The organism is Mesorhizobium sp. M2A.F.Ca.ET.046.03.2.1 (assembly GCF_003952425.1).
Taxonomy (GTDB): domain Bacteria; phylum Pseudomonadota; class Alphaproteobacteria; order Rhizobiales; family Rhizobiaceae; genus Mesorhizobium.
This window is the reverse complement of the sequence record NZ_CP034449.1, coordinates 5582556-6486362: the sequence shown is the minus strand read 5'-3', so window position 1 is coordinate 6486362 and position 903807 is coordinate 5582556. Positions and strand designations below refer to the sequence as shown.

The window sequence follows — 903807 nt, the reverse complement described above, 5'->3', positions numbered from 1 at the left end:
TCTTTCCGCTGGAATGATCTCGGGTCGTGGCAATCGTTGCTGGAGTCTAGCCCCGCCGACGGCAACGGCAATGTGGTGATGGGCGATGTCGTGGCCATGGACTGCAAAAATTCCTACCTCAGGAGCCAAGGTCGGCTGCTCACTGTGATCGGAATGAAGGATGTGGCGGTGGTTGCAACGCCGGACGCGATATTCGTCGCCCCGGTCAGCCACAGCCAGAATGTGAAGAAAGTCGTGGAACAACTCGAGAAAAGCGGGCGATTAGAGACGAAGTTCACGGCATCGGAAGACCGGGTCATTGTCAGCGGATCATGGCGCAAGCGCGTCGAGCACTGGCTTTTCAACGAGACTCTTCCGCTATGGTCGACCGCGGGGGTCGACACAGTTCATGGAGGCTTTCACGAAGCGCTCGGTTTCGATGCGAGGCCATTGGGCAAGCCCAAGCGGATGCGGACGATGGCCCGCCAGATCTATGCCTTCGCGGTAGCCAAGGAACGCGGCTGGACTGGCCCTGCCGACAAGCTCATCGATCACGGAATTGACTTCATCGCAAAATACGGCCGGACCGATCGAGGCGGCTGGGTGCGCACCCTCAATTCCAATGGAAGCGTGGCCGATCCGATGGAGGATGCCTACGACCATTCCTGCGTGCTTCTTGCCCTTGCCCACGCCTATAGATGCGGTCACCAGACGGCTTTGCAGCTCGCGCAGGAGACATTTCATTTTATCGATTCCCACCTTGAGGATGGCAGCCTGAATGGCTTCCTGGAGACACCCGGCTGGAACGGCGTCCGGTCCTCGAACCCGCACATGCACATGCTCGAATCGTTCCTTGCCTGGCATGACGCAACCGGCGACCGCACATATCTTCGTCGAGCGGCTCGCGTGATCGATCTCTTCCGGTGTCATTTTTTCGATCAGGAAAGTTGGACGCTTGGCGAATATTTTGACGCCGACTGGCTGCCGTTGCCCGGAGACAAAGGGCAATGGACCGAACCGGGGCATCATTTCGAATGGGCCTCCCTGCTCGCGGACTTCGCGCGGGCCAGCGGACAAAAGGATTTGGCTGCTTACGCCAGGAAACTCTATTCCTCAGCAGTTGCCAGCGGATTGAATCGAGCCACAGGGCTGGCATATGCGGCCGTGTCGCGACAAGGGATGCCTCTCGACAGACTCTCGCGCAGTTGGCCGCAATGCGAGGCTGTCAAGGCGGCGATCGCGCTGGACAATATTGGTGGGCCTGATCTGAAACCCGAAATCGAAGCCCGTGTCGCGCGCCTTTTCAGATGGCATATCGATCCCGCACCGCTTGGCCTGTGGGTGGACAGGATCGACGAGCGCGGTCGGTCGCTTGCGACTGAGGTCCCAGCCAGCATCTTCTACCATCTGGTGACGGCGCTGACGCAGTATCTCGACAAGACCGAGGGACAGGTCGAACCGTTTCCGCTGCCTTCCCAGAAAAAGGACAGCCCCTCATCGAAGCAGGTCTACGGCTGAAGAAGCGACTGAGCCTCGCTTCGCGACGGCGGCGGATCCTGGCGGGACGTCTTCATTGGTGATGCCGAAGAACACCAGCTACCGCTAATTCAGTATCCCCTTGCCTCTGGGTCACTGCTGCAAACTGGGTTACCGTCACCAATGGCTACACCTTAAAGAGAAGGGTCTAACCCTCAGTCTCTTGGACTGCGCACACTCGTCAAGATGTTGGAAATAAGAAGGTTTTTGTCCGGGTAGTTAAGACGACGATGGCAAAGAAGAAATCGAGAGCCAGGCGTAGTGGCGATCTCCTGAAGTTGCTGGCAACAAGGCCGCGGGCGGTCGCGCTCGCTGCGCTGCATGTGAGTGAATCGGTCCTTTTGGAACTCGAGGCCTCGGAAGTGTTGTCGCCGGCGGAAATCAGGGGGCTGCTGAGGGACGCGTCGCTGACTTTGCGCAATGCTGCCGACCAGGCGGACAACCGGAGCTGTCTGGTTGCCAGTGAGATAGTTGAGTCAATGAGAGAGAACTTTAAGAGAAGTAAGTCATAGATGATACCCGACCTCGCGGGATATCAACCGGACCATAACCGGTTTTGAGCCAGGTTAGCCCTCGGTTTGATGTCACAATGCCTTCCCGTTCCGGACTTCAAAAAGGTTGCTCATCACGTGAAATTTCATATACATGATGAGGTTGAGGGAGGTATACACGCAGCTGAGGGCGAGGGGTACGGATGACGTTTGCTTCACGTTCTTTTTCGAAAGGGGACGAGCACCGTTCGTCATTCGTTGGGCTTAACGATGACGACGCCGCGTTGATGAAGACGCTCGGGCTGGCTTCCAAGCGATATCCAGCCGACGCGGTAATCTTCAGCCAGGGCGACAGCAACGATCGTATATACATCGTTGAGTCAGGGTGGGGCTGCATTTCCCACGAGCTACCTGGGGGACAGCGGCAAATTTTAGATTTTGCCTTAACGGGTGATGTGGTTCTGCCTCAATCATATGGAGGCGGCACCGTCGAAACGTTCGCGAGCCTGACCGAACTGTCGTTGTTGGTGGCGCCTACCAAGACACTCACGCTGGCCGCTATGAAATCGCCTCATCTGTTCTCGTTCATCATGGACGCTCTGGTGCGCAACGGTGCTGTGATAGCTCAGCACCTCGCCAATGTAGGACGGCGTACCGCCTTGGAGCGAACGGCGCATTTGCTGCTTGAATTGACGGGGCGTCTGCGGCGTGTTGGCGCCGTTGACCGCAACGGCTTTGATTGCCCCCTCACGCAATACGATCTCGCTGACGCCCTTGGCCTTACCCCGATCCATGTAAATCGAATGTTGCGGGAACTCCGCGAGCGCAAGTTCCTCGAATTCCGCCAGGGTCATGTCCGCCTGCTCGATGCTGCGGGCCTGACAAAGTTTGTGGGATTTGATGGCGACTATGTGAAGGACTGAGCGCTCATCCAATGCTCCCGGCTCATCCGGGAACAGGGCGCCAAGTCGCGACTTCTACAAAGTACGGCCGCCTCTCCGTGCCTCGCACAGGCTTAGGCAAGGTCTTGGAGGTCGCTCCGCGCGCCATGTGACACGTGGCTTGAACGACGTCCTCCAGTTTGTCGCTGCCTGGCCGGCTTGCAGGTCCAACGGCCGTTCTAGTCAGGAGTGCCGCCGGGCGCCAACCATCCTGCGCCTTATACTTCTTTGTTATTCGTGTGGAAGAATTCCTCTTCGATAATCAACGGCATATATCGCTAAGTCGCCGGCGCGCAGAATTAGAGGACCCTTGCGGTCAGGCCCGGCGCCGCTAACCCCAACGCGCCACAGGCGCCGGGCCGCCTCACACCCGGGTCAAGGAAGTCTGCGCAAGCGGCCCGACAAGGTTGTGTGCGCCAAGTTCTGCAAAAAAGGGGCGGCCATAGTGGACGCAATCGAGAGGCAATTTCCCTCGTGGAGCAGGCCGCGAGCATGGAAGCCGCTGCGCGATATTCCTGCAGCCCGTCTGCCTCATACTGGTCGACGCTGAATTCTTGCCAGCCTTGGGCGCCCGCGCCGCCGAGCTGGCGCGGTGTTACCCAATGGCTCCGATCGTCCTGGCGCGCTTCAAGAGGCCTACGCCACCGGGCAAGTATCATGGATCAAGAGCGCCAAGGTTTTCGTCTGGGGCGCTTGCCATGAGTCGAACATGCACCCGCAATTTGGGATGAGGCGAGGCGCGGAAACTTCAACCCAGGCGATGCCTCACCGCGAGTTGCCCATCGACTGGGCCAATAAGGTCGACAATGAACTGTCCAGTCCCTCTAGCGAGCCATAGAGCCGCCGCCCGCGTGCACACGATTGCACACGCCAAACCTATGAACCCTGCTGGCGATTTTCGTCTGCATTAGACCTATTTCATTGCCAATGCAGGTGTCACAATCAAACCCCTTGATTTGATTGGCTGTATTCTCGTTTGATTTCAAATGGTTCGAGGGAGAGGGACAAAAGTCCCCTGCATGAAGGGACCATTTCCTGATTCACACCTTTTGTTAAAAGGCAACAGTCCGATTTGAACTTTCCACAAATAAGCGTAAAGTTTTCGTGCTCATGTTTTTGAGCGGGAGGCGTACAGGCAGTCAATGCCTGTTGAAGAGGGGCGGGGTTGAGTATGCCCTCATTGTCGATCCTTGGTGCCCGCCGTTGGTGGGTCACCGATGCGCATAGGACGCATCCGCCCAGAATTGCCTGACGGGGCATGGATGGAGGCGTAGCGACGGCCCCTCCCACACCCTCTACCCCGTGAGTCAATCCAGAACTCCAGTTTCCTTTTAACGATGGCGCGCAGCGCCGGCTCCGGCCGGCGGATGTGCGTCCGTGCGGCCGGTTGCCGGGCGTTGGGCCGATTACAGCGCCAGCCGCATTGAAACCAGGGAGAATCGCAATGGCACTGACCATCAATGTTTTCGGAAGCACGAAAATCGACGAAACGGCTAGCCCGCAGGATAGCGATATCGCGCTAGTCGACGTGCCGTCGAATGTCTCGACAGCGTTCAGCAACGCGGGAGCCAACCTCGCGAATGCGATTCAGGTCGCTGGCGGAGGGGGCGATGATCTGTCCGTCACGCCTGACTCTGGCTTTACCGTCAATGGCCTCGGCTTCGTCGATCCGACCAACGGTGCGCTCAACGGGGACGCCAGCGGGCTTTTCACCCTCGAGGGCAGAGAGATCTTCCTCTACGCCGACCCCAACAACGACAACGTCGTCCTCGGCCGGGAGGGCACCGTCGGAGGGGTGGCGGATCCGAGCGGCGCCATCGTATTTGCGATCTACGTCGAAGAGACCACGACCAATTCCCTAATCACTGGCGGCAAGTTCTGGATCGCACTCTTCGAGCCGCTGAAGCACCCGGACACTACCAACGATTTCGATTTCACTGTCAATCTCGACAATAAGCTCAAGGTCGCGGCAACCCAGCAAACGACCTTCTCCTTCGACAATGCGCCATCGGGCGCCAACGAGTTCATGATGTTCGGCAACAATCCCGCGGGCGTCAGCACCTCGGGCATCGTGGTGACCGGGCGTGCCCCCGACCCGAACACCGAGGACAATGACCATACTGGCGACACAGTCAGCAGCAGCCAGGCCGGACCCCACGCGACTGTTGGAGTGAACGGCCAGCATCTCGGGCCGGGCAATGGCCTAAGTTTCACTTTCGTCGACAATCCGGCCGAAGATTTCACGGTAGCCCCACAACAAGATCCGCACCCGCCCCAAGGTCTCGACTCAACGGAGGCCGACCACGAAAGCAACATCCAGTTTAGCGGCTATACCTCAGGCGTCACCGCGGCCTCGTTCACGGTCGCTCAGGTCAACCCGACCGGTAACACAGTCACAGTCAAGATTACCGCCTTCAATGATCCAAACGGCGCCGCGGGCGAAACAGGTACAGGTTTTGTCGAGGGATTTGCTGATGACGTCACGGTCAACATCACAGAGGTCAAGATCAATGGCGCTGTGGTCGCTGCAAATCTCAGCGGCGATACGGCGGTCATCTCGGGTGTCAAGAACGGGGATGTCGTCTCCTACACCACCACCAGCGCCCACACTCGGGTGCTGATCGAAAACGTTCAACCGACGAAGGGGCCGGGTTCGAACATCACCCTCGACATCGGCGGATTCACGATCTTGAGCAGCACGGGCGCGAGCGAGTTTGCCGGCACGCAACTCCAGTTCGACGATGACGGGCCGTCGATCACCGCGGTCGCGAGCACGGCATCGGTGCGCCACGACGAGACCGCCGGGGTGCAGTCCGACACCGACGTCGACGGCACGGCGTTCGCCTTCGGTTCGACGACGATCGCGTCGCTGTTCACCAACGTGCCGTCGCCTGGCGACGATCCGGATGTGGCAGGTACCGGCGCAATCGGCTTCGCCCGCAGCACCGCTTCGCTGCTGACCGTGACGGGCAGCGCCGGGGCCGATGGGCCGGCGGCGCAGGAACTCAGCTATGCGTTAAGCGTCAACAACGGCACCGACTCGGGGGTCGAGACAACCGCGGGCACTAAAATCTTCTTGTACAACGGCACTGGCAGCGCCGCAGGCCTGATTCTCGGCAGGGTCGGCACCGAGAACACGGGAGGTGACACCGCCGATCCCGCCGGTACGGTGGCTTTCGCGCTGGCGACGAACGCGACCACAGGCGAGGTCTTCCTCGCCCAGTATCTGTCGTTGAAGCATCCGACCGGCGGCGCCTCGTACGATGAGACAATCACGCTGGCGTCGGGCGCAGTGCAGATGAGCGTCACCCGTACCGACGGCGACGGCGACACCGCCACCGACTCCGGCAACGACATCGGCCTGCTCGTCAAGTTCGACGATGACGGGCCGACAATCACGGCCGTGACGAGCGGCACGGCATCGGTGCGCCACGACGAGACCGCCGGGGTGCAGTCCGACACCGACGTCGACGGCACGGCGTTCGCCTTCGGTTCGACGACGATCGCGTCGCTGTTCACCAACGTGCCGTCGCCTGGCGACGATCCGGATGTGGCAGGTACCGGCGCAATCGGCTTCGCCCGCAGCACCGCTTCGCTGCTGACCGTGACGGGCAGCGCCGGGGCCGATGGGCCGGCGGCGCAGGAACTCAGCTATGCGTTAAGCGTCAACAACGGCACCGACTCGGGGGTCGAGACAACCGCGGGCACTAAAATCTTCTTGTACAACGGCACTGGCAGCGCCGCAGGCCTGATTCTCGGCAGGGTCGGCACCGAGAACACGGGAGGTGACACCGCCGATCCCGCCGGCACGGTGGCTTTCGCGCTGGCGACGAACGCGACCACAGGCGAGGTCTTCCTCGCCCAGTATCTGTCGTTGAAGCATCCGACCGGCGGCGCCTCGTACGATGAGACAATCACGCTGGCGTCGGGCGCAGTGCAGATGAGCGTCACCCGTACCGACGGCGACGGCGACACCGCCACCGACTCCGGCAACGACATCGGCCTGCTCGTCAAGTTCGACGATGACGGGCCGACCGTCACGGTCAACGACATCGCGAACGGCACCTACGCCGCAGGCGGGAGCAGCACTTGGTCCGACGCTCCTGGCGCGGACGGGTTCAAGTCGCTGAACGTGACCTTCAACAACTACACAATCGACTCCCACTCCACTGTGACCGTCAACAGCTCGCTCGGGACGCTGACGACAACCGATGTGAACGGGAACTATGTCTTCAACGGGACGATCACCGACGACTTCACTAACGACGGCATCGTCAACCCTCAGCCGGTGGCGTTCAAGCTGACATTCGATGCGGTCGATCCGGGGTCCGGCAACTACAAGATCGAGCTGACAACCCCGCCCGGAACGATAACGACGGTTTCGTCCGCGAACGGAAGCCTCGATGCGGGCGGGCCGGATCCGGTGCGGACACTGACGATCGGAAACCGCGCGATCGTATTCTCCGCAGTTAATGCCACGACCAATCCGACCAGTATCAAGGGCTTCCTCGACGCGAGCGAGAGCCAAATCCAGACCAACGCCACGTATCTCAGCCCGGCGCAGATGAACGTCAGCACGTCGGGCATCGGGCTCGGCAACAACAACTTCGATGGCAACGCCAATGCCGGCGTCGACGGCGCGACGACACAGGGAGGTGCCTTCGATGAGAGCTTTGTGATTGACCCGACGGCTTTCCTGGTCAGCAGCATGAAGATCTTCATCGACAATTCGGTCGGCGGCTACGACCCCTCGACCGAGGGCATCTTCTACAGGACCTACACCCGCAACGCCGACAACTCGATCACCGTGGGCGCGATTACCAAGGTGGAGAGCGCGGATCTGCACCAAGAAGCCGGCGGGCAAGTGAGCTTCGTCATCCCCTCCATCGACCAAAAGAACGACTTGGACGCGGTCCAGCTCTTCATGGGTTCGGGCACCGTGAAGGTCCCGGTGATCGAGTTCAATATTTCCAACACGTTCAACCCGGAGGCGCTCGACATGAACTTCACGGCAACCATCGCCGATGGCGATAATGATACCAAGAGCGACCCGTTCGCGATCCACGTCGCGATTGCTTAACGCGCATGAGCAGCGGCCGGGCCGAAAGCCCGGCCGCTTTTTTGGGGTAGGTAAATGGACGTAGTACCCGAAACCTTTGTCGATGCGTTTGGCGAGATTTCGCTCAAGCACGGCATGATCCGCATTGATCTGGTCTCGCTGTCCGGCTCCGAGCCGCGCGTGACGCAGCGGCTGATCACCAGCCTGCAGGCCTTCTCTCAAATGCTGCAGACGCAGAACGGCATGCGCGAACAGCTAGAGAAGGCGGGCGTGCTGCGGTCGCAGCAGCCGTCGTCACCGGGAGCCGAGCCGGGCTCCCAGCCCACTTCTCCCCTGCCGGTCGGGGAGGAAACGGCAGATGCTGGAGCAACGGTGGTGCGGCTGATGCCGCAGGCGGCATTGCCTGCGGCGGCAACGCCCGCGGCGACCGCGCGGCGGCGGCCGAAATCGCCAAATTTCAGCGACGAGCAATAGCCCAAATGCGTCGGTGCTTCATGCCCAACACAGCCCCTCTCCGCCCGTCATGGCGCAGCGGAAGCGGGAGCACGCCGAGGCCCGTTTGCGTCACGGCGCTCGTCCACGCGCCGACCTGCCGACATGCCGCGGAGCGAGAGCCATGAACGATCTCTATGGCGAACTGAATCGCTGGTTGTCCGATGCGCTCGCCACCCTCGCCGCCGCCGGGCACGGGCCGGTCGAGTGGCTCCACAGGCCGAGTCCCCCGGTTCAGTTCCTGCTGTGCACGGTGCTCGTATGGCTCGTCCTCACCTGGATGACCCAAACGCGCTCCTCCACCCTTCGCGCCGCCAAGCCTGATAATCTGCGCGGTACCGTGGAAGGGTCTCCGGTCGAAACAGCACTGCAGTGCCTTGTCGCCATCGGGCGGCACTACGGCATCGATCTTTCCCCCGAGCGCATCAAGCACGACTTTGCGCTGAGGCCCGATGACGACATCACCCGGCTGCTGCCGAAGATCGCCCGCAGCAGCGGCATGCGCAGCCGCAAATTGAAGGTCGGCTGGAAGGACCTGCAACGCCTCGGCGACGCCTATCCGGTGATCGCCCGGCTGACAAATGGCAACAGCGTCATCCTGCTCGGATTCAACGAGAACAAGGTTGGAGTCCTCGACCCCCTCGCTGACTGCCTCGACGTATTACCCCTCGACCAGGCGACGTTCTGCAGGAAGTGGACCGGCGAGCTCCTGCTGCTGCGCCGCACATTCGCGCTGGCGGATGAGAGCCGGCCGTTCGGCTTTACTTGGTTCCTCCCGGAAGTCGTCCGCAACGGCGCGATGTTCCGCGACATCGCGGTGGCCGCGGTCGCGCTGCAGGTGCTGGCGCTTGCCCTGCCGATCTTCATCCAGATCACCGTCGACAAGGTGCTCGTGCACCAGGCCTATACGACTCTCGTTGTGCTCGCCATCGGGGTCAGCGCCGCAGTCCTGTTCGACGCGGTTTTCAACTATCTCAGGCGCATCCTGCTGGTCTACGCCTCGGCACGGATCGATGTGCGCACCTCGATCCGCACCTTCGCGCGTCTGCTGTCGTTGCCGATCGATTTCTTCGAGCGCGCCTCGGCCGGCGTCATCACCAAGCACATGCAGCAGGTCGAGAAGATCCGGGAGTTTCTGACCGGCCGCCTCTTTCTGACGTTGCTCGACGCCACCTCGCTGCTGGTCATCGTGCCGCTGCTGTTCCTCTACAGCGGTCGTCTCGCCACAATGGTGCTCGGCTTTTCCGCCGTCACCGCCTGTGTGATCGGCGGGCTGATCCCGCTCTACCGCCGCAAGTTGCGCGTCCTCTACGAGGCCGAAGGGCAGCGTCAGGCCTATCTCGTCGAGACCATCCACGGCATGGAAACGGTCAAAGGGTTGGCGACCGAGCCCTTGCGCCAGCGCGACTGGGACGCGCTCTGCGCCCAGGCCGCCGAGTCGCGGTTCGACGTCGGGCGGATTTCTACCTCGGCGCAGGCGGTGATCGGGCTTCTCGAAAAGCTGCTGACGGTTGCGGTCGTCGGCTTCGGCGCCCTGCTGGTCTTCGACAACCAGATGACGGTGGGCGCGCTGATCGCGTTCAACATGCTGTCGGGCCGGGTCACCACGCCGCTCTCACAGATCGTCGGTCTGGTGCAAGGCTACCAGGAGGCCGGGCTCTCGGTGCGAATGCTCGGCAACATCATGAACCGCAGTCCGGAGCGGCCACCGAATGTGCGCGGCCTGCGCCCGCCGATCGCGGGCACTGTCGAGTTCGAGCATGTGATCTTCCGCTACAGCGACAGCGCTCCGCCGGCCCTGAACGACGTGTCGCTGACCATCCCGGCCGGTTCGGTTTTCGGCATCGTCGGGCGCAGCGGCTCGGGCAAGTCGACATTGACGCGGCTGATGCGCGGCACGTACCCGATCCAGCACGGCTCGGTGCGGATCGACGGTCATGAAATTCGCGAGCTCGACCTCCCGCATCTGCGCAGCAATGTCGGCGTCGTGATGCAGCAGTGCTTTTTGTTTCGCGGCACCGTGCGCGAGAACATCGGCGCGACCAGGCCAGATGCAACCCTGGAGGAGATCGTCCACGCCGCGACGATGGCGGGTGCCGACGAGTTCATCAAACTACTGCCGCAGGGCTACGACACCTTGCTCGAGGAGGGCGGCACCAACCTGTCGGGCGGCCAGCAGCAGCGCCTGTCGATCGCCCGTGCCTTGCTGCGCCAACCGCGCATCCTCATCCTGGACGAGGCGACCTCCGCGCTTGATCCCGAGAGCGAGGCGATCGTCCAGGCAAACCTTGCCCGCATTGCCGAGGGGCGAACCGTGGTCATGGTTTCGCACCGTCTGTCCTCGCTCGTCGCAGCGGATGCCATTGTCGTGCTCGATCGCGGCCGGATCGTCGATCACGGGAAACATGGCGAACTTCTGTCCCGTTGCATGACTTACCGACAGCTTTGGAACCAGCAGAACAGGCACCTTGCCCGATGAGCACGCTCCTTCCAGCGGTGAGAGACTTTCAAAGCGATGCACGCAAGATTGACGAGCGGCGCCCGCCCTGGGTCGTGGGAGCCACGCTGTACGTACTTGTCGCGGTCATCATGGTCGCTGGCATTTGGGCTTCGGTAGCCAAGGTCGACCAGATCGTGGTCGCACCGGGCAAGCTGGTGACGACGGCCTCGACGATTGTGGTGCAGCCGCTCGAGATTTCGACCGTGCGCAGCATCGACGCCAAGGTGGGCGACATCGTGCGGAAAGGCGACGCATTGGCGACCCTCGACGCGACGTTCAGCGAAGCCGATGCCGATCAATTGCGGGGAAAGGTCGCGAGCCTCGCCGCGCAAATCGGGCGGCTCGAGTCCGAGCTCGACGACCGGCCATACAACCCCCAAAACCTGGATGACGAAGCGCGCCTGCAGTCGACGATATGGATCCGGAGGGTAGAGGAGAACAAGGCGAAGCTGGCTTCTTACGATCGGCAGATCCGCAATGTTCAAGCCCAGATGGCGACCAAGAGCGCCGATCGCGAGGCATTGGAGGTTCGCCTTGGCGTGGCGAAAGATCTTGAGACGATGCGGGACGTTCTGCTGAAGAGGGAGGTCGGCTCGAAGGTCGACTATCTGTCTGCCAAGGGTCAGCGGCTGCAGGTCGAGCAGGAAATGCTGCTTGCGGGCAATAACATGGCTGAGCTTGAGGAGAATGTGGAACGCTTGAAGGCCGAGGAAGCGGCTTACCTCGCAGAGTTCCGCCAGAAGACCGCCGAGGAACTAGTCCAAGCGCGCCGCGATCACGATGCCGCGGCCAGGGAACTCGACAAGGCGCTGCGGCGGAAGGCTGTCACGGTGTTAACCGCACCCGCCGACGCGATCGTGCTCGAAGTGGCGCAGCGCTCTGTTGGCTCGGTATTGAAAGAAGCAGAGCCGCTTTATACGCTCGTTCCTCTGGGTTCTCCATTGGAGGCAGAAGTCTCTGTCCAGGGGCTCGATGTCGGCCATGTCGAGGCCGGCAGTGAAGTTCGCCTGAAACTCGAGGCGTGGGCCTTCCAGAAGCACGGTACCCTGTCCGGTAAGGTTCGAACCGTCTCGGACGACACCTTCACACAGGATCCGAAGAATGGTGGGCAACAACGTCCTTATTACAAGGCACGGGTGGAATTGACCGCGACCGATCTGCGTGATGTGCCGAGCAGTTTCCGCTTGATTCCTGGCATGGCAGTGACCGCGGAGATCAAGGCCGGCGACCGCACGATCTTGTCATATTTCCTCTATCCGCTCCTGCGTGGTCTCGACGAAAGCATCCGCGAACCCTGAGTCGCGAAGCTAATGCGAACCGACGTCCGCCGGAGCGAGTGGTCACTTATGGGGCTTCATAGCACACGCATTTGACCCCTCGTTCTGACGCTGTTTACGTCGGACTGACAGGCCGAGCAGTTCTCCGGCCGATGCCCGCCAGAGGCCGCGGATTAAAGCGTCGTTCACCGCAGCCACACTATTCCCGCACACCGCCGCTCAATGAAAACCAAGCGGACGTTATTGACCTGTATACAGGAGTTCAGGTATGCCGATCGTTAACAGGAGGCGACCTGCAAATGACTTCATCCACCGAGACGGCGATGCGCCAGGAACTTGCGGCGGCTTACAGGCTAATTGCCCATTTCGGCATGGACGACCTGATCCACACTCATATTTCGGCGCGATTGCCCGAAGAGCCGAACCACCTGCTGATCAACCGTTATGGCGACCTGTTCGGGGAAGTCACCGCGGACTCGCTTGCGGTGATCGACCATCAAGGACGCCAGATGCGGGGCACGCAGGTTCCGATCAACACGGCAGGCATCGTCATCCACACGGCGGTCCATTCGGCACGGCCCGACGCTATCTGCGTCATGCACACGCACACCGCCGCGGGCGTCGCGGTCAGCTGCCTTGAAGAAGGCCTGCTGCCGCTTAACCAGACCGCCCTGCTCTTCTACGGCCGTGTCGGATATCACGCTTTCGAGGGGATCGCTCTCGACCGGGACGAGCAGCAGCGCCTCGTCGCCGATCTCGGCGACAATCGCGCCATGATCCTGCGCAACCATGGCCTGCTGACGGTTGGCCGTTCCGTCGGCGAGGCGTTTTCCCTGATGTACAACCTCGAGCAGGCGTGCCGCATCCAGCTTGCCGTGCTTGGCAGCGGCCGGCCCGTGCATCTTCCGTCCAGCAACGTGTGCGAACGCACCGCCGCGCAATATGAGGCCGATCCGGACGGCGCCGCCGAACTGGAGTGGCTGGCATTGCGTCGGCTCTCGGGCCTCGTCTTCGACGGCCGTTGACGCCGTGCGGGTCGTGCTTGCCGATCCTCTCGCTTATTCGGAGGCGTTCGATACCGCGTTGCGCTCGGCCTGTCCCGGCGTGGAATTCCGCCGCTGGACCGATTGCGCCCCGGACACCGACTACGACCTGCTGGTGACCTGGGCTTTTCCGCCGGACATGGCGAAGCTGCCTGCTTCGACGCGCGCTGTGCTCTGCCTGGGCGCCGGCACGGATCAATTGACCTCCGATCCGCGCCTGCCCGACGATATGCCTGTCGTGCGCCTGCGCGATCCCGCGCAAGCACAGCAAATTCTCGACTACGCCATGCACGCGGCATTCGCCCGCCAGCAGGACGATTTTTCCGTTCGCCGCAGCCAGCGCGCACGCAGGTGGCAGCGGGCTGTTTCCGAGATCCGCGACCGCGGCGCCTTGTCGGTCGCGGTGCTTGGCCTGGGCATGATCGGCGGCCATGTCGCGTCGGGCCTCGCGGGAGCGGGCTTCCGCGTCTCAGGCTGGTCGCGCACGCCCCGCGAACGTGTCGGCGTGACCGCCTTTCATGGCGAGGGCGGACTGGTTCCGGCCGTCACGGGGGCCGATCTCCTTGTCAACCTGCTGCCGTCCAACCAGCACACGCGCGGCATTCTCGACGGGCGGCTCTTCGGCCTGCTGGCGCCGGGTGCCTATGTGGTCAATCTGGGGCGTGGCGATCATCTCGACGAGACCGCGCTCAGGCAAGCGCTGGACAGCGGCCATGTCGCCGGCGCCTGGCTCGACGTTTTCCTCCAGGAGCCGCTGCCGGCCGATCATTGGGCCTGGGCGCATGAAAGCGTGCGCATCACACCCCATTGCGGCGGCCTGCCAACGCCCGAGGGGACCGCGGCCGCGATCGCGGAGGCGATCAAAGCGCTCGACGATCCACGAAATCCGCTGGTTTCCGGCAAACCGCTTCTTGACTCCCAAAACTCCTGAATGCCAGTATACAGATATGCTAAAGCTGAACGCGCCAATCCTGACCGAGCAGAACGAGCGACGGAACACGATTTCGGCCAAGGCCTATCAGGAACTGCGCGAGGCGATCATCACCGCGCGTGTCCTGCCGGGCGCGAGCCTTGCCGAGACTGACGTCGCGCAGGCGATGGGCATCAGCCGCACACCGGTGCGCGAGGCCTTCACCCGGCTCTTCGACGAGGGGTTGATCGAGATTTCGCCGCAAACCGGCACCCGCGTCTCGCTTATCGACATGACCCGGGTCCGCGAGGCCGTGTTCATCCGCTCGACCCTGGAAAGCGCGGTCATCGCCAACAGCGGCGTCCATCCGGATCCCGGCACGCTCGACGAAATCGAGCTGTCGTTGCGGGCACAGGAACGGCTGGTCGACAGCGACGACATGGGCGCCCTGCATCGCGCCGACATGGCCTTCCACTCGGGCCTGACGGCTGCCTTCGCGCATCCCCGCGCCTGGGCTGCCTGCCAGCATATATCGGCGGACATGATGCGCGTTCAGTTCCTGATCGGCATGAAGCCGGATCACATCCGTTCGATCATCGCGGAGCATCGCGCGATCCTCGATGAAGTCCGTGCCGGCAAGACTGGCGAGGCCGCGCGCCTCATGGCCGCGCACATTCGCAATGTCGACTTCGACCAGGCCACCCTCAAGCGCGAGCATCAGGAGTTCTTCCGTGCGGGAGACGTTCTGTGATCGCTCCCGTCCCTGCCCTCGCCTTGTCAGGTCCGGAGCCGGCGGCCCCTTTTTTTTGGGCGGTCTACGAAACCGGTTTACCAGCCAAGTTCAACATCATCCTGCCGGGAGCGTTGAAGCGTTTGTCGGATCGATTGAAGATCACCATCCGTGATGTCGCGCGGGCAGCGGGCGTCTCGGTAACCTCCGTGTCGCGCCATCTCAACGGCCGCATCAGCCTGCCCGACTCGACAGCGCTGAAGATCGAGCAGGCGGCTGCGCGCCTCGGTTATCGTCCCAACGCCATTGCCCGGCGGCTGACGCGCGGCAGCAGCGAGACGCTCGGCCTGATAACCTCGGACATCGCCTATCCGCTGTTTGCCGCCATCGCCTCCGCATCCGAAGCGGAGGCGGCGCGGCACGGCTACAACCTGCTGATGCTCAACAGCCGCAACCTGGTGGATCATGAGCTCGCCTTCCTGGCGCGTATCGAGGACCACCAGGTGGACGGCATCCTGCTTCTCACCAACCATTCGGACGACGGCCGGCTGGTCAAATGCATCAACCGGACCGGCGGCGTGGTCCTGCTCGACGAGGATGTGCCGGGCGCCCGGGCGCCGCGCCTGTTTGCCAGGAACGCCGACGGCGCCCGCATGGCAACCAGCCACCTGATCGAGAAGGGCCATCGCCGCATTGGCGCGATCGCCGGCCCGCATGGCCTGCTCAGCACGACCGAGCGGCTCTCCGGCTATGCCGAGGCGCTGGAAGCGGCGGGCATGGCGGTCGACAACCGGCTGGTGGTCCATTGCGACTATGATGAAAACCAGGCTGTCGGCGCTTTCAAGGAGCTGTTCGGCCAGCCGGATCCGCCGACCGCCGTCTTCACCTGCGGCGACATGCTGGCGCTTGGCGCCATGCGCGCGGCGCGCGGCATGGGCCTGCGCATTCCCGAGGATGTCTCGCTCATCGGCTTCGACGACATCAGCAATGCCGACCTTCTTTCGCCGGCGCTGACGACGGTGCGGCAGTCTCCGGCCGAATTCGGCCGGCGCGGCGTCGCCATGCTGCTGGACCTCATCACAGGCAGAAAAACAGAAGCGGTCACCGAACGCATCGGCGTCGAACTCGTCGTCCGTGCATCGGTCGCGCCGCCATCAGGCCGCCGGCTACGGCGGTCTGCAAGCAATACCGGTTCCGAGCCGCCAACCGGCGGCTTGGCGCCGGCCCGGGAGGAAGTCACCGAAAACTAGGACTCCAGACGGACATAAAAAGGGGAACAGCCATGTCCAGCAACCGCTTTGGTCAAGACGCAGCCTTAATAGCAATCGAGAAGTTCAAATCCGGTCGGATCGACCGTCGCTCCTTCATTACCGCCATGGCCGGCCTCGGCCTCGCTGTCGCGATGCGGCCCGGCGCGGCATCGGCGGAAGCCAATGAGATCGTCGTCTGCAATTGGGGCGGCGCCGCGCTCGACGCCTTCCAGAAGGCCTATGGCGAGCCCTTCACCAAGAAGTCGAGCATACCAGTCGTGATCGACGGCGCCGGCCCGGAGACGGGCGCGATCCACGCAATGGTCGATTCCAAGAATGTGACCTGGGACGCCACCGACGGCGGCATGACCGACGCGCTCGTGCTCGGCAAGGGTGGCTATGTCGAACCGATCGACTACTCGATCGTCGACAAGAGCCTGGTCGGCGACGGCCTCGCCGCCGAATTCGGCATCTGCAACTACACCTATTCCAACGTGCTCGCCTACGATTCCAAGAAGCTCTCGACCGCGCCAGCCAGTTGGGCCGACTTCTTCGATCTCGAGAAATTCCCAGGCAAGCGCACGATGTGCAAATGGATCCAGGGTCAGCTCGAGGCGGTGCTGCTCGCCGACGGCGTCAAGGCCGAGGATATCTACCCGCTCGACGTCGACCGCGCCTTCAAGAAGCTGGAGCCGCTTCTGCCGAACCTGATCTTCTGGGAGTCGGGTGCGCAGAGCCAGCAGCTCTTCCGCGACGGCGAGGTGGTGATGGGCAACATCTGGCACACCCGCGCCAACCTGCTGCGCAAGGAGAACCCCCAGTTCACCTGGACCTGGAACAACAATCTGATGTTTGCCAGCGCATGGTCCGTGCCGAAGGGCAACCCCGCCGGCAAGAAGGTGTTCGACTTCATCAACTCGTCGATGGAGCCGGAAGGCCAGATCACCCTGCTGCGCATCATGGGGAACGGCCCGTCCAATCCCAAGGCGCTCGCTCTCATGACCGAGGACGACAAGGCGGTCTATTCGCTGGCGCCGGAGAACGCCAAGACAGGCTTGAAGATCTCGGCCGCGTATTACGCCGACAACGAAGCCGCGCTGCAGAACAAGTTCCTCGATTTCATCTCTCGCTGATCAGGGACGGCCACCGGCTTCCAGGCCGGTGGCCGGATAGCCGCCATGTCGTCTTTCCAGCGTTGGGCCTTCGGCCTGACGGTGCCGGCCGCGCTATTGACGATCTGTCTCTACGTGGTCCCCATCCTTCAGGTGCTGGCGCTCTCATTCACCGAGCCGACCTTCGGCTTCGGCAATTATGTCGAGATGTTCGGCAGCGCCGCGATCGGGCGGGTGGTGCGCACCACGATGATCGTCTCGGCGGTGACGACGGTGCTGACGATCGTCGTGAGCTATGTGGTCGCCTTCGCGCTGGTCCACATGCGGCCGGCCGCGCGCCGCGTCGCGCTGTTCATGGTCATGGTGCCGTTCTGGGTCTCGGTGCTGGTGCGCGCCTTTGCCTGGATCACCATCCTGCGCCGCAACGGTGTGCTCAATTCGGCGCTGGTCGGCAGCGGCGCGATCGCCGAGCCGCTGGAACTCGTCTACAATCAGTTCGGCGTGATCGTCGGCATGGTCCACTACATGATGCCGTTCGCGATCCTGCTGCTCTACGCCAACCTTTCCGAAATCGACCCCCGCATCATCCAGGCGGCGCGGTCGCTTGGGGCGAGGCCCGTCACTATCTTCACCCGCGTCTGGCTGCCGCTCAGCCTGCCCGGCCTTGCGATCGCCAGCCTGTTCATCGTCATCTTCTCGCTCGGCTTCCTGGTGACGCCGGCCATCCTCGGCGCCGGTCGCGTGCTCATGGTCGCCGAATACATCTCGGTGCAGATCTCCTCGACCTTGCGCTGGGGGGTGGCGACTGCCCTCTCCACGACGCTGCTGCTTGTCGTCGGGCTGCTGGTCGCGGTCGCCGCGCGCAGTCCCGCGCTTCGCGCCGCCTTCGAAGGCGGACGCCGATGAGCCCGCGTTTGCGTCGCATAGGCGAGCGCTGGCTGCCCTGGACCTTGGCATGGCTGCTGCTTGCCTTCCTCTTCGTGCCCGTCCTGGTGGTCGTGCCGGTGGCGCTGACGGCGAAGGACTATTTGTCGTTGCCGACCAGTGGCATCTCATTCCAGCACTTTGCCTCGCTTGCGGACTGGCGCGCCGGCTGGCTGCCGAGCATCCTGACCAGCCTGGGCATAGCGCTCGCCTCCAGCATCGCCGCAACCGGCGTGTCGGCGGCCTTCGCCATCGGCGCCTGGGTCTATGCCGGGCGATGGCCCTCGACCCTGCGCATCATTCTGCTCTCGCCGCTTATCGTGCCGCCGATCATCTATGCTGTCGGCATGGTGCGGCTGTGGTCGAAGCTGTCGCTGCTCGACAGCTGGCTCGGCGTCACCATCGTTCATGCCATCCTGGCGATGCCGCTTGCCGTTCTGGCGATCGGCGCCTCGCTGTCGAACCTCGATCCACGCCTCGTCCAGGCCGCGCGATCGCTGGGCGCCCGCCCGCCCACCGTCTTTGGCAGGGTGATCCTGCCCAATATCCTGCCGGGCACGATCGCCGGCGCCATCCTGGCCTTCATCGTCTCCTGGGACGAGATCACGGTGACGCTCTTCATCACCAGCCGTCGGCTGGTGACGCTGCCGCGCAAGATATGGACAAGCATCGCCGACGCCGTCGACCCGGCGCTGGCCGCCATCGCCACCGTCATGCTCGTCGTCACCATCATCTGCCTGTTGCTGCGCTTGACCGTATGGGAGCGTCTTGCGCAGCGCCGGTCGTGAACCCCTCATCCAGTCCACAAGTTCAGAAAGGAAATCAAGGACATGTCAGCACACACCGCCGCAATGAGCGAACACGAATATCGCGAGGCGAAGTTCTTCCAGACATTCGGATCGGTGCCGACGCCGGCTTTCCACGATCCGGAGGAGCAGACGCGCGTCTGGGGACGCCCATGGGGCTGCACCAACGATGTCGGCAAGCTGCGCGCGGTGCTGATGCATCGCCCGGGCGAGGAGATCAACGTCGTCGACAAGAACAAGCCGATGCCTGAGATCGGCGGCTTCGGCGATCCGGAGAAGGGTTGGTACTTCATGGGTAAGACGCCGCCAGATCTCGCCGCCATGCAGGCGGCCCATGACGCGTTCACCGCGCTGCTTCGCTCGGAAGGCGTCGATGTGATCCTCACCGAGAAGGCAGCGCCCGGCGCGCTCAAGTCGACCTTCTGCCGCGACAGCGTCATCGGCGTCAAAGGCGGCGCCATCGTCACCCGCCTTGCCCGGCGCGCTCGCCGCGGCGAGGAACTGATGGTCACCCAGGCCCTGGCAAGGGCCGGCTGCCCGATCCTGGGAACGTTGCATGGCGAAGCGGTGTTCGAGGGTGGCGGCTTCGCGCTGATCGACGAAAAGACGGCGGTCTGCTCGCTCTCCGTCGCCTGCAACGAGGAAGGCATCCGCCAGGTCGAGATGATCCTGAACAGCCTCGGCGTCGAGCTGATCAAGGTGCCGATGCCGGGCTATCGAATCCACATCGACGGCAGCTTCATGATGATCGATCACGAGACCGCCATCATCAACATCAACGAGCTCCCTTACTTCTTCATCGACCGCCTCAAAAAGCGCGGCATGAATCTGATCGAGCTGCCGCCCGAGGATAATGCCTTCTCGTTGAACTGCCTGGCCATCGCGCCCGGCAGGGTCGTCATGCATGCCACCCGTACTCCCCGGCTCGCCGAGCGGCTGGACAAGGCCGACATCACCATCTTGACGCTCGACTATGAATGCATCGAACTGAACGGCGGCGGCATCCATTGCTCGACAGGGCCGCTCGCCCGGGACCCGAACTGAATGGCTTTCCTCGACATCCGCACGCTTCGCAAGGCCTACGGATCGGCAATCGCGCTCGACGGCGTCGACCTGTCGATCAACGAGGGCGAATTCGTGACCTTGCTCGGCCCATCCGGCTCGGGCAAGACGACCCTGCTGATGTCGATCGCCGGTTTTACCAGGCCGGACTCCGGAACGATCCTGCTCGACGGCGCCGACATCACCGGCGTCGATCCCGAGGACCGCAACTTCGGCCTGGTTTTCCAGGGTTATGCGCTGTTTCCCCATCTGTCGGTGGCAAACAACATCGCCTTCCCCTTGCGCGTGCGCAAATGGGACAACGCGCGCATCGCCGCGCGCGTTGACGAAGTCATGAAGCTGGTCGGCCTCGACCAGCTCGCCGCACGCAAGCCGCGCGAACTGTCCGGAGGCCAGCAGCAGCGCGTGGCCATCGGCCGCGCGCTTGCTTTCGGACCGAAGATCCTGCTGCTCGACGAGCCTCTCTCGGCGCTCGATCGCAAGCTGCGCGACGCCATGCAGCGTGAGTTGAAGCGTCTCCACCAGGAAACCGGCGTCACGTTCGTTTTCGTCACGCACGACCAGGAAGAGGCCTACGCCATGTCGGACCGCATTGCCGTCTTCCAGAACGGCAACATCGTTCAGATCGGCAGTCCGCGCGAAATATACCGGGCGCCGGCCTCGCGCTTCGTCGCCGGCTTCCTCGCCGGCAACAACATCTTGTCGGCTCAAACGGACGGCGCGCAACTCGATCTCTTCGGCATCCGCGTGCCGATGCCCGCCGCCTATGACCGGACGCGTCACGGCGACGGCGGGATCACGGTCTGGGTCCGCCCGGAAGACATCACCCTCGGCGATGTGGCGCCTGGCGCGGTCTCCTTCTCTGTCACGGTCGCCGACGTGTCCTTCGTCGGCACGTCGGAACGCGTCACCGTCATCACGGCCGACGGCCAGGAACTGAGCGTGCTCGCGCCCTCCGCAATAGCCCGCGAGTTGACCCCCGGCAGCACGGCAACCTGCGCTCTCCTGCCGTCGGCCATCGGATTTCTGGCGCGAGAATAGCGTGCCTGCCACCCAAGCCGGTCGTCCATCGCGGCGCCATCGGCATAGCATCAACGAGGACAGAAATGACCGTCACCCTGCGCAACGTGGATATCCCGGATTTCGGCCTTCCGGTCGAGCGCCCCGCCATCCCGGCCGCGACATATGAAACGCGCTGCGCCCGCGCCATCAACAAGTCCGGCGCCGACTGGCTGGTTGTCTATGCCGACCGCGAGCACGCCGCCAACATCGCCTTCCTGACCGGCTTCGAGCCCCGCTTCGAGGAGGCTCTGCTGCTTCTGGGCAAGGCAGGCCAGCGCATCATAGTCACCGGCAACGAGAACATCGGTTATACGCCGATCGCCGGCCTGCCCGACATCGTCACGATGCTTGCCCAATCACTGAGCCTGATGGGCCAGGATCGCAGCCAGAAGCCTGATCTTGTCGCGGTTCTGCGCGAAGCTGGGCTCGGGTCCGGCGACACGATCGGCATCGTCGGCTGGAAGTATCTCGAAGGCGAGGAGTGGGATTTGGCGAAGCCGACCTTCCTCGCCCCTTCTTTCATCGTCGATGCCATTGCCGCGATCGTCGGGCCGTCCGACATCGTGGACGCCACCCGCGTGCTGATGCACCCGGTCGAGGGCCTGCGGGCCGTGGTCGACGCAGACCAGATCGCCGAGGCCGAATGGGGAGCGTCGAGGGCATCGATGGCGGTCTGGCGGATCGTCACAGGCTTCACCTTGGTGATAGCGAGCTCGCGGCCGGTGATGGAGCCGCGCCGGTCCCGCATGGGCTATGCCGGCGAACCGATGAGCTGCCATCCGATGTTCGCCTCCAACGATGCGAGCGGCCCCGTCATCGGCCTGCGCAGCCCGACAGCCCGCGTGCCGCGGCCGGGCGCGGCGAGGGTGCAACCACCGCGGTCGGGTACTGGGGTGGCCTGACGGCCCGCGGCGGCCTCATCGCCGAGGCCGACACCGCTTTCCTGGAGGTGGCCAAGGCTTATTTCGACGGACTGATCGCCTGGTACGAGACGGCAGGAATCGGTGTCGAAGGTGGCGCGATACACGAAGCGGTGATCTCGACCCTGGCCCGTGGCAGGCTGCGGCCGGCCCTCAATCCCGGCCATCTTGTCGGCCTCGACGAGTGGATGCATTCGCCGATACGTCCGGGCTCGACGGAGCGCCTGGCCTCCGGCATGCCGTTCCAGGTCGACATCATTCCCGTGCCGATGCCCGACGGCGTGACGCTCAACTGCGAGGACGCCGTGACCTTCGCAGACGCGGGCCTGCGCGCGACGATCGCCGAGCGCTATCCGGCGCTCGCGGCCCGCTTCGCCGCGCGCCGACGCTTCGTCGCCGACGAGCTCGGCGTCGAGGTCAAGGACGAGATGCTTCTGCTGTCGGCTATTCCGCTTTGCCTGCCGCCATTCTGGCTTGCGCCCAAAAAACTATTGGCACGGAACTGACTTAGTCGGACCTTGTCGAGAAAGAGGCCTGCCGCGCCGACATCGGCGCGGGGCCCTCGACCAGCATCGTGGCTCAGCCTGGCGCCGCGCCTCAAGGCGTAGACATTGCCCATCAACGCGCCACGCGAGATGGGCCGGTGCGACCGGCCCATCCTCAATCATTCCTCCTCAACGGGTTCCGGGACCGCACCCGGCAGGTTTTGTCGTCCAACCCGGTCTGCGACGAGCATCGAAAGCATCATCTCGACGAGGCCGTTGGCGGCCCCCTTCTCGCCGCCATTGGCGCCGATCTGGATCTGCGGCACGAGCGGCAGCCTGCCATTCTCGATCGCCTCGGCGAAGCGCATGAGAACCTGCGAGTTGAGCTGATAGTCCGGTCCGCCGAAAGCCGCGACCTTCTTCTCGGTGGCCTCGGCCTCCGCCAGGCCGAGCGCGCGCACCTTCTCGGCCTCCGCGAAACCGGTCGCCTTGATGCGCTCGGCATCGGCAAGCGCGACAGCCTTGATCATATCGGCCTCGCCCTGGCCGGCGAGGCGCACCTTCTCCGCCTCCGCCTTGGCGGTGACCTGGATGGTTTCCGCCTCCTGACGGGTGCGGGCGAGTTGCGCCTTGCCCTCGTTCTCGCTGATCTCGATGGTAAGTGCCGAGGTCGTGATCTTGGCTTGCTGTTCGGCCAGCGCTTCTTTCTCACGTAAGGTACGTTCCTGAGTGGCCGCCCTCTCCTGCAATTTGTAGGTCTCGACCTTTTCGACCGCAATCTGGCGCTCGCGCAGCTGGATCAGGATCTGCTCTATGCTGTTCTGGCCATCGGCGGCACGCGGCGTGCCAATCAGCACTTCCTGCAGTTCGAGGCTGTAGGAATTGAATTTTTCGCGCATCTCCTCGCCTGACTTGCGCTGGATGTCGCTGCGCTCCTGCAAGAGCTGGATCAGCGTCTTTGTCTGGGCGATGTTCTTGAAATAGGCGGAAACCATCGGATCGAGCGTCTGTTCGACCAGCCGCTTGATGTCACCGAAACGCTGTACCACCAGCGGCGCCTTCATATAGTCGATGTGCACGACGACGGAGAGCGGCAGCACAGGCTCGAACGCATCCTTGGTGATCAACGATACTTCGGACAGGTTCTCGTCCAGCCTGTGATCGCCGAACTGCTCCTTCGTCCATTTGAGCACGAAGTTGGTGGTCGGCACGGTGATGATAGTGCCGGCAAAGGTGTTGAACGCATACTTGCCCGGCAGCAGCGGCGTCGACCAGACACCGCGCGCGCCGATTTCGACCAGCTCGCCGTGACGGTACGCCTGCCCGGATATGTCCGCGCCGTGGCGGCCGTTATAGGAGACGACGACACCCACCGTGCCGACGTCGATGATCGTCTTCTCGACCAGTTCGACGGTCGCGAAAATGCGATTGAGGAAGTAGCTGCCGTCGGCCAGCACCTGCAGCTGCCGGCCACGGTAGCCACCGGCATTGAGAAACTTCTCCGGGTCCTGGAAATTGTTGTGGAAGTTCGGGTCGTTCGGATCGTTGGCCACGGTCGGCGCGATGATCTCGCCGTCCGGCAGGGCCGGACCGTCATGGATGGTGACGATACCGATCATGTCCTCGGCATTGTGGATGACGACCGGCTCAAAGCCGCCCCGCTCCGAGATCATGCTGGACATGTTGGCAAAAAGGTTTTGTTCCGACGAGCTCAGATTGACGGCATAGATCGACTGGGCAGTGAGCACGATGAATTGCGCGAGATTGATGGCATAGGTGCCTTCACGCAAGATCTTGCGCTGCGGTCCTTTCTGTCCGCCTTTTTCGAGAAACCCGCGCACATCCTGGAAATCGTCGGCATCTGTGTTGGAAGCAAGTGTCTGCGTCGGCGGCAGCGGCTTGCCGTCACGCGCAAAGACATAGCCGATCTGGCCCTGCGGGATGGTGACGAGATCGGCGCGGTGCATCGAGTATTGGAAGGGCATGAAGAAATGCAGGCCGCCGCGCACGACTTCCGGCTGGTAGCCAGCCTCACGGTTGAGCGCTATGAAGCCATCACTGACGGAGCCGCGAAAGCTCCATAGTTTTTCCAGGATGCCGAGCCGGTCGTTCGGGATGTAGCGGACCATGCCGCTCCGCCAGAACAGGATCGCCAGCACGATAGCCGGCACGGCGATCTCGATCGCCGTCCATTTCATCGGGCCGAGATATTCTAGGGCTTCCATGTCTAGTCTCCTAAGGGCGCGCGGGTTCGTTCACCCGGCCGCCACCCGGCTGGTGTTGATTGACAAAGCGGGGAGATTTCGCGCCGAGACGCTCGACGCACCAAAGGCGCGTCGAACGGTCGGGCTGCTCATTGTTTGGAAAAGTGACCGCGCCTCCCGAGTCCCCCGTGAGAAAGGCGTGGCGTAAGAGAATGTTACATCGATGTTGCCCTGATAGACATAACAACGAGGACGTAGGGATAGCGCCAACAGGTTTAAAGATACTTCACGCCGAAATCGTATAAGTATTTTCAACGCTTTGTTGCTTCGAAGCGTCGACTTCTAGAAATTGGCAGAGAGCGAAACTGCGCTTTTGACGGGTCAAAACATCGGCTCCCAAAGCCGTCCTGGTGCGGAACCTGGGAACCACAAAAACCCAACGTGCTGCGTCGTTGCCGGCGCAGAACATTGATTTAAAGGATTTTTCGAGCCTAGCGCCGCAGCGCGTAGACATTGTCCATCGACGCGCCACCCAGTGGCAGCGCCATGTCGTCGTCGAGCAGCCGAGTGATGCGGGCGAAGCCGACAAAGGCTTTCCGCGCTTCCTCAGCCGACATCTTGCCCGACATAGCCGCCGTACAGCAATTCAGGGCGCATTGATAAACCGGGCCGCGTCTTCCCGTTGGCCATTTCCGCAGGAACACCATCGCCTCGGAGACGCTATCGACTTCCTCCACAGGGTATCCCTGCCCACGCGCAATTCGCACTGGGGTAAAGAAATGCAAGCGATCCATGATTATCCTCCCGGCCGACCGCAACGCAGTCGAACCCGCATAAACGCACGTCCGGCGGATTGGTTCCAAACAAATTTGGTTGCCGATGGAAAAACTTCGGAACCCGCCGGCCGACACCTGTGCGATCAAGAAAGCGCTCATGGCGACTCGACCGATGCAGGCTTCGAGGCGGCAGATAACGGCGATTCTCATTGAATGTCTTTAAGGCGAAAGCCGGCAAATGGATTACTTGCCGGTTCCCCAGCGTCAGGCTTAACCTCCGCGGTTAAACGCGTGAGGGCGCGTTTTGCAAGAAGGGGAACAACGACAATGACAATTCAAGGCGCATCGCCTGACCTCTATAACGAGGATCTGGCTCCGGCAACGGTCAGGAACTGGGGACCGTTTTCGATCTTCAATGTCTGGACTTCTGACGTCCATAGCCTCTGGGGCTACTATCTGGCGGCCAGCCTGTTTCTGTTCTGCGGCGGCTTCGTCAATTTCATCATCGCCATCGGCATCGGCTCGCTGATCATTTACGCGCTGATGAACATGGTCGGCTATGCCGGCGTGAAGACCGGCGTGCCCTACCCCGTGCTAGCCCGTGCCTCCTTCGGCATCTGGGGCGCCAACATTCCGGCGCTGGTGCGCGCCATCGTCGCCTGCTTCTGGTACGGCGCTCAGACGGCCGCGGCGTCGGGCGCCATCGTGGCGCTGCTGACGCGTCTCCAATGGTTCGACGAGTTCAACAAGAGCTCGCATCTTCTGGGGCATTCGACCCTGGAGGTGATCTGCTTCGTCATCATCTGGGCGCTGCAGCTGTTGATCATCCAGAAAGGCATGGAGACGGTGCGCCGCTTCCAGGACTGGGCCGGTCCCGCCGTGTGGGTGATGATGCTGCTTCTGGCCATTTATCTGTGCGTGAAGTCCGGAACTTTCGCGTTTACCAGCGACATCCCGATGGACGTGCTGCGCGAGAAAACCGCCGACGCCGGCATTCCAGGCGACCCGGGATCGTGGACCGCGCTCTTCGGTGCCGCGGCGATCTGGGTGACTTATTTCTCGGCGCTCTATCTGAATTTCTGCGACTTCGCCCGTTACGCGCCGGACAATGCGGCCCTTCGCAAGGGCAATATCTGGGGCCTGCCGGTCAACCTCATCCTGTTCTCGCTGGTCGCCGGCGTCACCACGATCGCCGCTTACGACGTCTACCATGAAGTGCTGCTGCACCCCGACCAGATCTCGGCCAAGTTCGACAGCTGGTTCCTGGCGGCCCTTGCAGCACTCACCTTCGCGGTGGCGACGCTGGGCATCAACGTGGTGGCGAATTTCGTTTCGCCGGCCTTTGACTTCTCCAATGTCTTCCCGCGTCAGATCGACTTCAAGAAAGGCGGCTACATCGCGGCGTTGATTGCGCTGGTGCTCTATCCCTTCGCGCCCTGGGAAGGCAGCGCCGCGCATTTCGTCGGCATCATCGGAGCGACGATGGGACCGATCTTCGGGGTGATGATGGTCGACTACTATCTGATCCGCAAAAGCGAGGTCGATGTTCAAGCGCTCTATCGCGAGGACGGCGAATTCCGCTTCCAGGGCGGCTGGCACGTCAACGCCTTCATCGCCGCCGGCATCGGCGCGATCTTCTCCTCGATCCTGCCCAATTTCACCAACCTGCTGCCCTCCTGGTGGGGCGTCTATGGCTGGTTCTTCGGTGTGGCCATCGCCGGCGCCGTCTACTACGTCCTGCGCACTATGGCGCTCGGCGCCGGGGCGAAGATGGCGAAGGCATAAGAATGGGGGAGTAAGGGAGTAGGTCAGTAAGGGAATAGGGAGACAATTATTCCCCTATTCCCCTAACCATCTCAGCCAGCCTGCGCACCGTATTCCAGTTTCGCGACGTGCCGACGCCGAAGCGCTTGTGATTGGCGGCTGCAAGCAGCCGCGAGTTCGGCCGCTCGCGCGAGAAGACGAGCCAGATATCGCCATTGACCAAAAGCACCTTCTCATCGTCGGCCGCGCGGGCCTGAAGTCCCGATAGCGCTTCGTCGGCGACAGGTTGGCGCATCACCCGAATCGCGATCTGGTCGCCGGCTTCCGCCGATTCGGCAGGGAACGGATTAGACGCCGCGAGCTTCAACCAATCCTCTGCGCAGCGCACGATAATATCGACATGGCGGCCGAAAGTTTTCTCGAAGGCCTTTTCCAGCGGACGCTCAAGTTTCGAAATTTCGCCAGCTCGCGCCTCGAAGACCAGGTTGCCGGTCGATACCAGCGTGCGGACATTGTTGAAGCCGAGACCTTCGGCCATCGCCTTGAAGTCCGACATAACAAGGCGCCGGCCTTCGCCGAGGCCTATGCTGTAGAGCAGCGCGACATAGGTTTGCATAGCTGGTTCGCCAGCCGATGGTTCAAACCAGGCGCGACTGGTCCACTGCCGCCGAGATGAAGCTCGCGAACAGCGGATGCGGCTCGAGCGGCCGGCTCTTCAGCTCGGGGTGGTACTGCACGCCGATGAACCAGGGATGGTCCGGATATTCGACCGTCTCCGGCAGCACGCCGTCGGGCGACATGCCGGCGAAGACCAGGCCGCACTCTTCCAGCCGTTGCTTGTAGTCGATGTTGACCTCGTAGCGGTGCCGGTGGCGCTCGGAAATCTGCGTGTCGCCGTAAATGTCCGCAATTTTCGAGCCCTTGGCGAGTTCGGCCTGGTAGGCGCCGAGCCGCATCGTGCCGCCGAGATCGCCGGTAGCCCGGCGCTTCTCAAGCATGTTGCCTTTCAGCCATTCGGTCATCAGGCCGACGACTGGCTCATCCGTCGGGCCGAACTCGGTCGACGAGGCGTGATCGACACCAGCCAGCGAGCGTGCCGCCTCGATGCAGGCCATCTGCATGCCGAAGCAGATGCCGAAGTAAGGCACTTTGCGCTCACGCGCGAACTTCGCCGCCAGGATCTTGCCCTCCGAGCCGCGCTCGCCAAAGCCGCCGGGAACGAGGATGCCATGCACCTTTTCCAGCCAGGGAGCGGGATCCTCCTTCTCGAAGATCTCGCTCTCGATCCAGTCGAGCTTGACCTTGACCCGGTTGGCGAGCCCGCCATGCGAGAGCGCCTCGATCAGCGATTTATAGGCGTCCTTGAGGCCGGTGTACTTGCCGACAACGGCGATGGTTACCTCGCCTTCCGGATTGTGGATGCGCTTGGACAGCGCCTGCCAGGGCTCCATGCGCGGTTTCGGCGCCGGGTCGATGCCGAAGGCGGCGAGCACTTCCGAATCGAGCCCCTCCTGGTGATAGGCCATCGGCACGTCGTAGATATGCGGCACGTCCAGCGCCTGGATGACGGCGCTTTCGCGCACGTTGCAGAACAGCGACAGCTTGCGCCGCTCCTCCTTCGGGATCGGCCGGTCGGCTCGCACCAGAAGGATGTCGGGCGCAATGCCGATGCCGCGCAGTTCCTTGACCGAATGCTGCGTCGGCTTGGTCTTCAGTTCGCCGGCGGTCGGGATATAGGGCATCAGCGTCAGATGCACATAGACCGCGTTGTTGCGCGGCAGGTCGTTGCCGAGCTGGCGGATCGCCTCCAGGAAAGGCATCGCCTCGATATCGCCGACCGTGCCGCCGATCTCGCACAGCACGAAATCGTAGTCGTCATTGCCGTCCAGCACGAAATGCTTGATCTCGTCGGTGACGTGCGGGATCACCTGCACGGTGGCGCCGAGATAATCGCCGCGCCGCTCGCGCTCGATGATGTTCTTGTAGATGCGGCCGGTGGTGATGTTGTCCTGCTGGTTCGCGGAACGCCCGGTGAAGCGCTCGTAATGGCCGAGATCGAGGTCGGTCTCGGCGCCGTCATCGGTCACGAACACTTCGCCATGCTGATATGGCGACATCGTTCCGGGATCGACATTGAGGTAAGGATCGAGCTTTTTGATCCGCGCGCGATAGCCTCGCGCCTGCAGGAGAGCCCCAAGAGCTGCTGCGGCGATGCCTTTTCCGAGTGAGGAAACCACGCCGCCTGTGATGAATACATATCGCGCCATGGGAGTCATCGCTTAACGCGGCCTGATTGATTCCGCCAGAGAAAAAACCGCCGCGAAGGCTTTTTCCAAAATGGCGCGGGTGCCTCTAGAGCATGATCCCGAAAAGTGGAAACCGGTTTTCGGGAAAGATCATGCTCCATAAGGAACAGCCTTGGATTCAGTCAAAACGAAAGGGCCGGCGGTGCCGGCCCTTTCGGCAGTATGATGGAAATCGTTAGATAATAACGACCTTCGTGCCGATCTTGACGCGGCTGTAGAGATCCATGACGTGCTCGTTGATCATGCGGAAGCAGCCGTTGGAGGCGCTGGTTCCGATCGAGTTCGGCGCGATCGTGCCGTGGATGCGCAGATGCGTGTCCTTCTTGCCGTCATAGAGGTAGATGGCGCGCGCGCCGAGCGGGTTCTCGCCGCCGCCGGGCATGCCGTCCTTGTACTGGCCGTAATGCTTCGGCTCGCGCTTCTGCATGTCGAGCGTCGGGATCCAGCGCGGCCATTCCTGCTTGTCGCCGACCGCGACGGTGCCCTTGAACTGCAGGCCTTCGCGGCCGACAGCGATGGCATAGCGGCGCGCAGTGGAAAACGACTCGACGAGGTAGAGGCGGCGAGCGCTGGTGTCGATGACGATGGTGCCCGGCTCATAGCCGGTGAACGTGACGTCCTGCGGCACGAATTCCGGCTTAACCTTGAAGGGCCGCTTGGCGTCCTTCTTGGCCAACGCCGAATCGAGCGCGCGTGTCTCCGGCAGATAGCTGATCGAGGACACCGAGGCGCCGCCGAACAGGCCTGCGAACAGCCCACCGCTGCTCGTCTGCTTCTGGCCGGGCTGCTCACTGCGCAATTCACCGTTGTTGCCGGTGGCGGTGATGTTCATGGCTTCCGCCGGGATCGGCTCCTCGGCCTTGACCGGAACGAGCGGCGCTATCGGCTCCAGCGGCGCAAGGATGTTGGTGATCTTCTTGGCCGGTTTGGCGTCGGCGACTTCAGATGCGGCCGCCCCGCCGCCCTTCTTGGCGAGCCATTCCTGGCGCGCCGCGTCTGCCTTGGCCTTTGCCGCCTCGCGCATCGCCAACTTGCGAGCCTCGAGCGCCTTTTGCTTGGCGGCTTCCTTGTCGGCCACGATCTTGGCCTCGAGCTTGCTGATCTGCGCAAGGTCGTCCGAAGTCGGGTTTTTCTTCTTCTTGAGAAGCCTCAGCTGCGATGCGTCGCTTTTGGCGGCGACGACTGGAATTGCGTCGGTCGTCTCTACCGACGGGGAAGTGGCCAGGTTTGCCGGTCCGGCAAAGGCCGCGGAACCCATGCCGAGGACGGCACAGACTCCCAGGAGGATGAAGCTGCGAAGCTGCATGGCGAAGATCCGATTGTCAAAAGCAAGTTGCCCACGGCATCGCCCGGCGCCCCCCAAGGACGCCGATAAAGTGCCGCGGGCAATCTATAATCGATTAGCCGTCATCGCCTCAAGCTGAGGCAGGCGCCACGCCCGGTTGAATCTTTGTGATCGGACGCGCATTTGCCGCGACTGTGTTCAAAGAACAACAGATCGCGGCCCGGTCCTTGGCTGGCTACTGGTTCGGAACCTGCGGCGTGACCGGCAAGGTGACGCCGTTGGCTGCCGGCGCTGGCGCAGCCGGAGCAGGCGTTGTCCCCGGAGCCGGCGCCATGGTGCCGTTGGCAAGAGGCGTCGTGGTCGTCGTACCGCCTGACGGAGCCGCGGGAGTCGTGCCGCTGGCCGGAGCCGCGGGCTTGGAGGTGCCCACCGGCCCATTGGAACCCGGCAGCTGGTTGAGCACGCCGCTGCCCTGGCTCGACGTCGCCGGACGGTCGAGAATGTCGATCGGCTTTTCGCCGTAGCGGGCAAGGATCGACAGCGCCAGCGAGGTCACGAAGAACGCAGCCGCCAGGATCGCGGTTGCGCGGGTCAGCGCATTGGCAGCGCCTCGCGCGGTCATGAAACCGGAGCCGCCGCCGATGCCCAGGCCGCCGCCTTCGGAGCGCTGCAGCAGCACCACGCCGACAAGGGCGAGCACGACCATGAGGTGGATGACGATCAGTACGGTTTCCATAATTTATCCTGGCGAGGCCAAGCGCTGCCGCGCATACGACCGGTGTTTTGGAGGCGGCTCCTTACAATGCTTTGACGGCATTTCCAAGCCCGTGGCCGGGAATATGGGAAGCAATGCGGCCGATACAACGATTTATGCCGCTGAAGCCGAGGTGACGTTCTCTAAGAGATGTTCATGTAGGCTTCCGCGATCGCCAGGAAGTCGGCCGCCTTCAGGCTGGCGCCGCCGACCAGCGCGCCGTCGACATTCTCGACGCCGAGCAGTTCCACCGCGTTGGACGGCTTGACCGAGCCGCCATAGAGAATGCGCATCCTGGCCGCGGCATCGCCGAGCAAACCGGTCAGCTTGCCGCGGATATGCGCATGCGCCTCGGCGACGTCGGCCGCCGTCGGGGTCAGGCCGGTGCCGATCGCCCACACCGGCTCGTAGGCAATGATGGTGTTCGCCGCGGTGGCGCTGGTCGGAACCGATCCTTCGAGTTGGCGCGACAGGACATCGAGCGTGGCGCCCGCCTCGCGTTCGGCGCGCGTCTCGCCGATGCAGATGATGGCCACCAGCCCTGCCCGCCAGGCAGCCGAAGCCTTGGCATGGACCGTCGCATCGTTGTCGCCGAACAGTTCGCGGCGCTCGGAATGGCCGACGATGACATGGCTCGCGCCGGCGTCCTTCAGCATCTCGGCGGAAATCTCGCCGGTGAAGGCGCCGCTCTCCTTGGGATGGCAATCCTCTCCGCCGGCCCGCACCGGCGTGCGCGACAGGATCTCGGCTGCGCGCTGGAGCAACGTCGCCGGCACGCACACCACCGCTTCGGTCTCGGCGTCGAGTCCGCTCATGAACCCGTTGCCGATCGACCGCAGCTCGTTGAGCGAGGCGCTGGTGCCGTTCATTTTCCAGTTGCCGGCGACAAGGGGGCGGATTCCAGGGGTCATGGGACGCGTTCTCCGAGCGACATTAAGCAGCGCCCTCACTACCAAAATCAGGTCACAAAGCAATCGACAGTGGACCGGAAGGGCGCTATTGCGCTTGTTTCAGACTCGGCGCACGCGAAAATGCGCAAAACTCGGAAGTATGCATGCTTGGTATATTGAGAAGCGCGGCGGGCACCTGGGTCGCGAAAGCGCTGCTGTTGTTGCTGGTCCTGAGCTTTGCCGCCTGGGGCATTACCACGCGCATGGTGGGCGGCGTTCTGGGCGGCCATCACGCGGTGATCACTGCCGGCGGCACCGAGGTCTCGATCAACGAATACCGCCTCGCCTACGATCGTCAGCTCTCGATGTTGTCGCAGCAATATGGCCAGCGCGTCACCCAGGAACAGGCCAAGCTGCTCGGTGTCGACAATCAGGTGCTGGCGCAGCTCGTGTCGGGCGCTGTGCTCGACGAACAGGCGCGCAAGCTCGGCCTCGGCCTTTCCAAGGACCGGCTGGCCGAACTGACGCGCGAGGATCCGGCTTTCAAGGGCCCCAGCGGCCAGTTCGATCGCCGGACGTTCGAATACCTCCTTCGCCAGCTCAACATGCGGCCCGAGGATTATCTCAAGAACCGCTCGCAGGTGGCCGTGCGCCAGCAAATCGTCGAGGCGATCTCCGACGGGCTGAAAGTGCCGCAGACCTTCCTCAAGGCGGTCTCGCTCTACCGCGGCGAGGACCGCACGATCGACTATCTGGTGCTGCCGAAAACGCTGGTGCAGCCGATCGAGGCGCCGTCCGCCAGCGCCCTCAACGCCTATTTCGACGCCAACAAGAAGAACTACGCCGCGCCGGAATACCGCAAGTTCTCCTATGTCCGGCTGGAACCGCAGGACATCGCGGATCCGTCCGCGGTGACCGACCAGCAGGTCAGCGACGACTATAAGAAGAATGTCGCGCGCTACACGACGCCCGAGATGCGCACCATCGAGCAGCTGGTGTTCAAGACGCCGGACGCGGCCAAGGCGGCTTTGGATTCGCTGAAGGCTGGCGCCACCTTCGACAAGCTCGTCACCGCCGAAGGCAAGACGCAGGCCGACACGCTGCTCGGCACGCTGTCCAGGGACAAGATCGCCGACAAGGCGGTTGCCGACGCGGCCTTCTCGCTCAATGCCAACGAGGTAAGCCAGGTCGTCCAGGGCGCCTTCGGTCCCGTGCTCCTGCGCGTCACGGAGATCAAGCCGCAGGTCGTGAAGCCGCTTTCGGAAGTGTCCGACCAGATCCGCAAGGACCTGGCGCTCGGCGAGGCAAGCCGCATCCTGCTCGACGTGCATGACAGCTACGAGGACACCCGCGCCTCGGGCGCCTCGCTTGCCCAGGCCGCCGACAAGCTGAAGCTCAAGGTCGTCACCATTGACGCTATCGACCGCACCGGCCAGCGGCCGGACGGCACCGTAGTCAACGACCTGCCGCAATCGGCCGATCTCATCAAGGCGGTGTTCGCGGCCGAGCCCAATACCGAGAATGAAGGCCTGACGACCGCCGACAACGGTTTCGTCTTCTACGAGGTGCAGTCGGTCACGCCGGCGCGCGACCGCACGCTGGATGAGGTCCGCAAGAAGGTCGTGGCCGACTGGACGGAAGCCGAGACCGACAAGCGGCTCAACGCGAAGGCGCAGGAGCTCGAGAAGCGCCTCAAGGCCGGCACCACGCTCGACGTCATCGCCGGCGAGCTCAAGCTCGACAAACAGACCAAGCGCGGCTTGAAGCGCGAAGCCGACGATGCCGATTTCGGCAAGGAGGGTGCCGCCGCCATGTTCGGAGTCGGCGAAGGCGGCACCGGCCTGATCCCCTCGCCCACCGGCGACGGCCAGATCCTGTTCAAGGTCGCCGAGGTCTTCGAGCCGGCTGGCGCCGACGGCAGCACGGTGCCGGACGAGGCGCAGAAATCCTTCGGCGCCGGCATGTCCGACGACCTGCTCGACCAGCTGGTGGCGCAACTGCAGTCGCAATATGACGTTCGCATCGATCCGAACGCCGTTTCGCAAGCACAGACACGATGAGCGCGCTGAAGACACATATCGCCAAGGTCGCCACCGGCACCGCGCTTTCCTTCGAGGAAGCCCGCGAGGCGTTCGACATCATCATGTCGGGCGACGCGACGCCCGGCCAGATCGGCGGCTTCCTGATGGCGCTGCGCGTGCGCGGCGAGACCGTGGGCGAGATATCCGGCGCGGTCGCCACGATGCGCGCCAAGATGCTGCGTGTCGAGGCGCCGCAGGGCGCCATCGACATCGTCGGCACCGGCGGCGACAATTCGCACTCGGTCAACATCTCGACCGCTTCGGCCTTCGTCATCGCCGCCGCCGGGGTGCCGGTCGCCAAGCACGGGAATCGCGGCCTGTCCTCGCTGACCGGCTCCGCCGATGTGCTGACGGCGCTGGGCGTCAGAATAGATATCTCGCCGGAAATGATCGGCCGCTGCATCCATGAGGCCGGCGTCGGCTTCATGTTCGCGCCGGCGCATCATCCGGCGATGAAGCATGTCGGGCCGACCCGGGTCGAGCTCGGTACGCGCACCATCTTCAATCTGCTCGGACCGCTGTCGAACCCCGCCGGCGTCAGCCGCCAGATGGTCGGCGTCTTCCTGCCGGAATGGATCATGCCGGTGGCCGAGACGCTGAAGGCGCTGGGCGCCGAGCACGCCTGGGTCGTCCATGGCGATGGCTATGACGAGATCACGACCACGGGCGAGACGCAGGTTGCGGAGCTTGCCGGCGGCGAGATCCGCACCTTCGCCCTGACGCCGGAAGCCGTCGGGCTGAAGCGGCACACCAAGGAAGAGCTACGCGGCGGCGACGCGGCCTACAACGCCAGGCAACTGCGCGATATGTTGGGTGGCGCCGCCGGCGCCTATCGCGACACGGTGCTGATGAACGCCGGCGCCGGTCTGGTTGTGGCCGGCAAGGCGACGACGCTTGCCGACGGCATCGCGGCGGCGGCGCAAGCGATCGACAGTGGCCGCGCCCTCGCGGTGCTGGACAAGCTCGTCGAGATTTCGAACGGATAAGGCCTTGTCGGACATCCTGCGCAAGATCGAAGCCTATAAGCGCGAAGAGATCGCGGCGGCGAAGGCGAAGATACCGCTGGCCGAGCTCAAGGCGCGCGCAAAGGATGCCGGTGGGACGCGCGGTTTTTTGGCGGCGCTCGAGGCGAAGCGAACAGCGGGGAGCTTCGCGCTGATCGCCGAAATCAAGAAGGCCAGCCCTTCCAAGGGGTTGATCCGTGCCGATTTCGACCCCCCGTCATTGGCGCAGGCCTATCAGCAAGGTGGCGCCGCGTGCCTTTCGGTGCTGACCGACGCACCGTCTTTCCAGGGCGCTCCGGAATTCCTGACGGCCGCGCGCGCAGCGGTGCGCCTGCCGGCCCTGCGCAAGGATTTTCTGTTCGATCCCTATCAGGTCCACGAAGCACGCGCCTGGGGCGCCGATGCGATCCTCATCATCATGGCGAGCGTCGACGACGCGCTGGCCAGCGAGCTTGAAGCGACCGCCTTCGAACTCGGCATGGACGCACTGATTGAGGTGCATGATGAGAATGAAATGCAGCGCGCGCTTACTTTGTCTTCGCGGCTGATCGGCATCAACAACCGTGATCTCAGAACCTTCCAGACCAGCCTCGACGTTTCGGAGCGCCTGGCCGCCATGGTGCCGGCGGATCGGCTGCTGGTCAGCGAGAGCGGCATCTTCACGCATCAGGATTGCCGCCGGTTGGAGAAGAGCAAGATCGGTACTTTCCTCGTCGGCGAGAGCCTGATGCGGCAGGCGGACGTAGCTGCCGCGACCAAGCTTCTGCTGACAGGCAAGGCAGCGGCCGAGGCGGTTTGAGAATGCCCGCCCTCACCCATCTCGGCGCCAAGGGCGAAGCCAACATGGTCGATGTCGGCGACAAGGCCGAGACGACCCGCACGGCAATCGCCGAGGGCTTTGTCTCGATGCGGCCCGAAACGCTGGAGATGATTCTGGCCGGCGACGCCAAGAAAGGCGATGTGCTGGGCACCGCCCGCATCGCCGGGATCATGTCAGCGAAGAAGACGCATGAGCTGATCCCGCTTTGCCATCCGCTGCTTCTGACCAAAGTGGCCGTCGAGATCGAGCCGGACCATTCGCTGCCCGGCCTCAAGGTGACAGCGCTCGCCCGCGTCACCGGCAAGACCGGCGTGGAGATGGAAGCGCTGACCGCCGCCTCGGTCGCCTGCCTCACCATCTACGACATGGCCAAGGCGGTGGATCGCGGCATGGTGATTTCCGGTGTCCGGCTGGTCGAGAAGACCGGCGGCAAATCCGGTGACTACAAGGCGGATGCCTGATGGCGCTGGTACCGGTCGCCGAAGCGCTCGCGCGCCTGCTCGACGGCGCAGCGCCTTTGCCGGGCGAAAGCATTCCGCTGGCGGACGCGGCCGGGCGGGTCCTGGCGGAACCGGTTGTGGCGCTGCGCACGCAGCCGCCCTTCAACGCCTCCGCGATGGATGGTTATGCCGCGCGTTCCGCCGACGTCGCTTCAGCGCCAGCGCAATTGGAAGTGATAGGCATGGCGCCTGCCGGGCGCGGTTTCTCCGGAACCGTCGGCAAAGGCCAGGCCGTGCGCATCTTCACCGGCGCGCCGCTGCCTGAAGGCGCCGACACCATCGTCATCCAGGAAAACGTCCGCGACCTCGGCAATGGCAGGATCGAGGTGACGGAGCCGACCGCGCAAGCACGCAATGTCCGGCGCCGCGGGCTCGACTTCAGCGAGGGCGACGTGCTGCTCGGAAATGGTCGCGTGCTCGACGCGGCGGCCCTTTCGCTGGCGGCTTCTGCCAACCACCCTGCCTTGAATGTCGTGCGCCAGCCGCTGGTCGCGATCATCGCCACCGGCGATGAATTGCTGCCGCCGGGCAGCACGCTCGGCCCCGATCAGATCATTTCGTCGAATGCCTATGGCGTTGCCGCCGCCGCCCAGTCGGTTGGCGCACGCGCACTCGATCTCGGCATCGCCGCCGACCGCAAGGAGGCGATCGCCGCGCTGGTCAGGAGAGCGGTCCAGGCGGGCCCGGATGTCATCGTCACGCTGGGCGGTGCCTCGGTCGGCGATCACGACCTGATCCATGACGTGCTGACCAGCGAGGGCATGCGGCTCGACTTCTGGAAGATCGCCATGCGCCCCGGCAAACCGTTGATGTTCGGCCGGCTTGGCAATGTCCGCTGCATCGGCCTGCCAGGCAATCCGGTGGCCAGCATCGTCTGCTCGCAGCTCTTCCTGAAGCCGCTGCTTGCCCGGCTCGGCGGCCGCAATTTCAGGCAGGACGTGCGAACGGCCAGGCTGGGCGCCGCGATGCCGGCTAACGATCTCAGGCAGGACTATGTTCGCGCCGTGGTGCGCGAGGACGCCGGCACCCTGGTCGCGACGCCGTTCGGCATCCAGGACTCCTCGATGCTCAGGATGCTCGCCGACGCCAACGGCCTGATCATGCGCGAGCCCTTTGCGCTGGCTGCGGAGGTTGGCGCCGAATGCAGCGTGCTTATGCTGCGCTAATGCGTCGATGCAATCGATCCGCTAACATGTCGACGCAGTCGATGTGATACGTCTCTATTCTTCGACCAGCGTTCGGGTCAGGGGATGGTCCGGATCTGCGAGACCATCGACGACGTTGAAATGATGCCGATCCGGCTCGACAACTGACTGGGTAGCGGCGCCAAGCCCCCTCCAGATGTTGGCGAGCAATACGCTCTGGCGCAGGAATTCCGAGCGCTCGCCGCCGCCGACCCAACAGGTGATGCGGGTTCCTTGCACGGGCCGCAGCAGCGCCGGGCTTTCGCTAAACGCTTCCCGTTCGTCGATGTTCAGCGTCTCGTTCAAAGCCGTGAACATCAACGACCGAAGGTCGTGCAGGCCTGAAATCGAAACGACCTTGCGTATGCGTTGCGCCACCATGGCGCCCAGCGGCGAAGTCGTCGTCGCCATCCGGCTGGCGAGATGTCCGCCGGCCGAATGTCCGGTCAGCATCAGCGGTCCCTCGACCATGGCCGCCGCTTTGCCGATCGCGGCCGCGACTTCATTGACGATGCCGCCGATCCTGGTTCGCGGGCACAGCGTATAGGAAGGCATGACGACGGCAAAGCCGCGGCCGACAGCGCCGGCGGCCAGATGCGACCAGGATGTCTTGTCCGATTCCATCCAGTAGCCGCCATGGATGAACACGACGAGCCCCTTCGGCGCGGCAGGCGGGAGGAAGAGATCGAACCGGCTGCGCGGCGCCTCGCCATAGACGATGTCGAGCCGCGCCCTGCCCTGCGCCAACAGCTTTTCGCGAAATGCCTGAGCTGGGCCGTCCCAGGCCGCCGGCCAGCGGTCGCCGCCAGCGATGTTCGCGCCGTTGGCGTAGGCGTCATCCCAGTCGACAATGCGGAGTCCCAGCACCGGCCCCTCCTGCGATCTGATCGATTTCGAGTTGTCTTTGTTCGGCATGCCATTCGAAGTCAGGTGACGGCCTCCTTGATCGCATAGCGCGCCTCCTGCCAGGCGCTCGTGCGCAGGATGTCTTCCAGCACCTCGACGGCGGCCCAGACATCCCGGTAGCCGACATAGAGTGGCGTGAAGCCGAAGCGAACGGTCGACGGCGCGCGGAAATCGCCGATCACGCCGCGCTCGATCAAGGCGCGCATCACCTGGTAGCCATGTGGATGGGCGAACGACACCTGGCTGCCGCGCTCGGCGCCGTTGCGCGGGCTTTCTAGCTCGAGACCGAACGCGCCGCATCGAGCTTCGACAAGGCGGATGAACAGATCCGTCAGCGCGACGCTCTTCTCGCGCACGGCAGTCATGTCGACTTCGTCCCAGAGATCCAGCGAACCTTTCAGCGCCCGCATCGACAGCATCGGCTGCGTTCCGCACAGGAATCGCCGGATGCCCGTGCCGGCGGCATAACCCTGCTCGAACGCGAACGGTCGGGCATGGCCCCACCAGCCGCTGAGCGGCTGGCTGATGTCGTGATGATGGCGGGTGGCGGCATAGATGAAGGCAGGCGCGCCCGGTCCGCCATTGAGATATTTGTAGGTGCAGCCGATCGCGAAATCGGCATTCGAGCCGTCGAGATCCACCGGCAGGGCGCCGGCCGTGTGGCAGAGGTCCCAGACGATCAGCGCGCCGGCGTCATGGGCCTTGCGGGTCAGGGCCGCCATATCGCGCAACCGGCCGGACTTGTAATTGACGTGGTTGACCAGGATGACCGCGACACGGTCGTCGATCAGTTCCTCGATCGTCGGCGCATCGACGCCCTCGAGCCGCAGCACCGCGCCGGGCCGCGTCGAGGACACCCCCTCCGCCATGTAGAGGTCGGTCGGAAAGCTGTCGCCTTCGGCAACGATCACCGAGCGGTCGGGTCGCATCGCGAGCGCCGCATGCAGGACCTTGTAGATGTTGATCGAGGTGGTGTCGCATACCACCGTCTGGCCAGGCGCGGCGCCGATCAGACGCCCGAGCCGGTCGCCCAGCTGGACAGGCATGTCGAACCAGCCGGCGGTGTTCCAGGCACGGATGATATCCTGCGCCCATTCCTGCTTCGCGGCCGTCTCGATCTCGTTGAAGACATTGATCGAAGCGGCGCCCAGTGAATTGCCATCAAGGTATATCACCCCTTCCGGCAGAACAAAGCGATCGCGCAAGGGGCGCAGCGGGTCCGCAGCGTCCATCGCCTCGACCTCGGCAAGATCGGGAATTCCCCTCATGTGCTACCGCCTCCATTTCGACCCAGGCCGCTACATCCCTCCGGCGACCAAGGCGGTTGTCCCATCACCGTCCGCAACCCGGCAAGAACCTTCTGTCCTATATTAGCTGGTCCATAGACGGCAAAGGCTGAGGATCGGAATCGTCGCCAAGGTTGGCATTTTGAGTTCGTTTCGTTCACGTTACGGTACATGGTTGGGTCAGCTGACTGGATCCCTTCAGCACCTCCGCGACGATGTCGCCTCTCAATTTCAGCATAAGGAGAATTGCAAAATCGAGCGGAATAAATGACACAGCCCAACCGGTGGCGGCCAGGCACCGTCGGATGCAACATTCTTTCGCCCGCCTTAAGAAATTCATTAAACTTTAAACGGTTGCGGAACACAACTGGAACAGATAGTGTTTGTTCTGGGTTTGTTTTTCTGATTCTGGTTTCGGAACCCGTGGGGGCCGCCAATGCTGACGCGCAAACAACATGAACTCCTGATGTTCATCCATGAACGCCTGAAGGAGAGCGGGATCCCTCCATCCTTCGACGAGATGAAGGAAGCGCTCGACCTCGCCTCAAAGTCCGGCATCCATCGGCTGATCACGGCGCTGGAAGAACGCGGCTTCATTCGCCGGCTACCGAACCGGGCGCGCGCGCTGGAGGTCTTGCGCCTGCCCGACTCGATCGCTCCCGGCCTGAATGCCGCGAAGAAATTTTCGCCAAGCGTCATCCAGGGCGGCCAGGGCAATCTAAGCCGACAGGTCAAGCCGGCAGCGCCCTCGCGTACGCCGACACCCAGCAATGATGACGACGCCGCTTCGGCCGTGTCCATTCCGGTGATGGGCCGCATCGCCGCCGGTGTGCCAATCGACGCCATCCAGCACCAGACGCATTCGATCTCGGTCCCGCCGGACATGATCATGGGCGGCGAGCACTATGCGCTGGAGGTCAAGGGCGACTCGATGATCGAGGCCGGCATCTTCGACGGCGACACCGTCATCATCCGTAACGCCAGCACGGCGAGCCCGGGCGAGATCGTGGTGGCGCTCGTCGACGATGAGGAAGCGACACTCAAGCGCTTCCGCCGCAAGGGCGCCTCGATCGCGTTGGAGGCCGCCAACCCGGCCTACGAAACCCGCATCTTCGGGCCGGATCGGGTCAAGGTGCAGGGCAAGCTCGTCGGGCTGATCAGGCGCTACTGATCCGGCTGCGAGGACTTGGCCCTCTCTGGCTTTTCGTAAGGCGCCAGTCCCCTCGCCTCGCGAGTGTACTTCCGCTGCTCGTGCCAGGGCCGGTAAGGCTGCTCGACGGCATATTGGATGGCTGCTCGCGCGGTTGCCGATTGCGGATCGAAGAAGACGGCGGCACTGCCGTCACGCGCCAGTTGGCGCTTGGTGACGACAAGCACGCGCTCATCCCAGCAGGGATTGTAGGCCGTCGCATCGTTGATGACGATGAGATCGGCAAAGCCGCAGGCGGGCCGTGCGCTGTCGCGGTTTTCGGCGAGCGCGACGATCGCGCCGGACGGATGCCGGCCAATGCAGAGGTCGCCGGTGCAATAGAAGGGCGAGCCGGGCGGCAGGTCGACCGGGTCGGCGATATCGAGCGCATCCTTGGCAAATGTCTCGGGCGGCACGATGGCCTCGGCCTTCAGCGCCCGCTTCCAGTTGTCGGTGGTGAACTCGTTGGAGCGTTCGCGGTTGACGGCAAGCTCGCCGCCACCGATCGGCATCGCCACGAGATGCGCGTCCTCCGAGATCAGCACATCCGGCGTGCGCACATGCGGGATCGCCAACAGCGCGGCGAGCGCGAAGGGCACAGCGGCGAGCCTCAGCCAGGTGGTGGCCATGGTCGCGATGACGAGCGCGATTGTCGCCAGCAGCACCGACTGGATCGAGATCAATCCCACTGCATCGACTGGCGAGCGGTCGGAAATCCATGCCGAAATGGCGATCATCGCTGTCAGGCCCTTGCCCATCACATAGAGGAAGGGACCGTCGAAGCCGAACGGCATGGCGAGCGCGCTCAACACGGCGAACGGCATGACAATCAGCGAGACGATCGGCATGACCGCCAGATTGGCGAGCAGGCTGAGCGGCGACACGCGCTGAAAATGCCAGATCGCAAACAGCAATGTCGCGCTGCCGGCGATGAGCGAGGTCACAGCGGCGCCGCCCACGCCAACCGCTAGTTTTCGCGACAGGAACTTCAGGAACGAACGCTTCACCGGCGGCGCGGTCGTTTTGCCGGCGCGATAATCGGCAAAGCCGGCATAGGCGCCGACCAGGGCCGCGGTGGCGGCGAAGGACATCTGGAAGCTCGGGCCGACCACTTCATGTGGCGAGACAAGGATGACGGCAATCGCCGAGATTGCCAGGTTGCGCATCGTCAAAGCCGCGCGGTCGAAGAGCACCGCTACAAGCATAACCGCAAGCATGATGAAGCTTCGCTCGGCCGCCACCACGATGCCGGAGATGACGAGGTAAGCGGCGATCGAGGCCAGCGCGATCGCCGCGGCGTATTTCTTCACCGGGCGGCGGGACGAGAAATCCGGAAACAACGCGAAGGCGCCGCGCAGCAGGAACATGATCGTGCCGGCCACCAGCGCCATGTGCAGGCCGGAGATCGATATGATGTGATAGATGCCGGTCCGTCGCATCGACTCGTTGATCGCTTCCGGAATGCCGGCGCGCACGCCGACGATCAGCGCCGCCGCGATCTCGCCTTCGGACCCGCCAATGCTGCTCCGGATGTGGTCGGCGATCCCTTCGCGCGCGTTTTCCACGGCCGACGCAATGCGCGCGCCGAAGGGTGCCCCCGTTGGCGCAGTCGAAGCCGGAGCCAACAGCTTTGGATCGCCCAGGAAAAAGCCGCTGCCGCCGATGCCGCTAAAGTAGCTGTCGAAGGAAAAGTCATAGCTGTCCGGGCGTACCGGACCGGTCGGCGGCAGCAGCTTGGCATAGCCGGTCAGCATCGACCCTGCCGTCATGCCGGACGGGATCCTGCGCGCCGACAGCCGAACGCGGTCCGGCGCGTAGCGCAGCGTCGGGTGCTCGGTGGACATGAGATCGATGGTCAGCCGCACACGGCCATTGGCCATCGCTTCGGCGGTGACCAGGCGGCCGGTCAGCCGGGTCTGGATTTCGGACCCCAGCATCGGGGTCGCCATCCGCCAGGTCTCCACCTTGGCCGAGAGGAAGCCGAGCGCGCAGAAAAGCGATGCCATGAAGACAAGGTGCGTTTTCTGCCAGGAGCGCGACACCGCCGCGCAGACAGCCATCAGCGCCACCGCCGCAAGCGGCCTGTAGAGATCAGGCTCGGTGCTCAGCGAGAAGTAATAGATGACGCCGGCGGCCAGGAACACCGGCACCAGCAGAAAGCCGACGCCCCGGTCGATCTCGGTGCTGGCAGCGACCGCAACGCTTCGCCGCAGCGCGGGAAGCGAAACGCTGCCGAGCTGTTTGCGGATCCGGCCGCCGCCGGCTGTTGGCGAGACCGGCAGTACTGCGCCGTGGCCATCAGGCAGATGCTCGGCTGGTGCGCGCGGCTGCGGAAGCTGAATCGGCGGCGCCTCTTGGGGCTCGGCATGGGCAAACATCAGGCGCTCGCTGACGCCAGCTGTCGTTTCCCCGCCCTCCTCCGTACCCCGGCCACGTCCAGCCATCGGGTCTGCCCCTTGCGCCCCAGACCGCCTATGCTACATGAACGCGCAAAGCGCGAAAGCCCGCGCGAAATATGCCGTCTCAGCGCGCTTCTTCGAGAGTTCCATGTCCGACAAGGTCGTCACCCGTTTTGCCCCCTCGCCCACAGGCTACCTGCATATTGGCGGGGCGCGCACGGCGCTGTTCAACTGGCTCTATGCCAAGCACACCGGCGGCACGATGCTTTTGCGTATCGAGGACACCGATCGCGAGCGCTCCACCGAAGCCGCCACGGCCGCCATTCTGGACGGATTGACCTGGCTTGGCCTTTCCTGGGATGGCGACGCCGTCTCCCAGTTCGAGCGCGCCCCGCGCCATCGCGAGGTGGCCGAGGAGCTCGTGCGCCTGGGCAAAGCCTATTACAGCTATGAGACGCCGGCGGAGCTGGAGGCGATGCGCGAGGCGGCGAGAGCCAAGGGCCTGCCGCCGCGTTATAACGGACAGTGGCGCGACCGCGATCCCTCCGAGGCGCCGGCAGGCGTCAAGGGCGCCATCCGCATCAAGGCGCCGACCGAGGGCGAGACGGTCGTCCATGACCGCGTGCAGGGAGAGGTGCGCTTTCCCAACAAGGATCTCGACGACTTCATCATCCTGCGCTCGGACGGCAACCCGACCTACATGCATGCCGTCGTCGTCGACGACCACGACATGGGCGTCACCCACATCATCCGCGGCGACGATCACCTGACCAACGCCGCGCGCCAGACCGTGATCTACAACGCCATGGGCTGGGCGGTGCCGTCGATGTCGCATATCCCGCTGATCCACGGCGCCGACGGCGCCAAGCTGTCGAAGCGGCACGGCGCGCTGGGCGTCGAGGCCTATCGCGCCATGGGCTATTTGCCGGAAGCCTTGCTCAACTATTTGGCGCGGCTCGGCTGGAGCCATGGCGACGACGAGGTGATGTCGATCGAGGACATGATCGCCTGGTTCGACATCGGCGACGTCAACAAGGGCGCTGCCCGCTTCGACTTCGCCAAGCTCGAGGCGCTGAACGGCGTGCATATGCGCAAGATGGACGATCGCGCGCTGTTCGATATCTTCGTCGCCACTCTGCCCTATCTTGAAGGGGGTCCGGCGCTCGCCGCAAAGCTCGATGACAAGCGCAAGGCGCAGCTGCTTGCCGCTATGCCCGGCCTCAAGGAGCGGGCCAAGACCCTGGTGGAGCTGGTGGACGGCGCGGCTTTCCTGTTTGCCGGGCGGCCACTGCTCCTGGACGAGAAGGCAGCGGGCTTGCTCAGCGCGGATGCGCGCGCGATTCTGCGCGGCGCGCATGGCGCGTTGTCTTCTGTCCAGGGCGAGTGGAGCGCCGCCTCGGCGGAGGCTTCGATCCGCGAGTTCGCGCAGGCTGGCGGATACAAGCTTGGCGCGGTGGCCCAACCACTTCGAGCCGCGCTGACCGGCCGCAGCACATCGCCCGGCGTGTTCGACGTGCTGGCCGTGCTGGGCCGCCAGGAAAGCCTGGCGCGCATTGGAGATCAAATCGATTAGGAGCGGACTGGCCCAAGAAGATTGGCATTGAAAGGTGTGTTTCGCAGTGCAACATTAGGCCTTGGCCCAATTGGCACGCACCTCCTAAAATGCGGTGGCGAGTTCGCGCATTCCGGTGACTTCGACGTGTCGTTTGCAGGAATTGCTTTGCCGGCATGAGGATACAAAGGGAGTTTGAGAATGAGCGAAGCTGCGACAAAACTGGAACCGGGCAGCAAGGCGCACGAGTCGACCGCCAGGCTCGAACTCGCCGGCAAGACCCATGAATTCAAGGTGCGAAGCGGGTCGACTGGGCCTGACGTCATCGACATCGGCGCGCTCTACAGCACCACCGGCGCCTTCACCTACGACCCCGGCTTCACCTCCACCGCAAGCTGCGAGTCGGCAATCACCTTCATCGACGGCGACGCCGGCATCCTCTTGCATCGCGGCTATCCGATCGACCAGCTTGCCGAACATGGCGACTTCCTCGAAGTCTGTTACCTCCTGCTCTACGGGGAACTCCCGACCAAGGCGCAGAAGGAGGATTTCGACTATCGCGTGACGCGTCACACCATGGTGCACGAGCAGATGTCGCGCTTCTTCACCGGCTTCCGCCGCGACGCGCACCCGATGGCCGTCATGTGCGGCGTGGTCGGCGCGCTGTCGGCCTTCTACCACGACTCGACCGACATCTCGGACCCGTATCAGCGCATGGTCGCCTCGATGCGCCTGATCGCCAAGATGCCGACCATCGCGGCGATGGCCTACAAATACCATATCGGCCAGCCCTTCATTTATCCGAAGAACGATCTCGGCTTCGCCGCCAATTTCCTGCACATGTGCTTTGCCGTGCCGTGCGAGGAGTACAAGATCAATCCGGTGCTTGCGCGCGCCATGGAGCGCATCTTCATCCTGCACGCCGACCACGAGCAGAACGCCTCGACCTCGACGGTTCGCCTCGCCGGCTCTTCCGGCGCCAATCCGTTCGCCTGCATTGCCGCTGGCATCGCCTGCCTGTGGGGCCCGGCGCATGGCGGCGCCAACGAAGCGGCGCTGAACATGCTGGGCGAGATCGGCCATGTCGACCACATCCCGGAGTTTATTGCCCGGGCCAAGGACAAGAACGATCCGTTCCGGCTGATGGGCTTCGGTCACCGCGTCTACAAGAACTACGATCCGCGCGCCAAGATCATGCAGAAGACCGCGCATGAGGTGTTGGGCGAGCTCGGCATCAAGGACGATCCGTTGCTCGACATCGCGATGGAGCTGGAGAAGATCGCGCTAACCGACGCTTACTTCATCGAAAAGAAGCTCTACCCGAACGTCGACTTCTATTCCGGCATCACGCTGAAGGCGCTGGGCTTCCCCACAACCATGTTCACCGTTCTGTTCGCGGTCGCGCGCACCGTCGGCTGGATCGCGCAGTGGAAGGAAATGATCGAGGATCCGCACCAGAAGATCGGCCGCCCGCGCCAGCTCTACACCGGCGCCACCGAGCGCGACTACGTGCCGATTGCGAAAAGGTAATTGAGCGAATAGCGAGATAGCGAGTAGCGAATAGGGGAAGAAGACAAACCGATAGCCCCCACTCGCTATTCGCTACTCCCTATTCGCTCTCTTGATACACCCCATCGCAACTTCCGCGGCGATATCGCCGGAGGGCCGTTCAGTCGCCATGCGGCGGGCAATTTCGGCAAAGCCCGCCTTTTGCCAGGCGCGCATGCCGGTGTCGGCAAACAGGGCCTCAAGTTGCCGGGCAAGGTTTTCCGGCCGTACATACTGGTCGTAGAATTCCGGAATCAGCGTGCGGTCGGAAATCAGGTTGGGCAGCAGGGCCGACCAGGTCGTCACCATATGCTGCAGCAACTGGCGCGCAATCGGGTCCAGCTTATAGCAGGAAACCATCGGAACGCCTGCAAGCGCCAACTCGAGCGACACCGTTCCAGACGCGATCAATGCCGCATCGGCCTTGCCGAAGGCCTGCCATTTGCGCTCCGGCTCGATGATGATTTCCGGCTTGTCGTCCCAACTGGCGACCGAGGCCTTCACCAGCTCGGTGACATGCGGCACCGTCGGCAACAGCAGGCGCAGGCGATGGCCGCGTTGGCGCAGCGCCGACATCGCCTTGCCGAACGGTTCCATCAGCCGGCGGACCTCGCCGCGGCGCGAGCCGGGCAGCACCAGCACCGTCTTGACACGGTCGTCGGAGAGGTCGCGCGGCTGGCTCTGCGCCTTGGCGGCGCTAAGCACGCCCGGATCCCGCGTCAGCCGGTGACCGACATAAGTGCCCGGTGGTCCGCCGAGACGGGCAAGCGCCTTCACCTCGAACGGCAGGATGCACAGGATATGGTCGACATAGGGCTTCATCGCCACCGCCCTGCCCGGCCGCCAGGCCCATACGCTCGGGCAGACATAGTGGACGATCGGGATGGCCGGCGCCGTTGCGCGGACCTTCTTCGCCACGCGCAGCGAAAAATCCGGACTGTCGATGGTGACGAGGCAGTCGGGCCGCTCTGCCGCGATCGTCGCCGCCGTCTGGCTGATGCGGCGCATCAGCCGCGGCAGGTCGCGCAACACCGCGCTGAAACCCATCAGCGCGATCTCGCTGCCGTCAAACAACGGCGTCAGCCCCAGCTGCTGCAGATGCCGGCCGCCGATGCCGACAAGCTGAACCTTGCGGCCGGCCGTACGCTCGAGCGCCCGCACGATGTCGGCGCCGAGCAGATCGCCGGATTCCTCGCCGGCGACGATCGCGAGCTTGATCGGCTTGTCAGCGGCCATCAGCCGGCTCCCCGTTTGGCAAGCTCCGTCGCGGGCAGGCCGATGATGAAAAGGCCAAAGGCGTTCGCGCGAGCAAGCGTGGTCGGGCCTTCAAGGATGAGCGAACGGCCGGCCTCGACGGCTATGCCGGCAAGGCCTGCCGCATGAGCGGCCTCAACCGTCTGCGGGCCAATGGTGGGCAAGTCGGCCCGCAATTCCTGACCCGGCTTGGCGCATTTGACCAGCACGCCGCGCGCCTTGCCGGCCAGCCTTCCATGACCGCGCAAATCCCGCATTCTGTCGAGCAGACCGGCTGTGCCCTCAATGCCTTCCAGCGCCACGGCGCGACCTCCGATCGCAATCGCCGCCTGGCCGATATCGAGCGCGCCGATGGCCTTGGCCGCCTTGCGAGCGGCCTCGATGTCGCGCCAGTCGGACTGGTTTGGTCCGGCCGCTGTCAATGTGCCCTCGCCCGCCGTCAGTTCCGGAACGACCTCGTGCGCGCCAACGACCTTGACGCCACGCGTTTCGAGGGTCTGGGTCAACATCTTCAGCAGGCCATCGTCTCCGCGTCGCAATGCCCTGACCACAGAGGGGATTATCGCCAGCAGCGCAAATGTCGGCTTTATCCTGCTCAGCCGCGGTCTGCGCTTGATCTCGCCGGCAAGGACAAGGTGCGTAATGCCCCGGCGCTTCAGCAACGGAAACAGCAGCCCGATGTCTTCCAGCGAGAGTTTTTCCTGATCGTAGGCCGCGAAGTCCGCCTCGCGGTCGACCTCACCAGCGGCAATGATGATGAAGGGCGCAAAACCGTGCTTGACCAGGCCATCGGCGACCTCGACGGGCAGGCTGCCGCCGCCGGCAATAATGCCGACCTTCGAGCCCGGCGCGAGTTGAAACCCTGATGCGGCGCGCTCAGGCCTCGTCATCGCCGCTGTCATCGTCGCCGCCACCCTTCAGCGGCGGGACCGCATAGTGCCGCTTGCCGCCGCTGGCGATGAAGTCGATCATCTTCGTGGCGGCAGGAGACGAGGAGCCGAATTCCGCCCTGGCGAGATCGATATTCTCCGCGACGCTGCGGGAACGGTCGAAAATCGACCGGTAAACCTTGCGCAGCAGGTAGATTTCCGAGCGCGGCAGGCCGGAGCGCTTGAGCCCGATGATGTTCAGGCCGCGCAGCTTGGCGCGATTGCCGGCGGCGATCGCATAGGGAATGATATCGCCGACAACCGCAGAGCAGCCGCCGATGAAGGCGTTGTCGCCAATGCGCACGAACTGGTGAACGGCGGTCAGCCCGCCGATATAGACGTTGTCGCCTATCTCGCAATGGCCGCCGAGCGTCGCGCCATTGGCGAAGGTGGCGTTCTTGCCGACGACGCAATCATGGGCGATGTGGGCATAGGCAAGGAAATTGCCGTTGTCGCCGACACTCGTCTCGCCGCGGCTGGAATCGGTGCCGACATGCATCGTGACGCCTTCGCGGAGGGTGCAGTTCTCACCGACAATCAGGGTGGTGCGTCCGCCCTTGTGCTTGGTGTTCTGCGGCGGCGCGCCGAGCGTCGCCATCGGATAGACCTTCGTTCCGGCTCCGATGGTTGTTGCGCCCATCACCGACACATGGCTGACCAACTCGACGCGGTCGCCGATGATTGAATCGGCGCTGATATGGCAAAAGGGTCCGATGCGGACACCTTGGCCGAGCCGGGCTCCTTCTTCGACGACCGAGGAAGGATGGATGAATGTCTCGACTTTCATGAGCATTTCGAACCGTCAGCCGGTGACCATCATGGCCGAAACCTCGGCCTCGGCGGCTTTCGCGCCGTCAACCATCGCCTCGCAGGCGAATTTCAGCAGGTTGCCGCGCTTTTTGATCTTCTTGACGTGGATCCTGAGCTGATCGCCCGGAACCACCGGTTTGCGGAATTTCGCATTGTCGATGGTCATGAAATAAACCAGTGAGGGCTTTTCCGTGTTGAGGCTGCGAATGCAGATCGCGCCGGCGGTCTGGGCCATCGCCTCGATGATCAGCACCCCGGGCATGACCGGCTGTTGCGGAAAATGGCCCTGGAAATGCGGCTCGTTGATGGTCACGTTCTTGATGCCGACCGCGGACTCGTCGCCGTCTATATCGACGATACGGTCGATCAGCAAGAACGGATAGCGGTGCGGCAGGAGCTTCATGAGCCCCATGATGTCAACCGCCTCGAGTGTCGTTGCCACCATGTCAGCCATTTCCGTCGCCTTGCTTGCGCGTCCTGGCCATCCTGCGCAGCATCGCTATCTCGCGCATGGCTTCCGCCATGGGCTGCGCCGGGTAGCCTCCCCAGACCTCGCCTGCCGGCACGTTGTTCATGAATCCACTTCTCGCAGCAAGCTTGGCTCCCGGCCCGATGGTCAGATGATCGGCGAGGCCGACACCGCCACCCATGGTGACGTTGTCGCCGACGACGACGGAACCGGAAATACCCGAAAGGCCCGCTATAATGCAATTGCGGCCGATGCGAACATTGTGGGCGATCTGCACCAGATTGTCGATCTTTGTGCCCTGGCCGATGATGGTATCGGACATCGCACCGCGGTCGACGGTCGAATTGGAGCCGATCTCGACGTCGTCCTGGATGATGACGCGGCCGATCTGCGGCACGCGTTCAGGTCCCTTGGCGCCGCCCACGAAGCCGAAACCGTCCTGGCCAATCCTTGCGCCGCCATGGATGATGACACGATTGCCGACAAGCGCATATTGGATGCTGGCGCCCGGACCGACGAACCCGTCGCGGCCGATCTGGCAGGAGCGGCCAACAACGGCGTGAGGTGCAATGACAGTGCCGCTGCCGATGGACACGCCGGGGCCGATCACTGCGCCCGCTTCGACGATCGCTCCTTCCTCGATATGGGCGGACGGATCGACAAAGGCATGCGCCGAGATGCCGGTTTCTCCGGTCATTGGCCCCGGAGTTGCGGCATGCGGAAACAAAAGGCGTCCGACCATGGCGAAAGCCTGTTGCGGACGAGGATGCATGAGCACCGCGATCCCTGGCGGCGCCTTGGTCGCAAAATCGGCGGGGCACAGGACCGCGGCAGCCCTCAGCGACTGCATCAGCGCGAAATTGCGCTTGCCGTCGACAAAGACGAGCGCGCCGTCACCGCCCTCATTGGCGGGAGCCAGCGCTTCGATGGCAATTTCAGCCTGCGCGGCATCAAGCAGGCTGGCGCCGGTCAGATTCGCGACCTCGCCAGCCGTATACCGGCGTGAAGGCGCGAAGAACACCGGATCGGTCATTCCAGAAGCAATATCCAGCTGGGTCGGCACAGTCCACTCCGGGCCGTCAACCGGCCCGGAACCATTGCAACCACGAAATTAGAAGCGGGTCGCGATACCGAAGTTGAATTCCTGCACATCGTCGGTCGACTCTTTCTTGACCGGGATCGCATAGTCGATGCGGATCGGGCCGAACGGCGAAGCCCACATCAGGCCGACACCCACCGAAGCACGGAGCTTCATGTCGGTCGATGCTTGAACGACACCAGGAGTGTCGACCTTGCTGCCGTACAGAGTTGCGGCATCAGCGAAAACGGCACCGCGCAAACCGAAACTCTCCGGGATCACCGGCAATGGGAATTGCGCTTCGGCCGAGGCATTGAAATAGGTAGTGCCACCAAGGTGGTCTCCAGTTGCGGTGTCAACGGGACCAATGCCACCATACTCAAAACCGCGGATCATGCGATCGTTGCTTTGGAACTGATCGAAAATGCGCAAACCATTATCGCCGTAGCCTGCAATGTAGCCGGCGCCGCCCGATACGAGACCGACAAGGTCAAGCTGCTCCGACAATGTCTGATAGACACTTGCCCGGCCAGTCACCTTCACCCATTTGGCATCGCCGCCAAGACCGGCGAACTCGGTCGTGCCGGTAACGAAGAGACCCTCATGCGGGTTCTTCATGTCGTCGATCGTGTTGTAGGTAAGACCCAAGCTGACCGAGGACTTCAGCCACGAGCCCTCATCGATGGCTTCTATGATGGCCTGCGAAAGATTGCAGTCGCCTTCGATGCCGTCATTGTTGTTGTCACAATCATTGAACTCGTACTTTTCCTGCGAGATGTTGTAGGCAAGCTGCGTCGAAATGTTGTCAGTGATCGGCAGACCAAACCGGACGGTCGCGCCGGTGGTGTCCGTATTGTAGTGATCGTACTCGCGGGTCGACTTGTAGATGTCGAAACCCGCCGCGATGCGCCGGCCGAGGAAGTAGGGCTCGGTGAAGGAAAGGGCGAAGTCGCGCGAATTCTTGCCGCCGCCGGCCGACAGCTTGATGTACTGACCACGGCCTAGGAAATTGCGCTCGGTGATCGACCCTTCGATGGATGGGCCGGGCGTGTCGCCGCCGGTCGAATAACCAGCGCCGACCGAGAATTCGCCGGTCGACTTCTCAACCACGGTGACCACGAGCACGACCTGGTCTGGCGCCGAGCCCGGAACCGTCGAGATATCGACGGACTGGAAGTAATCAAGGCCTTCCAGCCGCTTCTTCGCGCGCTGGATGAGGACCTGGTTGAAGGCGTCGCCCTCGCTGACATCGAATTCGCGACGGATGACATAGTCGCGCGTTCGGTCGTTGCCGCGGATTTCGATGCGCTCGATATAGGCCTTGGTGCCCTGGTCGATAGTGTAGACGACCGAAATGGTGTGGTTCTCGAAATTGCGGTCGCCGCGCGGCGTCACCTGGGCGAAGGCATAGCCTGAGCCCGCGACCTTCTCGGTCAAGGCGACGATCGAATCCTCGACGTCCTTGGCGTTGTAGACATCGCCCTTATGGGTTTCGACAGCCGATTCCAGCGCCTTGGAGTCGACCTCCGGAATGGTGCTTTCCACGCTGACGTCGCCGAACGTGTAGCGGTCGCCTTCCTGCACGGTGATGGTAACCGTGTATTTGTTGGTGGCGTCGTCAAGCTCGCCGACGGCCGAGACGACCTGGAAGTCGGCATAGCCGTGATTGTAGTAGAAGCGGCGCAGCAGTTCCTGGTCGGCGCGCAGCTTGTCCTCGTCATAGACGTCGTCGCGCAGCACGAAGGACAGCCAGGACGAACGCTTGGTGTTGATGACGTCGGACAGGCGGCGGCTGGAATAGGCGTGGTTGCCGACGAAATTGATCGCCGCGATCTGGGTGCGGCCGCCTTCGTTGATGTTGAAGACCACGTTCACGCGGTTGTCGCCGAGGTCCATGATCTGCGTGGTCACGGCGGCGTCGTCGCGGCCAATTCGCTTGTATGCCGACTTGATCGCCTCGACATCGGCGTCCAGCGCCTGCTGGGAGAAGGTCGCGCGCGGCTTCAGCTGGATACCCATCTGAAGCGCGTTGTCCTTGATCTTCTTGTTGCCCTGGAACAGTACCTGGTTGACGACCTTGTATTCGGAAACCTTGACCACCAGGCTCGAACCGACCTGGTTGATCTGGACGTCCGAGAACAGGCCGGTTCCGAACAGCGCCTTGACGGCGTCGTCAATATCGGAACTGGAGAAAGGCTTGCCCGGCTTGATCGTAATGTAATTGCGGATGGTCTCGGCATCGACGCGCTGGTTGCCGCTGACCTCGACACGCGAAACGACCGCTGCCTCGGCCACCGAGGTGGCAGCGAACTGCACTGCGAGCGCGCCTGGCAGGACCAGAGCGGCGGACAGAGCCGCCGCGGAAGCGGCGCTCAGAAACTTGGATGCTGCCTTCATCGGGCTTTTGTACCTTTTTCTCGTAGTCCCCACGGCGAGAAAACCGGACGTGCGGTATTTTCCCTTACCGTATTAACCGGATTTTCCCTACACGCAAGGCTCCCGGTTAATTTGTATTTACTTAACCGTACCGCGTGGCTTTCGCGTCACGCATATCCCCACGCATGGTAAACGGCATCTCAATATCACCGGCGCTGAAGCCAAATTTCTTCATGATTTCAGCACCCAAACAGATCATTCCAAAAAACGAAGCCCATGAAGCCGAGCACCAGGAACAGCCCGGTCCGATAGGCCATCTCCATCATTCGCTCCGAAACGGGCCGCCTTATGACGGCCTCCACGCCGTAGAACAACAGGTGGCCGCCGTCGAGAGGGGGAATCGGCAGGAGATTGAGAAATCCTATTCCGACTGACAGAAATGCAACAAGCTGCACCAGCCACTCGAAGCCGAGCTTGGCTGCCTGGCCCGACATCTTCGCAATCTTGATCGGGCCGCCCAATTGGCATTTGTCCTCGCGTCCAAGCGCAAAGCGCTGCAGGAACTGCCCGGTGCGCTCGATCACATGTCCGGTTTCCTCGACCGCCGCCACCACGGCGCCGGCCGGTGTATAGGAGATCAGGCGTGGCTGGCCGAGCTCGGCATTGTTGACGACGCCGATAACCGCAACCTTGACCTTGTTGCCCAGCGCATCCTGCTGCTCCATCGGCTCCGGTGTCGCCGTGACGGCGATTTCCTTGCCGTCGCGCAGCAGGGTGAAGGTGATGGCATCGCCTGCCCGGCCCGAGACCAGGCGCTGTACATCGGCGAAGGTCCCCACCTTGCTGCCGTCGACTTTGACGAATCGATCGCCAGGCTGGATTCCGGCTTTCTCCGCCGGACTGCCCGCGGTGACCTGGGCCACCGTAGGTTCCAGAACCGGACGGCCATAGAGGGAAAACAGCACCGCAAACACGGCGATCGTCAGCAGGAAGTTGAACAGCGGCCCCGCAACGACGGTCGCGGCACGCTTCCAGATGGGCTGCGTGTGGAAGGCGACCTCGCGCTCGGCCTCGGTCAGTGATTCGATCTCCTCGGCGCTCGGCTGGCTCGACGTCGCGTTCATGTCGCCGACAAATTTGACATACCCGCCAAGCGGAATGGCGCAAAGCTTCCAGCGCGTCCCGCGGCGATCGTTAAAGCCAACGAGCTCGGGGCCGAAACCGATGGAAAAGGCCTTCACGCCGATGCCGCACCAGCGGCCGATGAGATAGTGGCCCATCTCGTGGACGAACACGACCACGGTCAGCACGAACAGAAACGGCACGAGCGTGCCAAGGACGAAGCCTTGCGTGCTGAAGACCGCGTGAAAAATGTCGTTCAACTCATGCCCTCAAATTCGCCCGCACACGACACTCCGCCGCGACTGTGGCATCAATCCGGGCGAAACCGTGGCGCGCGCCGTTTTTCGCCTTGACCGTAGTGTCATTTAGTTCGGAAACAGCCCCAGTGCCGGATGCTCGGCGCCCGCCGCGACCCAACCAATGACGTACAGCGCCAGCGCGGCCGCGACAAGCCCGTCGACCCTGTCCATGACACCGCCATGGCCGGGAATGAGGTTGCTGGAATCCTTGGCACCATGCCGGCGCTTCACCCAGGATTCGAACAGGTCGCCGATCTGGGAAACGACCGACAGCGTCAGCGCGGCGAGTCCGAGCTGAACGAGATTGCCGGCGCCGGCTGCAATTGCCAGCAGCAGCCCGCCGGCAAGGCCGCCGACGGCGCCCCCAACCGCACCGCTCTGTGTCTTGCCGGGCGAGATCGACGGCGCAAGTTTCGGGCCGCCGACCGCGCGGCCAACGAAATAGGCCGCGATATCGGTTGCCCAGACCACAGCGAACAGGAAGAGAATCGCAATCAGCCCGGAATGATTGTCGTCACGGAGATAGGCGAGCGAGAAGCCGGATAGTGCCGCGTAGGCCACCCCGGAGGCTTCCCACCGCGCCGCACTCCTGATCCGGGCGGCGACGGCTGCGAGCGCCACCAGGATCGCGATCAACAGCAACAGCCACAAGGCCGGCACGCCGGCAATCAGCGCGACGATGAAGATCAGAATCAGCGCTTCCGGCAGGAAGCCGAGCGCAGCGCCGTTGCCGGCGCGCGCCATGCGCGTCCATTCATAGAAGATCAACGCCGCGATTGCCCCGCAGAACAGCCGGAACGGCAATCCCCCGAGCCAGGTGAGCGCAAGCGTCAGCGCTGCCATCACGATTGCCGAGATGACGCGCTGCTGGAGGTTGCTCATGCGTGGCGTCGCCTAAAGCGCGACATCGCGGGCGGCGAGCCCGCCGAAGCGCCGTTCGCGGCCGGCAAAGTCGCGCAAGGCATCGGCCAGATGTTCGCGGCTGAAATCCGGCCAATAGCAAGGCAGGAAGACAAGCTCGCTATAGGCAGCCTGCCACAGGAGAAAATTCGACAGCCTGAGCTCGCCGCTCGTCCGGATCACAAGTTCAGGATCAGGAATGCCCTGCGTGTCGAGCGAAGCAGCAAAGCTCTCCGCCGTGATCGCGTCGCTCGCGATGTCGCCGCGCGCGACGGCATCCGCCAGCTTGCGAGCGGTGCGCACGATCTCGTCGCGGCCGCCATAGTTGAAGGCGATCACCAGCGTCAGCGCCTCGTTGCCGGCGGTCAGCGATTCGGCCTCCTGCAGCAGGCCCCTGATGTCGGGCTGCAGCCCTTGCTTGTCGCCAATTATCCTCACCCGCACGCCGTTCTGATGCAGTTCGGCAAGGTCGCGGCGGATGAACAGCTTCAACAGACCCATGAGGTCGCTGACTTCGGATTTCGGCCGCGACCAGTTTTCCGAGGAAAAGGCGTAGACAGTCAGGTAGGAGATGCCGAGATCGGGCGCGGCGCGCACTGTCTTGCGCAGGGCCTCTACGCCCGCCCGGTGGCCGGCAAGGCGCGGCAGACCGCGCGCCTTGGCCCAGCGTCCGTTTCCATCCATGATGATCGCGACATGCGCGGGCGTTGCCATAATCTCGCTTTCGAGCCGGAAAACCCGACCCTAAACCTGCATGATTTCAGCTTCCTTATCGGAAAGCAGGTGATCGATCGTGCTGATCATCTCGTCGGTCAGCTTCTGCACCTGGTCGGAGCGCTTGCGCTGATCGTCCTCGCTGATGGTGCCGTCCTTCTCAGCCTTCTTGAGGAAATCCATGCCGTCGCGGCGGACATGGCGCACCGCGACGCGCGCGTTCTCGGCGTAGCCATGCGAGATCTTGACCAGCTCCTTGCGGCGCTGCTCGTTGAGCTCGGGCAGCGGAATCCGGAGCGTGGTGCCGTCGACGATCGGGTTGAAGCCCAGATTGGCCTCGCGGATGGCGCGGTCCACCGCGCTGACCATCGACTTGTCCCAGACCGACACCGAAATCATGCGCGGCTCCGGAACGGACACGTTGGCCACCTGGTTGATCGGCATCGCCGTGCCGTAGGCCTGCACCTGGACGGCGTCGAGCAGGTTGCTGGAGGCGCGGCCGGTGCGCAGCGAAGCCAGATCGTGCTTGAAAGCGGCGATCGCCCCATCCATGCGTCGCTTCAGGTCTTCGTACTCGCCACTCATGATCATCTCCTCGACCCGTTCGCCGGGTTCACTGTTTCTATCGTCATTCGGTTCGCGGTTCCGCAGTCGCCTAACGGATTCCGAGGCCTGTTACTTGTCCGTGACGACCGTGCAATGGCCGCCGCCCCTCAGAATATCGCCGAAACCACCTTTTTCGTGGATTGAATAGACGATTATCGGAATGTTGTTTTCGCGCGCAAGTGCAATCGCGGCGGTATCCATGATCGCAAGCCCGCGTTTGATGACTTCGGCGTGGCTGATGCGGTCGAAGCGGACAGCGTTGGAGTCCTTCTTGGGATCGGCCGAATAGACCCCGTCGACCTGCGTGCCCTTGAACAGCGCATCGGCGCCGATCTCGGCGGCGCGAAGGGCCGCGGCCGAATCGGTGGTGAAGAACGGATTGCCGGTGCCGCCGGCGAAGATCACCACCTTGCCCTGGTTCATATAGGCGGTCGCCTGGCGCTGGGAAAAGCTCTCGCAGAGTTCGGGCATGGCGATCGCCGACAGCACGACGGCGTCGACGCCGATCTTGTTCAGCGAGGTGCGCAGCGCCAGCGAGTTGATGACGGTGGCGAGCATGCCCATGTGGTCGCCGGTGACGCGGTCGCCGCCCTTCGAGGCGACGGCGACGCCGCGGAAGATGTTGCCGCCGCCGATGACGACGCCCACTTCGACGCCCAGCGCGCGCGCCTCGGCAATGTCGGCGGCGATGCGGTCGACCACCGAGACGTCGATGCCGAAATGCTGCTCGCCCATCAACGCTTCGCCGGAAGCCTTTAGCACGACACGTCGATAGAGGGGCTTATCCGTCATCTTGATCCTCGCAAATCTCGGCGCGGCAATTTTGGAGGCAAAACCGCCCCCGCTTCATCCGGCGATGCTGTCATGACGGGTTGACCCGATACACGAAGGGCGCGGCGATGTCACGCCGCGCCCTCGTGCAAAATTCCAGGCTTTTTCGGTCAGTTGCCGCCTTTCGAACAGTTGCCCTTTTTCGATCAGTCGCTTGAGATGCTGACCGCTTCGCCTTCGATGATGACGGGAGGGCAATAGCCTGCCGGCTTGTCGCCAGTCACCGCGCCACCGGTCACCCGCACCTGGATCTCGGAGCCGAAATAGGAATGCGGGAACGGCGTCGGCATGGCACTGACCTCTTCCAGCCGCTTGCGAAGCTCGGCGGGAATCGAAAAATCGAGCGCGCCAAGATTGTCCTCGAGCTGCTCGAGCCTCGTCGCTCCAAGGATTACGGAGGCCGATGCCTGGCTGGGTCGCCACCCAGTTGAGCGCGACCTGCGCCATGCTGCGGCTAAGCTCGGCCGCCACCTTCTCGAGCTCCGCCACGATCGCCCAGTTGCGGTCGCTGAACTTCTGGAAGCCGGGATGTGTGGTGTTGCGGAAGCCGTCGAGCCGGCCTGCATTCCCGGCTTGCGTCGGCCTGTATTTGCCGCTGAGCAGCCCGCTGGCCAAAGGGCTCCACACCATGATGCCCGCGCCATGACGGGTGGCGAAAGGCACATATTCATGTTCGATGGCGCGCTCGGCCAGCGAGTATTCGAGCTGCAGCGCCGAGACCGGCTCGTAGCCGCGCAATTCGGCGATCGCCTGGGCGCGGCCGGCATACCAGGCCGGCACGTCGGAGAGGCCGATATGGCGCACCTTGCCGGCGCGTACAAGATCGTCAAGCGTGCGCAGCACCTCCTCGGCCGGAGTGATGCGATCCCAGACATGCAGAAGGTAAAGGTCGATATAGTCGGTACCGAGCCGCTTCAGCGAGGCGTCCACAGCGCGCATGATGTTCTTGCGGCCATTGCCGCCGGCATTCGGATTGCCGGCTTCGGAATTCATGGTGAATTTTGTGGCGATCACAGCCTTGTCACGCAGGCCGCGCTCGGCGACGAATTCGCCGAGCCAGGTCTCGGGTGTGCCGCCGGTATAGAGATCGGCCGTATCGAAGAAGTTGCCCCCCGCTTCGACATAGGCGTCGAACATCGCGCGGGCGGCGTCCCTGTCCGCGCCCCAGCCCCATTCGGTGCCGAAGGTCATGGTGCCGAGCGCCAGCCGGCTGACGCGCAGCCCGCTGTTGCCAAGCGTGTAATAGGTCATGCTCATGGTGGTCTTCCGATTCTGAACTGACTTGCTGCCGGTCACTGGCCGGGGGTCGCCTTGACCCAGGGATTGCCGCGCTCATGCGTCATGCGGAAGGTAAAGCCGTCGACCTTCCAGCCGGCAGCCGAGCGGGTCAAATGATGCTCATAGGTGCCCCAGACCTCCCAGAGCGGGTCGCCATTGCCTTCCATCCGGTTCCAGGCATAGCCGTTGGAATGGACGGTCGCGGCATCGGCCTCGAGCACGACCTGATGGTTGGTGCGCAGATGCAGGCTGGTCTTGCTGCCCTTGAGATTGCCCGCCCAGGCGCCGATCAGGTCGTCGGAGGCGATGTTGGCCGCGGGCTGGCCGGAGAGGCTGCTGAAATCGGCGGTGACGCGGTCGGCAAAATAGCTGCGCGCCAGCTCCCAGTCCTGCGCATCCACCGCGCGGTCGATGGCGTCGGCGATGCGGATCACCGCGCGCTCGTCGGCAAGCGCCTGCCAACCGGTCGCCTCGGCTCCACCGGCATCGACCGGCGCCAATGCCATGCCAGCCGCAAAGGTTACATGTCTCAACGCATTCATTTCGTCTCTCCTTGAGGCATCAGCCCGCCGCCGATGTGTTGATGCCAATATGGGCTGGCTTGAGAGCACGATAAGATTGCATTGTTCGCAAAGACTATGCGATATCATTCATGAATGGATCGCGATCTGCTCACGCATCTGCCGGTCATCGTCGCCGTGGCGCGGCGCGGCGGCTTTGCGCTTGCCGCGGCCGAACTCGGGATGAGTCCATCCGCCGTGAGCCATGCGGTGCGGCTCGTGGAAGAGCGCGTCGGCCAGCCGCTCTTCGCCCGCACAACGCGCAGCGTCTCGCTGACCGAGGCCGGCAAGGCGCTGGTGGAGACGGCGGGCCCTGCCCTGCAGGACATCGCCGAACGGATGGACCGGATCCGCGGCGTGAAGGGAAGGCCGGCCGGCCTGCTCAGGATCAATGCCTCCAACATAGCGATCCCCCTGGCGGTGACGCCGGTGGTCGCGGCGATGGCCGAACGCTACCCCGATGTGACGGTCGAGATCGTTGCCGACCAAGGACTTATCGATATCGTCGGCGAAGGTTTTGATGCCGGCGTCCGGCTGGGCGAGATGATCGCGCAGGACATGGTCACCGTCAGGATGACGCCGCCGTTCAAAGCCGTCATCGTCGCCTCGCCCACCTATGTCGGAAAGCATGGCCGCCCGCGCGCCGTGGCCGATCTCGCCGATCACAACTGCATCGGCTACCGGCTGGTTCGGTCCGGCGCGCTGTACCGCTGGGACCTGAATGACAACGACAAGGATGTCGTTGTCGAGACACGCGGCACGGCCATCGTCACGGATTCGCTTGGCGCCATCGATCTGGCGCTGGCCGGCGTCGGGCTCGCCTACGTTTTCGAGCCGCTGGTGCGCGCCGACCTTGCAGCCGGCCGCCTCGTCCAGATCCTGCCGGATACGGCGATCGAGGAGCCGGGCCTCTTCCTCTATTTTCCGCGCCGCGCGTCGATGGCGCCGAAGCTCAGGGCCTTTATCGACATCGCACAAGAAATCGGCCGAGCATCCATGCGGACACCCGGCCGAGTTGCCTGAGCTCGTGAGCTCTTCACCTTAAGGGAAACGCGATGCGCTCCCCTTGGATCGGAGCTATTTCTTGACCGCTGCCGCGACTTCCGCCGCGAAATCGGTCGTTTCCTTCTCGATGCCCTCGCCCAGCGCGTAACGCAGATAGGCGGTGATCTTCGCCGGAGCGCCGATCTCCTTCTCGGCATCCTTCAGCGCCTTCTCGACGGTGATGTCGGGATTGAGCACGAAGGCCTGCTTCAAAAGCACGACCTCTTCATAGAACTTGCGCAGGCGACCCTCGACCATCTTCTCGATGATGGCTTCCGGCTTGCCCGACTGGCGCGCCTGATCGGAGAAGATCGCCTTCTCGCGCTCGACGAGCGCCGGGTCGACTTCCTCGGCGGTCAGCGCGACCGGGTTGCTGGCGGCGACATGCATCGCGACCTGGCGGGCAAAGGCGTTGGCGGCATGCTCGTTGCCGGTGGTCTCGATGGCCACCAGCACGCCGAGCTTGCCGAGACCGTCGGCAACCGCGTTATGGACATAGGTCGCCACCACGCCATGCGGTACGGTGAGCTTGGCCGAACGGCGGAAACCCATGTTCTCGCCGATGGTGCCGACAGCGTCCTTGATGGTGTCGGTGACCGACTTGTCGGAGCCCGGATACTTCGCGGCGGCGACCGCCTCCGTCGTGCCATAGGCGAGCGCGACCTTGGCGACGTTGGCGACGATCTCCTGGAAGGCAGCATTGCGGGCAACGAAGTCGGTCTCGGAATTGACCTCGACGACCGCAGCTTCACGCACGCCGGCATCGACACCGATCAGGCCCTCGGCGGCGGTGCGCCCGGCCTTCTTGTCGGCCTTCGAGATACCCTTCTTGCGCAGCCAGTCGACGGCCGCTTCCATATCGCCGTTGGTCTCGTTCAACGCCGCCTTGCAGTCCATCATGCCCGCGCCGGTCAAGTCGCGGAGTTCTTTGACCTGTGCAGCCGAAATCGTCATTGTCGCCTCTTTGTTTCAAATGCGCCGACGCACCAACCGGGACTCGGGTGATGCGCTCGGCAAAAGCGCTTTAGCGCGCCAACTTATTGGAAAGATGAAGGCCGGGTTCCGGCCTTCGATATCAAGCTTCCGGAGCTTCGCTGGCCGGAGCGTCAAGCGCCGGCTCGACCGGAGCCTCGGCCGAAGCGCCGATGTCGACGCCGAGCGCGCCCTGCTGGCGGGCGATGCCGTCGATGGCAGCCTTGGCGATCAGGTCGCAATAGAGCTGGATGGCGCGGGCCGCGTCGTCATTGCCGGGGATCGGGAAGTCGATCTTGTCCGGATCGCAGTTCGAATCGATGATGGCCACGACCGGAATGCCCAGGCGCTTGGCCTCGAGGATGGCGATCGCTTCCTTGTTGGTGTCGATGACGAACATCAGGTCCGGCGTCGAGCCCATGTCCTTGATGCCGCCGAGAGCCTTGTTGAGCTTCTCGCGTTCGCGGTCGAGGTTCAGTCGCTCCTTCTTGGTGAGGCCCTGGGCCTCGCCGGCCAGCGTCTCGTCGAGCTTGCGCAGGCGCTGGATCGAATTCGAGATCGTCTTCCAGTTGGTGAGCATGCCGCCCAGCCAGCGGGAGTTGACATAGTACTGGGCCGAACGCTGCGCGGCGTCGGCGACAATGTCGGAGGCCTGGCGCTTGGTGCCGACGAACAGCACGCGGCCGCCCTTGGCGACGGTGTCGGACACCTGCTTCAAGGCCTGGTTCAACAGCGGCACCGTCTGCGACAGGTCGATGATGTGGATATTGTTGCGGGCGCCATAGATGTAGGGCGCCATCTTCGGGTTCCAGCGATGGGTCTGGTGGCCGAAGTGAACACCAGCTTCCAAAAGCTGGCGCATGCTGAAATCTGGCAGAGCCATTCTTTAGTTCCTTTCCGGTTGGCCTCCACGGACACAGGCATTTCGGACGGAATGTCCTGATGCCACCGGAGGTTTCAGCCGGATTTCTCCCGGGCAGACACCAAAGTCCGTGTGTGGAATGAGCGCGGATATAGAGGGGAAGTCCCTTGAACGCAAGCCGTGCATCGCCGCGCGGCTCAACGTGCGGCAATCAGCGCACCGGTGCCGATCATCGCGCCGCCGGCGAACCTGTTCATCAGGCGCATGCGCCTCGGGGTGTCGAACCAACCGGCTGCCCGGCCGGCCATCGCGGCGTAGATGCCCATGGTGATGACATTGACGCTGATCACGACGAGCACCACCAGCAGGCCATCGGCGAAGGTCATGGTATCGAGGTTCAGGATCAGTGGCATGATGGAGGCGTGGAACAGGATCGCCTTCGGATTGCCGAGCGCAATGGAAGCGCCGAGAACGAAGGACCGCGACAGCCGCGCCTGCGACTGAGGAGATTCGTCCCGTTGTTTGGCGGCGGCTCGCCACATCCTGATCCCGAGAAAGACGAGGTAAGCGGCGCCCGCGTATTTCAGCAAAAGAAAAATCCATTCGAAGGTCTGGGCAATGGCCACCAGTCCGAGCAGCGCCAGGGTGACCAGCACGGCGTCGCCCGCGGCGACGCCCACGCCGGTGATGAACGCCCGGCCGAAGCCGCGCGACAAACCGTTAGTAATGACCGCGAACATCGCCGGCCCAGGCGTGGCGGCTGCCAATGTGATTGCGACGCAATATGCCAGGAACGCCGTCACCGTCATCGTCTCACCTTCCCATTCGGCACTCGCACACGGCGGAAGACCGCCACGATCTCCTCGCGGCTGCATTCGACGGCCCCGAGCCGCACCGCGCGGTCGCGCTCTAAGCCGGTTATATCGTAGTGCGGCGCCGACGTCTTGGGCGGCCCCTGGTAGGACGAGCGTTTGATGCCGAGTTCGGCAGCGAAGCGATGCAGTTCATCGACCTCATCGGCAAGGAGATGGCACCAGCGGTGGCCGGCCCATTTCCAGATCGCCGCATCGACATAGACAGCCATCAGCCTCGCCGCACTCCTTCAGCCCGACACATGGCGAGTTGAAGCCAGACGTGCAAGCGCGATCGCCTATCGTCGGGGCGCTGCTATTTCGAAGCCGGGCAGGGCTTGGTCTGGTCGAACAGCGACAGGTTCACCAGCTTGCCGGTCATCGAGAAGTCGCCATAGTCCATGACGAGGTCGCGGGTGATGCCGTTCTCGTGCAGCTTGAAGCTGATACGGTACTCCGGCACCTCTTCGCCGCTTTTGTCGGTATCGTCGAAATAGGCGATGTCGACCGGCCAGTATTTGTCCGAGGCGAGCTTGGCCAGCGCCGGCGCTTCCGGATCCGCCTTGTCGGATTCGGTCTTCTTGCCGACGATGACGGTGGTGCTCATCACCTTGTTGGCGTCCTCGGAGCCGTCGAACAGATTGGTCTGGTAGAAATTCTCGCCATTTTCAGCCTTGCCGATCAGCTCGACCAGATGCTGGGTCGGAAACTGTGTGGCCGCAAGCTCGAGGCTGCTCTTCTCGGGCTTGTCGATATCGACCTTGAGGCCCTTCGCTTCCCGCGTGGCCACCCCCTTCACCTCCTTGTCGAGGTTCTGGTCGACAAAGGATTTCGTCACGAAGGAAAAGGTCTTGCCTTCGGCATCCTCGAAAGTCGTCGTCTGCTGGTCGGTGAGCCTGGTGTTGTCGTTGGTGACGATCTGAGTGACGAAACGGAACTTGACCGTGTAACCCTCGCAGGCGGAGCCGTTGAACTCATAGACCATGCGGCCGGTGATGCCCGTGATGCCCGAACGATCGGAGGCCTTGTTGAGTGTCAGATCGTAGACCGCGCGATGCGCCTGCAGCGCGGGCACCGCAAGGGCCGGCGCCATTGGGAACGCTGCCGAAAGACAGGCGGCGGCGAGAAAAAGGCGCGTTGCGCGCATACGTTGCTCCGATCGTCGCGGCCGCGAGACAGGCCGCAGGGAAAGATGGTCCAGCTTAAAAAAAGTCGTGGCGGAAGCGAGGCAAAAATAGCAATTTCGGCCCGGCCAACGCGGCGCCTTCCAGCAATAGGGAAAACCAATGAGCGAAACAATCGAAAAGCGGCTAAGCGATCTTGGCGTGGCCATTCCGGCCGCCGCCGCGCCCGCCGCCAACTATGTGCCCTATTGCCGGACCGGCAACATGCTCTTCACCGCCGGCCAGCTGCCGCTGAAGGACGGCAAGCTGCAGGCAAGCGGGCTGCTCGGCCGCGACATCGACACCGCCGCCGGCAAGGAAGGCGCGAAATTCTGCGCCATCAACATCCTGGCGCAGGCCAAGGCGGCGCTCGGTGATCTCGAGAGGATCCGGCGCGTGGTCAAGATCACTGTCTTCGTCGCCTCCGCTCCTGATTTCGTCGAGCAGCATCTTGTTGCCAACGGCGCCTCCGACTTCCTGGTCGCGGCACTCGGCGAGCGTGGCAAGCACGCCCGATCCGCCGTCGGCACCGCCTCGCTGCCGCTCAACGCCGCGGTCGAAATCGAAGCGATCTTCGAAGTCGAGTGATGCCCAACATGACCGATCTCTCCTGGCTGATTGCCCGCCCCGTCGCGCATCGCGGCTTTCACGACATGAACAAGACCCGCTGGGAGAACACGCTGTCGGCCTTCGCCGCGGCGGCCGAACGCGGCTATGCCATCGAATGCGACGTGCATCTCTCGTCGGATGGCGTCCCGGTGATCATCCATGACGGCGACCTGAAGCGCCTGACTGGCGAGGACGGCTTCATCTGGCAACGCACCGCAGCCGAACTGGCGACGCTCAGGATCGGCGGCACCAAGGACCATGTGCCGACGCTGCAGGAAGCGCTCGACCTGATCGACGGCCGCGTGCCGCTGGTGGTCGAGCTGAAAGGCGTTCCCGGCCATGACGCGGGCCTGGTGGCAGCCGTCGGCCGGCTGCTCAAGCGCTACAAGGGCAAGGTGGCCATCATGTCGTTCGATCACTGGCTGATCCGCGACTTCGCCAGGGACGCGCCGGGCATCCCCGGTGGGCTGACCGCCTATGGCAAGGACAACCAGCTGATCGAGGCGCATTTCGCCATGCTCGCGCATGACCTCGCCTTCACCTCCTACGCCGCCGGCGACCTGCCGAACCCTTTCGTCAGCTTCGTGCGTGAAAAGCTGAAGATGCCCGTCATCACCTGGACCGTGCATGACCAGCCGGCGGTCGACCTCACCTTCAAATATGCCGACCAGATGACCTTCGAGGGTTTCGAACCCGGCCTGGTAAGAGTCGCTTGAGCCGGGTGCCTCAAACGTGACTTGTAGCTGCCCCGGCGAAGCTTAAATAAGCCCCATGGATCAAGGCGACGACGATGATGGACGGGCAGCGAACGCGGATTATGCGATCCGCGTCGCGGCAGGCATCGGCGCGTTCACATGCGAGGAATGGGACGGCTTTGCCGGGACCACGCGCGGCGATAAAGAAAACGGCTACAACCCGCTGGTTTCATTCGCTTTTCTGAGCGCCTTGGAAGATTCCGGCTGCGCTGTTCGGCGCACCGGCTGGCAAGGTCATCACCTTAGACTTGAAACCGCGCAAGGCGGGCTTCTCGGCGCTGTCCCTTGTTATCTCAAATCGCACAGCCAGGGGGAATATGTCTTCGACCATGGCTGGTCCGACGCCTTCGAGCGCGCCGGCGGCCGCTACTATCCCAAGCTGCAATGCTCGGTGCCGTTCACGCCGGTGACCGGCCCTCGCCTGCTCGTCAGCAGGGGCGAGGACGCAGGCGCCGTGAAGGCAGGCCTGGCGGAGGGGTTGAAACTCGTGACCGACAAGCTCGGCGTCTCTTCCGCGCATGTCACCTTCGCAAACGAGCCCGACGTGGCGACGCTGGAGGCGGCGGGGTTCCTGCATCGCACCGACCAGCAGTTCCATTTCTTCAATGAAGGCTTTTCGACCTATGACGACTTCCTCGCCACCCTTGCCTCGCGCAAGCGCAAGGCGATGAAGAAGGAGCGCCGCGAGGCGCTTGCCGAGGGCATCTCGATCGACTGGCTGACCGGCAAGGATATCACCGAAAGCACCTGGGATGACTTCTTCGCCTTCTACATGGATACCGGCGGCCGCAAATGGGGCAGGCCTTATCTCAACCGGCAGTTCTTCTCGCTGATCGGCGAGCGCATGGCCGAGGACATTCTTCTGGTGATGGCCAAGCGCAATGGCCGCTACATTGCCGGCGCCATCAACTTCATCGGTTCCGATGCGCTCTATGGCCGCAACTGGGGCTGCATCGAGGACCACCCTTTCCTGCATTTCGAGGTCTGCTACCACCAGGCCATCGACTTCGCCATCGAGCACAAGCTCAAGGTGGTGGAGGCAGGCGCGCAGGGCGAGCACAAGCTGGCGCGCGGCTACCGTCCGGTGACCATGCATTCGGCGCACTACATTTCGCATCCCGGCTTACGCAACGCCGTCGCCGATTATCTCAGGCGCGAGCGGCGCGAGGTCGAACGCATGGGCGAGTATCTCGAAGAGCACACGCCCTTCCGCAAGGATCTCGGCGAATAATCCTGGGCAGCGAAGGCAGCTTGGCGGTCGATCTCGCCTGAGCGCCTTGCCGCCCACCGGCGGCTTCGCTACACCGGACGGCGAACGCAATTGGGAGTGTCACCCCATGGCCGAAGCCTATGATCCCGGCAACATCTTCGCGAAAATCCTGCGCGGCGAGATCCCCTCGCACGGCGTCTATGAGGACGACGCGGTGGTCGCCTTCATGGATGTGATGCCGCAAGGCACGGGCCACACGCTGGTCGTGCCGAAGGCGCCGTCGCGCAACATCCTCGACGCCGATCCGGCAACGTTCGCCGCGCTGTTCGCGGTCGTGCAGAAGGTGGCGGTGGCGGTGAAAAAGGCCTTCAACGCCGACGGCGTCACCATCATGCAGTTCAACGAGCCGGCTTCCGGGCAGACCGTCTATCACCTTCATGTCCACGTCGTTCCGCGCTTCGAGGGCGTGCCGTTGAAGCCGCATCCCGGACAGATGGAAAAGCCGGAGGTGCTGGCCGAGAATGCCGGCAAGATCCGGGCGGCTCTGGCGGGCTGAGATGGGGCGAAATCAAAAGTTCAGATAAAGTCCCGCCAGAAGCAAAAACTCGGCTGTGGCGATGCCGACGACCATGCGCTTTCCCGACGCCAGATAGGCGACGAAACCCAGGGCCGCCGCCGCTATCCTCAAGCCAAGCGAAGTGTGCGCCAGCGCGCCGCCTGGAAAGACAATCAGGTTGCCGATGACGGCGGCAACAAGCGCCGTCGCCATGGTGCGAACCAGCACCAACAGGTCTGAATCTTCGGAAAGCTTGCCGCCAAGATAGACGCCGAGGAAGCGCCAGATATCCGTCGCGGCGAAACCGGCGACGAGAATGAACATGTATGGCCACCACCAGGCGCCGCTGGAAAAGTAACTCACGCTGCGCGCACCTTGCGCCGCCACAATTGCAAGCCACAGGCGACCGTGCCGCCGATCAGTCCGGCAACCAGCAAATCGATCTGCGGCAACACTATGTGGAAGACCGGTCCGAGGACGAGGCCCAGGACCATTGCGACATGCCCTGCCCGCTCGCGTGCGGACCCCCACAACGAGGTCAGGAAATACATCGGCGTCAACATCAGCAACGCCGCCGAAACGGCGGACGGCAGCGCATCCGCCACTGCATAAACGACGGTCACGACGATGACATTCGTCGTCACCAGCGTGCCGCCGAGGCCGGCATAGTAAGTCGTACGCATTTGAGGCGGGACGCGCTTGAGGCGCTCCATGGCCAGCACCCAGGAGGTCACGGCCACGAAATGCGCCAGGAGGTAGAGCACGCATTGCCGGGTTTTCCCGGTGCGCATCTCGGGTGCCAGCGCCATCACCATCGGCATCAGACGTATGGCGGACAACGTGACGGCGAACATCGCCGCCGGCAGCGCCGCTCCCGATGCGATCGCACTCACCAGCACGACCATGGATGGCAGCGCCCACACCGTTCCGGTCATGAAAGCGGCCTGTGCCACCGTGACCCCGGCGTCTTTCGCCAGGGCGGCAAAGCCAATGAACGAGCTGACGAGGATCAGGCCAGGCAGGGAAAAGGCCGCGCGGGCACCACGCAGGAACCAAGTGGAACGAGGCGCTGTGACGTTCGAGGTCCAAGTCGACATGTGCCGGCCATAGCATGCGCGGCCACAGGATGCGACCGCACCGACACGGGCGCATCGTCTTTCCATTGATCCAGGAAAATCCGTTGGCGGTTGGAGGACATCGGCCACGCGCACCGTTAAATTAAGGACAATCCGGCCGATTTCCACGTTTCCTTGCAACAAAAAAGCCCCGTCGCCGGGGCCTTTCTGCAATTCGGAATAAGGCCGATCAGCCCTTGCGCGGCAGTTGCGGCACAAGGCTGCGCTTGTTGCCGTCCTTGCCCTTCGGTTCCGGCTTCTGCGCCACCGCCTTCTTGGGCGCAGGCTTCTTGGCCACCGCCTTCTTCGGCTTCGGCGCGTCTTCCGGCTCTTCCTTCTTCGGCTGCACGGGCGACTCGTCGGCGAGCGATTCGAGCTTCAGGCCGGACTCTCCGGTTTCCTTCTTCTCGACGGTGACGCGCACCGTGCCGCCCTTCTTCAGCTTGCCAAACAGCACTTCATCGGCCAGCGGCTTCTTGATGTGCTCCTGGATGACCCGGCCGAGCGGACGCGCCCCCATGCGCTCGTCATAGCCCTTGTCGGCCAGCCAGGCGATCGCGTCCTGCGACAGATCGAAGGTGACGCCACGCTCGGAAAGCTGGGCCTCGAGCTGCATGACGAACTTCTGCACCACCTGATGGATCACCGGCACCGGCAGCGAGCCGAACGGGATGATCGCATCGAGACGGTTGCGGAACTCCGGCGTGAACAGCCGGTTGATCGCCTCGACGTCGTCGCCCTCGCGCTTGGTCGAGCCGAAGCCGATCGCCGCGCGCTGCGCATCCGACGCACCCGCATTGGTGGTCATGATGAGGATCACGTTGCGGAAGTCGATCTGCTTGCCGTTGTGGTCGGTGAGCTTGCCATGATCCATCACCTGCAACAGGATGTTGAACAGGTCCGGATGCGCCTTCTCGACCTCGTCGAGCAGCAGCACGCAATGCGGATGCTGGTCGACGCCGTCGGTGAGCAGGCCGCCCTGGTCGAAGCCGACATAGCCGGGAGGCGCGCCGATCAGCCGCGAGACGGTGTGGCGTTCCATGTATTCCGACATGTCGAAGCGGATCAGTTCGACGCCGAGCGAGGCGGCGAGTTGCTTGGCCACTTCCGTCTTGCCGACGCCGGTCGGGCCCGAGAACAGGTAGGAGCCGATCGGCTTCTCCGGTTCGCGCAGGCCGGCGCGCGCCAGCTTGATCGCCGAGGTCAGCGCGGTGATCGCGGTATCCTGGCCGTAGACGACGCGCTTCAGCTCGACGTCCAGACCCTGCAGCACCTTCTCGTCATCGGCCGAGACCGTCTTCGGCGGGATGCGCGCCATGGTGGCGATCGTCGCCTCGATCTCCTTGATGCCGATCGTCTTCTTGCGCTTGGCCTCCGGCACCAGCATCTGCGAGGCGCCGGTCTCGTCGATCACGTCGATCGCCTTGTCCGGCAGCTTGCGGTCGTTGATGTAGCGAGCCGAGAGCTCGACCGAGGCCTTGATCGCCTCGCTGGTGTAGCGGACCTTGTGGAACTCCTCGAAATAGGGCTTGAGGCCCTTCATGATCTCGATGGCGTCCTCGATGGTCGGCTCGTTGACGTCGATCTTCTGGAAGCGCCGCACAAGCGCGCGGTCCTTCTCGAAGAACTGGCGGAACTCCTTGTAGGTGGTCGAGCCGATGCAGCGGATCGCGCCGGACGACAGCGCCGGCTTCAGGAGGTTCGATGCATCCATCGCGCCGCCCGAAGTGGCGCCGGCGCCGATCACGGTGTGGATCTCGTCGATGAACAGCACCGCGCCCGGATAGTCCTCGAGCTCCTTCACGACCTGCTTCAGCCGCTCCTCGAAGTCGCCGCGATAGCGGGTGCCGGCCAACAGCGTGCCCATGTCGAGCGCGAAGATGGTGGCGTCCTGCAGCACTTCCGGCACATCGCCTTCGACGATGCGCTTGGCCAGGCCCTCGGCGATCGCCGTCTTGCCGACGCCGGGGTCGCCGACATAGAGCGGGTTGTTCTTGGAGCGGCGGCACAGCACCTGGATGGTGCGGTTGATCTCGCTGTCGCGGCCGATCAGCGGGTCGATCTTGCCGGCGCGGGCCTTGTTGTTGAGATTGACGCAGTAGGCCGTCAGCGCGTCCTGCTGCTTCTTCTTGCCGTTTTCCTCCTGCGGCTCGGCGCCGTTCTGGCCGCCCTGCTCGTCCTCGGCGCCGCGCGGTGTGCGCGATTCCGAAGCGCCCGGGCGCTTGGCGATGCCGTGCGAGATGTAGTTGACCGCGTCGTAGCGGGTCATCTGCTGTTCCTGCAGGAAATAGGCGGCGTGGCTCTCGCGCTCGGCGAAGATGGCGACGAGCACGTTGGCGCCGGACACTTCCTCGCGGCCGGACGACTGCACATGGATCACGGCGCGCTGGATGACGCGCTGGAAGCCTGCCGTCGGCTTGGAATCCTCGTCGTAGCCGGTGACGAGGTTGTCCAGCTCGGTGTCGATATAGGTGAGAACGGTGTGCTTGAGCTCGTCGAGATCGACGTTGCAGGCGCGCATGACGGCGGCCGCCTCTGTGTCGTCGATCAGGGCAAGCAGCAGATGTTCGAGCGTCGCATACTCATGATGCCGCTCGTTGGCGAATGTCAGCGCCTGATGTAGCGCCTTTTCCAGGCCTTGGGAGAAAGCCGGCATGTTACCTCACTTCTTCTCCATCACGCATTGCAGCGGATGCTGATTCTGTCGGGCGAAATCCATGACCTGGGACACTTTGGTCTCGGCCACCTCGAATGTGTAGATGCCGCACTCGCCCACTCCATGATTATGAACATGAAGCATGATGCGTGTGGCGGCCTCGCGGTCCTTTTGGAAAAAACGCTCAAGGACGTGAACGACGAACTCCATGGGAGTGTAGTCGTCGTTCAGAATGAGGACCCGGTAGAGGCTGGGCTTTTTGGTCTTGGTCTTGGTGCGCGTGATGACAGCGGTACCGCGACCGGGATCGTTGCGGTCCCCGTCACTTTGCATTCGCACCACGCCTGCCGTGGCAGTCAAACCGATCGTCACGTAGTCCAGCCTTTTCGAATCCTCATGCGAGTTCAACATGTAGGTTCTCGATGGACGATTTTAAGCCCTTCTGTTTAGCTGACAATATGGCTAGGTGGGCAAACCTAAGCGAATTTCTCAATCGTGAATGCGGCAATGTGCATCGGGTTGCGATCGGCCACGAAAAAACCCGGCCGCGCTACCGCGACCGGGTCCTTTTCACAGGCCGGCTGGCCGTATGGATATGATCCGGCGAAATTACTTCGCTTTGGCGACCACCGATTCGAACGGCTTGTAAGCCTCCTTGGCGAGCTCGGCATAGAGATTGCCGATCTTGCTGGCCTCGGCCACGAAGCTCTCATAGCTCTGCTTGGCGTAATCGGTCTGGATCTCGATGGCCTTCTCGATCGACTTGGCCGCGAACAGCTTCTCGAAGGCTGCGCTGCCGGCCTCGAAGCTCTTCTTGGTGTATTCGCCGGCTTCGGTGGCGATCGCCTGCGCGCCCTTGGTGAGCGAGGCAAAGCTCTTCAGCCCGGTGTCGGCAAACTCCTTGCCGTATTTCGTGAAGTCCTCATAGGTCTGGGTCATTTCATACTTCCCTTGGTTGAAACGCCCTTTCTGCCCCGGGCGCCCTTGTGCAATGCACCTTAATATATTGTGCAACGCACAAAAGTCAAGAATCCCTTGGTGCGCAGGGGCTCCAGCGCCGCCGGCCGGTAAAATTCGATTAAAGAGAAGCTCGATTTGCCGAAAAATGGTGAACGCGGCGGTTACCATAAACGGATTGGTAACGCTGACCGCGATAGCTTGGCCGGAAGTGAGGCAGGCACTCCCGTAGCCGCCTCCGGGGCAACGAAAATTTCAGGGTAGTAACGGTGCGTCAGGCGTTGTCGGGGCTGGTCTCCAAATCCTCATTCTCCTTCAAGGCAGTCATGGTCGCCGCGCTGGCGATGACGATTATCGCTGCCGATGTGGCGTCGGCCCTTGCCGCAAAGTCCGCGGCCATTGTGGTGGATGCCAAGACCGGCAAGGTGCTCTATTCGGCCGACGCCAATGGCCGGCGCTATCCGGCTTCGCTCACCAAGATGATGACGCTCTACCTCACCTTCGAGGCGCTGGCGAAGGGCCGGGTCAGCAAGAATACGCCGGTGCCCTACTCAGCGCATGCCGCGGCCCAGCCGCCGACCAAGCTCGGTGTGCGCGCCGGCGGCTCGGTTCCGGTCGAGACCGCGATCCTGTCCATGGTGACGAAATCGGCCAACGACTCCGCCACCGCGCTCGGCGAGTTGCTCGGCGGCAGCGAGGACAATTTCGCCCGTATGATGACCGCCAAGGCGCGCCAGCTCGGCATGAACGGCACCGTCTTCCGCAACGCCAACGGTCTGCCCGACCCCGGCCAGTTTACCACCGCGCACGACATGGCCATGCTTGGCATCGCGCTGCGCGAGCACTTCCCGCAATATTACGGCTATTTCTCGCAACGCTCGTTCCTGTATGGCCGCCAGCGCATCAACGGCCACAACCGTCTGCTCGGCCGTATCAAGGGCGTCGACGGCATCAAGACCGGCTACACCCGCGCCTCGGGCTACAATCTCGTCTCCTCCGTCGCAGACGGCGACCGCCGCCTCGTCGCGGTGGTGATGGGCGGCGCTTCCGGCCGCAGCCGCGACAACCAGATGGCCGCGCTGATCACCACCTATCTGCCGCGCGCCTCGACGCGCGGCGGCGGCGATCTCATCGCCAAGGGCAACGACAACCCGATCAAGACGCTGGCCAAGGTCTTTTTGCCCAAGCATGACGCACCGACTCCGGACGAAAAGCCGGCGACGGACGACACTGTCGTTGCCTCGGCCGACGACGTCCAGGACGACACCCAACAGGTCGCCGAAGAGACGAAGCCCGTGATCCAGGTCAGGAAGGTGAAGACGGTTGCCGTGGCCGCCGTGGCGCCGGCTGCCAAGCCGCAGGAGACCACATCGCAGGCGGTCACGGCCTATGCCGAACCGACACCCGCCGCGCCGGCGATCGATCCGGTGAAGACGTCGTCGGTGCCGTCAGGCTGGGTGGTTCAGGTCGCTTCCTCGCCCACCAAAACCGGAGCTCAGAGCCTTCTGGATCAAACCGCCAAGCAGGCGCCGAAGGTCCTCTCCGATGCTTCCGGCTTCACCGTCGCCTTCGACAAGGACGGCGTCACCTACTACCGCGCCCGCTTCGGCGGCTTCGGCTCGAAGAATGCCGCCTGGAAGGCCTGCGATGCCCTGAAGCGGAAGAAAATCTCGTGCTACGCCGTCGAGCAATAGGCGGCTGTTCAAATCTCCCGGAAGGTACCGGCGTCGAAGGAGACTAATCGTGATTGGAGAGCAGGACGTCCTTGGCTTCATTGATCCGCGCCGCCAGGACAGACGTGCCACCGACATCGGCGTTCAGGCGCTGCATCAGGCGGCGGTGCGCCTTGCGGATATCCGCCGCGGCGGCCCCCGCTTCAAGACCAAGGACCTTGTAGGCCTCCTCCTTAGTCATGGCGCCCGCACCTGGCGCAACACTCAGCCCTTCGCCACTGTGCGGCTGCGCGTCCTTGCGCCAGACGGGAAAACGGCCGTCAAGATACGTCTCTAGGAGCTGGCGGCTCTCCGGATCGGGGCTGAGCTCGCCATAAAGCTGGCGCAGATCCGTCAGCCCCATCGCGCCAAGCATCTTGCCTTCATAGCGCCCGGCCAGAACAAGCCCCTCGAGCCTGCCGCTGTCATGGTCGAGGTCCATTTCAAGCGCAGCGGTGCGCACCGTCGAATGCTTGGAAGCGGCAGCCCGCGCCGGAGGCCGTCTCGTGCGAATCCAGCCGACCCAGGCGAGCGCCGCGAGCAGAAGCAGTCCGCCGATGAGGCTGCGGCCGAAGACCAGCATGGGCGCGCCGACCAGCCCCAGCAAAGCCGGCCCGAGCGATCGCAGACCGTCGGCCATCCTCGCCGCATCAGCACGCACGAAGAGCAACGCGGCGCCAAAAAGCACCACAAGGATTGCCGCCAATGCGAGGATCACACCCATCGGTTTGCGCCGCCATACGGATGACTGAGCATAGGAAATAGGATGGGACCTAGGTCCGGCGCTTGCAAGCCCCCACGCTTGGCGAGCCGAAGGGCCAGCGCTTAGAGCAGGCCGAGTTCGGCGAGTTCGAGCCTCAGCTTCCGCGGCATCTCGGCGAGTGCCGCCATGCCCTTGCCGAGATCGGCCGGCGCATTGGCGGGCTTGAGGTAACGCCAGCCCTGGAAGGCGCGCCGCGGCTGCCAGTCGGTGCGCACGACCTCGGGATCGAGCACCAGGTGACAGCGGCCGATACCTTCAGCGTCGGTGAAGGGCCTGATCTCGGTGATCAGCTGCCGGCATTGCACGCTGCCCTTGATCACCCAATAGAGCGAGCCGCCGTCCGTGATCTCGCTGCCGCGCGTCGGCACCATGCGGGTGGTGTGCCAGTGCTCGACCGGCTCGCCGGCGCGCCGCCGCTCGTCGAGGCGGAAGGCGATCCACTCTTCGAGATCCTCGACGCTGTCGCAGCCGACGCACAGTTTTAGGAGATTGAGTGACATGCCCCAAGATTTAGCCGCGAGGGTTGACGCGTCAACGCCTTGAGCGACTTCTCCACAGGGCCAGCCTGGAGTGTCCGTAAGACTTCAGCACTCCACCACGTTCACCGCCAGACCGCCGAGGCTGGTTTCCTTGTACTTCTCGTTCATGTCGAGGCCGGTCTGGCGCATGGTCTCGATCGCGGCGTCGAGCGGCACGAAATGCGTGCCGTCGCCCTTGATGGCCAAGGAAGCGGCCGTCACGGCCTTTACCGCGCCAAGGGCATTGCGCTCGATGCAGGGCACCTGCACCAGGCCGCCGACAGGATCGCAGGTCATGCCGAGATGATGCTCGAGCGCAATCTCGGCGGCGTTCTCCACCTGCTCTGGCGTGCCACCCATCACGGCGCACAGGCCGGCGGCGGCCATGGCCGAGGCGGAGCCCACCTCGCCCTGGCAACCGACTTCGGCGCCCGAGATCGACGCGTTGGACTTGATGATGCCGCCGACGGCCGCGGCCGTCAGCAGGAAATCGCGGATGCTCGGCTGATCGGCTTCGGGATGGAAATGCAGCCAATAGCGCAGCACCGCCGGCAGCGTGCCGGCCGCGCCATTGGTCGGCGCCGTCACCACCCGCCCGCCGGCGGCGTTCTCCTCATTGACCGCCATGGCGTAGATGGACAGCCAGTCATTGGCGAGCAAGGGGTTGGGCCGGTTCTGCTGCCACTGTTCCTGTAATTTGTCGTGCAATTGCCGCGCACGGCGGCGCACCTTCAGTCCGCCCGGCATGATGCCGTCCTGCGACAGGCCGCGGTCAATGCAGCCTTTCATCGCGCCCCAGATCGCGTCGAGGCCCGCATCGAGCTCCTCGCGCGACATGTGCTTTTCCTCGTTGGCGCGTTTCATCTCGGCGATCGAAAGCCCGCTCTTTGTCGCCATCGCCAGCATCTCGACGGCATTCTTGAAGGGATACGGCACTCGTCTGCCCTCGGTCGTCACCGAGCCCTTGGCCTTCATGCGCTGCAATTCTTCCTCGGAAACGACGAAGCCGCCGCCGATCGAATAATAGATGCGCTTGAGCAGCAGCCGGTCGGACACATCATAGGCATAGAAGGCCATGCCGTTGGCGTGGCCGGTCAGCGGCGTCTTGCGGTCGAGCACGAGGTCCTTGGCGGGATCGAAACGGTATATCGGATGCCCCGGCGGCGAAATGCGCTTTTCCGCGCCGATGCGGGCGACGATGCCGTCGGCCTCGTCCGGATCGACCGTCTGCGGCGTCTGGCCGGCCAGGCCGAGCATGACGGCGCGGTCCGAGCCGTGGCCAATGCCGGTATAGGCAAGCGAGCCATGCAGGCTGGCGCCGATGCGGTCGACTTTGACGCCTGCCGGGCGCGGCCAATCGCCGGCCAGGATCTCGTCGAGGAAACGGCGCGCGGCTGTCATCGGCCCCATCGTGTGCGAGCTCGACGGCCCGATGCCGATCTTGAACAGGTCGAAAACCGAAAGGAACACGGGCCGTGGTCTCCTGAGCGCCGGTCAGAAACTTACATATAGGAATTCCCTGGATGTTTCCGCTGTTTTGCAAGTCGCGGCGCGGCGGCTGCCGACCTTGTTTGCTCCGCCAGCGACATCATCCTGCTGAGGCCTCCTGCCCCGTCGAAGCGCCGGCGTCGCCTGTGTTACAAGAACGCATGGGCGACTCACTCCATCTCTCATTGGCAGATCTGGCGGCTTTGACCTTCTTCCTGGTCGTCTGGGTGCTGCACACGCTCGCCTCCGACGGCAAGCTGATCAGCCGCGTCTCGCTGACGACCGCGATGAATGCCCAGCGCGAGGCCTGGATGCGCAATATGGCCGAGCGCGAGATACGCATTGTCGATACCGCCATCATGGGCGGCCTGCAGCAAGGCACCGCCTTCTTTGCCTCGTCTTCCCTGATCGCGCTCGGCGGCTGCTTTGCCCTGCTCGGCGCCTCCGACCGCGTGCTCCAGGTTCTGGCCGACCTGCCGTTCGGCGAGGCTTCGTCGCGCGAAACCTTCCAGACCAAGGTATTCGGCCTGGTGCTGATCCTGGCCTTCGCCTTCTTCAAATTCGGCTGGGCCTACCGGCTGTTCAACTATTGCTCGATCCTGATCGGCGCTGTGCCGACCCCGCATGGCCCTGCTTCGCGCAATCCCGTCAGCGAAACCGCGGTGTGGCGGGCGACGCGCATGAACGTGCTCGCCGGCAAGCACTTCAACGCCGGGCTGCGCGCCGTCTTCTTCTCGATCGGCTATCTAGGCTGGTTCGTCGACCCGGTCGTGTTCGTGATGTCGACGCTGGTGCTTCTGGCGGTGCTGGTGCGCCGCCAGTTCTTCTCGGCGGCGCGGCAGGCAGTGCTCGGTCAGCCGCCCGGTCCGGGAAAGAGCTGATCGATCCTGCCGGACAGCCGGTAGGCAAAAAGCCCGATCCATTCGCGCACCGCAATGGTGGTTGCCTGCACCGAATCAACGGGATTGTCGCGGTAGAAGCCGACGCCTTCCTTGCCCGAGGTGCGATAGTCGACGGGCCACGGAATGGTCGCAAAGCCCGCCTTGTCGAACAGCGCCTTGGCGCGCGGCATGTGGAAGGCCGAGGTGACCAGCAGCCACGTCTCGCCAGGCTTCGGCTCGACCAGTTTTCGCGAGAAGACCGCATTCTCATAGGTGTTGCGCGATTTGTCCTCGAGGATCAGGCGATCGGCGGAGACGCCAAGCGCGCCAAGCAGGCGCGGCGCCGTGTCGGCGTCGCCCTCGCCGTCGAGGAAAAGCGAGCCATTGCCGCCGGACACGACGATCTTCGCCTGGGGAAAGCGCCTGGCGAGGATCGCCGTCTCCACCATGCGGTCGCCGCCGCTGTTCAGCTCATAACCGCCGCGCGCCAGGTTGATTGCGCCCTCGAAGCCGCCGCCAAGCACGACGATGCCGTCGACCTTCTCAGGCAATGGCGGCTTCGGAAAACGTTCTTCCAGCGGGTTGAGCATCATCGCACCGACCGACGTCCAGGCCGAAAGGACCAGAATCGCGATGCCGAGCACACTTCCCGTCGCCGCCAGCCGGCGGCGCTGGAACAGCGCTGCGAACAGTCCGGCAAGCAGCAGGAAGATCGCCAGATTGATCGGCTGGCCGAAGAACCAGAAGACTTTCGACAAGTAGTAGAACATCCCTCACCCTCTGTCAGATGAGGTATGAGCCTACCACCACTTTTCCGGCTGAAATTTGCCCGCCGCCTGCTCGATGACATTGGCCGTCTGGAACAGCGTCTCCTCGTCGAACGGGCGGCCGATGAGCTGCAGGCCGAGCGGCAGGCCCTTGCCGTCGAGGCCGGCGGGCACCGAAATGCCGGGAAGGCCGGCCATGTTCACCGTCACGGTGAAGATGTCGTTGAGATACATCTTGACCGGATCGGAGGCCATGTCCTCGTCGGCGATGCCGAAAGCGGCCGATGGGGTCGCGGGCGTCAGGATGACGTCGACGCCGGCGGCAAAGACATTCTCGAAGTCGCGCTTGATCAGCGTGCGCACCTTCTGCGCCTGCAGATAGTAGGCGTCGTAGTAGCCGGCCGACAGCACATAGGTGCCGATCATGATGCGCCGCTTGACCTCGCGGCCGAAGCCGGCGGCGCGAGTCTTCTCATACATGTCGATGATGTCCTTGCCGGGCACGCGCAGGCCGTAGCGTACACCGTCGTAGCGGGCGAGGTTCGACGACGCCTCGGCGGGCGCTACGATATAATATGCCGGCAAGGCATATTTGGTGTGCGGCAGCGAGATGTCGACGATCTCGGCGCCGGCATCCTTCAGCCAGGCAATGCCTTTCTGCCAGAGCGCCTCGATGTCTTGCGGCATGCCGTCGACGCGGTATTCCTTCGGAATGCCGACCTTCATGCCCTTGATCGGCTTGCCGATCGCCGCTTCATAGTCCGGCACCGGGCGGTCGACCGAGGTCGTGTCCTTCGGATCGACGGAAGCCATGGACTTCAGCAGAATCGCGGCGTCGCGCACGTCGCGAGCGATCGGCCCGGCCTGGTCGAGCGACGAGGCGAAAGCAACGATGCCCCAGCGCGAGCAGCGCCCATAGGTCGGCTTGATGCCGACCGTACCGGTGAAGGCGGCGGGCTGGCGGATCGAGCCGCCGGTATCGGTGGCGGTTGCGCCGGCGCACAGGAACGCGGCCACAGACGACGCCGAGCCGCCGGACGAACCGCCTGGCACCAGCTGGGCGTTATCAAGCGTGCGCTGGGTCTTGGTGCCGCCGGCGGAGACGAAGCCGCCATCGCCCTGATGCGTCGTCGGCATCACCACCGTGTCGAGCCGCGAGCGCCGCCACGGATTGATCACCGGGCCGTAATAGGAGGTCTCGTTCGACGAGCCCATGGCGAACTCGTCCATGTTGAGCTTGCCGAGCATGACGGCGCCGTCGGCCCACAGATTGGACGTCACGGTGGACTCGTAGCGCGGCCTAAAACCGTCCAGCACGTGGCTGCAGGCCTGGGTGTGGATGCCTTCGGTGGCGAACAGGTCCTTGATGCCGAGCGGGATACCCTCCAGCGCGCCGCCCTCGCCCTTGGCAAGCTTGGCATCCGAGTTCTTTGCCATGTCGCGCGCCTTGTCGGCGGTGACGGCCACATAGGCGTTGAGCACCGGATTGGCGCGATCGATCGCCGCCAGATAGGCCTCGGTGATCTCGGCCGCGGTGATCTCCTTGCCGCGCAGCTGGGCGCGGGCCTCGGAAATGGTGAGATGTGTGAGATCGCTCATCAGGCAAGGCTCTTTTCGTAAAACACCGACCATTCGGAGTCGGGATAATCCAGCACCGGTCCGCAACGCGTGAATCCGGCGCGCTCATAGACGGTCCAGGCGGCGGGATGGCGATCGCCGGTTTCGAGTACCAGGCGCGTCAGCCCTTCCTGCCGGGCAAGCGCCTCGACCCGCCCGACGATCTCGGCGCCGATCTTCATGCCGCGATGCGAAGGCCGCGTGTACATGCGCTTGACCTCGCCGGTCGCCTCTTCGTGGCGCTTCAGCGCCCCGCAACCTACGGCAAGGCCGTTGTCGCGCGCGATGAACACCGTCGTGTCCGAGCAGGCCATCTGCTCGACCGTCAGGTGATAGCAATGCTCGGCCGGCGTCAGCTCGAGCAGCGCGGCGTTGAGTTCGGCGACCAGCGCGCGCACGTCGTCCTGCAGAGGCGTCTCGACGGCGATCTCGACAGCCACGGTCTACTCCACCACCTTCGGAACGAGGAAGAAATTCTCTTCCGTCGCCGGCGCGTTGGCGACGACGTCGGCGGGCTTGTTGCCGTCGGTAACGACATCCTGGCGCTTCTTCATCTCCATCGGCGTGACCGAGGTCATCGGCTCGACGCCCGAGACATCGACCTCGTTCAATTGCTCGACGAAGCCGAGAATGGCGTTCAATTCGCCGGTCATGCGCTCGGCGTCCTCCTCGCTCACCGCGATACGGGCAAGGCGCGCGACGCGCTTCACGGTCTGAAGATCAACGGACATGTTCTTTTCGCCTCGGGAAAACCAGTGCGGGCTATAGCGGCGCGGCGTCTGCCGCGCAACATGCATGATGCCGGAGCGATTGCGCCCGTTGCCCCCCAATGGTCGATGAGGCGACCTAGATCGTGATCGGCTTGCCGATCTCAGGCAGCGCCACGTTGACGCCCGAGCCTTCCATGCCGGCGACGAATTTGTCGGCGGTCTGGTCGATCATCGGGAAAGTCCTGAAATGGCAGGGAACGACGGTATCGAAGCCGAAGAACCGACGGCAGGCAAGGGCCGCCACCGCGCCGCCCATGGTGAAGCGGTCGCCGATCGGCACGATGCCGACCTTTGGCTCGTGCAGCTCGTTGATCAGCCCCATGTCGGAGAAGATGTCGGTGTCGCCCATGTGGTAGAGCGTCTTGTCTTCGGGAAAATGCAGGACGAGTCCACCCGGATTGCCGAGATAGGTGTTGGTGCTGCCTTCACCGCCGAAGGAGGACGAATGCAGCGCCTGGACGAACGTCGTGGTGAACGGCCCGCAATCGACGGTGCCGCCGATATTGCCCGGATTGATCTTGTCGCCGCTGACGCCCTGGCCGACGAGGTACATGCAGATCTCGAAATTGGCGACCAGCATGGCGCCGCTTTTCTTCAGCACCTCGACCGCGCCGCTGACATGGTCGTTATGGCCGTGGGTCAGGAGAACGTGAGTCACACCTTCCGCCGGCCCTTCCCAGCCGCCCGTCCAGGACGGATTGCCGACCAGATAGGGGTCGATGAGAATGGTGGCGTCCTTGGTCTCGACGCGGAATGCCGAATGCCCGTACCAGGTCAGTTTCATGAATGCTTTCCTCGATTTTCCCGTTGCCAAAGGATAGAACGCTGGCGGCAAATTTAAAGTGGCGCAGCGCTTCCTAACGTCAAAAGGATGTGTGACGCCCAAATGTCAGAGGAAGCCGTTGGGCATTATTTCAATCGAGGAACTGCCGGAGCGTCTCGCCGAGGGCAAGACGCTCGCCGGGCTCGATCTCGGCGATAAGACGATCGGCGTGGCCGTCTCCGACCGCGGGTTGTCCTTCGCCCATCCGCGCCCGGTCATCCTGCGCAAGAAATTTTCGCTCGATGCCGCCCAACTGCTCGCTCAGCTCGCGAAGGACAATGTCGGCGCCATCGTGCTTGGCCTTCCCGTGAACATGGACGGCTCGGAAGGGCCCCGTGCGCAAAAATCGCGCGCCTTCGTCCGCAACATGGCGCCGCTTTCCCACCTGCCCTTCTTGCTGTGGGACGAGCGGCTGTCGACGGTCGCTGCCGAGCGGACGCTGATCGAGATGGACTTCTCGCGTAAGAAGCGCGCCGGCAAGATCGATTCGGCGGCCGCCGCCTTTATTCTGCAGGGAGCGTTGGACCGGCTTCAGTCGCTTGGCCGAGCCGATCGGGGCTGATGTCGCCCTGCCGGCGCTGCCTTATCCATTCGGCGATGTTGCGCCGGCGGCGGAAGGCCCACAGCCCCATGAGCAGGAAGAAGTCGAAAACGCAGGTCCGCGCCACCATGCCCGGTATGATGGCCGGGTCGACGCCGAGCATCTGGCCATAGAGCTGGAAAGCGAAATCGTGCACCTGTCGGCTCAGCATCGCGTAGCCGAAATTCATGTCGTTGGCCGACAGGAAGAACCATCCCCAGAAGATGGCCATCGGAGCAGCCCAGAGTGTGAATATCGTGCGCATCAGCGCCTGCCTCCAGGCTTGCTTTCCGGGCGGCCGGATATGCGCGAAAGCAAGGAGCTGTGCGCGGCCCCCATCGCCATGCGCGAGGCGGCGCGAACATCGCCCTGGGGCAAATTCATTGCGGCGGCAAGGGCGGAGCGGCGCTCGGCCGTCACCGCAACATAGGAGGCAAGCAGTGCCGTCATCTGAACGCCGAGAATCACGAACAGGCCGTCAATGCCTTGCACCACGCCGCCGATGAGAATCAGCGAAAGCAGCGACGATGCGAAGATGAAAGCGACCCGCGCAACGCTTTCGCCTGCGTCGGGCCTTGCCGGGCCGTTGAGCAGCGTTTCGACAAAGGCCCAGCAGAACAGCACCGCGACAGTCAGGAGCGCGACCGAAAGCGGCGCGACCACGGCGACATTTTCAAGCTGCGGAAACCGGCCGCCCTGGATCGAGAGGCCAAGGACGCCAAGCGCCGCTGCTATGCCCCGGCTGCCGTCCATGCATACATAGGCAAGCAGGGCAAAGACCACCGCCCAATGCAAGGCCAGAACTGAGCTCAAGACGTGCCGCATACGAATCCTGCTTCGCGGAGCCCGGGCCATGGTCAACCCTTCCCTACTCCAGCAAGCAGAGATTGGGCTTTGCGAAGGTCCGCCGCAATGGAAACCATTTGTTAAGGTTAACGGCTATCCACAGATAGGCAATCGTTCTGGGAGCATGGCACCGAAGCGTGCGAAGCGGTTTTCGGATCGTACTCTTTGATTTAGAGCCGGATCAGGTCACCGGCGGATAGAGCGTGTCGATGATCATGCGCGCATCATGGCGCGAATCGAGCATGCCGTAGGTGGTGCGCCACTGGCCGCCGAGCCGGGTTTCGACGAAGGCGTCGGCGATCCGCCCTGCTCCCAGCCTGCGCAGCTCCGCCGCGGCGGCCGACAGCGCGAGCTGTTCAGTGAGCAGCCGAGCCGACCCTTGGTCGGTCGCGGCGACCTGCATGGCCGCCTTCAGCACGCCGATAGTGCCGCGTCCGCCGGTGCCGAGATCGCGGTCGATGCCCGCGAGCACCTCCTCGAACAGGCCAGGCGCGCGGCCAAGCACGCGCAGCACATCGAGCGCCATGACATTGCCCGAGCCCTCCCAGATCGCGTTGACCGGCGCCTCCCGGTAGTAGCGGGCTAGCGGCGCTTCCTCGACATAGCCATTGCCGCCAAGACATTCCATCGCCTCGTAGAGCAGCGCCGGCGCGATCTTGCAGACCCAGTATTTGACCACAGGCGTCATGGCCCGGGCAAAGGCCGCCTCGCCGCGATCGCTGGCCGCCTCGTCGAAGGAGCGCGCCAGCCGGAACGACAGCGCCGTGGCCGCGGCGACGTCGAGCGCCATATCGGCGAGAACCCGCTGCATCAGCGGCTGGTCGATCAGGTTCGAGCCGAACACCTGGCGATGGCGCGTGTGGTGCACGGCCTCGGCAAGGCCCGCCCGCATCAGCGCCGACGAAGCGACCGCGCAGTCCAGCCTCGTTAGCGTCACCATGTCCATGATGGTCTTCACGCCGGCGCCCGGATCGCCGACCATCTCGCCGATGGCATTGACGAACTCCACCTCCGACGAGGCGTTCGAGCGGTTGCCGAGCTTGTCCTTCAGCCGCTGGAAGCGGAAGCCATTGCCGGAGCCGTCGCCCAGGATGCGCGGCACGAGGAAGCAGGACAGCCCCTCCGGCGCCTGACCGAGCACCAGGAAGGCATCCGACATCGGCGCCGACATGAACCATTTGTGGCCGGTGAGCCGATAAAAACCGCTGCCCGTGCGCTCCGCCCTGGTGGTGTTGGCGCGCACGTCGGTGCCGCCCTGCTTCTCGGTCATGCCCATGCCGAGCGTCAGCCCGGTCTTCTGCACCGGCGGCTTCTGCGTCTGGTCGTATTTGCGCGTCGTCACGCGCGGCGCCCATTCGCGGAAAAGCTTCGGGCTCGCCATCAGCGCCGCCAGCGAGGCGCTGGTCATGGTGATGGGGCACAGATGCCCGGTCTCGAGCTCGGCGGTCAGATAGAAGCGCGCCGCCCTTACCTGATGGCGGCGGCCGATCTCGGCATCGCCGTTCTCCCAGACGGAAGAATGCAGGCCGCCGGCAACCGAGCGGCGCATCAAGGCGTGATAAGCCGGATGGTATTCGACCAGGTCGAGGCGCCGGCCTTGGCGGTCATGCGTGCGCAATTTCGGCGTGTCGGTGTTGGCGAGGCGGGCAAGCTCCTGCGCCTCCTGCGTCATCACGAACCGGCCAAGCCCGTCGAGATCCTTGCGCACGGGATCCGAAAAACGTTCGGCAAGCTGGATGAGCAACGGATCGCCCCGCCAAGCGTTGCCGCCCGTCAACGGCGGCGGCTGGTTGATCACCTCGTCGGTCACGCGTCTTCCTTACATCCCCAGGCCGCGATCACGAATCCGAGGCCATCCGGCCTTATAGCCCAAGCGTTGCGGCACGCGCGACGAAAATACCGGGGAGAAAGCCCGCAATCCAAAGCTGGCGCTTGCGGCGGGCCGGACCGCACCCTATAGCAGCGCCTTGAGATGACCGACGCTTCGTCCCTGCCGCTCTTTCCCCACCGCCATCTTCTGGGCATCCGCGATCTTTCCCCCGCCGATATAGAGCTGTTGCTCGATCGGGCGGACCAGGCCGTGGCGATCTCGCGGCAATCGGAAAAGAAGACCTCGACGCTGCGCGGCCGCACCCAGATCAACCTGTTCTACGAGGCATCGACCCGCACGCAGTCGTCCTTCGAGCTGGCCGGCAAGCGTCTCGGCGCCGACGTCATGAACATGTCGGTGGCGAGCTCCTCGGTGAAGAAGGGCGAGACGCTGATCGATACGGCGATGACGCTCAACGCCATGCGGCCCGACATCCTGATCATCCGCCACCAGTCGGCCGGCGCCGCCGCCCTGCTCGCCCAGAAGGTCGGCTGCTCGGTGGTCAATGCCGGCGACGGCGCGCACGAGCACCCGACGCAGGCGCTGCTCGACGCGCTGACCATCCGCCGCGCCAAGGGCCCGCTTTCGAAGCTGATCGTGGCGATTTGCGGCGACATCCTGCATTCGCGCGTCGCCCGCTCCAACATCATGCTGTTGAACGCGCTCGGCGCGCAGGTGCGCGTCGTGGCGCCCTCGACGCTGCTGCCTTCCGGCATTGATCGGATGGGCGTCATCGTCGCGCGCTCGATGGCCGAGGGCCTGAAGGATGCCGACGTCGTGATGATGCTGCGCCTGCAGCGCGAGCGCATGGAAGGCGCCTTCGTGCCGTCGATCCGCGAATATTTCCGCTATTTCGGCCTCGATGCCGAAAAGCTGAAAGCCGCCAAGGACGATGCGCTGGTCATGCATCCTGGTCCGATGAACCGCGGCGTCGAGATCGCCTCCGAAATCGCCGACGGGCCGCAAAGCGTCATCCAGGAACAGGTGGAGATGGGGGTCGCCGTGCGCATGGCGGTCATGGAAGCATTGCTCGACCCGCGCCGCAACCATGAGGGGCGCGGCGCATGAGCGTGACCGTCTTCAGCAAGGCGCACATTGTCGACCCGTCGCGCGGCATCGACGAGATCGGCAGCGTCATCGTCGACGGCCGCAAGATCGCCGCGGCCGGAAAGGCGGCATTGAACCAGGGGGCGCCCGAAGGCGCCACCGTCATCGACTGCGCCCGCAAGACGATCATTCCAGGCCTTGTCGACGCGCGCGTCTTCATCGGCGAACCCGGCGGCGAGCATCGCGAGACCATCGCCTCGGCAAGCGTGGCGGCGGCGGCCGGCGGCGTCACCTCCATCGTCATGATGCCTGACACCGACCCGGTGATCGACAATGTGGCGCTGGTCGAATTCGTGCTGCGCACCGCACGCGACACCGCAAGCGTCAACATCTTCCCGGCGGCCGCGATCACCAAGGGCCTCGACGGCCGCGAGATGACCGAATTCGGCCTGCTGCGCGAAGCCGGCGCCGTCGCCTACACCGACGGCCGCCACACCATCGCCAACGCGCTGGTCATGCGGCGCGCGCTGACCTATGCCCGCGATTTCGGCGGCGTCATCGCGCACGAAACGCAGGATGCCGACCTCGCCTCGTCCGGCGTGATGAACGAGGGGCTCTATGCGAGCTGGCTCGGCCTGTCGGGCATTCCGCGCGAGGCCGAGCTCATCCCGCTCGAACGCGACCTGGCGCTGGCCCGGCTGACCGGCGGCGCCTACCACGCCGCCAAGATTTCGTCAGCGATGGCGGCCGGCGCGGTGAACCGGGCCAAGACGGATGGCGCCAATGTCACGGCTGGGGTCGCCATCCACAATCTGTCGCTCAACGAGAACGATGTGGGCGAATACCGTACCTTCTTCCGGCTGACGCCGCCCCTGCGCGCCGAGGATGACAGGCTGGCGATGATCGAGGCGATCAAGGACGGCACGATCGACATCATCGTTTCCTCGCATGACCCGCAGGACGTCGACACCAAGCGCCTGCCCTTCGCCGACGCGGCCGCCGGCGCCATCGGGCTGGAGACGCTGCTTGGCGCAGCGCTTCGGCTCTACCACAATGGCGACGTGCCGCTGCTCAGGCTGATCGAGACGCTGTCCACGGCACCGGCGAGATTGTTCGGCCTGCCGGGCGGCACGCTGCAGCCGGGCGCGCCGGCCGATCTCGCGGTCGTCGATCTCGACGAGCCGTGGATCGTCAGCGAAGGCGGCCTGCGCTCGCGCTCGAAGAACACCTGTTTCGAAGGTGCGCGCGTTCAAGGCAAGGTCCTGCGGACGGTGGTCGCGGGCCGCACGGTTTTTTCCGCCTAGACCATCCGACGCATTGAGCGCTGCCAAGTCTGCCAGGCACGGAGTTGCTTGGCGAACCCTCTCGACTCTACCATTATGCTCGACTGATGCCCGCGCAGCGCCGGCTATTGCAAATCAGAGTTGCATAACGCAAATTGAATCAATCTTAAGGCGAGCGAGCCAAGGAAGGAATACGGGGGAAACAATGGGTTATGCGATCGCGCTCGTTTTCGGCTATCTGCTCGGCTCGATACCGTTCGGACTTTTGATCACTCGCGCGGCCGGTCTCGGCGACGTCCGCAACATCGGTTCCGGCAATATCGGCGCGACCAATGTGCTGAGGACAGGCAACAAAGGGCTCGCAGCTGCAACGCTGCTGCTCGACGCGCTGAAAGGCACCGCCGCCGCCCTCATAGCCGGGCATTTTTCGCCGGACTTCGGACTTTTGGCGGGCTGCGGCGCCTTCCTCGGCCATCTCTTCCCGGTCTGGCTCGGCTTCAAAGGCGGCAAGGGCGTCGCCACCTATCTCGGCGTGCTGCTCGGCCTTGCATGGCAGGGCATGCTCGTCTTCGCCGTCGTCTGGCTCGCCATGGCCTTTCTGTTTCGATACTCCTCTCTGGCCGCACTGGCGGCGGCGGTCATCGTGCCGATCGCGCTTTATTTCATCAGCACGCCGCAGATCGCCGGCCTGTTCGCCGTGATGAGCCTGATCGTGATCGCCAAGCACCATGCCAACATCTCGCGGCTGCTGGCCGGCACCGAAGGCAAGATCGGGGCGAAAGGATGAGCGCTCCAGCCGCCGGCCCGCGCCTCAGCGACCGGCAGCGGCTTGCCTGGCTTCGGCTGATCCGCACGCCCAATGTCGGCCCGGCTTCGTTTCGCGAGCTAATCAACCGCTTCGGCTCGGCCGAAGCAGCGCTTGAAATGCTGCCCGAATTGATGATCTCCGGCGGCGCCAATCGCATCGTCCGCATCCCCTCCCTCGCCGAGGCGGAAGCCGAGCTGGAGGCCGCCCGGCGCGCCGGCGCCCGCTTCGTCGGCATTGGCGAGGCCGATTATCCGCCCTTGCTGAAGACCTTGGACAATCCGCCGCCGCTGCTGGCGGTGAAAGGCGAAGGCGCGGTCTTCCGTATGCCGGCGGTGGCGATTGTCGGCGCCCGCAACGCGTCGCTGGCCGGCATCAAGATGGCGCGCATGCTGGCGGCCGACCTCGGCCGCGAAGGTTACGCCATCGTTTCCGGCCTGGCGCGCGGCATCGACACGGCCGCGCACAAAGGCAGCGTTTCGACCGGAACCATCGGCGTGCTGGCCGGCGGGCTCGATGTCCCCTACCCGCCCGAGAATGCCGGCCTGTGCGACGAGATCGCCGATCGCGGCGGCGCGATCGTTTCGGAAATGCCCTTCGCCTGGCAGCCGCGCGCCCAGGATTTCCCGCGCCGCAACCGCCTTGTCGCCGGCATGGCGCTCGGCCTGGTGGTGGTGGAAGCCGCGCAACGTTCCGGCTCGCTGATCAGCGCCCGCCTCGCCAATGACATGGGCCGGCTGGTCTTTGCCGTGCCGGGCTCGCCGCTCGACCCGCGCGCCGCCGGCTGCAACGCCCTGCTCAAGGACGGCGTCACGCTTGTCACCGAAGCCGCCGACGTGCTCGGCGCGCTGGCGCCGCTCGCCGGCACCCGCCCTCCAAGAACCGCGCCGCTTGCCGAGGCGCCCGACATCTCGGCCCTGCCGCCGCCCGGTGAAAACGACCGCGCCGATGTGCTGGAGGCGCTGGGACCCACGCCGATCGCGGTGGACGACATCATCCGCCACACGGGTATGAGTGCGGCGCAGATATCGATGGTGCTGCTGGAGCTCGACCTTGCCGGACGGCTGGAGCGTCATGCCGGCGGGAATGTGTCGCTCATCGCATGACTTGTCACACGGGGCAGAGCCAACTTCCTTATCGAAACAGATATTTCGACACTTCCGGATTGCCGCGGCGCCACATCACATTGTCGAGGAAATAGTGGTGCACGTTGATGAAGATCAGCACGATGAAGAAGAACAGCGACGAACCGAGCACCTGTTTGTCATAGGGGACCAGGGCGGTCAGCACGAACGGGATCAGCCAGAAGCCGAGATAGCCGAGCGCGCCGCCGCCGATGATGAAACCGAGGACCCGCAACCTGTAGCGAGGCCCGAGCACCGATAGGATTTTCGGCTCCGGGTCGCTCGTGGCATCCGAGACGGATCTCTCGACATTGGTCTGGTAGCGCCAGACCACGGCCAGATATTGCAGCGAGTGCAGCGCCGGCACCACCAGCAACCAGAGCGGGTTTATCCTCGCAATCAGGATCCAGAGATAGAGCGATGCGACATAGGCAACGATGCCGTTATACGGCAGGCCTCCATTCTTTCGCCAACGTCTGGCCAGCATCAGAAGCGTGGCCGCCGTCGATCCGACGGCCGCCAGCACCGCAATATCGGTAATCCAGGACGGCGCGGCAAAAGTGTAATACTGGAGTCCGTAATACTGCCCCTGCGTCACAGCCGTATTCGTCTGCAGCCAAGCCAGGATCCACACCGCGTAGCTGTTGACGAGCAGCACCTTCTTGTCCCGGTCATCGAAGAATTTGCGCTTCAAGACGGCGTCGACCATCAGCATGCCGTAGCCTTGCTTGACGTAGTGCCAGCCGACGAAGAAGAACATCGCATTGGCCGCGAAGCCGAGCAGCCGCGTGTTCGACGCCGCCGCGCCATAGGCGAAGAACAGGGCCATGATCACCGGAACGATGACGCCGGCGAAAATGTAGCGAAGTTGCAGGCTCCTGTCGTATCCCTCGCCCCGCGCCTTGCGGCCGAAATTGCGATAGAAGATCTGGTAGGAATGGGCGAAATGCGGGTAGTTCACCAGATAGGCGACGACGACCATCGTCGCGGCCAGCGGACCTTCATAATCGCGCGGCACGAAGAACAGCATCGGCAGGATCAAAAACGCGCTGCCGCCGAGCATGAGGAAATCGGCGACCGGGCCCAAGAGATATTTGCCGGGCGGCGTCGCCGCTTTACGGGCCGTGGTCTCTACCGAAAGGTCAAGTGCCATCCTGGAGCCTCCCTGGGAGGCCCGACTTTAACCATGACCCTGTCCAGGAACAAGGCAACGCGGCAGGATCTCCATTGTCTCAGGAAGTCACACCGTCAGGCTGAGGCGGTCGAAGCGATCTTCACCAGCCGTTTCCTGGCCTCCGCGACCCGCTGCTGTTCCGACCTTATGCGGTCGCACAGCACAAGATTGATCCCGACGCCGCATTCCTCGTCCAGCAGTTGTTTTGCGTGATTGAGCGAAATCTCCGCGCGCTTGACGCGCTGTCTGGCCCTGGCCAGTTCCAAGTTCAGTACGTCCACTGTATCCGCATCCCGATTTGCGGTCCCTTCGGCAAGGAAACAGCCGAGCATGGCTTTTTGTTCCTTATCAGCGACGTGGACAATGGCCCTGCTCCGATCGTCAATTATGAAGGATGAGGCAGGTCGATCTTGGACGGTCAAATTTGGTGAGCGCGATGGGATTCGAACCCATGACCTACTGAGGGGGACGACGACCCGGAAAAGGTGACGCCGATTCCACGTTGGACGTTACACGACTTGCGAAGGACGGCCGCCAGCGGGATTGCAAGGTTGGGCGTTTCTCTTCCCATCATCGAAAGATTCTAAATCATACCTCCGGATCATTCGGGGCAATCGTAGGCGTCTATCAGAAGCACTCTTTCGCGGACGAAAAGCGCGCCGCACTAGACGCTTGGGCCGCCCAGCTTCAACGTATCGAATCCGCCAAAGCCAGGGATCGGTGAAGGCTATTCCCATCTGCGGATAAGGCCTCGCGTACTACGGTTCCCAGTATCCTTCGTTTACCGTCCGACGGCGACTTCACTAGCTTAAGCTTGTTACACCTTGATAGCTTAGGAGTTGCCGCTCAAATGACTGCCACCAATTCCACCAGATTGCTTCCGGCGAATGAAATGAAAACCCGCGTCGGCGGCGTCAGCGACATGACCATTTGGCGTTGGTTGCGTAAGCCTGATCTTGGCTTTCCTCGCCCGATCAACATCAATGGCCGGAACTATTGGCCCGAAGCCGAGCTTACGGCCTTCATAGAGAGCCGACGCGTCCGCGCTTAACGCAAAAAGCCCGCCTGGCTGCAACCGGCGGGCTTTGCATTCTGACATTCAAGTGGATTGACCGTGAACCATTTTAATGAGTCGCCATCCGGCGAGCAAGAGCCCGTTGCCGAAGACGGCGCGTCAGCGCGGCGTTTGCAATTTGCAAACGTCCGGCAGCACGGCGATGAACAGAAAATCACTGAATTCCTCGACGCGATGCGCTCGGCGGGCGTCCATATGGACACCGCCAACTCGCGCGGCGCCTCTCACCCGATTGCCGATGGAAAGGTGCACCGCGCCAATGCCCAGGGCAAGAAAAAGGCCAGGAACCAACACGTTTGGTATGTGCTGCATCTGGACACCCCGGCCTCGGGCGCCTTCGGCGACCTGCAAACCGGAATTCAGGATACATGGACGGAAAAGCGCCCCTCCGCGATGACGGCGGCCGAACGCGCCGAACTGAAAAAACGCATGGCGGAAACGCAACGCCAGCGCGAGGAAGAGCGGGCCGCCCTTAATGCCGCCGCTGCCGCCGCTGCCGGGCTCATCATGGCGTCGACCGAGAAGGCGCCGGCCTCACACCCCTACCTCGCGAAAAAGGGTCTGCCGCCCTTCCCTGGCCTTCGGCGCCTGAAGCAAAACGTCAAATACGTGGTGGACCCCGAGGAAGACCCGCGCACCGCCCGCGCCGGTTCCCTTGTCGTGCCGCTGTACACGCCTGGCGCCGAACTGGCGAGCGTCCAGCTTATCGGCGACGATGGCACGAAACGGTTTCTCAAGGGCACTGCCAAAGATGGGAATTACCATCCGATCGGCAAGCGGCCCGAAGATCCTGGCGCCGGCTTCGTTATCACCATCGCCGAGGCTACAGCACCGCTGCCCGCGTTCATCAGGCTACCGGCTACCTCACTATTACGGCATTCGACGCCGGCAACCTCGGCCCGGTTTCGAAGGCGATACGGGCGAAGTATCCGAAGGCCCGCATTCTGTTCGCGGCGGACAACGACCGCCTTGTGAAGATGCCGGACGGTCGATTTAATCCGGGCGTCACCAAACAGAGGGGTAAATCATGCAGCGACCTCTCCACGGGTCACCGGCCACCGGCTTAGCGGTCGCTCGACGGTCTTACAGCAACATCCGCCTTGGATAGGACAGAGTTTGCCGACGTCTGCGATGGGCCGTAACCCGACGTCCGTTGCTGGAGGCCTTCGGCACAAAGCCGCCATGCTGTTCAGCTCGGCCAGCACAGTCTTGAACTGCTCGTGCGCCTTGATGCAAACTGTTTGCTCAGATTTGAGGGAACCCCATGAACGCCGAAATTGCACGCAGCGTTGGGAGATTCGTAGGTTTGGAGGAGCCGCGGACGCTATCAACACGTTTTCTCCAGGTGGCCGAGATCATCGGTACCCGAGTGAACTGGACACAGGTTGATCAGGGAACACCGGTACACATGGAAAGCAGTAACGGCTATCTGCTGTGCCTTCAGCGCCGCTACCTCCCAAGTTATCCTTACTGGGTCAATGGCAAGCCGGTTTCGTCGATGCCTCTGCACGGGGGACAATTCCTGTTCCTGGACCTCAATGAAGACCATGCCTCTGTAACCAAAGGCACCGTGGATTGCCTCTCCATGTACACCTCTGGCGAGGCACTGCAGCGCTTCCAGGACGAGCATGACTTGCGGCCGGTGGGGAAGCTTCGAACTGCCAACGGTGTGGCCTTGAGTGATCCCACGATAAGCAACTTGGGAGAGTGTCTGGTCCCCGCGTTTGAGCGGCCGGATACGATGGCCCGATTGTTTGCTGACCAGTTGGCCACGGCACTCATGACCCATCTCACCGCGTTTTATTCGGAGCAGCCTGCAGCCCTGCGGCCCGTGCGGGGCGGGTTAGCACGCAGGCATGAGCGTCGGGCGAAGGAGATGCTTCTGGCCAACATGGACGGACAGGTTGGCCTAGAGGAACTCGCGCGGGTATGCGGTTTATCTAGAAGCCACTTCGCCCGTGCTTTCAAAGCTACGGTAGGATTGTCGCCCTTTCAGTGGCTGGTTGCGCAACGCGTGGAACAGGCGAAAAGTATGCTTCTGAATTCGGATTTGCCCGTGGGCGAAATTGGCCATGCCTGTGGCTTCTCGGACCAAAGCCATTTTACCCGCATCTTTGTAAAGTACACAGGTATCGCGCCCGCTGCGTGGCGGCGGGTGCGGAGGTCCTAGGCGACCGCTAAGCCTTCACCTAAAGGCAGCACTCTCATACAAATCGCAGCACTTTTCTCACTGGCCGGCTGGAACGGATCCGGTAGCTTTCCATGCGCTCAAAATATTGATCCTCACACCGTGCGGAGCGAACATGACCAACCGAGACCTGAGTTCAGGCGAGGCAGGGAATTCAAAGGGTTCTCAACCTGGAGCCGCAGCGCTTTCACGGCGCGCAATCCTTCAAATCGCAAGCGGCGCGGCATCACTTGTTGCGGTTCCCGGCGCCGTGGCTCAGTCGGCGGTGCCGAATGCGACCGCGACCGTGGTCGATGGACCGATTCACTTTAGGGTGAACGGCGAGAGCAAGCAGCTCGAATTTGATACCCGCCAGTCGCTTCTAGACGTGCTGCGCGAAACCCTCGATCTGACTGGGACGAAGAAGGGCTGCAACACCGGCGCATGTGGCGCCTGCACCATCCTTGTTGACGGCAAGCGTATCGTCTCCTGCCTCACGCTCGCGGCAATGCACGAGGGCGCCGACATCCAGACGATCGAAGGCGTCGCAAAGGACGGCGAACTCAATCCGCTCCAAGAAGCTTTCATCGAGCATGATGGGCTTCAATGCGGGTTCTGCACGCCCGGGCAAATCATGTCGGGGCTTGGGTGTATTGCAGAAGGTCACGCCGGCTCTACCGACGAGATCCGCTTCTGGATGAGCGGCAACATCTGCCGGTGCGGCGCCTATCCCGGCATTGTCGCTGCGGTGTCGGATGCCGCAGGGAGGGCGTGACGATGGTCCCGTTCGTCCTGGAAAAAGCCAACGACATAGAGGCTGCAATCGCATCCGCTGTCGCGGGCGGCCGCTACATTGCGGGCGGCACGACGCTCGTCGACCTGATGCGAGAGGAAGTCGAGCGGCCCGAACGCTTAATCGACATCAATGCGCTTCCACTACGTGACATCCACGTCGATGGTGGCGATCTGGTCCTGGGGGCCCTCGCCACTATGGCTGACATCGCAGCTCATCCCGACGTGCAGCGCCTCCATCCCATGATTGCAGAAAGCCTCATCGAGGGAGCATCTCCGCAATTGCGGAACATGGCTTCGATCGGCGGAAATCTCCTGCAGCGCGTCCGCTGCCCCTACTTCCGTATGCTCGACGCGGCATGCAACAAGCGCAACCCCGGATCAGGCTGCGCCGCTCTGGAGGGTTTGAACGCGGGCCATGCCGTGCTGGGCACCAGCAGTCATTGCGTTTCTACGCACCCCTCAGATGTGGCCGTCGCGTTCGTTGCACTCGGGGCGATCATGCGCGTTCGCGGGCATCAAGGAGAACGAAGCTTTGCCGTGGAAGACCTATTCCGCCTACCCGGCGACACGCCGCACCGGGAGCATACGTTGTTGCCTGGCGAGCTAATCGTCGAGATACGCGTGCCGAGCGCGCCCTACGGCCGACGAGCTCGCTATCTCAAGGTCCGCGACCGCGCTTCTTACGAATTCGCGCTCGTCTCCGCGGCGGTCGCACTGGAGGTGGAGGATGGCGTAATACGCTCTGCGCGCGTCGCTTGCGGCGGGGTCGGCACCATGCCTTGGCGGATGCGCGGATGCGAGACCGCGCTCACCGGGCGGCCGGTGGACCGCGATGTCTTCGAGGAAGCGACGTCCCTTTCGACGCTGGGCGCGAAGGCGCTTCACCACAATCACGTAAAAATCGCACTTTTGCCGCGAACCATTGTCCGAGCGCTTGAAATAGCGGGAGAACTCGCATGACCATTGCCTCTATAGGGAAACCTTTCACGCGCGTGGATGGACGGGCAAAGGTCACTGGAGCAGCTCGCTACGCGGCAGACTTCAATCAGCCGGATCAGCTATATGCCGTCATAGTTAGCGCAAGCGTTGGTCTTGGTCGCATCACAGACATCATGGCGGCCGAGGTGGAAAGCATGCCGGGCGTCAAGGCGGTGATCACTCACCGCAATTCGCCTCAGCTTCCGTATCTGCCGCACAAGGCTGTCATCGATCCGGCGGCGGGCGAGCGGTTGCATGTGCTGCAGGACGAGATAGTGCGCTTCTATGGCCAGCCGGTAGCCGTCGTCGTCGCCGACACGCTTGATGACGCGGAACACGCTGCTGCAGCACTACGCATTCAATATGATTCCAGCCGGCCCTTGGTCGATCCCACGGATCAGCTGGCCGAAAGGATCGCTCCGAGTGCGGGCCGCGCGGACAGATCGCGCGGCGACGCCGACCGCGCGCTCACGGAAGCAGCCTACAAGATCGATGCCGTCTATGAGATTGCACGAGAGAACCATAACCCCATGGAGCCGCACGCGACTATCGCGGCATGGGAGGGCGAGCGGCTCATCCTCTGGAGCAAGACGCAATACATCGCCAATGAGCGGGCGGAGATTGCTGCCGTCTTCGGGCTGCCGGTAGAGAGCGTTCAGGTGAACTGTCCCTTTATTGGAGGTGCCTTCGGCACCAGTTTGCGGACATGGCCACATGTGACGCTCACCGCACTTGCGGCTCGGCATGTCCGACGCCCTGTGAAGCTGGTGCTTACGCGCAAGCAAATGTTTTTCACCACCGGGCATCGGCCGCGCACGCAACAGAGGGTTGCGGTGGGAGCGAACTCGGAGGGTAAGCTTGCAGGTATCCTTCACGAGGGTGTCGGTGAAACGAGCCGGTACGAGCAGTTCGAAGAGGCGCTGACAGCGGTCACCGAATACATGTATTCGTGTCCCAACTTGCGTACTCAGTACCGGCTGTCACCGCTTGATACGGGCACGCCTAACCACATGCGCGGCCCAGGAGAGGCGAGCGGCATCTTCGCTCTCGAAAGCGCCATGGACGAGCTCTCCTACGCGATGAGCATTGACCCCATAAAGCTTCGGCTGCGTAACGAGCCGTCCATTGACGAAGCCGAGGGCAAGCCTTTTTCCAGTCGCTCGTTGACGCAATGCTACCAGGTGGCGGCTCAACATTTCGGCTGGTCACGCCGAAATCCGGAGCCGCGATCGATGCGGGACGGTCGTCTTCTAATCGGAATGGGGGCAGCGTCGGCAACATACCCCGCGTTCCAGGCGCCGGCTAATGCCCTCGTCCGGCTGATGGCCGACGGTTCAGTGGAAGTCGAGGCCGCTGCCAGCGACATGGGGCCAGGCACCTACACGTCGATGACGCAGGTGGCTGCGGAATTCTTAGGTCTGCCCACGGACAGAATTCGGTTCCGACTGGGTCGGTCCGATTATCCCGAAACGCCTCCTCATGGTGGCTCCTGGACCATGGCCTCGGTGGGCTCGGCGATACGGGAGGCGTGCTTCGAGGCACAAGCGCAAGCTGCTGCACGAGCAACACAGCCCGGCTCGAAGCTTCACGGATTGCTAGCGCCGGATCTGGAGTGGGCCAACGGACGGCTACAGCGTCGGGGTGATCCTTCCCAGGGCCTATCCTACCAAGACATTGTCAACGGTTCAGGGTCCCCGATTGAGGCGAGAGGTTCTGCCCAGCGGGCGCAGGAATTGGCCGAGAAATACTCGATGCATTCGTTCGGCGCAGTCCTGGCGGAGGTCGCAATCGATCCGGACGTGGGAACGATCCGCATGCGCCGTCTCGTGGGTGCATACGGTATCGGCCGCGTCGTCAACCCGCTGCTCGCCAGGAGTCAGTGCACCGGCGGTATGATAGGAGGTATCGGCATGGCTCTAATGGAGCGCACCGTCCTGGATGCCCGCGACGGCCGGCCGGTTAACGCGCATATGGCCGATTACCTCATGCCAGTGAACCTCGACGTTCACCAACTCGAGGCGCATTTTGTTGAAGAAGTCGATCCCCATGTAAACCCGTTGGGAGTGAAGGGCCTTGGTGAAATCGCCCTAGTCGGAACCGCTCCAGCCATAGCCAACGCAGTTTTCCACGCCACGGGAAAACGAGTGCGCAAGCTGCCGATTTATATCGAGGATGTGCTTGGGAGTTGAGAGATCGGGGACCCGAGGCGCGTCCGCTATTGGCGCGGTGAAGTTTACCAAAACGTCCGCGTTGAGGCGCGTTGCCGACGGGCAGCATGGGGGCCGAAGGGGGAGCTGCCTGCTCGTTGCCGTTACGAGCATGGAACAGCTTAGACCAACCGGGTATCGCCAGGAAGCTGCCCCTCTTCCAACATCGCCAGGAATAAGCGGTGTTTGTCAGGCACACCTTTGAGCACGTGCTCTCCGTGATCTGCGAAACGTAGGCCTGAGCCCGCGACCAAGTCCCTCACGGTCTGAGAGGTCAAAACCGTTCCCCCCTCCGCTGAACTCATGATCCTGGCTCCTGTGTGGATAGCGAGGCCTGTTACGTTGGTCCCCACAATTGCACATTCCCCGACGTGGACACCCGCTCGAATGTCGATCTCAAGCTGCTTCACCGAGGCGGCAATGGTGAGGGCACACCGTACCGCGCGCGCTGGCCCGTCGAACAGTGCCAAGAAACCATCACCGGCAACCGAAAACTCCTCGCCGCGGTAGCGTGCGATTTCCTTGCGTACGACGTTGTAATAGGAGGTTAGCGTATTGCTCCATGCTTGATCCCCGTCCCTCGCTAGATGGTCCGTTGATGACACGATGTCGAGGAACAGTATCGCGGCTAGCTTTCGGTCAGGCGTAACCTCCGGCGTCACACCGGTCAAAAACGACTGAATGTCGGCCAGGATCGTATCCATGTCCCTGGCGACAAAGGTGTGTATGTCCCCGGGATACTCCCTCATTTCTGCTTGAGGTATGCGCCGCGCCATGTCGCGCGCGGCTTCAGCCGATGCAACCGGATCGTGGGAACGGATCATGACTAGCGTTGGCACTGAGATCGCAGGAAGGATATTCCGGATATCGATGTCCCGATTCATCGCTTCGTAGGCCGCATATGCGGACGGGCTCGCCGCGGCCCTCATAACACGCGCTTGGGCATCGACCACCGTTTGATCGACACTACGCCCGAGCCCGACCCCTGCTCCACGGATGTACTCGTCTGAGGGGCCGTTCTCAGCCACATCCTTGATGAGCTGATCATACGCCTCGGACGACAAACCCCATGGGTGGTCTTCCGAAGCGCACCAACGAGCTTGCGTGCCCCAGACGATTAGCGATCTCACGCGGTCCGGGTTCAAGGCAGCAAACAAACTTGTCATCGAGCCCCCCTCGGAAACACCGAAAAGACTGGCACGCTCAACCTTCTCGGCATCCATCACCGCCCGGATGTCGTCGGTCCGTTCCTCAAGAGTCGCCATTCGGATCGGGCGATCAGACAGCCCGGTTCCACGCTTGTCGAACTTGATGACCCGGCAGAACGCCCCAAGCTTCTCGAAAAACAGAGCGCGCAGTGGCATTTCCCATTCCAGATCGAGGTGGGATGCCGTTCCCGGTGCCCAAACAAGGTCTATTGGACCACTCCCCCAGACCTGATAGGCGATGGCCACTTCCCCGCTTCGCGCGTACTTGGTTCGGGGTGTCATCTCATCATTGCCCTATGCGGAAATGAACATGGATCAACGCTAACCTGCGGCCCTCTTGTCTGCAAACTCTCTTCACGCCTCAACCGGAAGATGCGCCATGGCACCGCGTCGCCAGTACCGATCGACGCGATTTAGCGTGTGCTTTCGATGGTGCTCTACGCCGCCGACGGGATGGTCTATAGTCGTCGGCAGCCTGGCCGGTCGGCGTCGGTAATTGCTGCGTGACGGTGGCCGCGCCCTATGAGGGAGCGATCGCATGATCGTCGAGCTGAACGACATCCGGGCGGCGGCCGAGCGGATCAGAGGCAATGTCCGCCGCACGCCGGTGGTCGAGGCGACCAATCTCCAGTCGGGAGCTGGCGAAGGCTATCGGCTTGCTTTGAAGCTTGAGCTGCTGCAGGTCACGGGCTCGTTCAAGGCGCGGGGCGCCACGAACCGGCTGCTGGCGCTCGATGCCCGCGACATCGCTCATGGCATCGTCACCGCATCAGGGGGAAATCACGGCATCGCCACGGCCCGCGCCGGCTTCATGGCACAGGTGCCGGCCACTATTTTCCTGCCGAGCAACGCCTCGCTCGAGAAGATCGAAAAGCTCCGGGCCTGGAAGGCCGACGTTCGGATCGTTGGCTCCGCCTGGCATGAATCCAACGTCGCCGCTCTGGCCTTCCACCGCGAGACAGGCGCGGCATATTTCCATCCCTTTGCCGACGCGGATGTTGTTGCCGGGCAGGGAACGGTCGGCCTCGAGCTGCTCGAGGAGCTGCCTGAGATGACCACCGTGCTCGTGGCGATGGGTGGCGGCGGCCTTATCACGGGGGTGTCCACTGCGCTCAAGGGGCTGAAGCCGGGTGTGCGAGTGGTCGGCATCGAAGCCGAAGGATCGCCGGTGCTGCTGCGTTCGCTGGAGGCGGGCCGCAACATCGCCCTCGACAAGGTGACCACCTGGGTAGCAACAATGTCGTGCGCGCGCTCCGACGATCGAATCTTCGAAGCCGTTCGCGATCGGGTCGATGAGATCGTGCTGGTCAGCGACGACGAAATGCGCGCCGCAGCCAAATGGCTCTGGTTCGAAATGGGCTTGGCGGCGGACCTCAGCGGCGCTGCCGCCCTCGCCGCCCTGCGCAAAGGTCGCATCTCGATAGAGAAGAATGAGCTGGTCTGCGCGATCGTTTGCGGCGCAGGCTCTGATGCAATTGCCACCTAAGCGCAGGCGCTTTGTATTCGCATCTGGCAATTGAAGCTTGGTAAAATGGCGACCGCTTCTAGCAACCACGACCTCTACAGTGGTCGCCGGCGATGTCCGCATTCCGGAAGTTGCAGGCTGATCTCTACGGCTGACTGTGGGCGCATAGCTGCCTTCCCGACATCGGGCCTTGCCCTAGCTACTCCCAAATACGAGCAACCGGTAACCGCACACAATAGAAACAAAAGGCTTGCCTTTAAAGCGCGCCATATCTCTCCTGAGGTGCACAAACTTGCTCGCTCTTCCGGTTCGCGCGGCTTCTCGGCGCGGTGATGCTCCCACCGGCGCGCAGCGACGATTGCGTGCGCTTTAAACGCAAAAAACCGCCCCGGTCAGACCGGGACGGTTATGATAGAATTGGTTGCGGGAACAGTGTTTGAACCTGGTAACCTCACTTTCGAAGCCCTATCGACAGACAAACCGGTTGCATCGCTGTATTGGCGGTACCCTACTCTGACTAGAACGCCATATCCTAGGCGGGTGGTATGTTCACGTTATGATGGAAGATGTTGTTCGGGTCATAGCGCGTTTTCAACTGCCGCAGCCTTGCGAGGTTTTGACCATAGGCGGCCAACGCTGCCGCGCCGGCGTCCTCGTCTGCCCCCAAATAATTTGCATAGCGACGCTTGCCAGCAAAGGGCTCAAGGGCATCGAAGCTGGCGCGCGCCCAAGCGGTGGTGCGATCCGCAGAGGCCTTGTCCATCCATTGGCCAAGCACGAGCGTGTTGAAGCCAATGTCACGGAGCGCGAAGGAGGTGGATTCTACCGGAACGCGCGACGCAAAGCCGTGGAAACCTTCCAGCAAGATCGAGCTTGTTGGAACCGGGCAGCGCTCATACGCGATCACGAGGGCCTCGACAGCATCGTCGTCAAGGCGCGGAAGGAACGTGGACTTCCAGTAGTTGAATGCGCCGGAAGGGAAGCCCGCGTCCAGCATTCCATTGAGGTCCACATAGGGTATCGGCCCTAACGCATCCACCGCTACGGTGCCAAAGCTCCGGATCTGGCTTCCAACGATCTCCGCATCTTCGGGTGAGCCGATATGACAGGAAACGATGGCAACGATCGGGGTGCCCGACCCGTCTGGCGCGGTAGTTAAGCCGGCGACGAGCATAAGGTCGTCCGAGGCATTTTCAGCGAGGTCCCGGAACCCGCGGAGGACTTGTCTCGCCTCATGGAATGGAAAGGCAACGATACCTCCGAACACGACAGGGCCGACGGAATGCAGGCGGAACTCGAAGGAAGCGGCAACGCCAAAATTGCCACCGCCGCCACGGAGCGCCCAGAAGAGATCGGGATTTGCGTCGGCGCTCGCTTTCACTACGGAACCGTCTGCGAGCACCAGATCGACGGAGATCAGATTGTCCAGCGCCATCCCGTATTTCGGCATAAGCCATCCAAGGCCGCCGCCGAGGGTAAGTCCAGCAACACCAGTACTTCCAATCACGCCTCCAGTGGTCGCAAGACCATGCAACTGGGTCTCTCTATTCAACTCCCTCCAAGTCACCCCACCCTCGACTATGGCCGTCCGGGCGGCAGCATTCACGTGAACTCCTTTCATCAAGGAGAGGTCGATCATAAGGCCATTGTCGACCACTGCACGCCCAGCGACGTTGTGGCCGCCGCCGCGTACGCAAATCTCCAGTCCGGTCGCCTGGGCGTAAAGGACAGCATCGACGATATCGGCAATACCTCGACAACGGGCAATGACTGCGGGGCGTCGGTCGACGAGGCCATTGTGTATCCTCCTTACCTCATCAAAAGTCGGCGCGCCGGGCTGGAGAATTGATCCGAGAAAGTTGCGAGCAAGTTCTGTTTGGACTCCCATGACGCTTCCCCTCCTGTCGGGCGACCGCACTGTCGCGGAAGCCACGGTGAAACCGGCGCAGAAAGCGAACGGTCCGAACGATTCTACGTCGGAATTTATTAGCCAAGGGGATCATGATCCCGGCGACGATCCGATGCAACAGCTGACGTTGCCGCTGGATCCCAGTGCCCGAACCGCGCGGGCCAGGTTCTTATGCGGCTTTAGCGGCAGGCTTGAACATTCTCTTTAATATCTAAGCGCGCTCGCAAAAAACCTCAGCCTTGACGCGATGGGCCCTTCGGATTCTACGTGCCTTCCGCGGCGCCCTCCATCGCCACTGAAAACCAAGCGACGTCTGCGGCCATGATGGCTGCGAGGCAGGCGCGTGGGTGTCATTCGGGTAGACCTGAGGCGCGCATTGCTTCGATAAGACTCCTGCGAGCACCGGCGCGCAACCGATGGCGGAGCACTGACCGGTGCTGCTGAAGTTGGGTTGCAGTTGTATCACGCGCTCGGCAGCCGCTTTCCCATTCAACGGATGGACACGGCGCTGGATCAGCGTTTTGAACCAACTTTGGCGAACCGCTCTGTAGCCCCTTGGCGAATAACGACTATGTTAGTCGCCAAGGGTGGTTGTTTTCTGCAGGAAATCAATACGTTACTGGCTGGTTCGCCAATCCGTTTCCTTCGTATTCTCTCGTATGGTCTGGCGAACCTGAGGATCACGAGGAGGGCTAATTCAATCCAATCGGGTCAGCCGTCACCTGCCAAGAAAGCGGCACTGATTGCTTTGTTGACCTGATATCAATGCGACTGGTTTGGGGCCGTTAGCGGAACTCCGGTTTAGCGATGATTGAGCTATGAAGCGGACCTTCCAGCCAGCATATTCTCGACGCTTCGCAAGCTGCAAACCTCACCTCAACGGCCTCAACGGCTGGGACATAACGGCGCGGAGCTATTCGCCATTGGTGCCATTTATCTTGGGGAATAGGAATTCGAGACTGCTGATCCGATGCGCAGAGCTGTTTAGCCGGCCACGTCCAGAATGCCTTGGTTCTTCCGTTTTGCCAGCAGTTGCGTCAGCCAATCCGGATCCATTGCCGGCACGGAAGAGAGAAGCCGTTCTGTGTAGGCAACCTGAGGTGATGTCAGGATCTCGGTTTTCGAACCGTGCTCCACCACCTTGCCTTGGTGCATGACGACGACCTCGTCCGCGATTGCCCTTACTGTCGCGATATCATGGGTGATAAAGATGTAGCTGACGCCGAGTTCGCTCTGTAGGCGTATCAGAAGCTTCAAGATTTCTTCTTGCACAACTTGATCCAGTGCCGAGGTGACCTCGTCACAGATGATGAGCTCGGGATTCGCAGCGAGCGCGCGCGCAATACAGATCCGCTGTTTCTGGCCTCCCGACAATTCACCGGGCAGCCTATCAAGGAAACTTTCGTCCATCTCGATCATATGCATGAGTTCGCCGATCCGGCGGTCGCGCTGCTCCCCTTTTAGGCCTAAATAGAACTCAAGCGGACGCGCGATTATGTCCTCTACAGTCTGGCGAGGGTTAAGCGCGCTGTCCGGCGACTGATAGATCATCTGAATACGCCGCAGCAGATCTTTCGAGCGTTGCTTTAAGGACAGGGGAAGCGGCTGGGCGTCAAATGAGATCGAGCCCGAAATAGCGGGCAGCAAACCGGTAACGACGCGGGCGAGCGTCGATTTCCCAGACCCTGATTCGCCCACCAACGCTACCGTTCGGCCACGCGGAACCTTGATGGACACGTCCACCAGCACCTTAACCCTTCCAGCATAAGCGGCGGTTACATTGTCGATGATCAGTAAATGGTCCCGGGCCTCAATCTCTGGCTTGGCGAGCTTTCGCACAGCCCAGAGCGTCCGAGTGTATTCCTGGGTGGGGGCTGCAAGCATCTGCCGTGTGCCCGCTTCCTCGACAGTTTGTCCGTGGCGCAGGACCATGATCCGGTCTGCCATCTGCGCCACTACGGCCAGATCGTGCGTCACGTATATCGCCGCAGTGTTGAAATCTTCAACAATACTGCGGATTGACGCTAGAACCTCGACTTGAGTCGTCACATCGAGCGCAGTTGTCGGCTCGTCGAACACAATCAAGTCGGGCCGGCACGCCATAGCCATGGCGGTCATGGCTCGCTGTAATTGGCCGCCGGATACCTGATGCGGATACCGGAAACCTATAGTCTCAGGCTCTGGAAGTTGGAGCCGTTTATAAAGCTCCACAGCATCACGGTTGGCCTCACCTCGGCTGGCGATCCCGTGCGCAACCGCCGTTTCAACGGTCTGATCGAGGAGCCGGTGAGCCGGGTTGAACCAGGCAGCTGCGCTTTGCGCCACATAGGCAATACGGGAGCCCCGGAGGCGCCGACGGCGTGCTTCGCTCATTGACAAAAGATCGGCGCCATCGAAGGCCACGGAGCCTTGGGTAATACGGCATCCTGGCTTGGCATATCCCATTGCAGCAAGGCCGATAGTCGACTTTCCGGCGCCGGATTCGCCGATTAGTCCAAGCACTTCTCCGCGTTTGAGTGAGAAATCAACGCCGCGCACGATCGGGTGCCAGCGCTCGCCGGAAAAGCCTTCAACGTGAAGATTGCGGACCGTGAGAAGATCTGTCCCCCTTTCGCGCGCGATAACATTGCTACTTTTCATCACGCAGTCCGCTCGTTGAATGCAAAAACCAGTCTACGACGAAGTTCACCGCTACTGTGAGGAGGGCAATGGCGCCCGCCGGCAGAAGCGGCGTGACATCGCCATAGGTAATCAGCGTCGCGTTTTCCCGCACCATCGATCCCCAATCGGCGGATGGCGGCTGTATGCCGACGCCCAGGAACGACAATGCTGCAATGGTTAGGAAAACAAAACAAAATCGCAGACCAAACTCCGCAATGAGCGGCGGCAGAACATTGGGCAGGATTTCCTTGCGGAGAATCCATGCGGGGCCTTCGCCCCGCAGCTGCGCGACCTCGACATATTCCATCACCACCACGTTCAGGCCAACTGCTCGCGCCAGACGGAACACGCGCGTCGAATCGAGCAGAGCTATGATCAAGATGAGGCTGGCCATTGAGGAGCCGAAAATCGAAAGCAGCATCAGTGCGAATATCAGGCTCGGAATCGACATCAACACGTCCACGGCGCGTGACAATAGCTGATCCAGCCAGCCCCGGTACATTGCAGCGAGAAGGCCGAGCGTCACACCCGCTGCGAAGGATAAAATAGTTGTGATGAAGGCGATGCCGATCGTGTTGCGGGCTCCGTAGATCAGTCGTGTAAGCATGTCGCGACCGAGTTGGTCGGTGCCGAACGTAAACTCGTGGCTCCAGGGCGCGAATGCCTCGCTAAAGACCTGCGTTTCTCGATATGGTGCGATCAGAGGCGCAAATAACGCGACGATAATGTAGCAGAGGATCACACCCATACCGAACCAGGCGCTGAGTGGGGCCTTTTTCAGCGCTATCCTCATGCGAGGATCGGCGCGTCCGCCTCACCCTACGCGCTCTGGTGGTCTGGATCACAGGCTCTGCACTTGTCATCGTGGGTGCAACAGTCTCGGGTTGGTTGCGATGGAGATGATATCGGCGATCAGGTTGAGCAGGATGTAGGCTGCGGCGAACACAAGCGCGCAGGCTTGAACGACCGGTACGTCTCTTGACCTCACGGCGTCGACCATCAGTTGCCCGACGCCGGGATAGACGAACACCACCTCGACAATCACGACGCCGACGATGAGATAGGCAAGATTGAAGGCCACTACCGTCACAATCGGGGCCCAGGCATTTGGCAAAGCGTGCCGGACGACGACAACCATTGGCCCCATTCCCTTCAATCGGGCCATGTCGATATAGGGGCTTGAAAGCATGTTGAGAATAGCCGCGCGCGTCATTCGCATCATGTGAGCAACGATGACAAGCGTGAGGGTGATGGACGGCAGAGCGGCACGCCAGACGTGGTCCCAGAAAGGGGTCTCGTCGTTGATATTGGCCAGCGTTGGGAACTTCGGTACGACGTTAAGGGTCCAGTTGATCGAAATCGCCAGCCAGGCTGGTAAAGACCGGGCGAATTCGGTGCCCGCAAACGTATCGCGCGAGATAACCAGGAAGGCGAGCATGTAGGCCACGAAAAATTCCGGGAACGAAATGGTCGTAAGTGTTACCGTGTTTACAACCCGATCGAACCAGCTGTTGCGATATAGGGCTGCGACAATCCCCAACCCCAACGCCAGCGGCACCGCGATGAGAGCGGTCATGACCGCCAGGAACATGGTGTTGTAGAGACGAGGCGCGATGATCTCCGCCACGGTGCGCCGGTAACCTGTTCGGCTGGCGAAGGAGGATCCAAAGTCGCCCTTTACCATCTTGCCAACCCAGCTGAAGTAACGCTCGACTGGCGGGCGATCGAGGCCGATCTCGTGTTGAAGGGCCGCGACTGTTTCCGGGGTGGCAGATTGACCGAGCGTTGCCTTGGCGAAGTCGCCGGGCAGCATTGCGACCGCCGAAAAGATGATGATCGAAACAATGAACAGGGTAATCAGGCCGAGACCTAACCGCTGTAGAACCGTTTTGGCGACCGAATTCAAACGCATGCGCGCATTCCCAAGATTGCGCCGTCCGCAGGGCGAGCGACGCAGTTGGCAAACACCCTACGCCTCCGCCATCCACCAGCGCTCAGCCATCTTCAGTCCGTCATTTTCCCAATTGGGCGCCACATCGCCATGTCCTAGTTTCTTGGATTTGGCGCTTACGAAGTTGTTAAATACCAGCACGATGCTCCCGCCATCGTCATGGGTCAGCTGCTGCATTTCGCCATACATGTCGGCCCGCTTGGCCTCATCCGTCTCGGCTCGCGCCTGAACAAGCAATTCGTTGAAACGAGGATTCTTCCAGAATGACTCGTTCCAGCTGGATTCCGCTGCGAAGGCTTGTGTGAACATCCAGTCGGCTGTCGCGCGACCACTCCAATAGGAAGCGCACCACGGCTTCTTGAGCCAGATATTGTCCCAATAGGCGTCCTCGGCCTCGCGTACCACATTCACGTCGATGCCGCACTGTGCGGCCGTCTCGCGAATGAGCGCCGCTGCGTCAACCGCACCTGCGAAAGCGGCATCGGCGACCGAGAGATCAACCTTCAGTTTTTCCATTCCCGCCTTCTTCAGATAGTGGCGGGCTTTTTCGGGATCGAAACGGTGTTGCGGCTCCGGGTTCTTGTAAAACTTGATCGCCGGCGCGATCGGATTGTCATTGGCAACGGTTGCGTGTCCGAGGAAAATCTTGTCGGCTATCTCTTGACGGTTGATCGCCCATTTCATTGCCATGCGCACATCCGGATTGTCGAAAGGCGCCATAGTGACGTTCATCGGCAAGGTATAGTGGCCGTAGCCGGTGACTTCGATGATCTCGATTTTTGGGTTGCGCTTCAACATGCCGAGTGTCTTCAGATCGGCGCGGCCAATGTAATCCACTTCCCCGGTTGAGAGGGCAGCCATGCGTGCGGCCAAATCCGTAATGGCGATGAATTCCACCTCATCCAGGTAAGGCTTGCCGTTCTTGAAATAGTTCGGGTTGCGCTTGAGCTTGGCCGAAACGCCGGGTTGGAAATTCTCGAGCACGAATGCGCCGGTTCGCGTTCCTGATCCCCAATCCGCTTTCCCATCCACGCTCGGCATGATGACGAAATGATAGTCGCTCATGATGTAAGGGAAATCGGCGTTGCCGCTGTTGAGCGTGAAGACAACCGTTTCTGGGCCATCCGCATTGATGTCGGAAACGGATTCAAGCAGAGACTTCGCCGCTGATTTGGTATCGGCACCCATGTGATAGCGCATCGAGGTCACGACATCTTCCGCCGTCACGTTCTTGCCGTTGTGGAAGGTGACCCCCTTGCGCAGCTTGAAAACCCACGTTTTGGCGGCGTTCGAAGATTCGAAGCTCTCGGCCAAGTCCGGCTGGATGTCGCCCTTGGCGTCAACCTCCGTGAGGCCGTTGGACATAGCGCCCGAGAAGGCCGTTTGCGTGAAAGTATCCGGATAGCCGGCCGGATCTATGGAATCTGTCGTCGCGCCATGCGCCATGCCAAGCTTGGCAAAGCCGCCTTGCTGTGGTTGTGCCCGTGCTACCGTGACGAAGATTTGATCCGAGGCAGCGACGGTAAGGCCCGCCGCTAGTCCCAAATGGATGAAGTCGCGGCGGGAAACCTTGCCGCGCCCGATCAGACTTTGCGCAATGCGAAGTTTGTACTCAGATTCAGACATTTTCGCTCTCCCATTTGCGGATTTTCCGCGTTTTTTTGAACACTCCTCAAGCAAGCTTGTCCGTAATTTATTATTTCATTGCTTGCCACTCCGTGCACTTGACTATTGATCGTTTTCTACCGTCACGCCGTTACATAGATGTTGCCGTCCTCAACTGTGACCGGGAATGTTCGCGCACGCACAGTTGGGTCGACGAGTGCCGAACCAGTTTTGATGTCGAACTCCCAGCCATGCCAGGCGCAGCGCACGATCTCGTTTTCTCTATGATAGATGAACCGCGCATCCTCGACAGGCGCGGTCGTCCCGCATTGCGGCCCTTCACATAGGGGCGCGCCTCGATGCGGACAGATGTTGAGCAGCGCATGGAAGGTTTCTCCGATGCGGAACACACCCACCGAAAGGCTACGGACTTTGGCAATGACAGGTGTGCCGGCTTCGATCTCGTCAACGCGGCAGATGAAGGTTTTCTCGCCCATATTCTGCTCCGTCAGGCGGCGTTCGCGGTCAGGATGGCAGGAATGCGCTTGTAGACGTCGAGCGCATTCTGACCCATCACCTTGACTTTCCAGGACGGCGGGATGTGGAGCGTGTTGGCGTCGTCATAGTCCCAGTGCGGATAGTCTGACGCGAACATCAGCGTGTTCTCGCCATCCATCGCTTCCAGAATGGACCACAGATGCTGGACGTTGGCTGGCTGTTCCAGCGGCTGTGTTGAGAAGCGGATGTTACGGCGGCAGTATTCCGACGGTAGCATTTTGAGCCATGGCGTTTCTTTACGCAGCGCCTTGTAGTCAGCATCGAGGCGCCATAGCACCGTCGGCACCCAGGCGACGCCGCATTCGATCACTACGAAATAGAGTTCTGGCCATTTCTCGAAAACGCCGTGAGCGATCATGCTGGCGACATGGCTGATCGCCGACATGTGCAGAATGGCGTGTGTTTCCCAGAAGAAAGTTGTGGGGGCAGGCGCGACGGCGTTCCAGTTGACGCCTCCGTGCCCGCCGAGGTGAATGGCGAACGGCAATCCCATTTCCGCGCAGGCTTCATAGATCGGGTGGTAGAAGGGATCACCATACGGCTTCACTGAGCCTTGGGAGGCTAGAACCTGGACCATGCGCGGATGACTGCCCAGCCGACGGATTTCAGCGGCCGCCAGCTTTGGATCCTGGGGCGCAATGACGATCGAGCCCATGAAGCGATTGTCCTTCGGCAACCACTCCGCGATCTGATAGTCATTGTAGGCACTGACCAGCGCACTAGCGTAATAGGGATTTGCCAGCGTTGAGGCTTCAATGGGCTCGTCGCCGGTCAGGATCGCCACGCCGACATTATATTTGTCGAGGTGTTTGTCTTTCATGATCCGGTAGTTGTCCGCTTCAGTCTCAGGCCGCACATCCTTTCGGGAGAAATCCTGCGGATGAAACCAGGGGCGATGGCCGTGCGGGAACGATCCTTTCGGGCCAGTCTTCTCGCCCTCGATGAACATGTCCTTCCAGATGCCAGAAAGATACGGCTCCAAAACCGTGGCGCTTGACCAATAGTTGTGACAATCGCAGTCGACGATAAACACTTTAGCTTTCGCTCCCTGTCTAGCCCGGCCGTGCTGGCCGTTTAGTGCCTCCACCTTCCGCCTTGACAATTGCCGGATCAAGCCAATGATCTCTGGGTAACGATCGGCTTTTTCGATTAAGGTACGACGCATGCAGCTGGACCACATCGAGACGTTCCTCGACATTATTGAATCGCGGAACTTCAACCGGACTGCCGACCGGCTGAACATTACTCAGTCTACGGTCAGTACTCGGATCAAGAGTCTCGAAAGCGCGGTAGGGTCAGAGCTTTTCCATCGTGGTCGGGCTGGCGCTGAGCCGACTGCGGCGGGGCGACGTTTCGAGGCCTACGCGCGAGCGATGCTTTCGACCTGGTCGCAGGCGCGCCATGACGTTCGCGCGTTCAACCGGTTCGAAGGGACGCTGCGTGTGGCCGCCCAGGTTGGCATGACACGATCGGTGCTGCCGGGGTGGGTGGAGGCGCTCTGCCAGGTGCTTCCCAAAGCCTCGATCCATGTGGAATCCGACTATTCCAATCAGATGGTGACCGATCTCAGCATGGGAAATCTCGACATAGCGGTGCTCTACGCACCCCGCTACCTTCCCGAAATTACTTATGAGCACCTCATGGTCGAGGAATATGTGATGGTCTCGACCTTTGCCAGGACGCTATCGGAGGTGAATCCCGACAGCTACATTCGCCCGGGCTACACCGTCGTGCTCGAGAAAACCCACTCGGAGCTGATCCCTGCCCTGGCAATTTCGCGTCTTTCCATGGGATCCGAAAGCTTGGCCGAAGCGATGCTGCGGCGAACCGGAGGCAGTTGTTACATGCGCAGCGACGATGCCCGCAGGTTCACGGCCGAGTGCCGGTCGTTCCTGGTCGAGGGCGCGCCGACGCTTTACCAGCCAGTCCATACGGCCATGCTCGCCCGACGTAAGCATGAGCCGATCATCCGCAAAGGGCTTCGCGCGCTGCATCTCGCGGTGATGTCGCTGGAGATCTAGATCGAAATTTCCGATTAAAAAGCAGGCTCAAGCCCCTGTTTCGCGAAGGCCTCGGCTGCCATGTTGGCGCGTCATTGAGAGCCAAACATGAACGCACACACTTCGTTTCCGGCTTCCATATTTGTTGCGCCTTTGCGGCAGCGCCAATGGGCCGACGCATCGCCGCAGGTAATGCTCTGCCGTCGCGTGATCGACGAGACGCACAACGTGAAAACGTTTGTCTTTTCGGCTGCGTCGGACCGCATGTTCTGCTTCAATGCGGGGCAATACGTGCTTCTTCGCCTCAGCATTGATGGGCTCGAGGTGACGCGACCCTATTCCGTTGCCTCTCCACCGACCCGTCCACTTGATTTGCAGATTACGGTAAAGCGGACACCTGGCGGGCTCGTTTCCAATTGGCTCCATGACAATCTGCGGTCCGGCGACGAGATCAGGATTGAAGGCCCACTGGGTTCGTTCAAACTCGATGGCTTTGCTAGCGCAAAGCTTCTCTTTCTTGCGGGCGGCAGCGGGATCACGCCTCTCATGTCGATGGTGCGAATGTTGACAGATCGAGCATTCGATTTGGACCTTCGTCTCATCTACAGCGTGCGCTCGCCACGCGATATCATTTTCAGATCGGAACTCGATGCACTCGCTGCCCGATTTCCCAACCTCGGCGTAACATTCCTTTGTTCGAAGGGAGGTCCCTCGGGGACGGGACCGAGCGGCCGGATAGACGGCTCCATGCTCCTGCGCCTTGTTCCCGATCTTGCAAAGCGCGCAGTCTACACGTGCGGCCCAGAACCTTACATGACGGCGCTGCGAGATGGTTTTGATGAGGTTGGCGTTAAACCGCTGGCCTATTACGAGGAGAGCTTCGGAGGGTACCCTAGCGGTGTTGCTCCGGATGACTTTGCCATTTCGTCCTTTGTCCATTTCGCCAAGTCTGGATTAGAGCATCGCTGCGCGCCCGGAGAGACCCTACTGGATGCAGCGCGCAAATGCGGTGTCTATGTTCCCACCGCATGCCAACAAGGAGTTTGCGGCACTTGCCGAATAGCCAAGCTCTCAGGTGAAGTCGCGATGTGTGATCTTGGCGGCCTGACGTCCGAAGAGAAATCTGCGGGTTATATCCTGGCCTGTTGCAGCCGCGCGCAAGGGACGGTCTCAGTCGATCTTTGAGTCGGTCGACATTCTAAACGGCGATATGGCCAATGGCCTTACATTTGGCGGCCTTGGCGGTGTGCCTGGTGCAGTGTCAAGGTCAAGCGCAGAAGAGCAGGTTCCAGGTTCCAGCGCGGCGCCAGCGGCATTTGCTTTCATGAGCAGCAAAGCTGACCTCTCAGGCATGTGCGGCGCAAAGCTGTCGTCCACGGTCAAAGAGACCGCTGACTGAGATGCGGCGCAAAGCTGCCGTCGAGCCGAACCCGCATAACGTTGCAACCCATGATCCGGCGGGTCAGCTCTGCTGATAGTGTGACCAATTAAACGAGCGACAAAGGACCGAAATGGATTTTGCGATCCCATTGTCATACCGGAGCGTGGGTTAGAGCGGCCCCGAAATCAATGAATTGTCGAGACAGCTACTCAGCAACAGCACGGAGAAGCAGGCGGCGATCATGACGGCGAAGATAGAGACTCAACCCCGAGCATTCGAGGACCGAGAGCATCGATGCAGTACTGCCATGTCCGCAATGTCCCAGCGAACGGACGTGGGGCGGATATTACGACGCGTATGACCCCTCTCGGAAATCGGGCCGGATAGACTCTAGGCCAAGGTACCAATACAATCCCAATTGCCCGGCTTTCTGAAAGTATTCAACCCACATGGCCGAGACTCGAACCCAACGCCGCCTTGCTGCAATTTTGGCAGCCGATGTTGTTGGCTATTCCGCCTGATGGAACGCGAAGAGGCTGGCACACTAGCCGCATTGAAATCACGTCGGCAGGCCGTGTTGTCTCCATTGGTCGTCCAGCACAATGGTCGCGTAGTCAAACTTATGGGCGACGGTGTGCTTGTCGAGTTCGCCAGTGCAGTTGATGCGGTACAATGCGCGGTTGAACTACAAAAGGGATTCATTGCAGCTAACGAAGGTATTCCCGAAGCCTCGCACCATGTCCGCGATCGCGTCGCCGATGCCCGGGATTCTGGTGAGGGCGCCCGCGGCAATGATCCGATCAAGCGGCTGCGACAACGCAGCCAAGCTATCGGCAGCGCGCAAGTAAGCTTTGGTGCGATAGGGATTGCCTCCGCGAAGCGATGTGCGATGTGCATATTCCCTCAAGAGGCTGGCGACGGTCCGTGGATCGGTTTTTGCCATGGTCGAGGCAAACGGGACCGATGTCCCCGGGTTCCAATCAGGCGAACGAGGCGAAGCCTTGACCAGTCTTTCTGTCGTCGAGGAATGGGCTACAGATTTGGCAATAATTGGTCGGCTCGACCCCATCCCGCCAGGGATTTGCTGGCTGCGCGTTTCTTCAATTCACGAGCATCGCCGACGTGGAAATGCGAGGGCGCATCAATCGTCTTCATTTCCGCCCAGGTGATGGGCGCGGCGACCGGAGCGCCCGGTCGGGACCTCGCGCTGTAGGGCATGATCGCGGTCGCCCCTCGCTGGTTGCGCAGATAGTCGACAAAGATCCGTCCCTTCCGCTTCGCCTTCGCCATCACGGCCGTAAAGTGAGAGGGATCGGTCTGGGCGACGGCTTGAGCGAGACGATGTGCGAAGTCTTTCACTTGCGGCCACTCGGCCTGTGGAGTGAGCGGGGCGATCACGTGCACGCCCTTGCCGCCGGTCAGCATCGGGAAGGTGGTTAGCCCAAGCGATTTCAGAATATCCCGGAACTGGAATGCGGCAGCGCGCACGGCCTCGAAATCGAGACCTTCATCAGGGTCGAGGTCGAAGACGAGACGGTCGGCCTTTTCGACGTCCTCGATCCGAGCGCCCCACCCGTGCAGCTCGATCGTTCCCATCTGCACGCAGGTCATCAGCCCATCGGCATCGTCGACATAAAGGTACGGCTCCTCGTGACCGTCCTTTTCGGTGATGCCGACGTGATGGACCTTGTCGCCGAAGCTGCCGGCGTCGTGCTTCTGGAAGAAACACTTCTTCGCGCGGCCCTGGGGACAGCGAACAAGGCTGATTGGCCTGCTGCCGACCCAAGGGAGCATGATCTCCGCGACGGCTGCGTAGTGGTCGGCGAGCTGGCCCTTGGTGATGTTGGACTCAGGGTAGATTACGCGGCCGCGGTTGCTGATGGCAATCGTGCTCGTCGCCGGGGCCGGCAGCGTCGCTGTGTGACGTTCCGTCTCAAGCGCAACGGCTTCCGGCTTTTTGTCCTCGCGCAAGCCGAGATAGCTTGGATGGCGCAGTGTCCCTTCGTTGGTCATTTCAGTATAGGCGATCTCGGCGACAAGCTTCGGACGTATCCAGTGCGCGCCGCGAACTTCCGCGCGCGGTGCTTCGACCGTGGCGGCGCTCTGCTCGAGCGGCGCCATGGTCTTCATCAGCCTGGCCATCTCTGCGGTATCGAAACCGGTCCCGACCTTGCCGGCAAAGCGTAGCTTTCCGCCGTCATGGATCCCAAGGATAAGCGATCGAAACGCGCGATCCTTGTCTGACGGCGTCCAGCCGACGAGTACGAATTCCTGACGCTTGATGCACTTGATCTTCAGCCAGCTTCCATCCCGGGCGCCAACATAGTCCGAATCCGCCAGCTTCGAGATAACCCCCTCGAGGCCGGCGTCGCAGAAGCGGTTCAGCAATTCTTCGCCCCGGCCCTGGATATGATCGCAGTAGCGAAGGATAGGGTTCTTCGCCGGCAGGATTCCCTCCAGTTTCGCCTTGCGCTCCAGGAGCGGAAGCCTCGTCAGGTCTTCGCCGTCGAGTTGGAGCAGGTCGAAGGCATAAAAATCGATGCTGGCGGGATCACCCTTCAAGGCGTTCTGGAGCGCCTGGAAACTCGATCGCCCCTGGGCGTCGATGACAACGGCCTCGCCATCGATGAGCGCGGATCGAACCTTGAGCTTGCCTGCCTCCGAAAGGATAGAGGGGAAGCGGCCGGACCAGTCCAGACCGGAGCGCGTATAAGCGCGCGCCTCTCCGCCGCCTACCGCGACGAGAATGCGGTAGCCGTCATATTTCATTTCGTGGATCCAGCGATCGCCAGCTGGAACCCTGTCCACCAGCTTTGCGAGCTGGACCGGCCGGAAAGCCGGTGGCGGCAGATGGGCCGCGCCGCGCGAGGCTGGCCTGGCAGGGCGAGTGGAAAACGCTTCGATTGTGGGCCGATGCGACGCTAACTTACTCACTTGACCTCACTCTGATGGAACTGAACTACCCAATGCGGTATTTGCAATCTGCAGCCTATTTCTTCAGTTTCTCCGAGGCCGCATTGGGCTTGTCGCAGTCGTTCCGACCCGCTTTATGAGGGCCTCGGCCTGGTCTCTGCTGATGCCCTGCTTGCGGGCAAAATAATTGACCTCGTACCTTTCACCGCCGGAGACCTGCCAACGGTCGCGCCGCCTCGCTTGGATTTGTCGTATGTCATTGTCGCCTCCCTTGTTGCCACAGCTGCGCCGGCACAACCGCTGGACCTGTAACGTTCTGGTTCGACTTGCGATCCTAGGCCGGGCAAGAAATTCCGCGTTTCCCCTGAAGTCGCGCGTGTCGACTTTGATGTTGTCCGTGTGAAGGTCGGGAATGAAGATGTCGCGGCTACGCAGCCTATTGCGCGGCCCCTCGCTGACCGGGTGCAGAACCGCCATTGCGGCGGTGGGAAACCGCTGTTCGTCGCCTAGTGTTTCGACGGCAATACCAGCTTTTCCAGAGCTTCCTACCGTGCTGGGAACCGCGGCCATCACATCGAACCCTTGAGATGCCGGACGTATGGGAACTTAGCACCGTCTCCCAAGTTGATCTGCGTTCAACTCCGGAGCACGAGCATGGCCGATCCCACGAGCACAAAACCCTAGGACGCCTCCCGCCCGCAACCCAGACCCGCAACACCCTCGCCGGCAACGGAGAAAGTGTCCGGTTCCGGCCCCGCGATCGCGGAGCATTCCAAAGATGCCAAGGCGCCCAAGGGCGGCCGTCAACCCGGCGCCTATGTCAAGCACCACCGATGAACGTCGCCAACCTGCAGCTTGAAGGGCTGATGATGGCGGTCGCGGCCATCAACAATGCGCTGGTGCACCATGGCGTGCTGTCGATTGACGCCATGACGACGCTCTACGCAGGGCCGAAGCGTCCGTCACCGCCGACGAGCGTGTGTACGAAGATATGTCGCCGGCCCACCGGGAGGCGATCTGCTTTCCGCTACGACTGCTGCAACTGGCCAACCTGTCGCAGGACGAGACCGGCGTGCCGCCCTTTGCCGAGCTCGCGCGCCAGGTCGGCCGGACCAAAGATGCCCCCGCTGACCCTGCCTAATTATGGAGGTGGGGCCTACCGCACTACGCTGCCCCGCGCTGGAACGCTTCTACATAGGAAAGGGGCGCCTGGAGCGCCCAGACCACCTGGTCAGCATCATAGGTCACCCCGCCAGTCCCGTTCAGCGCCGCCGGCGCCACCCGGTTGAGCACGACGGTACCGAATCCATCATGGGCGATAGCCTTGACCCGGGGCCCATCCTTCTCGGTCCACGTCAGTTGGAACGTGCGGTCGCCGTCCTCGTCAGTCACTTTCCAGTTCAGCGTGATCGAGCCCTTGCGGCCGGACAGCACCCCGTACTTGGCGGAGTTGGTGCACAGTTCATGAAAGGCGATCCCGAGATACTGTACAGCGTTGGGGGTTAGGACCAGGGCAGGGCCGTGCAGGCCGATGGCGTCCTCGCGTCCGAACGGCTTGGCCTGGGCCAGCAGAAGATCTGCCACCGTCGCACCCTTCCAGTCGGCGGATACAAGCAGGTCGTGAGATCTCGACAGCGCCATGATGCGCTCACGGACCTGCTTCTCGAAAACGTCAGGGCTCCCCGAGCGTTTGTTGGTCTCGCGGATCATCGACAGGATCACAGCGTACTGGTTTTTCACCCGGTGGTTGACTTCGCGCATCAGCATGCGGATGCGCTCCTCGCTTTCCTTCGCGGATGTGATGTCGCGGGCGATCTTGGAGGCGCCGACGATACGGCCGGCGCCGTCGCGCACGGGAGAGATCGTGAGGGAGACGGGAATGTCGGTGCCGTCCTTGCGGCGACGGATGGTTTCGAAACTCTCGACCCGGTCACCGTTGCGGATCCGCTCGATGATCATGGCCTCTTCGTCTCGATACTCGGGCGGGAACAGCATCGTAATGTGCTTGCCAACAGCCTCCTCTGCGGTGTAGCCGAAAAGCCGCTCAGCACCCTGGTTCCAGGTTTTGATGAAGCCGCCGAGGTTCTTGCTTATGATCGCATCGAACGAGGACTCAACAACCGCCGAGAGGTGCTGGGCAGCATCCTCGCCCCGCTTCCGGTCAGTGAGATCGAACAACATGTTGACCGCGCCGATCAGCTCGCCATGCTCGTTGAGCAAAGGTGTCGGGAACGGCATGAACGGGAAGAGCGACCCGTCCGGCCGCTGTGCGATAGCCTCGACGCCACGCACCGGCCGATTTTCGTTGAGTGCGATCGCCATCGGACATTGGTCGTGAGGCAGCGGCTCGCCGTCTGGGGTGAAGAGCCGAAACGTCACACACCATTCATCCTTGCCGATCTTTGGCTCGCGGCCAGCCAACTCGGCCGCCGCTCGATTGTAGTAGGTGATCTTCCCCTTAGCGTCCGTCGTGTAGATCGCCACCGGTAGCGCATCCAGGATCTGGTTGAATCGGGCCTCCTGTTGACCCAAAGCTCGCTCGGCCGTCTTCAGGGGCGTCACGTCGACGGTGAAGCAGCGGGTATGGACCAGTTGGCCGTCCTTGAAGTACCCACTCGAACTGACTTCCACGTGTTTGATCGACCCGTCCCGGGCCTTCAGCCGCGCGGGATAGCGGTGAACCTTCTCGCCGCGTTTGAGGCGATCCATGATGTCGTGGATGACAGCTTCCTCTTCGTAGAAGCCAGCGATCTCATGGCCGATGTAGTCGCCGGGTTCATAGCCCAACAGACTCAATTCGGCGGAATTCGCATGAACGATGAGGCCGTCCCCGTCGACGACGTGCAGGCCGACTGCAGCGTTTTCGAAGAAGTCTTCATAATTGACTGCTGAGGTCTCAAGGTCGTCTGCCAACCCGGCCGGGTTAACCTTTCCCATGTATGTCCTGCTACTACCGCGTTGAGCTGCGTAGGAACTCCGGACGCGCCGCATGGTTCCCTCAGCTGCGGGCGGTGTCTTGCTAGCTTGCTTCGGGAGGGCTCCGATGGAGCCCTCCTCAGGCTGATGTCAGGCGGCTTCCGCGACCGCCCGATCGTTGACGCCCCCTTCGCCGAGCGTCGTCAGGGCCTCGTCGGTCGCCTTTTCCTCATCGAGCGTGGCGTTCAGGAGCTGTACAACGTCTTCCTTGCCCAGCGACTTCGCCCACGCAATCAACGTGCCGTAGCGCGCGATTTCATAGTGTTCAACAGCTTGGGCCGCGCCTACAAGCCCGGCGTCGAGCGACGGGGAGCCCTTGTACTCCTCGAGGACTTCGGCCCCCTCCTCCAGGATGCCGTCGATCGCGGGGCAGGTTTTGCCGCGAGCAGGCTTGCCGAGGATCTCGAAGACTTGCTCGAGGCGATCGACCTGTCCCTCGGTCTCGGTGCGATGTTTTTCAAAGGCGGCGGCGACCTTCTCGTCTTCAGCGCCCTTCGCCATCTTGGGCAAGGTCTTGAGGATTTTCTTTTCGGCGTAATAGATGTCTTTCAGGCCGTCGAGGAACATATCTTCGAGGCTCTTCTCGGCGGCAGAGGCTTTCTTGCTTGTAGCCATCGGTGTTCTCCAGATGCAGCGTGTTGACCCGCCCGTTGACAGGCCATGGCTAACTCCGGGGTGCGCAACATGTTCCGGCCTTCGGGCACAAGGCAATGGAGCGCCCTAGCCGGGCCGGAACGAAAAACGGGCTTCTCCATTGTTGGAACGCTCCGCATTTCATCACCAGGACTTCCAATGGAAAAAACCTTCAATCGCGTTGCGACCGTCGTCGCACATGCTTCCGGCCGTCCGTGGGCCTTTGCCTTATGTTTGGCGTCGGTGCTGATCTGGGCCGTGACCGGGCCGGTCTTCCAGTATTCCGAAACTTGGCAACTGATCATCAATACCGGTACGACGATCGTCACATTCCTGATGGTCTTCCTGATCCAGAACACCCAAAACCGAGACGGCGCGGCTATCCAGGCCAAGCTTGATGAGCTGATCCGCTCCGGCGCCGCCAAGAACGCCTTCATCGGCATCGAGCATCTTACCGAGGCCGAGGTCGAAGAGTTCCGCGCGCTCTGCGCGCGGGCGAAAGAGAACAACGAACGAGCCCCCGGAAGTCGCCGCAAGGCAGTTGCATAAGCCTGGGCACTCGGCGGTGGCGCAAAATTGTATATGTAAGGGCTACGTGCAACAAAACACGCTCGTGTGAGTTGTGTAGGCAAGTGGTCGTCCTTCCGGGGTGTAGCCGCTCCCAATGGCAGAAAGCCCGTCGCGTACGCTTATTAGCTGCGGCGGGCTTTCCTCCTTTTGGGCGGCGTAAGCCTGGCCAGGTGCTCGCGACTTATCCCCACCATCTCCTCCAAGAAGTCTAGGAACGCCCTTGCCTTCTCCGTCGGGAGGCCGCCACCCTCCAATAGGGCGATGAGTTCGCGCTGGCGGGCTATATGGCCTTCACCATCGCGCACGAGCTGTTCAACCCGAGATATCTCATCGGCTGCCATGGCATGATGATGGGCGGAATGGGTGAAGAAACTGCGGCTGCTAATCCGCCAAGCTTCCTTCGCGGTGTTCCATCACTTCGAAGACGCTGTCGACTTCCTCGTTGATCTCGGCGGCCGGAATACCTTCGTGCTCTGCCATGCTCATCAGCTCGTCGGCCAGATCGCTCACGGCCACAGGGTCCTCTGTTATGACGTTGGGCAGGTGTTCTGCCATCCATCGGTCGACGAAGTTGATACCGCGTGTACTCATTGAGGGTGAATCGCGCAGACTCAACTATGTTCCCGAGCCAGCAGCACCCTCCGGTTCGACCACTAAGGCTTGATCCGCAGCCTGGGCGAGCAGCCGCGCCAGATGCCGTTCGTGAAGCTCTTGCATGCTTTCCAGAAGCGCGAAGAAAACGAGGGCGTCGGTAGTCGGCAATTCGTCACGCTCTAGTTGGGCTATGCGCTCGCGCTGCTGCGCGAGGTGATGTCTACCCAGCCGGACATGCCCTCGGACCATGCGGATATCGTCGGAGCGTCATTAGGGGCAACGGCCGCGCGTTTGAGACGTTCCGCGACCGCCGCTAAAGAGCGGGAACAAGCCGGCAACGGCGGTGTTTCTGTCACTCGAGGAGGAACCGACATGGCAGACGACAAGAGCAAGCGTGACTTCCGCGACCGCGACCGGGTTTCGGCCGACGAAGACTATGAGGTGGAGTATTTCGCCCAGAAAGTCTGGCTGACGCCGCAGCAGGTGCGCGAGCTGATCAAGCAGCACGGCAACGATCGCCAAACGCTCGAACGCGAGGCGAAGTCTCTCGGTCGGGGTGACAAGAATGCCTCGCTACCAGGTTGAAGAGCTTTGCGGCGAAGAGGTCGTCGCAGCTCAACCGGTGGACGTCGACGAGCCAATAAAGGCGGCCGAGCGCGTGGCTGGCGCGCCAATCTCACCGAGCGCTTTGCAGCAGCACTGGTTCCGGGTGGTCGACGAGGAAGAGAACACCGTGTTCGAGTTCAGTCTAGCCGAGCCCGTGGGGCCGAACTTTTCCAAATGACCGATAGCAGCATGACGACCCGGACTGCCGAGCCGCACTCCAGTTGAAATCGAACAGCTCCAGGACCAAAAGTTGACGTGCCGGAGGGGCAAGATACAGGAGGGATTGTCGATATTGCTTGCTGAGCTTTGGTTATCGCGCGCTTGGCACCGCGCCCTGAACGAACTTCCTTTCAACATCGTCATCTGCATTGTCGGCTGCGCGCTCGCGTTGCCGAAATTCAATATTGCTATGAGAGGGTTCATCATGACCACTGGCACAGTAAAATGGTTCAATTCGACCAAGGGCTTCGGGTTCATTCAGCCTGACAACGGCGGCGCTGACGCCTTCGTTCACATCTCTGCCGTCGAGCGCGCGGGAATGCGCGAAATCGTCGAGGGCCAGAAGATCGGCTACGAACTGGAGCGCGACAGCAAGTCGGGCAAGATGTCTGCCTGCAAGCTTCAGGCCGTCTGATCGGTTCAGCTTTCCACTGATCACAGACGTACTGGCAGTGTTGAAAGCATGAGACCAAGCGAGGTCAGGCAAAATTGCCTGACCTCTTTTATTTCCGGCCGACCCGCCATTTTGACGACCCCCGTATGGGTGTCTCTCGCCGACGGCCGGCCCAATCGAGGATATCTCGATGACCGAAAAACCCAACGAGCTCCAGACAATCAATACCGCCTGGCAAATCGCCATGCAGGAAATCCTGCGCATAGTCGCGCGGGATATCTATAAGACAGGCGACGAGGCCGTCTTCCTCTCGCATATCAAGCGCATCGAAGAAGCAGCGGTCGACAGCATCTACACGGACCTGAGGCTTCGGGGCACCGACGAATGGACCGAGGTTCTCGTCAAGGAGAAGGCGAGCAATTTCGTTACCAGTCTTCTGACGTCCTTCACCTTTGATAGGATCTGAGACAAGCGGGTCCCAGGTGATGGTCGGCCGTCGGCCTTGTAGTTGGCGGGCGATGTGGCCGCCGAAATTGGCGCACTCCACTTCGACATGGCCAGCAGGAAACCTTTCCGCATTGGCAGCGTTCACGTTGGCCAGATGGGAGAGTTGTATGCGGGGCCTAAAAGGGGACGGGATAGGTTGGGAAGACGCTTACGATCCGGCTGAGTTTGCCGGGAAGCACGGACTTACGCTAGCCCAGGCTAAAGTCATCATTGGTTCGAACGGACCATCAAGGCATAAATGCGATGTGAGCGCAGTTGCGTTCCGGCGCGCGTTGGAATTGCGAGAGTCTCGACAGACACGAGACAGGAGCAGCGCGATAACGGCCGGGTAATTCCTCCGTGGATCAGCAGGGTGGCAAGATCGAGCGCCGGTTCACCCGGTTCGCTGGTGGTGTTGCGAAGGCGACAGGCAGGCCATGGGCCTTCGCGTTGTGCGTTGCGACGGTTGTCGCATGGGCGCTGACGGTCCCGTGCTGCGGTTCTCCGAGACCTGGCAGTTAGTCATCAACACCGGCACGACCATCGTGACCTTCCTCATGGTGTTTCTGATCCAGAGCACCCTAAGGCAGTTCCCGTTACCCACATAGTTACCCTGCAGCCAATGATCGAACATCAACGCGATGATCGACCGTGTTAAACTATTGATTGTGTTTATTTTTTTTGGTGAGCGCGATGGGATTCGAACCCATGACCTACTGATTAAAAGTCAGTTGCTCTACCGGCTGAGCTACGCGCTCCCGCGGGCTCGAAACGCCGCCCTCGAAATTGCGCGGAACATAGGGAGAGTGCCGCGACCGGTCAACCGGAAAAAGACGGGCGTCCAAGGCGGATTTTTGAACGGTTTCGAACGGACGCCGAGAGGTTGTTTGCGAGCGGCTTTCGATGCCTGCGCCAATGATCCGGGTCCGCATTGCCTCAGGAAGCTCCACAACAACTGGTTGAGATTGAAAGGGGAACAATTTGCAACCCGGACCCGTTTCGCAGCAGGGACGTCGATCAACCTCGAGGAGAAGAGTAATGAACAAGATCGCATCGGGCCTGCTGGCAACCGCTCTCTCGGCGTCGTTCATCGCGGCGGAGATGGTGCCGGTCAACGCTCAGCCAGCTTATGTGCCGCAACCCCAGGCCCTGTTGGATGTCCAGACCGTGCAGTATCGGGATTGGAGAAGGCACCGCGGCTTCAACCGGGATTTCTCGCGTCGTGGTGACGCTGTCTACTGGAACGGCCATCGCGGCTATCGTGAATATCGCCACGGCTATCGCCGTCATGGCGACTATTGGTTTCCGCTTGCTGCTTTCGCCACCGGCGCGCTGATCACCGGCGCCATCGTCAACAGCGAGAACAACCGCGTCTACCGCGGCGATGCGCATGTGCAGTGGTGCTATGACCGCTACCGTTCGTATCGCGCCTCGGACAACACATTCCAGCCCAACAGCGGCCCGCGACGGCAGTGCGTGTCGCCCTACTGACGGCCTCCAGTCCGCACCAATACAATTCCAGGAAAAGTGCGTAGCGGCTTTCCGTCCGGAATTGCGAAAGCACATATTCTGGTGGTTGACAGAGCCCGCGCCTCGAGAGGCGCAGGCTCCCTCGCTGTGCTGTATCAGTTCGCCCATCGTATGGTCTTGAAGACCAGATAGAGAGCGCCGCCCTCCCCCCGCGAGGAGCGATAAGCTCCAAGCGCGTTGCAAACCCGAACCATCGCTGCCGTCAATTCCCAGCCGAGCGCATCCAAATCGCCGCTCGTATCGTCCACATAGGCCTGGGCCAGGTCGTCCACGCCCTTTTTCTCCCCGAACGCCCGCACCAGCTTCGCGTCGCCGAGAAGTTCGCCCGGTAAATTCGAATTGGCCCAAGCCCAGAGCCAATTGCCCGCCTTGGCGCTGGTAGAGCCCGCAATCTGGATTTCCGAGATAACGGTGGTGCCCGCTTTGTCAGAGAAAATCAGCTTTCCGGCCGCCAGGTCGTAGTTGTAGCGCGTCCAGTGGCCGAGGCGGAAGTCCTGCTCCAGGCGTGCGTTCTTGGCGGTGAGCTGTTCAAAGGCCTCATCGCGCCAAGCGGGATACCAATCCGGTTGCATTCTCCCCCCGGTCCAGTAATCGTTACTGCGTGCTCAGCGTCCTGCGCACCGCATCGCGCCATCCGGCGAGCTTCGCCCCGCGCGCAGCCGCATCCATCTCCGGCTTGAAGCGCCGTTCCAACGCCCAGCTCTTCGCGAATTCGTTTGCCTTCGGCCACACGCCTGCCTTCGACCCGGCAAGCCACGCCGCGCCCAGGGCGGTCGTCTCCAGGATCGTCGGACGGTCGACCGGCGCGTCGAGAATGTCGGCCAGCCGCTGCATGGTCCAGTCGGACGCCACCATGCCGCCGTCGACACGAAGCACCGTCTTGGCGGAAGCGCCTTTCCAGTCCTTGCGCATGGCATCGAGCAGGTCGCGCGTCTGGAACGCGACCGATTCGAGCGCGGCGCGCGCGAACTCTGCCGGGCCTGAATTGCGCGTCAGGCCGAAGATGGCGCCGCGCGCCTCCGCGTCCCAATGCGGCGCGCCAAGGCCGACAAAGGCCGGAACCAGATAGACTTGTTGCGCCGGATCGGCGGTCGCCGCGAGCGCACCGCTCTGCTCGGCCTTGCCGATCACCTTGATGCCGTCGCGCAGCCACTGCACGGCGGCGCCCGCGATGAAGATCGAACCTTCCAGCGCATAGGTGGTCTTGCCGTTCAACCGGTAGGCGATCGTGGTCAGAAGCCGGTTTCTGGAGCGCACAAGGTCGGCACCGGTGTTGAGCAGCGCGAAGCAGCCGGTGCCGTAGGTGGATTTCATCATGCCCGGCTCGAAACAGGCCTGGCCGATGGTCGCCGCGTGCTGGTCGCCGGCAACGCCGAGGATGCGCATCTCGGCGCCGAAAAGGCTCTTCTCGGTGAGGCCAAAGTCGTCGGCGCAGTCCTTCACGTCAGGCAGGATCTCTGCCGGTATGTTCAGGATCGAGAGCAGCTCTTCGTCCCAGGCATTCTTCTCGATGTTGTAGACCAGCGTGCGCGAGGCGTTTGTCGCGTCGGTCGCGTGCACCTTGCCGCCCGTCAGCCGCCAGATCAGGAAACTGTCGATCGTGCCGGCAAGCAATTCACCCTTCTCTGCGCGCTTCCTGGCTCCTTTCACCTTGTCCAGCATCCAGGCGATCTTGGTGCCGGAGAAATAGGGATCGAGCAGCAGCCCGGTCTTCTTCGAGAATTTTTTCTCAAGCCCCTGCTTCTTCAACTTCTGGCAGAGCGGCGCCGTGCGGCGGTCCTGCCAGACAATGGCATTGTGGATCGGCTCGCCGGTCGCCTTATCCCAGATCACGACCGTCTCGCGCTGGTCGGTGATGCCGATCGCGGCCACATCCGAAGCGGTACGTCCGGCGGACTTAAGCGCCGACTTCACCGTGGCGAGAACGCTTGCCCAGATATCTTCCGGATCATGCTCGACCCAGCCGGAGGCCGGATAATGCTGCGCGAATTCCTGCTGGCCGGTGCCTGCGACTTTCATCTTGTCGTCGAACAGGATCGCCCGGGTCGAGGTCGTTCCCTGGTCGATCGCCAGCACAAAACCGCTCATTCCATTCCCTCCACTACTCATGCAACAGGGGAGACGGCCAAGCCGCCTCCCCTGCATTTCTTACGCGGGCGAACGCGCCCACGTCATGCAGTTACTTCTGCCAGCTCTTCACCAGCTCGTCGTAGTTGATGGTGATCGGCTTTTCCTTCTCGTTCTCGATCTTCAACTGTGGCGCGAGATTGCCCTTCTTGACCGCATCCGCGTTCCAATAGGCGAGGTCGTGCTCTTCGGCCATCTTCGGGCCAATATCGCCCTGGACGCCCGACTTCTCGATGCGGCTCATGACCTTTTCCTGCTCGGCGCAGAGCGAGTCCATCGCTTCCTGCGCGGTCTTGGCGCCCGACGATGCATCGCCGATCGCCTGCCACCAGAGCTGCGCCAGCTTCGGATAGTCAGGCACGTTGGTACCGGTCGGCGACCACTGGACGCGGGCCGGCGAACGGTAGAACTCGATCAGGCCGCCGAGCTTCGGAGCGCGCTCCGTGAAGCTCTTGTCGTGAATCGTGCTCTCGCGGATGAAGGTCAGGCCGACATGGCTCTTCTTCACGTCGACGGTCTTCGAGGTGACGAACTGCGCATAAAGCCAGGCGGCCTTGGCGCGGTCGGTCGGCGTCGACTTCATCAGCGTCCAGGAACCCACGTCCTGGTAGCCGAGCTTCATGCCATCTTTCCAGTAGACGCCATGCGGCGACGGCGCCATGCGCCATTTCGGCGTGCCGTCGTCGTTCATCACCGCCTTGGCGCCGGCGTCGACCATCGAAGCGGTGAAGGCCGTGTACCAGAAGATCTGTTGGGCAACCGCGCCCTGGGCCGGAACCGGGCCGGATTCGGAGAAGGTCATGCCCTGCGCTTCGGCCGGAGCATAGGCCTTCAGCCAGTCGAGATATTTCTGGATCGAGTAGACCGCCGCCGGTCCATTCGTGTCGCCGCCGCGCGCGGTGCAGGAACCGACCGGGCGCGAATTCTCGTCGACCTTGATGCCCCATTCGTCGACCGGCAGGCCGTTCGGAATGCCCTTGTCGCCGTTGCCGGCCATGGAGAGCCAGGCATCGGTGAACCGCCAGCCGAGCGACGGGTCCTTCTTGCCGTAGTCCATGTGGCCATAGACCTTCTTGCCGTCGATCTCGCGGCCGGTGAAGAACTCGGCGATGTCCTCATAGGCCGACCAGTTGACCGGCACGCCGAGGTCGTAACCGTACTTGGCCTTGAAATCGGCCTTGTTCTTCTCGTCGTTGAACCAGTCGTAGCGGAACCAGTAGAGGTTCGCGAACTGCTGGTCGGGCAGCTGGTAGAGCTTCTTGTCGGGCGCCGTCGTGAACGACGTGCCGATGAAGTCCTTCAGGTCGAGGTTCGGGTTGGTAACATCCTTGCCGTCGCCTGCCATCCAGTCGGTCAGGTTGCGCACCTGCTGGTAGCGCCAGTGCGTGCCGATCAGATCGGAGTCGTTGACCCAGCCGTCATAGAGGTTCTGTCCCGTCTGCATCTGGGTCTGGATCTTCTCGACGACGTCGCCTTCCTGGATCGTGTCGTGCGTGACCTTGATGCCGGTGATGGCCGAGAAAGCGGGCGCCAGCACCTGTGATTCATAGGAATGGGTGGCGATGGTTTCCGACACCACCTTGATCTCCATGCCGGCAAACGGCTTGGCGGCGTCGATGAACCACTGCATTTCCTTTTCCTGATCGGCGCGCGAAAGCGTCGACAGGTCGCCTATCTCCTTGTCAAGAAAGCTTTTTGCCTCGTCCATCCCGGCATAGGCGTGGCCCGCCCCCAGCAATAGGACAAGGGCGGTCGTCGATGTAAGAAATTGCCGTCGCATGTGTCTCCTCCAGTCTTAGGTTTTGAAGTGTGATCCGGAGTGGCCGCCAGCACGCGGCCGCTCCGACTGTTTCCCCCTCTATACGTATCGGAACACGCCAATGGCGTAGACCACGGAGAGAGCGAGAGCCCACCACAGGTTGGGCCCAACCAGACCCAGCCAAGCGAGATGGATGAAGGCGCTGCCGAGCAGCGAAAGGAAGAGGCGATCGCCGCGCGTCGTCTCGAAGCGCAGGACGCCGATACGCGGATTGCCGCCCGGCGAGACGTATTCCCAGGCCGCCATGCCGCACAGCAGAAGCAGGATGGTTCCGAAGAAGGCCGCCGTCGGCCAGGTCCACGCCATCCAGGAGAAGTCGAGATTCATGGTCACACCCTCCCCAGGGCGAAGCCCTTGGCGATGTAGTTACGGACGAACCAGATAACGACCGCGCCGGGGATCAGCGTCAGCACACCGGCCGCGGCGAGCAGGCCCCAGTCCATGCCGGCGGCCGAGACTGTGCGGGTCATGGTTGCGGCGATCGGCTTGGCGTCAGTCGTGGTCAGCGTGCGGGCGATCAGAAGCTCCACCCACGAGAACATGAAGCAGAAGAAGCAGGCGACGCCGATGCCGCTGGCGATCAGCGGCATGAAGATCTTCACGAAGAAGCGCGGGAAGGAGTAGCCGTCGATATAGGCGGTCTCGTCGATCTCCTTCGGCACGCCGGACATGAAGCCCTCGAGAATCCACACCGCCAGCGGCACGTTGAACAGGCAGTGGGCGAGCGCCACGGCGATATAAGTGTCGATGAGCCCGAAGGCCGAATAGAGCTGGAAGAACGGCAGCGCGAACACCGCCGGCGGCGCCATGCGGTTGGTCAGCAGCCAGAAGAACAGATGCTTGTCGCCGAGGAAGCGGTAGCGCGAGAAGGCATAGGCTGCCGGCAGCGCCACCGCCACCGAGATCACCATGTTCATCACCACATAGGTGATCGAGTTGATGTAGCCCGAATACCAGGATGCGTCGGTGAAGATGGTGCGGTAATTCGCGAGCGTCGGGTTGTGCGGGAACAGCGTCAGCGACGACACGATCTCGGTATTGGTCTTGAAGCTCATATTGATGAGCCAGTAGATCGGCAGGAGCAGCACGACGATGTAGAGCGTCGGCACGATCCACCACCAGCGCGATTCCTCGCCGCGGCGGCGCATCAGCTTCGCCACCTCGTCCTGCGACAGCGTGCTGCCCACTTCGGTGATCGCTGTTTCGCTCACGCGTGTCGTCTCGTTGGCGCCTGTCATCTGTCAGCGCTCCGCGTCGTAGTTGGTCATCACGGTGTAGAACACCCACGACAACAACAGGATGATCAGGAAATAGACCAGCGACATCGCCGCCGCCGGTCCGAGGTCGAACTGGCCGAGCGCCGTCTTGACGAGGTCGATCGACAGGAAGGTCGTCGAATTGCCGGGACCGCCGCCGGTGACGACGAAGGGCTCGGTGTAGATCATGAACGAGTCCATGAAGCGCAACAGTACGGCGATCAGGAGCACGCGCTGCATCTTCGGCAGCTGGATGTAGCGGAACACCGCCCAGCGCGAGGCGCCGTCGATCTTGGCCGCCTGGTAGAAGGCATCCGGAATGGAGACCAGACCGGCATAGCAGAGCAGCACGACCAGGCTCGTCCAGTGCCAGACATCCATGATGATGACCGTGACCCAGGCGTCGAACGGGTCCTGCACATAATTGTAGTTGAAGCCCAGCGCATTGACGTAATAGCCGAGAAGGCCGATGTCGTTGCGGCCGAACACCTGCCAGATCGTGCCGACGACGTTCCACGGGATCAACAGCGGCAGCGCCATCAGCACCAGGCAGACCGGCACGCCCCAGCCCTTCTTCGGCATGTTGAGCGCGATGAAGATGCCGAGCGGCACTTCGATCGCCAGGATGATGAAGGAGAAGATCAGGTTGCGCACCATCGCTTCCCAGAACCGGTCGGAGTGCAGCAACTCCTCGAACCATTCGGTGCCGGCCCAGAAGAAGACGTTGTTGCCGAACGTGTCCTGCCCCGAATAATTGACCACGGTCATCAGCGGGATGACGGCCGAGAAGGCCACCAGCACCAGAACCGGCAGGACAAGGAACCAGGCCTTGTTGTTCCAGGTTTTGTCCATCTAGGCCCCCATCTCTACGCGCCAGGAATCGGCATAGATGTTGATGCCGGCCGGATCGAACCGGACTTTCGGGTCGGCAGGCACTTCGTCGTCCTCGCCGATCACAGCGGCGATCTCCCTACCTTCCAGATTGGCGCGCACGACCTTGTGGCGGCCGACGTCCTCGACCTTGGAGACCTGCACCGCCATGCCATCGCGGCCGAGCCGCACATATTCGGGACGGATGCCGAGCTCGACGGCGCCGGCTTCCGCCTTCCCGGTAGCAGTCTGGGGCACGCCCGGAAGCTCGATGCGCTGCGCGCCGAGCTTCGCCGTCCTGCCTTCCAGCGCGACCGGCAGCACGTTCATGCCCGGCGAGCCGATGAAATAACCGACGAAAGTGTGGCGCGGCCGCTCGAAGAGTTCGGCCGGCGTGCCGATCTGCACGATCTCGCCGTCATACATGACCACGACGCGGTCGGCGAAGGTCAGCGCTTCGGTCTGGTCATGCGTGACATAGACCATGGTGTAGCCGAAGCGGCGATGCAGTTGCTTCAATTGCGAACGCAGCACCCACTTCATGTGCGGGTCGATCACGGTCAGCGGCTCGTCGAACAGGATGGCGTTGACGTCCGAGCGAACCAGGCCTCGGCCGAGCGATATCTTCTGCTTCTGGTCGGCGGTGAGCCCGCGCGCCTTCTTCTTCGCCAGCGAAGCGAGATCGATCATGTCGAGCGTCTCGCGCACCTTGCGGTCGACGTCCGCCTCCGGCACGCGACGGTTGCGCAGCGGGAAGGCCAGATTGTCGTAGACGGTCATGGTGTCGTAGATGACCGGGAACTGGAACACCTGCGCGATGTTGCGCTCCTGCGTCGACAGATTGGTGATGTCCCTGCCATTGAACAAAAGCTGGCCGTGCGAGGGATGCAGCAATCCCGAAATGATGTTGAGCAAGGTGGTCTTGCCGCAGCCCGACGGCCCAAGCAGCGCATAGGCGCCGCTATCCTCGAAGGTGTGATGCACCTCCTTCAGCGCGAAATCCGAATCCTTCCGTGGGTTGGGCAGGTAGGAGTGGCGGATATGATTGACGTCGATGCGCGCCATCTGATCCTCCTCAGGCTGCCAGCTTCGACGCCGTCACGGCGCGGCCGTTGTGGTCGAACACCAGGATGTGGCGCGGGTCGATGAACACCTCGACCTCGTCGTCCGTCTCGAAGTCGAGAATGCCATGCGCAAGCATCACCCAGCGCGCATCGGCGAAGTCGAGATGGACGAAGCTTTCCGAGCCGGTGATCTCGGTGATGGTGACCTTGGCACGCACCGGTACCGCGCTGGCGTTCGGCCGCTCCAGCGACAAATGATGAGGTTGGAAGCCGATCGTGTAGCTGGCGTCCGCAATGCCGGCGAGTTCCGGCGGCACCGGCAGCTTGACGCCGCCTTCGAGCAGGAAGTCCGCGCCCTTTTTGGAGAGCACGATGGTGTTGAGCGGCGGGTCGGCGAAGGTCCTTGCCGTCACCAGGTCGACCGGCTTGCGGAAAACCTCGACGGTCGGTCCGAATTGCGTGACGCGGCCCTCCGAAAGTGTCGCCGTGTTGCCGCCCAGCAAAAGCGCCTCGTGCGGTTCGGTGGTGGCATAGACGAAGATCGTGCCCGCGGCGGCGAAAATCTTCGGCAATTCGGCGCGCAATTCCTCGCGCAGCTTGTAGTCGAGATTGGCGAGAGGCTCGTCGAGCAGCACCAGGCTGGCGTTCTTGACGATGGCGCGCGCAAGCGCCGTGCGCTGCTGCTGGCCGCCCGAGAGGTTGAGCGGGGTGCGGTCGAGGTAAGGCGTGAGCTTGAGAAGCGCGGCGGCATTGCGCACTTCCTTGTCGATCCTTGCCTGGTCCACGCCTGCAACCCTGAGCGGCGAAGCGATGTTCTCGTAAACCGTCATCGCCGGGTAGTTGATGAACTGCTGGTAGACCATGGCGACGTTGCGCTTCTGCACTGGCTGTCCGGTAACGTCCTTCCCGTCGAACCAGACCGAGCCGGACGTCGGCGCGTCGAGACCCGCCATCAGCCGCATCAGGCTGGTCTTGCCGGAAAGCGTCGGTCCCAGCAGAACATTCAGCGAGCCGTGCTGAAGCGTCAGCGACACGTCGCGGATATGCTCCTGCGCACCGATCGTCTTCGTCACGTTCCTCAGTTCCAGCATCACGCCTCCTCCCGGCCTTGCGCTTCAGCAGTCGATCGTCATTCCGCCGCCGCGACGTGACGGCTGCTCAGCCCTCGCATGAATTCTTCCAGTGCCGCCGTCTGCTCGCGGCTGAAATGCAGGCCGCGCTTGGTGCGGCGCCACAGCACGTCATCGGCGGTGACCGCCCATTCGTTCTCGGCGAGATAGCGAACCTCCACCTCGAAAAGATCGGCGCCGAAATTGCGGCCAAGATCGGCATTCGACTTGGCGAGCCCGAGCAGCTTCTCCGCGCGCGTGCCGTAGAGCCGCGTAAACCGGCGCGCCAGCCTCTGGTCAAGGAACGGATAGGTTTTTTTCAGCCTGGCGACCTGCGCGTCGAAACCGGTGGCGGGAAAATCACCACCCGGCAGCGGCGCGTCATGCGTCCAAGGCTTGCCGCGCTTGCCGAGAAAGCCTTCGATCTTCTCAAGCATCGATTCCGCAAGCCGACGGAAGGTCGTGATCTTGCCGCCGAAGGCGTTGACAAGCGGGGCAACGCCCTCCCCGCCATCGGCCTTCAGCACATAATCGCGCGTCGCTTCCTGCGCCTTGGAAGCGCCGTCGTCATAGAGCGGACGCACCGCCGAATAGGTCCAGACGATGTCGGAGCGCTTCACGGCTACCGCGAAATATTCGCTTGCCGCAGCGCACAGATAGTCGATCTCAGCGTCGGAGATCTTCACATCGTGCGGGTCGCCTGGATAGTCGCGGTCGGTTGTCCCGATCAGCGTGAATTCTTCCTCGTAGGGAATGGCGAAGATGATGCGGCCGTCCTTGTTCTGGAAGAAATAGGCGCGCGGATCGTCGAACTTCTTGGCGACGACGATGTGGCTGCCTTGGACAAGACGGACATTATGGACTTCGTTCTGGCCGACGGCTGTCTGCAGAACGTGATCGACCCACGGGCCGGCGGCGTTGACGAGAAGCCGCGCGCGAACCTCTTCGGTGTCGCCGGTCAGCACGTTCTGCACCTTGACGGTCCATATTGAGGCGTCGCGGCGCGCGCTGACGACCTTGGTGCGGGTGCGGATGATGGCGCCCCGGTCGGCGGCGTCACGAGCGTTCAGCGCCACCAGACGAGCGTCATTGACCCAACCATCCGAATATTCGAAAGCCTTGCGGAACAATGGCTTGAGCGGCTTGCCTGCCGGATCGCTCGCCATGTCCAGCGTCTTCGTCGCAGGCAGCAGCTTGCGCCCGCCGATGTGATCGTAGAGGAACAGCCCGAGCCGGATCAGCCAGGCGGGCCTCAGGCCCTTGGCATAAGGCAGGACGAAGCGCATCGGCCAGATGATGTGCGGCGCGTTCTTCCACAGAACCTCGCGCTCCATCAGCGCTTCGCGCACCAGCCGGAACTCGTAGAATTCAAGATAGCGAAGCCCGCCATGGATAAGCTTGGTCGAGCCGGAGGACGTCCCGCTCGCCAGATCGTTCATCTCGGCAAGGTAAACCGAAAATCCGCGGCCAACGGCGTCGCGGGCGATACCGCAGCCATTGATGCCGCCGCCGATGACGAAAATGTCATGGATCGGGGATGTGTCCAAAAGTTCCTCCAACGATTTCGCATTGCACCATTTTTGTGTTTTACGAAACCGTGACGGAATTATTTCGAACTCAAAGCGAATGTCAAACGAAATTTCATCGCTGCGTGAAACAGCCATGAAGCACCGCTATTCGAGCGCCGTCTCGATCAGCCGGACCTCGGTCTCCTCGCAAATCCGGCGAATCGAGGGGATGTCGCAACGATCGGTGATGAAGGTATTCACCTGCGAAAGGTGGCCGATCCGGACCGGCGCCGTGCGCTCGAACTTGGTCCGGTCGGAGACCAGGATGACGTGGCGCGCATTGGCTATGATCGCCTGCGCCACCTTCACCTCGCGGAAATCGAAGTCGAGCAGCGCGCCATCATGATCGATGGCCGAGGCGCCGATGACGGCATAATCGACTTTGAACTGGCGGATGAAATCGACGGCCGCTTCGCCGACGACACCACCGTCGGAACCGCGCACCACGCCGCCGGCGATCACCACCTCGATCGTAGGATAGATGCGCATCCTATTGGCAACATTGATGTTATTGGTGATGACCATCAGCCCGTTATGGTCGAGAAGCGCCTTGCTGACTGCCTCGGTGGTGGTGCCGATATTGATGAACAGCGAAGCATTGTCCGGGATCAACCGCGCCGCCGCGCCGCCGATCGCCTCCTTCTCGTCGGCCGCGATCTTGCGCCGCGCCTCGTATTCCATGTTCTCGATGCCGGACGGGAACAGCGCGCCGCCATGGATGCGGGTGAGCAGCCGCTGATCGCACAGATCGTTGAGGTCCTTGCGGATGGTCTGCGGCGTCACATTGAAATGCGTCGCCAGATCCTCGACCAGAACCCGGCCGTGGTCTTTCGCCATCTGGATGATTTCGGCGTGGCGTGGCGAAAGAAACATCCGGGCGTCCCTCCATTTTCGTTTTTCTCCTCTATATCGGAAAACGAAAGCGAAGAAAAGGTATAAGCCGGCTAACGAAAATCATCTGATTGCAAAAGGCAAACCAGCGCGGAACGCGTCCACCCGCCTCAGGACGGGCGGCGGGCAATCTCGGTTATGACGTCGAACGCGGCGGCAACATCGGCCGCCGTCGACTCGAACTGCCCCGCCTGAAAGCGGATCGCCACGCGCCCCTCCACCCGCGTTTGCGTCAGGTAAATGCGGCCGTCGGTGTTGATGGCGTTGACCAAGCGCAGATTGTGCTCGTCCGGATTGGTACCCGATGGCGCTTTGTGCCGGAATGAGAACAGCGACAGCATCGGCTCGCTGACGAGCTCGAAATCCACTTCCCTGGCGAGCCGCGCTGCCAGTCCTTCGCTCCAGGCGACATGATTGCGAATCATGGCGCGCAAGCCCTCGAGGCCATAGGCCCGCAGCAGGAACCAGAGTTTCAGCGCGCGGAAACGACGCCCGAGCGGCACCGACCATTCCGAATAGTTGATGATGCCGTCGTGCCCCAACGTCTTCAAAAACTCCGGCTTTATGGCCAGCGTGCGCACCAGGTCTTCCGGCTGGCGAATAAACTGGATCGAGCAGTCGAACTGCGCACCGAGCCACTTATGCGGATTGAAGACGATGGAATCGGCGCCTTCGACGCCTGCCCAGAAATGCCGGTATTCCGGGCAGATCATCGCCGATCCGGCCCAGGCGGCGTCGACATGCAGGTAAAGCCCGTGCCGCTCCGCGACCGCGGCCACCGCGGCTATGTCGTCGGTGCCGCCAATGCTGGTGCCGCCGACGCAAGCGATGATGCCTGCGGGCAGCAAGCCGGCCGCGCGATCGGCGACGATTGCGGCCTCAAGCGCGGCCGGATCCATGGCGCGAAAACGTCCTGAGACCGGGATGCGGACGAGGTTCTCCTCGCCGATGCCTGAGACCCAGATGGCGCGGTCGATCGAGGTATGGACCTGGTCGGAGGAATAGACGCGCAGCTTGCCCTGCCCGGCCAGCCCCTTTTTGTTGCCCTGCCAGTCGAGCGCCCGCTCGCGCATGGTGAGCACCGCCGCAAGCGTCGCCGACGAGGCTGAATCCTGGATGACGCCGGAAAGGCCCTCGGGTAGGCCAAGCGCTTGGCGCATCCAGTCGACGATGCGCGTCTCGAGCTCGGTCGCCGCCGGCGAGGTCTGCCACAGCATGCATTGCGCGGCCATCGCCGAGACCAGATACTCCGCCACGACCGAGACCGGCGCCGCATTGGCGGGGAAATAGGCGAAGAAGCGCGGATGCTGCCAATGCGTCATGCCCGGCACGATCTTTTCTTCGAAATCGGCGAAGATCCTTTCCATCGGTTCGGCCGTTTCGGGCGGCGAAGCCTCGATGCTCCGGAAGATCTCGCCCGGCGCGATTGCCGGCCGCACCGGACGGTCGCGCAGGCCGGCGCGGTAATCGACGCCCCAGTCGGCCACCCGCCTCGACCAGTCGCGGAATGTCTCGTTGTCCATCTATCCTCCCGACCCCAGCCGCAATGCAGCGGGTAAGCCAGCTAAATGCCCAACCGGCCGCGACGTGCGGACCCTAACCGGGAAAATCCGGCAGGCTGGCAAAGGCCGCCTTCAAGGCGTTCGACCAGCCGTCGGATATGGTGCGGTAATAGGGATCGTCCTGGCCGATGCGCCTATTGAGCCCGACCTTGAAGCTGTCGTTCTCCAGGAACAGCAGATCGAGCGGCAGCCCGACCGAAAGGTTCGATTTCAGCGTCGAGTCGAAGGACACCAGAAGCAGCTTCACCGTTTCGGCCAGGCCCATTGTCCGGTCATAGGCACGGATGATAATCGGCTTGCCGTATTTCGTCTCGCCGATCTGGAAGAAAGGCGTGTCATCGGTCGACTCGATGAAATTGCCTTCCGGGTAGATCATGAACAGCCTGGGCGGACTGCCCTTGATCTGGCCGCCCAGGATGAAGGAGGCGTTGAAGTAGGAATCCGCCTTGTCGCCGTTCGGCGAGGCATGTTCGATGACTTCCTTGACCGTATCGCCGACGAGCCGCACCGTCTGGTACATGGACGGCGTCTCGAGCAGCTTCGGATGACGGTCGCCAACGGCCTTGTTGCGCTCGTCGAGCAGGCTGACCACGGCTTGCGTCGTGGCCAGGTTGCCCGCCGACATCAGCACGATCACGCGCTCGCCAGGCTCTTCCCAGACGTGCATTTTCTTGAAGGTCGAGATCGAATCCATGCCGGCATTGGTGCGCGTGTCCGACATGAACACGAGCCCGCGATCGATCTTGAGGCCGACGCAATAGGTCATGATTCTTCTTTAACAGCGAATCTCGTCGGAAATTACTGCTCTACCGTGACGGTGACGGCAAGCTTCTCTTGCGCCTGCCCCAGCAGTATCCCCGAGACAGGCGAGGCGTCGCGATAGTCGCGCCCCGTCGCCACCCGCACATAGCGTTCGTCGGGAGAAATACCGTTGGCCGGATCAAAGGCAACCCATCCGAGCCCTACGACATAGGCCTCGGCCCAGGCATGGCTGGCGGCCTGCTCGACGTCGGCATCCATCATCAGATAGCCGCTTATATAGCGGGCCGGAAAGCCAAGCGCGACGGCCGCGGCGATGAAGATATGGCTGTGGTCCTGGCAGACGCCGGATTTGAGCGCCAGGGCCTCTTCGGCCGGCGTCACGACGCTGGTCGCGCCTGGCTTGTAGGCAACACGTTCGCGGATCGCGCCCATCAGCGCGTGGAGCCGCTCGATCTCCGTCCCCTGCCCGACCTTGCCGGCCAGTTCACGAATACCGTCGCCGGCGGCGGTGAGCGGCGTCTGCTGCGCGAACAGCCAGAGCGGCGCGTAGCCTTGATGCGGGCCCGTCACGCCCGCCGTGTCATGCGTCGTCACCTCTCCCCGCGCCTCGACGACGATGGCGGTGTGGCCGCTCTCAGCGCTCACCAGCCGCGTGTCGTTGCCGAAATGATCGGTAAAGCGCACCTCCTCGCGTGCGCCTTCGACCTTGATCGCCCAGGAGCCGACGGTCTGCGTACGCCCGCTCAGGGGCAGCAGGCGCAGCCGCTGCAGCAGATATTGCACCGGCGCATCGTAGCGGTACTCGGTGCGATGGGTGATCTTGAGCCGCATGACGCCCGCCCTCAGCCCCGCTCAATGGAACCGGTAATCCTGGGCGATCTCGTCGCCCAGCCTGGTGTTGTCGCGAATGAACTCGGCCAGGAACTCGTGCAAGCCGTGATCGAATATGTCCTTGATCGAGCCTCTATTGAGCAGCGCCTGAATCTTCTCGGCCGTGGCGTGGCAAGCATGGCGCTCGCCATAGTCGTCGGCGAGGAATTTCAGGTGCTCGCCGAGGAAGCGATAGCAGAAGGTCAGCGAGCGCGGCATGCGCACATTGAGGATCAGATAGTCCGCGATATTCGTCGGCTTGTAGTCGGCCTCATAAACCCAGCGATAGGAGCGATGCGCCGACACCGAGCGCAGGATCGACTCCCACTGGTAATTGTCCAGCGTCGAGCCGACCCAAGACAGCGAAGGCAACAGCACATAATACTTCACGTCGAGGATGCGCGCCGTGTTGTCGGCGCGCTCGACATAGGTGCCGAGCTGCGAGAAATCGAAGATTTCGTTGCGCAGCATCGTGCCGTAGAACGAGCCGCGGATCAGAGCCGTCTCGCGCTTGATGGCATCGAGCACCGTCGGCAGGTCGCGCTCGTCGATCGGCCTCGCCAGCATGCGCTTCAGCGACATCCAGGCTTCGTTGATGCTTTCCCAGGTCTCGCGCGTCAGCGCCGTTCGCACCATGCGGGCATTGTTGCGTGCCGTCTCGATCGACGACATCGTGCTCGACGGGTTCGAGGTGTCGCGCAGCAGGAAGTCGGAGACGTTGGCAGCGGTATAGTCCTGGTATTTCTGTGAGAACGCATAGTCGGAGCCGGCGCTGAGCAGCACCGAATTCCATTCCTCTGACGCGTTCTGCGTGCGCGTCAGCGCCATGCGCAGGCCGGCATCGACGAGGCGCGCCATGTTTTCGGCCCGCTCTATATAGCGGTTCATCCAGTAGAGACCGTTTGCGGTGCGGCCAAGAAGCATGTGGATTTGCCTAGTGAATGGTGAATAGTGAATGGTGAATAGTTAGTAGTACCCAGCAACACTTCGTCATTGCCATCCTCTCGTAACTAGGCATCTGACCATTCACCATTTTACCGTTCACCATTCACCGCTCTAGTCGTCGAGTACCCACGTATCCTTGGTGCCGCCGCCTTGTGAGGAATTGACCACCAGAGAACCCTCTTTGAGGGCAACACGCGTTAGCCCACCCGGCACGATCTGGATTCGGTCCGAAACCAGCACGTAAGGCCGAAGATCGACATGGCGCGGCGACAGGCCCTTTTCGGTCAGGATCGGACAGGTCGACAGCGCCAGCGTCGGCTGGGCGATGTAGTTCGAAGGCTTCGCCTGCAGCTTTTTGGCGAACTCCTGGCATTCCTTCTTGGTTGCGGCCGGGCCGACCAGCATGCCGTAGCCGCCAGAGCCGTGCACTTCCTTGATCACCAGCTCGCTGATGTGCTCGAGCACATATTTGAGGCTGTCCGGCTCCGAGCAGCGCCAGGTCGGGATGTTGCCGAGAATGGCCTTGCGGCCGGTGTAGAACTCGACGATCTCCGGCATGTAGGAATAGATCGCCTTGTCGTCGGCGATGCCGGTGCCGGGCGCGTTGGCGATGGTGATGTTGCCGGCGCGGTAGACATCCATGATGCCCGGCACGCCGAGCGCGGAGTCCGGGCGGAAAGTCAGCGGATCGAGGAAAGCGTCGTCGACGCGCCGATAGAGCACGTCGATCTGCTTGTAGCCTTCGGTCGTGCGCATCGCGACATGGCCGTCAACGACCCGCAGATCCTGCCCCTCCACCAGTTGCACGCCCATCTGGTCGGCGAGGAAGGCATGCTCGAAATATGCCGAGTTGTAGGAGCCTGGCGTCAGCACCGCGATGGTCGGCGCGCCCTTGGCGCTTTGCGGCCTGACCGCTGCGAGCGACTGGCGTAGGAGCTGCGGATAATTCTCGACCGGCCGCACCTTGATCTTCTGGAACAGCTCCGGAAAGAGCTGCATCATCGTCTCGCGGTTCTCCAGCATATAGGAGACGCCCGACGGCGTGCGGGCATTGTCCTCCAGCACGTAGAACTCGTTCTCCGATATGCGGACGATGTCGACGCCGATGATATGGGTGTAGACGCCGGCAGGCGGCTTCACCCCGATCATCTCGGGCAGAAAGGCTTCGTTCCTGGCAACGAGATCCCTCGGCACGCGCCCGGCCCGCAGAATCTCCTGGCGGTGATAGATGTCGTCGAGAAAGGCGTTCAGCGCCTGCACGCGTTGCTCGATGCCTTGCGTCAGCCGGCGCCATTCGTGGCCGGAGAGGATGCGCGGCACGATGTCGAAAGGGATCAGCCGCTCGGAAGCTTCCTGCTCGCCATAGACGGCAAAGGTGATACCGGTCTTGCGGAAGACACGCTCGGCGTCCTGCATTTTCTGGGTAAGCCTGGCCGGGTCCTGCTCCTTCAGCCAGCGATCGTAAGCCTCATAAGGTCTTCTCAATCCGGAAACTTCCGGAAGCATTTCATCGAAGGCTGCCAATCGAGTACTCCCCTCTGAGACCATTTCACTGGCCTCGCCGGAGAAAATCAAGCGCAATCGATGATTTAGGAAGCCGTGACGGCCACTCTATGCAAATTGCCTAAATTTAAGGCACAGGCGGCAAGGTCGGGTCAGCCCCTGCTTGTCGACGGGGCATCGCCTGACCGGTCAAAATGCCCGGAAGGTCACGATGGTGAAGGTGTCCTTGATTCCGGGCAGGATCTGTACCCGCTCGTTGACGAAGTGACCGACGTCTTCCTCGTCGTCGACGTAGAATTTGGCCAGCAGGTCGTAATTGCCGGCGGTCGAGTAGATCTCGGAGGCGATCTCGGCGTCGGCAAGCGCGCTAGCGACCTCATAGGCCTTACCGAGGTCGCACTTGATCTGCACGAAAAATGCCTTCATTGCCCGGTCCTGCCGCCTGCATCGTGAATAAGCGGCCCTTGTGGCAGACTGCCGCCCGGCTTTCAAGCTTCACGCGCCGCGCAGCTCAAAGAGTGGCCGATCCCGCCTCCCGGCGCTGAAATGGCGAAACCTTCGCAGCTCGGTGAAACCACGTCATGCCGCGACGCGTATGTTAGAGTCGTTCGCCAGGCGAATTCCGGGAGGCAGCCCATGCGCCGCGCACTGTTCGCGTTAGCTCTTTTTCCAATGCTGATGACCTCGCTTGCCTTCGCCGGCGATGCGGAGGTCAAGGCCGCGCAGACGGTCATCGATAGCCAGCTGAAGGCCTTCATCGCCAATGACGGCGCCGTCGCCTACAGTTTCGCCGCGCCCAATGTGAAGCAGATCTTTCCGACCGTCGACACCTTCATGAACATGGTGACCAACGGCTATGCGCCGGTGCGAAAGCCCCAATCCTATTCCTTCGGCAGGGCCGAGCAGACCGGGCCCGGCTCGATCGTCCAGCAGGTACTGATCGTCGGGCCCGACGGCAAGGATTACGAGGCGGTCTATACGCTGCAGCAGCAGGCGGACGGCAGTTTCAAGATCACCGGCTGCAGCTTGCGCGCCTCGGCCTCGGTCAGCACCTGAGCAATTCCGGGAAGGCGCGCGACGGCCGGAATTTGGCCGGGCCCACTCTCAATACCGGCGCTGATACAATGTCCAGGCCAGGCCCGAAAGTCCCCAGCTCGTCGAGGCGTCGACACGCTCATAGGCCGACCTGCAGGTCGGCACGGCCTCGACATATTGCGGCTGCCGGTCGATAGGCCCCTCGAGGATCAGCCAGGACGGACGCTCGTCGCATATTTTGTCTAGGGAGACAAACAATGCCTGGCGGCCCAAGGCGTTTGGCAAAATAATCGACGGTCATCACGGTCCGGAATTGCTGGTTGGTGGCGTAATTCGCCGGGCCGTCACGCGTCATTCTGTCCACCATCGCTGCGTAGGACCCCCGCGCGCCGGGCACCCGCAGAACGAGGCCGGCCACCCCGATGACCGCGACGGCCGCTCCAGTCCATTGTTGGACGGCGGCTGCAGGCTCGCGGGAGCCGCTAACACGGCTGGTTTGTGCCCCACCCGACACCGAGGCTTGTTCCGAGACGAGCAAGGTCTGCGCCTTTGCCTGAAATCATCCCGGCAATCTATACAATCGCAGTCGTTTCAAAATGGTTCGCGCCCTCAAGCGGAGGCTTGAGGGTCTCGGGTCGCCTCAGGACATAAACCGGTGTTCAGTAGCGAGCCCGGCCGCCGGACATGTCGAATACCGCGCCCGTGTTGAAGCTGACGGCATCGGAGCAAAGCCACAGCACCAGCGCCGCGACCTCGTCGACGGCGCCAAGGCGCTTGAGCGGACTTGCGCCGATCATGTCGCTGACGACTTGATTGCCAAGTCGCCTGATAAGGTCGGTATCGATCGGCCCCGGCGCGACGCAATTGACGCGAATATCGGTGTCATTAACTTCGCGCGACAAGGCTTTGGTGAAAGCGATGATACCTGCGCTCGCCGCCGAATAGGCTGCAAGATTGGGCAATCCCTCCTTGCCGGCCAGCGACCCCATATTGACGATGCGGCCGCTGCCGGTCTTGCGCATGAACGGCAGAACCTGATGTGTGACCTCAAACGTGCCGATGAGGTTGACTCCGATGATGCGCTGCCACTCGGCCGGCTCGAAAGCCTCGAAGCTGCGATAGGGCCCGAGATAGCCCGCATTGTTAACGAGAATATCGACCCGGCCGCTCTCGGCGATCACTTCGCTCAGGGCTTTTCCGATATCGCCTGCCTTGGTTACATCCACCGTTTGGCTGCGGGTTCCGTCGAGTGGCGCTGGATCGGCATCCCATATCCAGACGTCGCATCCCGATCGCGCCAGTTGCATGGCCACGGCCTTGCCGATGCCCCTCGACCCACCGGTCACGATCGCCGTCTTGCCGGCGAAATCGAACGTCACAGCCATGGCTGATCCCTCAAGACAAGATTCTGCTCCTAGGCAGAACGTCCGTCAATCGGCGGGACCAGCGGCTAGAGCATGTCTCCCGACAGTGGGAACCGGTCTCGGGATAAAGACATGCGTAAGTCAAAGACCTGAAGCGCATCGAGCGAATCCGAAGGACTGCGACGCGCTTTAGATCGCCTGGATGTCGCCCCTCGCCCAGCCTTCGGCGATCTCGGCGGCGCGCGCTTCAAAAGCCTGCGCCTCGATGGCTGCCCGGATGTCCTGCATCAGCTTCTGATAATAGGACAGGTTGTTCCAGGTCAGCAGCATCGCTCCGAGCGACTCTTGCGAGCGCACCAGGTGATGCAGATAGGCGCGCGAGTAATCGCGCGCCGCAGGGCAATCGCTTTCCTCGTCGAGCGGCCGCGGATCGTCGGCATGGCGGGCATTCCTGAGATTGACCTTGCCGCGGCGCGTATAGGCGAGGCCATGCCGGCCGGCCCGCGTCGGCATCACGCAGTCGAACATGTCGATGCCGCGGGCTACCGATTTCAATATATCGTCCGGCGTGCCGACGCCCATCAGATAGCGCGGTCTGTTGGCCGGCAATTCCGGGCAGGTGATGTCGAGCATCTCCAGCATCACCGACTGCGGCTCACCGACCGCCAGCCCGCCGACGGCATAGCCTTTCAGATCCATCGCCTTCAGCGCCTGCGCCGAACGCACGCGCATCGGCGCGCTGTCGCCGCCCTGGACGATGCCGAACATCGCCTTGCCCGGCTGATCGCCGAACGCAATCTTGCAGCGCTCGGCCCAGCGCAGCGACAATTCCATGGCGCGCTCGATCTCCTTAGGTTTGGCCGGAAGCGCTGTGCATTCGTCGAGCTGCATCTGGATGTCGGAATCGAGCAGTCCCTGGATCTCGATCGACCGCTCCGGCGACATTTCATAAGGTGCGCCATCGATATGCGAGCGGAAGGTGACGCCCTGTTCGGTCAGTTTACGGAGCTTCGACAGCGACATGACCTGGAAGCCGCCGCTGTCGGTCAGGATCGGATGCGGCCAGCGCGCGAACTCGTGCAGGCCGCCGAGCCTGGCTACGCGCTCGGCGCCTGGCCGCAGCATCAGATGGTAGGTGTTGCCCAAAATGATGTCGGCGCCGACGCCGCGCACCTGGTCCATATACATAGCTTTGACGGTGCCGCCGGTGCCGACCGGCATAAAGGCCGGCGTGCGGATTTCGCCGCGCGGCATCGAGACAAGACCGCGCCTGGCCTTGCCGTCGCTGGCAAGCACCTTGAAGGAAAAAGTCTCAGCCATTGAATTCCTTGTCGTGCACCGGCGCATCGGGCGCCTGCTCGTCGAGCGACTGCCGGTAGCGGATGCAGCCGCGCATGAATTTCGGCCATGGCGGCACGGCGATCGACGGCTCGGTCTTTTCCGGCAAAAGGTCCCAGAGGTCGGGATGATGCCAGCACAGATCATGCCCGGTCGTGTCGCGATGCGCGCGGATGCCGGCGCGCAGCTTCCTCACTTCCGCGATCAGCCTATTGCGGTCCATGCCGTTGAGATCATCGTCCATCGCTCGTCTCCGCTCGGTAAAGCAGGCTGGCATCGCCATAGGAATAGAACCTGTAGCGGTTCTCGATGGCATGCGCATAGGCCGAGCGCATCGTCTCCAGCCCACTGAAGGCTGAGACCAGCATGAACAGTGTCGAGCGCGGCAGATGGAAATTGGTCATCAGCATGTCGGCGGTGCGGAAGCGATAGCCGGGCGTGATGAAGATGTCGGTCGGTCCGGACCAGGGCTCGATCCTGCCGTCCGCGCGAGCCGCGCTCTCCAGAAGCCGCAGCGATGTCGTACCGACGCAGATGATCCGCCCTCCCCGCGCCTTGGCGGCGTTGAGCGCCGCCGCCGTCTCGGCACTTACCGAGCCGGTCTCCGCATGCATCTTGTGGTCGGCCGTGTCGTCGGCCTTCACCGGCAGGAAGGTGCCCGCGCCGACATGCAGCGTGACGAAGCGGCGCTCGATGCCCCGGGCGTCGAGCGCGGCAAACAGTTCCGGCGTGAAATGCAGCCCGGCGGTGGGGGCAGCGACCGCGCCCTCTTCCCTGGCATAGATGGTCTGGTAGTCGGCGCGGTCGCGCTCGTCATCGTCGCGCTTCGAGGCGATATAGGGCGGCAGCGGAATGTGGCCGACGGCATGCAGCGCCTCATCGAGGAACGGCCCGGAAAGGTCGAAACCGAGCAGCGCCTCGCCAGCCTCGCCCTTTTCGAGCACCGTCGCGTCAAGCTGGCCGAGGAAGCAGGAACTGCCGTCATGACCGAAATGGATGCGGTCGCCGGCGGCGATGCGCTTGCCCGGCCGCATGAAAGCCTGCCAGCGGTCCGGCGCCACGCGCATATGCAGCGTCGCCTCGACCTGCGCCACCGCCTCGCCGCGCTTGCGCATGCCTTTGAGCTGCGCCGGGATGACCTTGGTGTCGTTGAACACCAGCACGTCGCCTCGCCTTAGCAGCGAAGGCAGGTCGCAGACGACGCGATCCTGCAATGGTTCGCCCGGCTCGACGACCAGCAGTCTGGCGCTGTCGCGCGGTTCCACCGGACGAAGCGCGATGCGCTCCTCCGGCAGCTCGAAGTCGAACAGGTCGACACGCATCAGAAAAGCCGGATGAGCAGCGCCCGGGCGAGCAGCATTACCGCGCCGGCGACGCGGCCAAGCGAGATTTCGCGTACCGCCACGCCAAGGAAGCCGACGCGGTCGATCAGCATGCCGGCGAGCAACTGCCCGGCGACCAGGAAGGCCATGAGAGCCGCAGCGCCGATGCGCGGCGTGAGAATGGTGGAGAGCGTGACATAGAAGCCGCCGAGCATGCCGCCGGCGATGAACAGCCAGGGCGCAGGCGCCTTCCAGTCGAGCGAAATGCCCTGCAGCCTCACCACCGCGAGGGCAATGATGCCAAGGACGATGGCGCCCGACAGGAACGAGAACGCCGCGGCGGCCACGGGAAGGCCGAGGCCGCGCGCCAGTTGCGAATTGATCGGCGCCTGGATGGCGATGAAGGCGCCGGACAGGATGCCGAGCAGGGACCAGACTGCGCCCATCATCGTTATGCCCTTACTTGACGTCGGCCGCGACCTTCAGCGACACGATCTTGTCGGGATCCTGCACCGGCTCGCCGCGCTTGATCTTGTCGACATTTTCCATGCCCTCGATGACCTGGCCCCACACCGTGTACTGGCGGTTGAGGAAGGCGGCATCGTCGAAGCAGATGAAGAACTGCGAATTCGCTGAGTTCGGGTTCTGCGCCCGAGCCATCGAGCAGGCGCCGCGGCCATGATTGGCATTGGAGAACTCGGCCTTGAGGTCCGGCTTGTCGGACCCGCCCATGCCCGCGCGCGACGGCGCATAGGTCGGCTTCGAGGAGTTGCCGAACTTGACGTCGCCGGTCTGCGCCATGAAGCCGTCGATGACGCGGTGGAACACGACGCCGTCATAGGCGCCCTCACGCGCCAGTTCCTTGATGCGGGCGACGTGGCCGGGGGCCAGTTCGGGATACATTTCGATCACGACCTTGCCCTTGGTCGTTTCCATGATCAGCGCGTTCTCGCGATCCTTGATCTCAGCCATGTCAGAAATCCTTTTTGAAAATTGAGGGGTTTATTTGCCGTCGGCGGCGATGCGAACCTTGATCATGCGGTCGGGGTCGCTGACCGTGCCGTTGTCGGCCTCGTCGCCCTTCTTGATCTTGTCGACGAGGTCCATGCCGCCGACCACCTTGCCGACGATGGTGTACTGGCCGTCGAGGTTCGGCGCCGGCGCGAACATGATGAAGAATTGCGAGTTGGCCGAATTCGGGTCCTGCGATCGCGCCATGCCGACCACGCCGCGCGTGAATTGCTCGCTCTGCGAGAACTCGGCCGGCAGATCGGGAAGATCGGAACCGCCGGTGCCGACGGCTTGCGGGTCGAAACCCTTCTTCATGTTGCCGAATTTGACGTCGCCGGTCTGCGCCATGAAGCCGTCGATGACGCGGTGGAAGGCGACATTGTCATAGGCGCCGTCGCGCACCAGCTTCTTGATCTGCGCGACATGCTTGGGCGCCAGATCGGGGCGCAGCGCAATCGTCACGTCGCCATCCTTGAGCGTGATGATCATAGTGTTTTCCTTGTCGGCGGCGACGGCCGGCCCGGATGCCGAGAAAAGGGATGCTGCGAAAAGGCCGGCTAGCACGACAAGGAACGAAGCGAGCTTCTTCAGCTGCATAGGGATCTCCGGGAAAACCTATTTGGTGAACTTGGCGGTGAGCGCCCCGGCGACAGCCGCCGGCACGAATGGGCGGATGTCGCCGCCCATCGAGGCAATCTGGCGCACGAGTGTGGCGGTAATGGTGCGCACCGAGGGACTCGCCGGCAGAAAAACCGTCTGCAGTTCCGGCGCCATCGTCTCGTTCATGCCGGCCATCTGCATTTCGTAGTCTAGATCGGTGCCGTCGCGCAGGCCGCGGATCATGATCGAAGCGCCCCGCTTGCGGGCAGCGTCGATGACCAGCCCGTCGAAGGCAACGACCTTGATGCGGCCGGCGTCCTTGCCCAATTCGGCCTTGGCAGCGGCTTCGATCAGCTTCACGCGTTCCTCGAAGGAAAACAACGGTTTCTTGCCCGGATGGATGCCGATCGCCGCATAGACGGTGTCGGCCACCGCCAGCGACGCCTTGAGCACGTCAAGATGGCCGTTGGTCAGCGGGTCGAAGGAGCCAGCGTAAAGGGCGGTGCGTTCGGTCATGGCAGGCTTCTAGCGGGCGGGCGTACGGAAGGCAAATCCGATTAATTGCGGTCATCCGTGAACCATTCCGCGGACATGAACGACGGATGAACGCGGCAATCACGAACGTTTCACGCAGCGTTCACTAGGTTGCCGCTTCAAGGGACGAAACAAAATCTCCATCTCATCGTTGTAAGCTCAGGAGAACACGCAAATGCTGATCTACATGCTTGCCACAGCAATGACCATCGTGATGCTCATCGCGACCGCCTTCGGGTTGCATCAGGAAGCAGCGCGGGTGCGCGTCAAGGCCAACACCAAGCGCCTCGATGGTTTCGCCCACCGCAACGTCTACCGTCGCCACTGATCCCCGTCATGATCGAACCGGCCCAACGGGCCGGTTGAGCCGGACGAAATCTATTCGCTCCCGCCCGTATCGTCCGCACCAGCCTCGCTCGAAGCCACGTCTTCCGCTTCTTCGTCCGACTGCGGCTCCGAAATCCGCTCCACCGACACGACCTTCTCGCCTTCGGCCGTATTGAAGATCGTCACGCCCTTGGTGGCGCGACTGGCAAAGCGTATGCCGTTGACCGGCACCCGGATCACCGTGCCGCCGTCCGAAACCAGCATGATCTGATCGTCATTGCCGACCGGGAAGGTCGCGACCAGGCGGCCGATCTCGGCCGTCTTGGAAACGTCGGTGGCGCGAATGCCCTTGCCGCCGCGCCCCGTCAGGCGGAAGTCGTAGGACGACGAGCGCTTGCCGTAGCCGTATTCGGTCACCGTCAGCACAAGCTGCTCATGCGCCTTGAGGAACTCGTAACGCTCGTCGGAAAGCTCGGCTTCCTCGCCGACCTCCTCATTGGTGAGCGCGATCTCCTCTTCCTCGCCGGCGACAAGCCGGCGCTCGGCCGCCGCGCGCTTCAGATAGGCTGCACGCTCGGCGGGTGACGCATCGACGTGCTCGATGATCGACATCGAGATGATGCGGTCGGTCTCGGCCATGCTTATGCCGCGCACGCCGACGGAATTGCGGCTCTGGAAGACGCGCACGTCGGAGACCGGGAAACGGATGCACTGGCCGGAATTCGCCGTCAAAAGCACGTCGTCATTGTCGGTGCAGGTCTCGACGCCGAGGATCTCGTCGCCCTCTTCCTCCAGCTTCATGGCGATCTTGCCATTGCGGTTGACCTGGACGAAGTCGCTGAGCTTGTTGCGGCGCACGGTGCCGCGCGTGGTAGCGAACATCACGTCGAGATCGCCCCAACTGGTCTCGTCCTCCGGCAGAGGCATGATCGTGGTGATGCGCTCGCCCTGCTCGAGCGGCAGCATGTTGATCAGCGCCTTGCCGCGCGATTGCGGGTTGCCGATCGGCAGCCGCCAGACCTTTTCCTTGTAGACGATGCCGCGCGAGGAGAAGAACAGCACGGGCGTGTGCGTGTTGGCGACGAACAGCCGAGTGACGAAATCCTCTTCCTTGGTCGACATGCCGGAGCGGCCCTTGCCGCCCCGGCGCTGCGCCCGGTAGAGCGACAGCGGCACGCGCTTGATGTAGCCGGAATGGCTGACGGTGACGACCATGTCCTCGCGCTGGATCAGGTCCTCGTCTTCCATGTCCGCGCCGCCGTCGGAGAGCTCGGTGCGGCGCGGCGTGCCGAACTCGTCGCGGACCGCGATCAGCTCGTCCTTGACGATCTGCTGGATGCGCGCGCGAGACGACAAAATGTCAAGGAAATCAATGATCTCGGCGCCGATCTTGTTCAACTCGTCGGCGATCTCGTCGCGGCCGAGCGCGGTCAGGCGCTGCAGGCGCAGGTCGAGGATGGCGCGCGCCTGTTCCTCGGAGAGATTATATGTGCCGTCCTCGTTGATGCGGTGACGCGGGTCGTCGATCAGCTTGATCAGCGGCGCGACGTCGTGCGACGGCCAGCGCCGCTCCATCAACTGCTCGCGCGCCGTCTGCGGATCGGGCGCGGTGCGGATGAGCTTGATCACCTCGTCGATATTGGCGACCGCAATCGCAAGGCCGACAAGGACATGCGCGCGCTCGCGCGCCTTGCGCAGCAGGTATTTGGTGCGGCGGCTGATCACCTCTTCGCGGAAAGCGACGAAGGCTTTCAGCATGTCGATCAGCGTCATCACCTCCGGCTTGCCGCCGTTGAGCGCCACCATGTTGGCGCCGAACGACGTCTGCAGCGGCGTGAAGCGGTAAAGCTGGTTGAGGATAACGTCGGCGACGGCCTCGCGCTTCAGCTCGATGACGACCCGGTAGCCCTGGCGGTCGCTTTCGTCGCGAATGTCGGAAATGCCGTCGATGCGCTTTTCGCGCACCAGTTCCGCCATCTTCTCGATCATCGCCGCCTTGTTCACCTGATAGGGAATCTCGGTGACGACGATGGATTCGCGGTCGTTGCCGCGGGATTCGATATTGACGCGGCCGCGCATGACGATCGAACCGCGCCCGGTGGAATAGGCGCTGTAGATGCCGGAACGGCCAAGCACGATGCCACCAGTCGGGAAGTCCGGGCCGGGCACGATCTCCATCAGCGCCGGCAGGTCGATGGCCGGGTTGTCGATGAGGGCGATGGCGCCGTTGCAGACTTCGCTCAGATTGTGCGGCGGAATGTTGGTGGCCATGCCGACGGCGATACCGCCCGAGCCGTTGACCAGAAGGTTGGGAAAGCGCGCCGGCAGCACCTTCGGCTCTTGTTCGGCGCCGTCATAATTGTCCTGGAAATCGACCGTTTCCTTGTCGATATCCTCCAGGAGTTCATGCGCGACCTTGGTGAGCCGCGACTCGGTGTAGCGCATGGCCGCGGGCGGATCGGCGTCGATGGAGCCGAAGTTGCCCTGCCCGTCGATCAGAGGCACGCGCAGCGACCAGTCCTGCGCCATGCGAACCAGCGCGTCATAGATCGAGGCGTCGCCATGCGGATGGTATTTACCCATCACGTCGCCGACGATGCGCGACGATTTCACATGCTTGCGGTTCCAGTGGTAACCGCCTTCCTGCATGGCGTAGAGGATGCGGCGATGGACGGGCTTCAGGCCGTCGCGCACGTCTGGCAGCGCGCGGCTGACGATCACGCTCATGGCGTAATCGAGATAGGAGCGCTGCATCTCCTCGATGATCGAAATCGGCTCGATGCCGGTGGGGCCGCCGTCCGGCCCGCGCGGTGTCTTCTGGTCGGTCAAATCAGGTCACAATCCAGTCGGGAATCACTACATGCTTATATAGGAAGCCTTGCCGAAACTCCAATGTCGGCCGGACTTTTCCAGAGACAATTTTGATGGTAATTTCAAATGGATACCGCTGATTGCGACGATATGGCCACCGTCGTTTTCGCCGTCATGCGGCAAGGTCGGCGATGGATCGGGCAAAAACCGCAACTGCTGTGAAGCTGGCCTCATGGCTACCCATGCGGGCCCTCAGCGGCTGGAGCGTCAAGGACCTCAACGGCGATCTGGCGGCCGGCATCACGCTGGCCGCGATCGCCATACCCGAGCAGATGGCGACGGCGCGGCTCGGCGGCTTCGCGCCGCAGATCGGCTTTTTCACCTTCGTCGCCGGCTCTGTCGCCTTCGCGCTGCTCGGCGCCAACCGCCAGCTGTCGGCCGGCGCAGATTCGACGATCACGCCCTTGTTCGCCGGCGGTCTGGCGCTGATCGCCACCTCGGGCTCGCCGCATTACCTGGCGCTGGCGGCCATGCTGGCCCTGATGGTGGGGCTGCTGGTGGCGCTCAGCGGCGTCTTCCGTCTCGGCTGGATCGCCGATCTGCTGTCCGTGCCGGTCACGACGGGTTTCCTCGCCGGCATTTCGGTCCATATCATCGTCTCGCAACTGCCTTCCTTGCTCGGCCTGCCGGCCGAAAGAGGCGAGACCTTGCGGCGAGTCGGCGAGATAGCCGCCAATATCCACCTCACCAATCCCTGGAGCCTGGCAATCGGCCTCGGTGTCTTCGCCATCGTCTTCGCCGCCGGACAGGTCAGCGCGCGGATCCCGGCGGCGTTGATCGGCATGGTCCTGGCGACGCTTGGCGTCGTCTCCTTCGATTTGAGGAACCGTGGCGTCGAGGTGCTCGGCGCCTTGCCGAACGGGTTGCCTCCTCTCGGCATGCCGACCGTCCACTTCCACGACGCACAGGCTCTTGTCCCGCTGGCGTTGCTGATCGCCATCGTCGTCATGGTGCAGACAGCGGCCACGAGCCGCTCGTTTGCTTCCCAAAACGGCGAAGCGCCAGACGTCAATCGCGACTTTGTCGGCGTCGGCGCGGGCAGCATCGTGGCCGCCCTGTTCGGCGCCTTTGCCGTCAACGCCAGCCCGCCGCGCACGGCCATCGTCGCCCAGACCGGCGGCCGCTCGCAGCTGTCGGGCCTGATCGCGGCGGCTATCGTGCTGGGGCTCGGCGCTTTCGGCGGCAGCCTGCTGGCCAACGTGCCGCAAGCGGCCCTTGCCGGCGTGCTGATGTTCGTGGCCCAGCATATCCTGCGCTGGAGGATCGCCGTTAACGTATATCGCCAGGCGCTCGGCGAGTTCGCGCTGATCCTGATCACCATGATCGCCATCGTCGTCCTGCCTATCGAAACCGGGGTCGCGATCGGCATCGGTCTGTCGCTGCTGCACGGCATCTGGGGCTCGACGCGCACCGAGCCGATCGAGCTGGCGCAGGTACCGGGCACGTCGGTCTGGTGGCCGCCGAGCGGTTCCAGCCCGGGCGAGCGGCACCCCGGCGTGCTGGTGGTGGCGTTCCAGGCGCCGCTTTCCTTCGTCAATGCCGACCGTTTCAAGCGCGGTCTGAGCGACCTGATCGACGCCAGGAGCGAGGGCGTGAAGCTGGTGGTTCTGGAGGCCAGCAACATCGTCGAGATCGACTATACCGCCGCTCAGGCGCTGATCGACACCATCCGCCATTGTCGCGACAAAGGTGCGGTCTTTGCTATCGCGCGCATGGAATCGCTGCGCGCCCAAGCGGCGCTCAAGCGGTTCGGCATCGCCGACATCGTCGGCGCTGAGCGCATTTTCCACTGCGTCGACGCGGCGATCAAATCACTTGGTCCGGGGAAACCGCAGCTCAAGGAACAGGATAGCATGCCATGAACGACCCCCGACGGGCAGCGGCAGGCTTTTTCAGCCAACGCGCCGGGCGCGATAGGCGCGCGGCGCCTCTCCCATCTCGCGCCGAAACCGACGGTTGAAGCTCGACAGATCGTTGAAGCCTGTGTCGAAGGCGATTGTCGAGATCGTCGCGTCCGAGTTGCGCAGCCGCACGGCGGCCCGATGCAGCCTTGTCCTGAGCAGGAACTGATAGGGCGTCATGCCGGCCACATGCCGGAAGATGCGTAGGAAATGATACGGGCTCGTCGCCGTGGCGCCGGCGAGCTCGGCCAGCGAGAGCGGCCGCTCGGCATTGAGCTCGATCAGCCGCACCGCTTCGGCAACGCGTTTCTGATCGCGGCGGCTTGGTGTCCGCGCCGTTCTGAAAGAACCGGCGGCAGCCGCGACCACCGCGCCGGCAAGGCGTAGGCCGAGTTCCTCGAACGCCTCGTTGTCGCTCCTTTCGCGCGCAGCCTCCGCCTCGGCCAGCAAAGGCGCGAGCGCCGGCAAGGGCGGCAGGCGCGGATCGGCGAAGCCCAGCCGCTTCGCGCCCGGCAGTTCGGCCACGACGCGCTCCAGATAGGCTGGCGAAAAATGGAAGGAAAGGCAGCGGTCACCGGCGCCGTGCTCATGCCCGCATTCATAGCAGGCGCCGGGATTTCCGAGCAGGATGGCACCCGGCGCCAGCTTCGCCGTGCCCTGGCGCGTGCGGTAGCGGAACGTGCCGCTGGCCACCGCGGCGACGCAGAAGCCGCGATGTCCTTCCTCGAACGGCCTGTCGCCCGCGGCGGCGGTACACACCACGTCGGACACCTGCCAGCCTGATCCGGAAGCCAGAGTTCTCTGCGCTGTTGTCATGCCCGAACGATAGCAATTTTTCCCAAGCGGCGAACCCCGCCTGCCCCTATTGCTTGCCCTCTCCTGACAAACGAGGCAGCAACCATGACTAATCCCTTTGCCGAAGCCTTGCACAGCGACGACCCCATTCCGGATCTCGCCGAAAAGCTGAAGCTCTACGGCCGCTTCATCGGCGCCTGGACATTCGATGCCACGCGCATTCTAGAGGACGGCACAAAGCTCACCGGTCGCGGCGAGGTGCATTTCGGCTGGGTTCTGGAAGGCAGGGCCTTGCAGGACGTCTGGATACTGCCCGCCCGCGACGCGGGTCCCTCCCCGTCGCTCGGACCGTGGACCTTCTACGGCACGACATTGCGCGTCTACGATCCCGGCGCCGACGCCTGGCACATCTTCTGGAGCGACCCGCGCAATCAGTACTACAGCCGGCAGCTCGGCAGCGCCGAGGGCGACACGATCGTCCAGGTCGGCGCCGACGGAACCGGCGCGTCGGTACGCTGGAGCTTTTCGCGCATTACCGAAAACTCGTTCCGCTGGCTGGGCGAGCGCTCGCATGACGGCGGCGCGACCTGGCGCATGGAGGTGGAGTTTTTGGCCCGGCGGGTGGGTGAGAGCTGATGACTACCGAAGATCGCAGCGGCACAAAACAAGAGCCGTAGCCATCCTTTGCGCCGCCGGGCTTCACCAGGTTCGCGAAACCATCTTCCCGCCTGTTTCCAGCGCCTGGGCTTTGCTTTACCAATTGCAGAGGCTGGGCTTCGCCTGGCGGGAGGGGCCAGCGATGCCGAGTTTCGACAGCCTGTTCAACGCCTTCGTCACCATACTGGTGACCATCGACCCGCCGGGGCTGGCGCCGCTCTTCCTCGCCGTGACGCGCGGCATGAACCGAGAGGAGCGCCAACAGGTCTCGGTGCGCGCCTCGGTGATCGGCTTTCTGGTCATGGCGCTGTTCGCGGTTGCCGGCGCCTCGATCCTGTCGGTGTTCGGCATCACGCTGCCGGCCTTCCGCGTCGCCGGCGGCTTTCTCTTGTTCTTCATCGCCTTCGAAATGGTGTTCGAGCGCCGCCAGGACCGCAAGGAGAAGATCGGCGACGTCGCCATCACCAAGGACATGATCCACAACATCGCCGCCTTCCCGCTGGCGATCCCGCTGATCGCCGGCCCTGGCGCGATCTCGGCGACCGTGCTGTTGTCGGGACATTTCGAAGGCTTTGCCGCGCAGGCAGCCCTGGTCGGCATCATCTTCCTCTGCCTCGTCATCACCTATCTGGTGTTTGTGCTGTCGGAACGCATCGACCGCATCCTCGGCCAGACCGGCCGCTCGATTCTGACCAGGTTGCTCGGCGTGATCCTGGCGGCCTTGGCGGTCCAGTTCGTGGCCGACGGCGTCAGGGCGCTCATGGCAGCCTAAGAGGCTGCGAAGCAGCCCACCTACTGCCCTACTGCCCTACTGCCCTACTGCCCTACTGCCCTACTGCCCTACTGCGCCCCCGTCTCGACCACCTCGAAATCATGCGTGATCGTCGCCGTCTTCGCCATCATCGCGCTGGCCGAGCAGTATTTCTCGATCGACAGGTCGATCGCCCGTTTCACCTTGTCATGCGAGAGCGCGCGGCCCTTGACGATGAAATGCATATGGATGCGGGTGAACACTTTCGGGTCGGTCTCGGCCCGGTCGGCGTCGAGCTCCACCACGCAATCCTCGACCGCCTCGCGGCCTTTCTCCAGGATATGCACGACGTCATAGGCCGAGCAGCCGCCGGTGCCGATCAGCACCAGTTCCATCGGGCTCGGCCCAGGCGTCTTGCCATCCGGCCCATGCGCCGTGCCCAGCACGACCTTATGGCCGCTGCCGGATTCGCCGACAAAGGTGCGTTCCTCGACCCATTTGACGCGTGCTTTCACGGTGGTCTTCCTTGAGAAATTCCGGTCCGCGCTAAGGCCTGTTGAGATTCAGGTCAGGCCGCGCAGAAAATGGCGGGTTCCGAGAACCGGCCTACGCCGGCCGAAGCCCTCACAAGTGTCCCGCTCTATGAAGGTTACTGCCGGCGAAGGATGGATGGCTAAGCGGCAAAGGCCGCGAAGGCATGCCATGGGATTGGAGGCGGCGCCGACGGAAGCGGTCCGAGCGACATCGCCTTCCTCTAAACGACCATGTCGAGACGCTTAGAACGGGATCTCGTCATCCAGCTCCCGCGACGCGCCGCCGCCACCGCCGCCCCTGGAACCGCCGCCACCGCGGCTGAAACCTTCGTTCGGGCCCGACTGGCCGAAATCGGAACCACGGCTGCTGCCGCCTGAATAGTTACCGACCTGGCCGCTACCGCCCTCGCCGCGCGCGTCGAGCATCTGCAGCTCGCCACGGAATTTCTGCAGCACCACCTCGGTCGTGTAGCGGTCATTGCCGGTCTGGTCCTGCCATTTGCGGGTCTGCAGCTGGCCCTCGACATAGACCTTCATGCCCTTCTTCAGATACTGCTCGGCCACCTTGGCGAGCTGGTCGTTGAAGATGACGACATTATGCCACTCGGTCTTTTCCTTGCGCTCGCCCGAATTCTTGTCGCGCCAGCTTTCCGAGGTGGCGATGCGGATGTTGACGACCGGATCGCCGGAATTCAGGCGGCGGATTTCAGGGTCCGCCCCGAGATTGCCGACCAGAATGACCTTGTTGACGCTACCCGCCATCGTACTTCTCCGCGCTCATCCGAAACAAATTTTAAGTCGCTCACCTTACAGCCTCAGGGCCGCCCACGCCCGTAAAGGCTGGCTTTTCCCACAAGGTTTTTGTTCCTCTTTCGTTCTAGCATAACCGATGCTTCTGTCAAGGAATGTCAGCAAGAGGTAGTGTCCTGGTGTGGGAAACGAAAGGGGATATCTCCGAATGAACACCCTGACACATGAGGATCAGCCGCGCGAACTTTGGCGGACCGGAGTGGAGACGCGGATGCGTGTTGCCGCCGCCAACGGCGCGGCCGAGCTTTGCATATTCGAACAGTGGGTCGAACCGGCAACCGGGGCGCCGACCCATTCGCATTCGGTGGAGGAAGTGCTGACAGTGATTGCCGGCGAGGCCGAAATGTGGATCGAAGACAGGCGAGCAGTACTGACTGCGGGGCAGTCGCTGATCATCCCGGCGCATCGCAGGCATGGCTTTCGCAACATTGGGTCCGGCATGCTCCGCATCCATGCCGTGCTCGCATCGCCGATCTTCGAAGCAAGCTTCGACGGAGCCGCGAATCCGGTGAAGCGCTGGACATCATAAAAACAGCGCTTGCCAAATCTATAAGTATCGACTTATGCTTTCCGCATGATCGAAGCAGAGATTTTCCGGGCGCTCGCCGACCCCACCCGTCGCGCCGTCTATGAGCGGCTGACCGCCAGCGAGATGACAGTGACCGAGCTGCGCGCCGGCATGAGCGTGTCGCAGCCGGCGGTCTCGCAGCATCTCGCCATTCTGCGCGGCGCCGGCCTGGTGGTCGAGCGGCGCGCTGGCCGCAACGCCTACTACCGCGCCGATCCGCAGGGGCTCGACCCGCTGCTCGGCTGGATCGAACGCTACCGCGCCTTCTGGCCGGAAGGCATCGAGAAGTTGAAGACGGTTCTGAAGGGAATGGACCAATGACCAAGGCAGAGAATCCGACAGCGGCAGAGGCCCCGCTCAGCTTCGAATGCGAGCTTGCCGATCCGCCGGAAAAGGTCTGGCGGGCGCTGACCGAGCCGGAACTGCTGGCCGCCTGGATGATGCCGAACGACATCAAGGCGGAAGCTGGCAGCTGCTTCACCTTTGCCGGACCGGATGCGCCGATCGAATGCGAGGTGCTGGAAGCCGAGCCTGGCCGGCTGCTGCGCTATTCCTGGCGCGAGCGGCCGGCCGACAAGGATGCCGACCAGCTTCCCGCCTTTGACAGCATCGTCACCTTCACGCTGGCCCGGACAGCCTCCGGAGGCACGCATCTTCGGATCGTGCATGATGGCTTCGTGCCGGTGGCTGAGCCTGTTCTGGCCATTGCCGGCGCCGGCTGCGGGCTCTCGCTTTATGCGCGCAAGACCCCGACCGCGGCCAATGCGCCCTGCATGATGCTGCGCGCGGCCTGATAAGAGGAAACCCGTCATGAGCATTGCCAATCTGGTGCCGATGGTCATCGAGCAGTCGAGCCGCGGCGAACGTTCCTTCGATATCTTTTCGCGGTTGCTGCGCGAGCGCATCGTCTTCATCAATGGCGAGATCAACGACAATGTCTCGGCGCTGGTCTGTGCCCAGCTGCTGTCGCTGGAATCCGACAATCCCGACAAGGAGATCTCGCTCTACATCAACTCGCCCGGCGGCATGGTGACCAGCGGCTTCGCCATCTACGACACGATGCAATACATCTCCTGTCCGGTGTCGACGGTCTGCATGGGCTTCGCCGCCTCGATGGGCTCGTTTCTCCTGATGGCGGGCTCCCCGGGACGCCGCATCGCGCTGCCCAACACCAGGATCGTCCTGCATCAGCCGCTTGGCGGTTTCCAGGGCCAGGCTTCCGACATCCAGCGCCACGCCGAGGACATCGTGCGCACCAAGCAGCATATGACGGAGCTCTACGCCAGGCATTGCGGCCGCACCTACGAGGAAGTGGAGCGCACGCTCGACCGCGACTACTTCATGAGCGCCGCGGAAGCGAAGGACTGGGGCCTCGTCGACCACGTGTATGACACGCGCAAGAAAGCGGCCTGATATAGCGGAGTAGGCGCGCGGCAATTTGATCGCCGCGCGTCTGGCATCGCTTCAGCCGCGTCCCTATAGTCCGCGCATGATCAGGTCCGTTCAGTCCAGACATTTATGCGCCGCCCTCGCCGCTCTTGCCGGCGCCTTGATGGCCGGCACCGCACTGGCCGACGACAGCCAGTCGCAGAAACTGCCCGGCGTCAGCGGCGACTATCGCATCGCCAAACCGGCGCCGCAGCCGGAACCCGATGACGCGCAGCCCGCCGGCAGCGACGGCTCGTTCAAGATCGGCAACACCGATGTCAGGATCGGCGGCAGCATAACGATCGACATGGCAACGGGCGGCATGAAGCTACCGAACCACTGATCGCGGTCGCGGGTTGAGCGCCCCACAAAATGTAAGCCCCATCCCTGCTGTGCAGACGGATGGGGCTTCATGGATCTGAAATCCAACTTTGGCCGGGAGTGGACTGCCGGCGTTCTGTTTCGGATGCAACGCGGCGTTCAGCCGACGATCCGACTATGGTCTCTGATTGTAGGGAATCGGCAAGTCACGGTTTGTCGGGCCGGCGTTTCAAGTCTGCCCTGGCACTTATGCCCGCCGCGGCTCCATCTCCGTGTGGAGCCTCAAGGGACTGTCCGGTGGCGTCATGCTCCGCTCCTGGGTCCGTTGCGACAATGTCGTTCGAAGCGCTAATCGCTATCGCCTGCGGCGTCTCGCAGGCCGCCTGTTGGGCGGCGAGGCCATCGAAAGACAGCCGGCTTCGTTGACGCCTTTGAGACTGCCCCCGTGAGTCGCCGTCGTCAACCGTTGAATAGCCGGTTACCGAAAAATGTGATCGCCGGGAGGTTACGTGCGGGTAAGCAGAGTGGCTCGTGGATCGACGAGGCGGGCATCGGCGACACTTGTCTTCACGAGGCTTCGAGCAACTGTTTGCACAGCGCATGACGCGAATGTTTCCACAACGCTTTGTCAGGAGCGTGTTCGGCCTTTGTTCTTTCCGCTTGCCCGCTCGCGCGAAAGGCGGTTAAACCCATAATCGGCTTGTTCCGTCGAGATTGTGGCGTCTCTCGACGTGGCGGCAAAAATACCTACATAGGGGATGGCCGGGACAAACCCGCCCAATCCAGCAAATTCCAGATCTGAGGCGGCGACCGGCGATGGCCGACCATAAATATCTTTCCATTCGCGGGGCGCGCGAACACAATCTCAAGAACGTCGATCTCGACCTGCCGCGCGACAGCCTGATCGTCATGACTGGACTGTCGGGCTCCGGCAAGTCGTCGCTCGCTTTCGACACCATCTATGCCGAGGGCCAGCGCCGCTACGTCGAAAGCCTGTCGGCCTATGCCCGGCAGTTCCTAGAGATGATGCAGAAGCCGGATGTCGACCAGATCGACGGCCTGTCGCCCGCCATCTCGATCGAGCAGAAGACCACCTCGCGCAACCCGCGCTCGACGGTTGGCACCGTCACCGAGATCTACGACTATATGCGCCTGCTTTTCGCGCGCGTCGGCATCCCCTATTCGCCCGCCACCGGCCTGCCGATCGAGAGCCAGACGGTCAGCCAGATGGTCGACCGCGTGCTGGCGCTGGACGAAGGCACCCGCCTCTATCTGCTCGCGCCGATCGTGCGCGGCCGCAAGGGCGAATACCGCAAGGAACTGCTCGAGCTGCAGAAGAAGGGTTTCCAGCGCGTCAAGGTCGACGGCACCTTCTACGAGATCGCCGACGTGCCGGCGCTGGACAAGAAGTACAAGCACGACATCGACGTCGTCGTCGACCGCATCGTCGTGCGCGGGGACCTGGCCACCAGGCTCGCGGATTCGATGGAGACGGCGCTGAAGCTCGCCGACGGCCTTGCTGTGGCCGAGTTCGCCGACCGGCCGCTCGACTCCAGCCTGACCGGCGAGGACTCGGTCAACAAGTCGAAGAACGAGACGCATGAGCGCATCCTGTTCTCGGAAAAATTCGCCTGCCCGGTGTCCGGCTTCACCATTCCCGAGATCGAACCGAGGCTGTTCTCCTTCAACAACCCGTTCGGCGCCTGCCCGACCTGCGACGGCCTCGGCAGCCAGCGCGCCATCGATCCCAACCTCGTCGTGCCGGACGAGAACGTCTCGCTGCGCGACGGCGCCATCAGCCCGTGGGCGAAGTCGACCTCGCCCTATTACGCGCAGACGCTTGAAGCGCTGGGCAAGGCCTATGGCTTCAAGCTCGGCGACAAGTTCAAGGATCTGAGCGCCCAGGCAAAAGAAGCCGTGCTGCATGGCACCGGCGAGCGCGAGATCACCTTCCAGTATGATGACGGCCTGCGCTCCTACAAGACCACCAAGACCTTCGAGGGCGTGATCCCCAATCTCGACCGGCGCTGGAAGGAAACGGAATCGGCCTGGATGCGCGAGGAGATCGAGCGCTTCATGTCGGCCACGCCCTGCCCCGCCTGCAACGGCTACAGGCTGAAGCCGGAGGCGCTGGCGGTGAAGATCGGCGGCAAGCACATCGGCGAAGTGACCGAGCTGTCGATCCGCAAGGCCGACCAGTGGTTCACCGACCTGCCGGCGCAGCTCAACGACAAGCAGAACGAGATCGCGGTGCGCGTGCTCAAGGAGATCCGCGAGCGGCTGCGCTTCTTGAACGATGTCGGCCTCGACTATCTGACGCTGTCGCGCAACTCCGGCACGTTGTCCGGCGGCGAAAGCCAGCGCATCCGGCTGGCCTCGCAGATCGGCTCAGGCCTCACCGGCGTGCTCTATGTGCTGGACGAGCCGTCGATCGGCCTGCACCAGCGCGACAATGCGCGTCTGCTCGACACGCTGAAGCACCTGCGCGATATCGGCAACACGGTGATCGTCGTCGAGCATGACGAGGACGCCATCCTGCATGCCGACTATGTCGTCGACATCGGCCCGGCCGCCGGCATCCACGGCGGCCGCATCATCGCGCAAGGCACGCCGCAGCAGATCATGGCGACGCCCGCCTCGATCACCGGCAAGTACCTGTCCGGCGAGCTCGAAGTGGCGACGCCCGCGGTGCGCCGCGAAGCCAAGAAGAACCGGCGCATCAAGGTGGTCGGCGCGCGCGGCAACAATCTGAAGAACGTCACGGCCGAAATCCCGCTCGGCACCTTCACCGCGGTCACCGGCGTGTCGGGCGGCGGCAAGTCGACCTTCCTGATCGAGACGCTGTTCAAGGCGGCCTCGCGCCGCATCATGGGCTCGCGCGAGCATCCGGCCGAGCACGACCGCATCGAGGGGCTGGAATTCCTCGACAAGGTCATCGACATCGACCAGTCGCCGATCGGCCGCACGCCGCGCTCCAACCCGGCGACCTATACCGGCGCTTTCACGCCGATCCGCGACTGGTTCGCCGGACTCCCCGAAGCCAAGGCGCGCGGCTACCAGCCGGGGCGCTTCTCCTTCAACGTCAAGGGCGGCCGCTGCGAGGCCTGCCAGGGCGACGGCGTCATCAAGATCGAGATGCACTTCCTGCCCGACGTCTACGTCACCTGCGACGTCTGCCATGGCAAGCGCTATAACCGCGAGACGCTCGACGTGCTATTCAAGGGCAAGTCGATCGCCGACGTGCTCGACATGACCGTCGAGGAAGGCGTCGAGTTCTTCTCGGCGGTGCCAGGCGTGCGCGACAAGCTGGTGACGCTGAACCAGGTCGGCCTCGGCTACATTCATATCGGCCAGCAGGCGACGACGCTGTCGGGCGGCGAGGCGCAGCGCATCAAGCTCGCCAAGGAATTGTCGCGCAAGGCGACCGGCAAGACGCTCTACATCCTCGACGAGCCGACCACCGGCCTGCACTTCCACGACGTGGCCAAGCTGCTCGAAGTGCTGCACGAGCTGGTCGACCAGGGCAACACCGTGGTGGTCATCGAGCACAATCTCGAGGTGATCAAGACCGCCGACTGGGTGCTCGATCTCGGCCCCGAGGGCGGCGACGGCGGCGGCGAGCTTGTGGCATCAGGCACGCCCGAAGCGATCGTGCGCGAGAAGCGCAGCTATACCGGCCAGTTCCTGAAGGAGCTTCTGGAGCGGCGCCCCGGAGGCAAACGCGAAGCGGCCGAGTGATGGCAGGTAGCGGCCTGATCTCCATCGAAAGCCGCTTCGATACCGTCGCGGCCATAGCTGCCGGGATGCAGAAGGTTGTCGCGAGCGCTGCCGGAGTCGACCAATCATGAGGCTGGCCCGCCCCGACGATCTCGCCGGCATCGTCGCGCTGACCACCGAAGCCTATGCGCCCTACACGGCCATCTTCGACGCGCCCCCGATCCCGGTCACCGAGGATTATGGGCCGCGCATCGGGCGCGGCGAAGTCTGGCTGCTGCAAGAAGGCTCGGACCTCGCCGGATTGATCGTGCTCGAGCGTCATGCGGACCACGCCATGATCTTCAGCATCGCCGTTTCGCCGGCCTTCCAGGGCAGGAAGCTCGGCATCAGATTGCTCGACTTCGCCGACAAGCAGGCCCGGTCATGGGGAGTGCCGGAAGTGCGGCTCTACACCAATCCGCGCATGGCGCGGAACATCGCGCTCTATGCGGCGTACGGCTATCGTGAAACGGGTCGCCGCGTCAATCCATACAGACCAGGATGGACATTGGTCGACATGGTGAAGCCCGTCGACCGGGCAGCCTGATAGCAGGTTCAAACGGAGGAGGAAGACGATGACTGCCCAAGGAAAAATCCGCTCCGGCATGGGCGGCTGGACCTTCGAGCCGTGGGATACCTCCTTCTATCCGGAGAAGCTCGCCAAGGCCAAGCAACTGCACTACGCCAGCCGCCAAGTGCCGAGCATCGAGGTCAACGGCACCTATTATTCCAGCTTCAAGGAACCGACTTTCGTCAAATGGGCCGACGACGCGCCGGATGGCTTTGTCTTCTCGCTCAAGGGCAACCGCTTCGTCACCAATCGCCGCGTGCTCGGCGAGGCCGGTGAATCGATGATGCGCTTCCTCGGCTCCGGCGTTACCGCGCTCGGCGACAAGCTCGGCCCAATTCTGTGGCAGTTCGCGCCGACCAAGAAATTCGATGCCGACGATTTCGAAGCGTTCCTGAAGCTTCTGCCCGAGAAGCAGGATGGCGTGCCTTTGCGCCATGCGCTCGAAGTGCGCCACGACAGCTTCATCGTGCCGGAGTTCCCCGCATTGGCGCGCAAATACAACGCCGCGATCGTCTATGCCGACCACGCCAAATATCCGGCGATCGCCGACGTCACCGGCGACTTCGTCTATGCGCGATTGCAGACCGGCAGCGACGACAACCCCGACTGCTACACGCCGAAAGGCCTCGACGAATGGGCGGGACGTGTGAAGACCTGGGCCGAAGGTAAGCAACCCGCCGACCTGCCGCGCGCCGACCCGAAGACCGATGCGCCGGTCAAGCCGCGCGACGTGTTCGCCTACTTCATCAGCGAAGGCAAAGTGCGCGCGCCCTTCGGCGCCATGGCGCTGATGAAGCGGGTGACAGCCTAGAGCTGCGGACCTCCACAGCGGCCATAAATCAAACGCCAGAGTTTTGTTCGGCGCGCCATGCGACGCTGGTCGGCCGGTGGCTTGTCGGAACCTGCCGGCCGTCTTGACCGTTCTGTCTCAGCCGCCGACCGCAGGAGACCGCTGCGAAGTCGCAACAGCTGCCGAAGGTCGGAACGGGACGCAGCCATCTCGCGAATCGCTTGCGAAGTCCCGCAGCGTCGGAAAGGAGCGAGGAAAGATGATCGTCATCGTCGGTGCCTTGCTTACCGTTGCAGGCGTCGTGTACATGGCGGCCGCCACTCTGAGGCGCGGACGACTAAGTGATCCAGCACCCCGTCCGGCGCCGAACCTGGCAACATCGGGCCCGACATTGGAGCCGCGGCGCCGTCGGCTCGGTTTCCTCGGCCTGTCGCAGAATTGGCCGGGTCTGGCGATGATGGCAATTGGCTTTGTCCTGCTATTGTCGGTAATGATCCTGTAACGCAGGAATCCTCGCATCTTTGCGGCGATCGTAACGTAATCGATACTTCCTTGCTCCATTAATGGACCTACGTCAGGTTGGAGAAGCCTGGCGCCGGCAAGGACGCGCATGCTGCTCGACTACAACTCACTGCTTCTGGCCGTCGGCTTCTCCGCCGCTTGCCTCAGCCTCACCCTGTCGGAACCTGGATGGCCGCCCGTTCCGACAAATTCCTTTTGACATGGGCAGTCAGCGTTCTGGTCGTGGTGTGCGAAGTCTTTGCCTACGACGCCTATATCAAGGCGCCAGGAACGGCCCTTGGCGTGCTGACGCTGGCGGTGCTGCTGCTGGGCTTCTCGGTCATGCTCGGTGCTGCCCATCAGTTCAGGACCAGGCGCTCGCCCTTGCCGCTTATCGCGCTCGGCGTCGGCATTTCCTGTGCCCTGGCGCTGCCGCCCATGGCGCTCGGCTATGACGGCCTGGGCTTCATGCTGGAGAACGCTCTGGCCGCGCTGCTTCTGTTCGGCACGGCGTATGAATATTGGCGGGGCCGCGCGGAGGCGCCCGTCCATCTCATCGGCGTGTCGCTGCTCTATTCACTGACCGCGGCATCCTTCGTGCTGTGCGCGGCCGTGCTGGCGTGGGATGGCAAACTGGTTCTCGGTCACGCGCCAAGCAACTGGGCGGAGGACCTGAGCCTCGTCATCGTCATCGCTTCCATGACCGGCATCGGCGCATTGTCGCTGGCGCTCAACCAGGGTCGGCTCGCCCGCCACCATCAGCGCGAGGCGCAAACCGATGCCTTGACCGGCCTGCTCAACCGCCGCGCTCTGTTCGACCTGCACGGCAAGACGCCGGTCAACGCCTTCACCGCTGTGGTCGTGTTCGACCTCGATGGCTTCAAGGCGATCAACGACCAGTTCGGCCATGCCGCCGGCGACGAGGTGCTGAGGGTCTTTGCCGAAGTGCTTTGCGCCGATCTGCGCCCGAACGACTCCGTCGCCCGCATGGGCGGTGAGGAATTTGCCATGGTGTTGAGGCGCATTTTAACCGAGGTGGCTGGAGCAACGGCCGAACGTGTCAGGGCCGCGTTCGCCGTGCGCACGGTTGAGACCGAAACCGGCCCGCTGTGCTGCACGGTCAGCGCCGGCTTCGCCTTCGGCAGCACGGACGGCATGAGCTTCGACAAAGTGCTCAGCGCCGCCGACAAGGCGCTCTACGCCGCCAAGCGCGCCGGCCGCAATCGCGTCCTGGACTTCCGCCTCGCCGGATGACCTTTTCGGGGCCTCCTGCTCACTCTCAGTGGTGAGCAATCACGTCGTTGAAGGCGTCAAGGTCGACATAAAAAACCTTGGTCATTTCGCCGAGCAGATCATCCTCGTCATAGCCTTGCGACATCAGGATGTTGATCGCGGTCATGATATCGACGCGCTCCGTGAGGCGCCGCTTCTGATAGTCCTCGACAAAACGTTCCATCGCCATCCCCTGGCAAGAGTCTTTTTGGACGCATTGACCGACAATCACTGCGGGGAAAGCTAAGCAGACTTGCTTGCGTGGAACTTGCGGGCGGTGTCCGCGCCTTCCCCCCTCATTCGCGCGACTGGTACGGAAAGCGGCCGACTCACCAAGGCCAAGAAAAGACTAGCATGGAGTATTGAGCGCACCAGAGCCGTCGAACACTTAGTCATCTTTGGGCGTAGCGAGCGAAACGGAGCGAAGACCCGAGGATCCATGCCGTTACTTGGAAGCGTTACTGATGGTGCGGAATTTGGAATGGCGCTGCGCAAAGAACCCTATTCTGTAGAGCAGCACTCTTCGGCCAACTCACGGAATGGACCCTTGGGTCTGCGCCGCGTCGCTTCGCTCCTTGCTTCGCCCAAGGATGCGAGTTACACCGTGAGGAACTTCCGCACATCCGCCCGGTCGAGATCCTCGGCCGGACCCGTATGCACGATCTGCCCGCGATCCATGATGTTGACCTCGTCGGCTAGCTCGCGGCAGAAGTCGAGATATTGCTCGACCAGAAGCACGGCGATCCCCGCCTGGTCGCGCAGATAGCGGATGGCGCGGCCGATATCCTTGATGATCGACGGCTGGATGCCTTCGGTCGGCTCGTCGAGCACCAAAAGCTTCGGCCGCATCACCAGCGCTCGGCCGATGGCGAGCTGCTGCTGCTGCCCGCCGGAGAGATCGCCGCCGCGGCGGCCGAGCATCTGCTTCAGCACCGGAAACAGCTCGAAGACATGCGCCGGGATGTTGCGGTCCGCGCGCCGCAGCGGCGCGAAACCGGATTCCAGGTTCTCGCGCACCGTCAGCAGGGGAAAAACCTCCCTGCCCTGCGGCACGAATGCGATGCCCGACCGGGCGCGGTCATACGCCGCGCTCCGGTCGAGCGCCTTCCCCTCGAAGGCAACGCTTCCGCTCGTCAGCCGGTGGTGGCCGACGATCGATCTCATCAAACTGGTCTTGCCGACGCCATTGCGGCCGAGCACGCAAGTAATCTTGCCGGCGCCCGCCTTCAGCGAAACGCCGCGCAGCGCCTGGGCGGCGCCATAGTGAAGCGTGGCATTGGAGACTTCGAGCATGGTCAGCCCCTTCTCCAGCGCTTCAGGAAAGCGAAATCGAAACGGTAGAACGGAACCCGCCAGACCATGCTCAGCGCCCCAGATAGACTTCGACGACGCGCTCGTCCGCCGAAACGAAGTCGAGCGTGCCTTCCGAGAGCACCGAGCCCTCATGCAGGCAGGTGACCTTGACGCCGAGCTCGCGCACAAAATGCATGTCATGCTCGACGACCACCACTGAATGGTCGCGGGCGATGTCCTTGAGCAGGCGCGCGGTCTCCTCGGTTTCGGCATCGGTCATGCCGGCAACCGGCTCGTCGACGAGCAGCAGCTTCGGGTCCTGCGCCAACAGCATGCCGATCTCCAGCCACTGCTTCTGGCCGTGGCTCAGATTGGCTGCGAGCTCGTCGCGCTTGTCGCCGAGACGGATGATGCCGAGTATGTCGTCGATGCGCCGCGCCTCGGCCGCCGAGCGGCGATGGAACAGCGCCGGGAAGATCGAGCGCGGCCCCTTCAGCGCCAGCATCAGATTGTCCTCGACGCTGTGGCTCTCGAAAACGGTCGGCTTCTGGAATTTGCGGCCGATGCCCATCATGGCGATCTCGGCCTCGTCGTGGCGCGTGAGATCGACCTGGCCGTCGAAGAAGACTTCGCCCTCGTCCGGCCGCGTCTTGCCGGTGACGATATCCATCATCGTCGTCTTGCCGGCGCCGTTGGGCCCGATGATCGCCCGCATCTCGCCCTTGTCGAGCACCAGCGACAAATTGTTGATGGCGCGAAAACCGTCGAAGGAGACCGAGACGCCGTCGAGATAGAGGATGGTGTTCGAGTTGTTCATGTTCGCTCACTCCGCCGGCTGCGGCTCGGACCCGGTAGCCGACCAGGCGCCGGGCGTCCGTGCCGCAGAGCGAACGATCTTCGGCTGCGGCATCTCTGGATCGGCGCCGGCTTCTGCGGCAAGCGAGGCCGCGCGCAGCGCCTTGGCCTTGCCGCGCCAGCCGTCCCACATACCCACGATGCCCTTGGGCAGCAGCAGCGTGACGGCGACGAACAGCCCGCCCAGCGCGAACAGCCAGAATTCCGGCAGCACGCCGGTGAACCAGGATTTGCCGGCATTGACGAGCAGCGCACCGATGATCGGGCCGACGATGGTGCCGCGCCCGCCGACGGCGGTCCAGATCACCACCTCGATCGAGTTGGCCGGATCGAATTCGCCGGGATTGATGATGCCGACCTGCGGCACGTAGAGCGCGCCGGCTATGCCGGCCATGATTGCCGAGACGGTGAAGGCGAACAGTTTGACGTTCTCCGCCCGCCAGCCAAGGAAGCGGGTGCGGCTCTCGGCGTCGCGCACGGCCATCAGCAGCTTGCCGTATTTGGAACGCACGATGGCCGCGGTCACGAAGACGGCAAGCGCGAGCGTGACGGCGCTCGCCGCAAACAGCGCCGAGCGCGTCGCGTCCGCCTGCACGCTAAAGCCGAGAATGTCCTTGAAATCGGTCAGGCCGTTGTTGCCGCCGAACCCCATGTCGTTGCGGAAGAAGGCGAGCAGCAGCGCATAGGTCATCGCCTGCGTGATGATCGACAGATACACGCCGGCGACGCGGCTGCGGAAGGCGAACCAGCCGAAGACGAAGGCAAGCAGGCCGGGCACGGCCAACACCATCAGCGCCGCGAACCAGAAATGGTCGAAGCCGTACCAGAACCAGGGCAGCTCCTTGTAGTTCAGGAACACCATGAAGTCGGGCAGGATCGGATTGCCGTAGACGCCGCGCGAACCGATCTGGCGCATCAGATACATGCCCATCGCATAGCCGCCGAGCGCGAAAAAGGCGCCGTGGCCGAGCGAAAGGATGCCGCAATAGCCCCAGACCAGGTCGAGCGCGAGGGCCAGCAGCGCGTAGCAGAGATATTTGCCGACCAACGCTACGATGTAAGGCGGGATGTAGAAAGCGCTTTGCGGCGACACCGCGAGGTTGAGCAGCGGCACGATGATGGCTGCCGCGAGCAGCGCGAAGATCGTAACGCCAATCCGGCGATCGGCGGCAAAGAAGCGCTGCGCGATCATGCTTCCACCGCCCTGCCCTTCAGCGCGAACAGGCCGCGCGGGCGCTTCTGGATGAACAGGATGATCAGCACCAGGACGACGATCTTGCCGAGCACCGCGCCGGCATAGGGTTCGAGGAACTTGTTGACGATGCCGAGCGAGAAGGCGCCGACCAGCGTGCCCCACAGATTGCCGACGCCGCCGAACACCACGACCATGAAGCTGTCGATGATGTAGCCGCGGCCGAGATTGGGCGACACGTTGTCGATCTGGCTGAGCGCCACGCCGGCGATGCCCGCAATGCCGGAGCCCAGCGCGAAGGTCAGCGCGTCGACCCAAGGCGTCTTGATGCCCATGGAGGCCGCCATGCGCCGGTTGGCGGTCACGGCGCGCATCTGCAGCCCCCAGGGCGTGCGCTTCATGACGTAGAGCAGGACGCCGAACACCGCTAGCGCGAACACCAGGATCCACAGCCGGTTCCAGTTGATCGCGAGCTGGCCGATATCGAACGAGCCGGACATCCAGGACGGATTGCCCACCTCCTGGTTGGTCGGCCCGAAAATGGTGCGCACCGCCTGCTGCAGGATCAGCGAAACGCCCCAGGTGGCCAGCAGCGTCTCGAGCGGCCGGCCATAGAGGAAGCGGATGATGCCGCGCTCGATCGCGAGGCCGACAAGCGCCGCGACTAGGAAGGCGAGCGGCAGCGCGATCACCAGCGACCAGTCGAACAGGCCGGGAAACGAGGTGCGGATCACCTGCTGGACGACGAAGGTCGTATAGGCGCCAAGCATGACCATCTCGCCATGCGCCATGTTGATGACGCCCATGACGCCGAAGGTGATGGCGAGCCCGATCGCGGCCAGCAGAAGCACCGATCCGAGCGAGATGCCGTACCAGATGTTCTGCCCCGCATCCCAAAATGCCAGCGTCGAATTGATACTCGCGATTGTGGCCGTCGCCGCTTCCTTGACCGCTCCGGAGGCGTTGGCCTCGACGGAGGTGAGAAGCGAGACCGCGTCGCGGTCGCCGCGGGCGCCGATCAAGGCAATTGCGGCGAGCTTGTCCGTATCGGGCTTGTCCGAAACCAGTATGGAAGCGCCACGCGCCTGCTCCAGCAAAGCCTTGACGCTCGCCACGGTTTCACTGGCGATCGCCGCGTCGAGCGGCTCGATGTTGGCGGCATCAGGTGTCTTGAACATGGTGTCGGCGGCGGCGATGCGGACAGTCGGATCCTTGGAACCAAGCGTCAGCGTGCCCAACGCATCGCGGATAGTGCGGCGCAAGGTGTTGTTGATGCCGATCTGGGTCAAGTCATCTGCGGAAGCCTCGCCCGCTGCCTCGCCGCTCAGCGGGTCGAAAAGCTGGATGCTGTCGCTGCCTTCCGTGCCGACAAACACCATCGAGTCGGCGGCGCGAATGTAAAGATTGCCTTCCGCCAATGCAGCAAGCGGCCGTTCGACAGCCGGATCGCCCGTGGCTGTCAACTCGCGAACGATAACTCCAGTCTCGGAAAAGTCCGCAGCTGTCGCGAATTTGGCGATGATGGCACGCAGATCGGCTTCCGCAGCGCCCGAGGACGACAGCGTCGTCAGAAGGAACAAAAGCGTGAGGCCAATCGCACGGAAGATCTTCATCGGTATTTGGCGACCCTTGAGGGTTTAATGGGCGTCCGGACGGTGGAGGAAACCGTCCGGACGCGCGCAGTCTTGGGCATGAACCTGATGGTCCAGCCCGGGAGGATCAGTTGGTGCCCTTGCCGCCGCACTTGCCGGTTTTGACATTGAAGTTGCCGCAGCTGAGCGGCGCGCGCCAATCGGAAATCAGGTCCTTGGAATCGGGCAGGTAGTCGGACCATTCGTCGCCCATCACCAGGCCGGGCGTCTTCGAGACCGTCTGGAACTGGCCATTGGCCTGGATTTCACCGATCAGCACCGGCTTCGTGATGTGATGGTTCGGCATCATCGCCGAATAGCCGCCGGTCAGGTTCGGCACCGAAACGCCGACCATGGCGTCGATGACCTTGTCCGGATCGGTGGTGCCGGCCTTCTGGACCGCCTTCACCCACATGTTGAAGCCGATATAGTGAGCTTCCATCGGGTCGTTGGTGGTGCGCTTGTTGTTCTTGATGAACTTGTGCCAGTCGGCGATGAACTTCTTGTTGTCGGGCGTGTTGACGCTCTCGAAATAGTTCCAGGCGGCGAGATGGCCGACCAGCGGCTTGGTGTCGAGACCGGCGAGCTCTTCCTCGCCAACGGAGAAGGCCATGACCGGGATGTCCTCGGCCTTGATGCCCTGGTTGCCGAGTTCCTTGTAGAACGGCACGTTGGCATCGCCGTTGACGGTCGAGACCACCGCGGTCTTCTTGCCGGCCGAGCCGAACTTCTTGATCGCCGAGACCTCGGTCTGCCAGTCGGAGAAGCCGAACGGCGTGTAGTTGACCATGATGTCATCGGCCGGCACGCCCTTCGATTTCAGATAGGCTTCGAGGATCTTGTTGGTGGTGCGCGGATAGACATAGTCGGTGCCTTCGAGCACCCAGCGCTTCACGGAACCGCCATCGGCGCTCATCAGGTAGTCGACGGCCGGGATGGCCTGCTGGTTCGGCGCCGCGCCGGTGTAGAAGACGTTGCGCTCGCTCTCCTCGCCCTCATACTGGACGGGATAGAACAGGATGTTGTCGAGTTCCGAGAACACCGGCAGCACCGACTTGCGCGACACCGAGGTCCAGCAGCCGAACACGGCCGCGACCTTGTCCTTCGAGATCAGCTCGCGCGCCTTCTCCGCGAACAGCGGCCAGTTGGACGCCGGGTCGACGACCACGGCTTCCAGTTTCTTGCCGAGCAGGCCGCCCTTGGCGTTCTGCTCGTCGATCAGCATCAGCATGACGTCTTTCAGCGTCGTCTCCGAAATCGCCATGGTCCCCGACAGCGAATGGAGAATACCGACCTTGATCGTGTCTTCCGCCGCCTTCGCGGAAGCCGACGCCAGCAGGCCAGCCGCGACGACGCCCGCCGACAGGATCTTTGTTATTTTCGCGAAGTTACCCCTCATATGACACGCTCCCAAGCTTGGTTGTTTGCACCGCCACATAGACTGTGCAAGCGACGTGCCAGACGGGAATGCGTGCAACGGGATTGCGAGATAACGATGAGATTACAGCCGGTTATCCAGTAGCCGGGAAACTTTTAGATCCACTTCCACGCGACCAAGTTGAGAAAAGTTTACGCAGCACTGCCTAGATTCTGCCCAATTGGTAAAAATGCCTTAAATTTCATCATGCAGACAAAAGGCTGGCTGATCGGCCCTGTTGCAGGGCCATGGCGAAATGGGGCAAGGTCGCCGCGCAAACGAGCGACGTCATGACCCTGCGAACGATCCTGAGTTTCCTGCTTCTGCTGTCCGCCGCCGGAAGCGCGCATGCCGATTTTACCGACGGTAAGCTGCCCGACGGCGCCTATCACTGCGAGGTCTACCTGCTCGGCCTGTTCCTCGACCTCGGCGTGATCACCATCAAGAGCAACCTCTATAGCGGCCCGGTGACCTTCGGCGCCACGCCGCAAGCCTACGACTACCAGATGAACCCCAATGGCGAGATCACCTGGCTCGGGCCGCTCGGCGGCTACACCAGCGGCGGCAACTCGATCTCGATGACCCAGGCGACGCTCGACGACCCGAGCGGCCCCTCCTTCGACATCATCATGAAGCAGCAGGACGGCGCCTTCACCGCCTCGACCTGCACCAGAAGATAGCCGCCGGCTCCGCATAAAAAGGCGCGGAACCCTTTCGGGTCCCGCGCCAGCAGGCAGTCGGGAGGATGAACGCAATTCCAGGAAAGGTGCTTAGCGGTTTTCCGTCCGGAATTGCGTCAAACAAAAATAGCTGGAGCGGATCGGCGGTGACGCCGAACCGCTTCAGATGGTCTTGGCCGACATCTGCGCCGCGATGTAGTCGGCCTGGCGGATCGCCAGTGTCACGATGGTCAGCGTCGGGTTCTCCGCCGCCCCGCTGGTGAACTGGCTGCCGTCGGAGACGAACAGGTTCTTGATGTCGTGCGACTGGCCGTGCTTGTTGACGACGCCGTCCTCCGGCTTCTCGCTCATCCGGTTGGTGCCGAGATTGTGAGTCGATGGATAAGGCGGCGTCGGGAAGGTCCTGGTGGCGCCGACAGCGGCATAGAGCGCCTGGCCTTGGCTGTAGGCATGGTTGCGCATTGCCTCGTCGTTCGGATGATCGTCGAAATGGACGTCGGCGATCGGCATGCCGTGCTCGTCCTTTTCGTCCTTGTGCAGCGTGATGCGGTTCTCCTCGCGCGGCATGTCCTCGCCAACGATCCACAGGCCTGCCATATGGTCGTAATGGTCGAGCGCCGTGGTGAAGGAGCGGCCCCAGCCGCCGGGATTGAGGAAGGCCGCCATGAACGGCAGGCCAAGCGACAATGTCTCCATCTCGTAGCCGCCGACGAAGCCGCGCGACGGATCGTGGCGCGCCTCGTCGCGGATGATGCCGGCCATGGTGGTGCCGCGATACATGTGCACCGGCTTGTCGAAAATCGCGTAGACCGAGCCGGTGGTGTGGCGCATGTAGTTTTTGCCCACCTGCCCCGACGAGTTGGCGAGCCCGTGCGGGAACTTGCTCGATTCCGAATTGAGCAGCAGGCGCGGGCTCTCGATCGAATTGCCGGCGACGGCGACGATGCGGGCCTTCTGCTCCTGCAGCTTGCCGTCCTTGTCGGCATAGACGACGCCGGTCACCTTGCCGGAAGCGTCATGGTTGATCTTGATCACCATCGAGTTCGGCCGGACCTCCAGATGCCCAGTCGCTTCGCCCTTCGGGATTTCGGTGTAGAGCGTCGACCATTTGGCGCCCCATTTGCAGCCCTGGAAGCAGAAGCCGGTCTGCTGGCAGGAATTGCGGTCGTCGCGCTGCACCGAATTGATCGCCATGTTGCCGGTGTGGCATTCCTTGTAGCCGAGCTTGTCGGCGCCGGCCTTGAGCACCTTGAAGTTGTTGTTGCCCGGCAGCCGCGGCCAGTCATTGGTGCCCGTGACGCCCATCTTGGCCTCGGCCTTGGCGTAATACGGTTCCATTTCGGCCAGCGTCACCGGCCAGTCGAGGAGGTTCGCGCCCTTGACCTTGCCGTAGGTCGTGGCCGCCTTGAATTCATGCTCCTGGAAGCGCAGCGAGGCGCCCGCCCAGTGCGTCGTCGAACCGCCGACCGATTTGACGATCCAGGCCGGCAGGTTCGGGAAATCCTTGGCCACGCGCCAGTCGCCCGAGGTGGTGCGCTTGTCCTTCCAGGCGAGCTGGGCAAAGGAATCCCACTCGTCGTTGATGAAATCCTCATATTCGTGGCGTGCGCCCGCCTCGAGGATGACGACGTCGATGCCTTTCTGCGCCAGCTCGTTGCCGAGCGTACCGCCGCCGGCGCCGGAGCCGATGATGACGACCACGCCATCGTTCTTGAGATCAAATGATGCTGCCATGGTTTCCTCCCATGAAATCCGTAGAAATGCGGTTCAGGACAGAGCGGTCTACAGCCACTCGATGTCGTTGAAGCCGCGCGCGATGTAGCCGCCCTTGGAATAGGACTCGCCTTCGTAGCCAAAGATCGGCCACAGCTCCTTCTGGTTGTAGAGGCTGACGACGAGGCCGCCGCGTACCGCCTGGAAGAACGGCGTCTTCTCGATGCCGGTGAGCAGCGCGACCCGCTGCTCTTCCCAGCCGATCCCGCGATAACCGCCCTTGCCGGCCTTCTTGTCGAGCTCGGCGATGCCCTTCTCGATCAGTTCCTTATGGGCCGGGTCCTTGGCCGCCGTCTCGTCATGGCCCTTGACGGCAATGGCGTAGTATTTGTCGGGCACCTGGTCGTGCGGATAGATGTCGCGCGCCATCTGGATCAGCGTCGCCATCGTCTCGGGCTTCAGCGCCGAGGTTTCGAGACCCCAAGCGTGTTCGGGGCTGATGACGGCGCTGCCGGAGATGATGAGCAGCGCGCCGGCACCGCCGCGCTTGAGAAGCTCTCGCCGCGAAAGCCCGGCTTTCTTCTCATAAACTGTAACCATGATTTCCTCCCTGCTTGCTGTTCGCGCCCCTGAGGGCGCCGTTGCTGGCGCCGCGCCGGTCCGCGCGGCGGAATGTCCCCTATTGGAAGCGCCCTCCTCGCTGCAGGACCTCGATCTTGTAGCCGTCGGGATCCTCGATGAAGAAGAAGCGGGCAATCCGCACCCCGTGGTGATTGAACTCGACGATCTTCCTCGGATTGAACCCGAGCGCGCCGATCCGGTCATGCTCGCTGTCGAGATCGGCGACCGACACGGCGAAATGGCCGTAGCCGTCGCCCAGCGCATAGGGCTCGGTGCGCCCCTTGTTCACGGTCAGCTCCACCTCGAAAGGCGAGTCCGCATTGCTGAGATAAATCAGTGTGAAAGTCTCGAAATCGAGCCGCTGCGCCACCTCGAGGCCGAAGGCCTTGTTGTAGAAATCGACGGACCGTGCCTCGTCGAGAACCCTGATCATGGAATGGATCGCCTTCGCCAAATCGGACTCCGCAGCTTTCTTGATTTCGAAGCCGATTATGCGTGCTGGCGAAAAAAGGTGGTGGCAGCCGATTACCACGCATGCGGCTTGGAAATGGGTAGTCTCCCGGCGCGGGCGAGGATGGGCGCGCCTAAGGACGAAAGTCTGATTGCCGTTGCCGGCCATTGGATCGAAGATGACAAACGCAGGCAGTGTTCAAAAAGGCGCCGGCTCGCTCAATCGGCGCCCAAGACAAACAAAAACGGGAGGTACTGATGTGCAGAGTCTTCGCCGGGCAAAACCCGGAAGGCTACCGGCAGATCAACCGGTCGATTCGCATCGACGGTCATTCGACCAGCATCCAGCTCGAGGCGACATTCTGGGATCTGCTTGACGAGATCGCCGACAGCCAGGGACTGACGACACCGAAATTCATCTCGAAGCTTTATGACGAGGCGATCGAGATCAACGGCCAGATCCCGAACTTCGCCTCCATGCTGCGCACGACCTGCGCGCTCTATCTGCGCGGCCACCGGCCCAATGCCGAGGAACAGGCTGCGTTGAAGCGGGAAGCCGCCTAACTCTCTGCCGCGACTTCGAGCGCCAGCCGGGTCATGTCGGTGAAGAGGGCCTGACGCTCCGCATAGTCCGTCAGCTCGCCGGTGGCGATATGATCGACCACGGTGAGCAGCGACAGTGCCCGGGCGCCGAACTGCGCGGCAATCCGATAGAGCGCGCTGGTCTCCATATCGACTGCCAGCGCCCCAAGCGCCCTCGGCTCGTCGAACCGCGCGCGGCCGTCGGGATGGTGGAACACGTCGCTGCAGATCGTCAGCCCGGCGCTGCAGGCGATGCCGAGATCGGCCGCGCGTCGCAGCGCCAGCGCATGCAGCGCCGGATCCGGTCCCGCCGGCTGGTACAGCCCGAACACCTGTCCGCTAATCGCGCTCTCCGCCCGCACTTCGCTGGAGATGACGAGCCCGCGCAAGGGCACATCGTCTGCTAAGCCGCCACTGGTGCCGGTGCGTATCAGCGTCTTCACGCCATGATAGTCGAGCAATTCATGCGCGTAGATCAGGAAGGATGAAACGCCGATGCCGGTCGCCTGGATGCTGACCGGCTTGCCGCGGAACCGGCCGGTGAAGCCCAGCGCGCCCCTTCGGCGGTTGACGCAGCGAGGCGCCTCGAGAAAGGTCTCCGCCATCCATTGGGCGCGCTCGGGGTCGCCCGGCAACAGCACCGTTTCGGTATAATCGCCCCTGTCCGCCTCGATATGCGGCGTCACGCGCTACTACCCTCTGATAGATCCATCCGGCGACCATCATGGCAGGGCCGTCGCAATGTGCAAGCGATAGCTCATTTGGAAGCAATTCCAGCGAGCTGTAAGGCGGTCAGGCACCAGCGCCTTCGCCTTGCGTCGTCCGTCCGCAATTGCGTCAGCGCTCTAGGATTCCAGCACGTCCTTGACGATCGTCGCCAATTGCTTGAGCGAGAACGGCTTCGGCAGGAAGCCGAAATGGGCGTCGGCCGGCAGGTTCTTGGCAAAGGCGTCCTCGGCATAACCCGAAACGAACACGAACTTGATGTCCGGCTGACGCTTGCGCAGCTCGCCGAGCAATGTCGGCCCGTCCATCTCCGGCATCACCACGTCGGACACCACGATATCGACCTTGCCGCCAAGCGCCTCGAACACTTCCAGCGCCTCGACGCCGGACGACGCCTCATGCACGGTGTAGCCGCGCGACATCAGCGCCCGCACACCGCCCATGCGCACGGCGTCCTCGTCCTCGACCAGAAGCACTGTGGCCGAACCGGACAGATCCTTGGCCGTGTCGGCCGGCTTGGCCGGAGCCGCCGCCACGGCTGCCGGCGCCGCGCCGGGCTCGGCCTGCTTCTTCACCTCGGCGATGTGGCGCGGCAGGAAGATGCGGAACACCGTGCCCTTGCCGATCTCGGAATCGCAGAAGATGAAGCCGCCGGTCTGCTTGATGATGCCGTAGACCATCGACAGGCCGAGGCCGGTGCCCTTGCCCACTTCCTTGGTCGTGAAGAACGGCTCGAAGATTTTCTTGAGAACGTCGGGCGCAATGCCGCTGCCGGTGTCCTCGACATCGACGAGCACATAGTCGGCCGGCGTCAATTCGCGATAGGCGAAGGATTTGCATTCTTCCGTCGTGACGTTGCGGGTGCGCACGGTAAGATCACCGCCGCTCGGCATGGCGTCGCGCGCGTTGACGGCGAGGTTGACCACCACCTGCTCGAATTGGCCGATGTCGACCTTGACCGGCCACAGGTCGCGCCCGTGGTCGATCTTCAGCTTGATGTCGTTGCCGACAAGGCGGGCGAGCAGCATCCGGAGATCGGCCAGGACATCGGTCAGGTTGAGCACTTCCGGCCGCAGCGTCTGCTTGCGCGAGAAGGCCAGCAATTGCCGCACGAGCGAAGCCGCCCGATTGGCGTTCTGCTTGATGTTCATGATGTCGGGGAAGGACGGATCCGACGGACGGTGGTTGGTCAACAGAAGGTCGGACGCCATGATGATGGCGGTGAGCACGTTGTTGAAGTCGTGCGCGATACCGCCGGCAAGCTGACCGACCGCCTGCATCTTCTGACTCTGCGCCATCTGGCCCTCGAGCGCCTTCTGCTCGGTGGTCTCGACCGCATAGACGATGGCCGATTCCTCGGCGCCCTCGCCGCCCGCGCTGTCGGCGACGGCGTTGACGTAGAAGCGGATATGGCGCTCCTCATTGCCGGGCAGCACGGAGTCGATCGGCTCGATATTGGCCTGCCGCTGCCTGGCCTTCTCGAAGGCGGCGGCGAAGGCCGGACGGTCCCGTTCGTGGACGATGGTCTCGAACCGCACCCGCCGGTCGACGGCGTCCCGGTCGACCACGGATGAAAACAGCTGCAGGAATGGCGCGTTGGTGCGCAGGATGCGCCCGCTCGCATCGACGCCCGCGATAGCCATGGGAGTCGAGTTGAAGAAACGGGTGAAGCGGACCTCGGAAGCCCGCAGTTCCGCCGAAGCGTCCTCGCCCTGGGTACGGTTGAGCACGATGGTGCGGGTCGGACCGTTCACGCCCTCGCGGCTTGCCGAAACCCGGTGCATGAAGCGCACCGGCAGCGCCTGGCCGCTCATGGTGGTGAGGTCGAGGTCGATGACGGCATTGCGGGTCGTGCCGGGATCGGCCTTGACCGAGCGGACCAGCGCCATGCCGTCGCCGGCGATGATTTCCGGCAGCGTGATGGCGCCCGGCGTGAAGGAGGCAAGGTCGATACCCAGCCACTCGGCGAGAGTGGCGTTGATATAGGTGACGCGGCCTTCCTGGTCGGCCGAGAAGAACCCGGCCGGCGCATGGTCGAGATGGTCGATGGCCTTTTGCAGGTCGAGGAAGAAACGCTCCTGCTCCGCCCGTTCCTGCGAGATGTCGGCAAGCTGCCAGGCCAGCATCGGCAGCCTTTCCCCGGGCATGCTGAAGGCGCGGGCGCGGGCCCGGTACCAGCGCGCGCCGGGCTCGGCGCCGGGCTTGATCGACTGCGCCAGCCGGAACTCGCCGTCGCCCGCCTGGCCGTCGCGCAGGCCCGACGCCAGCCTGTAGATCGTCATCGAGGCCTCGGGAACATCAGACAAGAGACCTTCGACGGTCTTGAGATCGGCCGCCGAGGCGGCGCCCGTCATGTCGGCATAGGCGCGATTGGCATAGACGACGCGGCCCTTGGTGTCGGTCACCAGCAGGCCCTGCGACATCGAGTCGACAAAGGCTTTCGACAGTTCGTCGCCGGTCGACCGCGGCGCGATCTGCACGAAGCCGATCGCGGTCGCGAACAGGAAGCCGACGCCGATCATGGCGAGCACGCCGAGCATGCCGAGCAGGAAAGGATCGCCGAGCCGCTCGCGGAAAAGTCCGAAGACGATCGCGGCGCCGGTCAAGACGACGATGAAGACGATGAGCCTGGTGACGGCGCCCGGACGCGTGTTCTGGTCGACGATCGGTACCGGATAGAAATCGCCGCGCGTTTCCTTGGCCATGTTCCCCCTGCTCGTGATTCCGGTGTCCGACGGGCGCGGACGGCCGGTTGAATCACATTCTCCTGTAGCGGAAAAGGCCCCGGCGGCAAATGTCCGATAAAATCAATGATTCATGTTTCAAACTGTTCACGATGGGTGATGTGAACTTGCGGCGGGCCGCCACCGCGGTCTAGTGTCGCCTGACCTCAAGAGGCGATTGGGTGCACCGATGCTGCAGTGGCTGGATAGCGTGGCGGGTCCGGGTTATGTCGCCGCAATCCTGTGGACGTTTGCAGCACTCATTTTGCTCGTCGTCATCCTGCTCGTCATCAAGGTTGTGCGCAATCTTACCTTCGGCACTTTCGTGGCCGGCGGCAGGAACCGCAAGACGCGCCTCGCGGTCATGGACGCCACCGCCGTCGACAGCCATCGCAGGCTGGTGCTGGTGCGCCGTGACGACATCGAGCATCTGATCCTGATCGGCGGGCCGACCGATGTCGTGGTCGAGCGCGATATCAGGCTGGCAGCGCCGCGCCGGCCGGCGCTTACCGGCGACAGCGGCCAGCCACAGGCAACCGCCGCCGCGCGCCCGCGCGCGCCGCAACCGGCACCTCCGCCCGCCCCCGGCCCCGTCAGGCAACCGCCGCCTGCCGCCCAGCCAGTTGCCGCCGCACGCCCGCGCGCGCCGGCGGCACCGAGCCAGCCGACCGCCAAGGTCACGCCCCTGCCGAGCTACGGAACGACCAACGGCAGCGACAGATACACGCCGCCGCCCTCAAACGATTCCGTCGACGACACATTGATGCACGAGCTCGAGACCTCTCTCGACGAGACGCACTCCCAGCCGGCAGCGCCAAGCAAACCCGCACCCAAGCCCTCGCTCGATGATGAGATGGCCAAGCTGCTTGGCGAACTGGGCAATCACAAGCGCTGACCTAAAGCATGTCTCCCGAAAGTGGGAACCGGTTTCGGGATAAGACATGCGTAAATCAAAACCTAAAGCGCATGGAGCGAATCTGAAGATCGCGACCCGCTTTAGCGGCAGCTTGCCGGAACGCGCGAACTCTCCGCAGCTAGGAGCTGAAAACAAAAATGGCCGGAAAGCCGGCCATTTTTGACGTTTCTGCTTTCAGCTCGCGTCAGTCGTCGCGATACACCTTTTCGCGACGCTCGTGGCGTTCCTGCGCTTCGATCGACAGCGTCGCGATCGGACGCGCGTCGAGCCGCTTCAGCGCGATCGGCTCCCCGGTTTCCTCGCAATAGCCGTAGGTGCCTTCATCGATGCGCTGGAGCGCGGAGTCGATCTTCGAGATGAGCTTGCGTTGGCGGTCGCGGGCGCGCAATTCGATGGCGCGGTCGGTTTCGGAGGAGGCGCGATCGGCAAGATCTGGGTGGTTGGCGTTTTCCTGCTGCAGGATTTCTAGGGTTTCGCGCGCCTCGCGCAGAATGTCGTTCTTCCAGGTGATAAGCTTTTGGCGGAAGTACGATTTTTGCCGTTCGTTCATGAACGGCTCGTCTTCGGAGGGTACGTAATCGGCGGTAACGATGTCGTTCATTCGACTCACCCAACAACCCCAAATTTGGCGCCTATATATTCGGGGACAAGAGCCTGCACAAGCGGTATCGACGACAGTTTCACGCAATTGTTAGTCTCGCATCGGCAGCTCCGGCAACGACGTTGTTTCAACGGCATAAAACGAATTCGCATATGATTCGTTGCAGGTGCTCGCGCCGGCCATTGTGCATGACGTGGTTCTGGTGACTAATCGCGCTTTGCCTGTCAGGCAGCGCCATGGGGGAACGCATGAGCAGACTTTATCTGTTGCGGCATGCCAAGGCCGGCTGGGCGCTGCCCGGCGTGCGCGATTTCGACCGCCCGCTCGACGAATCGGGCAAGGCTGACGCCGAAGCGATGGGAGAGGCTATGCGGGCCCGCAACTACGTGCCGGACGTCACGCTTTGCTCCAATGCCAAACGGGCAAGACAGACGCTGGAAGGCCTGGCGGGGCGCACCGACACCGGCCGGGTGCTGTTCTTCGACACGCTCTACAGCGAGGATGCGGCCGGCTATCTCGACATCATCCGCAAGAACGCCGGCGCCGAACAGCTTCTGGTGATCGGCCACAATCCCATGACCGAGGATCTGGCCATGGCGGTGTCGGGCGACGGCGACGAGGCGGCGCGCGGCATGATGAAGCACGGTTTTCCGACCTCCGGTCTCGCCGTGGTGCGCTTTCCCGGCAATCTTGCCGAAGCGGCGCAGGGCAACGGCTACCTCGAAGCCTTTCTCACGCCCGCCGACCTCTGAGGCCATTTCAAACGCCAGGTCCAGCGCCTATATCGGGCGCGGACGCGCAACCAGAGGCCTGATTTGGCATCATCGCTGACGACTTTCACCGACGAGGCAAGGATTGCGCTCGACACGCTGTCGGGCCGGGCCGCCGGGCTCTTCTCCCCCTCATTGCGTCTTGGCGTCACCGGTCTTTCCCGCGCCGGCAAGACGGTGTTCATCTCCGCCCTCGTCCACAACCTCATCCATGGCGGACGCCTGCCGCTCTTCGAAGCGCAGAAATCCGGCCGCATCGCCCGCGCCTTCCTCGAGGAGCAGCCGGACGATGCCGTTCCGCGTTTCCAGTACGAGGACCATGTCGCGGCCTTGGTGAACGACCGCGTCTGGCCGGACTCCACACGCGCCATCTCGGAGCTGAGGCTCACCATCGAATACGAGTCGGCTTCCGGCTGGAACCGGCTGTTTTCAGCCGGGAAACTGTCGATCGACATCGTCGACTATCCCGGGGAATGGCTGCTCGACCTGCCGCTGCTCGGCAAATCCTTCGCCGATTTTTCGCGCGAGGCGGTCGAGTTGGCCGCCCTGCCCGTCCGCTCCGACCTGTCTCAGGCCTGGCGCGAGCTGGCTTCCACCGTCAATCCCGATGCCGACGCCGACGAGATGACGGCGCGGCGCTTGGCCGAGAGCTTTGCCGCCTATCTCAAGGGCTGCAAGCTCGACGAACGCGCCCTGTCGACGCTGCCGCCCGGCCGCTTCCTGATGCCGGGCGACCTCGAAGGCTCGCCGGCGCTCACCTTCGCGCCGTTGATGATATTGGCGGACGGCCGGCCGCGCTCCGGATCGCTGCAGGCGATGATGGAGCGCCGCTACGAGGCCTACAAGACGCATGTCGTCAAACCGTTCTTTCGCGAGCACATCACCCGCCTGGACCGGCAGATCGTGCTGATCGACGCCATGCAGGCGCTCAATGCCGGCCGGGCCGCGATGGCCGATCTGGAACGCGCCGTCACCGAGATCCTGTCCTGCTTCCGGCCCGGACGCGGCAACTTCCTCACCGATTTCTTCTCGCGCCGCATCGACCGCATCCTGGTCGCCGCGACCAAGGCGGACCATCTGCACCACGAAAGCCACGACCGGCTGCAGGCGATCGTGCGCCGGCTGACCGACCGAGCCGTGGCGCGGGCGAATTTCAGCGGCGCCGCCGTCGATGTCGTTGCCATGGCCGCGGTCCGCTCGACCCGCGAGGGCACGGTGAAGCAAGGCCGCGAGACGCTGCCGGTGATCATCGGCACGCCGCTGAAGGGCGAGACGATCAACGGCGAGACCTTCGACGGAAAGACCGAGACCGCCATATTCCCGGGCGATTTGCCGGAAAAGGTCGATGCCGTGTTCGACAGGTCCGCATCATCGCTCGACAGCGCCGAGCCGGCGATCCGCTTCGTGCGTTTCCGCCCACCGAAGCTCGAGCGTACCGCCGAAGGCGTCACGCTGTCCTTGCCGCATATCCGGCTCGACCGCGCGCTGCAGTTCCTGATCGGAGATCATCTGGCATGACCGCGCCCCGCAAACCGGCGGCCTTCCGCATCGAGCCCGAGACCGAGCCGAAGTCGCAAGTCAGCCGCGTCGCCGCGGAGCAGCCGGCGCGCAGGCCGCGCGCCGCGCGGGCCGACGTGGCGGTCGTGATCCCCTCGGAGGTCGACGTTTTCGACGAGCCGGATATCGAGGCCCCGCCCCCGCCACCGGCGACAGCGCCGCGAAAGCGTTCGCTGCTGGCGCGGCTGTTCTTCGGCGCACTCGGCGTGCTCGTCTCGCTGGCGGTCGGCCTGTGGGCGGACCAGCTGATCCGCGACCTGTTCGCGCGCGCCGAATGGCTGGGCTGGCTGGCGGCCGGCATGGCGACGATCGCGCTACTCTCGCTGCTCGTCATCCTTATCCGCGAATTCCTGGCCATTGCTCGCCTTGCCGAAGTCGAGAAGATGCAGAAGCGGGCCCTGGATGCCGTGGCGCGCGACGATCCCAAGGCCGCGCGCGCCCTCGTTGATGAGCTCTCGGCCTTCGTCGCCGCAAAACCCGAGACCGCCGCCGGACGCCGTTCGCTCGCCGAGTTGCGCGGCGAGATCATCGACGGCGCCAATCTGGTGCGGCTTGCCGAGACCGAGATCCTGTCGCCGCTCGATGCCCGCGCCAAGATCATGATCCTTGAGGCCGCCAAGCGCGTCTCCCTGATCACGGCGGTCAGCCCCCGCGCGCTGGTCGACATCGCCTATGTCGTGTTCGAGGCGGGCCGCCTGATCCGGCGCCTTTCCGAACTCTATGGCGGGCGCCCGGGCACGCTCGGCTTCTTCCGGCTGGCGCGTGGCGTGCTCGCGCATCTGGCGGTGACCGGCTCGATCGCAGTGGGCGACAGTTTCGTGCAGCAGATCGTCGGCCATGGGCTTGCCGCAAAACTCTCTGCGAAGCTCGGCGAAGGGGTCGTCAACGGAATGATGACGGCGCGCATCGGCATCGCGGCGATGGAAACCGCCCGCCCCTTGCCGTTCATTGCCGTGAAGCGCCCGGGCCTTGGCGATTTCCTCTCGGCGCTGACCTCGTTCGCGGCCAAAAAAGACGGTCAGGCGGAGTAACAGGGTAAACGCGAAAGCCACCTCCAGTGACGAAGCATTAACCAATCTTCGCCATGGTCGATCAGGTCCCAAGAATAGACTCTGTCGTGCCGGGTGTCGTCCATGAGAAGCGTAATCCTGTCCTGCGTGCTGCCTGCGACCGTTGCTATTGCCGCGCCGCTCGGATTGGTCGAAAAAGCCTTTGGCGCCGAGCCGGACAAGCAGTTCTTCCGGTCCGTCGAGGGCCGATGGGTAGGCCCTGGCGAGATCATCGCCGGCAAGTACAAGGGCACCAAATTCACCTGCGATTTCAACGGCTCGACGCCTGACGGCAAGGTCGGTATGACGTTGGACGGCAACTGCCGGGTCGGCGTCTTCACGCAGAAGATGTCCGCGACCGTCGAGCGCAAGGGTCGCGACGGCTACCGGGGCGCCTTCATGGGCGGCTCGACCGGCAACGGCATGGATATTGTCGGCGGCAACGTCGTCGACGCCCAGAAGGTCGTCTTCACCATCAACCGCAACCAGTTGAACGGCGTCATGCAGGCCCGCGTGCCCGACGACAATTCGATGACCGTGACGGTGGCTGTGCGTGTCGACAAACAGCTGGTGCCTGTGATCGGCATGAGCCTGAAGCGGGTCGACTCGGTCGAAGTCGGCGCCATCGCCAAGAACTGACCCGACGCGCCGACCTCCGCAAAAAGGCGGCGGCCGCTTGGCCACCGCTTTCGTGTTCATCGATAGCTGAGATCAACCCTTGATGGTGGCCGTCAGCTCGTCATAGGCCTTGCAGGCTTCGTCAAGCGTCGTCGCGCCCTGATACTTGGCGGTCACAGCCTGCACCTTGGCGGTCAGATCGGCCGCCTTGCTCGGATCCTTGGTGATGGCTTCCTGGAGGGCGGCAGCCATGTCCTGCGCCTTCTTGGCGGCTATTTCCTGCGTGCATTCCGGCCCCTTGGAGCAAGCCGATGCAGCCAACGCCGCAACACCTACGGCGACGAGCAAAAACTTTTTCATGTCAATCATCTCCTCAAAAAAGGCAGCCGCCCATCGCGACTGCCTCCGATGGCCGAAGCCGAACGTGCCATAACCGCTGATTGTGGCGGCGCGCAACAACCGGGCTGCGTAAACTTGTGTAACCACGATGCAATATCGCGGCGTTCCAGATTCAGGCCGCCCAATGCATGTAAAACAACAAGCTGAGGCGTGTCGCATCAGGCCGTTCAGCGCGACGCGCTTCAGAGCAGTTCCAAGAAAGTGTGAAGCGTTTAGGTTCGGCGACTTCGCCGTAACCTTCCGTCCCGAATTGCGTAAAAACAAAGAGATAGAGCGTCTCGCCGTTTCCCTGAAACGGTGAGACGCTCTGGGTCACTGGAACAAGTTCACCTGCGAGGCTGCAGCAGCGCCAGCACCACCGTTGCGACGGCAAGAATGGCGGTAAGGGTCAACGGCCCCGTTGCGCCATAGGTGTCCACGACATAGCCGCCGACAACCGCGCCGGTGGTGATGGCCACCTGGAAAGAGGCGACCATCAGGCTGCCCGCTGCTTCCAGCGCATCGGGTGCCGCACGCGACAGATTGGTTGGCAGCACCACCGGCCCCATGCCGAAGGCCAGGCCCCAAAGCGTGACAAACCCAAAGGCAGCGCCGATGTGCACGCCCCAAAGCACCAATGCCAGCGCCGCGAATGCCATCAACGCTGCAGTGACCACGAGAGCCACGTGGATGTTGGCGTCGGCCATGCGGCCGCCGGCAACATTGCCAATCACGGCTGCGATGCCAAATCCAAGCAGGGCCAGGGCAATTGGCCCGGTTGCAAGCAGGGTCACGTGTTCGAGGAAGGGGCGCACATAGACAGAGCCGGCGAAATGTCCGGTCATCAGCAAAAGAATGGCAAGCATGCCGAGTTGAACGCCACGCCGCCGTGTCAGCCGAAATACATCCGCGAGACTATTGCTGGCGGTTGCAGGCAGGGTCGGCAGGCTGAGCAACTGCGCCAGCATGGCCAACACGGCCAGCCCCGCCGCCATGGCCATGGCGCTGCGCCATCCCAACCAGTCGCTGATCAGCGCGCCCATCGACGGTGCGGCAATGGTGGCAAGCGAGACGCCGAGGGTGACGATGGCCATGCCACGCCCCGTCGCATTGGCGCCAACCAACCTCGCCACGACGGCAACCGAAAGTGCCCAGAAAGCGCTGAGAGCGATACCCAACCCGGCGCGGCCTAACAACAACAGCCAGAAATTAGGCGCCAAGGCCGCAAGAAGGTTGGAGGCGACCGCCAGGGCCATGAGGCCGACCAGCACGGTCTTGCGGTTCAATCTGCCGATGAGAACATTGCTTAACATGGCCGTCACGGCGCCGACGGAAGCGGTGGCGGTGACGACCTGTCCGGCCGTTCCCTCGCTGATGCCGAGATCGCGTGCCATCGGCGTCAACAGACCTGCGGGCAGGAATTCGGCTGACACCAGCGCAAAGCTGGTGGCCGCCAATGAAAGGACCGCAAACCAGGTGCCTGCGCTCCATGCGGCTGGCGCATCCTCATCAAGGCCAATCGCGGTGTCTTCAAGCTGTAATGTTGTGTCAGTCACGGAAGGAGTCTCCAAAGTTTGGAGATCTTAGATAGGCTAGTCCGCCCGGATTATATGTATCTTAAAATCCGAAGTTCATGTCCATTCGTCCGGAAATTGTGCGGCGCACAACGCCCGGCGAGACATTGGTGATGCGCTTGAACGCGCGCGCGAAGGATGCCTCGGAATCATAGCCCAGACGGGTAGCGACTTCGGCAACCGACATGCCGTTTTGCCCCAGCAACTCGCGGGCAAGCTGCATGCGCAGACGAGCGAGATAGCGTGCAGCGCCCTCGCCCAAGACAGCGCTGAAGCGCTCGGCAAAAATCGAGCGCGATTGGCCGGCCAGGGCGGCTAGGCTTTCCAGCGTCCAGTTATGGCCGGGATCTCGGTGCATGGCTGCGAGAGCGCGGCCGATATGGGGGTCGCGGATGGCGGCGAGCCAGCCGGTGGTCGAGGCTCCGGTGCAATTGACCCAGCAGCGGATGAGCCGGGCCGTCAGCAAATCCGCCATCCGCGACAGGATGGTGGCGCTGCCCATCTGCGGTTGCGCGGCCTCGGCCGTCATAGCCGCCAGCAAAGGACGCATGACCGGGTCATTTCCGGCCACGTCGCAGCCTTTGATGACAGGCGGCATCAACGTGATCAACGGGTTGAGCGCGCAGGAACCCAGTGCCATCGAGCCGCAGAAAAGGGTGCTTGTCGCGCCCGTTCCCTGCCTGACCACTTCGCAGACATTGCCGCCCAACTTGGTCACCTGGCACCCCTCGAGCGAGTCGCCGACGACGTCCGGCGCACTGGCCAGCCGATGAGCGATGCCTTGCGGCAGCAGCACCAGATCGCCATTGCGCAACTCCTGCCAGCCTTCCTCTTCGGTATGGATCCAGCATGGGCCCTGGCCGACAAAGTGAAAGCGAAGGAGCCTCTGTTGCGGAAAGGCGATGCTCCATGGATGTCGCAGCTCGCAGCGGCCATAGTTCACGCCACTCAAGCGAAAGTCCTGCAGGACTTCGCTGAGCGCATCCATCGGGATATCCGGAAGCGGGCGGGACGAATAGTCAGACATTTCGCCATTATAGATGCCGAACGTCCGACAGGCAAGCGAAGGTCCCTCCGACGGCGCCTACCCTTCCTGGCAGGCCTCCCGCCCTTGCCTCTCCCTCCCGGTGCATGCAAGGAGTGCTTCTAATGCATGTCGCCCAGAAGTGCGCAGCGGTTCTGGAATAACGACATGCATCAAGCAAAGACCTGAAGCGCGTCCACCTGAATGTTTTCCAGGCGAACGCGCTTTTCAGCAACAGGATGACAGCCATGGCAGCTGAAGCGTCGAGCAGCGATCTGGTGCAGGTGGTGGCGTTGCTCGCGGCCGGCGTCATCGCCGTGCCGATCTTCAAGCGCATGGGGCTGGGCTCGATCCTCGGCTACCTTGCCGCGGGCGTGGTCATCGGCCCGTTCGGCCTGCGCGTCTTTTCCGAATCGGGATCGATCCTCCACGTCGCCGAGCTCGGCGTCGTCATGTTCCTGTTCATCATCGGGCTGGAAATGCAGCCGTCGCGGCTCTGGGGCCTGCGTCGCGAGATCTTTGGATTGGGCGCCCTCCAGGTCGGCGTCTGCGCGGTCCTGCTCACCCTCGTCGGACTGGCCGGAGGCTTTCCGATCGCGCAGTCCTTCGTTGCCGGCGCCGGCTTCGTGCTGACCTCGACGGCGATCGTCATGCAGCTGCTGGAAGAGCGCGGCGAGATCGCCACGCCGAAAGGCCAGCGCATCGTCTCCATCCTCTTGCTTGAAGACCTGATGATCGTGCCGCTGCTGGCGCTGGTGGCCTTCCTCGCGCCCGGCGGCGCCGAAACCAGTATTTCGGAGCGGCTGACCGAAGTCGGCATGGGCATCGCCGCGATCGTCGGGCTGGTCGTGGCCGGCCGTTATCTGCTTAATCCGCTCTTTCGAATCCTGGCCGACGCGCGTGCCCGCGAGGTCATGACCGCCGCGGCCCTCCTGGTGGTGCTGGGATCGGCTCTCGCCATGCAGCTCTCCGGCCTTTCGATGGCGATGGGCGCCTTCCTCGCCGGCGTGCTCCTGTCGGAATCGACTTTCCGACACCAGCTCGAAGCCGATATCGAGCCGTTCCGCGGGATCCTGCTCGGCCTGTTCTTCCTCGCCGTCGGCATGTCGCTCGACCTTGGCGTCGTCGCCCATAACTGGCGGCTCGTCGCGATCTATGTCGTCGCCTACATGGTCATGAAGGCGCTCGGCATCTACATCGTCGCGCGCATCCTGAAGAGCGGCCATCGCGAGGCGCTCGAACGCGCCGTCTTCATGGCGCAGGGCGGCGAATTCGCCTTCGTGCTTTATTCGTCCGCGGCCGCGGTCGGCATCATCGACGGCCAGGCCAACGCAACGCTCACCGCCATCGTCATCATCTCGATGGTGCTGACGCCGCTCGCGATCCTGGCGCTGCGCTACCTCACCCCGCGCGACGAGCAGTCGCTCGACGGCGTCGACATCGCCGAGGGCCTCACCGGCAGCGTGCTGATCATCGGTTTCGGCCGCTTCGGCCAGATCGCAAGCCAGCCGCTGCTATTGCGGGGGCTGGACGTCTCGATCATCGACAACGAGGTGGAGATGATCCAGGCGGCGGCCAATTTCGGCTTCAAGGTCTATTATGGCGACGGCACGAGGCTCGATATCCTGCATGCGGCCGGCGCCGGGCGGGCCCACGCGGTGCTGATCTGCGTCGACAAGCCGGACGCCGCCGTGCGCATCGCGCAGCTGATCAAGGCCGAATTCCCGCTGGTCACCATCCTGGCGCGCGCCTACGACCGCGGCACGGCGCTGCAGCTCATTCGAGCCGGCGTCGACTACCAATTGCGCGAAACCTTCGAATCGGCGCTCGTCTTCGGCGGCTCGGCGCTGGAGGCATTGGGCGTCGATCCGGAGGAGGTTGCCGAGGTCATCGAGGACGTGCGCCGTCGCGATACCGCTCGCTTCGAAACGCAGCTTGCCGAGGGCATCCGCGCCGGCCAGCGTTTCCTCAAGGGCAACATCGGCACGCCGATCCCGACGCCGCTCACGCAACCGCGCCGGGCCGGCCGCGCGCTGAACCAAGAAACAGCCGTTGTGCTGAACGAGGCAGAGACCAACAACTGAGGGGCAAGGCATGGCAGAGCTCGACGCGCGGGCGCTTTCAGTCACCAAATTCTGGCGTGACGCCGGCGAGGACGCCTGGTTCGAGAAGAACGACGCCTTCGACACCGATTTCCGCAGCCGCTTCCTTGAGTTGCATTACGCAGCCGCGCGGCGCGAATGCGACGACTGGAACGCCCATGCTGAAGGATCGCTGGCGCTGATGATCCTGCTCGATCAGTTCCCGCGCAACTGCTTCCGCGGCACCGGCCACATGTACGTGACCGACCCGCTGGCAAGGCATTTTGCCGACCGGGCGATCGCCGCCGGACAGGATCTGGAACTCGACGAGGCTCTGCGCGTCTTCCTCTACCTTCCATTCGAGCATTCGGAATCGCTTGGCGATCAGAAGCGTTCAGTGGAACTCACCGCCGTGCGAGCCGCGAACGATCTTAAATATGCCGAGGAGCATCTGGAAATCATCGAGCGCTTCGGTCGCTTTCCGCATCGAAACAGGTTGCTCGGTCGAGAGACGACGCCCGAGGAACAGACATTTCTCGACGGCGGCGGTTTTTCCGGTTGATGCCGGTTAACCACAGATTGGGAATCGTATTGTGAGAAGCTTCGAAGCGCGAATGATTGGCAAGTCAATCCGCTCTGTCGAAAAGAACGAACCGGGGTTTGGGATCAGCGTTCTTTTCACCGACGGCACTGGGCTCGCTATCCATACGGAGGTGTCTCTGCGCATGAGCGATACAGCGGCAAGAATCGAGCGCGTTACATCGACCAAACAAGAGGTCATCTTGCATTTGGGCGAGTATGATTTCCTGGCGATATCGACTGACCGCCAAAAGTACGACGCTGTCGAATTGTTCGTCTACCAAGACGCCGGCGGCACTTTCGTTGTCGAGAACTAGGCGACGTTAAGCCAACCACCACTCCCGGCCGGACGGAAGCCGCTCGATCCCTGATGTGTCGACGGCGCCGAGCCGTTCCGAGACGCTCCTGCCGCCGATCGAAAGCCCCGGCGCGATCTCGGCCAGCGGCGCCAGCACGAAGGCGCGCTCCAGCATGCGCGGATGCGGCACTTCGAGCCCGGTCTCGTGAATAACCCGGTCGCCGAACACTAGGATGTCGATGTCGATCAGGCGCGGCCCCCAGCGCTCCTCGCGCACGCGCTTCAATCGCCTCTCGACGTCGAGGCAAAGGTCGAGCAGCGCGCGCGGCGAGAGCGCCGTCTCGATCGCCGCGGCGGCGTTGAGGAAATCGGGTTGGTCGAGCTTGCCCCAGGGCGGCGTGCGGTAGAGCGACGAGACCGCGGTGACGCGCGTCGCGTCGTCGCCATCCAGTATGCGCAATGCCGCGCCCATGGACCTCGCCGGATCGCCGAGATTGCCGCCGAGGCTGAGATAGACGACGCTATTCTGGCCAGACAACGGTCACCTCCACATAATCGAGCACGCCGGGCACCGGGGCGTTCGGCTTGCGCACGGTGATCGCGGCCTTCCTGATCTGCGAGAAGCGCGCTGTCAGCGCCTTTGCGACCTCCAGCGCCAGCGCCTCGATCAGGAAGCGGCGATGTCCGGTCACGATCTTCTCGATGACCGCGAAGGCGACGCCGTAATTGACGGTATCCTCGATGGAATCCTCCGTCAGCGGACGGCTGGGTTCGACGGTCAGCTCGGCATCGACATAGAAACGTTGGCCAAGCGTCTCCTCCTCGTCAAGCACGCCGTGGCGGGCGAAGAAGGCGCAATTCTTCATACGGATGACGTACATGATCAGGGTCCGGGGGGAGGCTCGGTTTCGCGGGCAAGCATAGCATCGGTCAGCGCCAGCGCGTCCACGTTGATTGCGACATCGTGGACGCGAAACAGGTCGGCCCCCTTCAAGCGCAGGATGACGCTCGTCGCCGCCGTGCCGGCGGCCCGATCGCCAGGCTCGCGCCCGGTCGCGGTGCCGATGAAGCGCTTGCGCGAGGTTCCCGCCATCAGCGGGTAGCCGAGCGCCTGAAGCTCCGAAAACCGCGCCATCAGGTCGAGGTTCTCCGCCGCCGTTTCCTTGGCGAAGCCGAAGCCTGCATCGAGCACGATCTGACTGTCGGCGACGTTGGCCGCACGCGCGATCTCGAGCGATTTGCGCAGGAACAGGAACTGGTCGTCGATCACATCAGGCAGTTTCTGCCGCTCGCGGCCGGTGTGCATGATGATGAGCCCGGCGCCGGTTTCGGCGGCGACGCGCGCGATGCCGGGCTCCCGCTGCAGCCCCCAGACATCGTTGACGATATGGGCGCCGGCGGCGACTGCGCGCCGCGCGGTGTCCTCGCGATAGGTGTCGACCGAGATCAGCGCCTCGCCGGAAGCGGCGAGCGCCGCGATGACCGGCAGCACGCGACCCTGCTCTTCTTCAGCCGTGATCGGAGCGAAACCCGGCCGCGTCGATTCCCCGCCGACATCGATCACGGCGGCGCCCTCTTTCACCATCCGGCGCGCCTGCTCCAGCGCCTTTCCCGGCGCGATGAACAAACTGCCGTCCGAAAAACTGTCAGGCGTCACGTTGAGGATGCCGACGACGACCGCCTTCGGACCGAGGTCGAGATAGCGCCCATGCGCCAACTGCCATCGCCTTGTCGTCATTGTCCATCAACCATGCGTGATCCGCTGGAAATCAATTCCGTTGCGCTGGCGACGGCCCTAAAGCAAGGTGCGTGAAGAGGCAATATGATGAAGCGTCCCCTGCTCTGCGCCCTGATGCTCGCGCTCGCCGCCACGCCGGCGGTCCCCGCGAATCTGGTGAAGACCTACAGCTATTTCAGCGTCGGCGGCCGCACGCTCGACGATATCCAGAACCAGCTGTCGAGAAACGGCCCCGAAGTGAAGAGCACCGGATCGCGACATCCAGGCGCCACGCAGATGGCCTTTACGACCCGTATCAGCTACGCCCAGAGCGCGCAGTCCTGCCGCATCGCCGATGCGGCCGTCACCGTGAAGGTCAAGGTGATCCTCCCCGAGTGGCGGCGCCCGCGCAAATCCGATCCCGACGTTAGGCTGTTCTGGGACACGCTCTCGGCCGACATCAAACGGCATGAGGAACGCCATGTCGAGATCGCCAAGAACCATGCGCGCTCGCTCGAGGACGCGCTGAAGGCCAGCCCCACGCAAAAGACGTGCGAACAGGCAAAAGCGGAGGCCGCGTCGATCCAGGCAGCCGAGCTCGCCAGGCACGATCAGGACCAGGTGCGCTTCGACCGGGTCGAGGGCGCCAATTTCGAAAGCCGCATCCTTCGGCTGATGCGCTATCGGATGCAGCGCATTGAAGCCGGCCAGCTGCCGCCGCCTTGACCCGAAGCAAGCCGCATCCGAGGCCAATTTCGCCCAAGCATGGTGCCCGACGGGGAAAACTTTCGAAGGACGGTCGAAAACGGCCTATATCGAACGACATATAGCGGGTTCGAAACACCCCCTATCCACGATGGGAAATGACAGGCGCGACCAGCCAAAGCCACCTTGGCGCGCCAAGCACCTGCCTTTGAAAGAAATGATGCATGGACCAGACCGTCGAGACGATGGCGCAGAAAGCCGCGCCGATGAGCGAGAGCGAGAAGAACGCCATCATCGGTGGCGTGCTGTTGTCGATGCTGCTGGCAGCCCTTGACCAGACAATCGTCGCCCCCGCGCTGCCGACGATCGCGCTCGCGCTTGGCCATGCCGAGTATCTGCCGTGGATTGTCACCGGTTATCTTTTGACCGCGACCGCGATGGCGCCGCTCTACGGCAGGATCTCGGATGTCTATGGTCGCCGTTCCGTCATCTACGCCGCCATCATGATCTTTCTGCTCGGGTCGCTGGTCAGCGCGCTCGCGCCCAACATGCTGGTGCTGGTCATCGGCCGGGCGATCCAGGGCGCCGGCGGCGGCGGTCTCTTCGCGCTGGCCCAGACGGTCATAGGCGATCTCGTGCCGCCGCGCGAGCGGGCCCGCTACTCGGCCTGGATCTCCGGCACATGGGCGGTCGCCAGCGTCGCCGGCCCGCTGCTCGGCGGCGTCTTTGCCGAGCATTTGCACTGGTCGCTGATCTTCTGGATCAACCTGCCGATCGGCTTCCTTGCCATGGCCCTCATCAACAACCCGCTGAAGAAGCTGCCGATCGCGGCCAAGAACCATCGCATCGACGGGCTGGGCGCCGCGCTGCTGGTCATCGCTACGTCGCTGCTGCTCCTGGCGCTGAACTGGGGCGGCAGCGCCTATCCCTGGTTATCAGGCGAAATCCTGGGGCTGGTGGCCTGCTCGGCCGTGTTCTGGGCTTTCTTCGCGCTGAGGCTGCTCAAGACGGCCGAGCCCTTGATCTCCCTCGACGTGCTGGGCAACCCGATCGTGCTCGCCGGCACGCTGTCGATGTTCCTGTTGCAGGCCGCGAACATCGGCGCTTCGGTTTACCTGCCGGTCTACCTGCAGTCGATCGTCGGGCTTTCGGTCAGCGAATCCGGCATGGCCATGCTGGGCCTGCTGCTCGGCACGGTCGCCGGCGCCACCCTCAGCGGCCGTTTGATCCCGCGTTTCGTCCATTACAAGCGCATCGCCATAATCGGCGTCAGCCTTGCCATCGTCTGCGTTGGCGTGCTCAGTGCCATTGCGGGACGCGCCTCGCTGCCCGAAGTCCTGATCCTGACCACGCTCACCGGCCTGGGCAGCGGAACGACCTTCCCGGTCGCCACCGTCTCGGTCCAGAACGCCGTCGACCGCGCTCACCTGGGCGTGGCGACCGGCGTGCTGACCTTCCTGCGCACGCTGGGCGGCGCGCTCGGCGTGGCGATCCTTGGCGCGGTGGCGCTGGGCTATGGCTTGCCGCTGTCGTCCGAAGGCGCCGCGACGCGTATCGAATTGTCATCGGCGCTGCCGTTCGTGATGATTTTCCTCACCACCGGGATCACGCTTGTCCTTGCGCTGATCGTGCTGGCGCTCATGCCGGAAAAGGAACTGCGCGGCCGCGACGAGCACGCCGCGCCGGTGCTTGCGGAGTAATCTCTCCGAGGTGTGTTGAGATTCAGGTCAGGCCGGCATCACCTGAATTCAACATACTCAGTCGTGGACGCCGAGCTTCTTCTGCAAGCTGGTCGATGAGGTCGTATATTGGAAGACGATGCGCTCGCCCGGGCTGACGATGCGCTTGGCGGCCTGTGCCATCAGCGCCACCTCGTGGAAGCCTGACAGGATCAGCTTGAGCTTGCCGGGATACCAGTTGATGTCGCCCACGGCAAAGATGCCCGGGATCGAGGTCTGGAACTTCTCGGTGTCCACCGGGATCAGGTTCTCGTTGAGGTTGAGGCCCCATTCGGCGATCGGTCCGAGCTTCATGGTGAGGCCGAAGAAGGGCAGCATGCGGGTGCATGGCACCTCAACGTCGCCGTCCGGACCGCCCTTGATGGTCGCCGATGACAACTGGCCGTCGGCCCCGGCCAGCCCGCTGACCTGACCGACCAGGAACTTGAGCTGCTTCATCTCCTGCAAGGCATACATCTTGTTGACGCTGTCGGGTGCCGCCCGGAATTCCGGGCGGCGATGCACCAGCGTCACGCTCTTGGCGATCGGTTGCAGGTTGAGCGTCCAGTCGAGCGCCGAATCGCCGCCGCCGACGATGACGAGATCGTGGCCGCGGAATTCCTCCATGCGCCGGACCGAATAAAAGACGCTCTTGCCTTCATAGGCCTCGATGCCCGGAATGGGCGGGCGCTTGGGCTGGAACGAGCCACCGCCGGCGGCGATCACCACCACCTTGGCCTCGAACAGCTCGCCCTCGTCGGTGGCGACGCGGAAGCTGCCGTCGTCGAGCTTTTCCAGGCTCGAGACCATGCGGTTGAAAGTGAACTCCGGCTTGAACGGATGGATCTGCTCCATCAGCTTGTCGACGAGGCCCTGAGCCGAGATGGTGGGCCAGCCGGGTATGTCGTAGATCGGTTTTTCCGGATAGAGCTCGGCACACTGGCCGCCGGGACGGTCGAGAATGTCGATGAGATGGCATTTCATGTCGAGCAGCCCGAGCTCGAACACGGCGAAAAGGCCGACCGGCCCGGCGCCGACAATGACAACGTCCGTCTTGATGGTATTGCTCATGCGCTGCGCCCCATTTGGGAATGGAGCGAGACTGCATGAGCGCCGGCCTGCTGCCAAGCAGCCAGCATGAAGAAAACTGGAAAGTCGGCCTTAGCCTTGGCGCTCGGGAACGCGCACGACCAGCCCGTCCAGCGCGTCGCGCACCTTGATCTGGCAGGAAAGGCGCGAGTTCGGCTGGACGTCATAGGCGAAGTCCAGCATGTCCTCTTCCATCGCCTCCGGCTCGCCGACCTCGGCCGTCCATGCCTCGTCGACATAGACATGGCAGGTCGCGCAGGCGCAGGCGCCGCCGCATTCGGCCTCGATACCGGGCACCGCGTTGCGGATGGCGTTTTCCATGACGGTCGAGCCGTTTTCGGCCTCCACGTCAAATCGGGTCCCGTCATGGGCGATGTAAGTCAGCTTGGTCATTAAGTCACCTGAGGAGTCGCGACGGAGATAATCACTCCACCGGACAAGTCAACTGCGGCGCGAAAGCGCCACGAAATGACGTTTTTCAAAAAGATAGTGCTAGCGGCTGATGCCCGCGATGAAGTCGCGCACTTCCTCGATCAGCATGCCGAGCCGCTTGAGCGCCCGGACGTCTTCCGGCTGCTTCTCGATGATTGCCGCGCATTCGGCGACCGCGAAGGCGCCGATGCCGCGCGCCGAGCCTTTCAAGCCGTGCGCCAGAAGTATCCTCTGCCTGGTGTCGGCGTCCGTGATCTGGTCACGAACGTTGAGCGACTGCTGCACGAACAGCGCCAGCACCTCCCGTTCGAGGTCGCGGTCGCCCATTGTCTGGCGCGCCAGATGGCCGAGATCCACAGGTCGGGCTCGAGCCGTTCCGGAGGGATCTCCCCCCGGCATGGAAAACGCAATACCACTTTCGCCACGCATACGCACTGCAACTCCATCAAGCGGGCAGACGAGGCCAAGAAAATAGGCGTTTCCGGTCGCCAACGGGTTAACGATTGGAGGGGAAAAATGTTGTCACGGAGGCGACCGGATCACGCTTGCGTTAACCTTATATTTAAAGTTTTACGTATCGCCCGGAATGCATGTTTTCTTTACCCCTGTGTGTCATTACGATACGAAGGTCCATTTTTCAGCCTCCTGCTCGGGATAGACAAGCTAGAATCGGGCCAGAATCCGGCCAAAATCATAAGTCCCGCGGCAGCTAGTACAGGGTAGCGAAGGCATGGCTAAGAAACCAACGACGACCAAGTCTCTCGAGAATGACGTAGCCGCGGAACTGGAAAAGGCGCTCGACCTTGACCTTGCCGGCGACGAAGGCGGGCTCGACATGGCGGCGTCGATGGAGGATCTCGAAGCGCAGATCTCGGCGGCGGCCGACGAGCTGGCGCGCGAAGGCCGCAGCCAGCGGACAGAGCCGGCGAACAACCCTCAGCCAGCCATCCCCCAGTCTCCAAGGGCGCCCGCGGCCAAGCCGGCCGAACTGCGCCCTGTCGAGCCGCGCAACGGACAGCCGTCCGGCTTCACGCCCCCGGCCGGCTTCACGCCCGCCAATGACGACCGCCAGAAGGACTACAAGACGCTGCTGCACAGCCTCAACCGGCGTGCATCGAGCACCGTCTACTGGGTGATCGCCTTTATCTCGCTGGCCTGGATCGCCGGCGCCGGCGGCTTGGCCAACCTCCTGTTCGGTCCTGGCATCTGGAAGATCCGTACCTTCGACCAGTTCTTCGCCCGTCCCGAGCTGATCGGCCTGGCGGTAGCCGCGATCGTTCCGGTCATCCTGTTCTGGGCGTTCGCCGCCATGATTCGGCGCGCGCAGGAAATGCGCATCGCCGCGCAGTCCATGACTGAGGTCGCCTTCCGCCTGGCGGAGCCTGAAAACCTCGCCCAGGATCGCGTCATGATGATCGGCCAGGCCGTTCGCCGCGAGGTGGCGGCCATGGGCGAAGGCATCGAGCGGACGCTCGCCCGCGCCGTCGAGCTGGAGACGCTCGTCCATGGCGAAGTCAGCCAGATCGAACGCTCCTATTCCGAAAACGAGGCCCGCATCCGTTCTCTGGTCGATGGCCTCGGCAGCGAGCGCGAGGCGGTCGTCACCCATGCCGAGCGCGTGCGCGCCTCCATTGCCAGCGCTCACGAGACGCTGCGCGACGAGATCGGCGCGGCCAGCGACATCATCCGCGATTCGATCCTCAACGCGTCGACCAAGCTGTCGATGACGATCAACAACTCCGGCGACACGCTGATCGATCGCATCAATGAAAGCTCGACGTCGATCTTCGATTCCGTCGAATCGCGCCTGGACAACATCACCGATCGGCTTTCCACCTCCGGCGAGGCCTTCGCCAGCCTGCTCGACACCCGAATCGCCAAGCTTACCGACACCACGGACGGCCTTACCCGCTCGCTGACCGACCTGCTCGACGACCGCACGAATGGCATGGTCTCGCTGCTTGGAGGCGCCGCCCGCACGCTTAACTCCGAATTCGAGGCGAGCCTCAGCGGCATCGAACGGACACTGGCCGAACGCGGCCAGGCGCTGATCAGCGAATTCCAGACCCGCGCCGAAGCGCTCGACACCGGCACGCAGAAGCTCAACGCCGCCCTCGAAGCGCGCGCCCGCCAGATCAACGAGACGATGGTGGAACGCGCGAAGGAAATCGCTCATGCCTTCGCCGAGAGCAAGGACACGCTGTCGGCGATGATCGATCAGGGCAAGACCCAGATCGGCGCCGATATGGCCGACATCATCTCGTCCACCTCCTCCATGCTCGAAGCCCGCGCCACCGACTTCGCCGGCCGCATGGAGGCCGCCCGGCATGTGGTGTCGCGCTCCTTCGATTCCGACATCCAGCGGCTCGCCGATGCCCGGGTCGGCATCGAGGAAGCCGTCGAGAACCACAGCCGCTCGCTTTCCGAGAGCCGCGAACGCATGGCTGCCGCCATGCAGGAGGACCTGGCCAAGTTCGCCGAGGGCCGCGCGGCGATCGATGCCGCCGTCACCAACCAAGTGCAGAAGCTGGCCGAAGGCCGCGGCTTGATCTCTCGCGCGCTGGAAGAAGATCTGCGCAAGGTGAACGAGTCGCGCGCCGCCATCGATGCATCGCTTGGCAGCCATCTGGAGCAGCTCGAAGAGGGTCGCAACCGCCTGTCCCAGGCTTTGAACGAAGACTCCGGCAGACTCGTCCAAGCCCGCACGATGATTGACGAAATGGTCGCCGGCCATGTCGGGAAGCTGGCCGAGGGCCGCAATATCCTGGCGCGCGCCCTGGAAGCCGATCTCGGCAAGCTGCAGGACAGCCGCGCCTCGATCGACGGCCTCGTCGCCAGTCAGGTCGAGAAGATCGCCGAGGGCCGCGCCGTGCTGGCCAAGGCGCTCGAGACCGACATCATCGGCATCAGGAACCTGGTCGAGACCCATTCGACCAAGCTCGCCGAGGACCGCGGTGAGCTCAGCCGCGCGCTTGAAAGCGATCTGAGCGGCATCCGCGGCCTGATCGACAGCCATGCCGGCAAGCTCGCCGAGGACCGCGGCCTGCTATCGCAGACGCTGGAAGCCGACCTCGCCAAGCTGGCTGAAAGCCGTGCCTCGATCGACGGCCTCGTTGCCGGCCAGGTCGAAAAGCTTGCCGAAGGCCGCGATATCCTCAAGCGCGCCCTGGAGGCCGACCTCAACACCATCAAGGGTGCCATTGCGGGACACTCGGACAAGGTGCTGGAGGATCGCTCGCAACTGTCGAAGGCCCTCGAAGCCGATCTGCAGGCCGTCAGCGGCGCCATTGCCGATCATCAGAACAAGCTGGCGCAAGACCGCTCGGCCCTATCGAGAGCCCTGGAGGATAACCTTCAGAATGTCAGCGGCGCCGTTGCCGAACATCAGAACCGGCTCGTTCAGGACCGTTCGGTGCTGTCCAAGTCGCTCGAAGACGATCTCGCCAAGCTGGCGGAGAGCCGCTCCAGCATCGACGGGCTGGTCGCCGGCCAGGTCGAGAAGCTGGCCGAAGGCCGCGACATTCTCAAGCGCGCGCTGGAAGCCGATCTCAACACGATTCAGGGCGCAATCGTCGATCATTCGCAGAAGATCACCGGCCATCGCGCCGAACTCTCGCGCGCGCTCGACGCCGATATGGCCAATGCCAGCGGGCTCATGCAGACCCATGCCGACCAGTTGTCGCAGAACCGCGCGACGCTGTCCAAGGCGCTGGAGGACGACCTCGCCAAGCTGGCCGAAAGCCGTTCCAGCATCGACGGGCTTGTCGCCGGCCAGGTCGAGAAGCTGGCGGAAGGCCGCGACATCCTCAAGCGCGCGCTCGAAGCCGACCTTGCCAAGCTCGCCGAAAGCCGCGCCTCGATCGACGGCCTTGTCGCCGGCCAGGTCGAAAAGCTCGCCGAAGGCCGCGATATCCTCACGCGCGCCCTTGAAGCGGACCTTGCCAAGCTGGCCGAAAGCCGTGCCGGCATCGACGGCCTCGTCGCTGGCCAGGTTGAGAAGCTCTCCGAAGGCCGCGATATCCTCACGCGCGCCCTTGAAGCCGATCTCGCCAAGCTGGCCGAAAGCCGGGCCGGCATCGACGGTCTTGTCGCCGGCCAGGTCGAGAAGCTCGCCGAGGGCCGCGATATCCTCAGGCGCGCCCTCGAAGCCGACCTCCAGAAGCTGACCGAAAGCCGATCCGAGATCGACGACGTCATCGCCGGCCATGTCGGCAAGCTGTCAGAAGGCCGCGACATGCTGGCCCGCGCCTTGGAGGACGATCTCGCCAAGCTCGCCGATACGCGCAAGGACGTCGACCGTTCGGTCTCCGGCCATATCGACCAGATCGCCGCGCGGAGCAGCGACATTTCGGCAGCGATCGCCGCCGATGTCGAGAAGATCGAGCAGGCCTTCAGCCGCCAGACCGGTGTCATCGAAGAACGCGCCAGCACCATGGAGCGAGCGCTGTCGACCGGTGTCGACAATGTGCGCGGCGTGCTGGAGAAGACCGCGGTGTTCGTGGCGGGCGCGTTGCGCGACAAGGTCATGGAAGTCACAAGCACCCTGCATGAGCAGGCCGGTGCGGCCTTCAGCGACGCCGATCGCAAGATCGCCGAACGCGCCGAGCAGACCTCCGCCGCGCTGCTTGCCAGGGCCGAGGACATCGCCCAGGCCTTCGAGGCGGCCGACCGTCGCCTGCACGAACGTGCCCAGGACACGTCCAACATGCTGATGGCGCGCGCCGACGACGCGTCGAACTCCCTCATGGCTCGCGCCGAGGAAACTGCCGACAAGCTGGCCACGCGCGCCGGTGAGATCGCCAACACCTTCGACGCGGCCGACCAGAAGCTGGTTGCCCGCGCCGTCGAGACGGCGCAGTCGCTGGCCTCGCGTGCCGGTGACATCCTGCGCAACTTCGAGGGCGCGGACGAGCGGCTGTCGATGCGCATCACCGAATCGGCCGAAGCGCTGGCCGCCCGCGCCTCCGATCTCGGCCGCATCTTCGACGGCGCCGACCAGCAGCTCATGGCGCGCATCGCCGAGGGCTCGGAAGCGCTTTCCGCCCGCGCCGGCGAGATCGGCCGCATCTTCGACGACGCCGACAACCGCCTGGTGTCGCGCATCGCTTCGACCAGCTCGACGATCGGCGAGCATGCCGACACGATCGTCGGCGCCTTCGCCGCCACCGAGCAGCGTGTCGCCGACCGCGCCCGCCAGACCGGCCAGGAGCTCGCCGTGCATGCCCGCGAGATCGAGCAGGCGCTGTCCGGCGCCGACGAGCGGATTGCCGCGAGCGCCGCGGCTGCCGCCGCGCGCGTCGAGGACCAGGTCGCGAGCGTGGAAAACCGCCTCGCCTACACCGCCGAGACGATGGGCCAGAAGCTCAGCGAGCAGGTCTCCAGCGCCGAGGCTCAGCTGATCTCGCGCGCCAACGTCATCGCCGAGACCTTCACGGCGGTCGGCCAGCATATCGGCCAGAGCACCAACGAGGCCGCGCGCACGATCGGCGCCAACACCCGCGAGCTCAACACCATGCTCGCGGCGCGTTCGGCCGAGATGGCGAAGATCCTCGACGAGACGGCCAAGCCGCTGGTCGAGCGCTTCGCCCAGGGCGGCTCCGAACTGCAGCGCAGCATGGAAGAGGTTACCGAACGCGCGGCCGAGAAGCTGCGCAGCGAGAACACGAACCTCGTCAATGCTCTCGCCAGCCGCACGGCCGAAACGCTGTCGGCCGTCGAAGGCGCGCGTTCCTCGCTTGCCGACAGCGTGGCCGACCTCATTGGCCGCATGACGACCTCCAGCGCGCAGCTCGGCCAGCTTATCGAGCAGGCTGCCGTCAATCTCGGCCAGGTCGAGGAGCGGCTTTCCGGCAGCACGCAGAGCTTCGCCTCGACCACGGAGAAGGCCGCCCAGACCTTCGCCAGCTCGGCGCGTCTGGTCGATTCCAACACGACGCGGCTCACCGACCTGTCATCGGCGACGCTGCGCGAGGTGGCCGCGATCGCGACCAAGTTCGACGAGCACAGCCGGCTGCTTTCCAGCGCCTCGAACCTGCTCAGCTCCGCGCAAAGCAATCTCGAGCACACGCTGGAGCGCCAGTCCTCGCTGGAGGACCTCGCCGTCGGCCTGGTCAAGAAGTCGGAAGACCTCGAGAAGGTGATGCGTTCCTTCGAGAGCCTCGTCGGCCAGACGATGCAGACCGCCGAGGGCCGCACGATGGAATCGGCGGAGAAGATCCGCACCGCGATCGCCGAGGTCGTCGATTCGGCAACCCGTCGCTTTGCCGACGCGACCGAGGAGATGCGCCGCACCGCAGGCTCGATCAAGAGCGAGCTGGATCTCACCCGCGCCGAGCTGAAGAAGGGCGTCATCGAGATGCCGGAAGAGGCCAAGGAATCGACCTCGGCCATTCGCCGCGCCGTCGCCGAGCAGATCAATGCGCTCAAGGAACTGTCGGATATCGTTGCGAAATCCGGCCGCAGCGGCTCAAGCGAACAGGGTGAACCGCGCGGTCTGCGCCCTGCTCCGCAGCAAGCGCCGACTCGTGCCGCCGAGCCGCCGCTGCGCCGCCCGCCGGCCCCGCAACCTCAGCCGCAGCCGCAACCGGCGGCTCGCGCCCCTCAGGCGCCGCTCGCCGAGACCACGCTGCGCGGCACGCTTGACCTGGAACGTCCCGCCGAGGCGCCGCGCCGTGAGAACGGCAAGACGCAGCAGGGCGGCTGGGTGCGCGATCTCCTGACCAACGCCTCGCGCGAGGAAGAGCTGAGGCCGGCGGCGCCGGCGGAAGCGCCGCGCGCGGCGCCTGCCCAGCGCTCGCCGCTGCATGTCATGGAGTCGCTCAACTCGCTCTCCGTCGACATCGCACGGGCCATCGACCACGACGCCTCGATCGAGCTCTGGAACCGCTATCGGCGCGGCGAGCGCGACGTCTTCACCCGTCGCCTCTACACGCTCAAGGGCCAGCAGACCTTTGACGAGATCCGCCGCAAGTATCAGGCCGAGGCGGAATTCCGCGCCGCGGTCGACCGTTACTGCGAGGATTTCGAGAAGCTGCTCAAGGATGTCTCGCGCAACGACCGCGACAACATCATGGCGCAGACCTATCTGACCTCCGACACTGGCAAGGTCTACACCATGCTGGCCCACGCCAGCGGCCGGTTGCACTGAGCCGGGCAGCTCCAGGAATCAAAAGGCGGGCCGAAAGCCCGCCTTTTTCGTCTCTGCAAAGTTCAGAACCCGCCGTCGGGATCCAAGTCGCGAATTGAATTAGCGATGGGCAATCCAAGACCACGCTGATCGAGCCACAACACTTGCCGTCCATGTCTTTCGCGTTCTGACAAAAGATCAGCATGGGCCATTTGCATGGCAAGCAATAGCGCCTGCACCGCATCGATCCCACGCGCTCTGAACGTGCGCGAGCCTTCGGGCCATCCTATTTCGTACCAACATAGGAAATCTCCCCCGTCCTCTGGTTCGGGCGAAAAGAAACGGCAGGTCACCTCATCACCATCAACCGAAAACGTCCGTTGAATAAAACTTACGGTCATCACGGCTCCGAAAAAACGTGGCTTGCCTGGAGCCTCGCTCAAATCGTCGAATCGGCCCAGCGGACGATGTCAGTCGCCGCCTGGCCGAAGGCATTGTCCAGCGCGCGGACGTAAGCCGCATTGCCGCTGCCGGAAACCGGCGCGCTCGCGGTGAAGTTCTTCGAGGCGCGCACCTCGCCGTTGCGGTCGTTCAGGATGCGCACGAACAGGTCGACGTCGGCATGCTCGCCGCCATTGACGCGCACCTCGAAGGAGCGCACCTCGACGATGATCTGGTAGTCGATGGCCAGCCCTTCGCCCGGCTTGCCTACGCCGGCAAAGCTGCCGGAGCGCTGGAAGGTCTCGGCCAGCCTCGCCTGCACGATCAGCGGCAGCCGGTCTGCCCATTGCGCGCCTTTCAGGAACTGGATCGAGCGGTCCGAACGCCTGATGACTATGTTCTGGCTGTCCAGCGCCTTGAGCGCCGAGGGCTGGGCGATCAGGATCTGGCGGCGGCTGTGGGCGCGCACATCGACCGAAGGCGCGGACAACTCGAACGTGTCGAGCGGCGCCGGCTTGCCGCCCAGGACCGCACAGCCGGCAAGCGTAAGCACCAGCAATGCCGCCGCGGACGATCTCAAACTACCCGCTACCACCCTGACCGACTTCACGCGCGATCCCCGTTGTCCCCGATCAACCCGCATTCGCGGTTCATTTTCTTGGCGGTCGCGGCGGCCGAAGTCAACGCCGTGCCCTTCCGTCGAACTGCCGGACCTCGCCCTCGCCGCCGGACAGGATGCGCTGCGGATTGCGGCTGAGGTCGGTCACCGCTTCCTCGATGCGGTTGATCGAGCGGCGGCTGTCCTGCACCAGCGCTTCCACATTCTGCAGCCCCTGGCCGGAGAAGCGTGACAGGTTGTCGACGATGGTGCCGAGGCGGGAGTTCAGGGTGTCGGCCACCTGCTTGAAGGATTTGAGCGTCGCCCTCGCATCGGCCATCACGCCGTCGGCCTCGCCGGAACCGAGGAGCTTGTCGACCTTGGCCAGGATGCCGTCGACGCGCACCGAGGCGTCGTTGAGGCGCTGCGCAAGCTGGCGGGCATTCTTGATCGTGTCATTGATGTCGTCGGAGCGGTTGGCGATCTTGTTGGTGACCTTGGCGATGTCAGAGGCCGCCTTGTCGGCGCTGGCGCTGGCTTTCTGGATGTTGGCCAAAGCCTCCTTGACGTCGGCCGGATCGATGCCGTCGAGCACGCCGTTGACCTTGGCCAGTGTCCCTTGCGTCTGCTTGGCGAAATCGTTGATCGAGCCGACCGCCGTGTTGACGTTGCCGATGACCGTATCGAACTGCTTGCTGGTCTCTTTCAGATTCGCCGTCACCGTATCGACATTGGCCACAATGCTCTTGATCTGGTCCTTGTCGACGGAATTGAGCAGGCCTTCGGCGGCCTTCAGCGTGCTGTCGAGCCGGCCGGAGACATTCTTCAACTGATCCGAAAGCGAACTCACCGCCGACAGGAACTTGTCGATGCCGTCGGAATTCTTGGCCAGCGCGTCCGAGAAGGTCTGGACGTTCTTGATCGTCTGCGTCAGCGGCTCACGAACGTCCTTGGTAAAACCTTCGAGCTCGCTAAGCACCTTGTCGGCGCGGGTAAAGATGTTCTGAGCCGTCTGCAAAAGGTTGGTGACCGCGGACGGGTTGGCGACGATCTCGGCGACCCTGCCTTCCTTCTCCGCCTCGTCGAGCAGCCTGGCTTCCTTGGGGTCGGCGCCCTTGAGCTCGATATTGGCCTGGCCGCTGAGGCCGGTCAGTCCGATGTCGGCCTGCGTCGACTTGGTGATAGGTGTCCAGCGGGCGATTTCGGCGTCGGCAATGGCGACGGTCGGATCGTCGCCATCGATATAGACGTTTTTCACATCGCCCACCCTGACGCCGTTGAACAGCACCAGGCTGCCGCGGCTGAGGCCGGAGGCCGAGCCTGGGATGCGCACGCGCAGCATCGCCGTTTCGCCCCTGTCGCCGATGGCGGCCGTCCAATAGACGAAGGCGAAGGCCGCCAGGATCGCGCCCAGCGTGAAGATGCCGACGATGACGTAGTTGGCTCTTGTTTCCATCGCCCCACTTATCGCTATGCGCGCGCCGCAAGATCAAGTTGCCGGGCGCGTTTTCCGCGGAAATAGGATTTCACCCACGGCTCATCGCTCTTCAGCATGTCGTCGATCGTGCCTTCCACCAGAACCCGCTTCTTGCCGAGCACCGCGACGTGGTCGCAAGCGGTGAACAGCGTGTCGAGGTCGTGCGTGACCATGTAGACGGTGAGATCCATTGTGTCGCGCAGCTTGACGACCAGTTCGTCGAACTCGGCTGCGCTGATCGGGTCGAGCCCGGAGGTCGGTTCGTCCAGAAAGACGATGTCGGGATCGAGCGCAAGCGCACGCGCGAGCGCCGCGCGCTTGATCATGCCGCCGGAAAGTTCGGACGGGAATTTCTGCGCGGCGTCGGTCGGCAGCCCGACCAGTTCGATCTTGAGCATGGCGAGCTCATCCATCAGCGCTTTGGGCAGGTCGAGATATTCGCGCATCGGCACCTGCACGTTCTCCAGCACCGTCAGCGCCGAAAACAGCGCCCCATGCTGGAAGAGGACGCCCAGCCGCATATCGATGCGCAGGCGATCGGCGTCGCTTGCCTTGTCGACATCGACGCCGAACAGGCTGATCGTCCCCGACTGCTTCGGCATCAGTCCCAGTATGGTGCGCAGCAGCACCGATTTGCCGGCGCCGGACGCGCCGACAAAGCCAAGGATTTCCCCGCGCTTGATGTCGAGCGAAAGCTTGTCGAGGATCAGCTTGTCGCCGATGGCGACGGTGACGTCGCGAACCGAAAGCACGATCTCGCCATCGTTCGTGTGCTCCGCTGCCGTGGCGCCGTTGCCGTTCGCCATCTCAGAAGCCGATCGCTGCGTAGAACATGGCGAAAAGCCCGTCGAGGATGATGACGATGAAGATCGACTTCACCACCGAAGCGGTGACGTGCAGGCCGAGCGATTCGGCGCTGCCGCCGACTTTCATGCCCTCGACAGACGCAATGATCCCGATGATCAGGGCCATGAACGGCGCCTTGATCAGGCCGGCGAAGATGGTGCTGAGATCGATGGCGACGCGCAGCCTGTCGATGAACGCGGCCGGCGGGATGTCGGAATAGAGCCAGGCGGCGACGATGCCGCCGGCAAGGGCGGCGAAATTGGCGATGATGGTGAGGCAAGGCAGCCCGATCACCAGCGCGACGAGCCGGGGAAACACCAGCACGCCGATCGGATTGAGGCCGATCACCTTGAGCGCGTCGACCTCCTCGCGCATCTTCATCGAGCCGATCTCGGCCGTGATGGCGCTGCCCGAACGTCCGGCGAGCATGATCGCCGTCATCAGCACGCCGAGCTCGCGCAGGATCAGCACGCCGACTAGGTCGACGACGAAGATATTGGCGCCGAAATAGCTGAGCTGATAGGCGCCCTGCTGGGCGACGATGGCGCCGACGATGGCCGACATCAGCACCACCACCGGGATTGCGCCGACGCCCATGCGATCGATCTGGTTGAAGATCGCGGCCGGATTGACTGCGTGACCGCGCCCGAGCTTCATCTGCGCGCCACGGATCGTGGCGCCGAGGATATTCATCGAGGCGAAGAAATCGTCGCGCATCTCGTAGACCCGCCGGCCAACCAGCTCCAGAGCGCGCAGGATGATGTTGGGCGGCCCGGACGGGCCCGATTCGGGCTCGCGGCGGACCGCGTCGCCGACGGCGCCGAGCAGGATCGAGGCGACCTCGCTTTGCCCCTGCAAATGGACCTCGACGCCTTTCTTCTCGAAGGCGCTGGCCAGCCGGTCGATCAGCCAGGCCCCGGCCGTGTCGATCTTTTCGATGTGGGAAAGATCGAGCATCAGCTGTTTCGCGCCGCTTCTCTGCTCGATCTTGCGCATGTCCGCATCGACCGCCGCCACGGTGCGCGTCGTCCACACGCCGGAAAACGCGCAGCCCAGCACCCCGCCCTCTTCGCCCACGGCGACGCGCGGTCGATGCTCGCCGTTCTCGGCGGCCTCGCCGCTTGCGTCGCGTTTGCGGATGGTCAACATGGCGTCCTGTTTAGCGTGACGGGACTGGCGTGTCGATTTGCCGGCAGACTGGTGTCGCACAGCCGGAGAAGAAAATTATGGCGCGTGTCATTTCGGTCGAAATGGAGCGATTCCCGATCGCCGGCACCTTCACCATCTCACGCGGATCCAAAACCGAGGCCGAAGTCATCACCGTAACGATCGCTGACGGGGGACGTTCCGGGCGCGGCGAGTGCGTGCCTTACAAGCGCTACGGCGAGACCATGCAGGGCGTATATGCCGCCATCGAGGTCATCCGCGACCAGATCGCTGGCGGCATCGACCGGACCGCACTGCTCGCTGCCATGCCCGCGGGCGCCGCGCGAAACGCCATAGATTGCGCGCTGTGGGATCTGGAAGCCAAGCTGACCGGCAAGCCCGTGGCGGCAGCGATCGGCGTCCTTCCGCCCAAGCCGCTGGAAACCGCCTACACGCTGTCGCTTGCCGAACCGGAAGCCATGGCCGCGCAGGCGCGCGCCAATGCCGCGCGGCCTTTGCTCAAGGTCAAGATCGGCGGCGACAACGACATGGCGCGGATTCGCGCGGTGACGGAGGCCGCCCCCGAAAGCCGCATCATCCTCGATGCCAATGAGGGCTGGACGGACCAAAATGTCGAGGCGAACCTGGCCTTCGCCGCTCAGCACGGCATCACGCTCATCGAGCAGCCGCTGCCGGCGGACAAGGACGACATCCTGCGCCGGATCGCGCATCCGGTGCCGATCTGCGCCGACGAAAGCGTGCATGCGGCAAAGGACCTCGACGCGCTGGTCGGTCTCTACGACGCCGTCAACATTAAGCTCGACAAATCCGGCGGCCTGACGGAGGCATTGAGATTGCGCGACCGAGCCCGCGATCTCGGCTTCGGCATCATGGTGGGCTGCATGGTCGGCACCTCGCTCGCCATGGCGCCGGCGGTGCTCCTGGCGCAGGATGCCGACTTCGTCGACCTCGATGGCCCGCTGCTTCTCGCACGCGATCGCGAGCCCGGCCTCGTCTACCAGGGATCGCTGGTTTCACCCCCCAACAGGGAGCTTTGGGGCTGAGCGCGCGGCGAGACCGATCAGCGCCATGCCGATGACCGCGATCGGGATCATCGCCCAGAAACCATCGACGCCCAAGCGGTCGTAAAGCGGGCCGGAAGCAAGCGTCACCGCCGCCATGAAGAAGCCGTTGAAGAAATAGGCAATGCCCTGCGCCGCGCCCGTGCGCTCCTCGGAAGCCGTCTCGCCGATCATCTTCTGCAGCCCGATCAACACCATCGCGACCGAGACCGAGTGCAGCGACTGGACCAGGAAGAAGCCGCCGACGCCAAGCCCGAGCGGCCAGACGAGCGGAAAGGCGATCCAGCGCACGATCGAGCCGATGCCGGCGATCACCATTACCTTGACCACCGAGACCGACGAAAAAATGCGGTTGAAAAACAGGAACATGCCGACCTCGGAGACCACGCCCCAGGCCCATAGCAGGCCGACGACGGAATCGCCGATGCCGATCGACTTCCAGTAGATCGAAACGAAGCCGTAGAGGAAGGCGTGGCTGGCGGTGATGACGCCGACACCGAGCGTGAAATAGAGGAAATAGGCGTTGAACAGGCTGGGGGCCTTATGCTGGATCTCGGTGGCCGACAGCGGCGAGGCCTTGCGCGGCCGCCCATGCGCGGTGCCGCCAACGCCGCCACCAGGGCCGCGCCGAGCGCCACAAAGATGATCACCGGAACCGCCTGCGGGCCGGTGGCCGCCAGGATGAATCCACCCGCGATATTGGCGCACAGATAGGCGATCGAACCCCATTTGCGCATCGTCGTGTAATTCGAGCCGAAGCGGCGCACGCCCGACAGTGCCAGCGAATCGGCCATCGGTGAGTGCGGCGTCCAAACGATGGTGAGCAGCAGCGACACGGCAAGCACGATCGCGTAGGCGGCCGGCAGGAAATAGCCGGCCGAGACAACCATCGAGGCCGCGACCAGCGCGATATAGACATTGGCGCGGTCCTTCGCCCGGTCGGCAAGCGCCGTCAGCATCGGCGTCGTCACCACGCGCAGGAACATCGGCGCCGCCAGGATGACGGCGATCTGCTCGGCATGAAACCCCTTCGCCTGCAGCCAGAGCGGAAAATAAGGCAGATGCGTGCCCTGTGACACGAACAAGGTGGCGAAGATCAGGCTGATGCGCAGTTCGAAATGGCTGGGCTTGATGCGTTGTTCGGGCGAGAGCGGCGGCAGCGACATGAATCGATCCAATTACGCTGCAATCGACGGCCTGCAACGCGTTTCGATCCCTAACATGCGGCAAGGCAGGGCGGAACTGCCTGGACTAATCGATCAAGGGCAAAGCTGTTGAAGACCGCGTCCGGCACGGGATATGCCGCGCTTCGGCTTCAATGAACAACGCGCGCAAAGAGGCTCCAACCGCGGCCGATCTCTGATCGGCAGGCGCGTTCAGGCCGCTCGCGCCGCCCTGCCCTTGAGGTCGATAATGTCGACCGGAACCAACACATCCTTCCCAGTTGAAGATTCCGGCAGCACATGCGCCCAGGTCAGGATCTCCAGGCGGCCGTCGAAGTGCTCGACCGCCGCCGTGCAGCTTTCCACCCAGTCGCCGGTGTTGATGTACTGTACGTCGCCATAGCTTTCGATCGCGGCGTGATGGATGTGGCCGCAAATCACGCCGTCGACATGCGAGCGCCGCGCTTCCTCGGAAAGCACGGTCTGGAACGAGCCGATGAAATTCACCGCGTTCTTCACCTTGACCTTGGCCCAGGACGAGAACGACCAGTAAGGCAGGCCGAGCAGATGGCGCAGCTTGGTCACGACGCGGTTGATCAGCATCGCCGTGTCATAGGCATAGTCGCCGAGATAAGCGAGCCAGCGCTGGTTGTGCACTACCGTGTCGAACTGGTCGCCGTGGATGACCAGCAGGCGCCGGCCGTCGGCGGTCTCGTGGATGGCGCGGTCGGCGACGACGATGCCGCCGAAATGCACGCCCTGGAACTGGCGGGCGAATTCGTCGTGATTGCCGGCGATATACGTGATCGAGGCGCCCTTGCGCGCCTTGCGCAGCAGTTTCTGCACGACGTCGTTGTGGCTCTGCGGCCAGTGCCAGCTGCGGCGCAGTCGCCAGCCGTCGACGATATCGCCGACCAGATAGATGATCTCGGCGTCGTGATAGCGCAGGAAGTCGATCAGGAAATCGGCCTTGGCCGCTTTCGAGCCGAGATGCACGTCGGAAATGAACAGGGCGCGGAAAGTGCGGGGCTCTGGGGCTGACATCGCGATTTTACCCTTTGCTTTCGCGTGCCTATGCCCCGATTCATGCAACAATCGTATGACGGTTGCGGTTGATCCAGCCCAGGCGCTAGCTTGGCGCGACCAAAGCACCAGGAGAAAATCACCATGGATCTCGGCATTCGCGGCAAAAAGGCCATCGTGTGCGCCTCGAGCAAGGGACTTGGAAAAGGTTGCGCCATGGCGCTGGCCGAAGCCGGTGCCGACCTCGTCGTCAACGGCCGCAACGCCGAGCTTCTGGGCAAGACCGCCGCCGAGCTTCGCGAAAATTCGGCGTCAAGGTAATCGAAGTGGCCGGCGACGTGTCCAAGCCCGAGGTCCAGAAGGCGATACTTGCCGCATGCCCCGATCCGGACATCCTGGTCAACAACAATGGCGGTCCGCCGCTGCGCGATTTCCGCGAGCTCGATCGCGCCAAGATCCTCGAGGGCGTGACGCAGAACATGGTGACGCCCATCGAGCTCATCCAGGCGGTCATCGACGGCATGGCCAAGCGCGGCTTCGGCCGCATCGTCAACATCACCTCGCTGTCGGTCTATGTGCCGATCCCAGGGCTCGACCTGTCTTCCGGCGCCCGCGCCGGCCTGACATCCTTCCTGGCCGGCGTGGCGCGTACGGTGATCGATCGCAACGTCACCATCAACAGCCTGCTGCCCGGCAAGCTCGACACCGACCGGCTGCGCGGCCCACATGAAGCCGGCACTAAGGAAGACCCGGCCGCGGCAACCGCGCGCAAGGCCCGCATCAGCGCCGACGTGCCGGCGAAACGTCTCGGCACGCCCGAGGAATTCGGCCAGATCTGCGCCTTCCTCTGTTCGATCCATGCCGGCTACCTCACCGGCCAGAACATCCCGGTCGACGGCGGCCTCTACGTCAGCGCCTTCTGAGCATGCCTGAAGCTCTCCAGCCAACCAGCTGGAATCGGTTGATTATTTCCGCTCTGGCATTGTGAAGCCGGAGCCTGCGATTTGCGGTCGCGAAAAATCGCGGGCGCATGCTAAAAGGCTCCAAACCAGTATCGCAGGGAGGGGCCGCAATGGACGGCGAGAACAAGAAACCGGCTCGGTCGGACCTCGACGAGGCCGCCCTGTTCTTCCACAAGCACCCGAAGCCAGGAAAGCTCGAGATCCAGGCGACGAAGCCGCTCGGCAACCAGCGCGACCTGGCGCTTGCCTATTCGCCGGGCGTGGCCGCGCCCTGCCTCGAGATCCGCGACGATCCCGCCACCGCCGCCGACTACACCGCGCGCGCCAATCTGGTCGGCGTCGTCTCCAACGGCTCCGCCGTGCTCGGGCTCGGCAATATTGGTCCGCTCGCCTCCAAGCCGGTGATGGAAGGCAAGGCGGTGCTGTTCAAGAAATTCGCCGGCATCGACGTCTTCGACATCGAGATCGACGCGCCGGAGATCGAGCGCATGGTCGAGACCGTGGCCGCGCTCGAGCCGACCTTCGGCGGCATCAATCTGGAGGACATCAAGGCGCCGGAATGCTTCGAGGTCGAGGAGCGGCTGAAGGCCCGCATGGGCATCCCGGTTTTCCATGACGACCAGCACGGCACGGCGATCATCGTCGCCGCCGCGGTGCTCAACGGGCTGGAGCTGGCCGGCAAGGCGATTTCCGACATCAAGATCGTCACTTCCGGCGCGGGCGCCGCAGCACTTGCCTGCCTCAACCTTCTGGTCTCGCTCGGCGCCCAGGTGGAAAACATCTGGGTCACCGACCGTTTCGGCGTCGCCTACAAGGGCCGCGTCGAGGAGATGGATCGCTGGAAGGACCCTTATGTGAAGGTCACCGAGGCGCGCACGCTGGCCGATGTCATTTCCGGCGCCGACGTCTTTCTCGGCCTCTCCGCCGCCGGCGTGTTGAAGCCGGAGCTCCTGCAGCATATGGCGCCGAAACCGCTCATCCTGGCTTTGGCCAACCCCAATCCCGAGATCATGCCGGAAGTGGCGCGGGCCGCCCGGCCGGACGCCATGATCTGCACCGGGCGCTCCGATTTCCCCAATCAAGTCAACAATGTGCTGTGCTTTCCTTACATCTTCCGCGGCGCCCTCGATTGCGGCGCCAGCGCCATCAATGAGGAGATGAAAATGGCGGCGGTGCGGGCGATCGCCGCCCTTGCCCGCGAGGAGCCTTCGGACGTCGCCGCCCGCGCCTATTCCGGCGAGACGCCGATGTTCGGCCCCGATTTTCTCATCCCCTCGCCCTTCGATCCGCGCCTTATCCTGCGCATCGCGCCGGCGGTGGCGAAGGCCGCCTGCGACACCGGCGTCGCGACGCGGCCGATTGCCGACTTCGCCGCCTATATCGACAAGCTCAACCGCTTCGTCTTCCGCTCCGGCCTGGTGATGAAGCCGGTGTTTTCCACCGCCAAGGCTTCAAGCTCCAAGCGCGTCATCTATGCCGACGGCGAGGACGAACGGGTGCTCCGCGCCGCCCAGGTGGTGTTGGAGGAAGGCATTGCCGAACCGACTTTGATCGGCCGCCCGCATGTGGTGGAGGTGCGCCTGAAGCGTTACGGCCTGCGCATCCGGCCGGGCGTTGATTTCGCGTTGATCAATCCGGAAGACGATCCGCGCTACCGCCATTATGTCGATCTTTTGATCGAACTCGCCGGCCGGCGCGGGGTGACGACGGAAGCCGCTCGCACCATGGTGCGCACCAACAATACGGTTATCGCGGCGCTCGCGCTGAAGCGTGGCGATGCGGATGCCATGATCTGCGGGCTCGAAGGTCGTTTCGAGCGGCACTTGCGCAACGTCTCGCTGATCATCGGGCCGCGCGCCGGCGTCAAGGACCGCGATCTGTCGGCGCTCTCCATGCTGATTTCGCAGCGGGGCATCATCTTTCTCACAGACACTTACGTCTCCATCGATCCCACAGCCGAGGAGATCGCGGAGATGACCGTTCTGGCGGCCGAGGAAATCAGGCGCTTCGGCATGGAACCCAAGGCCGCCCTGCTCTCCTTCTCGGATTTCGGTTCGCGTGACGCGCCGAGCGCATTCAAGATGCGGCAAGCCGCGGCGATCCTGGCGCGCATCGCGCCCGACCTTGAATGCGATGGCGAGATGCATGCCGATACGGCGCTTTCGGAACATCTGCGCCAGCGCGTCTATCCGCATTCCAGGCTGAAGGGCGAGGCCAATCTGCTGGTCTTCCCGAACCTCGATTCGGCCAACATCACGCTGACGGCGCTGGGCGCCATGATGGATGCGCTGCATGTCGGGCCGATCCTGCTCGGCACCGACAAGCCCGCGCATATATTGACGCCGTCGGTGACCTCGCGCGGCGTGGTCAACATGACCGCGCTGGCCGTCGTCGAAGCGGCGCACCAGGCGCAGGCGCTGGTCGACCTGAATTAAGGACGACTCTGACCTTAAATGCCGATGGCGCATCGTTGTAAGTTGGTGATGCCCATTGCGGCCTCACCGTCGCGTTTGGGTATTCAAGCGCGAAAGACGAATGGGCAAGTGCGAGGGTTCAATGAGATTCGAACTGACCATGCTGGCCGCAAGTTGTGTGCTCTGTTTCATTCACATAGTTCTCGCCTCGCATTCGGCGAGCTTTCAGCGGGGTTACCGCTGGACGGCCAGCGCCCGAGACGCCGAAGTCCCTCCGCTCACCGGGATGGCGGGACGGCTGGAAAAGGCGCTGCGGAACTTCGTCGAGACATTTCCAGTATTCGTGGCGGCGGTTTTTCTTGTCCACGCGGCCGGCCGTGAGACTTCGCTCAGCGAGTGGGGAGCCGGACTCTATTTTTCGGCCAGACTGGTCTATCTTCCGCTCTACGCATTCGGTGTTCCCCTGCTTCGCTCGCTCGTCTGGAACGTCGCGTTTGTTGGAATCGCCATGCTTCTGTCAGCTTCGGTGTGGCCCCTGCTAGGAAACAGTTAACCACGAGCACGCTAGCCTTCCGGCTACGGACAATCGGGGTGTCAGGCGGATGAAAGGATTGAAGCTGACGCATCTCGCGGCGCTGCTTTCGGCGTTCGCCGCGTCGGCCGTTGCCGTGACCGAGCCGCAGGCAGCTTCCCGCACGTGCCGTCAGCTTGAAGCCGAACTCGCCGCGACACGCGGTGGCGGCGGCGGCCCGGGCCTCGTCCGCAAATATGACGACGCGATCGCTCGCCAGCGCGAGCAGCTTGCCAAGGCCCGCGGCCGAGCAAGCGATGCCGGTTGCGGCTTCACGCTGTTTTCGCGCAATGTCAGCCAGTGCGCGGCGATCAACGCCTCGATAGAGCGCATGAACACCAATCTCGACACGTTGCAGGCTAAGCGCGAGCGGCTTGCCGCCGGTGGCACGCGGCGCGACCGCAGTCGTATCCTGCAGGCGCTCGATGCCAACAACTGCCGCGACGACGAGATCGCGCCGCGACGCGCGCCGCTTCAGGAGGCTTCCCGTGACAATGGCGGCGGCAATCTGTTCGAGCAGCTTTTCGGCCGCCAGGACGAGCAACTCGAAACGCCCGATGCCTCTGACATGCCGGACGCGGCGGACGTTCCGCTTGATGATCCGAGCGTGCGCAACATCCGCCGCATCATCAATCAGCCGGACGGCATGGACCTGCCAAGGCTGGGCGGCGAGTTCCGCACCATGTGCGTGCGTACCTGCGACGGCTATTTCTACCCGATGTCCAACGCCGCCTCGGTCGGCGATTTCGAGCGCGACCAGAAGAATTGCGAATCGAGCTGCCCCGGCACCGAAATGCAGGTCTTCTATTCGCGTGGAACGGACGACGACTCCGGGTCGATGACCTCCTCGGTCACCGGTCAGCCCTACAGCGAGCTGCCGACCGCCTATCTCTACAAGCAGGCCAACTATTCGCGGCCGCCCACTTGCGGATGCAACGCGCAGGCCGGCAATTTCACGATCATCGGCGGCAATCCGCCCAATCCCGAACAGTCGCAGCCGGAGAGCGGGATGGCGCCCTTCATTCCCATGCCGGCGGTGAAACCCGATCCCGGCGCCGATCCCGAAACACTCTCCAATGCAGAAGGCGGGCTCGACCAGGACGCGATCAAGCGGCTGACCGCCAAGGTACCGGTGTCGCCGGTCTCTATGCTGCCACCGGATCAGCGCAAGGTCAGGGTCGTCGGGCCAGCGTTCCTTCCCGACCCATCAGCGGCAATAGATCTGAAAGCTCCGGCCCCGAAGTCCGCCCGGTAAGCGCCAGCCGCAGCGGCATGAACAGCGGCTTGCCCTTGCGCCCAGTTGCTTCCTTGATCTTGCCGGTCCAGTCCTTCCAGACCGTGCCGTTCCACGGCTCCTCCGGCAGCAGCTCGAATGCCTGGTGAAGGAAATCGCGGTCGTCGCCGGAAAACTCGGCCGGCTCCTGCGGGCCTTCGCTCAGGATTCGCCACCAGCCGACCGCGTCCGATAGGCGGTCGAGATTGCCGCGTACCGCCAGCCAGAACGCCTCGGCCTTGTCACCGGAAATGCCCAGCACCATCAGCCGGTCGCGGGCTTCCTCGAACGACATGTGATGCATCAGCGTGCGGTTGAGCACGAGGAGCTCGTCTGGATCGAACTTGGAGGCGGACTTGGATGTCGCCGCCGGGTCGAAATGGCTGGCAAGCTCGTTGAGATCATGCGCGGCGGTGACATTCTCCGACGTGCCGACGAGCACCGCCAGCGACGCGACCGCCATCGGCTCAATCCCGTCCTGGCGCAGGCTCTCGATCGACAGTGCGCCGGTCCGCTTCGACAGCCCCTCGCCCGTGGTCGTGGTGAGCAGGTTGTGGTGGCCGAAGACCGGCGGCTCGGCGCCAAGCGCCTTGAAGATCGCGATCTGCACGCCGGTGTTGGTGACATGGTCGTCGCCGCGGATGACCTGGCTGACGCCCATCTCGATATCGTCGACCACCGAAGGCAGGGTGTAGAGATAGGTGCCGTCCTCACGCACCAGGACGGGGTCCGACAGCGAGGCGAGATCGACCGTCTCCTCGCCGCGCACCAGATCGTTCCAATGCACGTCCGTGCGCTCCGGCTGCAGCGGATCGCTGGTGAAATTGGGCAAAAGGAAGCGCCAATGGGGCTTGCGTCCGTCAGACTGATATTCCGCCACCTGCTCCGGCGTCAGCGTCAGCGCCTCGCGGCCATAGACCGGCGGCAGGCCGCGCGTGCGACGCACCTTGCGGCGCAGATCGAGCTCTTCCGGCGTTTCGTAGCAGGCATAGAGCACCCGCGCCGCCTTCAGCCGCTCGACCGCCGCGTCGTAGATATCGAAGCGGCGCGACTGGTACTCGGTGACATCCGGGAAGATGCCCAGCCAGTGCAGGTCGTAAAGGATGGAGTCGGCATATTCCTGCTTCGAGCGGGCAATGTCGGTGTCGTCGAAGCGCTGGATGAAACGGCCCTTGTTGTTCATGGCGAAAAGCCAGTTGAACAGCGCGGTGCGCGCATTGCCGATATGGATGCGGCCGGTCGGCGATGGGGCGAAACGGACGGTGACTGTCATGAGCGGGGCGTAGCGGATGCTTTTGGCGTTGACAAGGCGCGCCCCCGCACGAACGCAACAGATAGTGCAAGCCAGCTAAAATGAAAAGCCGCCGGCCAGGCTGGCTTCGCGGCAGCCTGATAAACCGCGTCAAGTGCCGGGGGACCTGGGCTTCGCATGTCCCCGTTATCCACATATGTGACACACAAGATGTTGGGGTCACAAAAGCTACAAAAACGAATCCTTGACGGGTCGGAACGAGTCGCTTTTTATAGGCCATGCGCTCCTGTTGCGGGCGTGACCGGAGAGTTCAGAGGCCGGTCTTTTTTCCCGGATTTTGTGCGTTTTGCCCGGATTTCCGCCTGTTCACGAGGCCGGCGGAAGCGTTGGGATCTTTGGGGTTTGGGTGGGCGAAAGGGAGAATTGTCGGCCTGGAAAAAATCATCTGTTAACACTATATTTAGTGTTTGCAGGCAGGCTAGACGCTAGATAATGTGAACCTCCCTCTACGGAGGGAATCGATCAAAGTTTCAGTTTAGGGACCCGCGAGGGTCGGCCTGCAGCCTGGGCAAATGCCTGGGAAAGCCTTCTGCTGCCTGCATGCCGGCGCCTGCGACGAGGAGAGTGCCGGCGTTGCTCGCAATGCCGGCAAACGGCGGACTGCGCTTTTCGCCATGTGGGGCAGAAATCCCCGGGGAAAGGCGCTATATATAGACACAAAGGGACCGGACCAATGCGCATCGAGCGTCGCTTCACCAAGCCAGAGCAATCAGCCTATGCGGAGATCGAATTCCGCAAGGCCCTGTCGGAGATCAAGAATCCCGACGGCTCGGTCGTGTTCCGCCTCGACAACATCGATGTGCCGGCGCAGTTCAGCCAGGTCGCCGCCGACATCCTGGCCCAGAAATATTTTCGCAAGGCCGGCGTGCCGGCTCGGCTGAAGAAGGTCGAGGAGAACGACGTCCCCTCCTTCCTGTGGCGCTCGATCGCCGACGAGGCTGAGCTCGCCAAGCTGCCCGAGGCCGAGCGCTACGGTTCGGAAACCGACGCCCGCCAGGTCTTCGATCGTCTCTCCGGCACCTGGACCTATTGGGGCTGGAAGGGCGGCTACTTCAAGTCGGAGGAAGACGCGCGCGCCTTCCGCGACGAGCTTGCCTATATGCTCGCCACCCAGCGCGTCGCGCCGAACTCGCCGCAATGGTTCAACACTGGCCTGCACTGGGCCTATGGCATCGACGGCCCGAGCCAGGGCCACTTCTATGTCGACCCCTTCACCGGCAAGCTGACCAAGTCGAAGTCGGCCTACGAGCATCCGCAGCCGCATGCCTGCTTCATCCAGAGCGTGCAGGACGACCTCGTCAACGAGGGCGGCATCATGGATCTGTGGGTGCGCGAGGCGCGCCTGTTCAAATACGGCTCCGGTACCGGTTCGAACTTCTCGATGCTGCGCGGCGAAGGCGAGAAGCTTTCCGGCGGCGGCCGCTCCTCCGGCCTGATGAGCTTCCTCAAGATCGGCGACCGCGCCGCGGGCGCCATCAAGTCGGGCGGCACGACGCGCCGCGCCGCCAAGATGGTCATCGTCGACGCCGACCACCCCGACATCGAGCAGTTCATCGACTGGAAGGTCAATGAAGAGCAGAAGGTCGCCTCGCTGGTGACCGGCTCCAAGATCGTCAAGAAGCACCTCGAAGCCATCATGAAGGCCTGCGTCAATTGCGAAGGCAATGGCGACGACTGCTTCGACCCGGCGCTGAACACCGCGCTGAAGCGCGAGATCAAGGCGGCCAAGAAGGACGCCGTGCCGGAGAACTACATCTACCGCGTCATCCAGTTCGCCAAGCAAGGCTACACCTCGATGGCGTTCAACACCTACGACACCGACTGGGATTCGGACGCCTATCTCACCGTCTCCGGCCAGAACTCCAACAACTCGGTGTCGCTGAAGGACAATTTCCTGCGCGCCGTCGAGGCCGATGGCGACTGGCAGCTCACCGCCCGCAAGGACGGCAAGGTGCTGAAGACGCTGAAGGCGCGCGACCTGTGGGAAAAGATCGGCTACGCCGCCTGGGCGTCGGCCGATCCGGGCCTGCACTTCAACACGACGATGAACGACTGGCACACCTGCGCCTCTGCCGGTGCGATCCGGGCCTCCAACCCGTGCTCGGAATACATGTTCCTCGACGACACGGCCTGCAATCTCGCTTCGATCAACCTGCTGCCCTACCGCAGGGAAGACGGCACGATCGACATCGCCGCTTACGAGCACACCGTTCGCCTGTGGACCGTCGTGCTCGAAATCTCGGTGATGATGGCGCAGTTTCCGTCCAAGGAGATCGCCAAGCTCTCCTACGACTACCGCACGCTCGGCCTCGGCTACGCAAATATCGGCGGCCTGCTGATGACCTCGGGCATTCCTTACGACTCCGACGAGGGCCGCGCGATCTGCGCCGCGCTCACCGCGATCATGACCGGCGTCGCCTACTCGACCTCGGCCGAGATGGCTTCCGAGCTCGGCGCCTTCCCGGACTATGACCGCAACGCCCAGAACATGCTGCGCGTCATGCGCAACCATCGCTGCGCTGCCTATGGCGACAAGGACGGCTACGAAAAACTCGCCGTCAACCCGGTGCCTCTCGTCGCCTCTGACCTGAAGCAGCCGGCTTTGGCGGAGCATGCCCGCGCTGCCTGGGACCGCGCCATCGAGCTCGGCGAGGAGCACGGCTACCGCAACGCGCAGGCGACGGTGATCGCGCCGACCGGCACGATCGGCCTGGTCATGGATTGCGACACCACAGGCATCGAGCCCGACTTCGCCCTGGTGAAGTTCAAGAAGCTCGCCGGCGGCGGCTACTTCAAGATCATTAACCGCGCCGTGCCGGAAGCGCTGAGGACGCTCGGCTATTCCGAAAGCCAGATCGCCGAGATCGAGGCCTACGCCGTCGGCCACGGCAACCTCAACCAGGCGCCGGGCATCAACCCGTCGACACTGAAGGCCAAGGGCTTCACCGACGAAAAGATCGCGGCGCTGAATGCGGCGCTGAAGTCGGCCTTCGACATCAAGTTCGTGTTCAACCAGTGGACGCTCGGCGCCGACTGGGTGAAGGAAACGCTCGGCTTCACCGACGAGCAGCTCGGCGACATCTCCTTCGAGATGCTGCCGGCCCTCGGCTTCTCGAAGAAGGACATCGACGCCGCCAACATCCATGTCTGCGGTGCGATGACCCTTGAGGGAGCACCATTTCTAAAAGACCAGCACCTGCCGGTGTTCGACTGCGCCAGCCCCTGCGGCAAGATCGGCAAGCGCTCGCTCTCGATCCAGAGCCACATCCTGATGATGGCGGCCGCCCAGCCCTTCATCTCGGGCGCCATCTCCAAGACCATCAACATGCCGAACGAGGCGACGGTCGAGGACGCGAAGAACGCCTACATGCTGTCCTGGAAGCTGGCGCTGAAGGCCAATGCGCTCTATCGCGACGGCTCGAAGCTGTCGCAGCCGCTCAACGCCTCGCTGCTCGCCGATGGCGAGGAGGACGAGGACGAGGCGGTCGAGCAGCTGATCGCGGCACCCGCCGCGCAGCGCGCCGTGCAGGTGACGGAAAAGATCGTCGAGCGCGTCATCGAGCGTCTCTACCGCGACCGCGAAAAACTGCCGAACCGCCGCAAGGGTTATACGCAGAAGGCCGTCGTCGGCGGCCACAAGGTGTATCTCCGCACCGGAGAATTCGATGACGGTCGTCTCGGCGAGATCTTCATCGACATGCACAAGGAGGGCGCTGCCTTCCGCGCGATGATGAATAACTTCGCCATCGCCATCTCGCTCGGCCTGCAATACGGCGTGCCGCTCGACGAATATGTCGAGGCCTTCACCTTCACCAAGTTCGAGCCGGCCGGCATGGTGCAGGGCAACGACGCGATCAAGAACGCGACGTCGATCCTCGACTACGTGTTCCGCGAGCTTGCCGTCTCCTATCTCGGCCGCCACGACCTCGCCCATGTCGACCAGTCGGATTTCGACAAGACGGCGCTCGGCCGCGGCATCACCGAAGGCAAGGCGACGCCCTTCTCCAAGGGCCTCTATCGCGGCGCCTCGCCGGTGAAGCTGGTGTCGGGCATCGGCAGCGAGCCCAAGGGCTTTGGCGGGTCAACGTCGACGCCTGCCCCTGCCCGCGCCGCGCCGACCGCCTTCGCCGGCTCCAACGTGCTGGCGCTGAAGCCGGCCAGCGACGAGGCGCTCGCCTACAAGCGCGACTATGAGGAGCGCGCCAGGGAACTGGCCGAAGACATGGTGGAAGAAGAAGCCGAGGCCGCCGGCGGCGCCGAAGCTCTCTTCACCGACGCCGCCGCCAACGAGGCGGCCGAGGCGAAAAAGCTCGCCGCGACCCGCCGCCAGCAGTCGCTGCTCCAGGGCTACACCGGTAACGAATGCTCCGAGTGCCACAACTTCACCATGGTGCGAAACGGCACCTGCGAGAAGTGCGATACGTGCGGTTCGACGAGCGGGTGCAGCTGAGAATCTAGATGCCGCCCCGGCTTACGGTCCGCGAAGTAATTCGCATGCTGGAGGCCGACGGTTGGTATCTGGTTGCAACCAAAGGCAGCCATCGCCAATATAAGCACAAAATCAAAGCCGGCCGCGTCACCGTGGCCGGCAAGCCGTCTGAAGAGGTTGCGCCAGGAACGCTGAACAGCATTCTCAAGCAGTCCGGCTTAAAGGAGTGATGGCATGCGCTACGCGGTGGTGATCGAAAAAGCCGGAAGCAACTTTTCCGCATATGTTCCTGACCTGCCAGGCTGCATCGCGACAGGTGCAACAGTGCCTGAAGTGGAGAACGAAATCCGCGACGCAATTCGTTTCCACATAGAGGGTCTGCGCGCCGATGGGCTGGAAGTTCCCAAGGCAGTCAGTCTCGCTGAGTATGTTGAAGCATAGCCGACTGACAGGCGCTGCGGCCCGGTAGCGGCGCTTTGCTATGATCGACCACATCACCATCGAAGTCAGCGACCTCGCCAAGAGCAAGCTCTTCTACGAACAGGCCTTCACGCCGTTGGGGTATCGCCTTTCCTTCGGCAAGCACGGCATTTTCTGGGCCTTCGATGTCGGCAATGGCTGCCTGTTCGAGATCCAGAGCACGGGCGAGAAGCCGCCGCTCACCCATCTGCATGTCGCGTTTCGGGTGAAGAGCAAGGCGGAGGTCGATGCGTTCCATCGCGCGGCGCTCGCGGCGGGCGCGACGGACAACGGCGCGCCGGGGCGGCGCCCGGATTATGCGGAAAATTACTACGCCTGCTTTGTGCTTGACCCCGATGGCTACAACATCGAGGCGATGATCAACGAGGGGTGACACGCGCGCGCTCCTTCTCCCCTTTTGGGAGAAGGTGGATCGGCGCGCAGCGCCGAGACGGATGAGGGGTGTTCCAGCGGAGTGAGACGCTGGCGATCCAGTCGTGGTGTCCAACGCCGGCAAAGGTCTTCGTCAAGCTGGAGCACCCCTCATCCGGCCGCTTCGCGGCCACCTTCTCCCACAAGGGAAGAAGGGGAACGCCGCGCTCAATTCTTGAGCGTACCTCCGCATTGTCCGGCCGGCATCACATCAAAGACGCGTCAGCACACCACCGGTTGATGCGCGTCAATGCTCGCCCTTCCCTGTCCCCTACCATGCCGCCGTCAGCAATGACTTTCGGAGGCGAAAATGGACCAGGAGATCAAAAACAAGATCCAGGCACTGCTGGATCAGCACCGGATCATGACGGTCGCAACGCTGAGGCCGGACGGCTGGCCGCAGGCGACGACTGTGGGCTACGTCAATGATGGCCTCACCCTTTACTTCCTCTGCGGCCTGGACAGCCAGAAGGCGGCAAATCTGGCGCGGGACGATCGCCTGTCGCTGACCATAGACCACGACGCGCCGCAGGTGATGGAGATCACCGGGCTTTCCATGGCGGCGCGGGCGCAGCCGGTGGAAGACCGCGCCGAGGCCGAGAAGGTTCTGCGCATGCTGCCGATGAAGTATCCGCCGCAAACCTCGATGCCCGGTCCGATGCCGACGCCGGATCAGGTCCGCATCTTCCGCGTGATGCCGACAGTGATCTCCGTGCTCGACTACTCGAAGGGTTTTGGCCACACGGATCTGGTCACCTGCTGAGCGCGGCATGGCGGCCAGGCGATCCAATTGATCGATCGCATGATCCAGATCAAGGCAAAGCCCATCGTTCCTGATGTTTCCTCGGCCGTTCTTTCCGAGGAGATGGAAATGCCTACAGAGAGCCTAATCGTCGTCACCGCCATTGTGGCCTATTTCGCGACCTTCATGGCCGTGCTCGCCTATGTGACGATGGCGGAGTCGCGACATCTGCCACGGAGATAGCCGAGGCGATCGGATGCGCCTCAGTCCGCGTCGGCCATCATCTGGCCGCCGCCGCCCAGCCAGGCGCGCCATTGCCGCTCATCGCCGTGGAAGACGTTGAGGTCGATGCGGCCTGTCACGCCATGCGACAGGCCGGAGCCCGAATACTGCCAGAACAGCCATTTGCGGCCCGGATAGACTTTTGACGGATGCGCCGCCACGGCGCGCAGCCAGAACGGATAATCCAGGAAGGCGCCGCGCAAATTGTCGCGATAGAAATCAGGGCTGGTGTAGATGATGGGACGCTGGCCGTAGTGGCGCTCCAGCTTGTCCATGAAGACCTGCATCTTCTCCAGCACCTTTTCGCGCGAAGGCTTGCGCCTGCAGGAGGATTCGCCGTTCCACTCGACGTCGATCACCGGCGGCAATGCGCCGTCCATCTTCGGCACGTTGCGGATGAACCAGTCGGCCTGCTCACCCGCCGTGCGGCACCAGTAGAAGAAATGATAGGCGCCGCGCTTCAGCCCGGCGGCGTCGGCGTTGCGCCAGTTCTTCATGAACATCGGGTCGAGATGGTCGCCGCCATCGGTCGCCTTGATATAGGCGAAGTTGGCGCCCTGGGCGCGCAGCTTGCTCCAATTGATGTTGCCCTGCCAGCGCGAGACGTCGACCCCATGCACGGCCAGATGGCGCGGCGAGGAGCGGCCGAAATTGATCGGCTTGGCATCGCGGAAGGCATAGCGCGTGACCGGGCCGGCAAGCATGGCGGGCGCGGCGCGCGACAGCCGCTTCGGCGGCGAGACGAGCGCCGCCTCCTGCACCGGCGGCTCGACGCTGTCCGGGAGATCGGTCGCCGGGAAGTTTACCGTCTCCTCCTCGGCGAGTCCGAACGGGCGCGGATTTTCGTCGCCGGGGCTCGCGTTACCCTCGTCGAGCAGCGGCGCCGGCGGCGTGATGCGCGCCATGCCCGACATCGATGCGGTCTCTACGGTTTTCTCCCGCTGGACCGTGCTCATGCCCTTCGAAACCGGCGCGCTCGGCCGCACGACCGAGCTCGTCGTCTCGTTGGACGGCAGTTGCAGGGCATCGGCGCCCGACGTGGACGAGCAGCCGGCAAGGCAAAGCGCTGCGAGCACGAAACTGACGACGCCAAAAATCCGCATCTTTGACCTGTACGCAAGACAAAACAGACCGAAGGCAGGAACAGCGCCGCCGGAAGCCCCATTCCTAACGAGAAATTACCAACAAAGTTTGAATCAAAATTTACCTTTGGCGCGACGGTCGTGGCCGATTCGGGGTGTGTCCCCGTCACCTCTCGCCCCGCGCGAAGGCACAGCCGCGAGCGAGCCTAGTATCAGGACGATCGTCGCCGGATCGGCAGCCGCATTGAAGCAGGGGCTAAACCTGGCTCGCCTGGCACCCCATATAAGGGGCTCGCGCAAAAGCGAAGCGTACCCAAGGACTGTGCTTAATGTCGAAGTCACGAACGATCAAAGTCGCGTCGATCCTCATGATCCTGCTGATGGCGCTCGGGACCGTCTCAATCGGCACCGCCGAGGCGCGCATGGGCGGCAGCTTCGGCAGCCGTGGCAGCCGCACCTATCAGGCGCCCGCGCCGACCAGGACGGCCCCTTATACGGCGCCTGTCACGCGCTCGATGACGCCACAACCCACCCAGTCCATCCCATCATCGCAGTCGTTTCCCGGCTCCGCGCGTCCCGGCTTCTGGCGTGGTTTCGGCGGCGGTTTTGTCGGCGGTCTTGTGGGAGGACTGTTCTTCCAGGGCCTGTTCGGCATGATGCTGGGCCATGGTTTCGGCGGCATTGGCGGCGGGCTGAGCTTCATCTTCCAGCTGCTCTTGATCGGCGGCCTCGTGATGCTGGCGATGCGCTTCCTCAATCGAGACAATGCCGCGCCTGCCAATATGCGAAACGCCGGCGGTCCGTTCGGACGGCAAGGCTGGGGCGGCGCGCCGCCCAGCTATTCGTCCAACGCCGCAAGCTTCGGCTCCGCTGACGCATCAGGAGCCGATGAAATCGGCATCACTGACGCTGATCGCGACGCGTTCGAACGAATCCTTGGCGAGGTGCAGGCTGCCTTCACTCGTGAGGATCACCAGGGATTGCGCCGGCTGACGACCCCCGAAATGGTTTCCTACCTTTCGGAGGAACTGGCCGACAACGCGACCCACGGCCTCAAGAACGAGGTTACAAACCTTAGGCTGCTGAAGGGCGAAGTGGCGGAGGCGTGGCGGGAAGGCTCGCGCGACTACGCCACCGTGGCGATGCGCTGGTCGGCGATCGATACCATGCAAAACCGCCAGACCGGCGCCGTCGAGAAGGGCGATCCCAACAATCCGGTCGAAGCGACCGAGCTGTGGACCTTCGCCCGTCAGGCCGGAGGACCATGGCTGCTGTCCGCGATCCAGGACGCGTCCGGTTAAGCTGGAAGCGCGCAGCAAGCGCTCTGACTACTTCCTGAACACCCCGATCATCGGCCCGAGATTCCAGAAATCGTCGTTTCGGCCGATGCCGGGCGCGTAGAGGCTCGAGATAGAACCGTCGAGGAAGAGCGCGTTCGGGCAGCCGAGCTGGTCGCGGAACAGCCGGGCGAATTCGTGGAAAGTCACGACATCGTCCGAGATCGCGAAGACCGCGACGCCGTCGGCGCGCACGCCCACGCCATCGCGGATTTTTCGCGAGGTGCCGTCCGCATGGAATTTCGGATGCAGCTTGCCGTCGATGACCAGCATCGGCCCGGACTGCGTGGCGTAGTCCACGCGCGGCGGACGCTTGAGATAATCCTTGGTCGCGCGAACCCCTGCCTTGCCGGCGCTGAGATAGAAGATGCCGTTGGGCTGCATGGAGAAATTGCCGGTTCCCGATCCGGTCTTCGCCGGCGTGACCTGCTCGCCGCGTTCGACATAAAGCCCGACCGGCGCGAGGTTCGGATGATACATGCCGGCATTGATGCCGAACAGCAGGTTGCGCCCCGCCGCTTGCTGCGCGCTGCGCAGATTGTGCAGCGATCGGTAGAAGTCGCCATCCTTGTTCTTCCAGAACAACTCGATGGAGAAATGCTTCGGATCGGCCTCGCAGACCAGATAGGTCGCGTTCTCGAAAGTCTGGTTGCGGCAAGGCGGCAGCGCCGCTAGCCATTGGCCGAGGCCGATGCCCGCGCCTACGGCGGCGGGCACCGCCGATTTCACCAGCGTGGCCAGCAAAGGAACCGAGTTCAGCAGGGTCCCAAGATCCATCAGCGCATCCCGCTCCTCAGCATCGGTATAGCGGATTCGGCCGAGGCCGCTGCGTGGATTTCCCGGGTTGCTTCAGGTCAACCAGCCGGCCGCGACGCTGACCAGCAGCACCACGCCAAGCAGGCCGCGATAGATAACGAACGGCCAGGCGGAGAAGCGCTCCAGCACCCGCATCAGCCCCCAGATCGCGAAAAAGGCCGAGATCGAGGCGACGACGAGGCCGACCGCCAGGATCGACCAGCCATGCGCGTCGAGATGCACCTTGTGCAGTTCGTAGAGCTCCTTGAGGCCGGCCAGCGCGATTGCCGGCAGGCCGAGCAGGAAGGACAGGCGTGCCGCCTCCGGCCGGGCGAAGCCCAGCCCCATCGCCGCCGTCAGCGTCGAGCCCGAGCGTGAGACACCGGGGATAAGCGCGCCGACCTGGGCGACGCCAACCAAGAGCGCATCGAGGATCGACGCCTGGCGCAGCATCAGCTTGTGCCTGGCGAAGATCTCGGCGAGCGCCAAAAGGATCGCCATGGCTATACAGGCCGAGCCGATGACGGCGAGCCCGCGCAGCGGCGAATTGCAGGCGTTGAGCACACCGGAAAGCGCAAGGCCGGCAATGATGATCGGGATAGTGGCAAGGATGATGCTGATCGCCAGGCGGAAATAGCGGTCGCCGAAATCGCGGCGCGAGATTGCCGCGATCGATCCGAAGAGCACGTCCCTGACATCGCTCCAGAAATAGCTGATCACCGCCGCCAGCGCCGCCAGCTGCATCGCGGCCGAGAACGCCGATCCGGGATCCTGCCAGCCGAGCACCGCCGGCACGATGCGCATATGCGCCGTGGACGAGATCGGCAGCAATTCGGTGATGCCCTGCACGATGCCCAGAAATGCCACTTTGGCATAACCCAGGCCGACAAAGCCGGTATCCAGTCCTTGAGTGCAGACGTCGGTCATCTCAACCCTTTTCCCTGCGCCCCGATCCCTGCCGAGGCAAAAGTGAATCGTCTTCGAAAAGCCCCTCTGGGAGAGGCTTAGCCTCACGATAGCGTGATTCCAACTCACGGATTTGTAAGGTGCCGCTAATCCTGCTTGACAACAGGCTGCAGCATATTATCCTCCGCTAATCTTACACTGTAAGGCATATCGGAGGAGCATGCCATGTCGACCGCCGCCCTCTCGGAACTCGAGCCAGTCGTGCCGCTGGAGACGCACCCCCCGGAAATCGCGATCGAGGAGGTGTCGCGTGACATCAGCCGCCCCATCGAGCGCGCCGAAGTCGCGGCCTGGCGCGACCTTTACGACGCGGCGCCCGCCGATTTCGCGGCACGGCATGGGCTGTCGATCGCGAGCGAGGGCGATCTGGTCTGGACCACCTGCACGACGATCCCGTTCATCCATTTCAACTGCGTGAAGAATATCGGCGTCGATGGTCCGGCGACCGAGGAACAGCTCGACGCGCTGCTCGCGCATTATCGCAATGCCGGCATCATGCGGCCGTGGTTCTACACCAGCCCGCACACCGAGCCGGCGCGGCTGAGATGCTGGCTGGAAGCGCGCGGCCTGCAGCATCAGGGCGGCTGGGAGCGCATCTATCGCGACGCGACGCCGCTGCCAGCCGAACCGCTCTTCCCGGGCGATCCGCTGATCCCGGTAGACGATCCCGTAATCGAGGAGGTGACCCCCAGGACGGCTTCGGAATGGGCTTCTTTCATCGATGCCAAATACAGGCTCCCCACCTCGCCCTGGCTCACCGCGCTTGTCGGCCGCAAGGGCTGGCGCCACTACATGCTGAAACGTGGCGGCGCGGTCGCCGCTGTGCGCTCGCTTTTCATCGGCCCCGACGGCGCCGCCTGGAGCGGCATCGACGCGCCGGTACCTGGCATCATGGCGCCGAGCTTCGATCTGGATGCCATGCTTGGGGAAAGGCTGGTTCGCGACGGCATCGCCGCCGGCGCGAAGCTGTTTGTCGCCGATATCGAGGCGCCGCTCCCCGACCGCGACGGGCCGGCCTATCGCAACTACGACCGGCTCGGCTTCAAGCTCGCCTATTTACGCAATCACTACGCTTACCTGCCGGCGTATTCGAGCTGACCATTTTCCTGGAGCTGCCTTAGCGATGCAGCCACTGCTTCAGGCAGCTTCTTGCCACCATATGGGCCGGCGGCACCGAAGCCTGGTCGATGCGGGAATAATCGCCGGCCTTGTCGCGCGCCTTTTCCAGGAGCAGGCGAAGCTCGGCCGGCCGCACGCGGTCGCGCGCCATCACGAGCTGGATCATCGGGTCGTTCAAAAGCTCGTCCAGGGTGTTGATGCTCTCGCTCATCCGTCGCCTCCTCGATGCCTGCCCGCATGGCGCTTAGATAGGCAGCCAAAGATGGCCCGCCAATGACGCTTTGCCGGCTATGTCGTGCAGCGGAGATGAAATTTTGTGCAGAGATGCGTCGCAATGACTCAGGCCGGCGGCGCGCCTTCATATTGCGGCAGGCCATCGTCGAGCATCAGCCAGGGCTGCTTCGAGGCAGTCCAGAAATGCATGTCCGGCTTGAACAGCGACGGATCGTCGAGCGAGCCGGAGGTGACGCCGAGAATGTTTCTGGAATCGCGGCGCGAAAACAGGGTTGTGCCGCAAGCCGGGCAGAAGCCGCGCTTGAGGTCAGGCGTGGAATTGATTGTCGCCACCGGCCCGTCGATGGTCACATCGTCGATGCGGAAGAGCAGGCGGGCGTTGAAGGCCGCGCCGATCGCCCTCTGGCAGATCCGGCAATGGCAGACGCGCTCGTTGATCGGCTCCGCCTCGGCCCTGTAACGCACCCCGCCGCACAGGCACCCGCCCTCATATTTCGCCATCACCGACACCCGTTTCGAGGAAATGCCGGCAAGGTAGCGGCCGGCATGAGAGGGTCAAACAAAAAACACTGATGGGATGCGATCGCCTGCGCTGATGTGGGTGGCTCAACGACGTGTCCGCGCCTGCGATTGACAATCGCCCGCCGCCGCGCCCTGCTTATGGCGTCCGACGGGAGGAAGACTGATGGCCGACATCGACACGATCGCGATCGCACCCTTGTTCGGTCCGCCCTCGCCCGCCCGCGACCAGACCGACTCGAGGATCATGGCCGCGGCCTCCGGCATCGGCTTCATGGCGATCCGCGACTTTCCCGGCGACGACTGGCTGACTCCGCAGAACCGGGCGTGGCTGCTGGCGATCTTTTCGCTACCGGAGGCTGAAAAGCAGAAGCTGCTGCGCTGGAATTTCGACCGCACGAAACAAAATGTCTATCGCGGCTGGTTTCCGCTGCAGCCTGGCGCCGTCTCCTATAAGGAAGGCATCGATATGGGGCCGGACATCGCCGACGCGCGGACCGAACCCTCCGGCCTCGATGCCGGCGATCCGCTCTGCGAGGCCACGCCGCTCCCGCCCGAAAGCACTCTGCCCGGCTGGCGCGAGGCTGCCGCCAACTACTACAAGGCGATGGCGACGGTCGGCAACGCGCTGCTGCGCTCGGTCGCGCGCGGCCTGGGGCTGACCGAGACCATTTTCGATAAGGATTTCGAGGGCGGCATCTCGACATTGCGCCTGATCCGCTACCCGTTGCGTGACCCGAACAGCGGCGTCGACCTCAGCGGTCCCGACTTCTCTGTACTCCACAAAGGCGAGATGCGGACCGTCATCGGCCGCGAGCATGCCGATTCCGGTTTCGTCACCTTGCTGGCGCAGGACGGCGTCGAAGGCCTGCAGGCAAAAAACCTTGCCGGCGAATGGATCGACGTGCCGCCCGCCGACAACACGCTCGCCGTCAATTTCGGCAAGCTGCTGGAGCGCTGGACCGCCGGCCGGGTGCGGGCGACCCGGCATCGGGTGATCGCGCCCAAACAGGCGCGCTTCTCGATTCCGTTCTTCTATGAGCCACGCGTCGACGCCGAGATCGCGCCGCTGCCGCTCGAGGGCGCCGAGCCCTTCGAGCCGTTCCTTTATGGCGACTATCTCTGGGACACGGCGACGAAATTCGTCGAAATGAGCGGAGTCAGGCATCTGCGCCAGCCGCGGCGGGCCAAGGCTTCGTAGATCGGCAATCCTTAGAGACCGCAGCCGGTTGAGGTGTGTTGAGATTCAGGTCAGGCCGAGTCGAAAATGGTGGATTCCGAGAACCGGAGCGGAGCGTACTTAAAGTACGTGAGCACCGGAAGCGCAGGAAGCCGCCGTTTGCAGGCCGGCATCACCTGAATATCGACACACCTTAGTGGCGCTTGGCCTGGACGAGATAGGCGTCGATCATGGTCTCGCCCAGCCATTTGGCGGCTTCGAGCCTGTGCAGTCCCTCGACCAGGATGTGGCGCTTGCCGTCGTGCCGCACCTGGATCGGCGTCTTCATGCCGTTCTCGAGAATATCCTCGGCGAGATGGCGCACGGTCTCGGGATGCAGCGTCTTGCGCCGCGCCGTCGGCACGTAGATGTCGTCGACCTTGACCTTTTGCACACGCAGCATGTCGGCTCCCTGGCACTGAACAACGCCCAATGAATAATCCGTTTGCCGGATATCGACAAACGCGGGTACCTGCTGGCCCGATGCTTTCCATTTGACGCTTGGCCGGCCGATGGTCTCAATGACGGCTTCGTGATCTCAGGTCCAGCTTGATGCAATTGCCCACCGAATTTCCCGATTTCGGGCTGACGCCCGAGCAGCGCCGCGAGGCGGTGCGCGGCCATTATTATGAATGGCCGGGGATGGACGGTGAGCGCGGTGAGATCTGGGGCTACAGCGACCGGTTTTCCTACTGCCCCGGCGAGACGGTGGCGCTCCATGTCAGCTCGACCGCGCCGCAATTCAGCATCGCCGTCATCCGCGACGGAGCCGCCGAGACCAAGGTCTTCGAGGGAGCAGGCCTGTCGGCGCGCTGGCAAGATACGCCCGACCAATGCTCGGTCGAAGGTTGCGGCTGGGAGGCGTCGTTCGAATTCCGCGTCGGCGACGACTGGCCGTCGGGCGCCTATCGCATCGCGCTTCTTGCCGAAGGCCGCGACGGCAATCCGATCCGCAGCCACCATCTCTTCATCGTCGCGCCCCAGCCCGGCCGCAAGCCGGGCCGCCTGCTGCAGGTCGCCGCGACCGGCACCTGGACCGCGTACAACACCTGGGGCGGCTCGAACCACTATCAGGGCATCACCGGTCCGAACCGCGACCAGTACGCAACGACGGTGTCGATTGAGCGCCCCTGGTGCCGCGGCTTCGTCGTGCTGCCAAAGGACGCGCCGCGCGTGCCGCTCGAAGTCGCCGTGCCGCCGAAGACCGTGCCGCGCTATCCACACATGGAGTGGGCTTTTGCCACCGGGCATTCGAAGAAATACGCATCGTCCGGCTGGGCAAGCTATGACAGCCATTTCTTCCGCTTCGCCGAACGCGCCGGCTACCTGGTCGATCTCGCCAGCCAGCACGAGCTGCATTTCTCGCCCGAAATCCTCGACGGCTATGACTGCGTCGTCTTCGTCGGCCATGACGAATACTGGACCTGGGAAATGCGCGACGCTGTCGACAACTATGTGACCGGCGGCGGGCACGCGGCGCGCTTTGCCGGCAATTTCATGTGGCAGACGAGGCTGGAAGACCAAGGCCGCCGCCAGGTCTGCTACAAGTACAAGGCGCGCGCGGAAGACCCGGCCTATCGCGGCGGCGATGTCACTCGCGCCACCAATTCCTGGGAAGCGCCCGAGATCGGCCGCCCCGGCAGCGCCACCTTCGGCCTCAACGCGACGCGAGGCGTCTACGCCGGGTGGGGCGGCTGCGCCCCGCGCGGCGTACGCGGCTTTCCGGTCTACCATCCCGAGCACTGGGCCTTCGCAGGCACCGGCATCTATTATGGCGACCTGCTCGGCGCCGACAGCCATGTCTATGGCTATGAGGTCGACGGCCTCGATTTCGAGATCCGCTGCGGCCTGCCCTACCCGACCGCGGATAGCGGCGCGCCCGACGGCCTGCAGGTGCTGGCGGTCGGCATGGCGAGCCAGGTCGAGGAAAGCGCCGACATCCCGATCGAGGACCAGTTCCTCACCGACGAGGATGGCCGCTTCACCGCCGAGACGCTTTTCGGCGAGGCGAGCGACGCCAATCTCGACAAGGTGAAGCGCGGCAACGGCATGATCGTCAATTTCCCGCGCGGCAAGGGCGAGGTGTTCCATGCCGGAAGCTGCGAATGGGTCGCCGGCCTGCTAAGGCAGGACGCGATGGTCGAACGCGTGACCAAGAATGTTCTCGACCGCTATCTTGGCCGAGACGAGAGGGGCGAATGAGCACTGCGCAGTCGATTGAAACCGTCAGCCGGCCGAACCTCTTCCACTTCACGCGACGGCCCCAGCCGATGGTGGATCGCGCCGATGGCATCTATCTGTGGGACAAGAGCGGCCGCCGCTACATCGATGGATCGAGCGGCGCGGTCAACGTCAATGTCGGTCACGGCAATCGCAACGTCATCGATGCGATGAAGCGGCAGCTTGACCGCGTCAGCTTCGCCTACATCTTCCAATTCGAGAACAAACAGGCCGTCGCGCTGGCGCGGGAGTTGGCCGAGCGGCTTCCGAACGGGCTCGAGCGCATTTATCTCGTTTCCGGCGGTTCCGAGGCGGTCGAGGCCTGCCTCAAGCTCGCGCGCCAATGGGCTGTCGCGACAGGCCAGGACAAGCGCTGGAAAATCATCGGTCGCATGCCCTCCTATCACGGCATCACGCTTGGCACGCTTGCCGTCACCGGCGACGATGTCCTGACCAAGACATTCGACCCGCTCGGACAGCCGATGCCGCTGGTGCCGGCCCCGTTTGTCCATCGCGACCAAGATAATCTGTCGCTGGAAGAGCGCGGCGTCCGCTACGCCGACATGCTTGAGGAAAAGATCCTGGAACAAGGCCCCGAAAGCGTGCTTGCCTTCATCATGGAGCCGATTGGCGGCGCGGCGACCGCGGCACTGGTCCCACCCGCAAGCTATTTTGCCCGGATCCGCGAAATCTGCGACCGCTACGGCATCCTGCTGATCCATGACGAGGTCATGACCGGCATCGGGCGCACCGGCAAGTTCCTGGGCGGCGACCATTGGAGCTGCCGGCCGGATATCGTCGCGCTGTCGAAAGGGCTGAGCTCCGGCTACGCGCCCTTGGGGGCACTTGCCGCGACGGAGAGGATCGTCGGGCCGGTCGTTGCGGCAGGCGGCTTCCTGCATGGCCATACCTATGGCGGTAACCCTGTCGCCTGCGCGGCCGGCGTTGCCGTTCTCGGCGAAGTCGACCGCCTTGGCTTGGTCGAGAATTCCGCCGTCATGGGCGAAGTGCTGAGGGGCGAACTCGAAGCGCTGTCGGGTCGCTTTCCTTTCATTGCCGACGTGCGAGGCAAGGGCCTGTTCATGGGTGCGGAGCTCTACGCCGACCCCTTGGCCAGGACGCCGTTGCCACAGAATCTCAACGCCAATTTGCGGCTCATCGATCTGGCCTTCGAGCGTGGACTCATCATCTACTCGCGGCGCGTGCGCGGCGGGCCGGTGAGTGATAATTTCATGGTCTGCCCGCCTTTGATCACAACCCGCGAACAGATCGGCGAGATCATCGCGGTGCTTGGCGACACGCTGGAGGCACTTGCCGCCGAACTTGACCTGCCGGTCAATCACTGAGCCCTCGCCAAGGGAGAGCCGATATGGAGAGAGTGCTTGTCTCGGCCTGCCTGCTCGGAAGCAAGGTGCGCTACAACGGCTCGTTTCGGCTCGATCACCATCCCGTACTGGCGCGGTGGCAGTCGGAAGGCCGGATCGTGCAGATCTGTCCAGAGGTAGCGGCAGGTTTTTCGACGCCGCGTCCGCCGGCGGAAATCCAGGGCGCGCGCGACGGCCATGCGGTCCTGCAGGGCCATGGCAGAGTGATCGAGCAAACCGGCAGCGATGTCACCCGCCTTTACCGCGAAGCCGGGCAACTGGCGCTCGACCTCGCCCGGGAAACCGGATGCCGCTATGCCGTATTGACGGACGGCAGCCCATCATGCGGCAGCAGTTTTATCTATGACGGGAGCTTTTCAAGGGCCCGCGTGGCTGGCCAAGGCACGACCACCGCGCTGCTCGAGGAAAACGGTATCCGTGTCTTTTCCGAAGACAGAATCGGCGAGCTTGACGATCTGTTGATCGGCTCCAGCGCCGCCGGACATGCGGACTGACCGATGCCGCAGCGGGCCACCGACATTCTGCTCCGTCCCGGTACCATCGACGACGTCGAAACAATCTACGCCGCGCTGCTGCGTCTCGGCACCCATATCGGCGCCAACCAGGATATCAAATCCACCGCTGACGACCTCCGCACTTACGGCTTCGGCGAAAAGCCCGCCTTCTCGACCCTGATCGTCGAGATCGGCGGCGAATTCGCCGGGCTCTGCCTGTATTTCCCGATCTTCTCGACCTGGATGGGTCGTCCGGGCGTCTATGTGCAGGATCTTTATGTCGAGGACCGCTTTCGCGGCCGCCGCATCGGCGAGAAACTGCTGCGGCGCGTCGCGAAAGAGTGCCGCGCGGCGGGCGGCGTTTATCTGAGGCTCTCCGTCGATACCGACAACGAGACCGCCAAGGCCTTCTATGAGAAACTGGGCATCGGCCGCTCGAGTTACGAACAGGTGCAGAAGATCGTCGGCGATGCCTTTTTCGCCTTTGCCGACGCTCCGGAGGAATGACGATGAAAGCCTTCTATGCCGAAGAGCAGAAGCGCCACGATCCCAAGGCTTTCCTTTCGAGCGGCGCGCCGCAGCCCAATCCGGAAAAGCCGGAGCGGGTGGAGAGACTGCTATCCGGCGCAAGATCGGCCGGTTTGACGGTCGAACGCCCGAAAAATCACGGGCTTGGCCCGGTCGCGGCGGTGCATACGCCTGAATATCTCGACTTCCTCGAAAACATCTTCACGCGCTGGCAGCGCATCGAAGGCGCTTCGGCGGAGGTGATCCCGAACATCCACCCGATCGCTCGCAACGGCTCCTATCCGGCCTCGGCGGTCGGCCAGGCCGGCTACCATATGGCCGACACCGCCTGCCCGATCTCGGCCGAGACCTGGAACAGCGCGCTGTGGAGCGCCTGGAGCGCGGTCGAAGCCGCTCAAGCCGTGATGGCCGGCGCGCCGTCGGCCTATGCGCTCTGCCGTCCGCCTGGACACCACGCTTTCGCCGATGTCGCCGGCGGCTTCTGCTTCATCAACAATTCGGCCTTGGCCGCGCAGGTTCTGCGCAAGAGTTCCGCCCGCGTCGCCATCCTCGATGTCGACCTGCATCACGGCAACGGCACGCAAGGCATCTTCTACGCCCGTCCCGATGTGCTGACCGTCTCGCTGCACGCCGATCCAGTGCGCTTCTATCCGTTCTTCTGGGGGCATGCCGACGAGCGCGGCGAAGGCCCCGGCCTCGGCTACAATCTCAACCTGCCGCTGCCGCGCAAATCCGGCGACACGGCCTTTCTCGAAGCGCTGGCGACGGCCTTCCAGCGCATCCGCGCCTTCGCGCCGGAAGCGCTTGTGGTGGCACTCGGCCTCGACGCTTTCGAAGGCGATCCATTCGGCGGCCTCTCGGTGACGACGCCAGGCTTCTCGCGAATGGGCGAAGCGATTGCCGGGCTCGGCCTGCCCACGGTCATCGTCCAGGAAGGCGGCTATCTCTGCGATGCGCTGGGCGACAACCTCACCGCTTTCCTGACCGGCCTCGGCGGCAAGAAAGACTAGCGCTGCTGCCGCAGCATCGCGATCACGCGGTGCACGCTCTCCAGCGTCTCCTCGATCTCGGCCGCCGTGTTGTAGTGGGCAATGCCGATGCGCACGACACCCTGCTCAGCTGGAATGCCGAGCTGGTGGACGATCTCCCACGCGTAATTATGGCCCGACCACAGAAAGATATTCTCGGCGTTCATCTGCCGCACGATCGTTTCCGGCGCGATGCCCTCGACCGTGAAGGAAACGGTCGGCACCCGCTCGGCGAGGCGCTCCGTATCGGTGATACCGCGGATAATCAGGCCCTCGATATCGGACAGGCCTTCGATCAGTTGCCGGGCCAGCGCATTCTCATAAGCGATCGAAACGTCGAAAGCCTTGGCGATCCGCTGCCGCCGCGATCCGCCCTCGCCGGCGGCAGCGCCTAGATCGGCGAAATAGTCGATCGCTGCCGTCAGCCCGGCCATCAGCTCGATCTGCGGCGTGCCGAGTTCGAACCGCTCCGGCAGCCCGTTCGACGAACAGCGGCATTTGTAGGGCTTGAGGCCGTCGATGACGTCACGCCGTCCCCACAATATGGCCACATGCGGCCCGAAGAATTTGTAGGCCGAGCAGATCAGGAAATCACAGCCGAGCGCCTGCACGTCGATGAGCCCATGCGGCGCGAACTGCACGGCATCGACGTAGACCAGCGCGCCGGCCTGCCTGGCGAGCGCCGTCAGCGCTTTCACCCGGTTGATCGAGCCGGTCAGGTTCGAGGCATAATTCAGCGCGACGAGCCGCGTCTTGTCCGAAAGCAGCGCGTTCAGCGCCGCCTCCTCCACCTGCCAGCTCCGCTCGTCGAACGGCAGGAAGCGAACGACCAGGCCGAGATCCTCGGCAAGCTGCAGCCAGGGCGAGACATTGCCTTCGTGGTCCATGCGCGTGACGATGATCTCGTCGCCCGGCTTCATTGTCCGGCCAAGCGTGCGCGACATGTGGTAGGTGAGCGTCGTCATGTTGGCGCCGATGACGATCTCCTCGACGCTCGATGCGTTGAGGAAATCGGCCATCGCGGCATGTGCCCCATCGACCACCTGCTGCGCAGCGACCGTTGTTTCGAAGATGCCGCCCAGATTGGCGTTGGTCGAGAGCAGGCAGCGCGACACCGCGTCCGCTACCGTCAGTGGCACCTGCGTGCCGGCGGGATTGTCGAGATAGATGCGCCGGCGCCCTTTATCGGTCAGCGAAAGCGCCGGAAATCTGCCGCGCACGGCCTCGATCGGAAACTCTGCCATCGTCTCCACCCCTTTGTTTTTTAAACGATTCCGATCAAGGACACGGATTGCCGACGCGCTGGTGAATGGCGTCGACCGCCTTCTGCATCTCTTCCGTCCAGGTGACGTCGACCGAGGACAGCGCCGTCTCGAGCTGCGCGATGGTGGTCGCACCGACGATGTTCGCCGTCACGAAGGGCCGGCTCGCCACATAGGCGTTGGCGAAGAGCGCCGGCTCCATGCCGAAGGAGCGCGCCAGCTCGTTGTATTGAAGCAGCACTTCCGCCGCATTCGGCGTCTCGTAGCGCTGGCCGCGGTTAAAAAGCTGCGAGCGCGAGCCCTGCGGCCGCGCGCCATGATCGTACTTGCCGGTGAGATAGCCCTGCGCCAGCGGCGAATAGGGAAGAAACCCGATCTCCTCGCGTTCGCAGACCTCGGCAAGGTTCACCTCGAAGGTGCGGTTGACGAGGTTGTAGGCGTTCTGCAGCGAGGCGACGCGCGGACCCACGGCCTTTTCGGCCTCGAAGACGAAGCGCATGACACCCCAGGAGCTTTCGTTCGAGAGACCCAGATGGCGGATCTTTCCGGCCTTCACCAGTTCGTCGAAGACGGCGAGCGTTTCGGCAACAGGCGTCTCGCCTCCCGGAGTGCCTGCCGCATCCGGGCGCCGCGCCACCGCTCCCACGCGCGTCGGATTCGAGCCCCAGGGAATGTCCCGGTCCGGCCAGTGGATCTGATAGAGGTCGATATAGTCCGTGCCGAGCTTGGCCAGCGACTTCTCGACCGCGTCGAAGATGTCGGCGCGCACCAGCTTCGAGGGACGATCGCCGCGGAACCAGGTGTTGGCCGTGCGGCCGACCACTTTCGAGGCAAGGATGACCTTGTCGCGGTTGCGATTGGCTTTCATCCAGCTGCCGATGGTCTTCTCGGTCCGCCCTTGCGTCTCGGCCTTGGGCGGGATCGGGTAAAGCTCGGCCGTGTCGATTAAATTCACCCCGCGCGAGAACGCCAGGTCCATCTGCGCGTGGCCCTCCGCTTCGGTGTTCTGCTGCCCCCAGGTCATCGAACCGAGGCAGATTTGCGAAACAAGGAGGTCGGTCCGACCGAGGCGGCGTTTATGCATGGGATCTCCGGCGGGAGTTTTGCGCGGACAGCGCGGGGAGGAAGTTCAAGCATAAAGCACAGGCCGGAGTTTCTCCAAGCCCGCAGTCTTCGACTTTTTGCGTAAACTGCGCGGCTAACGGCGTGCCCCAGCCAAGGCCCGTCGCTTCGCCTCGTCGATCAGCATGTTGGCCACCTGCATGCGGATCATGGCGCGCTGGCGCAGATGCGGCGCGACCCGGTCCGGGTGGTTGGCGAAAGCGAAATTGCGCCGGATGCGGCCGAAATCGGCATTCTTGGCTGGATGGTCGAGGCCGAGCTCGCCGGCAATGGCTTCGGGATCGATCGACGGCAGCTTTTCCTCGGGCCAATGCTCTTCGCCCGCAAGCGTCAGTTTCGCCCGGTCGAGAAGTGCTGCGAACTCCGCGGCAAGATCGGCGCCGGATTCGCGGTATTCGGCGGCGACGCTCTCACCGGCAACCTTGATGCGGCCGGAATGAAGTTCATCGGCAACGGACAGATAGTCGAACGGGATAGACGGCCGGGCGCCCTCTTCCTCGCCTTTCTCCGAGGCGACGATCAGGTCGTCGAGCAACGAAGCGAAATCGAGCTTGTTCCCGGTGCCGATCTCAGCCTCCCTCTCGTGACGGCATGCATTGACGCCATTTGAAGATAGGGCGCCCTCGTTAAAAATGACTTCTGGCGACGTTAACAATTGCAGGCATTTTGCCGACCGGAGCCATCAAGCAAAAAGCCGGACCGCATTTCGTGCAGTCCGGCAAGGTCGCCAGGAGTGGCGAGGAAAAAGCCGGCCAAGTGCCGGCACCAACGCCTACGATTGAGCCTGCCGAAAAGTTTCGCGGAAAATCGATTGTGGCGGAAAAAATCTGATGCGGCATGGCAGCCATGCAATTGCTGCACTGCACAATTTAAAAAAATCGCCTATACTTTGACGTTGGGAGGACCAATAGGGGCTATTGAGTCATGGGGTTCTTCACTGAAATGTTCGCTCGGCCACGGCCGCAAGAACACCAGCGTTACCGCGCGGCGCTCGCGCTTCTCAATGCGATGAGCAATGCCGACCGCGCCGATATCGGCATCAAGCCGGCGGACTTTCCGCGCATCGCGCGCGAAATGTCGGCCCGCTGAACAACGCTGAGCCAAACAGGTTTCCCGGGCTGCCGGGAAACCTTCAACCTGCTCAAAATTCAGCGATTTCCCAGGAAGGTCTGCTTGCCGAGCGGCACGCCATTGTGGCGCAGGATGTCGTAGGCCGTCGTGACGTGGAAATAGAAATTCGGCATCGCGACATGCAGCAGGTACTGCAGGCCGGGCAGCGTAGTTTCGCGCCCGCCAAGCCTTAATTCGACCGTCCTGTCCTCCGAACCTTCCAGATCGGCCGCCGAGAACGTCGCCAGGTGATCGAGCGTCTTGGCGATTCGGGCCTGCAGCTCGGCAAAGCTCGCTTCATTGTCCTCATATTTCGGCACCTCGCGGCCGGCGAGCCGCGACGGCGCGCCCTTGGCATGGTCGGTGGAGATCTGGACCTGCCTGGCCAGCGCAAACATGTCCGGCGCCAATCGCGCCGTGAGGAACACCTGCGGATCGATCTTGCGCTCAGCGGCATTCTGCTCCGCCGCCGTCAGCACGCTGGCCAGCGCCTTCAGCCGGGCGGAAAAGACGCCGACGGAAATATCGTACATGGAAATAGTCACGAGCACTCTCCCAAGGCGGCCCCAGCGCCGCGGGCCGTGACCTAACGCCTCCGGTCACGATTCTTCAAGCGGTCATGCTTCCACGTCACCGCGCCGCCGCAATCGCCATGGTAGTATTTTCGTTATCGAGCGGAGATTCCCGATGAGACATATCTTTCTCGCTGTGGCTGCCTTCTTTTCCCTGTCCAGTATCGGCCAGTCCGCGTTTGCGGCCGATGCGCCCTATATCGACGACAGGTCCAGCGCCGACGCCGTCATCCGCTCGCTTTACAGCGCCATCAATCGTCACGAATTCGCCCGCGCCTGGGGTTATTTCGGCGATACGAAGCCAGCCAAGGATTTCAACGCTTTCGTGAAAGGCTATGACGGCACCGATACCGTCGACGTCAAGACCGGCGCTGTATCGGACGAAGGTGCCGCCGGCAGCATCTATTACAGCGTCCCGGTCGCTATCCAGGCGACCGACAAGAAGGGCGAGGCCAAGGTTTTCGCGGGCTGCTACACGGTCCGCCAGGTCAATGCGCAAATTCAGGAGCCGCCTTTCCAGCCGATCTTCATCGACAAGGGTGCGCTGAAGCCATCGACGGAGGATTTCGACAGCGCCGTGCCGGCAAGCTGCGGCGACGGCCCGCCGCCGCCGAAGAAGGACGAGGCGCTGGAGCAGGCCAAGAAGGCGTTTCTCGCCACCTATGGCGGGCAGTGCGACAAACAGGATGCCGATGGCAAGCCAATCGGTGAGCCAGAGGCCCATTCGGTCCAATACAAGGACAAGGACGCTCAAGCCGCCGACCCGGAGCGCGAGACGCGGCTGTTCCGCTTCTTCTGCTCGATGGCCGCCTATAACGAAACCGCGGTCTACTACATCGCCGATGACGTCAACGGCGTGACCCAGCTGCAGTTCACCGAGCCGGATCTCGATATCCGCTACGAGAACAACAACAGCGAAGGCAAGGTCGAGTCGATCCACATCATCGGTTTCAAGACCAGCGGCTGGGCAACCAATTCGGACTATGACGAGAACACGAAAACCATCACCACATCCGCCAAATGGCGTGGCGTAGGGGACGCCTCGTCATCGGGGACCTATCTGTTCCGCAACGGTGACTTCTCGCTTGTCCAGTACGACGTCGATGCTTCCTATGACGGCGAGATCAATCCGCAGACGATCATCGATTACAACACTGCGCCTTGAGCCTCGACAGAAGGGTCACGGCGCTTTCGTCAGCATCCAGTTCAGCGTGCCGCGCCAGTCCACCATGCGGATCGGCGTGCCGTGCGTGCCGGTCTCGAAGCGCACGAAGCGTGTCGGATAGGATTTTTTGGCCAGGATCGATCGGAAGAAGGCTTCCTGCTTTTCCACCGAGAAGACCACGTCATGGCTGCCCTGGCCGAAGAACACCGGCACGCGGCGCTTGAAGGCAGGGCTGGTGAGAAAGCTGTCGTCCCACAGCGATCCGAGCAGCAGCAGCCCGTTGATACGGCCGCCCGTATCCTTGCGCGCGGCGAGCTTCCAGCAGACCATGCCGCCCATGGAGCCGCAGGCGACGAAGATTTTCGCGCCGGGCGATTGTTGGGCGTAGTGATCGATGAGCGCCGAGACCTGCGCCGCGCCCTTGTCGCCGAAATCGGGGAAATCCGGCGAAAGGTAGAGGCCGTTATTGGCGGCCATCAGATTCTTGATGCGGTTGAAGTTGCCGCCGAAAGTAAAATCGTCGACACCTTGCTTGCGGCTGCCGCCCTGCCCATGCAGGTAGAGCACGATGATGGAAGCGCCTTCCGTCCTGCCGACCGCGACATGCCTGACATCGCCGGCGTCGGTCTTCAACATCAGGTCCCGCTGCACCTTGCGCACGCCGGGGTCGGTATATTGCGCGCGCACCCGCTTTTCCGGCACCTCGTCGCGCTGGTTGATGTCGCGCATCTCATGATAGTCGAGCACCGTATAGGCGCCATTATCGCCGGTGGACAGCGCCGCCGGATAAGCAAAGAGGTCGTCCTTGAACGGTTTTAGCGAAAGCGTCTGGCTATGGGCAGCCTGGACGGCAAAACCGGTTGCAACGAGCAGGGCGAAGAGGAAGCGCAATGACATGCCGAGAGGCATGCGAAATTCGGCTTCGGTTTGTCAATCCTGCAGGACGCCGCCCGCCCCCTCCAGCGCCTCGCGCGTGTCGACGTCGATCGATGCACCCTGCCCGATCTCGACATCGATGACGTCGAGACCCTCGGCTTCGACCAGATGCCGGGCGCCGGTATCGCCCTCGAGCTGCGCAACCGCCGCGAAAAGCGATCGCGGCAAAAGCACCGGATTGCCGCGCTTGCCCTGGTGCGAGGCGCGCACGACCGCGTGGCCGCCGGAGCGGCGGAACGCATCGACCAGGCTGTCGAGGTCCTTCGACGAAACGCCGGGCATGTCGCCAAGAACGATCATCGCGCCGGCCGCGTCGGGCGCGACCTTCGCAATGCCCGCCTTCAAGGACGAGGCCAGGCCATCGGCGAAATCGGGATTGTCGGCGAGTTTCACCTCAAGGCCTCCAAGCGCTGAACGCACGCGTTCGCGCTGATGGCCGGTGACGACGATGGTGCTGGCGGCCTTTGAGCCCAGCGCGCGGGAAGCGGTGCGGCGCACCAGCGGCTCGCCGTCGAACAGCGCCAGAAGCTTGTTCGGCCCGCCCATGCGGCTCGAACGTCCAGCCGCCAGAAGCACGATATCGACCTTCAGCGCCGACCTGGCGGGGTGCGGCGTCGGCTCGCGCGGCTGCGGCCTGGTCGGAATTTCCATCAGAAGCCCGCCGACACCCATGCCGGCAATATCGCTCGCCGTCACATCGAGCCCGGCAATCAGGCGATCGAGCACCCAGTCGAAGCCGTTCTCCTTCGGGCTGCGCGCGCATCCGGGCGCGCCGACGACGCGCTTGCCGTCGAGTGTTCCGAGCACCAGCAGATTGCCGGGATCGACCGGCATGCCCGCGCGGATGACGGTGCCGCCGGCACGTTCGATCGCGGCCGGCACGACATCGGCGAAATCGCTCATCGCTGAGGCGCCGAAGATCACCACCATGTCATTGTCGCGCGCCAGCTGGGTCGCGGCCGCGGCGACCGGGGCAATCTCATGCGGCGTGCGCCGCTCGGCCGTCAGCCGGCCGCCGGAACGCGCCAACCGCGCCTCGGTGACGCGCAGCGTCTTGTCAAGCACGCTCGGCTTGACGCCCGGAAGCACCGTCTGGATGACGCCGACCGTGATGGGACGATAGGCGTTGACGGCAAAGATCTCGCGGCCGGCGCAAATCCTCACCACGCTGTCCACCAGGTTTGCGGCGACGGCAAAGGGGATGATCTTCACCGTCGCGACCATCTGGCCCTTCTCGACCGGCGCATGCTGCGCCAACGTCGCGACGGTGATGGCCGGATCGACGGCGTTGATGGCATCGATCATCCCGGCATTGACGGTAAACACGCCCGAGGCCCCTGCATGCAGGTTCACTCGCCCGGTGGCGGCCGGCTTGACCTCGATGTTGCGGTGGCTCATGGCGGCCGCGATCTTCGCGGCGGCGGCATCCTCACCGAGATCGCCCTCGCCAAGCACCGCCGCGACGACCTCGACTACACCCGCTGCCTTCAGTGCAGCGACATCCTCGCGGCTCAGCCGGTGCGCCTTGCGGAACCGCTTTTCGCCCGCGGCCGTCGCATGCGCCAGCACCGCCCCTTCCGCCTCGTCGATCGGAACCGGCCCGAATTTCACGCCACGGCGCCTTTTGCTTCCAGACCGCGCGAGCGGAAGGCGTGGATGGTCTGCGCGAGCACCGCAACGGCGATCTCGGCCGGACTTGCCGCCCCGATGTCGAGGCCGATCGGCGCGTGGATACGGGCGATCTGGTCGGCGCCGGCACCGAGCGCCAGCAGGCGCTCGACGCGCTTGGCATGGGTCTTGCGGCTGCCCAGCGCGCCTACATAGAAGCAGCGGGCGTCGAGCGCCGCCTTCAGCGCGAAATCGTCGATCTTCGGATCATGGGTGACTGCGGCGAGCGCCGTGTAGCTGTCGAGCGGCGCGCGCTTCAGCACATCCTCCGGCCATTCGGCATGCAGCGCGACGTCGGGAAAGCGCTCCGGGGTCGCGAAGGCGGTGCGCGGGTCGATGATCTCGACCGGGTAGCCGGCGATCCTGGCCATCGGCGCCAGCGCTTGGCTGATATGCACCGCGCCGATCACCACGAGGCGCGGGCGCGGCAGATGCGCGTTGAGAAAAAAGGTCCGCCCTTCCGCCTCCACTGACCGCGAATTGCCGGTACGAAACGCATTGGCGATTGCCGCCCCGAGATCGCCCGCGACAGGATCGCCCTCGCGCACGATGCGGTCGCGGCCGTCGCCAAGGTCGGTGACGACAATCACTGCCCGGCGGGCGCGGCGTTCCTCGTTCAAGGTCTTGAGAATGTATGGATCCACGGCGGTCAGCCCAGCCTTTCGACATAGACCTTGATACGGCCGCCGCAGGAAAGGCCCACCTGCCAGGCCGTTTCGTCGGCGACGCCGAACTCCAGCATCCTGGCCTTGCCCGAGCCGATGACGTCGATCGCCTCGGTCACCACGGCGCCCTCGACACAGCCGCCCGAGACAGAGCCATGGAAATTCCCTTCAGCGTCGATGACCAGATGGCTGCCGACCGGACGCGGCGCCGAACCCCAGTTCTCGACCACGGTCGCGATGGCGACATCCTTGCCGTCCTTCATCCAGCCCTCCGCGATGATCAGCGGATCACGGGCTTCATCGAGATATATGCTCTCATCCATTGTCGCTTCTCACACAGTCTGTTTTCCCGCCGGGACATTCCCAAGCAGAACATATGGCTATGCGGCCCGCCTGTCGCCAGTTCGCAGCCAGCGGCGCGGATCGACCGAGGCCGCGGGCCGCTGGTCGAGAGAGGCGCAAAGATCGGTCAGCGCGTCGAGATTATGCACTGCCCGGAACTCGTCGACATGCGGCAGCATCGCTTTGACGCCGCGGGCGCGCGCTTCGAACCCGTCGAAGCGCAACAGCGGATTGAGCCAGATCAGCCGCCGGCAGGACTTGTGCAGCCGCTCCATCTCCTGCGACAGGCCGGTGACGTCGTCGCGCTCCAGCCCGTCGGTGATGAGAAGCACCACGGCGCCCTGCCCCAGCACGCGCCGTGACCACAGCCGGTTGAATTCGGCCAACGTATCGCCGATGCGGGTGCCGCCCGACCAGTCCTTCACCGCCGCCGAGCATTCGGCCAGCGCCTCGTCCGGATCGCGATGGCGCATCTGCCGGGTCAGGTTAGTCAGCCGCGTGCCGAAGACGAAGGCGTGCACGCGCCGGCGCTTCTCCGTCAGGGCATGCAGGAAATGCAGGAAGATGCGGGTGTACTGGCTCATCGAGCCCGAAATATCGGCAAGCACGACCAGCGGCGGATGCACTTCGCGCGCCGATCGGAATTTCGGCAGGATAAGCGCGCCGCCGGTGCGCGCGGCCGAACGCATCATGGCGCGCGGATCGATGCGGCGCCCCTGCGCGTCGGCCCTGAAGCGCCGCGTGCGGACGAGGTCAAAGGGCAGCCGCAAGGCCATGATCGCCTTTTTGGCCTCGGCCATTTCGCCGGCGTCCATCTGGGCGAAATCCTTGCCGCGCAGCACTTCATTGCCGGAAAAGGTGAGCCGCGCATCGACCTCGATCTCCGGCACTTCCCGGGCCGGCTGGTTCTTCTGGTGGCCTTCGAACATCGCCTGGCTGACGCGGTTCTCGGCCGCCCGCGGCTTTTGCTTTTCGGTTGTATCCAGGGCGACCGGTGAAAACATCGCCAGCAGCTTCTCGATCAGCTCGCGCGATTTCCAGAACAGGCGGAAGGCCTCGTCGAAGACCGGATGATCCTCGTGCCGCGAAACCAGCACCGCATGCAGCGTCCAGTAGAAATCGTCGCGCGAGCCGATGCCGGCGGCAAGCACCGCCTCGATGGCGTCCTTCACCGAGGCCGGCCCGACGCGCATGCCGGCCTTGCGCAAGGCGCGAGCGAAATAGACGATATTATCGGCGATGCGCCCATCGGCGCGCGCCTCTTTGGGTTCCGGACGCGGCGACGGCATCGCCCCTACTCCGCCGCCGAAAGCTCGGCCTTCACCTCATTGAGGATGCGCCGGCCCTCGCCCTCACCGATGCGGGCAATATCATCCTGGTACTTCAAAAGCACGCCGATCGTGTCGGACACGGTCTCCGGGTCGAGCGCCACCTTGTCGAGCTCGGTGAGCGCGCCGGCCCAGTCGATGGTTTCGGCGACGCCTGGCGCCTTGAACAGCTCGACCTGTCGCAGCTTCTGGACAAAGGACACGACCTCTGCCGACAGCCGGCGGTTCGCCTGCGGCACCTTGCGGCGCACGATCTCCAGCTCGCGCTCGGCGTTCGGATAATCGACCCAGTGATAAAGGCAGCGCCGCTTCAGCGCGTCGTGGATCTCGCGCGTGCGGTTGGTGGTGATGATGACGATCGGCGGCTCTTCCGCCTTGATCGTGCCAAGCTCGGGAACCGTAACCTGGAAATCCGACAGGATTTCCAGCAGGAACGCTTCGAACGCTTCGTCGGTGCGGTCGAGCTCGTCGATCAGGAACACCGGCGCCGCGCCGGCCTTGCCGGTCAGCGCATCGAGCACCGGGCGGCGGATCAGGTATTTTTCGGAGAATACGTTACGCTCCATGTCGGAGCGCACGACCTTGCCGGCCGCCTCCTCCATGCGGATCTCGATCATCTGCGCGGCATAATTCCACTCATAGACGGCCGAAGAGACGTCGAGCCCCTCATAGCATTGCAACCGGATCAGCCGGCGGCCGAGGGTGTCGGCCAGCACCTTGGCGATCTCGGTCTTGCCGACGCCCGCCTCGCCTTCGAGGAACAAGGGCCGCTTCATGCGCAGTGAAAGAAACAGCACGGTCGCCAGCGAGCGGTCCGCGACATAGTCCGCAGCGGTCAAAAGATCGAGCGTTTCGTCGATCGATTTCGGCGCGGGGCGCGGCGCGGTCATCTTGTCTCCGTGGGTCCCGCTTGCACGTTTCAAAGAACGTGATAGTCGCGGTTATAGTAGATCAGCGGCCGCAAATTATCGCCGATGCGCAGGCCTGTCACCTTGCCAAAAAGCACACGGTGGGTGGCAAGATCCTTGGCGTCGATGATCTCGCAGTCGAACACGGCAAGGGCGCCCTTCAGAGTCGGCGCGCCGGTCGAGATCACATCCCACTCGGCCAGCGCAAAGCGTTCATCCGCCGGCAACCCGGTGACACCGGAAAAGCCCACCGAGACGGCTTCCTGGTCCGAGGCAAGCGTGTTGAGCGCGAACCTGCCGTTCTTGATGAAAGCCTCGTTCTTGGCGTTCTCGCGGTTGAGACAGACCAGAACCGTCGGCGGCGTGTCCGAAACCGAACAGGCGGCGATCACCGTCGCGCCGCGTTTGCCGCCGGGCCCGTCCGTGGTCACCACATGCACATGGCCGGCAAAATGCGCCATCGCATCGCGATAGTGCTGCGGCCCGATGTCATTGATCTTCAGCACGCGATAATCCACCTGTCGGAACAAGCCCGTTATATATGGCGGCATATTGCACGCCACAAGTTATCCATCACGGGCGAAGTGCTTGACCGCAATCCGCAAATTCGCGTGTTGCGCACCGCTTAGCCAGCCTTTAGGCATTTCCTGGAATAGTGCGGGATTGTATTCCCGGCATGGAGGATCTCTTAGCCCGAATGCGTCTTCTCACGACGACATCAGCCGTGCTGTTCTGGCTGTCGCTGGCAGCGAGCGCCGAGGCCGAGACGCTGGTCGGCGTTGCGGCACCGCTTTCCGGTCCGTCGGCGATCCTGGGCAAGCAGATTGAGAATGGTGCCGGCCTGGCGGCGGAGGCGAACGGCCTTGCGATCAAGACCGCAGACGATGCCTGCACCGCCGATGGCGGCGCCGCGGCGGCAAAGGAATTCGTCGACGCCAAGGTCGATATCGTGGTGGGCTTTCTCTGCACCGAGGCGATCGAGACGGCGCTGCCGATCCTGAAGGACGCCAACATTCCGGTCATCACGGTCGGCGTGCGCACCGAAAGCCTGACCGACCGGCGCGCCAAGACCGGCTGGCCGGTCTACCGGCTCGGCCCGCGCGGCGATGATGAGCGCAATGCGGTAGCCGCCAAGCTCACCCGGCTGTGGCGCGACGAGCTGTTCGCCATAATCGATGACGGCACCATCTATGGCCGCGAGATGGCCGAGACTTTTCGCGCCGCGGCCGAACAGGCAGCCTTGAAGCCGGTATTCACCGACACGTTCAGGCCGCAGCTCGACAACCAGATAGGGTTGGTCGGCCGGCTGAAGAAGGCAGGCGCGACAAAGGTGTTTGCCGGCGGCGACGGCGACGATGTCGCCATCATGGGCCGTGACGCCGCCTCCCTCGGGGCCGGCATCACCTTTGCCGGCGGCGAGAACCTGCGCACGCCGCCTGGCGATGTGCCTTACGCCGCCGGCACGCTGATGATCGCGCCGCCGGAATGGTCGGAAGTCGCCGACCCCAGGATCGTGCAGGCCCTCGGCGCAAAAAACATCGTGCCGGACGGCTACACGCTGCCGTCCTATGCGGCGGTCGAGATCGCCAAGGCCGCGACTGCCGATGCGGAAAGCTCGGGGAAACCGCTCGGCGAAGCGCTGACCGGCCATGATTTCACGACCGCGATCGGCACCATCCGCTTCGACGACACGGGCGACCTCAGCCAGAACCCGTTCCGCGTCTTCCGCTTCGACGGCACGCATTTCGTGCCGCTGGAGGATAACTGATGTTCCACACCGGACCGCGCAATCTGATCACCGACGTTGCGGGCCTCCGCGTGGGCAATGCCAGCGACGCAAGGCTGAAATCCGGCGTCACGGTGGTGCTGTGCGACGAACCTGCCGTGGCTGGCGTCCAGGTGCTGGGCGGCGCGCCGGGCACGCGCGAGACCGACCTGCTGGAGCCTCAGAATTCGATCGTGACGATCCATGCCGTCGTCCTGTCCGGGGGCTCGGCCTTCGGCCTCGACGCCGCCTCAGGCGTGCAGGCGGCGCTGCGCGAGAAGAACATCGGCGTCGAGGTCGGCGGCTTCCGCGTGCCGATCGTGCCGGCCGCGATCCTGTTCGACCTGCGCAATGGCGGCGACAAGGATTGGGGCCGTTATCCGCCCTATCGCGAGCTCGGCTATGAGGCCGTGCAGACGGCAATCGCCGATTTCGCCATCGGTACGGCCGGAGCCGGCACCGGCGCGTTGACCTCCTGGCTGAAGGGCGGTCTGGGCTCAGCCTCGACCGTGCTCGACAGCGGCGTCACCATCGGCGCACTTGCCGCCGTCAATCCCACCGGCTCGGTGACGGTTGGCGGCAGCCGCCATTTCTGGTCAGCGCCCTTCGAGATCGGCGACGAATTCGGCGGCCTGGGCTACCCCGATCCACTGCCAAAAGACGCCAGGAAGATCCTGCTGAAATACCGCGATCGGCGTGTCGGCGGACATGGGGAAGCCGGCAGCACCACCATCGCCGTTATCGCCACCGACGCCGTGTTGACCAAAGCCGCCGCCAAGCGGCTGGCGATTTCAGCGCATGACGGCTTCGCCCGCGCCATCTGGCCGACCCATACGCCGGCGGACGGCGATCTGGTGTTCGCCCTGGCGACCGGCAGGAGCGGCATCGAGCTCGGCGCCGATGCCGCGATCGACCTGTTCGCGGCGGCCGGCGCGACCATGGCGCGGGCTATCAGCCGCGGCGTCCATGCCGCGACGCCAGCCGACGGCGACCTATTCCCGGTATGGGCGTCGCGCTGATCGGGTTGGCGCCGATCAGGTCGGATCGGATTTCTCTTCCTCGAAGGTGACGGCGACATCGGAATTCGCGGAAAGCCAGACCTTCTCGCCGTCGATCTCCGCGACCAGGGCGAGCGAAATGTAATGATGATGGCCCTTGTGCGAGCCCATGCCGCTGTCGGCCTTGGTCAGCTTGATCCGGTCGCCCTCGACCTTGTCGACGGTGCCGATATGGACGCCATCGGCGCCGATCACTTCCATATGTCCGCGTATCTTGCTGATGTCGGTGCTCATGCTGGTTCTCCGCTGGATGTGCCCTTTCGGATGCGAGACGGCCGACAATAACAAATGAACGCCGGATTGGATGCATCGCACGGCGCGTCTCGTTCACCATGGCGTGATAGGCATGAATTCACCTTCACGCTGCCGACAGCGCTCCACCAGTTCCTCGCGCTTGGCGTTCGACTCTATTTTCCGCTGGGCTTTGCGGCACTTGTCGGGGTTAGCATCTGGTTTGCGCGGCAGCAGCGTTGAGCATTGGGCCCGCCTCTGTTAGGACGCGGCCGACGCTTCTCCCAGGCAGGACTGAAAACAGATGATCCCTCGCTATTCCCGGCCGGAAATGGTCGCCATCTGGTCGCCCGAAACCCGCTTCCGCATCTGGTTCGAGATCGAGGCGCATGCCTGCGATGCGCTGGCGGAGCTGGGCGTCATCCCGAAGGAAGCGGCAAGGACCATCTGGGAAAAAGGCGGCGCGGCCAAATTCGACGTCGCCAAGATCGACGAGATCGAGCGCGTCACCAAGCATGACGTCATCGCTTTCCTCACCCATCTCGCCGAATTCGTCGGACCGGATGCCCGCTTCATCCACCAGGGCATGACCTCGTCGGACGTGTTGGACACCTGCCTTGCGGTGCAATTGACGCGGGCCAGCGACATCCTGCTCGCCGACATCGACGCCCTGCTCGCCGCGCTGAAGCGCCGCGCCTTCGAGCACAAGGACACTGTCACCATCGGCCGCAGCCACGGCATCCACGCCGAGCCGACCACCTTCGGCATCAAGCTGGCGCAAGCCTATGCCGAGTTCTCGCGCTGCCGCGAGCGTCTGGTGCATGCGCGGGAGGATATCGCGACATGTGCCATCTCCGGCGCGGTCGGCACCTTCGCCAACATCGAGCCATATGTCGAAGAGCATGTGGCGGCAAAGCTCGGGCTGAAGCCGGAGCCGGTGTCGACGCAAGTCATCCCGCGCGACCGGCATGCCATGTTCTTTGCCACGCTGGGCGTGATCGCCTCGTCGGTCGAACGTCTGGCCGTCGAGATCCGCCATCTGCAGCGCACCGAAGTGCTGGAAGCGGAAGAGTATTTCTCGCCGGGCCAGAAGGGTTCGTCTGCCATGCCGCACAAGCGTAACCCGGTGCTGACCGAAAATCTCACCGGCCTCGCCCGCATGGTGCGGTCGATGGCCGTGCCCGCCATGGAAGACGTGGCGCTGTGGCATGAGCGCGACATTTCGCATTCCTCTGTCGAGCGCATGATCGGGCCGGACGCGACGGTGACGCTGGATTTCGCGCTGGCGCGCCTGACCGGCGTCGTCGACAAGCTGCTCGTCTATCCCGAGAACATGGAGAAGAACCTCAATAAGTTCAGAGGCTTGGTGCATTCGCAGCGTGTGCTGCTCGCGCTGACGCAGGCCGGCCTGTCACGCGAGGACGCCTATCGCCTGGTGCAGCGCAACGCCATGAAAGTCTGGGAGCAAGGCGCCGATTTCCTCGAGGAACTGCTCGCCGACAAGGATGTGACGGCGGCCCTCTCCGAAGCCGAGATCCGCGAGAAATTCGACCTCGGCTACCACACCAAGCATGTCGACACGATCTTCAAGCGGGTGTTTGGATAAGCTTGACCTTTCCTTCTCCCCGTTCACGGGGAGAAGGTGCCCGAAGGGCGGATGAGGGGCGGCGCTGCCCTAGGCGATCACTGCGCCTATAGGCCGTGCGGACGAAAAGACAATCTCAAGCCTCGGCCCTGCCCCTCATTGCCCTGCCGGTGTCCAGCGGATAGATGGGTAACACTTTGAACCGGATACATAGGTAACAGTTTTCTCTCCCTATGATGCGGTCGCCGCAGCGCCAAGCGGTCGGCTTGGCGCGGCGCTGCGGCGAACCAGTTTCATGTGCTTCTCATCGATGAAGCCGAGCGGATGGGTGTGGAAGCGCATCGTCCACTCGCCATCCTCGGTCTCTTCAATGGCAATCGGTTCGCCGGCCAACGTGGCCGAGACATAGATCTCGGTGCCCCGCCATTTGACCGCGCCGTTCTGGCGCACGCCGCGCACCGCTGCCTCGGTCGGATAATCGGGTTCAGGGGCTGTCTTCGGCATCGGTCGGGTCGAGGGGCGGTAATGCTGTGCCGGGGTGTCCATGCCCAGCGCCTCGTGCGGACGCTCCTCATTGTAGCTGCGCCGGAAGTTCTCGAAGGCCCTGGCTTGAGCCGCTTTGTCAGCCTTCGGTGCATCGGCCATCGGCAGCATGGTCAGATGGAAACGCTCATGGCGCCCGTTCTGCTGCGGCTTGCCTGGCTGGATGCGCTCCAGGGCGATGCCGAGCTTAATGAAGCGCACTGCCAGCGGCGTCAGCCCTGTGACGCCGGCCGACGCAAAGGGTGGGCCATTGTCGCTTCGAATGCGATCCGGCAGACCGTTTTCCTCAAACAATCGCTCAAACACCGGCCACGCCTCCTCGTCGGCCGTCGAGCCCGTCGCCTCGAGCCCCAGCAGGTAGCGGCTCAATGCATCCATCACCGTCAATGGCTCGCAGCGCCAGCCGTCACGGGTCCGGAACCAGCCCTTGTGGTCTACCGTCCACACCGCATTCGGCGCCGCAGGCTCCGGCCATGGCCCATTGCCCACAGCCCGCCAGCGCCGGCGCCGGCGTCCCACAAGACCATGCCGCTTCAGGATCTCGCCAGCTGTCGAGACTGCCGGCCAGCCACAACTGGGCTCCGCCCGCTTCAGCCGCGCCATGATCTTCTTCGGCCCCCACAGCGGATGCGCTTCCTTCTCCGCCACGATCCGCTCCACCAGCTCGGCTGCCGTTGCTCGGCCGTGATCGAGCGGCGCCCGCGGCCGGTCGTGCAGGCCTTCCGGCCCGGTCTCCCGGTAACGCCCAAGCCATTTGTAGCCGGTCTTGCGTGAGATCTCGAAGGCCGCGCAAAGCTGCGTCATCGTCTCCTCGCCAGCTAGGCATTCAACAACAAAACGAAGCCGCTCATCCATGATGCCAGTCTCTCGCCAAACCATCGCCGGTCCTCCCGGCTGGCAAGAAAACTGTCACCCATCTAATCGGTCCATTCTGTTACCTATCTATCCGGTTCGGACACCGGGCATTTCTCCCCGTATAGTGACGGGGAGAAAGACGCTGTCACCGACGCCGGCTCAAGCCTTGCCCGGCACCGTCCTGATCACCGTGCCCCACGGGTCTTCCCGCGAAGTCTCATCCTTCACATTATCCGAGCGCATCTCTACCCAGGCGAGGCCTGAGCGTGACGGATCGCGACGGCCGGCGCCGGCGCTTTGCCAGGCATTGGCGCCGATATGATGGTGGTAATGGCCGGACGACAGGAACACCGCCTGGCTGCCATATTTGGCGACGGTGTCGAAGCCGAACTGGTCGTGCCACCAGGCCTCCGCGTCCTCCGGCCGGCCGACGCGCAGATGCACATGGCCGACAATGGCGTTTTCCGGCGCGCCCTGCCAGCCGGCATCGCCCGCCGGCACGCTGCCCACCACCGCTGGCAGGTTCAGCCGCTCGGTCGCCATGGCGACCTTGTCGCCGTTCCACCAGTCCTGCGGACGGCGGTCGGCATAGATCTCGATGCCGTTGCCTTCCGGATCGGTCAGATAGAGCGCCTCGCTGACCAGATGGTCGGAAGCGCCCTCGATGCCGATACGGTTGGCGGCGGCGTGGCTGATCCAGCGGCCAAGGTCCGCTCGCGACGGCAACAGGAAAGCGGTGTGGAAAAGGCCGGCGCTGCGCGGATCGTCGGGCTTCGCCGAAGCATCCTGTTCAAGCACCAGCAATGGCCGGTTGGCGGCGCCAAGCGTGATCGCGCCATCGGCGCGGCGCAATTCCTGCAGGCCGACGACCGCGCGATAATAGGCGGCAAGGCTCTCGGCATCGCGCGCCTTCAACCCGACACGCGACACGCTGACCGGGGTGGTCGCGGCAAAAGGCAGTTCGCTCATCAAACTCTCCGTTTGGGCGGCGCCTATTCCCCAAATGGGGGTTCCAGGCCGCCAGCTCTTGTTCCCCCTCCAAATCGTCGATTGCGATCGTTCACACAAGAGAGCAAGAATCGAACAAGTTGTTCACAATTACGGCCATCCCGATGTTAGCGACAGGGTTGCAGCCGCCACAGCCGCTCGCTACATCGGCGTCATGAAAGTGAAAGACGCAGATATCCTGATCGTGCCGGGCTACACCAATTCCGGCCCCGAGCACTGGCAGACCCGCTGGCAGTCGAAACTGTCGACGGCGCGTCGGGTCGAGCAGGCGGAGTGGACCAAGCCCGTGCGCGAGGATTGGACGGCGAGCGTGGCGAACGCCGTCAACGAAGCTGAGCGGCCGGTGGTGCTCGTTGCCCATTCGCTTGGCGTCACGACGGCGGTGCAGGCCATCCCGCAATTCAGGAAGCCCATCGCCGGCGCCTTCTTCGTCGCGCCACCGGATGTGTCCAATCCGGAAATCAGGCCGAGGCACCTGATGACCTTCGGCCCTTATTCGCGCGATCCCCTGCCCTTCCCGTCGATCGTGATCGCCAGCCGCAACGACCCGTTCTGCGCTTTCGAGGTCGCCGAGGACATTGCCGCCGCCTGGGGATCGCTCTTCATCGACGCCGGCGAGGCCGGCCATCTCAACCACGACGCCGGTTTCGGCCCGTGGCCCGAGGGGTCGATGACCTTCGCCAAATTCCTGACGGAACTGAAGCAGCCCTGAGACGACCCAAGGTGTGTTGAGATTCAGGTCAGGCCGAGTCGGAGTCGAAGACGGGCGCGAAGCGGCCAAACTGGGCGGTTTCCGAGAACCGGAGCGGAGCGTACTTGATGTACGTGAGCACCGGAAGCGCAGGAAACCGCCATTTGCAGGCCGGCCTCACCCGAATATCAGCACGCCTTAGGCGCCGATGGAATCCCGCATGCTCTTCAAAAGGGTCTTCGCGCCGAGCGAGATCAGCGTGTGGTCCGAGCCCATGGCGAGCAGCCGATAGCCCATCGACACCACGCGGCCGGCCATTGCCGGCTCGATGACGTAGATCGCCGCATGCTTGCCGGCCTTGCGCGTCCGCTCGGCGATCGAAGCGACCGTCTCCATCATGCTTTCCAGCGTCGAATTGACGGTCGTTCCGTTCGACCAGGCGATCGAGAAATCCGACGGGCCGACGAAGATGCCGTCGATGCCGGGCGTATCGAGGATGCCGTCGAGCGCCTCGAATGCCGCCCGCGTCTCGACCATCGCGAAGGCCATTGTGCGCTGGTTCGAGTCGCGCAGCCATTCGGCGTGGTCGCCCTTGCCGTGGCGCGGGAATGCGTAAGTCGGCCCCCAGGATCGCTCGCCCATAGGCGGATATTTCATCGCGGCGGCGAACTGCCGTGCGTCGGCCACCGAGTTCACCATCGGCGCGATCACCGCCTCGGCGCCGAAATCGAGCGCGCGGCTCGCCATGTCGAAGCGCCCGACCGGAATGCGCACCAGCGCGGGCTTGTTGGCGGCCAGCACCGGCGCCAAGCCGCGCAGCACGCTGTCCTCGTGGTGGCCGCCATGCTGCATGTCGAGGGTGACGGCGTCGAAATCCTGCTTGGCGATGATTTCCACCGTCAGCGCGTCCGGCACCCCCGACCAGGCGGTGAACAGCGTTTCGTCGGCGACCAGGCGGGATTTGAGCGACATCGGACCTTCCTTGATGACAACCCGCAGTTCAGCCGGAAACGACGGCAAAGGCAAAGAAAAACCGCCCGGTTTGGCCGGGCGGTCGATTGGTCCAGCTAGACTCCGGCCTCAGGCATTCTTGATCTGCTCGATCGCCTGCGCCATCAACTCGTCCATGGTGCGGCGGATCTGATGGTCTGACTGGTTGACGCCGGCCGCATCGAAATCCTTGCGAATCTTGCGGAAGACGTCATGGTCGCCTGCCTCCTCGATATCGGAGACCACCACTTCCTTGGCATAGGCTTCGGCATCGGCGCCGGATTTGCCCAGCTTCTCGGCGGCCCAGAGGCCAAGCGCCTTGTTGCGCCGGGCTGCGGCCTTGAAGCGAAGTTCCTCGTCGAAGGCGAATTTGCGCTCAAAGCCCTCTTCGCGGTCTTTCATGCTGCTCATGACGTCCCTCCGATCAATCCGATTCGCGTTCGCGGTGAATATGTGTGATGGGCAAGCACAAATCAAAAGGCCGCGACCCGGTCAATATACTTCGTCGCATGCTGCGCTGCGGCATTTCAGTCCCGAAAGCGGTTGATTCGCCGGATTTGGCGATTGAGCAAACCAGGCGATTGCGATAACACCGGCATTGAACGCCGCCGTCGCCATACTAATTTAGGCAGACGGACAGGAACCGGTCATTTGCCGCCTGCCCGCAGACCCAGAGAAAAAATCAAATGAAAAATCGCCGCCGCATCTACGAAGGCAAGGCCAAGATCCTCTATGAGGGACCTGAGCCCGGGACGCTGATCCAGTTCTTCAAGGACGACGCCACCGCCTTCAACAAGAAGAAACATGAAGTGGTCGATGGCAAGGGCGTGCTCAACAACCGCATTTCCGAGCACATCTTCAACCACTTGAACCGCATGGGCATCCCGACCCACTTCATCCGCCGGCTCAACATGCGCGAGCAGTTGATCAAGGAAGTCGAGATTATCCCGCTCGAGGTCGTCGTGCGCAATGTCGCCGCCGGCTCTCTGTCCAAGCGCCTCGGCATCGAGGAAGGCACGGTGCTGCCGCGCTCGATCATCGAATTCTATTACAAGGCCGATGCGCTCGACGATCCGATGGTGTCGGAAGAGCACATCACTGCCTTCGGCTGGGCAAGCCCGCAGGAAATCGACGACATCATGGCGCTGGCCATTCGCGTCAACGACTTTCTTTCCGGCCTGTTCCTCGGCGTCGGCATCCAGCTCGTCGACTTCAAGATCGAATGCGGCCGCCTGTTCGAGGGCGACATGATGCGCATCGTCGTCGCCGACGAAATCTCGCCGGATTCCTGCCGGCTGTGGGATGTCGCCACCCAGGACAAGCTCGACAAGGACCGCTTCCGCCGCGACATGGGCGGCCTCGTCGAGGCGTATCAGGAAGTCGCCCGCCGTCTCGGCATCATCAACGAGAACGAGCCGCCGCGCCCGACGGGTCCGGTCCTCGTCGCCTCTTCCGATGCGCCCAAGGGCCTGAAGCACTAATACCGACCGGCCTGCTGGGCAATGGCAGGTCCACCGCCCGATCCATCACTTAGGAGTATCGATGAAAGCCCGCATCACCGTGACCCTCAAGAACGGCGTCCTCGACCCGCAGGGCAAGGCGATCGAGCATGCCCTCTCCGGATTGGGCTTCGACGGCGTCGGCCAGGTTCGCCAGGGCAAGGTGTTCGACATCGAACTCACCGGAACCGACAAGGCCAGGGCCGAAGCCGATCTCAAGGCTATGTGCGACAAGCTTCTGGCGAACACGGTGATTGAGAATTACGCGGTGGAGATCGCTTAATGCCGTTGCTGGCTGAGTACAGCAAAGCCGTCGATCAAATGCCATCGCTTTTCGAGCAATTACTCAGTTGCGACCTCAAACCGGCAAGCCCTCGTGCCGGGTTCCCCAAAAGACCGGGAGTGTACGCTCTCTATGAGGATACAACGCCAATCTATGTCGGTCGCGCCAAAAATATCTGGCAGCGGATCGGTAACCACATAGGTGGACGCCCCGAACAATCTTCTTTTGCATTCAAGATTGCTCGTGAAAAAACCGGCCGGCTAGCGACTTACAAACCGGAAGGTTCTCGAAAAGCTCTTATGCTCGATGAGATTTTCAGAACTGCGTTTACAGATTGTATGACGCGTATCCGCGCTCTGAAAGGTCGCTACGTTGTGATCGAAGATGATATTCTGCAACACCTTTTCGAAGTATATGCGGCTCTCGCACTGAAAACACCCTACAACGAATTTAGGACAAGCTAATGAAATCAGCCGTCGTCCTCCTGCCTGGCCTCAACCGCGACCGCGACATGATCGCGGCGCTGACCAAGATTTCCGGCCAGACGCCGGCGACCATCTGGCAGACCGACACAGAGATCCCCGATGTCGACCTGATCGCCATCCCCGGCGGCTTCTCCTTCGGCGACTATCTGCGCTGCGGCGCGATCGCGGCGCGCATGCCGGTGATGCGGGCGGTGGCCGAAAAGGCCGCCAAGGGCGTGACCGTCATCGGCGTCTGCAACGGCTTCCAGATCCTGGTCGAGGCGGGACTACTGCCCGGCGCCTTGATGCGCAACGCCTCGCTGAAATTCGTCTGCCGCCAGGTAAAGCTCGAGATCACCAACGCCAACACCATGTTCACCCGGCACTACAAGCCCGGACAGATCATCCGCTCACCCGTGGCGCATCATGACGGCAACTACTTCGCCGATGCCGAGACGCTCGCCCGGCTCGAAGGCGAAGGCCAGGTCGTGTTCCGCTACGCCGAAGGCACCAATCCCAACGGCTCGATCAACGACATTGCCGGCATCGTCAACGACAAGGGCAACGTGCTCGGTCTGATGCCGCATCCCGAAAACCTGATCGAGGCGGCGCATGGCGGCAATGATGGACGCGCGCTGTTCGAAAGCGCGCTCGGCCTCGCGGCTTGATCCTTTTCGGAACGCGGGGGCGGACTGACCATGAGACCGACGATCGCTCGCCTTGCTCTCCTGGCCGCCGCCGGGCTCGCCTTGGCTTCCTGCCAGTCCAGCCCCAAGACGACGCCGGTTCCCTCGGGCAAAAGCGCCTCGCTGCTTGCCATGGAACAGGTCGCCATCGCGGCGCATAAATGCTGGATCGCCAGCAAGGATCCGGCCTTCAAGGCCTACCAGATGGCCAATGAGCTCAATTCCTACAGCGGCACGCCGCGCTTCCTGCTGGTGCCCGCCAAGCACTATGGCGGCAAGCCGCTGCTGGTCGTGCAGGCGCAGGGCAATTCCAGCCGCGTCGATGTGTTCGGGCCGCTGATGAACGAGCCGCTCGGCGCGCGCATCGGTTCCGACATCGCCCGCTGGCAGGCCGGAAACCCGTCCTGCGCGGCTGCCGCGTAAACCTGCGATGAGCCGGTTCCTGCAGATGGCGGGACTGGTCATCGGGCTGATTGCGCTTGTCCTGCAGGCCGCAATCACCATTCCGGCGTCGATGGCGGCCGGGCGCAGCCTACTTGGCTCGATCGTCTTTCTTCTCAGCATCTTCACCATCTTGACCAACATCGCCGCCGTGATGGTGCATGCTTCGCTGCTATCGCCCACCGGCTATGCCTGGTTCCCGGCCTTCGCCGGGCAGCGCATGCGCGCCGGCGTCGCGGTCGCCATCACCCTGGTCTTCATCGTCTACGCGACCGTGCTGGCAGGACTTTGGCAACCACAGGGCCTGTTCCTGCTTTGCGACATCCTGCTCCACTACGTCACGCCGCTGATCTTCGTGCTGTGGTGGCTCACCGCGGGCGCGGATGGCTCGACGCGCTGGCGCGATATCTCCTGGTGGATGATCTATCCGCTGGCCTATCTCGCCTACGCGCTGATCCGCGCGCCCTTCGCCGGCGAAGTACCCTACCCGTTCCTCGACGTGGCCAAGAACGGCGCGGCCAGCGTCGCCGTTTCGGCTGCGGGCGTCACGGCGCTGTTCGTCGGATTGAGCGTGCTTGCCGTGCTGATCGACCACGGCATCGGCGGGTTGCGGGGAAAACCCGCAACCCGCGTCCAATCTGGCCGTCGATAGGTTGTCATTCGACGACGGGGCATCACTCCCAGAACGACCTGATTCCTTCGCGATGGGCATCGCAGCGCGAGATGCCGATGTCCTTGAGCTGCTCGTCCGTCATCTCAAGCAGTGCGAGGCGGCCGCGCCGACGCTCGAGCATGCGGCCGATCTGCGTAGCGATGGAACGGAGCACAACCACCATGCGGCCGACGAAGCTGCGATGGGCCAAGAGCTCGGCCTGCGCGCCCAAAGCCGGGCGAGCATAGCGAATTGTATCAATTGTATCCATTGTCGTTCTACCTTGTCTCGATTGTACCTTTCCAATCGCGGGCTCGATATGGATTGACTCATCGCGCTGTGCAATATAGAAAATTGTCACCATGACAAATTGGCTCCCTGACCTCTCCACTGGCTCCGGTCCGCTCTATCAGCGTCTTGCTGACAGCATTGAGTCAGATATCGACAAGGGCGTCATCGATGCCGGTGCAAAACTGCCGCCGCAGCGCGACCTCGCCTATGACATCGGCACGACCGTCGGCACCATCGGCAGGGCCTATCAGCTGCTGCGCGAACGCGGTCTGGTGAGCGGCGAGGTCGGGCGCGGCACCTATGTGCTCGGCCAGCGCGCCGAGGCGCCGAAACCCGACGTCGAACCTGGCTTGCAAGGCACGCGCCCCATCGACGCGCCGAGCGGCAAGCTGCGCTTCGACAGCACCGCCGCGCCCGATGTCGGCCAGGGCGCCGTGATCGCCGACATGCTGGCGCGCACCGCGCAGGAACATCCGTACGATATCTCGAGCTACACGCGTGATTTTCCCGAGCGCTGGTACGAGGCGGGCAGCCGCTGGTTGGCGCGGAATTCCTTCCGCCCCTCGCCCGATTCGATCGTGCCGACGCTGGGCACCCATGCCGCGGTCATGGCGGCGATCGCGGCGCTGACCATGCCCGGCGACTACGTTGTCTTCGAGCACCTCACCTATTCCCAGATCGCGCGCAGCGCCGGGCTGATTGGGCGACGCATCGCGCTGGTCTCGACTGACGACAACGGCATCGACCCGGATGATTTCGAGCGCGTCTGCGCACAGAAACATCCAAAGGTCATGTTCCTGATGCCGACCGCGAAGAACCCCACGCTGGTGACGCTGTCGGCGGAGCGGCGCCAGGCGATCGCGCGGATCGCGCGGGAGTACAATGTCGCGCTGGTCGAGGACGACCTTTACGGCGAGCTCACCGACGACCCGACGCCGTTGCTGGCCGAATATGCGCCCGAGCGCACCATCGTCGCCGGCGGCCTGTCGAAGTCGGTCGCCGCCGGCGTGCGCGGCGGCTGGCTTTCCTGCCCGCCGGCCTACCGCCACCGCATCCTTGTCGCCCACAAGATGATGACCGGCGGCCTGCCATTCCTGCTGGCCGAAGTCGGCACGAGGCTGGTGACGTCGGGGCAGGCAAGCGGTATCCGCAAGCGCTGCATTGCCGAAATCCAGGCGCGCCTTGCCATCGTGCGCGAGGTGCTGGCGGGCTTCGACTTCAAGGCGCGGGACAACGTGCCCTTCGTCTGGCTGACCTTGCCCGACCCGTGGCTGTCCGGCACCTTCAAGAACGCCTGCCTGGCACAGGGCGTGCTCATCGACGACGAGGACGAGTTCAAGGCCGGCCGCTCCGAGCAGGTTTTTCACGGCGTGCGCTTCGGCGTCTCGCAACCGCGGCAAAGCCAGGATGTCGCCGGCGGCGTCGCCGTCATCCGCCGCCTGCTCGACGAAGGCCGCGCCGGCTACGACAGTTTTTCCTGATCAAGCCTGAAAGCCCAGACCTAAGCACCGCCGGAGTGGCAGTTTTCCGGCGTTTTCCCTATCTGGTGGGGGTGTATCGCGCGAAAGCTTGCGATAAGAGGAGACTCGAAGAACCTCCCCTCTCCCACGGACAAAAATCGCCGCTCATGACCATTTCCAATTCCGTGCCGATCACCCCCGAGCTCGTCGCCGCGCATGGGCTGAAGCCCGACGAATACCAGCGCATCCTGGATCTGGTCGGCCGCGAGCCAAGCTTCACCGAGCTCGGCATCTTCTCGGCGATGTGGAACGAGCACTGCTCCTACAAGTCCTCGAAGAAATGGCTGCGCACCCTGCCGACCAGCGGTCCGCAGGTCATCCAGGGTCCGGGCGAGAATGCCGGCGTGGTCGACATCGGCGACGGCGACTGCGTCGTCTTCAAGATGGAGAGCCACAACCACCCCTCCTACATCGAGCCCTATCAGGGTGCCGCGACCGGCGTCGGCGGCATCCTGCGCGACGTCTTCACCATGGGCGCGCGGCCGGTCGCGGCGATGAACGCGCTGCGCTTCGGCGCGCCGGATCATCCCAAGACCCGGCATCTCGTCGCCGGCGTGGTTTCCGGCGTCGGCGGCTACGGCAATTCCTTCGGCGTGCCGACGGTCGGCGGCGAGGTCAACTTCGACGCCCGCTACAACGGCAACATCCTGGTCAACGCCTTTGCGGCGGGCCTTGCCAAGACCAATGCCATCTTCCTGTCGCAGGCCAAGGGCGTCGGCCTGCCGGTCGTCTATCTCGGCGCCAAGACCGGACGCGACGGCGTCGGCGGCGCCACCATGGCCTCGGCCGAGTTCGACGACAAGATCGAGGAGAAACGCCCGACCGTGCAGGTCGGCGATCCCTTCACCGAAAAATGCCTGCTGGAAGCCTGCCTCGAGTTGATGGCGTCGGGCGCCGTCATCGCCATCCAGGACATGGGTGCGGCCGGCCTCACCTGCTCGGCGGTCGAGATGGGCGCCAAGGGCGATCTCGGCATCGAGCTCGACCTCGACAAGGTGCCGGTGCGCGAGGAGCGCATGAGCGCCTATGAGATGATGCTGTCGGAAAGCCAGGAGCGCATGCTGATGGTGCTGCGCCCCGAGAAGGAAGAGGAAGCCGAGGCGATCTTCCGCAAATGGGGGCTCGACTTCGCCATCGTTGGCAAGACCACCGACGATCTGCGCTTCCGCGTCATCCATCAGGGCGATGAGGTCGCCAATTTGCCGATCAAGGAGCTGGGCGACCAGGCGCCGGAATATGACCGCCCCTGGGTCGAGGCGAAGAAGCCGGCGCCGTTGGCCGCCAACGATGCGCCCAAGGCCGATGTCGCCGACGCGCTGCTCAAGATGCTGGGTGGGCCGGATCTCTCCTCGCGGCGCTGGGTGTGGGAACAATACGACACGCTGATCCAGGGCAACTCGCTCCAGCTTCCGGGCGGCGACGCCGGCGTGGTGCGCGTCGAGGGCCATCCGACCAAGGCGCTCGCCTTCTCCTCCGACGTCACGCCCCGCTACTGCGAGGCCGACCCATACGAAGGCGGCAAGCAGGCGGTCGCCGAATGCTGGCGCAACCTGACCGCCACCGGCGCGCTGCCGCTCGCCGCCACCGACAACCTCAATTTCGGCAATCCGGAGCGGCCCGAGATCATGGGCCAGTTCGTCGGCGCCGTTAAAGGCATCGGCGATGCCTGCCGCGCGCTCGGCTTCCCGATCGTCTCCGGCAATGTCTCGCTCTACAACGAAACCAATGGCCGCGGCATCCTGCCGACGCCGACCATCGGCGGCGTCGGGCTGATCGCCGACTGGTCGAAGATGGCGCGCATCGGCTTTGCCGCCGAGGGCCAGATGATCGTGCTGGTCGGCGCGCCGCCGAGCTGGGGCAGCCATCTCGGCCAGTCCGTCTATATGCGCGACATCCACGGCCGCGCCGACGGTCCGCCGCCGCCGGTCGATCTCGCGCATGAAAAGCGCGTCGGCGACCATGTGCGCTCGCTGATTGCATCCGGCGTCGTCACCGCCGCGCACGACATCTCCGACGGCGGCCTGGCGATAGCGCTCGCCGAAATGGCGATGGCCTCCGGCATTGGCGCCGCCATTCCGGGGCTCACCGGCACCGATCCGATTCCGGTCTGGTTCGGCGAGGACCAGGGCCGCTACCTGCTGACGCTGTCGATCGACCCGCAGAGCGGCGAATGGGACAGGATCCGCCAGGAACAGGAGAAGCTCGGCATCTTCGCGCCCTGGATCGGCACCACCGGAGGGCGTGACTTGAAACTGGGTGACGCACGGCCGGTCCCGGTCAGCGAGCTGAAGGCTGCCCATGAAGGCTGGTTCCCGCGCTTCATGGACCAGGCCAGTTGACCAGGCTGACTGTGAAGGCGCTGATCGCAGTCGTCTTCTGGCCTTCGCTGTTCTTCTTCTGGTTCCTCGGCCCGTTCGTTTTCTTATTGCTGTCGACCACCTCGAGCGAGGAGTGCGCACGGCTGGAAACCCGCGACGAGTTCCTGGCCGCGGCCAATGCCGCTTTGCCGATGCTCGTCTTGCAGACCCTGATCTACGCGGTTCCGATCGTCTGCCTGGTGCTGTGGGACAGGCTCGCGCCGGAGCCGGCGCGAACACGGCATATCGCGACCTGCATCAAGCTCTTCATCGTTGCCGCGATCATCGGAGCGACTTGGGACTATGGCTCGTCCTTGATCTGCGACGGCTATGGCCAACCCTTCTTCTCGTCCGCCTGGCGAATGACGAGCTATCTTCCCATCGTCGGCCTGCTGATCAACATCCCGCTTTATATACTCACCTTCAGCCTTGGCCGGGCCTTCTCGACCCGCGATGACATCACCGAAGATGGCGTGATCCATTCGAAGCAGGACAATTCTTAGGCCGCTGTCGCGGACGGAACGGCTTCAATCCGGGTCGGAAAGGCTTTAGGCTCGCGAGTCAGATCATACCGGTGCTGCCTAGCTGCCCCGCTTGAAACAGGATTTTGCCATGGCAATGGATGCCCACGACATCGAAAAACTGATCAAGGAAGGCATTCCGGACGCCAAGGTGACGATCCGTGATCTCGCCGGCGACGGCGACCATTACGCGGCGGAGGTCGTTGCCGAAAGCTTCCGGGGCAAGAGCCGGGTCCAGCAGCACCAGATGGTCTATGACGCGCTGAAGGGCAATATGGGCGGCGTGCTGCACGCGCTGGCCCTGCAGACCAGCGTCCCGGACTGAACGCTGCCATCCTCTCAGGCTTGGCACAAAATCGCGTTATCCCTTGCGCCATTCAAGTAGCGTCGCGGCTAAAGTCTTGTTTCAGCCACCCTATGGGTCTATTTGAAGGACATGCTTCGAGCCTGACTCCCACAGGCGTGAAAGGATTGTCCATGACCGGCATCAGCGACTACATCGACAATGAAGTGAAGAGCAACGACGTCGTGCTCTTCATGAAGGGCACCCCGGGCTTCCCGCAATGCGGCTTTTCCGGCCAGGTAGTGCAGATCCTCGATTACATCGGGGCCGACTACAAAGGCGTGAACGTGCTCGACTCGGCCGAATTGCGCCAAGGCATCAAGGATTATTCCAACTGGCCGACCATCCCGCAGCTCTATGTGAAGGGTGAATTCGTCGGCGGTTGCGACATCGTCCGTGAAATGTTCCAGGCCGGCGAGTTGCAGGACTTCCTGGTCGAAAAGGGCGTCAGCGTCAAAGGCGCAGCCTGATTCAATCTTGCTCGCCGGCGGAGGCTAACTCTCCGGCCGGCAAGCATCGCCCGGGGCCGCCCCCACCTCGGCAATCATGAACCCGCATCTCGGGGATGAGACGAACCAGCGCGCCGGCCAGCCGGCGCTTGTTCGTTGAAAGATCGGACTTTGCCGTGGACAAGCAGGTAGAAGCGTCGCAACGGGCAAGCAGCTTGCCCATTCCGCGCTGGGAATTCATCGCGCTGTGCGCAGCGCTGATGGCGCTCAACTCCCTGGCCATCGACATCATGCTGCCAGCGCTGCAGCAGATCGGCGCCTCGCTTGGCGTCGAGAGCGAGAACCACCGCCAATATGTCATCACCGCCTATATGCTTGGCTTTGGCGGCGGACAGCTTTTGTTCGGGCCCATTTCGGATCGCTTTGGACGCCGCGCGCCGCTGGTCTTTGGCCTGGTGGTCTATGTCGTGGCCGCGGCTGCCGCCGCCATAGCGCCCAGTTTCGCTTTGTTGCTGACCTGGCGTCTCATCCAGGGCATCGGCGCGGCTGCGACCCGCGTCATCGCCGTCTCGATCGTGCGCGACACGTTCGAAGGCCGGCGTATGGCCGAAGTGATGTCGCTGATCTTCATGGTGTTCATGGCCATCCCCGTCATCGCGCCCGGCATCGGCCAGTTCGTCATGCTGTTCGCCACCTGGCACTGGATTTTCGTGACCATGGCCATCGGCGCGCTGATCGTTTCGACCTGGGCTCTGCTGCGCCTGCCGGAGACGCTGAATGCGGAATATCGCCGGCCACTCACGATAAGCTCGGTCGTCGGCGGCTTCCGCATCGTGCTCACCAACCGGCTCACGCTTTGCTATGCCTTCGCCAGCACCTTCATCTTCTCCGCCATGTTCGGCTTCATCAGCTCGGCGCAACAGATCTACATCGACATCTTCCATGTCGGCGAATTGTTCCCGCTGATTTTTGCCGGTGTTGCCGCCGTGCTTGCCTTCTCCAACTATCTGAATTCGCGGCTGGTCGGACAGATCGGAATGCGCCGTCTGTCGCAAGGCGCGCTGCTCATCTTCCTGTGCATCAGCCTTGCCTGGCTGGTCGTTTCGTTGGAGATGCAGATGCCGCTCTGGCTCTTCATCACCTTCTTTGCCGGCGCGATGCTGCCGTTCGGCGGTCTTGGCGCGAATTTCAACGCTCTCGCCATGGAGCCGCTCGGCGAGCTCGCCGGCACGGCGGCATCCATCCTTGGCTTCATGCAGACTTTTCTCGGCGCCCTGATCGGCGCGGCGATCGGCCAGGCCTACAACGGCACGGTCACGCCTCTGGCCGCAGGCTTCTGCAGCGTTTCTGTCGCGGCCCTGCTGATGATCCTGATCGCCGAGCGGGGCAGGATGTTCCAGCCGCACAATCCCCCTGTTTCGGGGCACGTCACCGATCTGCATTAGGTTGTCGTCTGGCTGGCGGTTGCCGGCCGGGGCGCGGTTTATTCCTATTCGGCCCAGAGCTCGCGGCGCAACTCGTCCCAGCTTTGCTTGTCCGGCGCGACCAGCAGGCCGCCGTCGACATGCGACGGCAGATAGGCGCTGCCGTCGACGCGCGCGACATGGCCGCCGGCTTCCTGATGGATCAGCGCGCCCGCGAGATGATCCCAGGGCATCAGCTTGTTGTAGAGCACGAAATGGGCGTGACCGCTCGCAAGCAGCCGATATTCATGCGCCGCGCAGCGATAGGCGAATTGCGACAGCGTCTTGGTCTGGTTGCGGGCGAGCCGCGAGCGCTCAGGCTCATCGAGGAACTGCCAGGAAACGGCGCCGGTCATCTGCGACATCGGCACCGGCGCCGCGACGCGGACCTTCTCCAGCGCGCCATGCGCGTGGCGGATATGGCTGCCCCCGCCCTTGGCGCCGATCAGCCAATCCTTGCCGACCGGATCGTGGATGATGCCGGCGACGGTCTCGCCATTGACGACGACGCCGGCCATGACGCCGAACAGCGGCACGCCGGAGGCGAAGTTGAAAGTGCCGTCGACCGGATCGATGACGAAGGCAAGCGCGGCATCGCCAAGGCCCGACAGCAACGCCGGATTGTCGGAGCAGGCCTCCTCGCCGACCACCATTGCGTCTGGAAATCGCTCGCGCAGCCGGGCGGTGATCAGCCTCTCGGCATTGACGTCCGCCTCGGTGACGAGGTCGGCGGCGGACGTCTTCTGGCGAACGTCGCCCTCGCCCAGCTTGCGGAAGCGCGGCATAATTTCCGCCCTGGCGGCCTCCGCGAGAAGTTCGGCCAGCCAGTCGATCGCGCGGTCGTCAAATGTCATCGGAAATGTCTTGCTCTGTGGTGAGGCGCGCGTCGAGCGCGGCGAAATCGAACAGTTTTCGGTCGAGCAGGTGCGAGGGCCTTACATTGGTCATGGCGCGGATCATCGTGTCCTTGCGGCCCGGCATGCGCTTCTCGATGTCGTCGAGCATCGCCTTCATGGCGTTGCGCTGCAGCCCTTCCTGGCTGCCGCAGAGGTCGCAGGGAATGATGGGGAATTTCATCGCGTTGGCGAATTTCTCGAGGTCGGCCTCGGCGCTATAGGCGAGCGGCCGCAGCACCATGACGTCGCCCTCGTCATTGAGAAGCTTGGGCGGCATGGCGGCGAGGCGCCCGCCATGGAACAGGTTCATGAAGAAGGTTTCGAGGATGTCCTCGCGGTGATGGCCAAGCACCAGCGCCGAACACCCCTCCTCGCGCGCGATGCGATAGAGATGGCCGCGCCGCAGCCGCGAACAGAGCGAGCAATAGGTGCTGCCCTCCGGCAGCTTGTCGGTCACCACCGAATAGGTGTCCTGGTATTCGATGCGGTGGGCGATGCCGTTGGCGTTGAGATAATCGGGCAGGATGTGTTTTGGGAAATTCGGCTGCCCCTGGTCGAGATTGCAGGCGAGCAGATCGACAGGCAGCAACCCGCGCCATTTGAGGTCGAGCAAAAGCGCCAGCAGGCCGTAGGAATCCTTGCCGCCCGAGAGCGCGACCAGCCAGCACTCGCCGGGCTTCACCATGGCGAAATCCTCGATCGCCTGGCGGGTGAGCCTCAACAGCCGCTTGCGCAGCTTGTTGAACTCGACCGAGGACGGCACGTCGCGAAACAGCGGATGGAAGCCGCCCTCGGCATCATCATCGATCGGCTCCAGGGATTTGAGGTCTGGCAGCATGTTCATGGCGCCGGCTCCGCGTTGTCAGCGCCCGGCTTAGCGGACCTGACCGCCAAAGAAAAGGCCGCCCCGAGAGGCGGCCTTGGATGCTGCGCTGATTGATATCGATCAGCGCGAGTAGAATTCGACGACCAGGTTCGGTTCCATCTGCACGGCGAACGGTACGTCCGACAGCCCCGGAACGCGTGCGAAGGTCGCGGTCATCTTGTTGTGGTCGGCTTCGATATAGTCCGGCACGTCGCGCTCGGCGAGAGCGACCGATTCCAGAACGATGACGAGCTGCTTCGACTTCTCGCGCACCTCGATGACGTCGCCCGGCTTGCAGCGGTACGAACCGATGTTGGTGCGCTTGCCGTTGACGTTGACATGGCCGTGGTTGACGAACTGACGGGCGGCGAAGATGGTCGGCACGAACTTGGCGCGATAGACGATCGCGTCGAGGCGCGACTCGAGCAGGCCGATCAGGTTCTCGGAGGTGTCGCCCTTGCGGCGGTTGGCCTCTTCATAGACCTTGCGGAACTGCTTTTCCGAAACGTCGCCGTAGTGACCCTTCAGCTTCTGCTTGGCGCGCAGCTGCAGGCCGAAGTCGGAAAGCTTGCCCTTGCGGCGCTGGCCGTGCTGGCCGGGGCCGTATTCACGCTTGTTGACCGGGGACTTCGGGCGGCCCCAGATGTTTTCGCCGAGACGGCGGTCGATCTTGTATTTCGCGGATTCGCGCTTGCTCATCGCATTCCCTTTCAAAACAATATACCCGAAGCCCCATGGCTCCGGGCGAAGGAAACGCGCCCTCCTCTGGCCTCCGTTTTCGAGACCTGACAGGGTTTTCCACGCAAAGCGACGGAAAACCCACGGGACACGTCAAAAGAAACCACCGGGCGTCGCCACCCGGTGTTGCTGGGCCTGTTAAACACAGATTTAACCGCTGTCAAGCTTGTGGCTGGCGACGCCGACTGCAACTCGATATCATCCCTGCGTTGCATGCGGCGCTGGCTGTGGCGGAAAGTTGCACGCTGGCGGCATAGGGCGGCGTCTTCGGATCCAAACGCCCTGCACATGATGAAGGGACTGGAGCAGAGGAGTGCGAATTCCCATGAAGAAATTCTTCCTTACCCTGACCGGAGCCGCCGTCCTGGCCGGGTCGATGGCGGTCATGACGCCTGAACCGGCCATGGCCAGGCATTGGCATGGCCACAAGCAGATCTGCCGCGTCGTGGTGAAGAAAAGAGTCGTCTGGCGCCACGGCCACCGCCATGTCGTCCGCTACAAGACGAAGCACTGCTGGTGGCGCTACTAACCTATTGCGCAGTAGGGGATATTGACGCAGGCCCGCGGCCAACGCCGCGGGCCTTTCATTTCGCCTTCGCGGTCTATGACTTCTTGCTGGGCAGGCCTTTGCGCTTGGTCTCGGCGAATTCCTCGAGCTGCTTCTCGCTCATCGAGTCGTACATCTCGCGCGACGCGCCTTTGAGCTCGCTCTTCTTGGTCTCGCCGCGCCTGGCGGAAAGCGCTGCGCCGGCTGCGGGCATGGCTGTCTCTCCTTTGCTGCGGGAAAAACGCGGAGGCTCTGCAGCAGTTCCAACACATCCTTGGCGTCGGTAGTCAGTCGGCCATCCCCGGGCGATTTTCCTTCGCAGCCTTCCCGCGTCCGGGACGCCAGTGTAGGACAACGGCATGAAATCGCTGACCGATCCCTCACAGGCCCTCTCCACCGGCCTGACAAAAATCCGCACCGAATTCCACGTGCCGGATGGATTTCCGCCGGAGGTGATGGCTGCGGCGCAGGCTGCGGCAAAGCGTGCGCCCGCGCAGCATGCCGACCGCACCGCGATGCCTTTCGTCACGCTCGATCCGGCGAGCTCCACCGATCTTGATCAGGCCTTTTCGATCGAGGCCAGCGGCGGCGACCTTCTCTTGCATTATGCCATTGCCGACGTGGCCTGGTTCGTCGAGGACGGCGACGCGATTGATCTCGAAGCCTGGAACCGAGGTGAGACGCTTTATTTGCCGGACGGCAAGGCCGGGCTCTACCCGCCGGTGCTTGCCGAGGCCGCGGCGAGCCTGTTGCCCGATGGACCCCGCCCGGCGGTCATCTTCACAATCAGGGTTGCCGGTGACGGTGCGGTGAAGCTGGACAGCGCTGAGCGGGCGATCATCCAAAGCCGCGCCAAGCTCGCCTATGACAGCGTCAAACCTTCGGATGTACCCGCCGGCTTCGCCGAACTGGCGCAGCGCATGGCGGCCAACGAAGAGCGCCGCGGCGCTTCGCGCGTCGACCCGCCCGAGCAGGAGGTGGAAAGGCTCGCCGACGGCACGTTCCGGCTTTCGTTCAGGCCGCTGCTGCAATCCGAACAGGACAATGCAGCACTTTCGCTGGCCGCCAATATGGCGATCGCCGACGCCATGCTGGCGCACAAGACCGGGTTGTTCCGGGTGATGTCGGGGCCTGATGCCTCGAAGGTGCAAAGGCTGCGCAGCGCGGCACGGGCGCTCGGCCTGTCCTGGCCGGCCTCCACCAGCCTGCGCGACTATCAGCGCGCGCTCGATCCAGCCGATCCGCAACAGGCGGCGCTGATGCTGGAAATCCGCCGCGCGGGCAACGGCGCGTCCTACCAGCCCTATCAGCAGGGCGTCGTCCCCTGGCATGAGGCGATGGCCGCAACCTACGCGCATGCCACGGCCCCGCTCAGGCGGCTGGCCGACCGCTACGTCGTGCGCTGCGTACTGGCAATCGCCAACGGTCAGCCCGTGCCGCAGGCGGTCAGCGACGCCTTCGCCAGATTGCCGAAGGTGATGGGGCGCGGCGATGCCCGAGCCTCGCAGATCAACCATGCGGCCATCGACCTTGCCGAGGCGGTGATGCTCAAAGGACACGAGGGTGAGACGTTCAAGGCCGTCGTCACCGACTTCATCGATCATGGCGTGCGCGCACAGCTTGCCGACATGCCTGTCGTTGCCAATGTGAAGGCCTCCGGCCTCAGGCAGGGCGACGATCTCAGGCTGAAACTGATCTCGGCCGATCCGGGTCAGCGCAGCATTGTCTTCGAGACTGCCGTCTAACGCGCGGTCAGTCCAAATCCCTGGGTCAGCCGTCGAGTGGCGAAATCCACCTTGCCGGAAGTGAAGACGGCAAGATCGGGCTCGCTGTCGCTGGATATTTCTGCGACCGGTTCGAGCAGCGACATGGCGCGCCGGGCGATCGCTTCGGCCGGATCGATCCAGTCGACCGGCCAGGGTGCCGTCTTTCGCATGCGATTGACGAGAAACGGATAATGCGTGCAGGCAAGCACGACGATATCGGTGCGGTTGCCCTCGCGCTCGATGAAACAAGGCGCGATTTCGGCGCGCACGGCTTCTTCATCGACAAAGCCCTGGCGCATATAGATTTCGGCCAACCCCGCCAGCCTATCGCTACCGACCAGGCGCACATGGCATTTCTGCGCCCATTTGCTGATCAGGTCGCGCGTGTACTGGCGTTTCACCGTGCCTGGCGTCGCCAGCACGGAGACGAGGCCGGATCGCGTGCGCTCCGCCGCCGGCTTGATTGCCGGCACGGTGCCGACAAAAGGATGGTCGGGGAATGTCTCGCGCAGCGCGTCGATCACCAGCGTCGAAGCGGTGTTGCAGGCGATCACCGAGATCGCCGGCTGCAGGCGGTCGAGCAATTTGCCGAACAGCGTGAGGATGTGATCCTTGAGCGCCGGCTCCTCCCAGGCGCCGTAAGGAAAAGCCGCGTCGTCTGCGACATAGACGAAGCGGCGATCGGGCATCAGCACGCGCGCCTCGCGCAGCACGGTCAGCCCGCCGACGCCGGAATCGAACATCAGGATCGGGCGCTGGCTTGATCGATCGCTCATTGTCATCCGGTCATAGAGCAATTCCAGGAAAAGTGTGAAACGGTTTTCCGTCCGGAATTGCGTCAAAACAAAGAGAGGCGGAAGGTCCGTGATTGGACCGCAGGCGCTTCTATCGCGAATGATCTTGGTCTTGAAGAGGCGAATGCGAGCAGCTTTTGCGCAGCTGTCTCGCAGGCTCGCTCATATGCCGCGCTTGCCGAAGCCGGCCGGGCGCGGCCGGCCGAAGGGCTGCGGTGCGGGCGGAACGCGGGGAGTTGCAGCGGCAGCCGCGGCGCGTGGTGCGGCCGGCACAGCGGCGCGTGCAGTGCGCGCCGGTGCCGGCAGCGGACCGTCGAAGTCGAAAACATCCGTCAATTCATCGATGTTGCTGCCCGCGACGGGTTTCGCCCAGAGGATCGTGCACCAAAGTCCGAATATCGAAAGTCCGAGCAGATTCAGCCCGCCCGGAATGCTCTCGGGATCGTCGAATTTGACGACCAGCAGCACGCCCGCCTGCAGAAGGGCATAGACGGCGGAAAGGGCAATATAAGCCCACATGATCCACCGGCGTCCATTCGCGTCGCGGGTGCGGCGCGCGGCGATGTTGCCGCGAAGCGCGACAAAGATGAGCGAGGCGATCAGGACCGCGCCTGCCATGCCCTGCCGCGCCGGGCCAGGTCCCGAATTGATCAGTCCTTCGAAACCGATCGTGCCGACAATGCAGACAACGATCACCACGGTTTCGGCGACGGCAAGACCGAGAGAGTAAAGGAAAAAGCGCAGTCGGCCAATATTGGACGTAAACATGTGCCAGCCCCACTATTGCAGCAAGGATGAGGCACAACCGAATAAAAATCGGTTACTTCAAATGCTCACAGCTTATCGATTTTAACTTTCTTCGTCTTTGGCGCGACTGCGAGCACCCGCCGGCAGCCGCCTCGGATCATCCCCAGGCGAGCCATCGCCGCGCGGCATGGCCGGCGAGAACCGGTCGAGCGAGGAGATGATGCCGCGCAGAACCTTCAGTTCCGGCTCGGCAAAGCCCGCGCGCGTCAATACGGCGCGCAGATTGTCGACCATCTTCGGCTTCTTTTCTTCCGGGCGGAAGTAGCCTCGGGCCTCCAGCGCGTTCTCCAGATAGGCGAACAGGCTGTGCAGCTGCTCCTTGTTCGCCGGCACCAGCTCCGGCCCGGAGAAATTGGTCTCAGTCTCGTCGGCGAGGCCGGATTTCATCCATTCATAGGACATCAGAAGCACCGCTTGCGCGATGTTGAGCGAGGAGAAGCCGGGATCGACCGGAAAAGTGACGATCTCGTCGGCAAGCCCGACCTCATCATTATAGAGACCGAAGCGCTCGCGCCCGAACAGGATGCCGGTGCGCTGGCCCGCCTCGACGCGTGCCCTCAGCGCCCTGCCCGCTTCTACCGGCCCACGCACAGGCTTGAAGCCGTCGCGCTCGCGCGCCGTTGTGGCGAAGACGAAGTTCAGGTCGGCAACCGCGGAGGCCAGATCATCGAAGACCCGGGTGGCGTCGATGACATGATCGGCACGGCTGGCAGCCGCGCGCGCCTTCTCGCTCGACCAGCCATCGCGCGGGTTGACCAAGCGCAGTTCCGACAAGCCGAAATTCGCCATGGCGCGGGCGACCATGCCGATATTCTCGCCGAGCTGCGGCTCGACCAGGATGATCGCCGGTCCGGCGGAGGCGGTCTTGGTTGTGACTTCGGTGGCTGGCATGGCTGTGGGTAACCGGGGTTTGCGGCGTTTCGGCGTCCCCTGCCACATTTGGCCGGGAAAATGAAGCATTCACAACAGCGGCACACGTCCATCCCGGCGCGGATCGTGGTTTGCGCGCTGAAAAAGCCTTTGATATACGCTCCGCATTCCCGGCCGAAACCATGCGGGCAAGGCCGTCCAGATCCCCCAGCAACGAGGCACTCTATCCATGGCGAAGATCAAGGTGGCGAACCCGGTCGTCGAGCTCGACGGCGACGAGATGACCCGCATCATCTGGCAGTTCATCAAGGACAAGCTGATCCACCCCTATCTCGATCTGAAGCTTGAATATTACGACCTCGGCATCGAGCACCGCGACGCCACCAACGATCAGGTGACGATCGACTCGGCCAACGCCATCAAGAAATGGGGCGTCGGCGTGAAATGCGCGACGATCACCCCCGACGAGGCGCGCGTCGAGGAATTCAAGCTGAAGAAGATGTGGAAGTCGCCCAACGGCACCATCCGCAACATCCTTGGCGGCACCATCTTCCGCGAGCCGATCATCATGAAGAACGTGCCGCGCCTGGTGCCGGGCTGGACCAAGCCGATCGTCGTCGGCCGTCATGCCTTCGGCGACCAGTACCGCGCCACCGACTTCCGCTTTCCCGGCAAGGGCAAGCTGACCATCAAGTTCGTTGGCGAGGACGGCCAGGTGATCGAGCACGAGGTCTATGACGCGCCTGGCGCCGGCGTGGCCATGGCCATGTACAATCTCGACGAGTCGATCCGCGAGTTCGCCCGCGCCTCGCTGAACTACGGCCTGCTGCGCAACTTCCCGGTCTATCTGTCGACCAAGAACACCATCCTCAAAGCCTATGACGGCCGCTTCAAGGACATCTTCCAGGAAGTCTACGAGAAGGAGTTCGAGGCCGAGTTCAAGGCGCGGAAACTCTGGTACGAGCACCGCCTGATCGACGACATGGTCGCTTCGAGCCTGAAATGGTCCGGCGGCTATGTCTGGGCCTGCAAGAACTATGACGGCGACGTGCAGTCCGACACCGTCGCGCAAGGTTTTGGCTCGCTCGGCCTGATGACCTCGGTGCTGATGACCCCCGACGGCAAGACGGTGGAAGCGGAAGCCGCGCACGGCACCGTGACCCGCCACTACCGCCAGCACCAGAAGGGCGAGGAAACCTCGACCAATTCGATCGCCTCGATCTTCGCCTGGACGCGCGGCCTTGCCCATCGCGCCAAGCTCGACGACAATGCCGAGCTGAAGCGCTTCGCCGAGACGCTGGAGAAGGTCTGCATCCAGACCGTCGAAAGCGGCTTCATGACCAAGGACCTGTCGCTGCTGATCGGCCCCGACCAGCCCTGGCTCTCCACCACCGGCTTCCTCGACAAGATCGACGAGAATTTGCAGAAGGCAATGGGGTGAGGAGCGGTGCGCGAAGCGCATGAAAAGCCCAAAAATGGGCTTTTCAAGCGACGAACGCCCGGAGCCATAGCGTGGGGCCGGGCCGTGTGACAAAGTGCCTTAATGTCGAATGCTCCGAAGGGAGCCTTCGTTTTTTGTGGGGTAAGCAAAAAGAGCGGAAGCGATGGCCAAGCCGATCCTCTATGGCGCCGACTACAGCGTTTATGTGCGCATCGCGCGGATGACGTTGGAAGAGAAAGGCATCGGCTACGAGCTGGCGCCGCTCGACATCTTCGCCGCCGACGGCATTCCCGCCTGGTATCTGGAACATCACCCGTTCGGCCGCATCCCGGCCTTCGAGCATGACGGCTTTCGCCTGTTCGAGACCGGCGCAATTGCGCGCTATGTCGACGAAGCCTTCGATGGTCCGGCCCTTCAGCCCACTGATCCGCGCCTTCGGGCGCGGATGAACCAGATCATCGGCATGCTCGACGCCTATGGCTACCGCGCCATGGTCTGGGATGTGGCGGTCGAGCGGCTGGAGAAAACGCCGCCGGATGAGGCGCTGGTCGCCGCCGGGCTCCGCCAGGCCGAGACCGTGCTCAAGGTCCTGACATCGCTCAAGGCAAAAGGGCCCTGGCTGCTCGGCGAGCAACTGACGCTGGCCGACCTGCACGCGGCGCCGATCATCGCCTATTTCCTGAAGGTCGAGGAAGGGCGCAGCCTGCTGGCGCGGTTTGCGGAAATCGATGAGTGGTATTCTCGCGTAGCCGCTCGTCTGAGCTTTACGCTGACTGAAAAGGTCGTTTAATTCGAGTGAACTTTCTCAGCGTCGGCACTGCCCCTCATTGCCCTGCCGGGCATTTCTCCCCGTAAAACGGGGAGAAAGAGGCTGGCCGCAACGCCGGCGCGTTCTGCAAGGCTGACTATTGGCGAAAGCCGCGATGACGGCCCCTTCTCCCCGTTCAACGGGGAGAAGATGCCGGCAGGCAGATGAGGGGCAGCACCAGCCTCACAGAATCGGGAACCGGCCCGCGCCAAGCGACCTACGCTGCCTCCAGCGCCGCCTTCACCGCCGCGATCGCATCATTTGCCTTGGAGGCATCCGGGCCGCCGGCTTGCGCCATGTCGGGACGGCCGCCGCCGCCCTGCCCGCCAAGCGCGGCGGACGCGACGCGAACGAGATCGACAGCGCTGAAGCGGCCGGTCAAATCGTCGGTGACGCCGACGACCACGCTTGCCTTATTGTCCTCGCCGGCGCCGACAAAGACGACCACGCCTGAGCCGAGCGTCTTCTTGCCGGCATCGGCAAGTGGCTTCAGGTCCTTCGGCGCCACGCCGGAAACTGCCTTGCCGAGGAAACCGACGCCGGCGACCGTCTCGTTTGCGGCCGGCGCGTCGGCAACGGCCGAGCCGCCGCCCAGAGCCAGTTTCTTGCGCGCCTCGGTCAGCTCCTTTTCGAGCTTCTTGCGCTCTTCGAGCAGCGCCTCGACACGCGACGGCACATCGGCCGGCGAAATCTTCAGGGTCGCCGCCGCGGCCTTCAGGCGCTTGTCCTGTTCGTCGAGATGCCTGCGTGCCGCCTCGCCGGTCAGCGCCTCGATGCGGCGCACGCCGGCCGCCACGGCACTGTCCGACAGGATGCGCACCAGGCCGATATCGCCGGTCGAGCGGACATGCGTGCCGCCGCAAAGCTCGACCGAATAGGGCCGATTGGCCTTGGCGCCATGCAGGCCGGTGCCCATCGACACGACGCGAACCTCGTCGCCATACTTCTCGCCGAACAGCGCCATGGCGCCCTCGGCGATGGCGTCGTCGACCGACATCAGCCGCGTCGTCACCGGGCTGTTCTGCACGACGATCTCGTTCGCCATGCGCTCTACCTCCTCGAGCTCATCGGCCGAGATCGGCTTGTTGTGCGAGATGTCGAAGCGCAGGCGATCGGGCGCGACCAGCGAGCCCTTCTGCGCGACATGGGTCCCCAGCACCTCGCGCAGTGCCTCATGGATGAGATGCGTCGCCGAATGGTTGGCGCGCAGCTTCGAGCGGCGGGCATGGTCGACCTTGAGCTCGACGGCGGCACCGGTCTTCACCGTGCCTTTGACCACTTTGCCTAGATGCACAAACAGACCGTCAGCCTTCTTCTGGGTATCGGAAACCTCGATCGAGAAGCCCTCGCCGGAGATGACGCCGGTATCGCCCATCTGGCCGCCGGATTCGCCGTAGAACGGCGTCTGGTTGACGACCACGGCGATCGCATCGCCCTGAGAGGCGCTGTCGATCGTCTTGCCATCCTTGACCAGCGCCTGGACGATGCCTTCCGCAGCTTCAGTCTCGTAGCCGAGGAATTCGGTCGCGCCGGTCTTTTCGCGCACCGAGAACCAGACCGTCTCGGTCGCGGCCTCGCCCGAGCCCGCCCAATGCGCGCGCGCCTCGGCCTTCTGCCGCTCCATCGCGTCGGTGAAGCCGGCGATGTCGACCGAGATGCTGCGCTGGCGCAACGCGTCCTGCGTCAGGTCGAGCGGAAAGCCATAGGTGTCGTAAAGCTTGAATGCCGTCTCGCCGTCCAGCATGTCGCCGGCCTTGAGGGTCTCGGTCGCGTCCGAAAGAAGGCCGAGGCCGCGCACCAGCGTCTTGCGGAAGCGCGTTTCCTCGAGCTTCAGCGTCTCGGTGATCAGCGCTTCTCCGCGCACCAACTCGGGATAGGCCTGGCCCATCTCGCGCACCAGCGCCGGCACCAGCTGCCACATCAGCGGTTCCTTGGCGCCGAGCAACTGCGCATGGCGCATGGCGCGACGCATGATGCGGCGCAGCACATAGCCGCGCCCCTCATTGGACGGCAGCACGCCATCGGCCGCCAGGAAGGAGGACGAGCGCAGGTGATCCGCAATCACGCGATAGGACGCCACATTCTCTTGGTTCGGCCCCTGGCCGAGCGCCGAGGACGCGGCATCGATCAGATGCTTGAACAGGTCGGTCTCGAAGACGCTTTCGACGCCTTGCAGGATGGAGGCCATGCGCTCCAGCCCCATGCCGGTGTCGATCGAGGGACGCGGCAGGTCGATGCGCTCTTCCTTCGTCACCTGCTCATACTGCATGAACACCAGGTTCCAGAATTCCAGGAACCGGTCGCCGTCCTCTTCCGGGCTGCCGGGCGGGCCGCCCCAGATATGCTCGCCGCGGTCGATGAAAATCTCCGAGCAGGGACCGCACGGGCCGGTGTCGCCCATCGCCCAGAAATTGTCGGAAGTCGGAATGCGGATGATGCGATCGTCCGAGAAGCCGGCGATCTTCTTCCAGTAAGCTGCCGCCTCATCGTCGGTGTGATAGACGGTGACGAGCAGCTTGTCCTTCTTTAGCCCAAAACCCTTGGTGATCAGGTTCCAGGCAAGCTCGATCGCGCGCTCCTTGAAGTAGTCGCCGAACGAGAAATTGCCGAGCATCTCGAAGAAGGTGAGATGGCGGGCGGTGTAGCCGACATTGTCGAGATCGTTATGCTTGCCACCGGCGCGCACGCTCTTCTGCGCGGTCGCGGCGCGCGAATAGGAGCGCTTCTCCAGGCCGGTGAAAACGTTCTTGAACTGCACCATGCCGGCGTTGGTGAACATCAGCGTCGGATCATTGCGCGGCACCAGCGGGCTGGAGGCGACGATCTCGTGGCCCTCCTTGCGGAAGTAGTCGAGGAATGTCGACCGGATGTCGTTCACGCCACTCATTGCACATTGCCTTTTTCGCAAGAACCACCGGCCCGGCCGGCGGCAAATGGGCTTTGGTATTTCAGAAGATAGATGGGCCTTTTAGCGATAGCTCTTGAGCCTGTCCAGAAACACGGAGTTGGACCAATCGGCAAGCGGGCAGCGGCTCAACACCGCCCGCGAAACGCAAAACCGCCGGCGCGAAGGCCGGCGGTTCGGGTACGCAGTACTCAAGAACGCGATTACATAAGCATAACCAAATAAACCAGCATTGTGGCCGAACTCCGGCTAAGCCGACGAATTGCCTGAGCCGAACAGGAACCGCTGCGCGATCTTCCTGGACCGGCCCTACATGGCGCCGGCTTCGTCCTCGAAACCGTCGTCGCCGCCTTCGGAGCCGCCATTCTCAAGGAATTTCTCGGCGATCAGCCCGGCATTCTGCCGAAGTGCCATCTCGATCTCGCGCGCCGTGTCGGGATTGTCGCGCAGGAACAGCTTGGCGTTCTCGCGACCCTGGCCGAGACGCTGCGAATTATAGGAGAACCAGGCGCCCGACTTCTCGACCACGCCGGCCTTGACGCCGAGATCGACAAGCTCGCCGGTCTTGGACACGCCCTCGCCATACATGATGTCGAACTCGACCACCTTGAAGGGCGGGGCCAGCTTGTTCTTGACCACCTTGACGCGGGTCTGGTTGCCGACGACCTCGTCGCGGTCCTTGACCGAGCCGATGCGGCGGATGTCGAGGCGCACCGATGCGTAGAATTTCAGCGCATTGCCGCCGGTCGTGGTCTCGGGCGAGCCGAACATGACGCCGATCTTCATGCGGATCTGGTTGATGAAGATGACCATGGTGTTGGAGCGCGAGATCGAGGCGGTCAGCTTGCGCAGCGCCTGGCTCATCAGGCGGGCCTGGAGACCGGGCAGCGCGTCGCCCATCTCGCCCTCGATTTCAGCGCGCGGCGTGAGCGCCGCGACCGAGTCGACGACCAGCACGTCGATGGCGCCCGAACGCACCAGCGTGTCGCAGATTTCCAGCGCCTGCTCACCGGTGTCGGGCTGCGAGATCAGGAGGTTCTCGAGGTCGACGCCGAGCTTGCGGGCATAGACCGGATCGAGCGCGTGCTCGGCATCGACGAAGGCGCAGATGCCGCCCTTCTTCTGCGCTTCCGCAACCGTGTGCAGCGCCAGCGTCGTCTTGCCCGAGCTTTCCGGCCCGTAGATCTCGACGATACGGCCACGCGGCAGCCCGCCGACGCCAAGCGCGATATCGAGGCCGAGCGAGCCGGTCGGTACGGTTTCGATCTCGACCGCCTGCTCGTTGGCGCCGAGCCGCATGATCGAGCCCTTGCCGAAAGCGCGCTCGATTTGCGACAGCGCCGCGTCCAGAGCCTTTGATTTGTCCACTGCCTTATCCTCTACAAGCCGCAAAGTATTCTGAGCCATGATACATCACCCCTTGGTCGTCAATGAAGGCCGGACAATCCGTGATCCCTGCTGTTTTGTACCTTTTTTGTTCTCATTTGGCAAGGGGCTACAAATATTTGAAAAACAATCAATATCTGGATTTGTTCTATTTATGTATCACCAGGGCTAGTGCGGAGCACAACCGCTGGTCCAGAAGAGATTTCGATGTCCGGCCATCCCGAATCGCGACCCCGATTGCAGGGCGACCCGGGGAAACCTAGTGTGCGCAGCCGCACGATCAATGAAAGTCAGCGACCCGAAATGCCGACATTCCCAACTATCCTGGCCCCAACGATCCTGGCCTTGGGCGGCGCCCATATCGACCGGCGCGGCCAGGTCTCGGGCACCTATGTGCCAGCCGCCTCCAACCCCGGCATGATGCGCGAGGATGTCGGCGGCGTCGTTTTCAACGCGCTGCGCAGCGTGGTGAAGCGCGGCGTGTCGGCCTCGCTGATCTCGGTGCGCGGCGGCGACGCGGCAGCGGACACGGTCGCCTCGGCGATCGACAGCGCCGGGATAACGGACCTCTCGGTGGTGTTCCTCGACCGCACGACGCCGAGCTACACGGCGCTGATCGACGCCGAGGGCGAATTGATCGTCGGACTGGCCGACATGGCGCTCTACGACCTCGCCTTCCCCAAGCAGATGAGGCGTTCCAAGGTGCGCGAGGCGATCGCCGCGGCCGACGCCATCCTGTGCGACGCCAACCTGCCGACCGCGGCGCTGGAGCGCCTGGTTGCGCTCGCCGGCGACCGGCCGGTCTTCGCCATCGCCGTCTCGCCAGCCAAGGTCGTCCGCCTGGCGCCTCTGCTCAGTGATCTGTCGCTGCTCTTCATGAACCGCCGCGAAGCCGCCGCGCTGGTTGGCGCCGAAATGTCAGGAGAAGCCCTTGTCGACGCACTCAGGCAGGTCGGCCTGAACGCCGGCGTGATCACGGCCGGCAGCGCTCCGGTGCTGGGCTTCGACGACGCCGGCATCTTCGAAATCGACCCGCCCGCGCCGCGCCGGGTCGCCGACGTGACCGGCGCCGGCGATGCGCTGACCGGCGCGACGGTCGCCGCCCTGCTGCGCGGGCTGCCGCTGCGTGCCGCGCTACGCGAGGGCGCCGCGGCGGCGATGCTCGCCATCGAGAGTCCAGAGGCCGTGCCGTCCCTCACGACCGCCAATTTCAGGCAGGCGCTTGCCCTTGTGCCGGAGGCACGGGAGGTGGCATAGGGCCATCGACAATCTACTTCCTCCTTGTCGGAGAACAGCCATGACGCCGGAAACCACCCGCCCCTTCGTCGATGTCCACCCGCCCGTGGCGGAGGCCCTTGCCGCCGGCCGGCCCGTGGTGGCGCTGGAATCCACCATCATCACCCACGGCATGCCCTACCCCGACAATGGCGCCATGGCGGCCAAGGTCGAGCAGATCATCGCCGATGCCGGCGCGGTGCCGGCGACGATCGCCGTGGTCGACGGCCGCATCAAGATCGGCCTCTCCGACGGCGAACGCGAATCGCTTGCCATGACGGGCGACGCCATGAAGCTGTCGCGCGCCGATCTCGGCTTCGCGGTCGCTCAAAAGCGCACCGGCGGCACCACGGTTGCGGCCACGATGATTGCCGCGCACATGGCCGGCATAAAAGTGTTCGCCACCGGCGGCATCGGCGGCGTCCACAAGGGCGCCGAAAAGAGTTTTGATATCTCGGCCGACCTCGACGAGCTGGCGCGCACGCCGGTCATCGTCGTCTCGGCCGGCGCCAAGGCGATCCTCGACATCGAAAAGACGCTGGAAGTGCTGGAGACACGCGGCGTGCCGGTCATCGGCCATGGCAGCGAGACGATGCCGGCCTTCTGGTCGAGGCAGTCGCCCTTCCGCGCGCCGCTGACGCTGCAGGCGCCTGGGGACATCGCCCATTTCTACCGCACGCGCCAGGCGCTGGGCTTGGGCGGCGGCATTCTGGTCGCCAATCCCGTGCCGCAGAATGACGAGATCCCGGCCGACGAAATGGCCGGCTATATCGACGCCGCGCAGAAGGCCGCCGAGGCGCAGAACGTCACCGGCAAGGCGGTGACGCCCTTCCTCTTGTCGAAGATCCTCGAACTCACCGGCGGCCGCAGCCTCAAGACCAACATCGCGCTGGTCGAGAACAATGCCCGGCTGGCGGCGGAGATCGCGAAGGCACTGTAAGGGCACACGTCGAAGGCCCCCTCACCCGGATTGCCAAGGCCGAATTGCGAAGAGCAATTCGGGGCAATCCGACCTCTCCCCGAGGGGAGAGGAGCTGCCAGCCCCTGCGCCAACCTCTTCTCCCCAGCTGGGGAGAAGGTGGCCGCGAAGCGGCCGGATGAGGGGGCGGCCTCGACGTGCCCTTCGTAGTGTTCAATAACGGATCAAATCACTTCCCCGCTCGTCTTCCCGCCTCATAAGCACGCCGCGCCCACACGGCCATCTCGTCCGGATCGTCGAACGCCTCGTCGGGCACGCTCCAATAGGGCATCGCCACGTCCTTGCCGTGGCGCGAGCCGGTATAGGTCCACTGGCTGCAGCCGGCGGCCTCGAAATCGGGAATGGTTTCCTCATCCGCCTTGAGCAGCAGTTCGCCGCGCACCTACCACCGCGACGATGACGCCGTCGCAATAGATGCCCTTACCGCCGAACAGTTTTCGGATGCTGATCGGGCCCAGGCTTTCGAACAGTTCTTCGAGGCGCGTATTATCCATGGCGCGATGATCTCATCCGCCATCGGCCTTGTCATCGCCGCAACCAAAGGCATGCTGACAGGTTGAGACCTGAAAACGGAGTTCCCGCCATGCCTGTCCTGCTCAAAGGCTCCTGCCGCTGCGGCGCCGTCCGGTTCGAGGTGGATAGCCACACGCCGGTGCCGTTCATGCTCTGCTACTGCTCGATCTGCCGCAAGCAGCAGGGCGGCGGCGGTTTCGCCATCAATCTCGGCGCCGACTACGACACCTTGAAAATCACGGGCAAGCGCAGCCTCGGCGTCTATCGCGCCGAAATCGAGGATGACGAGCATCCGCATTGCGAGGTCTCGACCGGCGAGCGCAATTTCTGCCGCAAATGCGGCTCGGCCCTCTGGCTCTACGACCCGACCTGGCCGGAGCTTGTCCATCCCTTCGCCTCGGCAATCGACACCGACCTGCCGAAGCCACCGGAAAAGGTGCATCTGATGCTGAAATACAAAGCGAACTGGGTCGAGCCGGTGATCGGCAAGAAGGACAAGGTCTTCGAGGTCTATCCAGAGGAATCGATCGCCGACTGGCATAAGCGCACGGGCATGTGGGTCGATTAGCTTTCTTCTCCCCGTTCTACGGGGAGGTGAGGTGTGGTCCGCGAAGCGGACGAAACGCCAATTGCTTGGCTTTTGGAATGACGAACGCCGGCAGGCTGCGCCAGCCTCTCAAAACTTCGCACCTACCCCTCATCCGGCCCTTCGGGCCACCTTCTCCCCGTAAACGGGGCGAAGGAAGATCAGGCCGACGCGCGCGCCTCTGCCAGCGCCTTGAGGTCGGCGGGCTTCAATTCGACGGATTCGCCGCAGCCGCACGCCGAACTCTGGTTCGGGTTCTTGAAGGTGAAGCCGGTGCGCAGCGTAGTCTGCTCGAAATCCATCTCGGTGCCGAACAGGAACAGCGCGGCTTCGGGCGCGACATAGACATGCGCACCGTCGCGCTCGATGTGGTCGTCCTTGGTGTTTGGCTCAGTCACCAGGTCGATCGTGTATTCCATGCCGGCGCAGCCGCCCTTCTTGATGCCGAGGCGGATGCCATGCGCGTTGTCGCGCGTGGCCACGATCTCGCGCACGCGATCGGCGGCCTTGTCGGTCATCGTTATGACGGCGAAGCGTCCCATGTCATTCTCCACTTTCGCGCGGGTTCAAGGCCCGCGGAATGAGTCTGCCCTTAAGATGGTGAAGTTTCACCTAGCGCGCAAGTCAGCCAATCTTTTCAAGCCGATCCCTAATACCATCCGACCGCGACTTGCGCCTCTTCCGACATGCGGTCGGGCGTCCATGGCGGGTCGAACACCATGGCGACCTCGACACCGGAAACGCCCTCGACGGCGCCGACGGCGTTCTCGACCCAGCCCGGCATTTCGCCGGCCACCGGGCAGCCCGGCGCGGTCAGCGTCATGTCGATCTTGACTGACCGGTCGTCCTCGATGTCGATCTTGTAGACCAGGCCGAGCTCATAGATGTCGGCCGGGATTTCCGGGTCGTAGACCGTCTTCAGCGCGGAAACGATGTCGTCGGTCAGCCGCGCCAGCTCGTCGGCGGGGATCGCCGAGGCCGAAACGACGCTGTCACCCACCGTTTCCGGCACAGTCTCTGCGGTCGCGCTCACATCGTCCATGATCATCACCCGAAGAACTTTCGCGCCTTTTCCAGCGCCTCGGCCAAAGCGTCCACTTCGGCCCTCGTATTATACATGCCGAACGATGCCCTGCATGTGGAGGTGACGCCGAAGCGTTTCAACAGCGGCTGGGCGCAATGCGTGCCCGCGCGGACGGCAACACCTTGCCGGTCGATCACCATAGACACGTCATGCGCATGGATACCCTGCAATTCGAACGAGATGATGGCGCCCTTGCCCGGCGCGTCGCCAAAGATGCGCAGCGAATTAATCGCCCGCAGCCGCTCGTGCGCGTAGGTCTTGAGGTCCGCCTCGTGCCCCGCGATGCGTTTGCGGCCGATTTTTTCCATGTAGTCGAGCGCAGCACCCAGGCCGATCGCCTGTACGATCGGCGGCGTGCCGGCCTCGAAACGGTGCGGCGGATCGTTGTAGGTGACGATATCCTCAGTCACTTCCTCGATCATCTCGCCGCCGCCCATGAAGGGCCGCATCTCTTCCAGCCTGTCCTTCTTGCCGTAGAGCACGCCGATGCCCGACGGGCCGTAGACCTTGTGTCCGGTGAAGACGAAGAAATCGCAGTCGAGGTCCTGCACGTCGATCGGCATATGGACGGCGCTCTGGCTGCCGTCCACGAGGACAGGAATGCCACGCGCATGCGCGATGCGCACGATCTCCTTGATCGGCGTCACCGTGCCCAGCGCGTTGGACATCTGCGTGATGGCGACCAGTTTCGTGCGCGAGGTCAGCCGCTTTTCGAATTCCTCGATGTGAAGCGCGCCGAGATCGTCGACCGGCACCCAGACCAGCTTCGCGCCCTGCCGCTCGCGGATGAAATGCCAGGGCACGATGTTGGAGTGGTGCTCCATGATCGACAGCACGATCTCGTCGCCCTCGCCAATCCGCGGCATGCCCCAGCCATAGGCGACCGTGTTGATCGCCGAGGTGGTGTTGGAGGTGAAGACGATATTGTCGGTGCTCGGCGCGTTCAAAAACCGCTGCACCGACTTGCGCGCATTCTCATAGGCGTCGGTCGCGGCATTTGACAGAAAATGCAGGCCGCGATGGACGTTGGCGTATTCCTGGGAATAGGCGTGCTGGATCGTGTCGAGCACCACCTGCGGCTTCTGCGCCGAGGCGCCGTTGTCGAGATAGATCAGCGGCTTGCCGTAGACCTGGCGCGACAGGATCGGGAAGTCGCGGCGGATCGCCTCGACATCATAGGGGGTGGTTTCGATCTTCTGGTCCACAGCAATCAACCTTCCAATGTGGCTCCCCCTCACCCGACCTCCGCTTCGCTCCGGCCACCCTCTCCCCGATGGGGAGAGGAGGTCACCAACGTCGCATCCGCCTCTTCTCCCCTCGGGGAGAAGGTGGCCGCGAAGCGGCCGGATGAGGGGGCCTGCGCCCTACGTCGCTAGCCGTGCGTCGAAAACCAGCCGTCGAGCCGCTCTTCGAGCGCTTCGACCAGCGCTTCGTCGTCCAGTTCCTCGATCACTTCGGCGACGAACGCCTTCACCAGAAGGCCCTGCGCCGACTTCTCGTCGATACCGCGCGCCATCAGGTAGAACAGATGGTTATGGTCGATCTCGGTGACCGTCGCGCCGTGGCCGCAGACCACATCGTCGGCGAAGATCTCCAGCTCCGGCTTGGTCGAGAACTCGCCGTCATCCGACAGAAGCAGCGTGTTGCAGGCCATCTTGGCATTGGTCTTCTGCGCATATTGATGCACGTTGATGCGGCCCTGGAAGACGCCGCGCGCCTTGCCGGTCACCACATTGCGGATCACTTCCGTAGACGTCGTGTGCGGCACGGCATGGTCGAGCACCATGGTGGTGTCGGTATGCGTGTCGCCGGCAAGAAGGTTGATGCCGCGCAGTTTGAAATCGGCGCCCTCGCCCGTCGTCCTGACGACGACCTCCTGGCGAACGAGCCTGCCGCCGGCATTCATCACGAACAGCGTCAGCTTGGCATCCGGGCCGATATGCGCCTTGAACTGGGCGAGATGCGTGGCTGTATCCGGCTGCTCCTGCACGATCAGCCAGGTCACTTCCGCGCCGTCGCCGACCACGAGCTGGCTGACCGACGAGACCAGCGCCTCGTCGCCCTCGCCCGTCTGGCGCTCGACGATGACCGCCTTGGCGCCGGCCCCGACACGCGCCAACAGCCGCACATGCGATTGGCCGCCGGCCTGCAAATTCTGCAATTCGATCGGCTTTTCCAGCTCGGCGCCGTCGGCGATATCGACGAAATAGCCGTCGGCAACAAAGGCCGTGTTCAGCGCGCCGATCGCGTCGTCGTCGCCATAGGGATCGAGTCCCGGCGCAACGCTTCCGTCGGTCAGCTTCTCCGACAAGCGCTGCACGGTGACGCCTTCGACCTCCGGCAGCTTCGTCTGTGAGACTCCGTTCAGCACAGGCAGCACGGCCGACCCTTCAAGAACCGGCGCAAGTGCCTTGGCCACGGCGTCGGTTTCGAAAGCCGGCACGTTGGTCAGCAACCGGCGCAGGTCCGTGTAATGCCAGGATTCGACGCGGCGCGTCGGCAGGCCGTGCTTGATCGCCTCGATCGCGTCGTCGCGCTTGACCATCACCGCGCCGTCGCCGGGCAGTTGCGACAGCCGCTCGCCAAAGGCGTCGATCAGCGCCGTCTCGGCCAAGGTCCGCTGGGGCTGTGCATGCATGTTCATGACTTTCGCCTCGACCGCTCCCATCTCACGCGGCTTCGCCTATCACACCGGCATAGCCGTTGGCCTCGAGATCGAGCGCCAGCGACTTGTCGCCCGACTTGATGACCTGGCCCTTGTAGAGCACGTGCACCGAATCCGGCACGATGTGCTCGAGCAGGCGCTGGTAGTGGGTGATGACGACGATGGCGCGCTCCGGCGAACGCAGCGCATTGACGCCATCGGACACGATCTTCAGCGCGTCGATGTCGAGGCCGGAATCGGTCTCGTCGAGCACGCAGAGTTTTGGCTCCAGCAGCTTCATCTGCAGGATCTCGGCGCGCTTCTTTTCCCCGCCGGAGAAGCCGACATTGAGCGGCCGCTTCAGCATGTTCATGTCCATGCTGAGCGAAGCCGCGGCTTCCTTCACGCGCTTGAGGAACTCCGGCACCTTGAGCGGCTCCTCGCCGCGCGCCTTGCGCTGCTCGTTCATCGCCACTTTCAGGAATTCCATGGTCGCCACGCCCGGTATTTCCATCGGATACTGGAAAGCGAGGAAGATGCCGGCGGTGGCGCGTTCGGCCGGATCCATTTCGAGGATCGACTGGCCATTATAGAGGATGTCGCCCTCGGTGACCTCATAGTCCTCGCGGCCGGCGAGGATATAGGACAACGTCGACTTGCCCGAACCGTTCGGACCCATGATGGCGGCGACCTCGCCGGCTTTCACCGTCAGGTTCAGGCCGCGGATGATCTCGGTGCCGTCATCGACGATGCGGGCATGCAAATTCTTGATCTCAAGCATAGTTTCTTCCTGAATAATTTTGCGGTCAGCCGACCGAACCCTCGAGGCTGATGCCGATCAGCTTCTGCGCCTCGACGGCGAACTCCATCGGCAGCTGCTGGATGACATCCTTGACGAAGCCGTTGACGATCAGCGCGATCGCTTCCTCTTCGGGGATGCCGCGCTGCATGACGTAGAACTTCTGGTCCTCGGAAATCTTCGACGTCGTCGCCTCGTGCTCGAACTTCGCCGTCGCGTTCTTGGCTTCCATGTAAGGCACGGTGTGCGCGCCGCACTGGTCGCCGATCAAAAGCGAGTCGCAATTGGTGAAGTTGCGCGCGTTGGCCGCCTTGCGGTGCGCCGAGACCTGGCCGCGATAGGTGTTCTGCGAGAAGCCGGCGGCGATGCCCTTGGAGATGATGCGGCTCGACGTGTTCTTGCCGAGATGGATCATCTTGGTGCCGCTATCGACCTGCTGATAGCCGTTCGACACCGCGATCGAATAGAACTCGCCCGAGGAATCGTCGCCGCGCAGGATGCAGCTCGGATATTTCCAGGTGATGGCCGAACCCGTCTCGACCTGCGTCCACGAGATCTTCGAGCGGTCGCCGCGGCAGTCGCCGCGCTTGGTGACGAAATTGTAGATGCCGCCCTTGCCCTCGGCGTCGCCGGGATACCAGTTCTGCACCGTTGAATATTTGATCTCGGCATCGTCGAGCGCGATCAACTCGACCACCGCCGCATGCAGCTGGTTCTCGTCGCGCTGCGGCGCCGTGCAGCCTTCGAGATAGGAGACGTAAGCCCCCTCCTCGGCGATGATCAGCGTGCGCTCGAACTGGCCGGTGTTCTTCTCGTTGATGCGGAAATAGGTCGACAATTCCATCGGGCAGCGCACGCCCTTCGGCACGAAGACGAAGGAACCGTCGGTGAACACGGCCGAGTTCAACGTCGCGTAAAAATTGTCCGAGGTCGGCACCACGGAGCCGAGATATTTCTTGACCAGTTCCGAATGCTCGCGGATCGCTTCCGAGATCGAGCAGAAGATGACGCCCGCCTTGGCGAGCTCTTCCTTGAAGGTGGTGACCACGGAAACCGAATCGAACACGGCGTCGACCGCGACGCGGCCGGACTTGTAGACGTTGTCGCCTATCTCCGCTTCCTCGTCCACCGCCGCGAGCTTCTGCACGCCGGCCAGGATTTCCTGCTCCTTGAGCGGAATGCCGAGCTTTTCATAGACCTTGAGCAGTTCAGGGTCGACTTCGCTCAGCGACTTCGGCCCCGGCGTGCTCTTCGGCGCGGCGTAGTAATAGATGTCCTGGAAGTCGATCTTCGGATAGTGGACGCGCGCCCAGGTCGGCTCTTCCAGCGTCAGCCAGCGGCGATAGGCCCCCAGACGCCATTCCAGCATCCAGTCCGGCTCATCCTTCTTGGCCGAGATGAAGCGAATGATGTCCTCGCTCAGGCCCTTCGGGGCCTTGTCCATCTCGATCTCTGTCTGGAATCCGTATTTATACTGGTCGACGTCGATCTTTCGGACTCGATCGATCGTCTCCTGCACAGCAGGCATAAGCGTTCTCCATCCACGCCGGGGTCAAGGCCCGGCAGTTTTCAAACTATGGCACCGCTGTGATCGCATCCCGGCAGGGGTGCGCAGCGGAGTAAGCTCCATATAGTGCGTATCCGCCGGAAATTCACCCGGCCAGGACAAAACGCACCACTCTACCAGGCCGCAGGGCCTGAATTCGTCTTCGCCGCCGTCAGGCGGCTTCTTCCTTACCCGCCCGGCGCACGACGATGCCCGCCAGCCCGGCCCGGAAGGCCTCGATATCCTCGGCGCCGGTCGCGCGGCCGATCGACACGCGCAAGGCGCCCAGGCTGTCGCCATGGCCCATGGCCTTCAGCACATGGCTTGGCCCGACCTTTCCCGATGAGCAGGCCGAACCCGCCGACAGCGCGACGCCGGCAAGATCGAAAGCGATCTGCGCCGTCTCGGCCTTGACGCCGGGAATAGCGAAGAATGTCGTGTTGGCAAGCCTCTGAGCGCCATTTCCGAAGATTTCCGCGTCCGGCGCCAGTTCGGTCACGATGGCTTCGACCTCGTCGCGCCGGCGCGCGATGGCGTCCATATTGCCGAGGCCGGCAAGCGCTGCCCGCGCGGCGGCGCCGAAACCGGCGATCCCGGCAACGTTTTCCGTCCCGGCGCGATGGCCCTTCTCCTGGCCGCCGCCATTGACCAGCGGCCGCGGCATCATCAGGTCGGACGCGGCGACGATCGCGCCGACGCCTTTGGGACCGCCGATCTTGTGCGAGGACAGGATCAGGTAATCGGCATAAGGGTCTGACATATCGAGCGGAATCCGCCCGGCGGCCTGCACGGCGTCGACAACCAGCACCCCGCCGGCGGCCTTGACGATGTCGGCGATGCGCCCCACCGGCTGGACGACACCAGTCTCGTTATTGGCGGCGTGGATCGCCACCAGCGGCAGGCCGGCTGTCTTGTCATGCTGGGCAAGCGCAGCGGCAAGCGCCTCGATATCGGCGATGCCGTTGCTGTCAACGCCGATCCTCGTCACCTGCGCCGGCGCGAAGCGCCCGCCATTGAGGACGCAGGGATGGTCGGCCTCAGAGACATAGAGATGGCTCATGCGGATGGCGCCGCGCCCCATCTGCCAGTCCGGCGTAAGCAGCGTCGAGGAGGCCTCGGTGGCGCCGGAGGTGAACACGACATGCTCGGGCCTGGCGTTGACCAGCCGCGCCACGTCGCGGCGCGCGTCCTCGACCAGCCGGCGCGCGGCGCGGCCCTCGGTGTGGACCGATGATGGGTTGGCGGCATCGAGCGCAGCGACCATCGCCGCCCGCGCTTCCGCAATGAGCGGCGCGCTGGCGTTGTAGTCGAGATAGGCGCGGGTTGCGGCCATTTTCGCTCAGTTCGTCCTTCCGCCAACTATCCCGCGAGGATAGCGCGTTATTTCCTTGAAATTGCAAGGCAAGCCGTCCTATTTACCCGGCTTGCGGCGCGGGCGGCCGGACCATCGGGTTTCGGCCTCCCAGTTTTGAACAATTCTAAACTAGCTTCTAGGAAGACGCTCGCCCGGCGTCAAGGCCACAGAAGGTTTGGGGCCGCAGGACAGTTAGGGCCGAAAGAGTTCCGGGCTAGCGCATTCATATGCCACGTGGAGTATTTTATGCCTGAGGTCATTTTCGCCGGTCCGGCTGGTCGCCTGGAGGGACGTTATCAGCCCTCGAAGGAAAAGAGCGCCCCGATCGCCATTGTGCTGCATCCGCACCCGCAATTCGGCGGCACGATGAACAACAAGATCGTCTACGACCTCTTCTACATGTTCCAAAAGCGCGATTTCACTGTGCTGCGCTTCAATTTCCGCGGCATCGGCCGCAGCCAGGGCGAGTTCGACCACGGCACCGGCGAATTGTCGGACGCGGCTGCGGCGCTCGACTGGGTGCAGTCGCTGCATCCAGATTCGAAAAGCTGCTGGGTCGCCGGCTATTCCTTCGGCTCGTGGATCGGCATGCAGCTTCTGATGCGCCGGCCGGAGATCGAGGGCTTCATCTCGGTGGCGCCGCAGCCCAACACCTATGATTTTTCGTTCCTGGCGCCCTGCCCTTCATCCGGCCTGATCATCCATGGCGATGCAGACAAGGTGGCGCCGCCCAAGGACGTGCAGGGGCTTGTCGACAAGCTGCACACGCAAAAGGGCATCACCATCACCCAGAAGACGCTGCCCGGCGCCAACCATTTCTTCGCCAATGACGCCGAGTTGCTGATCCACGAATGCGCTGACTATCTCGACCGGCGCCTCGCCGGCGAACTCGCGGATCCGCGGCCGAAGCGGCTGCGCTAAGCGGGAAAGCTGTACAGTCGAAGAGCTTTAATGGGTTGGCGTCCGGTCGGCGCCGATCTCGCCGCCTTCGACCGGGCCGGCCATCGAAGTCCTGCCTCTCGGCGCGCGGGAGGGTGCCAGCCGGAATGTCCGCTTGCGCACCGGCAGCTTCGCGCTTGTCTGGCCGAAGATGAAACCGAGCCGGGCGAAAACCAGCCCCGAGGCAACAGCAAACGCCAGCCCTAGGCCGAAGCCCGCAACCGTATCGCTTGGATAATGCGCGCCGACGAAGACGCGGGTCGAAGCGATGCAGGCGGTGACCGCCAGCGCGATATACCAGCGGCGCGGGAACAAAAGCAGCAGGATGCCGAACACCGCACCCATCGTCGTGGCATGGCCGGAGGGAAAGCCGGCGAAGCGCGCATCCATGGCGAAAGGATGCAGCGACAGGACGCCGAAGCTGTCGAAATAAAGCGGCCGGGCCCGGCCGATGCCGTATTTCAACAGGTTGACCGCGAGACCGGACAGGCCGACGGCGCAGAGCACCAGGAAGGCGAAGCACGTCCAGTTGTAGACCAGCATCCGGCCGTGCCGGGACAGGCCGCGCCAATCCGTCAGATTGGCGGCGACGAGGCAGAGCGCTGACGGAATGAGGTACCACCCGCCGAGGCCGAACTGCGTGAAGAAATCGGTGTAGCGCACGAAGCCGGGTGACCATTCGCCGCGCATTTCGCCTGCGCCAGCGTCGAGGCGCAGGAAGGTCGCAATGATGAGCAGCACCCAGGCTATGAGCCAGACGCTCCATAGGATTCGCGGATAGCGCGCCGGCCGCACGGCAAAGCGTCGCATCACGATCGACATCGTGTCGCGGAAATTGCCGAGCGAGCGGCGGTAAAGGGCAAAGGGCGCGGCGGACATGGCTTTGGCGCGAGTCTATAGGGGCATTCGATGCCCGAGGCTATTCATCACGGCGCCACCCGGTAAAGCCCGAGCGCAAGCTTGTCTCCTGACGAATAGTTGATGCCGTCGATCTCGGTCAGCCGCTTGGCCGACTTGCCCTGGGCGGTCAGCACATCGGCAAGCTTCTGCTCGTCCTTGATCGGCGCCAGGCCGAGCGCGCAGGACGGATCGTCGAGCAGATGCCGCGCCACGCCCTCGACCTCGGTGAGCACGGTCTTGGTGCCGACCAGGAAGACCAGGCTCGGCTCCTGGAATTTCGCCGAGGCGAGCACGGTGGTCTCGCAAAGGCGGTTGGCGTCGACCGCGGTCTTGATCGCGGGGCTAAGCCAGATCGGCTTCAGCGACGGCGCGATGACGCCGAACAGCAGGCTGAAGGTGATCCCGGCGCCGACCGCGATCGCGGCGATGCGGCCAAGCGGCACCTGCAACTGCCTGGGGAAAGCGAGATAGCCGGTGACAAGAGCGGCGATCGCCGCCGGTATGCTCCACCAGGAGAAGGTCTTGGCGAGATAGAGCGGCGCGCCAAGGCAGACCACCGCAAGACCGATCGCCACCACGGCAAGGCCGAAAGCCGTCGCCCACCACAGCCATGTCTGCCAGCGCTTCAGCGGCGCGTTGGCCTGGTCCGCCGGGAGCGTGAGCAGCCAGCCGATCAAGAGCGCCATGCCCGGATAGGCCGGCATCACATAATGCGGCAGCTTGGTCGGGATCGCCTCGAACACCAGCCAGAACGGGATGTACCAGGCCAGGCAGAAGCGCAGGCGCGGATCGTCCCAGAACCGGTTGATCGCCTGCAGCCCGGCGCCGACCGCGATCAGCCCGAACGGCCACATGAACAGCGAGTAGGTGAGCATATAGAAGCCGGGCGGCAGGCCGTGCGATTCCTCGCCCTGCGCCACCTTGTTCAGCATGTCCTTGCCGACCGCCTCCTGGAAGAAGGCGCCGCCGCTCTTCCAGGTGATGAGGATCAGCCATGGCAGCACGATCACGAGCACGATCGCGACGCCGCGCACCAGCTTCATCTTCGTGAGCCAGCGCCAGTCGCGGTCGAAGGCAATAAGCGCCGCGGCCGTGAGCAGCGACAAGAGTGGCGAAACCGGGCCCTTGATCAGGATGCCCAACCCTTGCGCGATCCAGAATATCCACGGCAGATGCCCGGGTACCGACTCGTTGCGCTTGGCCGCCATATAGACCTGGGCCAACGCGCCCTGCGCGATCACACAGCAGGCGAGAAGCATCGCGTCGGTCTTGGCGTCGCGTCCCTCGAAGGCGGTGGCGAAGATCGCCGCCATCATCAGGCCGGCAGCGAGCCCGGCATTGGCGCCGAAGAGCTTTGTCCCGGTCCAGCCGATGCCGACGACCGCGATCGCGATGCCCAGCATCGAGACCAGGCGATAGACCCAGATCGGCGCCGCCGCCCCCTCGCCGCTCAGCGCCACCGCCGCCGACTGCAGCCAATAGATGCCGATCGGCTTCTTGTAGCGCGTGACGTCCTGCAGGCGTATGTCGACATAGTCACCCGTCTCGACCATCTGCTTGGTCGCCTGGACGAAGCGGGATTCGTCGCGGTCCACCGGCGGCAGGCTGGCCAGCCCGCTGACGGTCATGACGATGCTGAACAGAAAGAGGAGAATGTAGTTCCTGTTCATCGCGGGAGCTCGTCCGATCTGAAACTGCGGGATGGCCCCGTCGCCGCATGGCGCCTGTATTTGCGCGGCGCTTCATTACGCCAGCAAAATGGGTGAGGCAAGGACAGCGGTGCCGCACGGGACCGGACGCAAAACCGGAACCACTTTTGCTGATCGCTGGATTGCCCAGTTGAACCGCGATCGGACGCAAAACCGGAAACCACTTTTGCTGATCGCGCTTGGATGCTAAACGCGCGCCTTCATATCAAGCATGGCCAAGTGCCCGGCGACCTCAGGAAGAACAAATGTCCGCCTTCAAATCCGATTTCCTGCGCATCATGAGCGAGCGCGGTTTCATCCACCAGATTTCGGACGAATCCGCCCTCGACCAGCTTTTCGCCAAGGAAACGGTAAGCGCCTATATCGGCTTCGACGCCACCGCCCGGAGTCTGCATGCGGGATCGCTGATCCAGATCATGATGCTGCATTGGCTGCAGCAGACCGGCCACCGTCCGATCGCGCTGATGGGCGGCGGCACCTCGATGATCGGCGACCCGTCCTTCAAGGACGAAGCGCGCAAGCTGCTCACCCCGCAGGACATCGAGGACAATCTCGTCGGCATCCGCCGCAATTTCGCGCCTTACCTGAAGTTCGGCAACGGCCCCGGCGACGCAGTCATGGTCAACAACGCCGACTGGCTGATGGAGATCAACTACGTCAACTTCCTGCGCGACGTCGGCCGGCACTTCTCCGTCAACCGCATGCTCGCCTTCGATAGCGTGAAGCTCAGGCTCGACCGCGAGCAGTCGCTGTCCTTCCTTGAGTTCAACTACATGATCCTGCAGGCCTACGACTTCGTCGAGCTCTACAAGCGCGTCGGCTGCCGGCTGCAGATGGGCGGCTCGGACCAGTGGGGCAACATCGTCAACGGCATCGACCTCGGCCACCGCATGGAGGGCGTACAGCTCTTCGCCATGACCACGCCGCTGCTCACCACCTCGTCCGGCGCCAAGATGGGCAAGTCGGCCTCGGGCGCAGTCTGGCTCGACGGCGACATGCTGAGCCCCTACGAATTCTGGCAGTACTGGCGCAACACCGAGGACGCCGATGTCGGCCGCTTCTTGAAGCTTTACACCACGCTGCCGCTGGACGAGGTGGCGCGGCTGGAAAAGCTCGGCGGCTCGGAAATCAATGAGGCGAAGAAAATCCTCGCCACCGAGATCACGGCCATGCTGCACGGCCGCGAGGCGGCCGAGATGGCAAGCGAGACAGCGCGCAAGACCTTCGAGGAAGGCACGCTCGCCGACACGCTGCCCAGCGTCGAAGTCGCCAAATCGGACCTCGAAGCCGGGATCGGCATCCTGGCGCTGTTCGTAACAGCTGGGCTGGCCGGCTCGAACGGCGAAGCGCGCCGGCATATCCAGGGCGGCGCGGTGCGCATCAACGATCAGCCCTTGACCGACGACCGGCGCATCGTCACGTCCCTGGACCTCGGCCCGGAAGGCGTGGTGAAGCTCTCGCTCGGCAAGAAGAAACACGTGCTGGTGCGGCCGATCTGATCGGCCGCGCCTTCTCGATCGCCGTCCTTCCCGATCGCCGTCCTTCCAGAAAACCGGAGGCCGCTTTTCGGGATCAAGGTTACCTATATTCGAAGATCGAGCGGAATATACCCGGCGCCACCACCGACAGCGGATTGACGTTGAGGGTCGGCTTGTTGGCATTGCCGCGCAGGCGGTAGGTGACGCCAATCAGGCCACGGTCGCGTCCGTTGCCAAGGAGCGGCCCGAACAGCGGCAATTCGCCGAAGATCCGGTTCAGCCCGTAGACCGGCATGAAGGTGCCGGTCATGTCCATGTTGTTGTTCGGATCATAGAGCGTTCCCTGGAAGGTCGTGCCGATACGTGGACCGCGCAGCAGGCCGTTCGCCAGCCTCAGATAGCCGGACCCCTTGTCGATCTCGGCGAAGCCGCGCTCGAACTGCACCCTGGACGTATCGATATTGCCCTTGACGGCCTCGTTCAGGCTGCGCGTATCGCCGGCCGGCGTGGTCGATACGATCGAGGCCAGCTTGGGCTCGTTGACGACATAGAAGTTGCGGGCATCCACCTGTCCCTTCATCGGCCCGTCGGCGGCGCCCGAGAGCGAGAGCGTGATCGCGCCGCCTTCCATATGCTCGTAGACGTTGAGGAAACGCAGGATCGCGCCGGCGTCGGCCGACTTCACCCTGAGCACCCGGCCGCCTTCGCTGGTGGTGTTGTTGATCGTGATCGGGGCGCCCGAGCTTGCCGCGGCGGTGACGTTGAGCCCGTTCAGGTGCGATCCGGCCGCGCTGTATTCGAGCTTCAGATTGGAAAGCACCTCGTCGTGGAAACCGGTCAGCGATGCCACATCGGCGCTCACCGAGATCGCGTCGCTGCCGGCACCCTTGGTGGCGGTGTCGACATCGGAGGTGAACTGCTTGATCAGCGAGCGGGCGTCGAGCGACGCGCCGCTGACGTCGACCGCGTAGCTCTTACCGGCGCGCTTGACCGAAACGGCAACGTCGTCGCCTCGGTTCAACGCAACCTTGCTGAAGCGGGCCGCGGACAACGCGCCATTGACCAGCGTCACATTGCCGTCGATCGAAAAGCTTTTTCCGTCGAGAGCGAAATCCGACAGCGTGGTTGTGCTGCCAGACTTCGCCATGTTGAATGCGACCTTGGCCGGAATGCCGGCGCCCTTGCTCCACCCCGCCCAAGGAATGTCGAGCCTGGCATTGGTCAGGTCCGCCGAGACCTGCTGGGCGTCTTCGCCGCTCTTGTCGATCGCCACCTTGATGGTTCCCGAAAGCAGGTCCGACAGCCCAGGCATGCTGGCGTTGCGCGTCTTGTCGTCGAGGATCAGCGTGACCTTGAGGCTGCGCGCCGGCCCGTCATCGGCGAGCGGTTCGACCAGATCGAGCTCAGCCGGAATGCCGTTGAGCTTGGCCTCCGCCGAAATCACCGCCTGCTTTGGCCCCACTGTTATCGAGCCGTCCGCCTCGGTAACGGTCTGGTCTTCGAACGACTTGGCGAGCGACAGGTCCTGATAGTCGAGGGAAACCAGCCAATCGAGCTTCGAGGTGTCCATGCCCCTCGTCAGCGGAATGTCTGCCCTGACGTGGCCGGTAACGGTGCCGGACAGGTCCTCGGGCGCTAGCCCGACATGGCGCATGGCGTTGATCGGCTCGTAGGAGGCAAGCTCGGCGATCGCCGGCGCCTCACCCGCGACGTCGATGTCGAGTCCGCCGACCACGATCGGTCGATTGGCGTTCTTGATCGTCAGCGTCCCGCCGCTTGCCGCCACGGTGCGCCCGCTCGGCATGTAGACGCTGCCCGATGAGAGCGCGATGTCGACATCGTTGCCGTGGAACGCGACGACACCGACGGCGTCGCGGACCGGCGGGATGCGCCCGGCGGTATCGAAGCGCGAGCCTTCGATCTGGAAACGGCCGAACACTTCGTCGCCGGTAAGCGGCACGCCGTTGCCCAGGCGGCCCGGCACCACCTGGAACTGCAGGTTGGCGTCGGTCACCGTACCGCCGAACAGGTTGCCCAGCACCCAAAGCCGCGCATTGCGGGCCGAAAACCATGGCCACAATTGCTTCACATGCGAGACCGGCATGTCGTGAACGTTGAGCGACAGCGACACGCCCGGAGGACCGTTGTCGACGAAGGCGACGGTGGCCGCGCCCAGCACTTCGCCCGATCCGCCGGACCGGACGCCGATCTGCTCGGCGACGAGCTTTCGGCTCTTCGGCTGATAGACGCCTGCGATACGGGCCAGGAACTGAAGCGCCGGTTCGGGCGATTCCGAGGGCGCCAGCGTCGAGCCGTCGCTGGTCAGGTCGTAGCGGTATGCGGGCTCCTCCCCGGCGGCTGCCGGCTTCGGCCCAATCGACCCGGCAAAGTCGAAGCTGGAGCGACCGTTCTTGATCAGCAGCCGGTCGACCGAGATCTTGTTCGAGCCGGCCATCAGCGTGGCATCGGCATCGACGTCGAGAGGCAGCAGCCCGCGTTCGTCCAGGTCGAGCACAGAACCGGTGAGCGAGAGCGAGGCCGCCAGCCGCGACGGGCTGTCGCCCGACGCTTCCGAGCCCGAAAGCTGCAGCGCGATCGAACCCAGTCTGGCGCCATCGGCCGCGGGGGCAGCCTCGGTCGAACCACCCTCGCCGGAGGTGCCCGCGCCTTCTATCTCGATGTTGGCATCCAGCGAGGCGATCCGCCTTGCCGTCGCATCGCGGGTCGCGGTTGCGGTCAAAGTCGCGTGCCGGCCGTCGACATCGGCATCGTAGGAGAACTGCATGCGCCCGGTACCGGTCTGCGCGACGGTTGCCGAGGTGACGGTCACGCGCTTGACGAGCCCTGTGTCCGGCAATTCGAACTCGACGTTGTGCAAGTCGATCTGGCGTATCGAGTCCTCGCGCACGGCATCCAGCGCGTCGTTGACGCTTGCGAACGCCGCCGCCGACACTTTCTCCGGGTCGACAAGCCCGTTTTCGTTGCGCAGCGCCGCCGTCCAGTCACCGCCGCCGGAAGGCATGGCCGCCACGACGATGTGGGCGTTGGAGAATCTGGCGCTGGTCAGCCGGACATCGCCGGAAAGCAGCGGCAGCAGGCGCATGCCGAAACGCACCCGCCCGATATCGGCCATCGGCTTGCCGTCAGCCGTCTTGAGGCTGACATCGTTCACCTGCAGGGCAATGAAGCTCGATCCGTCCAGCGTCAGCCGCGCCGCGCCGACGGTGACATTGACATCGACCCCTGCCAGCTTCTCGATGGCGGTCTCCGCCTCGGCCCGGAGCCGTTCCGTGCCGATGCCCGAGGCCCCCAGGACATAGACGCCCGCCGCCGCCAGAAGCACGAGTGCGCAAAGCCCGGCAAACACGCGGCCGAGGACGCGGAAGCGCCGCCGCACCACCGCGCGGCCAAGCGGCGGCACGCTGCAAGCGGACGGGAGCTTCGCCAGGTCGGTGATCTCGTCACGCCTGAACCTGATCTTCTCGTGCTGCGGGTCTTCCTGATCCAAGTAATCTTCCGTTGTGACGAACTCGTCATGGACGAATCCCCGCCTCACGTTATATCGATGCGTTCCCACGCGTAACCGCAAACAAGGGCATCGATATGGCTGATCTCGAGGTCGGCGACGCAGCGCCTCAATTCGATCTTCCGCGTGACGGCGGCGGCTCCCTCAGTCTCGCCGCGCTCCGGGGCAAACCCATTGTACTCTACTTCTACCCGCAGGACGACACCACAAGCTGCACCAGCGAGGCGATCGGCTTCTCGCAGTTGAAGCCGGAGTTCGAGAAGGCCGGCGCCGAAGTGATCGGGCTGTCCCCCGATAGCGTGAAGAAACACGACAAATTCAAGGCGAAGCACGATCTCACCGTCGATCTCGTCGCCGACGAGGAGCGCAAGGTGATCGAGGCCTATCATTTGTGGGTCGAGAAGACGATGTACGGGCGCAACTATATGGGTGTCGAACGCGCCACCTTCCTGATCGGCAAGGATGGGCGCATTGCCCGCGTCTGGCGCAAGGTTCGCGTCAAGGGCCATGCCGAAGAAGTGCTCGAGGCCGTGCGCGCGCTCTGAGCGTCGCCAACCCCCACCAAAGCAATCGACAATTATGGTCGTTACTCGTCAGGTGCCTCGGCCTTCGGCTGCCGCCACGTCCTCCAGGATTTCGAACGATGGCTCGCTTGATCGGCCAGCGCGGCGAGATGGCCACGCAAACCGCGCGCACCCATCATGGACGACAGCGTGACTGACTGCGTGGCGAAGCGCCGCTTGAAATCCTCGCCGCCGCAGAGAAAATCGACCGTGGCGAGGCCACGGTCGAACGACCATTGGATATAGTCCATCATCAGTACCATGCCCGGCGAGGCGCGCTCGTATTCGGGATCATAGGTGGTGACGAAAGCCATCATCGTGCCGTGCTGCTCGAAATTGATCGAGACGGCGACGATCGTGTCGTCGAGCTCCAGCACGAAGATGCGCAACAGCCCGAGGTCGGCCAGCACCGAAGTAAGCGCGGCAAGAACCGGCGAGCCCTTATCGAACAGATCCGAGGCGCGACCATGGCGAGCGAGCCAGAGCCGCTTCAACGTCGCGACGCGCTCGAGCACCGGCTCTCGCGGCTCCGCCGAGTCCAGCAGCCGGAAACGCAATGCACCGCTTTCTTCCATGAACTTGCGGCCACGACGATAGTTCTGCCGGCCCTTCTTGGACAACGTCTCGAACCATTCCGCCCCACGCTGCCAGGAGCCAGCGACACGATAGCTGATTTCGGTGCGGTGATTGGGCCGAAGCGCCTTGCCATGAGCCGGTTCCAGCAGGGCATGAACACCGGCATCCGGCAGCAGACGGTTGAGATAGATCAGGTCGAAGCCACCCTGGTCAAAAACATACTGCCAGAGGCGGGAGATCGCCCGCGGGTCGCTGTCGGGTGCAACCAGCGCGTCGCCATAGTCACTGTGATCCTTCGCCGCCCATTCGAGTATGCGGATGCCGGAACGCCTGAAGGTCGCGAGCGCTATCACGCCATCGAGCCGGTCGCCGTTCCAGGCAAGCCCAATCCTGAGCGCGCGCCGCTCCTGCTGCGGGGTGGTGCGCCACCAGGCCGCGATCCAGTCCGGGTGCTGGAAGACAAGCCCGCCAGCCCACTGCCAGAGCGCCCTCCAGGCCGGTGCGATCTCGGCCAGGCGCGCCGCCGACGTCACGACTTCGAAGGTGTGTGTCCGCGGGATTGCGAGCACAACGGGACCGTTCATGGCCGTGTCCCCTCCGACGCTCGCGAGGTGCGTGACCGTGGCTTTCCAGGCCGGATGCGCCTGGCGATATGTCCCCACATCCGCTTCAGCGGCATGACGTAGAGGCCTGCGAGCGACTGATAGTCGCGCACATCGCGGTCGACCAGCCCGAACGTGAAGTCCTCGTCAGGCCTCGGCACACACAATGTTCCGAAGAGCCGGTCCCAGAACGAGAAGAGCAGCCCGAAGTTCTTGTCGTAGTGGCGCGGATCGACGCTGTGATGCAACTGATGCCAGTGGGGACACAGGATCAAATGGTTGAGCGGGCCGAACGAGATCTTGAAGTGCGTGTGCCTGACGAAATCCATCATCAGGATGTTACGCATGACATAGACGTTGACGCCAAAAACGGTCAGTTCGACAAGGTTCAGCGAAATCAGCGACCAGATGCCGAAGCAGAACCCTACGATGATGCCATCCCAGGCTCGGTTCATCAACTCGTCGAGCGGATGGACCCGGTCCTTGGTGATCCCGACCATCACCTCGGCCGAGTGATGCACCTTGTGCAGTTCCCAGAGCAGCGGATAGCGATGCTGCGCGACGTGATAGAGATAATAGGAAATGTCGTAGGCGAGGAGCATGCTGACGGTGAAGATCAGAACCGTCACCGGCCCTGCCGGCCCCTCGGTCAGAGGCGGCTGGAAGTGGAGCAGTGTCGAAAACAGCCAGTTGGTCCCATACCCCACCGCTGTGACGAAGACGATTCCGGCGGGCAGCATCAGGAAAGGCATCAGGGCCTTCTTCGTGACCCAGAACAGAAGGTCGGCCTTCGCGGAGGGATGGGTGATGACCTCGTGCGGGATGACGAACTCGAAGAACTCCTTCCAGCTCTTCTCCTCGACCGTGCGCCAATAGGCTACAAGCGCGCTGACAAAGGCAGTCAGCAGCAAAAGCCCGGTCGCCAGCAGACTGGTGCCCGAAATCTTGTCGAGGATCTTGCCAACCAGATCGTCCAGCATTCCTACCGCCACGGTGAATCCCAAACACCAACACGCCTTTACTCGAAAAACGTCAACTAAACGCAATCGAACAGAGTTAAGAAACCCGAGCCTTACTCTGGGAGCTACAGGCCGCTCCTGGCAGAACATTGGAGTTCGTCGCCAACGATTTCGCGACATGGCGTCCGCGTCCAGGAGATTTACGCGCAACCCCGTGCCCGTGCTGCGTGCATTCGGCGCCGCGCGGTCGACCCGGCAAGCCTTTGTTAACCCTAATAATGTGTAATCAGGCTTGTCGTTGGTCCCGTAACGAAAGCCTGGTCCCCGTGAAACCAACCGGTCAGTCAGCTGTCTTCGGCAGGCGCAAGGAACCGCACACGGTCATCATCGCCCGCGGCAACGAGATAAGGCATTTCACCATCCGCCCCTGGCTCGCCGCCTTCCTCGGCTCGGCCCTGGCGGCGATCGCCATCGGCTATCTGCTTGCCACGTCCTATCTGGTGTTGCGCGACGACCTGATCGGCGCCACGACGGCCAGGCAGGCGCGCATGCAGCAGGCCTATGAGGACCGCATCTCGGCCCTTCGTGCCCAGGTCGACCGCATTACCAGCCGCCAGCTTCTCGACCAGCAGCTGATGGAAACCAAGGTCAGCGAACTCTTGGCCAGGCAGACCCAGCTCAGCGAGCGCCACGGGCGGCTCGGCCCGATCCTCGAGCGCGCCGAGAACGAGGTCGGCGACGCGCCCGCGGCAGGCGCCGCGGCGGCCAAACGCGATGAACCCGCAGAGGTCACCGGCAGCCTCTCTCAGGCGCCGACCTATTCCGTCGCATCCTTGAGCGCCGGTGACACCAGGCCCTTCTCGCTCTGGTCGACAAGATCCGATCCGCTCGATGCTGAAACGGCCGCCGATCGCGCCGACAAGCTGTTCGTCTCGATCAACGCTTCGCTGAAGGCCATCGAGAGCCAGCAGCTCTCGCGCATCACCACGCTTGCCGACAGCGCCTACAAGAATGCCGATGCCATAACCCAGGCGCTGGAAGCCGCGGGCCTGCCGGTCGACAGCGAGCTCAACAAGAGCGATGTCGGCGGCCCACTGGTGCCGCTCGATCCCTCGCTGGTTTTCGACAGCAGGGTCAAGGAACTGGACGAGGCGCTCGACGCGCTTGACGGAGTCAAGAAGGAGGCGCGCAAGCTGCCGCTCGCCAACCCCGCCCCTGGCCATCCAGTGACCAGCCCGTTTGGCGTACGCACGGACCCGATCCTGGGCAGCGCCGCCCTGCACACGGGCATGGATTTCAGGGCGCCGATCGGCATGCCGGCCAAGGTCACGGCCGCCGGCATCGTCACCAGGGCCGGCTGGGCCGGCGGCTACGGCCGCATGGTCGAGGTCGACCACGGCAACGGCTTCGCCACACGCTACGGACATCTGAGCGAGATCGACGTCACTGTCGGCCAGAAGCTCGCCGCCGGCGACATCATCGGCAAGACCGGCAGCAGCGGGCGCTCGACCGGCCCGCACCTCCATTACGAGGTGCGCCACGATGGCGAGGCGGTCGACCCGCTACGCTTCCTCACTGTCGGCAAGAAGGTCGCGCAATACCTTTGACCGGCTTATCCGACAAAGGCGCCTGCGGATCGGCTAAGCGCCGTAATTCTCCTGTCCAGCCAGGTACATCGTTGCCGCCGAAACCAGAGTAAGGACGCCGTTCTTCAACGCCGTCTCGTCGATGCGGAACCTGGAATGGTGGAGTGGGTAGACTGACCCTACCCCCTCGTTGCGGATGCCGAGCCGGAAATAGACCGACGGGCGTTTCTCGCTGTAGTAAGCGAAGTCGTCGGCAATGCTCCATCCAGGCATGTTGAGAGCATTATCCGCGCCAATGCTGGCTTTGGCGCCGGCCATGATCAGGGCCGCCATCTCGGCATCGTTGACGACGCCTGGTTCGCCTCGGTGGATGTCGATCTTTACGCTGGCGCCGTGGCTTGCCGCTGTTCGTTCAAGCATCTCGCGAAGCCGGCGCCAGGCCCGCTCGCGAGTGGCGTCGTTGCCGCTGCGGATGGTGCCTTTGAACGCGACCTTGCCCGCAGTGACGTTATAGGCATTGCCGCCATTGATGGCGGTCACCGAGATGACCAGCGGATCATAGGGATCGGTCTCACGCGAAACGATCTTCTGCAGCTCGCTAACCATGGAGCAGGCGACAGTCAGCGCGTCTATGCCTTCATAGGGCTTTGCCGCATGCGCCGCCGAGCCGGTGACCAGCACATCGAACGTGTCGCAGGCGAGAGTGTAGGGACCCGGGCCGACGGCCACCTTGCCGGACGGCGTATACGGATCGACATGGACGCAGATCGCGGCATCGACGTCGTCGAGAAGCCCCTCCTCGACCACCCGTCGCCCACCGGACGGTTCATCTTCCTCGGCCGGCTGGAAGATGAGGCGAACGGTTCCGCCGAAACTGTCGCGTGAGCGATTGAGATGCGCGGCGACCGCAAAGCCCATCGCGGCGTGGGCGTCATGGCCGCAGGCATGCATCACGCCCGGATTTTTGGACGCAAAGTCGACGCCGGACTCCTCCTCGATCGGCAGGGCGTCGATATCGGCGCGGATAGCCACCTTGCGGTTCGAAGGCCGGCCGGTGCCGACGATGTCGACGGCAAGCCCGTAGCCGGCCACATCACGGATTTCGGTGATCCCTTCCTTTGCAAGCATCTCGCGCAAATAGCGCTGCGTGCCCGCTTCCCGGTTCGACAGCTCGGGGTGGCAGTGCAGATGGCGCCGGATCTCGATCATCCGATCGAGAATTCCGGCATCGATGTCGGGCGCGGCATCGCTCGTCGAGGACGGCCGGTCAGGTTTTGACATGGATATCCCGCGGGAACTTCGTCAGCGTCTCGTTGCCGGTCTCAGTCACCAGGATGGTCTCGCTGACCTCGATGCCCCAGCCGTCCATCCACATGCCCAGGATGGAATGGACGACATTGCCGGGCTGCAGCACCGTCTTGTCGCCGGGCCGCAGGCTGATCGTGTGCTCGCCCCAATCCGGCGGATAGGCAACGCCGATGGAATAGCCGATGCGCGATTCCTTCTTCAGCCCGTAGCGCTCTATGACCTTGCGCCAGGCGGCTTCGACCGCTTCGGCGGTCGTGCCCGGCCGTACCGTGTCGAGCACCGCATCCATGCCCTCGATCACAGCCTTTGCCGTGTCCGCGACGCGGGTCGGCGTCTTGCCGAGCTGCATGGTCCTGGCAAGCCCTGCGGCATAGCGGCGGCAGACGCCGGCGAGTTCCAGCGCGATAGTTTCGTCCTTTCCGAAACGCCGGTCGCTCCACATGATGTGGGGGGCGGAAGCGTTTTCGCCGCCGAGGATCGTCGGCGGCAGCGCCGTGATGTCGCCGGCGAAATCCGGGCTGCCGGCGATCTGCGCCGCCTGGATGGAAGCAATCGCGTCGCATTCGCGCACACCCGGCGCAATGACGTCATAGGCCCGCGCGACCGCCGCTTCTGCCAGTTTCGAGGCCTTGCGCAGATAGTCGATTTCCGGCGCCGATTTGACCGCGCGGATCCAGTTCACGAGCAGGTCGGCGTCGTGCCATTTGGCGTTGGGCAGTCCGGCGACGAGCCGCGCATGCGCCTTTGGCGAAAAATAATAGGCTTCGAGCTCGATGCCGATGGGACGGTTGCCCCAGCCCTTGGCGACGATCCAGGCCGCGATCCAGTCCATCGGATGCCGGTCGGCGCGCTGGACATGGTCCTCCGGGAAGCCGACGACGTTTTCCGGCTTCATCCAGGCCGTCAGCAGCCCGCCAGCCGCATCCATGGCGCGGCCGATCCAGACTGGCTCGGCATCCTCGATGGGAACAAGCACGACCTGCGGCGTGTAGAACGACCAGCCGTCATAGCCGGTGATGTAGTGCTGGTTGGCGACGTCGTTGACGATCAGGAGTTCGATGCCTCGCCTGGCCATCTCGGCGCGGATTTTTCCGAGCCGCCGCTGGTACTCTGCGCGGGCAAAAGGCGGTTCAATCATCTTTTCTCCTCATCGGATCGATCTGGTCGGGGACGAAGCCCTATCGTCCTACCATTGCGGTGGTTTTGAGCGACGACAATCGGCCAGGACGGTGCATAGGCAGGGCCTACCGAGCAGTCTCGGCTTGCCAGCCGCCGTGGTCAGTTCCACCTGCCTTGAACGAGCCGATGACCTGTTCGCCGAACAAAAGAGCGATTGACTCGAATTAAGTTGTAGGATGATATGTATCACCTGATATCAAGACATAAATCTCCATGACCGTTGATCGCCTCTCGCCGGAAATACTCAGCGCCATGGAAGGCGCCGTCGGCCGAAACGGCATTGCCGCCGAGCCGGCTGGAATGGCGAAATATCTGGGCGACTGGGCGGGCGATTATCGCGGCGAAGCGCTTGCCGTGCTGCGGCCCGGCTCGGTCGGCGAAGTCCAGGCTCTGATGCGCTTGTGCAACGAGCTTGGGCTCGGCATCGTTCCGCAAGGCGGCAACACCGGGCTGGTATCAGGCGCGATCGACAGCAAAGGCGGCGGCCTGGTTGTCTTGAGCCTGGAGCGGCTGAACGCCATCCGGCAGATTGATGCCGGCAACTTCACCCTGCAAGCCGATGCCGGCTGCGTGCTGCAGACGATCAAGGACGCCTGCGAGGCGCAAGAATGCCTCTTCCCGCTCGCGCTCGGCGCGCAAGGCAGCTGCCAGATCGGCGGCAATGCGGCGACCAATGCCGGCGGCGTCAACGTGCTGCGCTATGGCATGGCACGCGACCTGATCCTCGGTCTCGAAGTCGTGCTGGCGGACGGCGAACTGTGGAACGGCTTCTCTGGTCTGCGCAAGAACAACAGCGGCTACGACCTGAAGCAGCTTTTCATCGGTTCCGAAGGCACGCTCGGCATCATCACCGGTGTCGAGGTCAAGCTGTTTCCGAAACCGGCGCGAACCGAGACCGCCTATCTCGGCCTTGCCTCGTTCGAGGCGGCCGTTGCGCTCTTCAACCAGGCGCGCCGCGATTGCTCGGACCTCGTCTCCGCTTTCGAGATCATCGGCGCCGAATGCATCGAGCTTGCCCGGCTGATCGACCCGGCGATGAGGGCGCCGGTCGGAGCGCCCGTCCACGTGCTGATCGAATTGTCATCCAGCGCGGCTATCGACCTCAACAGCTTGCTGGCCGGCGTCCTCGGCGATGCCATGGAAAATGGCCTGGTAACCGACGCGGTTCTCGCCGCGAGCACGACGCAGGCCAGGAGTTTTTGGGCGATCCGCGAAGGTCTGGTCGAAGGCCAGGCCAAGCGCGGCTATCATGTGCGCACCGACCTGTCGGTGAGGATTTCCGACATCCCCAGCCTCATCGAAAGAGCCCGCCGCTTCGTCGCGAATGACCATCCCGGCTGGATCCCGCTCGCCTACGGCCACGCCGGTGACGGCAACATCCACTTCAACGTGCTGCCGCCGCTCGAACTCGCCGAGGATGAAGCCCGTGCCCGGGGCGCCGAAGTCATCGCCGGGCTCTATGAAATCGCCGTCGGTCTCGGCGGCTCGATCAGCGCGGAGCACGGCATCGGCCGCAGCCGCCGCAAGGAATTCTGGGCCGGGCTTTCGCCGGCGCATCGCCGCATGGTCGCGGCGCTGAAGAGCGCACTCGACCCCAAGGGCCTGATGAATCCCGGTTGCCTGTTGCCCGCGACGGAGACTTTTCCATGAAGCAGAGACTGGCCGCCATCGGCACTGTCGAGACATTGCCGCACCGGGTCGCTGCCTTCCTCAGCCGCGAGATCGAATCCGGCGAATTGAACCCCGGCGCGCGCCTGCCGACCGAGCAGGAATTGTCCGAAAAATTCGGCGTCAGCCGAAATGTCGTGCGCGAGGCGATCGCCCAGCTTCGCGCCGACGGCATGATCGAGGCGCGCCAAGGCATCGGCGCCTTCGTGCTGGCGCCCGAGCAGCGAGCAGCGATCCGCATCGACCGCGAGGCGCTCAAGGACACGCACAACATGGAGCGGCTGTTCGAGCTGCGCTGCATCCTCGAGGCCGAATCGGCTGCGCTCGCCGCGGCGCGCCGCAATCAGGGCCATCTCGATTCGATCAAGGCTGCGCTCGACCGCATGGGCGGCGAGGAGCGTTGGGAAGAAGGCAGCATCGACGCCGACCTGCTCTTCCACCGCGAGATCGCGCGCGCTACCGGCAACAGCTACATCCACACCTTCATCTCGTTCGTCTGCGAGCAGATCCGCCACTCGATCCACTACGCGCGCATGACGAACCCGCTGCACGACCTCGTCGAGATCAATGTCGGCGAGCATGTGCGCATCTATGAGGCTCTGGTGGCGGGCGATCCGGCTGCGGCGGAGGCGGCGATGCGCACGCATATCGTCGGCGCCGCCAACCGCGTCGGCGTCAAGCTGCCGCTCTCGAAAGACACCGGAGCGAAATAGCCATGCCTGCGAGCGTCACCCGCATCTCCGACGTCTGCCTGCTGGTCGAAAATATCGAACGGACGGTCGATTTCTACGTCGACAAGCTCGGCTTCCTCTTGCGCCGCCGCGCCGAAGGATTTGCCGATTTCCATGGCGAGGGCGTGTCGCTCGCTGCCTGGGAGCTCGACCACATCAACCGGCACACCGGCGTGTCCAACCTGAGATCGCCGCGCCACGCGCATAAGGTTTGCGTCGCCGTGCAGCTCGACACGCCGGCCGACATCGACCGGCTGCACCGCGAATTGAGCGCCAAGGGCGTGCCCTTCTACGGCCCGCCCGAAGATTACGTCTGGAACGCGCGCTGCGCCTATTTCACCGACCCGGACGACACGCTTTGGGAGCTTTACGCCTGGCTCGACGGCGGCCCTGGCGATTACCACGACGAACAGCCGTAGACGACGCCGCGCTGAAGGGAGCGGCGCCTGAAGAAAAGACGAGAAAGTCTGCAACAGGAGCGAAAAATGAATGGGAACAGGGACTTTGAATTGAACCGCCGTGCATTCGTGAAAGGCGGCATGGCAGCGGTGGCGGCCGTATCTGCCGGCATGCAGCTGCTGCTGACGCCGGGCGCCAAGGCCGCGGGCAAGGTCGTCATCCAGTATGACTGGTTGCTATCCAACGGCCAGATCGGCGATATCGCGGCCGTCGCCAACGGCTATTTCAAGGACGCTGGGCTGGAGGTCGAGTTCAGCCCCGGCGGCCCCAACGCGTCGACCGTGCCGCCGGTCATTTCGGGCGCCGCCCAGCTTGGGCAGTTCTCGGAAACGCCGCAGCTATATTCTGCCCGCGCCAGCGGCGTGCCGATCAAAATCATCGCCTGCGGCTTCCGTACCGGTCCTTACGCATTGACCTCGAAACCGGCCAAGCCGATCCGCAGTGTCTCCGATCTCAAGGGAAAGAAGATCGGTATCCAGCCGACGGCGCGCTTCGTCATCGACGAGATCCTGGCCAAGAACGGCATCGACCCGTCGGAGGTGACCATCGTCAATGTCGGCTTCGACAAGGCGCCGCTGGTGCGCGGCGATGTCGACGCCATCGGCGGCTGGATCACCAACACCCAGGCGCTCAGCGTCGTCGGCGACGACCGCATCGACCTTCTGACGCGCGACCTCGGGCTAAGCTCCTACGCGGACGTCTATTTCGCTACCGACGCGGCAATCGAAAAGGATCCTGAGACGCTGGCGAAGTTCATCGGCGCCGTCGGCAAAGGCTGGGGCTGGGTGCATGCCAATCCGCAGGAAGCGGTCAAGAAGATGGTCGCCGCCTATCCGGAAATGGATCTTGGCTGGGAGGAAAAGACCGTCAATCTGGTGCTGAAACTCTCCTTTGACGGCGCCACCGCCAAGGACGGCTGGGGCACGTTCGACCCAGCCTCGATAGAGGAGCAATTGGCGCTGCTCGACAAGGTTGGCCAGTATCCAAACGGTCGCCCGGCGGCCGCCGATGTCTACACCACCAAGATACTCGAACTCTCGGCAGCCGACCGGCCCAAGCTCGACGCGCCCGCCGCGTAAAGCATGATCTCAAGAGGTGGGAACCGGCTTTTGGAAAAAGTCATGCTCCAACTAAGAGTTAGATCAGCATGACGGTCCAATCAGACGTTGTGCTGATCTAATGCCGCACGCGATCGAAGCGCGACGGCTGGATGTCGGCTATGGCGGCCGGCAGACGGCCGTCAAAGTGCTCGCCGGCCTCGACCTCACCGTCGAGGCCGGTTCCTTCCTGTCGATCCTGGGCCCGTCAGGCTGCGGCAAGTCGACCTTGCTCAGGGTGGTGGCCGACCTGCTCGATCCGCTCGGCGGCACGATCAGCGTGCTTGGCGAGACGCCGCATACGGTGCGCTCGCGGCGCGATGTCGGCTTCGTCTTCCAGGATTCGACCCTCCTTCCCTGGCGCACGGTGCGCGACAATGTGCGCTTGCCGCTTGGCGTCGGCCTGCGCAGCCTGACACGCAAGATCGAGGATCGCAGCACGGAACTGCTTGAATTGATGGGGCTCGGCGCCCTCAGTGAGCGCCTGCCGCACCAGCTCTCCGGCGGCCAGCGCCAGCGCGTGGCGATCGCGCGCGCCCTGCTCGGCGAACCGAAACTGCTTCTGATGGACGAACCCTTCGGCGCACTGGACGAGATCACGCGCGACCGATTGAACGATGAGCTGTTGGCGCTCTGGCGGCGCAGCGGCACGACCATCCTCTTCGTCACCCATTCGATCGCCGAAGCCGCCTATCTCGGTGAGCGCGTCATCGTGCTGGCCGCCAATCCGGGACGTGTCTTGAAGGACCTCGACATGCGGCCTCTCAAGCAGGAAGGCAATCGCTGCAAGCGCGAGGATGCGGCGATCGTCGCCGCCATGGCCGATCTGCGAACGGCGCTGGAGCGCGCATCGTGAGACAGGCGCCGCTCTCCCCGCACATGACGGCCGCGCTCCCCGTTCTCGGCGCGGCTTCGATCCTGCTCGCCTGGCAATATCTTTTGCCGTTGCTCGGCGTGCCCGCCTATATCGTGCCGACACCGACGGCGATTTTCGGCGTCTTCCAAAGGAATTTTGCGCTCCTCATCGACAATCTGCGGCCGACGCTGATCGAGGCGCTGGCCGGCTTCGTCATCGGCAATCTCGCTGCCGTGCTGCTGGCCGTGCTCTTCGTCCACAGCCGCGTCCTGCAGGCGGCCTATTTCCCGATCGTGCTCTTCTTCAACACCATCCCCATCCTGGCGCTGTCGCCGATCATCATCCTGATCTTCGGCCTCGGCATGACTCCGAAGATCGTCATCGCCGCGGTGATCTGCTTCTTCCCGACGCTGGTGAACATGATCCGCGGCCTCGATTCGGCCAGCGACAACGAACACGAGCTGTTCCGGGTGCTGTCGGCGACGCGCTCGGAGATCTTCTGGAGCCTGCGCCTGCACCGTGCTCTGCCGATGTTGTTCTCGTCACTCAGGATCGCGTCGGCCACCGCCGTGATCGGCGCCATCGTCGGCGAGTGGATCGGCTCGGACAAAGGGCTCGGCGCGCTGATCATCCAGGCGACCTTCAACTATCAGTCCGACCGGCTCTACGCCGCGATCGTTCTTTCGTCATCGCTGTCGATCGCGCTGTTCTGCCTGGTGGTCCTCGTTGAGCGGCGGATCATTAGATATTGAGCCCCGGCCGCCCGTAGGGCCGCCCGAGTTAACAATAGCCTCCGATCAGGCATTCATCGCGCATTTAATCCGCCTGCTGTAGGATGCCGCAGCACAACCAAACCGGGAGACAATTCGTGTTAAGAACTTTTCACGTCTCGATCCGAGCAACGCTGGCCTTCATCTGCCTCGTCAGCTTGGCCGCGGCCGCTACGGCCCTGTTCCCTGCCACCGCGTCGGCGCAGCAGCTGCGGCGATGCGCGAATGAGGGCGGTATTTGCCGCCTGCCCTACCCCACGCAAGTGGTCTACGGCGCGCGCGGTCGAATGACCTCCCGGTTTTTCGATCGTCGAGCCGTCCCTTGCTCGAATCGCGTTTTTGGCGACCCGGCCCCCGGTCGCGAAAAGGCCTGTTATTTCGTGGCGCGTGGCGGCGGCTATGGCGATGACAATGATTACGGGGACGATGACTACGGCTCGCGCCCGGACCGCGGCGAATGGATCGCCTGCGCCAGGGAGGGTGAGTTCTGCGATTTCCGCGGCCGCGCGATGGTCAGATACGGCGCACGTGGCCAATACACGCAGGACGTCTTCAGGAACGGCGTTCGCTGCAGCAACGACGCTTTCGGCGATGATCCCGCTCCAGGCGCTCACAAACGCTGCTACGTCAGGCAGTAGCGACCTGAGCCCTCGACAAGGTGGCGGCCCCGCAGGGGCCCCACTGCCGCTTAATACAGCCCCGCACGCGCGTTAAATGCGCCGGATAAGCCGATTTTCCGATTGATCCTGTCAAGGATGATGGCGCGAGTGACGGGGCTCGAACCCGCGACCTCCGGCGTGACAGGCCGGCACTCTAACCGACTGAGCTACACCCGCGCACTGACGAGCACGTGTCAGGCGTGTTCGTCGTTGGGGCGGTGGATAAGGGGTTCGTTTGCAGGTGTCAAGCGCGGCATTCAAGCATAACAACAAACAGGAGAAGGTTTTTTGACAACGGCGTCGAGGCTGGGGAAATCCGCCTGATGGCGGGCGCACCGGTCTGTTCATTTGGCCTTGCGAACGCGGCCCTAACTGCTTAAAGGTCCGCGCTCAAGCGGGCGATTAGCTCAGTTGGTAGAGCGCTTCGTTTACACCGAAGATGTCGGCGGTTCGAGCCCGTCATCGCCCACCAGTCCGCCGAACAGCCGATGCAGGACGGCGGAACCGTCGCCATATCAATCTCCCGACGTTACCCGTTCCAACTGACCACCCCCAGCAGCCTTTCGCCGAGCGGCGTCAGCTTTGCCGTCTCGGCATGCTTCTTCTCCCAGCTGCGCGGATCGCCGGCAAAGCCGGCGCGCTGCGGCGCCTCGCGTTCGCGCCAAGAGCGGATTCGCGCCTCGCGCTCGACAAGATTGCTCTCATCGGCGGGGAACATGGAGATATACTGGGCCATTCGCACCTTGTCGTCGGACGTGTTCGGCGCCACGCCATGCGCCAGAAGCGAGTTGAAGATCATCAGGTCGCCAGGGAAGAGCTCGAGCTTCTCGATCCTGTCCTCGATCCCTCTCATATCCGGATGATGCGGATCGCGGTCGGCGGGTTGAGTCTTCACCCATTCGTCGAAATGTTCGAACAGATAGGGCACGCATTGGAAGCCGCCGATATCGCCGCCGTCCTGATGGACCAGCGAAAGCACACCCTGCACCGAGATCGGCTTGGGCTCGAGCGAGGTGTCGGCGTCCCAATGGATGAAGCCGGGAGATGCGCGCCTGCCCTTGTTGGGCGTGTTGAGGTTGGCGCGGTCGATGGCGACCCACAGATCCTCCATATCCCAGATATCGACAAAGGCATCATAGACGCGCCGCGCCATGCGGTTATCCCACAGGAACTGATGATTGTAGATCTCGACCATGCCGGCATTGTTGATTTCCTTCAGCGCATAGTCGCGCCGCTGGGTGACGTCCCAGGTCGCCGGATAGTTGGGGTCCTTCTCCTCGAATTCCCAAAGCAGTGCCTTGAGACGCTCGACATTTTCCATTGGCACCGCATCGCGCACGATCACGAAGCCCCGCCTCTGCCAGTGCGCGAAATCGGCGTCCGAAAGCACGCGCAGCGGAAGCGCTTTCCTGATCTTGGACAGTTGGGTCGTCGCCCGGCTGGATGTTGGGTGATCGTCCTTAGTGATGTCTTTCGCGTGGGCCATCGATTTCCTCCTCGACGTTGTCCTGTCAAACACGAGGCTAACCGAACGGCGGACATGCATGTTGTCGCTAACAGGCACAGAATGATACTATTCTGGCGTCCATTATCATTCAAACGCCGTTCGAGGCGAATTCTCAGGGGCCGGCTGTGAAGCCATATCTGGAGAAAGTCACCGTCGCCGATGACGCCTCATGGTCGATGGTGCGGGTGCCGCGCGACCCGACCATTCCGTTGGAATGGCACCATCATCCGGAATATGAGCTGACGCTCACGCTCAACTCGCGCGGATGCCGCTTCGTCGGCGACCATGTCGGCGGCTATGACGATGGCGATCTCGTGCTGCTCGGTCCTAACCTGCCGCACACCTGGTCGTCGACGAGCAAGCTCGATGGCGGCAAGCCGCATCTGGTCATGGTCATCTGGTTCCGGCCCGAATGGGCGCGTGGATTGACCGGTCTTCTGACGGAACTGCGACCGGTAGCCGGCCTGCTGCAAAGATCGGCGCGCGGGCTGAAATTCTCGCAAGCTGCGACCGGGCGTGTCAGGGCGCGGATCGAAGCGATCTTCGACAAGCCGCCCGCGGACCGGCTGCTCGACCTGATTGCGGTGCTGCTGGCGCTGGCCGAGGACGACGCGGCCGAGCCGCTCACGGCGCCGTCCCGTTCGCCCCAGTCCACCCTCGCCTCGAGCGGCGCGCGCATAGACCGTGTTCTCGGCCACCTGCACACGCACTATACTGATGAGCTCAGGATCGACCGTGTCGCGCGCCTCGCCGCGCTCAGCCCGTCGGGCTTTCACCGGATGTTCACCCGACACACGCGGCTGACCGTGACTGAGTATGTGACACGGCTGCGCATCGGCAAGGCTTGCGCCCTCCTGACGGAGGGCGACAAGCAGATCGCCCACATCGCCGAGCAGGTCGGCTATCGGTCGCTGGCCAATTTCGGACGTCAATTCAAGGCTTTAAAAGGCCTGACGCCGCGCGAATATCGCGGCAGGTTTGCCAACTGAGGGCCTTCTCGGAACCATTTCAACCTTGTCCCGTTCAGCCCTCGGGTAAAACGGGAGAAGTCAGATGGCTGTGAGATGTCGGATTTCCATCGACGAGGAGAGGGATGTCGACGAGCTCGCTTTCCAGGAATTGCCGCGGGTCGGCGAAAGCGTGTCGATACCGGTCGAGGGAACGAACAGGGACCTCCGCGTCCTTCGCGTCGTGCATATGCCCGGCAGCGAGCAAGGCGCAACGACGATGCTGGAACTGACCAGCAGGATTCTGTAGCGCTATCCAAGCCCGATCAAGGAAATCATTCGCCCAGGACGACGCCGGAAGCGACAATCTGGGCCGTCCGTTCGGTGAGCTTCTGCCGCTTCACGAGCGTGGGTTTTTCGTAAGATTTCTTCATCCTGCCGTTCCGGCGTTGCAAACCAGGAGGATGAACGCGCTCGCTTCAGGAGCGTTCCCGGTCAAGGGGCCGCTAATAAACCGGCCGAACTACGAGTTCATGCCTTCGCGAGCAGCGCCTCGACCTCTTGCAATGTCGGCATAGACGGCGCGGTGCCGGGGCGGGTCACCGAAATGCCGGCGACCCCGCAGGCAAAGCGCACGGCCTCCAGCGGCTCGACGCCTTTTGCCAAAGCGGCGGCAAGACCGCCGTTGAAGGCATCGCCCGCCCCGGTGGTCTCGACCACCGGGCCGGCATTTACGGCGCCGACATGCTCGGATCGGTCCTTGCTGTGCAGAAGCGCGCCCTTTTCTCCCAGCGTCACGATGACGGCCCCGACACCCTTGGCCAGCAGAGCGTCGGCGGCGCGGCGGGCGTCGTCGACCGACGACACCTTGATGCCGGTCAGCCCTTCGGCCTCGGTCTCGTTGGGCGTGACATAGTCGCAGAGCATGTAGATACGGTCCGGCAGGCTCGCGGCCGGCGCGGGATTGAGAATGGTCGTCACCCCTGCCCCGCGCGCGATCTCAAGTGCCTTCAAGGCCGCGTCGATCGGCTGCTCGAGCTGCGTGACGAAGACGCCGGCGGAGCGGATCAGGCCGGCATGCGTCTCGATGTCTGCGGGGGAAATCAGCATCGCCGCGCCCGGGCTGACGATGATGGCATTGTTGCCCGTGCCTTCCTCGACGAAGATATAGGCAGCACCCGTATAGCTGTCCGGCGTGTCGATCACGGCGCTCTTGACGCCAGCATCCCTCCAGGTCTGCTTGGCCATGTCGGCAAAGGCATCGACGCCAAGCCTGGTCAGGAAAGTGATGTCGGCGCCAAGCTTGCCGGACGCCACCGCCTGGTTCGAGCCCTTGCCGCCCGGCCCGAGCTTGAAGGAATTGCCGAGGATCGTCTCGCCCATGCGCGGCTGGCGATCGGCGCGATAGGCGGTGTCGGCGACGAACACACCCAGGATGACGACAGGCTTGGCGGCGGCCATGTCCTTACTCCGCATCCGGCGGCACGACGCCTTTGCGGAAGGCAAAGCAGCCATAGAAACGGCGCTCGCCGGTCTGGATCACGCAATAGGCCTTCTTGGAGCGCTCGTAGAAAGCGTAGCGCTCGATCGAGATCATCGGCCAGGGTTTGCCCTCGGCCGCGTCGATCTCCTTCTGGACCTCCTTCTGCACCGGCGGGATTTCGTTCGGCTTGCCGACGATCTCCATGCGCGCCGCGGCATCGTTGACGAACGTATCCAGCGGATAGACCGACAGCACCGCCTTCACCGCGTCGGCCGCCGTCGCATCGATGCGCAAGAGCTTGCCGAGCACGGTTTGCCGCGCCACCGAATCGGATGGGAAATTGGTGTCGGCGATGATCAGGTCGTCGCCATGACCCATCGCCCGCAGCGCCTGGAGCACGTCGGCATTGAGCAGCGGATTGATCCCTTTGAGCATGGTTTCCTCCCGGAAGTCTGTGTGCGGTCTGGAGCAATTCCAGGAAAGGCGGTTTTCCGTCCGGAATTGCGTAAAGATCTAAAGTCGCTTGCCGGTTTCGGCGTCGAAGAGGTGGACCTGGTCGAGACGCGGCTTCAGCTTGAGCGTATCGCCCGGCTTGAAGTCGTGGCGCTCGCGAAACAGCGCCACCATCTCGCCCTCGCCGAAGCGCACGAACACCAGGGTTTCCGAGCCGGTCGGCTCGACAACCGAGATCTTGGCCTCGACGCCGTCGGGATGGATCTCCAGGTGCTCCGGGCGTACGCCGTAGACGACCGTCTGACCATCCTCGCCGGCACTGTTGGCGGGCATGGGAAACGCTGTGCCGGCAATGTCGACGACCGGTTTCTCGCCCTTCCTCACGGTGCCCTTGAGCAGGTTCATCGCCGGCGAGCCGATGAACCCGGCAACGAAGAGGTTCGCCGGACGGTCGAACAGTTCCAGCGGCGCGCCGACCTGCTCGATGCGGCCGTCGCGCATCACGACGATCTTGTCGGCCATGGTCATGGCCTCGATCTGGTCGTGGGTGACATAGATCGTCGTGGTCTTCAGCCGCTGGTGCAGTTCCTTGATCTCGGTGCGCATCTGCACGCGCAGCTTGGCGTCGAGGTTGGAGAGCGGCTCGTCGAACAGGAACACTTGCGGATTGCGCACGATGGCGCGGCCCATCGCGACACGCTGGCGCTGACCGCCCGAAAGCTGGCGCGGATAGCGCTTGAGATAGGGCGCGAGGTCGAGGATGTCGGCGGCGCGCTTGACACGTTCGGCGACGACAGCTGGATCCGTGCCGCGCAGCTTCAGCGCGAAGGCCATGTTCTGCTCCACCGTCTTGTGCGGATAGAGCGCGTAATTCTGGAACACCATGGCGATGTCGCGCTTGGCCGGCGGCAGGTTGTTGACGACGCGCTCGCCGATCGAGATCGTGCCGCCGGAAACGGTCTCCAGCCCGGCCACCATCCTGAGCAGCGTGGACTTGCCGCATCCTGAAGGGCCGACCAGCACGACGAACTGTCCGTCAGCGATATCGACGCTGACCTCATGCAGGACCTTGACGGTTCCGAACGCCTTGGCCACACTGCTGATCGCGACTTGAGCCATCGTCTCCCCTTTATCTTTTGATGTTTTGCGGTGAAGCTAGCCATTGCCAAGGGCAACGGCAAGTCGGTACCTTATAGATAAAAAGCCAATCTTGTTGACAAGGTAATCGATTACGCGAAATAGTGGCGAGTGCCAATCCGACGCAGGCCTGTTACCCTGAGATCGGAGCTTCGGCGACGCAGGGTGGGGTCCCACGTCCCCGTATGATCGAGGAGAACCGAGAGACGTTTCCACGTCCGAGAGATTGGCACTTCAATTCAATCGCTGTTGTTCTGGGAGGAACCTGTAGATGAGAGTCGACCTGTACGAAAAACTGATGCGCGCCGGCGCCAGCCGCCGCGATGTGCTGAAGGGCGCGGCCTCGATGGCCGCAATCGCCGCCGCCTCCGGCGCCGGGCTCGGCGCGCTGACGCGGCCTGCCGCGGCCGATGACAGCCTGCGGGCGAAGATCCTGCAGATTCCAGGCGTCGGCAAAGGCCAGCCGACCGACGCCGACTTCCAGAAGGTCGGCGAGCTCTGCCTCGAAGCGACCAAGGCCAACGTCAAGGAAGGCGAGTTCGCCGGTGTCGAGCTCACCTTCATGGGCCTCAACAACCAGAACCTGCACAACGTGCTGTTCCGCGGCTTCCTGAAGCCTTGGGAGGCCTATACGGGCGCCAAGATCAGCTGGATCGACCTTGCCCAGGCCGACTACAACGCCCGCCTGCAGCAGTCGATCGCCACCGGCACCGTTGACTTCGACGTCATCGAGATGGGCGCGCCCTTTGAAGGCGATGTCTGCGGCAAGGGCTTGACCTCGGAAATGCCCGACTGGGTCAAGAAGCAGATCGACTTCGACGACCTGGTCAACTATCTCAAGCCGCCGGTCGGCACCTGGAACGGCAAGCAGTATCGCGTGACCATCGACGGCGACGCGCACAATTTCAACTACCGCACCGACGTGTTCTCCGACTCCGAGCTGGCTGCAGCCTGGAAGGCGGACAGCGGCGACAAGGCAGGCCTTGCGGAGTGGGGCGTGCCGAAGACCTGGCAGCAGGTGCAGGCCGTCACCAAGTTCCTGAAGGGCAAGAAATTCAAGGGCCAGGACATCTATGGCTATCTCGACGCGCCCAAGCCCTGGGGCGGTTTCGGCTTCTATTTCCTCGGCAGCCGCGCCACCGCCTATGCCAAGCATCCCGATGACAAGGCCTGGCTGTTCGACGCCGACACGATGAAGCCGCGCGTCAACAATCCGGCCTGGGTGCGCGCCATCCAGGACGTCATCGATGCGTTGCCGTCCGAACCGGCCGATCAGATCAACGCCGATCCGAACACGACCGCCTTCCAGCAGTTCCTGGCCGGCACCGGCTCGATGATCCCCTGGTGGGGCGACGTTGGCTCGAACGTGAAGACCAATGACTCCTCGGTCATCGGCGACGTCACCGGCTTCTCAATCCTGCCGGGCTCCGACGACGTCTATAACTCCAAGACCGGCAAGTGGGACAAGCTCGCCAGCGGCCCGAACTATGCGCCGAACTGCGCTTATCTCGGCTGGGGCGTCTATGTCATGGCCCGCGTCGATTCCGACGAGAAGAAGAAGAAGGCCGCATGGTCGGCCGCCGCGCATCTCGGCGGCAAGGATCTGTCGCTGTGGTGCGCGGCCTATCCTTCCGGCTTCCAGCCCTATCGGAACAGCCATTTCAACATTCCGGAATGGGTGGCGGCCGGCTATGACGAGGCGTTCATCAGCTCGTACCTGAAGTCCGAAGCCGACAGCTACAACCATCCGAACGCGGCGATCGAGCCGCGCATCCCCGGCATCTTTCAGTATTACAGCGCCGCCGAGGACATCCTTGCCAACACCTTCGCCGGCAAGATGAAGGCACAGGAAGGCGCCGACGCCATCGCCGCTGCCTGGGAAAAGCTGACCGACCAGATCGGACGCGAAAACCAGGTCAAGCTCTACAAAGCCTCGCTCGGCATGTAGGCTGTCTCGACCAACTCGCGGCCCGGCGACACCTCGTCGCCGGGCCGCATATTTAGGCTGACTCGAAGAGGCGAGAAGCGTGGCTGAGCAGACTTCGACCGCGAATGCGTGGCCGGCGAATCCGGCCGACCTGATCCCGGCAGGCCGCAAGCGCCTCGGCTGGGGCCTGCTGGCCGCAGCCACGCTCGGCTTGCTGACGATCATCGTCGTGCAGATCCTCTACAAGACCGAGATGTCCACGGTCGGCTTCGACACTTGGCGGCCAGTGATCTATGCCTACATCCTGTGGGGTGCAGCACTCGGTGCCTGGCAGGTGCTGACGCGCGGCGAGGACGGGCAGCGCGCGCTGTTCCTTTTGCCGGCGCTGCTTTTCACCATCGCCATGGTGATCTTCCCGACCCTGTTCGGCTTCTACATCGCGCTGACCGACTGGAACCTCAGTTCGTTTACGGGACGCAGGTTCAACGGCCTCGACAATTTCTGGCAGATGCTGGCCGACCCCTATTACCGCAACGCGCTGCTCAACATGGTGCTCTATGTGCTTGCGGTGCTGGTCGAATATGTCGTCGCCTTCGGCCTGGCGCTGCTGCTCAACGCGCAGATCCGCGCCCGCAAATTCTTCCGTGTCGTCTTCCTTTTGCCGCTGATGCTGTCACCGGTCGCGGTGTCCTGGATGGTCGGCAAATCGCTGATGGAATACCGCTTCGGCCCGGCGGCGACGCTGGCGCGCCATCTCGGCTGGGACAATCCCGCCTTCTTCTCCGATCCGATCACAGCCCGCATCTCGATCATGATGCTCGACGCCTGGACCTTCATCCCGTTCATGATGATCATGCTGCTTGCCGGCCTGCAGGCGATGTCGCGCGAGGTGCTTGAAGCCGCCCGCGTCGACGGCGCGACCGCGTGGCAGACCTTCTGGCAGGTTACCTTTCCGCTCATGCTGCCAGTGTCGGTGACGGCCGTCATCCTGCGCATCATCTTCAAGCTGAAGCTCGCCGACATCATCATCACGCTGACCTCGGGCGGCCCCGGCGGCGCTACCGATTCCGTATCGAGCTTCATCTACCGCGAATATCGCGACCGGTCGAATGTCGGCTACGGCACAATGCTCGCCATGGCCTATCTGATCATCATCGTCGTGTTCGTGACCTGGCTGCTGAAAGTCGCCAGTCGCTTCGTGCGCAACGTCAACTGAGCGGCATCATGAGCGTCCAGACCACCGACTACACCGTTTCCGAAATCCGCTCGCCAGCGGCCTTCATCACCAGCCGCGTCTTCATCTATGGCGCGCTCGTCTTCTGGGCATTCGTGTGCCTGTTCCCGATCTACTGGACGATCACCACCTCGTTCAAATCGGCGGTCGACGTCACGCAAGGCCATCTCATTCCCTTCGTCGACTTCACGCCCGACTGGAAGGGCTGGCGCTCGCTCGGCCTGTCGCCGGATTCGATATTCCAGACGTCGACCGTGCGCGACGAATTCTTCAAGCGCTTCATGAACTCGGTCATCACCTCGGTCGGCGCGTCGGCTCTCGCCATCATCATCGGCAGCCTCGCCGCCTATGGCCTTGTCCGTTACCGCTACAAATTCGCCTGGTTCAGGAACGAGGACATCTCCTTCTTCTTCCTGTCGCAGCTGATCCTGCCGCCGGTCGTGCTGGCGCTCCCTTTCCTTGTGCTCTATCGCGAAGTCGCCCTCCTCGACACGCGCATCGGGCTCGTGCTGCTCTACACGCTGATGGTGCTGCCGATCGTGATCTGGATCATGCGCGACCAGTTCAACTCCATTCCCGTCGAATTGGAGGAAGCGGCTTTGGTTGACGGGCTGTCGATCTGGGGCGCCTTCTTCCGCATCGTCATGCCGATCGCCCTGCCCGGCATGGTCGCCGCCTTCATCCTGGCGATGGTGCTGTGCTGGAACGAGTATTTCTTCGCCGCGCTTTTGACCTCGACCGACGCCAAGACCATCCCCGTCATGGTGGCGAGCCAGACCGGCTCGCAAGGCATCAACTGGTGGTCGATGGCCGCACTTGCAACGGCGGCGATCGCGCCGCTGGCGATCATCGGCATCGCGCTCGAGCGCTACCTTATCATGGGCATGACGGCCGGCTCGGTGAAGTAGCTGGACCTTTCCTTCCCCCCTTGTGGGGGAAGGTGGCCGCGCAGCGGCCGGATGAGGGGTGTTCCAGGGAACGCCGACGTCTCACTCCGCTGGAACACCCCTCATCCGTCTCGGCGCTGCGCGCCCATCCACCTTCTCCCACAAGGGGAGAAGGAAGAACCGCACCTATCGCACCAGGATGGACCTCAAATGATCAAGGATCATGGCGACGCCGATCTTGCCGAGGCCTGCCGAGGCCTCCGCCGCGTCTTTCGTGTACCAGCCGGTGTTGTCGGCCAAATGCTTCTCGTCCACGGCCTCGGGGCATAGCGCCAGCATCAGCGAGGTTTCGCCTTTGCCGGCATGGTCGAACGGGTATTTGCCGTTCATCGCGGCCGGCATCAGCGGATGCACCTGCACCCAGTTGAAGACGTTCTCGCCTTGGGCATGGCCGGCATAGTAATCGGCCATGCTGTTCGACCCCCACCAGCCCTCGCCGCGCTCCTTTTCCAGGAAGCGGAAGATCGCCTGGCGGCCGGCAGTCTTGAAGGCGAGGTCGGTCGGCATGCCGGCCACGAAATTCTCGGTCTGGTGGTGGATGATGGCGTGGATGTTGCGGAAGCCGATGCGCAATAGCCCATAGAACAATTCCTCCGCGAAAGGCGAAAGCACCGGACCGCCGACCTGCACCGAGCCGCTGCCTTCCGGCGCCGCCACCGCATAGCTTGCCGCGCCGTAATAGAAGGGCGGCAGGATGACGAGGTCCCTCTCCTTCTCGATCAGCTCCACCGTCTTGATGACGGCCAGCGTGTCCATGCCGACCGCCATGTGCTCGCCGTGATATTCGAGCACGCCGAGCGGCAGCACGACCGGCCAATTCTCCTCGATCGCCTTGCGGATCTGGTGCGGCAGCATCAGCTCGTAGCGCATCTCCTACTCCATATTGGTGTGCCTGGCGCGCATGGCTTCCGGCGTCGCGTTGGTCAGCGCCTGGAGCTTCAGCACCATGATCTCGAACAACAGGAACAGCGCGCCTTCGAACAGCGAGCCCATCGGCAGCACCGAGCTTCTTGCCGCGCCCTGGTCGCTGGCCATGGTCTGGGCGGAAATGACCAGCGTGAAATCGGCGAGTTTCGCCGCGCTGCCCGCCGGTTCGGCCGTCAGAAGCAGCACCTTCGCGCCGGCATCGCGGGCAACCCGCATCAAGGTCAGCACCGTGGTGGTCTCGCCCGGCCCTGAACTCGCCAGGAAGAGGTCCTCCTGCCCGAGCGGCGGCGTGGTCATGTCGCCGACCACCGAAACCGGCAGGCCGAGATGATAGAGCCGCATGGCAAAACCCTTCACCTGCAGCGCCTCGCGGCCGCAACCATAGACGGCGATCCTGCGGGCGCCGGCCAGCATGGCGCAGGCTGCGTCGATCCTGGCTTCATCCGTGCGCGCCAGCACCGCGCCAAGCTCGTCCAGCGCTGTCGCGAACATGCCGGATCCGGCTTTGCTCATGGAATGGCTCACCTGTCTGCGCGATGTCGCGCGTCTCTATAGATTCGGCGGCTCGCTGGCCGCGAAAGGCTTGTTTTTGTTCATGCTACCATTGCGAAAATCGCTGTCCAACGAGCCTCGGCACTTTTGCTGGGCCACCGGCGTGATAGTGTCATGTCAGACAAATCGCTCCGGGACATCGTCAGACATGAAGACACGGCACTTCGACCGCATCGGCAATGGCGGCATCACCTTCACCGAACTTGGCTTCGGCACCGCGCCGCTCGGCAATCTCTACCGCGCCATCTCCGACGAGGACGCCAATGCCACCCTGGAGGCGGCATGGAAGGCTGGCTGCCGCTACTTCGATACGGCGCCGCTTTACGGCCTCGGCCTGTCGGAAACCCGCCTCAACCCGTTCCTGCGCGGCAGGAAGCGCGACGACTATGTGCTGTCGAGCAAGGTCGGCCGCCTCATGCGCGTCGCCCCGCCTGACCAGCGCACCGGCATCGGCAAGTTCTTCGAGACGCCGTCGCGCCGGGAAGTCTACGACTACTCCTATGACGGCGTCATGCGCTCCTTCGAGGCCTCGCTGGAGCGCCTTGGCGTCGACCGCATCGACATCCTCTTCGTCCACGACGTCGACATCTTCACCCATGGCAGCAAGGAAGCCTCGGATGCCCGCATCGCGGAGTTCATGTCGTCCGGCTATTACGGGTTGCTTTCGCTCCGCGACCAGGGTGTGATCAAGGCCTTCGGCGGCGGCATCAATGAGTGGCAGGTCGCGCAGACGCTGGCCGAGCGCGGCGATTTCGACCTGTTCCTGCTCGCCGGCCGCTATACGTTGCTCGAACAGGAAGCGCTGCAGTCCTTCCTGCCGCTTTGCCAGAAGCGCGGCATCGGCATCGTGCTGGGCGGCCCCTACAATTCCGGTGTACTGGCGACCGGGCCGAAGCCTGGCGCCTTCTACAACTACAGCGAGGCGCCGAAGGAGATCCTCGATCGCGTGGCGCGTATCGAGGCCGTCTGCAAGCGCCACAATGTGCGCCTGATCGAGGCGGCGCTGCAATTCCCGCTGCAGCATCCGTCGGTGATGTCGGTGATCCCCGGTGGCCAGCGGCCGTCGGAGGTCGAAAGCAACCGCGCGCTGCTCGACACCAAGATACCGGCCGCACTCTGGGCGGATTTGAAGCAGCAAGGCCTGATGCGCGCCGACGCGCCGACGGCCTGAGCCGGTTGCCTGTCACCTGAAAAAAGAAAAGCCGGGCAAGCCCGGCTTTTCTGCTCTTAAAGAAAAAGGTCTTAGTTGACCGCGTCCTTGAGGCCCTTGCCGGCCGAGAACTTCGGCACGGTGCGCGCCGGAATCTTCACTTCCGCGCCGGTCTGCGGGTTGCGGCCGGTCGAAGCAGCACGTTTTGACACGGTGAAATTTCCGAAGCCGACAAGCCGGACATCGCCGCCCTTCTTCAGTTCGCCAGTGATCACGGAGAACACCGCATCGACGGCCGACTGCGCATCAGCCTTCGAAATGCTTGCGGAGTCGGCGACAGCGGACACCAGTTCGTTCTTGTTCATCAAAATTCCCTTCCATGAGAAAACCGGAACTTACGACTCATCCGGCAGGAAACGGACTTTAGAAAGAAGCGATCCGGAACCCAAGCCCAAAAACCGCGGAATTCCGGGCTTTTTTCCATTTTTTCATGGCTTTTTCACATGAAAAAGCCGGGCTCAAGGCCCGGCTCTCTCTTTGTGCACTGCAACTTTAACTTTTGTTAGTGCGCGAGCGACTTTCCGGCATCGTCGCCGGTGTCGACCGGAGCCGGCGCATTAACCGGCTCGACCCACTCGATCGGCTCCGGCATCCGGGTGAGCGCGTGCGCGAGCACCTCGCCGACCCGCGAGACCGGAACGATCTCCATGCCGTTCTTCACATTGTCCGGAATATCCGCCAAATCCTTGACGTTCTCTTCCGGGATCAGGACCTTCTTGATGCCGCCGCGCAATGCCGCGAGCAGCTTCTCCTTGAGGCCTCCGATCGGCAGGATGCGGCCACGCAGCGTGATCTCGCCGGTCATCGCCACATCGGCCCGGACCGGGATACCCGTCAGCACTGACACGATGGCCGTGGCCATCGCGGCACCGGCGGACGGGCCGTCCTTCGGGGTAGCGCCTTCCGGCAAGTGGACATGGATGTCGCGCTTGTCGAACAGCGGTGGCTCGATGCCGAAATCGAGCGCCCTGGAGCGGACATAGGAAGCCGCCGCCGAGATCGATTCCTTCATCACGTCGCGCAGATTGCCCGTCACCGTCATGCGGCCCTTGCCGGGCATCATGACGCCTTCGATCGTCAACAACTCGCCGCCGACTTCCGTCCAGGCAAGACCCGTGACCACGCCGACCTGATCGTCGGCCTCGACCTGACCGAAGCGGAAGCGCGGAACGCCAAGATAATCGGCGAGGTTTTCCGCAGTGATCTTCACCGTCTTCTTCTTCGTCCGCAGGATCTCGGTCACCGCCTTGCGCCCGAGCTTCATCAGCTCGCGCTCCAGGCTGCGCACGCCGGCTTCCCGCGTGTAGGTCTGGATGATGCCGCGGATCGCATCCTCGCCGACCGAGAATTCGTTCGGCTGCAGGGCATGATCACGGATCACCTTTGGCATCAGGTGACGCTTGGCGATCTCGATCTTCTCGTCCTCGGTGTAACCGGCGATGCGGATGATCTCCATGCGGTCCATCAGGGGCGCAGGGATGTTCAGCGTGTTCGCCGTCGTCACGAACATCACGCTCGACAGGTCGTATTCGACCTCGAGGTAATGGTCCATGAACGTCGAGTTCTGCTCCGGATCGAGCACCTCGAGCAGGGCCGATGACGGATCGCCGCGGAAGTCCTGGCCCATCTTGTCGATCTCGTCGAGCAGGAAGAGCGGGTTGGACTTCTTGGCCTTCTTCATCGACTGGATGACCTTGCCGGGCATCGAGCCGATATAGGTCCGCCGGTGACCGCGGATCTCGGCCTCGTCACGCACGCCGCCGAGCGCCATGCGGATGAACTCGCGTCCCGTCGCCTTGGCGATCGACTTGCCGAGCGAGGTCTTGCCGACGCCGGGCGGTCCGACGAGGCACAGGATCGGCCCCTTCAGCTTCTTCTGCCGGCTCTGCACGGCAAGATACTCGACGATGCGCTCCTTGACCTTGTCGAGGCCGAAATGATCGGCGTCGAGCACGTCCTGCGCATAATTGAGGTCCTGCTTGACCTTGGAGTTCTTGCCCCACGGGATCGACAGCAGCCAGTCGAGATAATTGCGCACCACCGTCGATTCAGCCGACATCGGCGACATCGACCGCAGCTTCTTCAATTCAGCTTCCGCCTTCTCGCGGGCCTCCTTGGAGAGTTTGGTCTTCTTGATGCGCGCCTCGATCTCGGCGGCCTCGTCGCGGCCGTCCTCGCCCTCGCCGAGCTCCTTCTGGATCGCCTTCATCTGCTCGTTGAGGTAGTACTCGCGCTGCGTCTTCTCCATCTGGCGCTTGACGCGCGAGCGGATGCGCTTCTCCACCTGGAGCACGGATATCTCGGCTTCCATGAAGCCCATCGCCTTCTCCAGACGCTCCTTCACGGAAAGCGTCGCGAGCATCTCCTGCTTCTCAGGGATCTTGATGGCGAGATGCGAGGCGACCGTGTCGGCGAGCTTGGAATAGTCGTCGATCTGGCTGGCCGCACCCACCACTTCGGGCGAGATCTTCTTGTTCAGCTTGACGTAATTCTCGAAGTCGGTGACGACCGAGCGGGCAAGCGCCTCGATTTCGACCTCTTCCTCTTCCGGCTCGGCGAGCGCGGTGGCGCGGGCCTCATGGAAATCGGCGCGGTCGGTGAACGAGACGATCTTGGCGCGCGAGGCGCCCTCGACCAGAACCTTCACGGTGCCGTCGGGCAGCTTCAGGAGCTGCAGCACATTGGCGAGCGTGCCGATGTCGAAAATCGCATCGGGCTCAGGATCGTCGTCGGCTGCATTCATCTGGGTGGCGAGCAGGATCTGCTTCTCCTGACCCATCACCTCTTCCAGCGCCTTGATCGACTTTTCACGGCCCACGAAGAGCGGCACGATCATATGCGGGAACACGACGATATCGCGCAGTGGGAGGACTGCGAAAACGCCGTCGCCGGAAGCCTTGGATATCTTGGCCATTGTCCAACCTTTCATGTCGCGGCCGCTTATTTTAGCCAACCGCGAATCTCATATTAACGACCGAGTGTCGTTCCGCCTACCACCGTTTGTGACGGGAGTTTTACAGCACAGAATTCGGCGCCTCGGCCTTCTGCTGTTAGGTGGATGCAGCCGGGGCAAAGATCAAGGGTTAACACTGTCGCTCGACCCGTTCCATCGCATATCCGCGCCCCGTTGACAGCAAAACGGCGCCACGCGGGCGCCGTTCCATGAAAATGACGGGTCCAGTGCCATTTCAGGCGCTGACATTGCCCTTCTTTTCCTTCTGCTCGGAATATATGTAGAGCGGCCTTGCGTTGCCGGACACCACCTCTTCCGAAATCACCACTTCGCGCACGCCTTCCAGCGCCGGAAGCTCGAACATCGTATCGAGCAGGATCGCTTCCATGATGGAGCGCAGGCCGCGCGCGCCGGTCTTCCGCTCGATCGCGCGCTTGGCGATCGCCGACAGCGCGTTCTCGTGGAAGGTCAGATCGACATTCTCCATCTCGAACAGCCGCTGATACTGCTTGACCAGCGCGTTCTTCGGCTCCGTCAGGATCTGGATCAGCGCCGGCTCGTCGAGGTCTTCCAGCGTCGCCAGGACCGGCAGACGGCCGACGAATTCCGGGATCAGGCCGAATTTCAGCAGATCCTCGGGCTCGACCTGGCGGAACAGGTCGCCGGTGCGGCGATCCTCCGGCGAGGCCACGGTCGCGCCGAAGCCGATCGAGGTCTTGCGGCCGCGATCCGAGATGATCTTGTCGAGGCCCGCGAAGGCGCCGCCGCAGATGAACAGGATGTTGGCGGTGTCGACCTGCAGGAACTCCTGCTGCGGATGCTTGCGGCCACCCTGCGGCGGCACCGAGGCGACCGTGCCTTCCATGATCTTCAGAAGCGCCTGCTGAACGCCCTCGCCCGACACGTCGCGGGTGATCGAGGGATTGTCCGACTTGCGCGAGATCTTGTCGATTTCATCGATATAGACGATGCCGCGCTGGGCGCGCTCGACATTGTAGTCGGCCGACTGCAACAGCTTCAGGATGATGTTCTCGACGTCCTCGCCGACATAGCCTGCCTCGGTCAGCGTCGTGGCGTCGGCCATGGTGAAGGGCACGTCGATGATGCGGGCGAGCGTCTGCGCCAGCAGCGTCTTGCCGCAGCCGGTCGGGCCGATCAGCAGGATGTTCGACTTTGCCAGCTCGACGTCGTTGTTCTTGCCGGCATGCGCGAGGCGCTTGTAGTGGTTGTGCACCGCCACCGACAGCACGCGCTTGGCGTAGGGCTGGCCGATGACATAGTCGTCGAGGACCTTGAGGATCTCCTGCGGGGTCGGCACGCCCTCGCGCGACTTCACCATCGAGGTCTTGTTCTCCTCGCGGATGATGTCCATGCAGAGCTCGACGCACTCGTCGCAGATGAAGACGGTCGGTCCGGCGATCAGCTTGCGGACTTCGTGCTGGCTCTTGCCGCAAAACGAGCAGTAAAGCGTGTTCTTTGAATCACCGCCGCCGTTGCTGACCTTGCTCATTTTTCTGTCCTTTCACCAACGCCCGCCGATGGTCTGGCTTTCAGTGACGTCTCACCAATCTATCGCGGGAATCCGCCCCCGCCAGTGTCCCGGCTCACACAGCGCATTCTGTACGAAACACGAAATCAGAAAACGCGGCAATGATTCGCTGCAACCCCATTCAAAGCTAAGCCGTCGAAAATCAACATAGCCTTAACGTAGGCAATCCCAACGCCTGAGGGAACAGCCAAATGTGGCCGAAATGCCGCAAGCCGCGCCAAAACCGAGTTATGCTGTCGTTTGTTGCCGAAATCAGGCTGAAGCCGTGGCTGTCTCGGCGGCCTCGCGGCTCGAGATGACCTTGTCGATCAGACCGAAATCCCGGGCCTCGTCCGCGGTCATGAAGTGGTCGCGGTCGAGCGTCCGCTCGATCTCCTCATAGCTCTTGCCGGTATGCTTGACATAGACCTCGTTCAAGCGGCGCTTCAGCTTGATGATGTCCTGCGCATGACGTTCGATGTCCGACGCCTGACCCTGGAAGCCACCGGACGGCTGGTGGACCATGATCCGGGCGTTCGGCGTGGCGAAACGCATGTCCTTGTGGCCGGCGGTCAGAAGCAGCGACCCCATCGAGGCGGCCTGACCGATGCAGAGCGTCGACACGGCCGGTTTGATGAACTGCATGGTGTCGTAGATCGCCATGCCCGAGGTGACGACGCCGCCCGGCGAATTGATGTAGAGGTTGATTTCCTTCTTGGGGTTCTCCGCCTCGAGGAACAAAAGCTGTGCACAAACCAGCGTCGCCATCCCGTCCTCGACCGGACCGGTGATGAAGATGATGCGTTCCTTCAAGAGGCGCGAGAAAATGTCATAGGCGCGCTCGCCGCGATTGGTCTGCTCGACCACCATCGGAACGAGGTTCATGTAGGTTTCAACGGGGTTCTTCATGGACTACCCTTGTTGGAGATGGATTTCCGGCACCTTGTTATACGAGCAATGGCGCGGAATCGTTCTGGATCGGTTACGACCTAAATAGGATGCCGGCTCACCCTAGCGCAAGGCCGCCTCTCCTAGCCATCTGGTTAAGTCGAGTAAAGCGCGACCGGCCCGGGAAATACCGCCGATTTGATCGCGCGCGACGGCTTCGGTCCTGGTTGGCCGCACGAAGCCATCCGCAAGGTAGCAATTCCTTAACCGCGCCGCTTAACGAAAAGCCTTGAAATCACTGTCCGACCCCGGACCTTCCGCTACAGTCCTGCGTTGTGAAGGCGTCCTTTTTCAACGGGGGAATGTCATGATCCGCAAACACTCCGTATCGCTGGCGGCGGTCGCGATGCTTGCCAGCGTCTCAGGAACCGCCGCCGGCAGCCGCGCGCTCGAATGCTACGAGCCGATCCACAGGCCGGCCCTCTATGACACCGTCTACGAAGATGTGATGGTAAGCCCCGGCGGGCAGGTGGTCGATTACGACGCGCCGATCTTCGGTGCCTATCAAAGCGTGGACCAGATCGCGCCGCCGCGGGTCACCTATGAGACCGTCCCGGCTGTCACGCGCACGCTCTATCATACGGTCAAGGTCTACGACGGCGGCTATGCCTGGGAATGGCGCATCATCCATGGCCGCAAGGTGCTGTGCAAGGTATGGCGCAAGGCCCGCTATGCGCGCGTCGCCGAAACGGTCGTGGTCCAGCCGGAGCGCGTCCGGCGCGTCGTTCAGCCGGCGGAGTATGAAGCGGTTGCCCACGAAGTGCTGGTGCGGCCGCAGCAGGTCCGCATCCGGGAAATCCCGCCTTCATACGGGACGGTGGCGCGACGGGTGGTGGTGCGGGAAGGTTCCACCAGCTGGCGTCGGGTGCATATCCCACGACATTGCCAGGATTAGGCGCCGTCTCGCGCACGGGAAGCGGGTTTTTCGGCATTTCGCCCGGACGACGCTGTGGTAGCGTCGACATCGAAACGGCGCGGGCGCGCCAAGAAACTGCCGGGAATGCGAAGAATGCGGCCTTCAGACATCCCCGTTGTCGGCGTTCTGCTCGCCGGCGACCGCTCGTATCCGAGCTTCGGCTCTTTCTGCGGGGCGATCGGAGAGCTGGGCTACCGGGACGGTGAAACCATCCAGATCGAGCCTCGCTTTGCCGACGGCTATCTTGATCGCCTTCTAGCCCTTGCCGGCGAGCTTGTTCAGCGCGGAGCCGAGATCATCGTCGCCATTGGGGCCGTGAGCTACTGGGCTGCTCGCGAGGCGGCGCCCGATCTGCCGATCGTCTTTGCCGTCGTGCTCGATCCGGTATCGGCGAAAATCGTCCAGAACGTCGAGCGGCCCGGCGGCCGCACGACGGGATGCTCGAATTTCGACCCAGGCCAGATCCGCGAGCAAGTGCGAATGTTGAAGCAGGTGGCGCCGAACCTGAGGCGCCTGGCGATTTTGGGCGACGCGGGGGTTCCAGACATCCTGCCGAAACTCTCAAAAGCAGCAGCCGAAGCGGAAGGCCTCGACATTTGCGTTCACTTGCTTGGAAGCGAGGAAGACCTCGAGGCTGGTTTCGCCATCTTCGCGGCTGCCGAGGCGGACGGACTGCTGTGCCTGGAGGTCCCGCGAACCACGACTTACGGGGCCAGGATCGTCGGGATGGCGAACACTGCGGGGTTGCCGGCCGTTTTCGGCAGGGACCAGGCGAGGTACGGTCCGCTGCTGGCCTATGGCACGAGCCTCGCATTTGCCGCGCGCCGGTCGGCCAGCCAGGTCGCTATGATCCTCGAGGGAGCCGACGCCGGCGCGCTTGCAGTCGAATATGTCCGCCGGCCCGAGTTGATCGTCAATTTGAACGCTGCGCGCAAAATAGCAGCCATATTGCCCGACAGCTTGCTTCGGTTGGCCACCGAAATCGTCGGGTAGCTGTCGGGATGCTCCATTCGGCGGCAGTTCGCTAAGGCTGATTTAGGCCAGATCGATGTCGAGAATGGCCATCGAGAAATTATAGTCGCCGTCGTCCTCATCCTTGAAGACGATGCCGAGGAATTCGTCGCCGACATAGACCTCGGCCGAGTCTTCCTTGCGCGGGCGCGCCTTGACCTGCAGCTTGGGGTTCTGGAAGACGCGCTTGAAATAGGCGTCCAGCTTTCTGATTTCGTCAGGCTTCAAAAGTCTTCTCCGAAATGTCGGCCTTGTTCGTGGGAACGCGCTTCTGACACGCCAACGATGGCCATGTAAAGGCAAGCCGGCAGGATAACATGGGAGAACAGTCAAGCGGAACCGGCGGCCCGTTCGGCCGCCGCCGGTAAGCCTCGGTCAGATGTCGAAGCTGACCACGTGGTCCATGCTCTGCGACGGCAGGAGCTGGTCCATCTGCCGCGAAGGCTGGTCGCAGCCGGTCTCGCCGACGACGCGTGCGGGCACGCCGGCGACCGTCTTGTTGTGCGGCACGGGCGACAGCACGACCGAGCCCGCCGCGATCTTCGAGCAATGGCCGATCTCGATATTGCCGAGGATCTTGGCGCCGGCGCCGATCAGCACGCCCCGGCGGATCTTCGGATGGCGGTCGCCATTGGCCTTGCCGGTGCCGCCCAGCGTCACCCCATGCAGGATCGACACGTCATCCTCGATGACGGCCGTCTGGCCGACGACAAGGCCCGTGGCATGGTCGAGGAAGATGCCCTTGCCGATGCGGGCGGCTGGATTGATGTCGGTCTGGAACACCGAGGACGAGCGGCTCTGCAGATAGAGCGCGAAATCCCTGCGGCCATGGTTCCATAGCCAATGCGCCAGCCGGTGCGTCTGGATGGCGTGAAAACCCTTGAAATAGAGGACCGGCATGATGAAGCGGTCGCAGGCCGGGTCGCGGTCGTAATAGGCCTGGATGTCGACGCGAACCGTCGTGCTCCACTCCGGATCGTCGTCCAGCATCGCCTTGAAGGTCTGGCGGATGAGATCGGAGCCGATGTCCTGATGCGCCAGGCGCTCGGCAAGCCGGTGGATTACCGCTTCTTCCAGGCTCTCCTGGTTGAGGATGGTCGAATAGAGGAAGGCCGCAAGCAAGGGATCGCGGTTCACCGCCTCCATCGCCTCGTCGCGGATCGACCGCCATATCGGATCGACCGGCTGCACCATGCTGGGGCGGGCAATCGTAATGCTGTTCATCGACGGTCTCCGGCCTTGCTCATTCTCGGGCGGCACATATAAGCGAAATCATAGCACGGTTGAACTCAATTTTCCTTAGTGCTTTGTCAAATGGACCTGGTTCACGCAGATTCAAGCGACGATGGAAAACGAACCCTTGATCGACGAGGCGCTGAAAAGCGAGCTTGCGGCGCTCTATAGCGCCGAAGATCGCCACTATCACGACCTCTCCCACATCGAGGCGATGCTGGCGCTGGCTGACGAATACCGAGGCCTGCTCGATGATCCGCAGGCCGTCGAGGCCGCGATCTGGTTTCACGACGCCATCTATGACAGCCGCGCCAAGGACAATGAGGCAAAAAGCGCCCAACTGGCCGAGAAAAGGCTCGCCGGACGAGTCGATCCTGGTCGCATCGTCCGCATAGCGGCAATGATCAACGCCACCGCCAACCACCAGTTGCCGCCTTTGCGCGATGAGGACGCACTCAGCGATGCCGCTCTTCTGCTCGACATGGATCTGGCGATCCTCGGCGCCGACCCTGCTGTCTTCGACGCCTATGAGCAGGCGGTCCGGCTGGAATATGGCTGGGTGGAAGAGCCGATGTGGCGCGCTGGCCGAGCGGGCGTCCTGAAGAGCTTCCTCGCCCGGCCGCATATTTTCTACATGACCGAGTTCCGGCAGCGCTTCGAGGCCCAGGCGAGACAGAACATCGAGCGATCACTCGCGGCGCTGGAAAGCGGGACTGCCTAATCCGGAAAGGTTTCCATCCGTCGCGCATAGGCGCTGAATCCGGCGCGTCCATAGACCGATTGCGCGGCTGGATGATCATAAGTATCGGTGTGGAGCCAAAGCCGTTTCGGCCGATGCGACCACGCCGCGCGCAACGCCCGGTCGAGCAGGAACGGCCCAAGCCGCTTGCTTTGAAAAGCTGGAACCAACCCGAAGTGGACGAGCTCGATTGCCGCTTCGCCGACATTGTTGAACTCGCAGAATCCACCGGCTTCGCCATCGAAGCGCAGCACGTGGATATGTGTGGCATCGTCGGCGAGCAGCGTTTCGAGTTCCGCCCCGGGCATCCGCAGCCGCTGGTCCCATTGCACCGGTCCGCCAACCGCGCGGTAGAGATCGAGATAGCTGGAAGGATCGAGCCTTTCGCGCGCCACGATGGCGCCGGGCAAAGGTGACGTACGCGGCGCGCCCCGGGGCGGCGGGGACATCTCCATGTAGGTGACGAGAAGATCGACCATTGTCAGGCGGGGAGCGAGCGCGCTCAGAGCGGGTATTCGGCGTAGAATTCGAGCACGCGCTGCTTGAAGCTCTTGTCGCCGACGGCGAGCATATGGTCGCGTCCCTCGATGTGGAACGCCCTGGCATTGGGCATCAGGGCGGCGAGTTCGTCCGGCGAGCCGCCGATATCGTCCTGGGTGCCGACCGCGATCAGCGTCGGCTGGGCGATGCGCGCCATGTCGTCCTCGCTGAGCAGCTCGCGCGAAGTTGCGATGCACGCCGCGAGCGCGCGCCTGTCGCTGCGCGTCTGGTCTGCGAAGGCGCGGAAAGAGCGGCCGCGCGGATGCGTGTTTTGCGACGGGTCTTCCGCCAACAGCGCCGCCGCGATCGGGTCCCAGTCGCCGACGCCGTCGACCATGCCGATGCCGAGGCCACCGAACACCAGCGTCGCGACCTTCTGCGGGTCGGAAAGCGCCAGGAAGGCCGAAACCCGCGCGCCCATCGAATAACCCATGACATGGGCACGTTCGATGCCGAGGTGATCGAGCAGCGCGGCCGCATCGGAAGCCATCTTGGCCGGCGTGTAATCGGCCTCGTCGTAACTCTTTGACGACGAGCCATGGCCGCGATTGTCGAAGGCAATCGCCCGGTAGCCGGCGTCGTTCAGCGTCTTGAACCAGCCCGGCGAGACCCAATTGACATAGTGGCTGGAGGCAAAGCCATGGATCATCATAACGGGGTCGAACTGCCCCGACGCCGGCTGGCGATCGAGATAGGCGAGTTCAAAACCGTCATGCGAAAGGAATTGCATCGGCAGAAACTGCTTTTCAGTTGGATCCGGCGCCGATGGCCGGATGGCGCAAAAAATCGCCTTCCTTGATGCCGTCCCTGGCGGCGGTGCCTGCCTTCAACTCAAGCACGAAGCGCACGGGCTGTCCGGGTGAGATGATCGCCTCGGACTCGGGCTCGCCGCGCTTGATCGCCTTGATCCGGCCGTCCTCGCCGACAAACACGAGGTCGAGAGCCATCGGCGTGTTCTTCATCCAGAAATCCACCTCATCGGTTCTGTCGAAGACGAACAACATGCCGTGATCGTCGGCCATCGTCCGGCGGAACATCAGGCCCGCCTCCCGCTCCGCGGAAGTGTCGGCGATCTCGATGGAGAAGGAACGCTCGCCCGAACCGGTCGCCACCACCAGAGGCGTCCGGTCGATCGGCAGCAGCATCGCATCCGCCGAACTCGGCTTCGCGGCCATGAAACAGGCGGCGAAAACGATCGCGGCGCAGAGCGCGCCCGCAGTCAGCCAATTGCGATGAGCCATCAAGGTACCTCGTCCAGACGCTCGTCCTAAACCATGATCCGCGGAAGTGGAACCGGTTTTCGGAGAAGATAGTCGGTCCGCGGCAAAGGCGCTTTTGGACGGAGTCGAGAAGTCCTTAATGCGAGACCGACAAGGTACCCATATCGGGGTGGATTTCGGCGGCCATAAGGCCTTTGTCGCCACGTCCGAAGCGCACCAGCACGACCTGGCCGGGCCGGAGCTCGGTTATGCCGTAGCGCCGCAAGGTTTCCATGTGGACGAAGATATCTTCGGTTCCCTCGCCCCGCGTCAGGAAGCCAAAACCCTTGGTGCGGTTGAACCACTTGACCAGAGCCCGCTCGAGGCCGCTCTCCGGGCTGACGGTAACGTGGGTGCGCTGCTCCTGCTCCGCCGGATGAACGGCCGTCGAAGCATCCATGGACAGGACGCGGAAAGCCTGCAATCCGCGCTCGCCCTGTTTCACCAGGCAGACGACCCGCGCGCCCTCGAGCGCCGTCTGGAAGCCGTCCTTTCGAAGACATGTCACATGGAGGAGGATGTCACCCGAGACGCCGTCGTCCGGAAGGATGAAGCCGTAGCCCTTGGCCACGTCGAACCATTTGATAGCCCCGGCGATTTCGACAAGCTCGGCGGAGTCGCCGCCATTGTCCCGCTTCAAGGCGTCGTCAAGGCTTCCGTCCCGCCTCGTGAAAGAGGCTTTTTCCCCCATAAGAATGCCCCCTTTTTCAAATCGAACTGCAACTGATTCTTGCCGAGAGATTAACACTGCGGCTTCCGGGGTGTGCAAGGGCTGACGTGCCTTTTTTCACCGTTCAGCACCGGAAAGGCTGAAATGTTGTTTGCCGGCGCTTCCCGAAGACGACTGGCGGGCCCTAAAATCGACCTCGCCGCCGCTATTGTCGGACGATTGCCCTTTCGTCGGGTGGCCCCTATGGTGCCTCACAACCCCAACAAGCCGAGGAAGTCCCCATGCGCTATCTGCACACAATGGTTCGCGTCGCCGATATCGACCAGTCGCTCGATTTCTACTGCAACAAGCTCGGCCTGAAGGAGGTGCGCCGCTACGAAAACGAGCAGGGCCGCTACACGCTAATCTTCCTCGCCGCGCCCGAAGACGAGCAGAGCGGCATCAACGAGAAGGCGCCGCTGGTCGAGCTGACCTACAATTGGGACCCGGAGGACTACAGGGGCGGCCGCAGTTTCGGCCACCTCGCCTATGAGGTCGACGACATCTACGCCACCTGCCAGAAGCTGATGGACAGCGGCGTGACCATCAACCGTCCGCCGCGCGACGGCAACATGGCCTTCGTCCGCTCGCCGGACGGCATCTCGATCGAGCTCCTGCAGAAAGGCCCGGCCAAGGTAAAGGCCGAACCGTGGGCCTCGATGGCGAACACGGGCGTCTGGTAAAACTCGGCGAAGCGCGCCGATTTTACCGGCCGCCGCTGGCGTTTCCCCAGATGCTGCCTATCTACCGGAAATTGGCGCCAGCCCCGTCCAGGCTGGCGTTTCTTCATCCGCCAGGAGAATTTCATGCTGACCAGCCGCGCCGATGTCGCCACCGAACATGCCAGCCGCTACCTGCAGCAGCTCTGCAAGCACTGGTCGCACAAATTCCCGGTTGAGTTCGACCCACGGCATGGCGCTATCCAGCTCTCGATCGGCCGCACCGTCATGGACGCCGACGATCAGGCGCTGCACATCGCTCTGGCCGCCGACGATGAAGCTTCACTGGACCGGTTGGAGACGGTGGTCGCCGACCATATCAAGCGCTTCGCCTTCCGCGAGGAATTGAGCTTCGACTGGCAAAAGGCCGCCTGACAAATCGGCGATCAGCCGCCGGCTTTTCCGGCCATATCGAGCAACGCCAGCACGCTGCGCCAGTTTCGCGCCGTGCCAGGCACCTTCAAGGTGCGCGGAATCAGATTGGCGAACACCGATTTGCCGAGCCCGTCCGGCGCGTGAAGGTAAAGCACGTCGCCCTTGATCTCGAAGCGCTCGGGGCCGGTGCATTTGTCCGCGAGCCGCTGCGTCTCCTCAGCCGTCGGCTCGCGCTCCAGCGCATAGGCATGCAGCTTGGTCGGCTCCCCCGAGATCTCGGGATAGGGATTGTCCTTCACCAGCCGCTCGAACCAGCCGGCATCGCGCACCATGATGCGCGAATTGAAACCCCATTTCTTCTCGAAGGCCGCCTCGATCTCCTTGGTGAGCGCTGCTGCATCGCCTTTCTTCGCCCGGAACACGACATTGCCGCTCTGCACATAGGTCGCGACATCGGTGAAGCCGAGGCCCTCGAAGAAGGCTTTGAGCTCCGCCATCTTGACGATGCGGTTGCCGCCGACATTGATGCCGGAAAACAACGCGACGAAGACCGTGCCTTGTTTTTCGCTCATATGATGAAGCCCGCCAGGGTCTCGTTGTCGGTGATATCCTGATACTGCACGCCCTCGGCGTCGAAATTGGCCTTCAGCAGATAGAAATTGCGCCGGTCCTTGGTCTCGATGCCGATCAGCACCGAGCCGAAATTGCGCGCCGACTTCTTCAGATATTCGAAGCGGGCGATGTCGTCGTCTGGACCGAGCATTTCGAGGAAATCGCGCAGCGCGCCCGGCCGCTGCGGGAAGCGGATGATGAAATACTTCTTCAGCCCCTCGAAGCGCAGCGCCCGCTCCTTCACGTCGGGCAGCCGCTCGAAGTCGAAATTGCCGCCGGATACGACCGCGACGATGGTCTTGCCCCTGATCTCCTTGCGCGAAAAATCCTTGAGCGCGTCGATAGCCAGCGCGCCGGCCGGCTCCACCACGACGCCCTCGACATTGAGCATCTCGATCATCGTGGCGCAGAGCCGGTTCTCCGGAACCAGCCGGACGGCATCGGCGGCGAAGTCCTTGAGGTGGCGCAGCGGCTCGCGGCCGATCTCGGCCACCGCGGCGCCGTCGACGAAATTGTCGACCTTGGCGAGCTTCACCCGCTTGCCGCTGGCAAGGCTTTCACGCAGGCTCGGCGCGCCGGCAGGTTCGCAGAACACGAAACGCGGGTCGCGATGCTGGTCGGCGAAATAGTGGGTCACGCCGGCGGCAAGGCCGCCGCCGCCCACCGGCAGCATGACGATGTCGGGCGCGCGCGCGCCCGGCATCTGCGCCGCGATTTCGTAGGCCACGGTGGCCTGGCCCTCGATGATGTCCTTGTGGTCGAAGGGCGGCACCATATGCGCGCCGGCGCTTTCGGTGAATTCGAAGGCGGCGCGGTAGCAATCGTCGAAGAAGTCGCCGACCAGCCTGATCTCGACGAAATCGCCGCCGAACAGCCGCGTCTTGTCGATCTTCTGCTGCGGCGTCGTCACCGGCATGAACACGACGCCCTTCTTGCCGAAATGGCGGCAGACGAAGGCAAAGCCCTGCGCATGGTTGCCGGCCGAGGCGCAGACGAACAGCTCGGCATTGTTGCCGGCGGCAAGCGCCTTGCGGAAGAAATTGAAGGCGCCCCTGATCTTGTAGGAACGCACCGGCGTCAGGTCCTCGCGCTTCAACAGCACGCGGGCGCCGGTCTTCTTCGACAGATAGTCGTTCTCCTGGAGCGGCGTTTCCGGAAAGATTTCGCGGATCGCCTCGGCGGCCACGGCGACGCGGGCGGAAAAGCTGTTCACTACCAGTCCCTCATTTTCGATCTCGCCGGCACGCGCCAGCACCCCTGCCGGTGCCCGCAACCTTCCTGCCGCCCTTTTGGCTTTCGCGCAACACCACGGTGGTCCTCGCCCGGCGCTGAGCCAATTTCCACTAGACACGACTTACTTTAGCCGCACTTCGGCTGTCCGGGAGATTTCCGCGGAGGTGGACGGCCAATCGCGGCCAAAGTGGAATTGCAGCGGAAGTGTCGACGTGCGGTTGAAGACGATTTTCATCATTGCCCTTGCACTGCTGACGGCAGGCTGCGCGGGTCCCCAGACGCAGGAAATCCTGGGCAGCGTGGTCGTGCCGACCCAGGCGACCGAGATCGCGGGCAACCATTCGATCTTCATCGCCACCACGCGCAAGCGGTCCGACGATCCGAACAAGGTCTTCGACGGCGAACGCTCGGCGACGCTGAACTATGCCCGCGTCAACGTCACCGTTCCGCCGATTCACCAGGTCGGCCAGATCGAGCGCCGCTCGCGCGGCAAGTCGGACGATCCGACCAAGTATTTCATGGCCTCGGAAGTCGTCGGCTACGACACGCAGCCGAAATTCACCAGCGCCCTCAACGCCGACATCGACGCCCGCGGCGGACGTGTGATGGTCTTCGTCCACGGCTACAACACCGGCTTCGACGACGCCGTCTACCGGCTCACCCAGATCGTCCATGATTCCGGCTATCCGGGCACGCCGGTGCTGTTCTCCTGGGCATCCGGCGCCAAGACCACCGACTATGTCTATGACAAGGAAAGTGCCGCCGCCGCGCGCGACCAGCTGGAAGTGACGCTCAGGATGCTGGCGCAGACCGGTGCCCGGCGCATCGACATCGTCGCCCATTCGATGGGAACTTGGGTGACGATGGAAACGCTGCGCCAGCTCGCCATCACCGGCGATCGCGATCTGAGCGGCAAGCTGGGCGACGTGGTGCTCGCATCGCCCGATATCGATGTCGACGTCTTCAAGAGCCAGATGCGCCGTTACGGCAAGCCGGACAAGCCCTTCATCCTGCTTCTGTCGGATGACGACCGGGCGCTCAGGCTCTCCGGCCTGATCGCCGGCTCGCGGCCGCGCGTCGGCGACTATCGTGACGCCGCCGATCTTGCCTCCTATGGCGTCACGGTGGTCGACCTTTCCAATGAGAAGGGTGCCGACAGCTTCAATCATACGAAATTCGCCGACAACCCTGCGCTGGTGAAGATGATCGGACAGCGGCTGCGCGAGGACGACGGCTTTGCCAGCGACCGCGACGTGACCGACCGCATCCGCCAGCTGGCTGCGCAGTGACCCTGTCCACGTGGTTTCCGCATCACGTGACTTTGAACTGGACCCGGCCGCTCCCTGCCTTTATCGGAGTAAGGGAGAGGTTTGCCGCCCTTGGGGGGACCCCGGTTGACTGTGCATGTGAAGATCGTTGTCGGCCTTGCCTTCGCGCTCACCCTCGCCGGCTGCGCCGGCCCCACGCACGATCTGCTCAACCGCAAACCTGTCTCCGCGCCAGCCTCCGACATTGCCGCCAGGCATGAGATCTTCGTCGCCACCACCCGCCAGCAGGCGACCAAGGATCCCCGCCAGGTGTTCGACGGCGACCGTTCGCTGACCACCGGATACGCCCGCGTCCACGTCACCGTGCCCAAGATCCACCAGGTCGGCGCGATCGAGCGCGCCAAGGGCTCCGCCGACAGCAATCCGGCTAAGCAATTTACCGCCACCGAAGTCGTCCACTATGCGGATGCCTCGCAGTTCGCCAAGGCGGTCGGCTCCAATATTGCCATAGGCGGCGACCGCGCTCTGGTTTTCGTGCACGGCTTCAACAACGGCTTCGACGACGGCGTGTTCCGGCTGACGCAGATCGCGCACGACACGAAATACCCAGGGACGCCAGTGCTGTTTTCCTGGGCATCGAGCGGCAAGACCACCGGCTACATCTACGACAAGGACAGTTCGACCGCAGCGCGCGACGACCTCGAGGCGACGCTGCGGATGCTCGCCAAAACACGCGTCAAGAGCATCGACATCATCGCCCATTCGATGGGCACCTGGCTGACGATGGAAGCGCTGCGCCAGCTCGCCATCACCGGCGACCGCGATCTGAACGGCAAGCTCGGCTATGTCGTTCTGGCGTCGCCGGACATCGACGTCGACGTCTTCAAGAAGCAGATGATCCGCTACGGCAAGCCCGATAAGCCCTTCGCCATCCTGCTTTCAGGCGACGACCGAGCGCTGAAGCTGTCGAGCTTCATCTCCGGCGACAAGCCGCGCGTCGGCGACTACGGCAATGCGGCCGATCTCGCGAGTTACGGCGTGGTTGTTGCGGATCTGACCAACACCAAAGGCGGCGACCGTTTGAACCATGCCAAATTCGCCGATAACCCGATCCTGGTGCAATTGCTTGGCGACCGGCTGCGCACGCCGGCAGCCCTGCGAGCGGGCGAACCTCAGGGAGCCGGGTTGGACAATATCGGCCAAGGGCTCGGCAAAGCCGTGGGATCGGTCGCCGAAGTGGTCATCACCACGCCGTTCAAGGTGCTGACCATCGCGACGGGCGGATGACCTGCTTTAGATAAAAAGATCGACCTTCTGGAAGGTCGTCACGTCGACAAGACCGACATCCGATATCCTGAGCTCCGGGATAACCACCAGCGCCAGCAGCGAGTGCTGCATATAGGCGTTGTTAAGCGAGCAGCCGACCTTGCGCATGGCCTCTGTCAATTGCTCGGCTTTCGCCGCGACGATCTCGGCGCGTTCGTCAGACATCAGGCCGGCGATCGGCATCTCGACCAGCGCCAGTTCCTTGCCCTTGGAATAGAGCACCACGCCGCCGCCGACCTCGCCCAACCGGTTGACGGCCAAAGCCATGTCTTCCTTGTTGGTGCCGACGATGATGATGTGGTGCGCGTCATGCGCCACGCTCGACGCAATCGCGCAGTCTTCCACATAGCCAAAACCGGAGACGAAGGCATTGGTGACGCCGCCCGTGCCGCGATGGCGCTCGACCAGGGCGATCTGGCAGATGTCGTTGCGCCGATCCATGGCGACCAACCCGTCCTCGACGGGCAGGTCGGCCTCCAGCGCCCGCGTCGGCGCCTGGTTCTCGATCACGCCGATCACCCGCGCCCGCACCTCGTTGGCGCCCTGCGGCGCGGAAATGTCGAAATCCTTCGCCGCGAGCTTCTTGCCGAGCTTGACCGTGTTCTTCGCCGATTGCGGATAGTCATAGGCGGGGATGTCGATCTCGAGCTTGCCGGCCTTCGCAAGCCTGACGCCGCGGCCATAGACCTCGTCGATAGTCATCCGGGCAAGGTCCGAAACAATCAGAAGATCGGCCAGTCGCCCCGGCGCGATCGAGCCGATCTCGCGCTCCAGTCGGAAATGCTGCGCGGTGTTGAGCGTCGCCATCTGGATCGCCGTCACCGGCTTCAGGCCCTGTTGGATGGCATGCCGTACCACCCGGTCCATATGGCCTTCATGCACCAGCGTGCCGGAATGGCTGTCATCGGTGCACAGGATGAAGTTGCGCGGGTCGATGCCGCCTTCGGTCACCGCCTTGATCTGCGCCGCCACGTCGTACCAGGCCGACCCCAGCCGCAGCATCGCCTTCATGCCCTGGCGCACGCGAGCGATCGCGTCCTCGGCGCGCGTCCCTTCATGGTCGTCCTCCGCCCCGCCCGCGACATAGCCATGGAATGGCAGGCCGAGATCGGGCGATGCATAATGGCCGCCGACCGTCTTGCCGGCCTTGACCGTCTCGGCAATCTCGCCCGACATCACCGGATTGTTGGCGGCGACGCCGGGGAAATTCATCACCTCGCCAAGCCCGATGATGTTGTCCCATGTCATGGCCTCGGCCACGTCGGCCACCGTCAATTCGGCGCCGGCATGCTCCAGTCCCGGCGCCGACGGCACGCAGGACGGCATCTGCACATGCACATTGATCGGCATCGCCACCGCCTCGTCATGCATCAGCCTGACTCCCGGTAGTCCGAGCACATTGGCGATCTCGTGCGGATCGATGAACATCGAGGTGGTGCCATGCGGGATCACCGCGCGGCAGAACTCCGTCACCGTCACCATGCCGCTTTCGACATGCATATGCGCATCGCAAAGGCCGGGCACCAGATAGCGCCCGCCGGCATCGACGACCTTGGTCCCCGGCCCGATGGCATGGCTGGCATTCGGCCCACAATAGGCGAAGCGGCCGGCGGCGATCGCGATGTCCGCGCCGGGGATGATCTCGCCCGAATGGACATTCACCCAGCGCCCGTTGCGGATGACCAGATCCGCGGGCTTTCGGCCCATCGCGACATCGACCAGATGTGTCGCCACCTCCGTCCACGGCTTGGTTTTTACGGCGCTTGTCGGCTTGGCGTTCGTCATTGGCGAGTTCCTCTGCATGAGGCACTTTGGCAAATGCCGGTGCCTGGAGCCAGAGCATCAGGTCGTAAACCACTGTTGCAGAGATGCAATTCCGTTCAGCGGCGAAAGGGGCTAGTCTTTCCCAGGGAGTCTTTCGGAACCGCCATTTCGGAGTGCTCGATGCGTCGACTGACGCTCGCCAGTGCCGGCTTTCTTGCCCTGCTGTCCGGGTCTGCCTGGGCGGCGGATCTGGGCGCTGATCTGCCGATGACCGCGCCTGGCTTCGACTGGACCGGCTATTATGCCGGCATGCAGGCCGGCTACGGCTGGGGCCGGTCCGACATCACCGTCGACGGCGGTTCGGTCAAGCCCGACATCGACGGCGGTTTCGTCGGCGGCCATGTCGCGGGCCTTTGGCAGTTCGACCAGGCCGTGATCGGCGCCGAGGCCGACCTCAACTACGCCTCGATCGACGGCACCGCCGATGCCGCCCCGGCAAACACCTTCGGCACCGACGTCAAATGGTTCGGATCGGTCGATGCCAAGGCAGGCTACGCGATGGATCGCCTGCTGATCTATGGCATTGGCGGCGTCGCGTTCGCCGGCATCGAAACCTCGCAGACGGCAGGCACAAGCTTTGCCCGGACCCGTACCAGCACCGGCTGGACGCTCGGCGCCGGCGTCGACTATGCCTTGACCAACAATGTCGTCGTCGGCGCGCAATACCGCTACTACGATTTCGGCAAGGAGCATTTCGACGCTTCGGACACTTTCACCGACCGTGACCAGGACGTGAAGCTGCAGACGCTCGGCGTGAATTTCAGCTATAAATTCTGAGACTTGCCGCAGCAGCGCCAGTGCTGAGGCGCCATCCCGTATTGTCTCTTGGAAATCAGGTGGCCGGCGCCCGCAGGGGGCGGGGGAATGGGTAGGGGCCTGGTAGACGCCGGCCTCGGCGGATCGAACCGCCTTGTGGGCTAACCTAACGGCATCCCCGCAAACCGTAATTCCGCGATCGCGCCACTTCCCAATGCGCCCCTGCTCGGCAAGCGCAGGACCAATAATGGTTAAGCCTCGACGCAAGGTTGCAATCGGACCGATCAGGACCCGTCCGAAGCGATCTTTCCGGCCGGCATGGCTGCGAGGCATTCTTCCAATCGCTGGAGCCGGGCCTTCTGCCAGCGCAGCGTATGCGCGACGTCGTGCAGGTTGCATTTGGCTTTCGAATTGGCGGCTTTGATCAGATCGCGCTCGAGCCGATCGATCTCGCAGCGCAGCTGCCGCGCCTCCTCCTCCCGCAGCCCCCGGATCCAGCCTGGCCCACGCATGGTTCCACCATCAAAGCCGGCTCGATGCTGGCACAGAAAGGCTAACGAAACCGGTTTGGCGGACTTTGCATTTTACATATCGCTAATATTAAATTCGGACATCCATCGCATGCTGGCTGGCTGTGTAAGATCAGTCGGTCCGAAACATCGCTTGACGGCTCAAATCAGGCATCTGAAAAGGGCACGCCTGCGGACGTGGCGGAATTGGTAGACGCAAGGGACTTAAAATCCCTCGATCTCTGATCGTACGGGTTCGATTCCCGTCGTCCGCACCACCCTTTGCTCTTGAGCTTGGGGTGGCGGGCCACACTCTTCGCTCGAACTTCGGGTGGCGGCCCGCGAGCCGGGCAAAGGTTACGCGATCGAAAGCTTTTCCGTGCATCAAATGGTCGAGGCGCGTGGGGAAGAGCTTGGGATGTCGACGATCAAGGCGATTTTTCGCCACACCCCTGCCCCGGTCGTATTCGTCTGGCTGACGCTCAGTGCGGTTCTGAGCCTGCTCCTGTTGCTCGGCAACATGCCCAACGGCGACGTCGACGATCTCATGAAGCTGCATGAAATCAGGCATCTTCTGCACACAGGCAATCCGTTCGACAGAACGCTGACCGGTATCGCCCAGCCCGAGCCCATGATCTCGCACTGGCCCTGGATCGTCGATGCGCCCTATGCGTTGCTGGCCATCGCGCTGGCGCCTTTTGTCGGGATGGGAACTGCTTTATCCGCCGCCGCGTTCACCGTGCCGCTCCTGCTCCTCCTGGCCGCTTTAACCCTGCTTTTCCTCGTGATCAGGGAATTCGAGTTCGACCATCCAGGCGCGGTGCTGATCGTCGCCGCCTTCGCCGGGCTGCCCGCGCTTTCGGAATTCCAGCCCTGGCGCATCGACTACCACAACCTGCAGATGCTCATCCTCCTGGGGGCGGTGCTGCTGACGATCCGTGGCTCGCCGGTTGCCGCCGGATTGAACGGCGCCCTAATGGCTCTGTCCACCGCGATCAGCGCCGAAATGGCGCCGTTCCTTGCTCTTCCGGCCGGCTTCTACGCATTGGTATTCATCGCCGGAACGAAGGATGCAGGCAAGGACCTAGGGGCGTACGGTCTGGCGCTGGCGGCCGCCGGCATTGCCGCATTCTTTGTGGTCGTGGGACCCGACGCCTACAAAAGCGCCGCTTGCGACCGCTATTCGCTTTTGCACCTCACCGCGCTTGCGACTGCCGGCGCCGTGCTTGCAGGTGTCTCGCTGACCAGAGGAATTGGACGCTGGTACATACGCGCCCTGTGCCTTTTGGCCGGTGCTGGCGCGACCGCCGCGATACTTGTCTTCCTCTTCCCCCAATGCGCGGGCGGCCCGCTCGTCGGTCTCAGCGACTATGTTCGCGACAATTGGCTCTCCCGCATCGAGCAGGAACGCAGCATCTTCTTCAGCGCGGACTTTCTGGGCTCCGATCGTTTCGCACGGTTTTTCGTCGCCATTCTGGGCACGGCGGCGACATGCGTTTTGGCCATTTCCGCCTCGACAAGGAAGCGAGCCTGGTGGGTCTTGGCGGTCTTTTCGGCTGTCGGCCTCCTGTTGGGACTGCTTTATCTAAGATACCTGCGGTTTTTTCCGCTCTTCGTCGGCCCCGGGGTTGCCTTGCTCGTCCATCAGGGCATTCCAGCCAGCCTGCCGCTGAGGCGCTATTTCGCAGCCAGGTCGAGGGACGAGTTGCCGCGCGCCTGGCTTCTGGCCGCCCCGGGCGTGGCAGTCATTGCTGCTCTTCTTCTAACCTATCTGGTCTGGCCTCCCCGGGCTGCAAAGCTGCTTGGCGTCGACATCGCCAATGCCTGCGCGCAAGCCAGCAGCGGCCCGCATTTTATTTGGCCGAAAGGCGCGAGACTGTTCGCGCCTCCCGATATCGGGATCGCCGCTTTGGGGTCTCCTGAGGAACTCGACGTCGTGGCCGTCCCTTTTCACACATCGGCCAAGGGCATCGAGCGCGTCCTTAGATTTTTTGACCCGGCTACGTCCGACCCGACGCAGCTTCTCGATCAAACCAAGGCCACCCATGTCGCGGTCTGCCGTGTAGAGGAAACGGCCCTCCAGCCGGTCGAAGCCCGGTTTCCATTGGCCAGCCGGTTGGCCACGGGAAAGCCTCCGGAGTGGTTGACGGAATGCCCCTTTGCGGGGCCGCTGCGCATCTATCGATATCCAGCGTCGGGCGGCCCCGCCGGCCAGTGTCCTGCCATGGGCCAATGAGCCGTTGACGCGGTGATGCCCGTCAAGGCGCGATCGGGTTCAACTTCAAGTGCTGGATCAGGATGATCGTCTTGGCATCGACAATACGTCCATCGGCAATGGCGGCCAGCGCTTCGTCCAGTGGTATTTCCAGGACCTCGATGTCCTCGCCCTCCTCGGGCGCGCCGCCGCCGTCGGAAATACGGTCGGCCGGCGAATAGCGCGCGGTGAAGAACCAGAGCCGTTCCGTCACGCTGCCAGGGCTCATGAATGACGCGAACAGTCGCTCGATGTCCTTCAACCGGTAACCCAGTTCCTCCTCCGCTTCCTTGCGGATGGCGGTTTCGGGATCGTTTTCGTCGAGCAGCCCGGCGCAGGCCTCGATCAGCGGCTCGCGGTGACCCACGGCGTAAGCCGGGAAGCGGAATTGCCGCACCAGGAGCACGGTCGAGCGCTGCGGATCGAACGGCAGGATCACCGCGCCGTCGCCGCGATCATAGGTCTGGCGGATCTGCGTCTCCCACCGCCCGTCGCGGCGGCGGTAGTCGAGCACTGTCTTCTTCAGCACCGCCCAGTCGTCCGAAAGGACCTCTTCGGAACGGATGCGAATGCGATCTTCCATGACGATCTCCTTGATGGTGGCAAAGGGGTAGCGACGAAAGCGCCTCTACGCAATCCGGGAAACCGACTGGTCCAGCGGCAGTTTCACCGGCTCGTGTCTGGCGTGACGCGCCACGACTGCCTAGATAGCGGTATCTCTCCAGGAGCCCGCTTCATGACGTCATCGCTTTTCCAGCCGATCACCCTCGGCGACCTCACCTTCCCCAATCGCATCGCGGTCGCCCCCATGTGCCAGTATTCGGCCGAGGACGGCTCGGCCAGCGACTGGCATCTCCATCACTGGATGAACCTGGCAATGTCGGGCGCCGGCATGGTCACCGTCGAGATGACCGATGTCGAGCGGCGCGGGCGCATCACGCATGGCTGCCTCGGCCTCTATTCGGACGACAACGAGGCTGCCGCCAAGCGAACGCTCGACGCCGCCAGGCGCGTCGCCGCGCCCGGCACGAAGTTCGGCGTCCAGCTTGCCCATGCCGGCCGCAAGGCCTCCAACCGCAGACCCTGGGAAGGCGGCGGTCCGCTGCAGCCCGGCGAAGATCCCTGGCAGACCGTTTCTGCCTCCGCCATTGCCTATGACACGAGCTGGAATGTGCCGCACGCGTTGGAAGAGGACGAGATCCTGGAGCTCATCGCGCGTTTTGCGCAGTCGGCCGTGCGCGCCGAACGCGCCGGCTTCGATTTCGCCGAGCTGCACGCCGCGCACGGCTATCTGATCTTCCAATTCCTCTCGCCGCTCTCCAACCAGAGGACGGACCGTTGGGGCGGGTCGTTGGAGAACCGCATGCGCTTCGCGGTCGAAATCGCCAGGGCGGTGAGGAAGGCCGCCCCGTCCATGATGCTGGGCGCGCGCCTTTCGGTGAAGGAATGGGTCGACGGCGGTTTCGACGTCGAGGACGCGATCGAGGTGGCCAAGGCGCTGAAGGCCGAGGGCATCGCCTATATCTGCTGCTCCAGCGGCGGCAATTCGCCCCTGCAGCAGGTGCCGCCCGGCCCCGGCTACCAGGTGCATCTGGCGGAGGCCGTGCGCAAGGGCGCCGGCATTCCGACGCGCGCCGTGGGGCTGATCGACGATCCGAGCCAGGCCGAGGCGATCGTCGCCGGTGGTCGTGCCGACATGGTGGCGCTGGCCCGCGCCTTCCTCGCCGACCCGCGCTGGGGCTGGCGCGCGGCGGCTGCCTTCGGCGAGGAAATCCATCCGGCGCCCCAGCTGGCGCGTTCGGTGACGACCATGCGGCATTGGATGAAGGCCGCCGGCTAGGGCAATTCCAGGAAAAGTGCGACGCGGTTAGGCTCGGCGACTTCGCCGTAGCCTTCCGTCCGGAATTGCGTCAAAACGAAACCGGAAATCACAGGGGGGTCCTGAGACGTTTGGGCGCAGGATCCTCGCCACAACTGCAACCAATTTGGCCGCTTTACGTTGGCGGCCATGATAGACAGCAAACCTTTTGAGAAGCCGGTGGTGGTCGAGCTCGGCCATGTCGGCAAATATCGCCAGATCAGCAGCACCCGCGAGGCCGCCGAGTGCCTGATGACCGTTTGGCCGCTCAATCGCGGCGAGCGCCATCGTGACGCTCTCGACACTTGCCTCAAAGCGCTGGAAGGGTATCGTTCGCCAGCGGACGCACGTCGCGCCCTTATCGAGGCGGCCAGGGAATCGGAAGTGCTGGTTACCGAAGACAGGCTGCCAGACGGAAAGCTGCACTAAGCACTTCCAGGAAAACTGATCGGTTTTCCGTCTGGAATTGCGTAGAAACAAAGAGCGTTTCGCCGTTTCCGTGAAACGGTGAAACGTGCTAGCACGGTTCTTGACCGGAGGATTTCATGGCGAAGCTGACTTACAAGATCGTCGAGCATGATGGCGGCTGGGCCTACAAGGTCGGCTCGACGTTTTCCGAGACTTTCCGTACTCACCAGGAGGCGCTGCGCGCCGCAGAAATCGCCTCGTCCGAGCAGCAGGTCGCCGGAACCACGGACGGCATCCAGTATGAGGATGCCGAAGGAAAGTGGCACGATGAGCTTGCCGACGGCCGCGACCGGCCGCAGACCGAAGTATCGGACTAGACACTCCAGGAAAAGTGTGTGGTCAGGCTCGGCACCTTTCGGCGCAGCCTTCGTTCGGGATCGCGTAAAAAGCGCAGTATGGGGCGCCTCGCCGTTTCCGTGAAACGGTGAAACGCCCGGACTAAGAACTGAGGGGGCCTCCGCGACCACCAAAGCCCGAGGCTTCATACCGGCCGCCGGCTATGCGGCTCTATTTGCCGCAGTAATTGTCGTTGACGTTCTGTTGTGAGTTGGCGTCCGGCCCCGGCGTGATGTCCGCGCACGGTCCTATGGCTCCAGTGCTGTTGCCGGAGGTGCTCAGCCCTGAGCCCCCATTGATGCTGCCGGTCCTATAAGGGTCTACTTGCTCGCTCGCGGCGGGACGATGGTCGCGGTGCCACCACCACCAGTCATCTGATGACTGCGCCATGGCCGCGCCACCCATGGCCAGCACCAGCGCCGAAGCTGCGATAAGTCTTGTAAGCATCGGATTTCTCCATTCTGTCGATCGCAAAATATGTGGGGCCGAAGCCCCACAGCGATACGACCGAAACCCTGCGACGGGGCCTAAAGTTCCACCAGAAATTGCGGGTAGGACGGAATGTCCGACACTTTTATGTGACGTTTCGTGAACGGCCGTGGGCTGCAGCGCGGGGCGTTAGGGCGTTTCACCGTTCACGGAAACGGCGAAACGTCCTATCGCTTTGTTTTTTGACGCAATTCCGGACGGAAAACCGCTCACACTTTTCCTGGAATTGCTCTGGCCGAAATCATCTCGCGTTGGCGAAACCACGCGCGGCGACACGTTGGATAAAGGCCACGACCCGTTCGGGCTCTATGAATTGCGGCATGTGGCCGAGGCCTTCGACCCGTTCGAAGTCGAGGCCGCTGATCTCGTCCAGCATCGGTTCGCCATGGACGGCCTCGCCTATCACACGATCGCCGGTACCGAACAGAATGCCAGCCGGCATCGCTATGTCGCGGTAACGCCGTTCGATTTGGCCAAGGTCCCGTTCCACGGCCACGACATCGGTGGAGGTGGCGAAATAGTGGGACGGGCGCAACCCGAGCCATCCGCCGCCGGCGATCATGTAGTCCGCGGGAACCGCTTGTGGCGCGAAGATGAATCTCAGCGTCGGCTGCGCGTAACGCAGGCTAAGCGGTATCGCAGCCGTATAGGCCAGGATCCGGCGCAGCAGCGGCGATGGAACATAGAGCAGGTCGAACCGCCGACCTATCCTCGCTTCGAGATGCGTCAGCGGCGACAGCAGCGCGATGCCGGAAATCGAGGTCGGATGCTCGGTGGCGAGCGCAAGCGCGACGGCGCCGCCCAGCGAATGGCCGACGATCAAAGGTCGTTCCAACCGCAGTTCCTCGATGAAGCGCCGCACGATGTCCGCCTGTTCGGGCAGCCGGCCGGTCGCGCTCCTTGCCCGAACCGAATAGCCCGAGCCCGGCCGGTCGAGCGCGATCAGCCGATATCCGGGACCGAAGCGTCCGAACAGCGTATGGCGAAAATGGTGAAGTTGGGCGCCCAACCCATGCAGGAAAACGATCGGCCTGCCCTCGCCTTCTTCCACATAATGAATGCGGTTGCCGTCGATCTCGATGAACTTTCCGCAAGCCGGCACCAGCCTTTCAGCCTTCGCCGCGATCCGCCATGTCGCGAGCATCAGGGCAAGCAGGACAAGGGCGGCCGCGGCGAGCAAGCCCGCGAGCAGCCACAGGACAATCGATATCAGCATGGTTTCATCCGCTCTCGACCGACCGCACCATATCCGCAACGGCCGCCGCCACAAGCGCAGCCGGCTTTCGCATTGCGGCCGGCTTCAGGGCGCGTTATCTCAGGCGAGCTTTTGAGCCGGAGTCCGCCATGCCTGAAATCGTCACCGCCGCCATGCTCGTCATCGGCGACGAAATCCTCTCCGGCCGCACCAAGGACAAGAATATCGGCCATCTCGCCGACATCATGACGGCGATCGGCATCGACCTGAAGGAGGTGCGCATCGTTCCCGACGAGGAGGACGAGATCGTTGCGGCGGTGAATGCCGTGCGCGCCCGTTATACCTACGTCTTCACCACCGGCGGCATCGGCCCCACGCATGACGACATCACCGCCGACTCGATCGCCAAGGCTTTCGGCGTGCCCTGCGAGTACGACGCCAAGGCTTACGCCTTGCTCGAGGCGAGCTATGCCGGCCGCGGCATCGAATTCACCGAAGCGCGCAAGCGCATGGCGCGCATGCCGCGCGGCGCCGACCTTATCGACAACCCCGTCTCCGTCGCGCCGGGCTTCCGCATCGGCAACGTCCACGTCATGGCGGGCGTGCCGTCGATCTTCCAGGCCATGCTCGACAACGTCGTGCCGACGCTCAGGGCCGGCACCAAAATGCTGTCGGCCACGGTGCACTGCCCCTTCGGCGAGGGCCTGATCGGCGGGCCGCTGGCCGATGTCCAGAAGGCGCATCCCGACACCATCATCGGCTCCTATCCCAAATATGGCGACGGCAAGTTCTGGACCGAGCTCGTCGTGCGCGCCCGCAGCGAGGAAGCGCTCGAGGCCGCGCGCAAGGATGTCGAGGCGATGGTGGCGGGCTTCGCCAAGGCGGGCTGACCGGCGTTCGGCTGGAACCAGTCAACGCGCTGAGGCGTTCCCTTGCTGCCACGCGTAGCGCAAACAATTGAGGGACCGGCCATGCGCTTCAAGACAATCGTCGCCATTTTGCAGAACGAGCAGGACGCCGAGCGCGTTCTCGATTGCGCCCTTCCGCTTGCCGAAAGGTTCGAGAGCCATCTCGTCGGCATCCATGCCGAGGCGTTGCCCGTTCCCTACACGTCGGCCACCGGCTTCCCGGACACCGAGTTCCTGCAGGTCTCGGCCGAGATGAACAAGGAGCGCGCCGGCAAGCTGCAGGCCTATTTCCTGAAGCGGATCGAGGAATCCGGCCTGTCCTTCGAATGGCGAAGCCTGGAAAGCTTCTCCGGCGACAGCGCGCTGACCGGCATAACGAGCGTGCGCGCCGCCGATCTGATCATCGCCGCGCAGCGCGATACCGGCGGCGACCCGAGCGCCGATGTCGACACGCTGGTCTATGATGCCGGCCGGCCGGTGCTGGTCGTGCCCCATGACGGGCCACTGGTCACCACCTTCAGGCGCGTGCTGCTTGCCTGGAACGGCAGCAAGGAAGCGGCCCGCGCCGCGTTCGATGCCCTGCCCTTCATCGCCGAGGCCGACAAGACGGACATTCTCGTCATCGACCCGCCCGAGACGCTCGATGAATCTCCGGAAGCGGCCGGCGCCGAGATCGCCGCGGCCTTGTCACGCCATGGCGCCAATGTCAGCGTCTGCGTGCAGAAATCCGGCGGCACTTCGGTCGATGACATGATTCAGGCCAGGATCGCCGAATCCGGCGCCGATCTTCTGGTGCTCGGCGCCTACAGCCACTCCTGGCTGCGCCAGCTTCTGTTCGGCGGCGTCACCCGCACGGTGCTGCGCACGACGAATGTCGCAGCTTTCCTTTCGCGTTGAGCATCCCTCGGAAGCGGTAGCAAGATTCAGGGCAACGCCTGCGCAAGTCTGACGAGCGCCGCTTGAACCCGTTTCAGCGCGGCGCCTTAAGTCCACAGCCGTTGCCGGCCCCTGCTCTTGCCAAGCCTGGCGCTTTCCGGCTAATTCCGCCTGCATTCCAGTGTTTCTGCGCGCCAACGGCGCGCCTTGCGGAGTGCGTGAGCCATGTCCCTTCCCGAAAAAGCCTTTCCCGTCTCCTGGGACCAGTTCCATCGCGACGCGCGCGCACTTTCCTGGCGGCTTTCCGGCGCCAGCAAGGGCCAATGGAAAGCGATCGTTTGCATCACGCGCGGCGGCCTGGTGCCGGCGGCGATCATCGCGCGCGAGCTCGGCATCCGCATCATCGAGACGGTGTGCGTCGCCTCCTATCATGACTACACCAGCCAGGGTCAGCTTCAGGTTCTCAAGGAGATTTCGCCGCCGCTGCTTGCCGACGACGGCGCCGGCGTGCTGATCATCGACGACCTGACCGATACCGGCAAGACAGCCGGTATCGTGCGCGCCATGATGCCGAAGGCGCATTTCGCGACCGTCTATGCCAAGCCGAAGGGCCGCCCGCTGGTCGACACATTCGTCACCGAGGTCAGCCAGGACACCTGGATCTACTTTCCCTGGGACATGGGCTTCACATACCAGAAGCCGATCGCGGACGATCATGTCGGCTGAACGGCCGTCATATTTTCCAGAGAATCTGCCTCAAAGGAGCGGCGTGTAGTCGAACCAATGAGCATGTCTACTTTGTAAGATTGACCTTTTCTGGCGGCATTTTCCCACGGAGTGAAGTTTTTTACTTTTAAAGCCCATAATTCGCCGTAAGATTCGTAAGGTGGCAAACGATTCTGGAGGCTGGGGCAGCTTCTTCCGATGTTGACGAGGCCGGCAACACACACCCAGATGGCCGAAAGAGTCCGGCGGCTCTTCGGCAAGGCGCCCTGCCGCCTGCAGGTTGCCGCTCTGCCCTGGCGTGAAAGCGAAGCCGGCGTCGAGATCATGCTGATCACCAGCCGCGACACCGGGCGCTGGGTGTTGCCCAAGGGCTGGCCGGAGGCCAGGGAACCGCTTTGCAAGGCGGCCGCCCGTGAAGCAGGCGAGGAAGCCGGCTTGCGCGGCACCATCTCGCATCTTGAAGCCGGCCGTTATTTCTATGCCAAGGTCCTCGCCTCCGGCGAGGAAGTGCCCTGCGAAGTCCTGGTCTTTCCGCTGCATGTCGACCGCATTGCGGACCGCTGGAAAGAGAAGCGCGCCCGGACGCGCAAATGGGTTGGCGCCATCGAAGCAGTCCAAATGGTCCATGAACCGGACCTTTGCCAGATCATTGCCGGTTTTTGCGCCGCGCCGCACACTTTCATCTGATCGTCAGACGCGACCGAAATCATCGGAACTCAGCCGGGTCCAGCGATCGCCCGTCAATCCGCCGATAAAGATGTCGCCGGCGCGGACCGCTTCCGCGACCTCGGTGATGCGTGAGCGCACCATCGTGCCGCCGGCATAGCGGAAGAAGAGACGGTTGTAGCCGAAGAGGTGCGGCAGGAACCTGCTTTGTGTCTGTCCGGTTATGCCCACGCAGCCCATCTCCCGCGCAGCCGCGATAAGGCCGTCCAGCGTCGCGCCCCAGTGGGGTCCGGGCGCCTGGATCTGCAACAGGTTCGCGATGCCGCCAGCCTGCCCGTAGAAGGCATGGCAACCGACCATCTTGCCTGCTTCGTCGTAAGTCCCGCCGAAATGAAGTGGCCCGTCGGCCTGCTTTTCGGCCGCCAGCGCGAGCAGCCGCGGCAGTTCGCCATCCTTCCAGCTCGGTCGAAGAGCATAATCGGATATCAGTGCCGGCAGCCGCTCCGCAAACCGCGCGGCATCGATCCGCTCATGGTGGATCCGTCGCGACGATGAAGGCTGGACCGGCGGCTCGAGCCGTCTTCCTGCGAGAGCATCAAACGCCCGCCCGCAGGGGCCGAGCGCCAGCCGAGCCAGCCCGGGCCATTTACTCTGCAGCAAGGCGGCGGCCATGGCGCCCGGCTGAAAAACACAGGTCCATTCCAGACAATGCACCGGCAAGAGCTGATACTTCATCGGACGCGCGAAGGCCAAGGATGTCCGGTTGGCCGAATCGGTCAGATATAGATCGAACTCGCCCTGATGCAGGGCACGCAGCAATTGCGGCCCGGCCCAACCGTGATCGGTGCTGGAATCGGTCATGAAGGGACCGATGATCGCGGCGTTCAATGGCCTTCCATTGAGCTCATAGCGGGCTTTCAAAACGCCCATGAACCCGCCGAGGCCGCCCTGCGGGTTTATCTGGACAAGGGCCTTGTTCTCACCGCCGTCAAGATAAAGCTTTCTCATATAGTCCGCCGTCCGCGCGATCGCGTGATCGCGAAGGCGGCGACGGCGGAACTTCGTCAGGAAGAGTGCGGCGACGCGATCGAGATCCTCGGCGGCGAGCGGCCGTACCGAGCCATGGTCGGGCACCGACGGCGCCGGCGTCTTTCTCGAACCCCCATTTGCGGAGACCAAATCCATCATGAATGCCTATGCAAGGTCCTCTGTCGGCAGGTGAGATCCTAGAATTTACAAAGAAATCTTCTTCCGACCGGCATGCCTGTAGAAATCTCCAGGAGACCTGCGCATGCCACATCCGACTTGCCCTTCTGAAGGTATACGCCGAAAACTGTTTAAATAATGTAATATCGCATGGCGTTGCTGATGAAATGACTCAAACTTTAAGTATATGGAGACGAATTTAAACACCGCATTACCTCACTCAAGCCGCGTGACGAGAGCGCGGTTGCAGACCTTGGATTGATCTGCGCTGCTGCAGGGGAGCCAGAGGACCGACGGCCCAGCCGGAGCCGGGCCGTCCTTTCCTCAGGCGACGAGGCCTTTGGTCAGTTCGAGCGCCTGCCGCTCGAACAGCCGTCGGTAGATGCCGCCATTGAGGCGGATCAGATCGTCATGCGAACCCTCTTCGGCGATACGGCCTCGATCGAAGACCAGCAGGCGGTCGAGCGCCCGAACCGTCGAGAGCCGGTGCGCGATGACAAGGGTCGTGCGCCCCACCATCAGCCGCTCCATCGCCCTCTGGATCAGCACTTCCGATTCCGAATCCAGGCTCGATGTCGCCTCGTCCAGGATCAGGATGCGCGCATCCGCCAGGAAGGCTCGCGCGATCGCCACGCGCTGCCGCTCACCGCCAGAAAGCTTCACACCGCGCTCGCCGACCAGGGTTCCGTAGCCCTTGGGCAGGTTGGTGATGAAATCATGCGCGCTGGCGAGTTTCGCCGCATGCTCGATCTCGGCCTGGCTGGCGCCGGGCCTGGCATAGGCGATGTTCTCGGCAAGCGAGCGGTGGAACAGGATCGGCTCCTGCTGGACGATGGCGATCTGGCTGCGCAGCGACGCCTGCTCGACCTGCGAGATGTCCTGCCCGTCAATCAGGATCCGCCCGGCATTCACGTCATAGAGCCGCTGGATCAGCTTGACGAAGGTCGTCTTGCCCGAGCCCGAATGCCCGACCAGTCCAATGCGCTCGCCAGCCGCGATGTCGACCGAGAAATCGCGGTAGAGCGGCAGAAGATGGTTGCCGTAGTGGAACGTCACCTTGTCGAAGGCGACGCGCCCATCGGTGATCCGGATCGGCCGAGCTCCGGGCCGGTCCTCGATGCCGAGCGGTTCGGACTGGAAGTCGACCAGTTCCTCCATGTCGTTGACCGAGCGTTGCAGGTTGCGGATATGCGTGCCGATGTCGCGCAGATAGCCCTGCAGCACGAAGAACGAGGTCAGCACGAAGGCGACGTCGCCGGCGCTCGCCTGGCCCCAGGCCCATAAGATGAGGGCAAGGCCGATGACTGCCGCCCGCATGACCAGCAGCAGCGCCCCTTGCGTGGTGCCGTTGGCAGTGCCGCGCATCCAGGTGCGGCCGGTGCGCAGCCGCCATTTGGCGACCACGCGCGCCAGCCGCGCTTCCTCGCGGGCCTCCGCGCCAAAGCCTTTGACGACGGCATTGCAGCTCACCGCGTCCGCCAGCGCGCCGCCCAGCCGCGTGTCCCAGCTGTTGGCGAGCCGCGCGGCGGGCGCGACATAGCCGAGCGAGAGCATCGCCGTGACGGCGATGAACAGCACCGAGCCGGCCGCCACGACAGCCCCCATCAGCGGCCAGAACCAGCCGAGCAGCAGCGTCGATCCGACGAGCATGACGACCGATGGCAGGAGCGCGATCAGGATCGTGTCGTTGAGCAGGTCCAGCGCCCACATGCCGCGCGTTATCTTGCGCACCGTCGATCCGGCAAAGCTGTTGGCGTGCCAGTCCGTCGAGAACCGCTGCACCCGATGGAAGGCGTCGGCGGCAATGTCCGACATCATCTTCAGCGTCAGCTCGACGATCCACAGGAAGGCGACATTGCGCAGCACGACGCCCGCCAGCGCCAACGCCATCAGGATCGAGAACGCCGTCATCGCCGCGTTCCAGGCGACTTCATCGGTCCCGGCGCCGCTTGCGACCGCGTCGACCAGGCGGCCGGAATAGAAGGGCGTCAGCACATCGGCCAGCGTCGAGAGCAGGAATGCGCCCATGATGAGCGAAAGCCGCCACGGCTGGCGCCGCCAGTGGCTGAACGTGAAGCCGAGCACGCTGCGAAAGGCGCCGGCGCGCAGATCGATCTTGAAACGAGCCATGATGTCATCCGGGCGCAAACGAGCCCGGTCCCGGTAAAATCAAATTGGAAAACCCGCATCCGCGCCCTGCGGCGCCTCAAAAGAGCGGGAGGTTCAGTATGGTAGGCCGCCTGCCCTGAGGCGGCGACCGGCAGCGGCTAATGCCTGTGCTGCGCCCGGCTCTCCGAAAACCTTCGGAAAGCCCGAGCAGACCTAGGCTTCGCGGCCTCGCATAACGATGTCAAATTCTGCCATACGGTCCTCCCGGAAGGGAATCGCGGAGAGGTTCTTATAGGGAGGCATCGGCCGATCGCCAAGCCGGACCGTCGCCAAAACGACATCTGGTCCAAGCACTGAGACGAATTTGCAACAACGGCAGGTTGCGCGGCCTGGTGCATGCCGCACAGAAGCGGCTGAATTGGTTTCAGTCCGACGCGCTTTAAGCCGTCGGCTTGCCCGCTTTGCGATCCAGCCGCATGTAGCGTCCGTCGGTCGACGCCTTGAATCCGAACTTCTCGTAGAGGCTGTGGGCGTCGTCGGTCGACAGGCTCCAATGCGTCACCGTGCTGACTTCGGGATGATCGATCAGCGCCTGGACGAGCCGCTTGCCGATCCCCCGACCGCGATGCTGTGGCCAGATGATGACGTCGGCGACATAGGCAAAGACCGTGTAGTCGGTGATCGCGCGGGCGAAGCCGACCTGCTCGCCATCGAGATAGGCGCCGGCGCAGAGCGAGTTGTCGAAGGCCCGGCGGTGGGCCTCGTCGGTCCGCGACGCGCCCCAATAGCTTTGCATGAGCTGATCGGACGTTGCCCGGAAATCGATCCGCGACAGGTCGAAGCTGATTTCTATGTCTTGCATGCGCTGCGCTGCCGCAATCTCGCCGGGGATCAACCGCGATCCCGGAACCGGTTGGTGATTGGATAACGGCGGTCGCGGCCGAAATTCTTCCGCGTGATCTTCACGCCGGGCGCCGCCTGCCGGCGCTTGTATTCGGCGATGTAGAGCAGGTGCTCGACACGGGTCACCGTCGCCCGGTCATGGCCGCGCGCGACGATGTCGTCGACGCTCATCTCGTTCTCGACCAGGCATTCCAGGATGTCGTCCAGCACCGGATAGGGCGGCAGCGAATCCTGGTCGGTCTGGTTCTCGCGCAGTTCCGCCGATGGCGCCTTGTCGATGATGTTCTTCGGAATGACCTCGCCGGAAGGACCGAGCGCGCCCGGCGGCACATGCGAATTGCGCCAGCGCGACAGCGCGTAGACCTGCATCTTGTAGAGATCCTTGATCGGATTGAAGCCGCCATTCATGTCGCCGTAAAGCGTGGCGTAGCCGACGGACATCTCGCTCTTGTTGCCGGTGGTGACCACCATCGAACCGAATTTGTTCGAGATCGCCATCAGGATCGTGCCGCGCGCACGGCTCTGCAGGTTTTCCTCGGTGATGCCTTCCTGGGTGCCCTCGAAGAGCTGCGTCAGCGCATGCTTGAAGCCTTCGACCGGCTCGGAGATCGGCACGATGTCATAACGACAACCGAGCGCGCGCGCGCAGTCCTCGGCGTCCTTCAGCGAATCCTTCGACGTATAGCGGTAGGGCATCATCACGGTGCGCAGCCGCTCCTCGCCCAGCGCATCGACGGCCAAGGCCGCGCAGATCGCCGAATCGATGCCGCCGGAGAGGCCGAGCACGACGTTCTTGAAGCCGTTCTTGTTGACGTAGTCGCGCAGGCCGAGCATGCAGGCGCGATAGTCCGCCTCTTCCCGCTCGGGCACCTTCGACATCGGGCCTTCCGAGCAGACCCAGGTGTTCCCCTCTCTCTTCCAAGTGGTGACGTCGATCGCGTCCTCGAACTGGCTCATCTGGAAGGCAAGCGTCTTGTCGGCGCCGATCGCGAAGGAAGCCCCGTCGAAGATCAGCTCATCCTGGCCGCCAAGCTGGTTGGCGTAGACGATCGGCAAGCCGGTTTCGATGACCTGGCGGATGACGACCTGGTGGCGCACGTCGATCTTGGCGCGGTAATAGGGCGAGCCGTTCGGCACCAGCAGGATCTCGGCGCCGCTTTCGGCCAGCGTCTCACAGACCGCGATGTCGCCCCAGATATCCTCGCAGATCGGGACGCCGATGCGCACGCCGCGGAAGTTGACCGGCCCCTGCAGTTCAGGTCCGGCCTGGAAGACGCGCTTCTCATCGAACTCGCCGTAGTTGGGCAGATCGAGCTTGTAGCGCTCGGCGATGATCTTGCCACCGTCGGCGACGACGATGGAATTATGCGTGCCGGTCTTGCGCTTCAGCGGCGTGCCGATGATGACGCCGGGTCCGCCATCGGCGGTGTCCTTGGCGAAATCTTCGGCCGCCTTCTCGCAGGCCTTGAGGAAGGAAGGCTTCAGCACCAGATCTTCCGGCGGATAACCGGCGAGGAAGAGCTCGGTGTAGAGCACCAGGTCGGCGCCCTGTCGCGCCGCGTCCGCCCTCGCCTCGCGCGCTTTTGCCAGATTGCCGGCGACGTCGCCGACAGTCGGGTTGAGCTGGGCGACGGCGATGCGCAGGATATCAGGAGCGGTCTTGGTCATGGAATGGATGTAGCGTGGCAGAAATCGTCGGGCAATGGCGATCGCTTGTGCCAATTAGGATCGATCGGCAGAGCCGATCATGTTCATGATCGATCGACGGATGTCGATCGTATCCCTAATCGCCCATATATTCGCGCAGCGCCTCCGCCGAGCGGTTCTCGCCGATCGACATCGCCAGGATGCGCGAGATGTGGCGGCGCGGCAGGCCGGTCTCGGCCGACCATTGGTTGATCTGCGCCTGGATTTTTTCGAGGTCCCGCTTCGAGGTTGGGTTCTCGGCTATGTCGAGGCCGGCATCGCGCAAGGCCGCCGCCATGTCGGCGGAAACGACGAACGTGTCCCATTCCAGCCAGCGCAGGAAATACTGGCCCGTGTTGCCGCCGAGCCGGCTGCCATGCTTGGCCAGATAGGCGGTCAGGCCGATCTGATCGTCCGCCGGCCAGGCGGCAATGAATTTGCCGAAGCTGCCATGCTCCTTCGAGACGCGGTCGACGAAGGCGGCGTTGTCGCGCACCGACCTGATCTTCTGCGGGTTGCGCACGATGCGGCTGTCGGATGCCAACTCGTGCCAGAAGTCGTCCGGCTGGAACAGAAGCCGCTTCGGCTCGAAGCCGAGGAACGCCTCCTCGAAACCCGGCCATTTCTGCTCGATGACACGCCACACGAAGCCGGCGGCGAAAATGCGCTCGGCAATGGTGGAGAGAATGCGGTCGTCGGGGACTTTCGCCACCGCCTTGTTGTCGGGCGCAGGGCCAAGCAGCGGAGCGAGCACCGCCTCCCCGCCCTTGCGCTTTGCCGCCCGCGCGTGGATTTTCTGGAAATCGAGCATCGTTGTCCTTGCCTGTTCGCCGCAATCTAGCACTTCACGTCCGCCCCGGCAGCCTCTACGTCTATCGATGCCGGGCGAAGGAGAAGACAGATGAACAAGATCGTCGAGGACATGGCGAACCGCTTGCTCAAGCGAAAGCCGGACGGCTTTGGTCCGCTCGAGAGCCGCGTGCTTCAATCGACGCTCGAGCGCACCACCATCACACGCGACACCAACAAGGCCGTCGCCTTCCACGAGACCTATGGCGACCGCGTCGCCGACGCGATCGCCAGGATCGGCGGCTCCTGGTCCTTCATCCTCGGCTTCCTGGCGTTTCTCGCCCTCTGGACTGCCGGCAATGCCTGGCTGCTGACGCGCGACGCCTTCGACCCCTACCCCTTCATTTTCCTCAACCTTGTGCTGTCGATGCTGGCGGCGATCCAGGCGCCGGTGATCATGATGTCGCAGAACCGCCAGACCGAGCGCGACCGCATCGACGCGGCGCACGACTACGAGGTCAATCTGAAGGCCGAGATCGAGATCATGGCCCTGCATGAAAAGCTCGACGAGCTGCGCCACAGCGAGATCATCGGCATGCGAGACGAGATCCTGCGCATGGCCGAACAGATCAGGCGCATCGACGAGAAACTGTCCGCGCGGTCGGCAACCGAATGAACGAAACCATCCACCGCCTCATCGAGCAATATGGGCTGATCGCGGTCTTCCTGGGCTGCGTCGCCGAAGGCGAAAGTGCCGCGATCCTTGGCGGTTTCTTCGCTCATCAGCACGTCTTCGTGCTGTGGCAGACTTTTGTGGCCGCCTTCCTCGGCGCCTTCGCCGGCGACACGTTCTTCTTCACCCTCGGCCGCAGCTTCGCCGAGCATCGCTATGTGAGGAGGTTGCGCAGGCGGCCGGGCTTCAGCCGCGCCTACCGCCTGCTCAACACCCATCCCAACATCTTCGTGCTGACCAACCGCTACATCTACGGCATGCGGCTGGTCGGCGGTATCGCTGCAGGCCTGTCGACCGTGCCGATGCCGCGCTTCGTCATCCTGAATGCCATCTCTTCCGCCGTCTGGGCGGCCCTGTTCAGCGCCATCGGCTATGTCTTCGGCCTGGGCGCGGAGCGCATGGTGGACCAGGCGTTCGAGCGGCATGAGCGCCTGCTCATTGCCCTTGGCGTCGGCGTCGGCGTCGCAATCATTGCCTGGCTGGTCGGCCATCATTTTGCCGGACGCGAACGCGCCAAGGAAGATCGGGCAGGATCCTGATCCGCCAGGAGTCAGATCGGCGCGCCGGTGAGGCGCTCGATCAAGGCGATTCCCCAGACCCCGCCGGCGATCACGATCGAAATCAACACCGCCAGTGACCCGCAATCCTTGGCGAGCTGGATTTCGATGTGGAATTCGCGCGAGATCGCGTCGCAGGCCGCCTCGATGCCGGTGTTGAGCACTTCGACCATGATCAACAGCAGAACCGCGCCGATCAAAAGGGCATAACCGCGCCAGGAGACCGAGATGAACCAGCCGGCTGGCAGCGCCAGCGCAAGCAAAAGCAACTCCTGCTGGAATGCCTTTTCGTGAGCGGCCAACTTGCGGAAGGCCCGAACCGAATTGATGAAAGCGTCAACCAGCCGCTGCATGCCCAGCCTCGTTTCGAGTCACGGTGAGGGGATATCGCAACGGCGGGATCAAGGGAATAAGGCAGCCGCCGCAAAATTCATCCGTCGGCGACCTTTATCGACGGCGTCGATTTCTCGAACTGCGGCAGCCCGTCCTCGATCGAATAGTAATCGCCTTTGTCGCCCACGAAGATGTGGCTTTCCGCCGTGAGGCCGCTCGGCCTCTCGAAGGATCCGGCCATGATGGAAATCGTGTCCAGTTCATTGTGCTTCCAGAAGAGCAGCGAGCCGCAGGTCCGACAGAAGCCGCGTTTCGCCACATCGGAAGCACCGTACCAGCTGAGCGCGTCGGACCCTTCTATGACGATATCGGCATCCCTGGAGGCGGTAGCCGCGACGAAATGGCCGGTCTGCCGGCGACATTGCGAGCAATGGCAATAGACGACGCCGCGCAGCGGGCCACTCGTCCTGAAACGCACCGCCCCGCACAGGCACGATCCCCTGTGGTTGTCGTCCATTTCCGGCCTCCTTCGACCATCCTCCGATCCATTGCCGCCAGAATTTCAGGTTTGAAGTGGCTGGGCGCAGGCAAATGCGACACCGAAGCGACGCGTTTAAAAAGCTGCGCCTCACACGACTCTACATCCTGAGGTAGCAGAGACATCGAGGAAATGCAGGCCATTAAGGAAACTTTAGCGCAACTGCATCTATGTTTCCTGCAAGCGAAGGTCGTGTTGGGGACGCGCCGTCGCACCGCAATTCCGATTCAAATCCCCGAGTTAGCGACTCCCGGCGGTGGCAGGTCTCCGGTCGCACTGAAGGGGCAGTGAAACTGAACATGCAGCCGGCAGCCGTTCCCACCGACAGGAATACCGACATCGCCAGCACCGTCGTGGCGACGATGCGGCAGCTCGGCGTGCTTGGCATGCCCCGCAACTATGAAATCTTCTACGAGGCGCTCAGCGGCAGCAATCACGAACTCAGCCTTGCCGTCGTCTCGTTGAGCAACCGACCGACCCAGGAGGACCTCGACGGCATCGGGCGCATCTTCTTCCCCCAGCATCACGGACCGGCCATCGTCGAACATGCCCGCGAGATGGTCGCCAAGGAGCTCGAGGACATCGCCGCGCTGTTGCGCAGCGAGCGCTCGCATATCGAGAAATACGGCCGTCTGCTCGACGAGACCTCGAGCGGACTGAGCAACCGCAGTCTGCTTTCGCAGGAACTCCTGCAGAAGATCGCTGGCGCAATGTCGGCCGCCACCAGCTCGACGATCGACCATGGCCGCCAGATCGCCAGCACGCTCAGCGAAAAGACGGCCGAGCTTGAAAGCGTCAAGTCGAAACTCGAGGAATACAAACGGCTTGCCGACACCGATCCGCTCACGCAACTGTGGAACCGACGCGCCTTCGACAAGGAGATCACCCGGATCTACAACAGCAATCGCGGCATCCTGTTCAACGCCTTGATCCTTGCCGATATCGATCATTTCAAGGACATAAACGATCGCTACGGCCACCCGGTCGGCGACAGGATCCTGCAGATCATCGCCGAGATCTTCCAGTCCAGCGTGCGTGCCGACATGTTCGTCGCGCGCACCGGCGGCGAGGAGTTTGCGCTCATCGTCGAAGGCGCCAGCGAGGACGCCACATACGAGATCGCCGAGCGCATCCGGGCGCTGATCGAGCAGACCCCGTTCACCAGCAGCCAGACCGGCATGAACTACGGCACCGTCACCGTATCGCTGGGCATCTGTATGGCCTCGGAGGCGGAAAACCCCGAGGATCTCTACACCAAGGCGGACCGCGCGCTTTACCGCTCCAAGGTCGGCGGCCGCAACCGCGTGACAAGGCACTCGGCCACCGGCGGACGAGCTGGCAAAGGCTGGCTGCTTTACAAGAAAGACTGACATCACCCTTTCCAGAAGAATTTTTGTGGACTATATTTTCCACAGAAATGAAAGGGTGCGCTTATGCAACGTCCAGTCGCGGCCGCGACGGCGGCCGAAAACGCCGTCATCACCAAGGCCACACTGCGCGCGGCCGACCTGCTCGATATCACCGCCAGGACGCTCGCTTTGGTCATCGGTGTGTCGGAGGCAACGATCTCGCGCATGCGCAAACAGGAGTTCCTGCTCGAACGCGGCACCAAGCCCTTCGAGCTGGCGGTGCTGTTCGTCCGCCTGTTCCGCTCGCTCGACGCCATCGTCGGCGGCGACGAGACTGTGGCGCGGGCATGGCTGAGGAATCCCAACATCACGCTCGACGGCACGCCGCTCGAGAAAATCCTGACCATTGCCGGACTTGTCGATGTCATTGCCTACCTGGACTCCCGGCGCGCTCTCGTCTGAGGCCGTCAGGCTCGAAGGCAAATACTGGCGCATGGTGGAGGCGCAGCACCGCGTGTCGACCCTCAAGCTGGTCGACACGCTCGACGAGCAGTCGCTGCTCGAGGACCTCGTCGAGGACACCAAGCCCCATATCCCGCTGGAATGCCGCCACCTCCATTATCTGCTGGCGACGCCTTTCCGCTACGGCTCCGTCTATCCTTACGGCTCGCGCTTCCGTCGCGCGGGCAAGACGAAAGGCGTCTACTACGCGGCCGAGACAGTGCTGACGGCGGTGGCGGAGATGGCCTTCTACCGCTTGCTGTTCTTTGCGGAGTCGCCGGCGACGCCATGGCCGAACGATGCGGCGGAATACACTGCCTTCGCCGCCGCGATCAAATGCGAGAGCGCGATCGACCTGACGCGGCCGCCGCTCGATCGGAACGAGAAGGCCTGGGCGCTGCCCACCGATTACACCGCCTGTCAGGCGATCGCCGATGTCGCGCGCGAAGCCGAGATACAGGCGATCCGCTATCGCTCGGTACGCGATCCCAAGGGCGCCAACATCGCTTTGTTGACGTGCAAGGGCTTTGCCAAGGCCAGGCCGCTGGAGCCACAGACCTGGCGCATCCGGATCGGCTCTTTCGGCCTGCAGGCGATCTGCGAATTTCCCGATAAGCGGCTGGAATTCTCACGCACCGCTTTTGCCGATCCGCGACTGGCTGGAATGCGTTGGGAACGCGGCCATTGAGTTCGGAAAAACTGTATCGAGATTCGGGTCAGGGTGAGCCGAGAAGGGTGGATTCCGAGAACCGGAGCGGAGCGTACTTGCAGTACGTGAGCACCGGAAGCGCAGGAAGCCACCATTCGCAGGCCAGCCTCACCCGAATATCGATACAGTTTTAGGCCAGGATGTTGACCGCCCGCGCCGCCACCAGCGCGATCGTCAAGAGCGAGATCATCGCTTCGGCCATCATCAGGAGCTTTGCGCGCTGCGTGAGCGGCAAGGTGTCGGTCGGCGAGAAGGCGGTGGCGTTGGTGAAAGCCAGGAAGAAATAGTCCACAAAGCCCGGCAGCCAGCCTTGTATCTCGCTATCTGGCAGCGTCATTTGCGGGAACAGGAAGTCGGCCTGCGCGCGCTTGACCAGGCCACAGGTCGGCGGCCCGCCCCTGTCCGTGCTCCAGAACCACAGCGCAAAGACGATCACATTGGTGACCCAGATGTTGAGCGCATCGACGAGCAGCGTGGTGCCGGCGCCGGCATGCCCTTCCAGCAGCGCCCGCACCAGGAAAACCAGCGATCCGCAATTCATGATGCTGATGACGCCGGTCATCACCAATGCCGTGCGGCGGATGTAGAGGCGCAATCGGCCGATCGCGTACCAATGCTCGTGGTCGACAGCCGTGCGCGTCTGCATCTGCGTCCATGCCGTCGCGATCGACAGGGGCACCAGCAGTGCCGCCTCGACGGTCGGGGCTAGCCAGCGCGGACCGCAGGACAGGTTGTTGATGACCAAAAGCTGAAGACAGATGACGACGAGAACCGCCGCGCGCGCCGACCAGAAGTCGAGCCCGCGATGATGGATGACGGCGTGCTGGTGACGCATGGAGACACCCGTATGGCTAGAACCGCGGCGCCTTGGGAGGCCCGGCTCAACCAACATTCAGCCGGCCACGGTTCTGCCCGAAGCGCCGGCGACGGGTTCCATCGCAATCTTGGTTTTACAATGTTGCGGCAGCATACATTTTCGTAAGCTTTTGCTATCGGACTGTTCAGAAATTCACCGGTGTGGTTTTAGGCCCGCATGTCGAGAACCAGCGAATCCGTTCATCTTTGGCCGGTGGCAGCCACCGCGGAACGCAATCCGCCTTCGATCTGGAACGGACTGATCCGGCATCCATGGCGATTGCTGGCGCTTTTGTGCCTCACCCAGATCGCTTGCTGGACCGTCATGCCGGCGCTCGTCAATGTTGGGCCGCCATACGACGTCGTCGAGGGGTTCATGTGGGGCCGCGAATGGGTTCTGCTGACCTACAAACACCCGCAGTTACCCTGCTGGCTGCTTGAGATCAGCCATCTACTGACCGGCTCGTTCCGCTGGCCGCAATATATGCTTTCGCAACTGCTGATCTCGACGACTTTCATCCTGGTCTATCTTCTCGCACGCGACATCATGGGGTCGACCCGCGCTCTCGCCGCGGTGTTGCTGATGCCCTCGATCTATTTCTTCGGTTGGCCGACCCCGCAATTCAACCACGACTATGCACAGATGCCTTTCTGGGCCGGCATCTCATGGCTGTTGTGGCGCGCCGCGCGCGACGGACGGCCCGGCTGGTGGCTCGCCCTCGGCGTCGTCTCCGGCCTGGGACTCTACGCCAAGTTCTCGACGGCTTTGCTGCTGGTTTTCGGCGGCATCTGGCTCTTATACGATAGCCGTGCCCGGAACCGGCTCGCCACCCCATGGCCGTGGCTTGGCCTTGCGGTTTTCCTTGGCATCGCGGCACCGCTGGCGGTCGAGCTTTTCCGACTCGATTTCCTGCCGCTGACCTACGCCGCGCACCGCAACGAATGGGTCCTCGCCCACCGCGCCAGGCTTTACTATATCGGCGTTCAGCTTGCCGGGCTTTCCGCTGTTCCCGTCGTTCTTGCTCTGTCCGGCCTGCTGCGGCGGCGAACAAGCCCCGCGCAGGAGCCCTTGCAGCCCCAGCCGGCTCCCGAGCGGCGCGCTATTATCTATCTGGCGTGGATGGGTCTGGGGCCAGCGCTCCTCATCATGATCGCCTCGCTGTTCACAGGCACCGGCGAGTCCTGGGGCGCGACGATGTACAATCTCGTGGGCGCCCTGGCGATCGCGCTCCTGGGCCACCGGCTGGGAGCGACGGAATTGCGCCGGTTGACGGTGCTGGCCCTGCTATGCGTGGTCGCCGTATCGAGCGCCTACGCCGTCACCCGCTGGACCGGCTGCAACGTCCGCGGTCACCTGCAGCCGATGTGCTGGCCGGCGCAATCGATCTCGCGGACAGCCGAGGCGATCTGGCATGACGCGGTGCCCGGGCCGTTAGGCATTGTCGGCGGCGAAGACGGCGTGGCCCGGCTCGCCGGGCTGGAAGCCGCGGACCAGCCTTCCATCTTCACGGCTCTCGACAGGCGCCTCGCACCATGGATCACCGACCAGCGCCTGCGGGATCAGGGAATGCTGCTGGTGTGGCCGAAAGGCTGGCCACTCACGCCGCAGCAATTGGCCTGGACCGACGGCCTGCCGGTCAAGACGGTGTCCTTCGACTGGTCGCTCAGGGCGCCGCCCCTGGAGATCAACTTCGCTGTCATTCCACCCGGCAGATCGAGTTTCCCGGGAGACCCGCCCGGGCCGCCCGACCCGGAATGACCGGCTAAAGCATGTCTCCCGAAAGTGGGAACCGGTTTCGGGACAAAGACATGCATGAAATCAAAAACCTAAAGCGTATGGAGCGAATCTGAAAGATCGCGACGCGCTTTAGGCTTGATCCACCCGCCTGAATTGAAAAGGCGCCGGTTTCGCCGGCGCTTCCAATGAACAAGCGCCGGGCGCTACTCAGGCGTTGGCAACCTGCTTGTGCTGGATCGGATGGCTCTTCTTGAGCAGATCCGAGACCAGGAAGGCGAGCTCGATCGCCTGATCCGCGTTAAGGCGCGGATCGCAATGGGTATGATAGCGGTCGTGCAGGTCCTCGGCCGTGATGGCGCGGGCGCCGCCCGTGCATTCGGTGACGTTCTTGCCGGTCATCTCGACATGGATGCCGCCCGGATGCGTGCCTTCGGCGCGATGCACCTCGAAGAAGGTCTGCACTTCCTTGAGAATCCGGTCGAACGGCCGCGTCTTGTAGCCGGCCGCCTCGATGGTGTTGCCATGCATCGGATCGGACGACCACACGACGCTGCGGCCTTCCTTCTTCACCGCCCGCACCAGCTTCGGCAGGTGCTCGGCCACCTTGTCGGAGCCGAAGCGGGCAATCAGCGTCAACCGTCCAGGCTCATTCTCGGGATTGAGCAGGTCGATCAATTCCAGCAAACCATCCGGCGTCAGCGAAGGTCCGCATTTCAGGCCAAGCGGGTTCTTGATGCCGCGGCAATATTCGACATGCGCATGGTCGGGCTGGCGGGTGCGATCGCCGATCCAGATCATGTGGCCCGAGGTTGCGTACCAGTCGCCGGAGGTGGAATCGACGCGCGTCAGCGCTTCCTCGTAGCCGAGCAGCAGTGCCTCGTGACTGGTGTAGAAATCGGTCTCGCGCAGCGCGAAATTGGTTTCCGACGTGATGCCGACCGCGCGCATGAATTCCATCGTCTCGGTGATGCGGTTGGCAAGCGATTCGTACTTCTCACCCTGGGGGCTGTCGGCGACGAAGCCCAGCATCCAGCGATGCACGTTCTCCAGGCTGGCATAGCCGCCCTGCGCGAAGGCGCGCAGAAGGTTGAGCGTCGCGGCCGACTGGCGGTAGGCCATCTCCTGCCGGGCGGGATCCGGGATGCGCGACCTGGCGTCGAACTCGATGCCGTTGATGATGTCGCCGCGATAGCTCGGCAATGTCACCCCGCCCTTGGTCTCGTTGTCGGAGGAGCGCGGCTTGGCGAACTGGCCGGCGACGCGGCCGACCTTCACCACCGGCTGCGCGCCGGCGAAGGTGAGCACCACCGACATCTGCAGGAAGACGCGGAAGAAGTCGCGGATGTTGTCGGCGCCGTGCTCGGCAAAGCTCTCGGCGCAGTCGCCGCCCTGGAGCAGGAAGGCTTCGCCGGCGGCGACCGCCGCCAGTTGCTTCTTCAGCTTGCGCGCTTCACCGGCAAAGACCAGCGGCGGGAACGTGGCGAGCTGGGCTTCCGTCGCCTTCAGCGCGGCAAGGTCCGGATAGGCCGGAACCTGCTTGATCGGCTTCTCTCTCCACGAATTCGGCGACCATTTCGTCATCGCTGCACCCAATACTCTTCTCGGCGAGCGCCCTTGCCCGCTATTTTCGCCCCAACAGAGGTCGCGGCTCCTTACACGAAGCCGACTGCCTATTCTAGCCGGGTTTTTCAGCGGTGGCGAATGGACCCGATGCTGCTACGCGGCCTTGTCGACGAGCCGCGCCAGCTGCGTCATCACCACGGCCGAGCCTGCCAGCCGCTTCTCCGCATTCGGCCAGTCGCGGATGAAGACGACGCTGTGGTCGGCCCTGATCTTGGCCAGCGAGCCCTGCTCGCCGATGAACTTGACCAGCCCGACCGGATTGGGGAATTCGCGCTTGCGGAAATGGATGACGACGCCCTTGGGGCCGGCATCGAGCTTCTCGACATTGGCCTTGCGGCAGAGCGCCTTGATGAAGACGATCTTCAACAGATGCGTCACCTCTTCCGGCAGCGGCCCGAAACGGTCGATCAGCTCGGCGCCGAAACCGTCGATCTCCTCGGTCGTCTCGAGGTCGCCCAGCCGACGGTAAAGCGCCATGCGGAGCTGCAGGTCCGGCACATAGCTTTCCGGGATCATCACCGCGGTGCCGACCGCGATCAGCGGCGACCAGCCGCCGTCCTGTGCCTCGCCGGTATCCTTCACCTCGGCGACCGCCTCCTCCAGCATCTGCTGGTAGAGCTCGAAGCCGACCTCCTTGATATGCCCCGACTGCTCTTCGCCGAGAAGATTGCCGGCGCCGCGGATGTCGAGGTCGTGGCTGGCGAGCTGGAAGCCGGCGCCGAGCGTGTCGAGCGACTGCAGCACCTTCAGCCGGCGCTCGGCCGTGTCGGTCAGCTTCCGGTTGGCCGGCAGCGTGAACAGCGCGTAGGCGCGCACCTTCGAGCGGCCGACACGGCCGCGCAACTGGTAGAGCTGCGCCAGGCCGAACATGTCGGCGCGATGGATGATCAGCGTGTTGGCGGTCGGGATGTCGAGGCCGGATTCGACGATGGTGGTCGACAGGAGCACATCGTACTGCCCGTCGTAGAAGGCGTTCATGATGTCGTCGAGCTCGCCCGGTGGCATCTGGCCGTGCGCCACCGCCACCTTCAGCTCCGGCACGGATTCCTTCAGGAAATCATGGATTTCGGCCAGGTCGCTGATGCGCGGCACGACATAGAAGGAATGGCCGCCGCGATAGCGCTCGCGCAGCAGCGTCTCGCGGATGACCAGCGGGTCGAAGGGCGAGATGAAGGTGCGCACCGCCATGCGGTCAACCGGAGGCGTGGCGATCAGCGACAGCTCGCGCACGCCGGTCAGCGCCAGCTGCAGCGTGCGCGGGATCGGCGTCGCCGAAAGCGTGAGCACATGCACGTCGTTCTTGAGCTCCTTTAGCCGCTCCTTGTGCTTGACGCCGAAATGCTGCTCCTCGTCGATGATCAGAAGTCCGAGATTCTTGAATGAGATCGAGCTGCCGAGCAGCGCATGCGTGCCGACGACGATGTCGATCGTGCCCTCGGCAATGCCTTTCTTGGTTTCCGTCAGTTCCTTGGAGCCGACAAGGCGCGACGCCTGCGCGATGCGGATCGGCAGGCCCGAGAAGCGCTGCGAGAAGGTCTTGAAATGCTGGCGCGACAGAAGCGTCGTCGGCACCACGACCGCCACCTGGAAACCTTCCATGGCGGCGATGAAAGCGGCGCGCAGCGCCACTTCCGTCTTGCCGAAACCGACATCGCCGCAGACCAGCCGGTCCATCGGCTTGCCGGCACCGAGATCGTCCATGACGGAATCGATCGCCGTCTGCTGGTCGTCGGTCTCCTCATAGGGGAAGCGCGCGGCAAACTCGCCATAGAGCCCCTCGGCGGGAATCATGGTTGGCGCGGAGCGCATCTGCCGCTCGGCGGCAATGCGGATCAATTGCCCGGCCATATCGAGCAGGCGCCGCTTGAGCCGCGCCTTGCGCGCCTGCCAGGCGCCGCCGCCCAGTTTGTCGAGCGTCGCTTCGGCCGAATCCGAGCCGTAGCGCGATAGAAGCTCGATGTTTTCGACCGGCAGGAACAGGCGGTCGTCGGCCGCATAGTGGATTTCGAGACAGTCATGCGGCGCGCCGACCGCTTCGATGGTGCGCAGGCCGATAAAGCGGCCGATGCCATGATCGGCATGGACGACGATGTCGCCGGCGGACAGCGACGAGGCTTCGGCAATGAAATCGGAGGCCTTTTTCTTGCGCTTCGAACGCCGGATCAGCCTGTCGCCGAGGATGTCCTGCTCGGCGACGACGACCAGACCGTCGGTCTCGAAACCGGATTCGAGCGGCAGCACGGCAAGACCCGCCTGCCCCGGCTCGAGCTTTTCGACCTCGGCAAGCGTCGCGACGGTCTTCAGATTGCCAAGATGATGTTCAGCCAGGATCTGGCCGAGCCGGTCGAGCGAGCCTTCGGTCCAGCCAGCGACAATGACACGGCGACGCGCGGCGCGCTCATCGGCAATGTGCTTCACCACCACGTCGAACACGTTGATATTCGGGTCGGCGCGCTCCTCGGCGAAGCTGCGGCCGTGCCGCGAGCCGGCATGGAAGACCTTTTTGCCTCCGACATCGGGGGCATCGAAGACGGTGAAGTCTATGTCCTCGCGCTGACCGAGCGAGGATCTGAGATTCTCCGGCGACAGGTAAAGCAGGTCCGGCGCCACCGGCTTGTAGGGCACGGCATCCTTGAGCGCGCTGTCGGCCTGTTTCCGGCGCGCCTCGTAATGGTCGAGGATCAGCGTGTGCCGCTCGGCCAGCGCCTCATGCGCCAGATGGTCGAAAACCACGGGCGCATCCGGCATATAGTCGAACACGGTCTCCAGCCGCTCATAGAAGAAGGGCAGCCAGTGCTCCATGCCGGCAAAGCGCCGGCCTTCGCTGACCGCCGCATAGAGCGCGTCGTCGCGCGACGGCGCGCCGAAAGCTTCGATATAGGAACGGCGGAAGCGGCTGATCGTCTCCGGCGTCAGCGCCACCTCGCTCATCCCCTGTAGCGACATCGACTTGCGCTGCCCGGTGGTGCGCTGTGTTGCCACGTCGAAGACGCGGATCGATTCCAGCGTATCGCCGAAGAAGTCGAGCCTGAGCGCCTCGCTCCAGCCGGGTGCGAAGAGGTCGAGAATGCCGCCGCGAACCGCGAATTCGCCGAGCCCGCGCACCGTCGGCACGCGCTCGAAGCCGGAAATCTCCAGCCGCGCGATCAGCGCGTTCATGTCGATCTGGTTGCCGGGCCTGGCGTGAAAGGTCTGCGCCTCGATCAATTCGGCCGGCGGGATGCGCTGCAACAGCGCATTCGCGGTGGTGAGGATCACGGCGCGATGCGGCTTCTTCGCCAGCGCGATCATGGCGGAAAGCGCGTCGAGCCGCCGCGCCGCGGCATCGGCGCCGGGCGAAACGCGATCGTAGGGCAGGCAGTCCCAGGCCGGCAGTTCCAGCACCGGCAGGCCCGGCGCGGCAAAGGCGAGCGCCTCGATGATCGCCGGCAGCCGCTGGCCGTCGCGCGCGACGAACAGCACCGGCTTGTCCGGCGCGATCTCCTGCGCCGTCTGGACCAGGGCGAAGGCTTCGTAGCCGTCGGCGACGCCATCGACGATGAACTGGCCGGCGCGGCCCTTGGGCAGGCCAATGGAAGGAATGAGGCTCATGCGTTTTTCAAAATGTCATGGTCCGGCGCGACGCCATGATTTTCCGCAGCACCGCGCAATCGATATCGGGCGGAACCGGGTGCTCGCCGGTGACCATCGGCAGGAAATCGTTGTCGGGAATTTCGAGAAGCCTCTCATATTGGTCGATTTCATCGCCGGTCAAGGCGCCGATCTCGGCGTCGGCGAAGCAACCGAGGATCAGGTCCATCTCGCGCATGCCGCGATGCCAGGAGCGGAACAGCAGCTTGCGGCGGCGGGCATCCAACCCCTCGCTTGATCGCTGTGTTCCGGTCATGGCAGGCTATCCTTGTTCGAAGCGGCGCATATAGCGTGGATAGAGACTGGTGTCAGCCTTGCAAGGCAAAGTAAGACACCCGACAATCAACCTGAAATGATTGCATTCCTTCGCGCCCCCCTCTGTCCTGCCGGACATCTCCCCCACTTGGGGGGAGATCAGCCGACACCTCCGCTTTCGCCAATCTTCAACGTTGCAGAATGGGCGCAGCGCCGAAGCTGCCAATCTCCCCCCTCGTGGGGGAGATGTCCGGCAGGACAGAGGGGGGCGCGAAGGAACTCGGCCTATCCAGCTTCCAAACCGGCGCAGCGCTGATGCGCCCCACCATCCTCGATCCGTTGTTTGTCCCGATCACCTCGCTCGCCGGCGTCGGCCCGAAGGTTGGCTTGCTGATCGAGAGGGTGGTGCCGGCCGACCTCGGCGATCGCGCCGCTCGCGCCGCCGAACTTCTGTTCTTGCTGCCCAACAGCGTGATCGACCGCCGCAACCGGCCCGGCATCGCGCTGTCGGCTGAGGGCCAGATCGTCACGCTGGAAGTGCGGGTCGATCGCCATCAGCCGCCGCCGCGCGGCAACAGGTCGGTGCCGTACCGCGTCTACGCCCATGACGACACCGGCGAGGTCGCGCTGACCTTCTTCCATGCCCATGCCGCCTATCTGCAGAAGATGCTGCCCGAAGGCGAGCATGTGGTGATCTCCGGCCGCATGGAGTGGTTCAACGGCCGCCCGACCATGGTCCATCCGGACCACATCGCGCCAATCGACGAGGCCGAGGGCCTGCCGCTGGTCGAGCCGGTCTACCCCCTCACCGCCGGCCTGTCGGCCAAGGTGCTGCGCCGCGCCATCGGACAGGCGCTGGGGCGCCTGCCGGAACTGCCGGAATGGCAGGACGACGCCTTCATGCGTCGGCACACCTTTCCATCCTTCAGCGATGCGCTTTCCCGCATCCATCACCCGAATGTCCCGATCGACGTTGCCGTCGAGGGATCCGCCTGGCGCCGCCTTGCCTATGACGAGCTGTTGGCCGGCCAGGTGTCGCTGGCGTTGGTGCGGGCCAGAATCCGCCGCCTCTCGGGCCGGCCGCTCATCGGCGATGACCGCATCGTCGAGAAGCTGCGCTCGGCCCTGCCTTACAGACTGACCCCCAGCCAGGAATTCGCGCTTGGCGAGATCAATGCCGATCTCGCCGACCCCGAACGCATGCTGCGCCTGCTGCAGGGCGATGTCGGCTCCGGCAAAACCGTGGTGGCGCTGCTTGCCATGGCGCGCGCGGTGGAGGCCGGCGGCCAGGCGGCCCTGATGGCGCCGACCGAAATCCTGGCGCGCCAGCATCTGGCAACCATCGCGCCGCTGGCCGAGAAAGTCGGCTTGCGCCTCGCCATCCTCACCGGGCGCGAGAAGGGCCGCGAGCGCACCGAGACGCTTGCAGGCCTTGCCAACGGCGCGATCGACATCGTCGTCGGTACGCATGCGCTGTTCCAGGAAACGGTGACGTTCCACGATCTTGTGCTCGCTGTCATCGACGAGCAGCATCGGTTCGGCGTCCACCAGCGCCTGGCCATCACCGCCAAGGGCGATGCGCCCGACATGCTGGTGATGACGGCAACGCCGATCCCGCGCACGCTGGTGCTGACCGCCTTCGGCGACATGGACGTCTCGAAGCTCACCGAGAAGCCCGCCGGCCGCCAGCCGATCCGCACCGTGACCCTGCCGATGGAGCGGCTGGACGAATTGGTGGGTCGCATGCGCGATGCGGTTGCGGAGGGGCAAAAAATCTACTGGATCTGCCCGCTGGTGGAGGAATCCGAAGAGATCAAGCTAATGTCGGCGGAGGATCGCTTTGCTTCGCTGAAACCGCTGTTCGGCGACCGGATAGGCCTCGTGCACGGCCGCATGAAGGGCGCGGAGAAGGACGAGGCGATGCGCGCCTTCAAGGACGGCGAGACGCGCATCCTGATCGCCACCACCGTCATCGAGGTCGGCGTCGACGTGCCTGATGCCACCATCATGGTGATCGAGCATGCGGAGCGCTTCGGCCTTGCCCAGTTGCACCAGCTGCGCGGCCGCGTCGGACGCGGCGACAAGCCCTCCTCCTGCGTTCTGCTTTACAAGGACCCGCTCGGAGAGACCGCGAAGCGCCGGCTTTCGGTGATGCGCGAGACCGAGGACGGCTTCCGCATTGCCGAAGAGGACCTGAAACTGCGCGGCGAAGGCGAATTGCTCGGCACCCGCCAGTCCGGCACGCCCGGCTTCCAGGTCGCTCGGATCGAATTCCATGCCGACCTGCTGGAGGCAGCACGCGACGACGCGCGGCTGATCCTGTCGCGCGACCCGGAACTGCAGTCCGAACGCGGCGAGGCGCTGCGCCTGTTGCTTTACCTGTTCGGCCGCGACGAGGCGGTACGGCTGCTGCGCGCCGGCTGAGCGCCAAGCGGCGGGTTGGCGAGACCACCTTCGACGGGTTCGCCATTCAGCGTCACCAGCTTGGCCTTGACTTCAGGGGCCACCATGCCTGCCGAGACGATCAGCTTGGCGCCGTCCTCGATCGACATGTCGAGCAGCACGATCTCGGATTTGTGCACATACATCAGGAATCCGGTGGTCGGGTTCGGCGTGCACGGCATGAACACCGCAATCAGCGGATCGCCTTCCTGATCGAGCTTCTGGTTGATCTCGGTTTCCTTCTCGCTGGCGACGAAAACCAGCGACCAGACGCCTTTGCGCGGATATTCGACCAAGCCGACCTGGCGGAACATGTCGCCCTTGTTCGACAGCACGGTCTCGAAAATCTGCTTCAGCGAGCCATAGATGCCGCGCACCAGCGGCATGCGACCCAGCAGCCGCTCGCCGAAATTGACGATGGCGCGGCCGACGATGTTGGCGGTCAGGAAACCGATCAGCGTGATCAGCACCAGCGCCACAATCAGCCCGAAGCCCGGAACCGGGAACGGCAGATAGGTATCGGGATTGTAGCGGACGGGGATGTAGGGCTTCACCCAGGAATCCACCCAGCCGATCAGCGACCAGGCGATATAGGCCGTGATCGCCAGGGGCGCACAGACGACGAACCCCGTCAGGAAGTAATTCCTCAGCCGGGTCATGCCAGAGGTCTTCAGGGCGTCGGACATGGGGCTCACCGCGGCGCATGTTGCGGCGCAGAGATTAGTGAACCGCGAGCCGGTTTGGAACTGCGAAGTTTTTAGAATCTACGCCGGAGCGAACGCCGCATAACCCGCTATTCCACCGTCACCGATTTCGCCAGATTGCGCGGCTGGTCGACGTCGGTGCCCATGAACACGGCGGTGAAATAGGCGAGCATCTGGATCGGCAGCGCGTAGATGATCGGCGAAATGATCTCCGGCACCTCGGGCAGGATGATCGTCTCCATCGACTTGATGCCGGCCTGCGCCGCGCCCTTGGCGTCGGTGATCAGGATGATCTTGCCGCCGCGTGCCGCCACTTCCTGCATGTTCGACACGGTCTTTTCGAAGATGCGGTCATGCGGCGCGATGACGATCACCGGCATGTTCTCGTCGATCAGCGCGATCGGCCCGTGCTTCAGCTCGCCGCCAGCATAGCCTTCGGCGTGGATGTAGGAAATTTCCTTGAGCTTCAGCGCCCCTTCCATGGCCAGCGGAAAATTGGTGTCACGGCCGAGATAGAGCACGTCCTTGTAGCGCGACAGCTCGCGCGAGATGCGCTCGATCTGCTCGTCGAGCTTCAGCACCTGGGTGGCGAAACGCGGCGCTTCGGAAAGCTCGCGCACCAGCTGCTTTTCCTGATCGGGCGAGATCGTGCCGCGCGCCACGCCCGCGCGCACCGCAAGCGCAGCCAAGACGGACAGCTGACAGGTGAAAGCCTTGGTCGAGGCGACGCCGATCTCAGGGCCGGCTAGCGTCGGCAGCACGACGTCGGATTCGCGCGCCATGGTCGATTCGCGCACATTGACGACGGCGCCGATTTTCATGCCGGCCTGGCGGCAATAACGCAGCGAAGCGAGCGTATCGGCGGTCTCGCCCGACTGCGAGATGAAGAAGGCCGCGTCATTGGCCGAAAGCGGCATCTCGCGGTAGCGGAACTCCGAGGCGACATCGATATCGACGGGCAATCGCGCATAGCGCTCGAACCAGTATTTCGAGATCAGCCCGGCGAGATAGGCGGTGCCGCAGGCCGAAAGCGCCAGCCGGCCGATCCTGGCGAAGTCGAACGGCAGGTCGAGCGGCTTCGACTGGCCGGAAACGAAATCGACGTAGTGCGCCAGCGTGTGCGAGATCACCTCCGGCTGCTCATGGATCTCCTTTTCCATGAAATGCCGGCGATTGCCCTTGTCGACCATGAAGCTGGTCGAAAGCGACTGCTGCCGCTTGCGGTCGACCTTGTTGCCGTCGATGTCGTAGATGGTCACGCCTTCGCGGCGCACCACTGCCCAATCGCCGTCCTCGAGATAGGTGATCGAGTTGGTGAAGGGCGCCAGCGCGATCGCGTCGGAGCCCAAAAACATCTCGCCCTCGCCATGGCCGACGGCCAGAGGCGGACCGTTGCGGGCGCCGACGATCAGGTCCTCGTCGCCCTGGAACATGATCGCCAGCGCGAAGGCGCCGGACAGCCGCTTAAGCGCCGCATGCGCAGCCTCCACCGGCTTCAGCCCTTTGGCTAGCTCGCGCGCCACCAGATGCGCCACGACCTCGGTGTCGGTCTGCGAGGCGAAGCTGTAGCCGTCGCGGGTGAGCTCGTCGCGCAGCTCGGCGAAATTCTCGATGATGCCATTGTGGACGATGGCCACACCGTTGGAAAAATGCGGATGCGCGTTGGTCTCGTTGGGCACGCCATGCGTGGCCCAGCGCGTGTGGCCGATGCCGATCGTGCCGTCGAGCGGCTCGTCCTTCAGGCGGCGTTCGAGATTGATGAGCTTGCCTTCGGCGCGGCGGCGACCAAGTTCGCCCTTCTCGATGGTGGCGACACCGGCCGAGTCGTAGCCCCGATATTCAAGCCGCTTCAGCGCGTCGACGATGAGCGGCGCGACCTGCGAATGGCCGACGATTCCAACGATACCGCACATGGCGCTTACCCCCGATTCCCAGCGGAAAACCCGGCGTTATCTAGGGGTTGCCGGCCTGCCGCGAAAGTCACTTTGCGTTTCGTTCCATGTCAGCGGAACGGTCTTTTGCTCCATGCACCATGCCAGACGGCGCTTGCAATCCAGTTACCTGAACCGCTCGGGTTCAGGAAGCGCTGAAACGCTATTCCGCTGCCTTCTTCCTTGCCGCTGCGGCCGAGGCGAAGCGCTCGCGCAATTCCTTGCCCTTGCCGGGGATCGTCTTCTGGCGGGCACGGCCGAAAGCCAGCGCATCGTCGGGCACGCTTTCGGTGATCACGCTGCCCGAGGCGATATAGCCGCCCTTGCCGATCGTGACCGGCGCCACCAGCGAGGAATTGGAGCCGACGAAAGCGCCCTCGCCGATATCGGTGAAGAATTTCGAGTAGCCGTCGTAATTGCAGGTGATGGTGCCGGCGCCGATATTGGCCGCCGCCCCGACGCGCGCGTCGCCGATATAGGTCAGGTGGTTGACCTTCGCGCCTTCTTCCACTGTCGACTGCTTGACCTCGCAGAAATTGCCCACCTTGGCCTTTTTCCTGAGGTCGGCACCAGGCCGCAGCCGCGCAAACGGCCCAACCTCGCAATTCTCTGCGATGGTGGCGCCCGTCATATGGCTAAAAGCATGGATCGTGGCGCCGGTGGAAATCTTGACGCCCAGGCCAAACCACACATTCGGCTCGACAATCGTGTCGGCGCCGATCTCGGTGTCGTACGAGAAATAAACGGTTTCGGGCGCGATCAGCGTCACGCCGGACAGCATCGCCTCGCGCCGCCGGCGCGCCTGCCAGATCGCTTCCGCCTCGGCAAGTTCGGCGCGGTTGTTGATGCCGAGCGCGCTCTCGAAGCTCGCCTCCGTCGCCACGACGTCGAGCCCCTCGGCGCCGGCGATCTCGACGATGTCGGTGAGGTAGAATTCGCCCTTGGCATTCTTGTTGCCGACTTTGTCCAGCAGCCGCAGCGCATGGCTGCCCGCCACCGCCATCATGCCGGCGTTGCAGAAGCCGATCTTCTTTTCCTCCTCCGAGCAGTCCTTTTCCTCGCGGATGGCGACGAGCTTGCTGCCCTTCTCGACCAAACGGCCATAGCCGGCCGGGCTTGGCGGTCGAAAGCCGATGACCGCCACCGCGGCGCCCTCGGCGAGCTTCTGCCGCGCGGCGGCCAGCGCCTGCGAATCGATCAGAGGCGTATCGCCGAACATGACGAGGATGTCGTCGTAACCCTTTGATATCGCTTCGCGAGCAGCCAGAACAGCATGCGCGGTGCCGAGCCGCTTCTCCTGCACGAAAGTCTCCGCCTTGGGCGCGAATTTCTGTGCTGCCTTGCGCATCTCGTCGGCACCGTGCCCGATCACCAGCGCCAGGCCCGTCGCGCCGGCCGCCTCGGCCGCTTTCACGACATGCGCCACCATAGGCAGGCCGGCTATGGCATGCAGCACTTTTGGCATCGCGCTTTTCATGCGCGTGCCCTCGCCGGCGGCGAGGATGACGGACAGGCAGGATCTCTGGCTCATGGATGGCAACCGTATGAAAGGGCTTGAATCAATGCATGCTAGCAGCGGCGTAATGCTGCACCAATGCGGTTAAATTCCGGTGAGATGGCGGAGCGGAGGTCTCCAAGCGCGGATGTCCGGTGAGGTTCCAGATACAAAAGCACCGCCGCGGTGACGTCAGCCGGTTACATAGGTCAGGAAATATCCCCGGCCTGCTGGGAGTGCTGTGTCAGCATCGGCGGAGGCCGCGCGAGCGTGTCGTCGGTTCTCTGTTGGCGGGGGCGACTCGAACGCTCCACGCCTCGAAAGCGGGATAGCGAATTCTCGTGAAGGCAAGGTCAAACTGCGTTTCCGTTCCATATCGGCGGAGACTGGGAGAGAGATGGATACCATGCGCGCGGCGCGTCTGGAAGTTGGCAGGACATGGACGCGGGGCGGCCCGCGTGCAGGCGTATGGCCGAGCACGCAGCGCCACCTCGCAGCGATCCTGGCTTGCGACGTGGTCGGCTACTCGCGCCTGATGGAGCGCGACGAGCGTGGCACGCTCGAGCGGCTCAAGACCTACCGCAAGGATCTCCTCGAACCGCTGGTCTCCGAGCACCACGGTCGGGTCGTCAAGCTCACCGGCGACGGCATGCTTTGCGAGTTCGCGAGCGTCGTTAACGCGGTGACCTCGGCGATGGCGATCCAGCAGGCCTTGGCGGAACACGAGTCGGAGACGCCCGAGGAAGAGCGGATTCGCTTCCGCATCGGCGTCAATCTCGGGGACGTGGTCTGCGAGGAGGACGGTGACATCTACGGCGACGGGGTCAATATCGCCGCCCGCCTCGAAAGCGTCGCCGATCCAGGCACCGTGGTCGTCTCGGGTACCGCCTACGACCACCTTCAGGGCAAGCTCGACTGCGGCTTCACGCCGCTTGGCGACCTGCGCCTCAAGAACATCGAGCGGCCCGTGCGCGCTTACCGCGTCGAGGCCGACGCCAGCGCCGCACCGCCTCCCCTGCCCGAGAAACCCTCGATCGCGGTTCTGCCCTTCACCAACATGAGCGGCGACCCCGACCAGGAATACTTCGCCGACGGGCTGGTGGAAGACATCATCACGGGATTGAGCCGGGTGGACTCCTTCTTCGTGATCGCCCGAAACTCGTCCTTCACCTACAAGGGCCGGGCCGTGGACCTGCGCCAGGTCGGGCGCGAGCTGGGCGTCCGCTACGTGCTTGAAGGCAGCATCCGCCGAGCAGGTTCGCGGGTTCGCATCAGTGGGCAGTTGGTGGACGCGATCAGCGGGCACCATGTCTGGGCCGACCGCTTCGAGGGCGATATGTGCGACATCTTCGACCTGCAGGACAAGGTGACCGAGAGCGTCGTCGGCGCTGTCGAGCCGAGCATCCGGCTGGAGGAAATCAAGCAGGCGCGCATGAAGCCGACCGACTACATGAGCGCCTACGACCTCTACCTTCGCGCGCTGCCGTGCTTCTACAGCATGACCCGCGAAGGCTTTGCCGACGTGCGACGGCTCACCAACGAGGCGCTCAGCATCGATCCTGGCTTCAACTTGGCGAAGGCACTCGGCGCCCATATCCGCAGCATCTCCGTGAGCCAGTGCTGGCACGAGCCCGACGATACCAGAGTCGCCACGCGCATGGCGCGCGAGGTACTGCCGGAAGCGCGCGACGACCCCACGAGCCTGCGCTTCGCCGCGCAGGTCATTGCCTACAGCGCGAAGGACTACGAGATGGCGCTGGCCACTATCGAACGATCCCTGCGGCTCAATCCCAATTCGGCGCAGGGCCATACCAGCTGCGGCTGGGTCAACGCACATTCCGGCCGCCCGCTCGTCGCTATCGAGCATTTTCATAGGGCAATGCGGCTGAGCCCGGTCGATCCCGAGAAAGGCATCGCGCTCTCGGGCATCGGGATGAGCTACCTGATGCTCGAGCGCTACGAGGAAGCGCTGGCATGGGGTGAACGCGCGCTGCACGAGATGCCGAACTACGGCTCCTCGCACCGGGTGGTGATCATGGCGCTGGTCAAACTCAATCGGTTGGACGAGGCGCGGGCGGCGGCGCAGCGGCTGATGGAGGCGTTCCCGACCTACACGCTCACCCTGCAGAGACAGATCAACCCATGGCAGGACAAGGTGTTCGGCGAGCGTTACGTCGAGGCCTTGGGCGTCGCCGGCGTGCCGGAGTGATCGTCGCGCATAAAATGGCAGCCTACCCCAGTCGCCCCAGCACCGGGAAATTCTCCAGCAGCCAGTAGGACGCACTCTGCACGCCGCCCGTGAGGAAAAATACGCCGGCGACGACCAGCAGCGCGCCGATGCCCTTCTCGACGCGGCCGAGATGGACGCGGAATTTGCCGAGGAAGCGCATGAACGCACCGGAAAACAGCGCCGCGATCAGGAACGGGATGCCCAGCCCGAGCGAATAGGCGGCGAGCAGCAGCGCGCCCTCGCCGACCGTCTCGCGCCCGCCGGCCAAGGTCAGGATCGGCCCCAGCACCGGCCCGATGCAGGGCGTCCAGCCAAAGGCGAAGGCCAGACCCATGACATAGGCGGCGACCATGTTTGCGGGCTTGCCCTGCGACTGGAAGCGCGCCTCGCGCGACAGCAGCGGAATGCGCAATATGCCCAGAAAATTCAGTCCCATGATGATGATGAGTGCGCCAGCCGCCATCGCCAGCGGCTCCTGCCAGACCCGCAGCAGCCTGCCGATGGTCGAGGCGCCGGCGCCCAGCGCGACGAACACCGTGGAGAAGCCGAGCACGAAAGCAAGCGAGGCATAGAGCAGCGCGCCACGCGTGCCTTCCCGCGCCGTCATGGCATGATTGCCGCGGAAATCGTCGACCGACACGCCGGCCATGTAACAGAGATAGGGCGGCACCAGCGGCAGCACGCAAGGCGACAGGAACGAGATCGCTCCCGCCCCGACCGCGCTGACATAGCCGATGTCCAGTGCCATTCCATGAGTCCCGATTGTGCTGGCGTCGATATAGCGATGCGGGCGTGCGCCTGCCAATCACCATTGTGTGGCAAGTCGCCGCTTCGCCAAAGGAAGAAACGGGCTCCACAACGCGTTGACCGAATGAGCGCGCGACTGCCGCGCGCTTGTTCAGGGAGATTTATCATGAAAATGATCGCACTCGGGTTTGCCGCCCTTCTCGGCACCGCCGCGTCCCAGGCCGCCGAGGCCTGGAAGGAAGCCGAAGTGGGCGGCACCAAGATCTACACCGACGCCAAGGGCATGACCCTCTACACTTTCGACAAGGACGAGAAGGGCAAGTCCAACTGCTATGACAAATGCGCCGCCAACTGGCCGCCGCTGAAAGCCAAGGCGAGCACGAAGACCGAAGGCGAATGGTCTGTCGTCAAGCGCACCGACGGCACCCATATGTGGGCCTATGACGGCAAGCCGGTCTACACCTTCGTCAAGGACAAGAAGGCCGGCGACATGAACGGCGAAGGCGTCGCCGGAGCCTGGCACGTCGTGAAGGCAGATTGAGCTCGCCTCATTGAGCGATCCGGCTGCCGGGTTCCTTGATCCGGCAGCCAGTCATCTTTCCGCCGGTCGTCGCCGGTTCGGGGCGCGCACGCCTCCATCGCCAAAAAAGTGATCTTTGCCATACACTCTAAGAGTGTATCGTCGGCGGCCACTTTCCAAATTGGCCGCTTCCCCTTGACCGATTGCAAAAGCACGGCCATGTGAGCGACGAAAGAGTGGGATTTCGTCGTGCATCGCGGAGTTCTTCCGCCACCTCACAGCTGATTAAAGAGACCTCATGGACGTCGTCGTCGTCGAATCGCCGGCCAAGGCGAAGACAATCAACAAATATCTCGGCAAGAACTATAAGGTTCTGGCCTCGTTCGGCCATGTCCGCGATCTGCCGGCCAAGGACGGCTCGGTGCGCCCGGACGAGGACTTTGCCATGTCCTGGTCGGTCGACACGGCGTCCGGCAAGCGCCTCGCCGACATCGCCAAGGCGGTCAAGGATGCTGACGGCCTGATCCTCGCCACCGACCCGGATCGCGAGGGCGAGGCGATTTCATGGCATGTGCTGGAAGTCCTGAAGCAGAAGCGCGCGCTGAAGGACAAACCGGTCAGCCGCGTCGTCTTCAACGCCATCACCAAGGCCTCGGTGCTCGACGCGATGGCCAATCCGCGCCAGATCGATGCGCCGCTGGTCGACGCCTATCTGGCCCGCCGCGCGCTGGACTATCTGGTCGGCTTCACGCTGTCGCCGGTGCTGTGGCGCAAGCTGCCGGGCGCCCGTTCCGCCGGCCGCGTGCAGTCGGTGGCGCTTCGCCTGGTCTGCGACCGGGAATCCGAGATCGAGCGCTTCATCCGCGAGGAATACTGGCAGATCGCCGCCATCCTCAAAACGCCGCGCAACGACAGTTTCGAGGCGCGGCTCACCGCCTTTGCCGGCAAGAAGCTGCAAAAACTCGATATCGCCAACAAGGCGCAGGCCGACGACATCAAGGCGATGCTGGAAGGCGCGACCTTCAAGGCATTGTCGGTCGAAGCCAAGCCGACAAAGCGCAATCCCGGCCCGCCCTTCACCACCTCGACGCTGCAGCAGGCCGCCTCGTCCGGGCTCGGCTTCTCGGCGACGCGCACCATGCAAGTGGCGCAAAAGCTCTACGAAGGCATGGATATCGGCGGCGAGACCGCCGGCCTCATCACCTATATGCGAACCGACGGCGTGCAGATGGCGCCGGAGGCGATCGAGGCCGCCCGCAACGCCATCGTCAGCGAATTCGGTGCGAAATACCTGCCGGAGAAGCCGCGTTTCTACACCACCAAGGCCAAGAACGCCCAGGAAGCCCACGAGGCGATCCGCCCGACCGATTTCCGGCGCACGCCGGCTTCCGTTCGGCAATATCTCGACGCCGACCAGGCCCGCCTCTACGAGCTGATCTGGAAGCGCGCCATCGCCAGCCAGATGCAGCCGGCCGAGATCGAGCGCACCACGGCCGAGATCGAGGCCGTCAACGGCGCTCGCACCGCCGAGCTGCGCGCGATCGGTTCGGTCATCCGCTTCGATGGCTTCATCGCCGCCTATACCGACCAGAAGGACGAGGACGCGGAGGACGAGGAGAGCCGCCGCCTGCCCGAGATCCGCTCCGGCGAGCAACTTGCCCGCCAGGCGATCAACGCCACCCAGCACACCACCGAACCGCCGCCGCGCTATTCCGAGGCGTCGCTGATCAAGAAGCTGGAGGAGCTCGGCATCGGCCGGCCATCGACCTACACCGCGATCCTGAAGACGCTCGAGGATCGCGACTACGTCACCATCGACCGGCGCAAGCTGGTGCCGCAGGCCAAGGGCCGGCTGCTCTCGGCCTTCCTCGAAAGCTTCTTCGAGCGTTACGTCGAATATGATTTCACCGCTTCGCTCGAAGAGAAGCTCGACGAGATTTCCGACGGCAAGCTCGCCTGGAAGGACGTTCTGCGCGACTTCTGGAAGGATTTCTCCGGCGCCGTCGACGACATCAAGGAATTGCGTGTCACCGACGTGCTCGATGCGCTCAACGAAGAGCTCGCGCCGCTTGTCTTCCCGGAGCGCGAAGACGGCTCCAACCCGCGCATCTGCCCGAAATGCGGCACCGGAAATCTGTCGCTGAAGCTCGGCAAGTTCGGCGCTTTCGTCGGCTGCTCGAACTATCCGGAGTGCTCCTACACCCGCCAGCTCGGCGACGCCGCCAACCCCAATGGCGAGAACGGCAATGGCGAGGACGGCGTCAGGCTGCTCGGCAAGGATCCTTACACGGCCGAGGAAATCACGCTGAGGAGCGGCCGCTTCGGTCCCTATATCCAGCGCGGCGAAGGCAAGGACGCCAAGCGCTCGAGCCTGCCCAAGGGCTGGACGCCCGAGTCGATCGACCACGAGAAGGCGCTGGCCCTGCTGGCTCTGCCGCGCGACGTCGGAAAACATCCCGAAACCGGCAAGATGATCTCGGCCGGCCTCGGCCGCTACGGCCCGTTCGTGCTGCATGACGGCACCTACGCCAATCTGGAGAGCATCGAGGACGTGTTCTCGATCGGCCTGAACCGCGCCGTCTCGGTGATCGCCGAGAAGCAGCAGAAGGGCAAGGGCGGCCGCAACGGCGCCACGCCGGCGGCGCTGAAAGAGCTTGGCGACCATCCGGACGGCGGCGGCAAGATCACGGTACGCGACGGCCGCTACGGGCCCTATGTCAATTACGGCAAGGTCAATGCGACGCTGCCCAAGGGCAAGGACCCGCAATCGGTGACGATGGAAGAGGCGCTCGCCCTGATCGCCGAAAAGGAAGCCAAGGGCGGAGGTGGCAAAAAGCCCTTCCGCAGGGCGGCGAAGAAGGGGTAGCAGGACGTGGCGCGCAGGATCTCCGGAAGAAGCCACGGCGATCCGCGCCACGCCGACACGAGGGCCAAGGTCAAGGACGACTATCGGCCCTCGCGCGACGAGATCCTGCGCTACATCGCCGAAAATCCCGACCGCTCCGGCAAGCGCGAGATCGCCAAGGCCTTTGCGCTGCGCGGCGAGGATCGCGTCTGGCTGAAGGACATGTTGCGCGATCTCCAGGATGAAGGTCTGCTCAACAAGGAGCGCAAGCGCCTGACCCGCGCCGGCGCAGTGCCTCACGTCGCCGTGCTCGATATTTTCGGCCGAGACGAAGACGGCGTGCTCCTGGCCAATCCGAGCGAATATACCGGCGCCGGTTCTCCGCCCGTCATCGCCATCCGCATCTCGCGCGGCGCCGGCGGCCCGGCGCCCGGCATCGGCGACCGTGTGCTTGCCAAAACCTTCCCGACCGACGACCCGTCGGGCCCCGCCTATACCGGCCGGGTGATGAAGATCTTCGAGAAGCGCAGCGACGCGGTGCTCGGCGTCTTCCGCGTGCTGAAGGACGGCACGTTCCGCATCGAGCCCGTCGAACGCCGCCAGCCGGAGCTGATCGTCGACAAGGAATTCCAGAACGGCGCCCGGAACGGCGATCTCGTCGAGGTCGAGCCGGCGCGGGCATCACGTTACGGGCTGCCCAGGGCAAAAGTGCTGGCGGTGCTGGGATCCTTGAGCAGCGAAAAGGCGGTCTCGATGATCGCCATCCATGCCCACGACATCCCCCATGTCTTTCCGGCGGATGTGATTGCCGAGGCCGAAGCGGTGAAACCAGCGACGCTCGATCACCGCGAGGATTGGCGCGACCTGCCGTTGGTGACCATCGATCCGGCCGACGCCAAGGACCATGACGATGCTGTCTTCGCCACGCCCGACACGGACGAGAAGAATCCCGGCGGGGTCGTCGTCACCGTGGCGATCGCCGATGTCGCGGCCTATGTGCGCTATGGAAAGCCGCTCGACCGCGAAGCCTTGAAGCGCGGCAATTCGGTCTATTTCCCGGACCGGGTCGTGCCGATGCTGCCCGAACGCATCTCCAACGACCTCTGCTCGCTGCGCGAAGGCGAGGACCGGCCGGCCATCGCGGTGCGCATCACCTTCTCCTCGGAAGGCCGAAAGCTGCGCCATTCCTTCCACCGTGTGATGATGAAGTCGGCGGCCAAGCTCGCCTACCCGCAGGCGCAAGCCGCGATCGACGGCGTGCCCGACGACAAGACCCGGCCGCTCCTCGACAGCGTCCTGAAGCCGCTCTGGGATGCCTATGCCGTGCTGAAGCGCGGCCGCGACGCCCGCCAGCCGCTGGAGCTCGACCTGCCGGAACGCAAGATCCTGCTGAAGCCGGACGGCACCGTCGACCGGGTCGTCGTGCCGGAGCGTCTCGACGCGCATAAGCTCATCGAGGAGTTCATGATCCAGGCCAATGTCGCGGCCGCCGAGACCCTGGAGGGCAAGAAAGAGCCCCTCGTCTACCGCATCCATGACGCGCCGTCGCTCGCCAAGCAGGAATCGCTGCGTGAGTTCCTGCAAACGCTCAGCCTGTCTCTGGCGCGCGGCGCGCAGATGCGGCCCAGCCAGTTCAACGGCATTCTGGAGCGGGTGCGCGGTGCCGACAACGAGGCGCTGGTCAACGAAGTGGTGCTGCGCTCGCAGAGCCAGGCGGAGTACTCGCCGAAGAACATCGGCCATTTCGGCCTCAACCTCCGTCGCTACGCGCATTTCACCTCGCCGATCCGCCGCTATGCCGATCTGATCGTCCACCGGGGGCTTATCTCGGCGCTTGGACTTGGGCCTGGCGGGCTGACGCAGCAGGAGGCGGACCGGCTGGAAGAGGTCGCCGCGCTGATCTCGGCCACGGAACGCCGCGCCATGGCCGCCGAGCGCGATACGGTCGACCGGCTGATCGCCGCCTATCTCGCCGAGCGCGTCAACGACACGTTCGACGCGCGCATCTCCGGCGTCACCAAGGCGGGGCTGTTTGTCCAATTGCCGCAGTATGGCGCCGACGGCTTTATTCCGGTGTCAACTCTGGGCGGCGACTACTATATCTATGACGAAACCGCCCGATCGCTGTTCGGCGAACGCACCGGCAAAGGCTATCAGCTTGCCGACCGCGTCGAAGTTCGGCTGGTCGAAGTCGCGCCGATGGCCGGTGCGATGCGTTTCGAGATGCTGACCGACCCGAAGCCCCTGCCCGGCTCGAGGCGGTCGTTCCACAAGGCCAAGGGCCGCGCCCGCGCGTCGCAACCGCGCGTCGGTCCGCGCGGCAGGAGAAGATGATGCCAGGCGATTCGCATGTGGAAGAACAGGTTTTTGGTGGCGAGCATCACTCTGGCCGTGTCGCCCGTCCGCTGTGGACGGCGATCAAGCGCGGCCTTCTCGGCCGTTGCCCGCGTTGCGGCGAAGGCAAGCTGTTTTACGCCTTCACCAAGACCGTCGACACGTGCAGCGTCTGTGGCGAGGAGATCCATCACCATCGCGCGGACGACCTGCCTGCCTATCTGGTCATTGTCATTGTCGGCCACATCGTGGTTGGCTCGTTCATGGCAGTGGAGGCGACCACCACGCTGTCAAACTTACAGCACGCGCTGATCTGGGTGCCGCTGACCATCATTCTCGCGCTCGCACTTTTGCAACCGGTCAAGGGCGCCGTCATCGGCCTGCAATGGGCGCTTTATATGCACGGCTTCGGCGGCGAGAAGGATGAATTCGAGAGCCATTCGTAAGCCAGGTCGCACCGCTGTCCGCCCTGGTTCAAAAGCCGCGACGCGCAAGCCACTTTCACAGCAAGGAAGTTTCCGCTAGGTCGGGCGCATGGAAGGAATGACCAAGGCGGATGTCGACAAGCTCGATAAGGGCCTGGCCGTGCGCAGCGGCCGGGCGTTGCGTCCGCGTGATGCCGCGACGCTTATTCTGCTCGATCGCCAGGGCAAGGATGTCCTGGTGCTGATGGGCAGGCGCCACGCCAGGCATGCCTTCATGCCCGGAAAATACGTCTTTCCCGGCGGCCGCACCGATCCCGCGGACAGCCGCATTGCCGTCGGCGCGCCTCTGCGCGGCGAAGAAGAGAAAAAGCTGGTCGCCGGCCCCGGCCGCGCCAGCGCGGCGCGGGCGCAAGCAATCGCCCTGTCGGCGATTCGCGAGACCTATGAGGAAGCCGGCCTGCTGATCGGCCGCAAGGGCGCCTTCTCGACCGCGAAGCGCGACTGGCAGGGTTTCGCCGAACATGGCGTCATCCCGTCGCTGGACGTGCTCCGCTTCGTCGCCCGCGCCATCACCCCGCCCAATCGCGTGCGCCGTTTCGACACGCGCTTCTTCAGCGCCTGGCGCCACGACGTTGCCGTGGAATTGCCCGGCGGCGGCCCGACCAACGAGCTGGAGGAACTCGTCTGGCTGCCGCTTGCCGATGCCCGCAAGGCCGACATCCCGGACATCACCGGCATGATCCTGGAAGAACTGGAAGGTCGGCTTGCAGAGGATCCCTTGCTGCGGCCGGGCGGCGCCGTGCCGTTCTTCCGGCTCGTCCGCAACCGCTTCGTCCGCGAAGTCCTTTAGAAGCAGAGCATTTTGGTCCCATGACGGTCGATACCCAACAACAGGGCGACGAACGCGTACACTGGCTGCCGATGGTCGCGGCTATCTCCTCGATCAGCGTCGTCGGCATCGCCATCGGCCTCGGCATGCCGCTGCTCAGCGTCATTCTGGAAAGCCGCGGCCACTCCGCATCGATGATCGGCCTCAACACGGCCGTCGCCGGCCTCGCCTCGATCGCCGGCGCGCCTCTGGCCACGCCGCTTGCCATGCGGCTCGGCGTCGCCTGGACCATGCTGTTGATGATCGCCATCGGCGCGCTCGCGTTCGTCGGCTTTCACTTCGCGCCGGATTTCTGGATGTGGTTCCCGCTCCGCGTCGCCTTGCATATCTCGCTGACGGTGCTGTTCATCCTGTCGGAATTCTGGATCAGCACCTCCGCGCCGCCGAACCGCCGCGGCCTTGTGCTTGGCATCTACGCCACCGTTTTGTCGCTCGGCTTTGCCGCCGGACCCTGGCTGTTCGCCCATCTCGGCAGTTCGGGCTTCCTGCCATTCGGCGTCACCATAGCGCTGGTCACGCTTGCCGCGATTCCAGTGTTGGCGGCCCGCAACGAGAGCCCGACCATCGTCGCCGAGAGCGAGACCAGCCATTTCCTGCGCTACGTCTGGCTGGTGCCGACGGCGACCTTCGCTGTGCTTGTCTTCGGCGCGGTCGAGACCGGCGGTTTCTCGCTCTTCCCCGTCTATGGCAGCCGGATCGGCTATTCCGAGGCCGACGCTGCACTTCTGCTGACGATGATCGGGCTCGGCAACGTGCTTCTGCAGATCCCGATCGGCATGATCAGCGACCGTGTCTCGGACCGGCGCCATCTGCTTCTGGGCTGCGCCACCGTCGGCCTGATCGGCACCGTCTTCATGCCCTTCTTCGCGCAGAACTGGCATCTTATGGCCGCCCTTCTGTTTGTCTGGGGCGGTGTCGTCGCGGCCATGTACACGATCGGCCTTGCCCATCTCGGCTCGCAGCTTTCCGGCCATGAGCTGGCATCCGCCAACGCGGCCTTCGTGCTGTGCTATGGCGTCGGCATGGTGATCGGTCCGCAGGCGATCGGCATCGGCATGGACGCCTTCGGCCCCTCGGGCTTCGGCTGGTCGCTGGCGATCTTCTTCGCCGCCTACATGCTTCTGGTCCTGGTCAGGCTGGTGCGCAAGATTCTCTAGCGGCGGACGCCGCCGGCACCCGGCATCCTGACATCACCGTGTCAGCAGCACCCCTGCTATACCCTGCCTCCAACGCCAGGCAGGAGAATTGCGATGATCGACAGCGGCTTTGAAACCAAATCCCTCAGGATGGAACTGCTTCTGCTCGTCACATTCCAGGCGCCGGCCGCCGATGTCGAGCGCATCATGGAGGCGGTGGTGGCGATCACCCCACTGCCCATGGGCAAATATGACAGCAACGCCTATCAGTCGGCGCAGGGCATCGAGCGCTATCGGCCGCTCGACGGCGCCGCCGCCGGCGCCGAGAACGAACTGCGCCGGCGGCCGGGCACCGTCGAAGTGTCATTCGAGATCGCTGACGACCAGGCGCTCGCCGCCCGTGTCGTCGAGGCGATATTCCAGGCCCATTCCTACCAGGAGCCCGTCATCCGCATCCAGCCGCTGTTGGCCAGCCGCTCCAAGGGCCTGGACGACCGCGCCAATCCGAATCGCTGGTGGAACACGACGGGCGACTGGAAAAAGAAGGGACAGTTGGTCGAGCATAGCGCTTGAAGCGGTGAAATCGCCCATGCCGAAATTAGGCGAAGAAGGCGCCCGGGCTTGACTTTCCGGGCGCGTTCTTTATGTGTCGCGCCAAGTTTCCCGCGTCCGGGTGTTTTCCCCGTGCTCCAGCGGCCAAAACTCCACGAACATTAACGGACGAACATCATGGCCAAAGCCGCAAACATCAAGATCAAGCTTCTGTCGACCGCCGACACCGGGTTCTTCTACGTGACCAGCAAGAACAGCCGTACCAAGACGGACAAGCTCTCGTTCCGCAAGTACGATCCGGTCGCCAAGAAGCACGTCGAGTTCAAGGAAACCAAGATCAAGTAATCCGGTTTCCCGCCGTGTAAGCCAAAAGCGCCGCCCTTGGGGCGGCGTTTTTGTTTTCAGGAGGGATCGGCGGCAAGGTAGCCGCGCCGCTGTTCAGCGCTGGTTCCCGGTCGGTTCAAAGCATGTCTCCCGAAAGTGGACCGGTTTCGGGATAAAGACATGCGTAATCAAAAACCTGAAGCGCACGGAGCGAATCTGAGAGATCGCGACGCGCTTTAGTCTTTTGAAAAAAGGGGGCCGGTCGGCGTTTGGCAGCGGTACGAGGAGGCCACTATGTGCCAGCGCCGGCCGGCCGACCCCACGGACCCAGGAGATGCGGCGGACCTGAGCATCATGGGGTATTTTTCGGATCGAGCCGGCTAGTCTACCCTCGTGCCGGCCTTGCCTTCTGTCTATGCGCCGCAGATTTGCGCAAGACCTTATAAAAATCAACCATTTCTTAACCACCGCTCGCGAATCGCTTGGGTTAAGGTAAATTCCTAACCTTGTGGGGACGGCCGGGAATCGGCGCCTTTTGCAGGCATGCCGCTGAAGCGCGAACATGCGCGAAATCTAAATCTAAAGCATAAACAGCGGGTCGGGAAGATGGCGAGGCGCTTCAAGCCGCCTTGGCGACCACCCGGTTGCGGCCGCCGCTTTTGGCTTCATAGAGCGCAAGATCGGCGCGCTTCATCAGCGCCGCGACGCTGTCGGTTCCCTTCAGAAGCGAGGATACGCCGACGCTGACCGTCACCTCGATCGTCTTGCCGTCGCTCCCGATGGCAAAAGGCGCCTGGGCGATCTCGGCGCGGATACGCTCGGCCACTTTCTCTGCGACCGCGCCGTCGGTGTCGGGCATGACCACGACGAACTCCTCCCCGCCGAAGCGGCAGGCGAGATCGATGCCGCGCACATTCTTGCGCAGCCGTCTGGCGAATTCCCGCAGCACATCGTCGCCGCCGTCATGGCCATAGGTGTCGTTGATCGACTTGAAGCGGTCGAGATCGGTGATCATCACCGACAGCGGCCGCCGCCGCGCTGCGGCGCGATCGAACAGCGTCTGCAGGTGGCTGTCGAGGTAGCGCCGGTTGTGCAGCCCGGTCAGCCCGTCGATCACCGCCATCTCGATCGTCTGGGCGACGCTGGCGCGCAACTGATCGTTGTAGCGCTTGCGCCGCACCTGTGTGCGCAGCCGCGCCATCAGCTCGTGCTGGTCGATCGGCCGGATCAGGTAGTCGTTGATGCCGAGCTCCAGTCCGCGCAGGATGCGGCCCTCCTCGCCCTCGTCAGCGAGCAGCATGATCGGCAGGAAGCGGGTGCGGTCGAGCGAACGCAGTTGCGAGCAAAGCCTCAGCGCATCGAAGCCGGAGAATGCGGTCGAGATCAGCACGCATTCATACGGCATCTCCGCCGCCTGGAAGAACCCTGCATTTGGATCGGTCGCGACATCGAGCTCGGCGCTGTGGCGCAGCATCTTCTGGATGCGTTCGACCGAGGATCTGCGCTCGTCGATGAGAAGCACCTTCGGCTTGACGTCTTCGGTCGCGAAATCACGGCTCAGAAGTTCCTCGATCCCGATATTGCGCGTGGTCGAGGCGCGCAGCCTGAGCTCGTCGGTCAGCGACTTCAGCCTGACGAGGCTCTTCACGCGCGTCATCAGCTGCAGGTCGTTGACCGGCTTGGTCAGGAAATCGTCCGCGCCGGCCTCGAGGCCGCGCACCCGGTCCGAGACCTGGTCGAGCGCGGTGATCATGACCACCGGTATATGCGAGGTCGCCGGATCGCCCTTCAGGCGCTTGCAGACCTCGAACCCGTCCATGCCTGGCATCATCACGTCGAGCAGCACGACGTCGACCTTGCCGTTCTCGCAGTTCTCGATCGCATCCGGGCCGTTATTGGCCGTCAGCACCTCGAAATACTCGGCAAGCAGCCGAACCTCCAGCAGCCGCACATTGGCGGGGATATCGTCGACGACGAGGATCCGCGCGGTCATCAGAAAACTCCGGTTCTGCTGGTCTCGGGCATCAGGCATCGCCCAGATAGGATTTGATCGTCTCGATGAAGCGCGGCACCGAGATCGGCTTGGAGATATAGGCCTCGCAGCCGCCCTGGCGGATGCGCTCCTCATCGCCTTTCATCGCGAAGGCGGTGACGGCGATGACAGGGATCGAATGCAATTCGTCGTCTTCCTTCAGCCATTTGGTCACTTCCAGGCCGGAGACCTCGGGCAGCTGGATGTCCATCAAAATGAGGTCCGGCCGGTGCTGGCGCGCCAGATCCAACGCCTCCAACCCGTTGCGCGTGCGGACCGTCTCGTAACCGCTGGCTTCGATGAGGTCCCGAAAGAGCTTCATGTTGAGCTCGTTGTCCTCGACGATCATGACCTTCTTAGCCATCAATTTCCCGTCCCGACCGCCCTCGAAGTCGAAGACCGTCGTAATGCGTCTCCTCGGACCGCACCCAACCCTTTCCACCCTAGCCCAATATAATTGACGAAACGGAAACCGGAGGTTGGAAAGCTGCACCAATTCCACCTTCGGGCGTTTTGTGGGAGAGAGCGGAGGCTTGCCGCGAGCGACGCTTGCCGTTACTGCGTTAGCAGACTCAAAAATCCACCATTCCAAAAGTAATGATGGCGAACGCAGCGTCAATGCGCGAGGAAGCGGAAACCATTGCCGTCAAGGCGCTGGGCTTCGTCGCCGCCGATCCGGAACTTCTGCCCCGCTTCCTGGCGATCACCGGCATCGAGGCCAACTCGATCCGCAAGGCCGCTGCGGAGCCTGGCTTCCTTGCCGGCGTCCTGCAATTCATCCTCGCTCATGAGCCGACGCTGCTGCGCTTCGCCGAGGAGACCGGCACGCCGCCGGCCGCCATCGGCAAGGCATTGCGTGCCCTCCCGCTCGGCAACGACGATCACGAGCGCTCGACATGAGCGACGATCCCGAGACGGCGAGGCAGATCGAAGAGCTTGCCGACGACGACCGGCCGCTGCTGGTGCTCGATGTCGACGATGTCGTGCTGGAATTCGTCCGGCCCTTTCCGCATTTCCTCAAAACGCGCGGCTTCGGGCTGACGCTCTCGTCCTTCCGATTGACAGGCAACATCGCCGAAACGGCGACCGGCCGGCTGATCGAACAGCCGGAAGTGACGGCGCTGCTGGGCGATTTCTTCGACACCCAGGCGGATTGGCAAAGCATCACCGAGGGCGCGGCGGACGCCCTGGCGATGCTTGGCCAAGGCGCCGAGATCGTCCTGCTGACCGCCATGCCACACAAGCATCGCGCGGTGCGCCGCGCCCATCTCGATGCGCTGGGGCTCGACTACCCGCTGCTGACGACGGAGATGGCCAAGGGGCCGGCCATCGCCAAGCTGCGCGGCCTCAAAGGCCGGCCGGTCGCCTTTGTCGACGACCAGCCCTCCAACCTGGTCTCGGCGCGCAATTCCGTGGCCGACGCCCACCTCTTCCATCTGATGGCCGACAACTCGCTGCGCGCCTTCCTGCCGCCGACGCCGGAGGACATCGTCTCGGTCGAGGACTGGCGCGAGGCCGCGCCCAAGATCGCGCGCGCTCTTGGGCTTTAGCGTAACCCTGGGAGAACCGTGAGCGGTTGGCTCGGCGACCGCTGTAGGCAGGGCGCTTCGCCGTTTCCGTGAAACGGTGAAACGCCCTAGTTCCCCTGCACAGGGATTTTGACCGATCGGCTCTGTTTCTGTCGGCAGGTGGCATGCTTGGACATTGGCCGAAACGCCCATCGCGATCGTCATTCCAGGGCGGAGCAGGAGCGAAGCTCCGTCGCGAAGACCCTGGAATCCATGCCGTTACCTTCGCCAAGGCGTGCAACGGAGCAGAATTCTGCACCGCGGCTGCGCTTCCAAGTCACGGCATGGATTCTATGGTCTGCGCGCGTCGCTCCGCTCCTTGCTCCGCCATAGAATGACGACGTTGGAGTCGGCTTCAACCAATCCCAGGCGTTTGCGCTGAGTTCACGGAAATGAACGGAAAATCTTGCGCCGGAACAAACGGCAACCCTTCAAGATCCCTGTGTCTGGGAACTAGCTTAAACGCTCAGGGCTGCAGCTTTGCGCCCGCCCCGCCATTGTCGCCGCCGTCCGAATCGTCGCCTCCGGTGGAATCGTCCGTTCCGTTCGCGCCGTCATCGCCGCTCGAATTGTCGTCCTGTCCCGCGCTGTCGTCCTGGACCTCGTCCGGGCCCTTCAGCATAGCGCCATTGACCGCGACGGACCCATCGGCCTTGGTGTTGATCACCCACTCCAGGCGACCGTCCGGCAACGTCTTGCCGAAGCCCTTGACGGCCAGGGCAAAGGGAAAGGCCTGCGCCATCTGCTCATCGCTCTTGGCGCCTTCCTTCAGGGCATCGACGAGCTTGTCATAGCCGGCGACGTCGATGGTCACGCTCGCATCCGGTTTCTCGCCTGGAAATGTCATCTCGCCTTCCAGCGCGACCTCGATGTCGCCGTTTTTCACCGTGCTGTGCCCGATGACGACCTTGGGATTCTTGGCCTTGAAATCGGCGACCAGAGCCTTGCCGAATTCATCCGGAAGCGGTGGTTCCTTATTGAGATCAAAGGCTTCGATCGCCTTCTTCGCCATCGTATCGAGATCGATATTGGCGCCGCCGAAATTCAGGTCGACGTCGGTTGGCAGCAAGGGGGTGGTCCATTCGGGCAGGGTCTGATGCGGGATCGTCAGCCCCGATGCCTTGATCGTGTAATCGACCTTGCCGTTCTGGGAGACGCCGTCCATGCCGAATGCGGTGCTGAATTGCTTCGCCCCGAACTTGCCGACAGGGCTCTCCACCTCGAAATCCTTGAAGCCGTAATTGCCTTCGATCCTTTGCCAGATCGGCAGCGCGGCCAGCATCAGCGATTTGAGCTCTGCCTGGTTCGCCTTGAGTTTGGCTTCGTCCTCATTCGCCACGGCAAAGGCGAGCAGGTCGAGCAGCGGCTTGGTCCGGACGCCCTTGCCGTTTGCGTCAACGGAAAGTTCCGGCGTTTTCAAGGTAAGCGGAAAATTCATCCCGTTGTCGGCATCGTTGATCTTGATGGTCTCGACGAAGTCCGAGACCTTTTGAGTCGCCGTGAAGTCGACGCCGCCACTGGCGGATTTGGTCGCGACAACGGTGGCGGTGCCGGCGCCGGTCGAGGCATCGGCCTGCTGCTTGGCGTCCCGGGACGTCATTGTCATCCCGGCCAAGGAGCTGGTTGCATTGGTGAAGGCCGCAAGGGCCGGATCGTAGACGCTGGTCAGCTTGCCGTCCTTGATCGTGAATTCCATGCTCTGGCGGCCCTCCGGCCCTTCGAACTCGAATGAGGCGCCCTGCGAGAAATTCGACGAGACGTCCCACGACCCGTCGCTGCGCGGCTTCACCATCAGCGCGTACGGGGCCATGTCGAACTTCAGGAGCTTCTGCTCCGGCACCGCATTGACGAGCGCTTTGATGTCGAGCGCGATCTTGTAGGCGTCGCCCTCCACCGAAACCTTGAGCACGCCCTTGTCGAACGCCTGCTTGCCGAAATAGCGCGCCAGATCGTCGGAAAGCTGCTTGGCGCCTTGATTGTCCACGGTCTGGGCAAAGGCTGGCGCGCTGATTGCGAGGGCAAAGGCAAGTGGCAAAATACGCTTCACGTCGGTTCTCCGTGCTGTCGGAAGACGAAACAATGGTGCTTTTGGTAGGCAAGAAGCGTTACAGCCGCAAGACGTTGACTGTAGGCCAAAAGCGCATCCGGCTAAAGCACCAGCCGCATCAGCGGCCGGCCGGGCTTGCGCTCAACGAGCCTTTCGAAGCCGGCCTTCTCGAACACCCGCGACGAACCGACGAAAAGCCCGATCGAGCGCGAATCGCGCGACAGGTCGATCGGGCAGGCTTCCAGCAGCCTCGCGCCATTCTCCCGGGCGAAGGCGATGCCGCCCTCGACGAGCCGGTGCGAGACGCCGCGGCCCCTCGCTTTGACGCGGATGAAGAAGCAGGAGATCGCCCAGACATCCGGGTCGCCGGCGTCGGCCGGATCGACCGGCGCCGAGCCCCGGCCCTGATTGTTCCATTCGGGCACGTCGGCGCGCGGGCCGACCTGCATCCAGCCGACGGCCTTGCTGTCCTCGAACGCCAGGAGCCCCGGCGGGGGACCTGCCTCGATGCGCGCCTTGATGAGATCCTTATTGCGCTCCTTGTCGCTGGCGCGGCGCTCCGCCGGCGCCAGCCGGAAATGGGTGCACCAGCAGCCATAGCAGGCGCCCTGCTTGCCGAAGAGGTCCTCGAAATCGGCCCAGCGCTCGGGGGTCAGCGGTGCTATGGTCGTGCTCATGCGTTCTCCCCAGGCCAAGCTTGTTGCCGGCCTTGCGCTGTCGTACCATTGCGTTTGTTCTCTTTATGTTCGCAGCGATGGCGGCTCCTGTCAACAATCCCGAACACGGTTTTTGCCGTGACTGCCTGGCGCTCCAGCGCTCGGAGACGCGCCGCTGCGATCGCTGCGGCAGTCCGCGCCTTGTCCGGCACACGGAGCTCTACCGGCTCAAGATCGCGCATATCGATTGCGACGCCTTCTACGCGGCGATCGAAAAGCGCGACAATCCGGCGCTGAAGGACAAGCCGGTCATCATCGGCGGCGGCCGTCGCGGCGTCGTCTCCACCGCCTGCTATATCGCCCGGATTCAGGGCGTTCGCTCGGCCATGCCGATGTTCAAGGCGCTGGAACTCTGCCCGGAAGCGGCGGTGATTCCGCCCAACATGGAAAAATATGTCGGTGTCGGCCGCCAGGTGCGGGCGCTGATGCTGGCGCTGACGCCGCAGGTCGAGCCGCTGTCGATCGACGAGGCCTTTCTCGACCTCGCCGGCACCGAGCGGCTGCATGGCATGCCGCCGGCGCTGGTGCTGGCGCGCTTCGCGCAGACGGTGGAAAAGGAACTCGGCATCACCGTCTCGGCGGGCCTTTCCTACTGCAAGTTCCTGGCCAAGATCGCCTCGGATTTCCGCAAGCCGCGCGGCTTTTCCGTGATCGGCGAAGCGGAGGCGCCGAGCTTTCTCGCCGCACAGCCAGTGACGCTGATCTGGGGCGTGGGCAAGGCTTTGGCCGCGACGCTGGAGCGCGACGGCATCCGCATGATCGCGCAATTGCAGCGCATGGAGCGCGGCGACCTGATGCGCCGTTATGGCGTCATGGGCGACCGGCTCTACCGGCTCTCGCGCGGCGAGGACGACCGCCCGGTCGACCCCGGCGGCGACGCCAAGAGCGTGTCGGCCGAAACCACTTTCGATAATGATATCGGCGCCCTGTCGGAACTGGTGCCGGTGCTGCGCGGCCTGTCGGAAAAGGTCTCGGCCCGGCTGAAGAAATCCGGCATTGCGGGGCGCACCGTGGTGCTGAAGCTGAAGACGCAGGATTTCAAGCTTCGCACCCGCAACCGCCAGCTCGGCGATCCGACGCGCCTTGCCGACCGCATCTTCCAGACCGGCCTCGACCTGTTGCGCCGCGAAGCCGACGGCACGAAGTTCCGCCTGCTCGGCATCGGCGTCAGCGATCTCTCCAATGACGACAAGGCCGACCCGCCCGACCTGGTCGACATCCAGTCGCGCAAGCGCGCGCTGGCCGAAGGCGCGATGGACACGTTGCGCGACAAGTTCGGCAGGAAAGCCGTCGAGACCGGCTATACATTCGGCAAGGGCCGCGCCGCCAATCCGCCCGAGCCGCTGGAGGATTGAGGTTTCGAGCAATTCCAGGAAAAGTGTGAGCGGTTTTCCGTCCGGAATTGCGTCAAAGCAAAGGTCAGTTGCGCTTCAGATCGATCCGGCTGGTCACCACCATCTTGCCGGTGGCCGGATCCATGTCGGTCACCGTCATGCGCATATTGTCCGGCCCGATCTTTTCAACCGTCAGCTCCGCGTCGCGGTCGCCATTGACGACTTTCGCCCAATGGATGTCGAGGTCGATCGCATCGCCCTTGCGGCTTCCGTTGAGCCCGGCGGGTCCGCTGCGCGAGCCGATATAGGTGCCGGTGTAGCTCGCCCCGCTGACCTTCAGGTCGGCGCGGATCTCGCGCGACATGATCAGCAGTGCGCGGCAGGTGCCATCAAGCGACAGCGAGTCCGCCGTCGCGTCCGAGGTGAAGGTGCAGTTGATGTTCATCACCGGCGTGTTCGTCCTGATCCTGAGCGTTCCCTTGCCGGAAAACTCACCCTGCAGCGTACGCAGGAAGGCCGCCTCATCGGCATGCGCGCCGGTCGCGCACAAAAGACAGGCGGCGGCCAGCAAGGCGGCGGTCGATTTCATCAAGATGTTCCCCTCTCGCGATCACTAGTACCATTCCAGGAAGAGTTTGAAACGGTTTGGCCGGCTCCTGCCGACGGAAGGCATGGGCTTAACGGATGCCCAGGCGTCAGGTTCCGCCGCGGCGATGACTGTTTTTTGACACGAATCCCTGGCCCAGTGGAATGACGCCGCTAACGGTTGCAGCCCAGGTCTGGGCTTGCGAGATAGAGGCCCAAATGGCACCCGCTCCCTCGATCCCCAAAGCCGCATTCTGGATGGCGCTGTCAATCGCCTCCTTCCTGGCGATGACCGTCGCCGGCCGCGCCACGACCAGCGATCTCAACGTCTTCCAGGTGCTGGAGCTGCGCTCGGTGATCGGTTTCTTCATCCTGCTGCCGCTGGTGATGACAAGCGGCGGTTTCCCGGCGATGCTCACGCAACGCCCGTTCACGCATATCGCCCGCAATGTCATCCACTATACCGGCCAGGCGGCGTGGCTCTATGCGCTGACGCTGATACCGCTCGCCGTGCTGATTTCCATTGAATTCACCACACCGATCTGGACGGCGGTTTTCGCGGTCGGTTTTCTTGGCGAACGGCTCTCCAAGCCCAGGCTGACGGCTATCGTGCTCGGCCTGATCGGGGTGATCATCATCGTGCGTCCAGGCGTCAGCTCGGTCAACCCGGGGCAGCTCATCGTGCTGGGCGCCGCGGTCTGCTTCGGCTGTTCGGTGGTCATGGTGAAATCGCTGACGAGGACAGACAGCGTCGTGCGCATTATCTTCTGGATGCTGATCATCCAGTCGGTGCTCGGCCTGCTGCCCGCGCTCTACGAGTGGCGCAACCCGCCGCTCGCGCTTTGGCCATGGATCGTGGTGATCGCTTTCACAGGCATGTCGTCACACTTCTGCATGGCGCGCGCACTGGCCTATGCGGACGCCACCCTCATCTCGCCGATGGATTTCCTGCGCGTACCGCTGTCGGCGTTTGTCGGCTGGCTGCTCTATCACGAACAGATCGACATCTTCACCGCCGGCGGCGCGGCGCTGATTCTGGCCGGCAACCTGCTCAATTTGCAGCGTAAGACGCCGAAGGAGGCCGAAGTCGCCCCCCCTAATTGGCCAACGTCCGTCATACCGGCGTCGTCAGGCCGCCGATTGGATGACGCTCGGCTCAGTCATAGACGCCTTCAAACAGAAGATCGTTGTCGCTACCGGGTTTGAAACGTCCGGCATAGAAACCGGTAGGCAACAGCAAAGCCTCGCCTGCTGGGTCGTGCAAGGTCACGGTCTTTGGTCCGGGCGAAAGTTGAAGTGGCGGTGCAAGCACCTTGCCGTCGACGTCGACCTGCCCCGACAGCTGAGTGCCATCTTTGTTGTAAAGCGCATAGCTTCCAGCGATCGGAACGTCGAAAATCTTGCGCTCGCCGGGCTGAAGGCGGACGCCCGCTATCCTGAGATTCGGCGCGATCCTGACATAACCGTTCAAGATTAGAGGCGCGACCACCGGATAGATATAGTCCATCCTGTAAGACCAGAGGATCAGCTTCGGCGGGGACTTGCTCAAGACACTATACGCTTCGGAGCGGCCGCTTTCCCGCAAGGTCTTGAGCACATAATGCTTGTCGAGCCACAAGGTTGTCGGCTCCATCCGGTTGGGCAGCATTCCTATGCCGTCGAAATACCGTTCGTCCGATGCAAGCAATGACTCCGCGCGCGCCACCAGCTCGAGTTGGGCGGCATTGTCGATGCGAAGGTAGAGCAGGTTGACGACGAAGCTCATGGCAATGGCGGCGGCCAACGCCGCCCATGCGATGCGCAGGTAAAGCACACGGGTCGCGAGGCCGTCGAGCATTGTCAGCGACCAAAGCGACATGAACGGCAACGCCATGATGAAGACATAAGGCCACGGCTGGTCGTGCGCGAAGACCAGCACCGTGATGACGACGGAGAAGATCAGCGCAATGCGCCTTCGTTCGTCCAACTTCATGATCTGCGTTAGGGACAGAGCCATGCCGGCGAAGCAGAGGACGTAAAGAACATAATTGCGCGCAAGCGTCTGCAATACATAGCGCCTCAGCCCTCCATAGTCACCACCCCCGCGCCCCGCGATCTCGATCGGGCCGAATATGAGGTTCCTAGCAATCGGAATGGGGTCGGCGCCGCCAAAGATGAAGCAGTAGGCAATTATCGGAATAGTCCAACCTGAAACGAGCCATGCGCCGCGCACGACACCTGCCGTGTAGCGTCTCATCAAAGCCGCGTCGGCGACCAGACCGAGCCCGAGTGCCAGGTTGAAATAAATTGATTTCTGCGTCGCGAGGAATGCCAGGCCGCTGAGGACGCCAGCGGCGACGAGCTGCCATCCCTTCAATTCACGCGCCCGCAGGACGACCAGCAGCGCCGCCACGGCGAAGAACACCGCCAGCGGTTCGGCGATGGTGCGAAAAATGCGCTCCATGAAATTCGAGAAGCACAGGAGGATGAGGACGATGATCAAAGCCCGGTTCCGGTCCTCCCCGAGCGCGCGAGCGCAGGCATAGACCATGGCCACGGTCGCGCATGCCAGCAGGGCGGTTTGGATGCGGCCGACAAGCAGGATCGACGTGGCATCCCAGCCGATTAGGTGGGCGATCTCGTAGAAGATCGCATAACCGACCGCCTTGGGATGCCAGATCGTATCGAAAAGGCCGTCAGAGAAATATTTTGCCCATCCGAGCTGGACGAATTCGTCCATGACGAAGCGAGCGTTCCAAGCCAAGGTGAAAAGCAAAATGATCTTGAGCGCGATCAGGACGCCCAGAAAAATCATTGCCTTGCGCCGCCCGAGACCGAATAGCTCGGTTGATCTGTGTGTAAGTGCTTGCGTGTCCAAGATACCACCAAAACCCTGGCTCAGACAGGGCCACCCGCATACCGCCGACTGCGCCCCCCGATCGCTACCGCCCCGCCCGCGACCGGCGAATTTGAAGAGGGCAACTCCATCTCGGCGTTAAAGTGGTTACTTGCCCGAACACCGTGCCGAACCGCGTTGCGTTATCTTGGTCGCTCATGTGGATCGTGGGTTCTTACCGAGTCCGCCCGTTTAGCTTGTATCGACTTGACTTTAGCAACTGTTAGCCTTCGCCTGTTAAGAAATGCCTATATACATGCATGGTAACCTGCTCTCCCAAATAACGTGGAGACTTGAAAGGACAGCGCGTGCTGCAATCCAAATTCACGTCGGGCCTTGTCTGCCCAACCTGCTATGCAGAGCTCGCGGCCGGCCCAACTACCCTAACATGCAAGTCTTGCTCCACCATCTATCCCATACGACAGGGCATTCCGTTCTTTGTCGAGCCACCGGCGAGGCAAGGCTTCGACGCCAGCTTCCATGAAGAGGTGTATGCCGGCACCAGCACCCGCGCCCGCCTCTACAATTCGCTGAAACGACTCGTCACAAGCGAGTATTCACCGCATGACACACTGAACTCGTTTCTAGCGTCGGTGCCTGAACATGCCATGGTCATTGAGTTCGGCTCCGGCGCTCGGCGCATCCGCTCGGACGTGCTCAATATAGACTTGTTCCCCGCACCGAATGTCGATCTCGTCGCGAATATCGAGCACACCCCCCTTTCGAGCAACTCGGTCGACTACGTCATTCTGGATAGCGTGATCGAGCATGTTCCCAATCCCGCTGCGGTGGTCGATGAAGTGCTGCGCGTCCTGAGGCCAGGAGGCAAGCTGCTGTGCATCAATCCGTTCCTGTTTCCGTATCATGGCTACCCCGCTCATTACTGCAACTTCACGAAGGACGGGATCGAGCAGCTTCTTCGGCGGTTTGGAAGCATTGAGGTTCAGACGCATCAGGGACCGACGACCGCTATCGTCAACATCCTTTCCGAGTACGTTGGGGTGATTGTGGGTCGGGAGAGTCGGACCCGCTACATGTTGGCGAAAGGCGCTGTGTTGACGCTAACATTCCCGCTCAAGTTCATCGACAAATTGCTTGTCGATCGCCCGGAGAGTCATCGGATCGCTAGTATGCTCAGCACCATTGCGATCAAATAATTCGACTGGCGTGTAAGTCCGCACGCATCGCGTCTAACACCCGCGGCACAGGCCGAGAGGCGGTGGCATTGATCGCGGGGTAATCGGTTTAGAGACTACCAAGTCAACACTTCGCAATAGTTCGGCCAGTCCGGCAAAGCCGATACCCTCTGTGCTTTCGGAAAATACCGTCGCGCCATGACTGCAAAGTCCGAGCGTGAAAACAGCACGACATGCTTGTCTCCGGTTATGTGTCGGTCCGCAAGAAGCGACAACGAAGCGCGCACGCCACCCGGCTCAATGTCCTTCAATATGATCTTCCGGCAAGCCCAGCGTTCGCAGCTGTTGGCCAGCGACTTGAAGAACGCGCCGCGTTGATCGACTGGCACATGATGGATGACGTCGGAAATTGTCACGGCATCGTAAAGCCCGGTTACGGTGGCGAGATCAGTCGCAGGCAGAAGTTCAACCCTCGCCCGATTTACGTCGCTTAAGAATGTGCCGATTGAAGGAGCCAGATCGCACATCGTAACCGCCAGGTCAGGGCGTCGATTTAGGAGCCGCTCGATAAGCGCGCCATCGCCGCCGCCAATATCCAATATCTTCGCGCCGTTCGGCAATTCGCGATCAAGAAAATCGGCAATGAGGTTGAGATTGACGAACACACGACGATAGACATTGCCAAGCGGCTCAAAATGGCGACCAAGAACCTTACGTGCAACCTGACCTGGTGCCAGCATTCTTACTCCTCGTTTCTCAAGCGGACGGCTGATGTCAGCAGATAGAGACGCGGTAAGATGGCCCAGTGCGCAGCGGCAAAGTTCCAGACGAATAGGGCGATAGTGGCGATTGGAGTGGCAACCGCAACACTAAGACCGAAGCCGGAACACAGGACAACCATCATGGCCACCGAGATTGGATAAGCCGCCACTACGCCTCCTACGAAACGCGTGAATGCATTCAAGCGAAGTGGCTGGGCAAAGGTGAACCGGCTGTGCAATGCGTATCCGATCGGCGTTACAGTCACGAACGAAACCAGGATGCCCAGCAGGTAGTGTCCCCCCAAGCGATCGACCGCAATCATGATGGCGTTATGCGCAATGGCGCATATCAGCCCCACCAGCGTGTATCGCCACCCTCGTTCCACAAGCGGTCTTCTGCGGGGACCCGCGCCCTGCTCATCCTTGGGCATAGCTGGACCAGACATTGGCGTCAGAAAGCCCCTGTCAGTTTCGCCCGAAGCCGACAAATGACACGCTCCCACAAGCGCGAGTCACGCAAATAGCGCCTCATGCCGCCCGGTCCGAGCGAGAATACAACACGCGCCGCGCGCACCAGTGCCTTCAAGTCACCGCCCGATGCAGCGGCCAGCGAGACATTGACGCTGATCGATGCCCGGGCAGTAGGTTCAACCAGGCGCCGGCTGCTAGCCGGAAGCTGGGGAAGATGGCGTTCCATGACAATTTGCATTTGCGACCGGAACTCGCTGACGTCACGGGACCCGGTTACAGTAAGCGAACTGCCGTGAACCCGAAAGGCCGTCGTGACCTCGTCGTGATAAACGACTGGACCGGTACTGGCGAGTTTCGCCCAGATGTCCCAATCCGCCGTATACCAGAGTTTCTCATCCATGCCCCCGCACACCAGCCATGCGGTTCGGCGAAATATCGGAGCGGGCACAGAGACAAAGTTTTGCACAAGCAGCCGCTCCAACAAGAATTGAGCTCCGAGCACCTTGTCGGCCGGCAAAGGGCAGTTCCAGCGTCCAACTCGGTGTCCGTAGCGGTCAATGATGGCGGTCGGAGCCAAATGAAGCGCGACTTCGGGCGAGCCATCGAGCCAGCGGCGGGCGGCCTCGACGCGCCCGGGCAGCCACAGATCGTCTTGGTGAAGGATGCAGACGTGATCAGCGGTCGCTAGCTCGACGCCCAAGTTGGTCTTCGTCTGCCAGGGCGTGAGGTCTCGTCGCTGAAGCAGCCGGAGCGGTATTCGGTGGTCAAATCGCTCGACGATGGCAGCCGTAGCGCTCGTCGGGGTGCTGTCGATGACGATTATTTCCAGATTGCCGGCCGGCTCGGCAACCAGCGAGTCAAGTGTTGCTTCAATCCATGCCGCACCTTCGTGCACCGGCATGACCACCGACAGGAATGGCTTTTCGTCCACTGAGCCATCTGTTCGAGCCTCAGTTTGGGCGCCAGCCGAACCGTCAAATCGCACGCCTGTCACCCAGATTATCAAGCAGCAGCTTGAGCACGAAGCCGGACAGCACCATGGACATACCTGCCACGCAGACAGTGGTGGTGACAAAGGTCAGGTGCACCGACTGCTCCATCGGGCCACCGACAAATATCCAGTGCAGCGCCAGCAGCGCGTCTGCGACAAAGCCGACCACCGCCAGCGCACCGCCGGAAAAAACCAGCCATTCCAACGGGCTGCCACGCATCAGCCAGGGCACGACTCGGCCCCCGTGGACTGGCTGATAGATAGCGATTGCCACCTTGGCCAGCATACCGAACAAAATCGCCGAAAGGCCTATCAGCGTCGCCATGGAGGAAAGCGCGACGAAGTGAATTCCGAAATACCAGCCACCGATCCGCACAGGCCCGGCTGCGAGGACCGACAGCCCGGCAATACCGGCTACCAGCAAGGTCGCCCCCGGTATGAGGTACATGGTGTCGGGCGCATGGGCCACGATCAGCCGCAGGTGCCTCCAGCCGTCGCGGAACGAGCGCAGGTGAGGTGGGCGGCCGCGCTTGTCCGGATAAAGCTTGATCGGCACCTCGCGGATCACCAGGCCCGCGCGATGGGCGTTGATGACCATCTCCGAGGCGAATTCCATCCCGGGCGAGCGCGCGCCTATCCTGCGGAACGCTTCGCGGGTAAACCCGCGCATGCCGCAATGGAAATCATGTATCGGAGAGTGGTGGAGCCAGCGGGCAATCGTCGAAAGGACAGGATTGCCGAGATACCGGTGCAGCGGCGGCATGGCCCCAGGCTCGATACCGCCCGCAAAGCGATCGCCCATCACCAGATCAGCCCCCTCCTCCAAGGCGGCGATAAAATCGCCGAGGCTGCTCCAGTCGTAAGAGTCGTCGGCATCGGCCATGATGAGATACGCACCTTGAGCGGATTCAGCCGCCGCGCTGATCGCCGCACCATATCCCTTGACCCGTTGGTGCACGACACGCGCGCCGAGGGCCTCGGCGATCTCAACCGACCGGTCACTCGACCCGTTGTCCCCTACGACGACCTCGCCCTTGATGCCCCGCTTCGCAAAAACGTCGAAGGCCTTGCGGATGCAGATGCCAAGCGTACGCTCTTCGTTCAGGCAGGGGATAATAGCCGACACCAGAGGTGGCTCCGCCTCATCCGCGCGCTGCCCGTCGCGATCCGTCTGGATCGTCTGGAAATCCAACCTGTCGACCATGATCCCCGCCCCGGCCCAATCGTCAATCTTCCCGGCGACACAAACATGCGCCCCGCCGCCTGTTCGCAACACTAAAACAAGTTAGCTAACAATAATATACCAGTCGCGCCGCTGTCGTAGTTGAGGTAAATGCAGCGTATTGGCGGGAATTTGATCCCGCGCTACATGCGACGACTGTCGGCTAAACCAACTCCACCTCGACCACGCCCGGCACCGCGCGCATTGCCGACGCCACTTGCGGCGAGATGCGGTAGCGGTTGGGCAGTTCGATCTCGACCTCGCCCTGTCCTGCATCCTTGATCAGCACGAAGCTCACCTGCCCTTCGCCCTTGACCGAAAGCTGGTTGGCGAGCGTGCCGAGGGGTGCTGCGTCACGCACGAAGATGCGCAGCGCCTTCTGGATGCGGCTGGCTTCGTCCTCCAGCGACTGCACGGTCTGGATGCGCAGATTGATGCCCTCCGGCCGGTCCTCCGCCGAAACGGTGATCACCACCGAGCGGCCCGGCTCCAGCATGTCGCGATACTGCGCCAGCCCTTCGGAAAACAGCACCGCCTCATACTGGCCGGTCGTGTCGGAGAACTGCACGACGCCCATCTTGTTGCCGGTGCGGGTCTTGCGCTCCTGCTTGGTGGTGACGGTGCCGGCGAGCCGCCCGGCGGCCGCGCCCCGTTTGACCGCGGCCGAGAATTCTCCCCAGTTCTGCACGCGCATCTTCTGGAGCGCTGCCTTGTACTCGTCCAGCGGATGCGCGGAGAGATAGAAGCCCACCACCTGGAACTCGCGGTGCAGCCGGTCCGCGGCAAGCCACGGATCGGTCGCCGGCAGGTTGAGCGCCTGCGACTGGCTGCCGAGCGATGCGCCGAAAATGTCGGCCTGGCCGGAGATGGCGTTCTGCTGCGCCAGCGAGGCCAAGCCCATCATGCGCTCGACGCCGGCCATCATCTGGGCGCGGTCGTGGCCGAAGCAATCCAGCGCGCCGGCCATGATCAGGCTTTCGAAAACGCGCTTGCCGACGATCTTCGGATCGACCCGCTCGCAGAAATCGGCAAGGTTCTTGAACGGCTTCTCGCCGCGCACGGCGACGATATGCTCAACCGCCGCGTCGCCGACGCCCTTCAGCGCCGCCAGCGAATAGAAGATCTTGTTTTCACCCACTTCGAACGGGCGGAAGCTGGTCATCACCGACGGCGCCACCACCTCGATGCCGAGGCGCATGGCATCCTGGCGGAAGTCGGCCAGCTTGTCTGTGTTGCTCATGTCGAGCGTCATCGACGCCGCCAGGAACTCGACCGGATAATGCGCCTTGAGATAGGCGGTCTGGTAGGAGACGACAGCGTAGGCCGCCGCGTGCGACTTGTTGAAGCCGTAGTCGGCGAACTTCGCCAGGAGATCGAAGATGAAGTCGGCCTGCGGCTTGGAGACGCCGCGCTCGACCGCGCCGGACACGAAGCGCTCGCGCTGCTTGTCCATCTCGGCGCGGATCTTCTTGCCCATGGCGCGGCGCAGAAGGTCGGCTTCGCCGAGCGAATAGCCGGACAGTTCCTGCGCGATCTGCATCACCTGTTCCTGGTACACGATGACGCCTTGCGTCTCCTTCACCAGATGATCGATCTTGGGATGGATCGAGGCCATCTCCTCCTCGCCATGCTTTCTGGCATTGTAGGTCGGGATGTTCTCCATCGGGCCGGGACGGTAGAGCGCCACCAGCGCGATAATGTCCTCGATGCAGTCCGGTCGCATGCCGATCAGCGCCTTGCGCATGCCGGCACTTTCAACCTGGAACACGCCGACGACCTCGCCGCGCGACAGCATCGAGTAAGTCTCTTTGTCGTCGAGCGGAATGCGCGCAAGGTCTATGTCGACGCCGCGCCGGCGGATGAGCTTCACCGCCGTTTCCAGCACGGTCAGCGTCTTCAGGCCGAGGAAGTCGAACTTCACCAGACCCGCCTGCTCGACATATTTCATGTTGAACTGGGTGACCGGCATGTCCGAGCGCGGATCGCGGTACATCGGCACCAACTCGGACAACGGCCGGTCGCCGATGACGATGCCGGCGGCATGCGTCGAGGCATGGCGGTAGAGGCCTTCGAGCTTCTGCGCCGTATCGAGCAGCGTCTGCACGATCGGCTCCTTTTCCGCCTCCTCGGCGAAGCGCGGCTCGTTGGCGATGGCATCCGCCAGCTTGACCGGATTGGCCGGGTTTTGCGGCACCATCTTGGAGAGCTTGTCGACCTGGCCGTAAGGCATCTGCAGCACGCGGCCGACGTCGCGCAGCACCGCTCGCGCCTGCAGCGTTCCGAAGGTGATGATCTGGCCGACCTGGTCGCGGCCGTATTTCTGCTGGACGTAGCGGATGACCTCCTCGCGCCGGTCCTGGCAGAAATCGATGTCGAAGTCCGGCATCGAGACGCGGTCGGGGTTAAGGAAGCGCTCGAACAGCAGCGAGAAGCGCAGCGGATCGATATCGGTGATGGTGGTCGAATAGGCGACCAGCGAACCGGCGCCCGAACCGCGCCCCGGGCCGACGGGAATGCCTTGCGACTTGGCCCATTTGATGAAGTCGGCGACGATCAGGAAATAGCCCGGAAACTTCATCTTCTCGATGATGCCGAGCTCGAATTCGAGCCGCTCGCGATATTGCTCGACCGTGTAGCCCGGCGTCGGGCCGTGCGCGGCAAGCCGCGCCTCCAGCCCCTCGCGCGCCTGGCGGGCAAGCTCTGCGGCTTCCGCCTTTTCCGCCGCGTCCTTGTCGGCCGCGTCGGCGCCGGTGAAGCGCGGCAGGATCGGGCTGCGGTTCTTCGGATAGTAGGAGCAGCGCATCGCGATCTCGACCGTGTTGTCGATCGCTTCCGGCAGGTCCGAGAACAGCCGCGCCATCTCGGCCTGGCTGCGCAGGAAATTGTCCGGCGAAAGCCGCCGGCGATTGTCCGCGGCGACCACCGATCCCTCTGCGATGGCGATCAGCGCATCATGCGCCTCATAGTCCTCGCGTTTGGAGAAAAACGCCTCGTTGGTGGCGACCAGCGGCAGGTCGTGCGTGTAGGCTAGGTCGACCGTCGACTTTTCGACCATGCGGTCGTAGCCGGCGACCCGCTCCAGCTCGACATAGAGCCTGTCACCGAACAGGCCCTTGAGGAACAGCAGCCGCTGTTCGGCAAGGTCGCGCCGGTCCGCCTTGAGCGCGCTGCCGATCGGACCGCGCGGGCCGCCGGTCAGGCAAATCAGCCCATCGGACCGGCCTTCCAGCATGGCGCTGGTCAGGTGCACCGGCTCGCCGGGCGGCGTCTCTAGATAGACCTTGCTGATCAGCCGCACGAGATTGGCATAGCCAGCCTCGCTGGCGGCGATCAGCACGACCGGCGACATCTCCGGCCCATGCCGGCGACGGTCGCGCTGGCCGTCGCTCGCCTCGCCGGAAAAGGCGAGATCGACCTGGCAGCCGATGATCGGCTGGACGCCGTCCTTGACCGCCTTCTGGGCGAATTCCAGCGCGCCGAACAAATTGTTGGTGTCGGTGACCGCTATCGCCGGCGCCTCGTCCTTGACCGCATGGCCGACGATCGCGCCAAGCTGAAGCGCGCCTTCGAGCAGCGAATAGGCCGAGTGCACGCGCAAATGGATAAAGGTCCGCGCCGGCGCTTCCGGCCGCGCGGCCCTCACGGCTGCTTCGCGCTGCAACGGATCGCGTGGAAGTCGTTCATCCGCCATGTTTTTTCGCGCTGTCCCAAAGACTCAATCTGTTGAGATGTATTGTCCCGGACGCGGCCGTGCCAGTCCAGCACAAATGACCGACAGGGCACAGGCTTAGGCCGGCTGGCTACCGCCTCTTCTCAGGCGAACTCCATGATCACCGCATCGACCGCCAGGCTGTCGCCTGGCTTGGCGTTGAGCTTGGCTATCGTGAGGTCGCGCTCGGCACGCAGCACATTTTCCATCTTCATGGCCTCGACCACGGCAAGCGTCTCGCCGGCCTTGACCTCTTGGCCCTCGGCCACCGCGATCGAGACGACGAGGCCCGGCATCGGGCAGAGCAGCATCTTCGAAGTGTCCGGCGGCAGTTTCTCAGGCATCAGCCTTTCGAGCTCGGCAGTGCGTGGCAGCATCGCGCGCGCCGTCACCGACATGCCTTTCCAGGCAACGCGCAAGCCGTTCAGCATCGGACGGATCTGTGCGACGACCTTGTCGCCGCCGACCTTGCCCTGCCAGAGCCCGTCGCCCGGCCGCCAGTCGGAGGCAACGGTCAGCGGCTTGCCGCCGTCGATCAACAGATCGACCTCCATCGGGATCGAGACCATGCCGTCGACGATCGCGACCGGAAAATAGTCCGCGCCGATCTTCACCACCCAGTCGCGCTTGAGATGGCCGGAATGCGGCGCCAGGCGGCCGCTCAGCCGATCGAGCCGGTCGCGGCGCAAAAGTTCGATCGCTGTTGCGACGGCGGCGAAAACCGCCCTCTCCTCGCCATCCGGCGCGACCGGGGAAAAACCGTCCGGATATTCCTCGGCGATGAAGCCGGTCGACAGCCGCCCCTCACGCCAGCGCGGGTGCTGCATCAGCGCCGAAAGGAACGGGATGTTGTGCTCGATGCCGTCGACGACGAAGCTGTCGAGCGCCTCCGACATGGCGTCGATGGCCTCCAGCCTTGTCGGCGCCCAGGTGCAGAGCTTCGCCACCATCGGGTCATAGAACATCGAGATTTCGGAGCCTTCGGTGACGCCGGTATCGTTGCGGATGACGATGTCGCCGAACGTGCCCTCCTGCGGCGGCCTGTAGCGGGTCAGCCGGCCGATCGACGGGAGGAAGTTGCGGAAAGGATCCTCGGCATAGAGGCGGCTCTCCACCGCCCAGCCGTTGAGCTTCACGTCGCTCTGCTTGATGCCGAGCTTCTCGCCGGCGGCGACGCGGATCATCTGCTCGACCAGGTCGATGCTGGTGACCAGTTCGGTCACCGGGTGCTCGACCTGCAATCGCGTATTCATTTCAAGGAAATAGAAGTTCTTGTCCTTGTCGACGATGAACTCGACGGTGCCGGCGCTCTGGTAGTCGACGGCTTTCGCTAGCGCCACCGCCTGCTCGCCCATCGCCTTCCTGATCTTGGCGTCGAGGAATGGCGACGGCGCCTCCTCGACCACTTTCTGGTTGCGGCGCTGGATCGAGCACTCGCGCTCGCCGAGATAGAGCGCCGTGCCATGCGCGTCGGCCAGCACCTGGATCTCGATATGGCGCGGATCGACGACGAATTTCTCGATGAAGACGCGGTCGTCGCCGAAGGAGCTTTTCGCCTCCGAACGCGCCCGGTCGAAGCCGTCGCGCACCTCCGCCTCGCTCCAGGCGATGCGCATGCCCTTGCCGCCGCCGCCGGCCGAGGCCTTGATCATGACCGGATAGCCGATCTCGCCGGCGATCCGCTCGGCATGGTCGGCGTCTTCGATGACGCCCAGCCATCCAGGCACGGTCGAGACCTTGGCTTCGCTGGCGAACTTCTTCGATTCGATCTTGTCGCCCATCGCCTTGATGGCCTTGGGCTTCGGTCCGATGAAGACGATGCCTTCTTTCTCCAGCGCCTCGCAAAATGAGGCGCGCTCCGACAGGAAGCCGTAGCCCGGATGGACGGCCTCGGCGCCGGTTTCCTTGCAGGCGGCGATGATCTTCTCCGGAAGCAGATAGCTCTGTGCCGCCGGCGAAGGCCCGATATGCACCGCCTCGTCGGCCATTTCGACATGCACGGCATCGCGATCGGCATCCGAATAGACCGCGACGGTGGCAATGCCCATCTTGCGCGCCGTCTTGATGACGCGACAGGCGATCTCGCCGCGATTGGCGATCAGGATCTTCTTGAACATTCGGATGTCGTTCCTCCGGCGAAGCGGACCAGTTCTATGGATAATTCCGGCGCGCCTCAAGTGTCCGCAGGCCGGCGTCCCCCGGCGACGATTGCAGAAACCGCGCCGAAAAACGTCGCAAGAGACGTTGGCCGCCGGAGCGGAACTCGCTAAGCTTGCGATCAAAGGGATGGCAGGCTGGCATTCGCCACGGGCAGCCTGCCGTTAGCTAAAACTTACAGATCGCTTGGGAGGAATGCCTCATGAAAACGCGTGCCGCCGTTGCCGTCGCCGCCGGAAAGCCGCTGGAGATCATGGAGGTGGACCTTGAAGGCCCGCGCGATGGCGAGGTTCTGGTCGAGGTGAAGGCGACCGGCATCTGCCACACCGACGAATTCACCCTGTCGGGCGCCGATCCGGAAGGCATCTTTCCGGCGATCCTGGGCCATGAGGGCGCCGGCATCGTCGTCGATGTCGGCAAGGGCGTCACCTCGGTCAGGAAGGGCGACCACGTCATCCCGCTCTATACGCCCGAATGCCGGCAGTGCCCGTCCTGCCTGTCGCGCAAGACCAATCTGTGCACCGCCATCCGTGCCACTCAAGGACAAGGCCTGATGCCCGACGGCACCTCGCGCTTCTCGCTCGGCGGCGAAAAACTCTTCCATTACATGGGCTGCTCGACCTTCTCCAACTTCACCGTGCTGCCGGAGATCGCGGTCGCCAAGGTCAACCCAGACGCCCCCTTCGACAAGATCTGCTACATCGGCTGCGGGGTCACCACCGGCATCGGCGCCGTCATCAACACCGCCAAGGTCGAACAGGGCGCGACCGCCGTCGTCTTCGGTCTTGGCGGCATTGGCCTCAACGTCATCCAGGGGCTTCGCCTTGCCGGCGCCGACATGATCATCGGCGTCGATGTCAACAACGACAAGAAGGCCTGGGGCGAGAAATTCGGCATGACGCATTTCGTCAATCCGAAGGAGATCGATGGCGACATCGTGCCTTACCTGGTCAACATGACCAAGCGCGGCGCCGACCAGATCGGCGGCGCCGACTACACCTTCGACTGCACCGGCAACACTAAGGTGATGCGCCAGGCGCTGGAAGCCTCGCATCGCGGCTGGGGCAAGTCGGTCATCATCGGTGTCGCCGGCGCCGGCCAGGAGATCTCGACGCGGCCCTTCCAGCTGGTCACCGGCCGCACCTGGATGGGCACCGCCTTCGGCGGCGCGCGTGGCCGCACCGACGTACCGCGGATCGTCGACTGGTACATGGAAAAGAAGATCCAAATCGATCCGATGATCACTCATACGCTGAAGCTCGAGGACATCAATAAGGGTTTTGACCTCATGCATGAGGGCAAGTCGATCCGCAGCGTCGTGGTTTACTGAGGAAAGCCACCAGGCCGCAGGCCGGAACGCCGGCGACCTCTGTGGTAAAACATGGGAGGAATGGAATGGCCGAGAAACTGCATCCGAAGATTGACAATGGCTTGCCGAAGGAAAGCGCATCCTTCTCCGGCGGCACGCTGGTCTGCCTCTGCACGAGCAACCCTGTGAAGGTGAAGGTCAAGGGCCAGATCGCTCACGACCACGCCTGCGGCTGCACCAAATGCTGGAAGCCGGAAGGCGCCATATTCTCGGTCGTGGCCGTCGCCGGTACCGGCGACGTCACCGTCACCGAGAATGGAGACAAGCTGAAGGTGGTCGATCCTTCGGCGCTGATCCAGCGCCACGCCTGCACCGGCTGCGGCGTCCACATGCATGGCCCGGTCGAGCGCGACCATCCCTTCAAGGGCCTGTCCTTCATCCATCCGGAACGCTTCGAGGAGGACGGCTGGTCGCCGCCGGGCTTCGCCGCCTTCGTCTCCTCGATCATCGAATCCGGCGTCGACCCCAGCCGCATGGACGGTATCCGCGCGCAACTGAGATCGATTGGGCTCGAGCCCTATGACTGCCTCAACCCCGGCCTGATGGACTATATGGCCACCTGGACGGCGAAGAAGTCCGGCGCGCTGCCGGCCTGAGCCCAGTCGGTCCGGTGACGACCGGGCGCTCCTGCGTGAAATGCTTCATGGAAATTGCCAATGGGCGATCGAAAGATCGCCCATTGGTCGACGTTCGCCCGGAGGGACAAATGCTGGCAACAGCCATCGCAGCGGCCGTGCTCTTGATCGGGATAGTTCTCGCCTATGGCATCAAACGGTTTTCCCTTGGCGACAGTGTAACCCTGATCGCTCTCATGATCATTCCGTTGCTCGCTTATGGGGTAGTGTCCGGCGATATCAGCGAGTTCACCGGGCCGGGTGGCTGGGGCGCGAAATTCCGCGAGGAAGCCAAGAAGACAATCGACCCGATACCGATCAGTTCTTCCATTGTCGAAGGCGAGTTCGTCGCCAAGGGCGACTTCGTCCAGCTTGAGAATGTCGATCGCAATTTGGCGCCGGGAAAGCCGGTGAGCATGACTTTGCAGCTTGGCCGTGGCGACTATTATCAGGCGCCCGTCATTGCAGAGTATATCCGTGTCCTATCGCAACATGATCCCGACATGTCGGTAGTGGTCATCGACCCTGCCGGAAAGTATGTCGCCTCAGCCAAGGGCAGCGTCGTGCTGGCGCAGCTGACCGATAACAGGAACTCTGAGCAGATCAGCCGTCTGATGGCTGCCCTGCGGGGGTCCGATCCGGCGGCGATTCGGACGGTCGGCGGCTTCTCCGACAAATCCATCGCCGACACGGCCAGCAACGTCGACGCCTTGCAGAAAATGCAAAGCGAGAATACAGCCAGACTCGTGGCCATCACCGCCGCCGGGGTGCCGGAGGGCATCGTGCTGCGTGACATGATCGTCACTCGGTTGCTGGTGGAACTGGCGCCGGAAGACAAATAGCCGCCAGGAGTCGCCGATCGCTCGGGAAATCATGATCTACGTCGATGCCGACGCCTGCCCGGTCAAGGCCGAGGTCGAGAAGGTCGCCGAGCGTCATGGGGTTGTCGTCACCTATGTCTCCAATGGCGGCCTGCGCCCATCGCGCGATCCGATGATCCGCAATGTCGTCGTCTCCAAAGGCGCCGATGCCGCGGACGACTGGATCGTCGAGAACGCCAGGGAGAACGACATCGTGGTGACGGCCGACATTCCGCTTGCCGCGCGCACGGTGGCGCTCGGCGCGCATGTGCTGGGGCCGACCGGACGCCCGTTCACCCCGGAAACCATCGGCATGGCGGTGGCGATGCGCGATCTGAAGCAGCATCTGCGCGAGACCGGCGAAAGCCGCGGCTTCAATGCCTCCTTCACGCAAAAGGACAGGTCGCAGTTTCTAGGCGAGCTCGACCGCATCTTGCGGCGCGCGCTCAAATCCGTCACACCGGATTGATCCAACGTCTTCAGGGACCCGACCCATGGGTGAAGACCTCAAGACGCCGATGCATCGCCACATGCAGTTCGCACTGGCCTTTGCGATCGGCATCGTCGCCCTACTGGTGGCTCTTCTGCTCAAGGCACCGCTCCCCTACTCCATCGGCGCCAATGTGTTCTTCGTGAGCTATATCGCCATGGTGCTGGCGCTGATGCCGAGCCTCACCGGCCGCTATCTCAGCAGGAACGCGCGCGCGACGGACATGCCCGTGCTGCTTATCTTCGCCGTCACGTTCTTCGTCGTCGTTGCGGCCATCGTCTCGCTGTTTCTTTTGATCAATCAGAAAGATGCGGCGCACCCTTGGCAGCTTGCCTTCGCCATGCTGTCGATCCCGCTCGGCTGGTTCACCATCCACGCCATGGCGTCGCTTCACTATGCGCATGTCTATTGGAAGGATGGAGGCGAGATCGATCAGAAAACCCAGAAGAAAATGCCGGTCGGCGGCCTCGATTTTCCCGGCGGCAAAAGACCAGAAGGTTGGGACTTCCTCTATTTCGCGACGGTCATCGGCATGACGGCGCAGACGGCGGACACGGCCATAACCACCTCGCAAATGCGCCTTGTCGTGCTTGTCCACTCGATCCTGAGCTTTTTCTTCAACACGGTGATCGTTGCCGCGGCGGTCAATCTCGCGGTCACCCTGGGCTCTCCGTAATAAATCCGTGATCGCATGAAACATTGCCTTGTGCGGCGACGTATTGAGGGAAGACAAGGACCTGAGAAGCCGCCTGCCTGAGGCGGCCGGAGGCAAGATGGACGCTGTTGCCAACAACCAATCCACCCCCAAGGTGGACGAAGTGGACACCACCCTCATCTACCGGCAGTCGCGCTGGACGCGGTTGACCCATTGGCTGTGGGCTTTCTCGCTGTTCTTCATGCTGCTTTCCGGCCTGCAGATCTTCAACGCGCGGCCGCAGCTTTATCTCGGCAAGCAGTCCGGTTTCGAGTTCAACAACACCATTCTCGAGATCGGCGCCGAAAACACCGCCAACGGTCCGCGCGGTTTCACCGCGATCCTCGGCCACCGCTTCGACACTACCGGCGTGCTCGGCTGGTCGGGTCCGCCCGGACAGGAAACGCCCCGCGCCTTTCCGGCCTGGGCGACCATTCCCTCCTATTACGACCTTGGCACCGCCCGCGTCGTGCATTTCTTCTTCGCCTGGATCCTAACCACGACGCTGCTCGTCTGGCTGATCGCCGGCCTGGTCAACGGCCACATCCGCCGAGACCTCGCCCCTCGCCTCTCGGATATGCGCAAGCTGCCGCGCGACATCGTCGACCACGCGAAGCTGAAATTCCACCACACCCGTGAGTACAACACCCTGCAGAAGATGGCTTATGGCGGCGTGCTGTTCGTGGCTCTGCCGTTGATGATCGTGACCGGGCTCGCCATGTCGCCAAGCATGGATTCGGTGCTGCCATGGCTCAACGAAATCCTTGGCGGCCGACAGACGGCGCGCACCATCCATTTCGCCGTCATGGTGCTGCTCGTCCTCTTCTTCATCGTCCACATCCTGATGATCCTGGCCGCCGGCCCGATCAACGAGCTGCGCTCGATCATCACCGGCTGGTACCGCACCGACCCGCCCGCAAAGCACGACCAGCCGACCGAGAGGAGCGCCTGAGATGGCAAAATTCCAGATCAGCCGCCGTAAATTCTTGACCGCGAGCAGCCTCGGCCTGTCAGGCATCGCATTATCGGGCTGCGACGCCTTCGACAGCGGTCTCGGCATTGGTGGCGGCCTGCGCAGCTTCCTCGAAAACGCCAACGGTCTGACTTACCGCGCGCAGCGCTTTCTTGCAGGCCGCGACGCGCTGGCGCCGGAATTCACCGAGGCCGATATCCGTCAGCCGCAGCGGCCGAATGGCGTCACGGCGCCCGATGACGACACCTACAAGGGTCTGCTCGCCAACAATTTCGCCGACTGGCGCCTGGAGGTCACCGGGCTGGTCGAGAAGCCGCTGTCGCTGACCCGCGAGCAGCTCCAGAACATGCCGAGCCGCACCCAGATCACCCGCCATGACTGTGTCGAAGGCTGGAGCTGCATCGCCAAATGGACCGGCACGCCGCTGTCGCTGGTGCTCGACCAGGCGGTGGTCAAGCCGCAGGCGCGCTACGTCATGTTCCACTGCCTCGACACGATCGAGCAGAGCCTGTCCGGCGACATCAAATATTACGGCACCATCGACCTGATCGATGCCCGCCATCCGCAGACCATTTTGGCCTACGGTCTCAACGGCAAGCCGCTCCCGGTCGAGAACGGCGCGCCGCTGCGCGTCCGGGTCGAGCGCCAGCTCGGCTACAAGATGCCAAAATACATTTCTAAGATCGAGCTGGTCGACAGTTTCGCCACTATCGGCGGCGGCCGCGGCGGCTATTGGGAGGATAATGGCTACGACTGGTATGGCGGGATTTGATGATCCCTCGCCTGCGGGCCGAGCACGATCTGCCGTCCGCCGAGCTTGATGCCGTCGAGGAGCGTCTGCATGACGACAACCGACGGCTGACCGGTCGTGACGACGACCGTGCCCTCACCTTTGCCTTGCGGGATGAGCAAGGGCGCGTCGTCGGGATCGCCGCCGGTCATTCCTGGGCCGGCATCGCCGAGCTCACGCTGATGTGGGTCGACGAAACTTATCGCGGCCTTGGCCACGGCAGGAAGCTGCTTGATGCCTTTGTCGCGGAGGCCGCTGCGCGCGGCTCCCTGCGGATATGGGTTTCGACCCACGACTTCCAGGCGCCGGGCTTGTACGAAAAGGCCGGTTTCGAGCGCATCGCCGAACTCACCGGATGGCCCGAAGGCCATTCCAACATCATCCTTTGTAAGACGATTTAAGAGCGCCTAAGCGACTTTATCCAGCAGCGGCTTCAGCGCCGGATGGATTTCCGGCGAAGCGTGCCTGATCAGCGTCAGCAGCGCGCGCTCGTTGTCGCGCAGCGGCCGCTGGCCGCCGTCGATGCGCTCGGCCAGCCATTTGGCTTCGTCGGCAACGATGGTCTCGGCACGGCGGGCAAGCGCCTCGGCGGCCCGGTTCCTGGCTTCCCATTCGGCCTCGATATCGCCGGGAGAATGATAGGCTTCGAGGACCGCGGCGAATCCGCCCGACACCATCCGGCTGAAGAACCCACCGAGCGCCGGGCCTGCCTCGTCAAGGAAGTTTTCATGGCGCAGCGCCGCTTCGCGCGTCGGCGGCTCGTAGCCGGCCGAGCACATGACATAGTTGGCGATCGCCTTGACGAAGAGCTCGTTCCAGGACGGATCATTGTCTGCGGCCGCCGTTCGGTCATTGATCCTGAACAGCACCTCTGCCTCGGCCTTGGTAATGGCGATGTTGCCGTCGCCGCCAAAGGCATGGAGGATGCGGTGCAGGAGATCGACCTCGGCCTTGGCGATCAAGCCCGGAACCAGCTCGCCGCCGATCATCAACGGCCCCTTGCCGTCGATCACCGCATGCGCGACCTGCTCCAGCGCGTAGGCCGAAAGCTGGCCGGGCGAGGATTTGGCTTCCTCCAGCACATGCACCAGCAGCTCGAGTTCCGTGCGGCTGTCGACCATGCCGTCACGCGAGACGGTGCGGACCAGCCAGTCGGCATTCTCCTCCGAGATATAGCCTTCCGGCTTTTCCTGGTGGACGATGTAGTCGGTCACCGCCTCGACGAAGAACGGTGCCCATTCGCCGCATTTGTCACGCGCCGTCTGGTCGAGCGCGAACAGCGCCTCCGCCTCGCCCCGCGTCACCACGCCGTCGGCGAATACCTCGCGCCGCAGCATTGCCACGTCCTCGGCCGTGATCTTGTTCTTCGACGTCAGCCCCGCCACCGGACCGCTCATGATCAATTCGCCCATCTGCCGTCCCTGCCCGTCGCCTTTTGCCGGCGTTATCCCGTCAGGTTTATCAGCGGTGTCTTGAGAAACCGGCAAATGGTGTGGTTAGCGAAGCCTTGCCGGCCGCGCCTTGTTGAGATTCACGTCAGGCCGGCCTCACCTGAATATCGGCGCACCTTTGATGTCGCTGGGAGGTGACAAGGTGTCGCCAACGAGCTATGGATGGCGCGTCGGGGGCTCGGTTTGTGAGTCCCACCTGTTTGCGGGAGAGAGCAGCGCAAGCTGTCGCCGAAGGGGAAATCGCCCGAAATCTCTCAGGCAAAAGAACCGTTGACGGGAAAGACAACTCTGGAAAGTCGGGGCCTGGCCCCGCGCCGAAGGTGTAAGCGCTGCCGACAGAGTTACGGGGCGCGAGTCTCTCAGGCTTCAGACAGAGGGGCACGGAACAGGCCGCCAATGGCGGTCGATTGCGTGCGACTCTGGAGAAGACATGACAGGCGAAGACACCAGGCACCTACCCCTCGAGGATTTGCATCAGGCCGCGGGCGCGCGCTTCGGCGCTTTTGCCGGCTGGTCGATGCCGCTCACCTATCCGCCCGGCGTGATGAAGGAGCACCTGCACACGCGCGAGCATGCCGGGCTGTTCGACATCTCGCATATGAAGCTGTTCGAAGTCGACGGTCCGGGCGCCGCGGCGCTGTTGAACCGGGCCTGCCCGCTTGATGCCGGCGCGCTGGACATCTCGCAGTCCAAATACACCTTTTTCCTCAACGAGGCTGCCGGCATTATCGACGACCTGATCGTCACGCGCCTTGGCGACGACCGGTTCATGGTCGTGGCCAATGCCGGCAACGCCATCGAGGACGAGAAGCATCTGCGCACGCTCTCCGCCGATTTCGACGCCACGGTCGAGCCGCTCGACCGCGTCTTCCTGGCGATTCAGGGTCCGGATGCCTGGGTGGCTTTGGCACGGGCCGGCATCGAGACCGGCTCGCTGCTCTTCATGCATGGCATCGAGCCGCGCCAGAACTGGTTCATGAGCCGGTCCGGCTACACCGGCGAGGACGGTTTCGAGGTTGGCCTGCCGGAGAAGGACGCGCGGGATTTGGTCGCCAAACTCCTGGAAGACGAGCGCGTGCAATGGATCGGCCTTGCCGCCCGCGACAGCCTGCGCCTCGAGGCCGGGCTCTGCCTGCATGGCCAGGACCTGACGCCCGGGATCGACCCGGCAAGCGCCGGCCTGATGTGGGCGATCCCCAAGGAAGTCCGCGCCGCCCATTTCATCGGCGCCGACGCGCTGCGCTCGATCCTCGATCGCGGGCCGTCGCAGAAACGCGTCGGCCTGAAGCCCGACGGGCGCCAGCCGGTGCGCGCGGGCGCGACGCTCGTCGATGCCGGCGGCAATCCGGCCGGCCACGTCACATCAGGCGGCTTCGGCCCTTCGACCGGCCACCCGGTCGCCATGGGCTACGTCAACATCGCGCTGGCCAAGGCCGGCACGAAACTCTTCGCCGATGTCCGCGGGACGAAGATCCCGATCGACGTCACGTCCCTGCCCTTCACCCCACACCGCTACCGCAAAGGATGATCTCCAGATGGCAAAGACCTATTTCACTGAAGACCATGAATGGCTCCGCGTCGAAGGCGGCGTCGCCACTGTCGGCATCACCGACTATGCGCAGGAACAGCTCGGCGATCTCGTTTTCGTCGAGCTGCCGGAAATTGGCCGCAAGCTCGCCAAGGGCGATACCGCCGTCGTCGTCGAATCCGTGAAGGCGGCTTCGGACGTTTACGCGCCGGTCGACGGCGAGATTACCGAGGCCAACGGCTCACTGTCGGCCGACCCTTCGCTGGTCAATTCGGCGGCGACCGGCGACGGCTGGCTCTGGAAGATGAAGCTTTCCGACGAAGGTCAACTCGACAGCCTCATGGATGAGGCCGCCTACAAAGCCCATATCGGCTGACAACAGGATCTTGGAAATGACCGCAGCACCTGCTCCTTTCTCGGCCCGCCATATCGGTCCCTCCGTCAACGACGTCAGGGCGATGCTCGCCGCCATCGGCGTTCCATCCGTCGAAACGCTGATCAGCCAGGCCGTGCCGAAGTCGATCCGCCTCGATCGGCCACTCGACCTGCCCGCTCCGGCGAGCGAAGCCGAAGCGCTGGCCGAATTGTCGGCGATGATGGCGAAGAACACGGTGCTGAAGAGCTTCATAGGCGCCGGTTATCACGGCGTCTTCGTGCCGCCGGTCATCCAGCGCAACCTGTTCGAGAATCCGGCCTGGTACACGGCCTACACGCCCTACCAGGCCGAGATCAGCCAGGGCCGGTTGGAAATGCTGTTCAACTTCCAGACCCTGGTCACCGAGCTCACCGGCCTGCCGGTGGCGTCGGCTTCGCTGCTCGATGAAGCGACCGCCGTTGCCGAGGCCGTCGGCATCGCGCTGCGCCATCATCGCGACAAGCGCACCAAGGTGGCGCTTGCAGGCACCCCGCACCCGCAGACGCTGGACGTCGTGCGCACCCGCGCCGAGCCGCTCGGCATCGAGGTCGATGGCGAGACGATCGACGACAACACCGCCGCCCTGCTCGTCTCCTGGCCGGACACGTTGGGCGTCTATGGCGATCACAAGGCGGCGATCGAGAAGGCCCGCGCCGCCGGCGCGCTGGTCGTCTTCATCGCCGATCCGCTGGCGCTGACGCTGACGGATGCGCCGGCAAAGCTCGGCGCCGACATCGCGGTCGGTCCGATGCAGCGCTTCGGCGTGCCGATGGGTTTCGGCGGCCCGCATGCCGCTTATTGCGCCGTTTCCGACAAGCTGACCCGTCTGATGCCCGGCCGCCTCGTCGGCCAGTCGACCGACACCAAGGGCCGCCCCGGCTACCGGCTGGCGCTGCAGACGCGTGAGCAGCACATCCGCCGCGACAAGGCCACCTCCAACATCTGCACCGCGCAGGCGCTGCTGGCCAATATGGCCGCGGCCTATGCGATCTGGCATGGCCCTGCCGGCCTCCAGGCGATTGCCGGTCGCATCCACGGCCTTGCCGACCGCCTCGCCTCAGGTCTCAAAGCCGCCGGCGTATCGGTGCTCGGCGCAAGCCGCTTCGACACGGTGACGGCCGAGGTGAAGGGCAAGGCCGGCGCGATCGCCGCCGCCGCGGAGAAGACAGGGCGGCTGCTGCGCGTCATCGATGCGGACAAGATCAGCATCGCCTTCGACGAGACCTCGACGGAAGCCGATCTCGAGGCCATAGCCGGCCTTTTCGGCGCCAAGCCAGGCGCGGACGGCGGCTCGATGCCCGGCAAGCCGCGCGGCAAGGAGTTCCTGACGCAGCCGATCTTCCACGAGAACCGCTCCGAGACCGACATGATGCGCTTCCTGCGCCGGCTGGCCGACAAGGACCTGGCGCTCGACCGCGCCATGATCCCGCTCGGCTCCTGCACGATGAAGCTCAATGCCGCCGCTGAAATGATGCCGGTGAGCTGGCCCAGCGTCGCCAATCTGCATCCCTTCGCACCCGCCGGCCATTCGGGCGGCTACCGCGCCATGATCGCCGATCTCGAAGCCTGGTTGTCGGAGATCACCGGCTTCGACGCCGTGACCTTGCAGCCCAATGCCGGCAGCCAGGGCGAATATGCCGGCCTGCTCGCCATTCGCGGCTATCACCGCGCGCGCGGCGAAGGTCACCGCACCGTCTGCCTGATCCCGTCCTCCGCGCATGGCACCAATCCGGCGAGCGCCGCGATGGTCGGCATGAGTGTCGTCGTCGTGCGCTGCACCGAGGACGGCAACATCGATGTCGAGGACCTCAAGGCCAAGGCGGCCGAGCATTCGAAGGACCTCGCGGCGCTGATGTTCACCTACCCCTCGACGCACGGCGTCTACGAGGAAGGCGCACGCGACCTCTGCGCCATCGTCCATGAGCATGGCGGCCAGGTCTATTTCGACGGCGCCAACCTCAACGCGCTGGTCGGTCTCGCCCGTCCAGGCGATATCGGCGCCGACGTCTGCCACATGAACCTGCACAAGACCTTCTGCATCCCGCATGGCGGCGGTGGGCCGGGTGTCGGTCCGATCGGTGTCAAGGCCCATCTGAAGCACTACCTGCCCGGCCACGTGACGGAAGGCACGACCCATGCCGTGGCGGCGGCGCCGTTCGGCAGCGCCTCCATCCTGCCGATCACCTGGATGTACATCCGCATGATGGGCGCTTCAGGACTGAAGCAGGCGACGGAAACGGCGATCGTTTCCGCCAACTACATCGCGACCCGGCTCGCGCCGCACTTCCCGCTTCTCTACAAGGGCAGGCACGATCGCATCGCCCACGAGTGCATCCTCGACACTCGCGTGCTCAAGGAGAGCGCCGGCATCAGCGTCGACGATATCGCCAAGCGCCTGATCGACTATGGCTTCCACGCGCCGACCATGTCGTTCCCGGTCGCCGGCACGCTGATGGTCGAGCCGACCGAGTCCGAGCCCAAGCGCGAGCTCGACCGCTTCTGCGAGGCGATGGTAGCCATCGCCGGCGAGGCGGCGAAAGTGGCGAAGGGCGAGTGGCCGTCCAACGACAACCCACTGGTCAACGCCCCGCACACCGCGGCGGAAGCGCTTGCCGCTGAGTGGAAGCATCCCTACTCGCGGCTCGAAGCGGCCCACCCTGCGGGCGACGCCGACCTGGCGACGAAATACTGGCCCCCGGTGTCGCGCATCGACAATGTGGCCGGCGACCGCAACCTGGTCTGCTCGTGCCCGCCGCTGTCGGAATATCTCGGCGCCGCGGAGTAGTCGTTCAGGCGGTTTTCTGGGCCGGCCCGCTATCGGGCTGGCCCTGTTCTCGTTGGGCGATAACGCGGTTCCGCCCGGCGCGCTTGGCGGCATAGAGCGCGGCGTCCGCTTCGGCCAGCACCTCGTCCAGGGTCCGGCCACTAGCTGCGCCAAATCCCATGCCGCCGCTGACGCTGCTGCGCAGCGGACCGCGATGCGTCGCGACGATCTCGGTGCCGAAGGCGACGCCGATGCGGCTTGCCATGTCATGCGCCTTTTCAGGCGTGATCCGCGACATGACGATCGCGAACTCCTCGCCGCCGAGCCGGAAGGCGTCGACCCCTGTCCTGCCATATTTCTTGATCACCGCCGCGAAGCGGCAAAGGACCTTGTCGCCGACGGGATGGCCGAAGACATCGTTGGTCGTCTTGAAATGGTCAAGATCGAACATCGCGATCGCCATGAACGGACCAAAGCTGCGATCGCCGTAGAGTTCGTTGAGCGCCCTGCGGTTCATCAGGCCGGTCAACGGATCGGTCATGGTCTCGGCCTTGAGCTCGATCTGCGCTTGCAGATGATGCAGCGAAAGCGTCAGCGCCCCGAGGCCGGTCATGCAGGCAACCGCGACGACGGTGTTCAACCGCTCCGCCCAGTTGTCGGGCGCAGCACCGAGAACCCATTGCCCTTGCACCAGCAACACCAGGCCGCACAGCGCGAAGGACAAGCCGCAGGCTCCGCTCAGGAACGAGACGACGAGCAGGATCCTGCGGTCGTGATCGCCCTTCATCCAGAACATCGTTCCGATCGCCGCGAGCAGCGCCGTGACGGCCGAATAGGTGATGAGGAAACCGATGCCGTCGAATCCGAGATAGGTGAAGACGGCGCCGGCGGCCATGGCTGCCAATGTCGGCAGAACAACGCTACCATGGTTGCCGACGCCCAGATATTGCATCGCCGACAGGCAGATGATGAGGAAACCCAGGCTGAGCAGCACCAGCACTGCCTGGCAGAGCCAAGGGTTGGGCTCCTTGGTGTATTGCCAGAACAGAACGACATGCGCGACAAGCACAAGGATGCCGCACGCCACCGTCAGCACGAAGGGCGCCCGCGGAGCGGTGAGCCAGATCGCAAGCATGGTGATGCTGAGGCACGTACCCGACAACGCCGCCGCGAGCAGGAGCGAACTAAAATCCAACATTGTTGAGCCGCCGCCTCTTGGGAGTGGTCAGTGACGCTGCATTCTAGGTTAACGGCGGCCCACTGATACCGTTTTCAGCTAACCTTTCGACCCAACCTTCCGACAAGGTTTACAAAGCATCCACTACTGCATCCAGCAGAAGCGAAGACTAGAAATTGTTGGTTTATATTGAAACAGTTCTTTTTCACCAGCGCGAGGCGATCCCCGCGAAAAACGATATTCGCCCGACGTTGTACACCTGGTAAGCCGGTTGACAGGCGTGCGTCCGCCAGCCGGAAATTCAACCCTGTCGCTTTGATTTCGCCAATCGACAAACGAAAATTGTAACGGGTGGAACTTGTCGCGTTTCGCTGAAACGGCGTTCGGCCGGCGGCCGAGGAATTCGGGCGGAACCATTTAAGCCAAGCCCGATAAGGCTCTAGCTCTTGTTCAGAAGTGCCAGATTGGCGTTGACCACCGTCTGGTCGGCCATGCCGGCCTTGGCCTCGAGCAGCAGCGCGCGCGCCTTCTTCTTGTTGCCGCGCAGGAGCTGCGAATAACCCATATTGTTGACGATCTGCGGCTTGCGGCCGGCAACCTTCAGCAACTGCGCATAGGCGCGGTCGGCGAAGTCGAAACGGCCGAGCTCGTCATAGGAAGCGGCAAGCCCCATCCAGGCTTCGGCATTGTCGGATCTGAGCTCGACCGCCTTGCGGAAATGCTGTTCGGCCAGGCCGAAATTCGCCTCGCGGAACTGGGCCTTGCCTTCGACGAGGTCGTTGGCGCTGACATCCTTGGCCACCGGCTGGATCGCGGTGGTCTTGGTCGTGTCGACACTGTTGCTGGTGTTGCTCGTCGTGCAGCCGGTGATCATCAAGGCGGCCGTCAATGCCACCGCTGCCGTGGGAAGTCTCTGACGCATGCCCCTGCCCCATCGCCCGATTTGCCGGGTCGTTCTTCACGAAAAGACGATACAGGAGAGCGATTAAGCTTCGGTGCCGAAATGCAGCTAAATTTTGGTTCCCCGCCAAGGATGCGTTAACCAGCAGACCAGCGATGGTTGAGGTATGCTGAGATTCGGGTCAGGCCGTGTCGAGAATAATGGCTTTCGAGAACCGGAGCGGAGCGTACTTGAAGTACGTGAGCACCGGGAGCGCAGAAAGTCGCTATTCGCAGGCCGGCCTCACCCGAATATCAGCATACCTCAGTGATGCGCCGTCAGCTTCACAATGATCGGAATAATGGCGATCATCAGCACCACCGGCAGGATGCAGACCGTCACCGGCACCGACATCTTGGCCGGCAAGGCATGCGCCTTCTCCTCCGCCAGCGACATGCGCTTATGCCGCATTTCGTCGGAGAAGACGCGCAGCGAGCCCGATAGGCTGGTGCCGAGCTCCTTGGATTGCTGCAGCAGCGTCGCGAAGGAGCGCACCTCGTCCAGGCTGAGACGGTCGGCGAGCGCCTTCAGCGCGTCGTCGAGACTGCGCCCGGCCCGCAGCTCCAGCGACACCAGGATCAGGTTCTGGCTGAGCGACGGATAGGTCCTGGCAAGCTCCTTGGAGACCCGCTCGATGCCGGCCTCCATGCTCATGCCGGCATCGGAGCAGACGATCATCAGATCCATGAAATCGGGAAAGCCGTTGCGGTATTCGCGCATCTTCTCCCGAACCTTCTGCGTCAGCACCAGGCCCGGCAGGAAATAGCCGCCGGCGCCCGACAGGATGATGAAGGTCCAGCGGCTGGTCATGGTCGACTCGGCGCTGGCCGCCCAGTGGTTGATCAGGAACGCGCCCAACGCCGCGCCGATCATGGTGGCGAAGCGGATCAGGAAGAACATGCCGACGGCGCGCGGCTCCATATAGCCGGCCTGGATGAGCTTCATGCGCAGCCGCGCGACATTTTCCGGGTCGCTCTTGGCATAGAACTCCTGCGCCCGTTTCACCGCCTTCTCGCGCACGGCGCTGGTGCTCTTCTTGGGCGCAGCGTCCACCTGCTCGGCCGGCTGCACCACCTCGACCTTCAGCCGGCGCTTGACCTCGCCGCGATCGCCCTTGGCGAGCACAAGCGGCCAGGCAACGGCACCGCCGCCAAGCACCAGCAGCAGCACGGCAACCGGCATCAGCGACGTCGGCGCGAGCGAGGCGAGAAAGCGGATGACGTCTTCCATTTCAGAACCTGAAATTCGACATCTTGAACATGATGGCGTTGCCGAGCAGCAGCCAGAAGATCGCCCCGCTCAGCATGTACCAGGTCTTCGGCTCGCCCCAGACATCCTGGTAGAATTGCGGCATCAGCACCATGATGGCGGTGAACAGAAGCGCCGGCACTGCGGTCAGGATGTAGGCAGACATGCGGCCTTCGGTCGAAATGGCGCGCACCTTGCGGCGCAGCTTGCCGCGCTCGCGGATTGTCGCGGACAGGCCGTCGAGGATCTCGCGCAGATTGCCGCCCGAACTGCTCTGGATCGACACCGCCGTGACGAACAGCGGCAGGTCCTCGTGGCCTACCCGGTCGAATAGATTGTTCAGCGCCGACACAAGGTCCGAGCCGTAGGTGACCTCGTCGGCGACGACGCCGAACTCGGTGCCGATCGGATCGGCCATTTCGCGCGCCACCATGGCGATCGCCACCGGCACCGGATGGCCCGCCTTGAGGCCACGCGTGATCAGTTCCAGCGCCTCGGGCAACTGTATCCCGAACCGCTTGTGCCGGCGCTTGCGCATGAAGCGCATCGCCATCACCGGCAGCACCGGCAGCAGTATGAGAAACAGGATCAGGCCGAACAGAAGCGGCAAGCCCTTCCAGATCGTGAGAAGCGCCAGTGCGAAAGCGATCCCCGATGTGATCATCAGGAACTTCGGCAACGGCGTGGTCATGCCGGACTGCGTGCGCAGGACGCGGAAACGGTCGAGGGAAAAGACGGAACTGCGGCCGTCGATCCCGCGCTCCTTGCGCAGTTGGATCAGCACCTGCTCCTGGCTGATCTTGTTCTCGGCGAGCTTCATGCGGCGGTTGATTGCCGTGCGCTTGTCGCTGCGCCCGGCATAGAGCAGGTAAAGGCCCTCGGCGATCATGATGCCGGTGAGCGCCGCCGCGGCGTATACGACGTAGATCGGGCTGAATCCCTCGAACACCGGCCTAGTCCTGCGGCCGGCCGGGTTCAAAATACTTGCCCGGGAATTCGATGCCCATGTTGCGCAGGTCCTCGAGGAAGCGCGGGCGGATGCCGGTCGCCTCGAAGTGGCCGAGGATCTTGCCGTCCGCCTCCATGCCGGTGCGCACGAAGCGGAATATCTCCTGCATCTGGATGACATCGCCTTCCATGCCGGTTACCTCGGCGACGCTGGTCACCTTGCGCTTGCCGTCGGAAAGGCGCGTCAGCTGCACGATGATGTCGAGCGCGCTGGCGATCTGGCTGCGGATCGACTGCACCGTCATCGGCATGCCGGTCATGCCGAGCATCTGTTCCAGACGCGAGATCGCGTCGCGCGGCGTGTTGGCATGGATGGTCGCCATCGAGCCTTCATGACCGGTGTTCATCGCCTGCAGCATGTCGAAGGCTTCCTCGCCGCGGCACTCGCCGAGGATGACGCGGTCGGGGCGCATGCGCAGCGCGTTCTTGACCAGGTCGCGCTGCTTCAGTTCGCCATGGCCCTCGATGTTGGCCGGGCGCGTTTCCATGCGCGCGACATGCGGCTGCTGCAATTGCAGCTCGGCCGCGTCCTCGATGGTGATCAGGCGCTCGTCTTCCGGGATGAAGGCCGACAGCGCATTGAGCATCGTCGTCTTGCCGGTGCCGGTGCCGCCGGAGATGATCGTGGTCTTGCGGGCGTGCACCGCCGCCGCCAGCACTTCGGCCATGTTCTGGGTGATGGCGCCGAACTCGACCAGCTTGTGCAGGCCGAGCTTGTTCTTGGAAAATTTGCGGATCGACACCAGCGGGCCGTCGACGCCGACCGGGCGGATCGCCGCGTTGAAGCGCGAGCCGTCGAGCATGCGGGCGTCGACCATCGGCTGTGATTCATCGACGCGGCGGCCGACAGCCGCGACTATTTTGTTAATGATTCGAAGCAGATGCGCCTCATCCTTGAATGGGATGTGGACCTGCTGCAGCTTGCCGCGCTTTTCGACGAAGCAGTTCTGGTGGCCATTGATCAGGATATCGTTGATCTCAGGGTCCTTGAGCAACGGCTCCAGCGGGCCGAGGCCGACCATCTCGTCGACGATGTCGTCGACCAGCGCATCGAGCTCGGCGATGTTGATCGCCATCCGCTCCTCGCGCGTCTTTTCCGAGACGAATTCATGCACCTGCCGTCGCATTTCATCCTTGGGCAGCCGCTCGAGCGCCACGAGGTTGATCTCCTCGAGCAGCATGCGGTGGATGCGCACGCGCGCATCGAGCACCTTGTTGGCGCTTTTTGCCGGCGCGGCCTCCGGCTTCGGCGGTGCCGGCTTGCGGGTCGTCGGGATGATCACCGCATTGTGCACCATAGGCGCGGGCTCCGGCGCTCGCTGCGGACGAGTGTCGCGGTTCTGCAGGTTGGAAAAGCGAGTGTTCATCCGGCCTTCCTCTTCAGCAGGCCTTTGCCGAGGCCGAACAGCGATTTCGACTTGACCGTGGTCTGGACGGCCTCCTCCGGCAGGATGATCTTCTTCAGGTCGTTGACGACATTGGCGTTGGGGTCGATGGCGTGCAGCGGCACGCCGCGGTCGACGGCCTCGCGCACCAGCCGGTAATTGTTGGAGATGCCGCCGACGAAATGCTCGCCGAGTATCTCTTGGACATCGGCCTGCTTGATGCCGCTGTCGAACATCTTCTGTTCGAAGCGGTTGACGATGACGTTGGGCTTCACTTCCTTGCCTGCGGTCTCATAGACGGCCTGGATAAGGCGCTGCGTGTGGCGCAGGCAAGGCACCGTCATCTCGGCGACGATGTAGAGCTTGTTGGAACCCAAGAGCACCGTCTCGGTCCAGGGGAACCAGGTGCGCGGCATGTCGATGACGACATTGTCGAAGTAAGCCGCCACGAGATCGAGCATCCGAACCACCACATCGGTCTTGAAGGAGCGCATGTCCGAGGGACGTGTCGGCGCCGCGAGCACGCACAGGCCACTCGCATGTTTCGACAGCATCACATCGAGCAGTTGCCGGTCGAGGCGCTCCGGCTGGTTCTCGATTTCCGTGATGTCGAAGCGCGGCTCAAGGTCGAGATATTCGGCGCAGGCGCCCTGCTGGAAATTCAGATCGACCACGCATGTCGAAGCGCCGCGCGTCACCGAATGATGCAGCTGGAAAGCCGTCTGCAGCGCGAGCGTGGTGGTGCCGACGCCGCCGGCGGCCGGCATGAAGGTATAGATGTGCGATTCGGTGTTCTCTTCCCGCCCCGGCCCCTGCAACGCCCGGATGACCGAGCGCACCAGGTCTGCCGTGGTGATCGGCTTGACCAGGAAGTCGGCGACCTTGAGCTGCACGAGGATGCGCACCGCCGCCGCGTTGAATTCCTGGGTGACGACGACCACGGGAACGCTGCCTTCCAGCCGGCGCATGACGCGCTGCAGCGACTCGATCTCCTCGAGCTTGGCCGCGTCCATGTCGACGATGACGGTGCCGAAATCGGTTTCGAGGGCTTCGCCGCGCAGCTCGTTGATGCTCTTTTCCACCGTCAGGAGCTCGATGACCTCGGAGGTCGCAAAAGCCGTCCGAGTGTCCTGCACGAACGCCCTGTCGGTGGAAACGAGCAGGATCTTCTTGGTCTTGGTAGCAGATGCCATCGTTGTCGGCCGATCAATTCGATGTCGTTGATGATGTTGTCGGCGCGGACGCGGCGCCGGCTTTCGCGCCAACGGCGACAGTCTCGGAACCCGGACGTTGAGCCGGCACGAGAAGCCTTGTGTTCTGGACGCCGTACTTCCACGGATCGACCATCTGCATGGCGGTGTTGGATGCCTGCGCGTTGCCGACCCCCGGCGTCACCCCTTCGGTGCGCACATAGTCGTCGCTGGTGCAGCCGCCGGCGAGGCCAGTGAGCAAGAGAACAGTCCAAAGGGCGATGCGCATGGCCTTAGTCCTTCGGCAGGTCGAGGAAGTGGCCGGACGTGCCGGATACGGAGCGGGCGGTGCTGCCATCGGCCAGCGCCAGCGGACGCTTCGGCGCCGAGGCGTCGGCCTCCTCGGTGTTGTTGAGGAAATAGTCGGCGGCACTTGCCGGCCGGGTGCCGTCGGTCGGCTCGACCATCTTCTTCGAGGGATCGACCGGCTTGACCAGGTACGGCGTGACGATGATGACCAGATCGGTCTCGCGCCGCTGATAAGATTTCGAGGAGAACAGCGGACCGAGCACCGGCAGCTTGCCGATCCCCGGCACCCGCGATGTCGTGATGTCGTTCTGCGACTGCAGAAGGCCGGCGATCATGAAGCTCTGGCCGTTCTTGAGGTCGACCGACGTCCTGGCGCGGCGCACGATGAAGGCTGGAATGGAAATGCCGCTGCTGACCTGGATGGAAGCGGACGGGTCGATCGACGACACTTCCGGCGCGATGTCGAGGCTCAGGAGCCCGTCCTTCAGCACCGTCGGCGTGAAATCGAGGCCGACGCCGTACTTCTTGTAGGTGACGCTGATCTTGCCGTTGTCTTCGGAAACCGGGATCGGGAACTCGCCGCCGGCAAGGAAGCTCGCCGTCTGGCCAGAGCGGGCAATCAGATTCGGCTCCGCGAGCCGCCGCGCCAGGCCGCGTTCCTCCAGCGCCTTGATGGCGATGTCGATCGACAAGCCGTTCGACAGCAGGCTGCCGATGATCTCGCCCGTTCCGGCAGCCGGCACATCTCCCCCGTCCGGGTTAAGCACGACTTTGCGGTTGCCGATGCCATAAGCGAAATTGGCCGCGTATTTGGCGCCGAGATCCTGGCCGGCCTGGCGGTTGATCTCGACGAAGCGGACATTGAGCTGTACCTGCTGCGAGGACGAGATGTTGACCGAATTGATGACTTCCTCATTACCGGAAAAGCGCGAGGCGATCTTGCTGGCCTTGTCGGCGGCGACCGCATCCTCGGCCTCGCCCGACAACACGACGCGGCCGTTTGCCGAACCGACCTTGATCTTGGCGTCGGGCACGCTGGCGCGGATGGTGCTGGCCAGTTGGTCGGTGTCCAGCGTCACCTCGATGTCGATGGTGCCGACAAGCTGCTTGGTCTGGTCGAACAGGGCGATACCGGTGGTGCCGAGATTGTTGCCCAGCACATAGAAGGACTTGTCGGTCAGCGGGTTGACGTTGGCGATCTCCGGATCGCCGATGACGATCTGGTAGAAGGCCGCGCTCGTCATGATCGTCTTCGGCTTGCCCTTGGCGACCTTGATCGAGGCGTTCTGGTTCGCCGAGACATAGACGACGTCATTGTCCGCCCTTGCCGGCGCGGCGAAGCCTACCACAGCCAGCGACACCGCCAGCGCGATCGCGCCGAGAAGACGCCATCCCCCGGTCGTCCGAAATGCATCAAACCCGAACATCTTGCCCGTCCCCGCCGATCCCCACCGGCTATTGCTGCAGTTCCTGCGGCGGTTCCCGTGAAGGAACCTTGTATTCTTCGACTTTCTCGCCGCGCGTCACGATCACCGTCCTGAATTTCGGCTCGTCCTGGTCCTTCGTCACCGCATTGACGAGCGAGGCCGCACTTGCCTCGGCGTTTGCGGCAACCGAGCCGCCGAAGGAAGAGATCGTCGTAAGCCCGCCTTTGCTGGCACTGGCGTCAGCCGCGGACCGCAACGACAGCGACAAAGTGCCGACGGTGCGGGCGAGCGCCACTTTCTGCGCCCCTTCGTTGGTCACCTCGATGGTCACTGAATTGGCGACCTGCGGCTCGGTCTTGCGTTCGTCGGCGCCCTGCCCGACCGAAAGCACTTTGGCGTCGGAGACCACAATCTCGGAGGTGACCGTCGAGCCGGCCGCCCCTTGCGCGTTCTTGGATACTTCCTGGATGTCTCCCGCATCGCGCGTCAGGACGACGTCGACCCGGTCTCCCGGCGTGACGAAGCCGCCGACACCGGCAATTTCGTCGGTGCGGATGGTGACGGCCCGCATGCCCGGCGACAGTATGTTGGAAAGCGTGGCGCGACCGTTCGGTCCCGACAGTTTGGTGAGCAGCACCGGTTCGTTGACCTCGATCGGCGACAGCACCACGCGGCTGCCGTCGGCAAGCAACTTGTCGATCGTCGGGAAAGCGCCTTGCGGCAGCGAATCCTGCGGCCACGGGATCTCGGCGAGTTGTGGCCGTCCGAGCTCCATTCCATAGCGCAGCGGCGCTTGAGCCACCACGATGGTCTTGAATTCGACCTTGGGCTGCTGCGGAGCTTCGACCGTGACCACCTTGATCTCGGACTGAGCCTTTGCCTGGCTCTTGACCCAAAAATCCGCCGCAAAGATCGAGATCGCGCCGAAGACGGCTGCGATACCGATCATGGTTATGGCCCTGCCCCGCACAACGAAACCCCTGACGCCCGTGGTCTTTTGTTGGTTTGGGCCTCACGCTAGGCGTTAATGTTAAAGAATCAGGAATCCCGTGACCCGCCGATCGCCCTATTTCGGCCGGCTTGGTTATCGAATGGTTTTGGAATAAGAGACAGTTTGATCCCTGAACGGAACAGGAACTCGTTCGCCCGCCAAAAGCGTGGCAGTATCGAGCCGTGATTCGCATTACCGGACGCTAGGCCCAGCATGGACGACAGCAACGATCTCTTCGGCAAGATGGAAAAGCAGGCACAGCCGGTGCGCGCGCCCTCGCGCCCCGCCGATCCGCTGGTGCAGGCCGCGAAGCGCTCGACCGCCGCCCGCGACGGCAGCGAAAGCTACAGCGCCGCCGATATCGAGGTGCTGGAGGGTCTCGAGCCGGTGCGGCGCCGTCCGGGCATGTATATCGGCGGCACCGACGACAAGGCGATGCACCACCTGTTCGCCGAGGTCATCGACAATTCGATGGACGAGGCGGTGGCCGGCCACGCCACCTTCATCGACGTCGAGCTTTCCGCCGACGGCTTCCTGACCGTCACCGACAATGGCCGCGGCATCCCGGTCGATCCGCATCCGAAATTCAAGAAGCCGGCGCTCGAAGTCATCATGACGACGCTGCATTCGGGCGGCAAGTTCGACTCCAAGGTCTATGAGACCTCCGGCGGCCTGCACGGCGTCGGTGTTTCGGTCGTCAACGCGCTGTCCGACCACCTCGAGGTCGAGGTCGCGCGCGGCCGTCAGCTCTACCGTCAGCGTTTTTCCCGCGGCGTCCCGGTCAGCGGCCTCGAGCATCTGGGCGAGGTTCATAACCGCCGCGGCACGAGGACCCGCTTCCACCCCGACGAGCAGATCTTCGGCAAGGGCGCGGCCTTCGAGCCGGCGCGGCTTTATCGCATGGCGCGCTCGAAGGCCTATCTGTTCGGCGGCGTCGAGATCCGCTGGACCTGCGATCCGTCGCTGATCAAGGAGAAGGACCAGACGCCGGCCAAGGCCGAGTTTCATTTCCCCGGCGGCCTGAAGGACTATCTCAAGGCGACGCTGGGCGACGAGTTCCAGGTCACGCGCGAGGTTTTTGCCGGCAAGAGCGACAAGCAGGGTGGCCACGGTTCGCTGGAATGGGCGGTGACCTGGTTCGGCGGCGACGGGTTCCTCAACTCCTACTGCAATACGATTCCAACTCCCGAAGGCGGCACGCATGAGGCCGGCTTCCGCAATGTGCTGGCGCGCGGACTGCGCGCCTATGCCGACCTGATCGGCAACAAGCGCGCCTCTATCATCACCACCGAGGACGTGATGATCTCGGCCGCCGGCATGCTGTCGGTGTTCATCCGCGAGCCGGAATTCGTCGGCCAGACCAAGGACAGGCTGGCGACCATCGAGGCGATGCGCATCGTCGAAAACGCCATCCGCGACCCATTCGACCATTGGCTTGCCGACAATCCGCAGGAAGCCTCGAAGCTTCTCGAATGGGTCATCGCGCGCGCCGACGAGCGTGTGCGCCGCCGCCAGGAAAAGGAAGTCTCGCGCAAGAGCGCGGTGCGCAAGCTGCGCCTTCCGGGCAAGCTCGCCGATTGCACGCAAAATGCGGCCGCCGGCGCCGAGATCTTCATCGTCGAGGGCGACTCGGCCGGCGGCTCGGCCAAGCAGGCGCGCGACCGCGCCAGCCAGGCGGTGCTGCCGCTGCGCGGCAAGATCCTCAACGTCGCCAGCGCCGGCAACGACAAGCTTGCCGCCAACCAGCAGATCTCCGACCTCATCCAGGCGCTCGGCTGCGGCACGCGCTCGAAGTACCGCGACGAGGACCTGCGCTACGACCGCGTGATCATCATGACCGACGCCGACGTCGACGGCGCGCATATTGCTTCCCTGTTGATCACCTTCTTCTATCAGGAGATGCCGAACCTGATCCGCGGCGGCCATCTCTACATGGCCGTGCCGCCGCTCTATTCGATCCGGCAGGGCGGCAAGGTCGGCTACGCCCGCGACGACGCGCATAAGGACGAACTGCTGCGCACCGAATTCACCGGACGCGGCAAGGTCGAGATCGGCCGCTTCAAGGGCCTGGGCGAGATGATGGCCTCGCAGCTCAAGGAGACCACGATGGATCCGAAGAAGCGCACCCTTCTGCGGGTCGACGTGATCGACGCCGAGCAGGCCACCAAGGATGCCGTTGACGCGCTGATGGGCACCAAGCCCGAAGCGCGTTTCCGCTTCATCCAGGAGCGCGCCGAATTCGCCGAGACGGACGTGCTGGATATCTGATCGCGGAAGGGTCCATAAAGGCTCCTGTACGGAGACGAATGTGACCTGGACGCGTCTGAGAGAGCTTGTCGAGACATCGTTAAGCGGTCTGACGCGGCCGACCCGTTCGGACTGGATCTTTGCCTTGCGCACGGTTTCGGCCGGGCTGATCGCGCTGCTTGCCGCCTACGCGTTGAAGCTCGACCATCCGCAATGGGCGATGATGACTGTGTTCATCGTCGCCCAGCCGGTGGCTGGAATGGTGCTGGCGAAGGGCTTCTACCGGCTGCTCGGCACGCTGGCCGGCGGCCTGGCCGCTATCGGCATAACATCCCTGTGCGGTACCAATCCCTGGCTGCTGATCACTTTTCTGGCGCTCTGGGTCGGCATCTGCACGTTCGTATCATCGCTGTTGCGCAACCCGGAAGCCTATGGCGCGGCGCTTGCCGGCTACACGGTGATGATCATCAGCCTGCCGGCGCTCGGTCAACCGATTGTCGTTGTCGATCTCGCTATCGCACGCTGCGCCGAGATCGTGCTTGGCATCGTCTGCGCCGGCGTCACCAGCCGGCTGATCCTGCCCAAGCTCGCGGCCGACGCCATCATTTCCAGGCTGAAGCGCAGCATCCTCGACCTCGCCGAATATGCCGGCGGCGCCTTTTCCGACGGCGATCCGGCAAGCCTTGCCGCGCTCCAGCGCAAGTTGATCACCGACGCCCAGACGCTCGCAGAAATGCGCACCTACGCGCGGCTGGAAGCGCCGAGCTTCGCCCCCCGCGCCCACCCGGTGCGGCGCACCATCGGCCAGCTTCTGTGGGCCCTGTCGGCGGCGCGCACGCTGCACAGCCACCGCGCGCCGAAGAATGCGGCGCTCATCCCGATGCGACGCGACTTGAAAGCCTTTGTCGGCGAGCTGGGGGCGACACCCGGCGCCCTCGACGACACGGGCCCGTGGGTGGCGCGGCTCGATGCGATCGCGAGCAAGGCCAGAGAGGTGCCGGCCCTGCCCGACGATGCCGGTGCAAACACTGCCGCCGAGGACAAGGTGGGCACCATCACTCGCCTCACCATTGCCGGTGATTTTGCCGAAGCGCTGAAACAGGTGTTGGCCGGCCTCGATGCGCTTCGCTCGCCCGTCTCCCGGAAATCGAATGAGCGAAGCCAGCCGGCGCTGGTCGTCCACCGCGACTATCAGGCCGCGTGGCGCAACGCCGTGCGCGCCGCGCTCGCGACGCTGCTCGTTGCCGTCTTCTGGCTGACGACCAAATGGTCGGAAGCGGCCGGCACCGTCATCCTCGTCGCGGTGGTCTCTAGCCTGTTCGCGACGCGTCCCGATCCCGTGCAGTCGGCCTGGGGCTTCTTCACCGGCACCCTGATTGCGCTGCCCTTTGCCTTTCTGGTCGGGCAGGTCGCGCTGCCGGCGCTGCCCGGCTTCGGCTGGTTCACGCTCTTCGTCGTGCCGATCCTGGTGCCTGCGGCGCTCGGCATGGCCAATCCACGCCATGTCGGCGTCGCCACCGCTTTCGCCATCAACTTCCTCGCCTTCCTCAGCCCGCATCAGCAGATGACCTATGATGCCGGGCCGTTCTTTGCGGGCTCGGCCTCGATCCTGGTCGGCATCCTGATCGCCATCGGCGTCTTCATCGTCGTGCTGCCTGCCGACCCTTGGGTCACCGTGGAGCGTATCTCGCAAGCGATGCGCGAGGATCTGGCGCGGCTTTGCCTGCATGAGCGGATACCTCGGCGTTCGGCTTTCGAAAGCCTCGCCTATGACAGGATCAACCAGTTGATGCCGCAGGTGCAGCGAACGGGCCGCAGGGGCGACCCCATTCTCGGCGGCAGCATCGCCGCCGTCACCGTCGGGCTGGAGGTGCTGCGGCTACGCCATGCGCAACTGAATTCCGCCGTGCCGCGCGAGACAGTCGAATCCATCGGCAATTTTCTGCGCGGCCTGGCGCGCGAATTGTTGTTCCGTCGGCCGGGCGAGCCGCAGACCGCGACCATCGCGGTGGCAAGGCAATATGCGGCCAGCATTGGCGAACGCAGCGATCGGCTCGAAATGCTGCGGATCGCCGCCTCGCTGCGCATCATTGCCGCGGCGATGGAAGACTATCCGGATTTCTTTGCAAAGGGTCGTGCCTGAACAAAGGGACATGTCGCGTTTCAGGTCGGACCGGATCCGAAAGGTTCCTTATCAGACTGGTCGGTACTTAGGTGGACAGATGGCGCTCAAACGAATGGACAACATCGGTATCGTCGTCGAGGACCTCGATGCGACGGTTGATTTCTTTCGCGAGCTCGGCCTTGAACTCGAAGGGCGTGCCACGATCGATGGGGAATGGGCCGGACGTGTCACCGGACTGGGCGACCAGCATGTCGAGATCGCCATGATGCGAACGCCGGACGGCCACAGCCGGCTGGAACTGTCCCGCTTCCTCAGGCCGTCGATCGTGGCGGATCACCGCAATGCCCCGGTGAACGCCCTGGGCTATCTTCGCGTCATGTTCGCCGTGGACGACATCGACGACACGCTGGAGGGGCTCCGCAAGCACGGTGCCGAGCTCGTTGGCGAGGTGGTCCGCTACAAGGACATTTATCGGCTCTGCTACATCCGTGGGCCTGAAGGGCTTCTTGTCGGACTTGCCCAGGAGCTCAGCTGAGACCCGATAAGCGCTAGGCCGCGGCAATCGCCAGCGCGTGCCCGCGCGCGTTTTCGCGCAGCGCGTCGAGATGGATCGACTTCACCAGTCCGGCAAGATCGCCCTCGGCCGATTGGCCGCCGAGTTCCTTCAGCATCAGCCAGCTCACTTCCTGCACGCCGGCGACACGCCGGCCGTTGGCGACCTCGCGCCAGACTTTCAGCGCGCGCAGGATGGTGCCATGCGTCGCCGGCGCAAGTCCGGCGCTGCGGAACAGCGCCTGCAGCGCCACGTCGTGCCCGCCGGCCAGAAGCGCCGTCACCCGCTGCTCGGACTGTCGGGCAAGCGCTACCAGCGTCGAACCGAAGAAGTCGACCTTGCCATGCGCGATGGTACGGATGATGAAGCTGGCGGTGAGGTCGCCGCGCAGCCTTAGATGCTCGATCAGCGCGGCATGCTCTTCCATGCGCGTTCCCTCGATCAGCGTCACCGAGGCCTTCACGCAGGCATCGCGCATGACGCGATCGGCGCGCGCCGCCCCCATCATCGCCAGCACCAGCGGCGATCCTTTCAGGATCTCGCCGAGCTTGACCAGCAGCATATAGCGGCAGTCGGCCGGCAGGCGCCGATCTGCGATCAGCGTCTCGCGCACCAACGGCACGTGGCCATGCCGCTCAGCCATGCGGCGGAAGCTGAGCGAAGCGATCTCCGCGCCGCTGTTCCCGACCAGAGCCGCGCAGGCCTCCGGCTCGCCGATCTCGGCGATTGCGGCCGCCAGCGACATCGAGACCACCGGACGGTTGGCGATCAGCGTCTGCGTCGCCTTGTGGCCGCAGGCGACGCGCTCGACAAGATCGGCATCGGTAAGCAGCGGCGAACGCGCCAACACCAGCGCCGCCACTTCCGGCTGGTCGGCGGCCAGGGCGCTGATCACCTGCGGCGGCGCGTGATGGCTCATCGACAGCGCCTCGGCGAGCGCCAGGCGCACCTTGGCGGAAGCGTCGTCCAGAAGCAGCGTGAGCGCCGCCTCGGCGGCGCAGCGATCCTCGAACGGCAGATCGGAATTGATATAGGCTCGCGCCAGCGCGCTCGCGGCGGCGGCGCGCTCGGAAACCCTTGCCGTATCAATCCATTTTAGAAAGTGCGAAACAACCATGCCGACCAGCTACGCCCTTGCCGGAATGTCCCCGGCCCCGTTGTGAACGGTAGGCTGGAAATGGTTTACGAACGGTTCACCATATTTCTTAACCGGCTTGATGGAGACGCAGCCAACGCCTATCAAGCGATGGAATTGCGGGAGATCGATCATGGCCGGGCTTTATCTGGAAGAGTTTGTCGTCGGCCACGTCTTCCACCACACGCTGCGGAAAACTGTGACCGAGAGCGACAACATGTTGTTTTCGGTGATGACGCTCAACCCGCAGCCTTTGCACATTGATTTCGACTTCGCCGCGAAGACCGAGTGGGGCAAGCCGTTGGTCAACTCCCTGTTCACGCTGGGCCTGATGATCGGCATTTCGGTGAACGACATCACGGTCGGCACAACGGTCGCCAATCTCGGCATGAAGGAAACGGTGTTCCCGCACCCCGTCTTCCACGGCGACACCATCCGGGTCGAGACGACAGTCGTCTCCGTGCGCGATTCCAAGTCGAAACCCGATCGCGGCATCGTCGAGTTCGAGCATCGCGCCTACAACCAGAATGACGTTCTTGTCGCCAAATGCACAAGGCAGGCGATGATGCTGAAGAAGGCGGTCTGATGCGCTCGTTGCTGTTCGTGCCCGGCGATTCCGAGCGCAAGCTGGAAAAGGGATTCGAGGCCGGCGCCGACGTGGTTATCGTCGACCTCGAGGATTCCGTCGCCGGCGCGAACAAGGGGGCGGCGCGCGGGACCGCGGCCGGCTTCATCTCGAACCAAAGGCGCCGGACGGGTCCCGCCGTCTATGTGCGGGTCAACGACCTGTCCACCGGACTCACCGACGACGACCTCGCGGCCCTCGTGCCGGCAAAGCCTGACGGCATCATGCTGCCCAAGTCGAACAGCGGGCAGGATGTCCAGCAGCTCGCAGCAAAGCTTCGGGTGCATGAGGCTGAAAACGGGCTGCCGGATGGCGCCATAAGAATCCTGCCGATCATCACCGAAACCGCGTCCGGCGTGCTTGCGGCGGCAAGCTATGCCGAGGCAAGCGCGCGGCTCGCCGGCCTAACCTGGGGCGCGGAGGACTTGTCTGCCGCGATCGGCGCGCGGGCGGCCCGCGACGAGGACGGCCGCTACACCGACGTGTTCCGCCTGGCGCGCAGCATGACCATCCTGGCGGCGGGAGCGGCCGAAATCGCCGCCATCGACACCGTCTTTCCCGATTTCCGCGACATGGCCGCCTTCGAGAAGGAATGCCGCGGGGCCGAGCGCGACGGCTTCACCGGCAAGATGGCGATCCATCCGGCGCAGGTGCCGGTCATCAACGCGGCCTTCACGCCCTCCGCCGAAGCGGTCGCGCGATCGCAGGCGATCGTCGACGCCTTCGCGGCGGCGGGAAACCCGGGCGTCGTCGGCATCGACGGCAAGATGTATGACCGGCCGCATCTGCGCCTAGCCGAGCGTTTGCTGGCCCGCGCCAAGGCGTCGGGCGCCTGAGATTACCAGACCATCGGGATCAGCTTGTAGCGGACGCGCGCGGCGTAATCGTCGTATCCCCGCAGGCCGGTCCGCAACGTCTTTTCCTCGATGAAGGTGCGGATGGCGAGCAGGATGATGAAGACGAGCACCAATGCCAGGCCCCACCAGGAGCCAAGCACCAGCGCCGTGCCGGCGAAATAGAGGATAGCACCCGCATACATGGGGTGGCGTACATAGCCGTATGGACCAGTTGTGATCACCTTCTGCCCACGCTCGTCCTGGATCTTCACGACAGGCGCCGCGAAACTGTTTTCCAGCATCGTGAGATAGCAGATCCAGATGCCGACGAGCAGGACCAACATGCCGACCGCCTGCACCCAGACAGGAGCTGCCGACCAGCCGAAACGGAAGTCGAGCCCCATCAGGGCCAGCCATGCGAAAATGCCGATGAGCAATATGCTCAGCACTATCTTGTCGGCGGCTGCCTGGGTCTTCTGGATCGGCGGGCGGAGGCGTTCGTTCATCAGGCCTGGATCGCGCCGGGCGAGCGCCACGCCCATGGTAAGGCTCAGTCCGACCATCACGACTATGTACACCCAGGCTCCCCACCAGTGCAGCGTTCCTGCGGACACGAACATCAGCGCGCCCATCACACCGAACCATACGAATGTCTGCACAACCAATCTCGTGATCATGACCAACCTTCCATGACATGCCGCCCGTCGCGATTTACCGATTCCGACTGGTGGTCTATTATACCGACCGACGGTCTATAACTCAAGGCACACCCGGCACTCTGGACGAGAACGGCCGCCGCATGCACAAGGTTTCGCCATGCCTCGCATCATCAAGCATCCGGAAATCAGGCGCGAAGAACTGCTGGACCATGCCCAGGCCCTGTTCCTGACGCATGGCTACGACAAAGCGAGCCTCAACGACGTCATCGCGGCCGCCGGCGTCTCGAAAGGCGCCTTCTATCACTACTTCGCCTCCAAGGAGACGCTGCTGGAGGCATTGGCGGAGCGTTTCGCCAGGCAGGCGCTGGCCGGTGTCCAGAAGATCCTCGACGATCCGGGCCTCGATCCGCTCGGGCGCCTGAACGCGCTCCTCGCGCAGTCGCGCCAGGCCAAGGTTGAGACCGCGGCGGAAGCATGGGCGCTGTTCGAGACAATGTTCCGGCCGGAAAACCTGGTGCTGTTCCACCGCATCAACCTGGCGGCGAGCAAGTCCTTCTCGCCGATCCTGGTGGAGATCATCCGCCAAGGCGTCGAAGACGGAACATTCCGGACTTTCGATCCCGAGGGCGTTGCCGATATCGTCATGCAGTTCGGCATGGCCACGCACGACGTGATCGCCAAGGCGTTCGCCGGCGGCAGCGATGCCGACATGGACATCGCGATCGAGGCCCTGGAAAGGCGTGTCAGGCTCTACGAGATCGCGCTCGACCGCATCCTGGGACTGCCGGACGGCAGCATCCGGATCGGTGAGCCCGGCTATGTGCGCGCCGTCATGACAGCGCGTCGTTCCAATCCTGTCGTCGGCGGGCGCATCGAAGGACCGTGAACTGGCCCACGCTCCTTCGCGGCGGCCTTAGGCCGCTCACCCCGCCCAGGGACCGGTGTAGTCGTCATAGAGCTTGGCTGGATCTGGCCGCGGCCGCTCCGGCGCCGGCCCCTGATAGGAGCCGATATGGACGAAGCCGATAACGCGCTCCTGCGGCGAGAGCCCGAGGATCGCCCTGCCCTCCGGCACATCGGAGTACCAGTTGCTGATCATGTTGGTGCCGTAGCCCAGTGCGTTCGCCGCGATCATCAGGTTCATGGCCGCCATGCCGCCCGACAGGAACATCTCCCATTGCGGGATCTTCGGGTTCTCCTTCGGCACCGACACGACGCCGATCACCAGCGGCGCGCGCGAGAAGCGCGCCAGTTCCTGGTTGCGCCTGCCCTCCGGCAACGGCCCCTCGCGCTGCTCGGCAAGTGCAGCCAGCTTCTTGCCGATCTCGACACGCGCCTCGCCGCGGTAGAGGATGAAGCGCCAGGGCTCGAGCCGGCCATGATCGGGAACCCGCGAGGCAGCCGCCATCATCGTCGCGATCTCGGCATCGCTCGGCGCCGGCTCCTTGAGGTCCGGGATCGGCGCGGAATTGCGGGTGAGCAGGAAGTCGATGATCGGCGACGCCATGGGCGCAAGTCTCCTAAGCATTCTATAGTATTCAATTTTGAGCTGAAGCGCGCCATCGGGAGGTCGGGCGGCTCGGGCAGTGGCGTTTTGCGCCGGATAAAGAGCCGTCGGCGCAAGGCCTCGAACTCTTAAGCCTTGAAATTGCCACCGCCTTGGGCTTCAACGCAAGGCATGTTTGAGGGGACCCTGCGCCTTTTGGTGATCGCGCTCGTCGCTGCGTTGTTCGCGGTGCCGGTTTCCTTCGCGCTGGCCCAGAACGCCAACGATGTCGGCGACCTCAAGCTTCCGGGCATTTCGAGCTACGCGACGCCGAAGACAGGAGCACCGCTGGCGCTCGGCAATGGCGGCGCCATCACCCTGTCGGCGCAACTGACCGACAAGGGCGCCGACATCACCCGCGGCATTGTCTGGCGGGTGTTCAAGCCGCAGCCGTCAAGCGACGGCAAGCTTCCGATGGTGGCCTCAGCTCATGGCGGCACGGCCGTGTTCCAGCTCGACCCCGGCAGCTATCTGGTCCACGCCTCCTATGGACGCGCCGGCGCCACCAAGCGCATCACCGTCGGCAAGGCGGCCAGGCACGAAAGCCTGGTGCTCGACGCCGGCGGCCTCAAGCTCGACGCAGTGACATCGGGCGGCGCCCCAATCCAGTCGAAGAAACTGCGCTTCTCGATCTATGAAGACCATCCCGCCGCCAATGGCGACCGGGCGCTGATCGCCCCCGACGTGGCGCCGAACACTGTGGTGCGGCTGAACGCCGGCACCTACCACGTCGTCTCCACCTATGGCGCGGTCAACGCCGTGATCCGCTCCGATATCCGCGTCGAGGCCGGCAAGCTGACCGAGGCAACCGTCGAGCACCGGGCGGCCGAGATGACGATGAAGCTGGTGCGCGAGCCCGGCGGCGAAGCCATCGCCGACACGTCCTGGTCGCTGCTCAACGAGAGCGGCGACCCGATCAAGGAAGCCGTCGGAGCCTTCGCCTCGATGGTGCTGGCCGAAGGCCAGTACACCATCATCGCCAAGAACCGCGACCGCATCTACCAGAAGGATTTCACCGTCGTGGCCGGCCAGAACCAGGAGATCGAGGTCGTGGCCAACGAGTCGTCCGCCATCGATCCCGAGGAAGGCGCGGACTGATACATCTGAGCTGTCAGGCCGCCTTGCGCATCCGCCTCGGCAGGAAAGGCACGCGGGTGCGTTGCACGGAGGGCGTCGACAGGTCGAACACCGCGCGATAGAGCCGATCGAGCAGTGCCTTGCGGTCGCGCAGCGGCTCGAGGTCGCTCCATCTCAGCACATCACCGATGCGCACCTCGATCGCCTTGCCCGACAGCCGCGCGAACTCGCGGATGAGCAAGGAGGTGCGCAGCGTCAGCGACGCCTTGCCGATGAACTTCGCCACGCGGTTGTCGCGCTCGGCCATGTTCATCGGGCCGCTGACGAGATGGAACAGACGGCCGTTCTGGCCGGAAAAATGCATCGGGATAACCGAGGCCTTGGCGTCCTGGACGAGCTTGGCCGGGAACATCTTCCACGGCAGGTCGATGGCGCGGCCGAAACCCTTGGGCGCCGTGGCGACACCGCCGGCCGGGAAGACGACGATGGTGACGCCTTCCTTCAGCAGACGCACCGCCTCATGACGCACAGCCATGTTGTTCTTCAGCGCTTCCTTCGTTTCGGAAAAATCGATGGGCAGCGAATAGGGCTCCATCTCGCGGATCCTGAGCAGATCCTTGTGGATCATGACCCGGAAAGGCCGGCCGAGCTGCTCGACCAGCGAAAGCACGGCAATGCCGTCGCCGATGCCGAAGGGATGGTTGGCGACGATGACCAGCGGCGTGTCCGGCAGCGCCGCCGGCGGCCATTGCACGGCGTTGCGGACCTTGACGTCGATCAGTTCCAGCATACGGCTGAACACGCGGTCGCCGGTCGGCACCACTTGCCTGCGCCAGAAGTCATAAAGCGCGGCAAAACGGTCGCGGCCGGACAAACCCTCGACCGAATGGATGAACCAGCGCGTCAGCACCGGCTGATGCGGGTTGGCATAGGAGAGCTCGGGAAAACGTCTTTCCCGCGGTTTCAATTTGAGCATGGCGGCTCGTTACACGGCTGGCGTGACAGGCATATGAAAATAGCGGTGGACCGGCCACCGCCATTTTAGAAAGTGCTGGTGTATCAGGCCGCCGCGCGACGCTTGCGATCCGGCGAGACCGCCTCGTCGGCGAGAGCCTTGACCGCGTCCTCGAGCTTCAGCGATTCCTGGTCGCGGGAGCCCAGCCGGCGGACATTGACGGTTTCTTCTTCCGCCTCGCGCTTGCCGCAGACGAGGATGACCGGCACCTTGGCGAGCGAATGCTCGCGCACCTTGTAGTTGATCTTCTCGTTGCGAAGGTCGGCTTCGGCGAGCAGCCCTGCGGCCTTCAACCGGTCGACGACTTTCAAGGCATATTCGTCCGCATCCGAGGTGATCGTCGCCACCACCACCTGGAGCGGCGCGAACCATAGCGGGAAATGGCCGGAATAGTTCTCGATCAGGATGCCGAGGAACCGCTCCATCGAGCCGCAGACGGCGCGATGCACCATCACCGGCTGCTTCTTCTCCGAATCCGAGCCGATATAGAAGGCGCCGAAGCGTTCCGGCAGGTTGAAGTCGACCTGCGTGGTGCCGCATTGCCATTCGCGACCGATGGCGTCCTTCAGCACATATTCGAATTTCGGCCCGTAGAAGGCGCCCTCGCCCGGATTGATCGAGGTCTTGATGCGGTTTCCGGAGCGCGTGCGGATCGTCTCCAGCACATTGCTCATGATCGCCTCGGCATGGTCCCAGGCCTCGTCGGTGCCGACGCGCTTGTCCGGCCGCGTCGACAGCTTCACGCTGACCTCGTCGAAGCCGAAATCGGCATAGGTCGACAGGATCAGGTCGTTGATGCGCAGGCACTCGGCGGCCAGCTGCTCCTCCGTGCAGAAGATATGCGCGTCGTCCTGCGTGAAGCCGCGCACCCGCATCAGCCCATGCAGCGCGCCGGACGGCTCGTAGCGATGCACATTGCCGAACTCAGCAAGTTTCACGGGCAGTTCCCGGTAGGACTTCAACCCATGCTTGAAGATCTGCACATGTCCCGGACAGTTCATCGGCTTCAGCGCGAAGACGCGGTCGTCATCGGTGTCGTCGCCGGCGACGGTCACCTTGAACATCGCGTCGCGATACCAGCCCCAATGTCCCGACGTCTCCCACAGGCTCTTGTCGAGCACCTGCGGCGCGTTGACTTCCTGATAGCCGTGCTCGTCGAGGCGGCGGCGCATGTAGTTGATCAGGTTCTGCACCATCTTCCAGCCCTTGGCGTGCCAGAAGACGACGCCAGGCCCCTCTTCCTGGAAATGGAACAGGTCCATCTCGCGCCCGAGCTTGCGGTGATCGCGCTTCTCGGCCTCTTCCAACAGCGTCTGGTAGGCGTCGAGCTGCGCCTGGTCGGCCCAAGCGGTGCCGTAGATGCGCGTCAGCATCGGGTTGTTGGAATCGCCGCGCCAATATGCGCCAGCCACCTTCATCAGCTTGAAGGCGTTGCCGATCTGCCCGGTCGAAGCCATGTGCGGACCGCGGCAGAGGTCGAACCAGTCGCCCTGAGCGTAGATCTTGAGGTCCTGGTCCTCAGGGATGGCGTCGATCAGCTCGAGCTTGTAGCGCTCGCCCTTCTCGGCGAAGACCTTCTTCGCCTTTTCGCGCGACCACACCTCCCTGGTGAACGGCTTGTTGCGCTGGATGATCTCGCGCATCTTCTTCTCGATCGCCGGGAAATCGTCCGGCGTGAACGGCTCGTTGCGCGCGAAGTCGTAGTAGAACCCGTTCTCGATCACCGGCCCGATCGTCACCTGCGTTCCCGGCCACAGCTCCTGCACGGCCTCGGCCAGCACATGCGCCGCATCGTGTCGGATGAGTTCCAGCGCGCGCGGATCCTCGCGGGTGATGATCTCGACCTTGCCCGACGTGCCGAGCGGATCGGAAAGATCGCGCACGGTGCCGTCGAGGCTATAGGCGACAGCCTTCTTGGCCAGCGACTTTGAGATCGACTCGGCAAGGCCAGCGCCGGTCAGCGCCGCGTCATACTCGCGGATCGAACCATCGGGAAATGTCAGGGAAACGGAATTCGGCATCAGGATTCTCCTATCCAGTCCCGCAAACGAGCGCGGGTGGTGAAATGCATGTCGCAGGATGCGTTGCTGCATGCAGAGGGTTAGCCGGAGGCGTCCGGCAGCGGCGCGGTTTTAGAGGCAGTGCCGCGTCAGGTAAAGAGCGGCCCGTCAGGAAATGGCGCCAGTAGTGTCGCAGGCGCTTCGCGCGGGCTTGTGAACAGAGCGCGGCGCAGCTTGTATACGAACTATGGAAGACGCATCCCCCAGCCGAACCGCCCTGCGCGTCGCGCGCTTGCGTGCCCTTCATCAATTCTCACCGCAAGCGGCGCTGTTTCGCGATCCCTACGCGCTCCCGATTCTGGGCGAGGCTGCGCCAAACGCCGGGGAACTCTCGCGGGAAGACGAACATGGCCGCCGCATGCGCCTGTTCGTTGCCTCACGCGCCCGCCTTGCCGAGGACTGGCTGGCGGCGGCGGTGCGACGCGGCGTCGCCCAAGTCGTGGTGCTTGGCGCCGGCCTCGACATTTTTGCGCTGCGCAATCCATATCCCGACCTCGCGGTCTTCGAGGTCGATCACCCGGCGACACAGGCTTGGAAGCGCCAACGCATCGCCGAAGCCGGTCTTGCCGAGCCGGCCGGCGCCGCCTTCGTGCCGGTCGATTTCGAACGCCAGAGTCTGGCAGGCGAATTGGCGGCGGCAGTCTGAAAGCGAACGAGCCGAGCTTTTTCATCTGGCTGGGCGTCGTGCCCTACCTGACGCGCGAAGCGATTTTTGCCACGCTTGGCTACATTGCCGGCCTCGCCGGCTCGGAGGTCGCCTTCGACTACAGCGAGCCGGCCGGGAATCGTGGCGCCGCGGGCCGAGCGACGCTTGCCTTCTATGCGGCGCGCGTCGCGGCGGTCGTCGAGCCCTGGATCAGTTTCTTTGTTCCCGATGAATTGGCGAAGTCGCTCGCGGATCTCGGCTTCGACGATATCGAGGATCTCGACAACGGCGACATTGCCGCCCGTTTCGCCAAGCTGCCGAGCACCAAAAGCAATTCCGGCGGGCACATCCTGCGCGCCCGCCGCAGCATCTGAGAGAGGCTACTTCACCAGTTGCGGCAAATCTTCAGGAACGCCGCGCGCGTCGCGAGACCTTTCGGCTGGTCGGCACGCTTGGCATCGACGACCAGCCTTGCAAAGACGATGCGGCGCCCGCCCTTCTCGGCCCAGCCGACGAACCACCCAAGCGAGCGCCTGCCATCCTGGCCAAGCCGGGTGCTGCCGGTCTTGCCCTGCACCGTCCAGTCTGCTGCCGCGAAGGTCGGCAGGATTGCCCTGGTCATTTCATGCGCCTTCGCCGACACCGGCATCTTGCCGGCGAGCAGTTGGCGCAGGAACGCCGTCTGCTCGACCGGCGATATTTCGAGCGAGGAATTGATCCAGGATTGCGTCAGTCCGTTATCCTTGCCGGCATCGCCCGAGACGTCCTTGTTGCCATAGCCGAATCTCGACACGTAGCCGGCGAATTTTTCGGCGCCGAGCCGCCGCGTGATCTCGCGCGAGTACCAGACGATGGAATCGCGTTCCCAGATCGTTGGATCGACGGTCTTCTGGTCGCGCTTCGCCGCCTTGAATTCCGGCTTGTAGCCCCAGCTCGGCGTGTGCACTTCGCTTAAGATGCCTGCGTCATAGCCGATCAGCGCCAGGGGCACCTTGAACGTCGAGGCCGGACTGACGCGCTGATCGCAGACGCCGTCCTGGTAAAGCGTGGCGCCGCTTTGCGCATCCTGGATCAGCGTGCAGCGGATGTCGTTGAGCGGCGCCGATTGCGCCCGCACCGGCAAGCCGAGCATCCAGGCCAGAAGGAAAAGGACGATGGCAAAAATGAAGGGATAGCGGTCCATCTGGCGCATGGCGAAGTCACTCCGGTATGAGATTGCGGGAGCGGCTTAGCGAGGCGACTTGTCTCGATTTTGTCTCAAATTGGCAATGTTTGTGCAGCTTCGCGTTAACCCTACCGGACCGTTAAAATCCGGTCCGCATCACGGCGAAGCAATCAGATTTCGGGGTCGCCGCGCCTTTTGCCGATCCGCCAGTAGCGCCAGGGCATGAACCAGACATAGCGCGCCGCAAGCACCTCCGGCACGCGATCGATGCCATGCGTTCCGAACGGCCCGCAGCGTGAGATTCTGAACAGCCCCATCCAGCCGCCGGCCCACAGGCCATGGCGGGCGATCGCCTCATGCGCGTATTCGGAGCAGGTCGGCAGGTGCCGGCAGCTGTTGCCGACAAAGCCTGAAAGCGTCAATTGATAAAGGCGCACGAGCGACGTGCCGAGGATGCGCCCGGGCGTCTTGCGCCATGGCCCCGGCCAATTGCGTCCCTGCTGGATCGGCCGGTGCGTATTTCCGTGATGGTCGCCCATCGCTCCCCAGCCTGTTTCACTGCGCGATAGATGTGGGCTTCGACGCTGAAACGCAATGCTTTGCCCTCAAGGCCTGGAGCGCCGGATGGGATGGCTGCCGGTCCATGGGCGATGGTGAGCGGGAAGATCGCGGCGGTCATGGCGGCCGTCGCGCACGACTCCACCATGCCATTGGAAGGTCGCTATCCGTACCACGTCGCTGAAAATGGCCAGGAACTCGTTCATGGCAGGTCTCCTTTGACACGGATTAGACTGCCGCTGGCCTTCCTCCTCAAACGAGTATAATTTCCGCCTCGGATAACTTGAGGTTATGCGAATGAAGCGGAGCCGCCTGCCGCTGACGGCATTGAGAAGCTTCGAGACGGCCGGCCGGCATTTGAGCTTCAGCCGGGCGGCAGAGGAGCTTTATGTCTCACAGGCCGCGATCAGCCGGCAGATACGCGAGCTCGAGACCTTTCTGGGAAGACCGCTGTTCCTACGTCTCCATCGCCGTGTCGAACTGACGGATGCGGGCCATCGGCTGCTCGGCCGATTGGTGAGAAGCTTCGACGATATCCACCGCGTGCTTTCCGAGCTCACGGCCTCGCCAGCCCAAGCCGTCGTGCGCGTCAGCGTCGAACCGTCGCTCGCCGCCGTGTGGCTGGTGCCACGGCTCAATCGCTTTCGCCAGTTGCGGCCCGATATCGACGTTTCCCTCGAAGTCGATCCACGGCCGATCGAGTTCCGCAGCGATCAGCCCGAGCTCGCCTTGCGCTTCAGCGCGCACGCCACATCGTGGCCGCGCAGCGAGGCCGAGCGCCTGGCCTCAACCGTCGATTCACCGGTCCTGTCGCCGGCGCTGCTTGCCGCCGGCCCTCCCCTGGAAAAGCCGATCGACCTTCGCCATTACACGCTGCTGCACGAGGAAAACCGCCAGGGCTGGGCGCGCTGGTTCCAGGCGGCCGGCGTGCCCGCCGAGGCGGTCCCCGCGCGCGGCCCGATGCTGACCGACGTCTCGCTTTCCAAACAGGCCGCGCTGCTCGGCCATGGCGTGGCGCTCGGCGACCTCCTGCAGGTCGGCGAGGAGCTCGCTTCGGGGACTTTGATCAAGCCGTTCGATATCGATGTCGCTTCCGGCGCCTACTGGCTGGTGGCCAGGAACTTGTCGGATCTGGCCGAACCCGCCAAGGCGTTCGCCGACTGGATCCGAAGCGAATTCGCTGTAACCAGGGGAGCGGCCTAAGCCGTGTCCTCACGCCGCCTGTCCGGCGCGCTTCTTCTCGATCTGGCCGATCGCGTCGACCACCGCGTCGAAGGTCAGCATGGTGGACGCGTGGCGCGCCTTGTAGTCGCGCACCGGTTCCAGATATTTGAGGTCGGCGAAGCGGCCTTCCGGCGGCGCGCCATTCTCCTTCAGCATCTTCAGCATGGTTTCGCGCACGGCGCGCAATTCGCCGGCGTTGGCGCCGACCACATGCTGGGCCATGATCGAAGAAGAGGCCTGGCCGAGCGCGCAGGCCTTCACCTCATGGGCGAAATCGGTCACCACGTCGCCATCCATCTTGAGGTCGACGGTCACGGTCGAGCCGCACAATTTGGAATGCGCCCTGGCGGTCGCGTCGGGATGATCGAGCCGGCCGATACGCCCGATGTTTCCGGCGAAGCCGAGAATTTTCGCATTGTAGACGTCGTCGATCATATTTTTCCAATCCGTCGCCGCCCAGCGAACAGGGTTTGCCGCTCTCGCGTCTTCCTTTCGCTCCGCTCCAACCATATATAATGGTGGCAGTCGGGCATCGACAAGGCGGCCGGAAGCTGCCTTCGTTGCCCCGCTGTTCACGCCGCTTGCGGGATGGAAATGGGCGATTTTCACCCAAAAGGTCATGGTCCGTTCAACTCGTCCCACCTTTGAGTGGGACTACGGGAGACGCCTTTATGGATGCCGTCATCAAGAAAATCATGCCCCCTTCACAATATTTGGACAAGCCCGTCACCGACCGGCCGAGCGAAGCCGAGGTCGAGGCCGCCGTGCGCACATTGCTGCGCTGGACCGGCGACAATCCGGATCGCGAAGGCCTGGTCGATACGCCGAAGCGTGTCACCAAAGCCTTCCGCGAGATGTTCAACGGCTACGACATGTGCCCGGCCGACGAGCTTGGCCGTACCTTCGAGGAGGTTGCCGGCTATGACGACCTCGTCATCGTCAAGGACATAAAGTTCCATTCGCATTGCGAGCATCACATGGTGCCGATCATCGGCAAGGCGCATGTCGGCTATCTGCCGGACGGCAAGGTTGTCGGCCTGTCGAAGATCGCGCGCGTGGTCGACATCTTCGCCCACCGCCTGCAGACTCAGGAAGCGATGACCGCGCAGATCGCCGGCGTCATCCAGGACGTGCTCAACCCGCGCGGCGTCGCCGTCATGCTCGAGGCCGAGCACATGTGCATGGCCATGCGCGGCATCCGCAAGCAGGGCTCGACCACGCTGACCTCGACCTTCACCGGCGTCTTCAAGGATACGCCCGAGGAGCAGGTCCGCTTCGTCACCATGGTGCGCGCAGGCGGCTGATGATCGACCGTCGCCGGCCAAACATATAAGGACCGGCGATGTCGGCAGTCGAATTCCCGAAAGCTCCGTCAGACAAGAAAGCGCTGGAGGAAGGCTCCGTCTTTTCTCCGCGCTTCGACGCCGCGGGCCTCGTCACCGTCGTCGTCACCGACGCCGGTGACGGCATGCTGTTGATGGTCGCGCATATGAATGCCGAGGCGCTGGCGCTTACGCTGGAAACCGGCATTGCACACTACTGGTCGCGCTCGCGCAATGCGCTGTGGAAGAAGGGCGAGACCTCGGGCAACTTCCAGCAGGTCGTCGAGATGCGCACGGATTGTGACCAGGACGCGATATGGTTGCGCGTGAAAGTGTTGGGCCACGACGCAACCTGCCACACCGGACGGCGTTCTTGTTTTTATCGGACGGTGGGGCTGAATGACGGCAAAGCAACGCTTGCCGGCGACGGCAGCAGGCCGCTGTTCGATGCGGAAGAAACGTATCGGAAGCCGGTGTGAACCATTCAATATTCACAAACCACTCAGATTCACTATTCTCAAATATCCTTGCGGTACAAGGGATACGGGACAAGGGAGATCATGATGCTCGAATGGGCGTCATTGCGCAGCAAACCTGACCTTCGAGAGGCCAACGGCCCCGCATCGTCCGGCGGCTTGCCAGATCCTAAGTCCGGCAGGAAGACCGGCATCTCGCTGGCGCTCGGCGGCGGCTGCGCGCGCGGCTGGGCCCATATCGGCGTGCTGCGCGCGCTCGACGAAGCCGGCATCGAAGTGTCGATGATCGCCGGTACCTCGGTCGGTGCCCTGGTCGGTGGCTGTTATCTTGCCGGCAAGCTCGACGAGCTGGAGGAGTTCGCCAGAAGCCTGACCAAGCGGCGCATCTTCGGCCTGCTCGACCTCAATCTGCGCGGCAGCGGCCTGTTCGGCGGCATGAAGCTCGACCAGCGCCTACGCGAGCATCTCGACGGCGCCCGCTTCGACGATCTGTCGAAACCCTTTGTCGCCGTCGCTTCCGAAATCCGCACCGGCCACGAGATCTGGCTGTCGAGCGGCTCGCTCGTCACCGCCATGCGCGCTTCCTACGCGCTGCCCGGCGTCTTCGAGCCGGTGGCCTGCAACGGCCGCATGCTGGTCGACGGCGCGCTGGTCAATCCGGTGCCGGTCTCGGTCTGCCGCGCCTACGAGCAGCCGCTCGTCGTGGCGGTCAACCTGCATTATGACCTCTTCGGGCGCGCCGCCGTCATCAAGCACAGCGCCGGCGAACTGGTCGTCGAGAAAGACGCTCCGCGCCCCGGCCAGGTCAATCCCCAGTCGCACCAGAGCCGCCTCGGCATCACCGGCGTCATGGTCGAGGCCTTCAACATCATCCAGGACCGGATTTCGCGCGCCAGGCTGGCCGGCGATCCGCCGGATATGTCACTGCAGCCGAAACTCAGCCATATCGGCCTGACGGAATTCCATCGCGCCGACGAGGCGATCAGCCTCGGCTACCAGGCGACGATGTCCCAGATCAGCGAATTGACCCGCCTGCAGTCCGTTCTGGTCTGAATTCCGCTACTTCAGTGATTTGGAAAGATTCCAGGCTTGTCGGGCAAGGCTATCAACGTCCGTTGCCGTAGTCAGCGCAAACGCTGGCGATGAGCTGGAGGCTCCCGAACCTCGTCATTCCAGGGCGGAGCAGGGAGCGTAGCGACGCGCGCAGACCCTGGATGACGACTGCGATAGGCGTCTCGGCCAATCGCCAAGGCATGGGATCTGCCAACGCACACGAACCAACCGGTCAAAACGTCTGTGTTAAGGTAGGTCGTTAAGCAAGCGCCGCGTCGCTGATGCGAAACTGCACCGTGCGGTTGCCGTTCCAGTAATTGCCCGACAGCGAACCGGCGATATGCACGGTCCTGCCCCTGTTCTTGAACAGGAATTCGCCGAGCGCAGTGTCGACGGCGCGGAAGGCGATCGCCTGGATGTTGCCGCCGCTTTGGGACTGCAGGTCGACGCGAATGTGATTGGTTCCGATCGCGCGCGCGTCGGCCAGCCGGTGGCGCGGCAGCACGAAGACCGGCGCGATGTGCCCGGCGCCGAACGGGCCGGCTTTCTCCAGCGCGTCGAGCAGCGCGATCGTGGCGCCCTCGGCGGCCAGGGCGCCGTCGATCGCCAGGCTTTCCTCGTTCTGCAGCCGGAAGACATCGGCCGCGGCGCGTTCTTCGAAGAAGGCGCGCAACTCGCCGAGCTTGGCACGCTCGACGGTGATGCCGGCCGCCATCGCATGGCCGCCGCCCTTGACGATCAGCCCGGCAGCCGCCGCCTCGCGCACCAGCCGGCCAAGGTCGAAGCCGGTCACCGAACGGCCGGAGCCCGTGCCGATGCCGGTCGAATTGAAGGCGATGGCAAAGGCCGGCCGGCGCGCATAATCCTTGAGCCGCGAGGCGATCAGCCCGACGATGCCCGGATGCCAGCTGTTGCTGGCCGTGACGATGACCGCCGGCCCGTTGCCGCCGGCAAGCTCGGCATCGGCCTCGGCACGCGCCTGCGCCAGCATCTCCTGCTCCATCTGCTGCCGTTCCTGGTTCAGCCGGTCGAGCGTCTCGGCGATGCTTGCTGCCTCGACGGGATCGTCGGTGGCTAGAAGCCGGCTGCCGAGCGCGGCATCGCCGATGCGGCCGCCGGCATTGATGCGCGGGCCGATCAGGAAGGACAGATGGAAGGTGTTGATCGGCTCGCCGATGCGCGTGTCCCGCGCCAGCGCCGCCAACCCCTCATTCTTCTGCTGGCGCAACACCTGCAGCCCCTTGACGATGAAGGCCCGGTTGACGCCGGTGAGCGGCACCACGTCGCACACCGTCGCCAGCGCCACCAGATCGAGCATTGAAAGCAGATCGACGGGCGCGGCATCCGGCAGCCTTTCGCGCAGCAGCTTTGCCGTCTGAACCAGGCACAGGAAGACGACGCCCGCGGCGCACAGATGCCCCTGCCCCGACAAATCGTCCTCGCGATTGGGATTGACCACGGCCGCCGCCGGCGGCAGCGGGCCGCCGACCTGGTGGTGGTCGAGCACCACCACGTCGGCGCCGGCTTCCCTGGCCGCCTCGATCGAGGTCGCGCTGTTGGTGCCACAATCGACGGTGACGATCAGCTTGGCGCCGCGCGAGATCAGTTCCCGCATCGCTTCCGGATTGGGCCCGTAGCCTTCGAAGATGCGGTCCGGGATATAGATTTCCGACGGCACCGAAAAATGCGTGAGGAAGCGTTTCAGGAGCGCCGACGAGGCGGCACCGTCGACATCGTAGTCCCCGAAGATCGCCACTTTTTCGCGGGCGACGATCGCATCGGCGAGCCTCGACGCCGCTTTCTCCATGTCGGTCAGCGATGCCGGGTTCGGCAGAAGCTCGCGGATGGTCGGATCGAGGAAGCGGTCGGCCTGCTCAGCGCTGACGCCGCGCCCGGCAAGCACCCGCGCTACGATGTCGGGCACGCCGTGGCCCTGCGCGATCGCCAAGGCGGCCATGTCCTGCCGCTCGGTCAGCCGGTGTTGCCAGGAAACACCGGTCGCCGACTGCCTGACATCGAGGAAGAACCGTTTCTCGCCCGTCATGCGACGCGCCGTCTGCACATCATCTTGGGCAGATATCAATATGCGACGGCGGGAGCAATTCGGCGCAAGCGAGCAATCCGGGGAAAAGTGTGGAAGGTTTTTCCCCGGAACGCCGCGGTGGCGCTCAAATGGGCGAAATCAGAACTTATCCAGATCCTGGTGGCGCGCCTTGATCTCGCGGACCGTGCGCGAGGACGAGCGCAGCACGATGGTATGCGTGGTGATGAAGGTGCGGCCGAACTTCACCCCGTCGAGCAGATTGCCGTCGGTAACGCCGGTCGCCGCGAACAGCACGTCGCCGCGCGCCATGTCCTGGGCGCGATAGACCCGCTTCGGGTCGGAAATGCCCATCTTCTCAGCCCGTGCCACCTTTTCCGGCGTGTCGAGGATCAGCCGGCCCAGCATCTGCCCGCCGGTGCAGCGAAGCGCCGCCGCCGCCAGCACGCCTTCCGGCGCGCCACCCGTGCCGAGATAGATGTCGATCCCGGTCTCGTCCGGATCGGTGGTGTGGATGACGCCGGCGACATCGCCGTCGCCGATCAGCCGTATCGCCGCACCCGTGGCGCGCACGGCGTCGATCAGCTTGGCGTGACGCGGCCGGTCGAGGATGCAGGCCGTAATGTCGGAAATGGCCACGCCCTTGGCCTTGGCCAGATTGGCGAGGTTCTCGGCCGGCGAGGCGTCGATGTCGATCAGGCCTTCCGGATAGCCGGGGCCGATGGCGATCTTGTCCATATAGACGTCTGGTGCAAACAGCAGGCTGCCCTTTTCCGCGATGGCGATGACCGCAAGCGCGTTGGGCAGGTTCTTGGCGCAGATCGTGGTGCCTTCCAGCGGATCTAGCGCGATGTCGACGGCCGGGCCTTTGCCGGTGCCGACCTCTTCGCCGATATAGAGCATCGGCGCCTCGTCGCGCTCGCCCTCGCCGATCACCACCGTGCCCTTGATGGCCAGCCGGTTTAGCTCCTGACGCATCGCATCGACCGCCACCTGGTCGGCTGCCTTCTCATCGCCACGCCCGCGCAGCCTGGCGGCCGCGACGGCGGCGCGCTCGGTGACGCGCACCACTTCCATGGTGAGGATCCGGTCGAGGCCGGCAGTGATGTTCTGGGCGATGTTCATGGATGGGCGTTCCTCGTTGTCTGTTTGCGTCGAGCAATCCCAGAACGGTTGAGCGCCGGAATTGCTCCGCCTCCCGCCAGAGGCGGGCTTCTTCTGGCAAAGCTCCATGACAACGGCAAGACTTGCCACGTCAGTTTTTGAAATGGCAGCAAAATCAATCGATTGAAGACGGAATCGGACCTGGCTTATTCCGCCCGCTCGATGCGGATCACTTGCGGTTTGTCGGTCAGATGGCCGTCCTTGGTGATGCCTTCGACCGCCTTGCGCACCGCGGCTTCCGTCGTCTCGTGGGTGACGAGGATGACCGTTTTCTGCGCCTGGGTCTCCGCGCTGGCCGCCTGCTGGACGATCGATTCCAGCGAGATGTCGTTGTCGGCCATGCGCTTGGCGATGGCCGCGAAGACGCCGGTGCGGTCATGCACGGTCAAGCGAATGAAGTAGCCGCCGGCATGGCTGCGCATCTGCGCTTTCTTATAGGGCTTCAGTTCCTTCGCCGGCCAGCCGAACACCGGAGCGTGCTGGAACCCGGGCCGGCTCTTGGCGATGTCGGCAATGTCGCCGATCACCGCCGAGGCGGTGGCGTTGCCGCCGGCGCCTGGACCGGAAAGCAGAAGCTCGCCCAGAATGTCGGTCTCTATCGCCACGGCATTGGTGACGCCGTGTACCTGCGCGATGACGGACGCCGTCGGTACCATCGTCGGGTGCACCCGCTGCTCGATGCCGCTGTCGGTGCGTTGCGCGACGCCCAGCAGCTTGATGCGGTAGCCGAGATCGGCCGCCGCGCGGATGTCTGCCTGGCTGATGTTGGAGATGCCTTCCATATAGATGTCGTTGGCGGCGATCTTCGTGCCGAAGGCAAGGCTGGTCAGGATCGACAGCTTGTGGGCCGTGTCGTGGCCTTCGATGTCGAAGGTCGGGTCGGCCTCGGCGTAGCCCAGTCGCTGCGCGTCCTTCAGGCAGGCATCGAACGAGATGCCCTCGGCTTCCATGCGGGTCAGGATGTAGTTGCAGGTGCCGTTGAGGATGCCGAAGACACGCGTCACCGCATTGCCGGCCATTGCCTCGCGCATCGTCTTGATGACGGGGATGCCGCCGGCCACCGCCGCCTCGTAATTGAGCAGAACACCCTTCTTCTCGGCGATCTCGGCAAGCGCCACGCCATGCTTGGCAAGCAGCGCCTTGTTGGCGGTGACGACATGCCGGCCCGCCTCGAGCGCCGCCTTCACCGCCAGCCGCGCCGGCCCTTCGTCGCCGCCGATCAGCTCGACAAAGACGTCGATGTCGGCCTTTTCGGCCATTTGGACCGGATCGTCGAACCATGTCGCGGCGCTGAGATCGACGCCGCGGTCGCGTTTCCGGTCGCGGGCGGAAACCGCCGTCACGACGATGTCGCGTCCGCATTGGCGGGTGAGCTCCGCCGCCTTGTCGCGCAGCACGCGCGCCACCGAGGCGCCAACCGTGCCGAGGCCGGCAATTCCAACACGCAACGCTTCAGCCATGTCCGGCGACGCCCCTCAAAATCCAGAAATATTAGGCAGACTCAGCGCCGAGCGGCGAGCGGCACCACATTGTTGGGCTGCTTGGCGGTTGATGCCAGGAAGCGCTTGATGTTGCGCGCGGCCTGACGGATCCGGTGCTCGTTCTCGACCAGCGCCACGCGCACATAGTCGTCGCCATGCTCGCCGAAGCCGATGCCCGGCGCCACCGCGACATCCGCATGCTCGATGAGCAGCTTGGAGAATTCGAGCGAGCCGAGATGGCGGAACTGTTCCGGGATCGGCGCCCAGGCGAACATCGAGGCCGCGGGCGCGGGAATGGTCCAGCCGGCGCGGCCGAAGGAATCGACCATCACGTCGCGCCGCTTGTGGTAGACCTCGCGCACCTCCTCGATGTCGGCGCCGTCGCCGTTCAGCGCATGCGCCGCCGCCACCTGGATCGGCGTGAAGGCGCCATAGTCGAGATAGGACTTCACCCGCGTCAGCGCCGAGATCAGCCGCTCGTTGCCGACGGCGAATCCCATGCGCCAGCCCGGCATGGAGAAGGTCTTCGACATCGAGGTGAACTCGACGCAGATATCCATCGCGCCCGGCACCTGCAGCACCGAAGGCGGCGGATTGCCGTCGAAATAAATCTCGGAATAGGCAAGATCGGACAGGATGATGATGTCGTTCTTCTTCGCGAAGGCGACCACGTCCTTGTAGAAGTCGAGCGAGGCGACCAGCGCCGTCGGATTCGACGGATAGTTGAGGATCAGCGCCAGCGGCTTCGGGATCGAATGGCGGATACCGCGCTCGACCGCCGGGATGAAGCCGTCGTCGGGCTCGACCTGCAGCGAGCGGATGACGCCGCCCGACATGATGAAGCCGAAGGCGTGGATCGGATAGGTCGGATTGGGGCACAGGATGACGTCGCCCGGCGCGGTGATCGCCTGCGCCATGTTGGCGAAGCCTTCCTTCGAGCCGAGCGTGGCCACCACCTGGGTGTCGGGGTTGAGCTTCACGCCGAACCTGCGGGCATAGTAGTTGGCTTGGGCGCGGCGCAGGCCCGGAATGCCGCGCGAGGACGAATAGCGATGCGTGCGCGGATCGCGCACCACCTCGCACAATTTGTCGACGATGGCTTTCGGCGTCGGCAGGTCCGGATTGCCCATGCCAAGGTCGATGATGTCGGCGCCGCGCGAACGGGCGCTGGCCTTCAGCCGGTTGACCTGCTCGAACACGTAAGGCGGAAGCCGGCGGACCTTGTGAAATTCTTCCATTGGATTTCCAGACACGATCGAAGGGGGCGCTTTCGGCGCGCGATATAAACCTAATTGCAGTTAGGGTCGAGGGTCGGGTCGCATTTGCCCTCGATCTGTTTCAGCGTGTCGCCACCATGCGTCTTGGCAAGCGTCTTCAGCGCCGCGGAATTCGCCGGCGCCTTGACGCTGCCGCCCTTGGCGGCCTGCGCCTGCTGCTCGGCCTTGAGCCTTGCCAGGTTCGCCGCGGTCTCCACCTTGGTGAGTTGCTTGGCGGCCACCTGCGGCGGAATGTTGAGGTTCGGGTAGGAGCCGGTGTCCTTCGGGCCTTCGGTCACGGCCGTCGGCGCTGCATTGTTGGTGCTGGTGCTCGTGCAGCCGCCGGCGGGCAGCAGCACGCCGACCAGCGCGGCCAGGACCGCCTTGCGGGAGATCGAACCGAACCTGAGAAAAAAAGTCCCGCCAACATTTATCGTCATATTGTTTTCCTGGCAGCCGGGTTACTGCGAATTGGACCCGGTCAGATGTCCCATGGTAATATGTCAAGAAAACGCTCCGGGAGGAACCCCGCGGACCATGTCCAAAACTGACGATTCGGACAAAGCGGAAAATGGCGGACCTTCGGCCATCGAGCAATATCTGGTGAAGGATCCCGAGCGCTTCGCCTTGAATATGGCGCGCATGATCGAACAGGCCGGCAAGGCGGCGTCCGCCTGGACCGAACCGCGCGAGAAGGGTGAGGTGCGCGATCATGTCGCCGAACCGGTCGTCGACATGGTCAAGACATTCTCCAAGCTCTCGGAGTACTGGCTTGGCGATCCGCAGCGCGCGCTCGAAGCGCAGACGCGGCTGTTCGCCGGCTATATGACGGTCTGGGCCAACGCCATCCAGAAGGTCAATCCCAATGCCGAGGCGCCACAGGACGCGGTTCAGCCCGAGCGCGGCGACAAGCGCTTCCAGGACCCCGAATGGGGCCGCAACGCCTTCTTCGATTTCCTCAAGCAGGCCTATCTCGTCACCTCGCGCTGGGCGAACGAGCTGGTCGAGCACGCCGAGGGCCTGGACGACCACACCCGCCACAAGGCGAGCTTCTACGTCAAGCAGGTGTCGAACGCGATCGCGCCGTCGAACTTCATCCTGACCAATCCGGAGCTGTTCCGCGAGACGGTCGCCTCGAATGGCGAGAACCTGGTGCGCGGCATGAAGATGCTGGCCGAGGACATCGCCGCCGGGCGCGGCGACCTGAAGCTGCGCCAGGCCGACTACACGCCTTTCGAAATCGGCAAGAACATCGCCACCACGCCCGGCAAGGTCATCGGCCGCAGCGATGTCGCCGAGATCATCCAGTACGATCCGGTGACCGAAACGGTGCTGAAGCGCCCGCTGCTGATCTGCCCGCCATGGATCAACAAATTCTACATCCTCGACCTCAACCCGCAGAAATCCTTCATCCGCTGGGCGATCGAGCAGGGCCACACCGTCTTCGTCATCTCCTGGATCAACCCCGACGAGCGCCACGGCGCCAAGGGCTGGGAGGCCTATATCCGCGAAGGCCTGCAATACGGTCTCGACATGGTGGAGAAAGCGACCGGCGAGAAGGAAGTCAACGCCATCGGCTATTGCGTCGGCGGCACGCTGCTTGGCGCGGCTCTCGCGCTGCTGGCGCAGGAAGGCGACAACCGCATCAAATCGGCCACCTTCTTCACCACCCAGGTCGACTTCACCTATGCCGGCGACCTCAAGGTCTTCGTCGACGAGGACCAGGTTGCCGCTGTCGAGCGCTCGATGAGCGAGAAGGGCTATCTCGAAGGCACCAAGATGGCCACCGCCTTCAACATGCTGCGCTCGGGCGATCTGATCTGGCCCTATGTCATCAACAACTACATGCGCGGCAAGGAGCCCCTGCCCTTCGACCTGCTCTACTGGAATTCCGATTCCACGCGCATGGCGGCGGCCAACCACTCCTTCTATCTGCGCAACTGCTATCTGGAGAACAATCTCTCGCGCGGCACGATGGAGCTGGCCGGTCGCACGGTGTCGCTGGCCGACATCACCATCCCCGTCTACAACCTTGCCACGAAGGAAGACCACATCGCGCCGGCGCTCTCGGTGTTCCTGGGCTCGCGGTTTTTCGGCGGCGACGTGGAGTATGTGATGGCGGGTTCCGGCCATATCGCCGGCGTCGTCAACCCGCCTGCCGCCAGGAAATATCAGTACTGGACCGGCGGCAAGCCGATGGGCGATTTCAACGCCTGGCTCGCCGCGGCGCATGAGCATCCGGGGTCATGGTGGACGCACTGGCAGCATTGGATCGAGAACCAGGACAACATCCGCGTGCCCGCCCGCAAGCCCGGCAAGCGTATGAAAACCTTGGGAGATGCTCCGGGCACCTATGTCAAGGTGCGTGTGTAACGGACTGTAATGTCTGGTGAGTTGACGGGCCGCCAAAACAGGGCGAAATGGTGGCGTCAATCGTTTCACGGCCTCAAATCACCTTCCGACGCAGATTAATTCCGAGGCTTGCAGATTCGACACATGTCCCGTTTCCGGTTGGGAACAGGAGGGTTATCGCGGCGCGATGCTGGAGTGGCACGGCGATGACGAACCGACCGGATGCTGAGGGGGAATTTGTTTTGAAATCAGTAGGTTGGCGTCTCGGGCGAAGGGAAAGCCGCAGCATCGCGGCAGCGCTTTTCCCCGTGCTTCTGGCCTCCTGCACGTCGACCGGCGACCCGACGATGTCGGTCGTTTCGCCCGCCTACAATTCAACCGCCACCGAAATGAGCGCGACATCCGGCACCAAGACGGCAACAGCCGCCGATTCGTCGGCTCAGACGGCATCCGCGACCACCGATGCGGCAGCGACCGTGATGAGCGAAGGCGACACGCCTTTGCCCGAGAAGGTCGCCTATGTGCCGGAGACGCGACCGCAAGCCGCCTTCCCTGACGTCGCCGTGCCCGCGGGCGCCGCCGCGATTGCCGGCAACACACCGCAACCGCTGGTTCAGCCGGCGCAGACGGCGGAACAGACACAAGGCGTCTCCCAGCAGGTGGCCGCCGGCGATGCCGCCGCCATTGCGTCGAAGGCGCAGGCGACCACGCAGGCCATGAGCAACGGCGTCTATGTGACCGCGGGCGGGCCGGCGCAGCCGCAGGTCGCCGCGCCGAAGAAGGGCCTGTTTGCCTCGCTGTTCAGCACCACGCCGGCCTCGGCCGCGCCCGCGCCGCTGATCAATTCGCGCTCCAGCGACCAACCGGCGGCGCAGGCCAAGACCGCAACCGCCGCGGCCGCCCCCGCCAAGCCGATTGTTGAGCTGGCCTCCGCGACGCCCGCCGCGAAGCCGGTACAGCTCGCCTCGCTCGACGACCCGAGCTACCACATCACCGGCGCCGATGCCCTTCCCGGCGTGCGCCAGACCGCGCTGTTCGAGATCAAGCGCAAGTCCGGCATTGACGACGAGAGCGACGTCGACCTCAACGAGGATGAGGGCGGCGGCGGTTCCTACCAGGTGGCCTCGGCCGCCGGCATGGCAAGGCTCGCGCCCAACGGCCTTCTGAAGCAGAACGAAAGCGTCGACGTCGCCTGCCTCAAGCCGTCGCTGGTGCGGGTGCTGAAGACGATCGAGGGCCATTTCGGCCGCAAGATGGTCGTCACCTCCGGCTACCGCGATCCCTCGCGCAACCGCCGCGCCAACGGCGCCAAGAACTCGCTGCACATGTACTGCGCCGCCGCCGACATCCAGTTGCCCGGCGTCTCGAAGTGGGAACTGGCGAGCTACGTCCGCTCGATGCCCGGCCGCGGCGGCGTCGGCACCTACTGCCACACCGAATCCGTCCATATCGACGTCGGTCCCGAGCGCGACTGGAACTGGCGCTGCCGTCGCCGCAGCGGCGGCGGCGAGGACGGCTGATACTCGGCTTTGCCCAGTGCGCATAGCCGGGTTGACCGATTGAGAGCCGATCACCGCCGACGCCGTCGTTTGTTTCGACAAACCGTCAGCGACGTTCGCGATTGGCTGAAGCTTACTGAACTTCGTCATCCACGGGCGGGGCAGGAGCGAAGCGGACGCGCAGACCCGAGGATCCATGCCGTTACCTCAACCGTAGGGTAGAGCGGCGCAGATTCTGCACCGATGCGATACGTCAGCGTCACGGAATGGATTCTATGGTCTGCACGCGTCGCTTCGCTCCTTGCTCCGCCATGGAATGACGACCGCGACTGGCCTCCCAGCCAATCTCCAGAGGTGCGTGACCGAATGCGGCCGCAACCCTGCCCTGCCCCGAAAAGCCGGCTTTTGCAGCCTTTTGAAAAAAGTTGTCGCATGTGGCGGCAGATGGGTTGCCGGTTGGCGACAACGCAATTATAAGCCGCTTCGTCTGAGCGCGCCCATCGTCTAGCGGTTAGGACACCGCCCTTTCACGGCGGTAACAGGGGTTCGATTCCCCTTGGGCGTACCAGTCTTATCCTCCCTGAACGGCCGAATCCGGCACCTCGCGCTCACCGGGCCGAAACGCGTCATTAACGGCGTTGTTGGGTGACGCATGTTGGCAGCGATCAGACGGTGTAGAGTTCTGCCTCGCCATGGAGGCGCGGATGAACCTGCTTCGGACAGTTCTCTTATGCGCGGCAGTGACCGGCCTGACCGGACTGCAGCCCGTCCGCGCCGAGGATCAGCCCGCTCAGTCGAACGGCGACGCGGCGCAACAGCTGCCGCCCGTTCACTGCGAGGGACAGAACTGCCTGCCGCCGAGGAACGACCCCGCTTTGGAGTGCAAGGGGCAGGACTGCACGCCGGCTCCAGCGACCGACCAGCCGTCAGGCCCGGAGATCAAGAAGGTCAAGTGAGAGGCAGCGCGGGCTCTGTGGCGAACCGCATGCCGTTGCTCGAGCCCGCGCGGGTTGACGATCAGAAAAGGCAGCGGCCATCCCGCAGAGCGAAGCGGCAGCCTCCGATCAATCCGGAACCATCGGCGCCGGCTCTTCGCAGCGATAGACCATGCACTGCCCGTCACGGGTCGGAACATAGTCAACCATCGGCACGTAGGGAGCATCGCACTCATTGCCGAACTGGCGGACATAGCGCTCATAGGTGTTCGCCCCGGTGGTCAGCACCACCGCATGCCGGCTCTGGATCAGCGCCTGGGTCTGCGCGCAGGTCATGGTGCGCGTGTCGGGTCGTGCATCGGCGAAATTTGTAGCGGCAACGATCATCGCTGCCGCGCAAAACGCAATCTTGCCTATGGGCATGGTCGCATCCTCGCAAAACATCGTATCGCCAAATTCGCATCGTGCGATGCCGCTCCGCAACGGTGGCGCGGTCACGATGCAGCGAGCGAAGCCATGAAAGCAGTTGAAACCCCGCGCCCAATCCCTGGAATTGCCCGAGGACAAATGACGTCCGAGGTCAGGCTGTTGCAAAAACCACTGTCTGCAGCAGCCCTCCCCCCGGCCGGTTCTCCAGCGTGATCGAGCCGCCATAGCGCTCGATGATCTCCTTGGCGATGGCGAGACCCAGCCCCGCGCCCGGGATGAACTGCGTGCGCGCCGGATTGACCCGGAAGAACGGCTCGAAGGCCTTGTTCAACAGGTCCGGCGGGATGCCGGCGCCGCGGTCGGCGATGGTGAGAACCGCCTGGCCGCCTCGCCGCGCAAGCGCGATGGTGCAGCTCTTGCCATGCGTGGCGGCGTTGACGATCAGGTTGCGCAGCGCGCGGCGCAAGCCGAGCGCGCCGGCCTTGACGAACACATGGTCGAGATGGTCGATCGTCACCGCATGGCCGAGCGAGACCATCTCGACCTCGATATCGCGGACTATCCGGTCCAGTTCCACCGGCTCGACCGCGTCGTGGTTGACCTCTTCGCGCACCAGGCGGATGGCGCTGTCGGCGATACGGTCGAGCTCGTCGAGGTCGCTCAGCCATTTCTCGCGATCCTCCTCGAGGAATTCGGCGCGGAGCCGCATCCTGGTCATCGGGGTCCTGAGATCATGGCCGGCGGCGGCCACCAGCCGCATGCGGCTTTCCATCGCCGTCTTCAATCGAGCCGACAGCTCGTTGAGCGCATGGGCGGTGGCCCTCACCTCGGCCGAACCTTTCTCCGGTAAAGTCGCCAGCATGCCATCCGAGCCGATCTTGCTGACGGCGGATTCCAGCATTTCCAGCGGCCGAACCAGCACGCCGGTGAAATAGATCGACACCGGGGTCGCGCCGAGCACGATCAGCGCCATCCAGCCGGCGAACCCGTACCAGACATCGCGCGGCGGGCCCACGTCGGGAACATCGACGATCATCCAGCGATGGTCAGGCAAAGCGACCGAGGCGATCATCCCGGGTTGCTCGGCCCTGCGGCTGACGACCGCCGAAACATCGAGACCGTTCTGGCGCAGCATGTCGTTCAGCACGCGTGTGTGCTTGCGGTCCTCGAACCCGGACGCCGGACGATCGCTGATCGTCACCGGCGCATCGCCGCTGCTCGGCACGTGGCCTGGAACCAATTGCATCATATACTGGATCTGGTGCGCCAGCGGCCCCATCGTCAGCTCCGGCGACGGCCCGCCGAGCACCTTGACGGCGACAAAGGTGGCAAGCCCGACCACGCCCAGGATCGACGCGACCAAAAGGATGATCAGCCGCCGGCGCAGCGAAGTCACGCTTCGGTCTCCGCAGTCTCGACCCGTGCCGTCAGTTGATAGCCGCCATTGCGCACGGTCTTGAACAATGCCTCCTCGCCCGCTTCGGCGAATTTCCGCCGCAGCCGGCTCATCAGCACGTCGACGGACCGGTCGAGCGGCTCGCGCTCGCGCCCTTGCGTCAGATCGAGCAGCTGGTCGCGCGACAAAAGCCGTCCCGGCCGATCGAGAAAGACCTGCAGCAGATCGAACTCCGCGCCGGTCAGGTCGACCAGGGCGCCATCGGCATCCATCACCTTTCGCGTGTCCGGCTCCAGGCTGTAACCGGCGAAATGATAGACGCGGACCTTGGGCGGGGCGGCTTCTTCCGGCGCCGAGCGCCTGAGCACCGCGCGGATGCGGGCCGAAAGCTCGCGCGGGTTGAACGGCTTGCCGAGATAGTCGTCGGCGCCGAGCTCCAGGCCGATGATACGGTCGACATCTTCCTTCAGCGCCGTCAGCAGGATGACCGGAATGTGCGGCTTGCGATCGCGCAGGCTCCGGCAGATGTCGAGACCGGAGCCGTCCGGCAGCATGACGTCGAGCACGATCAGGTCGAACTGGCCGGAGCCGAGCTTCTGCTCGCATTCGCGCCGGTCCGCCGCCACCGACACGCGAAAGCCCTGCCCGTCGAGATAGCGCCCAAGCAGCGTCCTAATCTCGCGATCGTCGTCCACGACGAGGATGTGGGGTTGTGCCTGCATTCTTCGCCCGCTTGCCTTTTCGTTCCTGATTATAGGGAGCGACGCCGCCAAGCGGCATGGAAAATTGCAACGGAACGTTTCCAAGACCCCGCCGGAAACATTCGGAAACAAATCTCCTTTTTCTGGAAACCTTCGGCAATGCGCCGAAGCAATGCGGCAAAAGAGGCTTCCTATCCTCCCGGCATCCGAAGCACGCAGGAAAGGATCATGTCATGCGAAGCAGACTTCTGGCGCTCGGCCTGTTCTCGGTCGCGGCCGTCCACCCGGTGCTCGCTGCCCAGCCGGAGCCCGGCGCTGCACCCGCGGGCGAGCCGCCGGCAATCGGCCGGCAAGACGATGCTGGCCCCGGCCCGATGAAGCCGTGGCCCGGTCAGCGCTGGGCGATGCGTCAAGGCCCGGAAGACTTCGGCCCGCGTCACATGGGTCCGCCGCCCGAATTTCTCGCTGCCCGGCTCGCTGCGCTCGAGACCCGGATCGGCATCCGCTCCGAGCAGCTCGATGCCTGGCGCGACTATACCAGCGCGCTGCAGGCGGTGCTGGCGCCACCGCCGCGGCCCGATTTCGCCCCGCCCGGCCGCGGGCCTGACGCCGCCGCCGGTGGCGAGCCGGATCAGGCAAAGCGCGATCCCTTCGCCTTCCAGGAAAAGCTGGCCGACGAGGTGACCAAACGCGCCGCTTCCGCCGCCAAACTCAAGGACGCCATCGGGGTGCTGCGCGCCAAGCTGACGCCCGAACAGCTCGAAATCCTCGCTTCGGCGGACCGGCCGCATGGCCACCCCCCGTTCCATGGGGCAATCCGCCGGATGCAGCCGGTCCCGGAGGTCTGCCTGATCACGGACAGCTCCCTCCACCCCTACCCCGGAGTGGCGAGCAACTCTGACCGGCTGCGCCGGCCGGCCCTCTGACCCACCCGTTCAAGGGCCGGCCGGTTCTCTTCTTGCAACTGAGATGCCTCGCACCGCCGCTGGATGCGCGAGGCGAGGAGAGCACCATGTGGGAAGCGCTGATTATGCTGCGCCTGATCGTGTCTGTTGCCCCGGGCCTGCGGGTCGGCCGGCAGGCTTCGCAGCCAGCCGCGGCGCCCACGTCGATCGAGGATGCGATCCGGTTGAACTTCGCAGGCTATCGGCTGTCGCTTCCGATCGCCTCGTCCAATGTCAAAAACGATGACCGCAAAATTGCGTAAAAGACATCTTCTTCTGCTGGCATTGCTGGTCGCGCTGGCCGCCGTCGCAGCGCTCAAGGCTTATGGCCGCGCCACGCCCGAGCCGGCGACGCAGACGCCTGCGCCGGCAGCGACGCTCACCGTTTCGGTGGAGAAGGTGGTCGCCCAGACGGTGACATCGTCGGTCAGCGCGACCGGCACGGTGGCTGCATGGCAGGAAGCGACGATCGGCGCCGAAGAGAGCGGCCTGCGCCTGACCGAAGTCCTGATGGCCGAGGGCGATCATGTGAAGGCCGGCGATGTCGTCGCGAGGTTGGATGACTCGCTCCTCAAGGCCCAGCTCGCCGAGCAGAAGGCAGCCGTCGCTCAGGCGCAGGCGACGCTCGACTCTGCGTTGTCGGCCGCCGCGCGCGCCGACAGGCTGCTCGCCAGCAACGCCGTCAGCGCTGAAACCGCCGAGGACAAGGCGACCGCCGTCAAGACCGGCAAGGCCAGTGTCGACCAGGCAGAGGCCGCCGCTCAGCGGCTGCAGGCCCAGCTCGACAGGACGACCATCCGCGCCCCGTTCGACGGCATCGTCTCCAGCAAGCCGGCCGTGGCAGGCTCCATCGTCCAGGCCGGCACCGAGCTGATGAAGATCGTCCGTGACGGCAGGCTGGAGGTCGGTGTGCTTGTCCCTGAAAAGGACCTGGCGGCAATCTCGGCCGGTCAGCCGGCGAACATCGTCGACGCATCCGGCCGCGCCTTTTCCGGCAACATTTCCTCGATTGCGGAAACCGTCAATTCGACCACGCGCCTTGCCACCGTCTATGTCACCGTCGGCGAAGGCTCGGGCCTTAAGCCCGGCATGTTCGCCCGCGTCACGATCGAGACGGCGTCGTCCCGGCAACTGACCATCGCCGAAACGGCTTTGGTCTGGCATGACGGCAAGCCGGCCGTGTTCGTCGTCGACGATCAAGGCAAGGTCGGCGCGCATCCCGTTGCAACCGGCACGCGCCAGAACGGCCGGGTAGCCATCGAAAACGGCTTGTCGGAAAGCGACCGCGTCGTCGTCGCCGGCGCCGGCTTCCTGAACGACGGCAACCTCGTGCGCGTCGCCGCCGACGAGACGAAGGCTGCCGACGCCGCAAGCACGGCGGAGCCCGCACAATGAACGCCATCTCCTCGTGGTCGATCCGCAATCCGGTTCCGACCATCGTGCTGTTCCTGTCGCTCGGCATTGCCGGCGTCTACGGCTTCATGCAGCTGCGCACCAACAATATGCCCGACATCGACCTGCCGACCGTCACCGTCACGGTGGCGCAGCCGGGCGCGGCTCCGAGCGAAATGGAAGTCCAGGTCGCGCGCGTTATCGAGAACACGGTCGCGACCCTCGAAGGCGTCGACGACGTCTCGACCTCGATCAGCGAGGGCTCGTCCGTCACCGCCATCGAATTCACCCTCGGCACCGATCCCGAGACCGCCACCAACGATGTCCGCAACGCCGTCTCCGGCGTGCAGTCCAGCCTGCCGGCCGCGGCCCAGACGCCGGTCGTGGCCAAAGTCAACGCAACCGGCAATTCGGTGCTGACCTTCGTCGTCGAGGCGCCGACCATGTCGCCCGACGCGCTGAGCTGGTACATCGACAATGACGTCGCCAAGGTCCTGCTCGGTGTCGACGGCGTCTCCAAGATCACCCGTTCCGGCGGCGTCGACCGCGTCATCCGCGTCGAGCTCGACCCCGACCGGCTCGCCGCTCTCGGCATCAGCGCCGGCGACGTCAGCCAGACGCTGGCCTCCAACAACGTCAACCAGCCCGGCGGCCGCGCCAATATCGGCGGCCAGGAGCAGTCGGTGCGCACGCTCGCCAGCGCAACGACCGTCGAGGTGCTGGCCGATACCCGCATCGCGCTGAGCGGCGCCGGCGACGTCAAGCTGTCCGACCTCGGCACCGTCGTCGACAGCTGGGAAAAGCCGCGCCAGGCGGCCTATCTCGACGGCCGGCGGGTCGTCGCCTTCAATGTCTACAGATCGGTGGGCTCGAGCGAGATCGACGTGGTCAAGGCCGCCCGCGCCGCCATCGCCGACATGGGCGCCAAGACCACGGCGGCAAAATTCACAGAAGTAACCTCCTCGTCAGGCTTCGTCCAGGAAAGCTACGACGCCGCCTTCGAAGCCTTATGGCTCGGCGCCGTGCTCGCCATCGGCGTGGTCTGGCTGTTCCTGCGCGATATCAGGGCGACGCTGGTGTCGGCGGTGGCGATGCCGCTGTCGCTGATCCCGACCTTCGCGGTGATGGCGGCCTTCGACATCTCGCTCAACAACATCACTTTGCTGGCGCTGTCGCTGGTTGTCGGCATCCTGGTCGACGACGCCATCGTCGAGATCGAGAACATCGTGCGCCACATGCGCCAGACCGGCATCAGCGCCTACCAGGCGGCAATCGAAGCGGCGGACGAGATCGGTCTCGCCGTTGTGGCGACCACCGCCACCATCGTCGCCGTGTTCCTCCCCGTGGCCTTCATGCCCGGCGTTCCCGGCAAGTTCTTCTTCTCCTTCGCCGTCGCCGTTTGCGTCTCGGTGCTGTTCTCGCTCCTGGTGGCGCGCATGCTCACTCCGCTGATGGGCGCCTATCTGGTGCGCGCCGGTGGCCATGACGAGGACGATACGCCTGCCTGGGTGCCGACCTATCTGTGGCTGCTGCGCAAGGCGCTCGACCACCGTTGGATCACGCTTCTCGCCGGCATTGCCTTCTTCGCCGGCTCGATGATGCTGGCGACACATCTGCCGACCGAGTTCATGGCGGCGGCCGACCGCGGTCGCTCGATGATCTCGGTCGAGCTGCAGCCCGGCTCCACCATCGAGCAGACCACGGCGGTGGTGCAGGACATCACCAGACGGCTGGAGAAGGAGCCGGCCGTCGAAAGCGTGTTTGCCACGATCGGCACAGCTGCTTCTTCGGGCGGCGGACCCAGCCAAAGCTCGAGCTCGGCTGAAGTGCGGACGGCGACCGTCACGGTCAACCTGAAGCCGCGCGCCGAGCGGACGATGAGCCAGCAGCAATTCGAGGCCGAGGCCTCGCCGAAGCTAAACGGCATTCCCGGCGCCCGCATCCAGTTCGGCGCCGACGGCTTCTCCGGCGCCAAGGTGTCGATCACGCTAGTCGGCGACGATGGCGAAGCCCTCGAAAAGGCCAGCGATGCGCTGATCGACGCGATGAAATCGGTTCCCGGGCTGATCAATCCGACATCGACCGCGGCCACCACCAAGCCCGAGCTCATCGTGCGGCCCGACAGCGCCAAGGCAGCCGAGCTCGGCGTCACGCCGACCGAGATCGCCGCTACGGTCAAGATCGCCACCATCGGCGACACCGACACCAGCCTGGCGAAATTCAATCTCGGCGACCGTCAGGTCTCGATCATCGTCACCGTGCCGGACGGCGCCATCGATGATCCGGCAAAGCTCGCTATGCTGCCGCTGACCGGCACCAAGGGCGTGGTTCCGCTTGGCGCAGTCGCCGATATCGGCTTCAACGCCGGCCCAAACAGCATCACGCGTGTCGACAGAAGCCGCAGCGCCACGGTCGAGGCCGATCTTTCCGGCCTGACGCTCGGCCAAGCGGCCGAAGCCATCCGCGCCCTGCCCGCGATGAAAAGCCTGCCGCAGGGCGTGCATGAACTGGCGCGCGGCGATGCCCAACGCATGCAGGAGCTTTTTTCCGGCTTCGCCACCGCAATCGCCGCGGGCATCATCCTGATGTACCTGACGCTGGTGTTGCTCTTCCGCAGCTTCGTGCAGCCGGTGACCATCCTGGTCGTGTTGCCGCTCTCGGTCGGCGGCGCGCTGGGCTTCCTGCTCATTACCGGCAAGGCGCTTGGCATCTCGCCGTTGATCGGCATACTCATGCTGATGGGCATCACGGCCAAGAACTCGATCCTGCTTGTCGAATATGCCCTGGTCGCCGAGAAGGAGCACGGCATGAGCCGCTTCGAGGCACTGCTCGACGCCATCCGCAAGCGGGCCAGGCCCATCGTCATGACATCGATCGCCATGGGCGCCGGCATGCTGCCGATCGCGCTTGGCATCGGCGCCGACGCCGAGACGCGTGCGCCGATGGCGATCGCCGTGATCGGCGGGCTCATCTCCTCGACCGTACTCAGCCTCGTCTACGTGCCGGTCGTTTATACCTTCATGGACGACATCCAGCATTTCCTCGCCCGTCACCTGGGCAAGCTGTTGGTCGAACCGCCCGGCGCGGACGGCCGGGCGAGGACCACAACTCCAGGGAAAAATCCAGCCAATGCATACCCAACCTGATCGTTCTCCATCGCCGGCAAGGCTACGCCGCCTGTCTCCCTGGGCGGGATTCCTGTACGCCACGCTTCTGTTGGCAGCCTGCTCGCAGGAGAAGAGCCAGGTGCCGGCCGGCATGGGGGGTGCCGGCAGGCCCGAGGTCGGCGTCGTGACGCTGCATCCGCAATCGGTCGCGATCACCGCCGAGCTGCCGGGACGAACGGCCGCCTCGCTCATCGCCGAGGTGCGCCCGCAGGTCGACGGCATCATCCGACAGCGGCTGTTCCAGGAAGGCGCGGAGGTGGTGGCGGGGCAGCCGCTCTACCTCATCGACCCGGTGAGCTATCAGGCCGCCTATGACAGCGCCGTCGCGACGCAGCAGAAGGCTGAAGCCGCGGTGCCCACCGCCCAGGCCAAGTTCGACCGCTATGCCGGGCTGCTGAAGCAGAACGTCGTCTCGAAGCAGGATTACGATGATGCCGCCGCGACGCTGGCGCAGGCGCAGGCCGACGTCGCAGCGGCCAAGGCCAGCGTCGAAACCGCGAAGATCAGCCTCGACCGCACCTCGATCACCGCGCCGATCGCCGGCCGCATCGACAAATCGACATTGACGCCGGGAGCATTGGTCACCGCCAACCAGGAAACGGTGCTGACCACCATTCGCTCGCTCGATCAGATCAATGTCGACGTCACGCAGTCCAGCACCAACCTGCTCAATCTGCGCCAGGCGATCAACGAAGGCCGGCTGAAATTCAGCGGGACCAATGTCAGCGTCAAGCTGAAGCTCGACAACGGCACCATCTACGCGCAGAACGGCAAGCTGGAGTTCGCCGGCGCCAATGTCGACCAGTCGACCGGCACCTTTGCGCTCAGAGCCCAGTTCCCCAATCCCGACCGCCTGCTCTTGCCTGGCATGTATGTGCGCGCCATCGTCGAGGAAGGCGTCGCCCAAAACAGCTTCCTGGTGCCGCAGCGCGGCGTCACCCGCGACCCCAAGGGCCAGGCGACGGCCATGGTCGTCAACGCCCAGGGCAAGGTCGAGCAGCGCGTGCTCAGCGTGCGCAACAGCGTCGGCAACAATTGGCTGGTGGATTCCGGCGTCGGCGACGGCGACCGAGTCATCGTCGAGGGCCTGCAGCTGGTGCGCGCCGGAGGCGACGCGACAGCGGTCGAGGTGACGATCGACGAAACGACAGGCGAGATCAAGGACCGCGAGCAGAGCTCCGCCTCGGCGACCGCCGCCGGCGGCAACGCCGCCGGTGCCGCGAAGCAGCCGTCCTCTGGCGCAACCGGGAACTGAAGCGATGTCGGGATTCTTCATCAACCGGCCGATCTTCGCCTGGGTGATCGCCATCGTGATCATGCTGGGCGGCCTCTTGGCGCTGCAGTCGCTGCCGATCTCGCAATACCCGCAGATCGCTCCGACCACCGTGAACATCAGCGCCAGCTATCCCGGCGCCGATGCCCAGACCGTCGAGAACTCGGTGACCAAGGTCATCGAGCAGGGCATGACCGGCATCGACAACCTCGATTACATGACGGCGACGTCGACCTCGACCGGACAGGCCTCGATCACGCTGACCTTCACCAGCGGCGCCAACGCGGACACCGCCCAGGTGCAGACGCAGAACAAGCTGCAGCTCGTGCAGTCGCAGCTGCCGCAGGTCGTCCAGAACAACGGCATCACCGTCTCCAAATCCTCGACCGGCTTCCTGATGGTCATCGGCTTCGTCTCCAGCGACGGCAAGATGAACTCGACCGACCTCGCGGACTATGTCGACTCAACCATCAACGACACGCTGAAGCGCGTCGAAGGCGTCGGCTCGACACAGCTCTTCGGCTCTGGCTATGCCATGCGCATCTGGCTCGACCCGGACAAACTAGCGCAATATTCGCTGATGCCGAGCGATGTCGCCACGGCCGTCGAGGCGCAGAACACGCAGGTCTCGGCCGGCCAGCTCGGCGGGTTGCCGGCGCGCAAGGGCCAACAGCTCAACGCCACCGTAACGGCGAAGAGCCGGCTACAGACCGCCGAGCAGTTCCGCAACATCATCCTGAAGAGCAATACCGACGGCTCGCTGGTGCGGCTGAACGATGTCGCCAAGGTCGAGATCGGCGCCGAAAGCTACACCACCCAGGCCCATTATAACGGCAAGCCGGCCGCCGGCGTCGCCGTCAGCCTGGCGACCGGCGCCAATGCGATCAGCACCGCGGAAGCGGTGCGCACGACGATCAATCGCCTGAGCTCGACCTTTCCGCAAGGCGTCGAGGTCGTCTACCCGTACGACACCTCGCCCTTCGTGCGGCTGTCGATCGAGGAAGTGGTGAAGACGCTGGCCGAAGCGATCGTGCTGGTGTTTTTGGTGATGCTGCTTTTCCTGCAGAACCTGCGCGCCACCATCATCCCGACGATCGCCGTGCCGGTGGTGCTGCTCGGCACATTCGGCGTGCTCTCCTTCTTCGGCTATTCGATCAACACGCTCACCATGTTCGCCATGGTGCTCGCCATCGGCCTGTTGGTCGACGACGCCATCGTCGTGGTCGAGAATGTCGAGCGCGTCATGCAGGAGGAAGGCCTGCCGCCGAAGGAAGCGACGCGCAAATCGATGAACGAGATCACCGGCGCGCTGATCGGCATCGCCACCGTGCTGTCGGCAGTCTTCGTGCCGATGGCCTTCTTCGGCGGCTCCACCGGCATCATCTACCGGCAATTCTCCGTCACCATCGTCTCGGCAATGGTGCTCTCGGTGCTGGTGGCACTGGTGCTGACGCCGGCGCTCTGCGCCACCATCCTGCGCCCGGCCAAGGACCATGCGACGCAAAGGGGTCCGTTCGGCTGGTTCAACCGCATGTTCGATCGCGGCACTATCGCCTACCGCGCCGGCTCGCACGGCATCATCAACCGCTCCTGGCGCTTCCTCGCCGTGTTCCTGGCCATCGTCATCGCCATGGGCTGGATGTTCGCCCGGCTGCCGAGCTCGTTCCTGCCGGACGAGGACCAGGGCATTCTGATCACCAGCGCTTCACTGCCGGTCGGCGCGACGCAGGACCGCACGGAGCGCGTGCTGGCTGAGGTGACCAACCACTATCTCAACGAAGAGAAGGACGCGGTCGAAGGCGTGTTCACGGCTTCCGGTTTCGGCTTCGGCGGCGCCGGGCAGAATGTCGGCATCGCCTTCGTGCGGATGAAGGATTTCGACCAGCGCAAGACCTCGGCTCTGTCCGTGTCTGCGGTCGCCGGCCGCGCCATGGGCGCCTTCTCCAAGATCAGGGATGCCCAGGTCTTCGCGCTGGCCCCACCCGCCATCCAGGGTTTCGGCAACACCAACGGCTTCGATTTCTACCTCCAGGATGTCAACGGCGCCGGCCATGAGGCGCTGATCCAGACGCGCAACCAGCTTCTGGGTCTGGCTGCAAAGAGCAAGCTACTTGCCAACACGCGCCCCAACGGCCAGGAGGACCAGCCGCAATTCTCGATCGATATCGACCAGGAAAAGGCCAGCGCGCTCGGCATCAGCCTCGCCGACATCAACAACACGCTGTCGACCGCCTGGGGCAGCGATTACGTCAACGACTTCATCGAGCGCGGACGAGTGAAGCCGGTCTATCTGCAGTCGGGCGCGGATTTCCGTATGCAGCCGGAAGATCTCGACAAATGGCAGGTCCGCAATTCCGGCGGCGCCATGGTGCCGTTCTCGGCCTTCGCCTCCAGCCACTGGACCTACGGTTCGCCCCGCCTCGAACGCTACAACGGCTCGGCGGCGGTCGAGATCCAGGGCGCCGCGGCCGCAGGCCAAAGCTCCGGCGCGGCGATGGACGAGATCGACAAATTGGTCGCGCAACTACCCGCCGGATATTCGCATGAATGGACCGGCCTGTCGCACCAGGAGAGGCTTTCCGGCAACCAGGCGATGTCGCTCTACGCGATTTCGGCGCTGGTCGTGTTCCTGTGCCTTGCCGCGCTTTACGAAAGCTGGTCGATCCCGTTCGCGGTGATGCTGTCGGTGCCGATCGGCATCTTCGGCGCCCTGGCGGCGGCCACTCTCTTCGGCCAGACCAATGACGTCTATTTCAAGGTCGGCCTGCTCACCACGATCGGTCTGGCGGCCAAGAACGCCATCCTCATCGTCGAGTTCGCCATCGAGCGGCAGTCTGCCGGCATGGGGCTGGTCGAGGCAACGCTCGAAGCGGCGCGGCAACGCCTGCGGCCGATCCTGATGACATCGCTGGCCTTCATCCTCGGCGTCACGCCTCTGGCGATCGCCAGCGGCGCGGGCTCGGGCGCGCAGAACTCGGTCGGCATCGGTGTCATGGGCGGCATGATCGCGGCGACCGTGATCGGCGTCTTCATGGTGCCGCTTCTCTTCGTCACAGTGCGCCGCATCTTCAAGGGCAAGGCAGCCAACGAGAATTCAGGCGGGACCCCAGCCACAGCCACTCAAGAATAGAGGTTTTTTCCATGCCAGGTTTTGAACGCGGTCTCGCGACCGCGAAGGGGTTCTTTTTGCCCGCGTTTGCCGCGGCCCTGCTCTCGGGATGCGTTGTCGGTCCGGATTACCAGAAGCCACTGCTGGCGATGCCGGCAAGCTGGAGCGGGCAGAAGGCGGCAAGGCCGGCAAAGCCGGCGCAGCTGTCGCAATGGTGGCAGCGCCTGCGCGATCCCGAGTTGAACGCGCTCGTCGCGGAGGCGGTCGCCGGCAATCTCGACGTCGCCACCGCCAAGGCCAAGATCCGCGAGGCGCGGGCAAGCTACCGCCAGTCGGTAGGCACGTTGCTCCCATCCGCCAACGGTTCGGCCTCGGCCACCCGCAATAGGTCCACAGCAACCAGCTCGGGCACGGCAACCGGCACAACCTATGACCAGTATCAGGCAGGCTTCGATGCCAGCTGGGAACTCGACCTCTTCGGCGCCAACCGCCGCAGCGTCGAGGCCGCCAGCTACGGCTTGGACGCTTCCGAGGAAAGCCTGCGCTCGACCTTACTGACCTTGGTCGGCGATGTCGCCTCCAACTATGTCCAGGCACGCGGCTATCAGGCCCGCATAGCGCTTGCCCGGCGCTCTGCCGCATCGCAGCGGCAAACCGCCCAGCTCACCCGCACGATGGCCTTGGCCGGCTCGGCGACCGCGGCGGACGTAGCCAAGGCGGAAGGACAGGCCAGCGGCACGGAAGCCGGCGTTCCGAGCCTGGAGGCCAGCTATGCCGAGGCCGTGCATCGCCTTTCCGTGCTGACCGGGCGGCCGCCAGCGGCCCTCAACGAGCGCTTGAGGCACGCAACGCCGATCCCAGCGCCCCGCCTGCCGATCCCGACCGGCATCCCGGCCGACATCCTGCTCGCCCGTCCGGATGTGCGCATGGCCGAGCGGCAGTATGCACAGTCCACCGCCAAGATCGGCCAGGCCGAGGCGGCGCGCTATCCGGGCGTCAGCCTGACCGGCGACATCAGCACCACATCCCTCAAGCTCGGCGATCTCGGCAAGAACTCCACCATCGGCTGGTCCTTTGGCCCCACCCTCAGCGTGCCATTGTTCAATGGCGGCCAATTGCAGGCGGCCGTCGACGTCGCCAAGGCCCAGCGCGACCAGTATTTCGTCGCCTACAAGGCCGCCGTGCTGACGGCGCTGGAAGACGTTGAAAACGCCACCGTTTCGCTGTCGCAGGAGCGCATCAGGAACGGCAAGCTCGCCTCCTCCGCGAATCCTACGGCGATGCCGCGCGGCTTGAAAGAACGCTCTACAAGGCTGGCGAGACCAGCCTCCTCGACGTGCTCGATGCCGAACGCTCAGCCTATTCCGCCGACGATTCCGTCCTGCAAAGCCGCGTCTCGATCGCCACCGATTACATAGCCTTGAACAAGGCGCTTGGCGGTGGCTGGAACGGCGCGATCGACACGGCCAGACCCGAAATCATAGATGTCCGCACCGGTCCGCGGCTGGCATCAAAGACGCAATGACCGGCGAGCCGTGCGGTCTATCCGCCGGCCCGAACAAATCTCCGTGAGCGACGCCCGCAAATAATATCCCACTATATAACAGCCTCGTTGAGGTAATGAGATGACAGGCGCCTACGATCTCGGAACCAATCTGGTTCGCCGTATCTATGAAAAGCGCATAGATGCGCCGGCCATTCTTGATGCCGGCACGCATTTTCCCAATGCGGCTAAGTTCGCCGCCGCCTGGCAGGACATCCGCGATGAAGCGCTGGCGGCAAAGCTGAACAAGGCGCCGCGTTTCCACGACATCATGCCGGAGCAGGCCGATATCTCTGCCAATGACGGGCTCGACTGGCGTATGTTCGTGCTCAAGGCCTACGACATGACGGTGCCGGAGAATCTCGCGCGGATGCCGGTTCTGACCCGGCTGCTCACCGAATGCCCCGAGGTCAAGTCGGCGGCCGTCTCCTTCCTCGCCCCGCGCAAGCATATCCCGCCGCACCGCGGACCATTCCGCGGCATCATGCGCTTTCACCTCGGGCTCGCCATCCCCAAACAGCCGGACGGCCGCCCGGCAACGATCATGATGATCAACCATGAGGAAAGGCGCATCGCCGACGGCGAGTGCATGCTGTGGGACGACACGTTCGAGCACGAAGTCATGAACAACTCGGATCAGCCGCGCGTCGCTCTTCTGCTCGACGTGTGGCGTCCGCAAATGCCGCTGGATATGGAAATCCTGTCGCGCGTGATCGTGCGCGGCGTGCAGGTGGGAATGCGCTACCGAGGCGTGTCGTTCGGCGGCTGAACCAGCTGCGATCGACGCCTTATGCATGTCGCCCGACGACGCGATCTTCAGAGAAAGACCTGGATGAAATAGAGACTCAGGCGCGCGCCTCGCGATGCGTCCCTGCTCTGCGCTTGCCGGGAAACATCGCGTCCCTCGCCAGCAATCCGCTGACGCGGCAGAAGGTTGCGAACGCCCGGCAGGCTTCCTCGGTGCTGGCCACATCGACCGTCGCCCCGAAGCAGGCATTGAAGGCGGCTTCGTAGATCTTGCCCTGCCTGCGCTTCGGCCAGTCCTGCAGGAAATCGAGCGCCTGCTCGACACTGTAGATCTCCTCGACCGGCAGGCCGGGCGCGGGCGTGATGCGCACCGGCACCTCGAATTGCAGTCTGTCCATTCCCTGTCTCCCGAACGAGCGCAGCCCCAGCAACGCCGCTCGATGTGAAAAGTTGCTTTTGCGGCCTTCTGACTCAGGAATGTGACCTCAGTGCGATCAACAATCGGTTCACGGATGCGTCAGGCGGCGCGCCCGGCCAATCCGCGCAGGCTAGGTGACAGGGCGACACTACCCACACCGCCCTGCCCTTGCTCTTATTCCACATCGTCGGCGCTACTGATTGGCCGGATCGGTCTCCGCGTCATAGGCCATGCGGGTAACCACCGTCAGCAGATAAGCGGATGGCAGCGCGAAGATGGCGCCGAGCACGATGGCCGCCGTTCCTTCCATGCGAAGGATGGCGGCAACGGCCCAGTAGACCGTGCCGATGCAGATCACCGCCTGAACCGCCAGGAAGCAGGCCGCGGCGGTCGCGCGGGTGAGTGTCTTGAATGTCTTGATGCGTTGCATTGAAGAAAATCCGTATTGAAGCGCACGCAACCGGCGGACGGCCGGCGGCCGTCGCTGGATCGCGACGCGAAGACGTGTTTTGATTTGGATGCCGCGCTCGGCGGCCGGGGCTTATGCGGCGGGTGGCGCGCGTGGCTGGTTCGTACGCGACGGCGTTGCGGTTCCCGCCGCGGGCGTGACACCCATTTCGGGTGGCAACGCCTGGCCGATAACCAGAAAATCGGCTGCGGGCGCCAGCGCGCCGGGATTGCCGCTGACAAGCTTTACGGGCAGCGGCCGGCTAGCCCGAACCTCAAGCGCCTGCGTCTTGCCGGAGGTCCTGAGCAGCGCGATCGTGTCGCCCTGGCGAGCGGCGCTGATGCTGGAGCCACCCTGGAGCGAGACCGCCGATGCAGAGATTCCGGCCTGGGCGAAGCCCAGCAGCGCGAGCATCAGCAGCGCCATCAGGCCCGCAAAAGCGATCCTGACCGGCAGCAGCTTCGATCTTTCGCATTCAGGTGCCGTCAAGCCGATCTCCAGATACCAGAACCGGCCCTAACCCATGGAATGCCAGAAGGAAAGCCGCAATGGACGGCGCAATCGCACTTCGTCCTTGAACCTTGCGGCTTCCGGTGCCAAATCTGGGGCAGATTCTGGCACTCGGCTTCCTCTGAAGCCAACGCCGGCAAACGGTCAAAAATGGTTACCTATCTCGACGCCTCCACGGCCCCCCTTCGAAACACCGGCCAGATCCGCCTCTATGGCGAGGAAGGTTTTGCCGGCATGCGCAAGGCCTGTGATCTCACCGCGCGCTGCCTTGACGAGCTGGTGCCGATGGTCAAGCCCGGCGTGACGACGGAAACCATCGACCGCTTCGTCTTCGAATTCGGCATGGACCACGGCGCATTGCCGGCGACGCTCAATTATCGCGGCTACACCAAATCGTCCTGCACCTCGATCAATCATGTCGTCTGCCATGGCATTCCCGACAACAAGCCGCTGAAGGATGGCGACATCGTCAACATCGACGTCACCTATATCCTCGACGGCTGGCACGGCGATTCCTCGCGCATGTATCCGGTGGGCACCATTAAGCGCGCCGCCGAGCGCCTGCTCGAAGTGACCTATGAATGCCTGATGCGCGGCATCGCCGCGATCAAGCCCGGCGCCCGCACCGGCGCCATCGGCGCCGCGATCCAGACCTACGCCGAGGCCGAGCGCTGCTCGGTGGTGCGCGATTTCTGCGGCCACGGCGTCGGCCAGCTTTTCCACGACGCGCCGAACATCCTGCATTACGGCACCGTCAATGAAGGCGTCGAGATGCGGCCCGGCATGATCTTCACCGTCGAGCCGATGATCAATCTCGGCCGCCCGCATGTGAAGGTCCTGTCGGACGGCTGGACGGCGGTCACGCGCGACCGCTCGCTGTCGGCGCAATACGAGCACACGATCGGCGTCACCGACGCCGGCTGCGAGATCTTCACGCTGTCGCCGAAAAAGCTCGACCGTCCCGGCCTGCCGGCCTAGGTTTCTTGCCGCTGGCGCTTTAGGCGCTCGCTTGACGTTCGTCCCCGAGAACCGGACCCGTGACTCCTTGGAGTCGCGAAGGGCATCTGGCGCTCGAGGAAGAGCGGCCAGGGCGACTTGCCGCATCATAGCTCCCGCTAGGGCCCTTCCTTCGAGTCGTTCCGGACAGCGACCCGCCGTGATCGTCATGTAGCATTTTTGTTACAGGCGACGTCGAATTGAAGGCAGCTCCAATTACTTCATCCGACCATTGACCTGGATCAACCGAGCATCTCTCCCAGGCTGTCATTGCTGCAGCGCACCGCATTTGAATTCCATGGAGAGATATTATGGTGAGAAACTGGGTTGGGCAGTGGCGGGGGATCGCAGTTGCCGCAGCGCTTGTCGTGGCAGGGATGCAGCAGGCCACGGCGGCGGACATACAATCCGTGACACAGAACGAGCCGCCTGTAGCAGCATCGGGTCCCTGGCAGATTCGCCTGCGCGCCTTGGGCGTGATCACGGACGACAAGGGCAACGTCAACGGAATCCCCGGCTCCGATCTTTCCTATTCGGATACCGTGACGCCGGAATTGGACATTTCCTACTACTTCACCGACAACGTCGCCGCCGAACTCATTCTCGGCACCACCTACGCCAATATCCACGGCGAGGGGACGATCAGCGGGTTGGGCAAGGTCGGCAAGGTCTGGGTGCTCCCGCCGACACTCACGCTGCAATACCACTTTACCGATTTCGGCGCCTTCAAGCCCTATGTCGGCGCCGGCCTGAACTACACGATCTTCTACAATCAGGATGCCGGCAGCGCTGACGCCCTCCATGTCAAGAACACGTTCGGCGGCGCTCTGCAGGTCGGGTTCGATTACATGCTGGATCAGCATTGGGGCGTCAATTTCGACGTCAAGAAGCTCTTTCTGGAGCCGAAATTCGACGTCACGGTCGGCGGCACGAACTTGACGGGCAAGGCCAAGCTCAACCCCTGGCTGATTGGCACAGGCGTCACCTACCGCTTCTGACATGGCGGGACGAAAGCCGGTTGCCGACATTGACTGGCCATGAGGAGGATGCCGTGTTGCACCCTCCTCTCACCTGGGATGCTGGCCCCTCCAAACCATCGCCGTTGGAGCAGGCGCCCACTATGACGGGCCGATGCAGGGATTTCGCGCTCGCGCCGAAAAAACTCGACTGCGTCCGGTCCGTCGGCTTACAGTTTCCTTCTGCCGGGCCTTTCCGGCCAAGGGCGGGCGACCATGGGGGAAACCAGCGACGACGAGCGGGGATTTTTCGCCGAGCTGCCCGTCCGGCGGCCCACCAAGGCCGCACCGATCGAAAAGCCGCACTATCACGGCCATCGCGATCGTCTGCGCGAACGCTTCGCCGCCGGCGGGCCGGACGCCCTCCCTGACTACGAACTGCTCGAGCTGCTGCTGTTCCGGCTGATCCCGCGCGTCGACACCAAGCCGATCGCCAAGGCGCTGATCGCCCGCTTCGGCTCGCTGGCCGAAGTGCTCGGCGCGCCGGCATCGCTGCTCGAGGAAGTCAAAGGCATCGGGCCGACTGTCGCAATCGATCTAAAAGTCATCGCCGCAACCGCGCAACGCATGGCGCGTGGCGAGGTGCGCGGTCGCGAGGTGCTGTCCAACTGGACGCAACTGCTCGACTATTGCCGCTCCGCCATGGCCTTCGAAAGCCGCGAGCAGTTCCGCATTCTGTTCCTCGACAAGAAGAATGGGCTGATCGCCGACGAGGTGCAGCAGACCGGCACCGTCGACCACACGCCCGTCTATCCGCGCGAGGTGGTGAAGCGCGCGCTCGAGCTCTCCGCCAGCGCCGTCATCCTGGTGCACAATCACCCGTCCGGCGATCCGACGCCGTCGCGCGCCGATATCGAGATGACCAAGCAGATCATCGATACGGCGAAGCCCCTCGGCATCGCCGTGCACGACCACATCATCATCGGCCGCAAGGGCAACGCCTCGATGAAAGGCCTGCTGCTGATCTGATCGGCTGCCGGAGATTGCCACGGGCTTGGCCGGCTACCGCAGATCGGGCCATGCGCCTGCCACGACTGGCGCGGCCTGCGGGACAGCGCGCAAAAAGGCTGGATTTGAAAATCGTTCAATTGCGCAAAGACTGATCCCTGCGACGGCTCCGGCGTGGATCAATCTTCTATCCAGGGAAGAGCGCGGCAGCTTCTTTAGAAGATAATTCCGTTGAGGCTCCGCACATCCACTGCTAGCGTTTGAAACGCTTCAATTGGATCACGCCTTTGCAACGCAAACGCCCGACCATTGCCGATGTCGCGCGAGCCGCCGGTGTTTCCATCGGCACGGTCTCGAACTTCATCAATGGCACGGCCGGCCTCAAGGAAGGCACGCGAGAGCGCATAGAGAAGGCGATCGCCGCCCTGATGTACCGGCCGAGCTCGTTTGCGCGCTCCTTGCCCGGCCGTGCCCCGCAGCGGCCGAAGAATCTCGACCATCTGCCCAGGCTCCTGGTCGCCGGACGGGTGAGCGCCGACTTCCTCTGCCGCGTCGAGGTGCTGCCGCATCGCGACGACCGGATCACGGCCAGCCATATCGACAAGGCGCTCGGCGGCCCCGCCGCCAATCTCGCGGTTGCCGCGGCCGGCGTCGGGGCGCCCTACGCGCTCGACGTGGAACTGGCGACGGCGGTCGGCGAGGACGCGGAGAGCGACTGGGCGCTGGGCGAGCTTTCCAAGCTGGGGGTGCACGCCTTGCCCATCCGCAGCACGCCCAACAACCGGCTCTCCCAGGCGATCGTCATTATCGAGCGGAACGGCAGCCGCACCATCATCAGCGAGCCTTTCGAGCTGGGCGAAGTCGACCTCACCGCCAATCTCGACATCCAACCCGAAAAGCGACCCGCCTGCCTTCACATCGAAGGCTTCCATTACGAGACGATGACGGCATCCATCGCGCGCTTCCACCAGGCCGGCTGGAAGGTGAGCCTGCATTCTGCCGGCCTGCCCAGGAGCGCGCGCACGCCTGAAATCTTCGCGCAGATGGTCGGGCAGATCGACCTGACCTTCATCAACGATGTGATGATCAGGGAGATCTACGGATTTCGCACGCGCATGGCGACCATGATCGAAGAGGTTCGCCTCATGCTGTCGCGCATCAAGCCGCGCGGCACGGTCGTGCTCACCCTCGGCGAGTTCGGCGCGGTGGTCTTTCCGGCGACCGGCGGACCGCAGATCGAGGTGCCGGCACTGCCCGTCAACCGGGTGGACGCGACCGGCGCCGGCGACAGCTTCGCCGGCATCTTCCTCAGCTTCTGGCTACATGGCGCGTCGCTGGAAACCGCTGCCCGCTACGCCGCGGTCGGCGCCAGCCTGACGACGACGGTCGAGGGCGCGCAAGGCTACATCGCCGACTTCGCGACACTAAAGGCCACCGCCGCGGCGAGCGCCATGATGGCCAGCTAAATCAATGGCTTACCGGCCCAGGCGGCTGGCAGGCGACCAACAGGCAATATCGGGAGAACATGGGTCATGGCGAAAACGAAAGTCCTTCTGGTCGGCGAGAGCTGGATGAGTTCGGCCACCCACTACAAGGGCTTCGACCAGTTCGGCAGCGTCACCTTCCATCTCGGCGCCACGCCTTTGGTCAACGCCTTGAAAGACAGCGAGTTCGATCTTGCATACATGCCGGCCCAGGAGGCAGTCGAGAAGCTGCCTTTCACCATGGGGGGCCTGTGGCAATACAAGGCGATCGTGCTCTCCGATATCGGCGCCAACTCGCTTTTGCTGCATCCCGATGTCTGGCTGCTCGGCAAGACCGTGCCCAACCGGCTCAAGCTGCTGCGCGACTGGACGCGAGGCGGTGGCGGCCTGGTCATGATCGGCGGCTATTTCAGCTTCCAGGGCATCGACGGCAAGGCCCGCTGGCACCGCACGGCCGTCGAGGACGCGCTGCCGGTGACCTGCCTTCCCTATGACGACCGGCTCGAAATCCCCGAGGGCTTTCGACCTCAAATCACCGGCCCCAGGGATCACCCGATACTTGCCGGCATCGAGGGCGAATGGCCGATCCTGCTCGGCGCCAACGAGGTCGTTGCCCGCGACCGCGACGATGTCGAGATCCTGGCGCGGCTGCCGCAGGATCAGGGCGGCCATCCGCTGCTGGTTACCGGGCGCCATGGCGAGGGGCGCACCCTGGTCTGGACGTCCGACATCGGCCCGCACTGGCTGCCGAACAGCTTCGTCGAATGGCCAGGCTATGCGCGGCTTTGGACCAATGTGCTGCGCTGGGTCAGCAAGGCCGCCTAGCCTATCCACGAATGCCGGAGAAACCGCCATGACGGCACCTTTTCTCGTCGCCAGGAACATCGCCAAGCGCTTCGGGGCGCTGACTGCCCTTGCCGATGTCGACCTGGAAATCAGGCCCGGCGAAGTGCTGGCGCTGCTCGGCGACAACGGCGCTGGCAAGTCGACTTTCATCAAGATCTTGGCCGGCGCTCATCCGCCGAGCGACGGCGAGCTTCTCATCGAAGGCAAAGCGGTCGCGTTCGCCTCGCCCAAGGATGCCGCGGCGTCCGGAATCGCCACAATCTTCCAGGAACTGGCGCTTTCGGAGAACCTTTCGATCGCCGAGAACGTCTTCCTCGGCCGCGAATTGAAACGCTCCATTTTTGGCATCCCTTTTCTGAAACGAGCGGAGATGCGCCAGCGCGTCGACGGCCTTCTGCAGGAACTCGACGCCCATATCTCCGATCCCGGGGCTCCGGTCGGCAGCCTGTCGGGCGGCCAGCGCCAAGCCGTCGCCATCTGCCGGGCGCTCAATCTCAACGCCCGGCTGGTCATCATGGATGAACCGACGGCCGCCCTTGCCGTCGCCGAGACCCGCAAAGTGCTGGCGCTGACTCGGCGCCTTGCCGGTCGAGGCTGCGCCGTCGTGCTGATCAGCCACAACATTTCCGAAGTCTTCGAGGTTGCCGACCGGATCGTGGTGTTCCGGCGTGGCCGCAAGGTGGCCGAACGCCTGGCCGCAGACACCAATCACGAGGAAGTCGTTTCGCTCATAACAGGCGCCCATCCCGACGTGCGGGCGCTCGAAAAAACAAACTGACATGCACGTCATTCCAGAGAGGATCACACATAATGCTTTCACAACTCAGGAAAGTGCTCGCGGTCTCCGCGCTGTCGTTGGTCGCCGTGACGGCGGCGCATGCAGCAGACAAGCATAAGGTCGCCTTCGTCCCGCAGCTGATCGGCATCCCCTATTTCAACGCCATGGAGGCGGGGGGCAACCGTGCCGCCAAGGATCTCGGCGTCGATTTCGTCTATTCCGGCCCGGTCGACACCAACCCGGTCGACCAGCTGCAGATCGTGCAGAACCTGATCGACCAAGGCGTCGAAGCGGTCTCGGTCTCCGTTCTCGATGCTTCGAGCATCGCCCCGGTGGTGGAGAGCGCCAAGGCCAAGGGCATCAAATTGTTCACCAGCGACAGCGACGCGCCCGACAGCGGCCGCGCGGTCTATGTGGCGCAGGCGACCGACGAGGGCCTCGGCACCACGATCATCGACGAGCTGGTCAAGCGCGTCGGCGGGGACGCCACGATCGGCATCGTCTCCGGCGAGGCGACCGCGTCCAATCTCAACGCCTGGATCGGCTTCATGCAGAAGGAAGCCGCCGCCAAATATCCCAAGCTGAAGCTGCTCGCCCCGCAATTCGCCGGCGGCACGGCCGAGCGCGCCGCGCAGATCTCGGGCGACCCCATGGCCGCCAATCCCGATATCAAGGCCATCATCGCCGTCGCATCCTCGACCTGCCCGGGCGTTGCCCAGCGATCGAGACCGCCGGCAAGATCGGCTCGGTTATCGGGACCGGTTACTGCAGCCCGAACACCGCCCGCTCCTATCTGAAGAGCGGCGCCTTCGGCTTCACCGTGCTGTGGGATCCTGAACAGCTCGGCTACCTGACGGTCTGGGCCGGCAAGCAGCTTATCGACGGCAAGAGCTTCGAGGCCGAGAACAAGATTGCCGGCCTCGACAAGCCCGCCACCTATGATGCCGCCAAGGGCATTCTCCTGCTCGGGCCGCCGGCCGTCTTCACCACGGACAATGTCGACAAGTTCAACTTCTGAGCCTGACGTGAACGTAGTGCGGCAGTCTGGAACCGGTGTCTTCTCCATGAATGGGCGGGAGTGGTCTTTGCTTGTCGCCTGTTTGCTTGCGGTCGTCATCTTTTCTGTCGCATCGCCGCACTACGCGACCCCGGGCATCGCGGTCACCGTGCTGCGCAACAGCGTCGAACTGCTGCTGATCGGCCTCGGCATGACCCTGCTGCTCGCCATGGGCGGCATCGATGTCTCGATCGGCATCGTCATGGGCCTCGCGGCCATCGCCATCGGCCGCATACTTGGCGCCGATGGCAGCCCGTTCGTGGCGCTTGTCGCGGGCCCGCTCGTCGGGGCGCTGCTGGGCTGCGTGACGGCCGCCATCGTCGTCCTGGGCCGCGTTCCGGCCATCGTCGGAACGCTCGGCCTGTTTGGTGTCTACCGCACCGCCGTGTTGCGCTGCTTGGCGGGCAATGGCTTTCGGGCCTGCCCTCGAGCCTCACCGATCTGCTGGCAGCCACCGTGCTCGGCATCCCCGTGCCGGCCCTGGTGATCGCCGTTGCCTATCGGACTGTCTGGCTGGCACTGCGGCGCACGCCCTATGGTTTGCATCTGCTGGCGATCGGCAATTCGGAAGAAAAGGCGCGGCTTTCGGGAATTCCGGTGATCAAGGTCAGATTCCTGACTTTTGTCATCAGCGGCGTCCTGACCGGCATTGCCGCCACCTTCTATGTCGCAACCTACCGCAACGTCGAAATGTCGATCGGCAGCACCTCGGCGCTGGATGCCATCGCCGCGGTCATTCTCGGCGGCACAAGCATATTGGGCGGCCGCTGCAGCCTGCTCGGCACGGTGCTTGGCGTGCTCCTGCTCAGAATCCTCGAGAATGGCCTGCTTCTGATCGGTGTTCCCTCGCTTTGGCAGCCGGTCGTCACCGGCGTGCTGATCATCGGTGTGCTCGGCTTCGAAGCGGTCTCCAATCGCCTGCCTCTTACCCGGTTCCAGCGAGCCCGCGCATGAGAACGCTTCGGAACCTGCAGGGCCCGGCCCTGACCCTGGCTTTGCTGTGCGCGCTGTGGCTGATCGTGATTGTCGGCCTGCTGGCGCTCAAGCCTTCCGTCTTCAATCTCGGCACCGTAACCACCATTCTTCAGTTCTCGACCATCCTGGCGCTGGTCGGCCTCGGACAGGGGATGGTCATCCTGGCCGGCGGCACAGGCATAGACCTATCGGTCGGCGGCGCGGTTTCGCTCTCCGCCATCATCGCCATGCTGTCGCTCAAACTGGGCTTGCCGCCGGTCCTGCTGCCGGCCGTCTGCATCCTGGCCGGCGCGGCGCTCGGCGCCCTCAACGGATTGCTGGTGAACGGCCTGGCGCTGCTGCCCTTCATCGCGACGCTCGGTACCTTCTTCGTCTATTCCGGCGTGGCGCTTGCCGTCACCGGCGGCGCGGCCCAGTCGGGCGTGCCAGGATGGCTGCTTGGTTGGGGCGCGGTGTCGTCGCCGGCATTCCCGTGCCCTTCCTCACCCTGGCCATCCCCTGCTTCGCGCTGGCCGGCCTTGTGCTGATGGCGACGGCCTGGGGGCGCTGGATCTACGCGATGGGCTTCAACGAACGCTCGGCCAGGCTGGTCGGCATTCCTGTCGATCGCGTGCGCTTCATCCTCTACGCCCTGAGCGGCGCGCTCGCCGGCGCCGCCGGCCTGGTTTCGCTCGCCTGGCTCAGCAGCGGCAGGCCAAATATCGGCCAGAACCTCGAGCTGGAATCGCTGACCGCCGCGATGCTTGGCGGCATCGCCATCACTGGCGGGCGCGGCGGCGTCGGCGGCGTGTTCGCGGCCGTGCTGCTCCTGGTCACGCTCAAGACCGGCCTGCTGCAACTGAACATCAACACGGTCTGGCAAGTGGGGATCGTCGGCGCCCTTCTGGTGTTCGTCCTTCTTGCCGACCGGCTTTCCCTACGTTGGAGATCCTAATGCCTTCCATGGAAGAGACCATCGCCGCGCGCGTCGAGGCAGCGGCCGATCGCATCGTCGAGACGCTGAGCGATCTCGTCGCCTTCCCCTCGATCGTGAAATCCAATCCGAAAGAGGCCGGCCCGGGCGAGCGCGACTGCCAGCTCTATCTGCAGAAGCGCCTGGAGGCGCTCGGCTTCACCACCGATCTGTGGGACCCGGACGGCCCGGCGCTCTATGAAAAATACAAGGGACGCGCCGGCGCCAACAAGGGCAGGACTTTTGAAGGCCGGCCCAATCTGGGCGGCGTGCTGAAGGGCACGGGCGGCGGCCGCTCTATCATGCTGACCGGTCATATCGACGTCGTGCCGCCAGGCGCAGCCGGACACTGGGCAACCGATCCGTTCCAGCCCGTGCTGAAGGACGGTTTCCTGCATGGGCGCGGCACCGTCGACATGAAGGGCGGCGTCGCCTGCATGCTGATGGCGGTCGAAATCCTGAAGGGGCTCGGCGTCAGTCTTTCCGGAGACATCGTCTTCACCACCGTCGTCGACGAGGAGATCGGCGGCATGGGGTCGCTGGCCATGGTCGATCGCGGCTTTAGCGCCGATGCCGGCATCATGACCGAGCCGACGGCAAACAAGATCGCGCCGCTCTGCCACGGCATATTGTGGGGCAGGATCATCATCGACGGTATCGGCGGCCATGCGGAGTTGACGCCGAACGCCTGGTATTCGAGCGGCCCGGTCGATGCGGTTCAGCTCTGCCGGCAGATCCTCGACGGCATTGATATCCTAAACCGGCGCTGGATGTTCGACCCCAGGAAGAACCATCCGCTGATGGACCTGCCCAACCAGATCATCGTCACCCAGATCAATGCCGGGGAGCACCCCTCCTCCATGGCTGGTCGCGGCGAGATCATCATCGACGCGCAGTACCTGCCGAGCGAGCATGACGAATTCAGGCTGGGCGGCAACGTCAAGCGCGAGATCGAAGAGCATATCGCCAATATCTGCCAGGCGGACCCTTATCTGCGCCGGCACCCTGCCCGGGTCGAATGGATTCTTGATGCCGACTGCGCCGAAATCCCCTCCGACAGTCCGTTTGTGAGTGTCTTCCAGGAGGCCGTGAAGGACGCCAATCTGTCGCCGGCGCTGAGCGGCTTCGGCGCGCATAGCGACATCGGCCTGCCGACAGGCCTCGGCAGCACGCCGACCGTCAATTTCGGTCCCGGCGACCCGGCGCAGGCGCATCAGCCCAATGAGCGCGTTTCGGTGCGCGACCTCGTTGATTGCACGAAGGCAATTGCGATTGCCGTGGAGAAATGGTGCCGCTAGAGCAAGCTGGAGCATGATCCAGAGAAATAGCGATCGCGCTGGCATGGCGTTCCGGCCATCTGGCAGCCGCCGCCTTGCGCCTCGAAAACCGGGCGTAAAAAGCAACATTTTTCCAATCAGATAGTCGGCTCTGGAATTTCAACCGGAAATCGAGCATGATGCGCTTGGCATTTCGGGGCGCTTCGCGCGTTTGGAATGCCGGGAGGAACGGGACATGGCCGTTGTGCTTGTACTCGTTTTGATCGTCGTGGGCTCGGTGTTGTTCCACCTCCTGAGCCCATGGTGGTGGACGCCTATTGCCTCGAACTGGGACTATATCGACAACACCATCATCATCAGCTTCTGGATCACCGGCATCGTCTTTGCCGCTGTCGTCCTGTTCATGGCTTATTGCGTCTTCCGCTTCCGGCATCGGGAAGGCAATCGCGCGGCATACGAACCCGAGAACAAGCGCCTTGAATCGTGGCTGATGATCGTCACCGCGCTCGGCGTCACCGCTTTGCTGGTTCCCGGCCTGTTCGTCTGGAGCCGCTTCGTCACGGTGCCAGGCGATGCAACCGCAATCGAGGTCGTCGCCCAGCAATGGCAGTGGAGCTTCCGTTTGCCGGGCAAGGACGGCAAGCTCGGCACTTCCGACACCCGGGATGTCACCGCCGACAATCCGTTGGGCGTCGCCCCCAAGGACCCGAACGGGCAGGACGATGTCCTGGTCCAAGCCGCCGATCTTCATCTGCCGGTCGGCAAGCCGGTCAAGGTGCTGCTGCGTTCGATCGACGTGCTGCATGATTTCTATATCCCGGAATTCCGCGCCAAGATGGACATGATCCCGGGCTCAGTGACCTATTTCTGGTTCACCCCGACCAGAACCGGTACCTTCCAGGTCCTGTGCGCCGAGCTATGCGGCCAAGGGCACCCGCTTATGCATGGCGTGGTCGTGGTCGATACCGAACAGGAGTATCTGGCCTGGCTCGGCCAGCAGCAGACCTTCGCGCAACTATCGGCGCCCCAGCAATCGGGCTCGGCGAACCAGCCGCCGGGAAAGATAATGGCGTCCAATCTGGGCGTCGCGGCAAACTCGAAACTTTCGAGGTCCGCACAATAGGGCACGGAGGTGCTCCAATGGTCGACGTCACACCCGCAGATGCCGTTCCGCCCGCCGAAGTTGGGGAGGTCGAACTCTACCATCCGCACAGCTGGTGGACGAAATATGTCTTCTCGCAGGATGCGAAGGTCATAGCGGTCCAGTACTCGGCAACGGCAACCGCGATCGGCCTGGTGGCGCTGGTTCTGTCCTGGCTGATGCGCCTGCAGCTCGGCTTTCCCGGCACGTTCGACTTCATCACGCCGGAGGCCTACTACCAGTTCATCACCATGCACGGCATGATCATGGTGATCTACCTGCTCACCGCGCTCTTCCTCGGCGGCTTCGGCAACTACCTCATCCCGCTGATGGTCGGCGCCCGCGACATGGTCTTTCCCTATGTCAACATGCTGAGCTACTGGATCTATCTGCTCGCCGTGCTCGTTCTGGTATCGAGCTTCTTTGCGCCGGGCGGACCGACCGGCGCCGGCTGGACGCTCTACCCGCCGCAGGCGATCATGACCGGCACGCCGGGCGGCCAGGACTGGGGCATCATCCTGATGCTCTCCTCGCTCATCCTGTTCATCGTCGGCTTCACCATGGGCGGGCTGAACTATGTTGTGACAGTGCTGCAGGGCCGCACGCGCGGCATGACCTTGATGCGCCTGCCGCTCACCGTCTGGGGCATCTTCACCGCCACCGTCATGGCGCTGCTCGCCTTCCCGGCGCTGTTTGTCGCCTGCGTGATGATGCTGCTCGACCGTGCCCTCGGCACCTCATTCTTTATGCCGGCGATTGTCGAGATGGGCGAGCAGCTGCAGCACAATGGCGGCAGCCCGATCCTGTTCCAGCACCTGTTCTGGTTCTTCGGCCACCCGGAGGTCTACATCGTGGCCCTGCCGGCCTTCGGCATCGTGTCCGACCTGATCAGCACGCATGCGCGCAAGAACATCTTCGGCTACCGCATGATGGTTTGGGCGATCATCGCCATCGGCGCCCTGAGCTTCGTCGTCTGGGCGCACCACATGTATGTCAGCGGCATGAACCCCTATTTCGGTTTCTTCTTCGCGACCACGACCCTGATCATTGCCGTGCCGACGGCGATCAAGGTCTATAATTGGGTGCTGACGCTGTGGCGCGGCGATATCCATCTGACCACACCGATGCTTTTCGCGCTCGCCTTCATCGTCACCTTCGTCAATGGCGGCTTGACCGGACTGTTCCTCGGCAATGTCGTCGTCGACGTGCCGCTGTCGGACACGATGTTCGTCGTCGCCCATTTCCACATGGTCATGGGTGTCGCGCCGATCCTCGTCATCTTGGGTGCGATCTATCATTGGTATCCGAAGGTCACCGGGCGGATGCTCGACGAAACGCTCGGCAAGTTCCACTTCTGGGTAACCTTCCTCGGCGCCTACCTGATCTTCTTCCCTATGCATTATCTCGGCCTGATGGGCGTTCCGCGGCGTTACGCCGAGCTCACCGACATGACCATAATGACGGAATCGGCTCATCACCTGAACTCGTTCATCTCGATCATGGCCTTCATCGTCGGCTTCGCCCAGATGGTGTTCCTGTTCAACCTGATCTGGAGCATCCGGCATGGCCGCGAGGCCGGCGGCAACCCCTGGCGGGCGACGACACTGGAATGGCAGACGCCTGAGACGCCGCCGGCGCACGGCAATTTCGGCAAGGAGCTGCCCATAGTCTATCGCTGGGCCTATGACTACAGCGTGCCGGGAGCCAAGGAGGACTTCATCCCGCAAAACGTGCCGGGCGACTTCGCGCCCTCGAGGGAGCCGGCATGAGCGTCATCGTGGTCTTTCTGCTGGTGATCGCAGGCTTTGCCGGATGGTGGCTTTCGCACCAGCGGCTGACGGCCAAGCCCTGGCTGGAGCAAGGCCTGGCCGGGGATTTCGTCGGTTTCGACCGGTCGGCGCTGCCCACCGCCAAGATCGGCCTCGGCGTCTTCCTCGCCGTGGTCGGCTGCCTGTTTTCGCTGTTCACCAGCGCCTATTTCATGCGCATGGGCCTGCCCGACTGGCAGCCGCTGCCGCTGCCGCGCCTGCTCTGGCTCAACACCGGCTTGCTGGTGCTAAGCAGCGTCGCGCTGCAATGTGCCGTCGTCGCCGCGCGCAAAGGCCAGATCGACAACGTCCGGCTGGGCCTTGCCACGGCGGGGTTCACGACGCTTGCGTTTCTCGTCGGTCAATTGATGGCATGGCGGCAACTGACCGGGGACGGCTATCTGCTCGCATCCAACCCGGCCAACAGCTTCTTCTATCTGATCACCGGCATGCATGGCCTGCACATACTCGGCGGTCTGGTCGGACTTGGGAGGACGAGCATAGGCGCCTGGGATGGAGCGCGGCCGGAGCGGGTTCGCCTCAGCGTCGAGCTCTGCGGCATGTACTGGCATTTCCTGCTTTTCGTCTGGCTCTGCATTTTCGCCCTACTGGCGGGTTGGGCCGCGACCTTCATCGACATCTGCCAACGGCTGCTGACCTAGGAGACCGGCTATGGCTGAGACGACCATGACGCATGCCAGCCAGATGGAGCCCAGGCCCGCCGGTTGGCGCGGCATTGCCGCCGATTGGGCCTCGGATCAGCGGGCGTTCAAGAACGTGTCCTGGGGCAAGGCCATGATGTGGATCTTCCTGCTCAGCGATACCTTTATCTTCGGCTGCTTCCTGCTCTCCTACATGACCGCGCGCATGTCCACGCGCGTGCCGTGGCCGAATCCAAGTGAGGTCTTTGCCCTGCGTATCGGCGGCTCGGAGATCCCGCTGATCCTGATCGCCATCATGACCTTCGTGCTGATCTCGAGCAGCGGCACCATGGCGATGGCTGTCAATTTCGGCTACCGCCACGATCGCCGCAAAACCGCGATCCTGATGCTTTTGACCGCAGCACTTGGCGCGACATTCGTCGGCATGCAGGCCTTCGAATGGACCAAGCTGATCACCGAAGGGGTGCGGCCATGGGGCAATCCCTGGGGGGCCGCGCAATTCGGCTCATGCTTCTTCATGATCACCGGCTTTCACGGCACCCATGTCACGATCGGCGTGATCTTCCTGATCATCGTGGCGCGAAAAGTCTGGCGTGGCGATTTCGACATCGGACGGCCCGGCTTCTTCACCAGCCGCCGGGGCCGTTACGAGAATGTCGAGATCATGGGCCTCTACTGGCATTTCGTCGACCTGGTCTGGGTGTTCATCTTCGCCTTCTTCTATCTTTGGTGAGGCAGCTATGGCTGAAGCAACCGCAAACGGTCTCGGACAACACGCACTGCACGCCACCCATGCGCATGATGCGCCGGCCGTCGCCACCACCGACACCCACCAGGAGCACCCGATCAAGCTCTACCTGGTGGTCTGGGCGTGGCTGTTCATCCTCAGCACATGCTCCTACCTGGTCGACTATTTCGGCATCCACGGCTATCTCAGATGGTCGCTAATCCTGATCTTCATGATGCTCAAGGCGGGATTGATCGTCGCCGTCTTCATGCACATGGCCTGGGAGCGGCTGGCGATGATGTATGCGATCATCCTGCCGCCGATATTGGTGCTGGTCTTCGTGACCATGATGGTTTTCGAAGCCGACTACACGCTGCTGACCCGTATCGCGTTTTTCGGACCTGGCCCCTGATTGCGTAATCTCTTGCAGCGTCACGCGCTCTTTTTAGGCGCGCACAGGGCGCTGTACCGCTTTGATGGGACAATGATCCTTTTCGAAAATCGATCCCGATTTTCGGGTCATCCCGCCCGGTCGAAGGTGAACGTCATGGACACGCGAACGCTTGTCATACTCGGCCTTGGTATAGGTGTTCTGCTGCTGTTAGGATTCTTCGCGCTGCCGGCATAGCGGCGCGTGGGCGCGGCATTTCAACAGCGTAGCTGCAGGGCGACCAACGACAGTGGCCTATTTGGAGAACTGCTTCAGGTAAGCGATGACGTTGGCTATGTCCTTGTCATCCTTGAGGCCGGGAAATGTCATCTTCGTGCCCTTGACCATCGCCTGGGGGGCGTGAAGGTAGGTCGTCAGGGTGGACTCGTCCCATTTGAGGCCGGACTTTCCAGCCGCGATCATGGCCGCGGAATAAGTAAAGTTGGGGTGCGTTCCGGCAACGCGCCCGATGACCCCGTGCAGAGACGGACCGACCCTGTTCTGGTCCTGGTCGGCAACGTGGCAGGCCTTGCACTTGGTGAAGACCTTCTCGCCTACGGCGGCATCTTGCGCCTGCGATGGGCTTGCGAAGAAGGTCGTAGCGGACAAGACGATAAAAAGCGCTGTTGCACGCATCGCATTTCCTCCCTGATGGTCTCGTTTTTGCGTCGGAACGATCGGCACCTCGCCGGTCCCCGCCTGCGTGCGCTGCACGCTCGAGCGGAGGATCCGGGTTTCTTCAGTGGAATTGCGGCATCTACATACCACAGAATCGTGCAAATGGATAGAAAAAGGCGAGCTTTTGCCGAGGCTTAGGTCCGCACAATGCGATGCTCGATATCATCGGCAAGGTGTTTGGGCGCCCCATGACGACCGCCGAACTGGAAAGCCCGTTCTAAGGCATGTCTCCTGAAAGGGTGATCCGGTTCGGGAAAAGACAGCCGTAAAATCAAAAACCTAAAGCGCATGGAGCGAATCTGAAAGATCGCGACGCGCTTCAGGACGCGAGGTCAAGGTGGATCGGTTTTGCAGCTTGCGGCGATCTGGCCGATCGCTTTGGAGAGACCTGCAAGTTCGAAATCGGCCTCGCCGCGCCCCGACAGGAGGCCGAAGCGCCATGACAGCGTCAGCCGGCTCGCTGAAACCAGGCGCTTGATACCGTCGTCCCCATCCCTGACCAGCATTCTCCCGCGCGGGCCGACCGACCAGCTTTCATCGGTCTTGCCGCCGTCGACAATGACGGAGATGGTGATCTTGCGGCTGGCGGAGACCGGATCCTTGAGCTGCAGCCATTCGCTCCAGCGTGGTTCGCCATCGCGTCGGCAAGCCAAGGTCAGCACCGGGCTGTAGCCCAGCGCTCCGCCCCCTGTGATGAGCTTGTTGATGGCATGCAGCGAGGCCGTTATCTGGGCGTCGCTGCCGGTGTCGACGCGCCAATTGCCGAGATCCGGCTCGGTCCGGGCGCCTCCTTCAGCCGCCGCCAAGAGGAGGGCCGGGACATCCGGCTCGGCGCGGACGCTCCCGCCGATCGCCACCAACAAGAGCGTCGCGGCAACGACTAAGCCTCTTACCATGAACCCAGCCTCACAAACGCCTCCGACCCCGCGAACGCCATCGAAAACAGATAATCTTCAATGGTTGGTATCGCCAGCGGCAGACCATCAAGACAAGTTGCGTGTGTTGCCGCGCCGCCACAATGACACAGGCCGTAATGAAAAAGGCCGCCCGAAGGCGGCCTTTCGAAATTGCGGCGCTGAAACCGGTTATCTGGCTTCCTTGGCGGCCTTCTTCTTCGGCGCGGCCTTCTTCTTCGGCTCTTCCGCCTCGGCGGCGGCGTCGCCCGCCTCTGCCTTGGCTTCGGCCTTCTTCGAGGAGGCTTTCTTGGCCGGTTTCGCCTTGGTCGCGGTTTCGGCTTCCTCGTCGTCGGCCATCAGCTCGTCCTTGCCGACCTTGACGTCGTCGACCGAGATCTGGCCGAGCAGATAGTCGACGACCTTCTCCTCGAACATTGGCGCGCGCAGCGCGTTGATGGCTTCCGGATTGCTGCGATAGAACTCGAAGGCTTCCTGCTGCTGGTTGGCCGGGAAGCGGCGCACCTGCTCGAACAGGCCACGCTGCAGTTCCTCATCCGACACGGTGACGCCGGCCTTCTCGCCGATCTCGGCGAGCACCAGTCCGAGGCGCACGCGGCGCTCGGCAAGGCGCATATATTCGGCGCGCGCCTCTTCTTCCGTGGTCTCTTCGTCGGCGAAGGTGCGGCCGGCAGCTTCGAGATCGCGATTGACCTGAGCCCAGATGTTGTTGAACTCGGCCTCGACAAGCTTCGACGGCGCCTCGAAGGAGTAGGATGCGTCGAGCTGGTCGAGCAGCTGGCGCTTCACCTTCTGGCGGGTCATCGAGCCGAACTGGTTCTCGAGCTGGCCGCGCACGATCTCGCGCAGGCGTTCGAGCGATTCCAGGCCGAGATTCTTGGCCGTCTCGTCATTGACTTCGAGCTCGCCGGGCGCCGACACTTCCTTGACGGTGACGTCGAAGGTGGCTTCCTTGCCGGCCAGATGCGCAGCCTGGTAGTTTTCGGGAAAGGTGACGGTGACCTGCTTCTCGTCGCCGGCCTTGGTGCCGATCAGCTGGTCCTCGAAGCCCGGGATGAACTCCTTGGAGCCGAGCACAAGCGGCTGGTCGGTGCCGGCGCCGCCGGCGAAGGCCTCGCCGCCGATCTTGCCGACATAGTCGATGCTCACGCGGTCGCCCTCGGCGGCCTTGCCGCTCTTCGGCTCGTAGCTGCGCGCCGATTCGGCAACGCGCTTCACCTGATCGTCGACTTCCGATTCCGGCACGTCATAGACCTGACGCGTCACCTTGATGTCGGAGAAATCCTTGATCTCGATCGCCGGGATGACCTCGTAGTTGAGGCTGAATTCGAAGTCGGAGCCGCCGGCCAGGATCTTCTCGGCCTCCTTCTCGTCCTCCGTCATGATCACTTCGGGCTGCATGGCGGCCTTTTCGCCGCGGCCGGTGATGATCGAACGGGTCGAGTCGTTGAGGATTTCGTTGACGACCTCAGCCATGAACGACTTGCCGTACATCTTGCGCAGGTGCTGCACCGGCACCTTGCCCGGGCGGAAGCCGTTGATGCGCACCTTGTCGCGGGCATCGGTCAGCCGCGCCATCAGCTTGGCTTCCATGTCACCGGCCGGCACGGTGATCTTGATCTCGCGCTTGAGACCGGAGTTGAGCGTTTCGGTGACCTGCATCCTAGAACCTTTGTTTTCAACAATGAGACTGCCAAACGGTCCTAGCCGTTTACAGCCTGCCGGTATGATGTTGCCGGAAATGGCTTTTGGTACGGAACCTGGCGATTTGACCGCTAACGCGGTTCAAACTCTCCTGAACTACGCCTTGCCAGATGCGAAATAAGTTTCTGTTTTTACTATAACTTTTCACATCTTGCAGAAGCGGAAACTCACGTTCCGTCACATTCGACACGCCTTTTGTCACAGGCTAGGCCAATTTTCAACTATCTTCGCGTCTAGCCGGATAAGCATGATCTGAGCCTCGACATTGACAGAATGATGGCTACATGGGATTGCCGGGGAAAAGCGGATGTGGCGGAATTGGTAGACGCCCTGGATTTAGGTTCCAGTGCCGAAAGGCGTGGGGGTTCGAGTCCCTTCATCCGCACCATCCTTTGCTCTTCGAGCTTCGTATGGCAGGCCACCTAAAGCTCGAAGAGCCGACCTCCGAAGCCCTGGCGAAGGAGGACCGACGCCAGGCCTTCTGCTCTATGCAGTCATCAAACCGACATTGAGGCTCTGCTAGCAGGCGGGTTTGCAGTCGACCGGCCACCCGCATGCGCATCGCGATTCTGGACAGGACTATCGTTCGAACCCTGATCGTGCTTGCGATCGCCCAGCTCATGGGCTGGGGATCGGTCGGGCTGTTGGCTATCGTCGGCAGCCAGATAGCCGCCGACCTTCAAATCAGCATAGCGGCGGTGTTCGCCGGCAATTCGGTATTTTATGTGGTCATGGGCCTGTGGGCGCCGCCGCTGGCAAAGGCTTTCAATGCCTTCGGCGCCCGCAAGGTGATGATCATGGGCACGATCCTTGCCGCTCCGGGCTTCGTGGCGCTGGCGGCCGCGCACGGGCCGGTTCTCTATTTTACCGCATGGGTCATCCTTGGCACGGCTGGGAGCGCGATGCTGACGACGGCGGCCTACATCATGCTGAACGAGGTCGCCGGCAGCAGCGCCAAGAGCGCCATTGGCGTGCTTATGCTGATGACCGGCTTGTCGAGCAGCATCTTCTGGCCCGCCGCCGCCTTCCTGTCCGGGCTGATCGGCTGGCGCATGACTTGCCTCGTCTACGCGGCGGCCATGATCGTGGTCTGCCTGCCGCTCTATGCCTTCGGCTTGCCGCGCCGGCCGCCATCGCCGAAAGCCTCGTCAACGGTTCCGGCAACCCGGAAAACTCCAGCCGTGCCGGCAGGCATCTTCCGTCTGATCGTTTCGGCGATCACGCTCAATGCCTTCGTCACGTTCGGATTCAGCGCCATACTGATCGAACTGCTTAAGGCCGAGGGACTTCCCGCCGGAGAAGCCGTCGCCTTCGGCTCGATGCTGGGCATCCTTCAGGTCGGCGCCAGGGGCGTCGATTTTCTGGGCGCTGGACGCTGGGACGGGATGACCACCGCGCTTTTCGCCGGATTGGCGCTGCCGTTCGCCATGCTGCTTCTCATTCTGGGTCACGGCACGCACTGGTCGATTGCCGGCTTCATTCTCCTCTATGGCTTGGGCAGCGGCATTCTTGCCGTGTCGCGGGCAACGATACCTCTGGTGTTCTACGACCAGGCGGCCTACGCGCGGGCCGCATCCAACATCGCTCTCCCGCTCAACCTGATTTCCGCCATATCGCCGCCATTGCTGGCCGGACTGTTGGCGCATTTTGGCAGCGAAGCCGTGCTCGGCCTCGCGATGCTCTGCTCCTGCGGCGCGTTTGTGGCCTTGCTGCGCTTGAACCGACGCCGTCCGGCTAGGGCCACTGCTGGAACCGTGACTTAAGGTGGGTCGAATGTTGACACATCTCAGTAAAGCGGCTCCTGGAACAGCGCCTTGTCGCCGTCCATCAGCGCCTTGATCTGTGCCGTGCCGTCGGATGCGAGCGCAAGCTTGATGCCGAACGGCCGCACGCGCATGTCGTCCTGGATCGCCACGCCCTCGCCTTCCGGCAAATAGAAGCGGTCGATCCCATAGTCGGGCGCGATCGTCGCGTCCGTATCACGAAGGCCCCAGCCCTCAACGACATGGCCGGCAATGTCTGCTTCGCCCTCGCCTGCCGGCGCGGGCGCCTGGCCGAACCAGGCGGTCGTCGGCTGCCAATAACCGTCGGCGCCCTTCCTGAGCCGCACCACGATCGATGTGTCCTCGCTGGAGAACTTGCCTTCCGGAATGTTGGCGATCAATTTCACCGGAATGCGCGAAATGTTGTTGTTGAGAGAGATGTAGTCGCCGCGCAGGAGATCGCGCGGATCGACGGGCTGGACTTTCAACAGCACTTCCTTGCCGTTGCGCAGGATCGCCGCGCGGCTGGCGATGATCCAGCTGAGAAAGCCGATCTGGACAAGCGCCAGCACCAGCGCGGAGATGATCAGTTTCTTGCCGGTCATGCCGCTGCTCCTGTTCCGGCAGGCGCTTTCATGCGCTTTTCGATGCGGATGATGACCAGCGCCAGCATGCCGAGCAGCACCGCCGCCGCCAGGAAGAAGCCGGCCGTATCCAGCATCGACCTCAAGGTGACGCTGTAGATGATGGCGAGCTCGAAGGCGAAGCCGGTATAGGCCAGCCAGCGCAAGCCCCTGCTCTCGCGCCCCGCCAGCATGATTGCCGCCACGATACTGGCCAGCGCCACGATCGAAGCGACGGCAAACCCGCTGTTGTTTGTGCTTTCATCGGCCAGCTCGAACTGGATGATCGCCATGCCGGTGAGGAAGCCGAGCAAGGCATGCAAGGGCAGCCGGCCGCCGAGCTGCAGGATCCTGTCGATCGGATCGCCGGCAAAGACCAAAGCGGCAAAGAGCAGCACCGAGACGATGGCCAGCGACATGGCCACCGGCAGCGTCTCGCGGTCCGTCGCCAGCAGGACCAGATAGAGAATGACCGACAGAATGATGAGGTGGCGCGCGGCCTGGCTGCGCGTCCAGAACGAGATGGCGAACAAGACGATCGCCACGACGATGAAGAGATGCGGGGTTTCCGCGCGCCAGTAGAAGCCGAACCCCTTGAGAACCAGCCAGGCGTCGGCGATGCCGACCGCCGCGACCGTCAGCGGGCTTGAACGCAGCGCGACCGCCGCCAGCGCCGTGCCGGCGCACCACGTCACCAGCGCCGAGGCCTCGTCGCCCGAAAGATGGTACATCTGTCCGATCAGCGCGATCGATCCACCGAACGCCGCCGCGGCAACGATCCACAGCGCCTCGCCGATCGCGGCATGGTCACGCGTCTTCAGCACCGCGCCGCCGACATAGCCGGCAAGAATGACCGCAAACAGAGCCGCCACGCGCAAGAGGCGCGGGAAGGCCTCCCAATTGGCGGCGACGAAGATCAGTATCGCGGCGCCGAACAAAAGCGCTGCCATCATCGCCAGGATGGAGCCGAAGCTCAGCGACGCGCGCTCATTGGCGGCAACATCGCGCGTCAGCGCCTCCGCCGTGGCGGGATCGACCAGCCCGATCTCCCGCCAGCGCGCGATATCCGCCCTCACCCTTGTGGCATAGCCCGCCATGCATTTCCCCCAAGCCCGACCACTTCCTTAGTCGAAACAGCCAAACCGTTGACGCAGCGGCATTTTTCGATTCGGCCTTCTTTGTGACGCAGGCGTGAATGGCGGTTAATGTTGCATTGCACAATTTGCATTGCTGCCATGCGCCAACGGCACTTTTAAATCGATACGATCCCCCATATTTTCTGTTCGTACACAAACGGAATGATCCGAACTAAAGACGAAACGAGAACTACCATGAACCTGATCCGCAACTACCGCAACTGGCGCCGCTACCGGGAAACCGTTTCCGAGCTGAACCGCCTGTCGAACCGTGAACTGACCGACCTCGGCATCAGCCGCAGCGACATCCACTACGTCGCCCGCAAGGCGGTCTAATCCGCTTCGGACCGCAAATGGTCCGAACCAGTTTTGAAGAGAGTTAAGACAATGAACCTGATCCGTAGCTATCGTAACTGGCGCGTTTATCGCGAGACGGTTTCCGAGCTGGGTCGGCTTTCGAACCGTCAGCTCCATGATCTCGGCATCGTCCGCGACGAGATCAAGATGGTCGCCCGCAAGGCGATCTAAGCAAGGAATTTCGCCAGGGTCGACCTCCTCCCCGACCCTGACGAATGAGGTCAACCTTCACCTCCTCCCGAGGGTTGACCACCGAAACGGCGCCCGCCGGACCTCCTCCCCCGGCGGGCGTTGTTCAAGAAGCGAACGTAGTTCGTCGTCGAAGGTTTCGCCCCTTCTGAAAAAGGCGAAAGGAATTTCGTCAAAGCCGACCTCCTCCCCGGCGATGACGAATTAGGTCGATCTTCACCTCCTCCCGAGGATCGACCCCCAAAACGACACCCGCCGGACCTCCTCCCCCGGCGGGTGTTGTTGTTTTAGGCGCCAGTTTCTCGCCGTCGCCGCCTGGCAATTGCAATCGGGCCGCCAAGCGATTATTCCGGCGCTCATGAGCAAAAATCCCGTACACGTCGTCGGCGGCGGCCTCGCCGGCTCCGAAGCGGCATGGCAAATCGCCGAGGCCGGCGTTCCGGTCGTGCTGCACGAGATGCGCCCGGTGCGCGGCACCGACGCGCATAAGACCGATGGCCTGGCCGAGCTCGTCTGCTCGAACTCCTTCCGCTCCGACGACGCCGAAAACAACGCGGTCGGCCTGCTGCATGCCGAAATGCGGCTGGCCGGCTCGCTGATCATGAGCGCCGGCGATGCCAACCAGGTGCCGGCCGGCGGCGCGCTGGCCGTCGACCGCGACCGGTTTTCCGACGCGGTCACCGCGAAGATCGAAGCGCATCCGCTGATCACCATCCAACGTGAGGAAGTGCCTGGGCTGCCGCCGGCGGACTGGGACCAGGCGATCATCGCCACCGGTCCACTGACGGCGCCGTCGCTGGCACAGTCGATCGCCGAGGCGACCGGCGCCGACGCGCTGGCCTTCTTCGATGCCATCGCGCCGATCGTGCATTTCGACACGATCGACATGAACACCGCCTGGTTCCAGTCGCGCTACGACAAGGTCGGTCCCGGCGGCACCGGCAAGGACTACATCAACTGCCCGATGGACAAGGACCAGTATTTCGCCTTCGTCCAGGCGCTGCTGGAGGGCCAGAAAACCGAGTTCAAAGAGTGGGAAGGCACGCCCTATTTCGACGGCTGCCTGCCGATCGAGGTCATGGCCGAACGCGGCGTCGAGACGCTGCGCTACGGCCCGATGAAGCCGATGGGCCTGACCAACGCCCACAATCCCTCGGTCAAGGCCTATGCGGTGATGCAGCTCCGTCAGGACAATGCGCTGGGCACGCTCTACAACATGGTCGGTTTCCAGACGAAGCTGAAGCATGCCGAGCAGGTGCGCATCTTCCGCACCATTCCTGGGCTCGAAAATGCTGAGTTCGCGCGCCTCGGCGGCCTGCACCGCAACACCTACATCAACTCGCCGACGCTGCTCGATCCCTCGCTGCAGCTGAAATCGCGGCCGGGTCTGCGCTTTGCCGGCCAGATCACCGGCTGCGAAGGCTATGTGGAAAGCGCCGCGATCGGCCTGCTCGCCGGCCGCTTCGCCGCCGCCTCGCGGCTCGGCCACGCGCCCGCGCTGCCGCCGGCGACCACCGCCTTCGGCGCGCTGCTGAACCACATCACCGGCGGGCATATCGTGTCGGATGATGAGCCCGGCAAACGCTCCTTCCAGCCAATGAACGTCAATTTCGGCCTTTTCCCGCCGGTCGAAGCGCCGAAGGCCGACGGCAAGCGCCTGCGCGGCAAGGACAAGACCGTCGCCAAACGTCATGCGATCACGGCGAGAGCGCTGGCCGATTGCAGGGGGTGGCTCGGACTGCCGTCACAGGCGCAGGCTGCGGAATAAACGCCCCGATCAACGCGCCGTTCGTCGCCAGAAGCTGGCCGCGGCACGGCGCGCTGCTGAGATGAAGCGTCTCGCGGTACCGGACAAACCGTGCGCCGATACCAGAATCGGACCAATTTCCGTCAGGACATTCGACGTCGATTCGGATCTCAGCCGGTCAAGAGCGTCCATGCGCTTTGCCAGCCTTGGCAGCTCGGACGCCAGATCCTCTGACCGCATATAGCCAATGACGCCATTCACGTAGCGTTGCATTTGTTCGGCACCGGCGCCTGGTTCCGACTGCGCCAGGAAGGAACGCAACTTTTGCTCGATCTTGCTTTTTTGCCTCTGCGGAAGCACCTGCGTGCGCATGAATTTCGGCTCTTGCAGAGAGTGCATGTGGATCTCGGATGCCCTGGCCTCGCACTCGTGCCGCAAGGCATCCAGAAGCTCGACCAAAGTGCTGACGTTCAAAGCGGAAACGGTTATGCCGAACTCCAAGTCCACGCCCGGACATTCCCGTCGCAGCCGGATGATGTTGTCGACGAATAGCGGCCAGTCGAAACCGTGCCGAATAAGGGCACCGCGGGCACCAGTGTCGTCGACACTTGCTTGGACACTGACATTCTCAAATGCGTTCCACAGCTGGAATATCGATCTTCCGCCCAAGCCCGTGACGGACATGTTCGTATTATAGCGCAGGCTGACATGGGTTCGTCCTGCCTCGATCAGAGCATCCAGCAACCGATAGTGCTCTTCCGTCAAAAGCGGTTCGCCGCCAGCGAAGTAGATCGACTCGATATTGTCGATCCAGCCCGACATCTGGTCCATCATCTCGGTGGCCGAGGCGAAGCTCTTGATCTCGGCTTTGTCACCCGCGGTGACGCCGATGGCGCGGCCATCGGTGAACCACTTCGAACTGGCGCCGTGCCAGCAGCTTCGGCACTTGAAATTGCACAGGTTCGAGAACCTGACATCGAGCGCCGCCGGCGATGCCGGCGCGGCCGCGAAGGGTTCATCCGCGGACGCAAGCCGCCGGTGCCATGCGCTGAACTGGCGATTCATCTGCTGGCGCAGGCTGTCCCCCTCTCTTTCGTCACGGTCGAAACATTTCCAGCACTGCCCAACCGGTTCCTGCCGTGCAAACCGATGTCGTATCTGCTGCAGCGCCTCGCTGCTCCAGGCTCCCTTCAGGCCTTCTTTCCGCACGTGGCCTATTGATCCGTCGAACTCGCAGCAAGGCGAGATCGCGCCATCGGTCGCGACATGCAGATTAATCCACGGCATGACGCAGAAGCCGTCACCGCTCCCGGGGGAATGGCGGTCCTTTTCACGGTTCAGCTCTCTCATGCCGGCTCACGACCATGCGCGACGGCCGCTCGGCCGGGTGTGGAATTCCATTGAAGACTCCGCTTTTGCGCCACGGCGTTCCTCAGCCAATCTGCGAATTCAGTTGGGTTGCTTCGAATGAAGCGCTGCAAATCTTTGACCAAGGAACACTTCCCCCACGCGGCCCCTTGGTGTATCACCCCGCCATTTAGGGGCAAAGGGCGGAATGATGTTGGGCGTCGTCTTAGACGAAACAAATTTGTCGAGCGAGATCTTCGACGGTGAAGTCGTCGCGGTGAACTTTGCGACCGGCAAGTATTACGGCATGAAGGGGAGCGCGCAGCTCATCTGGGAGATGTTGCGTAAGCCTGTCGATCCCACCATGATCGAGACGGCGTTGAGGACGGGTTATCCCGACTTGGACGACGATGACATTGCCTCGGTGCGAGGCTTCCTCGACCTCCTCGCGGAGGAAGGCATACTTCTGCCGGCCTCGCCGATCGAATTGCCCAAGCTGCCCGACATTTCCAGCCGCGCATCCTTCATGAGGCCGGAGCTGGAGATTCACACGGACTTGCAGGAGCTGATTGTCCTCGACCCCATCCATGACGTGGATCCGGGCGGTGGATGGCCGCTGCGGCGGGAGCTGGGGGACAGCTGATCCGAATGGTCCGAGCCGCCGTCGATCCCCGTACGGCGCCTGCAGCATTCGTCCGCCGCGTCATTGCCGACGCGAGTTTCCGGTGGTACGAATCCGGCGCTGAGCATCGCTTTCGCCTTGGCGGGTTGACGCTGCGGCTGCGCACATGCGGAACCGCGCTCGATCCGGTCATCCTGCCGGTTCTGCGTCATGCGCAAACAACGGGAGCCACTGCGGAAGACCGCTCGATCACTGTCTATGCCGTCTCGCATGAGGACGACGGCTTTCCGGCTCCGCCCGCCGAATGGCCCTTTGAAGCCGACGAGGCCGATGCCGTCACCCGGACCGTATGGGACAGCGAGGCCGGCGTCGCAATCGTATCCGACGAGAGCCGCGGAATCTGGCATCTGCACGACCTGTCCGCCGGCACCGGCGTCTATTGGGTGGGAGCCGCTGCCCGGCTGCCGGTCTGGGAATACGGGTCTCCGCTGCGCCACCACATCCATTGGGGCGCGTTGGCCACGGGGCACGCGATGCTTCATTCCGCCGTTGTCGGCGAAGATGGCGTGGGCGTGATGCTCGCCGGTCCGGGAGGTTCCGGCAAATCGACGCTGACGGCTGCCGCAATTTCCGCGGGGATGCAGACCACGGGCGATGATATTGTGCTGGTGTCGCAGTCTGGGGCAGACTGGCGAAGCCACTCGCTCTTCGACACCATGAAACTCACCGGGATGGCGGAGATCCTCTTCAGCGGGCTTGCCGCGCAAGCAGTGAACCGGGACCGTCGCCCGGGGGAAAAGGCGCTCGTCCCGATCAGCACGACGATACCGGATGCGCTGGTCCCGCAAATCGCGGTGAAAGCTCTTGTCTCCTGCAAGCTCACCGGCGAGGATGCTTCGACAATCCGTTCCGCTTCACGGTTCGATATGATCCGTGCGCTCTCGCCAAGCACGTCGAAGATCTTGCGGACCGGCCATAACGAGATATTCCAGCAGGCCGCCAGCCTGTCGCGCTCGCTTCCATGCCACGAGTTCCTGATCGGCAACGATCCGATGGAGGCGGCAACCGTGCTGCGAGGGTTCGTGCGGGAACTCAGAGCATGAGCGACAGCCCAACGATCAGCGTCATCATGCCGGTGCGAAACGGCGAGAAATACATCGCCGACGCCCTGAAAACCATACTCGACCAAGCGTGGCCGGTGCAGGAAATCCTGGTTGTCGACGACGGCTCGACCGACCGCTCGCGCGAGATCGTCGAGACCCTGGCTTCGCGTTTCCCGGCGATCCGCGTCCTCGACGGGCCGCGGCGCGGCCCGGGACCCGCGCGAAATGTCGGCCTGAGGATCGCCGGCGGCGAGTTCATCGGCTTCCTGGATTGCGATGACCTCTGGCCGGCCGACAAGCTCTCGCTGCATCTCGCACGCTTTGCCCGAACGCCTCATATGGATGTCGTTTCCGGCTTCGTCAGCTATTTCAACCGGCAAATGACGGATGCCCCCGCACCCGATCCGGCGGCGATAACAGATGAACTTTTCCATGTTCATTTGGGTGCGACCCTCTATCGCCGGACAGTTTTCGACCGGGTCGGGATGTTCGACGAGAACTTCCTTTATTCCGAAGATGTCGACCTCATGCTCCGGATCCGCGAAGCCGAAATTCCGATGACGATCCTCAACGCGGTGACCCTGTGCTACCGTCGGCATGCAGAGTCGATGACAAGCACCTACACGGCAGAGGAGAAGCGCGACTTCAACCGCGCCCTGATGCAGTCGCTCATGCGTCGGCGCAAGAGCGGCAACGCAAGGCCGTTGCCTCCGTTCAAGCATCTGATGGAGGAGTGAGTGGAAACGCCGTTTTTCAGCGTCATCATTCCAGCGTGGAACGCGTCCGCCACGCTTCATGAGACGCTCGACAGCATCGCGGAGCAGAATGACCATTCGCCGCGGGAAGTCATCGTCGTCGATGACGGTTCGAGCGACCGCACGGTCGAGGTCGCTCAGGGCCACGCTTTGCATCCGCGCATAGTCAGGAAGGTCAACGGGGGAGCGCCGTCCGCATTCAATGTCGGCATAAAGGCCGCCCAGGGCGCGGTTCTTGCGTTCCTCGATGCCGACGACCTCTGGATGCCCGACAAGCTCGCGCTGCAGCGGGCCAGGCTCGACTCCGATCCCTCACTGGATGCAGTGTTCGGCCACAGCGAAACCTTCGAGAGCCCGGACTACCCCTCCGAAGCCTTTGTCTCTCTCCACTATAAGAAAGGCCGCTACCCGGGCTACCTCCTGAGTTCGCTTGCCGTTCGGCGAAGTGCTGTCGAACGGCTCGGCATCCCGTTCGACGAAAGCTTGCGCACGGGGTACTTTATAGATTGGTACCGCAGGGCCATCGCCGCGGGCATGAAAATGACCATGCTGGACGAGACGGTTCATCGACGTCGTATTCGACCAGGCACGTTGTCCAGAAGGGTAGCCGTCGCCGGCAGCGCACCGGCCGGCATGGCATCCGACTTTCTTGAAATCGCACGCCGGGCGCTCAGGGCCAAGAGGGGTGATGATGATGGAGAAAGAGGGGGGCAATGAATTGGCCTCTCTGGTACCCGTCTCTTGATCGCGCCTGGCCCGCTGGCGATCACGAGCGCCTCCTGCTGGCCGCCGTGCACGTCGATCCGGTGGCGGCCGAAAGGGAACTGCGCGCCTGGATCGGCACGCACGACCTGAACGACTGCACGTTCAGCGAGCAGCGGCTGATTCTCGCCGCCTGGAACAGGCTTGGGCCTGGTTTGAGGGATCTGCCGGATGCGCCGAGGCTTGCCGGGCTTCAACGGATGCTATGGACGCGAACCATGCTTCTGATGAGAGAATGCCAACCGGCATTCGCGGCGCTGGCTGTGGCGGACGTGCCGATGATGCTCATCAAGGGAGCCGCGCGTGCCGCTGATCCCGTTGGACGGGGTGGACGCTCGTTCCACGACCTCGATATCGTGGTCCCGCGGAACCGGCTGGGCGATGCCCTGGGCGTGTTCGTTGAACTGGGCTGGGAGCCGTCGAGCGGTTCCAGCGCCATGCGCATGCTGACGCAGGCAGCACGGCTGCGCAGCGTCAATCTTCACAAGGACCGCTACGGCGACATCGATCTTCATGGCTGCATCTTTCGTCCGGGCCAGGGCAGCCTCGCCGACGACGACCGGGTCTGGGCGCGGGCCAGATCGGTGGAGTTCAATTCCGTGGCCTGCGGACTGCCGGTCCGGGAAGACCTGGCGGTGATCGCCATCGCAAATGGCAGTCTCGACGCCCACGCCAACAGCGACTGGCTGGTCGATCTGTCCCGCCTCATCGTTGAACCCGGTTTCGATTGGAAGCTGTTTTCCAATGAGATTCTCGCCCGCGACATTGCGGTGGCGACATTGATCGCGCTTGGCTGGCTAAAAGTGCGGGCAGGCTATGCGGTCGATGCAGAGGCGATGGAACGCTTCGAGGCGGCTCTTCCCGGGCCGATGGCCGCGTGGATGGCTTTCGTTCAAGCAAGGCCCAGGCAAAGTGAGACTCCCGCCGGCGCCGCCCTTCGTTGGCTTGCAAAGACGCGTCGCAAATCGCTTGAGCTGGCCCAGTCCGAACCACGCGGCGAGCAGAAAACGAGACCGCGCCTGAAGACGAAATTCAGCAGGGGCTTGCCTGCTGGCCAAGGCGAGCTGCGCGCCGATCTGCCTCTCCCCGCTTCCGACCGCGCCGGCGTCTTGCGCTTGCACATCCGATTGCCGGCGTCGGTGAAGTGGCGGCGTCTCGCCTTCGAGATCAACAGCGACGCCGGGCATGTTGCCGCCTTTCATGTGCGCCCGAAGCTTCCGCGCGCGGGCACCGCATTGGAAATCTTATGCGAAATCCAGCTTGACACTCCCGCTGGCGCGACAAGGGTCTGGATTGAAAGCCGGCCGCTGCGATCTTCGCGAATGCTGACCGAGGAGAACGCCGCGCGCTACGCCGCCCCCCGGTTCTCGCTTACCAGTTCGGAATTCCGCCCCTTCGCACACCCGGGAGCGCTCATCGACGGCAGTTCACGCGAAGGTCCCGCGAAGGAAACGCAATGAAAGGTCTGCTAATCTTGTCGGAGGCGCGGAGCGGCTCGACTTGGGTGGCCTCGCTGACGAACAGCACCGGGAAATTGGGTAACGCCCGCGAATGGCTGAGGGATGAGACGAGTGAAGCACCCCAGACACTCGCAGCCGAACAGCACTATCAGAAAATAATCGATAGATCCTCGACAGATAATGGCGTCTTCTCGGTCAAGATATTTCCGCATCATCTGCGTGATGTTTACGACAAGCGAAAATACGACTTCATAGAGAGATGCCTTCGCGACCATGAGATTCTCGTAATATTGCTCGAGAGAATGGACCGTCTCGGTGCCGCGATATCCGCAACACGCGCATCTCAGTCAGGGCAATGGTCCAGGACAAGTGGCGGCGGCGACGAGAATAGTGCTGAGAGTTCGGTCGCATACGATCGCGCACAGATTCTCGAGAACATGATCTATATCGGCGAAGGCATGGCGTTCTGGAGAAATTACCTCGCGCTGAGGTCCATCCAATACGTTCCGGTCTTTTACGAGCAGATCATGAAGGGATGGCGCGAATATGTGATGGACGTCGCCGGCAAGATGGATGTCTCGATCGACGCAGAGCAGATCTCGAACGACCTCTGCGAAGTTCAGCGCGACGCGCTATCGATGGAATGGCGAAGGAAATTCGAGGCCGAAAACAAATCTCGTTCCCTCGAAAAACTATACGCCTATGGCCATACATACCCAAGAACCATTGGAAACCTTCTCAGGTTTCTTCTGAAAAAGGAAATCCGCTCGAGGATCAGGTTCAGGGATTACACATAAAGACCGCCGCGACGCTTCGTTTCGGCACCATGACGGTTCCAGTTACCGTTCGTTCTGCCGCTGTCGCCGAAGCTGCGTATCATCGACAGGAATTTTGCGGACACCGCCGCGATGGCAGCTGCTGCAAGCGGCCGCGCTCTCTCCTCACCATGACTATTCCGCCGGCTCGGCACGCGCTGGCGGCAATCCCGGCTTGCCTGCTTGGGAAGGATTTCGCCTGACATAGGCCGCCTTCAGCGTTTCCGACGTGTCGCGCGAGCCGTCATGGCTCCAGCCCGGCGGTTGGATGAGATAATTGAAGCGCTCGCCAGGCGTCAGCCCCGGCGCCAGCGCATCCTTGAACATGCCGATCCATTCGTGGAACGCGACCTTCAGCGGATTGAAGGTCCCGATATTCTTGACGATGCCGTAGCGCGGCCGGTCTTCCTCCAGTTCCTCGACGAAGGTGCCGAACATGCGGTCCCAGATGATCAGCGTGCCGGCATAATTGGCGTCGAGATAGCGCGGGTTGGTGGCGTGGTGGACGCGATGGTGCGAGGGCGTGTTGAAGATGAACTCGAACCAGCCCCACATCTTGCCGATCGTCTCGGTGTGGATCCAGAACTGCCAGACAAGGTTGAAGCCGAAGACGAAGGCGATCACCGCCGGATGGAAGCCGGCGAGCACCAGCGGCGCCTGCAGGATGAAGGTGAAGGTGAACAGGCCGGTCCAGCTCTGCCTCAGGGCCGTCGAGAGATTGTAATGCTGGCTGGAATGATGATTGACATGCTCGGCCCACACCCAGCGCACCCGGTGCGCGATGCGGTGATAGACATAGTAGCGCAAGTCATCGAGCAGGAAGGCGGCGACGAACACCCAGATGGACAGGCCGAGATTGAAGAAACGGAACTGCCAGAGCCACAGCAGCGCCCAGTAGGACACGACGCCGAGCAGCAGGCCGGCGACGACATTGCCGGTGCCCATCATCAGGCTGGTCAGCGTGTCGCGCGTCTCGAACGATCCCTTGGCGCGGCCGGTGCGCACCAGCCAGAGCTCGATCAGGATCGCTGCGACGAAGAAGGGGATCGCAAGCTGGGTGACCTGCGGGAAATTATACTCGTCCATCACGCCGCCTCCCGGATCCGATCGCTGTTCTGCAGGGTCGCTGCCACCGCTCGCGCATCGGCTTCGTTGGCAAAAGCAAACCGCCCACCTTTCCAGGTGAAATCCTTCAGCCGCAGCGACACCGCTTTCCCTTCCCTCGCCAGCGCCAGAATGTCGTGCGGCGTGACGATGCGCGTCAGAAAACAATCGCCGATGCTCTGGACGATGCCGCAGCGTTGCGGGCCGAGGTCGAGAAACGCGGCATGATTGTCGGCGGTCAGCCGCACGGCACCCGGCCTTTCGTCGGGAAAATCATCGGCAAAGCGTGCGAGCGCTTGAGCCGCGCCGGCAAGCGTCGCGGTTGTCGTGCCGCCGGTGAAATGCACGGCTGCGACCGACAACGCAATGCCGAACGCGACGAGGACGACCAGGACTGGCAGGCTCATGGGAACGCGGCTCCTCCGGCGGCCCGCATTTCTTTGACACGGGTCCGCGCGACAAACCCCTAGCACGATTGACGTTTACGTCAAAGGGGCATCCAGCCCCGCATCGCATAACGCAAGAGCAGCCAATGCCGGCGCAAGGTGGAGAGCGCTGCGGTCCTGCGGAGCGCCGAACTGCCAGCCTTTTCCATCTTGTCGAGATAGGCGTTGGTCAGCGCCAACGGCAGAAAGGCCGGCCGCAGCGAAACGGGAAGCGCCGGCGCACCTTTCTCGAAGGCGTTGAGATGCTCCCGCGCCAACGCGATCATCGCCACAACCGCGCGCTCGGCGGCAGCCCCACCCTCGCCCTTGACGAACTCTTCCGGCGTCGTGCCGGCTGCCGCGAGGATGTCTGAGGGCACAAAGCACTGTCCGCGCCGGCGGTGCAGCGGCAGCAGAAGCAGCAGGCCGGTGATGGCCTGGGCGCAACCGGCCCGGCCGGCGAGTTCGGCAAAGCCCGGCGCCGCCTCCGGATCGAGCACCATGGCCGCAAACTGGATAAGTGCTGCGGCCGTTTCGCCGCAATAGCCCTCGAGGTCGGTACGCGACGGCATCGGGTCGTCATAGAGATCGAAGATCCGCGCCTCGAGCATGTTCTCGAAAGCACTTTTCGGCAGCTTATTTGCGGCAATCGTACCGCGTAGCGCATCGGCGGTCGGGTGACCCGTCCCGGCATCCCCATCGGCCGAAATGACATCGCGCCACCATTGCAGCCTGACCTCGCCCGGCAGCGGCTCGTGGATGCGATCGCGCACGCCGGCGATTTCGGCGTTGAAGGCGTAGAGCGCCAGCAGCGCGCCGCGTTTGTCGGCCGGCGCGTAGAGCGCAGACAAATATCGGTCATGGTCGGCGGCGCGCACCGCGTCCATGACGATGTCGCCATTGTTGACGATGTCGGGCGTGCCGGCCATTCAGTCGACGGCGATCAGCGCGGCGGCCACGGCGCGGTCTTCGGCCAGCAGCACATTGTAGGTCCGCACCGCAGCGCCCGTCGACATCGGGTCGGCGGAGATGCCGGCTTCCTTGAGCGCGGCGCGCAGCGCCGCCGGCAGCGGCCGCAAATCCTTGCCCATGCCGACCAGCAGTATCTCCACGCGGTCGGCTTCGGCGAGCAACCTGTCGAAGTCCGAGGCCTTCAGCGCCTGCGGATCGGCAGGTTCCCAGCCATGGATGCCCGACGGCAGCACAAGCAGCGATCCGCGATGCGACATGTCGGCAAAGCGAAAGCCGCCATTGCCATAGGCTTCGATCGCCGCCTTGCCGGGGAAATGCGCCTCGCGGATGATGATGCCTTTGGCCATGGATCTAGAGCATGATGCCGAAAAATGTTGAGCAGTCTTCGGACGCCATCATGCGCTGTCTCTCTGATTAGAGCCGATGATTTCAGGTCGACCCGACCTGAAATCATACCGACGCTGATGGCGTCAGGTCGTCAGGGCCTTGCCGTTCACCGGCTTCTTCTCCTCTTCGGTCGCGGCTTGCGGCCGCAACCGGAACAGGATCAGCAGCGGCGCGGCGATGAAGATCGACGAGTAGGTGCCGAACACCACGCCGAACAGCATGGCCAGCGTGAAGGAGCGGATGACTTCGCCGCCGAACAGCACCAGCGCCAGCAGCGCCAGCGACGTCGTCACCGAGGTGAGCGTGGTTCTCGACAGCGTCTCGTTAATGGCGTTGTTCAGGAGCTGCGGCAGCGGCATCTTCTTGTATTTTCTGAGATCCTCGCGGACGCGGTCATAGACGACGATGGTGTCGTTCAGCGAGTAGCCTATGATGGTCAGGATCGCCGCCAGCGACGATTGGTTGAACTCCAGCCCAGTCAGGACGAAGAAGCCGATCGTCATCACCACATCGTGCACCGTGGCGACGATGGCTCCGACCGCGAACTGCCATTCGAACCGGAACCAGACATAGAGCAGGATGCCGACCAGCGCGATCAGCATGGCGATCGTGCCTTGCTTGGCGAGCTCGCCGGAAACCGTCGGTCCCACGACCTCGACGCGACGGAAATCATACTGGTCCTGCAGCTCACCCCGCACCTTGTCGATGACGGTTTGTTCGGCATTTTCGCCGGCGTCCTGCGTTCCGACGCGGATCAGCACATCGTTTGGCGCGCCGAATTGCTGCACCTGGATTTCACCGATGTTGAGGTCCGACAATCGCGAGCGGATGTCGCCAAGATTCGCGTCGCCCTGCTTGGATTGCACCTCGATCAGCGAACCGCCCCTGAAGTCGATGCCGTAGTTGATGCCGAGGGTCAGGAATCCGACAACCGAGAGGATGGACAACGTGCTTGAAAGCGCAAAGGTCCAGCGGCGGATGCCCATGAACGGGATCTTCGTGCCCGGCGGAATGAAGGTGACCGGCGCGCGCGGCAATTCCTTCGGACGAGCGCGGCGCAGCCAGATCGCCACCAGCATGCGGGTGAAGGTGAAGGCGGTGAAGACCGTGGTCAGGATGCCGATCGCATAGGTGACGGCAAAGCCTTTGACCGGACCGGTGCCGAGGAAAAACAGCACGACGGTCGCGATCAGCGAAGTGACGTTGGAATCGACGATGGTCGCCAGGGCCTTGGAGAAGCCGGTGTCGATCGCCTGAATGACTGAGCGGCCGTTTCGTCGCTCCTCGCGGATGCGCTCATAGATCAGGACGTTGGAGTCCACCGCCATGCCGATGGTGAGCACGATACCGGCGATACCCGGCAAGGTCAGCGTAGCGCCGAGCAGCGATAGCGCGCCCACGATCATCGCCACGTGGACCGCGAGCGCGACGTTGGCGATAAAGCCGAGGAAGCCATAGGCGACGAACATGAAGGCAACGACGAGGATCGAGCCGATCACGCCCGCCACCTTGCCGGCGTGGATCGAGTCCTGGCCGAGGCCCGGGCCGACTGTGCGCTCTTCGATGATGGTCAATTTCGCCGGCAAGGCGCCGGCGCGCAGCAGGACGGCGAGGTCGTTGGCGCTCTCGGCCGTAAAGTTCCCCGAAATCTGCCCCGTGCCGCCAAGGATAGGTTCACGGATGACCGGCGCCGAGATGACTTGATTGTCTAGCACGATCGCAAAAGGTTTGCCGACATTCTGCTGGGTCGCCTGGCCGAACCGCGTCGCCCCGCGGGAATTGAAGGTGAACGAAACGACCGGCTCGTTGGTCTGCGAGTTATAGGTCGGCGTCGCGTTCGACAGGTCTTCGCCCGACACGATGACGCGGTTTTCAACCAGATAAGGAACGGGAGGATCGTCCTGCGAGTAAAGGACGGAGTCGCCGGGCGGCGGTCGATTTTTCATCGCGTCCTGGACCGGCACCGACGTATCGACCATCTGGAAGGTCAGCTTGGCGGTCTGGCCGATGATGTCCTTGAGCCTTTGCGGATTTTGCAGTCCGGGCACCTGAACCAGAATGCGATCGTCACCCTGCCGCTGCACGATCGGTTCCGTGGTGCCGAGCGCGTTGACACGCCGCTCCACCACTTCGATCGCCTGCGACAATGCCGTTGATGTGCGATACTTGATGCCAGCATCCGTGACGGTGAACTTCAGCAACCCAGGCTCGGAATCATCCAGGGTCATCGACTGAACGGAACCACCGCTAAAGAGCCCGGCCGCGACCGGATTGGTTATCGGCTTCAGCGCCGTCTTGGCGGCTTCGACCTGGCTTGGATCGTTGATGCGCACCTGAACGGTCCGGCCGGTTCCGCCAAGGCCGGTGTATTGGATCTTGGCGTCGCGCAGCAGCGTCCTGATCTCGTCGCGCGTGGTCTCCAGTTGATCCTTGATCAGGTCGTTCTGATCCATCTGGAGCAGGATGTGCGAACCGCCCTGAAGATCGAGGCCGAGCGTCATCTGCCGCTTCGGCACCCAACTCGGCAATTGCGCCAGCGTGCTTGCCGGGAAGAGATTGGGCACGGCGAGGATCACTGTGATGGCCACGGCGAGCCAGATCAGGATCATCTTCAGGCGCGAGAAATAAAGCATTCGTTCTTATCCGTTCAGGCGTACAAGCGGCAGCGTTCCGCCATCGGCGAGGGTGTCAGCTATGGTTATCGTTCCGACCACGGCCGGCCCTATCGCGCTTCCTCGACGATTGTCAATCTCGCCGGCAGCGCGCCGGTGCGCAATAACACGGCGAACTCCTTGGCGCTCTCGGCCCTGAAATTCCCCGATATCTGTGCGGTGCCATTCTCAATGGGTTCCCGGATGATGGGCGCTGAAATCACCTGATCGTCCAGAATCACCGCAAACGGCTTGCCGATATTGCGCGTGGTCGCCCACTTGAAACGTTGCGTACCCTTGGAATCGAGCCGGAATGCGACGACAAACTCTTCTGTCGAACTGTCGTGGGTCGCTTTCGCGTCCAGCACGCTGTCGCCCGAGACAAGCACCCGGTCTTCGATCAGATAGGGAACTGGCGGATCGTCCGGCGTGTAAAGCACGGTTGAACCGGCAGGCGGCTGGCCATTGACCGCGTCGTCCACCGGCATCGAAGTATCGACCAACCGGAAGCGCAGTCGACCCTGCCGCGCAAGGGTTTGCGCCAGACCGTGCAAATCCGCGACGCTCGGCGCCTGAACCAGTATGCCGTCATCCGTCAACTGAACCGTGGCATCGGCCACGCCAAGTTCGTTCAGCCGGTTTTTGATGACTTCGATCGACTGTGTGAGCGCGGCAGAGGTCCGATACTTCGCTCCGGCATCCGTCATGGTGAACTTCAACAGGCCGGGCTCGCTATCGTCGAGCGCAAACTCCTGGACCGGACCTTCTTTGCCGGCAATGGGATCGACCACCGCCTTGAGCGCCGCCTTGGCGGCCTCGACCTGCGAGGCATCGCTAATGCGCAGCTGAACGGTCAGGCCCGATACGACAAGACCGTTATAGTTGATCTTCGGCTCGGCGTCGCGAAGCAGCGTCCTGATCTGATCCCGCGTTGCTTCCAGCCGGCGGCTTCTTACCTGCTCCCTATCCAGGTGAAGCAGAACATGTGCGCCCGGCACCGATGCAAAAACAGCCGACGCGCCAAAGACCATCGAGACCAGGGCAAGCCCGATCAAAACGATCTTCAGGCGCGAAAAATAGACCATATGTTGCCGTTCGTCGGAGCCCTGCCCGCGGCCATCGCCGCCGGGATTGCGCTTACTTCTTGGCGTTCTGGTTCGCCACCGGCTCGCCCTTGACGCGCACGTCCGAGATCGTCGAACGCAGCGCCGTCACCTTGGTTCCGCCGCCAAGGTCGATCTCCAGCTCATTGTCGTCGATCACCTTCGTCACCTTGCCGACGAAGCCGCCGCCGGTCACCACCGTATCGCCGCGGCGCACCGCCGAAAGCATTTCCTGGCGCTTCTTCAGCTGCGCGCGCTGCGGCCGGATGATCAGAAAATACATGATCACGAAAATCAGGACAAACGGCAAAATCGAGATGAACATGTCTGGCGAAGCGCCGACGCCCTGGGCGTATGCCGGTGTAACGAACATCAAGAAACTCCTGGATGGTGAAATTCCGCCGCGGCCGCCCCGCGAAAATTTGGCCGGAATATAGTCGGTAAACTTGCCAATGCAACTGCGCTGCGGGCCCAATCCGTTGCTTTTCCAGCCGTTTGCGGCGTGCTAGAGCGTCGCAGCGGAAGCGGCTTCGAGGCCCCCGAAAGATCATGCTCCAACAAAAGCTTGGACCTGGTTCTTGCAGCGATGTCATGGAAGCTGCTCCCACACGCTGAAGGACCTCAACAAAAAAGACCCAAAATGACCGACAGCCTGGACGCCTTGAACAAGAAACTGGATCGCCTGATCGAGGCGGTTTCCCGTCTCGCCCCGCCGCCGGTGCCACAGACCGATCTCGGCGTGGCGGACTGCTTCGTCTGGCAGGCTGATCCCGGTTTCCTGGAGCCGGTGCGCAAGGTGAACCGCGTCGATATCGGCCTGATCCGCGGCGTCGACCGCGTGCGCGACATCCTGCTCGACAACACCGAGCGCTTCGCGTCCGGCTATGCGGCCAACAACGTGCTGTTGTGGGGCGCGCGCGGCATGGGCAAGTCGTCTCTGGTGAAGGCCGTGCATGCCACCGTCAACGCCTCTGACAAGCTCGACCGGCCGCTGAAGCTGATCGAGATCCATCGCGAGGATATCGACACGCTGCCCAAGCTGATGGGTCTCCTGAAGGCGGCTCCCTATCGCTTCATCCTGTTTTGCGACGACCTCTCCTTCGACCATGACGACACCTCCTACAAGTCGCTGAAGGCGGCGCTGGAAGGCGGCGTCGAAGGCCGGCCGGGCAATGTCATTTTCTACGCCACGTCCAACCGCCGGCATCTGTTGCCGCGCGACATGATCGACAATGAGCGCTCGACCGCCATCAATCCTTCCGAAGCGGTCGAGGAAAAAGTCTCGCTTTCAGATCGTTTTGGCCTGTGGCTCGGCTTCCACAAATGCTCGCAGGACGAATATCTCGACATGATCGACGGCTATGTCCGCTATCACGACCTGGCCATCGATCCCGAGCAATTGCGCGCCGAAGCGCTGGAATGGGCAACGACGCGTGGCAGCCGTTCCGGCCGTGTCGCCTGGCAGTTCACGCAGGACCTCGCCGGACGGCTCGGCAAATCGCTGAAAGACTGACGAGCGGAAGTCACTTCTGCGCCCGTCGCAAGTCGCGCGGCGTCTGGCCGATCTCCCGGCGCATCCAATGCGCCAGATGCGACTGGTGCGCAAAGCCGGTCAACGCCGCGACCTCGCTCGTGCCGAGATCGCCGCGCCGCAGCAGGACGCACGCCCTTTCCACTCGGCGCCGCAACACGTAGCGATGCAAGGTGACACCCATCGCGGCCTTGAACCATGTGCGCAGATGCGAGCTGCTCGCGCCGGCCACCCGGCTCAGGCGATCGATCGAAAGCGGCTCGTGAAGAGCGGTCTCGATGTGGTCGAGGACACGCTTGAGCTGGGCGTCCGACAACCGGTTCACTCGACCCACGTCCGGGCCATCGAGGCCAAGCAGCCTCACCGCAAGCGCCGCGCCGATGCTGTCGGCAAACAAAGAGCCGCTTGGTGCGCCGCCGGCGAGATCGCTCTGCAGCGCTCGAGCGAGATGCTCGATCCGTTGGTCACGAAGCAGATGGCGGGTGTCAAGCCGTGATATCAGCGCTTTTCCGCCAAGCTCCGCGGCAACTCTTTCCATCAAGGCCGGCGGCAGGACGATCTCCATCGTGTCGAACGGCGTTTCGGCCTCGAAGCCGCCCTCCTCGCCGGCCGGCACAAGGTCGATGTCGCCGGCGCGCCTGACGAAATATCGCCTGGCCTGATGGCAGTAGGAGCGCGTCGCAGCACTCGCATGCACCATGACGCGATGATGCGTTGCCCGAGGCAGCCGATGGACGCCTGCCTCGACGTGCCGGGAAAGCATCGTGACGTCGGATGGGGCCGGAGCGAATTGCGGAAGCATGCTCTCTCGATTCATGGCAAAACCTGTTCAAGATTTGGCAATTCCGGCGCGATTTTCAACGCCGCAACCCTGTACTCCCGCCTCTCCTTCAAAACATGGAAGAGAGGTTGCCATGAGTTCATATGTTGTTGTCGGCGCGGGCCCGGTCGGACGCGAGACGGCTCGCCTTCTTGGCGAGGAAGGCCATGATGTCATCCTGACCAGCCGAAGCGTCGGTTCGAACCCGTTGCGCAATGTGCGGTCGATACAAGCCGACGCCACCGACGCCTCGGCGCTGTCGCGTGTCTGCCGAGGCGCCGACGCAGTGTTCATGTGCGCCATGGCCACTTATCATCGCTGGCCAACCGACTTTTTCCCCATACTCGACGGCACCGTGCGCGCGGCCGAAGCAGTCGGCGCCAGGCTCATCGTGCTCGGAAACCTCTACGGTTACGGCAAGAATGGCGAGAGCCCGCTGCGCTCCGACATGCCGCTGGATCCGAATTCGAAGAAGGGAACCGCCAGGACGATCATGTGGCAGCGGGCGGCCCGTGCCAGCGTGCCGGCGATCGAGATACGCTCCAGCGACTATCTCGGGCACGGCGCGATCAGCTACTTCTCGCTGATCGCCCTGCCCTCCATCATCGAGGACCAGCCCGTCGCCTTCATTGGCGACCTCGACGCCACCCATGCCTGGACCTTCACCAAGGACGTCGCCAGGACGCTCGTCGCGGCCTCCCGCTACACCGGCGAATGGGGACGGGCGTTTCATGTCCCCTCCCAACACGCCTCCCCCAACGAACTCATCCGCAAAACCGCGGCGATGCTCGGCCGGGATATTGCCGAGACGCACTCCTACTCCATCCCCGAGATGGAAGCGCTGGGCATGCATGAGCTGATCGAGATGACGTATCTCTTCGAGAGCCCCCTGCTGGTCGATTCCTCCGACGCGGAGACGCTTCTGGGCGTTAAGGCCAGCAGCCTCGAGGAGATGATCGCCGACACGCTACGTGATCACCTTTGAGCCCTGCATCCCGCGCAACTGAAAAAGCCCGCTCCTTGCGGAACGGGCTGAAGACGGCGGGCCGGACTGGAGGTCAGGCGGCCCGCAATTGTTCTTGTTCTATTCGAGATAGCCGGACGGATCGACCGGCGCCGAGTTCTTGCGCACTTCGAAGTGCAGCTTGGGCGAGTCGGTGGTGCCGCTCATACCGGACAGCGCGATCTCCTGGCCGCGCTTGACCTTCTGGCCGCGCTGCACCTCGATCGAGCTTGCATGGCCGTAGACGGTGACCAGGCCGTTCTCATGCCGCACCAGCACGGTGTTGCCGAACTCCTTGAGACCGTCGCCGGCATAGATGACGACGCCGTTCTCGGCTGCCTTGATCGGCGTTCCTTCCGGCACCGCGATGTCGACGCCGTCCTTGCCGGAGCCGAAGCTGGAGATCACGCGGCCGCGCACCGGCCAGCGCATCTTGCCGATGCCGGTCGCATCGGGCGCCTCGGCGTTGTCGTCCTCGGCCTGCTGGATGACCTTGGCATCCTTCTTAGGCGGCGTGTAGGAGGCGAGCGTCTCGGTGGTCTTCGCCGGCGGCGGCGTCGTCGCCGTCGTCACCGGATCGACCGCGGGCTTGGCGGTGGTGGCCGCCGGCTTGGCAGCCGCCACGACCGTGCCGCCGGCCGGAACCTTGAGCGTCTGTCCGATCTTGAGCAAACCGTCCTGCATGCCGTTGGCCTGCTTCAGCGTCATGACGCTGATGCCGGTCTTCCTGGCGATCGACGACAGCGAGTCGCCCTGCTGGACAGTATAGGTGCCTCCGGCGCCGGCAGGCTTTGCCTCGGCAACCTGCGGCGCGGGCTTGGGGTTCTTGGAGCCCGTGGCCGCAGCAGACGCATCGATCTGAGCGGCCGCCTTGCCGTCCTTGACCTTCGGCTGCTGCGGCAGCACCGCGACCTTTTCTGGCGCGGGCTGCTTCGGCGTGTTCGCCGGCTTGCCGTCCGCAACCTTCGGCTCCGCCTTGCTCGAATAGGCATAAGCGGGGATGACGATCTTCTGGCCGGACCGGATGCCCTTCTTCGGATCGATCCCGTTGACCTTGGCTATAGCATCGGCCGGCACGTGGTAGTGCGCGGCCAGGCCTGAAAGCGTCTCGCCGTCCCGGACAACGATTTCGGTCGCATGTGGCGCAGCACTTGCGTTGCGGACCGCGTCAGGCTCGGCGGTCTTGAACGGTTTTGCCGGCGTGACCGTGCCGGTGGCCGTCCTGTCGAGATGCGGTGCCGGCGCAAGCGCCGGAGCCGGCGCGAGGGCGGGAGCCGTAGCGGTACGCATCGGCTTTGCCGTAGCCGGCGCCGAGGGCGGCGGCAATTGCTGGGTCGTGACCGGCTCGAGGCTGGAGCGGCTAACCGACTGGGTGTGCGTGCCATCGACCGGCGCAGGCGCGACCGTGTCGCCCGGATAGGGCTGGTCGACATTCTGCTTGTTGATGATGGCGCGCTGATTGTTGGTGGATGACGTGAAGACATCATCGACACCGTTGAAGCGCATCGACTGGGAACTGCACCCGGCCGCCGCGCCGGCAATCATCAGCACGGCGCAACCGCGCGCCAGATTGCGTCTGTTTGCTTTCAAGTGATTGAATTGCATCGCACTAACCCGCACAGACCCGGTACAAACTGGCCCTGATTAAAGCGCGTTAATGTTACTGCCGGGTTAACCCCTTAGAATCCGACGAAAATTTTCTTAAAACATTTCGGGCCGCGGGCCGGGGCAGAGATTCAGGTCAGCCCGAGTCGAGAATGGTGGTGTCCGAGAACCGGAGCGGAGCGTACTAGCAGTACGTGAGCACCGGAAGCGCAGGAGACCACCGTTCGCAGACCGGGCTCACCTGAATATCGGCCCCGCCCCTAGATCACCGCCGCGACGCTACGCAGGATCGGCTGCAGCCTGACCATGCCGATGTCCTCGCGCTCGAAGCGGCTGCCAACCTTGGTGAGCTTGGCCAGCACCTGCTCGCCTTCTTCAGGGCCGATCGGCGCGATGACGATGCCGCCGCTCGACAATTGGTCGAGCAGGAAGCGCGGCAGGCTGTCGAAGGCCGCCCAAGCGACGATGCGGTCGAACGGCCCTTCATTGGGCAGGCCGTTGGAACCGTCGGTCTGGCGGACGATGACGTTGCTGATGGCAAGCGCCTCGAAGCGCTGCTTTGCCTGCTCGGTGAGGGTCTTATAGCGGTCGATGGTGATGACGCGCGCGGCAAGCCGCGACATGACCGCTGCCGTGTAGCCCGAGCCGGTGCCGATCTCGAGCACGCGGTTGCCCGGCTCGATGTGCAGCGCGGCAATCACGGCTGCCTGCAAATCGGCGCCCTCGATCGCCTCGCCGCATTCGATCGGCAGCATGCCGTCCGACCAGGCGAGCGCGTGGAACTGGGCCGACAGGAAGCCGCGCCGAGGCGTCGCCTCGAAGGCCGCGACCAGCGCCTTGGGCGCCGTGCCCCTGCCCCGCAGCCTGAGCAGGAAAGCGGCGAAATCCTCGCGGTCGTCGAGGCCTGTGTTCATGCCAAAACCACGTTCATGCCAAAACCGTGTTCATACCGATGCCATGTTCATGACAGCGCCTTGGTCAGTTGGTCGCGGAGCTCATGGGCGGTGAGGTCGAGCTGCAGCGGCGTCACCGACACCAGCCGGTTGCGCAGCGCGTAGAGGTCCGTGCCCTTCTTGCCTTCGACCGGCTCGCGGCCGAAGCGCAGCCAGTAGTAAGGCAGGCCGCGTCCGTCGCGCCGCTCATCGACCCAGAGGCTGTGCACCAGCTTGCCCTGCGAGGTGACGACGGTGCCCTCCACTTCGTCGGGAGCGCAGTTCGGAAAATTGACGTTGAGCAGCACGCCGTCCGGCAGCGGCGTTTCCACCAGTCGCTTCAACAGCGCCGGCGCCAGCGACTCGGTCGTCTCGTAAGGAACCACGCGATCCTCGCCGACATAGGAATAAGCCTGGCTGACCGCGATCGAGCGCACGCCGAGCAGCGCGCCTTCCATGGCGCCTGCAACGGTGCCGGAATAGGTGACATCATCAGCAATGTTGGCGCCGGAATTGACGCCGGACAGGATCAGGTCCGGCGGTCCGGGCAGGATCTTCTTCGTACCCATGATGACGCAGTCGGTCGGCGTGCCGCGCACCGCGTAATGTTTCTCGCCGATTTTGCGCAGCCGAAGCGGCTCCGAAATCGACAGCGAATGCGCGTAACCGGACTGGTCCTGCTCGGGCGCCACCACCCACACGTCGTCCGACAGCGTGCGGGCGATGCGTTCGAGCGACGCCAGCCCTTCGGCGTGGATGCCGTCATCGTTGGTCAGAAGAATGCGCATGCGTTCACTTCGCTTCGATCTTGGCGAGACCACCCATGTAAGGCCGCAGCACTTCAGGAATGGTTACGCTGCCATCCTCATTCTGGTAGTTTTCGATGACAGCTATGAGAGCGCGGCCGACGGCGGTACCCGAACCATTGAGCGTGTGAACGAAGCGGTTGCCCCTGCCGTCCTTGTCCTTGTAGCGGGCATCCATGCGCCTGGCCTGGAAATCGCCGCAGACCGAGCAGGACGAGATTTCGCGATAGGCGTTCTGCCCCGGCAGCCAGACCTCGATGTCGTAGGTCTTGCGCGCGCCAAAACCCATGTCGCCGGTGCAGAGCGTGACGGTGCGGAACGGCAGGCCGAGCTGCTTCAGCACCTCCTCGGCGCATCGCGTCATGCGCTCATGCTCGGCGATCGAGCTTTCCTGATCGGTGATCGAGACCAGCTCGACCTTGTAGAACTGATGCTGGCGCAGCATGCCGCGCGTGTCGCGGCCGGCCGAGCCCGCTTCCGAGCGGAAGCACGGCGTCAGCGCCGTGTAGCGCAGAGGCAGCTTTTCATGCGCGGTGATCTCCTCGCGCACGAGGTTGGTCAGCGGCACCTCGGCCGTGGGGATCAGGCCAAGCCGACCGTCGCCATGCGGCGTGAAGAACAGGTCTTCCTCGAATTTCGGCAGCTGGTTGGTGCCGAAAAGCACCTCATCCCGCACCATCAGTGGCGGGATGACCTCTTCATAGCCATGCTCGATCGTGTGCAGGTCGAGCATGAACTGGCCGATCGCGCGCTCCATGCGGGCCAACTGGCTTTTCAGCACGGTGAAGCGCGTGCCGGACAATTTCGCCGCCCGCTCGAAATCCATCATGCCGAGCGCTTCGCCGATCTCGAAATGCTCCTTCACCCAGTTCGGACGCGTCGGCACCTCGCCGACGATGCGCTTGACGACATTGTCGTGCTCGTCCTTGCCGACCGGCACGTCCTCCAGCGGCACGTTGGGCAGCACCGCAAGCGCGTCGTTCAGCGCCTTGTCGAGCTCGCGCTCGCGCGCCTCGCCGTTCTGGATGAACGCCTTGATATCGCTGACTTCGCCCTTGAGCTTCTCGGCAAGCGCTGCATCGCCCGAGCGCATGGCGTTGCCGATCTCCTTCGAGGCGGCGTTGCGGCGCTCCTGCTTGACCTGCAATTCGCTGAGATGCGAGCGCCGCGCCTCGTCCTTGGCAATCAGATCGTCGACCGTGGACTGCGCCTCGTCAGCCGACCACGAGCGCTTCACCAGCGCCTCGACAAGGGCCTTCGGGTTTTCGCGAATCCATTTGATATCAAGCATGGTCGATCCTCAAAAGTAAGGACCGAGGGGGTAAACCGCATCGGCTATCGATGCAAGACGGCGGATAAGCGCCGCCTCGATTTCCCTGCCTTGCCGCCGCTCAGGTGGACGGCGCGTCCGGCGTCTTGTCGCCGGCGACAGAGCTGTCCGCATTCGCCTGCTCGCGCGCCAGCCGGTCGCGCGCCTGGGCGCGCTCGATCATGCGCGATGACCAGATGGCGACCTCGTAGAGAATGATCGTCGGGATGGCGAGGCCGCACTGGCTCATCGGATCGGGCGGCGTCAGCACCGCGGCGACCACGAAGGAAAGCACGATCGCCCATTTGCGCTTCTCGGCCAGCGCCTGCGACGACAACAGCCCGACGCGCGTCAAAAGGCTGGTCACCACCGGCAGCTGGAACACCAGGCCGAAGGAGAAGATCAGCGTCATGATCAGGCTGAGATATTCCGAAACCTTGGGCAGCAGCGAAATCTGCACCTGGTCGTTGGTGCCGACCTGCTGCATGGCCAGGAAGAACCACATCACCATCGGGGTGAAGAAGAAATAGACCAGCGAGGCGCCCATCAGGAACAGGATGGGCGACGCGATCAGGAACGGCAGGAAAGCGCTGCGCTCATTCTTGTAGAGGCCCGGCGCGATGAACTTGTAGATCTGCGTGGCGATCAGCGGGAAGGCGATCACCATGCCGCCGAACATGGCAAGCTTCACCTGGGTGAAGAAGAACTCCTGCGGCGCGGTATAGATCAGCTCGACCTTGTGCGGGTCGAGGCCTGCCCATTGCGTTGCCCATTTGAAGGGGATGACCAACAGGTTGAACAGGCGCTTAGCGAAAAAGAAGCAGACGAGGAAGGCGACGAAGAAGCCGCCCAGCGACCAGATCAGGCGGCGGCGCAACTCGATGAGATGCTCGATCAGCGGCGCCGACGATTTCTCGATTTCTTCCCGCTCCTTGTCCGATACGCTCACTTGGCGGCTCCCGCCGTCTTCTTGGTGTCAGCCGTCTTCTTGGAGGCAGGCTTCCTGGCCGCGGCAGGCTTTGCCTCAGCCTTGGACGCGGCCTTTGCGGCAGCCGTTGCGGCTTTGGCCGGCGCCGAGGATTTGGCCGGCACCTTTGCAGCCGATGCCTTCGATGCCGCTGCCGTTTTCGCCACAGCGTCGGCCGTCTTGGCCTTAATCACCGCAGTCTTTTTCGCCGGTTTGGCCGCCACAGGCGCATCCGAAACCGTGGCGGTGACCGAGGCGTTCGTCATGGCCGGGAAGGTCGGAGCGGCCGGGGCGGGCTCGGTTGCGCCGACGCCGGGCATGTCCGTCGCGCCGTTCTTGAGCGGCTCAGCGGGTTGCGGCGTGTCTGCAGCCGGCGCCGCAGGATCGGCGGCCGGTTTGGGCTTCATCATCGTGTCGACGCCGGCCCGCACATCGGCCGCGGCCTGCTCGAACGGATTGAGCTGCTTACGCACCTCGTTCATCGGATTGAGGCTGCGGAGACTGTCGATCGAACTCTTCACATCATCGAGTTCGGCTTCCTTCAGCGCTTCGTTGAACTGCTTCTGGAAGTCGCCGGCCATGGCGCGCAGTTTCGCCGCGGTGCGGCCGAAGGTGCGCAGCATGTTGGGCAAATCCTTTGGCCCGACGACCACGATCATGACGACCGCGATCACCAGCAGTTCGCTCCAACCGACTTCGAACATGACAATCTATTCCGACGAGAACACGCCGCCCGCACATGCGAAGCGGTTTTGGTACAACGGCATGCTCAAACCAACAATCGGATCAGCTCTTGCTGACCTTTTCCTTGCCCGGCGAAACAGTCTCGTCGGCGCGGTGCTCGACGGTACGCTTGTCGTCAACGTCGTCGTCAGCCATGCCCTTCTTGAAGCTCTTGATGCCCTTGGCCATGTCGCCCATCAACTCGGGGATCTTGCCGCGGCCGAACACCAGAAGCACGATGACCAGCACGATCATCCAGTGCCAAATCGAAAACGAACCCATAACGATCTCTCTCGAATGTTTTCCCTCGGCGATGATCTATGCGTTTTCGCTCGGGGATTCAAACACAACTGCAATGAAGTTGATAAAATGGCTAGCGGATGTCACGCACTTTCGACGTGAGCGCCTTGCTACGAATCCGCGCAGGCCTTGCTATTAGACCAGTTGTGCCGGTTCCCTAAAAGCATGTCTCCCGAAAGTGGGAACCGGTTTCGGGATAAAGACATGCGTAAAATCAAAAACCTAAAGCGCGTGGAGCGAACCTGAAAAGAACCTGAAAGATCGCGACGCGCTTTAGGTCACTCTTCCGTGACGCGCGGCGTCAGCAGCCCGAGCTCCTCGAGGTCGATATCGGTCAGCTCATCCTCGTCCTCGGCGAGCGCGTCGGGATCGGCTGGCGGCACCGGCATCGAGAAATTGGCCGGCATGCGCGTCGAGAGCAGGCCGGCGCCCTTCAGCTCTTCCATACCGGGCAGATCGCGGATCTCCTCCAGCGCGAAATGATCGAGGAAGGCGTCGGTGGTGCCATAGGTCACCGGCCGTCCCGGCGTGCGGCGGCGGCCGCGCATCCTGACCCATTCCGTTTCGAGCAGCGTGTCGAGCGTGCCCTTGGAGGTCTCCACGCCCCGGATGTCTTCGATTTCGGCGCGCGTGACGGGCTGGTGATAGGCGATGATCGCCAGCACTTCGAGCGCCGCGCGCGACAGCTTTCTCTGCTGGACAGAGTCACGGCTCATCAGGAAAGCGAGGTCGCCTGCGGTGCGGAAGGCCCAGGCATCGCCGACCCGCACCAGGTTGACGCCGCGCTTGGCATAGATCTGCTGAAGATCGGCCATCGCGGCGGCGATGTTGACGCCTTCAGGCAGGCGCGCGGCAAGCTGCTTTTCGCTGACCGGCTCGGCGCTGGCGAAAACGATCGCCTCGGCCATGCGCACCGCTTCCGACAGCTGCAGCCGCTCGGCGGGGTTTTCGAGTGAACCCTGCTCGGCCATCTCGTCTTCCGGCTCATCCTCAACCCTGAACGGGATGACTGAGGCGTTTGCGCGTTCACTCATGATACCACCTCGACTGCCTTTGCACCTTGCGCGCGGCTGCGCAGATAGATCGGCGCGAACACCTGGTCCTGCCGCACTTCCAGTTTGCCCTCGCGCACCATTTCGAGGGTCGCCGCGAACGAACTGGCCATCGCCGTGCGCTTCTCTTCCGGCGCCGCCAGATACTCGATCAGGAAGCTGTCGAGCACCGTCCAGTCGCCGACCGCGCCGATCAGCCGCGCCAGCACCTCGCGCGCATCCTTCAGCGACCACACGGCGCGCCGGGCGATCGTCACATTGTTGATGGCCTGCCGCTGGCGCTGCTGCGCGTAGGCGGTGAGCAGATCGTAAAGCGAGGCCGAAAAGCTGTTGCGCTTCTCGATGATGACCATTTCCGGCATGCCGCGCGCGAAGACGTCGCGGCCGAGGCGATTGCGGTTGACCAGCCGCGCCGAGGCGTCGCGCATGGCTTCCAGCCGCTTCAGCCGGAATTGCAGCACCGCCGCCAGTTCCTCGCCGCTTTCGCCCTCCTCGCCCGGCTGTTTCGGGATCAGGAGCTTCGATTTCAGGAAGGCGAGCCACGCCGCCATCACCAGATAGTCGGCGGCAAGCTCCAACCTCAGCGCCCGCACCTTCTCGATGAAGGCCAGATACTGCTCGGCCAAAGCCAGGATCGAAATGCGTGCCAGATCGACCTTCTGGTTGCGGGCAAGGTGCAGGAGAAGATCGAGCGGACCTTCGAAACCGGCCACGTCGACGACCAGGGATGGGTCGCCGGTCAGGCGTGAATCGTCGTTCTCGGCCCACAGACGGTCCATCGGTGCGGCCTTCGCGGCCTTGCCTTCCAATGTCTCCGCCACTTGCCTTTCGTCCCTTCCGGTTCAGGCCACCGCTTCGAAATAGGTGGCAAATTCCGCGCGTATCGCCGTTTCGTCGGCGACGTCGCGATCCTTTATATAGGTCAGCGCCCGCTCCGCGCGTTGCAAGGACTTGCCCGACAGCCCCGTCGTGCGCGAGGCGATCCCCGACATCTCCTCGAAAACGCCGTTGCAGTGAAGGACGAGATCGCAGCCGGCCGCAAGGATCGAGGCCGCCTTTGTCGGGAAATCCCCAGAAAGTGCCTTCATCGAGGTGTCGTCGCTCATCAGCAGCCCGTCGAAGCCGATCTCGCCGCGGATCACCTGATCGACGACCTTGGCGGACGTCGTCGCAGGATTGTCGGGGTCGATGGCGCTGTAGACGACATGCGCCGTCATCGCCATCGGCAGCGCGTTCAACGCCTTGAACGGGGCAAAATCATGCCGCCTGAGCTCCTCGAGCGGCGTATCGACGGTCGGCAGCGCGAAATGCGTGTCGGCAAAGGCGCGGCCATGGCCGGGAATATGCTTCATCACCGGCAGCACGCCGCCCGACATCAAGCCCTCGGCCGAGGCCCGGCCAAGCTCGATCACGGCATTGGGCTCCTTGCCATAGGCGCGCGCGCCGATGACGTCGCTGGCGCCTTCGACCGGAACGTCAAGCACCGGCAGGCAGTCGGCGGTGATGCCCAGGCGGGAAAGATCGAAGGCGTGCAGCCGCGCCATCAGCCAGGCGGCGCGGCGGCCGGCTTCCTTGTCCTCGCGCCACAGCGCGCCAAGCGCGCCGCCGGCGGGATAGTTCGGCGCCAGCGGCGGACGCAGGCGCTGCACCCGGCCGCCTTCCTGGTCGATGAAGACGGGAGCTTCCGGGCGGCCGACGCAGTCGCGCATCGCGGCCACCAGGTCGCGGATCTGTGCCGCCTCGCCGATGTTGCGCGCAAACAGGATGAAGCCCCAGGGACGTTCGTCCCGATAGAAGCGGATTTCGTCTTCGGTGAGGGATTTCCCGGCGCAGCCCAGGATCATGGATTTTGATTCGCTCATAGACCGAAGCTTAAGGCTTTGAGCGAGCAAAGGGAATCACCCCTGCCCTGAGACTGGCCAAAGCTCACAACCGTCCACAACGAAAAGCCGGCGCGGCCTTGCGGCGGCGCCGGCGTTCGGTGTTGGGACGGATCAGCGCGATACGAAGCAGTTACCGCCCGCCGCCTTGTAGCTGGTGCAGAGCTCGATCGCATCGTTGCGCGAATGGGCCGGAACGCGGACGCGGTAGAAGGTGCCCTTGCCCGCGACCTCGGCCTTGACGATGTTGGCGGTGCGGCCGGAGAGCACGCTTCCGTAGCGGCGCTGCAGATCCTGATAGGTCGACTGCGCGCTTTGCACCGTCGGCTGCGAGGCGATCTGCATCGACCACGAGCCGCCGCCGGCTGCCGCCGCCGGATCGATGGAAGCGACCTGGTCCGGCTTGACCTCGCCGACGATATCGACCGGCTGATCGGACGGACGCGCCGGCGCCACCGGCACCACCGCGGGCGTGTTGCTCGACTGCGACTTGGCTTCAGCCTTCTTCGCGGGCTTCGCCGGCTTGACGGTCACCGCATCGGCCTGACCCGTATCGGCCTGCCCCGTATCTGAAGCCACCGTTCCCGTCTGCTGGCCGTCGGAGGCCGGCGCGACATGCTGTGGCGCCGGATCGCTCGGCTCGGCCGCCGCGACCTTCGGCGCGGCCGGAGCCGGATCCTCGCGCGGCACCAGCGAGCCGTCAGGCTTGACCATCATGGTCTTCACCTTGCGCGGCGCGACGGCGACGACATCGTTTTTGTTGGCGGTGTTGGCGGCATCCTGCTGCAGCACCTGTGCGATGCGGTCTTCCGACTTCGGCGCCGGCGCGGCCGGCTGCGCGCTTGCCGGTGCGGCAGGCTGGGCGCTTTCGGGCACAGCGGCTTGTTCGACGCCGGGCAACGCCGAGCTTGTATTGCCGGCAGCATCAGTGCCGGCCGCGGCGTCGTTGTCGTTGGGCGAAAGATCGACCACGCGGCTCGGCGGCGGTTCCTTCGAGGCCAGGTCGACGGGCTGTTCGGTGGTGTTCACCAGCTTCTGCTGCACCGGCTCGGCAGGCTTTGCCGCGCCGCCGCCCTTGGCGACCGCGTCATAAACCTTGTTGTCCTGGTTCGGCACCACCGCGCCACCCGGATTTTCGGGCTTCACCTTGATCGGCGAATTGTCGGCCTTGACGATCACCGGAGCCTCGCTGCCGCCCTTGCCTCCGAAGGAGAAGGCCAGCGCGCCAAGGCCGCCGAGAACCACCACGGCGCCGACCAGCCCCGCGATCATCATGCCGCGACGGCGCGGCTGCGCCGCCTCACGCTCGGCAAGCCCGGGGATCGCCATCGCCTCTTCAAGCTCAGGATCGTAATCGAGATCGTCGGTAGCGAATTCGTCCGCCTGTGAGACCGGCCGGCTGCCGGGCAATTCGTCGGCGTCGTAGTCGTTCGCGGCAGCGAAGGAAGCCTGAGCGGGCGGAGCCGCCGGAGCCTCGGCCCGCAAGTCGCGACGGTCATAGCCATTGAAGCCGGCGCTGTAGGTTTCGTCGTCATAGCCACGGTTCTGCACGGGCGCCGACGCGATCTCCGTCGCGTTCATGTCGGTGAGCAGGCTCGCGAATTCCGCGTCCAGATCGTCATAAGCAGCGGCGGCCGGCTGATCCTCCTCGAAGCTGAGCTCCGGAATGTCGAGGTCGTCGGCGAGCGCGACCACGCGCTCCGGCACATCGACCGTCTCGACATCCGGCACCTCGTCATGCTGGCGGGGCTGCGGCGCAGCCATCGGGGCCTGCGCCGGTTTGGCATGGGCGGAATAATCCGGGGCCGGCTCGTTGCGGTAAGCAGGCGCGGTCATCTGCAGCGGCGCTGAAGGCGCTGCCACCTGCACCGGCGCCGCTTGGGCCGGCTGTGCCGCAAATGAGGCTTGCACCGGCGGAGCGGCGGTCGGGGTCGAACGGCTCCAAGACCTTGTCTGCTCGACCGGCGTCGGATGCATCCATTCGGACGAATTTGCCGGAGACCTCGCGCTGGCGGCCGCCGCCTGCTCGGCCTCGATACTCCGGGCGAAAGCGGCGCCAAAGGCGTCGTCGTCGAAATCAATGTCCTGTTCGGCCGCCGAAGGTCCGGCGCTGGAGGGCTCGGCCTTGGCCGAGGCTGCAAAATCCTGGCGGTCGAGCTCGTTGGCGAGCAGGTCGTCCAGGTCGCTGTCGGCCGGCTGCGCGTCCTGCCGGTCCTGCGCCGGCTGGCGCTCGTCGAGATCCCAGTCGAGATCGTCGGCCGCCGTGTTCCCACCGGCGTGGCTCGCGGATTCCGCAACCAGCCGTGGCGCGGGAGCAGGCTCCTTGACCGTGGGCATAGGCCGTGCGGTCATGGCGCCGAGCAGCGCGTTGAGCTCGTCCTCCAGGCTGCGCTCGCTGGCGGCCGGCTTTGCCGGTTCCACTGCCGCGACCGGAGGGACCGGAGCAGCGGCAACTGGTGGGACTGGAGCAGCCACGACCGGAGCCGGCTCTGCCGGCTGCAATACGGCGGCGGGCTCGACGGCCGGAGCTTGCGGCTCTTCATTCAGCGCGTCGCGGAAGCTCAGCTCGAAATCGTCATCGAGGGTCAGCGCGGCGGAAGGTTCAGGCGCGGCGGATCCCGGCTCAGCGGCAAAGTGGGCGGCCTCCGCCTCGACCATCGGCGCCGGCTCGTCGGCGAGCGACAGCTCCGGCTCCTGAAGATCCTGATCCTGGCCGAGATTGATGTCATCGCCCGGCGTCTGGTCGAAATGGCCGGCGAAATCATCTTCGGAGATCAGCGGGGCGGCTGCATGAGCTTCGACCGACTCGACGGCCCGCGCATGCTGCTCGGGCTCATGGCTTTCAAACGACAGCTCGTCTTCAAGCGACATGTGGACCGCGCTGTCGAAATCGGCGTCGAACGCCTCTTCGCTCGCGGCCTGCATGGCTTCGACGGCATCCTGACGGGCGTCCGCCGGCTCGTGATGGTCGAGCTGGAAATCCTGGTCCAGCGAGGCCGCCATTTCATGATCGATCGAAAGGTCATCTTCGACCGGCGCGATATCGAGCGAACTGGCGACGGCCTTGTCGAAATCATCGTCGAAAGCGACTTCTGGCTCGGGAGCTGCCTGCGTCTCCGGCTCGAAACGCTCAGATGCGAAATGCGCCTCTGGCGCGACTTCCGGCTCCGCGGCGAAGTGCGGTTCTGGAGCGAACTCCGGCTCCGCTGCGCGCACCACGGCAAAGTCGGCGTGATCGGCCGCGTCATCAAAGACGAAATCCTGCTCGAAGGAAGCCGTCAGCTTGTCGTCATTCACGGCGGCGCTGGCGGACTCGAAGGCCGGCTCATGGCTGATCTGGTGGATGGCAGCCTGCTGCGCGACCGATGCGCTTTCCTCGACGGAATCGAACTCGCCCATCAACTCCTTCTCGAGGTCGATGTCGAAATCGTCAGCCTCCGCGGCGTGATTAGCCGGCGTGGCGTTCTCGGCCGCGGGGGCCGGCTGTCTCACCGGCTGGCGCGGGTCGAAACCCATGATCCGGGTCAGTTCCGCGAACGGATCGTCGTCGGCGATATCGTTGTGGTCGGCTACTTTCAGCGGGGTTCTGTCTGCCATTATTGTTCCCGAACTCGCACAAAGTCGGACGCCATGGACGTCGCGCAGGGTTGGCCCTTACCAGCGCAATGTGGGCAAAAGGTGACAGGTTTTTTAGTTAAACCTAACGCATTTCCGTGGGCGCGTCTGCCCCGATCAGCGTCAGGCCGGAGGTCAAGACATCCGAAACAGCCTGCACCAGCCCTAGTCTGGCATAGGTTGATTCTCGGTCGTTAACCTTAACAAAACGTAAGTCCTGATTGTCGTGGCCGCGATTCCACTGTGCATGGAAGCCTGAAGCCAGGTCATAAAGGTAGAAAGCGAGCCGGTGCGGCTCCAACGAAAGCGCTGCGGATTCGATCAATCTTGGATACTCAGCCAGCTTGCGGATCAACGCGATCTCGCCCTCGTCGGCCAGCGCAGCGACGGAAGCCGCGAGCCGGTTGCGGTCGAAATTCGCCTCGCCGAGCTGCTCGCTCGCCTGCCGGAAAACAGAGTGGCAGCGCGCCGACGCGTACTGGACGTAGAACACCGGATTGTCCTTCGACTGCTCGGTGACCTTGGCGAAGTCGAAATCGAGCGGCGCGTCGTTCTTGCGGTAAAGCATCATGAAGCGGATCGGGTCGCGGCCGACCTCCTCCACGACGTCGCGCAAGGTGACGAAATCGCCGGACCGTTTCGACATCCGGACCGGCTCGCCGTCGCGGAACAGTTTGACGAGCTGGCAAAGCAGCACGGTGAGCTTGACCGTATCGCCGGCGACCGCCCGCGCCAGCGCCTCGAGCCGCTTCACATAGCCGCCATGGTCGGCGCCAAGCACATAGATCAGGTCGACGAAGCCGCGCTCGACCTTGTCCTTGAGATAGGCGACGTCGGCGGCGAAATAGGTGAACGAGCCGTCCGACTTGACCAGCGCCCGGTCCATGTCGTCGCCGACCGCGGTCGACCGGAACAGCGTCTGCTCGCGGTCTTCCCAATCGTCCGGCTTCTCGCCCTTCGGCGGCGGCAGCTTGCCCTTGTAGATATGCCCCTTGAGCGTCAGGTCGGCGATTGCCGCCCGGATCTTCCTGGCGTTGTCGGCATGCAGCGTGCGCTCGGAGAAGAACACGTCGTGATGCACGTTGAGCAGCGCCAGGTCCTCGCGGATCATCGCCATCATCGCGTCGACGGTGCGATCCTTGACGATCGCCAGGGCCTCGTCTTCGGGCATCTCCAGCAGGCCGAGGCCGAATTCCTCGGCCAGCGCCTGGCCGACGGGGATCAGGTAGTCGCCCGGATAAAGCCCGGGCGGGATCTCGCCGATGGCTTCGCCAAGCGCCTCGCGGTAGCGCAGGAACGCCGAGCGGCCGAGCACGTCGATCTGGGAGCCGGCGTCGTTGATGACATATTCCTTGGTCACGTCGTAGCCGGCGAAGGCCATCAGATTGGCAAGCGTGTCGCCGACCACGGCGCCGCGGCAATGGCCGACATGCATCGGACCGGTCGGGTTGGCCGAGACATATTCGACATTGGCCTTGCGGCCGCCGCCGATGGTCGAGCGGCCATAATTGCGCCCCTCGCCGAGCAACGCGGTCAGATGCGCATGCCAGAACGCGTCCTTGAGCCTGAGATTGACGAAGCCAGGCCCGGCGATCTCGGCCGACGCGATATCGGCGTCGCCACGCAGCGCTTCGGCGAGTTTCTCGGCAAGCGCGCGCGGGTTCTGTCCAGTGGGCTTCGCCAGCACCATCGCCGCGTTGGTTGCGAGGTCGCCATGGCTGGCGTCGCGCGGCGGCTCGACCGCGATACGCGACAGGTCGAGCGTGCCCCCCTCCTTGTCCTTCAGGTCAAGGGCTTCGACGGCCTTTACGATCCGCGCGTTGAAATCGGCGAAGATATTCATTGGAAGTGCTCTGGGCTTTAAGAGGCGACCGGCCCAACGGCCGGCAAAATCGAGGCTCGCCCTAGCTCAAATCGGGCGTATGGTCAAACAGACGCCGATGTTCCTTCAAGGCATAGGTGTCAGTCATGCCAGCCAGGAAGTCGGCGACGCTGCGCGCCTTGATGCGATCCTCGGCCCGGTCGAGCCCCTCGCGCCAGCCATCGGGCATGGCGCGCGGATCGGCGAAATAGACGTCGAACAGCTCGCGCACGATCTGTTCGGCGTCGGCCCGCACCCGCATCACTTCCGGGTGCCGGTAGAGATGCTTGTAGAGGAAAGCCTTCAATTCCTTCTCGGCCGCGGCCATGCCGGCCGAAAAGGTCACCAGGGTCTCGCCCGCGGCGCGCACCGCATCGCCGCTGTCCGGTTTCAGACGCTCGATGTTGGCGGTGGTCGATGCGATGACATCCTCAACCATCAGTGTGATCTGACGGCGCATCAGCTCGTGGCCGGTACGCACATCGTCGAGCCGAGGATATTTGGCATGCACGCCCTTCAGGATGGAGCCCGGCAAGCCGACCTCCCCCAACATCTCCAGCGTCAGCAGGCCGGCGCGCAGGCCGTCGTCAATGTCATGGGTGTTGTAGGCGATATCGTCGGCGATCGCGGCGCATTGCGCCTCGATGCCGGCGAAGCGGTCGAGCTCAAGGTCGTGCAGCTCCGAATAATCGCGGATCGCCTGCGGCACCGGACCTTTGAGCCCTTTCCCGGTCGCATCGGTCAGCGGGCCATTATGCTTAACCAGCCCCTCCAGCGTTTCCCAGGTGAGGTTCAGCCCGTCAAATTCGGCGTAGCGCCGCTCGAGCCTTGTGACCACGCGCAACGACTGCGCGTTGTGATCGAAGCCGCCCCAGTCGGCCATCTTCTCGTTGAGCGCGTCCTCGCCGGTATGGCCAAACGGCGTGTGGCCGAAATCGTGGACAAGCGCCACGGCCTCGGCGAGATCCTCGTCGCCGCGCAGCGCCCGCGCCAGGGCGCGCGCGATCTGCGCCACCTCGATCGAATGCGTCAGCCGGGTCCGGTAATGGTCGCCCTCATGCGCGACGAAGACCTGTGTTTTGTGCTTCAGGCGGCGGAAAGCGGTGGAATGGATGATGCGGTCGCGGTCGCGCTGGAACGGCGTGCGCGTCGGGCTTTCGGCCTCCGGGAACAGGCGCCCGCGCGAACGCGCCGGATCGCTCGCATAGACGGCGCGCGGCCGATAGCCGAACCCGATGTCGCCGAGGGCATCCTTGCCCCGCTGCTCTTCCATTGACCCACCAGTTGACTCAGGCCTGCCCGCTTCATACCTATCATGTGAAACCGAAAGCAAGGTGACGCCGATGGGCGCGGATGCCAAGACTGCCATGAAGGTCGAAATGACCGACGCCGCGGCAAAGCGGATCGCCAGGATCGTTTCCGGAGAACCGGGCAAGACGGCTCTGCGCGTCTCCGTGGAAGGCGGCGGCTGCTCCGGCTTTTCCTATAAATTCGACCTCGTCGCAGGTGCGAATGATGACGATATCGCCATCGAGAAGGATGGCGCGACCATCCTCATCGACGACCTTTCGCTGGTCTATATGGGCGGCTCGGTGATCGACTTCGTCGACGACCTGATGGGCCAGTCCTTCCAGATCAGGAACCCGAACGCGGTCGCCTCCTGCGGCTGCGGCACCAGCTTCTCCATCTGATCGACCGGACTTCGCAAGCCTATGACCGGTGCGAGCCGGGTAGCGCGTGCCTGTCCCCTGGCTTTGGCAGGAATGCGGCCGGACGGCCTTTCTAAAGGTCCGCGCAGGCAATACGATCCGCTTCGTCGAACGCCTTCCGTCCGAACAGCATCGAGGCCTGCATGAAGATCGTCACCTGGAACATCAACGGCGTTCGCGCCCGCATCGGCAACCTCACCCATTGGCTGACCGAAAGCGCGCCGGACATCGTTTGCCTGCAGGAGATTAAGACAGTCGACGAGCAGTTCCCGCGCGCCGAGATCGAGGCGCTGGGCTACAATGTCGAGACCAATGGCCAGAAGAGCTTCAACGGCGTCGCCATCCTGTCGAAGCTGCCCTTCGACGAGGTCAATCGCGGCCTGCCTGGCGATGATGCGGACGACCATGCCCGCTTCATCGAAGGCGTCTTTTCCACCGACCAGGGCGCTCTGCGCGTCGCCTCGCTTTATTTGCCCAACGGCAATCCGGTCGAGGATGAACGGAAGTTTTCCTACAAGCTTGCCTGGATGGCGCGGCTGGAGCGCTGGGCGGAAGAACGGCTGCGGCTGGAGGAAGCGCTGGTGCTGGCCGGCGACTACAACGTCATTCCCGAACCCGCCGATGCACGGTTCCCGGAAAACTGGCTGGGCGATGCGCTGTTCCAGCCGCAGACGAGGCAGGCCTTTCGCCGGCTGAAGAATCTCGGCTTCACCGAGGCTGTGCGCTCGGTGACCGACTCGGCCGGCGTCTACACCTTCTGGGATTATCAGGCCGGCGCCTGGCAGAAGAACAACGGCATCCGCATCGACCACCTGCTGCTGTCGCCGGAAGCCGCCAACCGTTTCTCGTCGGCCTCGGTGGAAAAGCACGTCCGCGCCTGGGAGAAGCCCTCCGATCACGTGCCGGTCGCGATCGAGCTCAGCCTGGAACCGGCCTGAGAAGTTCCAGTCCTTAGCTCAGGGTCTGTTGAGATTCAGGTCAGGCCGAGCCGGAGTCGAAGACGGGCGCGAAGCGACCAGACAAGGTGGTTTCCGAGAACCGGAGCGGAGCGTACTTCAAAGTACGTGAGCACCGGGAGCGCAGGAAGCCGCCATTCGCAGGCCGGCATCACCTGAATCTCAACAGACACTGGACCCTGATATCGCCACAAATCCCCTCTTTGATAAGGGTTGCTGTGGGGGGGTGAATGGCGATCCGATTTCTTTTCAGGCCGGTCGGCCTTGCCTTGGCGCTTGCCGCGCCGACGCCCTCGCTGGCTGCACCGGCCTGTTTTGCCAACGGCAAGTCCTTCAATGTCGGCCAGACGGCATGCCTGACCATTGCCGGCGAAAGCCATCTCGCCCGCTGCGACATGGTCCTCAACAACACGTCCTGGACAAAGATCAAGGATGAATGTCCGGGAGACGCGCCAAAACCGCACCCGACCTCGATCTCGACGCCCGGCCCGACGCCGGCGGAGCCGACTGAAAACTAGATCGCCGCGGGCCTCCCCCCTCGAAGGGGGAGCATCCGACGCTTACTGATCGCCGTTGTTGCCCTTGGTTAGGATGTCGTCGGCGAGCGAGATCGCGGTCCGGCGATCGGCCTCGCCGGCCGCGGCGAACGCCTCTTCCTGCATGCTGCGGATCCAGGGCTGATCAGCTGCCGGAGCCCGCTGAAGCGCCGCCGTCATCATCGCCAGGCCGCGCACGATCTTGCCGCTCTGGAACAGGAGGTTGCCGAGCGTCGCCTGCGCGCCGGCATGGCCTTTCTCGGCTGCCAGTTGCAGCCAGCGGCCGGCCTGCTTGACGCTCGCCTTCACGCCGCCCTCGCCCTTGAGGAACATCCGGCCGATCTCGAACTGGGCGTTCGGATTGCGGTAGTTGGCGGCGGCGCGCATATAATATTCCTGCGCCGCGACTTCGTTCTCCTCGACCGGCGTGCCGGGAATGCCCTTGCGCAGATAGTCGCCGAGCGCCACCAGCGCGTCCGAAACGTAGCTTTCTTCCGGCGAGCCGGGCTCGACATCCTGGTCGACAATCTCCGAGAAGAACTTGAAGGCGGCATAGTCGTCGCGCGTCACGCCGTCGCCTTCGGCATACATGCGCGCGAGCTTCCAGGTGGCGCCGATCTGGCCGTTTTCGGCGGCGTATTTATAGGCCTCGACCGCCTGGTCCTTGTGGCCGCTCTTGTAGGCCGAGAAGCCGAATTGGAACACCGCCCACGGGCTCGACTGCGGCTTCACGCCGGTCTTGTCGTCGAACACCTTGTCGTCGAAGGCCATGGCCTGCCCGACGGCGCCCAAGGTCGCAAGCGCGACCAGTGCCGAAAAGACAGACGACCTCAACACCTCAGATGTCCGCATAGCAGTGCGTTTCTTTGGCCCCACCCGGATGAGTCACCGCGCCGTCGCGGGCCGGCCCTACCGTTTGCGCATATTTCCAGATCGCGCCGGACTGGTAGTCGGTCTTGCGCGGCTTCCATTTCTTTGCCCGGGCCGCCAGCTCGGCGTCCGACAGGGCTACTTCGATCGTGCCGTTCACGGCGTCGATCGAGATCACATCGCCATCCTTGATCAGCCCGATCGGACCGCCGACCGCCGCCTCCGGCCCGACATGGCCGATGCAGAAGCCGCGCGTGGCGCCCGAGAAGCGTCCGTCGGTGATCAGCGCCACCTTGCCGCCCATACCCTGGCCGTAGAGCGCAGCCGTCGTCGACAGCATCTCGCGCATGCCCGGACCGCCGCGCGGCCCCTCATAGCGGATGACGAGAACCTCGCCCTCCCGGTAGTTGCGTTGCGTGACAGCTTCGAAGCACTCCTCCTCAGAATCGAAGCAGCGCGCCGGCCCTGAAAATTTCAGTTCCGACATGCCCGCGACCTTCACGATCGCGCCTTCGGGGGCAAGGTTGCCCTTCAAGCCCACAACGCCGCCTGTCTTGGTGATCGGCCGATTGGCGGGACGCACAACATCCTGGCTCTCATTCCAGGCAACGTGCTCCATATTTTCGGCCAAAGTGCGGCCAGTGACCGTCATGCAGTCGCCGTGCAGATAGCCGTGATCGAGCAGCGTCTTCATCAAGAGCGGAATGCCGCCGGCCTCGAACATGTCCTTGGCGACATATTTGCCGCCCGGCTTGAGATCGGCGATATAGGGCGTCTTCTCGAAGATCGCGGCCACGTCGAAGAGGTCGAACTTGATGCCGGCCTCATGCGCGATTGCCGGCAAATGCAGCGCCGCGTTGGTCGAGCCGCCGGTGGCCGACACCACGGTCGCGGCATTTTCCAGCGCCTTGCGCGTGACGATGTCGCGCGGCCGGATGTTTTTCGCGATCAGTTCCATAACCTTTTCGCCCGAGGCGAAATTGAAGCGGTCGCGCATCTCGTAGGGCGCCGGCGCGCCGCAAGAGTAGGGCAGTGCCAGGCCGATCGCCTCGGCGACGGTGGCCATGGTGTTGGCGGTGAACTGGGCGCCGCAGGAACCGGCCGAAGGACAGGCAACCTGCTCGATCTCAAGCAGTTCGGCATCGCTGATCGTGCCCACCGAATGCTGGCCGACCGCCTCGAACACATCCTGCACGGTGATCTGCCGGCCGCGATAGCTGCCGGGCAGGATCGAGCCGCCATAGATGAAGATCGAGGGCACGTTGAGGCGCACCATCGCCATCATCATGCCGGGCAGCGACTTGTCGCAGCCGGCAAGCCCGACAAGGGCGTCATAGCAATGGCCGCGCATGGTGAGCTCGACCGAATCGGCGATCACCTCGCGCGACACCAGCGACGACTTCATGCCTTGGTGACCCATGGCGATGCCGTCGGTGACGGTGATGGTGCAGAACTCGCGCGGCGTGCCATTGGCGGCCGCCACACCCTTCTTGACCACCTGCGCCTGGCGCATCAGCGAGATGTTGCAGGGCGCAGCTTCATTCCAGCAGCTCGCGACGCCGACCAAAGGCTGCGCGATCTCGGCCGCCGACAGGCCCATGGCATAAAGATACGAGCGATGCGGCGCCCGCGCCGGACCTTCGGTCACGTAGCGGCTGGGCAGCTTGGCCTTCGAGATTACCTTGGCGTCCATACTCGTCCTTGCCGCACACCCCGCGGCCGGTCCCCTCGCCGCGCCAACCTGGCACGCATCCCGGGACATATCTCGGGTGCTCCGGGTTTATGGCGGGAAATGGGCAGTTCCCTCAGTCTGACTTCTACAGCAGGGCTTGTTCAGCAACTGTTGCCGAAACGTCACAATCGAATGGGGCGGCGATTGCGCGGCGAATCTGCAATAGCGCGCCGAGAGGCTATGCTGAGCCCTCGGCTAGACAACAAAAAAGGCCGAGCAATGCTCGGCCTTTTTCCCGAATTTTCAGAACTTAGAACTTGATCTTGAGACCACCCGAGATCGCCGTGACGAGATCGTTGCCGAAGTCGTAGCTGACTTCGGTGCCGGCCTGATATCCGTTCTCACCATTCACTATCCCGGAATGGCCGCTGGTCAACACACCAATCGCGCCGGCCAAGCGAAGTTCAATGTTCGGCCGCGGCGTATAGGCAACGCCACCGCCCAGCGTCCAGGTGTCGGTCTGCGAGCCGTAGCCATGCGAGGTGCCGCGATCCCAGCTCAGTTGGCCGGCGGCGCTCCACTGATCGTTGAACTTGTGGCCAATGCCGCCGGAAACGGTCCAGCCGTCACGATACATCAAGTCCAGCGACGTGATTTGGCCCGAATGCAGTGCATCACCGGTGACACATGCCGAAGAGGGAGTGCCTACGACGCAGATCGGAACACTTTGCAGCAGGCTCCAGTTGACCCACTTGACTGAACCGAAGGCGAGCCATCCCGGCGCTATACCCGACTGAAGCTTGAATTCGACGACATCCGGCATGTACTGCGTCGAGCCGTAGATCGGGAAAATCGGTGCGCCAACGTTCGACAAGTCCAATGTGCCCGAAATATTGTCGAGCTTGACCTTCGAGTTATAAACGAGGCTTGCGCGCAGCGCGATGTCCGGGATTTCGTAGGCAATGCCGGCGCGCCAGCCCCAGCCGCTGCTCGTCAGATCGACACGGCCGGTTCCCTGGAAGTTGGGAACCAGCGGCGACACCAAGTCTTCCTTGAAGCCGTAGACCTTCTGGTAGAAAACACCGCCGATGAAGCGAAGCTGACCTTTACCCGCGTCCATCTTATAGGAACAGGTCGCGCCGTAGCTGTCGCTCTTAATGTCGGTTTCCATGTTGGACTGGGCGCCGGCCCACAGACCGGGCGATGTATGGGCGCCCCACGGCTGTGAATAGTCGACCATGCAGTCGACGCCAGGGACAAGCTGGGCCTTTGCGCCGATGCGAGGTACCCAATAGTCCTCACTTTCGTTCGTTGAGCTGCCGAGGGCGGTGATGTTCCCGTCGAGCGGATTGGTGTCCACCCCGTTTTTGAGTTTGCGATCCGGCATCACATAGGTCGCTTCGGCTTCCGTCGCAAAAGGCGCCGGATCGAACAGCAGGTCGATATCATAGCCGCCGCGCTCGATGCCGCCGGCACGCGCGGGCTGCATCGCGGCTCCGACCATGGCAAGCGAAAAGCATCCTGCCCCCAGCAGTGCTTTGAGACGCAAAATGCTCATGGAAATCCCTCCCCGAAATACAAGTGGCTCAAGCTAGAACCAATTCGGGTTAACGACGCAACAACGTTTTCAGGAGCTGTACACGTACATCTTGACAGCACGTATTTTTGCCATGGTGAGGCGCGCCGGAATTGGCGCCCAAATCGCGCCAACCAGGGTCAAATGATCGAAAAAACCGCGAAAACCACCCAAAACGGGGCAAAAACAGCCGATTTCAGGTCCTTTCAGGCCGCATTGTTACATTATGGCAACAATTCGGCCCAAACTTTCCGTTTACGTCAAAATTAACGTAGCGGAACGCCTATTTTCGAGGCAGCTAACGTACCGGAAAGCAGCTCCGCGCCGAGGCGATTCTTGCCGCTCAGCCGGCGTCGCGAACCCTTGTCAAAGCCACCGATAGCTTCTCCTGCGCCTCGCGATATTCGGCGAGTTTTTCGCGCTCGGCCTCGACCACTTCTTCCGGCGCATTGGCGACGAACTTCTCGTTCGACAGCTTCTTGTGCAGGCGGGCGATCTCCTCGGTCACCTTGGCCAGTTCCTTCTGCAGCCGCGCAGCCTCGGCCTGGAGGTCGATCAGGCTGCCGAGCGGCAGGCTGATCGTCGCCTCATTGAGCACGATCTGTGCCGAGCCCTTTGGCGGCGCATCGACCAGAGCGATATCGCCGACGCGCGCCAGCCGCTTTATCGCCTGGGCGTGACGCTCCAGCCGCTCCTGCGTCAGCGTGTTAGCGCCGATCACCATCAGCGGCGCGATCGCTGCCGGCGGCACGTTCATCTCCGACCGCACTGACCTGATGCCCGAGACGAGGTCGACCAGCCAGTTGATGTCGGCGGCAGCCTCTTCGTCCTCGAAGTCGGGCGACGGCCAGGCGGCATGGCAAAGCAGCGAGGAGCGCTCCTTGCCTTCGCCAGCGGTCTGCGCCCACAGCTCCTCGGTCATGAACGGCATCATCGGATGCAGGAGCTTGTAGATCTCGTCGAGTACGAAGGCGACGCAGGCCCGGCTCTCAGCCTTGGCGGCCTCGTCCGTGCCCATGAACACCGGCTTCAACAGCTCCAGGTACCAGTCGCAGAACAGGTTCCAGACAAAGCGATAGGCCGCGCCCGCCGCGTCGTTGAAACGATAGCTGGTGATGCCTTCGGTGACCGCGCGCGCCGCTCGCGTCAGCTCGGTCAGGATCCAGCGATTGACCGGCAGCTTGGCGTCGTTCAGCCAGAACTCGTCGTTGCGCGCAACCTCGTTCATCTCGGCGAAGCGCGTCGCGTTCCACAGCTTGGTGCCAAAATTGCGATAGCCGGCGATGCGCGCCGGATCGAGCTTCACGTCGCGCCCCTGAGCCGCCATCACTGTCAACGTGAAGCGCAGCGCATCTGCGCCATATTCGTCGATCAGGTCGAGCGGATCGATGACGTTGCCCTTCGACTTCGACATCTTGGCGCCGTTCTTGTCGCGCACCAGCGCATGCACATAGACGGTGTGGAACGGCTCCTCGTCCATGAAGTGCAGGCCCATCATCATCATGCGGGCGACCCAGAAGAAGATGATGTCGAAGCCGGTCACCAGCACGTCGGTCTGGTAATAGGTCTTGAGCTCGGGCGTCTGGTCGGGCCAGCCGAGCGTCGAGAACGGCCACAGCGCCGACGAGAACCAGGTGTCGAGCACGTCCTCGTCGCGGGTCAGGATCTCGCCCGGCTGGAAATTCTCGAGCTTGTCCTCTACCCAGGCCTTCCACGGCCCTTCCAGCGCCAGGTAATATTCGACCGCCGCGGCCAAAGCCTCTTCCTCGGTCTTCTCGACGAAGACATGCCCGTCCGGCCCATACCAGGCCGGGATCTGGTGGCCCCACCAGAGCTGGCGCGAAATGCACCAGGGCTGGATGTTCTCCATCCAGTCGAAATAGGTCTTTTCCCAGTTCTTCGGCACGAAGTTCGTGCGGCCCTCGCGCACCGAGGCGATCGCCGGCTTGGCGAGCTCGGCGGCGTTGACATACCATTGGTCGGTCAGGAACGGCTCGATCGGCACGCCGCCGCGGTCGCCATGCGGCACGGTGTGCCGGTGCGGCTCGATCTTGTCGAGGAACCCGCCCGCTTCCATCAGCTCGACGACCTTCTTGCGGGCAGCGAAGCGGTCGAGTCCGTCGAGCTCGTCCCAGACGGCCTCGCGCTCCGGCGTCACCTCGAGACCGGCGAGGAAATCCTCGTTGTCCTTGAGCTTGATGGCGGCTTCGACTGTCAGGATGTTGATCGCCGGCAATTTGTGACGCTTGCCGACCTCGAAGTCGTTGAAATCATGCGCCGGCGTGATCTTGACCGCGCCGGAGCCCTTCTCCGGATCGGAATATTCGTCCGCCACGATCGGTATCTTGCGACCGACGATGGGCAGCACGACGTTGCGGCCGACCAGATCGGTGAAGCGCTCGTCACCCGGATGAACGGCAACCGCCGTATCGCCAAGCATCGTCTCGGGGCGCGTCGTGGCGACCGTGATGAAGGTCTTCGGGTTCTCCGGATCGAACGCTTCGCCTTCGATCGGGTAACGGAAGTGCCAGAGATTGCCGTTGACCTCGTGCTGCTCGACCTCGAGGTCGGAAATGGCCGTCAGCAGCTTGGGGTCCCAGTTCACAAGGCGCTTGTCCTTGTAGATGAGGCCTTCCTTGTAGAGCGTGACGAAGACTTCCAGCACCGCCTTGGACAGGCCTTCATCCATGGTGAAGCGTTCGCGCGACCAGTCGGCCGAGGCGCCGAGGCGCTTCAGCTGGTTGAAGATCGCGCCGCCGGATTCGGCCTTCCACTCCCAGACCTTCTCGATAAATTGCTCTCGCGTGAGATCGCGGCGATGGATCTGCCTTTCCATGAGCTGGCGCTCGACCACCATCTGCGTGGCGATGCCGGCGTGATCCATGCCGGGCTGCCAAAGCACGTTCTTGCCGCGCATGCGCTCGAAGCGCACCAAAATGTCTTGCAGCGTGTTGTTGAGCGCATGGCCCATATGCAGCGAGCCGGTGACGTTCGGCGGCGGGATGACGATGGTGAAGGCGTCCGCCCCTTCCTCCGCGCCGGCGCCGGCCCGGAAGGCGTCGGCCTCTTCCCAGATTTTGGCGATCTTCGGCTCGACGGTCTTGGCGTCGTAGGTCTTTTCAAGCATGGAGGAGGTCCGGACTGTCGGTAACAAGCGTCCGGTGTAAATCGGAAGGTCTTGGCCGAGTCAACCGCGAGAGCTGCGATCACCGTCACAGATAGGCCTGCCGCAGCCCGTGGCAATGTCGGCCGAGCAGGAGCAACGCGCGCTCACCTGAGAGCCTTGAACAAGGCGCCGCCCGAAGGCGGCGCTTTTCAGCTTGCGTGTTACGGCGGCTACTGCGCGCCGCGCGCCACGCGCTCGATCTCTTCGCGCACCAGCCTTTCGACCAGCGTCGGCAGGTTGTTGTCGAGCCAATCCTGCAGCATCGGCCGCAACATCTCTTCGGCCATTTCATCGAAGCTCTTCTTGCCGCGGCTGGCAAAGGCATCGGAAAGCTCGCCGAACGCGGCGGCAACCTGCCTGCCCGTGTGCTCGGAAAGGATCGCGGGACGGGACGGCTGAGCCTCAGGCGCGGAGGACTGGGGAGCGTCGGCATGCGCAACGGCTTCGACCGCGGGCTCCTCCTTGTCGATCTCGACCCGCGGCGCGGCTTCCGGAGCCCGGACAGCCGGCTTCGCCGTAACGGTGCTGCCTCCGGCCGCGGCGATTTCCCGCCGCCAATCGGCGACAATGGTCTCGGCGGTCTGCGGCGCATTTGCAGCGGCGGGCCTGTTGGCGGCTGCCGGCGCGCTCGGCTCGACCGCGTGTCTGACACCAGCCTCCGCCGGGGTCGCCGGCGCTGCCTTCACCGGCTCCGGGCGAGCCTCGGCGCGCGCAAGCACTGGATCGGTCGCGGCAAGCTGGGCCTGGACCTCCGCCAGCGTCGCCGGCCTGCGGGGACCGGCATCGGCATGCAGTTCGGAACGAAAGGCGTCGACCTCGACAGCGGGTATCGCAGCGGAGGGAGTGTTGACGGCGGCCGGTTCCAGGTCCTGGCGCAGGTCACCGGCCTCGGCCGGCTGCTTGCGACCGGTATCGCTGTCCTCGATGATCCTTCGGATGGAAGCCAGTATCTCTTCCATGGAAGGTTCGCGCTGCGCGCTGCTTGCCGTCGCCATCGTCACATCCGCCGCCCTTGTGACCACTACGCAATTCCGTTCCTGCCCGGGCCGGAATTCGAATCAGTGGAGACAGCGTAACCGACCGATCGCCATCCGAGAATCCCCAATCTGGGGACTCTTTGGATTTCAACAGATTAGGAGATTTCAACAGAAAGCATGTCTCTCGAAAGTGGGAACCGGTTTCGGGATAAAGACATGCATAAAATCAAAAACCTAAAGCGCATACGCGCTTCAGGCGATGCGCAGCCCGGTCAGTCATCCTGAAAAGACAAACGCCGCGCATCCATGGGACGCGCGGCGTTTATCGAAGCTTGGATCCGAAATCAGCGTCCGTCGGGCGTGCGCAATCCGATCCACTTGTCCTTGACGGCGTTGTAATGCTCTTCCGGCCTGTATTTGGTGACGGCCAGGCCCAGGCGATCGACCGACAGCCGTCCCATCGCCGACAGGATGGCGTAGCTCGCCACCACCACATCGCGCTCGGAGCTTGCCTGGTTGATCTTGGCGGTGATGACGGCGTTCTGCGCGTTCAACACGTCGAGCGTCGTGCGCTGGCCGACATTGCGCTCCTCGATGACACCGTTCAGCGCCAGCTGCGCGGCGTCGATGACCTGCCTGTTGGCATCCACGCTTTCGCGCGCTGCGACATATTGCGTCCAGGCCGAGACCACGGCCTGGCGCACCTGGTCGCGGCTGACATCGACCTGGATGCGCGCCTCGCTGAGCGATTCCTTGTTCTGCCGCACAATCGCCGAGGTCCGGCCGCCCGAATAGATCGGTATGGTCAGAGTTGCGCCGATATTGGCGGACGTCGAGCTACCGTTGGGACTGCTGGAGGAACCGGGAGAGGTGTGGCTGTAATTGTCCGAGATGCCGGCGGAGGCCGAAAGCTGGGGCAGCAGCGCACCTTCCGACGACTTCACCGAAAACGCCGCCGCATCGACGAGATGCTGCGTGGCAAGGATGGCCGGATGCTCGGCGGAAGCGACAGCCAGGGCGGAATCGAGATTGCCCGGCAACAGCTTGCCCAGCGGCGAGGCCGCCTTCAGCTTGCCCGGCTCGTCGCCGACGATCTGGTGGTAGGTGGCCGCGCTCGCCAGCGCCGTTGCGCGGGCGGCGCTCAACTGAGCCACGGCCGTGGCGCGCGAGGCGTCGGCCTGGGCGACGTCGGTACGGGTGCCCTCGCCGACCTCGAAGCGCGAGCGGGCGGCGCGCGCCTGCTCAGTCAGGAACTGCAGGTTCTGCTCGGTCAGCACCGCGACCTGGCGGTCGCGAATCACGTCCATATAGGCGCTCGCCGCGTTGAACAGGATGTTCTCTTCGGTGTTGCGCAGGCTTTCGACCGAAGCCTTCACCTGCGATTCGGCGGCAGCGACATTGTTCTTGGTCTGAAAGCCGTCGAACAGCGTCTGGTTGATCTGCACGCCGAAGCTGCCGGTCGTCAGTCTCCTGCTGGTGCCAAATCCGTGCGTGTTGGTGTAGTCGATGTTGGCCGAACCAGTGACGGTCGGGCGCCAGCCCGACTTGGCGATGGCAACACCCTCATCGGTGACGCGCACGCCGGCGCGCGCGGCGTTGAGCTGCGAATTGTACTGGTAGGCTTTGGCGAGGGCGCCCGTAATGGTCTCGGCGGAGGCGGCCAACGGCGAAAGCGCTGTCGCGGAAACGAGAATCGCTGCTAAAACTCTTTTGTGTCGGGGCGGCACTTTATTTCCCTCATTCGTTTACATGGGAACCACGCCACGTCAGCCTACCCTTACGGATCGACCGGCGCCGCGTTGTTTATCGTTCCCCCGCTGACGGCCTCCCGAAACGCCCGGTTAACCAAATCAGCAACGATTGTCAGGCGCAAGCGATCATGACAGCGCCTTCGCTGCAAGGCAAAAACGCTCAGAATTCAAACGCGTGAGCACGTTCGAAGCCCGGTAGTGGCTTAATTGCCGCATTAAAGGCTCGTCTTCCGGTTACAACCCCCCGGCTTTAAAAAACAGCCGGGCCACGCCAGAGTTGCCTTGTCCCTCGACCGCAACCAGGCGTCCATCTTCCGCAAGCTGGTCGAGCAGCGCCGGCGCCACTTCCTCGACGCTGCCGCCGACGAAGATGACGTTGTAGGGCGCTTTAGCGGCATGCCCCTGCGGCAGCGGCCCGGTGACCACAGTAACATTCTCGCAGCCAAGGCTGGACAGCGTGGATTTCGCGGTCTCCGCCAGCGCGGGATCGCTTTCCAGCGCCACCACGGACCGGGCAAGCCTGGACAGCAATGCGGCGGAATAGCCGCTGCCGCAGCCGACATCGAGCACCGAATCACTCGCGTCGATCTCGGCCAGTTGCAAAAGCTTGGCGAGCGGCGACGGCTCCATCAGGTAGCGTGGGCCGCTGCCATTGGCGCCGTTCGAAATGCGGATGTCTTCGTCGATATAGGCCAGATCCCGCTGCCCGGCGTCGACAAAGGCCTCGCGCGGAACGCTCAGCATCGCTTCGATGAGAGGCGCGCTGGTGACATCGGTGGTGCGGACCTGGCCGTCGACCATCTTCACGCGGCGTTCGGAAAAATCAGCGCTCATGTCCCAACAATCCGCTCTCCGCGCCAAACGCGCGGCTAAAACTTCGACTGGAACCCCGCTCCGGCGCGATTGCGCTGGAGCCCGCAAGCATCTGGAGGCCTCGCCCGGAATCGAACCGGGGTGCAAGGATTTGCAGTCCTCTGCGTAACCACTCCGCCACGAGGCCTCGCAATGCTCCCGGCGTTCCGAGCGAACTCATTATGTTGACGCTCAAAGGTCGTCAAGCGGCGGCGCGTCATTCCCGATGCTTTCGCATGGAGCGGCCAAAGTGGTGATTACCAATCGGTTGTCGCGACTCCGGTATCGCCGTGGTGCAGCCGTCCCTGCCTCTCAGTCGGGTCGACGCCGACGTTCCCACCAGACGATGAAACGCCGCCGGTGGCGTCGGATCATGGCGAATTCATAGGACAGAACCAGGAGACCGAGCGGAATCATCCAGAAGCCGAGAATCGGCAGAAAGCCCAGAAGCCCGCCAAGGGTAAGCAGCATGCCGATGGCGATTCGCCAGCCGCGCGAGCGCGGCATCGTGAACTCGCGGCCTAAGATCGAAATCTTCCGTGCCGGGGCGTTGTCATCGTCCGCTGCGGTCATTCAAACCAATCCCATCCGCTGCCTGAGCCATGTCAAGGCGATGACCGGCCGCTTTGTTCCATGCCGGTGTGAAGCCCTTCATATGTGGGCGCGCCGAACGATGGCACAAATAGCCGCATCAAAAACTGGAGAAAAATTGCGAAATGCTGCTTTGCAAAGCCGAAAGGTGTTTGCTATAGGCTGCGCCACTCACGTCAGAGCCTCCGTTCCCCGGTAGCTCAGTGGTAGAGCAACCGGCTGTTAACCGGTTGGTCGCTGGTTCGAATCCGGCCCGGGGAGCCAACAATTCCAAGATCTTCAGAGTTTTTCAGAGCAGCCAAAATCGGCTGATCTGCGGCATATCTATACAACTCGACTTCGCTGGGTGCCGATCTACACCGGAACCGCTCGAAGGGAGAGTTGGCACCATGGATCGCGTTTTTGATGAGCGGATCGGCCTGCAGAGGGCACATCGGCGATGGAATTTTCGTGCCCCCAGTCCAGACTTGGGCGATTCGCCCAGCCGGCAACCTGGCGACCAGTCCTAGTTCCCGGTCATAGGTAGCTGTCGCGCCAAGTCACTATATATTAGCAATAGCTTGTATTTATGAGTCCCTGGCAGAAAATATCGGTCGGGCATCTGAGGGACTGTCCGATGCGTTGGCCCCTGTTCGTCATCGCGCTCATTATCGGCTTCATTCTCTGGGACCGTTTCGAGAACGACGGCACCTATACCGCTGAAGTCGAGCGAAGTTTCCGTAGCGCTGCGTTGGATATGCCTGGAGGCTTCGGGTGGAAGCCATCACCGTCAATCGCGACGCGTTGAAACCCTGAACGCCGCGCAGAGTTGATGACAATCTTGATAACCAATTGCAAGATCACAGTGACAGCGCACCTTCCTTTTGCATTCAGCCACGGGCTGCTGAAATTCAGGAGCACTAGCTTGCTGGTTAGCCAACGACGTTAGGCCCAACGCAATGGGCATTCAGTCCAAATTGCTGGTTTTTACGACGCCAAATAACCTCGCGAAGGAAAGGCAGGGGGACATGGCGTGGAAACGGGCGATTGCAGTCAAGGATTGGTCTTGCGCCATGAGTGACGAGATTGGCCGAGTGGTCTTGGCCATAAACTCGACCGAAGGTGAAACGACCTACGTCCTTATGACGATCTTCCAGGCGGCAAAAATGGCCCAGGAACTGCGGTCGCCGAAGATGGTCCCCCGATACGACATGTAGCCATCTCTGGCGAAAACACCGAGCAGCACAAAGCTGGCTGGCCCGCCTGGTTGAGGGAACGGAGCCAGGACCGGCGCCACCCACCCCGCATGGGCCAAATTCCCTTACCCATTGCACCGCCGAATTTTGCTTTGCGGCTCGGCCACCCTGCCTTAGCCTCCGCTCAAACACCTTGCCGACAAGCCGATCGCCGGACCATGCCGTGCCCCTGAAAGCCACCGCCCATATCGAGGCCATGTCCGCTTTCGCGCTGGCGAATTTCGGCGGCTATGGCCGCCCGACATTGGCGCAGAACGAGAGCGCCTTCCCGCCCAGCCCCAAGGCGATCGAGGCCGGCCGCGATGCCGTGGCGCGCAGCCATCTTTATCCGGACCCAGACTGGACCTTGCTGCGCGAGGCCATCGCAAAAACCTATGGCGTCGAGCGTGACCTTGTCCTGTGCGGTGCCGGTTCGATGGAGCTGATCGCCTGCACGATTGCGGCCTTCGCCGGTCCCGGCGCGGACGTGCTTGGCACGGACTATGCCTATAATTTTGCTGCCTCGGCGGCAGCCCGTGTCGGGGCGACCTATGTCAAGGCGCAGGAGCGCGGCTATGAAGTCTCGATCGACGCCATCCTGGCGGCGCTCACGCCGCAGACGCGCATCGTCTTCGTCTGCAATCCGGGCAACCCGACCGGCACGCGCATCAAGAACGCCGAGCTGCTGCGCCTGCGCGCGGCGCTTCCCGGCGACGTTCTCCTGATGATCGACCAGGCCTATGGCGAATTCGACGATCAGGATCCGCAGGCAATCTTCGCGCTGGCCGGACGCGGCGACACCGTCGTCCTGCGCAGTCTGTCCAAGGCATACGGGCTGGCGGGCGCGCGCGTCGGCTGGGGGTTGTTCGCGCCCCAGCTCGCCGCCGAAGTGCGCAAGATGCAAAACTCGAACCAAGTCTCGACGGTCAGCCTTGCCATGGCCGTCGCGGCCGTTGAGGACCGGGCTTATACGCGTGCCATCGTGGCGCGCACCGCCGACACCCGCGATCGCTTCGCGCAAGGCCTGCGGGCGGCTGGCTACGAGGTCCCGGAAAGCCGGACGAATTTCGTGCTGGTGCGCTTTGCCGACGCCGCGGCAGCGACGGCGGCCGACAATGCCCTGCGCGGCGCCGACATCATCGTGCGCGGCCTCACCGGTTACGGCCTGACCGATTGTCTGCGCATCACGATCGGGCCGCAGGACGTCATGGATCGCACGCTGCGCGTGCTCACCGTCCTGCGCGGCCGGCAATGCTGGTAAGGGCTTCATCCGAGGGGATTTCAAGACGTGACGTCAGACATGCCGTATCTGCCCGCCCGCGATTTCATCGGTTATGGCGAGCGGCCTCCGCAGGCTGAGTGGCCGGGTGGCGCGAAACTGGCGCTCAACATTGTCGTCAATTACGAGGAAGGTGCCGAATACTCGATCGGCGAAGGTGACGGTGTTTCCGAAACGATCCTGTCCGACCTTGCCGTCGCGCCCGCCGTGCCCGGCCTGCGCAACCGCAACATGGAATCGCTTTACGAATACGGCTCGCGCGTCGGCGTCTGGCGGCTGATCTCGCTGTTCCGGGACAAGGGTGTCATTCCCACCTTCTACATCGTCGGACGCGCGCTGGAGCTAAACCCGGCCGCGGGCAAGGCGATCGCGGCACTCGGCAGCGACATCGTCTGCCATGGCTGGCGCTGGATCGACTACGCGCCGCTCAGCGAAGAGGAAGAGCGCCAGCACATCGCCATGACGGTGGACGCGGTCCGCACGATCACCGGCATCGATCCGCTCGGATGGTACACCGGCCGGCCAAGCCTCAACACCAGAAGGCTGGTCGTCGAGCATGGCGGCTTCCTGTTCGACTGCGACGACTACAATGACGACCTGCCCTATTTCGTCGATGTCGGCGGCAAGCGGCATCTGGTCGTGCCGCACAGCTTCGACAACAACGACAGCCGCTTTTCGCGCGGCTCCGGTCTGGAGACCGGCAGCCAGTTCTTCGACTATGTCAGCGACGGCGTCGACTGGCTGCTGAAAGAAGGCCAGAAGACACCGCGCATGATGACGGTGTCGCTGCATTGCCGGCTGGCTGCGCGTCCCGGCCGCATGATCGGCCTGGAGCGCTTCCTCGACAAGATCACCGCCAATCCCGATATCTGGGTCTGCCGCCGCTCCGACATCGCCCGCCATTGGCTGAGCCGCTTCGGCGACTGAGGCGGCCGGCGGCAATCGCCGCCTGGCGGTCTCAGGCGACGGCTGCCCCTACGACCGCAGCCGCTTGCCCTCCGGGTCGAAGGGCGGATGCGCCAGCAGCACCGCGTCATGCGGCCGGCCCAGAATGGCGACGGTCACCTTGTCGCCGGCCTTGGCGGTTCCGGCCTTGACGTAGCCCATCGCCAGCGACTGGTCGACGAAATAGCCATAGGCCCCCGACGACACCTGGCCGATCGGCGTGCCGTCCGGCAGGAAGATCGGCTCGCCGCCGGTGGCGTCGGCATCCTTGGCCGAGACGGAAAGCATGATAAGCTCGTCCCGCGCCGGCTTCTCGGCGACGGCGAGATAGGCGTCGCGATTGAGAAAGTCCTTGTCCGTCTTGATCAGGCGATCGAGCTTGACTTCCTGCGGCCAGTATTCCGGCGAGTACTCGCGGCTCCAGCTGCCGTAGCCCTTCTCGACGCGCAGCGACATCAGCGCCCGCGAGCCGACCGGCCCGGCGCCGACTTCCGCGCCCGCCTTGAGCAGCGCGCTGTAGAGCTCGACCTGGTCGGCAGCCTTGCAGTGCAGCTCCCAGCCGAGATCGCCGGTGAAGGAGACCCTGAGCGCCACGACATCGACGCCGGCCACGGTGATCTGACGCGAGCGCATGAAGGGGAAGGCCTCGTTCGACAGGTCGTCATTGGTGAGCCGCTGCAGCAATTCGCGCGATTTCGGTCCGGCGACATTGAAGCCGCCGAGCTCCTCGGTGCGCGAGCGGAAGGTTGTGCCTTCGGGCAGCGGCACCGATTTGAAGAAGCGCTGATGAAAACGCTCGGCCATGCCCGAGCCGATCACCATGAACTCGTCCTCCGCCAGTCTGGTCACGGTGAAGTCGCCGGCGATGCCGCCGCGCTTGCCGATCAGCGGCGTGAGGCAGGAGTTGCCGACCTTAGCCGGCATCCGGTTGGCGAAGAGCGCATTCAGCCAGGCTTCCGCGCCCGGGCCCTTCACTTCGTATTTGGCGAAATTGGAGATGTCGATGATGCCGGCATGCTCGCGCAGCATGCGCGCCTCGCGGCCGACCGGCCCCCACCAGTTCTGGCGCGTGAAGCCGACCGTCTCCTCGCGCGGCTCGCCTGCCGCGGCGAACCACAACGGATGCTCCCAGCCGAAATTGAGGCCGAACACGGCGCCCATTTCCTTCTGCATCTCATAGACCGGCCGGGTGCGCACCGGACGTCCGGCGGCGCGCTCCTCGTTCGGGAAATGGATCTTGAAGCGGTGGCTGTACTGGTCCTGCACCCGGGCTTTGGTGAAGGTCTTGCCCGCCCAGTGGCCGAAGCGCGCCATGTCCCAGCCGAACATGTCGAGCGTGGGCTCGCCCTCGATCATCCATTCGGCCGCGAGCTTGCCCATGCCGCCCGATTGCGAGAAGCCCGGGATGATGCCGTTGCAGCAGAAATAGTTGCTGAGCTCCGGAGCCGGCCCGAACAGAACCGCACTGTCCGGCGACCAGATCATCGGACCGTTGATCACCTTCTTGACGCCGGCGGTGGCCGCCGCGGGAACCCGCTGGACGGCGCGCATCATGTTTTCTTCGATGCGGTCGAGATCGTCGGGAAACAGCTCGTGGCCGAAATCCAGCGGCGTGCCTTCCTCGGCCCAGAACTTCATGTTGCGCTCATATGCGCCGATCAGCAGCCCCAGGCCCTCCTGGCGCAGATAATATTCGCCGTCGCGGTCGGCGACCGAAGGCAGGCGCCGGCCCATGGAGGCGATTTCGGGAATGGTCTCGGTGACGAAATACTGGTGCTCGGTCGGGATCAGCGGCAGTTGCAGCCCGGCCATGGCGGCGACCTCCCTGCCCCACAGGCCGGCGGCGTTGACCACCCATTGCGTGCGGATGTCGCCCTTCGGCGTGCGCACGATCCAGCTGCCGTCCGCTTGCGCCTCCGTCGCCGTGACCGGCGTGAAGCGATGGATTTCGGCGCCGCGCTGGCGCGCGCCCGCGGCATAGGCCGCCGTCACGCCGGACGGATCGACATTGCCGCCCTCCGGCTCGTACATGATGCAGCGAATGCCGCCGAAATCGACCAGCGGATGCAGCCGCTCCGCCTCGTCGCGGCCGACCTCGTAAAAATTCATCTTGTAGCGACGCGCCTTGGCTTCCTGGAGCCGCAACTGATGCTCGCGCGCCTCGGTCTGGGCGAGATAGAGCGAGCCCGGCTGGAAGATGCCGCAGCCCTGGTCGGTCTCGGCTTCCAGCTCCTTGTAGAGCGCCATCGTGTAGTGCTGCAGGCGGCTGATGTTGGTGGAATCATGCAGCCCGTGGATGTTGGCCGCCGCGTGCCAGGTCGAACCGGAGGTCAGCTCGCTGCGCTCCAGAAGCACGACATCCGTCCAGCCGAACTTGGCCAGATGATAAAGGATCGAGCAGCCGATCAGGCCGCCGCCAATGACAACGGCTTGTGCATGAGTACGCATAGTTGAGCTTTCTTCCCTTTGTTCGGCGACTTGCTTCGCGCTCTTTGGCAGCGCTTTGGGATTTCATTTAGCTGACTGATCGATCGCAGTCGCCGGTGAATTCAGGGGCGCGGATGCGCCCCTGAATATTGCATCGATCCGCCCGATCTAGGCCTTGTCCAGCCAGACCTTGTCCAGTTGCAGCTCGAAGGTCTGGTGCATGCCGAGGTTCTTCACATAGGTGGCATGGTGGCGGTAGAGCGAGCGCCAGAACGCCTGAACCAGAATGCCGGAGTCCTGCAGGATGAACTCCACCTCCTTCATCAGTTCCTTGCGCTTGGCCGGATCGGCGACGGCCATCGCCTCGTTGAGCTTCTTGTCGAACTCTGGATTGGCATAGCCGGACTCGTTCCACGCCTCGCCGCTGCGATAGGCGATCGCCAACACCTGCACGCCCAGCGGCCGCATGCCCCAGTCGGTGGTCGACCACGGATATTTCGTCCAGTCGTTCCAGAACGAAGAGCCCGGGATGATGGTGCGCTTGACCTTGAAGCCGGCGTCGCGCATCTGCGCGGCAACGACGTCGGCCGGGTCCTTCACATAATCCGCATCGTAGGAGATGAGCTCGAACTCGTGGTCCGTCTGGCCGGCCTCGGCCATCAGGGCCTTGGCCTTGGCCAGGTCGCGCGGAACCTTCGGCAGCTCGTAATATTCCGGATGGATCGGGCAGACATGGTGGTTTTCGGCGATCTGACCGAGACCGCTATAGCCGAGCTTCAGCACGGTCTCATTGTCGACCGCCAGTTGGATGGCGTTGCGGACGCGCTTGTCGTCGTAGGGCTTGTTGGTCACGTTGGTGCGCAGCACGATGGTGCCTGCGGTGACCACCTGCTCCTTGACCAGTCCCATGCTGTCATAGAGGTCGACGGTGCCGCCGACCGTCTGGTAGTTGCAGTCGATCTCGCCGGCCTCGAAGGCGCTGCCGATGGCGGGGTTCGAGGCGTCCGATCCGTAGTCGACCCAGTCGACACCGTCGAGATAGGGCTCGCCGCCGAACCAGGTGAAGTCCTTGCGCCGCCGCACCGAAGCGGATTCACCGACCTTGTAGGAGATCAGCTCATACGGACCGGTGCCGGGCGTCTTCAGCATGTCGGCGCCGTTCTTGTCGAAGTCGCGATGGACGATGACGGCCGGATAGTCGGAAAAGCCGGGGATGATGGTGACGTCAGACTGGCGGCATTTCAGCTTCACCGTATGGTCGTCGACCTTGGTGATCGCGCCGGCGGCGGCCTTCTTGGTGGCGGGATCGATCAGCGAGCTCATGCGGCCGGCCATCGAATTGCCTTCGGCCGTCTTATCGCACCAGCGTTCGATGTTGTAGACGATGTCGTCGGCATTGAAGTCGTCGCCGTTCGACCATTTCACCCCCTTGCGCAGATGCAGCGTGTATTCGGTGGCGTCGTCGCTTACCTCCCAGCTCTCGACCAGATGGCCCTCGAAGGTGAAGTCGGTGGTGTAGCGGATCATGTAGTCGTTGCACTGGCGCATGACATTGGCGATTTCCGACCAGTCCCAGGCGCGCGGATCCTTCATGTCCTTGATGATCATCTGCATCTTCAGGATGCCGCCCTTCTTGCCGGGCAACGGAGCGGCGGCCTTGGCCGGCTCGATCCCCGCCATCGAATAGGCGAGCGCCGTGGAAGCGCCCATCACGCTTGCCATGGCCAGGAACTCGCGGCGGTCCATCCCGCCCTTTTTGACTTCGGCTGCATAGCTTTCGATGACCGCCGGGACGCGGTCACCGTTGCTCTTGAACATTGTCATCGTTGTTCTCCGGTTCAGGGCTTTTTGCCCGTTGCATTCCCCTTGCGGCACGCATGTTAGGGGCGATGCAAAAATCCCGGAAGGGCTCGGCCCTTCACAAACCGCAGAAAACCGGCCGTTAAGGCCTAAAAAAACCACGCCATTGGCGCGCCAATTTTTTGAGGCTGAAACCGGTGCTGGAGCAATTCCAGGAAAAGTGTGTAACGGTTTTCCGTCCGGAATTGCGTCAATCTCTAAGGTCGGGCGGCGTCCTCCCTGGCCCTGGACAGGATCCATTCCCTGACCGTGCGGGCGATGTTTCCCTTCGAGAGCTGGCTCTCGGTCAGATAGTAATTCCAGGGGCTTGGCGGCCGCACCGGAAACGGCTCGACCAGCAGCCCGCGATGCATATAGGCGTGAGATAGAGAGCGTTGCGTGGCGACTAGGCCGGCGCCCATGGCAGCCAGTTCGAGCGCGATGTTGGAGGCGTTGGTCGACAGGCCCTTGTCGTGGTCCTCCATGTCGACGCCGAGCGCCTCGGTCACCACCTGCCAGTATTCCTGCCGGCCATGCACGAAGATCCAGTCCACCTTGAGCATGTCCTGCGGCGTCTTCAGCGCATGCTCGCCCTCGAGCATGCTCGGGGCACAGAGCAGGACCAGCTCGTCGTTCCAGAGCGGGATCGCCGAAGGCGGCCGGTCGTCGAAGCGCCGCGTCGAGATGGTGATGTCGGCGATCTGTTCGCTCAAGTCTTCCCAGATCGTGCCGTGCAGCACGATCTCGATCTCGGGATGCTTCTTGCGGAACGCGGCCATGCAGCCCGCCAGCCAGTTTTCCGCAAGGCTCATCGGACAGGAGACGACCACGGTTTTGTTTCGCGAGGACGCCACGATCGCTTCGGTCGCCTGGTCGATCTGGTCGAGCGCCTGGCGCAAGGTCGGCAGGAACGCCTCCCCCATCTCGGTCAGCTTCAGGCTGCGCGGATAGCGGATGAACAGCTGCCGGCCGATATAGTGTTCGAGCGCGCGCACATGCGTGCTGACCGCGGCTTGCGTATAACCCAGTTCCTTGGCAGCCGTGGTGAAGCTCAAATGGCGGGCAGAACTCTCGAACGAGCGGATATAGTTCAAGGGGGGTGGCGGCTTCATCCCGGTCTCCAGCTGCGTAATGTCCATAGCTATCGCATGGGCGACCGGCCGTTCAATCGCGAACAAGCGACATGGCATCAATATTTTTGGCCAAAGCCGCCAAACTAATCGCGTGCCTGCGCGATGAACCCAATTTAATGATGTTGTGAGAAGACAGGGGAGATAAGCGCGTGGCTGTGCCGTCGTACCGGCGTGAGGGGCCTGTCGTCAGTTCCGATACGTTCACGCGCCTTGCCGATTTCGTGCTGCGCCGTCCCGCTTGCGTCTTCCCCACAGCGGTGCTGGAACAGGCGCGTTACCTGCTGCTCGACACGCTCGGCATCGCCATCGCGGCAGGACCGATGGAAGCAGGCCGGATCGCCCGCGATGCCGCCGTGCTGCTCTACGGTTCCAACGATCCGCAATACTCGGCCCGCATGCTGTTCGATGGGCGGCGCGCCAGCATTGCCGGCGCGGCCTACGCAGTCGCCACGCAGACGGACAACCTTGACGGCCATGACGGCTACAGCCCCACCAAGGGCCATATCGGCGTCGCGGTCGTGCCGGCGCTTGCCGCGCTCGCGGAAGCAAGGCCCGACCTCACCGGGCCGGAGGCGCTGGCGTCGCTGGTCATCGGCTATGAAGTCGCCGGCCGGGCCGGCATCGCCCTGCATGCGACGGTGAGCGACTATCACACCTCCGGCGCCTGGAACGCCTTGGGCGTGGCGGCGGTCGCGGCGCGTCTGCGGCGGCTGGACGAAGCGCAATTGCGCGAGGCGCTCGGCATTGCCGAGTATCATGGCCCGCGCAGCCAGATGATGCGCGAGATCGCCACGCCGACCATGCTGCATGACGGCTCCGGCCCCGGCGCCCTCATCGGCCTTTCGGCGGCGGTGCTGGCCGAACGCGGCTTCACCGGAGCGCCGGCGATCACCGTCGAGGCGCCGGAGGTTGCGAGGCATTGGCAGGACCTCGGCGTGTTCTGGCAGTCATTGCATCAGTATGTGAAGCCTTATCCGATCTGCCGCTGGGCGCATGCGGCGATCGACGCGGTGCGTGGGCTCTGCCTGGCGCACAATCTCGGCGCCTCCGACATCGCCCATGTCCAGATCAACAGCTTCCATTATGCCGCCACCCTGTTCGACGGCATGCCGGACACGACCTCGAAGGCGCAGTACAGCCTGCGCTTCGCCGTCGCGACCTTCATCATCCACCGGCGCATCGGGCTCGAGCATATTTCCGGCGCCGGGCTCGCCGATCCGGCTGTCGCCGACATGCTCACCCGCATCAGCGTGACCGAGACAGAGCGCCACAGCGCCCGCTTCCCGGCCGGCCGCTGGGCCGACGTCATCATCACGACCAATGATGGACGCGTGCTGATGTCTGGCGACGTGCACGCGCGCGGCGGCCCCGAAGCGCCGATGTCGAAGCAGGACGTCGAGGCCAAATATATGGAGTTCGCCGCGCCCGTGCTCGGATCCGGCCGCGCCGCGGCGATCCGCGACGCGGTGCTTTCGCTCGACGACCGCGACAGCCGCTTCTCCGATCTCTCGGCGCTGCTCTACGATCCTCCCGAGGCCTCGAGCTGAGCCCGCAATGCCTCTTAGACTTCTGAAATATGGTCTCAGCAGGGACTATCCGGTCAGCGGCGACATCCCGGCAACGCCGGAGCTGAAGCCGGCCTACGACGTCGTCATCATCGGCGGCGGCGGACATGGACTGTCCTGCGCGCATCATCTTGCCAAATATCACGGCATAAAGAGCGTGGCGGTCCTGGAGAAGGGCTACCTCGCCGGCGGCAACACGGCGCGCAACACCACCACCATCCGCTCCAACTACATCACCCCGGAAGGCATCGCCTTCTACAAGGAGGGCGTCGAGCTGTTCGAGCGGCTGTCGCAAGAGCTCGACTTCAACGTCATGTTCTCGCAGCGCGGCCAGCTGACGCTTGCGCATACAGAGGCGACGATGCGCAGCTTCCATATGCGCGCCGAGATGGGCAAGCACATGGGCACGCGCACCGAGGTCGTCGACCAGAAGGGCGTCGAGGAGCTCTGTCCGCTGCTGAACATGGACTATGGCGGCCCGCTCGAAATCCTCGGCGGGCTCTGGCACGCCGACGGCGGAACGGCGCGCCACGACGCAGTCGCCTGGGGCTATGCCGCCCAGGCATCGCGGCGCGGAGTCGAGATCCATCAGCGCACCGAAGTGCAAGGCTTCGAGGTCATCGGCGACCGCGTCCAGGCCGTCAAGACGAACCGAGGCCGCGTCGCCTGCGGCCAGGTGCTGATCGCCACCGGCGGCATGAACTACGACGTGGCGCTGATGGCCGGCGTCGAGCTTCCGATCCGCTGCTACCCGCTACAGGCCATGGTGACCCAGCCGTTGAAACCCTGGCTGGACACGCTTGTCTCCTCGGTCTCGCTGCACACCTATCTGGTGCAATCCTCGCGCGGCGAGGTCGTCATCGGCGGCGGCTCCGACCCCTACCAGCTCTATTCGACGCGCTCGACGCTCGACATGAAGGAGCACCTCGCCGAAGGCGCCGTCCACCTCTTTCCTTTCCTGCAGGGCGTGCGGCTGCTGAGGCAATGGGCCGGCATCACCGACATGACGCCGGACTACAGCCCGATCATGGGGGCGAGTCCGCTCACCAATCTCTGGCTTGACTGCGGCTGGGGCACCTGGGGCTTCAAGGCGACTCCCGTCGCCGGCAAGCGCATGGCGCAGACGATCGCTGAGGGCCGCATGCCCGACATCCTGAAGCCATTTGCATTGGAGCGGTTCGAAACCTTCCGGCTGCTCAATGAAATGGGCGCGACCGCCGCGAGCCATTGATCCATGAAACTGCTCACCTGCCCCATGAACGGCCCGCGCAACATCGACGAGTTCCAGTCCTTCGGACCGATGCGCGCGCGACCCGATCCGAACGCAACCGCCGACAGGGACTGGTCGCGGCACCTGTTCCGGGCCGAAAACCGCAAGGGCATCGTGGTCGAATGGTGGCGGCACGTGCCGAGCAACTATTTCTTCCTGGCCGAGCGCGACCTGGTCAGCAACGAGATCATCCGCACCTTCGACGCCTCCGACCTGCGGGACCACGCATGAACCGGCTGCCCGCCCCCTTCGGAAGCCGGATCGACCGAAGCCGCCGCATCCGCTTCAGCTTCGAGGGCAAGCCTTTTGAAGGCTATGAAGGCGACAGCATCGCCAGCGCGCTCGCCGCGTCCGGCCAATGGGTGCTGTCGCGCTCGTTCAAATACCACCGTCCGCGCGGCATCCTGTCGATGACCGGAGCCGACGCCAACGCGCTGGTGCAACTCCCGTCCGAACCGAACGCCGCCGCCGAGCGCACGCCGATCAGCGAAGGGCTGCGGGTCAGCGCCCAGAACGTCAACGGCTCGCTCGAGCGCGACCGCGACGCCGTCATGGACAGGTTCGGCCGCTTCCTGCCGGTCGGCTTCTACTACCGCACCTTCATGGGCCCGCGCCGCGACAGCTGGCTGAAATTCTGGGAGCCGATGATCCGCCGCAAGGCGGGCCTCGGCGTGGTCGACACCAAGGCTCCGCACCGGCATTTCGACAAGACGCATCTGCATTGCGACGTGCTCGTCGTCGGCGCCGGCCCGACGGGACTGAGTGCCGCGATCGCCGCCGCCGAGGCCGGCGCCGACGTTGTGCTGTGCGACGAGAATCCCGAGGTCGGCGGCGTGCTGAGCTATGGCCGCTATGATCCGGCCGTCCTCTCCGGCCTGTCGTCACGGCTCGCATCGCTGCCCAATCTCAAGCTGCTGACCGGCACCGTCTGCAATGGCTGGTACGAGGACAATTGGCTGCCGCTGATCGAGGGCGATCGCCTCCATCGGACACGCGCCCGGGAGGTGATCCTCGCGACTGGAGCCATCGAGCAGCCGGCCGTCTTCCGAAACAACGACCTGCCGGGGATCATGCTCGGCGGAGCCGCGCAGCGCCTGATCCGCCACTATGGCGTGCGGCCTGGCGACAGTGCCGTGGTGCTGGCCGCCCATGACGACGGCTACCGGACGGCGCTCGATCTGCTGGACGCCAGCGTATCGGTCGTCGAGCTAGTCGATCCGAGACCTGCCGGCGCTACCAGTCCGCTGGAAGCTGAGCTCCGGGGCAAGGGCGTCGCCATCCGCAAAGGCGTAACCGTGGAGGCGGCGGAAGGCACGGCCGGCAACCGTCACCTCGCCCGCGTCCGTATCGGCGGAAGCTGGATCGCGTGCGACCTGCTGACGGTTTCGATCGGCAGCGCGCCGGCATGGCAATTGCCCTGCCAGGCTGGCGGCAAGGTCGGCTACGACGCCGCCACGCACATGATGACGATCACGCTTCCTCAAGGTCCCGTCCATCTCGCCGGCGCCGTTGCCGAGGAGGACGCCATCGCCAGCGGCCGGCGCGCGGCGGCTGCCGCGCTCTCGCGCCTCGGTCATGCGGTCACCGAAGAGCTTCCGGTAGCCAATCCAAAGAGCGCCCGGCCACGCTATGTGCAGCCGATCCTCGCCGATCCCAAGGGACGCGATTTTGTCGATTTCGACGAGGACCTGCAGGTCAAGGACCTCCAGAACGCCACCAAGGACGGCTATCGCGAGATCGAGCTGGTCAAGCGCTTCACCACTGTCGGCATGGGCCCGAGCCAGGGACGCCATTCGGCGCTGGCGACCGCCCGGATCGTCGCGGAGGCAACCGGCCGGACGGTCGGCGAGATCGGCATCACCACGGCGCGTCCTCCCGTGGGGCCGGAAACGCTCGGCGTGCTTGCCGGCCATCACGAAACGCTGGAGCGCCGCACGGCGCTGCATGCGCGGCACCTCGCGCTGAACGCCGCGATGAAGCCGGTCGGCGCATGGTGGCGGCCCTATTACTATGGTGACGCCAGCAGTGCTGACGAAGCCGTCCGCGAAGAAATCCTGGCGGTGCGCGAAGGCGTCGGCCTGCTCGACGTCTCGACGCTCGGCAAGCTGGAGATCCGCGGGCCGGACGCCGGCGAGTTCCTCGATCGCCTCTACACGATGGCGCATGCCAGCCAGCCTGTCGGCCGCGTGCGCTACTGCCTGATGCTCAACGAGATGGGCTCGGTGGTCGACGATGGCGTCGCCTACCGGATGGCGCAGGACCAGTTCTATGTGACGGCAACCACCGGCGCGGTGGCGCGCGTCTATGCCGACATGCTGTTCTGGAATGCCGAGTGGCGACTGAAGGTCGACGTGCTCAACCTCACCGGCGCCTTCTCAGGCCTCAACGTCACCGGACCCAAGGCGCGCCAGGTGCTCGAAACGCTGGAGAGCGACATCGATTTCAGCCGCGACGCCTTCCCCTATCTGAGCGGCCGCGAAGGCACGGTCGCCGGCGTGCCGGTGCGGGTGATGCGCATCGGCTTCACCGGCGAGCTCAGCTACGAATTGCATTGCCCCTCAAGCCTGGCGCCCAGCCTGTGGGACGCGGTGATGGCCGCGGGCAAGCCGCACGGCTTGCGCCCCTACGGCCTGGAGGCGTCGCGCATATTGCGCCTGGAGAAGGGCCACATCCTGATCGGCCAGGACACGGATGCGATCACCACGCCCGACGAATTAGGCTTCGGCTGGGCGGTTTCGAAGAAGAAGCCGTTCTTCGTCGGCAAGCGCTCCATCGAGATGCGCGCAAGGCTCGGCCAGACCCGCAAGCTGGTCGGGCTGCAATTCCCCGCCGGCGCCAGCAACATCCCCGGCGAAAGCTGCCTGGTGCTGCGCAATGGCGCTCCCGTCGGCCAGATCACCTCGGTCGGATATTCGCCATCGCTCGAGCGCCACATCGCGCTCGCCTATGTTCATGTCGACGACCAGGCGGAAGGCAGCCGCGTGACGGTGAAGTGCCGCAATGGCGAGCTGGTGGAGGCGCCGGTCGTCGACCACGCCTTCTTCGACCCGACCAATGCGCGGCAGGAGATGTAGATGGCCGCTAGCGTAGCAACTCGCATTTATCCTTTCATGCCCAGCGGCGCGGCGGACGGCACGACGCAGCTGATTTCCGGTGCGGTCGCGCTGAACGACCTTACCGCCAGCCCGCGCTTCGGCCTGAAAGGCGGCGGCAGCGCCGACTGGCTCGGCCAGCACGGCATTCCCATCCCCGGAGTCAACCGCATCGGCGAGCATCGCGGTATGAGGGTCCTTCGGCTCGGCAATGAGGACATCCTGCTCCTCGCGGAGGACGCCGCGGAAACTCTCGCCGATGTTAAAGCTATCTGGCAGGCCGCCCCGGCGCCGAAAGGCTACTCGTCATGGCGCGAGGAAGGCTGGGCATGGATGCGGCTTTCCGGCCCCCGCCTCGCCGAAGCGATGTGCAGTCTTTGCGCGCTGGACCTGAGATCGCAAAAATTCGGCGCCGATGATATCGCCCAGACCCGCGTCGGCCATATCGAGGCCGTGACGTTCCGTTCGCCGGCAGGTTTCGACATACTCTTCGACATCACGGCTTCGGCCTACTTCGCCCGCGCCGTTGCGGCGGTGGCCGGCCACACAGCATAGAGGATAGTCATGACCCGCCCGCAAGGAACCATCGCCCCCATCCTGACGCCGTTCGAAGACGACGGCCGCATCGCGCGCGATCTCTGGATCTCCCACGCCAAATGGGTGCTCGGCCGGGGCGCGCATTTCCTCTCGCCCTTCGGCACTACCGGCGAAGCGCTCTCGGTTTCGCTGCGCGAACGCATGCAAGCGCTGGAATGGCTGCTCGAGGCTGGTATCGCGCCCGACCGGCTGATGCCCGGCACTGGTGTGACCGCGCTTCCCGAAACAGTCGAATTGTCGGCGCATGCCGTCGGCCTCGGCTGCGCCGCGGTCATGGTGCTGCCGTCCTTCTTCTACACCGGCGCAGGCGACAATGGTCAGGCGCGCTATTACAGCGAGCTGATCGAAAAGGTGGCAAAACCTTCGATGCGGGTGATCCTCTACCATATCCCGCAAAATTCCGGCGTGCCGGTCAGCCCGGCGCTGACAGCCAGACTGAGCAAGGCCTTTCCGGACACGGTCGTCGCCTACAAGGATAGCGCCGGCGACTGGAACAACACCGCCGCCGTCATCGCCGCCGCGCCCGATATCTCCGTGTTCCCAAGCTCGGAGGCGCAACTCACCAAGGGTCTTGCCAGCGGCGCGGCCGGCTGCATCTCGGCCACGGTCAATCTGAACGCCGCCGCCATCCGCCGCCTCTACGATGCGGCAAGGAAGGGCGAAGACGTCATGGAGGCGGATGCAGCCGTCAAGGCGTTCCGAAAGGTGATCCAGGACGCCGGGCTGATCCCGGCGATGAAGGCGGTGCTTGCGGTCAAGTCCGGCGACCGGCGCTGGCTAAACCTGCGCGCGCCGCATGAGAATGCGACGTTGGAAAACGGCAGGGCTTTGCTTGTCGAGCTCGGCAGTGCTGCCGACCATATCGGCGGCAATTGAGGTCGCGATGTCGGCGCGCCCAACAATCATCCTGCACACCGACAAGCTGGCGGGTGCGCTTGCCGTGCTCGCCGAGACGCATCCGGACCTCGAAGTCCATGCCTGCGATACCTATGCCGGCCTCCCAGCCCTGATCGAACAGATCAGCGCCGAGGTGGTCTATTCGATCCGTTTCGACGGCACGCCGCGCTATCCGCGCCAGGCGCTGACCGAGAGCCCGACGGTGAAATGGGTGTCGATCGGCGGCTCCGGCACCGATCATCTCGGGCGCTGGGATCCGGCGCATGTTATGGTCACGAATTCGGCCGGCGTCGCCGCAGGCATGCTGGCCGAATATGCGTTGGGCGCGATGCTCTCCTTCTCCCTCGACCTGCGCGGTTTCGAACGCCGGCAGCAGGCCCGCCAATGGGGCGGCGGCCGCGTCGAGCCGATCGAGGGCAAGACCCTCCTCATCATCGGCCTCGGCAAGACCGGCGAGGCCGTCGCGCGCCGCGCCCAGGCGATGGGCATGCGCACGCTGGGCGTCCGCGCACGGCCGAAACCAATGCCCTCGCTCGACGAGGTTCATGGTCCCGACGCGCTGCTGGCACTGATCGGCCGCGCCGATTTCATCGTCTGCTGCGTGCCTCTGCTGCCGACCACGCGCGGTCTGTTTGGCGAGGCCGCCTTCGCCGCGATGAAGCCGTCCGCCGTGCTCATCGACATTTCGCGCGGCGGCGTCGTCGAGGAGGCCGCGTTGTTGAGCGCGCTCGACAACAAGCGGATCAAGGGCGCGGCGCTCGACGTTTTCGCGACCGAACCGCTGCCGGCCGAGCACCCGCTCTGGGGTTACGAAAACGTCGTCATCACGCCGCATTGCGCGGCGGTCTATGACGGCTGGGACATCAAGTCGTTGCACATGTTCGCCGACAATCTGGCGCGCTACCGCAAAGGTGAGCCGCTGGAGAATGTGGTCAATCCGGAACGCGGCTATTGAAAGCAATTCCAGGAAAAGTGTGAACGGTTTTCCGTCCGGAATTGCGAAGAAAGAGGATCGGGAGGAAATAATCCGATGTCACAGGACAGGCGCGGCGGCGGTCGCCGATCGAAGCTCGGACGCAGCGGCGGCGGCATCGCGCAACTGCCGTGGCAGAGCGTGAAAAATCCCTACCCGCCCATGCAGCTTCTCGACGAGGAGCGCATGGAGCAGTTGCACAAGACATCGATGCGCATCCTGTCGGAACTCGGCATCCGCGTCATGAGCGAAAAGGTGATGGACCTGTTCTCCAAGGCTGGCGCCACCGTCGATCGCGAGAGCAACACCATCCGCATCGACGAGAGCATCGTCGCCGAGGCGCTGCGCAACGTTCCCTCCTCCTTCACGCTGACCAGCCGCAATCCCGAAAAGCAGCTCCATTTCGGCGGCAATTCACTGGTCTTCGGTCTAGTCGCCGGTCCGCCCAATGTGCATGACCGCATTAACGGCCGGCGTCCAGGCAACCTGCCCGACTATCAGAACTTCATCCGGCTGGCGCACCACTTCAACGCCATCCACATCATCGGCAACCAAGTGGTGGCGCCGATCGAGCTGCCGGCGAATTCGCGCCATCTCGACACCTATCACGCCAATCTGACGCTGAGCGACCTCTCCTTCCATTGCACCGCGATTGGCCGCGCCAGGGCGATGGACGGCATCAACATGATGGCGATCGCGCGCGGCATCTCGGTCGAGGAGATGCGCGCTTCGCCGGGCGTGACCACGATCATCTCGATCAACTCGCCACGCCTGTTCGACGACGCGATGGCCGAAGGCCTGATCGCCATGGCCGAGCATGGCCAGCCGGTGACGGTCACCCCCTTCACGCTGATGGGCGCGATGACGCCGGTGACGCTTGCCGCCGCGCTCTGCCAGCAGAATGCCGAGGCGCTGTTCGGCGTGACGCTGACGCAGCTCGTCAACCCCGGCACGCCGGTGATGTACGGCGCTTTCACCTCCAATGTCGACATGAAGTCGGGCGCGCCGGCCTTCGGCACGCCGGAAAACGCCAAGGCCAACATCATCGCCGGGCAGTTGGCGCGCCGCTACAATTTGCCCTACCGCACCTCCAACGCGAATGCCTCCAACGTCGTCGACCTGCAGGCGGCCTACGAAACTGAAATGGCGACCTGGGGCGCGGTGCTTGGCGGGGCCAATCTGATCTATCACGCCGTCGGCTGGCTGGAGGGCGGGCTGACAGCGTCCTACGAAAAGCTCGTGCTGGACGTCGAGATCCTGCAGAACATGATGGAGTTTCTGCGGCCGCTGCCGTTCCAGGAGGACGACCTCGGCTTCGAGGCGATCAAGTCGGTGCCGGCCGGCGGCCATTTCTTCGGCGCCGAGCACACCATGTCGCGCTACACCACCGCCTTCTACCAACCGATGCTCTCCAACTGGCAGAATTACGGCGCCTGGCAGGAAGCCGGCGGCAAGGACGCGCTGGAGCGGGCGACCGAGCTCTGGCAGCAGACCTTGCACGATTACGAGGAGCCGGTGATGGACGCCGCGATCCGCGAGGAGCTCGACGCCTATGTCGCGCATCGCCGCGAGGAGATCGCGGCTAATCCGGAAGCTTAGGAAATTTATGCAATGCCTTATGATCTTGTCATCCGCCACGCGACGCTGATCGCCGGCGACGGCTCGAAACCCTTCGGGGCCGACATTGCCGTCACTGGCGACAGGATCACGGCGGTCGGTCGGCTGGACGATGCGCAGGGCGTCGAGGAGATCGACGCGAAGGGCAAGGTGGTCGCGCCAGGCTTCATCGACGTGCACACCCATGACGACGGCGCGCTGCTAGCCCCGCGCGGCATGGACCCGAAGATCAGCCAGGGCGTCACCACGGTGATTGCCGGCAATTGCGGTGTCAGCCTGGCGCCGCTGCTGCTCGACAAGACCCCACCGCCGCCCTTCACGCTGGTCGGCGGCCGCGAGAATTTCCGCTTCGACCGTTTTGCCGACTATGTCGCCGAGCTGAAGCGCCGCGGCATCGCCACCAACGCCGCCCTGCTTGTCGGCCACACCACCTTGCGCCAGCGTTGCATGCCGGTGACCGATCGTCCGGCCACCGAAGCCGAAACGGCGGCGATGCAGGAAGCGGTTGCCGAAGCGATGGCCGAAGGCGCGTTCGGCCTCAGCACCGGCCTCGACTATCCACCGGCCGTCAACTCCTCGACCGACGAGGTCAAGGCTCTGGCCGCCACGGCGGCAGGCCTGGGTGGTCCCTATGTCACCCACACGCGCAACTATTTCGAGACGATGGACGGAGCCATCGAGGAAGCGATCGACATTGCCGATCACGCCGGCGGCAAGCTCTTCATCTCGCACCACCAGTGCACCGGCCGCGCCAATTTCGGCAAGAGCCGGCCCTCGCTGGAGCGCATCGACCGGGCGCGCGAGGCGATGGATATCGGCATGGACGTCTATCCCTATGCCGCGAGTTCCACGGTGCTGCGCCTGGAGCGCTGCGACACCGGGCTGAAGATCCTCATCACCTGGTCCGACCCGCATCCGGAGATGGCGAGGCGCGAGATCGCCGACATCGCGCGCGAATGGAACTGCACCGAGCGCGAGGCCGGCGAGCGTCTGCTGCCGGCCGGCGCCGTCTATTTCCAGCTGGACGAGGACGATGTGCGCAACATCATCGCGCATCCGCGCACCATGATCGGCTCGGACGGCCTGCCGCACGACATCCATCCGCATCCGCGCCTGTGGGGCACATTTCCGCGCGTGCTCGGGCACTACGCGCGTGATGTCGGCCTGTTCAGCCTGGAGGAGGCCGTATTCCGCATGACCGGGCTGCCCGCGAAGGAATTCGGCATCGCGCAACGCGGCCTGCTGGCCGAAGGCAACTTCGCCGATCTCGTCGTCTTCGATCCCGAGACGATCATCGACACCGCCACCTTCGAGGAACCGCGCCGGCCCGCCGCCGGTATCGAGCATGTCTTTGTGAACGGCGTATCGGTGTGGCGAAAAGGGAGAGCCACTGGAGCGCTGCCTGGCGCGGTTCTCAAGCCTTCGGCCTCAAAGCCGATCGTCAGAGGCGCATGCAACTGCGGCGCCGATCACAGCGCCTCGTAAATTCCATCGACCGTTTCCAGCGTGTAGGCAAATTCCACCGGCCGCGTGCAGCGCCAGCCGTCGAAGGGGTGGTCGGCCAGCGCCTTCAGCGCCTCGGGATGGCGAAGAATGCCGCCGCCATAAAGCCGGTTCGCCATGTCGAGCATGCCGGTGCGGTGCATGGCCTCCGTCATGCTGCCGCAGGCGTCCTTGACCAGCCAGACGCGAAACCCCTCGTAAACCGCGTCGAAGACGCTCGCGGTCACGCAGCTGTCGGTGAGCACGCCGGTGACGATCAGGGTCTCGATGCCAAGGGCGGCGAGCCGCTGCGAAAGATCGGTCCGCCGAAAGGCGCTTGGCCAATGCTTGTGGATGACGATGTCGCCGGGCAGCGCTGCCACCTCGGCGCAGATTTCGGCGCCGTTGCTGCCCGCCACCGCGGAGCGGAATTCCTCGGTCAGGATCTCTTCCTGCCGCGCATAGCCGTCGCGTTCCTCCGGCTTCACCCAGGCCTGCGCATGGATGACGGGCACGCCCGCCGCACGGGCGGCTCCGATCAGCGCGGCGGTGTTGGCGAGCACCGCGTCATAGCCGACGACCGGCCAAGCCGCGCCGGGGCGGTATTCGTTCTGCAGGTCGATGACGAGCAAGGCGGTCTTGGCGAGGTTCATGGCTGATCCAAGGGATTGTCGAAGTCTGTGACGAAGCGGAAGAGCAGACGGATCGCCTCATCGAGGTCGGCGATCTCCATCGCTTCATGCGGGTTGTGGCTGCCGTTCTCGTTGCGCACGAAGACCATGGCGGTTGGAATACCGGCGCCGGCAAAAGTCGCCGCGTCGTGTCCCGCCCCGCTCGGCACATGCGGTGCCCGCATCTGCAATTCGGTAGCGGCGCGATCCAGCTTGGCGGCCAAATCTGCCGACATCGTCGCCGGCTCCCAAGTGAAACGCTGCCCGAGTTCGAACGCTACGCCCCGCCTGGCGCTAACTTCAGCCAGAATAGTCCGAAGCCGCGCCTCGACACGTTCGAGAACCGTCGCTTCGGCGCTGCGCACATCCAGCGTGAAGCCGAGCTCGCCCAGAACCCGGCTGCCGCCATGCTGTGTCGGATCGGATTGCACACGGCCGAAGGTGATTGTCGCCTCATGGTCTTCGCGCTCCAGCGCATCCCATTCGATCTCAAGCGCGGCGACCAGATCGGCAAAGCCAAGCACGGCGTCATGCCGGGCGAAGCGCGGCTCGGCGCCGGAATGGGCATAGGCGCCAAGGCATTTGGCGTCGACATAGCGGAACCCGCCGGCAATCCCGGTGACGATGCCGACCGGCGCGCCAGCGGCGACAAGCCGCGGTCCCTGCTCGATGTGCACCTCGACGAAGGCCGCGATCCGCGCGGCATAGATCCCCGGAACCCCGCGCCGCACCGCATCGGGGTCGAACCCTTCCTCTCGCATGTGTTCGGCCAGCGTGCGGCCGCTGTCGGATCGTTTTGCTTCAAGCGCCTCCGGATCGAGCAAGCCAAGAGCCGCCTGGCTGCCCGGATAGGACAGCGGAAACCAGACGGCTTCCTCGGCGCGCGTGGCCAGCACGATGAGATCGCGCGGCAATTGGACGGCTTTCGCGACCAACTCGGCCATCACCGCCAAGCCCGCCACAACGCCGGCGGCGCCGTCGAAATTGCCGCCATGCGCCACACTGTCGAGATGCGAACCGACGACCAAAGCCGGCAGGTCCGGATCGCGGCCACTGAGCGTCAAATAGAGATTGCCGGCGGCATCGGTGCGCGCAACCGCGCCGAGCTTCTGCGCCTCCTCACGCACGAGGTTGTGGGCGAAGCGCTCGCCGGGTCCGTAGGCGATGCGCGTGATGCCCGGCGCATCGGTCGTGGCTTCAGCGAGTGTCTCCAGGATGCGCCCGGCCAGGTGACCTCCGGCCGTCAGGATGGCGCTGTTCATGAAGCAACCTTGCTGGCTTCGGGCGTGACATTGCGCAGACGGTGCGGTGTGAGATCGTCCAGCGACACGCCTTGCCTCGCGACATCGTCCGGCAGGCCGCCGCCGGCGATCAGGCTGGCGCAGACGCGCGACAGCGCCGGCGAGGTCTTGATACCGTAGCCGCCCTGCCCGACCAGCCAGACGAAATCCGGAAACTCGTCGTCAGGCCCGACCACCGGGGAGCCGTCGGCGACGAAGGTCCGCAAGCCTGCCCAGGAACGCGACACACGCTGCACCTCGATCGTCGTTGCCCGTTCGAGGCGCTCGGCGCCGATCGCCACATCGATGTCTTCGGCAAAGGCGTCCATCGGCTCCGACGGCGTGGCATCGGCCGGCGACACGAACAGCTGTCCGGCATCCGGCTTGAAATAGAACTCCGCGCCGACATCGTTGACCAGCGGCCAGTCGGCAATGTCGACACCTGAAGGTGCGGGGATGTTGAAAGCGGTGCGGCGCTTCGGCTGCAAGCCGACCGGGCGGACGCCCGCCATCGCCGCGATCTCGTCACCCCAGGCGCCGGCCGCATTGACGATCAGCGGCGCAAGGAATGCGCCCGCTTCCGTTTCGACCCGCCATTGTCCGCCTTGCCGACCGATGCCTTTGACCCCGGCCTTGGTGACGATACGCGCGCCCCGCGCCCGCGCGCCGCGCAGAAAACCCTGGTGCAAGCCGTTGACGTCAATATCCATCGAATGCGGTTCGATGTAAGCGCCGGCAAGATAATCCCGGCGCAGCACCGGAACGTGCGCGATCGCCTCATCCGGCCTCATCGCAACGATCGAGGGCACCAGCGCCTGCGCGGCCGCCAGATCCTCGCGCAACAGGTCGAGCTGGTCGGCGCGTGCCACTGTGATCATGCCGCGCTTGCTGAGCAGCGGATAATCGCAGAAGCCGGCAGGCGGCTCGGTGAGAAACGCCCGGCTGGCGAGCACGATGCGGCGGATGACGCCGTTGCCGTAATTCTCGGTGAAGCTAGCCGCCGAACGCCCCGTGGTGTGGTAACCGCAATGGCTCTCCCGCTCGAACAGCACGACCTTCCTGTCGCGCGAAATCTCGTACGCGGCGCCGGCCCCGGTCATGCCGCCGCCGATGATGATGACTTCGGTCTGCTCGCTCATCGATCCCCCCTAAACTGTTGCGCGCGCCACGGCAGGCGGCTCGCCCAGACGGCCGCGTCGGGCGCGATCGCGGGCGCCCCGCCCCTCGGCCAGATTCTCGGCAGGCGAATTCTGCGCGGCGCAATCCCGCAATGCGAGGTCGCTGACAAAAGGCACCGGCTTGCCGGCGATTGCCATGCCCTTCAGCCGCGCCCAGACGGCGCGCCGCTTGCGCACCTGATGCGACTGCAATTCGCTGATCTCGGCAATGTTGCTCTCGCGCTTGATCTCCAGCGCGCCAGCCTCGACGGCCGCGTCGAACAGCTCCAGCCCGCGCTTTGTCCGAACTATGATGCCGTTGAGCGGTTCATCCTCGACGGCTGGTCCGCCGTTCAGCCAGGCATCCGACACCGCGATATCCGCCACCTGGCCGATCGCATCGGGACAGATCTTGCAGCGCGGCTGGATCATCCATTTGTCCTCGTCTTCCCAGAGCTGCCGGTAGCTGATCTCGAAAGCGTGGCCGTCCTTGGTTTCGATGCGGTTCGGGCCGGGATTGCCATGACCCCGGTAGCGGAATAGGGCCAGCTCGTCCTCGCCGAGGCCAAAACGCTGCAGCACCTGTTCCGACTTGGTGAGGTCCGAGGCGCCGCCGCAGACGAAGGCGAGCGCATAGCGCATGTGCTCGTCAACGCGCGGATCGAGCCGCGCCAGGTTGCGCACGGCGGTGATGTCGCAAGGCTTGGCGATCAGCGCGAACGGCTCGCCGCGATCGAGGATGTCGTTGAAATCCACCAGCGTGGCCGCCGGCCCGTAGCGCGAGCCGGCGCCGTCGAGCACCGAAGCGCCGTCGAAGCTCAGCTTGCGTTCCGTGCGCATCGGCATGGAGCGCGACGCCGCGACATGCAGCACGAATTTTACGCGTCCCGAGCTGAGCAGGAATTGGCCAAGCGCCGTCAGTGTCCCACCGCCGGAGCCAATAAACCGGACCGTGGGATCGCCGGCGGAACCGAGCACGAGCCGCTCGACCGGTCCCCAGACCGTGTCCGTCAACGTGGCGTCATTCATCTGCGCGGGTGGCGGACCGGCGATGCGTGTTCCTGGGCAAACCGCGTTGATCTTCGCCAATGTCGGCTTGTCCAATGCCTTTCGTGCCACCGGCCGCTCGCGCCCTTCCGGTGTCATCACCATCTCGATGTCGCGCCCGGCCATCGACCGGCAGAGGCCGCAGCCGATGCAAAGACCGTTCTCGACGATCTCGCCAAGCGACAGTGGGTCGGCCGCGAGCGGTGCCTGGCTGCAACTGGTCTTGATCAGGCCCATCGCTGTCTCAGACCGGATCCGCGATGCGTTTGTACTGGTCGGGGCGGCGATAGAGCGCGAAGTTGAAGTTCACTTTGCGACACGTCTCGATGAGGTCGAGATCGGCGCGGTGAACGATGACTTCGTCGTCGAGCGACATCGCCTGCGCGGCAATCTCGCCGGTCGGCGCGATGATGCAGGAGCCGCCGATCAGTGCCTGGCCGTCTTCCAGCCCGGCCTTGGCGGCGGCGCCGATCCAGAGCGTGTTCTGATAGGCGCCGGCCTGCATCGGCAGGTGATTGTGGAACATGCGTAGATGTGCCAGCGCCGGCGCCTCGTCGAGCAGGAGCGGCGTGTTGTAGCCGAGCAGTGCCACCTCGGCGCCGTTGAGGCACAGCATGCGATAGGTCTCCGGCCAGCGGCGATCGTTGCAAATGGCGAGGCCGACGCGAACACCGCGAAAGTCATAGACCGGGAAGCCGAGATTGCCGGGTTCAAAGTAACGCCGTTCGAGATGCGTGGTCGTGCCCGCTTCCGGCTCGCTCGACCCCGGCACGTGCATCTTGCGATAGCGGCCGATGAAGGCGCCGTCCGGCCCGACAAGATCCATGGTGTTGAAATGGCGCGTGCGGTCCTCTTCCTGCGTCAGCTCGCAATAACCCAGCGCGAAACCGACCTTCAGGCGCGCGGCGGCATCGTAGAGTCGCTGCGTTTCCGGCCCCGGCATCGAGGCTTCGAAGAAAGCGTCGATTTCGGCCTGGTCGTCGATGCGCCAGCGCGGGAAGAAAGTGGTCAGCGCCATTTCGGGAAACACCGCGATCTCGGCGCCGGCGGAAGCGGCCTTTTCAAGCAGATGTACCAGGCGCCCGACCGTCTCGGCGCGCGTGGCGCTGCGCTGGATCGGTCCGGTCTGGCAAACGGCGATGGTCAGGCATCGAGCCATGGTGTCCAATCCTCGACTGGTTTTCCCGAGAGCTCGGGATCTGCGGCGTTGCGTGCCACGAAACGTCCGAACCCTGGCTCGGCCTGCAATTCGCCGTCAGCGACCACCGGCACGCCGCGCACCAGAACGGTGGTCGGCTTGCCGGTAACGCTCCTGCCCTCATAGGGCGTGAAATCGACGCGCGAATGCAGCGCCTCGTGCCCGAGCGTCCAGCGCATGGTTGGATCCCACAGCGCCAGATCCGCATCGACCCCGATCGCGATGCGGCCCTTGCGATTGGCGAAACCGTAGATCGAGGCGGCATTGCGCGAGGTGAGATCCAGATAGCGTTCGAGTGTCAGCCGGCCGGTGAGCAGCCCTTCGGAAAATAGCAGCGGCAAGCGTGTTTCGATGCCAGGGATGCCGCTCAGCGTCGTGGTGAAGCCTGGCGTCTCGGAGCGGCCGATCTTGTCGGCGAAGTAATAGGGGGAATGGTCCGACGACCAGAGATCGATGCCGCCCTCGATCAGTTCGCGCCACAGATGCTCATGGCTGCGCGGCGAGCGCGGCGGCGGTGAGAAGACGAAGCGCGCCGCGTCGACCGCCGGGCGATCGAGATCGGCGGCCCCGAGGAACAGATATTGCGGACAGGTCTCGGCGATCGCGTCGACACCACGCGCCTTCGCCCGTGCCACCTCTTCCGCCGACTGCCAGGACGACACGTGCACGATGGTCATGCGCGCGCCGGTCATCTCGGCGAAGGCCAAAGCGCGGTGCGTCGCCTCGCGCTCCATCGTCTCGCTGTGGGCGACGACATGGTAGCGGATATCGGTGCGGCCGAGATCGATGAGCCGCTGTCGCGTGCGGCGGATCGCGGCGTCGTTCTCGGCATGGACCATGACGATCCAGCCCAGCCGCCGCGCCGTATCGAGAACCTTGAAGAACAAATCGTCGTCGACGGCGAAACCCTGATAGGTCATGAACAGCTTGACCGAGGCGATGCCGCGCCCGGCAAGCGCCTCAAGCTGCGCCTCGACATCGGCGCCGGTGCCCATGGTCACCACGGCATGCAGCCCGTAGTCGATCACGGCGCGTCCCGCCGCGCGCTCCAGCGCGCGGTCGATGGCGCCGATCGTCGTCATGTCCTGTCCGGGCATGCCGAATGGCACGATGCAGGTGGTGCCGCCGAACGCCGCGGAGATCGTGCCCGACTCGAAATCGTCGGCATTGCCGGCGCCGCCCCAGACGGGCTGGTCGAGATGGCAATGCGTATCGATGCCGCCGGGCATCACCCAGCGGCCGCCGGCGTCGATCGACTTCTGGCCGGATAGGCCCTTGTCAATCGCGGCGATGCGGCCGTCGTCAACGCCGATGTCGCACTCGGCCCAGCCATCGTCGAGCGCCACGCGCCCACCTTTGATCACCAGCTCATGCATTGGCGCACCCTCACCGGTCCGCTCAGCCGACGGCCGCCGTCACCATGATCTCGACGCGGTATTGGTCGCCGGCAAGCCGCGCTTCCACTGTGGCGCGCACCGGCATGGCGCTCCTGTCGATCCAGGCGTCCCAGGCGGCATTCATCAACTCGAAATCGGCAATGTCGCAGAGCCAAATCTGCGCGCTCAAGAGCTTCGACTTGTCACTGCCGGCCTTGGCCAGAAGCGCATCGATCTTGGCGAGAATCTGCTTGGTCTGGCTTGTGGTATCGCCGGACAGATCATCCGCCGTCAGGCCAGCCACATAGACGGTGCCGTTGTAGCGCAGCACCCGGCAGAAGCGCTGTCCGTTCTCCAGGCGTTCGATCGTCATATCGTTCCCTTCCGCTGTTTCTCGGATTCTGGCCTTTGCCTATGGTAAGGAGGGTGCAAAACCACTGTAAAGCCCGCAGCAAAGCCGAGATGCCGCTTTCCTTCACAGCGATGGCCAAAAAATTTAAGCCATAGCCGCGTCAATCTTCGTTTGTGGCAACCACGGCAAAGTGTAGCTTCTGCTCGGGCTGCCGTCGGTCAACGGTCACGCCAGGGGAGCCGCCGCAGCCGCATCCATGAGGTCGATCGCTCAATCCGCGATGAGGCTTTGGCACAATGCAGAGCGCTCCCGCGCCATGCTGCCGATCATGGTCGGCGTCTGCCTGGCCTGCATCGGCAGCGCCATGTTGACCACCGCCGTGTCGCTGCATCTCGGCAAGCCCGGCATTTCTCCTCAGGTCGTGCAGATCGTGCTGACCGCGTATCCCGTGGGCTTCCTCGTCGGATGCCTGGTCACCCGCCCGGCGGTCGCGCAATACGGCCATGAGCGCACTTTTGTGGTGATCCTGGTGCTGGCGCTGCTGGCGGCGTCCGGCTTCGTGTTCACCGATTTCCTGCCGAGCTGGATCTGTTTCCGCCTGCTCGGTGGCATGGCGATGGCGTCGCTCTTCGTCGTCTGCGAAAGCTGGATCAACCTCTACGCCGAGCAGCACAATCGCGGCGCCTTGTTCTCGCTCTACATGCTGACGACGGCGATCGCGGTGCTGCTCGGGCAGTTCCTTGTCGGCTTGGTCGGCCCGCAATCGCCGCATCTTTTTCCGGTCGCGGCCGTAACGGTGCTTCTGGCGCTGGTCTCCAAATTCGTTGGCGGACGTTGGCCGGCGCTGCCTGCAACCGATCCGGGGCATGCGGGTTCAGCGAGACCGGTCAAGCGGCTTGGCCCGCTGGCGCTGTTCCGGCTGGCGCCGGTGACGGTCGTGGCCATCTTCCAGGGCGGCATCACCAACATGAACATCTTCGTGCTGACGCCGATCTACGGCACCCAGATCGGCCTGTCGGCGGCGACGACGGTCGGGCTGGTCACAACCATCAGCATCGCTGGCATGTTGGCGCAAACCCCCGTCGGCTGGCTGTCGGACCGGTTCGAACGGCGCATCATATTGCTTGTACAAGGCATCCTATCGGTAACGCTCTGCGCCGCGATCGCTTGGCTCGGCAACTCTTCGGTGCCGCTGCTCTTCGTCCTGTTCTTCGTCTATGGCTGCACGGCGCTCACCGTATATCCCGTGGCGATGGCGTTCGGCGCCTCGCAATTGCACAGCCGGCACATGGTCGGCGCTTCCGGCACGCTGCTCCTGCTCTATTCGATCGGCAATGTCGCGACGCCCGGCATTTCCGCCGGCCTGATGCAGCATATGGGCGCGCCGGCGATGTTCCTGCTGCTCGGCGGCGGCGCCGTGCTGGTGACGCTCGCCGCCTGCTACAATCTGTTGCGCCGTCCAGTCACCATGGCGACCATGCAGGCCATAGAGGAGCAGGTCTGATGACGGATCCAGTCAAGAACCGCCTGCAAGACAATGTCATCCTGATCGCCGGCGCTGCCAGCGGCATCGGCGCGGCAATTGCCCGGCGCTGTGTTGCCGAAGGCGCAAAGGTCGTCTGCGCCGACTATGATCTGGAGCCGGCGACAAAACTTACCGAAGTGCTCGGGCCTTCCGCGCTCGCTTGCCAGTGCGATGTAACGAACATCGACTCCGCCAGATCGGCCGTCGACTTTGCCGCGAAAAAATTCGGCCGGCTCGACGGGCTGGTGCACAACGCCGCGGCGCCTTCGACCAGCGCCACCGTCGTCGATCTCGACGAAAGCGCCTGGCGGCACGAGATCGATGTCGGCCTGACCGGCGCCTTCCTGATGAGCAAGTTCGCCGTGCCGCTGATCGCGGCCAGCGGCGGCGGCTCGGTCGTCTTCATCGGCTCGCAATTCGGGCGCGTCGCCACCACCAGGGCGGTCGCCTATTGCGCCGCCAAGGCCGGGCTGATCCATCTCGCCAAGGCGATGGCCGTCGACCACGCGCCCGACAAGATCCGCGTCAACAGCCTGTCGCCGGGTGCCGTGGCGACGACCCGCCTGCTGCGCCGGTTTGCCGACTTCGAAGCCGCCAATGTCGGCCTCGGCCCTGCCCATCTGCTCGGCCGCATCGCCGAGCCCGACGAGATCGCCGCGGCGGCGGCCTTCCTGCTTTCCTCCGACGCATCCTTCGTCACCGGATCCGACATGCTCGTGGACGGCGGCTATGCGACGCGCTGAACCCGTATTTTCAAAGGAGTTCCCATGACCTTGCTCGTCACCGGCGGCACCGGCTTCGTCATGAGCGTGGTCGCGCGCGCCTGGCTGGATCGCGATCCCAAAGCCAAGGCCGTAATCCTCGACCGATCCGGCCTCGACGCGGCCGCCGAACAGCATTTCGCGCCGGTACGCGATCGGCTGACGGTGATTTCCGCCGACATCCTTGACCCGAAAGCCTGGTCAGCGACGCTCGACAAGCAAGGCATCACGGCGATCGTCCACGGCGCGACGATCACGCCGATCTCGCGCGGCAGCGCCTCGGAAGCAAAACGCCAGCCGGAGGCCGAGGACCCGGCCCGCATCGTCGATGTCAATCTCATGGGCACCGTGCGCATGCTGGACTGGGCGCGCACGAATCCCGACCTGAAGCGCTTCATCTATGTCAGCTCCGGTTCCGTCTACCGCCACAACGGCCCCGACTGGAGCGGGGAACCGCTGCCGGAAGACGGCTATGTCGCGCCGCTGACGCTTTACGGCATCTCGAAATTCGCCTCCGAGATGGTCACCAACCGCTATGCCGACCTGTTCGGCCTCTCGGCGGTGTCTGTGCGGCTTGCTTCCGTCTACGGCCCGATGGACCGCGCCACCGAGAGCCGCAACTTTCGCCATGTTCCGAACCGCGTCGCGCATATGGCCCTTGCAGGCGAAACGATCAGGCCAAACAGCCTCGAACCCGTCGGCGATTACGTGACCTCGACCGACGTCGCCGCCGCGATCCTGGCGCTGATCGATGCACCAGGCCTCAATTACCGCCACTATAACATCGGCTCCGGCTCCAGCCAGACCATCGGCGAGATCATCGGCTGGGCAAGGGAGCGCGTGCCGGGACTGAAGGCCGAGGTGACGCCGGGCGAAGACGCCAATATCGTCCAGGATGTGACGCTGAAAGGCGGGATGTGGGGCGCCTATGACATCGCCCGCATCATGCGCGACACGGAATGGCGGCCGCGCCCCGGCAAGGAAGCCTTTCACGCCTACATGGATTGGATTGCTGCCAACGAGAATTGAGCCAACGAGATCAGAGGAGACCAGCCGATGCCGACCGATCCGCAGCAAGCGCAGCAGCCGCGCGACTTTGTCGGCTACGGCCCTCACCCGCCCTTCGTCACCTGGCCGGGCGGCGCCAAGCTCGCCGTCAACCTCGTGCTCAACTACGAGGAAGGGTCGGAGTACAACTGGCTGGAAGACGGCCGCAACGACAATTGGGGCGAATACAATCTCACCGGCAGCATGCCGGTGCGCGACCTCGGCACCGAGACGCATTACGAATATGGCAGCCGTGCCGGCGTCTGGCGCCTGGCCAGGCTCTTCGACCGCTACGACATTCCGGTCACCTTTTCCGCCTGCGCCGTGGCGCTAGAGCGCAATCCGCCTCTGGTCGAGTGGATGAAAGCGCGAAGGCACGACCTGATGGGGCATGGCCTGCGCTGGATCGACTACACGGTGATGGAGCGAGATGAGGAAGAACGCCATCTGCACGAGGCGATTGCTCTCTACGAAAGGCTGCTTGGGAAGCGCCCATTGGGTTGGAACTGCCGCTCGCTGCCCAGCGTCAACACCCGCGACCTGCTGGTCGAGGAAGGCGGCTTCCTCTACCACTCCGATCCCTGCAATGACGACCTGCCCTATTTCCTTGACCACCGGGACACGGAAATCCTGGTCGTCCCTTACTCAAAGGCGCTCAACGACAGCCGCTACCTTGTGGCGCCCGGCTACAGCAATCCGCGCGACTTCGCCGAGGATTGCCGCTCGGCCATCGACTATATGCTCTCCGAAGCCGACGACACCGGCGGCCGCATGCTGACCATCGGCATCCACGCCCGGTGGACGGGCCAGCCGAACCGCGCCTCGGGCCTGCGCGAGGTCATCGAGCATGTCAAGCAAAGCGACGGCGCCGCCTTCATGCGCCGCGAGGATATTGCGCGCTTCTGGCATGCCAATCATGCTCGCTTCGAGCAGCGCGGCTGAGGGAGCGCAACGACTTGTTCGAGACGCTGATCCGCAGCGCAATGGCGGTCAACGCCGAGGGATTGAGCCGCTGCGATGTCGGTATCGCCGCGGGCAAGGTCGTAGCGCTGATTGCACCCGGGGAAGCCGCTGAAGCCAGAACCGTCATCGACGCTTCCGGCTGTTTCCTGTTGCCCGGTCTCGTGGATGCGCACGCGCATTTGCGCGAGCCTGGGCTGACGCATAAGGAGGACTTTTCCTCGGGCACCCATGCGGCGGCGCTCGGTGGCGTGACCACCGTGCTCGACATGCCGACCGACGAGCCTTGGACGGCCACGGCCGAGCAACTCGCCGACAAAATGGCGATCGCAGAAGGCCGCATCCATGCCGATGTCGGCCTGCAGGCCGTGGTCAGCCGCGATCTGTTGCTCATCCCTCGCCTCCTCGACCACGCGCCGGTCTCGTTCGAGCTCTTTACCGCCGACGTGCCGGACGGATTCCTGTTTGCAACGCTCGACAGCGTCGCCCAGGCGCTGAAAGCGTTCGCCGGCGCCGATACGCTGGTCGGCATCTCGCCCGGCGACCAGTCGATCCTGGCCGGCAGCTCCGCGCGCGACCGCTCGCGCAGCATCGCCGCCTTCCTGGACAGCCGGCCGCCGCTCGCGGAGGCCAACGGCATCGCTCGCGCCCTTGTCGCCGCAGCATCGGCTGAGGCGAAGGTCCATGTCCGGCAGATCAACTCCGAACTCGGCGTCGAGACCTGGAGCCGGCTGCGCGGCATGGCCGACGCAAGCGTCGAGACCACGCCACAGAATCTGTTCTTCACGGCGCAGGATTACGAGGTGCAAGGCCCCAATCTGAAGGCTTCACCACCCTTGCGCTCGCCGCACGATGTCGATGCGCTGCGCGCCGCGCTGGGTGCCGGGCTGATCGACGTCGTCGCCACCGATCATGCCCCGCACGCTCCTGCCGAGAAGGCGGCGCCCTATGCGGCTTTCGCTGACATCCCGGGCGGCATGCCGGGACTGCAGACGCTGCTTCCCACCATGCTGAGGCTGGTGGACGAAGGGCTTATCGCCTTGCCCGACCTGGTGCGCATGTGCGCCCGCAACCCGGCCGAGCGCTTCGGCCTCGGCCGGCGCAAGGGACGCATTGCCGCCGGATACGACGCCGATCTGCTCATCCTCGATCCGCGCCGATCCAGCACCGTCGCCAATGGCGATCAGGTGTCGCGGGCGGGCTACACGCCTTTCGACGGCTGGACCGTCAAAGCGCGACTGATCAACGTCTTCCTGCGCGGCCGCGAGATCGTGCGCGACGGGCGGCTGGTCGGTCCGGCGCAAGGCAAGATCGTCACGAGGGAGAGCTGAACACCATGGCCCTGCTTGCCAACAAAACGGCCATCGTTACCGGGGCGAGTTCCGGCATCGGCCGCGCTATCGCGCTCAAATTCGCCGCCGAGGGCGCCAACGTCGTAATTGCCGATACGGTGGAGCAGCCGATCGAGGGCGGAGAGAGCACAGTCGAGTTGATCCGCTCCGCCGGCGGCAATGCCGTCTACATGAAGACCGACATCTCGGACTGGAATGCCGTCGACGCGCTTGTCGGCGCAACCGTCGATCGCTTCGGTCGGCTCGACGTGATGGTCAACAATGCCGCGATCTACACCAGCACCAACCTGGTCGAGACCACGCCGGAACAATGGAACCGCGTCATCGGCGTCAATCTGACGGGTTCTTTCTACTGCAACAAACGCGCCGTCACGCAGATGCTCACCCAGGCGCCGGTCAACGAGGTGCGCGGCCGCATCATCAACATCTCCTCGCAGCACGGCATGGTCGCCTGTCCCGGCGACCTTGCCTATTCGGTAAGCAAGGGCGGCATCGTGCAGATGACGCGGCAGATCGCCGTCGACCATGCCGACGACCTGATCGTCTGCAACGCCATCGCGCCGGGCAAGATCATCACCGGCAAGCCGGGCGTCGCCAACGACCCCGATGCGCTCGACTATTCGCGCCGCCGTACGCCCTGGCCACGGCTCGGGCATCCGCACGACGTGGCGGGCGCGGCGCTATTTCTCGCCAGCGACATGGCGAGCTACGTCACCGGCATCAACCTGATGGTGGACGGCGGCTGGATGGCGGGCTGACAAGCGGGCCCCGGCGCGAAATCCCTTGACAGGAACCTTTGCGGAAAACGCTCGTTGACCCTGCTGCGAGGGGGTCAACGATATCTGGGACCCGTTGCCTTGGACGCCAAAACTGAAAGAAAAGAGCGCGAAACCGCTCCCGCCGAGAAAACGCGGGCTCGGCCCCGGGCCGAGCGACGCCCGCCGGACGACGAAAAACGCGTGGAAAACAAGCGCGCGGACGATACGCGCACACAAGACGCGCAGGGGAATGACAGTCCGTCCGACAGCAACAAGCTCGGCCCCATCAGACGCCATCCCTACATAGCGGCGATCATCGCCATCCTCATCCTGCTGGTGATCGCGGCGGTGGTCATCTGGTGGCTCAACGCGCGCCACTATGAATGGACCGACGACGCCTTCATCGACGCCCGCACGGTGACGGTCGGCGCGGAAATTGCCGGGCGCATCACCGATGTCGCCGTCACCGACAACCAGCCGGTCGAGGCCGGCGCGGTGCTTCTGCGCATCGACGACAGCGACTATCAGGCCTCGCTCAAACAGGCGGAAGCCGGCGTGGCGGCGGCGCGGGCCGACATCGCCAACGTCGAGGCGCAGACCCAGGCGCAGAACGCCAAGATCGACGCGGCCGGCAAGCAGGTGGCGCAGGCGCAGGCGGCGCTCGAATTCGCCAAGTCCGAGGACCAGCGCAACCGCGAGCTCCTGGCCAAGGGCACGGCGACGCAGCAGCAGGCACAGCAGGCCGCTTCGACCTTGCGCCAGGACCAGGCGGCGCTGGACGCCGCCAACGCCAATGTCGAGGCAGCGAAAAGTCAGCTGGCGGTTCTGCAGGCTCAAGGCAAGAGCGCCGAGGCCAAGCTTCGGCAGGCGGAGGCGGCCGAGAACCAGGCCAAGACCACCCTCACCCGCACGACCATCACGGCGCCCGTCGCCGGCCGTGCCACCAGCATCACTGCGGCGAAAGGCACCTATGCGCAGCCCGGCCAGGTGCTGATGATGTTCGTGCCCAACGACGTCTGGGTGAAGGCCAATTTCAAGGAAACACAGCTCGACCTGATGCGGCCGGGCCAACCCGTCGACATCGCCATCGACGCCTATCCCGAAAAGACCTTCCATGGCCGGGTCGACAGCGTCCAGGCCGGCAGCGGCACGGCGTTCAGCCTGCTGCCTGCCGAAAACGCCACCGGCAATTTCGTCAAGGTGGTGCAGCGCGTGCCGGTCAAGATCGTGTTCGACCAGCCGCCCGGCGTCTATCTCGGCCCCGGCATGTCGGTGGTTCCGACGGTCAAGGTCAGATGAGCGATGCCGCGACAGTTCAGGGCAACGAAAGCCGTTCCGCCGCCGGCGGGCGCAACCCCTGGCTGATCGCGATCGTCGTCTCGATCGCGACCTTCATGCTGGTGCTCGACACCTCGATCGCCAATGTCGCGCTGCGCAACATCGCCGGCAGCCTGGCCGCCGGCATGGACGAGAGCACATGGGTGATCACCACCTATCTCGTCGCCAACTCCGTCATCATCCCGGTCAGCGGCTGGCTGACCAGCGTCGTCGGCCGCAAGCGCTACTACATGATCTGCGTCGCGACCTTCACATTTGCATCGCTGCTCTGCGGGCTGGCCCCCAACCTGCCGACGCTGATCGCCTTCCGTATCCTGCAGGGGCTGGGCGGCGGCGGCATGGCGCCGAGCGAGCAATCGATCCTCGCCGATACTTTTCCGCCGGAGAAGCGGTCCCAGGCCTTTGCGCTCTACGGCATCGCGGTGATCGTCGCGCCGACGGTCGGACCGACAATCGGCGGCTGGCTGACCGACAATTTCTCCTGGCACTGGATCTTCTTCATCAACGTGCCGTTCGGCATCATGTCGCTGGCGCTCGTGCAATGGCTGGTGATCGAGCCCGACATCCTCGAACGCGAGCGCCGGGAGCGGTTGAGCAAGGGGCTGAGGGTCGACTGGATCGGCTTCATCCTGGTGGCGATGGCGCTCGGCTGCCTCGAAGTCTTTCTCGACGAAGGCCAGCGCAACGACTGGTTCGCCTCGACCTTCATCACGACCTTCGCTGTGATCTCGACCGTGTCGTTCGTGCTGCTGGTCCCGTGGGAGTGGACAAGGCGCGATCCGATCGTCGACGTCCGCCTGCTGTTCAGCCGGCAGTTCGGCATGTCCTTTCTGGTCATGATGGCGGTGGGCGCGGTGCTCTTCAGCACCACGCAGCTTTTGCCGCAGTTGCAGCAGACGACCTTCGATTACACCGCCACGCTCTCCGGCCTCTCGATGATGCCAGGGGCATTGCCATGCTCATGCTGATGCCGATCTCGGGCTTTGCCGCCGGCATCGTTCAGCCGCGCTATCTCATCATGTTGGGCATGTCGGTGGTCGCGGTCGCGCTCTGGCACACGACCTCGCTGACGCCCGACGCCAGCTTCAGCTTCTTCGCCTATGCCCGCGTCTATATGATGATCGGCCTGCCGTTCCTGTTTATCCCGATCTCCACCGCCGCCTATGTCGGCCTGCCGCCGCAGAAGACCGACCAGGCATCGTCGCTGATCAATGTCGCGCGCAACATCGGCGGCAGCATCGGCGTGTCGCTGTCCAACACGGTGATTGTTCAGAACGCCCAGATGCACCAATCGGTGCTGGTCAGCCACACCGCGCAATCGAGCGACACCTATCAGCAGACGCTTCGCCAGGTGACGGATCATTTCGTCGCCGAGGGTTCGCCATTGGTCGAAGCCAGACAGCAGGCCGTCGGCTGGATCGGCCAGGAGATCGGCCGCCAGGCTTCGCTGCTCGCCTATGTCGATGTGTTCTTCTACTGCGCGATAGCCACAGCGGTGCTGGTGCCGTTTGCTTTGCTGCTCAGACCGCCCAAATCGGCACCGGCGAAACGTTAAAGCATGTCTCCCGAAAGTGGGAACCGGTTTCGGATAAAGACATGCGTAAAATCAAAAACCGGACGGAAAACCGCTAGTTTTCCCGGAATTGCTCTAGAAGCCGAACTGATCCTTGCGCAAAGCGTCCTCGTATTTCTTCTTCAATTCCAGAACCCTGTCGCGCACCTCATCCTCCTTGAAGTGGGCCGCCTCCCATTTGTCGATCTCGGCTATCGAGTGGTTGACGGATGCGAGTTCCTCTTCCTCCCTGATCGCCGCTATCCAATCCTCCACCGCGGCCTTGTAGGCGCTCTGAAGCTGGTCGAGATCCGACACATCGGTTTGCATGGCATACTCCGTTGGATGAGCGCGCCACTTGTAACCCGGCCGGATGAACAAACTAAGACAGGCGAGCTTCGTCCTCGGTCTGCGTCCCCTCGGCAGGCTTGCGGATTCCCCTTGTTTCACCGGACTTCCGCCTTCGGCGACATAGTGGCCGAACTCAGCTCGCATTCGACGATGCTGACGCGGATAGGGTGATCTCCTCAGGCACTTGCGCCAGATCAAAGAGGCGTTTTGGAAGAACGCGCTAGGATTGAATGCGTGAGGTAGGGACCAATGACCAAGCGGATCGCGATCATACAGGGTCATCCAGACCCCGGTGGGCATCGCTTGCTGCATGCGATGGCAGACGCTTATGCCGAAGCTGCGAAAGCAGCCGGGCACGAGGTTCGTCGCGTCGAAGTGGGAACGCTCGAGTTCTCGCTCATGCGTACACAAGCGGAATTCGAGACCGGGGCATTACCGCCGGCCCTCGTGCAACCGCGGGACGATATGCGCTGGGCCGAACACTGGGTTTTTCTGTTTCCACTTTGGCATGGAACCATGCCGGCACTGTTCAAAGGTTTCCTTGAACATATCTTCAGGCCCGGCTTTGCCATGGAATATGGAAAAGAAGGTTTTCCGAAACAACTGCTCGCCGGCCGTTCGGCTCGCATCGTCGTCACCATGGGCATGCCGGTCTTGCTCTATCGTTGGTACTTTGGCGCCTACGGATTGCGCGGTTTCGAGCGAAGCATGCTGAGCTTCGCGGGAATCAAACCTATTCGTGAGAGCCTGTATGGCCTCACCTTCGCCGACGAAAAGAAGCGAGTTCGCTGGATCGACGATATGCGCAAGCACGGGCAACGGGGCGACTGACAAAATCATCCCGAGGTTCAAGCCACGTCCCAGGTGGCTCGGGCGAGCTATCATTCGGCAATGGCGAATGCCCCGCAGGTTACGTGAAGCGTCCTGAGCCAGCGTTTTCCAATAGCATGTCAACGACTGGCAGCCTCGCCACCACTGATAATCGGCCCCGGCACGCTTGCGCACGCAAGATCGCGGCGCGATGCTGGCCGCAACTGGAGGAGACCATGCGAAACATCACGGCATCGGCACTGCTTTTGGCGGTGGCATTCTTCACGACCAGCGCGAACGCGCTGGACAGTTCGAACACGCCCGTTGTGGTGACACCGCTGGTGTCGAAGACAACGACCGCGTCGGGCCAGCCGATCACGCTGCCGCAAAAGAACGTCGAGGTGCAGGTCTCGTCCTACCAGATCGCGCCGGGCGCAACGCTCCCGGTCCACAAGCATCCCTTCCCGCGCTACGCCTATGTCGAGCAGGGAACGCTCAAGGTCACCAATGTCGAGACCGGCGCTGCCAACACCTTCAAATCAGGTGACTTCATCGTCGAGATGGTCGGCCAATGGCACCAGGCCACCAATATCGGCACCGATCCGGTGAAGCTTCTGGTGATCGACCAGGTCGAGCAAGGCGCCAAGAACACGATCCTGAAATAGTAGCCGGCAGAGCGTCCGCTCCGAAGCGGTCGCCCGTTGTTGCTCAGCCCCAGGCGCCCACAGGTTGCCTTGTGGTGGCGTTCAGGCGGTTGAAGGCGTTGATCAGCGCGATCTGGATCACCAAAGCGGCGAGCGCCTTGTCGTCAAAGTGACGCGCCGCCTCGTCCCAGACGTGGTCGGGCACCGCGTCGGACCGATCGGCCAGGCGCGTCGCGGCTTCCGTCAGCGCAAGCGCCGCGCGTTCGGCGTCTGTGAAGTAAGGCGTCTCGCGCCATGCCGACACGGCGAAGATCCGCTCGTCCTTCTCGCCTGCCTTCTTCAGCTCGCGCGCGTGCATATCGACGCAGACGGCGCAAGCATTGATCTGGCTGGCGCGCAGATGAACGAGCTTGCGCGTGACATACGGCACGTCGCCGGCCTCGGTCGACTTGTCGAGCGCGAGCAGCGCCTGCAGCGCGCCGGGAATGAGCATCACCGGGTTCTTCAATCTTGCTTCCATCATCCGTCTCCTCGGGTTTCGTGCTGCCGGCAGGCCCGTACCAATCAATAACTTTCCAGTTATGAGTTATCCATAACTTTGCAGTTATGCGTTGTCAAGCGCCTTCCCTGGCTGGACCGATGGTTGCGGCTTTCGCGGCGGCGCGACCGGTGCTAGGGCTGCCCAACTTCTAGAAAGCATGGATGGAAGCTGGTGGCGGACACGCAAAAACCCCTGATCGAAATCTGCGTCGAAGGCATTGACGGGTTGCTCGCCGCGCAGGCCGCCGGGGCCGACCGGGTCGAGCTCTGCGCCAGCCTGATCGAAGGCGGCATCACACCGAGCCTCGGCACGGTGCGCGCCGCGCTCGAAAGCGCGACCATTCCCTTCCATGTCATCGTTCGGCCGCGCGGTGGCGATTTCCTCTACAGCGAGGCCGAATACCGCTCGATGCTGGCCGATGTCGAAGCGCTTCGCGAGCTCGGCGTTGCCGGTGTCGTCGTCGGCTGCCTGACCGCCGACGGCGCCATCGACGAGACGCGCACGAGCGCGCTGGTTGAGGCCGCCGGCCCGCTCAACGTCACCTGCCACCGCGCCTTCGACATGACGCGTGATCCGGCTGAGGCGCTCGAGGCGCTCATCCGCTGCAAGGTCGGCCGCGTGCTGACCAGCGGACAGCGCGATACCGCGCTCGAAGGCGTCGAGCTTCTGGCCGAGCTCGTGCGTCTGGCGGACGATCGCATCATCATCCTCGGCTGCGGCGCGCTGGCGCCCGATACGATCGGCGAGGTGCGCAAGCGGACCGGGCTGACCGAGATGCATTTTGCAGCGCTTGCGGACGTGCCCAGCGCCATGCGCTACCGCAATCCCAATGTCGGCATGGGCGGCACCGACCTCTACCGCGAATACCGCAACACGGTGACCGACCAGGACAAGGTGGCGGCGACGATCGCGGCCGCGAGAGCCTGACAGCCAAGATGGTGACCCAGGAGTTGCTGCCGATCGAACGCGTCTCGCCCGCCGACGAGCCCGCCATCCTCGCGCTCAACAACGAGCATGCGGCGGAACTGTCCTGGCTCGAGCCGGAACGGCTTTCCTTCCTGCTCGGTGAGGCTTTCTACACGCGCCGCATCGGCGCGCTCGGGGCCTTCATCCTGTGCTTCGACCAGGACGCAAATTACGACAGCCCGAACTTCTTTTGGTTTCGCGAGCGCTATCCGCGCTTCGTCTATGTCGACCGAGTGGTGGTCGCCGCGGCGGCGCGCGGCCGCGGCCACGCCCGCCGCCTTTATGAGGATCTGTTCGAGCAGGCCCGGTGCGCCGGCCACACGATGGTAACCTGCGAGGTCAATGCCGATCCGCCCAACCCGGCTTCCGATGCCTTCCACGCCGCGCTCGGTTTCGCCGAGGTCGGCGACGCGGTAATCCACGGCGGCAAGAAGTCGGTGCGCTATTGGGCAAAACCGATCGCCGCCTGAACACGCTTCGAACGCTGCTGGCCAGAAGAACAAGCCAAAGCTAATATAACCGCTCGGCTGGCTGGGGCGCGACATCATGGCGAGCAATGTCTTCCGCTTCGACGAAAGCTGGGACATCCCTGAAGGCACACTCCAGGAAGTGTGGGATGTGCTGTCGGACGCCCAGTTGCTGCCGCTCTGGTGGGGCGATGCCTATAAGGAGGTGGAGCCGCTCGACAAGAAGGGCAAGGGCGTCGTCGGCGCCCGCGCCAGGGCACGAGCGCGCGGCGCCCTGCCCTAGGAGCTGAACTTCATCATCGAGGCCGCCGAGCTCATACCCGGCCGGCTGGTGGTGGTAAAAACCTTCGACGATTTCGACGGGCTGTGGCGGGCCGAGCTGTCGCCGTCAGGGGCCGGCACGCATGTCGATCTGGTCTGGCAGGTCACGGTCGAGAGGCCGATCCTCAAATTCCTGGCGCCGCTGCTCAGGCCCGCCTTCGCCTGGAACCATGGCTGGACGACGCCGCGCGGAGAAACCGGGCTTCGCCGCTACCTCGCCGCCCGAAAGAACGGCAGGGCCTGACCTCACCAGTTGCGGTTGAGCCAGCCGCGAGCCGGTTTCTCGACGATGTAATAACTGGCCAGCGCAGTGCGGGATAACTTTGTGCAAGTGCGAAGCTGCGACTTGACCGGTGCTTCCGGTCAAGCCTTTGTTATGGCCAAGAAAAAGGGGCCGAGGTGGCCCCTTCTTTCATCCGCGGCGGGGCTGTTCAAGCGTTGGCGGCAGCCACCGCGCGCTTGGCCATCACCGCGATGAGATTGGCGCGGTACTCGGCGGAGGCATGAAGGTCGCTCATCAGCCCTTTCGCCGGCACTTTGAGGCCGTCGAGCGCGGCGGCGTCGAAGCTCTTCGCCAGGGCGGCCTCGACCTCCTTCAAGCGGAAGACGCCGTCCTCGCCGGCGCCGGTGACGGCGGCTCTCACCCCGTCCTTGCCCTTGCTCACGAACACGCCGACGATGGCGTAGCGCGAAGCCGGGTTGCGGAACTTCTGGTAGGCCGCCTTGGCCGGCGCGGTGAAGCTCACCGCGGTGACGATCTCGCCTTCCTTCAGCGCCGTCTCGAACAGGCCCTTGAAGAATTTGTCCGCCGCGATCTCGCGCTTGTTGGTGATGATCGTCGCGCCCAGCGCCAGCAAAGCCGCCGGATAGTCGGCCGCCGGGTCGTTGTTGGCGATCGAGCCGCCGATCGTGCCTTTGTAGCGCACCGCCGGATCGCCGATCAGCGATGCCATATGCGCAAGCGCCGGGCACACCTTCTTCAGCTTCTCGTCGGTTGAGACGTCGTAATGCGTCGTCGCGGCCCCGATGGTGACCGTCTTGCCGGACAACTTGACGCCCTGCAGGTCCTTCAGCCGCGAGACATCGACAAGGTCGGAAGGCGCCGCGAGCCGCGTCTTCATGGCCGGGATCAGCGTCATGCCGCCGGAGAGCAGCTTGGCGTCGCCGTTCTTCAGCAGCTTGGCGGCGTCAGCGACGGAAGAAGCGCGATGGTAATTGACCGAATACATGCTCGTTCCTCCTCAGTGCTTCGTCGCGCGGATGGTAGCCCACACCGTCGCGGGCGATGCCGGCATGGGAATGTCGTCGACGCCCAGCGCATCGGTGATGGCGTTGATGACCGCCGGCGGAGAGCCGATGGCGCCGGCCTCGCCACAGCCCTTGACGCCGAGCGGATTGCCCGGGCATGGCGTGTTCGAGGTGGAGACCTTGAAGGACGGCAGGTCGTCCGCTCGCGGCATGGTGTAATCCATGTAGCTTGCCGTCAGAAGCTGCCCGCTGCCGTCGTAATGTGCGCCCTCCAGCAACGCCTGGCCGACGCCTTGCGCGATGCCGCCATGCACCTGCCCTTCGACGATCATCGGATTGATGATGTTGCCGAAATCGTCGGCCGCGACGAACTGGATGATTTCGGTCAACCCGGTCTCCGGATCGATCTCAACCTCGCAGATGTAGCAGCCGGCCGGGAAGGTGAAGTTGGACGGATCGTAGAAGGCCGTTTCCTTCAAGCCCGGCTCCATGCCCGCCGGCAAATTATGGGCGGTGTAGGAGGCAAGCGCCACCTGGAACCAGGGCAGGCTCTTGTCGGTGCCAGCGACCTTGACCTCGCCATTCTCGATGACGATGTCGCCCTCGTCCGCTTCCAGCAGGTGCGCGGCGATCTTCTTGGCCTTGGCCTCGACCTTGTCGAGCGCCTTGACGATGGCCGACATGCCGACGGCGCCGGAACGCGAGCCGTAAGTGCCCATGCCCATCTGCACCTTGTCGGTGTCGCCATGCACGATCGAGACCGAGTCGATCGGCACGCCGAAGCGCTGGGTGACCAGTTGCGCGAAGGTCGTTTCATGGCCCTGGCCGTGGCTGTGCGAGCCGGTGAGCACCTCGATCGTGCCGACGGCATTGACCCGTACCTCCGCCGATTCCCAGAGGCCGACGCCGGCGCCGAGCGAGCCGACCGCCGATGATGGCGCCAGGCCGCAGGCCTCGATGTAGCAGCTCATGCCGATGCCGCGCAGCTTGCCCTGCTTGGCCGCATCCGCCTTGCGCCTGGTGAAGCCGGCATAGTCGGCGGCCTTCATCGCCGCATCGAGCGATGCGTTATAATCGCCCGCGTCATAGGCCATGATCACCGGCGTCTGATGCGGGAAGGACGTGATGAAGTTCCGGCGCCTGAGTTCCGCCGGCGACACACCAAGCTCGCGCGCGGCGGTTTCCATCATCCGCTCGAGCACGTAGGTGGCCTCCGGCCGCCCTGCCCCGCGATAGGCATCGACGGGCGCGGTATTGGTGTAGACAGCACGCACATTGGCGTGGATCGCCGGGATGTTGTACTGGCCCGACAAGAGCGTGGCATAGAGATAGGTCGGCACGCAGGACGAGAACAGCGACATGTAGGCGCCGAGATTGGCTATCGTGTCGACCTTCAGGGCGGTGATGCGGTTGTCCTTGTCGAAGGCCATCTCCACCGTCGAGACATGGTCGCGGCCATGCGCGTCCGCCAGGAAGCTCTCGGTGCGGTCGGCCACCCATTTGACCGGGACGCCGGTCTTCTTCGATGCCCACAGGCAAACGATCTCTTCCGGATAGATGTAGATCTTGGAGCCGAAGCCGCCGCCGACATCGGGTGCGATCACCCGCAGCTTGTTTTCCGGCGCGACGTTGTAGAAGGCGCTCATCACCAGCCGCGCGACATGCGGGTTCTGCGACGTCGTCCAGCAGGTATAGTGGTCCTCCGCCTTGTCGTAATGCCCGAGGGCCGCGCGCGGCTCCATCGCATTCGGCACCAGCCTGTTGTTCACGATTTTCATGCGCGTGACATGGGCCGCCGACTTGATCGCCGCGTCGGTCGCCTTGCCGTCGCCGAGCTCCCAGTCGAAGATCAGGTTGTTCTCCGCTTCGGCATGGACCTGCGGTGCGCCGGGCTGGATGGCCTTGGTCGCCTCGACCACCGCCTTCAGTTCCTTGTAGGTGATCTCGACCGCTTCCGCCGCGTCGCGCGCCTGGCCCTTGGTGTCGGCGACGACGATGACGACGGCGTCACCGACATAGCGCACCTTATCGACCGCAAGCGGCGACCAGGCGCCCATCTTCATCGGCGTGCCGTCCTTGGAGTGGATCATCCAGCCGCAGATCAGATTGCCGATGCCGTCGGCCTTGAGCTCCTTGCCGGTGAGCACGCCGACGACGCCTGGCATCGCTTGCGCCTTCTTCACGTCGATCTTCTTGATCTGCGCATGCGCGTGCGGGCTGCGCACGAACACGGCATGCTTCATGCCGGGAACCACCATGTCGTCGACATAGCGGCCGCCGCCGGTGATGAACCTCTTGTCTTCCTTGCGCGCCACGCGGGCGCCGACGCCTTCGATACCCATTAGGAAATTCCTCCCGAAAATAGCGAGTAGTGAGTAGCGAATAGCGAGTAGTGAATTGGTGGAGCGCAGAGCGGCCGAAAAAATACCGACTATTCGCTACTCACTATTCGCTACTCGCTCGATCCTCACGCTGCCTGCTTCGCCTTGCCCTTGGCGCCCTTCGCCATCGCTTGCGATGCGGCGAGGATCGCCTTCACGATGTTGTGGTAGCCCGTGCAGCGGCAGATGTTGCCTTCGAGCTCGGCGCGCACCGTCGCCTCGTCCAGACCCTCCGGATGGCGCGCGATCATGTCGGTCGCCGTCATGATCATGCCTGGCGTGCAGAAGCCGCATTGTAGGCCGTGATGCTCCTTGAACGCGGCCTGGACCGGATGCAACTCGGCGCCGTCGGCCAGCCCTTCGATGGTGACAATGGTCGAGCCTGAGGCCTGAACGGCCAGCATTGTGCAGGATTTCACCGCCCGGCCGTCGACATGCACCACGCAGGCGCCGCATTGCGACGTATCGCAACCGACATGCGTTCCGGTGAGACCCAGATGCTCCCGCAGGAAATGCACCAGCAACGTTCGGTCTTCGGCGCTCCCGCTGACCCGTTTCCCATTCACAGTCAAGGACACGTCCGACATGCAACCTCCCTGGGTATTAACCTTGGTCCTCACCCTGCCGATGCCGTGCTGTGCTTCGGCAGTACCATTCGCGCACCGTACAACGCGCAAAACAGCGCTGCCAGCGCCGGTTCCATTGTACTTTCGATCATGGCAAAAGTTATGTGCAGCGCAGCAACCGGCCCCATTGCCAAATCAGGGATTGAGGGCAAAGATGCCCTCGATGCGGAGCGTGCCTGGCACGCATAGAAAAGACACCCATAAACCGCGTCGCAAGAATTGCGGAGAAGGCAGCTGGCCAGTTCGAGCACACGCTATGCATCGGGCCTATCGGCGCTCACCACGGATGAGCCCGACCCGAATGCCTTTGCCCGGGCCATCGCGGCCGAAGCGGCGATCGTCGACGCCGGTTTCGCGCTTCTGTTCTTCTCCCAAGGCCTTGTCGACGCGGCGGCGCTGGCGCAGGCGCTGAAAGCATACGCGCCCTCGCTCGCCTATGCCGGCTGCTCGACCGCCGGCGAGATCACGCCGCAGGGACTGGAGGAAGGGCATATCCTTGCCCTGCTTTTGCCTTCGGCGTCGTTTTCAACCGTCTCCGTCATGGTCGAAAACCTCTCTTCGTCCAGCATGGACAGTATCACCGGCGAGGTCGCGGCGTTGCGGCGCCTGCTGCGCGAGCGCATCGGCCACGACCGCTCGAACCAGTTTTTCGCGCTCTGTTTCATCGACGGGCTGTCCTATGCCGAGGAAGCGGTGACCTCGGCCATCCACTGGGGACTGGACGACGTCCCGCTGATCGGCGGCTCGGCCGGCGACGACCTCAAATTCGAGACGACCAGGCTGATGGCCAATGGCAGGGTCGCCTCCGATAGCGCCGTCATCGTGCTGGTTGCGACCGAAATTCCTTTCCACGTCTTCAAGACCGACAATTTCATCCCGACCGACGAGAAGCTGGTGGTGACGGCGTCCGACCCCGACCATCGCATAGTGCGCGAATTCAACGCCGCCAACGCGGCCGAGGAATACGCAACCTCCGTCGGCATCCTGCCGCAGACGCTGACGCCGCTGAGCTTTGCCTCGCACCCCGTCGTGGTGAAGGTCGGCGGCGAATATTATTGCCGATCGATCCAGCGCATGCATCCTGACGGCTCACTGTCCTTCTTCTGCGCCATCGACGACGGTATCGTGCTTTCCATCGCCCAGCCGAAGAACATGGTGGAATCGACACGCACCGCTTTCGAGGATGTCGAGCACAAGCTCGGCGGGATAGATATGATCCTGGGCTTCGACTGCGTGCTGCGCCGGCTCGATGCGCGCAACCGCCAGGTCTTCCGCGACATTTCCGAGCTCTACCGGACCAACAAGGTCATCGGGTTCGGCACCTATGGCGAGCAGTACCGCTCGATGCATCTCAACCAGACCTTCACCGGCATCGCCTTCGGCGAGCGCCAGGCGGCCGAGTGAACGGCATGCCGCTGCGCGACATCGACGACGTCGACAGGCTGAAGAAGATCAACGCGGCGCTTGTCAGCCGCGTCGAGCGCTCGATGGACCAGCAGGGCAACGCCTTCTCGCTGTTCCAGACCGCCATCTCGCTGGAAAACCGGGTGCGCAACCGCACCGAGGAATTGCACGCGACGCTACGCCGGCTCGAGCAATCGAACATCGAGCTCAGCGCGGCGAAGGAAAACGCCGAACTGGCGAACCTCTCCAAGACCAGGTTCCTCGCCGCCGCCAGCCACGACGTGCTGCAGCCGCTCAACGCCGCGCATCTGTCGGTCTCGGCGCTGGCCGAGGTCCAGACCAGCGAGGAAGGCAGGAAGCTGGTGCGCCAGGTCGAGCGCTCGCTGGAGACGATGGAAGACCTGCTGCGCACGCTGCTCGACATCTCCAAGCTCGACGCCGGCGTGGTGCAGCCTGAGATCGGCGACGTCAGCCTGGAGACGCTGTTTTCCTCGCTGCGCTCGGATTTCCAGCCCGAGGCTGAGAAGAAAGGCCTGTCGCTGAAGTTCCGGCCGGTCAATGTCGTGGTGCGCTCCGACCGCACCCTGCTCAGGCGCATCCTGCAGAACATCCTCTCCAACGCGCTGCGCTACACCCGCTCCGGCGGCGTGCTGGTCGGAACCAGGCATCGCGGCGACACCATCCGCATCGACGTCGCCGACACCGGCTGCGGCATTGCCGAGGACCAGCGCGAAGCGGTGTTCGAGGAGTTCCACCGCGGCACCTCGACACTTGCCGACGGCGGATTGGCCGGCGGGCTGGGGCTGGGCCTCGCCATCGTGCGCCGCATGGCGGCTGCCCTTGGCCACCCCGTCACCTTTTCCTCGAGGGTCGGGCGCGGTACCATCTTCCACATCGACGTGCCGATCGGCATGGCGGCCGCCGAACCGGCGACAGGCATCGCCGACATGGACCGTCCGCGCGGCTACGGCCTCTTCGGCACCAAGGTCCTGCTGGTCGAGAACGACGCCGACGTGCTCTCCGCCATGACCTCGCTGCTCGAACGCTGGCAGTGCCTGGTGCGCGCCGCGACCTCGACCGACGACGCGCTCGATCTTCTGGGCGACACCGATTGGGTGCCCGACATCATCATCGCCGACCAGCATCTCGACGGCGGCGACCTCGGCACCGCCACCATAGCCGAAGTCCGCGACTATCTCGGCCGTTCGGTGCCGGCGCTGATCGTCACCGCCGATGGGTCAGAGCACGTCGCCAAGGCGACCCGCGCCGCCGGCATCGAGCTGATGCGCAAGCCGCTGAAGCCTGCGCAGCTAAGAGCGCTGCTGGCGCATTTGCTGGCTTAGAACTGCCCCTCAAAACCCCGCCTGATCCCGAAACAACTCCGCATTATCCAGCTTCGACACCTCGATCACCGCCTGCGTGCGGCTGTAGACATTGAGCTTGCGCAAGATCTCCGAGACATGCGCCTTCACCGTCGTCTCGCCCACCTGCAGCTCGTAGGCGATCTGCTTGTTGAGCATGCCCTGGCGCAGCATCTGCAGCACCCTGAGCTGCTGCGGCGTCAGCCTCGCCAGGCGCTGCACCATATCGGCGCGGTCGGTGCTGTCGGGGTCGGGCGGCTGGCCCTCGTAATTTTCCGGCACATAGACGGCGCCGTCCATCACCGAGCGGATGGCGGCGGCGAGATCGCTCTTCCTGGCCGATTTCGGGATGAAGCCGGCCGCGCCGTAGGACAACGCCTCCGAAATGATCTTCGGTTCCTCATAGCCTGAGACAATCACCACCGGCAGCCGCGGGTAGCGGGTCCTCAGCTGCAACAGCCCCTCGAAGCCATGCACGTCGGGCATGCTCAAATCGAGCATCGCAAGATCGAACGGCTTGGCGTCGGCGAGGAGTTCGATGGCCTCCGTGATCGAGCGCGCCTCGACCGTGTCGACGTCCGGATAGGCCATCTGCACAGCGCTGTGCAGCGCCTCGCGAAACAGCGGGTGGTCGTCGATGATCAGGAAGCGGGCGCGGTCGCTGACGGAGCTCATTGCACGGGTTCAGGCATCGGTTCGGTTTCGGCCGGTACAGGATAGTCCGGTGACCATGGCCAGATTATTGGCAAATAGTATATCGCCCAATGGTACAGGGCCCCAATGGCACAGGGCACTGCCATTGGAACGACAGGCCGATGTGCGCGGGAGCGTCCTCAGTCTTGCCCGGCCGTCGAAATCGGCCGAAGGTGCGCACGATTCATGCCAACACAGAGACAGCCCATGCCAGAATTCATCCTTCCGCCGCCAGCAACCGCCTCGGTCGCTATTGCCGGCTCCGTGGAACGGTTTGCCGTGCGCCGCATCTTCTGCGTCGGCCGCAACTATGCGGCGCATGCGCGTGAGCTCGGCAACGACGAGCGCGATCCGCCCTTCTTCTTCACCAAGCCGGCCGATGCGGTTGTCGACAGCGGCGCCGAGATCTCCTACCCGCCGCTGACCGCGAATCTGCATCACGAGATCGAGCTGGTCGTCGCCATCGGCAAGGCCGGCTTCCGCATTCCGCGCGCCGATGCGCTCGCTCATGTCTGGGGCTACGGCGTCGGCGTCGACCTGACCCGCCGCGACCTGCAGGATCAGGCGAAGAAAGCGGCACGTCCGTGGGACTGGTCGAAGGCCTTCGACCAGTCCGCGCCTTGCGGTCCGCTGGTTCCGGCCGCGACATCAGGACATCCGGACAAAGGCCGCATCTGGCTTGCCGTCAACGGCGCGGTGAAACAGGACGGCGATCTTGCCGAGCTTATCTGGCCGATCGCCGACATCGTCTCGATCTGCAGCGAGGCGGTCGAGCTTCGCCCGGGCGACCTGATCTTCACCGGCACGCCGGCCGGCGTCGGTCCGGTTCAGGCCGGAGACAGGATCACCGGCGGGGTCGACGGCATCGGCACGGTCGAGGTGGCCATCGGACAACCGAGGCGATGAGCGACCTCGTCCTCCACAATTACTACCGCTCCTCCACCTCCTACCGGGTGCGGATCGCGCTGGCGATGAAGGGGCTGGACTATACCTATGTGCCGCATCATCTGCGGCACGGCGAGCATCTCGAGCCCGCCTATCTCGCGATCAACCCGCAAGGGCTGGTGCCGGCGCTGGTGCTGGATAACGGCCGGCTTTTGACGCAGTCGCTGGCGATCATCGAATATCTCGACGAGATTGAGCCCGAGCCACCGCTGCTGCCGAAGGATGCGTTGGGTCGGGCTCGCGTCAGGATGCTGGCGCAGATGATCGCCTGCGACATCCACCCGGTGAACAATCTGCGCGTGCTGACCTCGCTGCGCACCTTGTTCGGCGCCGGCGACGAGGACGTCGTCAACTGGTTTCGGCACTGGGTGAACGAAGGCTTCCAGTCGCTTGAAAAGATTCTCGCCTCCTCGCCCGAGACCGGCGCCTTCTGCCATGGCGACACGCCGGGCATGGCCGATATCTGCCTTGCCGCGCAGGTCACCAACAATGCCCGCTTCGGTGTCGACATGGCGCCCTACCCGGTAATCGCGCGCATCAACGCCGCCTGCATGGCGCTGCCGGCGTTCCAGCAGGCAGCGCCGCAGAACCAGATCGATGCCGAGTAGGGAAGCCAAAGACGCCGAGGAGGCCAAGGCACTGGCCGACATCGACGAGTTCGGGTGTCATATCCTCTATGTGCTGGAGGAGGACGAGAATCCGCCATTCGCATACTCGGTCGGGATAGAGCACAATTTTGGCGTCCCTGATTGGTCGTCATCGGGCTCAAGCCGGAGCTTTCGATGACCATCGTCAATGAGTACTGCAGACGCGTGCGCGGCGGCGAGAGGTTCCGCATCGGAGAGCGGGCGTCGGGTTTCCTGGGAGGTGGCTTCGACTGTCAGTTCGGTGCGGTCCACCCGGACCACTATCCCGAATATTTCGGTTGGAATATCTGGTTCTACGACGGGCCGGATTTCCGGATCATGCAGCTAATTTTTCCAACAACCTCCGGCGTTTGGCCATGGGATGCCGAGGCCGATGAATGGGTTCGCAAGCGGCAGCCCCTTCTAGACCGACCACCGTTGCCACCTTAGTTCGGATCGTCGTCCAGCCACCTGCCATTGAACTGACATATATGGAAGCAATCCTATGAAAGCCGTTGTCTTCGAAAAATTCGGTGAGACGCCGACCATCCAGACCGTGCCGGATCCAAAGCCCGCCCCGGACGGCGTCGTCATGAAAGTAGAGGCGACCGGGCTTTGCCGCAGCGACTGGCATGGTTGGATGGGCCATGACGACGGCATCACCTTGCCGCATGTTCCCGGACACGAGCTTGCCGGCGTCGTCGTCGCCGCCGGCAAGCAGGTCAGCCGCTGGAAGGCCGGCGACCGCGTCACGGTCCCCTTCGCCGTCGGTTGCGGCCGCTGCTTCGAATGCACCTCCGGCAACCATCAGGTCTGCGAGCACCAGACGCAGCCGGGCTTCACCGGCTGGGGCTCGTTCGCCGAATATGTCGGCATCGAGCATGCCGACACCAATCTCGTGCGCCTGCCCGACGCGATGGAATACGCTACCGCGGCAAGCCTCGGCTGCCGCTTCGTCACCTCGTTTCGCGCCATCGTCGACCAGGGCCGGGTGACCCCCGGCGAATGGGTGGCCGTGCATGGCTGCGGCGGCGTCGGCCTGTCGGCGATCATGATCGCCAGCGCCATTGGCGCTAACGTCATTGCCATCGACCTCACGGACGAGAAGCTGGAATTCGCCAAGAAGATCGGCGCGGTGGCGACCATCAACGCCTCGACGACGCCGCACGTGGTCAAGGCCGTCAAGCAGATCACCAATGGCGGCGCGCATATGTCGATGGACGCGCTGGGACACCCGACCACCTCGTTCAACTCGATCTCGAACCTGCGCCGGCGCGGCCGCCATGTTCAGGTCGGGCTGATGCTGGGCGAACATGCCCGCCCGCAAGTGCCGATGGACAAGGTGATAGCCTTCGAGCTCGAGATCCTCGGCAGCCACGGCATGCAGGCCTATCGCTATTCCGCGATGATGGAGATGATCCGCACCGGCAAGCTCAAGCCCGAACTGCTGGTCGGCAAGAAGATCAGCCTCGAGGAAGCGCCCGCGGCCCTGATGGCGATGGGTGGCTTCGAGGGCATTGGCATCGGGGTCGTGACGAAGTTCTGAGCAATTCCAGGAAAAGTGTGAAACGGTTTTCCGTCCGGAATTGCGTCAAAGCAAATCAGTAGGCGTCTACCGTGCAAACCTCTTCGCCCCGAACACGCATGCCACGACGCCGAGCGTGACGACCACCATCATCGGGCTGACCTGTTCGTGCAGCAGGCTCGCCGCCAGCGCCAGGCCGAAGAAGGGCTGCAGCAATTGCAGTTGCCCGACGGCGGCTATGCCGCCTTGCGCCAGGCCGCGATACCAGAACACGAAGCCGATCAGCATGCTGAACAGCGAGACATAGCCGAGCCCGATCCAGGCGCTCGAACCGACGGCCGCGAAGGATGGCGGCAGCGTCGCGAAGCTCAACGCCAGCATGACCGGCAGCGACAGCGCCAGCGCCCAGCAGATCACCTGCCAGCCGCCGAGCTTGCGCGACAGCTTGGCCCCTTCGGCGTAGCCCAGCCCGCAGACGATGATGGCGCCGAGCATCAGGCCGTCGCCGACCGGTGAGGCAGTCACGCCTTGCGCCAGGGCAAAGCTGGCGACCAAAGCGCTGCCAAAGCACGAGAACAGCCAGAAAGCCGGGCGCGGACGGTCGCCGCCGCGCAGCACGCCGAAGATCGCGGTCGCCAGCGGCAGCAGGCCGACAAAGATGATCGAATGCGCCGAGGTGACATGCTTCAACGCCAGCGCCGTCAGCAACGGGAAGCCGACCACGACACCCAGCGCGACGACGGCCAGCGAGACCAGATCCCCTCGCTCCGGACGTTTCTCGCGGAACAGCAGCAGCATCGCGATCCCCAGAAGGCCGGCGATCGCCGCCCGTGCCGCCGTCAGGAAGGTCGGGTCGAAATCCATCACCGCCAGCCGCGTCGCCGGCAGCGATCCGCTGAAGATCAGCACGCCGATGAAGCCGCTGAGCCAGCCGTCGAAACTCTTTTCCATGATCTGCTCCGTTTGCGCTTCCCTACCGGCGCAGGCCATGGTGTCGCCAGAGACAATGGAGTACAATTCCACAAAACTGTAATGGTCGGCAGGGAAGTACAGATGGACACATCAGGCCCAAATGCCAGCGGCGCCACCCTCGTCGAAACCGTCATGGCGGCGATCCGCCAGCGTATCGCGGCGCGCACGCTGACGCCCGGAGCCCGCCTGCCGTCGATACGGGCCATGGCCAAATCCATGCAGGTTTCGAAGTCGACCGTGGTCGAAGCCTATGAGCGCCTCACCGCGGAAGGCACGATCCGTTCGCGCCCGGGTTCGGGTTTCTACGCCGCCGGCCAGCTTGCGCCATTGTCACTCGCCAAGATCGGCCCTCGGCTTGACCGCGCCGTCGACCCCCTCTGGGTGTCGCGGCAATCGCTCGAAGCCGGCGAGGAGATGCTGAAGCCCGGCTGCGGCTGGCTGCCGGCGTCCTGGATGCCGCAGGCTGCCTTGCGCCGGGCGCTGCGCAGCGCGGCGCGCGCTGACGACGTGGCGCTAGCGGACTATGGCACGCCGCTTGGCCTAGCGCCGCTGCGCCAATTGCTGGCAAGGCGCATGACCGAGCATGGCGTCGAGGTCTCGCCGGACCAGATCATGCTAACCGACTGCGGCACCCAGGCCATCGACATTTTGTGCCGCTTCCTGATCGAGCCCGGCGATGCCGTGCTGGTCGACGATCCCTGCTACTTCAACTTTCATGCTCTGATGCGCGCCCATCAGGCCAAAGTGGTCGGCGTGCCTTACACGCCTTCGGGACCGGATATCGAGCTTTTCGCCGCGGCGCTCGCCGAGCATCGGCCGCGCCTCTACATCACCAATTCCGGCATCCACAACCCGACCGGCGCGATCCTGTCGCCGGTCGCCGCGCATCGGTTGCTGAAGCTCGCCGACCAGGCGGATCTCACCATCGTCGAGGACGATATTTTCGCAGACTTCGAGCACAGCGCTGCCCCAAGGCTCGCGGCGTTCGACGGGCTGCAGCGCGTTGTCCAGATCGGCTCCTTCTCCAAGACGCTGTCGGCCTCGGTGCGCTGCGGCTTCATCGCGGCGCCACCCGATTGGATGGAAGGCCTGACCGATCTCAAGATCGCCACGACATTCGGCGGTGCGCGGCTGTCGGCCCACCTGGTGCTGACCTTGTTGAAGGACGGCAGCTACCGCAAGCATATCGAGCAGTTGCGCACGCGCCTGTCGCGCGCCATGGCCGAGACCGCCGGCAGGCTGAAGGCGATGGGCATCACGCCCTGGATCGACCAGCCTGCCGGCATGTTCCTCTGGTGCCGCTTGCCCGACGGCATCGACGCGGCGGAAGTCGCGCGCAATGCGCTGTCGGACAATGTCGTGCTGGCGCCAGGCAACGCCTTCAGCCTGTCGCACACCGCCGGCCGCTTCATGCGCTTCAACGTGGCGCAATGCGAAGATCAGCGCATTTTCAGGGCCCTAAATAACGCGATGGCGGCTCCGCCGCAAAGCCGCGTAGGTGCGACCGGGCTCGAAGCCGGAGGCCCGTCGCGCTTGCCTCCCGCCTCCGGTCCAACCGGCAATTGACAGGCCTCGTCGCGCAGGCGTAGATAGACAGACCTGTCTCATCACCGCCACTATCATGACCGAACCGGCCAGAACCGACAAGCGCCAGCATATCGTTGAAACCGCCTATGGCCTGTTCAAGCGCGTGGGCTTCCACGCCACCGGCATCGACCGCATCATCGCCGAAGCCGACGTGGCCAAGATGACCATGTACCGGCACTTTCCCAGCAAGGACGATTTGATGGTCGAGGTCCTGGCCTACCGTGCGGGGCGCTTCGAACGTCAACTCGACCGTCTCGCCGAACAGGCGGCCACGCCCGAACGGAAAATCGGCATAATCTTCGACTGGTACGGTCGCTGGTTCCACAGCGCCGACTTCCACGGCTGTCTATTCGCGCATGCCCTGGCCGAGTTCGGCGATCCGGCGCACCCGGTGTTTCAGGCCGCCGCCAGGCAGAAGAACGACCTCAAGCGCCGGATGCGGCTGATCCTCGAAGAGACGATGCCCACCGACGAAGCCGACAGCACTTCCGCCGCCCTGCTAATGCTGATCGAGGGCGCGACGCTGATGGCCCGGATGGGGCAGCCAGACTCCGCCATTCGCGACGCCCGCAAGGCGGCAATGGCCATCCTCGCCGCGCCGGGGAGACCGCGATGAGCGCGACGGTCATTGGCCTGGCACTGTTCGCCGCGATCCTGCACGCCAGCTGGAATGCCTTCCTGCGAACCGGCAGCGACAGACTGTGGACCGTCACGGTCATGAGCTTCTCGGCAACGATCGCCGCCATTCCGCTGGCGATCTTCCATCCCCTTCCAGTGTCATCGGCCTGGCCCTATATCGTTCTCTCGGGCTGCCTTCAGGTCGGCTACAGCCTCTTTCTCGTGGCGGCCTATCGCTACGGTGAATTGGGACAGGTCTACCCGATCGTTCGCGGCTCTGTGCCGCTCCTGGTGACGGTTGGTGGTTTCGTTCTGGCCGGCGAGCGCCTGAGCACGCTTCAGACCCTTGGCGTCGTCCTCGCCGCGCTCGGCATCATGAGCCTTTCCCTTGGCAAAGGGCGCGCGGCGACCAAATCAATCCTGTATGCCTTGGCGACCGGCGTGATCATCGCGGCCTATGCGACGGTCGATGCCATCGGTGTCCGCTCGGTGGGAAGCTCGGGCGCCTACACGGCCTGGGTGCTGTTGACCTACGGCGTGCTGCTCCCGGTCACGTTCATCATCTGCCGCGGCAAGCTCACGGTGGACTTTCGTTCACCGGACGCGCTGAAGGCGCTTGGCGGCGGGATTTTCGCCCTGATTGCCTACGGCGCCGTGGTTGCGGCCTTCGCGCTCGGGCCGGCCGGTCCGATCACGGCCATCCGCGAGACGAGCGTGGTTTTCGCGGTGCTGATCGGACGGCTTTTCCTGGGCGAGACGCTGACGCCGAAGCGCATTGCGGCCTGTGGCGTTGTCGCGCTAGGCGCTATCTGCCTTGGCTATCATGGTTGACTACGGCCGAGAGGCTGTTTCGAAATTCGCTCTGGCGAGTCATTGGTGCGGTTTCGAGAACCGGAGCGGAGCGGACTCTGCGTCCGTGAGCACCGGAAGCGCAGAAACGCCCCCAGATGGCTGCCGGAGTAGAATTTCCAAACGGCCTCTAAGCGCCTGCCCGCTTGCGGCGCTCATACATCATCACCAGCGTCTCGGCGGTCAGCGCCGGCTTCTGCTCGCCTTCGATCTCTACGGTGTTGGCGGCCTTCATAAGATACTGGCCGGGGCCGCGATCCTCCATGGAAAGCAGCGTCGTGCGCAGCCTGATGCGCGCCCCGGCCTTGACCGGCGCCAGGAAGCGCACCTTGTCGAAGCCGTAGTTGAAGGCGGCTTGCGTGTTTTCCGGCACGATGCCCATCTCCAGCGCCAGCGCGCCGATGATCGACAGGGTCAGATAGCCATGCGCGATCGTGGTGCGGAACGGGCTCTGCCGCTTTGCCCGCTCGGGATCGACATGGATCCACTGATGGTCGCCCGTGCACTCGGCGAACTGGTCGATGCGTCGCTGGTCGACCGTCGTCCAATCGGACACGCCGAGCTCCTGCCCGGACATTGTGCGCAACTGTTCAAAAGTCGGCGGCGTTCTCCGCCGTGGTTCGGTCATTCCGGCTTTCCCGTCACTTTTGCCTATCTCCCGACCATGAAGCGGCAGCCTCTGTCAATTCGCCGCCCCGCGATTTTCGCCGGTAGAGTTGATGCTTTTAGGGCAGGCCAGAACGCTCGAGCGCCTGCGCCGGTTGCACCGCATGTCGGTCTATGATGGGCTCGAAACCGCCGGACAGCCTATTTCTTTTCGTAACCGGCGCGGATTTCCGCCATCGCATCCCTGATCCGGTCGCGCAGAATCTCGACCGATTCGGTGCTGGATTTCCGTACAAGGTCAGCCACTTCGCTGGCGTTCTTCAGCGTCGTCTCGAACGACTTACGGGCAAATTCAGCCTGCTTGCTCATCAGGTCCTGCGGGTTGCCGGGCGCCTGGTAGTTCTGCGCCATCCGCGTAACCTCGTTGATGGCATTCTGCACCATCTCATGCTGCCTCGCCAGCACCGAGGAGGCGCCGGCCGCACTTGCCTTCGCCGACTTCTCGAGAGCTTCGAGGTTCTTGCGATGATGATCGAGGATCGCCTGGACATCGACATTCGGCAGTTTCAGGTCGCGGCCGAACCTGCTGAACATGTCGAAGAACGAGTCGGATTCCGGTTGTTTTGCCATGCCCTGCCTCCCGTTTTGCTGCCCTTGCGGCGTGCCAGCAGGAGAATAGTGCCAGTTAGGCCCGCGTCAATTGACCAGAAACAGCCGCTCCGCCGTATAGAGCGCCAAGCCGGCCAGCCCGCCGATGATCATGCCGTTGAAGCGGATATATTGCAGATCCTTGCCGATATTCGTCTCGATCAGCCGAGTCAGCTGCGCCAGGTCCCAGCGCTTGACCTGGTCGGCGATGAATGTCGATACCCCGCTTTTCTGGCTCTCGACAAACGAGGCCAGCGCCACGACAAAGCCCTGGTTCATGTCAGCCCTGATCTGCGCGTCGTCGGCCAGATGCCGGCCGACTTCGACGAACATGTTCGCGAGGTGCTCGCGTATCGTCGAACTCGGCGCATTGACGTCCTGCTCGATGAACAGGCGCAGGCTCGCCCACGCATCGCCGGCGAGCGTCCTCACCTCCGGGCGGCCGAGAAAATCGCGCTTCAGCTTCTCGGCGCGCCTTGCATATTGCTTCGAGGTCCTGAGCCGCTCGATGAAGCCCAGCGCGAAACGATCGAATTCGGCGCGCATCGGATGATCGGGATCGGCCCTGACCTCATCCAGCAGCGAGCCCGCCGAGGCGACGATCTTCTTCAACAGATAGGTATCGGCACGAAACAGGTTGAACAGCGACGGCAATTCCTCGCGGATCTTCTCGCGCATCGTCGCCAGCGCCTGCTCGTCCTTGAGGAAACGGCCGACCACCCGCGTGAACTCATCGAACAGCTTTTGATGGCGGCGGTCGTCGGTCAGCGCCGACAGAAGGTCGGCGGCCAAAGGCGCCAGCGGCACCTTTTCGATCTGCTCCAGCATGCGGCTGGTGACGAAGCCGCGCAGCCCGGATTGCTCCACCGCGGTCAATGTCTGCGGCACCAGCCGCGCGACGAACCGCGACAGGCCGGCGGCGCGCTCGGCGTCGGCCAGCCAGTCGGCGACCAGGGCGGCGAAGTCGACCTCGGCGAGCTTTTCGCGCACCGGCTCCGGCGCCAGGAAATTGGCCTCGATGAAGCGGCCGAGATTGTCGGCGATGCGGTGCTGGTTCTCCGGGATGATGGCGGTGTGCGGGATCGGCAGCCCGAGCGGCCGCCTGAACAGCGCCACCACGGCATACCAGTCGGCGATGCCGCCGATCGTCGCCGCCTCGGCGAAGGCCGCGACGAAGCCGAGCCACGGATAGGCAGCCTGGAAGGACTTCGCCAGCGCGAAGACAAGGATGCACAGCGCGAGCGCGGCCGCGGCGATGAATTTGGTCCGCCGCAGCGCCGAGAGCTTTGCCTGCGCGTCTGCGTCGAATCGAACCGGCGCGAGAGCCGGAGCTGATTTAGACATGAAAAGGCCGTTTCCTGTTTGCACCCGCCTCTATCTAGTGCATGTCGCCCAAAAGTGCGCAGCGGTTCTGGGAAAACGACATGCATAAAAACAAAGACTTAAAGCGCGTCGCCTGAATCCGCTTCAGCGCGACGCGCTTTATGCCTGCGCCCGCGAAACGCTCGCCCGAAGCACAGGAGGGCAAATCGGGCCGCCATCCGCCCGGCCCGCACAAAAAGTTGACACGATTATTCAGCTATGTGCCAGTCCAGTCTGGAATTGTTCCAAACTATGGGCCATATTCGGCTTAAGCTAATATTTCGCGAGGATACCATGCGGCTCACGCGCCAGACCAATTATGCGATGCGCATCCTGATGTATTGCGCCGCAAATACCGACAGGCTGAGCCGCATCCCCGAGATCGCCGCCGCCTATTCGGTGTCGGAACTCTTCCTGTTCAAGATCCTGCAGCCGCTGGTCGAGGCCGGCCTTGTCGAAACCGTGCGCGGCAGGAACGGCGGTGTCAGGCTCGGCCGCCCGGCCGAGCAGATCAGCCTGTTCGATGTCGTGCGCGTCACCGAAGAGAGCTTCGCCATGGCCGAGTGCTTCGAGAACGACGCCGCCGAATGCCCGCTGGTCGACAGCTGCGCCCTGAATTCGGCGCTGCGCGAGGCGCTCAACGCCTTCTTCGCCGTGCTTTCCCGCTACACGATCGCCGACCTGATCGCCGCGCGCCCGAATGTGCGCCACCTGCTGGGCATCGACCTGCTGGAGCAGCGCGCCCCTGCAGCCTAGGCGGCGGACTGCGGCAACACGAACGGCATGCTTCCTTCGGGTAGCGCGCCGACCTTCAGCCTGCAGTCGAACACCTTCTCGATCAGTTCATCGTTCAGCACATCCGCCGGTGCACCGGCGGCCGCCAGTTTGCCACGAGAGAGCACGAAAATCCGGTCGGCATACATCGCCGTCAGATTGAGGTCGTGCAGGATCGCCACCACGCCGCCGCCGCGCCGGGCGAAATCGCGGGCGATGTTCATGATGATGAGCTGGTGCTTCACGTCGAGGCTGGAGACCGGCTCGTCGAGGAAGAGATAGCGCGGCCGCCCTTCGAGCACCGGCGCCCAGACCTGGCAGAGCACGCGGGCAAGCTGCACGCGCTGCTGCTCGCCGCCTGAAAGCTCCTGGTAGAAGCGGCCGGCAAAGCCGTCGAGGTCGACGCGCGCCAGCGCCCGCTCGGGCAAACGCGCATCCTCGCCAGGCAGCACGCCCGAGCGCCCGCCGATCAGGCCGAGGCGCACGATCTCGCGCACCGTGAATGGGAAGGACAGCGCCGTGGCCTGCGGCAGCACCGCGCGCAGCGTCGCCGCCTCGACCGGCTTCATGGCGGACAGGTCGCGGCCGTTGAGCGTGGCGGTGCCGGTATAAGCGAGCTCGCCGGTCAGCGCCTTGAGCAAGGTCGTCTTGCCGGACCCGTTCGGCCCCACGATCGCCGAGACCTCGCCGGGCCGCGCCGCGAAATCGACATGCGAGACGATGCGCTTGCCGCCGATCGTCACGGAGATGTCGCGCGCTTCGATCATGGCAAGCTCACAGATCAATGACGCCGCGCTTGCGCAGCAGTATCCACAGGAAGAACGGCGCGCCGGCGACCGCCGTGACGATCCCGATCGGCAGCTCGGCCGGCGCGACGATGGTGCGGGCGACCGCGTCGGCAATAAGCAGCAGCGATGCGCCGAGCAGCGCCGAGGCCGGCAGCAAATAGCGGTTGTCCGGTCCGATCGCCAACCGCAGGACATGCGGCACGACGATGCCGATGAAACCGATGCCGCCGCTGACGGCGACCGAAGCGCCGACCGCCGCCGACACCCCGACTATCGCGATGTATTTCAACCGCTGCACCGGGATGCCGAGATGGCCTGCGGTCGCCTCGCCCAACGCCAGCGCGTTGAGGCCGCGCGACAGGAATGGCATCGCGGCCAGCGCCAGGATGATCACCGGCCCGACGGTGCCGATCTTCGGCCATGTCGCGCCGGCCAGCGAGCCGAGCTGCCAGAAGGTCACGTCGCGCAGCTGCCGGTCGTCGGCCATGAAGATGAGGACACCTGTCAGCGCCATGGCAAGGGCGCTGATGGCGATGCCGGCAAGCAGCATCGTGGCGACTGAGGTCCGTCCCTGGCGCGTGGCGATGGCATAAAGCAGCAACGTCACCGCGAGCCCGCCAAAGAACGCCGCGAGCGGCAGCGCAAGCGTGCCGAATGCGAGCGTGAAGGGCGCAAGCCATGTGGTGCCGAGCACGATGATCGCCACAGCGCCGAGGCTGGAGCCGGCGGAAACGCCGACCAAACCGGGATCGGCAAGCGGATTGCGGAACAGGCCCTGCATCACCGCGCCGCAGACGGCGAGCGCGGCGCCGATCAGCACGCCGAGCAGCACGCGCGGCATGCGGATGTCATAGACGATCAGCTGGTCGCGCGCGGCAAGCGCCGCATCCCCCGGAGCGGCCCCGGTGAACCAGTCGCGAATGACGCGAACGGCGGACGCATCCGAAGCGCCCGACGTCAGTGACAGGAACACCGAAAGGGTCAGCGCCAGGCACAGGAGCGCGATGACGACCCTTGCCCGCGCCGAGCGATCGCCCTCGGCCGCCATCACCCTGCCCACACCTGCTATGGACTGTTCGGCCACCGCCGCTCAGTCCGTGACCTGGTTGCCATAGATCGAAACAGCGAGATCGTGGATCGCCTCCGCCGTGCGCGGGCCGAAGCCGAGCAGATAGCCGCCGTCCATGTTGATCATCTTGCGGTTCGTGCCAGCCGGTGTCGAGGCGACGGCAGGATTGGCGAACAGCTCGTCTTCCGAGATCGGCGGCCCGCCGCCTTTCATCGTCAGGATGACATCCGGCTTGGCGCTGACGATCGCCTCATCCGTCATCCCCTTGTAACCGGAAAAACCCTCGACCGCGTTGACCGCACCGGCAAGCTTGATGATGCCGTCGGCCGCGGTGTCGCTGCCGGCTGCAAGGATCTTGCCGCCTTGGGTCGACAGCACGAACAGCACGCGCTTGCGGTCCTTGATCGAGGCCGTCTGCCTTTCGGCGGCCGTCAGCTTCGCGTCCGTCTCAGCGGCGAGCTTCTCGGCCTTGGCCTCGACGCCCAGCGCCTTGCCGACGATGCGGATATTTTCGAGGATGCCCTCATGGTTGAAGTGATCCGGCACCTCGATGAAAGGCACGCTTGATTTCTTCAGCACGTCGACCGCTTCTTTCGGGCCGCTGCCCTGCAGCGCCAGGATTCCGGTCGGATTGACCGACAGGACACCCTCGGGCGACAGCGCGCGCATGTAACCGACATCCGGCAGCTTCGCCGCCGCCTCGGGATAGGTGCTGGTCGAATCGCGGGCCACGAGACGGCCCTCCTCGCCGAGCGCGTAGAGGATCTCGGTGATCGAGCCGCCTATGGAGGCGATCCGCGAGGTGTCCGAAAAGACGGTCGTGCCTTCTTCCGCCTTGGCAGGCTGCATAGCGAGGGCAAGCAGGACACCGAGCATCGGCGTAAGGGCCGCGCGGAAACTGAGAACAAAGCGCATTGGGTCCTACCTTATGCAGCGGTGGGGCTGGGAATGCGCGGTAGGTTCTCGGCCAGGAAACGCCAGTCTTCCCGCTCGCGTTCGCCTTCATGGCGCTTGCCGAAGAACTGGATGATCATGCTGCCATTGGCATCGTAGGCCTCCAGCGAGGTGACATGGCCGTCCTTGGTCGGCTTGCGCACCGCCCAGACTTCGTGGATGTGGTCGGTCCTCAGATGCAGGTGGAAGGTCTCGTCGAGCACATTGATCCATGGTCCCATCGGCTTGACCGACTTGATCGGGCCGGAATGGATCTGGATGCAGCCGCGGTTGCCCACGAAGCACATGATCGGCATCCCGCCTGCAGCGGCGTGATGGAACATGGCGCTTACCGCATCATTGTCGAGCAGCCAGGCATAGTCCTGCCCCACCATACGCACCGCTCGCGACGGCTGAGCTTCAGCGTCTTCAGCATGCCGAAGAACTGATGCACATCTGTCAACCGGCTCCAGCGGTCGCGTAGGTCGCCGATCGAGGCGACCGAACCCTGCGCCTCGCCCTCCCCTTCCGCGGCGCTTGGGAGGATCGCGACGGTCGGCTCCTGGTTCGACGATTCGAGGCTCGCCACCAGCTTCTGGTAGGCATAGAGGCTGGATGCGGGCTTCAGATGCACCTTGTGCACCGCCTCGCCCGCTGCGTCGAAGAACTGCAGGCTGCGGCGGATTTCGTCACCCTCGCGCTTCTCGACGGCAAAGCCATGCGCCCAGACCTTCGGGAAGATGCGTAGGTCGATGTTTTCGCCAAGCACCATGGCGTTGTGGTTGCCGGTGACGACCTTGTCGTACACGCCGATCTTCTCGTGCACGGCGCTTTCGTTGCGGGTCAGCGCCATCACCTCGCCGACCGCCTCGAGGCCGGTCAGAAGGTCGTTGACGCGCGGCTCGACTCGCACCGCGCCGATGCCGCAATGCGCCGCGACCAGTTCCGCTTCCGAAATGCCCAATTGCGCCGAGAGATCGCGCTCCCGCATTTTCGGATTTTCTTCTCGCGCCCGCCGGATTTCCTCCGGCGACGGCTTAACGCGCTGGTCCATATCGTCCACCTGTATTGCCTGATGTGCGTCTATCGCCCGCCGACGGCGGTCACTTGTTGAGGATCAGCTTGCCCTGGCGGGTGATCTTCAGGCGGTAGAGCGCGCCGTGATGCTCGATGCCGATCTCATGCTCGCCCTGGAACAGCGTGTTGCTGGAGAGCGTCCTCACCGCCAGCGGCACGCGTTCGTAACGCATCTGCGTCTCTTCCGGGCGGCGGACGCGATAGCGGAAATCGTTGGGATTGTGCGTGTTCATCGGGTAGGTCCCTTTCCTCTGACGGCCACCGTGGCCGCAGCCTCATAAAATGCCGATTCAATTCTTGACTCGAATAATCATGTTTACTAGTCAGTGCATTACCGGACTAAATGAGTCAACATTTAAGACGCCGGACGTGATCAAAAATGCGAGCGAGCCATTGGCCAGCCAGCTACGAGCCTGAAAATCTGGAGTTGGGGCATGGGGTTGGTGACTTGGGGACGAACGGGCCTGGCGGGCGAGAACGTGGGTCCGAGCTTCCGATCGATGGCGAGCGGCATTGCCATCTTGATGGCCGGAGCGGCGGCGATCGCGCTCAGCGTATCGGCGGCAAAAGCGCAACAGGCCACGCAGCCGGCGACCAGCCAGCAGGCCGATCAGAAAAAGAAGGCTGACGAGAAGGCCGCCGCCGAAGGAACCTTGCTCGACAAGATCCTCGTCATCAGCCGCACCAGCGAGACGGCAATTCAGTCGCTGGCCTCGGCCAGCCATGTCGACCAGGAACAGCTCGACCGCCGCATGGCGACGACGCCGAACGAAATGCTGCTCGGCGTGCCCGGCGTCGCCGTGCAGGCCGACGCGCGCCGCGTCTCCTCCAGCATCAACATCCGCGGCCTGCAGGATTTCGGCCGCGTCGCGGTCATCGTCGATGGCGCAAGGCAGGATTTCCAGCGCTCCGACCACGGCACGCAGTCGACCTTCTATGTCGATCCTGAGCTCATCAAGTCGGTCGACGTCATCCGTGGCCCGGTCGCCAACACCTACGGCTCCGGCGCCATCGGCGGCGTCGTCTTCTTCGACACCAAGGACGCCACCGATTTCCTCAAGCCGGAAGAGACCTGGGCCGGCTCGCTGACCGGGCGCTATGAGAGCAACGGCAAGGGCTGGACCACCAGCGCCACCGGCGCCTACAAGATCAACGACAACTGGGACGTTCTCGGCAACATCGTCTATCGCGACTATGGCGACTACAAGAACGGCGGCGGCGACACCGTTGCCGGCACCGGTTTCGACGCGCTGAGCGGCCTGCTCAAGACCACCATACGCCCGACCGAAAACAGCGACTTGAAGCTTGGCTGGGTCGGCTCCAAGGACGGCTGGACCGAGACCAGCGGCGGCGTGCCCGCCAACGACGTCGACCTCAAGTCGAACACCTTTACCGCCCGCTACAACATCACCGACGATGCCAAGAGCTGGCTCGACCTCCACATCAACGCTTCCTACAACAAGACAGTTCTCGACCTGACGACGCTCACCGCGCAGAACCGCTTCGATCCGACCACCGGCCTGCCCGTGGTGCTGCCGCCCGGCTCGCTGTCGACCTTCGATGTCGGCACGACCGGCATCGACATCTGGAACACCTCGCGCTTCGAGACGGCGAGCGTCGCGCATGAGCTGACCTATGGCGGCGACTGGGTTGGCGACGATGTCGATACCGGCGGCAGCGCCGGCGGCGACAGTTTTTATACACCGTCGGGCAAGCGCAACGTCTCCGGCGCCTACATCCAGGACAAGCTGACCTGGGAATGGCTCGAGGTCATTGGCGGCCTGCGCTACGACAACTACAGCCTGAAGGACGATACGAACGAGACCTCCGGCGACAGGGTTTCGCCGCGCATCACCGTCGGCGTCTCGCCCTTCGAAAGCGCCGGCCTGGCAGGCCTGCAGTTCTACGGCACCTATGCGGAAGGTTACCGCTCACCCTCACTGACCGAGACGTTGATCAGCGGCAACCATCCGGCCGGCGTCAGCTTCCCGTTCCTGCCCAACCCGAACCTGAAGCCCGAGACCGGCAAGACCGTCGAGTTCGGCGTCAACTACAAGCAGAACGACATCATCGAGGGCGGCGACGCGCTGCGGCTCAAGGCCGCCTATTTCAACAACAATGTCGACGACTACATCGACGGCGTGACGCTCTCGCCCTTCGACCCGACCAGCGGCTGCCCGTTCGGCCCGGGCATTCCGATCTGCTTCCAGTACCAGAACTTCGCCAAGGCCAAGATCAACGGCTTCGAGCTGGAAAGCGTCTACGACGCCGGCTGGGGCTATGCCGGCCTGTCGGCCTCCATCATCAACGGCCACACCATCTCCTATGAGGGCGAGCGCGCCGACCTCGCCACCATCCCCTCCTCGCAGGTGACGGCGCAGCTCGGCTTGCGCTTCCTCGAGGACAAGCTGACCGTCGGCGGCGAAGTGCAGTATAACGGCAAGCCCAAGGGCAATCCGGTGGCTAAGGACTTCACACTGGTCAATGCCTTCGCCAGCTACCAGGCGACGGACAATCTCAAGCTCGACTTCCGCGCCGACAATCTGTTCGACGTCAAATACACCAACCCGCTCAACGGCAGCACCACCGCGGTCCTCTACGAACCCGGCGTCACGCTGAAGCTCGCGGCAACCATGCGCTTCGGAGGCTGAGCGAGACATGAAACGCTTGATGACATCGTTTCGTCTGCTGACCTCGACGTTCGCGATGTCGCTTGCGATGGCGCCGGCGTGGGCCCAGTCCGCGCCGGCTCCGGCCGCAGCTCCGGCATTGAGCCTCGAGCTCAATGCCGCGCAGCCCTCGGAAAAAGGCTGCCGGCTGACCTTCGTCGTCAACAACGCGCTCGGCGCCGACCTGTCCAAGGCGGCTTTCGAGATCGCGCTGTTCAACGAGGCGGGCGTCGTCGACCGCCTCACCGTGCTCGATTTCAAGGACCTGCCGGCCGGCAAGACCAAGGTCACCCGCTTCGACCTTGCCGGCGCCGACTGCGGTAAGCTCAGCCGCGTGCTGATCAACAGCGCGACCGAATGCGCCGGTACCGGCGTCGAGCCGGCGGCCTGCATGCGCGCCTTGAAGACATCGACCAGGACCGCCATCGCTTTCGGAGTCTGACAAGCTGTGGGCTTCGAACCGGCACGCAACGCCTTTGCACAAGCGCCGGCCGGCATAGGCCTGGCGCTGCTTGCGGTAACCGATCTTGATTTGACCGATCTTGATTTGACAAGGACGCGTCGCTTGCCGCAGGTCTCCTCGCGAGCCATGCAGGACATCGACCCCCTCCCCGACGCCGACAGCGAACCGGCGATCCCGCCGGCCGAGTCGCTCGCGCAGCGACGTCAGTCGGCGCAAGACCGCAAATGGCCGGTGGCGATTGTCGTCTCCGGCTTGCTCCATGCCGCCGCCGCGGCGGCGTTTTTCATCGCGCCCGCCGGAACCTTCGACCCCCTGGACGCGATTCAGGCCGAGGGCAGCAGCCAGTCAGGCGCCGACGCCCAGGGCAGCGCCCTCAATGACGCGATGTCCGGCGCGGTGGATGTAACCTTGGTGGCGGACCTGCAGCCGGTTAAGCGCCAAGCAGTCCAGCCCACTCCGCCGACCGAAGCGCCGCAACCGGCCAGCCAACCTGTAACGCCTCAGCCTGCGGCTGAAGCCGCCCAGGAGCCTGCATCCACGCCCGATATGCTGACGGCCGCCACAGTGCGCCAAGACGATCAGAGCGTGCCCATGGCCGGCGAACAGGCGCCCGCGATCGAGCCGCAAAGCCCCGATGCGTCGCCTGCCGAACCCGAGCACCCACCGGCCGCGGCCGCAACGTCGAGCGCACCGGCAGGATCAGGCCAACCCGTTGAGACGCGCGGCACGGAAACAGCGGATGGCGACGCACGCGATGCGCCGACCATCGCCAGCAAGGGTAAGATGAAGGCCGCCGCCGGCAATGCCCTGGAATCCCGCTACAGCGGCGAAATTCAAAAGAGGCTCGCCCGCGCCAACCGCCGCGTTTCAAAATCGGTCCAGGCAAAGGCCCGCAACAACGCCAGGGTGGTGTTTGTCGTCATGGCCGACGGCAGCATCAGCGACCTGCAGCTCGCCGAAAGTTCCGGCTCCGCCGAGCTCGATCAATTCGCTTTGACGCTGGTGCGCAAGCAGGCACCGTTCCCTCCCATTCCACCCGAGACGGGAAGATCAAGTTGGGTGTTCAAAGCGCGGATCGGTCCCTTTTGAGACCCGGTTGAAGCCATCCTGAACGCCACAATTCATGCAATTCGAAAGGAAACCAATGTACATCGCCATGAACCGCTTCAAGGTCCAGAACGGCTCTGAGGAAGCCTTCGAGGACGTCTGGAAGAACCGCGATTCCAGCCTCTCCGAAATGAAGGGTTTCAGGGAATTCCACCTGCTTCGCGGGCCGGTCAACGAGAGCGAGGGCTATACGCTGTTTGCCTCGCACACGGTCTGGGCAAGCCAGGAGGATTTCGTCGCCTGGACGAAGTCGGAAAACTTCCGCGCCGCCCATCGCAACGCCGGCGGCTCGAAGGTGCACTATCTCGGCCACCCGCAATTCGAAGGCTTTTCGGTCGTCGAAGGCGCTTGAACGCACCTGCGCCTAACTCGTCTCGAACCGACTATGCGGCGGCAAGCAGGCTGGCGTTCCCACCTGCCGCTGTCGTGTCGACGCAGACCGCGCGCTCATGCGCGTAGGCGGCCGGGTTGAGCACTTCGCTGACCAGCGGCACGATCGGCCCGGCGCGGTCGGCGATCACCTTGCGCACGATGCGCGCCGCTTCCGGCGTGCCGGAGAAGGCGACGACATCGACGCGCAGTGAGCGCGCCTCGACCGGGTCCGGCCGGCCGTCGATGGCTGCCAGCGGCAGGCCCTTGCCGGTCAGTGCCGAGAGTGCTGCCGGCGCGCCCGGCGCCACGGCAAGCACCGCGTTGCCGGCGGCGAGCGCCTGGATCGTCTGGGCAAGCAGCGTCTCGGTGTCCGGGCCGAGGCAAAGCACCCGGCCGCGCGGCGCCAGCGACAGCGTGTTGGCTTCGCCGGTCGGTCCAGGCAGGTCGACCTGGCCGAAATCGAGGCTGGCGGCCGCGGCGATCGCCGCCGCGCCCTTGCCGCGCAGATGCTTCCTCAGGATCGCGACGCGGTCCGGCCGCGTCGACCAGCCGCCCAGCGTCGGATCGGGCAGATTGTCGGCAAGCTCGGTCGCGGTCACCTTGTGACCATCGGCAACCTCGGTTCCGGCCTCAGGCCCCTTGCGGAAGCGGCGCAGGTAATGCGGTCCGCCGGCCTTCGGGCCGGTGCCCGAAAGCCCCTCGCCGCCGAAGGGCTGCGAGCCGACCACGGCGCCGATCTGGTTGCGGTTGACATAGATGTTGCCGGCATGGATGCCGTCGACGAAATGCTGGACCCGGCCCTCGATGCGCGTATGCAGGCCGAAGGTGAGGCCATAGCCCTTGCGGTTGATGGCGGCGATGACCTGGTCGATCTCGTCGGCGTCGAAAGTCGCGACGTGCAGCACCGGGCCGAACACCTCGCGCTCCATCTCCTCGATGCCCTTGACGCGGAAGACATGCGGGGCGACGAAGCGGCCGGTGGCCGGAGCTTCGATCCTGGCGATCAGCCGGCCTTCCAGCCCCTTCTTCTTGCAATAGTCGCTGATCGAAGCCTGCGCCTCGTCGTCGATGACCGGGCCGACATCGGTCGAGATGGCCCAGGGATTGCCGACGTTGAGCGCTTCCATCGCGCCCTTCAGCATCTCCAGCATCTTTTTCTCGACGTCCTTCTGGACGTAGAGCACGCGCAGCGCCGAGCAGCGCTGGCCGGCGCTCTGGAAGGCCGACGCGAGGATGTCGCGCACCGCCTGCTCCGGCAGCGCGGTGGAATCGACGATCATCGCATTCAAGCCGCCGGTCTCGGCGATCAGCATGGCATCGGGCGCCGCGGTCTCGGCCAGTTGCTTCTCGATCAGCTTGGCGACCTCGGTCGAGCCGGTGAAGCAGACGCCGGCGATGCGCGGATCGGCGGTCAGCGGCGCGCCGACCGTGGGGCCGTCGCCCGGCAGAAGCTGGATGACATCCTCCGGCACGCCGGCCTCGCGCAGCATCTCGACGGCGCGGAAGGCAATGAGCGGCGTCTGCTCCGCCGGCTTGGCGATGACCGAATTGCCGGTGACCAAAGCCGCCGCGATCTGGCCGGTGAAGATCGCCAGCGGGAAATTCCACGGCGAGATGCAGACGATCGCGCCGCGCGCTTCGGTGCCTGCCTCGGCATTCACCGCCTCGGCCGCGTAATAGCGCAGGAAGTCGACCGCTTCCCGCACCTCGGCGACACCGTCGGCCAGCGACTTGCCGGCTTCGCGGGTGGCGAGAGCGAAGAACTCGGCGGCGTTGGCCTCGTAGAGGTCGGCGGCGCGATTGAGGATCGCCGCGCGCTCGGCAACCGGGCGCTTCCCCCAGGTGGGCTGCGCGTCGACGGCGATGCGCACGGCGGTCGCCACCTGCTTGGCCGCAGCTTCATGCACCGTGCCGACCACCTCGTCCGGCTTGGCCGGATTGACGATCTGGCGCTGCTTGCCGTAGCCGGCGGCGCGCGTGATCGGCTTGGCATGCCAGCGGTCCGCTCCGGCAAATTCCGCCCTCGCCTTGTCGATGGCTGCCAGCGTCACCGGATCGGTGATGTCGAAGCCTCTCGAGTTGCGGCGCCCGGCGCCGAAGATCGCGGCGGGGCGCGCGATCGCCGGATTGGCGGCGGGGCCCTGCATCTCGACAACCGTGAGCGGATCGCGCGCAATCTCCTCCGGCTCGACTTCCTCGTCGGTCAACTGGTGGACGAAGGAGGAGTTGGCGCCGTTTTCCAGCAAACGCCGCACCAGATAGGCAAGCAGGTCCGAATGCGCGCCGACCGGCGCATAGATGCGGCAGCGCGTGCCTTCGGCTTGGCGCACGGTTTCGTGCAGCGCCTCGCCCATGCCGTGCAGGCGCTGGAACTCGAAGCTCTCGCGGTCCTTCGCCATCGAAAGGATGGCGGCGACCGTGTGCGCGTTATGGGTGGCGAACTGCGGATAGATGCGGTCGGTCATCGACAAAAGCTTCTTCGCGCAGGCCAGATACGAAACGTCGGTGTTGGCCTTGCGGGTGAAGACCGGATAGCCGGTAAGACCCAGCGTCTGCGCCCGCTTGATCTCGGTGTCCCAATAGGCACCCTTGACCAGCCGCACCATGATCCGGCGGTCGTATTTCTTCGCCAGCGCATAGAGCCAGTCGATGGCGAAAGCCGCGCGCGGGCCGTAGGCCTGGACGACGACGCCGAAGCCGTCCCAGCCGGCAAGTTCCGGCTCGGCCAGCACGCGTTCGATGACATCGAGCGACAGGTCGAGGCGGTCGGCCTCCTCGGCATCGATGTTGAGGCCCATGCGCGAGTGCCGGGCGGCAAGCGCCAGCGACAGAAGCCGTTCGGCCATCACCGGCAGCATGGTCTCGCGCTGCGCCACCTCGTAGCGCGGGTGCAGCGCCGACAGCTTGACCGAAATGCCGTGGTTGTAGCGGATGTCAGGGCCGTTCGACCCCGCATCGAGCGACGAGATCGCATCCGCATAGGCGCGGTGGTAGCGCAGCGCGTCGGCCTCGGTGCGGGCCGCCTCGCCCAGCATGTCGAAGGAATAGAGATAGCCCTTCTGCGTCATCGGCCGGCCGCGCTTGACGGCCTCGGCGATGGTGCGGCCGAGCACGAACTGCTCGCCCATCTCGCGCATCGCCGCAGCGACCGCCTTGCGGATCACCGGCTCGCCCAGCCGGCGCACCATGGCGCGCAGCGTGCCTTCGATGCCGCCCTCGCCTTCGTCGAGCACGCGGCCGGTGAGCATCAGCGCCCAGGTCGAGGCGTTGACGAAGATCGAGCTGGAACCGCCCGAATGCGCCGACCAGTCATGCGGCGCGATCTTGTCGGCGATCAGATCGTCCATCGTCTCGGTGTCGGGCACGCGCAGCAGCGCTTCGGCCAGGCACATCAGCGCCACGCCTTCCTTGGTCGACAGGCCGTACGCCGAGAGGAACACCTCCATCAGCCTGGGATCGGTCGAGCCGCGCACCGCGCGCACCAGATCGGCCGCGCGCGCCGAGATCCCCTTGCGCTCCTCGGCCGACAACCCCGCCGTCGCCGACAGGCGCTTCACCGCCTCGTCTTCGTCGGGCAAATAATTGGCGCGGATCTGCTGGCGGATGGCGTCGAGCGGCATATCGGGTCCATGAAAGCGAGCGTGAGCGAACGTTCCGGCGGTCGCCGGACCGAATGGCGCAAGCTAGCACAGCTTCGGATTCCAGTCGGTCCAAAGAAATCGACTAGGCAGGCCAATTGAACTATCATAGAAGCCGAATTCCCATCGTTTCGGCTGCCATTTCGATGACCGAAGACCAATTGGACCGCATCGACCGTAACATCCTGACGGCGCTCGGGCGCGACGGCAGGCTTTCGATGTCCGAACTGGCTTTGAAGGTCGGCCTGTCGAAGACGCCGGTGCAGGCGCGCGTGAAACGATTGGAGAAGGACGGCTACATCAGAGGCTACCGCGCCATCATCGATCGCGAACGCATGGGCGAAGGCCATGTCGCCTTCGTCCAGGTAAAGCTGTCGGATACGCGCTCGGCGGCGCTCGACGCTTTCAACCGAGCTGTCCAGGGCGTGCCCGAGATCGAGCAGTGCCACATGATGGCCTCGAGCTTCGACTATCTGCTGAAGGTCCGCACCACCGACATCGCCGCCTATCGCCGCGTGCTCGGCGAGCGCATCTCGGCCCTGCCCCACGTCGCCCAAACCTCGACCTTCGTGGCGATGGAGACGGTCAAGGATCGCTAATCAGAAAGCGTCTTGAGGAACGCCACCAGCGCCGCGCGCTCGCGATCGGACAGGTCGAGCGGATGCACTTCCGATACGCCTTCAACGCCTGGCGGCGCCTTCGAATAATGCGCCACCACTTCATCGAGTGTCGAGAACTGGCCGGCATGCATGTAAGGCGGGCGATCCGCCGCGCCCCTGAGCGACGGCGTCTTGTAGGCGTGCGTGATTTGCGGACCGTCCTTGACCATGAAGCGCAGCTCGCGGCAGGCGCTCTCGTCGCCGTCGCGGAATTTGCCGAGGCAGTTGAACGGGTCGGCCTCGACCTGTGCCACGGCATCGACGCGCCCGCGGTCCGGCGGCAGGCCGTCGACCGGCGGCACGCCGGTGTTGTGGAACGCATTGTCGGTGAGGCGCGGACCATTGTGGCAGGTCACGCAATTGGCCTTGCCGATGAACAGTTTCAGCCCGAGGATTTCTTCCGGCGAGAAAGCCGCGTCCCCTTCCGGCTTGGCGCCGGTCGCCAGATCGATGGCGAAACGGTCGAAGCGCGTCTCCTCGGGCTCGATCGATCGCTCGAAGGCGGCGATCGCCTTGCCGATATTGGCATAGACGCGGTTGACGTCGTCCTGCTGAGAGGCGGGCATCGCGTTCCACACCGCCTTCTCGGCGTCGCTGCCGAGCGGACTGGCATTGGCCGGCACGGTGGAAAGGTCCGGCAGCGGCCCAAAAATGCGCTCGTAGCGCTCGCCGAACCGCTTCTTGATGTAATGCGCGAAGGCTGCCCGGTTGCCGGCCTGCTCCAGCGGGTTTTCAAGCGGCGTCAGCGCCTGGGCCCACAGGCTGTCGCGCCTGCCGTCCCAGAAGTACCAAGGATTGTGCGCCACGCCCGCCAGCGGCATGGTGCGGCGGTTGGTATGGCCGACGCCGACCGCCTGCGGCAGGTCGTCCTGGAACTGGCGGTCGATCTTGTGGCAGGTCGAGCACGACACCGTGCCGTCACGGCTCATGCCGGCATCGAAGAACAGCGTCGAGCCGAGCGCGGCAGCCGCCGGCACATCCGCATACTGGTTGGTGGTATCCGCCTTGAGCGAAGGCAGCGTGTTCAGCGCCAAAGACGCGATGGTGTTCTTCTCGGCGTCGCTGAATTGCGGCTCGCCGCAGCCACCCAGCAAGGCGAGAGCGGCCAAAGCCAGCAGGCATGCAACGCTTGTCAGACGCCTCATCGCCCGCTCACAACACGACGTTGAAGACGACGGAATCGGAACCCGCCGCCGCCGAGATACCGAAGTGCACCTGCCACCAGCCGCTCATCGTGAATTTCACGCCGTCGATGCGGTAGCGCCCCTCGCCAAGATAATCGGTCGCCTGCGGACTGGTCGGCAGGCCGTGATTGTGCTGCGGCATCCCGCCGGAAACGGTGATGGCCGCCCCCTCCACCGGCGCGCCGGCGGCGGTCTTCAGCGTCAGCAGCCAGGATTGCAGCTCGCCCTGCCGGATGACGCCGCGCTCCGGCTCGAAGCTCGCGACGAACAGCCCGTTCGCCGTCTTCTTGGAGCGCGACAGGTCCGGACCGGACGCCGAATGCGGCAGCGTCTGATAGACGACGGCCACGATGCCGACCAGCAACGCGGCCAGGCCGAGCCCCGCAAGGATGTAACGCCATATCGATGCCAAGCCCGTTCCTCTTCGGCTGCTAACGTCGAGGGCCGCTCGCCGCGTCCCGCCCTGCCTGTGGGAAATCGTTTCTGGCGCAAAATTCGCCGGCAGCCAAGCATGGCGCTGCCGGCCGCAAAAAGCTACAGCAACAAGACTTTAAGAAGGATAGAACCCACATGGCCGCCAAGGGTATTGCGTCGATCGGCGAATGCATGATCGAATTGTCGGGACAGACCGGCGACAGCTGGCGCATGGGCTTTGCCGGCGACACCTTCAACACGCTGTGGGCATTGCACGCGCTGAGCCCGGAGCACCCCGCGACTTATGTCTCGGCCTTCGGCGACGATCCCTTCTCGCGCGACCAGATCGCCTTCTTCGGCCAGAGCGGCATCGGCATAGGCAACAGTCCGGTCATTGCCGGCGCGCGCCCCGGCCTTTACGCCATCACGCTCACCGGAGCCGAGCGCGCCTTTACCTACTGGCGAAGCGACGCGGCAGCGCGTCAGCTCGCCTCCGATCCGGTGGCGCTCGCGAAAAGCCTTGAAAACCAGGCGCTTGTCTATTTTTCTGGAATCACCCTGGCAATTCTGGACGAGGCCGCGCGGACAACTTTGCTGACCGCCATAGTTGCGGCCGGGGCCGCCGGCTCGCTCGTCGCCTTCGACCCGAATTACCGGCCGCGTCTGTGGCCGAGCCGCGAGGCAGCCCAGGCCGCGATCCTGGAAGCGCTTGCCGTGGCCGACATCGCGCTGCCGACCTTTCCGGACGAGCAGATGCTGTTCGGGGATCCGACACCGCAGGCGACGGCGGAACGCCTCGGCAAGCTGACTGGCGAGGTCGTGGTCAAGAATGGCGAGCAGCCGGCCTTGATCGCGCTGAACGAAGCTTCGCAAACCGTGGATGCGGCGCATGTGGCCGCCCCAGTCGACACCACGGGGGCCGGCGATTCTTTCAACGGCGGCTATCTCGCCGCGCGGCTTGCCGGCCACGCGCCTGCCGACGCGGTGCGCCGCGCGCATAAAGTGGCGGCCGCGGTCGTGCAGGTTCGCGGCGCGCTTGCTCCATTCGCGACGTTGAGGGCAGCATTCGACAGTTAAGCGCCGTCGAAGCTTTAGCGCACATTACTTCAATACCGAAAAACCTTAAGGCAAACGGAAGCGGTATTCCGTCACCTGATGATAGATCTGCCCTGGCCACAGCGTCGCCTGCGGGAAATAGGGCCGGTTCGGCGCGTCCGGCCAGGTCTGCGCTTCGAGGCAGAGGCCTGAAAACGCCTTGTAGTGGCGGCCGTCGAGCCCCGGCGATGCCGGCGCGACGAACTGGCCGCTATAGAGCTGCAGTCCAGGCTCGGTGGTCCAGACTTCCATCTCGACGCCGGAATTGGCGCCTTGCACCCAGGCAGCCTGGTGCAGCGGCCCGCGGCTGGAGGCGAGGCAGTAATTCAGGTCGTATTGAAGCTGCTCGCCCTCCATTTCCATGCGCAGCGCCCGCGCCTGCCGGAAATCGAAAGGCGTGCCGTCGACCGGCTTCACGACACCGGTCGGGATCATCTCGTCATCGACGGGCGTGTAGGCGCTGGCGTTGAGCATCAGCCGATGGTCGAGGATGTCGCCGACGCCGCCATCGTCGAGGTTGAAATAGGAGTGCTGCGCCAGATTGCAGAGCGTCGGCTGCTCGCAAGTCGCGGTCAGTTCCATGCTGAGCGTGCCGGGAATCTTCAGCCGGTAGGTGCAGGTGACGTCGAGCGCGCCGGGAAAACCCATCGCGCCGTCCGGATCGTGCAGTGTCAGCGTCACGAAATCGCGGCCGTGCAGCGAGACGGTCCATGGCCGGTGGAAAAAGCCTTCCGAGCCGCCATGCAGCGTGTGCTTGCCGAGAAAATTCTGCTCGGTCTGGTAGCGCTGGCCGGCAATGGTGAAACGGCCGCCGCCAATGCGGTTGGCGAAGCGGCCGACGACCGCCCCGAAAAAGGCGCGGTCGGTCTCGTAGGGTTCGAAGCGGTCGTAGCCCAGCACCAGCGGCGCGTCGTGGCCGTTCAGTCGAAGATCCTGGACGATCGCGCCCAGTCCGATGATGTTGGCGGTCAAGCCGCCGCCCCGGATCGTGAACCGGCGTACGGCCTCGCCCGCCTGCGTCGTGCCGAAGACCTCGCCGTCCTTCATCGCCATGCCCGAAAATGTAAGTTGTCGATCAATGGATTTAGGCCGGCTATGGATGATCCGGCAAGGGCAGGCTCAGGCAATTCCAGATGTCTGACTGTTTTTCGACCGGGATTTCGCTGAACCAAACAGATAGAGCCGCCCATCGTTTCAGTGAAACGACGGACGGCTCTTCAAAACCTATCCAGTACGGCCGGTCGATATCAGAGCCCCAGGCCACCGAAGCAGGCATATTTGGTGTCGAGATAGTCCTCGATGCCCTGATGCCCGCCTTCGCGGCCGAGACCCGATTCCTTGACGCCGCCGAACGGCGCCTCGGGCGTGGTGATCAGGCCTTCATTGACACCGACCATGCCATATTTCAGACCTTCCATGACCCGGAAGGCTCGGCCGAGATTGCCGGTGTAGAAATAAGCGGCGAGGCCGAACTCGGTGTCGTTGGCCAAGGCCACCGCCTCTTCCTCGGTCTCGAACTTGAACACGGGCGCGATCGGCCCAAAAATCTCTTCCTTCATGAATCGCATGTTCGGCGTGGCGCCGGAGATCACCGTCGGCTGGAAGAACGAGCCGCCAAGCGCATGGCGCTTGCCGCCGGCGACGACCTGGCCGCCCTTGGACGTGGCATCAGCGATGAATTCCTCGACTTTCTCGACCGCCTTCTCGTCGATCAGCGGTCCCTGCTGCACGCCTTCCTCCAGGCCCGAGCCGACCTTGAGGTTGTTGCTGGCGGCGGCGAGCTTCTCGACGAACTGGTCATAGATGCCTGCCTGGACGAGGAAGCGGTTGGTGCACACGCAGGTCTGGCCGGAATTGCGGTATTTCGCGGTGACGGCGCCGGCCACCGCGCGGTCGACATCAGCGTCGTCGAAGACCAGGAACGGCGCGTTGCCGCCGAGCTCCATCGACACTTTCTTGACCGTCGAGGCGGACTTCTGGATCAGCAGCTTGCCGATCTCGGTCGAGCCGGTGAAGGTGATCTTCTTGACCAGCGGATTGGTGCAGAGTTCGTCGCCGATCTCGCCGGCTGAGCCGGTCACGACGTTGACGACGCCCTTCGGGAAACCGACTTCCTCGACCAGCGCGCCCCAGGCGAGGCCGGAATAAGGCGTCTGCGAGGCGGGCTTCACCACAGCGGTGCAGCCGGCGGCCAAGGCCGGACCGATCTTGCGGGCGAGCATCGAGGACGGAAAATTCCATGGCGTGATGGCGGCGATGACGCCGACCGGCTCCTTGGTCACAAGGATGCGGCGGTCGCCCCATGGCGACGGCACGATGTCGCCATAGACGCGGCGGCCTTCCTCGGCGAACCACAGGATGTAGGCCGCGGACGAGCCGATCTCGCCCTTGGATTCGGCGAGCGACTTGCCCTGCTCGATGGTCAGCAGCTCGGCCAGCACGTCCTGATTGTCCATCATCGCGTCATGCAGCTTGCGTAACAGCTTCGAGCGCTCGAGCGCGGTGGTCTTGCGCCAGCTCTTGAACGCTTCCTCGGCCGCCTCGATGGCGCGGCGGGTTTCAGCCTTGCCGGCCTTTGGCACGGTGCCGATCTTCAGGCCCGTCGCCGGATTGTTGACGTCGATGGTCTGGCCGCTGTCGGCCTGCACCCATTCACCATTGATGAGATTGGCCTGGCGCATGAAATGGCTGGTTTTCTGAAGCATGGTCTGGCCTCCGTTCGGCGCGCTGATCGGCCGTTTTTCTGGATATCCGTTGAAGCGTGCTTCAAGAGCCGCACGCCGGCGCATTGCTCTTACCTAGGGAAAGGCAGGCAAGCAATCACAAGATGGCATATAGGGGTTGGGCCAGCAAAGGCGAGCCGCGCATACGCTTGCTGACGCTTATCCGAAGATGTGCACGACCACCGTCAGCCAGAACGACGTGGTTAGCACCGCGCTTGCCGTGGCAAGCGTCATCTGGTTCGAGGCCAGCGCCTGGCCGGTGTTGAACTGGACGGCGATCAGGTAGGAATTGATGCCCGACGGCAGCGCCGCAACGACGACCGCGACCTTGGAGGTCAGCGGCGGCAGGCCGAGTAGCCACACGAAGGCCAGCACCAGCGCCGGCATCAGGAACAGCTTCAGCACCGACAGCGCCAGCGCCGGCCTGATATTGCCGGAGATGCCGAAGCGGCGCAGGCTGAGCCCCATGGCGAACAGCGCCACCGGGCCGGCCGTGTCGGCGAGCGTATCGACCAGCCGCTCGACAAGGTCGGGCAGCGGCGCGCCGGTAAGGCGCCAGGCGAGCCCGGCCAGGATGCCGATGATCAGCGGATTGATGAACAGGCGCCTGAGGAAGCTTTTGACGACACGCAGCGGGTGGACCGTCTCGCCGCTGCCGCGCCCGAACATCTCGAACAGCACGATCGACGTCATCATCATGATCGGCAGGTGGACCGAAACCAGCAGCGACAGGACCTCGAAGCCGCTGGCGCCGAATATGCCGAGGATGAAGGGGGCGCCGAGCAGCACGACATTGGAATAGGCCGAGGACACGCCGCCGACGATCCCCGCGCGTGCGTCCCGACCGAACAGCCGCGTCGTGACCAGATGGCCTGCGGCCCAGGTGATGGCGACGGCAGCGAAATAGGCGCCCCACAGCGACCATGGCGCCACACCGTGGAAATCCGACTTGACCATGGTTTGGAACAGAAGCAGCGGCATCGCCACATTGACGGCGAATTCGGAAATGCCCTCCCCGCTCGCCGGCTTCAGATAACCGGTCAGCCCGGCCAGATAGCCGAGCGCCACGAGGCTGAAGACGAAGAGGACGGTTTCAGTGAGCGGAGTCATTTTGCGGGCGGAGACATTTTTCCCGTGATAGGCGAGCCCCGGCCGCTGTGCAATTGGCGCCGCACGCCTATCTCCGGCGCCTCTGCTTGTTTTCCGGACGGCTTTGCGATCCCTATATGCCGATCACGGCCTCGGCCCGCCCGGGCCGCCAAAGGACTTCCGATGCTGCGACTTGTTCTGGCGCTTTTCCTCCTTGCCGCTCCCACTCTTGCCCACGCGACCGATGCCGGCTGGGCGCTGCTGCGCGACGGCGGCCATGTCGTGCTGCTTCGCCATGCCTTCGTCACCGGAGCGACCGACCCGGCGAATTTCGACATCGGCAATTGCGCCACGCAGCTCAATCTGTCCGAGCGCGGCAAGCAGCAGGCAAGCCGCATCGGCGCGCTGTTCGCGGCGCGCGCAGCACCCATCGATCACGTGCTCTCCAGCCGCTACTGCCGCTGCCTCGACACCGCCCGCATCGCTTTCGAATCCGAGCCGCAGCCCTTCGCGCCGCTCGACCTGCTCAAGACCGACCCGGCCGAGAAGGCCGCGCAAATGGAAGCGGTGATGAAGGAGATCCGCGGCTATTCCGGCTCCGACAATCTGGTGCTGGTCACGCATCTCGAAAACATCGAAGCGCTCACCGGCGTGGCGCCGCGCGAAGGCGAGGCCGTGGTGGTGGCGCCGGACGGCGACGGCCTCAAGGTGCTGGGGCGCGTGACTTTCTAAGGCATCGCGCCGGCCGGTGTTGCTGAAATACAACTCCCGGAAGAAGCCGCAAATTTGCCGCCACAATGCCGCTTGCGACAACCCGTCGCAGGGTCTATAGGCGCGCTCCCGGTCACGAAAACCGAAGCGAGCACAACGGTTGGAGCTTTCGTCTCCGCCCGCGCAGGCGGCTTTGCCGCGCTGTGTACGGCGCCGTTTCGGGTGTTGGGATCGCCGATGTAGCTCAGAGGTTAGAGCGCCGGATTTGGGTCCGGAGGTCGAGGGTTCGAGTCCCTTCATCAGCACCACGGATAGCTCAGTTTGGTTAGAGCATCAGATTGTTAATCTGACTGTCGAAGGTTCGATTCCTTCTCCAACGGCCTGATAAGCCGACACCTTCAGGTGGTGTTATCCAAAACGGTCCGGGGACCGGAATGCGAGGACTTCACGGACGGCAAGGTTTCGGCCTCGCCGGGCGGCGACGTCCTGCGCCATCGGCGCGCGGCCAGGCCCGCGATGACGGTCAAGGCGCGGCGCGGCCGGCAAGGGAAGCTCGGGCTTCCGGCGCCCGCTTCGCCGCCCCGCGATCCGCTCCCGAAGGCCCGCTTCGCGCGGATGCCACCGGTCTCCGGATCATTCGTGCCCAGGAACATGAAGTACGACGACGTGAAACGAAAAACGAAAAGGATGATCGACGCATGACGTGACGCCTCGGATGGGGCCATGCCCGACAGGAGTAAGACAATGAAGACCATTCTCGAAAAGGCTCTTGGACGCCAGCGCGTCCTCGTGAAGGAAAATGAACGTGCCGTCGCCCTCTACAAGGGCGAGATCCAGGCGGTCCTGATGCCGGGCGAACATTGGCTCGCCAACCGGCGCGGCAACCTGGAAATCTCCAGGCACGACCTGAAGAACCCGGAATTCGTTTCGGCTTACGAGAAGGCATTGTTCGACAAGCTCCCGGACGTGGCCGCGCGTCACTTCACCGTCGTCCGCACCGGACGCATGGAGGTCGCCGTGGTCGAGCGCGACGGCGCGCTGCATTCTGTGCTGTCGCCGGACCGCAAGCTGGTGCTGTGGGCGGATGCCGGTCCGTGGAAGGTTACGACCGTCGACACGGCGGCCGATCTCGCCATCGATCCGGCGCTGATGCGCCGGCTCGGCCAGGCCCGGAAGACGGAACACATGTTCCTGCATCCGGTCGTGGACGGCCAGGTCGGGCTGCTCTTCGTGGATGGCGTGCTCGTTCGCACGCTTGAAGCGGGCGTGCATGCCTTCTGGAATGTCGGCCGCATGGTCCAGCTGAAGGTCGTCGACATCAAGCGCCAGTCGCTCGATGTCGCCGGGCAGGAAGTGCTGACCAGGGATCGCGTGACGATCCGCGTCAACATCGCCGCCGAGTACCGGGTCGTCGACCCGGTCCAGGCGGTGAGCACGGTGAAGGACTTCTCGGAAGCCCTCTACCGCGCCCTGCAGTACGCCTTCCGCAAGACGCTTGGCGCGCTCACGCTCGACCAGATCCTCGACAAGAAGGTCACGGTCGACGAGGACGCGGCGGCCAAGGTGCGCGAAGACATGGCCGCGATCGGCGTCGAGGTCAGCGACATCGCTCTCAAGGATGTGATCCTGCCGGGCGACATGCGCGAGATCCTCAACCAGGTGGTTTCGGCCGAGAAGCAGGCTGAGGCCAACGTCATCCGCCGCCGCGAGGAGACGAACGCCACGGGTTCGCTGCTCAACACGGCCAAGGTGATGGCCGAGAACCCGGTGATGCTGCGGCTGAAGGAGCTCGAGGCTCTGGAGGCCATCGCCGGCAAGGTCGAGCGGCTCACCGTCCACAACGGGACGGGCGGGCTGCTCAACGATCTGGTCAAGCTCCGCGACTGATGCATGTCGCTCAGCTGACGCAGCGTAAGATGGGAAGGACCGCCGGTTCGAACGGCGGCCCTTCTTGCGTTCCCAAAGCCGGCGTCCCATCTGCTCCCGGCGCATCAGGCCTTTTCCTGCCGGGAAAAACCGATTAGACAGCGCGCAAAGCAAGATGCGGACAGATTCCGCCCGCAACCCGAAGGAAGAGCCCTTGTCCACCACATTCGAGAAAGTCGCCAAGATCATTGCCGATACCAGCGAGATCGATATCGACACCATCACGCCCGAGAGCCACACCATCGACGACCTCGGCATCGACAGCCTCGATTTCCTCGACATCGTCTTCGCCATCGACAAGGAATTCGGCATCAAGGTGCCGCTGGAAAAGTGGACGCAGGAGGTCAATGACGGCAAGGCCTCGACCGACGACTATTTCGTCATGAAGAACCTGTGCGCCAAGATCGACGCGCTGGTCGCGGCCAAGAGCGCCTGATGTCTACGGCGAGCGCGAACTTGACGCGCTCCGCGCATGACCCCGAAATCGGCATCGATTTTCGGAAAGGATCATGCGCAAAATCAAAAAGTCGCCTGACCCACAACAGCCGCCCATGAGTTCCCACGACGTCGTCATCACCGGCATCGGCCTTGTCTCCTCGCTGGGAGAGGGTCCGGATGCCCATTGGCAAAAGCTTACGCAGCCTGGGTTCCAGCCGGTGCTCGATGCCGAGCGCTTCGCCCCCTATACCATTCATCCTCTGCCCGAGATCGACTGGAACCTGCAGATCGCCAAACGTGGCGACCAGCGCCAGATGGAAACCTGGCAGCGCCTCGGCACCTATGCCGCCGGCCTTGCGCTGGACGATGCGGGAGTCAAGGGCAATGACGAGCTTTGCACGACCATGGACATGGTGGTGGCGGCCGGTGGCGGCGAGCGCGACGAGGCCGTCGACGCCGCAATCCTTGCTGCTTCCGAAAGCCGCAACGACCGCGACGTGCTGCTCAACGAGAAGCTGACGACGGAACTGCGGCCGACTTTGTTCCTGGCCCAGCTCTCCAACCTGCTCGCCGGCAACATATCGATCGTCCACAAGGTCACCGGTTCCTCCCGCACCTTCATGGGCGAGGAAGGCGCCGGCGTCTCGGCCGTCGAGACGGCAGCCGCGCGCATCCGCTCGGGACAGTCGACCCATGTTCTGGTCGGCGGCGCCTTCCAGACGGAGCATTCCGACATGCTGCTGGGCTACGAGCTCGCCGGCTACCTGCATCGCGGCCCCTGGAAGCCGGTCTGGCAGCGTCAGGGCTCCGAGGGCGGCGGCGTGGTCACCGGTTCGGGCGGCGCTTTCCTGGTGCTGGAGCAGCGCGAGCACGCGAAAAGCCGCGGCCGAAGGATCTATGCCGAGCTCGGCCCCATCGTGTCCGGCCGCGCCAGACGCCGCCTGGGTGAGTTGGATGCCGAGATCGTGGCCCTACTGAAGCAGGCCGAATTGCCCGCCGGCGAACTGCTGACGATATCCGGCGCTTCGGGCGCTCATGCAGCCACCGCCGCGGAGAAAGCGGCGCTCGACGCCAATCCGGCGCTCGCCGTGCGCGGCTTCTCGACGCTGACCGGCCATATGAAGGAGGCGCAGTTCCCCTTCGCCGTGGCGCTCGCGGCCATGGCGATCGACCGCAAGGCCGGTTACCCCGTTTTCGATGCCGCAGCCGAGAAGCCGTTTGACGGTGCGCCGAAGGCAGTCCTTGCAACGGCGATCGGCTATCACCAATTCGAGGGCATGGGGCTGATCAAAGCGGCCTGAGGTACGATCGAGGCTGTCAGGACAAAACATGGCCAATCTCAAAGACCACATGGGCAGGCCGGTCGTGGCCGTCACCGGCATCGGCGTCGTGACGTCGCTGGGCGTCGGCAAGACCGACAACTGGGCGGCGCTGACGTCCGGTAAATCCGGCATCCATCCGATCACCCGCTTTCCGGTCGATCACCTCAACACCCGCATTTCCGGCATGGTCGACTTCCTGCCGTCGAGCTCGAAGGGCGCAAGCCACCTCACTTACGAACTGGCGGAGACCGCGGCCCAAGAAGCCGTGTCGGAAGCACGGCTCGATTCCGGCGATTTCGGCGGCCCGCTGTTCCTCGCCTCGCCGCCGGTCGAGCTCGACTGGGCCGACCGTTTCTCGCTCTATAATTCCGACAAGAAGGATGGCGGTTCCGAGAGATTGCTGCGCGTCGCCCGCGCGTTGAAGGAGCTCGACATCTTCGAAACCACCCAGTTCGGCTCGATCGCCGACCGACTGGCCGACCGCTTCGGCACGCGCGGCCTGCCGATAACGCTCTCGACCGCATGCGCTTCAGGCGCCACCGCCATCCAGCTCGGCGTCGAGGCGATCCGGCGCGGCGAATGCGACAAGGCGCTGTCGATCGGCGCCGACGGCTCGGCGACGGCCGAGGCGCTGATCCGCTTCTCGCTGCTTTCTGCCCTTTCCACCCATAACGACATCCCGGAAAAGGCGTCGAAACCCTTCTCCAAGGATCGCGATGGCTTCGTGCTCGCCGAAGGATCTGGCGCTCTGGTGCTGGAATCGCTGGAAGCAGCCCTGGCCCGCGGCGCGACGATCCTCGGCATCATGCGCGGCTGCGGCGAAAAGGCGGACGATTTCCACCGCACTCGCTCCAAGCCCGATGCGTCGCCGGCTATCGCGGCGGTGCGCGCCGTCCTTGCCGATGCGGGCATGAGCGAGGACGAGATCGAGTATGTCAACGCGCACGGCACCTCGACGCCGGAAAACGACAAGATGGAGCATCTGTCGCTGTCCACCGTGTTCGGCGAGCGTATCGGCTCGATGCCGGTCTCGTCGAACAAGTCGATGATCGGCCACACGCTGTCGGCGGCAGGCGCGGTCGAGGCCGCCTTCTCGCTGATGACCATGCGCGAAAGCGTCATCCCGCCGACCATCAATTACGACAATCCCGATCCGGCCATTGTCCTCGACGTCGTCCCGAACAAGAAGCGCAACGCCGAGGTCGGCACGGTTTTGTCGAACTCTTTCGGCTTCGGCGGCCAGAACACCTGCCTTGTCATGGCGCGGGAACCGGTCTAAGCGGACATTTTTCCGCCAATGCATGTCGCGCCGAAGTGAAATCGGTCTTGCGACAACGACATGCATGACAAAGAACCTGAAGCGCAACGCGCTTTAGAACCGACTGACAGGCCCTATGCGCGCATTGCAACTTATCGAGGATCGCCGTCTCGAAACGGTGGACCTGCCGCCTCCCCCGCCGCCTTCGCTGGGCGAAGTGACGCTCCGCATCAAGGCGGTGGCGCTCAACCATATCGACGTCTGGGGCTGGCGCGGCATGGCTTTCGCCAAGCGCAAGCTGCCGCTGGTCGTCGGCGCCGAAGCTTCCGGCGAGGTCGAGGCGGTCGGTCCAGGAGTCTCCAACCTGCTGCCGGGGCAGTTGGTGTCGATCTACGGCGCGCGTACCTGCGGCCTGTGCCGCGCCTGCCGCGAAGGCCGTGACAATCTGTGCGAGCATGTTTCCGGCGTCCATGGCTTCCATCTGGATGGCTTCGCCCAGGAGAAGATCAACCTGCCGGCGCGCCTGCTGGTGCCCGCTCCTCCCGGCGTCACCGAGATCGGCGCGGCGGTCGCGCCCGTAACCTTCGGCACGGTCGAGCACATGCTGTTCGACAACGCGAAGCTGGAGCCCGGCGAGACCATTCTCGTCCATGCCGGCGGCTCCGGCATCGGCACCGCCGCCATCCAGTTGGCCAAGAAGATGGGCTGCACGGTCATCACCACGGTCGGCTCGAACGACAAGATCGACAAGGCCAAGGCGCTCGGCGCCGATCATGTCATCAACTACCGTGAGGACCGCTTCGAGGGCGTCGTGCGCAAGCTGACGAAGAAGAAAGGCGTCGACGTCGTCTTCGAACATGTCGGCGCCGACACGTTCGCCGGCTCGATGCTGTGCTTGAAGCGCGGCGGGCGCCTCGTCACCTGCGGTTCGACCTCGGGCGTGTCGACGCAGGTCAATTTGATGCAGCTCTTCCAGCAGCAGCTGAAGCTGCTCGGCTCCTTCGGCTGCCGCATGGAGAACATGGCCAACGCCATGCAGAAGATGGCCTCTGGCCTCGTTGCCCCGGTAATCGACACCGAGGTGGGTTTCGACGACATCGATGCCGCGCTGAAGCGCATGGAAGGCCGCGACGTCTTCGGCAAGATCATCCTGCGCGTTTCCTAAAACAGTTCCAGGAAAGGCGGATGGTCGGCAACGCGCTCAGGAAAGCCCGCCGGGACTTCATGTTCCGCTACGGCCTGCGGCTGCGCCAGATGGAGCACTGGCTGGTCGCCCGGCTCGCCATGGTGTTGCTGTCGCTGCTGCGCCTGTTGCCGCCGGACAGCGCGCTCAACTTCGCCGACCGCGCCGCCCGCCGGGTCGGTCCGCTGGTCGGGCGCCACCGGGTCGCGGTCAACAATCTGCGCCTTGCCTATCCGCAGAAGAGCGACGCCGAAATCGAGGCCATCGCGCGCGACATGTGGGGCAACATGGCCCGTCTCGCGGCCGAATACATCTTCCTCGATGCATTGTTCGACTTCGACCCGGACGCTGCGAAGCCGGGCCGGGTCGAGGTTCGCGGCATCGATCATTTCGTCGCGATCGCCGGCGAGGAGAAGCCTCACATCCTCTTCACCGGCCATCTCGGCAATTTCGAGCTGCTGCCGGTGGCCGCGGCCACGTTCGGCATGAACATCACGGCGCTGTTTCGCCCGCCGAACAATCCTTACCTCGCCGACTACATCCATTCGACGCGCCGCTCCTCGATGGGCGCCCTGCTGCCCTCCGCCGCCGGTGCCTCCTTCGCCCTTGCCGCCATCCTGGAAAAGGGCGGCAATATCGGCGTGTTGGTCGATCAGAAATTCTCGGGCGGCGTGGAGACGACCTTCTTCGGCCGTCCATGCCAGACCAACCCGATGCTTGGCATGCTTGCCCGCCACTATGACTGCGATGTCTACCCCGCCCGCTGCGTCAGGCTGCCGGGCAACCGCTTTCGTCTTGAGATCGAGGACAAGCTGGACTTCCCGCGCACCGAAGAGGGCAGCGTCGATGTCGACGCCACCACCCAGCTGCTCACCGATGTGGTCGAGCGCTGGGTGCGCGAGGATCCAGGACAATGGATGTGGTTCCACAAGCGTTGGGAAATCAGCGGCCGCCGCCGCAAGCGCCGACAGGCGAAGGCGGCAGCTGACCAATAACTGGGCGGCCTTATCGCAATCAGTTGGTCACAACGATCCGCGTGTTGCCGAAGCCCACTTCCTTGACCATCGTGTAGAAGGTCGCGGCGTTGGCCGGATGCAGGCGTACGCAGCCATGCGACGCCGGGCGCCCGAGATGTCTCACCGCTCCGGTGCCATGAATGGCGTAGCCGCCATGGAAGAACACCGAATAGGGCATTGGCGAGTTGTCATACTTGCGCGAATACCACATCCGAGCAGTCCATTGCGGCCGGTAGCTGCCGCGCGGCGTGAAATAGCCAGGCCGCGCCGTCGACACGCTCCAGCGGTAGAGCACCTGGCCATACTTGCTGACGGTCATGGTCTGCGACGAGACGTCGATATTGGCGACCAGATTGGCTGCCCGGCTTGCGACGGACACGCCGAACAACGCTGTCGCCAGCACGGTTACCATGAGAACGAACTTTTTCATGCGATCAAACCCCTTTGATTGCCCCTGCCATTGACGCGGTTTTTCCATCTTTTTGCCGGCAGATGCGTTAAGTACCACACACTCCTTGACGAATCCGCCAATCCAATCCGATGAATTTGAACGATTTTCCCGGCATAGTTGCCGCCTCGACACGCACCCTCTGAAGTTTAAGCGCGAGCGTTGGGCCATTCCCCGATCGTCGTGTGGCAATGTGCGACTGGTTGCTTGCAAAAGTGCTGCGTTCCTTCTTCAATCCACCGAATGAGTGAACGACTTCGCATGAATGAGCGACTTCTCGGGGCGGTCGAGGACCGGACAGACGACTTGGTTGCGCTGACCGCGGACCTGATCCGCTTCCCGACCGTCAATCCGCCGGGCGAAGCCTACCGGCCATGCGCCGAGTTCCTGGGCGAGCGCCTGAAGAAACTCGGCTTCGAAACCGAGTTCATCCGTGCCGAGGGCGCGCCTGGCGACAGCGACCGCTATCCACGCGTCAACGTGGTCGCCCGCCTCGACGGCCGCTCGCCCGGCCCCTGCGTGCATTTCAACTCGCATATCGACGTCGTCGAGGCCGGCGACGGCTGGACCGTCGATCCCTTTGCCGGCGTGGTGAAGGACGGCAGGGTCTATGGCCGCGGTGCCTGCGACATGAAGGGCGGCCTGGCGGCCTCGGTCATCGCCGTCGAAGCCTTCATGGAAGCCTATCCCGGCTTTCCCGGCGCCATCGAGATCTCGGGCACGGCAGACGAGGAATCCGGCGGTTTCGGCGGCGTCGCCCATCTGGCCAGGCTCGGCTATTTCTCCAAGCCGAAGGTCGACCACGTCATCATCCCGGAGCCCTTGAACAAGGACCGCATCTGCCTCGGCCATCGCGGCGTCTGGTGGGCCGAGATCGAGACCAAGGGCGAGATCGCGCATGGCTCGATGCCGTTCCTCGGCGACAATGCGGTGCGCCATATGGGCGCCCTCCTGCAGGCTTTCGAGCAAGAACTGTTCCCGGCGCTCGACCGCAAGATGACGCGCATGCCGGTGGTGCCGGAAGGCGCCCGGCGCTCGACCATGAACATCAATTCCATCCATGGCGGCCAGACCGAGGATTTCCGGCCGGGGCTTCCCTCGCCCAACGTGCCGGATTGGTGCCGGCTCACCATAGACCGGCGCTTCCTGCTCGAAGAGGATATCGCCACCGTCAAAGGCGAGGTCACCGGCATCCTGGAGCGGTTGAAACGCGAGCGCAAGAAATTCGACTACGAGATCCGCGACCTGATGGAGGTGCTGCCGCTGATGACCGAGCGCGACGCGCCAGTGGTGAAGGCCGTCGCGAAGGGCATCATGGAGGTGTTCGACCGCGAACCCGACTATGTGATCTCGCCCGGCACCTACGACCAGAAGCACGTCGCGCGCCTCGGCCACCTCTACGACTGCATCGCCTATGGCCCGGGCATTCTCGACCTCGCGCATAGGCCGGACGAATGGGTGGGCATCGCCGACATGGTGGAATCGGCCAAGGTGATGGCGATCGGCCTCAATGTGCTCTTGCGCGGCACGACCGGCTAATGGGCAAAAACATTCCGCCTTGCGCCGCCCGGCAGCACGAAACGCAATTTACTCGCGCGCCAAATCACGCTTCTATCCGCCAGCTTGAGCATGTTTGAGCAATGGGAGTTCAGCGATGAGACTGTGGAAGACCATCCTGGCCGCGGCTGTGCTGTCGCTTGCCCCCGCCACCTCGGCCTTTGCCGCGCGCACCGACCTCACGCTCGGCATCGTGCTCGAGCCGCCACATCTCGATCCAACCGCCGGCGCGGCCGCGGCCATCGGCGAAGTCACCTATGCCAATGTCTTTGAAGGGCTGACGCGGATCGACGACAACGGCCAGGTTCAGCCAGCTCTCGCCGAGAGCTGGGCAGTCTCCGACGACGGCAAGGCCTACACGTTCAAGCTGCATTCCGGCGTGAAGTTCCACGATGGCTCGGCCTTCAGCGCCGACGACGTGAAATTCTCGCTGGATCGTGCGCGTGCCAAGGATTCGCTCAATCCGCAAAAGCCGCTCTTTGCCCACATCACCGATGTCACGGTGGTCGATCCGGCGACCGTCAAGGTCACTCTCGACGGGCCGCAGGGCAGCTTCCTTTACGACATGGGCCAGGTTGCGGCGGTGATCGTGGCGAAGGGGTCGGCCGACGGCAACAAGGACAAGCCGATCGGCACCGGTCCCTTCAAGCTCGATCACTGGGCCAAGGGTTCCGAGATCACGCTCGTCAAGAACCCGGACTACTGGGGTACAGCCGCCGCGCTCGACAAGGCGACATTCCGTATCGTCCCCGACGTGGCCGCGGCCGTCCCCGCCTTGCTCTCGGGCGACATCCAGGCTTTCGCCAACATGCCCGCACAGGACGCGCTCGGGCAGATCCAGTCCGATCCGCGCTTCAGTGTCGTGATCGGTTCGACCGAGGGCGAGACGATCCTGTCGATCAACAACAAGAAGCCGCCCTTCGACAAGCTGGCCGTGCGGCAGGCCCTTGCCTCGGCGATCGATCGCGATGCCATCATCGCAGCCGCCTCGAACGGTCTTGGAAAGCCGATCGGCTCTCATTTTTCGCCAGGCGACGCGGGCTATGTCGATCTCACCGGCGTCTATCCGCACGACACCGCCAAGGCCAAGGCGTATCTGAAGGAAGCGGGGCTGGAGAACGGCTTCTCGGCCACGATCAAGCTGCCGCCCGTGCCCTACGCACGCGACGGCGGCCAGGTGATTCAGTCCCAGCTGAAGGAGATCGGGGTCGATTTGCAGATCATTCCCGTCGAATGGGCGGAGTGGCTGAGCCAGGTCTTCACCAACAAGGACTACGACCTGACGATCGTTTCCCACGTCGAGCCCAACGACATCGATATCTATTCGCGGCCCGGCTACTATTTCCAGTATGACAACCCGAAGTTCAACGATGTGATCAAGGCGCTTGGCACCACGGTCGACAAGAACAAGAGGCTGGAGCTGCTGGGCGAGGCGCAGAAGTTTCTCGCGCACGACGTGCCCGCCGTCTACCTGTTCGAGCTGCCCAAGATCGGTGTGTGGGACGCCAAGCTGCAGGGCATGTGGACGAACTGGCCGATCGAGGCGGATGATCTCACCAAGGTGAAGTGGACGGATTGAGCCCGGCGCGATCGCCCGATCGCTTCCCATGACCGCCTACCTCGTAAAGCGCCTCATCATCGCGGCCCTCACGCTGGTGCTGGCCTCGATGGTGGTGTTCGCGGTCATGGAGGTCCTGCCCGGTGACCCGGCGCGCCTGATGCTGGGCCTCAATGCCAGCGCCGACCAGGTGGAGTTGCTGCGCAACCAGATGGGGCTGAACGCGCCGCTGCTGCTGCGCTACCTGCACTGGGCAGGCGGCCTGCTCAGCCTCGATTTCGGCCGTTCCTACACCTATTCGGTGCCCGTCATCGACCTGGTGCGTGAACGCATCGCCGTCTCCCTGCCGCTGGCGCTGATTGCGCTGGCACTGTCGACCATCATCGCCATTCCGGTCGGCGTGTTCTCGGCCAGCCGCCAGGGCCGCGCGGGCGATACGCTGGCCATGGGCGCGGCCCAGATCGGCGTCGCGGTGCCGAATTTCTGGTTCGCGCTGATGTTGATCTACCTGTTTGCCGTCTGGCTGCGGCTCGTGCCGGCCGGCGGCTTCCCGGGTTGGGGTGCCGGTGTCTGGACGGCGTTGAAATCCCTGATCCTGCCGGCCGTGGCCCTCGCCTTGCCGCAGGCGGCGATCCTGGGGCGCGTCGCCCGCTCGGCGCTGATCGAGGTGCTCAACGAGGACTATATCCGCACCGCGCGCGCCAAGGGCCTGCCCTACCGCGCCGTGCTGTGGCGCCACGCGTTGCGCAACGCCATGATCCCGGTGCTCACCATCCTCGGCCTGCAATTCGCCTTCCTGCTTGCCGGCACCATAATCATCGAGAATGTCTTCTACCTGCCTGGCCTCGGCCGGCTGATCTTCCAGGCCATCACCCAGCGCGACCTGATCGTGGTCGAGAGCATTGTCATGCTTCTGGTCGCCGCCGTGATCCTGATCAACCTCCTCGTCGATTTCTCCTACGCCATCGTCGACCCGCGCCTCAGAGGCCGGCAATGACCATGCGCGTCGACCTCCCCGAGGAAACCCTTGCCGGCGTGCTAGCCAAGGCCTTCGGCAACCGCTCTTTCCTGATCGGTCTGGTCATCACGCTGCTGATCGTGGCTGTCGCGCTCGTCTCCTTCGTCTGGACGCCTTACGACGTCACCAGGCTGGTGATTGCCGACAAGACGCAGGCGCCCTCTTGGGCCCACTGGTTCGGCACCGACCATTTCGGTCGCGACATCCTGTCGATGGTCATGGTCGGCGCCCGCAATTCGATCGCGGTCGCGCTGGTCGCAGTCGGCATCGGCATGGGCATCGGCCTGCCGCTCGGCGCTCTGGCCGCCGCGCGGGGCGGATTGGCCGACGAGGCGCTGATGCGCGTCAACGACGTCGTCTTCGCCTTCCCTGCCCTGCTTTCGGCGATCATGATCACCGCGATCTTCGGCCCCGGCGCCGTCAACGCCATCATCGCCATCGGCATCTTCAACATACCTGTCTTCGCGCGCGTCGCCCGGGCCGGCGCGCTGGCGATCTGGCCGCGCGAATTCATCCTCGCCGCGCGCGCCGCCGGCAAGGGCATGACGCACATCACCATCGAGCACATCCTGCCCAACATCGCGACGCTGCTGCTCGTCCAGGGCACCATCCAGTTCGCGCTCGGCATCCTCGCCGAAGCCGGGCTTTCCTATGTCGGCCTCGGCGCCCAACCGCCGATGCCGAGCTGGGGCCGCATGCTGTTCGACGCGCAGACGCGCATGGTGACCGCGCCCTGGATGGCGATCTTTCCCGGCATGGCGATCGTCATCACCGTGCTTGGGCTGAACCTGCTCGGCGACGGCATCGCCGACATCCTCGATCCGAAATCGCGGCGGCGCCGATGAGCCTGCTCGAGATCGAGAACCTATCGCTTACGATCGGCGCCACGCCGATCCTCAAAGGCGTCGAGCTGACGGTCGCGCCCGGCGAAGTCGTCGGCCTTGTCGGCGAATCCGGCTCCGGCAAGTCGATGACGGCGCTGACAATCATGCAGCTCCTCCCTCATCTGGCGCGCGCCGAGGGTCGCGTGACCTTCGACGGCATCGACATCCTCCGCGCCACCGAAGACCAGATGTGCGCCTTGCGCGGCGACGATATCGGCATGGTCTTCCAGGAGCCGATGACGTCGCTCAATCCTGTCAAGACGATCGGCGAACAGGTCGCCGAAGGCATCCGCTGGCACGCCAAGGCGAGCCGCGCCGAGGCCGAGGACCGCGCGCGAAAAATCCTGGACCGCGTCGGGCTGCCGGAGGCCAAATTCCCGCTGTCGCGTTATCCGCACGAACTGTCCGGCGGCCAGCGGCAGCGCGTCGTCATCGCCATTGCCTGCGCGCTGAAGCCGAAGCTGCTGATCGCCGACGAGCCGACGACGGCGCTCGACGTCGTCCTGCAGGCGCAGATCCTCGACCTGTTGCGCGATCTGGTCCGCGAGAACCGCATGGGCCTGCTGCTGATCTCGCACGACCTCGCGGTGGTGACCGAGATGGCCGATCGCCTGACCATCCTGCGCCATGGCGAGGTGACGGAAGCCGGCGACACCGCGCGCACGCTGTCCGAGCAGCAGCATCCCTACACGCGCGAGTTGGCGCTGGCTTCCATGCACCTGCCGGCGCGGCCGAAACCGCATCTTGCCGGGTCGGCAAAGCCCTTGCTCGAAGTCGAAGGTGTCGGCCGTGACTATCCGGGCCGGCGCAAATCCCTGCTCCGGCCGGCGCAACCGATCCGCGCCGTCGACGATGTCTCGCTCACCATCGAGCCCGCGCAATCCGTGGCGCTCGTCGGCCGCTCCGGTTGCGGCAAGTCCACGCTTGCCCGCATGATCCTCGCCCTGGACAAGCCGACGGCGGGCACGATCCGCTTTCGCGGCGAAGCCATCACGGGTAAAGCGGAGGCCGAGCTGAAGCCGGCGCGGCGCGACATGCAGGTCGTGTTCCAGGATCCCTACGGCTCCTTCGATCCGCGTCAGAAGGTGGAGAAGCTGGTGGCCGAGCCGCTGCATCTTCTGGAAAAGCAGCCGACGCAGGCCGAGCGGCGCGAGATGGTCGCGCATGCGCTCGATGAAGTCGGGCTCGGTCCGCGCGACATGGACAAATATCCGCATGAATTCTCGGGCGGCCAGCGCCAGCGCCTATCGATCGCCCGCGCCATCATCACCCGCCCAAAGCTGGTGGTGGCCGACGAGCCGGTCTCGGCGCTCGATGTCTCGATCCGCGCCCAGATCCTCGACCTTTTCGCCGAGCTCAACCAGAAGCTCGGCATCGCCTATCTCTTCATCACCCATGACCTGACGGTCGCCCGCGCCATGGCGGACGAGGTGCTCGTCATGCATGAAGGCAGGATCGTCGAGCGCGGCAAGACCGCCGACGTGCTCGACCATCCCAGCTCGGAAGCGGCGCGAGCGCTGGTCGCGGCGGCGCCCGATCTTCACCGAGCCATCGCGCGACGCATGCAGGAACAGGGCTAAGCAGCCGGCCGGGCCGGCTATTCCTCCCGCTTCACCAGATCGACCGGGCTGATATCGAGCAAGTCGAGCGTGCGGCGCAGCAGCTTCACCTCACTCTCCGCCAATTTGGAATCGGCCTTGGCGATCTCGGCCATATGGCGCGCAAGCAGTTTCCGGCGCTCGACATCGAGATCGCGGAACAGCGCGATCGCCTGCGAGCCGTTGGTCTCGTAGCCATAATCGTTGAGATATTCGATGACGCTGTCGATCGAGGCCTCGGGAATGCCGAAGGCTTCCCTGCAGATGCGGCGGAGGACGACCATCTCGCTCTCCGAAACCGAACCGTCGGCCAGGATCATGCGAAACAGCATCAAGAGTTCCGCCGACAGCACCGGGTCGTCCGCCACCTTGCGAACGCCCGGGTCACCGTCGAAGATCGAACGTATCTGGTCGAGCAGCGCCATCGCCATCAAGCTCCCCTTTCCGATTCCACCTGATTGTTAGAGCAATTCCAGGAAAAGTGTGAAGCGGTTTTCCGTCCGGAATTGCGGCAAAGCAACGGACAGAGCGGTTCGGCGTGTAACGGCGAGCCGCTCTGGCTTGGAATCGCCCTTGCGCAAACGGGGCGAGCGTGGTGGAAGCTGCGGTTTCCTTCCTGGCATCCCTCCCCGATGATCGATCTTACCCTGCAGACCGTCCTCATCCTGATTGCTGCCGCCTTTGCTGCCGGCTTCGTCGACTCAATCGCCGGCGGCGGCGGGCTGATCACCATCCCGGCGCTGCTGCTCGCCGGCTTTTCGCCGGTCGCAGCCCTCGGCACCAACAAATTGCAAGGCATGTTCGGTTCCGGTTCGGCCACCATCCATTATGCTGCCAACGGTCAGGTTGACCTGCGCCGCCAGCTGCCGTCGGCGCTGCTGGCGCTTGCCGGCGGCGCGGTCGGCGCTCTTTTGGCAACGGTCGTGCCCGGCGATTTCCTGCGCGCCCTGCTCCCGCTGCTCCTGATCGCCATCGCGCTCTACTTCGCGCTGAAGCCGAACATGGACGACGTCGACCGCGCCGAACGGCTGTCGCCCTTCCTGTTCGGGCTGATCATCCCGCCGCTGGTCGGCTTCTACGACGGCGTCTTCGGCCCCGGCGCCGGCTCCTTCTACATGCTCGCCTTCGTCACGCTTGCCGGCTATGGCGTGCTCAAGGCGACGGCGCACACCAAGCTGCTCAATTTCGCCTCCAACATCGGCGGCTTCGTCGTCTTCGCCGCCGTCGGCGTCATCGACTGGAAAATCGGCCTGATGATGGGCGCAGCACAATTCATCGGCGCCCGCGTCGGCGCGAGCCTTGCCATCCGCATCGGTGCCCGGCTGATCAAGCCGCTGCTCGTCGTGGTCTGCCTGGCCCTAGCGGTCAAGTTGTTAGCCGATCCCGCCAATCCGCTGCGCCAGCTCATTGGTGTATGAAGCGCCTGCTGATAGACTCCAGGCGTTGCGAATCATGTTGGAGGGACCAGACATGAATCTCAGTGCACCCACCCAGATCGTGTTCATTATTTCGTTGGTCATCGCCGTCATCGGCCTTCTTGCCGCTCTTGGCGTTCTTGCATTCATTCCGCTTGCGTCCGTTTGGATCATGCTCATCGCCTACATCGTGCTCGCCGCCGGCTGTTTGATGCGCGGGGCTTGAAATTCTGAGATCTCAGGCAACTCGGAGCGCCCGGCCCTGCCGGGCGCTTTTGATTTGAGGACGCGGTCTGCCTAGCTTGCGCCTTGTCCGACGAGCCAGCGCGCCATCCCAGGATAATTTCCAGCGTCGTCGCTTGAGGTTAGCGAGAGCATCCCAACTTCGTCATCCACGGGCGGAGCGGGAGCGAAGCGGACGCGTAGACCCGAGGATCCATTCCGTTACTTTCGCCGCGGAATGCAGCGGAGCAGAATTCTGCACGGCTGCAACGCCTCGACGTCACGGAATGGATTCTATGGTCTGCGCGCGTCGCTCCGCTCCTTGCTCCGCCATAGAATGACGACCGCATAAATGGCTCGGCTAACCGCCACGACACCGATGCGCAGGGCACATGCGGCTGGTCCGGCCGCTGTGCGGTGGAACGGACCTATCGCGCCAGGCCAAAGATCGCGTCACAGTCGAGATGTCGTTCCAGCTCGGCTGCGACCTCGTCCAGCGCCTTCTCGACCTCGGCGCGATAGTCGATGCCGCCGCCTTTGACGCCAAGACTCTCCAGATAGGCGGCGCGAAAGGCGTCGGCGGAAAACAGCCCGTGCAGATAGGTGCCGATCACCTTGCCGTCGGCGGAGACCGCGCCGTCCTCGGCGCCGTTGAGGATCGTCGACGGCCGCGCCGTGTCCGGGCCGGTGGTGCGGCCGAGATGGATTTCATAGCCCTCGAGCGGCAGGCCGAACTGCACCGACTGGGCGCTTGAATTGCGCACGGTCTTTTCCGGTTCCATCACCGTTTCGATGTTGAGCAGGCCGAGGCCCTCCGCCTCGGTCACGCTGCCTTCGATACCTTCGGGATCGCGCACCATGCGACCGAGCATCTGATAGCCGCCGCAGATGCCGACGACATGGCCGCCGCGCTTGCGGTGGGCGAGAAGGTCGCGATCCCAGCCATTTTCTCGGAATTTGATGAGATCGCCGATGGTCGATTTGGAGCCGGGAATGACGACCAGCCCGGCATCCTCCGGCAGCCTTTTGCCGGGTGGCACGAACACCACCTCGACCTGCGGCTCGGCCTTCAGCGGATCGAGATCGTCGAAATTGGCGATGCGCGCCAGCATCGGCACGGCCACCTTCAGCGCCCGCTTCCCGCCGGACGCGAGGCGCTCGAGCACCACGGAATCCTCGGAGGGCAATCGGCCGGCTGCCTTCAGCCAGGGCACGACGCCGAAGCAGCGCCAGCCGGTGAATTTCTCGATCGCCTTGATGCCGTCGTCGAACAGCGAGACATCGCCGCGGAACTTGTTGATGAGATAGCCGGCGATCATGCGCCGGTCTTCCTCCGGCAGGATGAGATGCGTGCCGGCGACCGAGGCGATGACGCCGCCACGATCGATGTCGCCGACCAGGATCACCGGCACATTGGCGCGAGTCGCAAAACCCATATTGGCGATGTCGCGACTGCGGAGATTGATCTCGGCCGGCGAGCCCGCGCCCTCGACAATGACCAGGTCGGCGCCCTCGCCGACCTTGGCCCAGGAATCCAGCACCGCGTCCATCAGTCCGGCTTTCATCGCCTGGTAGTCGCGCGCCCGCGCCTCGCCAAAAACCTTGCCCTGCACCACCACCTGCGAGCCGATATCGCTCTGCGGCTTGATCAGCACAGGGTTCATGTGCACGGTCGGCCTCACCCCGCAGGCCAGCGCCTGCAACCATTGCCCGCGGCCGATCTCACCTTCGCCGACCTCGCCGGGAATGTCGGCCACGGCGGCATTGTTCGACATGTTCTGCGGCTTGAACGGCCGGACCTTCAGGCCGCGATTCTTCGCGGCCCGGCAAAGCCCCGCTACTAGCACGGTCTTGCCGACATCGGAGCCGGTGCCCTGCAGCATGATCGCTTTTGCCATCAGCCCCTGCTCCCCGAACCGATGGTCGACTTCTGCGCCAACGGCCCGCCGCGCCAGAGATAGAGCGCCATCAGCGGTTCCTTGCCGGTGCGCATGGCATGGCTGACATTCGATGCGTGGTGGATCATCTCGCCGGCGCCGCGAATATGAAAATCCCCCTCGCCCATTCGCCACTCGGTGCCGCCGGTCAGTGGAATGTAGATTTCTTCCGCGATGTGGTGGTGGTCGGGATAGACGATGTCCGGCCCGAGGATCAGCAGACCGGCCGCGGCCGCATCATTGACGAAATGCCCTCGCGTGCCGAACACTTCCAGCCAGCCGTAATTGTCGACGAAACCCTGCCCGAAATCGGCGGCGCTATAGGTCTGCCCCCAGCGCAATGCATCCCGATGGTCGGCGACGAACCGCGCCAGCGGCCTGGCATCCGGCGGCGCAAGCGCGGCGATGCGGTCGAGATGGCCAAGGCAGGCAAGCGCGCGCGGTTCGAGAGGACGGACAGGCATATTCCAGCCGATGCGCGCGACTTCGTCCGCGAGCAGATCGTGGTCGACGCCGGCTAGATAGGAGTGGAATCGCTCCAGCAACTCATCGAAAATTGTCGGCACGCAAGAGCTCCGTTAGTCATTCCATGCACAGCCGGTTCTCAACGGCCCGGGTTTGCGCGGCGGCATCATTGGTCTAGATTGAACGGCGCGCAAAGCCAAAAACGACAGGCCAGAAGGCCTGAAACGACAGGGAGCACGCCATGGACGCGGCAGTCGATGCGGGCACTGGCCAATTCGAACTCAATGAGGAGCAGCGCGCCATCCAGGAGATGGCCCAGGCCTTCGCGGCGGATCGCGTTGCGCCCAATGCGCTCGACTGGGACAGGGCAAAGCATTTCCCCGCCGACGTGATCCGCGAGACCGGCCCGCTCGGCCTCGGCGGCATCTATGTGCGCGACGATGTCGGCGGCTCGGCGCTTGGGCGGCTGGACGCGGTGCTGATCTTCGAGGCGCTTGCCCACGCCGACCCGGCTTTTTCCTCCTTCATTTCCATTCACAACATGGCGGCCTCGATGATCGACCGCTTCGGCTCGGACGAGCAGCGCCAGCGCTTCCTGCCGAAACTGACCTCGATGGAGTGGCTGGCGAGCTATTGCCTGACCGAGCCCGGCTCCGGCTCGGACGCCGCCGCGCTGAAGACGCGCGCGGTGAAGAGCGGTGACGATTACATACTAAACGGCGCCAAGCAGTTCATCTCCGGCGCCGGCGACAGCGATCTCTATGTAGTGATGGCGCGCACCGGCGGCGATGGCCCGAAGGGCATTTCGACCTTCGTCGTACCCAAGGACGCGCCGGGCCTGTCCTTCGGCGCCAACGAGCACAAGATGGGCTGGCACATGCAGTCGACCCGCCAAGTCATGTTCGAGGACTGCAAGGTGCCGGCGGAAAACCTGCTCGCAGCGGAAGGCGCCGGCTTCGGCATCGCCATGGCCGGGCTCGACGGCGGCCGGTTGAACATCGCCGCCTGCTCGCTCGGCGGCGCTCAATCGGCGCTCGACAAGGCGCTCGCCTATACGGGCGAGCGCAAGGCCTTCGGCTCCAAGATCAACCAGTTCCAGGCGCTGCAGTTCAGGCTGGCCGACATGGAGACGGAGCTGCAGGCCTCCCGCATCTTCCTCTACGCCGCCGCCTCGAAGCTCGACCGCAAGGCGCCGGATGCCGGCAAATGGTCGGCGATGGCCAAGCGCTTCGTCACCGATATCGGCTTCGACGTTGCGAACGAGGCGCTGCAGCTGCATGGCGGCTACGGCTATCTGCACGATTACGGCATCGAGAAGCTGGTGCGGGATCTCCGCGTCCACCAGATCCTCGAAGGCACCAACGAGATCATGCGCGTCATCATCGCGCGGGCGCTGATTGGTCGCTGAGCAGATTTTTGGGAGAGAGACAATGAGCACCATCGCCTTCATCGGCCTAGGCAACATGGGCAATCCGATGGCTGCCAATCTGGTCAAAGCTGGCCATGCGGTGCTGGGCTTCGACCTGGTGCCCGAAAACCTTACGGTCGCGAAAGAGCATGGGGTGACGGTGATGGCGAACGCCGTCGCTGCGGTGAAGGAAGCCGATGTCGTCATCACCATGCTGCCTGCGGGCAAGCATGTGCTGTCGGTCTATGAGGACATCGCGCCCAAGGCAAGGAAAGGCGCGCTGTTCATCGATTCCTCGACCATCGATGTCGAATCGGCGCGCAAGGCGCATGCGATTGCCGCCAGGCAGGGCCTGCCCTCGATCGACGCCCCGGTCTCCGGTGGCACCGGCGGCGCCACGGCCGGCACCCTCACCTTCATGGCCGGCGGTTCCGACGAGGCCTTTGCCACCGCCGAGCCGATCCTGAAGCCGATGGCCGGGCGCATCGTTCATTGCGGCGGCGACGGCGCCGGCCAGGCGGCCAAGATCTGCAACAACATGATTCTCGGCATCTCGATGATCGGCGTCGCCGAAGCCTTTGTGCTGGCCGAAAAGCTCGGCCTGTCGCACCAGGCGCTGTTCGACGTCGCCTCCACCTCTTCCGGCCAGTGCTGGTCGCTGACCACCTACTGCCCGGTGCCCGGCCCCGTGCCGGCCTCGCCGGCCAATCGCGACTACAAGCCGGGCTTTGCCGCAGCGCTCATGCTGAAGGACCTGAAATTGTCCCAGGAAGCCGCGCAGGGCGCGGGCGCCGTAACCCCGCTCGGTGCCGAAGCCACTCAGCTTTATGCGCTATTTAACGCGCAGGGGCACGCCGGCGCCGATTTTTCCGGCATTATTAATTTCCTGCGCGGCAATAAGACGTAAGATACTGACTTTAAAAGGCTATTTGAAATATTTGCCAGCGCAAAGCCGGCAAATTTAGATTTGCTTAAGGTCTCGCTAACCCACCGGTAACGATGTGCCTTTAAAACGGATTGCGAGGCGGACAGCGCGTCCGCCCGGCGCTCCGGATCAGGTCTCGCGTACCGGAGCCCGTAAGTTTCGCAAGTATTCTTGTCGCGAAACGCCATGCGTATCTGGCAAAGCCGCGTTCCCGTTGGGGCGCGGTTTTTGCGTTTGGAGACATCACCCACATCGTTTAGGAATGGACCGGGCGCCCATTGCGGAGCGCCCGGACAATATCCCCTCAGCGCTTTCGCAAATCAGCGTCCGCGAGATCGAGCGCCTTCGCGATCCGCTCGCAGGCCATGTCGATCGTGTCGCGCGTCCAGATCAGCGGCGGCGAGAGAATCATCGTGTCGCCGGTGGCCCGCAGCATCATGCCGTTCGCGATCGCGTGGTCGCGCACGACGACCGCCGCACTTCCCGACGGCAGATAGCGTTCCTTGGTCGCCTTGTCCTTGACGATCTCGATCGCGCCCATCAGGCCGATCGAACGCACCTCGCCGACCAGCCTGTGCCCGGCGATCCTCTCCTGCAGCGCCTGCGCGAAATAGGGACCGGTGTCGTTCTTGACGCGCTCGACCAAGCCTTCCTTCTCGATGATCTCGAGGTTCTTCAACGCCACCGCGCAGGCCACCGGATGACCGGAATAGGTGTAGCCGTGATAGAACTCGCCGCCCTTTTCCACCAGCGTGCTGGCGACACGATCGCCGACCAGCAGCGCCGATAGCGGCTGGTAGCCCGAGGTCAGCGCCTTGGCGGTGGTGATGGTGTCGGGCTCGATGCCGAAGGTCTGCGCCGCAAACCATTCGCCGGTGCGGCCATAGCCGGTGATCACTTCGTCCAGCATCAAGAGCACATCGTATTTGCGGCAGATGCGCTCGACTTCCGGCCAGTAGCTCATCGGCGGGATTTTTACCCCGCCGGCACCCATCACCGGCTCGCCGATGAAGGCGGCCACTTTGTCGGCGCCGGCTTCGAGGATCGCGTCCTCGACCGCCTTGGCCGCGCGGATGCCGAAATCATGGTCGCTTTCGCCGGGCAGCGCGAGCTCATAGGCATAGGGCATCATCACATGGACGATGTTGGGCACCGCGCCGCCGAGCTGCTTGTGCATCGGCTCCATGCCGCCGAGCGACGTGCCGGCGATGGTCGAGCCGTGATAAGCCATCTTGCGGGAGATGATGCGGTTCTTCTCGGGCTTGCCTTCGAGCGCCCAGTAGTGGCGCACGAGCCTGAGCGCCGTGTCGTTGGCCTCCGAACCGGACGAGCCATAGAAGACCTGGCTGACATGCTTGGGGGCCAGCTCCGCCAGCTTCTTCGACAACAGCACCGGCGTCGGCGTCGAGCATTTGAAGAAGGAGTTGTAGTAAGGCAGCTCCTTCATCTGCGCGTACGCCGCCTCGGCCAGCTCGTCGCGGCCGTAGCCGACATTGACGCACCAGAGGCCCGCCATGCCGTCGAGGATTTCGGTGCCGTCGGCGTCGTAGATGAACGGGCCGTTGGCGTGGGTGATGATGCGCGAGCCTGCCTCGCGCAGCTCCTTGTGGTCGGTGAAGGGATGAAGGTGATGCGCGGCGTCGATCTGCTGAAGCTGCTTCAGCGAATAATTCTGATAGGTCATGGATTTGATCTTTCCTCTTGAATCAATCCGGCAAGGGCCGGGGCGGATTCGTCAGAGGAAGCGAGGCGGCGAATAACCGATGCGGGCGCACAGCCGCAACAACTCGGCGCGAAGGGTCCGCGGTGACGGCGTCACCGCGACCCCGAAGGCGCCAGATGTGCTGAAGCGGATCATGGCGCCAGCTTATGCCGCCTGAGGCCTCGAATTCAAGTCGTGCCAAGGTGTGTTGAGATTCAGGTCAGGCCGAGCCGAAAATGTCGGTTCCGAGAACCGGAGCGGAGCGTACCTAAAGTACGTGAGCACCGGAAGCGCAGAAAACCGATATTTGCAGGCTGGCATCACCTGAATATCAATACACCTTAGTCAGGCGACGCCGCCGAGCGCACGCTTCAGGAACATGTAGCGCATCGCCGTTTGCGCCGCCTGCGGCCGGCGGTCGCCGCGCCCGCCATGGCCGCCTTCGGTCTCCTCGAAGAACAGCGTCCTCCCGTGGCCTGCCTCCTGCAGCCGCGCCGCCATCTTGCGCGCGTGTCCAGGATGGACGCGGTCGTCGGCGGTTGAGGTCATCAACAGCACCGGCGGATAGGCGACATTGGCCGCGACATGCTGGTAGGGCGAATAGGTGGCGAGCCAGGCCGCCTCCTCCGGCCTCGACGGATCGCCATATTCGGCGATCCACGAGGCGCCGGGCGGCAGTTCGGTGTAGCGCAACATGTCGAGCAGCGGCACGTCAATGATGACGGCGCCGAACAGTTCGGGCCGCTGTGTCAACGACGTGCCGGTAAGCAGGCCGCCATTCGAGCCGCCCTGGATGCCGAGCTGTGCCGCCGTGGTGATGCCGCGCTTGACGACATCCTCGGCAACCGCCGCGAAATCGTCGAAAGCATTCTGGCGCTTGCCTTTCAGCGCCGCCTGGTGCCAGGCCGGACCGAACTCGCCGCCGCCGCGGATGTTGGCCTGGATATACGCGTTGCCCTTGTCCAGCCAGAGCTTGCCGCGAATGCCGGCATAGCCTGGCAGCAGCGGCACTTCGAAGCCGCCATAGCCATAGAGCAGCGCCGGCACCGGCCCGTTCTGGTCGCGGGGCCGCACCACGAAATACGGGATCATCGTGCCGTCCTTCGAGCGGGCCTCGAACTGCTCCGAAACATAGGGCGAGGCATCGAAGCGGGCCGGTTGCGATTTCACGGTTTCCAGCGTCTCGCCGTCGTCGTCCGACCAGATGATCGAGCTCGGCGTCAGGAAATCGGTGAAGGAGAAGGAGACGCTGGAGCCGAAATGCTCGGCATGGCTGATGCCGACATTGCCGTTGTCGGGCAATGCCACCGGCTTCAGCGACCACCCGTCGGGAGTGCGATCGCAGGCGATGACCTTGCCGCGCACATTGTCCATCAGGTTGATGAACAGCCGGTCCTGCGTCCTGGCCAGCCCGGCGATCGAGACACGATGCGCCGGCGCGAGCACGGTTTCGAATGGACCGAACGCGCCCGTGTCGATCCACCGGTCGAAATCGACCGAGTAAAGGCCGTCGGGCAGGCATTGGGTGCCGTCGGGCGCCGTCCAAGGGCTGCGCACGCCGAAGATCAGCTGACCCTTGAAGATCGCCGTGTCGGTGGCGTCGTCGGGCAACGGAATGCGCCGATTCTCGCCCGAAGCCAGCCGCAGGAAACTGTGCGAGGTGAAGAAGTCGAGCGTCTTGCCGAGCAGCACATGCCGCTTGTCGCCGTCATATTCGACGCCGCCGCCAACCGCGAGATGCTGCTTCTCGCCTTCGAAGATAGGCGTCGCGTCGTCGAGCTTTGTGCCGCGCCGCCAAAGCTTGATGACGCGCGGATAGCCGGACTGCGTCTTGTCCTCTTCCTCGAAAGCCGCCGAGACGAGCACCGTGTCCTTGTCCAGCCAGGAAAAGCCCGACTTGGACGCCGGAGCGCGAAACCCGTCCTCGACGAAGGACCTCGTGGCGATGTCGAACTCGCGCAATTCGCTGGCGTCGCCGCCGTCCGGCGACATATAGAGCAGGCAGCGGTTGAAATCGGGATAGAGCCGGCTCGCCCCGCCGAACACCCATTTCACGCCTTCCTTCGCCGAGAGTTGGTCGAAATCGATGATTGTCTCCCATTCCGGTCTGTCGGTCTTGTAGGAAGCGACAGGCGTGCGGCGCCACAGGCCCAGCGCATTGGTCTTGTCCTGCCAGAAATTATAGACGTGACCGGCAAGTGCGGCCCCGACCGGCATATTGTCCTCGGCCGTCATCAGGTCGAGCGCGGTCTCGAAGGTCGGCTGATAGGAAGGATCACTCTGCAATTCGGCCACCGTCAGCGCATTCTGGCGATGAACCCAGCCCAGCGCTTCCTTGCCGTTGCGATCCTCGAGCCAGAGGAAGGGATCGTCAGCCGCCAATTCAGGCTGGGTTTTGGTCATCGTGCTGGTCATGCAGGTCTCCATCAGGCGCCCCGCCTACATCGCGTTCGCTGCTTGGATATTCAAGAGCCGTGTTAAGATCGACTACAAAACCCGCCGGCGCACGACCGTCGCCGTCGCCAGCGCAGCGCAGATCGCGCCGAGCGTGATTGGAAGCCCGGCGGCGCCGATGACATCCATGACACCGCCGGTGAGCGGCGGCACGACGATGCCGCCGAGGCCCCACATCAGCGAGAAGGCGGCGTTGCCGGCGACCAGCGCCGAGCCGGTGAAGCGTTCGCCGAGCTCGATGATCGACATGGTGTAGATGCCGTAGGAAACGGCGCCCCAGATAAAGACACATACCCAGATCAGCGGCGTCTCAATCAATACCGGCAGAAGCACGCATCCAAGGATGGTCACGGCGACGCAGCCGAAGCGCACCAGGCGCGCCGTCAGCTTTTCGGCGAGCAGGCCGAGCGGCACCTGCATGGCGATGTTGCCGGCGATCATCACCGACAGCAGCGCCGACATACGCGCTTCGGGAATACCGTGATGTGTTCCATAGACCGGCAGCAGGGCCAGGATAGCCTGCTCGAAACCGGCCGCGACGACGACCGCCGACAGGAGCAGCCAGGCCAAGGGTATGAAGCCCAACACCGAAACCTTGTTCTCGGCCTCCTCGACCTTGGGCAGGCGGCGCACCACCGCGGCCAGGCAGGCGCCGCAGAAGAGGAAGGCGCCGATGCCGACCAGGAAAGGCGGCCAGCCTTCGGTGCCGACGGCAAGCAGGCAGAGCGGCCCGGCTGCAAAGCCGGCCGAGATGATGGTGGAATAGATGCCCATGACGCGGCCGCGCCTCGCCGGCGGCGCCAGCGCGATCACCCAGATTTCGCTGAGCACATAGAGCGGGTTGGTCACCACGCCGATCAGGAAGCGCAGTGGGAACCACAGATAGACATTCTGCGTCCAGCCGACCAGGGCCAGCATCAGCGCCGAGAGCGCCGCGCAAGTGAGCGCGGTGCGCCCCGCTCCGAAGCGGCGCGCCAATGCCGGAATTGGCGGCGAGGAAACGATGAAGCCGATCGGCGTCATCGCCGCCGACAGCCCGATCATCGCCGGCGAAACGCCTTGCCGCTGCAGGATGAAGCTCAGCAGCGGATAGGAAAGCCCTTGCGCGATGGCGAACACCGACACGGTCGCGATCACGCCGGTGATCGCGGCCCACTGCACCCTCTCGCTGCTCTTTGAATCCGCCGCGCTCATGGCTGTCCTCGGCTGGCAGCCTTAGCCGTTCGCCTGGGCAGCCGTAAGCCCTCGCACGCGAAAACCGCTTGCTCCAGCCAAGCCCTGTCAGGAGCCTCGGCCGGGCCGGCCAGGCCGGCGGCGAAATCCGCTTGCGTCAACGGCCGCTCAAATGGGCGGGGCCGGCGGAGGCTGCTATGGGAAGTAGCGGGCGATGGCTCCCTTCTTGCCATCGGCATAGGGCTTCAGCCATTTGTCGTCGACGGAAATCCCGTCGTCGTCCGAAGGCCCCTTCCCGATCGTCCGGCGCCAGGCGCGGAACTTGTAGTGGTCGAAGACATCCAGCATGTGCACCGCGTAGGCGGCGGCAAACGTCTTGTCGCCCTCCACGATCACCAGGTTCTCGTCATTCTCGTAGGAGGCCTTGTAGCCGAGGTTGTGGCTGCCCGTGATGACGGTGGCGTTGTCCTCCATCGGATCGATGATGACGATCTTATCGTGCACGATGGCGTGGCCGACGGTCAGCACTTCCGCCTGGAAATCGCGGGCGATCGTCGCGCCGGTCAGGTTCGCCGCCCTGACGATCGAGACGTTCGGCGCCTCCCAGACCTTTTCCGGGAACACGAAGGGCGACTTGCCGTCCTTGTTCGACTTGTGGGTGACCGGATCCTTGGTAGGTGCGACGTAGTTGGGCATCGCCGTCTCGTCGCTGATCGCCCCCTGCACGATCAGCTTCGGATCGGCTTTCGCCGCCGCCACCGCTTGGTCGACGATCGAGTTCTCGCCGAGCTGCGAAGGATTGAACACGAGAAACAGCACCGCGCGCTTCGCCGCCTTGATGCGGGCGAAGACGTCCTCGAGGTCGACCGGGCGCACCGAGATGTCCTTCTTGTTGCGCTCCGGGTCGTTCGGCGAGAACCACACCGTCATGCCATTCAGCGCTACCGTCGCGCCGTCGAGCGGGTTCGCCATATGATTGTCCTTGCGGAACGGCACGCCGTGGGTCTGCGCCACATGTCCGGCGGCGCTCTCGCTGGCCGGCGGCGGGAACACGTCGGTCTTCATCCGCTCCCAATAGGCATTGAACACCTTGGCCATTGCCGGATCGTCGCGGACGAAGGCGTTGTTCGACTGGCCGCAGATACCGGTCGAGGTCCAGTTGGTGCTGCCGGTCATCACCGCCCGCGGATCGCCCTGGGCATCGCGATAGACGGCGAATTTGTTGTGGCCGATATGGTTGTTGTTGAACAGGCGATCGGTCACCACGACGCCGGCGTCATGCAGGCGCTTCCTGAACGGCGCGTTGCCCAAGTCCCATTTCCCGGTCTTGTCGTCCCGGCCCGAATTGGAAAGGATGACCTCCACCACGTCCTTGGCGGCGATGATCGCGTCGCACAATTCGTCATCGCCGAGCTCGTAGAGCGCAAGCCTGACAGTGCCGCCTTCGCTCTTGGCCCGCTTCATCAGGCTGGTAAGCACGTCAGGCACATCGCCATGCAGGTACGCGCGTATCTTGCTTGCCGGGTTCTGCAGCTCGGCTCTGATCTTGTCGCGCTGCCCGACCTTGATGCCTGCTTCCGCCAGCGCGCGCGACATCCATTGCGTCGACAAGACCCCGTTGGTGAAGGCGACCCGCGCGTTGCCGAACATTTGCCCCAGGAAAATCGGCGGACTGACGGCGCCCTGCCCGAGATAGCCGAGCGGACGCGGAGCACCCGTATAGGCAGGCTTGCCGTCCACGACCTGGTCGGGACGCACCGGCACCGGTTCGAGGCCCGGCTTCATGTCGCCGACGGGGCGTACGCGGTAGGCAATCATCTCGCCCTCCGGCCTGAGATGGATACTGTCGCGGCGCCGGCGCACCGTCAGGTCGCGCCAGAACGTCTTCTGCACCGGCCACACCCCGGTGTCCTGCGGTATCCATCTTGGATTGCGCTGTCCCTTGAACGGCACCCACGCCGCCAGGCAACGCTCCTCACCGCTATCGGGATAGAGGCGGACGATCTCGAAGCCGAGGCAACCCGGGATCATCCCATCGATATCCCATGCCAGGAACGCGACCTCGTTGTTGGTTGCCGCGCGCACTTTGATGACGTCAGGCATCGCTATCCCCCTCAAGATGCTCGGCCTGCAAGTATAGCACAAGTAAAAGACGGGAATGTAACAGGCTTCACGCAGCGAAACGGCAGGCGACCGGTTGCCGTCCCGTCATGTCGCTTCCCTCGCCCTAGTGGTCGCCGCCTCCTCACCGGCTGCATGGCCGCCGGTCCATTATGCCGGCCAAATACGTACCCTGACGAGGCATTTCATGACCGCTGCCCTCCATCCCGCCGAGCCGGCACCGGCTACCGATCGCGCCCGCCGTGGCGGCCGCGCGGGCAAGCGCGCCGGCGGCGCGGCCGCTTTCGAGCAGCCCGCCTTCCGGCAGTTGAAGAACCCGCTGACGCCGACCAAATTCGTGTCCGACGACGAGTTGGAATCGATCCACCTCGCCTCGCTGCGCGTGCTGAAGGAGATCGGCGTCGACGTTCTGCACGACGAAGCCCGCCGCATCATGAAGGCGCACGGCGCCGATGTGCGCGAAGGCTCGGAGCGCGTGCGCTTCGACAGCGACATGATCCTCGAGCTCGTCTCGCACTGCCCTTCGGAATTCACACTGCACGCTCGCAACCCGGCGCATAATCTGCGCTTCGGCGGCAACAACGTCATCCTGTCGATGATGGCCTCGGCGCCGAACTGCTCCGACCTCGACCGCGGCCGCCGGCCCGGCAACCAGGCGGACTACCGCAACTTCCTGCGCCTGGCGCAGATGCACAACATCCTGCAATGCACCGGCGGCTATCCGGTCGAGCCGATCGACATCCACCCCTCGGTGCGGCACCTGGAGTGCATCCGCGACCTCGCCATGCTGACCGACAAGGTCTTCCACATCTATTCGCTCGGCAAGGAGCGCAATGTCGACGGCATCGAGATCACCCGCATCGCCCGCGGCATCAGCCGCGAGCAGCTAATGGCCGAACCGTCGGTCTTCACCATCATCAACACCAATTCGCCGCTCAAGCTCGACGTGCCGATGATGGAAGGCATCATCCAGATGGCGAGCATGGGCCAGGCCGTGATCGTCACCCCGTTCACGCTGTCGGGCGCCATGGCGCCGGTCACGGTCGCCGGCGCGCTGGTGCAGCAGAACGCCGAGGCGCTTTCCGGCATTGCCTTCGCGCAGATGGTCAAGAAAGGTGCGCCGGTCGGCTATGGCGGCTTCACCTCCAACGTCGATATGAAGTCCGGCGCGCCGGCCTTCGGCACACCCGAATACATGAAGGCGCAGCTCGTTGGCGGCCAGCTCGCCCGCCGCTACAACATCCCCTACCGCACCTCCAACACTTGCGCCGCCAACACGGTCGACGCGCAGGCTGCCTATGAGAGCGTGTTCTCCCTCTGGGGCGCGATCCAGGGAGGCGGCAATCTGATGATGCACGGCGCCGGCTGGCTGGAAGGCGGCCTGCGCTGCTCCTACGAAAAGACCATCCTCGACATCGATCTTCTGCAGATGGTGGCCGAGTTCCTCACCCCCCTCGATCTCTCCGAGGACGCGCTCGGCTTCGACGCCATCCAGTCGGTCGGCCCCGGCGGCCATTTCTTCGGCACCCAGCACACGCAGGAGCGCTACAAGACCGCCTTCTATTCGCCGATCGTCTCCGACTGGCGCAACTTCGAGACCTGGACCGAGGCCGGCTCGCCGACGGCGATGGAACGCACCAACAAGGTGTGGAAGGAGCGCCTTGCCTCCTACGAGGAGCCGTATATGGATCCGGCCATCCGCGAGGAACTCAACGATTTCGTCGAAAAACGCCGCGCCGAAGGCGGCGCGCCGACGGATTTCTGATTTTCTGTGTGAGGATGAACAGTCGACCCCCACTCCGTCGAGCTTCGCTTAGACTCCACACCAATCATTCGATTCAGTCTCTGTAAAAACGGACCTATCTTCATGAAATCCCATGTAAAAGCGGTTGTCATCGGCGGCGGCGTCGTCGGCTGCTCGGTGCTTTATCACCTCGCCAAGGCCGGCTGGACCGACATCATGCTGATTGAGCGCTCGGAGCTGACTTCCGGCTCGTCCTGGCATGCGGCGGGCGGCTTCCACACGCTGAACGGCGACCCCAACGTCGCCAAGCTGCAGGCCTATACGGTCCAGCTCTACAACGAGATCGAGGAGCTTTCCGGCCAGTCCTGCTCGCTGCATCTGACCGGCGGCGTCATGATGGCCGATACGCCGGAGCGCATGGACTTCCTGCGGTTGGCTCACGCCAAGGGCCGTTATCTCGGTATGGACACCGAGCTGATCACGCCCTCGGAAGCCAGGGCCATGTTCCCGCTGATGGACGAGAAGAACTTCGTCGGCGCCATGTGGGATCCGGTCGAAGGTCATCTCGATCCGTCCGGCACCACCATCGCCTATTCCAAGGCGGCCAAGAAACTCGGCGCGGAGATCGTGCTGCGCAACCGCGTCGTCGATCTGACGCAGCAGCCGGACGGCACCTGGAACGTCGTCACCGAGCAAGGCACGGTCCACGCCGAGCATGTCGTCAACTGCGGCGGCCTGTGGGCGCGCGAGATCGGCCGCATGGTCGGCGTCGAGCTGCCGGTGCTGGCGATGGAGCATATGTACCTGCTCACCGAGCCGATGCCGGAGGTCGAGGAGTTCAACAAGTCGACCGGCCGCGAGATGATCGGCGTGCTCGACTTCAAGGGCGAGATCTACACCCGCCAGGAGCGCAATGGCATCCTGCTCGGCACCTATGAAAAGGCCTGCAAGCCGTGGTCGCCGGTCAACACACCGTGGGATTTCGGCCACGAGCTTCTGCAGCCCGACATCGACCGCATCGCGCCGTCGCTGGAGATCGGCTTCAAGCATTTCCCCGGTATCGAGAAGGCCGGCATCAAGCAGATCATCAACGGACCCTTCACCTTCGCGCTCGACGGCAACCCGCTGGTCGGCCCGGTGCAGGGCCTGACCAATTTCTGGTGCGCCTGCGCCGTCATGGCCGGCTTCAGCCAGGGCGGCGGCGTCGGCCTGGCGCTCTCCAACTGGATGGTGCATGGCGATCCGGGCTTCGACGTCTGGGGCATGGACGTCGCCCGCTTCGGCGAATGGGCGACGCTGCGCTACACCAACGCCAAGGTGCGCGAGAACTATTCGCGCCGCTTCTCGATCCGCTTCCCGAACGAGGAACTGCCGGCCGCCCGCCCCGCGCAGACGACGCCGCTCTACGACACCATGCTCGCCAACAATGCGGTCATGGGCGATAGCTGGGGTCTGGAAACCCCGCTCTGGTTCGCGCCCAAGGGCACCGAGCCGAAGGACATCGTGTCCTTCCACCGCTCCAACGATTTCGGCCCGATCGGCGAGGAAGTGCGCGCCACGCGCGAGAAGGTCGGCGTCACCGAGATCGCCAACTTCGCCAAATACGAAGTGTCCGGCCCGGGCGCGGAGGATTTCCTCAATCGCCTGATGACGAACCGCATGCCGAAGGTCGGCCGCATCGTGCTGACCCCGATGGTTAACGAGTTCGGCAAGCTGATCGGCGACTTCACCATCGCCAAATCAGGCGAGGATCGTTTCATGATCTGGGGCTCGTCGGCCGCGCAGAAATACCATATGCGCTGGTTCGAGAAGCACCTGCCGAAGGATGGGTCGGTGCGCATCCACCGCTTCGACCAGACGCTGGTGGGTCTCTCCATCGCCGGCCCGAAATCCCGCGACCTGCTGCAGAAGCTGGTCGATGTCGACGTCTCGACCAAGGCATTCCGCTTCATGGACTTCCGCGAGATGGCGGTCGGCGGCGCGCCCTGCATGGTCAACCGCATCACCTATACCGGCGACCTAGGCTACGAAATCTGGATGGCTCCGGCCTATCAGCGCCTTGTCTACAAGGCGATCAAGGAGGCGGGCGAGGAATTCGGCCTCGTCGATTTCGGAATGCGCGCGCTGCTGTCGATGCGTCTGGAAAAGAACTTCCCGACCTGGTTCCGCGAGCTTCGCCCGATCTACGGTCCCTTCGAAGGCTCGATGGATCGCTTCATCAAGCTGGAGAAGAACGACTTCATCGGCCGCGAGGCGTCGGCCAAGGAGCATGCCGAAGGACCAAAACTGCGGCGCGTCTCCTTCATCGTCGATGCCGTCGACGCCGACGTGATGGGCGACGAGCCGATCTGGGCCAAGGTCAGCAAGGGCTATGGCACGGTCGAGAAGCCGCATGGCTACGGCGCGCCGCGCTTCGACGAAACGGGCAAGGAAGTCCGCGGCTCCAAGGCTGCCGAAGGCGCCTCCGCCGTGCGCGGCATCGTTGATGGCGAATGGCGCGTCGTCGGCTGGGTGACGTCGGGCGGCTATGCACATTCCGTCCAGAAGTCGATGGCGCAGGGCTACGTCCCTGCCGCTCTCGCCGAGGACGAAAGCGCTGGCCTGTTCGAGATCGAGATTCTCGGCCACCGCCGCCCGGCCCGCATCAATCTCGAGCCGCCCTTCGACCCGAGCGGCGAGAAGATGCGGACCTGAAGCCCCACGAATTGTTGGATCGCGCCGGTTGCTGTGGCATGGTCGATGCCCCGCTACCGGCGCATCAGCATGAGAAGACCCCCCTTGCGGCAGCTAGAGAAATGGACCGATTGGCTCTGCGATGGACAGGTCGGTCCATTCAGCGCCGCGATCGCGTCGGTCCTCGTCTACTGCCTGACGCAGATCGTGGCGATGACGCTGTTGTCCCATGTCGCGGGCACCGGCGTCGGCGTCGACGATTCCGAGCAGCTGATGGAGATGCGGTTTTTGGCCGCCGGCTACGGCAGCTCGCAGCCGCCTCTATACACCTGGCTGGCGATGCTTGCGGCCTCTGTGGTCGGAACCAGCGTCCTTGCCCTCAAGATCGTCAAATATGGCTTGCTGGCGGCGGGGCTGACCGCCTATTTCACCGCCATACGCCGCCTCGGCTACTCGAACCGCGCCGCTGCCGCCGGCATGTTCGGGCTGCTTCTGTTTCCTCAGATCTTCTGGGAAATGCAGCACGCCCTCGCCCACTCGGTCGCCATATTCTGTTTCACCTCGGTGCTGCTTCTGGCGCTGGTCGAGGTGGAAAAGCGGCGATCGGCCGTTGCCTATGCGTTTTTGGGCCTGGCGACGGCGGCCGCGATGCTGTCGAAATACAACATCATCATCTTCCTTGCCGCCCTGTTCCTGGCATCTCTGTCGGTCCGCGAAACGCGTGAGGCGATCTTCGACCGTCGCTTCCTGATCAGCGTGGCGGTAGCGATCCTTGCCTGCCTGCCGACGCTTTATTGGAGCCTCACCCATTTGGACGATCTGCTCTCGCACCAGGGAGGCCTAGGCGTCGCCAAAGGCGGCAGCATCGCGAAAACGGCACTTCTCGGCATCCGCAGATTGGCCAATGCGATCGTCAATTTCGCTGGATTGCCAGTGGCGATCTTTGCCGTCGCCTACGGCCTGGCGACAAGAAAACAGACGGAACCGCCTCAACCGGTGCGGTGGCCGGAGAAACTGTTATGGCGAGCGATCGTCCTTGGCCTTGTGGTCATGGTGACGGTCGTGCTGGCGGCCGGCATCACTCAGTTTCGCGACCGCTGGATGCTGCCCATCTTTATCCTCCTGCCGGCGGCTCTTGCCATGCGCTTCGACGCCATGGGCCAGAGGGGCCGCAAGACGCAAGCCACCATCGTCTTCGTGGGTGCTCTTCTTGCCGTCCTTGTGCTGCCGCTGAGCTGGTACATGCATCTGCACGGCGGCGACAGCCGCGGAGGCGTGGTGCGTATGGATTACCGTTCGCTTTACGAGCAGATCAACGCTGACGGACCGGTCAAGACCGTGGTGTCGAGCTGGTTCTGGGTCGGCAATCTGCGCCTGGTCGACGCCGATCTCATCGCGCTCGATGACGAGACACCGGACTTCGCCCGGTCGATCCGCGAGCCGGCGGTGCTTGTCCTGACCGATGACAGGGAATCCTCCTCGGACGTCTTCGAAGAGTTGGCGAGAGCCGGCTATGCGATGGACACTGTCCACCGCACTGTCGAGGTGCCGCAGGCGCTCGGCTTTCCGCCGCGCAAGGTCACGATCACCAAACTGCATAAGAAGATCGCGCCGTAAGGTGTGTAGAGGGACGAATGGACAAGCTGGGCTTCGGCCGCCATCGCAAGATCATGCCCTTCGAGCCCGGCTCGGTCGATGCGCTGCGCGCGGCCTCGCGCGACAAGGCGGCCTCGCTCAACCAGCATGTGCTGGGCTATGGCGCGACAGCCGAGGCCGAATGGGCGGCTGCAGGCGCTGCCGCTCCAAACCTGGTTGCCATGCGGAGCTACCGGCTCGAGCGCATCCGCGCCGAGCTGAAGCGCCGCGACTATGCCGGCGCCCTGCTCTACGATCCGGTCAACATCCGCTACGCGACGGATTCGACCAACATGCAGCTCTGGGTCGCGCACAACCCGACGCGCCACTGTTTCGTCGCCACCGAAGGCCCGGTGGTGCTGTTCGACTATTTCTCCTGCGAGCACCTGTCCGACCATTCGGGCGTCGTCGACGAGGTGCGGCCGGCGGTATCGTGGATGTATCTCTACAGCGGCGAGTTGACCGATGAGAAGGTCCGCCGCTGGGGCGGCGGCATCGCCGAACTCGTTGCCGAGCATGGCGGCGGCAATCGACGCATCGCCGTCGACCACATCAACCCCGAAGGCGTCGAGGAGCTCGCCCGCCGCGGCATTGCGATCGGCAATGGCGAGGCGGTGATGGAGAATGCGCGCCTCATCAAATCGCCGGACGAGATCCTCGCCATGCGGCGCTCGATCATCGCCTGCGAGGCGGCGATGGGCGAGATGGAAGCGGCATTGAAGCCTGGTATTTCCGAGAACGAATTGTGGGCGGAGCTGCATCGCGGCAACATCGCGCGCGGCGGCGAGTGGATCGAGACGCGGCTTCTGTCGTCCGGCCCGCGCACCAATCCCTGGTTCCAGGAATGCTCCTCGCGCGTCATCGAGAATGGCGACCTCGTCGCCTTCGACACCGACCTGATCGGTCCCTACGGTTTCTGCGCCGATCTCTCGCGCACATGGCTTTGCGGCGACAGGCAACCCTCGAACGAGCAGCGGGATCTGTTCCGCATCGCCGCCGATCAGATCGCCCATAACACGGATCTGATGCGGCCGGGCATCTCCTTCCGCGATCTCGCCGAGCGCTCGGCGGTGCCGCCGGACGATTGCTACCCCACGCGCTACGGCGTGCTCTATCACGGCGTCGGCCTGGCGGATGAATATCCGACGCTGCCGCATGCCGGCGATTGGACCGACGACACGCCGGACGGCGTGCTGGAGCCCGGCATGGTGCTTTGCGTCGAAAGCTATATCGGCAGGCTTGGCGGGCACGAAGGCGTCAAGATCGAGGAACAGATCCTGATCACCGAGACCGGCAACGAGAAGCTGTCAGCCTACAAGCTGGACGAACGGCTGCTCTGACGCGCCGCCTTCGATCGCCGCGACGGCCTCCCGCATCGCGGCGATGATCGGGGCCGGGGTGGTCCTGGCGGTGATATAGGGCAGGCCCTTGCGCCGCGCTGTCCAGCCGACGACTTTGACGCCCCGCGCGGCCGGCTCGAAGCGCTGCGCCAGCGCCCAGCTTCCGCAGTCGATCGCCGCGATGTCGGCCCTGCCCTCGGCGATGGCGATGATCGACGACCGGTGGCCGCCGCTCTCGCCGCGCGAGGCGAAGATATCCAGGCTTTCGCCCATCGCCTCCAGGTCGCGCGTCAGCGCGATCAGCCCGGACATCGAATCCGGATTGTTGAAGATGAAGCGCTTGCCGCGCAGAAGATCGAGCGGGATCACAGCCTTGCCATCCTGCGGTGAGGCAACCGAGAATCCGCCATCCGCGGCCATTACCAGCGCGCTGGAATAAAGTTCGCCCTGCCCGCCCTCGAACGCATCGTAGTTCGGCTGCGCGATCACCTGCACATGCCGGGCAAGGCCGAGTTCCATCGGCCCCCAGCAGGTTTGCCCGAACAGAAGCGCCGGGCTCAGCCAGAGCTGGTGGAAATCGAACTCGTCCGGGGGCAGCGTCGCCGGGTCCGGCGCGATCACCTCACCGGCGGCGTCGAGGATCCCCCCGGGCACCGGCGGCAGATCACCATTGCGGCGCACGACCGTTTCCGGCGCCTCGATGCCCCTTTGCCGGAAGGCGTCACGCAGCCGCGCCCATTGCACGTCGACCTCGCCCCGCGCTTCGGGCCAGTCATACATCGGCAGGGCCGCAACGAACTTGCTCATGTCGAACAGCTTTCAAGGACAGGCGATCTTCGGCGCCTGCATTCCGCCACGAAGAAAGCGAGCGCGGAAAGTCGAGATTACTCTTTTGGCGGCTCGGCCGGAACAGGCGCCGTGCCAAGCCCGCTCACATTGCGTGCCCTGACGCGCGGCTTGAAGGCGCGGCCCGGCTCCGGCGTGCGGCGCAGCACCGGATGGACGACCGGCTCCTTGGCCTTGAAAGCGTGGGCCTTGAGCATCGCGAAATAGTTCGGATAGGCATAACCGTTGTTCATCCGCAGCCACTCTTCGCGGCGCTCGCGAAACAGCTTTGGCAACCTATACCAGGCAATGGTCGGGCTCTTGTGATGAATGAAATGCAGATTGTTGTTCAGGAACAGGAAGGAGAGCGGCGAACGCTCGACGATCACCGTGCGCCCCTCCGGATGCTCCGACCACTGGTGCTCCGCATAGGTGCGGATCGAGATCAGCGACTGGCCGAACCACACCGGCACCAGGATATAGAGCCAGAGAGGAATGCCGAAGCCAAACGTGACGATCGGCACCGCAACCGCGAGACCGATGGCATGCAGCAGCCAAGCCTTGCGGATCACCTTGTCGCCGGCAAGGATCTGCTTGGCGTCGTCGATGAAGAAGCCGACCGAGGACAGCAACGGTCCGAGAATGAAGCGGCCGACCATCGTGTTGTTGATCTTGAGCAGAAGCTTCATTGTCGGCGGCAGTTCCTCGTGCATCCAGAGCGCCTGGTAATAGCTCTCCGGATCGTCGAGCGGATCGGTCAGCCGCTCGTCCGCGTGATGACGAAGGTGGATGGTCTTGAAGCGGCGGAACGGCCAGACCGTGCCGATCGGCAAAAAGACGAAGGCTTCATTGATCCTGGCGTTGCGGGTCGGATGGCCGTGCGACACCTCATGCATCAGCGAGGATTGCAGAGCCAGGATAAAGGGCAGGATGGCAAGCGCCAAAAGCGGATAAGATGGCCACAGCAGGAAGCCTATTGCGAACCACGCACCGTAGCAGAAGAGAATGAGGCAGACTGTCGGCCATTCGATTGCCGGTGCGTTTTTGCGTCTCTTGTTCATGCCGGTATTCGTGCTTGCCATGCTATCGACCACTGCCTTCCAGTCGCCGGAACCAACCCGATTCCTGACAGCATTGTGTCAGGAGCCTATCGTTGCCGCAACGCGACAAAGCGAACAAACTGTTGCGAGTGCGCATTTTCAGCCGCATATGTTATACATTGTAAACAAATACGAGGATTCATTTCCGCCTGAGCCATGTTCAAGACGCTCCCGGCGCAAATTTTTCCTCTCCGAAGCAGGAGCAGCGTGATGGACAAGCGCGATCTGTCGACTCTCTTCCGGGAGCGGTTGAAAATGCTCTTGACACGATCCGACCTCAACCAATCGGCCTTCGCGGCAGCGGTCGGCATCGACCGCTCGGCATTGTCGCAGCTCCTGTCAGGCGCCTCGACCCGCCTGCCCCGTGCCGAGACGCTTCTCAACATCGCGGCCGAGTTCAAAGTGTCGCTCGACTGGCTGCTGGGCCTCTCCCACGACGAGGGCGTCACCGGCGAGATTAGAGAGAGCCTGGAGATCGAGGAGGCGCCGGACGGTTTTGACCGCACGCTGCTCGCCAAGTGGCACGCCGAGGCGGCAGGCACGAAAATCCGCTACGTGCCGGCAGGCATCCCTGACCTTCTGCGCACCGAGGCGCTGATCGAATATGAGGCCGGGATCACCAACAAGAGCCGCGAGGCGCAGGCCGGCGAAACGCAATACCGCATCGACTATACAAGGCGGCCGGAGACCGACATGGAGGTCTGCATGCCGCGCCACACGCTGGAGATCTTCGCGCGCGGCCTCGGCGTCTGGGATCGTTTTCCCGAAGCCGAAAGGCGCAAGCAATTGCTGCACATGGCAGCCCTCCTCGACGACCTTTACCCGACCTTCCGCCTGTTCCTCTATGACGGACGCATGCGCTATTCGATCCCCTACACGATCTTCGGCCCCTACCGCGCCGCTATCTATGTCGGCGACATGTATCTGGTGTTGAACGCGACCCAGCCGATCCGCACCCTCACCAGCCATTTCGACAATCTGATCCGCGCCGCCGACATCAATGCGCATGAGGCGGCGAGCTTCGCGCAGAGGCTGGCCGCGACGTCCTTCCCGTCGGGCTCCTTCTGAGCGCTTGCCCTGCCCGGTCGACCACCATCCAACCAATGGTGAGGCCTGCATCGAAATCGATGCCGAGATCAATCCGGCCTATAAGGTCTTCTCAGCCGCAAACGCGTTGACTGGACATAAAGACTTCTTTATATCGTTATTTGAATTCGAACACGAAAGCAAAAGCCATGACCGCGACCAACCCGATTGACGCATTGCTGGCCGAAAAGGGCGTGCTCCTGGCCGACGGCGCCACCGGCACCAATCTGTTCGCCATGGGTCTCGAGGCCGGCGAAGCGCCCGAGTTGCTTAATGAAACTTCGCCCGAGACGATTGCCAGCCTGCATCAGAACTTCGTCGATGCCGGCGCCGACATCATCCTGACCAACTCCTTCGGCGGCACCCGCCACCGGCTCAAGCTGCATCATGCGCAGGACCGCGTGCACGAGTTGAACAAGCGCGCCGCTGAGATCGCCCGCTCCGTCGCCGACAAGGCCGGCCGCAAGGTGATCGTCGCCGGCTCCGTCGGCCCGACCGGCGAGTTGCTGGTGCCGCTCGGCGCCCTGACCTATGACGATGCCGTCGATGCCTTCGCCGAGCAGATCGAGGGTCTCAAGGCCGGCGGCGCCGAAGTCGCCTGGGTCGAGACCATGTCGGCGCCCGACGAGATCCGCGCCGCGGCCGAAGCCGCCATCCGCGTCGGCCTGCCCTATACCTATACTGGTTCCTTCGACACCGCCGGCCGCACCATGATGGGCCTGCTGCCGAAGGACATCCACGCCGTTGCCGACGGCCTGTCGCAGGCCCCGCTCGGTGTCGGCGCCAATTGCGGCGTCGGCGCTTCCGATATCCTCGCTTCGCTGCTCGACATGACCGAGGCGAAGCCGGAGGCGACCGTGATCGTCAAGGGCAATTGCGGCATTCCGGAATTCCGCGGCAGTGAAATTCACTATTCAGGCACGCCGGAGCTGATGTCCGATTATGTGCGGCTGGCGGTCGATGCCGGCGCCAAGATCGTCGGCGGCTGCTGCGGCACCTCCTTCGCCCACCTTGCCGCCATGCGCAAGGCGCTCGACGGCCACACCAAGGCCGAGCGCCCGACCGTCGCGACGATCGTCGAGCGCATCGGTCCGATGCGCAACAAGACCGCAAGCGCCGGGGACAGCGGCGAAGGCAGGCGCGAACGCAGGCGCAGCCGCGCCTGACGGGCCTGTCTATTTGCTGTTTTCGGCGTAGCGCGACAGCGCGGTGTTGAAATCGACGACGTTCTCGGAATTCATTGTCGCCAGCGCGCCCGACGCGCCCGGATCGCTGATCTGTTCCAGCATGACGCGAAAACGGTCGTTGTTGAGCGCCGAAAGCGCCGTGTTGCGGGCGGCATCGACATCGCTTCGAATTCGCGCCGAATCAGCCGAAGCCGCTGACGACCCCCGCACCGGCGCATTGGCCGCCGTCGCGTTCGCATTGCCGATTGTCGTGATATGCACTGCTGGTCCCTCAAATCTATCAGCACTGACTAACAGACGCTGATTGCAATGATGTTCCGGAAAAGCCGCGCAATTTAACGATTGCAAAAAAGGCCGACGGGACAATGCATGTCGCCCAGAAGTGTGCAGCGGTTCTGGGGCAACGACATGCATCAAAAAAACCTAAGCGCGTCGCACCCGCGACGCGCTTAGTCCCGCCGGCCTTCGTTCAATTCGCAACGCCCTATTTATTACCGTCCAGCGATGAGGCCAGGCGCACCAGCGACAGGAACTCCGCCCTGTAGCCGAACGGATCGGCGCCGCGCGCGGCGTCGGCGATCTCGGCGATGCGGTCATAGCCGAAATTCGCCGTCTGGTCCTCGTCGCGCAGCTTCTGCCCGAAGGCCGCGACGGCCACCGAGAAGCGCTGGTCGGCGCCGGCCGCGTCGAAGGACGAGACCTCATTGGCGGCGGTCACCGGCGTGGTGATCAGCTTCGAGACATTCTCGCTCGGCAGCTTGTAGCGGATCTTGACGAAGGCATATTCGTCGGCATTGGCGACGCCGCCATTGTCGACCTTGGCCTGGCCGTAGCGCAGCGGATCGACCTGCTCGCCGCCGCTCCCTTTCGGCGTGATTTCATAGACCGCCGTCACCGAATGGCCCGAACCGATATCGCCGGCATCGACGCGGTCATTGTTGAAATCCTCGCGGTTGAGGGCTCGGGTCTCATAACCGATGAGACGGTATTCGGAGACCTTGGCCGGATTGAACTCGACCTGGATCTTGACGTCCTTGGCGATGGTGAACAGCGTCGAGGAGGCATCCTCGACCAGCACCTTCTCGGCTTCGGCCAAAGTGTCGATATAGGCGGCCGTGCCGTTGCCGTTCTGGGCAATGGTCTGCATCATCTGGTCGTTGAGATTGCCGCGCCCGAAACCGAACACCGAGAGGAAGACGCCGGTCTTGCGCTCCTTCTCGATCGTTTGCTTGAGATCGTCGTCATCGGTCTGGCCGACATTGAAGTCGCCGTCGGTGGCGAGCATCACGCGGTTGACGCCGTCCTTGACGAAGGATTGCTGCGCAAGCTTGTAGGCTTCGCGGATGCCTTCCTCACCGGCCGTCGATCCGCCGGGCTCGAGATTATCGATGGCCGCAAGGATTTTCTGCTTTTCCGCCGCCTTGGTCGGCATCAGCACCGTGCCGGCATTGCCGGCATAGGTGACGATCGAGACGGTGTCGTCGGGCTTGAGCTTGCTGACCAGCAGGCGAAAGGCGGATTTGAGCAGCGGCAGCTTGTCCGGCTCGTCCATCGAGCCCGACACATCGATCAGGAAGACGAGGTTGGCCTTGGGCTGCTCGGCCGGCTTCACGTCGAAACCCTTGATCGCGACATGCATGAGCTTGGTGTGCTCGTTCCACGGCGTCGGCATGACGGTGACTGTCGAGTTGAACGGCGTCGCGGCCGAATCCGGACCCTTCCAGTCGTAGGGGAAGTAATTGATCATTTCCTCGACCCGGACGGTGTCCGGATCAGGCAGGCTGCCTTCCTTCAGGGAGCGCCGCACGAAGGAATAGGAAGCCGTGTCGACATCGATCGAGAAGGTCGAGACCGGGTCCTGCGCCGTTTCATGCACCGGATTGGTCTTGAAAGTCTCGATGCGGTCGCGGTTTTCCTCCTGCGGCTGCATCTGGTCAGCCGGCATGGGCGCGGGCTGCACCATCAGCTTAAAATCGGCCATTGCCGGAGGAGACGCCGGGATCGCCGCCGCTACCCCTGCCGGCGCCTTGTCGGCTCGCTCCAACTCGTCGGCGCTCCGCTTGGGGGAATAGCCCGCAATTACCCCGACCCCGTCCTTACCGCCGGTTGCGAGTTGGCCACTCTCGGCTGGCGCGGGTTGCAGGGCGGGCTCGGCTTCGGGCGTTGCCTCCTGCTTGAGCAGGTTGTCGACCTCGGTCGCCGGCTCGAGCGGCGTTGCCGGCACCATTTGTGAATTGGTCCGGGTCTCCGCGTCCGCGCCGGTCTTCTTCTCCTTCGCCGGCGCAGCCGGCAGCGGCTCGTTGATCGCCGGTTGCATCGGCGCGGGCTTCTGCGCTACCGGCTTGTCGGCCACCGTCTCGGTGACCTTGCCGTTGCCGTTAATGAAGGGCGGCTGTTCCTTCAGCATCTCGAAAGCGGCATATCCGGCGATAGGCAGTGCGACCAGCGCGGTGATGGCCGGCGTGGCAATGAGTTTCCGTTGCATGATGTCTCTCCAGAGCTTTTGTGCTCGCTCCGTGAGACGAAGGCCTGCGGACGTTCCTTGGGGGGCCGTCGAAGTTTTTTCATCGAGGTCGAACGCCTGCATTGCGGCGGCCATCGCACGCGCCTTCGCTTCGCCGTCCGGCGCCGGCACAGCGATGTCACGCAGCCTTTCGAGTTCGTTGTCGTCGACCATGGTCACACTTCCCCGGCTGAACGCATCAGCAGCTTCAACCGTTTCTTCGCTTCATGGATGTGCCAGGAAACCGTCGTCTCCGAGATCGCCATCACCTCCGCCGCCGCCGCGTGGTTGAGACCTTCGCCATAGACGAGCAGCACCGCATCGCGTTGCTTGTCCGGCAGCAGCCGCACCGCCGTCCACAACGCATCGGCGGGATCGTCCGCTGGCACCTCGCCCGCGATCGACGCATAGGCGCCATAGGCATCGGCCTTGGCGGTATCGCGGGCGCGCTTGCGCATCATGTCGCGCGAAGCATTCAGCGTCATGGCATAGAGCCATGTCGTGAAGGCGCCATTGCCCTGATAGTCGCGGATCGCGCGGCCGAGCCGCACGCAGACATCCTGAGCAATGTCCTCGGCGTCGGCCTTCCTGCCGCACCAGCGATAGGCGGCGCGATAGACGAAGCCATAGTGCCTTTCGACCAGTTTGCCGAAAGCCCCCCTGTCTCCGCCCCTCGCCCGCCCGATCAACTCGGCATCGGAGGCTTCGCTGTCGTCCAGCATCATCGCCGTCATTTGCCCGTTGGACGAAGGCTAATGGCCAATCCTTGGGGCGATGAAAAGATTTTTTTGCGGCACCACTTTTTCCTTCTCTCCGTTCCACGGGGAGAAGGTGCCCGAAGGGCGGATGAGGGGCGGCGCGGACATTCGAGGGCTCGCGCTAGGCCACGCGCACTACAATCCGAGACCGAAACTCAGCCCAGCGTCTCTTTGAAAAACGTCGTCAGCCGCTTCCAGTGGCGTTCAGCCCCCGCCTTGTCATAGACGCTATGATCCGGCACGCACCAGCCATGGCCGACGCCGACATAGTTCTCGATCGTATGGTCGACCTCTGCCACCCTGAGCGCCTCCGCCAGCCGCGCCGACTGCTCGGGCGGGAAGCTATGATCGACGCCGGCGACGCCGACATAGACGCGCGCCTTGATCGAAGCCGCCTTGCGATGCGGGCTGTCGGCCGCTTCGCTGGCCAGATTACCGCCATGGAAGCTTGCCGCGGCAACGATCCGGTCCGGATAGCTCGCCGCCGCGTTCAACGCCCGCGCGCCGCCCATGCAATAGCCGACGACGCCAATCGGTCCGTCAATGCCCTCGGCCGCGAACGCGTCGAGGAAGGCGCTGCCGTCGCGGATGGTCATGCCCTGCGTCGTACCGCCGCTCAGCATCAACAGCAGGGCCTTGGTCTTTGCCTCGGTGAACGCGGTTTTGGGATCGAACGGGCCATAGGGCGCATAGCGGTAGAAGAGATCGGGCACCAGCACGGCATAGCCATGCCCAGCGAGGCGCTCCGCCATCTGGTCGAGCACCGGACGCGGACCGAAAATATCCATGTAGAGGATGATTCCGGCCTTGGCCGGCGCGGCTGGACGAAACAGCCGAGCCTTCGCCGTGCCGTCCTGGGTCTTGATCTCGATGTCCTGCTTCGTCATTCCCGCGCTCCGCCGGTTGCCAGGCGATAGATATCCGCACTGCCCTCCAGGGCAAGCCGGAACCTTTCGATCGCGGTCAAGTTTCCGTGCGGTTCGGAAGAATGTCTACACCCCGGCGAACGCCGCCATATGGAAGGCCTGGACATCGGCCGGATAGCGATACTCAGCGCCATAGGGACAGGCGTTGCGGTCGAGGCAGCCGCCGCTCCGGCAGGGCTCGCCTCGCGGTCCGCGCACATGCGCCAGGCACGCCTGGTGCGCAAAGCCATCCACCGAATAGGCGTCCACCGGACAGGATTTCAGGCAGCGTTTTTCGACGCATGTGTCGCAAAGATGAATCGCTGCATGAGGTTCGGGAACAGAAATCTTGTCCTCGAACAGCAACGCGCCGCGATAGGCGTGCCAAAGCCCATACTGAGGATGCATGAGGATGCCCAGCGGCGACGGCCTCAGCCCTTCCGCCCGCATCGCCCATTGCTGGAACGGCAGGTAAGGCCGGTCTGAAGGCGAAACGGCACGCGCGCCGAATTCCTTCGCCACGGCGCCAATCACCTCGAGCGACCAGCTGTCGAGCGGGTTGGCGACGGGCCGAGGCTGTCCCTCGAGCCAGCGTTGGAAATATGGCCATGGCGCCGCGCCCGCCTGTCCAACAAGGAGCACCGATTTGGCTGGAAAGCCGGAAAGTCCGGCTGGCGCCATCTCATCGTCGCCGAAGGTGAAACCGCCGCGAAGGATCAGGCCACTGGCCGCGAGCTCGGCCGCAATCACCTCGACCCGAGCGCGGGAAAAAGTCATCCCTTCCGGTCCGGGTCGGAGAACGCGCTCCGCCAGACTTCCTTATGGATGATGTCGGCCACTTTAGCCCGGCCTGAATCGGGCTCCTTTCACGTGAAGGCGTCGGGCATCGAGCCTTTCTTCTTGGCGATGAACTCCTTCAGCGCCTCGTCGATGGCCGGATCGAGATGCGGCGCTTCGTAGCTTTCAAGCCAGCGGCGTGCGAGCTCGTTGGCGCGCTGCGGCGCGGTCTTCTCGCCCTCGGCCAGCCACTGCTCGTAGGAATTGTTGTCGGCGATGTTGGAGCGGTAGAAGGCCGTCTGGAAATTCGCCTGGGTATGGTCGCAGCCGAGATAATGGCTGCCCGGCCCGACCTGGCGGATGGCGTCCATCGCCTGGCCGTTTTCCGACAGGTCGACGCCCTCGCAGAACTTCTGCTGCATGCCGAGCTGGTCGATGTCCATCATGAATTTCTCGTAGCAGGAGGCGAGGCCGCCCTCGAGCCAGCCCGCCGAATGCAGCACGAAATTGGTGCCGGCGAGGATCGTCGAGTTGAGCGTGTTGGCGCTCTCATAGGCCGCCTGCGCATCCGGGATCTTCGAGGCGCAGAGCGAACCGCCGGTGCGGAACGGCAGGCCGAGCCGGCGCGCCAGCTGGGCGGCGCCATAGGAGACCAGCGACGGCTCCGGCGTGCCGAAGGTCGGCGCGCCTGACTGCATCGAGATCGACGAGGCGAAGGTGCCGAACAGCACCGGCGCGCCCGGCCGGATCAACTGCGTGAACGAGGCGCCAGCGAGCACTTCGGCCAGCACCTGCGTCAGTGTGCCGGCGACCGTCACCGGGCTCATCGCGCCGGCCAGGATGAAGGGCGTGACGATGCAGGCCTGGTTGTGGCGCGAATAGACCTTCAGGGCGCCGAGCATCGTTTCGTCGAACACCATCGGCGAGTTGGCGTTGATCAGGCTGGTCAGCACCGTGTTGTTCTCGACGAAGTCGTCGCCGAAGACGAGCTTGGCCATCGCCACCGTATCCTCGGCCCGCTCCGGCGCGGTCACAGAGCCCATGAACGGCTTGTCCGAGTAACGGATATGCGCGTAGATCATGTCGAGGTGGCGCTTGTTGACCGGCACGTCGACCGGCTCGCACACTGTGCCGCCTGAATGGTGGATCGACGGCGCCATATAGGCGAGCTTCACGAAATTCTGGAAATCCTCGATCGTCGCGTAGCGGCGGTTGCCGTCGAGGTCGCGCACGAAGGGCGGGCCGTAGACCGGCGCGAACACGGTCGCGTTGCCGCCGATCTGCACCGAGCGGTCCGGATTGCGCGCATGCTGGGTGTAGATCGAAGGCGCGGTCTTCAAGAGCGAGCGGCAGAGCCCCTTGGGGAAATGCACGCGCTCGCCCTTGACGTCGGCGCCCGCCTCCTTCCACAGCGCCAGCGCCTCGGCGTCATCGCGAAAGATGATGCCGATCTCTTCCAGCACCGTGTCGGTATTCTTCTCGATCAGCGCCAGGCCTTCCTCGTTGAGGACCTCGTAGACGTTGATCTTGCGCTTGATGTACGTGAGCTGGGTGCCCGGACCGCCGCCTGAACGGGCTGCCCGGCGTGCCGCCGCGCCGCCGCTGGCGCCGCGACCGCGTCGTCCACCCGGCGCTTCCTGCTCGACTGCCGCGTTATCGCTCATGATCGTTCTTCCTGTAACTTGGCCTGAATTGGCTGGGCGGCCCGTCGCTGCCGCTTCTTGCCTGGATCGTAGCCATGCACCCTATTGGAAACGGCCAGCCAGCGCCAACACCTGTCGCAAAATCGACAAGAAAAGCGTCAATTTTTCAGTCGCTTTCCTTTTGCGGGAAGTCGCAAATCAGCTATGGCTAGCTTGCCCTCGCGGGTTAGGTATTGGCGCATCGTTTTTTAGGCTGCCGCAGTCATTCCGAGCAGCAAGGAGCCCGAGGAAAAATGGCCGACGACGAGATCATCCTTTCCGAGCTTTCCGACGAGGAGCTTGTGCAGCAGATGCACGACGACCTCTATGACGGTCTGAAGGAAGAAATCGAGGAAGGCACGCATATCCTTCTCGAGCGCAATTGGGCGCCTTACAAGGTGCTGACCGAGGCGCTGGTCGAAGGCATGCGCATCGTCGGCGAAGATTTTCGCGATGGCATTCTGTTCGTGCCGGAAGTGCTGCTTTCCGCCAATGCCATGAAGGCCGGCATGGCTATCCTGCGTCCGCTGCTCGCCGCCACCGGCGCGCCGAAGCAGGGCAAGATGGTGATCGGCACCGTCAAGGGCGACATCCACGACATCGGCAAGAACCTCGTCGGCATGATGATGGAGGGCGCCGGCTTCGACGTCATCGACCTCGGCATCAACAACGCGGTCGAGAAATATCTCGACGCCATCGAGCAGCACCAGCCCGACATCATCGGCATGTCGGCGCTGCTCACCACCACCATGCCCTACATGAAGGTCGTTATCGACACGATGAAGGAAAAGGGCATCCGTGACGATTATGTCGTCCTGGTCGGCGGCGCGCCGCTCAACGAGGAGTTCGGCAAGGCCGTCGGCGCCGACGCCTATTGCCGCGACGCCGCGGTGGCCGTCGAGACCGCAAAGGATTTCATGAAGCGCAAGCACAACGTTCGCGCTTCCGCCTGACACGAGGCATCAGGATGGACCTAAAAAAAGCCGCGCCTTGCAGCGCGGCTTTTTTGTTACCAGATGATGGAAAAGGCTGCGATCAGTTGACAGTGTCCTTGACCGCCCTCGCCGTCGATTTGACGTCCTTGCCGACGCCCCGGATGGTGTTGGCGCAAGCGGTGAGCGCAAGCGCGCAGGCCAGGATGGCGATCGGCGCGACGCGTAGCAGTTTCATGAACAGTGTCTCCCTCGACAGATATTAAGCCCCGCAGCGAAAGCCGGCCCGACTTGGTCAAGACGCAAAAAACGGAACCGAATCAAACAGACAGGCTGCTCGTCATCGCCTGCGGGATGATTGCGCGCGAAGTTTTGGCCGTCAAGCAACAGCTAAAGCTCGACCATCTCGAGCTGACCTGCCTGCCGGCTGAGTTCCATTTCTATCCGGACCGCATCGCGCCGGCGATGGACAAGGCGATCGAGAAGGCCAAGGCGGAAGGCTACGATCACATCTTCGTCGGCTATGCCGACTGCGGCACGGGCGGCCTGCTCGACCGCGTCATCGAGAAGCACGGCGTCGAGCGCATGGCCGGGCCGCACTGCTTTGCCTTCTACCAGGGCATGGAGGCCTATGCGAAGGTCGCCGACGGCGACATGATGTCGTTCTACATGACCGACTTCCTCTGCCGCCAGTTCGAGGCCTTCTTCATCAAGCCGCTCGGCCTCGACCGGCATCCCGAGCTGATCAAGGACTATTTCGGCAATTACGGGAAGCTGATCTATCTTGCCCAGACCGACGATCCGGAACTCGACAAGGTCGCCGAGAAGGCTGCGGTTATGCTCGGCCTCGCGTACGAGCGCCGCCGGACTGGCTATGGTGATCTGACGAGCGAACTGGCGCGGGTGGCAACCGGCGCCTGACGGCTTCACGCCTCCGCTTCGAGCGCCGCCAATACATCGGCGAAACTTGTCTTGCAGACGAAGCCGAGTCGCTCCCCCGCCCGCGAGGGATCGTAGACGCGGTCGATCGACGAAAACATCGTCCAGCCCTTCCTCGCATAGAGCCCGGGATAATCCGGGAAATAGCGCGCGACAACCGATGGCGCGTCGGCGATGAGCTCGGCGCAGTCCAGCGGCCGGAACGGAGTCGGCGCCGAGATGATAAACGTGTCGAACCCGAGCAGCGGAGCTGTCTCCAGCGCCGCGACATGAGCCTCCGCGGCATCCTCCACCGTCAGCCGGCGAAACAGCAATTCGTTGGCCTTGGTGTTGGCGTCGGACTGTTCGATGGCGTGCGCCATGTCGTCCGCTTCGGGAAAGAAGCGCGCGGTGCGCAGCACCACCACCGGCAGCCCGTGCTCGATATGGTAAAGACGGCAGAGATGCTCAGCGGAAAGCTTCGTCACGCCATAGATGTTGCGCGGCTCCGGCGACATCTCCTCCGTCAGCCAGGCGGCCTTGCGCGCGCCGCGCTGGAAGCCGGCGCGGATCGCCTGCGAGATCATCAGCGACGTCGTCGAGGTGAAGACGAAACGCTCGACGCCGCAGGCAACCGCCGCGTCGAGCAGGTTGAGCGTGCCTTGCACATTCGTCGCGACGAAGGCGCTGTTCTCAAAGTGCTCGATGTTTGGCTTGTGCAGCGCGCCGCTGTGAATGATGGCCTCGATGCGATTGTCGCGGACAGTTTCGAAGACCAGCTCGCGGTCTGCGACCGAGCCGACGACCTGCGTGCGCGCCGAGGTAACCGGATCGAGGCCGACCACCTCATGGCCGAGCACTTCCAGTCGTGGCTGAAGCGCGCTGCCCAGCCAGCCTGACGACCCCGTGAGCAAGATCCGCATCGATCGAACACCATTTTTCCGAGCCCACGCTGTTAAGCACGGATGACAGACGATCGCGAACCGGTAAGTTGTACGCCAGTGACGAAAAGAACTGTTCCAGCCATCGATTTGAGGAAACGATTTGATGACCCCTCGCCTGCTTTTTGCCGCTCTCGGCCTCATAGCCCTCACCTTGCCCGCCCATGCCGACGGCGAGGTGCAGAAGCTGATCACCGCCGCAGACAAGGCGCGGCTGGATAAGTATGGTGAGACGCGCAAGGCGGCTCTGGATGAGGCAAAGGCCGGCGATCCGGCGGAGGTCAAGCAATTGGATGACTTGCTCGCCAAGCCGCTCGTCGCCTTCTCCGACACGGATCTCACCGGCGACTGGAAATGCCGCACCATCAAGGCCGGAGGCTTGAGCCCGCTGATCATCTATGGCTGGTTCAAGTGCAAGGTGACCGACGACGGCTCCGGCTGGCGGCTTGCCAAGATCAGCGGCTCGCAACGCACCACCGGCCGCTTCTTCGACGATGGCGCGAAGCGCTCGATCTATCTCGGCTCGTTCTCGGTGAACAACGACAAGGCCAAGCCCTATGGCAGCGGCCCCGAAAGCGACCAAGTCGGCTACGCCTTCCGCAACAGCGCCACCGAATGGCGCATCGAATTCCCCGCGCCCTATTACGAATCCAAGCTCGACATCATGGAATTCAAGCGCTGAGCCGGGCTTTGGCGCCTGACCGAAGACCTTCGGCTCACCAAGGATTAACCCGCCCCGCATAGCATGCGCCCGGTTTTGAGAGCGGGTGCTTGCCATGGCGGCGTCGGAATCGAGTACGCGACCGATCGTGGTCGTCACGGAAGGTGGCCCGCATATCTGGGCAATCGTCAATGCGATTGCCGATCGCGTCGGTCCTGTCAGCGTCATCCTCGAGAACCCTGAATCCAAAAAGCGGCTGCTCATGGGCCGCGCCCGGCGGCAGGGTTGGATCTCGGCCATCGGGCAGCTCGGCACGATGGTGCTTACCAGGCTCGGCAAGCGCTTCCTTGCCGGCCACGCCGAGCGGCTGATCGCCGAGGAAAAGCTCGACGCCGAACCGCGGCAAGGCCAGGCGATCATCCATGTGCCCTCAGCCAACGGGCCGGAATGCCTGAAGGAAATCGCCAGCATCGGACCGGGCGTCATCCTGCTCGCCGGCTGCAGACTGCTGTCGAAGGATACGTTGGCCAGGATGCCTTGCCCGGTGCTCAACTATCACGCCGGCATCGCGCCAAAATATCGCGGCATGAATGGCGGCTACTGGGCGCTGGCGTCCGGCGACGCGCAGAACTTCGGCACCACCGTGCATCTGGTCGATGCCGGGGTCGACACAGGCGGCGTGCTGAAGCAGGCGCGCGGCAAACCCAAGACGGGCGACACCATCGCGAGCTACCCGCTGCGTCAGGCAGCGTTTTCGCGCGATATCTGCGTCGAAGCGGTCGGCAATGTGCTGGCCGGCAGGCTGGAAACGATCGATCCTGGCCTGCCGTCCAAGCAATGGTATCACCCGACGATCTGGTTCTATCTCTGGATCGGCCTGACCAAGCGCGTCTGGTGATTGGCCGGCAACGGATTCCAGCATTCGCTTTGCGCCATCGCCAGCGTCGCTTTTGAAGGGGCGCGCGTCGTCCCATAACAAGCGGCCCAACAGCGCTTGCGGCAATGCTCCGACATATCGAGGAGTTGAGAATTCATGGCCGATCTGATCGTCGTCTATTGGCGCGACATTCCCGCCCAGGTCATCGTCAAAAAGGGCCGGCAGAACGCCAAGCGCGAACTGCCGCTGCGCTTCACCGAGGCGATCGACATGTGCGCGATGCGCACCGGCGCCGGCGGCACAGACGACTATCTGGCGGAATGGCGCAAGGCCGATCCCGTCCCGGTCGGCGACGACATCGAGGCCGAGGTCGAGAAGGCCTATCAGGAACTCGACGCGAAATATGACCGCGAGCGGCTGGTCGCTCTGGTCAAGGCTGGCGGAAAAGAAAATGTCTGAGAAGCAGCCGGCGGTTACCCAGGCCACATTGGTCAAGAAGGCAGCGCCGAAATCCGACTACAAGCCTGCCGACGTGTCGCCGCAGCGGCGCGTCCAGCGCACCTTCGCCGTGCGGCTGTGGTCGATCAGGCATTCGCGCCTGCTCGAATGGTTCTACAGCCGGTTCGCCGACGCTTTCCTGTTGTTGCATCCTCTGTGGAAGGGCATCGGCTATGGGCGCGTCGAGGCTCCGGTGAAGTTCGTCGAGAAGCGCGTCAAGGGCTTCATGTTCGACTGCCGCATGTGCGGCCAGTGCGTGCTGTCGTCGACCGGCATGTCGTGCCCGATGAACTGCCCCAAGCAGCTGCGCAACGGCCCGTGCGGCGGCGTGCGCGCCAACGGCAACTGCGAGGTCGAGCCGGACATGCCTTGCGTCTGGGTCAAGGCCTGGGAAGGCTCGCGCAACATGGTGCATGGCGACAAGATCCTGACCGTGCAGAAGCCGGTCGATCAGTCGCTGCGCGAGACCTCGGCCTGGCTGCGGGTGACCGCGCAAGCCGCCGCCGCGCGTGAAACGGCCCAGAATCCCGGAGCTTCGGCATGAACGCCCGCCAGCGCGACGAGAATCCGGCCGGCATCCACCTGCCGCTCGATCCCCTGCCCGGCCACACCTCGCGCGGCCGGCTGGAGCGCGTGCTGCGCCGCGGCGAGTTCGCGGTGACGACCGAACTCAACCCGCCCGACAGCGCCGATCCCGAAGATGTCTACAACCGCGCCAAGATCTTCGACGGCTGGGTCGACGCCATCAACGCGGTCGATGCCTCGGGCGCCAACTGCCACATGTCCTCGGTCGGCATCTGCGCGCTGCTTACCCGCATGGGCTATGCGCCGATCATGCAGATCGCCTGCCGCGACAAGAACCGCATCGCCATTCAGGGCGACGTGCTGGGCGGCGCCGCCATGGGCGTCGCCAATATGCTGTGCCTCACCGGCGACGGTGTGCAGGCCGGCGACCAGCCCGGCGCCAAGCCTGTCTTCGACCTCGATTCCATGTCGCTGCTCGAAACCATCCGCATCATGCGCGACAACGGCAAGTTCCTGTCCGGCCGCAAGCTGACGACGCCGCCGCAAGTCTTCCTCGGCTGCGCGGTCAATCCCTTCGCGCCGCCTTACGACTTCCGCCCGATCCATCTCGGCAAGAAGATCGCCGCCGGGGCGCAATTCGCGCAGACGCAGTACTGTTTCGACGTGCCGATGTTCAAAGCCTTCATGCAGAAGGCGCGCGATCTCGGCCACACCGAAAAGCTCTTCCTGCTCTGCGGCGTCGGGCCGCTCGCTTCCGCCAAGACGGCGAAATGGATCCGCTCCAACGTGCCTGGCATCCATATCCCTGACGCGGTGATCAAGCGGCTGGAAGGCGCGCAGGATCAGAAGAAAGAAGGCAAGCAGCTCTGCATCGACATCATCAACGAGGTGAAGGAAATCCCGGGCGTCGCCGGCATCCATGTGATGGCCTACCGCCAGGAGGAATATGTCGCCGAGATCGTCGATGAATCCGGCGTGCTGAAAGGCCGCCAGCCCTGGAAGCGCGAGATCCGCCGCGATGACCAGCTGGTCGCCGAGCGGCTCGACCACATACTGCACGACGAGATTACCGAAACCCAGGTCGACATGGTGAAGACCGCGCACTGATGTATGTCGCCCAAAAGTGGGAACCGGTTTTGGGGCAACGACATACGTCAACTTAGAGTCTAGAGCGCGGCCGGCACGCATTCACTTGAACCAAATCAGATAACGATATAAAGAACTCTTTATATCCCGACGGAGAGATCGCATGACCCGCACCATCGTCGCCTCGGCGACCCGAGAAATCGTCATCGGCTTCGATCAGCCCTTCTGCGTGATCGGCGAACGCATCAACCCGACCGGCCGCAAGAAGCTCGCCGCCGAGATGGTGGCCGGCAACTTCGAGACCGTCATCAAGGACGCGCTGGAGCAGGCCGCCTGCGGCGCCACAATGCTCGACGTCAATGCCGGCGTCACCGCCGTCGACCCCAACGCCACCGAGCCGGCGCTTCTGGTGCAGACGCTCGAGATCGTGCAGGGCCTGGTCGATCTGCCGCTGTCGATCGACTCCTCGGTCACCGCAGCGATCGAGGCCGCGCTGAAGGTCGCCAAGGGCCGCCCGCTGGTCAACTCCGTCACCGGCGAGGAAGAAAAGCTCGAGGCCATCCTGCCGCTGGTCAAGAAATACAACGTCCCGGTCGTCGCCATCTCCAATGACGAGACCGGCATCTCGATGGACCCGGATGTCCGCTTCGCCGTCGCCAAGAAGATCGTCGAGCGCTGCGCCGACCACGGCATTCCTTCGCATGACGTCGTCGTCGACCCGCTGGTGATGCCGATCGGGGCGCTGGGCGATGCCGGACGCCAGGTGTTCGCGCTGCTCCGGCGGCTCCGCGAAGAGCTCAAGGTCAACACCACCTGCGGCCTCTCCAACATCTCCTTCGGCCTGCCGCACCGCCACGGCATCAACGCCGCCTTCATCCCGATGGTGATCGGGGCCGGCATGACCTCGGCGATCATGAACCCGGTCCGTCCGCAGGAAATGGAAGCCGTGCGCGGCGCCAATGTGCTCAACGGCACCGACGAGAACTGCACCAACTGGATCCGCACCTACAAGGACTACAAGCCGGCCGAAGGCGGCCACGCCGTTGCCGCTCCGGTCGCGGTCACCGCCCCCGGTGAAGGCGCTGCCGCCGGCGGCCGCCGCCGCGGCGGCCGCGAAGCCCGCATGGCCAGGGGATAAGCGCGCAATCGTGGGCCGCACCGCAAACAACGCTGGTCCGATCGCATCGCGGATGCGTTCGGACAGCTCTGCTTTGCGTTCAGGCCATACCCACTATGGCGTCGAACAACGCCATGCCCGCCCACGACCCGAAGATGCCCGTGACGCCGCCGACGATGAAATCATCGTCATAGGCGGGCCAGTAGGCGTGCAGCACCAGGGTTCCGACGGCCGCGCCGACAATCCCTGTGGCGAGGTACTGGGGATTGCGCAGCCACGAGCCTTTGATCACGCGCACCATGGTGAACGCGGTGAAGATGGCGGAGAGCAGCAGATCCGACATGGTTGGCCCCTGGACCAACGGACTCTCCGCCCAATAGTAGAACGATCCGTTATACGGCATCGGCAATTGCCATCGAGACGCGTGCCAGCATGAATCCTCCCCCAACATCACCGATCCGCTCGTCCTGTTCATGCCGTCGGGCAAGCGCGGCCGGTTCCCGGTCGGCACGCCGGTGCTCGATGCGGCGCGTCAGCTCGGCGTCTATGTCGAAAGCGTGTGCGGCGGCCGCGCCACCTGCGGGCGCTGCCAGATCGAAGTGCAGGAAGGCAATTTCGCCAAGCACAAGATCATCTCGTCCAACGACCACATCTCGCCCAAGGGCGCCAAGGAAGAGCGCTACGAGCGCGTGCGCGGCCTGCCCGAGCGGCGCCGCCTCTCCTGCTCGGCGCAGATTCTCGGCGACCTCGTCATCGATGTACCGCAGGACACGGTCATCAACGCCCAGACCATCCGCAAGGACGCCGACACCAGGGTGATCGCCCGCGATACGGCGATCCGCATGTGCTATGTCGAGATCGAAGAGCCCGACATGCACAAGCCGCTCGGCGACCTCGACCGGCTCAAGATCGCCCTGATGAAAGACTGGGGCTTAAAAACCTGGAATTCGATTTCTATCTGCTGCCGCAGGTGCAAGGCATCCTGCGCAAGGGCAACTGGACCGCGACGGCCGCCATCCACAAGGATGCCGACAGCGACATCGCACGCGTCATCGCGCTGTGGCCGGGCCTGAAGAACGAGGCCTACGGCCTTGCCTGCGACATCGGCTCGACCACCATTGCCATGCATCTGGTGTCGCTGCTGTCGGGCCGCGTCGCTGCGTCCTCCGGCACCTCCAATCCGCAGATCCGCTTCGGCGAGGATCTGATGAGCCGCGTCTCCTATGTGATGATGAATCCGGACGGCCGCGAGGGCATGACGGTTGCCGTGCGCGAGGCCATTTCCAGCCTGGTCGACAAGGTCTGCGCCGAAGGCAACGTCCAGCGCGCGGACATTCTGGATTCCGTCTTCGTCGGCAATCCGATCATGCATCACCTCTTCCTCGGCATCGATCCGACCGAACTCGGCGGTGCGCCCTTCGCGCTCGCCGTCTCCGGCGCGGTGCGCATCAAGGCCTCCGACATTGGCTTGAAGCTCAACCAGGGCGCCCGCCTCTACATGCTGCCTTGCATCGCCGGCCATGTCGGCGCCGATGCCGCCGCCGTCACGCTGTCGGAAGGCCCGCATCGCCAGGACGAGATGATGCTGATCGTCGACGTCGGCACCAACGCCGAGATCGTGCTGGGCAACCGTACGCGCGTGGTCGCGGCCTCCTCTCCCACCGGCCCGGCCTTCGAGGGCGCGGAAATCTCCGGCGGGCAGCGCGCCGCGCCCGGCGCCATCGAGCGCGTGCGCATCGATCCCGTCACATTGGAGCCGCGCTACCGCGTCATCGGCTCGGAACTGTGGTCGGATCAGCCGGGCTTCGCCGAAAGCGTGCAGGCGACCGGCGTCACCGGCATTTGCGGCTCCGGCATCATCGAGGTGATCGCCGAGATGTATCTGTCCGGCATCATTTCGGAGGACGGCGTCGTCGACGGGTCGCTTTCGGCGCGCTCGCCGCGCATCGTGGCCAACGGCCGCACCTTCTCCTATGTGCTGAAGGAAGGCGAGCCGAAGATCACCATCACCCAGAACGACGTCCGCGCCATCCAGCTTGCCAAGGCGGCGCTCTATGCCGGCACCAAGCTGTTGATGGAAAAGCAGCACACCGATCATGTCGACCGCATCCATCTCGCCGGCGCCTTCGGCTCCTTCATCGATCCGAAATACGCCATGGTCCTTGGCCTGATCCCGGACTGCGACCTCGACAAGGTCTCGGCCGTCGGCAACGCCGCCGGCGCCGGCGCGCGCATGGCGCTCTTGAACCGTGGCTACCGTCGCGAGATCGAAGAGACGGTGAGCAGGATCGAGAAGATCGAGACGGCGCTGGAACCGAAATTCCAGGAGCACTTCGTCTACGCCATGGCGCTGCCGAACAAGGTCGACCCCTTCCCCAAGCTGGCCGCCGCGGTGAAGCTGCCGCCGCGCAAGGCAATGAGCGAGGACGGCGCCGCAGGCGACGCCACCCCGCGCCGGCGCTCACGCGAGGAGCGCGCGGCACGGCGGGGCCGCGCGTAGGCTTCTTTCCGCCTCCAACACTTCAACTTCATTTGCATGCAAATGTTTCCGAATCCGCGCGATCCGGAAACCGAAGCGCTGTTCTCGCGAAATCGACCCGATACAGGCGTGACGCATTTAGCGGCCATCGCATGGCGGCCGGGGATCATTCGCGGCCGCCGCTGGTCTTCAAGGGAGAAGAAAATGTCAATGTTCGGAAATCTCAGCCGCTTCGGTGTCACCATCAGGCAGGCTCATGCCAGGAACAAGGCGATCCGCGCGCTCAACGATCTGCCGGCGCATGTCCAGAAGGATATCGGCTGGCCGGCCTCGCCGCCGAGCGATCCTCAGGCAGCACTGCACAAGCTGCTCCTGGGCACGCCGCGCTGATGACCTTCGCCGACAAATGCAAGCTGCTCGGCAAGCGCCGGGGCCGCGATGCGGCTCCGGCGGCGGGCGACAACAAGCTGCGCGCCGCGCTGCTGCCGAAGCGGCGCTAAGCAATTCCAGGGAAAGCGCGCAGCGACTGGCTCGTCGACTTCGCCATAGCCCTCCGTAATTGCGTAGACAGGGAAACCGGCACCACCGGATCACGCCGATGTGCCAGCGTGAATCCTTGACATTTTTAACTGCGGTACGATCTTCGAAAAGCGGGGGGAATTCTCTTAGTCGGCTCTGCCGAGATCCGTGTATCCGCATGCCCAGTTTGAAAAGCCACCTCGTTTCGTTCGTACTGCGGCACAGCCGCAAGAAGGCGTTTTCCAGCCCCGAGAACCTGCAGCGCTGGATCGCCTATGCCCGCAAGACCGAGGACCATCATCCGCCGGCCTTGCTCAAGGCGCGGCTGGACATAACCGAGACCGAGATCGACGGCTTTCCCGTCTATGAGATCGCGCCGAAGGCGGGCGAACGCCGGCGCATACTTTACCTGCATGGCGGCGCCTATGTTTTTCAGATCACCTCCTACCACTGGGGGCTGATCGCCGAGATGGCCGAGCGTCTCGGTTTCGGAATCACCGTGCCGATCTACCCGATCGCGCCCGAGCACGATTTCCACGACATGTTCGGCATGGTCGGCGACGTCTACCGGCACATGCTCGAAAGGACCGACTCGGAGGACATCGTCTTCATGGGCGATTCCGCCGGCGGCAACATGGCCGTCGTGCTGACCATGATGGCGGCCAAGGAGGGCCTGCCCTCGCCGTCGCGCCATGTGCTGATCTCGCCCGGCCTCGACGTTTCGCTTGCAAATCCTGAAGTCTTCGAGGCCGAGCGCCAGGATCCTTGGCTGGGCATTCCGGGTGGGCTGGAAGCGGTGCGGCTCTACAGCGCCGGTTTCGACCGCAAAGACTGGCACATCAGCCCGCTTTACGGCGACTTGTCCCTGCTGCCGAAAACGCTGCTGCTGACCGGCTCACGCGACATGCTGACACCAGACAATCTCATCTTCGCCGAACGGGCGCGGGCTGCCGGCGTGGAGGTGGACGTGGTCTACGAGGAGGGCATGTTCCACGTCTGGCCGCTGATCGAGATGCCGGAAGCGCGCCGCGCGCGCGACAGCATCGTATCGTTCCTGAGGGATGAAGCCCGCGGTCAAGCCGAAAGGGAGACGGTCGACTCGTCGGCCAAGGGCCTATCAAGAGTTCCGTTGATGACCGGATTTGCGAGTACGAAGATCGCATCGGCGATTTCATCGCTTCGATCGGGGTGGTAGCCGATATCGTCCCTGAGTTCGATCAGATTTGCCCATTCCTCCACGTCGGACGCGGCTAGCTCCCCCGTGAGAAAGCGACGGAGCGTCCTCGCTATGTGATCGGCGCTAAGGACAACGATCGGCGTATCCGACCAGCCAAGCTCGTCAATCATGTCGGTCAGCCGCTCAATCGGCTTTGCGAACGCAACGAGGTCGCTGAGCACCGAAAATCGGTCCATCACGTTCGTCAGAACTTGCCGGTTTCGCGGAACAGTTCGAACGTCGCCCGGATATGGTCGGCCACGGCCTTCACCGGCGCGCTGGCGTCGGGCGCCACCACCATGGCGAGATTGTAGGTGCCGATCTCGGGCATGCCGTCCTTGGCGCCCAGCGAGACCATCTCGTCGCCGAGGAAGGATTTCGGCAGCGGCGCCACCGCAAGGTCGGCCATGATTGCGGCGCGCTGGCCGGCCGTGTGGGCGCTCATATAAGCGATGCGATAGTTGCGGCCCTCGCGTCCGAGCGCTTCGAGCGCGCCGGCCCGCCAGGCGCAGCCCTCCTCCCACAGCGACACCGGCAAAGGTTCGCGCAGATGCGCGCAGCCGCCCTTGGCGCCCGCCCAGACGATGGGCTCGGTCAGCAGAACCTCCGCGCCGACGGCACTGGTCTTGTAGGAATTTGTGAGCAGCGTGATGTCGAGCGCGCGGTCGTCCATGCGCCGGCGCAGATTGATGCTCTGGTCGATGGTGACGTCGACGGCGATCGAGGGATGCGACTGCGCAAAGCGCTTCAGCACATGCGGCAGCACGCGCTCGCCATAGTCGTCCGGGGACCCAAGCCGCACCACGCCGACAATGTCGGGGATGATGAACTTCGACACCACCTCGCGGTTGATCGACAAAAGCCGGCGGGCATAGCCGAGCAGCATCTCGCCATCCGTCGTCAGCGTCACCGAACGCGCATCGCGCGCGAAGACGGAACGGCCGAGAATATCTTCCAGCTTCTTGATCTGCATGGAGACGGCCGACGGGGTGCGGAACACCGCGTTGGCGGCGGTGGTGAAGGAGCCAGTCTCGGCGATCGCCACGAAGGTGCGCAGCACATCGAGGTCAAGCAGCGGCAAAGGGTGATTGAGCGGGGCGTTCATGGGAGCCGACCTTCAATTTTTCTGATGCAATCCATCATTCCATTTCGTTTGATTGAACATCAGTCCGGGCGCATAGTCAACTCAATCGATGCAGGATGCTGCCAAAAGCAGCCATGAGACGACCCTGACACAGTCCTGCAATCGACATGAAATGAAGCTGAAACAGACCTGACTTAACGCAGTGACGGGCGCCTCCCTGCCCGCATAGAGGAGAAAGAAATGTCTATCCTGTCGTCCATCGGTCGGCTTGCGACCGAATTCAGCGCGGCCCGCGCCCGCTATCAGACCGAACGCGCCATCCATGCGCTGCCGATCGAACTGCAGAAGGATATCGGCTGGCCGGAAGCAGCCGACGTAAAGACCGGCTTGCGCCACGGTGTCGGAAGCTGGGCCGGAGCGAAGTAATCACGTGTGTATGGAGATCTGAAGGCCTGCCGCGTCAGCTCGGCAGGCCTTTTTGTTTGTTTTAGGCCTTTTTGTTTGCATCAAACGACTTTTACAGCCATGCCGCCGCTGCATGACGCATATGAACCACTCGCATAACGGGTTAACAGGCCAGGTAAAGCACTGTAAATAATAGGAAATTGTGAGCACGTTGCCCAAAAATGTCGCAAATCGTGTCGCTTTTCATATCAAGCGCTTCGTTTTTGCGATTTAGTTTTTGCCGAAGCGAGCCTATATCGGCGCCAGCAAAAACGAGCTGCCCCACTCCATCAAGCGAAGGCGACCCGTCTGAGCAACCAAATGGAGATGATGATGAAGCTCTTTGCCCGCCTGTTTGCCCGCCGCGAAGTGAACCTGACGACCGCTCTGGAGCGTCAGCGTCTCGCCAAGACCATGCCCGGCCAGACCGGCGCCGTGGCCGCTGCTCGTCTCGGCTTCGTTGCCTGAGACAATCCAGTACCGATTAGCTGAATTCAAACGCCGCCCGGCTTGCCGTGGCGGCGTTTTCATTTCGGTATTGCCACTTGTCGTCGGTGCAGCGACGCCCTGCGGTTGCACCTATTGCCCATTTGCGACTCGTGTCGCAAATTTAATCTTCACTTAGCCGCCTACCCGATTGACAGGAATGGTTTTTCCTGTTGTCGCTATGCTGTTCGCGACATCCTGTTCGCGTCATGGCTGCGTGAGGTTTCACCGTGAATGCCGTAAAGCACCCGATCAAGAGATCGTTTGTATTCTTCCTCGTTCCCGACTTCACCATGATCGCCTTCGCGACGGCGCTCGATCCGCTTCGCTCGGCCAACCGGATGCTCGGCTATGAGGCCTATAGCTGGCGCCTGGCGAGCATCGACGGCAAACCGGTTCGCGCCTCGAACGGCGTCGAATGTGCCGTCAACACCTCGCTGGAGGAGGAGCGCAGGAAGATGGCCGGGCCGGACCGGCCGAACATGGCGATCGTCTGCAGCGGCATCAATGTCGAGCGCTACCACAACAAATCGGCGTTCGCCTGGCTGCGCGAAGAGTATAATCGCGGCGTCGCCGTCGGCGGCCTGTGCACCGGCGCGCATATCCTGGCCGCCGCGGGCCTGCTGTCCAACAAGCGCTGCGCAATTCATTGGGAAAACCTGCCGGGCTTCTCCGAGGCCTTCCCGAAAGCCAATGTCTTCGCCGACCTCTTCGAAATCGACCAGAATGTCTACACCTGCGCCGGCGGCACCGCCGCGCTCGACATGATGCTGAAGCTGATCGGCGATGATTTCGACGAGAGCCTGGTCAACCGCGTCTGCGAGCAGGTGCTGACCGACCGCGTGCGCAGTCCGACCGATCGCCAGCGCCTGCCGCTGCGTGCCCGCCTCGGCGTTCAAAATTCCAAGGTGCTCACCATCATCGAGTTGATGGAGGCGAACCTCTCCGAACCGCTGTCGCTGATCGAGATCGCCGACCATGTCGATCTGTCGCGCCGGCAGATCGAGCGCCTGTTCCGCACCGAGATGGGCCGGTCGCCCGCCCGCTACTATCTGGAGATCCGGCTCGACCGCGCCAGGCATCTGCTCATCCAGTCGTCGCTGCCGGTGGTCGAAGTGGCAGTCGCATGCGGCTTCGTTTCCGCCTCGCATTTCTCCAAATGCTACCGCGAACTCTATGCCCGCTCGCCGCAGCAGGAGCGCGTCGACCGCAAGCAATTGCTGGCGGCTTGATCAGGTGTCACATGACCACGAGAGCGACTCAATTCGACAATCTGGCCGACCGGCGCAGCTTCGGTCTCGACGCGGAGAAATGGGCTGCGTTCATGGCGACTCTGGAAGCTCCCGTCCGTGATCTTCCACGGCTAAAACGTCTCTTGAACGAGCCAAGCATTTTTCCCGACCCGATCCAGTATGTGTCGAACTGACTACACCTGCGCCGTCCGCATCGCCTCGATACGGATGTCTTCGGTGAGCTGCGCCTTGAGCGCCGAGAATTCCGGGCTGGTCTTCAGCGTGTAGTGGCGCGGATGCGGCAGGTCGACTGGCACGTCCGACTTGATGCGGCCGGGCCGGGCGCTCATCACGATCACCCGCGACGCCATGAAGATCGCCTCTTCGATGTCATGGGTGACGAACAGCACCGTCTTCTTGCGCCGCTCCCAGATGCCGAGCAGCAATTCCTGCATCAACCCGCGCGTCTGGTTGTCGAGCGCACCGAACGGCTCGTCGAGCAGCAGGATTTCGGGATCGTTGGCCAGCGCCCGCGCAATTGCCGTGCGCTGCTGCATGCCGCCCGAAAGCTGTTTCGGCCAGTGGCTCTCGAAGCCTTTCAGGCCGACGAGATCGATATAGGAGGCGACGATCTCGTTGCGCTCGCGCTCGGGCCGGCCTTGCTCGTGCAGGCCGAAACCGATGTTTTCGGCGACCGTCAGCCAGGGAAACAGCGTGTAGGATTGGAACACCATGCCGCGGTCTGGTCCCGGCCTTGTGACCGCCTTGCCGTCGAGCAGCACGCGGCCCGTGCTCGGCGCCTCCAGTCCGGCGACGATCCTGAGCAAGGTCGACTTGCCGCAGCCGGATGGCCCAAGGATGGTGATGAAGTCATTCGCCGCGACCGCGAGGTCGACCGGCTGCAGCGCCCGCACCGGCTGCCCGCCCCCTACCCCGGCAAAGGTCCGCGAGACGCCTTCGATCAGCAGCTTGCTCATGCCAGGCTCCATGGAAAGAGCCAGCGGTTGAGCGCCTTGAAGGCGAAATCGGACAGAAGCCCGATCAGCCCTATGACAATGATGCCGAAGATGATCTGCCCCGTCGCCAGCCGCGACTGGCTGTTGATGATCATGTAGCCGATGCCCGACGACGAGCCGATCAGCTCGGCGACGATCACATAGGTCCAGGCCCAGCCAAGCACCAGGCGCAGCGTTTCGGCGATCTCCGGCGCATTGGCCGGCATGATCACGCGCTTGACGATGCCGTTGTCGGTCGCCCCCAGCGTATAGGCGGCCTCGACCAGGTCTCGCCTCGTACTGCCGACCTTGACCGCGACTATCAGGATGATCTGGAACACAGAGCCGACGAAGATCACCAGGAGCTTCTCGAATTCTCCGATGCCGGCCCACAGGATGAGCAGCGGGATAAAGGCGGATGCCGGCAGGTAGCGGGCAAAGGACACGAACGGCTCGAGGAAGGCTTCGACAGGCTTCCAGGCGCCCATCGCGATGCCGATCGGCACCGCGACGATCGAGGCCAGCACGAAGCCGCCGAAGACGCGCCAGATGGTGATCAATATGTCGAGCCAGAACCGGTCTTCGACGAGCAGCCGCCAGCCGTCCTTGAGCATCGACAGAGGATCGGCAAGGAAGATCCGGTTCACATGGCCGCCGAGCGTGATCCACGCCCAGAAGGCCACGAACAGCACGAAAAAGGCGATGCCGAGCGCGCTTCGCGTGCCCGGCGCAACGGGGTGCAAGGGACGCAGCATTCAGGCCCTGTCCTTAAAGCATGGCTCCCGAAAGTGGAAACCGGTTCGGGTAAAGACATGCGCAAAATGAAAGAGCTAAAGCGCGAGGAGCGTATCTGAAGGATCGCGACGCGCTTTAGCGAGAAGGGAGCGGCGGCCTTGCGCCGCCGATAGGGTGATGCGCGATCAGTTGGCCACCGCGCTGGTGTCGGCAAGCGTCGTCACATCCGGGACTTCCTTGATCAGCCCCATCTGCAGCAAAAGATCGGCCGCGGTCTTGGAAAAATCCTGGAACTCCTTGGTGAAGAACTGCTTATTCTCCGCCTTGTCGGCCCATTTCAGGTACTTGGCCGAATCCTCGAATTCCTTGGCCGACTGCTTCACGTCGGCGCCCATGATCTCGTAGGATTTCTGCGGATCCTTCTTGATCAGGTCGAGCGCGTCGAAATAGCTGTCGGCGAGCGCCTTGGCGGCATCGGGATTGGCCTTGAGGAAGTCCGGCGTGCAACCGACGGTGTCCAGCACCATCGGGTAGTCGAGCGTGGTCGCCAGGATATGGCCCTGGTCGGCCTTGTCGCGGACCGCTGAAATGAACGGCTCATAGGTGACGGCGGCATCGTTCTGGCCGGCCAGGAAGGCCTGCGCCGCCGCATCCGGCTCCAGATTGACGACGGTGACGTCCTTGGTCGACATGCCGTTCTTGTTGAGCACCCAGGCGAGCAGGAAATAGGGCGAGGTTCCAGGCGCGGACGAGGCGACATTCTTGCCCTTGAGGTCGGCGACGGACTTGATGTCGTTGCGCACGACGATGCCGTCGGCGCCATAGGACTTGTCGAGCTGGAAGATCTGCTTGGTGGTGACGCCGCTGGCGTTCCACACCATCCAGGTTTCGACCGTGGTCGCCGCGCATTGCAGGTCGCCGCTGGCGATGGCCAGCGGCCGGCTCGCCTGCGGCACTTTCTTGAGCGTGACGTCGAGCCCGTGCTTTTCGAAAAGCCCGGCCTGCTTGGCCAGAGTCAGCGGCGCGAAGCCGGTCCAGCCGCTGATGCCGATGGTGAGCGAGGTGGCAGCCATCGCGGGCGCGCCAAGCATGGCGGCCGCCGTCAGCGTTGCCGCGAAAATGGTGGTCCTGTTCATTGTGGTTCCCCTTTTTGTGGTGAGCGCGAATTGTCTCACAGACGCCAAAAGGCTTGTCAATGAAGCGGCGTTTCAACGAAACGTCATCCTGAACGGTTGCCTGCTCCTCCTCCCCTCACGGCATGCCCCAGCCGCGGTTGCGCCACATCTTTTCGCCGGCTTGGCAGTCGGCGGCCGGCCTGTTATCGGCGAGCACGACCGGCGGATGCGCGGCCCCTTCGGCCGCCCGTTGCGGTGAAGCCGAACCGGCGAGCTCCAGCACCAGCTTGCGGCGGATCGCTTCGGGAAACTGCGTCCAGTCATTGACCGGGATCATGAAGGCGCCCGGTCCGCCGATGACGCAGTCGCTGTAATAGCGGTCCAGATTATCGACGTCGAAGGCGCCGCTGAAACCGCCGCGCGTCATCAGCGGCAGGCCGTTGATGGTGATGCCTTGCCTGACCACCTCGTCGCGGGTGAGATCGACCGGCGCGCCCTGGTTGTTCGGCCCATCGCCGGAAACATCGATGACACGCTTGGTCCCCTGGAATCCGCTCTCTGCGAACAGATCGCTGCCGAAGCTCAGCGCCCCGGAAATCGAGGTGCGCCGGGCGCTGTCCGGCGGGTTGGCTTCGAGCTTCGCGACGAACCTCTCGGCGTCGGCGCGGTTGGCGATCACGGTCCACGGCACGACGACTCGCTGCCAGGTCGTGCCCGCCCATTCGACATAGGTGACGGCGATCTTGCCATAGGCGCCGTCGGCGATAGCCTTCAGCACGTTGTCATGCATCAGCGCCGCCGCGTAGCCATGACGCTGGATCTCCAGCTCAGCCGGTGACATGGAAAGCGAGACATCGACCGCCAGCACCAGCTCGACATCGACCGGCTCGGCGGGAGACGCGGCAGGAGTCAGCCAAAGCGCCAGCGCCAGGGCGGCGCTGCCTGAGACGATATGCCTTGCGCGGGCATAAGCGGACATGGCGGAAGGTTAAGCGAAAATCGCCGCGCGCAAAAGCCGCGAATCCGGGGCATCGGATCCCGCCGGCCCGGGCCTTTTAGAAATACCGCGCGATGTTCGAACGGATACGCTCCAGCACCGTATCGCCGGAAAGGTCGGGCACGAATTTTGCGCCGGTTATCGCTTCATAGGCCTGGATATAGACCGCCGAGGCCTGGTTGATGATCTCGTCCGGAATTGGCGGGATCGGGTCCTTGTAGGGATCGCACCGCGCTGACACCCAGGAGCGGACGAAATCCTTGTCGAAGCTCTGCGGGCGCCCGCCGCTTGCGAACGCCTCGTCATAACTCGCAGCGATCCAATAGCGACTGCTGTCAGGCGTATGGATTTCGTCCGCCAGCACGATGGTGCCGTCCGGCGCGGTGCCGAATTCATATTTGGTGTCAGCGAGAATCAGGCCGCGTTCGGCGGCGCGCTGCTGGCCGCGAGCGAAAAGCTGCAACGCATAGCGCGAGACCGTATCCCACTGCGCCTGCGTGAGCAGCCCCTGGTCAATAATCTCGGCCTCCGACAGCGGCTCGTCATGGCCGCCATGGGCGGCCTTGCTGGTCGGCGTGATGATCGCCTGCGGCAGCTTTTCATTGTCGCGCAGCCCATCGGGAAAGCTGTGGCCGTAGAAGCTCCTTTCGCCTTTCCGATACTTGGTCAGGATAGAGGTGCTGGTCGTGCCTGCCAGATAGCCACGCACGACCATCTCGACCGGCAGCATGTCGAGCCGCGTGCCGACGACGACGTTGGGGTCGGGATATTCCAGCACGTGGTTGGGACAGATGTCGGCGGTTTCCTCGAACCAGTAGCGCGCCGTCTGGGTGAGCACTTCGCCCTTGAACGGGATCGAGGCCAGGATGATGTCAAACGCGCTCAAACGATCGGTGGCGATGATGATGCGGCGTCCGTCCGGCAGGTCGTAATTTTCGCGCACCTTGCCGTGATAGTGATTGGGAAGCTCGGGAATGAAGGCGTCGGACAGGATGCGCATGGGGCGTAGGCTTTCGCAGGCTTCTGATCAGGCCACATAAGCCGCTGCCCCCTGCACATCAAGCCGGATGCTGCGGAACGGGCTTCTTATTGCCGGCGGCGCGAAACGCCCGCCAGTTCGGCCTGAAGGAAGGCGGAAACCACAACAGAATTCCGGCCAGGGCCGCAGGGACAATGACCGCGAAACGCAGGATCGAAAGCACGACGCCGCAGAAGCCGACGATCCGCACGGCGGCATCCGCGCCGAAACGCGGCGCAAGCAGATGCCTGGCGATCGCCCCGCCATCAAGCGGAATGGCCCGGAAGGAGGTTGAGAATGGCCAAGGCCGCATTCACCAATGCGCCAAGCCAAAGCGTCCACTCAAGAAGCGTGTCCAGTCTCGGCGGCGAACTGAAATGACCGTCCGGATCGACAGGCAACAAGGGCCGGGCAAGAAGGTAATAGGCAGCGGCAAAGCCCGCCACCAGGACGATGTTCACCAACGGCCCGGCAAACGCGATCCATGCCCAGCCATAGGGCGAAGCCGCGCCGGGCTTGAACCAGGCAAATCCGCCGAACAGGTACAGGTCTATCCGTTGGGTGCCGATGCCGCGCCGTCGCGCTGCCCAGACATGGGCAAGTTCATGCAGAAACACCGACAGGAACAGGAGCGCGGCGAATATGGCCGTATGGATCAGGGCGAGCCTGGGATGCCTCGACCATTCATGTACGAACGGCAGGACGGCTGGAATGGCAAAGGTCCAGCTGACATGAACGGGAATGTTCCCCTTCATCACGAAGACGAATGCGTCGTTCTTCCTGTCCCAACCGAACCGTTGCAAACCTGCTTACTCCGCCCGGAGCAACGCTACCCGAGAATCACGGCCCGCACAAAAGCAAAAGCCCGACCGGAGCCGGGCTTTGCATCTTTCTTGGTCCGCGACCATCAGCTCCTCGGCTTGAGGTTCTCCGGGTCGTAGAGCGGCTTGTAACCGACTCCCGCCACCTCGACCGGATAGGTCTCGCCAAAATACTCGACCTGCAGCTTGCAGCCTTCCTGGCAGTACGCCCAGGGCAGATAGGCAAGCGCGATGTTCTTGCCGATCGTCGGGCCATAGGCGACCGAAGTGGTGAAGGAGCGGCGGCCGAGCTCGTCGACCAGCGTCTCGCCGCTCGCGGGATCCTGCACAGGCATGGTGCCGACCGGGTAGCGGGCCACGCCCTTGGAATCGGTGTTCTCGGTCATCACCAGCGTGCACAGCATAGCCGGCTGATGCTCACGGGCGCGATACTCCAGATGCTTGGCTTTGCCGCAGAAGTCGTTGTCCTTGACCTTCGGACGGGCAAGGTCGGCCTCGAGCAGATTGTATTCGGTCAGCAGATCGGCGTTCTGGAGGCGTAGGCTTTTTTCCATGCGGCGCGTGTTGGCGTAGGTCTCGACGCCGAACGGCATGACGCCGGTAGAGCGCAGCGCGTCCCAGACGGCGAGCCCGTCCTCGTAGCGCATATGCAACTCCCAGCCCTGCTCGCCGACATAGGAGATGCGGAAGGCGGTCACATCCTTGCCGCCGATCCGGATCGGCTTGATCGCCGCGAAGGGGAAATTCTCCGGCGTCAGGCCATTCGGATCCTCGACCACCTTCTGCAAGGTCGTGCGGGCATTCGGCCCCCAGATACCGATGGTGACGTATTTTTCCGTCACGTCGGTGACGGTGACGTCAAAACCTTTGTCCTGCGCGGTGCGTTGCATGTAGCGGAAGTCGCGCGGACCGGCATCGGCGCCGTCGATCACGCGGCAGCGATCGGCCATGCGGATGACGGTGAAGTCTGCGCGCACCATGCCTTCCTCGTCGAGGAAGTGGGTGTAGATGCCCTTGCCGATATTGTTGTCGCCGCCGATCTTGGCCGCGCACAGCCATTCCAGCAGCGCGACATGGTCGGGCCCTTCGACGTCATACATCGAGAAATGCGACAGGTTGACGATGCCGCAATCCTCGCTCATCGCCAGATGCTCGGCATTGGAGACGCGCCAGAAATGGCGGTTGTCCCATTCGTTCTCGCGCACCGGCACGCGGTTGCCGTATTTCTCCAGGAGATGCTCGTTGGCGGCGTAGCCGTGCGCGCGCTCCCAGCCGCCCAGCTCCATGAAATAGCCGCCGAGTTCCTTCTCGCGCTCCCAGAAAGGCGAGCGGCGGATGTTGCGGCCCTTGGAGAAGGGCTCGCGCGGATGCACCGCTGGATTGTAGACCTTCATCGCCGTCTCGGTGCAGCGATCCCAGATGAACTGTTCCTGCGTCTGGTGCGGGTAGAAGCGCGAATAGTCGATCTGGTGATGGTCGATCGCGGTGCGGCCGTCGGTCATCCAGTCGGCGATCAGCTTGCCCATGCCGGGGCCGTCCTTGACCCAGATGGCGACGGCGTACCACAGGCCCCTCACCTTCTGGCTTTCGCCCATGGACGGGCCACCATCGGTGGTCACCTGCAGCAAGCCGTTGAAGGAATGGCCTTCATTGTAACCCAATTCGCCGAGGATCGGCGTCAGTTCCATGGCGCGCTCCAGCGGCGCCATGATCTGCTCCATGTCGAGGTCGCGCTGCGACGGCGACAGCCGCGCCTCATGCTTTTCGAGCAGGTCGCGCGGGTGGCACAGGCGCGGATTGGTCTCCTCGTAATAACCCCATTCGATCTGCCCGCCCTCGGCGGTCTTCGGATCGCCGGTGTCGCGCATATAGGCCGAGTTGCCCTGGTCGCGCAGCAGCGGCCAGCCGATCTCCTTGCCGGTGCCGGCGAACTCGTTGTAAGGGCCGAAGAAGGTCAGCGGATGGTCGATCGGCATGACCGGCAGGTCTTCGCCGACCAGAGCGGCGGTAAGCCGGCCCCAGATGCCGGTGCAGACCACGACATAGTCGGCCTCGATCGTGCCACGCTCGGTCACCACGCCCTTGATGCGGCCGTTCTCGACGATCAGCTCCTTGGCCGAGGTGTTGGCGAAGGCCTGCAGCTTGCCGGACGCGACGCCCTGATCGACCAGCTTGCCGGCGACGGTCTGCGAGCGCGGGATAACGAGGCCGGCATCCGGGTCCCACAGGCCGCCCTGCACCAGATGCTCCTCGATCAGCGGGAATTTTTCCTTGATCTCGGCCGGCTCGATCAGCCGCGCACGGGTGCCGAACGCCTTGGCGGAGGCGATCTTGCGCTTGATCTCGTCCATGCGGGCATCGTCGCCGACGCGGGCAACCTCGAGGCCGCCGACGCGCGCGTAATGCCCCATCTTCTCGTAGAAATCGATGGAATAGAGCGTCGTCCAGCAGGACAGGAAATCATGGCTGGTCGTGTAGCAGAAGTCCGAGGCATGCGCCGTCGAGCCGATATCGGTCGGGATGCCCGACTTGTCGATGCCGACGATATCGTCCCAGCCGCGCTCGATCAGGTGGTGGGCGACGGACGCGCCGACGATACCGCCCAGGCCGACGATGACGACCTTCGCCTTTTTCGGAAACTCTGCCATTGCCCGCGACTCCAAAGGGATAGACGGGCGCGTTTGCGCCCTTTCGAATGGCGCACAATATGCAGAGGACGACGGCTGGGCTACCGCCTGTTTGCGACACGCCACAGGTGCGGCGCGACCCCTTGCACAGAGCGGTCACCCAGGGGAATTAACTCAGGCGAAGGCCCAGATGTCCTCGGCCTGGAAGCCGACCTGATAACCAGCGGTCTTGAGCTTGACCACGACCTGGCCGATCTCGGCCGCTGGCAGCGCGCCGACCTCAATCTTGATCATACCGGGACGGTAGCGTTGCAGATCAAGCTGCTCGAACACCATCCAGTCGGCGCCCTCGCAGTCGACCAGGAAGGCGTCGATATGGGTGATGCCGTTGCGGTCGAGCAGCGTCTGCAAGGTCTCGGACGGCACCTCGATGTCCTTCAGATGCGGCGCGAACTTGTTGAAGTTGGCGTCCGCCTCGCCCCAGGCGTTCTTGCCCGACATCAGATTGGTGTCGGTGACCGACGAGCAGCCGATGAATTCGATCGGCAGCGTGCCGGCCTCGAGCGCTGCGGCATCGAAGGTGTGGACGGTGATCGTGCCCTGGGTTTTCGTGACAGCCACCGGCTCGATGATGAAGCGGCTGGCATCCGGGTAATTGGCGCGCAGGCGCTTCTGGTTATATGGGATTGGCTCGACCAGCATGGCGCGCGCCCCGGGAATGCGATGCAGCCAGGGCGTCACGTCGTCGAACAGCGCGCCGTCGCAGGCGCCAACATTGACCATCTGGAACGGCCGGCCGTCGCCGCCGAAACGGGCCTTTAGGGCAGCTTTGGCGAGGAATTTCGTGCCGTGCAAAGCCGGGCCGCGATCGAGCAGGCCGACTGGAAGGCTAAGCGACAGCAAGGTGCGCGCGAGGCTGGAAAGCGAGCTCATGACTTGTCTCCGGGAGTGACCTGCAGCGCCGCGCGGCGCCCGCCCTGGCTCGTCGCCCACAGCGCCATCAAGGGCGCGGCGAGCAGCAGGAAGGGCGGCAGGAGATTGGGGAAATAGATGCGGGTGTCGTGGATCGGAAAGACGGTGAACTTCGCCAACACGCCCAATACGAGCGCCGCCAGCAGGATGCCGGCGCGTCGGTCGAGACGGAAGCCGGCGCGGTCGAGCCCATACCATCCGGCCAATGCCAGCACTGACACGCCAACCCAACTGTTGAGGGTGACGGCGCGGACTACCGAGGCGGCGAAGGCCTTCAGATAGGCAGCAATGGAAAATGGCGGCTCGAAGCCGTCCATGTTGTAATGCTGCTCGATGGTGGAGAACCAAAGATGCGGCCACCAGCCGGGATGCTGCGCCCAATGCGAGATGGCGAAATAGGCGATGAAGGATGCCGCGAAACCGGCCAGCGCGCCCCACCCCCGCTCGCGGAACGCGATGAGCAGCACCGTGAAAATGGCGAGGAAAACGATGTTGTCGGGCCTGGCCATGAAAGCGAGAAAAAGGAGAACCGCCGTCGCCGCCTCCCGCTTGCGCACATAGGCAAAGGCGCCGCCGAGGAACAGCGCCGAGCATAGGAGATCGGGCGTCGAGGCGCTCGCCGCATCGCCGAAATCGGCCATGATCAGAATCGCGCCGACGATCGGCGCCAGCGCCAGCGCGCCTTCCGCGCGCAGCCAGGCGAGCGTGATGGCGCCGAACAGCAGCACGGAAAACACCTGCACCAGCCGCATCGCCTCGACCGGCGAGACGACATGGCTGAGGCTGGACAGGATTTCCGCATAAAGGAACTTGATCCGGTACATGCCGAGCAGCGAATGAAAGTCGGCGGCGCTCTCCGTCATGTGGCGGCGAAAGCCACCGCCATCGTCGGTCAACGTCTTGTAGTCGCCGGCCGAAACGCCTGCCTTGACCGTGCTGTAGGCATAATCATGCAGCGCCTGTGGATCGGGATAGGCGTCTTCCTCGGCGATCGCCAGATAGGGCAGCATGTCCCAATTGGTGTCGGGCATGAACCAGGCGGTCGCCGCGGTGAGCAGGATGTAGAGCGAAAACGCAATTGCCCCAATCGACGCGGCCCATTTCGCGTAAGCCCCCTCGCCCCACGCCAGACCGGCGCCGGTCAACCGTTCCAGCGGATTGGTGGGCGCGGACGGCCTAGTCAGCATGCTCGGCGGCCTCTTATTTGCCGACCTGGCTTTTCACGAAATCCTTCACGATCGCCACGATGCCGCGCGACAGAAGACTATCGAAGGCGTCGACGAAGCGGTCGACATGCTCGGGCTGGCAGATCAGCGGCGGCTCGAGCCGGATGACGTTGCGGTTATATTCGGTGAAGGCGACCAGCACGTCATAGTCGCGCAGCAAAAGCGAGCCGACGAAGCCGGACAGCGAGCCTTTCAACTTGTCGTCGAGCACGCTCACCACCGGTCTGAGCACCATAGGCAGGGTCTGCGAGAAATCGTGGAACTCGAGCCCGATCATAAAACCCTTGCCGCGCACGTCCTTGATGATCCTCGGATATTTTTCCTTAAGCGCCTGCAGCCGCTGGATGAGGTACTCGCCGGTCGAGGCGGCGTTGTCGATCAGCCCCTCGTCATAGAGGACATTGATGCCCTCGATCGCGGTGACGCAGGCCTCGCCCATGCCGCCGAAGGTCGCCATGGCGTGAATCATCGCCGTCTTCGGCGTGCCATAGGCTTTCATATAGACATCGCGCCTGGCGATCATGGCGCCGACCGCCGCCTTGCCGGCGCCGAGCGATTTCGCCAGCGCCGTCACGTCCGGCACCACGCCGTAATGCTCGAAGGCATAGAAGCGGCCCGAGCGGCCGTAGCCGCATTGCACCTCGTCGGCGACCCAAAGCACGCCATACTGGTCGCACAGCGCGCGTAGCTTCTGCCAGTATTGCGCCTCCGCCTGGATGATGCCGCCGCCGCCCTGGATGGTTTCGAGCACGATGACGCCGATCTGGGGATCGCTCTTGAACAGCCGCTCGACGGCGTCGATGTCGGCGAAGGGCACACGCACGACATTGTCCGCGACCTTGAAGTCGGCGCGGTAGAGTTGGCCGTCGGTGATCGCCAGCACGCCCTTGGTCTTGCCGTGGAAGGAATTTTCCGCATAGACGATTTTCGGCCGCTTCGGGCCGGCGGCGCGCTCGGCAAGCTTAACCGCCGCTTCCATGGCTTCAGAGCCGGAGGAGCCCAAGAACACCATGTCGAGGTCGCCCGGCGAGCATTTGGCGATGTTGTGCGCAAGTGCCGCAGCATATTGCGACATGAAGGCGATGGCGATCTCCTGGCGCTTCTCCTCCTGGAACTTTTTGCGGGCTTCCAGAATGCGCGGATGGTTGTGGCCGAAGGCCAGCGAGCCGAAGCCGCCGAAGAAGTCGAGGATCTTGCGGCCGTTCTGGTCGATATAGAACATACCCTCGGCGCGCTCGATCTTGACCTTGTGGAAGCCGAGCAGCTTCATGAAATGCAGCTGTCCGGGATTGAGATGCGCCTTGAACAGATCGGTGATGCGGGCGACATCCAGCGCCTTGGCCTGCTCGACGCTGATCAAGTCTGGCTTGGCGATGGAAGCGGGCGACAGCGCCGGCGCTTCAACCAGCGTTCGCGTGCCTGTCTGTTCCGGCTTGGCCATGACGGTCATCTGAAAAATCTCCCTTCGCGCTCTATTCGGCAGGCACATGTTTCGTGGCGACGGCGTGGCCGTCCTTCTTGGCGCGGTATTCGCTGTAGGCGGCGATCAGCATGTCCTCGTCGCGATATTGCGGCACCCAGCCGAGCTGGCGCTCGGCCTTGGACACGTCGAGCACGCATTCCTCGTCGGCGATCAGATACTGCTCAGGATCCATGATCGGCATGTTCAGCAAATCGAGCAGGTCGAGCGTGCGCTTGACCGCCCAGCCGGGCGTCGGCAGCAGGATCGACTTCGAGCCGGCATGGCGGATGAGATCGCCGAGCAGTTTCCTGACCGGCGGCGGGTTGAGCGAGCCGAGATTATAGGCCTCGTTCGGCACGCCGGCCTTCCAGGCGGCGCGGGCGGCCTCTGCGCAGTCGAACACCGAGATGAACTGATAAGGGTTCCTGCCCGAGCCGATCATCGGCACGGGCAGATTCCAGTCGATCAGCTTGAACAGTTTTTCAAGGATGCCGAGGCGTCCAGGGCCGATGATCAGGCGCGGCCTGAACAGCGAGATCGACATGCCGCGCTTGCGCCATTCGGCGGCGAGTTCCTCGGTCTTGAGCTTTGACAGGCCATATTCGCCGAGCGGCGCGACCGGATGGTCCTCGGTCATCGGCAGCACCACCGTGTGGCCGTAGATCATGTCGGTCGTGTAGTGGACGAGCTTCGAGGCGCCGGCCTTGTCCATCGCCTGGATGATGTTCTCGGTGCCGTGGAAGTTCACTGGAAAGAAGAAATCATGCCGCTTGGCGCGCACCTGGATCGGCGACAGCATCTTGGCCGACAGATTGTAGACCATATCGTCCGCCTTGAGCCCGACCGCCGCGACCGGGGCCGGATCGGTCACATCGCAGGTGATGAAGCGCATCGAACGGTAATGCGGCAGGTCGCTCTTCACGATGTCGGCGACGACGACAGTCTCGCCATCGGCGACGAGCTTGGGCGCAAGGTGACGGCCGACGAAACCGTCGCCGCCGAAAATCACATGTCTCATCGAACGATCTCGCTTGTCTGGATTTTGTCGGAGGCGATGGAAGCGGTCTGCTCCTCATGCCCGTGGCCACCCATTTCTCTGCCACTCTGGGCGATCAGGATCGTGCCGACGCAGATGCAGGCGATGCCGGCGATGCGCCAGCCATTGAGGTCCTCGCGGAAGACGAAATAGGCAAAGATCGCCACGGCGACATAGGCGAGGCTGAGGAACGGATAGGCGAAGCTGAGCTCGACCTTGGACAGCACATAGAGATGCGACGCCATCGAGATGACGAAGGTGCACAGACCGAGGAACACCCATGGGCTGAACACGATCTGCAGCAGCCTGACGAGCGGATTGACACCTTCGAAGGAGATCGGCCCCATCGACATCATGCCCTGCTTCAGCATCAGCTGCGCTGCGGCATTGGTCATGACCGTGAAGAGAATGAAGACTATGTATTTCATTGTTGCCACCCCGCCCCCTTGGGCGGCCCTATTACAAATCTGCCAATATTTCGTGAACCCACACCAGTGTTTTAAGTAAACCATGGCGTAACACTTTGTTTACCATGATCTATTCGACTTTTACCTATTCCGCGGCCTCAGCTCTTCCTTGTCCGATCTCCAGTCTCTTGGCGGTACGCGCCCAGAAGCTTGATAGGAAAGCCGGGTCGCGAAGCGCCTCCAGCCGTCGCCAATGCGGGAACGATGCGGCGAATGTCTCAGGCCCCATCCGGGCATCCTTGTAGGGGTTCACCGCCCCGCCCGCCTCAACCGTGATGCGGTCGAGCTGGGCAAGCAGCCGCAACGTCCTTTCACCCCGGTTGGGGAAATCGAGCGTCAGCGTGTAGCCCGGCCGCGGGAACGACAGCAGCGCCGGCGAGCGGACATCGCCGAAGCGCTTGAGCACCGTCAGGAACGATCCCTGCCCCGCCCGTCGCGCCGCCTCGAGCAGCGCGGGCACGATGCGGCGGGCCTTCTCCTCCGGCACCACGCTCTGGTGCTGGAAAAGCCCGCGCGGCCCGTAGAGCCGGTTCCAGTCGCGGACGCCGTCGAGCGGAAAGAAGAAGCCCTGATAGCCCGCTTGGCGTGGGACCGCGGACTTGCCCTTTTTCCAGCGGTAGGCCGCGTTGAAGGCCGTGAGGAAGGGCCGGTTCAGCACGTTGAACGGCGGCCGCACCGGCACGGAAAGCCGGGTGCCGGCATTCGCGGCGGCGTGGGAGCCGTGTTCGGCATGATTGCCGGTTAACAAAAGGCCGCGCCCGAGCCCATGGCCGCCCGCGAGCTGGTCGATCCACGCGACGGCATATTCGTTAGCCTGGTCCGCCGCCTCGGCGAGATCGAAGAATTCGCCGAGATGGCGAAACCGCGTCGCCTTCTCCATGATGTCGAGCGACGGCACGCGCAGAAGCTTGATCGATGCCGACAGGATCAGCCCGGTCAGGCCCATGCCGCCGATCGTCGCCCCGAACAGGCGGACATTATCGGTCGGCGAGCAGCGATAGGTCCGGCCGTCAGACCGCAGCAGCGTGAGGGCCTCGACATGACAGCCAAAGGTGCCGCGCCGATGGTGGTTCTTGCCGTGAACGTCGTTGGCGATCGCGCCGCCCAGCGTCACGAACTGCGTGCCTGGAACCACGGCTGGGAAGAAGCCGTAGGGCGCGGCGTAAGCGATGATGTCGCAAAGCAGCGTGCCGGCATCGGCTTCGAGCACACCGGTCTCTGCGTTGAAGGAACGGATGCGGTTGAGCGGCCGCATGTCGACCACCATGCCGGCATCGTTCTGACAGCTGTCGCCATAGGAGCGGCCATTGCCGTAGGCGAGCAGCGATCCGGCTTTCGCCTCGCCGCGCTTCAGCAAGGCGATGGCCTCGTCCGCCGGGATCGCCTTGCGCGCCGGTGGGGTCGCCAACCCGAAGCTGCCGAAGCGCTCCTGCCCCATCACCAGCCTCCGGCGACGAGGAAGACCGCGCCGATCGCGACGACGATCTGGCTGCGCCAGTCACGGATGATGAAGACGACCGGGTCGTCATGCATCTCGTCGCGCCGGGCCAGGATCCAGACGCGCATCGTGAGGTAGAGCACGATCGGCGCCAGCGGCCATATCAGCCAGGGATGCGGGTAAAGCTCGCGCACCGCCGGGCTGTCCATATAGAGCGCGAGCACCAGCGCCGAGGAGAAGGCCGACGCCATGCCGGCCTGGGCGACGATCTCCTGATCTTCGGTGCGATAGCCGCGGCCGGCGATGCGCTCGCCCGGAGGGATGGCCGTGGTGCGCAGTTCGACGAAGCGCTTCACCAGGGCCAGCGACAGGAAGAAGAAGATCGAGAAGGCAAGCAGCCAGAAGGAAACGTCCACGCCGGTGGCGGCCGCGCCCGCCAGCACGCGGATCGTGTAGAGGCCGGCAAGCGTCAGCACATCGACCAGAAGCATGCGCTTGAACGACAGCGAATAGCCGGTGGTGACGACCAGATAGCCGGCAAGCACGCCAAGGAATTCGATCGGCAGGAATAGGCCGGCTGCGATGCCTATCGCAAGCAGCGCCGCGATCGCGCCCATGCCGAACGGAATGGACAATGCGCCGCTGGCGAAAGGCCGGTTGCGCTTGGTAGGATGCTTGCGGTCGAGCGCGAGGTCGAAGAAATCGTTGAGGATGTAGATGGCGGACGCCACGGCGCTGAAGGAAACGAACGCCAGCAGGCATTCCCAGATCATATTGGGATTGAAATATTCGTGCGACAGCACCATCGGCACGGCGATCAGCGCGTTCTTCAGCCACTGATGCATGCGCAGCATCTTGATATAGGTTCTCAGCGTCGGCTTCGGCGCCGGCATCGCCTCGGCCTGATGCGCCGCCTGCCAGCGCCGGGCGCTGCGATCGGGCGCCACCACCAGCGCGTTGCGCGCGGCATCGAACACTTTGAGGTCGTGGCGGCTGTTGCCGGCATAATCGAAGCCCGCATCGCCATAGGCGGCGACCAGAGCGGAGCACTTGCGGCCCGAGGTCATGTTATGCGGGCCGTCGGTCGCCAGCACGCGGTCGAAAATGCCGAGATGCGCCGCGATTGCCTCGGCGAATTTGCGCGGCGTTCCCGTCGCCAGCACGATCACGCGGCCCTCCCGATGCTCGGCGTGCAAACGGTCAATTAATTCCTGACGGTAAGGCAGCGAGGCCGGGTCGATGTCGACGCGCAGGGATATTTCCTGCTTAAGCCGCGCCGGACCGCCGGTCAGCCAGAGCGGCAGCAGAAAGAAATAGAGCGGGTTCTTCTTGAGGAGGATGAACAGGCCTTCCCACAGAAGGTCCGTTGCAATCAACGTCCCGTCGAGATCGACCGCAAGCGGAATTGCGTTCCTGTCCGACCTCGCGTCCATTGTCCTGCCCCGATAGAGCGCAGGATCCCGACTCCAAATCCCGGAAGGGCCACGCGCCAATTCAACCCACGCCGTGTACCGGCGTCCACGGGGGCAGATATAGCCGGGGGATGACGCAGCGAACGTTAAAACGTGCGGTTGCAGGGAATGGTCATGCCGGTTTTTCGGCCGTCATCGTTAAGCGTCGGCTACCGGAAACGATAAAAGGCCGGACATCGGTTCGGCCTTTGCTAATCTTACCGCGCCAATCCGTTGCGCGTTACTTGATGCGGGCGGTCCCGCCCGAAATTTCGACCGTCTCCGAACCGGTCAGGGCTTCGAGGTCACCATTGGGCAGGGTGACGAAGCAGCCGTTCGAGCAGAACTCCACCGTCTCGCCGGCACCGAGCGTCAGCTCGCTCTTGGCGCCGCCTTCGGTCACGACCAGGGTCCGCGTCTGAGCGTCCCTGTTGATCGCGCTGGCGGCGAAAGCCGAACCGCCCAAGGCCAGCAAAGCAATGGCGGCAACGACAGACTTCCACATTGCAATCCCGGTGTTTCACACACCGCCTCTGTTCAAAATTTGCAAGGCATTCTCGCCCTTTGCATCGAAGCTTATATGAGATGTTACCTGAACCGCAACTGAATGCCGCATTCATGCCACAATCGGTTTCGGCGCAGGGCGACGCCACCGAAGGTGTATCGAAATGCGGCTAGGCCGAACGTTGCCGCACCTTTATCCAGGGTCTGGCTTGCGGCCCCTGCGCTTCATCTTGGCCAGCCGTTCCCGTTCGGCCGCGGCTTCCTCCTCCAGCCTCTGGCGCTCGGCGAATTCGGCTTCGATCTTGTCGTCGTCGATCGGCCAGGCTTCATGCTTGGTTGTCTCGACCATGGCGCGCGGCGTCGACGGGATCTCGATCCGCTCGTCCTCGAAGATATCGAAGATGGCGAAACGGATATCGTTCTGCACGACGCTGCTGTTCATGATGTCGGCAACGAAAACGCGAATTTCGAACTCGAGCGCGGCCGCCCCGAAATTGGCGAAGAGGACGAACGGTTCCGGATTCTTCAGCACCATCGGATGGGCGCGGGCAATATCCAGCAGGACGGCATGGACGCGCTTCACGTCGCTGCCATAGGCGACGCCGACCTTGATTTCGACCCGCCCCAGCTTGTTGCGATGCGTCCAGTTGCCGACCGCGTTGTTGATGAGGTTCGAATTGGGCAGGATCACCGACTGCCGCTGGAAGGTCTCGATCTCGGTGGCGCGCACGCTGATCTTGCGCACCGTGCCGCTGACATCGCCGGCGACGATCCAGTCGCCGACCTTGAACGGCCGTTCGGCAAGCAGGATGAGGCCGGAAACGAAATTCGAGACGACGTTCTGCAGGCCGAAGCCGATGCCGAGCGAAAGGGCGCCGGCGACCAGCGCCAGGTTGGAAAGATCGATGCCGGCCGCCGAGATGCCGACGAGGCCGGCAATCGCCACGCCTGCATAGCCGACGCCGAGCCGGATCGAGTTTCGCACGCCGGCATCGACCTTGCCGCGCGCCATCACCGAGCCGTCCAGCCAGCCCTGGAACCAGCGCGTCAGGAAATAGCCGATGATGAAGACGACAATGCCGCTGAGGATTCCGAGGAAAGAGATCGTCACCGAACCGATCGAGACGCCGGTCGCCAGCTTATAGGCCCAGGCCTCGATATCGCCGGGCTGGAAACCCCACATCAAAAGGATCAGCGGCAGGAAGACCACGACGATCATCAGGTTGATGGCGATGCTGACCACCAGCCCGAGCTGGTCGAGCGCGGTATCCTCGTAGCTTGAATTTTCCGAAAGCCAGCGCCCGACCGAAGTGTCGGCGAAGCCGCCCTCCTCGCCGATCGCGCGCGCCGAGAGGAAACCGATATAGGCCGTCACCAGGACGGTCCCGGTCACCACGACCTGGAACGCGACGAAAAGCGACAGGCCGATATAGCCGAGCAATGCCGCGGCAATGGTGAACAGGCCGAGCCCGACGGCAAGGAAACGAAGCCAGGCCGGCCAGGGACGCCATGAGCCGTCCTGCGCCTTGAAAGGCTTCAACCATCCCATCAGGATCAGGATGACGCCGATGATGATGGTTGCGATAAAGCTCCTGGCGATCGTCAGCGAAAGCGGAGAGCCCATCTTCTCGTTGACGACCGACAGGAAGTAATTCAAGCCGAGCACCAGGGCCATCGCGGTCGTCAGCCCGACGAGCCAGCGCGCCGGCCCCGTCGCGACCGGGATCAGGCGCCAGTTGGGCAGCCGTGGCTCAAGCGCAGCGTTGGTCAGCCGGTTGACGCAGAAAACCATGCCGATCACCGTCAGCAGGGCATTGAGAAACGTGCCGATGTCGCCGCGCAGCACATTGTAATAGTTGAAGAAGAACACGGCCGAGGCGAAGAAGACGCCGAGCGCCAGGGTCGGCAGCAGCGTCGACCAGAAGGCGACCGACAGCCGGCTGAGATAGGACGGCTCCTCGACGGTTGGGTCGGCCTCGAATATGCGGCCGAACAAGCGCCTGCCGCCGATCAAGAGCACGGCCGCCAGCGCCAGCGCCATCAGCGTCGCGGCAAGGATCGCCTGGAACTTGAATTTGAGGGCGAAGCTCAGCCAGGACGACACCGCCTTGTAAAGACCCGAGATCTGGTCATGCGCGTCGGAAAAGGCCTGCGGGCTCAGCGCGTCGTTCAGATCATAATGTTTGGTGATGACGCTGCGGAAAAGCTCGCTGCGCATCACTGAGATCTTGTCGACCAGCCCGTTGACGCGGACCGACAGATTCTGCGCGCTGGCGACGACCGCGTTGATCTCGGCCTTCTCCGAGACAAGCGCGCTGCGCTCGTTGCTGACGATCGCCGGCTCGGGCGGCTGCCCCTGTGCCGGAGGCGGCCCAAGCACTTCGACGCGGGCGTTGATATCGTTGAGGCGCTGGCGGAATGCCAGCGCGCTGGTCAGCGCCGCCCGCGAAATATCCTCGAGCTGCAGGCGGATATCGACCAGCCCCGCATCGTCCTGGTCGGGGTCGCCCAGTCTCTTCTCCAGCCCGTCCGTCTTGGCCGTCAGATCCTGGATGACCTTGGTCTGGTCGGCGATGAGTTGCGCCGAGCCGTGGCCGATCGCCTGCGCCGACGCGTCGAACACCGGCTGCCCTAAGACAGCGACGATGACGACCAAGATCAGGCGCAGCAGGCGGAAAAACATGGCGTTGTGGCGACTCGCGGCCGAAAATCCTCGAAATTCCGCCCTTGATAAAGACCGGTCTATCGGGCGGCAAGCCGTCCCGGTCGCGTCGAGCGGAGTCGGCCTGTCGAAAAGCGATGGCGCAATCTTGGCTTTGCGCTTCCCGCCTGCTCTATAGTCTGCCGCCTCGCATCATAAGGACGATGGGAAGAATGGCCGAATATTCAGCCTTTTCGCTGCTCAAGAATGCGCTGGCCGGCAACAAGGATTGGAAGCCCGCCTGGCGGAAGCCTGACCCCAAGGCTTCCTACGATGTGATCGTCATCGGCGGCGGCGGGCACGGTCTTTCGACCGCCTATTACCTTGCCAAGGAACACGGCATCACCAATGTCGCCGTGCTGGAAAAAGGCTGGCTGGGCTCGGGCAATGTCGGCCGCAACACGACCGCCGTGCGCTCCAACTATCTCTTGCCGCAGAACACCCGCTTCTACGAGCATTCGATGAAGCTGTGGGAGAACCTTTCGCACGACCTCAACTACAATGTCATGTTCTCGCAGCGCGGCTGCCTTAACCTTGCGCACACCCCTGCTCAGCTCGACGATTATGCAAGGCGCGGCAACGCCATGCGCCATCTCGGCGTCGACGCCGAACTGATGAGCGTCGAGCAGATCAAGCGGCTTGTGCCGGCGCTGGATGTCTCCGGTTCGGCGCGCTTCCCGGTGCTTGGCGGGCTGATGCAGCCGCGGGCCGGCACGGCCCGGCACGACGCGGTCGCCTGGGGCTATGCGCGCGGCGCCGACCGCCGCGGCGTCGACATCATCGAGAATTGCGAGGTCACCGGCTTCCTGCGCGACGGCGGCCGCGTCACCGGCGTTTCGACGACGCGTGGCGAAATCCGCGCCAAGAAGGTCGCACTTGCCGTTGCCGGCAGCACCGGTCACGTCATGCAGCTTGCCGGCATTTCGCACATGCCGATCGAAAGCCATGTGCTGCAGGCCTTCGTCTCGGAATCGCTGAAGCCGGTCATCGATACCGTTCTCACCTTCGGCATGGGCCACTTCTACATTTCGCAGTCCGACAAGGGCGGCCTCGTCTATGGCGGCGACCTCGACGGCTACAACAGCTACGCCCAGCGCGGCAGCCTGCCGATCGTCGATGAGGTGATGAGCGAGATGCTGGCGCTGTTCCCGGGTCTCGCCCGGGTGCGCATGCTGCGTTCCTGGGGCGGGCTGTGCGACATGACGATGGACGGCTCGCCGATCATCACCACCGGCCCGTTGCCGGGCATGTACCTCAATTGCGGCTGGTGCTACGGCGGCTTCAAGGCGACGCCCGCCTCCGGCTGGTGCTTTGCCTATACCATCGCCAAGGACGAGCCGCACGAGTTCAACGCGCCCTTCACGCTCGACCGCTTCTATCGCGGGTTGATCATCGACGACAAAGGCCAGGGCGCGAACCCGCGGCTGCATTAGGGAACCATAATCCCAAAAAGTGGGGACCGGTTTTTGGAAAAGATCATGGTTGAACAAGAAGATACCAGAAAATGCTGATCACCTGTCCCTATTGCGGGCCGCGCGATGTCATCGAATTCACCTATCAGGGCGACGGCAACCGTCAGCGGCCGCAGCCGGCCTCGCAAGATCTCGACGCCTGGAACGCCTATGTCTACGACCGGCTCAATCCGGCCGGCGACCACAATGAGATATGGCAGCATTCCGGCGGCTGCCGTTCGCATCTGAGGGTCGTGCGCAACACCATCACGCATGAGATCCTGAGCACGGCCTTCGCCCGTGGCGGCCACAAATCTGCCGACAACAGGGCGGAGGGCCGTTCGTGAGCCCGCGCCGCACGGAGACCGGCGGCCGCATCGACCGGCTGCGCACCATCCGCTTCACCTTCGACGGCGCGCCTTACACCGGTCATGCCGGCGACACGCTGGCCTCGGCGCTGCTCGCCAATGGCGTGACGCTGTTCGGCCGTTCGTTCAAATACCATCGCCCGCGCGGCCTGCTTTCCGCCGGCGTCGAGGAGCCGAACGCGCTGGTGACGGTGCTGCGCGGCGAGGTGCGCGAGCCGAACATTCCGGCCACCATGGTCGAGATCTATGATGGGCTCGTCGCCGTCAGCCAGAACCGCACGCCGTCGCTCGCCTGGGACATCGGCGCAATCAACCAGCTTGGCGGCAAGATCCTGTCTGCCGGCTTCTACTACAAGACTTTCATGGGGCCGGTGATCGGCCCGTTGAAGGGCACGCGCTTCTGGATGTTCTGCGAGCATTTCATCCGCCGCGCCGCCGGTCTCGGCAAGGCGGGTACCGCCCACGACCCGGCGCGCTACGAACGCATGAACGCGTTTTGCGACGTGCTGGTCGTCGGCTCCGGTCCGGCCGGCCTGATGGCGGCCAAGGCCGCCGCCGACCAGGGCGCCCGGGTCATCCTCGCCGATCTCGAAGCCCATTTTGGCGGCTCCGCCAACTGGTCGGGCGAAACCATCGACGGCATGCCTGCCGCCGACTGGGCCCAGCGTATGGCCGCGCAGCTCGCAGGCAACGACAATGTGCGCCTTTTGCCGCGCACGACGGTGTGGGGCTATTACGACGGCAACACGTTGGCCGCGCTTGAACGGGTGACCGACCACAAGGAAGTCGCCGCCAAGGGCGAGCCGCGCCAGCGCTACTGGGCGATCCGCGCGGGCACGGTGGTGCTCGCCACCGGCTTCTTCGAACGGCCGCTGGTGTTCCCGGGCAATGACCGCCCAGGCGTGATGCTCGCGCACGCCGCCGAGCGCTATGTCAATGAGTATGGTGTGCTGCCGGGACAGCGCGTCGCGCTCTTCACCAACAACGACAGCGCCTACCGCTCGGCCGTCGCCCTGAAGAAGGCTGGCGCCGCGGTCGTCGCCATCATCGATGTCCGCAGCGATGTCTCGAACGAGATGCGCCGGCTGGCGAGCGATGCGGAAGCCGAGCTGCTTGCCGGTCACGCCGTGGTCGCGACCGAGGGCGGGAAGGCGCTCACCGGCCTTAAGGTGCAGCGCTTCGACGCCATGAGCGGTTCGCTCAGCGGCGACGAGCGCAGCATCCACGCCGAGAGCCTTCTGATGTCGGGCGGCTGGTCGCCGACCATCCACCTCGCCAGCCAGGCCGGCGCGAAAGCCGAGTGGGACCCTGCCAGGCAAGCTTTCCTGCCGCCGAAGCCGACGCAGCGCTGGATCGGCGCCGGCGCCTTCACCGGCAGTTTTTCGACAGCGGAGGCAATCGCGGAAGGTCGCGCCGCCGGTCTCCAGGCGGCCGGCGGTACGGCTTCATCCGGTCCCCTGCCCGTCGTCGAGGCGGCTCCGGGCGATCCCGATCCGGCTCCGGTCTTCGAGATCAGGGCCAAGGGCAAGAGCTTTGTCGACTTCCAGCACGACGTCACCGCCGAGGACGTGCGGCTGGCGCATCGCGAAGGCTTCGTCTCGGTCGAGCATCTGAAGCGCTACACCACGCTCGGCATGGCGACCGACCAGGGCAAGAACTCCAACGTGCCGGGTCTCGCCATCATGGCCGAGGCGCTCGGCAAGCCTATCCCCGAAGTCGGCACGACCCGCTTCCGCCCGCCTTACACGGCGGTATCGATCGGCTCGCTGGCGGCAGAGCGCTTCGGCGACCTCAAGCCCGAGCGGCTGACCCCGATGCATGACTGGCACATCGCCAATGGCGCAAGGATGTATTCGGCCGGCCTCTGGTACCGCCCGATGATCTATGGCCTCCCCGGCGAGACGGTCGAGCAGGCCTATGTGCGGGAAGCAAGCGCCACGCGCGACAGCGCCGGCATCGTCGACGTCTCGACGCTGGGCAAGATCGCGGTGCAAGGGCCGGACGCGGCCGAGTTCCTCGACCGCGTCTACACCAACATGTTTTCCACTTTGGCCGTCAGCAAGGCGCGCTACGGCCTGATGCTGCGCGAGGATGGACTGGCCTTCGACGACGGCACCACCTGGCGGCTCGGCGAGCAGGATTTCCTGATGACAACCACCACCGCCAATGCCGGCAAGGTGATGCAGCATCTGGAATATTTCCTCGACGTCATCTGGCCGGAGCTGAAGGTCACCGTCACCTCCGTCACCGACGAGTGGGCCGGGGCAGCGATCGGCGGCCCGAACGCGCGCGCCATCCTTGCCGCTTGCGTCACAGGCACTGCCGTCGACAATGCCACCCTGCCCTTCATGGGCATCGTCCATGGCCGGATTGCCGGCGTGCCGGTGATGATCTGCCGGCTGTCCTTTTCCGGCGAAATGGCATTCGAGGTCTATTCCGGCGCCGGTTACGGCACCCTCGTCTGGGAAGCCTTGATCGAGGCCGGCAAGCCTTTTGGCCTTGTCACCTACGGGCTCGAGGCGCTGGGCACGATGCGCATCGAGAAGGGCCATGTCACCGGCGCCGAGATCGACGGCCGCACCACCGCGCGCGACCTCCATCTCGACTGGATGCTGTCGAAGAAGAAGCCCTTCATCGGCTCGGCCATGATGGACCGCGAAGGCCTGATTGCCCCCGACCGGCTCGAGCTGGTCGGGCTGATCGCCCTCGACAACCGAGCCCTCAACGGCGGCGGACATATCGTCGAGGAACTGGACGAAGCCAATCCGCACGATTCGCTCGGCCACATCACCGCCTGCTGTTACTCACCGGCGCTGGGCAAATATATCGCGCTCGCCCTGGTCAAGGGCGGCAAGGCGCGGCACGGGACCCGCGCCTTCGTCTCGGATCCGCTGCGCAACCGGTTCGGGCCGGTCGAGATCGTCTCCAACCATTTCTACGACCCGGACGGGAGCCGCATGCATGGCTGAGCAGCATTTGCCCGAACGCCAGTCGCCGCTAGAGCCGGAGTATCATCCCGGCTCGCACGGCAATTTCGAACATGGCGTCGACGTCATCCTGTCCGAGACGCGGCCGGGCTCGATCCTGCAGCTTGCCGCCTGGCCGGGCGAAGAGAAGCGGTTGATCGAAGCCATCCGCAAGGTCACCGGTCTCACTCTGCCTGACGGCGCTGGCGGCGGCACAAGCAGCGGCGCCCGTGCCGTTTTCGGCTTCGCGCCGGGGAAATTCACCGTGGTCGACGAAGCCGAAGGACTGGCTGCGGCCTTCGCCGGCGTCATCACGCCGGCCATCGGCACGCTCACGGACCTGTCGCATGGCCGCACCGCGATCCGCATCGCCGGCCCGAAGGCCGAATGGGTGATGGCGAAGTTTTTTGCCATCGACTTCGCCTTGCCGGCCTTCCCGCTCGGCGCCGGCCGCTCGACCAACCATCACGACATCTTCGCCCAGATCCAGCGCACAGGCGCCGACCAGTTCGACATCTACGTCTTCCGCTCCTTCGCGCGGTCGTTCTGGAAGGCCTTGTGCCACGCCAGCGAAGAGGTCGGCTATGAGGTGCAGTAGAGCATCCAAGGTGTGTTGAGATTCAGGTGAGGCCGTGCCGAAAGTGGCGGATTCCGAGAACCGAAGCGGAGCGTACTAAAGTACGTGAGCACCGGAAGCGCAGGAAGCTGCCATTTGCAGGCCGGCCTCACCTGAATCTCAACACACCTTTGGTTCAGCCGCTATCTGGCACTACGAACGGCTCCAACTGCTGCTTGAGCGTTGGGCCAGCAGGCGCGATAGGTAAGGAATCACGGGCGTTTGCCAAGGCAGACGCCCGCTCAGGCAACCAGTTCGACCATACCCTTCCATGACTGTTGAGACTTCGGCGATGGCCAGGACCCGCTTTGCTCCGGCGGAGGGTCCGTCGATGTTGTTGCCGGCAACCGTCGCTTGCGGCGTGTTCATGACGAGCCTCGACCAGAATGTCGTGGTCACGGCGCTGCCGGGCATCGGCGAGAGCCTCGACCGCCCGCCAAGCCAGCTTGGCCTTTTGATCACCGTTTATGTCGCCAGCCTCATCGTCACCATGCCGCTCGGCGGCTGGCTGGCCGACCGCTTCGGCCTGCGCAACGTCTATTGCTTCGCCCTGCTCGTCTTCGCCAGCGCCTCGGCGCTGTGCGGCCTTTCGGAAAACATCTGGATGCTGGTCGGCTCGCGCGCCCTGCAGGGCTGCGGCGGCGCGCTGATGGGCACGCTCGGCCAGGTCGTGATCCTGTCGAGCTTCCCGCGCGACCGTACGCTCAAGATCAACATGTATATTTCGCTCGCCGGCCAGTCCGGGCCGCTGGTCGGCCCGCTGGTCGGCGGCGCGCTGACCACCTATGTCTCGTGGCGCTGGATCTTCTACATCAACATCCCGATCGCGCTGACCGCGGCGCTGCTAGCCGCCTCGCTGTTTCCGTCAACGACCAAGCCTGTCCGCACGCCGTTCGATTTTCCGGGCTTCCTGCTCGTCGGCAGCGGTATGGGCCTTCTGATCTTCGGCATGGACTCACTTGCCGCGAAGGATGCCGCGGGCAGCCTGATCGGCATCGAGCTCGGCCTGGCGATCATCATCCTGGCGGTTGCCGCTTTCTACTGCCTGCGCGCCCGCAACCCGCTGCTCGACCTCAACCTGCTGCGCATCCGCACCTTCCGCATCTCCTTCCTTACCGGCGGCAGCCTCGACACGATCGGCCTCAGCTCCGTGGTCTTCCTGCTGCCGCTGATGTTCCAGCTCGGCTTCGGCATGAGCGCCGTGCAGGCCGGCTCGCTGACCTTCGTCGCCGCGATCGGATCCCTGATCATGCGCTTCTTCATGCCGCGCCTTCTGAACCGGCTCGGCTTCAGGCGCGTGCTGGTCACCAACACCCCGATTGTCGCCTTGCTGGTCGCGGGCTTTGCCCTGGTGCAGGAGAGCCTGCCGGCCTGGATCGTGCTAGCCTACATTTTTGTTTTCGGCGTCTTCCGCTCGGTGCAATGGGCCTCGACCGGCAATCTTTCCTATTCGGACATCGCGCCGGAGCAGCTCGCCCGCTTCAGCGCGCTCTATTACATCCTGTGGCAGCTTGCGGTGGCGATCAGCGTCGGCCTTGCGGCCGCGCTGCTGTCGCTGCTTGCCGGCGGCGGCAAGGCCAGCGTCGACGACTATCGCATCCTGTTCGTCATCGAAGGGCTGATCACGCTTTGCGCGCTGTCGGCTTACCTGCGGCTGACGCCGCGTGACGGCGCCCATGTCAGCGGCCACGGCGCGCATATGAGCACCGACTGACAGGTCAAGCTGCGGCCTGCGCCGGCATTATTCCGCAAAGGTAACCCAGTCCTCGAGTGGAGCGCGGTCGGTGCGGAACTCGTTTTCGGGCTTGGACGTGTCCTCATAGCCGAGCGCCATGCCGCAGACGACGATTTCCTCGTCGGGAATGTTGAGCACCGGCCTGATCTGCCGATGGTAAGGAGCGAAGGCCGCCTGCGGGCAGGTATGCAGCCCCCTGCCCCGTGCAGCGACCATGATGTTCTGCAGGAACATGCCGTAGTCGATCCACGAGCCCTGGTTCAGTCTCCGGTCGATCGTGAAGATCATGCCGACAGGCGCATCGAAGAAGATGAAGTTGCGGTCGTGCTGCGCCCGCATCTTGTCGACCTCGCGCCGGCCGATGCCCAGCGCGCCGTAAAGCCCAAAGCCATTGGCGCGCCGACGGGTCAGATAGGGCTCGAAGAACTGGTCGGGATAATAGCGATACTCGTCCCACTCGGCCTTTTCGGCGCGGATGCCGGAGTTGAGGATCGCGTCGCTGATGCGCTGCTTGACCTCGCCCCTGGTCACATAGACGCGCCAGGGCTGCATGTTGGTGCCGGACGGCGCGCGCGCGGCGACCGCGAGGATCGCGCGGATCGTATTGTCATCGACCATATCGGACAGGAAAGCGCGCACCGACCGGCGCGACGTGATCGCCTCATCGACGATCTCCGCATCCGACGCGATCCGGATGTTCTTCTCAAGCATGGGTCGTCCCTTTCGGCATGGCCAGAAACCCGCAACCCGGTTCCCTTGACGACCATCCGCAGACTATGAACTAAGACTGGTCTCCGACCGGGCGCCCCACTCGCCGCTCGTGTGCGAGGCTTTGCATCAACCGCCGAAAACGCGCAAGCAAATCTTGTGGCCTATGAAAATCTCCTTGATTTTTTCATGATTTTATTCTCTCATGAAATTTATCCAGATTTTTTCACGAGAAGCTTTTGAGCTCGACCACAGCCAGATCTGAGCAGGACAATGGCGACCGGCTGCTGGCCGGCGACATCCGCGCGCTCCGCAAAGCGCGCGGCCTCACGCTCAGTGAAATTGCGCTCAAGTTGGGCCGTTCGGTGGGTTGGGTCAGCCAGGTCGAGCGCGGCCTCTCGGTGCCTTCGGTCGGCGACTTGCGGGCCTTCGCCGATCTCTTCGATGTGCCGATCAGCCTGTTCTTCAGTCATGACGTGCCCGCTGAGGAAGAACGTGGGGTGATCGTGCGCGCCGGTCGCCGCCGCGTGCTTGGCACAAGCGAAACGGGTCTGGTGGAGGAGCTTCTGTCGCCCGATCTCGGCGGTAGTTTCGAGGTAGTGCGCTCGGTGTTCGCGCCCGGCGCCGAGATGAAGGCCGCAGCACTTCGGCCGACCGAGGAGGCCGGATACATCGTCTCTGGACTGTTCGACATCGAGATCGCGGGCGTCTGGCATCGGCTTGGCGAAGGCGACTCGTTTCGCTTCGAGGGCAAGCCATATCGCTGGCGCAATCCGGGCACCGAGCCGGCCGTGGTGATCTGGGTGGTTTCACCACCGGTATATTGAACATTGCATGCCGCCCAAAAGTGTCCAGCGGTTTTGGGGCAACGGCATGCATCAAAGGAAGCAAAGCGCGACATGTCGCGCTTTGAACTTGAGGAGAAAAACATGGCCGGTTTGCCGACCACGGCACGCGTGGTGATCATCGGAGGCGGTGTCGTCGGCTGCTCGTCGCTTTATCATCTGTGCAAGGCGGGCTGGACAGACTGCGTGCTTCTGGAAAAGAACGAGCTGACCTCTGGCTCAACCTGGCATGCCGCCGGCAACGTGCCGACCTTCTCCTCGTCCTGGTCGCTGATGAACATGCAGCGCTATTCCACCGAGCTCTACCGGGGCCTGGCTGGGGCCGTCGACTATCCGATGAACTACCATGTCACCGGCTCGCTCCGACTCGCCCACACCAGCGAACGCATGCAGGAATTCCAGCGCGCCAAGGGCATGGGCCGCTACCAGGGCATGGACATCGACGTGGTCGGCCTCGACGAGATCAAGCGACGCTACCCCTTCATCGAGACGCATGAGCTGAAGGGCGCGCTCTATGATCCGAGCGACGGCGACATCGACCCGGCGCAGCTGACTCAGGCGCTGGCCAAGGGCGCGCGCGACATGGGCGCGAAAATCATCCGTTTCTGCCCGGTCAGCGGCGTGCGCCGCGAGAACGGCGAATGGGTGGTCGAAACACCGCAAGGCGAAATCCGCTGCGAGATCGTCATCAACGCCGCCGGCTACCGCGCCGCCGAGGTTGGAAAGATGTTCGGCCGCGACGTGCCGATGATGGTGATGAGCCATCAGTACATATTGTTTGAGGAGATCCCTGAGCTCGCCGCCTGGACGAAGGAGCAGGGCCATAAGCTGCCGCTGCTGCGCGACGTCGATACCTCCTACTACCTGCGCCAGGAAAAGAGCGGCATGAATCTCGGCCCCTATGAGCGCAATTGCCGCGCGCATTGGGCGACCCACAACGATCCGATGCCGGAGGATTTCTCCTTCCAGCTCTTCCCCGACGATCTCGACCGTCTCGAGCACTATCTCGCCGACGCCGTCGCCCGCGTGCCGATCCTCGGCACGGCCGGCCTCTCCAAGGTGATCAACGGGCCGATCCCTTATGCGCCCGACGGCAACCCGCTGATCGGGCCGATGCCCGGCGTGCCCAACGCCTTCGAGGCCTGCGTCTTCACCTTCGGCATCGCGCAAGGCGGCGGCGCCGGCAAGGTGCTGGCCGAATGGGTCACGGAGGGCCAGACCGAATGGGACATGTGGTCTTGCGACCCGCGCCGCTTCACCAGCTTCGCCTCGGCACCCGATTATTGCGTCGCCAAGGGGATGGAGATCTACGGCAACGAATACGCCATCCAGTTCCCGCGCCATGCCTGGCCGGAGGGGCGCAACCGCAAGCTTTCGCCGCTGCATGAGCGCGTCAAGGCGCTGGGCGGCCAGTTCGACGCCTATAATGGCTGGGAACGCGCCACCTGGTATGCGAGGCCCGGCGACGACACCTCCGAGGAAGCGACGCTGACCTTCCGCCGTGACGGGCCGTGGCAGCGCGCCGTGCGCGAGGAATGCCTCGCCGTGCGCGACGCTGCAGGCATCCTCGATCTGCCCGGCTTCTCGCGCTTCAACCTCGAAGGTTCGGGCGCAGCCGACTGGCTGGCGCTGCAGGTCACCGGCCTGGTGCCAAAACCCGGCCGCATCGGGCTCGTCTATTTCGCGGACGACAAGGGCCGCATCGTCACCGAAATGTCGGTGGTGCGTCACCGCGAAGACCTGATGACGCTGATCACTGCCGCGGTGGCGCAATGGCACGACTTCGAATGGCTGAAGTCGCGCATGCCTGCCGATGCGGCTTTCACCCTGACCGACCGTACCGAGGAATACTCGACCCAGATCCTCGCCGGCCCGAATTCGCGCAAAATCCTGGCGGAGCTTTGCGACGCCGATCTCTCGCAGCCCTGGCTCACGCATCAGGAAACGACGATTGCCGGGCGCTGGGCGAAGCTGGTGCGCGTCTCCTTCGCCGGCGAGCTCGGCTGGGAGATCCACAGCAAGGTCGCCGATACGCTCGCTGTCTTCGATGCCGTCTGGGCCGCCGGCCAAAAACATGGCCTGAAGCCGTTCGGCATGTATGCGCTGGATTCGCTGCGGCTCGAAAAAGGCTACCGCGCCTGGAAGGGCGATCTTTCGACCGACTATTCGATCCTGCAGGGCGGGCTGGAGCGCTTCGTCAAATGGGACAAGCCCGATTTCCGCGGCAAGGCGGCCTTGCTCAATGAGAAACAGCAAGGCGTGAAGAAGCGCTTCGTCACGCTGGTCGTCGAGAACCCCGGCGACTGCGACGCGCCCTATATGTCGACGCTCTGGCATGACGGCAGGATCGTCGGCGAGACGACCTCGGGCGGCTGGGGCCACCGCGTCGGCAAGTCGATCGCGCTCGGCATGCTGCGCACCGATCTGACCGAGCCGGGCACTGCGGTCGAGGTCGAGATTTTTGGCGATCGCTTCAAAGCTGTCGTCCAGAAGGACGAGCCTCTGTGGGATCCGAAGAACGAGAGGCTGAGAGCCTGATGCCAACACCATCGAAGCGCATTGCCGCTATCGTTCCTTCGGGCAAGGACGGTTGGGAGGTCCATTCGGCCGCCTGGGCGCGCCAGCAGGCCGGCGAGGACATCATCATGCTGTCGGTCGGCGACCACGACTTCGACACGCCCTCGGAAACGATCGAAGCCTGCGTCAAAGCCGTGCGCGGCAGCAACCATCATTATACGCCGCTGCCCGGCCTGCCGCGCCTGCGCAAGGCGATGGCGGCGGCATCCACCGCCTGCACCGGCAGCGAGACGGAACCGGACGAAATCATCGCCACGCAAGGCGGCCAGGCTGCGCTCTACGCCGCGGTGCAGACCGTGCTCGATCCTGGCGACCACGCCATCGTCGTGGCGCCCTACTACGCCACCTACCCCAACACCTTCAGCGCCGCCGGTGCGACCTTCACCGTGGTCGAGACGCCGGCGGAGGACGGGTTCCAGCCCCGCGCGGACATGATCCGTGCCGCGCTGAAGCCCAACACCCGCGCCATTCTGATCAATACGCCGAACAACCCGACCGGTGCTGTCTATTCGCGCGAGCGGCTGGAAGAACTGGCCGCGATCTGCAAGGAGCACGATCTCTGGCTGCTGTCCGACGAGGTCTACTGGACGCTCGGTGGCGGCAAGCATATCTCGCCGCGCTCGCTGCCCGGCATGGCCGAGCGCACGCTGGTCATCAACTCGATGTCGAAAAGCCACGGCATGACGGGATGGCGCATGGGCTGGCTGACCGGCCCGACGGAGATGATCCGGCTGCTGACCGACCTCAACCTCGTGACAACCTACGGCCTGCCGGCCTTCATCTCGATCGCCTGCGCCGAAGCGCTCGAGAACCACTATGGCGTGAAAGAGATCGCCGAACGCTACGCCGCGCGCCGCGCCCTGATGCTGGATGCCATACGCGGCATGAACGACGTCACCGTGCACGGCTCGGAAGGCGGCGTGTATGTCATGCTCGATATCTCCGCCATCGAGCCCGACGACGAGAAATTCGCCTGGGGCCTGCTCGACAAGGAGAAGGTCGGCGTCATGCCCGGATCGAGCTTCGGCGAGGCCGCCGCCGGGCACATCCGCATCAGCCTCTGCCAGCCCGAGCCCATCCTCAAGGAAGCAGCGCTTCGCCTGCGCCGCTTCGCTTCCAACTACCGCCGCGAGGCCGCATGACCAAGACTGTTCCGACAAAAGCCCGCGCCGTCATCATCGGCGGCGGCGTCTCCGGCTGCTCGGTCGCCTATCACCTGGCGAAGCTCGGCTGGACCGACATCGTGCTCCTGGAGCGCAAGCAGCTCACCTCGGGCACCACTTGGCATGCGGCCGGCCTGATCGGCCAGCTGCGCGCCTCGCAGAACATGACGCGGCTGGCGAAATACTCGGCCGACCTCTACGTCAAGCTCGAGGCCGAGACCGATGTCGGCACCGGCATGCGCCAGGTCGGCTCGATCACCGTCGCGCTGACCGAGGAGCGCAAGCACGAGATCTTTCGGCAGGCCTCGCTTGCCCGCGCCTTCGATGTCGACGTGCGCGAGATTTCGCCGCGCGAGGTCAAGGAGATGTATCCGCATCTCAATGTCTCGGACGTGGTCGGCGCGGTGCATCTGCCGCTCGACGGCCAGTGCGACCCGGCCAACATCGCCATGGCGCTTGCCAAGGGCGCGCGCCAGCGCGGCGCGACCATCATCGAGAACGTCAAGGTCACCAAGGTCCACACCAGGAACGGCCGCGTCTCCGGGGTCTCCTGGGCGCAGGGCGAGGATCAGGGCACGATCGAGACCGACATCATCGTCAACTGCGCCGGCATGTGGGCGCGCGAGTTGGGACGGCAGAACGGCGTCACCATCCCGCTGCATGCCTGCGAGCATTTCTATCTCGTCACCGAGCCGATCCCGGGCCTCTCCCGTCTTCCGGTGCTGCGCGTCCCGGATGAATGCGCCTACTACAAGGAGGACGCCGGCAAGATGATGCTCGGCGCCTTCGAGCCGGTCGCAAAACCCTGGGGCATGGACGGCATCCGCGAGGATTTCTGCTTCGATCAGCTGCCCGAGGACATGGATCATTTCGAGCCGATCCTTGAAATGGGCGTCAACCGCATGCCGATGCTGGGCACCGCAGGCATCCACACCTTCTTCAACGGCCCCGAGAGTTTCACGCCCGACGACCGCTATTACCTGGGCGAAGCGCCCGAGCTTTCCGGCTACTGGATGGCGACCGGCTACAATTCGATCGGCATCGTCTCCTCGGGCGGGGCTGGCATGGCGCTGGCACAATGGATCAACGACGGCGAGGCGCCTTTCGACCTCTGGGAGGTCGACATCCGCCGCGCCCAGCCGTTCCAGAAGAACCGCCGCTACCTCAAGGAGCGGGTCTCGGAAACGCTCGGCCTGCTTTATGCCGACCATTTCCCTTACCGCCAGATGGCGACCTCGCGAGGCGTGCGCCGTTCGCCGCTGCACGAGCATCTCAAAGCGCGCGGCGCCGTCTTCGGCGAAGTCGCCGGCTGGGAGCGCGCCAACTGGTTCGCCCGCGAAGGCCAGGAGCGCGAATACCGCTATTCCTGGAAGCGGCAGAACTGGTTCGAAAACCAGCGCGAGGAGCATCTCGCGGTGCGGAACGGCGTCGGCCTGTTCGACATGACCTCCTTCGGCAAGATCCGTGTGGAGGGCCGCGATGCCTGCGCCTTCCTGCAGCGGCTCTGCGCCAACGACATGGACGTGGCACCAGGCAGGATCGTCTACACCCAGATGCTCAACGCCAAGGGTGGCATCGAGAGCGACCTCACCGTGACGCGGCTGTCGGAAACGGCATATTTCCTGGTCGTGCCGGGCGCCACGCTGCAGCGCGACCTTGCCTGGCTGAGAAAGCATGTCGCCGAGGAGTTCGTCGTCATCACCGACGTCACCGCCGCCGAAGCCGTGATCTGCGTGATGGGGCCGGAGGCGCGAAAACTGATCCAGAAAGTCAGCCCGAACGATTTCTCCAACGAGGTCAATCCGTTCGGCACCTTCCAGGAGATCGAGATCGGCATGGGGCTGGCCCGCGCCCACCGCGTCACCTATGTCGGTGAACTCGGCTGGGAGCTCTATGTCTCGACCGAGCAAGCCGCCCATGTCTTCGAGGCGATCGCCGAGGCCGGCGCCGATGTCGGCCTGAAGCTCTGCGGCTTGCACACGCTCGATTCCTGCCGCATCGAAAAAGCCTTCCGCCATTTCGGCCACGACATCACCGACGAGGAGAATGTGCTGGAGGCGGGCCTGGGCTTCGCGGTGAAGACCAGCAAAGCCGGCTTCATCGGCCGCGATGCGGTGCTCCGGAAGAAGGAAGCCGGCCTGTCGCGGCGGCTGGTGCAGTTCCGCCTGAAGGATCCTCAGCCCCTTCTGTTCCACAACGAGGCCATTCTGCGCGACGGCCGGATTGTTGGCCCGATCACCTCAGGCAATTACGGACACCACCTCGGCGGCGCGATCGGGCTCGGCTATGTGCCCTGTGAGGGTGAGAGCGAGGCGGACGTGCTGGGTTCTTCCTACGAGGTGGAGATCGCAGGAGAACGCTTCGCGGCGGAGGCATCGCTGAAGCCGATGTATGATCCGAAGGCGGAACGGGTGAAGATGTAGCGCAGTCTTTCCTTCTCCCCGTTCTTGTTTGTGCTGGAGACAAGGTGAACGGGTGTTCGGGGACATCGTGGACGCTTTTGTTCATCACGAACTGCTGGGTTGTTTTTGTTGTTCGGCCTGTGGACCCTGTGGGCAACGCTCAGCGTTGTCCACAAGTCCACAGGTCTCGCTTGCGCCCTGACGTAGGTTCAGGGTGGCAATTCGATGCGAGCAGTAGTGCACGCTGAAGACACCATCCTCGACGGTCGGGCGAAGCGCCACCAGCTCGCCGCGGAATGCCTTGCCGAGTCGCCAGGGTCGGTTCCTGAAGCTGATGAAGCCATCACTGTCGACCTTGCGAACCTGGTCGCCCGGTGCGTACTCGATCGCGGGCAGGACGTCGGGAAAGCTGCGCGGGCTCGGCCGGTAGCGCTCGGCCGGCGTGGCCATGTCGAGTGCTTCGTGTGGTCGTTCGTAGTTATAGCGCGGGCGCCACCGATCGAAGGCTCGCTGGCACTCGGCGAGATCGCCGAAGCTTCGCCCGTTGATCACCTCGGCCTTGAGTGTGCGATGGAAGCGTTCTTCCTTGCCTTGGGTCTGCGGATGGCGCGGCCGACCGTGCAGCACGCGGATGCCGAGCCGCAACAGCCAGACGCTGAAGCCGGTGTAAGGCTCACCGCCGGAATCGCTCCACGGCGAGCCGCCGTCCATCAGCATCGCCAGCGGCAAGCCATAGCGGCGAAAGGTAATCTCCAGCTCCCGGCGTACCGTCCGGCCCTGCTCGTCGCCGCAGGCGGACAGCACCAGGTTGAAGCGCGAGTGATCGTCGAGCGTGGTGAGCGGATGGCAGCGCCCGCCATGGATGGCGAAGTGACCCTTGAAGTCAATCTGCCACAGCTCGTTGGGAGCCTCCCGCTCGAAGCGCTGCCATGGTCCCGGATGTTGCGCTGCTGTCGCCTCCGTCAGCCGATCATGACGACGCAGGATCGCGGTGATCGTCCTCGCCGCCGGGATGACGAGTTCGCCATGTCTCTTCATCGCCTGTCTGATCTTGCGACCGCCCCAGACGTCGTTGCTCTCGTCGCGTACCTGCAACACCCTTGCCTCAATTGCCGAAGCGGTGCGTTGCGGGCTCAAGTGCGGGCGACGCGATCGTTCGACCAATCCAGCCGGCCCTTCCGACCGGTATCGCTCGAGCCACTTATAGCCGGTCGTCGGACTTATCCCGAACCGTCGACAAAGTTCACGCACATTCGCCCACTCTCGCGAGGCAAACTCCACGAACTCTCGCTTCTGATCCATCATGGACACCTCGTAAAACGGCATTCCATCCCTCCCGATCCAAGGATCGGGAAGTGTCCACGATGTCTCCGAACGCCTGTCCACCATCTCCCCAGTCTGTACAGTTCTACGGGGAGAAGGTGCCCGAAGGGAGGATGAGGGGCAGCGCCACGCCTTTTTAAGTTCGCGCCGCCCCTCATCTGCCTGCCGGCATCTTCTCCCCGTAGAACGGGGAGAAGGACGCTAATCGCTCAAAACCTCTCCAGCCTCGCCCTCACCTTCCCCAGAAACGCCGCCCGGCTCTTCGGCGTCGACGAATCCATCAGATAATGCGCCAGGAAGAACGTCTTGCAGCGCGTGGCGCAGAGCGCCCGCATGCCGCGCAGGATCGTCTTGCGGCCGGGCTGGCCGACGACGACGCTCCACCAGGTCGGCGCGCCGCAGGTGGTGATGACGCCGACCTTGGTGACATGCCGCATCAGCGACGTGATCCGCCCCTTGCCGGCCGGCAGCTTGAAGGCGATGTCCGTCGCCCAGACACGGTCGAACCAGCCCTTCAGCATCGCCGGCAGGCCATACCACCAGGTCGGATAGATGAAGAGGATCGCTTCTGCCCACATAAGAAGATCGAAGTGCGGCTTGAGCGCCGGATCTTCCGGCGCCCGGTCATTGTAGAAGCGTCGCTCCTCGCAGCTCATCACCGGATCGAAATTCTCGGCATAGAGGTCGAGCAGCCGCACGTCCCAACCCTTCGTCTTCAGCACCTCGACGGCGGTGTCGCGGATCGCCGCGCAGTAGCTTTCGGGAACCGGATGGCAATAGACCACCAGCACGCGCATCAGAATTGATCCATGCTGGCCGCGACCTTTGCCATGAACGCGTTGCGCGTCTCGTCGGTCGAAAGGTTCATCGAATAATGCGCGAGATAGGAGACTGGAGCGCCGGGCAGAATCGTGGCCCGCAGCATGCGCTTGACGATCTTGCGCGGCGGGTCGCCCATCAGCATGGCGCGAAAGCGGCTGCCGCCATAGGTGGTCACGGCGGCGAGCTTGCGGATGTTGTGCAGCGTCGGCCGTACCTTGCCATCGACCAGCTTGAACGACACGCCTGGCAGGAAGACGCGGTCGAAAAAACCTTTCAGGATCGCCGGATAGCCGTAATTCCAGACCGGGAAGGACAGCACCAGCGCCTCGGCATTTTGCAATCTTTCGATGTAGCCGGCGACTGCGTCTGCAGGACTGCGCTGGTCGTGATAGCCAAGCCGCTCAGTCCGCGTCAGCCGCGGATCGAAATCCTCCGCATAGAGATCGCAATCGTCGACCACGTGGCCAGCCGCCGCGAGCCGCTCGACGATCGTCCGGTGCAGGCCGGCATTGAAGCTGGTCTCCACCGGATGGGCGTAGAGCACGAGGATGTTCATCAGCCCGCCTCTTGCAGGCCCTTGAACAGGAAGGGCTTGCCCGAGCGGTAGTCGTAGGCGGGGTTTTCCCAGGCGATCATCTTGCCGGGATTGAGCAGTCCTTGCGGATCGGTCTCGCGCTTGAAGGCAAGCTGCACATCATCCGTACGCTTCATGCCGCCCTCTTCCAGCGTGTAGCGGTGCGGGTTGAAGATCCAGCAGCCATTGTCCTCGTGGACGCGGATGATCTCGTTGAGCCGCTCTTCCGTGGTGTAGCGCACCAGCGGCAGGCCGGCCGCGCCAATCGCGCCGTCGAAGCGGATGAACTCCAGATGCGCCGGCACCTCGTCGCCGAAGCGCTCGACCATCGCCTTGACATGGGCGAGATGATCTGGCGACGGATAGCGCGCCTGCAGGTAGGTGATCGTCGGATCGACCCGGATCGCCCGTAGCGTCGTGTGGTTCCAGGTCAATTCATAGGCCGGCGGCAATCCTTTGAGATCGGCCTCCTGGTCGGCCCGAAACACGATCTCGCCCCTGGTGCTGCGGACAAAGGCGACAAAAGCGTCCATCGCGTGCGGCGCGATCATGCACACCACGATGCTCTGCTCGCGCCGGAAGAATTTCTGGTGCCGCTTGAAATAGTCGTAAGGAATGGGCGCGGCGATCGGCGTGATCAGCTTCGCCAATATCCCGTCCTGCACGGCGAGGTCGTTGCCGAAGCCGGCCGCCTCCATGAAATCGTCGAAGCCGACAATGACGTCGATCCAGTCGTAGGAAGCCGTCAGCGGCATCTCGACCTCGGTGATGATACCGTTGGTACCATAGGCATGCATGACCTTGAGCACCTCTTCGCCGGTGAGCTCCATGACGCGCGGCTCGGCTTCCATGGTCACCGTTCGCAGTCGGATGACATTGCCGAGGTCGCGCAACCCGCCCCAGCGGATCGAGCCGATGCCGCCTGAGCCGCCGGCGATAAAGCCGCCGATCGAGGCGGTGTTGTAGGTCGAGGGCGACATGCGCAGTTCCTGGCTGGAATGCGCCCGCGTCGCCTTGTCGATCTCGGCCAGAACGGCGCCAGGCCCGGTCACCACGCGTCCCGGCGCGATCGTCTTGATCGCGTTCATCTCGGCGAGGTTGAGCACCACGCCGCCCGACAGCGGCATCGCTTGCCCATAATTGCCGGTGCCGCTGCCGCGCGGCGTCACCGGGACACCGTGCCGGTGACATGCTGCGAGCACGCGGATCACCTCGTCCTCATTCTTCGGCGTGACGATGAGATCGCCTTTGACATGATCGAGCTGTGCCTTCAGCACCGGGCTGTACCAGTAGAAGTCGCGGCTCTTCTGCTGGACGATCGCCGGATGGTCGTCGATCTTGATCCCGTCGAGATCGCGCTTCAGCGCTGCGATATCCATCATCACACCATCAATTCGTCGAGTTCGGCATAATCGGGCAGCTGGCGTTCGATCGCCCTGCCGTCGCGCACCACGATGCGATCCGATTCGGGCCGCGACAGCAATTCGGTCCAGCTCCGTCCCTTGAAGACGATGAAATCGGCGCTGCCGCCGACGGCAAGCATCCCAGCGTCATCGAGCCGCATTACCTCCGCCGGCGTCGCCGCCACCGCCTTCGGCCAGTCGCCGACCGGATGGTCGAAATGCAGGATGCGCGTCGCCATGCGGTAGACTTCCAGCATGTCGAGATCGCCATAGGCGTAGAACGGATCGCGCGTGTTGTCGGACGCGACCGCAACCTTGATGCCGCGCGCCTTCATCTCGTGCAGCAGCGTCACCCCGCGCCAGCGCGGTGTCGTTTGGTTGTTGCGGCGGTCTTGCAGATAGAGGTTGCACATCGGCAGCGACACCACGGCGATCCGCGCCTTCGCCACCTTATCCAGCGTATCAAGAACCTCGAGGTCCGACTGCCGCGCCAGCGAGCAGCAATGGCCGACCAGGATGTTGCCCTCGAAACCGTTCCAAAGCGACGCCTCGGCGATCTTCTTCAGCGAGATCGCCGCGACATCGTCGGTCTCGTCGGCATGGAAATCGAGGTCGAGCCCGTGCTTGATGGCTTCAGCGAAAACCTGGTCGAGCAGTTCTTCGAGGTCCGGCACCATATAGGTGACGACGCCGAGCACGCCCTTGGCCGCGGCGACGCGCTTGGCCAGCCGCTCGAACCAGACCTTGTCGCGCACGCCTTCGATGCCGAGCAGGCAGGCGGCCTGCAGGTCGATCCGCCCGCGCCATTTTTCCCGCATCGCCTCGAACACAGGCCAGGAGATTTCTTCCTGCGGCGGCATGCTGTCGAGATGCGTGCGCACCGCCTTGGTGCCATGCGCATAGGCCGAGCGCAGCGAGAAATCCATGCGCCGCGCGACGTCCTCCGCGCTCCAGCGCGCGGTCCGGTCGGCGCCGGTGGAATTGAGTGCGCCCATGAAGGTGCCGTCCGGATTGGGCTTTCGCGGCCAGATATGGCCCTTGTCGATATGGGTATGGCAATCGACGAAGCACGGCAGAACGATCCGGCCGGCGAGGTCGATCGCATCGGCCGGCATGTTGCATTTGCCGCGCGCTGCAATGCTCGCGATCTTGCCGTCGGCGACCACCAGATCGGCCAGCGCGAAACCGTCCGCGTCGAACGGTGCTGTAAGCCCGGGCGTCAGCGAACGGTGAACGCGGGCATTGGCAAGCTGGTAAGAACCAGAGGCAGGTATCAAGATCTGGCCCTCTTCGTGATTTCCTCTGCGGCGCCAACCACCCTAATGCTCCTGCTTGAGGGCGCTCTCGTGCCAGCGGCGCAGGATCAGATGCGACACCAGCGACAGCACCAGGAAGATCAGGATGCCGGTCAGCGAGATCAGGATCAGCGCCGCGAACAGGCGCGGCGCGTTGAGCCGGTAGCCGGCCTCGATGATGCGCGAGGCAAGCCCGGACGACTGCCCCTGCGCGCCGGCGACGAATTCGGCGACCACGGCGCCGATCAGCGACAGGCCGCCAGCGATCTTCAACCCGCCGAGGAAATAGGGCATCGCCGCCGGCAGGCGCAAATAGCGCAATTGCTGCCAGCGTGTCGCGCCGTTGAGCTTGAACAGGTCGCGCAGGTTCCGGTCGACCGAGTTCAGCCCGAGCGTGGTGTTGGAGAGGATCGGGAAGAAGGCGACGATCCAGGCGCAGAGCAGCAGTTTGACGGTCTGGTTGTTCACATAGATGTTGATCAGCGGGAAGATGGCGACGATCGGCGTCACCTGCAGCACGATGGCGAAGGGGAAGAACGACATCTCCATCCATTTCGACTGTGCGAACAGCACCGCCAGCCCGACGCCGCCGATGACGGCGAGCAAAAGGCTGAGGAAGGTGATCCTGAGCGTCACCAGCAGCGAGGAGAACAACAGGCCGGCGTCGCTGTGCAGTGTCTGCAACACCACGCCCGGCCGCGGCAGGATGTATTGCGGGATGTCGTTCCAGACGCAGACGCGATCCCACAGCCAGATCGCCAGCACCATGATCGCCAGCGGCAGCACCCATTTGCCAATGCGCTCAAGACGCTCCTGGCGGGCGCGGCGCGCCTCCTCGGGGTCGAGCTTCAATGCAATGTCATCAATGGCCGTCATGGTGCGGTCCGGCGGTTGAGTTGATGGCGTCGACCAGCACGTCCGAAGCCTGCCGGCAAAGCGCGGCATAGTCGGGTGAGGTCCGGAACACCTCGTCGCGCGGATAAGGCGCGCTGATGGGGAGCTCGCCGAAAACGCGGCCCGGCCGCGCGGCCATGACGACGACGCGGCTGGACAGGAACACGCTTTCGAAGACGCTGTGGGTGACGAAGACGACGGTGAAACGCTCGTCCTGCCACAGCTCCAGAAGGTCGTTGTTGAGCTTGAAGCGAGTGATCTCGTCCAGCGCCGCGAACGGCTCGTCCATCAGGAGGATGCGCGGCTTCGTCACCATGGCCCGCGCGATCGACACCCGCATCTTCATGCCGCCGGAAAGCTCGCGCGGCACGGCATTTTCGAAACCGGTGAGATGGACCCGCGCCAACATCTCCATCACCGCCGGCGCAGCCTTGGCCCGCGACACGCCCTTGAGCCGCAGCGGCAGCCAGACATTGTCAAAGACGCTCGCCCAAGGCAGCAGCGTCGGCTCCTGGAAGACGAAGCCGATGTTCGAGCGGTCGATCGAGCCGCGCCAGTCGAGCTGGCCGGAGGTCGGCGTCGATAGGCCTGCGATCAGCCTGAGCGCGGTCGACTTGCCGCAGCCGGACGGGCCGAGCAGGCTCAGGAAATCGCCTTCGCGGATCGCGAGATCCACCTTGCTCAGGGCCGTCACGCCATTGGAAAAGACCTTGCCGACATTGCGCAACGAAAGCAGCATCGGGGCCTCGCCCGATGCCGTCGGCGTCTCAGCCACTTTCTCCTGGATCATCTCAGGCAGGCCGCCTTACTTCTTCAGCTCCAGCCCAACGCCCTTGTTGATGAAAGCCAGCGTGTAGGCCTTCTTGATGTCGATGCCCGGCTGCGCGACCTTGGCCTTGACCATCTTGTCGTAAAAACTCTGGATGCGCGCGTCGGTCATGGCGCCGATGCCGAGCTTTTCCGAATCGCCCGAATCGACGACGCCGAACTTCTTCAGCTGCTCGATCGAGAAGGCGATCTGCTCATCCGTCATGTCCGGATTGTCCTTCTTGATCATGTCGTTGGCGGCTTTGTTGTCGCCGTAGAGATAGTTGTACCAACCCTTGGCCGAGCCATCGACGAAGCACTGCACGACCTCCGGCCGCTTGTCGATCGTGTCCTGCATAACCTCGACCGTGGTCGCATAGGTTTCCCAGCCATAATCGGCGAGCAGGAACTGGTTCGGCACGAAGCCGCCCGCCTTCTGCACCGCAAAGGGCTCGGACGTGACATAGCCCTGCTGGATCGACTTCTTGTTGGCGATGAAGGGCGCCGGGTTGAAGGTGTAGGGCACGCGCTTCGCTGCATCGAAACCGAGCTCGGTCACCATCCACTGGAAGAAGGTCTGCGCGCCCTCGTCGCCGAGGATGTACTGGTCGGCGTTCTTGAGGTCTTCCCACTTGTCCAGCCCCTGCCCCGGCTGGGACATGAGGACCTGTGGGTCTTTCTGGAAATCGGCGGCGACGACGCGCATCGGGATGCCCTGCTGCACAGCGTCGAAGGCCGACAGCAGATTGCCGCCCATGTAGAAATCGATCTTGCCGGCAAGCAGCATCGGCCGACCGCTGACCTGCGGGCCGCCCTGCATGATGGTGACATCGAGGCCGCAGGCGGCGTAGGTGCCGTCGGCAACGGCCTGATAGTAGCCGCCATGCTCCGGCTCGGCCAGCCAGTTGGTGCCGAACGTTACCTTCTCGTTCGCGGCAGCAGCCAGCGTGCCCGCCACCAGCAAGGCGATCGACCCCGCCAGGATCTTCCCATTTCCGATCATAAACTCACCCTCTCTTGGCCCGGGCGCGCAACGCGCTGAGCTCGACACCATTGATTCAAGAAGCAAGACACATGCCACCGCCTGGGCCGCCTGCTTGTGCGACAGTCATTGCCGAGACCGGACGGGTCATGCCGTACGCGAGGCATCGTGCCTATTTTTTGGACGCCTGTCCATAATCGCCCGGGAGGCATGCACCGCATCTTGAAGGTTTCATGAATCGAGCCTTAGTCTGCGGGCGCACAGGAGAATGCCATGCTGAAATACCTCGCCCCCAAGGCCATCAAGCCGCCCTTCGCCCGCTACAGCCACGGCGTTGAAATCCCCGCCGGAAAACGCCTGGTGCTGTGCTCCGGACAGCTGGGCATCAGCCCGGACGATGCCGTACCGGAGGATGCGGGGGCCCAGACGGAGCTTTGCTTCAAGAACATAGCCGCGATCCTCAGCGAAGCCGGGCTCACCTTGAACGACATTGTGCGCATCAACGCCTTCGTCACCGATCGTGCCCACCTGCAGCCCTATATGGATGTCCGCAACCGGCTCTTTTCCGATCCGGCGCCGGCCTCTACGCTGATGATCGTCTCCGGCTTCGCCCGCCCGGAATTCAAGGTCGAGGTGGAGGTTTTGGCGGCAGGATAGCGTTGCCCGTAGCCAATAAGCGCATTACACCGACCGGTGCGGACGGAGAGCAATCGGAGACTAAAGTGGCCAAAAGACGTGTGTGGTGGGGCGATTACCGGACGACCGAATACGCCTCGATCGACGCCGAGGCGACGATTGCCGTGCTGGCGGTGGCGGCGATCGAGCAGCATGGCCCTCACCTTCCGGTCTCGACCGACACCTCGATCATGATGGGCATGCTGGAGACGGTGATCGCGCGGCTGCCCGACGATCTCGACATCCGCATCCTGCCGGTGCAGGCGGTCGGCAAGTCGAACGAGCACCTGCATGCGCCGGGAACGCTCACTCTGCCCGCCACGACCTTGGCCGACGCCTGGACCGAGCTTGGGCTGTCGATCGCGCGCGCCGGGGTGAGAAAGCTGATCATCGTCAATTCGCATGGCGGCAATGAAGAGATCATGGGCATCATCTCGCGCGAATTGCGTGTGCGCGCCAAGATGCTGTCGGTGAAGACGAGCTGGCAGCGCTTCGGCCGCCCGGCCGGCATGTATACCGAGCTCGAAGACCGTCACGGCATCCATGGCGGCGATGTCGAGACCTCGCTGATGCTGCACTTCCGGCCCGACCTCGTCGACATGAGCAAGGCCGACAATTTCGTCTCCAATGTCGCCCGCGCCGAACAGGAATTCGCCCTGCTGCGCCACACCGGAACGCATGCCTTCGCCTGGATCGCCAGCGACCTCAACCCCAACGGCGTGGTCGGCGATGCCTCGATCGCCACCGCCGAGAAGGGTCGGCTCACCGCCGAGCATCAGGCAGACGGGTTCATCAATCTGGTGAAAGACGTCCGTAAGGCAAAGCTTTCAGAATGGCTGTCCTAGCGGGTCGCTCTTCTACCCCTCGATAGGGAGCTCGAAGGGTATCCCTTCGAAAGCATCCGCGCCGCGCCCGATCGCCTCGATCGCCGCGATCATGCGGCCGTCCCGCTGAAGCAGCATGTCGGCAACCGCGATTAGCCGTGGATTGGGCGTCGCTGTCGGCGACAGGAAGCGCAGCGCCTTCGCGAGTTCCATCTCGTCACGCTGCGGCGCCAGAGCCGCCGCGATGATATAGGCCGAAGCAGTCGAGCGGCTGACGCCGGCATAACAGTGCACGACCAGCGGCCTCACGCGATCCCAGCGATAGGCGAAATCCAGCAAGGCCCGCACATGCTCCTCGCCCGGCATCGTCATGCCTTCCTGCGCCACGGCGATGTCGTGCATGACGAGATGCAGATGGTTTTCCGCCAGGATCGAAGCCGGGCGCGCCACTTCCGTGCCCGCGGCAAGCAGTGACAGCAAGCGCTGCGCGCCGGTCCTTGCCACGGTCTCGTCGACCTTCGACAGCGAACAGACATGGATCATTGTCCGGACTCCTTCGGCGCATCCTTACGCCGTGCGGCCCAGGCGGCAAGGGCGCTTTCAAGGCGCTGCCATTCTGGTTCGCTGCCCGGCAAGCCGATGCGCAGGACCCCGGGACGCTCGGCGAAATGGCGGACCAGCACGCCCTGCTCGCCGAGTGCCGAAAACAGGCCCGGTGCACCCGCGAAAGACAGATAGCGGAAAAGCGAGGTACCGCCGGAGACCGGAACGTCGAATCGGCCAAGCAGGATGTCGAGGCGACCGGCATCCTGTGCCAGGCGTTGCCGCATATCGGCCTGCCATGCCGCATCCGACAAGGCGCGGATGCCATATTCGAGCGCCGGACCGGCCACGGCCCAAGGCCCCAGTTGCGCATCCAGCCGCTCGGCCGTCAGCGCATCCGTCAGCGCGAAGCCAAGCCGAACACCCGCCAGGCCAAAAAACTTGCCGAACGAGCGCAGCACGACAATGCCGCCCTCCCCGACATTGCCGGCCAGGCTATGCTCGACCGGGCCGACATCCATGAAGGCCTCGTCGACGACGAGCAGCCCACCCTTGGCGTGAAGCAGCGCCGCGAGGTCAAGCAGGCGCGGCTTTTCGATCACTCGCCCGTCCGGATTGTTAGGATTGACCAGCACCGCGAGGTCCGCCTCGGCCAGCGCGTCGAAGTCGCTGACTTCCGCGACCGCATGGCCGGCAATAGCTGCGGCGCGGGCGTGTTCGGCATAGGTCGGGCCGAGCACCAGCACCTTGCCGGGCCGTACCAGCGAAGCCACGCGCGGCAGCAGAATTTGCGTGCCGGGCGCCGCCGCCACATGCGCCGCAGATGGCGCGCCGTAGGCCGCAGCCGCAATTTCGGCCAATTCGCGCAGTTGTCCTGCCTCCGGCAATCGGGTCAGGGCGGTGGCGGGCAATTCGAAAAGCGGATAGGAGTGCGGGTTGATACCTGTCGAGAGGTCCACGAAAGGTTGTGGCGCATGAGGAAAAAGCGCGCTTGCCCGGCCGAGGCTGCCGCCATGATCAACCGCCGCGATCGCGCCGCTTAGAAGCTTCATGTCTATCCTGATCGCTTTCCTGTCACTCGCCGTCGAACGGGTCCTCGGCTATCCGGACTGGCTGTTCAACGCCATCGGCCATCCGGTCACCTGGATCGGCAGGCTGATATCCTTTCTCGATCGCCGGCTCAACCGCGCCACAGATTCCGACGAAATCCGTCGCCGCCAGGGTGTGCGGGCGTTGCTCATTATCTTGCTGGTGCCTGGCCTCATCGGCTTTGCGCTGCATGTCCTGCTCTGGCTGATCTTCCCGACGGGTCTGGTCATTGCAGCCGTCCTCGGTTCCGCGCTGCTGTCGCAGAAAAGCCTCGCCGAGCATGTCGAGGAGGTCGCGGATGCGCTGGAGACCGGCGGCCTGACGCTTGGCCGCATCGCCGTTTCCCGTATTGTCGGCCGCGATCCTGAAAAGTTGGACAAGGCAGGCGTCGCCCGTGCCGCGATCGAAAGCCTGGCCGAGAATTTCTCCGACGGCATCGTCGCGCCCGCCTTCTGGACCGGCGTCGGTGGTCTCGCTGGCGGCGCTGCCTACAAGGCCGCCAACACCGCCGATTCGATGATCGGCCACCGCACGCCGAAACACGAAGCCTTCGGCCGTGCGGCCGCCCGCTTCGACGATCTGATCAACCTGCCTGCATCGCGGTTGACCGGCCTGCTCATCGTGCTGGCGGCCTTCCTTGTCCCGGGCGCGGATCCCCGTAGCGCCTGGCAAGTCATGCGGCGCGATGCCAGGAAACACCGCTCGCCCAATGCCGGCTGGCCGGAGGCGGCGATGGCCGGCGCGCTGGGGCTGTCACTCGCCGGTCCGCGCAGCTATGGCGGCGAGGTCGTCGAGGACGCCTTCATGGGCGAAGGCGGCCGCCGCGAGGCCGAGAGCACCGACATCCGCCAGGCGCTGAAGCTCTATCGTGTCGCCGACTGGCTGCTGCTTGGCCTGTTCGCGGTGCTGTCGGCGATCGTGATCTACCTGAGCATTTCGATCAGCGGCCAAGGCGCCAGCACACCTTAGAACTCGATCCCCTGCTGCGCTTTGACGCCCGCCGAGAAATGGTGCTTGGTCAGCCCCATTTCGGTGACGAGATCGGCCGCCTCGACGAGCAGCGGCTTGGCGTTGCGGCCGGTGACGATGACATGCAGATCGCCCCGACGCGCCTTCAGGGCCACGACCACCTTTTCCAGGTCGAGATAATCGTAGCGTAGCGCGATGTTGAGCTCGTCGAGCACCACGAGGCTGATCGACGGGTCGGCCATGAGTTCGAGCGCCTTGGCCCAGGCGGCTTCGGCGGCGGCGATGTCGCGCTTCAAATCCTGCGTCTCCCAGGTGAACCCTTCGCCCATCGCATGCCAGACGACGCGGTCGCCAAAGGCCGCGAAGGCGTCCTTCTCGCCGGTGTGCCACTTGCCCTTGATGAACTGGACCACGCCGACGCGCTTGCCGTAACCCAGCATCCTCAGCGCCAGGCCGAAGGCGGCAGTGGTCTTGCCCTTGCCCGGCCCGGTGTTGACGATCAGCAGTCCTTTCTCGATCGTCTTGCCGGCAACCTCGGCATCCTGCACCGCCTTGCGCTTGGCCGTCTTGGCGCGATGGCGCTCGGCGTCCCCCTCGTTAATCATCTTGTCTTCGACCATGTCATTTCACCTTGAGCGGCAGCCCCGCCACCATCATCAGCACATTGTCGGCCACCGCCGCGACCTGCTGGTTGAGCCGTCCGGCAGCATCGCGGAAACGGCGCGCCAGTGCATTGTCGGGCACGATGCCGAGCCCGACTTCGTTGGAAACCACGAACCAAGGCCCGCGCGGCCGCGACAGCACATCCGCCAGCTGCCGGCATTCGGCCTCGACATCATGTTCGGCCAGCATGTGATTGGTGAGCCACAAAGTCAGGCAATCGATCAGAACCGACTGGTGATCCGGCAAGGCTTCGATCGCGCCCACCAGGTCGAGCGGCGCATCGACGGTGACCCAGCCCTCGCCACGCCGCGACCGATGCAGCGCGATGCGCTCACGCATCTCTTCGTCACAGGCCTGCGCCGTGGCGATGTAGGCCCACGGCGACGGATGGGCGATCGTGAGGCTCTCGGCATGCGAACTCTTGCCCGAGCGCGCACCGCCCAGGACCAAAGTTAATTTGCGATCGGAAGCTTTGTTGCCGCTCGCGGCTGTCGCGCCGGTCATTCGCTGTCTTGGTCCTTAGATGAAATCTTGCGGCAGCCAACGGCTGACGGGGCGCGACTTTAGGCAGAAGCACAACCACCGGCAAACCAATTTCCGCCGTGTCCCGGCGCGATTGCGGCAAGCGTCTCGGCGCTAAGAAGCGGCGATCCGCGCCGCGACCAGCTGCTGCAGCCGCCACAAATGAGCGTCGTGGATGCCGCGCAGCTCGAGATTCCTCACGGTGTTGTAAAGATAGTCGGCGCCCGAGCCCCAGTGGCCGCAGGACGTCGCGAGCCTCTCGACAACATCCTCCTCGGTGAGCGGGCCGGCATAGGTAGTACCCTGCCGGTTGATAACGAAGGCCAGCGCCCGCAACGGACCGGCATCGCTCGTCATATTGATCAAGCGCGGATGATAGCTGGTCGGCTTCAGCGTCGCCTCTCGCCGCAGCAGCCTGTCGAGTTGCTCGCGCCGGTCGCCATCGCCGAGCCGAAAGGCGACGCCCTTGCATTGTCCGCCACGGTCCAGCGCCATCATCAGGCCCGGGCTTTCCTTGGTGCCGCGCCAACGCGTCATCTTCATGCAGAAGGACCTGTGCCAGCCGCGCAGCAGGGCCACCCGCTCCTCGACATGCTCGATCTCGGGTTTCCAGATCAGGGAGCCGTAGCCAAACAGCCAAAGCGGTTCGTCGGCGGGAAGCTGAGCCTCCAGCATGCGCACCATTGCGTCATAGTCCGCGTCATCCAGATGCTCGGCGTCAGGATCGGGCCCGCTGTCCTCGACAACGCGAAAGCAGCGGGCGACCAGTTCCTCGGTAAGCGACATGGTTCTTGGCAGCATGCGCGCGACCTTAAGGTTCCTGCGCCGGCGCTACAATCCGCGAGGGCCGGCAATTGACAACAGCTTTGCCCGGGTGTCGGCTGTCGTCACCCGGAGAAGCCGATGCAGCCCAATCCGAGCGAACGCGATCCTTACAACGGCCTGACCAGCCTCCAGCCGACCTTGCCGTCGGCGGCCTATTGGGATGCCGACGCCTACCGGTGCGATCTGGACGCCATCTGGTACCGAAACTGGCTGATGGTCTGCCGAGAGGCCGATCTCGCCGAGCCGCTTGCCTTCCGAACGGTCCGCATCGGCAGCCAGGAAATCTTAGTTCTGCGCGACGAGACCGGGGCCTTGCGCGCCTTCCACAACACCTGCCGGCATCGCGGCTCGCAGCTTTGCCAGGACAGCGCCGGGCGGCTGAAGGCCAGGCTGCTGACCTGCCCCTACCACGCATGGTCCTATTCGCTGCGCGGCGATCTCGTGCGCGTGCCGTCGAAATCGCTGCCCGAGGGCTTCGACAAGGCCGACTATCCGCTCTATCGCGTGGCGCTCTCGCTCTGGCGCGGCTTCGTCTTCATCAACCTCGCCAAGGAGCCCGAAGGCTCGGCGGAAAGCTCGTTCGATCGCGCCTCCGGCGATCTTTCCAATTGGCCGCTGGAAACGCTCATCACCGGCCACCGGCTCACCAAGGTGATGAATTGCAACTGGAAGATCTTCTGGGAGAACTTCAACGAGTGCCTGCACTGCCCGGGCGTGCACAAGGATCTGTCGCGGCTGGTGCCGATCTACGGCCGCGGCCTGATGGCAAGGCATGACGATCCCGAATGGGCGCGCCACGCCGACAATGACGATCCGGAATTTTCCGGCCGCCTGCGCGCCGGCGCCGAAACCTGGTCGCGCGACGGCCACGTCCATGGCCCGGTCTTCCCGAGCCTGACCCCGGCCGAACGCGCCGCGGGCCAGATCTATGCGACCTCATTGCCCTCGATGTTCATCGTCGCACATGTCGACTACATGCGCACCGTGCGGCTCGCCCCGCTCGGCCCAGAGCAGACCGAGCTCACCGCGGAATGGCTGTTCGCGCCGGAAGCGCTGGGAAAGACCGATATCGACAACATCGTCGCCTTCGGCACGCAGGTGCTGGAGGAAGACGCCGCGATCTGCGAGGTCAACCAGAAAGGCCTGCGCTCGATACGCCACGAAGTCGGCGTGCTGATGCCGGAAGAATACGAGCTGCACCGCTTCCACAACTGGGTACGCGGCTGTCACGCGGCGTTCAAAACGCCTTTGGCAGATAGCGCCAGGTGACGAAGCCGCAGAAGGCCGCCAGGATGCCGAGCGTGACGAACACCGATCCCAGGCCGAAGAAGGTGAGCACCACCGAATAGACGAGCGGCGGCGTCAGCTCGGAGAAATCGAGATAGGTGCGGTAGACCGCCGCCATCTGCGCCTTCTCGTACGAACGAACCGAGCGCATGAAGGCGGTTGAGCCGAGCGCGTCGAGGGCGATGGTGAAGAGCGCGCCGAAGAGCAGCAGCGCGGCCGTGAGCAGCGGAGCGGCCTCGCCGATACCGCCTGCCGCGAACAGCATGGCCGCCATGGCGAAATAGGCGAAGGTCATGACCCGGCGCCCGCCGAAACGCCTGCCGGCCCTGCCCCAGAAGATCGCCATGAACAGAAGCGCATTGCCGGCTGAAACCAGCAGGCCCCCGGCAAGCTTGCCCTCGCCGGTGATCACCATGAACAGCGGGCCGTAGACGAAGAACGTCGTCCAGAAGCAGGAGCGGCCGAAGGCGATCAGCCATGCAAGCCAGAGCCTCGGCTGCTTCACGAAGCGGCCGATATTGGCGAGCGGATTGCCGGGACGCGACTTGCCGGGCCGGATCGACTGGTTGTCGCTCAACCGGTAGAACCAGAACAGGCAAAGCAGCGCGAAGGCAAAGACCACGACCGCGCCATGCGCGGCATAGATGCCGAAATGCGTGTAAAGGAAGATGCCGAGCGTCGGCCCGCCAGTCCAGGCAAACATCGACCAGGCCATGCGCAGCGATTCCGCCTGCATGAAGTCGGTCTTGCGGATGTGGTCCATGATGTAGAGGTTGAGCGTGATCGACAGCGCGCTCGCCCCCATGACGCGGCAGAGCATGCCGGCGAGCTGTCCGGGCAGCGTGTGGGTGACGAAGAAGGCGGAGCCGATCGACAGCAGCACGCAGCCGGCCGTGTAGACCCATCGCCGCGCGAAGCGGCGGATCAGCATCGGCATGAACAGCGTCACCGAAAGGCCCATCAGCGACACGATGGTGTAGAGGATCGAGACGATCCGCTCATTGTGCAGGATCTCGTAGGCTTGGATCGGGATCACGCTGGAGATCGTGGCGCGGGCGAAGGATTCCATCGCATAGAGCGAGGCGAAGGTGCGCGCATCCGCCGGCCGCAGGGCCGGAAGCCAGATCGGATGGCGCACATGGGTGGACATCGGCCCTCCGGGACGTGAATCGCTCCCCAAATCTGGCCGGACCAGCAGCCGACCAGTAGCAGGAAACCGACCCCCGGAGGCCGAAAAGCGAAGCCTGCCAAAGGCTTTCCGCCGCTGGCCTAAAGCGAAATTTCATGGCTGCCATGAAACGCATTGATGGCGCCTGCTTCTGTCGTCGGCTTGAACCGTGATAGTCGTTTGGCACGACTGAATCGGATTGCCTGACGATGAGCCTTCAAACGACCAGCGAACCCGTTCAGGACGCGACCAAGCAGGGCCGTATCGCCGCCTTCGACATCCTGCGCGGCGTCGCGCTGATCGCGATGGCGAGCTACCACTTCACCTGGGATCTTGAGAATTTCGGCTATACCGCGCCCGCTTTGACCGCATTCGGCTGGTGGAAATTCTATGCGCGCTGCATCGCCTCGACCTTCCTGTTCCTGGTCGGCGTCAGTCTCTTCCTCGCCCATGGCCGCCAGATCCGCTGGCCAGGCTTCTGGAAGCGCTTCGCCATGGTCGCCGTGGCGGCGATCGCCATTTCGGCAGTCACTTATTTCGTCACGCCGGACGGTTTCATCTTCTTCGGCATCCTGCACGAGATCGCGCTCGCAAGCCTGCTCGGCCTCGCCTTTCTCAGGCTGCCCTGGCTGCTGACGGCAATCGTCGCTGCCGCTGTCATCGCAGCTCCCTACTATCTGCGGTCGGAATTCTTCGATCATCCGGCGCTGTGGTGGGTCGGCCTCTCCGCCACAAACCCGCGTTCCAACGACTATGTGCCGCTCTTTCCCTGGTTCGGCGCAGTGCTTGCCGGCATCGCCGCGGTCGAGCTGGCTTCCGTCACAGGCCTGCTTGCCCGGCTGGGGACATGGATACCGGGCCGCTGGTCGAACCCGCTGACCTTCATCGGCCGCCACAGCCTCGCCTTCTACCTCATCCATCAGCCGCTTCTGTTCGGCTCGGTCTGGCTGTTCTCGCAAGTCATGCCCGCCGCCCCCCAGGACAAGGAGGCCGGTTTCCTGCCGGCTTGCCAGGCGCAGTGCGAACAGCAGCGCGACAGCAAGTTCTGTACGAGCTATTGTGGCTGCATGCTGGACACGCTGAAGGGCGAAGGGTCTCTCGACAAGCTCTACGCCAACGACCAGTCCAGCGTCTGGAAATCGCACCTGTCCGATCTTGCGGAAACCTGCACCGCCGCGACCGAGGACCAGATGCAGGGAGGGCAGCAATGACGGGCATCGCAAAGCCCAGACACGGGATCATTCCCTGGCCGCCGATAATCTATGTCGTGGCGATCGCAGCGAGCGTCGTCCTCGGCATGCTCTATCCGCTGCCCTGGATCGGCGACATTTTTGGCGATCTCCTGTTCGGCGTCGGCTGGGTGGCACTGTTCGGCGTCGCCATGCTCTGGATCACGGCCATCCGCGCCATGTTCAAGGCCAGGACGACGCTCGACCCCAATGCCGAGCCCGACCACCTGGTGACGTCGGGTCCTTTCGGCATTACCCGCAACCCGATGTATCTCGCCAACACGCTGCTCTTGATCGGCGTCGCCTTCATCACCGGCATCGCCTGGTTCCTGATCTTCGCCTTCCTCGCCGCCTTCGCGACGCAGAAGCTGGCGATCGAGAAGGAGGAAAAGATCCTGGCGGCGAAGTTCGGCAAGAAATATCGGGACTATGCCAAGCGGGTCCGGCGCTGGATTTGAGGTTGAGTGGCCTGGCGATTAGCCTGAGCGTTCGGGACGTCGTCATCCTCGGGCTTGACCCGAGGATCCATCGCCGTGACCTCCGTCATAGAGCGCAACGGCGCAGAATTCTGCAATCGTTGCACGCCTTAGCGTCACGGCATGGATCCTAGGGTCTGCGCGCGTCGCTTCGCTCCTTGCTCCGCCCTAGGATGACGAATTCAGAAGGCTCCAGCCAACCGCCATCGGCAGCCATGCCTACGTATTCACACCCAGTTCAGCCAGCCGCTCCACGCAGGATTCCTCGGCCTGGTCGAGCTCGGCCAACGTCTCTTCCAGGTCGCGCCGCTTCTGGCGCAGATCCTCGCGCTTTTCCTCGATACGCCGGATCATCAGCTTTAGCTGGCCGACCTCGCCGGGCGGCTCCTTGTACATCTGGATGATCTCGCGGATCTCGTTGATCGAGAAGCCGAGCCTTTTTCCCCGCATGATCTGACGGATGAGATGCCGGTCGGACGGCCGGAATAGCCGCGTGCGGCCGCGTCTCACCGGCTGCACCAGCCCTTCGTCCTCGTAAAAACGCAACGTCCGCGTCGACACGTCGAACTCCCGTGTCAGCTCGGTGATCGTGTAATATTCCCGCATTCCCACTCCCAAGCCAAGGCATCGCCACGTTCAGCGTCGCCCTTCCCTACTGTGATACCCATGCAGCGCCGGAATCGGCACCTGACCCCGCGGCAGCCTCGCACGGCATTTACGTAAAAGTCAATTGAAGCGACTTTCGCCAAAGGACTGTCGAGATTCAGGTCAGGCCGAGTCGAAAATGGTGGTTTCTGAGAACCGGAGCGGAGCGTACTTGAAGTACGTGAGCACCGGAAGCGCAAGAGACCGCCATTTGCAGGCCGGCCTCACCTGAATATCGACTGTCCTAGGGCACTCTAAACCACCACGTCGCCAACCCCAGAAAGGCGAAGAAGCCGACACAGTCGGTGACGGTGGTGACGAAGACGGCCGAGGCAACCGCCGGATCGATCTTGAAACGATCAAGCACCAGCGGGATCAGGATGCCCGCAAGTGCCGCGGCGAACATGTTGATGATCATCGCCGCCGCGATGATGCCGCCCAGATTGGGGTCGCGGAACCAGAATCCGGCGACCATGCCGATCAGCACCGCGAACACCACGCCGTTGATGAAACCGACGCCGAGCTCGCGGCGAATGATGCGCGCGGAATTGTAGATATCGAGGTCCCTGGTCGCCAGCGCCCGCACGGTGACGGTCATGGTCTGCGAGCCGGCATTGCCGCCCATGCCGGCGACGATCGGCATTAGCACGGCAAGCGCCACGATATGCTCGATCGTGCGGTCGAACAGGCCGATCACCGACGCGGCGAGGAAGGCGGTCAGCAGATTGACCAGCAGCCAGGGCACGCGCGAGCGCGAGGTAGCGAGCACGGTGTCGGACAGTTCTTCGTCGCCGACGCCGCCCATGCGCAGAAGGTCTTCTTCCGCCTCCTCCTGGATGACGTCGACCACGTCGTCGATGGTGAGCACGCCGACCAGCCGCCCGTTCTCGTCGACCACGGCGGCGGAGAGCAAATTATATTGCTCGAACTCGCGGGCCGCCTCTTCCTGGTCCATCGTGGCCGGGATCGCGTGCAGCGTCTCATGCATGACCTCCTCGACCTTGACCGCGCGCCTGGTGCGCAGGATCTGATCGAGGTCGATGGCGCCGAGCAGCTTGAAGCTCGGATCGATGACGAAGATCTGGCTGAAGCGCTCGGGCAGGTTCTTGTCCTCGCGCATGTAGTCGATGGTCTGGCCGATCGTCCAGAACGGCGGCACGGCGACGAACTCGGTCTGCATGCGCCGGCCGGCCGTCTCTTCCGGATAGTCGAGCGCGCGGCGCAGCCTGATGCGCTCGGTGAAGGGCAGCTGCGACAGGATCTCGTCCTGGTCTTCCTTCTCGAGGTCCTCGAGAATGTAGACGGCGTCATCGGAATCGAGCTCCTGCACCGCCTGCGCGATCTGCGCGTTGGGCAAATTGTCGACGATGTCGAGGCGGATCGCCTCGTCGACCTCGGTCAGCGCGGAGAAGTCGAAATCGGAGCCAAGCAACTCGACCAGCGCGCGGCGCTGTTCGGGATGAAGCGCCTCCAGCACGTCACCGAGTTCCGACTGGTGCAGGTCGTCGACTTCGCGCTTGAGGGTGATCGTGTCGCGGTCGGCGATCGCCGCGCCGATCTGGGCAAGGAAGGAGGCGCGCACGGCACCGTCCTCGCCATAGATGTCGGCGTGATGCTCCTCGGCGGGCGCGACGTCGGTCGTCTGTCTGTCCTGGCCTTCCACCAGCGCCTCCCGCATCGAGGAATCTCGAAATGAGGTCTAGCGCATGACCCCGCAAACCGGAAATCGCTTTCGGAGAAATCCCAGACCTTTGCAGCAGATAGCGCGGCTACAGGATTCGTCTTGATAAGATGTCGCGCTAGAGCCCGGAATAGCCGAAGAAATATCGCGGCAATCCTGCTCACGGAATCGCTTACCTACCCCATGTCGCCGCTGTGACAATACCTCCAGCCGACGCGACAGCGCATGTCGCTGGGGATAGAGCACCCCTTCCCCGTTGAGGCAGAATTGTCATGACAGGGTCCGAAGAGGCCGACGAATGGGTGGAATCGAAAAGGTGAGCGGCAGGCCTTGAACCTCGCGTCGCGGAAAACGGAAGAAACAGCTGGCGGGCAGCGCGTTCGCGTGGTCGTCGCCGAACGCAATCCTTTCGTCGTTTCGGCGCTGCGCGAAATGCTGGAATGCGACGGCCGCTTCGATCTGCTCGGTGTTGTGCACAGCGGCGCGCAATTCCTGGATATGGCCACTGCCACACAGTTCGATGTCGCCGTCGTCGGCTGGAAGCTCGCCGACATGGACGGCGCCGACGTGCTGACGGAAGTTCAGAGCCGCGAGCTTGGCGTGCGCATCACGATCTTTTCCAACGACCATGACATCGGCATCCTGAAGCAATGCGTGCGCCTCGGCGCTCAAGGCTATTGCTTCCAGTTCGACGAGGCGCCGGTGATCTTCGAGACGATCCTGGCGGTCGCGCATGGCCGCATCTGCATTCCCTATATCGACATCAACAAGGTCAACGACACGCCCTTGTCCCGGCTCACCGTGCGCGAGCGGGAACTGCTGGCGGTGCTGTCCGACGGCTGGACCAATTTGCAGATCGCCACGCGTACAGGGATTTCCGAGAACACGGTGAAATACCACCTGAAGAATCTCTACGACAAGCTGGACGTGCGCAATCGCGCCATGGCCGTCGCACTCTATTCCAGCGAGAAACAACGCACGTCCAAATCGCCTGTCGGGTAGGCCGATCGGGTAGGCCAGACGGGTAGGTCCATCCCACCCGCAAGGGCCAACAACCTACCCGGCAAGGTGTTGTTGGCGAGCCTCGCCAGGACGAAACTTCCTCCACAATCAAAAACGATCGGAGGAATTTCGCATGGCTGGGTTCACGCATCTTTTCATCCCGGGGCCCACCAACATTCCGGAGCAGGTCCGGCAGGCCATGAACCTGCCGATGGAGGATATGCGCGCCGCCTCCTTCCCCAGCCTGACGCTGCCGCTGTTCGAGGACATCAGACGAGTCTTCAAGAACGAGACCGGCCGCGTCTTCATCTATCCGTCCTCCGGCACTGGCGCCTGGGAAGCGGCGATGACCAACGTGCTCAGCCCCGGTGACAAGGTGCTGATGTCGCGCTTCGGCCAGTTCTCGCATCTGTGGGTCGACATGGCCGAGCGCCTCGGCTTCGAGGTCGATGTCATCGATTGCGAGTGGGGCACCGGTGTTCCGCTCGACCTCTATGCGGAGCGGCTGAAGGCCGACAAGGCGCATCGCATCAAGGCAGTGTTCTGCACGCAGAACGAGACAGCGACCGGCGTCACCAGCGACGTTGCCGGCTGCCGCGCCTCGCTCGATGCGGCGAACCACCCAGCGCTGCTTTTCGTCGACGGCGTCTCCTCGATCGGCTCGATCGATTTCCGTCAGGAGGAATGGGGCGTCGACTGCGCCGTCAGCGGTTCGCAGAAGGGCTTCATGCTGCCGGCCGGCCTCGGCTTCCTGTCGGTCAGCCAGAAGGCACTTGCGGCTTCGCGGATCGCCACGCACCGGCACTGCTACTTCTCCTTCGAGGACATGATCCGCACCAACGACGCGGGCTATTTCCCCTACACGCCGGCGACGCAGCTGCTGCGCGGCCTGCGCGCTTCGCTCGACCTCATCGCCGAGGAGGGGCTGGAGAACATCTTCGCCCGCCACCATCGGCTGGCCGAAGGCGTGCGCAAGGCGGTCGACGCCTGGGGCCTGAAGCTCTGCGCCAAGGCGCCGCAATGGCACTCCGACACGGTCAGCGCCATCCTGGTGCCGGAGGGCATCGACAGCGCCAACGTCGTCAAACGCGCCTACAGCGCCTACCAGACATCGCTTGGCGGCGGCCTCAACAAGGTTGCCGGCAAGGTCTTCCGCATCGGCCATCTCGGCTGGCTGAACGAGGTGATGGTGCTGGCCTCGCTGTCGGCGGCCGAAATGACGCTGCTCGATTGCGGCGTGCGCCTGGCGCCGGGCTCGGGCGTCGCCGCGGCGATCGAGCACTTCCGCCGCACGGCCGAAATGCCAGTCGCCAAGGCGGCATAAGGGGCGCGCCATGAGCCACACCATCAACCACCTGAAGAAACTCAGGCTCCAGCGCAGCGAGCTGGCCGTTCCGGGCTCCAGCCCGGAGATGATCGACAAGGCGGCGAACAGCGCCGCCGACTTCGTCTTTCTCGACATCGAGGATGCGGTGGCGCCGCCCGACAAGGAGCGCGCCCGCAAGAACATCATCCAGGCGCTGAACGACATCGACTGGCGCGCCAAGGGCAAGACCGTCTCGGTGCGCATCAACGGCCTCGACACCCATTACATGTACCGCGACGTCGTCGACGTCATGGAACAGGCCGGCGACAAGCTGGACACCATTCTGGTGCCGAAGGTCGGCGTGCCCGCCGACCTCTATATGGTCGAGGCCATGGTCAACCAGATCGAGATGGCCAAGGGCTTCAAGACCCGCGTCGGCCTGGAAGCGCTGATCGAGACGGCGCTCGGCATGGCCAATGTCGAGGCGATCGCCGCCACGCCGGGGCGGCTGGAGGCGATGCATTTCGGCGTCGCAGACTATGCCGCGAGCAACAAGGCGCGGACCGTCAACATCGGCGGCCTCAACCCCGACTATCCCGGCGATCAGTGGCATTTCGCGCTGTCGCGCATGACGGTCGCTTGCCGCGCCTATGGCCTGCGCGCCATCGACGGGCCGTTCGGCGATTTCTCCGATCCCGGAGGCTACAAGGCGGCCGCAAGGCGCGCCGCCGCGCTCGGCATTGAAGGCAAATGGGCAATCCACCCTTCGCAGATCGCTTTGGCCAACGACGTGTTTTCGCCGCCGGAGAAAGAGGTCACCCGCGCCCGCCGCATCCTCGAGGTGCTGAAGGAGGCGGAGGCGCTGGGCAAGGGCGCAGCCGCGCTCGACGGCAAGATGATCGACGCCGCGTCGGAACGCATGGCGCGCAATGTGCTGGTGGTCAACGAAGCGATCGAGCGCGCCGGCCAGGTTCACGCCGCGCAGTAAAAAAAAACTGGGAGGACAAGATGGACATCCACGAATACCAGGCCAAGGAACTGCTTGCCCGCCACGGCGTGCATGTGCCGCGCGGCGGCCTCGCCTACAGCCCCGAGCAGGCGACCTACCGCGCGCGCGAGATCGGCGGCTCGAAATGGGTGCTAAAGGCGCAGGTTCATTCCGGCGCGCGCGGCAAAGTCGGCGGGATAAAACTCTGCTCGAATGACGAGGAGATCTCCAACGCCGCGGAAGCCATGCTCGGACGCAAGCTGGTGACGCAGCAGACCGGCCCGCGCGGCAAGCTGATCTCGCGCCTCTATCTGGAGGAAGCCGTCGACATCGCGCAGGAGCTCTATCTCGGCTTTGTGCTCGACCGGAAGGAAGAGCGCGTCATGATCGTGGCGTCGGCAGCCGGTGGCATGGAGATCGAGGACATCTCCGAAAAGCAGCCGGATTCCATCATCCGCGCCACCGTCGATCCCGGTGTCGGCATGCAGGGTTTTCAGGCGCGCGAGATCGCCTTCGGCCTCGGGCTCGAAAGCGGCCTGATCGGCAAGGCGACGGAAACCATCCTCGGCTGCTACCAGGTGTTCCGCGACTACGACGCCTCGATGCTGGAGATCAATCCGCTGGTGGTGACGCGCGACGGCAGCCTGGTCGCGCTCGACGCGAAGATGTCGTTCGACGAGAACGCGCTGTTCCGCCGCCCGGAAATCTCCGAGCTGCGCGACAAAAGCCAGGAAGACCCGCGCGAGACCTTCGCCAGCGACCGCGGCCTCTCCTATGTCGGTCTGGACGGCAATATCGGCTGCATCATCAACGGCGCTGGCCTCGCCATGGCGACGATGGACATGATCAAGATCGCCGGCGGCGAGCCGGCCAACTTCCTCGACATCGGCGGCGGCGCCTCGCCGGAGCGCGTGGCAAAATCCTTCCGCGCCGTGCTCGGCGACAAACAAGTCGAGACCATCCTGGTCAACATCTTTGCCGGCATCAACCGCTGCGACTGGGTGGCCGAAGGCGTCATCAAGGCGATCCGCGAGGTCGGCGTCGACGTGCCGTTGGTGGTGCGCCTTTCCGGCACCAAGGTCGAGGAAGGGCGCAAGATCCTGGCCGACTCCGGCGAGGCGGTGATCGTCGCCGACACGCTGGCCGAGGCCGCCGAAAAGGCAGTCGCCGCCTGGCGCGAAGCCACCAAGAACAAGAAAGCAGCCTGAGGGAGGTCGAGAAAATGGCAATCCTGCTCAACCGCAGCACCCGCGTCATCGTGCAAGGCTTCACCGGCAAGATCGGCAGCTTCCATGCGGAAGACATGAAGCGCTACGGCACCAAGCTGGTCGGCGGCGTCACCCCCGGCAAGGGCGGCCAGACGCATCTCGGCCTGCCGGTCTTCAACACCGTCAAGGGCGCGGTGCGCGAGACCCGCGCCGAGGCGAGCATCGTCTTCGTGCCGCCGCCCTTCGCCGCCGATTCGATCATGGAAGCGGCGGATGCCGGGATAAAGCTCTGCGTCTGCATCACCGACGGCATCCCCTCGCAGGACATGATGCAGGTCAAGCGCTACATGCGCCGCTACCGCTTCGAGGACCGCATGCGCCTCGTCGGCCCGAACTGCGCCGGCGTCATCACGCCCGGACAGGCGCTAATGGGCATCATGCCGGGCAGCATCTATCTGCCGGGACGCGTCGGCATTGTCGGCCGCTCCGGCACGCTGGGCTATGAAGCCGCATCGCAGATGAAGGCGCTGGGCATAGGTGTGTCGACCAGCGTCGGCATCGGCGGCGATCCCATCAACGGCTCGTCCTTCAAGGACATTCTGCAGCTCTTCGAGCGCGACGACGACACCGACGCCGTGGTGATGATCGGCGAGATCGGCGGCCCGCAGGAAGCCGAAGCCGCGATCTGGGCGCGCGACAACATGCGCAAACCCCTGATCGCCTACATCGCCGGGCTCTCCGCCCCGAAAGGCCGCCGCATGGGCCATGCCGGCGCGATCATCTCGGCGTTCGGCGAATCGGCCCAGGAAAAGGTCGAGATCCTCAAGGAAGCCGGCGTCGTCATCGTGCCGACCCCCGCCTCCTTCGGCGAAGTGGTGGCGGACACGCTGGCGCGGACGAAGAAGGCGGCGTGATCCAGCCCGAGCTTTTGAACCGGCTAGGAATACCAGGCGGTGGCGCGGTCTTCATGACCCGCCGCCGCTTTTCGTTTGGCAACGAGCACCGCAGGCAGCAACGACAACAGTCGCCGGGTAGCGCTAATTCCAAGGCCTTTGGAGAAGGTTTGGTGCGGTCGAGAAGACTCGAACTTCCACGGGTTGCCCCACAGCGACCTCAACGCTGCGCGTCTACCAATTCCGCCACGACCGCACGTGGTAGGAGCCGGAACCTTCCGGCCCGGGGCCTGTAGCAAATCGTTTCCGGCGAAACAAGTGCGCTGAGCGGAATATTCGTCGCTCATTTGCACAACCCTCTACGGCCCAGCTTCACACCGGTGAAACTGGACGTTTTGGCCGATTGCCGCCATATGAGAGGAACATCGAGAAAGTTCCATGACAGAACGCAGCCAGATCGCCACGTCGTTCCTGCCCCTGCCCGGCTCGGCGCCGGTGGAATGGGTGATCGAACCCGGCCTCACCTCCTATCCGGACGCGCTGGCCTTCATGGAGGCGCGCGCCGTGGCGATCCGCAGCGGTGCTGCCGGCGAGATGGTCTGGTTGGTCGAGCATCCGCCGCTCTACACCGCCGGAACCAGCGCGCGTGGCGAAGACCTGATCGATCCCGACCGCTTTCCGGTCTTTGCCGCGGGTCGCGGCGGCGAATACACCTATCACGGTCCCGGCCAGCGCGTGGCCTACGTCATGCTCGACCTCAAGCGCCGGCGCGAGGATGTGCGCGCCTTCGTCGCAGCGCTGGAGCAATGGATGATCGAAACACTTGCCGCCTTCAATGTGCGCGGCGAGCGGCGCGAGGACCGCGTCGGCGTCTGGGTGGTGCGGCCGGATCGCCCTGCCCTGCTCGACGGCTCGCCGGCCGAGGACAAGATCGCGGCAATAGGCATCCGGCTGAGGCGATGGGTGAGCTTCCACGGCATCGCCATCAATGTCGAGCCCGATCTCGGCCATTTCAGCGGCATCGTGCCCTGCGGCGTCTCGGACCATGGCGTGACCAGCCTCGTCGACCTCGGCCTGCCGGTCACGATGGCCGACCTCGACCTGGCGCTGAAAGCCGCTTTCGAGGATGTGTTCGGACCTGCCGCCGTTCCGACTGCGGAGCCAGCTCGGAAGGCCGGCTAAGCCGCTCCGCCTACGGGTGTGTTGAGATTCAGGTCAGGCCGAGTCGGAGTCGAAGACGGGCGCGAAGCGACCAAACAAGGCGGTTCCGAGAACCGGAGCGGAGCGTACTTATAGTACGTGAGCACCGGAAGCGCAGGAAGCCGACATTTGCAGGCCGGCCTCACCTGAATATCGACACACCCTACATGAGCTGCGCGGAAGCCCACAGCATCCCATAGCCATGGATGGCGAAGACCGCGAGCAAAGCGCCGGCCATGACCAATCGGTCGAAGGTCTTGATCGGCTTCAGCTCGTGGCGCGGCTTGACGCCGCTGCCCACGGTGATGAGGCTGAGGATCGAGAACACCGCGCCGGCGATCAGCAGGAAGCTCGGCGAGAAACCGGCCCGCCAGCCAAGCGCGAGAAGCGCGGACAAGAGCAGGAAGGACGCCAGCGCGAGTACCGCCGGGCCGGGGCAGATCTGGCGCAGCACCTGGCCGCCGTCGAATTTCCACACCGGCACCAGATTGGCGATGTTGAACAGCGATGCGCAGCCGGCAAGCGTGGCCAAAAGCGTCGCGGCCAGGCGATGTCCTTCGCTGCCGGCGAGGCCGCTGGCGGCGATCAGCACCGGCACCAGGAAAGCGGAGAAGCCGGCGCCCATCAGCGCCACGAAAGCAACCTCGAAGCGGCTGTCATAGGGCCTGCCGCCGATGGCAATGCCGCCAAGCAGCGGGATGAAGATCATGCGCGCCCGGCGATGTCCCGTCAGGCGGAAGGCGGCCATATGACCGAGCTCGTGCAGGGCGACCACCGAGGTCAGGATCGCGGCCAGCGCCAGCCCGCCGATATTGAGGCCGAAGAACGGCCACAGGATCAGGGCCGAGAGCACGGCGAAACCGATCTGGCTCAGCGGATGCTCGAACCAGCCGCCCTTGCGATAAGTGCCGGTTGCCGCCCAGACATCCAGCTTGCGTATCTCACGGCGCATGGCGAAGAAGCGAAAGACCAGGAAGGCAACGCCGCGATAGCGGTCGGTCTGGGTAAGCGTCACCCGCGTCGCATCGCCCTCGGGCAAAAGCGCGACGGTCTCGCGATAATTCGCCCAGAAGGACGGGTCGAGCGCCGTGTCCTCGATGACCGTCATCGAGAAGCGGCTGCCCTCGCCGACATCCTCGAACCGCGACTTGCGTTCGATCGGCCGCCCGTCCCGGCCATCCCAGGACAATCTGATCAGCGCCGTTCCCTCGCCGTCCAGCGGCTCGGCCGAAAGGATTTCCCCGGACCACCCGGCGTCGCTTCCGAACGGCCACAACGCCTGCCAGAGGCGCTCGCGATCGGCCTTGATCACGCGGCTGACCGTCACCGTGCGCGACCCGAGCGGCACGGTCATCAAAAGGAAGATCAGTCCGAGATTGCCGGCCACGAGGGTGACCGTGACGAAGACCGACACTTGGCTCCCCTGTCTTGGGCTCCTGTCTGGATGGGCAGCCTACGTCGGCGCGGCCAAGAAAGACTTAACAACAATGGCCGGGCTCTTGCCCATCCCAGGCGGGTTCTTGCCCATCCCGCAAGGGCGGGCCCTCGCCCGCCCGAAACAGCGGCGGCGAGGCCGCCTGATCACATGGCGCCGATCCAGATCGCCATGGAAACGAGAAAGGTGCTCATGCAAACCAGCGAGACGACATCCTGAACCAGATCAGACATAACTCTCTCCGTTGTTAGTATGTTCGTAATTTGTTCTAATTTTGTTCGAATGTCAACGACCGTCGATAGCCCGGCGGAGCGAATTCAGCCGGTCCGTTTGGGCAGAGTTAAGGAAAGGTTGACGAGCGATGAGGTTCGTTGCGCGGAGCCAGGCCAAACCGGAATTCGGATCAGGCTGAGTCGAGGATGGCAGGTTCCGAGAACTGGAGCGGAGCGTACTTAAAGTACGTGAGCACCGGAAGCGCAGGAAACTGCCGTCCGCAGGCCAGCCTCATCCGAATACCGGCTTGGCCTACAGGGGCACCACCTTGCCTTCGGCCAGCGTCACCCGCCGGTCCATGCGCGAAGCCAGCTCGTGGTTGTGGGTGACGATCAGCGCCGCCAGCCCCGATTGCCGGACCAGCGCTTCGAGCGCATCGAAGACATAGGAGGCGGTCGTCGGATCGAGATTGCCGGTCGGCTCGTCGGCCAGGAGCACCAGCGGTGCGTTGGCGACCGCGCGGGCAATGGCGACACGCTGCTGCTCGCCGCCGGAAAGCTCGGCCGGCCGGTGCTGCGCGCGCTTGCCGATCTGCATGTAATCCAGAAGCTGTGCCGCCCGCTCCGACGCCTCCTTGGGAGGAAGCCCCTTGATCAGCTGCGGCATCATGATGTTCTCGAGCGCCGAGAATTCCGGCAGCAGATGATGGAACTGGTAGACGAAGCCGATATCGTTGCGGCGGATCGCGGTTCGCTCTTCGTCGGAGAGGCGGCCACAGGCGCGGCCGGCGAGGATCACGTCGCCAGCATCGGGCCGCTCCAGCAGTCCCGCCGTATGCAGCAAAGTCGACTTGCCGGAACCCGATGGCGCCACCAGCGCCACCATCTCGCCGCGCCTCAGCGAAAAGTCGGCGCCGTTCAGAATGGTGAGCTTGCGCGGCCCCTGGACGTAGTGCCGCTCGACGCCCTTCAGCTCGATAATGGCTTCGGCCATCACTCGTACCTCAAGGCTTCGACCGGATCGAGCCGGGCGGCCCGCCAAGCCGGAAACACCGTCGCAATGAAGGACAGGCCCAGCGCCATAATGACGACATAGGTCGTCTCGCGCGGGTCCATCTTCGCCGGCAGCTGGCTGAGGAAATAGAGCTCGGGGTTGAACAGTATCCTGCCGGTCATCCACGAGAAGAACTGGCGGATCGATTCGATGTTGATGCAGATGACGACGCCGAGCAGCACGCCGGCGAGCGTGCCGGTGACGCCGATCGCCGCCCCGGTCATCAGGAAGATGCGCAGGATCGCGCCGCGCGAGGCGCCCATGGTGCGCAGGATGGCGATGTCGTGGCCCTTGTCCTTCACCAGCATGATGAGGCCCGAAATGATATTGAGCGCCGCCACCAGCACGATCAGCGTGAGAATCATGAACATGACGTTGCGCTCGACCTGCAGCGCCGAGAAGAAGGTCTCGTTGCGCTGGCGCCAGTCGACGAGATCGACCGGCCGCTGCGCCGCCTGCTCGACCAGCGGCTTCAGCGCATCGACATTGTCGGGATTGTCGACATAGATCTCGATGGTCTGCGCGCGCCCGTCCATGTTGAAATAGAGCTGCGCTTCCGAAAACGGCATGTAGACGATCGAGCTGTCATATTCCGACATGCCGACCTCGAAGATCGCGGCCACCTTGTAGCCCTTCATGCGCGGCGTCGTGCCGAGCGGCGTCACGTCTCCGTCCGGCGAGATCAGCGTGATAGTATCGCCGAGCACCAGCCCGAGGCTTTCCGCCATGCGCTTGCCGATCGCCACGCCCTCGCCGGTGTCGAAACCGTCGAGCGTGCCCTGCTTGATGTTGCTGGAAACGATCGAGATCTTGCCGAGGTCCTCGCCGCGGATGCCGCGCACCAGGGCGCCCGTGCCGCCGCCGACATTGCCTTGCGCCAGCACCTGGCCGTCGATCAGCGGGATCGCGTATTTGACGCCCGAGACGCCGTTGATGCGGCTCGCCACCTGGGCGTAGTCCTCCAGCGGCGAATCGAGCGGCTGCACGATGAGATGGCCGTTGACGCCGAGGATTCGCGTGAGCAGCTCGGCGCGGAAACCGTTCATCACCGCCATGACGACGATCAGCGTCGCGACGCCGAGCATGATGCCGAGGAAGGAGATGGAGGCGATGACCGAGATTACCGTCTCCTTGCGCCGCGAGCGCAGATAGCGCCACGCCACCATGCGCTCGAAGCCGGAAAAGGCGCCCGCTCCTGATTTGGCCGCTGTCGCCGCCTCGCTCATGCGGCGATACCCAGGCGCTTCTTGGCCTCGGCGATCGGCAGCGTCTCGCGCTCGCCCGACTTGCGGTTCTTGATCTCGACCTCGCCCGCCGCCACGCCGCGTGGGCCGACGATCACCTGCCACGGCAGGCCGATCAGGTCGGCGGTGGCGAACTTGCCGCCCGGCCGCTGGTCGGTGTCGTCATAGAGCACGTCCTTGCCGGCCGAGGTCAGCGCCGCATAGAGCTCGTCGCAGACGCGGTCGCATTCGGCGTCGCCGACCTTCATGTTGATCAGGCCGATGTCGAAAGGCGCCACCGCTTCCGGCCAGATGATGCCGTTCTCGTCATGGCTCGCCTCGATGATCGCCGCGACCAGGCGCGACGGGCCGATGCCGTAGGAACCGCCGGACGCATAATGGTCCTTGCCGTCGGGGCCGGTCACCTTGGCGTTCATCGGCTTGGAGTATTTCTCGCCGAAATGGAAGATATGGCCGACCTCGATGCCGCGCGCCGAAAGCCGGTCGCCTTCGGCGACCTTCTCCCAGGCAGCTTCGTCATGCATTTCGTCGGTGGCCGCGTAAGGCGTCGTCCATTTCGTCACGATGCCGCCGATCTCGGCATCGTCGGAGAAGTTGGTGTTCGCGCCCGGCACGTCGAGCGACAGATAAGCGCGGTCGCAGAACACCTGGCTCTCGCCGGTCTCGGCCAGGATGATGAACTCGTGGCTGAGGTCGCCGCCGATCGGGCCGGTATCGGCGCGCATCGGGATGGCCTGCAGGCCCATGCGCGTGAACGTCCTGAGATAGGAGACGAACATGCGGTTGTAGGCGGCCCTGGCGCCCTCGAAATCGAGGTCGAAGGAATAGGCGTCCTTCATCAGGAACTCTCTGCTGCGCATGACGCCGAAGCGCGGGCGCACCTCGTCGCGGAACTTCCACTGGATGTGGTAGAGATTGAGCGGCAGGTCCTTGTAGGACTTGACGTAAGCGCGGAAAATCTCGGTGACCATCTCTTCGTTGGTCGGACCGTAGAGCATGTCGCGATCCTGCCGATCCTTGATGCGCAGCATCTCCTTGCCGTAGTCGTTGTAACGGCCGCTTTCGCGCCAAAGATCCGCCGACTGGATGGTCGGCATCAGGATTTCCAGCGCGCCAGCGCGGTTCTGCTCCTCGCGGATGATCTGGCAAACTTTGTCCAGCACGCGCTTGCCCAATGGCAGCCACGAAAAACTGCCCTGCCCCTGCTGGCGGATCATGCCCGCGCGCAGCATCAGCCGGTGCGAGACGATCTCGGCCTCGCGGGGATTTTCTTTGAGAATGGGCAGGAAGTAGCGCGACAAACGCATGGACTGGTCCGTGAATGAAAATGGCCGCGCGGGGGAATCGGCGCAACCGAGGCTGCTTGCCCGGGCTTCATAGCCATTTCATGGCCGAATGGAAACCCGAGTGCCCCAAAGTATGGGGCCTTCTGCACCTTACCAAAAAGGCGATTTTGACCGCAAAGTGCCGCAAATGGCTTTTTGATCGATTCACAAGCAAGCCTTGCCGCACTATTGTGCAGTGCAGCACGATATTGCCCGTTTCCGGGCAAAATTCTTCGTGACATTTTCACCTGCCTTGGTCTAGTGTGCGCCGATAACCGAGAGGGCGGAGAAAAATCTGCTCTCCTACGCGGTCAAAGTCTTGGGAGGATGCGATCTAGGCGCGGTAACTCGCTGCCGCCGGACACCGGAAACGGATCGGACGCGTTTAAATTGCAAGGCCTCGTGCCTTGCATTTTTTTTGTGCAATCATCTGCTTAGCCCAGCCCTCTGCCAAACAGCTTGACAGTCCCGCGCTCGCGAAAATCGGAAGCCGGCTTCCGATCTCAACCCCTGCGCGCGCATGCTTCGCAATACTTGCGGAGACCGTGTTCTCAGCGTCAGTGATGGGTATTCGGACTAAAGTCCGGCATGATCCGCATGATGTCGTCGAAGCTGAATCCTAGCCCCATCGTCAGCCCGTAGAGAATACCCATCACGACCACCGTCACGACCGTCGCGCGCAGGAAGGCGCGCCGCATATGCGGCCCGCGCGGCGCGCTGGAAACCGTGCCAAGAGTGACATCCCTGTCGTCGTCCTGCGTGCGCAGGCTGAACGGCAGAACGATGAACAGCACCAACCACCAGGTGACGAAGAACAGCGCCGCGAACAGGACCCAGTTCATGCCTGCTCCAGTTCGACGAGCGTACCGAAGAAATCCTTGGGATGCAGGAACAGCACCGGCTTGCCATGCGCGCCGATCTTCGGGTGGCCGTCGCCGAGCACCCGTGCGCCGCTCGCTTTCAAATGGTTGCGGGCAGCCAGGATATCGTCGACCTCATAGCAGACGTGATGCATGCCGCCCGAAGGGTTCTTCTCGAGAAACGCCGCGATCGGCGAGGCATCGCCCAGCGGCTCCAGCAACTCGATCTTCGTGTTGCCGACATCGACGAACACCACCGTCACGCCATGCTCCGGCAGCGCCTGCGGCGCGCTCAATCGCGCGCCCAGCATATCGCGATAGGCAGCCATCGCCGCAGCCAGATCCGGCACGGCAAGCGCGACATGGTTCAGGCGTCCAAGCATAAAGCGCTCCGCTTTTAGGGGAGTAAGGGAGTAGGGCAGTAAGGGAGTAGGGAAAAAAGGCACAAGAAAGTAACCACTCATTCTTCCCTACTGCCCAACTGCCCTACTGCCCTACTCCCCTATTCCCTTGTTCGTCACCGCGTGACGAACACCGTCACCAGCGGCTTCTTGCCCCAGGCTTCGTTGGCGGCGGCGCGCACGGCGCGACGCACCGCTTCCTGCACCAGGTCGAGGTCTTTTCGACGCTGGCGCGGAATGGAGTCCACCGCGCCGATTGCCGCATCGAGCATCAGGTCTTCCAGCGTTTCGCCGCTGGCATCCGCCTCGGCCACGCCGATCGCCACCAGGTCGGGGTCGCCGGCGAGCTCGTATTTGTCGTCGAGCACGACATTGACCGCGACATGACCGGCGAAGGAGAGCTTGCGGCGGTCGCGTATGCCCATGGCCTGGTCGGTGCCGATCAAGAACCCGTCCTTGTACAGCCGGCCGAACGGCAGCTGGTCGATGATCGTCGCCGGGCCGGGCCAGAGTCTGAGCATGTCGCCGTCACGCACTTGCGCCACCTGGCCGATGCCCGACATCGACATCAACGAGCCTTGCGCCACCAGATGCGCCGCCTCGCCATGCACGGGAACGCCGATCTGCGGCCGCACCCATTCATACATCTTGCGCAATTCGCTGCGGCGCGGATGGCCCGACACATGCACCAACGCGTCGCCATCCTCGATGATCTTCATGCCGAGGTCGATCAGCCGGTTCTTGATTTCCAGGATCGCCCTCTCGTTGCCGGGAATGGTGCGCGAGGAGAACACCACCGTGTCGCCGGCCGTCAGCGCCACCGACTTCATCTCGTCGCGCGACAGCTTTGCCAGCGCGGCGAGCGGCTCGCCCTGGCTGCCGGTGCAGATGATCACCAGGTTCTCGCGCGGGATATAGCCATAGTCTTCCTCGGCGATGAACTCCGGCAGGCCATCCATGTAGCCGAGCTCGCCCGCCACGTCGATGACGCGCTTCAGCGAGCGGCCGAGCACCAGGCACTGCCGGCCGGCATCGCGCGCCGCGCGCGCTATCGAGACGATGCGCCCGACATTGGAGGAGAAAGTGGTGACTGCGACGCGGCCCTTGGCCTTCTCGATGACGCCCTTTAGGCCTTCGCCCACCGCCACTTCCGACGGCGACTCCCCTTCCCTCAGCGCGTTGGTGGAATCGCAGATCAGCGCCAGCACGCCCTTGTCGCCATAGGCGCGGAACCGCGCCTCGTCGGTCTTCGGCCCGATCGTCGGCTCCGGGTCGATCTTCCAGTCGCCGGTATGGATGACGGTGCCGGCCGGCGTGGTGATCGCCAGCGACATCGGCTCGGGAATCGAGTGCGCCACCGGAATGGCCTCGATCTCGAACGGTCCGATGGTGAATTTCTCGCCGGCCCGGTAGATGGACGCCGGTATCTTCGGCGCGTTCTGCTCGCCCTGCCGCTTGGCTTCGAGCAGGCCTGCGGTGAACGGCGTCATCCAGACCGGCGCCTTGAGCCTCGGCCAGATATCGAGCAGCGCGCCGTAATGGTCCTCATGCGCGTGGGTGATGACGATGCCGCGCAGGCCGTCGATGTTCTCCTCGATGAAGCGCGTATCGGGCAGGATGAGATCAACGCCGGGATGCGCGCTATCGGGAAAGGTGACGCCGACATCGACGACGATCCATTCGCGCGCATCAGCGGGCCCATAACCATAAAGGGCGAAATTCATGCCGATCTCGCCGACGCCGCCCAACGGCGCGAAAACGAGCTCGGCGTTTTCTCTATTCGCCATGAATTCTTTCCTTCCTGGCCGTCAGGCCAAGCCGTTGGAGCAATTCCGGGAAAACCGTAGTCAATGACTTCGTCCGGAACGGCGCAAAATAAAACTATACCCGGGCCGAGGCGACAGCGCCGAAATGCACGTCGCCCGCCGCGATCGTCAAAACCGATCCTTCATCGTCGCGGATCACGAAACGGCAGTCCTCGTCAATGGTTTCGAAGACGCCGCGCACCACATTGCCGTCAATTCTGACAGCAACCTCGCCGCCAAGCCCCGCCGCGCGGGCAAGCCAGTGTTTTCTGATGGCATCGAGCCCGCGCCCGTCGTCCCAGAGCCTGGCATTCTCGCTCCAGGCATCCGAAAGCGCCAGGAACAGCATTTCGGCATCGCAATCGGCGCCGAGCGCGCTGAGCGAGGTCGCTGGATAAGGCAAGTCCTCGGGATAAGCCGCGACATTGACGCCGATGCCGATGGCGACCGCGAAACGGCCGCCTTCCAGCATCGCCGATTCCAGCAGGATGCCGGCAAGCTTGGCGCCCGAGGCCAGCACGTCGTTCGGCCATTTCAGCTCGAAGCGGTTGCGCCCCTGGCTCGCGCCATCCAAGGCGACGGCGATCCGGCCTTTCGGCACGACGGCGTCGAGCGCGTCGGCCAGCGCCAGCCCCGCGACGAAGCCGAGGGTCGCTGCCAGCCGCAGCTCGCCGCCCGGAACCAGGAGCAGTGTCGCCGCAAGATTGCCTTCCGGCGTCGCCCAGGCGCGCCCGCGCCGGCCGCGGCCGCTCTCCTGCTTCTTCGAAACGACCCAGAGCTTGCCGGGATCGCCGGCGCGCGCGTGCTCCAGCGCCAGCGCGTTGGTGGAGCCGACGCTGTCATGCGCCTCGAGCCGGAACCCCTCCGACGCCGCGGTTGGAGCCAGCCGAAACGCCATCCCGTCAGAAGAAGGTCTTCGCGGCGGCTTCGGCGTAGCTGCCGATCGGTCCGCCGATCAGCACGTAGAACAGCACGAAGGCGCCGCTGACGCCGAGCACAAGGCGCAGCTCGCTGGCCATCGGAACGAAGCCGCCGACAGGCTCGTCGAACCACATGATCTTGATGATGCGCAGGTAATAGTAGGCGCCCACCACCGAGGCCAGAACGCCGATGATTGCCAGGGCGTAAAGATGCGCGTTGATGGCGGCGAGGAACACATACCATTTCCCCCAGAAGCCCGCGAGCGGCGGAATGCCGGCCAGCGAGAACATCAGGATGGTGAGGATGGTGGCCATGACCGGGTTGGTCGAGGCGAGACCGGAAAGGTCGCTGATCTGCTCGACATTGCCTTCCTTGCGGCGCATGGCGAGGATGAAGGCGAAGGTGCCGAGCGTCATCACCAGATAGATCAGCATGTAGATGGCGACGCCGCGCACGCCGGCCTGGCTGTTGGCGGCAAGGCCGACCAGCGCGTAGCCCATGTGGCCGATCGAGGAATAGGCCATCAGGCGCTTGATGTTGGTCTGGCCGATGGCCGCGAACGCGCCGAGCGCCATCGAGGCGATCGAGATGAAGACGACGATCTGCTGCCAATCGGCGGCGATCGGCTTGAAGGCGCCCATGGTGACGCGCACGATCAGCGCCATCGCCGCCATTTTCGGCGCCGCCGCCAGGAAGGCGGTGATCGGCGTCGGCGCGCCCTCATAGACGTCCGGCGTCCACATGTGGAACGGCACGGCCGAGATCTTGAAGGCGAGGCCGGCGAGCACGAACACCAGGCCGAAGACGAGGCCGAGCTGGCGCTCGCCGCTGCCAAGGGCCGTCGCGATCTCCTGGAAGCCGGTGTTGCCGGTGTAACCGTATACGAGGCTGATGCCGTAGAGCAGCATGCCCGAGGACAGCGCGCCGAGGACGAAATATTTCAGGCCCGCCTCGGTCGAGCGCAAATTGTCGCGGTTGATCGCCGCCAGCACATAGATCGCCAGCGATTGCAGCTCGAGCCCGAGATAAAGCCCGATCATGCCGTTGGCCGAGATCATCAGAAGCATGCCGAGCGTGCAGAGCAGGATAAGCACCGGGAACTCGAACTTGTCGAAATGCTCCTGGCGCGCAAAGCGCATCGACATCACCAGCGAAACCGCCGATCCGATCAGTGCCAGCATCTTCATGAAGGCGCCGAAGGCATCCTGCACGAAGGCGCCGCCATAGGCAGCGCCTTGCCCGCCGGAGAAGGCGAGCCAGAGTCCGGCCACCACCAGCACAAGGACGGCCAGGCCGGTCACGGTCATGGTGTTGTTGGAGCGCGAATAGGCTCCGATCATCAGGAGCACCAGCGCGCCGACAGCGAGGATCAGTTCCGGCGTCGAGAGTGAAAGGCTGGAGAGAAGGTCCGGCGTCATGGTCTATTCCCCGGTCAGTTCGCCGCCGCGGTCTGCGCGGAATTGATGGATGCGGTGACGTTGGTGACGAGCGCCTTGACCGATTGGGCCGTCGCGTCGAACACCGGCGCCGGATAAACGCCGAAGAAGATGACCAGCACCACTAGCGGGTAGATGATCGCCTTCTCGCGCGGCGAAAGATCGAGCAGGTTCTTCAGGCTGTCCTTGGTCAGCGCGCCGAAGATCACGCGTCGATACAGCCAAAGCGCGTAAGCCGCCGACAGGATGACGCCGGTCGCGGCGAAGAACGCCACCCAGGTGTTGACCTTGAACACACCGAGCATGGTCAGGAACTCGCCGATGAAGCCGCTGGTGCCCGGCAGGCCGACATTGGCCATGGTAAAGATCATGAAGACGGTGGCATATTTCGGCATGTTGTTGACGAGGCCGCCATAGGCGTCGATCTCGCGCGTATGCATGCGGTCGTAGATGACGCCGACGCACAGGAACAGCGCGCCCGACACGAGGCCGTGGCTGAGCATCTGGAAGATCGCGCCCTGCACGCCTTCCTGGTTCATGGCGAAGATGCCCATGGTCACGAAGCCCATATGGGCGACCGACGAATAGGCGATCAGCTTCTTCATGTCCTCCTGCATCAGCGCCACCAGCGAGGTGTAGATGATGGCGACGACGGAGAGCGTGAACACCAGCGGCGCGAACATCGCCGACGCTTCCGGGAACATCGGCAGCGAGAAGCGCAGGAAGCCGTACCCGCCCATCTTCAAGAGGATGGCTGCCAGGATGACCGAGCCCGCCGTCGGCGCCTCCACGTGGGCATCAGGCAGCCAGGTGTGCACCGGCCACATCGGCATCTTCACCGCGAAGGACGCGAAGAAGGCCAGCCACAGCCAGGTCTGCATGTTGGCCGGGAACTGATGCGTCAGCAGTGTCGGGATATCCGTGGTGCCCGACTGGAAGAACATCACCATGATGGCGAGCAGCATCAGCACCGAACCGGCGAGCGTGTAGAGGAAGAACTTGAACGAGGCATAGACGCGCCGCTTGCCGCCCCAGACGCCGATGATGATGAACATCGGGATCAGGCCGGCCTCGAAGAAGACGTAGAACAACACGATGTCGAGCGCGCAGAACACGCCGATCATCAGCGTCTCGAGGATCAGGAAGGCGATCATATAGGCCTTGACCCGCTTCTCGATCGCTTCCCAGGAGGCGAGGATGGAAAGCGGCATCAGGAACGTCGTCAGGATGACGAACAGCATCGAGATGCCGTCGACGCCCATGTGGTAGGAAATGCCCGAATCCAGCCAGGCGTATTTCTCGACGAACTGGAAGCCGGCCTGCGAATTGTCGAAGCCCTTCCAGATGAACAGCGACACCAGGAAGGTGAAAGTTGTCGTCGCAAGCGCGATGCCGCGGATGTTGCGGCGCGCGTTTTCGCTGTCGTCGCTGATCGGCAGAATGAAGAGAACACCAACCAGCGGCAGGAAGGTGACCAGCGAGAGGATTGGCCAGTCGGTCATCAGAGCATCATCCAGGTGACGAGAGCGGCCACGCCGATCAGCATGGCGAAAGCATAGTGGTAGAGGTAGCCGGTCTGTAGCTTGACGACGCGGTTGGTGACGTCGACGACGCGCGCCGAGATGCCGTCGGGGCCGAGCCCGTCGATGATCGTGCCGTCACCGGTCTTCCACAGGAACCTGCCGAGGCGCTTGGCCGGCTGAACGAACAGGATGTCGTAGAGCTCGTCGAAGTACCACTTGTTGAGCAGGAAGGCGTAGAGCAGGCGGTGGTTGGCGGCGACGCTGCGAGGCAGTTCCGGCGAGCGGATATAGAACTTCCAGGCAACCAGCAGGCCGATCACCATGGCCACGAATGGCGCCAGTTCCACCCAGAGCGGCAGCTCGTGGATCTCGTGCAGGATATGGTTGTCCGGCAGCGTGAACAGTGACGCCTTCCAGAATTCGGCATAGCCCTCGCCGATGAAGGCGCCGTGGAAGATGATGCCCGCGAACAGCGCGCCGGCCGCCAGAACATAGAGCGGCACCAGCATCACCGGCGGCGATTCATGGACATGATGCATGACCTCGTGGCTGGCGCGCGGCTCGCCGTGGAAGGTCATGAAGATCAGGCGCCACGAATAGAAGCTGGTGAAGCAGGCGGCGACCACCAGCAGGATGAAGGCAAAGCCGGCGACCGCATTGTGGCTGGCGAAGGAGGTCGCGATGATTGCGTCCTTGGAGAAGAAACCGGCGGTGCCGATCACCGTTGCCGGGATGCCGACGCCGGTCAGCGCCAGCGTGCCGACAATCATCATCCAGTAGGTGGTCGGGATCAGCTTGCGCAGCCCGCCCATCTTGCGCATGTCCTGCTCGTCGGACACCGCGTGGATGACCGAGCCGGAGCCGAGGAACAGCAGTGCCTTGAAGAAGGCGTGCGTGAACAGATGGAAGATCGCCGCGCCATAGGCGCCGACGCCGAGCGCCACGAACATATAGCCGAGCTGCGAGCAGGTCGAATAGGCGATGACGCGCTTGATGTCGTTCTGGACGAGGCCGACGGTCGCCGCGAAGAAGGCGGTGAAGGCGCCGATGAAGGTGACGACGGTCAGCGCCGAGTGCGACAGCTCGAACAGCGGGGACAGCCTGGCCAGCATGAACACGCCGGCGGTCACCATGGTCGCCGCGTGGATGAGCGCCGAGACCGGCGTCGGGCCTTCCATGGCGTCCGGCAGCCAGGTGTGCAGCGGCACCTGCGCCGACTTGCCCATGGCGCCCATGAAGAGCAGCAGGCAGACCACGGTCAGCGCCGTCTGCTTGTCGAGCGCATGGCCGAGGAAAGTCAGCACGGCGGCGCCGGCAGGCGCGCCTTCGGCCGGCAGGAATGACGCCGCATTGGCAAACACGGTGCTCAGATTGACCGAGCCGAACAGCACGAACACGCCGAAGATGCCGAGCGCGAAGCCGAAGTCGCCGACACGGTTGACGACGAAGGCCTTGATGGCGGCGGCGTTGGCCGACGGCTTCTTGTACCAGAAGCCGATCAGCAGGTAGGAAGCGAGACCGACGCCTTCCCAGCCGAAGAACATCTGGATGAGGTTGTCGGCGGTCACCAGCATCAGCATCGCGAAGGTGAACAGCGACAGATAGGCGAAGAAGCGCGGCCGGTTCGGATCGTGGTGCATGTAGCCGATCGAATAGATGTGAACCAGCGCCGACACCGTGTTGACGACGACCAGCATCACCACCGTCAGCGTGTCGATCCTGAGCGCCCAGGAGGCGTCGATGCCGCCTGACTGGATCCAGCGCAGCACCGGCACGGTGAACACCTCGCCATTGCCGAAGCCGACGGTGAAGAAGGCGATCCAGGACAGGATAGCCGCGATCACCAGGAAGCCGGAGGTGATGTATTCGGAAGCCTTGGCGCCGAGCGAATTGCCGAACAGGCCGACAATCAGGAAGCCGAGCAGCGGAAGGAAGACGATAGCCTGATACATGGTGGTTCCCGTCAACCCTTCATCGCGCTCACGTCTTCGACCGCGATCGAGCCGCGGTTGCGGAAGAAGACGACAAGAATGGCAAGACCGATCGCGGCTTCAGCGGCCGCGACCGTCAGCACGAACAGGGCGAACACCTGTCCGACGAGGTCATGCAGCGCCGCCGAGAACGCGACGAAATTGATGTTGACCGCGAGCAGGATGAGCTCGACCGACATCAAGATGACGATGATGTTGCGGCGGTTCAGGAAGATGCCGAACACGCCGAGCGTGAACAGGATCGCCGATACGGTCAGGTAATGTGCAATGCCGACGACCATCTCAGATGCCCTCGCCCGTTTTGACCTTGCGGATTTCCATGCCTGTCGCCGGCGTGCGACCGACCTGCGCGGCGATCGACTGCCGCTTGACGCCCGGCTTGTGGCGCAGCGTCAGCACGATGGCGCCGATCATGGCGACCAGCAGCACCAGGCCGGAAATCTGGAAATAATAGAGGTAGTCCGTGTAAAGGATGTCGCCGAGCGCCGCCGTGTTGGAGCGCGTGGCGAGATCCGGCGTCGCCTTGGCGACCGTCGAGGCCAGCTGCGGCGCGAATGTGTAGCCGCCGAGCACGATGATCAGCTCCGCCGCCAGGATCAGCCCGACCAGCGCGCCGATCGGCGCGTATTGCAGGGCGCCCTGCTTCATCTCGGCGAAGTCGACGTCGAGCATCATGACGACGAACAGGAACAGCACCATCACCGCGCCGACATAGACGACCAGCAGGATCATCGCCAGGAACTCGGCGCCGGTCAGCATGAAGAGGCCCGCGGCGTTGAAGAAGGTCAGGATCAGGAACAGCACCGAATGCACGGGGTTGCGCGACGAAATGACCATGAAGGCCGACGCCACGGCGATAAAGGCGAAGAGGTAGAAAAAGGCCGCCTCTAGTCCAGTCAGCATGGGTTCCCCCGGGTTCCAATTTCGACTCCGACCCGCCTCCGGTTCGAAACCGCGTGTTCCTTAGACGGACGACGTTGCGCCGTCCACTTTCTTGTTCCTTCTCCCTGTTTACGGGGAGAAGGTGGCCCGAAGGGCCGGATGAGGGGTAACGCCAAGTTTCCAGAAGCTGGCGCCGCCCCTCATCTGCCTGCCGGCATCTTCTCCCCGTGAACGGGGAGAAGCACGCTAATCACCTATACGGCGAGTCCAGCGCGATGTTGCGCGCCAGCTCCCGCTCCCAGCGATCGCCGTTCGCGAGCAGCTTTTCCTTGTTGTAGTAAAGCTCCTCGCGCGTCTCGGTCGCGAACTCGAAATTCGGCCCTTCGACGATGGCGTCGACCGGGCAGGCTTCCTGGCAGAAGCCGCAATAGATGCACTTCACCATGTCGATGTCGTAGCGCACGGTGCGGCGCGTGCCGTCGTTGCGGCGCGGGCCCGCCTCGATGGTGATGGCCTGCGCCGGGCAGATCGCCTCGCACAGCTTGCAGGCGATGCAGCGTTCCTCGCCGTTCGGATAGCGGCGCAGCGCATGTTCGCCGCGGAAGCGCGGGCTGGTCGGCCCCTTCTCATGCGGATAGTTGATGGTTTCCTTCGGCGCGAAGAACTGGCGCATCGACAGGAAGAAGGCGCTGACGAAATCCTTCAGCAGCAGCGATTTTGCGGCCTGGGCCAGAGCGGACATCACGCAAACCCCGTGATCTTGAGGAAGGCCGCGGTGGCGACGACCATGAACAGCGAGATCGGCAGGAAGACTTTCCAGCCCAGCCGCATCAGCTGGTCGTAGCGGTAGCGCGGCACGAAAGCCTTCACCATCGAGAACATGAAGAACATCAGGCAGATCTTCAGCACGAACCAGATCACACCCGGTATCCAGGTGAAGGGCGCGAAATTGAACGGCGGCAGCCAGCCGCCGAGGAACAGGATGGTCGCCAGCGCGCACATCAGGACGACGGCGACATACTCGCCGAGGAAGAAGAGCAGGAACGGCGTCGACGAATATTCAACCATGTGGCCGGCGACGAGTTCCGATTCCGCTTCCACAAGGTCGAAAGGCGGGCGGTTGGTCTCGGCGAGCGCGGAGATGAAGAACACCACGAACATCGGCAGCAGCGACAGCCAATGCCAGTCGAGGAAGGTGTTGGGCAGGCCGAGCTTGGTGCCGAGGCCGTCCTGCTGCGACATGACGATGTCGGAGAGGTTCAGCGAGCCGACGCAGAGCAGCACGGTGACGATGACGAAGCCGATCGAGACTTCGTAGGACACCATCTGCGCGGCCGAGCGCAGCGCGCCGAGGAACGGGTATTTCGAGTTGGACGCCCAACCGCCCATGATCACGCCATAAACCTCGAGCGAGGAGATGGCGAAGACATAGAGGATGCCGACATTGATGTTGGCGATCGCCCAGCCGTCATTGACCGGAATGACCGCCCAGGCCGAGATCGCCAGTACCGCCGACACCAGCGGCGCCAGAAGGAACACGCCTTTGTTGGCGCCCGACGGGATCACCGGCTCCTTGAAGACGAATTTTAAAAGGTCGGCGAAGGCCTGCAGCGTACCCCACGGACCGACGACGTTCGGGCCGCGACGCAATTGCACCGCCGCCCAGATCTTGCGGTCGGCATAGAGCAGGTAGGCGACGCCGATCAAAAGCACGACGATCAGCACGACCGACTTCAGAAGGATCAGCAGCGCCGGCAGCACGTAAATCGAGAGGAAAGTGTCCATGCTTATTCCGCCGCCTGCTTGAAGCCGCTCTTGGCCAGCGCCGAGCATTCAGCCATCACGGCCGATGCCCGCGCTATCGGGTTGGTCAGGTAGAAGTCCTTCACCGCCGAGGTGAAGGTGCCCTTGTTCAAACGGCCGCCGAGCTTCGCCACCTTGGCGATATCGTCGCCGCTGCCGGCCTGCACCTGGTCGATGCGGGCGAGATGCGGGAATTCGCCATAGAGCTTGGCGCGCAGCTGCGCCAGCGAATCGAAGGGCAGCTTCTTGCCGAGCACATCCGACAGCGCCCTGAGAATCGCCCAGTCCTCGCGCGCCTCGCCCGGAGCGAAACCGGCGCGATTGGTCTGCTGCACACGGCCTTCCGTGTTCACATAGGTGCCGGACTTTTCGGTGTAGGCGGCGGCCGGCAGGATGACGTTGGCGCGATGCGCGCCGGCATCGCCATGCGTGCCGACATAGACGACGAAGGCGCCGCCGGTCCTGGCCATGTCGATTTCGTCGGCGCCGAGCAGGAAGAGCACGTCGGTGTCGCCCAGCATGCCGGCAACGTTCTTGCCGCCCTCGCCCGGCACGAAGCCGACATCGAGGCCGCCGACGCGCGCAGCGGCGCTGTGCAGCACCGCAAAACCGTTCCATTCGGCCGTGACCGCGTTGACGGCGGTGGCGAGCTTTGCCGCCTGGCCGAGCACCGCCGCGCCATCCGTGCGCGCCAGCGCGCCCTGGCCGACGATGATCAGCGGATGCGTGGCCTTGCTCAGCACCTCGAAGAATTTGCCGTTGCCGTCAGCGAGATCCTTCAGCGATTCCGGCCCGGCGCCGATCAGTTCATAGTCGTAGCGTGTGTCGCCGATCTCGCCGATCACGCCAACCGGCAGGTTGCCGACGCGCCAGCGCTTGCGGATGCGGGCATTGAGCACCGAAGCCTCGAAGCGCGGATTGGCGCCGATGATCAGCACCGCGTCGGCCTGCTCGATGCCTTCGATGGTCGGGTTGAAGATGTAGCTGGCGCGGCCGAGCGACGGATCGAGCGCGGCGCCATCCTGGCGGCAGTCGATGTTCTTCGATCCGAGCGCGTTGATCAGAAGCTTCAGCGCGTAGATTTCCTCGACGGCCGCGAGATCGCCGGCAATGGCGCCGATGCGCTCGGGCGCGGTCTTCGACACCTCGTCCTTGATCGCCGCGAAGGCTTCCGCCCAGCTTGCCGGAGCGAGCTTGCCGTTCTTGCGCACATAGGGGCGGTCGAGGCGCTGCGTGCGCAGGCCGTCCCAGATGAAGCGGGTCTTGTCGGAGATCCACTCCTCGTTCACCGCCTCGTTGACGCGCGGCAGGATGCGCATCACTTCACGACCTCTGGAATCGACGCGGATCGCCGAGCCGACTGCATCCATGACGTCGATCGATTCGGTCTTGGTCAATTCCCACGGCCGCGCCTGGAAGGCGAATGGCTTGGAGGTCAGCGCGCCGACCGGGCACAGATCGATGACATTGCCCTGCAGCTCCGACGTCATCGCCTGTTCGAGATAGGTGGTGATCTCGGCATCCTCGCCGCGGCCGATCAGGCCGAGCTCGGAGATGCCGGCGACTTCGGTGGTGAAGCGGACGCAGCGCGTGCAGTGGATGCAGCGGTTCATCACCGTCTTGACCAGCGGGCCGATATACTTGTCTTCGACCGCGCGCTTGTTCTCGTGATAGCGCGAGGAATCGACGCCGAACGCCATCGCCTGGTCCTGCAGGTCGCACTCGCCGCCCTGGTCGCAGATCGGGCAATCCAGCGGATGGTTGATCAGCAGGAACTCCATCACGCCTTCGCGGGCCTTCTTGACCATCGGCGTGTTGGTGAAGATTTCCGGCGGCTCGCCATTCGGGCCGGGGCGCAGGTCGCGCACGCCCATGGCGCAAGACGCCTGCGGCTTGGGCGGGCCGCCCTTCACCTCGATCAGGCACATGCGGCAATTGCCGGCGATCGACAGCCGCTCATGGAAGCAGAAGCGCGGCACTTCCGCGCCGGCGTCCTCGGCCGCCTGCAGCAGCGTGTAATGGTCGGGTACCGTGATCTCTTTCCCGTCGACCTTTAGCTTTGCCATTCGCCTCAAACCCTCGCGGATGTCCGCAATCTATCTTCCGGGCGCGGTTTGCACCGCGCCCGGCTTTTCAAATCACTTCGCGGCGAGCGCCGCCGCCTGCGCAGTCCAGTCGTCGCGGCCGATGCGGCCGGCAAGCGACAGATAATCTTCCACCCAGGCGATCTCTTGCGACGTCCAGGCCGCGATCTGCTCATAGGTCCAGATACCGAGACCGTTGAGCACCTTCTCCAGTTTCGGTCCGATACCCGAAATCGCCTTCAGGTCCGACGGCTTCGCCGGCTTGTCGACGGCCTTCGGCTGCCTGAAATCCTCGGGCATCAATGCGGCCGCTGCCGGCTGGGCGACAATATCGGCCCCGGTCGTGTCGAGAGCCTTCTCGGTCGCGTTCACCGCGATATCGGTCACGTCCCTGGCAAAGGTCTGCGCCTCGGCGATCAGGGTCTCGGTCGCCTTGCGCGCCTTGGACGCATTGGCGACCGCTTCGCTCTGCGCCTCGAGATCGTCGAGGAAAGGCTGGAACATGCGCTGCGAAGCTTCCAGCGCGCCGGTGAAGGCGCCCATCCACATGCCGACGGCATGGTTGGCAAAACCAATGCCCAGCGCCGACATCGCCGCCGCGCCCGCGACCGGATGCGCCAGAAGGTTGACGGCGCTGGCCATCTCCTTCGGCATCATCTTGGTCAGGTCCTGGTTCATCTTCTCGAGCTGGTCCAAATCAGGCATGAACGGATAGGGTATCGAATACGGCGCCATAGAGTTCTCCTGGTCGTTTTTCGTATGCCCCGCCCTGCTTTCCGTCTCGGGCTTGCGCCCGTATTTCGAAGTCTTATTCCGCCGCCACCATCACCGGCTCGACCCGGTGCGCGTTGCGCGAAAACTCGTCGATGCGGCGTTCCACCTCGCCGCGGAAATGTCGCATCAAGCCCTGGATCGGCCAGGCCGCCGCGTCGCCCAGCGCGCAGATCGTGTGGCCCTCGACCTGCTTGGTGACATCGAGCAGCATGTCGATCTCGCGCTTCTGCGCTTCGCCGCGCACCAGCCGCTCCATCACCCGCCACATCCAGCCGGTGCCTTCGCGGCACGGCGTGCACTGGCCGCAGCTCTCATGCTTGTAGAAGTAGGACAGCCTGGCGATCGCCTTCACGATATCCGTCGACTTGTCCATGACGATGACGGCAGCCGTGCCGAGGCCGGATTTCAGGTCGCGCAGCGCATCGAAATCCATCGGCGCGTCCATGATCTGCTCGGCCGGCACCAGCGGCACCGAAGCGCCGCCCGGGATGACTGCCAGCAGATTGTCCCAGCCGCCGCGGATGCCGCCGCAATGCGTCTCGATCAGCTCCCGGAACGGGATCGACATCGCTTCTTCGAAGGTGCACGGATTGTTGACGTGGCCGGAGACGCAGAACAGCTTGGTGCCGGCATTGTTCGGCCGGCCGAAGGACGAGAACCAGGCCGCGCCCCGGCGCAGGATGGTCGGCGCCACCGCGATCGATTCGACATTGTTGACGGTGGTTGGGCAGCCATAGAGGCCGACATTGGCCGGGAATGGCGGCTTCAGCCGCGGCTGGCCCTTCTTGCCTTCTAGGCTTTCGAGCAGCGCCGTCTCCTCGCCGCAGATATAGGCGCCGGCGCCGTGATGCATATAGACGTCGAAGTCGTAGCCGGACGTGTTGTTCTTGCCGATCAGCTTGGCCGCGTAAGCCTCGTCGATGGCGCGCTGGAGCGCCTCGCGCTCGCGGATGAACTCGCCGCGCACATAGATGTAGGCCGCGACTGCGCCCATGGCGAAGCCGGCAACCAGCGCGCCCTCGACCAGTGTGTGCGGATCGTTGCGCAGGATGTCGCGGTCCTTGCAGGTGCCGGGTTCGGATTCGTCGGCATTGATGACCAGATAGCTCGGACGGCCGTCGCTCTGCTTGGGCATGAACGACCACTTCAGTCCGGTCGGGAAGCCGGCGCCGCCGCGGCCGCGCAACCCGCTAGCCTTCATCTCATTGACGATCCAGTCGCGGCCCTTGGCGATGAGACCGGGCGTATCGTCCCAGATGCCGCGCGACTGCGCGCCGGCCAGCGACTTGTCGAAGAGGCCGTAGATGTTGGTGAAGATGCGGTCTTTGTCCTGAAGCATTTGTCGTCCCTCAGACCGGCTTCTTGCCGAAGACGCGGATGTATTCGGCGACGCCGCCTTTGGCGAGCGCCTTGGCCTGCTTCACCCAGTCGTCGCGCTCGATGCGGCCGCGGAAATTGAGATAGCCGTCGACCCATTCGCGCTCGGCCTTCTTCCAGGCCGCGACCTGAGCGAAGGTGTAGATGCCCAGCGAATGCAGGATCGCTTCGATCTTCGGCCCGACGCCGGAGATCAGCTTGAGATCGTCGACCGTCGCCGGACGCTCGATGCCGGCCGGCCGGTTCTTGTCATCCAGCGAAGGCTTTTCCGTCTTGGCGACCGGCTGCTTGGTTTCCGGCGCCTTGAAAGCGGCCGCCGGCTCTGCCTTGTTCTTGGGCCCGCTGCGCGGTTTGGAAACGGCCTCGACTTCCGGAGAAGCCTGATTGGCATTGGCGGCCGAATGGCGCGGCGCCCTGACACTGGCCGCCTTCTCGGTGGCCGGAGCAACCTTGACCGGCGACGGCGTCGCTAAGGCCGGGCTGGTCTCGGGCGCATCGGTCTTCGGCTTGCCGGATTTGGACGGCGCAACCGGGCCCGAGGCTGCCGGAGCAGCAGGTGCCGGGGCTGCGGCAGGCACCGCTTGCGAGACGACGGCGGCAGGGGCAGCAGCCGGCGCCGCGGCGGCGGCGTCCTTGGCAGCCTTCGCGGCCGCCTTGGCTTCCTTGTCACGCGTCGACTTCAGGATCGCCTTTTCGCTGGTAAGCGTCTTCAAACCATCGGCCGGCTCGGAGCCATGGCGGCCGTTCTGCGGCCCCGGCTTGACCTCGGCGCCCTTGCCGGCGTCGTAGAGATCGATGATCTCGGCCAGCCGCTCAGGCGTCAGGTCCTCGAAAGTGTCCTTGAAAATCATGACCATCGGCGCGTTGACGCAGGCGCCGAGGCATTCGACCTCCTCCCACGACAGCGTGCCCTTGTCGTTGGTGTGGAACTGGTCGTGATGGATCTTCGAGCGGCACACATCCATCAGCGCTTCCGAGCCGCGCAGCATGCAGGGCGTGGTGCCGCAGACCTGGATATGCGCGCGCGTGCCGACCGGATTGAGCTGGTACTGCGTGTAGAAGGTCGCGACCTCGAGACCACGGATGCGCGGCATGCCGAGCATGTCCGAGATCGTCTCGATCGCCGCCTTGGTGACCCAGCCTTCCTGCTCCTGCGCGATCATCAGCAGCGGGATAATGGCCGACTGTTCGCGCCCCTTCGGGTATTTGGCGATCCACTGCTGCGCTGCCGCCGCATTCGCCTCGTTGAAGGCGAAGGTGGCTGGCTGGACGCTGGCATCTGCGAGACGACGAACTGACATTTTAGCGATCGACCTCACCAAACACGATGTCGAGGGAGCCAAGCACGGCGGTGACGTCGGCCAGCATGTGGCCGCGGCACAGGAAATCCATGGCTTGCAGATGCGCGAAACCGGGCGCGCGCAGCTTGCAGCGATAGGGCTTGTTGGTGCCGTCGGAGACCAGATAGACGCCGAATTCGCCCTTGGGCGCCTCGACGGCCGCATAGACCTCGCCGGCCGGCACGCGATAGCCCTCGGTATAGAGCTTGAAGTGGTGGATCAGCGCTTCCATCGAGCGCTTCATTGCGGCGCGCTTCGGCGGCACGACCTTGCCGTCGAGGTTCGACACCGGGCCTGCGCTTTCCTTGCCGAGCAGCAGATCGACGCACTGGCGCATGATCTTGGCCGACTGGCGCATCTCTTCCATGCGCACGAGATAACGGTCGTAGCAGTCGCCGTTCTTGCCGACCGGGATGTCGAAATCCATCTCGGAATAGCATTCATAAGGCTGCGATTTGCGCAGGTCCCAGGCGGCGCCCGAGCCGCGCACCATCACGCCCGAAAAGCCCCAGGCCCACGCGTCGGCCAGCGACACCGTGCCGATATCGACATTGCGCTGCTTGAAGATGCGGTTGCCGGTCAAAAGCGCATCGAGGTCGTCGATCGACTTCAGGAAAGGGTCGATCCACTTGCCGATGTCCTCGACCAGCTTCTGCGGCAGATCCTGGTGCACGCCGCCCGGCCGGAAATAGGCTGCATGCATGCGCGAACCTGAGGCGCGCTCGTAGAACACCATCAGCTTTTCGCGCTCGACGAAGCCCCAAAGCGGCGGCGTCAGCGCGCCGACATCCATCGCCTGCGTCGTCACATTGAGGATGTGCGACATGATTCGGCCCATCTCGGAATAGAGCACGCGGATCAGCTGACCGCGCTTCGGCACCTCGATGCCGAGCAGGCGCTCGGCCGCTAGCGCGAAGGCATGCTCCTGGTTCATCGGCGCGCAATAATCGAGCCGGTCGAGATAGGGCACGGCCTGGAGATAGGTCTTGGCCTCGATCAGCTTCTCGGTGCCGCGGTGCAGCAGGCCGATATGCGGATCGACGCGATCAACAACTTCGCCGTCCAGTTCGAGGACCAATCTCAAAACACCGTGCGCTGCAGGGTGTTGAGGTCCAAAGTTAATGTTAAAATTACGGACGGAGGTTTCAGCCATCGTGGCGCCTCAGTTTGCCTTCGCCTTCTCATCGCCGGGCAGCACATAGTCGGTGCCTTCCCAAGGCGAGAGAAAATCGAAATTGCGGAATTCCTGCTTGAGTTCGACCGGCTCATAGATGACCCGCTTGGCCTCGTCGTCGTAGCGAACCTCCACGAAGCCGGTCAGCGGGAAATCCTTGCGCAGCGGGTGCCCCTCGAAGCCGTAGTCGGTGAGGATGCGGCGCAGATCCGGATGGCCGCTGAACAGCACGCCGTACAGATCGTAAGTCTCGCGCTCGTACCAGTCGGCGCCGGGATAGACAGCGGTCAGCGACGGCACCAGCGTTTCCTCGTCGGCCTGGACCTTGAGGCGGATGCGCACATTCTGCTTCGGCGACAAAAGGTGATAGACGACGTCGAAACGCTTGGCGCGCGACGGATAGTCGGCGCCGCAAATGTCGATGATCGAGATGAACTGGCAGCGCACATCGTCGCGCAGGAAGGTCGCTACTTCGATCAGATTGCCCCGCTCGACCGAAACGGTCAGCTCGCCATAGGCAAGCACGGCTTCGCCGATGCGGCCGGAGAGCTTCTCGCCGAGATAGGTGGAGAGTTCGTTCAACGCCAGGGTCATCGGCTCACCGTTCGATCGTGCCGGTGCGGCGGATCTTCTTCTGCAGAAGGAGAATGCCGTAGAGCAGCGCTTCCGCGCTCGGCGGGCAGCCGGGCACATAGATGTCGACCGGCACGACGCGGTCGCAGCCGCGCACCACCGAATAGGAATAGTGGTAGTAGCCGCCGCCATTGGCGCAGGAGCCCATCGAGATGACGTAGCGCGGCTCCGGCATCTGGTCGTAGACCTTGCGCAGTGCCGGCGCCATCTTGTTGGTCAGCGTGCCGGCGACGATCATGATGTCGGACTGGCGGGGAGACGCGCGCGGCGCGACGCCGAAACGCTCCGAGTCATAGCGCGGCATCGAGGTGTGGATCATCTCGACCGCGCAGCAGGCGAGGCCGAAGGTCATGAACATCAGCGAGCCGCTGCGCGCCCAGGTGATCAGCGCTTCGGTCGAGGTGACAAGGAAGCCCTTGTCGGCCAGCTCATTGTTGATTTCGAGGAAGAAGGGATCGTCCTCCCCCACCGGCCTGCCGGTGTTGGGGTCGATGATGCCCTTGGGCTTCGGCGCGACGAGGGTGCCTGAACTGTCGTTCAATCCCATTCCAGCGCTCCTTTTTTCCATTCATAGGCAAAGCCGATGGTCAGCACCGCCAGAAACACCATCATCGACCAGAAGCCGAGCATGCCGAGCTTCGAGAAGGACACCGCCCACGGGAACAGGAAGGCGACCTCGAGATCGAAGATGATGAACAGGATCGACACCAGGTAGAAGCGGATGTCGAACTTCATGCGGGCGTCGTCGAACGAGTTGAACCCGCATTCATAGGCGGAAAGCTTTTCCGGATCGGGATTGCGATAGGCCACCAGGAAGGGGGCAATGATGAGCGCCAGACCCACGATCATCGCCACGGCGATGAACAGCACGATAGGCAGATATGAACTCAGGAGTGCGCTCATGCGGCGGCTTTCCTTCGGCGGGGTAGTTCACTTTGATTACAGCAACGAACTCTAATGCGGAAGCGTGACAGTTTAACCGCTGAACCGTTTTAAGGGAGCCCATGCTGCAACGCGGCGAGGGTTAGCGCAGCGGTTTCGGTGACGCAAGTCAAACCTTGTTCAAATCGCGGCCCTGGACGCCATATCGGAAGAAACTGGTCCGATCCGCTCCTGTTTGATTTCCTTCGCTTTTTACTCCACTTTTCTCTCCTGACATATCTCCCGCCATTTGCCTGCTAGCATGGCCGGAATCACCGGCTAAAAATCCAACGGACGATCGGGGCAAGGACAGCTTGATGAAGGAGAAGATCTCGCTCGCCATGGCCAGGCGCATTGCGCTTGGATCACAGGGGTTCAACGACCCTCGTCCCGCAGGGGTTCCGGATCGCCGGCACCTTGCGCGCGTGCTTTCGCGAACCGGCCTGTTGCAGATCGATTCCGTCAGCGCCGTGGTGCGCGCTCATTATATGCCGCTCTATTCCCGCCTCGGCCCCTACCCGCTTGCGCTGCTCGACAACGCCGCGGTCACCCGCAAGCGCGCGGTCTTTGAATATTGGGCGCATGAGGCCTCGTTCCTGCCTGTCGAGACCTACCCCTTGCTGCGCTGGCGCATGCAGCGCGCCGAGCAGGGCGAGGAGATGTATCTCGGCCTGGCCAAATGGGGCCGTGAGCGCAAGGAAATGATCGACGAGATCTATAGAGAGGTCGCCGATTGCGGGCCGATCGCCGCCTCCGACATTGAGGGCCATAAGGGCAATGGCGGCTGGTGGGGCTGGAGCGAGGCCAAGCACGCCTTCGAATGGCTGTTCTGGGCCGGACGCATCACCACCGCCTACCGGCGCGGCTTCGAACGCTATTACGACCTGCCCGAGCGCGTTTTGCCGCAGGCCGTGCTCGACCTGCCCGTACCCTCGGTCGAGGACGCGCATCGCGAATTGCTGCGTATCTCGGCCCGTGCCCATGGCATCGCCACCTATGGCGACCTCCGCGACTATTTCCGGCTGGCGCCCGGCGATACGAAGGACCGCATCGAGGAACTGGTTGAAACCGGCGAATTGCTGCCGGTGAAGGTCGAAGGTTGGGATAGGCCCGCCTATCTCCATAAGGACGCGCGAATCCCGCGCCGGATCGAAGCGCGCGCCCTGCTCGCCCCCTTCGATCCCGTGGTCTTCGAACGCACGCGCACCGAAAAGCTCTTCAACTTTCGCTACCGCATCGAGATCTACACGCCGGCCGAAAAGCGCCAATACGGCTACTACGTGCTGCCCTTCCTGTTCGGCGACCGCATCGTCGCCCGCGTCGACCTGAGGGCCGACCGGCCTGCGAGCATCTTGCGCGTCCACGCCGCCTATGCCGAGGCCGGCGCGCCACCCGAGACGGCAGCCCAACTCTTCGAGGAGCTGAAGCAGACGCAGGGCTGGCTCGGCCTTGAGGCGATCGAAGTGACGCCGGCCGGCGACCTCGGACCGGCGCTGGCCGACATCGCAGTGTCGTAGCCGCGCGTTGACAGGCGCCTAGCCGTAAGCCTAAATCCTGACCCAGACGGTCTTCTCCCGGCAAAGGGAGGAGCCAAGAGGGAATGCGGTGCGGGCCAAAACCCAAATCCGCGGCTGTCCCCGCAACTGTGAGCGACGAGCCCCGGCCGAAAACCACTGGGATGTTCCCGGGAAGGCGGCATCTGAGGCGACGACCCGCGAGCCAGGAGACCTGCCGTCTGAGACTTTAAGTATCCGAATGCCCGGCGGGTTTTCCGGGCAAGGAGCCTGGTTTTGGATCGCAACGGCAGTTTCCCGGCAAACATCGCGGACATTTCGTCCGAGCCCGACGCGTCGGACGGCGTGACCGTCATCGTCTGCTCATCCTGCCGCGACGAGACCGGGTCCGATGCGCATCCGCGCGCCGGCGCGTTGCTGGCCGAAGGCACGCGCCGTGCTGCATCGGGCGAAAACATCCGCATCCGCACCGTCGAATGCCTCGGCAACTGCAAGCGCCGGCTGAGCGCAGCACTTCTGCGCGACGGCTGCTGGAGCTACGTCTTCGGCGATCTGGAAACGACCAGCGGCGCCGACCTCGTCGCCGGTGCAAAGCTCTTCGCCACTTCGACCGACGGCCTGATCCCCTGGCGCGGCCGGCCTGATTCCCTCAAGCGCGGCCTGGTTGCCCGCATCCCTCCCCGCGACATGCTGAAGGACTGACCATGAACGCTTCCGTTTCCCGCGTGCCCTGCACCGTCGTCACCGGCTTCCTCGGCGCCGGCAAGACGACGCTAATCCGCAACCTGCTCGAGAACGCCAAGGGCAAGCGGCTGGCAATCATCGTCAACGAGTTCGGCGATGTCGGCATCGACGGCGAGATCCTGAAGGGCTGCGGCGTCGACACCTGCCCGGAGGAAAACATCGTCGAGCTCGCCAATGGCTGCATCTGCTGCACCGTCGCCGACGACTTCGTGCCGGCGCTCGACCAGATCCTGTCTCGCACGCCGAAGGTCGACCACATCCTGATCGAGACCTCCGGCCTCGCTCTGCCGAAGCCGCTTGTGCAGGCTTTTCAGTGGCCGACGGTGAAGAGCCGCGTGACGGTTGACGGCGTCGTTGCCGTGGTCGATGGCCCGGCGCTGGCTGACGGCCGCGTCGCCTCGGACATGGATGCCCTCCAGGCGCAGCGCGCCGCCGACGACTCGCTCGACCACGACGATCCTGTCGAAGAAGTGTTCGAGGACCAGATCGCCTGCGCCGACCTGATCATCCTGTCGAAGAGCGACCTGATGGATGCGGCGGGCTCTGAGCGCGCCAACGCCGTCATCGGCGAGCATGTGGCGCGCGCCGTGAAAATCGTGCCGACCGCGCAGGGCAAGGTCGATCCTTCGGTACTGCTCGGCCTCGGCCTCGCCGTCGAGGACGACATTGAGAACCGCAAGACCCATCACGACGACGAGCTCGACCACGAGCATGACGATTTCGATTCCTTCGTCATCGACATCCCGTCGATTGCCAATCCGGACGAGTTGGCAAAGCGCGTCGCCCTTGCCGCAGAGCAGGAAAATGTGTTGCGCGTCAAAGGCTTCGTCGAGGTCGGCGGCAAGCCGATGCGGCTTCTGCTCCAGGCCGTCGGCCCGCGCGTCAACCATTATTACGACCGCGCTTGGACAGCCGAAGACGAACGCCGCTCGCGGCTTGTCGTCATCGGCCTCAAGGGGCTGAACCGCCCGGCGATCGAGCGTATCCTCGCCGGCTGAGGGAAATCCGGACTGCGATGCATATCCTCGCCACAACATCCGCTTCGCTCGACGATCTCGCCGAGCCGATCGACCTCAGGCAGACGCCTGCGGATGTCGTGGCGCTGTCCTTCACCGACAGCGACCTCGCCGGCCTGGCCGCTGCTTGGAAGGCCGATGCCGCGCGGCTGCCCTCGATGCGGCTGGCGGCTCTTCGCGATCTTCGCCACCCGATGTCGGTCGATCTCTGGATCGACAGCGTCGCCCGCCACGCCAGGGTCGTCCTCGTCCGCATCCTCGGCGGCTATGACTGGTGGCGCTATGGTTGCGACCAGCTCGCCGCGGTGGCGCGCGAGCGCGGCATCAAGCTCGCGCTGCTGCCCGGCGAAAGTCATGACGAGGACCAGCGCCTGATCCAAGGCTCGACCCTGCCGCGTGCGGAGCTGGACGCCCTGCTCGGCTATTTCCGCGAAGGCGGGCCGGCCAATATGAGCGCACTGGTGCGGAGGCTGGCGCGGCTTGCGGGAGCGGATGCGGCGGTTGCCGAGCCGGTCGGCGTGCCGAAGGCTGGGTATTATCAGCCGGGAGTTGGTGTCGTTGAGAAGCCGAACCTTTCAGTGGTCGGCGATCCTTCGCCCCCCTCTCTGTCCTGCCGGACATCTCCCCCTCAAGGGGGGAGATCAGCCGTCACCAGCCTCGGCGCCTTTTCTTCGTCGGCATCAAAAGAGCCATCTGCAACGTCTGCGATTGGCGAAGCCGTCAATGACAGAGCAATCTCCCCCTTGAGGGGGAGATGTCCGGCAGGACAGAGAGGGGGGCGACGGAACTCGACGTCGACAATTTCGCCGTCATCCCAATCCTCTTCTACCGCTCGATGCTGTTGGCCGCCGATGTCGCGCCGATCGATGCGCTGGTCGACGCACTACGCTCGCAGGGCATCGCGCCCGTGCCGATCTTCGTCTCCAGCCTGAAAGACCCGGCGTCGCTCGCCTTCGTCGAAACCGCCCTCGCCTCGCTGCACCCCGCCGCCATCATTACCGCCACCGCGTTCGCATCCGGCGCGGAGCCCGGCGCCGAGACCCTGTTCGACCGCGCCGGCGTGCCGATCTTCCAGGTCATCGTCGCCACGACGCGCCGCGAGGTCTGGGAAAACAACCAGCGTGGCCTGGCGCCCGCCGATCTTGCCATGCATGTCGTCCTGCCCGAGCTCGACGGCCGCATCCTGGCCGGCGCCATCTCCTTCAAGGGCGAGATCGAGACCGATCCGGCACTGGCCTTTCGCGCCTTTGCCAACCGGCCGGAAATGGACCGCGTGGCGCAGGTCGCCAAGCGGATCGCGGCGTTTATCCGCCTGCAGAGGACCAAGCGGGCCGAGCGCAAGCTGGCGATCCTGATCCCCGACTATCCGAGCGCGCCAGGGCGGACCGGCTATGCGGTCGGGCTTGATGTGCCCTCCAGTGTGCTTGCGATGATGCATGACCTGAAGGAACAGGGCTATGCGGTTGAAGGGATTCCGCAATCGCCGCGGGCGTTGTTGGATGCGCTGGAGGTGGGTGGCCACGGGTTAAGTTCAAAAGACTACCTGCGCTTGTCCGCTGAACTGCCGGAAGGCGCGCGTGATGCAGTCAGGGCTGCCTGGGGCAACGCGGAAGACCAGATAGGGCTGCGCGAGGCCCCCCTCTCTGTCCTGCCGGACATCTCCCCCTCAGGGGGGAGATTGGCAGCTCCGCCGCCGGCTCTCCCCTTGCTAGGCCGAAAATTGGCGAAAGCCGAGCGCAAGAAATAATCTCCCCCCTTGAGGGGGAGATGTCCGGCAGGACAGAGAAGGGGGCGACGGAACGCCTGCCTTTGAAGGCTGCCGCCCCGCAACACTTCCCCTTCCGCGCCGCGACCTTCGGCAACGTCACCGTCGCACTGGCCCCCGACCGTGGCCGCTCGGCCGACCGCCGCGCTGACTACCACGACCCAACCCTGCCTCCCCGCCACGAGCTGATCGCCTTCGGATTCTGGCTGCGGAAATCGCTCGGCGTGCATGCCATCGTCCATGTCGGCGCGCATGGCACGCTGGAATGGCTGCCGGGCAAGACGGTCGCGCTCTCCGACACCTGCTTCCCCGAAATCGTCACCGGCTCGCTGCCGGTCATCTATCCCTTCATCGTCTCCAATCCCGGCGAAGCGGCGCAGGCCAAGCGCCGCATATCAGCCGTCACGCTGGGCCATCTGCCCCCGCCCATGACCGGCGCCGGCCTCGACGAGGCCCAACAGAGGCTGGAACGGCTGGTCGACGAATATGCCCAGGCCGATGGGCTCGACCGCCGCCGCCGCGACCGACTTGCAAAGCTGATCGTCGAGACGGCGCGGAAGACCGGGCTTGCCTCGGAAGCCGGCGTTGCCAAGACCGACCAGCCCGACGAAGCGCTGCGCCGCATCGATGCCTGGCTCTGCGATCTCAAGGATTTCGCCGTCAAGGACGGGCTGCATGTCTATGGCCGCGCGACGGAAGACGAAGCCGATCCGCTGCGCCGGCAGGGCGCGGCGGCCGAGAAAGCCAACCTGCTCGCCGCGCTCGACGGCCGCCACATCAAGGCAGGCCCCGCCGGCGCGCCGGCGCGCGGCCGCTCCGATGTGCTCCCCACCGGCCGTAACCTCTTCACCTCCGATCCGCGCACCATGCCGACGCCGACCGCCTATGACCTTGGCCAGGCGGCGGCTGAGGAAGTGGTGCGCAGCTACATGCAGAGCCATGGCGACTGGCCGCGTTCGCTGGTCATCGACCTCTGGGGTTCGGCCTCCTTGCGCACCGGCGGCGAGGAGATCGCGCAAGGCCTGGCGTTGATGGGCTGCCGGCCGCAATGGGATGCCGCCACGGGGCGTATTACCGGCATCGAGGTGCTGCCGCCGGCGGCGCTCGGCCGGCCGCGCGTCGACGTCACCTGGCGCATCTCCGGCCTGTTCCGCGACATGTTCCCGACCCAGATCGCGCTGATCGACGCCGCCGCCAGCGCCGTCGCCGGCCGCGACGAGGACGATACGGAAAACCCCCTTGCCGCGGCGACGCGCGCTCATGGCAAGATCAGCCCGCGCATTTTCGGCACCTCGCCCGGCACCTATGGCGCCGGTGTCGAGGATTTGCTGTCGCGCGGCGAATGGGGCGTGCGCGAGGAGATCGGCCGCGCCTATCTCGACGCCACCTCGCACGCCTATGGCGGCGCCGACGGAGAAGCGATTGCCGCGCCCGGTGCCTTCGAGGGACGGATCGCCGAGGCCGACCTGCTCGTCCACACCGGCGACGATCCGGGCCGCGATATCCTCGAAGGCTCGGCCGATGTCGCCTTCATCGGCGGCTTTTCGGCGGCGCTTGCAGCGCTTGGCCGCAACGCCGACGTTATTGTGCTCGACACCACCGACCCGCAGAAGCCGAAGCCGCGCTCGGTCGGCGAAGCGGTTTCGCGCGTGGTCCGCGCCCGCGCCGTCAACCCGCGCTTCATCGCCGGCCAGATGCGCCACGGCCCGCGCGGCGCCTCGGAATTCGCCGAAACGGTCGACCGCCTGGTTGGCTTCGCCGAGACCACCCATGCCATTTCCGGCGCGCTGATCGAGGCCGTGCATGACGCCTATGTCGGCGACCCGGACGTTCGCGCCTTCCTGCTGCGCGAGAACCCTGCCGCCGCAAAGGTCATCGCCGAGCGCTTCCTCGCTGCCCGGCGGCGAGGCCTCTGGCATCCGCTCAGGAATTCCATCGACGACGATCTCGCTGCCTTGATCGCCGAAGCCGAAACAAACGGGGTGGCGGCATGAACGCCTTTTCACGCCGCGGCGCTTGCCCGGCCCTCAGCGCGCCGATGCAGACTGGTGATGGGCTTATGGTGCGGCTCAATCCAGTCACTGGAGGACTTGCGCCAAACTTGCTGATCCGATTAGGCGAATCCGCCCTGCGCCACGGCAATGGTATCATGGAAGTGACCGCGCGCGGCAGCCTGCAGATCCGCGGACTGAGCGCGGAAAGCGCCCGGATGCTGGCGGCTGAGGTGGATGCGCTTGGTATTGAAGTGCGGACCGGCGTGCCCGTCGAGACGGGGCCGCTGGCGGGGATCGATCCGCAGGAGGTTGCTGACCCGCGTCCGCTGGCCGAGCGACTCAGGGCGGCGATCGAAGAAGCTGGGCTGACGGCAAGGCTGGGGCCGAAGGTATCGGTGCTTGTCGATGGCGGCGGGCAGTTGACGATGGATGCCGTGGCGGCCGATGTGAGGCTCAAGGCGGTGCGGGCCGGCGCTGGCGTCCTGTGGGCTGTATCTGTTGCCGGTGATGATCAAAGCGCCAAGCCACTTGCAATGGTCGAGGAAGAAGCCTCACGCTACGTCACTGTGGCCGCGCTCCGAATGGTCGCTGAAAAAGGCCGCCAGGCGCATACGCGGGATCTCACGGAGAGACAGCTTAATTCACTGGCAAGTTGGCACTCCGGCGCCCCCCTCTCTGTCCTGCCGGACATCTCCCCCTCAGGGGGGGAGATTGGCAGCTTTGCCGACGGCTCCCTCTCTGCGGCGAACCCGCACGTCTTCACGTCTGCGATTGGCGAAAGCCGCGGTGGCAAGGCAATCTCCCCCCTTGAGGGGGAGATGTCCGGCAGGACAGAGAGGGGGGCGATGGAACGCCAGCCGGCGGGAAGTCCCATCGACACCTTCAGTCTTGCGGGAGGCACTGCCCTCGGCATCGCCCTGCCCTTCGGCAGCATGCCGGCGCAGAACCTTGTCGAGCTTGCCACAAAGGCCGCAGAACTTGGCTCGACCGAAATCCGCCTCGCCCCCGGCCGCGCCCTGCTTGTCCTCGGCCTCTCCCCGTCCGCCAGCCCCTCGCTGCAATCCACCGCCGCCACGCTCGGCTTCGTGACCTCCCCCGCCGATCCGCGCACGCGGATCGCCGCCTGTCCCGGCACGCCGGCCTGCGCTTCCGGCAATATCGCAACCCGCGCCATCGCCGAGACAATCGCGGCGGAAAGCCCCGAACTCCTCGACACTTCGCTGACGCTTCACATTTCCGGCTGCGCCAAGGGTTGCGCGCATCCCGGGGCGGCGATGCTCACTTTAGTCGGCGACGAAAACGGAGCCGGACTTGTCGTGGACGGGACGGCAAAGGCCCTTCCTGCCGGATACAGGCCGGGCTATGACGCCGCGCGCGGGGTCGCCGCCATTGCGGCTGCGGTTCGCGGTGAACGACATCAAGGCGAGACCGCCGCCGCTTGCCTCACAAGGCTTGGCGCGGCCCGCATCGCCGAACTCTATCGACGGAACCAGTGAATGGCCGCCTACGATTATATCCACGATGGCAACGCGATCTACGAGCGCTCTTTCGCCATCATCCGGGCCGAGGCTGACCTGTCGCGCTTCTCCGAGGCGGAAGCCGATGTCGCGATCCGCATGATCCATGCCTGCGGCCAGGTCGAAGCCGCCAGCCATTTCGTTTTCTCGAACGATTTCGTTGAAGCGGCCCGCGCGGCCCTTGCCGCCGGCGCACCGATCTTCTGCGATGCAGAGATGGTGGCGCATGGCGTCACCCGCGCCCGGCTGCCGGCCGGCAACGAGGTGATCTGCACGCTGCGCGATCCGCGCACACATGACATCGCCAGAGAAATCGGCAACACCCGCTCAGCGGCGGCGATCGACCTCTGGGGCGAGCGCATGGCCGGCTCGGTCGTCGCCATCGGCAATGCGCCGACGGCGCTCTTCTATCTCTTGGAAAAGCTGCGCGACGGCGCGCCGAAGCCGGCCGCGATCATCGGCATGCCGGTCGGCTTCGTCGGTGCTGCAGAATCGAAAGATGCGCTGGCCGAGAATTCCTACGGCGTGCCCTATGCCATCGTGCGCGGCCGGCTGGGCGGCAGCGCCATGACCGCCGCCGCGCTCAATTCCTTGGCGAGGCCAGGCCTGTGAACGCAATTGTAAAAGGCCGTCTGGTCGGCGTCGGCACCGGTCCCGGCGATCCCGAGCTGCTGACGCTGAAGGCCGCGCGCGCGCTGGCCGAGGCCGATGTCGTCGCCTATTTCGCCAAGCGCGGCAACAACAGCAATGCGCGCGCCATCGTCGAGGCGCGTTTCCGGCCCGACATGGTCGAGCTGCCGCTGCTCTATCCGGTGACCACCGAGATCGACAAGGATCACGAAGACTATCGCGCGCAGATCGCCGATTTCTATGAGCAGTCGGCCGAACAAGTCGCCGAGCATCTCGGCGCCGGCAGGATGGTGGCGGTGCTGTCGGAGGGCGATCCGCTCTTCTACGGCTCCTACATGCATCTGCATGTGCGCCTGGCGCACCGCTTTCCGACCGAAGTCATCCCCGGCATCACCGCCATGTCCGGCTGCTGGTCGGCCACAGGCCTGCCGATCGTCCAGGGCGACGATGTGCTGACCGTGCTGCCGGGCACGATGAGTGAGTTCGAGCTGACCCGCCGGCTGGCCGACACCGATGCCGCGGTGATCATGAAAGTCGGCCGCAACCTGCCGAAGATCAGGCGCGCGCTGGAAGCGACCGGCAAGCTGGCCAAGGCTGTCTATGTCGAGCGCGGCACCATGCCGGGCAGCGTCTCGATGCGGCTTGCCGACAAGCCGGACGACAAGGCGCCCTATTTCGCCATCGTGCTGGTCGCCGGCTGGTCCGCCCGGCCCGGGGCTAAGCCGTGAGTGGCCGCCTTACCGTCATCGGTCTCGGACCCGGCAACGCCGACCAGGTCACGCCGCAGGCTGCCAATGCCATCGCCGAGGCTTCCTTCTTCTACGGCTACAAGCCCTATCTCGACCGGCTGGAGTTGCGGCCGGATCAGACCCGCATCGCCTCCGACAACCGCGAGGAGCTCGCCCGTTCCAACGAGGCGCTGGCCAAGGCGGCCGAGGGCCATAGCGTCGCCGTCGTTTCCGGCGGCGACCCCGGCGTCTTTGCCATGGCCGCGGCCATCTGCGAGGCGATCGAGGCCGGTCCCGACGAATGGCGCGCCATCGACCTCGCTGTCGTCCCCGGCGTCACCGCCATGCTTGCCGTCGCAGCCCGCATCGGCGCGCCGCTCGGCCACGATTTCTGTGCCATCTCGCTCTCCGACAATCTGAAGCCGTGGGAGCTGATCGAGCTGCGCCTGCTGGCGGCTGCCGGAGCAGGCTTCGTCATCGCGCTCTACAACCCGATCAGCAAGGCCCGCCCCTGGCAGCTCGGCCGAGCCTTCGAGTGCCTGAAGGCGATCCTGCCCGGCACCACGCCGGTGATCTTCGGCCGCGCCGCCGGCCGGCCGGACGAGCGTATTGAGGTGTTTTTGCTGGCGGACGCCGATGCGGCAAAAGCCGACATGTCGACCTGCATCATCATCGGCTCCCCCGAGACCCGCATCATCAGGCGCGGCGAGAAGCCGGCGCTGGTCTACACGCCGCGTTCGGCAACGGGCGCGAAAAGATGATCGACTTTGGCCGCCAGCGCATCGACGGTTTCGGCCGAGGGCACGTCAGGCAGAGGCGGCCGACGGATCATGACCACTTCGATGCCGAGCGCCCGCGCGGCGGCGATCTTGCCGTAGGTCGCCTCGCCGCCGCTGTTCTTGGAGACGACGGCATCGATCCCGTATTTTTCGAGCAGCGCTCGCTCTTCCACTTCCGGAAACGGTCCGCGCGCCAGCAGATAGAGCGCATCGGGCACGGCCAGCTGCGGCTCGACCGGGTCGACGCTGCGGATCAGGTAACAGTGCTGGGGCGCGGCCTCGAAGACGCCTGCCTCCTGCCGGCCGATCGCCAGGAAAACGCGGCGCGGCGCCCTGCCGAGCGCGCTTGCCGCCTCGGCGGCACTGTCGACCAGCGTCCAGCGATCACCCGCGCCCGGCTCCCAGCCAGGGCGCCGCAAGGCCAGGATCGGCACGCCGGTTTGCCGCGCCGCTTCAGCGGCGTTGGCAGAGATTCGCGCGGCGTAGGGATGCGTGGCATCGATCAGCAGATCGACTTTTTCCTGGCGAAGATAGGCGGCGAGTCCGTCGGCGCCGCCAAAGCCGCCGACACGCACCGGCACGCCTTGCGCGACCGGACTTTCGGTGCGGCCGGCCAGCGACAGCGTGATCGAGAAATCCGCGCGACGAGCCAGCTTTCCCGCGAGTTGCCGGGCTTCGGTCGTTCCGCCGAGGATCAGAATGCGGTGGGTCATCATGCCTGCTAAGGGTCCGCGCGCCGCCAAGCCAGCCTCAAAATGGCTCACCATCGTCGGCATCGGCGAGGACGGTGTAGCGGGTCTCGGCGACGAGGCCAAGCAGTGCATCGCGCAGGCCGATTTCGTCTTCGGCGGCAAGCGGCATCTTGGTCTCGTTGCATCCCTGATTAAGGGGAAAGCGACACCTTGGTCGACGCCCTTCGATGCCGAAATGCACGAGGTGCTGGCGCTCGCGGGCAAGGACGTCTGCGTGCTCGCGTCCGGCGACCCATTCTTTCACGGCGTCGGCGTCACCCTGGCGCGCAAGGTGGAGCCGGATGAGATGCTCGTTCTGCCGGCGCCGTCGTCTCTATCGCTGGCCGCCTCCCGTCTCGGCTGGGCCTTGCAGGACATCGAGACCATCTCGCTGCACGGCCATTCGATCGACCTGATCCGCCCCCTGCTCCAACCCGGCGCGCGCATCCTTGCCCTGACATCGGACGCAGACGCTCCCGTGGCCATCGCCGGACTGCTCGACGAATTCGGCTTCGGCCCGTCGCGGCTGACGGTCCTCGAAGCGCTCGGTGGTCCCGACGAAACGCGACGCGCCTCCCGCGCCGATGCCTTCGATCTCAAAAACATCAACCCGCTCAACGTGCTGGCGCTTGAAATTGAATCGACGCCGGATGCGCGCATCCTGCCCTTGACCGTCGGCCTCGCCGACCACCTGTTCGAGCATGACGGCCAGATCACCAAGCGTGAGATCCGCGCCATCACGCTGTCGGCGCTGGCGCCCAAGCGCGGCGAGCTGCTGTGGGACATCGGCGCCGGCTCCGGCTCGATCGGCATCGAATGGATGCTGGCCCATCCTTCGCTGCGCGCCATCGCTATCGAGGCCGACGGCGAACGCGCCGCGCGCATCGCCCGCAACGCCACGCATTGCGGCGTGCCCGGCCTTGTCGTGGTCGAAGGCTCAGCGCCCAAGGCGTTCGCCAAGCTCGAAACGCCGGATGCGATCTTCATCGGTGGCGGCGGCAGCGATGCCGGCGTGCTGGAGAAGGCGATCAAGGCGCTCCGTTCCGGCGGCCGGCTTGTCGCCAATGCCGTGACACTGGAGATGGAGGCGCTGCTGCTCGACCAGCACAACAGGCGCGGCGGCGACCTAACCCGCATCGCGCTGTCGCGCGCGGCGCCGGTCGGCTCGATGCAGGCCTGGCGTCCGGCCATGCCGGTCACGCAGTGGAGCTGGATAAAACCATGATGGTCGCGGGCATAGGCAGCCGCAAAGGCGTGAGCGTCGAAGAAGTATTGGCGGCGATCGAGACGGCGCTTGAAGCGCATGGCCTCGCGACATCGGCGCTTTCGGCCCTGGCGACCGCCCCGCTCAAAAAGGATGAGGCGGCGATTTCCGCCGCAGGCCGCGCGCTCAACCTGCCGGTGGTCATTGCCGATGACCGGGTCCTGCGACTGGCCTCGCCCGGCGCCCGCAGCCGTTGCGATCTCTCGCAGAGCCGCGCCGGCACGCCGTCGGTTTCGGAGGCGTCCGCCCTCGCCGTTGCCGGGGCCGGCGCAAGATTGCTCGGGCCTCGCACCGTGCTTGGCCCGGTCACCTGCGCCATCGCCATCAGCGGAGACGCGCCATGACGGTCCATTTCATCGGCGCCGGTCCGGGCGCGGCCGATCTCATCACCCTGCGCGGCGCTCGGCTGCTGGCCAGCTGCCCGGTCTGCCTCCACGCCGGCTCGATCGTCGCGCCGGAACTGCTCGCGCATTGCGCGCCCGGCACGAGACTGGTCGATACCGCGCCGATGTCGCTCGACGAGATCGAGGCCGAATATGTCGCCGCGCACAAGGCCGGCCAGGATGTCGCGCGCCTGCATTCCGGCGACCTTTCCGTGTGGAGCGCGGTGGCCGAACAGATCAGGCGGCTGGAAAAGCACGGCATCCCCTACACGCTGACCCCAGGCGTGCCTTCCTTCGCGGCAGCAGCGGCAGCACTTCGTCGCGAATTGACCATTCCCGAGCTCGCGCAAAGCTTGGTGCTGACGCGCGTTTCCGGCCGCGCCTCGAAGATGCCGCCGGGCGAGACGCTGGCGGGCTTCGGCCGCACCGGCGCCACGCTTGCCATACATCTTGCCATCCACGCCATCGACCGCATCGTCGCCGATTTGACGCCGCTTTACGGCGCCGAATGCCCGGTCGCGGTCGTCTTCCGTGCCTCCTGGCCGGACGAGCGCATCCTGACCGGCACGCTCGGCACCATCGAAGCGCAATTGGCGCAGAACCCGATGGAGCGCACGGCGATCATCTTCGTCGGCAGCGCGCTCGCCGCGCAGGATTTCGGCGAAAGCTCACTCTACGACGCCCACTACCAGCGGCGTTTTCGCGGACGGGACGGATTGTGAACGGCGGCGCCAACATGAACGGACGGGCAAATGTGGAGCAGGCGCTGGCGCGGCTGAACTTCAAACCGCGTGAGCTGGAACCGGGCCATGTCTGGCTGGCCGGCGCCGGCCCCGGCGATCCCGGCTGCCTGACGCTTGAGGTGCTGGCGGCGCTCGGGCAATGCGACGCGCTCGTCTATGACGCGCTGGTCTCGCCCGACGTCGTGGCGGTCGCCCAGGGCGCCGAACTCTTCTACGCCGGAAAACGCGGCGGCCAGCCTTCGATGAAGCAGGACGACATCAACGCCCTGCTTGTGCGGCTGGCGCGCGATGGCCGCCGCGTCGTGCGGCTCAAGGGCGGCGATCCCTACATTTTCGGCCGTGGCGGCGAAGAGGCCTTGGCGTTGGCGGGCGAGAAAATCCCGTTCCGGGTGCTCTCCGGCCTGACCTCCGGTCTCAGCGCGCTGGCCGCGACCGGCATTCCCGCCACCATGCGCGGCATCAACAAGGCCGTCATCCTGGCGACCGGCCATGCGGCAGGCACCGATGACGATATCGACTGGGCGGCGATCGCCCGCACCGGACAGCCGGTCGTCGTCTATATGGGCATGGCCAATTTGCCGGTGATCGCGGCAAAGCTGCTCGAGGGCGGCCTCGCGCCGACGACCCCCGCCGCGGTGATCGTCGCGGCGACCACACCGCAGGAACGAATCGTCGTAGCCACGCTCTCCACCATCGCGGACGAAGCCGCTGCCGCAGGGCTCGCTTCGCCGGCGCTGATCGTCGTCGGCGGCATCGTCGCCATGCGCGCGGCACTGACGGGCGGCGCATGACGGCGCGCGCGATCATCATCGGCGCGCCGCGCTCCGGCTCGGGCAAGACCAGCGTCACCATCGGCCTGTTGCGCGCGCTCGCCCGGCGCGGCCTGAAAGTGCGCGGCGCGAAATCCGGACCGGACTATATCGATCCCGGCTTCCACACCGCCGCCACCGGCCTCTCCGGCGTCAACCTCGACAGCTGGGCGATGTCGCCTGCCCTGCTCAACGCGCTGGCGGCCCAGGCTGCGGACGACGCCGAATACATCATCCTCGAAAGCGCCATGGGCCTGTTTGACGGCATCCCCGCCTCGCAAGGCCGCTCAGGCTCGGCCGCCGATCTCGCCCGGCTCTACGGCCTGCCCGTCCTTTTGGTGCTAGACGTTTCCGGACAGTCGACCACGGCGGCGGCGGTGGCCAAGGGTTTCGCGACCTACGATCCGGATGTGCGCATGGCCGGCGTCGTGCTCAATAGGCTCGGCAGCGAACGCCACCGGCGGCTGTCCGGCGACGCCATCGAGGCGATCGGCCTGCCTGTGGTCGGCGCCATACTGCGCGATCCGACGCTGAACCTGCCGGAACGGCATCTCGGCCTCGTCCAGGCCGGCGAGTACGAGAACCTGATGGCGCATCTCGACCGGCTGGCCGACATGGTCGAAAGGTCGCTCGACATCGATGCCATCTTGGCGTTGGCGAAACCGCTCGAACCAGCGGCCGGCGACTTCGGTGACGCGCTGCAGCCGCCCGGGCAGCGCATCGCGCTAGCTGAGGATGCCGCCTTCACCTTCCTCTATCCGCATGTCGCCACGCATTGGCGCAAGACCGGCGCCGAGATCGTGCCTTTCTCGCCGCTTGCCGACGAGGGGCCTTCGCCGGACTGCGATGTCTGCTGGCTGCCAGGCGGCTATCCCGAGCTGCATGCCGGCAAGCTGGCGGCCGCGACGAGATTCCAGGCGGGAATGGCCCGCTTTGCGGCGACGAAGCCGGTTCACGGCGAGTGCGGCGGCTTCATGGTGCTGGGCGAAGAGCTGGAAGACGCGGAGGGGACAAGCCATAAGATGCTCGGCCTGCTTGGCCATTCGACCAGCTTCGCCAGGCGCAAGATGAATCTCGGTTATCGCGAGGCGCGGCTGCGCGCCGCCTGCCCGTTGGGGCCGGAAGGCACGCTGATCCGCGGCCACGAATTCCACTATGCCCAGATGACGGCCATCGGCAATGACGAGCCCTTGGCCGATCTTGCCGACGGCCAGGGCAACCCGCTCGGCGCTTCCGGCTACCGGCGCGGCCATGTCAGCGGCACCTTTTTCCATGCCATTGCGAGGAGCGCATGAGCGGCCCTTCGGCGCCCCGGCAATTGCTTGACGATATCGGCCTCAGCCTCGTCTTCTTCACCAGGCTGAGATTGCCGTCGAGCGATTTCGGCGGCCGCAGCCTTGCCGACGCGATCTGGGCGGCGCCCTTCGCCGGTCTTGCAGTGGCGATCATCGGTGCGCTTGTCTGCGCCATCGCCTACAGCTTGGGTCTTGCCACCGGCCCTGCTGCGGCGCTCACGCTCGCCGCGACCATGCTCCCCACCGGCTGCTTGCATGAGGATGGGCTTTCCGACATCGCTGACGGCTTTTGGGGCGGCAGGACGCGCGACAGGAAGCTGGAGATCATGCGCGACAGCCGCATCGGCGCCTATGGCGCGGCCGCGCTTGGGCTGTCGCTGCTTATCCGCTGGAGCGCGCTGTCCGAACTCGCCGGTCCCGGCCACATCTTCCTGGCGCTGCTCGCCGCGCACGCCGCTTCGCGCGGGCTTTTCGGCGCCTTCATGCATCTTCTGCCGCCGGCCCGCAGCGACGGTCTGTCGGCGAATGCGGGCTTTGTCGCAAGCCAGACCGCCGCCATCGGCGCTGCGCTCGGCGCCGTGGCGCTGCTGGCGCTCGGCCTCGGCGGCGCCATCGCGGCGCTGATCCTGCTCGGCCTGGTCTTCGCGGGCTTCCGCGCGCTTTGCCTCGCCCAGATCGGCGGCCAGACCGGCGACACGATCGGCGCGCTGCAGCAGCTTGGCGAGATCGCCGTTCTTCTCGTCGCTTCCGTCTGCCTTTCCTGATTCTGTTTCGGAGACCTTGCCCCCATGTCCCCCCAACCAGCCTCGTTCAAATCGCTCGAAGACCTTCGCGCCGCCTGCCTCGATCTTCCGACTGGCAGCGACACCGCCGCCGGAGCCGTCGCCCGCCGCCAGGACACTCTGACCAAGCCGCCGGGCAGCCTTGGCAGGCTGGAAACGATCGCCGCGTGGCTCGGCCGCTGGCAGGGCCGCGACATGCCCAAGCTCGATCATGTGAAGGTCTTCGTCTTTGCCGGCAATCACGGTGTCACCGCGCAAGGCGTCTCGGCCTATCCGTCGGAAGTGACGGTACAGATGGTGGCGAACTTCGCCGGCGGCGGCGCCGCCATCAACCAGCTTGCCCGCATCGCCGGCGCCAAGCTCGACGTCATCCCGCTCGATCTCGACCATCCGACCGGCGATTTCACGCAAGTGCCGGCGATGGACGAGCAGGACTTCCTCGCCGCCGTCTCGACCGGCTACGACGCAGTAACGAGTGACCTCGATCTCGTCTGCTTCGGCGAGATGGGCATCGGCAACACCACCCCGGCGGCCGCGATCTCCACCGCCCTCTTTGGCGGCAGCGCGGAGAAATGGACCGGGCGTGGCACCGGCATCGACGATGCCGGATTGAAGCGCAAGGTGGTGGCGATCGAAGCCGGCCTGAAGCGCCATGTCGATTCGCTCTCAGACCCTTTGAAGATCGCTGCCGCCCTTGGCGGCCGCGAGCTTGCGGCCATCTTTGGCGCCACGCTCGCCGCGCGCAAGAACAACGTGCCGGTGCTGCTCGACGGTTTTGTGTGCACCGCCGCCGCCGCTCCGCTCGCGAGGCTGCATCCAACTGGCCTCGCCCATACCATCGCCGCCCATGTCTCGGCGGAAGCCGGCCACCGCCGCCTGCTCGAAGCGCTCGGCCTGCCGCCGCTGCTCGATCTAGGCATGCGGCTCGGCGAAGGCTCAGGCGCCTGCCTCGCCGTCAACATCGTGCGCTCGGCGCTGGAATGCCATGCCAGGATGGCAAGCTTTGCCGAGGCGGGTGTTTCGGAGAAATAACGGAACTTCCCAACAGATTGGTCCGCAATTTTCTGTTTCTGCAAATCGGCTTAAATTTATGTAAATTTAGCGGATTTTGCCAGCTGCACTGATCTGACGCCGGATCAGCTAAAGATCATCTTACGATTAATTTCGGATGATTTGTGATTATCATCACAGATCAAATTCCGAGGCCATGCCAAATCACATAGTGGTTATTCCAATGTTGATATTTATTCAGAAACGGAGGAAGGCGTGGCTCGTTCGATTAGAGTACTGTATCGGGGAATGAAAGGCACAATTCGTCAGAACTTCAATTGGGACCCGATCAACTTAGACTCTGCGGTGATCATAACAGCAGCGGAATTTATACCTGCCTTCGGTGGCTTTGGTGGCGGACCGAAGACGCTTGGGCGCCCAAATCTTGGCTCCGCTAATGTTTATGTGACCAATGTTGGCCCCCACGGCGTGGCCGGCGGGGAAGCAGGAGGCGTTGAATTCCTTCTTCATGTCGACTGGGATAGTCCGTTGGACATCGTTGCAACCATCACCGTTCTGGATGACATCGAGGAATTCTTCCAGGCGTAGCGGACATCTTCCGTGGCCTGGTGCGGCATTGCCACTTATGGATTGATCCTGCGATCGCCGGTTGGGCAGCAATCGTCATGAGAGCTGTCTGACGGGCGATCGTTGCAGGTCTTGAGCCTTAACGGCTCAATCCGCCGCGAAGGCGGGCTAAAAGGAGAAATACCATCGGAAAATTGGTGGGTGTGCACAGGATCGAACTGTGGACCCGCTGATTAAGAGTCAGCTGCTCTACCAACTGAGCTACACACCCACACCGCCGGGAAAACCAGCGTCGGCGGCGCATATAGCCGCCGCTTCCGGGGATGTCTAGCCCTGCCGGATCATTTCCCGACAAATCGCCGAATTGCCGCACCCGTCACACAAAAAGCTTGCCTTCCGCGACCCTGACGGCATGGCCGCCGATGCGCGCGGAGGCCAGTTTTCCGCCATCGACATTGAGTTCCAGCCGGATGCGCGAGGGCCGGCCCATTTCCAGGCCCTGCTCGATCCAGAGCTGCGAGACGCCGTCGATCGGGGTGTCGAAATGCATGATGGCGCCGGCAAAGGCCGCTGCAGCCGAACCGGTCGCGGGATCTTCGTAGGACGGCGTGCCGGGCACGATCATCCGGACATGGAAAGCGCTGTCGTGATGTACTGTCTCTCGGCAATAGACGTATGGACTGGCGAAAGCCCATTCGCTCTTGCGGGGCGCCAATTCCGACCACGCCTGGTTGTCGAGCCTGATCTTGGCCGCCTCTTCCAATCCGGCAACGGGAACGGTCACGTAAGGCACGCCGGCCGACCAGAAGGCGACGCGGTGATTCTCGAAGCCGATCTCGTGCGGGCCAAGGCCGAGCGCGGCGCCGATCGCTTCCGGATCGGCCTTGAGCTCCAAGGCTTCCGGCAGTTTCGCCAGGTCGAACTCGGCGAAAGTAGAGCCGTCATGCTTGCTCACCGCGCAACGCACCGGCCCGATATTCTCCTCCAGCACGAAAATGCCGGCCTCCTCCTCGGCGAGTTCCGCCAGCGCGATCGCCGAGCCGACCGTCGGATGGCCCGCGAAAGGCATTTCATAGTCGGGCGTGAAGATGCGGATACGGTTGCGGTGCATCGGATTGTCTGGAGGCAGCACGAACACCGTCTCAGACAGGTTGAATTCGCGCGCGATCGCCTGCATGCCGGCAGTGTCGAGCCCATCGCTGTCGAGTACCACCGCAAGCGGATTTCCGGCCAGCCTTTCGGTGGTAAACACATCGTAAAGCAAGTAATTGCGCGCCATGGAGAAAACCTTTCGCCTCGCCCCGAATTTCTGCCCCAATCCCAACATGAGGGAAATTTAATTTGAAATTCGAACCTCAAAGCCTGATCTGTGCACGGACAGGGACATCGATTTCCAGCATAGGGGTCCGGGGTGGACCAGGTTGTCAATCCGCCAAAGGCGGAATCCGGTACTTCCATAGAGGCCGCGCTCGGCCTGGACCGCAAGGGCGTAAGCCGCAAGCGTCGCCGCCTCTGGCTTTACGCCCTGCTGGCGATAGCGGTCGCAGCGGTCGGCATTACCCTTTATCAATGGTACGCCGCGGCGCCCCCCAGGATTGAATACACCACCGTGCCGGCGGCGACCGCGGACCTCACCGTCGAAGTATCCGCCACCGGCACGCTGCAGCCGCTGACCCAGGTCGACATCTCCAGCGAGCTTTCCGGCATCGTCCGCTCCGTTGCGGTCAATGAAAACCAGCAGGTCAAGAAGGGCGACGTGCTGGCGACGCTCGATACCGCCAAGCTGGAGGTCCAGATCGAGCGCGCCACCGCCTCCGCCAAGGCGGCTGCGGCCGCCGTCGAGGACGCCAAGGTGACACTGCAGGAGAACGAGAACGCGGTGGTGCGCGCCAGCGCGCTGACCAAGCGCGGCATGGCGACGGACCAGTCGCTCGAAGCGGCAACCGCAACGCGCGACCGCTCGAAGGCAGCGCTCGACAGCGCCGAGGCCAATCTCGCCATCGCCCAGGCCGAACTCAAGGCGCAGCAGACAGACCTGGCCAAGAGCACCATCTATGCGCCGATCGACGGCATCGTGCTCACACGCTCGGTCGATCCCGGCCAGACGGTCGCGTCCTCGCTGCAGGCGCCGGTGCTGTTCGTCATCGCCGCCGACCTTCGCAACATGGAATTGCGGGCGGCGGTCGACGAGGCCGACATCGGCCAGGTCAAACCTGGCCAGCACGCCCGCTTCACCGTCGATGCCTTCCCCGACCGCCCGTTCGACGCCGAGATCCGCGACATCTCCTACGCCTCGGTCACCACCGATGGCGTCGTCACCTACAATGCGCGGCTCGAAGTCGACAATGGCGAGCTTCTGCTCAGGCCCGGCATGACGGCCACGGTCTCGGTCGTCACAAGGCAGGCCAAGGGCGTGCTTACCGTTCCTTCGACGGCCTTCCGCTATCGCCCGATGCAGCAGCAGGCGCGCAGCTGGAGCCTGAGCGATCTCTTCACCGGCCGCATGGGCCGCCCCAATCGGCAGCGCGAGCCGACCAAGGCGCCGACCGACGGCTCGCGCACGCTCTATGTGCTGGAGAACGGCCGGCCGCATCCGGTGAACGTCAGGATCGGCTCGACCGATGGTGAGCTGACCGAGATCACCTCCGGCCTCGATGAGGGCGCGCAAGTCATCACCGGCGCGCAGCAGCGGAGCTGACGACATGTCGGCTCCCCTGCTCATCACCTTCGACAAGGTCTGGAAGAGCTATGGCGAAGGCGAGGCCCGCGTGCATGCGCTGGCCGGCGTCGATCTCGCCATCCGGCGCGGCGAATTCGTCGCCATCATGGGACCCTCCGGCTCGGGCAAGTCGACGGCGATGAACATCATCGGCTGCCTCGACACGCCGACGGCTGGAACCTACTCCTTCATGGGCATCGACGCAGGCCGGCTCGACCGCAACCGCCGCGCGCTTTTGCGCAACCTTTATGTCGGCTTCGTCTTCCAGGGCTACAATCTGTTGCCGCGCACCACCGCGGCGGAAAATGTCGAGCTGCCGCTGATCTATCGCGGCGTTGGAGCGCGCGAGCGCCGGGACCTCGCCATGCAGGCGCTGGCCGAGGTCGGGCTTGTCGGGCGCGAGCACCACACCCCGGCCGAGCTGTCGGGCGGCCAGCAGCAGCGCGTGGCGATCGCCCGCGCCATCGTCACCAGGCCGACATTGCTTGTTGCCGACGAGCCGACGGGCAATCTCGACACCGCGCGCACGCATGAGATCATGGAGCTGCTGACCAGGCTCAATGCCGAGCTCGGCCTCTCCATCGTCATGGTCACGCACGAGGCCGATGTCGCGGACTATGCCGGCCGCACCATTCGTTTCCTCGACGGCCATGTCGCCTCCGACACCATGAAGGCGGAGGCAGCGGCATGATCTGGGAGACCGTCCGCCTTTCGCTGCGTTCGATCCGCCGCAACGTGCTGCGCTCTTTCCTGACGCTGCTTGGCATCGTCATCGGCGTCGCCGCCGTCATCGCCATGCTCACCATCGGCTCCGGCACCACGGAGAAGGTCAAGGCCGATATCTCCAAGCTCGGCAGCAACCTTCTCGTCGTCCGTGCCGGCCGGCCGGCGGGGCCAGGCGGACCCGGCGGCCTCGACCAGGCGGTGCGGCCGCTCGCCGAAAAGGATGTCGCAGCGCTCGTCGCGCATCTGAGCGGCGCGCGCGCCATCTCGCCTGCTTCGCAGAAACAGGTCCGCATCATCTTCGGCACTGAAAGCCTGACCTCGGGAGTCACCGGCACGGACAGCGCCTATCTCGACGCCCGCGACTGGAAGCTGGTGTCGGGACGGCCGTTCAGCGATTCCGAAACGCGCGCCGGCACCGGTGCGTGCCTGATCGGCGAGACGGTGCGCCAGCAATTCTTCGGCGCCGGCGATCCGGAGGGCGAGATCATCCGCGTCAACCGCACCTCCTGCAAGATCATCGGCCTGCTCGAGCCCAAGGGCTATACCGGCTTCGGCCAGGACCAGGACAATGTCGTGCTGATGCCGCTGCACGCCTATCAGCGGCGCATCGCCGGCAACCGCGACATCGACAACATCTACATCGCCGCCGACGACCGCACCCCGACCAGCGAGTTGCAGCCGCGCGTCGAGGACATTTTGCGCGACATGCGCCGCATCACGCCGGACCGCGATCCCGATTTCGCCATCCGCGATATGACCCAGATCGCCGACGCCATGACCAGCGCCACGACCACCATGACCGGCATGCTGGGCGCCGTCGCCGGTGTCAGCCTCCTGGTCGGCGGCATCGGCATCATGAACATCATGCTGGTCTCGGTCACCGAGCGGACGCGCGAGATCGGCATCAGGCTGGCCATAGGCGCGCACGAAAAACACATCCTCATCCAGTTCCTGGTCGAGGCGACGGTGCTGTCGCTGCTCGGCGGCATTATCGGCATCCTGATCGGACTGTCGCTGGCCGGCATGGCCTCGATGGCGCTGACGATACCGTTCGCGCCGAGCCCCGCCGTCATCCTGCTCGCCGTCGGCTTCTCCGCGCTGATCGGCATGGTGTTCGGCTTTTTCCCGGCGCTGCGCGGCGCCCGCCTCGATCCGATCGACGCGCTGCGGCACGAATAGCCGTTATTCCACAACCTTGGTGCATGCGCACGTCGACAGCACTGTCACCATCCGACCCTACAATGCTAGATTGATTTACCGTTTTACGGGGATTCCGAACTTTATTTGGACGCTCTTCCGTATCGAAAGCCGTTTCAAACTTGCCTAGCATTGCTGTCGACAACATGTTTCTGTTCGAGAAACAATAAATACGGGGGATTGGTGACTGAACATTCGCTCTGCGTAGCCAACACAAAGTTAGAACCGCTGACCCCATGGTGCTCGTTAACCCTCGCCTGACGGACTACTTCGGAATTCCAACGCCACAAGCGCAGCTTGATTTTGCCATACCGTTTTTCAACGAAGACATACCACTTTACGTCGATCCATTCCTCCTGTGGGCCTCTCCGTCACAACAGGATCAAGCGCTTCACACCGCCGTCATCAACGCCTTCAATCAACTAGGTCAGCTCTTCCTTCGGGGAGAGCAAAAGAAGGCCGTTGGAACATTGATTGCCGCATCTGAGTGTGATGAGGTCGGTCTCGGCGCTTCGGCCACGAGAAAAGGGAAACGTCTGGGTAAGACCAAGGCGCACGAAATTCTCTCCCTGTTCAAAACTATCCCACAATACGGCAGCGCTGGATTTCGTCACTTCGAAGAGATTCAGTTTTTCATCGACGGTATTTCGAAAGATAGAATCAGCGATATCACCTGTAGCTTCACAAAGTCATTTCTCGTCGACTACACCATCGAACAATGTCATCGGCATGGGATTCCCTTGAGGGACCACACCCTCCCCCACGTCTATGACTACCGAAAGAACGAGTTCAAACCAGAAGGGGGTGTCCAACTCCCTTTTCACCCTGATACGCGCGCTCCACTGATTCTGGTGCCGAAGCGCTGGCTTCGCTTCGGGCCTTGGATTTCTTACGACGACTATTTCCAGGAACATTGTCCACAGGACGATATCTCGCATGAGGCAGACAAACTTGAACGCGTGGACGTCCTGAATTTCAACCGCGCAAATTACAACGTCGTCGACGCTTATATCAGAGAGAAGGAAAGAACGTTCGAAGATTGCAAAAACGATCCGCTCTTTACCCAGATTCCGGTTATATCCGCCCGCCGCAAGTTGACCGCGATTAAGAAATTGCCTTCAGGTAAAAATGAGAACGCCGACCGCGAATACGAGAAACTGATTGGCGATCTCTTTCCGTCACTACTCTATCCCCAGCTTGATTTCGCTGCAGTCCAAAGCCGAACGGACAGTGGTTCGCTTGTACGCGACCTCATCTTTTACAATTCCCAGTCCGATCCCTTTCTAAAAGGCATATTTGACGACTATGCTTCAAGACAATTGGTCTTCGAGCTTAAGAACGTTCGAGAAGTCAGCCGTGATCATGTGAACCAGCTCAACGCCTACATGACTGACAGTTTGGGAAAATTCGGAGTATTGGTGACGCGCAATCCACTAACCGGCGCTCGAAAGCAACGAACAATCGATCTCTGGTCGGGTCAACGCCGGAGTATCATTACACTCACTGATGCCGACGTCGAACAGGTGGTGGAGTTGTTCGAGAGCAAACAGCGACTACCCATCGACGTGATCAAGAAAAAATATATTGAATTCAGGCGAGATTGTCCGAGTTAGGATTGAAAAATGGCCTTGACGCCTCAACAAATAGAAAAGCTGGAGAAGATTTCCGGTCAGATGGATGGTCTTCACAAGGAAATTGCGACCCTTGTGAAGAAATCGCCAAACGATGGATTGAACGAATTTAAGTTGAAATTCGTCAACGCTATCCTTGGTGAGGCAAACGATATATTGGGCTCCACGCACAAACCCTTGGCTGATTTTGATCAGTTCGATGCGGACGATGTCCCGACTACAAGTGATGTCGCTCTTATCCTCGGTCAATACATCGAGGAGCTTGAGCGCAAGCGGGCTGACAACATAAAACGTGGAACAAACGGAGTTTGGATTTACCGCATCGAAGGATCAGACGTGATGATCCGGACGGCGCCACCGAAGAAGATACAAGAGAAAAAGTGATGTCGAACAAATACTATACAACAGAATCTAAAGTTAGACAATACGAGGCCGTGATCGGCGTATTCACTGAGCTATTCAAGGAACTTAAAGACCTTGGAAAGAAGAAGCCGGAAGGAACGCTTAGCACTAGCAAAGTAAATCTTATAAATCGGGTGCTAGCTGACGCCGTTAAACTTCTGGAAGGCGCTCCGGATCACAAGTATCTTGATCTTTTGGATAGCGATTCCTTGCCGCAATACGGAGACGCTATTCTGATCCTGTCGCAATATGAAGGCGCCTTAAAGTCATTCTACGAGCGGCACTACGGATATCAGGCGGCGGGCGGCGACGCGTGGTTCATCCAGCCTAAGAAGAGTGGTTGAACGCCAGCCGAGGCCGACAGGCAGCGGCCTTTGTTAGACCGCACACGCATCTCAGAGCGCTCGTTACATTCTCATCCAATTCCTGGTCGAGGCGACGGTGCTGTCGCTGCTCGGCGGCATTATCGGCATCCTGATCGGACTGTCGCTGGCCGGCATGGCCTCGATGGCGCTGACGATACCGTTCGCGCCGAGCCCCGCCGTCATCCTGCTGGCCGTCGGCTTCTCGGCGCTGATCGGCATGGTGTTCGGCTTCTTCCCGGCGCTGCGCGGCGCCCGCCTCGATCCGATCGACGCGCTGCGGCACGAATAGCACCCGGCATCGCTCGGCTCTATTGCCGCAAATCCTGCGGTGATAAAGCGGTCTCCTGGGAAACCTTGAAGGGGACGGACGAAATGAGCAGGAAGGCGCGTGTAATCCTCGTGGCAATTGTCGTCGAGGCGTTCCTGGGCGGCATCTGGTGGTATCTGGCCCCCTTCGGTCTGGCCAATCCCGACCGCGTCGCGCCCAATTTCCAGGAAGTCGTCGGCCAGACGATGGGCACGGCGATGGGCGCGCTCCTCGGCCTCTGCTTCATCCTGTTCTTCGTCGCGGCGCGTAATGACCGCAAGGCATTGCCGCAGAAGGAGCGGCTCTGAGCGCCGCGAGAGAATGGAGTCGCGGACTGCCTGTCAAAACGGCAGCCGCGCGTTCTCCTTGACCTCCTTCATCACAAAGAAGGTCCTGGTTTGCCGGACGCCCGGCAACGCGATCAGCTTCTGGCCGTGCAGCTTGTTGAAATCCGCCATGTCGCGCACCCGTATCTTCAACAGATAGTCGAAGTCGCCGGCCACGAGATTACAATCCAGGACCTCCTTGAGCTTGAGGGCGGCCTCCTCGAAAGCGGCGAAACTTTCCGGTGTCGAGCGATCGAGCACGACGCCGACCATGACCAGCGCGCCGAGCCCGACCGCGGCGGGCGCGATCTCCGCCCTGACTCCGGTGATGTAGCCCTCCTCGAACAGGCGTTGCGTGCCGATGGCAGGTGGCGGCGCTGACATTCACGCGCGCTGCCAGCTCGGCATTGGTCAGCCGCCCCTCGGCCTGCAGGGCTCGCAGGATTTTGATGTCGATGCGGTCGAAAATATGATCGGAAGATTCTTCCATTCTTATCGGTTCCAATGGACGATTAGATGAACCTTAGCGCACTTCTTTGCGGAAATCCAAAAAGCAGCGGCCCTCTTCGAGAGCACCTTTCGCCGCAATTCGTCTATTCTTTGCCTATCCAAACGAACACTGCGGGAGGCAGGTCGATGTCACTTCTCGAAAAATTTCAACGGTATCCACTGACCTTCGGCCCGACGCCGATCGAGCATCTGCCGCGTCTCAGCGCGGCGCTTGGCGGCAAGGTGCGGGTCTATGCAAAGCGTGATGACTGCAATTCCGGGCTGCCATGGGAGGCAACAAATTGCGCAAGCTCGAATATATCGTGCCCGATGCGATCGCGTCGGGCGCCGACACGCTGGTGTCGATCGGCGGCGTGCAGTCGAACCACACGCGCATGGTCGCCGCGACGGCCGCCAAGATCGGTATGAAATGCGTGGTCATCCAGGAGAAATGGGTGCCGCACTACGATGCGGTCTACGACCGGGTCGGCAATATCCTGCTGACGCGCCTGATGGGAGCCGACAGCCGGCTCGTCGACGATGGTTTCGACATCGGCATTCGCAAGAGCTGGCAGGATGCGATCCAGTCGGTCAAGGATGCAGGCGGCAAGCCCTACCCCATTCCTGCCGGCGCCTCGGTGCACAAGTTCGGCGGTCTGGGCTATGTCGGCTTCGCCGAGGAGGTGGCGAAACAGGAAGTCGAACTCGGTTTCAAATTCGACTACATCATCGTCTGCGTCGTGACCGGCTCGACGCAGGCCGGCATGATCGTCGGCTTCGCCGCTCAAGATCGCGCCGACCGGGTGATCGGCATCGATGCCTCCGGCACGCCCGACCAGACCCGCGCCCAGGTCCGCCGCATCGTCGACGACACCGCCGCCCTCGTCGGGTTGGGCCGCGCCGTCCGCGAGGACGAAATCGTCATCAATCCCGACTATGCCTATCCCGCCTATGGCGTTCCATCGAACGAAACGAACGACGCGATCCGGCTGGCTGCCCGCACCGAGGCGATGATCACCGATCCGGTCTATGAGGGAAAGTCGATGCAGGGGCTGATCGACCTGACGAGGAAAGGCTTCTTTCCCGAAGGCGCGAGAATTCTCTATGCGCATCTCGGCGGCGCGCCGGCCATCAACGGTTACAGCTATTACTACAAGGACGACGGCGGTACGCGCAAAGGCGCGCCGCGTGACGACGCGCTGCCACCGCTCTTTCCATAGAGCGCACCCGCTGACACTGATGCTACGGGTCAGGAAACCTGTCGCTGCCATCGAAATGCCATTCGATCAGCGGCTTCATATGCCCCATCAGCCCGTCGGGCAAATCGGCGGCATGCCGGATGACGACTGGCCCTTCGATCTCCGGATCGGCCTCGGCGGCGACGAAGGCGCTGATGCGCCGCGCCAGCGCGTCGGCCGTTTCGGCAACACGGTAGCGGCGGAAAATCACCGTGCCGCTCGCCGCGACAGCGCGTGATAGCGCTGTCCACGCTCGGCCGCTGAAAGATCGAGCCCGGTCTCCTCCCCCACCTCGCGTATCATGTTGAAGTCGATATCGACCAGCCCGTCGCGAAAATCGACCGGCTCGAACGAGCCAGCGGCGAAATAGACGCGGCCGGCATTGACCGTGTGCCGGCCCATGCGGATCGCCACCAGCGCATTGTCCCCGGCGACCAGCATGGCATGCGCATAGGCGTGCTCGGCACCGGAATTCTCGCGTCGCTTACGCCACAGCATGAAGGTCGAATAATTGACCGCATGGCAGCGGCCGACGAGGCGGCTGTCGCGGTATGCCAGTTCGGAAAGCAGCACCACCGTGCCGTCGAACAGCGCCGGTTTGGCCGCGATCTCCTGGCGCCAGTTCTCAGCAATCGCTTCCGCATTGCTGACGGCGAAGGGGTGCGGCCCGGGATCGAGGCGGACGTCGACCGCATCGACCGGCAGGATGACGTTGCGGGGCAGATCGAAACTCAAAGGGTCACGCCATGTCCAATGTGATTGCCACGGGGCAATGGTCCGACGCTTTCGGCCTGTCCCAGCCGGCGCGCGGAAAGCGCTCGACCTCCTGGCCCGCCGGGAAGATGGTGCGCCAGGGCTGGCCGTTGCGGATGATGTCGGGCACGGCGGTCGCGTTCTTCGCCGCCAGTGCCTTCGACAGCAGGATGTAATCGAGCTGGCAGAGATGCCGCTCCTCCGGGCCGCGCGTGTGGTAGAAGCTCCAGCGGTCCATCTCCGGCCGCCGCTCGACGACATTCTCGCAAAAGCCGCCGGCGGTCAGCACGTTGATCGAGGACTGGGCTTCATCCACGACCTCGAAGCGATAGCCGTCGAAGCTGTCGCCCTCGATCCTGACACGCTGCCGGTAATCGTTCATATCGCCGCAGATCGCCCAGCGCTTGTCGGCGGCATGGTCCTTGCCGAAACGCTCCTCGATGATGCGGCGCACGGCCTGCGCCTCGGCCATGCGCAGCGGCATTGTCGCCTCGCGGCCGTCCAGCCCGTTGCGCGGCGAGCCCATCGACTTGAAATGCACGAGATAGAGTGTCAGCGGCACGCCGCCGACAGTGAGGTCGACCTCCAGGCAGTCCCGCCGAAAGATGCGATCGCTGGCCACATGCCCGAGCCCCGCAAGCTCCGGCGTGAAGAGGCCGAACCGCTCGAACGTGACATAGGCGTGGCTCGTCATGCGCACGAATTCGATCGGCTGGCCCTGCATGGTCTCGTTGCGCATCATCACTGCGACATCGATGCCGCGGGAGTCGTTGCCGGCCGTGGTGTATTTCTGACGGTAGCCCTGCCCGATCATCTTGAACAGATAGCCATATTCGAACGCCTTCAGCGCCTCGATATTGTCGACCTCCTGCATGCAGATGATGTCCGCGCGTGTGGCCGCGATGGCGAGCGCCGTCAACTGGCGGGTGTCGTCGGACTGGGCGATCGCGCGGGCCTGCTCGAGGATCCGGTATTCCGCCTCGCTCTGGATGTCGAACAGCGCCAGCGTGCGGTCTTCATTGAGCTGGTTGCGATAGCCCGAGAAATCGAACCTGTTCATCAGGTTCTCGACATTGAAGGTGGCGAGGCGGAGCGACATGGCGGTGACCTTTGCGCGCAAGCGAGGCCGAAAACAAGAGCCGGGCGTATGCTCGTCATGGTTGATGGAACCTTTCCGTTCATCTTCCGTTCAGACGAAAAGTTCCAACAATAGCCCATTCCCGGGGTGCTCTGGGCGTGGGGCCTTTACTCCTTGGAGAGTGAAATGAAACCGCTGTTTTCTTCCTTCAGATCCGGGCTTTTGGCCCTGGGGCTCGTTGCCGGCGTGACCGCGCCGTCGGTGGCCGGCCCGATCCTGCAGCCCGATTTCTCGACCGCCACCAGCGCGGTGGCACCCACGATCGTCCCCGTCCGCGACAGTTGGGCTGGCGGCAACAACTACTCGCCGCAGATGTATGACTGGCGCTGGCGGCGCGGCGGCGAGTGGCGCGGCCGCGATGTCAGACGCGACGGCAACCGGCACTTCTCCCGCAACTGGGACCGCAACTGGGACAGAGACAGGTGGAATGGCGATGGCGACTGGCGCTGGCGGCACCATCACCGCCGGCACTTCCGCGACAGCGAGGCCGCGATCCTGGGGCTGGGCCTTGGCCTTGGCTTGGGCAGCTTGGCCTACAACAATTACTACGATCCTTACTATTACGACCCCTATCCGCGCTATGTTCAGCCGCGGCGCATTTACCGGACGGAGCAGCTTTCCAGGGCCCATGTCCAATGGTGCTACGACCGCTACCGGTCTTATCGGGCCTGGGACAACACGTTCCAGCCCAACTACGGCCCGCGCCGGCAGTGCATTTCGCCCTATATCTGAGCGGCCTGCTGGCACAGAAACGGCGCCCTTCGCGGCGCCGTTTTATTATGCCGCAACCCTGTGCCGCGACCTTGATAACCCTAAATTCATCAGCGGCGCCTATTCATCCATGTCGGTGCTTCACATGCCGATTCGCAGCGAAAAATTCGCCAGAACGTACCCTGCAATGGCCGAAAACGAACTCAGAATCCAACGCCGCCAACGCGTCCTGAAGGGCGCGGCGATCTTGACCGGCATCAACAATTCCGAGGTGACGTGCACGGTACGCAACATGCATTCGAACGGCGCGGAGTTGAAAGTGCCGATCGACGCACGCGTGCCGGATGAATTCCTGCTCTATGTGCCGGTCGATGGCATCGGCTACAGGGCCGTGGTGCGCTGGCGCCGCGAGGACCGCATCGGCGTCGAGTTCACCGGCACCGAGCCCAAGCCACACTGGCACTACGGCTGAGCTGCGGCGGCACTGCCGTCGATCTCGCAAAGAAAAAGCCGGCGGATCGATCCGCCGGCTTCTCCGAGCATCTATGAAATTGCGAATTAGTTCTTGGCCTTGTCGACCAGCTTGTTCTTCGCGATTACCCGCGCGCCGCAGGGCAAAGCCCGAGGACGCGCAGGCAAAAGACGTGGATCGCCTCAGTTCTTCGCCTTGTCGACCAGCTTGTTCTTGGCGATCCACGGCATCATCGCGCGCAGCTTGGCGCCGACTTCCTCGATCTGGTGGCTGTCATTGTTGCGGCGGATGCCCTTGAAGCGCGCCAGGCCGGCACGATATTCCTGCATCCACTCCGAGGTGAACTTGCCGGTCTGGATGTCCTTCAGAACGCGCTTCATCTCGGCCTTGGTGTCGGCGGTGATGATGCGCGGACCCGAGACATACTCGCCCCATTCGGCGGTGTTCGAGATCGAGTAGTTCATGTTGGCGATGCCGCCCTCATAGATCAGGTCGACGATCAGCTTCACTTCGTGCAGGCACTCGAAATAGGCCATTTCCGGCGCGTAGCCGGCTTCCACCAGCGTCTCGAAGCCGGCGCGGATCAGCTCGACCAGGCCGCCGCACAGCACAACCTGCTCACCGAACAGGTCGGTCTCGCATTCCTCGCGGAAGTTGGTCTCGATGATGCCGGACCGGCCGCCGCCGACCCCGCAGGCATAGGAGAGCGCGAGATCGAGCGCGTTGCCCGAAGGGTCCTGGTTAACGGCGACCAGGCACGGCACGCCGCCGCCCTTCTGGTATTCGCCGCGCACCGTGTGGCCCGGGCCCTTCGGCGCGATCATGACGACGTCAACCGAAGCCTTCGGCTCGATCAGGCCGAAATGCACGTTGAGGCCGTGGGCGAAGGCGATCGCGGCGCCGTCGCGGATGTTCGGGGCGATTTCGTTCTTGTAGATGTCGGCCTGCAATTCATCGGGCGTCGCCATCATCATCAGGTCGGCCCATTTGGCGGCGTCCGCCACGCTCATCACCTTGAGCCCGTCTGCCTCGACCTTCTTGGCGGTCGCCGAGCCGGCTTTCAGGCCGATGGCGATTTCCTTGACGCCGGAATCCTTGAGGTTGAGCGCATGCGCCCGGCCCTGGCTGCCATAGCCGATGATGGCGACCTTCTTGCCCTTGATCAGATTGAGATCGGCGTCGCGATCGTAATAAACACGCATTTTGGTCTTCCTTCCCTTTTGAAGATCAGAGGGCCAGCGGCCCGGTTTTTGCTCCGAAGAGAGCGAGAAACTGTTGCGTCGCGCGGCGGGCATCGCCGCCGATCGTCGCCTCAGTCAATTCCACCTGGTCGCCAAGCAGCAGACGGATCTGCACGTCGCGGCCGACCAGGCCGAAAAAGGTCCGGAACGCCGTCTCGGCGTCCTCGAAATCGAGCAGCCCGGCTTGACGCCCTGCTTCAAGCACCGGCTTCAGCCGCCTGGCCAGCGCGAAGCGGCCATTCTGCAGCACAATGGCGCCGAGGTCATCCTTGCCGGAGCCGGCATGGCCGACCGCCACGCGGTTGAGCGCGATCGACGTATCGCTGGAGATCACCTTGAGCCAGTCAGAGGCGAAGCGTTGGAGGCTTGCCGTCAGTGACGCGAGGTCGAGACTCTTGCGATCGACCGGCGCCACGCGCACCTTGGAGGCCTGCCACTGCACCGTAGCGTTGAGCAGTCCGTCGCGGTCGCCGAACCATTTGTAGAGCGTTTCCTTGGAACAGCTGGCCCGCCGCGCCACCGCGGTCATGGTGACGTTGTCGCCCTCTTCCACCAGCAGGCGGAGCGCCGCGTCCAGAACGGCCTGCTGACGCTCCGTCAGCGTTTCGCTTGTGTCGATATCGGCGCCTGCCTGCAGCACGGTCTTTCCCGGTTTTCCGATAGCCCAGAGGCGTACCGTACGTTACGGTTCGGCTTATTGCGCATTCCTGTTTCCGATGCAAGGGGCTGCCGCGAAAAATGACCGGCGGAGCAGCGAGCCTCGCCAGCTAGTCGCTGGCCGGCGGATCGCGCAGCCGTCCGAGCAGGCTGGCCAAGGTCTTCAGGTCCTGGGCTGAAAGCCTGCCGTCCATTCGATCGGCGATGCAAGCGCCATAGACCGCCCAGATGCGGCGGCGCATCTCCCGGCCGCTTGCCGTGATGCGAACGGTCTGCCCGCGGCCATCGTCGGAGACGGGCAGCTTTTCGACCAGGCCATCCGCCTCCAGCCGGGCCAGCAGTCGTGAGACGCCGTACTGCGCCAGCAGCACGCGATCGATCAGCTCGAACGGCCTTAGCCCGCCCTCGCCCGCCTCGGCGAGTTCGTGCAGCACGTCATACCAGGCGAGCGGCGGCAGGCCGTTTGCCTTCAGCGCGTCCTCGGTCCTCTCGACCAGTTGGCGCGAGACCCGCACGAGGCGCGCCCAGGCTGCAATGGCTTCCGGCGATGGCGACGTCTTCGTCATCGGCGCAGCCTAGTCGATAGATGCAACTGCATCAAGCTTGACGATCGATGCATTTGCATCCATATAGATGCAATTGCATCAACAAGGAACTTTCTGATGAAACATGAAATCTGCAAGATCGCCGACATCCCGCAGGCCGGCAGCCTGATCGCGCACTTCTTCGGTCGCGAGGTCCATGTCTGGCGCAGCGGCGAACGCATCCGCGCCGCGGCCAATGTCTGCCTGCATTTCGGCGGACCGCTGGACTGCAAGGACGGCACGCTTGTCTGCCAATGGCACGGCGCGAAATTCGACATGGAAAGCGGCGAGCGTCTCGAAGGACCGGCGCCGAAAGGCTCGCGCCTGATGTTCCTGTCGACCCGCGTCGACGATGGCGCGCTCAACTATGTCTGGGGAGAGTGAGATGACCGAAAGGCTCACCCTCGTCAGCCATCACCTCTGCCCCTACGTCCAGCGCGCCGCGATTGCGCTCGCCGAGAAAGGCGTGCCGCTCGAACGGGTCAATGTCGACCTTGCCGACAAGCCGGAATGGTTCAGAGCCATATCGCCGCTCGGCAAGGTGCCTCTGCTCCGCGTGCGGCACGGCCACTCGGAGGAGGTGATTTTCGAATCCGCCGTCATCCTCGAATTCCTCGAGGAGACCGAAGCCAATCCGTTGCACCCTGCCGATCCGCTGGCGCGAGCCAGGCATCGCGCCTGGATCGAATTCGGCTCGGCCATCCTCAATGCCATAGGCCGCTTCTATTCCGCCGCCGACGAAGCTGCGTTCCTCCACGAAAGCAGAGGCTTGTTCGAGATGTTCGCTCGTGTTGAGGCCGAACTGCCGGCAACGCAAAGCGGCCCGTGGTTCGCCGGCGAGCGCTTCTCGCTGGTCGATGCCGTTTACGGGCCGATCTTCCGCTACTTCGACACCTTCGACCGCATCGGCGATTTCGGCATTCTCGACGGCAAGCCGCTCGTCCAGGCCTGGCGCGCGGCCTTGAGCAGGCGGCAATCGGTCAAGGAGGCGGTCGGCGCGGACTATCCGCGGCGGTTGCATGCCTTTCTGCAGGCAAAGGGATCCTATTTATCCGGGATCATCAGGCGGCAGGCCACTGAAACTCCGCAAGCCCGATCCGCCTGAACGGGTCGATGACCGTTCCGGCGACCATGGCGGCGAGGAATTGCGGCCCCGGCGGGATACACGCCAGCGCCGCCACCATGCGGTCGCGGACAAAGGGCAAAGCTGCGGAGTCCGACTGGTAGAACGGCGTCAGCGACAGTGACAATGCCTGGAACACGCGCACATGCCAACGGCGTGCGCTGGCATAAGTCGCCAGCGCGTCGTCGAGGCTGTCCGCCCGCGCAAGCGCATGGCTGAGCGCGGCGGCGTCGAGCAGCGCCATGTTCGCGCCTTGCCCGAGTTGCGGGCTGGTCGAATGCGCGGCGTCGCCGATAACCGCAAGCCGCCGGCCTGCCGGCAGTCTCATCGTGTGATGGCCGTAACGGGCGAGCGAGAGCTGCTCGAAACTGTCGATCTGGCTGGTGAAAACCTCGCATTCCGGCCAGACGGAAATCACTCTCGCCTTCCATGCTTCGAGCCCCTCGGCCTTCACTCGTTCGGCGTCGGCCGGCTTGAGGCTCCAGAAGAAGGCCGCCATGTCTTGCGCGCCAGGCTCCGGCCGGCCGATCGGCAGCACGCCGACCATGATGCTTGCCTTGTCGTAGCGCTGCAGCAGCGCGCTTCTGTCAAAGCCGCCCCGCCAGCCGAGCGACGCCCAGAACGCGCCATAGGCGAGCGGTCGCGGCATGGCGGCATCGCCGAGATAGTGCCGCAGTTTCGAGCGCGCGCCGCTGGCATCGACAATGAGGTCGAACGGCCCGAGCCGCTTGCCGTTGGCGCAGACCAGCGTCGCGCGCTCGGTCGTCTCCGGTGTCTCGACCTCGACATTGGTCTCGATGGCGATCGCTTCGCGCAAGGCGGCGCGATGGAGCACGCCGAACAGCGCCGCCCGATGCACCGCGAGGCCGAAGCGACGGCCGCGCCGCGCGTCGTAGCGGACTTCGAGCACCGTGCGCCCGGTCTGGGCGTCGGTGCCGTGCAGCCGCTCGATACGGCTGCCGAGCGAAAGAATGTCATCGAGCAGGCCGAGATCGGCGAGGACTGTCAGCCCGGTCGGCTGCAGGATGAGGCCGGAGCCGACAGGCTTCGGCGCGTCGAAGCGCTCGAAGATGGTGACCTTGTGCCCCGCCCGCGTGAGATAGAGCGCCGCGGCCAATCCGGCCGGCCCGGCGCCGGCAATCGCGATGTCGTAGGATCTGCTCATTGCCCGCCCAAGCCAAGCCGGCCGGACAATCTCCCAACACATCAGTCAAATCAAGCTGGCGCTTTGACGCCTGTCAGGCTTCAGCCGCGTCGAAAGCGGCACGTGCCTCGCGCACGGCGTCATGGTTGAGCTCGGCCCACTGGACCAGCATCTGCAGGGGCGCAAACATCGAGCGCCCGAGATCGGTCAGGCTGTATTCGACGCTCGGCGGCTTGGTCGGGAAAACTTCACGGTGCACATAGCCGTCGCGCTGCAGGTCGTAGAGCGTTTGCGTCAGCATGCGTTGCGAAATGTCGGGAACCAGCCGGCGCAGCTCACCGAAGCGGTAGGGCCTCTCTGCCAGCGCCATGACCAGCAGCGAGCTCCATTTGCCGCTGATGCCCTGGATCACGTCGCGGACCGGACAGTCGGCGAAATTGCCGCCGTTGGTCATCGCCTTATAGACCTCGAGCTTGGCTTTCAGATTGAAGATCTTGCTGTCCATTGCGATATCCGCCGATCGAAACTGAAGCATGTCTCCCGAAAGCGGGAACCGGGTTTCGGGTTAAGAACATGCGTAAGATCAAAACCTAGAGCGCGTGGAGCAAATCTGAAAGATCGCGACGCGCTTTAGGCCGGCAATGGTGGTTCCCTCGCCGTGCCTACCTCCCGAAAAACTGCCTTCTTTACGGCCCGAGGTCAATTCCTATTTTAGTGCTGGTCTCTTTTTGAGACTACCACTTGATCCGCCTTCGACGCAATTTTTCAGGACCCTCCCCATGACCGAAACCCTTCTCGTCACCGGCGCTTCCGGCCAGCTCGGCCGAGCCGTCATCAATCACTTGCTGGAGGCGCAGAAAATTGCGCCCTCGAGCATCATCGCCGCCACCCGCAACCCCGAGAACCTCGCCGACCTTGCAGCGCGCGGCATCGCCGTCAGGGCCGCCGACTTCAACGACAGCGCCTCGCTGGAGAAGGCGTTCGCTGGCGCCGACCGGGTGCTGATCATCTCGACTGGCGACCTCGATCTGAAGACTGGCCGCCGCCTGAAGCAGCATGAGACGGCCGTGGCCGCGGCCAAGGCGGCAGGCGTTTCGCATCTGCTCTACACCTCGATGCCCAATCCCGAGCCGGGCTCGCCCGTGCTCTTTGCCGGCGATCACTACGGCACCGAGCAGGCGATCAAGGCGAGCGGCATCTCCTACACCATCTTCCGCAACGGCTGGTATCAGGAGAACCTGTTCATGTCGCTGCCGCACGCCATTTCGTCGGGCAAGTGGTACACATCGGCCGCCGAAGGGCGCATCGCGCATGGCGCGCGCGACGATATGGCGGCCGCCATTGCCGCCGGCCTCGCATCCGGCTCCAAGGAAAGCCACATCTACACGCTGACCGGCCCTCAGGCCTATACGGTGGGCGAGATCGCCGCTCTGGTAAGCGAGGTGACCGGCAAGCCGCTGGAAGTCATCCAACTGCCGGACGAGGCGCTTACCGAAGGGGTGAAAGCAGCCGGCGTTCCAGAGGATTTCGCCCGCATCATCGTCTCCTTCGACGCCAACACCCGCGCCGGACGCATTGCGGAGGTGACCGATGCCGTCGAAAAACTCTCGGGCCGCACGCCCCGGACGCTGAAGCAGTTCCTAGAAGCGAACAAGGCTACCCTGCTCGGCTGAAGCCAGGCGCGCCTGAGAAGGCCCTCAGGCGCGCTTCACTTCGACTTCTTGAGCAATCCAAGCCGGACAAGGCTCTCAGCGGTCGCGACAAGCGCGTCTTCGCGTGATCGCGGCGTCCAGCCAAGCAAGCGCATGGCCTTGGCGCTCGTCGCGTTCCTGGCTTTGCCCAATTCCGTCACGATCTGAGCCGCCTGCCCGTCGAACAGCCCGGCGATCCGGACAAGCCAGTCCGGCAGCTCTCTTGTGGTAACCCGCGACGCCGCATTGCCGAGCCGCGCTTTCAGCGTCCGCGCGATCTCCAGCATCGTCATGAAATCGCCGCTGATGGCCAGGAACCGCTCGCCTTTGGCCGCAGGATTGGTCATGGCGCGCAGATGCAGGTCGGCGACGTCGCGCGCATCGACCACGCCGAAGACCATGCGGGGCAGTCCGGGCATCTCGCCATCCATCAGGCGCCTGATGAAATCGGTCGACGTCGAATGATCCGGCCCCAGGACCGGCCCGAAGATGCCGACCGGATTGACCACCGCCAGTCCCAGTGCGCCGCATTGGGTGGCAATAAAATCCCACGCCGCCCGCTCGGCGAGCGTCTTCGACTTCACATAGGCGCCGACCTTTTCCGAAAGGTTGGTCCAGTTCTCCTCCGTGAACGGACGTCCGACGACCGATGACTGGCCATAACCGACAGCGGCAAAGGACGAGGTGAGCACCACCCGTTCGACCCCGGCATCGCGTGCGGCCCACAGCACGCGCAACGCCCCTTCCCTGGCCGGGACGATCAGGTCGTCCTCATGCTTCGGCACGCCGGGCGGAAAAGGCGAAGCGACATGAAGGACGTACCGGCATCCGGCGACCGCCTCAGACCAGCCTTTGTCGCTCATGAGATCGGAATGGGCGAAGGAAAGCGCGTCGCCCGGCTCGGCGCCGCCGACCTCCAGCATCGCAAGAACATGGGTTTCGCGCCTGGCCGAGCGCACCGTGGTGCGCACGCGGTAGCCAGCGTTCAGAAGCGCTACGATGCAATGAGCGCCGAGAAAGCCGGATCCGCCGGTCACAAGCACCAACTCGCCGCTCATGCCCGCCTCCCTTCGGCACTGTTCCGACCGATGCGGCGCAGTCTGTCAGATGGCGACCTGCGTGCCAATCTCCACGACGCGTCCGGTCGGGATCTGGAAATACTCCGTCGCGTCCGCCGCCGTCTTGGCCAGGCCGATGAACAGCCGGTCCTGCCAGATCGGCATGCCGGAATTGGGTGAAGCCTTCAGCGAGCGCCGCGACAGGAAGAAGGACGTCGTCATGATGTCGAACTTCCAGCCCTGCTTGCGGCAGATGGCCAGCGCGCGCGGAATGTTGGGCTGCTCCATATAGCCGAAGGTCAGCGTCACGCGCATGAACAGTTCGTTGACCGTCTCCAGCTTGACCCGCTCGCTGTCGGGCACGATCGGTTGCGGCGCGGTCACCACCGACAGGATGACGTTTTTCTCGTGCAGCACCTTGTAGTGTTTCAGGCTGTGCATCAGCGCCGTCGGCGCGCTGAGCGGATCGCTGGTCAGGAACACGGCGGTGCCTGAGACCAGCTGTGGCTTCTTCTTCAGCAGGTTCGCCGCCAGGAAATCGAGCGGGATCTCGTTGCGGCGCGTCTTGTCGAATAGGTAGCGGCTGCCCCGCACCCAGGTCCACATGCCGAGGATGATGGCGAAGGCAACAGCGAGCGAGGCCCAGCCGCCCTCGAACACCTTGACGATGTTGGAGGCAAAGAAGCCAACGTCAATAAGCGCGAACAATGCCGTCAGCGCAACTGCCGGCCAGATGTTCCATTTCCAGATCCGAGTCATGACGACGAAGAGCAGCGTCGTCGTCACCAACATGTTCCCGGTCACCGAGATGCCGTAGGCCGAAGCCAGCTTGCTGGACTCCCCGAAACCGACCACCAACAGCATCACCACCAACGCCAGCAGCATGTTGACGCGCGGCATGTAAACCTGCCCGGATTGCTTTTCCGAAGTGTGCAGGATTTCGAGCCGAGGCAGCATGTTGAGCTGCACCGCCTGCCTGGTCAGAGAATAGGCGCCGGAGATCACAGCCTGGCTGGCAATAACAGTTGCCGCCGTCGCCAGCACCACCATCGGGATGAGCGCCCAGCCCTCGTTCATCTCGAAGAACGGATGGCCGACCGTGCCGCCCTTGGCGAGCACATAGGCGCCCTGCCCGGCATAGTTCAAAAGCAGGCAGGGAAACACAATCGCCAGCCATGCCAGCACGATCGGCTTGCGGCCGAAGTGACCAAGATCGGCGTAGAGCGCCTCGGCTCCGGTGACGGCCAGGAACACGGCGCCGATAGTGACAAAAGACACATCGGGTGAATTGATCAGGAAAGCCACGATGTAATGCGGGCTGATGGCCCACAGGATTTCCGGATCGTCGATGATGTGGTTGAGACCGGACAGGCCGATGGCCAGAAACCAGATTGCAGTCACCGGACCGAATACCAGACCGACGCCCCCAGTACCGAACCTCTGCACGGCAAAGACCACGGCGAGAATGACCAGCGTCAACGGAACGACGTAAGGCTGGAAGGCCGGCGTCACGACATTCATGCCTTCGACCGCCGATAGCACCGAGATGGCTGGCGTGATGACCGCATCGCCGAAGAACAGCGAGGCGCCGACGATGCCTATGGCCAGGATAATCGCGGAACGTGTAGCGAAACTGCTGCGCGCCAGCGCCATCAGCGACAGCACGCCGCCCTCGCCGCGGTTGTCGGCGCGCAGCACGAACATGATGTATTTCACCGTCACCGTTATGGTCAGCGACCAGATGATCAGCGACAGCACGCCCAGGATGTCGGCGCGGTTCGCGACATCACCGCCGGAAGAGGCGTGCAGCGCCTCGCGGAACGCATAGATCGGGCTCGTGCCGATATCGCCATAGACCACGCCGAGCGCGCCCAGCATCAGCACCTTGGTGCTATGCTGCTCAATCTCAGCGTGACTCGACTGGTCGGCGGGTTCTGCGTCTGCACCACCATTGGCGAGGGCCATGGACGACACTCCGATAAAACGCGCGGTGCTCTACGCTTGCTGCAGTGCAATATCAAGTGCCCTTGCGTGAGGGCTCCCATGCCGCCGGCGCACGGCTTTTGGTCTACGGACCGGCCCGCGTTTGTTCATCCGGCGCAAGCCGCTCTCGTTCAGATGGCCACTTGCGTGCCGATCTCGACCACTCGCCCGGTCGGGATCTGGAAATACTCAGTGGCATCCGCCGCCGAGCGCGCCAGGCTGATGAACAGCCGGTCCTGCCAGACCGGCATGCCGGAATTGGGTGAGGCCTTCAGCGAGCGCCGCGACAGGAAGAACGACGTCGTCATAATGTCGAACTTCCAGCCCTGCTTGCGGCAGATGGCCAAGGCGCGCGGAATGTTGGGCTGCTCCATGTAGCCGAAGGTCAGCGTCACGCGCATGAACAGCTCGTTGACCGTCTCCATCTTCACGCGCTCGCTGTCCGGCACCACCGGCTGCGGCGCCGTCACCACCGACAGGATGACGTTCTTCTCGTGCAGCACCTTGTAGTGTTTCAGGCTGTGCATCAGCGCGGTCGGCGCGCTTAAGGGATCGCTGGTCAGGAACACGGCCGTGCCCGAGACGAGCTGCGGCTTCTTCTTCAGGAGATTCGACGCCAGGAAGTCGAGTGGGATCTCGTTGCGGCGCGTCTTGTCGAACAGGTAGCGGGTACCGCGGATCCAGGTCCACATAATCAGCCCCATCAGACAGGCGACAGTGATCGAGACCCAGCCGCCCTCGACGATTTTGACGACATTGGCCGAGAAGAAACCGAGATCGATGACGCCGAAGAGCACCACCAGGGCCAGTGCGGTCGCAACCTGCCATTTCCACAGCCAGCGCATCACCACGAACAAAAGGATAGTCGTCATCAGCATCTCGCCGGTCACCGAAATGCCGTAGGCCGACGCAAGCGCGCTCGAGCTGCCGAAGCCGACGACCAGAAGCATCACGCCAAGCGCGACCAGAAGGTTGACCCTCGGCATATAGATCTGGCCGCTCTGCATCTCGGACGTGTGCTGCACTTCGATGCGCGGCAGAAGGTTGAGCTGCACCGCCTGCCTAGTCAGCGAGAAGGCGCCGGAAATGACGGCCTGGCTGGCGATGACCGTGGCCGCTGTCGCTAGGCCCACCATCGGCATTAGCGCCCATTCGGGCAGCATCTGGAAGAACGGGTTGGTCGGCTTGCCGCCATGCGAGAGCACGAAGGCGCCCTGGCCGAAATAGTTGAGCAGCAGGCAGGGAAACACGATCGCGAACCAGGCCATCACGATCGGCTTGCGGCCGAAATGGCCGAGGTCGACATAGAGAGCCTCCGCGCCGGTCACCGCCAGGAAGACCGCGCCGACGGTAACGAAGGCTCCGGTCGGCGTCGTGGCCAGGTAGTAGATCGCATAATATGGATTGATCGCCAAGAAAACCGACGGGTCATCGACGATGTGGTAGACGCCGGCCGCGCCGATCGCCACGAACCATGTCGCCGTCACGGGCCCGAACACCGCCGCCACCTTGCCCGTGCCGAAGCGCTGCACGGCGAAAAGCACCGCCAGAATGACCAGCGTGATCGGAACCACGAAGGCATCGAGCGCAGGCGTGACGACTTCCAGGCCTTCGACCGCCGACAGTACCGAGATCGCCGGGGTGATGATTGAATCGCCGAAGAACAGCGCCGCGCCGCAAATGCCGATCACCAGGATGAGCCTGGAGCCCGGGGGATAGGCGCTGCGCGCCAACGCCATCAGTGACAGCGTGCCGCCCTCGCCCTTGTTGTCGGCCCTGAGCACGAAGGCGACATACTTGACCGTGACGATGATCGTCAGCGCCCAGACGATCAGCGACAGCACGCCGAGTACGTCATTGCGGGCAACCGAACTCGAAGACGCGTGCAGCGCCTCGCGAAAGGCGTAGATCGGGCTCGTGCCGATGTCGCCATAGACGACGCCCAGCGCGCCAAGCATGAGCACCTTAGTGCTGTGCTGCCGCTCGGTTTCGGCATGGCCCGAGCGTTCGAGGGATTCCGTTTCGCTGGCGTTGGCTAGCACCATGAACCCCACTTTACCGAATTCGTCACGCTCCGAGGCCACCGCGACGCGCGCGACACACCAAGACTGCCGAAACTACCCAAAGTCCCCTACCATCCGCAGGCCTTCAAGAACCGCCCGACCGTGCCGTCCATGCCATACTCCAGCGCATCGGCTGTCAACCCATGTCCGATCGATACTTCGGCCAATGCCGGGATGCGTTTGGCCAATGGCGGTAAGTTCTCCACGGTCAGATCGTGTCCGGCATTGACGCCGAGCCCGGCCTTGAATGCGGCGTCGGCGGTTTTTCCCAGCCTTTCCAGTTCTTTCGCCGCTTTTGCCGAATCGGAATGGAAACCTCCATAGGGACCGGTATAGAGCTCGATGCGATCGGCGCCGGTATCGCGTGCCGCATTCACGCCCGCAGGGTCCGCGTCGGAAAACAGCGACACCCTGAATCCGCTTTTCTTCAACCGCTTGACGATCGGAGTGAGGAACGCCGCTTGGGCGACGAAGTTCCAGCCATGGTCGGAGGTTGCCTGCGCCGGGTCGTCCGGCACCAGCGTCACCTGCTCGGGCTGGTTCTTTTCGACCAGTGCCAGGAAATCCTCCGTCGGATAGCCCTCGATGTTGAACTCCGCCGTTGGGAATTCGTCGTCGATCAGCGCCCTGATCTCCGGCAGGTCGGAATGCCTTGTGTGCCGCTCGTCGGGCCTGGGATGCACCGTCAACCCATGCGCGCCGGCGGCAAGGGCAATGCGGCCAAGTCCGATGACGCTCGGCCACGGCAGGTCGCGGCGGTTGCGCAGCATGGCGACGGCGTTGAGATTGACCGAAAGCTTGGCGGGCATGAGCTGGGGTCCAGTGGATCGGCGGGCATCTATAGCGCCTTTGACGGGAACAGATAGGGGGTTTCGCGTGTTCCAGGGGACAGTTGGAGGCTAAAGTGAGGATTTGCAGTGAATTTCCTTGAAGCCGTGCCGGCTATTCGCCGCATCGAGACCAACCGCGACGCGCTTTTCGCCATCGACGTCGTCGGCGATGTCTCGCCGGCCGATGCGGAAAACCTGTTCGGCCTGCTGGAAGCCGCCTACGCGCTGCATCCGAGGATCGACGTGCTGATCAGGCTGACCGACGAGGAAAGCGTCGACTGGGCCAATATCAAGCAGGACACGCTTCGACAGGGCGTGGCCGACGCGATGGAACATGTCGTGCGCTGCGCCGTCATAGGCGAGCCGAGTTGGGCCTCCCTCGTCGCCGGCGTGTTCCCCAAAACGCTGCCTTTCGAAGTCAGGCGCTTCGATGTCGACGATGAGGAAGCCGCCTGGCAGTGGCTTGGCGCAAGGCCGACCTGATGGCCAAAAACCTCAGCGAACGATTGTCAACCGCTCGGCGGCGCGGGTGATCGCCGTATAGAGCCAGCGCTGGCGGGTCTCCTTGAAGGCCCAGCTCTCGTCGAACAGCACGACGTCGTTCCACTGCGAGCCCTGCGCCTTGTGCACGGTCAGCGCATAGCCATAGTCGAAATCGTCGAAACGCTTCTTCTGCTGCCACGGGATTTCCGCGTCGGGATCCTCGAACGCCGCCTTGAGCAGCTTGATCTTGGCGACGCCGCGGTCGGGATCGTCCTCCTCCGGCGAAACCAGAAGGTTGATGCCGGGCTTCACCGTCTCGCGCGAGGAGGTCATCACCTTCCACAGCGAGCCGTTGAGCAGCCCCTTGGCCGGATCGTTGCGCAGGCAGACCAGCTTGTCGCCGGCTTGCGGGAAATCGGCGTTGAACCCCTTCAGCTCGCGCAGCCTTTGATTGTAGCGACGGCGCGTGCGGTTGGTGCCGACCAGCACCTGGTCCGCCTTGAGCACGAGGTCCTGGTTGACCGCTTCCCTGCCGATCACCTGCGCCGTGCCGTAGTCGCCATGCATGAATTCCCGGCCCTCGCGCACGTCGAGCGCCAGCCGGATGATCGGGTTGTCGCGCGCCTGGCGGTGGATTTCGGTCAAGAGCACATCCGGTTCATGCTCAGTGAAGAAGCCGCCGCCCGAGATCGGCGGCAGCTGCGCCGGATCGCCAAGCACCAGGATCGGCGTGCCGAAGCTCTGCAGGTCGCGGCCGAGCTGCTCGTCGACCATCGAGCATTCGTCGATGACGACGAGCTTGGCGCGCGAAATCGGGCTTTGCCGGTTGAGCGAGAAGGTCGGCGACATCGAGGTCTTGCCGGTCACCTCGTCCTCGACCGATTCCTCACCCTTCGGTCTATAGATCAGCGAATGGATGGTGCGGGCGTTGGTCGCCCCCTTGGAGCGCAGCACCTGCGCCGCCTTGCCGGTGAAGGCGGCGAACTGCACCTGGCCGTCGACATGCTCGGCAAAATAGCGCGCCAGCGTCGTCTTGCCGGTGCCGGCATAGCCGAACAGCCGAAAGACCTGCGGCCGGCCCTCTTTGAGCCAGCGCCCGACCGCCTTCAGAGCCTCGTCCTGTTGGGGAGAAAATTCCATCAGTGCGACAGACCGGATTCGCAAGCGAAAGACAAGATTGGCCGCAATACCGACCGTTGTCGGCGACAAAGCGGCCACCTTCGATAGCCCAGGCTATCAGCCAGAAATAGGAACGTAAAGAGAACAAAGACGATCTACGGGCTAGCGCCCGGATCATTCTCCAGCAGGATCGGCTTGCCGTGTGGCGTTGCGTGCGCGGCGCGTTCCCAGGCGGCGGCAAGCGCATCGACATCATTCTTGCCGGCAACGCCCTTGACCGCCAGAAGCTTCTCCAGCGCCGCCAGCCAGTGCTCGTAATAGTCGTGGCCGTCGCTCGCCGCGCCAGGCTTCTTCACTTCGGCGGACAGCGCCTCCGCCCATTCGCTCCACGAAAACAGGCCTTTGCCGTGCAGCGCAACGGTCAGGGCGAAGGCTTCGGCCTGCCACGGCTCGGCGAAGACCGGCTCGTCGAAGCCCGCCGGCAAGGCGCCTTCATGCCGGCTCAAGATAGCTCTCCCAGGCATCGATCGAGATGCTGAGCGTCGGATCGGCGCCCTCGCCCCAGATTTCGGCCCCGTCGAACACCACGGTATAGACCCATTGCGGGTTCTCGCCCTTGCCATGCGCATTGCTGTCCGGAAAGACGAAGCCGCCGCGAACGGCCTCGATCCTCCCGGCCTTGTCGCGCGCGTAGCGCGGCAGGCGCGTATGTCCGGTCGGGTTGAAATTCTTCGTCCGCACACGATCGCCTGCTTGGAACCATGCCGGCATGGCGACGGGCCGGTCGCACGGCCCGCCCTTGGCGAGCACGGCCGGGACGTCCGCTGCCTTGAGCGCCCTTTTCGGCGTCGCGGCCGGATCGAGCGCCTTGCCGGCGGCAAGGTCGCGCTCGGTGACGAAGCCATGGCGCTTCAGCAGCGTTTCCAGCGCCTTGATCCAGATCTGGTAGTAGCTCGACGAATAGTAGTCGGCGGGATGCAGCGATTCCCGGGCATGCCGGCTTTCATCGATGTTCCAGGCACCCATGGAGCCGGCGGTGAGCGTCACGCCCAACGCCCGTCTTTCCCATGCCGCGTGAAAATAAGGCTCGTCCTTCTCGGGTGCGACCGGCCCGAAGCCCATCTGTCCGCCGAGATCCTGCGGCCCGTTCATGCCGGCTCCGCTTCCGGCTCTTTGGCCAGCGCCGTGCCGATCATCGCGTCGCGGCTGACCAGCTCGGCGAGCTGCTCCTCGCTCCAGCCTTCCGTTCCGCGGGGTCGCATCGGCACCACCAGATAGCGAAGCTCGGCGGTCGAATCCCACACGCGGATCTTCTTGTCCTTGGGCAGCGTCAGCCCGAATTCCTCCAGCACGCCGCGTGGATCGATCACCGCCCGCGAGCGGTAAGGCGGCGCCTTGTACCAGACCGGCGGCAGGCCGAGCACCGACCACGGATAGCAGGAGCACAGCGTGCAGACGACGAGATTGTGCGTCTCCTCGGTGTTGAACACGGCCTGCATGTGCTCGCCCTGGCGGCCGGTATAGGAGAGCGATTCGATCGCGGCGGTCGCGTCGAGCTTTAGCCATTCGGCGTAAGCCGGATCGTTCCAGGCCTTCGCCACCACCCGCGCGCCATTGCGCGGACCGATCTTGGTCTCATAGGTATCGACGATGACGTCGATGGCCGCCGGATCGATCAGGCCTTTCTGGGTCAGGATCGTCTCCAGCGCGCGCACGCGCGCCGCGAACGGATCGAGCTCGTTGTCGTGGTCATGATCGTGGGTCATGACGCAAGACTAGGATCGGCCGCCGTTGGCCGCAAGCGCGACGCCTTGGGCCAGTGGAACTGGAGCGAAACTGAGGCTTCCCTCCAGGTTTGTCTTCTGAGGCATGATCTTGTCCGAAAAGTCTGCAACTTTTCGGGATCATGCTCCTACTCGGCCGCCACCTTCTTTGGTTCCGACTCGCCGTCGAACAGCGAGCCCTGCTCGCCGCCTTCCACCACATGCAGCGCCGGCTGGTTCCTTCTCGACGAAAAGCTGAGCAGCCAGCCCGAGAAGTTCTCGAAATAGACGTAGATCACCGGCGTGACGAACAGCGTCAGCGCCTGCGAGGCGAGCAGGCCGCCTACCACCGCGATGCCGAGCGGCTGGCGCAATTCGGCGCTGGCGCCGGTGCCGAGCGCGATCGGGAAGGTGCCCATCAGCGCGGCCAGCGTCGTCATCATGATCGGCCGGAAACGCATCAGGCAGGCCTTATGGATGGACTCCTTCGCCGACATGCCCTGTCGCCTCAGCTCCAGCGCGACGTCGACCATCATGATGCCGTTCTTCTTGACGATGCCGATCAGCATCAGGATGCCGATCACCGCGATGACCGAAAGGTCCATGCCGGCGAAGCGCAGCGCCACCACCGCGCCAAGCACCGCTGACGGCAGGCCGGTGAGGATGGTGAGCGGATGGATGAAGCTCTCATAGAGCATGCCGAGCACGATATAGATCGTGAGAATCGCGCCGCCGATCAGCAGGCCCTGGTTGGCCAGCGAATCCTGGAAGGTCTTGGCGGTGCCGGCAAAGCTCGTCGAGATCGCCGTCGGCATGCCGATCTGCTCCTTGAGCTGGTCGATGCGGGTCACCGTGTCGCCGAGCGACACGCCCTGCGGCAGGTTGTAGGAGATCGTCACCGCCGGCAGCTGTCCGAGCTGGTTGATCGTCAGGGCGCCGGCCGTGCGGTCGACGCGGGCGAAGGCGCCCAGCGGCACCAGAGTCCCGCTCGACGTCCGCATCTGGATGGCCAGCATGTGTTCCGGCGACCATTCGATCTTGGGGTCGAGCTCGGTGATGACCTCATAGCTGTCGGCCGAACCGAAGATCGTCGAGACCTGGTCGGTACCGAAGCCGCCATAAAGCGCCGAGCGCAGCGTGTCGGTGTCGATGCCGAGCTGGGCGGCCTTGTCGCGGTCGATCACGAGCGATGCCTGCAAGGCATTGTTCTGCAGGTCGCTGGTGACGTCGGTGAACATGGTGTGGTCCGCGGCCATGGCATCATTAAGCTTTTGTGCCCAGACGTCGGTCTGCTTGGTATCGAGCCCCTGAACCACGAGTTGGTAGGCGCTGGCGGACGACCGCGAGCCGAGCCGCAGGTTCTGCACCGGCTGCATGTAGGTCTCGATGCCCGCCACGCCGGCCAGCTGGCGTCTCAGATCCGCAAGCACCTTCTCGATGTTGGGGCGCTGGTCCTTGCCCTTGAGCTGGACGAAAAGCTGGCCCTGGTTGAGCGCGTTGTTGCCGCTGCCGGCCGACCAGGCCACATGGTCGACATAGGGCGACTTCGAGAACACGCTGGCCACCTGCCCCTGCAGCTTCGCCATGGCGTCGAACGAGATGTCCTGGCGCGCCATGGTGGTGACCGATATCTGGCCGATATCTTCCTGCGGGAAGAAGCCCTTCGGCGAAACCTGGATCACCCACACCGACGCCGCGGCAGTGGTGATGAAGACCAGGAAAATCAGGAAGGTGTGGCGCAGGCAGAAGCTCAAGAGCCAGTCATAGGCACGGGTGACGATGTCATGCCTGCCGGCGCTATGCGCCTCGCGATCCGCCTTCGTCACCGACAACAGCCGCGAGCAAAGCATCGGCGTCAGCGTCAGCGAGACGAACATCGAGGCCAGGATGGCGACGGTCACCACGACGGCGAATTCGTTGAAGATGCGGCCGATGACGCCGCCCATCAAAAGCACCGGAATGAACACCGCCACCAGCGAGATCGAGATCGAGATGATGGTGAAGCCGATCTCGCGCGCGCCCTTCAGCGAGGCGTCGAAGGCCGACAGCCCGTCCTCTTCCATGTGGCGGAAGATGTTTTCGAGCATGACGATGGCGTCGTCGACGACGAGGCCGACGGCCAAGGTCAGTCCCATCAGCGAGATGTTGTCGATGGAAAAGCCGAACAGGAACATCGCGCCAAGCGTGGCGATCAGCGAGATCGGCACCGCCACCGCCGGGATGATCGTCGCCGTCACCCGGCGCAGGAAGACGAAGATCACCATCACGACGAGCGCGATGGTCAGGAGCAGCGTGAACTGAACGTCGTCGACGGCCTGGCGGATCGAGGTCGAGCGGTCGTTGAGCAGCTTGATCTGGGCGGCGGCCGGCATCTGGTCCTGGAAGGACGGCAGCATCGCCTTGACCTTGTCGACGACATCGACGGTGTTGGCATCGGGCTGGCGCTGCACCGCCATGATGATCGCGCGGGTGCCGTCATACCAGCTCGCCGTCGTCGTGGTCTGCACGGAATCGACGACGCGGGTCACCTCGCCCAGCCGCACCGGATGGCCGTTCTTCGTGGCGATGATGAGGTTGGAGAAACCGGCGGCACTGGTCAGCTGCGTGTTGGCGGTGATCGTCAACTGCTGCTTGTTGTTCTGCAGCACGCCGAGCGGCGTGTTGCTGTTGGCCGAGGCGATCGCCGCCTGCAGCTGATCGATCGAGATGCCGCGCGCGGCAAGCGCGGACGGATCGATCTGGATGCGCACCGCGTATTTCTGCTGGCCGAAGATCGACACCTGGGCCACGCCGTCGATGGTCGACAGCGAAGGCGAGATGACGTTTTCCGCGAAGGCGTCGAGATCGGTCAGCGGGACCGTGCCGCTGACCAGCGACATCAGAAGGATCGGCGCGTCGGCCGGATTGACCTTGCGATAGCTCGGCGGCGAGGTCATTTCCGGCGGCAGCGATCTTTGCGTTCGCGCGATTGCCGCCTGCACGTCGGCGGCGGCGGCATCGATGTCGCGGTTCAGCACGAACTGGATGGCGATCGAGGTCTGGCCGAGCGAATTGGTGGTCGAGATCGAATCGATGCCGGCGATCGTCGCGAATTGCTTGATCAGCGGCGTCGCCACCGATGTCGCCATCGTCTCCGGCGACGCGCCGGGCAGGCTGGCCGAAACATTGACCACCGGAAACTCGGCGCTCGGCAGCGCCGCCACCGGCAGGAACTTGTAGGCAAAGATACCGCCCAGAATGAGGGCGAACGACATCAGCAGCGTGGCGACGGGCCTGCGAATGCAGAATTCGGAGATCATTGGGCAGCTCCGCCCGCCTTGTCGGCCTCAGCGACTTTCGGTGACGCCTGGTCACCGGATCCGGCCGCCTTGCCTTCATGTACCGCCGCGCCGTTCTTCAACCGTGTCTGGCCCTCGACGACGACTTTCTCGCCGCTCTTCAGACCATCGCTGATGGCGCTGTTCTGCCCCTCCGTCAGCGCCACCTGCACTGGCCGCATCTCCACCGTGTTGTCCGGCTTGACCACATAGACGAAGGGGCCCTTCTGGCTGGGCTGCACCGCGACCGTCGGCACCGAGGTCATGTGCGGCATCGTGCCGGCATCGAGCACCACATTCACATATTGCCCCGGCCACAGCGAAAGATCCGGGTTGGGTATGCTGGCCCGCGTGGCGATGGTGCCGGAAGCGGTATCGACGCTGGAATCGACGAAGTCGAGCGTGCCCTTGCCGATGGGCGTGGGGTCACCGTCCTTGGTCAGCATCACGTTGCCTTGCTGCGGGTCGGCGAGCGCCTTGTGCAAAAGGGCGAGGTTGCTTTCCGGCAGCGTGAAATTCACCTGCAGCGGGTCCATCTGCGTGATGGTGACCAGCGGCGTCGAACTGCTTGAGCTGCCATTGCTGGTGGTGACGAGATCGCCGACCGACACGTTGACGGCGCCGAGCCGGCCCGAGATCGGCGCCGTGATGGTCGCGTAGCTCAATTGCACGGTATCGGCGTCGATCGTCGCCTTGTCGGCATCGATGGTCGCGGCCGCGGCTTTCTGCGCCGCCAGCGCCTGGTCGTAGGTCTGCTGCGTGCCGGCCTGCTTGGCGACAAGATCCTTGGCACGCTGCAGGTCGGCCTGGGCGCTCACCAGCATCGCCTGGTCCTTGGCGAGCGTCGCCTGATCCTTGGCCAGTTGCGCCTTCAGCGCGCGGTCATCGAGCGAAATGAGCAGATCGCCGGCCTTGACCATCTGCCCGTCCTTGACCGCGATCGACACGATCTGGCTGGAAACACGGGCATTGATGTTGACCACCTCCGGTGACGAGACGAAGCCGATGGCATAGCGCCGGATCGGGAAATCGGCGGTGGTCGCGACGGCGGAGACGATCGAGGCCGAACGTGGACCGCCGCCTTTCGCATTGTCGCCTTTCGCATTGTCCGGGGCGCCGGCCGTCTTGTCGCCGCTCGCCGTCTTGTCGCTCGCGTCAGCCTGCTTGCCCGAAATCAGCTGCTGGACCCTGGCCAGCATTGTGGGGGCCAGCATCGTGGGCGAATAGTAGAGCCCGGCCCCCGCCAGGCAGGCGACCGCAACAACTGCAAAGGCAATTTTTCCGCGCATCGACAATATGCCCTCTGACCCGACACGCCGGACCAGGTGGTCTATCCTAGCCCGATCCACGGCGCCTTGCCGCAATTTTCGCCGAATAGATAGGACAAGGCTTTGGCGGAAAAGGGCCAAAACGCGGCATTACGAAGATTTAATGTGCACTGCACAATGGTTAGGCAGCCGGGTAACAGGGGATCCGACCGGGCTGTCCACCGATCCGAAAGGCCGCCAAGATGGACGACTGCCGGGCCAGAGAAACGATTGAAGGGGTGCGAGCGATGTCTGCCTTGCTCACATCCCCTGCGGGCCGCGGTTCATCGCCGCAACGCCGGTGCGGCAGATCTCGACCAGGCCAAGCGGCTTCATGATGGCGATGAACTGGTCGAGCTTGGAGCCCTTGCCGGTGATCTCGAAGATGAAATGCTCGGTGTTGGCGTCGATGACCGAGGCGCGGAAGGCGTCCGCAAGCCGAAGCGCCTCGACGCGGGCGTCGCCCGTGCCGGCGACCTTGACCAGCGCGAGTTCGCGCTCCAGCGGCCGCTCCTGTCCCAGCTCATGCGAGCGCACGGTCAGGTCCACCACCCGGTGCACCGGCACGATGCGCTCGAGCTGATGCTTGATCTGCTCCATCACATGCGGCGTGCCGCGCGTCACGATGGTGATGCGCGACAGATGCTTCTCGTGCTCGGTCTCGGAAACGGTAAGGCTTTCGATGTTGTAGCCGCGGCCCGAGAAAAGGCCGATGACGCGGGCGAGAACGCCCGGTTCGTTGTCGACCAGCACGGAAAGCGTATGGGTTTCCGGCTTCTCGGTTTCCTTGGCGATTAAATAAGCCGAACCGGTCGGCTGGAGCTGTGCGTTCATGACATGAATCTCTATTTTAGACTTTTGAGCTAATTCTCAGTTTGCGCACGGCTTTCTCGCGACAGCCCCGCCTTTGTGGCTAGTGTTATGGATGGAGCATGATGTTGCCCGAAAACCGCTTCTCACTTTTCGGCATCATGCTCTAAACCAGTTCCCTGCCCTTGGCGTCGATGGCGTTGGCCACTGCCTCGTCGGTCGCCTCGTCCGGCAGAAGCATCTCGTTATGCGCCTTGCCCGAAGGGATCATCGGGAAGCAGTTGGCCAAGGTCGCCACGCGGCAGTCGAACAGAACCGGCTTCTTCACCGAGATCATCTCGCGGATCGCGTCGTCGAGCTCGTCCGGCTTGTCGCAACGAATGCCGTGTCCGCCATAGGCCTCCGCCAGCTTGACGAAGTCCGGCATCGCCTCGGTGTAGGAATGCGACAGCCGGTTGCCGTGTAAGAGCTGCTGCCACTGGCGCACCATGCCCATATACTGGTTGTTCAGGATGAAGATCTTGATCGGCGCCTCATACTGCACCGCCGAGCTCATCTCCTGCATGGTCATCTGCACCGAGGCGTCGCCCGCGATGTCGATGACCAGTGCATCCGGATGCGCGATCTGCACGCCGAGCGCGGCCGGCAGGCCGTAGCCCATTGTGCCCAGGCCGCCCGACGTCATCCAGCGGTTCGGCTTGTCGAAATGATAATGCTGCGCCGCCCACATCTGGTGCTGGCCGACCTCGGTGGTGATGTAGGTGTCCATGTCCTTGGTCAGCGCATAGAGCCGCTGGATCGCATATTGCGGCATGATGACGTCGCTGTTCATCTTGTAGGCCAGCGAATCCCGCGCGCGCCATTTCGCGATCTGCTCCCACCACGGATAGAGCGCCTTCTTGTCGGTCTTGGCGGTCGCCCGCCACAGCCGCACCAGATCCTCCAACACACGGCCGACATCGCCGATGATCGGCACGTCAGTGTGGACGTTCTTGTTGATCGAGGACGGATCGATATCGATGTGGATCTTCTTCGAGTTCGGCGAGAACGCGTTCAGTCGGCCGGTGATGCGGTCGTCGAAGCGCGCGCCGATGCAGACCATCACGTCGCAATCATGCATCGCCATATTGGCTTCGTAGGTGCCGTGCATGCCGAGCATGCCGACCCAGTTCTTGCCCGATGCCGGATAGGCGCCGAGCCCCATCAGTGTCGAAGTGATCGGGAAGCCGGTGAGGTCGACCAACTCGCGCAGCAGATGGCTCGCCTCCGGGCCGGAATTGATGACGCCGCCGCCCGAATAGATGATCGGCTTCTTCGCGCCGGCCATCAGCTCGACGGCAGCCTTCACCTTTTCCAGGTCGCCCTGGACTTTCGGCTGGTAGCTGGTGCGCGGCGCCGTCTGCGGCGGCACGTAGATGCCCTTGGCGAACTGCACGTCCTTCGGGATGTCGACCACGACCGGGCCGGGCCGGCCTGTCGTCGCGACATGGAAGGCTTCATGGATGGTGGCGGCTAGATCGTTGACGTCCTTCACCAGCCAGTTGTGCTTGGTGCAGGGCCGCGTGATGCCCACCGTGTCGCATTCCTGGAAGGCGTCGGAGCCGATCAGCGAGGTCGGCACCTGGCCGGTGAGGCAGACCAGCGGGATGGAATCCATCAGCGCGTCCTGCAGCGGCGTCACCGCATTGGTGGCGCCGGGGCCGGACGTCACCAGGAGCACGCCGGCCTTACCGGTCGAGCGCGCATAGCCTTCGGCCGCATGGCCTGCGCCCTGCTCGTGCCGGACCAGGATGTGCTCGACATCGTCTTGTTGAAAAATTTCATCGTAAATCGGAAGGACCGCGCCGCCCGGATAGCCGAAGACGTGCTTGACGCCATTGTCCTTCAGCGCCTGCACCACCATTTCGGCACCCGTCATTTCGCGCCGCTCGTTCTGTCCGTTGCTCATCGGTCTGGTCCCGTACTGTTTCGCCATCTGGCGATTGCTGGTCGTTTAGTTGGATTAGAGGCAATAAAAAAGGCCCCCGAGGGAGCCTGTGTGGTGCGCATGGGAGGTTTTCGCCCGGCGGTTACACCGCCTTGCCCACGCGCCAGCCTACGAGAATGAGTGCCGTTTTCATGGGCGCGGACAATAAGGGCGAAAACGCGGGCTCGTCAATGGGGTCCGGCGCGAATTCACCCGCCTGTGAGAAAAGGCGCTGTTTCGCGCTACCATAGTACAGTTGAGCGCCCGCCGCCGAGGCACCAGTATGTGCCGATGCATGTCGCCCGCAAGGGTGGAGCGGTTTGGAGGCACGACATGCACTATGATGTGACGTTGGCTGCGAGGAGGACGCATGGCTGGCGAACGGGAGCATATCCGCGAGATCGAACAGGTGCTGTCTGGCGCGCGTTCGGTCCGCGACGATATCGTGGTGCAGTCCTGGCTGCGCTGCATCGATACGCATCGGCTCGACCCGGCACGTCCGACGGAAGCCTACATCGTGCCCGATACCCAGTTGCGCGAGCATCGCGAGCAGTCCGAAAGACTGATCGCCATTGCCCGCAGCGGGCTGGAGACATTGTTCAAGCAGGTGGCCGGCCAGAACTACGTCCTGCTGCTGGCCGACGCGAAAGGTGTCACCGTCGACTTCCTCGGCGACCCGCTGTTCATGGACCAGTTGCGCACGGCCGGTCTCTATCTCGGGTCCGAATGGTCCGAAAGCCGCACTGGAACCTGCGGCGTCGGCTCCTGCATCGTCACCGGCGAGGCGATGACAATTCACCAGACCGACCATTTCGATACCACCCACACGCCGCTCTCCTGCACCGCCGCGCCGATCTTCGACACCAAGGGCGAACTGACCGCCGTCCTCGACATATCGCTGTTGCGCTCGCCGCAGCCGAAAGTCAGCCAGAACCTTGCCCTTCACCTGGTGACGGCGTCTGCCCGGCGCATCGAGCTCGCCAATTTGATGGCGCAGATGCATTCGGAATGGGTGCTGCGCTTCTCGCGCTCGCCCGAATTCCTCGATGTCGATCCGGAAGCAGCCATCGCGCTCGATGCCTCGGGCCGCATCCTCGGCACCACGCGCGGCGGGGCGCTGCTTCTGGCGCAGGCCGGAGGCGTCGACTGGAGGCTCTCCTCGCCGATCGGTCAGCCGATCTCGCGTTACCTCGACATGGATATCGATGACTTGCCGAACTTGACGCGCGGGCGCCCGACCGAGGAGCGGCTGGTGTTCGGCCGCAACGGCAGCGCGCTGTTCGCGCATGCCATCGAGCCGCAGCCGTCGAGCGGACGCCGCGCTCCCGCCGAGGCGCTGCCGAAACCGATCGCAGAGCTTTCCGGCGGCGATCCGGCCATGGCGGCCATGCAGGCGCGGGCCGCCAAGCTGGCGCGCACCACCATCCCGATCCTGATCCATGGAGAGACCGGTTCCGGCAAGGAACATCTCGCCCGCGCGCTCCATGACAGCTCCGGGCGTTCCGGCCCGTTCGTGGCCATCAATTGCGCGGCCATTCCCGAACATCTGATCGAGAGCGAGCTGTTCGGGCACGCCGCCGGCGCCTTTACCGGCGCCACGGCCAAGGGACGCAAGGGGCTGATCGAGAGCGCCGACGGCGGCACGCTTTTCCTCGACGAGATCGGCGACATGCCCTACGCGCTGCAATCGCGCCTGCTGCGGGTGATCGCCGAGCGCGAACTGATCCCGGTTGGCGGCACAGCACCTCGGCCTGTCGACATCAAGATCATCTCCGCCTCGCACCATGACTTGCGCCGACTGGTTGCCGAGGGCCGTTTCCGCGAGGATCTGTTCTACCGGCTGAACGCCGCCTCGCTGACACTGCCGGCGCTGCGCGAGCGCACCGATTTCGAATGGCTGCTGGAACGGCTGGTCGGCGAGCGCGCACGCTTGGCCGGGCGGCCGGCAAAACTATCGCCCGCGGCGCGGCTGGCGCTGATCCGTCATGGCTGGCCCGGCAACGTCCGCGAGCTCGTCAACGCCGTGGACCTGGCGGTGGCGCTTTGCGACGATGAGACGATCCAGCCCACGGACCTGCCCGATTTCGCCCCGGTCCGCACGGCGCCCCCGGCGCCTTCCGCCAGCCTGGTCGCGTTGCGCGCCCCCTCGCCCGAGGAAGAACGCGCAGCCCTGCTGGCCGTGCTGGCGGCGACCGGCTGGAACATTTCCGAAGCCGCGCGGCGTCTCGGCGTCGACCGCACCACGGTCCATCGCCGCATGAAGCGCCTGCGGCTGGAGGCGCCGAACTGACATTACAGGGGTGTGGCGCGCCGTAGCGCGTGCAACAGGAAATGCAACAGGCAAGGCGCCGCAAGAGCGTCCTAACAGATTGATTCCGTTTAACAGTCCAGATGAGCGCTACGGTTGGCACGCCGTTTGCTGCTCATGACGCAATCTAGCAAGTGGAGGAGAACAAATGCTCGAGAGAACACCCACCACCAAGGCACAGGCGCTGCTCGACAAGTTCGGCAAGGCGCTGGAAGCCGGCGACATCGACAGCGCCGTCAACTGTTTCCAGGCCGACTGCTACTGGCGCGACCTCGTCACCTTCACCTGGAACCTGAAGACCATGGAGGGCCAGGATCAGGTTCGCGACATGCTGCAAGCGACGCTGGCCAACATCAAGCCGACCGCATGGGCGGTGGCCAACGGCGAAGAAGCGACCGAGGATGGCGGCGTCATCACCGCCTGGATCACCTTCGAGACAAGCGTCGCGCGCGGTTTTGGCCTTGTGCGGTTCAAGGGCGACCTGATCTGGACCTTGCTCACCACGATGGCGGAGCTGAAAGGGCATGAGGAGAAGGCTGGCTTCACGCGTCCGCTCGGCGCCAAGCACGGGCACGGCAAGGACCGCAAGACCTGGCGCGAGGAGCGCGACGACGAGATCGCCGAGCTCGGCCATACGAAGCAACCCTATGTCGTCATCATCGGCGGCGGACAGGGCGGTATCGCGCTCGGCGCCCGGCTGAAGCAGCTCGGCGTGCCCACCATCATCATCGAGAAGAACGAGCGTCCCGGAGACTCCTGGCGCAAGCGCTACAAGTCGCTCTGCCTGCACGACCCGGTCTGGTACGATCACTTGCCCTATATCGACTTCCCGAAGAACTGGCCGGTCTTCGCGCCGAAGGACAAGATCGGCGACTGGCTGGAGATGTACACCAAGGTGATGGAGCTGAACTATTGGAACTCCACCACCGCCAAATCCGCCAAATACGACGAGAAGACGAAGGAATGGACGGTCGTCGTCGAGCGCGACGGCAACGAGATCGTGCTCAAGCCCAAGCAGCTGGTGCTGGCGACCGGCATGTCGGGCAAGGCGAACTGGCCGAAATACAAGGGCCAGGACATCTTCAAGGGCGAGCAGCAGCACTCCTCGACCCATCCCGGCCCGGACAAATACCGCGGCAAGAAGGTGGTGGTCATCGGCTCCAACAACTCGGCGCACGACATCTGCGCGGCGCTGTGGGAAGGCGGCGCCGACGTGACCATGGTGCAGCGCTCATCCACCCACATCGTCAAGTCGGACACGCTGATGGATATCGGGCTTGGCGCGCTCTACTCCGAGCAGGCGGTCGAGAACGGCATGACGACGCGCAAGGCCGATATGATCTTCGCGTCCCTGCCCTACCGCATCCTGCACGAATTCCAGATCCCGCTTTACCAGCAGATGAAGGAGCGTGACGCGAAATTCTATGAAGACCTGGAGAAGGCCGGCTTCATGCTTGACTGGGGCGATGACGGTTCCGGCCTGTTCATGAAATATCTGCGCCGCGGTTCCGGCTATTACATCGATGTCGGCGCCTGCGACCTCGTGATCGACGGCTCGATCAAGCTGAAGAGCGGACCGGGAGCCGCTGTGCAGGAACTCACCGAAACCGGCGTCAAATTCGTCGACGGCACCGAATTGCCGGCCGACCTGGTGATCTATGCCACCGGCTACGGCTCGATGAACGGTTGGGCCGCGGACCTCATTTCGCAGGAAGTGGCGGACAAGGTCGGCAAGGTTTGGGGTCTCGGCTCCAACACCACCAAAGACCCGGGCCCCTGGGAAGGCGAGCAGCGAAACATGTGGAAGCCGACGCAGCAGGAAGCACTGTGGTTCCACGGCGGCAACCTCCACCAGTCGCGGCACTATTCGCATTATCTTGCGCTGCAGCTGAAGGCCAGGCAGGTCGGGTTGCCTACCCCGGTTTATGGATTGCAGGAGGTCCACCACAAGGCGTGAGGCCGGACACTTTCCATAGATGGAAGCCCGCCACGGGCTTTCATCTATCCCGCCTTGAGCTTCGGACAGGCCCACATGGTCGCAACTTGATGGCTATCGATCTTTCCCTATCCGCTTCCAGTAGATCAGCGTCCCGGTCAGTCCGCCATGCGGCTTTAGCGCAAAGTCGGGGACCTCGCCGGTCAGCGTGAAGCTGAGCTTCTCATAAAGCCCCGCCGCGCCCTCCTCGCTTGCCGTGTCCAGCACAAGCAGCGTGCGGCCCTTCTCGACCGCCAGTGCCTCCGCGGCGCGCATCAGTGCGCTCGCGACGCCTTTGCCGCGATGGTCCCGTCCGGTCATCAGCTTGGCGATCTCGGCGCGGTGCGGCTGGTTGGGCGGAAAGTCGAGCAGCAGTGTGACGGTTCCTGCAAGCACCCCATCCTGCCATGCGCCCAGCACCGCCCTTTCTCCGCGCGCGGCCGCGGCAAGCGACTTGCGCCAGAAATCCAGTGCCGCCTCCGCCGGCAATGGATGCATGAAGCTCACCGATCCGCCCGCGGCGACGGTTTCGATCAACAGATCGGCGAGCATCGCAATGGTCGCCGCATCGTCGCTCAAGGCCCGGATTTCAAGTGCGTTCATGCTGGTGTTCTCCAAGGCGATGAGACATGAGGAAGGTCATTCGAAGTGGCTGATCCGCCTGCGCCGCCGCGCCCGCCGAATCTCGGCGATACGGTCGGCGTCGTCCTCGCGGCGGCCTCGCTCCAGGATCTCGAGCGTATATTCCTCGTAGGTCAGCCCGAGGCGCTCGGCCCTCTCCAGCCGCATCAGCATGACGGCCTGGCTTGGCGCCTTCCAGGCCTTGTCGTGGGCGGCGCGCCAGGCGAGGAAGACGTAGGCTTCGCCCTTGCCCCAGGGCGGGCCGTCATAGTCGTCGAGCGGCGGCCCGCCATTGTGCGAGCGTTTTGGTCGTCGAGGCATTTGAGATCAGTCCCTGACCAGCGCCACGAGATACTCCGCCGCAGCCGGTCCGGGAGCATGAAAGACGCAATCCGCCGGCGCCCCCAGCGCCAGGCAGTCGCCGGGCTCGAGCCGGTGCACCACATCACCCTCGGTGAAATCCAGCCTTCCCTCGATCAGCCATATCTGCTGCTTGATGAAGGCGTAGGACGCGGCCGGAAGGCTGACCTTGGCGCCCGCCGGCAGGCTGACCCTGATCAGCTCGAGCGGCATCTGCGATGCCGGCGACAGATGCCGCCTTATGTAGCCGGTTGCCGGATCCTGCCACACCGGCTGCTCGTCCCTGCGCAAAACGCCGCCGCCTTGCAGCTCGGCCCGCGCGATCAGCGTCGACAGGGTCATGCCGAACGCGGCCGCGATGCGCACCAGGAGCGCCGCGGTCGGACTGGTGGTGCCGCGTTCGATGGCGCTCAGCATCGCTTTGGACACGTCCGAGCGCCCCGCAAGCTCGGCCAGCGACCAGCCCCTCACCATCCTTTCGGAGTGTATCCGCCGGCCGATCGTGGCAGTGATGTCATCCGATATATCGTTCATTCGTCCAATATATCGGAATTGCGAAATCCGGGAAGAGGCTATTCGATCGAATTGTCGCGACCGGCTTAACACCGTCTACACCATTCGACCTCACCTCAATTTAACTCCGCCTGGATAGGGTCGACGCTCCAGGGAATGGGACCAGGTCAGTCATGTTTGTCGAACGCGAAGCCTCCGTTGGCGAACCGATTTCGCAGGAGCGCCGCAACGCCCTGCAAAGCGACAAACGCATTCTCGGCAATGTCGTGCAATGCGACGGCGCGCGCGCTACCATCAGCGCCTACGCCGAGGATGCCGACGGCACGGTTACCGGCCAGTGGACGGTTGGCAAGATGATCTCCATCAATCTCGGCGCCACGCGCACGGTCGGCCTTGTCTATGAGATCGGCAAATCGGACCGCGCCTGGAGCAATGAGGGCCAGAACCCGATCGAGGTCAGCATCGAATTGATCGGCGAAGTGCGCGACGGCGCAGAGCCGGGCGCCAAGCCGGTGTTCGACCGCGGCATCACCGCCTACCCGCATATCGGCGCGATCGCCCACCGTATTCGCAGCCGCGACCTGCAGGCGGTCTACGATCTGGCAGGACGCCATTCAGTCACCATCGGCACGCTGTCGCAGGATGAATCGATCGATGCCAACATCGCCATCGACGACACGCTGGCGCGCCATTTCGCCATCGTCGGCACCACAGGCGTCGGCAAGTCCACGGCGGTCTCGCTGCTCTTGCGCAAATCGATCGAGGCGCGGCCGGACCTGCGCGTGCTCATCCTCGACCCGCATAACGAGTTCGCGGCCTCGCTGCCGGAATATTGCGTCAAGGTCGATTCCAAGACCCTCGACCTGCCATTCTGGATGTTCAGGCTGGAGGAATTCGCCGAAGTGCTGTTTCGCGGCCGCGAGACGGTGCCCGAGGAAGTGGATGTCCTGCGCGATCTGATCCCAGCGGCCAAGAACCTCTATCGCAACCCCAGTTCCGGCACCTATGTTCGGCGTGGCAGCGATGCGCTGACGGCGGATACGCCGGTGCCTTACCGCATCGCCGATCTCATCAAGCAGATCGACGAGCGCATGGGCCTGCTCGAAAGCAAGAACGATCGCCCGGTCCTGAAGTCGCTGAAGACGCGCATCGAATCGGCGGCCGCCGATCCGCGTTACCGCTTCATGTTCAATTCGCGCCTGATCGAGGACACGATCCACGAAACGATCGGCAACATTTTCCGTGTCCCCAACCACGGCCGCCCGGTCACCTGCTTCGAGATGGCGGGCATGCCTTCGGAAGTCGTCAACTCGGTCTGCTCGGTGCTGGCCCGCCTTGCCTTCGACCTGGCCTTGTGGAGCGAGGGCCGGCTGCGGTTGCTCCTGCTTTGCGAGGAAGCGCACCGCTACATGCCGGCCGATCCGCGCCTCGGCTTCGCGCCGACCAGGCATGCGCTGTCGCGCATCGCCAAGGAAGGCCGCAAATATGGCTGCTATCTGGGTGTCGTCACCCAGCGCCCGGGCGAGCTCGACCCGACCATCCTGTCGCAGTGCTCGACCTTCTTCGCCATGCGTCTTGCCAACGAGCAGGACCAGGCAATCATCCGCTCGGCGATCGCCGACTCCTCGGCCTCCACGCTCGCGTTCCTGTCCTCGATGGGGCAGCGCGAAGCTATCGCCTTCGGCGAAGGCGTCGCGACCACCATGCGGTTGAAATTCGAGAAGCTGGCGCAGGAGTTCATCCCCGGAACCGCGAAAAGGGAGCAGGTCGAGCCCTCCGTGGACGGCAGCGATGTCGACCTGGCCATGATCGTCGAGCGGCTCCGCAACGTACCGAAGCCGCAGCAGGCCATGGCCTTCGCCGAGACCGTCGACTCGGCCCGGCAGGCCGGCGACCCGGACTATAAGAAGCCGGCCACAGCCGCCCCCCGCCCTCAGCCCGACGACGACTTCGACACCCGCTACGGCCTGAAGCCCTCGACCTTCGGCATACGCAGTTGAACGACTGACCGCCCGACATCGGACGGTGAGTAAATTCCGATAGAGAATTCGTCAGGCCGAGTCGGATGGTGCCGTTTGCGAGAACCGGAGCGGAGCGGACATCAAGTCCGTGAGCACCGGAAGCGCAGAAAACGGCGGCATACGGCCGGCCTCACGAATTCATCTTCGGAATTTAGGCGCAGACGCGGTTGCGGCCCTGCTTCTTCGCCTCATAGAGCTGACGGTCGGCGCGACGGTAGAAATCCTCCGCGCTCTCTTTGTGGTCCCACACGGCAAGGCCGACGCTGGTGGTGACCTTCAGCCGCACATTGCCCGACAGGATCGACAGGTTGGCGATCGCCTTGCGGATGCGTTCGGCGAACCGGGCAAGCAGCTCGACATCCATGTTGGGAGTGACGACGGCAAACTCCTCGCCGCCCAGCCGCGCCACCACGTCGTGATAGCGCGTCATGCCCCGCAGGCAGGTGGCTACGGCCCGCAGCACCTCGTCGCCGACATCATGACCATGTGTGTCGTTGACCTGTTTGAAGTGATCGAGATCGAGGATCATCAGCCCGACCGGCCTGTCGATACGACGAAATTCATGGAGATATTCACGCAGCGCATCGTCGAAATAGCGGCGGTTCTGCATGCCGGTCAGACCGTCGGTGAGCGCCGCCTGCTCGAGCGTCTGCGAACGGGCGCTGAGCGAGACCGTCATGGCCCTGAGCTTGCCCTCTTCCCGCACCTGGCCGCGGATCAGCGGGTAGATGAAGAAAGTGCCGAAGAACAGCGCGGTCGCCAGCAGCGCGCCAGTGACGAAAAGCAATTTGTTCAGATAGACGATTTTGTCGACACGTGATGCGGCATCGAGGTCCGAGGCGATGTCCTGTAACTGACCAAAGGCATGGAAGGTCACCAGGCCAGCGGCCAGGATCACGAAAATAAAGACGAAAAAAGCGGATTCCGCCTTGTGGAAACGCATCTACTCCCCGCGCCACTGTAACCCCTGAGCTTATGCCATAGCGGACCTTACGGACCGTTAACCCGGACAACCCTGGAGAGAATTAGAACAAAGGATTTTAAGGCGCTGATTGAAAAAGGCTTTTTGTCAGTCGCGAACTGCCGCTTGATCGTGCGGTCGCAGCCTGCGCCACTCCGCGCCCAGTTGGTGCCTGAACCAGGTCGATTGGCGCTTGGCATACTGCCGAGTCGCGATCTTGGCTCGCTCGATCGCCTCGGGAAAGCCGCACTGTCCGGCCATCGCCGCCTGCAGCTCGCGCACCCCGATCGCCTTCATCGCCGGCAGGTCCGGGTCGAGGCCAAGCGCCGTAAGCTGCCGCACTTCGTCCAGCGCGCCCTTGTCGAGCATCTGGTCGAAACGCGCCTCGATGCGCCGGACCAGTTGCGCCCGGTCCGGCTCGATCACCAGGAAACGAGCGCTGTCGCGGTCGATCAGCGGACGGCCGCGCGCCGCCTGCCACTCCAGGAGGGAACGTCCCGAAGCATCGAGCACTTCGAGCGCCCGCACGATACGCTGGCCGTCCGTCGGCCTGAGTTGCATGGCCATGGTTGAATCCTCATGCATCAGCAGGCGATGCAGTCTTTCGGCTCCTTGCTCCTTGAGCTCGTAGCGCCAGCGCTCACGCACCGCCGGTGGAATGTCCGGCATATCCGAGATGCCTTCAGCCAGCGCGCGGAAATAGAGCCCGGTGCCGCCGACGAAAACAACCGTACGGCCCGACAGGACGCCATCGTCAATCAGCTTCGTCACGTCGCGCAGCCAGGCGCCGGTGGAATAGGCCGTGGAGGGATGCACATGGCCGTAGAGGAAATGCGGCACGCGTGCCGTTTCGGCGGCGGTCGGTCGTGCCGTCAAGACATCGAGCACCGAATAGCCTTGCATGGAATCGGTGTTGACGATGACCCCGCCACCACGCTCGGCAAGATCGAGCGCCAGCGCCGACTTGCCGCTGGCTGTCGGCCCGGCTATCAGGATCGCGTTCTTGACGCGGCCTTCGCCCGCCTGCCTGCCGGAATGTTCAATGCCGCTGATCGCCACTCTAGTGTCCCGTCCAGAAGCCCGCGCCGTGCCGGCCTCGCTTGCGAATATGGCCTTGCAGACTGCCGGCGCAAGCGCTATCCGTTGGCTGGCTGAAGACGTCGCCTGCGATCTCGTTTTGCCGCAGACGCCGGATATCGGCGAAATGACCGCCAATCTGCGGGCCGCACTGGCATCCGAGCCGGTCGATATCGTCGTCCAGCCCGCCGAAGGCAGGCGCAAGAAGATCCTGCTCGCCGACATGGATTCGACGATGATCGATCAGGAGTGCATCGACGAGCTCGCCGACGAGATTGGCGTCAAGGACCATGTAGCGGCGATCACCGCGCGCTCGATGAATGGCGAAATCGCCTTCGAGCCGGCCTTGCGCGAGCGCGTCGCCTTGCTGAAGGGCCTCGACACCGCGGTGGTCGACCGCATCATCACCAACCGGCTGACGCTCGCCGCCGGCGGCCGCGCCTTGGTGCAGACAATGCGTGCCAACGGCGCCTGGACGGCGCTGGTCTCCGGCGGCTTCGACGTCTTCACCAGCCGTATTGCCGAGATGCTGGGGTTCCAGGAAAACCGGGCCAACCGCCTGGTCGAGGAAGACGGCAGACTCGCCGGCATGGTGACCGAGCCCATCCTCGGCCGCGCCGCGAAAGCCGAAGCGCTGCTGGACATTGCCGCGAGGCTCGCGCTGACGACACAGGATGCCATCGCGGTCGGTGACGGCGCCAACGATCTCGATATGATCCGTCTTGCCGGCACCGGGGTCGCGCTGCATGCCAAGCCGGCGGTGGCCGAGCAGGCACGCATCCGCATCGATCATAGCGACCTGACCGCGCTGCTCTATCTACAGGGCTACCGCCGGGATGAGTTTGTGGAATGAAGCCGATCCGCATCGAGCGCCTGATCCTGCGCAACTGGGAGGATCGCGACCGCGCGCTTTTCCACCGCATCAACTCCGATGAGCGCGTGATGGAATTCTTCCCGTTCCGCCGCGACCGCGCCGCGGCTGACGCCAAGATGGACGAAGTCCGCGCCTGGATCGATGAGGATGGATATGGCTTCGCCGCGGCCGAGATTGCCGCGACCGGCGAATGCGTCGGCTTCGTCGGCTTGTCCGGAACGGAAGACATCGACGTGCTGGCGCCCGGCACGATTGAGATCGGCTGGCGGCTGGCGCCCGAATTCTGGGGCAAGGGCTATGTCACCGAGGCGGCGGAAGCCTGGCTCGCCTTCGGTTTCGAAACGCTTGGCGTGGACGAGATCGTGTCATTCGCGGTCGCGGACAACCATCGTTCGATCGCCGTCATGAAGCGGCTCGGCATGCAAGCCGATCCCGGTGCCGACTTCGATCACCCCAGCGTCCCAGACAGCCACCCGCATCTCAAGCGTCATGTCATGTACAGGCTGTCGCGCGAGGCCTGGCAGGCACGAAAAAGGGCGGCTCGCTAGCCGCCCTATTCATTGAAACATCAATCGCTTGCTGAACGATCCGGACTCAATCCATCCGGATCGTCACGAAACGCAGTTCCCCGGTCTTCGAGGCCAGCATCAGGAGCGCGTTCTTGCGGCCCTGCTCCTTAAGCGCTCCGATCCGGTCCATCACGTCCTTCGGCGTGCCGACCGATTCCTGCGCGATCTCGGTGATCACCTCGCCGGGCTGGATGCCGCGCTCCGCCGCGGGCGAATCCTTGGCGACATCGGTGACGACCACGCCGGACACGTCGGCGGCGATGCCGAATTTCTGCCGCGTCTGGTCGTTGAGCTCGCCGACCGTCATGCCGAGCACGGAGGCCGTCGACACCGGAGGCGTTGCCTTATCGCCACTGCCCTGATCGGTGCTGCCGTTCTCGCCGCTGGCCAGCTTCTCCCCGTCCTCGAGCCTGCCGAGCGTCACCTTGACGGTCTGCTCGACGCCCTTGCGCACGATGACGACATCTACTGCCTTGCCGACCGGGCTTTCGGCCACGACGCGCGGCAGGTCGCGCATTTCATGGATATCCTTGCCGTCGAACTTGATGATGACGTCGCCGGCCTGGACCGTGCCATTGTCGACCGGCCCGCCCTTGATGACGCCGGCCACCAGCGCACCCTTGGCGGTCGCCATGCCGAGGCTTTCGGCGATGTCGTCCGTCACCGGCTGGATGCGAACGCCGAGCCAGCCGCGCCGCGTCTCGCCATACTGGCGAAGCTGGTCGACGACGCCGGCGGCAAGCTGCGAGGGGATGGAGAAACCGATGCCGATGGAGCCGCCCGACGGCGAGATGATCGCCGTGTTGATGCCGATGACCTCGCCGGCGGCGTTGAACAGCGGACCGCCGGAATTGCCGCGGTTGATGGCGGCGTCGGTCTGGATGAAATCGTCATAGGGACCGGAATTGATGTCGCGGTTGCGCGCCGAGACGATTCCGACCGTCACCGTGCCGCCCAAGCCGAACGGATTGCCGATCGCCATCACCCAGTCGCCGACGCGCATCTTGATGGAATCGCCGAATTTCACCGCCGTCAGCTTGTGGCCCTTGGGGTCGACCTTCAGCACCGCGACGTCGGTCTTGGTGTCGGTGCCGACAAGCGTCGCCTTCAGCGTGATGCCGTCGGAGAAATTCACCTCGATATCGTCGGCATCGGCGATGACATGGTTGTTGGTCACCACGATGCCCTGCTCGGCGTCGATGACGAAGCCGGAGCCGAGCGACTGCACTTTCTGCCCGCCGCCGCCCTTGTCGCCGCCGCGGTTCTTGAAGAAATCGTCGAAGAAATCCTGGAACGGCGAGCCCTCGGGCAGTTGCGGCATCGGCACCGCGCCCGGTCCTTCCGTGCCCTTCACCGTCTGCGAGGTCGAGATGTTGACCACCGCGCCGAGCAGGCGCTCGGCGAGATCGGCGACCGAAGGCGGTCCGTCGGAGGCAACCGTCGGCGTGACGAAGGATGGAACGGCAACAATGCCGACCGCGAATGCGGTGGCGCCGGCGAAGACCATACGCCGCGCCGCGCGCAACAGGGTGTCGGATATCATCATGGCCTCCCGGTTGTTCTGAAAAGGAAGGGCGCATCCGCAAAGGCGCCCGTCCGGTTCATGTTGGCAAAAAATACGGCACGTTTGCGGCTATAGCTATCGGCGCAAGATAAATCGTCAATCGCTTGGGCACCAAGGAATATCATAAGCCGCGGACGAGCCAGACGATGCCGACGCCGACGGCGATCGCCACCAGCCCGCCGACCCGCAGCACATTTTCCGGCACCGACAGCACCTCGGCCGCGAGTTTCCGGGCCAAAGCCGGAAACCCGCCATAGACCAGCCCCTCGATCACCAGGACCAGGCCGATTGCCGCCAGAAAATCCTGCACCGCCCGCTACTGGGCGGTGCCGGGTTGGGTCGCAGGCGCGGCAGGTGCCGTCGCAGGCGCGGCCGTTGGCGCGGAAGGCGCCGGGCCGGGCTTGCTGCCCGGATCGCGGAAGTAGCGGAAGAACTCGGACTCGGGCGAGAGCACCATCGTCGTTCCGGTGTTGTCCAGCGCCGTGCCGTAGGCGTTCATCGAGCGATAGAAGTCGAAGAAGGCGGGATCGCGCTTATAGGCATCCGCGAAGGTCGCGCTGCGCTGCGCCTCGCCCTCACCACGCAGGATCTCCGATTCCTTCTGCGCCTCGGCGACGATCTCGACGACCTCGCGGTCGGCCCGCGCCCTGATGCGCTGCGCCGCCTCGTTGCCGCGCGCCCTCAGGCGCTCGGCTTCCGCCAGGCGCTCGGCCTTCATGCGGTCATAGGTCTGCTGCGAGACCTCCGCCGTCAGGTCGGTCCGGCGGATGCGCACATCCTCGATATCGAGGCCGAGCGACGTCGCGTCGGGGCGCAGCTGATCGCGCACCTCGCGCATCATGTTGCCGCGCTCCTCGGAGAGCGCGGCCTCGAAATCGCGCAAGCCGTAGACACGGCGTAGCGCCGCATCGAGACGCGTCCTCAGCCGGGCTTCGGCCAGTTCCACCTGACCGGACACAGCCGCGCGGAACGTGCGCGGATCCGAGATTCGGTAGGCGATGAAGGCATCGACCTCGTAGAACTTGCCACCCGAGACCTGGACGCGGATGTTGTCGAGGTCGAAGCGCATCACGCGCTTCTCGACCATCTGCACGCTGTCGGCGTCGAAAAAGGCGAACGGCGCCTTGAAGTAGATGCCGGGCTCGTTCTTGACGTCGATGATCTCGCCGAACCGCAGCACGATCGCCTGCTGGCCGGCATTGACCACGAACACCGAGGAATAGAGCAGGAACAGGAGGATGGCCGCGATGACGGCGATGATGGGGAGACGGTTGGCCATCACTGGTTACCTCCCGTCGCGGCGCCGAGGGGCGACGGCGGCGCTTTCGGCTGCAAAGCCGGCAGCGGCAAATAAGGCAGCACGCCCTGACCGTTGCCCGGCTCGACGACGACCTTGTTCGAGTCCTTCAGGATCCTCTCCATGGTTTCGAGATAAAGACGCTTGCGCGTGACGTCGGGCGCCTTGGCGTATTCATTGTAGACAGAGATGAAGCGCTGCGCCTCGCCTTCCGCTTCCTGAACGACCCGGTTCTTGTAGGCGGCCGCGTCTTCACGGATCTGCGCCGCTTGGCCGCGCGCCTGTCCGAGCTTCTGGTTGGAATACTGGTTGGCCTGCTCGACGAACTTGTCCTCGTCCTGCTCGGCGCGTTGCACTTCATCGAAGGCGTCGGCGACCTCGCGCGGCGGCGCCGCATCCTCGATCGAGACCGCGTTCACCTGGAGGCCGGTCTTGTAGCCGTCGAGCGTGCCCTGGATGATCTCGCGCACCGCGGTTGCGATGCCCTGGCGATCGTCGCGGAAAATATCCTGCGCCGGGCGCCGGCCGACAACTTCGCGCATCGCGCTCTCGGCGACCTGCGCCAGCATGCCGTCGGGGTCGGAGACGTCGAACAGGTAGGCTTTGGGATCCGAGACCTGATAGGCGACCGAGAACTGAACGTTGACGATGTTCTGGTCGCCGGAGAGCATCAGCCCGGAGCCGCTGCTCGCGCCACCACCGATGCTGACCAGTTGCTCGGAGATCTTGGCGGTTTCGACCGTTTCGATCGGCCACCAGTGGAAATGCAGGCCAGGCTGCGAGAGTTCAGACTTCGGCTGGCCGAAACGCAACTCGACGGCGACCTCGTCGGGCTGCACGGTATAGATCGCCTTGAAGGCCCACAGCACGATGAGCGCCAGAGCGATGAGCCCGAGCACCGCCGGGCTGGCGCCGCCGCCGCCCGGAAGCGCGCGCCGCAGCCTGTCCTGGCCACGGCGGATGATGTCCTCGAGATCGGGCGGGGAACCCTGCGGTCCGCTTGGCCCTTTCGGCCCCTGCCCCCAGGGTCCCTGATTGCCGCCGCCGCCCCATGGGCCGCCGCCGCCACTCTTGTCGTTCCAGGGCATGAATGTCCTTTCGCTTCGGTTCCCTCAGGCCTTGCGGCGCAATCCTAACGCATGACCGGGAAAACCCATATCGGTTTTCGAAAAGGAATCGTGCGCCAAAATCAAGGTATTACGGCGGCCTCTTGTGCGTCCGGTTGGACGCGGGCCGCTGCAACACCGTTCTTCTATAGGGACGCGTCGATCCGCTTTCAACGCGATGGGCCATCGTCCCCATGCGATTTGGATCGGTCGCGACCCTTTGTCGTCATCAACGATCGTCGCGTCGGCGCTCGTAAACCGTATAACGCGTGGCGTGGCTGTCTTTCTCGCCGGCGGGAAAATCCTCGGCGCTGACGACTTGCCAGATGCTCGGGTCGATCGGCGGAAAATGCGCGTCGCCATCGACGCTGGCCAGCACATGCGTCACGTGCAGCCGGTCGGCAACCGGCAAGGCCTGGGCATAGATCTCGCCGCCACCGACCACGCAGATCTCCTCCGCTCCCGCCATGCAGCGGCCGCGCACCCTGGCCAGCGCGATCGCGTCATCCAGCGAGTGGGCCACTTCGATGCCTTCGGCGCGCCAGGCCTTGTCGCGCGTCACCACGATGTTGAGCCGGCCGGGCAGCGGCCGGCCGATGCCTTCATAGGTCTTGCGGCCCATGATGATCGGCTTGCCCATCGTATCGGCCTTGAAGCGCTTGAGATCGGTGGAAAGCCGCCACGGCAGGCCGCCCTCGCGGCCGATCACGCCGTTTTCGGCGATGGCGACATAGATCGCGATATCCATCAGCCGCCGTTCCCGCCATTGTCGGACGGCTCGAGCAGCAGGATGTCGATGTCGCGCTCGGGATAAAAATCTTTCGCGGTGATCTCGAATGTCGTCGGTCCGACCTTTTTGACATTGTCGCCGCAGAAGGAGACGAGGTTTTTGGGGCTGCCCTTGTCGATCGTCAGCTTGAAATTGCCGATGGTGCCGGAGGCCCAGTTGCCCCCCGTGGTGAGGACGTAGGCGATCCGGCTCTCGTAATATTTTGGATAACCGTCCGGATTCGCCTTGGCCGCCTTGCGCACCACGTTCTCGAACGTCTGATCCATGCAGTAGCGGGTCTTGTAAGTCTCGTATTGCGGGCTCTGGAACTGGCCATCGGAGAAGAAGCTGACCGAGGAGGTGCCGCCGACGCTTGGCTTATAGCGATGCGAGACATGAACTTCCTTGTTGGCCGGGAAGGTCGAACGCCACCAATAGGTCGAGCGCAATTGCCAGAAGGGCACATAGGCGGTCTGCATGCCCGAACCGTCATCGGCCGTATCCTCGATGATGATGCCGCGGTCTTCCCAGTCCTTGGTGACAGCCTTGGGCAGTTTCGCCAGCGCCGCCTTGGCAGCATCGCCGAACGGATAGAGCGGCACGCTCTGGGCCTTGAGGTCGGCAGTGATGTCGATGCCCAGTGCAAACGCCCGTTGCTCAAGCTGAGGCTTCGCGTCGACGCCGTCAATCGTCACCTCGAAGCCGAGGAAATTGTCGCTCTGCGCCTCCGGGAGCGCCGGCATCTCGTTGCGATCGCCCTCGATGTCGGGCATCGGGAACGCCACGATGGAGCTGACATCCTTGTCGGTGTTGTTGCGGAAGACATAGTCGACCGTCACCTTCTCCGGCGAGATGAAAAGGTCCTCGCTTTGCATGGCGACGGCATCGCTGCGCGACAGGATCAGGCCGCCGGTGCCGAGTTCGGCGACGGAATCGTTGGCGAGGGCCGGAGCGGCCATGATCGCCAGCGCCGCGGTCAGTATGGTGCGTAACATCGACCCCTCCTCTGTGCCGCTATACCGGGACCAGCCGGATGCGCTCTTCCATCTACCCGTTTCAAGATAGCGTTTCAAAGCCCTTCGTCACCGGATACGGGTACTTCTGGACACCGAGCCGCCGATCAGGCAGGAGATCGCCATGCGCAAGCTTCTCGTCATCGGCATCGGCGCCGGTAATCCCGATCACATGACGGTCCAGGCCATCAACGGCCTGAACCGCGCCGACGTGCTGTTCATCCCCGACAAGGGGGCGAAGAAGAACGATCTCGCCGATCTGCGCCGGCAGATCTGCGACCGCTTCGTCACCAACCCTAAATCGCGCCGCGTCGAATTCGAGGTGCCGGTCAGGGCCGAGCCGACATCGTCCTACCGGACAACCGTCGACGACTGGCACGAGGCGATCGCCGAAATCTACGAGACCCTGATCCGCCACGAGCTTGCCGAAGACGGTTGCGGCGCCTTCCTGATCTGGGGCGACCCGTCGCTTTATGACAGCGCGCTGCGCATCCTCGAGCGCGTCCGCCTGAGGGGCAATGTGGGTTTCGAGCTCGAAGTCATCCCCGGCATCACTGCGATCCAGGCGCTGGCCGCCGCCCACGCGACCGCGCTCAACCGCATCGGCGATTCGATCCTGGTGACCACCGGCCGCCGGCTGACCGAAGAAGGCCTGCCGGCCAATGCCGGCTCGACCATAGTCATGCTCGACGGCAAATGCGCCTTCAACACGCTGGCCGACAAGGATGTCTTCATCCAGTGGGGCGCCTATCTCGGCACGCCGGATGAGATCGTCATCTCCGGACGCCTAGGCGATGTCGGTGCCAAGATCGAGAAGGTCCGCGAGGAAGCCCGCCGGAAAAAGGGCTGGATCATGGACACTTATCTGCTGAGGAAATCAGGGGAGTAAGGGAGTAGGGCAGTAAGGCAATAGGGGCGCGCACATCGCATGCGCAAGCACTCCGGGACGTCACACCCTACTGCCCTACTGCCCTACTGCCCTACTGCCCTACTGCCCTACTGCCCTACTGCCCTACTGCCCTACTGCCCTACTGCCCTATCGCCCTACTGCCCTACTGCCCTACTGCCCTTCATCCGGCATCGATCTCCGCCTGCAGCGCCTGCATATGGACGGCCGCGGCCGATGACGCGGCCCGCTCTATGGCCCGGAAACGGCTGACGACCGCCAAACCCACCGATGTCAATTGCGCGCCGCCGCCCTTCTTGCCGCCGGTTTGCGCGGCGACCAGCGGCTTGCCGAACACGCGGTTCATGTCCTCGACCAGATCCCACGCATGCTTGTAGGACATCTCCATGCCGCGCGCCGCGGCCGAGATCGATCCGAAGGCGGCGATCTGCTCCAAAAGCTCAATCTTGCCGGGGCCGATCCGGCCGTCGGGGTCGAGATTTATCCGCAGGCTCAACGATGGCATGCCCTGTCCTCCGCGGTCATGCCGAGACTACCCTCTCCGCCGCCAGATCGCTATTCCAAATCAACATAGCGATTTGGCCCTTCGTCAACCATCCGCCTCAACCGGCAGGCCCGCCCCGGTCGTCGCGCTGTCGAAGCTCACCGTCTTGATCACCGCGAAGACCTGCTGGCCGAGCGCCAGACGAAGGGTGTGTTTGGACTGTTCGGTGATCCGAGCCAGCACGATCGCGCCATTGCAGTCGATGGCGATTTCCACGGTCGGCCCGATGCCCGGCCTGACAGCGGTGATCGTTCCCGCCAGAATGTTGAGCGCGCTGAGACCTGCCGGCCGCTCGGTCGCGATCATGACGTCGCGGGCGCGGATGCGAATGCGCACCGGAGCGCCCGCTGCCATCGCCAGTTTCGGCACCCGGATTTCGCCGGCCGGTGAGCCCAGCACCGTCATGCCGAACGCCTCGTCGTGGCGCAGTACCTTGGTGTCGAGCACCGCCCCGCCTTCGCCGCGTTCCTCCGCCGGCAACAGGTCGAGCCGTTGCATGATCGCCTCGGTCGGGCCTGAGGCCGCGACCTTGCCTTGCGAAAGCACGACGACGTCGCTCGCCAGCCGCGCCACTTCGGCGACGGAATGGCTGACATAGACGATCGGGATCTTCGTCTCGTCGCGCAGCCGCTCGATATAGGGCAGGATCTCGGCCTTGCGCGCCTCGTCGAGCGAGGCCAGCGGCTCGTCCATCAGAAGAAGTTTCGGGCTGGCAAGCAGGGCACGGCCGATCGCGACGCGCTGCTTCTCGCCGCCCGACAGTTTCGCCGGCCGCCGGTCGAGGAGATGACCGATGCCGAGCAGCTCGACCACCGCATCCATCTTGGCGTAGCGCTCGGAAGCCGGCGTGAACCAGCGGCCATAGCGCAGATTGCCGGCGACGCTCATATGCGGGAACAGCCGCGCATCCTGGAACACCATGCCGATCCGCCGCCTGTGCATCGGCACGAAGATGCGCGCTTCAGTATCGGCCAGCACCCGCCCATCGACGGCAATGCGGCCCTTGTCCGGGCGGATCAGCCCCGCGATCAGTTTGATCAGCGTCGACTTGCCCGAGCCGGAAGGCCCGAACAGCGCCGTCAGCCGCCCGGCGCTGTCGAAACGCGCTTCCACGGCGAAGTCGCCCAGGCGATGGCGGATGTCGACCGAGAGCATCATTCGATGTCCATCCGCCGGCCGACGCGCCGCGCCAGCACCTCCGAGGCGACGAGCGCGACCATCGAGATGACGATCGAGATCAGCGTCAGCCTGAGCGCGCCCTCATCGCCGCCGGGCACCTGTGTGAAGGTGTAGATCGCCGAGGGCAAAGTCTGCGTCTCATTGGGGATGTTGGAGACGAAGGTGATGGTGGCGCCGAACTCGCCCATCGCCTTGGCGAAGGAAAGGATCGCACCCGCAATCAGGCCGGGCAGGATCAGCGGCAGCGTGATGGTGGCGAACACCCAGAGCGGATTGGCGCCGAGCGTGCCGGCCGCGGCCTCGATTCTGCGGTCGACGGCCTCGATCGACAGCCGGATCGCCCGCACCATCAGCGGAAAGCCCATGACGCCGCAGGCCAGCGCCGCGCCGGTCCAGCGGAACGAAAAGACGATGCCGAAATGCTCGGCAAGAAAGGCGCCGGCCGGCCCGCGCCGGCCGAAGGTGAGCAGGAGCAGATAGCCCGTCACCACCGGCGGCAGGATCAGCGGCAGATGCACCAGCCCGTTGAGCAGGGTCTTGCCCCAGAAACGCCCTCGCGCCAGCAGCAGCGCAAGCAGGATGCCGGGCGGCAGGCTGGCGATCATCGCCACCGTCGCCACCTTGATCGACAGCCGGACCGCATTCCATTCGTCGGGAGTGAGGTCCAGCAGCCAGTTCATGTCAGCGTTTGCGCGATCTCTCTTAGTTGCTCGGCGCGAGCACCGTGAAACCCTGCTCCTTGAAGAGTTCGGCGGCCTTGGCCGATTCGACGCATTTCAGGAAGGCAGCCGTATCCTTGTCCTTCGAATCCGCGATCTGGGCAATCGGGTAGATGATCGGCGGATGCGAATCTTCCGGGAAGGTGCCTACGACCTTGACGCCCTTCTCCGCATGCGCGTCGGTGGCGTAGACGATGCCCAGCGCCGCCTCGCCCGTCGACGCCAGCTTTAAGGCTGCACGCACATTCTCGGCCTGCGCGACCTTGCCCTTGACGGACGACCAGACGCCCAGCGATTCCAGCGCCGCCTTGCCGTATTTGCCGGCCGGCACGGCCTTGAAATCGCCCATGGCAAGCTTGCCGTCGCCGATCAGCTTGGCGACGTCGAAGCCCTTCTCGACTTTAGTCTCGACCGTGGAATCCTTCGGCGCCACGAGCACGATCTGGTTGCCAAGCAGCTTCACCTCGGTGTCCGGCTTGGTCAGCTTCTTGTCCGAGAGATATTTCATCCAGTCGAGGTCGGCCGACACGAAGACGTCAGCCGGCGCGCCGCCTTCGATCTGCTTGGCCAGGGCGGAGCTTGCCGCGTAGGAAATGGTGGCGGCCTCGCCGACTTCCGGCTCGCAGGCCTTGCTGACCGCATCGAGCGCGTCCTTGAGGCTTGCCGCGGCAAACACGACGACCTTGTCGTCGGCACGTGCCGCCGTCACCGCCGCCATCAGCATTGCCGTGAAACCTCCAATAGCGATCGCCTTCAACCCGAAACCCGTGCCCGTCATGAAGTCTCTCCCTGGTTTCAAAATCCGTACGGCTCGAAGCCTCAGACCGATATATCCGGATGAACATAACAAGGAAAGGCTTTTCGCCTGTCGTGGCATTGTGGGCCGGCATGGTCCCGGTCTACGATAAATCGGAAACAGCGCTGCTCAAGGAGAGACGCATGAAGATCAGCGCCCGCAATATCCTGAAGGGTAAGGTCACCGAGATCGTCAAGGAGCGACCACCTCGCATGTCAGGATCGACATCGGCGGCGGCGTAATCGTCACCGCATCGATCACCAATGAGGCGGCCGCCGACCTTGCGCTCGAGAAGGGCAAGCAGGCCTATGCGGTGATCAAGGCCTCGGATGTCATGGTCGGCATCGACTGAGCGAGTTAAACCGCGATCGGCGCCTTGATATTCGCGTCCGCGAAATAATTCTCGAGGCGGAAATCCTCGAAACGGAAGGCGAACAGGTCCTTCACCTCCGGATTGATCCACATCGTCGGCAGAGCCTTCGGCGTGCGCCGCATCTGCTCGCGCGCCTGCTCGAAATGGTTCGAATAAAGATGCGCGTCGCCCAGCGTGTGGACGAAGTCGCCCGGCTTCAGCCCGGTCACCTGCGCCACCATCATGGTGAGCAGGGCATAGGAAGCGATGTTGAACGGCACGCCGAGGAAGATGTCGGCCGAGCGCTGGTAAAGCTGGCAGGAGAGCCTGCCTTCCGAAACATAGAACTGGAACAGGCAGTGGCAGGGCGGCAGCGCCATCGCCTCGACTTCGGCCGGATTCCAGGCCGAGACGATCAGCCGGCGCGAGTTGGGATTCCGGCGTATCTCCTTCAAAAGGCCCGCGATCTGGTCGATCTCCCCGCCATGTCCGTCCGGCCATGAGCGCCACTGCTTGCCATAGACCGGGCCGAGATCGCCATTCTCGTCGGCCCATTCGTCCCAGATTGTGACACCGTTGTCGTTGAGATATTTGATGTTGGTGTCGCCGGCCAGGAACCACAGAAGCTCGTGGATGATCGACTTCAGATGCAGCTTCTTGGTGGTCGTGACGGGAAAGCCGCGCGAAAGGTCGAAGCGCATCTGGTAGCCGAACACCGAGCGCGTACCGGTTCCGGTACGGTCGCCACGGTCGCTGCCGTTCTCCAGCACATGCTTCAACAGGTCGAGATATTGGCGCATCGGCTCCGCCTCGATTCGGGTTACAGCCAATCATACCCGACCGACAGCCGGTCGAACACCGCAAAGCGGCTGCGGATGCGGGTCGCACCCAAAAGCCCACGGTGCCGGCACGGTTTCGTGCCGGCTGCCGTGTGGCCAGGACTCAGAGAGAGCCGAGTTTGCCGAGATCCTTGGCAACCAGGTAGTAGAAGGTCACGCGGCTCTTGGTGTTGTCCGCCTGCATGGCCTTGCAGGTCTTCTCGATCGAGGCATTCGCCTTTGCGGCATCGGCGATGCCGAGCTTCTTGCCGATCCAATTCTCGCGAACACGATCGAGTTCCTTCGGGTCGGTGCAGGACACCAGCGAGGAATCGCGGTTCCTGAGCGCAATACCCAAATGCTTAACGATCTTATCGACCGCGTCGGCGCTGGCGCCGGCATCGTATTTCTTCACATCCGCAAGATAGTCGGCCATCGAACTTCCCCTCGTCGGCGCCACGAATCCGGTCGATGAGGGTTGTGGCGCGTCGCGCAACCTTTGCGCTAGGTCAGAGACTCCTCACCGGGAGCGAGATTTGATTGAGTGGGCGCGCAAGTCAACCCTTGGCTGCACAGTTTGGCATAACCGGATAGGCGCCGGTTTGGCCTTTATTTTTTCCTCATCGGTCCCTATATTCGCTTCGTCGGCCTGACCGACTATGGCGATAAACAGGCGATGAAATAAGCCGTTCGGACCCGGGGGCGGTACCCGGCGCCTCCACCAAAAACCGCTCTGGCTGACGGAGCGGCTTTTGCTGGGGGCGAAATAGGATCGACGAAGGTGTAAAGATCGTACTTTTGCCCGGCATTGTACCACCGTCATCGGGCTAAACTTATAGTTGCCAACGACAACTATGCGGAAGCTCGTCTCGCTGCTTAATGCGGCGCGAACGCTTCAAATCAAGCCCTAGCGGTTCGCACTTCTAGGCGGGGTTCGGAGGTACCTGGCAACAGAAACCTCCACCTTCCCCCTTTTTGCTTCTTCCGAATAATCGAACGGCCAAGGCTCGTCCGGCGCTTTGATGCGCGGCACGGCCTTGCCACTCATCCTCCATGGACAGCCGATGCAAAACGATTGCGACCGATTCTTCGTGCTGACCGGCGGTCCGGGTTCCGGCAAGACCACCTTGATCGTAGCGTTGCAGGCCAAGGGTTTCGCGACGGCCCCCGAAGCCGGGCGCGGGATCATCCGCGACCAGATGGCCATCGGCGGCTCTGCCCTTCCCTGGCAGGACCGCGGGCTCTTTGCCGAGCTGATGCTGTCGTGGGAACTGCGCTCCTGGCACGCCGCGCACGGCGAGACCGGTCCGGTCTTCTTCGACCGCGGCGTGGCCGATACGATCGGCTATCTCAGGCTCTGCGGCCTGCCGGTGCCGGATCATGTCGCCAGCGCTGCGGAAAAATTCCGCTACGCGCGCCGCGTCTTCGTGACGCCGCCCTGGCCGGAGATTTTCACCCAGGACGAGGAGCGCAAGCAGACGCTGGGCGAGGCCGAGCGCACATTCCGCTCAGTGACCGGCGTCTATGCGGAGCTCGGTTATGAACTGGTGCCTTTACCTCTTGCCTCGGTTGAAGAACGGGTGCGCTTCGTCATCGATCAAGCGGATTTGCGGCAGATATGAAAAAGGCCGGACGAGCCGGCCTTTTTGGGGCTTTTCGAGGCGCCTTACTCTGCCGGCGCCTCGACCGCTTCACGCGCGCGGCCGAGCGTCAGCTTGGCCAGCGTGAACGAGATCACGGCGCAGAGCGTGATGCCCGCCACCATCGGCAGCGGCGTGCCGTCGAAGAAGATGCCGGCGACGCCCATGGCCAGCGCGCCGATGGCGAAATGCAACGTACCCATCAGCGCCGAGGCCGTGCCGGCGATCTCGCCATGCTCCTCCATCGCCAGCACCGAGCTGGTCGGGATGACGAGGCCGAGGAAGCCGTAGCCGACGAACAACAGCGCCGCCATCACGTCGAGCCGGTCGACGCCCGAAGCCATGATCGCGAACAGCGCCACCATGACAGTGGCATAGCCGGTGACCGCAACCCAGACGACGCGCTTCAACCCGAAGCGGTCTGCCAAGAGACCCGTCAGCTGCGACATGCCGATGAAGGCAACCGCATTGATCGAGAAGAACACGCTGTAGACCGACGGCGACAGGCCGTAATGGTCGATCAGGATGAAGGACGAGCTCGACAGATAGACGAAGAAGCTCGCAATGCCGAAGCCGGCGATCGCCACCAGGCCCAGGAAATTGCGGTCGCCCATCAGGTAGCGGTAGCCGGCGAGCGCCGTGCCGAAGGACGAGCCGGCCCGCTCTTCAACCGCCCGCGTCTCCTTGAGCGAGGTGGCAATCAGGATGGTGGCCAAGGCAGCCGCGCCCGTGACGGTCCAGAACACGGCACGCCAACCAAAACTCTCGATGATCTGGCTGCCGGTCAGCGGCGCCAGGATCGGCGACACCGAGAAGACCAGCATCAGAAGCGACATCAGCTTGGCGGCCTCATTGCCTGTGTGCAGGTCGCGCACGATGGCGCGCGGCACCGCCATGCCGGCGCTGGCGCCGAGGCCCTGCAGGAAGCGGAAGGCGATCAGCCACTCGATATTCGGCGCCATGGCCGAGCCGACGCCGCCGACCATGAACAGCGCGAGGCCGGCATAAAGCGGCGCCTTGCGGCCGACCATGTCGGAGATCGGCCCGACGACGATCTGCCCGAAACCCATCGACAGGAAGAAGATCAGAAGGCTCATCTGCACGGCGGCGGTGCCGGCATGCAGGTCCTGGCCGATCGAAGGCAGCGCGGGGAGATACATATCGATCGCGAACGGGCCGATCGCGGACAACAAGCCGAGCACGACCGCGATGCGGAGGAATTTGGGACTCATGATAAAGGCTCTTTTCGGATCTGGTTGCCGCCGCTCAATACCGGCGTCTGAACCCAGGACGTTCCATCCCGCGGGGAATCCTACAATGAGAGTGAATTCATTCGCCTTATCAGGCGAACATATTCGTCTCTTCAGCGGGATTTCCCTTCGTTGTGTCCACAAATTTAGACAGGCTTGTCCAATTCGTCAATCACCGCTATATGGATTTCCATGAGGCACGGCGTTTCTCCTGACACTTTCCCGCCACGCAGCCATGAGGCCAAGCGCGTGTCGGTGGTGGATGCAGCCGCTTCCGTCTTCTGCCGCGAAGGCTATGCCGGCGCCAATATCGACCTGATCGCGGCCGAGGCCGGCGTATCGCGGCAGACCGTCTACAACCATCATGGCGACAAGGAAAACCTCTTTGTCGCCGTCGTGCGCGATCTGACAGAGCGCTGCAATGCCGGCATCTTCAGCACCATCGCCAGCTTCCCCGACCAGCCCACCGACCTCGAGGCCGACCTGATCGCCTTCGCGGTGCGCATGAACCGCAATTGCATCTGCAACCGCGATGGCCGTTTCCTGCGCAAGCTGATCCAGGCCGAAGGCGAGCGTTATCCGGAACTGTTTGCGGAATGGCGCGAGCAGGGCCCGGGCCGCACATGGTCGGCGCTCGCCGCCCGTTTCGCCCGGCTTGCCTTTGCCGGGCATCTCTCGATCGGCGATCCGGACGTCGCGGCGCGCCAGTTCCTTGCCCTCGTCAACGCCGAGCTTCAGATCACGTTCATGCTAGGCGGCGTGCCAACCGAGGAAGAGGTGCTGCGCTCCGCCACCAACGGCGTGCAGACCTTCCTCAGCGCCTTCGTCAGAAAGAAGTCGCCAGCCGGCAAACAGGCCACACTCGTTCACGCCTGAGCGATCAAATCGCTGGCGCCCCTCTTGGCCTCACCGCTTTGCGCCTATATGCGGTTTACGCCGCGCTCAAGCTTGATTACAGCTATGCGGACGATTCAACGGAACCCGACCATCACATGGCCGACGACCACATCCGCTACGACATTCTGGCCCAGGAGGCACTGCGCGGCGTCATGCGCAAGGTCCTGGCCGAGGTCGCGCGCACCGGCCTTCCGGGCAATCATCATTTCTTCATCACCTTCCTGACCGGCGCGCCGGGGGTGCGCATCTCGTCGCGGTTGCGCGAGCGCTATCCGGAGCAGATGACCATCGTCATCCAGTTCCAGTATTGGGACCTCAAGGTGACGGATGCCGGCTTCGAGGTCGGACTTTCCTTCTCCGACGTTCCAGAAAAGCTCGAGATCCCCTTCTCCGCGGTTCGCGGCTTCTACGATCCGTCGGTCAATTTCGAGCTCGAATTCGACGTCAAGACGGAGAGCGTGGAAGACGAGGCCGCCGCTCCGGCGCCTGAACCGATCGCCGTCGTTCCCGAGAAGAAGCCGGAAACCAAGAAGAAGGCCGCCGAGAGCGAAAAGAAGCCGGCGGTCGCCGAGACCGGCGGCAAAGGCGCCGACGTCGTCTCGCTCGACGCCTTCCGCAAGAAGTAGTCCGGCGCCATGGGCGAGGTCATCAATCTCCGCCAGGCCCGCAAGCAGAAAGCGCGCAGCGAGAAAGAACGCCAGGCGAGCGAGAACCGGGCGTTGCACGGCCGCTCGAAGGCGGAGCGCGAGCGCGACCGGCTGACATCGGAGAAGGCCGAGACATTCATGGCCGGCCATCGCCGGGAAAAGCCCGACGACCCCGGCAAGCGCTGAGTCAAAGCAATGGCCGCGGTCGAAAAACGTTCGGTAACGATCCGTGGTCACCGCACCAGCTTTTCCCTGGAGCAACCCTTCTACGACGACCTCGTCGCCATCGCCGCGCAGCGTTCGCTGTCGCTCGCGGCCCTGGTCGCCGAGATCGATGAGACGCGCACCCGCGACGCGAACCTGTCGTCCGCGCTGAGGCTCTATGTGCTGGCCTGGGCGAAACGCGGCGGCGCTGGATCCTGAGGGTTGCTTTTAAACCGGATCGCCGGGGATTGCTTGAGGCCGCCCAACAACGATCGCGATGGGCGTTTCGGCCGATCTCCAACGCTTGCCCCCTGCCAACGTTAAAGCATGTCTCCCGAAAGTGGGACCCGGTTTCGGGATAAAGACATGCGCAAAATCAAAAACCTAAAGCGCATGGAGCGAATCTGAAAGATTGCGACGCGCTTTGCAGAGCCGACCGGTCAAATCCCTGTGCTGGGGACCAGCTCCGCCGCGCGAAAGCTCAACCGCCGTCGAGCGACTTCAGCAGATTGTCGATCGTGAACGGATTGGCCTTCGGCTTGGCCGGCGGCGGACTCGAACCGTCATTGACGCCGGGGAGTGACTGGTCCGCCTTTGGCGCCTGCTGAGCCGCCTTGCGTGCTGCTTCCAGCTTCGCCTGCTCCGCCTTCTTGCGATCGGCCTCGGCCTGCGCCTTGGCCGCCTCGTCCGCAGCCCGCTGCTCGGCCTCGGCCTTCGCCTGTTGATCAGCCTTCGCCTTGGCGTCCGCTTCGGCCTGCGCCTTGGCGTCGGCTTCCGCCTTCGCCTTCGCCTCTTCGTCGGCCTTGGCTTTTGCCTCGGCTTCCGCCTGTGCCTGCGCTTCTGCTTCGGCTTTCGCCCTGGCCTCCGCCTCGGCTTTCTGCCGCGCTTCTTCCTCTTGCCGGCGCAACTCCTCGGCCGCCTTGTCGCGCTCCGTCTGCAGCGCCGCGAAATAGCGCGCCTCGCGTCGCAGCCGCTGCTTCTCGAGCAGCGCCGCTTGCATCGCCTCGACCCGCTGCTGCTCCTTCTCCAGCGCGCGCTGCGTCAGGAATTGCGCCAGCGGACCGCTGTCGAATTGGGGCGCAGCGCCCCCGACCGGGCCGGCCAGGCTGAAATTGACGGCAGGCTCCGAGCCGACCAGCGCCTCGTCGCCGGGACGATAGGTCAATGTCCCCTTTGCGGTGACGGTGCTGGTGTTGAGATCGGCGGTCACATCGGCGGACAAGCTCGCGCCGGGACTGTCGAGGCTGATCGGCGGCGCCCGCAGCGTCCCGTTGGCGACGGTGAAGGCCACGTCCGTGTCGCCGGCGGCGAAGCTGCCCTCCCCGGCGATCTGCGGCGCGAACTCAGCCGTCTTGGCCGTGTCGATGTCGCGCCCGATCGCATCGGCCTTGGCGATGATGGCGGCAAAGCCGTCCGGATTGATGCCGCCCACCTTCAAGCCCTTCAGGGCTGCGGTGCCGGATCCGGACAGAGCGGCGATCATGGCGTCGACCGATTTGCCGCTGGTCGACAGCGCCGCCGAAAGATCACCGCTGCCGCCGATACCGGCGCCCGGCAGGACCGCGGAAAGATCGCCGCCGGCCAGTCGCATCTGGCCGGAGAACAGGCCGGTGCCTTCCGTGTTCTTCAGGTCGAACAGGCCGGTCAGATCGCCGCCATAGAGCTTCGCCTTGAGATCGGAGACGTGGATGCCTTCGCGATCGAGCTTCAGCGAGAAGGCGGCGTCATGCGCAGTCGCGAAGGGCCCGACGGCCAGCGCCGATGTGTCGAGATCGAGGTCGGCGTTGAACGGCAGGGTCGACTTCTGGCTGAACGGCGTCGTCGGCCATCCGCCCTTGGCGGACGCGAAGGACTGGTCGCCGAACAGCGAGACCGCCAGTGGATCGAGGTCGAGCTCGTCAAGCGCCAGCGCCCCGGCAAGATGCGGCAGCCCATCCTTGGCGTCGATGTTGATGTCGCCGGACACCGCCGCCTTGTTGATTGAGCCGGTGAGGCCGCTCAGCACCAGGAGCCCGTTGCCGAAATCGGCATCGGCCGCCAGCGACGTCGACGTGCCCATTCCCATGCCGGGCAGGCCTACCCCTGTGGTCATCAGCCACGGCTCGATATCGGCGGCTTCAAGATTGACCTTGCCCTTGGCTGTAGGGCCTTGCGCCGTATCGGCGACCGTTCCGTCGAAGCTCGCCCTGAAGTCGTCGGCGGTCAGATTGAAGCTGGTCGCGAGACCGCCGGCGACCGAGCCCTTCGCCGAGACGTCGGTGTTGGCGTGGCCGAGCATGCCGAGCGGCAGCGCCGGCAGGCCGTAAAGCGCCAGCAGCGTCGTGGCATTGTCGTTGCGGGCGTTGAAGGTGATCGACACCGGCGCCTCGGTGAGCTTGTCTGCGCTTCCCTTGCCGGAAAGCGAAGCTGAGAAGGCCGAGCCGCCGGCATTGCCCTGGGCCGAGAGCGCCAGGCCCGTGGTGCCGTCGCCATTGTCGGCGGCGCTGGTCAGGAGATCGATGCGCGCATCTTGGAACAGTTCGGGATAGGCCGCCGCGCGGCTTGCCAGGCCTTTGAGCACGGCATTGTCGGGATAATGCTCGGCCGCGACATCGATCAGCGGCTTGAGGTCCACAGCAACGATGGAGGCGTTGAGCTTGCCGGTCGGGCTTTGCGGAAAATCCTTGACCCGGCCCGTGGCGCTGATCGAGGCGCCGGCCAGGCCGCCGATCGACAGCCGGTCGATCTCGAGCAGGCCCTCGCGCAGCCGCAGCGCGGTATCGACCGTATCGGCGCTGAGGCCTAGGGCGCTGACCGGACCTGCCTTGATCTGGAAATCGAGATCGCGGTCCGAAAAGCGGTTAGCGCCCTTGTCGCTGATGAAGATCGAAGCGAAGGCCGCGAGCCCGTCCAGATCCATCTCGCCGCCCGTCAGTTGCATCAGCACGGAAGGCCTGGCGCCATCCGGCTGGGTGGAATCGATGCTGCCGGAAAATTTCGCCTTGCCCAGGATGAGCTCGAGGTCGCTGAAGGACTGCCGGTTCTCGCTGAGGTCGACCTTGGCCTTGAAGCCTGCAGCGGGCAGCCGGCGGATCGCCTCGTCGACATCCTTCGACAGCCAGGCGGCAAAGCCGGAAGGCTGCCCGACGGCGAGCAGCAACGAGCCGGTGAAGCCGAAATGGTCCTCGACGCTCAGCATGCCGTCTGCTTCGAGCGTCGTGCGGCCAGGCAGCGTCGCGGCAAGCGACTTGACCGACCAGCCCCCTTCGACCGGCTCGGCCGACAGCCGCACGTCGCGCACCGTCGTGTCGCCCGCCACCACCGCCGGCAACCGCACCTCGAGCGTGCCCGGTATCGTCGGCTTCGGCATGTGCTGCAGCGTCTGCTCGAAAGCCGCGATGCGCTGATCGAGTGTGAAACCCGAACCGGCGGCTCCGCCGACGGCCTCGTCGAACTGAACCTGCGCGCCGCTGGCCTCCACGGCGAAATGCGGCTTCAGGCCGAGATCGACGGAGGCTTTGCCGTCGGCGGTATAGGGATTGTCGAGCGGCCCGGTCTCGAAGCGGAACTCGTCGACATTGAGCTTCTGGTGGTCGAGCGCGAACTTGCCGTTCAGCCGAAAGCCCGGGTCGGGCTTGCCGGTGCTGATCTTGACCGGCTGGCCGTCATTGCCACGCAGCTCGGCCGAGTTCTTGTCCGCGCCCGATATCTTGAACTGGCCGGAATAGACCGCGGCGCCCTTGACGATGCCGGCATTGCCGTCGGTCTCGATGATCAGCGGATAGGCACCGGGATCGGCTTTGAGCCTGAGCCGCATCTGGCCGTCGGCCTCGACCTTGCCGGTCGAGGCCGAGACGTCCGCGCGCAGGCCGTCGAAGCGCAGCGTTCCGTCCATGCGCCATGGACCGGTGAGCGCCTTGGCCGAAATCGTCGAGTTGATCTCGGAGACCAGATGGCTGCGTCCGCCGGCGGCATGGCGCAACTCGATCTGTCCCTCGGTCACCGTCAGCTTCTCGATGGCGATCTGACCCGGATCGAACGGCGTCGAAGGCCGGATCGCCCAATCGACGGTGCCGTCGCCGGCGACATTAATGATAGCCCTGGGGTGCACCAGCCGCATGTCGAAGATCAGCACCTCGCCGCGCAGGAAGGGGGCAAGCTCCGCATCCATGGAGAAGGTCTCGACCGTCATCGCCGGCTGGCCTTCAGGGCCGCCGGCCACCTCGACATTCGAGAAGGTCACCGAGGGAAACGGCAACAGCCGTGCCGTCGCATCGCCCTTCACCGTCACCTTGCGGCCGAGTATGGCGCTGGCCTCGCGCTCGAAATCGCCCCGATAGCCCGTCCAGTCGATGAAATACGGCACCACCAGCGCCGCGCACAGCACCAGCACGAACAGGCCACCGAAGATCACGAACAGGCGGGCGAGCATCTGTTTCCCAGGTTGAAGTCAGCCGCACTCTACCTGCATCCGCGTGTCCATAAAGAGGCAATTCAACGTGCGGCAGCCGCCAATGTCTCCAGTTGCGCGACCGCTCGTCGTCGGGATATCTCTTTTGCGAATCCCTGCCCATCCGGCCACGTCCCTGGCCGCCATACCCAACACGGAGCGTCCCCGATGTCAGGCAAGAACTGGGATAGAGTGCCCATCGACGCGCAGAGCGTCGACGCTCCGCTGTCGACAGCCGCGATTTTCCTCGTCGTCACGGTCGGCAGCGACCAGGCCGCGCTTTCGACCGCCGCCTCGGTGCTCAGCGAGCTCGACGATCTGGTCAAGAATGTCGGCTTCCGCGACCTGTCGGGCCGGCTGTCCTGCATCGCCGGCGTCGGCGTCGGGCTCTGGAACCGTTTGTCGCCCAACCGGCGGCCGCGCGAGCTGAAACCCTTCGCGCCGATCGAGGGCGCGGCGCATTCGGCGCCCTCGACGCGGGGCGATCTCCTGTTCCACATCCGTGCAGAGCGGCCCGACATGTGCTTCGAATTCGAGCGCATCCTGCTGGACGCCCTTGGCGGCAGCGTGACCGTCGTCGACGAGGTCTCAGGCTTTCGCTATTTCGACGCCCGCGACCTGCTCGGCTTCGTCGACGGCACCGCGAATCCGACCGGCCTCGACCTGCCGGCCTCCGCCTTGGTCGGCGACGAGGACGGCGACTTTGCCGGCGGCAGCTACGTCGTCGTGCAGAAATACCTGCACAACATGGCGGCCTGGAAAGAAACGCCGACCCACGTTCAGGAAGAGATCATCGGCCGCACCAAGATCGACAACATCGAGATCGATGACGACGACAAGCCGCGCAAGTCGCACAAGTCTCTGGCCACGATCGAGGACGACGCCGGCAATGAATACGATATTTTGCGCGACAACATGCCGTTCGGTCGTCCCGGGCAGAACGAGTTCGGCACCTATTTCATCGGCTACACGCGCTATCTGTGGGTGATCGAAAAGATGCTGCAGCGCATGTATGTCGGCGAGCCGCCCGGCGCCTATGACCGGCTGCTCGACTTCTCCACCCCGCACACCGGCACGACCTTTTTCGCGCCGACGCGGCCCATGCTGCAGAAGCTGGTCGAAGGCGCGGCGGAATAGACCGGGGCGGCGCGTTACCCCGCCGCCGGCAGAATCTTGCCGGGATTCATGATGTTGAGCGGGTCGAGCGCCTGCTTGATCGTGCGCATGACGTCGACGCCATGGCCGAGCTCGTGGCGGAGGAAACCGACCTTGCCCTGGCCGATGCCGTGCTCGCCGGTGCAGGTTCCTTCCATGGCGATCGCGCGCATGTTGAGCCTGGCGACGAATTGTTCGGCAAGCGCGATCTCGGCCGGGTTGTCGACATCCATCAGCACCAGCACGTGGAAATTGCCGTCGCCGGCATGGCCGACGATCGGCGCGATCAGTCCCATCTCGGCGATGTCGGCTTCGGTTTCGGTGACGCATTCGGCAAGCCGCGAGATCGGCACGCAGACATCGGTCGACAGGCCCTTGGCGCCGGGGCGCAGCGTCAGCGACGACCAATAGGCGTCGTGCCGCGCCTTCCAGAGCTTGGTCCGCTCTTCCGCGACGCTGGTCCACAGGAACGGCCCGCCGCCATTCTCCTTCGCGATCATGCCGAACGTCTCGGCCTGTTCGGCCACGCCCGCATCGCTGCCGTGGAACTCGACGAAGAGGCACGGACTCTCCGGATAGTCGAGCTTGGAATAATTCTTCATCGCCCGCATCTGCAGCGCGTTGACCAGCTCGATGCGCGCCACTGGAATGCCCATTTGGATGGTCGCGATCACCGTGTTGCACGCCGCCTCCAAGCTCGGAAAGGGGCACACGCCGCCGGAGATCGCCTGCGGAATGCCCTGAAGCCGGAGCGTCAGCGAGGTGATGATGCCGAGCGTGCCTTCCGAGCCGACCAAGAGCCGGGTCAGGTCGTAGCCGGCCGAGCTTTTCTTCGCCCGCTTGCCGGTCGTCACTGTCTCGCCGTCGGCCATGACAGCGGTGAGCGACAGCACATTTTCCCGCATCGTGCCGTAGCGCACCGCGTTGGTGCCCGAGGCCCTGGTCGCCGCCATGCCGCCCAGCGAGGCATTGGCGCCAGGATCGATCGGAAAGAACAGGCCGGTGTCGCGCAGATACCTGTTGAGGTCCTCGCGCGTCACGCCGGGCTCGATCGTGCAGTCGAGGTCCTGCGGATTGACGGCGAGGATCCGGTTCATGCGCGAGGTGTCGATCGAAATGCCGCCGCCCGGCGCATTGGTGTGGCCCTCGAGCGAGGAGCCGACGCCGAAGGCGATCACCGGCACGCGGTGGGCAGCGCAGGCGCGCACGATCTCCTGCACGTCCTCGGTCGTTTCGACGAAGGCGACGCCGTCCGGCGCCTGGGTCGGGATATAAGTGGTGGTGTGCGCGTGCTGGCCGCGTATCGCCTCGCCGGTCTGGAAGCGCTCGCCGAAGCGCTGCTTGAGGATGCCGAGCACCGCGGCGATGCCTTCCTCGTTGCGTTCGACGGGATTGAGGTCGCTCAAAGCCATGAATTCCTCCGCGAATGGACCAGCGGCCACTCTTGATATGCAGCTATGGATGATGCCTAAAGCAATTCCAGGAAAAGTGTGAAGCGGTTTTCCGTCCGGAATTGCGCCGGAACAAAGAGAACCTCACCCGCCACGCCCTGTCCAGCGACGATCAAGGAAAATCAGATGACCATCCCCGCCCCCTTCATTTCCGACCCGATGGACATCGAGAAGGACTGGATCGACTATAACGGCCATCTCAACATGGCCTATTACAACGTGCTGTTCGACCGCTGTTCGGATGTCGCCTTCGAGATGATGGGCATGGGGCCGAACTACGCAAGGGATCGCCGCCTCACCATCTACACGGCGGAAGTCCATGTCTGCTATGTCCAGGAACTGCACCTCGACCACAAGGTGAAGGTCTCGTTCCAGCTTATCGACCACGATGAGAAGCGGCTCAGGGCCTATCAGGAAATCCGCCATGTCGACGGCTGGTTGGCCGCGACCTCCGAGCAGCTTGCGCTGCATGTCGACATGGCCGGGCCGCGGGTCGCCCCCTTCCCGGCCGACGTGATGGCGAAGGTCGAAGCCATGCGCGCCGCCCATGCGGCGCTGCCGATGCCCGAGCGCGCCGGGCGCTCGATCGGCATCAAGCGCAAGAGCGCTTGAAAACCCCCGCGCCCGCGTTAACCTTACCAAGGTTTTAACGTGAACAAGTCGCTTGAGTCCGTTGAACGACTCAGTGACGCGTTTGAAAACCGCCGTACCGGGTTTGCGCGCGGGCGGCTGGCGGAATGCGGTGCGAGGACAGTGCATGAAAACCGATATCAAGGTCGAGGTGGAGCGCTTGGCGGCCGATCCACGCATCACCGACTATGATTTCTGGCGATCGCTGAAGAACGTCGACAACGAGATCTTCCACATCGCCAACAACAATGAACCCATCCCGTTCGACATGATCCGCTGGCGCGCGATTCTGACCCAGGCGCGCATGCGGCGCGGCCACGCCTGATTCGTCCCCTCCGCCCGTCATCCTGCCCCGTCACTTTTGCCTGAACCCGCCCAGCGGCGAGCGCGGCTCGACCGGTGACGATTGGATGATGGCCGTGTTGGTCATCGCATAGGGAATGATCCGGTCGATCACCCGCTCGAGCTCGCTCACCGAGCCGACATGGGCGAGCGCGATGAAGCAATCCTCGCCGGTGACCCGGTCGCATTGCGCGATCTCCGGTAGCTCGCGAATGATATCTGCCACGACGGAAAGCTGTCCCGGCACCGGCCTGATTCTCAGCCATGCCGACAGCTTCATGCCGAGCGCGGACGGGTTGATCCTGACCGTATAGGCCTCGATCACACCGTTCTCCTGCAGCTTGCGGAGGCGCTCCGCCACGCTCGGCGCCGACAGCCCGACCGCGCGCGCCAGTTCCGCCGTGCTGATGCGCGCGTCCTTTTCCAGGAGCCGCAGGATCTTCAGGTCCACGGCGTCCAGGTCGGCATCTTCATTTCGAAGGTTTTTCAATATTTTTGCCTTCCATTGGAATCCAGAATGACAAAAGGCGCGCCGATCGCACATATTAGTTATGCATTTCGCCTGCGATAATGCGCCCATGACCAGCCAAACGCAAACTCCAGCTGCAAACCGGGCCGCCGGCAGAACCGACGCCCCGCGCCCCCTCCTTGCCCTCGGGGGATTGGCCAATGCGCTGCCGCCGCATGTCTGGTTCTGCATCAGCGCCGTGTTCCACTATCTCGGACCGGCTTTCGCGGTGCTGCTTTTCGACCAGGTCGGCGTGCTCGGCATGGCCTGGCTGCGCATCGCCACCGCCGCTCTCATCTTCGCCCCATTGACCAGGCCCTGGCGCGTCTTTGCGCGCGCCGACCGCGCTCAGCGACTGCTTTTGCTGGCCTTCGGCGCCTGTCTGGCGGTGATGAACTGCTCGTTCTATCTGGCGCTCGACCGCCTGCCGATCTCGCTGGTGGCGGCGATCGAATTCGTCGGCACGATCGGGGTCGCGCTGGTCGGCCTGCGCAGCCGGCGCAATTTTGCCGCGCTGGCTGTCGCGGTCATCGGCACCTTGCTGCTTATCGACGTGAAATGGTCGAGCGATCCACTCGGCCTGTTCTGGGCCTCTCTCAACGGCGCTCTGTTCGTCGGCTATATCGTGATCGGCCATCGCGTCGCCCAGGCAGGCCTCGCCATTGCCGGCCTCGGCGCCGCCATGGCGATCGCGTTCCTCGTCGTGTTGCCCATCGGCTTCCGCGAGGCGCTGCCCGCCTTCTCGTCGCCGCAACTGCTTGTCGCGGCGATCGGCGTCGGCGTCTGCTCCTCGGTCATCCCCTATGTCTGCGACCAGCTCGCCATGGCGAGGCTGCCGCGCGCGAGCTTCGCGCTGATGCTGTCGCTCCTGCCGCTCACGGCAACATTGATCGGCGTCATCGTGCTCCGCCAGGTGCCGAGCGTCATCGACTGTGTAGGTATCGCAATGGTGATCGCCGGCGTCGCCATGCATCGGCCCAGAGCCGTGTAGATCTCAAAGTGATTTCCACGCAGGAACTTAGAAGAACTCCGGTTTTGTTCCTTCACTTTTCCTGTCTGCGTCAACAAACCTGCGATTGAACCAATTCCAAGTCTGCGCCGTTGTCGCGGCGGTCAAGGCTTGGAGTTATCAATGGACGGGAAACACACAAGGGAAGCACCAGACGCCTGGCACATGACTGACAGTCTTCATGTCGAGCATGGCAAAGGCGACCCATTCGCGGCGGCCATTCGGGCAACGCGTATGTCGATGCTTATCACCGACCCGCGCAAACCGGACAACCCGATCGTCTTCGTCAACGATTCGTTCCTTCGGCTGACGGGCTATGCACGCGAAGAGGTCATGGGCAGGAACTGCCGCTTCCTGCAAGGACCGGAGACAGATCCGGCTGCCATCGCGGAACTTCGCACGGCGGTGGCCGTGGGCAACGACATCAGCATCGACATTTTGAACTATCGCAAGGACGGTTCCACCTTCTGGAATGCGCTCTACATCAGCCCCGTCTACAACGACAAAGGTGAGCTTTTGTTTTTCTTCGCCTCGCAACTCGATGTCTCCGACCGCAAGCACTCCGAGCAGCGCATCGTAGCCGACAAGCAGCGCTTCGAAGAGGCGGTAAAGGAGCGGACCAGAGAGCTCGAAGCTGCGCTCGAAACGCAGACCGCGCTGCTCCATGAGGTCGACCACCGGGTGAAGAATAATCTTCAGATGATCTCGTCCCTCATCCTGATGCAGCGCCGCATGATCAAGGATGAGGCCGTCAAGGACACCCTCGCGACGATGCTGGAACGCATAGAAGCGCTGAGCACCGTACATCGCCGACTCTACCAGTCGAAGGATGTAAGCAGGTTCGATGTCTCCGACTTCGCCAGGGACCTTGTCTCGGATCTGCTTGCAGCATCCGGCAGATCGCAGATCAGTTCGAAACTGGACCTGGAGCCGATCGTCGTTCCTGCCGACAAGGCAACGCCGGTGGCGCTGATTGTGAACGAGCTTGTCACCAATGCGTTGAAGCATGCCTTCAAGGACGAGACGACGCCCGGCAGCATCGGCGTCAAGATGAGCCAACCGGACGGGCACCTCATCATTGAAGTTTCCGACGACGGCGTCGGCATGGACGGGAACGCCGGTGACGGTTCCTTCGGTATGCGCCTTATCCGGCAACTCGGGCGCCAGCTTCGTGCCGATGTCGAGTGGCGGAACGCAAGTCCGGGCACGCGAGTTTTTATCAAAATGCCGAACGAAGCGCAGAAAAGGGACATCTCGTGAGCCAGCCGTTGAAAGTGCTCATCGTCGAAGACGAGGCCCTGCTTGCCATGGAATTGGAGAGCCTGATCGAGGAGGCGGGCCACCGGGTCGTCGGCTGGGCCATGTCGTCGGATGAAGCAAAGGCCATGGTCGATACCGAACGCGCCGACATCGCGTTCGTGGACATTCATCTGTCGGACGGCCCGACAGGAGTCAAGGTTGCCGAGCACGTAAGTCAGTCGGATCAGCCGATGGTCGTGTTCATGACCGCGAATCCGAGACGCATTCCTGAGAACTTCGCCGGCGCGGTTGGCGTCATATCGAAGCCCTATACCATGAACGGGCTGATGTCGGCCCTGCGCTATCTGCACGAAGGCATGCGCCGCCCGCCTCCGGCGTCGGCGCCGCCCGCTGGCTTCACGCTGTCGCCCGACTTTGCAGCGGTTTGGGCGCCGGCGGTTGCCTGACGCGCGAAGCGTCAGGCCAGCTTCTCCTTCAGAAACGCCACTGTCCGGCCCCAGGCGAGATCGGCGGCTTTCTTGTCGTAGCGCGCGGCCGAGGTGTCGTTGTTGAAGGCGTGGTTGGCGCCCTCATAGACATAGACCTTGTATTCGACATGCGCGGCGTCGAGCGCTTTGCTGTAGGCATCGATGCCGGCATTGGTCCGGCTGTCGAGACCGGCATAGTGAAGGAGCAGCGGCGCCTTGATCTTCGCGGCATACTCGGCCTTGGGCTGCATGCCATAATAGGCGACGCCGGCGCTGAGATCGAGCGCATGGACGGCAAGCTGGTTCACCGCGCCGCCGCCCCAGCAGAAGCCGACCGCCCCGACCTTGCCGTTGCCGTCCTTGAGGCTCTTGAGATAAGCGACCGTCGCCACGCCGTCTGCCGCGACCTGGGCGGGGTCGAGCTTGGCGAACATGTCGCGCGCCTTATCCTCGTCGGACGGCGTGCCGCCAAGCGGCGACAGGAAATCCGGCGCCAACGCCACGAAATCTTCCAACGCCACGCGTCGGGCGACATCGCGGATATGCGGATTGAGGCCCCGGTTCTCATGGATGACGATGACCGTGCCGAGCTTGCCCGACTGGTCGGCCGGCTTGACCAGATGGGCTTTCATCTCGCCGCTCGAGCCCTGATAGGTGATGTCCTCGCCCTTAACGCGGCTGTCGTCCTCGGCGACGATCGCCGCCTGGGCGTAATTGGCAGCGAGCATCGGCGCGATCGCCGCTGCCGCGGCGCCCGAGCCCGCCAGCCTCGTCAGCTGCTCCATGAAGCGGCGCCGGTCGAGCGTCAGATGCGTGTATTCGTCATAGGCGTCGATCATCGCCTGAGTGATGACGGGCTTGGCAACGGGTTCTGTCATGGCTGTCCTCAACGAAGTGCATGTCGCCCAAAAATGCGCAGCGGTTTTGGGACAACGACATGCATCAGCAACAACCCAAAGCGCGACACGGGAATCCATTTTCGACATGGCGCGCTTCAGGCGGGTGATCCGCAAGATAGGGTCGAGAGCTGCAGGGTCCAGTCACGCCGGGGTGACGATCCTGCGAGGGATTCCTGGCGGAGCGGTGCGCCGGGGAGCCAGCTTAATTCATCACATTTTGGTCATTTCCGAAAGGCTTGATGGTGCTGTCACATTAGGAGGCGAAGTTGCCAGAGCCGCCTTGCCGATACGAATGACGAAAGGGGAATGCCATGAACGTCCAGGACATCATCAACACCGTTTCCTCGAAGGCCGGCCTCGATGAGCCGACCACCGAGAAGGTCGTCGGCACCATCTTCTCCGTGCTCGAGCACGAGGCGGAAGGCACCAGCGTTTCATCTTTCTTCGCCCAGATCCCCGGCGCCGACGCGCTAGCCCAGAAATATGACGTGATGGCCGCCGGCGCGGCGGCCAATTCGGGTGGCGGCCTCCTGTCGTCGCTGCAGGGCGCGCTTGGCGGCGTGCTCGGCGAAAAGGCCGGCGCGCTGATCAAACGGCATCGCGGCGCTTAAAGCGTCCGGCCTCGACATGGCGCAGATCCAACAGGCCGGCGAGACCTTGATCAAGCAGGCCGAAGCCGCCGCCGGCCCCGATCTCACCAACCAGGTGCTGGACCAGGTGCCCAGCCTGCGGGGCCATCTCGGGCTTTGAAGCCCGACGCGTCCCCTCACTTGGGCAGCGTGTAGGCCATCACATAGTCACCCGGCTTGGTGCCGACCGAGCCGTGGCCGCCGGCGACGATGACGACGAACTGGCGGCCGTCGGCCACCGTGTAGGTCATCGGCGTCGCCTGCCCGCCCGCCGGCAGCCTCGCCTGCCAGAGCTGCCTGCCGGTGGTGAGGTCGTAGGCGCGCAGATAGTCGTCGACCGCCGCGCCCAGGAAAGCGACTCCGCCCGCCGTGATCATCGGTCCGCCGATGCCAGGAACGCCGACCTTGAGCGGCAACGGCAGCGGCGTCATGTCATAGACGGTGCCGTTGCGGTGCTGGTAGGCGATGTTTCCGGTCTTCAGGTCGACGCCGGCGACATAGCCCCAGGGCGGCGCCTGGCAGGGGATGCCGAGCGGCGACAGGAACGGCCCCATCACCACCGCGTAAGGCGCGCCCTCGTTGCGGTTCAGCCCCTGCTCGCTGCCCTTGGTATCGCCCGGCGGCGGCACGTCCGCGCGCGGGATGAGCTTGGACGTGAACGCCAGGTAAGTCGGCATGCCGAACATCACCTGCCGCACCGGATCGACCGCGACGCCGCCCCAGTTGAAGACGCCGAAATTGCCGGGATAGATCAGCGAGCCCTGCAGCGAGGGCGGCGTGTAGCGCCCCTCATAGCGCAATTTCTTCAACTCGATCCGGCAGGCCAGCTGATCGAATAGGGTGATGCCCCACATGTCGGCCCCGGTCAGCGGCTTCGGATTGAAGGAAAGGTCGGAGGCCGGCTGTGTCGGCGAGGCATGAACGCCCTCGATCGCGCCGCCGGGCGCCGGCACGTCCTTGACCGGAATGATCGGCTCGCCCGTGCGCCGGTCGAGGACGTAGAGGTCGCCCTGCTTGGTCGGCTCGACCAGCGCCGGCACGATGCCGTTTGCCGTCGTGATATCGACCAGCGACGGCTGCGCCGGCACGTCCATGTCCCACAGATCGTGATGCACGGTCTGCCGCACCCACCGCAATTGCCCGGTGTTGAGATCGAGCGCGGTAATCGAGGAGGACAACTTCTCGACACTGGCGCTGCGGCCCATGCCGAGCTGGTCCGGCGTCTGGTTGCCGAGCGGCACGTAAAGCAGCCCGAGCTTCTCGTCGGCGCTGGCGGTCGACCACATGTTGGGCGAGTTGTGGGTGTAGGTCTGCCCGGCGGGCAGCGGCGTCGTCACATCCGGATTGCCGGAATCCCAGTTCCACAGCAGCGCGCCGGTGTCGACGTCGAAGGCACGGATGACGCCCGACGGCTCCTCGGTCGAGTAATTGTCGTTGACCGCGCCGCCGACGATGATCTTGCCGGCGACGATCAGCGGCGCCGAGGTCGAATAGTAATAGCCCGATTTCGGATAAGGCATATTGGCCATCAGGTTCAGCGTGCCGCCCTCGGCGAAGGACGGACACACCTGCCCATTGGCGACGTCGAGTGCGATCAGGCGAGCGTCCGACGTCGGCAGGTAGACCCGCTGCGCGCAGGGCTGGCCGGCGGCGATCTTGGCATCGGCATAGTAGGAGACGCCGCGGCAGGTCTGGTGCTGGCGGTTGTTGTCGAGCTTGATCTTGGGATCGTAGCGCCACTTTTCCTTGCCGCTCGCGGCATCGATGGCGATGGCGAAGTTGTGTGGCGTGCAGATGAAGAGCGCGTCGCCGACCTTCAGCGGCGTCACCTGATAGGTCGTTTCGCCGATATCGTCGGGGCCCTTCACGTCGCCGGTGCGGTAGGTCCAGGCCGGCTGCAACTTGGCGACATTGTCGGGCGTGATCTGGTCGAGCGGCGAATAGCGCTGGCCGAACGGCGTACGGCCGTAGAAGTGCCACTCGCCGGCCGGCATGTCGCCGCCGAGATTGGCCGCCGCCGCCACCTTTTCGGTGCCGAGCGTGCCGGCGATATCGTGCGGATCGGCGGTCATCGAATAACCGGCGACCGCCAACGAGGCGAGCACCGCCAGGATCAGTGGCGCGCGTCCGTCGGGACCGCGCAAGCCGCGCCTTGCCCATGGCGTCAAAAGCCACAGGGCGATGAGCACGATGACGCCGCCGCGCGGACCGAGCTGCCACCAGTCGAAGCCGATTTCCCACACCGCCCAGCACAAAGTGGCGAGCACGAACAGCGCGTAGAGCCAGAGCGAGGTCGACCTGCGACTGAACAGCAGCCAGGCGGTGATCAGGAAGACCAGGCCGGCGATCAGGTAGTACCAACTGCCGCCCAGCGCGACGAGCCAGATGCCGCCGCCGCCGAGAATGAGACCGATGAGGAAGAGGACGAGGGAGGTGATGGTGACAGCCAAGACGGTGCTCCTTCGACTGTTGCGCGCATCAAGCAATTCCAGGAAAAGCGTGAAGCGTCTTTCCGTCCGGAACTGCGTCAAACAAGATAGAGCAGCTTGCGGGGTGCGACAGGCCCCGCCCTGCCGGCAGCTTTCCCCTTACCCGCTCCGGCTGTCAAGTTGGTCCGGGACACGCGAAACTAGAACAAAACGTAGACAGTTCTGGTCTTTCGCTCCCGAATCACTACATTCGGGGGCGATGTCGGGCTTTTCCGAAGACATGCCTTTTTTCGATGAACCGAATGCGCGGCCGGCTGCGGGCCCGTCCGGCATAGCCGCGCGCGCCATGGCGGCGCGCAGCGGGCAGAACAGCGCGCCCGATTATCTGAAGGGCCTGAACCCGGAGCAGCGGCTCGCCGTCGAGACGACCGAAGGCCCGGTCCTGGTGCTGGCCGGCGCCGGAACCGGCAAGACGCGCGTGCTCACCACCCGCATCGCCCACATCCTCGCGACTGGCAGGGCCTTCCCGTCGCAGATCCTCGCCGTCACCTTCACCAACAAGGCGGCGCGCGAGATGAAGCAGCGCATCGGCCACCTGATCGGCGAAGGCAATGTCGAGGGCATGCCCTGGCTCGGCACCTTCCATTCTATCGGCGTCAAGCTGTTGCGTCGTCATGCCGAGTTGGCCGGGCTGAAGTCGGATTTCACCATCCTCGACACCGACGACGTGGTGCGGCTGATCAAGCAGCTGATCCAGGCCGAAGGGCTGGACGACAAGCGCTGGCCGGCCAAGACCTTCGCCCAGATGCTCGACAACTGGAAGAACAAGGGCCTCGGCCCCGAAGAGATTCCGGAAGGTGATGCTCGCAGCTTCGGCAACGGCAAGGGCCGCCAGCTCTACAAGGCCTATCAGGAACGGCTGCAGACGCTGAATTCCTGCGACTTCGGCGACCTGCTCTACCACCCGATCCGCATCTTCCGCGCCTATCCGGACGTGCTGAAGGAATACCACCGCAAGTTCAAATACATACTAGTCGACGAGTACCAGGACACCAACACCGCGCAGTACATGTGGCTGCGGCTCTTGGCGCAGCGCCCCAATGTCGGGCGCAGCCCGTCGGCCGAAGGCCGCAAGCCCGACCGGGCGTCGGCCGGTCAGGCCGCCCCCGCGGAGGCCAGCGAGCGAAGCGAGCGCGCGGCCGTGAGCGAAAACAAAGTCAACATTTGCTGCGTCGGCGACGACGACCAGTCGATCTATGGCTGGCGCGGCGCCGAAGTCGACAACATCCTGCGCTTCGACAAGGATTTCCCGGGCGCCACCATCATCCGGCTGGAGCGCAATTATCGCTCCACCGCGCATATCCTGGGCGCCGCTTCCCACCTCATCGCCCACAATGAGGGCCGTTTCGGCAAGACGCTGTTCACCGATCGCAATGACCCCGATGACGACAAGGTGCATGTCCATGCCGCCTGGGACTCGGAGGAAGAGGCGCGCGCCATAGGCGACGCCATCGAGGCTTACCAGCGGCAGAAACATAATCTGAACGACATGGCGATTCTCGTCCGCGCGTCCTTCCAGATGCGCGCCTTCGAAGACCGCTTCATCACGCTGGGCTTGAACTATCGCGTCATCGGCGGCCCGCGCTTCTACGAGCGCCTGGAAATCCGCGACGCGCTGGCCTTCTTCCGCGTCGTCGCCAACAGCGGCGACGACCTTGCCTTCGAGCGCATTGTCAACGTGCCGAAGCGGGGGCTCGGCGAAGCCACGATCCGCCAGATCCACGACACCGCGCGCGCCATGCGCGTGCCGATGCTGGAGGCCGCCGCAACGCTCGCCGAAAGCGACGAGCTGAAGCCCAAGCCGCGCGCAGCGCTCCGAGAGGTGGCCGCCAATTTCGAGCGCTGGCAGAAAGCGCTGGAAACGAAGCCGCACACCGAGCTCGCCGAGACCATTTTGGAAGAGAGCGGCTACACCGACATGTGGAAGAACGACCGTTCGGCAGACGCGCCCGGGCGGCTGGAAAACCTCAAGGAGCTGATCCGCTCCATGGAGGAGTACGAATCGCTGCGCTCCTTCCTCGAGCATGTCGCGCTCGTCATGGATGCCGAGCAGAATGCCGAGCAGGATGCGGTCTCGATCATGACGCTGCATTCGGCCAAGGGCCTCGAATTCGAGACCGTTTTCCTGCCCGGCTGGGAGGAAGGCTTGTTCCCGCATCAGCGCGCGCTGGACGAAGGCGGGCGCTCCGGCCTGGAGGAAGAGCGCCGGCTTGCCTATGTCGGACTGACGCGGGCGAAGAAGAACCTGCACATCTGGTTCGTCTCCAACCGTCAGATCCACGGGTTGTGGCAATCGACCATCCCGTCGCGCTTCGTCGACGAGCTGCCGGAAACCCATATCGACGTCGCCGAGGGCGGCAATTCCTATGGCGGCTACGGCAATCCCTATGGCGGCGGCGCTTTTGCATCGGGACGCGGTGGAGGCCGGCAGAACCCTTACGGCGCCTCGCGCTTCGACAATGTCGGCGCCAAGGACCAGGGCAGTTTTTCCAACACCTATGCCACGCCCGGCTGGCAGCGCGCCCAGGCCAACCGCACCGAAGCGACCGACCGCAACTGGGGCACCCGCTCCGGCCACCAGGTCGAGCGCATCGGCTATGGCGAGACCGACTCAGGCTACGGCGCCGGCCGGACCAGCGTGAAGGGCCGCACCATCGAGGGCGAGCTGGTCGCCAAATCCGTCGCAGACACGCCGTCAGCCTTCAATGTCGGCGACCGCGTCTTCCACCAGAAATTCGGCAACGGCAACATAGCGGCCATCGAAGGCAACAAGCTCACCATCGACTTCGACAAGGCCGGGCAAAAGCGCGTGCTGGACGGGTTCGTCGCGCCGGTGTGACCGCCCTCACCTGTACCTTGCCTGGTTCCACTTGTGGCCGAGCAGCGACAGGATGATGATCAGTCCGTTGAAGAACTGGACGTAGAAGCCGCTGAGGCCCGCCGCCACAACGCCGGTCTGGATGAACGACACAGTGACCGCGCCGATCGCGCCGCCGACCACCGTGCCGATGCCGCCCCAGGTCGGCGTGCCGCCGACGAACACCGAGGCGAGCACCGGCAGCAGATAGCCGTCGCCCGCCGTCGGCCACCAGGTGAAGTTGATCATCACCGAGAAGGTGCCGGCGATCGCCGCGCCTATGCCGGTGAAGACGAACACCTTCACCCGCACGAGCTTGACGTCGATGCCCATCTGCTTGGCGCTGTCGGGATTGTCGCCGACCACCTTCACCTGCGCGCCGAAGCGGTGTCGGTTGAAGAGCAGCGCCGAGAACACGACGAAGGCTATGGCCCAGAAGATCTGCACGGGAATGCCCCAGATCTGGCTGGAGAAGATCTTGTAGGCCGCGCTGTCGGCCAGATTGGTCAGCGCCGTCGACTTGCCCTCGTTGATGATCTGGATCAGGCCGCGCAGCAGGAAATTCATGCCGAGCGTGGCGATCAGCGACGACAGCCCGCCATAGACGACCAGCGAGCCGACCAGGAAGCCGAGCAGCGTACCGGTGACAACAGCCGCCGCGATGCCCAGGAACGGATCGTAGCCCGCCTGCACCACCAGCGCGAAGACCCAGGAGGCGAAACCCATCGTTGCCGGGAACGACAGGTCGATCTCGCCGCAGGTGACGACGAAGACCAGCGGCACCACCACGAACAGCGCCACCGGAAGCGTCGTCAGCACCGAGCTGTAGAGATACCAGGTGGTGAACACGGTCGGGTTGGCGATCATGAACACCGCCATCATGACGATGAACACCGCGAGCGTGCCGAGCGAAGCGCGGTTGTCGAGCACGAAGCCGCGCAGCCAGTGGTTCGACGGATGGCTCCATTCCTTGGCAGCCTGGCCGCTTGTTCTCCTGAGAGGCGTTTGCAGATCGGGTTCCATGGCCTTGCTCATCACGCTCTCTGCTCCGCGCCCTCGTGCAGCCCCGGCAGGCCGCCGGGATGCGCCACATCTTCCATGAAGTTGATCAGGTCGTCGGCCGACTTGACCTCGCTGCGGTCGGCCGTCAGCGCCACCTTGCCGCGGTCGAGCACGACGAAGCGGTCGGCGATGTCGAAGACATGGTGGATGTTGTGGCCGATGAACAGGATCGAGCGGCCGCTCGCCCGCACCTGGCGCACGAAGTGGAAGACCTTGGCGGTTTCGGTCAGCGACAGCGCCGTCGTCGGCTCGTCGAGGATGATCAGCTCCGCCTGCTTGTAGATGGCGCGAGCGATCGCCACGCCCTGCCGCTCGCCGCCCGAAAGCTGGCCGACGATCGACTGCGGCGTGAACACTTTCGAGGTGAAGCCGATCTCGCGCATTAGCCGGCTCGCCTCCGCGACCTCCTTGTTGACCTTCAGCCAGCCCATGAAGCCGGTGAGCTCGCGGCCCATGAAGATGTTGCGCACGATGGTCTGCTGCACGGCCAGAGCCCGGTCCTGGAACACGGTCTCGATGCCGGCGTCGCGCGAACGTGCCGCGCTCCATCCGCTGACCGGTTTGCCACGCACCAGGATTTCGCCGCTGGTCGGCCTGACCACGCCGGACAGGATCTTGATCAGCGTCGATTTGCCGGCGCCGTTGTCGCCGATCAGGCCGACCACTTCGCCGCGATCGACGCTGAGGTTGACGCCGCCCAAGGCATAGACCTGGCCGTAGGATTTCTTGATGTCGCGCAGTTCGATGATGCGTTCGCTCATGCGATCCTCGCTTGAATTGTGTGTTATCCCTGCCTCGTCCGCAGGCGGTCCCGCCGGCCGGGTTGGGTCCGGCCGGCGGCCTGGGAGGTCAGCGCAGCGCCTGCTTGGCGAGCTCTGAGACGATCTCGTAGTTCTGCGGCGTCACGAAGCCGGCGCCGGTGTCGACGTTCATGGGGGCAAGACCGAGCACCACCTGCTGGCAGAGACTGAGGATCGGCAGATAGCCTTGCATGAACGGCTGCTGGTCGGCCGTCAGCTGCACCCAGCCGCCCTTGAAGGCCTCGACGATCTGCGGGCTGGTGTCGAAGCCGAAATTGAAGATGTCGCCGGGCTTCCTGCCCGCCGCCTGCATGTAGGTGGCGACATTGCCGAGCATCTGCCCGCCGGGATAGCCGACCGCCTTGACGCCGGGATTGTTGAGCAGCGCCGCAGTGATCGGCGGGATCGCGAGATTGGGATCGGCTGCCCATTCGGTTTGCGAATTGATCTGAACGACATCGACGCCGGCCTCCTTCAGCGCGGCGACCGTTCCACGCTCGCGCGCGCCACGGCTCTCGTTCTCGAACGGGCCGATCATGATCGCCTTGTCGCCGGCCTTCAGCCCGGCCAGCTTGAACGCCTCGGCGCCGAGCGCGCGCCCCTGCTGCTCCTGCTGCGCGCCGACATAGCCGCCGCCGAACGCAGCCACCACCGTCGGCACCGGAACGTTCTGGTACATCATCTTGATGCCGTCCTTATGCGCCTGTTCGGCCAGCGGCATGATCGCCGCGTCGCCCGGATGGCCCATCATGGCGATGCCCTGCGGCTTGACGGCGACCGCCTCGCGCAATTGCTGCACCATCTTTTCGACGTCCCAGCCGGAAAAGATGTAGTCGACCTTCGGCCCGAGATCAGCCGCCGCCTGCTTGGCGCCATTATAGACGATGGTGCCGAAGGCGTCGCCCTCGGCGCCGCCGACGAAGAAGCGGATGTGGACGTCCTTGCACCATTGGGCGTCAAGCGCCTTTGCCGGCAGAGTGGAGATCGAGGCACAGAGCGCCGTGGCGGCCGCCACGACGGTCGAGCGCAGAACAGTCCTTCTGGTCGTGATGCTCATGCACGTTCCTCCCTTTTGGTCCCTCGCGATGGAGGGTTTCGACAATGATTTGGATCGGCCGGCTCCTCCCGCCGGCCGGCGCTCAAACCGGATTGGGCAGGTAGCTGTTCCCTCCCCGGCATTGCTTCAGATAATCGAGAGCGCGCGCCTGGCCGGTGATCTCGAGATCGTCGCGATAGACAGGGTCGTGCCAGCCCTCGATGTCGATGGCGCCCTTGTAGCCGGCCAGCCGCAATTCGCTGATCACGCGCGTCCAGTCGCTGTCGCCGAAGCCCGGCGTGCGCATCTGCACGAAGGGCAGGCGGCCGAACACGCCATGCTCGCGGATCACGTCCCAGCGCACCGTCGCGTCCTTGCCATGGACATGGAAGATGCGCGGCGCCCATTTGCGGATCTGCGGGATCGGGTCGATCAGATAGACGAGCTGGTGGCAGGGCTCCCATTCCAGCCCGAGATTGTCGTTCGGCAACTCGTTGAACATCAGCTCCCAGGCGTCCGGGTTGTGGGCGATGTTCCAGTCGCCGCTCGCCCAATTGCCGTCCATGGCGCAGTTCTCGAAGGCGATGCACACGCCCTTGTCAGCGGCGCGCCTGGCCAGCGGTCCCCACACCTCGCGGAAGCGCGGCAGGCTGTCGGTCAGCTTCTTGCCGCGCAGGCGGCCGGTGAAGCCGCAGACCATCGAAGTGCCGAACAGATGCGCGTTGTCGATCACCGTCTCCCAGGCGGCGAGCACGCCGCGATCGACCTCGCCGCTTTCGAGTGGATTGCCGAACACACCGAGCGACGACACGGTGACGTCCGCATCACCGATCGCGTCACGGATTTCGCCCGCGAGGCGCTTCAGGTCCTTGCCGCCCAGCGTCTGCCAGAAGAAGGGCTGGATGCTCTCGAAGCCAAGCGGCAGGATCTGCTTCACGTAGGCGGCCGGATCGTCGAGATTGGCCCGCACCATGGTGCCGATCCTGATATCGAGAAGCGGGTTTGGCATCATCATCCTTCCTGGGTCGCGATCGCCACGCGCCGTCCGCTCTCCGCGCTTTCGATCGCGCCGAAGACCATGGCGAGGCTTTTGATATTGTCGGTGCCGCGGGTCTCCGGCTCGGTGCCGGTTTCGATCGCGCGCATGAAATCCTGGATGATGCCGAGATGTCCGCCGACGCGGTCGGCCGGGTCGAGCGCCGGCACCTCGATCGAATACGTCTTGTCGATGATACCGTCGCGGCCCGACGCAACCACCTCCGCCTTCAGCCCGTCATGGCCGTCCCACAGCAGGCTGCCGCGCTCGGCAACGACGCGCCAGCTGCCTTCCCAGCTGGTGCGAAAACCGTCGGCGCACCAGGAGCCGGCATAGGTGAAGACCTTGCCGCCGCCGAGGTCGAAGACGGCGCTCGCCGACGAGCCCTGCCGGTACCAGGAACTGGCCGGCTCCCATTCCTGGCAATAGACGCTGGCCGGCTCGCCGGCGACCATGTAGCGGGCGGCGTCGAAGGTGTGGATCGCCATGTCGAGCAAAAGCACATGGTCCATCTCCTCGCGAAAGCCGCCGAAATGCGGCGCGATGAAGAAATCGGCATGGATGCTGGTCGGCTTGCCGATGGCGCCGGAGTCGAGGAAGCGCCTGATCCGCCTGACATTGGCGACATAGCGCCGGTTCTGGACGACGGCATGGAGGCGCCCGGCCCGACGCGCCGCCGCGATGATGGCCCGCGCATTCTCTGGGCTGTCGGCCAGCGGCTTTTCGGTCAGCAGGTGGCAATGATGGGCAAAGGCAGAAAGCGCGACCTCGCGGCGTGCCGCCGGAACCACGACATCGAACACGGCGTCGGGTTTCGTCTCGTCGAGGACGGCGTCGAGGCTGGTGCCGATGACGGCGTTGCTCAGATCGTATTCGCGCGCCCTCGCCTGCGCCCGCTCGGCATCGAGATCGACAAAGCCGGCAATGGCGAGCCCGTCGATCTGCCTTGCGGCATCGAGCCACTGCCTGCTCATAGCTCCGCACCCGACCAGGACGACCTTCATCATCCAGCGCTCCTCCTCCGCTCGGCCCCTCCAGGCCGAGTGTCACGGCATTTCCGGCATCACCGTAAACGTCTTTCCGTAAACGTTTACGAGAACACACCCGAAGGCTTAGAATGTCAATCACCTGCTCGCGAAAATCGACACCCGCTGCTTGGCCTGAAGGGCGGCCGGTGCTAGCGAAGACAGGGGGAGAACCGGCCTTGGCGTCCAGCATCCACGATCTCGCGCGTCATCTGAACATTTCGATCGGCACCGTCTCGCGCGCGCTGAACGGCCGTGCCGATGTCAATGCGGAGACGCGCCAGCGCGTGCTGGAGGCCGCCAGGAAGCTGAACTATTCGCCCAACCAGTCGGGCCGGAGTCTCAGGAAAGGCGCCACCCATTCGATCGCCTTCATGCTGCAACCGCACCCTGGCGACCAGCAATATGGCGAGCCGTTCTTCATCCCTTTCCTGACCGGTCTGCAGGCGCGGCTCGCCGAAAGCGAGCTCGATCTGATGGTCGTTATGGGTGAGCCCGGTCAATATCAGCCGGAGAGGCTGCGCCGCGTGGTTGAGACGCGCCGGGCCGACGCGGTCGTGTTGGCCAATACACGGCGGGAAGACGATCGGATCGACTATCTCAGCAAGGCCGGCTTTCCCTTCGCCACGCTTGGCCGAAGTCAATCCGGCGGCGACACCTATCCTTCGCTCGATATCGATTTCGAGAGGGCGGGTGAGGAAGCCGTCGACCGGCTGGTCGCGCGCGGCCACCGCCGCATTGCAGCCATCCGCCCTTCGCTCGATCTCAACTTCGGCTACCTGTTCCTCGACGGCTACCGCAAGGCGCTGCAGCGGCACGGCATCGAGGTCGACCCCGGCCTGATCGCCGACGGCTTCATCAACGAGACCGGCGGCTATCAGGTGACGCCGCGCGTGATGCTCTCCAAGGATCGGCCGACAGCCGTCATCTTCAACAATGACGCCATGGCGCTCGGCGGCTGCAAGGCGCTGGCCGAGATGGGCATTAGGCCCGGCCACGACATCGCGGTGATCGTCATTGTCGACACGCCGCTTTGCCGCTACTTCTCGCCAACGCTGACCGCCTTCCGGCCGTCGCTGGAGCCGATGGGCCGACGGCTGGCCGAGATGCTGCTGGCTTCGCTTCCGGCTTTCGCCGGTCCCGAAGGCACACGCATCATCCGCGAGGTCTGGCCGCTGGAGCTTGTCGCGCGCGAGAGCGATTGAGCGCCTTTCCCTTCTCCCCTTGGGCAGGGCTGTCCGGGGAAAGTTAGACATAGTCGAGGCTCATCTGATCGGGAGAGCAGCGGGGGTACCTTCGACTTGGATTGACGGGCGGCGGTTTGTCGATGGCGGCGATGTGGCGCCGCTCGAACAGGCATCGTGTCACCAGGTCGGTGAAGCGCAGGATCGGCAGTGCAACGCGATATGCGCGCGCTGCAATGCGCAACAGCGCATAGGCGATCATGGCGGCGAAGAGCTGCAGGCGGATGGCGTTGTCATTGTTGCCGAGGAACTTACGGATCTTGAGGTGCTGCTTGATCCAGCGGAACAGGAGCTCAATCTGCCAGCGCCCCTTGTAGAGGGCTGCTATGTCGGCGGCCGAGCGCTCGAGATCGTTGGTCAGCAGCGTGATGGTGTCGCCTTCGTCTCGCTTCACGATGATGCGACGCAAGCGGATCGGCAGTTTGGAATCGCCTTTGCTGGCAAAGCTCACCTCGGCATCCTCAAGCACGGTGAAGCCATCGCCGTGCATGGCTGCGAGGGGACGATCGCACACCAGCTTGAGCCCCATGTTGGTTTTGGGCCGGGTGACGAAGAAGGCTTGCGCCGCCGCGATCGCCGTCCACCAGCCGTAGTGGCAGTAACCCTTGTCGAACACGTAGGTCGCACCGTCTTCGATAGAGATGGTGCGGCCGATCTGGGCGTCGTTGACGTTGGCATCGGTGATGTCGAGGACGCGCGGACAGTCGCTGTCTGGATCATAGACGATATGCAGCTTCATGCCGCGGATGCGGCCGTTCGACTTGGCCCAGTCGCAAAGCTTGCCGAGCGGGATGGGCGTGGAATCGATCAGCCGCAGCATGGCACTGCCTTCGCGACGCATCTGCCGGTCGAGTTGGCCTGCAAGCAGGGCGAACGTCTCGGCGAAGACGGCTACAGGGCGGCGCCGGTTGGCGTCCGACAAGGTCGAGCGCCGCAACAGGTCGCTGCCGAGGTGGTAATGGTGCTGGCAGTTGGCGTTCCAGCCGGCTTGCAGGCTGCGAAGGCTCGTCGCGCCGCTGAGCTGAGCATAGATCAACACCACGAGATGGTCCCAGCTCTTGAACGACTTGTCATAGGCATCCCCATCATGGCTATCCACAATCGTCTGGAAGCGGCGACGATTGATCGGTTCAACCAGCTTGCCAAGAATGCTAGGCGTAAAGCGCATGCCCCGTTCCCTTTCTGAGTCTCGACAACCAGAAGGTAGACGGAAAATCCCCGTCTTACGGGGCATGCACATGCGGCATTTCGATTCACCCGAACCTTTCCCCGGACAGCCCTGCCCCTTGCGGGAGAAGGTGGCCGAGCGAAGCTCGGTCGGATGAGGGGTGCTCCAGGGAAAGCCAACGTATCCACTCCGCTGGCACACCCCTCATCCGTCTCGGCGCTATCGCGCCGATCCACCTTCTCCCACAAGGGGAGAAGGAAAAGCGCACCCAGCCTGTCACGCAACCATCACGTTCACGTCCTAGACCGCTCGACGGCAAGGGCTGCCCCGCATCGTCGGTGCCGCGCCCTTTTGAGCCAATGGCCGCTCTGCTCGTCACGAAGGGGATTTCCATGAAACATCTCAACCGAACCGCCACGCTCGGCGCGCTGCTCGCCCTGTTCACCGCCATGACGCCGGCGCTCGCCGATAGCGTCGCCTATGTCAACAAGGGGCTCGTCGGCGTCGGCCGCATTCCGGCGAGCCAGAAGGACAAGTTCGGCGAGACGTTCGGTTCGGGTTCCGGCATGGCGATCGACGCCAAGGGCTGGGTGCGCAACGGCGCCAGCTACAAGGGCTCGCTCTGGCTGCTGCCGGACCGCGGCTACAATGTCGCCGGCACCGCCGACTACCGCCCGCGCCTAAACACCATCGCGATCGAGCTGACGCCGACCGCTCCTGGCGCGGCCCCAGCCGCCGGACAGGAACAGGCCGGCGTCAAGGCGACGCTCGCCGACACCATGCTCTTGACCGACGACAAGGGCGCCGACGCCACCGGCCTCGATCCGCTGAACGGCGTGCGCGAAGCCGCCGGCGACATGCCGATCCTGCCGCAGGCCGAAAACGGCAAGCTTTCGCTGGACGACGAAGCGATCGTGCGCCTGCCCGATGGCACCATGTTCATCTCCGACGAATATGGCCCCAACATCTACCGCTTCTCGGCCGAAGGCCGGCTGATGTCGGCGACGCAGCCGCCCGCGGCCCTGGTGCCGATGCGCCACGCCAAGCCGAACTTCGCTTCCGACAATCCTGGCCCGGGCGCCGCCGAGCCAGATCCGAAGGACCCGGAAACCGGCCGTCAGAACAACCAGGGCCTCGAAGGCATGTCGGTGACGCCCGACGGCAAGTTCCTGATCGCCGTGCTGCAGTCGGCGGCCCGTCAGGACGGCGGCGATTCCGGCTCGACGCGCCAGAACACCCGCGCGCTGGTCTATGACGCTTCCGACCTCGCTCACCTCAAGCTGGCGCATGAATATGTCGTGCCGCTGCCGGTCTTCAAGGATGCCAAGGGCAAGACCAAGGTCGCCGCGCAGAGCGAGATCGTCGCGCTCTCCGACACCAGCTTCCTGATGCTGGCGCGCGACTCGGGCAACGGCCAGGGCCTGAAGGGCGAAGAATCGGTCTATCGCAAGATCGAGATCGTCGACCTCTCCGCCGCGACCGACATCGCCAACGGTCCGTTCGATGCCGCCGACAAGCCGGTGGCGCCGAAGGGCGTGCTTGATCCGTCGGTGACGCCGGCCAAGCTAACCTCCTTCATCGACATCAACGACAAAGGCGAGCTCGGCCGCTTCGGCCTGCACAATGGCGCGCCGAATGACAGGAACAACCTGTCCGAGAAGTGGGAGGCGATGTCGCTGGCGCCCGTCGTCGATCCGAAGCTTCCCGACGACTATTTCCTGTTCGTTGCCAACGACAACGACTTTCTCACCCAGGACGGCTTCCAGGTCGGCGCGCCCTACAAGGCCGAGGACGGCGCCGATGTCGACACCACCTTCCTGGTCTATCAGGTCACCCTGCCTGGACTGTCCGGGAACAGCCTCGCCGCGAACTAGTTCTGCTTCAGCCGCACGCCGAGCGGGCATACGGCTGAGCGCGGAAGGGATGCATGAGCATCAGGCCTGCGATAGCATCGCGGGCCTGATTCATTTTCGGTGCTGCCATGGATGACGACAAGCCCGCTCGAAGGCGGACCCACGATCTGACCAGCGGGCCGATCCCGCGCACGCTGCTTTTGTTCGCGCTGCCGGTGCTGGGTTCCAACGTGCTGCAGTCGCTCAACGGCTCGATCAACGCGGTCTGGGTCGGCCGCTTCCTCGGCGAGGCGGCGCTGACGGCGACCTCCAACGCCAATCTGGTGCTGTTCCTGATCCTCGGCACGGTGTTCGGCATCGGCATGGCGGCGACCATCCTGGTGGCGCAGTCCGTCGGCGCCCGCGATCTGCCCGCGGCGAAGCGCATCGTCGGCACCAGCGCCACCTTCTTCTTCCTGGTCTCGGTCGTGTTCGCCGTCTGCGGCTGGATCTGGGTCGACGCTATCCTCACCGGGCTCGGCACGCCGTCGGACGCCTTGCCGCTGGCGCGCAGCTACCTGCGCATCATCTTCGTCGCGGTGCCAATGATGAACCTTCTGTCCTTCGTCATGACCGTGCTGCGCGGCGCCGGCGACTCGCGAACCCCGTTTTTCTTCATGGCGCTGGCGGTCGTTCTTGACGTCGTGCTCAATCCGCTGCTGATCCGCGGCATCGGCCCCTTCCCCGAGCTCGGCATCGCCGGCTCGGCGACCTCGACGCTCATAGGCCAGACGGTGAGCGGCATTGCCATCCTGATCGTGCTTTATCTTCGCAAGCACCCGCTGCGGTTGGCCGGCGCCGATCTCGCTCTGCTGCGGCCCGACCCGGCGCTGCTGCGCATCGTCGTCTTCAAGGGCATCCCGATGGGCCTGCAGATGATCGTCATCTCGGCCGCGGCGCTCACCGTGATGGGCATCGTCAACTCCTACGGCTCGCAGGTCGCCGCCGCTTACGGCATCCCGGCGCAGCTCTGGACCTATATCCAGATGCCGGCGCTGGCGATCGGGGCAGCGGTTTCCTCGATGGCCGCGCAGAATGTCGGCGCCGGCCGCTGGGACCGCATCGGCAAGGTCGCGGCTTCGGGGGTCGGCTTCAACCTGGTGCTGACCGGCGCGCTGGTGGCGCTGCTCTTCGTCTTCGACCGCCCGGTGCTCAGCCTCTTCCTCAGCAACGACAGCGCCGCGATCGACATTGCCGCTCATATCAACAGGGTGGCGTCCTGGTCGTTCATCCTGTTCGGCATCACGATCGTGCTCTTCGCCACGGTGCGCGCCACCGGCGCCGTCATGCCGCCGCTGATCATCCTGATCATCTCGGTGTTGTTCATTCGCACCGGCTTTGCCTATTTCATGCGCAGCGTCATCGGCCAGGAGGCGCTGTGGTGGAGCTTTCCGGCCGGCTCGATCGCCTCGCTGGTGCTTGCCGCAGCCTATTATCGCCTCGGCCGCTGGCGCACCACGCATATGATCGAGGGCCGGCCGGCGGCCGGCGAGCCGCCCGACACCGGCCTCGGCGTGCCGCGCCAGCGCGCCAATCTTGCGCCTGAGACACCGGCCAGCTGAGATCTACTGCCGCGCGTATTTGGCGCCGAAACCGAGCGCCACCAGCGAGAAGACGATGATCATGCCGGCAAAGGCCAGGCTTGCCGCGGTGGCGTTGGCCAGGCTGGACAGCACGCCGATGCCGATCACCGGCAGCGCGTTGCCGCAGAAGCAGCAGATGAAGAAGACCGAGACCACCTCGGCGCGGCGGTCGGCCGGCGCGATCTGATTCACCACCTGCAGGCCGCCGCGATAGCCGAGCGCCGCCGCCGCGCCGCAGACCGCGGTCGCCGCGATCATGAGTGCCATCGAGGCGTAGATTTGCGCCGCGACGACCAGCGCCACAGCCGGGATCATCAGGACGAGCGCCGCAAGCATGGTGGAGCGGCTAGCAAGCCGGGCGGTGGCCACGATGGTGATGGCCGACACGATCGACAGCTCGAAAAAAAGCCCGCCGGCTTCGGCATGATTGGTCACGTGCAGCTGCTGCGCGAGAATGCTCGGCGCCAGCGCGGCATAAAAGCCGACAAGCGCCATGGCGCCGAAGCCGGTCACCGCCGGCGCCACGAATTGCGCGCGGATATTGTCGGGCACCGAAAGCCGTGGCCGCAGCGAGACATCCGAGAGCCGCCCCGGACTGGAGACCGTTTCCCGCGTGCGCCAGATCAGCACGGTCACCAACGCAAGCAGGACGAGATAGACGGCAAATGTGAGCCTGAGCGGCCAGGGCGCATATTGGGCGAGCAGCCCCGCCATGAGCGCGCCGACGCCGAGACCGATGAAGTTGGTGCTGGTGGTGATGATAGCGGCGCTCGACTTGTCCTTGCCTTCGATCAGCTCGGCCAGCCAGGCGGTGCCCGCGCCCGCGCCGACGCCTATGCCAAGCCCGCTCAGAATGCGGGCGATGTCGAGCCAGGCGAGGTTTTCGGCGAAGAGGAAAAACAACGCGCTGACCACGGCAACCCCCATCGCGGCCAGCGCGGCGGGACGGCGGCCGATCACATCCGACACCCGGCCGAAAAACAGCAGCGCCCCCAGATTGCCGACGACGTAGACGGCGTAAACCAGCGTCAGCGTGACCTGCGAGAAGCCGAAGGTCTGCTTGTAGATGATGTAGAGCGGGGTCAACGCGGTGCTGCCGGCAAAAAGCGCGGCGATCATGGCGGCGACGGCGGCCTTCGCGGTCCTCCCGCCAAGCTCATGGTCACGCGTCATGGTTTGAGCGTAGCGGTCATGGCGACCTCCGAGGGTTGCAAGCCCAACGCCTACATAATGGCGCCGTTCCACCCTGCGAATCTCCTCCTGACAGTTCTGGCAGGATGGTCAGCCGCGGCATCCTCCCTTAACGTCGACGCAAAGCGAGGGAAGAATCATGGGCAAGGGACGGGTCGAGGCATTCACCGATGGCGTCGTCGCCATCATCATCACCATCATGGTGCTGGAGCTGAAAGTGCCGCATGGCGAGGATTTTTCCGCGCTTTTGCCGCTGTGGCCGGTCTTCTTCTGCTACGTGCTCTCCTTCATCAATGTCGGCATCTACTGGAACAACCTGCACAACATGTTCCACACCGTGCAACGCGTCGACGGGCGCGTGCTGTGGGCCAACATGAACCTGCTGTTCTGGCTGTCGCTGATGCCGGTGACCACCGCGTTCATGGGGGAGAACCACTTCGCCCCGGTGCCGGTCGCCGTCTATGGCTTCGACCTGGCGCTTTGCGCCGTTGCCTACAACATCCTGGTCATCAAGCTGCGCCATCTGCACGGCGCCGAAACGACCTTCGCCAGGGCCGTGGGCCAGGATCGCAAGGGCAAGATTTCTCTGGCGCTCTACATCGCCGCCGTCCTGCTCAGCTTTCTCAACCAATGGATCAGCGTGGCGATCTACGTGCTTGTGGCGGCGATCTGGTTTGCGCCCGACAAACGGTTCGAGAGGCTGATCGAAAAATAGAAACCTATTTCCGCATCGCTTTCAGCTTCTCGGCCACCGAGGCGGCAAGGTCGGCATAGCGCTCCTCCAGCCGCTCGGCCGCCTTGATGATCGCGAAGTCATGGCCGAACTTCTCCAGCGCCAGCCGCAGCTTCTCGGCGAAATCCGCCTGCTTCTCCAGCGCCGCGAACAGCGTTTTCACCTGCGTCTCGCTGATATCGGGATTGGCGAGCATCTTCGGCACCTCGCGGCCCATCTCGTCGCCATTGGCGGTCTGCTCTTTGAGGATTCCGATCCAGTCGGTCAAATGCCGAGCTCCTTTTTCAGGACAGCATGCGCGGCAGGCGCAGCGATGGTCAACCCGTTGCGACTGTAGTCGTCAACTCGTTGCGACTGTAAGTCGTCAACCCGTTGCGACTGTAAGTCGTCAACCGTTGCGACTGTCACGGTCGCCCATCGGGACGAACCAGCCTTGCCTCAGCGGCAGTGAGCGTTAAGTTCGGCGCGACCCGAACAAGGATGGAAACCATGACTAGCGACGCCGAAATCCAGACCGCCCTGCCAGCTTTCGCCTCGGGCAACGTCGCCGTCATCACCGGCGGCGCCAGCGGCATCGGCCTCGCCGCCGCGAAACGGTTCGCGGCGATGGGCATGAAGACGGTGCTCGCCGATATCGGTGGCGTGCGCCTCGACCAGGCGACGGAGGCTGTCGCCGCGATCGCCGGCAAGGATGCCGTCCTCCCGATCCCCACCGACGTCTCCAAGGCCGAAGAGGTCGACCGGCTGGCGGACCTCGCTTACGGTGCCTTCGGTGCGGTGTCGGTGCTGATGAACAATGCCGGCGTCGGCAACAATCCAGGCAAGCCCTGGGAGAACCGCGACGCCTGGAAGCGGCTTCTGGACATCAATTTCTGGGGTGTCGTGCACGGCACCGAGGCCTTCGCGCCGCGCATGCTCGCAGCTGGAAAACCGGGGCTCGTCATCAACACCGGCTCCAAGCAGGGCATCACCACGCCGCCCGGCAATCTCGCCTACAACGTCTCCAAGGCTGGCGTGAAGACGTTTACCGAAGGGCTGGCGCATGCGCTTCGCAACGAGCCTGGCGCGAAAGTGTCGGCGCATCTGCTGATCCCCGGTTTCACCTACACCGGCCTGACCGAAGGCGCGACGGAAAAGCCCGCCGGCGCCTGGACCGGCGAGCAGGTGATAGACTTCATGCTGGCATCGCTCGTCGACGGCGATTTCTACATCCTGTGCCCCGACAACGAGGTGGCGCGGCCGACGGATGAAAAGCGCATGGCCTGGGCGGTCGGCGACATCATCGAGAACCGCCCTGCCCTCTCGCGCTGGCATCCCGATCACAAGGACGCCTTCGCGGCCTTCATGAACCGCTGACGGCCCTTTCAAGCAGCCGCTTTCTTCTTTGAGCTGTTCTTCCCGGCCACAGGCTTCTTTGCGGCCGCGCCGGTGGTCTTGGCCGCATGCCTCGTGCCGTTCTTTCCGGCCACGACCTTGTTGGCCGCCGTTTCGGCGATCTTGCGGTCGTGCCGCTTCGCCGCCGCCTCGCATTTGGCGCGGATCTCCTCGACCTCGGATTCCGTCAGGTGCTCGATGCCGATGAAATGATTGTGGGCGCGGCTGACCCTGATCAGCTCGTCGAGCTTGGCCTGGATCGCCGCGCCGTCGCGGTTCTGCGTGTTCTGGATCAGGAACACCATCAGGAAGGTGACGATGGTGGTGCCGGTGTTGATGACGAGTTGCCAAGTGTCTGAAAACCCGAAGATCGGGCCACTTGCCGCCCAGACAACCACGATCAGCACGCAGATGGCGAAGGTCGGCGGCAGGCCGGCCAGATGCGCCACCCGGTTGGCCATCCAGGTAAAAGCCTTCTCGATCATGCAAATTCCTCAAAAACCGTGGACGCGCGGGCATTTGCGAAGAAACAAGCAGCCACCGCATCGGGTTCCAAAGGGTCGAATTTTCGTGACGGGACGGGGCTGCAATCAGCCACACGCCAGAAGCGCAGGCGCGTGAAGAAACACCTTATCGGTTTGCTTGCGATAATGCCGGTGCAGGCCAGAAAGCCTGTTCCTTCCGCTTCACGCGGTTTGCCTCCAGCCCCTTCCGCCGCGCCACCCCCGCATGGCGGAAGGGGCGCCACTCCCGACAGAAGCGGACAGCGCCGTTGTGCTTTCAACGGCATTCTGTGTGTCAGGGAGTACCGCCTTCCCAGCGATCGAGGAAGGCCTCGATCTGCACGGCTTGCATGTCGGGGATTGCGCTCGCCAGTTTCTCCGGCGCCCAATCCCACCAGGCCAGGGCCTCGATACGCGCCGCGACTGCCGCTGAGAAGCGTTCGCGCAAGGGCTTCGCCGGAACGCCGGCGACGATCGTGTAGGGCGCGACGTCATGCGTCACCACGGCATTGGCGCCGATGACGGCGCCGTTGCCAATCGCAACGCCCGGCATGACGACCGCGCCATGGCCGATCCAGACATCGTGGCCGACACTGACCGGTTTGGCTTGCCGGCGCGCGCGAAATTCAGCGTCGACGCCCAGCCAGCGGAAATACTCGTTCGGCCGGTAGCTGACCTTATGCTGCGTCAGCCGCTCGATCGGGTGCTCGAGCGCGTTGATGCGGCTGTTGGCGGCGATCGAGCAGAACTTGCCGATCGTCGTGTAGATCGCTTCCGAATGGCGCTCGAAATAGGAAAAGTCGCCGACGCTCACCTCGCGCAGGATCACCCGCTCGCCGATCGAGGCATAGCGGCCGAGCTTGCAGCCTTTGAGCTCCGCGGTCGGATGGATGCGCGGCTCGGGATCTTTCAGTACAAGGTTTTCAGGACGGTTCATGAAGCGGCTTTACGCCGGCGGGGACGGCCTCGCAAGCGCGACCTGCCCCCACAAGCCTGTCTCGGGAGACTATTGCGGCTTGCCCTTGGTCCACACCACGTTCTGGCCGTAGAGCGGCACGGTGGTGACCGACATCTTCGCCGAGCCGTTCTGCACCTGGCGCGAATGCGACAGATAGATCAGCGTCTCGTTCTTCCTGTCGTAGATGCGGTTCACCACCTGCTTCTTCCAGATCAGGCTGAGGCCCTGCTTGAACACTTCCTCGCCGCCCTCGCCCATATCGATGTCGCCGATGGTGATCGGCCCGGTCTGGCGGCAGGAGATCGAGGAATCGGAAGGATCCTCGAACCAGTTGCCCTTATGCAGCCGGTCGATGATGCTACGGTCGAAATAGGCGACGTGGCAGGTGACGCCGTCGACCTTCGGGTCCTTGATGGCGTCGATCATGATGTCGTTGCCGACCCAGTCGACACCCACTTTGCCCACCTCGTCGGCCATGGCAGCGCCGGCGCTGAGAGCAAGACATGCGGCGAACAAACCGATCAGTTTTCGCAAAGGTTGCCTCCTGGGTTGGCGTTTGCCGATGTCAGGTGGGACAAGATCGTGGCGTTTGCAAGCCGCCCGACACGGGGGTTGTGCCCCACCTGGATCTCTGCTTGCGGCAACGCGGCATCTTTGCGTGCCCGGCGCAGACCCGCTAAGAGTGTCGCCAAACTTGCCCCAAGGCAATCACGACGGACATTCACTGATGATGCGTTCAATCCTGGTCGGCATTCTCGTCCTGATGGCGGCGGGCATCGGCTGGCTGACGTTCGACTGGTACCGCGGCCATTATGGCGGCGAGCCCTTCGGCGCGCCCTTCACGCTGGTCGACCAGAAAGGCGCGCCGATCACCGAAGCCGCCTTCAGGGGCCACCCGACGGTCGTGTTCTTCGGCTTCACCCATTGCCCGGAAGTCTGCCCGACAACCCTGTTCGAGCTGGCCGGCTGGCTGAAGACGATGGGCGACAGCGGCAAGAACCTCAACGCCTATTTCGTCACCGTCGATCCGGAGCGCGACACCCCGGAGACGATGAACACCTATGTCAGCAACTTCTCCGATCGCATCACCGGCATCACCGGCGATCCGGACAAGGTGCACGCCATGGCCAAGGCCTTCGGCATCTATTGGAAGAAGGTCGACACCGGCGACGGCGACTACACGATGGACCATACCGCCTCGGTGCTGCTGCTCAACGCCAGGGGCGATTTCGCCGGTACCATCGCCTATGGCGAGAGCGCCGACACCGCCGTCGCCAAGCTGAAGCGGCTGGCTGCCGGCGGGCAAACATGATGGGCCAGACCAGGCTGCACCTCACCGCCAGCAAGCTCGAGGCCGATCGCATCTTCGCGGCGCTGGACGCCGCCTTCGAGGATGACGGCCTGCCGATCGCCGTGCTGGAGCTCGACGAGGAAAAAGACATCCACGAAGTGTCGCTCTATGCCGATGGCGACGTCGGTCCTGTCGAGGCGCGGGTCAGGGATATCATCGCCGGTCTCGGCCTGCCGAAGCCTGTCGAGCGCGAGGTCCTTCCCGATGTGGACTGGGTGTCGCGCTCGCTGGAAGGCTTGAAGCCGGTCCGTACGGGGCGCTTCCTCGTCCACGGCTCGCACGACCGCGCCAAGCGCCACGCCGGTGATCTCGCCATCGAGATCGAGGCAGGCCTTGCCTTCGGCACCGGCCATCACGGCACCACCGCCGGCTGCCTCGAAATGCTGGAGCAGGTGGTGCTGCGCGAACGGCCGCGCAACGCGCTCGACCTCGGCACCGGCAGCGCGGTGCTCGCGATCGCGCTCGCCAAGCTCGCGCATATCCCGGTGCTGGCGACCGACATCGATCCGGTCGCCGTCCGCGTCGCCGCCGCCAACGCCCGCCTCAACCATGTCAAGGCGCTGGTCGAGACGGTGACGGCGCCGGGCTTCCACAACCCGATCTTCGCCAGGCGCGCGCCTTTCGACCTCATCGTCGCCAACATCCTGGCCCGGCCGCTGATGCGGCTCGCGCCTCAGATGGCCCGGCATATCAGGCTCGGCGGCTCGCTGGTGCTTTCCGGCATCCTCGACCGGCAGCGCGACGCCGTGATCTCAGCCTATGTCGGTCAGAGCTTTCGTCACGTCCGCACGCTGCATCGCGAGGGCTGGGTGACCATCCACCTCAAGCGCTGAGGCGGTTACTCACACATAAAGCGAGTTTGCCGCCTTCTTCAGCTCTTCGCGATCGTAGCCATTGGCGTTCAGCGTTTCATCGTCGAGACAAAGCAGCGCCCCGTTGACGTAGCGGGTCGCCTCGCGCCGGCGAGCTTCGATCAGCGCGCTCATGGCGTTTCTGAAAAATCCGCGTCTGGCTGGAAGCGTGGACATGACAGTCTCCTTTGCAGGACAACAGGATTCATTCCTCCACATCCGGGAGACTAAGCTCTGCCGACCTGTCTGGAAATCAACGATTCTGCATAGCGTCCATGCGCAAAGACACGGGGGCGCGCCTAGCTTGCACGTCGTCGCTTCAGCATATCTGGATCATATGGCGTCTGGTGACAGATCCGTTTCAATTGGCGCACGAAATGCTCTAAAGCATGTCTCCCGAAAGTGGGAACCGGTTTCGGGATAAAGACATGCGTAAGATCCAAAACCTAAAGCGCATGGCGCGAATCTGAAAGATCGCGACGCGCTTTAGGTTCGCGACAAGCATCCGAGGAGAGGCCACCATGTTCCAGACCTTTGATTCCGCTGGCGATCCGGCCGTCGGCAAGCCGCGCGTGGCGCTGCTGCGGCAATGGCTGGCCGACAATGGCTTGGATGGCTTCATCGTCCCCCGCGCGGACGAGCACCAGGGCGAATATGTCGCCGACCGCTCGGCGCGGCTGAAATGGCTGACCGGCTTTTCCGGTTCGGCCGGCGTCGCCATCATCCTGCGCGACCGCGCCTTCATCTTCGTCGACGGCCGCTACACGCTGCAGGTCCGAAACGAGGTCGACCTTTCGATCTTCACCGTCGAAAGCCTCATCGACAATCCGCCGGCCAGCTGGATCAGGGACAATTTCGGCAAGGGCGCGAGGCTCGGCTTCGACCCCTGGCTGCATACGATCGGCGAGGTCAGGGCGCTGAAGGCATCGGCCGAGCAATCCGGCGCGACCTTGGTGCCGCTCGACAGGAACCCGATCGACATCATCTGGAAAGACCAGCCCGAGCCGCCGCGCGCGCCGGTGGAGTTGCAAGAGCTCAATTTTGCCGGTGAGCTCGCCAAGGACAAGCTTGTGCGGCTGGCAAGCGCCATCCAGAAAGACGGCGCCACCCATGCGGTGCTGACCGACCCCTCTTCCATCGCCTGGAGCTTCAACATCCGTGGCGCCGACGTGCCGCACACGCCGCTGGCGCTCGGCTTTGCCATCCTCGCCGCCGACGGCAAGCATCAGCTGTTCATGGACCAGCGCAAATTCCCGCGCCAGGTCGCGGTCTATCTCACCCAGCTTGCCGATCTGCATGATCCGGGCGAGTTCGAAGCGGCAATCGTCGAGCTGGCCAAAAACGGCGCCAGGATCGCGCTGGATCCGGTGCTGGCGGCGGAAAAGCTGCGGATGCTTACCGAGGACAATGGCGGCACCGTCGTCTTGGCGGCTGACCCTGCGCGTATACCCCGCGCGACCAAGAACCAGGCCGAGATCGCCGGCAGCCGCGCCGCGCATCGCCGCGACGGCGCTGCGGTCGCCAAGCTGCTGTGCTGGCTCGAGCGCCAGCAGCCCGGCACGCTCGACGAAATTGCCGTCGTCACCAAGCTGGAGGAAGTGCGCCGCCAGACAGGCGAGGAAACCCAGATGCCGCTGCGCGACATCTCCTTCGACACGATTTCCGGTGCCGGCCCGAACGGCGCGATCATGCATTACCGCGTCTCGCGCGCCACCAGCCGCAAGCTGGAAAGCGGAGAACTGTTCCTGCTCGATTCCGGCGGCCAGTACCAGGACGGCACCACCGACATCACCCGCACCGTGCCGATCGGTGAGCCGACGCAGGAAATGCGCGAGCGCTTCACCCTCGTGCTGAAGGGCATGATCGGCATCTCGACGCTGCGTTTCCCCGCCGGCACGCGCGGCTCGGAAATCGACGCCGTCGCGCGCATGGCACTGTGGAAGCATGGCTGCGACTTCGCCCATGGCACCGGCCATGGCGTCGGCTCCTATCTTGCCGTGCATGAAGGGCCGCAGCGCATCGCCCGCACCGGCACCGAGAAACTGCTTGCCGGCATGATGCTGTCCAACGAACCAGGCTACTACAAGGAAGGCGCCTACGGCATCCGCATCGAGAACCTGATTCTGGTCACGCCGGCGGAACCGATCGAAGGTGGCGACATCCCCATGCACGGCTTCGAGACGCTCACGTTGGCGCCGATCGACAAGCGTCTCGTCCGCAGCGATCTCTTGACCCGCGACGAGTTGCACTGGCTCGACCAGTATCATGCATGGGTGCTGGCCGAGATCGGCCCGATGGTGGACGGCGAAACGCTGGCCTGGCTGGAGAAGGCGACAGCACCACTGCCGCACGACGCGAAGATTTGAGATTAGCTTCTTTCTCCCCGTTCTACGGGGAGAAATGCCCGGCAGGGCAATGAGGGGCAGCGCCGGCGGTCCGAAACGATCGCGCCGGCAGAATTGCTATCCCACAAACTGCCGCGCGATGATCAGCACCGCAGCACCTGCCAAAAACATCGACATCAACCCGCCGCGCAGCGAGACCAAAGCGGTGACCACCAGCGCCGCCCATTCGGCGGGCCCGGCGCCAAGCACTGCCGGCGCGACCAGCGTCGTCAGCACCGCGGCCGGCACGGCGTTCAGCCCCGCCTCGACGCGCGGGTGGATATTCTCGAAGCGCGAGATGACGAGGTGGCCGCCGACCCGGGTCAGATAGGTGGCGATCGCGCCGGCAAGGATGATCCAGAAGGTCGTGCTCACGGCCGCTCCCCTATTCCGCTGTGATGCGGCGGCAGGATCACCGCCAGCAGCACGCCGGCGATCGCGCCGATCGAAACATGCCAGGGAGAGCCGACCGTCTTGTAGGCGATGATCGATGCGGCCGCGCTTGCGGCGACGACGGGCAGCCATAGCGGCCGCTTGCGGAAACCGAGGACGAGGCCGAGAAAATAGATCGGCAGCAGGAAATCGATGCCCAGCGCATGGGTATCCGGAATGAGCTTGCCGAACACCGCGCCCAACCCGCTTTCGATGACCCAAAACACGTAGACCGGCAGGCCAAGTCCAAGATACCAGACGAACCCGACTGGCTTGCCCGACACGGCCCTCGCCTCCGCCACTGCAAATTGCGGGTCGGTGAGGATGAAATAGCCCAGCGCCTGCTGCAGCAATGGCCAATGCGCGATGCGGCGGCCGATGCCGGCGGAATAGAGCACGTGTCGGAAATTCACCGCGAAGATCGACAGCACGATCAGCCACGGCGCGACATGCTGGCCGAACAATTCGATGCCGACCATCTGGCTGGCGCCGCCATAGATCATGGCGCTCATAAGGAACGCCTCAAGCACCGAGAAACCATTGTCGACGGAGATCGCGCCGAACAAGATCGCGAACGGCGCAGAAGCGACCACGACCGGCATCGACAATCGCACGCCATCCCAGAAATCGCCGCCGGTTCTGCTCTCAGAGATTGCTTCCGTTACCATGCGCCGCTCCTTGAGCGGCCTCATGTAGGGAGCGTCGCCCCGCTTGTCACACCAATTCGCTTGACCCAGCGATCAGCGGAACTGATCGCCGGGTTCTAACGCGCCTATGGTTTGCTGGCTCAGCTTGCGAAATAGCGCTGCCATTCGAAGTCGGTGATATGCGACGCCTGCCAGGCATCGAAGGCCGCCTGCTCGGCGCGGCGGCTCTCGGCATAATTGTCGCGGAACGCCTCGCCGAAAGCCTCGGCGCAGAAATCGGATCCGGCGAAGGCCTCAATGGACGCGTTCAGCGTGCGCGGCAGCTTCGGCTTGTCGAGATTGGCAAGGTTGCTCGTCACCGGTGGCTCGAGCGGCAGGTTCTTCTCGATGCCTTCGCAGCCTGCCGCCAGGATCGCGGCGATCGACAGGTAAGGATTGACGTCGGCGCCGGGCGCTCGGTGCTCGAACCGGCACGCGGCATCGTTCGGCGTGGTGATGGCGCGGATCGGCGCAGTGCGGTTCTCGAACCCCCAGGCGACGTCTTCCGGCGACCACGCGCCGCGATCGAAGCGGCGGTAGGAATTGACGGTCGGCCGGAAGAAAATATGCGTCTCCTGCATGC

At 63.7% G+C, this 903807-nt stretch carries 844 protein-coding genes, 12 tRNA genes, 1 other RNA gene, 22 pseudogenes and 2 riboswitches (2 of these 881 running past the window's edge); of the genes and pseudogenes, 423 read left to right on the top strand and 456 right to left on the bottom strand.

Annotated features, from left to right (window positions below; genetic code table 11):
- The 17 genes from EJ072_RS30895 to EJ072_RS37590 form a co-directional block, all read left to right on the top strand.
- Positions 1-1497, top strand: the 3' portion of a protein-coding gene (locus EJ072_RS30895; protein ID WP_126082687.1) for a mannose-1-phosphate guanylyltransferase/mannose-6-phosphate isomerase. 804 nt of this gene lie to the left of the window's left edge; 1497 of the gene's 2301 nt are visible here — the last part of the coding sequence; its start codon lies off the left edge, out of view; it ends in the stop codon at positions 1495-1497.
- A 712-nt stretch (positions 1498-2209) separates the two neighbouring features.
- Positions 2210-2929 (top strand): Crp/Fnr family transcriptional regulator, encoded by a 720-nt coding sequence (locus EJ072_RS30890; protein WP_126082686.1) that lies wholly within the window; start codon positions 2210-2212, stop codon positions 2927-2929.
- Positions 2930-4391: 1462 nt separating this feature from the next.
- Positions 4392-8027 carry a DUF5801 repeats-in-toxin domain-containing protein gene (locus EJ072_RS30885; protein WP_126082685.1) on the top strand — a complete coding sequence of 1212 codons (3636 nt, stop codon included), beginning with the start codon at positions 4392-4394 and terminating at the stop codon, positions 8025-8027.
- Between the two features lie 54 nt (positions 8028-8081).
- The gene (locus EJ072_RS30880) at positions 8082-8480 is read left to right on the top strand and encodes a hypothetical protein (RefSeq protein WP_126082684.1); all 399 of its coding nucleotides are present in this window, start codon (positions 8082-8084) and stop codon (positions 8478-8480) included.
- A gap of 142 nt (positions 8481-8622) precedes the next feature.
- On the top strand, positions 8623-10977 hold the full coding sequence (locus EJ072_RS30875) for a peptidase domain-containing ABC transporter (RefSeq protein ID WP_245467049.1): 2355 nt from the start codon (positions 8623-8625) through the stop codon (positions 10975-10977).
- Positions 10974-12296, top strand: a complete 1323-nt coding sequence (locus EJ072_RS30870) for an HlyD family type I secretion periplasmic adaptor subunit (RefSeq protein ID WP_126082683.1) — start codon at positions 10974-10976, stop codon at positions 12294-12296. The genes EJ072_RS30875 and EJ072_RS30870 overlap by 4 nt, the downstream gene beginning before the upstream one ends.
- Before the next feature lie 278 nt (positions 12297-12574).
- A complete protein-coding gene (locus EJ072_RS30865; protein ID WP_126082682.1) occupies positions 12575-13300 on the top strand; it encodes a class II aldolase/adducin family protein in 726 nt (241 codons plus the stop codon).
- 13 nt (positions 13301-13313) lie between these two features.
- Positions 13314-14249, top strand: coding sequence for an NAD(P)-dependent oxidoreductase (locus EJ072_RS30860; RefSeq protein ID WP_189343129.1), 936 nt, complete (start codon positions 13314-13316; stop codon positions 14247-14249).
- Between the two features lie 16 nt (positions 14250-14265).
- A complete protein-coding gene (locus EJ072_RS30855; RefSeq protein WP_189343128.1) occupies positions 14266-14979 on the top strand; it encodes a GntR family transcriptional regulator in 714 nt (237 codons plus the stop codon).
- Positions 14976-16208, top strand: a complete 1233-nt coding sequence (locus tag EJ072_RS30850; protein WP_126082679.1) for a LacI family DNA-binding transcriptional regulator — start codon at positions 14976-14978, stop codon at positions 16206-16208. Before EJ072_RS30855 ends, EJ072_RS30850 begins: the two co-directional genes overlap by 4 nt.
- A 32-nt stretch (positions 16209-16240) precedes the next feature.
- The gene (locus tag EJ072_RS30845) at positions 16241-17341 is read left to right on the top strand and encodes an ABC transporter substrate-binding protein (protein ID WP_126082678.1); all 1101 of its coding nucleotides are present in this window, start codon (positions 16241-16243) and stop codon (positions 17339-17341) included.
- Between the two features lie 45 nt (positions 17342-17386).
- Positions 17387-18226, top strand: a complete 840-nt coding sequence (locus tag EJ072_RS30840; protein ID WP_126082677.1) for an ABC transporter permease — start codon at positions 17387-17389, stop codon at positions 18224-18226.
- The gene (locus tag EJ072_RS30835; protein ID WP_126082676.1) at positions 18223-19032 is read left to right on the top strand and encodes an ABC transporter permease; all 810 of its coding nucleotides are present in this window, start codon (positions 18223-18225) and stop codon (positions 19030-19032) included. The genes EJ072_RS30840 and EJ072_RS30835 overlap by 4 nt, the downstream gene beginning before the upstream one ends.
- Positions 19033-19074: 42 nt before the next feature.
- Entirely contained in the window at positions 19075-20094 is a 1020-nt protein-coding gene (locus tag EJ072_RS30830; protein ID WP_126082675.1) for an arginine deiminase family protein, read from the top strand.
- A complete protein-coding gene (locus EJ072_RS30825) occupies positions 20095-21153 on the top strand; it encodes an ABC transporter ATP-binding protein (RefSeq protein ID WP_126082674.1) in 1059 nt (352 codons plus the stop codon).
- A 65-nt stretch (positions 21154-21218) separates the two neighbouring features.
- On the top strand, positions 21219-22076 hold the full coding sequence (locus EJ072_RS37595; RefSeq protein WP_348639271.1) for a hypothetical protein: 858 nt from the start codon (positions 21219-21221) through the stop codon (positions 22074-22076).
- Positions 22077-22123: 47 nt separating this feature from the next.
- Complete coding sequence (locus EJ072_RS37590) at positions 22124-22600, top strand: hypothetical protein (protein ID WP_348639270.1); 477 nt, start codon at positions 22124-22126, stop codon at positions 22598-22600.
- A 158-nt stretch (positions 22601-22758) separates the two neighbouring features.
- On the opposite strand, the gene EJ072_RS30815 is transcribed toward EJ072_RS37590, so the two are convergent.
- Together EJ072_RS30815 and EJ072_RS30810 are read right to left on the bottom strand one after the other, a co-directional pair.
- Positions 22759-24804, bottom strand: coding sequence for a flotillin family protein (locus EJ072_RS30815; RefSeq protein ID WP_126082673.1), 2046 nt, complete (start codon positions 24802-24804; stop codon positions 22759-22761).
- A gap of 470 nt (positions 24805-25274) precedes the next feature.
- Positions 25275-25577, bottom strand: coding sequence for a DUF982 domain-containing protein (locus EJ072_RS30810; protein ID WP_042642716.1), 303 nt, complete (start codon positions 25575-25577; stop codon positions 25275-25277).
- Between the two features lie 309 nt (positions 25578-25886).
- Between EJ072_RS30810 and EJ072_RS30805 the strand changes: the two genes are divergently transcribed.
- Entirely contained in the window at positions 25887-27344 is a 1458-nt protein-coding gene (locus EJ072_RS30805) for an NCS1 family nucleobase:cation symporter-1 (protein ID WP_126082672.1), read from the top strand.
- 46 nt (positions 27345-27390) lie between these two features.
- Here EJ072_RS30805 and EJ072_RS30800 read toward each other — a convergent pair whose 3' ends face one another.
- The 5 genes from EJ072_RS30800 to tpiA form a co-directional block, all read right to left on the bottom strand.
- Positions 27391-27939 (bottom strand): DUF1697 domain-containing protein, encoded by a 549-nt coding sequence (locus tag EJ072_RS30800; protein WP_126082671.1) that lies wholly within the window; start codon positions 27937-27939, stop codon positions 27391-27393.
- A 22-nt stretch (positions 27940-27961) separates the two neighbouring features.
- Positions 27962-29599, bottom strand: coding sequence for a CTP synthase (locus tag EJ072_RS30795; RefSeq protein ID WP_126082670.1), 1638 nt, complete (start codon positions 29597-29599; stop codon positions 27962-27964).
- Positions 29600-29804: 205 nt separating this feature from the next.
- Entirely contained in the window at positions 29805-30935 is a 1131-nt protein-coding gene (locus EJ072_RS30790) for a L,D-transpeptidase family protein (RefSeq protein ID WP_126082669.1), read from the bottom strand.
- Between the two features lie 214 nt (positions 30936-31149).
- Positions 31150-31650 (bottom strand): preprotein translocase subunit SecG, encoded by a 501-nt coding sequence (gene secG, locus EJ072_RS30785; RefSeq protein WP_126082668.1) that lies wholly within the window; start codon positions 31648-31650, stop codon positions 31150-31152.
- A gap of 161 nt (positions 31651-31811) precedes the next feature.
- The gene (gene tpiA, locus EJ072_RS30780; RefSeq protein ID WP_126082667.1) at positions 31812-32579 is read right to left on the bottom strand and encodes a triose-phosphate isomerase; all 768 of its coding nucleotides are present in this window, start codon (positions 32577-32579) and stop codon (positions 31812-31814) included.
- Between the two features lie 143 nt (positions 32580-32722).
- Here tpiA and EJ072_RS30775 point away from each other — a divergent pair, with 143 nt between their 5' ends.
- Genes EJ072_RS30775 through glp form a run of 5 tightly spaced genes read left to right on the top strand, consistent with a single transcriptional unit; the run spans position 32723 to position 38129 of the window.
- Entirely contained in the window at positions 32723-34618 is a 1896-nt protein-coding gene (locus EJ072_RS30775) for a peptidyl-prolyl cis-trans isomerase (RefSeq protein WP_126082666.1), read from the top strand.
- Positions 34615-35625, top strand: a complete 1011-nt coding sequence (gene trpD, locus EJ072_RS30770; protein ID WP_126082665.1) for an anthranilate phosphoribosyltransferase — start codon at positions 34615-34617, stop codon at positions 35623-35625. The genes EJ072_RS30775 and trpD overlap by 4 nt, the downstream gene beginning before the upstream one ends.
- Before the next feature lie 4 nt (positions 35626-35629).
- On the top strand, positions 35630-36442 hold the full coding sequence (trpC, locus tag EJ072_RS30765) for an indole-3-glycerol phosphate synthase TrpC (protein WP_126082664.1): 813 nt from the start codon (positions 35630-35632) through the stop codon (positions 36440-36442).
- Between the two features lie 2 nt (positions 36443-36444).
- Positions 36445-36924, top strand: a complete 480-nt coding sequence (gene moaC, locus EJ072_RS30760; RefSeq protein ID WP_126082663.1) for a cyclic pyranopterin monophosphate synthase MoaC — start codon at positions 36445-36447, stop codon at positions 36922-36924.
- Positions 36924-38129, top strand: a complete 1206-nt coding sequence (glp, locus tag EJ072_RS30755) for a gephyrin-like molybdotransferase Glp (protein WP_126082662.1) — start codon at positions 36924-36926, stop codon at positions 38127-38129. The genes moaC and glp overlap by 1 nt, the downstream gene beginning before the upstream one ends.
- Before the next feature lie 54 nt (positions 38130-38183).
- Here glp and EJ072_RS30750 read toward each other — a convergent pair whose 3' ends face one another.
- Complete coding sequence (locus EJ072_RS30750; RefSeq protein WP_245467048.1) at positions 38184-39014, bottom strand: alpha/beta hydrolase; 831 nt, start codon at positions 39012-39014, stop codon at positions 38184-38186.
- A gap of 59 nt (positions 39015-39073) precedes the next feature.
- Positions 39074-40321 (bottom strand): kynureninase, encoded by a 1248-nt coding sequence (kynU, locus tag EJ072_RS30745; RefSeq protein ID WP_126082660.1) that lies wholly within the window; start codon positions 40319-40321, stop codon positions 39074-39076.
- Positions 40322-40775: 454 nt separating this feature from the next.
- Between kynU and lexA the strand changes: the two genes are divergently transcribed.
- Positions 40776-41510 (top strand): transcriptional repressor LexA, encoded by a 735-nt coding sequence (lexA, locus tag EJ072_RS30740; RefSeq protein WP_042642529.1) that lies wholly within the window; start codon positions 40776-40778, stop codon positions 41508-41510.
- Here lexA and EJ072_RS30735 read toward each other — a convergent pair.
- Positions 41504-43972: a ComEC/Rec2 family competence protein gene (locus EJ072_RS30735; protein ID WP_126082659.1), complete on the bottom strand. Its 2469-nt coding sequence runs from the start codon at positions 43970-43972 to the stop codon at positions 41504-41506. The two genes, lexA and EJ072_RS30735, sit on opposite strands and share 7 nt — an antisense overlap.
- Before the next feature lie 103 nt (positions 43973-44075).
- Between EJ072_RS30735 and gltX (EJ072_RS30730) the strand changes: the two genes are divergently transcribed.
- Together gltX (EJ072_RS30730) and gltA are read left to right on the top strand one after the other, a co-directional pair.
- Positions 44076-45500 (top strand): glutamate--tRNA ligase, encoded by a 1425-nt coding sequence (gltX, locus tag EJ072_RS30730; RefSeq protein WP_126082658.1) that lies wholly within the window; start codon positions 44076-44078, stop codon positions 45498-45500.
- Between the two features lie 180 nt (positions 45501-45680).
- Entirely contained in the window at positions 45681-47009 is a 1329-nt protein-coding gene (gltA, locus tag EJ072_RS30725; protein ID WP_126060753.1) for a citrate synthase, read from the top strand.
- A gap of 72 nt (positions 47010-47081) precedes the next feature.
- On the opposite strand, the gene lpxB is transcribed toward gltA, so the two are convergent.
- The 13 genes and pseudogenes from lpxB to EJ072_RS30660 form a co-directional block, all read right to left on the bottom strand.
- Positions 47082-48263 (bottom strand): lipid-A-disaccharide synthase, encoded by a 1182-nt coding sequence (gene lpxB, locus EJ072_RS30720; RefSeq protein WP_126082657.1) that lies wholly within the window; start codon positions 48261-48263, stop codon positions 47082-47084.
- Positions 48263-49171, bottom strand: a complete 909-nt coding sequence (lpxI, locus tag EJ072_RS30715) for a UDP-2,3-diacylglucosamine diphosphatase LpxI (protein WP_126082656.1) — start codon at positions 49169-49171, stop codon at positions 48263-48265. Before lpxI ends, lpxB begins: the two co-directional genes overlap by 1 nt.
- Positions 49158-49997, bottom strand: coding sequence for an acyl-ACP--UDP-N-acetylglucosamine O-acyltransferase (lpxA, locus tag EJ072_RS30710; RefSeq protein ID WP_126082655.1), 840 nt, complete (start codon positions 49995-49997; stop codon positions 49158-49160). The genes lpxI and lpxA overlap by 14 nt, the downstream gene beginning before the upstream one ends.
- A 15-nt stretch (positions 49998-50012) precedes the next feature.
- Positions 50013-50474, bottom strand: coding sequence for a 3-hydroxyacyl-ACP dehydratase FabZ (gene fabZ / locus EJ072_RS30705; protein WP_095818698.1), 462 nt, complete (start codon positions 50472-50474; stop codon positions 50013-50015).
- Complete coding sequence (gene lpxD, locus EJ072_RS30700) at positions 50467-51522, bottom strand: UDP-3-O-(3-hydroxymyristoyl)glucosamine N-acyltransferase (RefSeq protein ID WP_126083805.1); 1056 nt, start codon at positions 51520-51522, stop codon at positions 50467-50469. The genes fabZ and lpxD overlap by 8 nt, the downstream gene beginning before the upstream one ends.
- Before the next feature lie 78 nt (positions 51523-51600).
- Complete coding sequence (gene bamA / locus EJ072_RS30695; protein WP_126082654.1) at positions 51601-53964, bottom strand: outer membrane protein assembly factor BamA; 2364 nt, start codon at positions 53962-53964, stop codon at positions 51601-51603.
- A gap of 218 nt (positions 53965-54182) precedes the next feature.
- A complete protein-coding gene (rseP, locus tag EJ072_RS30690; protein WP_126082653.1) occupies positions 54183-55325 on the bottom strand; it encodes an RIP metalloprotease RseP in 1143 nt (380 codons plus the stop codon).
- 105 nt (positions 55326-55430) lie between these two features.
- Entirely contained in the window at positions 55431-56246 is an 816-nt protein-coding gene (locus tag EJ072_RS30685) for a phosphatidate cytidylyltransferase (RefSeq protein ID WP_126082652.1), read from the bottom strand.
- 12 nt (positions 56247-56258) lie between these two features.
- Positions 56259-56978 (bottom strand): isoprenyl transferase, encoded by a 720-nt coding sequence (locus EJ072_RS30680; protein ID WP_126082651.1) that lies wholly within the window; start codon positions 56976-56978, stop codon positions 56259-56261.
- Between the two features lie 30 nt (positions 56979-57008).
- A complete protein-coding gene (gene frr / locus EJ072_RS30675) occupies positions 57009-57563 on the bottom strand; it encodes a ribosome recycling factor (protein ID WP_082037291.1) in 555 nt (184 codons plus the stop codon).
- A 90-nt stretch (positions 57564-57653) separates the two neighbouring features.
- Positions 57654-58376: a UMP kinase gene (pyrH, locus tag EJ072_RS30670; RefSeq protein WP_126082650.1), complete on the bottom strand. Its 723-nt coding sequence runs from the start codon at positions 58374-58376 to the stop codon at positions 57654-57656.
- A gap of 185 nt (positions 58377-58561) precedes the next feature.
- Positions 58562-59672: pseudogene (locus EJ072_RS30665) on the bottom strand (aldo/keto reductase).
- A gap of 35 nt (positions 59673-59707) precedes the next feature.
- Positions 59708-60235, bottom strand: coding sequence for a nuclear transport factor 2 family protein (locus EJ072_RS30660; RefSeq protein ID WP_126082649.1), 528 nt, complete (start codon positions 60233-60235; stop codon positions 59708-59710).
- A 114-nt stretch (positions 60236-60349) separates the two neighbouring features.
- On the opposite strand from EJ072_RS30660, the gene EJ072_RS30655 reads away from it, so the two are divergent.
- On the top strand, positions 60350-61276 hold the full coding sequence (locus EJ072_RS30655) for a LysR family transcriptional regulator (protein WP_126082648.1): 927 nt from the start codon (positions 60350-60352) through the stop codon (positions 61274-61276).
- A gap of 54 nt (positions 61277-61330) precedes the next feature.
- Here the strand turns inward: EJ072_RS30655 and tsf are convergent, their stop codons facing one another.
- The 5 genes from tsf to EJ072_RS30630 form a co-directional block, all read right to left on the bottom strand.
- Positions 61331-62251 (bottom strand): translation elongation factor Ts, encoded by a 921-nt coding sequence (gene tsf / locus EJ072_RS30650; RefSeq protein WP_040987261.1) that lies wholly within the window; start codon positions 62249-62251, stop codon positions 61331-61333.
- A 121-nt stretch (positions 62252-62372) separates the two neighbouring features.
- Positions 62373-63152: a 30S ribosomal protein S2 gene (rpsB, locus tag EJ072_RS30645; protein ID WP_126082647.1), complete on the bottom strand. Its 780-nt coding sequence runs from the start codon at positions 63150-63152 to the stop codon at positions 62373-62375.
- A 176-nt stretch (positions 63153-63328) separates the two neighbouring features.
- The gene (locus EJ072_RS30640; RefSeq protein WP_126082646.1) at positions 63329-63940 is read right to left on the bottom strand and encodes a LysE family translocator; all 612 of its coding nucleotides are present in this window, start codon (positions 63938-63940) and stop codon (positions 63329-63331) included.
- Positions 63937-64215 (bottom strand): DUF4031 domain-containing protein, encoded by a 279-nt coding sequence (locus EJ072_RS30635; RefSeq protein ID WP_126060741.1) that lies wholly within the window; start codon positions 64213-64215, stop codon positions 63937-63939. Before EJ072_RS30635 ends, EJ072_RS30640 begins: the two co-directional genes overlap by 4 nt.
- 83 nt (positions 64216-64298) lie before the next feature.
- Complete coding sequence (locus EJ072_RS30630; protein ID WP_126082645.1) at positions 64299-65129, bottom strand: cell envelope integrity EipB family protein; 831 nt, start codon at positions 65127-65129, stop codon at positions 64299-64301.
- Positions 65130-65268: 139 nt separating this feature from the next.
- Here EJ072_RS30630 and EJ072_RS30625 point away from each other — a divergent pair, with 139 nt between their 5' ends.
- The 4 genes from EJ072_RS30625 to EJ072_RS30610 all read left to right on the top strand — a co-directional run bounded on the left by EJ072_RS30625 (position 65269) and on the right by EJ072_RS30610 (position 68275).
- Positions 65269-65733: a RidA family protein gene (locus EJ072_RS30625; RefSeq protein ID WP_126082644.1), complete on the top strand. Its 465-nt coding sequence runs from the start codon at positions 65269-65271 to the stop codon at positions 65731-65733.
- A gap of 8 nt (positions 65734-65741) precedes the next feature.
- Positions 65742-66470, top strand: coding sequence for a glycerophosphodiester phosphodiesterase (locus EJ072_RS30620; RefSeq protein WP_126083804.1), 729 nt, complete (start codon positions 65742-65744; stop codon positions 66468-66470).
- Between the two features lie 55 nt (positions 66471-66525).
- Positions 66526-67740: a GNAT family N-acetyltransferase gene (locus EJ072_RS30615; RefSeq protein WP_126082643.1), complete on the top strand. Its 1215-nt coding sequence runs from the start codon at positions 66526-66528 to the stop codon at positions 67738-67740.
- Between the two features lie 106 nt (positions 67741-67846).
- Complete coding sequence (locus tag EJ072_RS30610) at positions 67847-68275, top strand: HIT family protein (RefSeq protein WP_126082642.1); 429 nt, start codon at positions 67847-67849, stop codon at positions 68273-68275.
- 12 nt (positions 68276-68287) lie between these two features.
- Here the strand turns inward: EJ072_RS30610 and EJ072_RS30605 are convergent, their stop codons facing one another.
- The 5 genes from EJ072_RS30605 to EJ072_RS30585 form a co-directional block, all read right to left on the bottom strand.
- Positions 68288-68638: an AzlD domain-containing protein gene (locus tag EJ072_RS30605; protein ID WP_126082641.1), complete on the bottom strand. Its 351-nt coding sequence runs from the start codon at positions 68636-68638 to the stop codon at positions 68288-68290.
- Positions 68635-69564, bottom strand: coding sequence for an AzlC family ABC transporter permease (locus EJ072_RS30600; RefSeq protein WP_348526242.1), 930 nt, complete (start codon positions 69562-69564; stop codon positions 68635-68637). The genes EJ072_RS30605 and EJ072_RS30600 overlap by 4 nt, the downstream gene beginning before the upstream one ends.
- Before the next feature lie 16 nt (positions 69565-69580).
- A complete protein-coding gene (clpA, locus tag EJ072_RS30595; RefSeq protein ID WP_126082640.1) occupies positions 69581-72046 on the bottom strand; it encodes an ATP-dependent Clp protease ATP-binding subunit ClpA in 2466 nt (821 codons plus the stop codon).
- Between the two features lie 6 nt (positions 72047-72052).
- A complete protein-coding gene (gene clpS, locus EJ072_RS30590; protein WP_036258315.1) occupies positions 72053-72379 on the bottom strand; it encodes an ATP-dependent Clp protease adapter ClpS in 327 nt (108 codons plus the stop codon).
- Positions 72380-72655: 276 nt separating this feature from the next.
- Positions 72656-72985, bottom strand: coding sequence for a phasin family protein (locus tag EJ072_RS30585; protein WP_042642580.1), 330 nt, complete (start codon positions 72983-72985; stop codon positions 72656-72658).
- A gap of 287 nt (positions 72986-73272) precedes the next feature.
- Here EJ072_RS30585 and EJ072_RS30580 point away from each other — a divergent pair, with 287 nt between their 5' ends.
- Complete coding sequence (locus tag EJ072_RS30580) at positions 73273-74697, top strand: D-alanyl-D-alanine carboxypeptidase (protein ID WP_126082639.1); 1425 nt, start codon at positions 73273-73275, stop codon at positions 74695-74697.
- A 43-nt stretch (positions 74698-74740) separates the two neighbouring features.
- Here the strand turns inward: EJ072_RS30580 and EJ072_RS30575 are convergent, their stop codons facing one another.
- The 3 genes from EJ072_RS30575 to EJ072_RS30565 form a co-directional block, all read right to left on the bottom strand.
- Entirely contained in the window at positions 74741-75439 is a 699-nt protein-coding gene (locus tag EJ072_RS30575) for a molecular chaperone DnaJ (RefSeq protein ID WP_126082638.1), read from the bottom strand.
- Between the two features lie 101 nt (positions 75440-75540).
- Positions 75541-75978, bottom strand: coding sequence for a DUF1489 family protein (locus EJ072_RS30570; RefSeq protein WP_126082637.1), 438 nt, complete (start codon positions 75976-75978; stop codon positions 75541-75543).
- Positions 75979-76062: 84 nt separating this feature from the next.
- Positions 76063-77466 carry an L-serine ammonia-lyase gene (locus EJ072_RS30565; RefSeq protein WP_126082636.1) on the bottom strand — a complete coding sequence of 468 codons (1404 nt, stop codon included), beginning with the start codon at positions 77464-77466 and terminating at the stop codon, positions 76063-76065.
- A gap of 179 nt (positions 77467-77645) precedes the next feature.
- On the opposite strand from EJ072_RS30565, the gene EJ072_RS30560 reads away from it, so the two are divergent.
- A complete protein-coding gene (locus EJ072_RS30560; RefSeq protein ID WP_126082635.1) occupies positions 77646-78365 on the top strand; it encodes a DUF599 domain-containing protein in 720 nt (239 codons plus the stop codon).
- On the opposite strand, the gene EJ072_RS30555 is transcribed toward EJ072_RS30560, so the two are convergent.
- The 5 genes from EJ072_RS30555 to EJ072_RS30535 all read right to left on the bottom strand — a co-directional run bounded on the left by EJ072_RS30555 (position 78338) and on the right by EJ072_RS30535 (position 82303).
- Complete coding sequence (locus EJ072_RS30555; protein ID WP_126082634.1) at positions 78338-79135, bottom strand: YdcF family protein; 798 nt, start codon at positions 79133-79135, stop codon at positions 78338-78340. The genes EJ072_RS30560 and EJ072_RS30555 overlap by 28 nt on opposite strands.
- Before the next feature lie 30 nt (positions 79136-79165).
- Positions 79166-80731: an amidase family protein gene (locus tag EJ072_RS30550; RefSeq protein WP_126082633.1), complete on the bottom strand. Its 1566-nt coding sequence runs from the start codon at positions 80729-80731 to the stop codon at positions 79166-79168.
- On the bottom strand, positions 80731-81189 hold the full coding sequence (locus EJ072_RS30545) for a GNAT family N-acetyltransferase (protein WP_126082632.1): 459 nt from the start codon (positions 81187-81189) through the stop codon (positions 80731-80733). Before EJ072_RS30545 ends, EJ072_RS30550 begins: the two co-directional genes overlap by 1 nt.
- Before the next feature lie 3 nt (positions 81190-81192).
- Positions 81193-81480 (bottom strand): Asp-tRNA(Asn)/Glu-tRNA(Gln) amidotransferase subunit GatC, encoded by a 288-nt coding sequence (gene gatC / locus EJ072_RS30540; protein ID WP_126082631.1) that lies wholly within the window; start codon positions 81478-81480, stop codon positions 81193-81195.
- 115 nt (positions 81481-81595) lie between these two features.
- On the bottom strand, positions 81596-82303 hold the full coding sequence (locus tag EJ072_RS30535; RefSeq protein ID WP_126082630.1) for a metal-dependent hydrolase: 708 nt from the start codon (positions 82301-82303) through the stop codon (positions 81596-81598).
- Positions 82304-82421: 118 nt separating this feature from the next.
- Between EJ072_RS30535 and ruvX the strand changes: the two genes are divergently transcribed.
- Positions 82422-82904, top strand: a complete 483-nt coding sequence (gene ruvX, locus EJ072_RS30530) for a Holliday junction resolvase RuvX (protein ID WP_126082629.1) — start codon at positions 82422-82424, stop codon at positions 82902-82904.
- Here ruvX and EJ072_RS30525 read toward each other — a convergent pair.
- The 3 genes from EJ072_RS30525 to EJ072_RS30515 all read right to left on the bottom strand — a co-directional run bounded on the left by EJ072_RS30525 (position 82846) and on the right by EJ072_RS30515 (position 85578).
- Positions 82846-83187, bottom strand: coding sequence for a DUF6105 family protein (locus tag EJ072_RS30525; RefSeq protein ID WP_042642607.1), 342 nt, complete (start codon positions 83185-83187; stop codon positions 82846-82848). The genes ruvX and EJ072_RS30525 overlap by 59 nt on opposite strands.
- Positions 83187-83747: a hypothetical protein gene (locus tag EJ072_RS30520; RefSeq protein WP_126082628.1), complete on the bottom strand. Its 561-nt coding sequence runs from the start codon at positions 83745-83747 to the stop codon at positions 83187-83189. The genes EJ072_RS30525 and EJ072_RS30520 overlap by 1 nt, the downstream gene beginning before the upstream one ends.
- 202 nt (positions 83748-83949) lie before the next feature.
- Positions 83950-85578 (bottom strand): DNA alkylation response protein, encoded by a 1629-nt coding sequence (locus EJ072_RS30515; RefSeq protein ID WP_126060721.1) that lies wholly within the window; start codon positions 85576-85578, stop codon positions 83950-83952.
- A gap of 162 nt (positions 85579-85740) precedes the next feature.
- Between EJ072_RS30515 and EJ072_RS30510 the strand changes: the two genes are divergently transcribed.
- From EJ072_RS30510 to dprA, 4 genes are all read left to right on the top strand, one after another.
- Positions 85741-86706 carry an aspartate carbamoyltransferase catalytic subunit gene (locus EJ072_RS30510; RefSeq protein WP_126082627.1) on the top strand — a complete coding sequence of 322 codons (966 nt, stop codon included), beginning with the start codon at positions 85741-85743 and terminating at the stop codon, positions 86704-86706.
- Positions 86703-87989: a dihydroorotase gene (locus tag EJ072_RS30505; protein ID WP_126082626.1), complete on the top strand. Its 1287-nt coding sequence runs from the start codon at positions 86703-86705 to the stop codon at positions 87987-87989. Before EJ072_RS30510 ends, EJ072_RS30505 begins: the two co-directional genes overlap by 4 nt.
- A gap of 184 nt (positions 87990-88173) precedes the next feature.
- Positions 88174-88755, top strand: coding sequence for a glycerol-3-phosphate 1-O-acyltransferase PlsY (gene plsY, locus EJ072_RS30500; RefSeq protein WP_126082625.1), 582 nt, complete (start codon positions 88174-88176; stop codon positions 88753-88755).
- The gene (gene dprA, locus EJ072_RS30495; protein ID WP_126082624.1) at positions 88752-89879 is read left to right on the top strand and encodes a DNA-processing protein DprA; all 1128 of its coding nucleotides are present in this window, start codon (positions 88752-88754) and stop codon (positions 89877-89879) included. The genes plsY and dprA overlap by 4 nt, the downstream gene beginning before the upstream one ends.
- A 28-nt stretch (positions 89880-89907) precedes the next feature.
- Here dprA and EJ072_RS30490 read toward each other — a convergent pair whose 3' ends face one another.
- Together EJ072_RS30490 and EJ072_RS30485 are read right to left on the bottom strand one after the other, a co-directional pair.
- Positions 89908-91050 carry a hypothetical protein gene (locus EJ072_RS30490; protein WP_126082623.1) on the bottom strand — a complete coding sequence of 381 codons (1143 nt, stop codon included), beginning with the start codon at positions 91048-91050 and terminating at the stop codon, positions 89908-89910.
- Positions 91051-91145: 95 nt separating this feature from the next.
- Entirely contained in the window at positions 91146-91403 is a 258-nt protein-coding gene (locus tag EJ072_RS30485; RefSeq protein WP_126082622.1) for a hypothetical protein, read from the bottom strand.
- A 518-nt stretch (positions 91404-91921) separates the two neighbouring features.
- On the opposite strand from EJ072_RS30485, the gene EJ072_RS30480 reads away from it, so the two are divergent.
- The 6 genes from EJ072_RS30480 to EJ072_RS30455 all read left to right on the top strand — a co-directional run bounded on the left by EJ072_RS30480 (position 91922) and on the right by EJ072_RS30455 (position 98275).
- Complete coding sequence (locus EJ072_RS30480; protein WP_126082621.1) at positions 91922-92122, top strand: transcriptional regulator; 201 nt, start codon at positions 91922-91924, stop codon at positions 92120-92122.
- 63 nt (positions 92123-92185) lie between these two features.
- The gene (locus tag EJ072_RS36180) at positions 92186-93121 is read left to right on the top strand and encodes a hypothetical protein (protein WP_189343126.1); all 936 of its coding nucleotides are present in this window, start codon (positions 92186-92188) and stop codon (positions 93119-93121) included.
- Between the two features lie 289 nt (positions 93122-93410).
- A complete protein-coding gene (locus EJ072_RS30470; RefSeq protein ID WP_126082620.1) occupies positions 93411-94316 on the top strand; it encodes an AraC family transcriptional regulator in 906 nt (301 codons plus the stop codon).
- Positions 94317-94449: 133 nt separating this feature from the next.
- Positions 94450-95088 carry a (2Fe-2S)-binding protein gene (locus EJ072_RS30465; RefSeq protein WP_126082619.1) on the top strand — a complete coding sequence of 213 codons (639 nt, stop codon included), beginning with the start codon at positions 94450-94452 and terminating at the stop codon, positions 95086-95088.
- 2 nt (positions 95089-95090) lie between these two features.
- Positions 95091-96068 carry a xanthine dehydrogenase family protein subunit M gene (locus tag EJ072_RS30460; protein WP_126082618.1) on the top strand — a complete coding sequence of 326 codons (978 nt, stop codon included), beginning with the start codon at positions 95091-95093 and terminating at the stop codon, positions 96066-96068.
- Complete coding sequence (locus tag EJ072_RS30455; RefSeq protein ID WP_126082617.1) at positions 96065-98275, top strand: xanthine dehydrogenase family protein molybdopterin-binding subunit; 2211 nt, start codon at positions 96065-96067, stop codon at positions 98273-98275. Before EJ072_RS30460 ends, EJ072_RS30455 begins: the two co-directional genes overlap by 4 nt.
- Positions 98276-98415: 140 nt before the next feature.
- Here the strand turns inward: EJ072_RS30455 and EJ072_RS30450 are convergent, their stop codons facing one another.
- Positions 98416-99747, bottom strand: a complete 1332-nt coding sequence (locus tag EJ072_RS30450; RefSeq protein ID WP_189343125.1) for an adenylate/guanylate cyclase domain-containing protein — start codon at positions 99745-99747, stop codon at positions 98416-98418.
- Positions 99748-100039: 292 nt separating this feature from the next.
- Between EJ072_RS30450 and EJ072_RS30445 the strand changes: the two genes are divergently transcribed.
- Positions 100040-100987, top strand: coding sequence for a pyridoxal-phosphate dependent enzyme (locus EJ072_RS30445; protein WP_245491193.1), 948 nt, complete (start codon positions 100040-100042; stop codon positions 100985-100987).
- Between the two features lie 511 nt (positions 100988-101498).
- Here EJ072_RS30445 and EJ072_RS37105 read toward each other — a convergent pair.
- Positions 101499-102140: a BBE domain-containing protein gene (locus EJ072_RS37105; RefSeq protein ID WP_245467046.1), complete on the bottom strand. Its 642-nt coding sequence runs from the start codon at positions 102138-102140 to the stop codon at positions 101499-101501.
- Between the two features lie 60 nt (positions 102141-102200).
- Between EJ072_RS37105 and EJ072_RS37100 the strand changes: the two genes are divergently transcribed.
- On the top strand, positions 102201-102815 hold the full coding sequence (locus EJ072_RS37100) for a hypothetical protein (RefSeq protein WP_245467045.1): 615 nt from the start codon (positions 102201-102203) through the stop codon (positions 102813-102815).
- Between the two features lie 1044 nt (positions 102816-103859).
- Here the strand turns inward: EJ072_RS37100 and EJ072_RS30435 are convergent.
- The 6 genes from EJ072_RS30435 to EJ072_RS30410 all read right to left on the bottom strand — a co-directional run bounded on the left by EJ072_RS30435 (position 103860) and on the right by EJ072_RS30410 (position 110683).
- A complete protein-coding gene (locus EJ072_RS30435; protein WP_126082614.1) occupies positions 103860-105515 on the bottom strand; it encodes an ABC transporter ATP-binding protein in 1656 nt (551 codons plus the stop codon).
- Positions 105505-106329 carry an ABC transporter permease gene (locus EJ072_RS30430; protein ID WP_126082613.1) on the bottom strand — a complete coding sequence of 275 codons (825 nt, stop codon included), beginning with the start codon at positions 106327-106329 and terminating at the stop codon, positions 105505-105507. The genes EJ072_RS30435 and EJ072_RS30430 overlap by 11 nt, the downstream gene beginning before the upstream one ends.
- Positions 106330-106395: 66 nt before the next feature.
- The gene (locus EJ072_RS30425) at positions 106396-107442 is read right to left on the bottom strand and encodes an ABC transporter permease (RefSeq protein WP_126083800.1); all 1047 of its coding nucleotides are present in this window, start codon (positions 107440-107442) and stop codon (positions 106396-106398) included.
- Between the two features lie 63 nt (positions 107443-107505).
- A complete protein-coding gene (locus EJ072_RS30420) occupies positions 107506-109113 on the bottom strand; it encodes an ABC transporter substrate-binding protein (RefSeq protein ID WP_126082612.1) in 1608 nt (535 codons plus the stop codon).
- 122 nt (positions 109114-109235) lie between these two features.
- Positions 109236-109589, bottom strand: a complete 354-nt coding sequence (locus EJ072_RS30415; protein ID WP_126082611.1) for a Rieske (2Fe-2S) protein — start codon at positions 109587-109589, stop codon at positions 109236-109238.
- Positions 109590-109600: 11 nt separating this feature from the next.
- On the bottom strand, positions 109601-110683 hold the full coding sequence (locus tag EJ072_RS30410; RefSeq protein ID WP_126082610.1) for an amidohydrolase family protein: 1083 nt from the start codon (positions 110681-110683) through the stop codon (positions 109601-109603).
- 130 nt (positions 110684-110813) lie between these two features.
- Between EJ072_RS30410 and EJ072_RS30405 the strand changes: the two genes are divergently transcribed.
- The 3 genes and pseudogenes from EJ072_RS30405 to EJ072_RS37095 all read left to right on the top strand — a co-directional run.
- Positions 110814-111671: a LysR family transcriptional regulator gene (locus EJ072_RS30405; protein ID WP_126082609.1), complete on the top strand. Its 858-nt coding sequence runs from the start codon at positions 110814-110816 to the stop codon at positions 111669-111671.
- 87 nt (positions 111672-111758) lie between these two features.
- Positions 111759-112835 (top strand): hybrid-cluster NAD(P)-dependent oxidoreductase, encoded by a 1077-nt coding sequence (locus EJ072_RS30400; RefSeq protein ID WP_126082608.1) that lies wholly within the window; start codon positions 111759-111761, stop codon positions 112833-112835.
- Between the two features lie 645 nt (positions 112836-113480).
- Positions 113481-113761, top strand: a pseudogene (locus EJ072_RS37095) (adenylate/guanylate cyclase domain-containing protein); the annotation flags it as partial.
- Here the strand turns inward: EJ072_RS37095 and EJ072_RS30395 are convergent.
- The 3 genes from EJ072_RS30395 to EJ072_RS37090 all read right to left on the bottom strand — a co-directional run bounded on the left by EJ072_RS30395 (position 113717) and on the right by EJ072_RS37090 (position 116421).
- A complete protein-coding gene (locus EJ072_RS30395) occupies positions 113717-113974 on the bottom strand; it encodes a helix-hairpin-helix domain-containing protein (protein ID WP_129554439.1) in 258 nt (85 codons plus the stop codon). The pseudogene EJ072_RS37095 and the gene EJ072_RS30395 sit on opposite strands and share 45 nt — an antisense overlap.
- An 89-nt stretch (positions 113975-114063) precedes the next feature.
- Positions 114064-115800 carry a DNA ligase D gene (gene ligD, locus EJ072_RS30390; protein ID WP_245467043.1) on the bottom strand — a complete coding sequence of 579 codons (1737 nt, stop codon included), beginning with the start codon at positions 115798-115800 and terminating at the stop codon, positions 114064-114066.
- 228 nt (positions 115801-116028) lie between these two features.
- Positions 116029-116421: a DUF3606 domain-containing protein gene (locus EJ072_RS37090; RefSeq protein WP_245467388.1), complete on the bottom strand. Its 393-nt coding sequence runs from the start codon at positions 116419-116421 to the stop codon at positions 116029-116031.
- Between the two features lie 356 nt (positions 116422-116777).
- Between EJ072_RS37090 and EJ072_RS30380 the strand changes: the two are divergent.
- Positions 116778-117085, top strand: a pseudogene (locus EJ072_RS30380) (hypothetical protein).
- Between the two features lie 23 nt (positions 117086-117108).
- Here the strand turns inward: EJ072_RS30380 and EJ072_RS30375 are convergent.
- Positions 117109-118881, bottom strand: a complete 1773-nt coding sequence (locus EJ072_RS30375; RefSeq protein ID WP_126082607.1) for a PAS domain S-box protein — start codon at positions 118879-118881, stop codon at positions 117109-117111.
- 129 nt (positions 118882-119010) lie between these two features.
- Positions 119011-119535, bottom strand: a complete 525-nt coding sequence (locus tag EJ072_RS30370) for a ferritin-like domain-containing protein (protein ID WP_126082606.1) — start codon at positions 119533-119535, stop codon at positions 119011-119013.
- Positions 119536-119712: 177 nt separating this feature from the next.
- Between EJ072_RS30370 and EJ072_RS30365 the strand changes: the two genes are divergently transcribed.
- Complete coding sequence (locus EJ072_RS30365) at positions 119713-120102, top strand: low affinity iron permease family protein (RefSeq protein WP_126082605.1); 390 nt, start codon at positions 119713-119715, stop codon at positions 120100-120102.
- A 402-nt stretch (positions 120103-120504) separates the two neighbouring features.
- Here the strand turns inward: EJ072_RS30365 and EJ072_RS37395 are convergent, their stop codons facing one another.
- Complete coding sequence (locus EJ072_RS37395; RefSeq protein WP_281059009.1) at positions 120505-120633, bottom strand: hypothetical protein; 129 nt, start codon at positions 120631-120633, stop codon at positions 120505-120507.
- A gap of 456 nt (positions 120634-121089) precedes the next feature.
- On the opposite strand from EJ072_RS37395, the gene EJ072_RS30355 reads away from it, so the two are divergent.
- The 5 genes and pseudogenes from EJ072_RS30355 to EJ072_RS30335 form a co-directional block, all read left to right on the top strand.
- Entirely contained in the window at positions 121090-121302 is a 213-nt protein-coding gene (locus tag EJ072_RS30355; RefSeq protein ID WP_126083797.1) for a DUF3606 domain-containing protein, read from the top strand.
- Positions 121283-121501: a hypothetical protein gene (locus EJ072_RS30350; RefSeq protein WP_126082604.1), complete on the top strand. Its 219-nt coding sequence runs from the start codon at positions 121283-121285 to the stop codon at positions 121499-121501. Before EJ072_RS30355 ends, EJ072_RS30350 begins: the two co-directional genes overlap by 20 nt.
- A gap of 246 nt (positions 121502-121747) precedes the next feature.
- On the top strand, positions 121748-121957 hold the full coding sequence (locus EJ072_RS30345; RefSeq protein ID WP_126083796.1) for a cold-shock protein: 210 nt from the start codon (positions 121748-121750) through the stop codon (positions 121955-121957).
- Positions 121958-122126: 169 nt separating this feature from the next.
- Positions 122127-122402, top strand: coding sequence for a hypothetical protein (locus EJ072_RS30340; protein ID WP_126082603.1), 276 nt, complete (start codon positions 122127-122129; stop codon positions 122400-122402).
- Positions 122403-122803: 401 nt separating this feature from the next.
- Positions 122804-123003, top strand: a pseudogene (locus EJ072_RS30335) (low affinity iron permease family protein); the annotation flags it as partial.
- A gap of 101 nt (positions 123004-123104) precedes the next feature.
- On the opposite strand, the gene EJ072_RS30330 reads toward EJ072_RS30335, so the two are convergent.
- Positions 123105-123180, bottom strand: a tRNA-Lys gene (locus EJ072_RS30330).
- 280 nt (positions 123181-123460) lie between these two features.
- On the opposite strand from EJ072_RS30330, the gene EJ072_RS30325 reads away from it, so the two are divergent.
- Positions 123461-123913: a BA14K family protein gene (locus tag EJ072_RS30325; protein ID WP_126082602.1), complete on the top strand. Its 453-nt coding sequence runs from the start codon at positions 123461-123463 to the stop codon at positions 123911-123913.
- A 134-nt stretch (positions 123914-124047) separates the two neighbouring features.
- Here EJ072_RS30325 and EJ072_RS30320 read toward each other — a convergent pair whose 3' ends face one another.
- The 16 genes from EJ072_RS30320 to EJ072_RS30245 all read right to left on the bottom strand — a co-directional run bounded on the left by EJ072_RS30320 (position 124048) and on the right by EJ072_RS30245 (position 140724).
- On the bottom strand, positions 124048-124524 hold the full coding sequence (locus EJ072_RS30320) for a DUF6882 domain-containing protein (RefSeq protein WP_126082601.1): 477 nt from the start codon (positions 124522-124524) through the stop codon (positions 124048-124050).
- Positions 124525-124546: 22 nt separating this feature from the next.
- Positions 124547-126040 carry a glycerol kinase GlpK gene (glpK, locus tag EJ072_RS30315; protein WP_126082600.1) on the bottom strand — a complete coding sequence of 498 codons (1494 nt, stop codon included), beginning with the start codon at positions 126038-126040 and terminating at the stop codon, positions 124547-124549.
- A gap of 91 nt (positions 126041-126131) precedes the next feature.
- On the bottom strand, positions 126132-127859 hold the full coding sequence (locus tag EJ072_RS30310) for an ABC transporter substrate-binding protein (RefSeq protein ID WP_126082599.1): 1728 nt from the start codon (positions 127857-127859) through the stop codon (positions 126132-126134).
- 78 nt (positions 127860-127937) lie between these two features.
- Complete coding sequence (locus tag EJ072_RS30305) at positions 127938-128225, bottom strand: DUF2160 domain-containing protein (protein ID WP_126082598.1); 288 nt, start codon at positions 128223-128225, stop codon at positions 127938-127940.
- A 2-nt stretch (positions 128226-128227) separates the two neighbouring features.
- Positions 128228-129136: a carbohydrate ABC transporter permease gene (locus tag EJ072_RS30300; protein WP_126082597.1), complete on the bottom strand. Its 909-nt coding sequence runs from the start codon at positions 129134-129136 to the stop codon at positions 128228-128230.
- Between the two features lie 3 nt (positions 129137-129139).
- Positions 129140-130006 carry a sugar ABC transporter permease gene (locus tag EJ072_RS30295; protein WP_126082596.1) on the bottom strand — a complete coding sequence of 289 codons (867 nt, stop codon included), beginning with the start codon at positions 130004-130006 and terminating at the stop codon, positions 129140-129142.
- Positions 130007-131089, bottom strand: coding sequence for an ABC transporter ATP-binding protein (locus tag EJ072_RS30290; RefSeq protein WP_126082595.1), 1083 nt, complete (start codon positions 131087-131089; stop codon positions 130007-130009).
- A gap of 10 nt (positions 131090-131099) precedes the next feature.
- Positions 131100-132179 carry an ABC transporter ATP-binding protein gene (locus tag EJ072_RS30285; protein WP_126082594.1) on the bottom strand — a complete coding sequence of 360 codons (1080 nt, stop codon included), beginning with the start codon at positions 132177-132179 and terminating at the stop codon, positions 131100-131102.
- A gap of 38 nt (positions 132180-132217) precedes the next feature.
- A complete protein-coding gene (gene glpD, locus EJ072_RS30280; protein ID WP_126082593.1) occupies positions 132218-133744 on the bottom strand; it encodes a glycerol-3-phosphate dehydrogenase in 1527 nt (508 codons plus the stop codon).
- A 126-nt stretch (positions 133745-133870) separates the two neighbouring features.
- On the bottom strand, positions 133871-134638 hold the full coding sequence (locus tag EJ072_RS30275) for a DeoR/GlpR family DNA-binding transcription regulator (RefSeq protein WP_042642634.1): 768 nt from the start codon (positions 134636-134638) through the stop codon (positions 133871-133873).
- Positions 134639-134766: 128 nt separating this feature from the next.
- Positions 134767-136179, bottom strand: a complete 1413-nt coding sequence (locus tag EJ072_RS30270; RefSeq protein WP_126082592.1) for an aspartate aminotransferase family protein — start codon at positions 136177-136179, stop codon at positions 134767-134769.
- Between the two features lie 73 nt (positions 136180-136252).
- Positions 136253-136984, bottom strand: coding sequence for a peptidase (locus EJ072_RS30265; protein WP_042642639.1), 732 nt, complete (start codon positions 136982-136984; stop codon positions 136253-136255).
- A 32-nt stretch (positions 136985-137016) separates the two neighbouring features.
- Positions 137017-137811 (bottom strand): transglutaminase family protein, encoded by a 795-nt coding sequence (locus EJ072_RS30260; protein WP_126082591.1) that lies wholly within the window; start codon positions 137809-137811, stop codon positions 137017-137019.
- A 21-nt stretch (positions 137812-137832) separates the two neighbouring features.
- Positions 137833-138774 (bottom strand): alpha-E domain-containing protein, encoded by a 942-nt coding sequence (locus tag EJ072_RS30255; protein ID WP_126082590.1) that lies wholly within the window; start codon positions 138772-138774, stop codon positions 137833-137835.
- Positions 138775-138906: 132 nt separating this feature from the next.
- Positions 138907-140319 (bottom strand): circularly permuted type 2 ATP-grasp protein, encoded by a 1413-nt coding sequence (locus tag EJ072_RS30250; RefSeq protein ID WP_042642643.1) that lies wholly within the window; start codon positions 140317-140319, stop codon positions 138907-138909.
- 168 nt (positions 140320-140487) lie between these two features.
- A complete protein-coding gene (locus EJ072_RS30245; RefSeq protein ID WP_027166286.1) occupies positions 140488-140724 on the bottom strand; it encodes an Lrp/AsnC family transcriptional regulator in 237 nt (78 codons plus the stop codon).
- 210 nt (positions 140725-140934) lie between these two features.
- On the opposite strand from EJ072_RS30245, the gene EJ072_RS30240 reads away from it, so the two are divergent.
- Positions 140935-141354 (top strand): DUF4864 domain-containing protein, encoded by a 420-nt coding sequence (locus tag EJ072_RS30240; RefSeq protein WP_126082589.1) that lies wholly within the window; start codon positions 140935-140937, stop codon positions 141352-141354.
- 48 nt (positions 141355-141402) lie between these two features.
- On the opposite strand, the gene EJ072_RS30235 is transcribed toward EJ072_RS30240, so the two are convergent.
- From EJ072_RS30235 to coaD, 9 genes are all read right to left on the bottom strand, one after another.
- Positions 141403-141591: a hypothetical protein gene (locus tag EJ072_RS30235; RefSeq protein ID WP_126082588.1), complete on the bottom strand. Its 189-nt coding sequence runs from the start codon at positions 141589-141591 to the stop codon at positions 141403-141405.
- 401 nt (positions 141592-141992) lie between these two features.
- A complete protein-coding gene (locus tag EJ072_RS30230) occupies positions 141993-142718 on the bottom strand; it encodes an SDR family NAD(P)-dependent oxidoreductase (RefSeq protein ID WP_126082587.1) in 726 nt (241 codons plus the stop codon).
- A 168-nt stretch (positions 142719-142886) separates the two neighbouring features.
- Positions 142887-144017 carry a tRNA guanosine(34) transglycosylase Tgt gene (gene tgt / locus EJ072_RS30225; RefSeq protein WP_126082586.1) on the bottom strand — a complete coding sequence of 377 codons (1131 nt, stop codon included), beginning with the start codon at positions 144015-144017 and terminating at the stop codon, positions 142887-142889.
- Positions 144010-144279 carry a hypothetical protein gene (locus EJ072_RS30220; protein ID WP_126082585.1) on the bottom strand — a complete coding sequence of 90 codons (270 nt, stop codon included), beginning with the start codon at positions 144277-144279 and terminating at the stop codon, positions 144010-144012. Before EJ072_RS30220 ends, tgt begins: the two co-directional genes overlap by 8 nt.
- Positions 144269-145357, bottom strand: coding sequence for a tRNA preQ1(34) S-adenosylmethionine ribosyltransferase-isomerase QueA (queA, locus tag EJ072_RS30215; RefSeq protein ID WP_126082584.1), 1089 nt, complete (start codon positions 145355-145357; stop codon positions 144269-144271). Before queA ends, EJ072_RS30220 begins: the two co-directional genes overlap by 11 nt.
- On the bottom strand, positions 145357-145806 hold the full coding sequence (locus EJ072_RS30210) for a DMT family transporter (protein WP_126082583.1): 450 nt from the start codon (positions 145804-145806) through the stop codon (positions 145357-145359). The genes queA and EJ072_RS30210 overlap by 1 nt, the downstream gene beginning before the upstream one ends.
- A 10-nt stretch (positions 145807-145816) precedes the next feature.
- A complete protein-coding gene (locus tag EJ072_RS30205) occupies positions 145817-146329 on the bottom strand; it encodes a peptidylprolyl isomerase (RefSeq protein WP_042642653.1) in 513 nt (170 codons plus the stop codon).
- Between the two features lie 30 nt (positions 146330-146359).
- Entirely contained in the window at positions 146360-146857 is a 498-nt protein-coding gene (locus tag EJ072_RS30200; RefSeq protein ID WP_245463509.1) for a peptidylprolyl isomerase, read from the bottom strand.
- 126 nt (positions 146858-146983) lie between these two features.
- A complete protein-coding gene (gene coaD / locus EJ072_RS30195; RefSeq protein ID WP_126082582.1) occupies positions 146984-147484 on the bottom strand; it encodes a pantetheine-phosphate adenylyltransferase in 501 nt (166 codons plus the stop codon).
- Between the two features lie 193 nt (positions 147485-147677).
- On the opposite strand from coaD, the gene EJ072_RS30190 reads away from it, so the two are divergent.
- On the top strand, positions 147678-147830 hold the full coding sequence (locus EJ072_RS30190) for a hypothetical protein (RefSeq protein ID WP_095765297.1): 153 nt from the start codon (positions 147678-147680) through the stop codon (positions 147828-147830).
- 50 nt (positions 147831-147880) lie between these two features.
- Here the strand turns inward: EJ072_RS30190 and gyrA are convergent, their stop codons facing one another.
- Positions 147881-150658, bottom strand: coding sequence for a DNA gyrase subunit A (gyrA, locus tag EJ072_RS30185; protein ID WP_126082581.1), 2778 nt, complete (start codon positions 150656-150658; stop codon positions 147881-147883).
- Positions 150659-150882: 224 nt separating this feature from the next.
- On the opposite strand from gyrA, the gene EJ072_RS30180 reads away from it, so the two are divergent.
- Positions 150883-152562 (top strand): SulP family inorganic anion transporter, encoded by a 1680-nt coding sequence (locus tag EJ072_RS30180; protein WP_245467042.1) that lies wholly within the window; start codon positions 150883-150885, stop codon positions 152560-152562.
- A gap of 30 nt (positions 152563-152592) precedes the next feature.
- On the opposite strand, the gene EJ072_RS30175 is transcribed toward EJ072_RS30180, so the two are convergent.
- On the bottom strand, positions 152593-153417 hold the full coding sequence (locus tag EJ072_RS30175) for an AraC family transcriptional regulator (protein ID WP_126082579.1): 825 nt from the start codon (positions 153415-153417) through the stop codon (positions 152593-152595).
- Positions 153418-153501: 84 nt separating this feature from the next.
- Here EJ072_RS30175 and EJ072_RS30170 point away from each other — a divergent pair, with 84 nt between their 5' ends.
- A complete protein-coding gene (locus tag EJ072_RS30170; RefSeq protein WP_126082578.1) occupies positions 153502-154032 on the top strand; it encodes a hypothetical protein in 531 nt (176 codons plus the stop codon).
- Positions 154033-154195: 163 nt separating this feature from the next.
- Complete coding sequence (locus EJ072_RS30165) at positions 154196-154825, top strand: MarC family protein (RefSeq protein ID WP_126082577.1); 630 nt, start codon at positions 154196-154198, stop codon at positions 154823-154825.
- A gap of 68 nt (positions 154826-154893) precedes the next feature.
- Here the strand turns inward: EJ072_RS30165 and EJ072_RS30160 are convergent, their stop codons facing one another.
- Entirely contained in the window at positions 154894-155319 is a 426-nt protein-coding gene (locus EJ072_RS30160; RefSeq protein ID WP_126082576.1) for an OsmC family protein, read from the bottom strand.
- Positions 155320-155580: 261 nt separating this feature from the next.
- A complete protein-coding gene (locus tag EJ072_RS30155) occupies positions 155581-156099 on the bottom strand; it encodes a single-stranded DNA-binding protein (protein WP_126082575.1) in 519 nt (172 codons plus the stop codon).
- Between the two features lie 196 nt (positions 156100-156295).
- Between EJ072_RS30155 and EJ072_RS30150 the strand changes: the two genes are divergently transcribed.
- The 10 genes and pseudogenes from EJ072_RS30150 to EJ072_RS30105 all read left to right on the top strand — a co-directional run bounded on the left by EJ072_RS30150 (position 156296) and on the right by EJ072_RS30105 (position 165336).
- Positions 156296-156676, top strand: coding sequence for a cupin domain-containing protein (locus EJ072_RS30150; protein WP_245467041.1), 381 nt, complete (start codon positions 156296-156298; stop codon positions 156674-156676).
- Between the two features lie 45 nt (positions 156677-156721).
- Complete coding sequence (locus EJ072_RS30145) at positions 156722-157036, top strand: metalloregulator ArsR/SmtB family transcription factor (protein WP_126082574.1); 315 nt, start codon at positions 156722-156724, stop codon at positions 157034-157036.
- Positions 157033-157509 carry an SRPBCC domain-containing protein gene (locus EJ072_RS30140; protein WP_126082573.1) on the top strand — a complete coding sequence of 159 codons (477 nt, stop codon included), beginning with the start codon at positions 157033-157035 and terminating at the stop codon, positions 157507-157509. The genes EJ072_RS30145 and EJ072_RS30140 overlap by 4 nt, the downstream gene beginning before the upstream one ends.
- Before the next feature lie 16 nt (positions 157510-157525).
- Positions 157526-158128: an ATP-dependent Clp protease proteolytic subunit gene (locus EJ072_RS30135; protein WP_126082572.1), complete on the top strand. Its 603-nt coding sequence runs from the start codon at positions 157526-157528 to the stop codon at positions 158126-158128.
- A 76-nt stretch (positions 158129-158204) separates the two neighbouring features.
- On the top strand, positions 158205-158486 hold the full coding sequence (locus EJ072_RS30130) for a hypothetical protein (RefSeq protein WP_126082571.1): 282 nt from the start codon (positions 158205-158207) through the stop codon (positions 158484-158486).
- 794 nt (positions 158487-159280) lie between these two features.
- On the top strand, positions 159281-162202 hold the full coding sequence (uvrA, locus tag EJ072_RS30125) for an excinuclease ABC subunit UvrA (RefSeq protein ID WP_126082570.1): 2922 nt from the start codon (positions 159281-159283) through the stop codon (positions 162200-162202).
- A 106-nt stretch (positions 162203-162308) separates the two neighbouring features.
- Entirely contained in the window at positions 162309-162767 is a 459-nt protein-coding gene (locus EJ072_RS30120) for a GNAT family N-acetyltransferase (protein ID WP_126082569.1), read from the top strand.
- Between the two features lie 28 nt (positions 162768-162795).
- Positions 162796-163602 (top strand): DUF72 domain-containing protein, encoded by an 807-nt coding sequence (locus tag EJ072_RS30115; RefSeq protein WP_126082568.1) that lies wholly within the window; start codon positions 162796-162798, stop codon positions 163600-163602.
- 238 nt (positions 163603-163840) lie between these two features.
- Complete coding sequence (locus EJ072_RS30110) at positions 163841-164083, top strand: hypothetical protein (RefSeq protein WP_126082567.1); 243 nt, start codon at positions 163841-163843, stop codon at positions 164081-164083.
- Between the two features lie 108 nt (positions 164084-164191).
- A pseudogene (locus EJ072_RS30105) lies at positions 164192-165336 on the top strand (GGDEF domain-containing protein).
- A gap of 25 nt (positions 165337-165361) precedes the next feature.
- Here the strand turns inward: EJ072_RS30105 and EJ072_RS30100 are convergent.
- The 6 genes from EJ072_RS30100 to urtA form a co-directional block, all read right to left on the bottom strand.
- A complete protein-coding gene (locus EJ072_RS30100; RefSeq protein WP_126060673.1) occupies positions 165362-165538 on the bottom strand; it encodes a hypothetical protein in 177 nt (58 codons plus the stop codon).
- A gap of 413 nt (positions 165539-165951) precedes the next feature.
- Complete coding sequence (gene urtE / locus EJ072_RS30095) at positions 165952-166647, bottom strand: urea ABC transporter ATP-binding subunit UrtE (RefSeq protein ID WP_041000655.1); 696 nt, start codon at positions 166645-166647, stop codon at positions 165952-165954.
- Positions 166648-166717: 70 nt separating this feature from the next.
- Positions 166718-167464, bottom strand: coding sequence for an urea ABC transporter ATP-binding protein UrtD (gene urtD / locus EJ072_RS30090; protein WP_126082566.1), 747 nt, complete (start codon positions 167462-167464; stop codon positions 166718-166720).
- 6 nt (positions 167465-167470) lie between these two features.
- Positions 167471-168694: an urea ABC transporter permease subunit UrtC gene (urtC, locus tag EJ072_RS30085; RefSeq protein ID WP_126082565.1), complete on the bottom strand. Its 1224-nt coding sequence runs from the start codon at positions 168692-168694 to the stop codon at positions 167471-167473.
- The gene (urtB, locus tag EJ072_RS30080; protein ID WP_126082564.1) at positions 168691-170307 is read right to left on the bottom strand and encodes an urea ABC transporter permease subunit UrtB; all 1617 of its coding nucleotides are present in this window, start codon (positions 170305-170307) and stop codon (positions 168691-168693) included. The genes urtC and urtB overlap by 4 nt, the downstream gene beginning before the upstream one ends.
- A gap of 106 nt (positions 170308-170413) precedes the next feature.
- The gene (gene urtA / locus EJ072_RS30075; RefSeq protein WP_126082563.1) at positions 170414-171724 is read right to left on the bottom strand and encodes an urea ABC transporter substrate-binding protein; all 1311 of its coding nucleotides are present in this window, start codon (positions 171722-171724) and stop codon (positions 170414-170416) included.
- 308 nt (positions 171725-172032) lie between these two features.
- On the opposite strand from urtA, the gene EJ072_RS30070 reads away from it, so the two are divergent.
- Positions 172033-172422 (top strand): hypothetical protein, encoded by a 390-nt coding sequence (locus EJ072_RS30070; RefSeq protein ID WP_126082562.1) that lies wholly within the window; start codon positions 172033-172035, stop codon positions 172420-172422.
- Between the two features lie 162 nt (positions 172423-172584).
- Here the strand turns inward: EJ072_RS30070 and EJ072_RS30065 are convergent, their stop codons facing one another.
- The 3 genes from EJ072_RS30065 to EJ072_RS30055 form a co-directional block, all read right to left on the bottom strand.
- Entirely contained in the window at positions 172585-174156 is a 1572-nt protein-coding gene (locus tag EJ072_RS30065; protein WP_126082561.1) for a GMC family oxidoreductase, read from the bottom strand.
- A 48-nt stretch (positions 174157-174204) separates the two neighbouring features.
- Positions 174205-174735, bottom strand: a complete 531-nt coding sequence (locus EJ072_RS30060) for a gluconate 2-dehydrogenase subunit 3 family protein (protein WP_126082560.1) — start codon at positions 174733-174735, stop codon at positions 174205-174207.
- A 79-nt stretch (positions 174736-174814) separates the two neighbouring features.
- Positions 174815-175210 (bottom strand): VOC family protein, encoded by a 396-nt coding sequence (locus EJ072_RS30055; RefSeq protein WP_126082559.1) that lies wholly within the window; start codon positions 175208-175210, stop codon positions 174815-174817.
- Positions 175211-175464: 254 nt separating this feature from the next.
- On the opposite strand from EJ072_RS30055, the gene EJ072_RS30050 reads away from it, so the two are divergent.
- Complete coding sequence (locus EJ072_RS30050; protein WP_126060664.1) at positions 175465-175770, top strand: ribbon-helix-helix domain-containing protein; 306 nt, start codon at positions 175465-175467, stop codon at positions 175768-175770.
- Here EJ072_RS30050 and EJ072_RS30045 read toward each other — a convergent pair.
- Both EJ072_RS30045 and EJ072_RS30040 read right to left on the bottom strand, forming a co-directional pair.
- The gene (locus tag EJ072_RS30045; RefSeq protein ID WP_126082558.1) at positions 175767-176474 is read right to left on the bottom strand and encodes a DeoD-type purine-nucleoside phosphorylase; all 708 of its coding nucleotides are present in this window, start codon (positions 176472-176474) and stop codon (positions 175767-175769) included. The two genes, EJ072_RS30050 and EJ072_RS30045, sit on opposite strands and share 4 nt — an antisense overlap.
- Before the next feature lie 159 nt (positions 176475-176633).
- Complete coding sequence (locus EJ072_RS30040) at positions 176634-179219, bottom strand: ATP-binding protein (protein WP_126082557.1); 2586 nt, start codon at positions 179217-179219, stop codon at positions 176634-176636.
- Between the two features lie 208 nt (positions 179220-179427).
- Between EJ072_RS30040 and EJ072_RS30035 the strand changes: the two genes are divergently transcribed.
- A complete protein-coding gene (locus EJ072_RS30035; RefSeq protein ID WP_189343124.1) occupies positions 179428-180132 on the top strand; it encodes a flagellar biosynthetic protein FliO in 705 nt (234 codons plus the stop codon).
- A gap of 46 nt (positions 180133-180178) precedes the next feature.
- Complete coding sequence (locus EJ072_RS36175; protein ID WP_189343123.1) at positions 180179-180316, top strand: hypothetical protein; 138 nt, start codon at positions 180179-180181, stop codon at positions 180314-180316.
- A gap of 21 nt (positions 180317-180337) precedes the next feature.
- On the opposite strand, the gene dksA is transcribed toward EJ072_RS36175, so the two are convergent.
- Positions 180338-180754, bottom strand: a complete 417-nt coding sequence (gene dksA / locus EJ072_RS30030) for an RNA polymerase-binding protein DksA (RefSeq protein ID WP_040972254.1) — start codon at positions 180752-180754, stop codon at positions 180338-180340.
- A 248-nt stretch (positions 180755-181002) separates the two neighbouring features.
- On the opposite strand from dksA, the gene EJ072_RS30025 reads away from it, so the two are divergent.
- The 4 genes from EJ072_RS30025 to EJ072_RS30010 all read left to right on the top strand — a co-directional run bounded on the left by EJ072_RS30025 (position 181003) and on the right by EJ072_RS30010 (position 184769).
- Positions 181003-181506: a histidine phosphatase family protein gene (locus EJ072_RS30025; RefSeq protein WP_126082556.1), complete on the top strand. Its 504-nt coding sequence runs from the start codon at positions 181003-181005 to the stop codon at positions 181504-181506.
- Positions 181507-181569: 63 nt separating this feature from the next.
- The gene (locus EJ072_RS30020) at positions 181570-183042 is read left to right on the top strand and encodes a YcjX family protein (protein ID WP_126082555.1); all 1473 of its coding nucleotides are present in this window, start codon (positions 181570-181572) and stop codon (positions 183040-183042) included.
- A complete protein-coding gene (locus EJ072_RS30015) occupies positions 183039-184112 on the top strand; it encodes a TIGR01620 family protein (protein WP_126082554.1) in 1074 nt (357 codons plus the stop codon). Before EJ072_RS30020 ends, EJ072_RS30015 begins: the two co-directional genes overlap by 4 nt.
- A gap of 102 nt (positions 184113-184214) precedes the next feature.
- Positions 184215-184769 (top strand): hypothetical protein, encoded by a 555-nt coding sequence (locus EJ072_RS30010; RefSeq protein ID WP_095818606.1) that lies wholly within the window; start codon positions 184215-184217, stop codon positions 184767-184769.
- Between the two features lie 72 nt (positions 184770-184841).
- Here EJ072_RS30010 and EJ072_RS30005 read toward each other — a convergent pair whose 3' ends face one another.
- The 4 genes from EJ072_RS30005 to EJ072_RS29990 all read right to left on the bottom strand — a co-directional run bounded on the left by EJ072_RS30005 (position 184842) and on the right by EJ072_RS29990 (position 187727).
- Positions 184842-185234: a hypothetical protein gene (locus EJ072_RS30005; protein WP_245467039.1), complete on the bottom strand. Its 393-nt coding sequence runs from the start codon at positions 185232-185234 to the stop codon at positions 184842-184844.
- A gap of 25 nt (positions 185235-185259) precedes the next feature.
- Complete coding sequence (locus EJ072_RS30000) at positions 185260-185463, bottom strand: hypothetical protein (protein WP_126082553.1); 204 nt, start codon at positions 185461-185463, stop codon at positions 185260-185262.
- Between the two features lie 10 nt (positions 185464-185473).
- Positions 185474-186682: an MFS transporter gene (locus EJ072_RS29995; RefSeq protein WP_126082552.1), complete on the bottom strand. Its 1209-nt coding sequence runs from the start codon at positions 186680-186682 to the stop codon at positions 185474-185476.
- Between the two features lie 61 nt (positions 186683-186743).
- On the bottom strand, positions 186744-187727 hold the full coding sequence (locus tag EJ072_RS29990) for an AraC family transcriptional regulator (RefSeq protein ID WP_126082551.1): 984 nt from the start codon (positions 187725-187727) through the stop codon (positions 186744-186746).
- Between the two features lie 245 nt (positions 187728-187972).
- Between EJ072_RS29990 and EJ072_RS29985 the strand changes: the two genes are divergently transcribed.
- The 3 genes from EJ072_RS29985 to EJ072_RS29975 are packed head-to-tail and all read left to right on the top strand — an operon-like array spanning position 187973 to position 190701.
- Positions 187973-189808: a monovalent cation:proton antiporter-2 (CPA2) family protein gene (locus tag EJ072_RS29985; protein ID WP_126082550.1), complete on the top strand. Its 1836-nt coding sequence runs from the start codon at positions 187973-187975 to the stop codon at positions 189806-189808.
- Positions 189809-189818: 10 nt separating this feature from the next.
- Positions 189819-190367 carry a DUF924 family protein gene (locus EJ072_RS29980; protein ID WP_126082549.1) on the top strand — a complete coding sequence of 183 codons (549 nt, stop codon included), beginning with the start codon at positions 189819-189821 and terminating at the stop codon, positions 190365-190367.
- Positions 190368-190398: 31 nt separating this feature from the next.
- Positions 190399-190701 (top strand): hypothetical protein, encoded by a 303-nt coding sequence (locus EJ072_RS29975; RefSeq protein WP_127256986.1) that lies wholly within the window; start codon positions 190399-190401, stop codon positions 190699-190701.
- A gap of 6 nt (positions 190702-190707) precedes the next feature.
- Here EJ072_RS29975 and folK read toward each other — a convergent pair whose 3' ends face one another.
- Genes folK through folP form a run of 3 tightly spaced genes read right to left on the bottom strand, consistent with a single transcriptional unit; the run spans position 190708 to position 192420 of the window.
- Complete coding sequence (gene folK / locus EJ072_RS29970) at positions 190708-191220, bottom strand: 2-amino-4-hydroxy-6-hydroxymethyldihydropteridine diphosphokinase (RefSeq protein ID WP_126082547.1); 513 nt, start codon at positions 191218-191220, stop codon at positions 190708-190710.
- Positions 191204-191563, bottom strand: coding sequence for a dihydroneopterin aldolase (gene folB / locus EJ072_RS29965; protein ID WP_042647736.1), 360 nt, complete (start codon positions 191561-191563; stop codon positions 191204-191206). Before folB ends, folK begins: the two co-directional genes overlap by 17 nt.
- A 2-nt stretch (positions 191564-191565) precedes the next feature.
- The gene (gene folP / locus EJ072_RS29960; RefSeq protein WP_126082546.1) at positions 191566-192420 is read right to left on the bottom strand and encodes a dihydropteroate synthase; all 855 of its coding nucleotides are present in this window, start codon (positions 192418-192420) and stop codon (positions 191566-191568) included.
- A gap of 84 nt (positions 192421-192504) precedes the next feature.
- Here folP and EJ072_RS29955 point away from each other — a divergent pair, with 84 nt between their 5' ends.
- Together EJ072_RS29955 and EJ072_RS29950 are read left to right on the top strand one after the other, a co-directional pair.
- The gene (locus EJ072_RS29955; RefSeq protein ID WP_126082545.1) at positions 192505-193125 is read left to right on the top strand and encodes a DUF922 domain-containing protein; all 621 of its coding nucleotides are present in this window, start codon (positions 192505-192507) and stop codon (positions 193123-193125) included.
- A gap of 203 nt (positions 193126-193328) precedes the next feature.
- Positions 193329-194804, top strand: coding sequence for an MDR family MFS transporter (locus tag EJ072_RS29950; protein WP_126082544.1), 1476 nt, complete (start codon positions 193329-193331; stop codon positions 194802-194804).
- Positions 194805-194861: 57 nt separating this feature from the next.
- Here the strand turns inward: EJ072_RS29950 and EJ072_RS29945 are convergent, their stop codons facing one another.
- The 3 genes from EJ072_RS29945 to EJ072_RS29935 form a co-directional block, all read right to left on the bottom strand.
- The gene (locus EJ072_RS29945; protein WP_126082543.1) at positions 194862-195893 is read right to left on the bottom strand and encodes an NAD(P)/FAD-dependent oxidoreductase; all 1032 of its coding nucleotides are present in this window, start codon (positions 195891-195893) and stop codon (positions 194862-194864) included.
- A gap of 90 nt (positions 195894-195983) precedes the next feature.
- A complete protein-coding gene (locus tag EJ072_RS29940) occupies positions 195984-196304 on the bottom strand; it encodes a 2Fe-2S iron-sulfur cluster-binding protein (protein ID WP_042647743.1) in 321 nt (106 codons plus the stop codon).
- A gap of 99 nt (positions 196305-196403) precedes the next feature.
- Positions 196404-196772, bottom strand: coding sequence for an Hpt domain-containing protein (locus tag EJ072_RS29935; RefSeq protein WP_126082542.1), 369 nt, complete (start codon positions 196770-196772; stop codon positions 196404-196406).
- Positions 196773-197073: 301 nt separating this feature from the next.
- On the opposite strand from EJ072_RS29935, the gene EJ072_RS29930 reads away from it, so the two are divergent.
- The gene (locus EJ072_RS29930; protein WP_126082541.1) at positions 197074-203490 is read left to right on the top strand and encodes a kinesin; all 6417 of its coding nucleotides are present in this window, start codon (positions 197074-197076) and stop codon (positions 203488-203490) included.
- Between the two features lie 62 nt (positions 203491-203552).
- Here EJ072_RS29930 and EJ072_RS29925 read toward each other — a convergent pair whose 3' ends face one another.
- Genes EJ072_RS29925 through EJ072_RS29905 form a run of 5 tightly spaced genes read right to left on the bottom strand, consistent with a single transcriptional unit; the run spans position 203553 to position 207980 of the window.
- Entirely contained in the window at positions 203553-203870 is a 318-nt protein-coding gene (locus EJ072_RS29925; protein ID WP_126082540.1) for a hypothetical protein, read from the bottom strand.
- Positions 203871-203908: 38 nt separating this feature from the next.
- Positions 203909-204553 (bottom strand): ABC-type transport auxiliary lipoprotein family protein, encoded by a 645-nt coding sequence (locus EJ072_RS29920; RefSeq protein WP_126082539.1) that lies wholly within the window; start codon positions 204551-204553, stop codon positions 203909-203911.
- A gap of 37 nt (positions 204554-204590) precedes the next feature.
- On the bottom strand, positions 204591-205964 hold the full coding sequence (locus tag EJ072_RS29915) for an MlaD family protein (RefSeq protein ID WP_126082538.1): 1374 nt from the start codon (positions 205962-205964) through the stop codon (positions 204591-204593).
- A gap of 14 nt (positions 205965-205978) precedes the next feature.
- The gene (locus EJ072_RS29910; protein ID WP_126060642.1) at positions 205979-206791 is read right to left on the bottom strand and encodes an ABC transporter ATP-binding protein; all 813 of its coding nucleotides are present in this window, start codon (positions 206789-206791) and stop codon (positions 205979-205981) included.
- A gap of 1 nt (position 206792) precedes the next feature.
- A complete protein-coding gene (locus tag EJ072_RS29905; RefSeq protein WP_126082537.1) occupies positions 206793-207980 on the bottom strand; it encodes an ABC transporter permease in 1188 nt (395 codons plus the stop codon).
- Positions 207981-208057: 77 nt separating this feature from the next.
- Between EJ072_RS29905 and dgcA the strand changes: the two genes are divergently transcribed.
- Positions 208058-209041: an N-acetyl-D-Glu racemase DgcA gene (gene dgcA, locus EJ072_RS29900; RefSeq protein ID WP_126082536.1), complete on the top strand. Its 984-nt coding sequence runs from the start codon at positions 208058-208060 to the stop codon at positions 209039-209041.
- Here the strand turns inward: dgcA and EJ072_RS29895 are convergent.
- Positions 209012-210225: pseudogene (locus tag EJ072_RS29895) on the bottom strand (MFS transporter). The gene dgcA and the pseudogene EJ072_RS29895 sit on opposite strands and share 30 nt — an antisense overlap.
- A 210-nt stretch (positions 210226-210435) precedes the next feature.
- Positions 210436-211266 (bottom strand): UDP-2,3-diacylglucosamine diphosphatase, encoded by an 831-nt coding sequence (locus EJ072_RS29890; protein WP_126082535.1) that lies wholly within the window; start codon positions 211264-211266, stop codon positions 210436-210438.
- Positions 211267-211389: 123 nt separating this feature from the next.
- On the opposite strand from EJ072_RS29890, the pseudogene EJ072_RS29885 reads away from it, so the two are divergent.
- The 4 genes and pseudogenes from EJ072_RS29885 to EJ072_RS29870 all read left to right on the top strand — a co-directional run bounded on the left by EJ072_RS29885 (position 211390) and on the right by EJ072_RS29870 (position 216447).
- Positions 211390-212168 (top strand): annotated as a pseudogene (locus EJ072_RS29885) (SDR family oxidoreductase).
- A 149-nt stretch (positions 212169-212317) separates the two neighbouring features.
- Positions 212318-214642 (top strand): NADP-dependent malic enzyme, encoded by a 2325-nt coding sequence (locus EJ072_RS29880; RefSeq protein WP_126082534.1) that lies wholly within the window; start codon positions 212318-212320, stop codon positions 214640-214642.
- 121 nt (positions 214643-214763) lie between these two features.
- The gene (locus EJ072_RS29875) at positions 214764-215174 is read left to right on the top strand and encodes an MAPEG family protein (RefSeq protein WP_126082533.1); all 411 of its coding nucleotides are present in this window, start codon (positions 214764-214766) and stop codon (positions 215172-215174) included.
- Between the two features lie 49 nt (positions 215175-215223).
- Complete coding sequence (locus EJ072_RS29870) at positions 215224-216447, top strand: DUF2865 domain-containing protein (protein ID WP_126082532.1); 1224 nt, start codon at positions 215224-215226, stop codon at positions 216445-216447.
- On the opposite strand, the gene gltX (EJ072_RS29865) is transcribed toward EJ072_RS29870, so the two are convergent.
- Complete coding sequence (gene gltX / locus EJ072_RS29865; RefSeq protein WP_126082531.1) at positions 216365-217738, bottom strand: glutamate--tRNA ligase; 1374 nt, start codon at positions 217736-217738, stop codon at positions 216365-216367. The genes EJ072_RS29870 and gltX (EJ072_RS29865) overlap by 83 nt on opposite strands.
- A 712-nt stretch (positions 217739-218450) precedes the next feature.
- On the opposite strand from gltX (EJ072_RS29865), the gene EJ072_RS29860 reads away from it, so the two are divergent.
- The 6 genes from EJ072_RS29860 (at position 218451) to EJ072_RS29835 (ending at position 224082) form a co-directional block, all read left to right on the top strand.
- The gene (locus tag EJ072_RS29860) at positions 218451-222227 is read left to right on the top strand and encodes a vitamin B12-dependent ribonucleotide reductase (protein WP_126082530.1); all 3777 of its coding nucleotides are present in this window, start codon (positions 218451-218453) and stop codon (positions 222225-222227) included.
- Between the two features lie 8 nt (positions 222228-222235).
- On the top strand, positions 222236-222436 hold the full coding sequence (locus EJ072_RS29855) for a type II toxin-antitoxin system HicA family toxin (RefSeq protein ID WP_126082529.1): 201 nt from the start codon (positions 222236-222238) through the stop codon (positions 222434-222436).
- Between the two features lie 4 nt (positions 222437-222440).
- Positions 222441-222647 (top strand): type II toxin-antitoxin system HicB family antitoxin, encoded by a 207-nt coding sequence (locus EJ072_RS29850; RefSeq protein ID WP_126082528.1) that lies wholly within the window; start codon positions 222441-222443, stop codon positions 222645-222647.
- A gap of 40 nt (positions 222648-222687) precedes the next feature.
- Positions 222688-223059: a VOC family protein gene (locus tag EJ072_RS29845; protein WP_126082527.1), complete on the top strand. Its 372-nt coding sequence runs from the start codon at positions 222688-222690 to the stop codon at positions 223057-223059.
- A 348-nt stretch (positions 223060-223407) separates the two neighbouring features.
- Entirely contained in the window at positions 223408-223860 is a 453-nt protein-coding gene (locus tag EJ072_RS29840; RefSeq protein ID WP_126082526.1) for a pyridoxamine 5'-phosphate oxidase family protein, read from the top strand.
- Positions 223861-223887: 27 nt separating this feature from the next.
- Positions 223888-224082, top strand: a complete 195-nt coding sequence (locus EJ072_RS29835; protein ID WP_126082525.1) for a hypothetical protein — start codon at positions 223888-223890, stop codon at positions 224080-224082.
- 20 nt (positions 224083-224102) lie between these two features.
- Here the strand turns inward: EJ072_RS29835 and EJ072_RS29830 are convergent, their stop codons facing one another.
- Positions 224103-225224 carry a GH25 family lysozyme gene (locus EJ072_RS29830; RefSeq protein ID WP_126082524.1) on the bottom strand — a complete coding sequence of 374 codons (1122 nt, stop codon included), beginning with the start codon at positions 225222-225224 and terminating at the stop codon, positions 224103-224105.
- 308 nt (positions 225225-225532) lie between these two features.
- Between EJ072_RS29830 and EJ072_RS29825 the strand changes: the two genes are divergently transcribed.
- Positions 225533-226504 (top strand): Tim44 domain-containing protein, encoded by a 972-nt coding sequence (locus EJ072_RS29825; protein ID WP_126082523.1) that lies wholly within the window; start codon positions 225533-225535, stop codon positions 226502-226504.
- Positions 226505-226531: 27 nt separating this feature from the next.
- Here EJ072_RS29825 and EJ072_RS29820 read toward each other — a convergent pair whose 3' ends face one another.
- Together EJ072_RS29820 and EJ072_RS29815 are read right to left on the bottom strand one after the other, a co-directional pair.
- A complete protein-coding gene (locus EJ072_RS29820; protein ID WP_126082522.1) occupies positions 226532-227317 on the bottom strand; it encodes a phosphodiester glycosidase family protein in 786 nt (261 codons plus the stop codon).
- Positions 227318-227389: 72 nt separating this feature from the next.
- Positions 227390-228262 (bottom strand): undecaprenyl-diphosphate phosphatase, encoded by an 873-nt coding sequence (locus EJ072_RS29815; protein WP_126082521.1) that lies wholly within the window; start codon positions 228260-228262, stop codon positions 227390-227392.
- A gap of 204 nt (positions 228263-228466) precedes the next feature.
- Between EJ072_RS29815 and EJ072_RS29810 the strand changes: the two genes are divergently transcribed.
- On the top strand, positions 228467-229399 hold the full coding sequence (locus tag EJ072_RS29810) for a hypothetical protein (protein ID WP_126082520.1): 933 nt from the start codon (positions 228467-228469) through the stop codon (positions 229397-229399).
- 19 nt (positions 229400-229418) lie between these two features.
- Here the strand turns inward: EJ072_RS29810 and EJ072_RS29805 are convergent, their stop codons facing one another.
- Positions 229419-229631 carry a hypothetical protein gene (locus tag EJ072_RS29805; protein ID WP_126082519.1) on the bottom strand — a complete coding sequence of 71 codons (213 nt, stop codon included), beginning with the start codon at positions 229629-229631 and terminating at the stop codon, positions 229419-229421.
- A 128-nt stretch (positions 229632-229759) separates the two neighbouring features.
- Positions 229760-230155, bottom strand: a complete 396-nt coding sequence (locus tag EJ072_RS29800) for a GFA family protein (RefSeq protein ID WP_126082518.1) — start codon at positions 230153-230155, stop codon at positions 229760-229762.
- A gap of 184 nt (positions 230156-230339) precedes the next feature.
- Here EJ072_RS29800 and EJ072_RS29795 point away from each other — a divergent pair, with 184 nt between their 5' ends.
- Positions 230340-231374 (top strand): 2OG-Fe(II) oxygenase family protein, encoded by a 1035-nt coding sequence (locus EJ072_RS29795; RefSeq protein WP_126082517.1) that lies wholly within the window; start codon positions 230340-230342, stop codon positions 231372-231374.
- Positions 231375-231546: 172 nt separating this feature from the next.
- Here the strand turns inward: EJ072_RS29795 and EJ072_RS29790 are convergent, their stop codons facing one another.
- Complete coding sequence (locus EJ072_RS29790) at positions 231547-231795, bottom strand: ParB N-terminal domain-containing protein (RefSeq protein WP_042644583.1); 249 nt, start codon at positions 231793-231795, stop codon at positions 231547-231549.
- A 149-nt stretch (positions 231796-231944) separates the two neighbouring features.
- Here EJ072_RS29790 and EJ072_RS29785 point away from each other — a divergent pair, with 149 nt between their 5' ends.
- The 5 genes from EJ072_RS29785 to EJ072_RS29765 are packed head-to-tail and all read left to right on the top strand — an operon-like array spanning position 231945 to position 237029.
- On the top strand, positions 231945-233594 hold the full coding sequence (locus EJ072_RS29785; RefSeq protein ID WP_126082516.1) for a N,N-dimethylformamidase beta subunit family domain-containing protein: 1650 nt from the start codon (positions 231945-231947) through the stop codon (positions 233592-233594).
- Positions 233591-234958, top strand: coding sequence for an aspartate aminotransferase family protein (locus EJ072_RS29780; RefSeq protein ID WP_126082515.1), 1368 nt, complete (start codon positions 233591-233593; stop codon positions 234956-234958). The genes EJ072_RS29785 and EJ072_RS29780 overlap by 4 nt, the downstream gene beginning before the upstream one ends.
- 23 nt (positions 234959-234981) lie before the next feature.
- Entirely contained in the window at positions 234982-235491 is a 510-nt protein-coding gene (locus tag EJ072_RS29775; RefSeq protein ID WP_126082514.1) for a DUF523 domain-containing protein, read from the top strand.
- 3 nt (positions 235492-235494) lie between these two features.
- Positions 235495-235998 carry a GNAT family N-acetyltransferase gene (locus tag EJ072_RS29770; RefSeq protein WP_126082513.1) on the top strand — a complete coding sequence of 168 codons (504 nt, stop codon included), beginning with the start codon at positions 235495-235497 and terminating at the stop codon, positions 235996-235998.
- A gap of 2 nt (positions 235999-236000) precedes the next feature.
- On the top strand, positions 236001-237029 hold the full coding sequence (locus tag EJ072_RS29765; protein ID WP_126082512.1) for a histone deacetylase family protein: 1029 nt from the start codon (positions 236001-236003) through the stop codon (positions 237027-237029).
- Here EJ072_RS29765 and EJ072_RS29760 read toward each other — a convergent pair.
- The 3 genes from EJ072_RS29760 to EJ072_RS29750 all read right to left on the bottom strand — a co-directional run bounded on the left by EJ072_RS29760 (position 237026) and on the right by EJ072_RS29750 (position 239966).
- The gene (locus tag EJ072_RS29760; RefSeq protein ID WP_126082511.1) at positions 237026-238291 is read right to left on the bottom strand and encodes a cysteine desulfurase-like protein; all 1266 of its coding nucleotides are present in this window, start codon (positions 238289-238291) and stop codon (positions 237026-237028) included. The two genes, EJ072_RS29765 and EJ072_RS29760, sit on opposite strands and share 4 nt — an antisense overlap.
- A gap of 34 nt (positions 238292-238325) precedes the next feature.
- Positions 238326-239393, bottom strand: coding sequence for an aldo/keto reductase (locus EJ072_RS29755; RefSeq protein WP_126082510.1), 1068 nt, complete (start codon positions 239391-239393; stop codon positions 238326-238328).
- A 114-nt stretch (positions 239394-239507) separates the two neighbouring features.
- A complete protein-coding gene (locus EJ072_RS29750) occupies positions 239508-239966 on the bottom strand; it encodes a hypothetical protein (RefSeq protein ID WP_126082509.1) in 459 nt (152 codons plus the stop codon).
- A 131-nt stretch (positions 239967-240097) separates the two neighbouring features.
- On the opposite strand from EJ072_RS29750, the gene EJ072_RS36170 reads away from it, so the two are divergent.
- Positions 240098-240262, top strand: a complete 165-nt coding sequence (locus tag EJ072_RS36170) for a hypothetical protein (protein WP_189342723.1) — start codon at positions 240098-240100, stop codon at positions 240260-240262.
- Between the two features lie 93 nt (positions 240263-240355).
- A complete protein-coding gene (locus tag EJ072_RS29745) occupies positions 240356-240520 on the top strand; it encodes a DUF1127 domain-containing protein (RefSeq protein ID WP_095818565.1) in 165 nt (54 codons plus the stop codon).
- 59 nt (positions 240521-240579) lie between these two features.
- On the opposite strand, the gene EJ072_RS29740 is transcribed toward EJ072_RS29745, so the two are convergent.
- On the bottom strand, positions 240580-241086 hold the full coding sequence (locus EJ072_RS29740) for a DUF1993 family protein (RefSeq protein ID WP_126082508.1): 507 nt from the start codon (positions 241084-241086) through the stop codon (positions 240580-240582).
- A gap of 142 nt (positions 241087-241228) precedes the next feature.
- On the opposite strand from EJ072_RS29740, the gene EJ072_RS29735 reads away from it, so the two are divergent.
- On the top strand, positions 241229-242278 hold the full coding sequence (locus EJ072_RS29735; RefSeq protein WP_126082507.1) for a DUF1176 domain-containing protein: 1050 nt from the start codon (positions 241229-241231) through the stop codon (positions 242276-242278).
- A 15-nt stretch (positions 242279-242293) separates the two neighbouring features.
- On the opposite strand, the gene EJ072_RS29730 is transcribed toward EJ072_RS29735, so the two are convergent.
- From EJ072_RS29730 to EJ072_RS29700, 7 genes are read right to left on the bottom strand one after another with little or no spacing between them, the layout of a single operon-like run.
- A complete protein-coding gene (locus EJ072_RS29730; protein WP_126083792.1) occupies positions 242294-243175 on the bottom strand; it encodes an alpha/beta fold hydrolase in 882 nt (293 codons plus the stop codon).
- A gap of 33 nt (positions 243176-243208) precedes the next feature.
- Complete coding sequence (locus EJ072_RS29725; protein ID WP_126082506.1) at positions 243209-244825, bottom strand: molybdopterin-binding/glycosyltransferase family 2 protein; 1617 nt, start codon at positions 244823-244825, stop codon at positions 243209-243211.
- A complete protein-coding gene (locus EJ072_RS29720; protein ID WP_126082505.1) occupies positions 244822-245526 on the bottom strand; it encodes an XdhC family protein in 705 nt (234 codons plus the stop codon). The genes EJ072_RS29725 and EJ072_RS29720 overlap by 4 nt, the downstream gene beginning before the upstream one ends.
- Before the next feature lie 5 nt (positions 245527-245531).
- Positions 245532-245870 carry an XdhC family protein gene (locus tag EJ072_RS29715; protein WP_126082504.1) on the bottom strand — a complete coding sequence of 113 codons (339 nt, stop codon included), beginning with the start codon at positions 245868-245870 and terminating at the stop codon, positions 245532-245534.
- A 57-nt stretch (positions 245871-245927) separates the two neighbouring features.
- Complete coding sequence (locus EJ072_RS29710; RefSeq protein WP_126082503.1) at positions 245928-247178, bottom strand: VWA domain-containing protein; 1251 nt, start codon at positions 247176-247178, stop codon at positions 245928-245930.
- A gap of 5 nt (positions 247179-247183) precedes the next feature.
- Positions 247184-248107, bottom strand: coding sequence for a MoxR family ATPase (locus EJ072_RS29705; RefSeq protein WP_126082502.1), 924 nt, complete (start codon positions 248105-248107; stop codon positions 247184-247186).
- Between the two features lie 29 nt (positions 248108-248136).
- Positions 248137-248631, bottom strand: a complete 495-nt coding sequence (locus tag EJ072_RS29700; protein WP_042644630.1) for a flavin reductase — start codon at positions 248629-248631, stop codon at positions 248137-248139.
- A 191-nt stretch (positions 248632-248822) separates the two neighbouring features.
- Here EJ072_RS29700 and EJ072_RS29695 point away from each other — a divergent pair, with 191 nt between their 5' ends.
- Both EJ072_RS29695 and EJ072_RS29690 read left to right on the top strand, forming a co-directional pair.
- Entirely contained in the window at positions 248823-249893 is a 1071-nt protein-coding gene (locus tag EJ072_RS29695; RefSeq protein WP_126082501.1) for a branched-chain amino acid ABC transporter substrate-binding protein, read from the top strand.
- Entirely contained in the window at positions 249893-250909 is a 1017-nt protein-coding gene (locus EJ072_RS29690) for a P1 family peptidase (RefSeq protein WP_126082500.1), read from the top strand. Before EJ072_RS29695 ends, EJ072_RS29690 begins: the two co-directional genes overlap by 1 nt.
- 15 nt (positions 250910-250924) lie before the next feature.
- Here the strand turns inward: EJ072_RS29690 and EJ072_RS29685 are convergent, their stop codons facing one another.
- On the bottom strand, positions 250925-251182 hold the full coding sequence (locus EJ072_RS29685; RefSeq protein WP_126082499.1) for a DUF2171 domain-containing protein: 258 nt from the start codon (positions 251180-251182) through the stop codon (positions 250925-250927).
- 301 nt (positions 251183-251483) lie between these two features.
- Here EJ072_RS29685 and purB point away from each other — a divergent pair, with 301 nt between their 5' ends.
- Positions 251484-252785, top strand: a complete 1302-nt coding sequence (purB, locus tag EJ072_RS29675; protein ID WP_126082497.1) for an adenylosuccinate lyase — start codon at positions 251484-251486, stop codon at positions 252783-252785.
- Between the two features lie 210 nt (positions 252786-252995).
- On the opposite strand, the gene EJ072_RS29670 is transcribed toward purB, so the two are convergent.
- Together EJ072_RS29670 and EJ072_RS29665 are read right to left on the bottom strand one after the other, a co-directional pair.
- Complete coding sequence (locus EJ072_RS29670) at positions 252996-254186, bottom strand: integrase core domain-containing protein (protein ID WP_126078128.1); 1191 nt, start codon at positions 254184-254186, stop codon at positions 252996-252998.
- A 135-nt stretch (positions 254187-254321) separates the two neighbouring features.
- Entirely contained in the window at positions 254322-255131 is an 810-nt protein-coding gene (locus tag EJ072_RS29665) for a VOC family protein (RefSeq protein WP_126082496.1), read from the bottom strand.
- Positions 255132-255324: 193 nt separating this feature from the next.
- Between EJ072_RS29665 and EJ072_RS29660 the strand changes: the two genes are divergently transcribed.
- The gene (locus EJ072_RS29660) at positions 255325-255882 is read left to right on the top strand and encodes an alpha/beta hydrolase (RefSeq protein ID WP_126082495.1); all 558 of its coding nucleotides are present in this window, start codon (positions 255325-255327) and stop codon (positions 255880-255882) included.
- A gap of 177 nt (positions 255883-256059) precedes the next feature.
- On the opposite strand, the gene EJ072_RS29655 is transcribed toward EJ072_RS29660, so the two are convergent.
- Together EJ072_RS29655 and EJ072_RS29650 are read right to left on the bottom strand one after the other, a co-directional pair.
- Positions 256060-256833: an HpcH/HpaI aldolase/citrate lyase family protein gene (locus EJ072_RS29655; protein ID WP_126082494.1), complete on the bottom strand. Its 774-nt coding sequence runs from the start codon at positions 256831-256833 to the stop codon at positions 256060-256062.
- A gap of 108 nt (positions 256834-256941) precedes the next feature.
- Positions 256942-257262, bottom strand: a complete 321-nt coding sequence (locus EJ072_RS29650; protein WP_042644542.1) for a DUF1476 domain-containing protein — start codon at positions 257260-257262, stop codon at positions 256942-256944.
- Positions 257263-257537: 275 nt separating this feature from the next.
- Between EJ072_RS29650 and purC the strand changes: the two genes are divergently transcribed.
- From purC to EJ072_RS29620, 6 genes are all read left to right on the top strand, one after another.
- Positions 257538-258332, top strand: coding sequence for a phosphoribosylaminoimidazolesuccinocarboxamide synthase (gene purC / locus EJ072_RS29645; RefSeq protein ID WP_042644540.1), 795 nt, complete (start codon positions 257538-257540; stop codon positions 258330-258332).
- A gap of 61 nt (positions 258333-258393) precedes the next feature.
- Positions 258394-258633, top strand: coding sequence for a phosphoribosylformylglycinamidine synthase subunit PurS (purS, locus tag EJ072_RS29640; protein ID WP_126082493.1), 240 nt, complete (start codon positions 258394-258396; stop codon positions 258631-258633).
- Positions 258633-259097: a hypothetical protein gene (locus EJ072_RS29635; RefSeq protein WP_126082492.1), complete on the top strand. Its 465-nt coding sequence runs from the start codon at positions 258633-258635 to the stop codon at positions 259095-259097. Before purS ends, EJ072_RS29635 begins: the two co-directional genes overlap by 1 nt.
- A complete protein-coding gene (gene purQ, locus EJ072_RS29630) occupies positions 259097-259765 on the top strand; it encodes a phosphoribosylformylglycinamidine synthase subunit PurQ (RefSeq protein WP_126082491.1) in 669 nt (222 codons plus the stop codon). The genes EJ072_RS29635 and purQ overlap by 1 nt, the downstream gene beginning before the upstream one ends.
- Before the next feature lie 30 nt (positions 259766-259795).
- The gene (locus EJ072_RS29625) at positions 259796-260206 is read left to right on the top strand and encodes a hypothetical protein (protein ID WP_126082490.1); all 411 of its coding nucleotides are present in this window, start codon (positions 259796-259798) and stop codon (positions 260204-260206) included.
- Positions 260207-260213: 7 nt separating this feature from the next.
- The gene (locus tag EJ072_RS29620; protein ID WP_126082489.1) at positions 260214-260876 is read left to right on the top strand and encodes a Pr6Pr family membrane protein; all 663 of its coding nucleotides are present in this window, start codon (positions 260214-260216) and stop codon (positions 260874-260876) included.
- A gap of 22 nt (positions 260877-260898) precedes the next feature.
- On the opposite strand, the gene EJ072_RS29615 is transcribed toward EJ072_RS29620, so the two are convergent.
- On the bottom strand, positions 260899-261147 hold the full coding sequence (locus EJ072_RS29615; protein WP_126083791.1) for a DUF1127 domain-containing protein: 249 nt from the start codon (positions 261145-261147) through the stop codon (positions 260899-260901).
- A gap of 91 nt (positions 261148-261238) precedes the next feature.
- Here EJ072_RS29615 and EJ072_RS29610 point away from each other — a divergent pair, with 91 nt between their 5' ends.
- The 6 genes from EJ072_RS29610 (at position 261239) to EJ072_RS29585 (ending at position 267802) form a co-directional block, all read left to right on the top strand.
- Positions 261239-262648, top strand: coding sequence for a PLP-dependent aminotransferase family protein (locus EJ072_RS29610; RefSeq protein ID WP_126082488.1), 1410 nt, complete (start codon positions 261239-261241; stop codon positions 262646-262648).
- Between the two features lie 146 nt (positions 262649-262794).
- Positions 262795-265026 (top strand): phosphoribosylformylglycinamidine synthase subunit PurL, encoded by a 2232-nt coding sequence (gene purL, locus EJ072_RS29605; RefSeq protein WP_126082487.1) that lies wholly within the window; start codon positions 262795-262797, stop codon positions 265024-265026.
- Positions 265023-265547, top strand: a complete 525-nt coding sequence (locus tag EJ072_RS29600; RefSeq protein WP_126082486.1) for a hypothetical protein — start codon at positions 265023-265025, stop codon at positions 265545-265547. Before purL ends, EJ072_RS29600 begins: the two co-directional genes overlap by 4 nt.
- Before the next feature lie 109 nt (positions 265548-265656).
- Positions 265657-265890 carry a BolA family transcriptional regulator gene (locus tag EJ072_RS29595; RefSeq protein WP_006206026.1) on the top strand — a complete coding sequence of 78 codons (234 nt, stop codon included), beginning with the start codon at positions 265657-265659 and terminating at the stop codon, positions 265888-265890.
- A gap of 152 nt (positions 265891-266042) precedes the next feature.
- Complete coding sequence (gene grxD, locus EJ072_RS29590) at positions 266043-266378, top strand: Grx4 family monothiol glutaredoxin (RefSeq protein WP_040981263.1); 336 nt, start codon at positions 266043-266045, stop codon at positions 266376-266378.
- 155 nt (positions 266379-266533) lie between these two features.
- The gene (locus tag EJ072_RS29585) at positions 266534-267802 is read left to right on the top strand and encodes a multidrug effflux MFS transporter (protein ID WP_126082485.1); all 1269 of its coding nucleotides are present in this window, start codon (positions 266534-266536) and stop codon (positions 267800-267802) included.
- Between the two features lie 44 nt (positions 267803-267846).
- Here EJ072_RS29585 and EJ072_RS29580 read toward each other — a convergent pair whose 3' ends face one another.
- The 3 genes from EJ072_RS29580 to rpsD form a co-directional block, all read right to left on the bottom strand.
- Complete coding sequence (locus EJ072_RS29580) at positions 267847-268674, bottom strand: inositol monophosphatase family protein (RefSeq protein WP_126082484.1); 828 nt, start codon at positions 268672-268674, stop codon at positions 267847-267849.
- Positions 268664-269554: a tRNA 2-thiocytidine(32) synthetase TtcA gene (gene ttcA / locus EJ072_RS29575; protein WP_189343379.1), complete on the bottom strand. Its 891-nt coding sequence runs from the start codon at positions 269552-269554 to the stop codon at positions 268664-268666. The genes EJ072_RS29580 and ttcA overlap by 11 nt, the downstream gene beginning before the upstream one ends.
- 108 nt (positions 269555-269662) lie before the next feature.
- The gene (gene rpsD, locus EJ072_RS29570; protein WP_040981269.1) at positions 269663-270280 is read right to left on the bottom strand and encodes a 30S ribosomal protein S4; all 618 of its coding nucleotides are present in this window, start codon (positions 270278-270280) and stop codon (positions 269663-269665) included.
- 364 nt (positions 270281-270644) lie between these two features.
- Here rpsD and EJ072_RS29565 point away from each other — a divergent pair, with 364 nt between their 5' ends.
- Complete coding sequence (locus EJ072_RS29565; protein ID WP_126082482.1) at positions 270645-270848, top strand: hypothetical protein; 204 nt, start codon at positions 270645-270647, stop codon at positions 270846-270848.
- Positions 270849-270921: 73 nt separating this feature from the next.
- On the opposite strand, the gene EJ072_RS29560 is transcribed toward EJ072_RS29565, so the two are convergent.
- Positions 270922-271080: a DUF3008 family protein gene (locus EJ072_RS29560; RefSeq protein WP_126082481.1), complete on the bottom strand. Its 159-nt coding sequence runs from the start codon at positions 271078-271080 to the stop codon at positions 270922-270924.
- Between the two features lie 145 nt (positions 271081-271225).
- On the opposite strand from EJ072_RS29560, the gene EJ072_RS29555 reads away from it, so the two are divergent.
- Entirely contained in the window at positions 271226-272611 is a 1386-nt protein-coding gene (locus EJ072_RS29555) for an RNB domain-containing ribonuclease (protein WP_126082480.1), read from the top strand.
- Here EJ072_RS29555 and murI read toward each other — a convergent pair.
- The 3 genes from murI to EJ072_RS29540 all read right to left on the bottom strand — a co-directional run bounded on the left by murI (position 272608) and on the right by EJ072_RS29540 (position 275124).
- Positions 272608-273408 carry a glutamate racemase gene (gene murI / locus EJ072_RS29550; RefSeq protein ID WP_126082479.1) on the bottom strand — a complete coding sequence of 267 codons (801 nt, stop codon included), beginning with the start codon at positions 273406-273408 and terminating at the stop codon, positions 272608-272610. The two genes, EJ072_RS29555 and murI, sit on opposite strands and share 4 nt — an antisense overlap.
- Before the next feature lie 180 nt (positions 273409-273588).
- Entirely contained in the window at positions 273589-274194 is a 606-nt protein-coding gene (locus EJ072_RS29545; RefSeq protein WP_126082478.1) for a hypothetical protein, read from the bottom strand.
- An 81-nt stretch (positions 274195-274275) separates the two neighbouring features.
- On the bottom strand, positions 274276-275124 hold the full coding sequence (locus tag EJ072_RS29540; RefSeq protein ID WP_126082477.1) for an RNA methyltransferase: 849 nt from the start codon (positions 275122-275124) through the stop codon (positions 274276-274278).
- 208 nt (positions 275125-275332) lie between these two features.
- Here EJ072_RS29540 and EJ072_RS29535 point away from each other — a divergent pair, with 208 nt between their 5' ends.
- Together EJ072_RS29535 and EJ072_RS29530 are read left to right on the top strand one after the other, a co-directional pair.
- Positions 275333-276544, top strand: coding sequence for an NADP-dependent isocitrate dehydrogenase (locus tag EJ072_RS29535; RefSeq protein ID WP_112127719.1), 1212 nt, complete (start codon positions 275333-275335; stop codon positions 276542-276544).
- Between the two features lie 163 nt (positions 276545-276707).
- Positions 276708-277334, top strand: coding sequence for a glutathione S-transferase family protein (locus EJ072_RS29530; RefSeq protein WP_126082476.1), 627 nt, complete (start codon positions 276708-276710; stop codon positions 277332-277334).
- A gap of 235 nt (positions 277335-277569) precedes the next feature.
- On the opposite strand, the gene alaS is transcribed toward EJ072_RS29530, so the two are convergent.
- Together alaS and recA are read right to left on the bottom strand one after the other, a co-directional pair.
- Positions 277570-280239 carry an alanine--tRNA ligase gene (gene alaS, locus EJ072_RS29520; protein ID WP_126082474.1) on the bottom strand — a complete coding sequence of 890 codons (2670 nt, stop codon included), beginning with the start codon at positions 280237-280239 and terminating at the stop codon, positions 277570-277572.
- 327 nt (positions 280240-280566) lie between these two features.
- Positions 280567-281664 (bottom strand): recombinase RecA, encoded by a 1098-nt coding sequence (gene recA, locus EJ072_RS29515; RefSeq protein WP_040981289.1) that lies wholly within the window; start codon positions 281662-281664, stop codon positions 280567-280569.
- Positions 281665-281946: 282 nt separating this feature from the next.
- Here recA and EJ072_RS29510 point away from each other — a divergent pair, with 282 nt between their 5' ends.
- A complete protein-coding gene (locus tag EJ072_RS29510; protein WP_126082473.1) occupies positions 281947-282900 on the top strand; it encodes a carbohydrate kinase family protein in 954 nt (317 codons plus the stop codon).
- A 40-nt stretch (positions 282901-282940) separates the two neighbouring features.
- Entirely contained in the window at positions 282941-283858 is a 918-nt protein-coding gene (locus EJ072_RS29505) for a pseudouridine-5'-phosphate glycosidase (protein ID WP_126082472.1), read from the top strand.
- A gap of 208 nt (positions 283859-284066) precedes the next feature.
- Here the strand turns inward: EJ072_RS29505 and EJ072_RS29500 are convergent.
- A pseudogene (locus EJ072_RS29500) lies at positions 284067-284391 on the bottom strand (TfoX/Sxy family protein).
- Between the two features lie 89 nt (positions 284392-284480).
- On the opposite strand from EJ072_RS29500, the gene EJ072_RS29495 reads away from it, so the two are divergent.
- Complete coding sequence (locus EJ072_RS29495) at positions 284481-284978, top strand: GFA family protein (protein WP_126082471.1); 498 nt, start codon at positions 284481-284483, stop codon at positions 284976-284978.
- 179 nt (positions 284979-285157) lie between these two features.
- Here the strand turns inward: EJ072_RS29495 and sufA are convergent, their stop codons facing one another.
- The 7 genes from sufA to EJ072_RS29460 form a co-directional block, all read right to left on the bottom strand.
- Complete coding sequence (gene sufA, locus EJ072_RS29490; RefSeq protein WP_126082470.1) at positions 285158-285538, bottom strand: Fe-S cluster assembly scaffold SufA; 381 nt, start codon at positions 285536-285538, stop codon at positions 285158-285160.
- A gap of 107 nt (positions 285539-285645) precedes the next feature.
- Positions 285646-286038 carry an SUF system Fe-S cluster assembly protein gene (locus EJ072_RS29485; RefSeq protein ID WP_126082469.1) on the bottom strand — a complete coding sequence of 131 codons (393 nt, stop codon included), beginning with the start codon at positions 286036-286038 and terminating at the stop codon, positions 285646-285648.
- Between the two features lie 5 nt (positions 286039-286043).
- Positions 286044-287285, bottom strand: coding sequence for a cysteine desulfurase (locus EJ072_RS29480; RefSeq protein ID WP_126082468.1), 1242 nt, complete (start codon positions 287283-287285; stop codon positions 286044-286046).
- Positions 287286-287452: 167 nt separating this feature from the next.
- Positions 287453-288724: a Fe-S cluster assembly protein SufD gene (gene sufD, locus EJ072_RS29475; protein WP_126082467.1), complete on the bottom strand. Its 1272-nt coding sequence runs from the start codon at positions 288722-288724 to the stop codon at positions 287453-287455.
- Positions 288725-288749: 25 nt separating this feature from the next.
- Positions 288750-289505, bottom strand: a complete 756-nt coding sequence (gene sufC / locus EJ072_RS29470) for a Fe-S cluster assembly ATPase SufC (RefSeq protein WP_042644485.1) — start codon at positions 289503-289505, stop codon at positions 288750-288752.
- A gap of 25 nt (positions 289506-289530) precedes the next feature.
- Positions 289531-291051 (bottom strand): Fe-S cluster assembly protein SufB, encoded by a 1521-nt coding sequence (sufB, locus tag EJ072_RS29465; protein ID WP_126082466.1) that lies wholly within the window; start codon positions 291049-291051, stop codon positions 289531-289533.
- 190 nt (positions 291052-291241) lie between these two features.
- Positions 291242-292402: a cysteine desulfurase family protein gene (locus EJ072_RS29460; protein WP_126082465.1), complete on the bottom strand. Its 1161-nt coding sequence runs from the start codon at positions 292400-292402 to the stop codon at positions 291242-291244.
- Positions 292403-292669: 267 nt separating this feature from the next.
- Here EJ072_RS29460 and EJ072_RS29455 point away from each other — a divergent pair, with 267 nt between their 5' ends.
- Positions 292670-293344, top strand: a complete 675-nt coding sequence (locus EJ072_RS29455; RefSeq protein WP_095818525.1) for an alpha/beta hydrolase — start codon at positions 292670-292672, stop codon at positions 293342-293344.
- Positions 293345-293371: 27 nt separating this feature from the next.
- Here the strand turns inward: EJ072_RS29455 and EJ072_RS29450 are convergent, their stop codons facing one another.
- Both EJ072_RS29450 and EJ072_RS29445 read right to left on the bottom strand, forming a co-directional pair.
- Positions 293372-294241: a phosphatase PAP2 family protein gene (locus EJ072_RS29450; RefSeq protein WP_126082464.1), complete on the bottom strand. Its 870-nt coding sequence runs from the start codon at positions 294239-294241 to the stop codon at positions 293372-293374.
- Between the two features lie 47 nt (positions 294242-294288).
- The gene (locus tag EJ072_RS29445; RefSeq protein WP_126082463.1) at positions 294289-295932 is read right to left on the bottom strand and encodes a glycosyltransferase family 39 protein; all 1644 of its coding nucleotides are present in this window, start codon (positions 295930-295932) and stop codon (positions 294289-294291) included.
- A gap of 284 nt (positions 295933-296216) precedes the next feature.
- Here EJ072_RS29445 and tyrS point away from each other — a divergent pair, with 284 nt between their 5' ends.
- The gene (tyrS, locus tag EJ072_RS29440; RefSeq protein ID WP_126082462.1) at positions 296217-297470 is read left to right on the top strand and encodes a tyrosine--tRNA ligase; all 1254 of its coding nucleotides are present in this window, start codon (positions 296217-296219) and stop codon (positions 297468-297470) included.
- A 79-nt stretch (positions 297471-297549) separates the two neighbouring features.
- Here the strand turns inward: tyrS and EJ072_RS29435 are convergent, their stop codons facing one another.
- The gene (locus EJ072_RS29435) at positions 297550-300957 is read right to left on the bottom strand and encodes a DUF3971 domain-containing protein (RefSeq protein ID WP_126082461.1); all 3408 of its coding nucleotides are present in this window, start codon (positions 300955-300957) and stop codon (positions 297550-297552) included.
- A 95-nt stretch (positions 300958-301052) separates the two neighbouring features.
- Between EJ072_RS29435 and EJ072_RS29430 the strand changes: the two genes are divergently transcribed.
- Positions 301053-301520, top strand: a complete 468-nt coding sequence (locus tag EJ072_RS29430) for a peroxiredoxin (protein ID WP_126082460.1) — start codon at positions 301053-301055, stop codon at positions 301518-301520.
- A 41-nt stretch (positions 301521-301561) separates the two neighbouring features.
- Here EJ072_RS29430 and EJ072_RS29425 read toward each other — a convergent pair whose 3' ends face one another.
- On the bottom strand, positions 301562-302698 hold the full coding sequence (locus EJ072_RS29425) for a GNAT family N-acetyltransferase (protein WP_126082459.1): 1137 nt from the start codon (positions 302696-302698) through the stop codon (positions 301562-301564).
- Positions 302695-303696, bottom strand: a complete 1002-nt coding sequence (locus EJ072_RS29420) for a sterol desaturase family protein (protein WP_126082458.1) — start codon at positions 303694-303696, stop codon at positions 302695-302697. Before EJ072_RS29420 ends, EJ072_RS29425 begins: the two co-directional genes overlap by 4 nt.
- A gap of 305 nt (positions 303697-304001) precedes the next feature.
- Here EJ072_RS29420 and EJ072_RS29415 point away from each other — a divergent pair, with 305 nt between their 5' ends.
- Positions 304002-305282 (top strand): M23 family metallopeptidase, encoded by a 1281-nt coding sequence (locus EJ072_RS29415; RefSeq protein WP_126082457.1) that lies wholly within the window; start codon positions 304002-304004, stop codon positions 305280-305282.
- 33 nt (positions 305283-305315) lie between these two features.
- On the opposite strand, the gene EJ072_RS29410 is transcribed toward EJ072_RS29415, so the two are convergent.
- Positions 305316-306542 carry an amidohydrolase gene (locus EJ072_RS29410; RefSeq protein ID WP_126082456.1) on the bottom strand — a complete coding sequence of 409 codons (1227 nt, stop codon included), beginning with the start codon at positions 306540-306542 and terminating at the stop codon, positions 305316-305318.
- Complete coding sequence (locus EJ072_RS29405; protein WP_126082455.1) at positions 306529-307707, bottom strand: M24 family metallopeptidase; 1179 nt, start codon at positions 307705-307707, stop codon at positions 306529-306531. The genes EJ072_RS29410 and EJ072_RS29405 overlap by 14 nt, the downstream gene beginning before the upstream one ends.
- Before the next feature lie 254 nt (positions 307708-307961).
- Here EJ072_RS29405 and EJ072_RS29400 point away from each other — a divergent pair, with 254 nt between their 5' ends.
- The 7 genes from EJ072_RS29400 to EJ072_RS29370 all read left to right on the top strand — a co-directional run bounded on the left by EJ072_RS29400 (position 307962) and on the right by EJ072_RS29370 (position 313967).
- Positions 307962-309398: an FAD-binding oxidoreductase gene (locus tag EJ072_RS29400; protein WP_189343121.1), complete on the top strand. Its 1437-nt coding sequence runs from the start codon at positions 307962-307964 to the stop codon at positions 309396-309398.
- A complete protein-coding gene (locus EJ072_RS29395) occupies positions 309395-310129 on the top strand; it encodes a FadR/GntR family transcriptional regulator (RefSeq protein WP_126082454.1) in 735 nt (244 codons plus the stop codon). Before EJ072_RS29400 ends, EJ072_RS29395 begins: the two co-directional genes overlap by 4 nt.
- Positions 310130-310131: 2 nt before the next feature.
- The gene (locus EJ072_RS29390) at positions 310132-310566 is read left to right on the top strand and encodes a VOC family protein (protein ID WP_189343120.1); all 435 of its coding nucleotides are present in this window, start codon (positions 310132-310134) and stop codon (positions 310564-310566) included.
- 66 nt (positions 310567-310632) lie between these two features.
- On the top strand, positions 310633-311685 hold the full coding sequence (locus EJ072_RS29385) for an ABC transporter substrate-binding protein (RefSeq protein WP_189343119.1): 1053 nt from the start codon (positions 310633-310635) through the stop codon (positions 311683-311685).
- Positions 311686-311785: 100 nt separating this feature from the next.
- Positions 311786-312559, top strand: coding sequence for an ABC transporter ATP-binding protein (locus EJ072_RS29380; RefSeq protein ID WP_126082452.1), 774 nt, complete (start codon positions 311786-311788; stop codon positions 312557-312559).
- A complete protein-coding gene (locus tag EJ072_RS29375) occupies positions 312556-313311 on the top strand; it encodes an ABC transporter permease (RefSeq protein ID WP_126082451.1) in 756 nt (251 codons plus the stop codon). The genes EJ072_RS29380 and EJ072_RS29375 overlap by 4 nt, the downstream gene beginning before the upstream one ends.
- An 83-nt stretch (positions 313312-313394) precedes the next feature.
- Complete coding sequence (locus EJ072_RS29370) at positions 313395-313967, top strand: hypothetical protein (RefSeq protein ID WP_245467036.1); 573 nt, start codon at positions 313395-313397, stop codon at positions 313965-313967.
- Between the two features lie 121 nt (positions 313968-314088).
- Here EJ072_RS29370 and EJ072_RS29365 read toward each other — a convergent pair.
- Positions 314089-314165, bottom strand: a tRNA-Asp gene (locus tag EJ072_RS29365).
- Between the two features lie 219 nt (positions 314166-314384).
- Between EJ072_RS29365 and EJ072_RS29360 the strand changes: the two genes are divergently transcribed.
- Positions 314385-314460 (top strand) — tRNA-Val (locus tag EJ072_RS29360).
- Between the two features lie 57 nt (positions 314461-314517).
- Here the strand turns inward: EJ072_RS29360 and EJ072_RS29355 are convergent.
- On the bottom strand, positions 314518-315474 hold the full coding sequence (locus tag EJ072_RS29355) for a phytanoyl-CoA dioxygenase family protein (protein ID WP_126082450.1): 957 nt from the start codon (positions 315472-315474) through the stop codon (positions 314518-314520).
- Between the two features lie 146 nt (positions 315475-315620).
- On the opposite strand from EJ072_RS29355, the gene EJ072_RS29350 reads away from it, so the two are divergent.
- Together EJ072_RS29350 and EJ072_RS29345 are read left to right on the top strand one after the other, a co-directional pair.
- A complete protein-coding gene (locus tag EJ072_RS29350) occupies positions 315621-316484 on the top strand; it encodes an AraC family transcriptional regulator (protein ID WP_126082449.1) in 864 nt (287 codons plus the stop codon).
- 64 nt (positions 316485-316548) lie between these two features.
- Positions 316549-316752: a hypothetical protein gene (locus EJ072_RS29345; RefSeq protein ID WP_126082448.1), complete on the top strand. Its 204-nt coding sequence runs from the start codon at positions 316549-316551 to the stop codon at positions 316750-316752.
- Positions 316753-316777: 25 nt separating this feature from the next.
- Here EJ072_RS29345 and EJ072_RS36165 read toward each other — a convergent pair whose 3' ends face one another.
- The 4 genes from EJ072_RS36165 to ugpC form a co-directional block, all read right to left on the bottom strand.
- On the bottom strand, positions 316778-316876 hold the full coding sequence (locus EJ072_RS36165; RefSeq protein ID WP_189342102.1) for a putative RiPP precursor: 99 nt from the start codon (positions 316874-316876) through the stop codon (positions 316778-316780).
- Between the two features lie 97 nt (positions 316877-316973).
- On the bottom strand, positions 316974-317903 hold the full coding sequence (gene rbsK, locus EJ072_RS29340) for a ribokinase (protein ID WP_126082447.1): 930 nt from the start codon (positions 317901-317903) through the stop codon (positions 316974-316976).
- Between the two features lie 4 nt (positions 317904-317907).
- The gene (locus tag EJ072_RS29335; protein ID WP_126082446.1) at positions 317908-318360 is read right to left on the bottom strand and encodes an RbsD/FucU family protein; all 453 of its coding nucleotides are present in this window, start codon (positions 318358-318360) and stop codon (positions 317908-317910) included.
- A 78-nt stretch (positions 318361-318438) separates the two neighbouring features.
- Entirely contained in the window at positions 318439-319497 is a 1059-nt protein-coding gene (gene ugpC / locus EJ072_RS29330) for a sn-glycerol-3-phosphate ABC transporter ATP-binding protein UgpC (RefSeq protein ID WP_126082445.1), read from the bottom strand.
- A gap of 289 nt (positions 319498-319786) precedes the next feature.
- Here ugpC and EJ072_RS29325 point away from each other — a divergent pair, with 289 nt between their 5' ends.
- The 3 genes from EJ072_RS29325 to EJ072_RS29315 all read left to right on the top strand — a co-directional run bounded on the left by EJ072_RS29325 (position 319787) and on the right by EJ072_RS29315 (position 323584).
- Positions 319787-321463: a sugar ABC transporter substrate-binding protein gene (locus tag EJ072_RS29325; RefSeq protein WP_126082444.1), complete on the top strand. Its 1677-nt coding sequence runs from the start codon at positions 319787-319789 to the stop codon at positions 321461-321463.
- A 79-nt stretch (positions 321464-321542) separates the two neighbouring features.
- Positions 321543-322658, top strand: coding sequence for a sugar ABC transporter permease (locus EJ072_RS29320; RefSeq protein ID WP_126082443.1), 1116 nt, complete (start codon positions 321543-321545; stop codon positions 322656-322658).
- 8 nt (positions 322659-322666) lie between these two features.
- Complete coding sequence (locus EJ072_RS29315; RefSeq protein WP_042644446.1) at positions 322667-323584, top strand: carbohydrate ABC transporter permease; 918 nt, start codon at positions 322667-322669, stop codon at positions 323582-323584.
- 165 nt (positions 323585-323749) lie between these two features.
- Here EJ072_RS29315 and EJ072_RS29310 read toward each other — a convergent pair whose 3' ends face one another.
- Positions 323750-324493: a creatininase family protein gene (locus EJ072_RS29310; protein WP_126082442.1), complete on the bottom strand. Its 744-nt coding sequence runs from the start codon at positions 324491-324493 to the stop codon at positions 323750-323752.
- A gap of 3 nt (positions 324494-324496) precedes the next feature.
- Positions 324497-325063 carry an SIS domain-containing protein gene (locus EJ072_RS29305; RefSeq protein WP_126082441.1) on the bottom strand — a complete coding sequence of 189 codons (567 nt, stop codon included), beginning with the start codon at positions 325061-325063 and terminating at the stop codon, positions 324497-324499.
- Positions 325064-325250: 187 nt separating this feature from the next.
- On the opposite strand from EJ072_RS29305, the gene EJ072_RS29300 reads away from it, so the two are divergent.
- The gene (locus EJ072_RS29300) at positions 325251-326273 is read left to right on the top strand and encodes an aldo/keto reductase (protein WP_126082440.1); all 1023 of its coding nucleotides are present in this window, start codon (positions 325251-325253) and stop codon (positions 326271-326273) included.
- A gap of 71 nt (positions 326274-326344) precedes the next feature.
- Here EJ072_RS29300 and hupB read toward each other — a convergent pair whose 3' ends face one another.
- From hupB to clpP, 4 genes are all read right to left on the bottom strand, one after another.
- Complete coding sequence (gene hupB, locus EJ072_RS29295; RefSeq protein WP_027166452.1) at positions 326345-326617, bottom strand: DNA-binding protein HupB; 273 nt, start codon at positions 326615-326617, stop codon at positions 326345-326347.
- A 197-nt stretch (positions 326618-326814) separates the two neighbouring features.
- Positions 326815-329226, bottom strand: a complete 2412-nt coding sequence (gene lon, locus EJ072_RS29290) for an endopeptidase La (RefSeq protein ID WP_126082439.1) — start codon at positions 329224-329226, stop codon at positions 326815-326817.
- Positions 329227-329500: 274 nt separating this feature from the next.
- Complete coding sequence (gene clpX, locus EJ072_RS29285) at positions 329501-330775, bottom strand: ATP-dependent Clp protease ATP-binding subunit ClpX (RefSeq protein WP_040981372.1); 1275 nt, start codon at positions 330773-330775, stop codon at positions 329501-329503.
- Between the two features lie 291 nt (positions 330776-331066).
- Positions 331067-331702: an ATP-dependent Clp endopeptidase proteolytic subunit ClpP gene (gene clpP / locus EJ072_RS29280; protein ID WP_126082438.1), complete on the bottom strand. Its 636-nt coding sequence runs from the start codon at positions 331700-331702 to the stop codon at positions 331067-331069.
- Positions 331703-332048: 346 nt separating this feature from the next.
- Here clpP and EJ072_RS29275 point away from each other — a divergent pair, with 346 nt between their 5' ends.
- Both EJ072_RS29275 and EJ072_RS29270 read left to right on the top strand, forming a co-directional pair.
- On the top strand, positions 332049-332636 hold the full coding sequence (locus EJ072_RS29275; RefSeq protein ID WP_126082437.1) for a hypothetical protein: 588 nt from the start codon (positions 332049-332051) through the stop codon (positions 332634-332636).
- Between the two features lie 114 nt (positions 332637-332750).
- A complete protein-coding gene (locus EJ072_RS29270; protein ID WP_189343118.1) occupies positions 332751-333650 on the top strand; it encodes an ABC transporter substrate-binding protein in 900 nt (299 codons plus the stop codon).
- A gap of 42 nt (positions 333651-333692) precedes the next feature.
- Here the strand turns inward: EJ072_RS29270 and EJ072_RS29265 are convergent, their stop codons facing one another.
- A complete protein-coding gene (locus EJ072_RS29265) occupies positions 333693-333896 on the bottom strand; it encodes a DUF3126 family protein (protein WP_027166457.1) in 204 nt (67 codons plus the stop codon).
- A 147-nt stretch (positions 333897-334043) separates the two neighbouring features.
- Positions 334044-334892 (bottom strand): serine O-acetyltransferase, encoded by an 849-nt coding sequence (gene cysE / locus EJ072_RS29260; protein ID WP_042644430.1) that lies wholly within the window; start codon positions 334890-334892, stop codon positions 334044-334046.
- 121 nt (positions 334893-335013) lie between these two features.
- Between cysE and EJ072_RS29255 the strand changes: the two genes are divergently transcribed.
- Positions 335014-335622 (top strand): hypothetical protein, encoded by a 609-nt coding sequence (locus tag EJ072_RS29255; protein ID WP_126082435.1) that lies wholly within the window; start codon positions 335014-335016, stop codon positions 335620-335622.
- Here the strand turns inward: EJ072_RS29255 and EJ072_RS29250 are convergent.
- The 4 genes from EJ072_RS29250 to EJ072_RS29235 form a co-directional block, all read right to left on the bottom strand.
- Entirely contained in the window at positions 335619-336119 is a 501-nt protein-coding gene (locus tag EJ072_RS29250; protein WP_126082434.1) for a GNAT family N-acetyltransferase, read from the bottom strand. The two genes, EJ072_RS29255 and EJ072_RS29250, sit on opposite strands and share 4 nt — an antisense overlap.
- 23 nt (positions 336120-336142) lie before the next feature.
- On the bottom strand, positions 336143-336910 hold the full coding sequence (locus EJ072_RS29245; protein ID WP_126082433.1) for an alpha/beta hydrolase: 768 nt from the start codon (positions 336908-336910) through the stop codon (positions 336143-336145).
- Positions 336911-336926: 16 nt separating this feature from the next.
- Entirely contained in the window at positions 336927-337421 is a 495-nt protein-coding gene (locus EJ072_RS29240) for a DUF192 domain-containing protein (RefSeq protein ID WP_126082432.1), read from the bottom strand.
- Between the two features lie 115 nt (positions 337422-337536).
- Positions 337537-338130 carry a cold-shock protein gene (locus EJ072_RS29235; RefSeq protein WP_126064639.1) on the bottom strand — a complete coding sequence of 198 codons (594 nt, stop codon included), beginning with the start codon at positions 338128-338130 and terminating at the stop codon, positions 337537-337539.
- Between the two features lie 260 nt (positions 338131-338390).
- Between EJ072_RS29235 and gloA the strand changes: the two genes are divergently transcribed.
- Both gloA and EJ072_RS29225 read left to right on the top strand, forming a co-directional pair.
- Positions 338391-338831 carry a lactoylglutathione lyase gene (gloA, locus tag EJ072_RS29230; protein WP_126082431.1) on the top strand — a complete coding sequence of 147 codons (441 nt, stop codon included), beginning with the start codon at positions 338391-338393 and terminating at the stop codon, positions 338829-338831.
- Positions 338832-338954: 123 nt separating this feature from the next.
- Positions 338955-339242 carry a DUF2218 domain-containing protein gene (locus EJ072_RS29225; RefSeq protein ID WP_126082430.1) on the top strand — a complete coding sequence of 96 codons (288 nt, stop codon included), beginning with the start codon at positions 338955-338957 and terminating at the stop codon, positions 339240-339242.
- An 11-nt stretch (positions 339243-339253) separates the two neighbouring features.
- On the opposite strand, the gene EJ072_RS29220 is transcribed toward EJ072_RS29225, so the two are convergent.
- Together EJ072_RS29220 and ilvA are read right to left on the bottom strand one after the other, a co-directional pair.
- The gene (locus EJ072_RS29220; RefSeq protein ID WP_126082429.1) at positions 339254-339814 is read right to left on the bottom strand and encodes a DUF1697 domain-containing protein; all 561 of its coding nucleotides are present in this window, start codon (positions 339812-339814) and stop codon (positions 339254-339256) included.
- Positions 339811-341067, bottom strand: a complete 1257-nt coding sequence (gene ilvA, locus EJ072_RS29215) for a threonine ammonia-lyase IlvA (protein WP_126082428.1) — start codon at positions 341065-341067, stop codon at positions 339811-339813. The genes EJ072_RS29220 and ilvA overlap by 4 nt, the downstream gene beginning before the upstream one ends.
- Positions 341068-341299: 232 nt before the next feature.
- On the opposite strand from ilvA, the gene EJ072_RS29210 reads away from it, so the two are divergent.
- Together EJ072_RS29210 and EJ072_RS29205 are read left to right on the top strand one after the other, a co-directional pair.
- Positions 341300-342376 carry an alpha/beta hydrolase gene (locus tag EJ072_RS29210; protein WP_126082427.1) on the top strand — a complete coding sequence of 359 codons (1077 nt, stop codon included), beginning with the start codon at positions 341300-341302 and terminating at the stop codon, positions 342374-342376.
- 105 nt (positions 342377-342481) lie between these two features.
- Complete coding sequence (locus EJ072_RS29205; RefSeq protein WP_126082426.1) at positions 342482-343642, top strand: alpha/beta hydrolase; 1161 nt, start codon at positions 342482-342484, stop codon at positions 343640-343642.
- 6 nt (positions 343643-343648) lie between these two features.
- Here EJ072_RS29205 and ade read toward each other — a convergent pair whose 3' ends face one another.
- A complete protein-coding gene (gene ade, locus EJ072_RS29200; RefSeq protein WP_126082425.1) occupies positions 343649-345466 on the bottom strand; it encodes an adenine deaminase in 1818 nt (605 codons plus the stop codon).
- A 159-nt stretch (positions 345467-345625) separates the two neighbouring features.
- Between ade and EJ072_RS29195 the strand changes: the two genes are divergently transcribed.
- A complete protein-coding gene (locus tag EJ072_RS29195) occupies positions 345626-346282 on the top strand; it encodes an outer membrane protein (protein ID WP_126082424.1) in 657 nt (218 codons plus the stop codon).
- A 263-nt stretch (positions 346283-346545) separates the two neighbouring features.
- Here EJ072_RS29195 and EJ072_RS29190 read toward each other — a convergent pair whose 3' ends face one another.
- Entirely contained in the window at positions 346546-346773 is a 228-nt protein-coding gene (locus EJ072_RS29190) for a hypothetical protein (protein ID WP_042644415.1), read from the bottom strand.
- Positions 346774-346962: 189 nt separating this feature from the next.
- Here EJ072_RS29190 and EJ072_RS29185 point away from each other — a divergent pair.
- Together EJ072_RS29185 and EJ072_RS29180 are read left to right on the top strand one after the other, a co-directional pair.
- Positions 346963-347048: transfer RNA gene (locus EJ072_RS29185), tRNA-Leu, on the top strand.
- A gap of 53 nt (positions 347049-347101) precedes the next feature.
- A complete protein-coding gene (locus tag EJ072_RS29180; protein ID WP_126082423.1) occupies positions 347102-349006 on the top strand; it encodes a hypothetical protein in 1905 nt (634 codons plus the stop codon).
- A 22-nt stretch (positions 349007-349028) separates the two neighbouring features.
- Here EJ072_RS29180 and EJ072_RS29175 read toward each other — a convergent pair whose 3' ends face one another.
- Entirely contained in the window at positions 349029-349607 is a 579-nt protein-coding gene (locus EJ072_RS29175; protein ID WP_126060542.1) for an NUDIX domain-containing protein, read from the bottom strand.
- A gap of 153 nt (positions 349608-349760) precedes the next feature.
- On the opposite strand from EJ072_RS29175, the gene EJ072_RS29170 reads away from it, so the two are divergent.
- From EJ072_RS29170 to EJ072_RS29160, 3 genes are all read left to right on the top strand, one after another.
- Positions 349761-350864, top strand: coding sequence for an NADH:flavin oxidoreductase/NADH oxidase (locus EJ072_RS29170; RefSeq protein ID WP_126082422.1), 1104 nt, complete (start codon positions 349761-349763; stop codon positions 350862-350864).
- 168 nt (positions 350865-351032) lie between these two features.
- On the top strand, positions 351033-351311 hold the full coding sequence (locus EJ072_RS29165) for a DUF982 domain-containing protein (RefSeq protein WP_126060540.1): 279 nt from the start codon (positions 351033-351035) through the stop codon (positions 351309-351311).
- A gap of 116 nt (positions 351312-351427) precedes the next feature.
- Positions 351428-351667 (top strand): DUF2188 domain-containing protein, encoded by a 240-nt coding sequence (locus EJ072_RS29160; RefSeq protein ID WP_042644408.1) that lies wholly within the window; start codon positions 351428-351430, stop codon positions 351665-351667.
- Positions 351668-351857: 190 nt separating this feature from the next.
- On the opposite strand, the gene EJ072_RS29155 is transcribed toward EJ072_RS29160, so the two are convergent.
- Complete coding sequence (locus EJ072_RS29155; protein WP_126082421.1) at positions 351858-352133, bottom strand: hypothetical protein; 276 nt, start codon at positions 352131-352133, stop codon at positions 351858-351860.
- 283 nt (positions 352134-352416) lie between these two features.
- Positions 352417-353391, bottom strand: coding sequence for an alpha/beta fold hydrolase (locus tag EJ072_RS29150; protein ID WP_126082420.1), 975 nt, complete (start codon positions 353389-353391; stop codon positions 352417-352419).
- Positions 353392-353519: 128 nt separating this feature from the next.
- Between EJ072_RS29150 and EJ072_RS29145 the strand changes: the two genes are divergently transcribed.
- The 4 genes from EJ072_RS29145 to EJ072_RS29130 all read left to right on the top strand — a co-directional run bounded on the left by EJ072_RS29145 (position 353520) and on the right by EJ072_RS29130 (position 356567).
- On the top strand, positions 353520-354260 hold the full coding sequence (locus EJ072_RS29145) for a competence/damage-inducible protein A (RefSeq protein ID WP_126082419.1): 741 nt from the start codon (positions 353520-353522) through the stop codon (positions 354258-354260).
- An 81-nt stretch (positions 354261-354341) separates the two neighbouring features.
- Positions 354342-355175: a universal stress protein gene (locus tag EJ072_RS29140; RefSeq protein WP_126082418.1), complete on the top strand. Its 834-nt coding sequence runs from the start codon at positions 354342-354344 to the stop codon at positions 355173-355175.
- A 204-nt stretch (positions 355176-355379) separates the two neighbouring features.
- Entirely contained in the window at positions 355380-355880 is a 501-nt protein-coding gene (gene gpt, locus EJ072_RS29135; protein ID WP_126060535.1) for a xanthine phosphoribosyltransferase, read from the top strand.
- A gap of 198 nt (positions 355881-356078) precedes the next feature.
- Positions 356079-356567, top strand: a complete 489-nt coding sequence (locus tag EJ072_RS29130) for an NUDIX hydrolase (protein WP_126082417.1) — start codon at positions 356079-356081, stop codon at positions 356565-356567.
- Positions 356568-356570: 3 nt separating this feature from the next.
- Here EJ072_RS29130 and EJ072_RS29125 read toward each other — a convergent pair whose 3' ends face one another.
- The 5 genes from EJ072_RS29125 to EJ072_RS29105 form a co-directional block, all read right to left on the bottom strand.
- Positions 356571-357434: a hypothetical protein gene (locus tag EJ072_RS29125; protein WP_245467035.1), complete on the bottom strand. Its 864-nt coding sequence runs from the start codon at positions 357432-357434 to the stop codon at positions 356571-356573.
- Positions 357435-358076: 642 nt separating this feature from the next.
- Positions 358077-359882 (bottom strand): ABC transporter ATP-binding protein, encoded by a 1806-nt coding sequence (locus tag EJ072_RS29120; RefSeq protein ID WP_126082416.1) that lies wholly within the window; start codon positions 359880-359882, stop codon positions 358077-358079.
- Between the two features lie 418 nt (positions 359883-360300).
- Entirely contained in the window at positions 360301-360723 is a 423-nt protein-coding gene (locus tag EJ072_RS29115; RefSeq protein WP_126082415.1) for a GNAT family N-acetyltransferase, read from the bottom strand.
- A gap of 29 nt (positions 360724-360752) precedes the next feature.
- Entirely contained in the window at positions 360753-362432 is a 1680-nt protein-coding gene (locus EJ072_RS29110) for an NAD+ synthase (RefSeq protein ID WP_126082414.1), read from the bottom strand.
- A 115-nt stretch (positions 362433-362547) separates the two neighbouring features.
- Positions 362548-363261 (bottom strand): DNA-3-methyladenine glycosylase I, encoded by a 714-nt coding sequence (locus tag EJ072_RS29105; RefSeq protein ID WP_126082413.1) that lies wholly within the window; start codon positions 363259-363261, stop codon positions 362548-362550.
- A gap of 90 nt (positions 363262-363351) precedes the next feature.
- On the opposite strand from EJ072_RS29105, the gene EJ072_RS29100 reads away from it, so the two are divergent.
- The gene (locus EJ072_RS29100; protein WP_126082412.1) at positions 363352-363915 is read left to right on the top strand and encodes a DUF1003 domain-containing protein; all 564 of its coding nucleotides are present in this window, start codon (positions 363352-363354) and stop codon (positions 363913-363915) included.
- A complete protein-coding gene (locus EJ072_RS29095; protein WP_126082411.1) occupies positions 363912-364511 on the top strand; it encodes a DedA family protein in 600 nt (199 codons plus the stop codon). Before EJ072_RS29100 ends, EJ072_RS29095 begins: the two co-directional genes overlap by 4 nt.
- A gap of 11 nt (positions 364512-364522) precedes the next feature.
- Here EJ072_RS29095 and EJ072_RS29090 read toward each other — a convergent pair whose 3' ends face one another.
- Positions 364523-364882 (bottom strand): diacylglycerol kinase, encoded by a 360-nt coding sequence (locus EJ072_RS29090; RefSeq protein WP_126082410.1) that lies wholly within the window; start codon positions 364880-364882, stop codon positions 364523-364525.
- A gap of 77 nt (positions 364883-364959) precedes the next feature.
- Positions 364960-365379, bottom strand: coding sequence for a GFA family protein (locus EJ072_RS29085; RefSeq protein WP_126082409.1), 420 nt, complete (start codon positions 365377-365379; stop codon positions 364960-364962).
- 320 nt (positions 365380-365699) lie between these two features.
- Between EJ072_RS29085 and EJ072_RS29080 the strand changes: the two genes are divergently transcribed.
- From EJ072_RS29080 to EJ072_RS29070, 3 genes are all read left to right on the top strand, one after another.
- On the top strand, positions 365700-366770 hold the full coding sequence (locus EJ072_RS29080; protein ID WP_126083786.1) for a diguanylate cyclase: 1071 nt from the start codon (positions 365700-365702) through the stop codon (positions 366768-366770).
- Positions 366771-366833: 63 nt separating this feature from the next.
- Positions 366834-367211, top strand: coding sequence for an antitoxin Xre/MbcA/ParS toxin-binding domain-containing protein (locus EJ072_RS29075; protein ID WP_126082408.1), 378 nt, complete (start codon positions 366834-366836; stop codon positions 367209-367211).
- Positions 367171-367938, top strand: coding sequence for an RES family NAD+ phosphorylase (locus EJ072_RS29070; protein ID WP_126082407.1), 768 nt, complete (start codon positions 367171-367173; stop codon positions 367936-367938). Before EJ072_RS29075 ends, EJ072_RS29070 begins: the two co-directional genes overlap by 41 nt.
- Positions 367939-368089: 151 nt before the next feature.
- Here EJ072_RS29070 and EJ072_RS29065 read toward each other — a convergent pair whose 3' ends face one another.
- Positions 368090-368794 carry a hypothetical protein gene (locus tag EJ072_RS29065; RefSeq protein WP_126082406.1) on the bottom strand — a complete coding sequence of 235 codons (705 nt, stop codon included), beginning with the start codon at positions 368792-368794 and terminating at the stop codon, positions 368090-368092.
- Positions 368795-368992: 198 nt separating this feature from the next.
- Here EJ072_RS29065 and EJ072_RS29060 point away from each other — a divergent pair, with 198 nt between their 5' ends.
- Positions 368993-370573, top strand: coding sequence for a glycosyltransferase family 39 protein (locus EJ072_RS29060; RefSeq protein ID WP_126082405.1), 1581 nt, complete (start codon positions 368993-368995; stop codon positions 370571-370573).
- Between the two features lie 186 nt (positions 370574-370759).
- Here EJ072_RS29060 and EJ072_RS29055 read toward each other — a convergent pair whose 3' ends face one another.
- From EJ072_RS29055 to EJ072_RS29045, 3 genes are all read right to left on the bottom strand, one after another.
- On the bottom strand, positions 370760-372133 hold the full coding sequence (locus EJ072_RS29055) for a 3-deoxy-7-phosphoheptulonate synthase class II (protein ID WP_126082404.1): 1374 nt from the start codon (positions 372131-372133) through the stop codon (positions 370760-370762).
- A gap of 135 nt (positions 372134-372268) precedes the next feature.
- Positions 372269-375766, bottom strand: a complete 3498-nt coding sequence (gene mfd, locus EJ072_RS29050; protein ID WP_126082403.1) for a transcription-repair coupling factor — start codon at positions 375764-375766, stop codon at positions 372269-372271.
- Between the two features lie 7 nt (positions 375767-375773).
- Entirely contained in the window at positions 375774-376061 is a 288-nt protein-coding gene (locus EJ072_RS29045) for a succinate dehydrogenase assembly factor 2 (RefSeq protein WP_126082402.1), read from the bottom strand.
- Between the two features lie 314 nt (positions 376062-376375).
- On the opposite strand from EJ072_RS29045, the gene recG reads away from it, so the two are divergent.
- Complete coding sequence (gene recG / locus EJ072_RS29035; RefSeq protein ID WP_126083785.1) at positions 376376-378484, top strand: ATP-dependent DNA helicase RecG; 2109 nt, start codon at positions 376376-376378, stop codon at positions 378482-378484.
- Here recG and EJ072_RS29030 read toward each other — a convergent pair.
- From EJ072_RS29030 to glmU, 3 genes are all read right to left on the bottom strand, one after another.
- Positions 378436-379188 (bottom strand): DUF502 domain-containing protein, encoded by a 753-nt coding sequence (locus EJ072_RS29030; RefSeq protein ID WP_126082401.1) that lies wholly within the window; start codon positions 379186-379188, stop codon positions 378436-378438. The two genes, recG and EJ072_RS29030, sit on opposite strands and share 49 nt — an antisense overlap.
- A 107-nt stretch (positions 379189-379295) precedes the next feature.
- Positions 379296-381119, bottom strand: a complete 1824-nt coding sequence (glmS, locus tag EJ072_RS29025; protein ID WP_126082400.1) for a glutamine--fructose-6-phosphate transaminase (isomerizing) — start codon at positions 381117-381119, stop codon at positions 379296-379298.
- Between the two features lie 181 nt (positions 381120-381300).
- The gene (gene glmU / locus EJ072_RS29020) at positions 381301-382668 is read right to left on the bottom strand and encodes a bifunctional UDP-N-acetylglucosamine diphosphorylase/glucosamine-1-phosphate N-acetyltransferase GlmU (RefSeq protein ID WP_126082399.1); all 1368 of its coding nucleotides are present in this window, start codon (positions 382666-382668) and stop codon (positions 381301-381303) included.
- Between the two features lie 361 nt (positions 382669-383029).
- On the opposite strand from glmU, the gene EJ072_RS29015 reads away from it, so the two are divergent.
- Complete coding sequence (locus EJ072_RS29015) at positions 383030-384841, top strand: adenylate/guanylate cyclase domain-containing protein (protein ID WP_245463311.1); 1812 nt, start codon at positions 383030-383032, stop codon at positions 384839-384841.
- 22 nt (positions 384842-384863) lie between these two features.
- Here the strand turns inward: EJ072_RS29015 and EJ072_RS29010 are convergent, their stop codons facing one another.
- Positions 384864-385610 carry a cytochrome c biogenesis CcdA family protein gene (locus EJ072_RS29010; RefSeq protein ID WP_126082398.1) on the bottom strand — a complete coding sequence of 249 codons (747 nt, stop codon included), beginning with the start codon at positions 385608-385610 and terminating at the stop codon, positions 384864-384866.
- Between the two features lie 165 nt (positions 385611-385775).
- On the opposite strand from EJ072_RS29010, the gene EJ072_RS29005 reads away from it, so the two are divergent.
- The 8 genes from EJ072_RS29005 to rpmG all read left to right on the top strand — a co-directional run bounded on the left by EJ072_RS29005 (position 385776) and on the right by rpmG (position 394655).
- The gene (locus tag EJ072_RS29005) at positions 385776-386150 is read left to right on the top strand and encodes a hypothetical protein (RefSeq protein ID WP_126082397.1); all 375 of its coding nucleotides are present in this window, start codon (positions 385776-385778) and stop codon (positions 386148-386150) included.
- Between the two features lie 277 nt (positions 386151-386427).
- Complete coding sequence (gene topA, locus EJ072_RS29000) at positions 386428-388995, top strand: type I DNA topoisomerase (RefSeq protein ID WP_126082396.1); 2568 nt, start codon at positions 386428-386430, stop codon at positions 388993-388995.
- A 6-nt stretch (positions 388996-389001) separates the two neighbouring features.
- On the top strand, positions 389002-391308 hold the full coding sequence (rnr, locus tag EJ072_RS28995; RefSeq protein ID WP_126082395.1) for a ribonuclease R: 2307 nt from the start codon (positions 389002-389004) through the stop codon (positions 391306-391308).
- Positions 391308-391754, top strand: coding sequence for a DUF983 domain-containing protein (locus EJ072_RS28990; protein ID WP_126082394.1), 447 nt, complete (start codon positions 391308-391310; stop codon positions 391752-391754). Before rnr ends, EJ072_RS28990 begins: the two co-directional genes overlap by 1 nt.
- Positions 391755-391842: 88 nt before the next feature.
- A complete protein-coding gene (locus tag EJ072_RS28985) occupies positions 391843-392583 on the top strand; it encodes an NUDIX hydrolase (protein ID WP_126082393.1) in 741 nt (246 codons plus the stop codon).
- 20 nt (positions 392584-392603) lie between these two features.
- The gene (locus EJ072_RS28980; protein WP_126082392.1) at positions 392604-393779 is read left to right on the top strand and encodes an MFS transporter; all 1176 of its coding nucleotides are present in this window, start codon (positions 392604-392606) and stop codon (positions 393777-393779) included.
- 93 nt (positions 393780-393872) lie between these two features.
- The gene (locus EJ072_RS28975; RefSeq protein WP_126082391.1) at positions 393873-394331 is read left to right on the top strand and encodes a hypothetical protein; all 459 of its coding nucleotides are present in this window, start codon (positions 393873-393875) and stop codon (positions 394329-394331) included.
- A 156-nt stretch (positions 394332-394487) separates the two neighbouring features.
- Positions 394488-394655: a 50S ribosomal protein L33 gene (rpmG, locus tag EJ072_RS28970; protein WP_006201775.1), complete on the top strand. Its 168-nt coding sequence runs from the start codon at positions 394488-394490 to the stop codon at positions 394653-394655.
- Positions 394656-395253: 598 nt separating this feature from the next.
- On the opposite strand, the gene EJ072_RS28960 is transcribed toward rpmG, so the two are convergent.
- Positions 395254-396627, bottom strand: a complete 1374-nt coding sequence (locus tag EJ072_RS28960; protein ID WP_126082390.1) for a PleD family two-component system response regulator — start codon at positions 396625-396627, stop codon at positions 395254-395256.
- A 31-nt stretch (positions 396628-396658) separates the two neighbouring features.
- Positions 396659-397030, bottom strand: coding sequence for a response regulator (locus tag EJ072_RS28955; RefSeq protein WP_027166515.1), 372 nt, complete (start codon positions 397028-397030; stop codon positions 396659-396661).
- A gap of 236 nt (positions 397031-397266) precedes the next feature.
- Here EJ072_RS28955 and EJ072_RS28950 point away from each other — a divergent pair, with 236 nt between their 5' ends.
- Both EJ072_RS28950 and EJ072_RS28945 read left to right on the top strand, forming a co-directional pair.
- Entirely contained in the window at positions 397267-397566 is a 300-nt protein-coding gene (locus tag EJ072_RS28950; protein ID WP_126083783.1) for a DUF3572 domain-containing protein, read from the top strand.
- Entirely contained in the window at positions 397563-398216 is a 654-nt protein-coding gene (locus tag EJ072_RS28945; protein ID WP_126082389.1) for a hypothetical protein, read from the top strand. The genes EJ072_RS28950 and EJ072_RS28945 overlap by 4 nt, the downstream gene beginning before the upstream one ends.
- Before the next feature lie 484 nt (positions 398217-398700).
- Here EJ072_RS28945 and EJ072_RS28940 read toward each other — a convergent pair whose 3' ends face one another.
- Both EJ072_RS28940 and EJ072_RS28935 read right to left on the bottom strand, forming a co-directional pair.
- Complete coding sequence (locus EJ072_RS28940) at positions 398701-400281, bottom strand: hypothetical protein (RefSeq protein WP_126082388.1); 1581 nt, start codon at positions 400279-400281, stop codon at positions 398701-398703.
- A 101-nt stretch (positions 400282-400382) separates the two neighbouring features.
- Positions 400383-400958, bottom strand: a complete 576-nt coding sequence (locus EJ072_RS28935) for a GNAT family N-acetyltransferase (protein WP_126082387.1) — start codon at positions 400956-400958, stop codon at positions 400383-400385.
- 65 nt (positions 400959-401023) lie between these two features.
- On the opposite strand from EJ072_RS28935, the gene EJ072_RS28930 reads away from it, so the two are divergent.
- Positions 401024-402352 carry a DNA polymerase IV gene (locus EJ072_RS28930; protein ID WP_126082386.1) on the top strand — a complete coding sequence of 443 codons (1329 nt, stop codon included), beginning with the start codon at positions 401024-401026 and terminating at the stop codon, positions 402350-402352.
- 64 nt (positions 402353-402416) lie between these two features.
- On the opposite strand, the gene EJ072_RS28925 is transcribed toward EJ072_RS28930, so the two are convergent.
- Positions 402417-402920 carry a hypothetical protein gene (locus EJ072_RS28925; RefSeq protein WP_126082385.1) on the bottom strand — a complete coding sequence of 168 codons (504 nt, stop codon included), beginning with the start codon at positions 402918-402920 and terminating at the stop codon, positions 402417-402419.
- A gap of 215 nt (positions 402921-403135) precedes the next feature.
- Here EJ072_RS28925 and EJ072_RS28920 point away from each other — a divergent pair, with 215 nt between their 5' ends.
- Positions 403136-404122: a DMT family transporter gene (locus tag EJ072_RS28920; RefSeq protein ID WP_126082384.1), complete on the top strand. Its 987-nt coding sequence runs from the start codon at positions 403136-403138 to the stop codon at positions 404120-404122.
- Here the strand turns inward: EJ072_RS28920 and EJ072_RS28915 are convergent.
- Positions 404073-405398 carry a hypothetical protein gene (locus EJ072_RS28915; protein WP_126082383.1) on the bottom strand — a complete coding sequence of 442 codons (1326 nt, stop codon included), beginning with the start codon at positions 405396-405398 and terminating at the stop codon, positions 404073-404075. The genes EJ072_RS28920 and EJ072_RS28915 overlap by 50 nt on opposite strands.
- 126 nt (positions 405399-405524) lie before the next feature.
- Here EJ072_RS28915 and EJ072_RS28910 point away from each other — a divergent pair, with 126 nt between their 5' ends.
- On the top strand, positions 405525-405737 hold the full coding sequence (locus tag EJ072_RS28910; RefSeq protein ID WP_126082382.1) for a hypothetical protein: 213 nt from the start codon (positions 405525-405527) through the stop codon (positions 405735-405737).
- 347 nt (positions 405738-406084) lie between these two features.
- Positions 406085-406948 carry a methyltransferase domain-containing protein gene (locus EJ072_RS28905; RefSeq protein ID WP_127256270.1) on the top strand — a complete coding sequence of 288 codons (864 nt, stop codon included), beginning with the start codon at positions 406085-406087 and terminating at the stop codon, positions 406946-406948.
- Between the two features lie 95 nt (positions 406949-407043).
- Here the strand turns inward: EJ072_RS28905 and EJ072_RS28900 are convergent, their stop codons facing one another.
- The 6 genes from EJ072_RS28900 to EJ072_RS28875 form a co-directional block, all read right to left on the bottom strand.
- A complete protein-coding gene (locus tag EJ072_RS28900) occupies positions 407044-407667 on the bottom strand; it encodes a class I SAM-dependent methyltransferase (protein ID WP_126082380.1) in 624 nt (207 codons plus the stop codon).
- A 2-nt stretch (positions 407668-407669) separates the two neighbouring features.
- On the bottom strand, positions 407670-408119 hold the full coding sequence (locus EJ072_RS28895) for a GtrA family protein (RefSeq protein WP_281059410.1): 450 nt from the start codon (positions 408117-408119) through the stop codon (positions 407670-407672).
- 20 nt (positions 408120-408139) lie between these two features.
- The gene (locus EJ072_RS28890; RefSeq protein ID WP_245467033.1) at positions 408140-409090 is read right to left on the bottom strand and encodes a glycosyltransferase; all 951 of its coding nucleotides are present in this window, start codon (positions 409088-409090) and stop codon (positions 408140-408142) included.
- Between the two features lie 43 nt (positions 409091-409133).
- Positions 409134-410354, bottom strand: a complete 1221-nt coding sequence (locus EJ072_RS28885) for a glycosyltransferase family 2 protein (RefSeq protein WP_126082378.1) — start codon at positions 410352-410354, stop codon at positions 409134-409136.
- Between the two features lie 181 nt (positions 410355-410535).
- The gene (gene dnaE, locus EJ072_RS28880) at positions 410536-414063 is read right to left on the bottom strand and encodes a DNA polymerase III subunit alpha (protein WP_126082377.1); all 3528 of its coding nucleotides are present in this window, start codon (positions 414061-414063) and stop codon (positions 410536-410538) included.
- 122 nt (positions 414064-414185) lie between these two features.
- Positions 414186-416198 carry an acetyl/propionyl/methylcrotonyl-CoA carboxylase subunit alpha gene (locus tag EJ072_RS28875; RefSeq protein ID WP_126082376.1) on the bottom strand — a complete coding sequence of 671 codons (2013 nt, stop codon included), beginning with the start codon at positions 416196-416198 and terminating at the stop codon, positions 414186-414188.
- A 242-nt stretch (positions 416199-416440) separates the two neighbouring features.
- On the opposite strand from EJ072_RS28875, the gene EJ072_RS28870 reads away from it, so the two are divergent.
- From EJ072_RS28870 to EJ072_RS28835, 8 genes are all read left to right on the top strand, one after another.
- On the top strand, positions 416441-417568 hold the full coding sequence (locus EJ072_RS28870; protein ID WP_126082375.1) for an S-(hydroxymethyl)glutathione dehydrogenase/class III alcohol dehydrogenase: 1128 nt from the start codon (positions 416441-416443) through the stop codon (positions 417566-417568).
- Between the two features lie 65 nt (positions 417569-417633).
- Positions 417634-418203 (top strand): S-(hydroxymethyl)glutathione synthase, encoded by a 570-nt coding sequence (gene gfa, locus EJ072_RS28865; RefSeq protein WP_126060495.1) that lies wholly within the window; start codon positions 417634-417636, stop codon positions 418201-418203.
- 47 nt (positions 418204-418250) lie between these two features.
- The gene (locus tag EJ072_RS28860; protein WP_126082374.1) at positions 418251-419063 is read left to right on the top strand and encodes a hypothetical protein; all 813 of its coding nucleotides are present in this window, start codon (positions 418251-418253) and stop codon (positions 419061-419063) included.
- 31 nt (positions 419064-419094) lie between these two features.
- On the top strand, positions 419095-419550 hold the full coding sequence (locus EJ072_RS28855) for a YaiI/YqxD family protein (RefSeq protein WP_126082373.1): 456 nt from the start codon (positions 419095-419097) through the stop codon (positions 419548-419550).
- 25 nt (positions 419551-419575) lie between these two features.
- Positions 419576-420247: a DUF1345 domain-containing protein gene (locus EJ072_RS28850; RefSeq protein WP_126082372.1), complete on the top strand. Its 672-nt coding sequence runs from the start codon at positions 419576-419578 to the stop codon at positions 420245-420247.
- A gap of 97 nt (positions 420248-420344) precedes the next feature.
- Positions 420345-421217: a cytochrome b/b6 domain-containing protein gene (locus EJ072_RS28845; protein WP_126082371.1), complete on the top strand. Its 873-nt coding sequence runs from the start codon at positions 420345-420347 to the stop codon at positions 421215-421217.
- Position 421218: 1 nt separating this feature from the next.
- Positions 421219-422010: a molybdopterin-binding protein gene (locus EJ072_RS28840; RefSeq protein ID WP_126082370.1), complete on the top strand. Its 792-nt coding sequence runs from the start codon at positions 421219-421221 to the stop codon at positions 422008-422010.
- Complete coding sequence (locus EJ072_RS28835) at positions 422010-422429, top strand: GNAT family N-acetyltransferase (RefSeq protein ID WP_126082369.1); 420 nt, start codon at positions 422010-422012, stop codon at positions 422427-422429. Before EJ072_RS28840 ends, EJ072_RS28835 begins: the two co-directional genes overlap by 1 nt.
- Positions 422430-422435: 6 nt before the next feature.
- Here the strand turns inward: EJ072_RS28835 and EJ072_RS28830 are convergent, their stop codons facing one another.
- Positions 422436-423440 (bottom strand): hypothetical protein, encoded by a 1005-nt coding sequence (locus EJ072_RS28830; protein WP_126082368.1) that lies wholly within the window; start codon positions 423438-423440, stop codon positions 422436-422438.
- Between the two features lie 232 nt (positions 423441-423672).
- Positions 423673-423759, top strand: a riboswitch (glycine riboswitch).
- Positions 423760-423909: 150 nt separating this feature from the next.
- Here EJ072_RS28830 and gcvT point away from each other — a divergent pair.
- From gcvT to gcvP, 3 genes are read left to right on the top strand one after another with little or no spacing between them, the layout of a single operon-like run.
- Positions 423910-425007: a glycine cleavage system aminomethyltransferase GcvT gene (gene gcvT, locus EJ072_RS28825; RefSeq protein ID WP_126082367.1), complete on the top strand. Its 1098-nt coding sequence runs from the start codon at positions 423910-423912 to the stop codon at positions 425005-425007.
- Between the two features lie 7 nt (positions 425008-425014).
- Positions 425015-425383, top strand: a complete 369-nt coding sequence (gcvH, locus tag EJ072_RS28820; RefSeq protein ID WP_042644226.1) for a glycine cleavage system protein GcvH — start codon at positions 425015-425017, stop codon at positions 425381-425383.
- Between the two features lie 16 nt (positions 425384-425399).
- Positions 425400-428207: an aminomethyl-transferring glycine dehydrogenase gene (gene gcvP / locus EJ072_RS28815; protein ID WP_126082366.1), complete on the top strand. Its 2808-nt coding sequence runs from the start codon at positions 425400-425402 to the stop codon at positions 428205-428207.
- 4 nt (positions 428208-428211) lie between these two features.
- Here gcvP and EJ072_RS28810 read toward each other — a convergent pair whose 3' ends face one another.
- The 9 genes from EJ072_RS28810 to cpaB form a co-directional block, all read right to left on the bottom strand.
- Complete coding sequence (locus EJ072_RS28810; protein ID WP_126082365.1) at positions 428212-429384, bottom strand: GGDEF domain-containing protein; 1173 nt, start codon at positions 429382-429384, stop codon at positions 428212-428214.
- Positions 429385-429802: 418 nt separating this feature from the next.
- Positions 429803-430285 (bottom strand): hypothetical protein, encoded by a 483-nt coding sequence (locus EJ072_RS28805; protein ID WP_126082364.1) that lies wholly within the window; start codon positions 430283-430285, stop codon positions 429803-429805.
- A gap of 282 nt (positions 430286-430567) precedes the next feature.
- Entirely contained in the window at positions 430568-431533 is a 966-nt protein-coding gene (locus EJ072_RS28800; RefSeq protein ID WP_126082363.1) for a type II secretion system F family protein, read from the bottom strand.
- 1 nt (position 431534) lies between these two features.
- Positions 431535-432500 (bottom strand): type II secretion system F family protein, encoded by a 966-nt coding sequence (locus EJ072_RS28795; RefSeq protein WP_126082362.1) that lies wholly within the window; start codon positions 432498-432500, stop codon positions 431535-431537.
- A gap of 4 nt (positions 432501-432504) precedes the next feature.
- A complete protein-coding gene (locus EJ072_RS28790; RefSeq protein WP_126082361.1) occupies positions 432505-433926 on the bottom strand; it encodes a CpaF family protein in 1422 nt (473 codons plus the stop codon).
- The gene (locus tag EJ072_RS28785) at positions 433923-435137 is read right to left on the bottom strand and encodes a response regulator/pilus assembly protein (protein ID WP_126082360.1); all 1215 of its coding nucleotides are present in this window, start codon (positions 435135-435137) and stop codon (positions 433923-433925) included. Before EJ072_RS28785 ends, EJ072_RS28790 begins: the two co-directional genes overlap by 4 nt.
- Positions 435138-435150: 13 nt before the next feature.
- The gene (locus EJ072_RS28780; protein WP_126082359.1) at positions 435151-435423 is read right to left on the bottom strand and encodes a hypothetical protein; all 273 of its coding nucleotides are present in this window, start codon (positions 435421-435423) and stop codon (positions 435151-435153) included.
- Between the two features lie 4 nt (positions 435424-435427).
- Positions 435428-436870 carry a type II and III secretion system protein family protein gene (locus EJ072_RS28775; protein ID WP_126082358.1) on the bottom strand — a complete coding sequence of 481 codons (1443 nt, stop codon included), beginning with the start codon at positions 436868-436870 and terminating at the stop codon, positions 435428-435430.
- 28 nt (positions 436871-436898) lie between these two features.
- Positions 436899-437819 carry a Flp pilus assembly protein CpaB gene (gene cpaB / locus EJ072_RS28770; protein WP_126082357.1) on the bottom strand — a complete coding sequence of 307 codons (921 nt, stop codon included), beginning with the start codon at positions 437817-437819 and terminating at the stop codon, positions 436899-436901.
- A gap of 255 nt (positions 437820-438074) precedes the next feature.
- On the opposite strand from cpaB, the gene parE reads away from it, so the two are divergent.
- The 3 genes from parE to EJ072_RS28755 all read left to right on the top strand — a co-directional run bounded on the left by parE (position 438075) and on the right by EJ072_RS28755 (position 442768).
- Entirely contained in the window at positions 438075-440129 is a 2055-nt protein-coding gene (gene parE, locus EJ072_RS28765; protein WP_042644243.1) for a DNA topoisomerase IV subunit B, read from the top strand.
- 40 nt (positions 440130-440169) lie between these two features.
- The gene (locus tag EJ072_RS28760; protein ID WP_126082356.1) at positions 440170-442251 is read left to right on the top strand and encodes an FUSC family protein; all 2082 of its coding nucleotides are present in this window, start codon (positions 440170-440172) and stop codon (positions 442249-442251) included.
- Positions 442252-442330: 79 nt separating this feature from the next.
- Positions 442331-442768 carry a VOC family protein gene (locus EJ072_RS28755; protein ID WP_126082355.1) on the top strand — a complete coding sequence of 146 codons (438 nt, stop codon included), beginning with the start codon at positions 442331-442333 and terminating at the stop codon, positions 442766-442768.
- Between the two features lie 13 nt (positions 442769-442781).
- Here the strand turns inward: EJ072_RS28755 and EJ072_RS28750 are convergent, their stop codons facing one another.
- Positions 442782-443903 (bottom strand): DUF2336 domain-containing protein, encoded by a 1122-nt coding sequence (locus tag EJ072_RS28750; RefSeq protein ID WP_126082354.1) that lies wholly within the window; start codon positions 443901-443903, stop codon positions 442782-442784.
- 151 nt (positions 443904-444054) lie between these two features.
- On the opposite strand from EJ072_RS28750, the gene EJ072_RS28745 reads away from it, so the two are divergent.
- A complete protein-coding gene (locus EJ072_RS28745; RefSeq protein WP_126082353.1) occupies positions 444055-444507 on the top strand; it encodes a MaoC family dehydratase in 453 nt (150 codons plus the stop codon).
- Positions 444507-445382 (top strand): CoA ester lyase, encoded by an 876-nt coding sequence (locus tag EJ072_RS28740; protein WP_126082352.1) that lies wholly within the window; start codon positions 444507-444509, stop codon positions 445380-445382. Before EJ072_RS28745 ends, EJ072_RS28740 begins: the two co-directional genes overlap by 1 nt.
- A 2-nt stretch (positions 445383-445384) precedes the next feature.
- On the opposite strand, the gene EJ072_RS28735 is transcribed toward EJ072_RS28740, so the two are convergent.
- Positions 445385-446059, bottom strand: coding sequence for an isoprenylcysteine carboxylmethyltransferase family protein (locus tag EJ072_RS28735; protein ID WP_126082351.1), 675 nt, complete (start codon positions 446057-446059; stop codon positions 445385-445387).
- A gap of 139 nt (positions 446060-446198) precedes the next feature.
- On the opposite strand from EJ072_RS28735, the gene EJ072_RS28730 reads away from it, so the two are divergent.
- Positions 446199-446927 (top strand): TetR/AcrR family transcriptional regulator, encoded by a 729-nt coding sequence (locus EJ072_RS28730; RefSeq protein ID WP_126082350.1) that lies wholly within the window; start codon positions 446199-446201, stop codon positions 446925-446927.
- Positions 446928-446963: 36 nt separating this feature from the next.
- On the opposite strand, the gene EJ072_RS28725 is transcribed toward EJ072_RS28730, so the two are convergent.
- A complete protein-coding gene (locus EJ072_RS28725) occupies positions 446964-447548 on the bottom strand; it encodes a nitroreductase (protein WP_126082349.1) in 585 nt (194 codons plus the stop codon).
- Positions 447549-447719: 171 nt separating this feature from the next.
- Here EJ072_RS28725 and EJ072_RS28720 point away from each other — a divergent pair, with 171 nt between their 5' ends.
- A complete protein-coding gene (locus EJ072_RS28720) occupies positions 447720-448685 on the top strand; it encodes a hypothetical protein (protein WP_126082348.1) in 966 nt (321 codons plus the stop codon).
- Positions 448686-448698: 13 nt separating this feature from the next.
- Here the strand turns inward: EJ072_RS28720 and EJ072_RS28715 are convergent, their stop codons facing one another.
- Positions 448699-449640 (bottom strand): lysophospholipid acyltransferase family protein, encoded by a 942-nt coding sequence (locus EJ072_RS28715; RefSeq protein ID WP_126082347.1) that lies wholly within the window; start codon positions 449638-449640, stop codon positions 448699-448701.
- An 83-nt stretch (positions 449641-449723) separates the two neighbouring features.
- The gene (gene thrS, locus EJ072_RS28710; RefSeq protein WP_126082346.1) at positions 449724-451700 is read right to left on the bottom strand and encodes a threonine--tRNA ligase; all 1977 of its coding nucleotides are present in this window, start codon (positions 451698-451700) and stop codon (positions 449724-449726) included.
- 226 nt (positions 451701-451926) lie between these two features.
- On the opposite strand from thrS, the gene EJ072_RS37085 reads away from it, so the two are divergent.
- Together EJ072_RS37085 and EJ072_RS37080 are read left to right on the top strand one after the other, a co-directional pair.
- Positions 451927-452385, top strand: a complete 459-nt coding sequence (locus tag EJ072_RS37085; RefSeq protein WP_245467032.1) for an SAM-dependent methyltransferase — start codon at positions 451927-451929, stop codon at positions 452383-452385.
- Between the two features lie 38 nt (positions 452386-452423).
- The gene (locus EJ072_RS37080; protein WP_245467031.1) at positions 452424-452759 is read left to right on the top strand and encodes a hypothetical protein; all 336 of its coding nucleotides are present in this window, start codon (positions 452424-452426) and stop codon (positions 452757-452759) included.
- A 6-nt stretch (positions 452760-452765) separates the two neighbouring features.
- Here EJ072_RS37080 and blaOXA read toward each other — a convergent pair.
- The 3 genes and pseudogenes from blaOXA to EJ072_RS36160 all read right to left on the bottom strand — a co-directional run bounded on the left by blaOXA (position 452766) and on the right by EJ072_RS36160 (position 454314).
- Positions 452766-453577 (bottom strand): annotated as a pseudogene (gene blaOXA / locus EJ072_RS28700) (class D beta-lactamase).
- A 143-nt stretch (positions 453578-453720) separates the two neighbouring features.
- Positions 453721-454089, bottom strand: coding sequence for a membrane protein insertion efficiency factor YidD (gene yidD / locus EJ072_RS28695; protein WP_126082345.1), 369 nt, complete (start codon positions 454087-454089; stop codon positions 453721-453723).
- 66 nt (positions 454090-454155) lie between these two features.
- Complete coding sequence (locus EJ072_RS36160; RefSeq protein WP_189343116.1) at positions 454156-454314, bottom strand: hypothetical protein; 159 nt, start codon at positions 454312-454314, stop codon at positions 454156-454158.
- A 91-nt stretch (positions 454315-454405) separates the two neighbouring features.
- Here EJ072_RS36160 and EJ072_RS28690 point away from each other — a divergent pair, with 91 nt between their 5' ends.
- Positions 454406-455311, top strand: a complete 906-nt coding sequence (locus EJ072_RS28690) for a LysR substrate-binding domain-containing protein (RefSeq protein WP_126082344.1) — start codon at positions 454406-454408, stop codon at positions 455309-455311.
- A gap of 9 nt (positions 455312-455320) precedes the next feature.
- On the opposite strand, the gene EJ072_RS28685 is transcribed toward EJ072_RS28690, so the two are convergent.
- Entirely contained in the window at positions 455321-455767 is a 447-nt protein-coding gene (locus tag EJ072_RS28685; RefSeq protein WP_126082343.1) for an iron-sulfur cluster assembly scaffold protein, read from the bottom strand.
- A 236-nt stretch (positions 455768-456003) separates the two neighbouring features.
- On the opposite strand from EJ072_RS28685, the gene folE reads away from it, so the two are divergent.
- The 3 genes from folE to EJ072_RS28670 all read left to right on the top strand — a co-directional run bounded on the left by folE (position 456004) and on the right by EJ072_RS28670 (position 458183).
- Positions 456004-456636 carry a GTP cyclohydrolase I FolE gene (gene folE / locus EJ072_RS28680; RefSeq protein ID WP_040981569.1) on the top strand — a complete coding sequence of 211 codons (633 nt, stop codon included), beginning with the start codon at positions 456004-456006 and terminating at the stop codon, positions 456634-456636.
- Between the two features lie 38 nt (positions 456637-456674).
- The gene (gene hisI, locus EJ072_RS28675) at positions 456675-457133 is read left to right on the top strand and encodes a phosphoribosyl-AMP cyclohydrolase (RefSeq protein WP_126082342.1); all 459 of its coding nucleotides are present in this window, start codon (positions 456675-456677) and stop codon (positions 457131-457133) included.
- A gap of 84 nt (positions 457134-457217) precedes the next feature.
- A complete protein-coding gene (locus tag EJ072_RS28670; RefSeq protein WP_126083781.1) occupies positions 457218-458183 on the top strand; it encodes a patatin family protein in 966 nt (321 codons plus the stop codon).
- Positions 458184-458442: 259 nt separating this feature from the next.
- On the opposite strand, the gene recJ is transcribed toward EJ072_RS28670, so the two are convergent.
- The 5 genes from recJ to EJ072_RS28645 form a co-directional block, all read right to left on the bottom strand.
- Positions 458443-460227 (bottom strand): single-stranded-DNA-specific exonuclease RecJ, encoded by a 1785-nt coding sequence (gene recJ, locus EJ072_RS28665; protein WP_126082341.1) that lies wholly within the window; start codon positions 460225-460227, stop codon positions 458443-458445.
- A gap of 138 nt (positions 460228-460365) precedes the next feature.
- Complete coding sequence (glpX, locus tag EJ072_RS28660) at positions 460366-461349, bottom strand: class II fructose-bisphosphatase (RefSeq protein WP_126082340.1); 984 nt, start codon at positions 461347-461349, stop codon at positions 460366-460368.
- A gap of 185 nt (positions 461350-461534) precedes the next feature.
- Complete coding sequence (locus EJ072_RS28655; RefSeq protein WP_126082339.1) at positions 461535-462848, bottom strand: homoserine dehydrogenase; 1314 nt, start codon at positions 462846-462848, stop codon at positions 461535-461537.
- Positions 462849-462889: 41 nt separating this feature from the next.
- Positions 462890-464107 (bottom strand): LL-diaminopimelate aminotransferase, encoded by a 1218-nt coding sequence (locus EJ072_RS28650; RefSeq protein WP_126060457.1) that lies wholly within the window; start codon positions 464105-464107, stop codon positions 462890-462892.
- A gap of 50 nt (positions 464108-464157) precedes the next feature.
- Entirely contained in the window at positions 464158-464565 is a 408-nt protein-coding gene (locus EJ072_RS28645; RefSeq protein WP_189343115.1) for a hypothetical protein, read from the bottom strand.
- A 97-nt stretch (positions 464566-464662) separates the two neighbouring features.
- On the opposite strand from EJ072_RS28645, the gene phaC reads away from it, so the two are divergent.
- The 4 genes from phaC to EJ072_RS28625 all read left to right on the top strand — a co-directional run bounded on the left by phaC (position 464663) and on the right by EJ072_RS28625 (position 468932).
- Positions 464663-466498 carry a class I poly(R)-hydroxyalkanoic acid synthase gene (phaC, locus tag EJ072_RS28640; protein ID WP_126082338.1) on the top strand — a complete coding sequence of 612 codons (1836 nt, stop codon included), beginning with the start codon at positions 464663-464665 and terminating at the stop codon, positions 466496-466498.
- Between the two features lie 326 nt (positions 466499-466824).
- Positions 466825-467997, top strand: coding sequence for a YcbK family protein (locus EJ072_RS28635; protein ID WP_245467385.1), 1173 nt, complete (start codon positions 466825-466827; stop codon positions 467995-467997).
- Between the two features lie 472 nt (positions 467998-468469).
- Positions 468470-468544 (top strand) — tRNA-Glu (locus EJ072_RS28630).
- Between the two features lie 136 nt (positions 468545-468680).
- Positions 468681-468932, top strand: coding sequence for a hypothetical protein (locus EJ072_RS28625; protein ID WP_126082336.1), 252 nt, complete (start codon positions 468681-468683; stop codon positions 468930-468932).
- Positions 468933-469040: 108 nt separating this feature from the next.
- Here the strand turns inward: EJ072_RS28625 and EJ072_RS28620 are convergent, their stop codons facing one another.
- The 3 genes from EJ072_RS28620 to EJ072_RS28610 all read right to left on the bottom strand — a co-directional run bounded on the left by EJ072_RS28620 (position 469041) and on the right by EJ072_RS28610 (position 471458).
- Positions 469041-469334, bottom strand: coding sequence for a hypothetical protein (locus EJ072_RS28620; protein WP_126064633.1), 294 nt, complete (start codon positions 469332-469334; stop codon positions 469041-469043).
- Positions 469335-469491: 157 nt separating this feature from the next.
- Positions 469492-470736, bottom strand: coding sequence for an ATP-binding protein (locus tag EJ072_RS28615; RefSeq protein ID WP_126082335.1), 1245 nt, complete (start codon positions 470734-470736; stop codon positions 469492-469494).
- Positions 470733-471458, bottom strand: a complete 726-nt coding sequence (locus tag EJ072_RS28610; protein WP_126082334.1) for a response regulator — start codon at positions 471456-471458, stop codon at positions 470733-470735. Before EJ072_RS28610 ends, EJ072_RS28615 begins: the two co-directional genes overlap by 4 nt.
- Before the next feature lie 212 nt (positions 471459-471670).
- On the opposite strand from EJ072_RS28610, the pseudogene EJ072_RS28605 reads away from it, so the two are divergent.
- From EJ072_RS28605 to EJ072_RS28570, 8 genes and pseudogenes are all read left to right on the top strand, one after another.
- Positions 471671-472338: pseudogene (locus EJ072_RS28605) on the top strand (hypothetical protein).
- 111 nt (positions 472339-472449) lie between these two features.
- Positions 472450-472644: a hypothetical protein gene (locus EJ072_RS28600; protein ID WP_126082333.1), complete on the top strand. Its 195-nt coding sequence runs from the start codon at positions 472450-472452 to the stop codon at positions 472642-472644.
- Positions 472637-473776, top strand: coding sequence for an efflux RND transporter periplasmic adaptor subunit (locus EJ072_RS28595; protein ID WP_189343114.1), 1140 nt, complete (start codon positions 472637-472639; stop codon positions 473774-473776). Before EJ072_RS28600 ends, EJ072_RS28595 begins: the two co-directional genes overlap by 8 nt.
- Entirely contained in the window at positions 473773-476919 is a 3147-nt protein-coding gene (locus EJ072_RS28590) for an efflux RND transporter permease subunit (RefSeq protein WP_245467029.1), read from the top strand. The genes EJ072_RS28595 and EJ072_RS28590 overlap by 4 nt, the downstream gene beginning before the upstream one ends.
- Positions 476903-478195, top strand: a complete 1293-nt coding sequence (locus tag EJ072_RS28585) for an efflux RND transporter periplasmic adaptor subunit (RefSeq protein WP_126082331.1) — start codon at positions 476903-476905, stop codon at positions 478193-478195. Before EJ072_RS28590 ends, EJ072_RS28585 begins: the two co-directional genes overlap by 17 nt.
- Before the next feature lie 4 nt (positions 478196-478199).
- Positions 478200-481343 (top strand): efflux RND transporter permease subunit, encoded by a 3144-nt coding sequence (locus EJ072_RS28580; protein ID WP_126082330.1) that lies wholly within the window; start codon positions 478200-478202, stop codon positions 481341-481343.
- Between the two features lie 11 nt (positions 481344-481354).
- A pseudogene (locus EJ072_RS28575) lies at positions 481355-482847 on the top strand (efflux transporter outer membrane subunit).
- A 100-nt stretch (positions 482848-482947) separates the two neighbouring features.
- Positions 482948-483634 (top strand): aspartyl/asparaginyl beta-hydroxylase domain-containing protein, encoded by a 687-nt coding sequence (locus EJ072_RS28570; RefSeq protein WP_126082329.1) that lies wholly within the window; start codon positions 482948-482950, stop codon positions 483632-483634.
- 76 nt (positions 483635-483710) lie between these two features.
- Here EJ072_RS28570 and EJ072_RS28565 read toward each other — a convergent pair whose 3' ends face one another.
- The 3 genes from EJ072_RS28565 to EJ072_RS28555 all read right to left on the bottom strand — a co-directional run bounded on the left by EJ072_RS28565 (position 483711) and on the right by EJ072_RS28555 (position 484967).
- Complete coding sequence (locus tag EJ072_RS28565; protein WP_126082328.1) at positions 483711-484010, bottom strand: DUF982 domain-containing protein; 300 nt, start codon at positions 484008-484010, stop codon at positions 483711-483713.
- 213 nt (positions 484011-484223) lie between these two features.
- The gene (locus EJ072_RS28560) at positions 484224-484460 is read right to left on the bottom strand and encodes a hypothetical protein (protein ID WP_126082327.1); all 237 of its coding nucleotides are present in this window, start codon (positions 484458-484460) and stop codon (positions 484224-484226) included.
- 111 nt (positions 484461-484571) lie between these two features.
- The gene (locus EJ072_RS28555) at positions 484572-484967 is read right to left on the bottom strand and encodes a hypothetical protein (RefSeq protein ID WP_126082326.1); all 396 of its coding nucleotides are present in this window, start codon (positions 484965-484967) and stop codon (positions 484572-484574) included.
- A gap of 171 nt (positions 484968-485138) precedes the next feature.
- Here EJ072_RS28555 and map point away from each other — a divergent pair, with 171 nt between their 5' ends.
- From map to EJ072_RS28480, 18 genes are all read left to right on the top strand, one after another.
- Positions 485139-485966, top strand: coding sequence for a type I methionyl aminopeptidase (gene map, locus EJ072_RS28550; protein ID WP_126082325.1), 828 nt, complete (start codon positions 485139-485141; stop codon positions 485964-485966).
- 329 nt (positions 485967-486295) lie between these two features.
- Complete coding sequence (locus EJ072_RS28545; RefSeq protein ID WP_126082324.1) at positions 486296-486982, top strand: OmpW family protein; 687 nt, start codon at positions 486296-486298, stop codon at positions 486980-486982.
- Positions 486983-487216: 234 nt separating this feature from the next.
- The gene (gene radC, locus EJ072_RS28540) at positions 487217-487969 is read left to right on the top strand and encodes a DNA repair protein RadC (RefSeq protein ID WP_126082323.1); all 753 of its coding nucleotides are present in this window, start codon (positions 487217-487219) and stop codon (positions 487967-487969) included.
- 266 nt (positions 487970-488235) lie between these two features.
- Positions 488236-489414 (top strand): PfkB family carbohydrate kinase, encoded by a 1179-nt coding sequence (locus EJ072_RS28535; RefSeq protein WP_126082322.1) that lies wholly within the window; start codon positions 488236-488238, stop codon positions 489412-489414.
- Between the two features lie 66 nt (positions 489415-489480).
- On the top strand, positions 489481-490257 hold the full coding sequence (locus EJ072_RS28530) for a glutamine amidotransferase (protein ID WP_126082321.1): 777 nt from the start codon (positions 489481-489483) through the stop codon (positions 490255-490257).
- 28 nt (positions 490258-490285) lie between these two features.
- A complete protein-coding gene (locus tag EJ072_RS28525) occupies positions 490286-491056 on the top strand; it encodes an ATP-binding cassette domain-containing protein (protein ID WP_126082320.1) in 771 nt (256 codons plus the stop codon).
- A 32-nt stretch (positions 491057-491088) separates the two neighbouring features.
- On the top strand, positions 491089-491853 hold the full coding sequence (locus tag EJ072_RS28520) for a substrate-binding domain-containing protein (protein WP_245467027.1): 765 nt from the start codon (positions 491089-491091) through the stop codon (positions 491851-491853).
- Positions 491748-492074, top strand: a complete 327-nt coding sequence (locus EJ072_RS37585; RefSeq protein ID WP_348526123.1) for a substrate-binding domain-containing protein — start codon at positions 491748-491750, stop codon at positions 492072-492074. Before EJ072_RS28520 ends, EJ072_RS37585 begins: the two co-directional genes overlap by 106 nt.
- A gap of 67 nt (positions 492075-492141) precedes the next feature.
- The gene (locus tag EJ072_RS37070; protein WP_245467024.1) at positions 492142-492600 is read left to right on the top strand and encodes a hypothetical protein; all 459 of its coding nucleotides are present in this window, start codon (positions 492142-492144) and stop codon (positions 492598-492600) included.
- Complete coding sequence (locus tag EJ072_RS37065; RefSeq protein ID WP_245467022.1) at positions 492570-493067, top strand: ABC transporter permease; 498 nt, start codon at positions 492570-492572, stop codon at positions 493065-493067. Before EJ072_RS37070 ends, EJ072_RS37065 begins: the two co-directional genes overlap by 31 nt.
- Entirely contained in the window at positions 493064-493615 is a 552-nt protein-coding gene (locus EJ072_RS37060; protein WP_245467020.1) for a hypothetical protein, read from the top strand. Before EJ072_RS37065 ends, EJ072_RS37060 begins: the two co-directional genes overlap by 4 nt.
- The gene (locus tag EJ072_RS37055) at positions 493561-494022 is read left to right on the top strand and encodes a hypothetical protein (RefSeq protein ID WP_245467018.1); all 462 of its coding nucleotides are present in this window, start codon (positions 493561-493563) and stop codon (positions 494020-494022) included. The genes EJ072_RS37060 and EJ072_RS37055 overlap by 55 nt, the downstream gene beginning before the upstream one ends.
- The gene (locus EJ072_RS28505; RefSeq protein WP_126082319.1) at positions 494022-495338 is read left to right on the top strand and encodes an ArgE/DapE family deacylase; all 1317 of its coding nucleotides are present in this window, start codon (positions 494022-494024) and stop codon (positions 495336-495338) included. Before EJ072_RS37055 ends, EJ072_RS28505 begins: the two co-directional genes overlap by 1 nt.
- A gap of 214 nt (positions 495339-495552) precedes the next feature.
- Complete coding sequence (locus tag EJ072_RS28500; RefSeq protein ID WP_126082318.1) at positions 495553-496440, top strand: cytochrome c oxidase subunit II; 888 nt, start codon at positions 495553-495555, stop codon at positions 496438-496440.
- Positions 496441-496457: 17 nt separating this feature from the next.
- Positions 496458-498227, top strand: a complete 1770-nt coding sequence (ctaD, locus tag EJ072_RS28495) for a cytochrome c oxidase subunit I (RefSeq protein WP_126082317.1) — start codon at positions 496458-496460, stop codon at positions 498225-498227.
- Positions 498224-498928: a cytochrome c oxidase subunit 3 gene (locus tag EJ072_RS28490; protein ID WP_126082316.1), complete on the top strand. Its 705-nt coding sequence runs from the start codon at positions 498224-498226 to the stop codon at positions 498926-498928. The genes ctaD and EJ072_RS28490 overlap by 4 nt, the downstream gene beginning before the upstream one ends.
- 10 nt (positions 498929-498938) lie before the next feature.
- The gene (locus tag EJ072_RS28485) at positions 498939-499661 is read left to right on the top strand and encodes a heme-copper oxidase subunit III family protein (protein WP_126082315.1); all 723 of its coding nucleotides are present in this window, start codon (positions 498939-498941) and stop codon (positions 499659-499661) included.
- A gap of 7 nt (positions 499662-499668) precedes the next feature.
- Positions 499669-500067 (top strand): cytochrome C oxidase subunit IV family protein, encoded by a 399-nt coding sequence (locus EJ072_RS28480; RefSeq protein WP_126082314.1) that lies wholly within the window; start codon positions 499669-499671, stop codon positions 500065-500067.
- Positions 500068-500340: 273 nt separating this feature from the next.
- Here the strand turns inward: EJ072_RS28480 and EJ072_RS28475 are convergent, their stop codons facing one another.
- The 3 genes from EJ072_RS28475 to tig form a co-directional block, all read right to left on the bottom strand.
- Entirely contained in the window at positions 500341-500721 is a 381-nt protein-coding gene (locus EJ072_RS28475; RefSeq protein ID WP_126083780.1) for a cytochrome c family protein, read from the bottom strand.
- A gap of 374 nt (positions 500722-501095) precedes the next feature.
- Complete coding sequence (locus EJ072_RS28470; RefSeq protein ID WP_245467016.1) at positions 501096-501659, bottom strand: hypothetical protein; 564 nt, start codon at positions 501657-501659, stop codon at positions 501096-501098.
- A 189-nt stretch (positions 501660-501848) separates the two neighbouring features.
- The gene (gene tig, locus EJ072_RS28465) at positions 501849-503339 is read right to left on the bottom strand and encodes a trigger factor (RefSeq protein WP_126082313.1); all 1491 of its coding nucleotides are present in this window, start codon (positions 503337-503339) and stop codon (positions 501849-501851) included.
- 345 nt (positions 503340-503684) lie between these two features.
- On the opposite strand from tig, the gene EJ072_RS28460 reads away from it, so the two are divergent.
- Positions 503685-503769: transfer RNA gene (locus EJ072_RS28460), tRNA-Leu, on the top strand.
- A gap of 166 nt (positions 503770-503935) precedes the next feature.
- A complete protein-coding gene (locus EJ072_RS28455; protein WP_126082312.1) occupies positions 503936-505144 on the top strand; it encodes an MFS transporter in 1209 nt (402 codons plus the stop codon).
- 23 nt (positions 505145-505167) lie between these two features.
- Here the strand turns inward: EJ072_RS28455 and EJ072_RS28450 are convergent, their stop codons facing one another.
- Together EJ072_RS28450 and EJ072_RS28445 are read right to left on the bottom strand one after the other, a co-directional pair.
- Positions 505168-505749, bottom strand: coding sequence for a GDYXXLXY domain-containing protein (locus EJ072_RS28450; protein WP_126082311.1), 582 nt, complete (start codon positions 505747-505749; stop codon positions 505168-505170).
- The gene (locus tag EJ072_RS28445; RefSeq protein ID WP_126082310.1) at positions 505746-506864 is read right to left on the bottom strand and encodes a DUF2157 domain-containing protein; all 1119 of its coding nucleotides are present in this window, start codon (positions 506862-506864) and stop codon (positions 505746-505748) included. Before EJ072_RS28445 ends, EJ072_RS28450 begins: the two co-directional genes overlap by 4 nt.
- Positions 506865-507098: 234 nt before the next feature.
- Here EJ072_RS28445 and EJ072_RS28440 point away from each other — a divergent pair, with 234 nt between their 5' ends.
- The 3 genes from EJ072_RS28440 to trmFO all read left to right on the top strand — a co-directional run bounded on the left by EJ072_RS28440 (position 507099) and on the right by trmFO (position 509217).
- A complete protein-coding gene (locus EJ072_RS28440; protein WP_082056373.1) occupies positions 507099-507239 on the top strand; it encodes a DUF1127 domain-containing protein in 141 nt (46 codons plus the stop codon).
- A 51-nt stretch (positions 507240-507290) separates the two neighbouring features.
- Positions 507291-507431: a DUF1127 domain-containing protein gene (locus tag EJ072_RS28435; RefSeq protein ID WP_082056374.1), complete on the top strand. Its 141-nt coding sequence runs from the start codon at positions 507291-507293 to the stop codon at positions 507429-507431.
- A 376-nt stretch (positions 507432-507807) separates the two neighbouring features.
- Positions 507808-509217 carry a methylenetetrahydrofolate--tRNA-(uracil(54)-C(5))-methyltransferase (FADH(2)-oxidizing) TrmFO gene (trmFO, locus tag EJ072_RS28430; RefSeq protein WP_126082309.1) on the top strand — a complete coding sequence of 470 codons (1410 nt, stop codon included), beginning with the start codon at positions 507808-507810 and terminating at the stop codon, positions 509215-509217.
- Positions 509218-509226: 9 nt separating this feature from the next.
- Here the strand turns inward: trmFO and EJ072_RS28425 are convergent, their stop codons facing one another.
- On the bottom strand, positions 509227-510546 hold the full coding sequence (locus EJ072_RS28425; RefSeq protein WP_126082308.1) for a twitch domain-containing radical SAM protein: 1320 nt from the start codon (positions 510544-510546) through the stop codon (positions 509227-509229).
- A 205-nt stretch (positions 510547-510751) separates the two neighbouring features.
- On the opposite strand from EJ072_RS28425, the gene EJ072_RS28420 reads away from it, so the two are divergent.
- Genes EJ072_RS28420 through EJ072_RS28395 form a run of 6 tightly spaced genes read left to right on the top strand, consistent with a single transcriptional unit; the run spans position 510752 to position 516042 of the window.
- On the top strand, positions 510752-511186 hold the full coding sequence (locus tag EJ072_RS28420; protein ID WP_126082307.1) for a PqqD family protein: 435 nt from the start codon (positions 510752-510754) through the stop codon (positions 511184-511186).
- A gap of 5 nt (positions 511187-511191) precedes the next feature.
- Positions 511192-512268 carry a hypothetical protein gene (locus EJ072_RS28415; protein ID WP_126082306.1) on the top strand — a complete coding sequence of 359 codons (1077 nt, stop codon included), beginning with the start codon at positions 511192-511194 and terminating at the stop codon, positions 512266-512268.
- Entirely contained in the window at positions 512265-513005 is a 741-nt protein-coding gene (locus tag EJ072_RS28410) for a glycosyltransferase (protein WP_189342095.1), read from the top strand. The genes EJ072_RS28415 and EJ072_RS28410 overlap by 4 nt, the downstream gene beginning before the upstream one ends.
- On the top strand, positions 513006-513740 hold the full coding sequence (locus EJ072_RS28405) for a glycosyltransferase family A protein (RefSeq protein ID WP_126082304.1): 735 nt from the start codon (positions 513006-513008) through the stop codon (positions 513738-513740).
- Positions 513737-515245 carry a nucleotidyltransferase family protein gene (locus tag EJ072_RS28400; RefSeq protein ID WP_126082303.1) on the top strand — a complete coding sequence of 503 codons (1509 nt, stop codon included), beginning with the start codon at positions 513737-513739 and terminating at the stop codon, positions 515243-515245. Before EJ072_RS28405 ends, EJ072_RS28400 begins: the two co-directional genes overlap by 4 nt.
- Complete coding sequence (locus EJ072_RS28395) at positions 515242-516042, top strand: Stf0 family sulfotransferase (RefSeq protein ID WP_126082302.1); 801 nt, start codon at positions 515242-515244, stop codon at positions 516040-516042. The genes EJ072_RS28400 and EJ072_RS28395 overlap by 4 nt, the downstream gene beginning before the upstream one ends.
- A gap of 153 nt (positions 516043-516195) precedes the next feature.
- Here EJ072_RS28395 and EJ072_RS28390 read toward each other — a convergent pair whose 3' ends face one another.
- From EJ072_RS28390 to yajC, 7 genes are all read right to left on the bottom strand, one after another.
- A complete protein-coding gene (locus EJ072_RS28390; protein ID WP_189343113.1) occupies positions 516196-517146 on the bottom strand; it encodes a sterol desaturase family protein in 951 nt (316 codons plus the stop codon).
- Complete coding sequence (locus tag EJ072_RS28385; RefSeq protein WP_126082300.1) at positions 517146-517571, bottom strand: hypothetical protein; 426 nt, start codon at positions 517569-517571, stop codon at positions 517146-517148. Before EJ072_RS28385 ends, EJ072_RS28390 begins: the two co-directional genes overlap by 1 nt.
- An 80-nt stretch (positions 517572-517651) precedes the next feature.
- Positions 517652-518500 carry a phytoene/squalene synthase family protein gene (locus tag EJ072_RS28380; protein ID WP_189343378.1) on the bottom strand — a complete coding sequence of 283 codons (849 nt, stop codon included), beginning with the start codon at positions 518498-518500 and terminating at the stop codon, positions 517652-517654.
- Between the two features lie 18 nt (positions 518501-518518).
- Complete coding sequence (locus EJ072_RS28375; protein ID WP_126082299.1) at positions 518519-518908, bottom strand: Mth938-like domain-containing protein; 390 nt, start codon at positions 518906-518908, stop codon at positions 518519-518521.
- Positions 518909-519031: 123 nt separating this feature from the next.
- Positions 519032-521581: a protein translocase subunit SecDF gene (secDF, locus tag EJ072_RS28370; protein WP_126082298.1), complete on the bottom strand. Its 2550-nt coding sequence runs from the start codon at positions 521579-521581 to the stop codon at positions 519032-519034.
- Positions 521582-521670: 89 nt separating this feature from the next.
- Positions 521671-522684, bottom strand: coding sequence for a hypothetical protein (locus tag EJ072_RS28365; RefSeq protein ID WP_126082297.1), 1014 nt, complete (start codon positions 522682-522684; stop codon positions 521671-521673).
- A 52-nt stretch (positions 522685-522736) separates the two neighbouring features.
- Positions 522737-523075, bottom strand: coding sequence for a preprotein translocase subunit YajC (gene yajC, locus EJ072_RS28360; RefSeq protein ID WP_041004168.1), 339 nt, complete (start codon positions 523073-523075; stop codon positions 522737-522739).
- A gap of 267 nt (positions 523076-523342) precedes the next feature.
- Between yajC and EJ072_RS28355 the strand changes: the two genes are divergently transcribed.
- Positions 523343-524215 carry an ATP-binding protein gene (locus tag EJ072_RS28355; RefSeq protein WP_126082296.1) on the top strand — a complete coding sequence of 291 codons (873 nt, stop codon included), beginning with the start codon at positions 523343-523345 and terminating at the stop codon, positions 524213-524215.
- A gap of 10 nt (positions 524216-524225) precedes the next feature.
- On the opposite strand, the gene EJ072_RS28350 is transcribed toward EJ072_RS28355, so the two are convergent.
- Positions 524226-525035, bottom strand: a complete 810-nt coding sequence (locus EJ072_RS28350) for an AraC family transcriptional regulator (RefSeq protein WP_126082295.1) — start codon at positions 525033-525035, stop codon at positions 524226-524228.
- 112 nt (positions 525036-525147) lie between these two features.
- Here EJ072_RS28350 and EJ072_RS28345 point away from each other — a divergent pair, with 112 nt between their 5' ends.
- A complete protein-coding gene (locus EJ072_RS28345) occupies positions 525148-526038 on the top strand; it encodes an NAD-dependent epimerase/dehydratase family protein (RefSeq protein ID WP_126082294.1) in 891 nt (296 codons plus the stop codon).
- 99 nt (positions 526039-526137) lie between these two features.
- On the opposite strand, the gene EJ072_RS28340 is transcribed toward EJ072_RS28345, so the two are convergent.
- From EJ072_RS28340 to EJ072_RS28280, 13 genes are all read right to left on the bottom strand, one after another.
- A complete protein-coding gene (locus EJ072_RS28340; RefSeq protein WP_126082293.1) occupies positions 526138-527661 on the bottom strand; it encodes a LysM peptidoglycan-binding domain-containing M23 family metallopeptidase in 1524 nt (507 codons plus the stop codon).
- Between the two features lie 260 nt (positions 527662-527921).
- Positions 527922-528575: a protein-L-isoaspartate(D-aspartate) O-methyltransferase gene (locus tag EJ072_RS28335; RefSeq protein ID WP_126082292.1), complete on the bottom strand. Its 654-nt coding sequence runs from the start codon at positions 528573-528575 to the stop codon at positions 527922-527924.
- Positions 528576-528622: 47 nt separating this feature from the next.
- On the bottom strand, positions 528623-529381 hold the full coding sequence (gene surE / locus EJ072_RS28330) for a 5'/3'-nucleotidase SurE (protein ID WP_126082291.1): 759 nt from the start codon (positions 529379-529381) through the stop codon (positions 528623-528625).
- 4 nt (positions 529382-529385) lie between these two features.
- Positions 529386-530690: a serine--tRNA ligase gene (serS, locus tag EJ072_RS28325; RefSeq protein ID WP_126082290.1), complete on the bottom strand. Its 1305-nt coding sequence runs from the start codon at positions 530688-530690 to the stop codon at positions 529386-529388.
- A gap of 100 nt (positions 530691-530790) precedes the next feature.
- Positions 530791-531657: a twin-arginine translocase subunit TatC gene (gene tatC / locus EJ072_RS28320; RefSeq protein WP_126082289.1), complete on the bottom strand. Its 867-nt coding sequence runs from the start codon at positions 531655-531657 to the stop codon at positions 530791-530793.
- The gene (gene tatB / locus EJ072_RS28315; protein ID WP_126082288.1) at positions 531654-532379 is read right to left on the bottom strand and encodes a Sec-independent protein translocase protein TatB; all 726 of its coding nucleotides are present in this window, start codon (positions 532377-532379) and stop codon (positions 531654-531656) included. Before tatB ends, tatC begins: the two co-directional genes overlap by 4 nt.
- A gap of 82 nt (positions 532380-532461) precedes the next feature.
- A complete protein-coding gene (locus tag EJ072_RS28310) occupies positions 532462-532680 on the bottom strand; it encodes a twin-arginine translocase TatA/TatE family subunit (protein ID WP_095815328.1) in 219 nt (72 codons plus the stop codon).
- A gap of 296 nt (positions 532681-532976) precedes the next feature.
- Positions 532977-533732, bottom strand: a complete 756-nt coding sequence (scpB, locus tag EJ072_RS28305) for an SMC-Scp complex subunit ScpB (RefSeq protein WP_126082287.1) — start codon at positions 533730-533732, stop codon at positions 532977-532979.
- Positions 533729-534529, bottom strand: a complete 801-nt coding sequence (locus tag EJ072_RS28300; RefSeq protein ID WP_126083777.1) for a ScpA family protein — start codon at positions 534527-534529, stop codon at positions 533729-533731. The genes scpB and EJ072_RS28300 overlap by 4 nt, the downstream gene beginning before the upstream one ends.
- 63 nt (positions 534530-534592) lie before the next feature.
- Positions 534593-535612, bottom strand: a complete 1020-nt coding sequence (gene nagZ, locus EJ072_RS28295; protein ID WP_126082286.1) for a beta-N-acetylhexosaminidase — start codon at positions 535610-535612, stop codon at positions 534593-534595.
- 132 nt (positions 535613-535744) lie between these two features.
- Positions 535745-539227, bottom strand: a complete 3483-nt coding sequence (locus EJ072_RS28290; protein ID WP_126082285.1) for an SPOR domain-containing protein — start codon at positions 539225-539227, stop codon at positions 535745-535747.
- Between the two features lie 103 nt (positions 539228-539330).
- Positions 539331-541088, bottom strand: a complete 1758-nt coding sequence (gene argS, locus EJ072_RS28285) for an arginine--tRNA ligase (RefSeq protein ID WP_126082284.1) — start codon at positions 541086-541088, stop codon at positions 539331-539333.
- A gap of 61 nt (positions 541089-541149) precedes the next feature.
- Positions 541150-542379 carry a deoxyguanosinetriphosphate triphosphohydrolase gene (locus EJ072_RS28280; protein WP_126082283.1) on the bottom strand — a complete coding sequence of 410 codons (1230 nt, stop codon included), beginning with the start codon at positions 542377-542379 and terminating at the stop codon, positions 541150-541152.
- A gap of 70 nt (positions 542380-542449) precedes the next feature.
- Between EJ072_RS28280 and erpA the strand changes: the two genes are divergently transcribed.
- The 3 genes from erpA to EJ072_RS28265 all read left to right on the top strand — a co-directional run bounded on the left by erpA (position 542450) and on the right by EJ072_RS28265 (position 544289).
- Entirely contained in the window at positions 542450-542797 is a 348-nt protein-coding gene (erpA, locus tag EJ072_RS28275; protein ID WP_126082282.1) for an iron-sulfur cluster insertion protein ErpA, read from the top strand.
- 161 nt (positions 542798-542958) lie between these two features.
- Complete coding sequence (gene xth / locus EJ072_RS28270; RefSeq protein ID WP_126082281.1) at positions 542959-543753, top strand: exodeoxyribonuclease III; 795 nt, start codon at positions 542959-542961, stop codon at positions 543751-543753.
- Positions 543754-544001: 248 nt separating this feature from the next.
- The gene (locus tag EJ072_RS28265; protein ID WP_126082280.1) at positions 544002-544289 is read left to right on the top strand and encodes a hypothetical protein; all 288 of its coding nucleotides are present in this window, start codon (positions 544002-544004) and stop codon (positions 544287-544289) included.
- Positions 544290-544331: 42 nt separating this feature from the next.
- Here the strand turns inward: EJ072_RS28265 and EJ072_RS28260 are convergent, their stop codons facing one another.
- The 9 genes and pseudogenes from EJ072_RS28260 to EJ072_RS28220 form a co-directional block, all read right to left on the bottom strand.
- The gene (locus EJ072_RS28260; RefSeq protein WP_126060391.1) at positions 544332-545159 is read right to left on the bottom strand and encodes a tetratricopeptide repeat protein; all 828 of its coding nucleotides are present in this window, start codon (positions 545157-545159) and stop codon (positions 544332-544334) included.
- Entirely contained in the window at positions 545146-546870 is a 1725-nt protein-coding gene (gene ilvD, locus EJ072_RS28255; RefSeq protein WP_126082279.1) for a dihydroxy-acid dehydratase, read from the bottom strand. Before ilvD ends, EJ072_RS28260 begins: the two co-directional genes overlap by 14 nt.
- A 289-nt stretch (positions 546871-547159) precedes the next feature.
- On the bottom strand, positions 547160-548407 hold the full coding sequence (locus EJ072_RS28250) for an OmpP1/FadL family transporter (protein ID WP_126082278.1): 1248 nt from the start codon (positions 548405-548407) through the stop codon (positions 547160-547162).
- Between the two features lie 361 nt (positions 548408-548768).
- The gene (locus EJ072_RS28245; RefSeq protein WP_126082277.1) at positions 548769-551552 is read right to left on the bottom strand and encodes a valine--tRNA ligase; all 2784 of its coding nucleotides are present in this window, start codon (positions 551550-551552) and stop codon (positions 548769-548771) included.
- 209 nt (positions 551553-551761) lie between these two features.
- The gene (locus EJ072_RS28240; RefSeq protein WP_126082276.1) at positions 551762-552586 is read right to left on the bottom strand and encodes a PopZ family protein; all 825 of its coding nucleotides are present in this window, start codon (positions 552584-552586) and stop codon (positions 551762-551764) included.
- Between the two features lie 326 nt (positions 552587-552912).
- Positions 552913-554295, bottom strand: a complete 1383-nt coding sequence (locus EJ072_RS28235) for a TolC family outer membrane protein (RefSeq protein WP_126082275.1) — start codon at positions 554293-554295, stop codon at positions 552913-552915.
- A 184-nt stretch (positions 554296-554479) separates the two neighbouring features.
- A pseudogene (locus EJ072_RS28230) lies at positions 554480-555153 on the bottom strand (protein-L-isoaspartate O-methyltransferase).
- 92 nt (positions 555154-555245) lie between these two features.
- A tRNA-Cys gene (locus EJ072_RS28225) sits at positions 555246-555319 on the bottom strand.
- A 164-nt stretch (positions 555320-555483) separates the two neighbouring features.
- Entirely contained in the window at positions 555484-555744 is a 261-nt protein-coding gene (locus EJ072_RS28220) for a hypothetical protein (protein ID WP_126082274.1), read from the bottom strand.
- A 207-nt stretch (positions 555745-555951) separates the two neighbouring features.
- Between EJ072_RS28220 and EJ072_RS28215 the strand changes: the two genes are divergently transcribed.
- The 4 genes from EJ072_RS28215 (at position 555952) to EJ072_RS28200 (ending at position 559182) form a co-directional block, all read left to right on the top strand.
- Positions 555952-556026, top strand: a tRNA-Asn gene (locus EJ072_RS28215).
- A 674-nt stretch (positions 556027-556700) separates the two neighbouring features.
- Entirely contained in the window at positions 556701-556958 is a 258-nt protein-coding gene (locus EJ072_RS28210) for a hypothetical protein (protein WP_189343111.1), read from the top strand.
- Between the two features lie 202 nt (positions 556959-557160).
- Entirely contained in the window at positions 557161-558237 is a 1077-nt protein-coding gene (locus EJ072_RS28205) for a histidinol-phosphate transaminase (protein ID WP_245467014.1), read from the top strand.
- A gap of 39 nt (positions 558238-558276) precedes the next feature.
- Positions 558277-559182 carry an allantoinase PuuE gene (locus EJ072_RS28200; RefSeq protein WP_126083774.1) on the top strand — a complete coding sequence of 302 codons (906 nt, stop codon included), beginning with the start codon at positions 558277-558279 and terminating at the stop codon, positions 559180-559182.
- Positions 559183-559230: 48 nt separating this feature from the next.
- Here EJ072_RS28200 and EJ072_RS28195 read toward each other — a convergent pair whose 3' ends face one another.
- The 3 genes from EJ072_RS28195 to EJ072_RS28185 all read right to left on the bottom strand — a co-directional run bounded on the left by EJ072_RS28195 (position 559231) and on the right by EJ072_RS28185 (position 564578).
- Positions 559231-561648: an FAD-dependent oxidoreductase gene (locus tag EJ072_RS28195; RefSeq protein WP_126082273.1), complete on the bottom strand. Its 2418-nt coding sequence runs from the start codon at positions 561646-561648 to the stop codon at positions 559231-559233.
- Positions 561649-561795: 147 nt separating this feature from the next.
- Positions 561796-563451 (bottom strand): ABC transporter substrate-binding protein, encoded by a 1656-nt coding sequence (locus EJ072_RS28190; RefSeq protein ID WP_126082272.1) that lies wholly within the window; start codon positions 563449-563451, stop codon positions 561796-561798.
- A 233-nt stretch (positions 563452-563684) separates the two neighbouring features.
- On the bottom strand, positions 563685-564578 hold the full coding sequence (locus EJ072_RS28185) for a LysR substrate-binding domain-containing protein (protein WP_126082271.1): 894 nt from the start codon (positions 564576-564578) through the stop codon (positions 563685-563687).
- Between the two features lie 170 nt (positions 564579-564748).
- On the opposite strand from EJ072_RS28185, the gene EJ072_RS28180 reads away from it, so the two are divergent.
- The 9 genes from EJ072_RS28180 to EJ072_RS28140 all read left to right on the top strand — a co-directional run bounded on the left by EJ072_RS28180 (position 564749) and on the right by EJ072_RS28140 (position 576095).
- Entirely contained in the window at positions 564749-566146 is a 1398-nt protein-coding gene (locus EJ072_RS28180; RefSeq protein WP_245463320.1) for an MmgE/PrpD family protein, read from the top strand.
- Positions 566147-566153: 7 nt separating this feature from the next.
- Entirely contained in the window at positions 566154-567395 is a 1242-nt protein-coding gene (locus EJ072_RS28175; protein WP_126082270.1) for an FAD-dependent oxidoreductase, read from the top strand.
- Positions 567396-567398: 3 nt separating this feature from the next.
- Entirely contained in the window at positions 567399-567665 is a 267-nt protein-coding gene (locus tag EJ072_RS28170; protein WP_126082269.1) for a sarcosine oxidase subunit delta, read from the top strand.
- Positions 567662-570508 (top strand): 2Fe-2S iron-sulfur cluster-binding protein, encoded by a 2847-nt coding sequence (locus EJ072_RS28165; RefSeq protein WP_126082268.1) that lies wholly within the window; start codon positions 567662-567664, stop codon positions 570506-570508. Before EJ072_RS28170 ends, EJ072_RS28165 begins: the two co-directional genes overlap by 4 nt.
- On the top strand, positions 570509-571081 hold the full coding sequence (locus EJ072_RS28160; RefSeq protein WP_126082267.1) for a hypothetical protein: 573 nt from the start codon (positions 570509-570511) through the stop codon (positions 571079-571081).
- Between the two features lie 9 nt (positions 571082-571090).
- Entirely contained in the window at positions 571091-571999 is a 909-nt protein-coding gene (locus EJ072_RS28155; protein WP_126082266.1) for a dihydrodipicolinate synthase family protein, read from the top strand.
- 7 nt (positions 572000-572006) lie between these two features.
- Positions 572007-572975: a D-2-hydroxyacid dehydrogenase gene (locus EJ072_RS28150; protein WP_126082265.1), complete on the top strand. Its 969-nt coding sequence runs from the start codon at positions 572007-572009 to the stop codon at positions 572973-572975.
- Between the two features lie 75 nt (positions 572976-573050).
- On the top strand, positions 573051-574592 hold the full coding sequence (locus tag EJ072_RS28145; RefSeq protein WP_126082264.1) for a trimethylamine methyltransferase family protein: 1542 nt from the start codon (positions 573051-573053) through the stop codon (positions 574590-574592).
- Between the two features lie 12 nt (positions 574593-574604).
- Positions 574605-576095, top strand: coding sequence for a D-aminoacylase (locus EJ072_RS28140; protein WP_126082263.1), 1491 nt, complete (start codon positions 574605-574607; stop codon positions 576093-576095).
- On the opposite strand, the gene EJ072_RS28135 is transcribed toward EJ072_RS28140, so the two are convergent.
- The 7 genes from EJ072_RS28135 to EJ072_RS28105 are packed head-to-tail and all read right to left on the bottom strand — an operon-like array spanning position 576080 to position 583194.
- Positions 576080-576745, bottom strand: a complete 666-nt coding sequence (locus EJ072_RS28135) for an isochorismatase family cysteine hydrolase (RefSeq protein WP_126082262.1) — start codon at positions 576743-576745, stop codon at positions 576080-576082. The two genes, EJ072_RS28140 and EJ072_RS28135, sit on opposite strands and share 16 nt — an antisense overlap.
- Positions 576742-578025, bottom strand: a complete 1284-nt coding sequence (locus EJ072_RS28130) for a Zn-dependent hydrolase (protein WP_126082261.1) — start codon at positions 578023-578025, stop codon at positions 576742-576744. Before EJ072_RS28130 ends, EJ072_RS28135 begins: the two co-directional genes overlap by 4 nt.
- Positions 578022-579182: an FAD-binding oxidoreductase gene (locus tag EJ072_RS28125; protein ID WP_126082260.1), complete on the bottom strand. Its 1161-nt coding sequence runs from the start codon at positions 579180-579182 to the stop codon at positions 578022-578024. The genes EJ072_RS28130 and EJ072_RS28125 overlap by 4 nt, the downstream gene beginning before the upstream one ends.
- Before the next feature lie 9 nt (positions 579183-579191).
- Positions 579192-580484: a Coenzyme F420 hydrogenase/dehydrogenase, beta subunit C-terminal domain gene (locus tag EJ072_RS28120; RefSeq protein WP_126082259.1), complete on the bottom strand. Its 1293-nt coding sequence runs from the start codon at positions 580482-580484 to the stop codon at positions 579192-579194.
- A 7-nt stretch (positions 580485-580491) separates the two neighbouring features.
- Positions 580492-581406, bottom strand: a complete 915-nt coding sequence (locus EJ072_RS28115) for a nitrilase-related carbon-nitrogen hydrolase (protein ID WP_126082258.1) — start codon at positions 581404-581406, stop codon at positions 580492-580494.
- Entirely contained in the window at positions 581391-582821 is a 1431-nt protein-coding gene (hydA, locus tag EJ072_RS28110; protein ID WP_126082257.1) for a dihydropyrimidinase, read from the bottom strand. Before hydA ends, EJ072_RS28115 begins: the two co-directional genes overlap by 16 nt.
- Positions 582822-582843: 22 nt before the next feature.
- On the bottom strand, positions 582844-583194 hold the full coding sequence (locus EJ072_RS28105; RefSeq protein ID WP_126082256.1) for a RidA family protein: 351 nt from the start codon (positions 583192-583194) through the stop codon (positions 582844-582846).
- Positions 583195-583429: 235 nt separating this feature from the next.
- Here EJ072_RS28105 and EJ072_RS28100 point away from each other — a divergent pair, with 235 nt between their 5' ends.
- From EJ072_RS28100 to EJ072_RS28065, 8 genes and pseudogenes are all read left to right on the top strand, one after another.
- Positions 583430-584677 carry an MFS transporter gene (locus tag EJ072_RS28100; RefSeq protein WP_126082255.1) on the top strand — a complete coding sequence of 416 codons (1248 nt, stop codon included), beginning with the start codon at positions 583430-583432 and terminating at the stop codon, positions 584675-584677.
- Positions 584677-585441 (top strand): SDR family oxidoreductase, encoded by a 765-nt coding sequence (locus tag EJ072_RS28095; RefSeq protein ID WP_126082254.1) that lies wholly within the window; start codon positions 584677-584679, stop codon positions 585439-585441. Before EJ072_RS28100 ends, EJ072_RS28095 begins: the two co-directional genes overlap by 1 nt.
- 24 nt (positions 585442-585465) lie before the next feature.
- Positions 585466-586488 carry an NAD(P)-dependent oxidoreductase gene (locus EJ072_RS28090; RefSeq protein WP_126082253.1) on the top strand — a complete coding sequence of 341 codons (1023 nt, stop codon included), beginning with the start codon at positions 585466-585468 and terminating at the stop codon, positions 586486-586488.
- 27 nt (positions 586489-586515) lie between these two features.
- Positions 586516-587448 (top strand): allantoinase PuuE, encoded by a 933-nt coding sequence (locus tag EJ072_RS28085; protein ID WP_126082252.1) that lies wholly within the window; start codon positions 586516-586518, stop codon positions 587446-587448.
- A gap of 14 nt (positions 587449-587462) precedes the next feature.
- A complete protein-coding gene (locus EJ072_RS28080; protein WP_126082251.1) occupies positions 587463-588797 on the top strand; it encodes a dihydroorotase family protein in 1335 nt (444 codons plus the stop codon).
- A 5-nt stretch (positions 588798-588802) separates the two neighbouring features.
- Positions 588803-589576 carry a glucose 1-dehydrogenase gene (locus EJ072_RS28075; RefSeq protein WP_126082250.1) on the top strand — a complete coding sequence of 258 codons (774 nt, stop codon included), beginning with the start codon at positions 588803-588805 and terminating at the stop codon, positions 589574-589576.
- 201 nt (positions 589577-589777) lie between these two features.
- Entirely contained in the window at positions 589778-590875 is a 1098-nt protein-coding gene (locus EJ072_RS28070) for an HlyD family secretion protein (protein WP_126082249.1), read from the top strand.
- Positions 590872-592469: pseudogene (locus EJ072_RS28065) on the top strand (DHA2 family efflux MFS transporter permease subunit). Before EJ072_RS28070 ends, EJ072_RS28065 begins: the two are co-directional and overlap by 4 nt.
- Positions 592470-592562: 93 nt before the next feature.
- Here the strand turns inward: EJ072_RS28065 and EJ072_RS28060 are convergent.
- Positions 592563-592796 (bottom strand): hypothetical protein, encoded by a 234-nt coding sequence (locus EJ072_RS28060; protein WP_126082248.1) that lies wholly within the window; start codon positions 592794-592796, stop codon positions 592563-592565.
- Between the two features lie 270 nt (positions 592797-593066).
- Here EJ072_RS28060 and EJ072_RS28055 point away from each other — a divergent pair, with 270 nt between their 5' ends.
- Both EJ072_RS28055 and EJ072_RS28050 read left to right on the top strand, forming a co-directional pair.
- A complete protein-coding gene (locus tag EJ072_RS28055) occupies positions 593067-593648 on the top strand; it encodes an NAD(P)H-dependent oxidoreductase (protein ID WP_126082247.1) in 582 nt (193 codons plus the stop codon).
- A gap of 215 nt (positions 593649-593863) precedes the next feature.
- The gene (locus EJ072_RS28050; protein WP_126082246.1) at positions 593864-594292 is read left to right on the top strand and encodes a cupin domain-containing protein; all 429 of its coding nucleotides are present in this window, start codon (positions 593864-593866) and stop codon (positions 594290-594292) included.
- A 43-nt stretch (positions 594293-594335) separates the two neighbouring features.
- Here EJ072_RS28050 and EJ072_RS28045 read toward each other — a convergent pair whose 3' ends face one another.
- Positions 594336-594791, bottom strand: coding sequence for a carboxymuconolactone decarboxylase family protein (locus EJ072_RS28045; RefSeq protein ID WP_126083772.1), 456 nt, complete (start codon positions 594789-594791; stop codon positions 594336-594338).
- A 189-nt stretch (positions 594792-594980) separates the two neighbouring features.
- On the opposite strand from EJ072_RS28045, the gene EJ072_RS28040 reads away from it, so the two are divergent.
- The 4 genes from EJ072_RS28040 (at position 594981) to EJ072_RS37045 (ending at position 596810) form a co-directional block, all read left to right on the top strand.
- On the top strand, positions 594981-595739 hold the full coding sequence (locus tag EJ072_RS28040) for a copper homeostasis protein CutC (protein ID WP_126082245.1): 759 nt from the start codon (positions 594981-594983) through the stop codon (positions 595737-595739).
- A gap of 8 nt (positions 595740-595747) precedes the next feature.
- Positions 595748-596248: a GNAT family N-acetyltransferase gene (locus tag EJ072_RS28035; protein ID WP_126082244.1), complete on the top strand. Its 501-nt coding sequence runs from the start codon at positions 595748-595750 to the stop codon at positions 596246-596248.
- A gap of 76 nt (positions 596249-596324) precedes the next feature.
- Positions 596325-596528, top strand: coding sequence for a hypothetical protein (locus EJ072_RS37050; protein ID WP_245467013.1), 204 nt, complete (start codon positions 596325-596327; stop codon positions 596526-596528).
- Between the two features lie 48 nt (positions 596529-596576).
- A complete protein-coding gene (locus EJ072_RS37045) occupies positions 596577-596810 on the top strand; it encodes a hypothetical protein (protein WP_245467011.1) in 234 nt (77 codons plus the stop codon).
- Between the two features lie 187 nt (positions 596811-596997).
- On the opposite strand, the gene EJ072_RS28025 is transcribed toward EJ072_RS37045, so the two are convergent.
- The 3 genes from EJ072_RS28025 to EJ072_RS28015 all read right to left on the bottom strand — a co-directional run bounded on the left by EJ072_RS28025 (position 596998) and on the right by EJ072_RS28015 (position 600782).
- Entirely contained in the window at positions 596998-597795 is a 798-nt protein-coding gene (locus tag EJ072_RS28025; protein ID WP_126082243.1) for a xanthine dehydrogenase family protein subunit M, read from the bottom strand.
- 12 nt (positions 597796-597807) lie between these two features.
- Positions 597808-600156 (bottom strand): xanthine dehydrogenase family protein molybdopterin-binding subunit, encoded by a 2349-nt coding sequence (locus EJ072_RS28020; RefSeq protein WP_126082242.1) that lies wholly within the window; start codon positions 600154-600156, stop codon positions 597808-597810.
- 125 nt (positions 600157-600281) lie between these two features.
- A complete protein-coding gene (locus tag EJ072_RS28015; RefSeq protein WP_126082241.1) occupies positions 600282-600782 on the bottom strand; it encodes a (2Fe-2S)-binding protein in 501 nt (166 codons plus the stop codon).
- A 258-nt stretch (positions 600783-601040) separates the two neighbouring features.
- Between EJ072_RS28015 and EJ072_RS28010 the strand changes: the two genes are divergently transcribed.
- Together EJ072_RS28010 and EJ072_RS28005 are read left to right on the top strand one after the other, a co-directional pair.
- Entirely contained in the window at positions 601041-602225 is a 1185-nt protein-coding gene (locus tag EJ072_RS28010; protein ID WP_126082240.1) for an FIST N-terminal domain-containing protein, read from the top strand.
- 5 nt (positions 602226-602230) lie between these two features.
- Positions 602231-603568, top strand: a complete 1338-nt coding sequence (locus EJ072_RS28005; protein WP_126083771.1) for a hybrid sensor histidine kinase/response regulator — start codon at positions 602231-602233, stop codon at positions 603566-603568.
- A 9-nt stretch (positions 603569-603577) separates the two neighbouring features.
- On the opposite strand, the gene EJ072_RS28000 is transcribed toward EJ072_RS28005, so the two are convergent.
- Positions 603578-604261, bottom strand: a complete 684-nt coding sequence (locus EJ072_RS28000; protein ID WP_126082239.1) for a response regulator transcription factor — start codon at positions 604259-604261, stop codon at positions 603578-603580.
- A 225-nt stretch (positions 604262-604486) separates the two neighbouring features.
- Between EJ072_RS28000 and EJ072_RS27995 the strand changes: the two genes are divergently transcribed.
- The 4 genes from EJ072_RS27995 to EJ072_RS27980 all read left to right on the top strand — a co-directional run bounded on the left by EJ072_RS27995 (position 604487) and on the right by EJ072_RS27980 (position 607396).
- On the top strand, positions 604487-605185 hold the full coding sequence (locus EJ072_RS27995; protein WP_126082238.1) for a fumarylacetoacetate hydrolase family protein: 699 nt from the start codon (positions 604487-604489) through the stop codon (positions 605183-605185).
- A complete protein-coding gene (maiA, locus tag EJ072_RS27990) occupies positions 605182-605832 on the top strand; it encodes a maleylacetoacetate isomerase (RefSeq protein ID WP_126082237.1) in 651 nt (216 codons plus the stop codon). Before EJ072_RS27995 ends, maiA begins: the two co-directional genes overlap by 4 nt.
- Before the next feature lie 174 nt (positions 605833-606006).
- Positions 606007-606300 (top strand): DUF4262 domain-containing protein, encoded by a 294-nt coding sequence (locus EJ072_RS36420; RefSeq protein ID WP_210211612.1) that lies wholly within the window; start codon positions 606007-606009, stop codon positions 606298-606300.
- 55 nt (positions 606301-606355) lie between these two features.
- Positions 606356-607396: a zinc-dependent alcohol dehydrogenase family protein gene (locus EJ072_RS27980; protein WP_126082236.1), complete on the top strand. Its 1041-nt coding sequence runs from the start codon at positions 606356-606358 to the stop codon at positions 607394-607396.
- A 66-nt stretch (positions 607397-607462) separates the two neighbouring features.
- Here EJ072_RS27980 and EJ072_RS27975 read toward each other — a convergent pair whose 3' ends face one another.
- Positions 607463-608326: a DMT family transporter gene (locus EJ072_RS27975; RefSeq protein ID WP_126082235.1), complete on the bottom strand. Its 864-nt coding sequence runs from the start codon at positions 608324-608326 to the stop codon at positions 607463-607465.
- A gap of 102 nt (positions 608327-608428) precedes the next feature.
- Here EJ072_RS27975 and EJ072_RS27970 point away from each other — a divergent pair, with 102 nt between their 5' ends.
- Genes EJ072_RS27970 through EJ072_RS27960 form a run of 3 tightly spaced genes read left to right on the top strand, consistent with a single transcriptional unit; the run spans position 608429 to position 611383 of the window.
- Positions 608429-609913, top strand: coding sequence for a PLP-dependent aminotransferase family protein (locus tag EJ072_RS27970; protein WP_245467010.1), 1485 nt, complete (start codon positions 608429-608431; stop codon positions 609911-609913).
- A 55-nt stretch (positions 609914-609968) separates the two neighbouring features.
- Positions 609969-610550, top strand: a complete 582-nt coding sequence (locus EJ072_RS27965; RefSeq protein WP_126082233.1) for a TetR/AcrR family transcriptional regulator — start codon at positions 609969-609971, stop codon at positions 610548-610550.
- Positions 610547-611383 carry a DMT family transporter gene (locus tag EJ072_RS27960; protein WP_126082232.1) on the top strand — a complete coding sequence of 279 codons (837 nt, stop codon included), beginning with the start codon at positions 610547-610549 and terminating at the stop codon, positions 611381-611383. The genes EJ072_RS27965 and EJ072_RS27960 overlap by 4 nt, the downstream gene beginning before the upstream one ends.
- 148 nt (positions 611384-611531) lie before the next feature.
- On the opposite strand, the gene EJ072_RS27955 is transcribed toward EJ072_RS27960, so the two are convergent.
- From EJ072_RS27955 to EJ072_RS27945, 3 genes are all read right to left on the bottom strand, one after another.
- On the bottom strand, positions 611532-612029 hold the full coding sequence (locus EJ072_RS27955) for a MaoC family dehydratase (protein ID WP_095815407.1): 498 nt from the start codon (positions 612027-612029) through the stop codon (positions 611532-611534).
- 179 nt (positions 612030-612208) lie between these two features.
- The gene (phaP, locus tag EJ072_RS27950; protein ID WP_126082231.1) at positions 612209-612637 is read right to left on the bottom strand and encodes a TIGR01841 family phasin; all 429 of its coding nucleotides are present in this window, start codon (positions 612635-612637) and stop codon (positions 612209-612211) included.
- A 66-nt stretch (positions 612638-612703) separates the two neighbouring features.
- Positions 612704-613999, bottom strand: a complete 1296-nt coding sequence (locus tag EJ072_RS27945; protein WP_126082230.1) for a DUF445 domain-containing protein — start codon at positions 613997-613999, stop codon at positions 612704-612706.
- A gap of 312 nt (positions 614000-614311) precedes the next feature.
- Between EJ072_RS27945 and rirA the strand changes: the two genes are divergently transcribed.
- Entirely contained in the window at positions 614312-614773 is a 462-nt protein-coding gene (gene rirA / locus EJ072_RS27940) for an iron-responsive transcriptional regulator RirA (RefSeq protein WP_040982432.1), read from the top strand.
- On the opposite strand, the gene EJ072_RS27935 is transcribed toward rirA, so the two are convergent.
- From EJ072_RS27935 to hemP, 5 genes and pseudogenes are all read right to left on the bottom strand, one after another.
- The gene (locus EJ072_RS27935; protein ID WP_126082229.1) at positions 614770-615558 is read right to left on the bottom strand and encodes a heme ABC transporter ATP-binding protein; all 789 of its coding nucleotides are present in this window, start codon (positions 615556-615558) and stop codon (positions 614770-614772) included. The two genes, rirA and EJ072_RS27935, sit on opposite strands and share 4 nt — an antisense overlap.
- A 7-nt stretch (positions 615559-615565) precedes the next feature.
- Positions 615566-616663: an iron ABC transporter permease gene (locus EJ072_RS27930; protein ID WP_126082228.1), complete on the bottom strand. Its 1098-nt coding sequence runs from the start codon at positions 616661-616663 to the stop codon at positions 615566-615568.
- A gap of 6 nt (positions 616664-616669) precedes the next feature.
- Entirely contained in the window at positions 616670-617563 is an 894-nt protein-coding gene (locus EJ072_RS27925) for a hemin ABC transporter substrate-binding protein (RefSeq protein WP_126082227.1), read from the bottom strand.
- Positions 617564-617574: 11 nt separating this feature from the next.
- Positions 617575-618635 (bottom strand): annotated as a pseudogene (locus tag EJ072_RS27920) (hemin-degrading factor).
- Positions 618636-618684: 49 nt separating this feature from the next.
- Positions 618685-618891 carry a hemin uptake protein HemP gene (gene hemP / locus EJ072_RS27915; protein WP_042644917.1) on the bottom strand — a complete coding sequence of 69 codons (207 nt, stop codon included), beginning with the start codon at positions 618889-618891 and terminating at the stop codon, positions 618685-618687.
- Between the two features lie 201 nt (positions 618892-619092).
- On the opposite strand from hemP, the gene EJ072_RS27910 reads away from it, so the two are divergent.
- The 4 genes from EJ072_RS27910 to EJ072_RS27895 are packed head-to-tail and all read left to right on the top strand — an operon-like array spanning position 619093 to position 623249.
- The gene (locus EJ072_RS27910; protein ID WP_126082226.1) at positions 619093-621309 is read left to right on the top strand and encodes a TonB-dependent hemoglobin/transferrin/lactoferrin family receptor; all 2217 of its coding nucleotides are present in this window, start codon (positions 619093-619095) and stop codon (positions 621307-621309) included.
- Between the two features lie 19 nt (positions 621310-621328).
- Positions 621329-621769: a hypothetical protein gene (locus tag EJ072_RS27905; RefSeq protein WP_245467008.1), complete on the top strand. Its 441-nt coding sequence runs from the start codon at positions 621329-621331 to the stop codon at positions 621767-621769.
- A gap of 6 nt (positions 621770-621775) precedes the next feature.
- A complete protein-coding gene (locus EJ072_RS27900; RefSeq protein ID WP_245467007.1) occupies positions 621776-622879 on the top strand; it encodes an energy transducer TonB in 1104 nt (367 codons plus the stop codon).
- Positions 622880-622934: 55 nt separating this feature from the next.
- Positions 622935-623249 carry an antibiotic biosynthesis monooxygenase gene (locus EJ072_RS27895; protein WP_126082224.1) on the top strand — a complete coding sequence of 105 codons (315 nt, stop codon included), beginning with the start codon at positions 622935-622937 and terminating at the stop codon, positions 623247-623249.
- 31 nt (positions 623250-623280) lie between these two features.
- Here EJ072_RS27895 and putA read toward each other — a convergent pair whose 3' ends face one another.
- The gene (putA, locus tag EJ072_RS27890) at positions 623281-626889 is read right to left on the bottom strand and encodes a bifunctional proline dehydrogenase/L-glutamate gamma-semialdehyde dehydrogenase PutA (protein ID WP_126082223.1); all 3609 of its coding nucleotides are present in this window, start codon (positions 626887-626889) and stop codon (positions 623281-623283) included.
- 164 nt (positions 626890-627053) lie between these two features.
- On the opposite strand from putA, the gene EJ072_RS27885 reads away from it, so the two are divergent.
- Entirely contained in the window at positions 627054-627506 is a 453-nt protein-coding gene (locus EJ072_RS27885) for an Lrp/AsnC ligand binding domain-containing protein (RefSeq protein WP_126082222.1), read from the top strand.
- On the opposite strand, the gene EJ072_RS27880 is transcribed toward EJ072_RS27885, so the two are convergent.
- A complete protein-coding gene (locus EJ072_RS27880; protein ID WP_126082221.1) occupies positions 627503-628711 on the bottom strand; it encodes a cytochrome c peroxidase in 1209 nt (402 codons plus the stop codon). The genes EJ072_RS27885 and EJ072_RS27880 overlap by 4 nt on opposite strands.
- A gap of 7 nt (positions 628712-628718) precedes the next feature.
- Complete coding sequence (locus tag EJ072_RS27875; protein ID WP_126082220.1) at positions 628719-629162, bottom strand: FixH family protein; 444 nt, start codon at positions 629160-629162, stop codon at positions 628719-628721.
- Positions 629163-629320: 158 nt separating this feature from the next.
- On the opposite strand from EJ072_RS27875, the gene EJ072_RS27870 reads away from it, so the two are divergent.
- Positions 629321-630241 (top strand): sugar kinase, encoded by a 921-nt coding sequence (locus EJ072_RS27870; RefSeq protein WP_126082219.1) that lies wholly within the window; start codon positions 629321-629323, stop codon positions 630239-630241.
- A gap of 45 nt (positions 630242-630286) precedes the next feature.
- Here the strand turns inward: EJ072_RS27870 and EJ072_RS27865 are convergent, their stop codons facing one another.
- From EJ072_RS27865 to EJ072_RS27855, 3 genes are all read right to left on the bottom strand, one after another.
- Positions 630287-631312 carry an aldose epimerase family protein gene (locus EJ072_RS27865; protein WP_126082218.1) on the bottom strand — a complete coding sequence of 342 codons (1026 nt, stop codon included), beginning with the start codon at positions 631310-631312 and terminating at the stop codon, positions 630287-630289.
- Between the two features lie 194 nt (positions 631313-631506).
- A complete protein-coding gene (locus EJ072_RS27860) occupies positions 631507-632964 on the bottom strand; it encodes an NAD-dependent succinate-semialdehyde dehydrogenase (RefSeq protein WP_126082217.1) in 1458 nt (485 codons plus the stop codon).
- A gap of 177 nt (positions 632965-633141) precedes the next feature.
- Positions 633142-634092, bottom strand: coding sequence for an AEC family transporter (locus EJ072_RS27855; RefSeq protein ID WP_126082216.1), 951 nt, complete (start codon positions 634090-634092; stop codon positions 633142-633144).
- A 162-nt stretch (positions 634093-634254) separates the two neighbouring features.
- On the opposite strand from EJ072_RS27855, the gene EJ072_RS27850 reads away from it, so the two are divergent.
- From EJ072_RS27850 to EJ072_RS27840, 3 genes are all read left to right on the top strand, one after another.
- On the top strand, positions 634255-634803 hold the full coding sequence (locus EJ072_RS27850) for a histidine phosphatase family protein (protein ID WP_126082215.1): 549 nt from the start codon (positions 634255-634257) through the stop codon (positions 634801-634803).
- 212 nt (positions 634804-635015) lie between these two features.
- A tRNA-OTHER gene (locus EJ072_RS27845) sits at positions 635016-635090 on the top strand.
- 1 nt (position 635091) lies between these two features.
- A tRNA-Asn gene (locus EJ072_RS27840) sits at positions 635092-635159 on the top strand.
- A 21-nt stretch (positions 635160-635180) separates the two neighbouring features.
- Here the strand turns inward: EJ072_RS27840 and EJ072_RS27835 are convergent.
- The gene (locus EJ072_RS27835) at positions 635181-635537 is read right to left on the bottom strand and encodes a hypothetical protein (protein WP_126082214.1); all 357 of its coding nucleotides are present in this window, start codon (positions 635535-635537) and stop codon (positions 635181-635183) included.
- Here EJ072_RS27835 and EJ072_RS27830 point away from each other — a divergent pair.
- The 6 genes from EJ072_RS27830 to EJ072_RS27805 all read left to right on the top strand — a co-directional run bounded on the left by EJ072_RS27830 (position 635527) and on the right by EJ072_RS27805 (position 641904).
- Entirely contained in the window at positions 635527-636669 is a 1143-nt protein-coding gene (locus EJ072_RS27830) for a slipin family protein (protein ID WP_126082213.1), read from the top strand. The two genes, EJ072_RS27835 and EJ072_RS27830, sit on opposite strands and share 11 nt — an antisense overlap.
- Before the next feature lie 193 nt (positions 636670-636862).
- Entirely contained in the window at positions 636863-637144 is a 282-nt protein-coding gene (locus EJ072_RS27825; RefSeq protein WP_042644943.1) for an acyl carrier protein, read from the top strand.
- Positions 637145-637259: 115 nt separating this feature from the next.
- Positions 637260-638447 carry a beta-ketoacyl-ACP synthase gene (locus tag EJ072_RS27820; protein ID WP_126083769.1) on the top strand — a complete coding sequence of 396 codons (1188 nt, stop codon included), beginning with the start codon at positions 637260-637262 and terminating at the stop codon, positions 638445-638447.
- Positions 638448-638475: 28 nt separating this feature from the next.
- Positions 638476-639747, top strand: coding sequence for a beta-ketoacyl-ACP synthase (locus tag EJ072_RS27815; RefSeq protein WP_126082212.1), 1272 nt, complete (start codon positions 638476-638478; stop codon positions 639745-639747).
- A 115-nt stretch (positions 639748-639862) separates the two neighbouring features.
- Entirely contained in the window at positions 639863-640891 is a 1029-nt protein-coding gene (locus tag EJ072_RS27810) for a zinc-binding dehydrogenase (RefSeq protein WP_126082211.1), read from the top strand.
- Positions 640892-640911: 20 nt separating this feature from the next.
- A complete protein-coding gene (locus EJ072_RS27805; RefSeq protein ID WP_126082210.1) occupies positions 640912-641904 on the top strand; it encodes a lipid A biosynthesis lauroyl acyltransferase in 993 nt (330 codons plus the stop codon).
- 19 nt (positions 641905-641923) lie between these two features.
- Here EJ072_RS27805 and EJ072_RS27800 read toward each other — a convergent pair whose 3' ends face one another.
- Complete coding sequence (locus EJ072_RS27800) at positions 641924-642355, bottom strand: L,D-transpeptidase (protein WP_126082209.1); 432 nt, start codon at positions 642353-642355, stop codon at positions 641924-641926.
- A 279-nt stretch (positions 642356-642634) separates the two neighbouring features.
- On the opposite strand from EJ072_RS27800, the gene EJ072_RS27795 reads away from it, so the two are divergent.
- From EJ072_RS27795 to EJ072_RS27775, 5 genes are all read left to right on the top strand, one after another.
- Positions 642635-643912 (top strand): acetylornithine deacetylase/succinyl-diaminopimelate desuccinylase family protein, encoded by a 1278-nt coding sequence (locus EJ072_RS27795; RefSeq protein ID WP_126082208.1) that lies wholly within the window; start codon positions 642635-642637, stop codon positions 643910-643912.
- Positions 643913-644027: 115 nt separating this feature from the next.
- The gene (locus tag EJ072_RS27790; RefSeq protein ID WP_126082207.1) at positions 644028-645509 is read left to right on the top strand and encodes an ABC transporter substrate-binding protein; all 1482 of its coding nucleotides are present in this window, start codon (positions 644028-644030) and stop codon (positions 645507-645509) included.
- Between the two features lie 28 nt (positions 645510-645537).
- Positions 645538-646485 carry an ABC transporter permease gene (locus EJ072_RS27785; RefSeq protein WP_126082206.1) on the top strand — a complete coding sequence of 316 codons (948 nt, stop codon included), beginning with the start codon at positions 645538-645540 and terminating at the stop codon, positions 646483-646485.
- A complete protein-coding gene (locus EJ072_RS27780; RefSeq protein ID WP_126082205.1) occupies positions 646482-647351 on the top strand; it encodes an ABC transporter permease in 870 nt (289 codons plus the stop codon). The genes EJ072_RS27785 and EJ072_RS27780 overlap by 4 nt, the downstream gene beginning before the upstream one ends.
- Complete coding sequence (locus EJ072_RS27775; protein ID WP_126082204.1) at positions 647348-648970, top strand: dipeptide ABC transporter ATP-binding protein; 1623 nt, start codon at positions 647348-647350, stop codon at positions 648968-648970. Before EJ072_RS27780 ends, EJ072_RS27775 begins: the two co-directional genes overlap by 4 nt.
- Positions 648971-648987: 17 nt before the next feature.
- Here the strand turns inward: EJ072_RS27775 and EJ072_RS27770 are convergent, their stop codons facing one another.
- Complete coding sequence (locus tag EJ072_RS27770) at positions 648988-649419, bottom strand: TerB family tellurite resistance protein (RefSeq protein WP_126082203.1); 432 nt, start codon at positions 649417-649419, stop codon at positions 648988-648990.
- A gap of 201 nt (positions 649420-649620) precedes the next feature.
- Here EJ072_RS27770 and EJ072_RS27765 point away from each other — a divergent pair, with 201 nt between their 5' ends.
- Together EJ072_RS27765 and EJ072_RS27760 are read left to right on the top strand one after the other, a co-directional pair.
- Entirely contained in the window at positions 649621-650406 is a 786-nt protein-coding gene (locus tag EJ072_RS27765) for a TSUP family transporter (protein WP_126082202.1), read from the top strand.
- A 52-nt stretch (positions 650407-650458) separates the two neighbouring features.
- Positions 650459-650629: a hypothetical protein gene (locus tag EJ072_RS27760; RefSeq protein WP_108702979.1), complete on the top strand. Its 171-nt coding sequence runs from the start codon at positions 650459-650461 to the stop codon at positions 650627-650629.
- Positions 650630-651053: 424 nt separating this feature from the next.
- Here EJ072_RS27760 and EJ072_RS27755 read toward each other — a convergent pair whose 3' ends face one another.
- Positions 651054-652523 (bottom strand): cobyric acid synthase, encoded by a 1470-nt coding sequence (locus tag EJ072_RS27755; RefSeq protein WP_126082201.1) that lies wholly within the window; start codon positions 652521-652523, stop codon positions 651054-651056.
- A complete protein-coding gene (locus EJ072_RS27750; RefSeq protein WP_126082200.1) occupies positions 652523-653128 on the bottom strand; it encodes a dimethylsulfonioproprionate lyase family protein in 606 nt (201 codons plus the stop codon). The genes EJ072_RS27755 and EJ072_RS27750 overlap by 1 nt, the downstream gene beginning before the upstream one ends.
- Before the next feature lie 140 nt (positions 653129-653268).
- Here EJ072_RS27750 and EJ072_RS27745 point away from each other — a divergent pair, with 140 nt between their 5' ends.
- Entirely contained in the window at positions 653269-654435 is a 1167-nt protein-coding gene (locus EJ072_RS27745) for an isobutyryl-CoA dehydrogenase (RefSeq protein ID WP_126082199.1), read from the top strand.
- A 22-nt stretch (positions 654436-654457) separates the two neighbouring features.
- Positions 654458-655342 carry a 3-hydroxyisobutyrate dehydrogenase gene (mmsB, locus tag EJ072_RS27740; protein WP_126082198.1) on the top strand — a complete coding sequence of 295 codons (885 nt, stop codon included), beginning with the start codon at positions 654458-654460 and terminating at the stop codon, positions 655340-655342.
- Positions 655343-655664: 322 nt separating this feature from the next.
- Here mmsB and EJ072_RS27730 read toward each other — a convergent pair whose 3' ends face one another.
- The 4 genes from EJ072_RS27730 to EJ072_RS27710 all read right to left on the bottom strand — a co-directional run bounded on the left by EJ072_RS27730 (position 655665) and on the right by EJ072_RS27710 (position 662792).
- Positions 655665-657044: an aspartate aminotransferase family protein gene (locus EJ072_RS27730; RefSeq protein ID WP_126082196.1), complete on the bottom strand. Its 1380-nt coding sequence runs from the start codon at positions 657042-657044 to the stop codon at positions 655665-655667.
- Positions 657045-657407: 363 nt separating this feature from the next.
- On the bottom strand, positions 657408-659477 hold the full coding sequence (locus EJ072_RS27720) for a prolyl oligopeptidase family protein (RefSeq protein WP_126082195.1): 2070 nt from the start codon (positions 659475-659477) through the stop codon (positions 657408-657410).
- A gap of 72 nt (positions 659478-659549) precedes the next feature.
- The gene (locus EJ072_RS27715) at positions 659550-660710 is read right to left on the bottom strand and encodes an MFS transporter (protein ID WP_126082194.1); all 1161 of its coding nucleotides are present in this window, start codon (positions 660708-660710) and stop codon (positions 659550-659552) included.
- A gap of 174 nt (positions 660711-660884) precedes the next feature.
- Positions 660885-662792 carry a phospholipase D-like domain-containing protein gene (locus tag EJ072_RS27710; protein WP_126082193.1) on the bottom strand — a complete coding sequence of 636 codons (1908 nt, stop codon included), beginning with the start codon at positions 662790-662792 and terminating at the stop codon, positions 660885-660887.
- 205 nt (positions 662793-662997) lie between these two features.
- Between EJ072_RS27710 and EJ072_RS27705 the strand changes: the two genes are divergently transcribed.
- The 4 genes from EJ072_RS27705 to EJ072_RS27690 all read left to right on the top strand — a co-directional run bounded on the left by EJ072_RS27705 (position 662998) and on the right by EJ072_RS27690 (position 670202).
- Entirely contained in the window at positions 662998-664575 is a 1578-nt protein-coding gene (locus EJ072_RS27705; protein ID WP_126082192.1) for a trimethylamine methyltransferase family protein, read from the top strand.
- Between the two features lie 102 nt (positions 664576-664677).
- A complete protein-coding gene (locus EJ072_RS27700; RefSeq protein WP_126082191.1) occupies positions 664678-667248 on the top strand; it encodes an FAD-dependent oxidoreductase in 2571 nt (856 codons plus the stop codon).
- An 84-nt stretch (positions 667249-667332) separates the two neighbouring features.
- Positions 667333-668844 carry a glycosyltransferase family 39 protein gene (locus tag EJ072_RS27695; RefSeq protein WP_189343109.1) on the top strand — a complete coding sequence of 504 codons (1512 nt, stop codon included), beginning with the start codon at positions 667333-667335 and terminating at the stop codon, positions 668842-668844.
- 17 nt (positions 668845-668861) lie between these two features.
- Complete coding sequence (locus EJ072_RS27690) at positions 668862-670202, top strand: Xaa-Pro peptidase family protein (RefSeq protein ID WP_126082189.1); 1341 nt, start codon at positions 668862-668864, stop codon at positions 670200-670202.
- Here EJ072_RS27690 and EJ072_RS27685 read toward each other — a convergent pair.
- Entirely contained in the window at positions 670170-671009 is an 840-nt protein-coding gene (locus EJ072_RS27685; protein ID WP_126082188.1) for a PhnD/SsuA/transferrin family substrate-binding protein, read from the bottom strand. The two genes, EJ072_RS27690 and EJ072_RS27685, sit on opposite strands and share 33 nt — an antisense overlap.
- Before the next feature lie 77 nt (positions 671010-671086).
- Positions 671087-672088: a fatty acid desaturase gene (locus EJ072_RS27680; protein WP_126082187.1), complete on the bottom strand. Its 1002-nt coding sequence runs from the start codon at positions 672086-672088 to the stop codon at positions 671087-671089.
- Positions 672089-672337: 249 nt separating this feature from the next.
- Here EJ072_RS27680 and EJ072_RS27675 point away from each other — a divergent pair, with 249 nt between their 5' ends.
- Entirely contained in the window at positions 672338-673195 is an 858-nt protein-coding gene (locus tag EJ072_RS27675) for a helix-turn-helix transcriptional regulator (RefSeq protein WP_126082186.1), read from the top strand.
- Positions 673196-673362: 167 nt separating this feature from the next.
- A complete protein-coding gene (gene bmt, locus EJ072_RS27670; RefSeq protein WP_126082185.1) occupies positions 673363-674379 on the top strand; it encodes a betaine--homocysteine S-methyltransferase in 1017 nt (338 codons plus the stop codon).
- A gap of 9 nt (positions 674380-674388) precedes the next feature.
- On the opposite strand, the gene EJ072_RS27665 is transcribed toward bmt, so the two are convergent.
- The 6 genes from EJ072_RS27665 to EJ072_RS27640 all read right to left on the bottom strand — a co-directional run bounded on the left by EJ072_RS27665 (position 674389) and on the right by EJ072_RS27640 (position 681007).
- Positions 674389-674661 (bottom strand): hypothetical protein, encoded by a 273-nt coding sequence (locus tag EJ072_RS27665; RefSeq protein ID WP_245463328.1) that lies wholly within the window; start codon positions 674659-674661, stop codon positions 674389-674391.
- A 223-nt stretch (positions 674662-674884) separates the two neighbouring features.
- The gene (locus EJ072_RS27660) at positions 674885-677077 is read right to left on the bottom strand and encodes a VWA domain-containing protein (RefSeq protein ID WP_126082184.1); all 2193 of its coding nucleotides are present in this window, start codon (positions 677075-677077) and stop codon (positions 674885-674887) included.
- Between the two features lie 2 nt (positions 677078-677079).
- Positions 677080-677637: an RNA polymerase sigma factor gene (locus tag EJ072_RS27655; RefSeq protein WP_126082183.1), complete on the bottom strand. Its 558-nt coding sequence runs from the start codon at positions 677635-677637 to the stop codon at positions 677080-677082.
- Between the two features lie 179 nt (positions 677638-677816).
- On the bottom strand, positions 677817-678548 hold the full coding sequence (locus EJ072_RS27650) for a dienelactone hydrolase family protein (RefSeq protein WP_126082182.1): 732 nt from the start codon (positions 678546-678548) through the stop codon (positions 677817-677819).
- Positions 678549-678653: 105 nt separating this feature from the next.
- Positions 678654-679343, bottom strand: a complete 690-nt coding sequence (locus tag EJ072_RS27645; protein ID WP_126082181.1) for a 4Fe-4S dicluster domain-containing protein — start codon at positions 679341-679343, stop codon at positions 678654-678656.
- An 89-nt stretch (positions 679344-679432) separates the two neighbouring features.
- On the bottom strand, positions 679433-681007 hold the full coding sequence (locus EJ072_RS27640) for a trimethylamine methyltransferase family protein (protein WP_126082180.1): 1575 nt from the start codon (positions 681005-681007) through the stop codon (positions 679433-679435).
- Positions 681008-681279: 272 nt separating this feature from the next.
- Here EJ072_RS27640 and EJ072_RS27635 point away from each other — a divergent pair, with 272 nt between their 5' ends.
- Positions 681280-681978, top strand: a complete 699-nt coding sequence (locus EJ072_RS27635; RefSeq protein WP_126082179.1) for a B12-binding domain-containing protein — start codon at positions 681280-681282, stop codon at positions 681976-681978.
- 82 nt (positions 681979-682060) lie between these two features.
- Here the strand turns inward: EJ072_RS27635 and EJ072_RS27630 are convergent, their stop codons facing one another.
- Positions 682061-682195: an entericidin A/B family lipoprotein gene (locus EJ072_RS27630; RefSeq protein WP_042645015.1), complete on the bottom strand. Its 135-nt coding sequence runs from the start codon at positions 682193-682195 to the stop codon at positions 682061-682063.
- A 53-nt stretch (positions 682196-682248) separates the two neighbouring features.
- Here EJ072_RS27630 and EJ072_RS27625 point away from each other — a divergent pair, with 53 nt between their 5' ends.
- Positions 682249-682878, top strand: a complete 630-nt coding sequence (locus tag EJ072_RS27625; protein WP_126082178.1) for a DUF1638 domain-containing protein — start codon at positions 682249-682251, stop codon at positions 682876-682878.
- 5 nt (positions 682879-682883) lie between these two features.
- Here the strand turns inward: EJ072_RS27625 and EJ072_RS27620 are convergent, their stop codons facing one another.
- Positions 682884-683798: an NAD(P)-dependent oxidoreductase gene (locus tag EJ072_RS27620; protein WP_126082177.1), complete on the bottom strand. Its 915-nt coding sequence runs from the start codon at positions 683796-683798 to the stop codon at positions 682884-682886.
- A gap of 124 nt (positions 683799-683922) precedes the next feature.
- On the opposite strand from EJ072_RS27620, the gene EJ072_RS27615 reads away from it, so the two are divergent.
- The 6 genes from EJ072_RS27615 (at position 683923) to EJ072_RS27590 (ending at position 688601) form a co-directional block, all read left to right on the top strand.
- On the top strand, positions 683923-684498 hold the full coding sequence (locus tag EJ072_RS27615) for a DUF4893 domain-containing protein (protein WP_126082176.1): 576 nt from the start codon (positions 683923-683925) through the stop codon (positions 684496-684498).
- A gap of 94 nt (positions 684499-684592) precedes the next feature.
- On the top strand, positions 684593-685375 hold the full coding sequence (locus EJ072_RS27610) for a formyl transferase (RefSeq protein ID WP_126082175.1): 783 nt from the start codon (positions 684593-684595) through the stop codon (positions 685373-685375).
- Between the two features lie 135 nt (positions 685376-685510).
- Positions 685511-685813, top strand: a complete 303-nt coding sequence (locus EJ072_RS27605) for a virulence factor (RefSeq protein ID WP_041003951.1) — start codon at positions 685511-685513, stop codon at positions 685811-685813.
- Positions 685806-686396 carry a methylenetetrahydrofolate reductase C-terminal domain-containing protein gene (locus EJ072_RS27600; protein ID WP_189343108.1) on the top strand — a complete coding sequence of 197 codons (591 nt, stop codon included), beginning with the start codon at positions 685806-685808 and terminating at the stop codon, positions 686394-686396. Before EJ072_RS27605 ends, EJ072_RS27600 begins: the two co-directional genes overlap by 8 nt.
- Positions 686393-687484, top strand: a complete 1092-nt coding sequence (locus EJ072_RS27595; RefSeq protein ID WP_126082174.1) for a methylenetetrahydrofolate reductase — start codon at positions 686393-686395, stop codon at positions 687482-687484. The genes EJ072_RS27600 and EJ072_RS27595 overlap by 4 nt, the downstream gene beginning before the upstream one ends.
- A gap of 142 nt (positions 687485-687626) precedes the next feature.
- Positions 687627-688601 carry a methyltetrahydrofolate cobalamin methyltransferase gene (locus EJ072_RS27590; RefSeq protein ID WP_126082173.1) on the top strand — a complete coding sequence of 325 codons (975 nt, stop codon included), beginning with the start codon at positions 687627-687629 and terminating at the stop codon, positions 688599-688601.
- Between the two features lie 79 nt (positions 688602-688680).
- Here the strand turns inward: EJ072_RS27590 and EJ072_RS27585 are convergent, their stop codons facing one another.
- Entirely contained in the window at positions 688681-688923 is a 243-nt protein-coding gene (locus EJ072_RS27585; RefSeq protein WP_245467006.1) for a hypothetical protein, read from the bottom strand.
- An 89-nt stretch (positions 688924-689012) separates the two neighbouring features.
- Here EJ072_RS27585 and EJ072_RS27580 point away from each other — a divergent pair.
- From EJ072_RS27580 to EJ072_RS27570, 3 genes and pseudogenes are all read left to right on the top strand, one after another.
- A pseudogene (locus tag EJ072_RS27580) lies at positions 689013-691080 on the top strand (ASKHA domain-containing protein).
- A 183-nt stretch (positions 691081-691263) separates the two neighbouring features.
- Positions 691264-691449: a hypothetical protein gene (locus EJ072_RS36150; RefSeq protein ID WP_040982459.1), complete on the top strand. Its 186-nt coding sequence runs from the start codon at positions 691264-691266 to the stop codon at positions 691447-691449.
- Positions 691450-691756: 307 nt separating this feature from the next.
- Positions 691757-692773, top strand: a complete 1017-nt coding sequence (locus EJ072_RS27570) for an alpha/beta hydrolase (RefSeq protein ID WP_126082171.1) — start codon at positions 691757-691759, stop codon at positions 692771-692773.
- A 226-nt stretch (positions 692774-692999) separates the two neighbouring features.
- Here EJ072_RS27570 and EJ072_RS27565 read toward each other — a convergent pair whose 3' ends face one another.
- On the bottom strand, positions 693000-693899 hold the full coding sequence (locus tag EJ072_RS27565) for a LysR substrate-binding domain-containing protein (protein WP_042645025.1): 900 nt from the start codon (positions 693897-693899) through the stop codon (positions 693000-693002).
- Between the two features lie 219 nt (positions 693900-694118).
- Between EJ072_RS27565 and EJ072_RS27560 the strand changes: the two genes are divergently transcribed.
- From EJ072_RS27560 to EJ072_RS37580, 4 genes are all read left to right on the top strand, one after another.
- Entirely contained in the window at positions 694119-694304 is a 186-nt protein-coding gene (locus EJ072_RS27560; protein WP_042645026.1) for a hypothetical protein, read from the top strand.
- Positions 694305-694655: 351 nt separating this feature from the next.
- Positions 694656-694790, top strand: coding sequence for a hypothetical protein (locus EJ072_RS37390; RefSeq protein ID WP_126082170.1), 135 nt, complete (start codon positions 694656-694658; stop codon positions 694788-694790).
- A 311-nt stretch (positions 694791-695101) separates the two neighbouring features.
- Complete coding sequence (locus EJ072_RS27550; RefSeq protein WP_348526999.1) at positions 695102-696040, top strand: GlxA family transcriptional regulator; 939 nt, start codon at positions 695102-695104, stop codon at positions 696038-696040.
- Positions 695935-696234 carry a DUF1778 domain-containing protein gene (locus tag EJ072_RS37580; RefSeq protein ID WP_348526997.1) on the top strand — a complete coding sequence of 100 codons (300 nt, stop codon included), beginning with the start codon at positions 695935-695937 and terminating at the stop codon, positions 696232-696234. Before EJ072_RS27550 ends, EJ072_RS37580 begins: the two co-directional genes overlap by 106 nt.
- Here the strand turns inward: EJ072_RS37580 and EJ072_RS27540 are convergent, their stop codons facing one another.
- The 17 genes from EJ072_RS27540 to EJ072_RS27465 form a co-directional block, all read right to left on the bottom strand.
- On the bottom strand, positions 696235-697017 hold the full coding sequence (locus EJ072_RS27540; protein ID WP_126082168.1) for an ABC transporter ATP-binding protein: 783 nt from the start codon (positions 697015-697017) through the stop codon (positions 696235-696237). It lies immediately after the preceding gene.
- Positions 697014-697787: an ABC transporter permease gene (locus EJ072_RS27535; RefSeq protein WP_126083765.1), complete on the bottom strand. Its 774-nt coding sequence runs from the start codon at positions 697785-697787 to the stop codon at positions 697014-697016. Before EJ072_RS27535 ends, EJ072_RS27540 begins: the two co-directional genes overlap by 4 nt.
- A 168-nt stretch (positions 697788-697955) precedes the next feature.
- Positions 697956-698906: an ABC transporter substrate-binding protein gene (locus EJ072_RS27530; protein WP_126082167.1), complete on the bottom strand. Its 951-nt coding sequence runs from the start codon at positions 698904-698906 to the stop codon at positions 697956-697958.
- Between the two features lie 115 nt (positions 698907-699021).
- Positions 699022-699864, bottom strand: coding sequence for a DUF1194 domain-containing protein (locus EJ072_RS27525; RefSeq protein ID WP_126082166.1), 843 nt, complete (start codon positions 699862-699864; stop codon positions 699022-699024).
- A 76-nt stretch (positions 699865-699940) separates the two neighbouring features.
- Positions 699941-700882, bottom strand: coding sequence for a phosphoribosylaminoimidazolesuccinocarboxamide synthase (locus tag EJ072_RS27520; protein WP_126082165.1), 942 nt, complete (start codon positions 700880-700882; stop codon positions 699941-699943).
- A gap of 58 nt (positions 700883-700940) precedes the next feature.
- Positions 700941-701111, bottom strand: coding sequence for a hypothetical protein (locus tag EJ072_RS36145; RefSeq protein ID WP_189343107.1), 171 nt, complete (start codon positions 701109-701111; stop codon positions 700941-700943).
- A 55-nt stretch (positions 701112-701166) separates the two neighbouring features.
- Positions 701167-701703, bottom strand: coding sequence for a site-2 protease family protein (locus EJ072_RS27515; protein WP_126082164.1), 537 nt, complete (start codon positions 701701-701703; stop codon positions 701167-701169).
- A 104-nt stretch (positions 701704-701807) separates the two neighbouring features.
- Positions 701808-704369, bottom strand: a complete 2562-nt coding sequence (locus tag EJ072_RS27510; RefSeq protein WP_126082163.1) for an FAD-dependent oxidoreductase — start codon at positions 704367-704369, stop codon at positions 701808-701810.
- Positions 704370-704522: 153 nt separating this feature from the next.
- A complete protein-coding gene (locus tag EJ072_RS27505) occupies positions 704523-705281 on the bottom strand; it encodes an FkbM family methyltransferase (protein ID WP_126082162.1) in 759 nt (252 codons plus the stop codon).
- A complete protein-coding gene (locus tag EJ072_RS27500; RefSeq protein WP_126082161.1) occupies positions 705278-706507 on the bottom strand; it encodes a hypothetical protein in 1230 nt (409 codons plus the stop codon). The genes EJ072_RS27505 and EJ072_RS27500 overlap by 4 nt, the downstream gene beginning before the upstream one ends.
- Before the next feature lie 13 nt (positions 706508-706520).
- Positions 706521-707987, bottom strand: a complete 1467-nt coding sequence (locus EJ072_RS27495; RefSeq protein ID WP_189343377.1) for an aspartate aminotransferase family protein — start codon at positions 707985-707987, stop codon at positions 706521-706523.
- 31 nt (positions 707988-708018) lie between these two features.
- A complete protein-coding gene (locus EJ072_RS27490) occupies positions 708019-709026 on the bottom strand; it encodes an NAD(P)-dependent oxidoreductase (protein WP_126082159.1) in 1008 nt (335 codons plus the stop codon).
- Positions 709023-709472, bottom strand: coding sequence for an EamA family transporter (locus EJ072_RS27485; protein WP_126082158.1), 450 nt, complete (start codon positions 709470-709472; stop codon positions 709023-709025). The genes EJ072_RS27490 and EJ072_RS27485 overlap by 4 nt, the downstream gene beginning before the upstream one ends.
- A 124-nt stretch (positions 709473-709596) precedes the next feature.
- Positions 709597-710949, bottom strand: a complete 1353-nt coding sequence (locus EJ072_RS27480) for an FAD-binding oxidoreductase (RefSeq protein ID WP_126082157.1) — start codon at positions 710947-710949, stop codon at positions 709597-709599.
- Complete coding sequence (locus EJ072_RS27475; RefSeq protein WP_126082156.1) at positions 710949-712382, bottom strand: UbiA family prenyltransferase; 1434 nt, start codon at positions 712380-712382, stop codon at positions 710949-710951. The genes EJ072_RS27480 and EJ072_RS27475 overlap by 1 nt, the downstream gene beginning before the upstream one ends.
- A 259-nt stretch (positions 712383-712641) precedes the next feature.
- Entirely contained in the window at positions 712642-712905 is a 264-nt protein-coding gene (locus tag EJ072_RS27470) for a hypothetical protein (RefSeq protein WP_042645040.1), read from the bottom strand.
- A gap of 192 nt (positions 712906-713097) precedes the next feature.
- A complete protein-coding gene (locus tag EJ072_RS27465) occupies positions 713098-715587 on the bottom strand; it encodes a mechanosensitive ion channel family protein (RefSeq protein ID WP_126082155.1) in 2490 nt (829 codons plus the stop codon).
- A 191-nt stretch (positions 715588-715778) separates the two neighbouring features.
- Here EJ072_RS27465 and EJ072_RS27460 point away from each other — a divergent pair, with 191 nt between their 5' ends.
- The 5 genes from EJ072_RS27460 to EJ072_RS27440 all read left to right on the top strand — a co-directional run bounded on the left by EJ072_RS27460 (position 715779) and on the right by EJ072_RS27440 (position 722720).
- Entirely contained in the window at positions 715779-717038 is a 1260-nt protein-coding gene (locus tag EJ072_RS27460) for a sarcosine oxidase subunit beta (RefSeq protein WP_126082154.1), read from the top strand.
- 71 nt (positions 717039-717109) lie between these two features.
- The gene (locus tag EJ072_RS27455) at positions 717110-717403 is read left to right on the top strand and encodes a sarcosine oxidase subunit delta (RefSeq protein WP_126082153.1); all 294 of its coding nucleotides are present in this window, start codon (positions 717110-717112) and stop codon (positions 717401-717403) included.
- A complete protein-coding gene (locus EJ072_RS27450) occupies positions 717400-720393 on the top strand; it encodes a sarcosine oxidase subunit alpha (protein WP_126082152.1) in 2994 nt (997 codons plus the stop codon). Before EJ072_RS27455 ends, EJ072_RS27450 begins: the two co-directional genes overlap by 4 nt.
- 7 nt (positions 720394-720400) lie before the next feature.
- Positions 720401-720988, top strand: a complete 588-nt coding sequence (locus EJ072_RS27445) for a sarcosine oxidase subunit gamma (RefSeq protein WP_126083764.1) — start codon at positions 720401-720403, stop codon at positions 720986-720988.
- Positions 720989-721337: 349 nt separating this feature from the next.
- On the top strand, positions 721338-722720 hold the full coding sequence (locus EJ072_RS27440) for an MFS transporter (RefSeq protein WP_245467003.1): 1383 nt from the start codon (positions 721338-721340) through the stop codon (positions 722718-722720).
- 27 nt (positions 722721-722747) lie between these two features.
- On the opposite strand, the gene EJ072_RS27435 is transcribed toward EJ072_RS27440, so the two are convergent.
- Positions 722748-723452, bottom strand: a complete 705-nt coding sequence (locus EJ072_RS27435) for a nitroreductase (RefSeq protein WP_126082150.1) — start codon at positions 723450-723452, stop codon at positions 722748-722750.
- Between the two features lie 236 nt (positions 723453-723688).
- Here EJ072_RS27435 and EJ072_RS27430 point away from each other — a divergent pair, with 236 nt between their 5' ends.
- From EJ072_RS27430 to EJ072_RS27415, 4 genes are all read left to right on the top strand, one after another.
- A complete protein-coding gene (locus EJ072_RS27430; protein ID WP_245463331.1) occupies positions 723689-724276 on the top strand; it encodes an XRE family transcriptional regulator in 588 nt (195 codons plus the stop codon).
- Positions 724277-724378: 102 nt separating this feature from the next.
- Positions 724379-726832 carry an FAD-dependent oxidoreductase gene (locus EJ072_RS27425; RefSeq protein ID WP_126082149.1) on the top strand — a complete coding sequence of 818 codons (2454 nt, stop codon included), beginning with the start codon at positions 724379-724381 and terminating at the stop codon, positions 726830-726832.
- Positions 726832-728013, top strand: a complete 1182-nt coding sequence (locus tag EJ072_RS27420) for a pyridoxal phosphate-dependent aminotransferase (RefSeq protein ID WP_126082148.1) — start codon at positions 726832-726834, stop codon at positions 728011-728013. Before EJ072_RS27425 ends, EJ072_RS27420 begins: the two co-directional genes overlap by 1 nt.
- On the top strand, positions 728010-730457 hold the full coding sequence (locus EJ072_RS27415) for an FAD-dependent oxidoreductase (RefSeq protein WP_126082147.1): 2448 nt from the start codon (positions 728010-728012) through the stop codon (positions 730455-730457). The genes EJ072_RS27420 and EJ072_RS27415 overlap by 4 nt, the downstream gene beginning before the upstream one ends.
- Before the next feature lie 84 nt (positions 730458-730541).
- On the opposite strand, the gene EJ072_RS27410 is transcribed toward EJ072_RS27415, so the two are convergent.
- From EJ072_RS27410 to EJ072_RS27375, 8 genes are all read right to left on the bottom strand, one after another.
- The gene (locus EJ072_RS27410; RefSeq protein WP_245467002.1) at positions 730542-731762 is read right to left on the bottom strand and encodes an IS481 family transposase; all 1221 of its coding nucleotides are present in this window, start codon (positions 731760-731762) and stop codon (positions 730542-730544) included.
- Positions 731763-731968: 206 nt separating this feature from the next.
- A complete protein-coding gene (locus EJ072_RS27405) occupies positions 731969-732556 on the bottom strand; it encodes an NAD(P)H-dependent oxidoreductase (RefSeq protein ID WP_126082146.1) in 588 nt (195 codons plus the stop codon).
- Entirely contained in the window at positions 732556-733137 is a 582-nt protein-coding gene (locus EJ072_RS27400; protein WP_189342016.1) for an NAD(P)H-dependent oxidoreductase, read from the bottom strand. Before EJ072_RS27400 ends, EJ072_RS27405 begins: the two co-directional genes overlap by 1 nt.
- Positions 733137-734534: an FAD-binding oxidoreductase gene (locus EJ072_RS27395; RefSeq protein ID WP_126083762.1), complete on the bottom strand. Its 1398-nt coding sequence runs from the start codon at positions 734532-734534 to the stop codon at positions 733137-733139. The genes EJ072_RS27400 and EJ072_RS27395 overlap by 1 nt, the downstream gene beginning before the upstream one ends.
- Before the next feature lie 2 nt (positions 734535-734536).
- A complete protein-coding gene (locus EJ072_RS27390; RefSeq protein WP_126082144.1) occupies positions 734537-735835 on the bottom strand; it encodes a cytosine deaminase in 1299 nt (432 codons plus the stop codon).
- 42 nt (positions 735836-735877) lie between these two features.
- Positions 735878-736729, bottom strand: coding sequence for an ABC transporter permease (locus EJ072_RS27385; protein ID WP_126082143.1), 852 nt, complete (start codon positions 736727-736729; stop codon positions 735878-735880).
- Positions 736716-737537 (bottom strand): ABC transporter ATP-binding protein, encoded by an 822-nt coding sequence (locus EJ072_RS27380; RefSeq protein ID WP_126082142.1) that lies wholly within the window; start codon positions 737535-737537, stop codon positions 736716-736718. The genes EJ072_RS27385 and EJ072_RS27380 overlap by 14 nt, the downstream gene beginning before the upstream one ends.
- A gap of 15 nt (positions 737538-737552) precedes the next feature.
- The gene (locus EJ072_RS27375; RefSeq protein WP_126082141.1) at positions 737553-738557 is read right to left on the bottom strand and encodes an ABC transporter substrate-binding protein; all 1005 of its coding nucleotides are present in this window, start codon (positions 738555-738557) and stop codon (positions 737553-737555) included.
- A 252-nt stretch (positions 738558-738809) separates the two neighbouring features.
- On the opposite strand from EJ072_RS27375, the gene EJ072_RS27370 reads away from it, so the two are divergent.
- Both EJ072_RS27370 and EJ072_RS27365 read left to right on the top strand, forming a co-directional pair.
- The gene (locus EJ072_RS27370; RefSeq protein ID WP_126082140.1) at positions 738810-739193 is read left to right on the top strand and encodes a RidA family protein; all 384 of its coding nucleotides are present in this window, start codon (positions 738810-738812) and stop codon (positions 739191-739193) included.
- A 65-nt stretch (positions 739194-739258) separates the two neighbouring features.
- Positions 739259-740056 (top strand): creatininase family protein, encoded by a 798-nt coding sequence (locus EJ072_RS27365; RefSeq protein WP_126082139.1) that lies wholly within the window; start codon positions 739259-739261, stop codon positions 740054-740056.
- A 12-nt stretch (positions 740057-740068) separates the two neighbouring features.
- Here the strand turns inward: EJ072_RS27365 and EJ072_RS27360 are convergent, their stop codons facing one another.
- Positions 740069-740578 (bottom strand): tyrosine phosphatase family protein, encoded by a 510-nt coding sequence (locus EJ072_RS27360; RefSeq protein ID WP_126082138.1) that lies wholly within the window; start codon positions 740576-740578, stop codon positions 740069-740071.
- Positions 740575-741630, bottom strand: a complete 1056-nt coding sequence (gene cobD / locus EJ072_RS27355) for a threonine-phosphate decarboxylase CobD (RefSeq protein ID WP_126082137.1) — start codon at positions 741628-741630, stop codon at positions 740575-740577. The genes EJ072_RS27360 and cobD overlap by 4 nt, the downstream gene beginning before the upstream one ends.
- On the opposite strand from cobD, the gene cbiB reads away from it, so the two are divergent.
- Positions 741629-742636, top strand: coding sequence for an adenosylcobinamide-phosphate synthase CbiB (cbiB, locus tag EJ072_RS27350; protein ID WP_126082136.1), 1008 nt, complete (start codon positions 741629-741631; stop codon positions 742634-742636). The genes cobD and cbiB overlap by 2 nt on opposite strands.
- Here cbiB and cobO read toward each other — a convergent pair.
- The 3 genes from cobO to EJ072_RS27335 all read right to left on the bottom strand — a co-directional run bounded on the left by cobO (position 742633) and on the right by EJ072_RS27335 (position 744622).
- Positions 742633-743256: a cob(I)yrinic acid a,c-diamide adenosyltransferase gene (cobO, locus tag EJ072_RS27345; RefSeq protein WP_189343106.1), complete on the bottom strand. Its 624-nt coding sequence runs from the start codon at positions 743254-743256 to the stop codon at positions 742633-742635. The two genes, cbiB and cobO, sit on opposite strands and share 4 nt — an antisense overlap.
- A gap of 1 nt (position 743257) precedes the next feature.
- The gene (cobU, locus tag EJ072_RS27340) at positions 743258-743803 is read right to left on the bottom strand and encodes a bifunctional adenosylcobinamide kinase/adenosylcobinamide-phosphate guanylyltransferase (protein ID WP_126082135.1); all 546 of its coding nucleotides are present in this window, start codon (positions 743801-743803) and stop codon (positions 743258-743260) included.
- Between the two features lie 132 nt (positions 743804-743935).
- Positions 743936-744622, bottom strand: a complete 687-nt coding sequence (locus EJ072_RS27335; protein ID WP_126082134.1) for a gamma-glutamylcyclotransferase — start codon at positions 744620-744622, stop codon at positions 743936-743938.
- Between the two features lie 102 nt (positions 744623-744724).
- On the opposite strand from EJ072_RS27335, the gene EJ072_RS27330 reads away from it, so the two are divergent.
- Positions 744725-745915 carry an aromatic ring-hydroxylating dioxygenase subunit alpha gene (locus EJ072_RS27330; RefSeq protein WP_126082133.1) on the top strand — a complete coding sequence of 397 codons (1191 nt, stop codon included), beginning with the start codon at positions 744725-744727 and terminating at the stop codon, positions 745913-745915.
- Here the strand turns inward: EJ072_RS27330 and EJ072_RS27325 are convergent.
- A complete protein-coding gene (locus EJ072_RS27325) occupies positions 745884-747083 on the bottom strand; it encodes an MFS transporter (RefSeq protein ID WP_126082132.1) in 1200 nt (399 codons plus the stop codon). The genes EJ072_RS27330 and EJ072_RS27325 overlap by 32 nt on opposite strands.
- Positions 747084-747310: 227 nt before the next feature.
- Between EJ072_RS27325 and EJ072_RS27320 the strand changes: the two genes are divergently transcribed.
- Positions 747311-748312: a DUF1624 domain-containing protein gene (locus tag EJ072_RS27320; protein WP_126082131.1), complete on the top strand. Its 1002-nt coding sequence runs from the start codon at positions 747311-747313 to the stop codon at positions 748310-748312.
- Positions 748309-748788 carry an isoprenylcysteine carboxylmethyltransferase family protein gene (locus EJ072_RS27315; RefSeq protein WP_126082130.1) on the top strand — a complete coding sequence of 160 codons (480 nt, stop codon included), beginning with the start codon at positions 748309-748311 and terminating at the stop codon, positions 748786-748788. The genes EJ072_RS27320 and EJ072_RS27315 overlap by 4 nt, the downstream gene beginning before the upstream one ends.
- Positions 748789-749025: 237 nt before the next feature.
- Here the strand turns inward: EJ072_RS27315 and EJ072_RS27310 are convergent, their stop codons facing one another.
- Both EJ072_RS27310 and mgtE read right to left on the bottom strand, forming a co-directional pair.
- Entirely contained in the window at positions 749026-749412 is a 387-nt protein-coding gene (locus EJ072_RS27310; protein ID WP_095815511.1) for a MerR family DNA-binding transcriptional regulator, read from the bottom strand.
- Positions 749413-749695: 283 nt separating this feature from the next.
- The gene (gene mgtE / locus EJ072_RS27305) at positions 749696-751129 is read right to left on the bottom strand and encodes a magnesium transporter (RefSeq protein WP_126082129.1); all 1434 of its coding nucleotides are present in this window, start codon (positions 751127-751129) and stop codon (positions 749696-749698) included.
- Between the two features lie 387 nt (positions 751130-751516).
- Between mgtE and EJ072_RS27300 the strand changes: the two genes are divergently transcribed.
- The 5 genes from EJ072_RS27300 to sucD all read left to right on the top strand — a co-directional run bounded on the left by EJ072_RS27300 (position 751517) and on the right by sucD (position 756550).
- Positions 751517-752134: a response regulator transcription factor gene (locus EJ072_RS27300; protein ID WP_281059483.1), complete on the top strand. Its 618-nt coding sequence runs from the start codon at positions 751517-751519 to the stop codon at positions 752132-752134.
- Between the two features lie 133 nt (positions 752135-752267).
- Positions 752268-753458 carry an aminotransferase class V-fold PLP-dependent enzyme gene (locus EJ072_RS27295; protein ID WP_126082127.1) on the top strand — a complete coding sequence of 397 codons (1191 nt, stop codon included), beginning with the start codon at positions 752268-752270 and terminating at the stop codon, positions 753456-753458.
- 10 nt (positions 753459-753468) lie between these two features.
- Positions 753469-754428, top strand: coding sequence for a CoA ester lyase (locus tag EJ072_RS27290; RefSeq protein ID WP_126082126.1), 960 nt, complete (start codon positions 753469-753471; stop codon positions 754426-754428).
- Positions 754429-754448: 20 nt separating this feature from the next.
- Complete coding sequence (locus EJ072_RS27285) at positions 754449-755636, top strand: malate--CoA ligase subunit beta (protein ID WP_126082125.1); 1188 nt, start codon at positions 754449-754451, stop codon at positions 755634-755636.
- A gap of 14 nt (positions 755637-755650) precedes the next feature.
- Positions 755651-756550 carry a succinate--CoA ligase subunit alpha gene (gene sucD / locus EJ072_RS27280; protein WP_095815516.1) on the top strand — a complete coding sequence of 300 codons (900 nt, stop codon included), beginning with the start codon at positions 755651-755653 and terminating at the stop codon, positions 756548-756550.
- A gap of 150 nt (positions 756551-756700) precedes the next feature.
- On the opposite strand, the gene EJ072_RS27275 is transcribed toward sucD, so the two are convergent.
- Positions 756701-756785: transfer RNA gene (locus EJ072_RS27275), tRNA-Leu, on the bottom strand.
- A gap of 182 nt (positions 756786-756967) precedes the next feature.
- Between EJ072_RS27275 and lipB the strand changes: the two genes are divergently transcribed.
- Positions 756968-757711: a lipoyl(octanoyl) transferase LipB gene (lipB, locus tag EJ072_RS27270; protein WP_126082124.1), complete on the top strand. Its 744-nt coding sequence runs from the start codon at positions 756968-756970 to the stop codon at positions 757709-757711.
- Positions 757712-757892: 181 nt separating this feature from the next.
- On the opposite strand, the gene EJ072_RS27265 is transcribed toward lipB, so the two are convergent.
- From EJ072_RS27265 to EJ072_RS27155, 23 genes are all read right to left on the bottom strand, one after another.
- Positions 757893-759143: an SRPBCC family protein gene (locus tag EJ072_RS27265; RefSeq protein ID WP_126082123.1), complete on the bottom strand. Its 1251-nt coding sequence runs from the start codon at positions 759141-759143 to the stop codon at positions 757893-757895.
- 546 nt (positions 759144-759689) lie between these two features.
- Positions 759690-760373 carry an ABC transporter ATP-binding protein gene (locus EJ072_RS27260; protein ID WP_189343105.1) on the bottom strand — a complete coding sequence of 228 codons (684 nt, stop codon included), beginning with the start codon at positions 760371-760373 and terminating at the stop codon, positions 759690-759692.
- Complete coding sequence (locus tag EJ072_RS27255; RefSeq protein WP_126082122.1) at positions 760370-761656, bottom strand: lipoprotein-releasing ABC transporter permease subunit; 1287 nt, start codon at positions 761654-761656, stop codon at positions 760370-760372. The genes EJ072_RS27260 and EJ072_RS27255 overlap by 4 nt, the downstream gene beginning before the upstream one ends.
- Entirely contained in the window at positions 761653-762981 is a 1329-nt protein-coding gene (gene proS / locus EJ072_RS27250) for a proline--tRNA ligase (RefSeq protein WP_126082121.1), read from the bottom strand. Before proS ends, EJ072_RS27255 begins: the two co-directional genes overlap by 4 nt.
- 575 nt (positions 762982-763556) lie before the next feature.
- Positions 763557-763841, bottom strand: coding sequence for a DUF1467 family protein (locus EJ072_RS27245; protein ID WP_042643142.1), 285 nt, complete (start codon positions 763839-763841; stop codon positions 763557-763559).
- Positions 763838-764242, bottom strand: coding sequence for a methylmalonyl-CoA epimerase (gene mce / locus EJ072_RS27240; RefSeq protein ID WP_126082120.1), 405 nt, complete (start codon positions 764240-764242; stop codon positions 763838-763840). The genes EJ072_RS27245 and mce overlap by 4 nt, the downstream gene beginning before the upstream one ends.
- 134 nt (positions 764243-764376) lie before the next feature.
- A complete protein-coding gene (locus EJ072_RS27235) occupies positions 764377-766047 on the bottom strand; it encodes a ribonuclease J (protein ID WP_126082119.1) in 1671 nt (556 codons plus the stop codon).
- Positions 766048-766141: 94 nt separating this feature from the next.
- A complete protein-coding gene (locus EJ072_RS27230; RefSeq protein WP_126082118.1) occupies positions 766142-766963 on the bottom strand; it encodes a biotin--[acetyl-CoA-carboxylase] ligase in 822 nt (273 codons plus the stop codon).
- Between the two features lie 4 nt (positions 766964-766967).
- A complete protein-coding gene (gene nuoN / locus EJ072_RS27225) occupies positions 766968-768404 on the bottom strand; it encodes an NADH-quinone oxidoreductase subunit NuoN (protein ID WP_126082117.1) in 1437 nt (478 codons plus the stop codon).
- 14 nt (positions 768405-768418) lie between these two features.
- Positions 768419-769924 carry an NADH-quinone oxidoreductase subunit M gene (locus EJ072_RS27220; RefSeq protein WP_126082116.1) on the bottom strand — a complete coding sequence of 502 codons (1506 nt, stop codon included), beginning with the start codon at positions 769922-769924 and terminating at the stop codon, positions 768419-768421.
- A complete protein-coding gene (gene nuoL, locus EJ072_RS27215; RefSeq protein WP_126082115.1) occupies positions 769924-771897 on the bottom strand; it encodes an NADH-quinone oxidoreductase subunit L in 1974 nt (657 codons plus the stop codon). Before nuoL ends, EJ072_RS27220 begins: the two co-directional genes overlap by 1 nt.
- Before the next feature lie 11 nt (positions 771898-771908).
- Positions 771909-772217, bottom strand: coding sequence for an NADH-quinone oxidoreductase subunit NuoK (gene nuoK, locus EJ072_RS27210; RefSeq protein ID WP_040982022.1), 309 nt, complete (start codon positions 772215-772217; stop codon positions 771909-771911).
- 1 nt (position 772218) lies between these two features.
- A complete protein-coding gene (locus tag EJ072_RS27205; protein WP_126082114.1) occupies positions 772219-772839 on the bottom strand; it encodes an NADH-quinone oxidoreductase subunit J in 621 nt (206 codons plus the stop codon).
- Positions 772840-773068: 229 nt separating this feature from the next.
- Positions 773069-773560 carry an NADH-quinone oxidoreductase subunit NuoI gene (nuoI, locus tag EJ072_RS27200; RefSeq protein ID WP_042643165.1) on the bottom strand — a complete coding sequence of 164 codons (492 nt, stop codon included), beginning with the start codon at positions 773558-773560 and terminating at the stop codon, positions 773069-773071.
- Positions 773560-774603: an NADH-quinone oxidoreductase subunit NuoH gene (gene nuoH, locus EJ072_RS27195; RefSeq protein WP_126082113.1), complete on the bottom strand. Its 1044-nt coding sequence runs from the start codon at positions 774601-774603 to the stop codon at positions 773560-773562. Before nuoH ends, nuoI begins: the two co-directional genes overlap by 1 nt.
- 2 nt (positions 774604-774605) lie before the next feature.
- Complete coding sequence (gene nuoG, locus EJ072_RS27190) at positions 774606-776687, bottom strand: NADH-quinone oxidoreductase subunit NuoG (RefSeq protein WP_126082112.1); 2082 nt, start codon at positions 776685-776687, stop codon at positions 774606-774608.
- 72 nt (positions 776688-776759) lie between these two features.
- Positions 776760-777440 (bottom strand): NADH-ubiquinone dehydrogenase, encoded by a 681-nt coding sequence (locus EJ072_RS27185; protein WP_126082111.1) that lies wholly within the window; start codon positions 777438-777440, stop codon positions 776760-776762.
- 73 nt (positions 777441-777513) lie between these two features.
- On the bottom strand, positions 777514-778818 hold the full coding sequence (nuoF, locus tag EJ072_RS27180; RefSeq protein WP_126082110.1) for an NADH-quinone oxidoreductase subunit NuoF: 1305 nt from the start codon (positions 778816-778818) through the stop codon (positions 777514-777516).
- A 10-nt stretch (positions 778819-778828) separates the two neighbouring features.
- Positions 778829-780157: an NADH-quinone oxidoreductase subunit E gene (locus tag EJ072_RS27175; protein ID WP_126082109.1), complete on the bottom strand. Its 1329-nt coding sequence runs from the start codon at positions 780155-780157 to the stop codon at positions 778829-778831.
- Position 780158: 1 nt separating this feature from the next.
- A complete protein-coding gene (locus tag EJ072_RS27170; protein ID WP_126060207.1) occupies positions 780159-781349 on the bottom strand; it encodes an NADH-quinone oxidoreductase subunit D in 1191 nt (396 codons plus the stop codon).
- Positions 781350-781358: 9 nt separating this feature from the next.
- Entirely contained in the window at positions 781359-781964 is a 606-nt protein-coding gene (locus EJ072_RS27165) for an NADH-quinone oxidoreductase subunit C (RefSeq protein ID WP_126082108.1), read from the bottom strand.
- A 4-nt stretch (positions 781965-781968) separates the two neighbouring features.
- A complete protein-coding gene (locus EJ072_RS27160; RefSeq protein WP_015317338.1) occupies positions 781969-782550 on the bottom strand; it encodes an NADH-quinone oxidoreductase subunit B in 582 nt (193 codons plus the stop codon).
- The gene (locus EJ072_RS27155; protein ID WP_042643187.1) at positions 782541-782906 is read right to left on the bottom strand and encodes an NADH-quinone oxidoreductase subunit A; all 366 of its coding nucleotides are present in this window, start codon (positions 782904-782906) and stop codon (positions 782541-782543) included. The genes EJ072_RS27160 and EJ072_RS27155 overlap by 10 nt, the downstream gene beginning before the upstream one ends.
- Positions 782907-783241: 335 nt before the next feature.
- Between EJ072_RS27155 and EJ072_RS27150 the strand changes: the two genes are divergently transcribed.
- The 9 genes and pseudogenes from EJ072_RS27150 to EJ072_RS27100 all read left to right on the top strand — a co-directional run bounded on the left by EJ072_RS27150 (position 783242) and on the right by EJ072_RS27100 (position 793593).
- Entirely contained in the window at positions 783242-784441 is a 1200-nt protein-coding gene (locus EJ072_RS27150; protein WP_126082107.1) for a winged helix-turn-helix domain-containing protein, read from the top strand.
- A 30-nt stretch (positions 784442-784471) separates the two neighbouring features.
- Positions 784472-784675, top strand: a riboswitch (cobalamin riboswitch).
- A gap of 39 nt (positions 784676-784714) precedes the next feature.
- Complete coding sequence (locus EJ072_RS27145) at positions 784715-785140, top strand: DUF1636 family protein (protein ID WP_126082106.1); 426 nt, start codon at positions 784715-784717, stop codon at positions 785138-785140.
- A gap of 2 nt (positions 785141-785142) precedes the next feature.
- Positions 785143-786180, top strand: a complete 1038-nt coding sequence (cobW, locus tag EJ072_RS27140) for a cobalamin biosynthesis protein CobW (protein WP_126082105.1) — start codon at positions 785143-785145, stop codon at positions 786178-786180.
- 17 nt (positions 786181-786197) lie between these two features.
- Positions 786198-787813 (top strand): annotated as a pseudogene (locus EJ072_RS37035) (cobaltochelatase subunit CobN); the annotation flags it as partial.
- Between the two features lie 152 nt (positions 787814-787965).
- Positions 787966-789957: a cobaltochelatase subunit CobN gene (locus EJ072_RS27120; protein WP_245467001.1), complete on the top strand. Its 1992-nt coding sequence runs from the start codon at positions 787966-787968 to the stop codon at positions 789955-789957.
- Positions 789954-791453: a precorrin-3B synthase gene (gene cobG / locus EJ072_RS27115; RefSeq protein ID WP_126082104.1), complete on the top strand. Its 1500-nt coding sequence runs from the start codon at positions 789954-789956 to the stop codon at positions 791451-791453. The genes EJ072_RS27120 and cobG overlap by 4 nt, the downstream gene beginning before the upstream one ends.
- On the top strand, positions 791454-792086 hold the full coding sequence (locus EJ072_RS27110; RefSeq protein ID WP_126082103.1) for a precorrin-8X methylmutase: 633 nt from the start codon (positions 791454-791456) through the stop codon (positions 792084-792086).
- Entirely contained in the window at positions 792083-792832 is a 750-nt protein-coding gene (locus tag EJ072_RS27105) for a precorrin-2 C(20)-methyltransferase (RefSeq protein ID WP_126082102.1), read from the top strand. The genes EJ072_RS27110 and EJ072_RS27105 overlap by 4 nt, the downstream gene beginning before the upstream one ends.
- Entirely contained in the window at positions 792829-793593 is a 765-nt protein-coding gene (locus EJ072_RS27100; RefSeq protein WP_126082101.1) for a precorrin-3B C(17)-methyltransferase, read from the top strand. Before EJ072_RS27105 ends, EJ072_RS27100 begins: the two co-directional genes overlap by 4 nt.
- On the opposite strand, the gene EJ072_RS27095 is transcribed toward EJ072_RS27100, so the two are convergent.
- Complete coding sequence (locus EJ072_RS27095; protein WP_126082100.1) at positions 793557-794324, bottom strand: cobalt-precorrin-6A reductase; 768 nt, start codon at positions 794322-794324, stop codon at positions 793557-793559. The genes EJ072_RS27100 and EJ072_RS27095 overlap by 37 nt on opposite strands.
- A 1-nt stretch (position 794325) precedes the next feature.
- Between EJ072_RS27095 and cbiE the strand changes: the two genes are divergently transcribed.
- The 8 genes from cbiE (at position 794326) to EJ072_RS27055 (ending at position 801217) form a co-directional block, all read left to right on the top strand.
- Positions 794326-795567 carry a precorrin-6y C5,15-methyltransferase (decarboxylating) subunit CbiE gene (gene cbiE / locus EJ072_RS27090; protein ID WP_126082099.1) on the top strand — a complete coding sequence of 414 codons (1242 nt, stop codon included), beginning with the start codon at positions 794326-794328 and terminating at the stop codon, positions 795565-795567.
- Complete coding sequence (locus EJ072_RS27085; RefSeq protein WP_126082098.1) at positions 795564-795950, top strand: cobalamin biosynthesis protein; 387 nt, start codon at positions 795564-795566, stop codon at positions 795948-795950. Before cbiE ends, EJ072_RS27085 begins: the two co-directional genes overlap by 4 nt.
- Positions 795947-796711: a precorrin-4 C(11)-methyltransferase gene (gene cobM / locus EJ072_RS27080; protein WP_126082097.1), complete on the top strand. Its 765-nt coding sequence runs from the start codon at positions 795947-795949 to the stop codon at positions 796709-796711. The genes EJ072_RS27085 and cobM overlap by 4 nt, the downstream gene beginning before the upstream one ends.
- A gap of 14 nt (positions 796712-796725) precedes the next feature.
- A complete protein-coding gene (cobA, locus tag EJ072_RS27075; protein WP_126082096.1) occupies positions 796726-797523 on the top strand; it encodes a uroporphyrinogen-III C-methyltransferase in 798 nt (265 codons plus the stop codon).
- The gene (locus EJ072_RS27070; RefSeq protein WP_126082095.1) at positions 797520-798836 is read left to right on the top strand and encodes a cobyrinate a,c-diamide synthase; all 1317 of its coding nucleotides are present in this window, start codon (positions 797520-797522) and stop codon (positions 798834-798836) included. Before cobA ends, EJ072_RS27070 begins: the two co-directional genes overlap by 4 nt.
- On the top strand, positions 798833-799600 hold the full coding sequence (locus tag EJ072_RS27065; protein WP_126082094.1) for an adenosylcobinamide-GDP ribazoletransferase: 768 nt from the start codon (positions 798833-798835) through the stop codon (positions 799598-799600). The genes EJ072_RS27070 and EJ072_RS27065 overlap by 4 nt, the downstream gene beginning before the upstream one ends.
- A 24-nt stretch (positions 799601-799624) precedes the next feature.
- Positions 799625-800650, top strand: a complete 1026-nt coding sequence (gene cobT / locus EJ072_RS27060; protein WP_126082093.1) for a nicotinate-nucleotide--dimethylbenzimidazole phosphoribosyltransferase — start codon at positions 799625-799627, stop codon at positions 800648-800650.
- A 234-nt stretch (positions 800651-800884) separates the two neighbouring features.
- Positions 800885-801217 (top strand): hypothetical protein, encoded by a 333-nt coding sequence (locus EJ072_RS27055; protein WP_126060191.1) that lies wholly within the window; start codon positions 800885-800887, stop codon positions 801215-801217.
- Positions 801218-801391: 174 nt separating this feature from the next.
- Here the strand turns inward: EJ072_RS27055 and EJ072_RS27050 are convergent.
- Positions 801392-801467, bottom strand: a tRNA-Lys gene (locus EJ072_RS27050).
- 105 nt (positions 801468-801572) lie between these two features.
- The gene (locus tag EJ072_RS27045; RefSeq protein ID WP_126082092.1) at positions 801573-802475 is read right to left on the bottom strand and encodes a PhzF family phenazine biosynthesis protein; all 903 of its coding nucleotides are present in this window, start codon (positions 802473-802475) and stop codon (positions 801573-801575) included.
- Positions 802476-802607: 132 nt separating this feature from the next.
- On the opposite strand from EJ072_RS27045, the gene EJ072_RS27040 reads away from it, so the two are divergent.
- The 8 genes and pseudogenes from EJ072_RS27040 (at position 802608) to EJ072_RS27005 (ending at position 808851) form a co-directional block, all read left to right on the top strand.
- Positions 802608-803894, top strand: coding sequence for an efflux RND transporter periplasmic adaptor subunit (locus EJ072_RS27040; RefSeq protein ID WP_126082091.1), 1287 nt, complete (start codon positions 802608-802610; stop codon positions 803892-803894).
- 4 nt (positions 803895-803898) lie between these two features.
- Positions 803899-804606, top strand: coding sequence for an ABC transporter ATP-binding protein (locus EJ072_RS27035; RefSeq protein ID WP_126082090.1), 708 nt, complete (start codon positions 803899-803901; stop codon positions 804604-804606).
- On the top strand, positions 804603-805820 hold the full coding sequence (locus EJ072_RS27030; RefSeq protein WP_126082089.1) for an ABC transporter permease: 1218 nt from the start codon (positions 804603-804605) through the stop codon (positions 805818-805820). The genes EJ072_RS27035 and EJ072_RS27030 overlap by 4 nt, the downstream gene beginning before the upstream one ends.
- A 254-nt stretch (positions 805821-806074) precedes the next feature.
- Complete coding sequence (locus tag EJ072_RS37030; RefSeq protein ID WP_126082088.1) at positions 806075-807451, top strand: hypothetical protein; 1377 nt, start codon at positions 806075-806077, stop codon at positions 807449-807451.
- Positions 807452-807460: 9 nt separating this feature from the next.
- A complete protein-coding gene (locus EJ072_RS27020; protein WP_126082087.1) occupies positions 807461-807853 on the top strand; it encodes a hypothetical protein in 393 nt (130 codons plus the stop codon).
- The gene (locus tag EJ072_RS27015; RefSeq protein ID WP_126082086.1) at positions 807853-808215 is read left to right on the top strand and encodes a hypothetical protein; all 363 of its coding nucleotides are present in this window, start codon (positions 807853-807855) and stop codon (positions 808213-808215) included. Before EJ072_RS27020 ends, EJ072_RS27015 begins: the two co-directional genes overlap by 1 nt.
- A 61-nt stretch (positions 808216-808276) precedes the next feature.
- Positions 808277-808525: pseudogene (locus EJ072_RS27010) on the top strand (FtsX-like permease family protein); the annotation flags it as partial.
- 83 nt (positions 808526-808608) lie between these two features.
- The gene (locus tag EJ072_RS27005; protein WP_126082085.1) at positions 808609-808851 is read left to right on the top strand and encodes a hypothetical protein; all 243 of its coding nucleotides are present in this window, start codon (positions 808609-808611) and stop codon (positions 808849-808851) included.
- A 33-nt stretch (positions 808852-808884) separates the two neighbouring features.
- On the opposite strand, the pseudogene EJ072_RS27000 reads toward EJ072_RS27005, so the two are convergent.
- Positions 808885-809359: pseudogene (locus EJ072_RS27000) on the bottom strand (Lrp/AsnC ligand binding domain-containing protein).
- Positions 809360-809505: 146 nt separating this feature from the next.
- Between EJ072_RS27000 and EJ072_RS26995 the strand changes: the two are divergent.
- A pseudogene (locus EJ072_RS26995) lies at positions 809506-810578 on the top strand (1-aminocyclopropane-1-carboxylate deaminase).
- A 22-nt stretch (positions 810579-810600) separates the two neighbouring features.
- Here EJ072_RS26995 and EJ072_RS26990 read toward each other — a convergent pair.
- Together EJ072_RS26990 and EJ072_RS26985 are read right to left on the bottom strand one after the other, a co-directional pair.
- A pseudogene (locus EJ072_RS26990) lies at positions 810601-811331 on the bottom strand (hypothetical protein).
- 4 nt (positions 811332-811335) lie between these two features.
- Entirely contained in the window at positions 811336-812448 is a 1113-nt protein-coding gene (locus EJ072_RS26985; protein WP_126082084.1) for an endonuclease/exonuclease/phosphatase family protein, read from the bottom strand.
- Positions 812449-812613: 165 nt separating this feature from the next.
- Here EJ072_RS26985 and EJ072_RS26980 point away from each other — a divergent pair, with 165 nt between their 5' ends.
- Both EJ072_RS26980 and EJ072_RS26975 read left to right on the top strand, forming a co-directional pair.
- Entirely contained in the window at positions 812614-813219 is a 606-nt protein-coding gene (locus tag EJ072_RS26980; protein ID WP_126082083.1) for a BA14K family protein, read from the top strand.
- Positions 813220-813385: 166 nt separating this feature from the next.
- Positions 813386-813670: a PilZ domain-containing protein gene (locus tag EJ072_RS26975; protein WP_126060181.1), complete on the top strand. Its 285-nt coding sequence runs from the start codon at positions 813386-813388 to the stop codon at positions 813668-813670.
- A 182-nt stretch (positions 813671-813852) separates the two neighbouring features.
- Here the strand turns inward: EJ072_RS26975 and ilvC are convergent.
- The 3 genes and pseudogenes from ilvC to EJ072_RS26960 form a co-directional block, all read right to left on the bottom strand.
- A pseudogene (gene ilvC, locus EJ072_RS26970) lies at positions 813853-814890 on the bottom strand (ketol-acid reductoisomerase); the annotation flags it as partial.
- Between the two features lie 7 nt (positions 814891-814897).
- Positions 814898-815551, bottom strand: a complete 654-nt coding sequence (locus tag EJ072_RS26965; RefSeq protein ID WP_126082081.1) for a TetR/AcrR family transcriptional regulator — start codon at positions 815549-815551, stop codon at positions 814898-814900.
- Between the two features lie 127 nt (positions 815552-815678).
- Positions 815679-816134: a MarR family winged helix-turn-helix transcriptional regulator gene (locus EJ072_RS26960; RefSeq protein ID WP_126082080.1), complete on the bottom strand. Its 456-nt coding sequence runs from the start codon at positions 816132-816134 to the stop codon at positions 815679-815681.
- Positions 816135-816230: 96 nt separating this feature from the next.
- Between EJ072_RS26960 and EJ072_RS26955 the strand changes: the two genes are divergently transcribed.
- Entirely contained in the window at positions 816231-816536 is a 306-nt protein-coding gene (locus EJ072_RS26955) for a Rieske (2Fe-2S) protein (RefSeq protein ID WP_126082079.1), read from the top strand.
- Position 816537: 1 nt separating this feature from the next.
- The gene (locus tag EJ072_RS26950) at positions 816538-817257 is read left to right on the top strand and encodes a glutathione S-transferase family protein (protein ID WP_189343103.1); all 720 of its coding nucleotides are present in this window, start codon (positions 816538-816540) and stop codon (positions 817255-817257) included.
- Here EJ072_RS26950 and EJ072_RS26945 read toward each other — a convergent pair.
- Both EJ072_RS26945 and EJ072_RS26940 read right to left on the bottom strand, forming a co-directional pair.
- Positions 817214-818440 carry an NAD(P)/FAD-dependent oxidoreductase gene (locus EJ072_RS26945; protein WP_189343102.1) on the bottom strand — a complete coding sequence of 409 codons (1227 nt, stop codon included), beginning with the start codon at positions 818438-818440 and terminating at the stop codon, positions 817214-817216. The two genes, EJ072_RS26950 and EJ072_RS26945, sit on opposite strands and share 44 nt — an antisense overlap.
- 73 nt (positions 818441-818513) lie before the next feature.
- Positions 818514-818924 carry a helix-turn-helix domain-containing protein gene (locus EJ072_RS26940; RefSeq protein WP_126082076.1) on the bottom strand — a complete coding sequence of 137 codons (411 nt, stop codon included), beginning with the start codon at positions 818922-818924 and terminating at the stop codon, positions 818514-818516.
- 274 nt (positions 818925-819198) lie between these two features.
- On the opposite strand from EJ072_RS26940, the gene EJ072_RS26935 reads away from it, so the two are divergent.
- Entirely contained in the window at positions 819199-820092 is an 894-nt protein-coding gene (locus EJ072_RS26935; RefSeq protein ID WP_126082075.1) for an SDR family oxidoreductase, read from the top strand.
- A gap of 35 nt (positions 820093-820127) precedes the next feature.
- On the opposite strand, the gene EJ072_RS26930 is transcribed toward EJ072_RS26935, so the two are convergent.
- From EJ072_RS26930 to EJ072_RS26915, 4 genes are all read right to left on the bottom strand, one after another.
- The gene (locus EJ072_RS26930) at positions 820128-821168 is read right to left on the bottom strand and encodes an aldehyde reductase (protein ID WP_126082074.1); all 1041 of its coding nucleotides are present in this window, start codon (positions 821166-821168) and stop codon (positions 820128-820130) included.
- A 45-nt stretch (positions 821169-821213) separates the two neighbouring features.
- Positions 821214-823133 (bottom strand): potassium transporter Kup, encoded by a 1920-nt coding sequence (locus EJ072_RS26925; RefSeq protein ID WP_126082073.1) that lies wholly within the window; start codon positions 823131-823133, stop codon positions 821214-821216.
- Between the two features lie 149 nt (positions 823134-823282).
- Positions 823283-825196, bottom strand: coding sequence for a potassium transporter Kup (locus EJ072_RS26920; protein ID WP_126082072.1), 1914 nt, complete (start codon positions 825194-825196; stop codon positions 823283-823285).
- Between the two features lie 86 nt (positions 825197-825282).
- Positions 825283-826023: a pyridoxine 5'-phosphate synthase gene (locus tag EJ072_RS26915; RefSeq protein WP_126082071.1), complete on the bottom strand. Its 741-nt coding sequence runs from the start codon at positions 826021-826023 to the stop codon at positions 825283-825285.
- Positions 826024-826131: 108 nt separating this feature from the next.
- On the opposite strand from EJ072_RS26915, the gene EJ072_RS26910 reads away from it, so the two are divergent.
- Entirely contained in the window at positions 826132-826527 is a 396-nt protein-coding gene (locus tag EJ072_RS26910; RefSeq protein WP_126082070.1) for an STAS/SEC14 domain-containing protein, read from the top strand.
- Between the two features lie 12 nt (positions 826528-826539).
- On the opposite strand, the gene EJ072_RS26905 is transcribed toward EJ072_RS26910, so the two are convergent.
- From EJ072_RS26905 to EJ072_RS26870, 8 genes are all read right to left on the bottom strand, one after another.
- Positions 826540-827667 carry an ATP-dependent RecD-like DNA helicase gene (locus EJ072_RS26905; protein ID WP_126082069.1) on the bottom strand — a complete coding sequence of 376 codons (1128 nt, stop codon included), beginning with the start codon at positions 827665-827667 and terminating at the stop codon, positions 826540-826542.
- A 134-nt stretch (positions 827668-827801) separates the two neighbouring features.
- Complete coding sequence (locus tag EJ072_RS26900) at positions 827802-828152, bottom strand: nitrile hydratase accessory protein (RefSeq protein WP_126082068.1); 351 nt, start codon at positions 828150-828152, stop codon at positions 827802-827804.
- Complete coding sequence (gene nthB / locus EJ072_RS26895) at positions 828139-828798, bottom strand: nitrile hydratase subunit beta (protein ID WP_126082067.1); 660 nt, start codon at positions 828796-828798, stop codon at positions 828139-828141. Before nthB ends, EJ072_RS26900 begins: the two co-directional genes overlap by 14 nt.
- Positions 828795-829412, bottom strand: coding sequence for a nitrile hydratase subunit alpha (nthA, locus tag EJ072_RS26890; RefSeq protein WP_126082066.1), 618 nt, complete (start codon positions 829410-829412; stop codon positions 828795-828797). Before nthA ends, nthB begins: the two co-directional genes overlap by 4 nt.
- A gap of 146 nt (positions 829413-829558) precedes the next feature.
- The gene (locus tag EJ072_RS26885) at positions 829559-832708 is read right to left on the bottom strand and encodes an efflux RND transporter permease subunit (protein ID WP_126082065.1); all 3150 of its coding nucleotides are present in this window, start codon (positions 832706-832708) and stop codon (positions 829559-829561) included.
- Positions 832705-834015 (bottom strand): efflux RND transporter periplasmic adaptor subunit, encoded by a 1311-nt coding sequence (locus tag EJ072_RS26880; RefSeq protein ID WP_126082064.1) that lies wholly within the window; start codon positions 834013-834015, stop codon positions 832705-832707. The genes EJ072_RS26885 and EJ072_RS26880 overlap by 4 nt, the downstream gene beginning before the upstream one ends.
- Before the next feature lie 279 nt (positions 834016-834294).
- Complete coding sequence (gene ilvN, locus EJ072_RS26875; protein WP_126082063.1) at positions 834295-834867, bottom strand: acetolactate synthase small subunit; 573 nt, start codon at positions 834865-834867, stop codon at positions 834295-834297.
- A gap of 142 nt (positions 834868-835009) precedes the next feature.
- Positions 835010-836791, bottom strand: a complete 1782-nt coding sequence (locus tag EJ072_RS26870; RefSeq protein ID WP_126082062.1) for an acetolactate synthase 3 large subunit — start codon at positions 836789-836791, stop codon at positions 835010-835012.
- 388 nt (positions 836792-837179) lie between these two features.
- Here EJ072_RS26870 and EJ072_RS26865 point away from each other — a divergent pair, with 388 nt between their 5' ends.
- Entirely contained in the window at positions 837180-839099 is a 1920-nt protein-coding gene (locus EJ072_RS26865) for a sigma-54-dependent Fis family transcriptional regulator (protein WP_126082061.1), read from the top strand.
- A 166-nt stretch (positions 839100-839265) separates the two neighbouring features.
- Positions 839266-841074 carry an NAD(P)/FAD-dependent oxidoreductase gene (locus EJ072_RS26860; protein ID WP_126082060.1) on the top strand — a complete coding sequence of 603 codons (1809 nt, stop codon included), beginning with the start codon at positions 839266-839268 and terminating at the stop codon, positions 841072-841074.
- A gap of 93 nt (positions 841075-841167) precedes the next feature.
- Here EJ072_RS26860 and EJ072_RS26855 read toward each other — a convergent pair whose 3' ends face one another.
- Genes EJ072_RS26855 through EJ072_RS26845 form a run of 3 tightly spaced genes read right to left on the bottom strand, consistent with a single transcriptional unit; the run spans position 841168 to position 842607 of the window.
- On the bottom strand, positions 841168-841695 hold the full coding sequence (locus EJ072_RS26855; RefSeq protein WP_126082059.1) for a GNAT family N-acetyltransferase: 528 nt from the start codon (positions 841693-841695) through the stop codon (positions 841168-841170).
- 36 nt (positions 841696-841731) lie between these two features.
- The gene (locus tag EJ072_RS26850; RefSeq protein WP_126082058.1) at positions 841732-842034 is read right to left on the bottom strand and encodes a hypothetical protein; all 303 of its coding nucleotides are present in this window, start codon (positions 842032-842034) and stop codon (positions 841732-841734) included.
- Positions 842035-842040: 6 nt separating this feature from the next.
- The gene (locus EJ072_RS26845; protein ID WP_126082057.1) at positions 842041-842607 is read right to left on the bottom strand and encodes an XRE family transcriptional regulator; all 567 of its coding nucleotides are present in this window, start codon (positions 842605-842607) and stop codon (positions 842041-842043) included.
- Between the two features lie 152 nt (positions 842608-842759).
- Here EJ072_RS26845 and EJ072_RS26840 point away from each other — a divergent pair, with 152 nt between their 5' ends.
- Entirely contained in the window at positions 842760-844586 is a 1827-nt protein-coding gene (locus EJ072_RS26840) for an ATP-binding protein (protein WP_126082056.1), read from the top strand.
- 172 nt (positions 844587-844758) lie between these two features.
- Here EJ072_RS26840 and EJ072_RS26835 read toward each other — a convergent pair whose 3' ends face one another.
- Together EJ072_RS26835 and miaA are read right to left on the bottom strand one after the other, a co-directional pair.
- On the bottom strand, positions 844759-845550 hold the full coding sequence (locus EJ072_RS26835) for a GGDEF domain-containing protein (RefSeq protein WP_126082055.1): 792 nt from the start codon (positions 845548-845550) through the stop codon (positions 844759-844761).
- A gap of 126 nt (positions 845551-845676) precedes the next feature.
- The gene (miaA, locus tag EJ072_RS26830) at positions 845677-846621 is read right to left on the bottom strand and encodes a tRNA (adenosine(37)-N6)-dimethylallyltransferase MiaA (protein WP_126083760.1); all 945 of its coding nucleotides are present in this window, start codon (positions 846619-846621) and stop codon (positions 845677-845679) included.
- 55 nt (positions 846622-846676) lie between these two features.
- On the opposite strand from miaA, the gene serB reads away from it, so the two are divergent.
- Positions 846677-847498, top strand: a complete 822-nt coding sequence (gene serB, locus EJ072_RS26825) for a phosphoserine phosphatase SerB (RefSeq protein ID WP_348526731.1) — start codon at positions 846677-846679, stop codon at positions 847496-847498.
- Positions 847495-848067, top strand: coding sequence for a GNAT family N-acetyltransferase (locus tag EJ072_RS26820; RefSeq protein WP_126082053.1), 573 nt, complete (start codon positions 847495-847497; stop codon positions 848065-848067). The genes serB and EJ072_RS26820 overlap by 4 nt, the downstream gene beginning before the upstream one ends.
- Positions 848068-848113: 46 nt before the next feature.
- On the opposite strand, the gene EJ072_RS26815 is transcribed toward EJ072_RS26820, so the two are convergent.
- From EJ072_RS26815 to EJ072_RS26790, 6 genes are all read right to left on the bottom strand, one after another.
- On the bottom strand, positions 848114-849631 hold the full coding sequence (locus tag EJ072_RS26815; protein WP_126083759.1) for a DegQ family serine endoprotease: 1518 nt from the start codon (positions 849629-849631) through the stop codon (positions 848114-848116).
- Positions 849632-849773: 142 nt separating this feature from the next.
- Complete coding sequence (locus EJ072_RS26810; RefSeq protein WP_126082052.1) at positions 849774-849962, bottom strand: DUF2065 family protein; 189 nt, start codon at positions 849960-849962, stop codon at positions 849774-849776.
- Between the two features lie 6 nt (positions 849963-849968).
- Positions 849969-850931: a protease modulator HflC gene (locus tag EJ072_RS26805; RefSeq protein ID WP_126082051.1), complete on the bottom strand. Its 963-nt coding sequence runs from the start codon at positions 850929-850931 to the stop codon at positions 849969-849971.
- On the bottom strand, positions 850931-852037 hold the full coding sequence (gene hflK, locus EJ072_RS26800; RefSeq protein ID WP_126082050.1) for an FtsH protease activity modulator HflK: 1107 nt from the start codon (positions 852035-852037) through the stop codon (positions 850931-850933). The genes EJ072_RS26805 and hflK overlap by 1 nt, the downstream gene beginning before the upstream one ends.
- 247 nt (positions 852038-852284) lie before the next feature.
- Positions 852285-852803, bottom strand: coding sequence for a dihydrofolate reductase (locus tag EJ072_RS26795; RefSeq protein WP_126082049.1), 519 nt, complete (start codon positions 852801-852803; stop codon positions 852285-852287).
- Positions 852803-853819 carry a DUF4424 domain-containing protein gene (locus EJ072_RS26790; protein ID WP_126082048.1) on the bottom strand — a complete coding sequence of 339 codons (1017 nt, stop codon included), beginning with the start codon at positions 853817-853819 and terminating at the stop codon, positions 852803-852805. Before EJ072_RS26790 ends, EJ072_RS26795 begins: the two co-directional genes overlap by 1 nt.
- Before the next feature lie 142 nt (positions 853820-853961).
- Here EJ072_RS26790 and cobF point away from each other — a divergent pair, with 142 nt between their 5' ends.
- Complete coding sequence (gene cobF, locus EJ072_RS26785) at positions 853962-854726, top strand: precorrin-6A synthase (deacetylating) (protein ID WP_126082047.1); 765 nt, start codon at positions 853962-853964, stop codon at positions 854724-854726.
- A gap of 181 nt (positions 854727-854907) precedes the next feature.
- Here cobF and EJ072_RS26780 read toward each other — a convergent pair whose 3' ends face one another.
- The 4 genes from EJ072_RS26780 to modA all read right to left on the bottom strand — a co-directional run bounded on the left by EJ072_RS26780 (position 854908) and on the right by modA (position 857964).
- On the bottom strand, positions 854908-855249 hold the full coding sequence (locus EJ072_RS26780; protein WP_042644082.1) for a winged helix-turn-helix domain-containing protein: 342 nt from the start codon (positions 855247-855249) through the stop codon (positions 854908-854910).
- 84 nt (positions 855250-855333) lie between these two features.
- On the bottom strand, positions 855334-856446 hold the full coding sequence (modC, locus tag EJ072_RS26775; RefSeq protein WP_126082046.1) for a molybdenum ABC transporter ATP-binding protein: 1113 nt from the start codon (positions 856444-856446) through the stop codon (positions 855334-855336).
- Positions 856443-857147, bottom strand: coding sequence for a molybdate ABC transporter permease subunit (gene modB, locus EJ072_RS26770; RefSeq protein WP_126082045.1), 705 nt, complete (start codon positions 857145-857147; stop codon positions 856443-856445). Before modB ends, modC begins: the two co-directional genes overlap by 4 nt.
- Positions 857148-857169: 22 nt before the next feature.
- Positions 857170-857964 carry a molybdate ABC transporter substrate-binding protein gene (gene modA / locus EJ072_RS26765; RefSeq protein ID WP_126082044.1) on the bottom strand — a complete coding sequence of 265 codons (795 nt, stop codon included), beginning with the start codon at positions 857962-857964 and terminating at the stop codon, positions 857170-857172.
- 161 nt (positions 857965-858125) lie between these two features.
- Here modA and EJ072_RS26760 point away from each other — a divergent pair.
- A pseudogene (locus EJ072_RS26760) lies at positions 858126-858334 on the top strand (molybdopterin-binding protein).
- A 5-nt stretch (positions 858335-858339) separates the two neighbouring features.
- On the opposite strand, the gene EJ072_RS26755 reads toward EJ072_RS26760, so the two are convergent.
- Together EJ072_RS26755 and EJ072_RS26750 are read right to left on the bottom strand one after the other, a co-directional pair.
- Entirely contained in the window at positions 858340-859134 is a 795-nt protein-coding gene (locus EJ072_RS26755; protein ID WP_126064619.1) for a thymidylate synthase, read from the bottom strand.
- Positions 859135-859276: 142 nt separating this feature from the next.
- Positions 859277-859588, bottom strand: coding sequence for a DUF2853 family protein (locus EJ072_RS26750; RefSeq protein WP_042644091.1), 312 nt, complete (start codon positions 859586-859588; stop codon positions 859277-859279).
- 168 nt (positions 859589-859756) lie between these two features.
- Between EJ072_RS26750 and ssrA the strand changes: the two genes are divergently transcribed.
- Both ssrA and EJ072_RS26740 read left to right on the top strand, forming a co-directional pair.
- Positions 859757-860117, top strand: a transfer-messenger RNA (tmRNA) gene (ssrA, locus tag EJ072_RS26745).
- A 99-nt stretch (positions 860118-860216) separates the two neighbouring features.
- Complete coding sequence (locus EJ072_RS26740) at positions 860217-860774, top strand: AAA family ATPase (RefSeq protein WP_126082043.1); 558 nt, start codon at positions 860217-860219, stop codon at positions 860772-860774.
- Between the two features lie 44 nt (positions 860775-860818).
- On the opposite strand, the gene EJ072_RS26735 is transcribed toward EJ072_RS26740, so the two are convergent.
- The gene (locus EJ072_RS26735; protein ID WP_126082042.1) at positions 860819-862024 is read right to left on the bottom strand and encodes a multidrug effflux MFS transporter; all 1206 of its coding nucleotides are present in this window, start codon (positions 862022-862024) and stop codon (positions 860819-860821) included.
- Positions 862025-862234: 210 nt separating this feature from the next.
- Between EJ072_RS26735 and EJ072_RS26730 the strand changes: the two genes are divergently transcribed.
- From EJ072_RS26730 to EJ072_RS26715, 4 genes are all read left to right on the top strand, one after another.
- Positions 862235-862918: a TetR/AcrR family transcriptional regulator gene (locus EJ072_RS26730; protein ID WP_126082041.1), complete on the top strand. Its 684-nt coding sequence runs from the start codon at positions 862235-862237 to the stop codon at positions 862916-862918.
- A gap of 116 nt (positions 862919-863034) precedes the next feature.
- Positions 863035-863565 (top strand): SspB family protein, encoded by a 531-nt coding sequence (locus EJ072_RS26725; RefSeq protein WP_042644144.1) that lies wholly within the window; start codon positions 863035-863037, stop codon positions 863563-863565.
- 9 nt (positions 863566-863574) lie between these two features.
- Positions 863575-863772, top strand: a complete 198-nt coding sequence (locus EJ072_RS26720; protein WP_126082040.1) for a DUF4169 family protein — start codon at positions 863575-863577, stop codon at positions 863770-863772.
- A 9-nt stretch (positions 863773-863781) separates the two neighbouring features.
- Positions 863782-864009, top strand: coding sequence for a ribbon-helix-helix domain-containing protein (locus EJ072_RS26715; RefSeq protein ID WP_042644100.1), 228 nt, complete (start codon positions 863782-863784; stop codon positions 864007-864009).
- Between the two features lie 262 nt (positions 864010-864271).
- On the opposite strand, the gene EJ072_RS26710 is transcribed toward EJ072_RS26715, so the two are convergent.
- The gene (locus EJ072_RS26710; protein WP_126082039.1) at positions 864272-868201 is read right to left on the bottom strand and encodes an AsmA family protein; all 3930 of its coding nucleotides are present in this window, start codon (positions 868199-868201) and stop codon (positions 864272-864274) included.
- A 186-nt stretch (positions 868202-868387) separates the two neighbouring features.
- Between EJ072_RS26710 and EJ072_RS26705 the strand changes: the two genes are divergently transcribed.
- A complete protein-coding gene (locus EJ072_RS26705; protein ID WP_126082038.1) occupies positions 868388-869356 on the top strand; it encodes a Dyp-type peroxidase in 969 nt (322 codons plus the stop codon).
- Positions 869357-869370: 14 nt separating this feature from the next.
- On the opposite strand, the gene EJ072_RS26700 is transcribed toward EJ072_RS26705, so the two are convergent.
- The gene (locus EJ072_RS26700; protein ID WP_126082037.1) at positions 869371-870786 is read right to left on the bottom strand and encodes an FAD-linked oxidase C-terminal domain-containing protein; all 1416 of its coding nucleotides are present in this window, start codon (positions 870784-870786) and stop codon (positions 869371-869373) included.
- 165 nt (positions 870787-870951) lie between these two features.
- Between EJ072_RS26700 and EJ072_RS26695 the strand changes: the two genes are divergently transcribed.
- Positions 870952-871437 (top strand): thioesterase family protein, encoded by a 486-nt coding sequence (locus EJ072_RS26695; RefSeq protein WP_126060132.1) that lies wholly within the window; start codon positions 870952-870954, stop codon positions 871435-871437.
- Between the two features lie 145 nt (positions 871438-871582).
- Positions 871583-871780: a hypothetical protein gene (locus EJ072_RS26690; protein WP_042644109.1), complete on the top strand. Its 198-nt coding sequence runs from the start codon at positions 871583-871585 to the stop codon at positions 871778-871780.
- A gap of 30 nt (positions 871781-871810) precedes the next feature.
- Here the strand turns inward: EJ072_RS26690 and EJ072_RS26685 are convergent, their stop codons facing one another.
- Complete coding sequence (locus tag EJ072_RS26685; RefSeq protein ID WP_126082036.1) at positions 871811-872287, bottom strand: Lrp/AsnC family transcriptional regulator; 477 nt, start codon at positions 872285-872287, stop codon at positions 871811-871813.
- A 184-nt stretch (positions 872288-872471) separates the two neighbouring features.
- On the opposite strand from EJ072_RS26685, the gene EJ072_RS26680 reads away from it, so the two are divergent.
- From EJ072_RS26680 to EJ072_RS26670, 3 genes are all read left to right on the top strand, one after another.
- Positions 872472-873296, top strand: coding sequence for a DMT family transporter (locus EJ072_RS26680; protein ID WP_245467382.1), 825 nt, complete (start codon positions 872472-872474; stop codon positions 873294-873296).
- Positions 873297-873479: 183 nt separating this feature from the next.
- Positions 873480-874574: a histidine kinase dimerization/phosphoacceptor domain -containing protein gene (locus EJ072_RS26675; RefSeq protein ID WP_245466997.1), complete on the top strand. Its 1095-nt coding sequence runs from the start codon at positions 873480-873482 to the stop codon at positions 874572-874574.
- Between the two features lie 14 nt (positions 874575-874588).
- Positions 874589-875020, top strand: a complete 432-nt coding sequence (locus EJ072_RS26670; RefSeq protein ID WP_245467381.1) for a response regulator — start codon at positions 874589-874591, stop codon at positions 875018-875020.
- 11 nt (positions 875021-875031) lie between these two features.
- Here the strand turns inward: EJ072_RS26670 and EJ072_RS26665 are convergent, their stop codons facing one another.
- The gene (locus EJ072_RS26665) at positions 875032-875919 is read right to left on the bottom strand and encodes a dienelactone hydrolase family protein (RefSeq protein ID WP_126082033.1); all 888 of its coding nucleotides are present in this window, start codon (positions 875917-875919) and stop codon (positions 875032-875034) included.
- 332 nt (positions 875920-876251) lie between these two features.
- On the opposite strand from EJ072_RS26665, the gene EJ072_RS26660 reads away from it, so the two are divergent.
- Positions 876252-876551 carry a hypothetical protein gene (locus EJ072_RS26660; protein WP_245466996.1) on the top strand — a complete coding sequence of 100 codons (300 nt, stop codon included), beginning with the start codon at positions 876252-876254 and terminating at the stop codon, positions 876549-876551.
- Positions 876552-876567: 16 nt separating this feature from the next.
- Positions 876568-876690, top strand: a complete 123-nt coding sequence (locus EJ072_RS37380) for a hypothetical protein (RefSeq protein WP_281059508.1) — start codon at positions 876568-876570, stop codon at positions 876688-876690.
- Positions 876691-876706: 16 nt separating this feature from the next.
- Here the strand turns inward: EJ072_RS37380 and EJ072_RS26655 are convergent, their stop codons facing one another.
- Positions 876707-879019, bottom strand: coding sequence for a glucose/quinate/shikimate family membrane-bound PQQ-dependent dehydrogenase (locus tag EJ072_RS26655; protein ID WP_126082032.1), 2313 nt, complete (start codon positions 879017-879019; stop codon positions 876707-876709).
- A 238-nt stretch (positions 879020-879257) separates the two neighbouring features.
- Here EJ072_RS26655 and EJ072_RS26650 point away from each other — a divergent pair, with 238 nt between their 5' ends.
- A complete protein-coding gene (locus EJ072_RS26650; protein ID WP_126082031.1) occupies positions 879258-881897 on the top strand; it encodes a UvrD-helicase domain-containing protein in 2640 nt (879 codons plus the stop codon).
- A 6-nt stretch (positions 881898-881903) separates the two neighbouring features.
- Here the strand turns inward: EJ072_RS26650 and EJ072_RS26645 are convergent, their stop codons facing one another.
- From EJ072_RS26645 to EJ072_RS26625, 5 genes are all read right to left on the bottom strand, one after another.
- Positions 881904-882950 carry an ABC transporter permease gene (locus EJ072_RS26645; RefSeq protein WP_126082030.1) on the bottom strand — a complete coding sequence of 349 codons (1047 nt, stop codon included), beginning with the start codon at positions 882948-882950 and terminating at the stop codon, positions 881904-881906.
- Complete coding sequence (locus EJ072_RS26640) at positions 882950-883738, bottom strand: ATP-binding cassette domain-containing protein (RefSeq protein ID WP_126082029.1); 789 nt, start codon at positions 883736-883738, stop codon at positions 882950-882952. The genes EJ072_RS26645 and EJ072_RS26640 overlap by 1 nt, the downstream gene beginning before the upstream one ends.
- Before the next feature lie 88 nt (positions 883739-883826).
- Positions 883827-884834: a substrate-binding domain-containing protein gene (locus tag EJ072_RS26635; RefSeq protein WP_126060124.1), complete on the bottom strand. Its 1008-nt coding sequence runs from the start codon at positions 884832-884834 to the stop codon at positions 883827-883829.
- Positions 884835-884916: 82 nt separating this feature from the next.
- Positions 884917-885825, bottom strand: a complete 909-nt coding sequence (locus tag EJ072_RS26630; RefSeq protein WP_126083757.1) for a sugar phosphate isomerase/epimerase — start codon at positions 885823-885825, stop codon at positions 884917-884919.
- Complete coding sequence (locus EJ072_RS26625) at positions 885825-886856, bottom strand: Gfo/Idh/MocA family oxidoreductase (RefSeq protein WP_126082028.1); 1032 nt, start codon at positions 886854-886856, stop codon at positions 885825-885827. The genes EJ072_RS26630 and EJ072_RS26625 overlap by 1 nt, the downstream gene beginning before the upstream one ends.
- A 197-nt stretch (positions 886857-887053) precedes the next feature.
- Here EJ072_RS26625 and EJ072_RS26620 point away from each other — a divergent pair, with 197 nt between their 5' ends.
- Positions 887054-888079, top strand: a complete 1026-nt coding sequence (locus EJ072_RS26620; protein WP_126082027.1) for a LacI family DNA-binding transcriptional regulator — start codon at positions 887054-887056, stop codon at positions 888077-888079.
- Positions 888080-888122: 43 nt separating this feature from the next.
- Here the strand turns inward: EJ072_RS26620 and EJ072_RS26615 are convergent, their stop codons facing one another.
- Positions 888123-889286, bottom strand: coding sequence for an IS4 family transposase (locus tag EJ072_RS26615; protein WP_126078352.1), 1164 nt, complete (start codon positions 889284-889286; stop codon positions 888123-888125).
- A 392-nt stretch (positions 889287-889678) separates the two neighbouring features.
- Here EJ072_RS26615 and EJ072_RS26610 point away from each other — a divergent pair, with 392 nt between their 5' ends.
- Both EJ072_RS26610 and EJ072_RS26605 read left to right on the top strand, forming a co-directional pair.
- Positions 889679-891160: an esterase-like activity of phytase family protein gene (locus EJ072_RS26610; protein ID WP_126082026.1), complete on the top strand. Its 1482-nt coding sequence runs from the start codon at positions 889679-889681 to the stop codon at positions 891158-891160.
- 107 nt (positions 891161-891267) lie between these two features.
- On the top strand, positions 891268-892740 hold the full coding sequence (locus tag EJ072_RS26605) for an MATE family efflux transporter (protein ID WP_126082025.1): 1473 nt from the start codon (positions 891268-891270) through the stop codon (positions 892738-892740).
- A 3-nt stretch (positions 892741-892743) separates the two neighbouring features.
- Here EJ072_RS26605 and EJ072_RS26600 read toward each other — a convergent pair whose 3' ends face one another.
- Positions 892744-893934: an MFS transporter gene (locus EJ072_RS26600; protein WP_126082024.1), complete on the bottom strand. Its 1191-nt coding sequence runs from the start codon at positions 893932-893934 to the stop codon at positions 892744-892746.
- Positions 893935-894091: 157 nt separating this feature from the next.
- Here EJ072_RS26600 and EJ072_RS26595 point away from each other — a divergent pair, with 157 nt between their 5' ends.
- Complete coding sequence (locus EJ072_RS26595) at positions 894092-894667, top strand: TMEM175 family protein (protein WP_126082023.1); 576 nt, start codon at positions 894092-894094, stop codon at positions 894665-894667.
- A gap of 4 nt (positions 894668-894671) precedes the next feature.
- On the opposite strand, the gene EJ072_RS26590 is transcribed toward EJ072_RS26595, so the two are convergent.
- On the bottom strand, positions 894672-894953 hold the full coding sequence (locus EJ072_RS26590) for a hypothetical protein (protein ID WP_126082022.1): 282 nt from the start codon (positions 894951-894953) through the stop codon (positions 894672-894674).
- Between the two features lie 221 nt (positions 894954-895174).
- Here EJ072_RS26590 and EJ072_RS26585 point away from each other — a divergent pair, with 221 nt between their 5' ends.
- A complete protein-coding gene (locus EJ072_RS26585; RefSeq protein WP_126082021.1) occupies positions 895175-896041 on the top strand; it encodes an SDR family NAD(P)-dependent oxidoreductase in 867 nt (288 codons plus the stop codon).
- A gap of 8 nt (positions 896042-896049) precedes the next feature.
- On the opposite strand, the gene EJ072_RS26580 is transcribed toward EJ072_RS26585, so the two are convergent.
- From EJ072_RS26580 to EJ072_RS26570, 3 genes are all read right to left on the bottom strand, one after another.
- Entirely contained in the window at positions 896050-896544 is a 495-nt protein-coding gene (locus EJ072_RS26580) for a low affinity iron permease family protein (protein ID WP_189342130.1), read from the bottom strand.
- Between the two features lie 313 nt (positions 896545-896857).
- Positions 896858-897499: a DapH/DapD/GlmU-related protein gene (locus tag EJ072_RS26575; protein ID WP_126082020.1), complete on the bottom strand. Its 642-nt coding sequence runs from the start codon at positions 897497-897499 to the stop codon at positions 896858-896860.
- A gap of 69 nt (positions 897500-897568) precedes the next feature.
- Positions 897569-897997 carry a CreA family protein gene (locus EJ072_RS26570; protein ID WP_108702807.1) on the bottom strand — a complete coding sequence of 143 codons (429 nt, stop codon included), beginning with the start codon at positions 897995-897997 and terminating at the stop codon, positions 897569-897571.
- Positions 897998-898247: 250 nt separating this feature from the next.
- Here EJ072_RS26570 and EJ072_RS26565 point away from each other — a divergent pair, with 250 nt between their 5' ends.
- Together EJ072_RS26565 and EJ072_RS26560 are read left to right on the top strand one after the other, a co-directional pair.
- Positions 898248-898832 carry an SCO family protein gene (locus tag EJ072_RS26565; protein ID WP_126082019.1) on the top strand — a complete coding sequence of 195 codons (585 nt, stop codon included), beginning with the start codon at positions 898248-898250 and terminating at the stop codon, positions 898830-898832.
- Positions 898832-899704 carry a 50S ribosomal protein L11 methyltransferase gene (locus EJ072_RS26560; protein ID WP_126083755.1) on the top strand — a complete coding sequence of 291 codons (873 nt, stop codon included), beginning with the start codon at positions 898832-898834 and terminating at the stop codon, positions 899702-899704. The genes EJ072_RS26565 and EJ072_RS26560 overlap by 1 nt, the downstream gene beginning before the upstream one ends.
- Positions 899705-899713: 9 nt before the next feature.
- Here EJ072_RS26560 and EJ072_RS26555 read toward each other — a convergent pair whose 3' ends face one another.
- Positions 899714-899899, bottom strand: coding sequence for a hypothetical protein (locus tag EJ072_RS26555; RefSeq protein ID WP_126060111.1), 186 nt, complete (start codon positions 899897-899899; stop codon positions 899714-899716).
- 344 nt (positions 899900-900243) lie between these two features.
- Between EJ072_RS26555 and EJ072_RS26550 the strand changes: the two genes are divergently transcribed.
- Entirely contained in the window at positions 900244-902088 is a 1845-nt protein-coding gene (locus EJ072_RS26550) for an aminopeptidase P family protein (protein ID WP_126082018.1), read from the top strand.
- Positions 902089-902184: 96 nt separating this feature from the next.
- On the opposite strand, the gene EJ072_RS26545 is transcribed toward EJ072_RS26550, so the two are convergent.
- The 3 genes from EJ072_RS26545 to EJ072_RS26535 all read right to left on the bottom strand — a co-directional run.
- The gene (locus EJ072_RS26545; RefSeq protein WP_126082017.1) at positions 902185-902481 is read right to left on the bottom strand and encodes an AzlD family protein; all 297 of its coding nucleotides are present in this window, start codon (positions 902479-902481) and stop codon (positions 902185-902187) included.
- A complete protein-coding gene (locus tag EJ072_RS26540) occupies positions 902478-903206 on the bottom strand; it encodes an AzlC family ABC transporter permease (RefSeq protein ID WP_126082016.1) in 729 nt (242 codons plus the stop codon). Before EJ072_RS26540 ends, EJ072_RS26545 begins: the two co-directional genes overlap by 4 nt.
- A 119-nt stretch (positions 903207-903325) precedes the next feature.
- Positions 903326-903807: the 3' end of a glutamine synthetase family protein gene (locus EJ072_RS26535; RefSeq protein ID WP_126082015.1), read on the bottom strand. 913 nt of this gene lie beyond the right edge of the window; 482 of the gene's 1395 nt are visible here — the last part of the coding sequence; its start codon lies off the right edge, out of view; it ends in the stop codon at positions 903326-903328.

Excerpts from the sequence above, each read along its gene's own strand:
- EJ072_RS30890 (WP_126082686.1), top strand. The coding sequence starts at position 2,210 with ATGACGTTTGCTTCACGTTCTTTTTCGAAAGGGGACGAGCACCGTTCG.
- EJ072_RS30885 (WP_126082685.1), top strand. The coding sequence starts at position 4,392 with ATGGCACTGACCATCAATGTTTTCGGAAGCACGAAAATCGACGAAACG.
- EJ072_RS30880 (WP_126082684.1), top strand. The coding sequence starts at position 8,082 with ATGGACGTAGTACCCGAAACCTTTGTCGATGCGTTTGGCGAGATTTCG.
- EJ072_RS30875 (WP_245467049.1), top strand. The coding sequence starts at position 8,623 with ATGAACGATCTCTATGGCGAACTGAATCGCTGGTTGTCCGATGCGCTC.
- EJ072_RS30870 (WP_126082683.1), top strand. The coding sequence starts at position 10,974 with ATGAGCACGCTCCTTCCAGCGGTGAGAGACTTTCAAAGCGATGCACGC.
- EJ072_RS30865 (WP_126082682.1), top strand. The coding sequence starts at position 12,575 with ATGACTTCATCCACCGAGACGGCGATGCGCCAGGAACTTGCGGCGGCT.
- EJ072_RS30855 (WP_189343128.1), top strand. The coding sequence starts at position 14,266 with ATGCTAAAGCTGAACGCGCCAATCCTGACCGAGCAGAACGAGCGACGG.
- EJ072_RS30845 (WP_126082678.1), top strand. The coding sequence starts at position 16,241 with ATGTCCAGCAACCGCTTTGGTCAAGACGCAGCCTTAATAGCAATCGAG.
- EJ072_RS30840 (WP_126082677.1), top strand. The coding sequence starts at position 17,387 with ATGTCGTCTTTCCAGCGTTGGGCCTTCGGCCTGACGGTGCCGGCCGCG.
- EJ072_RS30835 (WP_126082676.1), top strand. The coding sequence starts at position 18,223 with ATGAGCCCGCGTTTGCGTCGCATAGGCGAGCGCTGGCTGCCCTGGACC.
- EJ072_RS30830 (WP_126082675.1), top strand. The coding sequence starts at position 19,075 with ATGTCAGCACACACCGCCGCAATGAGCGAACACGAATATCGCGAGGCG.
- EJ072_RS30825 (WP_126082674.1), top strand. The coding sequence starts at position 20,095 with ATGGCTTTCCTCGACATCCGCACGCTTCGCAAGGCCTACGGATCGGCA.
- EJ072_RS37595 (WP_348639271.1), top strand. The coding sequence starts at position 21,219 with ATGACCGTCACCCTGCGCAACGTGGATATCCCGGATTTCGGCCTTCCG.
- EJ072_RS30815 (WP_126082673.1), bottom strand. The coding sequence starts at position 24,804 with ATGGAAGCCCTAGAATATCTCGGCCCGATGAAATGGACGGCGATCGAG.
- EJ072_RS30810 (WP_042642716.1), bottom strand. The coding sequence starts at position 25,577 with ATGGATCGCTTGCATTTCTTTACCCCAGTGCGAATTGCGCGTGGGCAG.
- EJ072_RS30805 (WP_126082672.1), top strand. The coding sequence starts at position 25,887 with ATGACAATTCAAGGCGCATCGCCTGACCTCTATAACGAGGATCTGGCT.
- EJ072_RS30800 (WP_126082671.1), bottom strand. The coding sequence starts at position 27,939 with ATGCAAACCTATGTCGCGCTGCTCTACAGCATAGGCCTCGGCGAAGGC.
- EJ072_RS30795 (WP_126082670.1), bottom strand. The coding sequence starts at position 29,599 with ATGACTCCCATGGCGCGATATGTATTCATCACAGGCGGCGTGGTTTCC.
- EJ072_RS30790 (WP_126082669.1), bottom strand. The coding sequence starts at position 30,935 with ATGCAGCTTCGCAGCTTCATCCTCCTGGGAGTCTGTGCCGTCCTCGGC.
- secG (WP_126082668.1), bottom strand. The coding sequence starts at position 31,650 with ATGGAAACCGTACTGATCGTCATCCACCTCATGGTCGTGCTCGCCCTT.
- tpiA (WP_126082667.1), bottom strand. The coding sequence starts at position 32,579 with ATGACCCCTGGAATCCGCCCCCTTGTCGCCGGCAACTGGAAAATGAAC.
- EJ072_RS30775 (WP_126082666.1), top strand. The coding sequence starts at position 32,723 with ATGCTTGGTATATTGAGAAGCGCGGCGGGCACCTGGGTCGCGAAAGCG.
- trpD (WP_126082665.1), top strand. The coding sequence starts at position 34,615 with ATGAGCGCGCTGAAGACACATATCGCCAAGGTCGCCACCGGCACCGCG.
- moaC (WP_126082663.1), top strand. The coding sequence starts at position 36,445 with ATGCCCGCCCTCACCCATCTCGGCGCCAAGGGCGAAGCCAACATGGTC.
- glp (WP_126082662.1), top strand. The coding sequence starts at position 36,924 with ATGGCGCTGGTACCGGTCGCCGAAGCGCTCGCGCGCCTGCTCGACGGC.
- kynU (WP_126082660.1), bottom strand. The coding sequence starts at position 40,321 with ATGAGGGGAATTCCCGATCTTGCCGAGGTCGAGGCGATGGACGCTGCG.
- lexA (WP_042642529.1), top strand. The coding sequence starts at position 40,776 with ATGCTGACGCGCAAACAACATGAACTCCTGATGTTCATCCATGAACGC.
- EJ072_RS30735 (WP_126082659.1), bottom strand. The coding sequence starts at position 43,972 with ATGGCTGGACGTGGCCGGGGTACGGAGGAGGGCGGGGAAACGACAGCT.
- gltX (WP_126082658.1), top strand. The coding sequence starts at position 44,076 with ATGTCCGACAAGGTCGTCACCCGTTTTGCCCCCTCGCCCACAGGCTAC.
- gltA (WP_126060753.1), top strand. The coding sequence starts at position 45,681 with ATGAGCGAAGCTGCGACAAAACTGGAACCGGGCAGCAAGGCGCACGAG.
- lpxB (WP_126082657.1), bottom strand. The coding sequence starts at position 48,263 with ATGGCCGCTGACAAGCCGATCAAGCTCGCGATCGTCGCCGGCGAGGAA.
- lpxI (WP_126082656.1), bottom strand. The coding sequence starts at position 49,171 with ATGACGAGGCCTGAGCGCGCCGCATCAGGGTTTCAACTCGCGCCGGGC.
- lpxA (WP_126082655.1), bottom strand. The coding sequence starts at position 49,997 with ATGAAAGTCGAGACATTCATCCATCCTTCCTCGGTCGTCGAAGAAGGA.
- fabZ (WP_095818698.1), bottom strand. The coding sequence starts at position 50,474 with ATGGCTGACATGGTGGCAACGACACTCGAGGCGGTTGACATCATGGGG.
- lpxD (WP_126083805.1), bottom strand. The coding sequence starts at position 51,522 with ATGACCGATCCGGTGTTCTTCGCGCCTTCACGCCGGTATACGGCTGGC.
- bamA (WP_126082654.1), bottom strand. The coding sequence starts at position 53,964 with ATGAAGGCAGCATCCAAGTTTCTGAGCGCCGCTTCCGCGGCGGCTCTG.
- EJ072_RS30685 (WP_126082652.1), bottom strand. The coding sequence starts at position 56,246 with ATGAGCAACCTCCAGCAGCGCGTCATCTCGGCAATCGTGATGGCAGCG.
- EJ072_RS30680 (WP_126082651.1), bottom strand. The coding sequence starts at position 56,978 with ATGGCAACGCCCGCGCATGTCGCGATCATCATGGATGGAAACGGACGC.
- frr (WP_082037291.1), bottom strand. The coding sequence starts at position 57,563 with ATGAGTGGCGAGTACGAAGACCTGAAGCGACGCATGGATGGGGCGATC.
- pyrH (WP_126082650.1), bottom strand. The coding sequence starts at position 58,376 with ATGACGGATAAGCCCCTCTATCGACGTGTCGTGCTAAAGGCTTCCGGC.
- EJ072_RS30660 (WP_126082649.1), bottom strand. The coding sequence starts at position 60,235 with ATGAATGCGTTGAGACATGTAACCTTTGCGGCTGGCATGGCATTGGCG.
- EJ072_RS30655 (WP_126082648.1), top strand. The coding sequence starts at position 60,350 with ATGGATCGCGATCTGCTCACGCATCTGCCGGTCATCGTCGCCGTGGCG.
- tsf (WP_040987261.1), bottom strand. The coding sequence starts at position 62,251 with ATGACGATTTCGGCTGCACAGGTCAAAGAACTCCGCGACTTGACCGGC.
- rpsB (WP_126082647.1), bottom strand. The coding sequence starts at position 63,152 with ATGGCTCTGCCAGATTTCAGCATGCGCCAGCTTTTGGAAGCTGGTGTT.
- EJ072_RS30640 (WP_126082646.1), bottom strand. The coding sequence starts at position 63,940 with ATGACGGTGACGGCGTTCCTGGCATATTGCGTCGCAATCACATTGGCA.
- EJ072_RS30635 (WP_126060741.1), bottom strand. The coding sequence starts at position 64,215 with ATGGCTGTCTATGTCGATGCGGCGATCTGGAAATGGGCCGGCCACCGC.
- EJ072_RS30630 (WP_126082645.1), bottom strand. The coding sequence starts at position 65,129 with ATGCGCGCAACGCGCCTTTTTCTCGCCGCCGCCTGTCTTTCGGCAGCG.
- EJ072_RS30625 (WP_126082644.1), top strand. The coding sequence starts at position 65,269 with ATGAGCGAAACAATCGAAAAGCGGCTAAGCGATCTTGGCGTGGCCATT.
- EJ072_RS30620 (WP_126083804.1), top strand. The coding sequence starts at position 65,742 with ATGACCGATCTCTCCTGGCTGATTGCCCGCCCCGTCGCGCATCGCGGC.
- EJ072_RS30615 (WP_126082643.1), top strand. The coding sequence starts at position 66,526 with ATGGATCAAGGCGACGACGATGATGGACGGGCAGCGAACGCGGATTAT.
- EJ072_RS30610 (WP_126082642.1), top strand. The coding sequence starts at position 67,847 with ATGGCCGAAGCCTATGATCCCGGCAACATCTTCGCGAAAATCCTGCGC.
- clpA (WP_126082640.1), bottom strand. The coding sequence starts at position 72,046 with ATGCCGGCTTTCTCCCAAGGCCTGGAAAAGGCGCTACATCAGGCGCTG.
- clpS (WP_036258315.1), bottom strand. The coding sequence starts at position 72,379 with ATGCAAAGTGACGGGGACCGCAACGATCCCGGTCGCGGTACCGCTGTC.
- EJ072_RS30585 (WP_042642580.1), bottom strand. The coding sequence starts at position 72,985 with ATGACCCAGACCTATGAGGACTTCACGAAATACGGCAAGGAGTTTGCC.
- EJ072_RS30575 (WP_126082638.1), bottom strand. The coding sequence starts at position 75,439 with ATGGGTGTGATCCTCGCATTGGCGGCAATCCTTGTGGTGCTTTTTGGC.
- EJ072_RS30570 (WP_126082637.1), bottom strand. The coding sequence starts at position 75,978 with ATGTCACTCAATCTCCTAAAACTGTGCGTCGGCTGCGACAGCGTCGAG.
- EJ072_RS30560 (WP_126082635.1), top strand. The coding sequence starts at position 77,646 with ATGGGCGACTCACTCCATCTCTCATTGGCAGATCTGGCGGCTTTGACC.
- EJ072_RS30555 (WP_126082634.1), bottom strand. The coding sequence starts at position 79,135 with ATGTTCTACTACTTGTCGAAAGTCTTCTGGTTCTTCGGCCAGCCGATC.
- EJ072_RS30550 (WP_126082633.1), bottom strand. The coding sequence starts at position 80,731 with ATGAGCGATCTCACACATCTCACCATTTCCGAGGCCCGCGCCCAGCTG.
- gatC (WP_126082631.1), bottom strand. The coding sequence starts at position 81,480 with ATGTCCGTTGATCTTCAGACCGTGAAGCGCGTCGCGCGCCTTGCCCGT.
- EJ072_RS30535 (WP_126082630.1), bottom strand. The coding sequence starts at position 82,303 with ATGAAACTGACCTGGTACGGGCATTCGGCATTCCGCGTCGAGACCAAG.
- EJ072_RS30525 (WP_042642607.1), bottom strand. The coding sequence starts at position 83,187 with ATGCGCACGATATTCACACTCTGGGCTGCTCCGATGGCCATCTTCTGG.
- EJ072_RS30520 (WP_126082628.1), bottom strand. The coding sequence starts at position 83,747 with ATGCGGCACGTCTTGAGCTCAGTTCTGGCCTTGCATTGGGCGGTGGTC.
- EJ072_RS30510 (WP_126082627.1), top strand. The coding sequence starts at position 85,741 with ATGACCGACGCTTCGTCCCTGCCGCTCTTTCCCCACCGCCATCTTCTG.
- EJ072_RS30505 (WP_126082626.1), top strand. The coding sequence starts at position 86,703 with ATGAGCGTGACCGTCTTCAGCAAGGCGCACATTGTCGACCCGTCGCGC.
- plsY (WP_126082625.1), top strand. The coding sequence starts at position 88,174 with ATGGGTTATGCGATCGCGCTCGTTTTCGGCTATCTGCTCGGCTCGATA.
- dprA (WP_126082624.1), top strand. The coding sequence starts at position 88,752 with ATGAGCGCTCCAGCCGCCGGCCCGCGCCTCAGCGACCGGCAGCGGCTT.
- EJ072_RS30490 (WP_126082623.1), bottom strand. The coding sequence starts at position 91,050 with ATGGCACTTGACCTTTCGGTAGAGACCACGGCCCGTAAAGCGGCGACG.
- EJ072_RS30485 (WP_126082622.1), bottom strand. The coding sequence starts at position 91,403 with ATGCTCGGCTGTTTCCTTGCCGAAGGGACCGCAAATCGGGATGCGGAT.
- EJ072_RS30480 (WP_126082621.1), top strand. The coding sequence starts at position 91,922 with ATGACTGCCACCAATTCCACCAGATTGCTTCCGGCGAATGAAATGAAA.
- EJ072_RS30470 (WP_126082620.1), top strand. The coding sequence starts at position 93,411 with ATGAACGCCGAAATTGCACGCAGCGTTGGGAGATTCGTAGGTTTGGAG.
- EJ072_RS30465 (WP_126082619.1), top strand. The coding sequence starts at position 94,450 with ATGACCAACCGAGACCTGAGTTCAGGCGAGGCAGGGAATTCAAAGGGT.
- EJ072_RS30460 (WP_126082618.1), top strand. The coding sequence starts at position 95,091 with ATGGTCCCGTTCGTCCTGGAAAAAGCCAACGACATAGAGGCTGCAATC.
- EJ072_RS30455 (WP_126082617.1), top strand. The coding sequence starts at position 96,065 with ATGACCATTGCCTCTATAGGGAAACCTTTCACGCGCGTGGATGGACGG.
- EJ072_RS30445 (WP_245491193.1), top strand. The coding sequence starts at position 100,040 with ATGATCGTCGAGCTGAACGACATCCGGGCGGCGGCCGAGCGGATCAGA.
- EJ072_RS37105 (WP_245467046.1), bottom strand. The coding sequence starts at position 102,140 with ATGCTCGTCGCCGGCTTAACTACCGCGCCAGACGGGTCGGGCACCCCG.
- EJ072_RS37100 (WP_245467045.1), top strand. The coding sequence starts at position 102,201 with ATGGAATGGAAAGGCAACGATACCTCCGAACACGACAGGGCCGACGGA.
- EJ072_RS30435 (WP_126082614.1), bottom strand. The coding sequence starts at position 105,515 with ATGAAAAGTAGCAATGTTATCGCGCGCGAAAGGGGGACAGATCTTCTC.
- EJ072_RS30430 (WP_126082613.1), bottom strand. The coding sequence starts at position 106,329 with ATGAGGATAGCGCTGAAAAAGGCCCCACTCAGCGCCTGGTTCGGTATG.
- EJ072_RS30420 (WP_126082612.1), bottom strand. The coding sequence starts at position 109,113 with ATGTCTGAATCTGAGTACAAACTTCGCATTGCGCAAAGTCTGATCGGG.
- EJ072_RS30415 (WP_126082611.1), bottom strand. The coding sequence starts at position 109,589 with ATGGGCGAGAAAACCTTCATCTGCCGCGTTGACGAGATCGAAGCCGGC.
- EJ072_RS30405 (WP_126082609.1), top strand. The coding sequence starts at position 110,814 with ATGCAGCTGGACCACATCGAGACGTTCCTCGACATTATTGAATCGCGG.
- EJ072_RS30400 (WP_126082608.1), top strand. The coding sequence starts at position 111,759 with ATGAACGCACACACTTCGTTTCCGGCTTCCATATTTGTTGCGCCTTTG.
- EJ072_RS30395 (WP_129554439.1), bottom strand. The coding sequence starts at position 113,974 with ATGGCAAAAACCGATCCACGGACCGTCGCCAGCCTCTTGAGGGAATAT.
- ligD (WP_245467043.1), bottom strand. The coding sequence starts at position 115,800 with ATGAAATATGACGGCTACCGCATTCTCGTCGCGGTAGGCGGCGGAGAG.
- EJ072_RS37090 (WP_245467388.1), bottom strand. The coding sequence starts at position 116,421 with ATGGCGGTTCTGCACCCGGTCAGCGAGGGGCCGCGCAATAGGCTGCGT.
- EJ072_RS30375 (WP_126082607.1), bottom strand. The coding sequence starts at position 118,881 with ATGGGAAAGGTTAACCCGGCCGGGTTGGCAGACGACCTTGAGACCTCA.
- EJ072_RS30370 (WP_126082606.1), bottom strand. The coding sequence starts at position 119,535 with ATGGCTACAAGCAAGAAAGCCTCTGCCGCCGAGAAGAGCCTCGAAGAT.
- EJ072_RS30365 (WP_126082605.1), top strand. The coding sequence starts at position 119,713 with ATGGAAAAAACCTTCAATCGCGTTGCGACCGTCGTCGCACATGCTTCC.
- EJ072_RS30355 (WP_126083797.1), top strand. The coding sequence starts at position 121,090 with ATGGCAGACGACAAGAGCAAGCGTGACTTCCGCGACCGCGACCGGGTT.
- EJ072_RS30350 (WP_126082604.1), top strand. The coding sequence starts at position 121,283 with ATGCCTCGCTACCAGGTTGAAGAGCTTTGCGGCGAAGAGGTCGTCGCA.
- EJ072_RS30345 (WP_126083796.1), top strand. The coding sequence starts at position 121,748 with ATGACCACTGGCACAGTAAAATGGTTCAATTCGACCAAGGGCTTCGGG.
- EJ072_RS30340 (WP_126082603.1), top strand. The coding sequence starts at position 122,127 with ATGACCGAAAAACCCAACGAGCTCCAGACAATCAATACCGCCTGGCAA.
- EJ072_RS30325 (WP_126082602.1), top strand. The coding sequence starts at position 123,461 with ATGAACAAGATCGCATCGGGCCTGCTGGCAACCGCTCTCTCGGCGTCG.
- EJ072_RS30320 (WP_126082601.1), bottom strand. The coding sequence starts at position 124,524 with ATGCAACCGGATTGGTATCCCGCTTGGCGCGATGAGGCCTTTGAACAG.
- glpK (WP_126082600.1), bottom strand. The coding sequence starts at position 126,040 with ATGAGCGGTTTTGTGCTGGCGATCGACCAGGGAACGACCTCGACCCGG.
- EJ072_RS30310 (WP_126082599.1), bottom strand. The coding sequence starts at position 127,859 with ATGCGACGGCAATTTCTTACATCGACGACCGCCCTTGTCCTATTGCTG.
- EJ072_RS30305 (WP_126082598.1), bottom strand. The coding sequence starts at position 128,225 with ATGAATCTCGACTTCTCCTGGATGGCGTGGACCTGGCCGACGGCGGCC.
- EJ072_RS30300 (WP_126082597.1), bottom strand. The coding sequence starts at position 129,136 with ATGACAGGCGCCAACGAGACGACACGCGTGAGCGAAACAGCGATCACC.
- EJ072_RS30295 (WP_126082596.1), bottom strand. The coding sequence starts at position 130,006 with ATGGACAAAACCTGGAACAACAAGGCCTGGTTCCTTGTCCTGCCGGTT.
- EJ072_RS30290 (WP_126082595.1), bottom strand. The coding sequence starts at position 131,089 with ATGGCGCGCATCGACGTCAATCATATCCGCCACTCCTACCTGCCCAAC.
- EJ072_RS30285 (WP_126082594.1), bottom strand. The coding sequence starts at position 132,179 with ATGCTGGAACTGAGGAACGTGACGAAGACGATCGGTGCGCAGGAGCAT.
- EJ072_RS30275 (WP_042642634.1), bottom strand. The coding sequence starts at position 134,638 with ATGTTTCTTTCGCCACGCCACGCCGAAATCATCCAGATGGCGAAAGAC.
- EJ072_RS30270 (WP_126082592.1), bottom strand. The coding sequence starts at position 136,179 with ATGGACAACGAGACATTCCGCGACTGGTCGAGGCGGGTGGCCGACTGG.
- EJ072_RS30265 (WP_042642639.1), bottom strand. The coding sequence starts at position 136,984 with ATGACCTATTGCGTCGGCCTCAAGATCGATCGCGGGCTCGTGTTCATG.
- EJ072_RS30260 (WP_126082591.1), bottom strand. The coding sequence starts at position 137,811 with ATGCGGCTCAAGATCACCCATCGCACCGAGTACCGCTACGATGCGCCG.
- EJ072_RS30255 (WP_126082590.1), bottom strand. The coding sequence starts at position 138,774 with ATGCTTCTTGGCCGCACCGCAAACGGTCTCTACTGGATGAACCGCTAT.
- EJ072_RS30245 (WP_027166286.1), bottom strand. The coding sequence starts at position 140,724 with ATGAAGGCATTTTTCGTGCAGATCAAGTGCGACCTCGGTAAGGCCTAT.
- EJ072_RS30240 (WP_126082589.1), top strand. The coding sequence starts at position 140,935 with ATGCGCCGCGCACTGTTCGCGTTAGCTCTTTTTCCAATGCTGATGACC.
- EJ072_RS30230 (WP_126082587.1), bottom strand. The coding sequence starts at position 142,718 with ATGGCTGTGACGTTCGATTTCGCCGGCAAGACGGCGATCGTGACCGGT.
- tgt (WP_126082586.1), bottom strand. The coding sequence starts at position 144,017 with ATGGCTGAGACTTTTTCCTTCAAGGTGCTTGCCAGCGACGGCAAGGCC.
- EJ072_RS30220 (WP_126082585.1), bottom strand. The coding sequence starts at position 144,279 with ATGGACGATGATCTCAACGGCATGGACCGCAATAGGCTGATCGCGGAA.
- queA (WP_126082584.1), bottom strand. The coding sequence starts at position 145,357 with ATGCGTGTCGACCTGTTCGACTTCGAGCTGCCGGAGGAGCGCATCGCG.
- EJ072_RS30210 (WP_126082583.1), bottom strand. The coding sequence starts at position 145,806 with ATGATGGGCGCAGTCTGGTCCCTGCTCGGCATCCTGTCCGGCGCCTTC.
- EJ072_RS30205 (WP_042642653.1), bottom strand. The coding sequence starts at position 146,329 with ATGGCTGAGATCAAGGATCGCGAGAACGCGCTGATCATGGAAACGACC.
- EJ072_RS30200 (WP_245463509.1), bottom strand. The coding sequence starts at position 146,857 with ATGATCATCACGCTCAAGGATGGCGACGTGACGATTGCGCTGCGCCCC.
- coaD (WP_126082582.1), bottom strand. The coding sequence starts at position 147,484 with ATGACCGAACGCACCGCCCTTTACGCTGGCTCCTTCGACCCGCTGACC.
- EJ072_RS30190 (WP_095765297.1), top strand. The coding sequence starts at position 147,678 with ATGCTGATCTACATGCTTGCCACAGCAATGACCATCGTGATGCTCATC.
- EJ072_RS30180 (WP_245467042.1), top strand. The coding sequence starts at position 150,883 with ATGCGGGCCCTCAGCGGCTGGAGCGTCAAGGACCTCAACGGCGATCTG.
- EJ072_RS30175 (WP_126082579.1), bottom strand. The coding sequence starts at position 153,417 with ATGACAACAGCGCAGAGAACTCTGGCTTCCGGATCAGGCTGGCAGGTG.
- EJ072_RS30170 (WP_126082578.1), top strand. The coding sequence starts at position 153,502 with ATGACTAATCCCTTTGCCGAAGCCTTGCACAGCGACGACCCCATTCCG.
- EJ072_RS30165 (WP_126082577.1), top strand. The coding sequence starts at position 154,196 with ATGCCGAGTTTCGACAGCCTGTTCAACGCCTTCGTCACCATACTGGTG.
- EJ072_RS30155 (WP_126082575.1), bottom strand. The coding sequence starts at position 156,099 with ATGGCGGGTAGCGTCAACAAGGTCATTCTGGTCGGCAATCTCGGGGCG.
- EJ072_RS30150 (WP_245467041.1), top strand. The coding sequence starts at position 156,296 with ATGAACACCCTGACACATGAGGATCAGCCGCGCGAACTTTGGCGGACC.
- EJ072_RS30145 (WP_126082574.1), top strand. The coding sequence starts at position 156,722 with ATGATCGAAGCAGAGATTTTCCGGGCGCTCGCCGACCCCACCCGTCGC.
- EJ072_RS30140 (WP_126082573.1), top strand. The coding sequence starts at position 157,033 with ATGACCAAGGCAGAGAATCCGACAGCGGCAGAGGCCCCGCTCAGCTTC.
- EJ072_RS30135 (WP_126082572.1), top strand. The coding sequence starts at position 157,526 with ATGAGCATTGCCAATCTGGTGCCGATGGTCATCGAGCAGTCGAGCCGC.
- EJ072_RS30130 (WP_126082571.1), top strand. The coding sequence starts at position 158,205 with ATGATCAGGTCCGTTCAGTCCAGACATTTATGCGCCGCCCTCGCCGCT.
- uvrA (WP_126082570.1), top strand. The coding sequence starts at position 159,281 with ATGGCCGACCATAAATATCTTTCCATTCGCGGGGCGCGCGAACACAAT.
- EJ072_RS30120 (WP_126082569.1), top strand. The coding sequence starts at position 162,309 with ATGAGGCTGGCCCGCCCCGACGATCTCGCCGGCATCGTCGCGCTGACC.
- EJ072_RS30115 (WP_126082568.1), top strand. The coding sequence starts at position 162,796 with ATGACTGCCCAAGGAAAAATCCGCTCCGGCATGGGCGGCTGGACCTTC.
- EJ072_RS30110 (WP_126082567.1), top strand. The coding sequence starts at position 163,841 with ATGATCGTCATCGTCGGTGCCTTGCTTACCGTTGCAGGCGTCGTGTAC.
- EJ072_RS30100 (WP_126060673.1), bottom strand. The coding sequence starts at position 165,538 with ATGGAACGTTTTGTCGAGGACTATCAGAAGCGGCGCCTCACGGAGCGC.
- urtE (WP_041000655.1), bottom strand. The coding sequence starts at position 166,647 with ATGCTCGAAGTCTCCAATGCCACGCTTCACTATGGCGCCGCCCAGGCG.
- urtD (WP_126082566.1), bottom strand. The coding sequence starts at position 167,464 with ATGAACAACTCGAACACCATCCTCTATCTCGACGGCGTCTCGGTCTCC.
- urtC (WP_126082565.1), bottom strand. The coding sequence starts at position 168,694 with ATGATCGCGCAGCGCTTCTTTGCCGCCGATCGCCGGATTGGCGTTACG.
- urtB (WP_126082564.1), bottom strand. The coding sequence starts at position 170,307 with ATGAAGATCTTCCGTGCGATTGGCCTCACGCTTTTGTTCCTTCTGACG.
- urtA (WP_126082563.1), bottom strand. The coding sequence starts at position 171,724 with ATGAGGGGTAACTTCGCGAAAATAACAAAGATCCTGTCGGCGGGCGTC.
- EJ072_RS30070 (WP_126082562.1), top strand. The coding sequence starts at position 172,033 with ATGACCCTGCGAACGATCCTGAGTTTCCTGCTTCTGCTGTCCGCCGCC.
- EJ072_RS30065 (WP_126082561.1), bottom strand. The coding sequence starts at position 174,156 with ATGGCAGCATCATTTGATCTCAAGAACGATGGCGTGGTCGTCATCATC.
- EJ072_RS30060 (WP_126082560.1), bottom strand. The coding sequence starts at position 174,735 with ATGGTTACAGTTTATGAGAAGAAAGCCGGGCTTTCGCGGCGAGAGCTT.
- EJ072_RS30050 (WP_126060664.1), top strand. The coding sequence starts at position 175,465 with ATGTGCAGAGTCTTCGCCGGGCAAAACCCGGAAGGCTACCGGCAGATC.
- EJ072_RS30040 (WP_126082557.1), bottom strand. The coding sequence starts at position 179,219 with ATGGCCAAGGAAACGCGCGGCGATTTCTATCCGGTACCGATCGTCGAC.
- EJ072_RS30035 (WP_189343124.1), top strand. The coding sequence starts at position 179,428 with ATGCTGCAGTGGCTGGATAGCGTGGCGGGTCCGGGTTATGTCGCCGCA.
- EJ072_RS36175 (WP_189343123.1), top strand. The coding sequence starts at position 180,179 with ATGCGTAAATCAAAACCTAAAGCGCATGGAGCGAATCTGAAGATCGCG.
- dksA (WP_040972254.1), bottom strand. The coding sequence starts at position 180,754 with ATGAACGACATCGTTACCGCCGATTACGTACCCTCCGAAGACGAGCCG.
- EJ072_RS30025 (WP_126082556.1), top strand. The coding sequence starts at position 181,003 with ATGAGCAGACTTTATCTGTTGCGGCATGCCAAGGCCGGCTGGGCGCTG.
- EJ072_RS30015 (WP_126082554.1), top strand. The coding sequence starts at position 183,039 with ATGACCGCGCCCCGCAAACCGGCGGCCTTCCGCATCGAGCCCGAGACC.
- EJ072_RS30010 (WP_095818606.1), top strand. The coding sequence starts at position 184,215 with ATGAGAAGCGTAATCCTGTCCTGCGTGCTGCCTGCGACCGTTGCTATT.
- EJ072_RS29990 (WP_126082551.1), bottom strand. The coding sequence starts at position 187,727 with ATGTCTGACTATTCGTCCCGCCCGCTTCCGGATATCCCGATGGATGCG.
- EJ072_RS29985 (WP_126082550.1), top strand. The coding sequence starts at position 187,973 with ATGGCAGCTGAAGCGTCGAGCAGCGATCTGGTGCAGGTGGTGGCGTTG.
- EJ072_RS29980 (WP_126082549.1), top strand. The coding sequence starts at position 189,819 with ATGGCAGAGCTCGACGCGCGGGCGCTTTCAGTCACCAAATTCTGGCGT.
- folB (WP_042647736.1), bottom strand. The coding sequence starts at position 191,563 with ATGTACGTCATCCGTATGAAGAATTGCGCCTTCTTCGCCCGCCACGGC.
- folP (WP_126082546.1), bottom strand. The coding sequence starts at position 192,420 with ATGACGACAAGGCGATGGCAGTTGGCGCATGGGCGCTATCTCGACCTC.
- EJ072_RS29955 (WP_126082545.1), top strand. The coding sequence starts at position 192,505 with ATGATGAAGCGTCCCCTGCTCTGCGCCCTGATGCTCGCGCTCGCCGCC.
- EJ072_RS29950 (WP_126082544.1), top strand. The coding sequence starts at position 193,329 with ATGGACCAGACCGTCGAGACGATGGCGCAGAAAGCCGCGCCGATGAGC.
- EJ072_RS29945 (WP_126082543.1), bottom strand. The coding sequence starts at position 195,893 with ATGAGCAATACCATCAAGACGGACGTTGTCATTGTCGGCGCCGGGCCG.
- EJ072_RS29940 (WP_042647743.1), bottom strand. The coding sequence starts at position 196,304 with ATGACCAAGCTGACTTACATCGCCCATGACGGGACCCGATTTGACGTG.
- EJ072_RS29935 (WP_126082542.1), bottom strand. The coding sequence starts at position 196,772 with ATGCGTGGCGAAAGTGGTATTGCGTTTTCCATGCCGGGGGGAGATCCC.
- EJ072_RS29930 (WP_126082541.1), top strand. The coding sequence starts at position 197,074 with ATGGCTAAGAAACCAACGACGACCAAGTCTCTCGAGAATGACGTAGCC.
- EJ072_RS29925 (WP_126082540.1), bottom strand. The coding sequence starts at position 203,870 with ATGACCGTAAGTTTTATTCAACGGACGTTTTCGGTTGATGGTGATGAG.
- EJ072_RS29920 (WP_126082539.1), bottom strand. The coding sequence starts at position 204,553 with ATGCGGGTTGATCGGGGACAACGGGGATCGCGCGTGAAGTCGGTCAGG.
- EJ072_RS29915 (WP_126082538.1), bottom strand. The coding sequence starts at position 205,964 with ATGGAAACAAGAGCCAACTACGTCATCGTCGGCATCTTCACGCTGGGC.
- EJ072_RS29910 (WP_126060642.1), bottom strand. The coding sequence starts at position 206,791 with ATGGCGAACGGCAACGGCGCCACGGCAGCGGAGCACACGAACGATGGC.
- EJ072_RS29905 (WP_126082537.1), bottom strand. The coding sequence starts at position 207,980 with ATGTTGACCATCCGCAAACGCGACGCAAGCGGCGAGGCCGCCGAGAAC.
- dgcA (WP_126082536.1), top strand. The coding sequence starts at position 208,058 with ATGGCGCGTGTCATTTCGGTCGAAATGGAGCGATTCCCGATCGCCGGC.
- EJ072_RS29890 (WP_126082535.1), bottom strand. The coding sequence starts at position 211,266 with ATGTCAGCCCCAGAGCCCCGCACTTTCCGCGCCCTGTTCATTTCCGAC.
- EJ072_RS29880 (WP_126082534.1), top strand. The coding sequence starts at position 212,318 with ATGGACGGCGAGAACAAGAAACCGGCTCGGTCGGACCTCGACGAGGCC.
- EJ072_RS29875 (WP_126082533.1), top strand. The coding sequence starts at position 214,764 with ATGAGATTCGAACTGACCATGCTGGCCGCAAGTTGTGTGCTCTGTTTC.
- EJ072_RS29870 (WP_126082532.1), top strand. The coding sequence starts at position 215,224 with ATGAAAGGATTGAAGCTGACGCATCTCGCGGCGCTGCTTTCGGCGTTC.
- gltX (WP_126082531.1), bottom strand. The coding sequence starts at position 217,738 with ATGACAGTCACCGTCCGTTTCGCCCCATCGCCGACCGGCCGCATCCAT.
- EJ072_RS29860 (WP_126082530.1), top strand. The coding sequence starts at position 218,451 with ATGCGCATCGAGCGTCGCTTCACCAAGCCAGAGCAATCAGCCTATGCG.
- EJ072_RS29855 (WP_126082529.1), top strand. The coding sequence starts at position 222,236 with ATGCCGCCCCGGCTTACGGTCCGCGAAGTAATTCGCATGCTGGAGGCC.
- EJ072_RS29850 (WP_126082528.1), top strand. The coding sequence starts at position 222,441 with ATGCGCTACGCGGTGGTGATCGAAAAAGCCGGAAGCAACTTTTCCGCA.
- EJ072_RS29845 (WP_126082527.1), top strand. The coding sequence starts at position 222,688 with ATGATCGACCACATCACCATCGAAGTCAGCGACCTCGCCAAGAGCAAG.
- EJ072_RS29840 (WP_126082526.1), top strand. The coding sequence starts at position 223,408 with ATGGACCAGGAGATCAAAAACAAGATCCAGGCACTGCTGGATCAGCAC.
- EJ072_RS29830 (WP_126082524.1), bottom strand. The coding sequence starts at position 225,224 with ATGCGGATTTTTGGCGTCGTCAGTTTCGTGCTCGCAGCGCTTTGCCTT.
- EJ072_RS29825 (WP_126082523.1), top strand. The coding sequence starts at position 225,533 with ATGTCGAAGTCACGAACGATCAAAGTCGCGTCGATCCTCATGATCCTG.
- EJ072_RS29820 (WP_126082522.1), bottom strand. The coding sequence starts at position 227,317 with ATGGATCTTGGGACCCTGCTGAACTCGGTTCCTTTGCTGGCCACGCTG.
- EJ072_RS29815 (WP_126082521.1), bottom strand. The coding sequence starts at position 228,262 with ATGACCGACGTCTGCACTCAAGGACTGGATACCGGCTTTGTCGGCCTG.
- EJ072_RS29810 (WP_126082520.1), top strand. The coding sequence starts at position 228,467 with ATGTCGACCGCCGCCCTCTCGGAACTCGAGCCAGTCGTGCCGCTGGAG.
- EJ072_RS29805 (WP_126082519.1), bottom strand. The coding sequence starts at position 229,631 with ATGAGCGAGAGCATCAACACCCTGGACGAGCTTTTGAACGACCCGATG.
- EJ072_RS29800 (WP_126082518.1), bottom strand. The coding sequence starts at position 230,155 with ATGGCGAAATATGAGGGCGGGTGCCTGTGCGGCGGGGTGCGTTACAGG.
- EJ072_RS29795 (WP_126082517.1), top strand. The coding sequence starts at position 230,340 with ATGGCCGACATCGACACGATCGCGATCGCACCCTTGTTCGGTCCGCCC.
- EJ072_RS29790 (WP_042644583.1), bottom strand. The coding sequence starts at position 231,795 with ATGCTGCGTGTGCAAAAGGTCAAGGTCGACGACATCTACGTGCCGACG.
- EJ072_RS29785 (WP_126082516.1), top strand. The coding sequence starts at position 231,945 with ATGCAATTGCCCACCGAATTTCCCGATTTCGGGCTGACGCCCGAGCAG.
- EJ072_RS29780 (WP_126082515.1), top strand. The coding sequence starts at position 233,591 with ATGAGCACTGCGCAGTCGATTGAAACCGTCAGCCGGCCGAACCTCTTC.
- EJ072_RS29775 (WP_126082514.1), top strand. The coding sequence starts at position 234,982 with ATGGAGAGAGTGCTTGTCTCGGCCTGCCTGCTCGGAAGCAAGGTGCGC.
- EJ072_RS29770 (WP_126082513.1), top strand. The coding sequence starts at position 235,495 with ATGCCGCAGCGGGCCACCGACATTCTGCTCCGTCCCGGTACCATCGAC.
- EJ072_RS29765 (WP_126082512.1), top strand. The coding sequence starts at position 236,001 with ATGAAAGCCTTCTATGCCGAAGAGCAGAAGCGCCACGATCCCAAGGCT.
- EJ072_RS29760 (WP_126082511.1), bottom strand. The coding sequence starts at position 238,291 with ATGGCAGAGTTTCCGATCGAGGCCGTGCGCGGCAGATTTCCGGCGCTT.
- EJ072_RS29755 (WP_126082510.1), bottom strand. The coding sequence starts at position 239,393 with ATGCATAAACGCCGCCTCGGTCGGACCGACCTCCTTGTTTCGCAAATC.
- EJ072_RS29745 (WP_095818565.1), top strand. The coding sequence starts at position 240,356 with ATGGGGTTCTTCACTGAAATGTTCGCTCGGCCACGGCCGCAAGAACAC.
- EJ072_RS29735 (WP_126082507.1), top strand. The coding sequence starts at position 241,229 with ATGAGACATATCTTTCTCGCTGTGGCTGCCTTCTTTTCCCTGTCCAGT.
- EJ072_RS29730 (WP_126083792.1), bottom strand. The coding sequence starts at position 243,175 with ATGTCATTGCGCTTCCTCTTCGCCCTGCTCGTTGCAACCGGTTTTGCC.
- EJ072_RS29715 (WP_126082504.1), bottom strand. The coding sequence starts at position 245,870 with ATGGATGAGAGCATATATCTCGATGAAGCCCGTGATCCGCTGATCATC.
- EJ072_RS29710 (WP_126082503.1), bottom strand. The coding sequence starts at position 247,178 with ATGCCGTCGCCGCGTCCGGAACCCAAAGAGGCGCGCGCCGATGGGCGC.
- EJ072_RS29705 (WP_126082502.1), bottom strand. The coding sequence starts at position 248,107 with ATGACCGCGCCGCGCCCCGCGCCGAAATCGATCGACGAAACGCTCGAT.
- EJ072_RS29695 (WP_126082501.1), top strand. The coding sequence starts at position 248,823 with ATGCGTCTTCTCACGACGACATCAGCCGTGCTGTTCTGGCTGTCGCTG.
- EJ072_RS29690 (WP_126082500.1), top strand. The coding sequence starts at position 249,893 with ATGTTCCACACCGGACCGCGCAATCTGATCACCGACGTTGCGGGCCTC.
- EJ072_RS29685 (WP_126082499.1), bottom strand. The coding sequence starts at position 251,182 with ATGAGCACCGACATCAGCAAGATACGCGGACATATGGAAGTGATCGGC.
- purB (WP_126082497.1), top strand. The coding sequence starts at position 251,484 with ATGATCCCTCGCTATTCCCGGCCGGAAATGGTCGCCATCTGGTCGCCC.
- EJ072_RS29670 (WP_126078128.1), bottom strand. The coding sequence starts at position 254,186 with ATGGTTTGGCGAGAGACTGGCATCATGGATGAGCGGCTTCGTTTTGTT.
- EJ072_RS29665 (WP_126082496.1), bottom strand. The coding sequence starts at position 255,131 with ATGAGCGAACTGCCTTTTGCCGCGACCACCCCGGTCAGCGTGTCGCGT.
- EJ072_RS29660 (WP_126082495.1), top strand. The coding sequence starts at position 255,325 with ATGAAAGTGAAAGACGCAGATATCCTGATCGTGCCGGGCTACACCAAT.
- EJ072_RS29655 (WP_126082494.1), bottom strand. The coding sequence starts at position 256,833 with ATGTCGCTCAAATCCCGCCTGGTCGCCGACGAAACGCTGTTCACCGCC.
- EJ072_RS29650 (WP_042644542.1), bottom strand. The coding sequence starts at position 257,262 with ATGAGCAGCATGAAAGACCGCGAAGAGGGCTTTGAGCGCAAATTCGCC.
- purC (WP_042644540.1), top strand. The coding sequence starts at position 257,538 with ATGAAAAATCGCCGCCGCATCTACGAAGGCAAGGCCAAGATCCTCTAT.
- purS (WP_126082493.1), top strand. The coding sequence starts at position 258,394 with ATGAAAGCCCGCATCACCGTGACCCTCAAGAACGGCGTCCTCGACCCG.
- EJ072_RS29635 (WP_126082492.1), top strand. The coding sequence starts at position 258,633 with ATGCCGTTGCTGGCTGAGTACAGCAAAGCCGTCGATCAAATGCCATCG.
- purQ (WP_126082491.1), top strand. The coding sequence starts at position 259,097 with ATGAAATCAGCCGTCGTCCTCCTGCCTGGCCTCAACCGCGACCGCGAC.
- EJ072_RS29625 (WP_126082490.1), top strand. The coding sequence starts at position 259,796 with ATGAGACCGACGATCGCTCGCCTTGCTCTCCTGGCCGCCGCCGGGCTC.
- EJ072_RS29620 (WP_126082489.1), top strand. The coding sequence starts at position 260,214 with ATGAGCCGGTTCCTGCAGATGGCGGGACTGGTCATCGGGCTGATTGCG.
- EJ072_RS29615 (WP_126083791.1), bottom strand. The coding sequence starts at position 261,147 with ATGGATACAATTGATACAATTCGCTATGCTCGCCCGGCTTTGGGCGCG.
- EJ072_RS29610 (WP_126082488.1), top strand. The coding sequence starts at position 261,239 with ATGACAAATTGGCTCCCTGACCTCTCCACTGGCTCCGGTCCGCTCTAT.
- purL (WP_126082487.1), top strand. The coding sequence starts at position 262,795 with ATGACCATTTCCAATTCCGTGCCGATCACCCCCGAGCTCGTCGCCGCG.
- EJ072_RS29595 (WP_006206026.1), top strand. The coding sequence starts at position 265,657 with ATGGCAATGGATGCCCACGACATCGAAAAACTGATCAAGGAAGGCATT.
- grxD (WP_040981263.1), top strand. The coding sequence starts at position 266,043 with ATGACCGGCATCAGCGACTACATCGACAATGAAGTGAAGAGCAACGAC.
- EJ072_RS29580 (WP_126082484.1), bottom strand. The coding sequence starts at position 268,674 with ATGACATTTGACGACCGCGCGATCGACTGGCTGGCCGAACTTCTCGCG.
- ttcA (WP_189343379.1), bottom strand. The coding sequence starts at position 269,554 with ATGCTGCCAGACCTCAAATCCCTGGAGCCGATCGATGATGATGCCGAG.
- rpsD (WP_040981269.1), bottom strand. The coding sequence starts at position 270,280 with ATGAGCAAGCGCGAATCCGCGAAATACAAGATCGACCGCCGTCTCGGC.
- EJ072_RS29565 (WP_126082482.1), top strand. The coding sequence starts at position 270,645 with ATGAAGAAATTCTTCCTTACCCTGACCGGAGCCGCCGTCCTGGCCGGG.
- EJ072_RS29560 (WP_126082481.1), bottom strand. The coding sequence starts at position 271,080 with ATGCCCGCAGCCGGCGCAGCGCTTTCCGCCAGGCGCGGCGAGACCAAG.
- EJ072_RS29555 (WP_126082480.1), top strand. The coding sequence starts at position 271,226 with ATGAAATCGCTGACCGATCCCTCACAGGCCCTCTCCACCGGCCTGACA.
- murI (WP_126082479.1), bottom strand. The coding sequence starts at position 273,408 with ATGAGCGATCGATCAAGCCAGCGCCCGATCCTGATGTTCGATTCCGGC.
- EJ072_RS29545 (WP_126082478.1), bottom strand. The coding sequence starts at position 274,194 with ATGTTTACGTCCAATATTGGCCGACTGCGCTTTTTCCTTTACTCTCTC.
- EJ072_RS29540 (WP_126082477.1), bottom strand. The coding sequence starts at position 275,124 with ATGCCAGCCACCGAAGTCACAACCAAGACCGCCTCCGCCGGACCGGCG.
- EJ072_RS29535 (WP_112127719.1), top strand. The coding sequence starts at position 275,333 with ATGGCGAAGATCAAGGTGGCGAACCCGGTCGTCGAGCTCGACGGCGAC.
- EJ072_RS29530 (WP_126082476.1), top strand. The coding sequence starts at position 276,708 with ATGGCCAAGCCGATCCTCTATGGCGCCGACTACAGCGTTTATGTGCGC.
- alaS (WP_126082474.1), bottom strand. The coding sequence starts at position 280,239 with ATGAGTGGCGTGAACGACATCCGGTCGACATTCCTCGACTACTTCCGC.
- recA (WP_040981289.1), bottom strand. The coding sequence starts at position 281,664 with ATGGCTCAGAATACTTTGCGGCTTGTAGAGGATAAGGCAGTGGACAAA.
- EJ072_RS29510 (WP_126082473.1), top strand. The coding sequence starts at position 281,947 with ATGCCGACATTCCCAACTATCCTGGCCCCAACGATCCTGGCCTTGGGC.
- EJ072_RS29505 (WP_126082472.1), top strand. The coding sequence starts at position 282,941 with ATGACGCCGGAAACCACCCGCCCCTTCGTCGATGTCCACCCGCCCGTG.
- EJ072_RS29495 (WP_126082471.1), top strand. The coding sequence starts at position 284,481 with ATGCCTGTCCTGCTCAAAGGCTCCTGCCGCTGCGGCGCCGTCCGGTTC.
- sufA (WP_126082470.1), bottom strand. The coding sequence starts at position 285,538 with ATGGGACGCTTCGCCGTCATAACGATGACCGACAAGGCCGCCGATCGC.
- EJ072_RS29485 (WP_126082469.1), bottom strand. The coding sequence starts at position 286,038 with ATGGACGATGTGAGCGCGACCGCAGAGACTGTGCCGGAAACGGTGGGT.
- sufD (WP_126082467.1), bottom strand. The coding sequence starts at position 288,724 with ATGAACATGCATGCACAGCCCCAGCGGACCTTGGCCGAGACGGCGCTG.
- sufC (WP_042644485.1), bottom strand. The coding sequence starts at position 289,505 with ATGCTTGAGATCAAGAATTTGCATGCCCGCATCGTCGATGACGGCACC.
- sufB (WP_126082466.1), bottom strand. The coding sequence starts at position 291,051 with ATGCCTGCTGTGCAGGAGACGATCGATCGAGTCCGAAAGATCGACGTC.
- EJ072_RS29460 (WP_126082465.1), bottom strand. The coding sequence starts at position 292,402 with ATGGCCGCAACCCGCGCCTATCTCGACTACAACGCCAGCGCGCCGCTC.
- EJ072_RS29455 (WP_095818525.1), top strand. The coding sequence starts at position 292,670 with ATGCCTGAGGTCATTTTCGCCGGTCCGGCTGGTCGCCTGGAGGGACGT.
- EJ072_RS29450 (WP_126082464.1), bottom strand. The coding sequence starts at position 294,241 with ATGTCCGCCGCGCCCTTTGCCCTTTACCGCCGCTCGCTCGGCAATTTC.
- EJ072_RS29445 (WP_126082463.1), bottom strand. The coding sequence starts at position 295,932 with ATGAACAGGAACTACATTCTCCTCTTTCTGTTCAGCATCGTCATGACC.
- tyrS (WP_126082462.1), top strand. The coding sequence starts at position 296,217 with ATGTCCGCCTTCAAATCCGATTTCCTGCGCATCATGAGCGAGCGCGGT.
- EJ072_RS29430 (WP_126082460.1), top strand. The coding sequence starts at position 301,053 with ATGGCTGATCTCGAGGTCGGCGACGCAGCGCCTCAATTCGATCTTCCG.
- EJ072_RS29425 (WP_126082459.1), bottom strand. The coding sequence starts at position 302,698 with ATGAACGGTCCCGTTGTGCTCGCAATCCCGCGGACACACACCTTCGAA.
- EJ072_RS29420 (WP_126082458.1), bottom strand. The coding sequence starts at position 303,696 with ATGCTGGACGATCTGGTTGGCAAGATCCTCGACAAGATTTCGGGCACC.
- EJ072_RS29410 (WP_126082456.1), bottom strand. The coding sequence starts at position 306,542 with ATGTCAAAACCTGACCGGCCGTCCTCGACGAGCGATGCCGCGCCCGAC.
- EJ072_RS29405 (WP_126082455.1), bottom strand. The coding sequence starts at position 307,707 with ATGATTGAACCGCCTTTTGCCCGCGCAGAGTACCAGCGGCGGCTCGGA.
- EJ072_RS29400 (WP_189343121.1), top strand. The coding sequence starts at position 307,962 with ATGACCGTTGATCGCCTCTCGCCGGAAATACTCAGCGCCATGGAAGGC.
- EJ072_RS29395 (WP_126082454.1), top strand. The coding sequence starts at position 309,395 with ATGAAGCAGAGACTGGCCGCCATCGGCACTGTCGAGACATTGCCGCAC.
- EJ072_RS29390 (WP_189343120.1), top strand. The coding sequence starts at position 310,132 with ATGCCTGCGAGCGTCACCCGCATCTCCGACGTCTGCCTGCTGGTCGAA.
- EJ072_RS29385 (WP_189343119.1), top strand. The coding sequence starts at position 310,633 with ATGAATGGGAACAGGGACTTTGAATTGAACCGCCGTGCATTCGTGAAA.
- EJ072_RS29380 (WP_126082452.1), top strand. The coding sequence starts at position 311,786 with ATGCCGCACGCGATCGAAGCGCGACGGCTGGATGTCGGCTATGGCGGC.
- EJ072_RS29370 (WP_245467036.1), top strand. The coding sequence starts at position 313,395 with ATGCCGCAGCACAACCAAACCGGGAGACAATTCGTGTTAAGAACTTTT.
- EJ072_RS29355 (WP_126082450.1), bottom strand. The coding sequence starts at position 315,474 with ATGGCCCACGCGAAAGACATCACTAAGGACGATCACCCAACATCCAGC.
- EJ072_RS29345 (WP_126082448.1), top strand. The coding sequence starts at position 316,549 with ATGGCTGTGAGATGTCGGATTTCCATCGACGAGGAGAGGGATGTCGAC.
- EJ072_RS36165 (WP_189342102.1), bottom strand. The coding sequence starts at position 316,876 with ATGAAGAAATCTTACGAAAAACCCACGCTCGTGAAGCGGCAGAAGCTC.
- rbsK (WP_126082447.1), bottom strand. The coding sequence starts at position 317,903 with ATGGCCGCCGCCAAGCCTGTCGTCATCCTGGGTGTGTTCGTCGCCGAC.
- EJ072_RS29335 (WP_126082446.1), bottom strand. The coding sequence starts at position 318,360 with ATGCTCAAAGGGATCAATCCGCTGCTCAATGCCGACGTGCTCCAGGCG.
- ugpC (WP_126082445.1), bottom strand. The coding sequence starts at position 319,497 with ATGGCTCAAGTCGCGATCAGCAGTGTGGCCAAGGCGTTCGGAACCGTC.
- EJ072_RS29325 (WP_126082444.1), top strand. The coding sequence starts at position 319,787 with ATGAGAGTCGACCTGTACGAAAAACTGATGCGCGCCGGCGCCAGCCGC.
- EJ072_RS29315 (WP_042644446.1), top strand. The coding sequence starts at position 322,667 with ATGAGCGTCCAGACCACCGACTACACCGTTTCCGAAATCCGCTCGCCA.
- EJ072_RS29310 (WP_126082442.1), bottom strand. The coding sequence starts at position 324,493 with ATGCGCTACGAGCTGATGCTGCCGCACCAGATCCGCAAGGCGATCGAG.
- EJ072_RS29305 (WP_126082441.1), bottom strand. The coding sequence starts at position 325,063 with ATGAGCAAAGCCGGATCCGGCATGTTCGCGACAGCGCTGGACGAGCTT.
- EJ072_RS29300 (WP_126082440.1), top strand. The coding sequence starts at position 325,251 with ATGAAGACACGGCACTTCGACCGCATCGGCAATGGCGGCATCACCTTC.
- hupB (WP_027166452.1), bottom strand. The coding sequence starts at position 326,617 with ATGAACAAGAACGAACTGGTGTCCGCTGTCGCCGACTCCGCAAGCATT.
- lon (WP_126082439.1), bottom strand. The coding sequence starts at position 329,226 with ATGGCCAAGATATCCAAGGCTTCCGGCGACGGCGTTTTCGCAGTCCTC.
- clpX (WP_040981372.1), bottom strand. The coding sequence starts at position 330,775 with ATGAGCAAGGTCAGCAACGGCGGCGGTGATTCAAAGAACACGCTTTAC.
- clpP (WP_126082438.1), bottom strand. The coding sequence starts at position 331,702 with ATGAAGAACCCCGTTGAAACCTACATGAACCTCGTTCCGATGGTGGTC.
- EJ072_RS29275 (WP_126082437.1), top strand. The coding sequence starts at position 332,049 with ATGATCCGCAAACACTCCGTATCGCTGGCGGCGGTCGCGATGCTTGCC.
- EJ072_RS29270 (WP_189343118.1), top strand. The coding sequence starts at position 332,751 with ATGCGGCCTTCAGACATCCCCGTTGTCGGCGTTCTGCTCGCCGGCGAC.
- cysE (WP_042644430.1), bottom strand. The coding sequence starts at position 334,892 with ATGAACAGCATTACGATTGCCCGCCCCAGCATGGTGCAGCCGGTCGAT.
- EJ072_RS29255 (WP_126082435.1), top strand. The coding sequence starts at position 335,014 with ATGGAAAACGAACCCTTGATCGACGAGGCGCTGAAAAGCGAGCTTGCG.
- EJ072_RS29250 (WP_126082434.1), bottom strand. The coding sequence starts at position 336,119 with ATGGTCGATCTTCTCGTCACCTACATGGAGATGTCCCCGCCGCCCCGG.
- EJ072_RS29245 (WP_126082433.1), bottom strand. The coding sequence starts at position 336,910 with ATGCAATTCCTTTCGCATGACGGTTTTGAACTCGCCTATCTCGATCGC.
- EJ072_RS29240 (WP_126082432.1), bottom strand. The coding sequence starts at position 337,421 with ATGGCTCATCGCAATTGGCTGACTGCGGGCGCGCTCTGCGCCGCGATC.
- EJ072_RS29235 (WP_126064639.1), bottom strand. The coding sequence starts at position 338,130 with ATGGGGGAAAAAGCCTCTTTCACGAGGCGGGACGGAAGCCTTGACGAC.
- gloA (WP_126082431.1), top strand. The coding sequence starts at position 338,391 with ATGCGCTATCTGCACACAATGGTTCGCGTCGCCGATATCGACCAGTCG.
- EJ072_RS29225 (WP_126082430.1), top strand. The coding sequence starts at position 338,955 with ATGCTGACCAGCCGCGCCGATGTCGCCACCGAACATGCCAGCCGCTAC.
- EJ072_RS29220 (WP_126082429.1), bottom strand. The coding sequence starts at position 339,814 with ATGAGCGAAAAACAAGGCACGGTCTTCGTCGCGTTGTTTTCCGGCATC.
- ade (WP_126082425.1), bottom strand. The coding sequence starts at position 345,466 with ATGACGAACGCCAAGCCGACAAGCGCCGTAAAAACCAAGCCGTGGACG.
- EJ072_RS29195 (WP_126082424.1), top strand. The coding sequence starts at position 345,626 with ATGCGTCGACTGACGCTCGCCAGTGCCGGCTTTCTTGCCCTGCTGTCC.
- EJ072_RS29190 (WP_042644415.1), bottom strand. The coding sequence starts at position 346,773 with ATGCGTGGGCCAGGCTGGATCCGGGGGCTGCGGGAGGAGGAGGCGCGG.
- EJ072_RS29175 (WP_126060542.1), bottom strand. The coding sequence starts at position 349,607 with ATGGAAGATCGCATTCGCATCCGTTCCGAAGAGGTCCTTTCGGACGAC.
- EJ072_RS29170 (WP_126082422.1), top strand. The coding sequence starts at position 349,761 with ATGACGTCATCGCTTTTCCAGCCGATCACCCTCGGCGACCTCACCTTC.
- EJ072_RS29165 (WP_126060540.1), top strand. The coding sequence starts at position 351,033 with ATGATAGACAGCAAACCTTTTGAGAAGCCGGTGGTGGTCGAGCTCGGC.
- EJ072_RS29160 (WP_042644408.1), top strand. The coding sequence starts at position 351,428 with ATGGCGAAGCTGACTTACAAGATCGTCGAGCATGATGGCGGCTGGGCC.
- EJ072_RS29155 (WP_126082421.1), bottom strand. The coding sequence starts at position 352,133 with ATGCTTACAAGACTTATCGCAGCTTCGGCGCTGGTGCTGGCCATGGGT.
- EJ072_RS29150 (WP_126082420.1), bottom strand. The coding sequence starts at position 353,391 with ATGCTGATATCGATTGTCCTGTGGCTGCTCGCGGGCTTGCTCGCCGCG.
- EJ072_RS29145 (WP_126082419.1), top strand. The coding sequence starts at position 353,520 with ATGCCTGAAATCGTCACCGCCGCCATGCTCGTCATCGGCGACGAAATC.
- EJ072_RS29140 (WP_126082418.1), top strand. The coding sequence starts at position 354,342 with ATGCGCTTCAAGACAATCGTCGCCATTTTGCAGAACGAGCAGGACGCC.
- gpt (WP_126060535.1), top strand. The coding sequence starts at position 355,380 with ATGTCCCTTCCCGAAAAAGCCTTTCCCGTCTCCTGGGACCAGTTCCAT.
- EJ072_RS29130 (WP_126082417.1), top strand. The coding sequence starts at position 356,079 with ATGTTGACGAGGCCGGCAACACACACCCAGATGGCCGAAAGAGTCCGG.
- EJ072_RS29120 (WP_126082416.1), bottom strand. The coding sequence starts at position 359,882 with ATGGCTCGTTTCAAGATCGATCTGCGCGCCGGCGCCTTTCGCAGCGTG.
- EJ072_RS29115 (WP_126082415.1), bottom strand. The coding sequence starts at position 360,723 with ATGCAAGACATAGAAATCAGCTTCGACCTGTCGCGGATCGATTTCCGG.
- EJ072_RS29110 (WP_126082414.1), bottom strand. The coding sequence starts at position 362,432 with ATGACCAAGACCGCTCCTGATATCCTGCGCATCGCCGTCGCCCAGCTC.
- EJ072_RS29105 (WP_126082413.1), bottom strand. The coding sequence starts at position 363,261 with ATGCTCGATTTCCAGAAAATCCACGCGCGGGCGGCAAAGCGCAAGGGC.
- EJ072_RS29100 (WP_126082412.1), top strand. The coding sequence starts at position 363,352 with ATGAACAAGATCGTCGAGGACATGGCGAACCGCTTGCTCAAGCGAAAG.
- EJ072_RS29095 (WP_126082411.1), top strand. The coding sequence starts at position 363,912 with ATGAACGAAACCATCCACCGCCTCATCGAGCAATATGGGCTGATCGCG.
- EJ072_RS29090 (WP_126082410.1), bottom strand. The coding sequence starts at position 364,882 with ATGCAGCGGCTGGTTGACGCTTTCATCAATTCGGTTCGGGCCTTCCGC.
- EJ072_RS29085 (WP_126082409.1), bottom strand. The coding sequence starts at position 365,379 with ATGGACGACAACCACAGGGGATCGTGCCTGTGCGGGGCGGTGCGTTTC.
- EJ072_RS29080 (WP_126083786.1), top strand. The coding sequence starts at position 365,700 with ATGCAGCCGGCAGCCGTTCCCACCGACAGGAATACCGACATCGCCAGC.
- EJ072_RS29075 (WP_126082408.1), top strand. The coding sequence starts at position 366,834 with ATGCAACGTCCAGTCGCGGCCGCGACGGCGGCCGAAAACGCCGTCATC.
- EJ072_RS29070 (WP_126082407.1), top strand. The coding sequence starts at position 367,171 with ATGTCATTGCCTACCTGGACTCCCGGCGCGCTCTCGTCTGAGGCCGTC.
- EJ072_RS29065 (WP_126082406.1), bottom strand. The coding sequence starts at position 368,794 with ATGCGTCACCAGCACGCCGTCATCCATCATCGCGGGCTCGACTTCTGG.
- EJ072_RS29060 (WP_126082405.1), top strand. The coding sequence starts at position 368,993 with ATGTCGAGAACCAGCGAATCCGTTCATCTTTGGCCGGTGGCAGCCACC.
- EJ072_RS29055 (WP_126082404.1), bottom strand. The coding sequence starts at position 372,133 with ATGACGAAATGGTCGCCGAATTCGTGGAGAGAGAAGCCGATCAAGCAG.
- mfd (WP_126082403.1), bottom strand. The coding sequence starts at position 375,766 with ATGAGCCTCATTCCTTCCATTGGCCTGCCCAAGGGCCGCGCCGGCCAG.
- EJ072_RS29045 (WP_126082402.1), bottom strand. The coding sequence starts at position 376,061 with ATGACCGGAACACAGCGATCAAGCGAGGGGTTGGATGCCCGCCGCCGC.
- recG (WP_126083785.1), top strand. The coding sequence starts at position 376,376 with ATGCGCCCCACCATCCTCGATCCGTTGTTTGTCCCGATCACCTCGCTC.
- EJ072_RS29030 (WP_126082401.1), bottom strand. The coding sequence starts at position 379,188 with ATGTCCGACGCCCTGAAGACCTCTGGCATGACCCGGCTGAGGAATTAC.
- glmS (WP_126082400.1), bottom strand. The coding sequence starts at position 381,119 with ATGTGCGGTATCGTTGGAATCGTCGGCCATTCGCAGGTCGCGCCGCTC.
- glmU (WP_126082399.1), bottom strand. The coding sequence starts at position 382,668 with ATGAGCCAGAGATCCTGCCTGTCCGTCATCCTCGCCGCCGGCGAGGGC.
- EJ072_RS29015 (WP_245463311.1), top strand. The coding sequence starts at position 383,030 with ATGGATACCATGCGCGCGGCGCGTCTGGAAGTTGGCAGGACATGGACG.
- EJ072_RS29010 (WP_126082398.1), bottom strand. The coding sequence starts at position 385,610 with ATGGCACTGGACATCGGCTATGTCAGCGCGGTCGGGGCGGGAGCGATC.
- EJ072_RS29005 (WP_126082397.1), top strand. The coding sequence starts at position 385,776 with ATGAAAATGATCGCACTCGGGTTTGCCGCCCTTCTCGGCACCGCCGCG.
- topA (WP_126082396.1), top strand. The coding sequence starts at position 386,428 with ATGGACGTCGTCGTCGTCGAATCGCCGGCCAAGGCGAAGACAATCAAC.
- EJ072_RS28990 (WP_126082394.1), top strand. The coding sequence starts at position 391,308 with ATGCCAGGCGATTCGCATGTGGAAGAACAGGTTTTTGGTGGCGAGCAT.
- EJ072_RS28985 (WP_126082393.1), top strand. The coding sequence starts at position 391,843 with ATGGAAGGAATGACCAAGGCGGATGTCGACAAGCTCGATAAGGGCCTG.
- EJ072_RS28980 (WP_126082392.1), top strand. The coding sequence starts at position 392,604 with ATGACGGTCGATACCCAACAACAGGGCGACGAACGCGTACACTGGCTG.
- EJ072_RS28975 (WP_126082391.1), top strand. The coding sequence starts at position 393,873 with ATGATCGACAGCGGCTTTGAAACCAAATCCCTCAGGATGGAACTGCTT.
- rpmG (WP_006201775.1), top strand. The coding sequence starts at position 394,488 with ATGGCCAAAGCCGCAAACATCAAGATCAAGCTTCTGTCGACCGCCGAC.
- EJ072_RS28960 (WP_126082390.1), bottom strand. The coding sequence starts at position 396,627 with ATGACCGCGCGGATCCTCGTCGTCGACGATATCCCCGCCAATGTGCGG.
- EJ072_RS28955 (WP_027166515.1), bottom strand. The coding sequence starts at position 397,030 with ATGGCTAAGAAGGTCATGATCGTCGAGGACAACGAGCTCAACATGAAG.
- EJ072_RS28950 (WP_126083783.1), top strand. The coding sequence starts at position 397,267 with ATGGCGAACGCAGCGTCAATGCGCGAGGAAGCGGAAACCATTGCCGTC.
- EJ072_RS28945 (WP_126082389.1), top strand. The coding sequence starts at position 397,563 with ATGAGCGACGATCCCGAGACGGCGAGGCAGATCGAAGAGCTTGCCGAC.
- EJ072_RS28935 (WP_126082387.1), bottom strand. The coding sequence starts at position 400,958 with ATGAGCACGACCATAGCACCGCTGACCCCCGAGCGCTGGGCCGATTTC.
- EJ072_RS28930 (WP_126082386.1), top strand. The coding sequence starts at position 401,024 with ATGTTCGCAGCGATGGCGGCTCCTGTCAACAATCCCGAACACGGTTTT.
- EJ072_RS28925 (WP_126082385.1), bottom strand. The coding sequence starts at position 402,920 with ATGAAATCGACCGCCGCCTTGCTGGCCGCCGCCTGTCTTTTGTGCGCG.
- EJ072_RS28920 (WP_126082384.1), top strand. The coding sequence starts at position 403,136 with ATGGCACCCGCTCCCTCGATCCCCAAAGCCGCATTCTGGATGGCGCTG.
- EJ072_RS28900 (WP_126082380.1), bottom strand. The coding sequence starts at position 407,667 with ATGCTGGCACCAGGTCAGGTTGCACGTAAGGTTCTTGGTCGCCATTTT.
- EJ072_RS28895 (WP_281059410.1), bottom strand. The coding sequence starts at position 408,119 with ATGCCCAAGGATGAGCAGGGCGCGGGTCCCCGCAGAAGACCGCTTGTG.
- EJ072_RS28885 (WP_126082378.1), bottom strand. The coding sequence starts at position 410,354 with ATGGTCGACAGGTTGGATTTCCAGACGATCCAGACGGATCGCGACGGG.
- dnaE (WP_126082377.1), bottom strand. The coding sequence starts at position 414,063 with ATGGCGGATGAACGACTTCCACGCGATCCGTTGCAGCGCGAAGCAGCC.
- EJ072_RS28875 (WP_126082376.1), bottom strand. The coding sequence starts at position 416,198 with ATGTTCAAGAAGATCCTGATCGCCAATCGCGGCGAGATCGCCTGTCGC.
- EJ072_RS28870 (WP_126082375.1), top strand. The coding sequence starts at position 416,441 with ATGAAAACGCGTGCCGCCGTTGCCGTCGCCGCCGGAAAGCCGCTGGAG.
- gfa (WP_126060495.1), top strand. The coding sequence starts at position 417,634 with ATGGCCGAGAAACTGCATCCGAAGATTGACAATGGCTTGCCGAAGGAA.
- EJ072_RS28860 (WP_126082374.1), top strand. The coding sequence starts at position 418,251 with ATGGAAATTGCCAATGGGCGATCGAAAGATCGCCCATTGGTCGACGTT.
- EJ072_RS28855 (WP_126082373.1), top strand. The coding sequence starts at position 419,095 with ATGATCTACGTCGATGCCGACGCCTGCCCGGTCAAGGCCGAGGTCGAG.
- EJ072_RS28850 (WP_126082372.1), top strand. The coding sequence starts at position 419,576 with ATGGGTGAAGACCTCAAGACGCCGATGCATCGCCACATGCAGTTCGCA.
- EJ072_RS28845 (WP_126082371.1), top strand. The coding sequence starts at position 420,345 with ATGGACGCTGTTGCCAACAACCAATCCACCCCCAAGGTGGACGAAGTG.
- EJ072_RS28840 (WP_126082370.1), top strand. The coding sequence starts at position 421,219 with ATGGCAAAATTCCAGATCAGCCGCCGTAAATTCTTGACCGCGAGCAGC.
- EJ072_RS28835 (WP_126082369.1), top strand. The coding sequence starts at position 422,010 with ATGATCCCTCGCCTGCGGGCCGAGCACGATCTGCCGTCCGCCGAGCTT.
- EJ072_RS28830 (WP_126082368.1), bottom strand. The coding sequence starts at position 423,440 with ATGGGCGAATTGATCATGAGCGGTCCGGTGGCGGGGCTGACGTCGAAG.
- gcvT (WP_126082367.1), top strand. The coding sequence starts at position 423,910 with ATGACAGGCGAAGACACCAGGCACCTACCCCTCGAGGATTTGCATCAG.
- gcvH (WP_042644226.1), top strand. The coding sequence starts at position 425,015 with ATGGCAAAGACCTATTTCACTGAAGACCATGAATGGCTCCGCGTCGAA.
- gcvP (WP_126082366.1), top strand. The coding sequence starts at position 425,400 with ATGACCGCAGCACCTGCTCCTTTCTCGGCCCGCCATATCGGTCCCTCC.
- EJ072_RS28810 (WP_126082365.1), bottom strand. The coding sequence starts at position 429,384 with ATGTTGGATTTTAGTTCGCTCCTGCTCGCGGCGGCGTTGTCGGGTACG.
- EJ072_RS28805 (WP_126082364.1), bottom strand. The coding sequence starts at position 430,285 with ATGCGTCAGAGACTTCCCACGGCAGCGGTGGCATTGACGGCCGCCTTG.
- EJ072_RS28800 (WP_126082363.1), bottom strand. The coding sequence starts at position 431,533 with ATGGAAGACGTCATCCGCTTTCTCGCCTCGCTCGCGCCGACGTCGCTG.
- EJ072_RS28790 (WP_126082361.1), bottom strand. The coding sequence starts at position 433,926 with ATGAACACTCGCTTTTCCAACCTGCAGAACCGCGACACTCGTCCGCAG.
- EJ072_RS28785 (WP_126082360.1), bottom strand. The coding sequence starts at position 435,137 with ATGGCATCTGCTACCAAGACCAAGAAGATCCTGCTCGTTTCCACCGAC.
- EJ072_RS28780 (WP_126082359.1), bottom strand. The coding sequence starts at position 435,423 with ATGCGCATCGCCCTTTGGACTGTTCTCTTGCTCACTGGCCTCGCCGGC.
- EJ072_RS28775 (WP_126082358.1), bottom strand. The coding sequence starts at position 436,870 with ATGTTCGGGTTTGATGCATTTCGGACGACCGGGGGATGGCGTCTTCTC.
- cpaB (WP_126082357.1), bottom strand. The coding sequence starts at position 437,819 with ATGATCGGTATCGCAGCCGTCTTCGGCGCGATCTCGATCTTTGCGGCG.
- parE (WP_042644243.1), top strand. The coding sequence starts at position 438,075 with ATGGACGACAGCAACGATCTCTTCGGCAAGATGGAAAAGCAGGCACAG.
- EJ072_RS28755 (WP_126082355.1), top strand. The coding sequence starts at position 442,331 with ATGGCGCTCAAACGAATGGACAACATCGGTATCGTCGTCGAGGACCTC.
- EJ072_RS28750 (WP_126082354.1), bottom strand. The coding sequence starts at position 443,903 with ATGGTTGTTTCGCACTTTCTAAAATGGATTGATACGGCAAGGGTTTCC.
- EJ072_RS28745 (WP_126082353.1), top strand. The coding sequence starts at position 444,055 with ATGGCCGGGCTTTATCTGGAAGAGTTTGTCGTCGGCCACGTCTTCCAC.
- EJ072_RS28740 (WP_126082352.1), top strand. The coding sequence starts at position 444,507 with ATGCGCTCGTTGCTGTTCGTGCCCGGCGATTCCGAGCGCAAGCTGGAA.
- EJ072_RS28735 (WP_126082351.1), bottom strand. The coding sequence starts at position 446,059 with ATGATCACGAGATTGGTTGTGCAGACATTCGTATGGTTCGGTGTGATG.
- EJ072_RS28730 (WP_126082350.1), top strand. The coding sequence starts at position 446,199 with ATGCCTCGCATCATCAAGCATCCGGAAATCAGGCGCGAAGAACTGCTG.
- EJ072_RS28725 (WP_126082349.1), bottom strand. The coding sequence starts at position 447,548 with ATGGCGTCGCCGATCATCGACTTCCTGCTCACCCGCAATTCCGCGCCG.
- EJ072_RS28720 (WP_126082348.1), top strand. The coding sequence starts at position 447,720 with ATGTTTGAGGGGACCCTGCGCCTTTTGGTGATCGCGCTCGTCGCTGCG.
- EJ072_RS28715 (WP_126082347.1), bottom strand. The coding sequence starts at position 449,640 with ATGCTCAAATTGAAACCGCGGGAAAGACGTTTTCCCGAGCTCTCCTAT.
- thrS (WP_126082346.1), bottom strand. The coding sequence starts at position 451,700 with ATGCCGAATTCCGTTTCCCTGACATTTCCCGATGGTTCGATCCGCGAG.
- EJ072_RS37085 (WP_245467032.1), top strand. The coding sequence starts at position 451,927 with ATGGAAGACGCATCCCCCAGCCGAACCGCCCTGCGCGTCGCGCGCTTG.
- yidD (WP_126082345.1), bottom strand. The coding sequence starts at position 454,089 with ATGGGCGACCATCACGGAAATACGCACCGGCCGATCCAGCAGGGACGC.
- EJ072_RS36160 (WP_189343116.1), bottom strand. The coding sequence starts at position 454,314 with ATGAACGAGTTCCTGGCCATTTTCAGCGACGTGGTACGGATAGCGACC.
- EJ072_RS28690 (WP_126082344.1), top strand. The coding sequence starts at position 454,406 with ATGAAGCGGAGCCGCCTGCCGCTGACGGCATTGAGAAGCTTCGAGACG.
- EJ072_RS28685 (WP_126082343.1), bottom strand. The coding sequence starts at position 455,767 with ATGATCGACGACGTCTACAATGCGAAAATTCTCGGCTTCGCCGGAAAC.
- folE (WP_040981569.1), top strand. The coding sequence starts at position 456,004 with ATGGATGCCGTCATCAAGAAAATCATGCCCCCTTCACAATATTTGGAC.
- hisI (WP_126082342.1), top strand. The coding sequence starts at position 456,675 with ATGTCGGCAGTCGAATTCCCGAAAGCTCCGTCAGACAAGAAAGCGCTG.
- EJ072_RS28670 (WP_126083781.1), top strand. The coding sequence starts at position 457,218 with ATGCTCGAATGGGCGTCATTGCGCAGCAAACCTGACCTTCGAGAGGCC.
- recJ (WP_126082341.1), bottom strand. The coding sequence starts at position 460,227 with ATGACGGGCGAGAAACGGTTCTTCCTCGATGTCAGGCAGTCGGCGACC.
- glpX (WP_126082340.1), bottom strand. The coding sequence starts at position 461,349 with ATGAACATCGCCCAGAACATCACTGCCGGCCTCGACCGGATCCTCACC.
- EJ072_RS28655 (WP_126082339.1), bottom strand. The coding sequence starts at position 462,848 with ATGGCTGAAGCGTTGCGTGTTGGAATTGCCGGCCTCGGCACGGTTGGC.
- EJ072_RS28650 (WP_126060457.1), bottom strand. The coding sequence starts at position 464,107 with ATGGAAGAATTTCACAAGGTCCGCCGGCTTCCGCCTTACGTGTTCGAG.
- EJ072_RS28645 (WP_189343115.1), bottom strand. The coding sequence starts at position 464,565 with ATGACGATAAATGTTGGCGGGACTTTTTTTCTCAGGTTCGGTTCGATC.
- phaC (WP_126082338.1), top strand. The coding sequence starts at position 464,663 with ATGTCCAAAACTGACGATTCGGACAAAGCGGAAAATGGCGGACCTTCG.
- EJ072_RS28635 (WP_245467385.1), top strand. The coding sequence starts at position 466,825 with ATGTCGGTCGTTTCGCCCGCCTACAATTCAACCGCCACCGAAATGAGC.
- EJ072_RS28625 (WP_126082336.1), top strand. The coding sequence starts at position 468,681 with ATGAACCTGCTTCGGACAGTTCTCTTATGCGCGGCAGTGACCGGCCTG.
- EJ072_RS28620 (WP_126064633.1), bottom strand. The coding sequence starts at position 469,334 with ATGCCCATAGGCAAGATTGCGTTTTGCGCGGCAGCGATGATCGTTGCC.
- EJ072_RS28610 (WP_126082334.1), bottom strand. The coding sequence starts at position 471,458 with ATGCAGGCACAACCCCACATCCTCGTCGTGGACGACGATCGCGAGATT.
- EJ072_RS28600 (WP_126082333.1), top strand. The coding sequence starts at position 472,450 with ATGTGGGAAGCGCTGATTATGCTGCGCCTGATCGTGTCTGTTGCCCCG.
- EJ072_RS28590 (WP_245467029.1), top strand. The coding sequence starts at position 473,773 with ATGAACGCCATCTCCTCGTGGTCGATCCGCAATCCGGTTCCGACCATC.
- EJ072_RS28585 (WP_126082331.1), top strand. The coding sequence starts at position 476,903 with ATGCATACCCAACCTGATCGTTCTCCATCGCCGGCAAGGCTACGCCGC.
- EJ072_RS28580 (WP_126082330.1), top strand. The coding sequence starts at position 478,200 with ATGTCGGGATTCTTCATCAACCGGCCGATCTTCGCCTGGGTGATCGCC.
- EJ072_RS28570 (WP_126082329.1), top strand. The coding sequence starts at position 482,948 with ATGACAGGCGCCTACGATCTCGGAACCAATCTGGTTCGCCGTATCTAT.
- EJ072_RS28565 (WP_126082328.1), bottom strand. The coding sequence starts at position 484,010 with ATGGACAGACTGCAATTCGAGGTGCCGGTGCGCATCACGCCCGCGCCC.
- EJ072_RS28560 (WP_126082327.1), bottom strand. The coding sequence starts at position 484,460 with ATGCAACGCATCAAGACATTCAAGACACTCACCCGCGCGACCGCCGCG.
- map (WP_126082325.1), top strand. The coding sequence starts at position 485,139 with ATGGTTACCTATCTCGACGCCTCCACGGCCCCCCTTCGAAACACCGGC.
- EJ072_RS28545 (WP_126082324.1), top strand. The coding sequence starts at position 486,296 with ATGGTGAGAAACTGGGTTGGGCAGTGGCGGGGGATCGCAGTTGCCGCA.
- radC (WP_126082323.1), top strand. The coding sequence starts at position 487,217 with ATGGGGGAAACCAGCGACGACGAGCGGGGATTTTTCGCCGAGCTGCCC.
- EJ072_RS28530 (WP_126082321.1), top strand. The coding sequence starts at position 489,481 with ATGGCGAAAACGAAAGTCCTTCTGGTCGGCGAGAGCTGGATGAGTTCG.
- EJ072_RS28525 (WP_126082320.1), top strand. The coding sequence starts at position 490,286 with ATGACGGCACCTTTTCTCGTCGCCAGGAACATCGCCAAGCGCTTCGGG.
- EJ072_RS28520 (WP_245467027.1), top strand. The coding sequence starts at position 491,089 with ATGCTTTCACAACTCAGGAAAGTGCTCGCGGTCTCCGCGCTGTCGTTG.
- EJ072_RS37060 (WP_245467020.1), top strand. The coding sequence starts at position 493,064 with ATGAGAACGCTTCGGAACCTGCAGGGCCCGGCCCTGACCCTGGCTTTG.
- EJ072_RS28505 (WP_126082319.1), top strand. The coding sequence starts at position 494,022 with ATGCCTTCCATGGAAGAGACCATCGCCGCGCGCGTCGAGGCAGCGGCC.
- EJ072_RS28500 (WP_126082318.1), top strand. The coding sequence starts at position 495,553 with ATGGCCGTTGTGCTTGTACTCGTTTTGATCGTCGTGGGCTCGGTGTTG.
- ctaD (WP_126082317.1), top strand. The coding sequence starts at position 496,458 with ATGGTCGACGTCACACCCGCAGATGCCGTTCCGCCCGCCGAAGTTGGG.
- EJ072_RS28490 (WP_126082316.1), top strand. The coding sequence starts at position 498,224 with ATGAGCGTCATCGTGGTCTTTCTGCTGGTGATCGCAGGCTTTGCCGGA.
- EJ072_RS28485 (WP_126082315.1), top strand. The coding sequence starts at position 498,939 with ATGGCTGAGACGACCATGACGCATGCCAGCCAGATGGAGCCCAGGCCC.
- EJ072_RS28480 (WP_126082314.1), top strand. The coding sequence starts at position 499,669 with ATGGCTGAAGCAACCGCAAACGGTCTCGGACAACACGCACTGCACGCC.
- EJ072_RS28475 (WP_126083780.1), bottom strand. The coding sequence starts at position 500,721 with ATGCGTGCAACAGCGCTTTTTATCGTCTTGTCCGCTACGACCTTCTTC.
- EJ072_RS28470 (WP_245467016.1), bottom strand. The coding sequence starts at position 501,659 with ATGGTAAGAGGCTTAGTCGTTGCCGCGACGCTCTTGTTGGTGGCGATC.
- tig (WP_126082313.1), bottom strand. The coding sequence starts at position 503,339 with ATGCAGGTCACCGAAACGCTCAACTCCGGTCTCAAGCGCGAGATCAAG.
- EJ072_RS28455 (WP_126082312.1), top strand. The coding sequence starts at position 503,936 with ATGCGCATCGCGATTCTGGACAGGACTATCGTTCGAACCCTGATCGTG.
- EJ072_RS28450 (WP_126082311.1), bottom strand. The coding sequence starts at position 505,749 with ATGACCGGCAAGAAACTGATCATCTCCGCGCTGGTGCTGGCGCTTGTC.
- EJ072_RS28445 (WP_126082310.1), bottom strand. The coding sequence starts at position 506,864 with ATGGCGGGCTATGCCACAAGGGTGAGGGCGGATATCGCGCGCTGGCGG.
- EJ072_RS28440 (WP_082056373.1), top strand. The coding sequence starts at position 507,099 with ATGAACCTGATCCGCAACTACCGCAACTGGCGCCGCTACCGGGAAACC.
- EJ072_RS28435 (WP_082056374.1), top strand. The coding sequence starts at position 507,291 with ATGAACCTGATCCGTAGCTATCGTAACTGGCGCGTTTATCGCGAGACG.
- trmFO (WP_126082309.1), top strand. The coding sequence starts at position 507,808 with ATGAGCAAAAATCCCGTACACGTCGTCGGCGGCGGCCTCGCCGGCTCC.
- EJ072_RS28425 (WP_126082308.1), bottom strand. The coding sequence starts at position 510,546 with ATGAGAGAGCTGAACCGTGAAAAGGACCGCCATTCCCCCGGGAGCGGT.
- EJ072_RS28420 (WP_126082307.1), top strand. The coding sequence starts at position 510,752 with ATGATGTTGGGCGTCGTCTTAGACGAAACAAATTTGTCGAGCGAGATC.
- EJ072_RS28415 (WP_126082306.1), top strand. The coding sequence starts at position 511,192 with ATGGTCCGAGCCGCCGTCGATCCCCGTACGGCGCCTGCAGCATTCGTC.
- EJ072_RS28410 (WP_189342095.1), top strand. The coding sequence starts at position 512,265 with ATGAGCGACAGCCCAACGATCAGCGTCATCATGCCGGTGCGAAACGGC.
- EJ072_RS28400 (WP_126082303.1), top strand. The coding sequence starts at position 513,737 with ATGAATTGGCCTCTCTGGTACCCGTCTCTTGATCGCGCCTGGCCCGCT.
- EJ072_RS28395 (WP_126082302.1), top strand. The coding sequence starts at position 515,242 with ATGAAAGGTCTGCTAATCTTGTCGGAGGCGCGGAGCGGCTCGACTTGG.
- EJ072_RS28390 (WP_189343113.1), bottom strand. The coding sequence starts at position 517,146 with ATGGACGAGTATAATTTCCCGCAGGTCACCCAGCTTGCGATCCCCTTC.
- EJ072_RS28385 (WP_126082300.1), bottom strand. The coding sequence starts at position 517,571 with ATGAGCCTGCCAGTCCTGGTCGTCCTCGTCGCGTTCGGCATTGCGTTG.
- EJ072_RS28375 (WP_126082299.1), bottom strand. The coding sequence starts at position 518,908 with ATGGCCAAAGGCATCATCATCCGCGAGGCGCATTTCCCCGGCAAGGCG.
- secDF (WP_126082298.1), bottom strand. The coding sequence starts at position 521,581 with ATGCTTTATTTCTCGCGCCTGAAGATGATCCTGATCTGGCTCGCCGTG.
- EJ072_RS28365 (WP_126082297.1), bottom strand. The coding sequence starts at position 522,684 with ATGGTCTATTTTTCGCGCCTGAAGATCGTTTTGATCGGGCTTGCCCTG.
- yajC (WP_041004168.1), bottom strand. The coding sequence starts at position 523,075 with ATGTTCGTTACACCGGCATACGCCCAGGGCGTCGGCGCTTCGCCAGAC.
- EJ072_RS28355 (WP_126082296.1), top strand. The coding sequence starts at position 523,343 with ATGACCGACAGCCTGGACGCCTTGAACAAGAAACTGGATCGCCTGATC.
- EJ072_RS28350 (WP_126082295.1), bottom strand. The coding sequence starts at position 525,035 with ATGCTTCCGCAATTCGCTCCGGCCCCATCCGACGTCACGATGCTTTCC.
- EJ072_RS28345 (WP_126082294.1), top strand. The coding sequence starts at position 525,148 with ATGAGTTCATATGTTGTTGTCGGCGCGGGCCCGGTCGGACGCGAGACG.
- EJ072_RS28340 (WP_126082293.1), bottom strand. The coding sequence starts at position 527,661 with ATGCAATTCAATCACTTGAAAGCAAACAGACGCAATCTGGCGCGCGGT.
- EJ072_RS28335 (WP_126082292.1), bottom strand. The coding sequence starts at position 528,575 with ATGAACACAGGCCTCGACGACCGCGAGGATTTCGCCGCTTTCCTGCTC.
- surE (WP_126082291.1), bottom strand. The coding sequence starts at position 529,381 with ATGCGCATTCTTCTGACCAACGATGACGGCATCCACGCCGAAGGGCTG.
- serS (WP_126082290.1), bottom strand. The coding sequence starts at position 530,690 with ATGCTTGATATCAAATGGATTCGCGAAAACCCGAAGGCCCTTGTCGAG.
- tatB (WP_126082288.1), bottom strand. The coding sequence starts at position 532,379 with ATGTTCGAAGTCGGTTGGAGCGAACTGCTGGTGATCGCGGTCGTCATG.
- EJ072_RS28310 (WP_095815328.1), bottom strand. The coding sequence starts at position 532,680 with ATGGGTTCGTTTTCGATTTGGCACTGGATGATCGTGCTGGTCATCGTG.
- scpB (WP_126082287.1), bottom strand. The coding sequence starts at position 533,732 with ATGAGTGAACGCGCAAACGCCTCAGTCATCCCGTTCAGGGTTGAGGAT.
- EJ072_RS28300 (WP_126083777.1), bottom strand. The coding sequence starts at position 534,529 with ATGGACCGTCTGTGGGCCGAGAACGACGATTCACGCCTGACCGGCGAC.
- nagZ (WP_126082286.1), bottom strand. The coding sequence starts at position 535,612 with ATGAGCGAATCAAAATCCATGATCCTGGGCTGCGCCGGGAAATCCCTC.
- EJ072_RS28290 (WP_126082285.1), bottom strand. The coding sequence starts at position 539,227 with ATGGCAGACAGAACCCCGCTGAAAGTAGCCGACCACAACGATATCGCC.
- argS (WP_126082284.1), bottom strand. The coding sequence starts at position 541,088 with ATGAATATCTTCGCCGATTTCAACGCGCGGATCGTAAAGGCCGTCGAA.
- EJ072_RS28280 (WP_126082283.1), bottom strand. The coding sequence starts at position 542,379 with ATGGAAGAGCAGCGGGGCAAGGATGCCCTCGGCGACATCGGGTTCGGC.
- erpA (WP_126082282.1), top strand. The coding sequence starts at position 542,450 with ATGGGCGCGGATGCCAAGACTGCCATGAAGGTCGAAATGACCGACGCC.
- xth (WP_126082281.1), top strand. The coding sequence starts at position 542,959 with ATGAAGATCGTCACCTGGAACATCAACGGCGTTCGCGCCCGCATCGGC.
- EJ072_RS28265 (WP_126082280.1), top strand. The coding sequence starts at position 544,002 with ATGGCGATCCGATTTCTTTTCAGGCCGGTCGGCCTTGCCTTGGCGCTT.
- EJ072_RS28260 (WP_126060391.1), bottom strand. The coding sequence starts at position 545,159 with ATGCGGACATCTGAGGTGTTGAGGTCGTCTGTCTTTTCGGCACTGGTC.
- ilvD (WP_126082279.1), bottom strand. The coding sequence starts at position 546,870 with ATGGACGCCAAGGTAATCTCGAAGGCCAAGCTGCCCAGCCGCTACGTG.
- EJ072_RS28250 (WP_126082278.1), bottom strand. The coding sequence starts at position 548,407 with ATGAGCATTTTGCGTCTCAAAGCACTGCTGGGGGCAGGATGCTTTTCG.
- EJ072_RS28245 (WP_126082277.1), bottom strand. The coding sequence starts at position 551,552 with ATGCTTGAAAAGACCTACGACGCCAAGACCGTCGAGCCGAAGATCGCC.
- EJ072_RS28240 (WP_126082276.1), bottom strand. The coding sequence starts at position 552,586 with ATGGCGACGGCAAGCAGCGCGCAGCGCGAACCTTCCATGGAAGAGATA.
- EJ072_RS28220 (WP_126082274.1), bottom strand. The coding sequence starts at position 555,744 with ATGACCGCAGCGGACGATGACAACGCCCCGGCACGGAAGATTTCGATC.
- EJ072_RS28210 (WP_189343111.1), top strand. The coding sequence starts at position 556,701 with ATGGGCATTCAGTCCAAATTGCTGGTTTTTACGACGCCAAATAACCTC.
- EJ072_RS28200 (WP_126083774.1), top strand. The coding sequence starts at position 558,277 with ATGCCGTATCTGCCCGCCCGCGATTTCATCGGTTATGGCGAGCGGCCT.
- EJ072_RS28195 (WP_126082273.1), bottom strand. The coding sequence starts at position 561,648 with ATGCGTACTCATGCACAAGCCGTTGTCATTGGCGGCGGCCTGATCGGC.
- EJ072_RS28190 (WP_126082272.1), bottom strand. The coding sequence starts at position 563,451 with ATGACAATGTTCAAGAGCAACGGTGACCGCGTCCCGGCGGTCATCGAA.
- EJ072_RS28185 (WP_126082271.1), bottom strand. The coding sequence starts at position 564,578 with ATGAAGCCGCCACCCCCCTTGAACTATATCCGCTCGTTCGAGAGTTCT.
- EJ072_RS28175 (WP_126082270.1), top strand. The coding sequence starts at position 566,154 with ATGCCTCTTAGACTTCTGAAATATGGTCTCAGCAGGGACTATCCGGTC.
- EJ072_RS28170 (WP_126082269.1), top strand. The coding sequence starts at position 567,399 with ATGAAACTGCTCACCTGCCCCATGAACGGCCCGCGCAACATCGACGAG.
- EJ072_RS28165 (WP_126082268.1), top strand. The coding sequence starts at position 567,662 with ATGAACCGGCTGCCCGCCCCCTTCGGAAGCCGGATCGACCGAAGCCGC.
- EJ072_RS28160 (WP_126082267.1), top strand. The coding sequence starts at position 570,509 with ATGGCCGCTAGCGTAGCAACTCGCATTTATCCTTTCATGCCCAGCGGC.
- EJ072_RS28155 (WP_126082266.1), top strand. The coding sequence starts at position 571,091 with ATGACCCGCCCGCAAGGAACCATCGCCCCCATCCTGACGCCGTTCGAA.
- EJ072_RS28150 (WP_126082265.1), top strand. The coding sequence starts at position 572,007 with ATGTCGGCGCGCCCAACAATCATCCTGCACACCGACAAGCTGGCGGGT.
- EJ072_RS28145 (WP_126082264.1), top strand. The coding sequence starts at position 573,051 with ATGTCACAGGACAGGCGCGGCGGCGGTCGCCGATCGAAGCTCGGACGC.
- EJ072_RS28140 (WP_126082263.1), top strand. The coding sequence starts at position 574,605 with ATGCCTTATGATCTTGTCATCCGCCACGCGACGCTGATCGCCGGCGAC.
- EJ072_RS28135 (WP_126082262.1), bottom strand. The coding sequence starts at position 576,745 with ATGAACCTCGCCAAGACCGCCTTGCTCGTCATCGACCTGCAGAACGAA.
- EJ072_RS28130 (WP_126082261.1), bottom strand. The coding sequence starts at position 578,025 with ATGAACAGCGCCATCCTGACGGCCGGAGGTCACCTGGCCGGGCGCATC.
- EJ072_RS28125 (WP_126082260.1), bottom strand. The coding sequence starts at position 579,182 with ATGAGCGAGCAGACCGAAGTCATCATCATCGGCGGCGGCATGACCGGG.
- EJ072_RS28120 (WP_126082259.1), bottom strand. The coding sequence starts at position 580,484 with ATGGGCCTGATCAAGACCAGTTGCAGCCAGGCACCGCTCGCGGCCGAC.
- EJ072_RS28115 (WP_126082258.1), bottom strand. The coding sequence starts at position 581,406 with ATGGCTCGATGCCTGACCATCGCCGTTTGCCAGACCGGACCGATCCAG.
- hydA (WP_126082257.1), bottom strand. The coding sequence starts at position 582,821 with ATGCATGAGCTGGTGATCAAAGGTGGGCGCGTGGCGCTCGACGATGGC.
- EJ072_RS28105 (WP_126082256.1), bottom strand. The coding sequence starts at position 583,194 with ATGACGATCGAACGCCTGGAGAACGGACAGCGCTTCTGCCGGGTGCTG.
- EJ072_RS28100 (WP_126082255.1), top strand. The coding sequence starts at position 583,430 with ATGAGGTCGATCGCTCAATCCGCGATGAGGCTTTGGCACAATGCAGAG.
- EJ072_RS28095 (WP_126082254.1), top strand. The coding sequence starts at position 584,677 with ATGACGGATCCAGTCAAGAACCGCCTGCAAGACAATGTCATCCTGATC.
- EJ072_RS28090 (WP_126082253.1), top strand. The coding sequence starts at position 585,466 with ATGACCTTGCTCGTCACCGGCGGCACCGGCTTCGTCATGAGCGTGGTC.
- EJ072_RS28085 (WP_126082252.1), top strand. The coding sequence starts at position 586,516 with ATGCCGACCGATCCGCAGCAAGCGCAGCAGCCGCGCGACTTTGTCGGC.
- EJ072_RS28075 (WP_126082250.1), top strand. The coding sequence starts at position 588,803 with ATGGCCCTGCTTGCCAACAAAACGGCCATCGTTACCGGGGCGAGTTCC.
- EJ072_RS28060 (WP_126082248.1), bottom strand. The coding sequence starts at position 592,796 with ATGCAAACCGATGTGTCGGATCTCGACCAGCTTCAGAGCGCCTACAAG.
- EJ072_RS28055 (WP_126082247.1), top strand. The coding sequence starts at position 593,067 with ATGACCAAGCGGATCGCGATCATACAGGGTCATCCAGACCCCGGTGGG.
- EJ072_RS28050 (WP_126082246.1), top strand. The coding sequence starts at position 593,864 with ATGCGAAACATCACGGCATCGGCACTGCTTTTGGCGGTGGCATTCTTC.
- EJ072_RS28045 (WP_126083772.1), bottom strand. The coding sequence starts at position 594,791 with ATGGAAGCAAGATTGAAGAACCCGGTGATGCTCATTCCCGGCGCGCTG.
- EJ072_RS28035 (WP_126082244.1), top strand. The coding sequence starts at position 595,748 with ATGGTGACCCAGGAGTTGCTGCCGATCGAACGCGTCTCGCCCGCCGAC.
- EJ072_RS37050 (WP_245467013.1), top strand. The coding sequence starts at position 596,325 with ATGGCGAGCAATGTCTTCCGCTTCGACGAAAGCTGGGACATCCCTGAA.
- EJ072_RS28025 (WP_126082243.1), bottom strand. The coding sequence starts at position 597,795 with ATGTATTCGGTCAATTACCATCGCGCTTCTTCCGTCGCTGACGCCGCC.
- EJ072_RS28020 (WP_126082242.1), bottom strand. The coding sequence starts at position 600,156 with ATGGGTATCGAAGGCGTCGGCGCCCGCGTGGCGCGCAAGGAAGACAAG.
- EJ072_RS28015 (WP_126082241.1), bottom strand. The coding sequence starts at position 600,782 with ATGTCGGACGTGTCCTTGACTGTGAATGGGAAACGGGTCAGCGGGAGC.
- EJ072_RS28005 (WP_126083771.1), top strand. The coding sequence starts at position 602,231 with ATGCCGCTGCGCGACATCGACGACGTCGACAGGCTGAAGAAGATCAAC.
- EJ072_RS28000 (WP_126082239.1), bottom strand. The coding sequence starts at position 604,261 with ATGAGCTCCGTCAGCGACCGCGCCCGCTTCCTGATCATCGACGACCAC.
- EJ072_RS27995 (WP_126082238.1), top strand. The coding sequence starts at position 604,487 with ATGCCAGAATTCATCCTTCCGCCGCCAGCAACCGCCTCGGTCGCTATT.
- maiA (WP_126082237.1), top strand. The coding sequence starts at position 605,182 with ATGAGCGACCTCGTCCTCCACAATTACTACCGCTCCTCCACCTCCTAC.
- EJ072_RS36420 (WP_210211612.1), top strand. The coding sequence starts at position 606,007 with ATGACCATCGTCAATGAGTACTGCAGACGCGTGCGCGGCGGCGAGAGG.
- EJ072_RS27980 (WP_126082236.1), top strand. The coding sequence starts at position 606,356 with ATGAAAGCCGTTGTCTTCGAAAAATTCGGTGAGACGCCGACCATCCAG.
- EJ072_RS27975 (WP_126082235.1), bottom strand. The coding sequence starts at position 608,326 with ATGGAAAAGAGTTTCGACGGCTGGCTCAGCGGCTTCATCGGCGTGCTG.
- EJ072_RS27970 (WP_245467010.1), top strand. The coding sequence starts at position 608,429 with ATGGACACATCAGGCCCAAATGCCAGCGGCGCCACCCTCGTCGAAACC.
- EJ072_RS27965 (WP_126082233.1), top strand. The coding sequence starts at position 609,969 with ATGACCGAACCGGCCAGAACCGACAAGCGCCAGCATATCGTTGAAACC.
- EJ072_RS27960 (WP_126082232.1), top strand. The coding sequence starts at position 610,547 with ATGAGCGCGACGGTCATTGGCCTGGCACTGTTCGCCGCGATCCTGCAC.
- EJ072_RS27955 (WP_095815407.1), bottom strand. The coding sequence starts at position 612,029 with ATGACCGAACCACGGCGGAGAACGCCGCCGACTTTTGAACAGTTGCGC.
- phaP (WP_126082231.1), bottom strand. The coding sequence starts at position 612,637 with ATGGCAAAACAACCGGAATCCGACTCGTTCTTCGACATGTTCAGCAGG.
- EJ072_RS27945 (WP_126082230.1), bottom strand. The coding sequence starts at position 613,999 with ATGTCTAAATCAGCTCCGGCTCTCGCGCCGGTTCGATTCGACGCAGAC.
- rirA (WP_040982432.1), top strand. The coding sequence starts at position 614,312 with ATGCGGCTCACGCGCCAGACCAATTATGCGATGCGCATCCTGATGTAT.
- EJ072_RS27935 (WP_126082229.1), bottom strand. The coding sequence starts at position 615,558 with ATGATCGAAGCGCGCGACATCTCCGTGACGATCGGCGGCAAGCGCATC.
- EJ072_RS27925 (WP_126082227.1), bottom strand. The coding sequence starts at position 617,563 with ATGCGCTTTGTTCTCAGTTTCCGCGCGGCCCTTACGCCGATGCTCGGT.
- hemP (WP_042644917.1), bottom strand. The coding sequence starts at position 618,891 with ATGAACACGCACAATCCCAACGATTTCCGCTATCGCGTCCGCCGCCCG.
- EJ072_RS27910 (WP_126082226.1), top strand. The coding sequence starts at position 619,093 with ATGGGGTTGGTGACTTGGGGACGAACGGGCCTGGCGGGCGAGAACGTG.
- EJ072_RS27905 (WP_245467008.1), top strand. The coding sequence starts at position 621,329 with ATGACATCGTTTCGTCTGCTGACCTCGACGTTCGCGATGTCGCTTGCG.
- EJ072_RS27895 (WP_126082224.1), top strand. The coding sequence starts at position 622,935 with ATGTACATCGCCATGAACCGCTTCAAGGTCCAGAACGGCTCTGAGGAA.
- putA (WP_126082223.1), bottom strand. The coding sequence starts at position 626,889 with ATGCCGCTCGACGCCATCCGCCAGCAGATCCGCGCCAATTATTTGCCC.
- EJ072_RS27885 (WP_126082222.1), top strand. The coding sequence starts at position 627,054 with ATGACCGAAGACCAATTGGACCGCATCGACCGTAACATCCTGACGGCG.
- EJ072_RS27880 (WP_126082221.1), bottom strand. The coding sequence starts at position 628,711 with ATGAGGCGTCTGACAAGCGTTGCATGCCTGCTGGCTTTGGCCGCTCTC.
- EJ072_RS27870 (WP_126082219.1), top strand. The coding sequence starts at position 629,321 with ATGGCCGCCAAGGGTATTGCGTCGATCGGCGAATGCATGATCGAATTG.
- EJ072_RS27865 (WP_126082218.1), bottom strand. The coding sequence starts at position 631,312 with ATGGCGATGAAGGACGGCGAGGTCTTCGGCACGACGCAGGCGGGCGAG.
- EJ072_RS27860 (WP_126082217.1), bottom strand. The coding sequence starts at position 632,964 with ATGCTTCAGAAAACCAGCCATTTCATGCGCCAGGCCAATCTCATCAAT.
- EJ072_RS27855 (WP_126082216.1), bottom strand. The coding sequence starts at position 634,092 with ATGACTCCGCTCACTGAAACCGTCCTCTTCGTCTTCAGCCTCGTGGCG.
- EJ072_RS27850 (WP_126082215.1), top strand. The coding sequence starts at position 634,255 with ATGCTGCGACTTGTTCTGGCGCTTTTCCTCCTTGCCGCTCCCACTCTT.
- EJ072_RS27830 (WP_126082213.1), top strand. The coding sequence starts at position 635,527 with ATGAAGACCATTCTCGAAAAGGCTCTTGGACGCCAGCGCGTCCTCGTG.
- EJ072_RS27835 (WP_126082214.1), bottom strand. The coding sequence starts at position 635,537 with ATGGTCTTCATTGTCTTACTCCTGTCGGGCATGGCCCCATCCGAGGCG.
- EJ072_RS27820 (WP_126083769.1), top strand. The coding sequence starts at position 637,260 with ATGAGTTCCCACGACGTCGTCATCACCGGCATCGGCCTTGTCTCCTCG.
- EJ072_RS27815 (WP_126082212.1), top strand. The coding sequence starts at position 638,476 with ATGGCCAATCTCAAAGACCACATGGGCAGGCCGGTCGTGGCCGTCACC.
- EJ072_RS27810 (WP_126082211.1), top strand. The coding sequence starts at position 639,863 with ATGCGCGCATTGCAACTTATCGAGGATCGCCGTCTCGAAACGGTGGAC.
- EJ072_RS27805 (WP_126082210.1), top strand. The coding sequence starts at position 640,912 with ATGGTCGGCAACGCGCTCAGGAAAGCCCGCCGGGACTTCATGTTCCGC.
- EJ072_RS27800 (WP_126082209.1), bottom strand. The coding sequence starts at position 642,355 with ATGAAAAAGTTCGTTCTCATGGTAACCGTGCTGGCGACAGCGTTGTTC.
- EJ072_RS27795 (WP_126082208.1), top strand. The coding sequence starts at position 642,635 with ATGAATGAGCGACTTCTCGGGGCGGTCGAGGACCGGACAGACGACTTG.
- EJ072_RS27790 (WP_126082207.1), top strand. The coding sequence starts at position 644,028 with ATGAGACTGTGGAAGACCATCCTGGCCGCGGCTGTGCTGTCGCTTGCC.
- EJ072_RS27785 (WP_126082206.1), top strand. The coding sequence starts at position 645,538 with ATGACCGCCTACCTCGTAAAGCGCCTCATCATCGCGGCCCTCACGCTG.
- EJ072_RS27780 (WP_126082205.1), top strand. The coding sequence starts at position 646,482 with ATGACCATGCGCGTCGACCTCCCCGAGGAAACCCTTGCCGGCGTGCTA.
- EJ072_RS27775 (WP_126082204.1), top strand. The coding sequence starts at position 647,348 with ATGAGCCTGCTCGAGATCGAGAACCTATCGCTTACGATCGGCGCCACG.
- EJ072_RS27770 (WP_126082203.1), bottom strand. The coding sequence starts at position 649,419 with ATGGCGATGGCGCTGCTCGACCAGATACGTTCGATCTTCGACGGTGAC.
- EJ072_RS27765 (WP_126082202.1), top strand. The coding sequence starts at position 649,621 with ATGATCGATCTTACCCTGCAGACCGTCCTCATCCTGATTGCTGCCGCC.
- EJ072_RS27760 (WP_108702979.1), top strand. The coding sequence starts at position 650,459 with ATGAATCTCAGTGCACCCACCCAGATCGTGTTCATTATTTCGTTGGTC.
- EJ072_RS27755 (WP_126082201.1), bottom strand. The coding sequence starts at position 652,523 with ATGGCAAAAGCGATCATGCTGCAGGGCACCGGCTCCGATGTCGGCAAG.
- EJ072_RS27745 (WP_126082199.1), top strand. The coding sequence starts at position 653,269 with ATGGACGCGGCAGTCGATGCGGGCACTGGCCAATTCGAACTCAATGAG.
- mmsB (WP_126082198.1), top strand. The coding sequence starts at position 654,458 with ATGAGCACCATCGCCTTCATCGGCCTAGGCAACATGGGCAATCCGATG.
- EJ072_RS27730 (WP_126082196.1), bottom strand. The coding sequence starts at position 657,044 with ATGACCTATCAGAATTATTCGCTGAAGCAGCTTCAGCAGATCGACGCC.
- EJ072_RS27720 (WP_126082195.1), bottom strand. The coding sequence starts at position 659,477 with ATGACCAGCACGATGACCAAAACCCAGCCTGAATTGGCGGCTGACGAT.
- EJ072_RS27715 (WP_126082194.1), bottom strand. The coding sequence starts at position 660,710 with ATGAGCGCGGCGGATTCAAAGAGCAGCGAGAGGGTGCAGTGGGCCGCG.
- EJ072_RS27710 (WP_126082193.1), bottom strand. The coding sequence starts at position 662,792 with ATGCCTGACGTCATCAAAGTGCGCGCGGCAACCAACAACGAGGTCGCG.
- EJ072_RS27705 (WP_126082192.1), top strand. The coding sequence starts at position 662,998 with ATGACCGCTGCCCTCCATCCCGCCGAGCCGGCACCGGCTACCGATCGC.
- EJ072_RS27700 (WP_126082191.1), top strand. The coding sequence starts at position 664,678 with ATGAAATCCCATGTAAAAGCGGTTGTCATCGGCGGCGGCGTCGTCGGC.
- EJ072_RS27690 (WP_126082189.1), top strand. The coding sequence starts at position 668,862 with ATGGACAAGCTGGGCTTCGGCCGCCATCGCAAGATCATGCCCTTCGAG.
- EJ072_RS27685 (WP_126082188.1), bottom strand. The coding sequence starts at position 671,009 with ATGAGCAAGTTCGTTGCGGCCCTGCCGATGTATGACTGGCCCGAAGCG.
- EJ072_RS27680 (WP_126082187.1), bottom strand. The coding sequence starts at position 672,088 with ATGAACAAGAGACGCAAAAACGCACCGGCAATCGAATGGCCGACAGTC.
- EJ072_RS27675 (WP_126082186.1), top strand. The coding sequence starts at position 672,338 with ATGGACAAGCGCGATCTGTCGACTCTCTTCCGGGAGCGGTTGAAAATG.
- bmt (WP_126082185.1), top strand. The coding sequence starts at position 673,363 with ATGACCGCGACCAACCCGATTGACGCATTGCTGGCCGAAAAGGGCGTG.
- EJ072_RS27660 (WP_126082184.1), bottom strand. The coding sequence starts at position 677,077 with ATGGTCGACGACAACGAACTCGAAAGGCTGCGTGACATCGCTGTGCCG.
- EJ072_RS27655 (WP_126082183.1), bottom strand. The coding sequence starts at position 677,637 with ATGACGGCGATGATGCTGGACGACAGCGAAGCCTCCGATGCCGAGTTG.
- EJ072_RS27650 (WP_126082182.1), bottom strand. The coding sequence starts at position 678,548 with ATGACGAAGCAGGACATCGAGATCAAGACCCAGGACGGCACGGCGAAG.
- EJ072_RS27645 (WP_126082181.1), bottom strand. The coding sequence starts at position 679,343 with ATGACTTTTTCCCGCGCTCGGGTCGAGGTGATTGCGGCCGAGCTCGCG.
- EJ072_RS27640 (WP_126082180.1), bottom strand. The coding sequence starts at position 681,007 with ATGAGCGATAACGCGGCAGTCGAGCAGGAAGCGCCGGGTGGACGACGC.
- EJ072_RS27635 (WP_126082179.1), top strand. The coding sequence starts at position 681,280 with ATGGCCGACGACGAGATCATCCTTTCCGAGCTTTCCGACGAGGAGCTT.
- EJ072_RS27630 (WP_042645015.1), bottom strand. The coding sequence starts at position 682,195 with ATGAAACTGCTACGCGTCGCGCCGATCGCCATCCTGGCCTGCGCGCTT.
- EJ072_RS27620 (WP_126082177.1), bottom strand. The coding sequence starts at position 683,798 with ATGCGGATCTTGCTCACGGGGTCGTCAGGCTGGCTGGGCAGCGCGCTT.
- EJ072_RS27615 (WP_126082176.1), top strand. The coding sequence starts at position 683,923 with ATGACCCCTCGCCTGCTTTTTGCCGCTCTCGGCCTCATAGCCCTCACC.
- EJ072_RS27610 (WP_126082175.1), top strand. The coding sequence starts at position 684,593 with ATGGCGGCGTCGGAATCGAGTACGCGACCGATCGTGGTCGTCACGGAA.
- EJ072_RS27605 (WP_041003951.1), top strand. The coding sequence starts at position 685,511 with ATGGCCGATCTGATCGTCGTCTATTGGCGCGACATTCCCGCCCAGGTC.
- EJ072_RS27600 (WP_189343108.1), top strand. The coding sequence starts at position 685,806 with ATGTCTGAGAAGCAGCCGGCGGTTACCCAGGCCACATTGGTCAAGAAG.
- EJ072_RS27595 (WP_126082174.1), top strand. The coding sequence starts at position 686,393 with ATGAACGCCCGCCAGCGCGACGAGAATCCGGCCGGCATCCACCTGCCG.
- EJ072_RS27590 (WP_126082173.1), top strand. The coding sequence starts at position 687,627 with ATGACCCGCACCATCGTCGCCTCGGCGACCCGAGAAATCGTCATCGGC.
- EJ072_RS27585 (WP_245467006.1), bottom strand. The coding sequence starts at position 688,923 with ATGTCGGATCTGCTGCTCTCCGCCATCTTCACCGCGTTCACCATGGTG.
- EJ072_RS36150 (WP_040982459.1), top strand. The coding sequence starts at position 691,264 with ATGTCAATGTTCGGAAATCTCAGCCGCTTCGGTGTCACCATCAGGCAG.
- EJ072_RS27570 (WP_126082171.1), top strand. The coding sequence starts at position 691,757 with ATGCCCAGTTTGAAAAGCCACCTCGTTTCGTTCGTACTGCGGCACAGC.
- EJ072_RS27565 (WP_042645025.1), bottom strand. The coding sequence starts at position 693,899 with ATGAACGCCCCGCTCAATCACCCTTTGCCGCTGCTTGACCTCGATGTG.
- EJ072_RS27560 (WP_042645026.1), top strand. The coding sequence starts at position 694,119 with ATGTCTATCCTGTCGTCCATCGGTCGGCTTGCGACCGAATTCAGCGCG.
- EJ072_RS37390 (WP_126082170.1), top strand. The coding sequence starts at position 694,656 with ATGAAGCTCTTTGCCCGCCTGTTTGCCCGCCGCGAAGTGAACCTGACG.
- EJ072_RS27550 (WP_348526999.1), top strand. The coding sequence starts at position 695,102 with ATGATCGCCTTCGCGACGGCGCTCGATCCGCTTCGCTCGGCCAACCGG.
- EJ072_RS37580 (WP_348526997.1), top strand. The coding sequence starts at position 695,935 with ATGCGGCTTCGTTTCCGCCTCGCATTTCTCCAAATGCTACCGCGAACT.
- EJ072_RS27540 (WP_126082168.1), bottom strand. The coding sequence starts at position 697,017 with ATGAGCAAGCTGCTGATCGAAGGCGTCTCGCGGACCTTTGCCGGGGTA.
- EJ072_RS27530 (WP_126082167.1), bottom strand. The coding sequence starts at position 698,906 with ATGAACAGGACCACCATTTTCGCGGCAACGCTGACGGCGGCCGCCATG.
- EJ072_RS27525 (WP_126082166.1), bottom strand. The coding sequence starts at position 699,864 with ATGTCCGCTTATGCCCGCGCAAGGCATATCGTCTCAGGCAGCGCCGCC.
- EJ072_RS27520 (WP_126082165.1), bottom strand. The coding sequence starts at position 700,882 with ATGCGCATCCTGTCCGACGCCTTCATTCCCGAGCTTCCCAATCACTAT.
- EJ072_RS27510 (WP_126082163.1), bottom strand. The coding sequence starts at position 704,369 with ATGGCAGAGTTTCCGAAAAAGGCGAAGGTCGTCATCGTCGGCCTGGGC.
- EJ072_RS27505 (WP_126082162.1), bottom strand. The coding sequence starts at position 705,281 with ATGAGCTCGCTTTCCAGCCTCGCGCGCACCTTGCTGTCGCTTAGCCTT.
- EJ072_RS27500 (WP_126082161.1), bottom strand. The coding sequence starts at position 706,507 with ATGCTGACTAGGCCGTCCGCGCCCACCAATCCGCTGGAACGGTTGACC.
- EJ072_RS27495 (WP_189343377.1), bottom strand. The coding sequence starts at position 707,987 with ATGGCCAAGCCGGAACAGACAGGCACGCGAACGCTGGTTGAAGCGCCG.
- EJ072_RS27490 (WP_126082159.1), bottom strand. The coding sequence starts at position 709,026 with ATGAGACATGTGATTTTCGGCGGCGACGGTTTCGTCGGCCGTCACCTT.
- EJ072_RS27485 (WP_126082158.1), bottom strand. The coding sequence starts at position 709,472 with ATGAAATACATAGTCTTCATTCTCTTCACGGTCATGACCAATGCCGCA.
- EJ072_RS27480 (WP_126082157.1), bottom strand. The coding sequence starts at position 710,949 with ATGGGGCAGGAGCGCTTCGGCAGCTTCGGGTTGGCGACCCCACCGGCG.
- EJ072_RS27475 (WP_126082156.1), bottom strand. The coding sequence starts at position 712,382 with ATGGACGCGAGGTCGGACAGGAACGCAATTCCGCTTGCGGTCGATCTC.
- EJ072_RS27470 (WP_042645040.1), bottom strand. The coding sequence starts at position 712,905 with ATGTGGAAGTCTGTCGTTGCCGCCATTGCTTTGCTGGCCTTGGGCGGT.
- EJ072_RS27465 (WP_126082155.1), bottom strand. The coding sequence starts at position 715,587 with ATGTTTTTCCGCCTGCTGCGCCTGATCTTGGTCGTCATCGTCGCTGTC.
- EJ072_RS27460 (WP_126082154.1), top strand. The coding sequence starts at position 715,779 with ATGGCCGAATATTCAGCCTTTTCGCTGCTCAAGAATGCGCTGGCCGGC.
- EJ072_RS27455 (WP_126082153.1), top strand. The coding sequence starts at position 717,110 with ATGCTGATCACCTGTCCCTATTGCGGGCCGCGCGATGTCATCGAATTC.
- EJ072_RS27440 (WP_245467003.1), top strand. The coding sequence starts at position 721,338 with ATGTTGTTGCCGGCAACCGTCGCTTGCGGCGTGTTCATGACGAGCCTC.
- EJ072_RS27435 (WP_126082150.1), bottom strand. The coding sequence starts at position 723,452 with ATGCTTGAGAAGAACATCCGGATCGCGTCGGATGCGGAGATCGTCGAT.
- EJ072_RS27425 (WP_126082149.1), top strand. The coding sequence starts at position 724,379 with ATGGCCGGTTTGCCGACCACGGCACGCGTGGTGATCATCGGAGGCGGT.
- EJ072_RS27420 (WP_126082148.1), top strand. The coding sequence starts at position 726,832 with ATGCCAACACCATCGAAGCGCATTGCCGCTATCGTTCCTTCGGGCAAG.
- EJ072_RS27415 (WP_126082147.1), top strand. The coding sequence starts at position 728,010 with ATGACCAAGACTGTTCCGACAAAAGCCCGCGCCGTCATCATCGGCGGC.
- EJ072_RS27410 (WP_245467002.1), bottom strand. The coding sequence starts at position 731,762 with ATGCCGTTTTACGAGGTGTCCATGATGGATCAGAAGCGAGAGTTCGTG.
- EJ072_RS27405 (WP_126082146.1), bottom strand. The coding sequence starts at position 732,556 with ATGCGCGTGCTGGTGGTCTATTGCCATCCGGTTCCCGAAAGCTACTGC.
- EJ072_RS27400 (WP_189342016.1), bottom strand. The coding sequence starts at position 733,137 with ATGAACATCCTCGTGCTCTACGCCCATCCGGTGGAGACCAGCTTCAAT.
- EJ072_RS27395 (WP_126083762.1), bottom strand. The coding sequence starts at position 734,534 with ATGGATATCGCAGCGCTGAAGCGCGATCTCGACGGGATCAAGATCGAC.
- EJ072_RS27385 (WP_126082143.1), bottom strand. The coding sequence starts at position 736,729 with ATGACGGCCATTGATGACATTGCATTGAAGCTCGACCCCGAGGAGGCG.
- EJ072_RS27380 (WP_126082142.1), bottom strand. The coding sequence starts at position 737,537 with ATGATCCAGGAGAAAGTGGCTGAGACGCCGACGGCATCGGGCGAGGCC.
- EJ072_RS27375 (WP_126082141.1), bottom strand. The coding sequence starts at position 738,557 with ATGATCGGAAATGGGAAGATCCTGGCGGGGTCGATCGCCTTGCTGGTG.
- EJ072_RS27370 (WP_126082140.1), top strand. The coding sequence starts at position 738,810 with ATGCTGAAATACCTCGCCCCCAAGGCCATCAAGCCGCCCTTCGCCCGC.
- EJ072_RS27360 (WP_126082138.1), bottom strand. The coding sequence starts at position 740,578 with ATGATCCATGTCTGTTCGCTGTCGAAGGTCGACGAGACCGTGGCAAGG.
- cbiB (WP_126082136.1), top strand. The coding sequence starts at position 741,629 with ATGTCTATCCTGATCGCTTTCCTGTCACTCGCCGTCGAACGGGTCCTC.
- cobD (WP_126082137.1), bottom strand. The coding sequence starts at position 741,630 with ATGAAGCTTCTAAGCGGCGCGATCGCGGCGGTTGATCATGGCGGCAGC.
- cobO (WP_189343106.1), bottom strand. The coding sequence starts at position 743,256 with ATGGTCGAAGACAAGATGATTAACGAGGGGGACGCCGAGCGCCATCGC.
- cobU (WP_126082135.1), bottom strand. The coding sequence starts at position 743,803 with ATGACCGGCGCGACAGCCGCGAGCGGCAACAAAGCTTCCGATCGCAAA.
- EJ072_RS27335 (WP_126082134.1), bottom strand. The coding sequence starts at position 744,622 with ATGCTGCCAAGAACCATGTCGCTTACCGAGGAACTGGTCGCCCGCTGC.
- EJ072_RS27330 (WP_126082133.1), top strand. The coding sequence starts at position 744,725 with ATGCAGCCCAATCCGAGCGAACGCGATCCTTACAACGGCCTGACCAGC.
- EJ072_RS27325 (WP_126082132.1), bottom strand. The coding sequence starts at position 747,083 with ATGTCCACCCATGTGCGCCATCCGATCTGGCTTCCGGCCCTGCGGCCG.
- EJ072_RS27320 (WP_126082131.1), top strand. The coding sequence starts at position 747,311 with ATGAGCCTTCAAACGACCAGCGAACCCGTTCAGGACGCGACCAAGCAG.
- EJ072_RS27315 (WP_126082130.1), top strand. The coding sequence starts at position 748,309 with ATGACGGGCATCGCAAAGCCCAGACACGGGATCATTCCCTGGCCGCCG.
- EJ072_RS27310 (WP_095815511.1), bottom strand. The coding sequence starts at position 749,412 with ATGCGGGAATATTACACGATCACCGAGCTGACACGGGAGTTCGACGTG.
- mgtE (WP_126082129.1), bottom strand. The coding sequence starts at position 751,129 with ATGCGGGAGGCGCTGGTGGAAGGCCAGGACAGACAGACGACCGACGTC.
- EJ072_RS27295 (WP_126082127.1), top strand. The coding sequence starts at position 752,268 with ATGGCTGGGTTCACGCATCTTTTCATCCCGGGGCCCACCAACATTCCG.
- EJ072_RS27290 (WP_126082126.1), top strand. The coding sequence starts at position 753,469 with ATGAGCCACACCATCAACCACCTGAAGAAACTCAGGCTCCAGCGCAGC.
- EJ072_RS27285 (WP_126082125.1), top strand. The coding sequence starts at position 754,449 with ATGGACATCCACGAATACCAGGCCAAGGAACTGCTTGCCCGCCACGGC.
- sucD (WP_095815516.1), top strand. The coding sequence starts at position 755,651 with ATGGCAATCCTGCTCAACCGCAGCACCCGCGTCATCGTGCAAGGCTTC.
- lipB (WP_126082124.1), top strand. The coding sequence starts at position 756,968 with ATGACAGAACGCAGCCAGATCGCCACGTCGTTCCTGCCCCTGCCCGGC.
- EJ072_RS27255 (WP_126082122.1), bottom strand. The coding sequence starts at position 761,656 with ATGAGCGAGGCGGCGACAGCGGCCAAATCAGGAGCGGGCGCCTTTTCC.
- proS (WP_126082121.1), bottom strand. The coding sequence starts at position 762,981 with ATGCGTTTGTCGCGCTACTTCCTGCCCATTCTCAAAGAAAATCCCCGC.
- EJ072_RS27245 (WP_042643142.1), bottom strand. The coding sequence starts at position 763,841 with ATGAACTGGGTCCTGTTCGCGGCGCTGTTCTTCGTCACCTGGTGGTTG.
- mce (WP_126082120.1), bottom strand. The coding sequence starts at position 764,242 with ATGCTTGGACGCCTGAACCATGTCGCGCTTGCCGTGCCGGATCTGGCT.
- EJ072_RS27235 (WP_126082119.1), bottom strand. The coding sequence starts at position 766,047 with ATGGCGAATAGAGAAAACGCCGAGCTCGTTTTCGCGCCGTTGGGCGGC.
- EJ072_RS27230 (WP_126082118.1), bottom strand. The coding sequence starts at position 766,963 with ATGGCGTTTCGGCTGGCTCCAACCGCGGCGTCGGAGGGGTTCCGGCTC.
- nuoN (WP_126082117.1), bottom strand. The coding sequence starts at position 768,404 with ATGACGCCGGACCTTCTCTCCAGCCTTTCACTCTCGACGCCGGAACTG.
- EJ072_RS27220 (WP_126082116.1), bottom strand. The coding sequence starts at position 769,924 with ATGACCGACTGGCCAATCCTCTCGCTGGTCACCTTCCTGCCGCTGGTT.
- nuoL (WP_126082115.1), bottom strand. The coding sequence starts at position 771,897 with ATGTATCAGGCTATCGTCTTCCTTCCGCTGCTCGGCTTCCTGATTGTC.
- nuoK (WP_040982022.1), bottom strand. The coding sequence starts at position 772,217 with ATGGTCGTCGGCATTGCACATTACCTGACCGTATCGGCGATCCTGTTC.
- EJ072_RS27205 (WP_126082114.1), bottom strand. The coding sequence starts at position 772,839 with ATGCTGACTGGACTAGAGGCGGCCTTTTTCTACCTCTTCGCCTTTATC.
- nuoI (WP_042643165.1), bottom strand. The coding sequence starts at position 773,560 with ATGTCCGCTCTGGCCCAGGCCGCAAAATCGCTGCTGCTGAAGGATTTC.
- nuoH (WP_126082113.1), bottom strand. The coding sequence starts at position 774,603 with ATGGACACTTTCCTCTCGATTTACGTGCTGCCGGCGCTGCTGATCCTT.
- nuoG (WP_126082112.1), bottom strand. The coding sequence starts at position 776,687 with ATGGCAAAGCTAAAGGTCGACGGGAAAGAGATCACGGTACCCGACCAT.
- EJ072_RS27185 (WP_126082111.1), bottom strand. The coding sequence starts at position 777,440 with ATGGCGCCGTATTCGATACCCTATCCGTTCATGCCTGATTTGGACCAG.
- nuoF (WP_126082110.1), bottom strand. The coding sequence starts at position 778,818 with ATGCTTCAGGACAAAGACCGCATCTTCACCAACATCTACGGCCTCTTC.
- EJ072_RS27175 (WP_126082109.1), bottom strand. The coding sequence starts at position 780,157 with ATGTCAGTTCGTCGTCTCGCAGATGCCAGCGTCCAGCCAGCCACCTTC.
- EJ072_RS27170 (WP_126060207.1), bottom strand. The coding sequence starts at position 781,349 with ATGGCTGAAACCTCCGTCCGTAATTTTAACATTAACTTTGGACCTCAA.
- EJ072_RS27165 (WP_126082108.1), bottom strand. The coding sequence starts at position 781,964 with ATGACCCTGGCGTTGAACGAACTCTCCACCTATCTCGGCGAGAAGCTC.
- EJ072_RS27160 (WP_015317338.1), bottom strand. The coding sequence starts at position 782,550 with ATGGGATTGAACGACAGTTCAGGCACCCTCGTCGCGCCGAAGCCCAAG.
- EJ072_RS27155 (WP_042643187.1), bottom strand. The coding sequence starts at position 782,906 with ATGAGCGCACTCCTGAGTTCATATCTGCCTATCGTGCTGTTCATCGCC.
- EJ072_RS27150 (WP_126082107.1), top strand. The coding sequence starts at position 783,242 with ATGAAGGAGAAGATCTCGCTCGCCATGGCCAGGCGCATTGCGCTTGGA.
- cobW (WP_126082105.1), top strand. The coding sequence starts at position 785,143 with ATGAACGCTTCCGTTTCCCGCGTGCCCTGCACCGTCGTCACCGGCTTC.
- EJ072_RS27120 (WP_245467001.1), top strand. The coding sequence starts at position 787,966 with ATGTCCGGCAGGACAGAGAAGGGGGCGACGGAACGCCTGCCTTTGAAG.
- cobG (WP_126082104.1), top strand. The coding sequence starts at position 789,954 with ATGAACGCCTTTTCACGCCGCGGCGCTTGCCCGGCCCTCAGCGCGCCG.
- EJ072_RS27110 (WP_126082103.1), top strand. The coding sequence starts at position 791,454 with ATGGCCGCCTACGATTATATCCACGATGGCAACGCGATCTACGAGCGC.
- EJ072_RS27095 (WP_126082100.1), bottom strand. The coding sequence starts at position 794,324 with ATGACCCACCGCATTCTGATCCTCGGCGGAACGACCGAAGCCCGGCAA.
- cbiE (WP_126082099.1), top strand. The coding sequence starts at position 794,326 with ATGCCTGCTAAGGGTCCGCGCGCCGCCAAGCCAGCCTCAAAATGGCTC.
- EJ072_RS27085 (WP_126082098.1), top strand. The coding sequence starts at position 795,564 with ATGATGGTCGCGGGCATAGGCAGCCGCAAAGGCGTGAGCGTCGAAGAA.
- cobM (WP_126082097.1), top strand. The coding sequence starts at position 795,947 with ATGACGGTCCATTTCATCGGCGCCGGTCCGGGCGCGGCCGATCTCATC.
- cobA (WP_126082096.1), top strand. The coding sequence starts at position 796,726 with ATGAACGGACGGGCAAATGTGGAGCAGGCGCTGGCGCGGCTGAACTTC.
- EJ072_RS27070 (WP_126082095.1), top strand. The coding sequence starts at position 797,520 with ATGACGGCGCGCGCGATCATCATCGGCGCGCCGCGCTCCGGCTCGGGC.
- EJ072_RS27065 (WP_126082094.1), top strand. The coding sequence starts at position 798,833 with ATGAGCGGCCCTTCGGCGCCCCGGCAATTGCTTGACGATATCGGCCTC.
- cobT (WP_126082093.1), top strand. The coding sequence starts at position 799,625 with ATGTCCCCCCAACCAGCCTCGTTCAAATCGCTCGAAGACCTTCGCGCC.
- EJ072_RS27045 (WP_126082092.1), bottom strand. The coding sequence starts at position 802,475 with ATGGCGCGCAATTACTTGCTTTACGATGTGTTTACCACCGAAAGGCTG.
- EJ072_RS27035 (WP_126082090.1), top strand. The coding sequence starts at position 803,899 with ATGTCGGCTCCCCTGCTCATCACCTTCGACAAGGTCTGGAAGAGCTAT.
- EJ072_RS27030 (WP_126082089.1), top strand. The coding sequence starts at position 804,603 with ATGATCTGGGAGACCGTCCGCCTTTCGCTGCGTTCGATCCGCCGCAAC.
- EJ072_RS37030 (WP_126082088.1), top strand. The coding sequence starts at position 806,075 with ATGGTGCTCGTTAACCCTCGCCTGACGGACTACTTCGGAATTCCAACG.
- EJ072_RS27020 (WP_126082087.1), top strand. The coding sequence starts at position 807,461 with ATGGCCTTGACGCCTCAACAAATAGAAAAGCTGGAGAAGATTTCCGGT.
- EJ072_RS27015 (WP_126082086.1), top strand. The coding sequence starts at position 807,853 with ATGTCGAACAAATACTATACAACAGAATCTAAAGTTAGACAATACGAG.
- EJ072_RS27005 (WP_126082085.1), top strand. The coding sequence starts at position 808,609 with ATGAGCAGGAAGGCGCGTGTAATCCTCGTGGCAATTGTCGTCGAGGCG.
- EJ072_RS26985 (WP_126082084.1), bottom strand. The coding sequence starts at position 812,448 with ATGTCGCTCCGCCTCGCCACCTTCAATGTCGAGAACCTGATGAACAGG.
- EJ072_RS26980 (WP_126082083.1), top strand. The coding sequence starts at position 812,614 with ATGAAACCGCTGTTTTCTTCCTTCAGATCCGGGCTTTTGGCCCTGGGG.
- EJ072_RS26975 (WP_126060181.1), top strand. The coding sequence starts at position 813,386 with ATGGCCGAAAACGAACTCAGAATCCAACGCCGCCAACGCGTCCTGAAG.
- EJ072_RS26960 (WP_126082080.1), bottom strand. The coding sequence starts at position 816,134 with ATGACGAAGACGTCGCCATCGCCGGAAGCCATTGCAGCCTGGGCGCGC.
- EJ072_RS26955 (WP_126082079.1), top strand. The coding sequence starts at position 816,231 with ATGAAACATGAAATCTGCAAGATCGCCGACATCCCGCAGGCCGGCAGC.
- EJ072_RS26950 (WP_189343103.1), top strand. The coding sequence starts at position 816,538 with ATGACCGAAAGGCTCACCCTCGTCAGCCATCACCTCTGCCCCTACGTC.
- EJ072_RS26945 (WP_189343102.1), bottom strand. The coding sequence starts at position 818,440 with ATGAGCAGATCCTACGACATCGCGATTGCCGGCGCCGGGCCGGCCGGA.
- EJ072_RS26940 (WP_126082076.1), bottom strand. The coding sequence starts at position 818,924 with ATGGACAGCAAGATCTTCAATCTGAAAGCCAAGCTCGAGGTCTATAAG.
- EJ072_RS26935 (WP_126082075.1), top strand. The coding sequence starts at position 819,199 with ATGACCGAAACCCTTCTCGTCACCGGCGCTTCCGGCCAGCTCGGCCGA.
- EJ072_RS26930 (WP_126082074.1), bottom strand. The coding sequence starts at position 821,168 with ATGAGCGGCGAGTTGGTGCTTGTGACCGGCGGATCCGGCTTTCTCGGC.
- EJ072_RS26925 (WP_126082073.1), bottom strand. The coding sequence starts at position 823,133 with ATGGCCCTCGCCAATGGTGGTGCAGACGCAGAACCCGCCGACCAGTCG.
- EJ072_RS26920 (WP_126082072.1), bottom strand. The coding sequence starts at position 825,196 with ATGGTGCTAGCCAACGCCAGCGAAACGGAATCCCTCGAACGCTCGGGC.
- EJ072_RS26915 (WP_126082071.1), bottom strand. The coding sequence starts at position 826,023 with ATGCCCGCCAAGCTTTCGGTCAATCTCAACGCCGTCGCCATGCTGCGC.
- EJ072_RS26905 (WP_126082069.1), bottom strand. The coding sequence starts at position 827,667 with ATGGAATTTTCTCCCCAACAGGACGAGGCTCTGAAGGCGGTCGGGCGC.
- nthB (WP_126082067.1), bottom strand. The coding sequence starts at position 828,798 with ATGAACGGGCCGCAGGATCTCGGCGGACAGATGGGCTTCGGGCCGGTC.
- nthA (WP_126082066.1), bottom strand. The coding sequence starts at position 829,412 with ATGACCCACGATCATGACCACGACAACGAGCTCGATCCGTTCGCGGCG.
- EJ072_RS26885 (WP_126082065.1), bottom strand. The coding sequence starts at position 832,708 with ATGATCTCCGAATTCTGCATTCGCAGGCCCGTCGCCACGCTGCTGATG.
- EJ072_RS26880 (WP_126082064.1), bottom strand. The coding sequence starts at position 834,015 with ATGCGCGGAAAAATTGCCTTTGCAGTTGTTGCGGTCGCCTGCCTGGCG.
- ilvN (WP_126082063.1), bottom strand. The coding sequence starts at position 834,867 with ATGAACGCACAGCTCCAGCCGACCGGTTCGGCTTATTTAATCGCCAAG.
- EJ072_RS26870 (WP_126082062.1), bottom strand. The coding sequence starts at position 836,791 with ATGAGCAACGGACAGAACGAGCGGCGCGAAATGACGGGTGCCGAAATG.
- EJ072_RS26865 (WP_126082061.1), top strand. The coding sequence starts at position 837,180 with ATGGCTGGCGAACGGGAGCATATCCGCGAGATCGAACAGGTGCTGTCT.
- EJ072_RS26860 (WP_126082060.1), top strand. The coding sequence starts at position 839,266 with ATGCTCGAGAGAACACCCACCACCAAGGCACAGGCGCTGCTCGACAAG.
- EJ072_RS26855 (WP_126082059.1), bottom strand. The coding sequence starts at position 841,695 with ATGAACGCACTTGAAATCCGGGCCTTGAGCGACGATGCGGCGACCATT.
- EJ072_RS26850 (WP_126082058.1), bottom strand. The coding sequence starts at position 842,034 with ATGCCTCGACGACCAAAACGCTCGCACAATGGCGGGCCGCCGCTCGAC.
- EJ072_RS26845 (WP_126082057.1), bottom strand. The coding sequence starts at position 842,607 with ATGAACGATATATCGGATGACATCACTGCCACGATCGGCCGGCGGATA.
- EJ072_RS26840 (WP_126082056.1), top strand. The coding sequence starts at position 842,760 with ATGTTTGTCGAACGCGAAGCCTCCGTTGGCGAACCGATTTCGCAGGAG.
- EJ072_RS26835 (WP_126082055.1), bottom strand. The coding sequence starts at position 845,550 with ATGCGTTTCCACAAGGCGGAATCCGCTTTTTTCGTCTTTATTTTCGTG.
- serB (WP_348526731.1), top strand. The coding sequence starts at position 846,677 with ATGGCCTTGCAGACTGCCGGCGCAAGCGCTATCCGTTGGCTGGCTGAA.
- EJ072_RS26820 (WP_126082053.1), top strand. The coding sequence starts at position 847,495 with ATGAAGCCGATCCGCATCGAGCGCCTGATCCTGCGCAACTGGGAGGAT.
- EJ072_RS26815 (WP_126083759.1), bottom strand. The coding sequence starts at position 849,631 with ATGATATCCGACACCCTGTTGCGCGCGGCGCGGCGTATGGTCTTCGCC.
- EJ072_RS26805 (WP_126082051.1), bottom strand. The coding sequence starts at position 850,931 with ATGGCCAACCGTCTCCCCATCATCGCCGTCATCGCGGCCATCCTCCTG.
- hflK (WP_126082050.1), bottom strand. The coding sequence starts at position 852,037 with ATGCCCTGGAACGACAAGAGTGGCGGCGGCGGCCCATGGGGCGGCGGC.
- EJ072_RS26795 (WP_126082049.1), bottom strand. The coding sequence starts at position 852,803 with ATGGATATCGCGATCTATGTCGCCATCGCCGAAAACGGCGTGATCGGC.
- EJ072_RS26790 (WP_126082048.1), bottom strand. The coding sequence starts at position 853,819 with ATGTTACGCACCATACTGACCGCGGCGCTGGCGATCATGGCCGCTCCG.
- cobF (WP_126082047.1), top strand. The coding sequence starts at position 853,962 with ATGCGCAAGCTTCTCGTCATCGGCATCGGCGCCGGTAATCCCGATCAC.
- EJ072_RS26780 (WP_042644082.1), bottom strand. The coding sequence starts at position 855,249 with ATGCCATCGTTGAGCCTGCGGATAAATCTCGACCCCGACGGCCGGATC.
- modC (WP_126082046.1), bottom strand. The coding sequence starts at position 856,446 with ATGATGCTCTCGGTCGACATCCGCCATCGCCTGGGCGACTTCGCCGTG.
- modB (WP_126082045.1), bottom strand. The coding sequence starts at position 857,147 with ATGAACTGGCTGCTGGACCTCACTCCCGACGAATGGAATGCGGTCCGG.
- modA (WP_126082044.1), bottom strand. The coding sequence starts at position 857,964 with ATGACGGGCACGGGTTTCGGGTTGAAGGCGATCGCTATTGGAGGTTTC.
- EJ072_RS26755 (WP_126064619.1), bottom strand. The coding sequence starts at position 859,134 with ATGCGCCAATATCTCGACCTGTTGAAGCATGTGCTGGAGAACGGCAGC.
- EJ072_RS26750 (WP_042644091.1), bottom strand. The coding sequence starts at position 859,588 with ATGGCCGACTATCTTGCGGATGTGAAGAAATACGATGCCGGCGCCAGC.
- EJ072_RS26740 (WP_126082043.1), top strand. The coding sequence starts at position 860,217 with ATGCAAAACGATTGCGACCGATTCTTCGTGCTGACCGGCGGTCCGGGT.
- EJ072_RS26735 (WP_126082042.1), bottom strand. The coding sequence starts at position 862,024 with ATGAGTCCCAAATTCCTCCGCATCGCGGTCGTGCTCGGCTTGTTGTCC.
- EJ072_RS26730 (WP_126082041.1), top strand. The coding sequence starts at position 862,235 with ATGAGGCACGGCGTTTCTCCTGACACTTTCCCGCCACGCAGCCATGAG.
- EJ072_RS26725 (WP_042644144.1), top strand. The coding sequence starts at position 863,035 with ATGGCCGACGACCACATCCGCTACGACATTCTGGCCCAGGAGGCACTG.
- EJ072_RS26720 (WP_126082040.1), top strand. The coding sequence starts at position 863,575 with ATGGGCGAGGTCATCAATCTCCGCCAGGCCCGCAAGCAGAAAGCGCGC.
- EJ072_RS26715 (WP_042644100.1), top strand. The coding sequence starts at position 863,782 with ATGGCCGCGGTCGAAAAACGTTCGGTAACGATCCGTGGTCACCGCACC.
- EJ072_RS26710 (WP_126082039.1), bottom strand. The coding sequence starts at position 868,201 with ATGCTCGCCCGCCTGTTCGTGATCTTCGGTGGCCTGTTCGTGCTGGTG.
- EJ072_RS26705 (WP_126082038.1), top strand. The coding sequence starts at position 868,388 with ATGTCAGGCAAGAACTGGGATAGAGTGCCCATCGACGCGCAGAGCGTC.
- EJ072_RS26700 (WP_126082037.1), bottom strand. The coding sequence starts at position 870,786 with ATGGCTTTGAGCGACCTCAATCCCGTCGAACGCAACGAGGAAGGCATC.
- EJ072_RS26695 (WP_126060132.1), top strand. The coding sequence starts at position 870,952 with ATGACCATCCCCGCCCCCTTCATTTCCGACCCGATGGACATCGAGAAG.
- EJ072_RS26690 (WP_042644109.1), top strand. The coding sequence starts at position 871,583 with ATGAAAACCGATATCAAGGTCGAGGTGGAGCGCTTGGCGGCCGATCCA.
- EJ072_RS26675 (WP_245466997.1), top strand. The coding sequence starts at position 873,480 with ATGACTGACAGTCTTCATGTCGAGCATGGCAAAGGCGACCCATTCGCG.
- EJ072_RS26665 (WP_126082033.1), bottom strand. The coding sequence starts at position 875,919 with ATGACAGAACCCGTTGCCAAGCCCGTCATCACTCAGGCGATGATCGAC.
- EJ072_RS26660 (WP_245466996.1), top strand. The coding sequence starts at position 876,252 with ATGAACGTCCAGGACATCATCAACACCGTTTCCTCGAAGGCCGGCCTC.
- EJ072_RS37380 (WP_281059508.1), top strand. The coding sequence starts at position 876,568 with ATGGCGCAGATCCAACAGGCCGGCGAGACCTTGATCAAGCAGGCCGAA.
- EJ072_RS26650 (WP_126082031.1), top strand. The coding sequence starts at position 879,258 with ATGTCGGGCTTTTCCGAAGACATGCCTTTTTTCGATGAACCGAATGCG.
- EJ072_RS26645 (WP_126082030.1), bottom strand. The coding sequence starts at position 882,950 with ATGAGCAAGGCCATGGAACCCGATCTGCAAACGCCTCTCAGGAGAACA.
- EJ072_RS26640 (WP_126082029.1), bottom strand. The coding sequence starts at position 883,738 with ATGAGCGAACGCATCATCGAACTGCGCGACATCAAGAAATCCTACGGC.
- EJ072_RS26635 (WP_126060124.1), bottom strand. The coding sequence starts at position 884,834 with ATGAGCATCACGACCAGAAGGACTGTTCTGCGCTCGACCGTCGTGGCG.
- EJ072_RS26630 (WP_126083757.1), bottom strand. The coding sequence starts at position 885,825 with ATGATGCCAAACCCGCTTCTCGATATCAGGATCGGCACCATGGTGCGG.
- EJ072_RS26625 (WP_126082028.1), bottom strand. The coding sequence starts at position 886,856 with ATGATGAAGGTCGTCCTGGTCGGGTGCGGAGCTATGAGCAGGCAGTGG.
- EJ072_RS26615 (WP_126078352.1), bottom strand. The coding sequence starts at position 889,286 with ATGCGCTTTACGCCTAGCATTCTTGGCAAGCTGGTTGAACCGATCAAT.
- EJ072_RS26610 (WP_126082026.1), top strand. The coding sequence starts at position 889,679 with ATGAAACATCTCAACCGAACCGCCACGCTCGGCGCGCTGCTCGCCCTG.
- EJ072_RS26605 (WP_126082025.1), top strand. The coding sequence starts at position 891,268 with ATGGATGACGACAAGCCCGCTCGAAGGCGGACCCACGATCTGACCAGC.
- EJ072_RS26600 (WP_126082024.1), bottom strand. The coding sequence starts at position 893,934 with ATGACGCGTGACCATGAGCTTGGCGGGAGGACCGCGAAGGCCGCCGTC.
- EJ072_RS26595 (WP_126082023.1), top strand. The coding sequence starts at position 894,092 with ATGGGCAAGGGACGGGTCGAGGCATTCACCGATGGCGTCGTCGCCATC.
- EJ072_RS26585 (WP_126082021.1), top strand. The coding sequence starts at position 895,175 with ATGACTAGCGACGCCGAAATCCAGACCGCCCTGCCAGCTTTCGCCTCG.
- EJ072_RS26580 (WP_189342130.1), bottom strand. The coding sequence starts at position 896,544 with ATGATCGAGAAGGCTTTTACCTGGATGGCCAACCGGGTGGCGCATCTG.
- EJ072_RS26575 (WP_126082020.1), bottom strand. The coding sequence starts at position 897,499 with ATGAACCGTCCTGAAAACCTTGTACTGAAAGATCCCGAGCCGCGCATC.
- EJ072_RS26570 (WP_108702807.1), bottom strand. The coding sequence starts at position 897,997 with ATGGCCGACGAGGTGGGCAAAGTGGGTGTCGACTGGGTCGGCAACGAC.
- EJ072_RS26565 (WP_126082019.1), top strand. The coding sequence starts at position 898,248 with ATGATGCGTTCAATCCTGGTCGGCATTCTCGTCCTGATGGCGGCGGGC.
- EJ072_RS26560 (WP_126083755.1), top strand. The coding sequence starts at position 898,832 with ATGGGCCAGACCAGGCTGCACCTCACCGCCAGCAAGCTCGAGGCCGAT.
- EJ072_RS26555 (WP_126060111.1), bottom strand. The coding sequence starts at position 899,899 with ATGTCCACGCTTCCAGCCAGACGCGGATTTTTCAGAAACGCCATGAGC.
- EJ072_RS26550 (WP_126082018.1), top strand. The coding sequence starts at position 900,244 with ATGTTCCAGACCTTTGATTCCGCTGGCGATCCGGCCGTCGGCAAGCCG.
- EJ072_RS26540 (WP_126082016.1), bottom strand. The coding sequence starts at position 903,206 with ATGGTAACGGAAGCAATCTCTGAGAGCAGAACCGGCGGCGATTTCTGG.